Below are 919,643 nucleotides of genomic sequence, written 5' to 3' on the forward strand. Positions count from 1 at the left end.
CGCTCAGGCTCGACGGCGAACTGCCCAACCTCGGCCGACTCTCGGCCTGCCGACGCGTGGCACGGGCCATTTACCTGGGTTCGGCGCCGACCACGGCGGCCGCGCACAAGGGCATCGAGGATCGCCGGGTGAAGCTGGGCTGCGTGATGCCGGGCGAATCACCGGCGGTGTTCGGCGATGCGCTACGGCGCATGGCCGGGGCGGCAACCTATCTCTATCAGGACGGGCCGCACTACTGGTATTCGACGCAGCCGACAGTCACCAAGCTGGCCGAGGACCGCGCCGAACAGTTGAAGCGCGAGCCGGACAAGGTTGCGCACGAACTGGAGCAGCGCCTGCGCCGCGACCTGGCGCGAACCGGCGATTTCAACCGCATCCACGCCATGCCGCAGAGCGGCGCCGATGTCCCCGACGATCTGGAGGCGCGGCTGGTGGTGCTGGGAGTCGGGCATCCGTACAGTCGCGAGGCGAGCAACCACGCCGAGGCGGTGGCCAGGGTCATCCTGGAAACGCGCGGCAATTCGCCACGGATCTATCGTAATACGCTGGTGTTTCTGGCGGCGGACAAGACCCGCCTGCAGGATCTGGAAGAGGCTGCGCGCAAGATACTGGCCTGGCAGTCGATCCTCGATGAGCAGGTGCAACTGAATTTGACGCCGTATCAGGTCAAGCAGGCCGAGAACCAACGAGCGGCCGCCGACAGCGCCGTCACCGCGCGCCTGCCGGAAACCTACCAGTGGCTGCTGGCGCCGGTGCAGAATACGCCGCAATCGGCGGTGACCTGGGTGGCGCAGCGGCTTTCCGGCACCGATGCGCTGGCGGTGCGCGCCAGCAAGAAGCTGCGCGCCGACGAGCTTTACCTGACCAGCTTTGCGCCGACGCGATTGCGCATGGAACTCGACAAGATCCCGCTGTGGCGCGGCGATCATGTCGAAGTGAAGCAACTGATTGAGGACTTTGCGCGCTATCCCTACCTGCCACGGCTCAAGGAACCGGCCGTGCTGCTGCACGCCATCAGCGACGGGGTGAAACTGCTGACCTGGTCACAGGACAGCTTCGCTTTTGCCGACAGCCATGACGAAGTGGCCGGCCGTTACCGGGCTTGCGCGGCGGCGTCATGCTGGCGCTGGCCGATGCGCATGCGCCGGGTCACTGGTCAAGCCGGAAGTGGCCGGCAAGCAGATGGATGCGGAGCAGGCTGCCGGGTCGTCGAATTTCGGCCATTCCGGGCCGTCGACCGCAACTGGCGCCGGTCCAACCCCGACGCCGGGCGCGGCCGCGCCCGGCGAGCCGCCGCTGGCCGCCGCGAGGCTCAGGCGCTTCCATGGCACGGCCGTTCTCGATGCCACGCGCGTCGGGCGCGATGCCGGCAGGATCGGCGAGGAAGTCATCGCCCACCTTTCGGGCTTGATTGGCGCAAGGGTGACCGTGACGCTGGAGATCGCGGCGGAAATCCCGGACGGCGCGCCCGACAACGTGGTGCGCACGGTGACCGAAAACAGCCGGACGCTGAGGTTTTCGAGCCAGGGGTTCGAGAAGGAGTAGGGCGGGTGAGGCGCTGCCAGGACCGGGATTGGGTGGATCCTGAAAAGAGCGCGCCTTCGCCACACGCGGAGGTAAAGCCGCGTTATCCTTCGCCTATGCGGTTGTTGGGGTAGGGTGGTTGTGTTGCAAGCCGGTGCGTAGCAATCCGCCACATGGAACAATGACGACGGAGAGGCAAAGATGAACGCAGCGGATTTCGTATTCGCCTTCGAGAAAGGCGACGGACGGAACAAGATGCTCCTTGGGGGCAAGGGCGCCAACCTGTGCGAAATGACGCAGATCGGCCTTAACGTTCCTCCGGGTTTCGTCATCACCACCGAAGCCTGCCTGGCCTATCAGACACAGAAGCAACTGCCCGACGGCCTGATGACCCAGGTGCGCCTGCAACTGGCTGAAATCGAGCAGAAGACCGGGCGGCGCTTCGGCAGCGCGGTCGATCCCTTGCTGGTGTCGGTGCGCTCCGGCTCGGCGATGTCGATGCCGGGGATGATGGACACCATCCTCAACCTTGGCCTGAACGAAGCGACGCTGGTCGGGTTGATCGAGGCAACGCACAACCTACGCTTCGCCCATGATGCCTGGCGGCGCTTTGTCCAGTTGTTCGGCAAGGTTGCGCTGGGGGTGCCCGATGAGCCGTTCGACGCGGCGATGGTCCGGCTCAAGCAGCGCGTCGGGGTTGCGCAGGATGTGGATCTTTCCGCCGATGACCTGAAGGCTTTGGCGAATGACTATCTGGCGATCATCGAGGCGGAGACCGGCATACCATTTCCCGCTGATCCCCACGAACAACTCGAGATTGCGATCGGCGCCGTGTTTCGCTCGTGGATGGGCAAGCGCGCAGTCGATTACCGGCGTCAGTTCCGCATCACGCCGCAGATGGCCAATGGCACCGCGGTGAATGTGGTGGCAATGGTTTTCGGCAACATGGGTGACGACAGCGCGACCGGTGTCGGGTTCACCCGTAATCCGGCCACTGGCGAAAACGTGATCTACGGCGAATATCTGCTCAATGCGCAGGGCGAGGATGTGGTCGCCGGAATCCGCACACCGCGGCCGATCGCCGAAATGGCCAGCGACATGCCGGCACTCTACCCGCAACTGGTCGAATTGCGCGACAAGCTGGAAGCGCATTTCCTCGAGGTGCAGGATTTCGAATTCACCATCGAGCGCGGACGCCTCTATTGTCTCCAGACGCGCAACGGCAAGATGAACGCGCAAGCCATGGTGCGCACCTCGGTGGAAATGGTGCGCGCTGGTCTGATCGACAAGGAGAGGGCGCTGACCCGCATCCAGCCGGCCATGCTCGAACAGTTGCTGGTGCCGATGCTGGCGCCTGGCCACAGTGCAACAGCGCTGGCGCAGGGTTTGCCGGCATCGCCAGGCGCTGCTTCGGGCCGCGTCGTCTTCGATGCCGATACCGCGGAACTGCGCGGGCGGCAGGGCGAACACGTCATTCTGGTGCGCGAGGAAACCAAGCCGGAAGACATTCACGGGTTTTTCGCGGCGGCCGGCATTCTCACGAGTCGTGGCGGCAAGACGTCGCACGCCGCCGTCGTCGCGCGCGGCATGGGCAAGCCCTGCGTTTCGGGTTGCGAGGCGATCGCCATCGACGTCCATGAGCGTGTCGCGCGCGTTGGTGGGGTTCTCTTGCACGAGGGCGACACGATCACGGTCGACGGCACCACAGGCCGTGTTTTCGCCGGCGAGATTGCTACCGTCGAGCCGGAGTTCTCCCAGGATCTGGAAACACTGCTCGGCTGGGCAGACGAGGTCGCCCGGCTTATGGTTTTCGCCAACGCCGATACGCCGGGCGACGCGGCGAGGGCGCGTGGCTATGGGGCACGCGGTATTGGTTTGTGTCGCACCGAGCGCATGTTCAACGATCCAAGGCGCCTGCCGATCGTCCAGGACATGATTCTTGCCGCGACCACCAAGGAGCGCGAAGCCGCGTTGGACCGCTTGCTGCCCATTCAGCGCGAAGATTTCAAGGGGATTTTCCGGGCCATGGCCGGTCTGCCGGTGACGATTCGCCTGCTCGATCCACCCATCCACGAATTCCTGCCAACCGCCACGCAACTTGAATTCGAGATCACGCATCTACATCACCTCGCACGTGCGGTCAGCAGCATGGATGAGCTTCCGGACACGCTGAAGATGCTCGATCCCGAGCTGCATAAATCGTACCTGCACGAACTGGAAAAACTGGCGCTCTCGCTGCGCGAGTTTCACGAAGCCGGGCGCGACAACGCCTTGCTGGCGCGCAAGGAGGCGATGCTGCGCAAGGTTCGCCAACTGGTCGAGGTAAATCCGATGCTCGGTCATCGTGGCGTGCGCCTGGGCATCACGCATCCCGAGATCTACGCCATGCAGATCCGGGCAATTCTCGAAGCGGCGGCCGAGTGCCAGAAGGAGGGCGTTGCCGTCAGCCCCGAGATCATGGTGCCGCAGGTTGCCGAATTGATCGAACTGGAACGGGTTCGTTCACTGATCGGGACAATACTGCCGGGCGTCGAAGCGGCATTTGGCGTCAAGGTGGCATTCAAGTTCGGCAGCATGATGGAGGTTGTCCGCGGCTGCCTGCGCGCTGCTGAAATTGCGCGCGTCGCCGAGTTTTTCTCGTTCGGAACCAATGACTTGACCCAGGCGACCTTCTCCTTCAGTCGCGAAGACGCCGAGAACAAGTTCCTGCCGGCCTACATCGAAAAGGGAATCCTCAAGGACAATCCGTTCGAGGTCCTCGACGTCAAGGGCGTCGGCCGTCTGATGGAGATGGCCGTCAAATGGGGTCGTGAAACACGCCCGAATCTCAAGGTCGGAATCTGTGGGGAGCACGGTGGACAGCCGGAATCGATCCGTTTTTGTCATTACGTCGGACTCGATTACGTCTCATGCTCCGCGCCACGAGTGCCCATCGCCCGGCTTGCCGCCGCCCAGGCAAAGCTCCTTGAACAAAACTTTGGCCACGGGCTGTTCGACTAGGTTCGGATAATGAACGCGCTGAGAGGTTGTAAAAAATCCCCACCCAATTGATGCGTATCACATAATGCACTCTGACGATAAGGGGGGGCCGGGATAATGACGAAGACACGAGCGCGGGTGCTGTTGCCGAACCGGGGGCAGATGGAATTCCGTGCCAGCGATCTTGAGTCACTGCTGGCGGAAGGCCATCGGGCGCGACTGGTGTGGGCCTATGTCGAGCGGCAAGATCTGAAGCGGTTCTACGCCGATATAAGGGCGGTGGAGGGCGGCGTCGGGCGGGCGGCGATCGCACCGGAGATCCTGCTGTCGCTCTGGCTGTACGCCACGCTTGATGGGGTGGGCAGTGGCCGGGAAGCGTCTCGGCTGACCCAAGCGCACGACGCCTACCGCTGGCTGTGTGGTGGCCTACAAGTCAATCACCACACCCTGTCCGACTTTCGCAAGGATCATGGTGAGGCGCTGGACGAACTGCTGAGCGTGAGCATCGCCAGCCTGATGGCGGCGGGCGTGGTTAAGCTTAAAGCGGTGGCCCAAGACGGCATGCGCGTACGCGCCAGCGCCGGGGCGGGCTCGTTCCGCCAGAAAGAGAAACTGGAAGGCTACCTGGACGCGGCGCGCGCGGAAGTGGCGCGGCTGAAGATGGAACTGGAAGCTGACCCGGCACAGGCCGAACGGGCGCGGGAAGCGGCCCGACGGCGGGCGGCGCGGGAGCGGGAAGCGCGCCTGGCCAAGGCGCTGGAGCGGCTCCCCGAACTCGAAGAGATCAAGAAGCGACAAGGGAAGAAGCCGGACCAAGCGCGGGCGTCGATGACCGACGCCGAGGCCACGGTGATGAAGATGGGTGATGGGGGTTTTGGTCCGGCATACAACCCGCAACTGGCGTCGGATGTCGACAGCCTGGTGATCGTTGGTGTCGATGTCGCCACCCTCGGCAGCGACCAAGGACAGATGGCGCCGATGGTCGAGCAGGTCACTGAACGTTGTGGCCGGACGCCGGCGTCCTGGCTGGTTGACGGAGGCTACGTCGGCCACGACCAGATCGAGCGGGTCAGTGAAACGACCGTGGTTTATGGGCCGGTGCCCGAACCCAGGGACAAGACGGTCGATCCGCATCAGGCCAAGGCGAGCGACAGCCAGGCGGTGGCGGCGTGGCGGGAGCGGATGGACACGGATGAAGCAAAGGACATCTACAAGACACGGGCGGCGACGGCCGAATGCGTCAATGCCCAGAGCCGCAACCGGGGTTTGCAGCAGTTTCGCGTGCGAGGGCTACCGAAGGTCAAGTGCGTGATGCTGATCTTCGCCCTGGCGCACAATCTGATGCGCATGGCGGCACTGGCGCCAGAGTTGCTCGGGATAGGGACAGGCACGTCCGCCGTTCCCGGATGACTGGCTTGAGCGTGAAAATGAGCGGAAATTCGTCCAATGAACGGTCGATAGCGGAGTAGTCGATGCGCACAGCATATTGCGCCAAATTACACGGCGCCATCAGAGCTTGCGTGCCTATCCGGCTGCGCGGGCTAATAAATCGCAAGCTCTGAGGCGAAAGCGGGCAAGGAACTGGTGAAATGATTATCTACGATCTTCGCTGCGCGAATGAACACCGCTTTGAAGGCTGGTTTCAATGCGCCACCGACTTTGAAGCGCAGATGAGTCGCCATCTTGTCAGTTGTCCACAGTGCGACAGTCAGGATATTCGGCGAGTGCCATCGGCCTTTGCAATTGGCGGGCCCGCACCCGTCGAAGCGGGCGGTTCAAGGGAGATGGCCACAACGGCGGCAGCAGGAACACAAGTAATCGCCGCCTACCGCCAGATGGTCAGAACGCTGATCGCCAACTCCGACGATGTTGGCGACCGGTTCGCCGAGGAAGCGCGGAAGATTCACTACGACGAAGCACCCGACAGGTCGATCCACGGCACCGCAACTCAGGATGATTTGACCTCGCTCACAGACGAGGGAATATCCGTAGTCAAACTGCCCAGATTCAGGGAAGAGGATCTGAACTGATATTGAAGCCGCCTAGTTTCAGAAATATGTATCTGAAGAAACCTCATAAACACGCAATTTTTGCCCGAATGGATCCATTTTTTTGTTAATTAAAATTTCACAAAACTGTATCTAACGTAGCGATTATCAACAATTTGACGAACAGCTAGGAAGGTGGCTTTTCAAAAAAAGTGCATCTATACTGAAAAAGTCTTTTAGCAGTCATGGGAGTACAAATGAAGGAGGAGTCAGGACCTCCAGCCTATCCATATCCCCTAGCCCATGTTTAACAACCTCCCCCGATTTTGCCCTGATTTCGCCCCATGACGCCCCGCAAACCCGCATGGTTACGTGGGGTGGGGCTGGGAATCATTTTGTAGTGCCATAAGATTTGTAAGTAGCCGATCCAAACCCCTTGACTCGCGCTATCCTTGGCGCATGTTCATCCGCCGCACCGCCACCCGTCGTTCCGCCTCCGGCGAGGTTTACCACACCTACCGCCTGGTCGAGAGCCGCCGCGAGGGCGGACGCGTCCGCCAGGTCACCCTCCTCAACCTTGGTTCCCACTTCGACCTCGCCGAGGACCTCTGGCCCAGCCTCTGCGCCCGCCTGAGCCAACTGCTCGGCCAGCAGGAGTCGCTCCTCAGCGTGGACCGGCTCGAGGAGGTCGAGACGATTGCCCAGGCCCTGTTTGCGCAACATCTGGTCCGCGCCCCGGCTCCCGCCGAGAGCCCGGCATTCGTCGAGGTCGATGTGCACTCCCTCGGACTCACCCAGCCGCGTTCGGTGGGCGTCGAGCATGTAGGACTCGCCGCTCTGGCGCAGCTGGAGTTCGAGCCCCTGCTGGCTTCGCTGGGGATCAACGCCGTGACCCGCGCCATGATCCTGGCGCAGGTGGTGGCGCGCATGGCCGCGCCCGCTTCGGAGCTGACCACCTGGGGCTGGCTGAACGAGACCAGCGCCTTGGACGAACTCCGGGACCTCTCGCTTTCGGACCTGTCGATCATGCGCCTGTACCGCGCCGCCGATGTGCTGATGAGGCATCGGGAGGCTATCGAGACCTCGCTCTTCAACTGGGTCCAGGACCTCTTCGGCCTGGACATAACTTCACCGCCCTGCGCAAGTTCGCCCTTGCGTTGCTACGCCAAGATACTCAGTACCCCAAGCGCAGTTTGCGCTCCCGCCGAAAAAACCGCAGATCGACTCCCAAAATATCGGGCCTCATTGCTCGGCCTCTCTCCTTAAGAGTAAATGCGATTGCCCTGTCGCTGTCCAGATTCGTCGGAATACGCAGAAAATACCTGGCAGGCTCAAGCCGCTTCAAGTCATCCCATTACACACAACTTCAACACCTCTGCGTAACATGCTGACTTTACAAGAAATGCTGGGTGGATGTGATGGGTTGGGCAGCGGAAGAATTCAAGGCGATCGACCTGGGCGACCGGCGTCTGGACAAGCGCACGGTGCTGCTGGCGGAGCGCATGGCAGCCAATCCGATGGCCAGTATCCCGCAAGCCTGCGGCGGCTGGGCGGAAACCCAGGCGGCGTATCGTTTTTTGCGCAGGACGACATCGAATGGGAAGCCATCCTGGCCTCGCACTGGGGAAGCGCCGAAACGCGCATGCGGGTGCATCCGGTGGTGCTGTGCATCCAAGACACCACGGAACTCGACTTCAATGGTCAGCGCATTGCCGGTCTGGGGCCGCTCTCGTATGAAGCCCAACGCGGGATGTACGTGCATCCCACCTACGCGGTCAGTCCGCAGCGTGAACCCTTGGGTGTTCTGGACGCCTGGATGTGGGCACGCGAACCCAAGGACGCGAGCGGCCAACGAGGTGGCCTGCTGGAAAGCACCCGCTGGACGGAGGGCTACACCCGCATCGCGGAGTTGGCGAGCAGCATGCCGGACACCCGGCTGGTGTATGTGGCGGATCGGGAGGCGGACATCGTGGCCCTGATGGTGCAAGCCCGCGAGCTGGGGCATCCCGCCGACTGGCTGATTCGTTCCCAGCACAATCGGGCGCTTCCCGAGGGCGGCAAGCTGTGGACTGAGGTCCTGGCCAGCGAAGCGCTCGGCGGCATCCGCTTCACGATGCCTTCGCGGCAAGGACAGAAGGCGCGGGACGTTCGGCAACGAGTCTGGGCAAAGCGGGTGACGGTCTCCGACGGCAAGGGGAGCCGGATCGAGGTGAGTTGTCTGGTGGCGCGAGAAGAAAGTGCCCCCGAGGGCGTGAAGCCGGTGGAATGGCGGCTGCTGACCAATCGGCCGATTAACTCTTTCGAAGCGGCGACCGAACTGATCGACTGGTACCGGGCGCGCTGGGAGATCGAACTGTTCTTCCATGTCCTCAAGAACGGCTGCCGCGTAGAGGCGTTGCAGTTGAGCACCGTGGCGCGGCTGGAACGGGCGCTGGCGCTGTTCATGGTGGTGGCTTGGCGGATTGCCCGACTCATGCGCCTGGGCCGTACCTGCCCAGACCTGGATGCGGCCTTGCTGTTCGAGCAGGACGAATGGCAAGCGGCTTACATCCTGAATCGGAAGAAGGTGCCCAAGACGCCGCCCAGGCTCAATGAAGTGGTGCGCTTGGTGGCGATGCTTGGCGGATTTCTGGCCCGCAAGGGCGATGGCGAGCCAGGGGTGAAGACCCTTTGGCTTGGCCTTCAACGCGTCGTCGATTTCGCCGCCGGGATCAGATTCGCGAGAGAGGCTCATGCGTTATGACGCGAGTTCAACTTCAAAGTGTAATTTTGAATAATTTGTGTGTAATGGAATGGCTTCAAGTACCCGCATTTCGATATGAAGCCCGGCCGCTGTTGCCATGTTGACCATTGCGTCGAGACCGAAGAAGTTGATTTTTCAGCGCATGAGTTCTGAAACGCACGGTTGGGTTGCGCCGAATAACCCGGCGGCTTCGGCCTGGCTCCTTCGTCCGCATCCTGACCGTTTTGGATTTAGTCAAGCAGGTAGCCGGCTTCGCGCTTGGCCGCCAGCGGAAGGGTGCGAAGGTCATTCAAGGAGCTGCCTCGGAACTCGACGGGTTTGGGCTTGGGAATTTTCGACGATATAAAATGTTGTATAAACTGGCAAGGTGCCCATTTCGATGATCACTTCCGATTTCTTGCCCTGTCGCGGTCAACGCCAAAATAAGGCCAAAAACCACATCCGGTTTCGGCAGTAATCACGCCGCCCGTGCCAGGTTCGCCCTCCATAGTGACCCAGGCCGAACTCCTGTTTCAATTCCCGGTAGTCGCGCTCGATGCGCCAGCGCATCTTGGTGACATGCACCAAGCGTTCAATCGCAGTATCGTCCCCCGAGTTCCGCAGTTAATTTGATAAGCCATTGATTTGTTTGGAGGCGGTTCAAAAGCGCTCTACTACAAAAGCGATAATTGTTGTGAGGCTGCTGGTTTTTTAACGCCGAGTGCCTGAAAGACCTTTGCTTGTTCGTCGGTAATCGTTGAGATACCTTCAACGTAACCGGTAACTCTGCGGCGTTCTTTCCAGCGCCGATCGTGCTGTCGACAATGTCCTCCTCGAATCACGAAACGCGGAGGAGGCCAGGATGGCCAAGGCAGGGGAAGGGTCGCGGGTGCGGCGTAGCGCGAGCGAATGGGAGGCGTTGCTGTCGCGATTTCCGGGCAGCGGTTTGAACGTTGCGACCTTCTGCAAACGCGAAGGGATCAGCGATACCAGCTTCCATCGCTGGCGCACACGTCTGGGCATCGCCCTCGACAGTCAGGACAAGGCCAGCGGCCAGCCGGCCACCTTCGTCGACGTCGGCCCTCTGAGCACAACCACGGCGACGCCCGCTCGTTTCCACCTCACCCTCGACCTCGGCGGCGGCCTGATCCTGCAGCTGGAGCGCCGCTGATGTTTTTCCCTGAAGGCCAAATCCGCGTCCAAGTCTATGGCCAGCCGGTCGACCTGCGCAAATCCTTCGACGGTCTGTACGCGATCACCCGTCATGTCCTCGGTCAGGACCCGCTGAGCGGCCAGCTCTTCGTCTTCTTCAATCGCCGTGGCACTCAGGTGAAGGTGCTCTACTGGGATCGCAGCGGCTTCTGCCTGTGGGCCAAGCGTCTCGAAGAAGGCCGTTTCGTCGCCAACTGGGATAAAGTGCGCACGTGCGAAATCGACTGGACCGGTCTGAAACTGCTCCTCGAAGGGATCGAGCCGGGACGCCGGAAGAAGCGTTATCACGCCTCTGGAGCGCCCATAAAAACGCTTCAAAACAGCGGCTTGTGTTAAAATACACGCATGGATTCAGCACGTTACCAGACGGTTTACAACCTCGAACAAGCCGCGGCATTGTGCCCGCAAGAGGTGCTGGATCTGTGCCAGACGCTGTCTGCTGAAATCACCGCACTGAAGCAACAAATCGACTGGTTCAAGCGCCAGATCTTCGGCCAGAAAAGCGAACGACGCATCGACGTCACGCCGAGCGGCCAACTGAGTCTCGGCGAGTTCCCGACGCCCCCACCAGGTTCTGAGTCACCAGGTCGCCCCGTCGCCGCGCATACCCGTCAGCCGACCAGCAAGCGTCCCAGTGACGAAAGCGTGCCCTTCTTCGACGAGAACCGCGTCCCAGTCGAAGTCGTCGAGCTCACCGCGCCGGAAGTCGAAGGCCTCTCTCCCGAGGACTACGAGGTCATCAGCCACAAGGACAGCTATCGCCTGGCGCAACGGCCGGGTAGCTACGTGGTGATCAAGTATCGCCGGCCGGTAATCAAGCTCAAGAGTAACCAGACACTGGTCTGCGCCAACGCGCCGGCCGGTGTCATTGAGGGCAGCCGGGCCGACGTCAGCTTCGTCGCCGGACTGCTGATTGACAAATTTGCCTACCACCTGCCACTGTATCGCCAGCATCAACGCCTGGCCGATGCGGGAATCACCGTCAGCCGGCCGTGGCTGACGCAGATCGGGCAACAGGGCATCACTCTGCTCGAACCGATCTACGAGGCGCAGTTTGCCTCGATCCGCAGCTCGCGCGTCAAGGCGATGGACGGACGCCGATCAAGGCCGGACAGGGCGCACCCGGCAAGCTGAAAGCGGCGTACTTCTGGCCGGTGTATGGCGAAGGCGACGAAATCTGTTTCCCCTTCTTCGCCAGTCGCGAGTTCAAGCACGTCGAGGCGGCCCTCGGACTGACCGCCGCCGAAGGCGCGGTGCTGTTGTCGGACGGCTATCAGGCCTACAGTCATTACGCGGCGCAGATCGGGATCACGCACGCCCAATGCTGGGCGCACACGCGTCGTAAGTTCTTTGACGCGCAAGACGCGGAACCAGAAGCGGCAGCGCAGGCACTCGCGCTCATTGGGGACCTGTATCAGGTCGAAGAGCGCATCCGCGAGCAAAAGCTCACCGGTGCAAGGAAGCGCGACTATCGTCTGGAGCATGCCAAACCGATCGTCGAGCGTTTCTTCGCCTGGGTTGGCGAACGCTTCGCGGCGCAGGGGCTGTTACCGCGCAATCCGCTGACCAGGGCGCTGGCCTACGCGCGCGATCGACGATGGGGACTGGAGGTCTTCCTCGCCGACCCGGACGTGCCGATCGACACCAATCACCTCGAACGCGCCCTGCGGGTGATTCCCATGGGGCGCCGCTCCTGGCTGTTCTGCTGGACGGAGTTCGGCGCAAGGCGCACGCCAGCATTTGCTTCATGGCGCTGATTCTTTATCGCATCATGCGATTCAAGTTGAAGGCAGCAAAAAACGCACTTTCACCCGAGAGAGCACTCGATAGTCTGCGGCGTATTCAGCATCAGCGTATCCAACTCAACGGGGAAAACCCCGTTGAAGGGTAACCGGCAACTACGCGGCGTCGAGCGCCCCTACTTCGGCAACGCGTACAAAGGCGAGCGCAGCGGGTTCTGAGCGAACAGTTCTTTCCAGACCCGTGGCGTGAGTTCATGGACGCGGTCGGCGGGGTGCTCGGCGACGCGCTGCAGGACATCGACGAGATAATCGTAGGGGTCGATCTGATGCAGCCGACAGGTAACGATCAGGCTCTGGATGATCCCGACCTGCCTTGATGCGCTCAGGTAAGCGATGAAACACCGGGCCAATTTCAATCTCGGATTTCAACACCCGAAAGCCGCGCTCAATATCCGCCAGCGACTTGTAGCGGTCGACCACGTTTTTCGGTGATAAATCAGGCGTATTGGTCACTATCAGCAACTTGCCATCCATCAGCTCAGCCAGATCGAGCGCATCCTGCTTGATCTCGTAAGCAAACAGCTCGTTCTTGAGATCGACCCGGAAGATATGTGCCAGATGCGCATCCTTGACCGCATGATAAAGCCGCGCCTTGGCGCCACTGTCCGAGAGCTTCTTGCCGCGGGCTTTCACACCGGCGTCCTGGGCATCCAGCTTGCCGACCCACGCGGCTGCTTGTTCCTCCAGCGCCTTGATCTTCTCGCGGCGCGATGCCTGAGCTTCGCTGGCCACATGGGGATTGTGCGCAACGACCAGGCGCAGATTCCGCCAAGGCAATTCGCCAACGGTTTCCGCCGTGGCCGCGACGCAATGCGTGTCGTGGAGGGGTTGCAGCAGCTCAGTGAATTCGCTGTAGCGCCGACCCGGTACGGCCAGCACGAATTCCAGCGGCTCACCCCTGTCCAGACGAATTTCAGACAAGGCGTCGAGGTTGTCCAGCGAGAGCAAACCCCGATCCGCCACCAGCACCACGCGGCGAATCGAGGGAAAGCGTTCCAGCACCGTCTTCAGCGTGGGCAACAAGGTCGGCGATTCCGCCGTATTGCCGACAAATACTTCGTGATAGATCGGCAGACCGTCGCCGGTTTGTACAACGCCCAGCATGACTTGGCGGGCAATTGGCCCTTCCTTGGCCATCCCGAATTGGCGAATATCACCGGCTTGATCAGACTGCCCGTCAGCTCGAATCGTGGTCATGTCGTAGAAGACAACCGACAGTTCCTGGTCAATCAAGGGGCGCAGCAGCTTGGCTACCACGGCATCAACCTCAGCCTGATGATCCATCAAGGCATCCATGGCGCGCAATAAATGATCGTGCGTCACCGTGGCGGGATTCAAACCAGGGAAGGCAACGGTCTGCAACCAGCGCAGGGCGCCCAACTTTGATTCAGGATCACAGAGTCGATTAAAAACCATGATCCGAATCAGTGCTTCGACATCAATCTGATGCCGGGTCTTTCCGAATGTGCGAGCCAATTCAGAGAAGCCCAGGGTGTTCCAGAGTTCTTGCACGGCCCAGAGATCCCCCAAGGCGCGCGTTGATTCAAACGTAACCGTGGGCGGTGCAGTCGGGGCTGGCGCTTCACGGCCGGTGACTTTCATCAATCCGCCGATGACCGAATCAAGCGATCCGTCCATCTGGTCAAGTCTGCCAAGGGTCGCGATGGTGCGCTGCTTAACCTTGCCTTCTGCGTCCCGATAGGACTCGACAAGCTGCACGTAGCGACGGGGGCCGGAGCGAGTAACTTTAACATACATGCCAGCACCATACGCCAGGATTAAATCATGTCAATTAACGAATAGCGAACAACAGCGTCTGTTTCAAAACCCCCACTTGCAAGCCATTGATTCCATTAGCCTGACGGGGTCAAAAGAGGCAGCTTTTGATGGATAACTGCGGAACTCGGGCGTCCCCGATGCCGCAGTGCAGCGACCAGCCAGGCCCCCGGATATCCCCGATCAAGCACTAACATGTCCTGGGCGCCGAGCCGGTCAAGCCGCTCAAACAACATCTGACGTTCGCCGATCAGCGAACTGTGCAAAATCAGCGAGTCGAACAATGCGATCCCTGGTCGAAACAAACCGAAGATCACCGCCTCCCGAATATGGCGTCGCCCTTCTGGGTCAAGCAAGGTCAGGCGAACCTTCGATGCATCTGCCGCCAAGACCCGCAAGCCTTGCTCGTCGGGCTGCTGAGGAATGACCTCATCGACCAGACGCAACAGTTCCACATTGAGCAGATCGAAGGGATTGACGAGTAGATGGCGACGCGCCTTCGAGAAGGCACTGGCCGTGATCACCCGACACAGACGGGTTCTTCCGGCAAGCAGGGCAAAGAAGGAATCGAACTCAGCCTGAACTGCGCCGCGAATACCGGTAAGCAGGAATGCGATCAGATTTGTGGAGGGCAACACACGGTTTTGGGTGAAAACCGGGGGTCACGTCGGGCGGCGCCAAGGAAATCAGCACCATGAATGTAGTCCGTCAGCTGAGAAACGATATTGGCATATTTAGACCGCCATATAAAATCTATTTATATCAATTGGTTACAGGATATATCATATCCTGGCGCGGCATGATGGCGAAGTTAATCAAACTAGATGATAAACGCTAAGTCAAGAGGATTGGTCCAGCAGATCGAGGCAGGCTGGCGTGATTTCGGCGAAGAGTTGACGAGTGGACTCGAAGCCGAGATGAAAATCCTCGTTGCCGCCTGACGCGATGTCGGCCATCGCCGCATCGTAGATGCTGTTACGCGCGCCGATTTCGATGGTCGCTTTCATTTTCTTGCGCTGTTGCGGTCGACGTCAAAAAAAGGCCAAAAAATCTATGCGGCGAGCCGCAAGGGGAGAACATCCGGCAAGGGCTTTTGCTCGGCCAGCCAAAGGCCGTGAGCGGTTTACATTTCCAGCCAGATCTCTGGGTTGGTGCTTAGCCAGGCGGCAAGGCTCAGGGCCATGTCGGCGGTGATGCCGGCTTTGCCGTTGAGGATTTTCGATAGCGTTACGCGTGAAATACCGAGTTGCGCGGCGGCCGTGGTCACCGTCATGCTTTCAAGTATCCATTCCCGGAGTGCTTCGCCCGGGTGGGGCTGCACATTCTGCTCATCGCTATCTCTCAGTGATAATCCTGATAATCGATCAGGATGGCGTCTTCACCTTCAAAATAAAATGTCATCCGTCAATTGCCGTTGGCCCAGGTCGACCAGTGTCCATTACTCAACTGGTGCAAACGCCAGCCTGTTGCGGTCGACGCCCAAATAAGGCTGAAATCCCGATCCACGCATTACGTACCCAGATGAACCGGAATCCGTTGCGGCCCGAAGGCCTGGCCGTTGCGCCCAAGCATCGGGCCGAAGCGGCCGGCGATGGCGGTCGCGCAGTGTGGGCAGTGGCCATCCGGGGTCAGGTCGTAGCGGCGGATGTCGTACCAGTCGCGGACGATCAGCGCGGCGTGGCAGCTCGGGCAGAAAGTAGTGCCGCCCTCGCTGTCATGGACGTTGCCGGTGAAGACGTAGTGCAGGCCGGCGTCGAGCGCGATGCGCCGGGCCTGGGTCAGCGTCGCCGGCGGGGTCGGCGGGATGTCGCCCATCTTCCAGTCCGGGTGAAAGGCGGAGAAGTGCAGGGGCACGTCGGGGCCGAGTTCGCGCGCGACCCAAGTGGCAAGTTCGTTGATTTCCTGCGGGCTGTCGTTGCTGCCGGGAATCAGCAGCGTGGTGATTTCCAGCCAGCAGTCGGTCTCGTGGTGGATGTAGGCGAGGATGTCGAGCACCGGCTGCAGGTGGCCGACGCACAGCTTGTGATAGAAGCTGTCGGTGAAGGCCTTGAGGTCGACATTGGCGGCATCCATGACGGCGAAGAATTCCTTTGCCGGTTCAGGGTGGATGTAGCCGGCGGTGACGGCGACGTTGCGGATGCCCTGCTCGCGGCAGGCGAGCGCGGTGTCGATGGCATATTCGGCGAAGATCACCGGGTCGTTGTAGGTGTAGGCGACCGCGTCGGCGCCGTAACGCCTGGCCGCCGCCGCGATCATCTGCGGGCTGGCGGCATCCATCAGGCGGTCCATGTCCTTAGATTTGGAAATATCCCAGTTCTGGCAGAACTTGCAGGCAAGGTTGCAGCCCGCCGTGCCGAACGACAGGATGCTGCTGCCGGGGTAGAAATGGTTGAGCGGCTTTTTCTCGATGGGGTCGATGCAGAAGCCAGACGAGCGGCCGTAGGTTGTCAGCTGCATGGCGCCATTGACCATCTGGCGCACGAAGCAGGCGCCGCGCTGGCCTTCGTGCAACTGGCAGTCGCGCGGGCAGAGGTCGCACTGGATGCGGCCGTCGGGTAGGGCATGCCACCAGCGGCCGGGATGCAGGGTTTCCGTGGCGTTCATGGGGCGGGCTCCTTCCATTTCTTGACGGTGTAGCGTTCGAGCCGGACATCGGGACCCCAGTAGTTCGCTGACAGACCGGCCTTCTGCTTTAGACGAGCGAGGAACTCGGTCGGTTCAGGCAACTGTTCCCAGACCTGCGGCAGAAAGGTCGAGCGGTGGCGGCCGGCACTGAAGATGACACCATCTATTTCCGGACGCAACTGGGCGAGGGCGTTGGTTTCGTCGGCGAAGCTCAGCGGCTCGGGTAGCGTCAGTAGTGATACTTCGACGCGGGTCACGGGCAGTTCCGCGGCGCGCAGCGGCTCAAAGCGCGGATCGCGGAAAGCCGCGTTGCGGGCATTTTCCTGGACGTCAGCAAGCAGCGGGCGCCAGGCTTCGAGGCTGCCGATGCAGCCGCGCAACTGGCCGCGCTGGGTCAGCGTGACGAAAGTGGCGCCGTTTTCGTGCAGTTCCGGCCGGTCGACCGCAACAGGCGCGCCGGGCTGGCCGAATTGGGTGACGATCGCGTTGCGGGCCAGGGTCAGCAGCGTGGTGCCGAGGTCAGGCATTTTTCGCTTCCGTAAAGGCGAACGCGGCATAGCCGACGACGCGCTGCCGGTCGCCGGCCGTATCGCCGGAATTGCAGCGGTGGATCAGTTGCGGGACCAGGCCGCGCCGTTGGGCGGCGAGCAGCAGGCCGTTGATCGGGTAGGCGCCGCAGGCCTGTTCGGGGCGGATGTGGGCGTCGAGTTGCAGGATGTGCTCACAGGTGTCGCGGTCGACCTGGTTGGCGGCACCGTAAGGCAGGAAATGCGACAGGTCGGAACTGATGACGATCAGTGTTTCCGGGCCGCCCCACAGCAGGTCGAGGACTTCGGCGACGGCCTGCGGCGTGGCGTGGCCGACAGCCAGCGGAACGAGGGTGAAATCGTCAAGCGCGCGCTGCAGGAAGGGGAGGTGCACTTCCAGCGAATGTTCCTCGGCGTGCACGCGGTCGCTGACGACGACTTGTGGCAGTTCGCCGAGTTGCGCAATGGCTGCCGCGTCGAGCGGAATATTGCCGAGTGGCGTCGCAAAGGCCGTGGTCTTCGGCAGCGCAATGCCGTCGACCGCAACGCGATGGGTCGGGCCGAGCAGGATGACCCGGCGAATGGTCGACCGCCATGGCGCGAGCGTGGCATAGGCCATGGCGGCGGTCGAGCCGGAGTAGATATAGCCGGCATGCGGGACGATCAGCGCCTTCGGTTGTTCGCTGGCGGTGACCGGCGTTTCGGCCAGCAGGTGGTCGACGGTGGCGGCCAGGGTGGCCGGGTTGCCGGGATAGAAAGCGCCGGCGACTGCGGGAGGACGGGTCATGGTCATGGTCGACTCCTCAAACGAGCAATAATCCGACGGGCATGCCGCCGCGCTGAGCGGGCACCACGCCGCAGGCGAAGACGACGGCAATCTGCGCGACCAGCTTCGGCGACACGTCGCCGGGACGAATCATGACCATCGGGTGGACGATCAGGATCACGATCGCCGCCATGCGTACCAGACGGCCACGGTCGTGGCCCAGGCTGCCGGGCATGGAAACCAGCGCAAAGGTGCGCGGCCCGGCAGTCGAATCCGGGCGGCATTCGCGCTCCACGCCGACCAGCAGCCCGATCGCCGGTGCCGTGGCGAAGGCCTTCACGGTCCCGGCCGGATCGGCATCGACGAAGCTCATGGTTTTCCTCATGCTTTGCCTTATTCGGTAAAATTAGTCCATGCCACGCCATTTCGCAATCGTTCCCGCTGCCGGCAGCGGATCGCGCTTCGGTTCGGAGAAGCCGAAACAGTACTTGGGCCTGCTCGGGCACCCAATGCTCCATCATACGCTGGCCGCGCTGGTCGCCTGTCCTGAAATCGACCGGGTCTGGGTTGTGCTGTCGCCGGAAGATGGCGAATGGGACCGTTACGACTGGTCCGAACTTGGTCCCAAGCTGGAAACCCTGCGTTGCGGCGGCGTGACGCGGGCCGACAGCGTTGGCAACGGACTGCGGGCGGTGGCCATGGTAGCAGCCGACGATGACTGGATCCTGGTGCACGACGCTGCCCGCCCGTGCCTGAGCCGGGAAATGCTCGCAACGCTGTTGGCCGAACTGGCCGACGATCCGGTCGGCGGCATCCTCGCCGTTCCGGTCGCCGATACCCTGAAGCGGGCCGACTGCGAGCAGCGCGTTGTCGCCACCGAGCCGCGCGACGGCCTCTGGCAGGCGCAGACGCCGCAGATGTTCCGTTACGGAGTTCTCAAGGAAGCTCTGGAGAAGTGCGGTGTGGTTACCGACGAATCCGGCGCGATTGAGGCGCTGGGCCTCCAGCCTCGACTGGTGCGCGCCGACGCGATCAATCTCAAGGTGACTTACCCGGCCGATCTTGTCCTGGCGGCGCTGATACTCAGGGGGCGCAAATGAATTTCCGGGTCGGACAGGGCTACGACGTTCATCGACTGGTCGCCGGTCGCAAGCTGATCCTCGGTGGTGTCGAAATTCCCCATGCCACGGGCCTGCTCGGCCATTCCGACGCCGATGCGCTGCTCCATGCGATCATCGATGCGCTGCTCGGCGCTGTCGCACTGGGCGACATCGGCCGCCATTTTCCCGACAGTGACCCGCGCTACCAGGGCGCCGACAGCCGCGTTCTGCTGCGTGCCTCCGTCGCGCTCCTCGCCGAGCACGGCTGGCGGCCAGTCAATGTCGATGCGACGATCATCGCCCAGCAGCCAAAGCTCGGCCCGCATGCGGCGGTGATGGTGGCGAACGTTGCGGTCGACCTCGGAATTTCGCCGGATTCGGTCAACATCAAGGGCAAGACCAACGAGACGCTGGGCTATCTCGGGCGTCAGGAAGCGATCGAGGCGCAGGCTGTGGTGCTCGTCGAACGTGCGCTCTGAGGACGGAACGCGGCTTGGCGAGCGAACCGAACAGGCGCGCGTCTTCTTCGCCCTGTGGCCTTCGCCGGAATCCGCCCGACAACTAGCTGAAGTCGCCGATTCCTTTGCCAAGTGCGCCGGCGGGCGGCCGACCCGCCAGGAAGCCATGCATCTGACCCTGACCTTCATCGGTGATGTGCCGGTCGGGCGTCTGCCGGATCTGGAGCGTGCGACGCGCGAAGTGCGCGGTGAAGCCTTCACCTTGACGCTCGACCGCTTGGGCATCTGGCGGCACAACCGGATTTTCCAAGCTGGCTGCAGCGTTTCGCCACCGGCGCTGGTGGAGCTACGGGAATCGCTCAATACCATATTGCAGGCGGCCGGCTTCTCCGTGGCCGATACCCGGCGAAGCTTTACCCCGCATGTCACGCTGGTGCACAAGATGGTCACGCTCGATGCCGAGTTGCCGGATTACGAGGCGATTGCGTGGAACAACCGGCAGTTCGTCCTGGCGCGCTCGAGCGTGTCGGCGCAAGGTTCGTCCTATCGGATTGTTGCCGAATTCCCTCTGCCCGCCGGCGCCGGTTGAGCCATGGCCGCTTCCCCTCTTCCGTCTCCTATCTCATGAACTGCAAGGGGCCGCCATCCTGCGCTTTGATTTCTTCCTTGAAGCGGCCCATGATGCGCGCCTGCATCGCGGTCGGCAAGGGCGCGAATCCCGTGCCGGTGATGATGTTGTCACCCTTCATGAAGGCCCAGTAGAAGAAGCTGAGGGTCTGCGAAACGCTTGCGGCGGTCTTTGGCGCCCGATCGACGAGGACGAAGGTGGCGTGGGTGATCGGCCAGGTGGCGCTGCCCGGCATGTTGAGCAGCGATGCGTATTCATCGGCCGTCAGATTCATGGTTGAGGCCTTGACCGCGGCTTTGAGGCCGGCCTCCGAAGGCGCAACGAACTTGCCTTGACGGTTTTCCAGCAGAACCGGGTTGAGCTTGTCGCGCGCCACACGGTCCAGCGAAACATAGGTGATCGCCCCGCGCGCGCCCCTCATGGCTTCGATAACGCCGTCGCTGCCGCGTGCCTTGGTGACCGTGCCGGGCCAGGAAACGGTGTTGCCGCTACCAATCGAACGCGACCAGTTTTCACTGACCAGGGAAAAGTAGCCGGTTAAGGCTTCGGTGCTTCCCGAACTGTCTTCGCGCACGATGCGGGTGATGGCCACCTTGGGCAGGTCGCTTCCCGGATTCAGTTCGGCGATACGTGCATCGTTCCATTCGGTAATCCGCCCGGCAAAGATGTCGGCGAGAACGGAGCCGGTCAGCCGCAGTTGTCGCGAGTTGCCGGGACGGAAACTGACCACCGGCACGATCCCGCCGATGACGGTGGGAAACTGAAACAGGTTGTGGCGCTTGATTTCCTCGCGCGAAACGGGGACGTCACTGGCGCCGAAATCAACCTCCCTGGCGATGATGCGTTTGACGCCTTCGCCGGAACCCACCGCCTGATAGCTTACGGCAATCGATTTTTCCTTCGTGAAGCTCTGGGTCCAGCTTGCGTAAATCGCCGCCGGAAAAGTGGCCCCGGCACCACGAATGCTTGCCGCATCACCCTGCTGCGCATGGACCATGCTCCAATGGACAAGTCCGAACACGATTATTGCGATGCGGGCGATCGACATTGAATCTCCTCCAATTGCAGATGTTCAGGAATATTGACAGGTTGACCGGCGCCTTCCCGACGGCGCGGCAGTACGACGAAGAATAGCACGCGGCGCCCCACGCTTTCCTGGATCACGGTTCGCTTCACGCCGTTTCGAGGCAGCGAAGCGGGGATACAAGCCCTCGCTGCCACTTGTTCTTCCGAGCGCGCTCGCGTGACGGGCACCGGTTGGCCGCTATTTGAGGCGATCAAACGCTTCCGTGCGCGATCACCAGTCGCGCCAGCAGTCCGCCGCCGGGATTGGGCAGCAGTTCCAGCCTTCCGTCATGCAGGCGGGCGATGCGGTCGACGATGGCGAGGCCAAGACCAGTGCCGGTGGCGTTGCTGCGGGCGACTTCCAGCCGCGTGAAGGGGCGCTTGAGGCGCTCGGTTTCGCTTGCCGGAATACCGGCGCCGCAGTCGCCGACTTCAATCCATACTTCTCGCGCCTGCCTGGACATGCTTACCGAAACCTTGCCGCCCCCGTATTTCACCGCGTTGTCGATCAGGTTGCCGATCGCCCTGGTCAGGGCGCGCGGGCGCACCGACAGTTCGGGAAGATCGTCGGCGGTCAACTGAATTGACTGTCCGCGCTGCCGCTGGCGCTCGACCATGCCCGAGAGCAGGGCGGCGATGTCGGTGGCGACCGGCGTTTCACCGAGTTCGGCGCGGGCATAATCCATGAATTGCGAGATGACAGCTTCCATCTGCTCGATGTCGTCGACGATGCCCTGGCGCGCCGTTTCGTCGGCGACGCTCATTTCGGCCTCCAGGCGCAGGCGGGTGAGCGGGGTGCGCAGGTCATGCGAGATGCCAGCGAGGACTTCCGAACGATCCCTTTCGTGCCGCAGCAGGTCGGCGGCCATGGCATTGAAGGCGCCGGCCAGCAGGCGCATTTCCTCGGCGCCCGATTCCGGGAGCGGCGTCGGATTCAGGCCGTGCCCGACAACCCTGGCCGAGATGGCCAGGGCCTTGAGCGGGCGGCTGATGCGCGACGCGATAAGCCACGCGACTGCCAGCGCCAGCGCCAGCGCCAGCAGACCCCAGATCAGCCAGTGACCGGCGACCGTGCGCGTCGCGCGTTCGCGCGGCAGGATCAGCCAGTATTCATCCTCGTCCTGCTCGTCGAGGCGAAAGCTTACCCAAAACCCGGAGACGCCGTCGACCTCGGCGGCGATCCTGGTGTGCGGTCCAAGGCGCGCCAACAGTTCGCGTTCGATCAGTCGGTGAAAGCGGGAATCCGGCATCGCGTCGATGCGGTCGTCGGCCTCGGCCGGCAGGAGGCGGATGCCTTCGCGCGTGGACAAATCGCTGAACAGCGCCGGGCGATTTTCCGGGGCGGCGGCGAAAAGCGCGGCCCGGATCAGGTTGACCGCGGAAGCCGCAAGCTGGGCCGTTTCCCGCGCGCGCGGCTCGGCTTCGATGTAGCGGAACAGGCTCAGCCAGGCGGTGGTCGTCAGGATGACGAGGGCTGCCAGCAACAGGAAGGTGCGCGCCAGCAGCGTGCGCGGAATCATTGCCGCTCGGCGCCGTCCGGCACGAAGACATAACCGAAACCCCAGACCGTCTGCAGATAGCGCGGCTGGGTGGGGTCGCTTTCGATCATCTTGCGCAGGCGCGAGACCTGGACGTCGATGGCGCGGTCGAATGGCCCTTGCTCGCGGCCGCGGGCGAGGGCCATCAGCTTGTCACGGGAGAGCGGCTGGCGCGGATGCTGCAGTAGCACCCGGAGCACGGCGAATTCGCCGGTCGTCAGTGGCAGCAGTTCGTCGCCGCGCTTGAGCGCGCGTGCCGCGAAGTCGACCTCGATAGTGCCGAAGCGGACCGCCGGCTCGTCCGCCTGCGGCGCGCCTGGCGGTGTCGATGACTGGCGGCGTAGCACGGCATGTACGCGGGCCAGCAGTTCGCGCGGATTGAATGGCTTGGGCAGGTAGTCGTCGGCGCCCATTTCGAGACCGACGATGCGGTCGACCTCCTCACCCTTGGCGGTCAGCATGATGATCGGCGTCGTGTCGCCGGTGCCGCGCAGGCGCCGGCAGATTGTCAGGCCATCCTCGCCGGGTAGCATCAGGTCGAGGACGATCAGGTCAAAATGCTCGCGTGTCCGCAGTTTGTCCATCTGCGGCGCATCGCTTACGGCCTTGACCTCGAGGCCCTGTTCGCCGAGGTAGCGGACCAGAAGTTCGCGTAGACGGCTGTCGTCGTCGACGACGAGAAGGCGCTGTTGTCTGTCGTTCATGGAGTGAAGGATAATCCGGCGGTCAGGGTTGGCATGCGGCCAATGGTAACAAGCTTTTTCAGCGGTGAAGCGGGAAACAAGTTGTTACAAAGCGGCCAGCAAAGCTGCTCGTTGCCTTGCCCAAGCAATGCCAGAATGGAACTGGCTCAATGAGGAAGGTCATGAGGATGTTTGCTTGGAGAAGGATGGCGCATTTGCTGCTCGTGTTGTCAGCCTTTTCGGCTGCGGCGGGAGCCGTGCACGCGCAGATGCCTCCCGATCAGCGCCGCCAGATGCGTCAGGAAATGCGTGAGCAGTGGCGGCCGATGCCGCAGGACGACCGCCAGCGGTTCCGTGAGGACCGTCGTGAGCAGTGGCGGCCGATGCCGCAGGATGACCGGAAGCGGATGCGCGATGAAATGCGCGGCTATGCTCCTCCGCCCACGTATGGCGGTGGAGGTGGCGGGCGCGGGCAGCGGGGCGGGTGGCGCTGATCTGAAGCGACGACGAAATACCATTTGCATAATGCCTGGCGACGGCACCGCTCCGGTAAAATACGCGAATGAAAATACTGGCCATTGAGACGTCCACGGATTTCGGTACCTGCGCATTGTGGTTGGACGGTGTGGTCGAGCAGCGGATCTGCCAGTCCGGCCGCCCGCATTCGGAAACCCTGCTGCCGCTGGTAGGCAAGCTGATGGCCGATGCGGGAATCGGCTTCAATCAACTCGACGGGATTGCCTTTGGCGCCGGGCCGGGCGCGTTTACGGGCTTGCGCATCGCCTGCGCCGTCGCCCAAGGGGTGGCGGTCGGCGCCGATCTGCCGCTGGTGCCGGTCTGCGGACTCGAGGCGATGGCGGAGGCCGTTGGCGAAGACCGCGTTGTCAGCCTGCTCGACGCGCGCATGGGCGAGGTTTATGTGGCGGCCTACGAATTGCGCGCCGCCGCCCACGAACTGCTCGGGGAGATTCGTGTCGGGCTGCCCAGCGCGCTCGGACTGCCGGCTGGAGAAGGGTTGGTCGCCTGCGGTAACGCGCCGGCGGCGTATCCGGCTCTTGCCGGGCGCTTACTCGATGCCGGCATTCGCCTGTTGCCCGGGATTCTGCCGCAGGCTGACGCGGTTGCGCGCCTGGCCGCGCGCATCCTCCAGCGCGGCGGCGGCATCGATCCGGCGCTGGCAGCACCGCTTTACGTCCGCGACAAGGTTGCCCGGACGATCGATGAGCGCCTCGGCAGCGGAGGCAAGGCGTGACCCCGATCCGGCAGCCCGAAATTTTCCGCATGACCGCCGACGATCTCGATGTCGTGGTGGCGCTCGAGGCTTCATTGCAGAATTTTCCGTGGACGCGTGGCAACTTTGCCGATTCGCTCGCGTCCGGCCACGAGATGCATGTCCTCCGGTTGTTTGGCGATGTCGTCGGCTTTTCCGTGGTCGCGTCCATCCTCGACGAGGCGCATCTCCTGGTCATCGGCGTTGACCGGCGCCATCAGCGGTGCGGACATGGCACCCGCCTGCTGCGCCAGGTTATCGAAACCGCACGCGCCGGCGGCGCGGCGCGATTGCTGCTGGAAGTGCGGCCGGCGAACACTCAGGCGGTCGCCTTCTATCAAGATTTCGGCTTTGCGCGGATCGGTGTGCGGCGGGGCTATTATCCGGCGCTCGCCGGGCGCGAGGATGCGCTGGTGTTTGAAATGGAACTGCGATGAACCTGACCCGCGAACAGATGTTGGCCGAAATGGGAATTACGCCCATCTGGCGCGCGCGCCTGGCGGCCCCCACAGGCGTGCCAGGGGAACCGCTGGCCGCGGCGCCGGCCACGACCGCGGCACCCGCTGACAGGGCTGCCCTGGTAACGGAGTCGGTTGCGGTCGATGCGCTGAACTGGTCGGAACTGGCGGCCGCCGTCGCCGACTGCAAGGCCTGTCCGCTACATGGGCAGCGCAAGCAGGCAGTGCTTGGTGTCGGCGATCGCGATCCGGACTGGCTGTTCATCGGTGAGGGTCCGGGGGCCGAGGAGGACGTCAAGGGCGAACCCTTTGTCGGCCAGGCCGGCAAACTGCTCGACAACATGCTCGCGGCACTCGGCATCGCTCGTGGCAACAAGGTGTACATCGGCAACGCCGTCAAGTGCCGGCCACCCGGCAATCGCACGCCCGAGGCGGCGGAGATGGCAGCGTGCCGCCCATGGCTGGAACGGCAGGTCGCCTTGCTCAGGCCGAAGGTGATCGTCCTGCTGGGCAAGGCGGCGGTGCATTCGCTGCTGCACGACGACAAGTCGCTTGCCGCGCTGCGCGGCAGGCGTTTCGAGTATCGGGGCATTCCGGTGATCGTCACCTACCACCCGGCCTATCTGCTGCGCAATCTCCCGGAAAAGGCCAAGGCCTGGGAAGACCTGCTCTTCGCGCGGCGCTGTCTGCGTGAGTCGATGACCACCGGCAACGGGGAACTGGCTTTCTAAACGTCCTGCCTAGTGGTGGGCGCTATCGTCGAGGTGGCGAACGTCGTCGTTTTCGCGCTGGTTGGCGAAATGGCGACGGCGGATCAGGTACATCAGCCCGCTGACGCAAAGCCCGAACAGGGTGACGACGATGTAGATTGAGACGTTCTTACTGATCATCAGGTAGTAGAGCCCGGTCATGAGCAAAATGGACAGGTTTTCGTTGAAATTCTGGACGGCGATCGAGTGGCCGGCGCCCATCAGGATGTGCCCGCGGTGCTGGAGCAGGGCGTTCATCGGCACGACGAAGAAGCCCGACAGGGCGCCGATGAGGATCAACAGCGGCACCGCCAGCCAGACATGGTGAACGAAATTCATGATCAGGACGATGAGGCCCATCGCGATGCCGAGCGGGATGACGCGGACCGACTTGCGCAGGGTAATGAACTTGGCGGCGGCGACGGCGCCGATCGCGACGCCGACGGCGACTACGCCCTGGAGCATCGAGGACTTCGAGAGATCGAGGCCGAGCGCCACTTCCGACCACTTGATGACGATGAATTGCAGGGTCGCGCCGGCGCCCCAGAACAGCGTCGTGACGGCCAGCGAAATCTGCCCCAGTTTGTCGCGCCAGAGCAGGGCAAGGCAGTGATGGAATTCGTGGGCCAGGTAGAACGGATTTTTCTTGAGCGGCTTGTGATCGACGCCGGTATCCGGAACATAGAGGTTGAAAATCGCGGCGATCAGGTAGAAAACGCCAACGATGGCAATCGCCATTTCACCGGTCGTGTTGATGCCGGTGTCGATCAGCGGGAAGTCGAAAGCGAGTAACGTTTGGGATACATCTGGCCGGATCAGTGTGCCGCCGATGACAACGCCGAGAATGATGGCAACGACCGTCAGCCCCTCGATCCAGCCGTTGGCGACGACCAGCAGGCGGTGTGGCAGGTATTCGGTCAGAATGCCGTACTTGGCCGGCGAATAGGCGGCAGCGCCAAGGCCGACAACGGCGTAGGCGAGCAGCGGATGGATCATGAAGAACATCATGGCGCAGCCGACAATCTTGATCGCATTGCTGATGAACATGACCCGCCACTTCGGCATCGAGTCGGCAAAGGCACCGACGAACGCGGCGAGCAGGACATAGGAGACCGTGAAGAAGGTCTTGAGCAGCGGCTCATAGGCAGTCGGCGCGTTCATTTCGCGCAGGGCAGCGATGGCGGCGATCAGCAGTGCGTTATCGGCCAGCGCCGAAAAAAACTGCGCGGCCATGATGATGTAGAAGCCGAAAGGCACGTGAACTCTGGTCTCGTTATTTGCTTTTGGTCGCAGGTTATACCATGGATTGGTGACGAAACAAGTGGACGAAGGTTACGGTCGACGCCCGGAAACCGGCCATTTGCAGCCGGTTTCAGCGTTCTCTGGTGGTCAGCCGGTGGCGGGTTGTGATTGAATAGTGAACCGTTCGACAAGGAGATACCCGATGGCAGACCGGCGCTTGCAGGTCTTTCATGCCGTAGCCAAGCATCTGAGCTTCACGCGGGCGGCCGATACCCTGTTCATGAGCCAGCCGGCGGTCACGTTCCAGGTGCGGCAGCTCGAGGAGCAATACAACGCGCGCCTGTTCGAGCGCCGCCATGGCGGCATCACGCTGACTCCGGCCGGCGATCTGGCGTTGTCCTATGCCGAGCGGATTCTTGAACTCTCGGATGAAATGGATACCCGCCTGGCTGAAATAAGCGGCGAGATGCGCGGGCTGCTCCTGCTCGGCGCCAGCACGACGATCGCCGAAAACCTGCTGCCGGGGGTCCTGGTCGAGTTCAACGCCAGCCACCCGCAGGCCAGGCCGCGCCTGATTGTCGCCAATTCGGAAGCGATCGCCAGTCGCGTCGCCGATCACAGTCTCGAGGTCGGACTGATCGATGCGCCAGTCAAGCTGCCCGGCCTGACCTGCGAGGTTTGCTGCGACGACGAACTGACAGTCATCTGCGCGCCCGGCTATCCGCTGGCGAAACTCAAGAAGGTGGGGCCGCGCGCGCTGGCCGATTACGAATACCTGTCGCGCGAGCCGGGCTCGGGAACGCGGGAAATCGTCGAAAACTACTTTCGTGCGTGCAAGGTGACCGTCGACGATCTGAAAACACAAATGGAACTGGGCAGCCAGGAAGCGCTCAAGGCCGTCGTTGCGACCGGCCTCGGCTTCGCCATCGTGTCGCGTGCCACCGTCGAAAAGGAACTGCGGCTTGGCCTGCTGCTGGCGACTCCACTCGACCCGCCACTACGCCGCAACATCTACCTGATCCAGTTCGAGGAGCGCTTTCGCTCGCGGCTGGTCACAACCTTCGTCCAGTTCGCCCGCCAGCGTCTGAAAGATCACCTGGCATGACCACTTCGCGACCGATCCGCGCGCGCATCTCGCGTGGCGCACTCCTGCACAATTACCGGCTGGCCAAGCGGCTGGCGCCGGACGCCAAAGCGTGGGCGGTGATCAAGGCCGATGCCTACGGCCACGGCCAGTGGCGGGCAGTCGAGACCTTGCGCGAGGCAGCCGATGGCTTTGCCGTGCTCGAGTGCGAAAACGCCGTGGCCCTGCGCGAAGCCGGGGTCAGCCAGCCAATTCTGCTCCTCGAAGGCATTTTCAGCGCCAGCGATGCGCGCGCCGTGGTCGATCAGCGCCTGACCACCGTCGTGCATTGCCTGGAACAACTCGAAATGCTGCTCGCCGCGGTGCCGCGCGACGCACCGCTGGCGATCTATCTCAAGCTCAATACCGGCATGAATCGCCTCGGGTTCGTTGCGGTCGACCTCGAAAAAGCCCGGAAAATGCTGGCCGACGTCGAGCACCTCGACCTGACCCTGATGACGCATTTTGCCGAAGCGGATGGCGGCCGCGGCATCGCCGGGCAAATGCAGCGTTTTTCCGAGCTGGCCGGCGGCTGGCCGGGGCCGGTCAGCCTGGCCAATTCGGCGGCCCTGCTGCGTTACCCGCAAACCTACGGCGACTGGGTGCGGCCGGGAATCATGCTTTACGGCTCCAGTCCGTTTGCCGACCAGAGCGCCGAAGCACTGGGGCTGCAGGCGGTCATGGCGCTGGAGAGCGAAGTCATCGGCGTGCAGCATCTGCAGTCGGGCGACCGCGTCGGCTACGGCGGGACTTTTGTCGCCGAGCGCGCGATGCGTATTGGTATCGTCGCCTGTGGCTACGCCGACGGTTATCCGCGCCATGCGCCGAGCGGTACGCCGCTTGCCGTGGCGGGGTGCCGGACGCAAACTGTCGGCCGGGTGTCGATGGACATGCTGGCGTGCGACATCAGCGACATTCCCGAAGCCGGCATCGGGGCACCGGTCACCTTGTGGGGCAACGGGGCAGCCGGGCAGGTGCCGGCCGACGAGGTCGCGCGTGCCGCCGGCACCATCGCCTACGAACTGTTCTGCGCGCTGGCACCACGGGTACCGGTCACGGCTATCGCCTAGTCGCGCACCGATCGGCCGCGCGCCGGTCGGCCACTTGTAAGGTATCCTCGCGCCATCATGGCAAAAAGCAAGTCGATCTACAGTTGCACCGAGTGTGGCGCAACGAGTCCGAAATGGCAGGGACAGTGCCCCGGTTGCGCGGAATGGAACACGCTGGTCGAGAGCGTCGCCGAAAAGGCCAGCGGGCATCGCTTCGAATCGCTGGCGCTGGGCGCGCGTCCGGTGTACTTATCGCAAATCGAGGCGCGCGAGACCGAACGCATCGCCACCGGCATCGGCGAGTTCGACCGGGCGCTTGGTGGTGGCTTGGTGGCTGGTGGCGTCGTCCTGATTGGTGGCGATCCCGGCATCGGCAAGAGCACGCTGCTGTTGCAGGCGCTGTCGCTGCTGGCGGCGACCAACAAGGTGCTGTACGTGAGCGGCGAGGAATCGGCCGAACAGGTGGCGTTGCGCGCCCGTCGCCTCGGTCTTGAAACCCGCGCGCTGCCGCTGATGGCGGAAATCAACCTTGAGCGCATCCTGGCGACGCTGCAGGCCGAGCAACCGCATGTCGCAGTCATCGACTCGATCCAGACCCTGTGGTCGGACCAGCTGTCGAGCGCTCCCGGCTCGGTGGCCCAGGTGCGCGAATGCGCCGCCCAGCTGACACGGCTGGCCAAGCAGTCGGGGATCACCATCATTCTCGTCGGCCACGTGACCAAGGACGGTGCGCTGGCCGGGCCACGGGTGCTCGAACATATCGTTGATACCGTGCTTTACTTCGAGGGCGACACCCATTCCAGCTTCCGCTTGGTGCGCGCGGTCAAGAACCGCTTCGGCGCGGTCAACGAGCTCGGCGTCTTCGCGATGACCGACAAGGGCCTGAAGGGGGTCAACAACCCGTCGGCACTGTTCTTGTCGCAGCACGGGCAGGATGTCGCCGGTTCCTGCGTGATGGTAACTCAGGAGGGCACGCGTCCCTTGCTGGTCGAAATTCAGGCGCTGGTCGATGCCGCGCACGGCAACCCACGGCGGCTGACGGTTGGCCTCGATGCGCAGCGTCTGGCCATGCTGCTGGCAGTGCTGCACCGCCATGCCGGCATCGTCTGCTTCGATCAGGATGTCTTCGTCAATGCCGTCGGCGGGGTCAAGATCGGCGAGCCGGCGGCCGACCTTGCGGTGCTGCTGTCGATCACATCATCCCTGAAAAACAAACCGTTACCAGCTAAACTTATTGTATTTGGCGAGGTTGGATTGGCGGGTGAGATTCGCCCGGCGCCGCGTGGCCAGGAGCGCCTCAAGGAAGCCGCCAAGCTCGGCTTCACGCGGGCGCTGATTCCCGAAGCCAATCGCCCGAAGCAGGCAATTGCCGGCATGGAAGTCATTGCCGTGCGCCGCGTCGAGGAGGCGGTGGCGCGGTTGCGTGACATCGAATAAGCTCTGCGGAAGTACCGGTACCCAAACATGTTCAACCTTTCCCGCTATTTTTCGACGCTCAGCCTGATCCTTATCGGGCTGGCAGCCGGACTTTTCGGTACGATGTACCGCGAGGTGTCGGTGCGCCAGATGACAATGCTGGCCGAAGACCGCAATGTGGCGATGGCGCGCGTTATCGAGAATTCCCTTGGCGCTCCGCTGGCAGGCCTGATGGCAGCATCGGTCGGCATCGATGCCTCGATGCTTGAGGCGTCGGACGAATCCCAGGAGATGCAGACCAGTGTCGTTGCGCTGATGGACGGCACGGGGGTGGCCAAGGTCAGGATCTACAATCGCCTCGGGGTGACAATCTTTTCGACCGATGCGGCACAGATCGGGGAAAGTCGGCTCGACAGTCCCGGATTCAAGTCCGCGCTCGCAGGCTCGGTGACCAGCGGCCTGAGCCATCACGACACCATGGAAACCCTTGATGGCATCCGCTCGAACATCAATCTGCTAGCGAGCTACGTGCCTATTTCCAGCGAGGGCAGGGCTGTCGAGGGTGTGTTCGAGCTCTATCAGGATGTGACGCCGTTCATGACACCGTTCCGGCAGGCGCTGTGGCTGATCACGGCGGTCGTCGTCGCCGTTTTCGCCCTGTTGTTCTTCGCGCAATTCCTGGTGGTGCGGCGGGCGCAGGGCATACTCCACGATCAGGCGGAGCGAATCGAGGCGGCTCGCAATACGCTGGAAGTTCAGGTCGATGCGCGGACCGAGGAACTGCGACGCTCCAATCGCCAGCTCGAGGGCGAGATCATCGAACGCCGCCAGGCCGAGAGCCAGCTGAATTATCTCGCCTGCCACGATCCGCTGACCGGCCTGGTAAACCGCCGCTATTTCATCGAGCGTCTGGAGGCCAGCCTGATTGATGCCGCCCGGAAAAATCACCGGCTGGCGGTCTTGTTCATCGATCTCGACCAGTTCAAACAGGTCAACGATTCGCTCGGCCACGGAGTCGGCGACGAATTACTGGTTGCGGTAGCCGCGGGCCTGTGCGAGCACGTCCGGTTGATCGACATGCTGGCGCGATTCGGTGGTGACGAGTTCATCTGCGTCATGGAAGCGGTACGCACCGACGAGGAGGTCGAGATGCTGGCGCGTGAAGTGATCGGAGCCTTCGATCGGCCGTTCCATCTCGGCGAACACGAACTCTTCCTTTCGGCTTCGGTGGGCATCAGCGTATTCCCCAACGATGGTACGTCGGTCAGCGACCTCCTGCGCAATGCCGACAGCGCAATGTATCGCGCCAAGGCGATGGGGCGTGGCCGCTACCATTTCTACACGCCGGAGATGACTCGTGATGCGCAGGAGCGGATCCGGATCGAGACGCTGTTGCGCCATGCCCTGGACAATGGCGAACTTTCGGTTCATCTGCAGCCGCAGGTCGAAACCGAGGGTGGGCGTCTGGTCGGCGCCGAGGCGCTTGTCCGCTGGGATAACCCTGAACTCGGCAGCGTGCCTCCGGCGCGCTTCATTCCGCTGGCCGAGGATTCGGGCATCATCATCGCGTTGGGCACCTGGGTTCTGCGCGAAACCTGTCACCAGGTCATGAAATGGACGGCGAGTGGCTTCGATCTGCCGCAGGTTTCGGTTAACCTTTCAGTCAAGCAGATCGAGCGCCCCGCGTTCGTCGATACCCTTCTGGAAATTCTCGACGAAACCGGCATCGAGGCTTCCCGGCTCAAGCTCGAAATCACCGAATCGGTGGTCATGGCCGTCGATGATGCGTTCTCGCTGCTCGATCGCCTGCGCAAGATCGGCATCGGCCTGGCGCTCGACGATTTCGGTACCGGCTATTCGTCGCTCAGCTACCTGAAGATGTTGCCGGTGCAGCAGATCAAGATCGATCGTTCGTTCGTGAGCGGTATCGGCAGCAATCCCCAGGATGAGGCGATCATCCGTTCGGTCATGGCGCTCGCCCAGAGTCTCGACTTCGAGGTGGTTGCGGAGGGGGTCGAGACCGCCGAGCAGGCGGCGTTTCTAAAAGCATCAGGCTGTCATCAACTGCAGGGCTTCCTGCACGGATCCGCGGTGGCGCCCGCCGAGTTTCGCGCGCGCTGGTCGAGTCTGCCAGGATGAACGGCCTCGCCTGGCGACTGCTCGGTCGCGAACTTCGTTCAGGCGAACTCCGTTTGCTGCTGGCCGCGCTGGTGGTCGCCGTGGCCGCGGTCACGGCGGTCGGTTTCTTCACCGACCGGGTGCGTCTGGCGCTCGAACAGGAAGCGCGGCAACTCATCGGGGGCGACCTGCTGTTGCTTTCCGATCATCCTTGGTCGGCGCCGATCCGCGACGAGGCTGTCCGGCGTGGCCTGTTAACGGCCGAAACGGTGGGTTTTCCGAGCATGGTGCTGGCGGGCGGGCAGGCGCAGCTGGCGGACATCAAGGCGGTGAGCAGTACCTATCCCCTGCGCGGGATGCTGCGCCGGGCAGATCGCGCCGGCGAGGCGGGCGAGGCGACGCAGGGTGGTCCAGCGCCAGGCACGGTATGGCTCGACGAGCGCCTGGCCAGCACGCTGGACGCGGGGCCAGGGCAGAATCTGCAGCTCGGGCGGCGCACGTTCCCGGTATCGGCCATCCTGACTTTCGAACCTGATCGCGGAATCAACTTCCTCGGGCTCGCCCCGCGCCTGATGTTGCATCTCGACGACATGCCGGGAACCGGGCTGATACAGACCGGTTCGCGGGTGACCTATCGTTTCATGGTTGCCGGCGATGCGGGCGCCGTTTCGGGGTTCCGCAACTGGGTCGAGTCGCGACTCGGACGGGGCGAACGGCTCGAGGACACGCGGAATGCGCGACCAGAAATTCGCAGCGTACTCGACCGGGCGCAGCGCTTTCTTGGACTGGCGACGCTGTTGACCGTGATCCTGGCCGCGGTGGCTGTGGCGCTGGCGGCGCGCCGCTACATGCAGCGCCATCTCGATGCCTGCGCCGTGATGCGCTGCCTCGGCATCACCCAGTCCGGCCTGATTCGTCTGCATTCGGGTCTTTTCATCTGGCTGGCGCTGCTGGCGGCTGCACTCGGTTGCCTTGCCGGATTCGCCGTCCATTTTGCCCTTGTCTCATGGCTCACGGATTTGCTCGACCTACATCTTCCGCTGCCGGGATGGCTGCCGTTGTTCCAGGGTGCGGCGGTTGCCGGCGTGCTGTTGTTCGGATTTGCCTTTCCGCCGCTGTTGCAGTTGAGCAAGGTGCCGACCTTGCGCGTTTTTCGCCGCGAACTGGGGCCGCCGCAGCCCTTCCTGCTGGGCGGCTATGCGCTCGGAGTCCTCGTCCTGGCCGGCCTGTTGCTGCTGGTTTCCGGTGATTTGCGCCTCGGCGCCTACGCCATCGGCGGATTTGCCAGCGCGCTCGCCGCATTCTGGCTGATCGCCCGGCTTGGTGTCCGGGGCGTCTCGCGGCTGCGCGGCGGCGGCGGCTTTGGCTGGCGGCAGGGGCTCGCCAATCTCGAACGCCATGCGGCGACCAGCACGCTGCAGATCGTCGCACTGGCCCTCGGACTGATGGCCATGTTCCTGCTCACCGTGACCCGCGGCGAATTGCTCGATGTCTGGCAGAGGGCGACGCCGGCCGACGCGCCCAACCGCTTCATCGTCAATATCCAGCCCGATCAACGCCAGGCGGTGGCCGATGCGCTGACAGGTGGCGGAATCGCGGCCGAGCTGTTGCCGATGGTGCGCGGACGGCTGATGCGCATCGGAGGGCGGATGGTAAGCGCTGCCAGCTACCCGGAAGACGAGCGCGCGCAGGGCCTGATCGAGCGTGAATTCAATCTTTCCTGGAGCGCGAACCTGCCGCCCGGCAACCGGATCAGGGCCGGAAACTGGTTTGCGCCCGACGACGGGGGCAAGGGGCTCGCCTCGGTCGAGGAGGGGCTGGCGAGAACGCTCGGGATCACGGTCGGCGACGAACTGATCTTCGTCATCGCCGGCCGGGAAACGCGGATGCGTGTCAGCAGTCTGCGCAAGCTGGACTGGGATTCGATGCGGGTCAACTTCTTCGTTTTGACTCCGCCGGGCGTCCTTGAAGACGCACCGGCCAGCTATATCACCAGTTTTCACCTGCCGGAGAATCAGGGGGCGCTGTTGCGCAAGCTGGTGGCGCAATTTCCCAACCTGACACTGATCGATGTCGCCGCCATCCTCGCCCAGATCCAGACGGTCATGGGCCAGGTTGTCCGGGCGGTACAGCTGATCTTCCTGTTTTCCCTGGTGGCCGGAGCGATCGTGCTGACCTCGGCATTGCTCACGGCATTCGACGAACGGCGCTACGAGTTGTCGGTAATGCGCGCGCTCGGCGCCGATCGCGCCCGCTTGCGCCAGTCGCTGCTCGCCGAGCTGGCGGTGGTCGGCGCGATTGCCGGCATCATCGCCGGGGCCGGGGCGGCGCTGGTCGGACAGTTGCTGGCACGCAACGTCTTCCAGCTCGACATGCCCTTTAACGTGTGGCTGCTGCCGCTGGCGGCGGTCTCCGGGATCGCCCTGTCGGTTGGTATCGGCTGGCTGGCGGTGCGCCAGTTGCTCGGAACGCCGCCACTGCTGGCGTTGCGCTCCGGTACCTGAAGGTATCCGCGGCGCCGTCCCGCATTGGCGCGGCGCAAAGTGGAATCAACGGTTCGAGCTTGGACGGCGCGCGGGTCAGGTAACAGCCCGGCCGCTAGCTCGTCTCAGGTAAAATGGGCCATGGAATCAATTGCACAAATCACCCGACCGCTGTTCGGCCATCGCAAATTCTGGGCGCAACGCTTCGGCACTGCCCCCTTCCTGCCCATGTCACGCGGCGAGATGGAAGCGCTCGGCTGGGATTCATGCGACATCGTTCTGATCACCGGCGATGCCTATATCGACCATCCCAGCTTTGGCATGGCGTTGATCGGGCGGCTACTCGAAGCGCAGGGCTTCCGGGTCGGCATCATCAGCCAGCCGGACTGGAATTCAGCGGTCGACTTCAGGAAGCTGGGCAAACCCAACCTGTTCTATGGTGTCACCGCCGGCAACATGGATTCGATGGTCAACCGCTACACCTCGGATCGCAAGACACGCTCCGACGATGCCTACACGGCCAATGCCGAGCCGAACAAGCGTCCGGACCGGGCCGTCACCGTCTATGCCCAGCGTTGCCGCGAAGCCTTTCCCGGCAGTAACGTGGTGATTGGCTCGATCGAGGCCAGCCTGCGCCGTATTGCCCACTACGACTACTGGTCAGACAAGGTGCGGCGTGCGGTGCTGCCCGATTCAAAGGCCGATCTGCTGGTCTTCGGCAACGCCGAGCGGGCCATCGTCGAACTGGCGCATCGTCTGGCCAAGGGCGAGAAAATATCCGAAATCCGCGACCTGCGCGGCACCGCCTTTATGGCGCCGCACGGCTGGCTACCCGCCGCTGATTGGGAAGCGGTCGATTCGACCTCGGTCGATACGCCGGGGCCGCTGGTCAAGCATACCGACCCGTATGCAATGGGAAATGAGCCAAATTCGCCGTCGACCGCACCAGGCACTACTGGCGAACACGCCGTGCGTATCGTCTCGCGCGCCGAACGCTTGGCGACGCTCAAGGAGAAGCGCGCTCATACCGTGGTTCGCCTGCCGTCCTACGAGCAGGTACGCGACGACCCGGTGCTCTACGCCCATGCCTCGCGCACCTTCCACCTCGAATCGAACCCCGGCAACGCGCGGGCGCTGGTGCAGGCGCACGGCGAACGCGAGGTATGGCTCAATCCGCCACCGATTCCGCTGACCACCGAGGAACTCGACCAGGTCTACGAATTGCCCTACGCCCGCCGTCCGCATCCGGCCTATGGCGAGGCAAAGATTCCAGCTTGGGAAATGATCCGTTTCTCGGTCAACATCATGCGTGGCTGCTTCGGTGGCTGCACCTTCTGCTCGATCACCGAGCATGAAGGGCGCATCATCCAGAGCCGTTCCGAGGACTCCGTGATCCGCGAAATCGAGGAAATGCGCGACAAGACGCCGGGCTTCACCGGCATCGTTTCCGATCTCGGCGGACCGACCGCCAACATGTATCACCTCAAGTGCAAGGACGAGAAGATCGAGTCGGCCTGTCGCCGGTTGTCCTGCGTTTACCCGGACATCTGCGAAAACCTCGGCACCGACCATTCACCACTGATCTCGTTGTACCGCAAAGCGCGCACCCTGAAAGGCGTCAAGAAGGTGCTGGTCAGCTCTGGTCTGCGCTACGACCTCGCCGTGCGTTCGCCCGAGTACATCAAGGAACTGGTCACCCACCACGTCGGCGGCTACCTCAAGATCGCTCCCGAGCATACCGAGGAAGGCCCACTGTCGAAGATGATGAAGCCGGGCATGGGTGCCTACGACCGCTTTAAGCAATTGTTCGACCGCTTTTCGCGCGAAGCAGGCAAGGAGCAGTACCTGATCCCGTACTTCATCGCCGCCCACCCCGGGACGCAGGATGAAGACATGATGAATCTGGCGCTCTGGCTGAAGAAAAACAATTTCCGCCTCGACCAGGTGCAAACCTTCCTGCCGACGCCGATGGCCCTGGCGACGACGATGTATCATACGGAGCGCAACCCGCTGCGCAAGCTGTCACGTACCAGCGAACAGGTCGGCACCGTGCGTAACGGCCGCCAGCGCAAACTGCACAAGGCTTTTCTGCGCTACCACGACCCGGCCAACTGGCCCCTGCTGCGCGAAGCCTTGAAGGAAATGGGGCGCTCCGACCTGATCGGCAACGGCAAGAAACAACTGATTCCAGCCTGGCAGCCGGCCGGTACCGGCGCTGCCCTGACGAATCCCGCAATTCGCCGAAATGGCCCGGTAAAGCGCCCGATTCGCCAAAATCGGCAGCATCCATCGGGAAAATAATTCCACCCAGGTTTGACGCAGTCTCGAGAACTGATGATACTTGGGTGAAAATCCTTTCAAGCCGATTGGTAGATATCTGACGCATATATCAGGTGCTTTCGCGCTGTGGGCTGACGATGCACGATGTTGGGAGCGGGGATGCGAAACGAAATAAAAGATATCAGGCGTGAGCTTGATCGCCGAATGGGCGACCGGCGCCACAACTACGGCCGCAAGATCGATAGCGCTCTGCTACGGGGCACGCAGCATCTGCCGACTTGGGAAGACCAGCGCTCACAATACTGGACTCGACTACTATTTTGTGGATTGGCCTTTGCCTATTTCAATTTTGGTGGCGAGTCCCAGATTCGTCCGTGGGCCAACCTGTCGCTGGTCAATATTGTGATGTCGCTGTACGCCATCGAAATCCTCTGTTTCATGTGGCATGCAAAGCGTCAACCGCATGCCTCCTGGCGGCAACATCTGACCATGTGGGTCGACATTACGGCGGCCACCTTTGCCGCCTTGGCGGATGCTACGCTTAGCACGCCCGCCTTCCTCGTCTTTCTTATGGTCATCCTCGGCAACGGGATGCGCTACGGCCTGAAAATCTTCGGTGAAGCCGTCATCGGCTGTTTTGGCGCATCGATCTTCATTGTCTGGCTGCGCCTGCCCGACTACCTCACCATGTTCTCGGTGAGTGCCATTTTCTTCCTCGTATTCTTCGCCATCATTGTGCTCTATTCCTATGCGTTGACTGCCAAGATCGAGCGGGCGAGGACCAAGCTCGCCCACGAGCGCAATGTCGACGCACTAACTGGCTTGCTAAACCGGCGTGCCCTCAACGAGCGTGTCATGCAACTGTTCGACTCGTCCAAAGATCACGGGCGAGAGGCTGTGGTGCTTTTTGCAGATCTTGATGGCTTTAAAATTGTCAATGACACACATGGGCATCACGTCGGCGACCGTGTGCTAGTCGCTGTCGCCGAAAGCATCCTTGAAAGTGTCCGCACTCTCGATGTGGTGGCGCGCTACGGCGGTGACGAATTCCTGCTCATTCTGCCAAATACCTTGCCTGAAGGTGGCGAGGTCGTCGCCCAGCGCATCCGTCGAGCAATCAACGAATGGGCGCGGGACAACCAAATCGATTTCAATGTCTCGATTGGCTTGGGGCACTATCCGCTCGATGGCAGCGACCTCGAATCCGTTATTGCCTCGGTCGACAAGGCTATGTATCGCAGCAAGGCAGAACTAGGTGGTGGTGGCATCCTGCATGCCAGCTGCGATTCAGCCCAAGTCTGAATCGCTCGCGCCGCAGGCGGCACTCGGCAAGCCGGATGGCCTCGGATAAACTCCCCACTTTACTTTTGCGTATTCCCGCCATGACCGTACCGGCCATCCCAGCGACCACCTACGATAAGATCGGCGGCGATGCCGTCGTCGGCAAGCTCTGTGACCGTTTTTACGAACTGATGGACACCATGCCGCAGTTCGCCGAATTGCGCGCCATGCATCCGGCCGACCTCGAAGGCTCGCGCGACAAACTCTACATGTTTCTTTCCGGCTGGCTGGGTGGCCCCGACCTGTTCGTCGAGAAATTCGGTCATCCGCGTCTACGCGCCCGTCATTCGCCGTTCGCGATCGGCACCCGCGAGCGCGACCAGTGGGTCGCCTGCATGGTGCTGGCGATGGACGAGGTTGGCATCGAGGAAGGCGTTCGTGCCAAACTGCTGGAAAACTTCTTCAAGACCGCTGACTTCATGCGCAACAAGCAGGGCTGAAACAGCGAGAAGCCTACATCGGCCGTCGCCGGATCAATGGTGTTCGGACAGTTCGTCAGCGAACCGGTGATTCACATCGCGATGATCCGCCTCATCGGCGCGCACGACAACGATGATGTCGCGCAAGCGCGAGTCGGCAGGCAAGTTCCAGTAGTCGATGGCTATTTTTGGCGCCGGAACATTGGCGTAGGTGCCGTTGTCGACGGCTGTCAAGTATTCGGTATAGCTGTAAACCGCTTCCTCTTCCAGGTAGCCGACGACGCGGTGCGCGGTGCGCGACGAAACCAGGTAAAGCAGGAAGAAGAAATTATAGAAGACGCCTTGCACCAGCACAATCAGCAGGCGTTCGAGGCGTGACGGCTGGGCAATTTCGATGAAGGTCATCAAGTGCATGCGTTCGTTCTCGGCTTCGTCGAGAAGTGTGCGAATCCAGCCGTGATCGCTTTCGATGCGCCGTAACGCCCGCAAGTGCTGAAGCGTGCCGCCGACCATGCCTGGCACGGCGGCGACCGTTTCCAGAACAACCGCACGGTGACCATAACGCCGGGCGAAGAAGGTGTCCGCGAAAAAGCGGAGAAACTTTACAAATCTAAAGGCGGCACGATCACCAAAACATTTGGGAAGCTGATGTTGCTCAAGCGAATGAGATATGGACATTGCTGGATTCCAGTGGCTTGCCAAGGGTAGCCCCGATCAGACGAAAGGAGCAGGGTGAGTCAAACCGGCCGGGGAAAATCCGATAGGCCTGTGGCTCGGTATCGAATGATAACGGGTGATGCCTCACCCGGTCATCTTGCGCGGAAAATCGGTGAAACCTTGGGGGAAGCGCCAAGAATACCTACTTCGGGAGCGCCCCAAGTGGTCCTGGCGATCGAGGATGTCGGCACAGAGGAGGGCATCCGCCCGAAGCTGCTGCAGAACTTCTATAGTAGTCCCCGACATTCAGACAGTGGTTTAAGCTGTGCTTCAGCCGAGGGAGCAAGAAGCGATGAAGCGAAACGAAGACGCGGAAGGTGCACACAGCAGAGTTCAAGGCGAAGGTTGGTCTGGAGGCTGTGCGAGGGACGAAGACGATTAACGAGATTGGCCTGGAGTACGGTGTTCATCCCGTGCAGGTTGGGCAGTGGAAGAAGGCGATCCAGGAGCAGGCCAAGGCGCTGTTTGAAGGCAAGCGGGGCCCCAAGCCGATGGCCGCGCACCGGGAGCCAGAGCGCTTGTACAGCGAGATCGGCAAGCTGAAGATGGAACTCGACTGGCTCAAAAAAAGTCTGGGATCAGCCTGTCGTGCTACGCCAAGGGTGGATTGATCCAGGGGAGGCGGTCGCCGTAGTTGAGCAGTGCGTCCTGGCAGGGGTCTGCCGAGACACGGTCTATGCGCAGCAGTGGCCGCCGGTGGTAGATGCCAGCGATCTCCTGCACAGTCGCCTGATTGACGAAGAGTACACCCGGCAGGATACCCGGTTTCCCAAACGCAGCCTGCGTTCACGCCGCAAAACCGCTGATCGTCTTCCAGATTACCGGGCTTCATTGCTCGGCCTTTCCCAGCGAGGCTAAATGCGATTACCATGGGGTGAGACTCATGCACTGATTCGGTGCAATCTCAGGTGGTAGTATCTCACCTTCAGGGTCAGGTTCCCAAAATGCAGATGTTGCCCATTCAAGATATCGGAACTGTTTAGGGCGTTGATATCTGCATGCCAGTTGGGTTCATGTGGCGGGAATGTGGCAGTTTTCCGAGTTGGGATTGCGGGGGCGGTTACGAGATTGGTTCTTATGGATATGGTTGACGCCGTTGTTGTCGGCGCCGGCGTCGTCGGGCTGGCGGTGGCGCGGAAGCTTGCGCTGGCAGGGCGCGAGGTGCTGATCCTCGAGGCGGAGGCGGCATTCGGGACGCAGACCTCGGCGCGCAATTCCGAGGTGATCCACGCCGGCATCTACTATCCGGCCGGCTCACTGAAAGGCACGCTGTGCTTGCGCGGCAAGGAACTGCTTTACCGCTACTGCGCCGAGCGCGGCATCGGCCACCGGCGGATCGGCAAAATACTGATCGCTACCGAGGAGTCAGAACTGCCGACGCTCGCCGGCTATGCCAAACGGGCGGCGGCCAACGGCGTGACGCTGGCGCCGTTGACGGCGGCCGACGTCGCCCGCCTCGAGCCGGCGGTAAAGGCGGTCGCCGGACTGTTTTCCGAAACAACGGGAATCATCGACAGCCACGGCCTGATGCTGGCGTTGCTCACTGATGCGACGCAGGCCGGGGCAACGCTCGTCACCCGAACGCCGGTGACGGGCGGCAGTGTCGGCGATGGCGGCATTGTCGTGCGCACGGGCGGGGACGAGCCGTTTGCACTGCACTGCCGAACGCTGATTAACGCGGCCGGACTGCTGGCGCAGCGCGTGGCGCGCAGCTTGGAAGGCTTCCCCGCGACCTGCGTGCCACCGGCGGCGTACGCCAAGGGCCATTACTTCACGCTCGGCGGGCGTAGCCCGTTCAACCACCTCGTCTACCCGATGCCGGACCATGCCGGGCTGGGTATCCACGTCACCCTCGACCTCGGCGGCCAGTGCAAGTTCGGTCCCGATGTCAGCGGCTGGCCGGCGGTGCCGGACTACGCTTTCGAGGAAGGGCTGGAGGCGAAGTTCTACGGCGCCATTCGCCGCTACTACCCAGAACTCGCCGACGGTGCGCTGTTCCCCGGCTACACCGGCGTGCGTCCAAAGGTGACCGGCCCAGACGAGCCGGCTGGTGATTTCATCATCCAGGGGCCGCGGACGCACGGTATCGACGGGCTGGTCAACCTGTTTGGGATTGAGTCCCCAGGGTTGACCTCGTCGCTGGCGATCGCCGAGCGTGTCGCCGCTGAACTGGTAGCCGTCTGACGGGGAAGGCCAAGACGGACGATCCCGCGGTTCGCGCAATCGCCATGATGCGGCGCAGCATGAGGTGATAGAATTACGCCTCTGATTTTTCAGGCCTTCCCCATGTCCGATCGTCCGATCCGCAACATCGCCATCATCGCCCACGTTGACCACGGCAAGACCACGCTGGTCGACAAGCTGCTCCGCCAGTCGGGCACCTTTGCCGCCCACCAGCATCTTGACGAGCGCGTCATGGACTCCAACGACCTGGAAAAGGAACGGGGCATCACCATTCTCGCCAAGAATACCTCGGTCGAGTATCAGGGCATCCACATCAACATCGTCGACACGCCGGGGCACGCCGACTTCGGCGGTGAGGTCGAGCGTGTGCTGGGCATGGTCGATGGTGTCCTGCTGCTCGTCGATGCCGTCGAAGGCCCGATGCCGCAGACGCGTTTCGTGACCAAGAAGTCTCTGGCCCTTGGCCTACGGCCAATCGTGGTCGTCAACAAGGTCGACCGCGACGGGGCCAATCCCGACAACGCGGTCAACCTGACTTTCGACCTCTTCGACAAGCTGGGCGCCAGCGACGAGCAACTGGACTTTCCCATCGTTTACGCTTCCGCCCTCAACGGCTGGGCCGCGCTAGATCTCGATGCGCCGCGAGAGGACATGAAGCCGCTGTTCGAGACGGTCCTGGATCATGTGCCGGCGCCGGATACCGATGTCGATGCGCCGCTGCAATTCCAGATCTCGGCGCTGGATTATTCCTCCTACGTCGGTCGCATTGGCATCGGTCGGATCAAGCGCGGCCGCGTCAAGACCGGTCAGCAGGTCCTGATCATGTTCGGTACCGAAGAGGAAGCGGCAGAACACGAGCGTACCCCGATCAAGGCCAAGGTCGGCCAGGTCTTCGGCTACAGGGGTTTGAGCAAGATCGAACTCGACGAGGGCCACGCCGGCGACATCGTGCAGATCACGGGAATCGAGGATCTGGTGCTCGGCTGCACCGTGACCGACCCTGAAAATCCCGAAACGCTGCCGCTGCTGAAGATCGACGAGCCGACCTTGGAAATGCAGTTCATGGTCAATACCAGCCCACTGGCCGGCACCGAAGGCAAGTTCGTCACCAGCCGGCAGATTCGCGACCGTCTGCACAAGGAACTGCTGACCAACATGGCGCTGCGCGTGCATGACAACGCGAACGGCGAAATTTTCGACGTTTCCGGGCGTGGCGAGCTGCATCTCGGTATCTTGCTTGAAAACATGCGCCGCGAAGGCTTTGAACTGGCGGTTGGCCGGCCGCGCGTAGTCAAGAGAACCATCAATGGCGTCGTCTGCGAGCCTTACGAAATGCTGACAGTCGATGTCGAGGAGCAGCATCAGGGCGGCGTCATGGATAGCCTCGGTCAGCGCAAGGGTGACCTGCAAGACATGATGCCGGATGGCCGCGGCCGTGTGCGTATCGAATACCGCATCTCGGCCCGTGGCCTGATCGGCTTCCAGGGTGAATTTATGAACCTGACGCGTGGTACCGGCCTGATGAGCCACGTTTTTGATGAATACGCCCCCTGTCGCGAAGGCAGCGTTGGAGAGCGGCGCAATGGCGTGCTGATTTCCCAGGATAACGGCGACGCCGTTGCTTACGCGCTGTGGAAGCTGCAGGATCGCGGCCGCATGTTTGTTGTCCCGGGCGACAAGCTGTATGAAGGCATGATCATCGGTATCCACAGCCGTGAAAATGACCTCGTGGTTAACCCGATCAAGGGTAAGCAGTTGACCAACATTCGCACTTCCAGTACGGACGAAGCCGTGCGCCTGGTGCCAGCGGTTCAAGTCAGCCTGGAGTCGGCGATCGAGTTCATTGCCGATGACGAACTCGTTGAGCTGACGCCGAAATCGATTCGCATGCGCAAGCGTCTGCTGACCGAGATCGAGCGCAAGCGGTCGCAGCGCGGCATGTAGCAATAGCGGACAGGCGCAAGACGAAAAAAGGCGACCTGCGGGTCGCTTTTTGCTGTAGTCGGTGAATTACTCCGATCCACATTGGAAGACGTGGCATTTCAGTTGTGAAAAAGGCACCACTGATTCAGCGGGGTCTTGGCAGTGATGCAGGTTGCTGGTGATTGTCATCATCAGCAGCGCGGTGAAGGCTTCGCTGGTGATGGTCGTTGTTCTGTCTCCGGAATTCCCGTATCCAAAACTCCGGTACTTCTCCTCTAGCATTCTCGTTTGGCGCTCCATGATTCGTCCTATCCGATGCGCCGCAATTCTTCGGCAAGGCATCAGCAACCACAAGGGGACACAAATGACCATCACCAACGACCTGCTCGCAGCCGTTTTCGCTGACGCCTCTCTTTTTTGCGGCAAGGAAGATGTCATCCACGCGATCATTCACCACCAAATGACCAAGACGGGAATTTCGCCATTACGGATTGCGCGCGAACAGATGCTGTCGGGCAACCGGGTAGATGTCGTCCTGTTCGGTGACGGCGTCAGCGGCGACTTCGCGACCACGAAACAGAAGCCGCTTGCGGTGATTGAGGTCAAAGGTGGCGCCTAATTCCGTTTCTAATTCGTTAATGCATTAACTATCCACGGCCAGTGTACGATTGAGCGGACACGCTGGTGCTCTGATTCAAGGGTTTTGAGGCTCGATTCGAGTTGATCTTCAAGTGCATCGATGCTATCGAAGGCCAGGTTGTGGAAGAAATTCTCGCGCAGTTCATCCCAGAGATGCTCGACCGGGTTGAGTTCAGGGGCATAGGGAGGCAACGGTAGCAGGTGTATGTTTTCGGGTGTTCTGAGTGCTTGGCTGGCATGCCAGCCCGCACCGTCAAGGACCATGACGATTGAGTCCCTAAACTGCTGTAAATCGGGTGGCAGGTAGCCACCGCTTCGATTCGGTAAACTGACGTTGCGAGACGATCGATAACCGAAGGAGAGAAGCGATGACTGGGTATGAGGTTAGCGTAGGAACGGACTTGCTGCCAGGGCTTTTAAACGGGCAGGACGGGCTGGCGAAACTGGTGGAAGCGGTGCTCAATCAAGTACTGGAGGCGCAGGTGACGGAAACGCTGGGGGCGACGCGGCACGAGCGCACGGACGAACGGGCCGGCTATCGCAACGGCTACCGGCCACGCACCCTTTACACGCGGATTGGGCCGGTGACGCTGCTGGTGCCGCAGACGCGGGACGGCAGCTTTTCGACGGACATCTTCAAGCGCTACCAGCGGAGCGAGCAGGCCTTCGTTCTGGCGCTCATGGAAATGGTCGTGCACGGTGTCTCGACGCGCAAGGTCTCGGCGATCACCGAAGAGCTGTGCGGCGCCAGCTTCTCCAAATCGATGGTGAGCGCACTGTGCGCCGGACTGGAACCGCGGGTCAGCGCGTTCAACGAACGGCGGCTGGACGGCGAGTATCCCTTCGTGCTGGTCGATGCCCTGTTCATCAAGAGTCGGCAAGAAGATCGTGTGGTTTCGCGTGCCGTGCTGACCGTCTCAGGCATCCGCTCCGATGGCTTCCGGGAGATTCTGGGCGTGCGGATCGGCGACACCGAGAGCTTCGCCACCTGGGACGAGACCTTCCGCTGGCTCAGAGGGCGCGGCCTCAAGGGCACGCAGTTCATCATCTCGGACGACCACGGCGGCCTGCGTGAAGCGGCAGCGCGGCACTTTCAGGGGCCAGCTGGCAACGCTGTCAGGTGCATCTGATGCGCAACATTCTGGGCCAATGCAACACCCGCCACCGCGCCGAGGTGGCAGCTGCCGTCAAGCTCGTGCTGCAGGCGCCCGATTTGGTCGAGGCCAAGCGCCGCCTGGCGGAATTCACCGAGCGCTTCGCCAAGAGCGCCCCCAAAGCGGTGGCCTGCCTCGAAGCAGGATTCGAGGATGCCATGGCGGTAATGGTCTTGCCCGAGAAGTATCGCAAGCGGCTACGCACAACGAACATGCAGGAGCGGCTCAACGAGGAAATTCGCCGGCGGGAGCGCGTGATCCGCATCTTCCCCAACGACGAGTCAGCCTTGCGCCTGATCGGCGCTCTGCTGGCCGAACAGAACGAGGCTTGGCAGGAACGGAAGTACCTCGACATGGATGAATTCAAGGAGTGGGCGGCTTCCCGCGCCGCAGCTAGCGAGGGCAACAACGTTGTTGCCCTCGCTAGCTGAAAACCATTCGTCATTCATCGGATCGAAGAGTATTTACAGCAGATTTTGGACTTGACTACCATGACGATCCGATCCATCGGATGGCGTGCCGCCACTTCGTCGAGGAATAGCTGCATGCACGGCGTATTGACGTGCGGCAAGATCAGCGAGTCAAGCGCGCCCGTATCCACATCGACGGCCGCGTAGGCGTAGGTGTATTGGTGGGTGAGCATGGCCCGGCACAACGGTCGAATGGGTTGGGGCGCCCAGGCACGACGCACATCGTTGATGCGCCCGAAGCGCGCTTCGTCCTGAAACATCAGTAACCGGTAACTCTGCGGCGTTCTTTCCAGCGCCGATCGTGCTGTCGACAATGTCCTCCTCGAATCACGAAACGCGGAGGAGGCCAGGATGGCCAAGGCAGGGGAAGGGTCGCGGGTGCGGCGTAGCGCGAGCGAATGGGAGGCGTTGCTGTCGCGATTTCCGGGCAGCGGTTTGAACGTTGCGACCTTCTGCAAACGCGAAGAGATCAGCGATACCAGCTTCCATCGCTGGCGCACACGTCTGGGCATCGCCCTCGACAGTCAGGACAAGGCCAGCGGCCAGCCGGCCACCTTCGTCGACGTCGGCCCTCTGAGCACAACCACGGCGACGCCCGCTCGTTTCCACCTCACCCTCGACCTCGGCGGCGGCCTGATCCTGCAGCCGGAGCGCCGCTGATGTTTTTCCCTGAAGGCCAAATCCGCGTCCAAGTCTATGGCCAGCCGGTCGACCTGCGCAAATCCTTCGACGGTCTGTACGCGATCACCCGTCATGTCCTCGGTCAGGACCCGCTGAGCGGCCAGCTCTTCGTCTTCTTCAATCGCCGTGGCACTCAGGTGAAGGTGCTCTACTGGGATCGCAGCGGCTTCTGCCTGTGGGCCAAGCGTCTCGAAGAAGGCCGTTTCGTCGCCAACTGGGATAAAGTGCGCACGTGCGAAATCGACTGGACCGGTCTGAAACTGCTCCTCGAAGGGATCGAGCCGGGACGCCGGAAGAAGCGTTATCACGCCTCTGGAGCGCCCATAAAAACGCTTCAAAACAGCGGCTTGTGTTAAAATACACGCATGGATTCAGCACGTTACCAGACGGTTTACAACCTCGAACAAGCCGCGGCATTGTGCCCGCAAGAGGTGCTGGATCTGTGCCAGACGCTGTCTGCTGAAATCACCGCACTGAAGCAACAAATCGACTGGTTCAAGCGCCAGATCTTCGGCCAGAAAAGCGAACGACGCATCGACGTCACGCCGAGCGGCCAACTGAGTCTCGGCGAGTTCCCGACGCCCCCACCAGGTTCTGAGTCACCAGGTCGCCCCGTCGCCGCGCATACCCGTCAGCCGACCAGCAAGCGTCCCAGTGACGAAAGCGTGCCCTTCTTCGACGAGAACCGCGTCCCAGTCGAAGTCGTCGAGCTCACCGCGCCGGAAGTCGAAGGCCTCTCTCCCGAGGACTACGAGGTCATCAGCCACAAGGACAGCTATCGCCTGGCGCAACGGCCGGGTAGCTACGTGGTGATCAAGTATCGCCGGCCGGTAATCAAGCTCAAGAGTAACCAGACACTGGTCTGCGCCAACGCGCCGGCCGGTGTCATTGAGGGCAGCCGGGCCGACGTCAGCTTCGTCGCCGGACTGCTGATTGACAAATTTGCCTACCACCTGCCACTGTATCGCCAGCATCAACGCCTGGCCGATGCGGGAATCACCGTCAGCCGGCCGTGGCTGACGCAGATCGGGCAACAGGGCATCACTCTGCTCGAACCGATCTACGAGGCGCAGTTTGCCTCGATCCGCAGCTCGCGCGTCAAGGCGATGGACGGACGCCGATCAAGGCCGGACAGGGCGCACCCGGCAAGCTGAAAGCGGCGTACTTCTGGCCGGTGTATGGCGAAGGCGACGAAATCTGTTTCCCCTTCTTCGCCAGTCGCGAGTTCAAGCACGTCGAGGCGGCCCTCGGACTGACCGCCGCCGAAGGCGCGGTGCTGTTGTCGGACGGCTATCAGGCCTACAGTCATTACGCGGCGCAGATCGGGATCACGCACGCCCAATGCTGGGCGCACACGCGTCGTAAGTTCTTTGACGCGCAAGACGCGGAACCAGAAGCGGCAGCGCAGGCACTCGCGCTCATTGGGGACCTGTATCAGGTCGAAGAGCGCATCCGCGAGCAAAAGCTCACCGGTGCAAGGAAGCGCGACTATCGTCTGGAGCATGCCAAACCGATCGTCGAGCGTTTCTTCGCCTGGGTTGGCGAACGCTTCGCGGCGCAGGGGCTGTTACCGCGCAATCCGCTGACCAGGGTGCTGGCCTACGCGCGCGATCGACGATGGGGACTGGAGGTCTTCCTCGCCGACCCGGACGTGCCGATCGACACCAATCACCTCGAACGCGCCCTGCGGGTGATTCCCATGGGGCGCCGCTCCTGGCTGTTCTGCTGGACGGAGTTCGGCGCCAGGCAGGTCGGGATCATCCAGAGCCTGATCGTTACCTGTCGGCTGCATCAGATCGACCCCTACGATTATCTCGTCGATGTCCTGCAGCGCGTCGCCGAGCACCCCGCCGACCGCGTCCATGAACTCACGCCACGGGTCTGGAAAGAACTGTTCGCTCAGAACCCGCTGCGCTCGCCTTTGTACGCGTTGCCGAAGTAGGGGCGCTCGACGCCGCGTAGTTGCCGGTTACGCCCGAAGCGCGCTTCGTCCTGAAACATCAGACGGATCGGGGTTCCTTTAGCGAAATCTCTCCGGAGTTCGCCAAGGGTGTCGGGGAGTTTTTTCCACGCCCCCTGCGCGGTCGGATCACTTTGCGGATGTCGCTTGTCTGGCGCCAGCTTGCGCCAACCGTTGCGATGCAGCACGTTGTAGGCGGAGGACAGCGCCATCGGGCGTCCCAGCGCTTTCTCCAGGGCCGGCTTGATCTGACTGACGACCAATATACCGCCCTTGGCCGCTTGGTCGAAAAAGGGTTTCAACAGTTCGGCTTCTTGCGCTCGGGTGAAATTCTCCCGGTGGCGTCCGCCTCGTGCGGGTTCCGATTCGCCGCCTACCCGATGTCCAGACAGAAACGCGTTGCGTAATCGTGAGGCCCAACTGAGCGAAACGCCGATCACCGCGGCGGTCTGCTCAAGATTCAAACCGTAGCACAACGGCAGAACAACCGCTTGGGCCTGGCGCAGTTGTTCCACACTCTTGGCTTCTTTGACAATCTTCAGCGCCTCCGCTACCGACCCCTCTCCCTTGAACGGCCTTCCCATGCCACACCTCAGATCTCATTGAGATGCACTTATTATTGCTTAATTGGTGTGGAAATGGAATAAGGCTACCGAAACGCGCTCAAGATGGAAATCGACGCGAGCGGTTACTGCAAGGACATGGCCAAGCTCAAGGCCGACGCGGCACGGGGGATCGAGTGCTGGTTCCTGTGCGTCGATATGCAGGAACTTGGCCGGGCGGTATCGCCGTTCAAGGTCGAACTGGTGTCCGAGCAGTGTACTGCCCACGGACTTTCGTTTGCCTACTACTGCCAAGGGGAGCTGAATTTCCATGTCTCGCGGCCAAACCAGAAGCTGGCGTCGCTTCCTGTGGCAAAAGCTGTGGCAACAAGTAGCAGTCGCGGCGTGGATTTCTTGCTTGACCGCAACGATCCGAAGCTTGCCGTTCTGGCTCGCCAATGTCTGGCGGTAAGCGGACATGAGGCCAACCACGCAGTGCGTCTTTATGACGTCCTCCGTAACGCCGGCTTCGGCGTCGAGCAACTCTCGCTCGAGACCTATTTCTCGTTTGCTGCCCCGGAGGGAAGCCGCATGCAGGATCGCCCCGATCTCGTCGTCTTCGATGCCGCTTTCGACGGGCGATTCAACCTTTACAATGGTGGTGACATGCGGCGTTCGAACGATGCGCACAAGCTCGCGCATATCGAAACCATCTTCGAGGTAAAAGGAGGGGCGGCGATGGACAAGAAAAGCGACAAGGCCGTCATGCAGGCTTACCTTGACGATATTCACAAACTGGGGCGCTGGCGTGTTGGTGCCGCGACGGCACGCAAGGGTACGCGGGTGAAGACGGTGTTTTTAGGGGTGGATGGACGTGCTCAAGGATTGTCGGCAGACGCTGTTGCGACGCTAGCCAGTGAAAGCCAAAAGACCGGTAATGGGTTGATTTATGTTAACCCTATTTTCCTCAGTAGCCCCCAACAAAACTGAGGCAAACTGTGACTTGGCAAGGGTTTGCAACGGATCGGGAGGGTCACCCGATGGGTGAAATGACATTTGAGCAAACGGTGATGGTCAAAGCTGTGGCTACCGCGCTCGTCGAACGCAGCGGAGGCGGCGGTGACCTTTGCGTCAGCACCCCGGGCGGGCGCTTTCAAGTGCGCTGGGACGAGAACGGCAGCGCCAGCGCGCTTGGGCAGTTGGCCTTCTTTGCCGAGTTTCTTGACGTCAGTGGATTGTTCGAGCGGTGGGCTGCCAGTTGTCCCATGAGTTACACCAGCAACAACGCCCCCGAAGTACGAGACGTCCTGGGCACCTGGCTGCTCTCGATTCTCGATGGCCAGCACCGCTATGCGCACATCACCGGACTGCGCGGGGATGGCGTCGCCCCTGAGATACTGGGCATGACGAAAATCATCAGCGACGAAAGCCTGCGGCGTGCGCTCAAGCATCTGGCCCCCTGCTCGCTCGGACGAGGAGCGAGGCAAGCATGAAGCTCAGATGGCCCGTAGCACCGCCTGGATGGATGGCGCGCTCAAGGACAGCATCTGGGAAGCCCTCGGTAGCGGCTGGATACTGGATTGCGATACTACCGTCAAAGTACTCTACGGCCATCAGGCCGGTGCTGAAATTGGCTACAACCCGACCAAACCGGGGCGCCCCAGTCACACCATCCACACCTACTGGATCGCCAACGTCCGACTGGTGCTCGACGCCGAAGTACAGGAGGGTACCGCCACGGCGGCCAGGTACAGTCTGCCGCGCCTGATCCAGATCCTCATCGAATTACCCGCCGAGCAACGTCCGCGACTGGTGCGGGGCGACAACGCCTTTGGCAATGAACCGGTGATGGCCAAGCTCGAAGCCATTGAGCAGCCGTACCTGTTCAAGTTGCGCCAGACGACGGGCGTCAGGCAACTGATTGAGCGTCAGTGGTCACGGCACGACTGGCGCGATGTGGGCCAGGGATTCCAGGCGGTCGAGGCGGAACTCGCGCTGACGAGTTGGACGCGCGCCCGTCGCGTTGTCGTCTTACGCCGTGCGGCCAAGGATTCGCTGGTGGCTGAGCAAAAGACCGGCCCACGCGAGAAACGGCAGAAGCGCTTGCGGTTTGCCGAACCGCTGCAACCGGTCAAACTCTGGGAATACACGGTGTTGGTCAGCAACGCCGACTACGACCTCGGCGCCATTGGCCAGTTGTATCGGGATCGAGCCGATTGTGAGAATGGTTTTGATGAGCTGAAAAACCAATGGGGCTGGGGCGGCTACACCACGCGGGATATGGAACGCTGCAATCTGTCAGCCCGTGCCGTGGCACTGATTTACAACTGGTGGAGTTGGTATGTGCGCCTGGCGCATCCCAAAACCCGGCTGGAGGCCATCACGTCGCGCCCCTTGCTGCTGGCGGGAGTCGCTCGCCTGACCCAACATGCCGGCCAGTCGCGCTTGCTGCTGACGATTACCCACGCCGCCAGCGATCAGGTCAAGGCGATGATTGCTAATGTACGCAAGGGCTTGGACACCGTTCGAGCGACTGCGCCTCAGTTGACCAAGACTGAACGCTGGGCGGCGCTTGTTCGCTACATCGTCGCTCAGATCATCGCAGCGACAGAGAAAGTCTATGCACTGCCAGCGGTCACGATAGCCACTTCGCCGCCGCTTGCAGCCGGCTGACTGAGGAAAATAGGTTCAAACCATAAGGTCGTGCTGCTTCAAAATGTCTTCGACTATCTCGATCGCGTGGCACAACGCGACTGGACCAAACATGACGTTTTTGCCATCGACATCAACCTTGGGCAGCGCGTCGACGCGGGGCGCGATCTGCCCGTCGAATTTCGAGGGGTAGAGAAGTCGGCGTTTCATCGCAAAGGTGGGTTCTATATCTACAACCACTTGATCCGCAATGGCGTACCTTTCGAAAACATCTGCTTTCTGACTGGCGAAAAGGAATCGACACTGGAGTTTGCCGAACACTGTCGCACCGCGTTGATGCCACAACCCACGGCGTTTTCGAAGAGCGACAGCGGTTTTGCGGAGTTCCGTGAGTGGCTTCGGCAGCGGCGGGAAGACCCTTATGTCACCTTGCGGAGAGGAATCATCGAGGGCTGCGAATACTTGCGCAGCCGTGTGGAAGCCGACGAGACGGTATTCCAGTTTGGGGCGTTTATCGCACCGAAGGGTGGCGATGTTGACCGGGTCAGCCGCGACGAAATCCTGGGCTATATCGATACTCTTCAGGCTTTTTTGCCGCCCATCGGTCACACGGAGGGCAGGTCTGCATTGGAAATAAAGCGTATTGAGCAACTGTATCGGCTGTTCGTACGGACGCTAGCACACGAATGGGATGCGGCAAATCCTGGAAATTTGGCACGAGACATGCCGATGAAGCAAAAGAACATCTTGAGCGCACTTGGCTGGATCATGAAAAATGTGCGCAACTGGACGGCACATACCTCCGTGATCAATAGGCTCGAAGCGCAGGACGTGGCATTCATGTTCCTGATCAACATGCGTGCCATGTTCGATCTGGGCCCTAAACTCGTTACTTATGAAAGGGTATTGCTGGCGCTGTTTTCCAATGGTGACGATCGATTGGTGACCCAGTTGGTCGAGGAGCAACTACGCGACGCACTAGTGCACAGCTATCGCAAGGTAAAGGAGCGGGTATTCAAGGCGCAACAAGCGCGCGATGCGGTTTACTTCAGCGAAATAGTCAACAATCTGGTGCTGGCCAAGGAGGCGTTACCGGGTGTCAATTTCCTCGTATTGCTCTATCATTCCATGTCCACACCAATTAAGCAATAATAAGTGCATCTCAATGAGATCTGAGGTGTGGCATGGGAAGGCCGTTCAAGGGAGAGGGGTCGGTAGCGGAGGCGCTGAAGATTGTCAAAGAAGCCAAGAGTGTGGAACAACTGCGCCAGGCCCAAGCGGTTGTTCTGCCGTTGTGCTACGGGTTGAATCTTGAGCAGACCGCTGCGGTGATCGGCGTTTCGCTCAGTTGGGCCTCACGATTACGCAACGCGTTTCTGGCTGGACATCGGGTAGGCGGTGAATCGGAACCTGCACGAGGCGGACGCCACCGGGAGAATTTCACCCGAGCGCAAGAAGCCGAACTGTTGAAACCGTTTTTCGACCAAGCGGCCAAGGGCGGTATATTGGTCATCAGTCAGATCAAGCCGGCCCTGGAGAAAGCGCTGGGACGCCCGATGGCGCTGTCCTCCGCCTACAACGTGCTACATCGCAACGGTTGGCGCAAGCTGGCGCCAGACAAGCGACATCCGCAAAGTGATCCGACCGCGCAGGAGGCGTGGAAAAAAAACTCCCCGACACCCTTGCCGAACTCCGGAGAGATTTCGCTCAAGGAACCCCGATCCGTCTGATGTTTCAGGACGAAGCGCGCTTCGGGCGCATCAACGATGTGCGTCGTGCCTGGGCGCCCCAACCCATTCGACCGTTGTGCCGGGCCATGCTCACCCACGAATACACCTACGCCTACGCGGCCGTCGATGTGGATACGGGCGCGCTTGACTCGCTGATCTTGCCGCACGTCAATACGCCGTGCATGCAGCTATTCCTCGACGAAGTGGCGGCACGCCATCCGATGGATCGGATCGTCATGGTCCTTGACGGTGCGGGCTGGCATGCCAGCCAAGCACTCAGAACACCCGAAAACATACACCTGCTACCGTTGCCTCCCTATGCCCCTGAACTCAACCCGGTCGAGCATCTCTGGGATGAACTGCGCGAGAAGTTCTTCCACAACCTGGCCTTCGATAGCATCGATGCACTTGAAGATCAACTCGAATCGAGCCTCAAAACCCTTGAATCAGAGCACCAGCGTGTCCGCTCAATCGTACACTGGCCGTGGATAGTTAATGCATTAACGAATTAGAAACGGAATCAGATGTTCTGGCATGGTCTTTCGCCAGCGCGGCTAAAGAATACGGCACTACCGCTAGACCCCAAGACGCGTGAAAAGAATGTGGCGCTGTTTTTCACTTTCAACTGCCGTGCGGACAACTATCGATCGACAGCAGGAGAGGGCGAAGATTTTCTAAACCAGTTCGCGCTTGCCATTTATCGGCGCAGTTTCCCGCAGTGATAGACGCCGCCTTTGCTGCCCTGATCGAGGTACTTCCGCATTGCGCGGAGGAGGGACACCTCGCTACGCAGATCAATGCTGCGTCTTTGATTGAGCATGTTGCGCAGGAAAGTGGCATCGCCCTCGGAGAAGCCACGGCGATTGTCGCCACGACCCAACGCATCCTTGACAGCTTGGCCGTGCTGGATAGGCGCCTGCTTCAGGATGGTTCTTGGCAATTCGTGTCTTTTCCTGCCCAACTCGTAGCAAATTCGCTGTTGACCGGACTCGCCGACGAGAATAAGTTTTTTTTGAATCCGATTATTGGGTCCAAGGTGCGCATAGACCCGACGAAATCGTCGAAGAGCAAAGGAATCTGCTGTGGTCGCTGGAGTCGCGGCGAGCAATGGCACATCGCCAGCATGCAGCAAAGCCGATTCGCTATATTTACTTGGCATGGGGCTTGATTCGCATCGACGGAAAATTTCTGTTACATCATCGGGAAGACATTGCGCGACGGCAGATAGGGAATTTTGTCTTGCCCGGTGGCCGATTAAATCTCTCTGACCTACCCAAAGAACTGCAATTAGCGGAGGCATTGCCGCTGATTCAGAGAGCCGGCTCGACGTATGCGATTGCCGCCCTTGAACGCACTCTCGTCCGTGAAATGTTTGAGGAAGTCGGCTTGCGCCACCGAGAACACTTTGAATTTCGCAATTGGCGTCGTCTCAGACCGTATCGGGAAGTCGAGGGCGCAAAAAATAATCATGCGTTCACCGAATACCTGATCGAGGTGTTCGAAGTTACCCTGACGCAATCTGGACAAGTCAGGTTGTTCGAGAAACTTTCGGCAAGCCCGGATCGGTTCTCATGGTTCTCGCCGACCGACCTTGCCAGGAAGACTCGGCCGGACGGCAGGGCGGCGTATGTCGAGGCGCTGCACGCAAATCTTGGCGTGGATCTGGCCGATCGGCTTGAGCAGGTGCCGGAATCATTTTTCGATCAGAGCATCCGGCAAGACGAGACGGACTCGGTCGATGTTCCGGTCGATGCCACGTCACCGTTATCCTGCGGGCGTACCGGCAAGGAGCGTCCGGTTAAGGTAGCGCTTACCGACGAGGAGCGAAGAACACTCTTTGGGCTTGCGTGGCATGCGAAGGGACTGGAGTTTTCCGAGACGGGCGATGCCGTACTCTTACCATCGGCGTGGGCCAAGGTTTCCGGCGCGGACCTGCAGTCGTCTCTGAATCATTTGGGCGAGAAGTTGCGCGGTGCCGGCATTGAACTGATCGAGTGTCGCGATCAAGAGTTTTACCGGGTGCCTTTGTCACAGAGCCTGATTTTTTTCGACCGATCACGCTACCGCTATCGCTGTGGGGCCGACGATGTTCAAGGTCGCGATGGCTGGCTGCAGCTATGCTTCGAGGCTGTCGATACACCTTTCGGGCGCACCAAGGGGATCGATCACAGATTTTCGATTACCCGAAATACATTGCGGATAATTGAAACGGTCGAGCATGGCGAAGATCCGGAGGGGAACACCCGGATCAAGAGCGGGGATATTCAGCGGACTGTTCGCGAACAAATCGATGCGCATACCAAACCGCTTGGGCTCAGAAAATTTCTGCGCATTGAGGACAAGAATTACTCAATCGATCCAGGGCGGGACGAAGTTGCCGAATAGCTCCTTGTGCCATTGCCACTCACGAAAGGATCTGGAATGAAAAAACCTACGTCTGTTGCTGCGCTTGAAGACCTCGGACGCGTTCGTCTATCGAAGTCGTTCTACCTCCGCGATTTTCTCTACAGCGAGATTGCCAATCATTACGGTATGCCGAATATCCCGGACGATCCGGATTTGGCCATTGCCGCCGGCAGTCGATTGTGCGAGGAACTTCTCGAACCCCTGCAAGAAGCATTCGGGCGGATTGCCATTCGCTCGGCTTATCGATCGCCATCGATCAACGAATTTGGCAACCGCAACAAGCTTAACTGTGCATCGAACGAGAAGAATTATGCGGCCCATATATGGGATCGCAGGGATGAAAGCGGCTGCATGGGCGCGACCGCCTGCGTCGTGATTCCGTGGTTCGCGGAGCTTTACGCGAAAGGCGGCGACTGGCGTTCGATGGCGTGGTGGATTCACGACCACTTGTCCTACAGTACGCTGTTTTTCTTCCCCAAACTGGCAGCCTTCAACATTCGCTGGCACGAGCGGCCGGAGCGAAGGATTGACAGCTATGTTCCTCCAAAAGGGTGCCTTACACGACCTGGCATGCCAGGGCATGAAGGTGATCATTCCGAGTGGTACGCGGATTTTCTGAAGCCTGTGTAGCAGCGTCACTGCCGCGGTCGACCGCAAAAATCGGTCGAAAATCAGCCGCCGGTCATCGACATGAAGCGTAGCACCTGCGGCGCATCCATCTGTTGCGTGAAGTCGTGGCCGAAGGGCTTGATGCCCATGCTGTCGATGATCGCCTGGCGTAGCGGGGTATCCTGACCTGGATGGTCACGCAGTACCGGCAGCAGGTGCAGCGCATCGTTCTGCCCCAGGCACGGGTAAAGCTCGCCCTTGGCGGTGATGCGCACGCGGTTGCAAGTGTCGCAGAAATTGTGACTGTGTGGCGAAATGAAGCCGATCCGCGTTTCCGACCCGGGAATGCGCCAGTAGCGTGCCGGACCGCCAGAGGATTCGGCCGACGGAATCAGGTCGAAACGCTGGGCCAGCGCTTCTCGTGTTTCCTCGGACGAAATATAGGTGCCGTTGCGCCCGTGTATTTCCCCGAGCGGCATTTCCTCGATGAAGGACAGGTCGAGTTCGTTGTCGACGGCGAACTGGACGAGGTCGCCGAATTCGTTGTCATTGGTGCCGCGCATCATCACTGCATTCAGCTTGGTGCGCTGGAAGCCCGCCGCCTGCGCCGCCTTGATGCCGTTGAGCACCTTGGCGAGGTCGCCAATCCGCGTGATGGCCTTGAAGCGCTCTGCCTTGAGGGTGTCGAGGCTGATATTGATGCGCTTGACGCCGGCGGCCTTGAGCGCTGGCGCGAAACGGTCGAGCTGCGACCCATTGCTGGTCATGACCAGATTGTCGAGGCCGGGCAGGGCGCCGAGGCGCTCGATCAGCCACAGCGCATCCTTGCGCACCAGCGGTTCGCCGCCAGTGATGCGCAGCTTGCTGACGCCGAGGCCGACGAAGACCGACGCGACCTGCAGGCATTCTTCGAGGCTCATGACCTCGTTGCGCGGCAGGAAAGTCATTTCCTCGGCCATGCAGTAGGTACAGCGAAAATCGCAACGGTCGGTGATCGACAGGCGGACGTAGGTGATGCGTCGGCCATATTTATCAACCAGCGTGCCCGGCGCACGGGAGCGCTGCTTGGTATCGATTGTCGGAGTAAAATCGCTCAGTCCGTCGGGCGTCGTTTCGGGCCTCAGGGTCTCGTTTTGCATGGCTTGTCAGGCGTGGTGTTCGGCGTCAGAATGAAGCCGGCTGTTGAGTCAGGCCGCCGATTATGGGTATTCGCACAGTTACAAACAAGTGGAGGCATCAAAAATGCAAAAGTTCATTCTCGTTGGCGCGCTGGCTTGCAGCGGGTTGCTTAGCGGTTGCATGGGCGGCATGGGCAGTTCCAGCGCCGACCGTGCGGAGGCACAATTGGCACCGACGCAGGGCAACAAGGTTAGTGGCACGGTTACTTTCGTTCAATCAGGCGCCAAATTAAAGGTATTTGCCGAGGTCAGCGGCCTGACGCCGGGCCTCCATGGCTTCCATATCCATGAAAAGGGCGATTGCAGTGCGCCGGACGGCACCAGTGCCGGCGGCCATTTCAACCCCACGAACAAGCCCCACGGTAACCCCGAGCGTGGTGAGCATCACGCCGGCGACATGGTGCAGCTGGTCGCCGACGAAAAGGGCATCGCCCGCCAGGTGTCCTACATCGAGGGACCGACGCTTGGTGAAGGGCCGGGCAACATCATCGGACGTAGCGTCATCGTTCACACCACGCTGGACGACTACAAGACGCAACCAACCGGCAATTCCGGTGGCCGTCAAGCTTGCGGGGTCATCGTCAAGAAATAGGTGGCTTTTCAGGGTTGACCGCAACAGGCGACGGATCGGGAATTTTCCCGGTCCGTTTTATTTGGCGGCGCGCCGCGACTGTTGCTAAGCTAGCACTGCCTGTCCCGAATAGGCGAGGATCGCCTGATACTGTTTTCCGGGCAGGTTCTGGCGCAGTGCGGCAAACAGTTGCCGGGTCGTTTCCTGCGCCAGGCTGCTGGCCGACGAGTCGCTGAGCAGGCGAATCTGGATACTGGCCAGCGCATCCGCCAGCAGCCGCCAGCCGAGCAGCGGCATGCGTCGGGTCAGCGCCAGTATCAGAGACTCACGAGAGCGCGCAGGATGCGCTGTGCCTCCGCGCTGTCATCGCAGGCCGTCATGGCGTCCCAGAGTGCCAGATGAATATTGCGGCGCAATTCGATCTTGAAATCCAGCGCGTCGGTCTCGACCGCGTCGAGTTGCGCGAAAAAGTGCTGTAAGTGCGCGTCTTCGGCAGTATCCAGCGCTGTCTGCAGCGAACCGAGCAGCGCACTCAAGGTAGGAATTGCGGCAGGTTCGAAGGCCTGACTGTAGGCTAGTCCCCACTGGTCGAGCCCGGTGGCGAGCAGGGCGTGGCGCAGCGTGCGCGCCTCATCGCTGTCACCGGCGGCGCACCAGTTGCGGCAACGCTGCTCGATCTCGGCCAGATTGGTGTCGCGCCCTGGCGCTGGGCATCGGCCGTCATCGTCGGCGCCAGGCGGTCGGGGTCGTGGGTCATCGTCGTGCGGGGGAGGGGGGACAAGCGCCGCGTAACGATACCGCTATTCGCCTTCCCCGCGTGTCGCCCCCCGCTCTTCCGGTGGCAGCGGGGCGAAATAGCCGGCGGCGAGGACGAGCAGCGCGACGCCGATCAATGTTGCCGCCCAGGTCAGGGTACCGCGCCCGGCGGCGTCGAAAAGCAGGAGCTTGGCGCCCACGACGCAGAGCAGCGTGATGCCGCCGAACCACGCCATGCGTAAGCCACGGCGCGAGGCGAGGACCAGGGTGGCAATGGCGGTGCCAGTCCACAACAGCGTGAGCAGCGCGTGGAAGAGCGTCGACCGTAGCAGCGGCTCGCCCGCGAACGGCACGCCGCCCCAGTGGTGGGCGATGCGCGCGGCGAGAGCTGACAGCCAGATAAAGGCGAGGGCGATAAGCACTCCGCGGAGAAGGCGGCCTTCCTCCGGCTTCAGCACGCCCGCCAGCAGCAGGAGTGAAGCCGTGGCGGCAACCTGCGTCGCGTCGAAGACGTTGAGCAGCGGCAAGTAGGGCCAGCCGAGCCCGTCGGCACCGGAGAGCGTGGCGTTACCCAACGGCAGCAGCACAACCAGCCCGGCCAGAGCCGGGAAGATACCCAGCGGCACGTAGTGCGCTTCGGCGACGGCGAACGGCCACAGCCCGCGCTTCGCGCCACCGGCAACCAGCGCGATGCTCGCCGCGAGTACAGCGACGACGGCGACGAATGCCCAGAAGTGGGGCGGTTCGGCGTGGCGCTCGGCCTGCCACGAAGTTTCCAGCACCAGCGAGGCGAGTAGCAGCCACCAGCCGCCGACATGTCGGACGGACTGAAAGGACGGCGCACCGCGCTTCTCGTCGGCGGCGAGCAAAATATGGTGAAGGACGAGCGCAAGTGGCAGCGCAAAGGCCATGAAGCCGGCGAACGGGTGCCCGATGCGGCCTATGGTGACGACAGCGGCCAGCGCCGCCGCGGCCGTCAGGAGCAGGCTGGCCGCCCGCAATTGTGGCCAGCGCCAGCGCATGCTAAGTCCGTCGACTGCGACCACCGACGCGGCGACGAACAGCAGGTGATACGACGGCTGCAACGCCCACGGCGCGCAGCGGGAAATCTCGGCGAAGCCAGTGGTGAACCACCAGACCGCCGCCCAGCCCAGCGGTAGCGTGGGCGGCACCGGTGTCGTCCCCGCGATCCGCTGCAGGATGCGTGTAGAGAAGAGCGCGGCACCAACCACGAGGGCGGCGCCGAGCACCGCATCGTTGGCTACTGGCAGTCCGCGATGCAGCGCATGCCAGCCGAGGAACAGAGCGATCCCGGCCGCGACCTGCATCAGCAGGCCGGTGGCCTGGGCAATTGTCCGGCGCGTGCGGACGCCATACCAGACCACGGCGGCGCCCTCGGCGGCCCAGAAGGCGGAAGTCACCTGGGCGTCGAAGGCGAGCGGCACAGCGATGGTCGCGAGGAAGGCGGCAATCCCGAAATGGGCGTAAGCGATGAGCGGCGGAGTACTGGAGGCGCGGTGCGCGATCAGCCCCCAGAGCATGAAGTACCAGAGCGAACCGGCCAGCGCGCTCCACGCCAGACCGTAGGGTGTGTCACCTACCAGTTGTGCTTGTAGAAAACAGCCGACCAGTGGTGCGCCGAAAAGCAGCATGCCGTCCTGCCACCCCGCACTGCCGGGCGCGCGGAAAATGGTAGTGGCGACTGGCATCGCCGAGTAGGCGGCGAGAAAGAGGATAACGAAGACTTGCGTCACCACATAGTGCGGCGGATGGTAGTTGCCGATTGCCCAGACCATGCCGACCGCCAGAGTGAATACGAAGCCGGCGATGTTGAGTACGCGCCACGCCCGGAACCAGTCGACGCCAAGGATGAAAACGTTGAGCAGCGTGAAATAGAGGAAGAGCGGCAGCGGCGTCTGCGTTTCGCTGCCAGCAAGCACCGGCGCGAGGAATGCGCCGGAGAGGCCGAGCACCGCCAGCACAGGGCCGTCCTGGCGTGCTGCAAGGGCGACGCAGCCGACGCCGAGCGCGGCGAAGGCGGCGAACGCCGGCCCCTGGCCGATCATTGCGTAGCGGGTGAGCATGAAATAGCCGACGAGGTAGAGCAATGCGAAGCCTCCCCCTTGCAGTGCCAGCCCGAAGACACGGTGGCGTGCATCTCGCGCCTTGGCGATGCCGAAGGCGATCAACGCGATGCCGGCGACGGCTGCGGCGATCAGGCGTACCGGTACTGGCAGCAGCCCGTAATCGATCACCAGGCGCAGCACCGAAGCGACGCCGAAGAAGAGAAGAACGATGCCGATCTTGGCGAGTGGGTTGGATTCCCAGAACCACCTTAGCCAGCCGGGAACCTCCAGCCGTTCGCCGCCGATCCCGAACCTGCCTTTCATGAAGTCGGCCATCGGGTCGGGTCGGGACTCGGCAGTTTGCGGATCGGATGGTGACGGATCTTTCTCGAAGGCGGCCGATGGCTTACGCGGTTCGAGCAGGGCATCGAGGTCGACCCAGTGCTCCCGGGGTCGCTGTTGCGAATGTGGCGGCCTGACGGCAGTGCCGCTCGCCGCTGCGGTTAGAGCCGGTGCCTCGGCGGCGTTTCCGGCCGCAGGAGGCGGGGAGGCGGGTTCGGTGGTCCCGACGACGGGTGGCACGATCGACGGCTCGCCTGGCGCGACCAGCCGGCGCAGCACCCCGAGTTCGCTGCGCTGCTCGGCCAGGCGCTGCTCAATCGTCAGGAGGCGCTGCTCCAGCTCGTGCTGGCTCTTCCCCATAAGATGCCGGTTCCGGAAGAAGTAGCCGCCGACCAGCGCCCCGACGATGGCCCCGAAGAACCAAAGTTTACCGCCGAAGGCACTGCCGAGCAGCAAGCCGATGACAGCACCGACGATGATGGTCCACATGACTGTCTTCCTCGACAAGTTCGAACTGCGTCTGTCCGTAGCGATTAAGCGGGCAATTCTACCCGCGCGGCGCAACCGGCGGTTGACGTGGCGCAACCCGGCGCCCTGCCAGCAAATGGTGCACTGCAACAAAATTGTTGACAACGAGCCAAATAAGGCTAGAATGAACTCATGTTGCAGCGCAGCAATTTAGTTGAGTCAAGCGGGCAATAGGCTACTTCAAGCAAGTATTACCTTTACGGAGAAACTCACCATGAACTTCAAACCTCAAGACCTCGCCAACGCCGGTATCGGTTCCGTTTCCCTGCTCGCCAATGCCGCCCTCGACGGCATCGAGCGCCTCGCGGCGCTGAATCTGAACGCCGGTCGTTCCTTCGCCGAAACCTCCGTCGCCAACTTCAACGCGCTTCTCGGCACGACCGACATCAAGTCCTTCATCGACATGCAGCAGAAGCTTGCCACCCCGGCCATCGAAACGGGCATGGAATACTCGCGCAACGTCATCGCTGTCGCCACCGAAACCAAGGACAAGATCGCCAAGGAAGTCGAAACCCGTGTCGCAGCCGTCAATACCAATGTCGCCGATCTTGTCGATCAGGCTCTGGCCGCTGCTCCGGCCGGTTCCGAGGTAGCCGTGGAAGCCGTCAAGGGCGCCATGAAGACCGCCAACGACGCCTTCGAAGGCATGAACAAGGCTGCCAGACAGGCTGCCAATGTCGCCGAAGCGAGCGTCAACGCCGCCACCGAAGCAGCCTTGAATGCTGCGAACGTCGTTGCCCCGAAGGCCGTCGCAACCAAGGCTTCCGCCAAGAAGGCCGCCTGAGTACTGACTGTCGCCCGGGCGCAAAAAAGCCGGAGACATCTCCGGCTTTTTTGCGCCCGGACGGGCTTCACCTCCGGCTGATCCGGATCAGCTTGCCTCTGCCGCCGCGACTTCCACGACAGAGTTCGAGTCGTTCGCCCTTGAGCTTGCCGGCCGCTCCGTCAACGACGGCGACGATCTCGCCGAGAGCAGTCTTGCCGGGGTCGGCTGCGATCAGCTTGAGGCCACGACCGCGCGGCAGGAGGCGGATCTCCTCGACGGGGAAGACGAGGCAACGGCCGTCCCGCGTCAGGCAGGCGACCTCGCCGCCGGCCGGCGCGGGCATGAAGACGGTCGGTGATTCGCCGTCGCCGAGGGTCAGGAATGCCTTGCCGGCCTTGCCGCGAGACAAAAAGTCCTCGCCCCGGCAGCGGAAGCCGTAGCCGCCGTCGGAGGCGACGAGGTAAATGCGCTCGGGGGAAACCACATGTGCCAGTGCCAGCTTGCCGCCACCGACGAAGTCGGCGAGCGAGGTGGCGGGAATGCCGTCACCCTTGCCACCGGGAATGTCGGACGCCGGAATCGAGTAGGCGCGGCCCTTGGTATCGAGCAGGATCAGGTGGTCGACCGTGCGGCAGGGCAGGCAGGCGAGCAGACTGTCGCCGGAACGGAAGCTGAGTTGCGCGGGATCGATGTTGGGGCCGGTGCGCGAACGCAGCCAGCCATGCTTCGAGACGATCAGCGTCGTCGGCTCGTCGACGATGGAAACCGTCTTGGCGTCCGACATCGTGACCTTCTCCGACGTTTCGATCAGTGTCCGCCGGTCGTCGCCGTACTTCTTTGCATCGGCCCGGATTTCGCTGGCCACGCAGGCGCGCAGTGCTTCTTCCGAACTCAGCAGATGGTTCAATCCCGTGGCTTCCTCGCGCAGTTTCGCCAGTTCCTCGCCGATCTTGATCCCTTCCAGTCGTGCCAACTGGCGCAGGCGGATTTCGAGGATGTCCTCGGCCTGGATCGCCGACAGATTGAAGACCGCCATCAGATCGGCCTTGGGGTCGTCCGATTCGCGGATAACCTTGATGACGCGGTCGATGTCGAGCAGGATGGCCTGTCGACCTTCGAGGATATGGATGCGCTTCTCTGCAGCGGCCAGCCGGTGGCGCGTGCGGCGCTCGACGGTAGCCAGCCGGAACCGGCACCACTCGGCGATCATGCCGTGAAGCGAGGCCTGGCGCGGCGTGCCGTTGACGCCGATCACGGTCAGGTTGATCGCGGCGTTGGTTTCGAGGCTGGTGTGGGCGAGCAGCAGGCGCACCAGATCGTCCTGACCCTGGCGCGACGAGGCCGGCTCGATAACGAGGCGGATGGCGTGCTCCTTGCCTGATTCGTCGCGCACGCCCCTTTCCGAAATCGACGACAGGAAGGCAGCCTTCAGGTTGAGCTGTTCCGGCGTGAACACCTTCTTGCCGGCCTTTTCCCTGGCGACCGGGTTCGAGCAGGCTTCGATTTCCGACATCACCGTCGCGGTCGAGACGCCCGGCGGCAGTTCGGTAATCACCAGCTTCCACTGGCCACGCGCCAGATTCTCGATTTTCCAGCGGGCGCGTACACGCAGGCTGCCGCGACCGCCGCGATAGGTGGCGGCGATTTCCTCGGGCGTTGAAATGATCTGCGCGCCGCCGGGATAATCGGGGCCGGGAATCAGCGCCAGCAGTTTGTCCTCGCTGAAATTTGGGTTCTTTACCAGGTTGACCGCGGCAGCGGCAATTTCGCGCAGGTTGTGGGCGGGAATCTCGGTTGCCATGCCGACGGCGATACCGGAGGCGCCGTTGAGCAGGCAAAATGGCAGGCGGGCCGGGAGCAGCGCCGGCTCGTCGTTGGCGCCGTCGTAATTGGGCTTCCAGTCGACGGTGCCTTCATCGAGTTCGGCGAGCAGCAGTTCGGCAATCGGCGTCAGGCGGGCTTCTGTGTAGCGCATCGCCGCCGCGTTGTCGCCATCGCGCGAACCAAAATTGCCCTGGCCGTCGACCACCGGGTAACGCAGGCTCCAGTCCTGCGCCATGCGCACCATCGCGTCGTAGACCGACGAATCGCCGTGTGGGTGGTATTTGCCGATCACATCGCCGACTACGCGCGCCGACTTGACGTGGCGCGGGCTCCGGTATAGCCCCATGCGATGCATGGCGTAGAGAATGCGACGCTGTACCGGCTTCTGGCCATCGGCGGCCGAGGGCAGGGCGCGACCGGTGACGACGCTCATCGCATATTCGAGGTAGCGGCGGGCAGCGTAGTCGGCGGGCGAGGGAATATCGCCGGCCGGAGCGCTGGCCGCCGGCGGCAGGGTCGGCGGCAGTTCCGGCGCTGTCGGGTCGGAGGTTTTCGGCCCGGTGCCGGTGTCGAAGAGCTTCAGTTGATCGGTCATGGCAGGAATTTTTGCAAACGAGGAACCGGGTGGCGTCAGCCGTGCATCAAGGCCGCGATGTTACCTGAGAAGTTCCGGGCACGGTCTGCCAGACGTAATAAAGCCGGGCAGAGGTTCCCCTCTGGCCCGGCCCGACGAAGCGATTGGTGCTTACTTGCCGACCGCGGCCTTGGTCTTGTCGGCAGCATCCTTGGTGGCATCGGCGGCTTCCTTGGTCGCGTCGGCAGCCTTGACCACCATCTCCTTGCCGGCCTCCTTGGTCGCCTCGACAGCTTCCTTGGTCGCCACTACAGCTTCCTTACCGGCTTCCTTGGTCGCCTCGACAGCTTCCTTACCGGCTTCCTTGGTCGCGTCAGTGGCTGCGCCAACGGCCGCTTCAGCCTTCTTGGCTGCTTCGTCGGCCTTCTGTGACGCCTCTGCGGCTACCTTGGCGGCCTGAGCTTTGGCCTCCGCCGCTTTCTTGGCGGCGTCGTCGCCACAGGCGGAAACGGTCAGGGCAAGGAAGGCGGAAATGACAAGTAGATGAATTTTCATGATTCTGATCTCCAGTGGGGATGTGAAATGATTGAACAAGACGTTGCAAAAACTGCGGCCAAAATTCGCAGCATGATTGACAACGGTGAACCGATAGTTTTTTGCAAAGCGCCACTATAGCAGCATATTCTCCAGCGCGTGTAAACCGGCGGGCAGCGCGTCGGGTTGCCAGCGCTTGTTTCGCGTTCCTGAAATTTGCCTGTTTTTCACGGTCGACCGCAGCAAGACAGGAACTTTCGGTTGGCTCAGCACAACCCGTCATTCTTGTCGTCTTCCAGCTTGGGAAGGTGGTCGCCTACGCCAAGAACGACCACCTTGGCTTCCAGATTTATTACCTGTGGAACGGCAGCCGGCGACGCTTCGTTCCGGACTTCCTGATTCGTTTGAGCAACGGCAAGACGCTAGTGCTTGAGATCAAGGGCGAGGACTCCGACCAGAACAAAGCGAAACGTGCTGCTCTCGAAGCTTGGGTGAAGGCGATCAATGCCCGCAGCGGTTTTGGCGTCTGGCGCTGGGACGTGGCGCTTGAACCAGCGGAGATTCAGGACATCGTGATTAAGCACATGAATAGTATTACATAGTGTCATGAATATATTGAAAAACATCATTTAGCATGATCGGTATCAGTGACTTTGGTATCTGGTGCTCGAATGTGCGTTTTCGTCAGCCAAAATTCGGAATATTGTGATAAATAACATAACTAATATCTGATAACTTGCTGATCATATTAAATAATAATTCGGTTTCAATTCACGTAAAATCAGTGACGTCAGACAGGAAATGCCCCAATGTGGCCGGGGTTGCGTGGATTACAGCCGTGGGTCGTTCTTTCCGCTGCTCCAAGAGCATAGATCCACTAAGTTTATAAATTAAATCTTAAAAATCATATAATTGTAAATGTTACTTAAATCTATTTATATTTTGGCCTTGCCAAGGATTTCGCTCGCAAAGCGGGCGAGCGGCACTCTGAATCCAGCTGCGTTCGGGTGTCCGCCGCCCCCGTAGCCAGCGGCAATCGCGGCTACATCGACCCTTCCGACAGCGCGCAGCGAAACCTTCACGTCGCCCCCGGCGCCAAGTTCCCAGGTTAGGCCGAAGCTGCCGCTTTGCTCGGCAAGGCGGTTGCCAAGTTCCGACGCGAACAACGCGTTGGCGTTGACGGCAAGGCCGTCGACGGCGCGCCAGCCGCGCTCGCCGTCGCTCACCGTCGGCAGTCCGTGACGTTGCGCCTGCAGCAAATCCACGGGTTCGCCGTGCAGGCGGGCGGGCATGACCAGGTTGCCTTGTGCAAGGCGTTCGATCTCGCTCTGGAAGAAGCGCTCGATGGCTTCGCCCTCGGCCAGCAAGACCAGGTAGCGCGGCGTGTGCGGCGCGTCCGCCTGGCGCACGAGTTCGTCCCAAGCGGCAAAATCGTACGGCAGCAGGCGTAGGGCGCGGGAGATGGGGCGCGAGCCCGGGAGCGCGAAGCGCCACAGGTCGACGTCCTCGACATGGCGCAGCACGAGTGGAACGGGGCGATCCGGATGGAAATGCTCCCAAGCCAGACGAACGCCTGATTTGCCAAGGTCGAAGACGACCGTCAGCGGCAGAGTGGGGTGGCGAAAGAATTCGGTGCCGTCAGGGGATTTGTCCAGGCGGTCGGCCCACGGTTGAAGTGCGGAAGCGTGATGGTCGATCTGGGTGACCGAAGCGGCGACGCCAGCCATTGCTTCGAGCTTCTCCGGCGAAAATGAGAAGTCGAGGACATAGACTGCGTGGCCGGCAATTTCGGCCATTTCCCACGGTTGACCGTGATGCATTGGCCAGTAGATGGCGTGGTCACCAAAACGCAGCCAGGCGGCGTAGGCTGCGCCAAAGCCGTCCGGACAGTCGGCGTGATAGAGAACGGTAACCGGGGTCACGGGCGTTGTTCAGTAGTGCGGCGGCAATTCGTCGCGCAGGCTGTGCTGCTCGGCCGGAGCGGCGGCTTGAATCTGGTCGCGCAAGCTATTGATTCCGTTGATCAAAAGATCGATCTGCTGTTGCTGGCGGAAGACGATCCGGTTCAGTTCGTCGACCAGGTCTTCGGTATAGGTGATCTTGATTTCAAGTTCGGTGATGCGCGATTCCATTCGCCTGCCTTCGCTTATTTTTCGTTGTGCCAGTCGCGCAGGGTTTCCTTGGCGGGTGGCGGGGGGGGGTTGTCCACATCGCGCCGACTGATCAGAGGCAGCGCTACGCCGATCACGAAAACCAGGCAAACGCCCAGTACGATCCAGCCCACGTTCATCGTGCGTCTCCCGGAAAACGTCAAATCTTACTGCGATTCACGCCCGTCGTCGCGCGAGCTTTGGTATCTTTCGGCCATTGCTTCCGAGATAGCGAAGACCATGGAAATATCCGCGCCCGCCCGGGAACAGGCTCGCGACCTGCTGAACTTCATCGACGCCAGTCCCAGCCCGTGGCATGCCGTGCACACGATGGCCGAACGGCTGCAACAGGCGGGATTCACCACGCTGCACGAGGGTGCACGCTGGCAACTGGCGTCTGGCGGACGTTATTTCGTGATTCGCGGCGGCGCCTCGATCATCGCTTTCGTGGTTGGCAGCGCTTCCTTGATCGAACGCGGCTTCCGGCTGGTCGGCGCCCACACTGATTCGCCCGGTCTGCGCGTCAAGCCGAAGACGTTGGTGAACGGCGATGGCCTGCTCCGGCTGGCGGTCGAGGTCTATGGCGGGCCGATCCTGGCAACCTTCGCCGACCGCGACCTGAGTCTGGCCGGACGGGTTGCAGTGCGTGCCGGTGACGACATTGAAATGTGCCTAGTCCATTTTGGCTTACCGCTGCTGCGCCTGCCCAACCTGGCGATCCACATGAATCGCGAGGTCAATGAAAACGGCCTCAAGTTCAACAAGCAGACCGAATTGCCGCTGGTGTTGGCTTTATCCAGCGCCGATGCCTTGGACGAAGGGCGCTTCCACGCGCTGCTTGCCGAGCAGCTTGACGTTGCAACCGATGCCATCCAGAGCTGGGAACTGTGCGCTTGCGATACGCAGCCCGGCGCATTCTGGGGGGCGGGGCAGGAATTCATCGCCGCTAGCCAGCTCGACAACCTCGCATCGTGTCACGCCGGGCTGGAGGCCTTGTTGAGCGTGTCAGACCCGGGAACGACCAATGTCTGCGCCTTTTTCGACCACGAGGAGGTCGGTAGCGAGAGTGCTGCCGGTGCTGGGGGAAGTTTCATCACCGACGTGCTGCGCCGGATCGCTGGCAGCACCGGGCTTGACGACGAGGATTACCGCCGAGCGTTGGCCCGCAGCTTCTCCATTAGCGCCGACATGGCGCACGCCTACAACCCGAATTTCCCGGCGGCTTACGAGCCGGGACATCGTGTTGCGGTCAACGGTGGTCCGGTCATCAAAACCAACGCTAACCAGCGCTACAGCACCGGTGCCGAGAGTGCCGCGCGCTTTATGCGGCTGTGTGAAAAAGCTGGAGTCTCTTGCCAGCAGTATGCACACCGGGCCGACCTCGGCTGCGGCAGCACCATCGGCCCGCTCGTCGCGGCTGGCCTCGGCGTGCCGAGCGTCGATGTCGGCTCGCCGTTGTGGGCCATGCACAGTATCCGCGAGAGTGCCGGGGTGCTCGACCACGGCTACCTGATTGCCGCCCTGAGGGTGGCCTTTTCGGATTGACTGTTTTTGTTGACTTGCCCCCTGACATCCTTATAATTCGCGTCTCTTCAGGCGGTTAGCTCAGTTGGTTAGAGCGCCACGTTGACATCGTGGAGGTCGTTGGTTCGATTCCAATACCGCCTACCAAATTCCTGACGGAGCTGAAATGGTTGTTTTCCGAACTCGCCTCACCGTTCAGAAACTCTAACCGAGTCAGCTTTCGTTCGACCAGAAAAGTGCGGCTCGCCCCGCACTTTTTTTTTGCCTTGAGGCGCGTCATGCCTGATATCAAACTGCCCGACGGTTCCATTCGCTCCTTTGAACAACCGGTGTCGATCGCCGAGGTCGCCGCCAGCATCGGCGCCGGCCTGGCGCGTGCGGCGCTGGCCGGCAAGGTTGACGGCAAACTGGTCGATACCTCGTACCTCATCGAACAGAACGCCGATCTCGCTATCGTTACCGACAAGGACGCCGATGGCCTGGAAGTCATCCGCCATTCGACGGCGCACCTGCTGGCCTACGCCGTCAAGGAACTGTTCCCCGAGGCGCAGGTCACGATCGGTCCAGTCATTGAAAACGGCTTCTACTACGACTTCGCCTACAAGCGTCCGTTTACGCCAGAGGATCTGGCCGCCATCGAAAAGCGCATGGGCGAACTGGCGAAAAAAGACATCCCGGTCAGCCGCGAAGTCTGGGCGCGCGACGATGCGGTCAAGTTTTTCCTTGACCAGGGCGAGAAATACAAGGCCGAGCTGATCGCGGCGATTCCGGCCGACCAGCAGGTTTCGCTCTACCGTGAAGGTGATTTCATCGACCTCTGCCGCGGCCCGCACGTGCCGACCACGGCCAAGCTCAAGGTCTTCAAGCTGATGAAGGTGGCCGGCGCCTACTGGCGCGGCGACCATCGCAACGAACAGTTGCAGCGCATCTACGGCACCGCCTGGGCCAAGAAAGAGGATCTCGACGCCTACCTGCACATGCTGGAGGAAGCGGAGAAGCGTGACCATCGCCGTCTTGGCAAGCAGTTCGATCTGTTCCACATGCAGGACGAAGCGCCCGGCCTGGTCTTCTGGCACCCCAAGGGCTGGGCGATCTGGCAGGAAATCGAGCAGTACATGCGCGCCGTCTATCGCAACAATGGCTACATGGAAGTGCGCTGCCCGCAGATTCTCGACAAGACGCTGTGGGAAAAGTCGGGGCACTGGGAGCACTACAAGGACAACATGTTCACGACGTCATCGGAAAACCGCGATTATGCGGTCAAGCCGATGAATTGTCCGGGCCATGTCCAGGTCTTCAACGCCGACCTGCGCTCGTACCGCGAACTACCGCTGCGTTACGGCGAATTCGGTTCCTGCCATCGCAACGAGCCGGCCGGCGCCCTGCATGGCCTGATGCGCGTGCGCGGCTTCGTGCAGGACGACGGCCACATCTTCTGCACCGAAGAGCAGATCGAGTCCGAGGTGACAGCCTTCAACGAACTGGTGAGAAAGGTTTACGCCGATTTCGGCTTCCACGACGTCGTGGTCAAACTGGCGTTGCGTCCCGAGGGTCGCGTCGGGTCCGACGATGTCTGGGACAAGGCCGAGGAGGCGCTGCGTGGCGGCTTGCAGGCATCGGGTCTGGAGTGGACCGAACTGCCGGGCGAGGGCGCCTTCTACGGCCCGAAGATCGAATTCCATATCAAGGATGCCATCGGCCGTTCATGGCAATGCGGCACGATGCAGGTCGATTTCTCGATGCCCGGCCTGCTTGGCGCAGAATACGTGGCCGGCAGCGACGAACGGCGGACGCCGGTCATGCTGCACCGGGCGATCCTCGGGTCGCTCGAGCGCTTCATCGGCATCCTGATCGAGAATTTCGCGGGAGCCTTGCCGCTGTGGCTGGCGCCGGTGCAGGCCGTCGTCCTCAATATTTCCGAAAAGCAGGCCGGTTACGCCGCCGAAGTCGCGCAAAAGCTACACCAGGCGGGCTTTCGGGCCGAGGCGGATTTGCGCAACGAGAAGATAACCTATAAAATCCGCGAGCATAGCTTGAACCGCCTGCCTTACCAGCTCGTCGTGGGGGACAAGGAAAAGGCGGACGAAATGGTGGCCGTGCGTACTCGCGGAGGTCAGGATCTCGGACAGATGTCCGTCGATGAACTGATCGGGCGACTTCGAAGCGAAGTTGCCGCGCGCAGTGGCACGGCTTAATTATTGTTGTTTTCGGGGGTAACACCATAGCTCAGAACAAGGCACATCGCCTGAATGAAGAAATTACGGCGCCGGAGATTCGTCTCCAGGGCGGGGAGGGTGAACAGCTCGGGGTCATGAGTATCCGGGCCGCACTGCAGATAGCAGAGGATGCCGGGGTCGACCTGGTCGAGATCGCGCCGATGGCCAGCCCGCCGGTGTGCCGTGTCATGGACTACGGCAAGTTCAAGTACCAGGAACAGAAGCGCGCTCACGAAGCCAAGCTCAAGCAGAAGCAGGTGCAGGTCAAGGAAATCAAGCTGCGTCCGGGTACCGACGAAAATGATTACCAGATCAAGCTCAGGAACATGATGCGGTTCCTGGAAGAGGAAGACAAGGTCAAGGTGACCCTGCGCTTTCGGGGCCGCGAAATGGCGCACCAGGAATTCGGCATGCGCCAGCTGGAGAGAATCAAGGCCGATCTCGACGCCGTCGGGCAAGTCGAGCAGATGCCGAAGATGGAGGGTCGTCAGATGATCATGGTCATCGGGCCAGCCAAGAAGAAATAGCAGCAGGCAGTCAATTACAAGTGCTTTCGGGTAAGCGAAGCGTTCCCGCCGGGAACCACCTGACGGCATGTCATTAGGAGCAGAAAATGCCCAAAATGAAGACCAAGAGCGGCGCCAAGAAGCGCTTTTCGGTCCGCGCGGATGGCAGCATAAAGCGCGGCCAGGCGTTCAAACGCCACATTTTGACCAAGAAGACCACCAAGGTTAAGCGCCATCTGCGCGGTTCGGTCGTTGTCAGCCAGCCCGACGTGGCAGTCGTCCGCGCCATGATCCCCTACGCGTAAGGAGGCAAAGAATGTCCAGAGTTAAACGTGGTGTAACGGCGCATGCCCGTCACAAGAAGGTTCTTGCACAAGCCAAGGGCTACCGCGGTCGTCGCAACAACGTCTACCGTGTCGCCAAACAGGCGGTGATGAAGGCCGGTCAGTATCAGTACCGTGACCGCCGTCAGCGTAAGCGCCAGTTCCGTTCCTTGTGGATTGCCCGGATCAATGCTGCCGCCCGCGAGTTGGGCATGAAGTACAGCACTCTGATGAACGGTCTGAGGAAGGCCAATATTGAGGTCGACCGCAAGGTGCTGGCCGATCTGGCGGTCTTCGATCAGCCGGCTTTTGCCGCTCTGGCCAACCAGGCCAAGGCACAGCTCGGCGCCTGAGCGAAAGCACAATTGGAAAAGGAGGCGCAAGCCTCCTTTTTTGTTGGTGAAAATGCATGGAAAATCTCGATCAAATCGTTGGTGAAGCGCGGTCTGCGTTCGCCGCCACTTCCGACCCGGATGCCCTGGAGCAAGTGAAAGCCCGTTTCCTCGGCAAGAGCGGCCGGATCACCGAACTGCTCAAGGGGCTGGGCAAGTTGCCGGCGGAAGAAAAGAAAGCCGCCGGGGCGGCAATCAACGCCGCCAAGACGGCTGTTGAATCTGCGCTGAACGAACGGCGCGAAGCGATCCGCAAGGCAGCGCTTGCCGCGCGTCTGGCCGAAGAGGCGCTGGACGTCACGCTGCCGGGACGCGCCGAGGCGCGCGGCGGTCTGCATCCGGTGACACGGACGCTGGAACGCATTGAGTCACTGTTCCGCTCGATTGGCTTTGAAGTGGCCGACGGCCCGGAGATCGAGGAAGACTTCTTCAATTTCACGGCCTTGAACACGCCCGAGGATCACCCGGCGCGTTCGATGCACGACACGTTTTATTTGCAGAACCCGGACGGCAGCATCGCTGACAAGGTCCTGCTGCGCACCCATACGAGCCCCATCCAGGCGCGCTACATGCAGGCGCACGTCGCCCGCTACACCCCAAGGGTGCTTCCTGATGGGCGCGGTCAACTGGAAAAAATGCCCGAAATCCGTATCATCGCGCCCGGCCGTGTCTATCGTGTCGACTCCGATGCGACGCATTCGCCGATGTTCCATCAGGTCGAAGGGTTGTGGGTGGGCGAGGGGGTTTCCTTCGCCGATCTGAAGGGTGTCATCGCCGACTTCCTGAAGAGCTTCTTTGAGAGCGACGACCTCAAGGTCCGTTTTCGTCCCTCTTTTTTCCCGTTTACCGAGCCATCCGCCGAAATCGACGTCGCCTTCATGAGTGGCAAGCTCGAAGGCCGCTGGCTGGAAATAGCCGGCTGCGGCATGGTCCATCCGAACGTGTTGCGCATCGCCGGGATCGACCCGGAACGTTACACCGGCTTCGCCTTTGGCTTCGGGCCCGACCGTTTGACCATGCTGCGCTACGGCGTCAATGACCTGCGCCTGTTCTTCGAAGGCGACCTGCGTTTTCTGAGGCAATTCGCATGAAATTCTCCGAATCCTGGCTGAGAACCCTCGTCGATCCCGAACTGTCCAGCGAGGAACTCGCCCATCGACTGACCATGGCCGGCCTCGAAGTCGAGGAACTCGACCGGGTCGCGCCACCGTTCAACAATGTCGTCGTCGCCCAGGTACTGGAAGTGACCCGCCATCCGGATGCCGACCGCCTGAATGTCTGCCGGGTCGACACCGGCTGCGGTGCCTCGACGACCATCGTCTGCGGCGCGCCCAACGTGGCCGTCGGCCTGCGCGTGCCGTGTGCCTTGCCTGGCGCGCAGCTGCCCGGCGATTTCGTGATCAAGGTCGCCAGGGTGCGCGGCATCGAGTCGTCGGGCATGCTCTGTTCGGCCAGGGAACTGGGGATCGCCGAGGACGCCTCGGGCCTGCTGGTTCTGCCGGCCGATGCGCCGGTTGGGCAGTCGATTCGCGACTACCTCGACCTCGATGACCGGCTGTTCACGCTGAAACTGACGCCAAACCGCGCCGACTGCCTGTCGCTGACCGGTGTTGCCCGTGAAGTGGCGGCAATCGCCGGCGTCCCGGCCAAACTGATCGAGGTGCCGGAAGTTGCGGCGACCATCGCCGATCAGCGCCCGGTCGTGCTCGATGCGCCTGAGGCCTGTCCGCTCTACTGCGGTCGCATCATCAAGGGCGTCAATGCCAAGGCGCCGGCACCGGAATGGATGACGCGCCGACTGGAGCGCAGCGGCGTCCGCTCCATTTCGGCGCTGGTCGATGTCACCAATTACGTAATGCTCGAACTCGGCCAGCCGCTGCACGCCTTCGACAACACTAAGCTGGAAGGGGTGGTACATGCCCGCATGGCGAAGCCGGACGAGAGGCTGTTGCTGCTCAACGAGCAGATTGTTGCGGTCGACGCCGATATTCTGATGATTTCCGACGACGTTAAGCCGTTGGCCATGGCCGGCATCATGGGTGGTGAAGACAGCGGAATCACGCTGGAAACCAGCGAACTGTTCCTCGAATCTGCATTCTTTGCGCCACAAGCCATCGCCGGCCGCGCCCGCCGTTATGGTTTTGGCTCCGATGCCTCGCACCGCTTCGAACGTGGTGTCGATTTTGGCGGCACACGACGTGCCATCGAGCGCGCCACCCAGTTGATCCTCGACATCTGCGGCGGTGCTGCCGGTCCGGTCGTCGCGGCGCGCGCCGTAATGCCGGCGCGCAATCCGGTTCGCTTACGTACGGCACGGGCGGCAATGGTCATCGGCATGCCGCTGACCGCCGAGCAAATCACCAGCTTATTTACCGGCCTCAATCTGCCTTTCGTTCGTGAAGGCGACGATTTCCTGGTGACGCCGCCGAGCTGGCGTTTCGACATCGAAATCGAGGAAGACCTGATCGAGGAAATTGCCCGCCTGCACGGCTACGACAACATTCCGGCACCGGCGCCGCGTGGCAACATGAAAATGCTGGTGCAGCCGGAAGCACAGCGCCCGCAAGCTCGCGTGCGTCAGATGCTGGCCGACCGTGGGTACCAGGAAGTCGTCAATTTCGCCTTCGTTGAAGAAACATGGGAAGCCGATTTCGCCGCCAACACCAACCTGATCCGCCTCGCCAACCCGATCGCCAGCCAGATGGCGGTGATGCGCTCGACGCTGATTGGCGGTCTGATTTCCAATCTGGTCACCAACCTCAAGCGCAAGCAAAGCCGTGTCCGCCTGTTTGAAACCGGGCGTATTTTCCGACGTGACATCCAGGCTGTGCCGGTCGCTGGCTTTTATCAGCCGTGGAAACTGTCGGGTCTCGCTTACGGCGGCGCCTTGCCGGAGGGCTGGGGCGATGGGAGGCGCAAGGTGGATTTCTACGACGTCAAGGGCGACCTCGAAGCCGTGCTGGCGCCGGCCCAGTCGCGTTTCGAGAAACTTGTTCATCCGGCACTGCATCCTGGCCGCGCCGCAACGGTGATTGTCGACGGCACAGCGATTGGTTGCCTCGGCGAATTACATCCGGAATGGATGCAAAAATACGAACTGCCGCTCGCGCCGGTGGTGTTCGAAATCGACCTCACCGCAGTCACGGCGGCACGGGTTCCGGCTTATGTGGAGGTCTCCAGATTCCCGCCGGTGATCCGCGATCTGGCCATCGTCGTCGATAAGAACCTTGACTTCCAGACGCTGCTGGATGGTCTGAAAGGGCAGTTGCCGTCCTTGGTCCAGGACATCCAGTTGTTCGATGTGTACATCGGGAAGGGCATTCCTGAAAACAAGAAAAGTCTTGCGCTTCGGATAGTTATGCAAGATACTCAACGTACTTTGCAAGATACGGAAGTCGAATTTGCAGTGCAGCAACTGGTATCCTGTCTCGAGCAGGCATTTGCCGCGCAACTACGTGCCTGATGGAAAAAGGACAATGACACTGACCAAAGCGGAGCTTGCCGACCTGTTGTTTGAAAAGGTGGGCCTCAACAAGCGTGAAGCCAAGGATATGGTCGAGGCTTTCTTCGAAGAAATCCGTAACGCCCTGGAAACCGGTGATGGGGTCAAGCTCTCCGGCTTCGGCAATTTTCAGTTGCGTGACAAGCCGCAACGTCCAGGACGTAACCCCAAGACAGGCGAGGAAATCCCGATTACAGCGCGGCGTGTGGTGACCTTTCACGCCAGCCAGAAACTGAAGTCCGATGTCGAGCTTGTCAGCGATGGAACAGCGGCATAAGCCTTCGGGTGGCGAGGAATTGCCACCGATTCCCGCCAAGCGTTACTTCACGATTGGCGAAGTCAGCGAGCTGTGTGGTGTCAAGCCGCATGTGTTGCGCTACTGGGAGCAGGAATTCAATCAACTCAAGCCGATCAAGCGGCGCGGGAACCGGCGTTACTACCAGCATCATGAAGTCCTGCTCGTCCGGCGCATACGCGAGCTTCTCTACAGCCAGGGTTTCACGATCAGCGGGGCGCGTAACCGGCTCGATGAAGGGGAGGCGAGTGGAGTTGTTGCACCTCCGCGGAACTCGCAAGGTGGGGTCGAACCCACGGGCCACGCACGGTCCACCGGCAGTCTGCGTGCCGAATTGCAGTATGTTATCGAGATGTTGCGCCTTTGATTCATTGGGTTTTCGGTTATAATCCGATGCTTGTCGGGGCGTAGCGCAGCCTGGTAGCGCACTTGCATGGGGTGCAAGGGGTCGTGAGTTCGAATCCCACCGCCCCGACCAGTAATATCAAGGGTTTCAGCCGATAGGCTGAAACCCTTTTTCTTTGTGTTGGCTGACTTAACAAAAAAGTGCCCAACAGAGCGACAACCTAAGGAAAACAGCATGGGCAAGTTTGCTCAAGGCAACCTTCCTCGGTCGACAGCGTCATCATCCCCGAAATCCTCTTGAAGCAATTCCTCCACTATCCGCTCGAACAGCTTCGCCATCGCCTGATCTTCCGGTACATTGAGCGGTGTCAGGCATCGCTCGCCAATCGCCCCACGAAGGTATTCCTCGCCGTCGGCACCAACCAACGGCATGGCGAGCATCTGCGCATCCCACTGACACCCCTTTCCACCCAGGCACGGCAGGCGCGGATCATCCGGGTAACCGACGACGAAGACGGTCTTCCCGAGGTTTTCGGGACGCCCGCCGCTGATCAGCGGCAATACTTTCCGGCTTCATCGTCGTCATAGTGGCAATTCCGATCCGCGAAGCGACTTCGCTCAGGCTACCCAGACCAACCGCTCATTACTCAACTCTGACTCGCCCGACCACCGGTAAGCCACCAGCGGCCCGGCCTTGCCGGCGCCGAAGTCAAGCACCGCCACGGTCGGACTCTGCATGCCAGGCGTGCCGGTCAGCCAGTAGTGGCCGACGAAGGTCGGCACATTGTCCACCGCGCCGAGCTCGACGTCGTCTGGCAGCAGGATGTCGGGTAGGCGCCAGTCCGGTGGAGACTATGAAGCACACGCTCAAGACCGCGGCGGGTCGGAAGACCTACGCACTGCGCAAGCAGACTGTCGAGCCGATGTTCGGCATCATCAAGTCGGTGATGGGCTTCCAGCAGTTTCTGCTGCGTGGCCTGGAGAATGTCCGCAACGAATGGACGCTGGTTTGCCTCACGTGGAATTTGAAGCGCGTGGCCGTATTGCGCCCACAGTAAGGAAAATAAGGAGGAATGGTGCGTCCACAAGCGAGAATCAAGCGAAATCCATTGCAAATGCATATTCCATCAACCGCAGGCTCTGCTTTACGGTAGATTAGTGAATCAAGTCCGACGGGCCGCTAGCAGCCTGTCGGGCTTTCTCGGAAAACCATGCCAAATGGGATTTACGCTCAGAAATTAGGCGGAATTTTCAGTTTTACAACAGTTTCGAACGCGCTTTCGCCCAAAGCACCTCTGAAAATCTCCGTAGCGGTCGTGCATTTCCTAAGTCCGACAGGCTCCTAGGGCGATAACTGACTTTTTCACGACTTTTTTCCCAAGCAGGTGCCGGATTGCGGGGGTGCGTGATTCGACGACGCTCTGATGGAGATTTCTGCCCGTTTTCCGATGCATGCAGTACACCCGGCATTCGCGTAGAATCTGGCGTTGGCTTCGCGGCATCTGGCCGCGTGCACATTTCTGGAAGGTGACGATGAGGCGTGTGGATGATTTCCGCTTGCGGCTGGGCAAGCATGAGCTTGTTCCCATCATGATCGGCGGCATGGGTGTCGACATCTCGACGGCCGATCTGGCGCTGGAAGCGGCGCGTCTCGGCGGCATCGGCCACATCTCCGATGCGATGATCAACACGGTCGCCGATCGTCGCTACGAGACAAAACAGGTCAAGGAAAAGCTGGCCTTCTACAAGTACAACGTCCATAACGAGGACAAGTCTTCGGTCAAGTTCGATCTCGGTCGACTTGTCGAGGCGACACGGTTGCACGTCGAGGCGACGATGCGCCGCAAGCAGGGCAGTGGGCTGGTCTTCATAAATTGCATGGAGAAACTGACCATGAACGCGCCCAGGGAGACGCTCAAGGTCCGCATGTCCGCCGCGCTCGATTCTGGCATCGACGGCATAACGCTGGCGGCCGGCCTGCACCTCGGTTCGTTCCCGCTGATCGAGGATCATCCGCGCTTTCGAGATGCCAGGCTCGGCATCATCGTTTCATCGGTACGCGCGCTGTCATTGTTCTTGAAAAAGAGCGCCCGCACCGGCCGCCTGCCCGATTACGTCGTCGTCGAAGGCCCGCTGGCGGGTGGCCATCTCGGTTTCGGTATGGACTGGGCGCAATTCGATCTGGCTACCATCGTCGCCGAGGTGGTCGCCTTCCTTAAGGCGGAGCAACTCGACATTCCGGTCATTCCCGCCGGGGGCATCTTTACCGGCAGCGACGCTACGGCCTTTCTTGAGCAAGGCGCGGCGGCGGTCCAGGTGGCGACACGGTTTACGGTCACCGAGGAATGCGGCCTGCCGGAAAAAGTCAAGCAGGAGTATTTCAAGGTCAACGAGGAGGACATCGTCGTCAATGAAATCTCCCCCACCGGCTATCCGATGCGGATGATCCTGGGCAGCCCGGGTATTGGCGACGGCATCCGCCCAAACTGCGAAGCCTACGGTTACCTGCTCGACGCCAATGGCAAGTGCGCCTACGTGACGGCCTATAACCGCGAGGTCCTAGCTCACCCTGGCGCGCGCAAGGTTTCGGTGATGGACAAGACCTGCCTGTGTACCCATATGCGCAATTTTGACATCTGGACCTGCGGGCAGACCGCTTATCGCCTGAAGGATACAACGCAGCGCTTGGACGACGGGAGCTATCAACTGTTGTCGGCAGAGCATGTCTTCCGCGATTATCAGTTCAGCTCCGACAACAAAGTCGTCTTGCCTGAACCGGCCGTTGTCTGAATAGCCGTTCCACCAGCAGGATGGAGGATCCTGTTGTTGAAAATCAGCCACTGGCTTGTTTAACTTTCTCTTGTTGCTGCTTGGCGTTTCAGCAAAGGCGCGGCATGCGCCAAACGCCGATCATCAGTCGATTCACAACGCGGCGCGGGATCGGTAGCGGCAAGGATGTGACGGCCATCCTGACGACGCTGTTTGGCGCGCACGATGTTCGTACCTCGCCGGGCTCGACGCTTCTGGGCTTTCTGCCACTTGCATCCGGCCGCCATTCCGGCGACTATTGCGTTAACCCATAACCATCAAGGAGACAAACATGCCAACAAGAGTAATCAGCAACATCATCGCTGGCCGTCCGCTGGTTTCCGGTACCCAAGACATGACGGTTCGTGCGGCTTGCCGACTGATGGCAGAAAAGAAGATCGGTGCCTTGCTCATCGTCGACAACAGCCGGAGCGTCGGGATATTCACCGAGCGCGATGCGCTCAATAAGGTGCTGGCCGGCGGCCTTGATCCGGATTCGACGAAGGTTGTCCAGGTGATGGTCCGAGACCCACAAACGATTCGTGACGACAAGCCGCTGGGCTATGCCCTGCAGTTCATGGCGGATGGGGGTTTTCGCCATGTGCCGGTGGTCGATGCCAACGGTGTGCCGCTGGGCATGGTGTCGGCCCGCGATGCACTCGGCCAGGACATGGTCCAGCTTGAGCGTGACCTGGAGTTCCGGGAGCATCTTGAAGAAAATATCGCCTAGCGATCCGCGATGTTCCAGCCAAAGCGCGCCAGTGTGGCGGCGAATTCGCCGGACACTGGCGCCTTTATTTGTAGGCGCTGGCCGCGGAGCGGATGGTCGTAGCGTATCTGCGTGCAGGCGAGTAACAGCCTGTGGCAATCGAGGTACTTGGCGAAATAGCGGTTGTGGCAGCCCTTGCCGTAGGTTGAATCACCGATGATCGGGTGAGCGATTTGCTTCAGGTGACGGCGTAACTGGTGGCGGCGGCCGGTCAGCGGTTGTAGTTCGAGCAGCGCGTAGCGGCTGCTCGGGTAGCGGTCGACGGCGACTGGTAGCTCGGCTTCGGCGAGCTTGCGGAAATTCGTGATAGCGTCCTGCGCCTTGTCGCTGCTCAGTTCGCCGCAAAAAAGGTAAGGATCGCGCTGGCGGCTCAGCCGGTGGTCTATCGTTCCCGAATCCGGCGGATGGCCGCGAACGAGGGCCCAATAGCGCTTGTCAACGGTGCCGGCGGCGAACTGACGGCCCAGTTCGCCGGCAATTTCGCGATTCAGGCCGAATAACAGCACGCCGGAGGTTCCTCGGTCGAGGCGGTGCGCGGCCCAGACCCACTGGCCGATCTGGTCGCGCAGGATCTGGATGGCGAAGCGCGTTTCGTGGCGATCGATTTCGGAGCGATGGACCAGCAGGCCCGCCGGTTTGTCGATAACGACGAGATGTTTGTCGCGATAGAGAATCGGTAAGGCTTCAGGCAAAGAAACGTTGCTTTGCCGTAGTGGCAATCGTCATGCCGGTGACGTGGGCGCGTTCGAGCAATTCCCAGTAGTAACGGTAGGAGGCGCGGTCGTGCAACTTGCCGGCGTGCTGGATTGGGCCCCAGTCCTTGTCCTGGGCAGCGATCAGGATTTCGCCGGCGGCCTGGACTTCCGAGAAGTCGGGACGCATGGCTTCGACGATTGGCATGATCTGGTTCGGATGGATGCTCCACATGCGGAGAAAGCCGAACTCGTTGCGCGCGCGGCGGGCATCGCTGGCGATGTGTTCGACGTCCTTGAGTTCGGTGGTCACGTTGTGCGAAGGGACGACCCCGCAGGCCAGCGCGGCGGCGCTGATCTCGCATTTGGCGCGGGCGACCAGTGGGTGCTCGAACTGGCCGGGGCTGGTCATCGCACTGCCGGGAATGGCGCCGTGGTGGCCGGAAACGAAATCCATCAGGCCGAAATCGAGGCTCTCGACGCTGGGCAGGGCAGCGATTTCCCAGACTTCGCGCAGGGCGCCGTGGGTCTCGATCAGGACGTGAACCGGAATCCTGCGGTCGACGCCGAAATGTTGCTCGATTTCGCGCAGCGCCTCGATCTGGGTCTCGACATCGCCGGCGCTGCACGGCTTCGGCAGCGTTATGAAGGGCAGGCGGCTACCGGCGATGCGGACCAGGATTTCCATGTCCTGGCGCCAGTGCGCATGGGTTACATCATGGACGCGGGCACCAACACGGTTGAACAGGTTATCGTCGCTCATGATGACGGCAGCGGCCATCTCGGCATGCGCGCGCTCGGCGCCGGCAACGGCACCATCCTCGCAGTCGCAGGTGACGTCGAAAATCGGGCCGAGTTCCTTCTGCAACTGCAGCGCCTTCTTCATCAGCTTTTCCGAGCCGGCGTAGTGGTCGACTGCGGGCAGGATGGGGAATATCTTCTCACCGGAGAAAAGGACTGCGTTGGGGTGGCGCATGATTTTCAGTCGTCAGAAAAGAAAAGGGCCGCAGCATTCTACCGCGACCCTTCGATCAGGCTAAGGCAAATCCCGATTTAAAGCATGCCCATGACTGCGGCGCGCTCCTCTTCCAGTTCCTTGAGCGTGATCGCGATCTTGCCCCGGGAGTATTCGTCGATTTCCAGGCCCTTGATCAGCGTGAAGCTGCCGTTCTTGCACTCACAAGGCATGCCGAAAACTATGCCTTCCGGGATTCCGTAGCCGTTGTCGGCCGAAGCGGGGATGCCCATCGTCACCCACTCGTCGGAACCGAGGTGCCAGTCGTGGACATGGTCGATCGCAGCGTTGGCGGCGGAAGCGGCGGAGGACAGGCCGCGGGCCTCGATGATGGCGGCGCCGCGCTTGCCAACGGTCGGCAGGAAGACATCGTTGTTCCAGGCGGCATCGTTGATGACGGACTTGACGCTGTCGCCGTTGGAGGTCACGAAGCGGTAGTCGGCGTACATCGACGGGGAGTGGTTGCCCCAGACGACAAGTTGCTTGAGTGAGGAAACCGGGCGACCGGACTTCTGAGCAAGCTGGGTCAGCGCGCGGTTGTGATCGAGGCGCAGCATGCCATGGTAGTTGTTCGGGTTGGTGCGGCCAACCTTGCGGGCGGCAGACCCGGCAATCAGGGCGTTGGTGTTGCACGGGTTGCCGACAACCAGTACCTTGACGTCTTCCTTGGCATTTTCGGCGATAGCCTTGCCCTGGACGGTAAAGATGGCACCGTTGGCCTGCAGCAGGTCGGCACGCTCCATGCCAGGGCCGCGCGGACGGGCACCGACCAGCAGGCAGACATCGGCGTCCTTGAAGGCGACGTTCGGGTCGTCGGTGGCGAACATGCCGGCGAGTAGCGGAAAGGCACAGTCGTCGAGCTCCATCATGACACCTTGGGCGGCCTTCTGGGCCTGCGGCAGGTCGAGCAACTGGAGGATGACCGGCTGGTCCTTGCCGAGCATCTCGCCTGAGGCAATGCGGAAGAGCAGGCTATAACCGATCTGGCCGGCGGCGCCGGTAACAGCAACGCGCATGGGGGCTTTGGACATGTATCGCTCCTGATTGAAACTGGGTGGTTAAAATTGTTCGGATCTGCCCGAATGCCTGCATCGAATTTTTCCTTCATGAACAGGCGCGACAGAATAAAGATGTTAGAAGCTAAGCACGGGACTGTCAATTCAACATGTGTCTTATATAAGCTAACTATTCGTGGACGGTGCGCGTGAAATGTGCTGAAATTTTGGGGTCATGAATCGCGACACATCCCGCCCTTCCTTCCGCATTGCCGCACCGACTTTCAGTCCGCTTTACAGGCAGATCAAGGAGTTCATGATCCGCAGCCTGGAGGCTGGCGAATGGAGCCCGGGCGATGCCATTCCAAGCGAAGGCGAACTGGCGGCACGCTTCAATGTGAGCCAGGGAACGGTCCGCAAGGCGATCGACGAGATGGCGTCGGAGAATCTGCTGGTTCGCCGCCAGGGGAAGGGAACCTTCGTCGCCAGCCACGACGATCCGCGTTCCTTTTACCGCTTCCTGCGACTCGTTCCCGACGATGGCAGTCCGGCGCATGCGGTCAGTGTGCCGCTGTCGTGCTCGGTCCGGGAGGCCACGGCCGAGGCGGCGGCGGCGCTGGGGATAGCGCTCGGCAAAACCATAATCCATGTCGAGCGCTTGTTGCGCTTCAACGGGGAAACAGTGGTCTTCGATCAGATCCATCTGGTCACAGACCTTTTCGCCGGGCTTACACTCGAGAGTCTCAGCGGAGGTGATCGCTCGCTCTACAGCCTGTTCGAAAACGATTACGGAGTACGCATGATTCATGCCGAGGAACACCTCAGGGCGGTGCCTGCCGATCCCTGCAGCGCCAGCCTCCTTGGCGTACAACCCGGGGCGCCGCTGCTACTGGTCGAACGGACTGCCTACACCTACGGCAACAAGCCGGTCGAATGGCGGCGCGGACTCTATTGCACCAACCGGCACTACTATCGCAATGATCTCGGCTGACCCGGATCGGCGTCAGGTGCAATGGCGCTGGATGCTCCGATTGCCATGTTTCGCCGCATTTTGAATGTATAATCACGACTCTTTCCAAACCACGTAATAGCGGAAAAACCGCAACTTTTCGCGAGGGATGACGTTCATGGCAGAAATGACCATCAAGAAACGTCCAAAGAACTTGGACTTGACCACGATCCAGTTGCCGCTAGCGGGCAAGGTGTCGATCCTCCATCGCGTGAGCGGTGCCGGACTGTTCATCTGTATTCCGGTGCTGCTCTGGCTTTTTTCCGCCAGTCTGAACTCGCCTGAAAGCTTTGCTGCGTTCAAGTCTATTGCCGGGATGCTGCCCGTGAAAGTTGTCCTGGCTGGCCTGCTCTGGGCCTTCGTCCATCACTTCTGCGCCGGAATCCGTTTTCTGCTGCTCGACCTCCATATCGGCGTCGAGAAAGAGCCGGGCCGCCGGTCTGCGGCCGTGGTGCTGGCGGTCAGTATTCTGCTGACCCTGATCCTGTGGGGGGTGCTACTGTGATCAGTCGTATCGTTGTCGGAGCCCATTACGGCATTAATGACTGGATTATCCAGCGCGCGACAGCCGTCATCATGGCAGTGTACTCTATACTGATCGCATTGCTTTTACTTGTTGTCCGCCCTGGCACCTTCGAAGCCTGGCAGGGAGTTTTCGCCAATGGCGTGATCAAGTTTCTGACCTTCCTGTTCTTCGTCAGTCTCTTCTACCACGCCTGGATTGGCGTGCGTGACATCTGGATGGACTATGTCAAGCCGACTGGCTTGCGTCTGACGCTGCATGTGCTGACCGCGACCTTGCTGGTGGGTTACACCGCGTGGGCTGCTGCGATTCTCTGGAGGTTGTAAGCGTGAGTATCCCTGTTCTCAAATTTGACGCGGTGATCGTCGGCGCCGGCGGTGCCGGTCTGCGCTCCGCAATTCAGTTGTCCGAAGCCGGCCTTAAGACCGCCGTACTTTCCAAAGTTTTCCCGACCCGTTCGCATACTGTGGCAGCGCAGGGTGGTGTCGCCGCCTCGCTCGGCAACTCCGAGGAAGATCACTGGCACTGGCACATGTACGACACCGTTAAGGGTTCCGACTGGCTTGGCGACCAGGATTCGATTGAATTCATGTGCAAGGCAGCCAATGAAGTCGTGGTCGAACTCGAGCACTACGGCATGCCCTTTGACCGTACCGACGACGGTAAGATCTATCAGCGGCCATTCGGCGGCCACATGTCCAATTTCGGCGAAAAGCCGGTGCGCCGTTCCTGCGCTGCCGCTGACCGTACCGGCCATGCGATGCTGCATGCGCTCTATCAGCGCAACGTCAAGGCCAACACGCATTTCTTCGTCGAATGGATGGCGCTGGACCTGATCCGCGACGAAGAAGGTCATGTCCTCGGTGTTACTGCCATGGAGATGGAAACCGGCCAGGTGGTGATTTTTCACGCTCGCGCCACCATTTTCGCCACGGGGGGTGCTGGCCGCATCTTCTACTCGTCGACCAATGCCTTCATCAATACCGGCGACGGCTTGGGCATGGCGGCACGCGCCGGCATTCCGCTCGAAGACATGGAGTTCTGGCAGTTCCACCCGACTGGCGTCGCCGGTGCCGGCGTGCTGATTACCGAAGGCGTGCGTGGCGAAGGTGGCATCCTGCGCAACAGCAGCAACGAACGCTTCATGGAACGCTACGCGCCGAATGCCAAGGATCTGGCTTCGCGTGACGTCGTATCGCGCGCAATGGCGACCGAAATAAAGGAAGGTCGTGGTTGTGGTCTGAACAAGGATTACATTCTCCTCGATATCACCCACCTCGACCCCGCCACCATCATGAAGCGCCTGCCGGGCATTCGTGAAATTGGCATTCAGTTCGCTGGCGTGGATTGCATCAAAGAGCCGTTGCCGGTCGTTCCGACCGCCCACTATCAGATGGGTGGTATCCCGACAAACTTTACAGGTCGGGTCATTGCTCCTCAGGGTCACGATCTTTCCGCCGTGGTACCGGGTTTCTATGCGGCAGGTGAGTGCGGTTGTGCCTCGGTGCACGGCGCCAACCGTCTGGGCACCAATTCGCTGCTCGACCTGCTGGTCTTTGGCAAATCGGCAGGCGATTCCGCCGTGCAGGATCTGAACAGCGGCAAGGCCCACCGTGATCTGCCCAAGGGGGCCGCCGACAAGTCGCTGGGCCGTATCAGCGCGCTCGATAGTCGCAAGGGAGGGGCCAGCGTGTACGAGACTAGTCTCGCCATGCGCCGTTGCATGCAGGACCATGCCGGCGTATTCCGTTTCAGCGAAATGCTCAAGAAAGGTGTCAAGAATATTCTCGAAATCGAGAAAGCGGCGAACGAACTGGAGATTAAAGACAAGTCCCAAGCATGGAACACCGCGCGGGTCGAAGCTCTCGAACTGGAAAACCTGATCGAGGTGGCCAAGGCGACGATGATCTCCGCCGAAGCGCGCAAGGAATCCCGAGGCGCGCACGTCCGAGACGATGCACCGGATACTCCGGAGTTCCCGAACGGCCGTAATGACGCGGAATGGCACAAGCACACTTTGTTCTTCTCGCAGGGAGGCAACAAGATCGTCTATAAGCCGGTCAATATGAAGCCCCTGTCCGTCGAAGCCATTGCGCTCAAGACGCGCTCGTACTAATCGGAGTCCAGCATGAGCAAACGTACCATTCAGTTCAGCATCTACCGCTACGATCCGGACAAGGACGATGCGCCTTACATGCAGAGCATCTCGGTTGACCTTGAGCCGACCGATCGCAAGTTGCTGGATGCGCTGACCAAACTCAAGGCCAAGGACGATGCTATCTCGTATCGTCGCTCTTGCCGTGAGGGGATTTGCGGCTCCGACGCGATGAACATCAACGGCCGCAACGGTCTTGCCTGCCTGACCGATATCGACGAACTCAAACAGCCCGTCGTGCTGCGTCCGCTGCCCGGCCTGCCCGTCATTCGCGACCTGATCGTCGACATGACCCAGTTTTTCAAGCAGTACCACTCCATCAAGCCCTACCTGATCAACAACGATCCGCCGCCCGAGCGCGAGCGTCTGCAGTCGCCGGAAGATCGTGAAGAACTCAACGGCCTCTACGAGTGCATCCTGTGTGCCTGCTGCTCAACGGCTTGCCCTTCGTTCTGGTGGAACCCGGACAAGTTCGTCGGCCCGGCCGGTCTGCTCAACGCCTACCGCTTTCTTGCCGATACACGCGACCAGGCAACCAGCGAGCGTCTCGATAATCTTGAAGACCCGTATCGCCTGTTCCGTTGCCACTCCATCATGAACTGCGTTGACGTTTGCCCGAAGGGTCTGAATCCGACCAAGGCAATCGGCAAGATCAAGGACATGATGGTCCGTCGCGCAGTGTGATGGAGAGAGAGGACTACGAACGTCTGCGCTGGCGCTGTATTCGCCGTGGCTTGCTGGAAGTCGATATCGCGCTGACCCGCTTCCTCGATGAGCAATTCAGGGAACTGAGTGAAGAGCAACAACAGGCATTCGTGGAACTTGCAGACATGGAGGACCATGACCTCTGGTATCTCATAAGCGGGCAGTCGGATTGCCCCGATCCGCGTCTGGCGCCGATTGTGGCCATGTTGCGTAAGAGTTAAGTAAGGTTGGCATTCTAACGTCCGAATGTTGACCTTTTTTGTAATGCAGTGATAACCAAAACCTGTTGAGGGATGACACCATGACGACCGAACGCAAGGCAACTTTGACGATTGACGGACAAGCGCCCGTCAACTTTCCGATCATGAGCCCGACTCATGGCAACGACTGCATCGATATCCGGACGCTGGGAGCCAGGACCGGTCTATTTACCTACGATTCGGGGTTCATGTCCACCGCCAGTTGCAAGTCGCGGATCACCTTCATCGATGGCGACGTCGGTCAGTTGCTTTACCGTGGCTACCCGATCGAACAACTGGCCGAGAACTGCAATTTCCTGGAAGTCGCCTATCTACTGAAGAATGGTGAGTTGCCGAACCAGGCTCAGAAGACAACTTTTGAAAATACCATCAAGCAACACACTATGGTGCATGACCAGTTATCCCGTTTTTACAGTGGTTTTCGTCGTGACGCTCACCCGATGGCAGTCATGGTTGGCGTGGTCGGGGCGCTGTCCGCCTTCTACCACGAAGCGATGGACTACTCCGACGTCGAACATCGCAACATCAGCTTCAACCGCCTCGTCGCCAAGCTGCCGACCATCGTCGCGATGGCCTACAAGTACAACACTGGTGCGCCGTTCATGTATCCAGACAACGATCTGGACTACACCGCCAACTTCATGCGCCTGATGTTCGGTTCCCCGTGCGAGAAGTACAAGGCGAACCCGGTCCTGGTCAACGCGCTGGACACCATCTTCACGCTGCATGCCGATCACGAGCAGAACGCCTCGACCTCGACGGTGCGTCTGGCCGGATCCTCCGGCGCCAACCCGTTCGCCTGCATCGCCGCCGGCATCGCCTGCCTGTGGGGCCCGGCCCACGGCGGTGCCAACGAGGCCTGCCTGCAAATGCTGGAAGAAATCGGCGACGTTTCCCACGTCGGCGAATACATCAAGCGCGCCAAGGACAAGAACGACTCGTTCAAGCTGATGGGCTTCGGGCACCGTGTTTACAAGAACTTCGATCCGCGCGCCAAGCTGATGCGCAAGGTCTGCGGCGACGTGCTGAGCGAACTCGGCCTGCAGAACGATCGTCTTTTCAAACTGGCCATGGAACTGGAAAGGATCGCCCTGGAGGACGACTACTTCGTCGAGAAGAAGCTCTACCCGAACGTCGACTTCTACTCCGGCATCGTCCAGAAGGCGATCGGCATCCCGACCGAGATGTTTACCTGCATCTTCGCGCTGGCGCGCACCGTTGGCTGGATGACACAATGGGAAGAAATGATCACCGATCCCGAATACAAGATCGGTCGCCCGCGCCAACTCTACATCGGCGCCGCCAAGCGCGACGTCGTGCCGCTGGCCCAGCGTGGCTGAATGAATGAGGAAGGGTGGCCATGCGGCTGCCTTTTTTGACAGTTGTACTTTGTGGACAGGCAAGCGGCGCCACAGAGAAATGAAACATCCTTAGGGGAATGGCCTATGACTAAGATGAACCAGCTATTCGACAGCACGATGTTCTTTGGTGGCAACGCGCCTTTTGTCGAGGAGCTTTACGAGAACTATCTCGACGATCCGACCTCCGTTCCGGACGAATGGCGTGACTATTTCGATCGTCTGGTACAGATGCCGGGTCATGTGGCCCGCGACGTCGCGCATGCGCCCGTCATCGCGGCCTTTGCCGAACTGGGCAAGGACGGTGGATTCCGTCCGCTCGCCGTCGCGCCAGCTTCCGACAACAAGAAGCAGTCCGCTGTTGGCAAACTGGTCACGGCATACCGTTCGATGGGCGCACGCTGGGCCGATCTGGACCCGCTGAAGCGCTTGGCGCGACCGAAAATCCTTGAACTGGACCTGTCTTTTTACGGCTTTGCCGATGTCGATCTTAACCAGAGTTTTAACGTCGGTTCGCTGAAGGGACTGCCGGAAACGGCCAAGCTAGGCGACATCGTCGAAACGCTGAAGCAGACCTACTGCGGCACGATCGGTGTCGAGTACATGTATATGTCCGACTACAACGAGAAGGGCTGGTTGCAGGATCGCCTTGAAACCATCCGCTCACGTCCCAGCTACGACGCCGACCAGAAAAAGCGCCTTCTTGAACGGTTGACCGCGGCAGAGACGCTGGAACGCTACCTGCACACCAAGTACGTTGGTCAGAAGCGCTTCTCGCTCGAAGGCGGTGAATCGCTGATCGTTTCCATGGACGAAGCGATTCGTGCCGGCGGCAAGCTGGGCATCGACGAAGTCGTCATCGGCATGGCGCACCGTGGCCGCCTGAACGTTCTGGTCAATACGCTGGGCAAGGCGCCTTCGATGCTGTTCGCTGAGTTCGAAGGCAAGAAGAAGAGCGATCTGTCGGCCGGCGACGTCAAGTACCACATGGGATTTTCGTCCGACGTCTCCACCCCGGGAGGTCCCTGTCACCTGACACTATCGTTCAATCCGTCGCACCTCGAAATCGTCAATCCGGTGGTTGCGGGCTCGGTTTACGCGCGCCAGGTTCGCCGTGGCGAGGAAGGCAAGGCCAAGATCCTTTCGATTCTCGTCCATGGCGATTCGGCGGTGGCGGGGCAGGGCGTCAATCAGGAAATGCTGAATTTTGCGCAGACTCGCGGTTACGGCACGGGCGGCACATTGCACATCGTGGTCAACAACCAGATCGGCTTCACCACCAGTGATCCGCGCGACTACCGTTCCGGTCACTACTGCACAGACATCTTCAAGATGGCCGATGCGCCGATCTTCCACGTCAACGGCGACGACCCGGAGGCGGTCGCGCTGGTCACCCAGTTGGCCATCGAATTCCGGCAGGAGTTCAAGAAGGACGTCGTGATTGACATCGTCTGCTTCCGCAAGCTCGGTCACAACGAGCAGGACGAGCCGATGGTCACTCAGCCGCTCATGTACAAGATCGTCGCCAAGCATCCCGGTACACGCAAGCTCTACGGCGACAAGCTGATCAGCGAGGGTGTATTGCCGGCAGACGGCCCCGACCAGATGATCGCACAATACCGCGAGCACCTGGACAAGGGCGAACTACTCTACAACCCGGTTCTGGCCGGCTACTTGCATCCGAACGTGATCGACTGGACCCCGTTCCTGGTCAAGAACTATGTCGAGAACTGCGATACCAGCGTTCCGGCCAGCGAACTGGCGCGTCTTTCCGAACGCCTGACAACCTTCCCCGAGGGCTTCACGCTGCATTCACGAGTCAAGAAGGTCGTCGAGGACCGCGCGGCGATGGGCGAAGGTAAGTTGCCAGTCGATTGGGGCATGGCCGAGAATCTGGCTTACGCCTCGCTACTGGTTTCAGGGCACGCGGTGCGCATTTCCGGCGAGGACGTCGGTCGCGGAACCTTCTTCCACCGCCACGCCGCATTCCACGATCAGAATCGCGAGAACTGGGCTGATGGAACGTATTTGCCGCTCAAGAACCTGCAGGAAAAGCAGGCGGGCTTTCATTGCTACGACTCGGTTCTGTCCGAAGAAGCCGTGCTCGCCTTCGACTACGGCTATGCCTCGTCAAATCCGTACGGGCTTGTCATCTGGGAGGCTCAGTTCGGCGACTTTGCCAACGGCGCGCAGGTCGTTATCGACCAGTTCATCGCATCCGGTGAAGCCAAGTGGGGCCGCGCCTGCAGTCTGGTCATGCTGCTGCCACACGGTTACGAAGGTCAGGGTCCGGAGCACTCTTCGGCGCGCCTCGAGCGCTACATGCAACTATGCGCCGAAATGAACATGGAAGTATGCGTGCCGACCACGGCGGCGCAGATTTTCCACTTGCTACGTCGGCAGGCGCTGCGCATGCAGCGCAAGCCACTGATCGTCATGTCGCCCAAGTCGCTGCTGCGTCACAAGAATGCGAGTTCGTCACTCGCGGATCTGGCCAATGGCTCGTTCCAGACCGTGATCGGCGAAGTCGACAAGGTCGATGTCAAGAAAGTCAGCCGCGTCATCCTGTGCTCCGGTAAGGTCTATTTCGACCTGCTCGCTGCCCGTCGCGAGAGGAACATCACGAACATAGCCATCGTCCGCGTCGAGCAACTCTATCCCTTCCCGAAGGAACATCTGGAGAAGGAACTGGCCAAGTACCCGAAGGCGACCGAAATCGTCTGGTGCCAGGAAGAGCCGCGCAACCAGGGCGCATGGTACTGGATCGCATCGCGTCACCACCTCGAAACCCAGCTTGGGACCAAGCAGAGGATGCTGCTGGTAGCGCGCCCGGCATCGTCTTCGCCGGCAGTCGGATACCTCGCCAAGCATAACGAACAACAGAAGGCACTGGTCGAATCCGCCCTTGGCGCGATCGAATACTGATAACTACAGCAGAGTGGAGTCATTATGATCATTGAAGTCCAAGTTCCCCAGCTCTCCGAGTCGGTTGCCGATGGCACGCTGGCCTCGTGGAAGAAGAATATCGGCGATTCCGTCGCGCGCGACGAGATCCTGATCGACATCGAAACCGACAAGGTCGTTCTCGAGGTTCCTTCCCCCAATGCCGGTATTCTGGTTGAAATCATCAAGGCCGACGGCGAAACGGTTGTTTCCGGTGAACTGATCGCCCGTATCGACACTGAAGCGAAGGCGGGTGCCGTCGTGCCGGCACCCGAGACGCCGAAGGCCGCCGCTGACGCGCCGACGCCCGCTACGGCTGCGTCCGCGGGTACGGCGAGTCCAGCCGCGCGCAAGATCCTCGACGAAAAGGGAATTGCCACCACCGCAGTCGCCGGTTCGGGTCGTGGCGGGCGGATTACCAAGGAAGATGCAGTGGCTGCCCAGCCCAAGGCCGCCGCGCCGGCGGGTCCAGTCGCCGCACCTGCTGCTGTTGCCGTAGCTCTGCCGTTACCCGCGACCGGTGTTGACATCGGTCCGCGCACCGAACAGCGGGTACCGATGTCGCGCCTGCGAGCCAGGATCGCCGAACGTCTGTTGCAGTCGCAGGCGAGCAACGCAATCCTGACCACGTTCAACGAAGTGAACATGGGACCGATCGTGCTCCTGCGCAAGCAGTACGCCGAGAAGTTCGAGAAGGCGCACGGTGTGCGCCTCGGCTTCATGGGCTTCTTCGTCAAGGCCGTCTGTGCCGCCCTGCAGAAGTTCCCGGCCATCAACGCTTCGGTCGATGGCAATGACATAGTCTACCATGGCTACATCGACATCGGCATTGCCGTCGGCTCGCCACGTGGTCTGGTAGTGCCAATCATTCGCAATGCCGATCAGATGACCATCGCCGAGATCGAGAAGAAGATCGCCGAATTCGGCGCCAAGGCCAAGGATGGCAAGCTGTCCATCGAAGACCTGACCGGTGGCACCTTCTCCATTTCCAACGGTGGCATTTTTGGTTCCATGATGTCGACGCCGATCATCAACCCGCCGCAATCCGCGATCCTCGGCATCCATGCAACCAAGGACCGCGCCATGGTGGAGAACGGCCAGGTGGTCGTGCGTCCGATGAACTATCTCGCCATGTCCTACGACCACCGGATCATCGATGGCCGCGAGGCTGTCCTCGGTCTGGTGAGCATGAAGGAAGCGCTGGAGGATCCGTCCCGCCTGCTGCTCGGCGTTTGAGCGATCGTTTTCGGGGATCCGGGCAAGGGACCGGGCACGACGTTGCCCTCTCCCGCCTCCCGGATCCCTTTTTCATTTATGTCCGGCAAGGCCGGACGGTATCGACTGGATCAAGGAACGAAAACATGTCCAAATCTTTTGACGTTCTCGTCATCGGCGGTGGCCCCGGCGGTTATGTTGCCGCCATTCGTGCCGCCCAGCTCGGCTTCTCGACCGCCTGCTGCGAATCGAATCCCTACGCTGACCCCAAGGGTGAACCGCGTCTCGGCGGCACCTGCCTGAACGTTGGCTGCATTCCGTCGAAGGCACTGCTGCATACCTCGCATCTCTTCGATGAGGCTGGCCACAGTTTCGCCGGGCAGGGCATCAAGGTTGCTCCACCGATTATCGATGTGCCGGTGATGAAAAGCCGCAAGGATGCCGTCGTCAACCAGCTGACCTCGGGCATCAAGGGCCTGTTCCGCAAGAACAAGGTGACCTTCCTGGCCGGTCACGGCTCCTTTGTTGGCAAGGAAGGTGACCTGTGGAAGGTCAAGGTTGGTGCCGACGAAGTGCTCGCCAAACAGGTGATCGTTGCCACCGGTTCCAAGGCTCGGCATCTACCGAACCTGCCAGTCGACAACAAGATCGTCATGGACAACGAAGGTGCCCTCGATCAGGAGTCAGTGCCCAAGAAGCTGGCCATCATCGGCGCCGGGGTCATCGGTCTGGAAATGGGTTCGGTCTGGCGCCGTCTGGGGTCTGAAGTGACTATCCTCGAAGCGATGCCCGACTTTCTCGCCGTGGCTGACCAGGACGTGGCAAAGGAGGCGGCCAAGCTGTTCGCCAAGCAGGGCCTCGGCATCGAGACTGGCATCAAGATTGGCGACGTCCGGGTGACCAAGAAGGGCGTTTCGATCGACTACGACGACAAGGATGGCCAGCCCCGAAAACTCGATGCTGACCGCCTGGTCGTCTCCATCGGCCGTATTCCAAACACCGATGGGCTGAGTGCCGAAGCGGTCGGCCTGCGACTCGACGAGCGCGGCTTTGTTGCGGTCGACTGCCATTGCAAGACGAATTTGCCAGGTGTCTGGGCCATCGGCGACGTCGTTCGCGGGCCGATGCTGGCGCACAAGGCGATGGACGAGGGCGTCATGATCGCCGAGTTGATGGCGGGCCAGGCCGGTCACTGCAACTTCGACACCATTCCCTGGGTCATCTACACCGCCCCGGAGATCGCTTGGGTCGGCAAGAGCGAGCAGCAGCTCAAGGCCGAAGGCATTGCCTACAAGGTCGGCAAGATCCCGTTCCTGGCCAACGGCCGGGCGCTGGGCATGGGCGACCCCTCAGGCTTCGTCAAGATGCTGGCTTGCGCGCGGACCGACCGCATTCTGGGGGTGCACATCATTGGCACCAACGCTTCCGAGCTGATCGCCGAGGCCGTCGTGGCGATGGAATTCGGTGGCGCGTCCGAGGATCTGGCGCGCATCTGCCATGCCCACCCGACGCTGTCGGAAGCAGTGCACGAAGCGGCACTGGCCTGCGACAAGCGGCCTCTGCACTTTTGAAATGCCTAGCCGGCTCTGGTTCCGGCCAAGGTTGCAAACGAGAGCCCTTCGGGGCTCTTTTTTTTTGGTGAACTTGAGGCCATACTTCGTTCTTTATAGTACCGATCGCCAATCAAGATTGCCAAATGCATATCCATGATTCCCTGGCAGTTGTCGACGACCCGCTTGACGCGGGAACAGCGCGCGTCCGGGAAAAATGCTGGACCCTGCTCATCGTCGATGATGATGAAGATGTTCACCACGCGACCGAATTCGCTCTCGGCGATCTTCGGGTTATCGGTCGGCCACTCGAGTTCCTGCATGCGTTCAGCGCCGACGAGGCAATCCGGATCCTCGAGCAGCGCCGCGATGTGGCCGTCGTGCTGCTCGATGTGGTGATGGAGGGCGAGGATGCGGGGCTCAGGGCTGTCGAGCGCATCCGTAACGAACTCTGCCTCAGCGCCCTGCGCATCATACTGCGCACCGGTCAGCCCGGTTATGCGCCGGAACTCGAGGCGATCGCCAATCTCGATATCAACGACTACAAGACCAAGACCGAGCTGACACGCGGCAAGTTGTTCACGACGATCACGGCGGCGATTCGCTCCTTCGAACAGATCCGGCGGCTGGAAGCGAGTCGTCGTGGACTTGAACTCATCATCGTGGGAGCTGGCAGTTTCAATGCCAAACAGGGGCTGTCGGTCTTCGCTTCCGCGGTCATCGCCCAGTTGGCCGCCCTGCTCGGGGTGCCTGCCGACGGCATTTTCTGCCGCCGCTGCGAGAGCGATCCGGTTGGTGCGGGAAACGCGGCGGCGGGGCAGCCCATGATCCTTGCGGCAACCGGGCGTTACCTGCTGACGGCGAACAAGCCGCTCGCCGCGCTGCCTGATCCGCGGGTTGTAGAGGTTGTCGAAAGCTGTCTGCGCGAACGTCGCACTCAGCACAACGGGCATTCGCTGGCGCTGTATTTATCCGGACGACAGGGAGGCGATTTCGTCGTTTATATTGAGTCGACCACAGCACTCCCGGCTATCGAGAGTCATCTACTCGACGTTTTCTGTTCCAATGTTGCGATTTGTAGCGAGAATGTTTGCCTCGTTGAGCGGCTACGCACTACGGCCTACGTCGACGACCTGACCCGGTTGCCGAACCGGGTTGCGCAGATCGAGACAATTGATGGCCTGGGGAGAGTTTCGCAATCGCAGGACCGGGTCCTCGGGCTGATCGATATTGACGAGTTTTCGGAAACCATTGATGCCTTTGGTTACCTCTTCGGCGACCGCCAATTGCAGGCGGTGGCGGCACGGCTGCGTGCCGCGTTACCGGACGAGGTACACCTCGCGCGCGTCGGTGGCGACATATTCGGCGTCTATGGCAGTCGGGACATCGTCAATCCAACCAGCCTGCGCAGCATCCTGTTCGATCCCTTCGAAAATGAAGCGGGGCCGTACACGATCTCTTTCTCGATCGGCTTCGCGAGCGGCGCCGAGGCTGATGACCGTGGTGCCGAGTTGTTGCGCAACGCGGCGATCGCGCTCAAGCGCGCCAAGCTTGCCGGCCCAGGGAACGATGCCTATTACACCGCTGAGGTGGGCATTCTCACCCGGCAGCGGGTGCACCTCCTGCATGACTTGCGTGCCGCGCTCGACAACCACCAGCTTTTTGTCGTCTACCAGCCGCAGTTCGACCTCGCTTCGGACACCATCCGCGGCATCGAAGCGCTGGTCCGCTGGCGCAGCGGGACGGGTGAGGCGGTTCCACTCGACCAGTTCATTCCGGTGGCCGAGCAGTCGGGGCTGATTGTCGACCTCGGCGCCTGGGTGTTGCGCATGGCGCTGGACGCCCAGCGCGAACTAGCCGATCATGGCTATCCCCTGCGCATGGCGGTCAACGTGTCGCCGGTCCAGTTTCGCCACCACACGTTTTTGCGCATGGTCCGCGCGGCCGTTGCGGAAGCGGCGATCGATGCGCGCTTCCTGGAACTCGAACTAACCGAGTCGGTTGCACTGTTCGGCTGGGCTCAGACCGTCGAGCGGATGCGGGCGATCAAGGCGCTCGGGGCGTCGATTGCGATCGATGATTTCGGCACCGGCTTTTCGTCCCTCAGTTATCTTGCGCGGCTGCCGACCGACTGCCTAAAGATCGATCGCAGCTTTGTCGCCGCGCTCGGGAACCGGCACTCCGGTACGCCGATTGCCGAGATGGTGGTTCATCTGGGCAAGCAGTTAGGTATGCGTGTCCTCGCCGAGGGTGTCGAAAATCCGCGCCAGTTGCAGACTCTGCGGAGCCTCGGCTGCCACGAGGGTCAAGGAATGGTATTCGCGCCACCGATGGAGCAGGACGATTTGCTACACTGGCTCAGGGGCCGGGAGCCCTGAGCGCAGATGCTACTACGGACAGCCGCTCTCCTGCTGGTGCTCGGCTTCGTCAGCGGTTGTGGCCCGCGCGAACCGGTGCGTGTCGGTTTTCTTGGCGGGCTCAGCGGCCGCGTTGCCGATCTCGGCGAGGCCGGGCGCAACGGGGCGCAGATTGCGGTCGAGGAGGTCAATCGCGCGGGCGGCATCGACGGCCGCCAGGTCGAGCTGATTGTTCGCGACGATGCCCAGAATCCCGAGAAGGCGGCTTCCGCGGTCAATGAACTGATCGGCGCGCGGGTCGAGGCCATTGTCGGGCCGATGACCAGCGTCGTGGCCGAGGTTGTTCTGCCGATTGCCGAGAAGGCGAATATCGTTCTGGTCAGTCCGACGGTTACCGCGCGCCATTTTTTCGGGCGCGACGACAATCTTTTTCTGATCATGTCGAGTACCAAGGAAGAGGCGGAGTTGAGTGCGGATTATCACTTCGCGAAGAGCGGGGTGCGGCGCGTGGTGGCGATTTATGACACGAAGAACCGCGCTTATACCGAAAGCTGGCTGCGCGATTTCACGGCGGAATTCCAGGGGCGCGGCGGCGAAGTCGTGCCGATCGCGTTCGAGTCGGGTGCCGACGTCGATATCGTGGCCGTCGTCCGCGGTGCGCTTGCCAGGGAGCCCGATGCCATTCTGCTGATCACCGGCGCGCTCGATGCGGCGCGCTTCGCGCAAAGGGTTCGGGAAGTCGACACGCGGATTCTGCTGTTCGCCTCGCAATGGGCGAGCACCGAACGCCTGATCGAGCTTGGTGGCAATGCTGTCGAGGGGATGGTCCTCCACAGCTATTTTGACCCGGACAGCAAGGCGCCCGGATTGCTGCGCTTGCGCCAGGCATACCTTCAGCGCTTCATGCGTGAGCCGGGCTTCGCCGGTGTTGCCGCATACGATGCCATGCATGTCGTACTCGAGGGGCTTGCCCGCCGGCAGGGTAAGCAGTCGCTGCGTGAGGTCTTGCAAACCGGCGGCCCATTCACTGGAGCCGAGGACGACCTGACCTTCGATCGCCACGGGGACAGCCGGCGGGTTCCACGTATTGCGGTTGTGCGTGATGGCCGGTTCGTCACCGTTCGCTGAGGGGCCGCTTTGAGGCGCCCGGGCCAGTCGCCCCCGTCCCCGTCCCGGACACCGCACCCGTCGGGCGCCATGGGCGAATGGCGCCTGCGCAGCTCGCTGATGGCTCTTCTCGTGATCGCCACGGTGGGCACGTTCGGGCTTGTCGGTTTTGGTGTGCTGGCGTATCGCGTCCCCATCATCCTTGAACAGGACCGCCAGCATGTGCGTACCGAGGCGATCGATCTGGCGCACAATTTCGAACAGATGATCGATGCTCTCGAGGGGCGACTTGCCGCCCTTACCGCGCTGAGCCTGGAGATGCCGCCGGCGCAGATTCAACGCTTCCTTGATGCCGCGGTTGCCGAAGGTGGTTTCAAGGCGATCTACCTGGTTGGCGAGAATGGGCGGGTCGCCTATGCTGCAGCGCCGGAAAGCCCGCGGAATAGCCGGCAGAATCTGCTCGGGGCCGATCTTTCGCGCAATCCGCTTTTTTCCTCGGCCCGTGATCTGGGCCGGCGCGTCTGGAGCGACCGTTACCTGTCGCCACTCAATGGTGAAGGCACCGTCGGGTTGGCAATACCCTTTGCCAGCAAGGTACTGCTCGGCGAACTGGCTCCGAATACGGCCCATAATGCCATCCGGAACAATGCGGAACGGCTCGACTATCCGGTTATGGTGGTCGATCGTGCCGGCGAGTACGTCGTGGGAGAGAATGTGGCGGAAGGCGACCGCCTGCGTAACTGGGCCGCCGACCTGCACTTGGCCTCCTTCAAACCGGAAGGTGACATCCGGGAGATGAGTATTTCCGGTGCCCCCTACGAGACGGGGATTGTCCGCTCGAACAAGCTTGAGTGGACCTTTATGGTCGCCAACCCGGCCGGCCACAACAATCCGCGCGTCCGGGTTCTCTTCCTGGTGGTTCTTGTCGGATTTGCGGCATCCCTGTTGCTGTCCATCGGTCTGGCGCCTTTCTGGGCGTCACCGATGACTAAGGCTCTGACCGACCTCATTGCCCAGACCCGCGCGCTGAGCCGCGGCAAGTTCGGACGCCGGGTCACGCGCGGGCCCATCCAGGAATTCAACCAGTTGGCGACCGACATGGAGTCGATGGCTGAGGCAATCCGGCAACGTCAGGCGGAACTGGAACAGAGTGAGGAGCGTCTGGTACAGACGCTGCAGACCTTGCAGAGCCTCAATGTCGAGCTCGAGAGTCGGGTAGAACAACGTACCGCCGATCTGGCACGTGCCAACCGCGAACTGTCGGCAGCTATGGAAACGCTCAAGATGGCCCAGGGCGAACTGGTGCGCAGCGAAAAGCTGGCCGCTCTCGGTAACCTGGTCGGCGGAGTTGCACACGAACTGAATACGCCGATCGGCAACGGCGTGATGGCCGTATCGACAGTCTATGATCACGTCTGCGAGTTTCGTCGACGGATGGAGAGCGGCCTGTGGCGGCCGTCACTGGAGGCGTTTGTCGATCGCGTCGAACGCGGCAGTGAAATTGCGGTGCGCAATCTAGAGCGGGCGAACGAACTGCTCGCCAGTTTCAAGCAGGTGGCGATCGACCAGGCCAGTGCGCAACGCCGCCAGTTCGTGCTTTCCGAAGTAGTTGACGAAATTCTCTTGACCCTGCAACCCACCTTCAAGCGCACATCGTTCAAACTACGCTGCCAGATTCCCGGAGAACTGATGATGGACAGCTATCCTGGACCGCTCGGGCAGGTGCTGACCAACCTGCTGACCAATGCACTGCTCCATGGCTTCGAGGGAAGAACCAGCGGCCAGGTGGACATTACGGCGGAGCGCCAGGGCGATGGGCGAGTGTGCCTTGAAGTGGCCGACGACGGCATGGGTATCGCGCCGGGCATGCTGGGCCGGATCTTCGACCCGTTTGTGACCAGCAAGCTGGGGCGGGGCGGTAACGGTCTGGGCCTGCATATCGTCTGGAACACCGTGACCGGGGTGCTCGGTGGCAGCATCTCGGTCGACAGCAAGCCCGACCGGGGTACGCGTTTCCGTATAATCCTGCCTGTTGTCGCCCCGAGCCAGCGTCCCACCGACTGAAACATCACGCGTCCAATGCCGCACAGAAAACTCAAAGTCTCCGCCCGGGGCATGTTCGATGCCTACGAAGCCCTGCTCAAGACCCGTGGCTACGTTGCCGACGCCGCCCAGATCGCCGCCGCCAGCGCGTTGCAGGCGCTTTATGGAAATCTGCTCGCATTCAAGGTCGACCGTGGCAGCACGTTCAAGCGCCTGCTGACACCGCCGATGCCACCCAAGGGGCTGTATTTCTGGGGTGGCGTCGGGCGTGGCAAGAGCTTCCTGATGGATTGCTTCTATGACGCGGTTCCCTACCGCCGCAAGAAACGCATCCACTTTCACGCCTTCATGCAGCAGATCCACCGCGATCTCGATCGCTACAAGGGTGGACCCGACCCGATGCTCAGGATTGCCGACCAGATCGCCGACGAGCTACGACTGCTGTGCTTCGACGAGTTTCACGTCTCCGACATCGCCGACGCGATGATTCTCGGTCGCCTGCTCGACGGCCTGTTCGCCAAGGGCGTCATCCTGGTCATGACGTCGAACTATCAGCCCGACCGGCTCTACCCGAACGGCCTGCAGCGGGAGAATTTCTTGCCGACCATTGCTCTCCTCAAGCGTCATCTCGATGTGCTGGAGGTCGAGGCCGGAATCGACTACCGCTTGCGGGCACTCGATAATGTCGAGATCTACCATCATCCCGCCGATGCGGCTGCGGAAAGGAAGATGCTCGACTATTTCCGCATGGTTGCCGGCGAGGACGGCAAGAAGGGCGGCAGTATCGAAGTGCTCGGGCGCGACATCGACACGGTTCGCCGCGGGCATGGCGTGATCTGGTTCGAATTCAGGACACTATGCGGAGGGCCGCGCTCGCAGAATGATTATCTGGAGATCGCCCGTGGCTACCATACCGTGTTGCTCTCGCATGTTCCGCAGATGAACCGGCATCAGGCGTCCGAAGCGCGCCGCTTTACCTGGCTGGTCGATGTCTTCTACGATCATAAGGTCAAGCTGATCGCCACGGCCGATTGCGCGGCGGACGCGCTGTACACCGAAGGCACGCAAGCCGGAGAATTTGCCCGCACGGTCAGTCGGCTGACCGAGATGCACTCCCGCGTGTATCTTGCGTTGCCGCACATCGCGAGCTGAGCATCATGAACGCCCCGACCGTCCCGACCGTCCCGCAAGACCTGGCCATCGACCTGCGTCAACTGGTGATGACGATCGCCAATGCCGTCGACCTCGTCGGCGTCGATGACCTGCTGCATGGTCGCCGGGTCGGCATGCTGGCGCGCGAACTGGGGGGCCAACTCGGGCTCGACGAGAAGGCGCAACTGCTGCTCTACGACGCCGGCCTGCTCCATGACTGCGGCGTTTCGTCGACCCGTGTACATCGTTGCCTGGTGGCCGATCTCGAATGGTCGGGGGCCGAGGCGCATTGCATCCGCGGCGCAGATCTGCTGAATGATTTTGCGCCACTGGCGATCCTGGCGCCGATCATCCGCTACCATCATACGCGCTGGGAAACGCTGCAGCGGGAGACTGCGCTGGCACCAGAGACGGCGTTGTTCGCCAACCTGATCTTTCTCGCCGATCGCATCGATGTCCTGGCGGCTCCGTTCCATGCCGATCAGAGCACGCTGTCGCATGTCGCGGAGATCAGGATGCGGTTGGCGGCCGAACGCGGGCGGCTCTTCGCTCCCGAACTCATCGATGCCTTTCTCGCGTTGTCGGAAGGTGAGGCGTTCTGGCTGGCATTGCAGCCCGATTCGGTGCACCAGTACCAGGCGGAAATGGAATCCCATGGTGAGCTGCGCGTCATCGGCTGGGCCGATCTCGAACGCTGTGCCGACATACTTGCACGCATCATCGACGCCAAGTCGCCCTATACCGAGCAGCACTCGCGCGGCGTTTCGCAACTTTCGCGGCATCTTGCCGAAAAGATGGGTTTCGACGCGATCACCTGCGCAAAGATCGGGGTCGCCGGCCTCTTGCACGACATCGGCAAGCTGCAGATCCCCGACGAGATCATCGAGGGCCGGAGCACCCTCACGGCGCACGAGTTCGACATCATGAAGAGCCACAGCTACGCTACGCGGCAGGTGCTGAAGCGCCTCCATGCCATCGAGGAAATTTCGCGCTGGGCTTCCTGGCATCATGAAACCCCGGATGGTCATGGCTACCCCTTCCATATCGGCGGTGACGCGTTGCCGCTTGAGGCACGCATCATCAATGTCGCCGACGTCTTTCAGGCACTGGCCCAGGATCGTCCCTATCGGCGTCCGCTGGCGCCCGCGGAAATCCTGGCGGTCCTCAAGAAGCGCGCCGCTCAGGGCCAGGCCGATGCGGCCGTGGTCGCAGTAATCGAAGCCGATCTGGACAATTGCCACCGGATCGCCCTGTGTCGCCAGCGTTGCTGACTGGCGACGACGGCGGGAGCAAGCGGCCGCTTCCAGAGCGCTCACTCTCGTGCGTCGCGTCATCGCTTGTCGGGAATTACGGATGCCGGGCCATGCTGTCGCGGTCGACCGCCAAATATCGGCAAATCCTGAAGTTGGTACGAACGCTGCATCGGTGATGTGGCAAGGATCCGGCGATGTCGCCGACCGTCCTACCAGGTCAACGCTGGTTCTGCTCGCCAGCCTCTATTGCGCGCAGGGACTGCCATCGGGTCTGATCGCCCATTCGCTACCGGTGCTGCTGCGTCAGCACGGCGTCGACCTCGCGGTGATCGGCGTCCTCAAGCTGCTTGCGCTGCCGTGGATGCTCAAGGTGCTGTGGGCGCCCTGGGTGGACCGTATCGCCTCGGAACGCCTCGGCCATCATCGCGGCTGGATACTGCCGCTGCAGACAATCGTCATCCTCTGTGTCGCCAGCCTCGCCCTGATCAATCCGACGACCTTGTTCACGGTTCACTTGCCGTTGCTGCTCTTCGTGATCCTGGTCATCAACATGGCTGCCTCGACCCAGGACATCGCCACCGACGGCCTCACCGTGCGCCTGTTGTCCGAGCGCGGGCGCGGTCTCGGCAACAGCCTGCAGGTCGGCGGCTACAAGGTCGGCATGATCATCAGCGGCAGCGGCCTGCTGATCGTCATTGACCAGCTTGGCTGGAATCTTGGTCTCGCCTTGATCACGCTGTTGCTGCTGTGGTGTACCGTTCCAATCTGGCGTTTCGCCGAACTGCAGTGGATTCCGCATCGGGCAATTGCAGCCGAGAGCGTCCGCGGACCACGCCTGCTGCTGACCCATTACCATGGCCTGCTGGCGCAGCCGGGCATGCTCACCTGGCTGGCGGTGGTCCTGACTTTCAAGCTTGGTGATGCCCTGGGCTCGCCGATGATCAAGCCGATGCTCGTGGATCAGGGCTGGACCAACACCGCTCTTGGCGAGTTGACCCTGATCAGCAGCATTGCCGGCATCGGCGGTGCCGCCCTCGGCGGCTTGCTCTACGCTCGGCTGGGCGCCCGGCGCTCGTTGCTGCTCTTCGGCAGCCTGCAGGCCGCGGGCATCGCGTCGATGGCCTCGCTCGTAAATGGCGGAGGCGACACTGGCTTGGTCTATGTGGTCGCCGTCGGCGAGCAAATCGCCGACGGCATGTCCACCGTTGCCCTGTTCGCGGTCATGATGCAGAAATGCCGCTCCGAGCACGAAGGTGGCGACTTCACTCTGCAAGCCAGCGCCCAGGTCCTGCTCGCCGGCATGGTCGGGGCGGCGAGCGGGGTATTGGCCATGGCGGTCGGCTACGTGACGCTGTTCGTCGTGGCTGGGGCGCTCGGACTGACTGCGCTGACGCCGCTTCTGTGCGGTCTGGTAGAGCTGGAAAGCGCGGATGCCAGGATCTGATTGCGCGATCGGGTATGGAGAGGCGAGGATGTTGCTTCAACCGAATGTACCCGCGTTCGCGCTCCCGGCCGGCAGCTTTCAGCCTCTATCAGGGCCACGGCGTAGCGCTTGGCTGGCTGCCATTGATTCATAGTTTTCCCTTTAAAAACAGTATGAATACGCGATGATCACCAGATTTGTTCTGCGCGGCCACGGGGTTGCATTGATTTTTTTCTTGCCCTTCCTCGCCGCGGCCGCCGAGCCGCTGATTTTCGACAACTGCCTCGATGCCCAGGGCAGGACGGTAGCTGCCGCTGTCGACCGCGAGCAGACCATGCTGGTGCGTAACGAAAGCCAGCAGGGCCAGCCTTTCATCCGCTACAACCCGGACGTGCTGCCGTGGCTCGGTTCGGCCAGTCGGCTGTTCTTCTATGCGCACCAATGTGCCCGCCTTGGACTCCCGGCTGCCGGCCCGGAAAGCGCTCCCGACATCGCCCGCGAGGCGGATTGCCTTGGTCTCGGCGCGCTGCTCGGCAGCAAGTTGCCGCGGAGCGAGGATGTGCCGGCCCTGCAGGCCGCACTCACGTTCAGCGACGCCGAATGGGCCTTCCTGCCCGGACCTCCGCGCGGCTTTGACCTGTCCAGTTGCCGGGTGACCAGTGACGGCGTGCTGCAACTGCCGCTCGCCAGGCAGCCGTCAGTGCGGCAGACGGCCTGGAACAACTGTACCCGTGCCTGTGGTGACAAGCTCTGGGCTTGCCAGAAACGTTGCCGCCACAGCGACTGTGAGCACTGCCTGAGTACCTGCAGCCTCTGCCGGAGCGGTTGCGGCGCTGCTCCGCGGCGCTAGCGTCGGGGGTTGATGATTCCGTGAACGATCATTTCTGCCATGGGTCGACGGGATTGCACGATCGATTTTTAGAGGATGGAATAAACGGCAGACCGGCAGCGCAGATGATGCTGAACGCGATGGAACGTGGGCAACTGGAATCGAGGCGCGTCGGCGCAGGACGGCGCCAGCCTTGGCCATGCGTTCGCAAGTGGTGCCCAATTGTGCTTGCGGGAGCGACAACAAGAGTGTCGCGGCGGTCCGCGCATGGAACGCTCAATTCTGCGCTTTCCGCCAGCCCTTTGCCTCCATGCAGCCGTGCATCCGCCGCACGCTCTCGTTGGTGACCATGCCGTCAACTCCGGGGTAGGTCCGCTGCTTGCAGAACGTCACGTCCTGGTCGTATTCACCGGGCGCGGCGCCGGGCTTCTCCCAGTGCCAGCCCGGGAAGAGCGCGCAACCGGCCAGGCTGGCCAGCAGAATGATGATTGGCGTTGCTGATCTCATGGCCAGGATTCTACCCCGAGCGGCGCCTTGCACGCCTTACATCAGGATCGCGAACAGGCTGCTGTAGTCATCCTGCCACGGCCGGAAACCCGGCTTGTCGGCCAGCAGTTTGGCATCTTCGAATCCTTGGTGGCAGAAGAAGGTGTCATCCTGGGCGATCAGTGCCCAACGGGAGCGGAAGATGCCGTTCTCGCGGTCGTCGTCGTGATCGACGATGCGCGCGGGCCGGCCCAGGTGGTCGGCGGCAGCCTTGATCACGGGGCGAAGGTCGAGGAAGCGGTTGGTGATGTGCACCGCGAGGACGCCGTCGGGCTTCAGGTGGCGGAAATAGAGTTCGAAGGCCTGGCGGGTCAATAGATGAACGGGCACCGAATCGCCCGAGAAGGCATCGACGATCAGCACGTCGAACTGCTGCGGCGGCTCGGCTTCCAGTTGCAGGCGGGCATCGCCGAGGATGATGTCGGTCTGTGCCCGGGTTTGCGCGAGGAAGCTGAAGTGGCTGCGGGCCACGTCGATGACCAGCGGATCGATGTCGTAGAGGCGGTAGTAGTCACCGGCGCGGCCGTAGGCGACGAGCGTGCCGATGCCGATGCCAACGACGCCGACGCGCAACGGGCCGCTGCCAGCCTTGGCGAGCAGCGCCTTGCCGGCGCCGCCTTCACTGCTGTAATAGGTGGTCGGCGACAGCGCCTTGTCGGCCGCGATGAACTGCCGACCATGGATGATCTGGCCGTGCAGCATGGTGCGGAAGCCGGTTTCCGGGTTGCTATGGACGGTCAGGGTGCCGTAGAAGTTGCGCAGCAGGGCGTCGGCGCCGCTGTTTTCCGCGACGTGGTCGGCCACGCGCACGCCAGTCAGCGCGATGAGGATGAGCGCACTGCCGGCGCCGGCAGCCAGTCGCCAGCGCCGCTCCCCGACGGGCAGCGTCGCGATGACGGCGATGGCAACAACCAGTCCGGTGAGCACGATGGCGATCGAGAGTTCATAGTGGCTGTTGAAGAAATACGGAGCGACGACGCCGACAAAAAAGCCACCGAGGGCGCCGCCGGCGGCGAGCATCAGGAAATAGGTGGTCAGTTGCGCGGGATGCGGCTGAAGCCTGGCGAGTTCGCCGTGGCATGCCATGCAGGCGACGAAGAAGGCGACGAGGTTGATCCCCATCGACAACTGAATCGGCAGCGCGCTCAAGCCCAGGGTCGGCAGCCAGGCCAGGGCGGCCAGGCTGACGACGAGCAGCGGCAGGTACACAGCGCGCCGGTACCAGCAGCGGCTCCCGAAGGCGAGAATGAAGGAAAGCAGGTAGAGGCTGAGCGGGGCTACCCAGAGCAACGGGATGGGGGCGATGTTCTCGGTCAGGAAGCTGGTGTTGGCGACCATCAGTATCGATGGGCAGGCAGCCAGCGCCGCCCACAGCATTAGCTGGCGGCCGGTGATCGGCTGAATGTCATCGTGGTGCTTGAGCGCCAGGGGCTGGCTGTTGCGTCCGCGCCAGGCGAGCAGGCCGCAGGAGACGACGAAGGTGGCGAAAAGCCCCGACCATGCCCATGACTGCAGGCGCGTCGGTAGTACCGGTTCGATGGCGAGGGGATAGGCGATCAGCGCCAGCATCGAGCCGAAGTTGGAGAGTGCGAACAACCGGTAGGGAACCTGGCCGGAACGCTCGCGGGCGAACCACGCCTGGACCAACGGGCCGGTGGTCGATAGCACGAAGTAAGGGAGGCCGATCGAGGCGAGAAGCAGTCCAAGGATGCGCAGTGTCGGGTTTTCGGCGCCAGTCGGTTTCCAGGCGTCACTCGGGGAGATCGGCATGACCAGCAGACTGGCGAGCAGCAGGACAATGTGCAACTGACTCTGGCGGCGCGGCGAAAGGCGGGCGACGATCCAGTGGGAATAAAGGTAGCCGAGCAGCAGGATCATCTGGAAGAAGAGCATGCACGTCGTCCACACCGACGCCGATCCGCCGAACCACGGCAGGATCATCTTGCCGATCATCGGCTGTACCTGAAAGAGCAGGAAGGCGCTGAGAAATATTGTCAGCCCGTAGTGGAAGGTCAAACGCAGGTCGATTTTCATCGGAGTTGTCGCTGGTGGCGCAAGCACGCCCTGTTAAGAGAAGACCGCCTCGCGCACTGTCGAGACCCAGGCATTGCGACTGACTGGCAAGCCGCACGGCTCCGCGATGGCATTGATGGCACCAATGCCGGAATCGCAAAGTGTGCGGGGAAGGCTACGACTTCCTGTCGGCAATGTCGACATAGAATGCCTGAATCCGGGACATGTCGGCATCGATGTCGCCCATTGTCGCGAACAGGGGGCCGATGCCGGCCAATTTTTGCCGGAAGTCCAGATAACCCAGGGCGATCGGCACGCCAGCGCCGTGGGCGATGAAGTAGAAGCCGGTTTTCCAGTGCCTGACCTTGCCGCGCGTGCCCTCGGGGGAAATAATCACGGTCAGGCGTTGGCTGCGCTGAAATGCCTCGATTGTGCCTTGCACCAGATTACCGCAGCGTTCCCGGTTCACCGGAATGCCTCCCAACCAACGCATCAAGCCGGCGCCAATCGGCGGGAAGAGGCTGGATTTTCCCATCCAGTAGACCCTCAGACGCAACGCAAAACAGACCATCAGGGTCACGGGAAAATCCCAGTTGCTGGTATGCGGGGCGGCAATCAGCACGTACTTGGGGACGTCAGGCGCGCGGCCTTCGATGCGCCATCCCGACAGCCACAATATAAGCCGCGACAGCCAGTGCATCAGAGTGTTGATGATGGGAGTGTCGAAGATTGTCGAATGCATCGGCTGGTCGTTCCGGAAGTGGCAGGCGAGGGCACGTGGCTCGCGTAGCCATCCGGTCAATGGTTGAGACTCGGGGGCAGTGGAAGATACCCCAGATTCGGCTTGGGTGGGGATTGGCCTCATCCAGCGGGATGAAATTCCTGCTTCCGCGAACTCTGGAATCCGCGAGTATCGGTACACCAGGGTTCGGCATGCACAATACGGACCGATGCCACGGGCCAGCCGTCCGCGGTCAACCACGAAATCTGTTCATTTTTCATCGTCGACCGTGATAGTCGCCGGGTGGCCCGGGTCCGCGACCGCAACTGGGCGGCGCGCAAGTCGACTCCCACCCTGGATCATTTCGCTTTTGACTCCGCCTGGCGGATCGAGGCGGAATGGCAGTTGCTGTCACTGCCGTGCAAGATGGAGGTAGTCGATGTCGGTCAGCGACAAGGAGGTTTTCTTCGCCTTCCGTGATGCGAGCCGCGGCAGGGAGACCTACGGCGCCGGGTGCTTCCTGAAGGCACCTGCCGCGGTCGACGGCAAAATTGCCCTCGAATTCAACTTCATCTGCAAACCGCCCTGCGCTATCACGCCTTTTGCCACGTGCCCGTTGTCGCCCCGGAGAACTGGCTGCCGTTCGCCGTGCCGGTGGGCGAGAAGAAATGGGCCGTGGGTATTTAGACGCGGGGTTCGTTATGGCTTGCCAGCGCCTGGCTCTGCGTCTTGATCAGATGTTGCAGGATCGCCATCAGCGCGGCGGCGGTCATACCCAGCATGAGCACGCCGTTCAGCGCCTCGAGGGGGCCAAGCAGTTTGTGTTCCTTGCTCATGACGATGTCGCCGTAACCGAGCGAGGTAAAATTGACGGCCGAGTGGTAGATCGCCTCGTAGAGTTCCCCGAACTCGCCGAGCCACAGGAAGAGCGCACCCCAGAGGGCGATCTGCAGGAAATTGCCGACCATCATCACCAGCATGGCGACCAGCAGCGGACGGATGCCAGCGAGAAAGCCGGGCTGTGCCGGCCCGTCAGCCGCCTGCCGAATGTAGTAGCGGACGCACCAGAAGGCGACCGCCACCTGCAGGATCAGGCAGAGCAGCATGGCCGGCAGGCCGATCAGATAGTTACTCAGTGTCATGCGCTTTCCTCCATGGTGTTGCAGGGTGGTTTGGCGGCCGGCGCCCGCGCGGCGCGCCAGCGCTCGAGCAGCCACACGGTACCCCAGGCGTAGAGCGCGACGGCGACGAAGAGGCCGGTGCGGACGGTTGATGCCTGGAGCACGCTCTTGCCGCTGGCGCTGTCCTCGATCGCCGGGCCGAGCAGGATCAGCGCCGTGATCAGCGCGTTGCTCCAGAACGAGGGGCGGAATGCCGTGCGCCGCGTGCCGAAGATGCCCGATCCTACCCACAGCGCGGCCGCCGTCAGCCACAGCATGAGCATCCACAGGTTGGGCAGCAAAGAAAGGCCGAGCCAGACCAGCGCGGCGATCAGCGCGCCCATCAGGGTCGAGCCGACCAGTTCGCGGCCGGCGTGGCGGGCGTCGGTTTCCCCGGCCTGCTGGCCGAGGGCGACCGTCTTCAGAATTGCCGCCAGGTAGAGCGAAGGATTGGTCAGGGCGAGGATGAAGACCGGCATGACGATCAGCACCGCGCGCAGGGCGATCCAGCGTGCCGCCTCGGTGGTCATGGTCGGCGCCCCGGCGGCGCTGCCGGCGGGACCGGGTGCATCGGGAAACAGGGCGTTGGAGAGACTGCTGACCAGCGTTCCGGTGCCGATCCCGATGGCCAGTGTCAGACTCAACATGCCGATCAGCGCCTGGTCGGCGACACCGACGACCGGGATCAGGGCGAAGGCGATGACGAGGATCATGGTGAGCGGGCTGCCGCTGCGCAGCCCCATGAGAAAGATGCCATACAGCACCCCGGCCGTCAGCAGGATACCGGCGACCGCGTAGTGCTCAAGCAGCGGGACCATGACCACGCCGGCGGCCACCAGCGCGGCGAAGGCCAGCGCCGCGACGGCGCCCTTGAGCAGCGGCAGCGGCGGGCCCGGCTTGCACAGTACAAGCACGGCCATCACGCAGACGACGAAGGGCATTGGCAGCGCGAACCCGTAGGCGATCAGGACGGCGAGGCCGAGTCCGCTCGCCAGGCGCAGGGTGGCCTTGTCAGCGCGCTGCATGGCCGGCGCTCAGTAGAGGTAGGAGAGCCAGCTCATGACTCGAATGTAGGCGGCGGCGAGCAGGTTCATCACCGGGTTGTCTCCGGTGTAGACCAGCACGTCGGCCTGCCCACCGATGCGCGCGCCGTGCAGGCGGTCGCGTTCGGCGGGGTCGAACTCGATCGCCACCGGGAAGCGTTGCGCCTGACGCAGCCAGTCGCGGCTGTTCTGCACCGTCGGCAGGGCGCCCGGGGAGCCGGCCTGGCCGCTCTCGACGCCGCCGCCGATGCTGCGGACGCGGCCCTTGAACACCTCGCCCGGCATGACGTCGAGGACGATGGCGACCTCGTCGCCGGGATCGATGTTGCCGAGGTTGTTCTCGGTCATGTCGGCGCTGATCCACAGGTCGTGCAGCGCGATCAGCGTCATCAGCGGCGTTCCGGCGGCCGCGAAATAACCCACGTCGAGCTGGAGGTCGGTGACGGTGCCGCGCGCCGGGGCGACGATGCGAGTTCGCGCCAAGTCGAGCTCGGCTTTTTCCACGGCCTTGCGGGCGCTCTGCAACTGGGCATTGGCATCGCCGCTGTCGCCAGCGGATTCCTGCGCCTTGCGCAGGTCGGCCTCGGCCCGCTTGGCCTTGGCCCGCGATTCCTCGCGGGTCGACTGGGCAATTTCCAGGCGGCGCACCGAGATGGCGCCAGGGTCTTCGGCATACAGCCGCTCCTGACGGCTGGCATCCTTTTCCGCCATGTCGCGGTTGGCCTCGGCTGCCTGCAGCGAAGCACGGGCGGCGTCGACGGCGGCCGCCGAGGCGTTGACCGAGCGCCGCACCGACTCGTGATCGGCGCGAGCGCGCTGCAGGGCGATTTCGTACTGGCCGGGGTCGATGTCGAACAGCGGCTGGCCCGGCTCGACCTCGTCGTTGTTGCGGACGTGGACCTTGAGCACCTTGCCGGGAACTTCGGCGGCGACCGGCACGACGAAGGCCTGGAAGCGCGCCTGCGAGGTGTGCGGGGTCAGGCGATCGCCGATAAAGTAAAGAAGGAGGCTGACGACGATCAGGACGGCGACGGCGAGGGCGCCGATGCGCGTACCGCGCCCGGTGTCCGGCGCGGGCTGGGGAACAGGGGAATCCGGGGTCATGGGGTGTCCTTCGGCGATGGCGAGTCGGCCGCCGCGGGTGGGAGGGGGGCATTCAGCAGATCCTTCCAGGCGCTGCGCTCGCCCATCGTTTCACGCGTCGCCGTGTCGACCACGGGGCGTTCCCGGGCGGGCTGCCAGCCGCCGCCCATCGCCTTGTAGAGCGCGATCAGGCTCTGCGTGACGGCGCCGCGGGTGCTGACCAACCGTTCCTGCTGGCTGAACAGGGCGCGCTGCGAATCGAGCACGCGCTGGAAGTCGACCAGTCCCTCGCGGTACTGAATGGTGGCGATTTCGAGCGAGCGGGCGGCAGCCTGCACGGCCGACTGCAGGATATCCACCTGGACGCGGCTCTTGGCGAAGCCGACGGCGGCGTCGTCCATCTCGCGCGCGGCGCGCAGGACGACGTCCTGGTACTGCTCGTAGATCTGCTGGAAGCGGGCGTCCTGGACGAGAACCTGGTTCTTCAGTCGCCCCCAGTCGAAGATGTTCCAGACGAAACCGGGGCCGACCGCCCAGTCCAGGGTACGCGAGCCCCAAGCCAGCGAGGTGGCGGACAGGCCAACCGTGCCGGCGAGGGCGATCGACGGGTAGAGTTGCGCCTCGCTGACGCCGATCAATGCTGATTGCGCGGCAAGCTGCATTTCGGCGGTGCGCACGTCGGGACGGCGACGCAGCAGGTCGGCCGGCATGTCGACGATGACGTCGATCGTCGCCTCGGGGATTTTCTCGCGGCCGGCCGCCATTTCCGGCAGCGGTCCGGGTGGCCGGGCGAGCAGCACGCACAGCCCGTTCTGCGTCTGGCGGAGGCTGCCCTCAAGTTCAGGGATGGTGGCGAGCGTGCCGAGATACTGGCTGCGCGCCTGCTGCACGTCGAGTTCGGCTTCATTGCCGCTCTTGAACAGGTGTTCGGTGATTTCCAGGCTGCGCTTCTGGATAGCGGCGTTCTCGTGGGCGATGCGCAGACGCAGCTCGATGGTGCGAATCGCGCTGTAGAGGCTGGCCGCCTGTGCCGCGACCAGGACCTGGACGTCGTCGTACTGGGCGATACTCGCCAGGTAGGAGGCGTCGGCCGCCTCGACGCCACGGCGAAACTTGCCCCAGAAATCGAGCTCCCAGCCGATCGATAAACCCGTGCTGTAGGCGGTGAAGGTGGTATCCGGCCCGCCCGACTGCTGCTGGCCGACGCGCAGCACCTCGCCGCTCAACTGCTGCAACTGCGGGTAGAGGGCGCTGCCGGCGATGCCCAGCTGGGCGCGCGCCTCCATGATGCGCATGCCGGCGGTGCGCACGCCAGGGTTCAGGCGCTGCGCCTCGACCACGAGTTGGTCGAGCGCCGGGTCGTTGAAGTGGCGCCACCATTCGTCGTCCGGTGCCGGCCGGCCGGGTGCCGGCACGGTTACCGGCGCCGCCTTGGAAGGGGGCTGCCAGTCGGCCAGCCAAGGTACGTCCGGGCGCTTGAAATCCGGGCCGACCGCCGTGCAGGCGCACAACAACATGCTGGCGGCAACGCCCGTCAGGCTGGCTGGCGGACGGAAACGTCGTCGCTGCGGCATCGCTCAGTTGGCGGGCGGGGTTGAGCTTTCCGCGTGTTTCGCGGCGACGGCCGGGTTGGCGTCCACCCAGCCCATGAAGATCTGGTAGCCGAGTGCCAGCAGGGTGGCGCCGACGAACATCCCGAGGATGCCGGCGGTGGCCATGCCGCCGAGAGCGCCGATCAGGATGACCGGCATCGGCGCATCGACGCCGCGGCCGAGCATCAGCGGCTTGAGGACATTGTCCGCCATGCCGGCGACGAGGAGCAGCACGGTGTAGGCGATCGCCTCGACGTTGCCGTAGCCGTTGCTGGTCCAGATGTAGCCGATGGCCGGCAGGGTGACGATCAGCGCCGGCACCTGGGCGATGCCAAGGACGAGGACGATCGCCGCCAGCACGCCGGCCCACGGCACGCCGGCGATCAGCAGGCAGAGGCCGACGACGATCGCCTGGATGAAGGCGACCCCGATTACGCCCTGGGCGACGGCACGGATGGTGGCGACGGACAGGCGGGCGAATTCGCCGCCGCGCGCGGGGCCGACGATGCGTTCGAAGATCGAGTGGCTGCCGCGGTGGCCGGCTTCCCCGAAGGCCATGACGATGCCGGCGATGATGAAGGAGCCGAGGAATTGCAGGAGCCCGACACCGATGCTGGCGACGAAGCCGAGCGCCGACTTCGCCAGGTCGCCGATCTTCGGTTGCATGCTCTGGATCAGTGCCGGCAGGTCGCTGTAGGCCTGTGACCAGGCGGCGTGGACCTTCTTCCCGACCAGCGGCCATTCCGCCACGCCGGGGCGCGGTGCGGGAAGTGCGAGCGTGTTGGTTTGCACCTTCTCGATCAGTTGGTGTACCGAATCGCCCAGCGAGCTCATCAGAACGGCAGTCGGCGCGAGGATGACGACGGAAGCGATGAGCACCAGCAGCGTGGCGGCCAGCCCCTGGCGGCCGCCGATGCGCCGGGCGAGCGACTGGTGCAGCGGATACATCGTCACCGCCAGGATCAACGCCCACACCATCAGGGTCAGAAAGGGCGAGAAGACGCGGTAGCAGAGCAGGACCATCGCCAGGATCAGGCCGGCGCGGATCAGGACGTCGAGCAACCGGGCGGCGATCCGTTCTTCCATTTCATTATCGGGTTTGCAAGGCAGGTTCATGATGTGCGCTCAGGTGATGGATGGAGATGCGGCGGAAAGGGCGCGGGTGGGTCAGCGACCCATGCGGCGATTGTAGGTCTGGGTGAAGCGTTGGTCTAGGTTCTGGTCCTGCGGGCCGAGATTTTTGGCGTCGAACTGGACGCGCAGGCTGCCGTCCGGCTGTGGCAGCACGGCGATGAAGACATCGGCACCGGCGTGCCGGCCGTAGATGCGGCCGCTGGCACGGTCGGCCGAGGCGACGGCGATGCCGATATCCTGTGCCGCGTCGAGCGCGGCGTTCCACGAACGGTCGAAACTGGCCGGCTGGGTTGTCGTGTAGCCGACCGGTTCGTAGACAACGCACCCGGCCAGCGGCAGAGTCGCCAGAAGACAGGCCAGAACGCAAGGTACGGCTTTGGACATGGCGGTTACCTCATTGTTTGACAGTGGTTTGGGACGGTTTGTCGTTGCGCAGCGCGTTGAGGATCTTCTGGCCGCCGCGCCCGTTCACTGGTTGGCCGAGTCGGGTCTGTTCCTGCCGGATGGCGGTGCGGCTCTTGTCGCCGAGCATGCCGTCAATCTCGCCGATGTCGTAGCCGCGCGCCACGAGGAGAGCCTGCAGTTCGCGGCGCTCGGCGCGCGACAGGCCGGGGTCGTCAGTGGGCCATGGCGTGGCGAATGGCGAGCCGCCGCGCAGACGATCCGAGAGATGGGCAATCGCCAACCCGTAGCTCTCGGCTGCGTTGTAGCCATAGATTACGTCGAAATTGCGCGTCGTCAGAAATGTCGGGCCGCGCGGGCCGGCCAGCATCAGCAGTCCGACACGTTCATTCGTGGCGAGGCCGCTGGCGGAGAGCGGGCGGCCATCGGCCAGGGTCAGGCCGGAGGCCGCCCAGTCGCCAAGCGTGCGCTTGCGGGTACGGCCAGCGAGGCCGGTGTCGAAGCCGTCCGGCAGCCTGACCTCGACGCCCCACGGCAGGCCGCTCTGCCAGCCGCCCTTGCGCAGGAAATTGGCGGTCGACGCCAGTGCATCGTCAGTATTGTCGACCAGGTCGCGGCGTCCGTCGCCGTCGAAATCGACGGCCAGGCGCTCGTAGGTGGCGGGCATGAACTGGGTGTGGCCGAAGGCGCCGGCCCACGATCCGTTGAGGCGGTCAGGGGAGATGTCGCCGCGTTGCAGAATGCGCAGGGCGGCATAGAACTCGCCCTGGAAATAGCCCTGGCGCCGGCCGAAGCAGGAAAGCGTGCCCAGTGCCTGGACCAGCGGGTATTTGCCGGTGATCCGGCCGTAGTTACTCTCGACGCCCCAGACCGCCACCACGGTGGCCGGATCGACGCCGTAGGTCGCCTGAATACGTTGCAGCACGTCGGCGTGGCGTGAAAGAGCGGCTCTGCCGTCGGCGATCCGTTCGTCATCCACCAGTCCGGAGAGGTAGTCCCAGATTGGCAGCTTGAATTCAGGCTGGTAGTTCAGCTTGTCGAGAATGGCGAAGTCGGCCTGCACGCCTTGGGTAAAGCGGCTGTAACTGTCTGGGCGGACGCCGCTGCGCTGCGCCACCGGTTGCAGCCGGGCGAGGCAGCTCGCGAATTCGGATTGCGATTGGGCTTGCGCAAGACTGGAGCCGCCGGCGAGAGCCAGCAGCGCGGCAGCGGCGGCGCAGCGTGTTGCGCGCGACAGGGCGTTCTTTGGTAGCGGTGGGATATGCCGGTCAGGTGATGGCATCGAGCGCCCTGGCCAGGTTATCGACGGTGCGTTCCGGGTTGTGCAGCTTCTCCAGCCCGAAGAGGCCGATGCGGAAGGTCCGGAACTCGGGTGGTTCGTCACATTGCAGCGCGACGCCGGCCGCGGTCTGCAGGCCGACAGCGAGAAATTTCCGGCCGTTCTGGATGTCCGGATCGGAGGTGTAGCTGACAACGACACCGGGCGCCTTGAAGCCTTCGGCAGCTACGCTCGGGTAGCCCCGGCTTTCAAGCAGTTCGCGCACGCGGCGGCCGAGTTCCTGCTGCTCGCGGCAGACTCGCGCGAAACCGTAGGCTTCGGTTTCCAGCATGACGTCGCGCATTGCCGCCAGCGCATCGGTTGGCATCGTCGCGTGGTAGGCGTGGCCGCCGTTCTCGAAAGCCTCCATGATCTGCAGCCATTTCTTCAGGTCGCAGGCGAAGCTGCTGCTGGTCGTCACGTCGACCCGGGCGCGGGCGCGCTCGCCGAGAGCAATCAGGGCGCAGCACGGCGAAGCGCTCCAACCCTTCTGCGGGGCGCTGATCAGGACATCGACGTTGCTCGCGACCATGTCGACCCAGACCGTGCCGGAGGCGACGCAATCGAGCACGAATAGGCCGTCGACCGCGCGCACCGCGTCACCGACGGCTTTCAGATAATCATCGGGCAGGATCATCCCCGATGCGGTCTCGACATGCGGCGCGAAGACGACCTCGGGCCGCTGTTCGCGGATCGCGGCGACGACTTCGGCGATCGGCGGCGGCGCGAAAGGTGCCTGCGGGCCACTGCCCGCCTGGCGCGCCTTGAGCACAATTGTCTCGGAGGGAATCTTTCCCATGTCAAAAATCTGTGTCCAGCGGAAGCTGAACCAGCCGTTGCGGATGACCAATACTTTCCTGTCGCTGGCGAACTGGCGCGCCACCGCCTCCATGCCGAAGGTACCGTTGCCGGGGACGACGACGGCGGCCTGGGCGTTGTAGACGTCCTTCAGGATGCGCGAGATGTCCTTCATGACCCCCTGGAAGCGCTGCGACATATGGTTCAGCGCACGGTCGGTATAGACCACCGAATATTCGAGCAGGCCTTGGGGGTCAACGTTGGGTAGTAGTGCGGACACGGTTCTCTCCGGATTTGTTTGTGATTGCGGGAATGCCGGGCATTCTCGCAGGATGTCTATCAGCCGCACATTCTATAGCGACGCGGTCAATTTGCGGGGTTCTGCGGGGTGCCCCAAGGCAATCGCCCGAATGCCAACGTTGTGAACCCTTAAAAATAATCGTTCACCCTCAAGGAGTCACGCGGAGGGCTAATGGGATGGTCGTCCCTCCCCGAATCGGCATCAAAGTGCCAAAGGGTAACGATAGCAATATCCGATTGAACGAGAGGGGCGACCGAGATGAAGATTGCGCCAGTTGGCCTTGGTCTGGCCAGAAACGTGTTTCAAATCCATGGCATGGATGAGCGTGGAAAGCTGGTTTTGAGGAAGCAGTTGAAACGAGAGCGGGTTGCCTGCACTCTGCGAGACGGCGAGCAGTTCCCTTTTTGATACTCGTGTGAGCATGATTCTCTGCTTGCAAAAAATGATTTACTGTATAAAAATACAGCCATTAGTTTTTAGCGGAGCAGGCCATGAAACTCACCCCGCGGCAGCAGGAAATTCTTGATTTCATCCGCAACACGCTCGAAGTGCTGGGCGCGCCGCCAACGCGCATGGAGATTTCCAGCGCCTTCGGTTTCGCGTCGCCCAATGCGGCAGAAGACCACCTGAAGGCGCTCGCCAAGAAGGGTGCCATCGTCCTCGAACCTGGCTCGGCACGCGGCATCCGGCTGGTCGAGCAACTGGGGCTGCCGCTGATCGGCAGCGTCGCGGCGGGTTCGCCGATTCTCGCCGTCGAAAACGTTCAGGGGCGCTATGCGCTGGGCGCCCACCTGTTCAGCCCGCGCGCCGACTATCTGCTCAAGGTGCGCGGTCTGTCGATGATCGACGCCGGCATCCTCGACGGCGACCTGCTGGCCGTGCACAAGACCAGCGAGGCGCGCGATGGCCAGATCGTCGTCGCCCGCGTAGCCGAGGAGGTCACGGTCAAGCGCCTGAAGCGCAGGAACGGCCTGATCGAACTGATCGCCGAGAACCCCGATTTCGAGCCGATCATCGTCGATCCCGGCGCAGTCGAATTCGCCATCGAGGGCATCGCCGTCGGCCTGATCCGCGGGGCAACTGGCAGCCTGTCATGAGCGCGCCGCCCTCGCCGGCAGCGCTCGCGGAGGTGCTGGCGAGGGGCGATGTCTGGCGTGGCGACACGCTGGCCAGGTTGCCGGAAAACGCGGTGCCGAGCGGGCATGCCGATCTCGATGCCGAATTGCCGGGCGGCGGCTGGCCACGTGGAAATCTGACCGAAATCCTGGTCGACCGCGGCGGTCTCGGCGAAATGAGCCTGTTGCTGCCCGCGCTGGTTCGCCTGTCGGCCGCAGGCGGCTGGCTGGCATTGGTGGCGCCGCCCTGGCTGCCGCATGCACCGGCCTGGGCGGCGGCGGGGCTGGCGCTGGAGCGGTTGGTGGTGGTCAGAGCCGGCCGGCAGGCGGCCTGGTGTTGCGAGCAATTGCTCGCCTGCGGCGGCTTTGCCGGCGTGCTGGCCTGGCCGGAGGCCGGTATCGATGCCAGGGCGCTGCGCCGTTTGCAGGTGGCGGCGGAGGGTCGGCCAACCCTGGCCTGTCTGTGGCGTCCGCTGGCGCTGGCCGCGGCACCTTCGCCGGCACCCCTGCGAATTCTTCTGGCGGCGGGCGGGGAGGGGGTGTCGGTGCGTATTCTCAAGCGGCGCGGCCGACCGGCGGCGCAGCCGCTCGATTTGTCGATTGCCCGTCCCGGGAGAACGAACCGTGCTCTGGTTGGCCCTTCACTTTCCCCTGCTGGCGCTCGAAGCGCTGCCACTGCGGCAGTCGCCTAGCGCCGTTGTCAATCGCGGGCGGGTGCTGGTGTGCGACCGACTGGCTGCCGAGGCGGGAGTCAGCGCCGGGCAGAGGCTGTCGACGGCGCTCGGCCTGCAACCTGGGCTGGCGGTCTTCGAGCGCGATGCAGCGCGCGAGGGTGGCGCGCTGGAAAGCCTGGCCTGCTGGGCTGGACGGTTTACGCCGACGCTGAGCCTGGCGCCGCCGGCCGGGCTGTTGCTGGAAATTGGCGGCTGCCTGCGCCTGTTCGGTGGAGTGGAGGTCATTGTCGAGGCCGTGCTCGGTGGGTGCGCCGGGCAGGGTTACTCTGTCAACTGGGCTGTCGCCCCGACGCCGCTCGGGGCACGCTGGCTGGCGCAGGCCGCTACCGGCGGGAACCACCAGGAAGTGCCGGCCATGCAGGCAGCCCTGGCCACCTTGCCCTGTGGCGTTCCCGGTTGGCCGGACGAGGTGGTGAAGCGGCTGGAATCGTTCGGCCTCAAGCGTCTCGGCGATCTGCGCGCCTTGCCGGGGGTAGGTTTGCGCCGGCGTATCGGCAACGGGCCGGTCGATGATCTGTTGCACGCCTGGGGCGAGTTGCCCGACCCACAAAAGCCCTTCGTTTTTCCCGAGAGCTTCAGCAGTCATATCGAACTGCCGGCCCGCGTCGAACATGCCGAGGCGCTGGCCTTCGCCAGCCAGCGGCTGTTCGCGGCGCTGAGCGGCTGGCTGCATGGCCGGCAACTGCTGGTGCGCGCCTGCACGCTGCACCTGACGCATGACGACGGCGCGCAGAGTGCCCTGGTCCTGCGCTTCGCCGAACCGGCCGCTGATGAGGGGCGGTTCTCGCGCCTGTTGCGCGAGCATCTTGCGCGACTGAAACTGGCGGCGCCGGTCGCGGCCTTGCGCTTGCAGGCTGACGAGGTTGTGAGCAAGCCGGGAGCCAGCGCCCATCTGTTCGAACAGCCGCTTGCCGGCGAGGGCGCACCGGCCTGCCTGGAACGGCTGCGCGCCCGGCTTGGCGAGGCGGCGGTGCAGGTGCTCGGCGAGATGGCGGACTACCGGCCGGAGTGCGCGACCTGCCAGTTCGATCCGGCCACGGATTTTGCCCTTTCCGGGCCGTCGACCGCAGCATTCAGGTCGCCACGTCCGCTCTGGCTGCTGCCGGTGCCGCAAGCCCTGGCCGAACGGGCCGGCAGTCCGCACTGGCATGGCCCGCTGAAGTTGTTGTCGCGCGCCGAACGCCTTGAAAGCGGCTGGTGGGACGAGGGCGAAAAAGGTGCGGCAGGCGATGTGCGGCGCGACTATTTTGTCGCCCGCAATCCGCAGGGGCAGTGGGCCTGGGTATTTCGCGATGCGCAAGGATGGTTCCTGCATGGTCTCTTTGCCTGATTACGCCGAGCTGCACTGCCTCTCCAACTTCACTTTTCTGCGCGGCGCCTCGCACCCGGAGGAACTGGTGGCGCAGGCTGTCGCACAGGGCTACACGGCGCTGGCACTGACCGATGAATGCTCGCTGGCCGGGGTCGTGCGGGCGCATCTGGCGACCAGGGAGGCCGGGCTGAAATTGATTGTCGGCAGCGAAATAAGCATCCCCCAAGGGGACTTGAGCCCTCGGCCGCGTAGCCTGGCGGGCGCGGTCGACGGCCTGAAACTTGTCTTTCTCGCGTGCAACCGCGAAGGCTACGGCAATCTGTCGGCACTGATCACGCTGGCCCGACGGCGGGCGGAGAAGGGCGCTTACGCGCTGCAACGCCATGACCTGAACGTGGTTTCGCCGAGCGGCGCCGTGCCCGACTGCCTGGTGTTGTGGGTACCGGGGGATTCGCCCTCGGCCGCGGACGGGCGCTGGCTGGCCGAACATTTTTCCGGTCGGGCCTGGATCGCCGTCGAACTGCACGCCGGGCCGGACGATGCCGCCCGGCTCGAAGCACTGCAGGCGCTGGGCGCGGCGAGCGGCCTGCCGCTGGTGGCGGCCGGTGACGTTCATATGCATGTCAAGGCGCGCCGGCCCGTGCAGGATGTGCTGACCGCCCTGCGCCTGAAGACGACGGTGTTCGACGCGGGCTATACGCTGTTCGCGAACGGCGAGCGTCACCTGCGCACCCGGCTGCGTCTGGCGCGCCTGTATCCGCCGGCCCTGCTGGGCGAAACGCTGAATGTTGCCGCGCGCTGCGCGTTTTCGCTCGACGAACTGCGCTACGAATACCCGGAGGAAATTATCCCCGCTGGCGAAACCCCCGCGTCATGGCTGCGCGCCGAGACCGGACGCGGCTTGTTGCGGCGCTACCCGGCGCGTGTGCCGGAAGGCGTTCGGGAACGCGTCGAGCACGAGTTGAAGCTGATCGCCGAGATGGCCTACGAGGCCTATTTCCTGACGGTATACGACATCGTCTGTTTTGCCCGCGAGCGTCAGATTCTCTGCCAGGGGCGCGGTTCGGCGGCCAATTCGGCGGTGTGCTACGCGCTCGGCATCACCGAGGTCGATCCGGCTCGCTCCTCGCTGCTATTCGAGCGTTTTATCTCGAAGGAACGCGGTGAGCCACCCGATATCGACGTCGATTTCGAGCACGAGCGGCGCGAGGAGGTGATCCAGTACATCTACGCCAAATACGGCCGCGAGCGGGCGGCGCTGGCCGCGGCGCTCATTACTTACCGGACCAAGGGCGCCTTGCGCGACGTCGGCCGCGTGCTTGGCTTCGGCATTGCCCAGATCAACGCGCTGACCGCTTCGCTGGCCTGGTGGGACAAGCGCGAGCAATTGCCGGAACGCTTTGCCGAACTCGGCCTCGATCCGGCATCGCCGCGCGTTGAAAAATGGCTGGCCATCGCCGAAGCCCTGCGTGGTTTTCCGCGCCACCTGACCCAGCATGTCGGCGGCTTCGTCATTTCGCGCGGGCCGCTTTCAAGACTGGTGCCGGTCGAAAATGCGGCGATGCCCGAACGCAGCGTGATCCAGTGGGACAAGGACGATCTCGATGCGATGGGGCTGATGAAGGTCGATATCCTGGCCCTTGGCATGTTGTCGGCGATCCGCAAGACACTGTCGATTTTGGGCGATTCTTGTGGTCGACCGTGGAAAATGCAGGACATTCCGCCCGAAGACCCGGCTACCTACGAAATGCTCCGCCACGCCGACAGCATGGGCGTCTTCCAGGTCGAATCGCGCGCCCAGATGGCCATGCTGCCGCGCCTCAAGCCGCGCAGCTTCTACGATCTGGTCGTCGAAGTCGCGCTGGTCCGCCCCGGGCCGATCCAGGGTGACATGGTGCATCCCTATTTGAAGCGGCGCCAGGGTCGGGAGCGTATCGAGAAAATCTCGCCGGCCGTCGATGCCGTGCTGGAGCGCACCTATGGTGTGCCGATCTTTCAGGAACAGGTCATGCGACTGGCCGTTGTCGCCGCCAATTTCACGCCCGGCGAGGCCGACCAGTTGCGCCGCTCGATGGCCGCCTGGCGGCGCAAGGGCGGGCTGAAAGTCTTCGAGCAAAAGCTGCTCGCCGGCATGGCCGCCAACGGCCTGCCGGAAAGCTTCGCCCGGCGCATCATTGCGCAGATTCAGGGCTTCGGCGAATATGGCTTTCCGGAGAGTCATGCCGCCAGTTTCGCGCTGCTCGTCTATGCCTCGGCCTGGCTCAAGCGCCATCACCCGGCGGCCTTCCTGTGCGGTCTGCTGAACAGCCAGCCGATGGGCTTCTACTCGCCGTCGCTGCTGATCCAGGACGCCCGCCGTCATGGCGTGACGGTTTTGCCGCCGGATGTCACCGCCAGCGACTGGGACAGCCGGCTTGACGCCAGCGGTGCGGTGCGCCTCGGCCTGCGCGAGATCAATGGCTTGACGAAATCGGCCGGTGAACGGATTGTTGCGGTCGACCGGAAAAATCGCCCGTTTTTTGATGTGGCCGACCTGGCTGCGCGTACCGGCTTGTCGCGCCGCGACCTCGACCTGCTGGCCGCGGCCGATGCCCTATGCAGCCTGGCCGGCCATCGCCGGCAGGCGGCGTGGGCGGCGAGTGTGGAAAAATCAGCGGCGGTGGTGCAGGGCGATCTCTTCGACGGCCTGCCGCCGGCCGAAACGGCGACCATTCTGCCGGAGCCGAACGAGGCCGAAAACCTGGTCGCCGACTACCGCAGCCTGGGCCTGACCTTGCGTCCCCATCCGCTGACCCTGCTGCGTCCGCACCTCGCCGAACGCCGCTTTGTCACGGCGGCAGCGCTGAAGACGGCGGGCCAGCGCGCCCTGATCCGCACCGCCGGCATCGTCGTCGGCCGCCAGCGGCCGGGCACGGCGACCGGCATCGTCTTCGTCACGCTGGAAGATGAAACCGGGCTCGCCAACATCGTCGTCCATCCGCAACTGGTCGACAAGCAACGGCGTGAACTACTCGGTTCAAGCCTGCTCGGCGTCTACGGACAGTTACAGAAGGAAGGCGAGGTCGTGCATCTGATCGCCCGGCGGCTGGTCGACCTGTCCGCGTGGCTCGGCCCGCTGCAGACAAGCAGCCGGGACTTTCACTGAACCCCTGGCGATAAAACCATCCGGCGACCAGGCACGGACGATGACCTGGCAGGGGCGGCATAAGCAGCCGGTATCCAATGCCAATTGACGACTTTGTTTAGCCAAATATAGGCAAGGCCGAAGGTCAGCGCGGCGTTCTCCACGGCTGATCGCGGTGTGGCGAATGGCCGTATGCTGCCTGCTTTCTTTCGTCCACCCTGGTGCTGTCGACTCGTGAATCGTGCTGTCCTAGGGTGTGTTGACAATCAATCCGATAGATGACCATGGCATTGATCGGCGAAATCCTCGTTTACAGTCAATGAGTTACAAGGAGGCTGTTCACAGAGGTTGATATAGGGTCATATCCGAATGGCACTTACTTAACGTTCAACTCTTTGATGCAAATGATGAAACAGGCTGGATCGACGCGTGATAAGTTGGCGTCGCCAAATACCCAACCCGCCCACGATGAGCCAGCCCAAATGCATCCTATCCGCAGTACACGCGCACAGCAACACCGAACGGTCAAGGCCCACGCTGCCCAGAGCGACGCCTATGCGTTTTTCAACCTGTTGATGGGGCCGGAATTGTTCGATGCCGTGGAATCTGAACTGCCGCCCCACCGAGAAAGGCAATATCCCCCGACGGAGACGTTGTCGATGTTTCTGGCCCAAGCGCTGAGCACCGATCGTTCCTGCCAGAAGGCAGTCAATGACCGTGCGGTCAAATGCCTGGTTGGCGGCCTGGTGCCGGGCAGCACCCACACGGGCGCCTATTGCCGGGCGCGAAAGCGCTTGCCTTTGAAGATGCTCAGTACACTGGCGTGCCACGTGGGGCAAAGAGTCGCCACGCAGGCGCCGACAGCTTGGCATTGGCGGGGTCGTCCCGTCCGTCTGGTGGACGGGACGACCGTCGTAATGCCCGACACCTCAGACAATCAGGTCGTCTACCCGCAACCGACGAGCCAGAAGCCGGGGCTGGGTTTCCCGCAGTGCCGGATCGTTGGGCTCGTTTGTTTGGGTAGCGGGGCGGTCCTCAATGCCGCGACCGGCTCCTGTCGGGGCAAGGGCAGCGATGAGCAGTCGTTGCTGCGTTCGGTATTCGATTCTCTGGAGCAGGGTGATTTACTGTTGGGCGACGCCTTCTACGCCACCTATTTTCTCCTCTGCTCATTGCGCGAGCGGTGCATTGATGCGGTGTTTGAACAAAATGGCGCGCGGCAACGCACCACCGATTTTTGCCGAGGTCGGCAGTTGGGGCAGTGCGATCATCTGATCGTGCTGCCAAAACCCGTCAGCAAACCCGACTGGATGCCTCAGGCCGACTACGATCAGGCCCCCGAGAGTCTGACCGTACGCGAGCTTCGGGTCGGCGGCAAGACACGGGTGACGACATTGCTTTGCCCAAAACAAACCGACAAGACTGCCTTGAAATCGCTCTATCGGGATCGCTGGCACGTTGAACTCGATCTGCGCAACATCAAGACCACGCTCGGCATGGAACGACTGAGTTGCCTGACGCCTGCGATGGCGATCAAGGAAATCTGGGTCTATCTCCTCGCCTACAATCTGATTCGGTTAATGATGGCTCAGGCTGCAATGCTCTCCCACAGATTGCCGCGCCAACTGAGCTTCAAGCATACCGTGCAAATCTGGCTCGCCTGGGCACCCTTTGCGAGCCGCAGCCATCACAACATACACAGCGAACTATTCGTTTTAATCGCCCAACAACAGGTCGGTAACCGACCGGGCCGGATCGAGCCTCGCGCCGTCAAACGACGACCTAAACCCTATCCAATGCTCACCAAACCACGTAATCTCGCCAAAGCTATCGTCATGAAAAATGGACATCCCAAAAAGCTTAAGTAAGTGCCATTCGGGTCATATCCTGACTTTTGGGTGGCGTCAGGATGATGGTACGTTTGTGGTTGCGTGATGATCAGTTTGAGCGGATAGCGTCCCTGTTGCCGGGTAAAGCCAGCGACCCGGGGTGCACGGCGGCCGATAATCGACAGTTCGTTGAAGCGGTTTTGTGGATTGCTCGCACGGGTAGTCCGTGGCGTGACCTGCCATGCCCATTCGGGCCGTGGAATAGTGTCTATCAACGATTTGCTCGCTGGTCGCGGCGTGGTGTCTGGCATCGCATCTTCAGCCAGTTGGCGCAGGACGCAGATTTCGAAGAGGTGTTCATCGACAGCACCATCGTTCGCGCCCATCAACATGCCGCCGGTGCACCAAAAAAAACGGTGGCCAGGCGCTTGGGCGATCACGGGGCGGACTGAGCACTTCCTCGACTCGGTAGGCAGTCTCAAGCATCGAACGCTTCTGACGGCCGCCTATGCGGCTGGCCTGCGCGTCTCCGAAGCCACTCACCTCAAGGTGACGGATATCGACAGCCAGCGAATGATGCTCCGGGTCGCCCAAGGGAAGGGACAGAAGGACCGCTATGTGATGCTCTCGCCGCGACTGCTCGAGACCTTGCGGCTGTATTGGAAAGCCGAGCACCCGAGGCTGTGGCTGTTTCCGGGCGATCTGCCAGGTCAGCCGATCACCCGCGGTGCTGTCACGCTGGCCTGCCAGAAAGCCCACCGCGCATCGGGCATCGCCAAGCCGATTACTGCTCACTCGCTGCGTCACGCCTTCGCCACGCACCTGCTTGAGTCCGGCACCGATGTTCGCACCATTCAACTCCTCCTCGGGCACCGCAGTCTGGCCACTACGTCGCGCTACCTGAAGGTGGCGGCCAGTACCGTGTGTGCCACGACCAGTCCCTTTGACCTGTTGCCCAAAGTGGAACCTCCGCCCCTGACACCGACACCGCCTGCTCATTTCTGAGGCGGGCGTTGCGTGCCATCGGGCTCGAACTGGCGGACATCTTTCGCCAAACCGGGCCCCGTTTCCGCGAGGACCACGCTGACGCGCTCAGTCGCGGGCAGCGCCGCGTCATGAGCGCGGTCGAGCGCTGCCGCACCGCCGCTCTCGGCGGACACGTGGAGCAGTGTGACGCCTGTGGTCACCTGCGCATTGCCTTCAACAGTTGCCGCAATCGGCACTGCCCGAAGTGTCAGTCCCTGGTGCGTGCGCAGTGGCTGGATGATCGCCACGCCGATCTCCTGCCTGCGGATTATTTCCACGTCGTCTTTACGTTGCCAGAGGAGATTGCAGCGATCGCGTATCAGAACAAGGCTGTGGTCTATGACATCCTGTTCCATGCAACTGCCGAGACCTTGCGCACGATCGCGGTGGATCCCAAGCACCTCGGTGCCGAGATCGGCTTCATCGCGATCCTGCACACCTGGGGTCAGAATCTGCTGCATCACCCACATCTGCATTGTGTGGTGCCGGGCGGCGGCTTGAGTGCCGATGGTGAGCGCTGGATCGCCTGCCGTCCGGGGTTCTTTCTGCCGGTGCGGGTGCTCTCGCGGCTCTTTCGCCGGTTGTTTCTGGCGCAGTTACAGGCCGCCTTTGACGCCGGGCACCTACGCTTCTTCAACACTCTCGAACCGCTTCAGGTTCCACGTACGTTCGCCCACTATCTGGCGCCTGCGCGAAAGGTCGAGTGGGTGGTCTACGCCAAGCCGCCGTTTGGCGGTCCTCAGCATGTCCTCGAGTATCTGGGTCGCTACACCCACCGGGTGGCCATCTCGAATAATCGGCTGCTCGACTTTGGCGATGGCCAGGTTCGCTTTCGCTGGAAGGATTACCGCCATGAGTCGCGTCCGAAAGTGATGTGTCTGGATGACCAGGAGTTCATCCGCCGCTTCCTGCTACATGTTTTACCGGACGGGTTTCAACGGATTCGGCATTACGGCTTCCTGGCCAACCGCCACCGCGCGGCCAAGCTGGCCCTCTGCCGGCAGTTGCTCGCCGAACCCACACCCGTGGTCGAGATTCCTGATGTACCGCTCGACTACCGTGACCACTACCAGTTGCTGACCGGCAACTCGCTGCGTGACTGCCCAAAGTGCGGACGTGGCCACATGCTTCGCATTGAAACCTTCCTGCCCGGCACCCTGCCGCGCGGACCACCTCGTCATGGCTGATGGTCTCGACTTTACTCACTCTCAAAAAGGCGTTGCGAGTTTCCCCGGCAGCCATCGGGCATCCTATTGCCAGAGCGGACATGCGCCGCCGAAATGCCCTCTTGCCTTGGCTGGGCTATCCATCAAAGCGCTGCACCCAACCGCCCGAGATCGAGCATGCGCACAGGAAATGCATTCTTGTGCCTATGCGGCGCGCTTCTCGCGGTTGCCAATCTCGCGCACCAACAATACCGTTCTGATTCAAACCCCATAGCTCCACCGCCTGCGCGGGCGGTTCAGTACAACAGGATTTTTAGCCTACCGGTCGCGGTGGTGGCGCTACACCTCCTACCAACCTCGGCACGCCGCGCCCGCCAAGCTAAAAACCCTCTGCACTATGCACAGTTTGAAACTATGCACAGTTGCCTCGGGATTCGCAACGCTGGCCGCTGTTGAAGCCGGCGCTGGTGCACATAGTTACAGCGTCTGGAGGAATCGCATGAGTAGGTCAGGCGCCTTGAAACGACGGATCATCGTGTCAGGCGCCTCCAACCTCGCGAGTGCTTTCTCCTTCATCGCCAGGTCGGCCTCGACATTACGGTGTGTTGTAGTGGTGCTTTCGTGCCCCAGCCACAGCGCGATCACATTGAACGGAACCCCTGATTGCAACAGATGCATGGCTGTCGTATGCCGAATTATGTGCGGCGAAATGCGCTTCTTCACGATGCTCGGCGCTTGATTGGTGGCGCGCGCGACGGCAAGCTCAAGGCGCTGAACAACATTTGATCGCGACATCGCATGTCCTTCGCGGTTCGGCAGCAAGGGTTCCTCACCACGTAACGCCGGGTTTAGTCGAAGCCAGGCACGAACCTCTGTGACCGTGGTATGCCAGAGAGGAACCGATCGCTGTTTGCGCCCCTTACCGTGCAGATGCACGCATGCGCCACCGTCAAGGACGACGTCCGTAACACGTACGCCAATGATCTCGGAGACCCGGGCGCCGGTGTTGTAGAGCATGGCCAAGAGCAGATGGTCGCGCTGAGAGGTCCAGGTTTCCCCGGGTTGCCCCAAGACTGCGAGCATCTCCTCGCGCGTGAGGAAGCCGAGCATGGGGCGCTCGAACCGCTTCATCGGAACTGCAAGCGCTCGCTCGACCACGTGCAGCGAAGCCACGTCACGTCGGCCGGCGAATTTCAGAAACGCCCGTAGAGCCGTCAGTCGAAGATTCCGGCTACGCACGGCGTTATGTCGCTCGCGTTCCAGATGATCCAGAAACGCCAGGATTAGATCCGGCTGAATGTCATTGAGTTTCAGGCTCGTCGCCGCCCTCTTCAAACGCTGACTGGAGAAGTCCAGGAACAGCATGAGCGCATCGCGATAGCAGGCCACCGTACGCGGACTGACTGCACGTTGTGTGACCAGATACTCGGTGAAGAACTGCTGAACCAGAGAGGCAAACGATGGCGGCCTCGGTGCAATGGCTTTACGCATCGGGCACCTCCCTCTGATGCATGTAGGACTCGAATCGTCCTGCGGCGAGCGCCATCAACTCCGGCACTGCCGAGAGATACCCGTGCAATGCCGACACCACCGTGCCGGCCGTTGCCGGCTTGCTGTAAAGCTTGGCTTGTTGTGCGAAGAACCGACGAACATGGTCGGGCTTGATCGCGGCAATGTCGATGGCACCGTCGCCGAAGCGGGAGACCAGCAACCTGCCTACGATGCGTAAGGCGATGATCCGGGTCTTGGGTGCCAGGCCGCGCACGTGATCCATGTACGTGTTGTAGCGCACCAGTTCCTCATCTACCGGCGTCGACTTCACCGTTGGTTGCGCAACGGCGCCACGAGCACGCAGCACGACGAGAAGATGTCCCAGCGCGGCGCTCAGACTGCGACGATCACTACAAATCGGACCGGTGCATCGGCATTCAGGAAGATGCCTGTCAAGGAATTCGGCAACGACTGGTTCGTCAATGCGCCGGACCTGCAGACGTCGGCTACGCGTCCATTGGGCGAAGTGGGCAATGCTGCGCATGCAACTGCTGAACGTGTTCGCCGCGTACCCACGCTCAGTCAGGTACTGCTTGTACGCATCAATGTGAGGCGCGAAAGGGCCCTCGACAAGCCAGTCGATACGGTTGAATCGTGATGATTGGGTGTTTCCCATGGTGGTCTCCTGAAGTGGAGCCACCACTCAATCCTCTTGACTTAGCGGTCTGTCATCTAATTTTGGCAACTTTGCCATCTGGCCGCGCCAAGATATAATCGAGCATGTAACCAATTGATATAAATAGGCTTTATATGACGGCCTAAATATGCCAATATCGTTTCACGGCTAACGGACTACATTCATGGCGCCAATTTCCTTGCCGCCGCCCGCCGCGAGCCTCGGTTTTTCACCCGAAACCGTGAATTGCCATTCACGAATCTGATCGCTTTCCTGCTCACCGGCATTCGCGGCGCAGTTCAGGCGGAGCTTGATTCCTGCTTTGCCCTGCTTGCCGGAAGAACCCGCCTTTGTCGGGCGATCACGGCCAGTGCCTTCTCAAAGGCGCGCAGCCATCTGGTCGCCAATCTCTTTGAGCCGCTCAATACAGAATTGCTGCGCCTGGTCGATGAGGTCGTTCCGCAGCAGCCGGACTGGCAAGGCTTGCGGGTCTTGGCGGCGGATGCATCGAAGGTACGTCTGACCTTGCTTGACCTGGAAGGGCGCCGCCATATTCGAGAAGCGGCCATCTTCGGTTTGTTTCGGCCAGGGATCGAATTGTTCGACTCGCTGATTTTGCACAGTTCGCTGGTCGGCGAACGTCAGATGTTGTTTGAGCGGCTTGACCGACTCGGTGCTCAGGACATGCTGGTGCTTGATCGCGGGTATCCGGGTGCCTGGTTGGTCGCGGCGCTGTTGCATCGAGGTATCCCCTTTTGCATACGCTGTGATTCGTCCGCTTCCTTTTCTGCCATCACCCAGTTCATGCGATCCGGAGAAGATGAGGCGCAGGTGACATTGCCGCCACCGCATCGTCAGGATGCCATTGATTACGAGTGTCCGCGTCTGCCTTCTATGGTTCGCCTGATTCGTCAGGTGACGCCGACTGGCAAGGTACGGGTCTTGATGACCTCCTTGCTTGATACCGCGCGGTATCCGGCCACAAGCTTCTCAGCCCTTTATCACAGCCGTTGGCGTATCGAGGAGGCGTTCAAGCGCATCAAACACCGGCTCAATCTGGAGCACACGTCCGGCCTGACTTGGCTGGCCGCCTGCCAGGATGTTGGGGCCAAGATGGTGTGTGACAATCTCAATGCCCTGGCCACCTACCTGGCTGCGGAAGAGCGGCTGCCCAGCGATTCGCCATGGCGAGTGAATCGGACGATGGCCTTCAATACCGTACGTCGTATCTTGCCCCGAGTCTTGGCGGGTGTGCAGCAAATCACCACCCGAGTTACCAAGGAAATCTTCTCGGAAATCGTCAAAAACCTTCAGAAATTTATCCCTGATCGTGCTCGACCTCGGCCAAACCAGCGAAAGCCTCACCTGTCCTTTGCTTACAAACCCGCCGTATGACTATGGACTAAGTTGAGAGGATTGAGCCACCACTGCACTCTGTGACAAAAACTATGTCCAACTCTTTACTGCGCCACTTCCCAGAGAGCCAGGCCACGACTGTCTCGGTGACTTTCTATAGATGCCAACTGTGCATAGTTTCAAACTGTGCATAGTGGCCGGTTGCTGTCAGCAGCAAGGACTTCTTCTGCAGTGCAGTCGACTCCTGAAAATGACATCGGTGCTGACACGGAGGTAGATGCGAGCGATATTCACTGGGTCTGGCCAAGATGGGTATAGCTAACTTGTCCTAGCGTAGCAGGCCAGGCCAAGAAGGCAAAACGCAATCTAAATTGGCTAGTTTGTTTTTGGCTACCCAAATGGACCACGTCGCATGAAAATGCTTGCGCGGTGGTATCAATGACATACAATGGTTCCATTGACAGCGTTACATTGGAAAGCTACCAAATGGCAAACGTGAATGTAAGAAATCTGCCTGATGAGGTGCATCGGGCCATCCGAATCCAAGCCGCCCAGCACGGCCGCAGCACCGAGGCCGAAATCCGCGACATCTTGGAGCGGGCAGCGAGGCCCGATGGCCGCGTGAAACTTGGCTCTTTCTTGGCCTCCATCGCCCGCGAGGCTGGCGGCCTAACCGATGAAGAACACGCCTTGTTTGAGAGCGTGCGCATCAAGTCTCCGGCCCGTGCGGTGAGCTTCGAATGATCCTGCTCGATACGAACGTGATTTCGGAGCCGCAGCGCCAGAAGCCCAATGCCCGCGTCCTTGACTGGATCGACGCGCAAGCGCTGGAAACGCTCTACCTGTCCGCGATCACGGTAGCCGAGTTGCGTGCGGGTATCGCGCTGATGCCGGCAGGAAAGCGCCGGGACAGCCTGCATGAGAACTTGGAAAAGGGCCTGCTGCCGATGTTCGCCAATCGGGTGCTTTCGTTCGATATGGCTTGCACGAAGGCTTATGCCGAGCTGCTGGCCAAGTCCCGTGCTGCCGGCTTGGCGGTCGAAACAGCCGATGCCTTCATTGCGGCCGTCGCCCTTGCCAACGGCTTCACCGTCGCCACCCGCGACACCAGCCCTTTTGAGGCTGCCGGGCTGAACGTCATCAACCCATGGGAGACGGCTTAATGACCACGGCCCAGGAGAACTACACCGCACGGCTGGCCGCCGAAATTCAGGCCGCCATCGACGGGGGCGTCTCAGAACAATGACGTTGGCTTAACCGTGTTTTTCGTTCCGTTGCGCCTCAGACCCCTACTACCGCAGTTCGCCTTGCTTCAACTCCGGCGGTTGCACGGAGGCGGAATGGGTCGCCGTGAGGGACAGCCAGCGCCTCGGTTCCGAAGCGCAGAAGAAGGCCACCGATGCGTTGTTCAAAGGCCTGGACAAGCAGCAGGATGCGATGGAAGCCGACGCGCGCACCTTGCAACGCCTCCAGTCGAGCGCGCAGGGGGCTACAGGCCAGATGCAGGCCATCGGCTACGCCAACCAGCTTGCCAGCCAGCAGGCGAACCAGTTGCTGCAAATCCGGGGACTCCTGATCGCGCAGCAAAATGCCATCGTCACCCGGAACCAGGTGCTGGCCGACCGTGAAGCACAAGAAGCCGCTGCCGGCGAACAACTGCGCAGAGGTAGCTACCGCAGCAGCGCCGAGCGCGCCTGGTAAGGAGAAGACATGAACGCCAAACAACCTTCAAGTGTGGCCCTGGCCATCCTCATAGCGGCCATGGCCGTGGGATGCAGCGACAAGCCCAACCCTCCACCCGAAACCCCAAGCCCGGTCGCCAGCCCGACTTGTGCTGATCTTGACAAGGTACAAGATCCGGCTCAGCGCGCCGAACTTCTCAAGAAGTGCCCACGACAAGGGCAGTTCAAACCCAGTGAAAAGAAAGCCTGGTGAGGTGTCGAGCATGAGAATGCCAGCCCAATGGAAAACCGCCGTCGGCCTGCTGCTGTGGCTGGTGTTCTTCTCGGTCGAAGCGCAGGCCGTGATCGACAATGCCGGGGTGCTGGATAACGTCCTGGCACGCTATTCCGCCGCTGCCAGTACGTGGGCGGCAACGATCACGGCACGGGCCTTGTGGCTGTTCTGGACCCTGACGCTGATCTCGATGGTCTGGACCTTCGGCATGCTGGCCTTGCGCAAGGCCGACATCGGCGAGTTCTACGCGGAGTTCGTCCGCTTCACGATCTTCACCGGCTTCTTCTGGTGGCTGCTCACCAACGGCCCGAACTTCGCCACCGACATCATGAATTCCCTGCGCACGATTGGCGGGACGGCAAGCGGCACCGGATCGTCGTTGACGCCTTCGGGAATCGTCGATATTGGTTTCGACATCTTCTTCAAGGTGCTCGACCAGTCCTCGGTATGGTCGCCCGTCGATAGCGCGGCCGGGATCCTCATCAGCGCGGCAATCCTTGTCATCCTGGCGTTGATCGGCGTGAATATGTTGTTGCTCCTGGTGAGTGGCTGAATCCTGGCTTACGCTGGTGTTTTCTTTCTCGGTTTTGGTGGGTCGCGGTGGACTTCCGACATGGCGATCCACTACTACAAGACCGTTCTGAGCATCGCCGCGCAGCTTTTCACCATGGTGCTCTTGGTCGGCATCGGCAAGTCCTTCGTTGACCAGTACTACACCAACATGAGTGCCGGCATCAGCCTCAAGGAATTGGGTGTGATGCTGATCGTCGCCGTGGTTTTGCTGGCCCTGGTGAATAGGGTGCCGGCCTTGATTGGTGGCCTGGCGATGGGTGGCGGCACGCATGCCCTGGGCCATGGTTTCGGAGCGGGTGTGGCGATGGGTGCGGCGGCCATGGCAAGCGCCGCCGTTGCCACGGGTGGTGCTGCCATCATGGCCGGCGCTGCGAGCGCCGCTGGCGGTGCTCAGGCCTTGATGGCAGCCACTTCCAAGGCATCGCAGAACGTCGCCGGTGGCACCGACATCGTTTCGCGCATGGCTGGGGGAATGGCTGATGCAGTCAGCGGTGGCGGATCGGGCGGTAGCGCGGGCAGCATCCGCAGCCCGTTGGCGGGTGCGATGGACGGCCCGGCGATGGGTAGCAACCCGTCCTTCGGTGCGAGCTCGGACGGTTCTCACCCGAATTCCAGTAGCAAGAGCAGCGGCGCCAAGGGTAGTGCGGCTGGCAACACCAAGGTCAAAGGCGAAGGAACGACACCAGGTCAGCAGCCGCAAGGCGGCTCCAAGTCGGCTTTGGGTACGGCCGGCAAGGTTGCTGCCGACACGGCCGCCAACCTGGCCAAAGGCAGTTGGGACGTTGCCAGGGAAAAGGCCCAGACCGGTGCCGGGGTGGTACAGGAGCGCATCGGTCAGACCATCGGCGGAAAGATAGCCGCCGCCATCACAGCCCAAGGGACGACTACCGCATCGACCGAGCAGGCCAGACCGGAAGCGATATTCGACGGCAACAGTCTGTCAGGAGCCAGCGACACGGCGGTGGACGCCGAGTCGGAAGTCGCCGCGTTCCGCGACACCGTAGACACCCGATCTTCATCACGAAAGGGGCGCTACACATGAAAACCAAATTCGTTCTCGCTTCGCTCACCCTGGCTGCGGCGGCAGCGATCCCAGCCACGGCCGGCGCCCAAGCGGTGCTGACCGGCGATAGCTGCTTGGCGTACGAAGCCATCTTGTGCCTGTCGACCGGCGCCAAGCCCGGCGAGTGCTCGCCGTCCCTGCACCGCTATTTAAGCATTTCTCACCGGAAACGGAGCGACACCACCCGGGCCCTGGGCAACTTCCTGAAGCTGTGTCCGGTGGCCAATCAAACACTGGAAAAGAGTGTGCTGGTCAACGCCATGGCCAACGGCGCTGGCCGCTGCGATGCGGCTTCGCTGAACGCCACGCTTCGGTCATGGATCTGGGAAAGCGAGGCCATGGTGTTCATCGGCAACCAGATGCCGGGCTATTGCGCGGTCTATACCGGCCACGCCTACACCGACTTCGCCGGCACGCTGCCGCGTTACGTGGGGACGCCAGAAAGGGGAGGGTACTGGATCGAAGCCAGGGACTACGACCGCGCACTGGCGGCGTACAACGCCAGAATCGCTGCTGAAGATGTACAGCGGCGAAATCTGTAACCAGGGCCGGAATAAGCAAGAGGGCAGGGCAATGCCTTTTACCGATCTTCCACCCCAGCTTCAGGAGCGCGTCGTGTGCTCGATTGCGGCGGCCGTGAAGTACGAGGTACCCGCGAACATCGTCCTGGCGGTCGCCGAGAAGGAAGCGGGCAAACCCGGGCAATGGGTGCGCAACACCAACGGCAGCCATGACGTCGGGCCGATGCAGTTCAACACGTCCTACCTGGGCGACCTGGCCCGTTATGGAATCACCGCGAGTGATGTGGCCGCGGCCGGCTGCTACGCGTACGACCTGGCCGCCTGGCGGATCCGTGGACACCTCAAGAACGACAAGGGCGACCTCTGGACTCGGGCAGCCAATTACCACTCACGGACGCCGCAATACAACGCAGTGTACCGAGGCGATCTACGCGTGAAGGCCGCCAAGTGGGCGGACTGGCTGGAAGCGCGTTTTGTGACGGTGGATGTGACGAAGAAGGGTGCAACGGCCTCGCTGCCGGTGACGCCGGCGGTGGTGCAAGCAACCCGAGAGCGAGCGACGACGACACCACCGGCAGCAAAGCCACTGAGCAAGCTGGCTTGGGAGACCGCCGGGTATGTTCCGCGAAAAGTGAGCAGTGCCCAGCCGTGATTCAAGGAGGCCGGATTTTAGCCGCTAAAATTTTGGCGGCTAAAATTTCCTGGGGGCCATCCAGCATCATCAGTGACGACAAAGGCTCGGTGAAGAAGGGAGTTGCATTCACGCTCCCTCAAGCGCTGGGCCGTTTCTATCGCTTCCCGCTCACGCTCCAGTTCTGAGCGGCAGCCTCCTGCAGGTACCACTATCGAGCGGTGGTGTCCGAAACCAGCAGCAAATGACGGCAGTGCGTCCAGCTCAATTCGTGACGCAGCGCGTCACGAATCGGAAACGCCTGGTCTAACAGGCGCACGTAGCGAAGATTCGATGGATCAAAGCCCTTGCCGAACTCGACGATGTGCCGCTCGATCTCCCAACAGGTATGCACCTGCACTATATCCACAGCCCGCAGAGCCCGCTGCCGTCCTTGGTGAATCAGGCTGTGCAGCGCATCCAGCAAGCCGGATAGCTGGGGCTCGTCGCCTACCCTGGGTGCCGCCGATTTGCTCATTACAAGCTCCAGATCAGCCGGGATTCAAGCGGGCCCGATTTTAGCGGCTAAAATCAGATGGCAGCAGGTTGTCGTTGTGTACGTGCTTTTCTAATGCAGCGCCAGGAATCACTACGGGCGGCGTCTCAAGGGCTAAAGTCGAAACTGGTGTATGAGCCCTCCAGGTGGCGCACCTCCAGACTTGCCGAGTTTGCCATCGACAGGTACCTCAAGGCGCTATGGGTCAATCTGCAGGTCGTAGTGTGAGCACATGATCGATCGCCGCTTATCAAACAGAATCTTCAGATGGCCTGATGCGTAACGCATACAGTATTGCGCTCCATGAATAGCTGTATAGAATTACAGTATTCAAGGAGTGAGCCATGAGCCGTATTGTCTGCCCCCATTGTCACGTATCGCTGTCCAGCACCGAACTTGAGCAAGTAGCGATCGTAGGCCATCTATGTCTCGTCTGTCCGGAGTGCTCGACCGTTCTCGTTTCACAACCGCATAACGAGGTTGACGCGCACCAGCCAGCCGAGGCGGTCGCCCATGCTTGATGCCCTGGCTGTGCCAGGCCAAGGGATATTCATCCCATTGCCCGCCGCCCCCGCCGTTGCTTCCCGCTTGCTCACCGCCGAGGCGTTCCAGCGCCTCGCCCATGAAATTCATGGAAGACTGGATTACGACTCAGCATGAGCAGCAATTGGCGGCATAATGCCGATAGGATGGAAGACGAAAAACAGAGGGAAGCTCACCCTTGCAGCAACTCGTGCACATTCGTCATCAAAGCGCACTGACGCCGTCGTCGCTCGACTGCTACGGCGCGCTGAATTCGCGTTCGCGTTCGCTTTCACGTTAAGAGGGAGACCCGTGCCATGAGCGAGATCAGCTTCAAGGAAGGTGATAAAGGCGAAGAGATTGGTGACATTCAGCGCAAGCTCGCTTGCATCGGTCTCTATGCCGGGCCGCGCTCGGCGGCGTTCGACAAGAGTCTCCATGCGGCGGTTTGCGCATTTCAGAAGCGGCACAAGCTGCCAGAAAATGGCGTCTGCGACACCGACACCTGGAAAAAACTGGACGAGGTCGCCGGCAGCGTCTCCTCAGAAACCCTGCAGTACGAACTTGATGCGCTTCGCGGCGCGCCGCCCAGCGGCGTTCGTCCGGCCAGCGAATCGAAAGTCATTGCGCGCGCGCACGCGCTTAAACTTGCGGGGCTCGCGTTCTCCGGCGGGGGAATCCGCAGCGCCACGTTCAACCTGGGCATCCTGCAAGCCTTGGCCGAGAACAAGCTGTTGCGTGACTTCGACTACCTGTCTACCGTCTCGGGTGGCGGTTACATTGGCGGCTGGTTCTCGAAGTGGCTGAAGGAACAGGGTGGCAACATCGCAGAAGCTGAAACGCGTCTGACCCCTGGTTCAAAGGAGACGCCCGTCAGCGACGAGCCGGATCAGATCAAGTTTCTTCGCCAGTACAGCAACTACCTCACCCCGAAGACCGGGATGTTCAGCGCCGATACCTGGGCGGTTATCGCCACCTACCTGCGCAACACCTTGCTCAATCTTGCCATCCTGGTCGCCCTGTTGGCGGCCTTTCTGGTTCTGCCGCGCGCGCTGACCTGGCTCGCGGTCAACCACCACGACGAATTTGGAGATTGGTTTCTGCGGTTGGCACTGGCGGCCCTCTTGTGGGTCGTTTATTCCATTGCGTTCGGCATATCTGTCAAGCCGGATCCTGCCTGCAAGAGTCAGGTGCTCGCGCAGAGTCAAGGCCGTGTGATTGCCTTTGTCGTCGTGCCGCTGGTGCTGGCCGGATTCGCCGGGAGCATCGGACTGTGGGAGTTGCGCGGGTCCGCGCATAGCGGGTGGCACAGGTTCATCAGTGGGTTGCAGGGGGCCAGCGGATTTTCGAAGATCACCTACCTTTGGGCTGAGAAACTGCGCGTGTTCGAGTTCGCGCTGGTTCCCGGCATCGTCTACTTTGTGGTCTGGCTCGCCGGATGGGCGCGCGCGCAGGCTGTGAACAAATTGCCCCGAGGTTCTTCCGTGAACTGGAAGAACCTCGGGAGCGAGGGTTTGGGGCACCTGCTGTTCGCCATTCTTGCCCTCGGACTCGGAACCGTGCTCGTGCTGACCGTGCTGGTGGGGGTTGGTGCTTGGGAAAGCCCGGCAGGTCTGGCCTGGCACTACAGCCATTTGGTCACTCTTGGCATGCCTCTCATGCTGAGCATTTTCGGGGTCACGATGGTGTTGCTGGTGGGGCTGATCGGTCGGCTCTATACCGACGGTAGCCGCGAATGGTGGAGCCGGCAAGGCGGCTGGGCCATGATTTTCGTCTTGGGCTGGCTGGCGTTGTTCCTGGTCACTTTCTACATCCCACCTGTCCTGTTCTGGGCCAGCGCCGCTGGATCGGAGTGGATCGGTGGCGTCATCGCCAGTGGCTGGCTGGCGACGACCCTCGTTGGCGTCGCGGCGGGCGCCGGCAAGTCGACCGGCAAGGAGGACACCAGGCCCTGGCTCAACCTTGTCGAACACCTGGCTCCCTATGTCTTTACGTTGGGGATTGTCGTCGCCGTTTCGACTCTCGTGCACCTCGTCGTGGCCCCCGGGGGATCCAGCCTCATGGAGCTGGCAAGAGGGGCCAAGTTGACTACCTACGTGGATACCTACCTCGGCGAAGTGGAACGAAGCGAACTCGGTGTCCTGGCTATGGCTTTGGGGGGCTTCCTCGTCGTCGGCGGGCTGCTGGCGTGGCGCGTGGACATCAACAAGTTCTCACTCTACATGATGTACCGCAACCGGCTGGTGCGTGCCTACCTAGGCGCCAGCAGCAAGAAACGGCGGCCGCATCCGTTCACCGGCTTCGATCCCGGGGACGACCCCCGACTGGAGGAACTGTTCAAGGCAGGAGAGACCCGTGTGCAAAAGCCGTTTCACATCATCAACACCGCCTTGAATCTCGTCAAGGGCAAGGAGTTGGCGTGGCAGACGCGCAAAGCGGCCGGATTCACGTTTACGCCCGCTTTCTGCGGGTACGAAATGCCCAGTATGCCGCTCGCGGGCGGGGCGCAGTCCGAGCAACATGCCGCACGCGGCTGCTTCAGGCCGACAGCGCTGTACGGCGCCAAATACAGTCGCCTCAATGACGAAGATGCAGGCACCAAGCTCGGCATGGCGGTTGCGGTGTCGGGTGCCGCGGTCAGTCCGAGCATGGGTTACCACTCGTCGCCGCCCCTCGCGTTCCTCATGACCCTGTTCAATGTGCGTCTCGGCCGTTGGTGCGCGAACCCGCGAATACCGACGAAATGGGAGAGTTCGGGCCCGAGTATCGGCCTCTTTCGCTTGATCGCCGAACTGTTTGGCTTGACCGATGCCAGTTCGAACTATGTCTACCTCTCGGACGGTGGACATTTCGAGAATCTGGGGATATACGAATTGGTGCGGCGGCGCTGCCGACTGATCGTGGTCGTCGATGCCAGCGCCGACGGCCAGTTGAACTTCGAGGATCTGGGCAACGCTATCCGCAAGTGCTACACCGACTTCGGCGTCGAAGTCGAGATAGACGTCGGGCGCATTGATCGCGAGCGCGATGCCGAATTCAGCCGGGCCTACTGTGTTGCGGGCACCGTTCACTACGGCAAGGTGGATTGGGATGCACCGGATGGAACTCTGCTCTACATCAAGCCGTCCCTGATCGGCAAGGAGATGGCTGATGTGCTGAATTATCGCAAGACCGACCCCTGCTTCCCGCATCAGTCGACAGCCGACCAGTGGTTCGACGAAACCCAGTTCGAAAGCTACCGATCGCTTGGCTACCGCATTGGCAGCGTCGCCTTGCGCGATGCCGCTGCAGCGTCAGTGATCAAACCCACAGCAACGGAAGCGCTGCGGCATGACATCATTACGCTGTGCACCAGGATCAACGAGCAATGGAAGCGGCCCAAGGCGGCGACCCCGACACTTCAGGCAAAGTCGACGGACTGAAGCGGGACCCGCGTGATCCGTTCGAGGGAGAGTTGGTCAATGCGCCAGGTTGGGGTTGTAAGCCGGAATCGCCGAAAATTCCGTCACCCCAACTCCAGCCCCGTACAGGGGGTAGACCGAGCAGTCATGTCACCAGCCGCCATTTCGCAGTCGGAAAACGCCGGGGACAAGGTTTCCGGCCATCCGACCTATCCGACACGGTTTCCCGTGCAGCTTTCGCCCTGTCGAGACCATCGTTTGCGACGCTTTGCCGTCCGTGTGGGAAACAGATGTTTTCCGACATCCGGCCAACACGCAAGGGATGCGTCCTGGCGTCTCGTGGGCCACAATATAGCTCAATAACTTGGAGGATCAGATCATGTCCGCAAATGCTGTTGTCCGTGCCAGAATCAACGAGCACATTAAGGAAGAGGCGACCGCCGTGCTTGCGGCGATGGGGCTGACCGTGTCGGACGCCTTCCGCATTATGGGGTTGTAAGCCGGAACCCCAGAAAATTCCGTGGGGCCAATTTTCGCTAGTTTTTCGCCACAACTTTCCATATTTTGAGCGATAAACGGAAAGTTTGGAGCGCGACATGAGCATCTATGCATGTTCAACGCCATAGGATGGCGACCCACCAACCATCGGAAATCGGAAAATTGCCGTTTCTTTGTGCAACTACCGGTCGACGGAATTTTCTGGGGTTTGGGCGTACCCCCCCCCACTAGGGCGGCCGGCTACTACATCGCTGGTATCTACCGAGAGAAGGCGTCTGGCGCCCGCGCCGACCGGCCCGAGATGCTGCGGATGATCGCCGACCTGCAACCTGGTGAAGTGGTCGTCACAGAAAAGATGGACCGCATCAGCCGACTGCCGCTGGCAGAAGCCGAGCAACTAGTCGCCTCGATTCGGGCCAAAGGCGCGAGACTGGTCGTGCCCGGCTTTGTCGATCTGTCTGACTTGGCGGCGGAAGCCGATGGTGTAGCGAAGATCGTGCTGGAATCGGTGCAAGAACTGCTGTTGAAACTCGCTCTCCAGATGGCTCGTGATGATTATGAGACGCGCCGCGAGCGTCAGCGCCAAGGCGTGCAACTCGCCAAGGTGGCCGGCAAATACGCTGGGCGGAAGGCCAACTCGGCCACCCATCAGCGCATCGTTGCCCTGCGTAGCTCTGGCCCGACCATCGTGCGCACCGCCAAGCTTGCCGGGTGCAGCATCAGCCAGGTCAAGCGGATATGGGCGCTTCATCTGGCTATGTCTTAATACGCCGATGGTAGTTCGAGCGTTTTCCCCTCGACCAAGTCTATGTGTCCGCCAGCCCGATGCCCGTTAGCTTCCTCTCCAACGAACAGCGCGAGAACCATGGCCGCTACACCGGATCTCCCTCATCCGAGATTTTCCATTAGAGCCTCCTCAAGCTGAATAAATGGGCGTGAATTTGGCGGGCAAATTGAAGGTTTTTGACACATCCCACAAGCCCTGCATCCAAGCGCGCTGTTGCATTGCCAGGGCCAGATTCAAAATCGGTTTTCGACTTTCGGTCGTGATGTAAGCCGCCTTGGCGAACAATTTGTATCGAAGCGTTTGTAGCGTATGTTGCACCGCGTTTGAAGAATGCTGCACCGCACTGGTTTTGAGAGTCAAGTCCAAAATCTGCTGTAAATACTCTTCGATCCGATGAATGACGAATGGTTTTCAGCTAGCGAGGGCAACAACGTTGTTGCCCTCGCTAGCTGCGGCGCGGGAAGCCGCCCACTCCTTGAATTCATCCATGTCGAGGTACTTCCGTTCCTGCCAAGCCTCGTTCTGTTCGGCCAGCAGAGCGCCGATCAGGCGCAAGGCTGACTCGTCGTTGGGGAAGATGCGGATCACGCGCTCCCGCCGGCGAATTTCCTCGTTGAGCCGCTCCTGCATGTTCGTTGTGCGTAGCCGCTTGCGATACTTCTCGGGCAAGACCATTACCGCCATGGCATCCTCGAATCCTGCTTCGAGGCAGGCCACCGCTTTGGGGGCGCTCTTGGCGAAGCGCTCGGTGAATTCCGCCAGGCGGCGCTTGGCCTCGACCAAATCGGGCGCCTGCAGCACGAGCTTGACGGCAGCTGCCACCTCGGCGCGGTGGCGGGTGTTGCATTGGCCCAGAATGTTGCGCATCAGATGCACCTGACAGCGTTGCCAGCTGGCCCCCTGAAAGTGCCGCGCTGCCGCTTCACGCAGGCCGCCGTGGTCGTCCGAGATGATGAACTGCGTGCCCTTGAGGCCGCGCCCTCTGAGCCAGCGGAAGGTCTCGTCCCAGGTGGCGAAGCTCTCGGTGTCGCCGATCCGCACGCCCAGAATCTCCCGGAAGCCATCGGAGCGGATGCCTGAGACGGTCAGCACGGCACGCGAAACCACACGATCTTCTTGCCGACTCTTGATGAACAGGGCATCGACCAGCACGAAGGGATACTCGCCGTCCAGCCGCCGTTCGTTGAACGCGCTGACCCGCGGTTCCAGTCCGGCGCACAGTGCGCTCACCATCGATTTGGAGAAGCTGGCGCCGCACAGCTCTTCGGTGATCGCCGAGACCTTGCGCGTCGAGACACCGTGCACGACCATTTCCATGAGCGCCAGAACGAAGGCCTGCTCGCTCCGCTGGTAGCGCTTGAAGATGTCCGTCGAAAAGCTGCCGTCCCGCGTCTGCGGCACCAGCAGCGTCACCGGCCCAACCCGCGTGTAAAGGGTGCGTGGCCGGTAGCCGTTGCGATAGCCGGCCCGTTCGTCCGTGCGCTCGTGCCGCGTCGCCCCCAGCGTTTCCGTCACCTGCGCCTCCAGTACTTGATTGAGCACCGCTTCCACCAGTTTCGCCAGCCCGTCCTGCACGTTTAAAAGCCCTGGCAGCAAGTCCGTTCCTACGCTAACCTCATACCCAGTCATCGCTTCTCTCCTTCGGTTATCGATCGTCTCGCAACGTCAGTTTACCGAATCGAAGCGGTGGCTACCTGCCACCCGATTTACAGCAGTTTAGGGACTCAATCGACTTTTGTCGGGAATGGAAATGACACTGACGGAAGTATTTGTTGGTCTGGATGATCCTCGCACCGGGCCTGCGCAGCGGCACGATCTGACGGAAATGATCCTGATGGCGCTGTGCGCAGTGTTGTGCGGAGCGGATAGTTGGGTGGATGTCGCCGAATGGGTCGAGGACAACGAGGCTTGGCTGAAGCAGCACCTGGTTCTTGAGCACGGCACACCGTCCCATGACACTTTTGGCCGGGTATTCCGCCTGCTGGATGCCCAAGTATTCGAGACCTGTTTCCGTGAATGGATCAGTGGCCTCATCGGCGTTGTGGCGGGGGTAGTCGCCATCGACGGCAAGACCGCCTGTGGTTCCCGGGATGGCCATAACAGCGCGCTGCACACGATCAGCGCTTACGCCACTGCCAGCGGCTTGTGTCTGGCCCAGGATCATACCCGTGGCAAGGGCAACGAGATACCCGCCATCAAGGCGCTGCTCGACACACTGACCCTCAAGGGATGCATCGTGACGATTGATGCCATCGGTTGCCAGACCGAGATTGCCCGAAAGATTCTCGACCAGAGCGGGGATTATCTGCTGGCCGTCAAGGATAATCAGGAAACCTTGGCGAATGCCTTGCGAGAGTTCTTTTCTGATGGCGAGACAGCCGGCTTCGGCACGCTGCCGGTTGATCGATTCCAATCTGTCGAGAAGAACCATGGCCGCATCGAAGCCCGACGGGCGATGTGGGTCACGAACCTGTCCTGGCTGGACAAGAAGTTCCAGACACACTGGCCAAAACTCGCTGGCGTCGGCATGATCGAGCGACAGCGGGACATCAACGGCACGCTTTCCAAGGAGCGCGCCTTCTACATCGGCAGCAAGGGCGTCACCACCGCAGCGTCTTTTGCCAACGCAGCACGCAGTCATTGAGGTATCGAGAACAGCCTGCATTGGGTGCTCGATGTCACGTTTCGAGAGGACAACTGCCGTGTCCGCAAAGACCACGCGCCGCATAACTTCGCCACCCTGCGCAAGTTCGCCCTTGCGTTGCTACGCCAAGATACTCAGTACCCCAAGCGCAGTTTGCGCTCCCGCCGAAAAACCGCAGATCGACTCCCAAAATATCGGGCCTCATTGCTCGGCCTCTCTCCTCAAGAGTAAATGCGTTTGCCCTGTTGATGATGATGCTTAAAGAAGTCGAAGGACTATGGCATAAACAGTTCGGCAGGACACCTGAAGTCGAGGCTCTTGCGCGGTCGCGTATTGAGCTGCCAGGCAACGGCATCGAGGTCGGCTTGAGAGAATCCGGAGACGGTTGCCAACCTGCCACCTTGTCTGATCGGTATGGAGGCCTGCTCGGGTGCGCATCACTGGGCAAGACTGTTCCGACAGTTCGGGCACACCGTCAAACTGATGGCACCCAAGTTCGTGGCGCCGTACCGAATGAGCGGCAAGCGCGGCAAGAATGATGCGGCGGATGCCGCCGCGATCTGCGAAGCCGTCACCCGGCCCAATATGCGCTTCGTGCCAATCAAGGACATCGACCAGCAAGCCATCCTCTGTCTGCACCGTACCCGGTAAGGCTTCATCGAAGAGCGCACCGCCCTCTACAACCGTCTGCGCGGGTTGATCAGCGAGTTCGGTATCGTCCTGCCGCAGAAAGTCGAGCGCCTGCGCCGGGAAATCGGCGCCCGCCTCGAACAGCTACTTGCATATTCTCGACCGGATATGGCAACGACACGACCTCAAAGGCAAATTGCAAGCGCACATCGTGCGCTACGCGGACGACTTTGTCGTCATGTGTCGAAAAAGCATAGAGGAACCGATGAAAGTGGTGCGCCATGTACTGGATCGACTGGGCCTCAGCCTCAACGAAGCCAAGACCCATATCGTGAACGCCACCGAAGCAAGCTTTAACTTCCTGGATTTTACGATTCAGATGAGTCGAGGGGCGAAGGCTGGAAAGCCCTACCCGAATGTAACCGGTAACTCTGCGGCGTTCTTTCCAGCGCCGATCGTGCTGTCGACAATGTCCTCCTCGAATCACGAAACGCGGAGGAGGCCAGGATGGCCAAGGCAGGGGAAGGGTCGCGGGTGCGGCGTAGCGCGAGCGAATGGGAGGCGTTGCTGTCGCGATTTCCGGGCAGCGGTTTGAACGTTGCGACCTTCTGCAAACGCGAAGGGATCAGCGATACCAGCTTCCATCGCTGGCGCACACGTCTGGGCATCGCCCTCGACAGTCAGGACAAGGCCAGCGGCCAGCCGGCCACCTTCGTCGACGTCGGCCCTCTGAGCACAACCACGGCGACGCCCGCTCGTTTCCACCTCACCCTCGACCTCGGCGGCGGCCTGATCCTGCAGCTGGAGCGCCGCTGATGTTTTTCCCTGAAGGCCAAATCCGCGTCCAAGTCTATGGCCAGCCGGTCGACCTGCGCAAATCCTTCGACGGTCTGTACGCGATCACCCGTCATGTCCTCGGTCAGGACCCGCTGAGCGGCCAGCTCTTCGTCTTCTTCAATCGCCGTGGCACTCAGGTGAAGGTGCTCTACTGGGATCGCAGCGGCTTCTGCCTGTGGGCCAAGCGTCTCGAAGAAGGCCGTTTCGTCGCCAACTGGGATAAAGTGCGCACGTGCGAAATCGACTGGACCGGTCTGAAACTGCTCCTCGAAGGGATCGAGCCGGGACGCCGGAAGAAGCGTTATCACGCCTCTGGAGCGCCCATAAAAACGCTTCAAAACAGCGGCTTGTGTTAAAATGCACGCATGGATTCAGCACGTTACCAGACGGTTTACAACCTCGAACAAGCCGCGGCATTGTGCCCGCAAGAGGTGCTGGATCTGTGCCAGACGCTGTCTGCTGAAATCACCGCACTGAAGCAACAAATCGACTGGTTCAAGCGCCAGATCTTCGGCCAGAAAAGCGAACGACGCATCGACGTCACGCCGAGCGGCCAACTGAGTCTCGGCGAGTTCCCGACGCCCCCACCAGGTTCTGAGTCACCAGGTCGCCCCGTCGCCGCGCATACCCGTCAGCCGACCAGCAAGCGTCCCAGTGACGAAAGCGTGCCCTTCTTCGACGAGAACCGCGTCCCAGTCGAAGTCGTCGAGCTCACCGCGCCGGAAGTCGAAGGCCTCTCTCCCGAGGACTACGAGGTCATCAGCCACAAGGACAGCTATCGCCTGGCGCAACGGCCGGGTAGCTACGTGGTGATCAAGTATCGCCGGCCGGTAATCAAGCTCAAGAGTAACCAGACACTGGTCTGCGCCAACGCGCCGGCCGGTGTCATTGAGGGCAGCCGGGCCGACGTCAGCTTCGTCGCCGGACTGCTGATTGACAAATTTGCCTACCACCTGCCACTGTATCGCCAGCATCAACGCCTGGCCGATGCGGGAATCACCGTCAGCCGGCCGTGGCTGACGCAGATCGGGCAACAGGGCATCACTCTGCTCGAACCGATCTACGAGGCGCAGTTTGCCTCGATCCGCAGCTCGCGCGTCAAGGCGATGGACGAGACGCCGATCAAGGCCGGACAGGGCGCACCCGGCAAGCTGAAAGCGGCGTACTTCTGGCCGGTGTATGGCGAAGGCGACGAAATCTGTTTCCCCTTCTTCGCCAGTCGCGAGTTCAAGCACGTCGAGGCGGCCCTCGGACTGACCGCCGCCGAAGGCGCGGTGCTGTTGTCGGACGGCTATCAGGCCTACAGTCATTACGCGGCGCAGATCGGGATCACGCACGCCCAATGCTGGGCGCACACGCGTCGTAAGTTCTTTGACGCGCAAGACGCGGAACCAGAAGCGGCAGCGCAGGCACTCGCGCTCATTGGGGACCTGTATCAGGTCGAAGAGCGCATCCGCGAGCAAAAGCTCACCGGTGCAAGGAAGCGCGACTATCGTCTGGAGCATGCCAAACCGATCGTCGAGCGTTTCTTCGCCTGGGTTGGCGAACGCTTCGCGGCGCAGGGGCTGTTACCGCGCAATCCGCTGACCAGGGTGCTGGCCTACGCGCGCGATCGACGATGGGGACTGGAGGTCTTCCTCGCCGACCCGGACGTGCCGATCGACACCAATCACCTCGAACGCGCCCTGCGGGTGATTCCCATGGGGCGCCGCTCCTGGCTGTTCTGCTGGACGGAGTTCGGCGCCAGGCAGGTCGGGATCATCCAGAGCCTGATCGTTACCTGTCGGCTGCATCAGATCGACCCCTACGATTATCTCGTCGATGTCCTGCAGCGCGTCGCCGAGCACCCCGCCGACCGCGTCCATGAACTCACGCCACGGGTCTGGAAAGAACTGTTCGCTCAGAACCCGCTGCGCTCGCCTTTGTACGCGTTGCCGAAGTAGGGGCGCTCGACGCCGCGTAGTTGCCGGTTACGACGAATGTTCGACCGGCAGACAAATCGCTGAAGAAAATCAAGGCGAGACTGACGGAACTGACACAGCGGGAACTGACTGCCATCCCCTTGAGCGACATTGTGGGAAATGTGAACCGAAGCCTGAGAGGCTGGGTGAACTACTTCCACTATCGGAACTCAAGTCAGGTAATGAGCAAAGTCAGGCAGCATGCGGAAGACCGGTTGCGAACCCACTTGATGAAGCGCCACAAGGTGAAGGACAGAGGAACCGGCCTGTGCCGATTCCCGCGCCGCGATCTCTATGCGCGTTACGGGCTGTACAAAGTTTCCGGGACAGCGGGCTGGAACTCGGCGCATGCCCCGGCATGAAGAACATCGGAAAGCCGTGTGCGGGAGAACCGCATGCACGGTTTGATGAGGGAGGGCAGGCGAAAGCCTGTTCTCTACTCTACTCTTTAGTTCTGACCTCTTTTGTTGGACAGGCTACGAGTATAGCCGTACCCGCAGCCCGCTGATTTGATGTGGTTTTGCCGGCTCCGTGTCGAATGTGTTGATCATTAACGATCGGCGGCCGGCGCCGGAAGCTTGCTAGCGGTAGCGGCCAACGAACCCGGGGAGACCGGCAGCCTCGGGAGAACTGGCCAGATACCGCGCGTAGGCGATTTGATCCTTGTGGTCGCCAGGGTCTTTCTTCTTGATGTCGTCAAGGGTCATCTTCATGCTGTCTTCTTTCTTGCACGTCAATTGTTCATCAAAGATCACGCGGGTGCGGAAGAAACTGCCCCACTTGAACTCGGCAAAAATTGCGTTGTTGGGGTCTTTGATGTAGCCGAATTTCTCACGTACGACCCACGAGAGACTGCGGTAAAGGTCGTTGTCGAGGTCTTTTACATGCTTTTTCAGGGTGTCCGGATTGAACGGCCCCGCGCCCATGGCATCGAAGGGGTAGACCCAATTGTTGGTGGCCATTTCCTTCCAGAAGCGGTTCCCTTTGATCCCACTCCAGTTGCGCGTAACGACGACCGGGACATCTACGTCGCCCTTGGCGCGCCACAGGGATATGGTCAGATGGTGGTGGTCGATCAAGTAGTACTGGGCATCGTTCCCGATAATCACGGGGACAGCGCGCGGCAGCAGGTAGTTCGCCAACTGGTCGCTGTCTTTTATACTCTCTATTCTTTTCACCTTTGCGTCAACCTCGTCCATGCCTACAGCATTCTGGGTGGGACGCAGTTCACTGAGCTTGAGATACCCAATTGTGCCCTGCGGACTGTCGGGCTTTATCCCGGGGAGAAAGCCACATACGTTGTCATTTTTGTTGGCCATCGATTACTCCTGATTGGTTGAGGCAATAAAAAGAAGGTCTGGGTGTCCAGGCAGAATACGTCCGTGTCTTGAGCAACGGGGCGCTTCACAATACTAAAGCACGCGGGTCCGAGATGGCACGTCGATCAGGACAGAAAAGCCACTCCTGGCTCGGGCGTGTCAATGACTAGAGGGCCAAGAAATCCAACCGCGCCGCGAAAAGTATATGTTCCTCCAGCGGCCGTGGTCAATCGTTGATCTTGCCAGCGTGCCCTGTGCTGCGGTCAACTGTCCAGAAAGGGTATTTTTCAGTTTTTTCGTTGCTGAGTTGCCGCACCAATGATTTTTTTGGGAACAACCGGGGACAGCCCAGAATGGCACTTACTTAAGCTTTTTTGGGTGCCCATGGCGCTGGATATCCTCCCGTGCCATAGGGCGTGGTCTCATCAATAATGGGTAGGCATTGCGGCGTCGCTTGAGGGCACGAGGCTCGATGCGGCCTGGGCGATTGCCGACGGTTTGCTGGGCAATGAGGGCGAAGAGTTGGCTGGGGTGTGCGATGCCACCATGATAGGCATGAGGCGCCCAGGCGAGCCAGACTTGCACGGCATGCTTGAAGCTCAACTGACGGGGCAAGAGGCCGCTTTGTAGCGCCGCTTGAGCCATCATCAAGCGGATCAAATTGTAGGCGAGCAGATAGACCCAGATTTCCTTCACGGCCATGGCTGGCGTTTGGCAGCCCAGTTGCTCCATGCCCAAGGTGGTCTTGATGTTGCGCAGATCAAGTTCAACATGCCAGCGATCCCGATACAGGCGTTTGATGGCCTCCTTGGATGTTTGCTTTGGACACAGAAAGGTCGTGACGAGTGTCTTGCCCCCCGCCCGAAGCTCGCGAACCGTGACACTGGCCGGTGCCTGCGCGTAATCCTCCTGAGACATCCAGTCTGGCTTGATGCCTGGTTTGGATAAAACCAGCAGGTGGTCACGCTCCCCCAGTCGCTGGCCGAGGCAATAATCGGTGGTGCGTTGGCGTGATCCGTGTTGTTCAAAGACGGCATCAACCCCTCGCTCGATCAGCGCGCAGAGCAGGAAGTAGGTGGCAAAGAACGCATCGCCCACCAGCACATCGCCGCGCACCAAGGTGTCGATCTGGCGGCGCAGCAAGGACTGCTCGTCGCTGCCTTTGCCGCGACAGGCGCTGATCGCGGCATTGAGCACAGCACCGCTGCCCAGGCAGATCAGGCCGACGATCCGGCATTGCGGGAATCCCAATCCAGCCTTCTGGCTACCGGGCTGCGGGAAGTCGGCCTGATTGGCGTCAGTATCGGGCATGATCACCGTGGCCCCATCCACCAATCGTACCGGACGCCCCCGCCAGTGCCATGCCGCCGGGGCATGGGCCGTTAGCCATTGCCCGGTCTGATGGGTCAAGGTACTGACCATCGACGTCGGCACGCGTTGGCGAGCCCGGCAGTAGGCGCCGGTATGGGAGCTGCAGGGCGTGAGTCCGGCGATCAGGCGCTTGATCGCCCCTTCATTGACGGCGCGTTGGCAGGAGCGGTCGGCGCTGAGGGCTTGCGCCAAAAACATCGATAGCGTTTCAGTGGGCGGAAACAGTCGCTCTCGGTGCGGCGGCAAGGCCAACTCCACGGCATCGAAGAGTTCCGGCCCAGTCAATAGATCGAAAAACGCGTGGGCATCTACGCTGTTGGCCTTCGCCGAAATCGCGTGACGTTGCCGGGTGATGGCTTTGTGAGTAGCATGCATTGGGGCTGATTCCTCGGGTGACAGTCGGGTGTTTGGCGACTCCAACTTATCACGCGTCGATTCAGCCTGCTTTATCAATTACATCAGTATGTTGGGGCTTAAGTAAGTGCCATTCGGGACAGACCCGAATGGCACTTACTTAAGCTTTTTGAGATGTCCATTTTTCATGACGATAGCTTTGGCGAGATTACGTGGTTTGGTGAGCATTGGATAGGGTTTAGGTCGTCGTTTGACGGCGCGAGGCTCGATCCGGCCCGGTCGGTTACCGACCTGTTGTTGGGCGATTAAAACGAATAGTTCGCTGTGTATGTCGTGATGGCTGCGGCTCGCAAAGGGTGCCCAGGCGAGCCAGATTTGCACGGTATGCTTGAAGCTCAGTTGGCGCGGCAATCTGTGGGAGAGCATTGCAGCCTGAGCCATCATTAACCGAATCAGATTGTAGGCGAGGAGATAGACCCAGATTTCCTTGATCGCCATCGCAGGCGTCAGGCAACTCAGTCGTTCCATGCCGAGCGTGGTCTTGATGTTGCGCAGATCGAGTTCAACGTGCCAGCGATCCCGATAGAGCGATTTCAAGGCAGTCTTGTCGGTTTGTTTTGGGCAAAGCAATGTCGTCACCCGTGTCTTGCCACCGACCCGAAGCTCGCGTACGGTCAGACTCTCGGGGGCCTGATCGTAGTCGGCCTGAGGCATCCAGTCGGGTTTGCTGACGGGTTTTGGCAGCACGATCAGATGATCGCACTGCCCCAACTGCCGACCTCGGCAAAAATCGGTGGTGCGTTGCCGCGCGCCATTTTGTTCAAACACCGCATCAATGCACCGCTCGCGCAATGAGCAGAGGAGAAAATAGGTGGCGTAGAAGGCGTCGCCCAACAGTAAATCACCCTGCTCCAGAGAATCGAATATCGAACGCAGCAACGACTGCTCATCGCTGCCCTTGCCCCGACAGGAGCCGGTCGCGGCATTGAGGACCGCCCCGCTACCCAAACAAACGAGCCCAACGATCCGGCACTGCGGGAAACCCAGCCCCGGCTTCTGGCTCGTCGGTTGCGGGTAGACGACCTGATTGTCTGAGGTGTCGGGCATTACGACGGTCGTCCCGTCCACCAGACGGACGGGACGACCCCGCCAATGCCAAGCTGTCGGCGCCTGCGTGGCGACTCTTTGCCCCACGTGGCACGCCAGTGTACTGATCATCTTCGAAGGCAAGCGCTTTCGCGCCCGGCAATAGGCGCCCGTGTGGGTGCTGCCCGGCACCAGGCCGCCAACCAGGCATTTGACCGCACGGTCATTGACTGCCTTCTGGCAGGAACGATCGGTGCTCAGCGCTTGGGCCAGAAACATCGACAACGTCTCCGTCGGGGGATATTGCCTTTCTCGGTGGGGCGGCAGTTCAGATTCCACGGCATCGAACAATTCCGGCCCCATCAACAGGTTGAAAAACGCATAGGCGTCGCTCTGGGCAGCGTGGGCCTTGACCGTTCGGTGTTGCTGTGCGCGTGTACTGCGGATAGGATGCATTTGGGCTGGCTCATCGTGGGCGGGTTGGGTGTTTGGCGACGCCAACTTATCACGCGTCGATCCAGCCTGTTTCATCATTTGCATCAAAGAGTTGAATGTTAAGTAAGTGCCATTCGGGACAGACCCTGAGGTTTCTCCTCATGGTTTGCGACTTATTCAACGGGTTGAAGACAAATATTCACGCGGAGAATGAGGAGTAGACTCGTCGCTTTGGGTAAATCGTCAAGGGTTGCCCCCTACGTCAGAATAGTTGTCGCCTCGATAGAATCTCCCCCCAGGGCGGCGACAAAGGATGGAAATGGCAAGGTACTCAGAGAAGTTCAAAGGTAGAGCGGTAGCACGATTGTTGGCGCCGGAAAATGCAGCAGTAGATGTGGTGGCCCGTGAAGTAGGCATTGGTTCGGGAACCCTTGAGCGTTGGCGAGATGACCGGATCATTATCACGGGCACGCTGCCGGGCGTGTGCTACGCGGAAGGAATGACGAGTTTTTTGTATGCACATGGAGTTCGCGTGTTTGACTACCCGCGCTTTGCTGAACCGCTGCGGGATCGCATCCGTGAGCGGGCGCAGGAGGTACCCCTTGGGCAATGTCGCGGCAACTCAAGCGACTTCGCGTGCTCGGAATGATCAAGAAGGTGGCGCATACCTATCGTTATTACCTGACTCGTCTGGGACGCTCAGCCATCGCCGCCGCTTGCTCGCTTACCCGTTTCAACATCATCCCTGCCATGGCTGCTACCCAATGAATTCCTCGCATGATTTGTCATGACTGAAGTTGTTAGTGGCTAAAGCTGACTTTTACCTCAAACGCAATCTCTACGTCCCCGGGCCAGCCGGTTCCGACAAGGCTATGGATTTCTTCGGGAATCACCACTTCGGTCGCTAGCGCCGTTTTCGCCACGGTGCCATGGCAATCGGTGCGTAGTTCCCCGCGGTGTCGTCGGTCTGGTCCGCGCCGACTCAGCGGCAGATGTCGTTCAGTCGGCTTCGTGGGTTTGATAGCCGCGATACGAAATCCCACAGGTTTTGCCGGTAGATATCGTGGTGGCTGCCGATTGCTTCTTCCCGCGCCAGTATATTCCACAGCGGAAAGCGGTTGCCGTCCGCGACCAGAGGGTTAGGCAAGACCTTGCAGGCAAGAGCAATGGTGGCGGGATCAGCCTGCTGCGCATTGTCGCTCAATTCCAGCTGGTGCGTGCGGTAGCGTTCCATGTGCCCCATAGTGTGCGTGTTGGCAATTTTTTCCAGGCGTTCAGAGTAATCACTGCGTGGCACGTCCTGGTCGGTCCAGCCCTCGTGCTCGAAAAGCGAGTTGACCGTTCTTCCCAGAGGGAAGGCAATTCTGGTGGCACTGTCAGCTTCCGATGTGATCGATACCAGAATAGGGCGCTGGTCTTCAGCATAAGCCCAGAACGATCCCGTCGACGGGGATTGGTCTTTGGCGACCTGGAACAATGGCTCGAACCTGCTCGCCTCAAATGCCGGATTAAGGAGCAGGACCAGATCTGCGATGGGGATCGCTTTGCGAAGGGTAGCCTGGTCGCCGTGATTGGCGGTGACCAGCGAATTCAACAGTGACTCGGCGACCGAGTTGTAGACGATCAATCCGCCGAAGCTGTGCCCGATTAGCGTCAACCGGACCTCGCGACCTGACGCCGCCACGGGCTCTTTGCGTATCGCCTGGAGATGCGAAAACAGCTCCCGTACCGAGCCTCGCGCCACATGGTCCGCGGTCGCCTTGCGATCATAGAAAGTAATACCCTGGACCAACGTAGGTAGATCAAGCGGTGCACCTCGCCACCCGACGTAGATGCCAACGGCACGGCTCCCGGGTCGCCCACGGGTCAGGGCAGGCATGACCGTATCGCGGAACTTGGTGACATCGAAATCGTCGAATTGCGCCGAGTGTTTCCACCCGTGGACGAAAACGACGACTTCTAGACTCTTTTCACCCTTGGCCTGCAACAGGTTCAGTGCCGCGTTCAGCTGTTTTCGGTCGTAAAACCAACCCTGATCCGTCAGTTCAACGTACGCGATAGCGAAATCCTTGACGTGCTCTATTGAAGCTTTCTCACAGAGCTTTCGCGGATCGATTGTTGTGGCGTTAGCGCATTGTTTAAGCGCAGCATTACCTGCAGTCTCCCCAAGCTCGCAGACCTCTCCAATACAGCTTCGGTGCATGGCTACTACCGAGCAACCCGCTGCCGTCAGGGAGAGGAAAGCCACGACGCAGGCAGTCATTGATCGCATGAGATTTGCCCCTTTTTCGCTATGTTTCCGCGACCAACACAATGACCGGCAGTGGTTGTCCTCGTGAGGATAATTCCGGTTATCGCAATTTTTCGATAAAAAGAAGAACTGGCTGTTCACGTGGTCCGAAGCCGCCGGCAAACGGGCGGCGGTGATTCAGGCCCTGCTACAAGCCGCCCACCTGAACGGTGTCGACCCCCATGGCCTAACTGACTGACACGCTGGAAAAACTCCCGTCCTGGCTCAACCGCCGCATTGAGGAGATGTTGCCCATCAAAATGTTTGCCTGAGCTGCACACGGATTGGTGGATGCGCTGCTCGCTTACACTATTGCTGCTTTCGATTTGCTGATTACCGGAATTTAATCCCTTGCGGTTGTGGTTGTCCGTGAATGCAAAACACCGCTGCCCTCGAACCACGAAAAGTCGGAAGTGACACCCGACTTTAGACCCCGCACCCACCCCCTTATTGGGCTACCCGAAGCGATTGTCTTTCATGCCCAGAACGAGTTTGTCCTGCACCTTGGCGGCGGCTTCGGCCTAGGTGACGCGGCCGTTCCTATTGACGTCGAGGCCCTCGTTCTGGTCATAGGCGCGCGAGGGCTTCTGAAACAGGACGTGACTATCGAGTTGGCCCAACGCTGACGGCAAGAGCACGGCCATGTAGACATCGCCGAGATTAGGCATGGCGCGGCTGTGGACGACCGATTCGAAATGTTTTTCGACAAAATCCAGCTGTGTTACGCCGCTCATCAAGGCTAGCTTCTCAATTGTTGTGCCAAGACCGATGGCGGTGCCGGGCATGAACTGGATTAGGCCGGTGGCGCTGCTGCCGGCGGCGCTTTTCTGGGCCGGCGAGAAGGATTCACCCGTTTCAAAAGCCATCACCGCCATCAGGTGGTTTGGATCGCAGCGCAGGCGGGCTGAGATCGCGATTACCTTGTCGTTAAATTCCTGACCGTGTTTTTTCCGGGTGACCTTGCCAAAGGCGAGGGGACTGCCGACGGCGGCAGTTGGGGCAGCGACGGCAGCGGAAATGGCAGCGGCGGTTCCCGCGCCGCTGGTTGCGGCGGGGATTTCCGGGGCAATCGGGGTGTAGCCCCTGCCACCCGAAATGGCATCGTCGAAATCAAACAGCGGCAATTGGAAGCCCAGCTTGGCCGCTGACGCCGGGCCGACGATGCCATCGTCGGCGTCCGGACCAAACTGCTGGGTCTGAAAATCGATTACCGCCTGAAAGGTCGGGGGACCAAAATCGCCGTCAATCGTGAGCTTGCTACCGGTGCGCCGGTTGAGCGCGTCCTGTAGCTGGCGCACCAGCGGCCCCTGAGACCCCTGCGCAGGATCACCGTTTTGCCCACCAGACGACTGCGGATCATTGTCTGGGCCTCATCGGCGGCAAATAGCACGTATTCGGTATTTTTCTGCGCACCGAGTTTATCGGCAAAGGGCATCATGAATGTGCGGAACGGTCCGGCAGCGCTGTTGCGCACCCCCTTTTTCACCGTGCCGGCAATAGTCTGACAGCCGGCCGAGGAAAACGCCGCATCGGGGATCTTGCCATCAACCCCCATGTTAAAGGCGCAGTGGATGTTGTCGCCGAATTGGCGACCCACCTCCCAGCGGTCGAGCGTATCGAAATCGGCATCGTCGCCGGTGCGTTGGGCGGTGATCGGGCAATCCTGCAGCAAAGCCCAATGGCCGTTCGTGCCTTCGCTCCGCTTGTGCCATCCAGCGGTGTATTTCGGGTAACGGCCACGGCCCATCTGATTGACCCCGTTTCCATTGGCACTTATCCGCGCCGAAACCGTGATGCCAAAGGGTACGGTCGAGCCTGGAAAGACGGCAAGGCCGTGCCCGGGGTTCCATTGACCCAGTGTGCAGTTCATCGACTTGTAGTTCACCGTGGCGAGGAAAATCTCGTGGTGGGGGGCAAAGTCAGTGCCGCCGAAATCGACCGGGCGGCAGCCGCGCAGGCCAAAGACCACGATCTGCCCAGGCGTAACGGGAAATTGTGAGCGTTTCCAGAGCGCCAGGAGATGCGCCTCGGAGAGCATCAAGCGGCCTTCATTGCCATCGGCGGGGGTAGGCACGGCGAAGGCAGCGCTCGGAGCAGCAGTCTCGGCGGCGGTGCCGCCGGGCGTGGCCGGGGCCGCGGCGGCGCCAGTACCGGGGCCTGGGTCGGGGGATGCAGCGGAAATTGCACTGAAGTCTTCCTCGGCAGAGTCGGCAAAGATCTCGGCGATCCTTTTCTTGGTCTCGGCGACCGACAGCCCGGCAAATTCGTTTCCAGCCGCGTTCACATCGACTGCATGTTTGTCGATCCGGTTCTTGATCTCGGTGAGGCTGGCGGCTAGGCTGGCAAGACTGATCATGGCAAGCTCGTCCAGCACATCGTCAATATCGCCCGCGATGCCCTCGAGACGCTGCATTTCATCCCCGTCACCGATGGCCTTCGCGGCGGCAAAGGGCGCTTCGAGTGAGCGACGCATTGCCTTCAGTTGGTCGCGCATCTGATCTCTGTCCATGGTGTGCTCCTATGAGTAGGTTATTTATTTTGCAGCGCCCTTATGGTTTCGGCCAGTGCGCGAATTTCTACCGTGGCGTCGACCAGCCCGGCGAGATCGGCGCTAGACTCGCCCTCGGCGATGGCCAGAATTGCGCTATCCATCGCCACGATAGTGCGGTCCAGCAGGATCACCCAACCGGCGAGCAGGGCACGGTCGGCTTCGAGTTTCTTGAGGTTTTCGTTCGATACGCCGTCAGTGCCGGCAAGGCTGCTGCGGATAACATAGCTGCGCTGCATCAGTTCGAACATGTCCTTGGTGCCGTTGCGCAAGGTGACCAGCAGACTACGGATATCGGGGTAAGCGAGCACCAACTGCTGGCGAAACTCGATCCGATTAGAGATTTTCGACAACATTTCGAAAATCGGCAGGACCTTGCCAATGGCGCTGGTCAACAGCGGCGTGACCGCGAGATCGAACCCCGCGGCCCCTGCAATAGCAGAGGCGGAGCCACCAAGCGAGGTCGCGGCGGTGGACAAACGGTTGGTCAGCGCTACCGTGGCTTCGCCGGTGGCGAGACCCGACAGCGCCTGGTTGTAGTGGAGCGCCGCGCCGAGGCTGGCGCGCATCGCACCGGTGAGCGGCGGATCACCGACCTGGAGATAGTTTGCCGCCTGATTGGGGTCGAAGTCGGCAATGCCGGCTTTGGGCTTGAGCATGCGTTTGGCAACCGTGCGTTCGGCGGCGGCGAGGCGGTCGAACACTTTGGCGCCTTCGACGTATTGCGTGTCGAACGCTGCACCGTATAGCTGAAACTCCGCAACGCCGGTGGCGCAGGCAGAGAGGAGAAGAATGAAGACGATCGTGCCGACCGCTAACAGAGCTTTCATTTAATTACCCCCTCAAGTCCCTCTTCCAAAACGATCCAGTTAAGGAAGCGCTGGTTAGCTGACCGCTGACGCGCTAGCAACTGCTCTGCAGCGGCATTTTTAACAGTATCCGGGGATATTCGTCAGTCCATCCGAAAAATCCGCGGCTTTCAAGCATTCCGTGCCACCTAGCCCGAATTTTTCATAAAAGCAGGCGAATCTCGTTTAACCCATTGATATAATAGGGGTTACGCCAATAACGCTTTGTAAGAAGCCTAAACGAGACCGCCCATGGACCATTCTATCCCAACCCAGCTTCACTTTCCCGCCAGCGCCGGATTTACGATCCGGGCAGAGTTTGACGGCGGGGCGATGTCCTCCGACTTTGGCGCACTCCTGTTGCGTGGCATCGACCTGCAAATCGGCCTGATTCCCCGCCTGGTCAGCGCGATTCACGACAAACGCCACGCCTCGTACATTGACCATCCCCTGGCCGACCTGCTCCGCCAGCGGATATTCCAGACCGCCAGCGGTTACGCCGACGGTAATGACGCCAACACGCTGCGGCGCGATCCGCTGTTCAAACTGGCGGTCGGTCGTGCCCCCGCTGGACGAGGGAAATGACCTGGCCTCCGGCCCCACGCTCTCCCGGCTCGAAAACAGCGTATCGCGCAAAGACATTTACCGCCTGGCCAAAAGCTTCGTCGACGCCTTCATCGCCAGCTACGCCCAAGCGCCTGCCGTGATCGTGCTCGATATGGATCACTCGGAGGATGCCACTCACGGGCAGCAGGAACTGGCGTTCTATAACCCCCACTACGGGAATCACTGCTACCTGCCGCTGTTTCTCTTCGAAGGACTTTCCGGGAAGTTCATTACTGCCGTCCTGCGTCCGGGCAAACGCCCGACTGGCAAGGAGAACGCGGCCATCATCAAGCGCGTGCTGCGCTTGCTCCGCCAGGCTTGGCCCGAGACCCACATCATTCTGCGCGGGGATGGCCACTTCTCGAATCCCGAACTGATGGCCTTGTGCGCGTCCGATCCGCATCTGGACTTCCTCTTCGGCCTGGCCGGCAACCAGGTGCTCTCGCCCAAGGCCGAGCCGCTGCTGAAGAAAGCCCGTGCGCTGCACCAGACACACAGCGCCAACGCCCAGCGCCTGGGGAACGCCGAGCCTGCGGCGACACGACTGTACGACGATATCGAGTATCAGGCGGGCTCGTGGCCCAAGGCTTACCGCGTGGTGGTCAAGGCCGAGGTGATGGCCTTGGGTGACAACCCGCGGTACGTGGTGACCTCGCTGTCCGACCCGACGCCTGATGTGCTTTACAAAGAGCTGTACTGTGCTCGAGGGCAGGACGAGAACTTCATCAAGGCGGTGAAGAACGACTTGGCCAGTGACCGGACCTCCGATCATGCCTTCCTCGCCAATCACCTGCGGCTGTTCTATTCGTGTGCGGCGTATGGGTTGATTCACGGCTTGCGCGAGAACACGCTGGTGCATACGGAACTGGCCAAGGCGCAACCGCTGTCGATTATCCTGAAACTCTTTAAGTTGGCGGTGCGCGTGGTGCAGTACAAGGATCGGATCAAGCTGTCCTTGCCTACGTCGTGTCCGATGAAGGGGGTGCTGGCGCGGGTGACCGAGTTGCTTTACCTCGTCCCGCGCCCGCCGGCACCGGCCTGATCGACTCGGCGACGCCGTCTCATGCTACCGACTCGAATCCGCTTGAGCGGAGGTCAGGTCTCGCCAGCGCTCTGTCCAGGGATCGATGGCGGCAGGGTGTGATGCCCAAAAGTTGGGGTATTTGGCCGATCGTGGCGGGTTGGCAGCAAAATTCGCAGCAAGCTGACTCGCATCACGGCTGGAATGGCACGACATTGACATCGCGCGGCGGGTTTATGAAACATCCGGGCTAGGGTGTGTTGACAATCACTCCGATAGATGACCATGGCATTGATCGGCGAAATCCTCGTTTACAGTCAATGAGTTACAAGGAGGCTGTTCACAGAGGTTGATATAGGTTCATATCCTGACTTTTGGGTGGCGTCAGGATGATGGTACGTTTGTGGTTGCGTGATGATCAGTTTGAGCGGATAGCGTCCCTGTTGCCGGGTAAAGCCAGCGACCCGGGGTGCACGGCGGCCGATAATCGACAGTTCGTTGAAGCGGTTTTGTGGATTGCTCGCACGGGTAGTCCGTGGCGTGACCTGCCATGCCCATTCGGGCCGTGGAATAGTGTCTATCAACGATTTGCTCGCTGGTCGCGGTGTGGTGTCTGGCATCGCATCTTCACCCAGTTGGCGCAGGACGCAGATTTCGAAGAGGTGTTCATCGACAGCACCATCGTTCGCGCCCATCAACATGCCGCCGGTGCACCAAAAAAAACGGTGGCCAGGCGCTTGGGCGATCACGGGGCGGACTGAGCACCAAGATTCACGCCCTGGTTGAAGGCTTGGGGTCACTCGCCCGCTTTCGTCTCACCGGTGGAGAAGCCGGTGACAGCCCTCAAGCGCTGCCCCTGTTGGGCGATCTGTTGCCCGACTCGCTGAGTGCGGACAAAGCCTACGACACAGACGCGATCATCGAGCATCTTGCTGCGAATGAGATTCAAGCGGTCATTCCTCCCAAAAGCAATCGTATTGTCCAGCGTAGTTTCGATCAGCACCTTTACAAAAATCGCAACCTGGTAGAACGCTTCTTCTGCCGGATCAAGCAGTTCCGACGCATCGCCACGCGCTATGACAAACTCGCCGAACGCTTCGCTTCCTTCGTCGCCCTCGCCGCAGCTTTCATCTGGCTCACGTGATTGTCAACACACCCTAGTCACCTACCCCGAATTTTTCATAAAAGCAGGCGAATCTCGTTTAACCCATTGATATAATAGGGGTTACGCCAATAACGCTTCGTAAGAAGCCTAAACGAGACCGCCTATGGACTATTCTATCCCAACCCAGCTTCACTTTCCCGCCAGCGCCGGATTTACGATCCGGGCAGAGTTTGACGGCGGGGCGATGTCCTCCGACTTTGGCGCACTCCTGTTGCGTGGCATCGACCTGCAAATCGGCCTGATTCCCCGCCTGGTCAGCGCGATTCACGACAAACGCCACGCCTCGTACATTGACCATCCGCTGGCCGACCTGCTTCGTCAGCGGATATTCCAGACCGCCAGCGGCTACGCCGACGGTAATGACGCCAACACGCTGCGGCGCGATCCGCTGTTCAAACTGGCGGTCGGTCGTGCCCCGCTGGACGAGGGAAATGACCTGGCCTCCGGCCCCACGCTCTCCCGGCTCGAAAACAGCGTATCGCGCAAAGACATTTACCGCCTGGCCAAAAGCTTCGTCGACGCCTTCATCGCCAGCTACGCCCAAGCGCCTGCCGTGATCGTGCTCGATATGGATCACTCGGAGGATGCCACTCACGGGCAGCAGGAACTGGCGTTCTATAACCCCCACTACGGGAATCACTGCTACCTGCCGCTGTTTCTCTTCGAAGGACTTTCCGGGAAGTTCATTACTGCCGTCCTGCGTCCGGGCAAACGCCCGACTGGCAAGGAGAACGCGGCCATCATCAAGCGCGTGCTGCGCTTGCTCCGCCAGGCTTGGCCCGAGACCCACATCATTCTGCGCGGGGATGGCCACTTCTCGAATCCCGAACTGATGGCCTTGTGCGCGTCCGATCCGCATCTGGACTTCCTCTTCGGCCTGGCCGGCAACCAGGTGCTCTCGCCCAAGGCCGAGCCGCTGCTGAAGAAAGCCCGTGCGCTGCACCAGACACACAGCGCCAACGCCCAGCGCCTGGGGAACGCCGAGCCTGCGGCGACACGACTGTACGACGATATCGAGTATCAGGCGGGCTCGTGGCCCAAGGCTTACCGCGTGGTGGTCAAGGCCGAGGTGATGGCCTTGGGTGACAACCCGCGGTACGTGGTGACCTCGCTGTCCGACCCGACGCCTGATGTGCTTTACAAAGAGCTGTACTGTGCTCGAGGGCAGGACGAGAACTTCATCAAGGCGGTGAAGAACGACTTGGCCAGTGACCGGACCTCCGATCATGCCTTCCTCGCCAATCACCTGCGGCTGTTCTATTCGTGTGCGGCGTATGGGTTGATTCACGGCTTGCGCGAGAACACGCTGGTGCATACGGAACTGGCCAAGGCGCAACCGCTGTCGATTATCCTGAAACTCTTTAAGTTGGCGGTGCGCGTGGTGCAGTACAAGGATCGGATCAAGCTGTCCTTGCCTACGTCGTGTCCGATGAAGGGGTGCTGGCGCGGGTGACCGAGTTGCTTTACCTCGTCCCGCGCCCGCCGGCACCGGCCTGATCGACTCGGCGACGCCGTCTCATGCTACCGACTCGAATCCGCTTGAGCGGAGGTCAGGTCTCGCCAGCGCTCTGTCCAGGGATCGATGGCGGCAGGGTGTGATGCCCAAAAGTTGGGGTATTTGGCCGATCGTGGCGGGTTGGCAGCAAAATTCGCAGCAAGCTGACTCGCATCACGGCTGGAATGGCACGACATTGACATCGCGCGGCGGGTTTATGAAACATCCGGGCTACCACGGCTCAGTATAGGAAATCGCTGAGAATATTCAAGGGAAATTGGTATCCCTTTGACCCAAGTTACGGCGTACGGTCATGGATGATGTCGCGGTAGGGGACTGGCTGGAGGTCTACGGCGAACTGGGCCAGGCGATGGAGCAGCACGCCGCGGGCACGCGAAGTGCGGCAGTTGAAGCGGAAGGTAACTCGTCCGGGTAGTAGTCGAGATGACGTTTCTGAATACCGCCCTGAAACGTGTCCATGAGCCAACGCTTGAGCAGTGAGGCGGCGTTATGGACGCGTGGCATCAATTCGTGCGCCGGCTCGGGCGAAGTGCCGATCACGGTGACGCGGTGCGGGAAGCCAGTAGCCTTGAGTCCATTGTAGCCCTTCCAACCATCGGTATGGATCGTCGTACCCGGCATGACCGTCTCGCGGGCGAAGGCCATCAGCATCGCCGCCGATGCCTCCTCGATGCGCCTCATGCGGATGTGCCCGATGGCGCGGCCGCGCTTCTCCGCCGCGATCACGACCAGCTGTTAGCGGTGCTCAGTTTTCGTAGAAATTTGGCGGCGTTAAATTTTCAGGCATGTTGTGTGCTTTCTCGCTGAGGTGCCGAGTTGCCCCGGAGCCGGGTCAAGTGCAGGCTGTGGCCTTATACAGACTGGCGAAGCGCACCCTTGACGCGGTGGAGGGGCGATACGCTTGAGGGTGGCAGTAAGTGCAGCAGTTTTGCGCTTACTGCCATAAAGGCCAGCAGTTTCGCCGCCATAATTCTACGGATTTACGCCGCCGGCAACACCAGCGCCTTGTCCTCGATGTCGCGGCCCTTTCGACCCTCTTCCGGGCCGCCGATGATCGTCTCGTCAATCTCAACTTCACCGCTCAAGAGGTTACGGGCGACCCGCTTGCTCCGCACTCGTCTTAGCGTGCTGCACCACGGCCTCGGTTTCGCTCTCGAAGAGCTTCCCCGCGTCCTTGAGCAGAACGCCGCGCTTGAACAGGTACCGACCAAATGCTCCGTCCGGAAACATCGAGGTCAAATACCCCTTGAAGATCACCCGGTCGAAGCCTTCAACAACGCCGAGGATTGCTTCTTTGTGCCTTTCGAGGAAAATGTCCATGTCGCCTCCGTCACCGTGCGGTGGTCTACCTCCCTACGTGAGGTTGAGGATATTGTCCTCGCAAATTCAATCCGGCGGTACGTGAGGCGACACCTTCATTTGGTTGCGGCCAGCGACCGCGCTATGAGATGGGTAAGTATGACGTCGCCCTCATCAAAGGCCGGACTTGGCTGCTGCCCGACCAGCGACGCCTTAAGCTCACTGACCGGTCCGGTCCGACTTTAAACCTGCCGCTAAGGCGTCCACATTGCCTTGGCGTAACGAACGGCCGGCCGAAATGCACGCGGGCTGTCGTCGGGAATCTCTTACGCAGCAGAACACCAGCTTTCCTTCGCGGGCGTTTTGGGTGGAAAGATGCGGCTGACGCCTCGCTTCTTTGGTCAGACAGGCCGTTCGCGAGGAGCATGCGGGCGACGCGTTTCGGCTATTTCTCTGCCAAGTACTGACGCGCATCGTCAGTCGAAAGAAGACCGCGCTCGGCACGGTTTCTCGCGCTGGCCGCATAGACATCGGCTCGCGCATGGGTAATGCCAAGCGGCTCGAACCCGTTCGCCGGATTGAACGCCATCTGGTTGATCATCCGCTCATCGGCTTCTGACGGGATCGAAGAGAGCTCAAGTTCCCCAATGACGATGGGTACGGCGCGCCATGCCCTGGATGCATCATTCACCGGCGTATTTTCCTCATCAAGGTAGAGTTGCACGCTTAACCGCCACCTGATCGGGCCACCGGTCAAGCGGGCCAGGAGTTCCTCGCGCAGACAGTCCGGGCCATCGTGAACGAAGCCGTTCAACGGCAAGGTGTCCTGGTGCGGGTGGAGCGAGTACTTGAACGCCGCCTCGCCCAGCCTGACGACCGAGCCCCAATAGCTTTCCAGTGCCAGGCTGCGCACCGAGTGCAAACGAACCTCTTGCACGAGCACCGCGCCAATTCTGGTAAGTTCGCCGACTGTAAGCTGACCGTCACTCAACTCGTTGATCAGCGCCTCGAAGGCGCCGCTTGTACCGCTCTCTATCTTCTTGACCAGCAGGTCTGCGACGGCCATGAACTGTCTGGCATCTTTTGCATGCGATCTTCCTCCCTCGTTGGTCGCCAGGATGTCTGTCTCGGTACCTGCCGGGGAGAAGAACTTCAGCGCGACCCCACGGACATCGGCCATCTGGTCGGAGAATGGGCACGGCTGCCCGTTCGAGAAGCGACAAGCGACGGGAAGAGTGAACGGCGCTATCAACGGGCCGCTTCTGAGCGCAGCGGGAACCGCCTCGAATAAACGCAGGGTACCAGGTGCGCCGAGCAGTTGTTTCTGATGCTGGCCGCGATCGATATGGCCTCCCAAGCCAGAAGCGGCGACCGTCGCGACCCGTCTCTGCTGCTCGCCGATCTTCAAGACCAGCGCTGCCAGGGTGGCCGGCGTATCGGGCAAATCCGTCCATCCACGGCCGGTAACGGATGATTCATCCCCTGTCTTGTTCAATTCATCTGCTGACATCAGTCGGCTCCTTTTCGATTCACGCTCTCTTCGCACGCATGCGGTGTTGACAAGATGACCCGCACATCCTTCGAGCGGGCGTCGCATCGTCGACCTGGGGTTCGGGGAGCAATGGAACCGGGAACTGGTTTAAGGTGTTCACTTATCAGAACGGTCGAGATGACGGTACGGATTAGCCGGGGCCGGGAATCCAGCTTTCTGCATACGATACTCGTAATCCGCCCAGGCTTGTCGGCTTTGTTGGATGCTCGTCCCCCGCAGGGAGATTTCAATGGGTGGTTCGGCTAGGCGGCGACGTAGCCGCAGGCGCGGGTCGGCGTCGCTTACGCGCGTGGACAGATCTGCCAACCGCTTGGTCCTGGCCAGTTCCTCCAGGTCATGGGCTATGCGCCGGAGTACCCGGATCACACGGCCCCGGTCAACGCCGACGTAACAGGTCTCTGGCAAGTCATCGTCCGGTCGGAGGTTCACTGCCGGCGTTTCTCCTGCAGCGAGAGATTCCAGCCAGCCAACGCATGAGATCAGCATCGTTGCTTCCTCTGTGAGTCGGTCTGCGACCTGTTCCTCTGCGTCAGGAAGAGAATCCTCTGGAGCGGGCCATCCCGCCTCCCGAAGCATCGATAAGGCGTATTCCACACAATCCACCTGCGGGCTGGTGACAAGCTGATGAACACGGGTTGGACCCAAGCCCACCTGTTGGGCGATATCTCGGACGGAAAGTCCTTGTCGATGAGCCGACACGATGGCCCAGACGCGTTCGAGTTCGGCCATCTCCAGCTGGAAGGAGGCTCGTGCAAGTCGAGTACGAATACGCGCCCAGCGTTGAAATTCTTCTCTGGACTTCGGGATCATCTTTTTGTCTTACCCTGAGGTGTTCATTAGAGTGAACACCTTAAACCAGTTCCCGGTTCCATTACTCCCGGAACCCCAACATGGCCAACTTCGCCATTCTGCATTGGTTCGGCATGAACTTGGCGCCGCGCTTCACCAATTTGCATGCGCAACTTAAACACCTCTACTGCGGCCCTGGTCAGTCCTACTCTGATTTCCTGATTCAACCTGTGGGTCAAATTGACCGCAGCCTGATTGCATCGGAGAAAGCCAACATGGATCACATTGCTGCCACGCTGGGTCTCAAGGAGATGAGCCAAAGCGTCCTTATGCGCAAAATCTGTACCTTGTCCGGGCATCACCGGACGCGCAAGGCCATCTTCGAATTCGACAAGCTGATTCGCAGTATCTACACGCTCCGTTACTTGCGCGACCCGCAATTGCAGCGCGATGTCCACCGTTCGGAAAACCGCATCGAGTCCTACCACCAGTTGCGCTCAACTATCGCCCAGGTGAACGGCAAAAAGGAACTGACAGGGCGCACTGACCTGGACGTGGCGGTCAGCAACCACTGTGGCCGAGTGATTGCCAATGTCGTGATCGCTTACAATTCTATGCTGCTGTCCGGGCTGCTGAGCCGATATTTGGCAGCCGGCAACGAAAAGGCGATCAATTTCCTCAGGCAAATTTCACCTGCAGCATGGCAGCACCTGCATTTCCTTGGGCATTACGCATTCCGAGGCAAGCGCCACTCGATTGACTTGGAAGCCATTTTGGCGGGGGAGCTTCTGGGAGTCTGAAAATTCCGCCGGTTTGGGCTTACAACCCCAAATACCTTCAAGTTTTGTTCTCGCTCTGTACGGGCAGATAACGTGATTTGTGGCGGATCGAGATTCGTCGGGTTCGGCATCACGCGACTGACCGATGCAGAATCGTAAGCAGGGGATCTGCAACCGGTAGGGCTTGAGCTTCCAACGATGTCGTCCGCGCCACCACACGCGTGAAAGCTGAGGTCATGGCGCGTGCATCTTCCTTAGTGAGACTCAACCACAGCGCATGCTCGACGCGATACAGGAGTGCGAGATCGGAAAGGCGGCTACTCAGTTCCGCGAGTGACGTCACCGTCGATTCACGCACGTGCGTTTCGCAATCGCCGCCGAGCGTGGCGAGGAGTCCCTCGACCAATTTTGCCAGTTGTGAAGCTTCGCTTTGGGCGTGGGCCTGAGTTGACGGCTCGGAGATTTCCGCGTCGGGCGTTTGCTCCGCCTGCGCTGGAGGTTCGCGTCTGACATCCCTGTCACCGGCCAACCACCGAATGGTTGCGACGACCGCCTTGTGCGCTATCGGCGACAATTTCCCTTCCTGAAGCGCTTCGGACAGGAGATCGACGGCGCCGGGCGCGGCGATTTGCGGCAACGCATCCCGGGCTGCATGCTCGGTATTCGAATCGCCGCTCTTCAGCGCGTTGATGATCGCGATCACGCCGCTCGGTTCGTTAGTGGCGGCGAGCGCAGGAGCAGCTGCCTTAGCCGCAGGATAGCCAAACTGTAGAGCCTCAGTGAGCGCCTCGACCGCCTGGCGGCCGCCTAGCTTTCCGAGTGCTTCCGCCGCCGCTGCATACACGTCCCAAGCCGGTGGCGGTTCGACGAAATCCACCGCGTCATTCACCTGAGAGTAGTAGTCGTTAACGACGATGCGTGCGGTTTGGGTTACGACTATTGCGAGCGCCGAAACGGACGCGGTGTCGCCGATATTTCCAAGCGCGTACGCGGCCGCCGCCGCTACTTCAGCTTCATCATGGAGGTGCCTGATCAGGGAACTGGTCGCGCGTCGGTCCCGATATTCCGCGAGCGCGACTGCCGCCATTCGTCGCGCTGCGGTCGCTGGATCGCCGAGCCTCTCGATGAGTGGTTCTACGAGGCGCGCATCACGGAGATCCTGCGCCGCCCGAATTGCGGCACATCGTACGCTGGGTTGCTCGTCCTTCATCAGATCGACTACGTCGGGAACCACAGCGCTGCCCATTTGTGCGAGCGCTAGCGCAGCCGACCTCGTAGCGGATGTGCGCAGCGCCGGTAGAACGACGGGCAATGCCTCGCGACCGAAGCGCGCCAGACCCCGCGCTGCAGCCTGCGCCACGCTCTCCTCCGGGTGACTGAGCGCTGCGCCGAGACCCTGTATGGCTTCGTGCCGCCCCGTTCGCGCGAGCGCTTCGACTAGTGCGATGCGGTCGTGGACCTCCACCCGCACATGCCGCAACCGTGTGAACGCACGCCGCAGCATGGACATTGGCCTGGCTAATAGCGGTTTCACCTTCTTCTCAATCGGAGCCCAGACAAGCGCGTAGAGCAGCAACCACGGGATGAACAACAGACGGAATGGCGAAAAGAACAGGCGAAACAACCACATCGACGTGTAGCCGCTGATTGCGTTCCGTATGCGTCCTGCTGGCGGCCGCTGCAATAAACGAGTGAGCGTCCCGACAATCGTCTGCGCAAGTTGGTCCGGTATCGAAGCGCCTTCACCGACCGCCGCGGCGGCGAACAGCAGATCGCGGTGCAGAATGCGTTCGTATCGGCTCCGCGCGCTGAGCAGACTCCAGGTGGCGGTTGTTGCCAACTCCCCACGGAGTATCCCGATCATCATGAGCACCGGCTCCCGCCATGCGTGGTGATGCATTCGCGGGCGCAGGAAGTCCCAGGCATGAGAAGCATCTGCTTGCCACAACGCCGCGAGTTGAGTCGCGACTGCATACTCCTGAAACGTCAGGTGCCGAAAGGCGAGGAACTCTTCGCCGGCAAGCGTCCAGACGACCAGCATGCCGGCCTGCAGCCAGTGCTCGATCACCTGCTCACCGAGCGCGGCGCCATTCGCGAATCCCGCCGCTTTAAAATAGGCGCCGAGATCTTCAATGACTTTGCGGCGGGACGGTGATGCATCGCCTTTTCCACCGTAGTAACCGAGTTGGAGATACCAGCCGAGGAAGTAAAAGCCCGTCAACCTGGCTCTCCTCTCTTCATCTCCATCGTCGCGAGCGCCGGCAGCCGGTGGTGCTTGCCGAGTAAGCTCCCAGCTGTGGATCAATTCCTCGACGTATCGCCGGTATAGCTCGGTCCTTTGCGTTGGGAGGTCTCGTGAAGGGTCATCGCCCGCGAGCACCGCGAGGAACGTTAACATGAGCGGATTCCGAACCACCTGTTCGAGCTGCGGCCGACGGGCGAGTTGCGCTTTGAAAGCCTCGAGCATGTGGGCGGGCGAGGGCGAATCGCTGCGCTGTCCGGCGAGAATCTCGAACCACTGCGCGAGGAAATGATCCACATCGGCCGTGGCCAGCGGCAGCATCTCGAAATGCGGTAACTGTTCGAGTCCGGACGCGTCATAGCCGGTCGGCCGCGAGGTCAGCATGAGGAGTCCGGTCAGGTCGGCGATTTCACGCGCGACCTGTTCCGCTCCAGACTGTGCTTCGTCGAGACCGTCCAGCAGCCACAGAACCCGTGCCTCCCGGATCTTCCTGTGAAGGACCTGGCGGAGCTCCCGATCGCCGCGGCACGCCTGCGTCACCGCGAAGTCTCGCAACGACAGTCCGGCCTCGGTCGCGAGGGCGGTGCCGTATTCGCGCAGCGAGACGAGCAGAGGTAATCGCACTTCTACGCTCTGGACGCTCTGTCGCGCGACGTAGCGCAGCAAGGTCGATTTCCCCGAACCCGGCCCGCCAAGAATGACGACCCGTTCGTTATCACGGAGGAGGCGCTCGGGATCGAGCGCACTTTTTCTCGATGATTCCTCCGGCAGGTATAGGTGCGCACCGAGCGACGCAGCGTCCGTCGAGCTGGTTTTCATCGCAGCACGTTCGCGGGTCTTTTCCGCGGCGCGTGCCCGCTGTTCTTCGATCGCGAACACCCGTACGTAGATCGCGTCGAGCGGCACTCGGAGCTGCAAGGCCCGGCCGTGGTGGTCGCGCGGCTGTGGAATCCCTCGCAAGCTGACGAAACACGTATCGTCGAGCAGCCGCTGCCGGTAGCGGGCCAGACGTTCAGTCTCGGACGTTTGCTGCGCCGCCACATCCTGGCGGAGCCCCACATTGATCGCCTTGATCAACTTGGCGCGATCGTGCTCCCAATCGAAGTTCCGCAATACCTGCACGTTCCTGGCCGTAAGGTCCCCGATGTCTTCAGGGAGCGTCTCACGCCGTGGCACGGTGACGCTCGCGAGCAACACCGGGATCACGAGAGGCTGCGGGCTGCGACTCAGGGTGTCCGCAATTTCCTGCCGGTACACGTCATCCGCATCCATCACGCGGGGCGGTGAAGCTGTATTTCCGACCTGCAGCCACTCCTTGCCCATCACGATGAGCACGGCGTCACTTTCGGCGAGGTGCGATTTGATCTCCTGATGCCATGCCGAGCCAGCAAGGATCGTCCGCGTGTCGAAAAAGACATTAGCCGCACCGAAGCGCCGCTTCAGGTCATCGTACAGGTGCGTGACTTCCGCCTCGGAGTCTTGTCTTCGATAGGAGATGAAGATCTTTGGCACTATTCGAGCACCAGCGCCAGCGGCTTGTCCGGCGGGAATCGTTGCCCGCTGTCAAACCCGGCTGCTAGGAATTTGCTTTTTGCGGGGTGTCCCAGAAACAGCCGTTGGGCTGGACGGGAGGGCGGGGAAAAGGGGGATTTGGGTAGAGCTGAAATGCTGAAATGAAGAATAGGAAACATAAACGGCCCTTTTTCCAAGACGCTCAAGTATCTGCCGGTCGTCAGCGACCGTCAATTCGGCAAGGCGACTGTCGGGATAGTTTACTTATCCACTATCCACGTGAGCGGTTAGAGTAACTGTCCCCTGCATCGCACAGTGACTGAACACTGCGCTCGAAACTGTTCGGGTTGTGGTAATCGGTGAAGCATGCGGCCATTCGATTGAGTAGGCCGATCCGCTGATCCACCTCCCGTAACAGCAAGCCGCCGCTGTCCGAGGTGATCCGGCCACCATCAAAACAACCGACCACATCGCGGCGACCTAATGGGGGTTGTAAGCCGGAACCGCCGAAAATTCCGTCATCCCCACGCCGGCCCTGCCACGAGCGCATCCAGGTCCAGGTCGATCATCTTGCCGTCGCTTTGGAACGTGTCGTGCCCGTTCCACATCGATGATTCCGATCGCCGTATCCTTCATTTCCTTGTCACGGAGTCCGGCTGCTCACAGGCCAAGTTCGCTGTGCGAACCGAGACGGACGAGCTGGAGTACGTTGTCGTCCGGTTTTCTGTAGATCAAGACCAAGTCGGGCTTGACGTGACAATCCCGGTGCTCCTTCCAATCACCACTGAGCGAATGATCGTGGTGCTTCTCAGCCAGTGGCTGATCATGGGCCAAGGCCGTGACGACGGTGCCGAAATCGTTTTGCAGCGTTTGCCGGTGCGGTCCCTTGGTTTCGCGCTTGTAGTCGCGCTTGAACTGGCCAGTATGTTCAATCCCGTACTTATCCGGTTAACACATACAGCGATTTTATTTCCCACAATGATGCCGTATTTGTTCCGCCGGTGCCATTATTGGCGACGAATTCCCCTCCAAAAACAAGTTGCCCCCCACTTTATGCTCGGAAATTCCCATGGCGTGAATTTTGTGTGTGCTAACCGGATAAGCACGGTTCAATCTTCCGCATTCAGGTCCGCCATCAGGTCCTCGACGGTGGCGAACGACTTCAGGCCACCATTGCGCGCCTCCTTCATCGCTTCGATAGTATCGACGTTGGGAACCAGTGGCTCGAACGGCAGTGCCTTCTCGCGTGCGACGCGGGTCAGCATGATGCGGAAGGCGTCCGACACGGTCAGCCCCATCGCCGCAAGCACGGCGGTCGCCTCTTCCTTAATGTGCTCGTTGATTCTGGCACGGACAACAGCATTTGCGGACATGATCTGATCCTCCAAGTTATTGAGCTACATTGTGGCCCACGAGACGCCAGGACGCATCCCTTGCGTGTTGGCCGGATGTCGGAAAACATCTGTTTCCCACACGGACGGCAAAGCGTCGCAAACGATGGTCTCGACAGGGCGAAAGCTGCTCGGGAAACCGTGTCGGATAGGCCGGATGGCCGGAAACCTTGTCCCCGGCGTTTTCCGACTGCGAAATGGCGGCTGGTGACATGGCTGCTCGGTCTACCCCCTGTACGGGGCTGGAGTTGGGGTGACGGAATTTTCGGCGGTTCCGGCTTACAACCTCAGATAGGAGCTACATTATTGAGTTCTGCTTGAGCGATGGCAGATGCATTACACATGTTTTTAGAACAAAACTGATAGTCTCCAATAGGCGATTACCTGACGGTTCGAGGAGTCAAGTCCAAAATCTGCTGTAAATACTCTTCGATCCGATGAATGACGAATGGTTTTCAGCTAGCGAGGGCAACAACGTTGTTGCCCTCGCTAGCTGCGGCGCGGGAAGCCGCCCACTCCTTGAATTCATCCATGTCGAGGTACTTCCGTTCCTGCCAAGCCTCGTTCTGTTCGGCCAGCAGAGCGCCGATCAGGCGCAAGGCTGACTCGTCGTTGGGGAAGATGCGGATCACGCGCTCCCGCCGGCGAATTTCCTCGTTGAGCCGCTCCTGCATGTTCGTTGTGCGTAGCCGCTTGCGATACTTCTCGGGCAAGACCATTACCGCCATGGCATCCTCGAATCCTGCTTCGAGGCAGGCCACCGCTTTGGGGGCGCTCTTGGCGAAGCGCTCGGTGAATTCCGCCAGGCGGCGCTTGGCCTCGACCAGATCGGGCGCCTGCAGCACGAGCTTGACGGCAGCTGCCACCTCGGCGCGGTGGCGGGTGTTGCATTGGCCCAGAATGTTGCGCATCAGATGCACCTGACAGCGTTGCCAGCTGGCCCCCTGAAAGTGCCGCGCTGCCGCTTCACGCAGGCCGCCGTGGTCGTCCGAGATGATGAACTGCGTGCCCTTGAGGCCGCGCCCTCTGAGCCAGCGGAAGGTCTCGTCCCAGGTGGCGAAGCTCTCGGTGTCGCCGATCCGCACGCCCAGAATCTCCCGGAAGCCATCGGAGCGGATGCCTGAGACGGTCAGCACGGCACGCGAAACCACACGATCTTCTTGCCGACTCTTGATGAACAGGGCATCGACCAGCACGAAGGGATACTCGCCGTCCAGCCGCCGTTCGTTGAACGCGCTGACCCGCGGTTCCAGTCCGGCGCACAGTGCGCTCACCATCGATTTGGAGAAGCTGGCGCCGCACAGCTCTTCGGTGATCGCCGAGACCTTGCGCGTCGAGACACCGTGCACGACCATTTCCATGAGCGCCAGAACGAAGGCCTGCTCGCTCCGCTGGTAGCGCTTGAAGATGTCCGTCGAAAAGCTGCCGTCCCGCGTCTGCGGCACCAGCAGCGTCACCGGCCCAACCCGCGTGTAAAGGGTGCGTGGCCGGTAGCCGTTGCGATAGCCGGCCCGTTCGTCCGTGCGCTCGTGCCGCGTCGCCCCCAGCGTTTCCGTCACCTGCGCCTCCAGTACTTGATTGAGCACCGCTTCCACCAGTTTCGCCAGCCCGTCCTGCCCGTTTAAAAGCCCTGGCAGCAAGTCCGTTCCTACGCTAACCTCATACCCAGTCATCGCTTCTCTCCTTCGGTTATCGATCGTCTCGCAACGTCAGTTTACCGAATCGAAGCGGTGGCTACCTGCCACCCGATTTACAGCAGTTTAGGGACTCAATCAGATGCGGGCGACTTGCATGACGGTTGGCCAAGATGGGTATACAGAAGTTGGCTAACTATAGAAGACCTGGCCAACAATGACAAATACCGATGTTATTTGGCCTCCCCTAAATTGACCATTCAAATTGGCCGTACGCAGGAATATTGAGATCCCTTCACTGCAGGTATATACTGATGTATATATCATCCACTTGAACGGGAGTCGAAGATGATTGAGACGCGCGTTGCAAAGCTATTTAAGAACGGTGCCAGCCAGGCGGTTCGTCTTCCTGCGGAATTTCGCTTTGAAGGGGAAGAGGTTTTCGTCACCCGCGACGATGCAACCGGCGATGTTGTGCTGTCGAACCGGCCTGGCGCCAAGACTTGGGGCGCGTTTTTCGAGTTGCTGCACGCCGTCAATGTACCCGCCGAGTTCATGGCAGAACGCCCGCTGAATGTCGTGCCGCAAGCGCGTGGCGTCTTCGATGATGAGGTGGACGCTTAACCATGCTGCACATGCTGGATACCGACACGGCGAGCTACCTCATTAAGGGAAAGTCACCCGCGATAGAGAGTCGCTTGGCGGCCCTCGTGCCGTCGATGGTTTGCATCTCGGTGATGACGCGGGCCGAATTGCAATACGGACTGAGGCGCTTGCCGGCCGATCATCGCCTGCATCTGGCGGTGCGCCAGTTTCTGAAGATTGTTCGCGTCTTGCCGTGGGACGCCGAGGCGGCGGATTGGTACGCTGACATCCGCCACCAGTTGGTCAGCTCGGGGCAACCAATCGGCGAACTGGATATGATGATCGCCGCCCACTCATTGTCTGCCGGCGCCGTCCTGGTTACCAACAACAGTCGCCACTACGAGCGGATCGCCGCGCCGATCATGCTGGAAAACTGGGTATAGTCAGAAGCCCGCAATGGCTTTGTGTTGGTTGCCACCTTCGGTGACAGACAGCAACCGGCCACTATGCACAGTTCGCAACTAGGTACAGTGACGACCGGAATGGCCCTATTCGCGGACCTTACGTGCAACAGTTCTGAACATAGTTTTGGCGAAATCAGGGACTGGACAAGCGAATCCGAATGCAAAAGTCGCCATGTGCTTTTCGCCATGCAGCCCGATCGAATACAGTCCCTTCCTCTGCAACCCCGCACCATCATGGCACGGAGCCGGCTTTGTTTGCGTGGTCGAGCTAAGATGCAATTGGGGTAAGTTGGTAACTGGAGCAAAGTAGCGGCATTGCTGTTTCTCATCGCAGCAGAAACTATGTCAACAATTTAGAGAATAGGTTTTGCGAAAGATACGCCCTGCCTGCGTCGCAGAGCGTATGCCAAAACGAACTGCACATAGTTTCAAACTGTGCATAGTGGCCGATTGGAGACCAGATTGAGTCCCTAAACTGCTGTAAATCGGGTGGCAGGTAGCCACCGCTTCGATTCGGTAAACTGACGTTGCGAGACGATCGATAACCGAAGGAGAGAAGCGATGACTGGGTATGAGGTTAGCGTAGGAACGGACTTGCTGCCAGGGCTTTTAAACGGGCAGGACGGGCTGGCGAAACTGGTGGAAGCGGTGCTCAATCAAGTACTGGAGGCGCAGGTGACGGAAACGCTGGGGGCGACGCGGCACGAGCGCACGGACGAACGGGCCGGCTATCGCAACGTCTACCGGCCACGCACCCTTTACACGCGGGTTGGGCCGGTGACGCTGCTGGTGCCGCAGACGCGGGACGGCAGCTTTTCGACGGACATCTTCAAGCGCTACCAGCGGAGCGAGCAGGCCTTCGTTCTGGCGCTCATGGAAATGGTCGTGCACGGTGTCTCGACGCGCAAGGTCTCGGCGATCACCGAAGAGCTGTGCGGCGCCAGCTTCTCCAAATCGACGGTGAGCGCACTGTGCGCCGGACTGGAACCGCGGGTCAGCGCGTTCAACGAACGGCGGCTGGACGGCGAGTATCCCTTCGTGCTGGTCGATGCCCTGTTGATCAAGAGTCGGCAAGAAGATCGTGTGGTTTCGCGTGCCGTGCTGACCGTCTCAGGCATCCGCTCCGATGGCTTCCGGGAGATTCTGGGCGTGCGGATCGGCGACACCGAGAGCTTCGCCACCTGGGACGAGACCTTCCGCTGGCTCAGAGGGCGCGGCCTCAAGGGCACGCAGTTCATCATCTCGGACGACCACGGCGGCCTGCGTGAAGCGGCAGCGCGGCACTTTCAGGGGGCCAGCTGGCAACGCTGTCAGGTGCATCTGATGCGCAACATTCTGGGCCAATGCAACACCCGCCACCGCGCCGAGGTGGCAGCTGCCGTCAAGCTCGTGCTGCAGGCGCCCGATTTGGTCGAGGCCAAGCGCCGCCTGGCGGAATTCACCGAGCGCTTCGCCAAGAGCGCCCCCAAAGCGGTGGCCTGCCTCGAAGCAGGATTCGAGGATGCCATGGCGGTAATGGTCTTGCCCGAGAAGTATCGCAAGCGGCTACGCACAACGAACATGCAGGAGCGGCTCAACGAGGAAATTCGCCGGCGGGAGCGCGTGATCCGCATCTTCCCCAACGACGAGTCAGCCTTGCGCCTGATCGGCGCTCTGCTGGCCGAACAGAACGAGGCTTGGCAGGAACGGAAGTACCTCGACATGGATGAATTCAAGGAGTGGGCGGCTTCCCGCGCCGCAGCTAGCGAGGGCAACAACGTTGTTGCCCTCGCTAGCTGAAAACCATTCGTCATTCATCGGATCGAAGAGTATTTACAGCAGATTTTGGACTTGACTTGGAGACCATCAGTTTCGTTCTAAAAACATGCGTAATGGATACACCGTTGCTCAAGCAGAACTCAATGATGTAGCTCTTATCTGCCCGAGTTGACCTTGGCACGCAGTTCTTTCCCCACCTGAAAGTGGGGCACAGCTTTCGCTGGAACCAGTACGGCCTCACCGGTATTTGGGTTGCGCCCAGTACGTGGCGGTCGGTAGTTGAGCCTGAAGCTTCCGAAACCGCGTATTTCAATACGGTCCCCCTTCACCAGCGTGTTGCTCAGCGCTTCAAGAATGGTCTTGACCGCAAGTTCAGTATCTTGGGTGGTCAACTGCGGAAAGAGGGCAGCGAGTCGGTTGATGAGTTCGGAGCGGATCATGGGCGAATTTTAAGTGGCACTTCCGCTCGGAAGCTGTGGCAAACAACACACTGGCAGGCACGCCAGCATCGATGACACATTGCAACGTCGACGCCTTCCGGACGTTAAGCTTCGTCCCTTAGCTCAAGCCATGGTGGGTCACACCTTCGGCGCGACCCGGACGCCTTGCAGCTCGCCGATGCAACGAGCCACCCTGGCACGATGTCGCGGCGACAAAAACGCTGGGGCCGTTTGTGACTGATAAAGGACGTTATCATTCACAAATGGCGGCAGGTCACGGATCGCCGTGGACAAACTTGGTCAGTGTGATTACATTGGATTGTGTATGAGTTATCAGGATTGAACAATGGAAACGCGAGTCGTGACTGCCCACATTCCGATCGAGCTGGCCGAGAAGGTCGATCAGCTCGCCGCACGTCTGGAGCGACCCAGGGGCTGGATCGTCAAACAGGCCCTGACGGCCTGGGTTGATCTTGAAGCGAAGCGCTATCAGCTGACGCTCGAAGGCTTGGCGGATGTGGATGCCGGGCGGCTGGTCGAGCACAGCGCGGTCGAGGGCTGGGCGAACAGTCTTGACCGACCGGCGTAGCGATGGCGCTGAAGTGGACCAGCAGTGCGCAGCGCGATCTGGCGCGCTTGCATGATTTCCTGGTGCCGGTCAATCCGCGCGCTGCCGCGAAGATTGTCCAGCAACTGGTCGCCGGCGCCGGGCGGCTCGTGACCTACCCGCAGCTGGGCGTCCAGCTGGAAGAATTCGCGCCACGTGATGTGCGGCGGGTGATTGTCGGCGACTACGAGCTATGTTACGAGGTGACCAACACCGCCATTTACATCTTGCGGCTTTGGCACGCACGGGAGGATCGGTAATGGCCGCATCGCTAATACAAGCAGCGTCCGGAACATTTGGTTTGCCGGCGCTGTTTTCGCCGACACCGGAGGCGGGCAAGCGCACTCTCGAATTCTTCACCGCCAACATTCGCAACCCGAACACGCGCCGGGCCTATGCGCGCGCTGCCGTCGAATTCTCGGCCTGGTGCGAAGAGGTCGGCTTGCGCGAGCTGCGCACCATCGAGCCGGTCCATGTGGCCACCTACATCGAGACACTACAAACGCGCCTCTCGGCACCCTCGGTCAAGCTGCACCTGGCAGGCCTGCGGATGCTCTTCGACTGGCTGGTGATCGGCCAGGTCATCGCGGCGAACCCGGCGAGCTCGGTACGCGCCCCGAAACACTCGGTCAAGAAAGGCAAGGCCCCGGTGCTCGGCACCGACGAAGCGCGAGCGCTTCTTGATGGAATCGACACCAACAAGGCGGTCGGGCTGCGCGATCGCGCGCTGATCGCTCTCATGGTGTACACCTTCGCGCGCGTTGGCGCGGCTGTGGGCATGAAGGTTCAGGATGTCTACGTGCAAGGCCGGCGGACCTGGGTGCGCCTGCACGAGAAGGGCGGCAAGCAACACGAAATGCCCTGCCATCACAATCTCGATGAGTACCTGCACGCCTACATCGAAGGTGGGCAGATCGGCAGTGAGGGCAGGGGGGTTCTGTTCCGGACGGCCATCGGACGAACGGGGCAACTCACCGAGCGCGCAATGAGTCAGGCGGATGTGTACCGGATGATCCGGCGGCACGCCAAGGCCATTGCCCTACGGACGGAAATCGGCTGCCACAGCTTTCGGGCGACAGGCATCACCGAGTACCTGCGCAACGGCGGCAAGCTGGAGGTCGCACAGCAGATGGCCAACCATGAAAGCGCAAGGACTACCGGCCTTTACGACCGTCGAAACGACCAGATCAGCCTCGATGAGGTTGAACGGATCGCTATTTGACTAAGGCACTTCTGGCCCAACGGCTGACTGCAACCGACCCCTCTGCACTATGGCCAGAGCGCGCTTCTGGCCGACCAGCACAACCAGCTTCTTGCCGCGGGTGATCCCTGTGTAGATCAAATTGCGCTTGAGCATCATGTAGTGCTGGGTCGATACGGGAATCACCACCACCGGATATTCTGAGCCCTGTGATTTGTGAATCGTCGTTGCGTAACAGAGCACCAGTTCATTGAGTTCCCCGAACGGATAGCTCACGGCGCGCTTATCGAACTCGACGGCAATTTCGGCGTCGTCGAGATTGACGCTGGTGACAAAGCCGATGTCGCCGTTATAGACATCCCGGTCATAGTTGTTCTCGATCTGCATCACCTTATCGCCAGTGCTGAAGCGGTAGCCGAATTTATCGACACTGTGTTCGCCAGGAGGATTGAGGGCTGCCTGCAGGGACTGGTTGATGCCGCGAGCACCGGTGGTCCCCCAGTTCATCGGGCACAGCACCTGGATGTCGCGCACCGGATCGAGGTGAAACTTCTTGGGTAGGCGCGTTTGCACCAGATCAACCACGGTTTGGGCGATGGCCTCTGGGTCTTCGGCACCGACAAAGTAGAAATCCGAGACCTCGCCTTTGGCTGGGAAGTTAGGATAGATGCCCTGGTTGATCTGGTGGGCAATACGCACAATGCAATGCGCGATGCGGCCGCCTGGCGGAACACCTCTGTCAGTCGAATGCCCGCCCTCGGGCGGGCATGGACTGCGCGTCATCTCGCCAACGCTCAAGGGTTACTTCTCAGGTAATGAACCGGGAAACATGGTCGAGATTGGCTTCTCTCCCAAGGCGCTGTCGCCAGCCCTTGGCCGAAAAGAGCGTGAAGTGTCCGACTGGGTCGACCAGCAAGCAGCCATAACCGGCAGAACCCGTACCATTTCAGGCCTGCGTGGCACTTACCCTGGCTTGGCCCTGGGTTCCAATCGGGAACTGACGGCGTTTCTCGAGGCATGGTCACAGTTCGCGCAAGGCCAAGAGGAAACATCCGGCCAGAGCGCCACTCCTGGCGGCGTGCTTTCAGTAGCGGGAGTGGAAAAGGCGGCCATTGATGCAGGATTTGACCTGACGCCGACCAGGGATGGTTCTTGGCTGGTCTTCCGGTCCACAGCCTTCCCGTATGCGCTGGGCGTTTCACCCCAGCCGGCGGATTGCTATCAGGTCGGTTTCTCTGCCGTTCAATGGGGCCAGAAGCTTGCCGAGGACTGCGGGCATTCGATGCGCGCAGGAGAAGAGGGCAGTTGGTTCGTGCTGGCCGACCTCATCGCGAGATACGACAACCTTTACAGACTCCTGCAGCGTGCCGCTGCTCTGGCACGCATTCTCACGGGTGAGGGCGTCGAGCAGTTCAGAGCCGCATCACAAGGTCTTCCAGCTTCGACCGAGGTCGAAAGACTGGTCATTCAACGCGTTGGGCAGAAAATCTTCCGGCAGTTGCTTATAGAGTATTGGCAGCGCAGGTGGGCTGTCACGGGCCTGGACCTCGTGCCGCGTCGCCCCCAGCGTTTCCGTCACCTGCGCCTCCAGTACTTGATTGAGCACCGCTTCCACCAGTTTCGCCAGCCCGTCCTGCCCGTTTAAAAGCCCTGGCAGCAAGTCCGTTCCTACGCTAACCTCATACCCAGTCATCGCTTCTCTCCTTCGGTTATCGATCGTCTCGCAACGTCAGTTTACCGAATCGAAGCGGTGGCTACCTGCCACCCGATTTACAGCAGTTTAGCCCGAATTTTTCATAAAAGCAGGCGAATCTCGTTTAACCCATTGATATAATAGGGGTTACGCCAATAACGCTTTGTAAGAAGCCTAAACGAGACCGCCCATGGACCATTCTATCCCAACCCAGCTTCACTTTCCCGCCAGCGCCGGATTTACGATCCGGGCAGAGTTTGACGGCGGGGCGATGTCCTCCGACTTTGGCGCACTCCTGTTGCGTGGCATCGACCTGCAAATCGGCCTGATTCCCCGCCTGGTCAGCGCGATTCACGACAAACGCCACGCCTCGTACATTGACCATCCCCTGGCCGACCTGCTCCGCCAGCGGATATTCCAGACCGCCAGCGGTTACGCCGACGGTAATGACGCCAACACGCTGCGGCGCGATCCGCTGTTCAAACTGGCGGTCGGTCGTGCCCCGCTGGACGAGGGAAATGACCTGGCCTCCGGCCCCACGCTCTCCCGGCTCGAAAACAGCGTATCGCGCAAAGACATTTACCGCCTGGCCAAAAGCTTCGTCGACGCCTTCATCGCCAGCTACGCCCAGGCGCCTGCCGTGATCGTGCTCGATATGGATCACTCGGAGGATGCCACTCACGGGCAGCAGGAACTGGCGTTCTATAACCCCCACTACGGGAATCACTGCTACCTGCCGCTGTTTCTCTTCGAAGGACTTTCCGGGAAGTTCATTACTGCCGTCCTGCGTCCGGGCAAACGCCCGACTGGCAAGGAGAACGCGGCCATCATCAAGCGCGTGCTGCGCTTGCTCCGCCAGGCTTGGCCCGAGACCCACATCATTCTGCGCGGGGATGGCCACTTCTCGAATCCCGAACTGATGGCCTTGTGCGCGTCCGATCCGCATCTGGACTTCCTCTTCGGCCTGGCCGGCAACCAGGTGCTCTCGCCCAAGGCCGAGCCGCTGCTGAAGAAAGCCCGTGCGCTGCACCAGACACACAGCGCCAACGCCCAGCGCCTGGGGAACGCCGAGCCTGCGGCGACACGACTGTACGACGATATCGAGTATCAGGCGGGCTCGTGGCCCAAGGCTTACCGCGTGGTGGTCAAGGCCGAGGTGATGGCCTTGGGTGACAACCCGCGGTACGTGGTGACCTCGCTGTCCGACCCGACGCCTGATGTGCTTTACAAAGAGCTGTACTGTGCTCGAGGGCAGGACGAGAACTTCATCAAGGCGGTGAAGAACGACTTGGCCAGTGACCGGACCTCCGATCATGCCTTCCTCGCCAATCACCTGCGGCTGTTCTATTCGTGTGCGGCGTATGGGTTGATTCACGGCTTGCGCGAGAACACGCTGGTGCATACGGAACTGGCCAAGGCGCAACCGCTGTCGATTATCCTGAAACTCTTTAAGTTGGCGGTGCGCGTGGTGCAGTACAAGGATCGGATCAAGCTGTCCTTGCCTACGTCGTGTCCGATGAAGGGGTGCTGGCGCGGGTGACCGAGTTGCTTTACCTCGTCCCGCGCCCGCCGGCACCGGCCTGATCGACTCGGCGACGCCGTCTCATGCTACCGACTCGAATCCGCTTGAGCGGAGGTCAGGTCTCGCCAGCGCTCTGTCCAGGGATCGATGGCGGCAGGGTGTGATGCCCAAAAGTTGGGGTATTTGGCCGATCGTGGCGGGTTGGCAGCAAAATTCGCAGCAAGCTGACTCGCATCACGGCTGGAATGGCACGACATTGACATCGCGCGGCGGGTTTATGAAACATCCGGGTTAGGGACTCAATCCTTGCTGACCAGCATCGTAACTACCTTGACTACCATCGCCAGGTGATTTTCCGGTCATGAAGCGCTTGATTGCAGCCATCGCATTTGCAGCGGTGAAATACAGGGACCAAAGGCGGAAGGACGCTGAGGCGTCACCGTACATCAATCATCCGATTGCGCTGGCCAACGTATTGGCCAACGAAGCGGACATTGACGATGAGCGCGTCCTGATTGCGGCCATCCTGCACGACACGGTTGAAGATACAGAAACAACCGTGCAGGAGCTGATGAAACGCTTTGGCCAGGAAGTGGCGGACATTGTCCTTGAGGTGACAGACGACAAATCGCTCGCCAAGGATGAGCGCAAGCGCCTTCAGGGTCATACACTCGCGGAGTATCAGCCGTCGAGCCAAGCTGGTTAAACTAGCGGATAAGATATGTAACGTCAGAGACATTGCTGGCTGTCCGCCGCCCGATTGAATACATTTCCTGGGCAGCATCAGTTGTCGACCAGCTTCGGGGGGTGCATCCGGAACTTGAACGGTTGTTTGACGATGCCTGTAAGTCGCACCCATAATCGCTGAGAAGTTCGGTTACCAAAATCTTGTGCCGAAAAACGTCACGCAATATATGCGAAATGCATGGTTACCGAAATAAAGTGGGCGCTACAAATGGGCAATGTTGCTTTTTTTGTGGTTCTGTATTGCGCATAATTTGCATTATGTAAAGTTATATCCGTTGCGTCAAAGATTCAATCTCGGCTTCCGTCTATTTTCAGGAATTTGTTACCGTTTCTATCAACAATTTGAATCCCACTTAGGTGACACATTTCTGTCTCACGGATCTCTGCAATTCGTGACCGCAATTTATTAAAGTGGTCCCCTCAGTCAAGACAAAAATCAACTGGGTTTAAGCTGTGCATTTGACTTCACTAGCAGTTGGACGGCGCTGCCCCGGTTTTGCTGTGGGTTCGACTGTTGCTGTTGATTCTGGTGTTGACCTTGCCTCTGCGGGTGGGGAATCGCCTGTTCCGCTACGCTCCACAGGCGATTCCCCACCCGCGCCGCCAAATTTATCGAGGATCGGCTTTGAGCTTCGTGAATATCGAGGCGGTGTCGGTCGTGAGTGTACTGTCATCGAAAGCGTCGGAATCATCGCCCGCCAGCATCCGGTTAATGACCGCCTTACTGGCGGCTGGCAGCCGCGCGTACATTGTTTCCTGAAGGTGATGTTCGAAGCCATGGATGGCGGATCGAATCGTGCGGTATAGCTCGCTTAACGCTGGCGGCTCCAATCGCTGCACGTTGACCACATGTGTCGGACGGGCAACAGCTTTGAACGGCCGCGCTTCTCGCTTCCGGCCGAACTCTCCAACTTGGCCGGTGCGGGTGCCGCTGCCGCCAGTTCGGCCGGTGACAAAGGGGTGTCGCTGCTCTCCGTGAACAATGGCGACTGCCCTTGTATCTTGGCGCCCGCTTTGGCTTGATTGGCGTCTATGCGCTTCTGAATCACGGCCTGGAGGTCATTCAAGCTCTTCATAAGACTGTCCGCAAAACGCCATTTTTGCTAAGATTGGTCATGATCGTTTTCCTGTTTTGGTAATGGTCAGCGGCCCTAAATGAGTTTCGCCACTCCGGGGCCGCACCCCAATCCTCTCAACTTAGTCCATAGTCATACGGCGGGTTTGTAAGCAAAGGACAGGTGAGGCTTTCGCTGGTTTGGCCGAGGTCGAGCACGATCAGGGATAAATTTCTGAAGGTTTTTGACGATTTCCGAGAAGATTTCCTTGGTAACTCGGGTGGTGATTTGCTGCACACCCGCCAAGACTCGGGGCAAGATACGACGTACGGTATTGAAGGCCATCGTCCGATTCACTCGCCATGGCGAATCGCTGGGCAGCCGCTCTTCCGCAGCCAGGTAGGTGGCCAGGGCATTGAGATTGTCACACACCATCTTGGCCCCAACATCCTGGCAGGCGGCCAGCCAAGTCAGGCCGGACGTGTGCTCCAGATTGAGCCGGTGTTTGATGCGCTTGAACGCCTCCTCGATACGCCAACGGCTGTGATAAAGGGCTGAGAAGCTTGTGGCCGGATACCGCGCGGTATCAAGCAAGGAGGTCATCAAGACCCGTACCTTGCCAGTCGGCGTCACCTGACGAATCAGGCGAACCATAGAAGGCAGACGCGGACACTCGTAATCAATGGCATCCTGACGATGCGGTGGCGGCAATGTCACCTGCGCCTCATCTTCTCCGGATCGCATGAACTGGGTGATGGCAGAAAAGGAAGCGGACGAATCACAACGTATGCAAAAGGGGATACCTCGATGCAACAGCGCCGCGACCAACCAGGCACCCGGATACCCGCGATCAAGCACCAGCATGTCCTGAGCACCGAGTCGGTCAAGCCGCTCAAACAACATCTGACGTTCGCCGACCAGCGAACTGTGCAAAATCAGCGAGTCGAACAATTCGATCCCTGGCCGAAACAAACCGAAGATGGCCGCTTCTCGAATATGGCGGCGCCCTTCCAGGTCAAGCAAGGTCAGACGTACCTTCGATGCATCCGCCGCCAAGACCCGCAAGCCTTGCCAGTCCGGCTGCTGCGGAACGACCTCATCGACCAGGCGCAGCAATTCTGTATTGAGCGGCTCAAAGAGATTGGCGACCAGATGGCTGCGCGCCTTTGAGAAGGCACTGGCCGTGATCGCCCGACAAAGGCGGGTTCTTCCGGCAAGCAGGGCAAAGCAGGAATCAAGCTCCGCCTGAACTGCGCCGCGAATGCCGGTGAGCAGGAAAGCGATCAGATTCGTGAATGGCAATTCACGGTTTCGGGTGAAAAACCGAGGCTCGCGGCGGGCGGCGGCAAGGAAATTGGCGCCATGAATGTAGTCCGTTAGCCGTGAAACGATATTGGCATATTTAGGCCGTCATATAACGCCTATTTATATCAATTGGTTACATGCTCGATTATATCTTGGCGCGGCCAGATGGCAAAGTTGCCAAAATTAGATGACAGACCGCTAAGTCAAGAGGATTGGGCCGCACCAGCCCAACGCTGTTAGCGCGGTGTTGGGCTTTTCTTTTCAGTGCGGGCCGACTTCTTCTCGCCAGTTGGACGAATCAACCACGATTTCAGGGTTAAGGTGCGTCACGTCGGCCAGCGTCGTCAGCGCCTTCTCGATGGTGCGAAAGCACACCGGGCGACCGTCATGGGTACGGCGTGCAAGGTCTGGCCCTGACGGGCGTACAGGGCGAACCCTTGGCCGTCGTTCGGGTAAAGCACGGCCTGCACGCGCTCCCCGTCCGGGGTATCGCAAGCGGCATTCAAGCGATGGAACGTCCACGCCCTGCCCTTCTTCACTTTCGGCTCCATCTGCTCAAAAATACCCGACGCTAGGGCCTCCACTGGTGCGGGCATTGCGCTCAAGTTTTGATCTGTATTCATTCGCCACTCCTGAAAAAACCGGGGTTAGCGCGCCGGGGTTGGTAATCACGGCGTTTGTTGTGCCGCGTGCTTCACTCTCAAAATCTCGACGGTGCGGGCCTCGGCCAGCACTCGATAAAAAACGATGTAGTTCGGATGCACGACCAATTCGCGAAGCCACTCGGGCAAGCCCGGCCGGCCATGCCGGCCAAGCTCTGGATGCTGTGCAAGCGGTTTGGTCTTGTCGCGAAGCTCCTGGCCGAAGCTCTTGGCCCGCGTCGGGTTGTCTTTGCCGATGTAGCGCACGATGGCGCGCAAGTCCTCGCGTGCCATAGGCCGCCATTCAATGCGGTAAGGCTTGACCGTCATGCGCGCTTTTTCTTCGGCAAGGCGGCAATGTCAGCGTCCATTTCGGCCATGACTTCATCGTGAGGAATGCTCGGTCGGGGGTCGTCAATGGATGCCTGAATCTCGCCGGCCAGCCACGAGTTATAGGCGGCGGCTTCGTGCGCCCCGCGCATGGCGTTTGCCCTGCCCCGATTGCCCGCGTCCTGTTCCTTGTCGGCCGGGTCGTATCCGCTCGCGTCGAACTGGCCTACCGTGATGCCGATTTCACGCAACACGTTCAACGCGGATAACGGATTGCCGAAGCGGCGCGGCTCGGTACTGCGGGCCTTTGACAGCACGGCACCGGAACCGCTGCGGGTGTCGATTTGAACGAGGAACGCCCCGCCCTCCCCCTTCAAGGTCACGCCTGACACGCCGCCGGCGTTACTTGCAGCGCGTAGCTGCTCTATGGTCATGCTTTGCATGGTCGACTCCTTTTACGCTACCCTAAAAAACATGATTAATTGTGCATTAATTCAAGGAAGCGTGCAAGCGCTTTAGAGTCGTTAAACGGTCATTTTGTGGATTTTTTTGCGCGCTTCAACACGGCCACGATTTCTGGCTTTTCCAGTCCCTTTGCCCGTCTCTAAACCCGTCCACTATTCAGGAACTTGTTAAGTCCGTAAAATGCGACTTTTGACGGGTAAGCGGACAACACAATGAAAATCGGATATGCGCGGGTGTCGTTTTCAGAAGGCGACTGCACGGATATCAGAAGTGGGCGGCACTACCGGCAATGAGTCCCGTCGAGTGGCTGGCGAAAGCAGGTAGAGGGGCGCAGGGGGGAACGTTGTTACGGCTTTGTCATGCACCGCTGACCGGCAGGTGCCGACCCTCAAGAGACATTCGTCGTCTCGATGCCTCAACGGCAGTTTTCTGAGTGGATCGGTCGTACAGAGATGAGACTGAATGCATGCTGCGCGGCCTTTGCGGACGGTAGGCCTGAAACTCGATTAGGTCAGCAATGTGTCGTATATCTGCTGTGCACGAAAACACACTATGCTCCAAAAACCGCCATCGCTGATGCATTGGACATATTCAATCGTGTCGGCCCATTGAATATTGGCAGCTCAAAACCGCCAATGGATCTTCCCAGCTCAATCCAACCCCTTAGTTCATTATGCACTAAGAGCCGGCTGCTTCCTGCCAGTCGTGGCGCAATGCAGCATGCAGGCGGTGGCCCCAAAACATTTTCTTGGCCACGGCAGGACGGAAAGCGGAGCCATGGCGGCGGCTTGTGCAGTGATCACATTAATTTACGATAGTGCGACGACTAGCTATACTCCATCACATTGCAAGCTATTTCGCTGGCCCTGGCCCCCCTGTCACACTTGAAGACTTTTTGCGCACTGATTGAATGCTCGTGCTGCAATCTTTGCGTGGGCTGACACCGCAGCTGCGCCGAATTTGGCCGGGCCCATGCTTATTGCGGTGCTCCACCACGGTGACGGCGACCGAAGGTCCCTTTAGGGGTCGTCTCAGAAAACGGAAAAAATCGTACGCTAATCCGAACCCTTTGCCTAGGGTGTGTTGACAATCACTCCGATAGATGACCATGGCATTGATCGGCGAAATCCTCGTTTACAGTCAATGAGTTACAAGGAGGCTGTTCACAGAGGTTGATATAGGGTCATATCCTGACTTTTGGGTGGCGTCAGGATGATGGTACGTTTGTGGTTGCGTGATGATCAGTTTGAGCGGATAGCGTCCCTGTTGCCGGGTAAAGCCAGCGACCCGGGGTGCACGGCGGCCGATAATCGACAGTTCGTTGAAGCGGTTTTGTGGATTGCTCGCACGGGTAGTCCGTGGCGTGACCTGCCATGCCCATTCGGGCCGTGGAATAGTGTCTATCAACGATTTGCTCGCTGGTCGCGGCGTGGTGTCTGGCATCGCATCTTCACCCAGTTGGCGCAGGACGCAGATTTCGAAGAGGTGTTCATCGACAGCACCATCGTTCGCGCCCATCAACATGCCGCCGGTGCACCAAAAAAAACGGTGGCCAGGCGCTTGGGCGATCACGGGGCGGACTGAGCACCAAGATTCACGCCCTGGTTGAAGGCTTGGGGTCACTCGCCCGCTTTCGTCTCACCGGTGGAGAAGCCGGTGACAGCCCAATCCTCTTGACTTAGCGGTCTGTCATCTAATTTTGGCAACTTTGCCATCTGGCCGCGCCAAGATATAATCGAGCATGTAACCAATTGATATAAATAGGCGTTATATGACGGCCTAAATATGCCAATATCGTTTCACGGCTAACGGACTACATTCATGGCGCCAATTTCCTTGCCGCCGCCCGCCGCGAGCCTCGGTTTTTCACCCGAAACCGTGAATTGCCATTCACGAATCTGATCGCTTTCCTGCTCACCGGCATTCGCGGCGCAGTTCAGGCGGAGCTTGATTCCTGCTTTGCCCTGCTTGCCGGAAGAACCCGCCTTTGTCGGGCGATCACGGCCAGTGCCTTCTCAAAGGCGCGCAGCCATCTGGTCGCCAATCTCTTTGAGCCGCTCAATACAGAATTGCTGCGCCTGGTCGATGAGGTCGTTCCGCAGCAGCCGGACTGGCAAGGCTTGCGGGTCTTGGCGGCGGATGCATCGAAGGTACGTCTGACCTTGCTTGACCTGGAAGGGCGCCGCCATATTCGAGAAGCGGCCATCTTCGGTTTGTTTCGGCCAGGGATCGAATTGTTCGACTCGCTGATTTTGCACAGTTCGCTGGTCGGCGAACGTCAGATGTTGTTTGAGCGGCTTGACCGACTCGGTGCTCAGGACATGCTGGTGCTTGATCGCGGGTATCCGGGTGCCTGGTTGGTCGCGGCGCTGTTGCATCGAGGTATCCCCTTTTGCATACGCTGTGATTCGTCCGCTTCCTTTTCTGCCATCACCCAGTTCATGCGATCCGGAGAAGATGAGGCGCAGGTGACATTGCCGCCACCGCATCGTCAGGATGCCATTGATTACGAGTGTCCGCGTCTGCCTTCTATGGTTCGCCTGATTCGTCAGGTGACGCCGACTGGCAAGGTACGGGTCTTGATGACCTCCTTGCTTGATACCGCGCGGTATCCGGCCACAAGCTTCTCAGCCCTTTATCACAGCCGTTGGCGTATCGAGGAGGCGTTCAAGCGCATCAAACACCGGCTCAATCTGGAGCACACGTCCGGCCTGACTTGGCTGGCCGCCTGCCAGGATGTTGGGGCCAAGATGGTGTGTGACAATCTCAATGCCCTGGCCACCTACCTGGCTGCGGAAGAGCGGCTGCCCAGCGATTCGCCATGGCGAGTGAATCGGACGATGGCCTTCAATACCGTACGTCGTATCTTGCCCCGAGTCTTGGCGGGTGTGCAGCAAATCACCACCCGAGTTACCAAGGAAATCTTCTCGGAAATCGTCAAAAACCTTCAGAAATTTATCCCTGATCGTGCTCGACCTCGGCCAAACCAGCGAAAGCCTCACCTGTCCTTTGCTTACAAACCCGCCGTATGACTATGGACTAAGTTGAGAGGATTGGGTGACAGCCCCCCCCTACGTCAGAATAGTTGTCGCCTCGATAGAATCTCCCCCTGGGGCGGCGACAAAGGATGGAAATGGCAAGGTATTCAGAGAAGTTCAAAGGTAGAGCGGTAGCACGATTGTTGGCGCCGGAAAATGCAGCAATAGATGTGGTGGCCCGTGAAGTAGGCATTGGTTCGGGAACCCTTGAGCGTTGGCGAGATGACGCGCAGTCCATGCCCGCCCGAGGGCGGGCATGGACTGTGGCGGCGCGCCTGGAGGCGGTGATCGTCACTGCGGCGCTGGACGAAACCAGCAAAAGCGCGTGGTGTCGAGAGCACGGCGTTTATCCGGACGAGCTGATCAAATGGTGGGCCAGCGCCACGACAGCGTTGGCCGAACCGGAAGAAGTCAGAGCCAGCCCGCAAGCAACCCGACAAGACCGCAAACGCATCAAGGAACTCGAACGCGAATTGCTACGCAAGGACCGGGCACTCGCTGAAACCGCTGCCCTGCTAGTTCTCTCAAAAAAAGTCGCGGCGATCTTCAACAAAGGCGATGCCGAATGATCGGCCTTGAAGATCGCCAAGCCTTGGCCCAAGACATCCATACCGCCCATGTCGCCGGTGCTCGGCTCAGGCTTGCCTGCGAGGTAGCCGGCATCGAGTTACGCACCTTGCAACGCTGGAAAGCCATTGAGGGCGGCATCTGCGCAGATCGCCGGCCCTTGTCCATGCGCCCGACGCCCAGGCACGCGCTCAGTGAGGCCGAACGCACGCAGGTGCTTGCCGTGGCCAACGAGCCACGCTTTGCGGCCGTGCCGCCAGCGCGCATGGTGCCGATGCTGGCTGATGAAGGGATTTACCTGGCCAGCGAATCCACCTTCAGCCGAGTGCTGCGTGAGCACGGTCAAACCACCCTCCGAGGACGGGCCAAGGCGCCCAGGCAACAGCGAGTGCCGACCACGCACATTGCCACCACGCCGCGCCAGGTGTGGTGCTGGGACATGACTTATCTGCCAGGCAAGGTTAAGGGGCACTGGTTTCACCTTTATCTCATCCTCGACCTGTATAGCCGCAAGATTGTCGGCTGGGAGGTGCACGGCAGCGATCACGCCGACCATGCCGCGCATCTGGTGCGCCGTACGGCGCTCGCCGAGGGGATTGCCGCACTCGCGACCAAGCCTGTTCTGTAACCGGTAACTCTGCGGCGTTCTTTCCAGCGCCGATCGTGCTGTCGACAATGTCCTCCTCGAATCACGAAACGCGGAGGAGGCCAGGATGGCCAAGGCAGGGGAAGGGTCGCGGGTGCGGCGTAGCGCGAGCGAATGGGAGGCGTTGCTGTCGCGATTTCCGGGCAGCGGTTTGAACGTTGCGACCTTCTGCAAACGCGAAGAGATCAGCGATACCAGCTTCCATCGCTGGCGCACACGTCTGGGCATCGCCCTCGACAGTCAGGACAAGGCCAGCGGCCAGCCGGCCACCTTCGTCGACGTCGGCCCTCTGAGCACAACCACGGCGACGCCCGCTCGTTTCCACCTCACCCTCGACCTCGGCGGCGGCCTGATCCTGCAGCTGGAGCGCCGCTGATGTTTTTCCCTGAAGGCCAAATCCGCGTCCAAGTCTATGGCCAGCCGGTCGACCTGCGCAAATCCTTCGACGGTCTGTACGCGATCACCCGTCATGTCCTCGGTCAGGACCCGCTGAGCGGCCAGCTCTTCGTCTTCTTCAATCGCCGTGGCACTCAGGTGAAGGTGCTCTACTGGGATCGCAGCGGCTTCTGCCTGTGGGCCAAGCGTCTCGAAGAAGGCCGTTTCGTCGCCAACTGGGATAAAGTGCGCACGTGCGAAATCGACTGGACCGGTCTGAAACTGCTCCTCGAAGGGATCGAGCCGGGACGCCGGAAGAAGCGTTATCACGCCTCTGGAGCGCCCATAAAAACGCTTCAAAACAGCGGCTTGTGTTAAAATACACGCATGGATTCAGCACGTTACCAGACGGTTTACAACCTCGAACAAGCCGCGGCATTGTGCCCGCAAGAGGTGCTGGATCTGTGCCAGACGCTGTCTGCTGAAATCACCGCACTGAAGCAACAAATCGACTGGTTCAAGCGCCAGATCTTCGGCCAGAAAAGCGAACGACGCATCGACGTCACGCCGAGCGGCCAACTGAGTCTCGGCGAGTTCCCGACGCCCCCACCAGGTTCTGAGTCACCAGGTCGCCCCGTCGCCGCGCATACCCGTCAGCCGACCAGCAAGCGTCCCAGTGACGAAAGCGTGCCCTTCTTCGACGAGAACCGCGTCCCAGTCGAAGTCGTCGAGCTCACCGCGCCGGAAGTCGAAGGCCTCTCTCCCGAGGACTACGAGGTCATCAGCCACAAGGACAGCTATCGCCTGGCGCAACGGCCGGGTAGCTACGTGGTGATCAAGTATCGCCGGCCGGTAATCAAGCTCAAGAGTAACCAGACACTGGTCTGCGCCAACGCGCCGGCCGGTGTCATTGAGGGCAGCCGGGCCGACGTCAGCTTCGTCGCCGGACTGCTGATTGACAAATTTGCCTACCACCTGCCACTGTATCGCCAGCATCAACGCCTGGCCGATGCGGGAATCACCGTCAGCCGGCCGTGGCTGACGCAGATCGGGCAACAGGGCATCACTCTGCTCGAACCGATCTACGAGGCGCAGTTTGCCTCGATCCGCAGCTCGCGCGTCAAGGCGATGGACGGACGCCGATCAAGGCCGGACAGGGCGCACCCGGCAAGCTGAAAGCGGCGTACTTCTGGCCGGTGTATGGCGAAGGCGACGAAATCTGTTTCCCCTTCTTCGCCAGTCGCGAGTTCAAGCACGTCGAGGCGGCCCTCGGACTGACCGCCGCCGAAGGCGCGGTGCTGTTGTCGGACGGCTATCAGGCCTACAGTCATTACGCGGCGCAGATCGGGATCACGCACGCCCAATGCTGGGCGCACACGCGTCGTAAGTTCTTTGACGCGCAAGACGCGGAACCAGAAGCGGCAGCGCAGGCACTCGCGCTCATTGGGGACCTGTATCAGGTCGAAGAGCGCATCCGCGAGCAAAAGCTCACCGGTGCAAGGAAGCGCGACTATCGTCTGGAGCATGCCAAACCGATCGTCGAGCGTTTCTTCGCCTGGGTTGGCGAACGCTTCGCGGCGCAGGGGCTGTTACCGCGCAATCCGCTGACCAGGGTGCTGGCCTACGCGCGCGATCGACGATGGGGACTGGAGGTCTTCCTCGCCGACCCGGACGTGCCGATCGACACCAATCACCTCGAACGCGCCCTGCGGGTGATTCCCATGGGGCGCCGCTCCGTAACCGGTAACTCTGCGGCGTTCTTTCCAGCGCCGATCGTGCTGTCGACAATGTCCTCCTCGAATCACGAAACGCGGAGGAGGCCAGGATGGCCAAGGCAGGGGAAGGGTCGCGGGTGCGGCGTAGCGCGAGCGAATGGGAGGCGTTGCTGTCGCGATTTCCGGGCAGCGGTTTGAACGTTGCGACCTTCTGCAAACGCGAAGGGATCAGCGATACCAGCTTCCATCGCTGGCGCACACGTCTGGGCATCGCCCTCGACAGTCAGGACAAGGCCAGCGGCCAGCCGGCCACCTTCGTCGTAACCGGCAACTACGCGGCGTCGAGCGCCCCTACTTCGGCAACGCGTACAAAGGCGAGCGCAGCGGGTTCTGAGCGAACAGTTCTTTCCAGACCCGTGGCGTGAGTTCATGGACGCGGTCGGCGGGGTGCTCGGCGACGCGCTGCAGGACATCGACGAGATAATCGTAGGGGTCGATCTGATGCAGCCGACAGGTAACGATCAGGCTCTGGATGATCCCGACCTGCCTGGCGCCGAACTCCGTCCAGCAGAACAGCCAGGAGCGGCGCCCCATGGGGAATCACCCGCAGGGCGCGTTCGAGGTGATTGGTGTCGATCGGCACGTCCGGGTCGGCGAGGAAGACCTCCAGTCCCCATCGTCGATCGCGCGCGTAGGCCAGCACCCTGGTCAGCGGATTGCGCGGTAACAGCCCCTGCGCCGCGAAGCGTTCGCCAACCCAGGCGAAGAAACGCTCGACGATCGGTTTGGCATGCTCCAGACGATAGTCGCGCTTCCTTGCACCGGTGAGCTTTTGCTCGCGGATGCGCTCTTCGACCTGATACAGGTCCCCAATGAGCGCGAGTGCCTGCGCTGCCGCTTCTGGTTCCGCGTCTTGCGCGTCAAAGAACTTACGACGCGTGTGCGCCCAGCATTGGGCGTGCGTGATCCCGATCTGCGCCGCGTAATGACTGTAGGCCTGATAGCCGTCCGACAACAGCACCGCGCCTTCGGCGGCGGTCAGTCCGAGGGCCGCCTCGACGTGCTTGAACTCGCGACTGGCGAAGAAGGGGAAACAGATTTCGTCGCCTTCGCCATACACCGGCCAGAAGTACGCCGCTTTCAGCTTGCCGGGTGCGCCCTGTCCGGCCTTGATCGGCGTCTCGTCCATCGCCTTGACGCGCGAGCTGCGGATCGAGGCAAACTGCGCCTCGTAGATCGGTTCGAGCAGAGTGATGCCCTGTTGCCCGATCTGCGTCAGCCACGGCCGGCTGACGGTGATTCCCGCATCGGCCAGGCGTTGATGCTGGCGATACAGTGGCAGGTGGTAGGCAAATTTGTCAATCAGCAGTCCGGCGACGAAGCTGACGTCGGCCCGGCTGCCCTCAATGACACCGGCCGGCGCGTTGGCGCAGACCAGTGTCTGGTTACTCTTGAGCTTGATTACCGGCCGGCGATACTTGATCACCACGTAGCTACCCGGCCGTTGCGCCAGGCGATAGCTGTCCTTGTGGCTGATGACCTCGTAGTCCTCGGGAGAGAGGCCTTCGACTTCCGGCGCGGTGAGCTCGACGACTTCGACTGGGACGCGGTTCTCGTCGAAGAAGGGCACGCTTTCGTCACTGGGACGCTTGCTGGTCGGCTGACGGGTATGCGCGGCGACGGGGCGACCTGGTGACTCAGAACCTGGTGGGGGCGTCGGGAACTCGCCGAGACTCAGTTGGCCGCTCGGCGTGACGTCGATGCGTCGTTCGCTTTTCTGGCCGAAGATCTGGCGCTTGAACCAGTCGATTTGTTGCTTCAGTGCGGTGATTTCAGCAGACAGCGTCTGGCACAGATCCAGCACCTCTTGCGGGCACAATGCCGCGGCTTGTTCGAGGTTGTAAACCGTCTGGTAACGTGCTGAATCCATGCGTGTATTTTAACACAAGCCGCTGTTTTGAAGTGTTTTTATGGGCGCTCCAGAGGCGTGATAACGCTTCTTCCGGCGTCCCGGCTCGATCCCTTCGAGGAGCAGTTTCAGACCGGTCCAGTCGATTTCGCACGTGCGCACTTTATCCCAGTTGGCGACGAAACGGCCTTCTTCGAGACGCTTGGCCCACAGGCAGAAGCCGCTGCGATCCCAGTAGAGCACCTTCACCTGAGTGCCACGGCGATTGAAGAAGACGAAGAGCTGGCCGCTCAGCGGGTCCTGACCGAGGACATGACGGGTGATCGCGTACAGACCGTCGAAGGATTTGCGCAGGTCGACCGGCTGGCCATAGACTTGGACGCGGATTTGGCCTTCAGGGAAAAACATCAGCGGCGCTCCAGCTGCAGGATCAGGCCGCCGCCGAGGTCGAGGGTGAGGTGGAAACGAGCGGGCGTCGCCGTGGTTGTGCTCAGAGGGCCGACGTCGACGAAGGTGGCCGGCTGGCCGCTGGCCTTGTCCTGACTGTCGAGGGCGATGCCCAGACGTGTGCGCCAGCGATGGAAGCTGGTATCGCTGATCCCTTCGCGTTTGCAGAAGGTCGCAACGTTCAAACCGCTGCCCGGAAATCGCGACAGCAACGCCTCCCATTCGCTCGCGCTACGCCGCACCCGCGACCCTTCCCCTGCCTTGGCCATCCTGGCCTCCTCCGCGTTTCGTGATTCGAGGAGGACATTGTCGACAGCACGATCGGCGCTGGAAAGAACGCCGCAGAGTTACCGGTTACCCTGTTCTGCACGGCGACAACGGCTCGACGCTCAAGGCCACGACGGTGCTGGCGATGCTCAACTGGCTGGGAGTCAGGCCCTCGTATTCTCGACCCCGAGTCAGTGATGACAATGCTTACGCGGAATCGTTGTTTCGGACGGCCAAATACCGCCCTGGGTTTCCTGCTAACGGCTTTGCCGAGCTCAACGACGCCAGGACCTGGGCAGTCAGCTTCGTGCACTGGTACAACGTCGAGCATCGGCACAGTGGCATTCGTTATGTCAGCCCAGCCCAGCGCCATGCCGGCGAGGATCTCGCCATTCTCGCGGCCCGACATGCCGTCTATACCTCAGCGCGTGATCTCAACCCGGCGCGCTGGACTGGTCAGACACGAAATTGGACGCCGGTCGGTGTAGTGACCCTCAATCCAGATCGCGATTGCATCGCCAACGCGCATCTGGAAGACAAGCTTATTCCGCCATTGGCTGCATGACCGAGGCGACAACTATCTTGACGCGCGCCGGTGGATAACGCTACCCCGCAGGACTCCACCTATCTCCGTGAAAAAACTGTCCAAACAAACGGGGCCAGCTCTGTAGCGACGAAAGATCTTTTCCAGCAACGGAAGAAAACGGATCGCCCACCGATTGACCGTCGAGTGGTCTAAAGTGGTCCCCTCAGTCAAGACAAAAATCAACTGGGTTTAAGCTGTGCATTTGACTTCACTAGCAGCTGGACGGCGCTGCCCCGGTTTTGCTGTGGGTTCGACTGTTGCTGTTGATTCTGGTGTTGACCTTGCCTCTGCGGGTGGGGAATCGCCTGTGGAGCGTAGCGGAACAGGCGATTCCCCACCCGCGCCACCAAATTTATCGAGGATCATGGCGCCGCCACCGATCGCGGTGCGATAAACGACGTCAGGCGTCTTGTCACTGAGCGACTGGTGCGGCCGCTCGCCGTTGTAAAAGGCGAAGTACTTGGTCAGCCCGACCATCAGTTCGCCCATCGTGGCATAACCGTTCAGATACACGTCCTCGTGCTTGACGCTGCGCCACAGTCGCTCGACAAAAATGTTGTCGAACACGCGGCCCCGCCCATCCATGCTGATGACCACCCCCTCGCGTTTCAACACGTCGGTGAAGGCGGCGCTGCTGAACTGACTGCCTTGATCGCTATTGAAGATCTCCGGCTTGCCGTGACTGCGCAAGGCGCCCTCCAGGCAGTCGACACAGAAGACCGCTTCCATGCTGTTGCTGATCCGCCAGCTGAGGACCCTGCGGCTATACCAGTCGATCACCGCGACCAGGTAGGCGAAGCCACGCGCCAGCCGGATGTAGGTGATGTCCGTGCTCCAGACCTGGTTGGGCCTGACCACCGCCACACCACGCAGCAGGTAGGGATAGACCGGGTGCTCCGGGTGCGGGCAGCTGGTGTTCGGCCCCGGCGCCATACCGGTCAACCCCAGCAGCCGCATCAGGCGTTGCACCCGCTTGCGATTGACCGTGTGACCCGCAGCGGCCAGAAAGAGCACCATCCGGCGGCTGCCGTAGAACGGGTGCCGGGTGTCCCCCAAGGGGATTTCCTGCGGGGCATACTCCCTCGTCGATCAGGCGACTGTGCAGGAGGTCGCTGGCATCCACCACCGGCGGCTTGTGCTGCGCATAGACCGTGGCCCGACAGACACCTGCCAGAACGCACTGCTGCACCACGGCCATCGTCTCCCCGGCGTCAATCCACCCTTGCCGGATCATGGCAGGCTGATCCCGGACTTTTTTTGAGCCAGCCAAGTTCCACCTTCAACTTGCCGATCTCGCTGTACAACAGGTCCGGCTCCCGCTGGGCGGCCAGCGGCTTGGGGCCTCGCTTGCCTTCAAACAGTGTCTTCGCCTGCTCCTGGATGGCCTTCTTCCATTGCCCGACCTTAACCGGATGAACACCGTACGCCTGGCCAATCTCGTTGATCGTCTTCACTTCCCGCAAGGCCTCCAGACCAACCTTCGCCTTGAACTCCGGTGTGTGCACCTTTCGCGTCTTCGCTTCACTCATTGCTTCTTGCTCCCTAGGTCGGAGCACAGCTTAAACCACTGTCTGAATTCCAGGGACCACTATATTCAACCGACACGCCTCGCTCTTCCATCATCTCTTCAAGGTTCCGATAACTCAACGCATACGCCGCGTACCAGCGTACGCATACCAGAATGATTTCCTTTGGAAACCGCATCCCTTTCATCGACAGCATCTGACAAACTCACGCATGAACAGCCAAACATCATAACCAGTTTACCGTCCAATTTCGTTAATGCGACACAACCGTAGGGCTTGATCATGCCAACTTCCGGGTTGTTCTTGCGCTTGTCCGCGTGGCGGTAGGAAATGATCTGGGCGTTGTCAGCGGCCGGCGCCGATCTCTGGCGCGCCGCCGTGACCGTGGCTTTCCTCACTTTTTCGCCGTCGACCGCGGGCGCCGCCTGCACCGCGAGATCGAACCCGCCCGCTTCCGCCGTGGCACGCCGCAGCGAACCGCCGCGTCCTTTGCCCTTGACCAGAACGCCCGTGGCCAGCAGTTCTTCCTTCAACTGCTCAAAGTCGGCTTCCGCAGCCCGATGCCCTTCGGCCGTGCCCGCCGCGATAAATTTCTGCAGCAGGCTCTGGTTGCCGATGGGCGAGCCATCGGGCGAGACAAGGGCAAGCAGCGTTTCGGCAAGGGATAGTGCGCGGGTCATTGTGGCTCGATGGCTGCAGGTTGATCAACCCGGCTATCATAACCCGGCGCACCTTCAAGACCTGAGCGGAGCGTTATCGGGCGCCAAAGAAAAAGGCCTTCATCGCTGAAAGCCTGATGGTGCCCAGGAAGGGAATCGAACCCCCACACCTTGCGGCGGCAGGACCTAAACCTGCTGCGTCTACCAATTTCGCCACCTGGGCAGGCGGAGCGATTCTACCACCGGTGCCGGCTTGACCCTATACTTCGCGGCCGATGCCCGTCGATCACTACGAAAACTTCCCCGTTGCCTCCTTCCTCGTTCCCCGGCACCTGCGCCGGCCGATCGAGGCCATCTACCGCTTTGCGCGCAGCGCCGACGACATTGCCGACGAAGGCGATGCGATGCCCGAAGAACGATTGGCCGGCCTCGCCGCCTATCAGGCTGAGCTGGATCGCATCGCCGCCGGCATGCCGCCGCAAACACCGCTCTTCGTCGTTCTGGCCGATGAAATTCACCAGCACAAATTGCCGATCCCGCTTTTCCGCCACCTGCTCGACGCCTTCGCGCAGGATGTCGTCAAGAAACGCTACGCCGACTTCCCGGAACTACTCGACTATTGTCGGCACTCGGCCAACCCGGTCGGGCGGCTGGTCCTGCACCTGTTCGGCCGGACGGAACCACAGCATCTCGAACAATCCGACTGCATCTGCACGGCGCTGCAATTGATCAACTTCTGGCAGGATGTCGCGGTCGACTGGGAAAAACAGCGCATTTATATCCCGCAGAGCGATCTGCAGCGCTTCCGGGTCAGCGAAACCGATATCGCCGCCGGGCGCTGGTCGGCCAACTGGGCAGCACTGATGGATTTCCAGATCGACCGGGCGCGTGACCTGATGCTGCGCGGCGCGCCGCTCGTCCATGCTCTGCCCGGCCGCCTCGGCTGGGAAATCCGCCTGACCATCCAGGGCGGATTGCGCATTCTGGAGCGCCTGCGCCGCGTGCGCGGCAATGTCTTCCAGCGCCGCCCCAGGCTCGGCAAACGTGACTGGCTGGTTGTAGCCGGGCGTTCCCTTACAATGTGAACGATGAATCCCGACCATTACTGCCAGGAGAAGTCCGCCGCCAGCGGCTCCTCGTTCTATTACAGCTTTCTGTTCCTGCCCGCCGAGCGCCGACGCGCCATCATGGCGCTCTACGCCTTCTGCCGCGAAGTCGATGACGTCGTCGACGAATGCAACGACATTTCCATCGCCTCGACCAAGCTGGCCTGGTGGCGCCAGGAAATCGAACGCGTGGCCAATGGCCAGCCGACCCATCCAGTCGGGCTGGCGCTGCAAGCGGCCAGTGTGCAGTTCAACTTGCCCAAGGAGCAACTGCTGGAGATCGTCGATGGCATGGAGATGGATCTCCAGCAGACGCGCTATCTCGATTTCAAGGGGCTGTCGCTCTACTGCTACCGCGTCGCCAGCGTCGTCGGCCTGCTCGCCACCGAGATCTTCGGCGCCAAGGACCGCCAGACGCAGAAATACGCCCACGACCTCGGCATGGCCTTCCAGCTCACCAACATCATCCGCGACATCGGCGAGGATGCCCGGCGCGGTCGCATCTACATCCCGATGGACGAGTTGAAACAGTTCAACGTGCCGGCCGCTGACATCCTGAATGCAAAATATTCGGACAACTTCACCGCCTTGATGCAATTCCAGGCCGAACGCACCGAAAAGTACTATGCACAGGCTTTTGCCCAGTTACCGGCCGTCGACCGCAAAAGCCAGCGCCCTGGCCTGATCATGGCGGCGATCTATCGCACCCTGCTCGACGAGATCAGGCGCGAAAATTTCCAGGTCCTGCACCAGCGCATCGCACTGACGCCGGTCCGCAAGATCTGGATCGCCTGGAAGACCTGGATCTTCGCATGAAGGTTGCCGTCATCGGCGGCGGCTGGGCGGGCATCGCCGCCGCAGTCGAACTGGCTGCTGCCGGCATCGATACCACGCTGTTCGAAGCGGGCCGCGTCCTCGGCGGCCGCGCACGATCGGTGAGCGTCGATGGCCGAACGCTGGACAACGGCCAGCACATTCTGCTCGGCGCCTATCGCGAGACTCTCGACGTGATGCGCCAGGTCGGCGCCGACCCCGACCGGCTTCTCGACCGGCACCCGCTGCAGGTCGTCGATGATGCCGGCTTTCGCTTGGCTCTGCCGAAATGGCCGGCGCCGCTCAATGTCGCCTGGGGCTTGCTGAGCGCCAAAGGTGTCAGCCTGCGCGAAAAACTGGCGACGGCATGGTGGATACAAGGCGTCAAGGCGCGTGGATTTCGGCTCGGCAAAGACTGCACGGTAACCGAGTGGCTCGACAGCGCCGGCCAGACCGGCCTCCTGCGCCGCAACCTATGGGAGCCGCTGTGTCTCGCCGCGCTGAACATTCCCGCCGGGCGCGCCTCCGCCCAGATCTTCGCCAATATCCTGCGCGACAGCCTGGGTAGCGCTCGCCGGGAAGACACCGATCTGTTGCTGTCGCGTGTCAACCTCGGCCAGTTGCTGCCCGAACCGGCGGGTGAGTGGCTGGCAGCGCATGGCGCGACGCTGCGCCTCGGCACGCGGGTCGACGGCATCGTCGCGAGCAGCGATCAGGTCGCCGTAGCCGGCGAGCATTTCTCGGCTGCGATCATCGCTACCGCCCAGCAGCATGCCGCCAGGCTGTTGCCGGACAGCGGCTCAAGTTTCGACCATGAACCAATTGCCACGGTCTACCTACAATTCGGGTCGAAATTCCGCCTGCCCTTCCCACTCTTCAGGCAGACCGGAAAATACGGGCAGTGGGCGGCGGACCGCGGCAACGGCCTGATCGGCTGTGTCTTGAGCGGTCATGGCGACTGGGAGGCGCTCGCCGACGACGCTCTCGCCAGCGCGCTGCAATCCGAACTGCCGATCGCCGAAGCAGCGCTCTGGCACAAGGTGATCCGCGAAAAGCGCGCCACCTTCTCCTGCCGGCCGGGCATCGCGCGGCCCGACTGCAGCACCTCGAATCCGCGAATCATGCTGGCGGGCGATTACACCTGGGCCGACTACCCGGCGACGCTGGAAGGCGCCGTGCGCAGCGGCCGCCGCGCCGCCCACGCGCTGCTCGGAAAAAGCTACGATCCGCCGCCATGAACGCCCCGCACGTTGCCTTGCTGCTTTTCGCGACCCTTGCTGCCACGACGGTCAACGCCGGCGAGGACTGGAGGGTGCACCCGAGGGAAAAGTGCCCCGCTCCAACGCTAACAGCGGCAGTCGGAGGCGACGACTGGACACCTGAACTGGGCCGCCAGCTTGCCCTCCTCAAGCGACAGCCGGATATGCCGGTTAGTGCAACATCCGTTCTGTAAATTCTTTGCCTGTTGGTTTTGCGCGGCTGAGCTGGCCGGAGCGATGAGGGCGCGTAGCGCCCGAAGCGCGGAGGACGGCACAGCCGCGCGGCGAAACATTGACCGGCTACTCCCGCAGGCGATTTCTTCGGGGCATTCTCACCCATTCCCACGAAAGAATCGACAGCATGGCACAACGCGTAGAACATCACCCTCTGGATGCCCGTTTTGCGGTGCTGCTAAACAACGGTCTGGATGGCGCCGGCGAAGCACTGCGCATTCTGGTCAACGAGGCCAGCCGGATTGAGCGCAAACTTTTTCTCAATGCCCAGCCCCATGAACGTACCGTCGAGCGCTCTGATTACGCCAACGGCTTCAAGCCCAAAACGATGATGACCCGGGTTGGCGAACTAACCTTCGAGGTGCCACAGGTGCGCGGCGGCGGCTTCTACCCCAGCGCCCTGGAGAAAGGGTCGCGGACCGAGCAGGCGCTCAATATCGCCTTGGCCGAAATGTATGTACAGGGGGTTTCCACACGCAAGGTGATCACCGTCCTGCAAGCCCTGCTCGGGCCAGAGGTGTCGATTTCGTCGACGCAGGTGAGTCGTGCCGCCGAACAACTGGATGCCGGGTTGGCCGTCTGGCGTGAGCGACCGCTCGATGAAACGCCTTATGTCTTTCTCGATGCGCGGTACGCCCCGAAGGAAGTCCTCTTGGGGGACGAGCGGGTGCGCGAGGGCGGGCAGCTGGTCGACTGTGCCGTGCTGGTGGCGGTCGGCATCACGCAGACCGGGCATCGCCGGGTGCTGGGTGTCTCGGTTGCCTTGTCCGAGGCAGAGGTGCATTGGCGGGCTTTCCTGGATAGTCTGGTGCGGCGAGGACTCAAGGGCGTCAAGATGATCATCGCCGATGCGCATGCCGGTCTCAATGCGGCACGCCGCGCCACCTTGCACAGCGTACCCTGGCAACGTTGCCAGTTCCACCTGCAACAGAACGCGCAGTCGTATGTCACCCGCCTTGATCAGCGCAAACCGGTGGCGCAGCGGATTCGGGCGATCTTCAATGCACCGGACAAAACCGAAGCGGAGCGCCTCTTGCGTCAGGCGATCGAGGCCTGGCGGACCGAGGCGCCCAAACTGGCCCAGTGGGCCGAGGAGAATCTGCCCGAGGGGTTCGCTGTCTTTAATTGGCCAGTGGCCCAACGCGTCCGGTTACGCACGACCAACGGCCTCGAACGCATTAACCGCGAGATCAAACGTCGTACCCGAGTTGCTTCCATATTCCCCAATACCGCATCCTGCCTCCGCCTCGTCTCGGCACTGCTCGCCGAATGCGATGAGGAGTGGATGACCAGGAAAATCTATCTCAACCTCAAAGACTGAGACCTCCTTCCCGATGAGACCGCCTGAAAATTTTTACAGAAAAAAAGTTGCACTGCCAGTCGAACCGGCCGTGTGCTTCGAGCAGGCCATCGTCGGTGACGGTGTAAAAACAGGTGAAAAAGTCGTTGCGAAATTCGTTCTTGCGGACGATGTTCGGTTCCATGTCAGCGGCGATGTGAAAGTAGCCTGAATTTGGCGGTTTGAAAGGTGTTGGATTTTCTTCGTTGATTTTCTTTGATGACTTTTATCCGAAGGTTTTTTGGCTGTTCTTCCTCGCCTTTCTGTTTTCTTCCTTCTTCGCTTTGCCCCGCCCTCGAGATCACTTGTCATGACAACTCTTGGGCCATGATTCACCGCAAGGAGGGTGAATCATGGCGCGCCCGAATGAGCACAAGTGTCTGTTTTGCGGGGTGATGTTCTGCCCAGATCGGCGCAACGCCGGACACCAGAAATACTGTTCCCAAGCGAACTGCCGGAAGGCCAGCAAGGCGGCGAGTCGGCGTGCTTGGTTGGCCAAACCTGAGAATCAGAATTACTTCAGCGGACCCGAACATGTCGTTCGTGTGCAAGCCTGGCGAGTGGCTCACCCGGGGTACTGGCAGCGACCGAAAGGCGCGCGCAGTGAGGCATCAGAAGTACCGCTTGCGTTACAAGATCTCTGCCCACCGCAAGTGTTTGAAATCATTGAAGACGCCCCAATCCTGCCGGAACTTGCGTTACAAGATCTCTGGCGTGAGCAACCGGCTGTTTTAATTGGCTTTATCGCGCAGTTCACCGGCAGTGCGTTACAAGATGACATCGCCAAAAGCACTCGGCGGCTGCTAGAACTGGGGCATGACATCTTGGCGGGAAGGATTGGCGATGACCCTCAAACGCATACTCTGCCCCGCGCGGCTCCGGCAGATACCGGCCCAGTTCAGCTGGGTTGACCACCGCCTGGTTCGTGACCGCCATATCGAACGCTGCGACCCGCCAGCGGCGGCGCTGTACTTGTTCCTGATCACCGTCGCCGACGAGCAAGGCTTGAGTTACTACTCGGATACTGCACTGGCCCGCGTGCTGTCGATGACGCCAGCCCGCCTGAGCCACCCTTCGCGCTCGCTAACCGTCCGCAGGCAGACCCGATGTTCGCAGTCGCTGAATGCGAATATCCGTTCTTTGCAACGAGCGACCTCACCCTGCCGACCCTGAAGAGCCATATGACGAAAGCAACCCTGCTGGCCGCTTACAGATCATAAAGCTGCCGTTCGAATTTCCGGCATGGCGGTCTGGATCTCGGCCTTATGGAAAGCTTTGCATAATCGGCCAAAGCCGACCTTGGCCTCACGCCAAAACCTGTCAGGAATGGGTTGGTAATCTGCCGTTGAACTGCTGATGCTAGTATATCGTTCCATCAATATAATTACGTATTATGCGATTTCGAGGTCGAATTTCTTCCAGCGAAAGACAACTGGGGTGGCGTTCATCTCATCGATACCTTTCAGGATGCGCGCTTTGAGTTCATGAATCGAGGCGACGCGGATATGGCGGAGGAAGGTCCGGGCCATTTTCGAGAAAGCGCATTCGATCAAGTTGAGCCAAGAACCATGCTTGGGTGTATGAACATACTCGAAACGTCCGGGTCGCGTCGCCAAGTAAGCCATCGTCTCTTTCGAGATGTGGGCCGAGTGATTGTCGAGGACGACACGGATAATGGCCTCCGGCGGGTAGTACGCATCGATCGAACGGAGCAAACCGATGAATTCGCAGCTGCGGTGCCGGTCTTCGACTTGGGCAAACACATGGCCGGCGTGCAAGTCGATGCCGGCCAGGATCGATACGGTTCCATGGCGGACGTACTCGTAATCCCGACTCACCGTCGGCGCTTTGCCGGGAACCGGTGGCCGGTCAGGCGCCGTCAAGCCAATCGCTTGAACGCCGGGCTTTTCATCGACACTGACCGTGTAAATCGGGTTCGGCCGTCCATCATGAACGGCGCCTTCGGTGTAGAGGGAAACGTCCCGGTCGACCATCAGCACCTCATGCATCTTCCGGTCGAAGTCGGGATCCCGTTTCTCCAGGTAGTAGGTGATCTTGTGGGGTTTGAGTTGGTTTGCATCAAGAATCCGCCAGACCGTGCTCTTGCCCGCACCGGCAAGACGAGGGAAGCCCGATGCCGCTGCCTGTTCGGCCACATGGCGGGCCAGCGCCGAGATGCTCCACAACTCCGCAGCCAGTCCAAACTCCCTTGGTTTGGTGCACGCTACGCTGACCACCCAAGCCTTGGCCTCCTCAGTAATCTCCGGGGCGTGAGGCCGGTGGTAGGTATCCTTCAATCCGGCTTGAATGCCCGCCGCAAGTGCCTTGTCGATGCATTTGTAGATCATCGGCCGGCTGACGCCCAACTGCCGCTGAATCTCGGTGATCGATACGCCCTGCGCGTATTTGAGCAGCACGCCGGCACGCTCCACTTCGCGCAACGGCGCCGTTCGCGACGCCGCCAATTCAGACAACCTGGACCTCTGCTCGTCTGTCAGCAACAGTGCTGCTCGCCCGCTTGTCCGTCCCATGATCACCTCCACGTCAAATGCTAAGACAATCATGGCAATTAAAGGCACGTTTGTAAATATATTAATGGAACGTACTACTAGTCAATAGCTATTTCGTCAGCGGCATAGGACGGCACCCAAGCCCTCCCCCAAAAAAAATCCACCAGCAATTCGTAGAGGTGTGGCTGGGAGAAAAAGGCCGGATGAGTTGGCGTGATGCAAATGATCAAACCTACAGGGGGCACAATATAACTAGCTTTCAACAAAGAGCGTTAGGTACCCTTTCAGTTTGTCTGCACGAATTGACGACCGTTCGATCAGTTGCTGGCAGTGACCTTCTAGCTCGATGTCGGTGAGCTGCGACTCGCACAATTCCGTCAACAGCACGCGTGCATCTGCAACCAATGCTGTAAGGCGGTCCAGTGTCAATACATAGCTTTCGTGGGCAGCAGCAGCGGGTGTCGCCTTGCTCGTCGGATGAACGACCACGCGCAGGCTGGTATACCCGTCGTAATTTTTTTCAAACCACTGCTGTGCGACGAGCAGTTGGCCATGCTCATCCTTGGTCAGCGGGTTCTTGTCCAACTTGCGGCTCTTGGCCTCCAATATCCACGCAATCTTGGTCGGCAGCAGCCACAGCACGTCCGGACCTTCACCGCCATCGTCATGGCGCTCTGTCGACAGGCCAATCATTCTTCCGAGGTCTGCCAAGGCCTGCTCGAACTGGTTGGCACTGGCGTTGGCATTCAGCTTCGAGACCACCTGTTCGAACTGTTGCAACAAACCGCGTCGCATGCGGTATCCACGAAGTTGGTACGCGATGGCGGCGCCCTGTGCTCCCGGCATCTGCAGCGGCCGGTACGGCGGCATAACACGCGGGCGCAGCAAGTTGCGATTGGCGCCAAATGCAGACCGCTGCAGTTCGTCGCTGCGGTCGTTCTGGCCCCAATTGTGCGCAATCCGGGCCGCCAGTTGGAGCAGCCAGCCGCGCGTCTGCTCGTCCGGAGCCTCTTTGCCGCTCGTCACCTGATCCAACTTGGCGATTGCCTTGTCGTAATAGCCATCGGCCCAGTTATTGAAAGCCTTGCGTTCGGCCGCAGCCACCTCAAAGCGCTTTGGGTCGGCCGTCTCCTGCTTCACGTTCTCTGCAAGAGTGTCCGCATGGTACTCGACCCAGCTGGAATCCCGGCGAATGCTCATCGTGATCGTGCTGGCCAGATCGTTGACGTCCTTTACCTCCTTACTGACTGTCGACCCCATATCAAGCTGAGCGCGGGTTGCACTGGTGAGTAGCCTAAAGTTGGCGTCCTTGGCGATCCAGCCAGCCAAGTCCGAGCCTGCAAGCAGCACAACGCAGTGATCACCCGCGCCGCGCGCGCCTCGACCGATACCCTGCTCAATCCGCTGCGCCAACATGCGGCTGATGGTCGCACCGCCGTATAGAGTGGCCGCACGCAGCAACTCATAGTCGGACGTTCCAGCCGGAAGACCTTCCATGACGAGAAGCCTGCAGGAATCACCGGGGAGGTCAATCCCGTCATAGCGGTTTGCAAAAACGACCGGGCCGCTGGTCGTGCGCGCCTGCAATGCCTGGACCTTTGCCTCGACTTTGTCCGAGCCTTCAGCGAACTCCGCGACGTCCTCCCATGCTTTGGCTGCGAAATTTGAGGGCACGAGAACAACCGCGCCAAGGTTGGCGCCCGCGACCTGTTGCAGCAGCGCCTTTGTGACCTGAGTTGTGTTGAAGTCGAACTTCATCAGGTTCGGGATCAGTATCATGCGCTCACTGATGCCGGCCAATGATCGCGACGTCAGGGCCTCGTTGACGTGCCTGGGTTCGGCATCGAATGTGCGCACGATCTCGCTGTCGTCCGCGATCGTCGCCGACATGTAAATGCGGCGTTGTGCGTCGGCGAAGGTCGGGAAAATGTTGACCAGTGGAAGCACCGATGTGACCGTAAAAGCGTCGCTGCTGATGAGTGCATGACAAAGGTGCAGGTTGTCACGCAGCAGCGGCCAAGCGTAGGGAGTATCTTCCCCATCGCCGCGCAGTAGCCCGCGAGCCGCATCGATCTGTTCGTGCCACGCCCAATACGGCACCTCGACCACCACGTTACTGAAACCGGAGACGGTATCGTCGAAGGTGCCTAGTCTGTCCATGTTCTTGAACGCGGCCCGAAACAGCGTGCACAGCGCGTCGTAGCGTTCCCTGTCATCTTTGACCTTGACTTCAAGCGTGAACGACTCGCGAACTTCTGAGAACGCAACGTGTGCGTCATCTAGGATCACTGCTCCCGCCTTTACTGGCATCCCCCTGCCTCGGATACCAAACTTGCTGAAGCCATTAAACAGCGCCTTGTACGACGCCACCATAATGGCCTTGCAGTTTACGAAGTCGTCCGCCAGCGGCTTTCCTCGAACGTAGGGCAATGCGGCGATCCCCAGTGCTTGCGCCTTTTCTAGCGTCTGCTTGACCAACTGGTTCGTCGGCGCCAAGTAGAGCACTGGCTCCTTCAGTTCATTCAGCGTGGACTGCGCCATCAGCAAGCCGACCAGTGTCTTACCGCCGCCGGTGTGCAGTTTCACGACAGTGTCCCGCTCGTCCTTTCGTTTGAACCATGCCTCTAGCACTTCGGCCTGACTTGTGTACAGGTCATTGATGCCCTGCGGCTTGGGCAGCCGCCGGAATATCTCCAGCGGATCTATCGGTACGGCCCGCGGGGACAGGGACCTAAGCTTGTTAAAATCGACCACCCTTACTAGCTCCTCTGCGATTACTGTCGCCCACGAAGATAAATGCTCGTCGAAATCAAGGGGGCCTCGATGTCCGCAGCCCAAATTTGACGAATTTCTGCATCTGGCAGATAACATATATGCTATCGCATTGACATTATGCATCCATTGGGGCCGACCTGCTGCCTGGGCGTAGTAAATTGGTGCAGATCATCTGCCAGGGCAATCTTTCCTTGACGCAACGAGTAACGACTGCTTTACACCAAACTTTGGACGCACTAAGTGGGTTCTAGGCGATGGTGGATTCAGCGGCGTACCCGCCTTCTAGTCCGCTAGCATTGCGAATGATAGACTCGCCACATGGCTAGGATTAATCTTAGAAAATTTATCGCTGAACACGGCGTTGGTGCACTATTAGGCATCGCTTATATAACAATGGCTTGCTTTCGCGATTTTCAGTATGAATTCCCCCTATCCCCATCCTGATTCATGCCGCAGGCGCAATTTGCCCAGCGCGGACGGATTTCGGCATGCCGAGGTAGGTGAACTGGTTGATGATTGCCACTCGAACATGGCTCTCGGCAACCTGCCGGTCAAACTCGCGGGAGAAGAGTCGACCGCCCAATTGCTTGAGCCGATACATCATGTTTTCGGCAATGCTGCGTCGGTGGTAGCCGGAGGCTTCCTTCCATCCCGCTCGCCCTTGGGTTTCGATCTCGGCCAGGAGGGCATCGCGCGGATGGTCATTCCCCCAAAGCACAGCACCCTCGCGAGGCGGAATCGTTACCCTGGCTTCCCGCTGACGAATGGCGGCGTGCGTCCCTTCGGTATCGTAGGCGCCATCCGCCGAGACTTGACCGACGTCACCGTCGACTTGTGCCAACAGATCAGGGAAGACTTCGCTGTCGTGCCAGTCCGCCGTCGTCACTTCAATCCCGATGATGTCCTTGGCCGTCTCATCGACGGCCAGGTGAATCTTGCGCCAAGTGCGGCGTTTGCCGACACCGTGTTGGCGAACCTTCCATTCGCCTTCCCCGAATATCTTCAGCCCGGTCGAGTCGACCACGACATGCGTGGCGCCAACTCTCGGACGCCGGGGAATCTTGACTTCCAGCGTCGCCGCCCGGCGCGACATGTGGGTGTGGTCCGGCACCGGCAGGTCCAGCGCACACAGGCGCATCAGCGATTTGAGCAGACCTTCGGTCGCCCGATAGGGCAGACGGAACAGGGTCTTGAGCGTCAGGCAGGTTTGAATCGCGACCTCCGAGTACGTGCCCGGTTTGCCTCGACCCACCGGACGCGGCGGCTTCCAGGTCTTGGCCACGCTGTCCTCGTCAAACCAGATCGTCAGGTTGCCGCGATTGACCAGCGCACGGTCGTATTCCGCCCAGTTCTTCACCCGGTAGCGGTATTTCACCTTCGCCGGGCTGTCGTCTATCCTGGTCTTTGCTGCCATCTGAAGTCCTCTTTCGCTTCAAAACCCCACCACAGGGCAGTGCATGACATTATATTGCGCCAACGCCGCTGAACACTACAAAGGTGGTGTGAATACAAGGGATGTAATTCGTGAAGCACTCACGAACTCCATCCATGCTGGCGGCAAAATAATTACTGTCGACCTTCATTTTTCTGAGAAACAACAGGAACTATCCCCCGGAAGCGAAGAAAGAAGGGTTTTAGAGCAAATCACCATCACTGACGACGGTGAAGGATTCACTCCTGAAAACCTGAATTATTTCGATGAAATCTGCACGAGCCATAAAGACAACATAGGTGGCAAGGGTGTCGGACGCTTGGCATTCCTGAAATACGCCAATAAGGTCCACATCAGTAGCCAACTGGCGAACGAACGCGTCGAATTTTGGTATACGCCAGACTTCAAGCCGGATGACGTCAAGAAATCCGCCACACAGGGCGCAGCGAATACCTGCATAACGCTCAGCGACCTGAAAGAGAAAGTAAACACCCAAGTTGCCAAATTGGTAAATTCGATATGCGATGACCTGCGTTTAGCCGAGATTTTCCATTAGAGAATCCTCAAGGCGAATAAATGGGTGTGAATTTAGCTGGCAAGTTGAAGGTTTTTGACGCATCCCACAAGCCTTGCATCCAAGCGCGCTGTTGCATTCCCAAGGCCAGATTCAGAATCGGTTTTCGACTTTCGGTCGTGATGTAAGCCCTTGGCGAACAGCTTGTAGCGGAGTGTTTGCAGTGTGTGTTGCACCGAGTTTGAAGAATGCTTCACCGCACTGGTTTTGAGCAGGACCTGGCGTAACAAGCCCATCAGGTTATCCCACAGGGACTTCCGTTGGTCGTAGGCCAGCATCACTGTGTTCAGTGTCGCTTCGGTGGCCCAGAAATCCTTCATCCTCTAAACGGCAGTTGAAAGCGGCATGAGATAAGCTGAGAGCTTGTGGGGACTGGGTTTGCAATCCTGGTGACTTAGCATTTTGTCATGGAGCAGTTTTATAGGCATGAGACTTGTGAGGCTTGGGTCGAATCAGACGAGGTCGGTTTCGGTTGGGGATGAATTTTTGAAGATTCAGGACAAGTTCGGAGAACAGTGCGGCGACAAGGCGCGAGGTCAAGCGAAGGCGGCCGGAGAGCACTTGGGGCAGTATCCGGCGCAAGTGCGAGAAAGCCAAGGTGCGATTGATGCGCCACGGCGATTCTGGGGCGATGAGGTGCTCGGTCGCCAGATAGACCGCCAGCGCATTGAGATTGTCGCAGACCATTTTGGCACCGACGTCCTGGCATACCGCGAGCCAAGTCAGGCCAGACGTATGCTCAAGCGACAGACGATGCTTGAGGCGCTTGAAGGCTTCTTCGATGCGCCAGCGGCGATGATAGAGATCGGAGAAAGCTGGTGCCGGAAACTGTGCGCTGTCGAGCAAGGACGTCATGAGCACGCGCACCTTGCCGGCCTGCGTGACCTGGCGGACCAGGCGCACGGTCGAAGCCTTGCGGGGGCACTCATAATCGACGGCATCCCGGCGATTGGGCGGCGGCAGGATCACCACCGCGTCGTCCTGGCCGGAGCGCATGAACTGCGTGATGGCGGCAAAGGTCGACGACGAATCGCAGCGCATGCAAAACGGAATCCCCCGATGCAGCAAGGCGGCCACCAGCCACGCGCCTGGGTAACCGCGGTCAAGCACCAGAGCATGGTTAGTGCAACATCCCTTCTGTAAATTCTTTGCCTGTTGGTTTTGCGCGGCTGAGCTGGCCGGAGCGATGAGGGCGCGTAGCGCCCGAAGCGCGGAGGACGGCACAGCCGCGCGGCGAAACATTGACCGGCTACTCCCGCAGGCGATTTCTTCGGGGCATTCTCACCCATTCCCACGAAAGAATCGACAGCATGGCACAACGCGTAGAACATCACCCTCTGGATGCCCGTTTTGCGGTGCTGCTAAACAACGGTCTGGATGGCGCCGGCGAAGCACTGCGCATTCTGGTCAACGAGGCCAGCCGGATTGAGCGCAAACTTTTTCTCAATGCCCAGCCCCATGAACGTACCGTCGAGCGCTCTGATTACGCCAACGGCTTCAAGCCCAAAACGATGATGACCCGGGTTGGCGAACTAACCTTCGAGGTGCCACAGGTGCGCGGCGGCGGCTTCTACCCCAGCGCCCTGGAGAAAGGGTCGCGGACCGAGCAGGCGCTCAATATCGCCTTGGCCGAAATGTATGTACAGGGGGTTTCCACACGCAAGGTGATCACCGTCCTGCAAGCCCTGCTCGGGCCAGCGGTGTCGATTTCGTCGACGCAGGTGAGTCGTGCCGCCGAACAACTGGATGCCGGGTTGGCCGTCTGGCGTGAGCGACCGCTCGATGAAACGCCTTATGTCTTTCTCGATGCGCGGTACGCCCCGAAGGAAGTCCTCTTGGGGGACGAGCGGGTGCGCGAGGGCGGGCAGCTGGTCGACTGTGCCGTGCTGGTGGCGGTCGGCATCACGCACAGCGGTCATCGCCGGGTGCTGGGCGTCTCGGTCGCCTTGTCCGAGGCGGAGGTGCATTGGCGGGCTTTCCTGGATAGTCTGGTGCGGCGGGGACTCAAGGGCGTCAAGATGATCGTCGCCGATGCGCATGCCGGTCTCAATGCGGCACGCCGCGCCACCTTGCCCAGCGTACCCTGGCAACGTTGCCAGTTCCACCTGCAACAGAACGCGCAGTCGTATGTCACCCGCCTTGATCAGCGCAAACCGGTGGCGCAGCGGATTCGGGCGATCTTCAATGCACCGGACAAAACCGAAGCGGAGCGCCTCTTGCGTCAGGCGATCGAGGCCTGGCGGACCGAGGCGCCCAAACTGGCCCAGTGGGCCGAGGAGAATCTGCCCGAGGGGTTCGCTGTCTTTAATTGGCCAGTGGCCCAACGCGTCCGGTTGCGCACGACCAACGGCCTCGAACGCATTAACCGCGAGATCAAACGCCGTACCCGAGTTGCTTCCATATTCCCCAATACCGCATCCTGCCTCCGCCTCGTCTCGGCACTGCTCGCCGAATGCGATGAGGAGTGGATGACCGGGAAAATCTATCTCAACCTCAAAGACTGAGCCCATCCCGATGGAATCGCCTGAGAACTTTTACAGAAAAAATGTTGCGCTGCCAAATGCCGAACTGCGTAAGGCAGTCTGAGTCACCGCCATGCGCCTCGTTCTCTTTGAGCAGACCGCCGCGCTGGATGCTCTGCTCGCGGTCGACGAACGCCGGGCAATGGACGGCGACATCATCGCCCTCGACATCCGCCGGGGCATCGTCGACCGCAACACGCTGCGCGGATCTGAGCAACTTTTCGCCTCGACAAGGCGTTGACCGCAACCGACCCGCTTTCCACCCATTTTTTCGCCGGCCAGGCACCGGACGCCGAGGATATCCGAATTACGAGCGATAAAAGCGCCCGATGGACGAGTCCTGACTGCGGCATCAAGCCGGACGCCTCACGCTGATCATCAAGCGGCCCGACCTGGCGCACCCGCTGCGACGGGTGATTGCCGCCGTCATCACGACGCTCGTGCGGCTCCTCCGCCAACCAATGCCTATTGCTGGTGGTCCTTGCCCGGAAAATACTCGGTTGCCGCCAGCCCTTCCAGAAGCAGGCCATAGTCAAGGTGCTCGCGCATCAGGCGTTTCAACTCGTGGGTGATGGCCAGGCGCGCGTACATCACGGTCAGCGGCGGCTGTTCGAGGAGTTTGCGCGCCAGTTGGCGCGCACGCTCCATGAGCTGGTCGCGCGGCATGATCTCGCTGACGACGCCGAGGTCCAGCGCCTGCCTGGCATCGATCTGCTGGCCGGTGAGCAGAAAATAGCGTCCCCGGTTCATGCCCAGCAGCAAGGGCCACAACACATGGACGCTGTCGCCGGGAACGAGCCCCTCAAGATAGTGGGGCGCATCCTGGAATACCGCATCGTCGGCGGCGAGCACGATGTCACACAACAGGCCAAGCTCGGCATGAATCGTTGCCGGGCCGTTGATCGCCGCGATCATCGGGACGCGAATCTCCAGATGGTTGTAGATCAGCCGCTGCGCGTGCACCAGGAGGCGTTCCCAGACAGGCGCTGTGATTCCCGGATGGGCGATCTGCTCGCGGGCGATGAACTCGGAGCCGCAACCGGTCAGGATAACTACCCGGTTTCCGGGGTCGGCAGCGATATCGCCGAAGGCCGCACCGCATTCGCGGTGCGGGCCGGCGCCCCAGACCACGGGTCCGTCATCGCTGTGTATCGTCACCTCAAGGATGCCATCGTTGCGCTGCATGCGCAGATGCCGGTACTTTTCGCAATATTCCTCAAATCTGGCCATGATTCCACTACCCTTAGTTTTCCAATCCCTGACCGGCCAAGTGGCATGTCAATTTACCGAGCCATCGCGTTGGTCATTGTGTTCAGATCATGATAACCGAGTTTTTGGGCACAACGAGAAAGCGCCCAAGGCAAGTACATATACAAACATCGCAGACCTCGAACGGAAGTACCTTGTAGTCAATGGGTTATCACGAGGTCTTGTGGACCTTGTTGAAGTCAGGTCCGCTCTCGACGTTGGCGAGGGTATTCGTGACGCTGGATGAGGCATTTACCGGCACTGATGAACATCTTGCCGCGGGCCAATCAGCATTTCTCGCTATTCGCGCCAGCGAGCATGATGACCGGGCGACGAGACAACCTCATGAGCACGCTGGATGGCATTAACCAGCGCTATGGCCGAGGCACGATACCGCCTGGCCGCCGAGGGTGTCGCGAAGACGTGACAGATGCGCAGAGGCAATCTGTCTCCCGGATGCTCACCACCGTTTCTCGCCATGCCTAAAATCTCACGGGGCCACCTTTTATCTGTCAACTGAAGCGATGCCCAGAACACAAATCAGCGATCGCTATTTCAGAACAACCCTGAAGCAATATTGATCGTCAATGCCAGCAAGGTCGTATTGAAGAAGAACGCTAGCACGCAATGAACAAGACCGATCTGACGCATACCTTTTGACGTGAAACTCACGTCAGCAGTCTGGCCAGATGTTCCGATCACGCAGGAGAAGTATAGAAAATCGCCATAATCAGGCGCCGTCTCTCCCGGAAACTCCAGGCCACCAGACTCCTTACGTGACAACGCCACGTAATAGTCATGAGCATAATGTTGAGCGAACATGACGTGAGTGAATATCCAGGATGACATGATCGTCAGGGCTGCCAAGGCAATGTGAGCGTAGCGTATTGCACCATGCATGTCTTTCACGACAGACAACTCAGCCATGATCGCACCCAGCGAAGCACCGACGGCCAGTATCACCAGCAGCAGTACAACGACCTTACCTTCATCCTGCAATTGTGCGCGACGATGGATAGACTGTTGGCTAGACCAGAACATCATGTGGATTGCCAGAAGCAGGTAGAGCCATGCCCCTGCATTCCAGCCCAAAATCAGGCGCGTGATGGGTTGTTGAGCTAACGTCTGCGGCAGAACGGTCACCACCAACAGTCCAACCAGGGCTGATATGAACAACCTTGGTCTGGCCCGAATCTGGCGGATCAAAAGAAATCGGTGAACTCGAGCAGAAGTATTCGGCGATTGCATTGGAAATCCCTGGTTAATTCACCAAAGTCTAAACGTGTACCGGCCCGGATTGATTGGACACTATATTGCAACTCAGACTATTGCAACCCAGGCCGTCTTTTGCATGGCATAAGCCTGATGGGCTTCGAGGGGTGACATGGATTGAGTCCCTAAACTGCTGTAAATCGGGTGGCAGGTAGCCACCGCTTCGATTCGGTAAACTGACGTTGCGAGACGATCGATAACCGAAGGAGAGAAGCGATGACTGGGTATGAGGTTAGCGTAGGAACGGACTTGCTGCCAGGGCTTTTAAACGGGCAGGACGGGCTGGCGAAACTGGTGGAAGCGGTGCTCAATCAAGTACTGGAGGCGCAGGTGACGGAAACGCTGGGGGCGACGCGGCACGAGCGCACGGACGAACGGGCCGGCTATCGCAACGTCTACCGGCCACGCACCCTTTACACGCGGGTTGGGCCGGTGACGCTGCTGGTGCCGCAGACGCGGGACGGCAGCTTTTCGACGGACATCTTCAAGCGCTACCAGCGGAGCGAGCAGGCCTTCGTTCTGGCGCTCATGGAAATGGTCGTGCACGGTGTCTCGACGCGCAAGGTCTCGGCGATCACCGAAGAGCTGTGCGGCGCCAGCTTCTCCAAATCGATGGTGAGCGCACTGTGCGCCGGACTGGAACCGCGGGTCAGCGCGTTCAACGAACGGCGGCTGGACGGCGAGTATCCCTTCGTGCTGGTCGATGCCCTGTTCATCAAGAGTCGGCAAGAAGATCGTGTGGTTTCGCGTGCCGTGCTGACCGTCTCAGGCATCCGCTCCGATGGCTTCCGGGAGATTCTGGGCGTGCGGATCGGCGACACCGAGAGCTTCGCCACCTGGGACGAGACCTTCCGCTGGCTCAGAGGGCGCGGCCTCAAGGGCACGCAGTTCATCATCTCGGACGACCACGGCGGCCTGCGTGAAGCGGCAGCGCGGCACTTTCAGGGGCCAGCTGGCAACGCTGTCAGGTGCATCTGATGCGCAACATTCTGGGCCAATGCAACACCCGCCACCGCGCCGAGGTGGCAGCTGCCGTCAAGCTCGTGCTGCAGGCGCCTGATTTGGTCGAGGCCAAGCGCCGCCTGGCGGAATTCACCGAGCGCTTCGCCAAGAGCGCCCCCAAAGCGGTGGCCTGCCTCGAAGCAGGATTCGAGGATGCCATGGCGGTAATGGTCTTGCCCGAGAAGTATCGCAAGCGGCTACGCACAACGAACATGCAGGAGCGGCTCAACGAGGAAATTCGCCGGCGGGAGCGCGTGATCCGCATCTTCCCCAACGACGAGTCAGCCTTGCGCCTGATCGGCGCTCTGCTGGCCGAACAGAATGAGGCTTGGCAGGAACGGAAGTACCTCGACATGGATGAATTCAAGGAGTGGGCGGCTTCCCGCGCCGCAGCTAGCGAGGGCAACAACGTTGTTGCCCTCGCTAGCTGAAAACCATTCGTCATTCATCGGATCGAAGAGTATTTACAGCAGATTTTGGACTTGACTGTGACATGAAGTCCGGTTTTTCAAGACACCACTGATGATTGTATCTTTCCTTGAACGCGATTCCATCATAAAGACGCATTTGATTGACAACCCTATTCAACCGCTGGCTGCATGACTGAGGCGGCAACTACCGTGACGCGCGCCGTGTGGTGGCCCGTGAAGCAGGCATTGGTTCGGGAACCCTTGAGCGTTGGCGAGATGACGCGCAGTCCATGCCCGCCCGAGGGCGGGCATGGACTGTGGCGGCGCGCCTGGAGGCGGTGATCGTCACTGCGGCGCTGGACGAAACCAGCAAAAGCGCGTGGTGTCGAGAGCACGGCGTTTATCCGGACGAGCTGATCAAATGGTGGGCCAGCGCCACGACAGCGTTGGCCGAACCGGAAGAAGTCAGAGCCAGCCCGCAAGCAACCCGACAAGACCGCAAACGCATCAAGGAACTCGAACGCGAATTGCTACGCAAGGACCGGACACTCGCTGAAACCGCTGCCCTGCTGGTTCTCTCAAAAAAAGTCGCGGCGATCTTCAACAAAGGCGAGGCCGAATGATCGGCCTTGAAGATCGCCAAGCCTTGGCCCAAGACATCCATGCCGCCCATGTCGCCGGTGCTCGGCTCAGGCTTGCCTGCGAGGTAGCCGGCATCGAGTTACGCACCTTGCAACGCTGGAAAGCCATTGAGGGCGGCATCTGCGCAGATCGCCGGCCCTTGTCCATGCGCCCGACGCCCAGGCACGCGCTCAGTGAGGCCGAACGCACGCAGGTGCTTGCCGTGGCCAACGAGCCACGCTTTGCGGCCGTGCCGCCAGCGCGCATGGTGCCGATGCTGGCTGATGAAGGGATTTACCTGGCCAGCGAATCCACCTTCAGCCGAGTGCTGCGTGAGCACGGTCAAACCACCCTCCGAGGACGGGCCAAGGCGCCCAGGCAACAGCGAGTGCCGACCACGCACATTGCCACCACGCCGCGCCAGGTGTGGTGCTGGGACATGACTTATCTGCCAGGCAAGGTTAAGGGGCACTGGTTTCACCTTTATCTCATCCTCGACCTGTATAGCCGCAAGATTGTCGGCTGGGAGGTGCACGGCAGCGATCACGCCGACCATGCCGCGCATCTGGTGCGCCGTACGGCGCTCGCCGAGGGGATTGCCGCACTCGCGACCAAGCCTGTTCTGCACGGCGACAACGGCTCGACGCTCAAGGCCACGACGGTGCTGGCGATGCTCAACTGGCTGGGAGTCAGGCCCTCGTATTCTCGACCCCGAGTCAGTGATGACAATGCTTACGCGGAATCGCTGTTTCGGACGGCCAAATACCGCCCTGAGTTTCCTGCTAACGGCTTTGCCGAGCTCGACGACGCCAGGACCTGGGCAGTCAGCTTCGTGCACTGGTACAACGTCGAGCATCGGCACAGTGGCATTCGTTATGTCAGCCCAGCCCAGCGCCATGCCGGCGAGGATCTCGCCATTCTCGCGGCCCGACATGCCGTCTATACCTCAGCGCGTGATCTCAACCCGGCGCGCTGGACTGGTCAGACACGAAATTGGACGCCGGTCGGTGTAGTGACCCTCAATCCAGATCGCGATTGCATCGCCAACGCGCATCTGGAAGACAAGCTTATTCCGCCATTGGCTGCATGACCGAGGCGACAACTATCTTGACGCGCGCCGGATCAGAGGCAACGGCAACAACCAAAGCAAAAGCAGCGCCATTTCGCTGCATGTGAAGCAATGGCTACAGCTTAAACCCGGATGAAATCTGTCTTGACTCAGGGATCCACTTTAGCTGCCAGTGGCGCGGTGGGTTCGGTAGTCGGCCAAATCGCCAGAATCAAGGGTTGCCGTGTCGTTGGTATTGCCGGCGGCGCTGAAAAATGTCGTTACGTTGTTAATGAACTGGGTTTCGATGCCTACATCGACCACCGCAGTCCTGACTTCAAGCAACAACTGGCGGCCGCCTGCTCGAAAGGAATCGACGTCTATTTCGAGAATGCGGGTGGTGCTGTTTTTGACGCCGTGCTGCCCCTGCTCAATGTTGGCACTCGCGTTCCTTTGTGTGGCGTCATTGCCCATTACAACGACACCGCACTGCCCGACGGCCCAGACCGCCTGGGCCTGTTGACCCGGACGCTGCTGATCAAGCGGATCAAGATGCAGGGTTTCATTATTTTTGACGATTACGGTCATCGCTTTGGCGAGTTTTTTGCGCAGATGAGCTTATGGTTGGCCAACGGTCAGATCAAGTTCAAGGAAGACGTTGTCAATGGCCTGGAAAATGCTCCGCAAGCCTTTATTGGTCTGCTCGAAGGAAGGAATTTCGGCAAGTTGATTGTTCAGGTTGCGCAAGACTGAACGAAGATCGACAAGAAGAAATTGAAAAAGCTCATCGCCCTCGAAGCGCAGAAAGCCAAACGCACGAAAAAACCGGAAAAGGCTGGTGCGAAGAATGGAAAAGAAGAATCGAGGCGGAATGGCGGCAAACAGCAACCAGACCAAGAGTCAAAAGCCAGCCAGACGGTGGCAGTTTCCACTGTTCCACGGCCTCCTGCCGCTCGACCGGAAGGAAATCCTGCCGAACCTGATGGCAGGGGTGACCTTGGCGGCGGTGAACATCCCGCAGGCGATGGGCTATACGAAGATCGCCGGCACCCCGGTCATCACGGGCCTCTACACGCTATTGCTGCCGCTGATCGGCTTTGCCGTATTCGGCGCCTCGCGGTATCTGGTCTGGTCGTGTCTGCCGACTCCGCCACGGCAGCGATTCTGGCCGTGGGGGTCTCGCCGATGGCGGCAACCGGCAGTACGCATTATCTGGCGCTGGCCTCCACGGTCGCCTTGCTGGCGGCCGGCTTGCTTCTACTGGTGCGGCTGCTGTGGCTGGGTTTCCTGGCTGATTTTTTGTCGCGTACGGTGATGATCGGGTTTCTCACGGGCGTCGGGTTTCAAGTGTGCATCGCGGTACTCGGCGAAATGCTCGGCATTCCGGTGAAGGGCAACATCACGGTGCAACAGTTTTGGACGGTGGCGGAAAAATTTCCACTCCTGCACTGGCCAACCCTCGCGGTTTCGGCTGGGGTAGTGGCGGTAATTGTTGTCTCACGCCGGTTCGCACCGCGACTGCCCGGGGCACTCCTGGCGGTGGTGGCTGCGATCGGACTGAGCGCAGCGCTTGATTTTGCCGGCCATGGCATTGCGGTGCTGGGACCAGTGGCCGGTGGCCTGCCGCAACTCGGGATTCCGGCAGTGTCGTGGGATGAGGTTTATGCCCTGCTTCCCATCGCAGGATCCTGTTTCGTGATGATCGTGGCCCAGAGCTCAGTCACCGCGCGGGCCTACGCCATTCGCCATCACCAGACACTGGATGAAAACCGGGATCTGCTCGGCTTGTGTGCCGCCGACACTGCCGCTGCGTTGAGCGGCACCTTCGTCGTGAATGGCAGCCCGACCCAGACCGCGATGGTCGAAACCTCCGGCGGGAACAGCTAACTCGTCCATTTGGCCACGGCGGCGACGGTCGCTGTGGTTTTACTTCTTCTGACCGGGCCGCTGAAATTTCTGCCGACCTGCGTGCTGGGAGCGATTGTCTTCGTGGTTGCCGTGGGTCTGATTGATTTCAGTGGATTGTGCGCCTTGCGACGCAATAGCCCCGGTGAGTTCTACCTGGCCGTGGCGACCGCGGCGGCGGTGGTGTTCATCGGCGTCGAGCGCGGCATCATACTGGCGATCGCCCTCTCGCTACTGCAGCATGTCCGCCACGGGTATCGCCCGCACACCGCCGTCATCTTGCGCGACCCGGTGGAGCACTGGCGGATGGAGCCGGTAGTGCCGGGCAAGATGGTAATGCCGGGCCTGGTAATCTATTGGTTTGGGGCCGACCTTTATTACGCCAACGCCAATCATTTTGTGGAACAGGCACATCTGCTGGTCGACGAATCGCCCACCCTGGTGCGCTGGCTGGTCGTGGATGCGGAGGCGATCACCGGCATGGATTTCTCGGCGGGATGGGTGGCCATGGACCTCCAGCGGGATCTGGCCAGGAAAGGCGTCGTGCTGGCCCTGACCCGGGTGGAAGCCAGCCTGCTGGCAGACCTGGATCGTCTGGAGGTAACCGGGGTGATCGGGATGGACCGCCTCTTCCACTCCCGGAAGTGCTGCCTGAAAACTTACGAGATCGAGAGTGCAACCGAAAGCAACCCGCTCGCGGCGAAGGAACCCTAGGGAAACGCTGATTTATCCCTGCTTTGTTTTCCCATGCTGAGCGGGAGTGGTAAAATGCCATTGTGTTAATTGGTCAAGGTGGCGAGCGTGCAGGCAAGTTTTTCCGAACTCGAATATGCGGCGAAGAAGAAGCAGACACGGCGCGACCGGTTTCTTGCCGAGATAGAAGCGATCACGCCGTGGTCGGCATTGGCACAATCGCTTATCCCGTTTTACCCGAAGAGCGGAGGTCGGGGTCGCCCGCCCATTGGTCTGCCCCGGATGCCACCACCCTGCTTGAATTCCGTCACTTGCTCGAACAGCATCAGCTGGCCGAATCGATTTTCAACACGATTACCCATCACCTTACCGCCAAAGGCCTGCTGTTGCGTGAAGGCACCATTGTGGATGCGACGCTAATCGCCGCGCCGCCTTCGACCAGGAACAAGGCCGGCAAGCGCGACCCGGAAATGCACCAGAGCAAGAAGGGCAAGCAATGGTACTTTGACATGACAAGCCGAAGGCGAAGGACGCCCGTAGGGCGGTCCCGCGTAGCGGGATGCGGTCACGAGCGAAGCGAGGTCGCACAGGTGGCGCACATTGGTATGGATGCCCACTCGGGGCTGGTCCATACCGTGATCGGCACGGCAGGCAACGTCAGCGACATCTCACAGGCCGAAGCGTTGTTGCATGGCGAAGAAACGATGGCCTTTGCTGACGCCGGCTATCAGGGCGTTGAAAAACGTCCGGAGAGCCAAGGCGGCGAAGTCGAATGGCAGGTCGCCATGAAACCCAGCAAGCGCAAACAACTGGCGGGAACGGAACTTGGCCGGTTGGTCGAACAGGTGGAATACGCCAAGGCGCGTATTCGTGCCAAGGTGGAGCACCCCTTCCATGTCGTCAAGAATCTCTTCAAGCATAGGAAGACGCGTTACAAGGGCTTGGCCAAGAATACGGCGCAACTGTTTTCGCTGTTTGCTTTTGCCAATCTGGTGCTCGCCCGCCGTTGGTTGTTGGGCGCTGACAGCCAAGTTGCGTCCTGAAGGCCAGAAATGCCATGAAAATCAATGTTTTTCACTTCGGAACGACCTTCAATGTGGCAAGTGACACCGAAAATCGCACAAAACCCCTCGTAACACTGAATTGATCAGCACTTCCCTAGTTTGTAGAGGATCGAGGCCGGTCTCGTGAGAAGCGGAATGCTGCTGGCTATCGGCTCGACTTCAAGGTGAGCGGCAGGATTTGACGTGATTCTACGAAGGCATCCCGGCGTTGGAAGGCGGTGTTGGACGGGTGGCGATAACGCCGGAGATTCTGCTGTCGCTGTGGTTGTACGCCACGCTCGATGGGGTAGACAGTGGCCGGGAAGTGTCGCGGCTCACCCAGGCACACGACACCTACCGCTGGCTATGTGTTGGTATGCAGGCCAATCACCACACGCTGTCCGACTTTCGCAAGGATCACGGTGAAGCGCTGGACGAACTGCTGAGCGTGAGCATCGACGACCGCGAGGCGGGCAATAGCAAAGCGGTCGAGCCAGTCGCCGATGAGCCGGTAAGCAAGGCTTTGCGCTCTAGACCGGCTAGCCGTCTGGGGATTCAGTCGTATAATCCGGCCGGACGTTGAAACAAGATTTCTGGAGTGTGGATTTGGAACGAGCAGATTCCGTTGTGCAAAATTGTGTACGCCATAGCTCACCTCAAAGAAAGAGGGCTAAAAATGCCGTGTGACGCAGTGATGTACCATCAAAATGTAACACTGAATGGATATTTGGCGCTTATAACCCGTTGTTTATCAACAGGAATAAGAGATTAGGCCATGGTGGCGGAGAGGATGGGATTCGAACCCATGTGCCAGATTTCTCTGACCATCCGATTTCGAGTCGGCGCCGTTATGGCCACTTCGGTACCTCTCCGGAGCGGGCGGAATAGTAGCACAAAACTACGCGTGCGCTGGCTCAAGATAATCCTGATCGGGCTGCTCCCCCTGCTCTTCGTGGGTTGCGGGGAACAGGCCGCGCCATTGAGCATGAAACACTCGCTGCCCTTCCCGACGCCGGCCCAGCATGATCTGATCGTCGTCACCAGTACGGGGCCACTCACCTACTATCCGGATGACAAGGGAGCCGTCGTCGGCCTGGAACACGATCTGATCGAAGCCTTCGCCCAGGAACTCGGGGTCGGCGTGAAGTATGAGGTGGTGGCGCCGGACGAAATCGACGCCGTGCTCGATGCGGGCAAGGCCCACCTTGCCGTGGCGTGGCTTCCGTTGCCCACGGATACCCGCGAAAAATCGACGCCGCCGATATTGCAGACCAGCGACATCCTCCTTCAGCATGAAGCGTCTCTACCGCTCGACGACAAGGACGACTTGCGCGGGCGAACGGTGGTCGCGATGCCGGGCTCCCGGCAACTGGCAACGCTGCGCGAACTCCAGAAACGGATACCCGACCTGCAGGTCATCGAATACAAGGACGGCGATCTCTTCAGCCTGCTGGAATCGCTCGGCAAACGGAAGGTCGAGCTGGTCGCCATCGATTCGACGCTGGTCCAGATTGCCGCACAGTTCGTTCCTTCCGTGCAGGCGACACTGGAACTCGACGAGAACCACCCGGTCGTGTGGCGGTTGGGAACCCACCCCAACGCCGAGTTGCTGGCGCGGGTCAACGACTTCGTCGAACGGGTGCAGCACGACGGCACCCTGCTGAAGATCGAGGATCGCTATTTCGGGCATGTGCGCCGCCTCAACCAGGCCGATATCGTGAGCTTCCTGGGCCGCATTCAAACCGTACTGCCCAAGCTGAAAAAGCACTTCCAGTCGGCTCAGACAGTTTCCGGAATCGATTGGCGCCTGATCGCTGCAGTCGCTTACCATGAGTCCAGCTGGGATCCGGAAGCCACCAGCCCGACGGGCGTCCGCGGCATCATGATGCTTACTGAGGACACCGCGGACCGGCTCGGTATCGGCAATCGGCTCGATCCCCGCGAGAGCATCACCGGCGGCGCGCGCTACCTGAACCTGCTCAAGGACATGCAACCCGAGGAGGTCCGCGAACCCGATCGTACCTGGCTGGCGCTCGCCTCCTACAACATCGGCCCGGGAAGTTTCAACTCAGCGCGTGCGCTGGCGAAACTGCAGGGGGCCGATCCGGCCGCATGGTACGAAATGAAGCAGATACTGCCCCTGCTGTCGCAGCCGAAATACTACGAAAAGGTGAAATCCAGCCGCGCGCGCGGCGGCGAGGCCGTCCTGCTGGTCGAGAACATCCGCGCCTACTACGACATTCTTGTCCGCAACCAGCCGCCTTACCAGACAGTATCAACCCGCATCGAGAACATGGTTGGCATGCAGGGCGGCCCCGGCCTCAAAATCAAGCGCTGAGTTTCTCCAACCCGCCCATGTACGGCCGCAGCGTAACCGGAATGGTCACGCTGCCGTCGGCATTCTGGAAGTTCTCGAGAATGGCAACCAGCGTGCGGCCGACGGCCAGACCGGAGCCGTTCAGGGTATGGCACAGCTCGGTCTTGTTCTTGTCGTTGCGGAAGCGCGCCTGCATGCGCCGGGCCTGGAAGGCGCCGAAATTGGAGCACGACGAAATCTCGCGGTAGGTGTTCTGCGCCGGCAGCCAGACTTCAAGGTCGTAGGTCTTGGTGGCGGAGAAGCCCATGTCACCGGAACACAGCACCATGCGGCGGTACGGCAGTTCCAGCTTTTCTAGAATGTTCTCGGCCTGGCGGGTCAGTTCTTCGTGCGCTGCGGTCGACTGCTCCGGATGAACGATTTGTACCAGTTCCACCTTGTCGAACTGGTGCTGGCGGATCATGCCACGCACGTCGCGCCCGCCGGAGCCGGCTTCGGAGCGAAAGCACGGTGTATGGCAGACGAACTTTAGCGGCAGCGCCTCGGCGGCAAGGATTTCATCGCGCACGATGTTGGTCACCGGCACTTCGGCGGTCGGAATCAGGTAGAGCGGTTCCTGGTCGCCGCGCAGCACCTTGAACAGATCTTCGCCGAACTTGGGTAAATTGCCCGTGCCGTAGAGGCTGGCGGCATTGACCAGGTACGGTGCGTAGACTTCGGTATAGCCGTGCTCGGCGGTGTGCGTGTCGAGCATGAGTTGGGTGAGCGCGCGGTGCAGACGGGCCAGCCCGCCCTTGAGCAGCGAGAAGCGTGCGCCGGAAATCTTGGCGGCGGTGGTGAAATCGAGCTGGCCAAGCGCCTCGCCGACATCGGTATGATCCTTGACCGGAAAGTCGAAAACACGCGGCGTACCCCAGCGCCTGATCTCGACGTTGGCATTCTCGTCGCTGCCCACCGGCACCGAGTCGTCGGGAATGTTAGGCAACCCGGCGAGGATGGCGGTGAACTTCTCGAGCAATTCGCCGAGGTGGATTTCAGAGGCCTTCAGTTCGTCGCCAATCGCCCCCACCTGAGCCATCACACCGGATGCATCCTCGCCCTTGCCTTTCAGCATGCCGATCTGCTTGGACAAGCTATTGCGCTGCGCCTGCAGATCCTGCGTGTGCGTCTGTAGTGTCTTGCGCTCGGCTTCCAGTGCCCTGAATTCGGTGAAGTCAATCGGCTTGCCGCGCTTGGCGAGGCCCTCGGCCACGGCGTCGAGGTTGGAGCGAAGTTGCTGGATGTCGAGCATGGATTTTCCTGATTTTTCGCGGTCGACCGCAACAAGCGGTCGAAAAACGTAAATTATACGCGACGGAACAGCCGCCCCAGAAAGCCCCAGAGCTTGACCAGCAGGAAGCCGGCAACGATCAGGAAGATCGCCAACAAGCCGAGGAACACCAGTGGCGAAGCGAGCATCGCCCACAAGCCGGCGAGCACCATGCCCTCCTCACCAAATGAGGCGAGCCAGTTGGAAAAAGGCTCAGGCGAAGTGTTGATCGCCAGCCGGCTGCCGGCCTTGGCGAAGTGCGTACCGGCGGTGATCGTGCCGCCGATCAGCCCGGCCGCGACCATCCACGCCGGATCGACATCGCCGAGCGCGAAGGCGGCGAGCAAGGCGCCGGCCGGAATGCGGATGAAGGTCTGGAAGGTATCCCACAGCGAATCGAAGGCCGGCACCTTGTCGGCGATCAGTTCGGCAAAGGCCATGATGCCGGCAACACCGATGACCAGCGGGTTTTCCAGCATCGACAAGGTGTCCGGCAAGTGCAGGTAGCCGAAATGCGCCAGCAGCCCGGCCAGGAAAACGACCAGATAAAGGCGCAAGCCGCTGGCCCAGGCCAAGCCGGCCGACAACGCGATGGTCTGCGCCATGTCCATTATTTCTTGCCCGCCTTGCGGTCGAGATCGCGCAGGTGCGCCAGTTTGTCGGCGATCTGGCCTTCCAGTCCGCGCGGCGTCGGCTGGTACCAGTGCGGTTCCGGCAGACCGTCCGGCAGATAGGTTTCGCCGGCCGCGTAGGCTTCCGGTTCGTCGTGCGCGTAGCGGTAGGCTTTGCCGTGGCCGAGTTCCTTCATCAATTTGGTCGGTGCGTTGCGCAGATGGTTCGGCACCGGCCGCGAACCGTCCTGTTTGACAAAGGCGCGCGCCGCGTTCCAGGCGTTGTAGCCGGCATTCGACTTGGCGGCGACGGCGAGGTAGATCACCGCCTGCCCGAGCGCCAGTTCGCCTTCCGGCGAACCGAGGCGTTCGTAGGTGGTGGCCGCATCGTTGGCGATCTGCATGGCGCGCGGATCGGCCAGGCCGATATCCTCCCAGGCCATGCGCACGATGCGCCGGGCCAGATAACGCGGGTCGGCACCGCCATCGAGCATGCGCGTCAGCCAGTAAAGTGCGGCATCCGGATGCGAACCGCGCACCGACTTGTGCAGGGCCGAAATCTGATCGTAAAAAGCATCGCCGCCCTTGTCGAAACGGCGCAGGTTCTGGGCCACTGTTTTTTCGACAAATTCGCCGTCGACCGCAACAATGCCCGCCGTATGCGCTGCGGTGCGCATCTGTTCGAGCAGGTTGAGCAATCGCCGCGCATCGCCGTCGGCCAACCCGATCAGCCGTTCACGGGCGCCGGCATCGAAGCTCAGGTCGGCCAGTGCCTTCTCCGTTGCGCGATCGAACAAAGTGCCCAGTTCAGCCTCGTCGAGCGACTTCAGCACATAGACCGAAGTCCGCGACAGCAGCGCCGAATTGACTTCGAACGACGGGTTCTCCGTCGTCGCGCCGATGAAGGTCAGCAGGCCCGATTCGACAAAGGGCAAGAAGCCGTCCTGCTGCGCCTTGTTAAAACGGTGGATTTCATCGACGAAGAGAATGGTGCGCCGCCCCTGATCGCGCCACATCCCGGCCTGCGCCACCGCCTCGCGCACCTCCTTGATGCCGGAAAACACCGCCGACAGCGCAATGAACTCGCACTGGAACTGCGTCGCCATCATGCGCGCCAGCGTCGTCTTGCCAACGCCCGGCGGCCCCCACAGAATCATCGAATGCGGCTGGCCGGAGTCAAACGCCAGGCGCAGCGGCTTGCCCGGCCCGAGCAGGTGCTGCTGACCGATCACCTCGTCCGGCGTCTGCGGACGCAATTGTTCCGCCAGCGGCGCGTTGCACCCTAGGGGCGCTTCCTTCGGAGCGCGGTCAACCGACATTTGGGAGAACAAATCGCTCAATATGCCACCGCCCGGATATCTTTATAGCGCCTTGCCCATCGCGGAATCCGACTCATCCGGCCCGACGATGGAAAGCTTGGGAAAATAGCCACGGTAGCGCTTTGCGTCGCGGGTCAGTATGCGCATGCCGCTCACCAGGGCAGGGGCGCCGATGCAGAAATCGGGCATCGGCGATGTCTTGAGGCCCTCGGTTTGCCGGTAGACACGGAATGCCTGGCCGGCGACAAACGCTGCATCCCAGGGCAAATTTTCGCGAACCAGTGGCCAACTCGCCACTGCCGCCTCCAGATCGCAGGCGCGTTCATAACGGGGGCTGATCTCGGCCAGAATCAAGGGATTGATCACCAGCGGCCCCCGCTGCCCGAGCCGCTCCAGTTGATCGAGCGACCAGTCCGCCCAAACGGGATCATCGGCCAGGACATCGATCAACACGCAACTGTCGACCAGGGCGGCGGGACCGGCCGCCGACACATAGCTGCCCGGTTGCTCGTTCACCGCAGGATTCCCCATTGCAGCAGCCGCGCCGAAACGCCATAAACTGATCTGTACTCATGCACTTGAATTGGGCCGCATTGGCCGAGCCGCGAACGCGAGCGAAGGATTCACGGATGCTCGGCGAGGTAGCGACAAGTGGTCGAAGACCACCTCGCCGTTATCCCTGACCTCGAATTCCACCTCACTGTGCGGATGCCGCCCCGCCTTTTCACGGACCGCCAGGAGAATGGTGACCTGCCCCTTGCTAGTAATTTTCATGGCACGCCTCAACTCTCTACTCTTACCCTGGGGAGACGCTGATTTATTCCAGAATTGTCATTCCGGCGAAGGCCGGAATCCAGAAAAATCAACGACATGGACCCCAGCTTTCGCCGGAGTGACGAATAAATCGGCATTTCCTTAGAGTATTACCGGCGAGGTTCAATGTAAAGCGCACGGAATCGCCGCTCGGCGCTGGCCACGGAAAGCTACCTCAGCGAGCGCTGCGGAACGCGCTTCGGCGGAAAAATTCCGCCAACCCCTGGCCGCTGTGCCGGCAACCCCGGCGGAAGATCCTGACCGTTGCTGACCCCGAGCGATCGTCCCATCACATCGCATCCAGCGGCGAAGTCACACCGCGCCCGCCCTTGTTCAGCACGTGCGTGTAAATCATCGTCGTCGCCACATCGGCATGGCCGAGCAATTCCTGAACGGTGCGAATGTCGTAGCCGGACTGCAGCAGGTGCGTCGCGAATGAATGGCGCAAAGTATGCGGCGTCGCCAGCTTGGCCACCCCGCTCGCCTGCAGCGCCTTCTTCACCGCGCGCTGCAGCAACTTCTCGTCGATATGATGGCGGCGTTCCTCGCCGCTACGCGGATCGATCGAATAACTGCCGGACGGGAAAATGTACTGCCAGAGCCAGTCGACCACAGCATTCGGGTATTTTTTATCAAGCGCATCCGGCAAATACACCGCCGCCCTGCCCTTCGCCTTGTCATCCGCGAACAACTGGCGCCGCCAGCGCAAATGATCCTGCAAAGGCCCAATCAGCGCCTGCGGCAACATCGTGATGCGATCCTTCGCACCCTTGCCTTCGCGCACGACGATCTCGGCCCGCTCGAAATCCACGTCCTTCACCCGCAGCCGCACGCACTCCATCAACCGCATGCCCGTTCCGTAGAGCAAACGCGCCATCAGGTCATGGACGCCGCTCATGCGATCGAGAATCGCCGTCACCTCCTGGCGTGTCAGCACCACCGGCAAGCGCTGCGGCTGCTTGGCACGGACGACCTTGTCGAGCCATGGCAGATCGATGTTCAACACCTCGCGGTAAAGAAACAGCAAAGCCGATAACGCCTGATTCTGCGTCGCCGCCGCCACCCTCCCCTCCACCGCAAGATGCGTCAGAAAAGCCTCAACCTCGACCGCCTCCATCTCGCGCGGGTGGCGCTTGCCGTGAAAGAGGATGAAGCGTTTTATCCAATGAAGATATTGCGTTTCAGTACGGATGCTGTAATGCTTGACGCGCAGGCGATCACGCGCCTGGTCGAGTAGTTTGGGCGGCGGGATAGTTTGAGGGGTGGCTTCTGGCATGATGATTTCAATAAAATACAAAAATTCATTGCGTTGCAAACAATTTGTTCACGTTATACACCTTCGGCTGGTTAAGTATACGCCTGCCAAGGCGTATACTTAACGTTGCACGAGATAGGTGGCTAGCTTTCAACGGGAGGCAAGTTGCGCATTAAGTACACATGCCACGAGGGTTTATAAAGCGGGGAAAATATGCTGTTTATCCGAAGTGTTTTATGAGCGGATGTATAACGCTCGCGTTGATCCACACGCCCAAAAAACACTTCGGATAAACAGCGGATTTTGGCCGTTTTGGCCGGGGATGGCAGAGAGAAAGAGCACCGTCCTTGATTTCCGCCACCTCTCACGTCCAACGCGTCGTTCGAGCACACTCGCCGCCCTACGGTCGTCAAGGTGCTCAACTCCATAACGTTAGGGGTCCCAGACGGACGCTCAGCAACACCACCTATGCCAATCAAGAACTCGCCTCGAAGTGACAAGCGCTGGCACCATTGGACTGACAGCCCGTGGCTTACTATGCTTTCGGGAGCATCGACGATTGTCGGATTCTTAGCCCGAATTTTTCATAAAAGCAGGCGAATCTCGTTTAACCCATTGATATAATAGGGGTTACGCCAATAACGCTTTGTAAGAAGCCTAAACGAGACCGCCCATGGACCATTCTATCCCAACCCAGCTTCACTTTCCCGCCAGCGCCGGATTTACGATCCGGGCAGAGTTTGACGGCGGGGCGATGTCCTCCGACTTTGGCGCACTCCTGTTGCGTGGCATCGACCTGCAAATCGGCCTGATTCCCCGCCTGGTCAGCGCGATTCACGACAAACGCCACGCCTCGTACATTGACCATCCCCTGGCCGACCTGCTCCGCCAGCGGATATTCCAGACCGCCAGCGGTTACGCCGACGGTAATGACGCCAACACGCTGCGGCGCGATCCGCTGTTCAAACTGGCGGTCGGTCGTGCCCCGCTGGACGAGGGAAATGACCTGGCCTCCGGCCCCACGCTCTCCCGGCTCGAAAACAGCGTATCGCGCAAAGACATTTACCGCCTGGCCAAAAGCTTCGTCGACGCCTTCATCGCCAGCTACGCCCAGGCGCCTGCCGTGATCGTGCTCGATATGGATCACTCGGAGGATGCCACTCACGGGCAGCAGGAACTGGCGTTCTATAACCCCCACTACGGGAATCACTGCTACCTGCCGCTGTTTCTCTTCGAAGGACTTTCCGGGAAGTTCATTACTGCCGTCCTGCGTCCGGGCAAACGCCCGACTGGCAAGGAGAACGCGGCCATCATCAAGCGCGTGCTGCGCTTGCTCCGCCAGGCTTGGCCCGAGACCCACATCATTCTGCGCGGGGATGGCCACTTCTCGAATCCCGAACTGATGGCCTTGTGCGCGTCCGATCCGCATCTGGACTTCCTCTTCGGCCTGGCCGGCAACCCGGTGCTCTCGCCCAAGGCCGAGCCGCTGCTGAAGAAAGCCCGTGCGCTGCACCAGACACACAGCGCCAACGCCCAGCGCCTGGGGAACGCCGAGCCTGCGGCGACACGACTGTACGACGATATCGAGTATCAGGCGGGCTCGTGGCCCAAGGCTTACCGCGTGGTGGTCAAGGCCGAGGTGATGGCCTTGGGTGACAACCCGCGGTACGTGGTGACCTCGCTGTCCGACCCGACGCCTGATGTGCTTTACAAAGAGCTGTACTGTGCTCGAGGGCAGGACGAGAACTTCATCAAGGCGGTGAAGAACGACTTGGCCAGTGACCGGACCTCCGATCATGCCTTCCTCGCCAATCACCTGCGGCTGTTCTATTCGTGTGCGGCGTATGGGTTGATTCACGGCTTGCGCGAGAACACGCTGGTGCATACGGAACTGGCCAAGGCGCAACCGCTGTCGATTATCCTGAAACTCTTTAAGTTGGCGGTGCGCGTGGTGCAGTACAAGGATCGGATCAAGCTGTCCTTGCCTACGTCGTGTCCGATGAAGGGGGTGCTGGCGCGGGTGACCGAGTTGCTTTACCTCGTCCCGCGCCCGCCGGCGCCGGCCTGATCGACTCGGCGACGCCGTCTCATGCTGCAGACTCGAATCCGCTTGAGCGGAGGTGAGGTCTCGCCAGCGCTCTGTCCAGGGATCGATGGCGGCAGGGTGTGATGCCCAAAAGTTGGGGTATTTGGCCGATCGTGGCGGGTTGGCAGCAAAATTCGCAGCAAGCTGACTCGCATCACGGCTGGAATGGCACGACATTGACATCGCGCGGCGGGTTTATGAAACATCCGGGTTAGCGCTTTTATTGAAAAAATATTTCGGAGCAAAGTACATGGGCATTTTGGAAGGCGTAATCGCAGGCTTCATCGTCGCCGCTCTCACCGGCGCAGTCGGGTACTTTTTTGGTCGAAAGACGTATGAGCAAAGAGTGGCGGCCGCACCCGCTTTGTATACCGAGCACATTGGGAAGTTGATAAGCGACTCAAGTACCGACAATGCGCGAAACATTCGAAACGCGGCGCAGGCAATCGTTAGCACCAGAAATGATCTCAAGAAATCATTGACATCATTGGCGCAGCTTCTCAACAGTGATATTGACGTTCTGGCCGAACTCATCGAATCAAACGCTACGCCGGCTCAACTCGCAGATAGAATTAAGGTGCTCGAGATGAAGTGGCCGGCAAAGCGAACGCAGGTCGAGGTTGAGCTTCGGAAGATTCTTGCAGAGCTTGGGCTGTCCGGGCGGGGGTAACCTAATCGGGTAAGGACCGGCTTCTAACCGGCCCTCCCCACACCACCCACCATGCGGGTCCGCAGTGGGCGGTTCAACGAGTTGACGCGCTCGACTAAGACGAATAACCCTGCGCCTTGCACCATAACGTCTTGATGCTCAGCAACCCTTTGGTCTTGAGCCAGTCATTGCTCAACGCTTGTTGCATCGCCGGAGTACGTGCCATGTGCCAGTAGCTCTTGCTGCTGACGCCATGCTGGATCGCTGTTTTCAGGCTCACGCCCAACGCCAGCAAGTGCTTGATCTTCGTGCGCGGCCAGCGCCATTGTTTCCAATAGCCCATTCGGATGCGCCGTCTGATCCACTCGTCCAGTCCCGGGATCGGTCGGTAGTACTCGCTGATGCCAAAGTACCCCATCCACCCCCGCACGTACTGTCCCAGCTTGCGCAGCCGGAACTCCATTGATACTCCCCAGCTCCTGCCGGTGAGTTCCTTCACGCGGTACTTGAACGCCGCCAGCTTTTTCTCCAGCCAGCGGATTTTGCCCCGAACTATCGTGAAGCCCAGAAAACCGCATTCACTTATCTTCGCCACCTTGCTTTTGACCGGGTTGATTTTGAGCTTCAGACGACCTTCCAGATATTGCGTCAAACTTTGCATGACTCGGTTTCCTGCTCGCGGACTTTTGACCAGCACCACCATGTCGTCGGCGTATCGCGCAAAACGATGCCCACGCCGTTCGAGTTCATGATCCAGTTCGTTGAGCAGAATGTTGGCCAAGAGCGGCGACAGCGGCCCACCCTGGGGCGTGCCGATGTCGCTGGGCTCGACGTGCTCACCGACCAGCACCCCGGCGCGCAGGTAACGTCCGATCAGATTCAACAACGCCTTGTCGCGGATCGTTCGCCCGAGGATATTCATCAACACGTCGTGATTGACCGTGTCGAAGAATTTGGCGAGGTCAATATCCACGGCCATGGCGTAGCCGTCCTTCACATGCCGTTGTACCTGTCTGATCGCTTGGTGTGCATTGCGGCCCGGTCGAAAGCCGAAGCTCGATCCCGAGAAGCGGGGATCGAAGATCGGCGTGAGCACTTGGGCGATAGCCTGCTGGATGACCCGATCCATGAGGATCGGAATCCCCAGCAGCCGCTTGCTGCCGTCCTCCTTGGGTATTTCGACCCGACGGACGGCACTGGGGCGATAGTGCCCGGTTTCGAGTTGGCTTCGGATGTCTCCCCAGTGCGCCCGCAGGTAGGCGGGAAAGCCCTCGATGGTGATGCCGTCGATACCCGGCGCCCCCTTGTTGGCTTTCACGCGCCCCCACGCGGTGCGCAGGTTGCCGCTGGAGAGTACTGCTGCCATTAACTCGGTTGTTTCCACTGCTTTTCGTCTCGTCTTGTTTCAAGGCTCGGTTCGGGTTGTTCGCCGGCTCGCCTTCCCCGCCTGGGGATACTTCGGCTACGCCAAGATCGCTCCGTCTGCTCCTTGTGGTTCGTTGTTCGATCCTTCGCCGCGCCACAACTTGCACGACTACTATGATCTCTGCTGACTTCTGCCGCTTCACATCAGCCATTGCTGACCGCTGCGCTGTTACGGTTACTGAACGTTGCTGCCCGTTCGATCGCCCTTGATGCGTGACAGCCCACATCGGCGCTGGTTGATTGGGACTGGCTCAACCCGGCCACCTTTCGTTCAGCCTACGTCACCGCTCGCGCGGCAGATCTCCCCAGGTAAGAACGCGATGTTTCCGCGCACAAGCGCCGCATTTACCGTAAGGGTCGTACCGGTGGGCTTCGTCGTCCTGTGCCGACTCGCCTCGACCCTCTCGGCCTTCTATGCAGTTTCTGTCCGTCGCCTCGCACGTTTGCACTCCGGCTTCCTCCAGACAAGCCCTCGCGAGCTTGCCCTTGCCTTCGGCTAGTGGTTATCATTGACTCGTGATGAATCCATGTCGGTGCTCCCACAGGGGACTTCCACCCCATTACATCGCGCCCATGCTGGGCGCACACCCGGCGCTCAACCGGACCTTCGCCATAAGGCCGGCGAAGGTCGGTTAGCTCTACGTTAGCCGTCATGAAGGAACGCTATTTGGCCTCGGACTCAGCGCAATGTTGACAACTGCGATAGGCATCCTCGGTGGTGGAATCGTTGCAATTCTCACGACCATCGCGGTCGAAGCGCTTCGCCGACCAAGACTTCGCCTGCGAATCGCGCCTCCAATTGAGGCAACCTATCCGGCTGGGCGTCCGGCCAAGCATGGGCGAGCGCTCACGATAGAGTTGATTAACGATCCTCTTCCTGGCTTCGCGCGATGGATGTCGCGCAATGCCGCGCTGCAGTGCCGAGGGTCCATTACTTTCCACAATCTGGATGGAGAGAGATTTTTTGTAAACGAAATGCCGGTCCGGTTTGCACGCTCGCCACAGCCACTTCCCATGGAAGTTGTTATAGGAAACACGCGGGGCGTTGTGCTTGATCCATCTCGATTGACGAGCGATTCGAGAATTGATGTTTATCCTGGCGAAACGACACCGCTCGACCTCGCGGTCAAATTCGATAGCGAGGCTGAAGCGTATGGGTGGAGCAACTTGAGCTACGTATCGGATCCGCCTTGGCGGCACCCTGACTGGAAACTTCCGGTAGGGCGTTTTTTGGTTGCGGTCACGGTGTTTTCAAGCGGTCAAAAATGCGAGGGCCTGTTTAGATTGATCAACGAAGGTGGTCGGATAGATTTTCGCCTCGAACCTGCTCTGGCGAACGACAAAATCGTTGCGCGGAATCCAAGCGTGTAGCGCTGGCTTATATGGCAACTTCAACGATGACGGCTAACACCTTGGTGCAGCCGACGCGCATGAAACCGCGCGCGGCTGACCAAGAACGTTAGCCGTCTTTTTACAATTCTAGGAGTCATCTCTTGTCAGCCATCGTACCCCACCCGCTTGAACCAGTGCTTCCTGCCCTGCCAACGACGGTACTTCCAGCTCTCGCAGCTCTAACAGCGTCGCTTGGCATTCCTAGAACGGTACTGGCGAGCGATGAAGAAATTCAATACGCATGGCGAGACTTGCCACGAGAACTCAGGGAAATTCCTGGGCATCTTAGAGGCGAACTAATCGCCAGAATGTGCGTAGCAGTAAGCACAGGTCTTTTTGACGGTGCGATGAACTACATCTGGAACGCCGCGATATTGCAACTTCGAACAAAGGTTCGGAATTTCGGCCTCCCAATCGTTGCTCAAATTCTTCAATCAGACTTTGAAGAGAAACACCTCTTGGAACTTCAGGATAGTCGCCTACTTGAGCTCTCTCTCAAACTGAATTTGGTTAATGAAGATGGCTTTTTCTTTCTTGATCAATGCAGAGATGTTCGAAACAATTTCTCGGCAGCACATCCAACGCTCGGAACAGTAAATGACCGAGAGTTCACAACTTTTCTAAATCGTTGTGTTCGCTATGCCCTAGCAGACGCTTCGTCCCCCAAAGGCGTAGACATAGGCTCCTTTATCTCTGCGGTGAAGAGTGCTCGTTTCAATGCCAACCAGTGCAGTGTCTGGGTTCAACGACTCAACGAAACACATGATGCGCAACGTCAAATGCTAGTTGGTATGGTTCATGGCATCTACTGTGATCCAAACACATCAGAACCCTCACGTCTAAACTCACTCGACATCTGTAATGCTCTGAAAGCAGGTCTTACAGCTTCGTTGCGTTCTGATCTGGTAAATAAACACAGCGAATACGCGGCAAAGGGTGATGAGCCTCGGCACTCTGCCTCGCTTCAGTTTTTCGAAAAGCTAGGACTTCTGACACTGCTGAACGAGTCAGAACAGCATGTTGTCTTTTCCAGAGCGGTCGAGCGACTGTGGAACGTCCATAATGCGATGAACAATTTTTACAATGAACCACCATTTGCTGAACGCCTTTTAGAGTTGTCACTCCAAGGCGCTGTGCCTGAAACAGTTCAAGAACAGTTCGTTCATGTTGTGGTCTGTTGCAACGTGGGTAATGGCTATGGGGTATCCAATGCCGCCACTCCAAGCTATGACCAAATTATCAAGTCGTTCTCGCCACGCGAGATTGCAATGATGATTCGTCTCGCCGTATCACCAGCGAGCATTCTTGGCCGCCGCGTAAGTAGTCTGCCATCCTGCCGGCAACGATTCAAACAAAATCTCGGGCTCATTGATCCCGCAAGCATACCTAGCGGCGTAAAAGCTGATTACGACAAGCTTCTCAAGTGATCATGCAAACGGCTAACCCATCATTCCAAGGGACGCGCCGCGATAAAGCCACGTCGCGCCCCTGAATTCAAACGTTAGGCATGTCTCAAAATCAAAAAACGAAAGGAGGTGCGAACAATAAAAGTGATAGGCTAAACCCATTCAATCCACCAGTTGAAGAAGTAAGGAGAAAACCCATGAACATCAAACGTTACCTACTGAAACTCGTTGTACCCCTGGTACTGATAGGGGCACACGCTTTACTAGGAATCTCCATGGCATACGCCGAAGGCCCTGAACTTTTCACGCCATTGCCTGCTGGTCAGCTCAAAGATGTGAGCCCGGCGCAGACTCAACGCATCGACCAAATCAAACAGAGGCCAACGACGGCGTCGGTGATAATGGTGCGGATAGATGCCAACGCGCTAAGCGGCAACAGTACGCGAATGTCGTTGCCGAACGCCAAGACGCTTAATTTTGATAAAAGCAATGTCGAGACCCGGAATGCGGCCGATTTCACCTGGTTCGGCACTCTCTCCGGCGTTCCGGGCAAGGCGACATTGGTCGTCCACAACGGCAATATCACGGGAACCATAAGGGACGATGGTAATCTCTACCGCGTCGAGCCTGTTGGTAACGGCGTCCACGCGGTGATTAAAGTGGACGAGTCTCGTTTCCCCCCGGATCACCCTCCCTCTTTCAAGGTCAAAGAGAAACAGGGCGGCATCGAACCGAGGTCGCCAACAGAGGCGCTCGATACCCAACGTAGCGATGGCCCTGTTGGGATAGATGTGCTTGTCGCCTACACGACCGCTGCCCGCACGGCGGTTTCCGACATCGCCGCAACCATCCAGTTGGCTGTCGCCGAAGCCAACCAGTCTTATCAAAACAGCGGCGTCAACATAAAATTGACCCTAGTGGATAGCTTCGAAGTCGCCTATTCGGAGAGCGGGAAAAGTTTCGACACCATCCTTGCCGATTTCGTCGGCAGGGCGGATGTCAATAATCGGCGCAACAGCAGCGGCGCCGACATGGCCGCGATGATCATCAATCAGACCGACTATTGCGGCTTGGCCGACGCGATACAGGCCAATGCCTCGAACGCCTTCGCCATTGTCCATTACGACTGCGCCACCGGTTACTATTCGTTCGCGCACGAGTTGGGCCATCTGCAGGGCGCGCGTCATGATCCGGCGAACGATTCGACCAGCACGCCGTTTGCTTATGGGCACGGTCTTCAGCACACCTCGCCGACGCCAAGCTGGCGTACCATCATGGCCTACAACTGCTCCCCGAGCTGCCCGCGTTTGCAATACTGGTCCAATCCAAACGTTAATTACAATGGCATTGCGATGGGGACGGCAGCTACGAATAATAATGTCCGCGTACTAAACAATACTGCCAGCACGGTGGCCGGATTCAGGACCCCTCTGCCAACCTCTGATCTCGGTTCGATTTGGCGATTCACGGGAACCGCATGCAGCGGTAATTCCTGCCCAGGCTGGCAGAAATTTGACAACAACACAGCCACCGTGAGAATCGCCGCCGGCGGTAACAAGTTGTATCAACTGCACAATAGCGGCAAGATTTGGCAATCCACTGGTACCGCGTGCAGTGGCAATTCTTGTCCCGGTTGGCAGGTATTGGACAATAACCCTGCGACTATCGGAATAGTGACTGATGGGACTCAGTTGTATCAATTGCACAATAACGGCAAGATTTGGCGATACACGGGCACTCCTTGTAGCGGAAACTCTTGTCCTGGGTGGCAGATGCTGGACAATAACCCGGCAACCATCGCCATCGTTGCTGATGGAGGTCAATTATATCAATTGCACAATAGCGGCAAGATCTGGCGTTTCACCGGAACCGCGTGCAGCGGCAATTCCTGTCCAAGTTGGCAGATGTTGGACAATAATGCGGCTACGGTATCCATCGCAGCCGGTGGCGGCAAACTGTACCAATTGCATGATAGTGGCAAAGTCTGGCGCTTCACCGGTACGGTATGTAGTGCCAACTCTTGCCCTGGGTGGCAGATGCTTGACAATAATTCGGCAACCATCGCCATCGTAGCTGGCAGCCAGCTATATCAATTGCATAATACCGGGAAAATCTGGAAATCCACTGGGGCCGCTTGCAGTGGCAACTCCTGCCCAGGTTGGCAGATGTATGATAACAACCCAGCCACCATCGGAATCTATGCGGAGGCTAACCAGTTATATCAGCTGCATAATACCGGGAAAATCTGGAAATCCACTGGGGCCGCTTGCAGTGGCAACTCCTGCCCAGGCTGGAAGATGTTGGACAATAACGCAAACACAGGGCGAGTAGCCGCCGCCGGGGGTAAGCTTTATCAATTGCACGTGGCGCGTACCCCAATGACAAGGGCTCGTATCTGCTACGAGTGTAAGTAGCCAGGTAGCCCACCATACTTGCCTAACGATTAAGGTTAGATCGTGATCGCGAAGCGAGCCACGATCTGAACCGGTTGTTGAACAAGCCCGGTTCCGGGTTCCCTGCAAATAGCTTTTTGAATCCCTGCCCGAAGGTGGGCGGGATGCCCGATTCGCTGATCGGGTGGTGCCGGCATCAGCGCTCGAAGCGGGCCGATCCGGCAAATCCTGCGGTCAACACCCCATTTTTTGGTGATTTCCGGCCGAGCGCCGCCGTGGCGCCGGCGGGCGCACCGTCTTTCTGGAGGCCGTGGTTTACACGGCCGTCTCCGCTGTCAGCATCGAACTTCGTCGTCTGACAGCGCTGGCCGGAATCCGCCGCCGGATGATCTGCATCGGTGCGCCACAGCAAGGGCAAAGAAATGCCGGCCGGGGTTTCTCGATGGGCGGTGTGCGTGGCGCGATCCTGAGCACGAGGTGCAGCAAGGCAATCAGGCTTTTGCGGTTAGGGTGCAGAAAGCCGTAGTTCCGCGCCCGCCGGAAACCCTTGGGCAGCACGTGTTGCAGGATCAGGCGCAGGAAGTCGGCACCGGGCAGCGTACGCACCTTCATTTCGCCGCTATGGCTGTCGCGGTAGCGAAAGCTGACCTGGCCATTCTCACAGGACAGGATGTCGGACTCCCGGAGCACCCCGCGATAGAGGTAGCGGCCGAGATAGATGAGCGCCTTCTCGCCGTTGCCGACACTTTTGCAATCGGCCACCCATTTCTTTGGCAGTTGGCTGGGCAAGCTCAGCCCTTCCTGTTTCAACGCGGCGAGCAGTTTGCCGCGAAACACCTTGGCCAGCGCCTGGTGGTTGAACAGGTAGCCGGTCTTGGTCCGCCAGCGCCGCGTTTTTGGATCAAGGGTGGCCGCCGGCATGGCGAGATGGACATGCGGGTGCAGGTCGAGCCGGCGCGAGTGGGTGTGCAGCACCGCCACCGCCCCGGCTTCGCCCTTGAGTTTCCGGTCGTTACGGCAGAAGGCCTGCACCGTCGCCCAGGCGGCGGCGAACAACGCAGCATAGACGGCGCGTGCTTGCCGGAAAGCCAAGGGCCGCAGTTCGGCCGGCAAGGTGAAGGTGAGCAGAAAGTACTCGGCCGGCACTTGCAGGCGGCGCTGACGTTCCAGCCAGCGTTCGCTCTCGTGGTGCTGGCAGTGCGGGCAAAGCCGATGCCCGCAGGAATGTGGAATGAGCCGCCGTTCGGCGCAGTCCGGGCAGGCGGCGAGCAGGTGCGAGGCCATCGTGCTGCGACAGTGCTGCATCGCTTGGAGCGCCTGCCCCCGCTCCGGGGTGAGCTGCTGGCCGTAGCAGGCGCGGTAGTCGCCCTCATGCTGGCGGATGATCTCGGCGAGCGGGATCATCGGATGTTTCGCCAGTCGAGGACAAAGCCCTGCATCAGGGCATCGATGCGGGTCCGGGCCGATTCGTTGGTATGGCTGGTGAGGTGCGTGTAGCGGGCGGTGGTCAGGATGGAGTGGTGACCGAGGATCTTCTGGACTTCCAGCAGATCGACACCGTGCTCGATCAGGTGCGTGGCATAGCTGTGGCGCAGGCTGTGCGGGGTGATCTTTTTTTATGTCTGCGGCGTCCTCGCCGCAGACGGTATCCCAGCGATTAAGCCGCAGTCGGCCACGACTTTGCGCAGGGTGATTTGCACGCCACCGCGATCGAGCGGTGAAGTCGCCAGATGCGCGCCTTTCAGGCCGGCGTGGCGGTTGGGAAACAGGAGTTCGGGATGGCGATGCGTTTGCCAGAAACGGCGCAGCACCGAGAGCGTGGCCTGCGGCAGGGGCACGAGGCGATCCCGGTTGCCCTTGGCGTCGCGCACCTGGACGCGCAGGCGGGCGGCATCGATGTCACCGACCTTGAGCGCCAGCCCTTCACCCAGCCGTAGCCCAAGGCTGTAGAGGGTGAAGTAGAACACCCGGTAGCTGAGCACCCGCGTCGCCAGAAACAGGCGCTGCGCTTCGTCGACCGTGACAATGTCCGGCAGGCGCTGGGTCCTGGGCGGCTTGATCAGGTTCGGCATCGCCCAAGGCTGTTTCAGGATATGGGTGGTGAAGAATTTGAGGCCGTAGAGATCGAGCTTCACCGCGCTCCACGAGTGGGTGCCGATCAGGTCGCTGAAGTACTCGGTGAGTTGGGCTTCCGACAAGGCGTCGATGCGGTAATCGAAATACCCGCCGAGGCGCCGGATGGCGCGGGCGTAAGCGTCGATGGTCTTGGGTTGCAGGCCCTTCAGCTTCAGGTGTTTCAAGTGGCTGTCGTACTGCCGGGCAAAAGGCTCGGGGAAATCGTTCGTCATGCTGGTTTGTCCTCACGAAATGTTGCAGAATCGGTCCCTTCAAAACGAAGGAACCAACATCCAGGATAATTCGGAGGCAGCAGATTGAGGTCTTCTCCGCGTAGCGGCTTCGTTCAACAATCGCATCAACTCGGACTGCCCACAACGCTGTGCTTCGTGGGCAGCCGGTTATGCGTCACGTCAGGCCTCGAACCGAATGAAAGGTAAAGTGGATCCCTGAGTCAAGACAATAATGGCCTTGGTTTAAGCTGTACATTCGACTTCACATGCAGCTGGACGGCGCTGCCCCGTTTTTGACTTTGGTGTTGCTTCTGATCTTGTTTCTGCGGTGGAGGAATCCCCTGTGGAGCGTAGCGGAACAGGGGTGCCCTCCACCGCGCGCGGAAACTTATCGACGATCATGGCACCGCCACCGATCGCGGTTTGATGCACGACATCGGGCGTTTTGTCACCCAGAGACTGATGCGGACGCTCGCCGTTGTCCCCCAAGGAGATTTCCTGCGGGGCATGCTCCTCGTCAATCAGACCGCTGAGCAGAAGGTCGCTCTCATCAGACCAAGCTTGGGCTTACGTTGAGCATCGATTGTGGCGCGTGAGACGCCAGCCAGAACGCATTGCTGGACGAGTGCCACGGCATCATTGCGATCGATCCAGTCTTGTCGGGTCACGCAAGGCTGATCCCGGACTTTTTTTGAGCTAGTCGAGTTCCATCTTCAACTTGCCGATCTCGCTGTAGAGCAGCTCTGGCTCGCGGTGCGTGGCAACCGGCTTGGGGCCGCGCTTACCCTCAAACAGGGTCCTGGCCTGTTCCTGGATTGCCTTCTTCCACTGCCCGACCTGGACTGGATGTACCCCGTACTCCTGGCCGATCTCGTTGATCGTCTTCTTCACCCCACGTACCGCTTCCAGACCAACCTTGGCCTTGAACTCCGGGCTGCGATACTTCCTCGCCTTCGTTTCTCTCATTACGCCTTGCCCCTTATGACAGCGTCCAACTTAAACCGCTGTCTTGAAAACGGGGAACGCTATAAAGTGCGCAAGCGTGGGGTATCCGTGCGCGAAGCGTGGAGCACCACCAAGTCAGCGCATGGGCCATGGCGGCTGTCGAAGACGCTGGCATTAGCTTCCGCGCTACCATTACGCTTCTTCGAAACCTTAAAACTGCCCAGCCTTGCGCCACGTCAGGAATTCGATTCATCGAACCGCCGGATAAGTGATCCGTATGCCCGGTGGTATGGGAGGGAGGGGTCGCGAGACTTCTTCCTATCCCGATTGGGCGTCTAATTTGGAGTAACGCCATGGACAAACGAAAATATCTGGGGTCGTCTCAGAAAACGGAAAATAAAGCACGTTAAGCCGCTTGCAGTGATCGTAGCGGCCTGAATTTACCCGCGCCGATCTTGGCGCTGCTGCGCCAAAGGTAATCGCCGGTCAGGTTGATATGTTCCCAGCCCAACGGCGACAGGTACTGCAACAACGTGTCATCGACGGCATGGCCGTTCCCGCGCAGTGCGTTTGCCGCCCGCTCAAGATAGACCGTGTTCCACAGCACGATAGCAGCCGTCACCAGATTGAGGCCACTGGCCCGGTAGCGTTGCTGCTCGAAACTACGGTCGCGGATTTCGCCGAGGCGATTGAAGAACACGGCGCGGGCCAAGGCGTTACGTGCTTCACCCTTGTTCAGCCCAGCATTCACGCGGCGGCGCAACTCAACGCTTTGCAACCAGTCCAGAATAAACAGCGTGCGCTCGATGCGCCCCAACTCGCGCAGGGCGACGGCCAAGCCGTTCTGGCGCGGATAGCTGCCGAGCTTTCTCAGCATCAGCGAGGCAGTCACCGTGCCCTGCTTGATCGAGGTGGCCAACCGCAGGATTTCATCCCAATGTGCGCGAATGGCCTTGATGTTCAGTCGGTCGCTGCTGATCATCGGCTTGAGCGCGTCGTAACTGGCTTCGCCTTTTGGAATAAACACCTTTGTGTCGCCCAGATCGCGGATTCGCGGTGCAAAACGGAAGCCCAGCAGGTGCATCAAGCCGAAGACGTGATCGGTAAAGCCCGCCGTGTCGGTGTAGTGTTCCTCGATGCGCAAGTCGGACTCGTGATACAGCAGGCCGTCGAGCACATAGGTTGAATCGCGCACGCCCACGTTGACCACCTTGATGTGAAACGGCGCGTACTGGTCAGAAATGTGGGTGTAGAAAGTTCGCCCTGGGCTGCTGCCATATTTCGGGTTGATGTGACCTGTGCTCTCTGCTTTGCTACCGGTTCTGAAATTCTGGCCATCTGACGATGACGTAGTGGCGTCACCCCAATGTGCGGCAAAGGGATGCCGGAACTGCGCGTTCACCAACTCGGCCAGTGCTGTCGAATAGGTTTCGTCACGGATATGCCAGGCTTGCAGCCAAGACAGCTTGGCGTAGGTCGTGCCAGGGCAAGACTCGGCCATTTTGGTCAGACCCAGGTTGATCGCATCGGCCAGGACGGCGCACAGCAGCAGGTGCTTGTCCTTGGCCAGGTCGCCCGATTTCAGGTGTGCGAAGTGCCGGGTGAAACCCGTCCACTCATCCACCTCCAACAACAATTCGGTGATCTTGATGTGCGGCAGAGACATCGCCGTCTGGTCGATCAGCGCCTGCGCGGTGTCGGGCACCGCCGCATCCAGCGGCGTGATCTTCAAGCCGGACTCGGTGATGATGGCGTCCGGCAAGTCGTTGGCCAGCGCCATGCGGTTGACGGCAGCAAGCTACGCTTCCAGCAGCGTCAGCCGCTCGTGCAGGTACTTGTCGCAGTCGGTGGCCACGGCCAGTGGCAATTCACTGGCCTGCTTGAGGCTGGCGAATTTCTCGGGCGGCACCAGGTAGTCCTCGAAGTCCTTGAACTGGCGCGATCCCTGTACCCAGATGTCGCCAGAACGTAGCGCGTTCTTCAGTTCCGACAACGCGCACAACTCGTAGTAGCGCCGGTCGATACCGGCGTCGCTCATCACCAGTTTCTCCCAGCGTTTCTTGATGAAGCCGGTCGGGGCCTCGTTGGGCACCTTGCGGGCGTTGTCGGCATTCATGCCGCGCAGCACCTCGATGCCTTCGAGCACATCCTTGGCGGCAGGCGCAGCCCGCAGCTTGAGCACGGCCAGGAATTCCGGCGCGTAGCGGCGTAGCGTGGCGTAGCTCTCACCAATGCGGTGCAGGAAGTCGAAGTCTTCAGGCTGTGCGAGCTTCTGCGCCTCGGTGACGCTTTCGGCAAAGGCATCCCAGGACATGACGGTTTCGATGGCGGCGAACGGATCAGCGCCGCTTTGTTTAGCTTCGATCAGTGCCTGACCGATGCGCCCATACATGCGTACCTTGGCATTGATCGCCTTGCCGGATGCCTGGAACTGCTGCTGATGTTTGTTCTTGGCTGCGTTGAACAGCTTGCCCAGAATACGGTCGTGCAGGTCGATGATTTCGTCAATGACGGTGGCCATGCCCTCGATGGCGAGCGCAACCAAGGTGGCATAGCGCCGTTGCGACTCGAACTTAGCCAGGTCGGCAGGCGTCATCTGCCCGCCCTCGCGGGCGATCTTGAGCAGGCGATTCTGGTGAACCAGCCGCTCAATTCCTGCGGGCAGATCGAGGGCTTGCCAGGCTTTGAGACGTTCGATGTGTTCGAGCATGTGGCGCGAATTTGGCTTGACTGGGGACTGGCGCAGCCAAGCCAGCCAGGTTGTCTTGCCGTTGTCGCGGCGTTTCAGCAGGTCGTCGAGGCGACGGCGGTGTGCGTCCGACAGCGGCTCGGACAGTGTTTCGTAAATGCGCCGGTTGGCGCGGGTGATCGCCTCGGCACTGGCGCGCTCAATGGCGTTGATCGCTGGCAGAATGACCGACTGCCGCCGTAGGTGTTCAATCAAGGCACTGGCCAGCACGATGCCTTTGTCGGTCTGCATCGCCAGCTCGGTCAACGTGTGTACTGCCTGCCGATAGTGGCTCATGGTGAAGGACTGGAAGCCGAACACCGTTTGCAGCTCGGCCAAGTGCTCGCGCCGGGTCTGTTCTCGCTGCCCGTACTCGTTCCAGCTTTCGACGCCAACCTTGAGCTGATCGGCGACCAGTTTCAGCAAGGGCGGAAACGGCGGTTGATCGACGCCAAGGATGATGCCGGGAAACCGCAGGTAACAAAGCTGCACGGCAAAGCCTAATCGGTTTGCTGGCCCGCGCCGTTGCCGGATGAGGGACAGGTCGGTTTCGCTGAAGGTGTAATACCGGATCAGGTCGTCCTTGGTGTCCGGCAACGCCAGCAGGTTTTCCCGCTCGGCGGCGGACAAGATGGAACGACGTGGCATAGCTATCCAGTTCTCAGATATTGATACAGGGTTTCGCGGCTGATGCCATAGTCGCGGGCGACCGCTGCCTTTTGCTCACCCTCTGCAATGCGGCGTTTCAGTTCAACAATTTGCGGTTCGCTCAGGGACTTTTTCCGGCCCCGGTACGCGCCGCGCTGCTTGGCTAGCGCAATACCTTCACGCTGTCGCTCCCGAATCAAGGCACGCTCGAACTCGGCAAACGCGCCCATCACCGACAGCATGAGATTCGCCATCGGCGAGTCTTCGCCGGTGAAGGTCAGGCTTTCCTTGACGAACTCGATGCGCACGCCGCGCTTCGTCAGCTTTTGCACCAAGCGGCGCAAGTCGTCCAAGTTGCGGGCCAGCCGATCCATGCTATGCACCACCACCGTGTCGCCGTCGCGCACAAATGACAGCAAGGTGTCGAGTTCTGGGCGCTGGGTGTCTTTGCCCGATGCCTTGTCGACAAACACCTTGTCCACTTGGACTTGTTCAAGTTGCCGATCCGGGTTCTGGTCGAAGCTGCTGACCCGGACATAGCCGATACGTTGACCTTTCAAGACGCCTCCGATGCTGAATGTGTCAGGAAAGAATCTATGACGTTTGGTGGCATGCGTCAATAAATTGCAAACCAGAGCCTATTCTGACGCTGTATGTGCGGAGTTCCTGACATCAGGATAGGGTATAGCCCAATCTGACACCGGAAGAACCTCCAGCACAGATGAGGGTTCCCCGGATAGTCTCAGCCGTCAGCCCATCAGCACCTGAACCAACTGGTTTCCTTCCGGCGTGGACCAACTGCCGGCCAGTTCAGCGATCAGCTGATTGGTGGTGGTCAGCGTCACGCCGGCCCGCTCCATGCGGCGCAGCGCGATCTCATCAGCCATTTTGGTTGGCGAACCGCCGGCATCGGCAACGACCTGCACTTCGTAGCCCTGGCTGACCAGACTCAACGCCGGGTAGACCGTGCAGACATCATTGGTCACACCGGCCAGGATCAGCCGCTGGCGCCCGGTAGCCTTGACGGCAGCGGCGAACTGCTCGTCGTCCATTGCATTGACAATGCCCAGACGCTTGATACGGGCGGCAAACTCGGCTGGCAGGATGGTTTCAAATTCGCCCAGCAGCGGACCTTGAGCTGCCTCTTCCATGCTGGATGTCAGCACGGTCGGCAACTTCAGGATCCGGGCTGCTTTGGCCAGGATCAGCGCATTGCGCTTCATTTCGTCGAAGGTGGCGGAGGTGACCCAGCCCATCGTGCCGACCTGGTGGTCGATCAGTAGCAGGGCAGCGTTGTCGCCGGTGAATCTCTGGAAAGTCATGGTTATTTCTCCTTGGGGTTAAATGGAATACACAGGCATATTCCGGGCTTAGGCATGATCTGTCGACGCAATTGGGGAATCCAACGTGCCGAAATCACCGTGTTGGTAAGCCGCGATGGCGGCGGCGAGCGCCTCGGTCGAAGCGAGTGCCATCGGCCCTTGCCAATGCACTGGTTGGCGCAGAGGCGAACCAGCGAACAGCACGGCCTTGACACTTCCTTGCGTGGCGGCGAGCGTGATTGCCTGCGCTGTCGCTTGCGCCGGAAAGGCCGGTAGCGTGAACTTGTCGAGTTCGTAGTGCTGGCCGTTGACCGCCAACTTGCCGTAGATCGGCATGACGAAAACGCTCTGCCCGGCCGGAATGGGTACCGACAGTTCGGCGCCTGCATCGAGCGCAATATCAAGCAAGGTGACCTCGGTCGGCGGCTTCAGCGGCGAGCGTGTTTCGCCAAAGCTGCCGAGCGGTACGCGAATTATGACGCCCGGCAACTGCACAACCGGCACGTCCTCCGGCGCTAGACTCAGCGCGCGTGGCGCGTCACCTTGCCGTTCGCCGGCAAGATTGACGAAGATTTGCAGCATATGGACGGTCTTGCCTGTCTCGGCAGGAAATTCTTCATGCATCACGCCGCGGCCAGCGGCGGTCCAGTGCAGGCCGCCCGGTTGGATCAGGTTATGGTGGCCAAGCGAATCGCGGTTGTCGACACCGGTTTCCGCATCGAGGAACAGGTACGAGACTGCCGAGAAGCCGGCATGCGGATGCGGCGGAAAGGTAGTTGCGCTGATCCAGGCATGATCGACCCCGAGGAAGGGATCGATCGGCTCGGCCGTCTGGCCGCCACGCAGCGAGTAGGCGCGGAAGTGGCTGCCGATATTCATCTGCTGCAGGCGGGCGATGGTCGGTGTCATGGTGATATCCATCACAGCACCGCGCTGACGTTCAAGGTCGGATAGTCGGTATAGCCCTGGGCGCCGGGGGAGTAGAACGTATTCTTGTCCGGTGCGTTGAGCGACGCGCCTTGGCGGAAGCGCTCGGGCAAGTCCGGATTGGCGAGGAAGGTCGTACCGAACACCGCCGCGTCGGCCCGGCCTTCGGCAATCAATGCCTCGGCACGGGCCTGGTCAAGACCGCCGCCTATCAGGTAGGCGCCGTTGAAACGCGGGCGCAGTAACGCGTGATAATCGGTGCTGGTGCCGAACAGGGCAACGTGCAGGTAGGCGAGCTTGAGTTCGCGCAGTTGCTCGACCAGATAGGTATAAGTCTCTTGCGGCGTCGCATCGACGATGTCGTTGAAACCCATTTCCGGCGAAATCTTGATGCCGACGCGATCACCACCGGCTTCGGCAACCATCGCCGCCAGGACTTCCAGAACGAAGCGCGCGCGGTTAGCCACCGAACCACCGTATTGGTCCGCGCGCTGGTTGCTGCCCGAGGAGAGAAATTGTTCCGGCAGGTAACCCGACGCGGCATGCAACTCGACGCCATCGAAGCCGCCTGCCAACGCCCGGCGTGTCGCCTGGCGGTAATCCGCAACGATGCCGGTGATTTCGGCGATTTCCAGCGCACGCGGCATCATGAATTCTTCCATCCCGGCACCGGTCCAGGCCTGCCCGGCTGGCTTGACGGCAGACGGTGCCACAGGCTGCGCGCCGGCCGGGAGCAATGATGGATGCGAGATTCGCCCGCAGTGCATCAACTGCATAAAGATGCGGCCGCCCCGCGCATGGACGGCCTCGGTGACTTGCTTCCAGGCGGCGATCTGGGCCTCGGTCTCTATACCCGGCGTCCGGACATACCCCTTGCCCATGGCGCTGGGATAGACGCCCTCGGTGATGATCAGGCCGGCGCTGGCGCGCTGGGCATAGTAAGTGACGGACAAATCGCTGGGCACTCCGGCGTCATCGGCGCGCGAACGGGTCATTGGTGCCATGACCAGACGATTGGGCAATATCTGGCCGCCGATTTGGACAGAGGTGAATAGTTGCGTCATGCGGAACTCCTTGTTGGTGACTGGAGATCATCATGAACCGATGCGCGTTCAGGATAAATACGGCAAAATACAATTCATTGATCCATTTTTGGCGCAATAATCATGAAACTTTTGAACGACATGGCGCTCTTCGTTGAGGTCGCCAAAGCGATGAGTTTTCGCGGTGCGGCCGACGCGATCGGCGTGCCGAACTCCACCTTGTCCCGACGCGTTAGCGCGCTGGAGAAGGCAATCGGACTACGGCTGCTGCATCGCACGACGCGCAAGATCGAGCTGACCGAAGCCGGACAGCTCTATTTCGAACGCTGCAAGCGCATCGTCGATGAAGCCAGTCTGGCCCACGAACAACTCGGCGAAATGCTGGCCCAGCCAAGCGGGGTCTTGCGCGTTTCGATGCCGGAAGGTTTCGCCAACATCTTCCTGGCACCGCTAATCGCAGAATTTGCCCGCGACTATCCGGGCATCAGCTTTGAGTTCGATCTAAGCCCTCGGCCGGTCGATCTGGTCAGCGAACCGGTCGATGTGGCGATACGCATGGGCGAGCCGCCGAGTTCAAACCTGATCGCCCGGCAACTTGCCCGCCTGCCGCGCTATCTCTACGCTTCGCCCGACTACCTGGCCGTTGCCGGCGAGCCGCTGGAACCGGCCGATCTCGCTCGCCATGAGTGCATCCGACTGAGAACCGCGCAGTCCGACACGTGGGCCTTACTGCAAGGCAACGAGAAGGTAGAGGTCACGGTCGGCGGCCGCTTTCTGCTCAACAGTGTTGGCATGATTCAACGTCTTGCCACGCTTCATATGGGAATTGCGGTGCTGGCCAAAGATATCGTTACGGACGACGTGGCCAGCGGGCGACTGCGGCGCGTGCTGGCGGACTGGCAGGCGACGCCGATACCCGTCTACGCCATTACCGAGACGCGCCTGCTACCTGCGAAGACGCAGCGCTTCATTGATTTCTTGCGAGAGCATCTGGGAGGAATGAAGAGCGCTTAGCGTGCTTTATTTTCCGAATTCTGAGACGACCCCTATCTGCTGGATCAACTTGAGCAAAAGATCAGCGACTTTGAAAAAGACTCAACGCAACACAAGACTCTGTATCGCCGATTGCGCTATGCTGTATTCATGCTTACATCGATTTCGGCGGTACTCGCAGGTTTGGCTCATCCCATTACACACAACTTCAACACCTCTGCGTAACATGCTGACTTTACAAGAAATGCTGGGTGGATGTGATGGGTTGGGCAGCGGAAGAATTCAAGGCGATCGACCTGGGCGACCGGCGTCTGGACAAGCGCACGGTGCTGCTGGCGGAGCGCATGGCAGCCAATCCGATGGCCAGTATCCCGCAAGCCTGCGGCGGCTGGGCGGAAACCCAGGCGGCGTATCGTTTTTTTGCGCAGGACGACATCGAATGGGAAGCCATCCTGGCCTCGCACTGGGGAAGCGCCGAAACGCGCATGCGGGTGCATCCGGTGGTGCTGTGCATCCAAGACACCACGGAACTCGACTTCAATGGTCAGCGCATTGCCGGTCTGGGGCCGCTCTCGTATGAAGCCCAACGCGGGATGTACGTGCATTCCACCTACGCGGTCAGTCCGCAGCGTGAACCCTTGGGTGTTCTGGACGCCTGGATGTGGGCACGCGAACCCAAGGACGCGAGCGGCCAACGAGGTGGCCTGCTGGAAAGCACCCGCTGGACGGAGGGCTACACCCGCATCGCGGAGTTGGCGAGCAGCATGCCGGACACCCGGCTGGTGTATGTGGCGGATCGGGAGGCGGACATCGTGGCCCTGATGGTGCAAGCCCGCGAGCTGGGGCATCCCGCCGACTGGCTGATTCGTTCCCAGCACAATCGGGCGCTTCCCGAGGGCGGCAAGCTGTGGACTGAGGTCCTGGCCAGCGAAGCGCTCGGCGGCATCCGCTTCACGATGCCTTCGCGGCAAGGACAGAAGGCGCGGGACGTTCGGCAACGAGTCTGGGCAAAGCGGGTGACGGTCTCCGACGGCAAGGGGAGCCGGATCGAGGTGAGTTGTCTGGTGGCGCGAGAAGAAAGTGCCCCGAGGGCGTGAAGCCGGTGGAATGGCGGCTGCTGACCAATCGGCCGATTAACTCTTTCGAAGCGGCGACCGAACTGATCGACTGGTACCGGGCGCGCTGGGAGATCGAACTGTTCTTCCATGTCCTCAAGAACGGCTGCCGCGTAGAGGCGTTGCAGTTGAGCACCGTGGCGCGGCTGGAACGGGCGCTGGCGCTGTTCATGGTGGTGGCTTGGCGGATTGCCCGACTCATGCGCCTGGGCCGTACCTGCCCAGACCTGGATGCGGCCTTGCTGTTCGAGCAGGACGAATGGCAAGCGGCTTACATCCTGAATCGGAAGAAGGTGCCCAAGACGCCGCCCAGGCTCAATGAAGTGGTGCGCTTGGTGGCGATGCTTGGCGGATTTCTGGCCCGCAAGGGCGATGGCGAGCCAGGGGTGAAGACCCTTTGGCTTGGCCTTCAACGCGTCGTCGATTTCGCCGCCGGGATCAGATTCGCGAGAGAGGCTCATGCGTTATGACGCGAGTTCAACTTCAAAGTGTAATTTTGAATAATTTGTGTGTAATGGAATGGGTTTGGCTATCAAGCTTCCTGAATTTAGCTCGGCCATTAGCGTCGCCATTGTGCTTGTCTCAGCTGCTGTCGGCGTCATTACCTCAATTGAAGGACTTCGAAAGCCAGCGGAGCTTTGGATTCATGAGCGAACAACCTTTTACGCGCTAATGGACCTTAAACGCGAAATGGAGTTCAAGCTTGACGAGAACAGTCCCCATGAGGTGATTGAGAAATACTTCTTCAGGTTGCAGGAGCTTCTAGGTGCATCTGGGGAAAAATGGAATCGCCATATTGCTGGTGTTCAGCATACCCATAACGCCGAACCTGGCGCTCCCGAGGAGGCGTCGCAAGCGGCATGCCCCAGAGCTAGCACGTTGAAGCTATAGAAAAACCAGTTTTCGCGAAAAATGCCACTCAATTTTGCTGAGCGGGGTTTTCTACATTTCCGTTAGGCCCTTACTGCCGGATGCCTCCAGCATCCGTTTCAAGCAGCAGGTCATTTGCTGCTCAACATGATGAAGAGGAGAATCTCAATGAACTTGATCCTGGAATGGAACAACATCCTGCTCGAAGCCATTCGCAACGTCGGCAAGCTGCCGCTAGCCAGTCCCGACCGTGAACGCGGAGGCCCACCCCAGGTGGCACGCTCAATCGGCATCGTCTATACCGCTGTGTACGACGCCTGGAGCGCCTACGATGCCGTGGCCAAGCCGGTGCGCCGCACCATGCCACGCAAACCTGTGGCCCAGCACACCGAAGCCAACCGCCGCAAAGCCATCAGCCAGGCGGCTTACCGTGCCCTCATCGACCAGTTCCCACCCGCCATCTATGAAGGTGGCTTCCGCCCCAACTACGAAACCATGCTGACCGCACAGCTTGCCAAGGACGGCATCACCATCGGCGGCTCCACGCCAGCACCGGTCGACGTCGGTAACCAGGCGGCCGACGACGTGCTGGCCTTCCGCCACAGCGACAACTCCAACCAGGCCAACCTGTACGCTGACACCACCGGCTACGCGCCGATGAACAAGCCCATGGCGGTGCTGCTACCCGCGCCGGTCGACGCGATCGACTACCCCGGTCGCTGGCAGGCGCTGACTTACCTAAACAGCGCACATGAAGCCAAGACACCCAAGTTCATCTGTCCGCACTGGGGCCAGGTCAAACCCTTCGCCCTCACCAGCGGCAGCCAGTTCCGCCCGACCACGGGTCCGCAGTCGCCTCTGAGCCAGGGCTACCTGGACCAGGCCAAGCACGTGATGGACATTCAGGAGAGGCTCACGCCCGAGCAGAAAGTGATTGCCGAGTACTGGGCCGACGGCCCCAACTCCGAACTGCCGCCAGGCCATTGGACCGAATTTGCCGCTTTCGTCGTGGCGCGCGACGGCCTGGACCTCAACCAGTCCGTCAAGCTCTACCTCGCGCTGGCCAACGCCATCTTCGATGCGAGCATTGCGACCTGGGACGCCAAGAAGGCGTTCGACTACGTGCGCCCGGTCACCGCAATCCGCCACCTGTTCCGTGGCAGGCGCGTGCTCGGGTGGGCTGGTGCCGGCAAGGGAACGCAGGAAATCCTTGGCGAAACCTGGAAACCGTTCCAGGTACCCAGCTTCCCCACCCCGCCTTTCTGCGAATTCACCTCGGGCCACAGCGGCTTCTCCATGGCCGCTGCCACCGTGCTCAAGAACTTCACCGGTAGCGACGGATTCGGCTTCTTCTACGCACAGGATGTACCGCTCAAGGCCGACCCCACCGAACCCGTGACCGACGTGGTGCTGCACTGGCCTACCTTCACCTCGGCCGCGCGTGAGGCTGGAGAGTCTCGCCTATATGGCGGAATCCATTTCTATGAAGGTAATGTTGTTGGCCTCGATATTGGGGAGAAAGTAGGCAATGCCGCCTACGCAAAGGCGCAGGACTTGTGGTCGGGCGCGTAAAGGGCCTAGAAAGTCGTTCCACCGGACCTGCGTAAACAGCCGAGCAGGTCCGGTAAATTCCAACGTTAAAGCTGTAGAAAAACCCATTTTCAAGCTGAGATCCGCCAAAAAAAAGTTGTAGCAACGTTCTGCGTCATTTTTCATTTTCATGCTTTTCAGCTGGTCGTCGGCAACCGGGTCCCGGGTCGGGCCATGGCACTTTCCTGGTTTTAACTCCAGGATTGAGCCTTGTCATTCCGTATGGCTAACGGCACGATGCGGTCAGGGTACATATTTTTCTACAGCTTCGTTGGGGGCATCTGCCACAGACGGCACCTGGAAAATCCATTCAAGTCTTCAAGCGCCGCCTCATCACTGTCGCGGATAGTTAAAGTCTCTGGAAATACCTTGCCGCGTGGATCGTTATGTTGCTGGTATCCATCGCCAATGGCGCTGTGCGCGCTCTCGTCTATGGTGGATACATGAGTAAACCGGCGGCCCACCAGATCGCGACCGTCATCGGCATTCTGCTGTTCGGCATGCTCATCCGGGCGTTCGTTCATCGGTTTCCCGTCTGTCTGCAGCTGGTATGCCATTTTCATTGACCTGCTCTGGATGGCGATGACCATCGCCTTCTAGTTTCTTTTCATTCACTTCGTTGGCGGTCATTCCTGGTCGGCGTTGCTTGCCAACTACAATCTTCGGGAAGGCAGGATGTGGATCTTCGTCCCGCTTTGGGTGGCCGTGGCGCCTTACGTGTATTTCCGTTTCCGCCAGCGGCACCTTCAGGCTAAACTTTGAACATTCAGCAATCAACAGGAGAAAGAAATGTCCAGTGTCGGTTACCACGAACCCGTAGAAGAACTGTCCGATGCAACGCGCGACATGCACCGTGCCATCGTTTCGCTGATGGAGGAACTGGAGGCTATCGACTGGTACAACCAGCGCGCCGATGCCTGCAAGGACAGCGAACTCAAGGCAATTCTCGAACACAATCGCGACGAGGAAAAGGAACACGCAGCCATGGTGCTGGAGTGGATTCGCCGTCGCGACCCGAGTTTCTCGAAAGAGCTCAAGGATTATGTGTTCACCGACAAGCCAATTGCCCACAAGTAGTCAGCGCGGCTACTAAGCGGATCGCCACAGGATTATGCCTATCCACGGACTGGCGCACTACAACATCCGCGCCGAACGCGCACTGATGGAAGTTCTGCGCGATTTCTACGTAGCAGTCGTCGGACTGCAGGAGGGTTCGCGGCCACTAGCTTCCTTCGGCTACTGGCTATACGCGGGCGAACGGGATGTCCTGCATCTCTCGGAAACCGTCTCGGGCGAAACGCGGCGTAGCGGCTCGGACCGGGCCTTCGACCACGTGGCTTTCGAATGCGAAAACTGGCCGGAATTCCAAAGCCGGCTTGAACGCCATGCGATCAAATTCGTCGAACGCGGTGGTCAGGGCAATGTCCGGCGCCAGGTCTTTTTACGTGACCCGGCAGGCAACGGCATCAAACTGGGCTTTCCGCCCGCCACCGCCTAAATCCGCCTGAATAAAACCCGGCTACTCGCCGACGATATCAACCCCGGCTGGCGGCGTAAACTGGAAAGTTGTCGCCGGCAGTGCCGGATTGCGTTCGAGGTTCGTGAAGCGGATATGGGTCGTCTGGCCGAAGCTGTCGTAAAGTTCCATGGCATGCAGGTCCTTGCCGGCAAAGCCGAGGCGAACTTTCTCGAAGCCACTGTCGCCGGCCTTGGGCGTCGCCTCGACCCAGTTCATTTCATTCGCCGTGCCCGCTTCCACAAGCGTGAAATTCTTTTCCAGTTCGTTGCTGCCGGCGAGTAGCGCCGCCGGGGAACCGCTGATCGCCTGCCCGGCCTGGCGCACCGTGATCTGCTTGAGCTCGGTATCGTAAATCCAGATTTTCTCACCATCGCCGACGATCAGCTGCGGGTAAGGCTTCTGGATATCCCAGCGCAACTTACCAGGCCGCGAGATGGCGACGATGCCCGACGACTGCTGTGGCTTGCGCCCGTTCTTGCCGATCACCAGTTGCGAGAAATCGGCCTTGAGCGTGCGCGTGCTGCCGAGGAACTGGTGCAACTGATCAATCGCTCCGGCCACGGCAAACAGCGGGAAAAAAGCGACTGTTGCGGTCAACAGCGTTTTTGCGGCAAATTTCATTCGGCTTCGCGGCGGGCCAGGACTTCGCGCCCTCCCCGTCCGTCCATCGATGACACCAGTCCGGCCTTTTCCATCGCCTCGATCAGGCGCGCCGAACGGTTGTAGCCGATGCGCAAGTGACGCTGGACGAGCGAGATTGAGGCGCGCTTGTTCTTGAGTACGATCTCGACCGCCTGGTCGTAGAGCGGATCGCTTTCCGCGTCGCCGCCATTGCCGCCACCCTCGCCGGCTTCCTCGTCGTCGCCGGCGGCACCATTCAGGATATCCTCGACATACTCTGGCGCGCCGAGAGTTTTCAGGTGCTCGACGACACGATGCACTTCGTCATCGGAAACAAAGGCACCGTGGACACGGGTTGGGTAGCCGGTGCCGGGTGCCAGATAAAGCATGTCACCCTGCCCAAGCAGCGCTTCAGCACCCATCTGGTCGAGAATGGTGCGCGAATCGATCTTGCTCGACACCTGGAACGAAAGCCGCGTCGGGATGTTGGCCTTGATGAGGCCGGTGATGACATCGACGCTCGGACGCTGCGTCGCCAGCACGAGGTGGATGCCCGAAGCCCTGGCCTTCTGCGCCAGACGGGCGATCTGCTCCTCGACCTTCTTGCCGACCACCATCATCAGGTCGGCCAGTTCATCGATGATGACGACGATGTACGGCATGAACTTCAGCGGCTCGGGCGTTTCCGGCGTCAGGGTCAGCGGGTTCGGGATGTGCTGGCCGTGCTTTTCGGCTTCCTTGATCTTGTGGTTGAGGCCGGCGATGTTGCGCACGCCCATCGCCGACATCAGCTTGTAGCGTTTCTCCATCTCGGTCACGCACCAGTGCAGCGCGTTGGCCGCCTGCTTCATGTCGGTGACGACCGGCGCCAGCAAGTGCGGGATGCCCTCGTAGATCGATAACTCGAGCATTTTCGGGTCAACCATGATCAGGCGCACATGATCCGGCCCGGCCTTGTAGAGCATCGACAGGATCATCGCATTGACGCCGACCGACTTGCCCGAGCCGGTTGTCCCGGCGACCAGCAGGTGCGGGGTCTTGGCCAGGTCGGCGACCACCGGCTGGCCTCCGATGTCCTTGCCGAGACAGACAGTGAGCGGACTGCTCATGTCGTTGTAGAGCTTGCTCGAAATGATCTCGGACAGCTTGACCATCTGCCGCTTGGGGTTCGGTAGTTCGAGCGCCATGCACGACTTGCCGGGTACCGTCTCGACGACGCGGATCGACACCATGGCCAGCGCACGCGCCAGATCACGCGCCAGATTGACAATCTGCGCGCCCTTGACGCCCACTGCCGGCTCGATCTCGTAACGGGTGATGACCGGCCCCGGCAGCGCCGCCAGCACCTTGACCTGGACACCGAAGTCGGCAAGCTTGCGCTCGATCAGGCGCGAGGTGTATTCCAGTGTTTCCGGGCTGACCGTCTCCGCAGCCGGAGGCGCCGGGTCGAGCAGGTGCAACGGCGGCAGTTGCCCGCCGATGATGATCTCGGGGAACAGATCGACCTGCTTTTCGCGCTCGATCCGCTTTTCGGCCTTCTTCGAAACCGGCACCTCGGGCGCCGTCTTCTCGATGATGATTGGTTCGTGCAGTTCGCCGCGACGCTTCTCGACCTCGACCTTTTCCTCGCGCTGCTGGGCAACTTCGCGGCCAATCCGGCGATCACGCCAGACATCTAGCAGGCCATAAAATGACCTGGAGATGACCTCGAGGGCCGCGCCCACCCGCTCGAATGCCCACAGCCAGGACATCCCGGAAAATATGCTCCAACCCACCGCCATCGCCGCCAGCAACAGCAGGGTCGAGCCGGTGTACCCCAGGAGGTGTGCCAGCAGGCGACTCGCCTCGATCCCCAGCAGGCCGCCCGGCAACAGTGGCAACTCGACCTTGAGCGTATGGAAGCGCAGCGCCTCAAGCGCCGAACTGGCGACCAGCAGCAGCAGGAAGCCGGCCAAGGCGATGTACAGGGGACGCCGGTCAACCTTGCGGAGCGGCGAATGAAGGCGCCGAAACCCCCACCAGATCACCATCACCAGCAGGACAATCCACCACCAGGCGGAAAACCCGAACAGGTAGAGCATCAGGTCGGCTAGCCAGGCACCAAAATGGCCGGTCGGATTAAGCAGAGTTCCCGAAACGACCGCATGCGACCAGCCCGGGTCGTCCTTGTGGTAACCCCAGAGCGCCATCGACAGGAACAGGGCGACGGCCCCCAGTCCCAGCCAGCGCGACTCGTGCAACAGGTTGCCGATCTTCTCCGGCAACTGGCTGGAAGCTGCGCGGTCGGCGGTCCGGACACCCACGTTCAGGTTCCGACAATCGTTATGCGGTCACCTTCGCTGATGATGTATCCGCCAACCTCGAGGTCGCGCATCACCTTGCTGACCATTTCGCGCGAAGCGCCGATCATGCGAGCCATGTCTTGCTTGGAGATCTTCTGCCTGACCACCCGCTTGCCGCTTTCTTCTTCGGACATATCAAGCAGCAGGCGGGCGACGCGGCCATAGACGTCGAGCAGCGCCAGGCTTTCGATATTGCGGTCGGCTTCGCGCAGCCGGCGCACCAGAATCTGCATCAGCTTTTGCATGACCTGGAAGTTGTCTTGCATGCAGCGCTGGAATTCTTGCTTGCCGAGGGTCAGCAGTTCGCAGGGTTCGACGGCGACGACATTGGCCGACCGCGGGCTGCCGTCGATCAGGCCCATTTCTCCGAAAAATTCACCCGGACTCAGCCAGGCGAGAATGATCTCGCGACCTTCCTCATCGAAATTGGTCACCTTGGCGCGACCGGTGAGCAGGACGATCAGGGTCTCCGCGTCTTCACCCGCGCGCACGACCTGCTCGCCACGAGCGGCGCGCCGACGCATCGCCGCTTTCGACAAGCGCTCCAGTTCTCTCTCATCGAGGCCCGAGAAGAGCGGTATGTTGCGCAGGACCACCAGACTCAAGCCAACATTTGTTGAGGACATAAAGCATTTCCCTTCATGGAGTTACGCGAGGATTATAAACTCAATTCGAAAAGTACGAGAGAAAGGGCGAAAAATCGGGCCATGGTTGGGGGATATAATTTTGCCAATTACCACTATCGAGAATCGCCATGCCCCAAGGACCCAGTCACAACCGCCTCATCATCCTCGGTTCCGGCCCCGCCGGTTACACCGCTGCGGTCTATGCCGCCCGCGCCAACCTCAAACCCGTTCTGATTACTGGCCTGGCCCAGGGCGGCCAGTTGATGACGACGACCGATGTCGACAACTGGCCGGCCGATGCCGACGGCGTCCAGGGTCCCGACCTGATGGCGCGTTTCGAGGCACACGCGCGGCGCTTCGATACCGAGATCGTATTCGACCATATCCACACCGCGCAACTGACGCAGAAGCCATTCACGCTGATCGGCGATGCCGGCACCTACACCTGCGACGCGCTGATCATCGCCACCGGCGCCTCGGCCCAGTATCTCGGCCTGCCCTCCGAAGAAGCCTTCATGGGCAAGGGCGTTTCCGCCTGCGCCACCTGCGACGGTTTCTTCTATCGCAACAAGCCGGTCGCCGTCGTTGGCGGTGGCAACACGGCGGTCGAGGAAGCGCTCTATCTGACCAACATCGCCAGCCATGTCACGCTGATCCACCGCCGCGACAAGTTGCGCTCGGAAAAGATTATGCAGGACAAGTTGTTCGAGAAGGAAAAGGCCGGAAAGGTCACGATCCTGTGGGACAGCGTTCTGGATGAGGTGCTGGGCGACGATTCCGGCGTCACCGGTCTGCAGGTCAAGAACGTCAAGAACGGCGCAACGCACAAGGTGGACGTGCATGGCATCTTCATCGCCATCGGCCACAAGCCGAACACCGATATCTTTGCCGGCCAGTTGAAAATGGAAGACGGTTACATCGTGACCGAGGCCGGCCGCCAGGGCAACGCGACGCAGAGCAGCGTCACCGGTGTCTACGCCGCCGGCGACGTGCAGGACCATGTCTATCGCCAGGCCTGCACCTCGGCCGGCAGCGGCTGCATGGCGGCGCTCGATGCCGAACGCTACCTCGATAACTTCGTCTGATAAGTCATCAGACTTGATCGACCCAGACGATCTCGCAGCTTTTCGCGCCGCGGTGGCGGATGCGCGGCCGCTGCCGGCATCGGATCGCGTTCATCTCAGTGGCCCGATGCCGTCGCCGCGCCCGCTGCAACGCCTGGCCGACGAGCAGGCGGCGCTGCGTGAAAGCCTGCACGGACCGATCACCCTGCTGGACCGGCTCGAAGGGGGTGACGAGCCGAGCCATCGGCGTAGTGGTATCGCCAACAGCGTGCTGCGCGATCTGCGGCGCGGACGCTGGGCCGTGCAGGACGAGATCGACCTGCACGGCCTGAACCGCGATGAGGCGCGTAGCAACCTGGCAGCCTTTCTCGCCAAATCCCTGAAACAGGGCCGGCGCTGTGTGCGCATCGTTCACGGCAAGGGACACGGCTCGCCAGGCAGGGAGGCCGTGCTCAGGCGCCTGGTACGCGGCTGGCTGGTGCAGAAAAGCGAAGTTCTGGCCTACTGCCAGGCAAAGCCCCAGGATGGGGGCGAAGGAGCGGTCATCGTGCTGCTGCGCACGCAAAGGAAACCTGCCTCACCATCCTGAGAGACGGCTTCCCCGCGATTCTGTTTCTGGCTCTCCACAAATCAATGCTTGAAGAGATCAGGGTCGTCAACCCAGTCCCAGGCCGTTCCTGGCGAGTCATTTGGCGTCAGCCTCAGGGCACCGTGCGCCGTAGCCAGATGAAAGATTTCCAGCGCCACATCGTGCGGGAAACCCTCGCGTCCAGGGCGATCGGTGACCATCAGGTCCGTTAGATAGGCGTCCAGCCCGGCCTTGCCCCACAACGCGACGACCCTTGCAAGGATCCGCGGAAACCGCTGCTCAATAAGCACCGGGTAGATTCCGGATTCCGGCCCGAGCAACTCCAGCAGCTTCCCCTTGAGCGCGGGGATATCAAAATCTTCCTGGTCATCCATGACAATGCTCTCCGAATCAGATTGCCGCCTCGCCGGTCTCACCGGTACGGATACGCACCACCTGCTCGACCGGCGTGACGAATATCTTGCCGTCGCCGATCTTGCCGGTGCGGGCAGCCTTGATGATGGCATCAATGGCGGCATCCGTGTGCTCGGACTTGACGACGATTTCGATCTTGATCTTGGGCAGGAAATCGACCACGTATTCGGCACCGCGATAAAGCTCGGTGTGGCCTTTCTGGCGTCCGAAACCCTTGACTTCGGTGACCGTCAGGCCGGTGATGCCGATTTCCGACAGCGCTTCGCGCACTTCGTCGAGCTTGAACGGCTTGATGATGGCTTCGATCTTCTTCATGTCCTGCTTCCTGTTCGATTCGGCTATTCAAAATTCGTCATGGTAACGGTTGGTAATAGGATACCGCCAATCCTTGCCAAAACCACGCGGCGTGATGCGAATTCCGACCGGCGCCTGGCGCCGCTTGTATTCGGCGATGCGCAACAGGCGGACGACCCGGCGCACCGCTTCTTGCGGCAAGCCGGCGGCGATGATCTCGCGCGGACTCCGGTCTTCTTCCATGTAGGCGCGGACGATGGCATCCAGGATATCGTAGGGCGGCAGCGAATCCTGATCGGTCTGGTCCGGCTTAAGTTCCGCCGAGGGCGCCCGGACGATGATGTTTTCCGGAATGACCGGTGAAATCGTGTTGCGGTAGCGCGCAAGGCGGTAGACCAGCGTCTTATAGACGTCCTTGATCACCGCGAAGCCGCCCGCCATGTCGCCGTAGAGGGTGCAGTAGCCGACCGCCATTTCCGACTTGTTGCCTGTGGTCAATACCAGCGCGCCGGTCTTGTTTGAGAGCGCCATCAGGATATTTCCGCGGATCCGCGCCTGGATGTTTTCTTCGGTTGTATCAGCGGCCATGCCGGCGAACAGCGGGTCGAGCAGGTCCCGGTAGGTGGCCATCGCCTGTGCGATGGGTACCTCGTCGTAGCGCACGCCGAGCGCATCAACCATCGCCCGCGAATCATCGAGGCTCATCCGTGCGGTATATGGGGACGGCATCATGACCGCCCACACTTTGTCCGCTCCCAGCGCGTCGACCGCGACACACAGGGTCAGTGCCGAATCGATGCCGCCCGAGAATCCGATGAGCGTCCCCTTGAAGCCGTTCTTGCCGATATAGTCGCGGACACCCAGCACCAGGGCACGGTAGGCCTCGGCCTCGACTGAGAGTTCTTCCGCCATGTCGGCGGAGCGCAGGCGCCCACTGTCGTAATCAACGATACCCAGAGCTTCCTCGAACTGTGGCAGGCGCATCCGGCAGTGGCCTTCGGCATCGACGGCGAACGAAGCGCCGTCGAAAACCAGTTCGTCCTGACCGCCAACCAGGTTGACGTAGATGGCGGGAACGCCGGTGGTGGCAACACGCTCGCGCAGCATCTCGAGGCGCTGCTGATGCTTTTCCAGATGGCAGGGCGAGGCATTGAGCACGACGAGCAGTTCTGCCCCGCCGGCAGACGCCAGTTCCGCCGGGCCAGCCTCCCAGATGTCGGCGCAGATGTTGATACCGCAACGGACGCCGCCCAAGGTCACGACGCAGGCTGCGTCGCCAGCATCGAAATAGCGCTTCTCGTCAAAGACGTCGTAGTTGGGCAGACGGATCTTGCGGTAAACCGCCATTTTCCGTCCGTTTTCGATGACTGTGGCGGCGTTGTAGCGTCGCCCCTCATGCTCTTCCGGGTGACCGACAATCAGGGCAATGCCCTCGACGCGGCTGGCGAGATCATCCAGTGCACGCCCGCAGGCCCGGTAGAAATCGGGGCGCAGCAACAGGTCTTCCGGCGGATAGCCGCACAAGGCCAGTTCCGGCGTCACCAGAACCTGCGCCCCCCGTGCCCTGGCCGCCACGGCACATTCGATGATGCGCCTGGCGTTGCCGGTCAGGTCACCGACGGTGGCGTTGAACTGGGCAACGGCGATGCGCAGCATCGGGGCTCAATAGTTGGGCTTGTCTTTCGCCAAGTTGTAGGTTTCGACGCCGTCCATGATTTCCTTCTTGGCTTCCTCTGGACCGCGCCAACCGATGACGTTGACGAACTTGCCGGCCTCGAGATCCTTGTAGTGCGCGAAGAAGTGAGCAATCTGGTCAAGCAGCGGGTTGGGCAGGTCGGTGTGGCCCTGGATATTGCGGTACATCGCCGTCAACTCATCGACCGGCACGGCGAGCACCTTCGCGTCATCGCCGGCCTCGTCGGTCATCGCCAGCACGCCAACCGGACGGCAGCGGACGACAACGCCCGGCGGCAGCGGGAAAGGACTGATGACCAGTACATCAACCGGATCGCCGTCGCCGGCGATGGTGTGCGGAATGTAGCCGTAGTTGCAGGGGTAGTGCATCGACGTGGACATGAAGCGATCGACGAAGATCGCGCCGCTCTCCTTGTCGACCTCGTACTTGACGGGCTCCGAATCCGCCGTGATCTCGATGATGACATTGACGTCGTTGGGGAGGGACTTGCCGGAAGGAACGTTGTTGAGGGCCATCGTTATCTCTTGTGTGGTGGGGTTTCGGAATCTGTGATTATAACGCCGTGACGGGCACGGTCAGCACCACGCCGCAAGAAACTCCTGCCAGTGCGGCGTGCCGATCCGGGCGAGTTGCGCCTTGACGAACTCGCTCTCGGCAACCTCTTCCTCGGCGGTTAGTTCGCCGCGCAGGCGACGGAAGCGGTTATAGACAAGATAGGTATTGATGACATCGGTCTCGCAGTAGTCGCGGATCTCGGCGGCCTGCCCTGCTTGCCAGGCTTCCCAGACCTTGCCACCATCCATGCCGAGCTTGCCCGGAAAGCCGAACAGCTTGGCCAGTTCATCGAGTGGCGCGTTGGCACGGGCGTTGTAGAGCGCCAGCAAGTCCATCAGGTCGAGGTGCCGCGTGTGGTAGCGGCTGATGTAGTTATTCCACTTGAAATCGCGTGAATCGGCGTAATCGCCATCGCCGAGATCCCAGTAGCGTGGCGCTGCGACGCCGTGCAGCATGCCGCGATAGTGCAGCACGGGCAGGTCGAAGCCACTACCGTTCCAGGAGACGATCTGCGGCGTGAATTTCTCGATGCCGTCGAAGAAGCGCTGGATGATGGCGCCTTCGCCCAGATCCGGTTCGGACAGCGACCAGACCTTGATCCCCTCGCCGGTGCGCAGGACGCAGGAAATGGTAACGACCCGCTGCAGATGCAACTGCAGGAAATCGCTTCCGGTCTTTGCCCGGCGCTGCTGAAAGGCCAGTTCGGCGACCTCGTCGTCGGAAAGTTCGCCCGGCAGATCGTTGACCTTGCGCAGGCCGGCGACGTCCGGAATGGTCTCGATGTCGAAGACGAGTATCGGCTTCATGCCGGAAAGGCGCCAGTGGACAGGTAACGGTCGCCGCGGTCGCAGATGATGCTAAGGATCACGGCATTTTCCAGTTGCCGCGACAGGCGCAGCGCCACCGAGACGCCTCCACCCGAGGAAATGCCGGCGAAGATTCCTTCCTCTGTCGCCAGACGCCGGGTCATTGCCTCGGCGTCGGCCTGACCGACGTATTCGATACGGTCGACGTTGGTATTGTCATAAATTTTCGGCAGGTAGGCTTCCGGCCATTTGCGGATACCGGGAATCTGGCTGCCCTCTTCCGGCTGGCAGCCGACGATCTCGATTGCCGGGTTCTGCGCCTTGAGAAAGGCCGACGTACCCATAATGGTTCCGGTGGTGCCCATGCTCGAGACGAAATGGGTGATCCTGCCGCCGGTATCGCGCCAGATCTCCGGGCCGGTGCCTTCGAAATGCGCAAGCGGATTGTCCGGGTTGGCGAACTGGTCGAGGATGATCCCCTGGCCTTCGTCGCGCAACTTGTCGGCGACGTCGCGCGCCAGTTCCATGCCGCCATCCTTCGGTGTCAGCACCAGTTCGGCGCCGAAGGCGCGCATCGTCTGGCGGCGCTCGATGCTCTGGTTTTCCGGCATGACGAGAATCATCCGGTAGCCCTTGATCGCCGCCACCATCGCCAGCGCGATGCCGGTGTTGCCGGAAGTCGCCTCGATCAGCGTGTCGCCGGGCCGGATGTCACCGCGCGCCTCGGCATTGACAATCATCGATAGCGCCGGCCGGTCCTTGACCGAGCCGGCCGGGTTGTTGCCTTCCAGCTTGGCGAGGATGACGTTGCCGCGTCGCTCGTTTTCGGCGCCGGGGATGCGCACCAGTCTAACCAGCGGTGTGTTCCCGACAAAATCCCCGAGTGTCTTATACATTCCGCTGCAGCCACTCGATGTATTTGGCGACACCTTCCTCGACCGTCGCCATCGGCTCCTTGTAGCCGGCGGCGCGTAGGCGGGTCAGATCACCCTGTGTGAATGCCTGGTACTTGCCTTTCAAGGCCTCCGGGAAGGTGATGTACTCGATCAGTCCCTGCGCGCACAATTGCTCAAGATTGAGCGGCGCCTCGCCTTTTGCCTTCCTGCAGCCGTTGACCGCGGCGACCGCGACGTCGTTGAAACTCTGCGCCCGACCCGAACCCAGGTTGAAAATTCCAGACTTTTCCGGGCGATCGAGGAAGAACAGATTGACCCGGGCGACGTCGCCGACATAAACGAAGTCGCGCTGCTGGCCACCGTTTTCATAACCGTGCGAACCCTCAAACAGTTTGACCTTGCCGTCAGCGCGGAACTGGTTAAAGTTGTGGAAGGCGACCGAGGCCATGCGCCCTTTGTGCGTCTCACGCGGACCATAGACATTGAAGTAGCGGAAGCCGACGATCTGCGACGACGGATTTTGCGCCAGGCGCTGGCGCACGATCTGGTCGAATAGAAACTTGGAATAGCCATAGATGTTGAGCGGCCCCTCGTACTGCCGCTCCTCCTTGAAAACACTGGCGCCACCATAGGTCGCCGCACTGGACGCGTAGAGAAACTGGACATCCTCATCCTGGCACCAGTCGAGCAAGATCATCGAGTAGCGGTAGTTGTTCTCCATCATGTAGTGGCCATCGGTTTCCATGGTGTCCGAACAGGCTCCCTCGTGGAAAACGGCGTCAATCTCGCCGTCGTAATAACCGGCCTGGATGCGCGCGATGAAGTCGTTCTTGTCGACGTAATCGACGATGTCGCAATCGATCAGGTTCCTGAACTTGTCGGCTTTGGTCAGGTTGTCGACCGCGATGATCCGGGTTTCGCCACGCTCATTGAGCGCTTTGACAATATTGGAGCCGATAAAACCGGCGGCGCCGGTGACGACGATATACATGGCTTTTCCTTACAGTGCGGCCGCGAGTTCAGCGCGGGTGACGACGGCTGTGCCGAGTTTTCCGACGACGATGCCGGCGGCGACATTGGCCACGCGAATCGCCTCGGCCCAGTCGGCGCCCGCTCCGAGCATGACGGCCAGCGTGGCGATCACCGTGTCGCCGGCGCCGGAAACATCGAACACTTCGCGGGCCAAAGCGGGTTGATGATGAACTTCCCGATCAGCGAAGAGCGTCATGCCCTCTTCGCTGCGCGTCACCAGCAGCGCTTCGAGCCCGAGTTCTCCGCGCAGCTTCTGCGCCTTGGCGGCGAGTTCGGCTTCGGACGACCAGCGCCCGACGACTTCGCGTAACTCGGCGCTGTTGGGGGTAACCAGCGTTGCACCGACGTACCGGCTGTAGTCGTCACCCTTGGGGTCGATCAGCACCGGCTTGTCAGCCGCGCGGGCGAGCCGGATCATCGCGGCGATATGAGCGAGGCCACCCTTGCCGTAGTCGGACAGAATGACGACATCGGCCTGCCTCACACGTTGCTCGAAAGCGGACAGCTTGGCCCGCAGGATTTCGTGTGATGGCGTCGTCTCGAAGTCGATGCGCAGCAATTGCTGCTGACGGCCAATGACACGAAGCTTGACCGTGGTGTCGATGTCGCGGTCGACATGCAATCCGGCGTCGATTTGCTCCTCTTCGAGAAGTCGAGCGAGCGAACGGCCCGCTTCGTCGTCGCCAACGACCGAGAGCAGTTCGGTGAAGGCGCCAAGCGACGCAGCGTTGCGCGCGACGTTGGCGGCGCCGCCCAGGCGTTCTTCCATGCGCTGGACCCTGACCACCGGCACCGGCGCTTCTGGCGAAATCCGGCTGACCTCACCGAACCAGTAGCGGTCGAGCATGACATCGCCGACGACCAGCAGGCGAACATTTCTCACCTTGTCGAGCATGGTTCTCAATGTCCGGTGGCGAGGTACTCGCTGGCGCCACATCGGACCGGTTTCGGGTCATTTGGGTTGTAGCCGTCCGGCCCCGGAGTGTTCCGTATTTTCATCTACGCTTCTTCCTACAAGGTTTGATCGAACTCTTCGCTGCGCCGTGGCGGGTAGGTTTCCCAGCCGCCGCAGGCTGGGCAGCGCCAGTAGAACTGGCGGGCCTTGAAGCCGCAATTATTGCATCGATAGCGTGACAGGCGCTGTGTGTACCCAGCGATGATGCTCTTCGAGAGGTCGATATCGGGTCGTACCTCCGGCCCGACCAGCGGCAGTCGCGCGCTCATCAGCTTCTCGAGACCGAGCAGTGTCGGATTGCGCTGCAGTTCGCCGCGCACCAGGCGATACGCCGCTTCGTTGCCCGCGCTCTCGAGGACGAGTTGATAGACGACATCGAGCAGGTCGAGGGATGGATAGCGTTCGAGGTAGCCGCGCAACAGCGCTGTCCCCTCGTCATGCCGCCCCAGTCCGCGGTAGGTTTCGAGCAGACGCTGGGCGACCAGCGCCAGATAGGCGGGATCCTGCTGTTCGATACGCTGCCAGGCGTCGATGGCACCTACCGGGTTCCCCTCCTGCAACAGCAGATCGCCCTGCAGGAGGCTGGCGCGCACGCACTTGCGGTTCTGCTGCATGGCTGATTCGAGGTACGCGCGCGCACTGTCCGGGCGCGAACGCATGATCTCGCCGGCGGCCAGTTCGCAATAGAACTCGGCGACCTGCTGGCGCGACGCGACATCCGGCAGTTCGCGGGCGAGATCGATCGCCTTCCGCCATTCTTTCTCGACCTGGTAGATCTCTAGCAGGTTGCGCTTGGCCTCGTCCTCGAAGGAGGTTCCGGCCAGTTTGTTGAAGATTTCCTCGGCGCGGTCTAGAAGGCCGGCCTTGAGGAAATCCTGTCCGAGTTCCGAAAGCGCATGCAGGCGGACGCCCTCGTCGAGATCGGGCCGGTCGATCAGATTCTGGTGCATGCGGATGGCGCGCTCGGTCTCGCCGCGCCGACGGAACAAGTTGCCCAGTGCGAAGTGCAGCTCAACCGTCTGGGAATCGACCTTGGCCACCTCCAGGAAGGAATCGATCGCCTTGTCCGGCTGTTCGTTGAGCAGGAAATTGAGGCCCTGGAAGTAGGAACGAGGAAGGGCACGCGATTCGTGAACCACCTGCCGGATATCGACGCGAGCCGCTGCCCAGCCCAGCCCGAAAAAGAGCGGAACCAGCAACAGCTGCCAGTACTCGAATAGCTCGCTCATGCCATCGGTGGCGGTTCGGGCGTTGCCGGCAGCTGCAGCTTGGCAGCCTCGCGCTTAAGGCGCGAGATTTCGCGGCGCTGGCGGTAGATCACGCCGACCACCGACAACATGCCGAGGATGGCTCCGGCGGCGAAGAACGCCAGCAGGATAATGACCAGCGGTGCCTCCCAGGCGTAATCGAGAACGAAGCGCAGGATCGTCGGTTCGGTGTTGCGGATCGCGAACACCAGCAGGATCGAGAAGATGATGAGCCGGACGACCCAGGTCAATGCTGTCATGACGTCAGAATCCACGCGAGATATTGCCGCCGGCGCGGCCGGCGACATAAAAAGGGGCAGTGAAATCCACTGCCCCTGAATCTACCACAATGCACCCCGACCCGCGTCAGATCGACTGATCGACCCGTTCGCGCAGTTCCTTGCCCGCCTTGAAGTGAGGAACCCACTTGGCGGGAACGCTGACCTTCTCCCCGGATTTCGGGTTGCGGCCGGTGCGCGGTGGCCGGTAGTTGAGCGCGAAGCTGCCGAATCCGCGAATCTCGATACGGCCCGCGCGCACCAGGGCGTCGGACATCGCATCGAGAATCATCTTGACCGCGAAGTCTGCATCCTTCGCCACGAGCTGGGGAAAGCGTTCCGCCAGCCGGGCGATGAGCTCGGATTTGGTCATGCTTTTGCCTGTCAGCCTTGCTGGTTGAGCTTGGCCTTGAGCAGCGCGCCGAGGTTGGTCGTCCCGGAAGCAGCGGCTGAGGACTCCGCCGACAGCTTCTGCATGGCATCGTGCTGGTCGGCGTTGTCCTTGGCCTTGATCGACAGGTTGATGCCCCGTGTCTTGCGGTCGACGTTGATGATCATCGCCTCAACCACGTCGCCGACCTTGAGGTGTTGCGAAAGGTCGTCGATGCGATCACGCGAGAACTCGGAAGCGCGCAGGTAAGCTTCGTTGTCGCCGCCCAGGGCAATGACGGCACCACGGGCATCGACCGTCTTCACGGTACCGCTGACGATGCTGTTCTTCTCGTGGGTCGCAATGAAATTGGTGTACGGGTCGCCATCCATCTGCTTGACGCCGAGCGAGATGCGTTCCTTCTCGACGTCGATGGCAAGCACCAGCGCCTCGACTTCATCGCCCTTCTTGAAGTTGCGCATGGCTTCATCGCCGGAAGCAGACCACGACAGGTCGGACAGGTGAACCAGTCCGTCGATGCCGCCGGGCAGACCGATGAAGATACCGAAGTCGGTGATCGACTTGATCGCGCCACGGACCTTGTCGCCCTTCTTGTGGTTCATCGCGAAATCGTCCCACGGATTCGGCTTGCACTGTTTCATGCCCAGCGAGATACGACGACGATCCTCGTCGATTTCGAGAATCATGACTTCGACTTCGTCACCCAGCGAGACCACCTTGGACGGATGGACATTCTTGTTGGTCCAGTCCATTTCGGAGACGTGCACCAGACCCTCGATACCCTGCTCGATCTCGACGAAGGAGCCGTAGTCGGTCAGGTTGGTAACCTTGCCGAACAGGCGGGTGCCGGCCGGGTAACGGCGGGCGATGCCGACCCACGGATCGTCGCCCAGCTGCTTCATGCCCAGCGAGACGCGGTTCTTCTCGGCGTCGAACTTGAGGATCTTGGCGTTGACTTCGTCGCCGACACTGAGCACTTCGCTCGGATGACGGACGCGGCGCCAGGCCAGATCGGTAATGTGCAGCAAGCCATCGATGCCACCGAGGTCGACGAATGCACCGTAATCGGTGATGTTCTTGACGATACCCTTGACGACGCTGCCTTCCTGGAGGTTCTCCAGGAGCTTTACGCGATCCTTGTCGGCGGTGGCTTCGAGCACGGCACGGCGGGACATGACCACGTTGTTGCGCTTGCGGTCGAGCTTGATGACCTTGAACTCCATGGTCTTGCCTTCGTACGGCGTGGTGTCCTTGACCGGGCGCATGTCGACCAGCGAGCCCGGCAGGAAGGCACGGACGCCGTTGGACATGACGGTGAGACCACCCTTGACCTTGCCGGTAATCGTGCCGGTGACCAGGGAGTTGTTGTTGAGGGCTTCTTCCAGGAAGTTCCAGGCGGCGATGCGCTTGGCGCGATCGCGGGACAGGCGCGTGGCGCCGTAGCCGTCTTCGAGCATCTCAATGGCAACCTGGACGAAATCGCCCACCTTGACCTCGAGCTCGCCCTGGTCATTCAGGAATTCCTCAAGCGGAACATAGGATTCCGATTTCAGGCCGGCATTGACCACAACGAAATTGCGGTCGATGAGCATCACCTCGGCGGTGATGACTTCGCCTTGACGCATTTCCTGGCGTGCCAGGGATTCTTCAAATAGTTGAGCAAAAGATTCCATTACGGAGCGAACTTTCATGCCGTGAACCGTGAAATCCACAGCGGGTTGGAGTTGAAAAAATGCCGGCCCGGCGGCCGGCAACAGCTTACTGCATTGCTTCCCTGCTCCACGCCAACACCTGATTCACCGCCTGTTCGATGGTGAGGTCGGTCGTGTCGAGCAGCTTTGCATCGGCTTCCTGCCTGAGCGGCGCCACGCTACGCCGCGAATCCCGGTCGTCGCGCTGCCGCAGGTCAAGCAGAAGGTCGAGGAGATTAGCAGATAAACCTTTTTCGATCAACTGCTTATAACGGCGGTCCGCCCTGGCTTCGGCACTCGCCGTCAGGAAGATTTTGAGCGGCGCCCGGGGGAAAACCACCGACCCCATGTCGCGGCCGTCGCCGACCAAGCCGGGCTTTGCGTTGAATGCCCGCTGGCGGAACAGCAGGGCCTCGCGCACGGCGGGCAGCACCGCCACCCGCGAGGCGCCGGCGGAAATTTCCTCGCTGCGAATCGCTTCGCCGACCGCCTGACCGTTCAGACGAATATCCGTTTCCGAAAACTCGGCAGCGAGTCCGCCGGCAATGACCGCGACACCCGCTTCGTCCGCCCAGTCGACACCCGCCTGTCTTGCGGCGAGCGCGGTCAACCGGTAAAGCGCCCCGGAATCCAGATACGCGAAACCCAGTGCCGCCGCCACGCGCGCCGCCACCGTGCCCTTGCCGGATGCGGACGGGCCGTCGATGGCGATCACCGGTGCGGCTTGAGTCACTGCAGCAAACCGCGCGAAATAATCGGGGAAGGTCTTGGCGGCGCAGTTCGGGTCGTTGATGCGCAAAGGCGTGCCGAATGCCGCCAGCGAAAAACACATCGCCATGCGGTGATCATCGTAGGTGTCGACAGCTGCGGGCTTCAAGGTAGCTGGCGTGACGCGGATGTAATCTTCCCCTTCCTCGACCTCGGCGCCGAGCTTGCGCAGTTCGGTCGCCATCGCCGCGATACGGTCGGTCTCCTTGACCCGCCACGAAGCGATGTTGCGCAGCGTCGTCGTGCCCTTGGCGAACAGGGCCGTCGTCGCCAGCGTCATCGCCGCATCGGGAATATGGTTGCAATCGAGGTCGACCGCGACAAGACCGCCTTTCGGCGCCCGCGCTTCCATCCAGTTCTGCCCCATTTCGATCTCGGCGCCCATCCGGGCCAGCGCCTCGGCGAACTTAACGTCGCCCTGAATCGAATCGCTCCCGACCCCGTCGACCCGCAGTGGTCCGCCGCCGATTGCCCCCAGCGCCAGAAAATAGGAGGCCGACGAAGCGTCACCTTCCACATAAATCGTTCCCGGCGACCGATAGCGACTGCCCGCCTGGACGGTAAAGCGCTGCCAGCCATCGCGCTCGACCTGCACCCCAAAACGCGCCATGATCGCCAGCGTGATCTCGATATAAGGCTTGGAAATCAGCTCCCCAATGACGTCGACCGTGACGGTCTCGCCCGTCAGCGGCAACGCCATTAACAAACCCGTCAGGAACTGGCTGGAAACGTCGCCACGCACCCGCACCGTGCCACCGGCACAACTGGTCGCCGGTTTGAGATGTAGCGGCGGAAACCCTTCGTTACCCAGATAGTCGATATCAGCCCCAAGTTGACGCAAACCATCGACCAGATCCCCAATTGGCCGCTCGTGCATGCGGGCCACGCCCTTCAGTACATAATCACCACCAGCCAGCGCCAGCGCAGCAGTCAGTGGGCGAAATGCGGTGCCGGCATTACCCAGGTAGAGTTCGGCCTGGCGTACCGGAAACACCCCGCCACAGCCCTTGATCAGCCAGTTCCCGCCACCCAACGCAGTCACGCCGACGCCAAGCGCCGTCAAGGCGTCGAGCATGCGCGCGGTGTCATCGGATGCCAGCAGATCGCGCACCTCGGTCCCGCCTTCCCCCAGGGCGGCCAGCAACAACACGCGGTTGGAAATACTCTTCGAACCGGGCAGGCGGACCGTCCCGGAGGCAGAAATCAGTTGGGGAAGGTCAAGGAATTCCATGGACGCACCAGTGCGGGAAAAGCACGGAGTTTACAGTCCACGGCGCAAAGTCCGAAGCGTTCCAAAAACAAAACTGCCGGGGCACAATCGGGCTATCATCAAAGATAATGGACCAGCGAGGAATCACCATGGCGTTTGCACTGAAAAAGGCCACGCTCAGCCCCGAAAACTATCTGGCTGCCGAAGCGGAATCGCAAGTCAAGCACGAATACGTAGACGGCCAGGTATTTGTGATGGCCGGCGCCAGCGAGCGGCACAAGCGCATCGCCATGAATATTGCGTTCCACCTGCGCGCCGCTTCCCGAGGCACGCCATGCGGCGCCTTCATGTCGAACATGAAGCTGCGCATTGCCGCGGTCAACACGTTTTATTACCCGGATGTGATGCTTAACTGCGACGAAGCAGACAAACACCCGATTCAGAAGACGGCACCCTGCATTGTCGCCGAGGTTCTCAGCCCTTCGACAGCCACCACCGATCGCCGGGAAAAAGCCTTGGCCTATCGTCAAATTCCCTCGCTCAAAACCTACATCCTTGCCGGTCCCGATCGCCGCGCGGTCGACTACTTCATCCGCGACGAATCCGGAGAATGGCAACAGGGTACGCTCGGCGAAATGGACATCCTCGGCGTAGACTGCGGAAAGATCAAGGTCGGGCTGGCGCTCGATGACATCTACGAAGACGTCGATTTCCACAACTGATTTCCGGGATTACGTCTGGCGGCACGATCAGTCTGCAGAGCCTGAAGCTCAGCCTGCCGCTGGCCGAGCTTTACGTGGACGTCGAATTGAAAGCTAGCGCAAGCTGAATTCAGTCGTTTGCGGCCGGATGATATTCCGGGACCCAGTGCATCAGCGTTTCGCGTACCCGTTCATCACCTTGGCAGGGCTCGGCGAGCCAGGGGCGCAAATTTTGCAACAAATCGTCGTCGACCGCGCGAGCCCGGGCAATCCGGAGCTTGGGATGGGGTGTCTGGCGGGTGTGCTCGGCATCGGCCAGCAGTTCCTCGTAAAGTTTCTCGCCGGGCCGCAGTCCGGTGAATTCGATCCGGATTTCGCCTTCGGAATACCCGGAAAGGTGGATCATCTTGCGCGCCAGATCGACAATCCTGACCGGCTGGCCCATATCGAGAACGAAGATTTCGCCGCCCTGCCCCATCGCCGCCGCCTGCAACACCAACTGGGCCGCTTCGGGAATCGACATGAAGTAGCGCGTTATCTCGGGATGCGTCACGGTCACCGGCCCGCCGCGCGCAATCTGCGCCTGGAACTTGGGAATCACGCTGCCGGTGCTGCCCAGCACGTTGCCGAAGCGCACCATCTCGAATTGCGTCCCCGAACCTTGCCGATGCAAGGCTTCGCACACCATCTCGGCCAGCCGCTTGGTAGCCCCCATCACATTGGTCGGATTAACCGCCTTGTCGGTCGAGATGAGGACGAACCGTTCAGCCTCGAAGCGGGACGCGCACTCCGCCACCAGCATGGTACCCAGCACGTTGTTGCGCACCGCCTGCCAGGCATTGGCCACTTCCATCAGCGGCACATGCTTGTAGGCGGCGGCGTGGAACACCACCTGTGGCCGGAACGAGGCGAACACTTCGTTCAGCCGCTCTCGATCCTTGACATCCCCGGCCAGCGAAACCAGCGCAAGGTCAGGAAGATGAACCGAAAACCATTGTTCCAACGTATAGAGCGCAAACTCGCTCTGCTCGAAAAGAACCAGCCGCGCCGGCCCGAAACGTGCCAGTTGCCGGCAAAGTTCACTACCGATCGAACCTCCGGCGCCGGTCACAAGAACCGTCTTGCCAGCGACCATGGCGGCCACATGTCGCGTATCGATCCACACCGGCTCGCGGCCGAGGAGATCCTCGATCGCCACCGGGCGGATCGATGAGATCGCGACCCGCCCGCCCATGACGTCCTCGAGTCCGGGCACGGTAAACACGTGGGCACCGGCTTCGACAGCGAGATCGGTCGCCCGACGGCATGCGTCGTCAGCCGCCGACGGCATGGCCAGTATCACGTGTGAAGCCTTTTCCGATGACAGCACTTCGGGCAGGCTCTCGATGCCGCCAATGACAGGATTTCCGGAAAGTTCCCTTCCCCATTTGCTGCGATCGTCGTCCACCAGGGCCACCACCCGCCAGTCCGCGCTGCGCTCGAGCTCACGAGCCAGCATGGCGCCACCGCGACCAGCACCGACGATCACGACCGGCTTGCCCTGGGCGATCAGGCCACCATAAAGGCGGTGCTCTTTCCACATGCGGTAGGCCGCCCGGCCGCCACCCATGTAGACGGTCAGCAACAGCGGATAGAGCACGAGCAGGGAACGTGGAACCACCCGCGGGCCGTAGCGATAGAAAACAAAGAAGGCGACAACGGCAGCGGTCGAGAAGCCTACAGCGCTCAAGACCCGTTTCAGGTCTGGTAAACTGGCAAACATCCAGATACCACGATACAGGCCCGCCAGACGACAGGCCACCACATGTGCGGGCAGCAGGAAGACCAGACCCCAGCCCAACACCGGCAAGAAGTTTTCCGGCATATCCAGGTTGAAGCGGAGCACAAAGCCCCCCACCCAGGCAAAGACGGCAGCCGAGAGGTCGAACAGAAAGACGAGGATGGACAGGAAACTCTTGGTCACTTTGATGCGTAAACCACGTCGCACGGTGTCTCGGTCAAAGCGGGCATTGTAACCGCTCCGTATCCGATCCCGGGAATGCCCCTTATATCTGGCTGCCCTGAATCCTGATCCGTCAGTGGACAACCCCCTCCCGCCTAATCACCTTGACCACCGTCAGCCAGAGTATCCGGAGATCGAACAGGAACGAGCGCCGCCGCAGATACTCGACATCCAGTGCCACCTTATCCGGAATCGGCAGTTCGTCCCGCCCGTTGACCTGGGCCCATCCAGTCAGTCCGGGCACCATCTCGTGCACCCCGCGCTCGGTGCGCAAGGCCACCAGATCGTCCTGATTGAAGAGTGCCGGGCGCGGACCGACGAAACTCATGTCGCCGGCAAGGATGCTCCAAAGCTGCGGAAGTTCGTCGAGGCTGGTCTTGCGCAGAAAAGCCCCGATCGGGGTCAGCCAGGCATCGGGATCACGTAGCAGGTGGGTGGCCACCGCTGGCGTGCCAATGCGCATGCTGCGAAACTTGGGCATCCGGAAAATCCGGTTATGGCGTCCCACGCGCTCGGACCAGTAGAGCGCCGGACCGGGGGAAGTCAGCCTCACCGCGGCCGCCACGACCATAATGGGCAGGATCAGGGTCACGCCTGCGGTCAACACCAGAAAAAGGTCAAAAAGCCGCTTCATTTTCCCAGCATCTCCGCAAGCCCGTCGGCGAGCGATACCCGCGCCCGCCAGCCCAGTTCCCGTTCGATCCGTGCCGGGGAATACCAGGCCGAACCCAACAAGCGATCGAGCACTTCGCTGTCGAACGGCATCCGCCTCTCAAGAATGGCCTCCAGTCCGTCTGCCCCGCTTGCCGCCGCGCGCAGCAACCACTCGGGCAACACCCATGAGCATCGCCGCATCCCCAGAGTTGAACGCAACATATCGAACAACTCGCGCCCCGAAGGGGCTTCGGATGAAGCCACAATGTAGGTTCCGCCGTTGGCCCGGTCATCGTCGGCAACCAGCCGCATGGCCGCCACGACATCATCGACGTGCACCAGGGAACGGTGGTTACCCGTTTCGGGCAGGGGCGGAAACAGACCACGACCGACCAGGCGACCCATGCGTTCCAGATTCCCGCGGCCTCCCGACCCATAGACCATCGCCAGGCGCAGATTGACCACATGCATACCATAGCGTCTGCCGGCGTCCATCACCACTTCCTCGGCCGCCCGCTTGGCTTGCCCATAAGCGGTCTCCGACTGCCCAGGGAAATTCTCGTCGGCGCACGACTCCCCCGGTTCGGCCATCGCCTTGACACTGGAGAGGAAGACGAATCGTTTTACCCCCGACTTCCCCGCCGCCTCGACCAGATTTCGCGTCCCCTCGAAGTTGACCCGCCAATGCATCGCTGCATCATCGCCCGTGAGCGAGGAAAATGCATGCGCATAGCCAGCACAATGGAATATCGTGTCCACCCCCCTGCATGCTGCGGTCAACGCCGATTTATCGGCCAAATTGGCGACGAACGAATCACGACACGGAACGGGTTGGCGCGACAGGCAACGCAAAGCCATTCCATTTGCTTTTAGTACTTCGATCAGGTGTCCACCGACAAACCCGGTTGCGCCAGTAACCAGATTCACCGATTGTCGTCCACAACCGTGGGCAGCCGCCCGCGGTGCTTCCAGAGAAAGCGCGCCATGCTGCCCAGATGCCAGCGCAGGTGACGCAGACTCCGACGGCTGTCGCGCCGCGCGTCGTGAATGACGCCCGCCTTCGGGCACGCCAGTATTCTCATCCCCTTCCGCCACACCCGGACGCAGATATCGACGTCTTCGTAATACAGGAAGAAGCGCTCATCGAAACCACCCAGATCATGAAAATCTCGGCTACGAAACAGCATGAACATTCCAGCCACCCATTCCGGAGAAAATTCCGCTTCGCCTTCCCGGACAATATAGCGGCCATCGCTCCCCCCGAGCGCCTTCATGAGCAATGAACCCGGCGTAGGAAAGTGTCGCATGCTGTCTTCGATATTCCCATCGGGTGATCTTACCAGCGGCGCCACCAGTGCCACGCGCTTGTCACCGAGCGCAGCGGACAGGGCAGGAAATGGATTCCGGTCGAATTCAATATCCGGATTCAGCGGGCAGAAGAACGTCTGGGTGCAACAAGCAAAAGCCGCATTGTGATTGGCGCCGAAACCCTTCGGCTGCGCGTTGCCGATAAACGTCACACGCGCGTCATCGGGCAATGCCACCGATTCCGGAACATTCAGAGTCAGAATTATCTGGGAGACCTCGGGGAACGCCAGGAGTTCTCCGACGAGCCTCCCCACCATATCTCCATGCCCATGGCTGACGACGGAAACAGCTATCAATTATTAACCCGACCCTTAAATAGGTTCATTGAGCGGCCCAGGCGGCGTGAGGATGCTGGAAATAGCAACGGCTGCGTTCGGGCCATTGGACGATGCGAATTGTTGCATATTGCTATTTGCGGAAGCTCGTCATCATTGCGACTGGCGGGTTCGAGGCACAACGAGGTCTTGAAGTCGTGGTTCAGTTATTCGTCGGGATCGGATTCGGGCGCGCGGGGTGGCAAGTGTCTCCAGAAGCCGCAGGCGCATTCGAGGCAGGAATGGAAAGCGGGAAAAGGCTGCCATCGGGAAAAATCGGACTGGCGCAACCGCCGGTCGACGAATCAAATCCTTTTCGGCCAAGAATTACTTTCACAGCGCCTTCCAGATCTGCTGGTTCCCATTTGCAACAGATTTTACTTCCTCCCGAGCCGTCGACCACGCCCCGCTGGACGTACCCTTGGGGTGCAACGATCGGCCCGAAAGGTTTGTAACGGCTTACTTGCCCGACAGCGCCATCATCAGGTTGTTGATGCGCTTGACGAAACCGGCCGGGTCGTCGAGCTGGCCGCCTTCGGCCAGCATGGCCTGTTCGAAGAGCAGCGCCGCCCAGTCGTCGAAACGGCTTTCCTCGTATTTGAGGCGCATCACCGCCGGGTGATGCGGGTTGATTTCGAGGATCGGCCTGGTCGGCGGCACCGGCTGACCAGCGGCCTTGAGCATGCGCGCCAGGTTGCCGGACGGGTCGTGCTCGTCGGAAACAAGGCAGGACGGCGAATCGGTCAGACGGTGCGTGATGCGCACGTCCTTGACCTTGTCACCGAGCGAAGTCTTGACCTTGTCCAGCAGATCCTTGTACTCGTCGGCGGCCTTCTCGGCTTCCTTCTTTTCTTCCTCGTCTTCGAGCTTGCCGAGATCGAGGCCGCCCTTGGCAACCGACTGCAGGTGCTTGCCGTCGAACTCGGTCAGATGACTGGCGACCCATTCATCAACACGGTCGGAAAGCAGCAGCACTTCGATGCCCTTCTTGCGGAAGATTTCGAGGTGTGGGCTATTTTTGGCGGCGTTGAAGGTTTCGGCGGTGACGAAATAGATTTTCTCCTGGCCTTCCTTCATGCGGCCGATATAGTCGGCCAGCGAAACGTTCTGATCCGGTGTGTCGTTGTGCGTCGAGGCGAAGCGGATCAGGCCGGCGATCTTTTCCTTGTTGGCGAAATCCTCGCCGACGCCTTCCTTGAGCACGGCACCAAAGTTCTCCCAGAACTTGGCGTATTTCCCCTTGTCGTTCTCGGCCAAGTCTTCGAGCATCGACAACACTTTGCGTGTGCAGCCGCTGCGGATGCCGTCGATGTCCTTGCTCTGCTGCAGGATTTCCCGCGAGACGTTGAGCGGCAAGTCGGATGAATCGACGACGCCGCGCACGAAGCGCATGTAGAGCGGCATCAGTTGTTCGGCGTCGTCCATGATGAAGACGCGGCGCACGTAGAGCTTGATGCCGTGACGGGCGTTGCGATCCCACAGGTCGAACGGCGCGCGCGACGGAATATAGAGCAGTTGCGTGTATTCCTGCTTGCCTTCGACGCGGGCGTGGGTCCACGCCAGCGGGTCCTCGAAATCGTGGGCGACGTGCTTGTAGAACTCCTTGTACTGCTCGTCGCTGATCTCGGATTTTGGCCGCACCCACAGCGCATTGGCCTGGTTGACCGTCTCGTCTTCGTCGGTCAGCACCTGCTCGCCGTCCTTCCAGTCTTCCTTCTTCATGACGATGGGCAGCGTGATGTGGTCAGAATACTTGCGGATGATCGATTTCAGCTTCCAGCCGCCGAGGAATTCATCCTCGCCTTCACGCAGATGCAGCGTGACAGCGGTGCCACGCGTCGCCTTGTCGACCATCTCGACGGTGAAATCACCCTCGCCGCCGGATTCCCAGCGGACTGCCTGATTCGGCTCGACGCCGGCGCGGCGCGAAACGACGGTGACCTTGTCGGCGATGATGAAAGACGAATAAAAACCGACGCCGAACTGGCCGATCAGGTGGGCATCCTTGGCCTGGTCGCCGGTCAGCGCCGAGAAAAATTCCCTGGTGCCCGACTTGGCGATGGTGCCGAGATGCTCGACCGCTTCATCGCGGCTGAGGCCGATGCCGTTGTCGGAAATGGTGATGGTGCGCGCTTCCTTGTCAAAGGAGACGCGGATCTTCAGGTCGGAATCGTCGCCGTACAGCGCGCCGTTGTTCAGCGCCTCGAAGCGCAGCTTGTCGCAGGCGTCGGAGGCGTTCGAAATCAGCTCGCGCAGAAAAATCTCCTTGTTGCTGTACAAGGAGTGAATCATCAGATTCAACAGTTGTTTTACTTCAGCCTGGAAACCCAGGGTTTCGCGGTTGTGTTCCGCGGTAGCCGACTCGGACATGGCAAAAACTCCCATTCAATGCAAAAGGTGGGATGGGAGATGGGGGCGAGCACGGAGAATTCAAGCCCCCGGTGCTACCTTGTCACTCCCTTGGGCGTGGCGGGACCGCGGACGGGATGTGTCGCGCCACCGTCGCAGGTTGACCGAGGTCAGGCCGCAGCTTGGCGCAGCAGAAGGTGCATAGACGCGGCAACGGCCCGGGCGTCATCATCCGACAGTTGCGCCGCGTTGTAGTTGATGTTGATCGTCATCCCGCCAGCGTGGGTGGTGACCGCGGTGAACACCGGTTGCGTCGTCGTCGGCGAAAGCGCGAACGAACGCGCCTCGACGCTTAGCCCGGGAAGTTCGGGGAGCGCCGGCAAACGCCCGGCATTCGACAGCAGGCTGGTCTGTACCCCGCGCAGCATCAGTTCTTTGAAGCTGGCAACGCCTACATCATTGGCGGGAATCTGATCGACCGGCGGCATGAAATCGTAAAAGAGATGACCGGCGCCGCCGGCCAGTTGCTGGCGGATCGCCACGGTCAGGCGCTGCGCCAGCGGCCACAGCGCCGCACCGGTACCGACGCGCTGGATGCTGGTGACCAGCGTCACGTAGAAACCCGGCGTTTCGGCGCCGATCGGCTCCGCAAGGTAGGGTCTGAGGTCGGCGGCACAGGTCAGCCCGAGCACCCGCTCTTCTTCGTCGGCAAACAGTTCGCGCAACGCGATCAACTGCGCGGCCCCGATCACGCCATTGACGGTCGCCTGTGCCGCGCGCGCGTTGCGTACCAGCCCCTCGGCCTCGTCCACGGTGAACCGCAGCGTGATCATGCGCGGATGCAGGCGGTCGCTCAGGCGATGGCCCGCCTGCGGCGTCGGCATGCCGGTGCGCTCGGCGGCGGCCCTGCGCATGGCCTTGATCTGCCCCGCTAGCTGGCGGCCGGCATCACCCATGAATTCCGGCGGATAAACCGCGCTCATTGGCGGCTGCGCCGGCAGCGGCGTGTCGTCGATGCCGACTCCTGCCACACCCTGCAACACTTCGCTCAGCACGGTAAATCCCGAACGGGCGTCGCCGATCGAGTGATGGAAAATGAGGGCGATGACCCAGCGATCGCCGTCGGCAACGTGGCAGGCGCGCATCAGTGGCGCCTCACCAAGCACAAAGGGCTCGACGATAAGCTCGGCCAGTTCGCTGTGCCAGTCGGCAGCGGCCATGCGCGACGACGGTAATACCTGTCGCGGTCTTGGCACGAAGTGCAGGCGATGCTCGGCATCGGCCTCGATAGCAACCGTGAGCAGCGGGTGACGCCTCTGCGCGGCGGCGAGCGCCTCCTGCAGTGCCAGCTCGTCGAGCCTGCCGCTGCCCTCGGCGACCACCGCAAAGTTCATCGGCGAGAAGCGGTCGAGGAACCAGAAGAGCGCTTCACCACGATCGAGGCGGCGGGCTGTAAATGGTTTTGTCATGATGGTTGCCAGTGATAGGGCGCCCGGTCAGCCACGTAATGACCCCGGTTGGCGGGTGCCGTCGGGCGGGAACAATGGGATTGACATCGGCAAGCGCGCAAGTATCGCCGGCTACGGTCGTACCGGTCAAGCGCGCCACTTCCAACAGCCCGCCGCCCGTCGTAATATGCGCGGCACATTCGATACAAACGCCAGCAAGCGGTGGAACCCCAGGTGCGGGACAAGAAAAAACTTTCAGAACGCGACATCTGCACCCAGTTCATTACCCCTGCCCTGCAGAAGGCGGGATGGAACTTCGCCACCCAGGTCCGGGAAGAAGTCAGCTTCACCAAGGGCCGCGTCATCGTCCGCGGCAAGCTCCACACCCGCGGCAAGACCAAGCGTGCGGACTTTGTCCTCTACTACGCACCTAACCTCCCGATCGCCGTCATCGAGGCCAAGGATAACAACCATAGCGTCGGCGACGGCATGCAGCAGGGGCTGGGCAATGCGGAAATTCTCGAAGTGCCCTTCGCTTTCAGCAGCAACGGCGACGGGTTTCTTATGCATGACCGCACCGGGCAACACACGCCAATTGAACAGGAACTGGCACTGGACGCCTTCCCCTCGCCCGACGAACTCTGGCAGCGCTACTGCGCCTGGAAAGGCATCGCCAGCCCCGAAAGGCGCGGAACCGTCGAAACTCCCTATTACGACGACGGTAGCGGCAAGTCGCCGCGTTACTATCAGGTCAATGCCATCAACCGCACGATTGAGGCCATTGCCCGCGGCCAGCAGCGCATCCTGTTGGTCATGGCCACCGGCACCGGCAAGACCTATACCGCCTTCCAGATCATCTGGCGCCTGTGGAAGTCGAAGGCCAGAAAACGCATCCTTTTCCTCGTCGACCGCAACATCCTCGCCGACCAGACCCGGACCAACGACTTCAAGCCCTTCGGTCAGGCGATGACCAAAATCACCAACCGGCAGGCCAACAAGGCGTTCGAAATCTACCTCGCCCTCTATCAGGCCGTCACCGGCAACGAGGAAGACAAGAACATCTACAAGCAGTTCTCGCGCGACTTCTTCGATCTGGTCGTCATCGACGAATGCCATCGCGGCAGCGCCGCGGAGGACTCCGCCTGGAGGGAAATTCTCGATTACTTCTCCGGCGCCACGCACATCGGCATGACCGCCACCCCGAAGGAAACCAGGGAGGTGTCGAACATCCACTACTTCGGCGAACCGGTCTATACCTACTCGCTGCGGCAGGGGATCGACGACGGCTTCCTCGCGCCCTACAAGGTCGTCCGCATCGACATCGACAAGGACCTTCAGGGCTGGCGCCCGAGCCGGGGGCAAACCGACAAGCACGGCCAGGTGATCGAGGACCGCATCTACAACCAGCAGGACTTCGACCGCACGCTGATTCTCGAAAAGCGCACCGAACTCGTCGCCCGCAAGATCAGCGAATACCTCGAAGCCACCGACCCCTACGCCAAGACCATCGTCTTCTGCGAGGACATCGACCACGCCGAGCGCATGCGCCAGGCGCTGACCAACCTCAACCCGCAGCGCATCGCCGAAAACCGCAAGTACGTGATGCGCATCACCGGCGACGAGCAGGAAGGCAAGGCCGAACTCGACAACTTCATCGACCCCGAGAGCCGCTACCCGGTCATCGCCACCACCAGCAAGCTGCTGACCACCGGCGTCGACGCCCAGACCTGCAAGCTCATCGTCCTCGACCAGCGCATCCAGTCGATGACCGAGTTCAAGCAGATCATCGGGCGCGGGACGCGCATCAACGAGGATTACGGCAAATTCTGGTTCACCATCATCGACTTCAAGAAGGCCACCGAGCTGTTCGCCGACCCGAATTTCGACGGCGACCCGGTACAGATTTACGAGCCGACTGGCGATCAACCCCCCGTTCCACCGGACGATGAGCTGCCTGATGACGGTTCGCTGCCGCCCGATACCCCGCCCGAACCGCCACTCCCGCCGGATGAGACGCCGACACCCCGGATCAAGTACGTCGTCGGCGGCGAGGTCACCGTCTATGTCGTCGCCGAGCGCGTCCAGTACTACGGCCCCGACGGCAAGCTGATCACCGAATCGCTCAAGGACTACACCCGGCGCGCCGTGCACAGGGAATTCGCCTCGCTCGACCACTTCCTGCGCCGCTGGAGCAGTGCCAACAAGAAGAAGGCACTGCTCGAAGAACTCGAAACCCAGGGCGTCTTGCTCGAAGCGCTGGCCGAGGAAGTCGGTAGAACGCAGGGCAAGTTATTCGACCCCTTCGACCTGATCTGTCACATCGCCTTCGACCGCCCGCCGCTGTCGCGCAAGGAACGCGCCGAGCAGGTCAGGAAGCGCGACGTCTTCGCCAAATACGGCGAACAGGCGCGGGCGGTCCTCGACGCCCTGCTCGAAAAATACGCCGACACAGGAATCGAAGCTATCGAGGACATCAAGATTCTTACGCTTGATCCGTTCTCCCGTCTAGGAACGGCGCCGGAGCTGATCAACGCCTTCGGTGGCAAGCCGGCCTATCTCCAGGCGGTGCATGAACTGGAACAACAACTGTACGGATAACCGGAATTTCTCATGTCCATCAGTACCACCATCAAATCCATCCAGGACATCATGCGCAAGGATGTTGGCGTCGATGGCGACGCGCAGCGCATCGGCCAGTTGGTCTGGATGTTCTTCCTCAAGATTTACGACGACAAGGAAACCGAGTACGAACTGCTCGAGGCCATCGATGGCGACTACCGCTCGCCGATCCCGGAAGCGCTGCGCTGGCGCAACTGGGCGGCCGACCAGGAGGGCATGACTGGCGACGAGCTGCTCGACTTCGTCAACAACCAGCTCTTCCCGACCCTCAAGAACCTGCAACCGGTTGGCGGCGACAAGCGCGGCTTCGTGATCCGCGGTGTCTTCGAGGACGCCTACAACTACATGAAGTCCGGCCACCTGATGCGCCAGGTCATCAACAAGATCGTCGCCGGCGTCGACTTCAACAAGGCGCAGGACCGCCACCTGTTCGGCGACCTCTACGAGCAGATCCTGCGCGATCTGCAAAACGCCGGGAATGCCGGCGAGTACTACACGCCGCGCCCGGTCACGCAGTTCATGGTCGATGCGGTCAACCCCCAATTGGGCGAGAAAATCCTCGACCCCGCCTGCGGCACCGGCGGCTTCCTCACCTGTGTCATCGAGAATGTGCGCAAACAATTCGTCAAAACGGTCGAAGACGAACAACTGCTCCAGCAAAGCATCCACGGTGTCGAGAAGAAACCGCTGCCGCACCTGCTGTGCACCACCAACATGATCCTGCACGGCATCGACGTGCCGACCAATGTCCGCCACGACAATACCCTCGCCCGCCCCCTGCGCGACTACGGCCCGCGCGACCGCGTCGACATCATCGTCACCAACCCGCCCTTCGGCGGCATGGAAGAAGACGGCATCGAGAACAACTTCCCGGCCAATTTCCGCACCCGCGAAACCGCCGACCTCTTCCTCGTCCTCATCATGCACCTGCTCAAGGACGGCGGCCGCGCCGCCGTCGTGCTGCCCGACGGCACGCTGTTTGGCGAAGGCATCAAGACCCGCATCAAGGAGCAACTGCTCGAAACCTGCAACCTGCACACCGTCGTCCGCCTGCCCAACGGCGTCTTCAACCCCTACACCGGCATCAAGACCAACCTGCTCTTCTTTACCAAGGGCACGCCGACGCAGGACGTCTGGTTCTACGAGCACCCGTATCCGCCGGGGGTCAAGAACTACTCCAAGACCCGGCCCATGCGCCTCGAAGAGTTCGCCGCCGAAAAAGTCTGGTGGGGCGGGGTCGACCGCAGCAACCGCGTCGAAAACGAAGTCGCGTGGAAAGTCAGCGCCGCCGAGATCAAGGCGCGCAACTACAACCTCGACATCAAGAACCCGCACAGCCCGGACGCCATCAGCCACGACCCGGACGAACTGCTCGCCGACTACGCCCAGTTGCAGAAGCGCATCGCCGAAACCCGGGAGCAATTGCAGGCGGTGCTGACCACGGCGCTGTTTGCCAACCCGAAGTCTTGAACGTAAAATCGTTGTTGAAATTTTCAACAACAGGAGGCGGCATGGGCACGATGAATTTCAGCATCCCCGACGACATCAAGGACGACTTCAACCAGACGTTCGCTCATGAGAACAAGAGCGCCGTAGTGGCGAAGCTGTTGCGGGAGGCCGTCGCGCAGGCGCGGCGCAAGCAGCAGAGCGACGAGGCCATCGACCGCATCCTGGCACGTCTCGGGCAGGAACGCACGCGGGTGAGCGATGAAGAAATCCGCAGGGCGCGCGAGGAAGGTCGCCCCTGATGCGACTGTTGACGCTGGACGCCAGCGTTATTCTCAAGTGGTACCTGCGAACACCTGATGAGCACGATCTGTCCCAGGCTGCCGCAATTCTGGTCGGCTTGCGCAGTGGAAGCCTCGCCCTCGCGCAACCACCGCACACCCTGCTCGAAGTCGCCGCCGTCCTGGTTCGCGAACGGCCACAATCCGTGACCTCAGATCTCGCCGAAATCGCTGCCGTGCTCGACGATGCAACCCTCTCTGCCAGTCGTGTGTTACCGCGCGCCTTGCAGATTGCCGCCACGCTCGAACATCATCTGTTCGACACCCTGTACCACGCCGCCGCCCTTGAATCCAGCGCCACGCTGGTCACTGCCGACTACCGCTACCACGGCAAGGCCGCGCATCTCGGACACATCGTGCTGCTCGAAGAGTTCGCCGCATGACCGCCCGCCTGCCCGAACACCTCGACCTCATTGCCGGCGCGCCCGACGACATCCGGAAACTGCGCGGCCTGATTCTCGAACTGGCGGTGCGCGGTAAGCTGGTGCCGCAGGACCCGCACGACGAGCCGGCGAGCGAACTGCTCAAGCGAATATCCAAGGAACGGGCGAGCCTGGAGGCGAAAGCGGCTGGCAAGAAATGGAAGGCAACGCCATTTTGCGGTAACGAAACAGGGGGGTCTTTCGAGCTACCCGATGGATGGCTGTGGGTTCGGTTCGAAGCAATCGCGCAGCACAACTCCGGAAAAACGCTCGATAGAGGCCGTAATTCTGGAGAACCACGCCCATACATTACGACCTCGAATCTCTACTGGGGGCGCTTTGAACTCGACAGCGTTCGGCAGATGCTCATCAAAGCGGATGAGCTTGAACGCTGCACAGCGCGGAGGAACGACCTGCTCATTTGTGAAGGCGGAGAAGCAGGTAGAGCGGCAGTATGGCCGCACGACTATGAAATCTGCTTTCAGAACCACGTGCATCGCGCCCGGTTTTTCGGTGGCATCGACCCATATTTCGCCTACCGTTTCTTCGAGAAGCTAAACGCGTCTGGCGAGATCGACCAATACCGAAAAGGCGTCGGCATCTCCAACATGTCGGGCAAGGCACTGGCTTCCATACCGTTTCCAGTTGCGCCCCTCGCCGAACAACACCGCATTGTCGCCAAGGTCGATGAACTGATGGCCCTCTGTGACAGGCTGGAGGCGGAGCAGATGGACGCGGAAAGCGCCCATGCCCGGCTCGTCGAAACTCTGCTCGGTACGCTCACCCAGAGCACCGATGCCGCCGACCTCGCCGCCAACTGGCAACGCCTCGCCAAACACTTCGCCACCCTCTTTACCACCGAAGCCAGCATTGACGCCCTCAAGCAAACCATCCTCCAACTGGCCGTCATGGGCAAACTGGTGCCGCAAGACCCCAACGACGAACCGGCGAGCGAACTGCTCAAGCGGATTGCCAAGGAACGGGCGCGGCTGGAGGCGGAAGGCACTTGCAAAAAATCAAAGCCGGTGTCACCAGTGGGGCCGGATGAGCAGCCGTTTGAGGTGCCGGAGGGGTGGAAGTGGATTCGATTTGCGCACCTTGAACCCCAATATCAAAACGGTGAATCCAGTCGCGGTGCTGGCGCCGGAACGGAAATCGTCGTATTACGTTTGGCTGATATTTCGAATGGCGCAATATCCTTCTCTAATACACGCTCAATCACCCTTCCGGAAAGCTCGATTGAGAAATATCGTCTTTTAAAGAACGATGTACTCATCATTCGCGTGAATGGGAGCGTTGAGATCGTTGGACGACTGATTCTGTGCAATGAGAACTTGGCTGCGATTTATTGCGACCATTTCATCAGGGTACGAATTAGAGAAACTTCAGTTAGTCACCGCTATCTCAGACTGATCGGTGATGTGCTGGTTACTCGAAGCCAAATTCAGCGCCTTTTCATCACGACGGCCGGGCAAAAAACGGTCAATCAGGGCCACGTCGGAGGCTTAAAGATTCCCCTCCCACCCCTCGCCGAACAACACCGCATCGTCGCCAAAGTCGACGAACTGCTGGCCCTCTACGACCGCCTCAAGGCCGACCTCGCCGAGTCCCGCGCGCAGCAGGAGCGCCTCGCCGCCACGCTGATCGAATCCGCCTTGCGGGCGGCCTGAAAACAGGTCCAAAATAGGCGTCGACCGCAACAGGGCCGAAAAAGGCGTCGGGCACCGGCGCAGCATTTCCAGGCACGCGGCGACGGCATTCTCTTCGATTGCAGGGGGGGTCAAGATCATGAATCCAACCATCGACGGCAGCGAATTCGGCTCGATCACCATCGCCGGGCGGCGGATCGAGAACGACGTGATGATCCGTCTCGACGGTGCGGTGAGCAAGCGCCAGAAGAAACTGTCCAAGGCGATCTACGGCACCTCGCACATCATCTCGCTGGCGGAAGCCGAGGTCATCTTCGAGCAGGACGCCGAGCGCCTGATCGTCGGCACCGGCCACAACGGGATGGTCGGGCTCTCGGACGAGGCAGCCGACTATTTTGCGCAGAAGAAGCTCAAGGTGGAGCTGGCCCGCACCCCGGAGGCGATCGCGCGCTGGAACAAGGCCACGGGCAAGGTGATCGCGCTGTTTCATGTGACCTGCTGATCGCGAGACAATCCGCCATGTCTACCAACCCCGGACAGGCCGCGATGTTGAGCGACATCGAGCGTGAGGTGGAGTACACCCGGCACGAAATCGGCAGGGATGCCTTCGCGCCGCGGGTCATGGCGGCGATGGCGGCGGTGCCGCGCGAGCAGTTCGTTCCCGAAGCCAGCCGCCGCCACGCCTTCGCCAACGGCCCGCTGCTGATCGGCCACGGCCAGACCATTTCCCAGCCTTACATCGTGGCGCTGATGACCGATCTGCTGGCACCGCGTCCGCGAGATAGCATTCTCGAAATCGGCACCGGCTCGGGTTATCAGTCCGCCGTGCTGGCGGAACTGGTGCGTCAGGTCCATAGCGTCGAGATCATCGCGGCGCTGGCGACGGCGGCGGGCCAGCGCCTGGCGCGGCTCGGCTACGACAATGTCAGCGTCAGGCATGCGGACGGCTATCGTGGCTGGCCGGAGCATGCTCCCTACGATGGCATCATCGTCACCGCCGCGGCGCCACGGGTGCCGCCGCCGCTGGTCGAACAACTGAAGCCCGGGGCGCGACTGGTGATTCCCGTCGGCCTGCCCGGCGGGGTACAGGAACTGCAGGTCGTCGACAAGCATGCCGATGGCACCATCGAAACCCGCAACATCCTGCGGGTCATGTTCGTACCGCTGACGCGGGCAGCGACCACCGGGGTTGATCGCCAAGGGACATGACTGATTTTCCTGAAAAATCCAATTCCGCGTCGTCGATGACACGTTCCGAATTTCTGCGGCTCTCGGCCGGGGCAATCGCGGCCTGCGCCTTTGGCAGTCGCGCGCCGCAGTCGCTCGCATCGCCGGTGACGGCGATGCAGACGCGGCCGATACCGTCAACCGGCGAGCCGCTGCCAGTCATCGGCCTCGGTACCTATCAAGGGTTCGACGTCGCCCCCGGTTCCGCTGCCTATGCGCAGCTTCCGGGCGTCCTGCACGCCCTGTTCGCGGCCGGCGGTTCGGTGATGGACAGTTCGCCGATGTACGGGCGCGCCGAAGCCACCACCGGCGAACTGCTCGCCGCCGCCGGCAGTCGTCAAAAAGCTTTCCTCGCGACCAAGGTATGGACGCGCGGACGCGGCGAGGGGCTGCGCCAGATCGACGAATCGCTACGCCTGCTGCGCGCCGATCCGATTGACCTGATGCAGGTGCATAACCTCCTCGACTGGCGCGCGCACCTGCAGACGCTGCGCGAATTGAAAGCGGCGGGGCGCATCCGTTATATCGGCATCACCCATTACAACGCCGGCGCCTATGACGAACTCGCGGCGGTGATGCGCGCCGAGCACTTCGACTTCCTGCAGATCAATTATTCGCTCGACGAGCGCGAGGCCGAACGCCGGATTCTGCCGCTGGCCGCGGAGCGCGGCATGGCCGTCCTGATCAATCGTCCCTTCGGCGGCGGCGGAATGCTGCGCCGGCTGCGTGAACGCCCGTTGCCAGACTGGTCGACGGAAATCGGCGCCACCGGTTGGGCTCAACTGTTGCTCAAGTTCGTCCTCAGCCAACCGGCGGTGACCTGCGCCATCCCCGGCACCGGGCGACCCGAGCACATGGCCGACAATGCCAAAGCCGGTCTCGGCCTGATTCCCGACCCCGGCTTCTGGCGCCGTCATTCGCTCGACCTTTGAGGCAAGGGCATGCAGCGAACCGCCGCGTCGAGACACCACAAACACCGACGGTTGTCGCGGTCAACCCGGAAAAAGGAGAAAAAATGACACACCCTCCATCCATCTCGCGTCGGGAACTGCTCAAGGCCGGTCTTGCGTTCGCAGCGGCGACGCTCGCATCATCCGGAGTATTGGCGCAAACGGAACTGCTGACTCGACCGGTGCCGTCGAGCGGCGTCCGCCTGCCGATCGTCGGCATCGGGACCAACCGCTTCGGCAGCGGTGACCCGGCGTGGACAGCACGCCTGCGCGATACGCTGTCCACCTTTGTCCGTCTCGGCGGCAAGGTGGTCGATACCGCGCCCTCCTATGGCGATTCCGAACGCGCCATCGGCGCCATCCTCGGCGAAACCGGCCTGCGCGACCGGATCTTTCTCGCCACCAAGCTCGATCGCGACGCCATTGATGACGGTCGCCAACGCCTCGACGCTTCCTTCGCGGCGCTCGGCACCACGCGCCTTGATCTCGTCCAGTTGCACAACCTGCGCGGCGCCGGCACGTTGTTACCCATGCTACGCGAGCAGAAGGCCGCCGGCCGCATCGGCCACATCGGCATTACCAGTTCGAGCGCCAGCCAGTACGCCGAAATGGAAGCGATCATGCGCCGTGAGGTGCTGGATTTCATCCAGGTAGACTACGCGGTCGGCAATCGCGGCGCCGAGCGGCGCCTGCTGCCGCTGGCCACCGAGCGCGGCATGGCGGTGCTGGTCAACCTGCCCTTCGGACGCGGCGCGCAGTTTCGCGCCGTCGGCGGGCGACCGCTGCCCGGCTGGGCGGCCGAGATCGATTGCGACTCCTGGGCACAGATTTTCTTGAAGTATGTGCTGGGGAATGCGGCGGTGACCTGCGCGATTCCCGGCAGCACGCAGGCCGCCCACGTCGAGGACAACCTCGGCGCCGCCCGCGGCAGGCTGCCGGACACGACGCAGCGGCAGGCCATGGCGCGCTATTTCGACGCCATCGCGGACAACTGAGACTTGCTCGCCAGGCTTTTCGCAAAGTTTGTTCCGGTACGCCCGGGCGAGACGGCGCCGACGCTGCTCGCCACTGGCTATGGCTTCTGCATCCTGTTCGCCTTCTATCTGCTGCGCCCGGTCCGCGACGAGATCGGCGCCGCCGACCGCGGCAATCTGCAACTGCTGTGGACCGCCGTGTTCATCGTCATGTTGCTGGCCGTGCCGCTCTATTCGCTCGCCGTGTCACGACTGCGCCGGGGTGTCTTCATACCGCTGGTCAATCGCTTCTTCGCAGTCAACCTGATCGCCTTCTACGCCGCGCTGGTTCTCTTGCCGGAATCGGCGCGCACCTGGATTGATCGCGTCTTCTATGTCTGGCTCAGCGTCTTCGCGCTGTTCGTCGTTGCCGTATTTTGGGGCTTGGTGGTCGACCTGTTCCGGGACGATCAGGGCAAGCGGCTCTTCGGTTTCATCACGGTCGGCTCCTCGTTGGGCGGGATCGTTGGCTCGGCAAGCACCGCCGTACTGGCGCCGCACCTGCCCGTGTTCCTGCTCCTGCTGCTCGCCGTGCTGCCGCTCGAAATCGCCGCCTGGCTCGCCCGTGCCATCACCCGGCGCGCCGACGATGCGTCGGGAACGCTGAACCGCGAGCCCGAGGTGCCAATCGGCGGCAGCGCCTGGAGCGGGATCGCTCCGGTATTCCGTTCGCCGCAACTGCGCAATATCGCCTTGTGGATCGTGCTGATGACGTTCGCGTCGACGATCCTCTACTTTGTCCAGTCGCATCTGGTCGGCGAGGCGATTATCGACCGCGCGCTGCGCCGCTCCTTCCTGGCGCGCATCGATCTGGCGGTCAATACTGTCACCATCATCACCCAGACCTTGCTCACCGCGCGCATCGTTGGACGCCTCGGTGTCGCCGCGACACTTTCGCTGTTGCCGGTGGTGGCGGCACTCGGGTTTGCCGCGCTCGGCGCCGCTCCGCTATCGCTGGCACTGACCGTCTTGCTGGTTGTTCGGGTGCTCTACGACAGCAGCCGCCACGCACTGGCCAAGCCGGCGCGCGAGGTGCTGTTCACTCACCTCGACCGCGAGCAGCGCTACAAGTCCAAGGCCTTCATCGATGCCGCCGTGTACCGTGGCGGCGATCTGCTCAGTGGCTGGATCTACGCCGGCCTTGCCGCATTGGGAATGACCGTCGGGGCGATTGCCCTGACCGCCGCGCCGGTGGCGGTGCTTTGGGCATTGCTGGGACGCAGGCTGAGCTGGGGCGACCGGGGAACGAGTCGGCCATGAGCTGAAGGACGCATGGGTCGGGGCAAGCGTTACTTGTCCATCACACACCAGGCAGCCGCCACAAAGGAGGCGGATCCGGTCAACTGAACGAAACTATCGGACAATCACGCATTGACAAAACGGAGAACCTCTTGGATCGAGTCGTAATTTCCACAAATGAAAGTCCGGCCTTGAAGCTCCTGCGGCGCCTTTACCCCCTGGCCGCCTTTCTCTGCGGATTTGTCTGGGACGCACTGACCATCGGCCAGCGGGTTCGGGTTGTCGATCTGTGGCGTCTTGGCGCATTCCTGCTCGGGGCCGGCCTGCTCGTCCTCTGGCTGGCGTTCCGCGAATCAAGAAAGTTGACCGAGCCGGCAGCGGAGACGGGATGGGACGGGCGCCTTGCCGGGATGGCGTGGCAAGCCCCCTACCTGTTGCTGCAGTTCTTCTTCGGGGGCATTTTCTCGGCACTTTTCATCCTCTATTTCAAGAGTTCCGGTCACCTTGGGACGTGGCTGACGGCGACCATTCTTGGCGCGCTCCTGGTCGGAAATGAGTTCGTGGGACGGCGCTACGGCCAGTATTTCACCTTGATCTGGGCGATGTTTGCGCTGAACGCGATCCTGCTCTTGAATTTTGCGTTACCCCATGCCGTGGGCAGCCTGAATTCCTGGTGGTTCTACGTGTCGACCGCATCCGGCATCCTGTTGACTCATCTCCTGTGGCGGCTTTCCTCCGGACAGCCCGGCCGCATATTCCCCTCGTGGGCGTTGGCGGGGATGCTGCTGCTGGCGTGGTCATTCGACATGATCGCTCCCGTTCCGCTCGTCAAGCAGGCATTGGCTGTCGGGCACGAATTCGTTCAGGAAGGTACGCGTTTTGCGATGAAGGTTGAACCGGCCCCCTCTTGGCAACTCTGGCGTGATCAGGCCGCCACCGTTCAGGTGGCGGAAGGCGCGAAACTGTACGGTGTATCGGCAGTATTTGCCCCGCTGGGCGTTACGGCACCACTGGAGCACCGTTGGGAGGTGCGCGAAGCCAGCGGCTGGCGGCTTGTCTATCGCAACAGATTCCAGAGTACCGGCGGGCGGGAACATGGCTTTCGGGGCTACTCCTGGGTGCTGAACCCGCAGCCCGGAAAGTGGCGATTGATTGTTGCGACACAGGATGGTCGAACGATCGGACTCTTTCCTTTCACCGTGGAACGTGGTGTGCCGCCGCTCGAAACGTTGCCGATTCGGGAATTCTGATGAATGCGTTGTACGTTCTCCGGGGTCAATACCGGATTCGGTTTACTCGATGTGAAAGGCATCGTGGTTGATGGCGACCCAATGCCGGTGGAATCATTTGGCGGTAATTGGATTGGAATCAGCGAAGGCAAACCGGCCAATCTTCGCTTGCGGCAGCCGCAACACAATTGCCAGGCGGATCTAAAGGTCGGCTTGAACGGAGACAACTACTTTTCCAGGATGAAATGACCGCCACCCCGGTCGTCCTTCACCGGAGAAACTTCGACCTGGAGGTCGCGCAATACGCGATCATCTTGGTGGAACGATCTGCTAGCGAACGCTGGCCTGCAGATTGGGAAGCGTCCCGCTAACCGTCACGGTTTGAGTCAACGACGAGACCGACGTTTGCATGGTCACTTGAAGGCTGCTTTCAACCTGACGGTCGCGCGTGGCGACGAACTGGCCATTTGCGGTAAACATGCCGGCGTTCATCGCCAGGTTGCGCCCACGAATCTGCCGTGGATCAAGTGTGACATTGACCGTCAGACGATCAAATTTCGTGCTTCCAGCACGAACCGTGGAACCCCGGCCGCGGCGCGCGGCCTCGCCCAGATCGATCCCGCTCAGGATGCCGCGCAGGACCATGGCATCAAGCGTGATACCCATGCTCGCCCACATGGAATCCCAGTCGTCGCCGACTCCGCGCAGACGGAAGGCCCCCATCAGGTCTCCCTCGAGAGCGAGAGAGGGAGCAAGAAGAGCGGTCATCCTGCGGCAATCAATGCGCTCCAGTTTTGCATTACCGGCCATGAGAAGCCCCTGGTTCCATTCCACGAGCCAGTCGCCCCTGAGCACTCCGCCAAGAGTCTGGATGTCGAAACTATTGACGACCAGCCTGCCCTTCTGCAACAGGCCGGTTGCAAGCAGCGAATCGAAGGTCACTGGCGGCGCATCTGCCGGACGCCAGCCAAATCCTTCAACCATGAGCCGCGGTCCAAGCGGTGTCGGTTCGGCAGTTATCCGCAAGGTATCGTCAACTGTTCGCAAGGAAACCTTCTCGATCCCGCCGTCAGAACGAAATGCGACATCACCGCTGAGTTGACGGAGAGTCAAAGGGCCGGCAGCGACAGTTAGATTTTCGACAACGACCTGCTGCATCAGCCATTTCTGGTCGCTCTTTCGCCGCCCATCGTCAGCCGGCGACAATCCGACCAGATGATCGGCAATAACTGTTCCCCCCGAAATCTCTATGCGCGACAGGCTGTGGACGCCGGACCCGAGCATCGCGAACAAGGAATGAACACGAATTTTCTCGAATACCGATTCTCCGCCTTCACCGACTCGCACATCTGAAAGCAACAAGCCGGGCCGCGGCAGAAGGGTCAGGCTAACTTTGCCAACCCTTGCCGGAGCCTGCCAGACCCGAGTCAGTTCATTTTCGATAGCGGGCTTGAAGCGATCATAGGGAAAAAACAGAACGACCGCCAAGGCGACAAGCACTGCGGCGATCAACCCAAACCCCGCATACGTCAGCCGTGACCGCCACAGCCCCCGCGAAGATGCCTGCACCGGCGGATCTTCACCGGCAACGTCAATTGCCACTCCGGCAGGAAGAATGGAGCTGCCGAATGTAGAAAAACCGCTGGATGCAACCGGCGAGTCGATTTGAGTCGATGGCCTGGGGCTGGGAGATGATGCGACTGGCGCCTTGAGCTTCTCGAGCCGCAATCTGCTCTCCTGCCAGACCGACACCGCTTCCAAGCTTGGCGCAATATACCCCCCCTGCTCCAGATCACGCAGCGCATTCTCGACCAGACTGGGATTCTTGAGCTTTGTGCTCAGTTCTCCAACGGTGATTTTGCCATCGACCAGAACAAGAACCATCCGCAAATCGCGACGTGAAACGTGGGTCCGTTGTCGAACAGCCTCATCCCCGATGGGGGTCTTCGCGAAAACTAGATTTTGGTCCATGGGGATCAAAGATTTTTTGGCAGTATATCCTGCATTCCCTTGACTGGACTGCATTTGCTGACTAACATGCGCACCTCAATTCCTCGATAGCTCAGTTGGTAGAGCGCCGGACTGTTAATCCGTAGGTCCCAGGTTCGAGCCCTGGTCGGGGAGCCAAAAGCTTCTGTTGTGAATCTTGCACTTAGCCAATCCCACGGGGTTGGCTTTTTGCATTCCGGGGGATTCCGGGGATCGCCATACTTTTAGTCCGGCGCTCTCCATTCCGATATCGACCTTCATCTAGAAAACACCATGTTCCCCGAATACCGTGACCTGATTACCCATCTCAAGACCACCGACCATCATTTCCTGAATCTCTTCGAGAAGCACATAGAACTCGACCAGCGAATCAAAAACATGGAATTGGGCATCGAGCCGGCCACGCACCTTGTCATCGAAGTGCTGAAGAAAGAAAAGCTGGCACTCAAGGACGAGATCTACCAGATACTGCGCATGGCGGCAGTCTGAGCGTACCCTCGACACACACATTTCGACACAGCCTGTTGCAAGCCTTGGTAAATTCAAGGCTCATTGCTTTAAGCGAGAACGACCATGAAATATGTTGAAGTAGTCGCTGACGCGAGCAGTACGGACAACATCCGAGCCTTGGCCGACAAATCCAAGACGCCAGATTTTCGGCTGGGCGCCGTCGACGACGAAGGCATGCGCTCGATGCGGATACTGGTCAGCGACGACAAAATCCAGTCGCTGCTCGACAACCTTCAAAATCTCCTGGGCGCCCAGCACTCTGCCCGTATCGTCGTGCTGGCGGTCGAAACCACCCTGCCAAAACCCAAGGACGAAAAGCGCAAACTGGAAGATGCTGCCATTGCGGCACGCGAGGAACTCTACGCCGAGGTCGAAAAAAGCAGTCAGCTTGACCTGAACTATCTGGTGTTCATCGCCTTGTCGACGGTCGTGGCCGCCATTGGGCTCGTCGAAAACAATGTCGCCGTAGTGATCGGCGCGATGGTCATTGCGCCGCTTCTGGGCCCCAACCTCGCCCTGAGTCTTGGCACTGCTCTGGGCGATGTGAGCTTGATGCGTAGGTCGGTCATAGCACTACTCACTGGCGTCGCGCTGGCCGTACTTATCTCGGCCCTGATTGGAAAGCTCTGGGCGTTTAATCTGTCGAGCAGCGAATTTATGTCACGCACCAATGCCGGACTGGATTCCGTGGTGCTGGCGCTGGCCTCGGGTGCGGCAGCCGCCTTGTCACTGACCGCTCGCCAATCGAGCGCACTGGTCGGGGTGATGGTCGCAGTGGCACTGCTGCCACCGGCCGCCGCACTGGGTATTGCCTTGGGGCAAGGCAATTATGGTTTTGCAGCCGGTGCCGGCCTGCTGCTGGCAGTCAATGTGGTGTGTGTCAATCTGGCCAGCAAACTGGTCTTTTTCATCAAGGGTGTCCGTCCGCGAACCTGGCTGGAAAAAGAAAAGGCCCAACGCGCCATGGTGATCTATATCGCCGGATGGCTGGTGACGCTGACAATTCTTCTCTTGGTCATTTATTCGCGGCGGGCGGTATCGATGTAAGGTTCACATATAGCGACAGCCCGAGTACTGGCTACTCCAGACACACATCTCGACACACCCTGTTGCAAGCCGTTACTTGAGTTGCGGAGAGTTGGCCGGTATCTTGAACTCATGCGCTGAACCCCCAACAGCGTTGGCGGCCCACCTCTCCCCCTCCCAATTCGGACCCCCTGAAAGCCTCGCACTCCTCCCCTGATGCGGGGCTTTCGTCATTTTGGGCTGACTTCCTCGCCAATGCTCCAGAGGTCAAATGAAAGCCGATCGGCCCGCCAACATCAAACCTGAACTGGCGCTATCGACCCAAAGCGGAAATCGACCTTGAATTTGTTATGGGGCAGCTTTCTGCAAGCAAGCAGCCATTCGCCACTGGTTTGACGGCGCCAGCGAACAGGTCGTTGGCCAGCATGATTCTCATCAAGGAATTTCCCACAAATTCTGAATGGGCTACGTTGAGTCACTGTTGCATTTTCAGTGACTTTAGTTAGCAGAAAATCTCTTTGCAGTGCGTTCTTTCTAGCAGCCTGTCGGGCTTTCTCGGAAAACCATGTCAAATGGGATTTACGCTCAGAAATTAGGCGGAATTTTCAGTTTTACAACAGTTTCGAACGCGCTTTCGGCCAAAGCACCTCTGAAAATCTCCGTAGCGGTCGTGCGTTTCCTAAGTCCGACAGGCTCCTAGGAGCCAAATATGAAGCGCATTTTCAGCAAGTGCACGTTTGTATCGGCAGTTCTTCTTGCTGCCTTGTCTTCAACGTCATGGGCATCTACTCCTGAGGATTGTCAGCGGGCCATAGACGAAATCTCGGTCAAGGGGCGTGCCAACTATGACTCGGCCACGGAAGCCGAAATGACCAAGCATCTCAGTGCCGCCAATACATCCTTGATGCAGAAAAACGGTTCTACGCAGGCCCTGAAGGAACTCAAGGCCTACGAGCAGAGCCTGAATGGGGCGATGAATGCCCAGAAGATCCCTCAGGGAGACGGTGCAGTATTGAAGGATAAGCTGGACAAAGCAATGAAGTGCGTGAGTGGCCTGAAGTAAGAATCGTGTACGCCACCCCTCTGCCGGATTAGCAGAGAGGTGGTGATGCCAACAACAGGACCATAAGGCGAGGTCCTAGCGCCGTCCGCCGAAGCGACCGCCAAACCCCCCGCCACCGAAGCGGTCTTCGCCACCCCAACTGCCCGCACGGGTATCGAAACCGCTGCGCGCCTGCTGTTCGCGATCGGCCCACGAAGTATCCCCAGCTGCGGACCCCCAGCCTCCGGCGCCATGTTGCTGCCAGCCGCTGCCGGAGTTCCGGTAGACATTGCCGTCGGCACCGGCGTAATGGTTGCCGAACAGGCCGCTTGAGGTATAGCTCTTGGTCTGCCCCGTCCGCGCGTCGTAGCCAGTCACGGTGTGCTGGGCACCAATGCCATCCGGGCCTGCGGTAGCCCCGGCAGTCTTGCTGATTGAACTGCCGCCCGGCCCGGTGGCCGAGGCGCTCGAAGCGTAGGAGCGTTGCCCGGTATAGGTATTGTACGATCCGCCACGTGCCACGTTGCCGCTGGTGCCACCAACCGCATTGAAGGTCCGGTCGTACCCGCGCTGGGCCTGACCGGTTTCCGGGTTGTAGCTCCGCCCGCCGGCGTAGGCCCCGGTTGTTCCCGTGCGCTGGTTGGCATAGCCTCCTGCCGCAGAGGTGCCAAACTTGCCATTGGAATCTGAGTACCAGTTCCGTGTGCCAGAGTAGACCGTGTTGCCCCAGTGCCCATAGATGCTGGCGCTGGTCGATCCGCAACACGGATAGCCCCAGTATCCAGGATGGTAATAGGCGCCGCCCCAGTAATGGGTAGCCCAGGCTGCAGTGGTCAAACCCAGCCCGAAGCCGAAGGCGTAGCCGACATAAGGGTTGTAGATCGGGGCGGCGGCCAGTCCCCACGTGTAGGGCGCGGCATACCATGCGGAGCCAATCCAGGGTGTGTAGGTGTAACCCGTCCCATAGACCACGACGCCATCAGGCGCGACGACAGTGCCCAGATAGCCGGGCGTATAACCGACATAGACAACCTCGGTGCTGGCACCATACACCTGTACATAGGTCACATAATGCAGGGGCGAACTCGCGGGGATGCTATAGATTACCGGCGGCACGGTCGTCGCGACAAACCACGGTCCCGTAATGTTCTGCGCGGCAAACCATACCCCGGCCTCAAGGCCATAGTAGCTGGTCGGGCTGACCTGAATGATAGGTTGCTGCGCATTGGCGACATAGCTCAGGGGCGTTCCAGCGATCGCCCGGTATGTCGGTGCACCATCGAAGACCGGTGTGAATGTTGGTCCATTGACGAGTGGAACGGCCGCTGTTTGAGGGATCGAATTGGCGATCAATGCCTCCTGTGCCTGCGGCGTTCCGGCGACCGAGGCCAGGATCACGCCGGCGGGCGCCGTCTTGGGGATTCGCGCGAAGTCGGCAGGCAGGCTGTTCGCCGGCGTGAACGCCACGGCCCGCTCAAAGCGCCGGCACGGTACCAGCGGCCAGAGAGAAGTGTGTAGTAGTCATTGCTGGCCGTATTGACCAATACGTCGGCGGTCGTGTTGTCGGCCCAGAGCAACCCGGTTCCGGTCACCGGAACAAAGTTCGGCCGCCCCTTGAAGGCGATCAGTTCGGCCGGGATCTGCGTCACATAGATGGTTGGCGCACCGGCGGCCAGCGATGGCTTGGGCGTTGCCTGTGGCCCGCCGTCGAGCAGGTCGATGCTGCCTTTCTTGACCAGGCTGCTCGCAAGATCATCCAGCCCAGGCGGCGCATTCGGGGAAACTACCCAGGGGCCGTCAAGCGACGGTGCCGACATCCAGCCGTCGAAGACATGCATGTACCAGGTTTGGTCAAGCCCGGTTCGGGCGATCAGTGCCTGGGTATTGATGACGCGCTCGAAGTGGGTATCAGGAACGGGCTTGATGCTTGGTGCACCGTCGATGGGAACCAGAATTGCCGGGGAGTAGCTGATGACGACCTTTGGTGGCTGGTTGTTGACCGCGACGGTCTTCGGCTTCACCGTCTGCGAGGCAGCCAGCTGGCCGGCGAGCAGGTCCAGCGACATGGTTGCCATTACAGCCTGCAGTTGTTCGCGCAACTGGCTCAGGTAGCCGAGCCCGTTGTCCGCCAGAGTCGGGAACTTCGCTTGCGTCAGGACGAGATCATTCAGGGCGACAGTGCGCGTCACGCCATCGACGTCGGTACGCGCACTCCCGGTGATTACGCCGAAGATTTCGTCCTTTGCCCCAGTTGCCCTGACCGAGACTGCCGCACGAAAACTCAGCATGTTGCCTGTCCAGCTATTGACCTGGGGCAGGTAGATTCCCGCCGAGGCATTGGTCAGTGCTACCTGCCGTGGCCAGGGATCCATTTGTGACTGCGTCAGGATGCCTTGCGCGCCATCCGTAGCCACCCCGGTGAGTTGTGGATCGATGGCAAGTGGTTGCATCGAGTCATCCATACCAAGGCTTCCTGGACCGGTATTCTGGCTGGTACAGCCCAGCGGACCAAGAATCGCTACGCCAAGCAGGCAGGCGGCAAGCACGGGGCGGTCAATGAATGTCATCTTGCGAGTTTTTCCTGTGAGGGGTCATTTCTAATAGTCTATTGATACCGTCCAGTTTTGCAAGTACGCTCATGTGCCCGTATGGAAGCCAGTCAAATTACATGCTGCGCGGAGAATTTCGGCAGGATGACTGACGTTTGCCGCTCAATCTTGGTTGATAATCAAATATCGCATTTCTCTTCAACTCAACATCAGGCCCGAATCATGATCAAGAACAAACTGTTTGTTTTGCCTGCCCTGGCCCTGGCCATTTCGCTGCCAATGACCGGCGCGTGCGCAGCGGACGGCTCGGTGAACAATGCGACCTTCACTTCAGGCATCAGCGACGGCGCGCCTATCGATTATCGGCAGGGATTTTTGAGCAATACGCCAGTCGTGTATTTTTACAGCGAGTTGCTCGACCTCAAGGGGCAGACAGTTCGCCACCGGTGGAGCCTGGAAGGCAAGGTGATGCAGGAGGTGCCGATCGAAGTCACGCGCCCGCGCCAGGCCGCCTGGAGCAAATCGGAGATGCAACCTGACTGGACCGGAGACTGGACAGTCGAGGTGGTCGACAAGGATGGCAAGGTGCTCAACCGCTCGAACTTCGCCTACAACCCGAACTGACCGGCTTGTGGCCCGGCTATTGCAGCTTGGGACGCGCAGGCAGGTTATTCCTTTTTCATCGAAACCGGCTGCGGCGGCACCTTGTTGAAAGCCCCACCCAGCACCAGTAGCAACTGAATCCGGTTAGTTTGCTGGGCACCGCGCAGTTTGATGCCAAGCGCCTCATAGCCAAGTTGTCCGGTCTGGATATTTGACACCCAAAGCAAGTCGCGGCGCCCCGCGACGTACTGGATCGTCGCAATCTGCAATGCCTCCGTCTGATTGCGCAGCGCCTCGTCGATCAAGGGAATACGTTTGGCCAGGAGTTCCTCATTCGCCAGGCCATTCTCGACTTCGGCAAAGGCAGCCAGGGCTACCGCGCCGTACTTGGCGACGGCCTTGGCCTGCTGCGCGGTCGCAATCGCGACCTTGGCATTCAGCGCGCCACCCTCATAGATTGGTATCGAGACACCGATGGCGGCTGATGCAAGCCAGGGGTTCAGGCGCAGCAGCGAGAGAATCCCGCTGTCAATGCGCCCACCCGTCAATGAGAAGGAGAACGCTGGCAGCAGCGCCAGTTCCGCCGATTCCTGGAGACGGAAACTGGCCAGCACCATCCGTTCCGCGGCGATGATGTCGGGCCGTCGCTCGAGCAGCGCACCGGCGATGCCGGCCCCGGGGGCCGGTGGAAGCGCACCAAACCCGGGCGAGGCTTCGATCTCGGCAGCAGGATAACGTCCGAGCAGCAGTTCGAGGGCACGCTGCGTCTCGCCATATATCTGACGCGCACTTTCAAGTTCAGAACCTGCTTCGGCAAGCTTGGCTTGTGTTTCGACCACGTCAAGATTGCTTTCTTTGCCGGCTGATCGCCTTGTCTTGACCAAACTGAGTTGGCGGTCATAGACGGCTACGGCTTGTTCTTCCACAGCAAGCAATTGGCGCGCCGTGGAGGCCAGGTACCAGAGCTTGGCCGTTGTGGCAGCGAGCGATTGTCGTGCATAAGCATAATCCAATGCCACCGCTTCAGCTTCGGATTCAGCAGCCGAACGCTGAGCCCGGACGCGTCCCCAGACGTCGAGTTCCCAGCCGATACTGGCGGATACCGATGAACTATCGAAGGCGCTGTCCTGATCGGCATCGCGGGTCTTGCGTCCGCCGAGCGCTGCGCCTACGTGTGGCTGGAGGCTGGCCCCGGCGATGATTACGACCTGCCGGGCGATGGCAACCTTCTCGGCCGCTTGGCGAAGATCAAGGTTGTTGGCAATCGCTTCCGCCACGAGTGCATCAAGTACCGGGTCATTGAATGAGTTTAGCCAGTCGTCCGCCACCTGCGCAGCTTGCCGGTCAGCGCTCCAGTTGCTCGGGATAAGCGTCATCTTCGGCAACGCGTCGTCCACAATCGTCTGATGGGTCGGCAGGGGAGTCAGTGCACATCCAGCCAGGAGCGACGTGGCGAATGTGGCGGCGATGATTCGAGAGGACATCAGCCGGAGAACGGGTAGATCCAGTTGAACCATGTGTAGGCTCGTATGCCGATCTTGCGCAGCACCACGAAGCCGCTGTCCGGATTGGTATAAATGGTGGCACGCCCCTGGGTGCCGATCGGGAACCGGCTCTGATCCTCATCGTCGAGCCGGATGGCGACGGCAAACTGTCCTTGGGGCACTTCGCTGGGAACGTAGCTGAAATTGGGCAGCACACCGCTCGGCAGGAGTTGCCCGGCACCGCTGCCTTGCCAGATGGCCTCGACCTTGCCGGCCCAGATCTGGCCAGGGTAAAGGTCAAGGGCGACCTCCGCCGATTGCCCGGGCTGGACGAACTTCAGGTTCTCCTGAAAAAAGTTGGCAAGAATGTAACGGTCCGCATCGGCAATGAATGAAGCGATGGCACCGAATCGGACATCGCCGGCCACCATGCCCGGACGAACCTGCAGGTTCATGATGTATCCGTCTTCCGGGGCTACCATCAAGGTGTTGTCCAGGTAGTAGCGCGCCTGATCGACTTCGGCCTGGATTGCCGCAACCGTCGTATTGACGCCGTTGATTTCTGCACTGTACTGCAACTTGGCACGCTGTTCCTTGGCTAGCGCTTCGAGAATTCCGGCCTCGTTTGCAGCCACCTGCGCCTTCCATTTCTGGGCATCCTCCTCGGGTCCGGCGCCTTTCTTGGCGAGGTTGGTCGAAAGCTGGAGCTGATATTTCGAGAACTTGAGTTCGCTCCTGAGTTTGACGACCTGCTGCGTGGCAGAAGCCAGATCGGCCTTGAGGACAAGGACATTCTGCTTGGCGCCCGCCAGTTGGGCCTCAAGTTGGGCGAGTTTATATTCGTAGGGGCGACGATCGAACTGTATGAGCGGCGTCCCCATGGCGACATGAACATTCGGCTTGACCAGAACGTCGGTTACCAGCGTGGGCTCTGACAGGCGCAGCGTCAGTTGTATCGTGTGCTGGATCATCTTGCCTTGCGTGGCATAGGGTGTCGAAAAGCGCAGGCCGATCATGAAAATGATCAGCAGGTGCAGTCCGACGAGTGCGGAGACGACCCCCCAGGCGATGCTGAATTTCAACTACTTGAACTTGAAGAATGTCAGCCAGCACAGAACCACATAGCCGAAAAGGAGAACAAATCCTGCGAGCATTGTGCGGGGCCCTCAGGAACTCGTGGCGGCGGTCGGCGCTGCCTTGCCCGGGTCGCCTCCCAGGCGGGGGTTTTTGGCATCAGCGCCACCTTCCAAGCGGTCAATTTCCTGATAGATGGCCCGTGCTTCCTCGCGCGGGAAACGCCGGATGTCGACAATATCGGCTGGTTTGAAGGCCCAGATGAACGCTTGAACCCATGGGTAAATCGTCGGCAGGAGTCCTGCCCAACCCAGCAGATTCACTGCTTCGGCGTCAGGATGCTTACGGGCAATGGCAATTCTGCCAGGCAAGCCAGCGAGCCAGACCCAGCAGGCGACAACGGCAATGCCGGCCAGGAACAGCGTGGCGAACGTCAGGTACGGGTCTTGATGACCTCCTTGCTTGATACCGCGCGGTATCCGGCCACAAGCTTCTCAGCCCTTTATCACAGCCGTTGGCGTATCGAGGAGGCGTTCAAGCGCATCAAACACCGGCTCAATCTGGAGCACACGTCCGGCCTGACTTGGCTGGCCGCCTGCCAGGATGTTGGGGCCAAGATGGTGTGTGACAATCTCAATGCCCTGGCCACCTACCTGGCTGCGGAAGAGCGGCTGCCCAGCGATTCGCCATGGCGAGTGAATCGGACGATGGCCTTCAATACCGTACGTCGTATCTTGCCCCGAGTCTTGGCGGGTGTGCAGCAAATCACCACCCGAGTTACCAAGGAAATCTTCTCGGAAATCGTCAAAAACCTTCAGAAATTTATCCCTGATCGTGCTCGACCTCGGCCAAACCAGCGAAAGCCTCACCTGTCCTTTGCTTACAAACCCGCCGTATGACTATGGACTAAGTTGAGAGGATTGCCATTCCAGCTACGACGGGGAAGAGACGGCAAAAAAGCTCAAGTACCGGATGAAGGTGCCGCCTACGACATGTGCCCAATTTCAAAAATCGAATCCCGCTGGCTGTAACGGATGTGCCAAGCAATGCAACAGTCCCATCACGTTCGGGTGGGAAAACCAGCCCCAGGAAACGTTCGAGGTCGTTCAACCTGCGGAGGTTGCTGCAGCTCAGGGTTTAACGTGAGGCAGAAGCCGAACACCAAGGAACTGTTGGCGCAAAAGTTACAGAGCCTGGGCCCGATTGAACACTGGTGGTTCGCCTGTCTGAAGGAAGGCTGTTTGGTGCAGGCCTCCTCATTTTCTACCGAGACTTGGCCTAATTTCGTGGCGACGAATATACGCGATTCACCGACTACCTCGTGGTCACCAAGACAGCGATCTCGGAGCAGATGAAGTTCCTGGCTGCCAAGGTTGATAGGGACTACACGTATGTCGAGCACATCCAGAAATCGAAATTGGGTTTCAAGTCGGATGCGACGATCATTGTGAAGTATGCGGTCGAGTACTCGGTCGGAGTCAAGTCCAAAATCTGCTGTAAATACTCTTCGATCCGATGAATGACGAATGGTTTTCAGCTAGCGAGGGCAACAACGTTGTTGCCCTCGCTAGCTGCGGCGCGGGAAGCCGCCCACTCCTTGAATTCATCCATGTCGAGGTACTTCCGTTCCTGCCAAGCCTCGTTCTGTTCGGCCAGCAGAGCGCCGATCAGGCGCAAGGCTGACTCGTCGTTGGGGAAGATGCGGATCACGCGCTCCCGCCGGCGAATTTCCTCGTTGAGCCGCTCCTGCATGTTCGTTGTGCGTAGCCGCTTGCGATACTTCTCGGGCAAGACCATTACCGCCATGGCATCCTCGAATCCTGCTTCGAGGCAGGCCACCGCTTTGGGGGCGCTCTTGGCGAAGCGCTCGGTGAATTCCGCCAGGCGGCGCTTGGCCTCGACCAAATCGGGCGCCTGCAGCACGAGCTTGACGGCAGCTGCCACCTCGGCGCGGTGGCGGGTGTCCGTCGAAAAGCTGCCGTCCCGCGTCTGCGGCACCAGCAGCGTCACCGGCCCAACCCGCGTGTAAAGGGTGCGTGGCCGGTAGCCGTTGCGATAGCCGGCCCGTTCGTCCGTGCGCTCGTGCCGCGTCGCCCCCACCCTGCACAAGCCGGAAATCGTGGCCACCCCGGCCGTGAAGATTATTTCCCATGAAATCCCGAGTACTGGGCTCCTGATCGATGAAAAGAGGGCGGCCATTGCTTTGGAAGAGCAGCTTCATGCCGTTGCCTTGAATCAGGCCAAAGAGATAGCGAGCGAAGAAGCAGTGATTGCCCTGTGCGAGAAGAAAATGCGGGCTTTTATTAGTGACTTCCTGGCCAAACAGCCAAATATGCGCACGGTTCCAACGATTACGTTCGCCTACAAGTAAGCCGGGACTGGCGCTAGCGATCATTCCGTTGGCGCTGGTGGTCAAGTGCGCGATCATGGTCGCCAATGCGAGTCGATGACTGATTCCATGTCCACACCAATTAAGCAATAATAAGTGCATCTCAATGAGATCTGAGGTGTGGCATGGGAAGGCCGTTCAAGGGAGAGGGGTCGGTAGCGGAGGCGCTGAAGATTGTCAAAGAAGCCAAGAGTGTGGAACAACTGCGCCAGGCCCAAGCGGTTGTTCTGCCGTTGTGCTACGGTTTGAATCTTGAGCAGACCGCCGCGGTGATCGGCGTTTCGCTCAGTTGGGCCTCACGATTACGCAACGCGTTTCTGGCTGGACATCGGGTAGGCGGTGAATCGGAACCTGCACGAGGCGGACGCCACCGGGAGAATTTCACCCGAGCGCAAGAAGCCGAACTGTTGAAACCCTTTTTCGACCAAGCGGCCAAGGGCGGTATATTGGTCGTCAGTCAGATCAAGCCGGCCCTGGAGAAAGCGCTGGGACGCCCGATGGCGCTGTCCTCCGCCTACAACGTGCTGCATCGCAACGGTTGGCGCAAGCTGGCGCCAGACAAGCGACATCCGCAAAGTGATCCGACCGCGCAGGAGGCGTGGAAAAAAAACTCCCCGACACCCTTGCCGAACTCCGGAGAGATTTCGCTCAAGGAACCCCGATCCATCTGATGTTTCAGGACGAAGCGCGCTTCGGGCGCATCAACGATGTGCGTCGTGCCTGGGCGCCCCAACCCATTCGACCGTTGTGCCGGGCCATGCTCACCCACCAATACACCTACGCCTACGCGGCCGTCGATGTGGATACGGGCGAGCTTGACTCGCTGATCTTGCCGCACGTCAATACGCCGTGCATGCAGCTATTCCTCGACGAAGTGGCGGCACGCCATCCGATGGATCGGATCGTCATGGTCCTTGACGGTGCGGGCTGGCATGCCAGCCAAGCACTCAGAACACCCGAAAACATACACCTGCTACCGTTGCCTCCCTATGCCCCTGAACTCAACCCGGTCGAGCATCTCTGGGATGAACTGCGCGAGAAGTTCTTCCACAACCTGGCCTTCGATAGCATCGATGCACTTGAAGATCAACTCGAATCGAGCCTCAAAACCCTTGAATCAGAGCACCAGCGTGTCCGCTCAATCGTACACTGGCCGTGGATAGTTAATGCATTAACGAATTAGAAACGGAATTAGCGCAACTGAGTAGAAAGTTTCGGGCTAGACTCTCGACTCATGGACACACTCACCATCAAGATCAGCGGTATGGAGGGCGAGGATTGCGTGCGTACCGTCGCCAACGCGATTCAGGACTTGCCTCACATTGGTCATATCGAGGTTTCGTTGGAGAAAGCCGAAGCCATCGTCGAATATGGGCGGCTGATCGATCCAGGTGACATCGTGCAAGCGATCGAGGATGCGGGTTACCCGGCGTCCTTCTGAATTCTGGAGATTGCACAATTCGCGCATTGATCTTCCACTTTGAACCGTATGCATACCAAGCAGCGGCCAACTTCATGACGAAAATGTTTGACTTGGCAATGGCGTTCTGCTGAGAAGCACTAGAGCAGCTCATGGGCTATAGCGGGTATCGGCCACATCCGGCCTTAGCAGCCCCGAAAAATCGAGCTGCCCGAACGGCAGATAATTTATCAGATACTGGTCGCTCGGCCCTTTAGTCTGTCGGCCCGCTCCTCGGACCAATGTTCTTTGCCGCTTTCTGCTCGGAAGGAGCTACGTTGCCGACGCGAGCAAACAGCCTGATCCAAACTATGTTCGGGAAATGATTGGTGCCCTCAGCTGTCGGTTAGCCCTTTGACGACCTTGATCATCTCGGTTCGGACTTCCTGAAGCATTTCATTGCTGATCGCACTGTAGTTATGCCGGTAAATCAGTTGAGACATCAGGTGATTGAACACTGCACGATCGATTCGCGACCACGCGCTCACTTGATCCTCGGTAAATACCCGGCTCGCACGCCTGACAAACTGCTCGTGGATCTCATGGGCATGCCCACCTTGCATTTCGGCAGGCGTGGGCGATCTCCGCCACTCTTCAAGGGCAGCCGATGCAGGATTTGGCGCTTCCCGCTCGGTACGAGTTTCGGCGGTTCTCATCACAGCTGGTTCAGCATAGGCAACATCACCAAACTGACCGCCGATGCTGCCGGCAATCAACAACGATTTGACCATGGTTCGATAAGCGCGTCTCCGGCCAGACCAATAACCGGTGCGGTTATGACCGAGACCGAAATGCAAGCGCGAAACCTGAAGAAAATTTGTGATGGTAGGTTGTTGCCAGCTGCTGAGGGTTGCCATAAAGATTTCCTCCGGACATGTCTCCAACGACATAATCGCGAAGGCTGCGGTTTATTGCAGTAGGCGTTATGGAACGGTTTGTATCGTTTCATAACAGAAAGTGCACGACAGTGTTCGCGAGGCCAGGTTTGAGATGAGAAAGCTGACATAGCGCTTGCAAACATCATCAGGCAGTTAAGGGTCGAACCGCCGGTCGCATTGTTAGAAAACTTACTATTGGCTGAATAAGAGTCCGGTGCCATGCCCCTTCCTCCACCGTCCACCCCAAGAGTCCGACGCTCCAGCCCACCCGCGTTCGGCGAAAGTTCGGCAGAAAACGGCGCGCGTCAAGATAGTTGTCGCCTCGGTCATGCAGCCAATGGCGGAATAAGCTTGTCTTCCAGATGCGCGTTGGCGATTCAATCGCGTTCTGGATTGAGGGTCACTACACCGACCGGCGTCCAATTTCGTGTCTGACCAGTCCAGCGCGCCGGGTTCAGATCACGCGCTGAGGTATAGACGGCATGTCGGGCCGCGAGAATGGCGAGATCCTCGCCGGCATGGCGCTGGGCTGGGCTGACATAACGAATGCCACTGTGCCGATGCTCGACGTTGTACCAGTGCACGAAGCTGACTGCCCAGGTCCTGGCGTCGTTGAGCTCGGCAAAGCCGTTAGCAGGAAACTCAGGGCGGTATTTGGCCGTCCGAAACAGCGATTCCGCGTAAGCATTGTCATCACTGACTCGGGGTCGAGAATACGAGGGCCTGACTCCCAGCCAGTTGAGCATCGCCAGCACCGTCGTGGCCTTGAGCGTCGAGCTGTTGTCGCCGTGCAGAACAGGCTTGGTCGCGAGTGCGGCAATCCCCTCGGCGAGCGCCGTACGGCGCACCAGATGCGCGGCATGGTCGGCGTGATCGCTGCCGTGCACCTCCCAGCCGACAATCTTGCGGCTATACAGGTCGAGGATGAGATAAAGGTGAAACCAGTGCCCCTTAACCTTGCCTGGCAGATAAGTCATGTCCCAGCACCACACCTGGCGCGGCGCGGTGGCAATGTGCGTGGTCGGCACTCGCTGTTGCCTGGGCGCCTTGGCCCGTCCTCGGAGGGTGGTTTGACCGTGCTCACGCAGCACTCGGCTGAAGGTGGATTCGCTGGCCAGGTAAATCCCTTCATCAGCCAGCATCGGCACCATGCGCGCTGGCGGCACGGCCGCAAAGCGTGGCTCGTTGGCCACGGCAAGCACCTGCGTGCGTTCGGCCTCACTGAGCGCGTGCCTGGGCGTCGGGCGCATGGACAAGGGCCGGCGATCTGCGCAGATGCCGCCCTCAATGGCTTTCCAGCGTTGCAAGGTGCGTAACTCGATGCCGGCTACCTCGCAGGCAAGCCTGAGCCGAGCACCGGCGACATGGGCGGTATGGATGTCTTGGGCCAAGGCTTGGCGATCTTCAAGGCCGATCATTCGGCATCGCCCTTGTTGAAGATCGCCGCGACTTTTTTTGAGAGAACCAGCAGGGCAGCGGTTTCAGCGAGTGCCCGGTCCTTGCGTAGCAATTCGCGTTCGAGTTCCTTGATGCGTTTGCGGTCTTGTCGGGTTGCTTGCGGGCTGGCTCTGACTTCTTCCGGTTCGGCCAACGCTGTCGTGGCGCTGGCCCACCATTTGATCAGCTCGTCCGGATAAACGCCGTGCTCTCGACACCACGCGCTTTTGCTGGTTTCGTCCAGCGCCGCAGTGACGATCACCGCCTCCAGGCGCGCCGCCGCAGTCCATGCCCGCCCTCGGGCGGGCATGGACTGCGCGTCATCTCGCCAACGCTCAAGGGTTCCCGAACCAATGCCTACTTCACGGGCCACCACATCTATTGCTGCATTTTCCGGCGCCAACAATCGTGCTACCGCTCTACCTTTGAACTTCTCTGAATACCTTGCCATTTCCATCCTTTGTCGCCGCCCCAGGGGGAGATTCTATCGAGGCGACAACTATTCTGACGTAGGGGGAAAACCACCCTACTCTGTTGATCCGATTCGGGTTCCTGACCTAGAACCAAGATAGCGCCCCAGCCAGGTTCGGCATAGGTTCGGCGACCAACGACGACTCGAAAATCCATCGAAAAACCCGTTACAATTCTTCGCGCTAAGTGCCATCAAGAAATGGGATCGTCCTACTGTTAATCCGTAGGTCCCAGGTTCGAGCCCTGGTCGGGGAGCCAAAAGCTTCTGTTGTGAATCTTGCACTTAGCCAATCCCCCGGGGTTGGCTTTTTGCATTCCGGGGATCGCCATACTTTTAGTCCGGCGCTCTCCATTCCGATATCGACCTTCATCTAGAAAACACCATGTTCCCCGAATACCGTGACCTGATTACCCATCTCAAGACCACCGACAGTCATTTCCTCAATCTCTTCGAAAAGCACAACGAACTCGACCGGCGAATCAAGAACATGGAAACGGGCGTCAAGCTCATCCCATTACACACAACTTCAACACCTCTGCGTAACATGCTGACTTTACAAGAAATGCTGGGTGGATGTGATGGGTTGGGCAGCGGAAGAATTCAAGGCGATCGACCTGGGCGACCGGCGTCTGGACAAGCGCACGGTGCTGCTGGCGGAGCGCATGGCAGCCAATCCGATGGCCAGTATCCCGCAAGCCTGCGGCGGCTGGGCGGAAACCCAGGCGGCGTATCGTTTTTTGCGCAGGACGACATCGAATGGGAAGCCATCCTGGCCTCGCACTGGGGAAGCGCCGAAACGCGCATGCGGGTGCATCCGGTGGTGCTGTGCATCCAAGACACCACGGAACTCGACTTCAATGGTCAGCGCATTGCCGGTCTGGGGCCGCTCTCGTATGAAGCCCAACGCGGGATGTACGTGCATTCCACCTACGCGGTCAGTCCGCAGCGTGAACCCTTGGGTGTTCTGGACGCCTGGATGTGGGCACGCGAACCCAAGGACGCGAGCGGCCAACGAGGTGGCCTGCTGGAAAGCACCCGCTGGACGGAGGGCTACACCCGCATCGCGGAGTTGGCGAGCAGCATGCCGGACACCCGGCTGGTGTATGTGGCGGATCGGGAGGCGGACATCGTGGCCCTGATGGTGCAAGCCCGCGAGCTGGGGCATCCCGCCGACTGGCTGATTCGTTCCCAGCACAATCGGGCGCTTCCCGAGGGCGGCAAGCTGTGGACTGAGGTCCTGGCCAGCGAAGCGCTCGGCGGCATCCGCTTCACGATGCCTTCGCGGCAAGGACAGAAGGCGCGGGACGTTCGGCAACGAGTCTGGGCAAAGCGGGTGACGGTCTCCGACGGCAAGGGGAGCCGGATCGAGGTGAGTTGTCTGGTGGCGCGAGAAGAAAGTGCCCCCGAGGGCGTGAAGCCGGTGGAATGGCGGCTGCTGACCAATCGGCCGATTAACTCTTTCGAAGCGGCGACCGAACTGATCGACTGGTACCGGGCGCGCTGGGAGATCGAACTGTTCTTCCATGTCCTCAAGAACGGCTGCCGCGTAGAGGCGTTGCAGTTGAGCACCGTGGCGCGGCTGGAACGGGCGCTGGCGCTGTTCATGGTGGTGGCTTGGCGGATTGCCCGACTCATGCGCCTGGGCCGTACCTGCCCAGACCTGGATGCGGCCTTGCTGTTCGAGCAGGACGAATGGCAAGCGGCTTACATCCTGAATCGGAAGAAGGTGCCCAAGACGCCGCCCAGGCTCAATGAAGTGGTGCGCTTGGTGGCGATGCTTGGCGGATTTCTGGCCCGCAAGGGCGATGGCGAGCCAGGGGTGAAGACCCTTTGGCTTGGCCTTCAACGCGTCGTCGATTTCGCCGCCGGGATCAGATTCGCGAGAGAGGCTCATGCGTTATGACGCGAGTTCAACTTCAAAGTGTAATTTTGAATAATTTGTGTGTAATGGAATGCGTCAAGCTGGCCACGCACCACGTCATCGAAGTGCTGAAGAAAGCAAAGCTGGCAACCAAGGATGAGATCTACCAGATCCTGCGCAAGACCGCAGGCTGAACACGTCGCAGGCCAGCCAGATGTCCAAAGTCATCCGCGAACGTTACGAAAACGGTGTATTGGTCGAGCGCACGATCGAGGGCTCAACGTTCCATGCCCGGAAGTGGCTGAAGCTTGCCGTTCATTCAGTCATCGCCATCAGCCTCGCGGTGCTGGCTGCAGTGGCCATTCATGACAGTATGGCCCTCGGTAGCGCCATAGATGAAGACGCCACACCGGCCAGTTGCGACCAGCCACGGTTCCGGTCGTAGGGCAAGCCGTCGTAGTCGACCATCACGATCCATATAGTGTCTGTTGCTTCCATAGCTCAATCACTTGTTCACCATCAAGTTGAGATGCACCACGGCAACCCTGAAGAGCATGGTAATAAGCTACCATTCCATGCCGCACCCCCTAAACTGCCCATTTTATAAATTTCCACGAAACGGCAATCTGGTCTTGCTATCTGGACTGACCAAGTTGCGGCCTAGAAAATGAAGACTCTGCGTGTCGTTTTGTTTCTGGCCTTAACTGGCTGCACCTCAGCATCTAAGATGCCTGTTCGGCCAGAAATGCAACGGAATGCAGAGGAACCGGCAGCCGAAGTCGTACTTGGTGCTGAGGTGTTGGAATCGCTACCGGAGGGTTCCTGGAGATACAAGATTACTGAGGCTGCAAAGTCCGAATGGCAATATTTTGGCCAGCAGTTAGTCGTAATCGATGGCTATGACGAGAGTATTCCTCATGTTGGGATTTGGGAGGATGAGGATGATAGCCACAGTGACCGGATTAACCAGTATTGGCGTGCAGTAGGCAAATCCCGGCTATCGGGGTACGACTGCAAGCAGCCTTGGTCTGCCGCCTTCATTAGTTGGATCATGCAGACGGTCGGTGTATCCAAGTCGCTATTCCCACCAAGTGGCGCCCACTGGGTCTATCTTCACCATTTTCTTGCCAACGCAAACAACCCAGACGCGGTCTTCATTCCCCACACCATTGAACAGTACAAACCCAAACCAGGGGATTTGATCTGTGCCGTGCGGAGCGACTACACGCCTACGGATGTGATCAGGGAACTCCCGGTCTCACTCATCAGTTCAAGGCTGCATTGCGATATCGTCGTGGAATCCAACGGCGAAACCTTGCAAGTCATCGGCGGTAATGTCCGCAATTCGGTTTCAAAAACCATTTTGACCTTGTCCCAAGATGGCTATGTGCAATCGACGAGTCGTAGGCCATGGTTCTTGATTATCGAAAACCGCTTGGACTATTAGTGAGCTTCCCTCTGTTTTTCGTCTTCCAATCCTGCGGCATTATGCCGCCAATTCTTTCCCATGCTGACTGCTGAGCCAGTTATTCAGGAACCGCTGTGGCAGATCATACGCTGATTTTGGTCATTGGCTTGTGGCTTTACTATTTGAGTCGTAGGCGCGTATTCAACCGGTGGACTGCCGTAACGCCGACTGGCTGCGAGGAACCTAAGCTCCGATCCTAACTACCGTGCTTATCCGGTTAACCCAGACACTCACTACCGGTAGTATGCTGAGTTCCCGCACCAACGTGAAGAAATCATGGTCATCGACGTGCTTGAACGAGGCGATCTGCCGTTTCCCCGCTCGCTTCCTGAGTTTCAGCGACTGTTCCCGGACGAAGCGGCGTGCGCGGTCTACCTTGAGCGTGCTCGATGGGGCAATGGATTTGTCTGCCCCATCTGCGAAACGGCTGGCGACCCCTATCGCTACTCCACTCGCCCCGGTGTTCTTTGTTGCCGGAAATGTCGACGCGAAACTCGGCTCACCGCTGGCACCGTCATGGAGCGCACCCACACACCGCTCTCGGTGTGGTTCTGGGCAGCCTACTTGGTCACCAGCCAAACGCCAGGCCTGTCGGCCGTCCAGTTCCAACGGCAACTCGGACTGCTGCGCTACGAGACTGCTTTCCAGATTCTTCACAAACTGTGGGTCGGCATGGTGCGGCCCGACCAAGATCGAATTGGTGGGAACCCCGGAGAATACCTCGAAGCCGACGAAGCCTACGTCGGTGGCCGTACTCGCGGCAAGGGCCGAGGCGTTCACGACAGGGTTCTCGTCGCCGGTGCCGTCGAGGTTAAACAACGCAAGCACGGCAGCAGCCTCAACAAGCGCAGGACTGGACGGTACGCCGGACGCGTTCGGCTCGCGGTGGTGCCAGATCGAAGTGCCAAATCGTTGGATGGCTTCATCGAGCGCGTCGTTACGCCAGGCGCCTCCATTGTTACCGATGACTGGAACGGCTACGCGACGCTCGGAAAGCGAGGGTATCTTCATACGGCCGTCGCAGAACGTGGCGACATGCAAGTCGCCGAAACCTTCCTGCCCATCATTCACCTGGTGTTCTCCAATCGCAAAACATGGCTACGTGGCATTCACCACGGCGTCAGGCCGCAACACTTGCAAGCCTATCTCAACGAATTCACGTTCCGCTTCAATCGCCGCTTCTACCCATTCAATGCTTTCCGCTCCCTGCTTGGCATTGCTGGCGACATCACTATGCCGAGCTTTATGCAAAAAAATCACGACCCACTGCATCTAGTAGGTGTCTGTGACAACTGGATAAGCACGCTAACTACTATGGCTGCCCCATGTTCAAACTGATAATTGCCCCGTTGATTGCCTATCTGACCCGGCTCCGCTTTCCGGCCCTGTTCGCCATTGCCGCCGTGCTGTTCATTCTGGATTTTCTGATCCCGGATGCTATTCCCTTTGTCGATGAAATCCTGTTGGGACTGAGTGCCGCTCTTCTCGGGAGCTGGAAGAAGCGGAAGGACAAGGATTCGCCAAACGATCCGTCTGGTTGATAGCTGTAGGCCAACCGCCCTCCTTGTGTTGCATACATCTCGACACACCCTGTTGCAAGCCGTTACTTGAGTTGCGAGGGTCCGGCCAGTATCTTGGGTTCATGCGCTGAACCCCCAACAGCGTTGGCGACCGACCTCCCTCCCCCCTCCAACTCGGGCCGCCTGAAAGCCTCGCACTTCCCCCGGTGCGGGGCTTTCGTCATTTTGGGCTGACTTCCTTGCCAAATGCTCCAGAGGTCAAATGAAAGTCGATCGGCTCGCCAACATCAAACCTGAACTGGCGCTAGCGACCCTCAGCCGCCTCATGATATTGGAAACCCATTTGGCTGCTTACTGAACACAAAGCCGCCTCTCAATGATTTCGGGCGGGTGACTCTTGATCGGCCATTCCGGCCAGTTGTATGTCTGGACCTCTCCGTCAGCAATGCGCCGGTTAACTGCCTCTCAGCAACATCGCAGACCTTCGTCAAATTCAGGCGAGAAATCGATCCGAGCGGTTGCTATCCAAAATTACGAATGAATCATCCCGACCGACCCTGAGGCGACTGTCGTACTCGGTAAGCTTGTCTTGAAAGGCATGGCTGGCATATCAAATAGGCCCTTGCTTGCATGGTTTCCAGGAGCTTTTAACAGAACGTGACTTATCTAACGCTGAATGGCGGTCTGTTTTGGTCTAATGGCCCAAGATTTACGTTGCGCACCTTTTGAGATTGAGGAAAATCATGAAAAAAGCAAAATTAAATATCATACCAGCAATCCTTTTGGCATCTCTTGCTCTTGTCTCGGTAAGCGCAACTGCCTCAGTTATCACCTATGAAGTCAGGTCAATTTCCAACAGTAGCTTCGATAACTACCAGTCCGGCTGGTCTAGCCAAAGCACTGCTATTTCATCCACTTCGCTGAGCGATTTCAACGGAAGCAACGGCGGCAACAATAGCTATGGCCATCTTAAGGTGGATTTCACGGTGTCGTCAGCAGTGGCTGGAAGTTCCGTAAAGTTCAACTTTGCTCCAGATGCCGGATATGGCGGCGCATTGTATCTTGATGGCATTTTGCTAAGCGCGAATGCAACAGATTTATGGTGGGATGGTAGTTGGAGCAATACGTCAGAATTGCTGATTGCCAATGTATCAAGTCTAAGCCAAGGCAATCATGTGCTGGATGCCTATTGGGCCGAGGGTTGCTGTAATGGTGGGCAAGGTGGCCAGTTCAGTGTGAATGACCAGGGCTGGAAAGCCCTTTCAGTAAAGAATTTGGATGCCCTCGCAGTGCCAGAACCGGGCACGATGGCCCTCGTTGGCATAGGCTTGGCCGGGTTGAGTCTGAAACGACGCAAGCAGGGTTGAGGCAAACTGCAGTAAAGTAATCCCTCGCAGTGAGTGTGCCGTTCATCGCCATGCGCGCCTTCTCGACCAGGTGCAGCTTGGGAACGAAGGGTGCGCCAAGCCACGCGGTGATGGCGACGATCGCGTCGTCGTTAAAGAAACGCTTGAGCTCGGTCATCGCGCAGGCGGTGCCGGCATCATCGTTCAGCGTTACCGCCTCGGGGTAGGCAAGCGCCGCCCGCTCTTCCTCGCTGAAAACCTCGGGATGCTCCAGCCAGCGGTCGATAAAGTCGATCTTCTCGTATGCTCCATTTGCGGCGAGGAAATTGTGAGCATTAAAGTCCACGCAGAATTCGCAATGGTTAATCTGCGAGATGCGCACACTCATCAACGTCCGCAGCAGGGGCCCGGGCGAGGCCAGCCGTTTGAAGCGTCCGATCAAAAAAAGGAACGCGAACATAATCGCAGGCTGCCGCCCCCACGCCCACATTGGGGACAGCACCTGCCCGTATTTGCGTTTCTGGTAAACAAAAACCCAGCGCACATACCAAGGATAGTCACGTTCGGAAAGTTCGTCGAGTCGGGTGGCCATTGGCGGAACGGAAAAAAGGAACAGAGTAGAAGTCTAGTAGTTCGTTTCATTAATATATTTACAAATGTGTTGTTAATTGCCATGATCCTCATACGATTCGACTTGGAGGTGATCATGGGACGGAAAAGTGGGCGAGCGGCGCTGGTGCTGACGGACAAACAGCGGTCCAGGCTGTCTGAACTTGCAGCCTCGCGAACGGCAGCGGTGCGCGAAGCGGAGCGTGCCGGCGTGCTGCTCAAATACGCGCAGGGCGTATCGATCAGCGAGATTCAGCGGCAGTTGGGCGTCAGCCGGCCGATGATCTACAAATGCATCGACAAGGCACTTGCGGCGGGCGTTCAAGCCGGATTGAAGGATGCCTACCACCGGCCTCACGCCCCGGAGATTACTGAGGAGGCCAAGGCTTGGGTGGTCAGCGTAGCGTGCACCAAACCAAGGGAGTTTGGACTGGCTGCGGAGTTGTGGAGCATCTCGGCGCTGGCCCGCCATGTGGCCGAACAGGCAGCGGCATCGGGCTTCCCTCGTCTTGCCGGTGCGGGCAAGAGCACGGTCTGGTGGATTCTTGATGCAAACCAACTCAAACCCCACAAGATCACCTACTACCTGGAGAAACGGGATCCCGACTTCGACCGGAAGATGCATGAGGTGCTGATGGTCCCGGGACGTTTCCCTCTACACCGAAGGCGCCGTTCATGATGGACGGCCGAACCCGATTTACACGGTCAGTGTCGATGAAAAGCCCGGCGTTCAAGCGATTGGCTTGACGGCGCCTGACCGGCCACCGGTTCCCGGCAAAGCGCCGACGGTGAGTCGGGATTACGAGTACGTCCGCCATGGAACCGTATCGATCCTGGCCGGCATCGACTTGCACGCCGGCCATGTGTTTGCCCAAGTCGAAGACCGGCACCGCAGCTACGAATTCATCGGTTTGCTCCGTTCAATCGATGCGTACTACCCGCCGGAGGCCATTATCCGTGTCGTCCTCGACAATCACTCGGCCCACATCTCGAAAGAGACGATGGCTTACTTGGCGACGCGACCCGGACGTTTCGAGTATGTTCATACACCCAAGCATGGTTCTTGGCTCAACTTGATCGAATGCGCTTTCTCGAAAATGGCCCGGACCTTCCTCCGCCATATCCGCGCCGCCTCGATTCATGAACTCAAAGCGCGCATCCTGAAAGGTATCGATGAAATGAACGCTACCCCAGTCGTATTTCGTTGGAAAAAATTCGATCTGGAGCTTACGTGATACGTAATTATATTGATGGAACGATGTACTAGGGGGTTGGCATACTCGCCGTAATCTAACATCTGAGAACAATATTGCGTTGCGACAGCACAACGGGCGGACAACATGGCGGCGAGCAAAGAGGTCCGCTACGAACAACGATTCCAGGGCCGTATTCCCGAAGTCATACAATTCGACTGACCGGAATCGCACTTCACAGCAGTCGTTCGGGTAGGTGTTGGGGAGCCTGCAGGAGCACAAGCGCAAAGCTCGAAGCCAGGCGAGTTGCCATTGCCCGTCGTGAGAGGACTTTTTAGGGGCTCCTGGAACAAACTTGGAATTTGACGCCGCTTGGTGGGCGCTCATAAACTCACCGTGGTGTGGTTGGATTTCCTATCCTTGACACCTGCCCGAGTTCCAGTGGATCAACACCGGCCTCTGCAACGTCAAGACCAGTTTGACCGGTTGCTATCATGCATTCAACTTCCGAAAGTACTCCGCTCGATACTTGGCCGCATTTACCTACGGCTTCAAGTCTCGATTCGATCTCAGCACGCTGCACCAGCGCTTGCTCGTCGCCGCCGCTCGCTGTGGCGCGCACCTCGGGCGCGCGATTCGACTGGCTGAGGTTCATTGCTAATCAGCGCGCCAGATGCGCTTCCGACAACCAGTCCTGCACCGATGGCGGCAGCAGGAAATCAGTGCCACGCTCTATCGGGTGAAAGGCCATAGCGGCGCCCTTACGCATCCTGGAAGCCCATACATCATAAGATGCGAGGAAGTCCGACAGGCTGCTAGACCCTTTCTCTCCCTGCGTCAGGCGACTGCGCTGCACCGCCGCATCAACAGCACGGACATCGCCCTGCCGCTCGGCCGCCGCGCTTGCCCCCATAACGCGCATCGACGCAGCGACGATAGAACGCCTCGCGTGTCAGTGGTTGCTCTTGCGGATGCATCGCATGCTGGTGCGCGAGATACTGTTCGTAGTCATGCACCCCCACCATTAGCCGCAAGGCCTGCGCAAGCCGCTGCGCGAATGCGCGCAGTGGGCTCGCGGCACGTAGTGCTTCGCCGTGGCGCTCGGCCGCCGCCTCAGCCATCAGCGTGCGCCGGATTTCCTGCGCGCGCGCCGCGCCAAGGTAGCGGCCGCCTTCGGCACCGGCTTGGGTAACAGCGGCCGCTTCGGCGTCCGCCCGGCCGATCGCAGCGGCTTGGCCGCCGCATTCGTCGTGGCGATGCCCCGAAACGGGCCGGGTAAACACGGCGTCAGGCACTGGCAGCAGCCGCACCGGGTTCGCGAAAGACTGGTGGAATCTCCTTCGCGGTCGGTTTGCGGCTGGCCAGCGCACGCCGGATCGTTGCGATCGACGCCACCAGCATGACCACCGCGACGATCATGAAGAAGCCGCACAGCACCGCGTTGACCTGGTTGTTGAAGGCCACCCGGGCCATCTCCTCTATAGTCTTGGCCGGAGCCAGCACCGTGCCCTGCGCGGCCGCTTCGTTGAAGCGGTTGGCCAGCGCCAGGAAGCCGATCTTCGGGTTGTCGCTGAAGATCTTCTGCCAGCCTGCCGTCATCGAGGTGATCAGCAGCCACGCCGTCGGCACAATCGTGACCCACACGTAGCGCTCCTTCTTCATCTTGAACAGCACCACCGTGCCGAGCATCAATGCCATTGACGCCAGCATCTGGTTGCCGATGCCGAACAGCGGCCACAAGGTGTTGATGCCGCCCAGCGGGTCGGTGACGCCTTGATAGACGAACCAGCCCCAGCCGGACACCGCCACCGCGGTACCGAGCACGTTGCCGCTCCAGCTGCCGGTCGCCGCTATCGCCGGGATGGCCGTTCCGGCCAGGTCCTGCACCATGAAGCGGCACGCGCGCGTGCCCGCGTCGACCGCGGTGAGGATGAACAGCGCCTCGAAGAGGATCGCGAAGTGGTACCAGAAGGCCATCATCGCCTTGCTGTTGAAGACGTCGGTAACGATCACCGCCATGCCGACAGCGAAGGTCGGCGCGCCGCCGGCGCGCGACAGGATGCTGTGCTCGCCGACATCGCGCGCGATCTGCAACAGTTGATCCGGCGTGATGGCGAACCCCCAGCCATTGATGACCTGCGATGCCGATTGCACCGTGGTGCCGATCAACGCGGCGGGCGAGTTCAACGCGAAGTACACACCAGGGTCGAGGATCGTCGCACAGATCATCGCCATGATCGCGACCAGTGACTCACCGAGCATCGCACCGTAGCCGATCATGCGCATTTGCGACTCGCGTTCGACCAGCTTCGGCGTCGTGCCGGATGCCACCAGCGCGTGAAAGCCCGAGCATGCGCCGCAGGCGATGGTGATGAACAGGAACGGGAACAGCGCGCCCGAGAACACCGGCCCGGTGCCATCTATGAAGCGCGTCGTCGCCGGCATCTTCAGCTCGGGCAGCGCAACCATGATGCCGATCGCCAGCCCGACGATGACGCCGAGCTTCAGGAAGGTCGACAGGTAGTCGCGCGGCGCCAGCAGCAGCCACACCGGCAGCACCGAGGCGATGAAGCCGTAGGCCACCAGCGCCAAGGTCAGCTCGGGGCCGGTCAAGGTGAACAGCGGGCCCCAATACGAATGGGCGGCTATGTCTTCGCCATAGACGATCGCCGCCATCATCAGCACGAAGCCGATCACCGAGACCTCGGCGATGCGCCCCGGGCGGATGAAGCGCATGTAGATGCCCATGAACAGCGCGATCGGGATCGTCGCGGCAATTGTGAACGTGCCCCACGGACTCTCGGCCAACGCCTTGACGACGATCAGCGCCAGCGCCGACAGGATGATGATCATCACCGCCAAGGTGCCGAGCATGACCACGATGCCGGCGAACGAACCGAGTTCTTCCCTCGCCATTTCGCCGAGCGAGCGGCCGTCGCGCCGTGTGGAGATGAACAGGATCACGAAATCCTGCACCGCACCGGCGAACATCACGCCGATCAGGATCCACAGCGTGCCGGGCAAATAGCCCATCTGCGCCGCCAGGATCGGCCCCACTAGCGGCCCCGCACCGGCAATCGCCGCGAAGTGATGGCCGAACAGCACCCACTTATTGGTCGGCACGTAGTCGAGCCCGTCGTTGCGGCGCTCGGCCGGCGTCAGGCGCCGGTCGTCGAGTTCGAGCACGCGGTTGGCGATGAAGCTGCTGTAGAAGCGGTATGAGATGGCATAGCACGACAGCGCGGCAAGCACCATCCAGGCGGCACTGACATGCTCGCCGCGGCTGAGCGCCAGCATCGCGAAGCCCACCGCGCCGACCAGCGCGACAATGATCCAGAACACCTTTGACTTCATGGGACCCCCCTTTTTCTCGGCCGGAACGACCGAGCGTTCACACTGAAATATCGTCCTCACGATTCATCATGAGCGCCATGCGCGACAGGCAAGGATAGGAAATCCAACGCGCTTTGGGAGAATATAGCTTCTCATCACCGGTAGTCAATCGCGAATTTGGGCGCGGCGAACCGCTGACGGCCCCTGACGAGTGACGGGAATCTCGCCTCGGTGAGTGTCTGCGCTTATTGGCACGTCCACAATGACCAGCAGTTCCTAGCCACTAGTAGTACGTTCCATTAATATATTTACAAACGTGCCGTTAATTGCCATGATTGTCTTAGCATTTGACGTGGAGGTGATCATGGGACGGACAAGCGGGCGAGCAGCTGATGGTCTACCGGGACGTTTCCCTCTACACCGAAGGCGCCGTTCATGATGGACGGCCGAACCCGATTTACACGGTCAGTGTCGATGAAAAGCCCGGCGTTCAAGCGATTGGCTTGACGGCGCCTGACCGGCCACCGGTTCCCGGCAAAGCGCCGACGGTGAGTCGGGATTACGAGTACGTCCGCCATGGAACCGTATCGATCCTGGCCGGCATCGACTTGCACGCCGGCCATGTGTTTGCCCAAGTCGAAGACCGGCACCGCAGCTGCGAATTCATCGGTTTGCTCCGTTCAATCGATGCGTACTACCCGCCGGAGGCCATTATCCGTGTCGTCCTCGACAATCACTCGGCCCACATCTCGAAAGAGACGATGGCTTACTTGGCGACGCGACCCGGACGTTTCGAGTATGTTCATACACCCAAGCATGGTTCTTGGCTCAACTTGATCGAATGCGCTTTCTCGAAAATGGCCCGGACCTTCCTCCGCCATATCCGCGTCGCCTCGATTCATGAACTCAAAGCGCGCATCCTGAAAGGTATCGATGAAATGAACGCCACCCCAGTTGTCTTTCGCTGGAAGAAATTCGACCTCGAAATCGCATAATACGTAATTATATTGATGGAACGATATACTATGTTGTGAAGGGCGGCTTCGTGATCCGAGACCTGCCATTCAGAGAAGCACTTTCCGTTGCCTGTCGATGACCGCTCATGGCCGCAATGTAAACCTTTACATAGCGGCCACTGTACTAAACCGCTGACGCGGTAATCGCCGATTGACGGCCGAATTCAGTGGGATGGATTTACAGAAGGCTCCTGACGGAGAACGATGAAGTCGCTGCTTGCAGCACTTCACTCATTCCCGATAAGGAGCTTAATCATGACCCCACTACGCCAGCGCATGCTCGAAGACATCTTTCGCCAAACCGGGCCCCGTTTCCGCGAGGACCACGCTGACGCGCTCAGTCGCGGGCAGCGCCGCGTCATGAGCGCGGTCGAGCGCTGCCGCACCGCCGCTCTCGGCGGACACGTGGAGCAGTGTGACGCCTGTGGTCACCTGCGCATTGCCTTCAACAGTTGCCGCAATCGGCACTGCCCGAAGTGTCAGTCCCTGGTGCGTGCGCAGTGGCTGGATGATCGCCACGCCGATCTCCTGCCTGCGGATTATTTCCACGTCGTCTTTACGTTGCCAGAGGAGATTGCAGCGATCGCGTATCAGAACAAGGCTGTGGTCTATGACATCCTGTTCCATGCAACTGCCGAGACCTTGCGCACGATCGCGGTGGATCCCAAGCACCTCGGTGCCGAGATCGGCTTCATCGCGATCCTGCACACCTGGGGTCAGAATCTGCTGCATCACCCACATCTGCATTGTGTGGTGCCGGGCGGCGGCTTGAGTGCCGATGGTGAGCGCTGGATCGCCTGCCGTCCGGGGTTCTTTCTGCCGGTGCGGGTGCTCTCGCGGCTCTTTCGCCGGTTGTTTCTGGCGCAGTTACAGGCCGCCTTTGACGCCGGGCACCTACGCTTCTTCAACACTCTCGAACCGCTTCAGGTTCCACGTACGTTCGCCCACTATCTGGCGCCTGCGCGAAAGGTCGAGTGGGTGGTCTACGCCAAGCCGCCGTTTGGCGGTCCTCAGCATGTCCTCGAGTATCTGGGTCGCTACACCCACCGGGTGGCCATCTCGAATAATCGGCTGCTCGACTTTGGCGATGGCCAGGTTCGCTTTCGCTGGAAGGATTACCGCCATGAGTCGCGTCCGAAAGTGATGTGTCTGGATGACCAGGAGTTTACGGTCTCACTGCACAGGCGTGTTGAGGGCTATTTGGTCGAGCGTCACCGCCTGGGTTTCTCTGACCACACTCAGGCATACGCCCTACGCAGCTTCGCGAAACATGTTCTGGCAGTCCGCTATCGTGGGCCACTGACCGTAGATGTCATGACCGACTGGGCACGGCACGACAGTCACGGAAGCACAGATCCACTTACTTGGGCGCGCCGACTGAAGCTGCTGCGTACCTTTCTGCGTTGGCTACAGCAATTTGAACCGCACACTGAGGTGCCTGACGACGCCATCTTCGGACCGCTGCCGGAACGACTGGCGCCGCATATCTATAGCGAGCAGGAGATCGTCGATCTGCTGGCTGCCGCCCGGCGTCTTGGGCCTGCGCAGGGATTGCGGTGCGTCGTGTATGAAACGCTGTTTGGTCTGATTGCCAGTACCGGAATGCGAATCTCCGAAGTCCTGACACTGCGTAACGAAGACATCAACCTCAAGTACAGCATGCTCACTATCCACCAAGCAAAGTTCGGCAAGTCGCGGCAAGTAGCACTATCGTCATGAAAAATGGACATCCCAAAAAGCTTAAGTAAGTGCCATTCCTATCCGGCCTTACTTTCGACCTTGCCGAACGTCTCGACGAAGATAAGCAATCATTGGACAGCAAGCTTATTGAAGCTAAGTACGAGAAAAAACCCGACCATATGTTTGCCCGCCAGAACGACGAACTCAAGGGCATCATCAACGCCGGGCACACCCCCGCCAGTGCCTATGTCGGTCGCGTCGTTAAAGTGGGCGATGAACTTCTCCCCAAAAAGTTCACCGTGTGGTGTGCGAATGCGCTGGCCGGAATCGGTCTCGAAAAGCACCTCCCCGACTCGACAATCAGTCGCGGCCTTGGTATCGATATGCGCCGCAAGTTGCCCGGCGAGCGCGCTGAACGTCTCCGCCATGCAGATCCGCGTGAATTCGAAGACCTGGCCTCCCAATTGGCACGCTTTGCCGCCGACTACGCCGAGCAGGTTCGCCAAGCGCGCCCGAAACTTCCCGACCAGCTCGGTGACCGCGCTCATGACAATTGGGAGCCGCTGTTTGCCATTGCCGAGTGTGCCGGCCCCGAGTGGGTCGAGTATGCCAGCACAGCAGCGCTTGCACTATCAGCACCCAAGGCCAAGGCCGATGCAAAGATAGGATCCGAGCTGCTGGCCGATGTAAAGGAGATTTTTGATAGCAAGATGGTCAGCCGCATTTCCTCTGCCGACTTGGTGGCTGCCCTGATCGCCGATTCCGAAGCACCATGGGCGACCTATAACCGTGGCAAGCCGATCTCGTCGCGCCAACTCAGCCAACTGCTTGGTGCCTACGGTATCCACTCCAAGACCGTCCGATTCGGTTCCTCGACGCCCAAGGGATTCGAGTTTGCCCAACTCCAGGACGCATTTACCCGCTATCTGGGTGCCACCGTGACGGTGGAAGTCCAGGCTGATGACCAGCCATCCATCGTTTCAGGCGACGACTGGCCGGACGCGCCGAACTGCAGCTTCTAGCCCTACTGAAATGGCCTCCGGCACTGACACCGGGGGCCAACCCGATGGTGCTCGCGATCTGGGTCGCTGAACCCTGTACCTCTCCCATAAGCACTGAATGATCAGTGCCAATGACAAATTCATCAAGGATACAAATGAAAAACTTTCAACAAAAACGCCCGTACTGCGATATGGGCAAGCTCACCTCGCTGGTCTATCAGATCAATGCCGATTCCGAGTACGGCACCTGGATCACTGTGCTGATGGTCATTTTCAATGAAACCGACGGCAGCGACGAAGGCTTCGAGCTTGCCGATCGTTGGAGCAGCGAAGGCTACGAAAAGTACAAGGGCACCAAGGATGTCTGGGCTCATTGGCGCCATATCAAGCCGGATCACCCGAACCCTGCACGTCTTGGCTCCCTGATTCGCTTGGTCAAACAACGCTGTCGCTAAACCAATCAACAGGCCCTGCTACGCGCGGGGCCATTTATTCGGAGGAACCAACATGCCCATCGTCAAACTCACCCCGCAATTCATCGCATCATCCCTCGCCTGCCCTCCCGGCAAGAAGCGGGTGGAATTCTGCTGCCTTGACGTACCTGGTCTGTATATCAGCGTTCGCGACACGAGCCCCGGCCAGGGTGTCTATTACCTGCGCTGGAAGGACCCCAACAACAAGACCTGCCACACCAAGCTCGGCCGTACCATCGACATCGATCTGGCGGAAGCCCGCAAGGCCGCCAGGCAATTGCGCAATGACATCGCCCTTGGTGCCAACCCGCAAGCCGATGCCCGTGCCACCAAGGCGGTGCCGACCGTTTCCGAATTCTTCGAGCAGCAGTATCTACCCTACGCCAAGCCTCGCAAACGCAGTTATCGCCGTGACGAGGAAATGTACCGGCTGCGCATCAAGGAGAATTTCGGCCGCATGAAGCTGAACGAGGTCACCCGCAAGCAGGTGCAGTTGTTCCATAATCGTCTGGTGGCGGAGGGTCTTATGCCGGCCAGCGCAGATCATTATCTCAAGCTGCTGCGTCAGGCCTGGAACCTTGCTGTCGAATGGGAAGTGCTGGATTCAAGTCCCCTGACCCGCCTGCAACTGTTCAACCCGGACAACCGGATCGAGCACTACCTGTCGCCGGCCGATCTGGAGAAGCTGCTCAATGTGTTGCGTACCGCCCCATCTCGCACGGTGTGCAATGTCGCCCTGTTCCTGCTCTCGACCGTAACCGGTAACTCTGCGGCGTTCTTTCCAGCGCCGATCGTGCTGTCGACAATGTCCTCCTCGAATCACGAAACGCGGAGGAGGCCAGGATGGCCAAGGCAGGGGAAGGGTCGCGGGTGCGGCGTAGCGCGAGCGAATGGGAGGCGTTGCTGTCGCGATTTCCGGGCAGCGGTTTGAACGTTGCGACCTTCTGCAAACGCGAAGGGATCAGCGATACCAGCTTCCATCGCTGGCGCACACGTCTGGGCATCGCCCTCGACAGTCAGGACAAGGCCAGCGGCCAGCCGGCCACCTTCGTCGACGTCGGCCCTCTGAGCACAACCACGGCGACGCCCGCTCGTTTCCACCTCACCCTCGACCTCGGCGGCGGCCTGATCCTGCAGCTGGAGCGCCGCTGATGTTTTTCCCTGAAGGCCAAATCCGCGTCCAAGTCTATGGCCAGCCGGTCGACCTGCGCAAATCCTTCGACGGTCTGTACGCGATCACCCGTCATGTCCTCGGTCAGGACCCGCTGAGCGGCCAGCTCTTCGTCTTCTTCAATCGCCGTGGCACTCAGGTGAAAGTGGGCGCACACGCGTCGTAAGTTCTTTGACGCGCAAGACGCGGAACCAGAAGCGGCAGCGCAGGCACTCGCGCTCATTGGGGACCTGTATCAGGTCGAAGAGCGCATCCGCGAGCAAAAGCTCACCGGTGCAAGGAAGCGCGACTATCGTCTGGAGCATGCCAAACCGATCGTCGAGCGTTTCTTCGCCTGGGTTGGCGAACGCTTCGCGGCGCAGGGGCTGTTACCGCGCAATCCGCTGACCAGGGCGCTGGCCTACGCGCGCGATCGACGATGGGGACTGGAGGTCTTCCTCGCCGACCCGGACGTGCCGATCGACACCAATCACCTCGAACGCGCCCTGCGGGTGATTCCCATGGGGCGCCGCTCCTGGCTGTTCTGCTGGACGGAGTTCGGCGCCAGGCAGGTCGGGATCATCCAGAGCCTGATCGTTACCTGTCGGCTGCATCAGATCGACCCCTACGATTATCTCGTCGATGTCCTGCAGCGCGTCGCCGAGCACCCCGCCGACCGCGTCCATGAACTCACGCCACGGGTCTGGAAAGAACTGTTCGCTCAGAACCCGCTGCGCTCGCCTTTGTACGCGTTGCCGAAGTAGGGGCGCTCGACGCCGCGTAGTTGCCGGTTACTCTCGACCGGTGCCCGTCTGAACGAAGCCTTGCGTGCCCGCTGGGACCAAATCGACAAGGAGACGCGGGTCTGGCGCATTCCGGCCAGCAACAGCAAGTCGAAACGTATCCGCTCGGTGCCGCTGAATGATGCTGCACTGGAGGTATTGGCCCAGTTGGATACCGAAGGCAAGTACGACAATCTGTTCGTCAATACACGGACCAGGAAGCCGCTGGTCAATGTGCACAAGGTCTGGGGGCGGCTGCGTGCCGAGGCGGGGCTGGAGTGGCTGCGTATCCATGATCTGCGCCATTCCTACGCTTCCTTTCTTGTGAATTCGGGAAGAACGCTGTACGAGGTCCAGCAGATTCTCAGGCATTCCGACAGTAAGGTGACCGAGCGCTATGCCCATTTGTCATCAAAGACCTTGCAGGATGCAGCCAATACCGCTTCTGTGATCATCAAGGGCGCAGGGTCCAAGGTAGCGTAGGCCCGGTCGGCTGCGGCGAATCTCCCGTGGGCGGTTTTCTGAGCCCGCCCCGGCGCCGGGCTCTCCCGAGGGGTACCCGCCTTGGGCCAAGGCCGAGCGACTGCGGGTCCGGGATGGCTGCCCCCATCCCCCGGGGTCGCGGGGCGCTACGGGCCAGGGTTGGGTCGGCTCGCCCCGGGGGTTCCGGCCCAGGGGCTGGCGCCTTCGGGAATTCATTTGGCGCGAATCGTTAAGTCCTTGGCATCACCGGTCAAGTATTGACTGGCATTATGGGCAATGATGGCAACGTATTCGGGACACCAACCCCATTGAGGAACAAGAAATGTCACAAGACCTTTTCGCCACCCTGGTCTTTCTGATCGGGGCATGGCTTCTCTACCGCAGTCGCAAGCGGGTGTTCGATCGGAAGAACGCTTTTGGCAGAGAGGTGTTCAGCTCGTACCGGAGCAAGTTGATCGGCCGATCTGTTGACCTTTCGATGATGTTCATTGCGGCTTTCATGATGCTGACAGGAGTTATCTTTCTTGCCACCCAGCATCAGGATTCGTGGGGCTGGATCGTCCTGGCACCCATCTGCTGGATAGCGTTCGTCGGCTACATCCCGAGCGGCCGGCGGTAAGCGCCAACTAGCTATCACAATGAATTCGCTACCGTGACCTCTAGTCAAGTCCAAAATCTGCTGTAAATACTCTTCGATCCGATGAATGACGAATGGTTTTCAGCTAGCGAGGGCAACAACGTTGTTGCCCTCGCTAGCTGCGGCGCGGGAAGCCGCCCACTCCTTGAATTCATCCATGTCGAGGTACTTCCGTTCCTGCCAAGCCTCGTTCTGTTCGGCCAGCAGAGCGCCGATCAGGCGCAAGGCTGACTCGTCGTTGGGGAAGATGCGGATCACGCGCTCCCGCCGGCGAATTTCCTCGTTGAGCCGCTCCTGCATGTTCGTTGTGCGTAGCCGCTTGCGATACTTCTCGGGCAAGACCATTACCGCCATGGCATCCTCGAATCCTGCTTCGAGGCAGGCCACCGCTTTGGGGGCGCTCTTGGCGAAGCGCTCGGTGAATTCCGCCAGGCGGCGCTTGGCCTCGACCAAATCGGGCGCCTGCAGCACGAGCTTGACGGCAGCTGCCACCTCGGCGCGGTGGCGGGTGTTGCATTGGCCCAGAATGTTGCGCATCAGATGCACCTGACAGCGTTGCCAGCTGGCCCCCTGAAAGTGCCGCGCTGCCGCTTCACGCAGGCCGCCGTGGTCGTCCGAGATGATGAACTGCGTGCCCTTGAGGCCGCGCCCTCTGAGCCAGCGGAAGGTCTCGTCCCAGGTGGCGAAGCTCTCGGTGTCGCCGATCCGCACGCCCAGAATCTCCCGGAAGCCATCGGAGCGGATGCCTGAGACGGTCAGCACGGCACGCGAAACCACACGATCTTCTTGCCGACTCTTGATGAACAGGGCATCGACCAGCACGAAGGGATACTCGCCGTCCAGCCGCCGTTCGTTGAACGCGCTGACCCGCGGTTCCAGTCCGGCGCACAGTGCGCTCACCATCGATTTGGAGAAGCTGGCGCCGCACAGCTCTTCGGTGATCGCCGAGACCTTGCGCGTCGAGACACCGTGCACGACCATTTCCATGAGCGCCAGAACGAAGGCCTGCTCGCTCCGCTGGTAGCGCTTGAAGATGTCCGTCGAAAAGCTGCCGTCCCGCGTCTGCGGCACCAGCAGCGTCACCGGCCCAACCCGCGTGTAAAGGGTGCGTGGCCGGTAGCCGTTGCGATAGCCGGCCCGTTCGTCCGTGCGCTCGTGCCGCGTCGCCCCCAGCGTTTCCGTCACCTGCGCCTCCAGTACTTGATTGAGCACCGCTTCCACCAGTTTCGCCAGCCCGTCCTGCCCGTTTAAAAGCCCTGGCAGCAAGTCCGTTCCTACGCTAACCTCATACCCAGTCATCGCTTCTCTCCTTCGGTTATCGATCGTCTCGCAACGTCAGTTTACCGAATCGAAGCGGTGGCTACCTGCCACCCGATTTACAGCAGTTTAGGGACTCAATCAGACCTCTTCTCCCCAGTTGCAGTGAGATGACTGGGTGTCGTCACATACAACCACCAATAGCATAATTAGAGCCATGCGAAACCCTATCTCAAACATTGCACACTGGATTGTCCGAATTATTCTCAGCCTGATCGCGATCGTGGTCATTCTGCTCGGCTACAACTACCTGCACGACGAGTACGCGAAATACGAGCATCTTGAACGCGAGCAGGTCTCGCTCCGGGAGACAAAGCAAACACTGGAGACTGCTCGCGATACCTTTTCCAAAGCGTTGCCGTCCCGTATCCCGGACCGCAATGCGCCGGTGAACCTATTTGCCGACAGCATCAAGTCGCTCGAAGCCGAGATCAGCGTCAGGAGCACGACGCGTCAGAAGCTCTGGAATGACCACCCGATCGAGCGCGCAGTTCCTATTTCTCCTACCTTCATTCAGATTACCAAGCTGGACATCGAGATCAACCTACTGCAACAAGGCCTTTTCTATGCCCGGAACCTCCAGACGTTTGCCGCCGGACCTGTTGAAGCCAGTCGCCAGATCGCATGGCACATGGATCATAGCGCCAAGCTGGCCGCCCAGATTTACCAGAGCAAGCAAGCACAATGGGAACTCTCCAAACGAGAATCATTGACCTGGCAGATACCCCTGACCAGCGCATATGGGGCAATGCAGCTACTTGAGGCAGAAGAACGGACGCTGCAAGGCACCAAGGACCAGCACGATGCTGAGCTTTCACGCCAGAAAGCGATCCTTGAAACCCTGAACAAGCGAATACCGCCGGTTCAGTTTCAATTGGATTCAAGGGCCGTTGATGGCTTGATACAGCCGTTCGTGGCGAGCATTGCCAAGACTGAACAAATGCTGGACGGTTCGAACCTGCGCAAGTACCTGCAGCCAGCTATCGAACTGCTGCCGAGTGCATTGTGGATACTTGGCCTCGCCCTGCTCTCCCCGCTGCTGGGCAAGGCGATTACCTATTACCTGATCGCGCCGGTTGCCACCAGCCGTCCGCCAGTCCATCTGCTACCGGACTCGTCGGGCGAGATTTCAACGGCGATCGGCTCGGTGGGCAGCGAGTCAGGTCAAACGGTGCCGTCGCGGGTGTCGCTGCCAATCGTTGTCGACGGGCGCGATGAATTGCTGATCCTGCCGAGCTATCTGCAGGGCATGCCGCGCAATGCGCAGGCTGACACGAAGTGGTTGCTCGATTGGTCAATGCCGCTGAGCAGCTTGCTCTCCGGCATGTACGGCATGACGCGGATTCGCCCGGCCAGCGAAGAGCGGGTGACAGTGTCGTCAGCGACGGACCCGCTGGCTGAGTTCTCGTTGCTTCATGTGCCGGCAGGCTCGGCACTGGTCTTGCAGCCGAGGTGTCTGGTCGGCTTGCTTCAGACCCGTGGCGAACCGGTGAAGATCACCCGTCACTGGCGACTTGGAACGCTCAGCGCGTGGCTGACCCTGCAGTTTCGCTACATTGTCTTCCATGGACCGGCGAAGCTGATCGTCAAGGGCTGCCGCGGGGTGCGGGTCGAGTCGGCGGTTTCCGGGCGCACGGTCAATCAGGCGGCGACGCTGGGCTTCAGCGCGAATCTGGCCTATTCGGTGGCGCGCAACGAGACTTTCATTTCATATCTGTTTGGTGAGCGGGACCTGTTCAACGATAGCTGGAGTGGCGAGGGTTGCTGTGTCCATACCGAAACTTCGTCTGCAGGGGATCGTTCAGGGCTCTTCGGACGCGGGCTTCAGGGGATTGTGGATACTTTCTTGCAGATATTCGGTATCTAGGAGCCTGTCGGACTTAGGAAATTCACGACCGCTACGGAGATTTTCAGAGGTGCTTTGGCCGAAAGCGCGTTCGAAACTGTTGTAAAACTGAAAATTCCGCCTAATTTCTGAGCGTAAATCCCATTTGGCATGGTTTTCCAAGAAAGCCCGACAGGCTGCTAGGGGGTTGGACGACAACCGCGCAACCGGGCACATAACATTACACTGCTTAATCTGGCATCGGCTATTCGAAAAGCAGGCTGTGGTCGAGTGGAAGAAACAGGATCGCTATGGCCGCACAGTCGGCAAAGTTCTGGTCAATGGAATCGATGCCAACCTGGCACAGGTCAAGGCTGGGATGGCCTGGTGATATCGAGACTACGCGAAGGAGCAGACATCAGCAACCGATCGTTGGCTGAACAGCAGGCCCAGACTCAACGCCTTGGGCTATGGGCCGACAAGAATCCGGTCCCACCCTGGGAGTTCAGGCATGTCAAAGCCGGGACGGAGATGAATCAACAGTATCCATGTACCGGCACCGTGCGCTGCACCGGCCCGAAGGGCGGTCGCTACTGCCTAGCCGACAGCGGCGGCAAGAAATACCAATAGCCACGGCCAGCCGAGCGGCTACGCCTTGGTGTTTCAGCTATCCGAAGCCTTGGTAATACCGATCTTTTGCGAGACCTTGTTCAGTGCCCGACCGGTAGCTTGCACGCCACGCTCGATACCATGAGCAGCAGCCTTGGCGCCACGCTCGACACCGTGCGCAGTGGCCTTGGCGCCATGCTCGATGGCAGCCCAATCCTCTCAACTTAGCCCATAGTCATACGGCGGGTTTGTAAGCAAAGGACAGGTGAGGCTTTCGCTGGTTTGGCCGAGGTCGAGCACGATCAGGGATAAATTTCTGAAGGTTTTTGACGATTTCCGAGAAGATTTCCTTGGTAACTCGGGTGGTGATTTGCTGCACACCCGCCAAGACTCGGGGCAAGATACGACGTACGGTATTGAAGGCCATCGTCCGATTCACTCGCCATGGCGAATCGCTGGGCAGCCGCTCTTCCGCAGCCAGGTAGGCGGCCAGGGCATTGAGATTGTCACACACCATCTTGGCCCCAACATCCTGGCAGGCGGCCAGCCAAGTCAGGCCGGACGTGTGCTCCAGATTGAGCCGGTGTTTGATGCGCTTGAACGCCTCCTCGATACGCCAACGGCTGTGATAAAGGGCTGAGAAGCTTGTGGCCGGATACCGCGCGGTATCAAGCAAGGAGGTCATCAAGACCCGTACCTTGCCAGTCGGCGTCACCTGACGAATCAGGCGAACCATAGAAGGCAGACGCGGACACTCGTAATCAATGGCATCCTGACGATGCGGTGGCGGCAATGTCACCTGCGCCTCATCTTCTCCGGATCGCATGAACTGGGTGATGGCAGAAAAGGAAGCGGACGAATCACAGCGTATGCAAAAGGGGATACCTCGATGCAACAGCGCCGCGACCAACCAGGCACCCGGATACCCGCGATCAAGCACCAGCATGTCCTGAGCACCGAGTCGGTCAAGCCGCTCAAACAACATCTGACGTTCGCCGACCAGCGAACTGTGCAAAATCAGCGAGTCGAACAATTCGATCCCTGGCCGAAACAAACCGAAGATGGCCGCTTCTCGAATATGGCGGCGCCCTTCCAGGTCAAGCAAGGTCAGACGTACCTTCGATGCATCCGCCGCCAAGACCCGCAAGCCTTGCCAGTCCGGCTGCTGCGGAACGACCTCATCGACCAGGCGCAGCAATTCTGTATTGAGCGGCTCAAAGAGATTGGCGACCAGATGGCTGCGCGCCTTTGAGAAGGCACTGGCCGTGATCGCCCGACAAAGGCGGGTTCTTCCGGCAAGCAGGGCAAAGCAGGAATCAAGCTCCGCCTGAACTGCGCCGCGAATGCCGGTGAGCAGGAAAGCGATCAGATTCGTGAATGGCAATTCACGGTTTCGGGTGAAAAACCGAGGCTCGCGGCGGGCGGCGGCAAGGAAATTGGCGCCATGAATGTAGTCCGTTAGCCGTGAAACGATATTGGCATATTTAGGCCGTCATATAACGCCTATTTATATCAATTGGTTACATGCTCGATTATATCTTGGCGCGGCCAGATGGCAAAGTTGCCAAAATTAGATGACAGACCGCTAAGTCAAGAGGATTGGATGGCAGCCCCCGTCCTTTCAATCACGGTTGGCGACTTTTCCGTTGCATGGTTTGATTCCGCCTGGGCGGCCATGACAAACAGGCAACCGCAGATCAAGGGGCATAGTGCCTTCAGTGATGCTTTCAACTTGACGCCTGATATGCTTTCTTCCATAGCTGCGCACCATAGCATCGCCAGTCAAAATGATCACCTCTGAGATGTAACCAGTTTTTTCCATGGCTACCGCCCAGTCATTCTCCGATGTAGAGTCATTCCATGTGTGGCCGATACGACCTGAATGAATCTCCACAGATGCTGGCGCTCTACTTCATGCTGGACATGATTGCAGCGCCCTACAGCAATGCCGATGTGCGCCCGACCAATACGGCGCCGATCATCCGGATTCACGAAGGCCAGCGACTGGCCCTGCCGGCACACTGGGGTTTGATTCCGTCGTGGTCGAAGGATGACAAGATCGCGCAGCACACCTTCAATGCCAGAGGCGAGACGGTCGCCGAGAAGCCCAGCTTCCGGGCAGCTTTCAAGCGACGGCGTTGCCTGATTCCGGTGTCGGCTTTCTTCGAGTGGCGGGCGATCCCCGGCGAGAAGAAGAAACAGAAACTGCGCTTCACCAGCCCTGAGCAGCATCCGCTGGCACTGGCCGGACTCTGGGAGCACTGGCAGCAACCCGAGACCGGCGAAACTGTGGCGTCCTATACGATCATCACCACGACGGCCAATGACTTCATGGCACCAATCCATGACCGGATGCCGGTGATACTGGGAAAGAATGATTGGGATGCCTGGCTCGATCCGGAGACGGGCAATCCACTGCTGCTGCAGTCCATGCTGGCGCCATGTCCCGACGATTGGCTGGAATGTGTGCCAGCCTTGTAATGCAAGCTGCAGTGCGTCCGCTAAAGTCTTGCCAGATCAATGGCTGCAGGATTCACCCATGCGAATAGTCAGGAGTAAGCTCGGTGCGTCTCGATAAATGGCTTTGGACCGCCCGATTCTACAAGACGCGTAGTCTGGCTTCCGATGCTGTTGATGGTGGCAAGGTCAAGTTGAACGGTGCAGCGACAAAACCCGCCAAGGATGTGAAAATTGGCGACCGCTTGCAAATCCGTGCCGGCGATCAGGATTGGGAGGTCATCGTGCAGGGCGTCAACGAACAGCGCAGGCCTGCCTCAGAGGCCCAACTTCTCTACCAGGAAACGCCGGCCAGTATTCAGAATCGTACTCAGGCCGCTGAACTACGCAAGATTGCACCCGCTCCGGTTGCTGACCATATGGGCCGCCCAACGAAGCGGGACAGGCGGGAGCTGAATCGGTTTCGCGATAGCTAATCCGCAATCTCGGCCTGTTTCGACAAGCGTGACCGATGCCATGCTTCAATGCTGTGTTTGATGAGGGAGATTTGATGGCCTTCAACGACCTTGAGAAAAAGCGGATCGAGAACGCCCTGGACAAGTTCCTAACCAAGCGGCGTCCACCACCGCACATCCGCAACGAAGTGGACATTGGCTACCGACTGTCCGGCCAGAGTGTCGAGCTCCTTGAAATTCGCCCGCAGTGGGACGATCCCAAGATCATCCATAAACGGCCATTCGCCAAGGCCACCTATGTCCGCGCCCGAGACTGCTGGAAGATTTTCTGGATGCGCGCCAGCCTGAAGTGGCAAGGATACGAGCCGACGCCTGTCGTGCCGTCGGTCGATGAGTTCCTTGAGGTGGTCGATCGCGATAAATATGGGTGTTTCTGGGGCTGAGTGATTGCCAGAATCTTCCCTACCCATGATTGTCACCCAAAATCGAGAACGCTGGAGTCCGCCGCTCCAACCCACCCGAGTTCGGCGAAAGTTCGCCGGCAAATCACCCTACTCCGTTGATCCGATTCGGGTTCCTGACCTGGAACCAAGATAGCGCCCCAGCCAGGTTCGGCATAGGTTCGGCGACCAACGACGACTCGAAAATCCATCGAAAAACCCGTTACAATTCTTCGCGCTAAGTGCCATCAAGAAGTAACCGGCAACTACGCGGCGTCGAGCGCCCCTACTTCGGCAACGCGTACAAAGGCGAGCGCAGCGGGTTCTGAGCGAACAGTTCTTTCCAGACCCGTGGCGTGAGTTCATGGACGCGGTCGGCGGGGTGCTCGGCGACGCGCTGCAGGACATCGACGAGATAATCGTAGGGGTCGATCTGATGCAGCCGACAGGTAACGATCAGGCTCTGGATGATCCCGACCTGCCTGGCGCCGAACTCCGTCCAGCAGAACAGCCAGGAGCGGCGCCCCATGGGAATCACCCGCAGGGCGCGTTCGAGGTGATTGGTGTCGATCGGCACGTCCGGGTCGGCGAGGAAGACCTCCAGTCCCCATCGTCGATCGCGCGCGTAGGCCAGCACCCTGGTCAGCGGATTGCGCGGTAACAGCCCCTGCGCCGCGAAGCGTTCGCCAACCCAGGCGAAGAAACGCTCGACGATCGGTTTGGCATGCTCCAGACGATAGTCGCGCTTCCTTGCACCGGTGAGCTTTTGCTCGCGGATGCGCTCTTCGACCTGATACAGGTCCCCAATGAGCGCGAGTGCCTGCGCTGCCGCTTCTGGTTCCGCGTCTTGCGCGTCAAAGAACTTACGACGCGTGTGCGCCCAGCATTGGGCGTGCGTGATCCCGATCTGCGCCGCGTAATGACTGTAGGCCTGATAGCCGTCCGACAACAGCACCGCGCCTTCGGCGGCGGTCAGTCCGAGGGCCGCCTCGACGTGCTTGAACTCGCGACTGGCGAAGAAGGGGAAACAGATTTCGTCGCCTTCGCCATACACCGGCCAGAAGTACGCCGCTTTCAGCTTGCCGGGTGCGCCCTGTCCGGCCTTGATCGGCGTCTCGTCCATCGCCTTGACGCGCGAGCTGCGGATCGAGGCAAACTGCGCCTCGTAGATCGGTTCGAGCAGAGTGATGCCCTGTTGCCCGATCTGCGTCAGCCACGGCCGGCTGACGGTGATTCCCGCATCGGCCAGGCGTTGATGCTGGCGATACAGTGGCAGGTGGTAGGCAAATTTGTCAATCAGCAGTCCGGCGACGAAGCTGACGTCGGCCCGGCTGCCCTCAATGACACCGGCCGGCGCGTTGGCGCAGACCAGTGTCTGGTTACTCTTGAGCTTGATTACCGGCCGGCGATACTTGATCACCACGTAGCTACCCGGCCGTTGCGCCAGGCGATAGCTGTCCTTGTGGCTGATGACCTCGTAGTCCTCGGGAGAGAGGCCTTCGACTTCCGGCGCGGTGAGCTCGACGACTTCGACTGGGACGCGGTTCTCGTCGAAGAAGGGCACGCTTTCGTCACTGGGACGCTTGCTGGTCGGCTGACGGGTATGCGCGGCGACGGGGCGACCTGGTGACTCAGAACCTGGTGGGGGCGTCGGGAACTCGCCGAGACTCAGTTGGCCGCTCGGCGTGACGTCGATGCGTCGTTCGCTTTTCTGGCCGAAGATCTGGCGCTTGAACCAGTCGATTTGTTGCTTCAGTGCGGTGATTTCAGCAGACAGCGTCTGGCACAGATCCAGCACCTCTTGCGGGCACAATGCTGCGGCTTGTTCGAGGTTGTAAACCGTCTGGTAACGTGCTGAATCCATGCGTGTATTTTAACACAAGCCGCTGTTTTGAAGTGTTTTTATGGGCGCTCCAGAGGCGTGATAACGCTTCTTCCGGCGTCCCGGCTCGATCCCTTCGAGGAGCAGTTTCAGACCGGTCCAGTCGATTTCGCACGTGCGCACTTTATCCCAGTTGGCGACGAAACGGCCTTCTTCGAGACGCTTGGCCCACAGGCAGAAGCCGCTGCGATCCCAGTAGAGCACCTTCACCTGAGTGCCACGGCGATTGAAGAAGACGAAGAGCTGGCCGCTCAGCGGGTCCTGACCGAGGACATGACGGGTGATCGCGTACAGACCGTCGAAGGATTTGCGCAGGTCGACCGGCTGGCCATAGACTTGGACGCGGATTTGGCCTTCAGGGAAAAACATCAGCGGCGCTCCAGCTGCAGGATCAGGCCGCCGCCGAGGTCGAGGGTGAGGTGGAAACGAGCGGGCGTCGCCGTGGTTGTGCTCAGAGGGCCGACGTCGACGAAGGTGGCCGGCTGGCCGCTGGCCTTGTCCTGACTGTCGAGGGCGATGCCCAGACGTGTGCGCCAGCGATGGAAGCTGGTATCGCTGATCCCTTCGCGTTTGCAGAAGGTCGCAACGTTCAAACCGCTGCCCGGAAATCGCGACAGCAACGCCTCCCATTCGCTCGCGCTACGCCGCACCCGCGACCCTTCCCCTGCCTTGGCCATCCTGGCCTCCTCCGCGTTTCGTGATTCGAGGAGGACATTGTCGACAGCACGATCGGCGCTGGAAAGAACGCCGCAGAGTTACCGGTTACATCTAGAAATGGGATCGTCCTACTGTTAATCCGTAGGTCCCAGGTTCGAGCCCTGGTCGGGGAGCCAAAAGCTTCTGTTGTGAATCTTGCACTTAGCCAATCCCCCGGGGTTGGCTTTTTGCATTCCGGGGATCGCCATACTTTTAGTCCGGCGCTCTCCATTCCGATATCGACCTTCATCTAGAAAACACCATGTTCCCCGAATACCGTGACCTGATTACCCATCTCAAGACCACCGACAGTCATTTCCTCAATCTCTTCGAAAAGCACAACGAACTCGACCGGCGAATCAAGAACATGGAAACGGGCGTCAAGCCGGCCACGCACCACGTCATCGAAGTGCTGAAGAAAGAAAAGCTGGCAACCAAGGATGAGATCTACCAGATCCTGCGCAAGACCGCAGGCTGAACACGTCGCAGGCCAGCCAGATGTCCAAAGTCATCCGCGAACGTTACGAAAACGGTGTATTGGTCGAGCACGATCGAGGGCTCAACGTTCCATGCCCGGAAGTGGCTGAAGCTTGCCGTTCATTCAGTCATCGCCATCAGCCTCGCGGTGCTGGCTGCAGTGGCCATTCATGACAGCCTGGCCCTCGGTAGCGCCATGGATGAGGACGCCACACCGGCCAGTTGCGACCGGCCGCGGCTCCGGTCGTAGTTACATTGGATATCTCTAAGGCTGCGCCATGTTCAAGCTGATAATTGCCCCGTTGATTGCCTATCGGCGCGCGTCAAGATAGTTGTCGCCTCGGTCATGCAGCCAATGGCGGAATAAGCTTGTCTTCCAGATGCGCGTTGGCGATGCAATCGCGTTCTGGATTGAGGGTCACTACACCGACCGGCGTCCAATTTCGTGTCTGACCAGTCCAGCGCGCCGGGTTCAGATCACGCGCTGAGGTATAGACGGCATGTCGGGCCGCGAGAATGGCGAGATCCTCGCCGGCATGGCGCTGGGCTGGGCTGACATAACGAATGCCACTGTGCCGATGCTCGACGTTGTACCAGTGCACGAAGCTGACTGCCCAGGTCCTGGCGTCGTTGAGCTCGGCAAAGCCGTTAGCAGGAAACTCAGGGCGGTATTTGGCCGTCCGAAACAGCGATTCCGCGTAAGCATTGTCATCACTGACTCGGGGTCGAGAATACGAGGGCCTGACTCCCAGCCAGTTGAGCATCGCCAGCACCGTCGTGGCCTTGAGCGTCGAGCCGTTGTCGCCGTGCAGAACAGGCTTGGTCGCGAGTGCGGCAATCCCCTCGGCGAGCGCCGTACGGCGCACCAGATGCGCGGCATGGTCGGCGTGATCGCTGCCGTGCACCTCCCAGCCGACAATCTTGCGGCTATACAGGTCGAGGATGAGATAAAGGTGAAACCAGTGCCCCTTAACCTTGCCTGGCAGATAAGTCATGTCCCAGCACCACACCTGGCGCGGCGTGGTGGCAATGTGCGCGGTCGGTACTCGCTGTTGCCTGGGCGCCTTGGCCCGTCCTCGGAGGGTGGTTTGACCGTGCTCACGCAGCACTCGGCTGAAGGTGGATTCGCTGGCCAGGTAAATCCCTTCATCAGCCAGCATCGGCACCATGCGCGCTGGCGGCACGGCCGCAAAGCGTGGCTCGTTGGCCACGGCAAGCACCTGCGTGCGTTCGGCCTCACTGAGCGCGTGCCTGGGCGTCGGGCGCATGGACAAGGGCCGGCGATCTGCGCAGATGCCGCCCTCAATGGCTTTCCAGCGTTGCAAGGTGCGTAACTCGATGCCGGCTACCTCGCAGGCAAGCCTGAGCCGAGCACCGGCGACATGGGCGGCATGGATGTCTTGGGCCAAGGCTTGGCGATCTTCAAGGCCGATCATTCGGCCTCGCCTTTGTTGAAGATCGCCGCGACTTTTTTGAGAGAACCAGCAGGGCAGCGGTTTCAGCGAGTGCCCGGTCCTTGCGTAGCAATTCGCGTTCGAGTTCCTTGATGCGTTTGCGGTCTTGTCGGGTTGCTTGCGGGCTGGCTCTGACTTCTTCCGGTTCGGCCAACGCTGTCGTGGCGCTGGCCCACCATTTGATCAGCTCGTCCGGATAAACGCCGTGCTCTCGACACCACGCGCTTTTGCTGGTTTCGTCCAGCGCCGCAGTGACGATCACCGCCTCCAGGCGCGCCGCCACAGTCCATGCCCGCCCTCGGGCGGGCATGGACTGCGCGTCATCTCGCCAACGCTCAAGGGTTCCCGAACCAATGCCTACTTCACGGGCCACCACATCTATTGCTGCATTTTCCGGCGCCAACAATCGTGCTACCGCTCTACCTTTGAACTTCTCTGAATACCTTGCCATTTCCATCCTTTGTCGCCGCCCCAGGGGGAGATTCTATCGAGGCGACAACTATTCTGGCGTAGGGGGGTTGGCAGAACCGTCCAACAAGCCAGCGCCTTCCGAAACCGCCACGATGCCATCCGCTTTGGGGAAAAAGCGACGCATCGAAGAACGTATCTGCCACTCCACGGTAGGTCGCTTAAGCAATTTGGACCTTGACCATGTGGTGTGTTCGGCGACAACTGCGCGCATGGGTACTCGTGCAAGGAAACGCGCCCACATGACAGCCACGGTCAACGGCCACATACAGGCCAAAACCACGATTGGCCGAGCACTGCGCAGGTAGCGCACAAGCGGAAATATCGCCCAACGTATGCGTCTGACTTTCAGATCAACGACGCGCACTTCCGGCAGTAATTCAGACAGAAACTCGTCTGTTGCCGGAAGCAAGACCATATCGACTGCATAACCGCGCTGGACAAACGTATTGGCGAGGTTCACCGCGACACGCTCGGCACCACCGCCGCGAAGGTCGGGCAATACTATGGAAACAGACAGATGGTAGTCATTGCATAGGACGGGTGAGCCAGTCCAATCCTCTCAACTTAGTCCATAGTCATACGGCGGGTTTGTAAGCAAAGGACAGGTGAGGCTTTCGCTGGTTTGGCCGAGGTCGAGCACGATCAGGGATAAATTTCTGAAGGTTTTTGACGATTTCCGAGAAGATTTCCTTGGTAACTCGGGTGGTGATTTGCTGCACACCCGCCAAGACTCGGGGCAAGATACGACGTACGGTATTGAAGGCCATCGTCCGATTCACTCCCCATGGCGAATCGCTGGGCAGCCGCTCTTCCGCAGCCAGGTAGGTGGCCAGGGCATTGAGATTGTCACACACCATCTTGGCCCCAACATCCTGGCAGGCGGCCAGCCAAGTCAGGCCGGACGTGTGCTCCAGATTGAGCCGGTGTTTGATGCGCTTGAACGCCTCCTCGATACGCCAACGGCTGTGATAAAGGGCTGAGAAGCTTGTGGCCGGATACCGCGCGGTATCAAGCAAGGAGGTCATCAAGACCCGTACCTTGCCAGTCGGCGTCACCTGACGAATCAGGCGAACCATAGAAGGCAGACGCGGACACTCGTAATCAATGGCATCCTGACGATGCGGTGGCGGCAATGTCACCTGCGCCTCATCTTCTCCGGATCGCATGAACTGGGTGATGGCAGAAAAGGAAGCGGACGAATCACAGCGTATGCAAAAGGGGATACCTCGATGCAACAGCGCCGCGACCAACCAGGCACCCGGATACCCGCGATCAAGCACCAGCATGTCCTGAGCACCGAGTCGGTCAAGCCGCTCAAACAACATCTGACGTTCGCCGACCAGCGAACTGTGCAAAATCAGCGAGTCGAACAATTCGATCCCTGGCCGAAACAAACCGAAGATGGCCGCTTCTCGAATATGGCGGCGCCCTTCCAGGTCAAGCAAGGTCAGACGTACCTTCGATGCATCCGCCGCCAAGACCCGCAAGCCCATTCCATTACACACAAATTATTCAAAATTACACTTTGAAGTTGAACTCGCGTCATAACGCATGAGCCTCTCTCGCGAATCTGATCCCGGCGGCGAAATCGACGACGCGTTGAAGGCCAAGCCAAAGGGTCTTCACCCCTGGCTCGCCATCGCCCTTGCGGGCCAGAAATCCGCCAAGCATCGCCACCAAGCGCACCACTTCATTGAGCCTGGGCGGCGTCTTGGGCACCTTCTTCCGATTCAGGATGTAAGCCGCTTGCCATTCGTCCTGCTCGAACAGCAAGGCCGCATCCAGGTCTGGGCAGGTACGGCCCAGGCGCATGAGTCGGGCAATCCGCCAAGCCACCACCATGAACAGCGCCAGCGCCCGTTCCAGCCGCGCCACGGTGCTCAACTGCAACGCCTCTACGCGGCAGCCGTTCTTGAGGACATGGAAGAACAGTTCGATCTCCCAGCGCGCCCGGTACCAGTCGATCAGTTCGGTCGCCGCTTCGAAAGAGTTAATCGGCCGATTGGTCAGCAGCCGCCATTCCACCGGCTTCACGCCCTCGGGGGCACTTTCTTCTCGCGCCACCAGACAACTCACCTCGATCCGGCTCCCCTTGCCGTCGGAGACCGTCACCCGCTTTGCCCAGACTCGTTGCCGAACGTCCCGCGCCTTCTGTCCTTGCCGCGAAGGCATCGTGAAGCGGATGCCGCCGAGCGCTTCGCTGGCCAGGACCTCAGTCCACAGCTTGCCGCCCTCGGGAAGCGCCCGATTGTGCTGGGAACGAATCAGCCAGTCGGCGGGATGCCCCAGCTCGCGGGCTTGCACCATCAGGGCCACGATGTCCGCCTCCCGATCCGCCACATACACCAGCCGGGTGTCCGGCAGCCTGCTCGCCAACTCCGCGATGCGGGTGTAGCCCTCCGTCCAGCGGGTGCTTTCCAGCAGGCCACCTCGTTGGCCGCTCGCGTCCTTGGGTTCGCGTGCCCACATCCAGGCGTCCAGAACACCCAAGGGTTCACGCTGCGGACTGACCGCGTAGGTGGGATGCACGTACATCCCGCGTTGGGCTTCATACGAGAGCGGCCCCAGACCGGCAATGCGCTGACCATTGAAGTCGAGTTCCGTGGTGTCTTGGATGCACAGCACCACCGGATGCGCCTGCATGCGCGTTTCGGCGCTTCGCCAGTGCGAGGCGAGGATGGCTTCCCATTCGATGTCGTCCTGCGCAAAAAAGCGATATGCCGCCTGGGTTTCCGCCCAGCCGCCGCAGGCTTGCGGGATGCTGGCCAGCGGGTTGGCGGCCATGCGCTCCGCCAGCAGCACCGTGCGCTTGTCCAGACGCCGGTCGCCCAGGTCGATCGCCTTGAATTCTTCCGCTGCCCAACCCATCACATCCACCCAGCATTTCTTGTAAAGTCAGCATGTTACGCAGAGGTGTTGAAGTTGTGTGTAATGGGATGCCGCAAGCCTTGCCAGTCCGGCTGCTGCGGAACGACCTCATCGACCAGGCGCAGCAATTCTGTATTGAGCGGCTCAAAGAGATTGGCGACCAGATGGCTGCGCGCCTTTGAGAAGGCACTGGCCGTGATCGCCCGACAAAGGCGGGTTCTTCCGGCAAGCAGGGCAAAGCAGGAATCAAGCTCCGCCTGAACTGCGCCGCGAATGCCGGTGAGCAGGAAAGCGATCAGATTCGTGAATGGCAATTCACGGTTTCGGGTGAAAAACCGAGGCTCGCGGCGGGCGGCGGCAAGGAAATTGGCGCCATGAATGTAGTCCGTTAGCCGTGAAACGATATTGGCATATTTAGGCCGTCATATAAAGCCTATTTATATCAATTGGTTACATGCTCGATTATATCTTGGCGCGGCCAGATGGCAAAGTTGCCAAAATTAGATGACAGACCGCTAAGTCAAGAGGATTGTGAGCCAGTCATGCTGAACGCGCCCTTTTGGATAGATGGCTCCGAATGGCTTTAACGGCATAACTTTCAGTAGCCAAACAATAAAGTTCACCAACCAGACGCTTTACTAACCTAGTCGGTGAAGCGCGCGTATTAACAGCCATCTTTATTAGCGCCTCGGCGAATACTGGAATGCCATACCTTTCTGCAGCAGCATGACACTGTTGCGAAAAATCAGACCGCCGCCCTTGCGCAGATTCAGAATATTCCTGAATCAAATCTGCCAACTCCAAGGTAGGTGGATACTCCTGCAATTCGCCGACATTGCCGTGAGGTAACTCGTGAAGATAACCATAGCAGCGCGTAGCCTCGTCTATTGTCACGCAAATTGTAGGAACGCCGAGCATCGCGGCCTCCAACGCAGCGGTGCCCATCCCAACAAATAAGTCATAGTTCACGACTATTTCTGGAAAACTGCTGTATTCAAGAACCCCCATGAGCCGAACATTACCGGCGACACCCAAAGTTTCAATTTCGGCTTCAATCAAACTGCGTAATGGCCCGTCTCCATAAATATCCCAGGTAACCTGAACACCGCGATTCAAGCAATCACTGACAATCCTTGCCGCACCCAAGTTGTAGGATTTGAAATCGACCAGTCGCCCTACCGAGACAACTCGTACATTCGCCTTGTTGGATGATTGCCAAGTTGATTCAAGAATATTGATAGGTAATGCCAATACCGGGCTAGTTGAAAAATCGGCATTCCATCTCTTTGAGTGCGACTCTCTGCATTCCAAATTCATGAAATAAAGCTGTTCTCTACCAACTGCGTTTGCGACCAGATGGTTCAAAAACACTCGATCCGTACGCTCAGATGTCATGAAATATGCTCTTGGGTGGAAGACACCAGAAAGATGAATCACCTGCAGGTTCTTGGGGAATACCGTTTCGACCATCAAACCACGGGCCGCAGAAATCGCATCGAAGCTCATGATTAAAACATGAGATCCAATGCGTATATCACCCAAGTGCGCACTTATGGACCTTATCAAATCGCTAGTTTCACTGTAGTAGATGACATTCACTTGATCTTCAAGCATGGAGTCAAGTTCTCCAACTGAGCCGCAACAGACTGAAACACGTGCACCAGACGAGACAAAAAAATTGGCAACTCGAACAATCAGAGTTTCAATGCCACCAGTCCGCAGACTGCCGTAAACCATAAATACTTCTGTTAGCAATTGCGGCGCTGAATGTTGCGCGTGCCTGATATCAGTCACCGGCAACTCTCCGTCTTAACCACCCACGCAAATCCACCAACCCGTCCAGCCTGCGCAGGCTATACAAACTAGCCGCCAGCATCACCACCAGCCCAACTGTATAACCCGCACCTGTCGATTGTCCTGCAACAAACATGATCCCCCCCCCCGCAAGCAAGAGAAGTAGCGTAACCATCGCATTGCGGCGTGCCAGCTTGTAACCAATCAGCCTCGATGCCACCAGCGCCACCAGCCCGTAATAGATCAGGTAGGCGATCCAGAAACCGACACCAGCCATGGCCAGCCCCCATTCCTGAATTCCCACGGCGATCACACCCAGGTAGGCAACATTCCAGGTAACGTCCGTGGCAATGAAAATGCCACCACGCCCCTGCGCGAGCAGAATAAACCCCATCGGCCAACTGGCCACCTTAAAAATATCCCCCAGCACTTGCCAGCGCAGCACATCAGCCGCCGGCGCAAAGCTGGCGGCATAGAGCAGGTGAATGACCCAGGGGGCAAGCGTGATCATGCCGAGTAAAACGGGACCGGCCAGCAGCAAGGCCATTTCGGCCTGCTCATCGACCAGCTTTCGTGCCTGCGGGTGGTCGTTGATGGTGGCCGTCAGGCGCGGGAAATAGTCGGCGCCCATCGCGCCAAGCACAAAACCGATGTAGGTCATCGAGACAGCCCAGGCCGCCTGGAAGTAACCGGCCGCATCCAGTCCGAGTTCGCGCAGGATGATCGAGCGCGCGGCAAGCTGGGTCGCCAAAGTGAGCAGGCCAGCCACCATCAGGGGAATGCCAAATTTGAGCATCGCTTGCCATTGCTGGCTGATCGCCTGCCAGTCGCAGTGCATCTGCGGCCGTGTCAGGCGGGCAGCGTACCAGGCGGCAACCGGAATGGTGACGGCCGGGGCCGCCAGCACAAACCAGAGCACGCCGGCCTCGCCGAGCCAATACACCAGCAGTATGCCGACGACGGCGCCAATCAAGGCGCTGATGATGTTGATGCGCGCCAGCTCGCCGATGCGGCGCAATCCTTGCAGCAGCGCGGTTTGTGAACCGGCGATCAGGGTCAGCAGCACCCCCAGCCCGAGCCAGCCGACATCGCCGACATGGGTTGCATCGCCGAACACCCATTGTGCAACCGGTTCGCGCAGTAGCCACAGGAGCGCCATGCCGGCAAGGCCAAGGACCAGATTGGCCAGCCAGAGCGCGCGGCGCACGATGGCGAGGGTGGCTTCTTCGCCTGCCGATGCAGCCAACTGTCTCACGCCGCTATTGCCCAGCCCGCACCCGGCCAGCGTCGAGGCCAGCCCGACGATGTTCTGGTACAAGCCCATCAGGCCAACGCCGGCCGGCCCGAGCAGCACCGCCAGCACTTTCACTTTGACGATGCCGATGACGATATTGATCACCGTGGCACCACCTATGATGGCGCTCGAACGGAAGATCTCGCGGTGGGATGTCACGGTTTGAAGGCGGTCAGCGCGGCGATGACCTGATCCTGATCCTCGAAACCGAGATGCGGCCCCATCGGCAGACTCAGCACTTCGTTTGCCATTCTGGAGGCAATCGGAAAGGCGTCTCCGGCGAACCCGTTGGCGGCGTAGGCCTGCTGCTGGTGTGGCGGAATCGGGTAATGAATCAACGTGCCCACACCGGAAACAGCCAGCGCTTTTTGCAGTGCATCGCGCTGCGGATGCTGGACCACATACAGGTGCCATACCGGCTCGGCCCAGCCGGGCACATAAGGCAGCGTCAGGCCGCAACCAGCCAGGTTCTGCCGATAGCACTCGGCGACGGCGCTGCGCCGCGCATTCCATTCATCGAGATGCGCCAGCTTGACGCTCAAGATGGCAGCCTGCAGCGAGTCAAGACGGCTATTATAGCCCTGCACTTCGTTCACGTACTTTTCGCGCGAGCCGTAGTTGCGCAGCACGCGGATGCGCTCGGCCAACTGCGCATCGTCGGTGGTCACCGCGCCACCGTCGCCCATGGCGCCGAGATTCTTGCCGGGGTAGAAGCTCCACGCCACGGCATCGCCGTGCGCACCCAGGCGCTCGCCCTTGTAGCGCGCTCCATGCGCCTGCGCCCCGTCTTCCAGCACGCGCAGGCCGTGCTTGCGCGCAATGGCGAGAATTTCGTCCATATTTGCCGGTTGACCGTAGAGATGTACGGGCAGGATGACTTTGGTGCGCGGGGTAATGGCGGCTTCGATCAGCGCCGGGTCGATGTTGTAAGTGCGCGCATCCGGCTCCACCGGCACCGGCGTCGCACCGCACTGGCTGACCGCCAGCCAGGTGGCGATATAGGTGTTGCTGGGCACGATCACTTCGTCGCCCGGCCCGACATCCATGGCGCGCAGCGCCAGGTGCAGCGCGTCCAGCCCATTGGCCGCGCCTACTGCGTGGGCGGCGCCGCAGTATTGAGCATATTTGGACTCGAACTGCTCCACTTCCGGACCAGCGATGTAGCAACCGGAAGCCAGTGATCGAGCCACGGCGGCATCGATCTCGGATTTCAGCTCAAGGTAAGCAGCACCAAGATCCAAGAATGGAATGTTCATGCTTGCCAGCGCGCCCGCATGAATTCCGCATAGTCCCGGAAATAATCGTCTTCGGCGTATTTATTGGAAGCCAGCACCATGCAGACCGAACCGGATGAAAAATTGTCGAGTTCCCGCCAGATCATGGGACAAACGTATAGCCCATTGTAGGAACGGTTGAGGTGAATGCGCTTCTTGTCATTTCCATCATCAAGAACCACGTCAAAACTACCTGACATGGCGATGATCAGTTGATGCAGCGCCTTGTGCGCGTGCCCTCCTCGTTCTGCGCCACCGGGCACGTCGTAAAGGTAATACACGCGCTGGATGTCGAACGGGATGTGACCGGAGCCTTCGATGAAGGTCAGGTTGCCGCGAGGATCATGGATTTTTGGAAGTTCGATGAGGCGACAATCAGCTAATGACATATCAGCATTACTCCACCATGTGTTTATAGAGAACAATATCAAAGTCGATTGTCGATATTTCAATCGATATTTTCGTCTCCTTCAATATTGAGCCTGGTTTTCTAATTGATCGATAACTTGTAATTTCACATTTACGAATCTCTATATCATTAAAAATGGTAGTTTGATATTCTGGAAAGAAAAGCGCTCTTACTTGATTATTTATCTGCGCAGCAGTTGCCCAAACATTAATTTTATTACTGATCTTTGAAAGACTATTTCTGGAGAAATAACTTGACCCAGTTGCAGGTTGGGAGGTTCGATTTAATTCGAATTTCATGGAGAGTTTATTGGCGTATTTTTTCAGTAAATCTCTTCCGGCATCTTGATACTTCTCGTATAGCTCGCGAGCATTCATGTCAGGTGTGATGTCAATTGCCGATTGATCAATGATGTCGCCTGTATCAATACCATCATCGATGAAGTGAAATGTAACACCCGACTGTTTTTCATCAAAATAAAGTGGCCATATCGAAGTAAAGCAACCTTTGTATGAGGGGAGGAGTGAAAAATGAATATTTAATAGCCGTGCATTCTTAAATTTTTTTGACTCTATAATTTTATCGAATTCAACTGAAAGAAAAACAAGGCTATTCTCATCGTAGATATCTTCAATCTGAACAATTGGAATATTAAAATTGCAAGCGAAACTCTTCAGAGATGGCTGCCATGTATCAATTCCGCTATCAGATTGCACAGGGCAAACAGAAAGTTCAAACAGGCCGGTTTTTCGCAGGATATCGAGTGTTTCGACTGCAATTCTATTTTTTCCGGCAAGGCAAAGTTTCTGGGGCATTAGCATTACCCTCAACAATGCGCGCCGGTTTGCCGACCACCACTGCCCCATAGGGCACCGACTTCGTCACCACAGCACCCGCGAAGCACGACCACAAACTGCCAAACCCGGGTGCCGGCGCCGATTGCCTTGGACTGGACATCGGCCAGCGGGTGAATGAACGGTTGGCTCACTTGCATGCTCCCTCTAGTTAGTCCTTCCGCCGCACATACCAAGGCATCGCTTCCGCCAAGCCTTCGGCCAGCCGGTGCGTAGGCGCGAAGCCCAGCAGGCGCTGCACCTTGGTCATATCCGCCTGGCTGTGGCGGACGTCGCCGGCGCGGAAGTCGCGGTGCTCTGGCTGGGCACTGGCGCTCACGCCGTGGGCGGCCAGGTTGTCGCGCAGCAGGGCAAACAGGTCGTTGAGCGTGGTTCGTTCGCCGACGGCGACATTGTAGACCTGGTCGCGCGCTTCGTCGCTTTGCGTGGTGGCGGCCAGCAGGTTGGCCTGCACGGCGTTGTCGATATAGCAGAAGTCGCGGCTGGTTTCGCCGTCGCCGTTGATGAAGACGATTTCGCCCTTGAGCAGCGCGGCGGTCCATTTGGGGATAACGGCGGCATAGGCGCCGTTGGGGTCCTGGCGTTTGCCGAACACGTTGAAATAGCGCAGGCCGATGGTCTTGAAGCCATAGGTGCGGGCAAAGACGTCGGCGTAGAGTTCATTGACGAGCTTGGTGACGGCATAGGGCGACAGCGGCTTGCCGATGGTGTCTTCGACCTTGGGCAGGCCGGGGTGGTCGCCGTAGGTGGAGCTGGAGGCGGCGTAGGTTAAGCTGCTGACGCCGGCATCGCGCGCGGCGACCAGCATGTTGAGGAAGCCGTCGATGTTGGTGCTGTTGGTGGTGATCGGGTCTTCGATCGAGCGCGGCACGGAACCGAGGGCTGCCTGGTGCAAGACGTAGTCCACGCCGGCGCAGGCCTGGCGACAGGTTTCGAGGTTGCGGATATCGCCTTCGATGAACTTGAAGCTAGCCCATTGCGCGGGACTGACCAGGCTCTGGACTTCATCGAGGTTGTGCTGGTGGCCGGTCGCGAAGTTGTCGAGGCCGACGACCTGCTGGCCCAGCTTGAGCAGGGTTTCGAGCAGGTTGCTGCCGATGAAGCCGGCGACGCCGGTGATCAGCCAGTTTTTGGGCGTTTTTAGCAGTTGACCGCGCAAGCGTTCGTAGGGTGTGTTCATTGGGGGGCTACAGGCGCAGGTCGGATTCGGTAGCGGGAACGCATCAAGCGACATCTGCTTGAAGAATGAACCGGTTGGCGGTCGCACGCACTTCTTTCATGCGCCCGTGGCCAGGTAGCACCTTTTCTGTAATCGTAACCAGCCCAGCCAGTTCCAGTTCATCCACGTCCCGCTTTACCGCACTGCGATCACGATGCAGACGCTCTGAAATCTGGGTAATAGAACCGGGCATCTCTTTGACTGCGCGGAACAGCGCCAAGCGAGTCGCCGTGATTAGCTTCATCAGATCCGCAGGATCTTCGAAGCTGACAATGCGCTCGTCAGGAAGTTGCTCGCCCCGGTCTGCCGCTCTCGCCAACTGACGGCCTCGCTTGAAGAAGTCTCCTTCCGTTCCGGTTTTGATGGTGAGTTTGGTCATATGCTGTCCTTTAGGGCGATCCAGTCTTGCTCAAAGCGTTCTTCAATATCCTCGAAGCTGACGAACTCGACAGGCCCCACAACGCCAAGATAATGGCGGTGGTGGCCGTCGTGGGCATTGTCGTAGCCGATTACGCGCCCGTTGTCGCCGGTGAAGACGTTGTGGTTGATGTAGGCCAGGTTGTATCGGGTGACCCGCCCTGTCTCTTCATCAATCCACACTTCGCGGTGTAGCTTCCCGTTTCCGCGCTTGTCGGAAATCTTGTGGGATTCGTCAATGACTTTTACGTCAGGCATGATTTATTATATCATGCCTGCATGGTTCCTATTCGAACTGCGTTTCCAGAAAACATGAAGGGCTTTTTCGGCGTTGACCGCAGTATTGTTCGCAGCACCTGTTCAAGACCGCTAGAGGCACGGATCGGGCTCTTGGTGAGCACCGGTAGTATTATGAAGCTTTGCCGATGGCTTTGGCCAAGATCGCCAAACGACTGATTACCCATGACGAGTTTGCATCTGGAAGACCTGCGCAAGGACACGGCATATGCGCTGCTGCTTTCGTGTTGCCGGGTATACGCCAGCGCGGCGGACAGGTCTCTGCAACACCGCTTGGCCAAAGAACTCGACAACGAGCGTTTTCTCGCGCTGGCGGAACGGCATCTTGTCGGTTCTCTGGTCTGGCACAACCTGAACCGGCATCCGCAAGGTACTTTCGATGCCGGGCTGATGGCGGCGCTATTGAGCAGCCATCGGCAGAACGTGATCAGCGAAATGGTGTCGGCGCACGCGGCGGTCAAGTTGCATCGCCTGCTGGCCGGGGCTGGACTCCCGCATTGCCTGCTCAAGGGCCTGGCCGTCGGGCAACGCTACTATGCCGCCCCGGGGCTGCGCGGAACCGGAGACATCGATCTGCTGGTCCCGCAGGCAAGCTTTGACGAGGTCAACCGGCTGTTGCTGAATGCTGGCTACGCCGCACCCAATCCGATCGATGCCCTGACGTCGCGGCAACGGCGCTATTTCATGTTTCAGCAGAACCAGGTCGAGTTCCAGGCACCCGGCTCTGGTGTGATTATCGAACTTCACTGGCGACTGGATCAGGTGCCGTACACGCTGGCCGGCCTCGAGTCCGCGGCGCCGCTGGCGAAGGTGACAATTGCGGATGCCAGGATTGCCTGTCTCGATGACGAGGAGATGTTGCTGCACCTGTGCGTGCATGGCGGCAAGCATGCGTGGTTTTGCCTGAAGTGGGTTTTTGATCTGCCCAATGTTCTGGAAAGCCGGGAATGGGATTGGCCGGCACTGCGGAAAAAAGCCAGGTCTTACCGCTGCGAGCATGCGCTGCTCCTCGGCTTGCTGGTCGCCGAGAAGCTCTGCGGCTGGGTTGTGCCGGCAACCGTTCGCCCCTGGCTTGAGCATCGGGGCGGCCTCGATCGTCATTTTGGCCTGATCGTCAAGGCCATAACGCATGCCGAAGGCTGGCTGAATTCGCCTGCCGGCATCGTGCAGCGCAACCTGTATGCCGCCAGCTTCAACGACGGGCTGGATTGCTGGACCTATCAGCTGGCGACGGTGGCCACCCACCGCCGGGACTGGGAACTGCTGCCGCTGCCCGATGCGCTGTTTCCGCTGTATTTCGCGTTGAGCCCGTTTACCAACATCTGGCATCTCGCGCAGCGTTTTCGCCGGTTTGGGCAGGCGCCGGCGCGCCTGGTCTGAAGATGATTGACCTCCACTGCCACCTACTGCCCGGTATCGACGACGGCGCCCCGGACCTCGAGACTTCGCTCGAGATGGCGCGCATTGCGTTCGCCGATGGCATCCGAACGCTTGCCTGTACCCCGCATATCTACCCCGGAGTCTATGAGAACACCGGTGATGGCATCCGGCAGGCGGTGGCGGCGTTGCAGAAGGCCCTCGATGAGGCGGAAATCGCGCTGAAGCTGGTGGTCGGCGCCGATATCCATGTCGATCCCGACCTGTTGCTGAAGCTGCGCGGCGGCGAGGCACCAACCCTGGGGGAGACGCGGTATTTTCTGCTTGAGCCGCCACATCATGTCGCGCTGCCACGTATTGCCGATTTCGTATTTAATCTGGTTGCTGCCGGTTACACTCCCCTGATCACGCACCCCGAGCGTTTGACCTGGATTAAGGATCACTACCCAACCATATGCGGGCTGGTCGATCAGGGCGCCTGGCTGCAGGTGACGTCAGGCAGCCTGACTGGCCGCTTCGGGCCGCAGGCGAAATACTGGGGCGAGCGCCTGCTCGGCGAAGGTCGGGTTCATATTTTGGCCACGGATGCGCACGGCACCCGACGTCGCCCTCCGCTGCTCGCCGAAGGCCAGCTTGCCGCGGAGCGCCTGGTGGGCAAGGAAGAAGCATGGCATTTGGTTAACACCCGGCCAATCGGTATACTTGATAATTTGGCCCCGTCCGCAATGCCTGCCTTGCCGAATGCCGGCGCCAAATGGCGAGCAGACGGCTCAGCCAGGCGGCAAGGCTTATTGGCGAGGCTATTTGGCGGGAACAAGCCCCGTTAGCAGTCGTTGGGAAAAGGAGACTCGGCATGCACGATTCGTCAATCAGGAAATCAGGGTTCTGGTGCGCTTTCGCCTGCCTGGTGTTGCTGATCGCTGCCCGGCCCACCTTTGCTGAAAGTCCGGCGCAGCCGATATCGGCGACACCAGCCCCGGTCGATAATGCTTTGTTGGAGCGCCAGTTGGCGCCCGCCTCGACGGAATTGGACGAATACCAGATCGGCCCGCACGACCTGATCGAAATTTCGGTGTTTCAGGTGACCGAGATGTCGCGGACGGTGCGTGTCAATGCCCAGGGATTGATCTCGCTGCCCTTGCTTGGCATCGTGCGCGCCGGCGGGCTGTCAGCCAACGAACTTGAAGCGACCCTTGCCGCCAAACTTTCGGAAAACCTGCTGCAGGATCCACAGGTAAGTGTTTTCATCAAGGAATTCGCCAGCCAGCGCGTCGTGGTCGAAGGCAGCATTGTGAAACTCGGCGTTTACCCGCTTACCGGCAAGACGACACTGATGCAGGTCATCGCCATGGCTTCCGGAATCGATCCCGTGGCCGACCCGACCAATATCCGGATATTCCGCCAGCTTCCCGACGGCAAGCGCGAGGTCTTGACCTATGATCTGATTGCGATTCATGAGGGCAAGGCGGAAGACCCGTTGATCAAGGGCAATGACACGGTGATCGTCGGGCGCTCCGCTTCCGCGGCTTTTTTCAGGGATTTCATCAACGGTGTCCGCGGTTTTGTGGGGTTCGGCACCATCCCCCTGGTTCATTGATCCCTGATCAGCGGCGCGCATGGCAAAGTCACGCGATCGTGCTTTCTGATTTTCATCGGTCCGCACTGTGACAACTCCCTCAAACGACCCTTCCCGCAAGCCGGATCCTGCCGACGCCGAAGCCCACCCCGGTGGCGCGCTCATTGAGCGGCCGAATTATCTGCCGAACACGGCTCTTTATCACGAACCGCTGCATATCGGAGCGGAAGAAGAGTCGATCAAGCTGCGCGAATACTGGGACATCATCGTCAAGCGCAAATGGGCGGTGCTGACCTTTTTTGCGATCACGGTGATCGCCGTCATGACGGCTACATTCATCACGACCCGGATCTATCGTGCCACCCTGACGCTGCAGATCGAACAACAGGACACGAAGGCAATGGCCTTGCCGGGAGCACTTGCCAACGAGCAATTCGTTTTCGAGAGCCCCGAGTTTTTGCAGACGCAATACGAATTGCTGAAAAGCGACACTCTGGCCCAGCGCGTGATCGAACAGTTGAACCTCGTCGCCGCGCCGCAACCGGAACAGAAGAGCCCGGGCTGGCTGGATACTCTCCTGGGGGACAACGCCAGGAAGACGGAAAATCCCGAGCCTGAAGCGGGCAACGGCCTGATGTCCGGATTACCCGGGGAACTGTCGGTCGTGCCGGTGCGTAATTCACGCTTGGTCAGGATCAATTTCGACAGCCCGGACCCGCAACTGGCGGCGCGCATCGCAAACACGATCGCGGTGGCGTTCATCAACCTGAACCTGGAACGGCGTATGGAAGCGACTTCCTATGCGCGGACGTTCCTCGAGGAGCGTCTGCAGCAGATCAAGGTCAAGCTTGAGGATTCCGAAAAGCAACTCAATGCCTTCACGCGCCGGGAGGGCATCGTCAAGCCGGATGAAAAGCAGCAAAGCCCGGAGACGCAGGTGCTCGGCGAGTTCACCTCGGCGCTGGCCAAGGCCCAAAGCGAGCGCATCCGGGCCGAGACGCTCTACCAGCAGGCGCGCGGCGGCGATGCGGCAAGCGCTGCGGCGGTGGTGGACAATGCGCTGGTCCAGGAATACAAGACGCGCAAGTCGAAGCTGGAGGGCGACTATCAGGAAGGCTTGAAGACCTACAAGCCCGGTTACCCGAAGATGCAGCAGATCGAAAGCCAGATCGACGAGTTGCAGGCCAAGATCAACCAGGAGATCAAGGCGACCATCGGCGCGCTCAAGGCAAACTACGACGCCGCGCTCGCCCAGGAAAACCTGCTGGCGGCAAAGCTGAAGGAAAGCAAGCAGACCGTTCTGGGCGGCCAGGACAGCAACTTCCAGTACAACCTGCTGAAGCGCGAGGTGGATACCAACCGCCAGCTTTACGACAGCCTGCTGCAGCGCTACAAGGAAATCGGCGTCGCCGGCGGAGTCGGCACCAACAACGTTACCGTGGTCGACATGGCAAAGGTGCCCGGCTTTCCGTTCAAACCGCGACTGACGTTCAACCTGATGATCGCCCTCTTCATCGGCCTCGCCGGTGGCATTGCTCTCGCCCTGCTGCTGGAACACCTGGACGATACGATCAAACTGCCGGATGACATGGAAAAATTTCTCGGCCTGCCGGTACTTGGCATCATCCCGGCGACCAAGCGCGCCGACAACGCAGAACTGGCGCTGGCCGAAAATGCCGACCAGCGTTCGGCGTTTGCCGAGGCATACCGTTCGTTGCGCACGGCCCTGCAGTTCGCGACGCCTGAAGGGATGCCCAAGGTGCTGCTGCTGACCAGCACCACGGTCGGCGAAGGCAAGAGCACCTGCGCCCTCAGCCTGGCGATGCATATCGCACAGACCGGCAAAACGGTGTTGCTGATCGACAGCGACCTGCGCAAGGCATCCCTGCATACCAAGCTTGGCATTGTCAACGATTCGGGCCTGACCAACTACCTGGCCGGCAACGCCCAGCCGGTCGACATCACGCGCCAGACCGAAATTCCCCGCCTGTTCCTGATGTCTTCCGGCCCCCTGCCGCCGAATCCGGCGGAATTGATCAGCAGCGTCAAGATGGTGGCGCTCCTGAAACTCGCCACCGAGAAATTCGACCAGGTAATCATCGACGGGCCGCCGGTACTTGGCCTGGCCGATGCTCCCCTGCTCGGCAGCCTGGCCGAAGCAACCGTGCTGGTCGTGGGCTATGGTACGACCAGCCGCCAGTTTGCGCAGACTTCGGTCAAGCGCCTGCGCGGTACGCGCACCCGGCTCATCGGCGGCATCCTCAATCGGGTCAGCAGCGGGCACCGCTCCTACGGCTATAACAGCTACTACTATCAGTACGGCGAGCCGGATCAAAAACAACTGTCGGCATGAGCGGTAACAGCACGGATTCGGGTTCTGACTGCATAGCGCTGGCAATTGCCTTTTTTCAGGCGCCGAGCCAGTTTCCCGAGCTGCTGCGCGGCGAAGGCCGTTTGCCGCGCGGCGTCAACGAGTTGCTTCTGGTTGCCGCCGGCAATCCACGCGCCGCCGGCGAAAAACCACTTACCCCTTTCGTGCACCCAGAAAAATTGCGGGAGACGGCCAAATTCTTCATCGAGCAGGTCTTGCTGGCGCATCACGCGAGTCACTATCGCGTTTTTGGCGTCGAGCCCGATGCGTCGCTGGCAGAGATCAAGGACAACCACCGTCTCCTGATGCGGCTCTTCCACCCGGACCGCCAAACCACCGAGGCCGACGGCGCCACCGCAATCGCGACCCGGATCAATCAGGCGTATACCGTCCTCCGCTCTCCCGATGCACGCGCCGCTTATGACTTTTCATTGCAGCAAAAGCACGCAACCGCAAGGAAAAACCCCACCTATCATCCGCTGCCCAGCCACGCGACCGCACCATCGGGAAGGGCATTTACTCTCCCGCTCTTCGTTTCCCGCCACTTGGCGCCGGTTGTCCTCGGCAGCTTCGCGTTCGTGGCCGCCCTCGGCGTTGCCCTGGTTTATTTCAATCGCGTGCCAGCGAGCGCGCCCGGCACCGGCGAGCGCGCGTATAAGCTCAAGCCGGAAATGGCGCTGGCCAGGCCGGAACCGGCAGCAATGCCGCTCGAGCCGCCAGCGCAGTATCTGCGGTCAGAAGCTTCCACCCGGCCACACGAGCCGCCGGCCAGCATTGCGGGCGTCATGGACCAGCCAGTTGAGACAGCGCCGACGTCGCCGCCCGACCGACAGCCGATGCCGGCCAACGACTATAAGCAACCCCGGAGCGAGCCAGTCCGGGCGCCCTCCCCGGCGCCACCGTTGGCGATGCCCGGAGCTAAGCCGGTGCTGGCCGCAACGACGAAGCCGGAGCGAATCGTGGCGACTGTTGCGGTCAACCCGCCAGAGGCACCGGAAACGAAGCCGCCACAGCCCCGACCCCAGCAACTCGAGAGCCTGATCGCCAGTTTTTCCGAGCGCTATCAGCAGGGCGATCTCGAGGGCCTGCTGGCGCTGTTCGACGACGCCGCGCGCATCGACCGGGGGGGAGACAAGGCACAAATCCGCAACGAATATGGCGACCTGTTCCGCAATTCGGAAACGCGAACGATGTATATCTGGGACATGTCCTGGAATCCCCGGGGCAAGGCCGTGCGCGGCAACGGTCATTATCAGTCGCGCGCGATCGGCAAAGCCGACCGCTCGCCAAGGATTTACGGCGGCGATATCACGATCGACGTCCTGCAGCTGGACGACAGGCCGGTGATCGTCGGGCTGTATCGCCGAGGCAACTAACCCGGATGTTTCATAAACCCGCCGCGCGATGTCAATGTCGTGCCATTCCAGCCGTGATGCGAGTCAGCTTGCTGCGAATTTTGCTGCCAACCCGCCACGATCGGCCAAATACCCCAACTTTTGGGCATCACACCCTGCCGCCATCGATCCCTGGACAGAGCGCTGGCGAGACCTCACCTCCGCTCAAGCGGATTCGAGTCGGCAGCATGAGACGGCGTCGCCGAGTCGATCAGGCCGGTGCCGGCGGGCGCGGGACGAGGTAAAGCAACTCGGTCACCCGCGCCAGCACCCCCTTCATCGGACACGACGTAGGCAAGGACAGCTTGATCCGATCCTTGTACTGCACCACGCGCACCGCCAACTTAAAGAGTTTCAGGATAATCGACAGCGGTTGCGCCTTGGCCAGTTCCGTATGCACCAGCGTGTTCTCGCGCAAGCCGTGAATCAACCCATACGCCGCACACGAATAGAACAGCCGCAGGTGATTGGCGAGGAAGGCATGATCGGAGGTCCGGTCACTGGCCAAGTCGTTCTTCACCGCCTTGATGAAGTTCTCGTCCTGCCCTCGAGCACAGTACAGCTCTTTGTAAAGCACATCAGGCGTCGGGTCGGACAGCGAGGTCACCACGTACCGCGGGTTGTCACCCAAGGCCATCACCTCGGCCTTGACCACCACGCGGTAAGCCTTGGGCCACGAGCCCGCCTGATACTCGATATCGTCGTACAGTCGTGTCGCCGCAGGCTCGGCGTTCCCCAGGCGCTGGGCGTTGGCGCTGTGTGTCTGGTGCAGCGCACGGGCTTTCTTCAGCAGCGGCTCGGCCTTGGGCGAGAGCACCTGGTTGCCGGCCAGGCCGAAGAGGAAGTCCAGATGCGGATCGGACGCGCACAAGGCCATCAGTTCGGGATTCGAGAAGTGGCCATCCCCGCGCAGAATGATGTGGGTCTCGGGCCAGGCCTGGCGGAGCAGGTGCAGCACGCGCTTGATGATGACCGCATTCTCTTTACCGGTGGGACGCTTGCCCGGACGCAGGACGGCGGTGATCAGCTTCCCGGAGAGTCCTTCGAAGAGGAACAACGGCAGGTAGCAATGATTGCCGTAGTGGTGGTTGTAGAACGCCAGTTCCTGCTGCCCGTGAGTGGCATCCTCAGAGTGATCCATATCCAGCACGATCACGGCAGGCGCTTGGGCGTAGCTGGCGATGAAGGCGTCGACGAAGCTTTTGGCCAGGCGGTAAATGTCTTTGCGCGATACGCTGTTCTCGAGCCGGGAGAGCGTGGGGCCGGAGGCCAGGTCATTTCCCTCGCCCAGCGGGGCACGACCGACCGCCAGTTTGAACAGCGGATCGCGCCGCAGCGTGTTGGCGTCATTACCGTCGGCGTAGCCGCTGGCGGTCTGGAATATCCGCTGACGAAGCAGGTCGGCCAGCGGATGGTCAATGTACGAGGCGTGGCGTTTGTCGTGAATCGCGCTGACCAGGCGGGGAATCAGGCCGATTTGCAGGTCGATGCCACGCAACAGGAGTGCGCCAAAGTCGGAGGACATCGCCCCGCCGTCAAACTCTGCCCGGATCGTAAATCCGGCGCTGGCGGGAAAGCGAAGCTGGGTTGGGATAGAATGGTCCATGGGCGGTCTCGTTTAGGCTTCTTACAAAGCGTTATTGGCGTAACCCCTATTATATCAATGGGTTAAACGAGATTCGCCTGCTTTTATGAAAAATTCGGGCTAATAGCCCGCTTCGAAATAATCAAACCTTGAGCACCAAGCCTCGTTCAGCCAGTTCCCCGGCCAGTTTGATGACATCACCCTGCAATTGCTCGGCCGTGACTTCGTACTCTTCGAGCATCGTTGCGCTGATTTCCGCCAGCGTCCTGCCCTCGCCCATCAGTTCCCAGATACGTGCGCCGACCGGGTCCAGCCCGAAGTAGCTGCCGCCTGCCAGGTCGAGGATCACGATCTCTTCACCGACCTCACGTGCCATGACCTGGACCGGGATCGTTACCTTGTCCGTCAATTCCATCAATTGCTCCCTAAATTTCAGCCTGTTCGAGAATGGCCCGGCGCACCGCCGGCAACGCGGCGAACGATCTTGGATAATCAAGTCGGAAAACGATCGGCAAATTGGCCATCTCCGTCACCTGGTTGAAATGGGCTGACAACGACTCCCGGCCTTCAATATCGAGCAGGAAGGAATTACCCACCAGCCCCATCACGGCTTCGCCCGGCGTCATCGGCGCAAAGCTTACCTGATCGACATCGCCCGGGCCGAGGAAATACATGCGCCGCAGCATTCGCTCTTCGGAGCAAAACGCCAGCGCTTCGCCGGAAAGCAACCGCGCCTTGGAAGTGTATTGGACGGCGGGCGCCAGATGCGCGTCGTCGCCCACCAGTTCGTCCCTGCTGTCGTCCCACAGGCGGATCGACGGATGACTGGGCTGGACCGCATAGCCACCGGCTTTGGGTTCAAGCAACAGGGCATCGTCGGCCAGGAAGCGGTGACCAGCCAAGGCGAAACTTGCCGCCAGCGTCGACTTGCCACGCCCCGATTCGCCAAGAAACGCCAGCGCACCCGCTGGAGCCTCGATGGCACTGGCATGAAACACCCGCTTGCCCTGCCGGCTCAACGCCAGTGGCAGCACCTGATTGAGATAGAGGTGCCTGATGGTCTCTTCGGAGATACCGGGAACTGGCCACGATGACACGACTTGACCATCCGCTGAAACTTCGAAATCCGCAAGTTCGGGAAAGCGCAGCAAATAGCCTGACCCGGTCCGATAGAAACGCGTCCACAGCGTCCCGTCCGGAAAAATCCACTCGTGGAAAAAAGCCGACTCAAGCGGCTCCTGCGGGGGAACATCCGCCAGATGAAAGTCGATCACGACTCGGAATCCCTGCCCAGAACCTTGGCGACAAAACGCGAAATCTCCTCGGGCGAGGGAAAGAGATCGGGATGATCGCGCAAAACGGCGGCTTCGATCTGCGCGACCGTCCGCTGGCCATCGCAGTACACAAGGATCGTCGCGGTCGCCCTCCCCGTCTGGCCAAGCCGCGGCACGCGCTCGGGGTTAGCCTGCAGCAACTGCTCCGGTGTCAATAACTCGCCTTGCCACGTCGACTGCGCGAAGCGCCGTCCGGTCGCCGGAAACTCGACGACCCAGGCAATTAGATGATCGGCCGGCCGGGCCATGATTGTTGCCTTCACCCGCTCGCCCGCCTTGACCGCAACGGCCTCATCGATGGGCAAGAAGGCCTGGTTGCGCTGGATGGCTGGTTCCGCCAACGGCGAATTGGTCATCCACACCCCTTCGGCCAGCTCACACTCGAACCAGCCGCCCAGGCCATGCATCAACCCATCACGCTCGATATGCAGCTCAGCGTTCCACGAGAAGAAATCCGGATGATTCGCATAAAGGTCAATATCGCCCAGCACAGCCGGCGCACAAAACACGTCGGTGCGTTCCAGACTGACGGCATGTCTGGTGTTAACCGCATGCTTACGCAGCCAGTGGAAGACTTGAGGAATGTTTTCTGCCTGCCAGGCGTTGGCCAGTTCGTCGCAGCGCTGCGAACCGACTGCCGCGACGTTCAGCCGAATTCGCGAAGGGATGAGCTTGCCGCCGGGTTTGAGAAAGCGCTTCCTGGCGTCTTCAAGAAACCCGACGATACCGTAATCGAAGCCGAAATAGCCGACATGATCGCAGATGACCACGTCCACCCGTTCCGGCAACTCGATCTGGCTCGACTTGCCGCGAATGAAGGTGGCGCGCTCACCCTGCCCGGCCCGCTGCAACGAATCGCGGGCCACGTCGGTCATGGCACTATCGTCGATGGCGAAGACATGCCGGGCGCCAGCGTGCAGACACAAGAAGCCCAACACACCGGAACCACAGCCCAAGTCGGCAACGACATCGCCGGCCGCTAGCAACTTTCCTATGGCTGATTGATAGCGCTCAAGCCTGACTGCATCGGCGACATAGCCTAAGTGCTCTTCCAGCATAAACCGGTGCTAACTTTTGGGATTGGTTGGATTCTGCGTATGACCGTGTATGCCCAGCATCCGGTCACTGAAATTTTCATGCATAGGCCACAGCAAGAGGATATTCAATGAGGGAACACTCCTCAATAAACACGGCATAGACAGGAATTCAGCACGTAAGGGTCATTATTGTAGGACGCCGATCGCTTGTTGCAAAGTGCTCCATTGACGATACGAGCAGCATAATAAGCAGCGAGGCCATCCGTTTCATGTAATGCCTTCTCAGCGTGCCTTGTGCGAAGCGCAAATACTTTCAGCCAATGACACAAAAGCCGAAACTCAATCTGCAGTGCAGCTTTTGGGTTACGGCTTCCTTCTCTGGGCAGTCATCATTGCCCCTTCGGTACTTGACCCCGCTCCCCCTTGAGTCAAAAAACGCACATCGCCATGACGAACGAGCTTTGGCGAGGCGTAAGGTTTTTTCAGTTTTTGCTTTGGGAACGGAAAATCCGTCATACCGTTATGCCTTCCTGGACCTCCACTTCATACTAGTGGTTTCTGAGGTCCCCTTTGACCCCGATTGAGTCAGACTGCGTACATCACCGTGGCAAACGAGATTGGGTGGGGCGTAAGGCTTTTTAGCGTCCTTTTTCGGCAAGAACTTGTCGGTCATGAATATCACTCACTTTTTGACGGAAAAAACGCGGGATGCACATCGACCCAGCGTGCAAGAACTGCCATTGTAAACAATTGATACCCATTTTCATACTCCGCGCCCCGTTCATGCACTGCCCACGCCCGAATAAGGCGCTCTCGGTCAACCCACGTGTTCAACCTGCCCGCGAGATACTCGTGATTCCAAATCTCGGGCCGCGATTCAGCAGTTGCTGAAATCAGTTGTTCATAGGCCTTCCAGCCCGGATGACTGCCCACGTCGCAGCGCAGGCGAACAGTCTCCGGCAGCACGTCGGCGGTTGCTTCACGCATGAGATTCTTGTACCAGGGCACGCTTAGCTTTGCCGCGACCGGCATCTGGATGGCAAACTCGATCATCCGGCGATCGGAAAATGGACTGCGCGGCTCCACCCCGCTGGCGAAGGCGAGTTGTCCATACACTTCATGGGCAAAGGAAAGCAGCCCCGACGTAAAGCTCCGCGCATGAGTGGCCTGATCGTTGCCGGGCTTTATTGCCACCTCTCCCTGACACGCCTGGCGATGCTTCTCGGCGAGCCAGGGAATGACTTTATCGCGCTTCAACAGGGCGAGATCGTCGTGCAGCACCCGCCGCTTTTCGCGGAGTCGCCGATAGATAGTGCGCACGCCGGGCGGCGTGATGGCGGCGAGTGATCGAATCATTACCGTGCGGGTGCGGTTTTCGAAACCGTGCCTGCCGAAAGCAGTAAAAACATCCGGCAGGCGGCCCAGCATCTTTCCGCGCAGAATGGTATCGAGACTGCGGTCAACGCCGTAAAACAGTAAATCTCCGGCCATGCCGTCGAGCACCACGCGACAACCTTGGCTCTGCCCGGCTTCATAGACCATGGCATAGGTCAGCCCGTGCGATAGCGCGAAGGGTTCATCGATCCTAGCGATATTGTCCAGACTGGCCTTGCCGCCTTCTCCCGCGACTGCCGAAGTGAGAACGACCGGGTCGATCCAGCCATCCTTCATCATCTCCTGTATGTGCTGCCAGTCCTTGCAGTTTTCCCGGTCTTCGCGGATCAGTGAGATGGTTTTCAGCGGCTGTTGCAGGTCGCCGCGAAATTCCTTGCGGATCAGGCCGACGATGGAGGACGAATCGAGCCCGCCGCTAAGCATGGCGCCGACCGGGCCGTTACTGCGCAGGCGGCATTTCACGGCAACGCGCATTTGATCGAGAAAGGCTTCGGCACACTCTTCCAGCGAGGAGAACTTGTTGACCGGCAGATTGCCCGGCTCCCAATAGCGCCAGGTCTTCACCCCTTGCGCGGAAACCTCGATGGCGTGCCCCGCCGGCAGACGGACGATATCCTGATAGAAGGTTCCGATCTGGTCATCGCGGTCGTATGCCTCGACAAGGTAATCGAGTACGCGCGACTCGTTCAGACGGGCGGCGATCAGGCCGGTGGCCAGCAGGCCCTTGATCTCCGAGGCAAAGCCGAACCAGCCCCGGCCGGCGTGATAGTAGAAATGCCGGGTCCCCGCCGCATCGCGCGCGCCGAACAGGCTGCGCCGCCGCTCGTCCCAGATGAAGAAGGCGAATTCGCCGATGATGCGGTCGGGACATTGCGCCCCCCAAACCTCATAAGCGCGCAACACCAGTTCGGCATCGGTGCGGTCACGCAGGACAGCCCCGCGCCCGAGCAGCTCGTGCCGGAGATCATCGCCGTTGTCCACCCGCCCATCCATCACCAGCACGATACTTGTATCTTCGTTGGCGAGGGGCTGACATTCGTCCATAGACTCGAGCGTCGTACGAAACATGCACTGCCCTAAGGCAACCTGGCCTTTGTGCCAATGGTGAATGCCATCCGGCCCGCGCTGCACCATGGCAGTCGTCATCTTTTCGATCGAACCAGGTTCAATTGGCGCACCATCGAAGCGGATGATGCCGGCAATGCCGCTCATGGGAAGCGGCTCGAGGGGCAAACAGGTTCAGTCACGTTATCGGGTCGCAATTCTTTTCACCAGTTCCAAATACTGTTCCAGCACGCTGTCCGTAGTCAGTAAATAAGCCGGGAGGGATTGCGCTTGAGCGACGAACAGCCGGTCAAACGGGTCGCGGTGATGCCAAGACATTTGCGCAATGGCATAACTGTGACTTGCTGCAACGGGCAATTCGGTAAAGCCGGTTTGTAACGCCAGTTGGTGGATGTCCTCAGGGAGAAAGTTGAAATAATCGCGCCCCAGAGAGGGCTCGATTGCAATTTCCCACAGGCTGGCGGCGCTGAAATAGACGATGGTTCGCGGGTCTTGCAGCAGAGATTGAGTCTCCGGCGGCAACACCTCGGGCTTGATGAGCGCTGCCAGCAATACCTTGGTATCGAGCAGCCATTTTTGCCTGGGCATATTCAGGCGTCTCCTTCAAACATGCGCTGAATGGCTTCATTGTGCAGGCTGGAAAAGTTTTCCGGCAGGTTGAATTTACCCTTTCCCAGACCCAGTGTGCACGGCTTGATCTCGGTTTCGGCTAACGCAACCAGGCGTGCAACGGGTTCCCCGGAACGGGCGATAACGATTTCTTCGCCAGCCGCGGCTTGATCGACAAAACGCGAAAGATGGGTTTTTGCTTCGTGAATGTTGACGGTTTGCATCGACTTCTCCAGCTAACTCGAACATAGGCTTAGTCCAGTCCAGTCCTGTATGCAAGGTCTAAAAGGTCGGGCCGGCGCACTGAAGGAAGTACCCATGGGGAAGGAAAGCTGATATTGAAAAATGACCGTGCTCCCGCTCATGAGAACTGACTCGTCGAAACGGGTTTATCGAAGGTGGCATACCGTATGGCAATGTCAGGCACGTCGTTGATTGGCTGGCCCGCGATCTCCACCCAGGCGTGCGCGGCGAACTCACCGTTCTCGCAGCGAACGCCGATGCGCAGATCGCTGGTCGTGCCGTAAAAACGCAGTAGCCAGCGCAGCAACAGCGAACGCGTCAGGCAACTGGTCGCCCCTAAAACACGGTTCGCCGCACGGTTAACCGCTAGCCCCAGCGCGGCAGCCTCCGCTTGGCTCAACGGCGGGCGCCGGGCAAGTGGGAAGTGATCGAGCCAAGCCTGGAAACGCTGCAAGCCGGCCAGGCGCAGGCCCAACCAGAAGAGCGGCAGCAACACCAGCGAAGCCAGCAGCACCCATTGCTCGCGTCCGGAGAGCGCACGGTAGGTGGAGAAATAATGGGTAAAGGTGGGCATCGCGATCATGGCATCGTGAATCCGACTCCGATGTTACCACCACGCCGCTTAAGGAGAAGCTGATTTATTCCAGAATTGTCATTCCGGCGAATACCCGAACCCAGAAAAATCAACGACCTGGACCCCGGCCTTCGCCGGGGTGACGAACAAATCAGCGTTTCCTTAATGGCTGTCGCTGTGCGCTTGGTGGGTTATCTCACCACCACGATAACAACGCGTGAGCAAGATGGATGTCAGCGCGTGCCAGGCATCCACCAGACGGCAGTGAAGAAGCAGCGTGACAACTAGCTTGACAAACAACGGCGTTGGCATCGTTCAATCCCCAGACGCCTCCATGACGGCAAAGATATGCTAAAAGAATGTCGATCATGGCGGCCCGTGTGCATCCGGGACGCAGAATATCCCCGTGCAGGTCGATATCGAGCCCGTTCCGGATCAGGCAGGCTTCATGGCTGGCGACTTCGGGATTGACGACGAGCTTGAATCCAGGCGTTTCCTTGGCGTCGACCGCAGCAAGCCGCGGTTCCGGGGCGATGGGGATGTCGATGTCCGAGGCGGCTCTCAATGCAGGGTCGGCATAGACGGGTTCTCTGACATAGGCACCCTTGATGACCGCGTAGCGGATGCCTTTTGCCTCGATCGGCGCTGCCACCAGCGCCAGGCGATGGCGATGGAACGGTCGTCGCTACTCATTGCGTTGCAAGATGCGTCCCTCTCGCAATCGGCTGCGTGTCGTCGGCGATCCCTCCAGCCACCATGCGTACGATTCGATCCGCCAGCGCCAGGCTGGCCGGACGATGCGTGATGAGGATCACCGTCCTCTTGCTCAGCGCGTGATGACAGTCTTCGATGAATGATCTTTCGCCCTGCGGGTCGAACATTGCCGTGGCTTCATCGAGTATGAGTATTGGCGCATCCTTGAGCAGGGCACGCGCCAGAGCAATGCGCTGACGCTGACCGCCCGACAGCTTGACGCCCTGATCGCCAATCATCGTGTCATACCCCTGCGGCAGGCGGCTAATGAAATCGTGCGCCTGGGCCGTTCTGGCAGCCCTCTCAATCGCTGCATGGTCGGCATCGAAGCGGCCATAGCCAATGTTGTCGCGCACGCTCCCGTTGAACAGCAGCACATGCTGCGGAACAATGCCGATCTGGCTGCGCAGGCTACGCAGGCTGACGCCCGCAATGTCGATGCCGTCGATCAATATCTGCCCGCCATCCGGCTCGTGAAGTCGCATCAGCAGATGGACGATCGTGCTTTTCCCGGCACCGTTTTCGCCGGTAAGGGCCACCGTTTCTCCGGCACGAATGTGCAGGTCGATGGCTTGCAGCGCCGGAGCGCGTCCGGGGTAGGCGAAGGTAACATCACGAAACTCGATTTCGCCGAGCACCGCCGGTAGTACCCGGTCACCGTGAAATATCGGCTCGGGAGATTCGTTGAGGACGCTCTGCAGTCGTTTCAGGGTCCCGCGCGCCTGTTGCGTCTGGCCGTAAATGCTGGCCAGCGCACTGACCGGGCGCGTCAGGAGCGCGGCGTAGAGCAGGAAGCTGACCAGTTCCGCCGGCGTCATGCTGCCGTCACCAACCCGCTCGCTCGCCAGCCAAAGGATGAGCAACACCGCGGAAGCGGCAACGAACTGTATGGAAGGCTCGAGCGCGGCGTGGATTTTATGCTCGGTCATGCTGAGGTGAAAGATACGCAGAATCTGCTTGCGATAGCGTTGTGATTCCTCTGGCTCGCGCGTAAAGGTCTTGATCGCCGGCAACATGCCGAGATTTTCCTCGGCGATGCCAACGGCGGCGGCATGTTCCGCCTGCAACTGGCTGGCAAGCGGACGCAACCGGCGCCCGATGATCTTGAGCAGCAGATAGAACAAGGGAATCAGTACGGCGATCATGACGCCAAGCAGCAGATCGGTACGGAACAGGACGAATACCGCACCGGCCACTGTCAGCAACTGCGGAATCATCTGCAACAATGTGCCGGTGATGAAACCGGACAGTTGGGCAGCCTCGAAAGTAAGCATGGCCAGAATGTCGCCCTGGCGCCGTTGATGATAGAAAGCGAGCGGCAAGGCCTGCAGGTGATCATAAATACGAACACGCAAATCCGCCAGAATCCGTTCGCTGGTGCTGCCCAACAGATAAGCGTTGGCAAACTTGAGTAGCGCCTGCACGGCAAAGAGCGCGAGCAGGATCAGTAATATTGGACCGACGTTGGCTTGGCTGCCCGCCAGCAAATCGCCAGCGAAACGACCTCCCAGCCAGGGTATGGCCAGCACCGTCGCGGTTTCGATCAGCATCAGGATGCCGGCAAGGGCGAGACTGACTCGATATGGCGCGGCGTAACCCAGGAGCAAGCGTAAATTCATGGCTTCGGAGGGTATCTGAAAAACAGCGACGAAAAAATGGTCCTGAAACCACATCCGCACGGTTGAGGAATTGCCCGGCTATGCCGATATGTCAACGACCATGATATCCATGCACGTGCCCAACCGGGGCAGGCGTGGGCTGGTCTTGCCTGTCGACCGCATGCAGTCGTCGTTACGCAGCGTTTCAACCATTGTTCACGATGCGGCGCGCTGGGGCGCGGTAAGCAGGTTTGTCGCGGTCGTCCGTGAAAAAGGGACAAAATTGGTGGCGTGGTTGTGCTGCCGCTTTCACAATGGCGGCATGGTCGTATAACCGGATTTGCGCAGCCTTTCGTCTGCCTTGAATACACGCCAGAGAATGCCCGATGAAACCGAGTGAAATCGTTGCCCAGTTGAACCGCTTCGTGATCGGCCAGAACGACGCGAAGCGGATTCTCGCCGTCGCCGTCTATGCGCATTTCCGCAAGGTGGCGATGAGCGATGTCGATCGACTGGAGATGCTGAAGAGCAACATCCTGCTGATCGGCCCGACCGGCACTGGCAAGACGCTGCTCTGCGAAACGCTGGCGCGGGTGCTCGAATTGCCTTTCGTTACCGCCGACGCGACGTCGCTGGCGCAGACCGAATATGTGAATGAGGAGCTCGATGCCATCCTGCAGCGTCTGCTCGAACGCGCCGGCGGTGATCCCGAACGGGCCGGGCGCGGCATCGTCTTCATCGACGAGGTGGACAAGCTGAAGGCGATCAGCGGCCAGGCGCGCGCCGCTTCGGGCGAGAACGTCCAGCACGCGCTGCTCAAGATCATGGAAGGTTCCCTAATACGCCTCAAGAGCGGCCAGACGATCGATACCAAGCAGATCCTGTTCATCTGCGGCGGCGCCTTCGTCGGGCTGGAAAGCATTCTCGCCGAGACGCAGGCTTTCGGTTTCATCGCCACGGCGGCGAGCGACGACCAGAAGATGCTCGACCGCCTCAACGCCCGCGTCAAGCCGACCGATCTCTTTCGCTTCGGCCTGATCCCGGAGTTCGCCGGCCGCCTGCCGATCATCGCCCGGCTCAAGGAGTTGTCGAAGGACATGATGGTGCGCATCATGATCGAGCCGCAGCATTCGATCTACCGCCAGTTCCGCGCCATCCTGCAGAACGAGGGCGTCGAGCTGGTGATCGAGCCGGCGGTGTTCGGGCAGATCGCCGACCTCGCGCTCGAATTCAAGGTCGGCGCGCGCAGCCTGCGCGGCCTGTTCGAGGAAATGATCACGCCGGTGCTCTACGTAGTGCCGGATCGACCCGAGGTGAAAAAGGTGGTGATCCGCTCGCTGTTCGAGGAAGCGGTCTTTTCCTGAAGCGCCGCCTTCAGCGCATCCTGCGCTGGCGCCAGGAGCGGATCAGCCAGAAGCGCCAGGCGGTCTTGGTCAGTACATAGCCGAGAACGGCGAGCAGCGACGCCAGCAGCACGAGGCCAATGCCGAGCGGTTTGCCGACACCGAGCATCCAGGTTTGCATGGCCTGGGTCCATTCGACGAATCGCGTCATCTCAAAGGTTGGCGGTTCAATGAAACCGTTGCTCTCGCCGATGGCGAAGCGGCCGATTTCGTAAGCCAGCATGTATAGCGGCACGATGGTGAAGGGATTGGTGTACAAGGTGACGAGCATGGCCAACGGCAGGTTGACGCGAAAGACCAGCGCGCAGATCGCCGCCCCGAGCATCTGCAGCGGCCCCGGGATCAGGCCGCAGAACATGCCCGCCGCCACCGCACCGGCCGCCGAATGGCGGTTGAGGCGCCACAGCCGCGGGTGCAGCAGCGAATTGCGGAACGGCCGCAACCAGCGATTATCGGAAACCGCATCGTGGTTGGGCAGGTATTTTTTCAGGTGCTTGCGCATGATGTGACCACTATTATTGCAGGATGCGCCTCAATGTTCTCGCCTTCGCCGCCGGCATCATCGCCCTGCAGATGCAGCCAGAACTGCCGCCGGTGTGGCTTTGGGCGCTGGGCGGGCTGCTGCTGGCGCTGCCGGCGCTGCGCTGGCGCAACGCGTTGGCAGCTCGCGGGCTGCTGCTGGTGGCCTGTTTCGCCCTCGGTTTTGCGTGGGCCGGGTGGCGTGCCGAGCTGCGGCTGGCTGAGGAACTGCCAGGCGCATGGGAAGGGCGCGATGTCGAGATTATCGGCGTCGTCGCGAGTTTGCCGCAGGATTTCAGTCAGGGCAGCCGCTTCGAATTTGACGTGGAAAGGTGGTTGACCGCGCCCGACAGGATGTACCCTTGGGGTACGGAAGCCGTCGTTCCCCAGCGGATCATGCTGTCGTGGTATCAGGGGCGACGCGACGGCGAAGCCTTCGAACGCCCGCCGCTACGCCCCGGCGAACGCTGGCAACTGACGGTGCGCCTCAAGCGGCCGCACGGCAACGCCAATCCTAACGGCTTCGACTATGAAGCTTGGCTGCTCGAACGCGACATTCGGGCCACCGGCTACGTGCGCCAGAACCCGGCGCAGCGCCTGGACGAGATGGTCTGGCGGCCATCCTATATCGTCGAACGCCTGCGCCATCAGGTGCGCGCCTCGTTTGCGGCGATGCTGCCGGCCGATCGCTACCCGTGGGCCGGTATCCTGGTGGCGCTGGTGGTTGGCGATCAGAAGGCGATCCAGGGCGACCTGTGGACGACCTTCAATCGCACCGGAACGACGCATCTGATGTCGATATCTGGGCTTCATGTGACGATGGTCGCCGCCTTGTTCGGGCTGCTGATTGGCGCGCTGTGGCGGCGCGTGCCGGCGTTCGCCCTGCGTCTGCCGGCGCAGCGGGCAGCGGTGCTGGCCGGTTGTCTGGCGGCTTTCTTCTACGTTCTACTCGCCGGTTTCGCGGTGCCGGCGCAGCGCACGCTATACATGCTGCTGGTTGCCGCGCTGGCGCAGAGTTCGGGGCGCATCGTCGCGCCCAGCCGCACACTCGCCCTGGCGCTGCTGGTGGTCCTGCTGATCGACCCGTGGGCGGTGCTGGCAGCCGGATTCTGGCTGTCGTTCGGCGCGGTCGGCGCACTGCTTTATGTCGGCGCGGCGGTGGTCGGCGAAGCTGGGAGGGGTGGCAATGGCGGCGGCTGGCACGAAAAACTCCGCGCCTGGGGCGTCGTCCAATGGACGGCAACGCTCGCTTCGCTGCCGGTGCTGCTGCTCGTCTTCCAGCAATTTTCGCTGGTTTCGCCGCTGGCCAACGCGCTGGCGATTCCGGTGGTCAGCTTCATCGTCACGCCGCTGGCGCTACTCGCCGCCGTCATTCCGTGGTGGCCGATCGCCGCGCTGGCGCATACGGTGCTCGGCTGGTTGATGGTTTTCCTCGAATGGTGCGCAGCTTGGCCAGTCTGGCTGGCGCCGGCACCGCCGCTGTGGGCGGCAATCATCGCCGGATTGGGTGTGGCGATCTGCCTGCTGCCGCGCGGCATGCCGGGGCGTCTGCTCGGCGTGGCACTGCTGCTGCCGGCCATTTTCTGGCCAGTCGAGCGGCCACCCGAAGGCGAAGCCTGGGTAACGGTGCTCGATGTCGGGCAGGGCCTGGCGGCCGTGGTGCGGACCCGTGATCACACGCTGCTCTATGATCCGGGGCCGCTCTACAGCGCCGAATCGGATGCTGGGCAACGTGTGGTCGTGCCCTACCTGCGGGCGCTCGGCATCAACAAGGTGGACGTCCTGATGGTGACGCATCGCGACAGCGACCATGCCGGTGGCACGGGATCGGTCAAGGCGGCACTGGCGGTCGGCAAGGTGGTTTCGTCGCTCACCGAGATCGATGGCGAATTGTGCAGCAATGGCCAGCACTGGGACTGGAACGGCGTGCAATTGACCGTGCTGCACCCGGAAATGGACGATTATGTTGAGAAGCGCAAGAGCAACAACCTGTCGTGCGTGCTGCGCATCGACGCTGGCGGCAAGCGCATGCTGCTGACTTCCGACATCGAGGCGCGCGACGAGGTTGCCCTGCTGCAGCGCGATCCGGTGGCGCTGAAGGCCGACGTGCTGCTGATGCCGCACCACGGCAGCCGCACCTCGTCGACGCCGGCCTTCATCGCCGCTGTCGGCGCGCCGGAAGTGGTGATTCCGGTAGGCTACCGCAACCGCTTTCGTCACCCCAAGGCTGACGTGGTCGAACGTTACGCAGTAACCGGCGCGAATCTGTGGCGTACAGACCGCGACGGGGCGCTGCGGGTTTCATTGAGCGAAGGCGGCGCCACACTCGGCGCGTGGCGCACCGAACATCGCCGCTACTGGCATGGTCGGTGATACATTTCTGGTACGGGAGGCTATATGCAATTCAGAAAACAATGTGTGCATTGCGTAAGTGATCGCATATGACACTCCGCCATTTTCTGGCAATACTGCTCTGCTGCACGATGGGCTTCTCCAGTCTGGCCGCGCCTGTCGAAAACAGGTTTTTCACCAATCGTGATGGTCTGCGCCTGCATTACCTCGAAGCCGGCCACGGCCAGAACGCCATTGTTCTCATCCCGGGTTGGTTGATGCCGGCAGCGGTGTTCCGTCTTCAGCTCGAAGCGCTGGGCGAGCACTTCCGCGTACTGGCTTTCGATCCGCGCTCGCAGGGGCAATCGGAAATCTCGAGCGAACCCCACGATCCGGCGCGGCGCATGGCCGACATCGAGGATTTCCTGCACGCTGCCGGTGTCGGTGACTACGTTCTCGCCGGCTGGTCGCTCGGCGTGCTGGAATCGCTGGATTTTATCGAACGCAAACCACAACCGGGTCTGCGTGGCCTGATCCTGATCGACAATTCAATCGGTGAGGGCACGGCGCCCAAGCCAGCCACACGCAGATCGAAACGTAGCAGCGCCAACCCCAGGGAACGCGAGCAATACCTGCGCGATTTCTGCCGCGGCATTTTCCAGACACCACCGCCTCACGACATTGGCGAGGCCGTGCTGCAGTCAGCGCTGCGGGTGCCTGCAAGCGCGGCCAATCAGATGATCGCCCAGCCCTATCCGCGCACCTACTGGCGGGAGATTGTGGCAAGGCAGCAAATACCGGTGCTCTATGCCATTCGCCCGCGCTTGCGCGAACAGGGGGATGCGCTGCTCGCGCGCAAGGGCGCGCAACTGGCGCAGGTGGAAGTCTTCGAGGATGCGGGCCACGCGCTCTTCGTTGACGCGGCGCCGCGCTTCAATGCGCTGACCGTCGACTTTGCCCGCCGTGCCTTTATTTTTCCAGCGGACGCCGCACGACCTGCAGCGAACGGGCATCAGCCTTCTTCAGGTAACTGAAGGCGAACGGCAGTTCGCGCGGCGAACTTTCGGCCCGGTAGGCCGCTGCCAGCGCGGGCTGTGAGGTCGTCGTGAAAAGCCGGTGGGCCTGGCTGAACTTGCCATATAGACGCACCGGCCCAATCTTGCTCAGATCCTTGTAATCGAGTCCGGTTTCGTCCTGCACGACGATTGGGGCGCCGGCTACCAGCGCGTCGCGCAGGACGGTAAAATTGGGTTGCTGCAGCAAGTGCGAAGCAGCCTTGAGCAGGGTCGGTTGTGTCGCCATGCCCATGATCCACGCCAATTTCGGTTCCGCTGCTTTCAAGGCGCTATCCGAAAGATCCAGACTCACATAGTCCAGCGTTACCCTGCGCCCCTCCTTGCTCAGGGACAGGCGCACCGAGCCCGACCTGGTCTCGCCACTCGCGGCTTCCCATTCGCCCTTGACGGCATTGAAACTGAGTGGTGTTACGCCGGTGACCTCATAACCCAGCCGTGTGGCAAAAGCCATCAGGATGGTTGTCGTACCGATGCCGTTGGTACCGTCACGCTGATCGTCGTCGAGATCGAGAGTCCGGAAATAGCCGAGCTTGCCAAATTTCTCCCAGGCACTGCCGAGCTTCTTCTCCAAGGTCGCACGCTGCGCGGCGTTCATGTTTTCGAGTTGCGCCGGCTGCCGTGCTCTCTGGATCGCCACCAGCACGTAACGTTCGGCTTTCGGATAGACGCGCTCGAGAGTTACGAAATCCGGGCCGGAAAAAGGGTAAAACACAGTACCGCGGCCCCAATAGGCCACTTCACGCTTACTCCAGGCCGCCAACGGCTGGCCGACCTGTTTGTCGTAGTTCGCCCAGGCCTGGTCGGCCCGTCGCTGGAAAGCCTTGTGTTCGGCATCCGTGGCCGGTGCATCGAGCCCGGTAAAAAAGAGCGCCGCCTGCTGGGGAGTCATTTCCACGGCGGCAGCAGGGACCACAACGGAAGCCAGTGACAGCGCGCAAATCACTACATTGCGAGTCAGGTTGTGCAACACGTTGCGTTTTCCGAAAAAATGAATTCAGGGGAAGCGACGCATGCCGACGCGCGCCACGAAGAACAGTCCGACCAGCGCCAGCGCGATGCCGACCTCCTGCGGACTCTGCACCGCGCCCAGGACCAGGACCACTGTCGACACCCCGACGAACAGCGGGGCAAAGACATAGCGCACCAGCATCAGCGGCCGGCCCTCGAGATCGCAGCTACGACGGTACAAACCCAGAACGCAGAGGATCGGGAAAAGGCCCAGCAGGAAACCCATGACGGTAAGTATCTGCACGAACGAGCCAGTCAGCACCATGGCGATGGACAGTCCCGCCTGCAGCCAGACCAGACGCGGCGTCACTACCGCCGCCGTCCCCTCTTCGTCGCCGGCCTTGCCGAACCAGCCGAGCATGGTAGCGAGCACGCGCGGCCCGAGAAAAGCCGATACTCCGAGGGACGACAGCAGGGCAAAGGCCACCAGCCCGGAGAACACCGCCGAAGCCTGGGCGCCAAAGAGATGCTTGACCAGCACCGCGATGACCGGGCCGACGCCATCGAGTTCCCGGGCCGACAGGTGTGTCAGCAGCACCGCATTGATCGCCACGTACAGCAGCATGATGATGGTCGTACCCACCATCATGGCGCGGCGCACGTTGCGCGCCGGGTCGTGGATCTCGCCGGCGACATAGATCGCCGCGTTCCAGCCGCTGTACGCAAACATGACCAGCATCATGGCGAGACCCCAGGGGGCGCCAAACTCTGTCGCCTGACTAACCTGCACGGATTCGGCGGGCTGGTTCGCGACGGTCGGCGCCACAAGGAAGATGCCGTAAAGGGTCAACCCCGCCAGCAGGGAAAACTTGACGGCGGCCAGGAGGGTCTGGACGCGCAAGGCCGTCGGCCCGAGCAGGCCATGCAGCCCGGTCACCAGCAGCAAGGCCATGCATGCCACAAGGTCCGGACGCAGGCTCACGCCCGGCAAGGCCTCGCCAAGATAGGCCGCCAAGGCCAGCGAAGAAGCCGCATTCCCCGCCGCAAAGGCAACCACGAAAGAGGTCCAGCCAGCGACCTCGCCCAGGGTCGGTGAGAAAAGTTCGCGCAGGATTGTGGCTTCGCCGCCATTGCGTGGCATGCTGCGCGCCAGTTCGCCATAGCACCAGGCGCCGATCCAGGCGAGGATGCCGCCGGCCACCCAGACCCCGAGCACCGCCCACGGCGCCTTGAGCAGCGACAACATGATCCCGGTGGTGGTCAGAATACCCGTGCCAAGCATGCTGGCGACGATCAGGAAGGTAGCGGAAAAGGTATTCAGTTGTTTGCGCATCAACGGTGACCCTTGCCTGACACGTCGCACATTCCCATGCCAGCCCCAAAGCAAAAAATCGGTGCGCAACATTAGCATGTGGAAACACCGGGATCGCCGGGCCAGCGGCGATTCAGGCGGTTTTTCTCCGCCTGTTGTGGTGTTTTGACACATACATGCCCGGCCGGGCGAAAAACTGCTGTTTCCGCGCGGCAAAATGACATGGGAAAGCGGCATCCGCACACTGCCACTAGCGGCACAACCGGTGATACATTCGGGGTTCAGGAGGGAAGACATGCAATTCAGACAACACAGCGTTCAATGCGTCAGCCCATCGGGGCTGCACCAAATGGCCTATGTCGAATGGGGTGCCCGCGACAATCCGCGGGTTCTTGTCTGCGTCCATGGACTGACGCGCAACGGGCGGGATTTCGACGCGCTGGCACAGGCGTTGGCGGCGGATTACCGGGTGATCTGTCCCGATGTGGTGGGGCGCGGCCGGAGCAGCAGGCTGCGCGACCCTTCCGGGTACGGCATTGCGCAGTACGTCGGCGACATGGTGACGCTGATCGCCCGACTCGACGTCGACAGCGTGCATTGGGTCGGCACCTCGATGGGCGGGATGATCGGCATGGCGCTGGCCAGCCTGGACGACACGCCGGTCCGTGGGCTGCTGCTCAACGATGTTGGCCCGGTCATCACCAGCGAATCGCTGCAGCGCATCGCCACCTATGTCGGCACCGATCCGACCTGGGAGAACCGGGACGAGGCGATGGCCTACATCAAGATCATCAGCGCGCCGTTCGGCCAGCTCGACGAGGCGCAGTGGCGGCATCTGACCGAATACAGCGTCGGGCAGCGTCCCGACGGGCGCTGGGGATTCGTTTACGATCCGCTGATCGCCGCGCCGTTCAAGGCCGCCTTTTCCGGTGAGCCGATCGACCTCTGGCCAATCTACGATCGGATTCGTTGTCCGACGCTTGTCGTGCGCGGCGCCGAATCCGACCTGCTGACGGGTGAGATCTGGCAACAGATGGGCGAGCGCGGTCCACGGGCAAAACTGGCCGAAATACCCGGCGTCGGCCACGCGCCGATGTTCCTGAGCGATGACCAGATCGCGATTGCGCGGGACTTCCTGGCACCGTGAAGCATCTCGTCATTACCGGCATGCGCCTTGAATACGTCGATCATCCGGCGCGTACGGTGGGCTTGCCGACCATCCTGATGCTGCATGAGGGGCTTGGCTGCGTCGCCATGTGGCGGCACTTTCCGCAGCAGGTCGCGATGATCACCGGCTGTCGCGTGATTGCCTGGTCGCGTGCCGGCTACGGCCACTCGCAGCCTTACGCGGAAGCACGCACGGCGCGCTACATGCACCGCGAGGCGCTGGAGCAACTGCCGGCGTTGCTCGCCGAACTGCAGGTCACACGCCCGCTGCTGTTCGGCCACAGCGATGGTGCCAGCATCGCGCTGATCTTCGCCGGCGCCTTCCCGGACGTGCCGCTGGGTGTGATCGCCATGGCCCCGCACGAATTCGTCGAGGACAAGACACTGACCGGCATTACAGCCGCCAAAGCGGCGTGGACCACAACGGATCTGCCACACAAGCTGGCCCGCCATCACGCCGACGCGCCGCGCGTCTTCGCCAAGTGGAACGATTGCTGGCTGGCGCCGGATTTCGCCGCATGGAACATCGAGGAATACCTGCCGGTGATCCGCTGCCCGGTGCTGGCGATCCAGGGCGAGGATGACGAGTACGCGACAATGCGCCAGATCGACGTCATCGCCGAACAGGTGCCCGATACCATGCTGCTGAAGCTCTCCGAGTGCGGCCATTCGCCACATCGCGATCAGCCGGAGGTGGTGCTGTGGGCGGTTGATACCTTTGTCAAACGGATGACGGGCCGAACAGCAGGCCAGCCGGAGGGCTGAGGGAATTCCTGAACGCTGCTTGGCGAAGGGAATGGCGGGCGACTGCCGATAGTTCAATTTTGGTCGGTACTGGATATGGACACCGTAAAGAGGGAAGAATAACCGCGCCACGCAAATCGATCCGGTGCGTGCTGCCGGATCGTATGGACCAGACCTGTTCCGCCCATTCGAGTAGTCGGTGAAATTTTGATTGCATTGCAATCATAATTTCGATAAGCTGCTATCAATGATTACGACCAAGGAGATTAAAGTGGCTACCAATCTTGTAGTTCGCAATGTCGACGAAGATGTTGCCCTGGCTCTGAAGCAAATGGCAGCAGCTCACGGAAGAAGCGCAGAGGCGGAACACCGTGAGATTCTGAGAACCGTTCTCCAGCGACCAAAACGGCGTTCTGTAGCCGAGGTTCTGGCGAGCATGCCGAACGTCGGTGAAGACGCAGACTTCAATTTCCGCAATGGCTAGGAGTCCGTATGTACTTGGTCGACACCAATGTCATCAGCGAGGCGCGAAAGGGAAAGAAGGCAAATCCTGGTGTCCAGAAATTCTTTCAAACAACCGACGCCAATAGTCTTTATCTCTCAGCACAAACAATCGGGGAAATTCGGCGCGGACTAGAGAATATCCAGCGTCGCGGCGATCTGCCTCAAGCCAAAAAACTCGAGAAATGGCTCGTACTGGTCGTGGCTGACTACGCCGACAGGATATTGAGTTTCGATGAGGCATGTGCCCAAGTGTGGGGACGATTGATGTCGCCACACCATGAACATCTGATTGACAAGCAGATTGCCGCGATTGCATTGATTAACAATGTAATTGTGGCAACCCGCAACGTTGATGATTTTCGAGGCATAGGGGTGGAGATTATGAATCCCTTTGTCTAATTCTAAGTAGCGTTCAAGTTGAGACTAACAATCCATGGCCATGCGGTCAGGCTGCGCAGCCCTGAGGTATTTGCTGCCAGACGGGGAAGGCCTGCTTCCAACTGGCGGATGACACTACCGAGGTCGGCAAACACACGATTGGGAAACTCCTTCTCCCGCACCTCATCCCAGACGTGCTCCTGCGGGTTGAGTTCGGGCGCGTAAGGTGGCAGGCGCAGCAGACGAATGTTCTCTGGCACTTGCAGATCCTTCGATACGTGTGAGCTGGCGCCGTCGACGACCATCAGCATGAACTCCTTTTCATGCGCGGTACTGACTCGGGCCAGGAACGCCGTCATCTGTTCGGTGTTCATCTGCCGACAGGTCATCCAATCCAACTCGCCTTCGATGGGGCTGACGGCGCCATAAACGTAGATGAACTCCCGCTCGTAGCCGTTGCAGACCATTGGCCGTGCTGGGTTGGGTGCCCAGCAGCGACGAATTCGCACCATGCGCCCAAAGCGCGCTTCGTCCTGAAACATCAGGCGCACCCGGCGACCCCAAACCTCTTCCTGTTTCAAGAGGGCTGCCAGTGTTTCAGGAAGTTTTTTTCCACGCTTCCTGGATCGGCGGATCACTCTTCGGATGCCGGATGCCGGATGCCGGATGCCGGGTGTCGGGTGCGACCTTGCGCCAGCCGTGCCGCGCCAACAGGCGATACACGACAGAGGCGGCCACAGGACGTCCCAGCTTTTGCGCTAACGCGGCACGCAGTGGCGAAACGACCAGGATTCCCCCTTCATTGGAGGCCTGCACCCAAGGGGCCAGGAAACGATCGGCAGCGCAACTTTTTTTCTGTAAAAGTTCTCAGGCGATTCCATCGGGATGGGCTCAGTCTTTGAGGTTGAGATAGATTTTCCCGGTCATCCACTCCTCATCGCATTCGGCGAGCAGTGCAGAGACGAGGTGTAGGCAGGATGCAGTGTTGGGGAAGATGGAAGCCACCCGGGTACGGCGTTTGATCTCGCGGTTAATGCGTTCGAGGCCGTTGGTCGTGCGCAACCGGACGCGTTGGGCCACTGGCCAATTAAAGACAGCGAAGCCCTCTGGCAGATTTTCCTCGCCCCACTGGGCAAGTTTGGACGCCTCGGTCCGCCAGCCCTCGATCGCCTGACGCAAGAGGCGCTCCGCTTCGCTTTTATCCGGCGCATTGAAGATCGCCCGAATCCGCTGCGCCACCGGTTTGCGCTGATCGAGACGCGTGACATACGACTGTGCGTTCTGTTGCAGGTGGAACTGACAGCGTTGCCAAGGCACGCTGGGCAAGGTCGCGCGGCGAGCCGCATTGAGTTCGGCATGTGCATCGGCGACGATCATCTTGACGCCCTTGAGTCCCCGCCGCACCAGGCTGTCGAGGAAGGCCCGCCAATGCACCTCCGCCTCGGACAAGGCGACCGAGACGCCCAGCACCCGGCGATGACCGCTGTGCGTGATGCCCACCGCCACCAGCACGGCACAATCGACTAGTTGGCCACCCTCGCGCACCCGCTCATCCCCCAAGAGGACTTCCTTCGGGGCGTACCGCGCATCGAGAAAGACATAAGGCGTTTCATCGAGCGGTCGCTCACGCCAGACGGCCAAACCCGCATCCAGTTGTTCGGCAGCGCGACTCACCTGCGTCGACGAAATCGACACCGCTGGCCCAAGCAAGGCTTGCAGGACGGTGATCACCTTGCGTGTGGAAACCCCCTGTACATACATTTCGGCCAAGGCGATATTGAGCGCCTGCTCGGTACGCGACCCTTTCTCCAAGGCGCTGGGATAGAAGCCACCGCCGCGCACCTGAGGGACGTCAAAGGTCAGTTCGCCGACGCGGGTCATCATCGTTTTGGGCTTGAAGCCGTTGGCGTAATCAGTGCGCTCGACGGTACGTTCATGGGGTTGGGCATTGAGAAAAAGGTTGCGCTCGATCCGGCTGGCCTCGTTGACTAGGATACGCAGGGCTTCGCCGGCGCCATCCAGACCGTTGTTTAGCAGCGCCGCAAAAGCGGCATCCAGAGGGTGATGTTCTACGCGTTGTGCCATGCTGTCGATTCTTTCGTGGGAATGGGTAAGAATGCCCCGAAGAAATCGCCTGCGGGAGTAGCCTGTCAATGTTTCGCCGCGCGGCTGTGCCGTCCTCCGCGCTTCGGGCGCTACGCGCCCTCATCGCTCCGGCCAGCACAGCCACGCAAAACCAACAGGCAAAGAATTTACAGAACGGATGTTGCACTAACAAACGATCCTCCTCTTCCAGTGGCAGCGAAGCTCGCCGGCGACCACCCCAATTCGGTCGGATTGCGTCCGGTTTGGCCAACAGCCGGCGCAGGCGCGCTTGTAGCCTGGGCACGGTGGCTCGGCCTATGCCCAGTACCGCTGCGCTCTGCTCCAGCGTCGCTCCCAATAGCGCCGGTAGCAGCACCGCCTGCGCACTAAAGTGGATCCCTGAGTCAAGACAATAATGGCCTTGGTTTAATTCTATTTCCACACCAATTAAGCAATAATAAGTGCATCTCAATGAGATCTGAGGTGTGGCATGGGAAGGCCGTTCAAGGGAGAGGGGTCGGTAGCGGAGGCGCTGAAGATTGTCAAAGAAGCCAAGAGTGTGGAACAACTGCGCCAGGCCCAAGCGGTTGTTCTGCCGTTGTGCTACGGGTTGAATCTTGAGCAGACCGCCGCGGTGATCGGCGTTTCGCTCAGTTGGGCCTCACGATTACGCAACGCGTTTCTGGCTGGACATCGGGTAGGCGGTGAATCGGAACCTGCACGAGGCGGACGCCACCGGGAGAATTTCACCCGAGCGCAAGAAGCCGAACTGTTGAAACCCTTTTTCGACCAAGCGGCCAAGGGCGGTATATTGGTCGTCAGTCAGATCAAGCCGGCCCTGGAGAAAGCGCTGGGACGCCCGATGGCGCTGTCCTCCGCCTACAACGTGCTGCATCGCAACGGTTGGCGCAAGCTGGCGCCAGACAAGCGACATCCGCAAAGTGATCCGACCGCGCAGGAGGCGTGGAAAAAAAACTCCCCGACACCCTTGCCGAACTCCGGAGAGATTTCGCTCAAGGAACCCCGATCCATCTGATGTTTCAGGACGAAGCGCGCTTCGGGCGCATCAACGATGTGCGTCGTGCCTGGGCGCCCCAACCCATTCGACCGTTGTGCCGGGCCATGCTCACCCACCAATACACCTACGCCTACGCGGCCGTCGATGTGGATACGGGCGAGCTTGACTCGCTGATCTTGCCGCACGTCAATACGCCATGCATGCAGCTATTCCTCGACGAAGTGGCGGCACGCCATCCGATGGATCGGATCGTCATGGTCCTTGACGGTGCGGGCTGGCATGCCAGCCAAGCACTCAGAACACCCGAAAACATACACCTGCTACCGTTGCCTCCCTATGCCCCTGAACTCAACCCGGTCGAGCATCTCTGGGATGAACTGCGCGAGAAGTTCTTCCACAACCTGGCCTTCGATAGCATCGATGCACTTGAAGATCAACTCGAATCGAGCCTCAAAACCCTTGAATCAGAGCACCAGCGTGTCCGCTCAATCGTACACTGGCCGTGGATAGTTAATGCATTAACGAATTAGAAACGGAATTAGCTGTACATTCGACTTCGCATGAAGCTGGACGGCGCTGCCCCGTTTTTGACTTTGGTGTTGCTTCTGATCTTGTTTCTGCGATGGAGGAATCCCCTGTGGAGCGTAGCGGAACAGGGGTGCCCTCCACCGCGCGCGGAAACTTATCGACGATCATGGCACCACCACCGATCGCGGTTTGATACACGACGTCGGGCGTTTTGTTACCCAGAGACTGGTGCGGACGCTCGCCGTTGTCCCCCAAGGGGACTTCCTTCGGGGCGTAGAAGGCAAAGTATTCGGTCAGGCCGACCAGCAACTCGCCCGTCGAGGCATAGCCCTTCAGGTACCCCCTACGTCAGAATAGTTGTCGCCTCGATAGAATCTCCCCCTGGGGCGGCGACAAAGGATGGAAATGGCAAGGTATTCAGAGAAGTTCAAAGGTAGAGCGGTAGCACGATTGTTGGCGCCGGAAAATGCAGCAATAGATGTGGTGGCCCGTGAAGTAGGCATTGGTTCGGGAACCCTTGAGCGTTGGCGAGATGACGCGCAGTCCATGCCCGCCCGAGGGCGGGCATGGACTGTGGCGGCGCGCCTGGAGGCGGTGATCGTCACTGCGGCGCTGGACGAAACCAGCAAAAGCGCGTGGTGTCGAGAGCACGGCGTTTATCCGGACGAGCTGATCAAATGGTGGGCCAGCGCCACGACAGCGTTGGCCGAACCGGAAGAAGTCAGAGCCAGCCCGCAAGCAACCCGACAAGACCGCAAACGCATCAAGGAACTCGAACGCGAATTGCTACGCAAGGACCGGGCACTCGCTGAAACCGCTGCCCTGCTGGTTCTCTCAAAAAAGTCGCGGCGATCTTCAACAAAGGCGATGCCGAATGATCGGCCTTGAAGATCGCCAAGCCTTGGCCCAAGACATCCATACCGCCCATGTCGCCGGTGCTCGGCTCAGGCTTGCCTGCGAGGTAGCCGGCATCGAGTTGCGCACCTTGCAACGCTGGAAAGCCATTGAGGGCGGCATCTGCGCAGATCGCCGGCCCTTGTCCATGCGCCCGACGCCCAGGCACGCGCTCAGTGAGGCCGAACGCACGCAGGTGCTTGCCGTGGCCAACGAGCCACGCTTTGCGGCCGTGCCGCCAGCGCGCATGGTGCCGATGCTGGCTGATGAAGGGATTTACCTGGCCAGCGAATCCACCTTCAGCCGAGTGCTGCGTGAGCACGGTCAAACCACCCTCCGAGGACGGGCCAAGGCGCCCAGGCAACAGCGAGTGCCGACCGCGCACATTGCCACCACGCCGCGCCAGGTGTGGTGCTGGGACATGACTTATCTGCCAGGCAAGGTTAAGGGGCACTGGTTTCACCTTTATCTCATCCTCGACCTGTATAGCCGCAAGATTGTCGGCTGGGAGGTGCACGGCAGCGATCACGCCGACCATGCCGCGCATCTGGTGCGCCGTACGGCGCTCGCCGAGGGGATTGCCGCACTCGCGACCAAGCCTGTTCTGCACGGCGACAACGGCTCGACGCTCAAGGCCACGACGGTGCTGGCGATGCTCAACTGGCTGGGAGTCAGGCCCTCGTATTCTCGACCCCGAGTCAGTGATGACAATGCTTACGCGGAATCGTTGTTTCGGACGGCCAAATACCGCCCTGAGTTTCCTGCTAACGGCTTTGCCGAGCTCAACGACGCCAGGACCTGGGCAGTCAGCTTCGTGCACTGGTACAACGTCGAGCATCGGCACAGTGGCATTCGTTATGTCAGCCCAGCCCAGCGCCATGCCGGCGAGGATCTCGCCATTCTCGCGGCCCGACATGCCGTCTATACCTCAGCGCGTGATCTCAACCCGGCGCGCTGGACTGGTCAGACACGAAATTGGACGCCGGTCGGTGTAGTGACCCTCAATCCAGATCGCGATTGCATCGCCAACGCGCATCTGGAAGACAAGCTTATTCCGCCATTGGCTGCATGACCGAGGCGACAACTATCTTGACGCGCGCCGGTACACATCCTCGTGCTTTACGCTTCGCCAGAGCCGCTCGACGAAGATGTTGTCGAATGCTCGCCCCCGGCCATCCATGCTGATGACCATACCTTCACGTTTCAGCACATCGGTGAAAGTCGTGCTGGTGAACTGCGAGCCCTGGTCACTGTTGAATATTTCCGGCGTGCCGTGATGGCGTAAGGCATCCTCCAGACAATCGACACAGAACACCGCTTCCATGCTGTTGCTGATCCGCCAACTGAGCACGCGCCGCGAGTACCAGTCAATGATCGCCACCAGGTAGGCAAAGCCACGCGGAAGCTGGATATACGTTATGTCGGTACTCCAGACCTGATTCGGCCGAATCACCGGTACGCTTAGAACTTATCCGTAAACAATATTCACTTTCAGTTTAATTTTTCTGAACGCCATGATTGATGCGGCCAGGTGGTTGAGCGCCAAGAAACTGCGCTCAAGCTTCTCGTATCGCACCAACAACTTTCGGAAGCGGTTGAACCAGCTGTGGGCCACTTCGACGATCCAGCGCCGGGCTTTCTTCCTGGGGTCACGTTTGAGTTCGCCGGCCTCTTGCCCACGCCCTTTGACATGGGGGATGTAGCCGTGCTTCGTGATGATCGCCAATGCGGGCGCGCCGGTGTAGCCGGCGTCAGCGCAAAGGTGTTTGCTTCGCCGCTTGGGTGGCGACGCTCGCTTGACGACAATGGCCTCAAGCACAGCCGCCACCTGAGAGACGTCGTGCCGATGGGCGCCGGTCACGACGAGCGACAACGGGACGCCACGACCGTCCACCAGCAAATGACGCTTGCTCCCATTTTTTTCCCCGGTCCGTTGGATTGGGTCCAACGCTTGATTGCGCCATGGGAGCCTTCATCATCGCGCCGTCAAGGCTTTGCCAGCGCCAGGCGATACCTTCAAGGTCGTCGTATTCGGCAAGCCCGCGCTTCCATAGGGCTTCAAACACCCCGGCCTTCTCCCACGCCAGAAATCGCGCATGGATCGCACTGGAGCTGCCAAAGCGCTCCGCCGGGAGTGCCTTCCACTGGCAACCTGTGCGTAGCACATAAATAATCGCCTCGAAGACCAGCCTCGGTTCTTTGGGCTTGCGCCCCCCGCCAGCCTTGCGGACGTAACTCCGATCCGCCAGTCGCTGGCGTATCGGAATCAGTGGCTCAACGCGCTTCCAGAATTCCTCGGTCACTTCCCATGACTTCACTTTTGCCATCATCTCCCCCAACGCAATTCTCGCGCATGGGCAGTGATTATCCACTATTTACGGACAAGTTCTAAGGCGGTAGGGATAGATCGTCTGCTCAGGGTGTGGGCGGCTGGTGTTCGGGCCCGGCGCCATACCAGCCAAACCCATCTGCCGCATCAGGCGTTAAACCCGCTTGCGATTAACGAGGTGCCCGACATCATCAAGAAAAAGCTGAAACTGGACGCCTCGCTCTACACTTTGCTACAGATTCTGTCGGTCACCCTGTTCGAGAAGGTGCCCTTGCAGCAACCCTTTCCGTCCAGCGAGTACATTCTTCCACAGGGGGTTCCGTACAACCAATTGAATATATTCACTATTTGGCCGGACAGTAGTGTTTCCAGACATTTTCCCCGTCGGCCGCAGCAATCCGCTTTCGGCATTCAAGGTGCATAAGTATGGATGCCACAATTCGCATCCTCGCAGTTTTCCACAATTCAATGCCAAGCGATTACACGGCTACCGCCGAAAAATCGCTCCGCCCAAAGCGGCTATAATTCAGTACCTCCCAGCCGTACCCGCGTCATCGTGTCCGCCACCCGCCCGCTGCTTTCCCTCCCCGCCCTGCCCAAGCCCGGCGCCCGCGTCGATCTGCCACCGTTGGCCGGTTGCGCCGATACCCTGGCATTGGCCGAACTGGCCAGTCAAAGCAAGGGCCGCCTGCTCGCCGTGGTCACTGCCAGCGCTGCCGACGCCCAGCGCCTGCTGGAGGAAATCCCGTGGTTTGCGCCCGGCCTCAAGGTGCGCCTGCTGCCGGACTGGGAAACCCTGCCCTACGATCATTTCTCGCCGCATCAGGATCTCGTTTCCGAGCGCCTGGCCACGCTGTGGGCTGCCTTGCAGGGCGATCTGGAAATCCTGCTCGTTCCGGCGTCGACCGCAGTCAATCGGCTGGCGCCGCCGGAATTCATGGCGGCCTATACCTTCGAGTTCAGGAAGGGCCAGAAACTCGATGCCGACAAGTTTCGCACTCAGGTCACGCTGGCCGGCTACGCGCATGTGACGCAGGTCGTGTCGCCCGGCGAATACTCGATTCGCGGCGGCCTGATCGACCTCTTTCCGATGGGCTCGCAACTGCCCTACCGGCTCGATCTGTTCGACGACGAGATCGAAAGCATCAAGACTTTCGACGTCGATACCCAGCGTACCGTCTATCCGGTGTCTGAAGTGCGCCTGCTGCCGGACGCCATGTTCGTCACGCATGGCGACGCGCCGGCCGCGATTGCCGCCTTCTGGAGCGACACCCGCTCGCGCTACAACCTGCTGCAAGGCGATAAGGCACGGCCACTGCTGGCGCCGGAAGAATTGTTCCTGACCGACGAAGCCTTCTTCAGTGCCGCAAAATCCTACGGTCGACTGGCAATTCCGGCCAAAAATGAAAGCTCCGCCGGAAAACTGCCCAATCTTGCGGTCGACCGCCGCAGCGACAACCCGCTCGGCGCGCTGAAAAGCCATCTCGCCAGTTTTGGCGGTCGCATACTGCTGCTCGCCGAAACCGCCGGCCGGCGCGAAACGCTGGCCGCAATGTTTGCCGAGCACGGCATCAAGCCCGAAGCCAGCGCCGATTTTGCCGGATTTGTCGGCAGCGATGCCAAACTGGCGCTGGACACCGCACTCGCCTGCCGCGAGCAGGGCATCCGCAACGTCGCCGTCACCGCCGGCTACATCCACCCTGAACCGGCCAAGGAATTCTTCGCCGTCATGGATGCCGCCAACGTCGACCTCAAGGCCTTCACTGACAGCTTCTATCACAAGCTGTGCGTCGGCCACCTGCAGCCGGTGCTTGACATCATGACCTACATCCACCACGAAACCGACTGCTGGCTGGAAATCACTACGCTGCTGATTCCCGGCAGCAACGACAGCCCGCGAGAAATCAACGAACTCACCACCTGGGTCGCACGCGAACTCGGCCCCGACGTGCCCCTGCACTTCTCCGCCTTCCACCCGGACTGGAAGATGGGAGACATCCCGCCGACCCCGCCGGCGACGCTGACCCAGGCCCGGCGCATCGCGCTCGACGCCGGCCTGCACTACGTCTTCACCGGCAACGTCCATGACAGCGAGGGCGGCACCACTTTCTGCCCGAGTTGCCACGCCGCGCTGATCGTCCGCGACTGGTACGACATCCGCCGCTACGACCTGACCCCGGATGGCCACCGCCCACACTGCGCGACCGCCATCGCCGGTCACTTCGGCCCGATGCTTGGGCGCAACGGCCAGGCCTTCGGGCCGCAACGGATTCCGGTTCGCCTTGCCATCTGATCATTTGCCCCGGCGTCCATCGCAGGCCTCCATCAGCGCAGACAGTCGCGGACAGGCGAAACTCATAGCCGCGCTACGCAACCCCGTCTGTTATCCGCATCCGGCCGAGAAGGTCGAGGTGATCGAGACGCACATTTCTTACGTGCTGTTGAGCGGCGCCTACGCCTACAAGATCAAGAAGGCGGTCGCGCTGGGATTTCTCGATTTCAGCACCCTCGCCAGACGCCGCAGTTATTGCGAGGAGGAACTGCGTCTCAACCGTCGTCTGGCCCCTGAACTTTATCTGGCGGTAGTCGCGATCACCGGCTCCCCCGATGCACCGCGCTTGGCCGGGAATGGCGAGGCAATCGAGTATGCGGTGCAGATGACCCGCTTCCCGCAGGAGGCGCTGCTCAACCGGCAATTGGCGGCAGGACGTCTTTCCCTGGATCTGATCGACCAACTCGCCGATGATCTGGCCGATTTTCATGGCCGTGCGGAACGAACTCCGCCTGACCGGCACTTCGGCTCGCCGGAAGCCGTCTGGGAACCGATGGCGCAGAACTTTGCTCAGCTTGGTGAACAGCTATCCGGCGCGGTCCACCACGCCCAGCTCGCCGACCTGGAAGCATGGAGTCGTCAGCGCTTCAACCAGTTGGCCGACCTGCTCGCAACCCGCCTGCGTGACGGCTGGGTCCGGGAGTGCCATGGCGACCTCCATCTCGGAAACATTGCGAGGACAGCTACCGGGTTGCGGATTTTCGACTGCATCGAATTTGACCCTGGACTGCGATGGATCGACGTGCTCAACGAAATTGCCTTTCTGACCATGGACCTGGCGGAACGTGGCCGCGCCGACTACGGACATCGCCTGCTCAACCGCTATCTGGAAGCGACTGGCGACTATCGCGGCCTGCCTCTGCTCGCCTTTTACGCCGTCTACCGTGCACTGGTGCGGGCCAAGGTCGCCGCGATACGTGCCAGTCAGGAGGAGCCTGCAAGCAGGCTGGCGGAACTCGCCAGCTGCGATCGGTATCTGGCCTTTGCGGCGAACGCCACCTTGCCGGGTAAGCCCAGGCTGCTGCTCATGCATGGGCTTTCCGGTTCGGGGAAAAGCTGGCTCGCGCAGCAACTGCTGGAGAGACTGGGTGCTTTGCGCATCCGTTCGGATATCGAGCGCAAGCGCCTTTTCGGCCTGCCCGCCCTCGCCCGCAGTGACAGCGCTGTTGGCGACGGCATCTACGATGCAGCCGCAACTGCTGCAACCTACGACCGTCTCGTCGAACTGGCTGACGATATCCTTGCGGCTGGCTATACGGTGCTGGTGGACGCAGCCACCCTCAAGACCTGGCAGCGCAAGGTGTTCCGGGACGTCGCGGCAGCGCGAGGGGTTCCCTTCGCCATCCTCGCCTGCGCTGCCCCGGAAACAGTCCTGCAGTGCCGCCTCGTAACTCGCCGGGCGGGTGGCCGCGACGCCTCGGAGGCAGACCGGGCAGTGCTGGCACAACAGATACGCGACCGCGAGACCTTTACGTCTGACGAAGAGGCCTGCTGCCTCAACATTGACACCAGCGGTCCTTTCCCGGAATACCTACCGGCGGCCTTGCAGGATATTCCGATCCTATCGCTCGCCGCCGGCACCTGACGACATGCCGCTGACCGCCCGAGACGGACGTGTCGCGCGCGCTGATGGAATAGCAGACCTTTACCCCCGAGGCCGATGTCGGCATCCGTGGCAGCGGCGCTACCCTGGCGGAGGCCTTTGCCGGCGCCACCACCGCGATGACGTCGGTAATCGGCAATCTGCGATCTGGATGCGATCTGGAACGAATCGTGGATCGCCACGCCGTGACCGTGGAATGCGCGGCGCCGGACGACGGACTGCTGCTCGTCGATTGGCTTGACGCCCTGATCCGCAATATGGCGACGCGGCACATGCTGTTTTCGCGATTCGATGCCAGCATCGAGTCTCACCATCCGACGGCCACCGCCTAGGGCGAGCCGATCGACATTTCGCGTCATCAGCCGGCTGCGGAGATGAAGGGTCCCTCCTATTGCGAACTGGCGGTCGGGCGACAAAGTGACGCCCGCTACCCAGCGCAGTGCGTCGTCGATGTTGGAGTCAAATTAGTACCCGAACCAATCAAGCGAAAGCCGGCAATGAACATTTTACGGCTGAAACGACGCGATGACTTCGAATGGGGGGTTCTGGCGGTGGACCGAATGCGGGTGCCAGGGTTGTTTTTGCGTCGCGCGAACTGCTTGAAGCAATGGACGAATAGGTGACCGGGCAGGTGGCCAACGTCGCCAGCCTGCCCGGAATCGTCACGGCGTCGTACGCGATGCCCGACGCTCACTAGGACTATGGCTTTCCCATTGACAGTGTTGTCGCCTTCGATGCCGAGGATGGCGCCGTCGTAGGCTTGAGCACAACCTGGCGTGTCAGCCAACGCGGCGTCCGGCGGCGTACTTCATCGGTCGTCAAGAGAAGCGCCGTATTGCGCGATCGTCACGTCCAGCAACTGCCGCATCCGCTGCCAGTGCGCTCCTTACCAGGAGACGCGACCACAAAGATTGCAGACCGTAAAATAATCCGGTTTTACTTTAATAAATCACTACTGTCCGGTCAAATGAGCACTCGAACTGCCGAGCGCCGTGACTGACGGGGCTTTCCGAGCGAAAAGGTGTGGTGTCGATTTGAAATCGGCGAAAAATGGCCCTTCGAAATTTTCTGAAGGGTGTTGCCATGAACGCCGGCAAGACACTGTTTTCCCAGTTGATGGATTTCCTGCCGTGGTCGACATTCAATCGCTATGTCACACGCTACAGCGGCGACAAAGGCGTTCGCACACTGAGTTGCGCCGAACAATTTCGGGTGATGGCCTTTGCACAACTGACATATCGGGAGAGCTTGCGGGACATCGAGACCTGTCTGTCGGCGCAATCCGCCAAGCTGTACCACATGGGATTTCGCGAGCCGGTACGGCGTGCGACATTGGCCGACGCAAACGAATCGCGGGATTGGCGCATCTACGCCGACTTTGCCGCGTGGCTGATTGTCCAGGCAAGAAAGCTCTATGCCAGCGAAGACTTGGGCCTGGAATTGTCGAACACCGTGTATGCGCTCGATTCGACCCCCATCGACCTGTGCCTGTCGGTATTTCCCTGGGCGCATTTCCGTACCACCAAGGCGGCGGTGAAGATGCATACGCTGCTCGACTTGTGACCAGAGGAAATCCCTGTGGGACGCGGCAGTATTCCCAGTTTTATCCACGTCTCCGACGGGAAACTGCACGATGTCCATGCGCCGGACTTGCTGACCCCGGAAGCCGGTGCGATTTACGTCATGGATCGCGGTTATGTTGATTTCGCCCGCTTGCACAGGTTGCATCAGGCGGGGGCTTTCTTCGTGACCCGTGCCAAATCGAACCTGAATTCCCATCGCGTCTATTCGGCGCCAACCGACCGCAGTACCGGTATTCTCTGCGACCAGACGATTGCCCTGGATGGCTATTAGGGGTCGTCTCAGAAAACGGAAAAATCGTACGCTAAGCCAATCGCAGCGGTCGTAGTGGCCTGAATTATCCCGCGCCGACCTTGGCGCTGTTGCGCCACAGGTAATCACCAGTCAGGTTGATGTGCTCCCAGCCCAATGGTGACAAGTATTGCAACAACGCGTTATCGACAGCATGGCCGCTCCCACGCAGTGCGTTTGCCGCCCGCTCAAGATAGACCGTGTTCCACAGCACGATAGCAGCCGTCACCAGATTGAGGCCACTGGCCCGGTAGCGTTGCTGCTCGAAACTACGGTCGCGGATTTCGCCGAGGCGATTGAAGAACACGGCGCGGGCCAAGGCGTTACGTGCTTCACCCTTGTTCAGCCCAGCATTCACGCGGCGGCGCAACTCAACGCTTTGCAACCAGTCCAGAATAAACAGCGTGCGCTCGATGCGCCCCAACTCGCGCAGGGCGACGGCCAAGCCGTTCTGGCGCGGATAGCTGCCGAGCTTTCTCAGCATCAGCGAGGCAGTCACCGTGCCCTGCTTGATCGAGGTGGCCAACCGCAGGATTTCATCCCAATGTGCGCGAATGGCCTTGATGTTCAGTCGGTCGCTGCTGATCATCGGCTTGAGCGCGTCGTAACTGGCTTCGCCTTTTGGAATAAACACCTTTGTGTCGCCCAGATCGCGGATTCGCGGTGCAAAACGGAAGCCCAGCAGGTGCATCAAGCCGAAGACGTGATCGGTAAAGCCCGCCGTGTCGGTGTAGTGTTCCTCGATGCGCAAGTCGGACTCGTGATACAGCAGGCCGTCGAGCACATAGGTTGAATCGCGCACGCCCACGTTGACCACCTTGATGTGAAACGGCGCGTACTGGTCAGAAATGTGGGTGTAGAAAGTTCGCCCTGGGCTGCTGCCATATTTCGGGTTGATGTGACCTGTGCTCTCTGCTTTGCTACCGGTTCTGAAATTCTGGCCATCTGACGATGACGTAGTGGCGTCACCCCAATGTGCGGCAAAGGGATGCCGGAACTGCGCGTTCACCAACTCGGCCAGTGCTGTCGAATAGGTTTCGTCACGGATATGCCAGGCTTGCAGCCAAGACAGCTTGGCGTAGGTCGTGCCAGGGCAAGACTCGGCCATTTTGGTCAGACCCAGGTTGATCGCATCGGCCAGGACGGCGCACAGCAGCAGGTGCTTGTCCTTGGCCAGGTCGCCCGATTTCAGGTGTGCGAAGTGCCGGGTGAAACCCGTCCACTCATCCACCTCCAACAACAATTCGGTGATCTTGATGTGCGGCAGAGACATCGCCGTCTGGTCGATCAGCGCCTGCGCGGTGTCGGGCACCGCCGCATCCAGCGGCGTGATCTTCAAGCCGGACTCGGTGATGATGGCGTCCGGCAAGTCGTTGGCCAGCGCCATGCGGTTGACGGCAGCAAGCTACGCTTCCAGCAGCGTCAGCCGCTCGTGCAGGTACTTGTCGCAGTCGGTGGCCACGGCCAGTGGCAATTCACTGGCCTGCTTGAGGCTGGCGAATTTCTCGGGCGGCACCAGGTAGTCCTCGAAGTCCTTGAACTGGCGCGATCCCTGTACCCAGATGTCGCCAGAACGTAGCGCGTTCTTCAGTTCCGACAACGCGCACAACTCGTAGTAGCGCCGGTCGATACCGGCGTCGCTCATCACCAGTTTCTCCCAGCGTTTCTTGATGAAGCCGGTCGGGGCCTCGTTGGGCACCTTGCGGGCGTTGTCGGCATTCATGCCGCGCAGCACCTCGATGCCTTCGAGCACATCCTTGGCGGCAGGCGCAGCCCGCAGCTTGAGCACGGCCAGGAATTCCGGCGCGTAGCTCTCGCCGATACGGTGCAGGAAATCGAAGTCCTCGGGCTGCGCGAGCTTCTGCGCCTCGGTGACGCTCTCGGCAAAAGCGTCCCAGGACATGACGGCCTCAATGGCGGCGAACGGGTCGCGTCCCGACTGCTTGGCTTCGATCAAGGTGTGGCCGATACGTCCATACAGGCGCACCTTGGCGTTGATCGCCTTGCCGGATGCCTGGAACTGCTGCTGATGCTTGTTCTTGGCCGCGTTGAACAGCTTGCCCAGGATGCGGTCGTGTAGGTCGATAATCTCATCGGTGACGGTGGCCATGCCCTCGATGGCGAGCGCCACGAGGGTGGCATACTGCCGCTGCGGCTCGAACTTGGCCAGGTCGGCGGGCGTCATCTGTCCGCCCTCGCGGGCGATCTTGAGCAGGCGGTTTTGATGAACCAGCCGCTCGATGCCTGCGGGCAGGTCGAGCGCTTGCCAGGCTTTGAGGCGTTCGATGTGTTCGAGCATGTGCCGCGAGTTTGGTTTGGCCGGTGACTGGCGCAGCCAGGCCAGCCAAGTGGTCTTGCCGTTGTAGCGGCGTTTGAGCAGGTCATCAAGGCGACGGCGATGCGTGTCCGACAACGGCTCGGACAAGGCTTCGTGGATGCGTCGGTTGGCGCGGGTGATCGCTTCAGCGCAGACACGTTCAATAACATCCAGTGCTGGAATAATGATGTGCTGGTGACGCAGTGCATCGAGGACGCTGGCGGCCAGCACAATGCCTTTATCGGTTTGCATGGCCAACTCGGTTGCCGCGTGGACGGCTTGCCGGTAGTGGGCTAGGCCGAACGGCTCTACGCGCAGGTAGGCGCGTAGTTCGAGCAGATGCTCACGCCGGGTTTCTTCGCGTTCGGCATACTGTGGCCAGCACGCCGCATCGGTACGCAGTTGCCGTCCGACCCAGTGCAAAAAGGACACCGACACGGCGGCATCGGGCAGCAGGCCCTGACCGGGGTAGCGCAGCAAGCACAGTTGCACCGCGACACCCAGCCTGTTTGCATCACCACGCCGTTGGCGGATCAACGACAGGTCGGCATCGCTGAGTGTGTAGTGCCGGATCAGTTCGTCTTCTGCATCTGGCAAAGCCAGCAGGCTTGCCCGCTCAGCGGTCGACAAGATGGAACGACGCGGCATAGCTATCCAGTTCTCAAGTATTGGTACAAGATTCCACGGCTGTCGTTTTCAGAAGACTGATGTACCAAACGTCAGAAGTGGATTGCACTGCGGAAGAAGCTCCCTGCTGCTGATAGCACACAGCGGCCAAAACCTGACGTTGCATCATCAGGTTCGTGTCCGTGCAGGAATCTGTCATTCGCTGCGGCTGAGCGGGCGGGCGCACCAAACGGCATTGGTCACTTAACTAGCGTCACCCTCAGGCCCGGTATCGAAGCGCGTCAATAACCAAGGCAAAAGCTCGAGAGTGCTCGCGACGGCTGGGGTAGAAGATGTGTAGCCCAGGAAACGTCGGGGACCAATCCTCCAAAACCCATCGCAGGCGGCCGGCGGCGACATGAGGCTCGGCCAAGTACGCTGGAACGAAGGCTAGGCCCGCTCCGTCGACGGCAGCGTTGAGCATCTGGTAGACGCCATTGCAGGTCAGTTGGCCGTCGACACGCGCCTGCACTTCGCGCTTGCCCTTCTTCAACTCCCAGGCGTAGATGTCGCCGCGCGTGGGCAGCCGCAGCGTGATGCAACTATGCTGAAGCAATTCCTGCGGCCCCTTGGGCGCCGGACGGCTCTTGAGGTAGGCCGGAGACCCTACGACACCCATCCGCATGTCCGGCCCCACACGCACAGCCACCATGTCCTTGGCTATCTGATCGCCCCAACGTACGCCGATGTCGAATTTGTTGGCCGCGATGTCGGTCAGCACGAAGTCGATACTGAGTTCGATCTTGATGTCGGGATAGGCGGCCAAGACCGGCGCCAGGCGTGGCCACAGAACCGTATCGGCTGCGAAGTCGGTCGTGGTGATGCGGATCGTGCCCGCAGGCTTGTCGCGCAGTTCGCTGATCGCAGCAAGTTCGCTCTCGATCGCCTCGATTCGGGGGCCTGCACTCTGCAGAAGCCGCTCACCCGCCTCGGTGGGTGACACGCTACGAGTCGTGCGGGTCAGCAACCGCACCCCCACGCGTGTTTCAAGCGTGCGAATAGTGTGGCTCAGGGCCGTTGGCGAGACGCCGAGCTTGGCGGCAGCCCGGGTGAAGCTGCGCTCCTGCGCCACCGCCAGAAAAACCAATAAATCACTGATGTTGTCGCGCCGCATTGCTGAACTATGTTCACAAGACTATGCTATTTATACCAGCTAGTCATCTATGCCAGCAAGTCCTAGACTTCTCAGCATCGAATCGAAAGGCACATATGAACAACGAGCAAACGATTAGCGGTGCCCAGCGCGCCTTTGGCGACCTCGCAACCAAGCTGGCAGAAATCACTGACAAGGTGTTGTTTGGCGATGTCTGGAAGCGCCCTGACTTGTCCCTGCGGGATCGCAGTCTGATCACCTGCGCCGCGCTGGTGGCCACAGGCAAGACCGAGCAGATCGATTACCACTTCCCTTTGGCCGTCACCAATGGCGTGACCCAAGCGGAGCTGGTCGAACTCATCACCCACCTGGCCTTCTACGTCGGCTGGCCGAGTGCAATGTCAGCCATCACCAAAGCGAAGGCTTTGTTCGGCACGGAAGCACCTTGAAGTCTCTCTCAACAGAACAGAAAGGAATAGCCATGCGCAAGTGGTCAGACGCAGAGTTGCGCGGCATGGTCGAGGCAGACGACCTCCACATTGCACCCCTTCGCGAGGACGGCATCACCTATGGCATGCCGACCTGGATTTGGTGCGTTGCGGTGGACGGCGAGTTGTTTGTGCGCGGTTACCACGGGTAACGGTCCACTTGGTACCAGGCGGCCATGAGCCAACGTGCGGGGCGCATCGTCGCGACTGGCAAGACGACGGAAGTCGCTTTTGAGTCGGTCGACGGGCCGCTCAATAACCATATCGACGATGCGTACCGCGCCAAGTACGGCAGTAGTGAGTACCTCGCCCCGATGATTGCCGCGTCGGCACGCTCGGCAACGGTGCAAATCAACCCTCGCGAGCAAGCTCGCTGAGTTAGCAATGCATGCCCGATCGACGGGCGAGAATGGGAAACACCATGGAACTCAAACGCGCGGGCTCGCAGCCCTCCATACCCGGCCCTGCGGAATTCTTTACCGGCACCGTCCGCATCGACCCATTGAACGCGCCGCCTCCGCCAGCGCGCGTGTCGTGCGCCAGCGTGACCTTCGAGCCGGGCGCACGTACTGCGTGGCATACCCACCCATTGGGCCAGACCCTGCTCGTCACGGCCGGATGCGGCTGGACCCAGTGCGAAGGCGAGCCCATCGTCGAGATCCGTGCCGGTGACGTGATCTGGTGTCCGCCCGGCCACAAGCATTGGCATGGTGCCACGCCAACCACGGCCATGACCCACATCGCCATCCAGGAGGCCCTCGACGGTAAGAACGTCGAGTGGCTTCAGAAGGTCACCGATGCGGAATACATCGTTGGTCCGGCCAACGAACAACGGCACAGTCATCAAGGAGTATCGCCATGAGCAACAACATCGAAGGCAAGGTCGTCGTCATCACCGGTGCCAGCAGCGGGCTGGGTGAGGCCGCCGCGCGGCATCTGGCGTCCAAGGGCGCAGTGGTCGTGCTTGGCGCGCGACGCACCGACCGCATCCAGGCTTTGGCAGAGGAATTGGCCGCCACCGGTAGCAAGGCCCTGGCGGTGCAGACCGATGTCACGCAACGCGAGCAAGTTCAGCACCTGGTGGACGCCGCGGTTAAGACCTACGGGCGAGTCGACGTGCTGGTCAACAATGCGGGCCTGATGCCTAGTTCACCGCTGGAACGTCTGGCCGTCGAGGACTGGGACCGCATGATCGATGTGAACATCAAGGGCGTTCTGTACGGTATCGCTGCTGTCCTGCCGCACATGACGCGCCAACAGGCCGGACACATCATCAACGTGTCGTCCGTGGCCGGCCTCAAGGTACCCGCCGGGGGCACGGTGTATTCGGCGACCAAGCACGCGGTGCGAGCGATCTCCGAGGGCCTGCGTCAAGAGGTTACGGGCCAGCACATACGCACCACCGTCGTCTGTCCTGGCGCCGTGGCCACCGAACTGGTGGACAGCATGACCGACGCGGAAGTGCAGGCTGGCATGCGGGCGTTTTACCAGATCGCCATCTCTCCGGACGCCTTCGCGCGGGCGGTGGCCTATGCCATCGAGCAACCTGCGGACGTCGATATTAACGAGGTCGTCTTCCGTCCGACGGGCCAGGCGTTTTGATACGCAAACATCACCTATTGCAAAGGACAAACAAATGAAGAAGCGTCAACTTGGCCAAGGCCTGGAAGTGTCAGCCTTGGGGCTGGGTTGCATGGGCATGAGTTGGTCGTACAGCCCCAAGCCGGACCGTGCCGAGATGATCGGTCAGATCCGCTTTGCCGTGGAGCAAGGTGTGACATTCTTCGACACGGCTGAAGTCTACGGGCCGCTCGACAATGAAGATTTGCTGGGCGAGGCCCTTGAACCCTTCCGGGGCCAGGTGGTGATTGCCACCAAGTTCGGCCACCGGGCGGCCTTCGACGGCGAGGCGCGCTGGAGCATACAGGACAGCCGTCCCGAGCACATCAAGACGGTGGTGGAGGGCTCGCTCAAGCGTCTGCGGGTCGAAGCCATCGACCTGTACTACCAGCACCGTGTCGACCCCAGCGTCCCGGTCGAGGACGTGGCCGGCGCGGTCAAGGACTTGATCGCGCAGGGTAAGATCAAGCATTTCGGTCTCTCCGAGGCCAACGCACAAACGATCCGTCGCGCCCATGCGGTGCAACCCGTCACAGCACTGCAGAGCGAGTATTCGCTGTGGTACCGCGAACCCGAGAAAGTGGTTCTGCCAACACTGGAGGAACTGGCCATCGGCTTCGTGCCCTTCAGCCCGCTCGGCAAGGGCTTTCTCACCGGGAAGATCGATGCCAAGACGCAATTCGACAGCAGCGACTTCCGCAATGCCGTGCCGCGTTTCACGCCCGAGGCGCGGCTGGCCAACCAGGCGTTGGTTGACCTGCTTGGCGTCGTCGCCGCACGCAAGGGGGCGACGACGGGCCAGATCGCCTTGGCCTGGCTGCTGGCGCAGAAGCCCTGGATCGTGCCCATCCCGGGCACGACCAAGCGTAACCGCCTGGCGGAGAACATCGCTGCGGCCGAAGTCGGCCTGAGCGCGGAGGACCTGCGCGAGATCGAGAGCGCGGCTTCTAAGATCACGATCCAGGGCGCGCGCTACCCCCAGGGCCTCCGCACTCGGAATGAATAATTCCATTTGTCATTATCTCCCTGAAAAAGTCGTTAACATTCAGCACGTTACGCCATCATCTTGTAAACCCATCGGAAATCACGTCTACTCTCGTCTTTTGGGTGCCCCCAATGAGCGCGACGAAAGGTCTGGTTTTGATGGAATGCTTGAACGAAATCGATGATCCCCGGAAGGCCAGCAATGGGACGCGGCATGACTTTCGGGAGATGCTCGTGATGGCGATCGCCGGTGTTCTCTCGGATTGCGACAGTGTGGAAGACGCTGCTGCCTGGGCGCAATCGCGTGAGCAGTGGTTGCGTCGGTTTCTGGTGCTGAAAAATGGCGTGCCGTCCGAAGACACCTTTCTGCGACTCTTTCGCCTGCTTGATCCTGGGCAATTCGAAGCCAGCTTCCGGCGCTGGGTGACTCAGGCCGTACCGACGTTGGCAGGAACGATTGCGGTCGACGGCAAAACGGTGCGTGGATCGGGCAATGGTGGCGAAGACGCCATTCACCTGGTTAGCGCCTTCGCCACCCAACTGGGCATTGCCCTGGGTCAGGAGAAGGTCTGCGGCAAGAGCAACGAAATCACCGCCATTCCCGAATTGCTTGAAGCGCTTGCGATCGACGGCTTTCTGGTCAGTATCGATGCCATGGGCTGCCAGCGCGCCATTGCCCGAAAGATCATTGACAAAAAAGCGGATTACCTGCTCGCCGTCAAAGGCAATCAACCCAAGCTGTTCAACGCGATCCAGGGCGCTTTCATTGATCGTCGAGAGACAGCGGGGCGAAACGAACACGTCGAGAAATCGCATGGCCGCGTGGTGGCGCAAATCGCGTCGATCCTGCCAGCGGAAGGCGTCGTGGTGTTGGCTGACTGGCCGGAGTGCGCCGTCATTGGCCGCATTGACTCGGTACGTCAGGTCACCGGCAAGGCGGCGACGCTGGAGCAACGGTATTACATTGCCTCGCGGGCTTTGACGCCTGAGCAACTGGCCCAAGCGGCCCGTAGCCATTGGGGAATCGAGAACCAACTTCATTGGATGCTTGATGTCACGATGGGCGAGGACGGCAGTACGGTGCGTGAAGACCATGCGCCACAAAACCTCTCCCTGCTCAAGAAGATCGTCCTCAATCTCATTCGCCTGGATAAGACCGACAAAAAGAAATGCAGCTTGCGCTTGAAGCGCAAGCGGGCGGCCTGGGATGATGAGGTACGCATGAATATGTTGGGGTTTCAGGCATTATGATTTTCGAGTGCGGAGGCCCTGGCGCTACCCCGAGGCGGTCGAGCGGATGAGCGAACACTGAGTTCAGCTTTGGAGATGAATATGAAGCACTCAAACACCAGCCGCGTGAGCGTCAGCGCGTTCGGCGACCCCGAGCAATTGGTCGTCGAGTCGTTAAGTCGATAGGGCAGAAGTAAATGGCGTTCTCGCCCATGACAAGACTATTTTTGATGAAGAATACCGTGAGAATATCCGCCACATAAATTCCGAAATTGGCTTTGAGCAAAATCCCCCTTTGATATCGGAAAGAGAACATCTGGCGGATGATCTATCCGCCGTTTGTGACCACGTCCGATTATTGTAGTGATACGGTGTTCAGGCAAACTCGGGCACTCATGAAGTGGAACTTTATGCACGCCAGCATTGATACTGGTGTTGCCTGAACGTCTGTTTCGGTTGGGTGCTGCCGTTAATTTCATTTGCAATTAATTTGAGCACGCTGAAATGGAATGCAAGCCGGTGCCGACGAATGCAAGCTCATTTGCACTTAATGTGAGCATGAGCGGCTTTTCATTTGCAGTTAATTCGAGCCGGGAATGGCGTCGAATGCGAGCACGGCCAGTTGCAAATGCGAGCCGTTATAACTAGCGGTGCAAGCTGCGGCCACAACAAAGTATCAACGGCATAGTCGGTAGAAGTAATTCGAACAGTGCCATTTGGCTTACCTACAAGATCGCTGATTGCGTCAAGCTCCGTCTCAACCTCTTCGAGCCGAGGACCAACGGAGTACAGAAGCCGCTCTCCTGCCTCTGTCGCCGAAACGCTTCGGGTCGTTCTGGTGAGAAGGCGCACGCCCAACTCAGCCTCGAGAGCGCGAATGGTATGACTCAGCGCAGATGTGGAAACGCCTATTTTTGCTGCCGCCCGAGTAAAGCTGCGCTCCCTGGGGTCTGAGGCGCAACGGAACGAAAAACACGGTTAAGCCAACGTCATTGTTCTGAGACGCCCCCGTCGATGGCGGCCTGAATTTCGGCGGCCAGCCGTGCGGTGTAGTTCTCCTGGGCCGTGGTCATTAAGCCGTCTCCCATGGGTTGATGACGTTCAGCCCGGCAGCCTCAAAAGGGCTGGTGTCGCGGGTGGCGACGGTGAAGCCGTTGGCAAGGGCGACGGCCGCAATGAAGGCATCGGCTGTTTCGACCGCCAAGCCGGCAGCACGGGACTTGGCCAGCAGCTCGGCATAAGCCTTCGTGCAAGCCATATCGAACGAAAGCACCCGATTGGCGAACATCGGCAGCAGGCCCTTTTCCAAGTTCTCATGCAGGCTGTCCCGGCGCTTTCCTGCCGGCATCAGCGCGATACCCGCACGCAACTCGGCTACCGTGATCGCGGACAGGTAGAGCGTTTCCAGCGCTTGCGCGTCGATCCAGTCAAGGACGCGGGCATTGGGCTTCTGGCGCTGCGGCTCCGAAATCACGTTCGTATCGAGCAGGATCATTCGAAGCTCACCGCACGGGCCGGAGACTTGATGCGCACGCTCTCAAACAAGGCGTGTTCTTCATCGGTTAGGCCGCCAGCCTCGCGGGCGATGGAGGCCAAGAAAGAGCCAAGTTTCACGCGGCCATCGGGCCTCGCTGCCCGCTCCAAGATGTCGCGGATTTCGGCCTCGGTGCTGCGGCCGTGCTGGGCGGCTTGGATTCGGATGGCCCGATGCACCTCATCAGGCAGATTTCTTACATTCACGTTTGCCATTTGGTAGCTTTCCAATGTAACGCTGTCAATGGAACCATTGTATGTCATTGATACCACCGCGCAAGCATTTTCATGCGACGTGGTCCATTTGGGTAGCCAAAAACAAACTAGCCAATTTAGATTGCGTTTTGCCTTCTTGGCCAGGCCTGCTACGCTAGGACAAGTTAGCTATACCCATCTTGGCCAACCGTCATGCAAGTCGCCCGCATCTATCTACGCGTCAGCACCGATGAACAGGATCTGACCCGCCAAGCCAACATCGAGCACAGCACTAGGGCGGCCGGCTACTACATCGCTGGTACCTTTTGCGTGCTTGACGAGCTGCACATCGCGCTACGTCAGCGCGATGTGTTCGTGACGCCGAGCTGGCGCTACGCCGATCCTCGAGCCGGCCTCCTCGATGGCAGCGAGTGGGAAGCCACCCGGCCGATCATCTGCCGGACCCTGGGGCTATCGGCCAGCCCCGAGCCGACGCTGACGGCCCTGGCCGCCGAGCTTGACCGCACCTACCGCGCCGTCGCGGCCAGACTGCCCGACAACCCGGCGGTGCGGTTCGATAAGAGCGGCGACAAGCACGACCTGGTGCTCAGTCCACTAGACAAGATGGAAGAACCGGCCTCGCTGCTCGCCCTACGGGAGACAGTCGCCGGCATGCTGCCGCGTGTTGACCTGCCTGAACTGATCCTGGAAGTCGCAGCCCGTACCGGCTTTACTGACGCCTTCACCCATATCTCGGAACGTACGGCCCGCGCCGCCGACCTACACGTCAGCCTGTGCGCGGTGCTGATGGCCGAAGCCTGCAATACTGGCTTGGAGCCGCTGATCCGTGGCGACGTGCCCGCACTGAAGCGCGACCGGCTGTCTTGGGTAGACCAGAATTACCTCCGCGACGACACGCAGGTGGACGCCAACGCGATACTGGTCGCGGCACAAAGCCATCTGGCGCTGGCCAGCTTGTGGGGTGGCGGCGAGGTGGCCTCCGCCGATGGCATGCGCTTCGTCGTGCCGGTGCGAACTGTGCATGCCGGCCCGAACCCGAATGGCACTTACTTAACGTTCAACTCTTTGATGCAAATGATGAAACAGGCTGGATCGACGCGTGATAAGTTGGCGTCGCCAAATACCCAACCCGCCCACGATGAGCCAGCCCAAATGCATCCTATCCGCAGTACACGCGCACAGCAACACCGAACGGTCAAGGCCCACGCTGCCCAGAGCGACGCCTATGCGTTTTTCAACCTGTTGACGGGGCCGGAATTGTTGGATGCCGTGGAATCTGAACTGCCGCCCCACCGAGAAAGGCAATATCCCCCGACGGAGACGTTGTCGATGTTTCTGGCCCAAGCGCTGAGCACCGATCGTTCCTGCCAGAAGGCAGTCAATGACCGTGCGGTCAAATGCCTGGTTGGCGGCCTGGTGCCGGGCAGCACCCACACGGGCGCCTATTGCCGGGCGCGAAAGCGCTTGCCTTTGAAGATGCTCAGTACACTGGCGTGCCACGTGGGGCAAAGAGTCGCCACGCAGGCGCCGACAGCTTGGCATTGGCGGGGTCGTCCCGTCCGTCTGGTGGACGGGACGACCGTCGTAATGCCCGACACCTCAGACAATCAGGTCGTCTACCCGCAACCGACGAGCCAGAAGCCGGGACTGGGTTTCCCGCAGTGCCGGATCGTTGGGCTCGTTTGTTTGGGTAGCGGGGCGGTCCTCAATGCCACGACCGGCTCCTGTCGGGGCAAGGGCAGCGATGAGCAGTCGTTGCTGCGTTCGATATTCGATTCTCTGGAGCAGGGTGATTTACTGTTGGGCGACGCCTTCTACGCCACCTACTTTCTCCTCTGCTCATTGCGCGAGCGGTGCATTGATGCGGTGTTTGAACAAAATGGCGCGCGGCAACGCACCACCGATTTTTGCCGAGGTCGGCAGTTGGGGCAGTGCGATCATCTGATCGTGCTGCCAAAACCCGCCAGCAAACCCGACTGGATGCCTCAGGCCGACTACGATCAGGCCCCCGAGAGTCTGACCGTACGCGAGCTTCGGGTCGGCGGCAAGACACGGGTGACGACATTGCTTTGCCCAAAACAAACCGACAAGACGGCCTTGAAATCGCTCTATCGGGATCGCTGGCACGTTGAACTCGATCTGCGCAACATCAAGACCACGCTCGGCATGGAACGACTGAGTTGCCTGACGCCTGCGATGGCGATCAAGGAAATCTGGGTCTATCTCCTCGCCTACAATCTGATTCGGTTAATGATGGCTCAGGCTGCGATGCTCTCCCACAGATTGCCGCGCCAACTGAGCTTCAAGCATACCGTGCAAATCTGGCTCGCCTGGGCACCCTTTGCGAGCCGTAGCCATCACAACATACACAGCGAACTATTCGTTTTAATCGCCCAACAACAGGTCGGTAACCGACCAATCCTCTTGACTTAGCGGTCTGTCATCTAATTTTGGCAACTTTGCCATCTGGCCGCGCCAAGATATAATCGAGCATGTAACCAATTGATATAAATAGGCTTTATATGACGGCCTAAATATGCCAATATCGTTTCACGGCTAACGGACTACATTCATGGCGCCAATTTCCTTGCCGCCGCCCGCCGCGAGCCTCGGTTTTTCACCCGAAACCGTGAATTGCCATTCACGAATCTGATCGCTTTCCTGCTCACCGGCATTCGCGGCGCAGTTCAGGCGGAGCTTGATTCCTGCTTTGCCCTGCTTGCCGGAAGAACCCGCCTTTGTCGGGCGATCACGGCCAGTGCCTTCTCAAAGGCGCGCAGCCATCTGGTCGCCAATCTCTTTGAGCCGCTCAATACAGAATTGCTGCGCCTGGTCGATGAGGTCGTTCCGCAGCAGCCGGACTGGCAAGGCTTGCGGGTCTTGGCGGCGGATGCATCGAAGGTACGTCTGACCTTGCTTGACCTGGAAGGGCGCCGCCATATTCGAGAAGCGGCCATCTTCGGTTTGTTTCGGCCAGGGATCGAATTGTTCGACTCGCTGATTTTGCACAGTTCGCTGGTCGGCGAACGTCAGATGTTGTTTGAGCGGCTTGACCGACTCGGTGCTCAGGACATGCTGGTGCTTGATCGCGGGTATCCGGGTGCCTGGTTGGTCGCGGCGCTGTTGCATCGAGGTATCCCCTTTTGCATACGCTGTGATTCGTCCGCTTCCTTTTCTGCCATCACCCAGTTCATGCGATCCGGAGAAGATGAGGCGCAGGTGACATTGCCGCCACCGCATCGTCAGGATGCCATTGATTACGAGTGTCCGCGTCTGCCTTCTATGGTTCGCCTGATTCGTCAGGTGACGCCGACTGGCAAGGTACGGGTCTTGATGACCTCCTTGCTTGATACCGCGCGGTATCCGGCCACAAGCTTCTCAGCCCTTTATCACAGCCGTTGGCGTATCGAGGAGGCGTTCAAGCGCATCAAACACCGGCTCAATCTGGAGCACACGTCCGGCCTGACTTGGCTGGCCGCCTGCCAGGATGTTGGGGCCAAGATGGTGTGTGACAATCTCAATGCCCTGGCCACCTACCTGGCTGCGGAAGAGCGGCTGCCCAGCGATTCGCCATGGGGAGTGAATCGGACGATGGCCTTCAATACCGTACGTCGTATCTTGCCCCGAGTCTTGGCGGGTGTGCAGCAAATCACCACCCGAGTTACCAAGGAAATCTTCTCGGAAATCGTCAAAAACCTTCAGAAATTTATCCCTGATCGTGCTCGACCTCGGCCAAACCAGCGAAAGCCTCACCTGTCCTTTGCTTACAAACCCGCCGTATGACTATGGACTAAGTTGAGAGGATTGGGTAACCGACCGGGCCGGATCGAGCCTCGCGCCGTCAAACGACGACCTAAACCCTATCCAATGCTCACCAAACCACGTAATCTCGCCAAAGCTATCGTCATGAAAAATGGACATCCCAAAAAGCTTAAGTAAGTGCCATTCGGCCCGAACCCGAAATATTTTGGCATCGGTCGGGGCGTTACCTGGTACAACCTGATCTCCGATCAGTTTTCCGGCCTGAACGACATCATCGTTCCCGGCACGTTGCGCGACAGCTTGATCCTGCTGGCCGTAGTGCTTGAACAGCAGACCGACCTCCAACCAACGCAGATCATGACCGACACCGGCGCCTACAGCGATGTGGTCTTCGGTCTGTTTCGTCTGCTCGGCTATCGTTTCAGTCCGCGCCTGGCCGACGTCGGCGGGACTCGCTTCTGGCGGATTGACCAGCAGGCCGACTACGGCATGCTCAATTCGATCTCGGCACACCATCTCAGTTTGCACAAGATCGAGCCGCACTGGGATGACATGCTGCGCCTGGTGGGGTCGCTCAAGCTTGGCCGAGTGCCGGCGACGGGCATCATGCGTACGCTTCAGGTCGGCGACCGGCCGATCCGGTTGGCACAAGCCGTCGCCGAGTTCGGCCGGATCGAAAAGACCCTGCACACGCTGACCTATATCGACGACGAAGCCAAGCGCCGGGCCACGCTGACCCAGCTCAACCGTGGCGAAGGCCGGCATAGCGTTGCCCGCGCCGTCTTTCACGGCAAACGCGGCGAGTTGCGCCAGCACTACCGCGAGGGGCAGGAAGACCAGTTGGGTGCGCTCGGCCTGGTGCTCAACATGATCGTGTTGTGGAACACGATCTACATGGAGGCGGCCCTGAACCAACTACGCCAGAGCGGCTACCCGGTGCGGGACGAAGACGTGGCACGGCTGTCGCCGCTGCAGCACAAGCACATCAATATGCTGGGGCGCTATTCGTTTTCAGTACCGGAGGCGGTGGCCAAGGGCGAATTGCGGCCCCTGCGCAATCCTGCAGACGGCGATTAGACTGAGTACACGGGTGGGTCAATGACGACGGATATCTTGACAGCAGGGCAGCAGCCAACGGCAATGCCTGGATGCGTTATGCTAAACACCTAACGGTGTTTTCCGTTCCACTGCGCCTCAAACCCCTTATACAGACTGGCGAAGCGCACCCTTGACGCGATGGAGGGGCGATACGCTTGAGGGTGGCAGTAAGTGCAGCAGTTTTGCGCTTACTGCCATAAAGGCCAGCAGTTTCGCCGCCATATTTCTACGGATTTACGCCGCCGGCAACACACGGCAAGGCCGCCGATAAAAAAAGCCGCATTGCTACGGCTTTTTCGACAAGAATCAGCCCTTCTTGACTTCCTTGATTTCCTCTTTCAGGTCGCCAACCTGTTCTTGCACCTTGCCTTTGACCTGGTTTTTCAGACCTTCGGCTTGCTGCGATTTGTCACCGGTCAGATTGCCGAATTCTTCCTGAATCTTCCCGCCCAGATCCTTTGCGGCGCCTTTGACTTGATCTTTGTTCATGATTGATTCCTCATTGGTAAGTGCTTCTGAAACCCGGACACCCTCAGGTTCGTCCGGCAAATCTCACGATCCATTGCTCGTGTCGACGAACACAGCATAGCCGGAGGCAGGGATCTGTTCTGTTCGCTAGCCAACATAGCGGCGAAAATCTACCGTCGTTCGAAAGCGCTCTATTATTGCCCGCTGGCGGCTATTTCTATCCGATTGGCCCCGGCCAGTCGGGCACGGTCAACGGCCTCTTCGGACCGAATGAGTGCTTTTTCCGGGGCACTGTCTGTGGCGCTCAAAACCGAAATCCCGATGCTCACCGTAAAGCCGCCACTCTGCTTGCCAATGCTGATTTTGCTGGCCAGCATTTTTTCGAGAAGGCGTTCGGCAAAAATCATCGCGGCCTCAAGGGAGCTGAGCGGCATCAGGAGTGCGAACTGCTCGTCACCCACCCGGCCGGCCGTATCTGCTTTGCGTATGGCATGCCGCAAAAAATCCGCAGAGAGCCGCAGCATGGCATCGCTGACCGGGTGCCCCAGGTCTTCGTTGATCGCAGTAATTTGATCGAGGCTGATCAGCAAGAGGGATACCTGGTGGCTGTTGTCACGTTTGATGAGCGCATGCGCCGCTGTCAGGTGCGCCATGAAATGCCGGCGGGTGAACAGGCCGGTCAGCGCATCGATCATCGAGAGCCTGAGCAAATCAGCTTCTATTTGCTTCTGTTGGGTGATGTTGCGTGAAAACCCCACCGTTCCGACCAGGTTGCCATCCATGGCAATCGCCGATTTGTAGGTTTCGAACCATAATGTTTCATCGGCGATTTTTATCTGATGTTCTCTCGCGATCGGCTCACAACTGCCGAGTACGGCCAGATCATCGGCGCGAACCGATTCGGCGACTTCCAGTGGGCTGATATCGAAGTCAGTCTTGCCGATCGGGATGTCGACGGAAGGCCAGCCGTAATTCTTGGAAAAAGGCGCGTTGACCGCAAGATAGCGGCCCTGTTCGTCCTTGAGCCAGACCATGAACGGAAAATTGTCGAGCAGGGCGCGCTGATATTGATCGCGCAGCTTGAGCGCCTTTTTAGCATGTGTTTCCGCAGTAATGTTCATCACGACCATCCGGCATTCGTTGGTATTTTCATTGGGGACCGCTGCGATTCGGACAACCGCTTCCGCCCGATGCTCGGTTGCTGCCAGAACGACTTCGCACCCCAGCTTTCCTTTGTTGACCAGGACGTCGGCAAGAAAGTCATTGAAGCGGGACAAAGAGGCCGGGGCGACGGCTGCGGCAAAGCGGCAGCGCTGATTTTGCGAACGCTTGATGCCGAGCAGGATGGCACCGGCCAGGTTGATCTGGAGAATGACACCCTTGGCATCCAGCGTGAAATATCCAACCGGCGCAAAGTCGTAGATGTCGGCATATTTCTCGCGCAAGGCATCGGCTTCGGCATAGGCATGGCCCAGTTCCTCGTTGTGCATTTCCAGTTCGATCTGGTGGACCTGCAGTTCGTGCATCAGGCGCGCGTTATCCCACGCCGTATTTGTGACGGTGCGCGGCGTCTTCTGCAAACGAGCTTCGGCCCGCTGGCGCGCAGTAGCTGGGTTGGGGCGGGCACGATTCTGCAGGGGGGAGTCGGGAACCAGCCTGAACAAGCGATCGTACTCGGAGCGGACAACGCGGTAGCACTCGCAGACCCTGGCTTCCAGCCCCGTGCGATCAATCACCGTAATATGGCCGCGGCGATATTGAATGAGGCCCGCAGCCTGCAGTTTGCCGGCCGCTTCGGTCACCGCTTCGCGGCGAACGCCCAACATGCCGGCGATCAGCTCCTGGGTAATATCGATTTCATTGCCCGGCAACTGGTCGAGGCTGAGCAGCAACCAGCGGCACAACTGCTGATCGATGGCGTGATGTCGATTGCAGACGACGCTTTGGGCCATCTGGGTCATCAAGGCCTGGGCATAACGCGTACAGAGGTGACGTAAAGTCCCACCTTGATCGAGTTCCCATATCAGGATCTCGGCGCGCAGCCGATAGGCCTCGCCAGCCCGCCGGACGATCATCTTGTGCGTGGTCGTGGCGCCGCCCAGTACCAGCGGGATGCCGACCAGGCCCTCATTGCCGGTCATCGCCAGTTCGGCAGACGAGCCGTTTTCGGTGAGAAAACTCAGCGAGACGATACAGGTAGTCGGAAAATAGACGGATTCCAGCGCCTTTCCTGCACCGCAGAGCGTTTCGCCCAGAGTCAGGCTGACCAACTCCAGATCATCCACGAGGTGGGAATATTCGTTAACCGACAGCGCCGCCAGAATGCGATTCTGCTTCGGGTCGTGCGTTGTTTCGGCCGGCATCGCGCCTCCCTTTCACCGGCGGCTACCACCGAATCGAATGTCGATTGCGGAAAGCCGTCCATTTAACCTCATCATAGTTCATCAGGACAATTGGTTATGTGCGTTAGCGCACTTGGTCGGAAGCTCAACCGTCGGCGGCGGCACCGTCGTGGGTGGCGTCATCGGCAACGAAGTCGGCAAAGACAAAAAAACTACCTGGTAGCAGGCGAAGGCAGCTTCGGTCCAGTCTGGTCGATACAGCCTTTTTTGCTGTGGCTTTCTCATCTAGCCATGCGGACGCAATTAATCTTCAGTCGCCGGATGCTCGATCCAAAGCTGGTCTTGCCCAGAAGCGGTCAACCTCGTCTTGGGTTAGGGTGCCGTCTTTCAGTGCGCTAATGAGCACCGCCTCCGCACTCTCGGCTAGGCCGAAGGCCAGGAATACTTCAGCTTCCTGCAAGGGTGGACTATCGCCTTCGTGAAGATCGGAGTCATCCTCCGGAGGAGTTTCGATTGGCTGGAAGTTCGAGATATGAAGCCTCTTTCGTTTGGGGCTGAGTGTTTTAACGGAACTTCTGAATTTTCGGTATCTGTCAACGGCATAGATGAATGCAGGCCTGAATGGCGTGGCCGCTCCGGGGCGGTTTTTTTGATGGACGAGAGCCCTTTTGCGGTATGGCGGAACCTCGAGAGCTATACGCCCCAGGTCACGGGGACCCGCTCCTGCAGCGAGCGTTCGAGCAGATCAAGGAGGGGCAGTGCTCGCTGAGTCAGGGAAACCGTTTCCTCCGCCTGCTCTTCGCTTTCATCATCGGTTGTCGGCGGTTGCGGATTGCTCGGCTGCGTGCTTGCCATGGCCAGTTTGAGGGCGGCAACGGCCCCCGGTAATTGCGCTACGGTGATGACCCCTTTTGCTTCGTCAGGCTGTTTGCCGAGCGCAAGCAAAAGCTCCCTGGCATTTTTCTCGAACATCACCACATCGCCGCTAGCGGGAGATTTGAAGTTGATCAGCATGGTGTGTGATCCTTTCCGCGAATAAATGGGTTGGAGCAGGCTCATGATTTCTGATATCGCGGGAACACTCCGTTCGTTAGGGCACATAGGGTCAGAAAGTTGCAGCGTATGTGCGTCAGCGAACGGAAATCCGTGCTGGCACGTGAAATGCTTAAGTTCACGTCATCCTGAAAGGCGGGAACGAATTTGAACTCCATTGTTGCAACAAGTTGCTTCATCGTCGCCATTGGCGATGGCATCGAAGCGGTGTGCGCTAACGCACGAGAGTCTAGCCGGATCGGCCGGATATCGTGAAGCCGTCATCTATCGCAAATCGTGTTCTGTTGATCACGAGCGACGCCTCCGATGCCAGGGAACTGAAGGATGTCCTTGGCCATGGGCGGACCGAGCAATTCGAGAGCGAGTGGGTTGGCAATCTTTCCGATGCCATTGAAAGGCTGAAGAGCCGGGGCATTGACGCGATACTGGTCGATTTGTCACTGCCCGACAGTCGGGGCATTGAAACCTTTGACCGCCTGTTTTCGCTGGCGCCCTACGTGCCGATCATGACCCTGAGTTCGCCGGACGATGAAACGTTGGCAATCGAGGCCATCAAACGGGGCGCACAGGGCTATCTGTCGAAAGGACACTACGTTAGCGAGCTCGTTTCGCAATCCCTACGCAACATCATCCAGCGCATGGCTGTTGAGGAGGCGCTGTTTATTGAAAAAACCGGGGCGGAAATCACGCTCAATTCAATCAGCGACGCGGTGATCGGGACCGACATGGTCGGCCATGTCGATTATCTGAACCGTGCTGCCAAGGTGATGACCGGATGGTGCCGGAAGGATGCTCACGGCAAGCCGATCGGCACGGTAATGCAGATCATCAACGGTAAAACGCGGAAGCCTGCAGCCAATCCGGTCGATCTGGTGCTCCAGTTGAACCAAGCGATGAATTTGACCGCCGGCACCGTGCTGATCCGACGCGATGGCAGCGAGGTCGCCATCGAGGACTCGGCAGCCCCGATTCATAACCGGCATGGCCGGCTGGTCGGTGCCGTCATCGTCTTTCACGACATTACTGCGTCGCAGGCCCTGGCATTGAAGATGACTCATCTGGCGCAACACGATTTCCTCACCGATCTGCCGAATCGTGTCTTGCTCAATGACCGGATCGAACAGGCCATCGGCCTCGCCAAGCGTCGTGGCACCCATCTGTCCATCCTTTTTCTCGACCTCGACAACTTCAAGCACATCAACGATTCGCTCGGGCATGCCGTTGGCGACCAGCTTCTTCAATCCGTAGCCGAACGCCTGCGCGGCTGCGTTCGAGGCTCCGATACGGTAACCCGGCAGGGCGGCGACGAGTTCATCATTCTGCTGACCGAAGACCGAAATGACGGAGATTCCGCAGTTACGGCCAAAAAAATCCTGGCCTCTCTGGCAGCACCCCACGACATAGTTAAAAATGTTCTGCACATCACGACCAGCATTGGCATCAGCGTTTATCCGGCCGATGGTCAGGATTCGGAGACGCTGATCAAGAATGCGGACACCGCGATGTATCAGGCCAAGGAAAAGGGCCGCAACAATTTTCAGTTCTTCAAAAACGAAATGAACGTGCGTGCCGTTGAGCGGTAACTGATCGAAAGCCATTTGCGGCAGGCCTTGGAGCACCAGGAGTTCGTCTTGTATTACCAGCCCAAGGTCAACCTTTCCAGCGGGAAAATTACCGGTTCGGAAGCGCTGATTCGCTGGATACGCCCCGAATGGGGCATCGCCCTGCCTAAAACCTTCATTCCGGTCGCCGAAGATTGCGGCCTGATCGTACCGATTGGCCGCTGGGTCTTGCGCGAAGCCTGCATGCAAGTCAAACGATGGCAGGACATGGGGCTGAAGCCGGTATCGGTGGCCGTCAACATTTCTGCCGTGGAGTTCCGCAGCAAGGATTTTGTCGCGGGCGTGCGAACTGTGCTGCGCGAAACAGGCCTTGATGCGTGTCATCTGCAGCTGGAAATTACCGAATCGTCGCTAATGCACAATGCCGAATCCAGTACCGCCATCCTGAATGAACTCAAGGAAATGGGGGTGTTGCTGGCGGTCGACGACTTCGGCACCGGTTATTCCAGTCTGAACTATCTGAAACAGTTTCCGATCGACGTACTCAAAATCGATCGCTCATTTGTTCAGGATATCGGCGCCATTAACGGCAATAACGTCATCGTCACCGCCGTCATTGCCATGGGAACCAGTCTCAAGCAACGGGTGGTCGCTGAAGGTATCGAACAACAAGTACAACTGTCGTTTTTGCTCGACCAGCACTGTGAAGAGGGCCAGGGCTATTTGTTCAGTCATCCGCTCGTCGCCGACGAGTTCGCCGTCTTGCTGGCCACTGGCTTGCCGCCCCGCTGACTTCCTTGCTACTTGCAGGATGCAGGAAACGGACAGCAGATTGCCAATCATTTCACCCTGTGTGGCCAAACGAACAGAACAAGCCTGTTTCAAGGCCTACGCTGTGCCGGTCAGTGCGGAAAGTTAACCGTGCGGTGCGCTCGGTACACGCAGTTATGCCCGGGTTTCAGATGTTCCATCCAGCAAGGAAACAATCATGAACAAAGATCAAGTCAAAGGTACGGCCAAGAATATCGGCGGAAAAATCCAGGCAGAAGCCGGCAAGTTGCTTGGCAATACCGAACAACAGGCCAAAGGTTTGAAAAAACAGGCGGAGTGCAAGGCTCAGCGCAATCTGGGTGACCTGAAGAAGGCTGATAAAACGGTGGGCAAATCCTGATTTTCTGGATAAGTAATTGCCGCTGAAGGTTGTCGTTTTACGGCCTTGTGGTGTCGACGCTGACGCTGCAAGGCCGAAAAATTCGTGGGTGTCCTCGACAACGACAGCCCGCCGCTGAGAAGGCGGCTACATAGCCCCATCCAACGGATTCGTCACCCGGAATGCAGCGCCAGGAAGCCAGACCTGATGGAAACCCCATAGATTGTGAGCGGCGGCGCGAATTCCAGTGAAACTGGCCAGTTTGGAAATCGGTGCTTTTAGCGCCCGTACGGATAGCGTTTGTCGACGCTACCCCTTTTGTAGGGGAGCTGCTTATTTTGGCGGAATGACCACGATGGTGCTGCCGGAGGTGCCGGTGGCTGTTCCAGTTTTACCCTTGGCGCCAGTCGCGCCCGTATTTCCGGTGTTGCCCTGCATGCCTGTGGCGCCGGTGTCTCCTTGGGTTCCTGGGGCGCCCGTGTTTCCCGTGTTGCCGGTATTGCCCTGACTAGGTTGAATGGCCAGCAGGGTATGTTCGGTGCCGCGCTTACCACGCTGTTTTGGCTGAGTGAGCTCCCCTCGGTTTTTCGTCTGCCAAAGTTTCCTTTTGTACAAAACCTCGATGCATTCAAAGACGGCAGCCTTGTTCGCGGCGTGAGTCGCGTAGCGAACGTCATGCACCCGCTCATTCTTGAAGCTGTTGAACCCCCTCTTCAGCGTTCAAGGATGCGCTAGTCCGCCGCTCGCCCGAACTGCTTGGCAACAAAACCCCAGATCATCCGTGACGCGTCCGGGCCTTTAGGGTCGCCGTACGGATGCCCGGCCGCGCCGCCACTCCAGGCCACTCCAGGCGTGACCGAGGCGGCTGACTTCGCATGAGCATAGGCATTGTCACCATGAGCGCTACCGACAGCACGGCTGAACAGGAACTCAACCGGGCTGACGAGGCGCTTTGTCGCGCCCTGGCGGCGGGACCCAACCGGATTGAGTTTGCCACCCAACCCGACCGGGCATGATGCCGGGGCCGGAATTATTCACGCTCATCGTCCGCCACCTTCAGGTTGCCTTCCCATTGGCAGTTGAAGGCATAGCAACGATAGCGCCGCACCCGACCGAACAGGCTCAGGAGATGGTCGATAGCGCCTCTGAACCCGGGTCAGGCTACGGGCGCCACAAGCCGGGCAGACGGGAGAAAGCGGGCCGCCGGTTTCGGGCGTCGCGCAATAGCTGTTCTCGGCAGGAATCAAGTGAACCCGCTGAAAGGAGTCTACGCCGGAAACGCGGCAGGCGTCATATTCGGCCCAGCAACAGCAAGACCACCAGAATGACCACGACAAGACCCAAGCCACCGCTGGGCCCGTAGCCCCATCCCCTGCTGTGCGGCCACGCCGGAATCGCACCGACCAGTATGAGCACAAGGATGATCAGAAAAATTGTTCCGATTGACATTTTCGTCACCTTCTCAAGAACCGAATCTGCCGGCACCGTGAACTGCAGCCTGGAAGCAGGATCGTCAGGAACATTGTCTGCTTAACCCCCAACAGCTCTGTGCGCTGGCGAACATTCAACACAATGGCGGGCCGGTCAAGACGCTCAGTAGCGGTAAGGATCATCCGGACGACGGTCTTTTTTATCCTTGACTCCGTCGCCGTCGCGGTCGTGTTTGCCGCGGTCGTGGTCGCCGCGGTCATAGTCGCCGCGGTCGTGGTCGCCTCGATTGGGTGGACCGGACTGATCATAATCCGGGCGATGACCGCCGCCATCTCGATAGGCAACCGGATAGGCCACGCAACCCGATAAAAGCGCGCTGATAGCGATCAGCAAGACGGAAAGGTTTTTCATGTTTTCTCCTGGATAGCATGTCTCGATGTTCAAAGAGAAGGATCTCTGTTGAACAGTCTTTGTGCAAAAACTGCGCACGATCTGGATTTTCGGAAGCGGTTCCTGACGTTTCAGCGCAGACCGAAAAACGACAGGACGAACAGGATGACGACCACCAGGCCGACGATGTAAATGATGTTGTTCATGGGATTACCTCCGTATGAGTCTAGTGGCCGATCCGCGTGGCTGACGCCATGCCCGAATCACCATGCACCACACCAATCCTCTTGACTTAGCGGTCTGTCATCTAATTTTGGCAACTTTGCCATCTGGCCGCGCCAAGATATAATCGAGCATGTAACCAATTGATATAAATAGGCTTTATATGACGGCCTAAATATGCCAATATCGTTTCACGGCTAACGGACTACATTCATGGCGCCAATTTCCTTGCCGCCGCCCGCCGCGAGCCTCGGTTTTTCACCCGAAACCGTGAATTGCCATTCACGAATCTGATCGCTTTCCTGCTCACCGGCATTCGCGGCGCAGTTCAGGCGGAGCTTGATTCCTGCTTTGCCCTGCTTGCCGGAAGAACCCGCCTTTGTCGGGCGATCACGGCCAGTGCCTTCTCAAAGGCGCGCAGCCATCTGGTCGCCAATCTCTTTGAGCCGCTCAATACAGAATTGCTGCGCCTGGTCGATGAGGTCGTTCCGCAGCAGCCGGACTGGCAAGGCTTGCGGGTCTTGGCGGCGGATGCATCGAAGGTACGTCTGACCTTGCTTGACCTGGAAGGGCGCCGCCATATTCGAGAAGCGGCCATCTTCGGTTTGTTTCGGCCAGGGATCGAATTGTTCGACTCGCTGATTTTGCACAGTTCGCTGGTCGGCGAACGTCAGATGTTGTTTGAGCGGCTTGACCGACTCGGTGCTCAGGACATGCTGGTGCTTGATCGCGGGTATCCGGGTGCCTGGTTGGTCGCGGCGCTGTTGCATCGAGGTATCCCCTTTTGCATACGCTGCGATTCGTCCGCTTCCTTTTCTGCCATCACCCAGTTCATGCGATCCGGAGAAGATGAGGCGCAGGTGACATTGCCGCCACCGCATCGTCAGGATGCCATTGATTACGAGTGTCCGCGTCTGCCTTCTATGGTTCGCCTGATTCGTCAGGTGACGCCGACTGGCAAGGTACGGGTCTTGATGACCTCCTTGCTTGATACCGCGCGGTATCCGGCCACAAGCTTCTCAGCCCTTTATCACAGCCGTTGGCGTATCGAGGAGGCGTTCAAGCGCATCAAACACCGGCTCAATCTGGAGCACACGTCCGGCCTGACTTGGCTGGCCGCCTGCCAGGATGTTGGGGCCAAGATGGTGTGTGACAATCTCAATGCCCTGGCCACCTACCTGGCTGCGGAAGAGCGGCTGCCCAGCGATTCGCCATGGCGAGTGAATCGGACGATGGCCTTCAATACCGTACGTCGTATCTTGCCCCGAGTCTTGGCGGGTGTGCAGCAAATCACCACCCGAGTTACCAAGGAAATCTTCTCGGAAATCGTCAAAAACCTTCAGAAATTTATCCCTGATCGTGCTCGACCTCGGCCAAACCAGCGAAAGCCTCACCTGTCCTTTGCTTACAAACCCGCCGTATGACTATGGACTAAGTTGAGAGGATTGTGCACCACACTACCCCCCACAGCGCCGACACTCTGTTCGCTGGCGCACAAAGAATCCGCCGGATTGGCGTTACCCAGCCCATGGCAGTCATGCCGGCGGATAAAACATTTCCAAGCCTGATCAGTAATACGCTGGCCAGTCAATTGCTTGGAGGGAGTTTTCTGGACTGGACCAGCCGGCGCGTCGATACGCACGTAATGGAGCTGCAGCCCTCATGCAACATGGTCCGACATCTCGCTCTTGACCGGCTCGTTTCCACCGAGCAGCTCGCCCACCGCCTTGAGGTCGTCGACCCGATCGCACACTGCCTTTATGATCATCAGGATCGGCGTACCCAGTAGCAGGCCCCAGATGCCCCAGAGCCATCCCCATGCCAGGACCCCGAGGAAGACCACGACCGCACTCAGCCGGCTGGTACGGCTTGTGAGGTAGGGCGTGAGGATGTTGCCGCTCACGACATGCAGCCCGATGCAGACGCCGGCCACCAGCAATGTCTTCTCGATGCTCCCGAACTGGGTGAACGCGACGAACGCGGCGGCGACGCCGAGGACAACCGAGCCAAGGTAGGGGATCAGATTCAACAGCGCCGCGACGATGCCCCACACGGCAGCCTGCTTCATGCCAATAGCCCAGAAGGCGGCGCCTGTCGCCAAGCCAACCAGGACACTCAGCAATAGCTGGACCGCGAGATAGCGCTGGATCTGCTCCATGATTTCGTTCATTGCCTGCACTGTGACCCGCCGCCTGGCGAAGGTCGGGCCGGCGATGCGCGCGACTTTGCGCCGGAAAACGTCACCCGAAGCAAGCAGGAAAAAGGCAATGAAGCAGATGACCGTCGCCTGACCGATGATCTGCGCCGCATGCAGGGCGCCGACCACAAAATAATCCTTGATGTCGAATGCGGCTTTCTCGATCTGCACGCGAGCGACTCCACGTGGCGCAGACGGTGGGCCAGACAGGCTGCCGGCTGCAGCCTGCTCGATCTGCGCAGCCGCCTTCTGGACCCGCTCGATATTGCCGTCTGGGCCGCCGCGCATTCCGCGCACTGATTCCCGCAGGTTGCGCGACGCCACCGGCAGGGATTCGAGCAGGTTGTCGGCATCGTCGCGCAGCGTATAGACGCCCCACACCGTAGCCGACACGAGGACGACCATCACCAGTCCCGCACCAAGCGGTCGCGGCAGGTGCCAGCGGTGCAGGGTGTCGACTATCGGTGTCAGTGCGTAACTCAACATCAGACCGAACATGATGGGGATGACCACCTCGCTTGCCCAACGCAGCGCGAAAATGCTCAGCAAGGCGGCGATGACGACCAGCGACGTGCTGCGCACATCGACCGGCACCTTCAGCAGCGTGGCTTCGGGTTCTCGCTCGGCACCCAAGGGGGAACCGGCCTCGGTGGTTGCGTCCCCGGGGGACGGCGTCAGCGATTGTTTCATCTATTCACCCCCGGATGCTAGCCGCAACACCTGGATCTGCCGGCGCGCGTTCGAACATCATTAACTATCAGTGATCCTGACCGCGCCCTTGATTCCTGTTATCCCCGCCCCTGTCCTGCTGTCCAGGCGCCTGATCGCGGCCCTTGTCGCGGTGTTCATTCTGCGGCCGCTGCATCTCGCGCTGTTGCGCGGGTTGCGACTGCTGCTGCCGCTGCTGATTCGGCGGTGGCTGGCGGTCCTGGGGCTCGGCTCGTTGCTGGACCGGCGCCTGCTGTTGCGGCTGATGCCGTTCCCGCTGCTGGTTCGGCGCTGGCTGGCGGTCCTGCGGCTCGGCCCGTTGCTGGCGGTCCTGCGGCTCAACTCGCTGTTGCTGCACCGAACGCCGGCGACTCTCGTCGACCTGCGGCTGTTGAAAATGCTGCCGCGTTACAGCTTCATGCGGCTGATATCGGTAATGCTCGGAGCGGATCTTGTGCTGCTGGTCTGCCGCGTCAGGATAGCGCGCTCCCGAATACTGTCTCTGGTAAGTCGGCAACGGTGCGGCGCGCGGTGCTGAATGGCGGTCCCAGTGGTCCCACCCAGCCCGACGGTGTTGCCACTCACGACCCCAGTGATCGCCCCAGCGCGGCGGCGCATCGGCACGCCAGCCATGAAAATACGTCGGCGGCTGCCGATAGTAACGAACCGGCACGCGGAGCACGAATAGCGGGACATACTCCGGGCCAACCGACCGCCACGGCCCGTTGTACCAACTGCTCGAATACCAGTTGTCATCCTGGTACACCCAGTACAGACCGTCGTAGAAGAAGTAATTCGAATTCGCTTGCGGATCATAATAGACAGGATAGCCCGGCACCGCGACAAGCCTCGGATAGACCGGTACGTTGACGCCGATGCTGACACTCGGCAAACCGATACCAATGCTGATTTCGGCATGTACCGAACTTAGACCGCCAGCCAAGGCAGTAACAAAGAAAGCATTGCGCAGTGCAGCCTTATAGAATTCAGTCATTGTGACTCCTCATGTTTCGTCTTCAGGCTACGTGTTGGCCGGGTAGATCGTCGGTGCGCTGTCGAACATAGCCTATCCCGGATGTCGTGCGCCCGATTCGAAGCGCTGCGTGCGCCAGCGCACAGACTGTCATGACGCTACCCGCCATTCTCGCATTGTGTCTGCAAGGCAAGCCATACTGGATCGCCGAAGCCACCAAAGATTATTCAAGGAGTTCAACATGACCATCTCAATACTGCGCCGCGCCGCGGCCCTGGCCGCCTTCGTCCTTTTTGCCACGCTCACTGCCTGTTCCTCTACATCGAAGACTGAAGGCACCGGCGAATATGTCGATGACACCGTAATCACGACCAAGGTCAAGGCTGCCGTGCTCAGCGAACCTGGCCTCAAGTCAGCAGAGATCAACGTCGAAACCTTCAAGGGCAAAGTCCAGTTGAGCGGCTTCGTCAGTACGCAAGCCCAGATCGAGAAGGCTGTTGAAGTCGCTCGTAGCGTCAAGGGCGTGACCTCGGTTACCAACAGCATGCGCCTGAAGTGATGTGAATCTTGTCTGCCAGCGGAAAGCATCAATGTGCGCTGGCAGACAGATGCTTATAGCGAACGGAAATAATCTTGTACCGTTCGCTCATGAAATAACCGTCTTGCATCCATCACCGAACAGGAGAATAAATCATGGCAACCGAAACACGGATTGGCGGAACAGGCGATTTGGGCGAAGCAGCTACACGCACGATCGACCAGGCCAGCAGCAATATAAACAAGGCGATCGACAAGGCATCGGACGCCGCCCGGCCCGCCGTCAAGCACATGGCTGCAGGCGCCCATCACGCAGTAGACAGGTTTGCCGGTTCAGCAAACCGGGCCGTTAAATCACTCGATACCCAAGGCCGGCGCTTGAAGGACGCGCAGTTGCGCTTCGCCGATAGCTTTTATTCCCATGTCAGGGAGCGGCCGATCACCTCGCTGGGGATCGCGGTTGCTGGCGGGGTTCTGTTGGGCTGGCTGCTCAGGCAGCGTTAGGCCACACGTAGTTTATTGAAGAAGAACGGAGAATCTCATGCTTTATACAATAGCCGTAGTATTGCTGATCCTGTGGTTGCTCGGGCTGGTTACATCGACCACCATGGGCGGTTTTATTCATATCCTGCTGATCATTGCCATTGTGGTCGTCCTGCTCAGAGTAATCAGTGGGCGCAACGTCTTGTAGTGCTGAATCAGCGGGTTCCCCGCTAAAATCGCTGCAATGAAAGCCACACGCCGCCATGCCGAACGTCACCGTACCGATCGCATCGGCTGGTTGCGCGCCACCGTCCTCGGTGCCAATGACGGTATCGTCTCGACCGCCAGTCTGGTGGTTGGCGTCGCGGCTGCCAATTCAAGTCAGGGGAGCGTTCTGGTCGCTGGCGTTGCCGGGCTGGTGGCCGGCGCGATGTCGATGGCGGCAGGTGAATATGTCTCCGTCCATTCGCAGGCCGATACCGAGAATGCCGACCTGGCGCGCGAACGGAGCGAACTCGCGACCGATCCCGCTGCGGAACATCGCGAGTTGACAGCCATTTATGTCACCCGCGGCCTTGAGCCTGGCTTGGCACAGCAGGTCGCCGAGCAACTGATGGCGCATGATGCCCTCGGCGCCCATGCGCGTGATGAACTCGGCATCTCCGAAACCCTGAGCGCGCGGCCGGTTCAGGCCGCGTTGGCTTCGGCCGCAAGTTTTGCGGTCGGTGCGGTGCTGCCGCTCGCCGTAACCGTTCTGGCACCCGAGCACGCGCTGATTCCGTGGGTCTCCGCAACCTCGCTCGCCTTCCTCGCGCTATTGGGCGCGATGGCCGCCCGGGCCGGCGGCGCCGACATGACGAAAGGTGCGCTGCGGGTTACCTTCTGGGGCGCGCTCGCCATGGCGATCACCGCGGGTGTCGGTGCGTTGTTCGGTGCCGTCGTGTAAGGTGCGGGAAACCCCCAGCCGCCGCCGCAGAAGCTTTCCGACTGATCTAACAGCCGGGCGGCCCGGCGCCTATTTCTTCGCCCAGCCGCCAGCCGGATTCTGGATGTAATTGCCCGGCAAGGTCCGCGCCGCTGCTTCGCGGGCAAAGACCTTGGCGGCTTCCGCCTCGGTAATACCATTCTTCGCGGCAATCTGCGTGAACTCGGCTTTTCGCTGGCCATTCACCTCGGTTACCAGCGCCTTCAGGTCGGCAGGAGCGTCGTTCCTGACCAGGCCGAGGTAGCCATTGCTCTGCTCACCGACCCAGCCCTGCTCCTTTGCCGTTTTGAGGTCGGCGGCAAAGGCGCCGTGCATCATCAGCACCAGGCTGAGCAAACATGCCTTAATCAATGTCTTCATTGCATCTCCTTGGTCAAGACGGGCGCCGTTCAAAACAGGCCCTTGTTCGAATCGAACAATTGCTGAACTTCCTTTTCAACCTTGACCAGAATTTCATGCTTGATATTCACGGTCATGTTGATTTCGATGGGTTTGTCCGGCGCCTCGAGGCGCACGGTCGGCGAGCAGGCGCCCACGAGCAGCGCCAGTGCGGTAAGGGAAAGCAGAAGTGAGGGCCTGAACATGGGGGTGCTCCACAAGGGTGTAGCGGGCAGCTTAACAAAGTTATTCCAGTTTGCCCGATTGCAATTGTTCCAAAATGTGACGGTTGAAGTCACCCGAAAAAAGCGCCGCGCGAAACAGACCCGGCAGCGCTCCGTTGATGTTTAGCCCAAAGCGTATGGGATACCCGCTGTAGAAATCGGGGTTGCTGCCATCCAGCTTTATCTGCGTCCGGTAAGTTCCGTCGGACCCATACCAAAGGTGCATGCCAAGCTGCTGGAACTGGAAGTTGCGCAAGGCCAGCAAGCCGGGGTTGTCCGGAATCGTCGTCATCGGCGCGTACTTGATGGTGCCGCCGCCGACGCTATTCAACTCGCCGTCATGGATTTCCACGCTGCCGTTGCGATAGGTGAGCGGCACATTGCCGTCCACCTGGCCGCTTCCCGACAGGCCTTGAACCTTCAACATTTCGAGTAACTGGCCGAGATCGATGTGACGAATTTCCAGAGGCATGGCTTGCTCCGCTGGCGGCCACGGCAGGCTGCGCGGCGCGCCGTGCAAAGTGCCGCCGAGCAAGGCGACATCCAGCGCATGCACGGTCAGCGCCTTTGCCGCCAGCGCCAGGTCGACGTTCAGGTCGGCCAATGCCGTACCGGTTGCCAGCCCGCCGCGTGGCGCTGAAAGCTGGATGCGGCCCTGTAGCGGATGCAATCCGTCGAGCTGGAGCCGGGCTTGCGCGGCTTCGACCCGCGCCCTATCCCAGCCCAGCGTGGCATCGTGCGCCTGTAGCGTTCCTTTGGCGTCGAACCGTGGCTTCGGCCCGGTGCACCAGTCCAGCGTGAAGCGCGCATCAACCTCGCCCGCCTGAAGCTCAAGCGGGAGCATGGTGGGCGGCCGTGGCTGCAACAGCTTGCCCAGCATCGGCAGGGCTTGCTGTCCGGAGAGCGTCGCCTCGCCGCACCCCTGCGTGAGCGCGTGCGACCCGGCAAAGCGGAAGACTTCCGTTCCCTGCAAATGTACAGTGCCGTCGCTGCGCAATTTGCCCGCATCAAGGCGCAGGCGGGCGCGGACGGCGGGCGACGGCCAGGCCCCGAAGCGCAGTGCATCGACAGCAAGCATCAATTCACCTTGGGCGCCCTGGGTGCCGTTCGGGCGCAGTTGCAGCAGTTGCAGGCGGCTGGCGCCGAGCGTCAGAACCTGGCCAGTACCCTGCCTTACTGTCAGTTGCGGGCTGCTGGCTTCGCCATGCAGCAGGAGGCTGGCCCAAAAACTGTCGTCAGCCTTTGCCGTTGCATCGGCTTTCACTTTCCATGTCGCACGGCTCATGGTCAGCGGCACATCCCGCGACCATGCCAGACGTTCGACGCCGAGCTGCAATGCCAGCTCGCTGTTTAGCCCGGCCGCCGGCGACCAGTGCAATGCCATGTCACCCGTCGCCTGCAGGTCGCGGATCTGAATGGCATCCCGTTGCCACTGCTTCATCTGCCCCTTGATCCGTACCTGCGCTTCGGCCGCCTTCCAGTCGGCTGAAGCCGCGCCCCCATTGAGACTGACGTGGTGCACCGCGCCATCCCAGCGTCCCCATCGGGGCGAATCGAGCGTGAACGGAAACTCGCCTTCGCTGACTCCTGCCCCATTGTCCACGCGAAGGACAAAGGCCTTGTCAAGCCGACTGTTCACTTGCAGCGACTGTTCGCCGTCGATCGTCACCTGCAAGTGCAGCCCCGGCTGCAATTCGAGCTGCGTCCCCGACGGCTGCCAGGCGAAGGCCAATTTGCCTGAGAGCGCAATTGCCTGTGGCTTTGCCGGCGCCGCAAACTGCATGTCGGCGTCCGTAAATTCCGCTTGGCCACTGAGCGCACGCAGGCTGCCGGCCGTTTCGCCGAGGAGCGCTTCGGCCTTCAGCGATAGCGTCCCTTGCGCGGCGCCCGGCGGCATGGCGATGCCCAAGGTGCGCCCCAGGTCCACCAGCACTGCCAGCGGCGCTTCGGCAACCAGCCTGGCCGGTTGTTGCGCCGGCTGACGGCCGACATGCAGCCGCGCTTCCGCACCCGGACCAGTAGCCGGCAACCACTCAAGATGAAACTCGGAAATATCGCCGGAAATCGCCGTCGACCGCAACAGGTGGCCATTCGGCCGGAATTCCGCCTGCAACTGCCCTTCCGTTTGCCGCAAATAGAAGTTGCCATGGACGTCCAGTGCCGCACGCTGCGGCCAGTGCAGGGTCACCCGCAGGTCGCCGACCACGGCTTCGCTCAAGGGCAAATGGGGCCAGGCAAGTTGCGGCCAGGGGGTAGCCTGTTGCGTCTGCCCGGGCAGGATTTCCAGTTCGCCGCTGGCAATATCCAGACGCTCGACATGGCGGCGTGCCAGCGAGTAGTCGAGAGCAATGTCGTGCACGGCAATCCGGAATCGGTGGCCGCCGGCGCTTTGATAGGTGGCGCTGACTTCGGTCAGGCGCGCGTGCCCGGCGCCAACCTTGTCGATCTCGACGTGCAGCCCCTCGAGGCCCGGGATGGCCAGCCAGCGCTCCGCCGCCATGCCAAGCAGTCGCGGCAAGGCCAGCCAGAGCAGGAGAAGCACAAGGAGTACGGCCAGCAGCCAGCGACCAGCACTTCCTAAGCGAATTGGAGACATGTGTCGAGGATACCGGTCGCCGGATTGTTTTGGGAATCGAATCAAGCTGGCGGCACATTGATCGGGTCACAAACTTTGCGGACTCGGCGTTGCCGACCGGCGCCGCCGTGTTTCCCGTGGCACGTCCCTTAGGGAAACGCTGATTTATTCCTGCTTTGTTTTCCCATGCTGAGCGGAAGTGGTAAAATGCCATTGTGTTAATTGGTCAAGGTGGCGAGCGTACAGGCAAGTTTTTCCGAACTCGAATATGCGGCGAAGAAGAAGCAGACACGGCGCGACCGGTTTCTTGCCGAGATAGAAGCGATCACGCCGTGGTCGGTATTGGCACAATCGCTTATCCCGTTTTACCCGAAGAGCGGAGGCCGGGGTCGCCCGCCCATTGGTCTGCGTCGGATGCTGCGGATGTATGTGGCCCAGCAATGCTTTGGGTTGTCGGATGAGGGCATCGGGGATGCCATCTACGACAGCCAGGCCATTCGTCATTTTGTCGATATCGATCTTTCCCGAGAATCTGCCCCGGATGCCACGACCCTGCTTGAATTCCGTCACTTGCTCGAACAGCATCAACTGAGCGAATCGATTTTCAACACGATTACCCATCACCGCACCGCCAAAGGCCTGCTGTTGCGTGAAGGCACCATTGTGGATGCGACCCTGATCGCCGCGCCGCCTTCGACCAGGAACAAGGCCGGCAAGCGCGACCCGGAAATGCACCAGAGCAAGAAGGGCAAGCAATGGTACTTTGACATGACAAGCCGAAGGCGAAGGACGCCCGTAGGGCGGTCCCGCGTAGCGGGATGCGGTCACGAGCGAAGCGAGGTCGCACAGGTGGCGCACATTGGTGTGGATGCCCACTCGGGGCTGGTCCATACCGTGATCGGCACGGCAGGCAACGTCAGCGACATCTCACAGGCCGAAGCGTTGTTGCATGGCGAAGAAACGATGGCCTTTGCTGACGCCGGCTATCAGGGCGTTGAAAAACGTCCGGAGAGCCAAGGCGGCGAAGTCGAATGGCAAGTCGCCATGAAACCCAGCAAGCGCAAACAACTGGCGGGAACGGAACTTGGCCGGTTGGTCGAACAGGTGGAATACGCCAAGGCGCGTATTCGTGCCAAGGTGGAGCACCCCTTCCATGTCGTCAAGAATCTCTTCAAGCATAGGAAGACGCGTTACAAGGGCTTGGCCAAGAATACGGCGCAACTGTTTTCGCTGTTTGCTTTTGCCAATCTGGTGCTCGCCCGCCGTTGGTTGTTGGGCGCTGACAGCCAAGTTGCGTCCTGAAGGCCAGAAATGCCATGAAAATCAATGTTTTTCACCTCGGAACGACCTTCAATGCGGCAAGTGACACCGAAAATCACACAAAGCCCCTCGCAATACTGAATTGATCAGCACTTCCTTAGTAGCGGCGGGCGACGCCGTTTTCGATCCGCACGCGATCACCGACCCGAATATCGTCGCTCGTGTTTTGCATCAGGGTTTGATTGGATCCATCCTCCATGCGGACGGTCACCCGGTAGGCATCGGCCTGCTGCTGGTTCCGGTTTTCAAGTTCGTGGCCGACATAGGCGCCACCCGCCGCGCCGGCAATGGTTCCAAGACCGATCGTGCTTCCGGCCCTGTCCTGCCTGACCAATTCGATGGACTGCACGGTACCGTACATCGAATAATTGTCGCGTGAATAGCTCGATTGCCGGTAAGCCAGCGTCTGATCATAGCCATAACCTGGCTGGTTCATGGATTCGCACCCGACGAGGGCGAGCGCGACCGAGACAGCGATTACCGCCCCTGATTTACTGATTGCAATCATGACTTCTCTCCCGAAGACAGACGGTGCGACAAGCAAGCCAAACACCGCCTGCTGGCCCCCTTGTGATTATTTCTTGGCATCCTTTGCCGCATCCTGAACCTTGTCGCCCGCCTTCTCGATCTGCTGCCCGGCTTTATCGACCGTTTTGTCGACTTCCTTGCCGGCACGCTCCATCGGACCTTCCTTTTTCTCGCAGCCGGACAAGCCGAGAACCAGAACACCCATCGCCAATGCTGCGATCGCTTTTTGGCTAAAATTCGTCATTTCCATCCCCTTAAAATCCGATCGTCGAACAGTTGGACGATCATTGTTTTACTACCCTTCCTGAATCAGGACGGGTTCCAGCATACAGTCTCTCAGTTATTTGTCGGGCTTGCCGACCTGATTACCGATCACGCCGCCAACCACAGCACCACCGATCGTTCCGGCAACGCCACCACCGGTCAGGACAGCACCGGCAGCACCACCGAGACCGGCACCAATCGCCGTATCCTTTTCACGCGTTGACATGTTGTCGCAAGCACCCAAGCCAAGGAGCGCCAACACGCAGAGCGTGGCAACTGAATATCTTTGAACCGATTTCATCGAGAAACCTCTTTGCAAATCATCATTTTTCGGAAGCCCCGTGTCTTTACGAGCTTGTGTAAACAAGAATGTATAAAGATCAAAGCGAGGTCTGTACGGTAGCCAACATCGCGATGTGAGCCATCGTGCCCACTGCACTTGGTCGCAGGATCAATCGGTTACTCAATCATGGTATCGACCGTCGCCTTGATCGATAAATTGAAGTGGCCCCCTGAGTCAAGACAGTAATGAGCGAAGTAATCGGCCCACTGCCGCAAATCGCGCCGAAGAAACACGGTGTGCCGTAGATGTGGCACAGTGTGCGTGGTGCCGCTGAAGACCGGTAAGACAATGGTGCTAAATGCCCGCGTATGAGCGTGGTCCTGGGCGACGTCATCGATATTGGTGAATTGACGTGGCGGTTCATAGCCGACGCGCCGATATCCCGTTTGAGAGAGTGAGCTAGACGACGTACCCGATGCGGCGCCACATTCCCCCTGAATGATGGAGCCCACCATGTCCCGACGTAACGCCAAAGTCAGTCTCAAGCCGTGCAAGTCCCGAGTGAACTTGACGATCACTCATCCGAATGCCGCCGGTATCGATATCGGCAGCGCCTCTCATTTTGTGTCCGTACCGCCTGACCGGGACGATTCATCGGTGCGCGAATTTCCCAGCTTCACTGTCGATCTCAATGCCATCGCCGATTGGCTCAAAGCCTGCCGAGTCGACATCGTTGCCATGGAATCCACGGGGGTTTACTGGATTCCCTTGTTCGAGTTGCTGGAGTCACGCGGTTTCACCGTACTACTGGTCAACGCACGTCATGTCAAAAATGTCTCTGGACGCAAATCTGACGTGCTGGACTGCCAATGGCTTCAGCAGCTCATGACCTACGGTCTGCTCAGTGGTGCATTTCGTCCAGCCGAGCAAGTGTGCGTGCTGCGCGCCCTGTGGCGGCAGCGTGCCATGTTGCTCAGAGGTCAAGGGCGACACGTGCAGCACATGCAGAAGGCACTCACGCAAATGAACGTTCAGTTGGCCAACGTCATTTCAGACGTCGTAGGCGAGACAGGCCAGAAGATACTGCGCGCCATTGTGTCGGGCGAACGCGATGGACACGTGCTGGGGGCGATGAAGAACGCCCGCATCCGCGCCAGTATTGCTGAAATCGCAAAGAGCCTGGAAGGCAACTGGCGGGCCGAACACTTGTTCGCGCTCAAACAGGCGCTGGCCGCGTTTGACTTCGCGGGTGTCCAACTCACTGAGTGCGACAGCGAGATTGAGCTGCAACTGCAACGTTTGCAGGCCCACGAGGGAGAGCCCGTCAAAGGTAAGCAACGCGGCCGAGCTCGCAATGCGCCCAAGTTCGATTTACGCACGCAACTCTTCAAGATGTGCGGTGTCGATTTGACGCGCATTGATGGAATCGATGTCACTACGGCGCTGGCCGTCATCAGCGAGACAGGGGCGGATATGTCACGCTTTGCTACCGCCGCGCACTTCACGAGTTGGCTGGGTTTATGCCCGGGCACCAAGATTACCGGGGGCAAGGTGATGAGTGGCAAAACCAAGCGATGCGCCAATCATGCTGCCCAGGCCCTGCGCTTGGCTGCCAGCGCCCTGCGTACCAGCCAATCAGCATTGGGAGCCTACTTCCGGCGCATGTGCTCACGCATGGACAAGCCCAAGGCCGTCACCGCAGCAGCCCACAAGCTGGCGCGACTGATTTACACGATGCTCACCAAGGGCACCGAATACACTGATCAGGGACAGGACTACTACGAGGAACGCTATCGACAGCGTGTGATCCATCACCTCGCAAAACGTGCAGAAAAGCTCGGCCTGCAACTCAATCCTCGTGACTTAGCATCTTGTCATGGAGCGGTTTTGTAGGCATGAGACTTGTGTGGCTTGGGTCGAATAGGTCGCGGTCGGTTTCGGTTGGGGATGAATTTTTGAAGGTTCAGGACAATCTCGGAGAACAGTGCGGCGACGATGCGCGAGGTCAAGCGAAGGCGGCCGGTGAGCACTTGGGGCAGCAGACGGCGCAGATGCGAGAAAGCCAAGGTGCGATTGATACGCCACGGCGAATCTGGGGCGATGAGGTGCTCCGTGGCCAGATAGACCGCCAGCGCATTGAGGTTGTCGCAGAGCATCTTGGCGCCGACGTCCTGACAGGCCGCGAGCCAGGTCAAGCCAGACGTATGCTCAAGCGACAGGCGATGCTTGAGGCGCTTGAAGGCCTCTTCGATGCGCCAGCGCCGATGATAGAGATCTGCGAATGCAGGCGCCGGATACTGCGCACTGTCGAGCAAGGACGTCATGAGCACGCGCACCTTACCGGCGGGTGTCACTTGGCGGATCAGGCGCACGGTCGAGGCCTGGCGGGGACACTCATAATCGACGGCATCCCGGCAATTCGGCGGTGGCAGGGTCACCACGGTGTCGTCCTGGCCGGAGCGCATGAACTGCGTGATGGCGGCAAAGGTCGACGACGAATCGCAGCGCATGCAAAAGGGAATCTCCCGATGCAGCAAGGCGGCCACCAGCCACGCGCCCGGGTAACCGCGGTCGAGCAGCAGCATGTCGTGGCGGTCAATCCGGTCCAGGCGCTCGAACAGCATCTGCCGCTCACCAACCAGGGGGCTGTGCAGGATCAGCGAATCGAACAACTCGATGCCCGGACGAAACAAGCCGAACAGCGTCGCCTCGCGCACACACCGCTTGCCCTCCGCGTTCAGCAAGGTCAAGCGAACCTTGGAGGCATCGGCGGCCAGAACCCGCAATCCCTGCCAGAGCGGCTGACCGGGAAGGGCTTCATCGACCAGCCGCAGCAACTCTGTGTTGAGCGGATCGAAGACATTCGCATAGAGGCGGCTACGCGCCTTCGAGAACGCACTGGCGGTCACCACCCGAGACAAGCGGGTTCGCCGCGCCAGCAGCGTGAAGAACGCATCGAGTTCGCCCTGCACGGCCCCACGCACACCGCTGAGCAGGAAAGCGATCAGATCGGTGAAGGGCAATCCACGGCTGCGCGTGAAATTCCGGGAATCACGGCGAGCCGCTTCGCGAAAGGCTGTGCTCTGAATGAAGTCCGCAAGCCTGAAAAGCACATTGACATATTTAGGACGGCATATTTAACCTATAAATATCAATCCGTTACGAGACCCAATTCTACCCCGACATGGCCGGCTTATCGCGGCGGCTCTAAAATATGCAAACGCGCTAAGTCAAGAGGATTGGCCTGCAACTCACCCCTATTCCTCAGCCCATTTGAAATAGCTAAGACAATCATGAAGATATGCTATGTTTCTTGAGAGAGGTCAGTTTAAGCTGTACATTCGACTTCACTCGTAGCTGGACGGCGCTGCCCCGGTTTTGCCTTTGCTTCGGTTTTTGCTGCTGTTTTTGATCTTTCCTTTGTGATGGAGGACGCCTCTGTAGAGCGTAGCGAAACAGGAGCGTCCTCCATCGCGCCGCCAAACCTGCCCACGTGCATGGCACCGCCACCGAATCATGCGTATCAAAAACAGGCGCTCATGCTCAACGCGTCAGCGTGTGGACGAATCTGACAAAGTAGAATTAACGAAGGACCAATCAAACGCGGCGTTGAATCCAACGAAAACTGGCGTGCCATCGGCCCCTGCCGTGCTTGCCACCCAGTCTCGAAACTTTTGCATCCCGATTGCTGGCTCAAGTCCATCGCGCTCCAGTCTGCCCAGGGACAGACCAGTGAGTTCTAGTGCTTTCGGGTCGGCATTGTTGGTGGTCGGCTTTAGCTCGCAAGAGGACGCTTGTTGTGGGTCAGAAACATTGCAAGCACCAATCGTGAGAAGACTGTATTGGGGTCGTCCCAGAAAACGGAAAAAATCGTACGCTAAGCCGAACCCTTTACCTAGTTGAAGCGAGCCCACACTCACGTCAGGGAGGCAGTCAAGGAAGCGAAGCGCCCCGCCGGCTGCACCCTTGACGACAGAGGGCGCGAGATGGGGTATCCGCGCCAGAACGGACTGGCTGTCGCCCTGCGCGAGCTGGGGCGCATCGAACGCACGCTGTTTATCCTGGACTGGCTGCAAAGCGTGGAACTGCGGCGCCGCGTGAATGCCGGGTTGAATAAGGGCGAAGCGCGCAACGCGCTGGCACGTGCCGTGTTCTTCAACCGGCTGTGCGAAATCCGCGACCGTAGTTTCGAGCAGCAGCGCTATCGAGCCAGCGGCCTCAACCTGGTGACGGCGGCCATTGTGCTGTGGAACACGGTCTACTGTTAACGGCGGTCAAATTCCGTAGAAATTTGGCGGCGTTAAATTTTCAAGCATGTTGTGTGCTTTCTCGCTGAGATGCCGAGTTGCCCCGGAGCCGGGTCAAGGGCAGGCTGTGGCCTTATACAGACTGGCGAAGCGCACCCTTGACGCGGTGGAGGGGCGATACGCTTGAAGGTGGCAGTAAGTACAGCAGTTTTGCGCTTACTGCCATAAAGGCCAGCGGTTTCGCCGCCATATTTCTACGGATTTACGCCGCCGGCAACATCTGCCTGGAACGGGCCGCGAACGCCCTGCGCGGGCATGGCCATGCTGTCGATGACGCGCTGTTGCAATACCTATCGCCGTTAGGCTGGGAGCACGTCAACCTGACCGGCGATTACCTGTGGCGCAGCAGCGTCAAGGTCGGCGCGGGCAAGTTCAGGCCGTTACGACCGATGCAATCGGCTTAGCGTACGATTTTTTCCGTTTTCTGAGATGACTCCATCATGAGCTTGGTCCTGATTGGTAATTAAGGCTTTTTGCCGCTTGAATCGGGCGGAATCTTCTCGAAAAGCCTTTGGGTTTCTGATCACTGGTTTGGCAGGTTTCGATTCGTGGCAGGCCACGCTGAACGCTTTAGGGACTGGTAGCAGTTGCTTCTCCAGATCGACGGCGAGGAATCTCGGGCTGGTGTCGATTGCTTTGTAACGGGCCATGGCACTTTCCTGACTTCAACTCCAGGTTTGAGCCTTGTTATTCCAGTTGGTTCACGGCACGATGCGGCCATGAAGATGCTTTTCCTACAGCGTCGTTAGCCAGCTTCCACGCAAACGCCCTGTTCCTCATTCGCGAAATCGACCACATCGTCCTGCGTGTCGTCGACCTCGAACGCATGCTTCGTTTCTACTGTCAGGCGCTTGGCTGCTCCGTCGAGCGCCGCGAAGATGCGATCGGCTTGGTTCAGTTGCGCGCTGGTCGCTCTCTCATTGATCTAGTACCTGTCGATGGCAAACTTGGCAAGGCTGGAGGTGCGCCACCTGGAGCAGAAGCACGCAACCTTGATCACTTTTGTCTTCGCGTGGAGCCCTTTGATGAAGCCAACATTCGCATTCACCTTAACGCTCATGGGGTGGAGGCTGGAAACGTCGAGTCGCGCTATGGTGCTGAGGGTGAGGGTCCGTTCATGTATCTCACAGACTCCGAAGGCAATGTCATCGAGCTCAAGGGCCCACCGGCTGGCTATGCCTTCCATAATCTGCACGGCGGTGACGACAACGTCGTCTAACCCGCTGACACCGATTGCCGCATTCTCCCTTACGGTTTGCGCGGATGCCGGACGAAGCGGATGATCTTGTCCAACTGGAAGTGCGTTTGTTTTCCGGCACGCTCTGACTTTTTGGTCAGTGCTTTCTGCACCAGGTCCGAAAATGTGACCACGTCCTGCCACGGATAATCGTCCAGAACGCCGCCATCTTGAAAGAACGCAGCAATCCAACGCGCGTCCAGTTCGTCTTGTCCAGTCTCCTGCAAATATTCTGTTGCAGCCATCTCGACGTACTCGCTCAGCTTGGGCACAGCAACTCCTGTAAATACGGTCACCATACACTTTGCGGCGTTGACCTTCCAAGGGGCCATGCCATGCGGAATGCTCGTAAGCATCGGTCATTCACCCCACATGTTGGGCCTCTTTTATTTCATCCTATCCTATACTGAGTTTTGCGTTGCTTGTTTCGAGCGGGACAAAATAGCCAAGACACACCCGGGCGCGGCAGTTCGGCGTGGTCTGATTTACTTCGGCGATTCAGGCCGAAAGTGGGCTAGATTTAAGCCGATGTTGACAGCTGCTTCGTGGAACAGCGGGTCCCCCGCTTGCAGCCGGCGTAGTGCCTGAGGGGCCCTGGCGGCTCGCGGCCCATCGGCCGAGGCGGTGCCCTATGAGCGACGGCACGTCCGCCACGCTGCTGCCTGCACTTTGCGGTGTCGTGGTTCGGCGGCGCCTTCGCGCTCCCGCTGCGAAGTCGAAACATGCAAGCGTCTGTTCCATCCGAGCCGCGGTTCAGACTTTTCCCATGCCATGGTTGGCCGTCCGATTGCACCCTAAGCACCGACGGTCGCCATAGTCCGCCTGTGGATCAACGCGCCAGAAGCGCGTGCCACCGACATCGGCCAGGCGCGGGCAGAAGCGATAGTTGGAGAGGCGGAATAGGCCGAATACCAAATCGCTGTACGCGCCGGTGTCGGTCATGATCTGCGTCGGTTGCAACTCGGTCTGCTGCTCCAGCACAACCGCCAGCAAGATCAGGCTGTCGCGCAGCGTGCCGGGTACGGTGATCGCGTTCAGCCCGGTGCGCTGATCGGACAACAGGTTGTACCAGGGTAACCGGCAACTACGCGGCGTCGAGCGCCCCTACTTCGGCAACGCGTACAAAGGCGAGCGCAGCGGGTTCTGAGCGAACAGTTCTTTCCAGACCCGTGGCGTGAGTTCATGGACGCGGTCGGCGGGGTGCTCGGCGACGCGCTGCAGGACATCGACGAGATAATCGTAGGGGTCGATCTGATGCAGCCGACAGGTAACGATCAGGCTCTGGATGATCCCGACCTGCCTGGCGCCGAACTCCGTCCAGCAGAACAGCCAGGAGCGGCGCCCCATGGGGAATCACCCGCAGGGCGCGTTCGAGGTGATTGGTGTCGATCGGCACGTCCGGGTCGGCGAGGAAGACCTCCAGTCCCCATCGTCGATCGCGCGCGTAGGCCAGCACCCTGGTCAGCGGATTGCGCGGTAACAGCCCCTGCGCCGCGAAGCGTTCGCCAACCCAGGCGAAGAAACGCTCGACGATCGGTTTGGCATGCTCCAGACGATAGTCGCGCTTCCTTGCACCGGTGAGCTTTTGCTCGCGGATGCGCTCTTCGACCTGATACAGGTCCCCAATGAGCGCGAGTGCCTGCGCTGCCGCTTCTGGTTCCGCGTCTTGCGCGTCAAAGAACTTACGACGCGTGTGCGCCCAGCATTGGGCGTGCGTGATCCCGATCTGCGCCGCGTAATGACTGTAGGCCTGATAGCCGTCCGACAACAGCACCGCGCCTTCGGCGGCGGTCAGTCCGAGGGCCGCCTCGACGTGCTTGAACTCGCGACTGGCGAAGAAGGGGAAACAGATTTCGTCGCCTTCGCCATACACCGGCCAGAAGTACGCCGCTTTCAGCTTGCCGGGTGCGCCCTGTCCGGCCTTGATCGGCGTCTCGTCCATCGCCTTGACGCGCGAGCTGCGGATCGAGGCAAACTGCGCCTCGTAGATCGGTTCGAGCAGAGTGATGCCCTGTTGCCCGATCTGCGTCAGCCACGGCCGGCTGACGGTGATTCCCGCATCGGCCAGGCGTTGATGCTGGCGATACAGTGGCAGGTGGTAGGCAAATTTGTCAATCAGCAGTCCGGCGACGAAGCTGACGTCGGCCCGGCTGCCCTCAATGACACCGGCCGGCGCGTTGGCGCAGACCAGTGTCTGGTTACTCTTGAGCTTGATTACCGGCCGGCGATACTTGATCACCACGTAGCTACCCGGCCGTTGCGCCAGGCGATAGCTGTCCTTGTGGCTGATGACCTCGTAGTCCTCGGGAGAGAGGCCTTCGACTTCCGGCGCGGTGAGCTCGACGACTTCGACTGGGACGCGGTTCTCGTCGAAGAAGGGCACGCTTTCGTCACTGGGACGCTTGCTGGTCGGCTGACGGGTATGCGCGGCGACGGGGCGACCTGGTGACTCAGAACCTGGTGGGGGCGTCGGGAACTCGCCGAGACTCAGTTGGCCGCTCGGCGTGACGTCGATGCGTCGTTCGCTTTTCTGGCCGAAGATCTGGCGCTTGAACCAGTCGATTTGTTGCTTCAGTGCGGTGATTTCAGCAGACAGCGTCTGGCACAGATCCAGCACCTCTTGCGGGCACAATGCCGCGGCTTGTTCGAGGTTGTAAACCGTCTGGTAACGTGCTGAATCCATGCGTGTATTTTAACACAAGCCGCTGTTTTGAAGCGTTTTTATGGGCGCTCCAGAGGCGTGATAACGCTTCTTCCGGCGTCCCGGCTCGATCCCTTCGAGGAGCAGTTTCAGACCGGTCCAGTCGATTTCGCACGTGCGCACTTTATCCCAGTTGGCGACGAAACGGCCTTCTTCGAGACGCTTGGCCCACAGGCAGAAGCCGCTGCGATCCCAGTAGAGCACCTTCACCTGAGTGCCACGGCGATTGAAGAAGACGAAGAGCTGGCCGCTCAGCGGGTCCTGACCGAGGACATGACGGGTGATCGCGTACAGACCGTCGAAGGATTTGCGCAGGTCGACCGGCTGGCCATAGACTTGGACGCGGATTTGGCCTTCAGGGAAAAACATCAGCGGCGCTCCAGCTGCAGGATCAGGCCGCCGCCGAGGTCGAGGGTGAGGTGGAAACGAGCGGGCGTCGCCGTGGTTGTGCTCAGAGGGCCGACGTCGACGAAGGTGGCCGGCTGGCCGCTGGCCTTGTCCTGACTGTCGAGGGCGATGCCCAGACGTGTGCGCCAGCGATGGAAGCTGGTATCGCTGATCTCTTCGCGTTTGCAGAAGGTCGCAACGTTCAAACCGCTGCCCGGAAATCGCGACAGCAACGCCTCCCATTCGCTCGCGCTACGCCGCACCCGCGACCCTTCCCCTGCCTTGGCCATCCTGGCCTCCTCCGCGTTTCGTGATTCGAGGAGGACATTGTCGACAGCACGATCGGCGCTGGAAAGAACGCCGCAGAGTTACCGGTTACGTACCAGGTGACGCCGCGCCCGCGATTGAAGTATTTCGGGTTTGGCCCGGCGTGGATGGTGCGTACTGGCACGACGAAGCGCATGCCATCGGCCGAGGCCACGTCACCCCCGCCCCAGGTGCGGGCCAGCGCGATGCGGTTCTGCGCCGCGACCAGCGTGGCATTGCAGGCAATCAGCGTGTCATCGCGCACGTAGTTCTGATCAACCCACAGTAACCGGTCACACTTGAGGGCTGGGGTGTCCGGCCGCACGAACGGTTCCGGCCCGGTGTTGCAGGCTTCGGCCAGCAGCACCGCGCAGAGGCTGGTCGTCAAGTCAGCGGCGCGCGCCATGCGCTCGGTCAGGTGCGTGAACGCCTCCATGCAGCACGTTCGCGCCGCGACCTCCAGCAGGATTTCCGGCAGATCGACGCGCGGCATGCGCGCCTTGATCTCTTTGCGCAAGGCAATCAATGAGGCCGGTTCCTCCAGCGCTTCCAAGGGGCTGAGCACCAGTTCGGTTTTGTCGCCAACGGTTTCGAAGCGAACGGCGTCGTTCTCAGGCAGGCGTGCCGCGACGCGCCGGTAGGTTTCATCCAGTTCATGCGTCAGTGCGGCCAGTGTGGCTTCGGGTTGGATGGTCAGGCCCAGCGAGCGGCAGACGATGGGGCGCGCAGCCTCCCACTCGGCACCGGCCAGCAGGCCAGCGCGCGGATCGGCGTAACGCCAACTCGGGCTGACGAACACATCGCGCCGCCGAATAGCCGCGCGCAGCTTGTCGAGCACGCAAAAGGTGTAGGCCGTGGCATTGACGCGACCATCGGCCTGCACGACATGGCGCTCCCATGCTTTGCCAACGATAGCGGTGGGCGGGTCGTGCTTGGGCTGCTCGTGCAGCCATGTCATTGCCTGTACCAAGGACTGCGCCGCCGGGTTGGCGTCGAAGCGGATGACGCGCAGCAGCGTTGGAATGAAGCGCGTCACGGTGGCTTTCCGGGCTTCTAACTCGGTGCAGAACACATCGTTGGGCGGGCGCACCAGGCCGCGAACCTCATCGAGGGCCTGGGCCAGCTCGTCGCGTCCGATGGCCGTATAGACGCGCTCGCGCAGCTCGCCGTCCGGCAAACCGGGGTCGAGCAGCATCCGGCACGCCTCGGCCAGCGTCGAGGCCGCCAGATCCAGATCCTTGAGCGTGCGCTGCCTGACCTTGCGGTCTTCCTTCTCGGCCTTAGTGAACAGCTCGCGCAGCAACAAGTCGAGCAGGTCGATGGCATCGTCCTGGGCATTGGCTTCGAGGCAGTGGGCGAAGGCCACCAGGGTCGCAACGCGGCGTGCTTCCGGCAACCGGGCTACGGCCGAGACCTTGACGGTGCTGGCGAAGCGCGCCAAGGCCGCGATGCGGCTGGGCGGCACGTGAGTGCCGGGCAGCGTGATGCCCAGGCCGCGCACGGTCTCGATGCGTTGCAACGCCAAGACGAGTGCCGGGGCGCTGACGCGTACCGGCCCCTTGCGCAGCCGATCCAGCCAGGACTGGCGGCTACCCTCGGCGGGCTTGAGCAGATCATCCAGGCGCTGCCGCTGTGCATCCGTCACGCCACGTACCAGAAGACGCCACAGGCGTGACTCCATGCGCGAGCGCACTTCGGCAACGAAGCGCTCCAGTACCGTCACGCCGGGCAGCAGCACCTTGTGGCCAACCAGCCAGCCGTTGGCGTAGTCGAACAGCGCGCTGGGCCGGTCGGTGCCCGTCCAGCACATCGCGCACAGCCAGCGCCCGAGACGGAACTGCACGCCGTTGTCGGTGAATTCGCGGTAGTTGTAGCGGACACGAATCTCGGTCGTGTGCCGCCAGCGTTGTTCGCTCTCGCGGTAGGCGAGCACGCAGGCGGCATCGGTGATGCCGAGCTGCGACGAGAGCGTCTGCAGCACTGCGCCGGGCGCGGCAGTCGGGTCTGCCAAGAAGGTGCCGAGAAAGCGTACCGTTGTCAGTTGCAGCGCATAGCCCAGGCGGGTGCTGTCGCGCCGCTTGGCGGTGATCCACTCGCGGTCATCGTCGTCCAAGTGGGAATAGCGCGCCAGTTCGTCGGCGGAAAGCGACTCTGGATAACGGCCATAGCGTTCCCGTTGCGTGGCAGACAGGAAGCCGACCGGCATGGCGTCAAAGCGCTTCGGCGCAGAAAGTGGCCGGTGTCACGATGCGCGCGCGGCCGATGCTGCCCCGTTGCAGCAGCCCGGCGCGGCGGTCGCCAGACACCAGATAGTCGGCTTCGCCCGCCAAGACCATTGCCAACAAGAAAGAGTCATTCGGGTCATTTGCCTCGACGCCTTCCGGCAGGGGCGGCAGCGCGTCCAGCACGATGGCACGCTGCATGTTGTTGACCATCGTGCCGACGCGGTGGGCAGGCAGGATGGCTTTGAGTTTCGGGTAGCGGCTCGCGCGCCGCAGTTAGTCGAGCTGCGCCCTCGACGTCACCAGCTCGAACCTGGCCACTCGCCAAGCGCGGTAGATCAAGTCCGGCGGACCATGCGGTGAAATCAGCGCGCCAAGCAGCACGTTGGTGTCCAAGATGACGCGCATCAGTGCTCACGCGCCCATTGCACCGCCTCCTCGACGAGGTCGCTCAGCTCCGTCTCACTCATGCCTGCGGCAGCGGTCTTGGCCTGATCGACGGCCCGCTCCAGCAGGTAGGCGCGCACAGCTTCCTCGATGAAGCGCGACAGGTCGCCCTTGCGGCCGCCACCCTGCGCGGCGATGAACATGCGCACGGACTGATCCACGTCCGGCGACACGGCGATGTTCCAGCGAACGGTGTTCATGATGTCTCCAGTTAGTCACTAACCAGTTCAATCATCACAAATCATGAGAAGAATTCAGGATGCGCAAGCCATGGTTGGCACTATGTTGAAGCGGGTCAATGAGCAGGCCGCAGCGACGACTGAACGTCCCAATCGAGTGAGGTAGTAGCGATAGGTATGAGTGACTTTCTTGATCAAGCCGAGCGTACGCAGTCGGGCAAGTTGGCGCGACATGGCGGACGGAGTGAGCTTCAGATAGCTGAGAAGATCGGCACGACGCCAACCGTGAATGTTGAACTCGCCGCGTTGCATGGTTTGCAGCAAGGCTTTCTCGGCAGGATCAAAGAAGTTCACCCCTTTGACACCGGGAGCCGCCCCCAACCGTGGCATGCTCAATCGCTCCAAGTCACGCTCGCCGGCACTGGGGTCATCGAGGCTGGAGAGGAACGCCAGGTAACGTTGGTTGCAGCCGAGCAGGATGTCGCGCAGGTCGATCAGGCTATAGATTGTCTTCTTCAGGGGCGCCAATTCTCGGGTGGCGTGCCTGTCCTTGTGTTCCACCTTGCGGTGGTGTTTGAAGAAACTCACGTCATTGACGGTCGTTTCGACCCGCAGTACGCGGGAGAATTTGTCATACACCTTGACGCCAGCGGCGCCCATGGTGTGCTTGATGCAGCGCCCCTCGATACGGGTGGACAACCGGGAACCGATCTCCTGGGCCAGTTGTGGCGTGACTTTCTTGCCCAGAAAGCTGGAGACGCGTTCTGCGTTGGCGGCCAAGACCGCTTGGCGCGAAATGGCGTCATACAGTGGAACCAATATCTGCTCACTGCGAAACATCAGGTCGGTGGAGTATTCGACTTGGCGCAAGCTCCAGTGATACGAGGATCCAAAGACGTCAAGCACTGGGCACAACCACTGCGCATAGCGATCCAGTCGCGGGTGAAGTACGTCGGGACTGAACGCATCCGCCAGCGCCTGCGCCTGCGCGATGTCGGCGACACGCAGGAAGGCGTTGTCCTGCTGGAGGAAGTCGATCCTTTCTCGCGTCAGAGTTCTTGCCAGAGCGCTGTGACCATTACAGTAGAACTGCAACCCGAACGGTGCCCACGTCGGCACACGCAGGTAGCACAACCCCAGTTCCTCGTCGATGAAATAGAAGTAGTAGTGCAGGCACTTGCCTTGATCGGGGCGCAGGAAAGTCTTGCCACTGCCTTTGTCATGCCACGGTTTGTAGCTCGGACAGGCTTCCATGGCCGAGAGTACATGCACCAAACCCGGTGCGTCGCCGCGACCGGCGAGCACTCGCGCGACCAACTCTTCCTTGCGAATATGGCTTTTGCTGACGTGCGCGATTTCAATACCCGCCGCCAGACACACCTCCTGCGCACGCTCACGAATGCGATCTCGCAGCGGCTCGGCAAATCGCGGGTAGTCGAATACCCGAATTCCGTGCGTGTACAAATAACTCGTCATTCCTGCCGCGTAGCACGCACCAGGCAGCGTGCCGGTGATAATGATCCGGTCAAAGCACGAAAGCACACCATGCATGTTCGTCGCGTATCGTTCCGCCAGAGCCATCGCCAACATGATCGCCTCCTCGGTCATTCGTCAGGCTTCTATCGTAATACCTGTTTGGTTCCGGCTCGTCCGGCTTAGGTGTTTATGTACATGGGTGTTTATACACTTTTAAGATGGCTCTTGTAATGGTTCGATAAAACGATCGTTTTTACGTACTTTAGCGATCTCGCGGCTGCCGTTCCACATTCATCGCTAAGCGGTTTACTATAGTGGTTCGCGTAATCAAAGTTTGATACTGTCTTAATCCAATGAGTAAAACGGAATATTAGGATGAAAATCGGCTATGCGCGCGTATCCACGCGCGAACAGAACCTGGACTTGCAGGTGGACGCCCTCAAGGTGGCTGGCTGCGAGCGCATCTACCAGGACGTGGCGAGCGGCGCGAAGACAGCGCGCCCGGCGCTCGATGATCTGCTAGGACAATTGCGGGCAGGTGACGTGCTCGTAATCTGGAAACTCGACCGCATGGGTCGCTCGCTCAAGCACCTGGTCGAACTGGTCGGCAGCCTGATAGAGCAAAAGGTCGGCTTGCTCAGCCTGAACGATCCGATCGACACCACCAGCGCGCAGGGGCGGCTCGTGTTCAACCTGTTCGCTTCACTGGCCGAGTTCGAGCGCGAGTTGATCCGCGAGCGAACCCAAGCCGGGCTATCTGCGGCGCGGGCGCGCGGCCGGATCGGTGGGCGGCCCAAGGGTCTGTCGCCGCAGGCCGATGCGACGGCACTGGCCGCCGACACGCTGTATCGTGAACGCAAGCTGTCGGTCGCGGCTATTGCGCAAAAGCTGCACGTCTCCAAGAGCACGCTGTACAGCTACTTGCGGCATCGCGGCGTGGAAATTGGCCCCTACGCGAAATCGGCGCAACAGCGGTCAAACCCGCCAGCGACGGCAAGCGCCGAAGCCGATGCGCCGAAGGTCGCCACCGTCCTGCTGACCCTGCGCATCGAGAACAACAGCAAGTTCGTGCGCGGTAAAAAGCGCACGATAGAACACATCGAGTGCTTTTACCTCGAAGAATTCGACGTCACGCGGCGACCGAACGGCGAGTATGAGCTGAAGGTGCCCTATGAGAGCGACGAAGACCTTGATGAAGCCATGAACGAGTTGCTCAGCGACATCGCCAGCGACGCGGATGACCGTCACTGCTTCTCGGAGAGCGATGCCCGCATGGAAGGCCATGACCGCCACTGGTGATGCTCATGGCTTAAGTCGGTTGGCTGTTCCATTGCTCCCCGGAAGCCTGCTTCGCGCGCGGGTCGGCCACACGTAAATCGTCTACGCGCTGGGGCTCACGTACGTTCAGCAGGTGCTGTTGGCGCAGACGGTGCACTATCCGGACACCGCCGGCCGCATTTGTCAGGCCCTCAGCGCGCCGTGTAGCCGCCGTCGATGACCAGTTCGGATCCGGTCACCCAACGTGCCTGATCGGAGGCCAGATAGACCACGCCCCAAGCGATGTCGTCGGGATGGCCGGTGCCCCCCAAGGGATGGAGAGCGTCCAGAGCGACCTTGGCTGCGTCATGTTGAAGGCCGGCGTCCTTGACGTAGCGATCAACCAGCGCGGTGAAGATGAACCCTGGGTGAACCGAATTGACCCGGATTTTGTCGGGGGCGAAGGTCAGCGCATCGTTCTTCGACATGACGCGCACCGCGCCCTTGGAGGCGTGATAGGGCGGAATGTCGGCACCGCCGACGAGGCCGTAGATCGACGAGATATTGATGATCGATCCGCCACCGACCTGGCGCATCGGCGCGATGGCATGTTTGGTGCACAGAAAGACGGCGGTCGTGTTCACCGCCATCACCTTCTCCCATTCGGCAAGTTCGAGCTGGTCGGTCGGCTTATTGACACCTTCGATGCCGGCGTTGTTGACCAGCACGTCGAGCTGACCGAACTGGTCGACCGCCGCCTGAACGGCCGCCTTCACCTGCGCCTCGATGGTCACATCGCAGGCATGAAACGCCGCCTTGCGCCCGGCAGCCTGAAGCTTTTCGGCAACTTCGCGACCACGGTCGTCACGATCGACGATCAGCACTGCGCAGCCCTCTTCGGACATGCGCTGGGCAATCGCTTCGCCAAGACCGTTGGCCCCGCCCGTGATCAGTGCAACCTTGTCTTGCAGTCTGGACACGTTAATCTCCCTGGACGTGTTCACGTTGAACGATGCGGCCAGTGTAGCATTCCGCGGCGACGCGAGGGCGGCGCTGACCCCCTTCAAGGTTCTACTACCAGACCAGCAACGGGTTCTGGGCCCCGTCCATCCGGATACACGCTTGATTAGGGTCTGAGGTGAATGGCGCTAAGTTAAGGCCGTCCAGCATGCTCATCGCGAGCATTGTGGCTTAAAAAGCGGACGCAATACGTCCTTAACTTAGCGCCATTCGGGTCTGAGGTGCAACAGAACAGTTATGCAAATTCACCATAACCGTTCCACTACGCCTCAAACCCCACCTTCGTCAGCTTCAGGCGGAAAATCGATCCAAGCGGGCCGCTATCCAAAAATACCAATGAGTCATCCAGACCCAATCCCGCCCTTCAGGTCATCACGGACTGAAAGGCAGATAACAAAGTATCCCCCAGCTACAGCCATCAACCGCATATCGAGCTGCTGACACGTTGATGATTACTCAAGCACGCCACTTTCAGGGCGGGCCGGCAGCGGCTGATCGAGCGGCGCGGCGTCGGTCAGTTGCGCTGCCAGCTCACGCAGGCTGATACCGCCGACCGACGCGGCAAGCGCCTGCTGCATGTCTACGAACAGCTTGTCGACTGCCGGTGGCGTCGGCAGTCCGACGGGTGAAAGGAAGCGTTCCTCACCGCTGCTGCGTACCGTCTCCAGGATCTGCATCACGCTGATCAGAGAGGGGTCTCGTCCAGGCAGGTAGCGTGGTGGATCGTCGCTGCTCTGCACCAGCAGTTGCTGGCTTTCAAGCGCATCGAGCACGGTCAGCAGGACGTGCCTCGGCATGTCCAGCAAGCCGATGAATTCGGTCAGCGATGGCGCACGCTCGCCGGCGACGAACCTGCTGGCAACCAGGGTCATGGCCGACAGCGCCAGTCGTTCGCGCATGCGGTTGCTAAGTCGCGGTTCGCCGGCACTGGCGTAGAGGTATTCCGGATGCTGGGCGTAGAAGGCAACACTGGCGCCGAAGAGCAGGATCAGCCAGCTCAGGTAAAGCCAGATCATGAAAAGAATCAGGATCGCCAGACTCGAATAGATCGCTGCGTACTGGTTCGACGTCACCACAAAAGCCGCAAATCCCCATCCGGCGGTTTGCCAGGCGATGCCGCCGGCAGCGCCGCCGATCAGCGCCGGGAGCAAGCGCACGCGCGCGTTGGGGATAAACATGTAAATGAAGGTGAAGGCCGCGATCACCAGCAGATAGGGCATCAGCCGGCTGATCGTCTGTGCCAGCTGGCCGAGCATCTCGATCGCCAGCAGGCCGCGCACCGTCTCGACACTCACTACCGTGGCAGTGATACCCAAGGCTGCGAAGACCAGGATCGGACCGACCATGAGCACGCTCAGGTAGCGGCTGAAACGATCGCCAAGCGACCGCGGACGGGGCACGTGCCAGATGTGGTTCAACGATTCTTCGATCTTCTGCATCAGCGAAATCGCGGTGTAGAGCAGCAAGACCAGGCCGAACGCACCGAGCACGCCGACGTTTATGTTCTGGATGAACGAGATGATGTTCGACGTGACCTCCTCGCCTTTTTCACCGAGAGGCTCGAGGAAGGTCAGCAGCATCGGCTGAATCTGGTTATGCACGCCGAAGGCCTTGAGCACCGAAAAACTCAGCGCCAGTAGCGGCACGATCGACAACAGCGTCGTATAAACGAGGCCCATCGCGCGCAGGGTCAGCTGCCCGTCCACGACATCGCGTACCAGCAGTAGCAGCGTCCGTATGACGCGTATGCCGCGCGCCTGCCAGACCGACAGAGCAACTCCCTGGCTACCCCAGATAATGCTCTCCAGGCGACTCAGCAAACCGGCATCGATGACGGGCTTCACTTGGCGACCTCGAGTTCGAGCTGCAAGGTGACCGCCTTGTCGGACGCTGCGCTGGCCTGGCGCGGTTTGCCAGGCAGCACACGCTTGACGTCCACTCCATCAATGCTGGTCATCTCGGCGACAATCGCTTCTCCGCGTTGGCTGGCAAGTTGCGCCAGCGCCTCGTCGGAGACCGGCTGCTCCTTGATCATTCGCTCGAGGAGACCTTGATAGAACGCTGTCGGCGCAGTGGCAAGCGCACGCTGCTTCACCAGGGCCAGCACTTCGGGCGCATAGCGCTCGCTGAACGCCGCCTCGATCGCCACCTGCGCACGCGGGTTGGCCGCATCAACCGGGCCAGGATCCTCGCCCGGCTGCAGCTCCAGCCCCATGCGCCCAACGATGTCGGAGCGCACAGCGAGCGACTTCAGCGCCGCTGTATCGGTCTCGACCGAGTGCGTCGGCGGCACGACCAGGGTCAGCATCGTACGCTCCTTCATCGCCCGCGCGACCGTTGCCAGCTTCTCGCGTTCGGGCGGTGCAAGTACCGCGCTACCGGGTTCGAAGTCGATGCTGTCGAGCTTGCTATCGCTGCTGGCACCGAAGAGCGCACCGAGCGCCTTGAACGGCGCGGTGACGATGCCGGTAAGCAAACTGCCGAAGGCCTTGCCGATCACCGCCCCGTAGGCGAATTCAGGATTGTTGAGGTCGCCGCTGACCGGTAGCCCGATATCGATCACACCCTGTGAATCACTTAGGATCGCTATCGCCAGATCGAGCGGCAGATCCGCAGCACCGGGGGTATCGACCCGCTCGCCAAGTTTCACCTGCTTGAGAACGATCTTGTTCTCGCCGCGCAGCTTTCTCTCCTTAACCTTGTACTGCAGATCCAGAGACAACTGTCCGCCCGTGATCCTGCGACCGGCGAACTTGACGCCGTACGGCGACAGCGAGCTCAACGTCAGGTTGCGAAAAGTCATCTCGATATCGGTCAGTTTCGCCGGGTGGAAGACGCTGATCTGGCCGCGTATCTTCGCCGAACCGTACTTGTCTACTCGCGCGTCGAGCTGCATCTTGGCGCTGCGTGCCGGATCGGTTCCAAGGCCGGTGATCACGCCTTGCAGTTCGTGCATGCGCGTACGGAACTGCGGTCTCAGACTGAGGTCAGCAAACTCGAGCGCGCCCTTGGAGACGCGAATGCGGGCGACTGTGACCGGAAACGGATCTTCGGTCGGAACACCCTCGTCGCCTGCTGTCGCCGCCGCTGGTTCTTCGCCATCCTTGGATTTCTTCAGCACATCGGTCAGATTGATCGACTGATCCTCGGCAATGATCAAACGCCCGGTGGGCTGCACTATCTGTAGCTCGCCGACATCCAGCAGATTCGGTTCGACGGTGAGCAACAGGTCGTCGGTGGTCAGCTTGTCCCAGGTGACGAATGGCCGCTTCGGCTCGACCTCGTCGATCTGCAGCTTATCGACCACAAAGCTGCCTTTGTAGGCCAGTTTTGCACCGGCAACTGCCGGATCGCCATAGCGCAAGCGGCCACTGCTGGAAGCCGTGCCGGAGGCCACAGTCAGCGTGGTAAATTCCGACACAAGGGGCTGCACCGGTGCCAGCGCGATCTCCACCAGCTTGAGCTGCAGGTCGGACGTGCCGTCGTCGGCACGAACCGTACCCTTGGCTTCGATGTCGCCGCCGCTGGCGACCTTGCCCTTCAGATCAACATGCATCGGCGTACTGACCCCGGTTTCGAAACTCGTGACACGCGCAGTGATCGACTCGAGGCCGATCGCCAACAGCGGCCCGCCACTGCGATCCTCGAAGGCGAGCGCAAAGTCATCGACTTCGGTTGACTTCACCGCCAGGCGCCACGCGGCGTCGCTGCCTGCGGCGCCAGGCGCGGCCTCGGCCGCCGCCGCTGCTGCGCCACGGGTGACGATGAGTCCGTTGAACTTTCCTTCAGTGTCCAGCCAGGTCCGCGCCGCGCCATCGGCGATAGCGACCTTGTCAACGGTGACGACCTGATCCTTCAGGCGCAAAACACCGCCGGAAATATTCGCGCGGCCCAGGCGCAGCATTTCCGTCGCGGGATCGGCGGGACTATGGAAAACGGCGTCCGACAAGGCCAAGCTGAGCCCGTCGCCGAGTACGTCGATGGGGCCCTTGGGCAGCGCCACTGTCAGGGATTTTGCGCCCAGGTTCGCCGCTGCGATCTGCGCGATTTCCGAAGGCGCGTCCAGCGCAACGGCAGCCAGTGCCTTCAATTTTAGAGCGACGCCGTCAAAACGCAGGTCCGTGCTGGTCGCAGCCGGCGAAGCGCCGCCAAGGGCAGCGACAATCTTGCTGGCGTCAAACGACGCGTCCTGCCACGTGATTCGATCCGCTCCCTGCTGTGCCGCCAGACCGCTAGCCGATAACTGCGCAGCACGCGCCTTGACCCTGGTCTCCGCCACGGCCTGCGCCAGCGAAAGCTTATCGCTGGCAAGCCTGGCAGCCTTCAGCGTCACCGCATCCGCCCCGCGCCGCGCTGCGACCCCATCGAAGCCGCCTTGCACCTTGTCGATCACCAGATCGAGGCCGTCACTCGCTTGTGACAGCGACAGCGTCTGGCCGGCGATAGTGAGCTTGCCCAGATCGATGCCGTCCGCCCCGCTCTGCGCCTTGAAACCGTCAAAAATTGTTTGCGGCTGGTCGATGACGAGGTCGAAACGAGCATCGGCAATATCGATGGTAATCTGCCCGGCAGCGATCTGCCCATTAGAAACCGTCAGTGATTCGGAGCCTCTCTTGAGACGCATTCTGGCGAGCGACAGCTTCGGCTGCGCCAGCTCGACGCGCATTCCGGCTATCGCAAACTCGACGGAGGGAGCGGTCTCGAGAGCGAGCGTGGCGACGTCAATGACCAGCGCCTGCGCCGGATCGGCATAGGCAAGCGCGACCGCCGAGACCTCTGCAGTGCCTATTGTCACCCGCCACGCGCCCGGCACCACCGCATCCGTGGTTTCGCCCGCAGGCACAACTGGGTCGGTGCCCGGAGCCGTGGCGGGCGCCATGGCCACAGCAGCCTTGGGCTGCTCAGTCGTATCGGTCTCGGTGGCGGAAGTCGCTGCGGCCCGGGACGCAGAGACGCGCAGCAGTTTCTCCCAGTTGAGTTTGCCGCGTTCATCGAAAGCGACAACGACATTACCTTCCGCCAATCGCAACCCACCGAGACTTGCCCGGTGCGCAGTGAGGTCGACACGGCCCTGTTGCAGCGACAGCGTCGCCATCGTCAGCAGCGGCTCAGCGGATCCGGCAGCGCTTAGCGACAGCGAGGTCAGGTTGAGATTGACATCTTGCACGACGCCCGACAGGGTGCCTGCAGTATCGATCGCCAAATCGAAGCTGGCGCCCAGATCGACCTTGCCCGCCAGTGAATCGATGGCCAGCAGGCGCGGCAGACTCCTGACCAGTGTCGCCACCTGCAGACCGCCAAGCTTCAACTTGCCTTTCACGACGATCGGATTGAGCGCCAGGTCGCCGCTTGTCTCCAGTATCTCGCCGGCAGCCGTTTGTGCCGACAGCCGATAACTCGCTGCCGCCTCGGGCAGACTGGACAGATTGTCGATGATGACCGACAGCGGTGCAATCTGCGCCACCAGAGGTTCGTCGTGCCAGTGGTCGGAAAACTCGATGCGAGCCTCGCTCAGCGCGACGCGCTGCACGATGAAGCGCGGCAAGCCTTGGTCGACGTCGGGTTCGCTTGCCGGCAGGCGTTCGAGCAAGCTGGCAAACTTGTGGCGGCCGTCCTTGTCGAGCGCGAAGTTGAGCATCGGCGCCTCCAGCCTGACTTCGGCGAAGGTCCACGCGCGGTCGATGACGCTGCGCAGCTCGAAATCAACCAGCAGCCGCTTGAAAGCCAGCAGCGGCCTGCCATCGGGGTCGGCAAATGCGAAATCGTCGACCTCGAAGCGAAACAGCAGCGGATTGAAGCGTACCTTGCCGACGCTGACCGTGTGGCCGAGTTGCGCCGGCACCTGCTTCTCGAGCTGCCACTTGACGATCGCCGGCAGGGCGAGGAAGCCGCCGAGCAGGTACATCGCGAAGAGAGCCACGCCGATGAGCGCAGGCTTGCTGGTGATGATGCCTCGCAGCCGGTTGGGCTTGGCTGAGGTGTTAACTACAGAGTCGATGACTGGACGCTCCTTAATACGGGCTATCGGCGCTGGAAGGGTGCGCTATGGTGGCAGCCGAAGTCAGTGCGACCAGGCAGCCCCCCTCTTGCCCGAGCAATAGCCCGCTCCTACAACGCCACCGCGACAATTGTTCCAGAGACTGGGAAGCTGTCTGCGAAACGCCGGTCATGCCAGCACGATAGGAACCCATGATAGCCCGCTGTAGCTCTGCAGTATGCGCGTTCGTCGAAATCGGACTGACGTTCGGTGCGATACCTTTCTGAGAGAGACAGGTAACCGGTGCGGCCATCACCAGCACTGGGTGAATCAAGATTTCTCCGCTGGACAATGCCGTGCCCGACGAGGCCGAGGCCCTTATGCAGCAGGCGTACAGCCTGCTGCCGCACCTGAAGATCACCGAACTGCTGCTGGAAGTCGATGGCTGGACCGGCTTCAGCCGCCACTTCAAGCACCTCAAGAGCGGCGCGGCAGCCGAAGACCAGCACCTGCTGCTGACGACCATTCTCGCCGATGCCATCAATCTCGGCCTCTCCAAGATGGCGGAGTCCTGCCCCGGTGTGACCTACGCCAAGCTGACGTGGTTGCAGGCGTGGCACATCCGCGACGAAACCTATTCGGCGGGTTTAGCCGAGCTGGTCAACAGCCAGTTTCGCCAACCCTTCGCCGCCTACTGGGGCGAAGGCACCACGTCGTCATCGGACAGCCAGAACTTCAAGGCCGGCGGCCGTGGCCAAGCTGCCGGCCAGGTAAATCTGAAGTATGGTCAGGAACCGGGCGTGCAGTTCTACACCCACATCTCCGACCAGTACGCGCCGTTCCACACCAAGGTCATCAACGCCACGGTGCGCGACGCCACCCACGTCCTGGACGGGCTGCTACACCACGGAATCCGACCTGCGCATCGATGAGCACTACACCGACACGGCGGGCTTCACCGATCACCTGTTCGCACTGATGCACCTTCTGGGCTTCCACTTCGCGCCGCGCATCCGCGATCTGGCCGACAAGCGCCTGTATATCCACGGCGGCGCCAAACAGTACCCGACGCTCGCCGGCCTGATCGGCGGCAACGTCAACGTGAAGCACATTCGCGCCCATTGGGACGAAATCCTGCGATTGGCCGCCTCGATCAAGCAGGGCACGGTGACGGCCTCGCTGATGCTGCGCAAGCTCGGCAGCTAGGACTGGAGACAGCTTTGCCGATACGGGCGACCTGTTCGTACAGGAGATTTTTGAGTGTTCGGTTATTCATGCCGTTGTTCTAACGACTGTACGAATGTTTGGCAAGATGCGGCACTGTTACCGGCTTAACGTGCTTTATTTTCCGTTTTCTGAGACGACCCCCTCGTAGGCGCGCAGCAACGCCTATCCCGGCTCTTCTGGCAGTTGTCGAGACTCCTGTGGGTACCTGAACCAGCCGTGATGCTCGGCCTCGATGAGTCCCCGCTCAATCCTTCTGCGCAATTCCCGCTGGCAGCGCCACCTTGGCGATCCGTTTCGCCAGGGTGTAGATCCTGCGCATGTGATCAACAAAAGACATCTGCAGGCGTACCAGATCGAGGTAGTCTGGATCATCGGCCCGGAGCAGTGTCGCTTTTCTTTCCAGCAAGCGCTCGCTCAGATCACGGAAATGAGTTTTCATGATCATCACCGATTCAGCCGCTGTCTGATCATTGTCGCGAATGGCCTTTACCGCCAGTTCCACGGATTCCACGGTCGACAAATAGAGGTCCCACAGCAGTGCCTGCGTCTCGCTTCCAGAGGTAGATTTTATCTTGGCTCGCTTGTGGGCCAGGGCGACGATGTCGGTCTCGATGACGTCGGCCAGACTTTCGATGTTGTCTGTCGCGACCATCAACTGCTGCATTTCCGCGCTTTCATCTTCCGTCAGGTGGCCGACGCGAATCCTGGCCAGATAGCGGAGAATTTCCGCCTCGAGGATATCAACCTGGTCATCACGACGGGCGATGCTCTCAATGCGCTCAAGGTCACCCTCCTTGAGGGCTGGTCCCACATCCTTCAGCATGCCGAGCGTGATCTCGCCAACCCGTCCCAGTTCCAGACGGACCGCCTGCAGCGCCACCGATGGTGCCGCGAGGGCTGCCTCATCAAGGTAGCGCGGCTGGACGATCACTCCCAGCGGCAGTTTTCGGTCCGGTACCAGCCGCTCGGCGGCCTTGGCGAACCAGCCGGTGAAGCCGATGAAGAGCACGGTGTTGAGCACGTTGAACAGGGTGTTCGCGTTGGCAATCTGTCGCGGCACTTCGGCCGCCGCCCTGGCTGCCCCTTGCAGCTCCGGGCTGGCTGGGGAAACCCAGACCGCCAGGTCCACCAACAGCCAGATCACCGGCAGCCAGATCAGGGTGCCAAGGACATTGAAGGCAACATGCACCACCGACGCACGCGTCGCCTCTGCCGACTTGCTGCTCAAAATACCCATGAAAGCCGTTGTCACGGCGGTGCCGATGTTGGCGCCAAGTGCCAGCGCGATTCCGGCCGGCAGTGCCAGTAGGCCTTCGCTGGCCATGGCGATGGCAATGCCGACCGTGGCAGCCGAGGACTGCACTATGGCGGTGAACAGCGCGCCGGCGGCGATACCTGCGAGCGGGTTTTCGAGTCCTTTCAGGATTGCCAGGAAAGGCTCGTAGGTGCGCAGCGGTGTCATCCCGCTACTCATCAGACCCATGCCATAGAACACCAGTCCGATACCCATGAGCATCATGCCGTAGTACTTCACTTTCTCGCGCTTGGCGCTGAACATCATGAAGAAGCCGATGGCGATCGGGGCGAGCGAATAGGCGGACAGGTTGAAGGCCAGCAGCTGTGCGGTCACGGTGCTGCCGATGTTGGCGCCCATGATCACCCCGACCGATTGCCCCAGAGTCATGAAACCGGCGCTGATGAAGCCGACGACCAGCAGCGTGGTGACCGTCGAGGAATTGAGCACACCGGTGACGAATGCACCGGTCAGGGCACCGGTAAAACGATTGGTCGTGAGCTTTGCGAGCACCATCTTCAAGGCCTGTCCGGCGGCTTTCTTCATGCCTTCCGACAACAACTGCAGGCCGCCGAGAAACAGCGCCAGTCCACCGAAAAGACCTAGCAACAACTGCACCCAGTCCGGCGACGCCGGGTTGACGTCCACCTCTACGGCAAACGCTGAAAAGGCGATCGCCAGCAGCAGCACCGGCAGAGCGATACGCAGCAGCTGGAAACCGAGGCTCTGGAAGGCATGGGCTTCAATGGGCAATGATCTCATCGCTATCCTTTGCATTCACTCGGTGGCGGGGAAACAAGACTCACAAAAGACACACAAACCTTGCCGCGGGCGCAAGAGTGCTCCGTGGCAGCATGGAACATCCAGTGGCGGTGTCAAGAGTATAGGGGCCTGAGATGCAGTGGAACAATTATGGAAAGCTTTCCATAACTGTTCCATTGCTCCCAGAACCCCAAATTTCGCAAACCGATTAAATCAGCGCTTCCTTAAGGCTAGATCGTCAGCAGCGCATATCCAGCGCAGACGGTTCCCAGTAGTGCAAAGCCGTAGGAAAAAAACTTGACCACGCTCACCGCGTGCACGCCAAAATCGTGCAGCAGGATGGCGATACGATGCATCGCATGCCACAAGAACAACGACACCACAGCGAACAAAACAATCTTGCCCACCCAGTTCTGCGCAAACGCCAGCATGTGTCCATAGCTCATCGTGTCGGGCCCGAAGAGCAGTCCGAACGGCACCGCGATGCCGGTGATGATAACCAGCGCCGGACCGATCAGCGCTGCCAGCATTCCACCGGCGCCGAACAGCGACCAGAGGATCGGTTCGTTGGAGCGCTTCATGGATTCATCCTCCACACGAGCGAAAGCACCGCCAGACATGCGACCACCGCCGCAGCGATTCCGGTTCCGGTGATCACCCCCGGCTGCACCTGCTTGCCGCCGACGAACATCACCGGCATGGTTAAGGGCATGGTTTTGAACCAACTCCAGGTGTGATAGATCAAGGTTGCCAGCACGACCAGGTGAAACACTAGCGACAGCGGGCTTTGCAGAGCCTGCAGCCAGCCGTCGAACGCGGCTTCGCCCTGACTGAGCCGCACCAGCCCGACAAGCAGCACCACCGCATAGGCGACGACGAACACCGCCGTGACTTCACGTACCATGTAGTGCATGTAATACGTATTTCGCCACCACCACCCATCCATTGGCCGGACATAGGGATGCCGATTGCTCATTTGTATGCCTCCTTCGCTATCAGTCATTGGTTGCTCCCTGTTTTTTACCTTCCACCTCGGCCTGCACGCCGGCGGCGCCGTAGGCGCGCGTGCCCGGCCTGGACTTGGTAATTTTCACGTCGCCGTACGCGATGCGCGACGGACCGTCACCGGTGTAGAAAGCCAGCGTGTGCTTGAGGTAGTTGACATCATCGCGCTTTTCGAAACCGTCCAGGCGCTGATGCGAGCCGCGCGATTCCTTGCGGTGGATCGCGGATTGAACGATCGCTTCTGCCACATCGAGCAGATAGCCGAGCTCGATCGCGAGCAGCCAATCGGTGTTGTAGACCTTGGACTTGTCGTCGACCTTCAGATTCTTGTAGCGCTGCCTGAGCTCGCCAATCTTGTCGCAGGTTGCCTGCATGCTCGTCGCGCGGCGATAGATGCCGCAGCCGCTTTCCATGCTCTTGGCCATCTCGTTGCGCAATACTGCGATCTTCTCCGTGCCGTCGGGCCTGTTGACGATGCTCAGGGTGCGGGCCTGCACCGCTTCGGCCTGTTTTTCCAGCGCGCCCGGATTGTCGATCGTCACCGACTTGGCGAAATTGGCTGCCTCGACGCCTGCGACTTTGCCGAAGACAATGATTTCGGTCAGGGAATTCGATCCGAGCCGGTTGGCGCCGTGGATGCCGATGCTCGAGCATTCGCCGACCGAATACAGGCCCGGCAGCGAGGAAGCGGTCTTGCCATCGGCCAAGATGCCGCCCATGGTGTAGTGCACTCCGGGCAGCACCGGGATGCACTCGCGCGCCGGATCGATGCCCATGAATTCTTGGGCCAGTTCGTAGATTTGCGGCAGGCGCTCGCGCAGCTTCGCTTCTCCCAGGTGGCGCAGATCCAGGTTCACCACCGAGCCGAACTTGCCTTCGATGGTTCTGCCGTTTTGCTGTTCATGCCAGAACGCCTGGCTCAGGCGGTCGCGGGGGCCGAGTTCCATGAACTTGTTGCGTGGCTTGTCTTCAGCCGGCCCCAGACCATAATCCTGCAGGTAGCGGTAGCCGTCCTTGTTCAGCAGGAATCCGCCTTCGCCGCGGCAAGCCTCGGTGAACAACAGACCGGTGCGCGGCATGCAGGTCGGGTGATATTGCATGAATTCCATGTCGCGCAGCGGCACGCCGTGGCGGTAGGCAAGCGCCATGCCGTCGCCGGTGACGATGCCACCGTTGGTGTTCTCGCGGAACACGCGCCCGGTGCCGCCAGTGGCGATAATCACCGCTTTCGCCTCGATCAGCCGGAACTCGCCAGTGGCAATTTCAATTACCACTGCGCCCTGGCAGCGCCCATCCTCGACCACCAGGTCGACGCAGAAATGCTCGTCGAAGCGCTTGATCGACGGGTATTTGATCGAAGTCTGGAAAAGCGCGTGCAGCATGTGAAAGCCGGTTTTGTCGGCGGCAAACCAGGTACGCTCGATCTTCATGCCACCGAAAGCGCGCACGTTGACATGTCCGTCTTCGGTGCGGTTCCACGGGCAGCCCCAGTGCTCCATCTGCACCAGTTCTTCGTGCGCGTGGGCGACGAAATACTCGACGACGTCCTGCTCACACAGCCAGTCGCCCCCTCCCACCGTGTCGTTGAAATGGTACTCCAGGTCGTCGTCAGACCGCGTCACTGCGGCGGCCCCGCCCTCTGCCGCCACGGTATGGCTGCGCATCGGGTAGACCTTGGAGATCAGCGCGATTTTCAGTTTCGGGTCAGTTTCGGCAACAGCGATTGCCGCCCGTAATCCGCCGCCGCCCGCTCCCACGATTGCCACATCAGCCTTGAATACTTCCACTGTCTACCTCCATTAATCCGGAGAAAAATAGTCCAAGCTGCTCTTGATCTTGTACATATTGATCGCCTTGGCTGGATCGACTTGTTTCGGACAGACCACGGAGCAATAGCCTATGGCGGTACAGCCCCATACCCCATCCGCTTCGTTTACCGATTCCATGCGCTGTTCGCGACCACCGTCACGGGAATCGTCGTTGTACCGATGCAAAATGGCCATGTGTCCGGAGCCGATGAATTTCTCATTCATCCCGTACTGCGGACAGGCGGCATAGCAGAGCATGCAGTTGATGCACCCGCTGAATTGATGGTAGCGATCCAGTTGTTGCGGCGTCTGCAGATACTCTCCCTGATCTAGCCCACGCGGTTCTTTCGGGATGAGGTAAGGCTTGATGCCTTCGAGCCTTTTTACATACCCCTCGACCCCCACCACAAGGTCGCGCTCGATCGGAAAGTGCGCGAGCGCCTCGATCCGCACCTTGCCCGGATGGCAGTCGCGCAGAAAAGTCCGGCAAGCGAGCTTGGGCACTCCATCGATCATCATGCCGCAGCTACCGCAAATCGCCATCCGGCACGACCAGCGAAAGCTGAGGGTTTCGTCCAGATCGTCCTTTATATATTGCAGCCCCTGCAGCACCGACCAGTCGTCGCTGTACGCTACTTTGTAGGTCTGGGAGAAGGGTTTCTCGTCCTGTTCCGGAAGGTAACGCAGGACTTCAATATCGATTGTTTTGTTGCTTTCAGTCATTTTGATATACCTCTGGCGTTTGTGCTATTTCCTCTGGATGAGAACAGGATCTGTCGGAGCAGTTACGCGAAGCGCTGCGAGGGCCGTGTTCTTGCTCATACAGTAGAAGGCGGCGTTTTGGCGCCCATAATCGCCGTTTGTCGCAAGCCAGCAGCGCAATTGTAGGCACGAGGCGATGAATTTCAGGCGGTATTCGGCAAGCTGTGCAAAATGCCTCCGATTAAGCACCGCCCTGCGATAAATCGCAAAGGTGCGCCGAACCCAGATGCCGGCAGCGGCCAACCCATCGCGTGGCAGGGGGAACTCGATACGCGACACCTCGGCACACCGCGCGGATCGTCCGTCGTCGGCACTCGCGGCGTTATTTTTCATGTGTGTTTGCCGACTTGCACCAGTCCGCGAGACATTGCGCGCCGCAGAAGTGATACACGTAATCGGCGCCCTCGAAGTTGAACGCCACGGTTGTGGGAATTTCCCTGTGACAGAGGTCGCAATGAAGCGGAGCGGCCAGAGCTTTGAGTTCCGAGGCTTCGTCGTCACCAATGGCGCAGCCGGAAATTTCGCCGTGTGCCAGTTTGCGTTCCCTTGATGGATCTCCTGCATCGGCTGTATGCACCGGCGGCAGCGAGGCCGGTTCGTGCGTAGCAAGCGAGCGCGGCATTGCAGCGACCGGATCGCTGGCCGGGACTGTTTCGGCGAGCCCTTGATCAAGCAGCGACTTGTCGTGTTCGACACCCTCCAGTGGTGACGGCTCGGCTGAAGTGTGTCTGGGTACGTTCGTCGGAGGAGCGGAAGCAAAGTACGGATGTTTGGTCATGGTTAGTCTCCGTTGGGCGAGGAAAACTGCTGTAATTGCAATCGCGGAGCGCCTTCACTTCTGATTCATGACATCGATGGCGAGATTCGAATGGGCGACAGCGCCGCCGGCTCGCATTTCGGCGGCGACCCAGATCGCTTCCATCACCTCCTGCTGACTGGCCCCCTACTGCAGCGCAAGCGCGGTATGGCCGCGGATGCAATACGGACATTGAGTGACGTGTGCCACGGCGACGGCGATCAATTGTTTGGTTTTTTCCGGAAGGGCGCCATCGGCGAACACGCGTTCACTGAACGCGTGAAAAGCCGCATAGGTGTCGGGGGCAAGTTCCTTTTGCTTCAGGTGGATCTCGCGTAATGGATGGGGATACATAAATTGATCCATGGCGTACTCTCTGTTGGTTGATAATTCTGCTGTGCTTAAGTAGCGCGGGGGCCGAATATCTTCATACCAGATCACTCCAGCCTTGTTCCCGCACGTCGCCCATGCCTCGAGTAAGACCTATGTCGCCGCATGTTGGCCGATCCAGCGGCTGAAGGCTTGCAGGAATTTCCCCAAAAAATCACAGGTTGAGCCGTTGACCAGGTCTCCTTTGTCGTTGAACAGGCTCACCGCGTTGCCGATGTAGGCTTCCGGCTGCGCCATGGTCGGGACGTTGAGGAATACCAGCGACTGACGCAGATGGTGATTGGCGCCGAACGCCCCGATGGCGCCTGGTGAGAGGCTGATGATTGCGCCAGGCTTACCGTTCCACACACTCTTCCCGGAAGGACGCGAGCCGATGTCGATCGCATTCTTCAACACACCAGGGACCGAGCGGTTGTACTCTGGCGTCACGAACAGTACCGCGTCGGCCACCTCGATCCGCCCCTTGAATTTGCGTACCGCATGAGGTGGATCGACTTCGAAATCCTGGTTGTACAGCGGCAGATCGCCGATCTCGACAATCTCGAGCTTAAGCTCCACCGGCGCGAGAGCAATCAGCGCATTCGCCAGTTTGCGGTTAAGCGAATCCTTGCGCAGGCTGCCGACCAGTACTGCCACATCACGATTCGTGTTCATCATGCTCCTCGCTATTCGTTGTGGTTGACCTTGTGGCCGGCCTTGTAACCCAACATGTCGAAAAAAACATGCATTCCGACCCGGTCCGCTAGCGCACCACGGCGACGGCGCGCTTGCATACGTTCTCTACAGTAAAGCCATACTCACGTAGCAGGAGATTGTCAGGTGCCGAAGCGATCGACGCACAGCACGTCGCCGCGATCACCGATGTAGCGATGCCGCCCCTGCGATACGCCCGCTTCCACCGCGAGGCGTGCGCTGATCGAAGGTGGCAGCACTGCGTGGCGGTATTCTCGCGGCTGGGCATCGAACAACTCCCAACTCGGCATCGAGACAATGCGCGCCTGAATTCCCTGCGTCAGGAGATTCTGCGCCGCCGCGATGATCAATGCAACCTTCGAGCCGGTTGCGATCAGGATCAGGTCAGGCTTGCCGTCCAGCGCATCGGCCAACACGTAGGCGCCGCGCCGCAGGCCATCTGCCGCCGCAAAATGGGAACGGTCGAGCGTTGGCACATTTTGCCGCGTCAATATCAAGGCAACCCGCTGGTCTCGCGTTTCCAGCGCGACGCGCCAGGCGATGCGGTCTCGTTGGCATCACAGGGGCGGATGACGATGAGACGTGGAACCGAACGCAGGCCAGCGAGCTGTTCGATCGGCTGGTGCGTGGAACCGTCCTCGCCCAAGGCAATGCTGTCGTGAGTGAATACATAAACGACGTGCAGTCCCATTAGCGCGGCGAGGCGGATCGGCGGCCGCATGTAATCGGAGAACACCAAAAATGTCGCGCCGAACGGCACCGTTCCACCATGCGCAACCAAGCCATTCAGGATCGCGTCCATCGCATGCTCGCGCACGCCGAAGTGCAGATTGCGGCCACCATAGCTCCAGCCGCCGCCTTCCGAGCCTTGTCGATCATGGATGCTCGCGCCGGGTGGCTCGAAATCCCCCGGCCCTGCCAGCGCGGCCTGTGGCCAGAGATCTCCGAGGGATGCGTTCATTCATGCGTTTTAGAAAGGCAACTCCGCCTGAATACGGGTAGTACCGGTTTCGACTTCTGCGAGTGGGATCAGGCCGCTCGCTCTGATCCCGAGCAGGCGAATTTTCTGGTCCAGCGGAACGCGCTTCAGACACTCCCCAGCCGCCTTCCGGATCAGGACGCCATCACTGACACCGGCGGGCAAGGTGACATCGCGGGTGACCGCATGAAAATCCGCGTAACGCAATTTGATGCCTACCGTCCGGGTGACGTACCCCTTGCCTTTGAGGTCATCGGCAACGCGCATGCACAGCCATGTAAAAGCATCGGTGAGCGCCGTCCTGTCCTGCTGGGCATGGAGATCGTGCTCAAAGGTTGTTTCCCGACTGATCGATTTGGGTTCCGATTCGGTGATCACCGGACGCTCATCCAGCCCATTTGCCACTCGGTGGAGCCATGCTCCGGTGGATGCCCCGAATTTCGCCACTAGGAACGCAGTCGGCATCGCTGCTAGTTCGCCGATGGTATTGATGCCAAGCCGGGTCAGTTTCTCCGTCGCCTTGGGTCCAATGCCAATAATTTTCCTCGCCGGCAATGGCCAGATCCGGGTCGCAACGTCGTCCATGCCGAGGCAATCCTCTTGACTTAGCGGTCTGTCATCTAATTTTGGCAACTTTGCCATCTGGCCGCGCCAAGATATAATCGAGCATGTAACCAATTGATATAAATAGGCGTTATATGACGGCCTAAATATGCCAATATCGTTTCACGGCTAACGGACTACATTCATGGCGCCAATTTCCTTGCCGCCGCCCGCCGCGAGCCTCGGTTTTTCACCCGAAACCGTGAATTGCCATTCACGAATCTGATCGCTTTCCTGCTCACCGGCATTCGCGGCGCAGTTCAGGCGGAGCTTGATTCCTGCTTTGCCCTGCTTGCCGGAAGAACCCGCCTTTGTCGGGCGATCACGGCCAGTGCCTTCTCAAAGGCGCGCAGCCATCTGGTCGCCAATCTCTTTGAGCCGCTCAATACAGAATTGCTGCGCCTGGTCGATGAGGTCGTTCCGCAGCAGCCGGACTGGCAAGGCTTGCGGGTCTTGGCGGCGGATGCATCGAAGGTACGTCTGACCTTGCTTGACCTGGAAGGGCGCCGCCATATTCGAGAAGCGGCCATCTTCGGTTTGTTTCGGCCAGGGATCGAATTGTTCGACTCGCTGATTTTGCACAGTTCGCTGGTCGGCGAACGTCAGATGTTGTTTGAGCGGCTTGACCGACTCGGTGCTCAGGACATGCTGGTGCTTGATCGCGGGTATCCGGGTGCCTGGTTGGTCGCGGCGCTGTTGCATCGAGGTATCCCCTTTTGCATACGCTGTGATTCGTCCGCTTCCTTTTCTGCCATCACCCAGTTCATGCGATCCGGAGAAGATGAGGCGCAGGTGACATTGCCGCCACCGCATCGTCAGGATGCCATTGATTACGAGTGTCCGCGTCTGCCTTCTATGGTTCGCCTGATTCGTCAGGTGACGCCGACTGGCAAGGTACGGGTCTTGATGACCTCCTTGCTTGATACCGCGCGGTATCCGGCCACAAGCTTCTCAGCCCTTTATCACAGCCGTTGGCGTATCGAGGAGGCGTTCAAGCGCATCAAACACCGGCTCAATCTGGAGCACACGTCCGGCCTGACTTGGCTGGCCGCCTGCCAGGATGTTGGGGCCAAGATGGTGTGTGACAATCTCAATGCCCTGGCCACCTACCTGGCTGCGGAAGAGCGGCTGCCCAGCGATTCGCCATGGCGAGTGAATCGGACGATGGCCTTCAATACCGTACGTCGTATCTTGCCCCGAGTCTTGGCGGGTGTGCAGCAAATCACCACCCGAGTTACCAAGGAAATCTTCTCGGAAATCGTCAAAAACCTTCAGAAATTTATCCCTGATCGTGCTCGACCTCGGCCAAACCAGCGAAAGCCTCACCTGTCCTTTGCTTACAAACCCGCCGTATGACTATGGACTAAGTTGAGAGGATTGCATGCCGAGGACGGTCAGACCATTGGGCTTGTCCAGATCGGAACCGATCTTGGACAGCAGTTTATTTGGCGTCACGGCAATGGAACAACTCAGACCCGTGGCATCGAACACAACCTTCTTGATCCGTTGTGCAAGGCTAATGGTCTCCTCGTCAATGTCACTGAGATCGATGTAGATTTCATCAATGCCGCGATCTTCGATCTTCGGTGCAATAGTTGCGACAGCCACCTTGAACAGGCGCGAGTAATGGCGATAGGCATCGAAACTGGCCGGCAGGAGAATGGCATTTGGCGCAAGTTGGGCGGACTTCATCAACCCCATACCCGAGAAGACACCCAGCGTACGGGCTTCATAGGTTGACGTGGTAATGACGCCGCGCCCGACGTAATCGCGCAGCCGGGAGTATCGCCAGGTCCCGTCGTTTTGCTTGACTGGATGGTGCATGCTGCGACCACCGACCACCACAGCCTGCCCGCAGAGTTCCGGATAGCGCAGCAGTTCGACGGAGGCAAAGAAGGCATCCATGTCGAGGTGGGCAATACGTTGCGGACTGTTCATATTTACAGTATATCGGAACGACAGCGAATGTTCCTGTCTGCTGCGTGATTATCCCCAGAATCTGTGGATAAGCCTGGGGCTTTGCTCGGGGCAGTATTTCCAGCGCACTGAATCTGCGTGACTTTTGTGAATCGCCTGGAGATTGATCACCCTCAAGCTGCGGCATTGGCCAATCCCTCCTGCCACGGTGATATCTTCACCTGCACGACCTGGAGTCTCAATCTGCGCCAACGACAAGCAACGAGATATCCCAAAGCTCAGGCTCATCTGGGGGTCGTCTCACCCCCTACGTCAGAATAGTTGTCGCCTCGATAGAATCTCCCCCTGGGGCGGCGACAAAGGATGGAAATGGCAAGGTATTCAGAGAAGTTCAAAGGTAGAGCGGTAGCACGATTGTTGGCGCCGGAAAATGCAGCAATAGATGTGGTGGCCCGTGAAGTAGGCATTGGTTCGGGAACCCTTGAGCGTTGGCGAGATGACGCGCAGTCCATGCCCGCCCGAGGGCGGGCATGGACTGTGGCGGCGCGCCTGGAGGCGGTGATCGTCACTGCGGCGCTGGACGAAACCAGCAAAAGCGCGTGGTGTCGAGAGCACGGCGTTTATCCGGACGAGCTGATCAAATGGTGGGCCAGCGCCACGACAGCGTTGGCCGAACCGGAAGAAGTCAGAGCCAGCCCGCAAGCAACCCGACAAGACCGCAAACGCATCAAGGAACTCGAACGCGAATTGCTACGCAAGGACCGGGCACTCGCTGAAACCGCTGCCCTGCTGGTTCTCTCAAAAAAAGTCGCGGCGATCTTCAACAAAGGCGAGGCCGAATGATCGGCCTTGAAGATCGCCAAGCCTTGGCCCAAGACATCCATGCCGCCCATGTCGCCGGTGCTCGGCTCAGGCTTGCCTGCGAGGTAGCCGGCATCGAGTTGCGCACCTTGCAACGCTGGAAAGCCATTGAGGGCGGCATCTGCGCAGATCGCCGGCCCTTGTCCATGCGCCCGACGCCCAGGCACGCGCTCAGTGAGGCCGAACGCACGCAGGTGCTTGCCGTGGCCAACGAGCCACGCTTTGCGGCCGTGCCGCCAGCGCGCATGGTGCCGATGCTGGCTGATGAAGGGATTTACCTGGCCAGCGAATCCACCTTCAGCCGAGTGCTGCGTGAGCACGGTCAAACCACCCTCCGAGGACGGGCCAAGGCGCCCAGGCAACAGCGAGTGCCGACCACGCACATTGCCACCACGCCGCGCCAGGTGTGGTGCTGGGACATGACTTATCTGCCAGGCAAGGTTAAGGGGCACTGGTTTCACCTTTATCTCATCCTCGACCTGTATAGCCGCAAGATTGTCGGCTGGGAGGTGCACGGCAGCGATCACGCCGACCATGCCGCGCATCTGGTGCGCCGTACGGCGCTCGCCGAGGGGATTGCCGCACTCGCGACCAAGCCTGTTCTGCACGGCGACAACGGCTCGACGCTCAAGGCCACGACGGTGCTGGCGATGCTCAACTGGCTGGGAGTCAGGCCCTCGTATTCTCGACCCCGAGTCAGTGATGACAATGCTTACGCGGAATCGCTGTTTCGGACGGCCAAATACCGCCCTGAGTTTCCTGCTAACGGCTTTGCCGAGCTCAACGACGCCAGGACCTGGGCAGTCAGCTTCGTGCACTGGTACAACGTCGAGCATCGGCACAGTGGCATTCGTTATGTCAGCCCAGCCCAGCGCCATGCCGGCGAGGATCTCGCCATTCTCGCGGCCCGACATGCCGTCTATACCTCAGCGCGTGATCTCAACCCGGCGCGCTGGACTGGGTCAGACACGAAATTGGACGCCGGTCGGTGTAGTGACCCTCAATCCAGAACGCGATTGCATCGCCAACGCGCATCTGGAAGACAAGCTTATTCCGCCATTGGCTGCATGACCGAGGCGACAACTATCTTGACGCGCGCCGGGTTCGCCCTATTATTCGCCAATTGTGATTGAGCAAGCCGGCCCACAGGTCTACATTGAGCAAAACTCCCTTCCCAGCCAACCTGTGCCTGCTGCCGGACCAGCCCCGGCCCTTCAGACCGGCTACTGGTATTACTGTCGTGCTTCGAAGGGTTACTATCCTTACGTCAAGGATTGTCGCGTGGGATGGGAGAAGGTTTCGCCGCTGCCTCCGGACCAACCTTGAGCCGGCGATTGCTCACACACCCCGACACAGCCTGTTGCAAGCCGTTACTTGAGTTGCGGAGAGTTGGCCGGTATCTTGCTTCGGGAGCGTTGTTTCGTCTTTTCAGAGCATAGGGATCACAGTACGCTTGCGCCCCAGGCTCGGTTATTGTGTCCTTTTAAGGATTCGATATTTCTAACAACGCGCCGACTAATAATCCCGTTTTTCGTCCAACCGAAGGAGTGCCATGAACAAGTTCATAAATATCGCCGCCGCACTGGTCATTTCAATGCCTTTGCTTGCCCAAGCCCAGAACGCACCGCAAGCCGGGGCAATCGTCGTGAGTGCTCCAGGCGAAGCCGCCGTCGCACATTCCATCCAAGTTCAGGGCAAGGTCAAGTCGATCGACAAGAAAAGCCGCACAGTCGTTATCGTCGGTGCACAAGGCAACGAGGTATCGATGACCGTGGGCGAGGACGCCCGGAACTTCAAGCAACTGCGTGTCGGCGATCTGGCCACGCTGACCTATGTTCAGGCACTTGCTCTTGAATTGCTAAAGGTTGACAACAAAGTCGTCAGCGAACGCGTCGAATCGGAGCAAACCGTCCGCACGAAGTTGGGCGAAAAGCCGGGCGGCGTCGTCCAACGCACAATCCGCGCTGTTGCCGACGTTGTGGCCGTCGACCAAAAGGCAGAAACCATCACCCTGCGTGGTCCGAAGCAAACGCTTGAACTGGCGGTCAACAATCCGGCACAACTGAAGGAAATCAAGGTTGGCAATCAGGTTGAGGTCGTGTATGTCGAGGCCATTGGGCTTGAGGTGACTGCCGCCAAGAAATAGAAGTAAACGGTAGATCAATCCGGCGAGTTGCGAGAAGTCAGGGTTCAAGTTGCAGACTGTTTTTGCTGCACACATCTTGACACACCCTGTTGCCAGCCGTTACTTGAGTTGCGTGGGTTCGACCGGTATCTTGAACTCAAGCGCTGAACCCCCAACAGCGTTGGCGGCCCACTTCCCTCCCCCTCCCAACCCAGGTCGCCTGAAAGCCTCGCACTTCCCCCGGTGCGGGGCTTTCGTCATTTTAGGCTGACTCATGAAGACTACCGAGCATCAGCATCACCAAACAGGTAGATTTTTTCCAAGAATAGAGCCGGCCCCGGAATTTCGGACAGAGGGATAAGTGATAGCCTTGCTCAATCGCAGGCCGCGTAGCGGCCGAAATGAGGAGCAAGAAGATGACGAGAAGGAAGCGGCGGAATCACTCGCCGGAGTTCAAGGCGAAGGTGGCGATGGCGGCCATCAAGGGCGACAAGACGCTGGCCGAGATGGCGCAGCAGTTCGATGTTCACCCCAACCAGATTACCGACTGGAAGACACAGTTGATGGAGCGTTCGTCAGTCGTGTTTGGCGACACGACCGCCAAGGAGAAAGGCCCGGACATTCTGGCCATGGAAGCAAAGATTGGTCGCCTGAGTCTGGAAAATGATTTTTTAGAAGGCGCGCTCACCAAGGCGGGACTGCTGAGCGCAAGACGATGATTGACCGCAGCCACACCCTGCCGGTAGTCCGGCAATGCCGGATTCTCGGGCTTGCCCGGTCGACCGCCTACTACACCCCGGAACCTGTCTCGTCCGCCGATCTGGCGCTGATGCGCCGCATCGATGAATTGCATCTGGAGCACCCGTTCGCTGGCAGCCGGATGCTGCGCGATCTGCTGCGCCTGGAAGGCCATACGATCGGACGCAAGCATGTGCGGACATTGATGCGGAAGATGGGCGTTGAAGCGCTCTATCGGAAGCCGAACCTCTCCAAACGGCATGATGCCCACCTGATCCATCCCTATCTGCTCAGGGACCTGGTCATCGACCGCCCCAATCAGGTTTGGGCCACCGACATCACGTACATTCCGATGCGCCGGGGCTTCGTCTATCTGGTCGCCGTTATCGACTGGTGCAGCCGGAAAGTCCTCTCCTGGCGGTTATCCAACACGCTGACCACGGATTTCTGTCTGGAGGCGGTCAGCGAAGCCATCTTGCATTTCGGCAAGCCGGATATTGCAGTGGCTCCGGTCCCTTGGACAGTCACCGGGGTGGAATAAGCTAAGGCCGGTGGTTGGGAGATGGTTTTGACGTTCCCGGATTTTAAACGGATAGTGGTAGGCGCTGTGGAGCTTGTGGGCAGCCGCCGACCTGTGGGCAAGCGGTGGGAACCGCGGCAACGCGGTTAGGCGGGGATCGGCGCAGCCGACTGTCCACAAATCCACGGTGCAGGGTGCTTTTCGCCTTTCACGCCGCCAGAGCTTGCGCCGCGGCCAGCGCGCCGAAGTAGGCATCGTCCGGTGTTTGCCACGCGAGCGACTGGTGGGGCCGTCGGCGGTTGTACCAGTCGAAGCATTCGGCCAAGCTACGCTTTTGCTCAATGCCGTTTGCCGCCGGGCGCAGATAGACCCACTCGTGTTTCACGGTCCACCACAGGCGTTCGACGAAGATGTTGTCGTAGCAGCGTCCACGTCCGTCCATGCTGATCTGGATTTTGTGGGCCTTGAGCACGCCCGTGAATTCCTCGCTGGTGAATTGACTGCCCTGGTCGGTGTTGAAGATCGTGGGCTGGCCGTATCGGGCAATCGCTTCCTTGAGCGCTTCGACACAGAAGTCCGCCGTCAGCGTGTTGGACAGCCGCCAGGCCAGCACCCGTCTTGTCGCCCAGTCCAGGATGGCGGCGAGGTACAGAAAGCCTCGCTGCATCGGGATGTAGGTGATGTCGGTGGCCCAGACCTGATTAGGCTGGTCAATGCTCATGTCCCGCAGAAGGTAGGGGTAGATCTTGTGCTCGGGATGGGGCCGACTGGTGTCGGACTTCGGGGTGACCGCCCACAGGCCGAGCTTCTTCATCAGCCGACGAATACGCCGACGTCCGACCAGAACGCCTTCGCGCTTGAGCATCGCCTGGAGTCGCCGGCTACCGTACATCGGATTCTCGGTGAAGAGCTCGTCCAGTCGCTTGAGCAGATCAAGTTCCTCGTTCGACTCGGGTTTGGGGTGGTAATAGACGCTGCTACGGGAAACCCCGAGCAGCTTGGCTTGCCGGGCAATGGACAGTTCCGCGTTCGGCTTGATCATCGTGCGCCTTTCATCAGGCGGGAGATGGCGGGCTGTCCGACCAGAAAATCCCGTTCGACCTGGAGTTGCCCAATCTTGCGATGCAGATCGTCGATCACCTTCTGTGGGTCGGCAGCATTCTTGTTGCCGCGCTCAAAGAGCTCGTCGGCACGCTTCACCAATTCCTGCTTCCAGGTGCTGATCATCGTCGGATGAACCCCATATTCCGATGCTAGATCCGCCAGGGTCTTGTCCCCAGCCAGCGCCGCCATCGCCACTTGCGCCTTGAACTTCGCGCCGTGCTGCTTGCGTTTCACGCTCATGTTTCACGTTCCTTTCGTTCGGTCGGCTTTAGCTTATCCGACTGTCCGAAAAACCGTGACCGCCGCAACGGCAGTTGTCCTCTCGAAACGTGACATCGAGCACCCAATGCAGGCTGTTCTCGATACCTCAATGACTGCGTGCTGCGTTGGCAAAAGACGCTGCGGTGGTGACGCCCTTGCTGCCGATGTAGAAGGCGCGCTCCTTGGAAAGCGTGCCGTTGATGTCCCGCTGTCGCTCGATCATGCCGACGCCAGCGAGTTTTGGCCAGTGTGTCTGGAACTTCTTGTCCAGCCAGGACAGGTTCGTGACCCACATCGCCCGTCGGGCTTCGATGCGGCCATGGTTCTTCTCGACAGATTGGAATCGATCAACCGGCAGCGTGCCGAAGCCGGCTGTCTCGCCATCAGAAAAGAACTCTCGCAAGGCATTCGCCAAGGTTTCCTGATTATCCTTGACGGCCAGCAGATAATCCCCGCTCTGGTCGAGAATCTTTCGGGCAATCTCGGTCTGGCAACCGATGGCATCAATCGTCACGATGCATCCCTTGAGGGTCAGTGTGTCGAGCAGCGCCTTGATGGCGGGTATCTCGTTGCCCTTGCCACGGGTATGATCCTGGGCCAGACACAAGCCGCTGGCAGTGGCGTAAGCGCTGATCGTGTGCAGCGCGCTGTTATGGCCATCCCGGGAACCACAGGCGGTCTTGCCGTCGATGGCGACTACCCCCGCCACAACGCCGATGAGGCCACTGATCCATTCACGGAAACAGGTCTCGAATACTTGGGCATCCAGCAGGCGGAATACCCGGCCAAAAGTGTCATGGGACGGTGTGCCGTGCTCAAGAACCAGGTGCTGCTTCAGCCAAGCCTCGTTGTCCTCGACCCATTCGGCGACATCCACCCAACTATCCGCTCCGCACAACACTGCGCACAGCGCCATCAGGATCATTTCCGTCAGATCGTGCCGCTGCGCAGGCCCGGTGCGAGGATCATCCAGACCAACAAATACTTCCGTCAGTGTCATTTCCATTCCCGACAAAAGTCGAGAGTAGACCTGATTCCGACCGAGTCCACAAGCCCCCGTCATAACTCACTGATAGTAAACAACTCTCCAGCAGGGTTTACGATATCTGCGTATGCAATAGCCCTGTGATGGTGACGGTCTGCAACCTGCCCGCCTGCCGCTGTGCTATAACTGACGCCGATGCACATTCCGATGGCACCGAAGACATCATCACCCGCCTCGGCAATCGGGTGTTGCACTACACCCCGCGAATCACTTCAGCGTCCACCTTCCTCAATGCACTACCCGAGTTCGTTGCACAATTCGCAGACTGCGGCCTAGTGCTATATCAGGCCGGCACTGATCAATATATCGACGATCCACTTGGCGCCGGCACAATGACCAGCGAGCAGATGACCCTGCGCGACCGGATCGTGTTCAGCGGCTTGCGTGATATTGGCGTCCCGTTTGCGTGGAACTTGGCCGGCAGCTACCAGCGGGGTCGGGCATTGCTCGACATCCATGACGCGACGATGATCGAATGCGCGAGGGCCTGGCTATGATCATGTTCCCGCCAAGCGGCGAGCAGCTTGTCGCAAGACTCGACATCCTCGACGAAATTCAGACGCTTTGCGACGAGTGCTCGAAGCACGCCTGCCAGCATTATCGCGACTTCGGCAAGGTTGTTCTGGCCGGCTGTTATAAGCTCGGCGAACCGAAGTCCGCTATGTCCGCTTTGCAACAGATTTGCATGCTTGAGCGCTACCGGCATCGCCTATAAGTTGAATTGTCGAACCCCGAAAATGGGGAGCTCCAAATTGTGTGAGCTCTGGCGATGGTTGGAAGAGAGTGCCCGGCTGCGCGTGCTGCTCGCCTGCGGGATTTCGGTTGATCTCGCTCGCGTCGTTGAGGTCAAGTGGAAATTGGAACAGGCATTGCGAGGCAGGGCCTCCGCACTCGGAATGAATAATTCCATTTGTCATTATCTCCCTGAAAAAGTCGTTAACATTCAGCACGTTACGCCATCATCTTGTAAACCCATCGGAAATCACGTCTACTCTCGTCTTTTGGGTGCCCCCAATGAGCGCGACGAAAGGTCTGGTTTTGATGGAATGCTTGAACGAAATCGATGATCCCCGGAAGGCCAGCAATGGGACGCGGCATGACTTTCGGGAGATGCTCGTGATGGCGATCGCCGGTGTTCTCTCGGATTGCGACAGTGTGGAAGACGTTGCTGCCTGGGCGCAATCGCGTGAGCAGTGGTTGCGTCGGTTTCTGGTGCTGAAAAATGGCGTGCCGTCCGAAGACACCTTTCTGCGACTCTTTCGCCTGCTTGATCCTGGGCAATTCGAAGCCAGCTTCCGGCGCTGGGTGACTCAGGCCGTACCGACGTTGGCAGGAACGATTGCGGTCGACGGCAAAACGGTGCGTGGATCGGGCAATGGTGGCGAAGACGCCATTCACCTGGTTAGCGCCTTCGCCACCGAACTGGGCATTGCCCTGGGTCAGGAGAAGGTCTGCGGCAAGAGCAACGAAATCACCGCCATTCCCGAATTGCTTGAAGCGCTTGCGATCGACGGCTTTCTGGTCAGTATCGATGCCATGGGCTGCCAGCGCGCCATTGCCCGAAAGATCATTGACAAAAAAGCGGATTACCTGCTCGCCGTCAAAGGCAATCAACCCAAGCTGTTCAACGCGATCCAGGGCGCTTTCATTGATCGTCGAGAGACAGCGGGGCGAAACGAACACGTCGAGAAATCGCATGGCCGCGTGGTGGCGCAAATCGCGTCGATCCTGCCAGCGGAAGGCGTCGTGGTGTTGGCTGACTGGCCGGAGTGCGCCGTCATTGGCCGCATTGACTCGGTACGTCAGGTCACCGGCAAGGCGGCGACGCTGGAGCAACGGTATTACATTGCCTCGCGGGCTTTGACGCCTGAGCAACTGGCCCAAGCGGCCCGTAGCCATTGGGGAATCGAGAACCAACTTCATTGGATGCTTGATGTCACGATGGGCGAGGACGGCAGTACGGTGCGTGAAGACCATGCGCCACAAAACCTCTCCCTGCTCAAGAAGATCGTCCTCAATCTCATTCGCCTGGATAAGACCGACAAAAAGAAATGCAGCTTGCGCTTGAAGCGCAAGCGGGCGGCCTGGGATGATGAGGTACGCATGAATATGTTGGGGTTTCAGGCATTATGATGTTCGAGTGCGGAGGCCCTGTATTGCGAGGTGACATTTGAGACGATTTCCGCCTGGTTTCCGTACAGGCCATCATCCCGACATCGAGCAACACCCGAAACCCTTGCCACACAAGGCTTTGCGTGGTGGGCGGTACTGGGATCGAACCAGTGACCCCTGCCGTGTGAAGGCAGTGCTCTACCCCTGAGCTAACCGCCCCGTTGGGAAGCTCGCATTTAACCATAAGTCCTAGAGCCGGTCAAACGCCGGTCGGATAGAATACGGCCCCTTGCCTATCCACGGATTCCGCACGCCATGAAGCCCGTCCGCACCCGTTTCGCGCCCAGCCCAACCGGCTACCTGCACATTGGCGGCGCCCGCACCGCCCTCTTCTCGTGGGCGTTCGCTCGCCGCCATGGCGGCACCTTCATACTGCGCGTCGAGGATACCGATGTGGCGCGTTCGACGCCCGAGGCGGTGCAGGCCATTCTCGACGGCATGGCCTGGCTGAGTCTGGAACATGACGAAGGGCCGTTCTACCAGATGCAGCGGATGGATCGCTACAAGGCTGTGATCCAGCAGATGCTGGCCACCGGCACTGCTTATCGCTGCTACACGACGCGCGAGGAACTGGATGCACTGCGCGCCGAGCAGGAAGCGCGCAAGGAAAAGCCGCGCTACGATGGCCGCTGGCGTCCGGAACCAGGCAAGACCCCTCCTCCCCCGCCAAACGACGTACCGGCGGTCGTGCGCTTTCGCAACCCGAAGGGTGGGGTGGTCGCCTGGGACGATCAGGTCAAGGGGCGCATCGAATTCGCCAATGGCGAACTCGACGATCTGATCATCGCCCGCGCCGACGGCACGCCGACCTACAATTTCTGCGTCTGCGTCGATGACTGGGACATGGGCATCACCCACGTCATCCGCGGCGACGACCACGTCAATAACACTCCACGCCAGATCAATATCCTGCAGGCGCTCGGTGCCGAGTTACCGCAATATGCCCATCTGTCGATGATTCTCGGCGAAGATGGCACCAAGCTGTCGAAGCGCCATGGTGCAGTGTCCGTGATGCAATACGATGAGGACGGTTTTCTGCCGGAAGCGGTCATCAATTACCTCGCCCGTCTCGGCTGGTCGCACGGCGACGACGAGATCTTCTCGCGCCAGCAGTTCGTCGAATGGTTCGACCTCGACCACATCACCGCCTCGGCCGCGCAATTCAATACCGAAAAACTGCTGTGGTTGAACCAGTATTACATGAAACAGCTGCCGCTCGCCGATCTCACTGAAAGAGTCCGGGCCCGCCTGACCGCCCGCGGCGTCGACACCGAGGCGGGGCCAGACCTGGAACGAGCGGTCGCCTTGTACGTCGACCGCAGTAACTCGTTGAATGTGCTTGCCGACGAAGTTGCGATCTTCTACGTCGAGGTATCACCCTCAACCGAACTGCTGGCGCAGCATCTGACTGATGATGCGCGCCCGGCGCTGACCGATTTTGCCGAAGGCATCGCTACGGTCGACTGGGAAATTCCGCAAATAAACGCGTTGATCAAGGAGACGGCGACCAGGCACGGCCTCAAGATGCCGAAGCTGGCCATGCCGCTGCGCGTGATCCTGACCGGCCAGGGGCAGACCCCATCGGTCGATGCGGTCATCGCACTGATCGGCCGCTGCACAGTATTGGAGAAGCTGGCCGGGCTGAAAAGGTAAATATTGCTGGACAAGTATTTACAAGCTTGGACCGAGTCCATATAATTCGCGCTCTTTCACGGTACCGGGGGTATAGCTCAGCTGGGAGAGCGCTTGCATGGCATGCAAGAGGTCAGCGGTTCGATCCCGCTTACCTCCACCAGGCAAACGTGAAGGAACGTTGTTAGTCCGGGTCCCCATCGTCTAGAGGCCTAGGACACCGCCCTTTCACGGCGGTAACCGGGGTTCGAATCCCCGTGGGGACGCCAAGCTTTCGGCGCGGAGTGGTAGTTCAGTTGGTTAGAATACCGGCCTGTCACGCCGGGGGTCGCGGGTTCGAGTCCCGTCCACTCCGCCAACAAATACAAAAAAACCGGCCTTGGCCGGTTTTTTTGTTTCCCCTGTTGAATACATGGATATTTCTGACTCGGAGGATTATACTTCTGCCTCCCGACCAACCCCGTTCCGAGGCAGGAGTCTTGCCCTATGCATGATCGCAACGTTCTGTCGCTGGTCAAAGGTTTCACCGGTTTCGCACTGATTTCCCTTACGTCCCTCGTTGCCGCCCCGGTTCTTGCCGACGGCGACAGCCAAACTCTGCTCCTGTCCATGCTGGCCCCTTCGAACGCCGCGAGCATCGACAACGCCCTGACGGTTCACGAAGTGCACCCAGCAACGGCAGTGGCTCGCACGGTCGACCTGACCATCCAGCCCGACGATCTCTGGGTTCGTCTGCGCCACGGTTTTGCGATGACCAACCTGGATGATGACTTGACGCTCCACTATCAACAGTGGTACCAGAACCGGCCCGATGCGCTGCGCCGGATGGTCGAGCGCAGCCGGCCCTATCTGCATTACATCGTCGAGGAACTGGAAGCCCGCGGCATGCCGACCGAAATCGCGCTGTTGCCGATGGTCGAGAGCTCCTTCAACCCGATGGCCTATTCGCGTTCCCATGCCTCGGGGCTCTGGCAGTTCATCCCGGCCACCGGCAAGCGTTTCAACCTCGAGCAGACGTGGTGGCAAGATCAGCGCCGCGACATCGTTGCCTCGACCGACGCCGCGCTCGAATACCTGCAGGCCATCTACGAAATGCACGGCGACTGGCACCTTGCCCTGGCCTCCTACAACTGGGGCGAAGGTGCGGTCAAGCGGGCCATCGAGAAAAACCAGGCCAAGGGCCTGCCGACCGACTACGTCAGCCTGACGATGCCAAACGAAACGCGGCATTACGTCCCGAAGCTTCAGGCGCTCAAGAACATCTTCAGCAACCCGGTCCTGATGATCCAACTCGGCCTCCCGGAGATCATTAATCGCCCTTATTTTGCAACCGTCGGAACGTCCCGGCCGATGGATGTCAAGACCGCCGCCCGCCTCGCCAACATGCCGATCGATGAATTCCTGGCGCTGAATCCATCGCACAATCGCCCGGTAATGAAGGCAGATACGCCGGTCGTCCTGCCGGCCGAGAAGCTCGCCACTTTCCAGCGCAATCTCGAAAAGACCGACGAACCACTGACCGAATGGCAGGCCTACACGCTGAAGTCCGGCGAAAAGCTGGACCAGGTCGCGCCGCGTTTCGGTATTGCGCTGGCCGACCTGCAACGCGCCAACGGCTTAAAGGGCAATATCAAGCTGGCTGGCGGCTCCACCCTGCTCGTCCCGGCCGGCAAAGGTGCCGACGATCTGGACAGCATGGGTGCGGAGCCAAGCCTTCCGCAAATTGTCGAGCCCGAACCGCCGCCCGTTAAGGCCCCGGTGGCATTCACGCCTGCAACACGGCCGGGCAAGCCTGACAAGGCGTCCAACAGCAAGGCAGCCGATACCAAGGTTGCCACCAGGGACAACAAGAAAGATAGCGGCAAGCTGGCCGCTGCCAATACCGCAAAAGTGCCTAAAGCAGCCGCCACCGACAAGCCCAAGGTCTCCACCGCAAAACCGGCAGCCCCGGTGCAGGCCACCAAGGTCGCCAAATCGGGCAACGGCCGGCGTAGCTGATTCAGTCGGTCAGGTGGCAGTTGACCGTATACGTCGCTGATACGCTGCTGGTTTCCGGGTAGCGCTGACGACAGATATCCATCGCCTGCGGGCAGCGCGGGTGAAAATGGCAGCCGCCGGGCGGATTCGCCGGTGACGGCGTCTCGCCAGGCAGGCGAACCGCCGCCGGGTGCGCTTCAAGCCGGGGCACCGGGACCGCCGACAGCAAGGCCTGCGTATACGGGTGCTGGGGCGAGCGCAAGACCTCTTCCGTCTTACCGCGCTCAACGATGCGGCCGAGGTACATCACCGCCACGTCGTTGGCCAGATACTCGACCACTGCGAAATTATGGGTGATGAACAGGTAGGCGATGCCGAGCGCTTCCTGCAGCTCCTTCAACAGGTTGAGGATCTGCGCCTGCACCGAGACATCGAGCGCCGAGGTTGGTTCGTCGCAGATCAGCAATTGCGGCTGTACGGCCAGTGCGCGCGCGATGGCAATACGCTGGCGCTGCCCGCCGGAAAATTCATGGGGATAGCGTCCTGCGGCTTCATCGGGCAGGCCGACCTGCTTGAGCAAGGCGGCGACGGCCGTCGCCTGCGCCACCGAGTCGGCCTCCAGGGCCAACGCGCCCATGCCTTCGGCGATGATTTCGCCGACCCGCATCCGCGGGTTGAGCGAGGCGAACGGGTCCTGGAACACCATCTGCATGTGGCGGCGTGCCGCGCGCAGACGCCGCGCCTGCATGCCGACCAGTTCTGAGCCACCGAGGCGAACGCTACCGGCGGTCGGCTTGACGAGTTGCAGCAGCGCCTTGCCGACCGTCGTCTTGCCGCAGCCGGATTCGCCCACCAGCGCCAGCGTGCGGCCAGCGGAAATGGCCAGCGAAACGCCGTCGACCGCAAGAACATGCCCGACCGTCCGCTGGAAGACGCCACGGCGGATCGGGAAATGGACTTTCAGGTTGGCCACTTCGAGAAAGGGCACCATCTCCGGCATCAGATCGCCAAGCCCCAGTCGTGGCGTCTCGGCAATCGCGGCGGCACTCCCCGACCAGTGGCAGCGCAGCGTATGGCTGGCGGCCACGCTGCGCCAGCCCGGCGAGATGTCCCGACAAACCGGCATCACGTGCAGGCAGCGATCGGCAAAGCGGCAACCGGCCGGCATCGCCGACAGCGCCGGCACCTGGCCGGGAATCGTCGTCAATACCATGCCGCGCCGCGAAATTTCCGGCAAGGCGGCGAACAGGGCCTGCGTGTAGGGATGGCTCGGCCGCCTGAAGAAATCTTCGCGGCTGGCCACTTCGACCAGTTCGCCGGCATACATGACGCCGATGCGCTGCGCCATTTTGGCGACGACGCCGAGATCGTGGGTAATCAGCAGCATGGCCATGCCGCGTTCGCGCTGGAGTTGCGCCAGCAGGTCGAGAATCTGTGCCTGCACGGTGACGTCGAGTGCCGTCGTCGGCTCGTCGGCGATCAGCAGGTCGGGCTCGCCGGCCAGCGCGATGGCAATCATGACGCGCTGCTTCATGCCGCCGGAGAACTGGAAGGGATACTCGTCGAGCCGCCGTTCGGGATCGGCGATGCCGACCTGGCGCAGCAGTTCGAGCATGCGCTGGCGCGCCGCCTCGCCGCGCAGCCCGCAATGACGGTCGAGCACTTCGCCGATCTGCACGCCGACCGTCAGCACCGGATTGAGGCTGGTCGCCGGCTCCTGGAAGATCATCGCAATGCGCGCCCCGCGTACTTGGCGCATGGCGGCTTCCGACAGGGTCAGCAGTTCCTCGCCGTCAATCCTGACACTGCCGCCGACGACCCGCCCGGCGGCCGGCAGCAGGCGCATGATGCCCTGCGCCGTGACCGATTTTCCGCAGCCGGATTCGCCGAGCAGCGCGAAGGTTTCCCCTTTGGAAATAGTGAACGAAACGCCGTCGACCGCAACGAAGGTCTTCTTGCCGGCGCTGAAGCCGAGGCGCAGGTCGGAGACTTCGAGCATCAGGCGGCCCTCGGATCGAAAGCGTCGCGCACGGCGTCGGCGAACAGGTTAGCCGCCAGCACCAACATGAACATGGCGGCGAAGGCCGCCACCAGCGACCACCAGACGACCGGCTCGCGACCCAGTTCCATGCGCGCGCTGTTGATCATCGTGCCGAAGCTGATCATCGTCGGATCGACGCCGATACCGACGTAGGACAGCACCGCCTCGGCGAGCACCAGCCCGGAAAAATCCATGACCAGCGCGATGATGACGATGTGCATCAGGTTGGGCAGGATGTGGCGGACGACGATGCGCCAGTTCGAGACGCCGAAGGCCTGCGCCGCCTGGATGTATTCGAGCTCGCGCAGCTTCAGCGTTTCGCCGCGCAGCAGCCGGCAGAGGCCGGTCCACGACGTGATACCGAGAATGAAACAGAGCGCCAGCAAACGCAGGTCAGCGCGCTCGGCGGCGGTCGAGAACCACTGCGGGTTGCTGTCGATGATGACCTGCATCATCAGCACTGCGGCGGCAATCAGCAGCACGCCGGGGATCGAACTGAGCACCGTGTAGATGTACTGGATCACGTCGTCGATCCAGCCACGAAAATAGCCGGCGATGATGCCGAGCAGCACGGCTACCGGCAGCATGACCAGCGTCGTCACGAGGCCGATGATGAGCCCGGTGCGCACGCTTTTCAGGATCTGGTAGAGGACGTCCTGCCCCACCTTGTCGGTGCCGAAGACATGGTATTGCGTGGCGAGCCAGAACAGCGGTACGCCAACCAGCAGCATGAGGCCAAGGGTGATGAGGACGGCGTTCCAGGCAAAGGCAGTTTCGCCGCGCCAGATTTCTTGCCAGCCCGAGGCGTCGACCCTGAAACCAGCAGCGCCCCGCAGAAAGTCCTCTTGGGGGACAACATTTTGCACGGCACGACGATTGACCAGCCCTGCGGCGCTTGCCGCCAGCGCCAACCAGCCGAACAAGGCGAGCACGCCGACCCGGAAGGCGGAAAAGCCGGCATCGGCCAGGACCTCATCCTCGCGCTCGCCGAGGTGGGCACCGCCATGTTTCAGACGCGGATAGTCGCGGATCGTCTGGCCGCCCGGCAAGTCGATCGTTTCCTTGGCGTAGAGACGGGTGGCAAAGGGTTCGGAATAGGTTTTCTCGTTGCGTGTGCGTAGCGGCGTCAGCAGCGCGTCGAGCACCGACAGCACCTCGATCGCATAGACCGGCTTCTGCCCCGGCTTGCCTTCGAGCTGGACGCGGTAGTGCAGCGAATCGAGCAGGCCGATCACGATAAAGGCGAGCAGCAGCGTCGCCGCCGCCATCCCGGCGCGGTTGGCGCCGACCCGCCGCCAGGCTGACGGCAGCGGCGGATTTCTGGCAATTGCGACGGCGCCGGCGATCCCGGCTGCCACCAGCAGCCAGATGACCATGTCCGACCAGAGAACGACGATCTCGAAGCCGCTCATTCGAAGCGAATCCGCGGGTCGACCAGCGTGTAGGAAATGTCGGTCAGGATCAGCCCGATGATGTAGAGCACCGAGCCGATGAAGACCATCGAGCGCACGACGGCGAAATCCTGCGCGTTGATCGCGTCGATCGTGTAGCTGCCGAGACCGGGAATGCCGAAAAAGGACTCAGTCAGCAGCGAGCCCATGAAGAGCAGAGGGATGACGACAACGACGCCGGTCAGGATCGGGATCAGCGCATTGCGCAGCACATGGCGGAAGAAGACGACCGTTTCCGGCAGCCCCTTGGCGCGCGCGGTGCGCACGTAATCCTTGTTCACCTCTTCGAGAAAGATCGTGCGATACCAGCGGGTCGACGAGCCGATCCCGGAAATGACGCCGATCACCACCGGCAGGATCAGGAAACGCCAGGCGTCGATGCCGTCGCCGAAGCCGGAAATCGGCACCAGCCGCCAGACCTTGCTGATCAGGAACTGCCCACCGATGATGTAAAACAAGCCGGAAATCGACATCATCGCCACGCACAGCACGACGCCCCAGAAATCGAACGCCGTGGCGCGGAAGAAGGCCAGCGTCAGCGCGAAGCTCACGGTCACGAACAGGCCGAAGATGAAGGTCGGCAGCGCAATGGCCAGCGACGGCAACATGCGGCTGCCGATTTCGCGGGCGATATCGCGGCCGTCCTCGGCGCGGCCGAAATCGCCGGCGAACATGCGCGCTGATTTCTGGAAGAAGATGGTGTCCGTTACGGTCGACAGCCCTTTTGCCTCAAAATTAATCAGCAACGGCCGGTCGTAGCCGCGTTCGACCTTCCATTTCTCGATCACTTCCGGCGTCACCCGCTTGACCCCGAGCTGCATGCGCGCCATGTCGTCCGGCGTATTGACGACGAAGAACAGCGCAAAGGTCAGCAGGTTCACCCCGATCAGAATGGGGATGGCGTACAGCAGGCGACGAATGATGTAGGCAAGCACAGGCGGATTATGCCAAGAGCCGGCGCAGGATGAGCGCCAAAAACACAATTATCGCTAGCCCCCAGGCGGCTAACGCGTAATCGGAACGCAACCACGGCTCGGCCGGCGAGCGCGGATCGCGCAATTTATCGGGGAACGGACGCGGCGGAACCGGGATGATCTTCTGATCGGCGGGATTGGTTGGCAACCGCGCCTGATACTCAACGCTGCTTTCAACCGGCCAGTCGCCCCAGGCGCGGCTCGATGGAAATTGCGGCAGGCGAACGAGCAGGATTTCCGTGATGTCTGCGGCCAGCAGCTTTTCGAAATCCGACAACGTGCGCCCTGCCCGCCCGCTCGCCAGACGCAGCAGGTCGGTGCCCATTTCCTCGAAGGCGACGGCCGGAAAAAGGATGGTCCGGTCCTCGGTCAGGTAGTCGAATGTCGCCTTGCCCTTGGTCAGGCTGCCTTCCTTTGCCGCTACCAGCGGCAAGGCAACGATCGCCTTCGGCCAGCATTCCGGCCCGCGCGCCGGCACCTGCCAGCCCAGGATGCGGGCCGTATTGACGCTGATGCCGGCGCAGTTGGCGCGTGCATGCTGATAGGCGAACTGGTGGCGGTAGAACTGATTATAAACGCGCCCCAGCGCCGACTGCAGCCGCGCCGCGCTGCGCGGATCGGCGAGCGTGGCGACCAGCATGTACGACGGGCGATACCAGGCCTGGCCGCTGTTCAGATCACCGAGATAATTGTCGAGCGGCACCGGGGCGGCGATGATGCCCTTCTCGCTTTCCAAATCAAGGGTGTAGAAATTATTCACCAGCCATTGGTCGATGCCGCCTTGTTCGCCGAGTCGACCAGTCATTAGCGCGAAGTGACCGCCGTGCGCCTCGTCGTCGTCACCCTGCGCACCATTGAGCATCAGGCCGATCACCGGCTGCCCCGCGCGCGGCCCGCTGCTGCCCGGCCGGCGCCAGATCGACTCCACCGTAAACGGACTCTGCGCTCCGCCCTGCGGTTGCGACCGCAGCCAGATACGAAATACCGCTGGGTTGTCAGCCAGCGCATTGCTGACCGGCGCATCCGGGATGCTGAAATCCTGCGGCCAGATCGTTCGCGCCACAAAAGTTTCGCCTTGTTGATTTCCGCGCAGCTTTAGTGGTCGACCGTGGAAGAAGGTTGCGCTGCTTGGATCGAACCAGGCGCTGTTCAGCGGCAGCTGCGGCGCCAGTTTCAGCGCAAGTTGCCGGTCGCCGACCGAGATCGCTCGGCCATCGCCGGTGAGTTGAGCCCCCGTGAGGATATCCGGCGCCCCCAGCCAGACCAGGGGGGGCAATACCGGCACGGCGTCGAACGGGGTTGCCCCAACCCAGGCCGCGAGGTCATCCCACGCTGGCAAAGCCCGTTCAAAGCCCGCGACCGGCGCCCCAGGCCGCGGCACGGCGATGGTTTCGTTGTTGAAGTACCACAATGCCTGCGGCAACGCGCCGCAATCGCCGCGACTGCCGCTGGTGGTCTTGAACTGATCGGCAGGAAACAAACCGTAGGCGGGCATGGCCGGATTTTGCCCGAAACCGGCGGCGACTCAAATCACGGCAGTTGGCGCGCGATCAGTTCCTTCATGATTTCGTTCGAACCACCATAGATCCGGGCGACGCGCGAATCGGCCCAGGCCCGGGCAATCGGGTATTCCCACATGTAGCCGTAGCCGCCATGCAGTTGCAGGCAGGCATCGAGTACCTTGCTTTGCAGGTCGGTGCACCAGTACTTGGCCATCGACGCTGCGGTCGCATCAAGTTCGCCCTTGATGTACAGCTCGATGCAGCGGTCGATGAAGACCCGGGCGATCTGCACCTCGGTCATCGCCTCGGCGAGGGTGAACTGGGTATTCTGGAACTGCATGATCTCCTTGCCGAACGCCCGGCGCTCGCGGCAGTACAACGAGGTCCAGTCGATCGCCGCCTCCATCTGGGCAACGGCGGTGATGGCGATCTGCAGGCGTTCCCAGGGAAGCTCGGTCATCAGGTAGGCAAAACCGCGGTTTTCCTCACCGATCAGGTTGTCGACCGGAACTCGCGCGTTGTCGAAGAAGAGTTCGCCGGTATCCTGCGCCTTCATGCCGATTTTCTTCAGGCGCCTGCCCTTCGAGAAACCGGCCATCGTCGTATCGACAACGAACAGGCTGGTTCCCTTGGCGCCCTTGCCCGGGTCGGTCTTGGCGACGACGATCACCAGATCGCAATGGAAGCCGTTGGTAATGAAGGTCTTGGAACCGTTCAGGACGTAATGGGCACCGTCGTGCACGGCCGTCGTGTGGATACCCTGGAGGTCTGATCCGGCCGCCGGCTCGGTCATGGCAATGGCGCCGATCAGTTCGCCGCTCACCATCCTGGGGAGGTATTTCTGTTTGAGGAACTCGCTGCCGTAATGCAGCAGGTAGGGTGCGACGATCTCCGAATGCAGCAGCATCCCGAGCAGGTTCTGCACCGCCCGGCGCGCCGGCTGCTCGAACAGCACGACGCTGTAGAGCTTGTCGGCGCCGGCTCCGCCGTACTCCTCGGGCATCGAGGTGCACAGGTAGCCGGATTGGCCGGCCTTCAGCCACACCTCGCGGTCGATGAAGCCCTGATCCTCGTAGCGCTCGTAATGCGGAGCGACCTCGACCTCAATGAAGCGGTCGAGCGATTCGGCGAACTGCCGATGTTCGTCGTCGAAGATTGTGCGCGGTATGGTCATGGTCTTCCTTTTCCCGTTCAGATGCGGAAGCAGCCGCCGCAGACCAGCAGCTCGCCGGAGATGTAGTTGGATTCGGGATAGCAGAGCAAGGCGATGGCGCCGGCGGCTTCTTCCGGCGTGCCGCCGCGACCGAGCGGCACCAGCGCTTCCATCTGCTTGAGGAGGTCGGGATTGACGCCGGCCTTGATCTGCCTGCCCGCGATGTCGAGCGTCGAGCTGCCATCAGCCGGGGCGCGGGTCAGGCGCGTATTGATCAGGCCGAAGGCCACGCAATTCACATTGACCCGGTAACGCCCCCACTCCTTGGCCAGCGTCCGCGTCATGCCGATCACCCCGGCCTTGGCCGCCGCGTAATTGACCTGGCCGGCATTGCCGCCGACACCGGCGATCGACGAGACATTGACCACCTTGCGGAACTTCTCGTCGCCGGCCTCGCTTTCCTTCCTCGCCGCATTGCGCAGGAATTCGGCGGCGGCACGCAGGATGCGGAACGGCGCGGTCAGGTGGACGTCGATCATCGCGTACCACTGTTCGTCAGTCATCTTCTGGACCACGTTGTCCCAAGTGTAGCCGGCGTTGTTGACGATGATGTCGAGGCCGCCGAAGTGCGTGATCGCATTCTGCACGAAGCGCTCGGCAAAATCGGGCGCCGTCACGCTGCCGATACAAGCAATCGCCTGCCCGCCGGCAGCGACGATCTCGGCTACCGTCTGCTCGGCCGGCGCCGCATCGAGATCATTGATGACGACGCTGGCGCCCTCCGTCGCCAGCTTGAGGGCTAGCGCCCGACCGATGCCGCGGCCGGAACCACTGACGATGGCCACTTTTCCTTCGAGTTTTCCCATTTCAATCTCCGCTTACATTGAATTCGCTTCAGCCAAGCGCGACCAGCGCCTCGCCCTCTATCTTCAGTTGTCCGTACTGGTTAAGCATTTCCACCGCGACACGCGCGAGCGGCTGGCCGCCCTCTTCCAGCAGTTCGATGACCTGTCCGCGCAGGACCGGCTGGTTGCCAAGATGAGTAAGCGCCACGAAGCGCACGCTGAACGAGCGCAGACGGGACTGCGGCCGCCATCCGGTCAGCAGGCGCCCCAGCCAGGCCATGCCGAGCATGCCGTGGGCAAAGACATCGGGCATCCCGGCGCGCCGTGCAAAATCGATATCGACATGGATCGGGTTGAAGTCTCCCGAGGCCCCGGCGAAGCGGCACAGCAGGGTGCGGTCGATCGCCAACAGGACCAGCTCTGGCAACACGTCGCCCACCCTGACCGGCGCGTTGATCTCTTGTGCTCCAACCATGGCGCTCAGCCGTTCATGACGACGATGACCGAGCGCATTTCGCCCACTGCCTCGCCGCGCTGGTTGGTCACTCTGGTCACCTTGGTGACGAACTCCATCCTGCCGCCCTTCTTTTCGCTGATGTCGGCAATGCTCGATCGCAGGGTCAGCACGTCGCCGGCATGTACCGGTCGCTCATAGGTGAAGCTCTGTTCTCCGTGCAGCACCCGGTCGATCGGGACGCCCAGCGTTTCCATCAGCGCCTGGATGGTGCCGGCATCAAGTTCAGCCCCGAAGTAAAGCGTCGGCGGCGCCAGCAACGATGGATGGCCGGCGGCCATCGCCGCCGCCTCGTCAGTATATTCTGGGCGGGTTTCGCCGATTGCCCGGGCGAATGCGAGCAGCCGGCCCTTCTCGACCGGCCAGTGGACCACCGGTAACTGCATGCCGAGATGGCTTCTGGCGATCATCATCCCTCCCGCTCAGTCGACGCGCTGGTAGAGCGTGACGACGCAGGCGCCGCCCAGCCCGAGGTTGTGCTGCAGCCCAAGACGGGCGCCGGCAACCTGGCGTTCGCCTGCTTCGCCGCGCAACTGTTCAACCAGTTCAACGCACTGGGCAAGGCCGGTCGCCCCCAGCGGATGCCCCTTCGACAGCAATCCCCCCGACGGATTGGTCACGATGCGTCCGCCGTAGGTGTTGTCCCCATCGGCGATGAACTTCTCGGCGCCGCCGTCCGGACAGAGACCTAGCCCCTCGTAGATGAGCACCTCGTTCTGCGCGAAGCAGTCGTGCAGTTCGACGACATCGAGATCTTCAGGACCGATCCCGGCCTGCGCATAAACCTGGGCGACCGCCTCGCGTGTCATGTCGTCCCCGACCAGTGCCATCATGCTGCGCTTGTCGAAGGTTCCCGGACGATCGGTCGTCATCGCCTGGGCGGCGATGAACACCCGGCGGTCGAGGTTCATGCGGTCGGCGAAGCGCCGTGACACGAGAATCGCCGCCGCCGCACCGCAGGTCGGCGGGCAGGCCATCAACCGCGTCATGCCGGCTTCCGGAAAGACCATCGGCGCCGCCATGACCTCCTCCTCGCTCACCACCTTGCGGAACAGCGCCAGCGGATTGTGCGCCGCGTGGCGGCTGGCCTTGGCCCGCACCCTGGCAAAAAGGTTGGGCTTGACGCCATAGCGCTCCATGTACTCCTTGCCGGCGCCACCGAAGTAACGCAGCGCGATGGGCACATCGTAGGGCGTGATCTCGTCGCACAATTCGTCGAAGCGCGAGAAGGGCGACGGTCGATCGGTCCACTGCCCGGACAGCGCGCCCGGCTGCATCTGTTCGAAACCGAGGGCCAAAACGCAGTCGACCGCACCCGACTCGACCAGTTGCCGCGCCAGGAAGAGCGCCGTCGACCCGGTGGAGCAGTTATTGTTGACGTTGGCGATCGGGATGCCGGTCATCCCGACCTCGTAGAGCGCGCGTTGCCCCGAGGTCGAGTCGCCGTAGACATAGCCGGATCGCCTGCTGCACGGCGCCGTAACTCAGTCCCGCGTTGTCCAGCGCCTTGCGCACCGCCGCCGCGGCCATCACGTCATAGGGGTCGCTGGCGCCCGGCTTGCCGAAGGGCACCATCCCGACGCCGGCGACAAAAGCTTTTTCCCGCATTCGCTGTCTCCTCCCGTACGCCGGCTGACGTTAAGGAGCAAACGCAGCCGAATATGTTCAAATTCGGCAATTCTCCACCAATCGCGGCAAGAAGTCGTCTCACATGACGGGAAATGTTGCTTAAACGCATATACACCCATCGTGGGGGGTGGCTTGCCATGCTGTTGCCGCTAGACTCGCCACTGGATTTCGATATATATGTATCAGTTGCGCGCCAAATGCTTGATCAATCCGTAATTGCATTGCCTGCTGCGGCGACTTACAGTTCAATTCCGGAGGGGGACCCTAGTGAACAAGACTGCAATGCAACGCCTGCCCGTGCGCACCGCACTGGCTTCCGCCATGCTGATTGCCTTCAGCGGCAGCGCCCTGGCATTCGAGTTCGAGCTCGAGGACGGAGTCAAGGGCAGCTGGAACAACACCATTTCATTCGGCGCCAACTGGCGGATGACGAGGCCCTACGCCGGACTGTACAGCCAGCCGGATGGCGCGCGCATCGGTCTCACCGACGGCAAGCGCGGATCGGGCGGCAGCGCCACCGACGCCGGTAACCTGAACTACGAGAAGGGTGACGTGGTCAATGCCCCGCTACAGATCCTCTCCGACTTGGCAATCAGCAAGGGCGACCTCGGTGCCTTCATCCGCGTCAAGGCCTGGTACGACGTCGCCATGGAGAACAAGAACCGACCCTACGGCAACGCCGACAACGGCTATGCCAAAGGTAAGGAACTTTCCGACAGCAGCCAGCCGGACCTGCTCAAGTACTCCGGCATCGCGCTGCTCGACGCCTACGTCTACAACACCTTCGATGTCGGCACCCCGCTCCAGATCCGCCTTGGTAACCAGGTCGTAAACTGGGGTGAGAGCCTCTTCGTCCAGGGCATCAACCAGCTCAACCCGGTCAACCTGCCGGCGCTACGCAAGCCGGGCACCGAAGTCAAGGAGGCTCTGCTGCCAGTATGGAGCATCGACGCCAACATCGCCCTCGGCGGCGGCGCATCGCTCGAAGGCTTCTATCAACTCAAGTGGGAGCAGAGCCTGGTCGACAGTTGCGGCGGCTACTATTCGCCGGTCGAATTCGCGATCACCACCGATGCCAATCGCGGAACCAGTTGTTCCGGGGTAACCACCGCGCTTTACCCGGGCCAGAAGTTTGATACCCCGACCCTGTTGCGGACTGGCCTCTTCTTCCCCCTGACCAATGGCAAGGATGGCTCGAACACCGGCCAGTTTGGCGCTGCGTTCCGCATACCAATCGACGCCATCGACTCCGAGTGGGGCCTGTACGGCATGCGCATCAATTCACGGACGCCAATCATTTCCGCCTACACCGGAACCTGGGGCAGGACACCGGCACAACTCCGGACCCTTGTCAATCCGGTGGCCGCCCAGGAAGCGGCACTTGGTGCTCTTGGGGTCAAGTCTGCATATGGCTTCTGGGAATACCCTGATGGCATCAACATCTATGGCACCACGCTGTCGACCAATATCGCCGGCTGGTCGGTCGGCGCCGAGTTGGGCTATACGCCCAACCAGCCTGTGCAGGTCAACGGCAACGACATCCTGTACAGCGCCACGGCTGGCGTCGGCCCGATGGCGCCGCGGACGAGGGCGGCGACAGCGGCCGGCTTAGGCAATACAGTGCACGGCTATGACCGCTTTCGCAAGACACAGTTGCAGGTCAATACCGTCAAGATCCTGCCGAGCATGCTTGGGGCGACGCAGGGCGTATTTATCGCCGAAATCGCCGGACAGTGGGCATCGAATACCAACGACCAGGCCGAACGCGAAGGGATCCGCTATGGCCGCGCCTTCATCTTTGGACTGGGGTCGAGCGGTGGGGCTGGCGCCTTCAATACCGGCAATACCTGCAACCCGGCAAGTCCGCTTTGGAACCCGCAGCGCAACGGCTGCAACAACGACGGTTACGCCACCAGCACGGCCTGGGGCTATCGCCTGAAGGCGTCGCTCGACTACACGGGCGCCTTCAACACCGGCTTCACGCTGACGCCTTCGGCTTTCTGGTCGCATGACGTCAACGGCTACTCGGTCGATACGCAGTTTATCAAGGACCGCATGATCCTCGGCCTCGGCCTGCGGGCGGACTACCAGAAGAAGTACACGATCGACCTCGGCTACACGGCCTTCCTCGACAATGCCAAGTACGACCCGTTCAAGGACCGTGACTACCTGAGCCTTGCGTTCAGCACCACGTTCTGACACCGATAATCGACTGAAGGAGACAACCCCATGAATTTAAGACTGAAACTGGTGACTGTTGCGATCGGCTGCGGCCTGATGAGCGGGGCCGCGCTGGCCGGCACCTCGGCGGCCGATATCGAGCGCCTGGGCAAGGACCTGACGCCGACCGGCGCCATCCGCGCCGGCAACGCCGACAATTCCATCCCCGAATGGAAGGGTGGCCTGACCACGCCCCCGACCGGCTGGAAGCCCGAACAGGGCTACATCGACCCGTTCGCCAACGAGAAGCCGCTATTCACGATCACCGGCGCCAACGCCGACCAGTACAAGGAGAAGCTCAGCCCGGGTCTGACGGCATTGCTCAAGAAGTACCCGAACTTCACGATGCCGGTCTACCCGGCGCATCGCACGGTGGCGCTGCCCAAGACAGCCACCGACCTGATCAGGGCCGAAGCTCCCAGAATCGAGATGAAAGACGGCCATATCATCGGCCGTCTGCATTCCAACGTGCCCTTTCCGGTTCCCAAAACTGGCCAGGAAGCGATCCAGAATCACCTCCTGCGCTACATGGGTGGAGGTTATGAGCGTACCTATGTCTGGTTCCCGGTACGCGCCAATGGCGATACCTACAAGGTCACCTTCGTCGACCGCGTGGTGACCGCCGCCAATTTCGAGCCGCCGCAGGAAGGCAACATGGGTTTCGCTTATTTCGGCCGCTTCACCTCGCCGGCGACCCTCGACGGTACGAACTATCTGGTTCATGAGCCGATCGACCAACTCAACGACTCACGTTCGGCATGGATCTACAACTCGGGGCTGCGTCGCGTGCGCCGTGCGCCAGATCTGGCTTTCGACAATATCGCCGATGGCACGGAAGGCATGCGCACGACCGACCAGTATCTCGCTTACAACGGTTCCATTGAACGCTACGACTGGAAGCTGGTCGGCAAGAAAGAGATGTACGTGCCATACAACACGTACAAGATCGGCGACAAGAAGCTCAAGTACACCGACATCATCGACAAGAACACGATCAAGAGCGACCTGATGCGCTATGAACTGCATCGCGTCTGGGTCGTCGAGGCGACGCTGAAGGCAGGGCAGAAGCATATCTACGGCAAACGCACCTTTTACCTTGATGAGGACAGCTGGAATGTTCTCGAAGAGGATTCCTACGACACGCGCGGCAACCTCTGGCGCGTCGGCATTCATGGCTTGCGCCAGAATTACGATGCCCTCGTACCCTGGAGCAACGTCCAGGTGTGGCACGATCTGAGCAACGGCAACTACCTGGTCACCCACCTCGACAATGAGACCTCGCAGCCCATCGTTTTCGGCAAGAAGGCCAAGTGGTCGGACTTTCAGGCAGACGCCCTGCGCCGCGCTGGCGGCACTCGCTGACCGTCCGGTTGCCGCCCTGATGCCGAGGGCGCAGCACTGACGACCATCGAGCAGTCGATGGTCGTTTTTTTTTCGCGAACAGGAAGGTAAACGATGAAAAAAATGATGATGACGGCGCCACTTGCGGCCCTCCTCGCCAGTGTTCTCGTGACACCGCCGCTGCCTGCGTGGGCCGATGAGAAGCCTCGCCTCGTGGTATCGAGAGTCCCGATGAAGCAGGACAGGATCCTTCTGCTCGATGCCTTCCGCGCTAACCAGCGTGCGGTCGCGGTCGGCGCGCGCGGGACGGTATTCGTTTCCACCGATGGCGGCGTGGACTGGAAAAGTCAGCGCACGGCATCGACACGCACGCTGACCGCGGTTACCGCGCTCAATGACAGGATCTGGCTGGCGGTTGGCCATGGCGGAACCATCCTTCGTAGCGAGGATGGCGGCCAGACCTGGATGCCGGTCGAGGTGCCGGAGGCCGGAACCGACGCTCTGCTTGGCGTGACAGTGCTCGATGCCAGGACACTGGTTGCCTACGGCGCCTTCGGCCTCTTTCTCAAGTCAACCGACGAAGGACGCACGTGGACCCGTCAGGACGTGGTCGAGGAAGGCTTCGACCGGCACATCGCGAAAGTCATCCCGCTCGGCGAAGCGTTGGTCCTGGTCGGCGAATCGGGAACCATCGCCCGGTCGACCGATGGCGGCACGACCTGGACCAAGGTCGACTCGCCATATGAAGGCTCCTTCTTCGGCGGTCTGCGGACTGCCGATGGCAGCGCCCTGATCTTCGGCATGCGCGGCAACGTCTTCCGCTCGACCGACGCCGGCTGCACATGGAAGAACGTCGAGACCGACACCAAGGTCGCCTTCAACGGCGGCCGGGCATTCGACGACGGCATGGTCGTGCTCACCGGTAATTCCGGCAAGCTGGCGATCAGTCGCGACAACGGCCAGACCTTCGAGGTGAAAGATCTGCCAGGCCGGGGGTACGCAAACGTCCTCAAACGCGGCGACGGCGAACTGCTGGTCGTTGGCGACCGCGGAATCACCCCGGTGCCGGCAACCCTGCTGGCCAAGTAAGCAATACCCACGACGGAAGCGACCGGGAGGCATGGCGTGAAGACAGATTCCAGAAAGACAGGTGATATCGGCCTGCAGGCCCACGAGTTCAGCAACACGTGGGTAGGCAAGGTGTCATACTGGATTTTTCACCTGCGCAAGCCGTTGTTGCTGTTGTTCATACTGATAACCATCGCCCTCGCCTATTCAGCCAGCCACTTGCGGGTGGGCGCCGGGTTTACCAAGATGATCCCGCTCAAGCATGAGTACATGCAGACCTTTCTGGAGTACCAGAACGACTTCGGTGGGGCTAACAAGATCCTGGTTGCCGTCAAGGCAACGAATGGCGACATCTACACCAAGGACTTCATGGAAACCCTGCGCAAGGTTACCGAGGATGTGTTCTACATCAAGGGCGTCGAGCGCAGTTCGGTAACCTCGCTGTTCACCTCGAATGTCCGCTACACCGAAGTTGTCGAGGACGGGTTCCGGGGTGGCAACATCATCGCGGCGGACTTTGCCGGCACGCCGGAGCAACTCAAGGGCGTACGCGACAACGTCGCCAAGTCCGACTGGGGCGGCCGCATCGTTGCCACCGACAGGACTGCCGCCATGGTCGTCGCCACCCTGCAGGAAAAGGACCCCGATACCGGTGAGCGCCTCAACCTGCAGGAAGTCGCCAAGAAACTCGAGGAAATCCGTCAGGCAACCGAAAACAAGGATGTCACGGTCCACATCATCGGCTTCGCCAAAGCCGTTGGCGACATCGCCGCAGGTGCGGCTGGCGTCATCGTCTTCTTCGGCATCGCCTTCGTCATTACCGCCGCCCTCCTGTACTGGTACTCGGGGTCCGGCATTCTCGCCTCGTACGCCCTCATCTGCGCCGTTGTGCCGGTGATCTGGCTACTCGGCCTGCTGCCCATCTTCAAGCTCACACTGGACCCGATGTCGATCCTCGTGCCCTTCCTGATCTTCTCGATCGCCATCTCGCACGCAGTGCAGATGACCAGTTCCTGGAAACAGGAAACCATGGCCGGCGCCGACGGCATCAAGGCTTCACGGCTTTCCTTCGAGAATCTCTTCATTCCCGGCGCCGTCGCCCTGCTGGCCAACGCCATCGGCTTCATGGTCATCGGCATGGTCCAGATCGAAATGGTCCAGGAACTGACCATTACCGCGACGCTGGGCGTCACCGTTATGATCGTCACCAACAAGATGCTGCTGCCGATCCTTCTGTCATACCGGAAGATCTCTCCGGAACAGACGCGGAAGATGCACGGCCATGAAGCCAGCGCCGACCGCCTCTGGGAAAAATTTGGCGTCCTCGCGACTCCGAAGGGCGGCGCCGTCGCCATCGCCATCGCCCTCGTCACGCTCGGCATCGGCCTCTATGTCGCGAAGGACCACAAGGTTGGCGACCTCGGTGACGGCGTTCCGGAACTGCGGCCAAATTCCCGTTACAACGAGGACGTCCGCATCATCACCTCGAACTTTGCAATCGGCGTCGATGTCCTGCAGGTCATCGCCGAGGCCAAGGGTGCCGACTCGCCGTGCGTCGATCGCACGGTGATGGACAAGATGGAGGAGTTCGAACTGGGCATCCGCCAGAACGACGGCGTGGCCGCGGTTCGCGGTCTTGCCGGATTCGTCAATATTGTCACCCAGGCCTACGCGGAAACCAACATAAAGTGGCAGGCACTGCCTCAGGACAAGGCCCAGATCGCCCAAGGCGTGGGCTTCGCGACACGGCTCGGCAACGAATTGATGAATTCGACGTGCACCGCGATGCCGATCTCGATCTTCACCCGCGATCATAAAGCTGAGACCATTGCCAGCGTCGTCGATCAGATCAAGGCGTTCAAAAGCGAGTACGACACCGATGAACTCAGGTTCCGTCTGGCCAGCGGCAACGTCGGCGTCATGGCTGCCACCAATGAAACGGTGGCGGCCGCCGACAGGTGGGTCAACCTCGCCCTCTTCGGTTCCGTGGCTCTGTTGTGTATCCTCATGCTGCGCTCGGTTCCCGCTACGCTGTGCATCATCCTGCCGCTCGGGCTGGTGACGGTACTGTGCAATGCGCTGATGACCTGGCTCGACATCGGCCTCAAGGTCAATACCCTGCCGGTCGTAGCGCTCGGTGTCGGTGTCGGCGTCGACTACGGCATCTACCTCTTCGAACGCATCAAGCACGAAATGGATATCGGCCTGAATCTGCGTGACGCCTTCGTCCAGGCGCTGAAGCAGCGTGGCACCGCGTCGGTATTCACGGCGGTGACGATGACCGTGTCGGTCGCCACCTGGGCCTTCTCGGATCTGAAGTTCCAGGCGGACATGGGCATCCTGCTGGCATTCATGTTCCTGGTCAACGTCTTCGGCGCCATTCTCCTGCTGCCGGCGCTGGCAGCCTTCCTGGTCGGCAACCGGAAGACGAAGGCCTCCTGACCGGCGGAGACATCAAACGCGGCGTGAACCGGCGGTTCGCGCCGCGTTTTCATTCCACGACGGAGCGCCCGGCAAGCGCATCAGACACGCCCCCAGCCGGCTCGCTTCTCAAGGAACTCGGCAACATACTTGTCCGCCAGCTTGCTCTCGGGCAACTGCCCTATCGCCTGGAATACGTGGGGCATGCCATCGAAAACATCGAGCTGGACATCGACCCCGGAGCCGTGCGCCTTGGCAGCCGCCCGCGTCGAATCGTCGAGCAGCATCTCGTTGCTGCCGACCTGGAACAGCATCGGCGGCAGGCCCGTGAAATCGCCGGTCAACGGCGAGACTAATGGCGTCATGTGCAATTCCGGCTCGGATAGGTACATCTCGCCGAACCAGCGCAGCATGGCCACCGAAAACATGGGGTCGCTCGCCTCGTTGACCGCGGCGCTGCGCCCGCTCAGCGAGAAGTCGGTCGCCGGCGAGAGCAGAATCGCGGCAACCGGCAGCGGAAGACCCTCGGCGCGGGCGCGCATCAGCGTCACCAGCGCCAGGTTGCCGCCGGCTGAATCCCCGCAGATGACGATGTTGCCCGCCGGATGGCCGTTGTTTAGCAGCCAGCGATACGCCGCGAGGCAGTCGTCGGAAGCCGCTGGATAGGGGTGTTCGGGCGCCAGCCGATAGACCGGCATCAGGGCGCGAGCGCCTGATGTCCGGCACCAGCGGGCGATCATCGCCGACTGGGTGCGGGGGATGCGGAAGCAGAAAGCGCCACCGTGCAGATAGAGAAATACACGATCGAGGCGGCTCTGCGGCACTTCCAGCCACTCGGCCCGCACTTCGTCGCAATCCTGGCGGGTTATCCGGACATTCGCGGCCGGTTGTCCGAGATTGTGGTCAACCGTGGCGATGCGTTTGCGCAACTCATGAATGAAATCGTTCGAAAAGCTCATGCGCTTGAACGAGAAACGTAGCAGGTTGTCGATAATGAACTGCGCCGACTCGCTTCCCATGTGCGGAATCAGGCGGTAATAGGGTGGCGCCGAAATCTTCGGGGCAAATTCCGAATCCATGCATGTCTCCTGGCTCCTGGGCCGACGCCGGATACGCCAGCCAGATTCCCGCCGACTATCTGGCCAGCGGCGGGATATTCAGATTGTTCTTCCCGGGCCGTCTGGCCGGCGTCGGGTTACCGTCGCTCCGCTCTCAGCGGTTATCCTGCGTGGCCAGTTCCGCGACCGGTGGTGTTTCAATCTCCGCAACCTCCGCCACCACGCCCGGTGCCGGATTGTTGGCGCCCGCTTTCCTTGTCGCCGGCTTCCTCACCGCCGGCTTATTCCCAAGCGGCGCTTTCGTCGCGGCTTCGTCGCGCGCCTGCGCCACCGCGACCGCCTTGTCACGGGCCGCCGGTGTCGCGGCAACATTTCGCCGCGTCCGCGGCGTGGAAGCCCCAGTCTCCGCTCCCGACTTCCGCTTGCCGACGGCAGCGGCAACCAGTTCGTCGAAACTCTGGTTCAGGCACTGCACGAACACCGAGGGGTCGGGCAGCATCTTGCGGCATGAAACGAAGCAGACCCACAGCGTGCCGTTGTAACTCAGCCCAGTCAGGTTCAGGCCAACGCCGTCAATGACAATGGAAACCGGCGTGAACATCTGCAGCCGCGCTCCCGCCAAATAAAGTGCCTCGTCCGGACCATGCACGTTGGAAACCGTGACATTGACCAACGGCACGAGCGCGGAACGCATGACCTGCTCGACAAGGAAGGCTGGCAGCACCTCGACCAGCCGGGCTGGAAGATCCTTCCCGAGCGCCGCCGAAACCGACTTGCCCAGGCTGGTGGCCTGGCGCACGGCGAGGAGCCGCTCGAGCGGATCGGCGATATCGGTACGGAGCGGCAAGGCAGTCATAGCCACCCGGTTGCTTTCGTCGCCACCCTTGTACTCACCCCGGGTACTTATCGGCATCATCGCGTTGAGGCTGGCGCCCGGCAGTTCTCCTTTCAGTTCGAGATACTTGCGCAGCGCGCCACTGGCCGTCGCCATGAATATGTCGTTGATCGTGACCCCTTCGAATTGCTGACGAATCCTGTTGCAGTCGACAAGGGACAAGCCGACGACATCGACCACGCGGTGGGCGGATATCTTGCCATCGAAGCGCGTATGCGGCCTCAGGTGCAACTTCTCGTTGTGATTTCTGGTCATTTCCGCAGCCATTTCGGCCAACCCCGGGCGGCTGGCGACAATCTTCCTGCCGACAGCGAGCACCTTGCCGCTGGTGACGAAGTCGACACCGGCACCTGCCGCACGCTTGCCGAGATCGACAATCAGCCGCGCGCCATCGAGAACCTGGCAGGCGCGATGGCCGACAGCGCGCGCGCACAGCTCGACAATCGTCGGGTAGCGATCGGCGATGATCGCGACCGGGTTCCCGCCCTCGTCCGCTTCCGGATCCAGCGTCCGCGACTGTGAATGAATGGCACGGATGATTTCAACCCCTCCCTCGCCGTCGACCGCGGCATGGTGAAACTTTATGTAAAGCGCGAAGCTGCCCGGGACGATTCCGGGAACATGGTCGAGGCCTTCGATGATGTAGGCCTCCCACAGGGGTTTCGACTTGTCGAGTGAGCGCGAGTGCAGCCGGGCAACCTGAATCATCAACTGACGCCAGTCGCCGGGCTGCGGCAGCGCGATATGACGGACGTGGTATTCGACGTCGACATCGGTATCATCGATCCAGTAGGGTCGATCGAGTCCCCAAGGCACTGCGATGAGGCGGCGCCGGAAAACCCGGGTCTGCTTCATCCGGGATTGAAAGAAATTAAGTACCGATTTGAACCGGAGTTCCCCCTCCGGCGCGGTAGACGGGTCATAGATGCCGAGTGCCGCCACCTGCATCAACTGGTTTCCGTGTTCAATCTCCAGAAAGAGATTGTCGAGACCGGAGAGATGTTTCATCGCTTTTCCCCAAGGCAAATATCTTGACTCGATTCAATTGCGCCGACGAGAGCGCGGCAGGCGCCGTATCCTGTTGCCTTGAGTGTATTCACGATTCGCCGAACAGCCGGAATAAACGCAAATTCTTTCTCAGGCATTCCCCAAAGGAGCTGTCTTGGTGGAAATCCGCACCCGGACCGGATGATGCGGCGCCGTACCCGGGTCCGTCGGCTGACCGGCCACCGTCGCCGGCGCACGCCGCTTGCGCGCGCGCAACGACGCGGGGACCGGCTCGACCTGGCTCCGCTTGGCCAGTTCCTCGCGATCGACGTCCGCCACCAGACCAGCGAAGCTCTCCCTGAGAAAGTTTGCAAAGACCTCGGGATCCGGCATCATCTTGCGGCACGACACCACGGTCGCCCACAGGTTGCCGCAATAGCTGAAGCCGGTGATGTTGAGCCCGACGCCGTTCTTGACGACGCCGATCGGGTAGAAACGGTCGAGTTGCGCCCCGGCAAGATACAAGGGCACGTCGGGCCCGCGTACGGTTGACACGACGATGTTCAGATAATCGCCGAGCAGGCTGTCAACCACCGCTGAGGTGATGCGGGTCGGCAGTTCGTCCGCCAGTTGTCGCAACAGATCGTGACCGATCACGTCCGCGGTCTGTCTGGCCTCACTCGCGGATTGCCGAATGGCGCGCAGACGCGCGAGCCCGGACTCGATTTCGACATGCAACGGCACGCGATGCTGGTTCAGCTTGTTCCCCTGATCGCTGCCCGGGAGGATGTCCTGGTGCGACGCCGGCACTGCCGCTGCCACGCCGGCCCCCAGTGGATCACCGGATTCCTGCAGGTAGCGCCGCACGGCACCGCCGACCGTGGCCAGGAACACATCATTGGTCGTCACGCCGCTGACCCATTTGCGCACGCGCTGAACCTTCACCATTTCGAAGCCGACACCCTCGACGACACGCCGCGACGAGACGGAGCCGGCAAATCGGGTCTTGACCGGATCCCGCGGCAACGCCAGTTCATCCAGCAGCCGTTCGCGCAAGGTTCCCCCGGCGACCCGCTTGTAGAGCGCTCGCGACGCCAGCGACGTCATCTTCACGCCTGCCGTCGAAATTGCGTGCCACAGGCGCACCACTCGTGGCACGGCATTGCTCAGCGAACGCGCATACAACTCGATCAGAGTCGGCACGGCATCGGCAAAGAACGGCTTTTTCAACACATGGCTATGCTCCGGCATGGCGATCAGCGAATGCAGGGCGCGCAGGATCTTCGCGCTCGCCTCGCCGTCCACTTCACTGCGATGGAACTTCATGTAGATGGCGAAGCTTCCCGCCTTCACGTCTTCGACGTTATCTATTCCTTCGATGACGTAAATCTGCCAGAGCGGCTTGGAACGGTCGAGCACCAGCGAATGCAGACGCGCGGCCTGGATGCAGAGATGCCGCCAGTCGCCGGGCTTGGGCAACGCGATGTGGCGAATGTGGTATTCGAGGTCGACCTCGGCCTCATCGACCCAGTAGGCGCGGTCCAGATCGAAAGGCACCCGAACCAGCCGACGGCGCAGAACCGGCGAGACATCGAGCCGCTCGCGGATGTGCGACATGATGTCGCGCAGCCTGACCCTGCCGCCGGGCGCCGTGCTCGGATCGTAGATCCCGAGCACCGCCACGTGCATGCACTGGTTGGGGCGTTCCATGGCAAAGAAGAGTTCGTCTAGACCGCCAAGTTGTTTCATCGATAGCTCGGAAAGTGGACAAGAAACTCGTTCATCGGGCGCCGGCTAGCGCCGACATCGTTGCAGTCTCCGTCACCCCCTCCACTCCAGCACCTGAGAGGCTGACCCAACCCGTCACCAAGGACCGGCCGACTGCGAGAAGCTTACTACACCAGATCGGCCAACAATAGAAGGAAAACCCTATACACGAAAGGGGAAAACATTTGCCCTTCCGCTCCGGAAATGCAATTGCCATTTGCGCCACCCACCGCGAAGGCCGGGAACCGCCAAGCCGACCTTTCAGCGGCTCCCGGCCACCTACCGCGTCCCGGCGCGCCGCAGCGCGTCCGCCTGAAAATTGACAAGCTGGCCCCGGATATTGAAACGGATGGGACTCTTGATCCCATGGTCGAGCCCGCCGACGAAATAGGAGCCCGCCGTCAGATCATGAAAGATTCCGAGCCTGTACCAGGGCAATTGCACATCGTAGTACTGGATCAGGCCGTGCAGTGCGACCCGCCAGAGGTCGCCGCGCGTCGAGTAGGATTCCTCGGCAACGACACTCCAGCTGTCCTCGTCGAGATAGAAGACCCGCTTGCCGTAGATGTGGGCCTGCCCCGACCGCAACTTGGCCTCGACCACCCAGACGCGGTGCAGTTCGTAGCGCATCAGGCTGGAATTGACCGACCCGCGGCGGATGATGTCCTCGTCGCGTTGATCCTTCTGGCCGATGCGGTAGCAATTGTAGGGAATGTAAAGCTCCCGCTTGCCGACCAGGGTCCACTCGAAACGATCCGGAGAGCCGTTATAGGCGTCGATCTGGTCGGCGGTAAACATTCCTTCCGAGCCGTCCGGAATACCGTCGTAGCCGAGATCGGGTGCGCGCCTGACACGGCGCAGGCCGAAATTGTAGACCCAGGCGCTGCGGCGTTCCTTGATCTGATTGAGCGGTTCATGGACAAGAAAGATCGTACCCAGCAAGGTGGCCGGTTCCGTGTAGTCGCCCATCGCGACGAACAGCCGGTTCTCGGTCTTCTTGTCCATGTTGGTTTCGTAGATCCGGCGCGAATGGAAGCCGATACGGTAATAGTCCCCGGACGCCCGGACCGGAAAGGCCAGGGTCGTGCGCTCGATGCCGCCCCCCATATAGCGCAGCAAGTGGTTCCAGATCACTTCGAGCCCCGTACCGGGAACCGGGAAGGGCACCGGGTTGTAAGTCGTCAGATTCACGGCCGACCCTTCGATTGCCGCCGAGCCGGCCTGTCTGACCACCTCGGCCATCACTGCAGCGGGGTAGGCGGCCGTCCGGCGTGTACGGAACACCGGCATCTGGAAGCCTTCGGTCTTCTGAAGCAGGGCGACGAGCCCGGGCATCAGTTGCTCCCGGTGGTTCGTCCAGTTTTCCCTGGTTATCGTAAACAGCGGCACATCCTCCGGAAACGGGTCGATGTAGCCCATTTCCGGACGCCATCCTGCCGGGGGCGCCATCAAACCGCCACTCCAGGCGGGAATCGTTCCCGCGGCGTTGCCGGCGCGCTCGGCTCCGATCGGCGTCAGCTCGCGCCCGAGCTTGCCAGCTGCCGCAGGTGCCTGGGCATGAGCGCCGATGGCAGCGGTCGCCGCCAACACGGCCACCATCAGGGAATACAGGGTGTTTCTCAGGCGAAGTATCCCTGCCCGCGACCGCTGGTGACCGCCTGAATCCGGTTATCGACCCCCAGCTTGATGAAGATGTTCTGGACGAGCAACTTGGCCGTTTCCGGGCTGATCTCGAGAACGGCTGCAATCCGCTTGTCCGACTGCCCCATGGAAATCAGCGGCATGACATCAATCTCGTGCGCTGTCAACGGGCGGGCGCCGGAGATATTAGCCAGGGGACGAACCTTCCGCCCTTTCCGGCTGACCGCGAAAGCACTGGCCAGCCAATTCAGGTAGCAGGAGACAACGGCATGCCCGGCCTGGCCTGAAAACTCTTTGCGCGCGCTGTCGATCAGGGCGCCAACCTCCGGCCCGCCATTAACGATGCTTCGTATCAGACCAGCCGCCGCAGCCAGTTCCGGAATCATCAGGCGGCGGCCGTCATCCATCCGGGTGACCGGCAGCGTGCGCACGGTCGCCTTCAGATTCCCTTCTCCACCGTGGTCACCGCCCGCGCTCCTGAACCATGCCGCGCTCGATGATGCCGGCGCAGTCGGTTCCGCGCGGCAGGCTGCCGTATTGGCCATGACCCCTGCGCTCGAGCCGTGAATGGCAGAAGGCATCCGCTACCCGGTCCGGTGCATGCCGCACCAGGAGGCTGGCCTGCAGGCCGAGCGCGAGACGGTCGGCGATATCACGCGCCACGAATTCGTGATCCCGCTGGTCGGCAAGGTCGGCCCGAAGTGTCGCGACATGCCGGTCGAGCCCGGCATTGCCGCCGCGCGCCAGGTCCACCTCGGCGAAATAGGCGTCGATCACGGCCGGCGTCTTATTAATCGCGCGCAGCATGTCGAGACACTGGATATTGCCGCTGCCTTCCCAGATCGCGTTGACCGGCGATTCGCGGAACAGGCGTGGCATTGGCGAATCCTCCATGACGCCGCTGCCGCCGATGCATTCCATCGCCTCGGCCACGTGCTGCGGCATCCGCTTGCACACCCAGTACTTGCCCAGTCCGGTGCCGAGCCGGACGAGCAGCGCTTCGCCTTCATCGCATTCGTTGTCGAGCGCCCGCGCCATCCGCAGCGACAGCGCCGTGGCCGCCTCCGACTCCAGCGTCAGATCGGCCAAGACGTTCTGCATCAGCGGCTGATCGACAAGCCGCCTGCCGAACGCGCGGCGCTGCCCGCAGTGATGCAGCGCCTGTACCGTCGCCGCGCGGATGCCGCCGCTCGAACCGACCAGACAGTCGAAGCGCGTCATCGCCACCATGTCGATGATCGTCCACACCCCTCGGCCCTCCTCACCGACCATCCAGGCCAGCGCGCCGCGCAACTCGGTCTCGCAGGAGGCGTTCGCGACATTGCCCATCTTGCGCTTGAGGCGCTGGATCTGCATCGGGTTCTTCGACCCATCCGGGCGCCAGCGCGGCAGCAGGAAACAGGTCAGGCCGCGGGCGGTCTGGGCCAACGTCAGAAAGGCATCGCACATCGGCGCCGAGACGAAAAACTTGTGGCCGACGAGTTCATAGGCCTGCCCCGGACCTTCCCGGCCAATCGGGCAGGCGCGCGTCGTGTTGGCGCGCACGTCCGACCCGCCCTGTTTCTCGGTCATCGCCATGCCGATGGTCAGCGCCGCCTTCTGGTCGGCCGGCACATTGCGCAGGTCATAACCGTCGGCGGTGATCCGGCCTTCCCAGAGCGCGGCCAGTTCCGGCTGGTGGCGCAGCGCTGGCACCGCGGCAAAGGTCATCGTGACCGGGCAGCAATGACCGGCCTCGACCTGCGACATCATGAAAAATTTCGCCGCCCTCGCCACGTGCGCGCCAGGCTCCGGATGCCGCCACGGCGCCGCGTGCATGCCGGCTTCCAGCGACGTCGCCATCAGCGCATGATAGGCGGGATGGAAGCGCACCAGGTCGATCCGGTGCCCGAAGCGGTCATGTGTATCGAGTTCCGGAGGATAGCGATTGGCCTGCTCGCCCAACGCGAGAAAATCGGCGGACCCGAGCTTGGCGCCGAACACCTGCAACACTGCCTCCGCCGCCTGCCCCCCCTGGGTGTCGACGGCTTCCCGCAGCGCGCGATCGCTAGCGTACAGGTTGTAGTCGACGAGCGCCTCCGGCTGGTTCAGAACTTCATGCGTCTGCACGAGATAGCGATCGCCGGCGATGGCAGCCGACTCAATTCCTGCCGGATCGTCTTGATTCATTGCCGTCTCCAAACATTTACAGCGTCCGGTAATTGCCGCGCCTAACGCGGCGACGGCCAAGCTCCAAATATACCCCGTGGCGAGGCAGCTTGAACAGCGCGGCGCCGTCCTGCCCGGCCTCTCCCGCTACGCCGAATCCTCAACCGCGCCGCGTAGCAGATCCTGGCGAGTCGCAAGTGGGGTCTCCCCGAACCGATGCTGGCAGCCTTGAGGCATTTCCCCGGAACTTCATATCGGGCCAGCGGCCACCCGGATCGAGCACAAAAACGCCCTGATTGGCGCGTCCAGGTTACCGTGAATGACGAGTGCGGGAACCGCGATCGCGGGAAGACCGGCTGAACCGACAGCGCATGACCTTTTCCACTGGGAAACAGCAACAGGTTCACCATATGGACACGGTCATGCCGATTCGCCCCAGGGCAATTGCATGAATCTTATACAAGACCGAGGAGTTATTCGCGAAACGCATCGCAAGCAGGGGCGATAAGGCGGGGCACCTTGAGGCCACCTTTGCGTTTAACTGGGGCGAGGCGAAGCAGATTCAGGATGAATTGGCGAAGGACGGCCAGATTGTGCGCGGCATGATCCGTGCGAGCGCGCATCTGATCATCGCCAAAGACGACGTCCATGCACCAATGCAGGCTGTTCTCGACACGCCAGTGCTGACGGACAGCGAGATTCAGACGGGCCGCATCCGGCGCCAGACTGCTCAGGTAGCAACGCCGCTCATACGAGGTTTTTCCACGGACCGTGCGCTCGGTGGTGATGACCGCAAACGACTGCAGATCCGGCCAACGCTCAGGGGCATGCAAGCAGTCCAGTTGATTGAATACCGTGCAGCGACACACCTCCAGGCGACCATGATCCTTTTCGACAACGTCGTGAGCCTGATGCGCTGTCTTGTCCGGCGCCGTCTCAAAGGCCTGCCAGAAATCCTTGATCGATTCGGCCAGCATCGGCTGATTGTCCTTGACTGCCAGAACATAGTCCACTCCCCGCGCCCAAATGGCTTGTGCAATCGTCGCTTGCGTCCCCATGGCGTCATTGGTCGCGACGCAGCCTTCCAGCGCCAGCGTCGCCAGCAGTTCGGGAATCGCCGTCTTCTCGTTCGACTTGGCGGGGGTTGCCCGTTGTCCGAGTACCAAGCCAGCGCCCGCGGCAAAGGCGCTGACCAGAGGCAGGGGCGTGGCGTCGACGCCTCCCGAGCAACGGCTGGTCTTGCCATCAATGGCGATGACTTCGCCGTTCGTCAGTGTCGGCAAGACCTGGCTGATCCAGCGCACAAAGGCAGCGCTGAACTGATCGGGATCAATCGCCGCAAAAAGCCGACCGAAGGTGTCATGGCTGGGAATACCGTATTCAAGCGTCAGATGCTGGCGTAGCCAGGCTTCCTTCTCATTCGCCCAGGCTTCGATCTCGACGAAGGTATCCGCTCCTGAAAGCACAGCACAGACGGCAATTACCAGCAATTCCACCCGCTTGTGTTCGACCTTCTTCATCTGTCGCGGATCACCCACACCAACCCAGATATCCAACAGCCGAACCGTGTTTCCTGTCGCTATGGAGAAACTCCAAAAAGACAGAAAACTACACAAATCAGAGAGCTGTGAACAGCTCCTTCGTAAGCCCTTGATCGTCAACGACTATTTTTGAGGGTCTACGACAGTGGCATTCATGCGATTGCCGCGCGATTCGCCCGCGCCGGTCAAGCCGGAGACGAAGCAAATGTTAATATTCTTCGTTAAACAATTATTTCTGCCAAGTTCGTTTCTGCCGACGCTGGATTTTCATTGCTGGCGTTAGGGAATTTGTTCACCCGAGGATTCCGGTTTCACCCGTAAAAGTGTTCAAGAATCATCCTATAACCATTGCCAAACTGGCCTTGATCGGCCTTGCCGCTGCTTTTGTCGTCTGGCGCGTCGTTGCCATCAATATCTCTGAATTACTGGTTCAGGGTGACGAACCGAATGCAGCCACACAAGCGCTTCTCTGGGACGCCAGCCGTGCTGATGCGCTCTACCTTGAGGCGCTTCGCTCCGCCAAGGAAAACTCCGGCCAATCTTCAACGCTTCTCAAGTCTGCGGTACGGAGCAATCCCGCGGATGGCCCGAGTTACGCAGCAATTGCGCGAATCCACGAAGCCGGGGGAGATCTGAAGACAGCGGAAAATGCCATCGAGACCGCGGTGCGGATGGCGCCGCAACGTGTCGATGTGCAATACGAAGCTGCGGGTTTCTGGATGCGTCGTAGCGATATTCCCCGAGCGATGAAGCACTTGAATGTGGTGCTCACCTACGGCGACTCGCTGCGTCGCGAACTATTCCCCGATCTCCTAAAACTCGCCGAAGACCCGGCAACGCGCGAGGCAACGTTTTCCGGATTACTGCTGCAACCGCTCGTTTGGTGGACAGACTTCTTCTCTTACGCCGCCGGCAACGCAACCCATATCGACACCCTGCGCGCACTCTCCGCCATGCAGGCCAGCGGCCCGAACCCCATGCCCCCCGCGAGCCTTCGGGCTTACCTGGAGCGCCTGCAGAAGGAAGGCCTGTGGATAGATGCCTATATCACCTGGCTCAACAGCCTGCGCAAGGATCAGTTGAACGCCATCGGCAATCTGTTCAACGGTGACTTTGAAACAGAAATCAGCAACAAAGGCTTCGACTGGATTATCACGCCAAGTAGCCAGGCCGTCGTCGAGACCGCATCCACCCACGGAGCCAACGGCAGCAAGGCGCTGCGTGTCCTGTTCCGGGGCCCGCGCATCCAGTTCCAGAACCTCCGGCAGCATCTCATGCTCGACCCTGGAAATTACCTGTTGCGCGGGCGCGTGCGCCCGGACCATCTGGAGGCAACCAAAGGCGTCCGCTGGTCGATCTACTGTCATGGCCAGGCAACCCCGCTGGCGAGCAGCGAGACTTTTCGCGGCAGTGATCACTGGACGCATTTCTCTGTTCTTGTCGAAATTCCACGGCAGGACTGTGCCGTTCAGACAATTCGCCTCGAACTGGCCGGTCGGTCAGCACTCGATTTCGAGGCCAAGGGTGCCATCTGGTTCGATGACCTGTCGTTGACCCGGCAGCGCCTTGACTGAAATGGCCGAAGCATGCTCCAATCCTCATTGCAAAAAATATTTTCTCAATCGACAAGCAGTTAAACGACTTCCCGAGTAAAAGCAATGAACAGTTTCAAGAAATTCTCATCTGCCCTCACCTTGTCTTGCCTTTGCATTGGTTTTGCCTACGCGCAAGATCCTGCCAATGTCGCCAAAGTGACTGAGGCGAATGGCAAGGTTCTGGTCAACAAGGGAAATGGCCTGGTTTCAACCAAGGCAGGCACTCTGCTCGTCGACGGCGACCGCATCGTCACACTGGACAAGTCCAATGCAAGAGTCATCTTCTCTGACGGATACGAGCTTGTCCTCGAAGAAAACAAAATTCTCGTCATCGACATGAAGCTTGGATCCAAGTCTGCCGTGCTGGCCAGCGAACCAGCGGCTGGCGCCGTGGCGGCCGGTGGTTCTCTGCCAGAGGGCCTGTGGATTGTCGGCATTATCGGTGCCGGCGGCGCACTCTTGGCAGGCGCGAACAGCAACAACAACAATTCGGACAATCGGCCGATCAGCGGCCAATGATTCACTGACCCAACGCAGTGCATGCATCTGCCCGCCCTGCTTCCAGCGAAGCAGGGCTTTCTTTTTCCGGTGTCGCTCTTCTCGCCGCGCTGCTGGCATTTGCTCCCCTGATCAAGGGCGGCAACCGCCCACTGCCGCTGATCATCCTCGAATCGGCGGCTGTCGTCCTGTTGTGCCTGCTGCTGACCCGGCCACATTTCGGCAATCAGCTCCCCCGTACCCTGTTGGCAGCACTTACGGTGCTCGTGGCACTGCCGCTCATCCAGTTGATCCCGATTCCCATGTCGCTCTGGGAATACCTTCCCGGAAGACGGTATTACGCCGAGGCCATGTCTGGCGTGGGCGTAACGCAGGATTTCCGGGTGGCTTCACTCTTGCGGAATGTGACGGAGGCCGCATGGCTGACGCTACTGGTCCCGATCGCCGTCTTTCTCGCCACGCTCGCCACGGACCAACAACGCCTCAAGTATTTGGTCAATTTGTTCATCGGCCTGGCCCTGCTCCAGGCGATCATTGGCCTCGCCCAGTTCGGTACCGGGTCGCTATCCGTACTCTGGCCGGAACCCGGCGCCCGGTTCGCCAGTGTCAGCGCCAATGGGACCTATGCAAACTCCAACCACCTCGCCGGCCTGCTTGAAATGGCCTTGCCGGTGGTATTGGGGCTGCTCATCGCACATCTCCAGTTGGGTGGCGGCAAAAAATTCCACCCTATCCAGCAATCAAGCATCCGGCAACGCATCTCCCGCCTGTTCAGCAGCGGGATCCGCTTCAATCTGGTTGCGCTCTACGCTGCTGCCGGCCTGGGGATTCTTCTTGGTATTGTTTTCAGCCGCTCACGCACCGGCATTGCGCTGGCCATGCTGGGGATTCTCCTGAGTTCTCTGGTCTTTGGCAGCCGTGTTGGCGGCAAGCGTTCCAGCCGGATAATCACTGTCTTCATGGTCATCGGCAGTGCACTGGTACTGGAAATTGGCCTTGCTCCCGTTCTTGCACGCTTCGCCAGCCAAGGTGCGTCCGACCCCTACCGCTGGTCCGTTTACACCAGCACTCTTCAGGGTATCCGGGAATTCTTCCCGCTGGGAAGCGGTTTTGGCACCTACCCAACGGTCTTTCGCCGCTTCCAGCCCGGTGACGTCCCCGAGTTCGTCAACCATGCCCACAACGACTATCTCGAGTGGCTATTCGAAGGCGGGCTCCCCGCAGCGCTGTTGATGCTCGTATTTCTGGCACTCTACCTCCTGCGCTGGCGCCAAATCTGGCCCCGGGAGGACTACTGGTTGCCCTACGATTTCAAGCGGATATCAGCCGGCATCGCCCTTCTGTTGATGGGACTACACGGATTGATCGACTTCAATCTGCATATCCCGGCCAATGCAGTCTTCTTTGCCTTCCTCGCCGGTGTTTTTTTCCACCCGGAAGCACCAGCGCGGCAAGTCCCTGGCACCCCGCCCAAGAAAGTACCGGTCATTGCCAGGCCCGAGCCCCCGCCGGTCACGGTCGCCAAACCGCAGCCAGCAAACGATCAGGTTCACAATCCCTTCGCCGACTAGCGCCGGCGCGCCCGAACCAGTCTAGCCGCTCGAATCCTGCGCTTTAGCTGAAGAAACAAGCGAGCCGAGCGCTTTCAAGACCACCGCGGGGCGCGCCAGCAACACCATATAGCCCAGCAGCAGCGCGACAAAGACGCCAAACATGGCGGCCTCCGGCACACCATGCGCTTGGGCACTGGTGGCCAGCAACGAAAACGTCACCGAGGCAGCAGCCTTCAGCCAGACCACCTGACTGACGGAAAGCCCGCCGTCAAGCAAGACGTAATGCAAGTGCTGCCGGTCCGCATAGAACGGGCTCTTGTGCTGCGTCATGCGCAGGAACATCACCGCCCCCATGTCGAGCAAAGGTACGGCGATAATCCAGACCGCAGTAATCGGTCTCAGCGGCGAAGCGTTCATGCCCCCCGCCAGCCTGATCGAATACCAGGCCAGAAGCAGTCCGAGCAGCAGCCCACCGGTATCGCCCATAAAGACCAGAGCACGTTTGCGCCAGGGTGAGCGCAAATTGAAGATCAGAAAACCTGCGACCGCGCCCGCCAGGATCATCAGTTCCATTACCAGGCGCGTATTGCCTGCAACCAGCGCAACGGTAAGGAACACCAGCAGGGAAATCAGCACCTGCGTCCCGGCCAGTCCATCGACCCCGTCGATCATGTTGATCGCGTTCATCAGACCGATGATGGCGATGACGGTGACAAGATAAGACCACTTGCCCAACACCACGTCGCCAATCGCAAACATGTCCCCCAGGTGCATCACATGCACCTCGGTGCCGGAAACGACTAGCAGTCCAGCGATCAACTGGGCAAAAAATTTCGAACGGTGACCGATCTCGCGTGCATCATCTGCCACACCGATAGCCATCGTAATGACCAACGCAAACATCAGGCTGCCGCTCTGTCCCGGGAGCAAACCGGCCAGCCACTGCGTCAGGGCCAGGGACAGGAAGATCGCAACTCCCCCGACCAACGGGGTTGGCACCGCATGATTCTTGCGGCCCGCCGGGTGATCGACCAGATCAAACCGCCGCGCCGGCGCGATCAGCGCCACAACGAAAAACGCCGATAGTGCCGAGGACAACAAAACCCACCACAACGGGGAGAAGGAAGTCATGCCGATTTCCACCCAATCTTGTACCAATGATCCAGCATGGATATCTGGCGGACCTCAGTACAAGACCCCCCATTTTTTGGCGTTATATTCAATGAGCATTATGGCACCGAAACGGTCCACCGGAGCAGGCGCCGGCGTGGCAGAAACCACTCCGGAAAGCGCAAACCAAATAGCGCCCCTCACTCCCCCCAACCGAACCGATAACGCCCCACGTAATACCCCAGCTTGAGCACCTCCATACCGATACCAATGGCGGTCGCCTTGTTCTGCCACCAGTTCCACGCCGACCAGTCGGGCGTTGGTGCAGCCACGAAGGTATAGCGCAAACCGGAACCCCGAAACACGGACCACCACGAATAATTTACGCGCAGCAGGTGCTGCGGGTCGCTGACCACCAACACATGGTGGATGCCGTTCGCCTCCATCCAGCGGCGCATCACCAGCGCCTCGGTCCACGTGCTGTCTGCGCTGCGGTCGACATGAATCGAAATGCCTTTCAGGTCACTCGTGGCATCCTGCAACACATGCGGCAACGGAAGAATCAGCATCAAGGTGTCGGCATAACCCGCAAGGAGCAAGTCCTTGCCCCGCGCATAACGATGACCGGGGTCTTCGCCCAGCACCACCACCGCATCGGCGGCCACCGGCTCGCTTGCCGGCCACGTCATGATCGCCCCCAGACTCAGCCAGAGCGTCCACACCAGTGCCACCAGCAAAGCAAGCAGGCGCACCCAGAAAAACAACCTGCGGATCAATTTAGAAGCAAAGGAGCTCAGCACGCAAGACTCACGAAAGCAGTTCCCCATATACCGCCAAGGTTTTGGCGACAACGATACTTTCATCAAACTCCGCCAGCGCCTTGATCCGGGCCGCCTGGCCCAGACGTTCGCCCAGCATGGGGTCATCCTGCAGGCGGGCAATCGCAGCAGCCAGCGATGCCGCATCGTGCACCGGTACCAGCAAGCCATCCACGCCATCGCTCACTACCTCGCGGCAGCCCGGCACATCTGTCGTTACCAAGGGCAGCGCGCAGGCGCCGGCCTCGATCAAACCCTTGGGCAAGCCTTCGCGAAAACTGGGCAGAATTACCGCGTCGACCGTGGCAAACAGTCCAGGCATGTCGTCAACATGCCCCAGCCAGTGCACCAGGCCTTCAGCCACCCAGCCACGCACCTGCGCCTCGGGCACCGCCGCCGGGTTGCCCGGGTCCGGGTCGCCAGCCAGCAAAAAGTCGATGGTCCGCCCTTGCGCACGCAATCGGGAAGCTGCCTCGACATATTCGCCAACACCCTTGTCCCACAGCAAGCGCGCCGCCAGCAGCACACGGAAGCGTTCACCACGCCGACGTTCCGGGGTCGGCACAAAGCGGCGGCAATCCACCCCGGAGCCGGGAATCAGGCGAATCGCCGCAGGATCGGCCAAGCGCGCTTTCTTGAACAGGCTCACATCGTCCGGGTTCTGCAAAATCAGGCGCGCCGCCTTGCCATCAAGGGCAAGACGCATCAGCGTCCGCACCACCGGCCGCAGCAATCTCGCCTTCAAATCGCTGCTGCTGAAGACATAACCCATGCCCGCCACGGCATTGACCCGCGGTATCCCGGTCAGGCGTGCGGCCAGCGAACCATAGACCGCGCACTTGATCGTAAAGCCGTGCACAAGATCGACCCGCTCCTCGAAAAACAGACGTTTCAGCCAGTTGACCAGAGCGAGTTCACGCAGAGGATTCAGGCTGCGCCGCTCCATCGGCGCCGCCACCCAGCTAAACCCCAGCGCCCGCAGCTTTTCACCATAAGGTCCGGGCGGCGAAACCAGCAACACCTCATGCCCTGCCTCGCGCAGCGCCAAGGCCAGCGAACGGCGAAAGTTATACAGATACCACTCCGTATTGGCGAACAGGGCAATTTTCAAAAAAACGCTTCCAGAGGATAAAAACGATACGGCAGCCAATATTGGGAATGGTCAGCAAAATTCAGCCACACGAACTGAACCAGACCGTAATACAACAGGACGCCCGCCACCGGGCCGGCCACATCCCTTACCGTCCGTTTGCTGACCACATCGGGGAAATGCGAAAAAACCACCAGTTGCAAGGGCAGCATGTACAACGCGATACGGTCGATTGCGGTCGACGCCGGAGAAACCAGAAAAATGCCGAACAAACCAATCGAGATCAAGGCAAACCACAACCACAACTTGCGCTCGGCTTCAGCAAACCGGAACCTGTCGCGCAAAAGAAGCAGGATCAACGCAGGCAGCAGGTTCATGGCCAGGCGGATCATCGCACCACTCGACTGGTATTCAGCCTCGACATAATTCTTGTATAGGCTTTCAGCGGCATCTTCCAGAAAAAGAAAATAACCCAGCGCAACAGAACCCGCACCCCAGGCAAACGCCAGCATGCGGTTGCGCGCCGCAGCCAGCGCCGCGATCGGCAGCAACAACACCGCCGTCTTGTGAAATGTCGCCGCCAGCATCACCCAAAAAACAAACCGACCCGGCGCTCCCTTGCCCAGCGCCACCAGACCGAGCATCGCCAGGCCCAGCGCGATGCCCTGCCGGCTGTAACCCATGGCAACGACAATCACCAGATAAGGCATCGCGACCGAGAGCGCCAGCCACGGTCGGGGCAAATGGCGGCAAAAAACAACCAGCCCCACGGCGAAAAGCGCGCCGCCCATCAGGTTAACCCCGAAAACATCCCAATTCATTTCAACGCTCAGCCAGTTGATGATTTGGTAGCCCGGATCGCTCATCAAGACCACTTCGTCCAACGTGACACCACGCACATCGTTCAAGTAATGAAAATAATTGAACCAGTCCCCGCCCACCTCGTAGCGATAACCGATCAGCAGCGTCATAACCGCCGCCACTGCAACCCAGGCTTCGTTCAGACGCGCGGAAACACTCGACGGCCTGCTACGCGCCCGATCCACCTCGCTCATCAACGCCACAATCGCCGGCACCACGAACATCAACCAATATGGCCACATCTCAGGAATTCGCCTCCAGCCAGGCCTGGAACATCAGCACGCTCCACAATTTGGGCGTCCAGTCATGGCGTCCGCTCAGGTGCTCCCGCCACTTCTCACGAATCGGCCCCGGGTTCAAGTAGCCTTCGCGTGTTAGCCGGTTTTCATCGAGTAGCGCTTCGGCCCAGTCGCGCAAGGGTCCGCGCAACCACTGCCCGACCGGAATGGCAAAACCCGCCTTCGGCCTTTCGATCAGCCCGCGCGGCACATACTTGTAGAGAATCTGGCGCAAGGCCCATTTTCCCTCGTTGCCGCGAATCTTCATCGACAGCGGCAACTGCCAAGCAAGTTCGGCCACCCGATGATCAAGAAACGGCATGCGGGTTTCCAGGCTGACCGCCATGGCGGCGCGGTCCACCTTGCACAAAATGTCATCCGGCAGATAAGTCCGGCTATCCTGATACATCATGCGCAGCGAACTCCCCTCCACTCCGCTTTCCGGTAAGGCATCTGCCAACAGGCTGGCAGGTTCTATAAGCTGGGTGCCTGCTGAGCGCACCAGCAGTTCCGGTGCCGGCCATTCCGAAACCAGGCTCAAATAAAGATCATCGAGGTTGTGCACGCTACCTAGGCGGGCAGCGAGCTTGTGCGCCTTTTCACCGACATTGGCGATCCCGGCGGTGCCCGGCAACAAACGGTTGAGCGCCCCACCCAACGAATCCCAGCCACCCACCGGCACACCGGCAATCGCCACCCCCAACGCACGGCGCACGGGGTAAGGCAGCCAGGCAAGCCGGTTCCAGATGCGCGGCCCCCAAAAATAACGGTTATAGCCGCCGAACAACTCATCGCCCGCATCGCCGGAAAGCGCCACCGTGACCTGCTGGCGCGCGGCCTGGCAGACGAGATGGGTGGGAATCTGTGACGAATCGGCAAACGGTTCGTCGTACATCGCCGGCAACTTGCCGATCACCGCCCGCGCCTCGGCGGCGCTGACGAACATTTCCGAATGCTCGGTGCCCAGGTGTCGCGCCACCGCCCGCGCGTGCGGCGATTCATCGAACCCCGACTCTTCGAAACCGATGGTGAATGTCTTCACTGGCCGCGATGCCTGCGCCTGCATCAAGGCGACAATCGCCGATGAATCCACCCCGCCCGAGAGAAAAGCGCCCAAAGGCACATCCGCCAGCGATTGCAGACGAACCGCATCGCGCAAGCGTTCATCCAGCGCGGCCAGTGCTTCGCCTTCATCCACCAGTGGGTGCCGCGCCCCGTCTTCAACCACCTGAGCCAGCGACCACCAGCACGACAAGGTAAGGCCTTGATAAGCGGCTGGCGGGCGTAACGGCTCGGCCGGGGCCGATGCCGGCGGCTGGCCGTGAAGGCTCAACAGACAACCCGGTTCCAGCTTGTAGATGCCCTGATAAATGCTGCGCGGCGCCGGTACGTAGGTAAAGCGGAAATACTGCAACAGCGCCTCGCGACAAACCGGGTTGGCAAACCCGGGGTAAGCCCGCAGCGCCTTCAACTCCGACCCGAACACGAAGGCATCATTGGCCCAGCCGTAATACAGCGGCTTCTCGCCAAAACGGTCACGCGCCAGGTGCAGCGTACGTTCGTGCTTGTCCCACAGCGCGATGGCAAACACGCCCACCGTTCTGGTCAGCGTCGCTTCCACCCCCCAATGCTCGAAGCCAGCGAGCAGCGTCTCGGTATCCGAATGGCCGCGCCAGGCCGGCGCTGTTGCGGTCGACGCCAATTCGGCACGCAATTCCAGGTAGTTGTATATCTCGCCATTGAAAGCAATGACGAAGCGCCCGCCGGCCGAAGCCATCGGCTGATGCCCGGCGGGCGACAGGTCGATGATGGAAAGGCGCCGGTGGCCCAGCGCGATGCCCGCCTCGGCATCCGCCCACGCGCCGGCATCATCCGGGCCGCGCTGCTGGACGGCCAGCGCCATGCGCGTGACCAGCGCCTCCAGGCTACCCTGCGCGGTGCCGCACGCCGTCAATAATCCTGCTACACCGCACATACGCTACTAATTCTCTAAATGGCTATTTGTATTTTGAGGTTGAAAATCCAACACCAACATGGGTTTGCACCAGGCCCTTTTCGTGCAAAACATGATCGCTCTCAAGAGGAGATGGGCAGTTTAGCCGGCTGAATCAGGCACTCCGCTGGTATCCCCAGTTTCTCGTGCAGCTTCCAGATCATGTTCAGCGTCAGTGGGCGCTTGCGGTTCAGAATCTCATAGACGCGGTTCAGTCGGCCGATGGCCGGCACCAGGTCCTTGGGCGTTAGTCCGGCCTGATCCATGCGGAACTTGATGGCCTCGACCGGGTCCGGCAGATCGATCGGATAATGCTTGGCTTCATAGGCCGCCACAAGCGTCAACAGGATCTCAAAGCGATCCCCATCAGGTGTGCCCGGAATTGGCTCCTCGTCGAAATAGGCTGAGACTTCGCGTAGCGCGGCCTTGTAGTCATCTTCAGTGCGGATCGGGCGAATTTCCATCTCATACCTCCATTTCAACGGTTTCAGCGGCTATGGCGTCGTATTCCTTGTGAGTGCCAATGAATTTCACATAGACCGCTTGATAGTGATAGGCAACGGAAACCACCAATCGGTAATCGTTGCCCTTGATGTTGAACACCACGCGACGATTCTTGAGAATGCTCGCACTCCGGCACTGCGCCTTGATTTCAGAGGGCTGCAGCCATGTCGCCTTTCTGGCTTCATCAACCCAGGACTTGAGTGCTTGCTCGGGATCCGGATGCCTTTCCCAGAAGGCCCGCAGGAATTTAATGGCCACGATGTTCATGGAGAATTATAGTCCCATTGTGGGATACATCAACTTTTCCCGGCGGCTGCGCGCAGTACGTTGGCCAATACTGGAAGATTGCGTCGCAGCGAGTAATGCTGCTCCACACGTTCCCTGGCAGCGCGACCCATCTCGATACGGCGTGCTCGCCCATCGCGCAACGATCTGAAAGCAGCCAGCCACTCATCCGGCGTCGAAGCCAGCAAGCCACATTCATTTGTGACAACTTCCACATTGGCACCCACGGCAGAAGCGACAACTGGCACACCACAGGCCATGTACTGAATGAGCTTGAAAGCGCACTTGCCTTTAGCCCAGTCATCGTCTGGCAGTGGCATTACGCCAACATCGAATGTGCTGATCAAATCAATCTCGGTCGACTCCTGCCAGTTGATTTCAACCACCGACACATTCGGGATAACCGGCGCCTTTCCCCCAATCACCACAAATCGTACCTGGCCTTCAAGCCCGAGCAACGATAAAGGTGCCACCAGTTCGGCCAAATAGGGCGCCGTCGATGGCGAACCGATCCAGCCAACCGTAAACACTGCCTCAGAGCGGTCACGCGCACTGGGAATGTAACGCTCCGTATCTACCACGGTCGGGAGATAGTATTCCTTGCTGTTGAATTGCCGCGCGTAATTGGCCAGCGTGCTATTGCCTGCCGTAATACCCGCCGCACCCGCGATAACCTTGTCGAACTTGCTCCCGAGAAACGGCTTGAACAAACGCTTTGCCCCACTGCGGTACTTCAAATAAAAGGCATCGTCGAAGTCATAAACGTAAGGTATGCGAATCAATGCCCTTTCGATCCCGCCCGGAAGGAATGGATACAACTCGCAATGCAGCATCGCGACATCGAAATCGGATTGACCGAGCAGATCGGCGAAACGCCCCACCCCGGCGCGCAACATGGACCCAACCGGCCAGGCCTCTCCGGAAAATCGCCGACGCAGATAGTCATCCCCAAGCAGGTGGACGATTTTCAACTCAATACCCTCCCCGGCCAATCCGGGAACATACTGGCCGAGGCGGTATCGCGTGCTTGCCGCGAGTGGGCCGTACAAAGCCAGGCCAAGCACTCTGATCATTTCTTGATGCCAACCGCACACCAGAACGGTGCTCGTTCAGAGAAACGTATATCCATAAGCCCAGCCGCCTCCAGCATCTGGCTGATTTCCTTCCGCGTAAACCGCTGCTCCAAAGGCGTTCCGAAGCGGTCTCTTGAGTCGGTTCGCATCGTATAAAAGGTGTGCTTCCGGTAATACGACAACGGAATGCCCGAAACACGCATGCCCAGACGCTCAAGCAACAGCGACATCCGTGCCAGCGGAAAATAAAAGATTGCCGCCAGTGCATCGGTAACCAAATGCTTCAACGACGCAGGCAAGCGATAAATTACCCGACGCAGAATATCTGAACAGCGCCAAATGAATTTGAAGGCAAGCGAGCGGTTATCAAACGCGTAGTAGAGGTAAACAAGAAACGGCGCACCGGGTTTCAACATGACGACACAGGCCTTGATGGCCCCCGCAGTATCCGGCACATGATGCAGAACCCCCAGGGAATACCCGAAGTCCTGACTTTCAGGAGGCAGCGTCTTTTCATCGACGGAAGCACTGTGAAAAGTAACGCTTTCAAAGTCGGCGAGTGTCTTCCGGGCGATGTTCAGGGCTGATGACGGGTCAATGCAGTGTAGTTGCCCCACGCGCGGCGCCACCAGCCTGGCCCAGCGGCCGGAGCCACACCCCATGTCAAACCCACTCGCATCAGGCGGCAACCGTTGCCAGGGGAACACCGCAAAATACTCATCGAATATCTTGCGCGCCTCTTCATCCGAGAGTTTTGCCTGATCAAAGCGTGACCATTCGTCGCCAAAGCTCTGCACCGTATCGGCGTCCAGATTTTTACCCAATTCCAATTGCCTACGCCCCCAATTCCTTATAGACGCTTCGATATCGCCGCACGCCGTCATCCAGCGAAAAGTGCTTCTGGGCAGCCGCAACGCAGCGCTCGGAAATATCCGGCGTTTCCACCAGTTCAAGCAAACGAGCCAAGCCAGCCTGCAGGGCTTCCGGCGAAATCCCTTCCACTGCAATGCCGACCTTCTCCCCTTCCAGAATCTCGACCATATCCCCAACACCACGGTTGGTAAGGCACGGAATACCACAGCCGAGGAACTCGCCAAGCTTGGTTGGCGCAGATGCCTGTTTCGAGAACACCGGCTTGATGAGAAACACGCTGGCATCCATCCTGGCCATCAGCATTGGCACTTCGGCATGACTGGCAGAGAGAATTTCAACAGCTTCCAGCGGCACACCACCCGCCATCAAGTGTTCGCGGATGTAGTCCTGTTCCCCGCGATTAACAATCAGGAAGCGCGCATCGGACTTTAGCCTCAACAACGCGGCGAAACATGCGACGACCGCATCGAATTGATACCAGGTACCAGCGGAGCCCACATAACCGAGTACAAAGCCATTGTTGCGGTCGACCTGCTTTTTTGGCCGAAAACGGTCGAGGTCCGCGCACGTGGGGATTACCGTGACCGGCGGCATCCCGTGCTGCAGATAGGGAAACTTCTCCATTTCGCGCACCGCTGCATGGGTCAAGGAAATAACATGATCCGCAGCCAGCAAAAAGCGCCGCTCGAACCATTTGGCCACTCGGAACATTCGCCCTTCCCGTGGCCACAGCCCGCCGTCGACGCGCTCGTCGGCCCAGAAGCCGCGCATGTCAAAGACGAACTTCGCGCCCGTCAGGCGCTTGAGCACCAGGGCCATAACGGCGGCCACGTAGCTTCGGGCATGAACGATACGAATCCGGTAGCGCAGAATCACCCACAGGCCAGTGCTGATGCCAACAAGGATGTCATAGGCCGTTGCCAGCGCCGATGGCCGCTTGTGATAGCCGCGTGGATGCCAGTGGATACCCGCTGCATCCATGCGCTGCCTGACACTCGACTGCGCAGCCCCGTCCGCCCAGTCTTCCGGCTTTTCGAAACTCAGCAAATGAACGGTGGTGGATGCCGCCAGCCGTTCCTGATAAGCCAGCACCTGCGACTGGCCCAGCGGCTCAAGCATGCCGTCGTAGGAAATATATAAGTGACTCATCTCGTGGCATCCAATTAAGAATTGAATGTGCGCCGTCGATTTCTTATGGCTGCCAAACCGATGAGGCGCTCTACGCCAAAAAACTGGACCGCTACGAATCGAAACACCTCTTTCAATAACGGCTCTGGGCTTTTCATCAGGTAGGCCAGGCTTGAAAAGAAACCAGTCATGGCATGCCACTTGTGACCGCTGTACAAATCCTCAAGATACTTATAAAAAGCCAGCTTGCTATCTGTCGCCTTGCGCACACAAGCCTCAGCCGTGAATCGATCCGCAATCTCGCTAATGGCCTGCATTGTGTTTCGCGCACGACGCACATTTCGAATTGCTTTTGCAACACTGGAAGCGTCCCCACTGTGATTCGCACCATGCAAACGATAGCGAAATAACTTTAGAGGCACATAGCCAAAAACAACTCCCGGCTGGCACGCAACCCAAAAGGCCAGCGGCCAATCCTGGTAGGTATTGAACGGGTCTGGCAAGCCCTTTGCAAAAGTGCAAAATCCCTCTAAGTCACCCAAGGTGCGATGGACAGCATATGCGCTGCCCAACCAGACATAGTCACTATGAAGAAGAATTCCATCACGAATCGCTTTGCTTTCGCTTGATGGGCGAATTGAAGCCATAGCATCTTCTACTCGCGTTTTCCTATCGAGCACATTGCCATGGCTGTCGATATATGTCAGATCGTGAGTAACGAGCGCCAATTTCGAATCTGCTCTGAAACGCGCTACGACAGTGCTTAATTTTGTAGCCTCCCAGACATCGTCACCATCAAGAAAGAATACCAATTCCCCGACCGTACTCTCCACCCCAAGTACCGTTGCCATCAATACGCCGAGATTCTGTTCAGGCCGCAGATAACGAACACTTTCATATGACTTAATAATTTCTGCGCTGCGATCCGTTGAGCAGTCGTCGATTACCAGCACGTCGACAGAACCTTGATAATCCTGATTCAGGGCTGACTCAATAGCAGCTGCTATATATTTTTCAAGATTGTGGCAGGTGATTACAACGGACAAGACTTCACTCATACAATCGATCTATAGGTTGCGCTGGAATACCAGCAATGATGACATTTGTCACTGTGTTCCAGTGAATGAATTTGCGGACCATCTCCACTGATGCACGCGACACAATCGGTCACGCATAATCTTCAAGGGACGCCCGTGGAAACAACAGCGCCAAGTATTGGTCCGCCGCCTTGTCGATCGTGAAATGCTGCGCGCGCGCCATCAGGGCATCACGATCATGCTGCAAAGTTAGTGAGGCAGCCATAGCCTTGGCCAGTGCGTGTGCATCCCCAACCGGCACCAAGAGACCATACTTTCCGTCGCGAAGAATCTCGCGTGGCCCGGATGGGCAATCTGTGCTGACTACAGGCGTGCCAGCAGCAAGCGCTTCGACAATCACGTTACCAAACCCTTCGCCAGTCGAAGACAAAACAAAGAGGTCGGCCTGCCGGTAGTAAGGCATCGGGTCTTTGACAAACCCCGGCATCGATACGCTGTCGGCGATGGCCAACTCGCGAGCCTGCGCCTCCAAGGCAAGACGACAATCTCCTTCACCAAGAATGAGCAGGCGCACATCAAGGCGCTGCCGCAGCATCGCAAAAGCCTTGAGCAAGGTAGCGTAATCCTTGATCTTCTTGAGCGTACCGACCGCCAAAATCCGACGATGCGCGCCAGCGCACCATGCCTGCGGTTCACTTGGCGTGGCCGTCGGACGAGCCAGCGCTTCCCCAACAATCGGGTTGTAAATCGCGCTGATGGCAGCACGGTCCAGCCCGGCAAGCCGAGCCAGATCATCCGCAGCGCCTCCCGACACCGCCACGATACCATCGGCCTTGGGAAAGAAGCGACGCATCGAAGAACATATCTGCCACTCCACGGTAGGCCGCTCAAGCAATTCGGACCTTGACCATGTGGTGTGTTCGGCGACAACTGCGCGCATGGGTACTCGTGCAAGGAAACGCGCCCACATGACAGCCACGGTCAACGGCCACATACAGGCCAAAACCACGGTTGGCCGAGCACTGCGCAGGTAGCGCACAAGCGGAAATATCGCCCAACGTATGCGTCTGACTTTCAGATCAACGACGCGCACTTCCGGCAGTAATTCAGACAGAAACTCGCCTGTTGCCGAAAGCAAGACCATATCGACTGCATAACCGCGCTGGACAAACGTATTGGCGAGGTTCACCGCGACACGCTCGGCACCACCGCCGCGAAGGTCGGGGAGAAGGATTGCGATTCGCTTCTGCTTCATTGAAAGGTTCCAGCACTCCTGATTACATGAGCATGAAATCTCACGTTATCGACCATTCTTGAAATTAAAATAAACATCAAAGGCAGGGAATAAACGAAACTTCAAATACATTCTGAATAGCGGCCCAAAGCGAGCGCCCTGGCGCAGCGTCTTTAGAAAAACTGCCTCTACGCCAAAGCCTTTAGCTTTTGGAAGTGCGACCGGCGTTGGCGCAATATAATGTCATTAATCGCCGGGTGGCGGGATCAGGGCCTCCGCACTCGGAATGAATAATTCCATTTGTCATTATCTCCCTGAAAAAGTCGTTAACATTCAGCACGTTACGCCATCATCTTGCAAACCCATCGAAAATCACGTCTGCTCTCGTCTTTTGGGTGTCCCCAATGAGCGCGACGAAAGGTCTGGTTTTGATGGAATGCTTGAACGAAATCGATGATCCCCGAAAGGCCAGCAATGGGACGCGGCATGACTTTCGGGAGATGCTCGTGATGGCGATCGCCGGTGTTCTCTCGGATTGCGACAGTGTGGAAGACGCTGCTGCCTGGGCGCAATCGCGTGAGCAGTGGTTGCGTCGGTTTCTGGTGCTGAAAAATGGCGTGCCGTCCGAAGACACCTTTCTGCGACTCTTTCGCCTGCTTGATCCTGGGCAATTCGAAGCCAGCTTCCGGCGCTGGGTGACTCAGGCCGTACCGACGTTGGCAGGAACGATTGCGGTCGACGGCAAAACGGTGCGTGGATCGGGCAATGGTGGCGAAGACGCCATTCACCTGGTTAGCGCCTTCGCCACCGAACTGGGCATTGCCCTGGGTCAGGAGAAGGTCTGCGGCAAGAGCAACGAAATCACCGCCATTCCCGAATTGCTTGAAGCGCTTGCGATCGACGGCTTTCTGGTCAGTATCGATGCCATGGGCTGCCAGCGCGCCATTGCCCGAAAGATCATTGACAAAAAAGCGGATTACCTGCTCGCCGTCAAAGGCAATCAACCCAAGCTGTTCAACGCGATCCAGGGCGCTTTCATTGATCGTCGAGAGACAGCGGGGCGAAACGAACACGTCGAGAAATCGCATGGCCGCGTGGTGGCGCAAATCGCGTCGATCCTGCCAGCGGAAGGCGTCGTGGTGTTGGCTGACTGGCCGGAGTGCGCCGTCATTGGCCGCATTGACTCGGTACGTCAGGTCACCGGCAAGGCGGCGACGCTGGAGCAACGGTATTACATTGCCTCGCGGGCTTTGACGCCTGAGCAACTGGCCCAAGCGGCCCGTAGCCATTGGGGAATCGAGAACCAACTTCATTGGATGCTTGATGTCACGATGGGCGAGGACGGCAGTACGGTGCGTAAAGACCATGCGCCACAAAACCTCTCCCTGCTCAAGAAGATCGTCCTCAATCTCATTCGCCTGGATAAGACCGACAAAAAGAAATGCAGCTTGCGCTTGAAGCGCAAGCGGGCAGCCTGGGATGATGAGGTACGCATGAATATGTTGGGGTTTCAGGCATTATGATGTTCGAGTGCGGAGGCCCTGGGATAGGCAATCCTCTCAACTTAGCCCATAGTCATACGGCGGGTTTGTAAGCAAAGGACAGGTGAGGCTTTCGCTGGTTTGGCCGAGGTCGAGCACGATCAGGGATAAATTTCTGAAGGTTTTTGACGATTTCCGAGAAGATTTCCTTGGTAACTCGGGTGGTGATTTGCTGCACACCCGCCAAGACTCGGGGCAAGATACGACGTACGGTATTGAAGGCCATCGTCCGATTCACTCGCCATGGCGAATCGCTGGGCAGCCGCTCTTCCGCAGCCAGGTAGGTGGCCAGGGCATTGAGATTGTCACACACCATCTTGGCCCCAACATCCTGGCAGGCGGCCAGCCAAGTCAGGCCGGACGTGTGCTCCAGATTGAGCCGGTGTTTGATGCGCTTGAACGCCTCCTCGATACGCCAACGGCTGTGATAAAGGGCTGAGAAGCTTGTGGCCGGATACCGCGCGGTATCAAGCAAGGAGGTCATCAAGACCCGTACCTTGCCAGTCGGCGTCACCTGACGAATCAGGCGAACCATAGAAGGCAGACGCGGACACTCGTAATCAATGGCATCCTGACGATGCGGTGGCGGCAATGTCACCTGCGCCTCATCTTCTCCGGATCGCATGAACTGGGTGATGGCAGAAAAGGAAGCGGACGAATCACAGCGTATGCAAAAGGGGATACCTCGATGCAACAGCGCCGCGACCAACCAGGCACCCGGATACCCGCGATCAAGCACCAGCATGTCCTGAGCACCGAGTCGGTCAAGCCGCTCAAACAACATCTGACGTTCGCCGACCAGCGAACTGTGCAAAATCAGCGAGTCGAACAATTCGATCCCTGGCCGAAACAAACCGAAGATGGCCGCTTCTCGAATATGGCGGCGCCCTTCCAGGTCAAGCAAGGTCAGACGTACCTTCGATGCATCCGCCGCCAAGACCCGCAAGCCTTGCCAGTCCGGCTGCTGCGGAACGACCTCATCGACCAGGCGCAGCAATTCTGTATTGAGCGGCTCAAAGAGATTGGCGACCAGATGGCTGCGCGCCTTTGAGAAGGCACTGGCCGTGATCGCCCGACAAAGGCGGGTTCTTCCGGCAAGCAGGGCAAAGCAGGAATCAAGCTCCGCCTGAACTGCGCCGCGAATGCCGGTGAGCAGGAAAGCGATCAGATTCGTGAATGGCAATTCACGGTTTCGGGTGAAAAACCGAGGCTCGCGGCGGGCGGCGGCAAGGAAATTGGCGCCATGAATGTAGTCCGTTAGCCGTGAAACGATATTGGCATATTTAGGCCGTCATATAAAGCCTATTTATATCAATTGGTTACATGCTCGATTATATCTTGGCGCGGCCAGATGGCAAAGTTGCCAAAATTAGATGACAGACCGCTAAGTCAAGAGGATTGCTGGGATAGGGGCGGATCATCAGGGCCTCCACACTCGAACATCATAATGCCGGAAATCCCAACATGTTCATGCGTACCTCATTATCCCAGGCTGCCCGCTTGCGCTTCAAGCGCAAGCTGCATTTCTTTTTGTCGGTCTTATCCAGGCGAATGAGATTGAGGACGATCTTCTTGAGCAGGGAGAGGTTTTGTGGCGCATGGTCTTTACGCACCGTACTGCCGTCCTCGCCCATCGTGACATCAAGCATCCAATGAAGTTGGTTCTCGATTCCCCAATGGCTACGGGCCGCTTGGGCCAGTTGCTCAGGCGTCAAAGCCCGCGAGGCAATGTAATACCGTTGCTCCAGCGTCGCCGCCTTGCCGGTGACCTGACGTACCGAGTCAATGCGGCCAATGACGGCGCACTCCGGCCAGTCAGCCAACACCACGACGCCTTCCGCTGGCAGGATCGACGCGATTTGCGCCACCACGCGGCCATGCGATTTCTCGACGTGTTCGTTTCGCCCCGCTGTCTCTCGACGATCAATGAAAGCGCCCTGGATCGCGTTGAACAGCTTGGGTTGATTGCCTTTGACGGCGAGCAGGTAATCCGCTTTTTTGTCAATGATCTTTCGGGCAATGGCGCGCTGGCAGCCCATGGCATCGATACTGACCAGAAAGCCGTCGATCGCAAGCGCTTCAAGCAATTCGGGAATGGCGGTGATTTCGTTGCTCTTGCCGCAGACCTTCTCCTGACCCAGGGCAATGCCCAGTTCGGTGGCGAAGGCGCTAACCAGGTCAATGGCGTCTTCGCCACCATTGCCCGATCCACGCACCGTTTTGCCGTCGACCGCAATCGTTCCTGCCAACGTCGGTACGGCCTGAGTCACCCAGCGCCGGAAGCTGGCTTCGAATTGCCCGGGATCAAGCAGGCGAAAGAGTCGCAGAAAGGTGTCTTCGGACGGCACGCCATTTTTCAGCACCAGAAACCGACGCAACCACTGCTCACGCGATTGCGCCCAGGCAGCAACGTCTTCCACACTGTCGCAATCCGAGAGAACACCGGCGATCGCCATCACGAGCATCTCCCGAAAGTCATGCCGCGTCCCATTGCTGGCCTTCCGGGGATCATCGATTTCGTTCAAGCATTCCATCAAAACCAGACCTTTCGTCGCGCTCATTGGGGGCACCCAAAAGACGAGAGTAGACGTGATTTCCGATGGGTTTACAAGATGATGGCGTAACGTGCTGAATGTTAACGACTTTTTCAGGGAGATAATGACAAATGGAATTATTCATTCCGAGTGCGGAGGCCCTGGGCGGATCATGCCGAAAATCTTGAATTTAAGTCTTTATTATATAAGTGAGTGCTAATTATGCACCAACGCCGAGGCATACCTCAAACCAATAAACAAATCTCTCCAATCAGTTGCCAGCTTAGAAATATCAAATTTTTCTTGGATTCGTTTTTTGCCTTCCATCGAAACAGTCTTACTTAATTCAGGATTCGAACGAAGCTGCCACAGAGCCTCGGCTAGGCTGGAAGAATCATTTACGGGAACTTTCAATGCGGAATTTGAATCGCCAACTAATTCCTTAAAGCCATCAATATCAGTCAGCACCGTTGGAGTGCCCAAAGCCATCGCTTCTGCAGCGGCAATGCCAAAAGGTTCAATTAACGAAGGCAACACCACAGCATCAGCAGATTGTATTAATAAAAACAATTTATCTTGTGGTAACGCATCCAATAAATGAAAGTAATTTTCTAAATTTAGGCTTTCTATATTTCGCTGAATAGAAAACTTTAAATCGCCGTTACCCACTGCAAGACAAACGGGACACCAATTATATCTATCCTTCAACAGGGCCAAAGCTGCACACAATACTGCGTGTCCCTTTACCTCGACATATCTAGCAGGAACAACGACAAGGAAGTCATCCTTATCGACATCATATTGTTTCCTTGTAATTAATTTTTGCTCAATCGTTAATTTAGCTGGTAGATTGGCTACAGGAATGCCATTGTAAATGCAATTTATATTGCTACCCAATAGTTTAGGGTAACTTTCAAGAACCGCCTGCGATACAGCGACTCTAGCATTTACCAGATAGTTTAATGACAGCCTTTCTAGTGCTTGCATAAAAATCTGTCGTAAATTTTTCGGATCAACGTACTTATAATGCAACGTCCAAATAACTTTTAATCTATTAACGAAAAGACGTGTATGTGCCGCATATAGGTTACCAAAATATAAATGCCCCCAGATAAAATCAAACGGCTCATTTTTGCATATTTTCGAGAGTTTATTAGCGGCCTCTCGTAATGCCCAACGGTGTGAAAGGCCAAGACAATGAACCTTAAATCGAGCATCCTCAAGTTCAGGCATCAAAGAATATGGGTGGTTTGCAACAGCGATCTCGCAAAATATACCTCGTTTTCGAAGTTCTGGTAATAGTGAAACCAGTAGCCTCTCCGCACCACCGTAGCCTAACGAATCAATAACAACCAATATACGCATCTAGTATTTGCCAAATAAATATAATTTCGTGAATAACTATTGAGCCTCTTGCAAAAACCCACATCCGTGAGGAATTTTCGCTTGGTGAAGGCGATAGAGGGCATGCCATTACACACCAGGGTCTCCGCACTCGGATTGCATAGTCATTGAAATCGGATGTTTTGCCCAAATTTTGAGCAGCCACTATCAGAGACAAGGACTAAAGCTGGGGAAATAAACGCCAGTAGCACTAACACATGGCACGGAGTGAATGATTTTTGTAATTGAACTGAAAAGCCTGCTTAAAATTTGTGCATTTCGGCCCACATTTTAATGAATGACATCCGAGTGCGGAAGCCCTGCATTACACACAACTTCAACACCAGCCCGTAACATGCTGACTTTTCAAGGAACGTGGGACGGGCGTGATGAGTTGGGCAGCGGAGGAGTTCAAGGCGATCGACCTGGGCAACCGGCGTCTGGACAAGCGCACGGTGCTGCTGGCGGAGCGCATGGCCGCCAACCCGCTGGCCAGCATCCCGCAAGCCTGCGGCGGCTGGGCGGAAACCCAGGCGGCATATCGCTTTTTTGCGCAGGACGACATCGAATGGGAAGCCATCCTCGCCTCGCACTGGCGAAGCGCCGAAACGCGCATGCAGGCGCACCCGGTGGTGCTGTGCCTCCAAGACACCACGGAACTGGATTTCAATGGCCAACGCATCGCTGGCCTGGGGCCGCTCTCCTATGAAGCCCAGCGCGGCATGTATGTCCACCCCACCTACGCCGTCAGCCCGCAGCGGGAACCTCTGGGCGTGCTGGATGCCTGGATGTGGACGCGCGAGCCCAAGGACACGAATGGACAGCGGGGTGGCCTGCCGGAAAGCACCCGCTGGACGGAGGGCTACACCCGCATCGCGGAACTGGCGGGCAGGCTGCCGGACACCCGCTTGGTCTATGTGGCAGATCGGGAGGCCGATATCGTGGCCCTGATGGCGCAAGCCCGCGACCTGGGAAATCCCGCCGACTGGCTGATTCGTTCCCAGCACAACCGGGCGCTGCCCGAGGGTGGCAAGCTGTGGGCCGAAGTGCTGGCGGGTGAAGCCCTCGGTGGCCTTCGCTTCACGATGCCTTCGCGGCAAGGACAGAAGGCGCGGGACGTTCGGCAACGTGTCTGGGCCAAGCGGGTGACGGTTGCCGATGGCCACGGTGGCCGGGTTGAAGTGAACTGCTTGGTGGCGCGGGAAGAAGGCGCCCCCGAGGGCGTGAAGCCGGTGGAATGGCGGCTGTTGACCAATCGGCCGATCGACACCTTCGAAGCGGCGACCGAGTTGATCGACTGGTACCGGGCACGCTGGGAAATTGAACTGTTCTTCCATGTCCTCAAGAACGGCTGCCGGGTGGAAGCTTTGCAGTTGAGCACGGTGGCGCGGTTGGAGCGGGCGCTGGCGCTGTTCATGGTGGTGGCCTGGCGGATTGCCCGGCTCATGCGCCTGGGGCGCACCTGTCCCGACTTGGATGCGGCCCTGCTGTTCGAGCAGGATGAATGGCAGGCGGCTTACATCCTGAATCGGAAAAAGGTGCCCAAGACCCCGCCCAGACTCAACGAGGTGGTGCGCCTGGTGGCCATGCTCGGCGGCTTCCTGGCGCGCAAGGGCGACGGCGAGCCGGGTGTGAAGACCATTTGGCTCGGCCTTCAACGCGTCGTCGATTTCGCGGCGGGGATCAGGTTCGCCCGGGAAGCTCATGCGCTATGAGTTGTGTGTAATGGGATGGATAGAGGGGTGCATGGTCGGCCATTTCTGGCATGATGAGGTTATCACGCCAACATCATAACGCCCACGAAAATGAATGCTACCCGTCCCGAACTGATCATGCAACGCTGGAATGTGATACAGCACGAGTTGCTGCCTGAATTGCGGGAACAGGTTGGAACGCTGACGCCGAAGCTGGAGAAAGTCATTCACACCTTGGAATGGGTTCGGATCGAAGAATTCACGGTGTCGATCTGGCAGGGTGTTGGTCGCCCGCCGTGCCAGCGCGGCTGGCTGGCGAATGCCTTTGTCGCCAAGGCCGTGCTCGGTTTGACGACGACGGCCGGACTGATTGAGCGCCTGACGATAGACCGTGCGCTGCGGCGCATCTGTGGTTTTCCGCTGTGCAAGAAGGTGCCCTCCGAGTCGAATGGCACTTACTTAAGCTTTTTGGGATGTCCATTTTTCATGACGATAGCTTTGGCGAGATTACGTGGTTTGGTGAGCATTGGATAGGGTTTAGGTCGTCGTTTGACGGCGCGAGGCTCGATCCGGCCCGGTCGGTTACCGACCTGTTGTTGGGCGATTAAAACGAATAGTTCGCTGTGTATGTTGTGATGGCTACGGCTCGCAAAGGGTGCCCAGGCGAGCCAGATTTGCACGGTATGCTTGAAGCTCAGTTGGCGCGGCAATCTGTGGGAGAGCATCGCAGCCTGAGCCATCATTAACCGAATCAGATTGTAGGCGAGCAGATAGACCCAGATTTCCTTGATCGCCATCGCAGGCGTCAGGCAACTCAGTCGTTCCATGCCGAGCGTGGTCTTGATGTTGCGCAGATCGAGTTCAACGTGCCAGCGATCCCGATAGAGCGATTTCAAGGCCGTCTTGTCGGTTTGTTTTGGGCAAAGCAATGTCGTCACCAGTGTCTTGCCGCCGACCCGAAGCTCGCGTACGGTCAGACTCTCGGGGGACTGATCGTAGTCGGCCTGAGGCATCCAGTCGGGTTTGCTGGCGGGTTTTGGCAGCACGATCAGATGATCGCGCTGCCCCAACAGCCGACCTCGGCAAAAATCGGTGGTGCGTTGCCGCGCGCCATTTTGTTCAAACACCGCATCAATGCACCGCTCGCGTAATGAGCAGAGGAGAAAGTAGGTGGCGTAGAAGGCGTCGCCCAACAGTAAATCACCCTGCTCCAGGGAATCGAATATCGAACGCAGCAACGACTGCTCATCGCTGCCCTTGCCCCGACAGGAGCCGGTCGCGGCATTGAGGACCGCCCCGCTACCCAAACAAACGAGCCCAACGATCCGGCACTGCGGGAAACCCAACCCCGGCTTCTGGCTCGTCGGTTGCGGGTCGACGACCTGATTGTCTGAGGTGTCGGGCATTACGACGGTCGTCCCGTCCACCAGACGGACGGGACGACCCCGCCAATGCCAAGCTGTCGGCGCCTGCGTGGCGACTCTTTGCCCCACGTGGCACGCCAGTGTACTGAGCATCTTCAAAGGCAAGCGCTTTCGCGCCCGGCAATAGGCGCCCGTGTGGGTGCTGCCCGGCACCAGGCCGCCAACCAGGCATTTGACCGCACGGTCATTGACTGCCTTCTGGCAGGAACGATCGGTGCTCAGCGCTTGGGCCAGAAACATCGACAACGTCTCCGTCGGGGGATATTGCCTTTCTCGGTGGGGCGGCAGTTCAGATTCCACGGCATCGAACAATTCCGGCCCCATCAACAGGTTGAAAAACGCATAGGCGTCGCTCTGGGCAGCGTGGGCCTTGACCGTTCGGTGTTGCTGTGCGCGTGTACTGCGGATAGGATGCATTTGGGCTGGCTCATCGTGGGCGGGTTGGGTGTTTGGCGACGCCAACTTATCACGCGTCGATCCAGCCTGTTTCATCATTTGCATCAAAGAGTTGAACGTTAAGTAAGTGCCATTCCCCTCCGAGTCCACGTTCTCGCGTGCCTTCGAAGAATTTGCCCAAGCGCGATTGGCGGAACGCGTCCATGAGGCTTTGATCAAGGATTATCTGAGTGACCAGTTGATGGGTCACCTCAGCCGTGACGGTACGGCCATCATGGCGCGCGAACGCCCGGCCAAGACCCCTCATGCAGCAGAGGTTCCGGCCGCCCAAGCCATCCTGCTTCCGACCGCGCAATCGGCCATGCAAATGCCCGCTGTGCCGGGGCGAAGGCGAGGCCGCCCCCGGTGCAGCGAGGCGCGCCCGCCGGCCAAAGCATCGCCCATTCAACGTCAGCGCCAGCAAAGCCTGACACAAATGCTCGCCGAGATCCCGACGCGCTGCGACCACGGCACGAAGTGCAATGCCCAAGGCTACAAGATGGGCTGGAATGGCTGCAAGCTGCACATTGATACCGCCGACTGCGGTGTGCCGATCTCTGCCCTGCTGTCTTCGGCGTCGATGCACGATAGCCGTGCAGCCATTCCTTTGTCGCTGATCAGCCAGACTCGCGTCACCCATCTTTACGATGTGATGGATGCCGCCTATTGCAGCCTGGAGTTGCACGATCATTGCCGCCGCTTGAACCCATTCCATTACACACAAATTATTCAAAATTACACTTTGAAGTTGAACTCGCGTCATAACGCATGAGCCTCTCTCGCGAATCTGATCCCGGCGGCGAAATCGACGACGCGTTGAAGGCCAAGCCAAAGGGTCTTCACCCCTGGCTCGCCATCGCCCTTGCGGGCCAGAAATCCGCCAAGCATCGCCACCAAGCGCACCACTTCATTGAGCCTGGGCGGCGTCTTGGGCACCTTCTTCCGATTCAGGATGTAAGCCGCTTGCCATTCGTCCTGCTCGAACAGCAAGGCCGCATCCAGGTCTGGGCAGGTACGGCCCAGGCGCATGAGTCGGGCAATCCGCCAAGCCACCACCATGAACAGCGCCAGCGCCCGTTCCAGCCGCGCCACGGTGCTCAACTGCAACGCCTCTACGCGGCAGCCGTTCTTGAGGACATGGAAGAACAGTTCGATCTCCCAGCGCGCCCGGTACCAGTCGATCAGTTCGGTCGCCGCTTCGAAAGAGTTAATCGGCCGATTGGTCAGCAGCCGCCATTCCACCGGCTTCACGCCCTCGGGGGCACTTTCTTCTCGCGCCACCAGACAACTCACCTCGATCCGGCTCCCCTTGCCGTCGGAGACCGTCACCCGCTTTGCCCAGACTCGTTGCCGAACGTCCCGCGCCTTCTGTCCTTGCCGCGAAGGCATCGTGAAGCGGATGCCGCCGAGCGCTTCGCTGGCCAGGACCTCAGTCCACAGCTTGCCGCCCTCGGGAAGCGCCCGATTGTGCTGGGAACGAATCAGCCAGTCGGCGGGATGCCCCAGCTCGCGGGCTTGCACCATCAGGGCCACGATGTCCGCCTCCCGATCCGCCACATACACCAGCCGGGTGTCCGGCATGCTGCTCGCCAACTCCGCGATGCGGGTGTAGCCCTCCGTCCAGCGGGTGCTTTCCAGCAGGCCACCTCGTTGGCCGCTCGCGTCCTTGGGTTCGCGTGCCCACATCCAGGCGTCCAGAACACCCAAGGGTTCACGCTGCGGACTGACCGCGTAGGTGGAATGCACGTACATCCCGCGTTGGGCTTCATACGAGAGCGGCCCCAGACCGGCAATGCGCTGACCATTGAAGTCGAGTTCCGTGGTGTCTTGGATGCACAGCACCACCGGATGCACCCGCATGCGCGTTTCGGCGCTTCCCCAGTGCGAGGCCAGGATGGCTTCCCATTCGATGTCGTCCTGCGCAAAAAACGATACGCCGCCTGGGTTTCCGCCCAGCCGCCGCAGGCTTGCGGGATACTGGCCATCGGATTGGCTGCCATGCGCTCCGCCAGCAGCACCGTGCGCTTGTCCAGACGCCGGTCGCCCAGGTCGATCGCCTTGAATTCTTCCGCTGCCCAACCCATCACATCCACCCAGCATTTCTTGTAAAGTCAGCATGTTACGCAGAGGTGTTGAAGTTGTGTGTAATGGGATGGCTTGAACCATGTCCCTCTGATTGACCACAATCCGCGGGGGGGTCAGAAAGAGGAATTCGAGCCTGCCGATGCCATCCGTTATCACGAGCGCACGGTCGCTGAGCGAATCAACGGTCGACTCAAGGACGAGTTCGGCGCCAATGATGTCATGGTCAAAGGCCCAACCAAGGTCATGGGGCATCTGATGTTTGGCGTTCTGGCGCTGGCTGCCGATCAGTTGATGCGATTGCGACGATGAGCAAGTACCATCAACCTTCTTTCCAGACGATGCATTTGGCGATGCAGGGATGTGCTTTACTCAGGATCATGGAAAGAATGACTTACGGCTAGGTTCTGACACAGTTTTTACAAGCACGCAGCAAAAATCGCTTCTTGTAAGCGAATGCTGCGGCGCAGCATGCTTTGATTTTTGGTTTTGCAAGAGGCTATATTGTCATAGTATTGCGTCAACGTTTCATTGAACTGATCCTAATTGCGTTGTTACGCGAGCAGGAACACCAACGGCCAGCACACCTTTAGGAATTTCTGACTTAACCAATGCATGCGCACCAATAACGCAGCCATCGCCTAAGGTTGCGCCACGCAAGATTGTCGCTTTACAGCCAATCCATACATCCTGTCCTATGTGAATTGCTGAAGTAATGAACCCTGCATCTCTGATTGGCCGCGTACGAGTGCTATGGTCCTGATCGCGAATAACTACATACTCCGCAATTAGGGTATCTTTGCCGATAAAAATATTTTCCATACAAACAATAATTGATCCGGTTCCTATGAAAACATCATTTTCAATGATAACACGGCCATTTCGAGCAATTATTTGAACGTTTTCCCCAAAACAAGTACCTGGTCCAATTGCAATCGAACCACCATCTGTTGCTTTAAGCAAAATACCTCGCCCAAAAAAACACCGTTTGCCAAGCACTATTTGGCGATTAAAAAAAACACCAGAATATACGGACATTGTAATTAAATGGCTCTTAAATCGAACCAAGGCAGATGAAAATTTTCTAATGGAGAGGAAAATTAAACGCATGATATCGTCACTTGTCTGGAATCGATTTGCGACCTGGAGTGGCATTGGCGCAATATAATGTCATAGTTCGCCGCGTAGCGGGTTTTTGACGAGCGAGAGAGATACAGAGGGCAGCAAGAACGAAGATGGACGCAAGCACGGCGCAGCCGAAATGCCGCTACCAGGTAAAGAAGTGGGCGGAATACGATCGAGCGCTGGTCAATCGTGGCAACCTGACAATCTGGTTTGACGAAGCCAGCATCGCCCAGAATTGGACGCCGCCGCGACCGGTCGGGCGCGGCAAGCCGGGGTCTTACTCGGACCTGGCGATCCAGACCTGCCTGACACGCAAAGCCCTGTTCCGTCTGCCCTACCGGGCCACCGAAGGCCTGCTCAACTCGTTGATGCGTTTGTCTGCGCTGGATTTGCCGGTGCCGGATCACACCCATCTGTCGCGCCGGGCAGCCACGCTGGAAGTGCAGATACCCTGGCACCCGAGAACCGGGGCCACCCATGTCGTGGTCGACGCCACGGGCCTGAAGATATTCGGCGAAGGCGAATGGCAAGTCCGCCAGCACGGGGTTGGCAAGCGCCGCACCTGGCGCAAGATTCATCTGGCGGTGGATGAAACGGCCAAAGACATCATTGGCATTGAGGTGACGGCCGCCGACTGGCACGACAGCGAAGTTTTCCCTGACCTGTTGGCGCAAGTCGAGGGTGAAGTCTCCCAAGTCTCCGCCGATGGCGCCTACGACACCAAAGGCACCCATGCCGCAATCCGCGAGCGGAACGCCAAGGCGACGATTCCGCCGCGTGAGGATGCGGTGACCTGGGGAAACGACCATCCCCGGGATGCCCTCCTGGCTGAGATCCAATCCAAGAGTCGCGCAGGCTGGAAGGAGGATTCCGCTTACCACCGACGCAGCATTGCCGGAAACATGATGTATCGGCTCAAACAATTGGGCGATCATCTGTTCTCCCGTGAGTTTGACCGGCAGGTTGCCGAGAGCCACGTTCGAGTGGCGATCATCAACCGGTTCACCTGCCTCGGCATGCCGAAATCCGTCCGCGCTGGGCAAATTGTGGCTGCTGTATGAATCAGGATGGGGATAGGGGTGGTTCATGCCGAAAGTCTTGAATTTAAGCCCCTGTTGTATAAGTGAGTACTAATTGTGCACCAGCGCCCCGCAGAATTGCAAAAGCCTAAGCCGGACGAGCCGGAACCAAACAGGTATTACGATAGAAGCCTGACGAATGACCGAGGAGGCGATCATGTTGGCGATGGCTCTGGCGGAACGATACGTGACGAACATGCATGGCGTGCTTTCGTGCTTTGACCGGATCATTATCACCGGCACGCTGCCTGGTGCGTGCTACGCGGCAGGAATGACGAGTTATTTGTACACGCACGGAATTCGGGTATTCGACTACCCGCGATTTGCCGAGCCGCTGCGAGATCGCATTCGTGAGCGTGCGCAGGAGGTGTGTCTGGCGGCGGGTATTGAAATCGAGCACGTCAGCAAAAGCCATATTCGCAAGGAAGAGTTGGTCGCGCGAGTGCTCGCCGGTCGCGGCGACGCACCGGGTTTGGTGCATGTGCTCTCGGCCATGGAAGCCTGTCCGAGCTACAAACCGTGGCATGACAAAGGCAGTGGCAAGACTTACCTGCGCCCCGATCAAGGCAAGTGCCTGCACTACTACTTCTATTTCATCGACGAGGAACTGGGGTTGTGCTACCTGCGTGTGCCGACGTGGGCACCGTTCGGGTTGCAGTTCTACTGTAATGGTCACAGCGCTCTGGCAAGAACTCTGACGCGAGAAAGGATCGACTTCCTCCAGCAGGACAACGCCTTCCTGCGTGTCGCCGACATCGCGCAGGCGCAGGCGCTGGCGGATGCGTTCAGTCCCGACGTACTTCACCCGCGACTGGATCGCTATGCGCAGTGGTTGTGCCCAGTGCTTGACGTCTTTGGATCCTCGTATCACTGGAGCTTGCGCCAAGTCGAATACTCCACCGACCTGATGTTTCGCAGTGAGCAGATATTGGTTCCACTGTATGACGCCATTTCGCGCCAAGCGGTCTTGGCCGCCAACGCAGAACGCGTCTCCAGCTTTCTGGGCAAGAAGGTCACGCCACAACTGGCCCAGGAGATCGGTTCCCGGTTGTCCACCCGTATCGAGGGGCGCTGCATCAAGCACACCATGGGCGCCGCTGGCGTCAAGGTGTATGACAAATTCTCCCGCGTACTGCGGGTCGAAACGACCGTCAATGACGTGAGTTTCTTCAAACACCACCGCAAGGTGGAACACAAGGACAGGCACGCCACCCGAGAATTGGCGCCCCTGAAGAAGACAATCTATAGCCTGATCGACCTGCGCGACATCCTGCTCGGCTGCAACCAACGTTACCTGGCGTTCCTCTCCAGCCTCGATGACCCCAGTGCCGGCGAGCGTGACTTGGAGCGATTGAGCATGCCACGGTTGGGGGCGGCTCCCGGTGTCAAAGGGGTGAACTTCTTTGATCCTGCCAAGAAAGCCTTGCTGCAAACCATGCAACGCGGCGAGTTCAACATTCACGGTTGGCGTCGTGCCGATCTTCTCAGCTATCTGAAGCTCACTCCGTCCGCCATGTCGCGCCAACTTGCCCGACTGCGTACGCTCGGCTTGATCAAGAAAGTCACTCATACCTATCGCTACTACCTCACTCGATTGGGACGTTCAGTCGTCGCTGCGGCCTGCTCATTGACCCGCTTCAACATAGTGCCAACCATGGCTTGCGCATCCTGAATTCTTCTCATGATTTGTGATGATTGAACTGGTTAGTGACTAATGTGGCGTAATCCTTGATCCTCTTGAGCGTACCGACCGCCAAAATCCGACGGTGCCCTCCAGCGCACCAGCCCTGCGGTTCGGTTGCGGCGCGCGTCAAGATAGTTGTCGCCTCGGTCATGCAGCCAATGGCGGAATAAGCTTGTCTTCCAGATGCGCGTTGGCGATGCAATCGCGATCTGGATTGAGGGTCACTACACCGACCGGCGTCCAATTTCGTGTCTGACCAGTCCAGCGCGCCGGGTTGAGATCACGCGCTGAGGTATAGACGGCATGTCGGGCCGCGAGAATGGCGAGATCCTCGCCGGCATGGCGCTGGGCTGGGCTGACATAACGAATGCCACTGTGCCGATGCTCGACGTTGTACCAGTGCACGAAGCTGACTGCCCAGGTCCTGGCGTCGTCGAGCTCGGCAAAGCCGTTAGCAGGAAACTCAGGGCGGTATTTGGCCGTCCGAAACAGCGATTCCGCGTAAGCATTGTCATCACTGACTCGGGGTCGAGAATACGAGGGCCTGACTCCCAGCCAGTTGAGCATCGCCAGCACCGTCGTGGCCTTGAGCGTCGAGCCGTTGTCGCCGTGCAGAACAGGCTTGGTCGCGAGTGCGGCAATCCCCTCGGCGAGCGCCGTACGGCGCACCAGATGCGCGGCATGGTCGGCGTGATCGCTGCCGTGCACCTCCCAGCCGACAATCTTGCGGCTATACAGGTCGAGGATGAGATAAAGGTGAAACCAGTGCCCCTTAACCTTGCCTGGCAGATAAGTCATGTCCCAGCACCACACCTGGCGCGGCGTGGTGGCAATGTGCGTGGTCGGCACTCGCTGTTGCCTGGGCGCCTTGGCCCGTCCTCGGAGGGTGGTTTGACCGTGCTCACGCAGCACTCGGCTGAAGGTGGATTCGCTGGCCAGGTAAATCCCTTCATCAGCCAGCATCGGCACCATGCGCGCTGGCGGCACGGCCGCAAAGCGTGGCTCGTTGGCCACGGCAAGCACCTGCGTGCGTTCGGCCTCACTGAGCGCGTGCCTGGGCGTCGGGCGCATGGACAAGGGCCGGCGATCTGCGCAGATGCCGCCCTCAATGGCTTTCCAGCGTTGCAAGGTGCGCAACTCGATGCCGGCTACCTCGCAGGCAAGCCTGAGCCGAGCACCGGCGACATGGGCGGTATGGATGTCTTGGGCCAAGGCTTGGCGATCTTCAAGGCCGATCATTCGGCATCGCCTTTGTTGAAGATCGCCGCGACTTTTTTTGAGAGAACTAGCAGGGCAGCGGTTTCAGCGAGTGCCCGGGCCTTGCGTAGCAATTCGCGTTCGAGTTCCTTGATGCGTTTGCGGTCTTGTCGGGTTGCTTGCGGGCTGGCTCTGACTTCTTCCGGTTCGGCCAACGCTGTCGTGGCGCTGGCCCACCATTTGATCAGCTCGTCCGGATAAACGCCGTGCTCTCGACACCACGCGCTTTTGCTGGTTTCGTCCAGCGCCGCAGTGACGATCACCGCCTCCAGGCGCGCCGCCACAGTCCATGCCCGCCCTCGGGCGGGCATGGACTGCGCGTCATCTCGCCAACGCTCAAGGGTTCCCGAACCAATGCCTACTTCACGGGCCACCACATCTATTGCTGCATTTTCCGGCGCCAACAATCGTGCTACCGCTCTACCTTTGAACTTCTCTGAATACCTTGCCATTTCCATCCTTTGTCGCCGCCCCAGGGGGAGATTCTATCGAGGCGACAACTATTCTGACGTAGGGGGCTGCGGTCAATCATCGTCTTGCGCTCAGCAGTCCCGCCTTAATGAGCGCGCCTTCTAAAAAATCATTTTCCAGACTCAGGCGACCAATCTTTGCTTCCATGGCCAGAATGTCCGGGCCTTTCTCCTTGGCGGCCGTGTCGCCAAACACGACTGACGAACGCTCCATCAACTGTGTCTTCCAGTCGGTAATCTGGTTGGGGTGAACATCGAACTGCTGCGCCATCTCGGCCAGCGTCTTGTCGCCCTTGATGGCCGCCATCGCCACCTTCGCCTTGAACTCCGGCGAGTGATTCCGCCGCTTCCTTCTCGTCATCTTCTTGCTCCTCATTTCGGCCGCTACGCGGCCTGCGATTGAGCAAGGCTATCACTTATCCCCCTGTCCGAATTTCTGGGGCCGGCTCTATGTGCAATCGACGAGTCGTAGGCCATGGTTCTTGATTATCGAAAACCGCTTGGACTATTAGTGAGCTTCCCTCTGTTTTTCGTCTTCCAATCCTGCGGCATTATGCCGCCAATTCTTTCCCATGCTGACTGCTGAGCCAGTTGTTCAGGAACCGCTGTGGCAGATCGTACGCTGATTTTGGTCATTGGCCTGTGGCTTTACTATTTGAGTCGTAGGCGCGTATTCAACCGGTGGACTGCCGTAACGCCGACTGGCTGCGAGGAGCCTAAGCTCCGATCCTAACTACTATGGCTGCCCCATGTTCAAACTGATAATTGCCCCGTTGATTGCCTATCTGACCCGGCTCCGCTTTCCGGCCCTGTTCGCCATTGCCGCCGTGCTGTTCATTCTGGATTTTCTGATCCCGGATGCTATTCCCTTTGTCGATGAAATCCTGTTGGGACTGAGTGCCGCTCTTCTCGGGAGCTGGAAGAAGCGGAAGGACAAGGATTCGCCAAACGATCCGTCTGGTTGATAGCTGTAGGCCAACCGCCCTCCTTGCGTTGCATACATCTCGACACACCCTGTTGCAAGCCGTTACTTGAGTTGCGAGGGTCCGGCCAGTATCTTGGGTTCATGCGCTGAACCCCCAACAGCGTTGGCGACCGACCTCCCTCCCCCCTCCAACTCGGGCCGCCTGAAAGCCTCGCACTTCCCCCGGTGCGGGGCTTTCGTCATTTTGGGCTGACTTCCTTGCCAAATGCTCCAGAGCACTACTGTCCAGTCAAATGAGCACTCGAACTGCCGAGCGCCGTGACTGACGGGGCTTTCCAAGCGAAAAGGTGTGGTGTCGATTTGAAATCGGCGAAAAATGGCCCTTCGAAATTTTCTGAAGGGTGTTGCCATGAACGCCGGCAAGACACTGTTTTCCCAGTTGATGGATTTCCTGCCGTGGTCGACATTCAATCGCTATGTCACACGCTACAGCGGCGACAAAGGCGTTCGCACACTGAGTTGCGCCGAACAATTTCGGGTGATGGCCTTTGCACAACTGACATATCGGGAGAGCTTGCGGGACATCGAGACCTGTCTGTCGGCGCAATCCGCCAAGCTGTACCACATGGGATTTCGCGAGCCGGTACGGCGTGCGACATTGGCCGACGCAAACGAATCGCGGGATTGGCGCATCTACGCCGACTTTGCCGCGTGGCTGATTGTCCAGGCAAGAAAGCTCTATGCCAGCGAAGACTTGGGCCTGGAATTGTCGAACACCGTGTATGCGCTCGATTCGACCCCCATCGACCTGTGCCTGTCGGTATTTCCCTGGGCGCATTTCCGTACCACCAAGGCGGCGGTGAAGATGCATACGCTGCTCGACTTGTGACCAGAGGAAATCCCTGTGGGACGCGGCAGTATTCCCAGTTTTATCCACGTCTCCGACGGGAAACTGCACGATGTCCATGCGCTGGACTTGCTGACCCCGGAAGCCGGTGCGATTTACGTCATGGATCGCGGTTATGTTGATTTCGCCCGCTTGCACAGGCTGCATCAGGCGGGGGCTTTCTTCGTGACCCGTGCCAAATCGAACCTGAATTCCCATCGCGTCTATTCGGCGCCAACCGACCGCAGTACCGGTATTCTCTGCGACCAGACGATTGCCCTGGATGACTATTACACCCGGCGCGACTATCCTGCCCAGTTGCGGCGTGTTCGATTCAAGGATGCCGAGACCGGAAAAACGCTCGTCTTCCTCACCAACCAGATGATCTTGCCGGCAGCAACGATCTGCGCGCTTTACAAAAGCCGCTGGCAGGTCGAGTTGTTCTTCAAGTGGATCAAGCAGCATCTTCGAATCAAACAGTTCTTCGGTACTTCAGAGAACGCGGTCAAGACGCAAATCTGGATCGCGGTGTCGGTCTATGTGTTGGTCGCCATTGTTCGGAAAAAATTGAAGCTCGACGTTTCCCTCTACACTTTGCTACAGGTTTTATCCCTCACCCTATTCGAGAAAATGACCTTGCAGCAGGCGTTCCCGGGTGACGATTACAGATCCGGAGCGCACTCGGTTTGCAACCAATTGAATTTATTGGGAATCTAACCGGACAGTAGTGGCTCCAGAGGTCAAATGAAAGTCGATCGGCTCGCCAACATCAAACCTGAACTGGCGCTAGCGACCCTCAGCCGCCTCATGATATTGGTGTACCGGCTCGGATTATCTGGACACGGTATTGCAACTCAGGCCGCCTTTCGCAAGGCATACGCCTGACGGGCTTCGAGGGGTGACATGAAGCCCAGTTTTTCAAGACGCCAGTGATGATTGTATCGTTCCTTGAACTCGGTCACGGCGACGCGCACCTCGTCGACGTTGCGGAAGACGCGGCCGTGGATGGCCTGCTCCTTCAGCGTCCGGTTGAAACGTTCGGCGACGCCGTTGGTCTGCGGTTCGGCGACCAAGGCGAAGCTCGGCGCGCCCCCCAGAACTTGACCTGGTTGAGGAAGTCGTTGGCCGTGTATTGGGTGCCATGATCCATGCGCAACGCCAAGCCGCGTCCGGCATCGGCGCCGGTGGCGCCGAATTCGGCCAGCAGGCCCTGGGCGATCGGCTGCAAGGCCGCGAAACGGTTGCCGATCTTCACCGCATGGATGCCGACGCAGCAGGCGTCAAAGTGATCGACCGCCGAGAACACCCAGACCCAGCCCTGATCGAGCGTCTCGATGCGGATACCGTCGGTGCCCCACATCGTGTTCGGGCGATCCGTGGTGATCGTCCCATCGTGCCGTTTGGGAACGCCCTGGGGCCGACGGTGTGGCGAAAGCAGCTGATTCTCGCGCATCAGGCGCAGGATGCGGGCACGCGACACGCGGATGCCCTGGACGATGCGCAGGCGCGCCCAGACCTTGCGATGTCCCTCGCCAACGAAGGGCGACGCCGCCAGATCGGCGCGAATGGCGGGCACAAGATCCGTGTCCGGTATCTTCGGCTTGGGCCCACGGCGCATCGGAAACAGGGGTGCCACGACCCCAGCTTCCCGCGCTTGCTGGGCGTAGATTGTCGCGCGAGGAAATTGGAGCACGCGACAGACCCGTTCCAGGCCATAAGGCTTGCCTGCTCCCACGGAGGTCTCGCGGCTCATCGCGATGACCTCCGCCCGACCAAAGGGCGTTTCGCCTGCCTCTCCTTGCGCAGAATCTCGATTTCCATGACCAGTTCGCCGATGCGTCGGTTGGCATCGTCAAGTTGGGCCACCACGGGATCATGCTCGCGCTCCTTGAGGCCGGCATCGATTCCGGACAGCGCTCGATCACGCCATTTTTTCGAGCTTGTATATCGGCACCGACACCTCCCGCGAAAGCGCATCGACCGGCTCGCCGCGCAACAAGCGCAGCACCACTTCCTTCTTCCGCCCCGCCGACCAGCGCCTGATTTCCGGCGCCGCGCCGGGGGCGCTTCCAGTCGCGCTCCGCGCTCCTTCCAGCACCCCCGGCGCAACACCTCCCACTTTCACCTCATTCAGCATTTCAGCACTCCTTTTTCAGACACGATTTAACCCCAAATCTGTGTCCAGAAATATCGGGGCCGGTTCACAAGCCGCCTTCGTGCCATGATTCGGGTTAAGGAACATCAGCAACAGAGTATCGCCCGTTGGCACCCTCGCCGCCACCGAAGCAATCACTGTGCGCTCATTGGCTACGTTGGTGATATCACGCAACCCCATCAGTCTGCCGCGTGAGCAGCCCTTGGCGGCTAGGCGGCGTCGACTTAGTGGCACGGGGTGACGCTTAAATTCGGGTCTTTCTTGGTGTCGACCACGACATCGCCGCTGGCAACGTAGGAGCCCAAGCGGTGGTCTAATTACATTGTGGCGAGCGAACTGAAAACTGCCGGCGGACCCGTGGCTTCAGCCTCGCCCAGTGGTCAGAGATCATGTCGCCCTCCCCGTTGCTATCGAATTTTTATACGATTTTGCATCGCAAAATGTAGCCGCCATCCAAATTTGGTCCGGCGCGCCCCTGAAAGGACTACCTTATCTCGATCGTGACTGTCTTGCCTGATTTCCCGCCAGCGAGACGCAGCAAATCTCCGATGTCGGTATTCTGCGTCTTGAGCGCGACATCGAGTGCCGTCTCGCCGCTGCCCAGTGGCTTGTTGGGGTCGGCGCGATTGGCAAGCAACAGTTTCACGATTTCGATATGGCCACCCTTGGCCGCAACGATCAGCGCCGTCATGCCGTTCTCCGTCGCTGCATTGACGTCCGCGCCCGACTTCACCAGAAGCCCGGCAATGTCGACGTGGCCGTTGAATGCCGCATAGATCAGCGGCGTCCACCCGCTCATGTTCACTTCGGCGCCGTTGGCAACCAGCAGTTCCGCTGCCTTCAGGTGTCCGCGGAATGCGGCAAGGCGCAAGGCGGTGTCTCCAACCGCATTGCGCTCGTTGACTTTGGCACGCTTCTTGATGAGGTATTCGACAAGCTCGGTATGGCCATCCCGTGCTGCCAACATCAGCAAGGTATTGCCCTCCTTGTCGGTCGTATCGACAGAGGCGCCGCGCTCAACCAGCTTGGCGATGTCCTTGGTGTCGCCCAGTTTTGCGGAACTGATCAGGTCGTCGTATGTGGCAGCCGACGCAATCAGGGGCAATGCAGAGGCCAGAATGATAGCGAGAAGGGTGTTTTTCATGGTTGTATGGGTCGCAGGGCGTGTTTGAAAAGATTGAAAAAATTGTTGGTTGTGGCCTCGCCAACCTGTTCCGGAGACAGGGCACGCAAGCGCGCAACCTCCTCGGCAACATACCTTACATAGGCGGGTTCATTAGCCCTGCCGCGATAAGGTACCGGTGCAAGGTAAGGCGAGTCCGTTTCCAGCAGAATCCGATTGAGTGGCGTTTTCTGGGCTGCTTCCTTGATTGCCAGCGCATTCTTGAAGGTGACGATGCCGGAAAACGAAATATGGAAGCCGAGATCGAGTGCGCGACGGGCCACTTCCCAGGTCTCCGTGAAACAGTGCATCACGCCACCGACCGCGTCGGCGCCCTCCTCCTCAAGTATTCTCAAGGTATCGTCAGCTGCATCGCGCATATGTATCACGAGAGGCTTGCGCGCTCTGATTGCCGCGCGGATGTGACGGCGGAAGCGGTCGCGCTGCCATTTCGGGCGGTCCTTCTGCCAGTAGTAGTCGAGACCGGTCTCGCCGATGGCGATCACTTTCGGATGGTCGGCCAGTTCAATTAGCTTCTCTTCGCTTGGGTCTTCGGCGTCGGTGTACTCGGGATGAACGCCAACGGTGGCGTAGAGGTTGGGGTGGCTTTCAGCCAGCGCCAGAACACCGGGGAAGTCCTCCAGATTGACGCCGATACAGACCGCCCAGCCGACGCCATTCTCGTTCATGCGCCCGAGGATTTCCGGAAGGCGCCGCGACAGATCGGGGAAGTCGAGATGGCAATGGGAGTCGACCAGCATCCTCTGGATCAGAGAGTGTGAGTCGGACGCGTGGACTGCATGACGCCGCCCAGCAGACCTTCAATCTTGCGCCGCGCCTCCTGGCCACTTTCGTCGTTGTTGAAATGAACGCCGATCCCCTGGGCGCGCCCGTTCTGAGCGCCGGCCGGAGTTATCCAGACCACGGTGCCGGCAATCGGCAACTTGGCTGGATCATCCATCAACGACAGCAGCATAAACACTTCGTCGCCGATGTTGTAACTTCGCGTGGTGGGAATGAATATCCCGCCGTTGCGTAAGTGCAGCATGAACGCCGCATAGAGCGCTGATTTTGAACTGATATTGAGCGAAAGGACGCTCGGGCGCTGGGCCGGTTTGGGGTCAGCCATTGTCGTTTATTGTCTCAACAGACTTCGATAGTCCATGAACAATCCCTCCAGAAACAGGCGGGCGTTAAGAGGTTGCTCGGCTTCACGGCGACGCTTAAGGAGCAACCGGTAAGCGCGCACGAGGCGCGTGGAGGGAATCATATCAGCCAGCCCGGAGATTGTGGCCTGTTGCATGAGAAAATATCGAATCGGCAGTCCATTGCTGGCCAGAGTGAGATCGACCAGCCATTTCTGCATGGCCTCGACTACCGACTTCAGGGCAAGCTTTCCCTTGCTCTCCCGGATGATTTTGTCGAGATCGGCGGCAAGGGCGATCGGGTCAAGTTCGCCCTTCGCGGCGAGACGCCGGGTCAGAACGTCGAGCCAGCCACCCTCGTCCGCAACCGCCAGTTCGAGTGCCAGGCCTGGCGAGCCACCAGCAAGAGCGAGCCAGCGTGCGGGTTGCTTGATCCCTTTTGCTGCCAATTCCGCTTCCGCGATAGCGGTCGGCGGGATGCCGACGGGGATCAATTGGCAGCGGCTGCGGATCGTCGGCAGCAAGCGCAATGGTTCACTTGAAACCATTAAAAACAATGTACCTGGCGCGGGTTCCTCAAGTATCTTAAGAAGTGCGTTGGCGGCGTTGTGGTTCATTGCGTCTATGGGATTGATGACGATGACCTTCAAGCCGGCACGATGCGTCCCGACGTGGAAGAAATCATCGAGGGCGCGTACCTGATCGATGGTTATCTGCTGACTGGCCTTCTTTCCGCCCTCTTCCACGCCTGCTTCTTCGGCCATCGCCTGCGGCTGAAGAAGCCTAAAATCCGGGTGGTTTTCCTGCTCGAACCAGTTGCAGGCGAGGCATCCGCCGCAGAAGTGTCCGCCATTCAGCGGCTGTTCGCAGAGCAGGCTTTTCGCGAAGGCACGGGCCAGCGCAAATTTCCCCAAGCCGCGCTGGCCGACAAGCAGCAGCGCATGCGGCAATCTTTCGCGCTGCGATTGCAGGCTGGCCCAGGTTCCAGAATGGAGAGTAATAACGTTCATAAATAGATAGTTGAGACAATTTCCTCAAGTAATTTACGAATTTCATCGATGCTGCCTTGGGCGTCAATCACACGAATTCTCCCGGGCGACGAGTGCCAACGCTCAAGGTAAGCTTGGCGCACCCGTTCATGAAAATCGGCACGTTCCTGTTCGAAACGGTCAAGGACACGGCTGGCCAACGCGATGCGCTCACGCGCGACATCCAGCGGTAGATCGAACAGCAGGGTCAGATCAGGTTGTAATTGACCATGAACCCATTGTTCGAGTTGCTGCAACTTGTGACGGTCGAGACCTCGCCCTCCTCCCTGGTAGGCATACGTGGCATCACTGAATCGGTCGCAGATCACCCACTCACCTCTGGCAAGAGCCGGCTCGATCAGCTTGGCGAGATGCTCGAGCCGCGCCGCGAACATCAGCAGGGTTTCGGTTTCCAGGTCCATCGACATGCGCAGCAGCAATTCCCGCAGTATTTCGCCCAATTCCGTGCCGCCAGGCTCGCGCGTGACATGGACGGTCATCCCTTTTTGCCGCAGCAGCTCGGCCAGCCACTCGACATGGCTGCTCTTGCCGGCGCCGTCGATGCCTTCAAAGGTGATGAATTTTCCTCTCACTTGTCGCCTCTCTGGTATTGGTTGACCGCCTTGTTGTGCTCACCCAGCGTTTTTGAAAACTGGCTGCTGCCGTCGCCGCGGGCAACAAAGTACAGTGCGCCGCTGTCCGCCGGGTGGAGCGCGGCGTGGATTGCCGCCGCGCCGGGCATGGCAATCGGCGACGGCGGCAACCCGCCGCGGGTGTAGGTATTGTAGGGCGTGTCGGCCTGCAGGTCGCGCTTACGCAGATTGCCGTCGAATTTCTCGCCCAGTCCGTAGATGACTGTCGGATCTGTCTGCAGCGGCATACCCTTGCGCAGGCGATTGACGAAGACCGCCGCCACCAGCGCGCGGTCATCGGCAAGACCCGTTTCCTTTTCGATTATCGAGGCCATAATCAGTGCCTCATGGGGATTCCTGTAAGGCAGTCCCTGATCGCGCTCGCTCCAGGCGCCCTCAAGCTTCTTGCGCATCGCCCGGTGGGCGCGTGCGAACAGTTCGAGGTCGCTCGACTGTTTGTCGAAAAGGTAGGTGTCGGGGAACAGCCAGCCCTCGATCCGCCCCCCTTCGATACCAAGCCGGCCGGCAATTTCCGATTCCGGGAGGTCGCGCGTCTCATGCTTGAGATCGGGGTTCTGGTCGAGGCGCGCTCGCCACTGGGCGAAAGTCCAGCCATCGACGAGGGTCGATTCGCCCTGGGTCATATCGCCACGCGCCAGCTTGGCCAGCAATTGCTCGGGCGTGATACCCCTGTTTACGGCATAGCTGCCAGCCTTGATGGTGGTGGCGACGCCGCGCCAGCGGGCCAGAAGTGCGAAGAGATCGGGATTGATGCCAATTCCTGCTTCTCGCATCTGGGTCGCGGCGGAACGTAAGCTGCTGCCTGAAGAAATCCGGAAATCCACACTTGCGTCGCGTAATTCGATCGACGTGTTGGCCCACCAGGCAACCGCCGCGACCACGGCTGCGAGCGCGATAATCGGGAACAGGAGGAACTTGAGGAATGAACGCACGGGAACTCGCGGACTGCAACCGGGTCATGCCCGGGAGGAACGAGCACAATCGAACGAGCGATATAATAGCGCAAACCTCATCAGGAGCTTTCATGAACCCGAACTGGCGCAGTTTTCTGGAATCCGCCGAGGCCGCCTTCGCCAGCGGATCCGACGAGATTCTCAACTTCGGCGATGCCGTCAGCGAACTTGCGGCAGCCCGCAATCAGACCATACTGGTGCCCCTCACCCACCTTGGGCTGATCGAGGTTTCAGGCGACGATGCCAGGACCTTCCTGCACAGTCAATTTACCAGCGACATCAACCATCTGAGCGGTGATCAGGTGCAGCATTCCGCATGGTGCACCGCCAAGGGGCGCATGCAAGCCAGCTTTGTCGTCTGGCGCGAGGCGGATGCCTTCCATCTGATCGTTTCGGGTGATCTCGAAGCCGCTTCCCTGAAGCGTTTGCAGATGTTCGTGCTGCGCTCCAGGGTCAAGTTGCAGGCGCTGACCGAAAGTCGCCTGGTGCTCGGTCTTGCCGGTCCGCAGGCCCGCGCAGCGCTTGCGGACGCCGGCCTGCCCTGTCCGGTGACGCCGTTGACCGCGGCAATCGGCACCCTAGCCAGCGTGATCGGGCTGGAAGCCAACAGATACATCGTTGCCGTTGAGCAGCACGCCATGGCCGATCTCTGGAACAAGCTTACGCTCAAGGCGCTTCCCGCCGGATTGCCAGCCTGGCGCTGGCTCGATATTCAGGCCGGTTTTCCGCTGGTGACGGCAGCGACGAAAGATGAATTCGTCCCGCAGATGGCCGATTTCGAGAAGCTCGGCGGCATCAGTTTTCACAAGGGCTGCTACCCGGGGCAGGAAATCGTCGCCCGCACCCAGTATCTCGGGAAGGTCAAGCGTCACCTGTACCGTGTCCGGAGCGATCAGCCGCTCGCGGCCGGTAGCGATCTCCATTCACCGGATAACCCGGACCAGTCCTGTGGCAAGGTCATCAGCGGTGCGCCCTCGCCCGCCGGTGGCTACGAGGCGCTGGCGGTAGTGCAATCCAATTTTGCCGGCAACCTGCATCTTGGATCACGCGACGGTCCGAAAATCGAGGCGGTTGCGGTCAACCCCTGAAAACAGGCAAAAATGTGCTTGATCGTGATCGGCTGGCGGGTTCATCCGGACTACCCACTAATCGTCGCCGCCAATCGTGACGAATTTCATGCGCGCCCGACCGCACGCGCGGACTTCTGGACCGATGCGCCCGCCGTCATTGCCGGCCGTGACCTCGAGGCTGGCGGCACCTGGCTTGGCATGACGCGCGACGGGCGCTTCGCGGCGGTGACCAACGTTCGTGAAACCGCGGCAGCCAAGGGGCGCCATTCAAGAGGCAGGTTGACGCGGGATTTCCTTGTAGGACAGCACCGTGTGGCCGACTATGTTGGCCAGATCGACATGGACGGATATTCGGGCTTCAATCTGCTGGTCAGTGACAAGGAATCACTCTGGTATTGCAGCAATCGCAGCACAGAGTCGCTGGAACTGGCGCCGGGTGTCTATGGGCTCTCGAATCATCTGCTCGACAGTCCGTGGCCGAAACTGCTGACCGCCCGTCAGGGTTTCAGCAGGGCGCTGGCCAGTTTGCCGGACCCGGCACCGCTGTTCGCGATTCTCGCCGACGACGAGATTGTCCCCGACAGCGAGTTGCCGGATACCGGGGTTCCGCTCGAATGGGAACGGCGCCTGTCGGCGATCTTCGTGCGCTCCGAGCCCTATGGAACGCGTGCCTCGACGGTGGCGATGCTGGCCGCCGATGGCGGGATCACCTTCGAGGAACGCAGCTTCGGGCCCGACGGTCGGCCGCTTCAGTCTTCGCGAATATCAATCAGCGTGTAGGCCGGCACCAGATCGAAGAGTTCGACGATGTCGGCATTGCGCATGCGGATGCAGCCATGCGACGCCGGCGTCCCCATGTCGGCATGTTCCGGTGCCCCGTGGATATAGATGTAACGGCGCATCGTATCGACGCAGCCGAGCCGGTTTCGCCCGTGCTCGCAACCGGATAGCCACAGAATGCGCGTCAGGATCCAGTCACGCCCAGGATGCCGCTGCTCGAACTCTGGAGACCACACCTCGCTAGTGGGTCGGCGCCCAACGAATATGGTGTTCTCCGCCGCACCGGCACCGATTTTGGCCCGAATCCGGTGTCGACCGCGCGGTGTCTGAAAACTGCCCGACAATTCACCGACCCCGGCCTTGCCAGTCGAGATGTGGTACTCGCGCAGCACGCGCCCGGCATCATCGAACAGGGTCAGCAACTGGTGGGCCACCGAAATATCGATCTTCACTGCATCTTCCGGCGCCGCCCGGCAAAGAAGGCGGAAAGGACAGCACTGCATTCATCGGCCAGAACGCCGCCGAGCACCGCGGTATGGTGGTTGAGGCGCTCGACGCCGAAGAGATCAACAACGCTGCCGTGGACCCCGGTTTTGGGGTCGCGGGCACCATAGACCACGCGGGCGATCCGCGAATGGAGTATGGCCCCGGCACACATCGCACAGGGCTCGATGGTTACGAACAATTCGCAACCCGGCAACCGATAGTTGCCGAGCGAACGTCCGGCATCGCGTAGTGCGGCGATTTCGGCGTGTGCAGTCGGATCACTCTCGCCGATTGGTGAATTGAAGCCGCGTCCGACAATCTCGCCGTTCAAGACAATGACGGCGCCAACCGGTACCTCGCCGAGGCATTCAGCCGCACGGGCCAAGGAAATGGCCTCGCGCATGAAGTACTCGTCGCCGAGCACGGCGGTGGCTTGCTCGACCAATTTCATCTCACTGCCAACCGAAGCGCGAAGTGGGCAGGCAGGTCCTCCACTTGCGGTTTCATCGGCTGTGTTCCAGGCACGCGAGGCGTTCGCGCAGACGATCCATCTCATCGAGCATGTCGGCCACCAGTGCTGCAAGTTCCGGCACCGCATCGAAGTCGCGCTCGATCTGCCGCATGCGCCGGGCGCGCGCCAACTCGGCGCTGGAGAAGCGCCAGACACCAGCCACACACTCCGCATGCGGAAAGAGATCGGCCCCGATGCGCCGGAGGAGCCATTGCGGCTCCGCCGTGCAGGCCGACGCCACCTGCTCCAGGGTCAGCCAGGAATTTTCCATCAGGATGCCGTCGAAGACTTCATTTTCCTGCATTGCTCAGGCCCTCCCGCGCGGATCAAAGGCGAGTTCCTTCGCCATGGTTTCATAGAGTGCCCGCGCCCGTGGTGTGTCGGCCGGGGGCAGGACTACCTGAATATCGAGGAGCAGGTCACCCGGCGGCTCACCGGGAATACCCTTGCCGCGCACGCGCAACTGCTTGCCGCTTTGCGCGCCCTCGGGGATGCGTACCTTCAGCGATCCCCCGGGCAGATCGACCGGCACGACGGCGCCGAGCGCAGCTTCCCAAGGCGCTACCGGCAGGCTCAGATGCAGATCACGCCCCTCGGCGGAAAGGTGCGAATGTGGCCTGAAGTGCACTTCCAGCAGAAGATCGCCGGCCGGCGCACCCCCCAGGCCCGGTGCGCCCTGCCCTGCGAGGCGAATGGTCTGGCCGGCGCGAACCCCACGCGGAATTTTCACGTTGAGGGTACGCGTCCTGAGCTGGACATGCCCCTGGGCGTCGAGATCGGGCGCGCGCAGTGTGATCTGACGCGTGGCCCCGGTGAAGGCGTCCTCCAGATCGAGCAGCACCTTGGCATGATGATCCTCGCCGCGCGCCCGAAAGTGCGCGTCGTGGCTGCCGGCACGAAAGCCCTCGCCTCGTCCCATGCGGCCGAACAGTTCCGCGAAGAAATCGGAGAATTCCGCCGCTTCGCCCGGTGAAAAACCACGGCCGGAGAACTCGAAGCCGGCATCCCAGTCCGGTGGCGGACGAAAATCCTGGCCGGGAGTATAACTCTTGCCCAGCTGCTCGTAGGCCGCGCGCTTTTCCGGGTCCGATAAAACCGTATAGGCCTCGTTCACCTCCTTCATGCGCGCTTCCGCATCGGGCTCCTTCGAGACATCCGGATGATACTTGCGCGCAAGCTTGCGGAACGCTTTTTTGATTTCCTCGGCGGTGGCGTCGCGAGCCACGCCCAGCGTCTGGTAGTAGTCCTTGAATTCCATGAGCAAACCCCATATTCGGCAAGCCTAAAGCTATCAGAAATTGCGGTTGCACGCAGCGGTTTCAAGGTGTTGAAGGCTGGCTGCTCAAACCTAAGCCGGACGAGCCGGAACCAAACAGGTATTACGATAGAAGCCTGACGAATGACCGAGGAGGCGATCATGTTGGCGATGGCTCTGGCGGAACGATACGCGACGAACATGCATGGTGTGCTTTCGTGCTTTGACCGGATCATTATCACCGGCACGCTGCCTGGTGCGTGCTACGCGGCAGGAATGACGAGTTATTTGTACGCGCACGGAATTCGGGTATTCGACTACCCGCGATTTGCCGAGCCGCTGCGAGATCGCATTCGTGAGCGTGCGCAGGAGGTGTGTCTGGCGGCGGGTATTGAAATCGCGCACGTCAGCAAAAGCCATATTCGCAAGGAAGAGTTGGTCGCGCGAGTGCTCGCCGGTCGCGGCGACGCACCGGGTTTGGTGCATGTGCTCTCGGCCATGGAAGCCTGTCCGAGCTACAAACCGTGGCATGACAAAGGCAGTGGCAAGACTTACCTGCGCCCCGATCAAGGCAAGTGCCTGCACGACTACTTCTATTTCATCGACGAGGAACTGGGGTTGTGCTACCTGCGTGTGCCGACGTGGGCACCGTTCGGGTTGCAGTTCTACTGTAATGGTCACAGCGCTCTGGCAAGAACTCTGACGCGAGAAAGGATCGACTTCCTCCAGCAGGACAACGCCTTCCTGCGTGTCGCCGACATCGCGCAGGCGCAGGCGCTGGCGGATGCGTTCAGTCCCGACGTACTTCACCCGCGACTGGATCGCTATGCGCAGTGGTTGTGCCCAGTGCTTGACGTCTTTGGATCCTCGTATCACTGGAGCTTGCGCCAAGTCGAATACTCCACCGACCTGATGTTTCGCAGTGAGCAGATATTGGTTCCACTGTATGACGCCATTTCGCGCCAAGCGGTCTTGGCCGCCAACGCAGAACGCGTCTCCAGCTTTCTGGGCAAGAAGGTCACGCCACAACTGGCCCAGGAGATCGGTTCCCGGTTGTCCACCCGTATCGAGGGGCGCTGCATCAAGCACACCATGGGCGCCGCTGGCGTCAAGGTGTATGACAAATTCTCCCGCGTACTGCGGGTCGAAACGACCGTCAATGACGTGAGTTTCTTCAAACACCACCGCAAGGTGGAACACAAGGACAGGCACGCCACCCGAGAATTGGCGCCCCTGAAGAAGACAATCTATAGCCTGATCGACCTGCGCGACATCCTGCTCGGCTGCAACCAACGTTACCTGGCGTTCCTCTCCAGCCTCGATGACCCCAGTGCTGGCGAGCGTGACTTGGAGCGATTGAGCATGCCACGGTTGGGGGCGGCTCCCGGTGTCAAAGGGGTGAACTTCTTTGATCCTGCCGAGAAAGCCTTGCTGCAAACCATGCAACGCGGCGAGTTCAACATTCACGGTTGGCGTCGTGCCGATCTTCTCAGCTATCTGAAGCTCACTCCGTCCGCCATGTCGCGCCAACTTGCCCGACTGCGTACGCTCGGCTTGATCAAGAAAGTCACTCATACCTATCGCTACTACCTCACTCGATTGGGGCGTTCAGTCGTCGCTGCGGCCTGCTCATTGACCCGCTTCAACATAGTGCCAACCATGGCTTGCGCATCCTGAATTCTTCTCATGATTTGTGATGATTGAACTGGTTAGTGACTAAATTGCAAGTAGCCGGGGCTTCCCCGCCATCAACATCGGCGCCACTCCCAAATCGGTGGAAATCTATGCCTTCGTCCCCGGCGCCGACCCAGTGCCCGAAAAAGCAGCTACCCGCGTAGATGAACGTTTCGCCGACCCCTTCCGCCGGATGGCTGGCGAAAAGCGCTTTTAGCGGTAAGCCAGCGAGGATTATTATTGTTTGATGCAACTCGCCGAATTGCCCAAGCAGGAATCTCGCAAGCCAAAGCCTGTCACCATCCGCATTTAACGAACGTGCCGGCCCCGCAGTTCCAGAGTTTCAGCAGATCCAGGTTCCACAACCCATTGGTCAATAGTCGGAGCGGGCAGAACGGCGCCCACCGATCAATCTGGCATGCACCGTATTGCCGATGGCGATCTGGGTGCCCGAAGCACAAAGCAACTCCCACCTACCACCATCCGACGCCGTCGCTGTCACTCCCACTCGATCATCAACGGCGCATGTAAGCCGTTGTCATGTCTAGAACTTTCTTTGGCGCCGCGGCTTTTTACCGTCATTTTTACCGTCATTTTTACCGTCAAATCGTGATGTATCAGCATTGAGGCGGGTTTCCGGGCGGTTTCGCGAAAACTCACCTTTCGAGATCTATCGAGGTCTATCGGCTCCTGAAGCACTCGAGAGCCAACCCTGCAACTGTCCAGCCGCTCTCAAGGTTTGGGCGTGACCTGCACCGACACCGGAATGGTTTTGGTGTTGGCGCCGCTGCCGAACACCAGATTGAATGTGACTGCCGTTGCTGCCGTCACGGCATTGGGTGCGACAAACGTCAGCGTTGCCGGCCGCCCGCTGCCATTGATCACGCTGGCGTTGACTGCTGCACCCGCCGGTAGTGGCGATGTGACGGTGATGCTGGCGGGTGCAATCGGCATCTGAAAAGTCTGCGTTTTTCCTGCTTCCACAGCGGCAATCACTGGCGCCACCAACGCCTGTACATTGACTTGCAGCATCTGGCAGATATTGCTCAGTTGCGCCGCAGTCAAGCCAATGGGATCGAGTTGGCCGCTGCCGTGAAAAACGGCGTCGGTGTCTTGGTACGTCGCTTTGATCGCCAGGTTGTGAACGCCGGTGGTGCCGACCGGCACGGTCACGTGCAGCGAATCGGCGGCATCGAAGATGAGGGTGGTTGCCGGTGCTGTGCCCTGGTATTGCAGATCGTATTTGGCTTTGCTATCGCCGGTGATGGTAAAACGCAGCGTTTCGGTTTCGAACAGCGGGTCTGCTGCGGTGCCGGCCGGCGTCACCGTTAACGCCTTCACCTTGATATTGCGCAGTTTCTGGAAGTCCGCGTCGAAGCCCACCGTGTTTACCAGCTGGCCCGCCGGTAGCTCGCCCGATACATGCAAAATGTAAGTACCCGGTTGCGAGGCGGCGAAAAATGCACCCACGGCATTTTCGACCTGATCTTTCATGTGCATGTAGTAGTTTTCGCGAAAGCGCACGCGACCGACGCTGTTGGCATCCACTGAACCGTAAACCAGTTCGGTGGGGGTCAGTGCAACGCCGCCGACGTTGACTGCAGGCGTTTCTACTGTTAAAAATTCCAGTGGATTGATATCGGATAAACCAGTGGCGGTGTCGCCAAAACCGCGCCCCTGCAAAAAACCGAATACGCGCGAAAATTGGCCGACATAAATTTCGGCGGGGTCGCTGGTTGCCAAATTGTTGTACAAATCGCCAGAGTGGTAGCTGGCGTCTTGTTCGAAGTGCATGCGCGACTGGTTGCCACTGGCCATCGCAAAGCCGATGGGATACAGGCCGAGAAGCGGAAACCAGCTGTCGCGGTTTAAAAACTTGGACAGCACCCGTCCCCACGATACAGGGATGTGGTTACTCCAGAGTTGTTCCAGATTCAGGCTGAACCATTTATTGACGGTGGCGCGAATTTTTTCGAAGGGACTGACGCTGATTTTGACGCGGTCGTTGGTGGCAAATTTGTCGGACTCCAGCGAGAAACGCAACGTTACTTTCTTCTGACCCACATCTAGCGTTTCGATCACATTGAAGGTGCTGTAATCGCCTTTGGCTGCCTCGCAGGGTGAGCCTTCGGTGAATGTTTTTATTTTTTCGATGTCGGCGTCGGTGGAGAATTGAATGACCTTGCGATCGACATCGATCAGTTCCCCGTCCAGGTTGGCCGCTTTTGAGGTGGCGCCGGCGGCAGAGCCTATGCCCCAGGCGACCAGCGCAAACAGAGAGTCCAGGCCGCCCAAGCCGATGTGTCGCATCACTTTGTTGGCGCTGTTGCCGGTGGCCTCCGAGCCGAAGGCGGAGAAACCGAGGTTGATCAGCCACGGCAACGGGAAGCTGAAAAAGAATGGGCCGAGTACCGAGTATTGCCAGACATGACGCATTTCATGTGATTCAACCGCGCGCCGACGGGTGATCGGATCTTCGTTCGGATCGGAGGGGATCAGAATCAGCGATTCCTTTAATTTCGCATCGGGTGTATTGGCACCGGTGGGCGTGATGCGTTGCACGATGATGTTGTTGGCGCCGAGCGCGAATTCGAGCGGGTGTTCGATTTCGATGACCTGGCCGACTGGCGGCGCAAACACTTTGCCGTAGCCTTCCTCGCCCTGTACGAAAAACAGCTCGTCATTTTGCACGTATGGATTGACGCTACCGTTAATGGTGAAGCGCAATTGCACTGTCGGCGCCGAGGCATTGCCTTTGAGGGTATTGGCGACCGGTGAAAATCGCTGCACGGACAAATTGGCGGTATGTGTGGCGGATAGGGCGCTATCCAGTTGCGCAATGACGGTGGGGGCGGCGTTGATCTGGCGCAGCGCACCACCTTGCACTGCGCTTGCCGCGCGAATGCGGATGACATCGTTTAGTATTGGGCTGTTCGGGCGTTCCACCAGCAGTGTGACTTGCGTGGCTGGCGCCGCCGAGGGTTCTGCCGTCAGGCGTTTGGTTTGCGTCATCAAATGCACGGTGACATCGGTGCCGTTGGGGAAATCCACTACGGGCAAGGCATCGGCCAGCGTGAGTTTGTTGTGGGAATTGTCGACGCTGGCGATTGTGGTAAAAAAATCCATACTCGGCGCCTTGCGCACGCGTACTGGCTGATCGGTTTCGAAATGGCCGGCGTCGCCCTGATCGGTGGCGATTTCCGTGGCGCTGCTGGATTTGCCTTTGGCCTGTTTGCTGGTGTCGGCGGTCATGATGTCAACCGTGATCGCAACGGCTTGAAGTGCTGCGGGCAGCGCGGCAAGCGGGCAGCTGACAAACACCTGTTTGACGATGCGCCGTTCCGTTGTCACCGGCGCGCCGCCGGTGTTGTCGACGGCAACGCCATCGCCCTTGCGCAAATCGGCGATATTGCCGACGTTGAGGCGGTCACCGGTGGCGGTTTGGTTTGCAATCGCGGCGCCGTCGGCCATCATTTTGGCGACTTCAACCTGCAAATATTTGATTGCCGTCGGGTCCGGCGGCAGCGCGCTGTCGAGAATGAGATCGCGCGTGCCGCGCAAGCGCGACAGCGCGCGTGCTGTGTAGTCAGTGCCGGCGCGTACGCGCAAAAAGTCACTCACGGCATACAGCGCCTGATCGGCGTGCTCGGCGAGGCGAATTAGTGCACTTTCGCGGATGGACGTTGCTGTCGTCTTGGAGCGAATGCCGGCCGGCATATATTCGGTAACGCTCAGGCCCTCGCTTGGTACAGCCTCGGGCAATTGCGCCGCGATATGCAGAGATGTTCCGCGCACAAAGGTCAGCGTGCGCACAGCGTTGACATCGTCTTTTTGCAAATGGACGCCGGCTGCATCGAGCCGTGCGATGTCGACTGCCTGCGTGAAAAATGCCGCTGGCAGCGCACTGTCGAGTGTGAAAGTGCCGCCGGCGATAGCAGTGATAAAACGCAATTCGTCGCCAGTCGCGGCGCCGGACAAGCGAATCGACAAGCCGTCGCGTGAAACGCCTGAAACAAACACATCGCCCAGCGCCGCCGCAGCAGGTGCGGTCAGCGTGACGGCGGTGAGTGTCGTGCCTGTAGCATCGGTCGTGGCGGCTGCTGTCGCATTGGCGCTGCGCACGCGGTAAACGTCGGCCGCTACTTCGTTGGTGGCGGCGCGGTAGGTGCCCGCATTTGAACACTCGATTAAATCGCGTTGCGAGGTGTCTTCCAGTGTGCTCATCTGGTCACCATTGACCCAGATCACATTGCCCATTGTGAACACACTGCCGCTGGCATTCCAGATGCTGTTGAGCGGAAATGCGAACGGTACCATCAGACGCGACGACCCGAGCAAGGGTGGCAAACCATTCCACGGTGCGATGCGCTTCCATCCGGTTAAATTCCAGGCCGGCATGAAGCCGGGGAAGGTCGCCAGAATGAATATGACGAGACTGATCAATTCCATTTGAAAAGCAATGCTGGTCACTTGCATTGACCACAGAAAAGCAGAGATTGTCGACCAGATCAGGCCCATGAAATTGTGGCCGTTGGGATCGCAGAAATTGACCGGGTCGCGATTGCACCAGTCGTAGGCTGCCTGTTGACTTAACAGATGGCCGGTGCCGCCGGGCAGTGCGCCGAGCACTGGGCGCGCCGCACCCGGCATGCGGTCAAGCGCGTGCGTGCCGAACCACGAATCGGCGCTGATGAATTGGCCGATGGTGGGGTCGAGCCAGCGGCTGCCGGCATGCAATAAGCCGGTGGCGCTGTCGCCAAATAGGCACGCGTAGCCGGGGATGCCGCCCACAATTGGCGAGTCGGCGCCGTAGGGGTCGGCATGCACGACGGGTTGCAATTGGCCGTCAGGCGTGCCGATCGCCGCTAGCGTGCCGCCGTGCACGCGATGAAACGATTGACTCAACGGCCCGCCGCAGACGCCGTCTACGACGCCGATGCACGCGGAGCCAAGCCACAAATAGCTGCGCAGCACGGCCCCGTCGGCCGCGCAATCGGCAATGCGGTGGCCGTCGAAATCAACGATGTAGTAGATAATTCCTTGCGCGCTTTCCCGGCCGACCAAACGGCCGAAACCGTCGTACAAATAATTCACACAGGAGCCATCGGCGAGCGTGACCGAAGCCAGTTGCCCGAACAGGTTGTAGCGATATTCCTGCGTGCCGCTGTCATCGTAGCGGGCGCAGCGGCGACCGAGCGCGTCGTAATCAAAACGCACATTGCCGGCCTGCATGATATGTGGGGCATCGCTGTATGAAAATGCGGTGTCGCCGGCCTTGGTCAGGCACCGTTGCGCATTGAATTCATAATGCACGGAGTCGCACGCACACAGATGGCCGTCGGCGTCGTAAGCAAATTGCTGCTCCCCGGCGCGAGTGACGCGGCCATGGTCGTCGTAGGCGTAGTGCTGGTCAACTGCGGCCTCGCCCGCCAAATCGGTGTGCGCTATGCGCTGCAGCCGGCGTTGGGCGATGTCGTTTTTTTCGCCAGTTGCGTCATCGGCTGCGTCTGTCGATATTTCGAATTCGATCCATTGCTCGGTGCTGGTAACGCCGTTGGCGAACCGTATGTGTGGCGCTTCCAGTTGCGCATAGCGCTGACTGCCGCAGCTTATGATGTTGCCGAGACGTAGCCATTCTGCACTGTTGGGATAGCGGATGGCCAGCACGCGGCCCTGTGCATCGCGGCGGTAATCGACGCGCCATTCGTGGCCGTCAATGCGATAGATCATGTGCGTGGGAAAATGCTGCGCGTCGAACCGCACTTCACTTTCAACGCGTGCGGTGCAGGCGCGCATCGCATCGCCGGTGCGGCTGTAGTGAACGGATTCGCCGCCGCTGTGCTCGAGTCTATGCAATTCGCCATTGCCGTCGTACACGTAGCGCAGGGTGCTGCCGTCGGGTTCTTCGACCAGTTGCAGGCGCTGGAGAAAATCGTATTGCTCGATGCGCTCGGCGCCATTCGCCAGCTGCACAGCTTTAATGACACGATCTGGGCGCCGCAAATTCGCGTTCATTTTTTGTACTCCATTATGACCTGCGTCCCTTTCACAAACACCTACCCAATCGTCACCGATGCGCTCGCACTGTTGATACCACCCTCGGGAAATGCAGCCAATACATCATCGAGCGCTGCTTCCACTTCCGCGACTACAGTGGGCAGTTCATCGCGAATACGGGCGATGGCATCGACCAGTGGCTGAAACAGCAGATGCGGGTCCAGCTTTGCCACCAAATCGCTGATGGGTTGCAGGGTCTGTATCACGGGCGCCAGTAACTGACTCGGTTTTAGTTGGGCCAACTGATCCTGTAGCGCATGAAAGGGTGCGGGGTCCGGCAATAATTTTGCGACGAGGTCATGCAGTTTCTGAATCAGTGCATCTCGCAGGCCATTGAGTTCATTGATGATGATGGCTGGATCGAAGGCGCCGAGCTGGCGTTTCACTACATCGAAAATCAGCTGTAATTCATCTTTGAAGCGTGCCGGTGAAAACTCCAATACCTGTTGCTTCAGTGCTGCGTGCAGGCTGTCGGCGACATGGGCCAGTGCGCTCGGTGTAATCGGCAGAATAAATTCCTCTGCGATGCGGCCGAGCTCCTCGAACGCGGCTGCGACGATATGTTGCAGTGCAACAATACGTGTGCCGATGCGATCGAACAGTGTGTTGATTTCAACGCGCAACGGTGCCGGGTCAAGTTCGTGCAGTGCCTGCCGGATGGTGTCACCGGTCAGTTCGGGCAGGCGCAGGAAATTGGGCAGCAGATTTTGTATTTGCGTCAATGCCGGAAACGCAGTGCGCAGCGCGCTGACATCCAGATTGGCCTGCACCTGCAGCGAGGCGCCGGCGAGGCCTTCGAATTGGACGCGGCCGGGCACCAGAACCAGCGGATTCATCTCATTGAGCAACGCAAGCACACGCGCCGCCGTGGCCGTATCGGCCGGTGCGGTTGCCTGCTGCGCGGCAACGGCGATCGCACCGACGGCGTCGTGATAAGCGAGCACGGCGCCGCTCATTTGCACGGATATCTGTGCCGGCTCGAAGGTGAGCCGGGCCTGCACCATTGCGGCTTCAACCTGCGCGACAACCGACTGCGGATTCAGAACGTCGAGTCCGCCTTGCAAAGCTTGCTGCAAACTGGCAGCTGCTGTCTGTAGCACGCTGTTGTCGAGCCGATTGAATGCTTGGGTCAATTGCCGGTGCAGATCGATCAGCGGCACCAGCATATCGCCGATGCGAAAGCCGAACAGGGCGTCGTCGGCTTCCGGCCCCGGTGGCATCGCAGCCTGTAGATTGGCGCTGGTGATGATGGCGGGCGGCCCTGCGGCGCCACCGACATTGCTGACCATGCTATCGCCGTGCGGTTCGAGCAATTGAATAAAGCGCGTTGGCTGCAGCGCGTCAATCACGTCAGCAATCGGTTTGAACAAGGCTTCCAGCGGCGCGAAGATCACATCGGGATTTAAAATCGCATCGACCTTGGCCGACAGTTCCGCATAAATGCCCGTGATCGGCGCCAGCACTTCGGAAAAGTCGAGCGAGTGAATGGCGTCTTCAATCGGCTTCAGAGCGTCCTGCAACAACAGGGTGAATTGCTCGGGACCGATTTTGGAAAATTCAGCCAGCAATTCGTCGACGGGTTTATCCAGATCGCGGGTCAGCACGGCAGGGTCGAGCATCTGCAACTGTGCGGTGACGGCGCTGATTTTGTCCGCTGCCTGCTGAATCAATGCGGTGGGATCGATTTCGTTGAGTACATCGTTCAACGGCGGATTGATGGTGCCGGCCAGATCGAGATTGCGCAGAAATTCGGCACCGGCTTTCAAAGTAGTCACCGCCGGCTCCGGCAGATTCGACACATCCAGCGCTGCCACTTGGTCGCGTAATCTATTGAGCTCGCCCACCACCACCTGCGCCGGTTGTTCGAGATCGAAATCGGCGAGCGCAGTGTCGATGCTGCCGACGCTGTCGGTAATTGCCTGCAATGCGGGCTGCACATTTTCAGAAAGACTTTGCAACTGCGCGGTCAAATTGTCGAGCGTGGTGCGCAGGGTTTGAATTTGCGCGCTGATCTGGTTGATCGCATCCTCCACACCAGTCCACAGCGAGCCGATCGAATTCAGAATGGCGTTTTCGGAAAACGTATCCAGCCTGGTTTCAATGCTGGTGAAAAAGTCGTGTACGGGCTGTTTGATAAAATTGGGATCGATCACTTCAATGGTCGCGGCGAGCTGGCGCAAAGCGGCTTCCGCCTGCTGGGCCAGATCGCGAAACGGCAGCGATTCGATTGCATGCAGAATGCGCTGCTGAAAATTCACCAGCAGCGTGCGGAACTGGCCGAGCGGGCTGCTTTCGACATAGGCGATAAGCTGATCCACCAGGCCGCGCACCAGCTTGAGAATATCGTCCTCGGTCGGCTCCCACGCTTCAATGCGCGCGGCAGTGCTTTCGAGTTGAGTGCGTATGCCGCTGATGATAGGCGTAAGACGAAAGTCGTGCGGTTGCGGAATGGCGCTGATGTGCGCGGCTACATCGGCCATGCCACGCAGATCGACGCGGGCGAGATTGCCGAGGCTCGCCTGCAACAAATGGTCGCGTACCGATTTCAGTTCAATCAGCAGGCTCAATTCACCATGCAGGCTGGCTTCGAGTGCGCTCCAGTCAACAGTACCGGTCGCGCGGAACTTGATGTCCTGCCATAACGACAGCCGCTGCGCGGGCATATCGCGCCAGCGTGTCAGCTCGGCGCCGGCCGGCACAATGTCCACCAGCGGAGCCAGTATGCCATGCAGCGCTGTCGTCGCCGTGCTCAACAAATCGGGTGGCATGCCGGCGAGGCCCCGCGCAATCAGCGCAGTGACCTCATCGGCGCTCGGCGCGTGGTCTTTCCAGCCCAGCATGGCCTGAAAGAGTTTCAGGAACTGCTCCAGTTCGCCGAGCAGCGAAGTGACTTCCTCGCCGGGCTTGAAGAGACTGCCGAGGTCGCCGATGGTTTTTTCGACAAAGCCTGTGACGTCCTGATCGATACTGCCGGAGAGCAGGCTGTCTTTGAGTGGGCCGAACAGCGCCAGTACCTGCTCGATTTCCGCGCCAATCGCCTGTATGTCGCCGAGGGCGCTGGCCGGCAGCTGCTGCGCGAGATCGCGAATCGGACCCATCAGCGAGTCAATGTTCGGCAATTGCGCGGCTTCATCACCGAGTGTTTGCAGGCCAGACAGCAATGCGCCGACTGGGTTGCCGCTATCGGCACCGCTGCGCACTGCGGCGAGTGCTTGCTGTGCATTGGTCGCCAGCGTCGCGATCTGCTGCGGCACATCTTGCAGTGTCGCCAGATCCTCCGCGGAAATTGTCAGATCAAAACTTCCCATCGTCAGGCTCCACTGTTGTTGCTGCCATTCGCGGCGGCGAACGGGTCATAGCTGAGCGTCAGCGTTTCCACGACGAGGTCAATGGCGCTGCGTGAAAACAGCAGGAATTCGCTGTCGACGCGGCCTTGTCCGGCCTGTGTGGCCAGTGCGGCATGCACAGCGGGCGGCAGGGCGGCGTTATCCAGCACGTATTCGCGCGCGGATTGTTGCTGAGCGTTGGCGAGCAGATTGTTTTGCAAGATGTTGCTGCCGCATTGCAGGCGTATCTGCGGTGCGGTGATTGGTTCATCCACCTGATGAAAAAGTTGCACCAACGGTAATTGGGGGGCGTTGAGTTGGGGGTTGGGCGCTCCCCAGGTAGCACCGCGATCAATGCTCACGCGGCTGCTGGCCGCCGCGACACTGGCATCGGCGCTCGTGCAAAACCAGCGCACTTCGCCTTTGTTGGTGCGCAGAGCTAGCCAGATTGGCGCGTTGCCAGCGACTACTTTTAACGGTGTCGGCAAAACCAATTCTAGCCAGCCGGCAAAACCGGCTTCCAGTTGTTTGACTTGCGGGGCGGCGACGGTAGCACCGGGCAAATTGGCGATATCGCTACGAATCTCCAGCACGACTTCAGCGGCTTCGAAGCAGCCCAGATAAATGCGTACGCTTTTGATCGACACGACGCTGCCAATGGCTTCGCCGCTGCGCGGCGCCACTGGGCTGGCGCAGGCGATCCAATGTTCGAGCCCGAGGCGCAAGCCGCTTGACGGCGCTGTTAGAGAGGGCTCGGGTGAGGCCGCATTTAGCTCGCGTCCCAGCAGTTTGATGGTGAGCCGCATGTTGCTTTTAAGCGGGGCCAAAGCGGCGGGTGCGCCGAGCGTGAAGGCGGTGCATTCGCCGCGCAGCGCGAATGTTTTGGGTGAGTCGCCAAAAGGCTGCACTTGATATTCAGCCACCAGCGAGCGCGTGACGATTTCAATCGCTGCACCGCAATCCGAATGAAAGCGCAGCGGCACCGGTAGGGCGGCGGTGTCAGTGGATGCCGCTTGCAGCGCATCCGATAAATGTTTCTGCGCGAGCGGTGCAAAGCTGATTTCCTGATTACCCGCTTCCGGTAGCAGTACGCCGGGGTTTTGCCACAGCATCAGCGCTTCTTCGTTCGGCGCCAGCGTAACCGATAGATTGCGCGGGGCGGCGTCGAGCACCACGCGATGAATACCGGGTGTCAGTGTAATTTCAGTCAGATCGGTGGGTGACGTGCCATTGACCAGTTGAGCCAGTTGAATTAGCCAGGCATTACCCAGCACTGACGGCAGCTTAAGCAAATAGTGTTGATTACCGAGGTCGGTGGCGCTCATGCCGCCCAGTGTGGGGCCATACATCGGGCCTGGACTCCCAAAGTCGGGGGATGCGAATAGCGGCACGCCTGCTTGCAGTGCGCCGTTTTTGCTGGCGGCGCGGACGACGACATGCGTGGTGGGCGAACCTGGGGCCGGCGTGTAGCTGTAACTAATTTCGACTTTTTTCAGCCGCGACGGTTCGTTTGTCGAAATAAATACGCCCTTGTTGCCGTTGTTGGTGACACTGTATTGCTCGATGTCGAGATCTTTTGAGTGGCAGCGCAACACCAGTCGCGCTTCGGTGACGACGATGGCATCCATGCCACGCAGATAGGGCACCGACAACGCATGGTCAACATCGCCGCCGTCTTCTTCGGCAAAGTCGACAATGTTGAGTGCCGCGATGATGCCGAATACCAGATCGGAAATTTGGCTCTGAGTAAAGGCGAGTGGATAGAAGAGTGCGTTCATCTCAGCCCGGCTCCAAACGCATCGCGATCGATCCGATGAAGATGCCGCGATGGCCGTCCGGCGTCGCGAGGTGGATGGCGACGTATTCGGTGCGGCCGCGGGCGATGGGTGCGGCCGGTGCCTGATAGGTGATGGCGGTCAGCGGTGGCGTCACGGCGATCACGCGGAATCCTGTTTCCTGTCCCGCGCTGCCGCTAATGATACTGCCGCGCTGCGCCGGCGGCGCGTCACTCAACACGGTTGCTGCCAGTTGCAGCGGCGCGTCGACTGCTGGGTCGCGATTCAGTAGACGCGATGTTGGCAGCGAGCGCGTTGAGACGACGGCGGTCTGGCCGGCCCGCAACACGGGGTGGCTGGCAACAATGGTGAGCGGCAGCGCAACGCTAACGGTATCGATGGCGAGAATTTCGCCTTCGTCCTGTGTGACGCCGGGCGGCCAGATTTCGACGCTGCCGCGATATTGCAGACGTGCCGAGAGCAATCCGGAATCCGCGTCGGCATCGCGTACCACGGCACCGGTAGTCAGCGCCAACGACAACATGCGAAAGCCCGGATCGGGGTCGGCCACAGCAAATGCTTTGCCGTTCATCAAATCCGGGTGCGCCAGTGCATGACCGATCAGCGATACATCGGCGAGTAACAAAGCGCGCGCAGCGGCGAGTTCCGTCGCACCATTGCCGGCCGGGAGTATGCCGTAATCGACGATAACGTTTAATTGCAAGGGCAGAATGCGGCGACTGCGCGTACCGTCGAACGCAAATTGCTCGCGTTCGAACAGCGGCGCCGGCGTCATCTCGCCCAGCGCCACCAGTACCGCCGCGCGCCCAACTGCCGGTGCCGCCGGGCCGGGTGCTTCCAGCACATCGAGATGTGCACGCGTGACCAGCGTATCGGCAAGAATCGATGTCAGTTTTTGTTCAATGGTGCCGAGCATCCAGCGCTAATCCTGTAGCCAAAAATACAATAAAAATTAAGCCGCCCTGCCCTTTCCCGCAGGGAGAAGAGACTTGTTCCGTGCCTTTCCACAATGCCTTCGTCAACAACATGCATTGAACATTTAGCTGATCGGTCGCGTTACGTTCCCGCGTGGTGAAACGGGCGTAACTGTATTGTTGCGAGCATTGATGGTGTTCGTCAGTTCGGTGCGTGTGGCACCGATTTCCCCGCGCAGCAAGGTCACGCTGCTGTTGATCGCCGCCGATGTCGTGGCCTGCTGATCGGACAGCGCCAGGGCCTGTTCTTTGCGTAATTGCGCGGTAAGCTCGGCATTCGCGCTTTTAATTTGATCGCCTAATTTGAGGGCATCGATCTGCGTTTTCACTTCGGCGCCGATCTTTTGCGGCAGGTCGCGCGTCGCAGTGGCGACCGATTTGGCCACAATTTCGTCCAGCCCTGCAAGGCGAGCATTGACGCTGTCAGAGATGTGCGTGTCGAGCTGGGTTTGCACCTCAGCGAGATTGCCTTTGATCTGTTCGCTGATCACGTTTTGCAAATCGCCGCGCAGCGCTTCCGTATTGATTTTGACTTGTTCACTGATCTGGTTTGCCAGATCAGCGCGCAGGGTGTCGATACCGCTGGCGACTAACGACGGAATGCGTTTTTCGAAATCTGCGACACGCCCTTCGATCGATACGAGGCGTGTATCGACTTGTGTTTGCAGACCCTTGAAACGAGTGTCCAGCGCGGCGTTGACGTTGGCGCTGATCTGGGTCGACAGATCTGTGCGCAGCGCGGTGATCATTTCCGCCGTCGTCGCACGCACCTGCTCGGGCACGCCGGCGAGGCGCTTATCAATCAAGGTGACGGCGTTGTCGTTGGCGGTTTTGCCGACACTCTCGGCAGATTTCGCAATGCGCGCGTCCATGCTGGCATTGGTGCGTGTTTCGCTGTCGCCGATGCGCGTGTTCAGGTTTTGTTCGAGCGTCTGCGCGCGGGCATCGACGGTTGCATTTAACTCATTGCGCAAACGGCCTTCGCTGGACGTGATGCCGTCGGTGAGTGCCTGTTGTAGCGCACCGTCGCGCTCATCCTGAAGTGCGTTCAGCTGCTCCTTCAATTGCCCGGTTGCGGTGGCAATGCGTTGATCAAGACCGCCAGCGCCACCCACGCCTGCCGCGTCGCCGATTTCGTTCAGGCGTACTTCAATATCGCGCATACGCAGCAGATTGCCATCGACACCCTTTAAATTGTCGCGCAGCGTTTGCAGGTCTCCGATCTGTGTTTTCAGTTGTGCAACGTCGATAGGGTTGCCGTTGGCATCGCTCAAGCTTGTGCGCAGTTGTAGCACAGTGTCCAGATTGCCGCGTAATCCGTTGACATCGTTCGATACCGCGCCGACCAGCGTGCGCAGATTTTCGACGCCGGCAAAACGCGCATCGAATTGCGACAGCACTTTACTGCGATCCGCGGCATCAACTGAGGCGCGATCAAGCAACAATTGATGGGTCTCCGCCAGTGTGCTCAGGCGCGCGACTTCGGTGCCAAGGCTGGTTATTTTCTGCGTCGCTTCGCCGAGCGCGGTGCGAGTCAATACAGAGCCCTGGCTCTGCTGGCCGCCGAGCTGCGCCTGTAGATCGGCGTCGAGCCAAGTAATGTCGATCTGGCCGAGGTGCACATGATCAATCGCGGCAAAGCTCTGCGCCAGGCTCGACTGGGTGCTATCTTCCTGTGTGCGGTCGACCTGCAAAATACCGCGAAGCACATCGATCAGCACATTCCACTCGCCAGCCTCGATGCGCATACCGCGCTGTTTGTTAGCGACCGGATTGAGTTTGTCGACCAGTGTCGCTATGCGTTCCAACTGCAAGGTGGTGGCCATGGTGTTACCTCTAAGTACAAATGACAGATTATTCGAATTCCAAATTAAAACGATAACCGCGTTGGCTTCGTCTTCGGTTCCTAGCCGCACCATTGTGCTTTCTTCGTCGCCTCATCCTCGCCGCGCTGTTCTCCCTTTATAATGTGGAATTAGAATTACAAATTGCGGCTCAAAATCGCTCCACCCACTGAACGATCAACTTTGCGCTGGTGTTCGAGTTCGGCGGCGTAGGTGGTGGTGCGCTGCTGTTTGGCCAGGTCGATGCTGGTCGACAGCCCTTTGACCGATTCGGCGTTGGCGAATGCAGGGTCACCCGCTTTTTCGTCGAGCAGCGCTTCAAGTTTGGTCGACAGCTGCACCGCAGTATTGCGCACTTCACGCCCAAAGGTGGTTGGCGACGCGGTGACACTGGTTTCCAGATTTTTTACCAGCGTGGTGAACTCCAGTCCTTTCGGTGAAGCCGGGTCGATCGCCGCCGTATCCAGTACATCCGTAATTTGCTGGCGAATACGCTGGGTCTGAAATTGGCGTTGCAATTCGGTGAGTGATGCGCTGACGCTGTTGATCAGTTCGCCGAAATTGCCCGACACCTCATCAAACTTTTTCTCCAGCTCGGGATGATTGTGTCCGATGGGGCTGGCCAGTTGAGTCAGTTGGCCGAGCGCACCGGCGAGGTCGCGGATCGCGCCAGCCATGGCATTCCAGTCCTGCGCCAGAATGGCTTCGCCGGGCAACTTGTTGCCGAGTGAGGTTACGGTTTCCGCCACTGATTGCGCCAGATCCTGCACCGGCGCCAGATTGGCGTCGGGAATATCTTCAATCGGCGTGTTGCGGAATTTCGATGGATCGATCACCACCGAAATATTGGTCGGCCCCACTGGCAGCACGCGTATCGGCCTCTGCAGTATCGGCAAAGCGACATTCGGGTGCCGAATTGCAATTTCGTAAGCGCCAGGGTCGATTTTTGGCACGCGCACGGTGCCATCCAGAAATGGCGTCACAGTGCGCACGACATTTCGCGAAACCGGATCGATGACCTGAACACTGATGTCGCGATTCGCTGCCGGAAAGCCGAGAAGGTTTAAGGTTAAATCCTGCATGATGATCGCCTCTTGGGAGTGGCCCGTCTTCTTTAATGATGCCGGGTTAACAAAAATAACTAGTGTCCAAACGGAAAATCGATTTCCCAAAACAAGGTGATGTCCTGGCCGGGGCGTAATGTCACCGGTTCGAACACCACCTGGTTATAGAGTTTCTCTCCGGCGCGCAGCCCGGCCTCGGTTACGTCAACCAGCTCCAATGTCGGTTTGAACACACTCGATACTAGCACTTGCACGCCGTTAGCTTGATCGGTGACGAGCGTGAAATCGGCGGGTGCAATGGTGCTGCTGAGCGCCGCCGCTGGAATGCCGGCATCGTCCGGCGGCACCAACGCCATGGTGTCGGCGGTAGCGCCTTCTTTGGCGAAACCAACCTGCACATTGTTGATGGCGCCAGCATCAGCCTGCCCGGCAAACAAACCGGCGACAATTGCTGCGCCCTGGCGCAACACGATATTGCGTGTGCGACGTTCGGCAATCAATACGCCGTTGCCATCGCGCACACTGAGATGTAGGCGGCCGCGCGGGCGACAATCCCTATTGGTCATAGCGGACTCCTGAAACAATATTATTCAAATCGCGAATCTCCTAGAGAGGTCTCGCCGAATTGGCCACCGAGCGATAAACGGTCATGTGTACCCGCCGATCCGGCTTGGCGGTCGGTGACCAGCCACGGCAGCGTCACGCGCACGCGCTGTCCCTGCGTTTCGGAAAATGGCACAAACTTTACTTGCGAGCGCACGCCGGCAGCGCGCAAATCAGCGATGGCGCCGCGCAAGCCATCGGCAATTTCCGCATACATCGGCATGCTTTCAGCACTGCTCACGGTGTCGGGCTCGGCGATGAGATAACGCGGCACCTGCACCTCGAAACTCGCCGGCTCGGTTTCAATCCATTGCATTTCCAACCTTGCGACCGTGCCGGAGGGAAACAGCGCATGATTGAATACGGTTTCATCAAACACTGCTTCATATAAATGCTGATCGGCAATCGAAAAGAAAAAATGGTTAAGGCCTTTGATGTCGAACAGACCGATAGCGAGAAATATCCAGTCGTTGTTGCCGCGTGCCACGCGCGGCAAACGCGGCTGCGCGTCCAGCTGGGCGCGGGTGAACGGGACGCCGAGCTGAAAGCCGCGCAGGCTGAACAGGCGCGCGCTGACGTCGACACCGTTCAGTGTGGCCACGGCGGTGTCATCAGCGCCCGGTTTGGCGTTGATTTCCAGCCGCTGCCCGAACGGTAATTCCTTCGCGTAGCCAATCATATCGCCAGTGGTGATATTCACCAGAATCGGCACCGTGGTTTTGCCACCATATACACCGGTCAACGCAAAGGTAACTTGCGTTTCGTCGAGGCCTTTGTTGGTTTCCGACCAGCGGTACAGATAGGGAATATCGCCGCCACGCGCAGCGAGTACGCCACTGGTTTTTTCACGCGTTGGATTCTCGTTAAGCTGCAGGGGGCGGAACAGCGGGCGCTCGGCTACCGGCGCAAAAGCCTTTTCGAACGGCACGCGCTGCAATCCCGGTAATAATTGATAGGCCAGTTGATTGTCGGTATCGCTCAATGCGTTTTCGGTTTCACGCAAATAATCATAAACAAATTTCTTGATTTCATTCGGCCCCAGCGCACCCGCCAGGCGCGCTTTCACCAGCGGCAACAGGCGCGCGCGAAAGGTGCGCAAATCTTCCCATGCCAAGCGCTTCACGCCGACCAGCGCTGCCAATTTTTCGGCGTCGGCCAAGCGGTAGGCGGTGCGAACCCAATGCGTTTGCCGTAGCCGATCCATATCCTCGTCGACGCATTCCAGTTCCAGCGCCATGGTATCCAGCAATTGCGTCAGCACCGCGTCAGGCGCGAGCGTATATGGGTCCGGCAAATAACTTTGCAGCGCGGGGAGGTGTTTCATGCAGTTACCTCCACGGATGCGACCGTAAACATCTGCTGCGGCTGCACGGTAAACGTGGCGCCGCCCTGGGCAATCACCACGAACTGATCGACAGTGCTTAGCGTAACCTGCAATTTTAATGGGTCAATGGCGTACTGCGTGTCATTGCGCAGCGCGGTCAACAGGATATTGCTGTCGACGCTGCCAGATTTCAGATTTTCAAAAAAAGCATTCAGACGCGTTTGAATTTCAGTTTTTACCTGCGCGATCGGCACACCGGCCAGTGCCTGCGTGACCATTGATGCACGTACTTCCACCGAAATGGTATCGCCGGCGCTCAGTGCCTTGTCGAAAGCATCGGCTTCAAAGGCCACATCGCTGTCGAGCAGTTGTACGCTGCTAGATGCGTCCGGCTCGAAATCGGCGCTGGGGGTGCCGGCTTGGCCGCCTAGTACGCTGAATGTCAGCACCGCATCCACGATGCGCTCGTCGCGCAATATGGCTGCGGTCAGCGCGCGGTTGCGTAGCTTCTCGCCAACGCCTTTCTTGCGCACCTCGCTGACCAGCGTGAATTGCGCCAGGCTGTGTACCTGTGCGATATCGGCGGGTGCCATGCTGCTGCCGGCCAGCGTTAATTGCATTTTTGCTTGCAGCGCGATACTGGCGGCACTGTCGCGCACGATGCGAATGCCGGCCGGCCGTAATTCCTCGATGCGATCCAGCACCGCACGCGGCAACGCGCCGCCGACGCCGGGCTGCATCAGATCGATCGACAATTTGATTTCGCCCGGCACGCCGTTTGGCATTTCCACCAAACTCACGCTGCGCACTTCCGGCAATTGCAAAAGACCATGCTCTATAGCGCTGACCGTGCCCTTATTGCTGGCGAGCAGCGCGTCACGGGCGCGGGCGCGTAACTGTTCGTCGGTTTCATCGTCGCTGGCGCGCGTGGTGGGGCGCTCGTTGGTAACGTTGTCCAGCCCGGCGATGGCGCGCTGGACCACCGTCAGCACACCGGTATCCACGACGGGCGTGATATCGCTACTGCCGCGCACCGCGATTTGCGCCGTCGCTTCACCGGCGAGCATCGCGCGTGTTTCGATAGTTTCGTAGCGAATTTTATCGGCGCTGTCGGTGATCGGCGTGCCAGCCGGAATGGTAATACTGCCGATCGCACCGGCACGGCGACTGAAAGTCACGCTGCCGACCGGGCGTCCGGCGCGAAAACGTTGATAACCCAGCAGCGCCACTACGCGCTCAAGCGAAGCGCCGGTCGCGGTTTCCAGAAAGGCCGAGTCGTACACCAGATTGAGTTGCGCATAGAGCAGCGCCAGCTCTTTGCTGACGGCTTCGAGCACGGTGCGGGTAACGCTGCCGACATTCAAATCGGTGAGCGGAGTGGGGTCGGTATTGCGCGGATAATAATTGACGCTGACATCGGTATCGGTCGCCGGTTTTTTCCCGAACGTTAAAAACCGAATGAGGCTGACATCGCTGGGGTCGGATGGATCGGCGACCAATTCATAGTCGTTGAGTGTGAAGGTATACGGCAGTAGCTGGTCGCCTGGGCGCGCCGGCTCCACCAATCCCGACACCAGCGATACGCGTTTTACCGGCCGCCGCAACAACACGATATCGGGCACGTGCAGCGGGCGCGCCAGCAGGTTGTAACTGACGCGATGCAATTCGCGCGTGACACCCTGCGTGAGATTGGTTAGGACATCGCGCACGATGTCCGGATAAAGGCGATCGACAAAACTCACTGTAACCCCCCGCACACTGTACGGCATTTTTTTAATGCCTGTTTCCTGCTCGGATTCACAGCATGACCTCCAATGTCAGCGCGAGCGGATCGTTGTCGTCGACCGGCAGTACTGAAAAACTGATGCGTATCGTGTCGGGTTGATCGGCGACGGTTGCCACCGCCAGTTCCAGCAACGTCTTGACGCGTGCCTCCTGCTGGATGGCTTGAATCGTGAACAGCCGCGCCAGATTGCGCGTGGCCTCGTTGTTCAATTCACCGATCAGTTCGAGCAGGCGGCAGCCATAGTCCGGGTGGCCGAGTCCAGTTAGCGCGCCTTTGCGTGTCAGCAGACGCAGCACCAATGCCTGCGCCAGATTGGCGCGTCCGGCAACCCCGCCGGCGTCGCGAATTTCACCTTGCTGCGGCAACCCGCCTTTGCCGCCGGGCACAACCTGCACATCGAGCACCCCCCACGAATCCGCGACTTCGAGCGGCACGCTGCTGGGCACGCCGCTGTATCGCGTCAACGCGATATCGCTGCCCAATACCGTATAGCTTTTGGCTGCTTGCGCTGCGGTCGCCATATCAGCCGCCAATAAACACAGTGCCGACCGCGACGACCGAACTGACGGGTGCATCGGCGGGATCGTTGCAGGTCAGCGCGATATCGCCATTGCGCGCCGCCGCCTTGCCGCCAATTTTCACGGTGCCGCTACCGGCTTGAATCGTGGCTTTATTGGTAGGCGGTTTTTGAAAACTCACGCCGGGTGGGGTTGGCATGTGCGCCGGCGAGTTGTCCGCCGTCGAGCCGACCACCGCTGCGGGTGAGCCGCCGATATTCACGGTGGCGATGGTGCCGCCGCTGATTTTTCCCGCAAACGGATGCGGCAACGGCGTCGGTACCTGCGCGGGTCCGGCGGGCACAATGACGATATGCGTATCCGTGCCGATGACCTGGTCATTTTGCTTGGCTGCGGGCTGTCCCATTACGTAACACTCCTGATTTCAATAGGCCGGTTAGTTCAAATCGATGGTTTGGCCGGCCACTTTCACCGACAGATCGCCGGAAAGTTCGATCTTGTTCGCTTTCAATGTCAGTGTACCTGCCGCTTCGATTTTTACGTCGCCGCCTTGCTCGATCGTCACCGACGAATCGCCGACTTTTAATTCCGCCTTACCATCCGAACTGCTGCTTTGCGTGAGTTTGAAGGTAGTGTCCTGCGCTTTTAGTTCGATACCGGCGTCGTCGATGTTGACCGCGATTTCAACCGATCCGCCCAGTTGCAGGTGAATCGCACGTGTACCGTCGCCGGGCGTTTTTACTCGCAGTTCGAGCCGCTTGTCGGTGTCGGCTTCATCGCCAGGCAGCACCGTCACCCATTCGCCGGGTGCATTGTCCGGCGGCGCGACGATTTCGTTGTAAAGGCGGCCGATCACTACCGGTGCGTGCGCATCGCCGCCGATGAACAACACAATCACCAAATCATTTTCGCGCGGCAGCGAAGCCATGCCCGTGACGCCGGTTGCAATCGGCACCTTCGGCAGCACTAGCCCGGTTTCGCGCAACTGCACGGTGCAGGCGTACAGGTGGTTGCTGGCGTCGGCGGCGTGCAGTGTCTTCACCACCGCGAGGCCGGCGTGCCAGTGCTGCCCGACCTCATGGCGCGCGATCTGCCGCAGGGTATGAACGATCTGTTGCATGACTACAAAAGCCCTCCGGCCACGCCCGCGAGCGAACCCAACAATGCGCTGGGGTTGAAACTGTCGCCGCCCTGCTGAAAATGCACGCTCGAGGTGGCGACGCCAGGGCTTAGCTCGTGTTCCACACGCGTCAGCCACACCGGGCCGGCCAACAGATTGTCCGGTAATTTTTGAACTTCGACCACGCTGCCACAGCGCAGTTGTGGCAGCAGAAAAGCGCGGAAGAGACCGCTATCGAGGCCGGAGGCGTACAGTCGTTGCGCGGCCGCGCCGGCGGTGGCCGCCGACTTCACCGTGCGTAGCGCGGGTTCGAAACGCCAGCGGCTGCCGCGTGCAGGCCCGTCCGGGCGATTGCCCGCGAAAAAATCCGTGCTCGGCCGCAATACATCGGCTGAGGCAGTGTCGCCGGCACCGGCCTCACCCACGATGACGAAAGCATCCATCGTAGCCGCACGTTTGTCTGCGTGCAACGCAGTGATTTCGCGGCCATACAGCAATGCCACTTCCGCCTGTGATGCATCAATCACGTTGGCTTCGACCTCGTTTGCCGCGTTGATGCGCGCCACAGCGCCGCCCCAGGCGGCAACGCGCGCGACATGTTCCCATGCGGTGCGCGAGGGATCTGCGATATAAAAGGCCAGATCGGGGCCATCCTCGAGGGTGGCGGCATCGACACCCATGGTGTCGAGCAAATTGCGGATCACCGTCGCGGCGCTGACGTTTTCGTAGGTTTCAGCGGGGCGGAATCGCGACAGCACACCGCCGGCATTGATGCAGGACACCCGCAGCGAATCGAAATCGCGTCGAATCGAGTCGATTTCTCCGGTAAAAACAATTTCCTCTGTTTCGCCGCTATTGACGGTCAGCTCAACCGTGTCACCGTGGTCCGCCGAAAAAGGCGCGGTAATCGGCAGCCATACCGTGAGCGTATCGACACGCGGCGCCAATTCGAGCGCCACCCTAATCCGCAGTGCCTGTTCTGTCCAGCGTTGCGAGCCAAGGGTGAGCGCATAAGTAGGCAACAGTTGTGAGGTCATTCAGTCAGCCCCGCCACTGCGCTGGTCAAGCCATCCACCGCCGAGCCAACGGATTTCAATTCTCCGATTTTGTCCGACAGTGGTTTGATCGGATTGCCGACGTTGGCCAGATCAGCCAGGTTGGCAAGCGCGGCGATCTGCTGTACGGCGTCGAGCGCGGTATCGACAGCGTCCATTACCGCGCCGGCCTTGTCGGCAATCTCGCCCAGCACATTGCCAAGCGCGCCGGGATCGAAACCCAAATCACCCAGACCGAAACCACCCAGCCCGCCGAAAGAGCTCAGCTCCGCCGGCGGCGGCAGCGGCGGACTTTCCACGAGGACGATGTGATAGGCAATCTGGCCGGCCGGGCCAACATGCTGCTCCGCCACAAAATATTCGATCACCATTTTGTCGACCGCGAGTGCCGTGGTGATGTCGGCAGAAAATGTCACTTCGGTGCCAGCGCCGGCTTTCTCCTGCAATTTTTTCAAATCGTCGGTCGCCGTTTCCGGTAGCAAAAAGCCCGCGAGCGTGACACGGTGTGAATGCCGTCCAATTTTCTGTTGCAGCGTGCCGTCAAGTCCGGCAATGCGTTGTTGCATGAATCCCTGCTCAGTTTCCTGACGGATGTGCTGCACCGCTTTCAGTTCGATATCGTCCAGCATTGGCGCGCCCATGCTAATTCTCCAGCTCGATGCCAGCGGCCTGCGCGGCTTCGTCCAGGCGCGCACCGAATTCGGCAATGCAATAATCGGCGAGTTGGGGCAATGCCTCTGACTGCTTCAGCGCCATCGCAGCGGCGGGCGGCAAGGAAATGTCCGCCAACTGGGGTGCAGTGGTCGGGTTATTTTTTTGCGGCACCAAAGCGGGCGCAATGTCAAGCTTGGCCGCCATTTGTTGCGGATTTCTAATTCGTTGAATTGTGGTGAGCGCCGCCGGGTGCTCGGCTGTAGAAGCTTGATGCGTCGGTGAAAAATCCTCACGCGCACTGGTCGAACCGCGCAACGGCGGGGCCGTGGCGACGGCTGTGTCACCCTGCACCGCAGTCTGTTCGGCTGACACTGTACGTTGCGGAGTCGAAAAATCCACGCGAAATCGATTGGGCGATGGCCCTGAGCTTTGTGCGCGCTCGCGGCCGGATGCCATGCTGGAAGATGCCTGCGTACCTTGTAATTGCACGGGTCCGGCGAGCGGGGACGATTGCCCGGCAGGTTCGGCCGCAGCTTCTTCGGAAATAGCTACCGACTCAGTCGCGGGCTTCGTTGTCTCAGCATGAGAGCTGGTGGGACGCAGCGGTGGTTTTGATATTTTTCCCAAATCCATTTCTGGCGCAGCGGACGCGGACCTCACCGGGGTGGCTGCATCGTCATTGTCGCGCGCCATGTTATCGGGCTGCTCGTTACTGGAATGCGCCTTGCCCGGAATTACCACGATGCGCGTCATCCCTGGCTCAGCAGTTGGGGTGGCATCGGGTGGCAGCGGCTGCGTGGCGCGCGTGGCCTGCCACAACAATTCAACTTCGCTGGCGTCAAGCGTGTTGAACATGTCTGGCCCCAATTGCAGCGAGCGGCAAATATCCAGCGTCACGCTTGCAAGCAACTGTTGATCGAGCGGCAAACCAAAATCGCCATCGGGTGCGTTAATCCAGCGCGCCAAAGCCGATAGCACACTACGGGATTCTTCGGTCGTGGACAGATTTTTGCCGCCATCGTTGAGCGATACGCGCAAAAACTGTGTTTGTAAAAAATGTTCGCCGAGGTGGGCGAAACGCGCTAGATTGCGCTTCTCTCGCCACGCTAGTGGTCGCACCACATAGAGATTGTCGTCAAGCGCGATGCGTGCGACACCATCCCGGCAATCGATATCAAATGGCCATGCGGCATCGCCATCGCGCACCACGGCGTTCTTGGCGTCGACGAAAGCCGCCATTCCGGATTATCCTGGAAACGGTAATTGACCGCTGGCAAGGTAATGTAACATTATGAATTTATATCCTCTTTAGTGATTTTTGGTGTTCACCGTTCAGGTGAGAGCGCTACATGGAGGATTACCGTTTCTCGGATTACTCTTCCCTGACGCGTGTTGCACTGAATGAATACACGGTTTCGGCATGGCCCTCTGCACTCAAACCGAACGACTTGTCTTCGAGATAACAGCTGTCGAACGAAACGCTGCGGCTGGCGTCGCCATTGCGCAGCGTGGCGCTTACGGAAAATGACGTGTTGTCCTGCAGAAATCCATCCAGTGTGGCGTTGATGGATGCGACACGCAGTCTTCCAGCAACATTCTTGGTGCCGAAGTACACCGCGATGCGCTCATCGGTGCCGATGGCGCCGACCTGCTGACGATTCTTCACAACGTTGTATTCAATCGATTGCAAACCCTCGACGGTTTCCTCGTTGATTTTTACTTCCGATGAAAATGCAGTAAATAGTTGTGCCATGCTGATGCTCCCTCAAACCGAATCAATTCTTCACAAGAATCGTGGCGTAGATGTAATCGATTGCACGCACCGGACGAATCGCAATATCGATGCGCACGATGCCATTGGCGAAGTCGGTCTGGGTCGAATACACGTTGACAAAAAACGCCGGATCTTTACCGTCAGTACTCGGCACCAGCGCGCCATCCCTTTCCATCTGAAGGAAGAGCGCGATGATTTGTTGGCGCAGTGCGTTGCGTGCTCCCTCGTTGTTGAGCAGGCCGATATATTTGTCCGAGATTGCTTTGACTTCGCGTACTGATTTATTGGCCGTGCGCTGCACATTGATTTGCCGGCCGCTGGTCAACAAACCTTTGACGACAATCGTGCCAAGCCCGCGTTTCTGGTTGATCGCCACCACGTTGCCGGTGATCAGGTGTTCCAGCTGCGAATCGGTGTAAGTTCCGGGGGGCACGCCAAGTGCCGCGACCGTTTTAAACGTCGGCGACTGAAAATAATCCTGGCGGCCGAGCAAGCCTGCAAGCGCCGCTTCAGTACCGGCTGGCGCGCTCAAAATGAAATGGTCGCTGCGCACATCGTCCGCATGGTCGAGCATCGCATCGACTTTGGGCGATTCGGTTTTTGTCACCGACCCAATGCCAATGCGATTGCGCGCCACATCCGCCATCTTCGTGCAATGCGCGACCACCAGTTTGTGTACCGATTTAATGCCGCTGTCGTCGAGTTGATTCGCGACAGATGCGATCACCAAATCCACTTCTTCGGCCGCCTCCAGATTTTCCAGCGCCGTTTGGTAGTCGTCAGCAAGCTGGGATGTCCCGCCACTCAGCGCTAGCGGCCTCGAGTTGTGCACCGGTAGCGAAGTCGCGTGGCTGCGCACGAACAGGTCATGTGCACGAATCAGGCTGGAAGTACTTGCCAATACTTCGGGCAGGTAATTGATATCGTCCGGATCCAGCGTAAGATTGTTGAACGTTTCCGCAGTGGCGCCATCTTGCGACACCACGACATTGACGACACCGGTTTTTCCGTCGATGGTCGATATGCTCTGCATAATTGCTACCGCCAGAGCGCCGCTCGCGCCGGTTGCCGGCACAATCTCGAGCAACGGGTCGCTTGCAACGCCGTCAGTCAAGGCCAGCGCCGGTCCCTTGTTGCGCCCCGCTTTAAGATTGGTGCCGGTGTTGACATCCGGCAACTGCGTGGCAGCGCCGACTATGGAGAAACCCAACAGTGGGTCGTTCAGCGCCACAAACGCGGCGAGATCCGCAAGATTGCTGTAACTCGCCGTATCCCGGCCCTCGGTGATGACATCAATGTTGACGCGGCGTGGCAATGGTGTTCCTGCAATGACAGAGGGAAGCACCGCGCCGCGCGCCACAATCACAACGTCGGGATCATTCGCCGTTGCGGCGATTAGGGCCTTGATCGTGGTAAACGGCCCCAGCGTGCGCGGCGCGCCCACGGCAGGGGTAATCACGATATTCACACTGTCTGGGCCACCGCTCGACACGTTGACGCGAATGCCAGTGCCCGCGCTGCCTGCTTGCCGTGCGGAGACTTCAATGCTGGGGGCATCGGCAGCACCGACCAACACCAGCCCGGCCTGACCATCGCTGACGACAATCGAACTGAGGTTGCCATTTTTCCCAGTCTTCTTGGCGGTGGCGAGAATGACATCCGTGGCACCCGACTGCAAGGTAGTGAACGCCGCGCGCGCCTCCACATCGGCCAGCGGCGCGCTGGCGATGGTTGCCGGCAGTGCCTTCTGAAACAGTGGGTCGATCGCAACCAGAATCCGCGAGTCGTTATTGATCCGATCAAAAAAATAATCTGGGCTGTCTTCGTTTAACCCCAGATTATTCAAGACCTCGACGACTTGGCCATTATTCAAGATTTCGAGGTTGACATATTTAATACCCTTGCCAGATAACGTCTTGATTTGTGTTACTTTCACTGAAATATTGTTGCCCCACGCACCCTCGGCGCGTGCTTCCAAAGTGACAACCTGATCGCCATCATCATCGAGCAGTGTGCGCGTTGCTTTTTGCGCGCTGCCCGGTGCCACTCGCGCAATGACCATACGCGAAACACCGTTGGCAAAGGCCTCGCGTACCTCCGGCAGGGTGTAGCGGCTGGCAGGGCCAAATAGTTCGACAAATTCGCCGAAATTACTCACTGGCGTGGGAGTAGTCGGGCCTCGATCAGTAACGCCAATAACGCCCAATATGCCCGTAGCCCCAGGCAATACAGGTGCTGGCTCGAATTCGGTTTTGACTTGAACGCCGGGAACTATTAACGCCGAGGCCATATCCATCTCCATAATAATTATATAAAAATACCGAGAACCGTTGTCGGTGCTCTTTAGGGAATATCTGAAAAAATCCCAATTTTCATGAGCGAATTGGATACTTAAGCATGAACGACAAGAAATCGGGTTAATTTCGGGTATTTCACCTTCTGAATGCTTGCCCTTGCGGGCTATTTTACGTTCCCAGATCTTTCAGGCGCTAGTGCACAATTAGCACTAACTTATACAACAGGGGCTTAAATTCAAGATTTTCGGCATGAACCACCCCTATCCCCATCCTGATTCATACACCAGCCACAATTTGCTCAGCGCGGACGGATTTCGGCATGCCGAGGTACGTGAACCGGTTGATGATCGCCACCCGAACGTGGCTCTCGGCAGCCTGCCGGTCAAACGCACGGGAGAACAGGTGACCGCCCAATTGTTTGAGCCGATACATCATGTTTTCGGCAATGCTGCGTCGGTGGTAAGCGGAATCCTCCTTCCAGCCGGCGCGACCCCTGGATTGGATCTCAGCCAGGAGGGCATCCCGGGGATGGTCGTTTCCCCAGGTCACCGCATCCTCACGTGGAGCAATTGTCGCCTTGGCATCCCGCTCGCGGATTGCAGCATGGGTGCCTGCGGTGGCGTAGGCGCCATCGGCAGCGACTTGGGAGACTTCACCCTCGACTTGCGCCAACAGGTCAGGAAAAACGTCGCTGTCGTGCCAGTCGACGCTAGTCACCTCAATGCCAATGATGTCTTTGGCCGTTTCATCAACCACCAGGTGAATCTTGCGCCAGGTGCGGCGCTTGCCATCCCCTTGCGAGCGGACTTGCCATTCGCCTTCGCCGAATATCTTCAGGCCTGTGGCGTCGACCATCACATGGGTGGCCCCGGTTCTCGGGCGCCGGGGTATCTGCACTTCCAGCGTGGCTGCCCGGCGCGACATGTGGGTGTGATCCGGCACCGGCAAATCCAGCGCAGACAAACGCATCAACGACTTGAGCAGGCCTTCGGTGGCCCGGTAGGGCAGACGGAACAGGGCTTTGAGCGTCAGGCAGGTCTGGATCGCCAGGTCCGAGTAAGTCCCCGGCTTGCCGCGCCCGACCGGTCGCGGCGGCGTCCAACTCTGGGCGATGCTGGCTTGGTCAAACCAGATCGTCAGGTTGCCGCGATTGACCAGCGCTCGATCGGTTTCCGCCCAGTTCTTTACCTGGTAGCGGTATTTCGGCTGTGCCGTGCGCTCGTCTCTCTGGGTTCTTGCAGCCATCTGTATCTCTCTCGCTCGTCAAAAACTCGCCACACGGCGAACTATGACATTATATTGCTCCAATGCCGATCTTTCATGGCAATCATCTCCTTTGGCCCTGCTCAACAATTGAGCAGAAAGGTTAGTCACCCTGAGTAATTTTCAAAGCGCACTACTCAAACTATCTGGGTCCTATTCAACACGCGACAACACGCGTGCCCCATCAGTTTCCTAGGCCGACGCCATGTCTGGTTCGGCGCAACCCATCCCCACCCCGTCAGTCGGGGCCGCACCCCAGACCTCGCGACAAATCGCAGCGAAGCGTGCAGAACCGAATCATGCCGGCCTCGACGCTCATCAATCCCGTTAAAAAATCCGGGTACAAAAACTCTACCTCATCTGGGCCTTGTAGTACAAGGCTTTCCGGGCAGAAAATGGCTCCCTTCGCCAGGATATTTCAATTGCATGCAAACGACCCTGCAAGAACGCCACTTTTCTCAATGAAATCAACAACCGGCCCAATCAGGGTGGCACAGCGTCAGTGTTCGGTCGCCGCACTGGACGTGCACAGTTTGCGGTGGCCAGCGCGCAGGTTGAAGAATGAGCCAGGGCAATCGCATTTACTTCTTGAGGAGAGAGGCCGAGCAATGAGGCCCGATATTTTGGGAGTCGATCTGCGGTTTTTCAGCGGGAGCGCAAACTGCGCTTGGGGTACTGAGTATCTTGGCGTAGCAACGCAATGGCGAACTTGCGCAGGGTGGCGAAGTTATGCGGCGCGTGGTCTTTGCGGACACGGCAGTTGTCCTCTCGAAACGTGACATCGAGCACCCAATGCAGGCTGTTCTCGATACCTCAATGACTGCGTGCTGCGTTGGCAAAAGACGCTGCGGAGGTGACGCCCTTGCTGCCGATGTAGAAGGCGCGCTCCTTGGAAAGCGTGCCGTTGATGTCCCGCTGTCGCTCGATCATGCCGACGCCAGCGAGTTTTGGCCAGTGTGTCTGGAACTTCTTGTCCAGCCAGGACAGGTTCGTGACCCACATCGCCCGTCGGGCTTCGATGCGGCCATGGTTCTTCTCGACAGATTGGAATCGATCAACCGGCAGCGTGCCGAAGCCGGCTGTCTCGCCATCAGAAAAGAACTCTCGCAAGGCATTCGCCAAGGTTTCCTGATTATCCTTGACGGCCAGCAGATAATTCCCGCCCTCGTCGAGAATCTTCCGGGCAATCTCGGTCTGGCAACCGATGGCATCAATCGTCACGATGCATCTCTTGAGGGTCAGTGTGTCGAGCAGCGCCTTGATGGCGGGTATCTCGTTGCCCTTGCCACGGGTATGCTCCTGGGCCAGACACAAGCCGCTGGCAGTGGCGTAAGCGCTGATCGTGTGCAGCGCGCTGTTATGGCCATCCCGGGAACCACAGGCGGTCTTGCCGTCGATGGCGACTACCCCCGCCACAACGCCGATGAGGCCGCTGATCCATTCACGGAAACAGGTCTCGAATACTTGGGCATCCAGCAGGCGGAATACCCGGCCAAAAGTGTCATGGGACGGTGTGCCGTGCTCAAGAACCAGGTGCTGCTTCAGCCAAGCCTCGTTGTCCTCGACCCATTCGGCGACATCCACCCAACTATCCGCTTCGCACAACACTGCGCACAGCGCCATCAGGATCATTTCCGTCAGATCGTGCCACTGCGCAGGCCCGGTGCGAGGATCATCCAGACCAACAAATACTTCCGCCAGTGTCATTTCCATTCCCGACAAAAGTCGAGAGTAGACCTGATTCCGACCGAGTCCACAAGCCCCCGTCATAACTCACTGACACTAAACAACTTTCCAGCAGGGTTTACGATATCTGCGTATGCAATAGCCCTGAAGAATGAGCTTCCCTCTGTTTTTCGTCTTCCAACTCATTGGCATTATGCCGCCAATTGCTGCTCATGCTGAGTCATAATCCAGTCTTCTAGGAATTTCATGGGCAAAGCGTAGCCGAGCGTGGAATGACGACGTCTGCGGTTGTCCCCCAAAAGGACTTCCTTCAGGGGGTAGAACGGTTGGATGTAGTCGAACAGATCGGCTTGCACTTCGGCCCGCGTGCTGTAGCGGGTGCCATGCACCCGCTCATTTTTCAGACTGTTGAAGAAGCTCTCGGTCGGCGCGTTGTCCCAGCAGTTGCCCTTGCGGCTCATCGAACAGACCATCCCGTGGGCTTTCAGCCGCGCCTGAAAGGCGTGGCTTGCATACTGGCTTCCTCGGTCGGAGTGATGGATCAGGCCCGGTGCCGGTTTTTTGTGGAACCAGGCCATGGTCACCCGAGTTCGACAGCCAGAAGCGCAAGTCATTGACTATGCGAGGGATGCATATTTGAAATTGGCACTACAAGCGTTTTGTTGAGGGTTCCGGGAGGTCGATGGTTTCGAAGAGATCCTTTTGTTCCGGCGTGATGGCCGACAGCCCTGAGGCCGACTGACGTTGATGCAAGGTAATCTGATGAAACTGAATCCGGCGCACGATCTCCAAGGCTCGCTCGGGTGTGAGCCGCATGTCCGGTACGCCTGGGGCATCTTCAGGGGCGAACCACACCCGTTTAGGGTCACCCGCGAGCACAAGCATAATCCGCTGCAAACCTTCGCCTATCTTGGCGTGACAGTTCTGATCAATCCGCTGATCTGAATTTCCGGTCTCGCCTATCTTTACTACAACGAACTCGAAACTGCCGGGATGGCGCTCGATCTCGGCACGATCGCCCTGCTCCATACCATCGGCGCCTTCTTGATGCTCGCCTTCCTGATCGGCCACATCTACGTCATCACGACCAGGCATACGGTCGGTGCCCACTTCAAGGCTATGGTTGCCGGCTGGGATGAGGGTGAAGAGCGCCACTGATCGCATATCGTGCATTCCGGTAGCGCCACAATACGCCGGATTGACTTCTGGCAGTGGCGCCGGGATACTTGCCTGAGCGGCGCTGCAATTGCCTTTCCCGAAACTCTGGAACTGATACGCGAGGTACCCGAATGCTGATCAAGAACGACCAGTCGATATTGCTGCTGATCGACTTGCAGGAGAAACTTGCTCCCGCCATCGAGGATATCGATGCGGTCATTCGTCACAACCTGTGGCTGGTTGACGTCGCGGGGCGCCTTTCGGTGCCGGTCGGTGCAACTGTTCAGTATCCGTCCGGACTCGGACCGCTCGTCCCGGAACTCAGCTCCCGCATTCAGCCCGATCGCATCGTCGAGAAGCTGCATTTCTCGGCCGTCGCCGACAACCGCCTGGGGTCGCTACCCGACATTTCCCGCCGCCAGATCGTTCTGACCGGTACGGAAACGCATGTCTGCGTTCTGCAGACGGCACTTGATCTGCTGGCTCTGGGCAAGGAGGTATTTGTCGTTGCCGAGGCGGTCGGCTCGCGCCGCGCGTCCGACAAGGAACTTGGGCTGGCGCGCCTGCGTCAGGAGGGATGCCGCATCGTTTCGCGCGAGATGGTTGCCTTCGAGTGGCTGCACCAGGCTGGAACTGATATGTTCAGACAGATCAGCCGCGAGTTCCTGCGCTGAGAATTTCAATCTCTGTCGCCGGAGCTACCGCAGTTTGTCTTGCTGTAAAAAAGGGCGCTTGTCGCGCCCCAGAGTTAACCCTCGATCTGATCAGATCACAGGATGGCCGTGTGCTCCACTTGCTGACTTCCACTCGGTTCGTAAACCACGTGCGGACGACCAACCAGTAGTGGATCGACAGGCCCGATAGCCGCAACGTCCTTACCGGCATAGTCTATCTTGTGCAGCACGAAACGCATGGCGTTGAGACGCGCGCGCTTCTTACAATCGGATTTGACCACCGTCCATGGTGCTTCAGTGGTGTCGGTATGGAAGAACATCGCCTCCTTGGCTTTGGTGTAATCGTCCCACTTGTCGAGCGAAGCCAGATCGATCGGCGACAGCTTCCACTGCTTGAGCGGGTGAACCTCGCGCTCCTTGAAGCGGCGACGCTGTTCCTTGCGGCTCACCGAGAACCAGAACTTCATCAGATGAATGCCGCTACGCACCAAAGTGCGTTCGAATTCAGGTGTCTGGCGCATGAACTCGCGGTATTCCTCCTCGTTGCAGAAACCCATCACACGCTCGACGCCGCCCCGATTGTACCATGATCGATCCATGAAAATGATCTCACCGGCCGTCGGCAGGTGCCTCACGTAACGCTGGAAGTACCACTGGCCACGCTCCTCCGTCGTCGGCTTCTCCAGCGCGACAACGCGCCCACCGCGCGGGTTGAGGTTCTCGGTAAAGCGTTTGATGGAACCACCCTTGCCAGCCGCATCACGCCCCTCGAAGATGATGACCATGCGTTGGCCGGATTCCTTGACCCAGTTCTGCAGCTTAACCAGTTCGACCTGCAGACGATACTTCTGCTTCTCGTAGGCCTTGCGCGACATCAGGTTGCGATAGGGGTAGGAATTGTTGTCCCGCCAGCCGCTTGCCAGTTCGTCGTCCGGACTGGTCGGCAACTTCCATGCCGGCGCTTCGTCCTTGCCGAGCAGCGCCTTGCGCAGAGCCACCGCGTCATCCGGCGACGCGCCCGTCATAATCGCTTCCAGGGACTTGGCCAGTGCGACCGTATCACCGGGAGGAGCATGAGCAATGATGTCTTTCAGGGCAACGGTCTTTTGCTCGACCGCAGCGCTGACAGCCTCGGCCACGTCATAGGCCTCCATCGCTTCGGGAGTGTGCGCCGGCGCAATGTCGCCAGCCGCAGCCCTGCGTGGCTGCGCCGCACGGGGCGTGGCGACGCGTGCCTTGAGCACCACCGGCTTGGCGGCCGGTGAATCGGCACTCCCGGCAGGTTTGGCGGCGGCAACCGCTTTGCTTTTTGTACCCGGTTCGGGCGTCGAAGTCTTCTTGTCCATCTAACTTCCTCCAGTATGGTATGTGATCCGTTGTGAAAATCTTGAGTTCAGATTGCTGACTGACGAAACTTCGTCATAATAGACCCGACATGCTGGGCGCTTCAACCACTTGCAGGCAATTGGCCACTGTTTTTCTGAACTTTTTCGCTTCCCTGCGGCATGTGCGATAGACGCCCGCCCGCGATCATTCTCTTGACAAGGGCGGTTCCAAGTGGCGTTGGCGCAATGTAATGTCATAGCTTGCCGGGTAGCGGAATTTTGATGAGGCGGATTCAACTCTGAAATGCAACAGGGTAATGACGGGAGTGTAGCTGACTCATGAAGAGGTCGTGAGGTGTATTGTAGTCAAGGCATTTTCGAGGTCGGTGATTGAGACGGAGCCTGGCAAGTCCGATATTTTTTCGGAGATGCCATCAAAGCTCATTTTCTTGGGGAAGAACTGCCGAATGAGGCCGTTCATATTCTCGTTGGCCCCGCGTTCCCAAGAAGCATAGGGTGGGCGAAGTAGCAATCAGCCTGGAGTTGCTCGGCAAATCGCTGATGCTGGGCAAACTCCTTCCCGTTATCCGTCGTCAGTGTGTGGACAGCGTTCGCGAAAGGCATCAGCAGGGAAATCATCGCATCTGAGACTAAAGTGGATCCCTGAGTCAAGACAGATTTCATCCGGGTTTAAGCTGTAGCCATTGCTCACATGCAGCGAAATGGCGCTGTCCCGGTTTTGCTTTTGCTTTGGTTGTTGCCGTTGCCTCTGATCTTGCGTCTGTGGGGGAGAAATCCCCTGTTCCGCTACGCTCCACAGGGGATTTCTCCCCCGCGCGCGGAAATTTATCCACAATCAATGCCCCGCCACCGACAGCGGTTCGATGCACGACGTCGGGTGTATTTTGTCCCAAGGACTGGTGCGGACGTTCGCCGTTGTAGAAGACAAAGTACTCGGTCAGTCCAACCAGCAACTCGCCCATCGTGGCATAGCCCTTCAGATACACATCCTCATGCTTGACGCTACGCCAGAGCCGTTCGACAAAGATGTTGTCGAATGCCCGTCCGCGCCCATCCATGCTGATGACAACCCTTTCGCGCTTCAGCACGCCGGTGAAGGCCGCGCTGGTGAACTGTGAGCCTTGATCGCTGTTGAAGACTTCGGGCCTGCCGTGGTTACGCAAGGCGTCCTCCAGGCAATCGACACAGAATACCGCTTCCATGCTGTTGTTGATCCGCCAACTGAGCACCCGGCGTGAGTACCAGTCGATGATGGCTAGCAGGTAGGTGAAGCCATGCGCCAACCGAATGTAGGTGATATCCGTGCTCCAGACCTGGTTGGACCTGACAACGGGGACTCCGCGCAGCAGATAGGGGTAGATTTTGTGTTCCGGGCGTGGGCGGCTGGTGTTGGGGCCCGGCGCCATGCCTGCCAACCCCATCTGCCGCATTAGACGTTGGACCCGCTTGCGATTGACGATGTGGCCAGCGACCTTGAGGAATACGACCATCTTGCGGCTGCCGTAGAACGGCCGCCGTGTGTACTCCTCATCGATCAGACGACCGAGCAGCAGATCGCTTTCATCGACCGGCTTGGGCTTTTTCTGCGCATAAACCGTGGCGCGGGATACGCCCGCCAGAACACACTGCTGGACCACGGTGGCCTCATCTCCTTTGCCAATCCACGATTGCCGCATCATGACAGGCTCATCCCGGACTTTTTTTGAGCCAATCCAACTCCATCTTCAGTTTGCCAATTTCGCTGTACAGCAATTCCGGCTCCCGGTGAGCGGCCAGCGGCTTCGGGCCTCGTTTGCCTTCAAACAATGTCTTGGCTTGTTCCTGAATCTCCCTCTTCCACTGCCCGACCTGCACCGGATGAACACCGTACTCCTGACCAATCTCATTGATCGTCTTCATCCCTCGCACGGCCTCCAGCCCTACCTTCGCCTTGAATTCGGGCGAATGGACCTTCCTCTTCTTCACTTCTTGCATCACTTCTCATCCCTCATGACAGCGCACAGCTTAAACCGTTGTCTTAAAATGGGGACCACTATAGGGCTCCAGGTTTCCGCCAACTAGGTCTCGACAAAAATCCATGTCAGATCAGAATGGCGCTAAGTTAAGCCCATTCAGTGGAAAAGCCGTTCATGCCATAAAGATAAATGAGATAATTCGGCATGAAAAACGGCACGCTCCATCTCCCTGGATTTCACCTATCGACGCTGCGCCGCAAGCCACGCTCTGGCGCGCAAAAGCTGGCTGACGAAAAGATTCGGATTCGCCGGCATACGATCAGCCAACTGGGGGAGTGTTTTGGTTCCTTCATTCCGACCCGCGAACTGGGGAAGGAGAAGGTGGGTAATTTCAGTCGGCGTCGGATATTCAGCAAGGAGAACACCTTCTGGGGGTTTTTCACCCAGATTCTCGACGCCGACGGCGGTTGCCGGGAAGTGGTTCGCAAAGTTCAGGCGTTTGCGGCTTCTCGTTCGATGCCGGTGCCCTGCGCATCGACCTCGGCGTACTGTCAGGCCCGAAGCAAACTGGAGAGCGGCGGACTGAAACGCATCCTGAAGCACAGCGCCGAACAGTTGCAGCAGCGGGGACAGCATCGCCGATGGAAAGATCGGCGCGTCGTGGTAGTCGATGGAACGGCAGTGAGCATGCCCGACACCCCGGCCAATCAAGAGGCGTGGCCCCAGCCGGGAAGCCAGAAGCCGGGATGTGGATTCCCACAGGCCCAGATCTGTGCCTGCTTCTGTCTACAAACCGGCACATTGTTGAGTCATCGGGTCAGTTCCCTCAGGGACGGCGAATTGACTCTTCTGCGCCAGCAATGGGGAGAGTTCAAGCCCGGCGACATCATGATGGGTGACAAGGGGTTTTGCAGCTATTACGACGTCTGGAAATTCCAGCAAAGGGGCGTGGACACGGTGATGACCCTGGCGCGGCGGACACCGGTCGAAGCGGGGGCGGCGAGCGACGTGCTGGGGCCGGACGACTTGCTGATCACGTGGCCCAAGCCCGTCTGGAACAAGAACCTGAGCTATTCCCATGAAGAATGGCGGACGCTTCCCGACGCTCTCACGCTACGCCAGATCAAGGTCACGATCACGGTGCCGGGCATGCGCAGCGAGTCCTTCTATCTCGTGACGACCCTGCGCGATGCACGGCGGTTTCAAGTCCGAAGTGCAACAAGCTGATGATGATGCTTAACCCGGATGTTTCATAAACCCGCCGCGCGATGTCAATGTCGTGCCATTCCAGCCGTGATGCGAGTCAGCTTGCTGCGAATTTTGCTGCCAACCCGCCACGATCGGCCAAATACCCCAACTTTTGGGCATCACACCCTGCCGCCATCGATCCCTGGACAGAGCGCTGGCGAGACCTCACCTCCGCTCAAGCGGATTCGAGTCGGCAGCATGAGACGGCGTCGCCGAGTCGATCAGGCCGGCGGGCGCGGGACGAGGTAAAGCAACTCGGTCACCCGCGCCAGCACCCCCTTCATCGGACACGACGTAGGCAAGGACAGCTTGATCCGATCCTTGTACTGCACCACGCGCACCGCCAACTTAAAGAGTTTCAGGATAATCGACAGCGGTTGCGCCTTGGCCAGTTCCGTATGCACCAGCGTGTTCTCGCGCAAGCCGTGAATCAACCCATACGCCGCACACGAATAGAACAGCCGCAGGTGATTGGCGAGGAAGGCATGATCGGAGGTCCGGTCACTGGCCAAGTCGTTCTTCACCGCCTTGATGAAGTTCTCGTCCTGCCCTCGAGCACAGTACAGCTCTTTGTAAAGCACATCAGGCGTCGGGTCGGACAGCGAGGTCACCACGTACCGCGGGTTGTCACCCAAGGCCATCACCTCGGCCTTGACCACCACGCGGTAAGCCTTGGGCCACGAGCCCGCCTGATACTCGATATCGTCGTACAGTCGTGTCGCCGCAGGCTCGGCGTTCCCCAGGCGCTGGGCGTTGGCGCTGTGTGTCTGGTGCAGCGCACGGGCTTTCTTCAGCAGCGGCTCGGCCTTGGGCGAGAGCACCTGGTTGCCGGCCAGGCCGAAGAGAAAGTCCAGATGCGGATCGGACTCGCACAAGGTCATCAGTTCGGGATTCGCGAAGTGACCATCCCCGCGCAGCAGGATGTGGGTCTCGGGCCAGGCCTGGCGGAGCAGGTGCAGCACGCGCTTGATGATGACCGCATTCTCTTTACCGGTGGGACGCTTGCCCGGACGCAGGACGGCGGTGATCAGCTTCCCGGAGAGTCCTTCGAAGAGGAACAACGGCAGGTAGCAATGATTGCCGTAGTGGTGGTTGTAGAACGCCAGTTCCTGCTGCCCGTGAGTGGCATCCTCAGAGTGATCCATATCGAGCACGATCACGGCAGGCGCCTGGGCGTAGCTGGCGATGAAGGCGTCGACGAAGCTTTTGGCCAGGCGGTAAATGTCTTTGCGCGATACGCTGTTTTCGAGCCGGGAGAGCGTGGGGCCGGAGGCCAGGTCATTTCCCTCGCCCAGCGGGGCACGACCGACCGCCAGTTTGAACAGCGGATCGCGCCGCAGCGTGTTGGCGTCATTACCGTCGGCGTAGCCGCTGGCGGTCTGGAATATCCGCTGACGAAGCAGGTCGGCCAGCGGATGGTCAATGTACGAGGCGTGGCGTTTGTCGTGAATCGCGCTGACCAGGCGGGGAATCAGGCCGATTTGCAGGTCGATGCCACGCAACAGGAGTGCGCCAAAGTCGGAGGACATCGCCCCGCCGTCAAACTCTGCCCGGATCGTAAATCCGGCGCTGGCGGGAAAGCGAAGCTGGGTTGGGATAGAATTGTCCATGGGCGGTCTCGTTTAGGCTTCTTACGAAGCGTTATTGGCGTAACCCCAATTATATCAATGGGTTAAACGAGATTCGCCTGCTTTTATGAAAAATTCGGGTTAAAGAAGTCGAAGGATTCTGGGATAAACAGTTCGGCCGGACAGTGAAAGGTGAGGCTCTTTCGAGGTCGGGTATTGAGTTGCCAGGCAACGGCATCGAGTTCGGTCTGAGAGAATCCAGAGAGATCGGATCCCTTGGGAAAATACTGGCGAAGCAAGCCGTTGGTATTTTCGTTGATGCCGCGTTGCCAAGGGCTGTGCAGATCGGCGAAATAGACCGCGACGCCAGTGATTTCGGAAAGGCGCGCATGCTGCGCCATCTCGCGCCCTTGGTCGTAGGTCAGGGAAAGGCGTCGTTGCGCGTCAACCCGGTTGAGGACAGCGCCAAAGGCCGTGGCCGCGGTTTCGGCCGTGGCGTCCTCCATCTTGACCAAGGTGACAAAGAGCGTGGTCCGCTCGACCAGCGTGCCGATGGACGAGGCATTGCGTGCTCCCTTGATCAGATTGCCCTCCCAGTGGCCGGGAATGACACGCTCGCTGATCTCCGGTGGGCGCAGATGGATGCTGGTCATCTAAGGAATCTGGCCCCGGCAATCTTCGCCTCGGGCGCGCGGCCGACGACGCTTACGCGCTTGTCGCAGGCAGGCGATCTACTCACTGCGCAGCGTGCCGGTAACCGGCAACTACGCGGCGTCGAGCGCCCCTACTTCGGCAACGCGTACAAAGGCGAGCGCAGCGGGTTCTGAGCGAACAGTTCTTTCCAGACCCGTGGCGTGAGTTCATGGACGCGGTCGGCGGGGTGCTCGGCGACGCGCTGCAGGACATCGACGAGATAATCGTAGGGGTCGATCTGATGCAGCCGACAGGTAACGATCAGGCTCTGGATGATCCCGACCTGCCTGGCGCCGAACTCCGTCCAGCAGAACAGCCAGGAGCGGCGCCCCATGGGAATCACCCGCAGGGCGCGTTCGAGGTGATTGGTGTCGATCGGCACGTCCGGGTCGGCGAGGAAGACCTCCAGTCCCCATCGTCGATCGCGCGCGTAGGCCAGCACCCTGGTCAGCGGATTGCGCGGTAACAGCCCCTGCGCCGCGAAGCGTTCGCCAACCCAGGCGAAGAAACGCTCGACGATCGGTTTGGCATGCTCCAGACGATAGTCGCGCTTCCTTGCACCGGTGAGCTTTTGCTCGCGGATGCGCTCTTCGACCTGATACAGGTCCCCAATGAGCGCGAGTGCCTGCGCTGCCGCTTCTGGTTCCGCGTCTTGCGCGTCAAAGAACTTACGACGCGTGTGCGCCCAGCATTGGGCGTGCGTGATCCCGATCTGCGCCGCGTAATGACTGTAGGCCTGATAGCCGTCCGACAACAGCACCGCGCCTTCGGCGGCGGTCAGTCCGAGGGCCGCCTCGACGTGCTTGAACTCGCGACTGGCGAAGAAGGGGAAACAGATTTCGTCGCCTTCGCCATACACCGGCCAGAAGTACGCCGCTTTCAGCTTGCCGGGTGCGCCCTGTCCGGCCTTGATCGGCGTCTCGTCCATCGCCTTGACGCGCGAGCTGCGGATCGAGGCAAACTGCGCCTCGTAGATCGGTTCGAGCAGAGTGATGCCCTGTTGCCCGATCTGCGTCAGCCACGGCCGGCTGACGGTGATTCCCGCATCGGCCAGGCGTTGATGCTGGCGATACAGTGGCAGGTGGTAGGCAAATTTGTCAATCAGCAGTCCGGCGACGAAGCTGACGTCGGCCCGGCTGCCCTCAATGACACCGGCCGGCGCGTTGGCGCAGACCAGTGTCTGGTTACTCTTGAGCTTGATTACCGGCCGGCGATACTTGATCACCACGTAGCTACCCGGCCGTTGCGCCAGGCGATAGCTGTCCTTGTGGCTGATGACCTCGTAGTCCTCGGGAGAGAGGCCTTCGACTTCCGGCGCGGTGAGCTCGACGACTTCGACTGGGACGCGGTTCTCGTCGAAGAAGGGCACGCTTTCGTCACTGGGACGCTTGCTGGTCGGCTGACGGGTATGCGCGGCGACGGGGCGACCTGGTGACTCAGAACCTGGTGGGGGCGTCGGGAACTCGCCGAGACTCAGTTGGCCGCTCGGCGTGACGTCGATGCGTCGTTCGCTTTTCTGGCCGAAGATCTGGCGCTTGAACCAGTCGATTTGTTGCTTCAGTGCGGTGATTTCAGCAGACAGCGTCTGGCACAGATCCAGCACCTCTTGCGGGCACAATGCTGCGGCTTGTTCGAGGTTGTAAACCGTCTGGTAACGTGCTGAATCCATGCGTGTATTTTAACACAAGCCGCTGTTTTGAAGTGTTTTTATGGGCGCTCCAGAGGCGTGATAACGCTTCTTCCGGCGTCCCGGCTCGATCCCTTCGAGGAGCAGTTTCAGACCGGTCCAGTCGATTTCGCACGTGCGCACTTTATCCCAGTTGGCGACGAAACGGCCTTCTTCGAGACGCTTGGCCCACAGGCAGAAGCCGCTGCGATCCCAGTAGAGCACCTTCACCTGAGTGCCACGGCGATTGAAGAAGACGAAGAGCTGGCCGCTCAGCGGGTCCTGACCGAGGACATGACGGGTGATCGCGTACAGACCGTCGAAGGATTTGCGCAGGTCGACCGGCTGGCCATAGACTTGGACGCGGATTTGGCCTTCAGGGAAAAACATCAGCGGCGCTCCAGCTGCAGGATCAGGCCGCCGCCGAGGTCGAGGGTGAGGTGGAAACGAGCGGGCGTCGCCGTGGTTGTGCTCAGAGGGCCGACGTCGACGAAGGTGGCCGGCTGGCCGCTGGCCTTGTCCTGACTGTCGAGGGCGATGCCCAGACGTGTGCGCCAGCGATGGAAGCTGGTATCGCTGATCCCTTCGCGTTTGCAGAAGGTCGCAACGTTCAAACCGCTGCCCGGAAATCGCGACAGCAACGCCTCCCATTCGCTCGCGCTACGCCGCACCCGCGACCCTTCCCCTGCCTTGGCCATCCTGGCCTCCTCCGCGTTTCGTGATTCGAGGAGGACATTGTCGACAGCACGATCGGCGCTGGAAAGAACGCCGCAGAGTTACCGGTTACGCGTGCCGCGTGTTATCGCGTAAAGCGCGGTGTCCCCCAGGGGGACTTCCTTCGGGGCGTAGATGGTCTCGTGACTGACCTGAAGCTTGGGTTGATCCGGGTGCATTCGCTGCAGTATGCCCGCGATCTGTTCCGGAGAATGGCAGGCGCGCAGCAGGCGTTCGACATGTGTCCAGAGCGGACCGTCCTGGGCGAGTCGAGAAGGGTATTGTGCGGTCCTTGCCAACATACTGGCGCGCTGCTGCGTGAGTGGCGCCCGATAGCCGCCCGCGACCGGCGGACGCCCGCGTTTCTTGGGTGCTGTGGCGGGATTGCTCCAGCCGTTGCGGTTTAATTCACGACTGATCGAACTCGGCGCGCGCTGGACGCAGCGGGCAATTGCCCGCTGCGTCCAGCCCTGCTCAAGCCCCAACTGGATCATCGTGCGTTCTTCACAACTCAGGTGTTCGTATTTCGTTCCCATCGCAACACATTACCTCCCGGAAAGTGTTGCACTTCAGATTTGAGCGCGCCAGGGATTATTACTTTGCCAGTCACTGCATAATCGGTCATGGGGAAACTGTGGTCTGTGCCGAATGGCGCTAAGTTAAGGACGTATTGCGTCCATTTTTGCAGCGACAATGCTAGCGCTGGGCATGCTGGACAGCCTTAACTTAGAACACATCCGTAAATAATATTCACTTTCAGTTTGTTTTTTCTGAACGCCATGATCGATGCGACCAGGTGGTTGAGCGCCAAGAAACTGCGCTCAAGCTTCTCGTATCGCACCAACAACTTTCGGAAGCGGTTGAACCAGCTGTGGGCCACTTCGACGATCCAGCGCCGGGCTTTCTTCCTGGGGTCACGTTTGAGTTCGCCGGCCTCTTGCCCACGCCCTTTGACATGGGGGATGTAGCCGTGCTTCGTGATGATCGCCAATGCGGGCGCGCCGGTGTAGCCGGCGTCAGCGCAAAGGTGTTTGCTTCGCCGCTTGGGTGGCGACGCTCGCTTGACGACAATGGCCTCAAGCACAGCCGCCACCTGAGAGACGTCGTGCCGATGGGCGCTGGTCACGACGAGCGACAACGGGACGCCACGACCGTCCACCAGCAAATGACGCTTGCTCCCATTTTTTTCCCCGGTCCGTTGGATTGGGTCCAACGCTTGATTGCGCCATCGGGGCCTTCATCATCGCGCCGTCAAGGCTTTGCCAGCGCCAGGCGATACCTTCAAGGTCGTCGTATTCGGCAAGTCCGCGCTTCCATAGGGCTTCAAACACCCCGGCCTTCTCCCACGCCAGAAATCGCGCATGAATCGCACTGGAACTGCCAAAGCGCTCCGCCGGGAGCGCCTTCCACTGGCAACCTGTGCGCAGCCCATAAATAATCGCCTCGAAGACCAGCCTCGGTTCTTTGGGCTTGCGCCCCCCGCCAGCCTTACGGACGTAACTCCGATCCGCCAGTCGCTGGCGTATCGGAATCAGTGGCTCAACGCGCTTCCAGAATTCCTCGGTCACTTCCCATGACTTCACTTTTGCCATCATCTCCCCCAACGCAATTCTCGCGCATGGGCAGTGATTATCCACTATTTACGGACAAGTTCTTAGTGCCATTCTGGTCTGTCCCGAATGGCACTTACTTAAGCTTTTTTGGGTGCCCATGGCGCTGGATATCCTCCCGTGCCATAGGGCGTGGTCTCATCAATAATGGGTAGGCATTGCGGCGTCGCTTGAGGGCACGAGGCTCGATGCGGCCTGGGCGATTGCCGACGGTTTGCTGGGCAATGAGGGCGAAGAGTTGGCTGGGGTGTGCGATGCCACCATGATAGGCATGAGGCGCCCAGGCGAGCCAGACTTGCACGGCATGCTTGAAGCTCAACTGACGGGGCAAGAGGCCGCTTTGTAGCGCCGCTTGAGCCATCATCAAGCGGATCAAATTGTAGGCGAGCAGATAGACCCAGATTTCCTTCACGGCCATGGCTGGCGTTTGGCAGCCCAGTTGCTCCATGCCCAAGGTGGTCTTGATGTTGCGCAGATCAAGTTCAACATGCCAGCGATCCCGATACAGGCGTTTGATGGCCTCCTTGGATGTTTGCTTTGGACACAGAAAGGTCGTGACGAGTGTCTTGCCCCCCGCCCGAAGCTCGCGAACCGTGACACTGGCCGGTGCCTGCGCGTAATCCTCCTGAGACATCCAGTCTGGCTTGATGCCTGGTTTGGATAAAACCAGCAGGTGGTCACGCTCCCCCAGTCGCTGGCCGAGGCAATAATCGGTGGTGCGTTGGCGTGATCCGTGTTGTTCAAAGACGGCATCAACCCCTCGCTCGATCAGCGCGCAGAGCAGGAAGTAGGTGGCAAAGAACGCATCGCCCACCAGCACATCGCCGCGCACCAAGGTGTCGATCTGGCGGCGCAGCAAGGACTGCTCGTCGCTGCCTTTGCCGCGACAGGCGCTGATCGCGGCATTGAGCACAGCACCGCTGCCCAGGCAGATCAGGCCGACGATCCGGCATTGCGGGAATCCCAATCCAGCCTTCTGGCTACCGGGCTGCGGGAAGTCGGCCTGATTGGCGTCAGTATCGGGCATGATCACCGTGGCCCCATCCACCAATCGTACCGGACGCCCCCGCCAGTGCCATGCCGCCGGGGCATGGGCCGTTAGCCATTGCCCGGTCTGATGGGTCAAGGTACTGACCATCGACGTCGGCACGCGTTGGCGAGCCCGGCAGTAGGCGCCGGTATGGGAGCTGCAGGGCGTGAGTCCGGCGATCAGGCGCTTGATCGCCCCTTCATTGACGGCGCGTTGGCAGGAGCGGTCGGCGCTGAGGGCTTGCGCCAAAAACATCGATAGCGTTTCAGTGGGCGGAAACAGTCGCTCTCGGTGCGGCGGCAAGGCCAACTCCACGGCATCGAAGAGTTCCGGCCCAGTCAATAGATCGAAAAACGCGTGGGCATCTACGCTGTTGGCCTTCGCCGAAATCGCGTGACGTTGCCGGGTGATGGCTTTGTGAGTAGCATGCATTGGGGCTGATTCCTCGGGTGACAGTCGGGTGTTTGGCGACTCCAACTTATCACGCGTCGATTCAGCCTGCTTTATCAATTACATCAGTATGTTGGGGCTTAAGTAAGTGCCATTCTGGTCTGTCCCCTTTTTCCCTTCAATTTGTTGCTCTTCGGACTTGAACCGCCCTTCGCTTATCATTGGCGCCTTCAACTTGCGGAACCACATCCATGAAGCGCTGCGCCACACTGCTTGTCGCCGCCCTCGCCCTGCCGGCCAGCCTGCCTGTCGCGGCCGAGGAAATCGGCTGCTCAACCACCGCCTGGAAGTTGATCGGCGCCAACCACCGGGTGTGCATCTATGCCTATGATGACCCGAAGATTCCCGGCGTTACCTGCCACATCAGCCAGGCGCGAACGGGTGGCGTCAAGGGCAGTTTCGGGCTGGCCGAAGATCCGTCGCAGTTCTCGCTCGCCTGCCGCCAGGTCGGTCCGATCACCCTGCCGGCCAAACTCCCCGACGAAGATGTCGTCTTCAGCGAAAATACTTCGCTGCTCTTCAAGGAAACAAAGATCACTCGCTTCGTCGACCGCAAGCGCAATGTGCTGATCTATCTGGCGATCAGCCGCAAGATTATCGAGGGCGCGCCCGCCAATGCGATCTCGACGGTGCCGGTCCAGCCGTGGGGGAGCAAGTGAGCTGGCAGGACATCGTTGGGCGGCGTCGCGCCTCATGTCACCGGGAACGGCTCGAAAAGCCGCGAACTGCCGCAGCCGGGCGGGGCACCGGGTAGCACCACGCTGCCGCACATCGTGTGCTGCGCTGCTCCGGCACATGCGCACGACGACACGACCCGGGGCGCTTATTCAAATTAGCGTTCAAGATGATACTAATGCTAGAATATTCCTAAGTACAAGATACTTGGGAGGCATTGACATGGCCAGACCGCGGCGAGTAGATCCGGAATTGGTGACGCAGGCCCAAGCGGCCGTGAGAGACGCCGATAATGTTGAGGCCCTGCGCTGTGCGCAGGCGGTGCTGCTACCGGCGCTATTGGGAGCGACGCTGGAGCAGACCGCAGCGGTACTGGGCATAGGTCGAGCCACCGTGCCCAGGCTACAAGCGCGCCTGCGCCGGCTATTGGCCAAACCGGACGCAATCCAACCGAATTGGGGTGGTCGCCGGCGAGCTTCCAATCCTCTCAACTTAGCCCATAGTCATACGGCGGGTTTGTAAGCAAAGGACAGGTGAGGCTTTCGCTGGTTTGGCCGAGGTCGAGCACGATCAGGGATAAATTTCTGAAGGTTTTTGACGATTTCCGAGAAGATTTCCTTGGTAACTCGGGTGGTGATTTGCTGCACACCCGCCAAGACTCGGGGCAAGATACGACGTACGGTATTGAAGGCCATCGTCCGATTCACTCGCCATGGCGAATCGCTGGGCAGCCGCTCTTCCGCAGCCAGGTAGGTGGCCAGGGCATTGAGATTGTCACACACCATCTTGGCCCCAACATCCTGGCAGGCGGCCAGCCAAGTCAGGCCGGACGTGTGCTCCAGATTGAGCCGGTGTTTGATGCGCTTGAACGCCTCCTCGATACGCCAACGGCTGTGATAAAGGGCTGAGAAGCTTGTGGCCGGATACCGCGCGGTATCAAGCAAGGAGGTCATCAAGACCCGTACCTTGCCAGTCGGCGTCACCTGACGAATCAGGCGAACCATAGAAGGCAGACGCGGACACTCGTAATCAATGGCATCCTGACGATGCGGTGGCGGCAATGTCACCTGCGCCTCATCTTCTCCGGATCGCATGAACTGGGTGATGGCAGAAAAGGAAGCGGACGAATCACAGCGTATGCAAAAGGGGATACCTCGATGCAACAGCGCCGCGACCAACCAGGCACCCGGATACCCGCGATCAAGCACCAGCATGTCCTGAGCACCGAGTCGGTCAAGCCGCTCAAACAACATCTGACGTTCGCCGACCAGCGAACTGTGCAAAATCAGCGAGTCGAACAATTCGATCCCTGGCCGAAACAAACCGAAGATGGCCGCTTCTCGAATATGGCGGCGCCCTTCCAGGTCAAGCAAGGTCAGACGTACCTTCGATGCATCCGCCGCCAAGACCCGCAAGCCTTGCCAGTCCGGCTGCTGCGGAACGACCTCATCGACCAGGCGCAGCAATTCTGTATTGAGCGGCTCAAAGAGATTGGCGACCAGATGGCTGCGCGCCTTTGAGAAGGCACTGGCCGTGATCGCCCGACAAAGGCGGGTTCTTCCGGCAAGCAGGGCAAAGCAGGAATCAAGCTCCGCCTGAACTGCGCCGCGAATGCCGGTGAGCAGGAAAGCGATCAGATTCGTGAATGGCAATTCACGGTTTCGGGTGAAAAACCGAGGCTCGCGGCGGGCGGCGGCAAGGAAATTGGCGCCATGAATGTAGTCCGTTAGCCGTGAAACGATATTGGCATATTTAGGCCGTCATATAAAGCCTATTTATATCAATTGGTTACATGCTCGATTATATCTTGGCGCGGCCAGATGGCAAAGTTGCCAAAATTAGATGACAGACCGCTAAGTCAAGAGGATTGGGCGAGCTTCGCTGCCACTGGAAGAGGAGGACCGTTTCCTGGCCCCTTGGGTGCAGGCCTCCAATGAAGGGGGAATTCTGGTCGTTTCGCCACTGCGTGCCGCGTTAGCGCAAAAGCTGGGACGTCCTGTGGCCGCCTCTGTCGTGTATCGCCTGTTGGCGCGGCACGGCTGGCGCAAGGTCGCACCCGACACCCGGCATCCGGCATCCGGCATCCGAAGAGTGATCCGCCGATCCAGGAAGCGTGGAAAAAAACTTCCTGAAACACTGGCAGCCCTCTTGAAACAGGAAGAGGTTTGGGGTCGCCGGGTGCGCCTGATGTTTCAGGACGAAGCGCGCTTTGGGCGCATGGTGCGAATTCGTCGCTGCTGGGCACCCAACCCAGCACGGCCAATGGTCTGCAACGGCTACGAGCGGGAGTTCATCTACGTTTATGGCGCCGTCAGCCCCATCGAAGGCGAGTTGGATTGGATGACCTGTCGGCAGATGAACACCGAACAGATGACGGCGTTCCTGGCCCGAGTCAGTACCGCGCATGAAAAGGAGTTCATGCTGATGGTCGTCGACGGCGCCAGCTCACACGTATCGAAGGATCTGCAAGTGCCAGAGAACATTCGTCTGCTGCGCCTGCCACCTTACGCGCCCGAACTCAACCCGCAGGAGCACGTCTGGGATGAGGTGCGGGAGAAGGAGTTTCCCAATCGTGTGTTTGCCGACCTCGGTAGTGTCATCCGCCAGTTGGAAACAGGCCTTCCCCGTCTGGCAGCAAATACCTCAGGGCTGCGCAGCCTGACCGCATGGCCATGGATTGTTAGTCTCAACTTGAACGCTACTTAGAATTAGCCCTGGAGCAGCGCGGAGAGCACTGAAAACGGACGTAAACGGAAAACGCCGCATTAAGCGGCGTTTTGTAGCGGTGCCTTGTGCACCGGTTATCGGGTTTCCCCGTCTGGGTACTGCCTAGTCATCCTGAAGAAGTTGCATTCTCAATAATCGCTCTCCTTGTGGTCAGCAATACGAAACTGCACTTCCTTTGTACGCCTGATTCGCCCGAAGCGCAACATGCTTTTTTTGCATTCTTTTAAGTGGATTCCAGGAACCTTCGAAACCCGGCCCCAGGTTGCGTCGATAACGGAGACGAAAGCGGCAGCGGGTTGCGGATTCAGTTCAATTTATCGGGTCGACCGCAACATTGCTTGAACTTGCGGCCGCTGCCGCACGGACACGGGTCGTTGCGGCCCGATTTCGGCTCGTCGCGGCGCACGGCGCCACCCCGGCGTCGGTTGCGCCAGAAATTGTAGAGGGCCTGGACGATGACCGGCAGATTTTCCTGGATGTCGGCCACCAGGCGGGCTTCCTCGGCCGGCGGAAACCAGCGCTCGCCGCTTTCCTCGACATCTTCCTTGAGCATGCCGTTGAGCACGAACATCGGTTCGAGGAGTTCGGAAAGGTCGTCGGCGTGCTTGCCGGCCAGCTCAAACCAGTCACCACCAAGACCGGCGCCGAAGACGTAGGTGTCGGCCCAGGCCGCATAGTCGTATTCCTCGCCGCTCTCGTCGAGCGGATAGAGCACCGGCGCAATCGTCTCGTCGTTGAGCAAGGCGACGGCGAGGTCGTTGCTCAGGCGCATCAGCAACTCGACCGCTTCGAGCACTTGCTCATCTTCGGCGTCATCCAGCCCCTTGCCCAGCGCCTCGGGTAGCCAGACGGAGGGCAGAACCGGCGCCGGGCTACTGACGATGGCGCAGAGCATGGCCTGGATTTCGTCCAGGCGCATCGCGTCGCCCTGGAACAAGTCGGCTTCGAGGAGTTGTTCGAGGTGGTCGAGATCGCTGTCGCTGAGAGGGGCCGGGTTCATTTCGCTTTTTCCTGACTGCCTGAGTGAATCATGGTCAAGTATAGGTGTCTCAAATCGCATCGCCAACCCGGAGATTGATCCGCCATGCCGAAAATCGAAAAAACCGACGCCGAATGGCGCGCCCAGTTGAGCCCGGACGAATATCACGTCACCCGCGAGAAAGGCACCGAGCGCGCCTTCACTGGCCGCTACTGGGATTGCCATGACGATGGCACCTACCGCTGCGTGTGCTGTGGCGCGCCGCTGTTCCGCTCGCAAGCCAAATTCGATTCGGGTTGCGGCTGGCCGAGCTTCCATACGCCCAACGATGAAAAACTGGTCACCGAGCATGTCGACCGCGGCTTCGGCATGTCCCGCACCGAAGTCACCTGTATCGAATGCGGCGCCCACCTTGGCCACGTCTTTCCCGACGGCCCGGCGCCGAGCGGGCTGCGTTACTGCATCAACTCGGCATCGCTCAAGCTGGAAAAAGAGTAGCCACAAGGAATCACTACAGGCCGCGCGCCCAGGCCGGGCGCAGATGCGCCTTGTCAGGATTTTCGATGGCCTGCCGCACCTGCGCCAGGAGGCGCTCCTTGTCAGCACCCAGCGTGCCCCTGAGGACCAGCCAGTTCGAGGCATGATCGCTGCGGAAAACAGTGCGCTTCAGTTCCAGCGCGGACAAAAGCTGTTCGGTTTCGACAAACAGTTCGTGCTGGCTCAACGGCTCCCACTCGGGGAATCCGGCACGTAAACGCTGCTCGCCCATCGGAAAACTGACGACCAGCGTCGCCAGATATTCCGGCTGCGTGGCATTGGCGAGGCGCGCCGAGTTGGCCGCATGCTGCGTCGACCAGACCTTGCCACCGAGGCCGTTGAGGATCATCACCGAACGCGTGATTCCGGCTGCGCCGAGCTTGTCGAGCGCCTCGCGCGTCGTTTCGAAGGTTTCGCCCTTGTGGACCGCAGCCAAGACCTGATCGTCGCCCGATTCAGCGCCGACATAGACCATCGACAGCCCGGCGGCCGCCAGTTCGTTCACTTCCGCCTGCGATTTCTTGCGCAGGTTGCGCGGCAGGCAGTAGCTGGAGATGCGCCGCGCGGCAGGCAGGTACGCCTTGATCGCTTCAAGGATCGCCAGCAGGCGCCGGGTCGGCAGTACCGTGGCGTCGCCATCGGCGAGGAAGATGCGACGCACCTGATCGCCGTAATGTTCGCCGGTCAGGCGGATGCTGTCGAGCACCTCGGCCTCCTCACGCACCCGGAATTTTTTCTGTGGCGCGGTGTACATCTCGCAGAAGGTGCATTCGTTCCACGAACAACCATCGGTCACCGGCAGGATCAGCGATTCGGCCTCGCTCGGCGGACGGAAGACGGGTTCGACGTAGCGAATCGGGATCATGTCGGAAATTTCTCGCGGAAGGCAGTCGGCACCGATGCCGGCTTGCGTGCCGCGTAGTCGAAGAACATGATGCCCGTCTTGCCGCGCGCCACTTCGCGGTCGCTGCTCTGCTCGCTGACGCGATAGACCAGGTCGCAGCCGTACTTGTTGAAATCGTTCGCCGTCATCTCGAAGACCAGCACCTCGCCATGAAATGCCTCCGAGCGATACTGGATCGCCGCATCGGCAACGATGATGCCAAAGCCCTCAACATTCAGTTCCGTGTAGCCGAGCGCCTTGAAGAAGCGGACGCGCGCTTCCGAAACCAGCGCCAGCAAAGCCGAGTTGTCGAGGTGATTGCCGTAGTTGATGTGGTTGATGTAAATCGTGATCGGCGTCGAGAAGCTGAAGCGATCGGGAAGGTCAATATGGATTCTGGCCAAGGAAGTCACCGCGCGATCATTGGGTCGAAAGGCACTGCGGCAACAGCGTGGCGCTGCCCGCAATGAGCTGGAGGAAATTATAGTCCGCCGCGGCGCGACCTCGGCATCCGCCTGCTCTCCACCAATCCGGCCAAGGCCGGGAATTCGGGCATCCGCCGGCTGTGCGCCCTCCCATTGATCAATGGGCGTGTGGTAAATTCGGCACATTGAGGTACTCGGCTTGGGAAAAATCATGTCATTCATTCAAAACAAATGCGCGCGGCGGACGTGTAACTGGATGGTCGCAGCTTCGGCACTTGCCGTTCTCGGCGCCTGCCAGCCCGAAGAGAAGAAGGCCGCGCCGGAAATCCGTCCGGTGCGCGTGGTCACCGTCGAGTCGGTGAATAGTAGCGATTCGGTGATGCTCACCGGCAGGGTCCAGGCGGAAAGCGAAGTCAATCTGGCGTTTCGTATCGACGGGCGCATGATCAGCCGTGCAGTGAGTGTCGGCGATGCGGTCAGGGCCGGCCAGGAAATCGCGCGGCTCAATCCGGAAAACGAGGAAAACGGTCTGCGCGCGTCGGAAGCCGCCCTGCAGGGTGCCCGCGGGCAACTGATCGAGGCTCGCGCCAACGAGACGCGCAACCGTTCGCTGCTGGCACAGAACTTCATCTCCCAGGCGGCCTTCGATCGTATCGCGCAGGTTGCCAACAGCGCGCAGACGCAGGTCGACGCGGCGCAGGCGCAGGTAAGCATCACCCGCAACCGCCTCGGTTACACGCGACTGCTGGCCGATGCCGGCGGCGTGGTAATCGCGGTCGGCGCCGAACCCGGCGAAGTGGTCCAGGGCGGGCGCATGGTCGTTCAGATTGCGCGCAAGGATGGTCGCGATGCCGTTTTCGACGTGTCCGCACGGCTCAAGGACATCGCACCGGCCAATCCGGAAATCACCGTGACGCTGGCGAGCGATGCGACGGTGACGGCGAAGGGCCGGGTGCGCGAGGTTTCGCCGCGCGCCGACCCGGTGACCGGAACCTTCGCGGTTCGCGTCGGATTGATCGAGCCGCCGGTCGCTATGCGTCTGGGAGCCACCGTCACCGGTAGCATGCAGGTCGGCGCAGCGCAGGGAATCGGGATTCCCGCGTCGGCGCTGGTCCGTGCCGAAGACCGGTCGGCGGTATGGGTCGTCGACCCGCAGGCTTTGACGGTTTCCTTGCGCACGATCGAAGTGCGCGCCTCCGACCCGGCCAAGGTTCAGGTTGCGACGGGCCTGGATCCGGGCGAGATCGTGGTTACCGCGGGCGTGCAGGCGCTACGCCCGGGTCAGAAGGTCCGCTTGCTCGAGACGAAGCCGTGATCGGCCCGAACCTCTCGGAATGGGCGCTCGCCAAGCGCTCACTGATCGTCTTCCTGATGATCGTCGCGGTGGTCGCCGGGTCGATCTCCTTCATGCGCCTCGGACGCGGCGAGGATCCGGCCTTCACCTTCAGGACAATGGTGGTTGGCGCCTCCTGGCCTGGCGCGACGGTCGAGGAAACACTGAACCAAGTTACCGAACGCCTCGAGAGGACACTTCAGGAAACCGACCATCTCGACCGCGTGCGCAGCTACACCACGGCCGGCCAGACAACGATCTTCGTCGATCTAAAGCAGTCGACCCCGCCGAAACTGGTACCGGACATCTGGTACCAGGTGCGCAAGAACATCGGCGACATGCGCGGCACACTGCCGGCAGGCGTCATCGGACCGGGCTTCAACGACGACTTCGGCAGTACCTTCGGCATCATCTATGCCTTCACCGCCGACGGCTTCAGCTTCCGCGAGTTGCGCGATTATGTCGAAGCGGCGCGTTCGCGCCTGCTGCACGTCCCCGATGTCTCGAAAATCGAGGTGCTGGGCGCGCAGGAGGAGCAGATTTTCATCGAGTTCTCGACCGAACGCCTGGCCGGCCTGCGCCTGGACTACCCGACAATTCTGGCGACACTGCAAGCGCAGAACCTCGTGCGTCCGGCGGGCACCATCCAGACTGGACAGGAGCGCGTGTTCCTGCGCGTCAGCGGTTCCTTCGATTCGGAACAAGATATAGAATCGGTCAATATCGTCGCCGGCGACCGCATCTTCCGCCTCGGCGACATTGCCACGGTGCGGCGCGGCTTTTCCGATCCGCCGCAGCCGATGTTCCGCGTCAACGGCAAACCGGCGATCGGCATCGCCATCGCCATGCGTGACGCCGGCGACATCTTGGCGCTCGGCCGCAACATCCGCGGCGAAATGGCCGACATCAGCGCCAACCTGCCGCACGGTATCGAGCCGACGCTGGTCGCCGACCAGGCCGTCAGCGTCGACGTCGCGATCAACGACTTCATGACCTCGCTCTGGCAGGCGATTGTCATCATTCTCGTCTGCAGTTTCCTGAGCCTCGGCGGACGGCCCGGCGCGGTCGTAGCAATGGCGATCCCGCTGACGCTGGCGATCGTCTTCGCGGTGATGGACATCGCCAACATCGACCTGCATCGTATCTCGCTCGGCGCGCTGATCATTGCGCTGGGACTAATGGTCGACGATGCAATGACCACTGTCGATGCCATGATCCGCCGCCTCGGCGCGGGCGACAGCAAGGATGAGGCGGCGACCTTCGCCTACCGCACGCTGGCGGCACCGATGCTGGTCGGTGCGCTCGTAACGATCGCCAGCTTCGTGCCGATCGGCTTCGCGAAAAGCAACGCCGGCGAGTACACTTTCTCCATTTTTTCGGTGGTGTGCATTTCGCTCATCGTGTCGTGGCTGGTCGCCGTGGTCTTCGGGCCACTGCTCGGCAAGGCCATCCTGAAGGCGCCCAAGGCCGAAGCGGAGGCAAAGCCGAGCAAGATGCTGAGCGTCTATAGCGCCTTCCTGCAGGCGGCGATCCGCGCCAAATGGTTGACCATCGGCCTGACACTGGCGGCTTTCGCCGCTTCCGTCTTCCTGCTGCGCTACGTGCCGCAGCAGTTCTTTCCGGCCTCCGACCGCCCAGAGTTGACAGTGGACATGACGCTGCGGCAGAACGCCTCGATCTACGCCACCGAGGCGCAGGCCCTGCATCTCGAAGCGCTGTTGAAGGACGATCCCGACATCGACCACTACAGCACCTACGTCGGCCGCGGCGCGATCCGTTTCATCCTGACGCTTAACGTTCAACTGGCCAGCCCGTTCTTCGCCCAGTTCGTGATCGTTACGAAGGACATCGAGGCGCGCGAGCGGCTGCATAGTAAGCTCGAAAAGGTCCTCGCCGAGCAGTTTCCCGATGTCGTCGCGCGCGTCTCCCCGCTTGAACTGGGGCCGCCGGTCGGCTGGCCGCTGCAATACCGCGTGACCGGCCCGGACAAGGACGAGGTGCGCAGAATTTCGCTCGAGCTGGCACAGGTGCTGGGGTCCGACACCCGCACTCGGCATGTCAACTACGACTGGATGGAGCCGGCCCGGCAATTGCGCGTCCGCGTCAACCAGGATCAGGCGCGACAACTCGGCATCAGCTCCACGACCCTGGCCACCGTCCTCAACGCCAAGGTGACCGGCTCAACGGTGACGCAGGTACGCGACGATATCTACCTGGTGAATGTCGTGGCGCGCGCGGTCGACGAGGAGCGTGCCTCTTTTGGAACCCTGGCTTCGCTGCAGGTGCCGACGCCGAGCGGGCGCATGGTGCCCCTGAGCCAGTTTGCGACGGTGATCGAGGAGCAGGAATTCCCGCTCGTCTGGCGCCGCGACCGCCTGCCGACGCTCACCGTGCGCGCCGACGTAGTCCACGACGTCCAGCCCGATACAGTCGTCGGCGCGCTGGCGCCGAAAATCGCCGAGTTGGCCGGCAGACTGCCGACGCAGTACAAGATCGAAACCGGTGGCCTGTACGAGGAGAGCGCCATCTCGAGAGCTTCGGTGTTCGCGGTTGTGCCGCTGATGATCGTGCTGATGCTGACGATCATGATGGTGCTGCTGGTGAGCTTTCGCCGGCTGGCGATAGTGATCTGCGTGCTGCCGCTCGGGCTGATCGGCGTCGTCCTCTCACTGCTGCTGTTCAACCAGCCGCTGGGCTTCGTCGCCATCCTCGGCATCCTCGCCCTGATCGGGATGATTGCTAAGAACACGGTGATCCTGATCGTGCAGATCGAGACCGACCGCGCCGAAGGCAAAAGCGTCCTCGAGGCGGTCCTCGCCTCGGCAAGCTCGCGCCTGCGACCGATGGTCCTGACGGCAGTCTCGACCGTGCTGGGATTGTTGCCGATCGCGCCGACCGTATTCTGGGGCCCGATGGCCTTCGCCATCATGGGCGGGCTGCTGGTCGCCACGCTGCTGACGCTGGTTTTCCTGCCGGCACTTTACGTGACGGTCTTCGGTAGCGAGTCGCCGGTTCCGCCAGAAGCGAAGCAGGCAACGTGAGTCCCGGAAAGCGCACGGCTCTGGGTCGCGGAGCACTATTCCTGGTTTTATGGATCGCGCTCATCGGCGTCTCCATTTCAACCTTGGCAATCGGGGTAATTGCCACGGTCGGCGCGACCTGGGTAAGCCTGTATCTGCTGCCGCCGGCGCCGCAACGCGTGCGACTCGGGGCGCTCATTGCGTTACTGCCGCGCTTTCTTTGGCAGTCGCTGCTCGCCGGCTTGGACGTCGCGCGGCGCGCCTTGGCGCCGCGTTTGCACCTGAATCCGGGGTTCGTCTCCTATCCGTCCGGCTACGCTCCCGGACATTTACGCAACACCTTCGCCACCATCTCCAGCCTGTTGCCCGGTACGCTGCCCTGTGGCGAAACCGAGGGTGAGATCATTTTTCATTGCCTCGACGTCGGACAACCCATTCTGGAGCAACTCGCGGTGGAAGAGAAAGTACTGGCCCGCGCGCTCGAGGAGTCGCCCCGCAATGACTGAGTTCCTGGCTGGCGCTGCCGTTCTGGTGCTGTTGTCGACTGCCCTCGGTCTGCTCCGCCTTTTGCGCGGCCCCGGCGACTCCGAGCGCATGATGGCGGCGCAGTTGCTGGGCACCGGCGGTATCGCGGCACTGCTGCTGGGCTCGACGATCTCGGACCCGGCGATTGCCGATGCGGCGTTGACGCTGGCTCTGCTGGCAGCCTTTGCCTCGGTTGCTTTCGTCAAGTATGGCGGTGGTCTTGGCCGGCCACGCTCTTCGCGGCCGGGTGAAAGCGAATGAGCCTGCTGCTTGATCTGTGGACTATTGCTACCGTCTCGGCTGGAGTCTTTTTCTTTTTTGCCGGTACCGTTGGATTGCTGCGCTTCCCCGATACCCTGACCCGCTTGCACGCGCTGACCAAGGCCGACAATCTCGGTCTCGGCCTGGTCGTGCTCGGGCTGTTGCCCCGCGTCAGCAGCCCGCATGGCGCCCTCAAGCTGATCTGTGTCTGGTTGCTCGTGCTTTTGGCCGGGGCGACCGCGTCGCAACTGATCGCGCGCGTCGCGCGTCGTTCGGCGCCTCCGCCATGAGCATGGCGCTACTTCTTGACGGCAGTCTGTTTATCCTGGTTTTTGCCGTCGCCGTGTGGACGGTCGCGGTGCGCGATTCGTTCGCCGCGGTTATCGGTTATGCCATCTACGGGCTGTTGTTGGCGCTGGTCTGGGTGCGCCTGGCGGCCATCGATGCCGCTTTGACCGAAGCGGCCATCGGCGGCGGCCTGACCAGCGTATTATTGATTCGCGCCGCAGTGCGCCTGCGCCCGACCGAGCCCGCCGCCCGCGCCGAAATTCCCGGTCCGCTTCCGCGGATCGCGGCAGCCCTGCTCTCGGGGATCGTTGCGATTGCCCTGGCTGCGGTTGTGCTGACCCTGCCTGACCCGGCGCCAACCTTGGCGCCGCAGGTTGCCGAGCACATCGCCTCGACTGGCCTCGGCAACGCGGTCACCGCTGTGCTGCTTGCGTTTCGCGCCACCGACACCCTGCTGGAAGCGGTGGTACTGATATTCGCGCTGCTCGCGGTCTGGGCGCTGACCCCGGATGACCTCTGGGGTGGGCGCCCGGGGCCGCGCTACACCAGCGATCCGCATGGCCTGCTCGCCTATCTCGCGCGCCTGCTGCCACCGCTCGGGATCATTGTCGCCATCTATGTTTTCTGGATCGGGGCCGACCTCCCCGGGGGCAAGTTTCAAGCAGGGACACTACTGGCGGCGATGTGGCTGCTGGCGATCATGGCCGGGCTGGTCGATGCGCCACCGGTAAGCCGGCATTTGCTGCGCGTCGCGCTGGTGACCGGCACCGTGGTGTTTCTGGCGATCGGCTTTGCCGGCGTACCGTTGGCGGGTGCCTTTCTGTCCTACCCGGACGGCTACGCAAAGCCCTTGATCCTGATTATCGAAGCGGCATCGGTGCTATCCATCGCCGTCACCCTGGGACTGCTGGTACTGGGTCCGCCGGAACGGAGCGAGCGGCCATGAATGGCGTCACCCTGTTTGGTTTGTGCGGATCGGCGTTGATCGGGATCGGCCTTTACGGCCTGATCGTCAATCCGCAACCGCTGCGCAAGATACTCTCTTTCAACCTGATCGGCAGTGGCGTCTTCCTGCTATTCGGCGTGGTTGCACGGCGCGGGGCGGTGCTTGGCATGGGTGGCGATCCCGTGCCGCAGGCACTGGTCATTACCGGTATCGTCGTTGCCTTCTCGGCCACCGCAATGGCGGTCGCTCTGGTCATGCGCCTTTACGCCACAACCGGTGCCGCCACGCTGGCGGCTCCCGAATCCGGCAACCCGCCAGCATGAGCGCCCTGCCGGTAGCCATCGCGGAAGTGACCACGACAGGCGGTTTCCTGCTCGTCCTGGCGCTCGTCCTGCCGTTGCTTGGTGTTCTCGCTGCGCTGGTCCTTGGTGGGCGCAATGCTCGGCGCGTAGCGTTTCTGACAATTCCGCTCGGGCTGGTATTCGCCATGGCGATTATCGTCGAGCTGGTGCACTCCGGGCAGACGCAGGTCTATCTGCTGGGTGGCTGGGCGCCGCCGCTGGGCATCGCGCTGCGCGCCGATGGCCTGTCGGCGGTCATGCTGTTGACGACGACGGTCATTCTTCTGGCGGTCGCATTCTTCGCCCGTGCTGATTTCGCGACGCCGGCCGGCGTCTCCGAGGCGCGTGCCCCGTTCATGTTCTGGACACTGCTGCTGGCGGTCTGGGGGGCGCTCAACGCCGTGTTCCTTGCCGGCGACCTGTTCACACTGTACGTTGCGCTCGAACTCCTGACCTTTGCCGGCGTGCCCCTGGTTTGCCTCGACGGCCGCCCGGAAACCCTGCAGGCAGCGCTGCGCTACCTGCTTTTCGCGCTGCTCGGCTCGGTGCTCTACATGCTGGGCGCGGTACTGTTGTACGGCGCCTACGGCACCCTCGACATCACCTTGCTCGCCCAGCGCGTTCAGCCGGTGCCGGCGACTGTCGTCGCCGCCGCGTTGATGACGATCGGCCTGCTGGCAAAAACCGCGCTGTTTCCGCTGCATCTCTGGCTGCCGCCAGCGCATGCCGGCGCGCCCGCAGCGGCCAGCGCACTGCTCTCGGCACTGGTCGTCAAGGGCTCGTTTTTCCTGGTTATCCGCCTGTGGCTCGATGTCATGCCGGGCATCGTCACGCCGGCCGCCGGGCAACTGTTGGCGGCGCTCGGTGCCGCGGCGATCCTGTTTGGCAATGTGGTCGCCTTGCGCCAGAAGCGGCTCAAGCTGCTGATCGCCTATTCGACGGTCGCCCAGATCGGCTACCTGTTCCTGATGTTTCCGCTCGCCGCCGGGCTCGCGGCGCTGCAATTGCCAACTGCCACGGCTGTCACCGGCGGCATGCTGCAGGCGATTTCGCATGCGACGGCGAAGGCCGCAATGTTCATGGGGGCCGGGCTGATCTATGCGACCCTTGGCCATGATCGTATCGCCGACCTGCAGGGGATTGTGCGACAGTTGCCGATGACCATGCTCGCCTTCGCACTCGGCGGCGTCTCACTGGTCGGACTGCCGCCCTCGGGTGGTTTCCTCGCCAAATGGCTACTGCTGAGCGCAGCGCTGACGACCGGGCAGTGGTGGTGGGTCGTTGTGATGCTGCTTGGCGGGCTGCTGACCAGTTGTTATGTGTTTATCGTGCTGATGCGGGCAATGGTTGCGGTCGACGTGCCGTTAACCCCGAAAATGGCGGTACCGCGCTCCCGCGAAGCGGTGGTTCTGACGCTGGCCGCTGTTGCCTTCCTGCTTGGTCTCGCGGCGCTCCTGCCGGTCGACGTGGTGCAGATTGGTCGGCCGCAGCCTTTTGGCGGGGGTTTGCCATGAGCCTTACCGACCTCCTGCTCTGCGCTACCGTCGGTCTGCCGCTGGCCATGCTGCTGGCCTGCCTGTGGCGCGCCGTGCGCGAACGCCTGTTACCGTGGCTGGCCATCGCGGCGCTGCCGGGTCTGGTCACATCATGGTTCGCCAGCCGCGGCGAATTGCTGATGCTCGGCAACGAGCGCCTGCCGCTGGCGCTGGAGATCGACCGCGCCGGCGGTGTTCTGCTCGGTGTTGCTTCACTTCTGTGGATGGCGGGCGGCTGGTATGCCGCCACCTACCTGAGCGAGAAGCCTGGCCGCGGCAATTTCGTCGTCTGCTGGCTGATGACCCTGGCCGGCTGTCTCGGCGTCTTCGTGGCCGCCGACATGGTGGGTTTCTATGCGCTGCTGGCGCTGCTGAGCGTCGGCACTACCGGACTCGTGCTGTACGAGGGGACGCCGCGCGCGTACCGGGCCGGGGCGATCTACATCGGCATGGCGCTGCTCGCCGAGTCGCTGGTGCTGGTCGGCATGGTGCTGGTGGTAATCAGTGCGCCCGGCAACAGTCTTCTGATTGCAGCCGCGCCGGCAGCGATCGACGCGTCACCGTGGCGCGATGCGATCTTCGTGCTGCTGATTGCTGGCTTCGGCATCAAGGCCGGTCTCGTTCCGCTGCATTTCTGGATACCGCTGGCGCACGGGGCGGCGCCGGTGCCGGCCTCGGCGCTACTGAGCGGCGCCGTGGTCAAGGCCAGCGTGATCGGCCTGATCCGCTTCATGCCAATCGAAACGGCGCCCTGGGCGGTTGGCGCGATGGTGGCCATGATCGGCTTGCTGGGCGCGCTTTATGCAGTGCTGATCGGTATCACGCAGTCGCACCCGAAAACCGTGCTGGCCTATTCCAGCGTCAGCCAGATGGGGGTAATCATGGCGATCATCGGCATGGGCATGGCGGCCGGTGATGGTAGCGCGCGCATGATCGCCACCTTCTACGCCGCCAATCATGTGCTGGCGAAAGGTGCATTGTTCCTCGCCGTCGGCGTGATTGGCGCGACTGGCGCGCGCTATCTGCGGCCGATGCTGTTGCCCGCGGCCGTGATCGCGGTCGGCCTGGGCGGCTTGCCGCTGACCGGCGGCGCGCTCACCAAGGAGGTGGCCAAGAGTCTGATGGGCGACGGGCCGGCGGGCGTGTTGGCGACACTATCGGCGATCGGTACGACGGTGCTGATGTTGCATTTCGTCTTCTGTTTGCGGGCGACTGCCGCCAAGGAGGAGAATGCACAGGCGCCGAGCGGTCTGGTCGTACCGTGGCTGGCGATGGCTGCGGCGTCGATCGTCATTCCCTGGGCGCTCTATCTCACCGCCGGCGGCTATTCCCTGCCCGATGTCCTGGCGCCGTATGCCCTGTGGTCGGCGCTGTGGCCGATTGCCGCGGGTACGTTACTGGCGATCGGGCTCGCACGCTGGAAGCGCCAGTTGCCGCAAATTCCCGAAGGCGATGTCGTCGTTGCACTGATACCCGCCATGCGCGCTGCCACCACCGCCAGCGCAAGCCTCGGTCGCCTGGATGCGTCGTTGCGCCGGTGGCCGGTAGCCGCCATGTCGCTGCTGTTCCTTACGCTCCTCTTCGGTGCGGTGATCGTTGCCGGACCCTGACTTTGCGGTCGCCGATGCGGCGATCGATCCGCTCGTCTCACGCCGACGTCGTAATGACATAACAATTGCTTGTTGTTGACCGGATTCAAGGGGTCTGTTAACTTCGCGCGTTGTTCGTTCAGTCGGCATGGCTGTTATTGCCGGATCCACTTTCAAGAGGGTTTGTCATGAAAAGATTTCTCATCGGAGCACTCGTCGCTGGCAGTTTGTTCGCGAGCGGCGCCATCGCCGAAGCCGTACCCAACACGCTCGGCAAGATCAAGGCGGCGAAGGTCATCAATGTCGCGTTTGCCGGCAATGCGCTGCCGTTTTCATTTGTCGGCACCAACAACGAACCGGCCGGCTATTCGATCGACCTGTGCAAGCGTGTCATCGCCCGAATCGGGCAGGTAGTCGGGCAGCCCAACCTCAAGGTGAAATGGCTCGCTGGTTCAACCCCGGAGCGCCTGCGGATGGTCGCCACGGGCAAGGCCGACCTGGAGTGCGGGAACACATCCCAGACCCTCGCCCGTCTCGCCAGCGTCGATTTCTCCGGCCTTATCTTCATCGACGCCGGCGGCGTCATGATCCGGGCCGACTCGTCGTTCGATAGCATGGCTGATCTGGATGGCAAGAAGATCGCGGTATTGAAGGATACGACAACCGAGGCGCACCTCAATGCCATCGTCCAGAAGCACCTGGTAAATACCCGCGTCGTCAAGGTTGGCGACGCTAACGAAGCCCTGGCGATGCTTGAATCCGGCAGTGTCGATGCCTATGCCGGCGACAAGATCAAACTGGTAGGCTTGGCGGCGCAGGCCAAGGATCCCACCAAATTCGTGTTGTTGGCCGAGGAAATTTCGTTCGAGCCCTATGCGATGGCGTTGCCGCGCGGTGATGCCGCGTTGCGGCTGGAAGTCAATCGCGCCCTGACCGATGTTTACCTGAGCGACGATATCGAGACCATTTTCGCGCGCTGGCTGGGCGTGCTCGGGCGCCCGACCGGCCTGTTGTCCGCAATGTACTTGCTGTATTCGATTCCCGAATAATTGCGCACCATTATGTCGAATGAGGATCAAGGAATGAAACTAAATCACTTCGGGCGCGCCCTTGCGCTCTGTATCATTCTCGTCGTGCCGCTGATGTCGGGCTGTGAGACTCAGCAGGCTTTCCAGGTTTCGCAGCCGTCCGCCCGCGTTGGCACCGTCGAATCCATCCGCTCGCAGACGGTAGAGAATCCCAACACTGCCATCGGCACGATCGGCGGTGCGCTAGTCGGCGGCCTGCTCGGCAATCAGATCGGCGGCGGCAGAGGCCGGACCGCGGCGACCGTGGTCGGAGCCGCTGGTGGAGCCTACGCAGGGAACCGGATGACCAGCGGAAGTTCCCTGGTGTGGATCATCGGCGTCCGTTACGATGATGGCTCGCTGGCAACCGTCCAGCAATCGGCCTCTCCGGGGTTGCGCATTGGCGACCGCGTGCGGGTCACCAACAACGGAATCGAACTGCTGTCGCGCAGGTAGTCGATGAGCTTGCGCACCCCCAGGCGCGGGATATCGCCGAACAAGGAGCTAACGTGGATATGATCAAGACCTGCATCGCGGTGTTAGCACTCCTGGCATCTGCGTTACCCGCAAACGCCGAGGAGCCTCAACTGATATGTTTCGGCAACGAACCGTCATGGGGTCTCGAGTTCTCCGGACGAAGTTCCGCGCGGTTGCTGCTTCCCGATCGGCGGCCGGTGTATTTCCGGGGAAGCGAAACACGTCTCGACGCCCTGAAGGAACGGGCCTGGCGCGGGAAGGCCGCGGGGGGCAAGGGCGGCAACCTCGTGGCTTTCCTTCGCGAAGCGGTCTGCAGCGACGGCATGTCCGACCTCAGGCACCCGGTGACAGCGCGTGTTTCGCTACCTGACGGGCGCTTCCTCGCCGGGTGCTGCCGTACTCCGGCTGCACAAAATGCCGTGCCGGCCCCGGTGGCCACGATCGAGGGACCGACCTGGAATCTTGTCGGCCTGCCGGGGCATGATTCGAGCGCGCTCGGCGCCTCGAAGCGCCCCGTGACAGCGCGCTTCGAGGCGGGGCGCATCAGTGGTTTCTCCGGTTGCAACCGATTTATGGGTGGTTACACGGTTGACCGCGACAAGCTGGTTATCGGGATGCTGGCCGGCACGATGATGGCCTGTCCGGAGCCTGAAATGGCACTTGAGCGCGCTGTTCACGGCGCCTTGACCGGCACCCTCCGCTACGCGATCAGCGTCGACCGCCTGACCTTGACCCCGGTGTCCGGCGCGCCGCTGGTTTTCCAGATGGCGCCGGCGCCCAGACTCGAGGGCATCACGTGGGAAGTCACTGGCTTCAACAATGGCCGACAGGCGGTGGTGAGCGCATTGTCCGGCACCAGGCTGACTCTTTCGTTCCAGGACGGCGCGGTGCAGGGCCACAGCGGGTGCAACACATTCCGCGGCACATTCAAGCGCGATGAGAATCGTCTGGTCATCGGGCCGCTGGCCGCGACACGCATGGCATGTGCCGGCGAGAGTGTCATGCAGCAGGAGCGCGAATTCCTGGTGGCGCTCGAAACAGCAATATTGTGGAACATTCAGGATGGCATGCTGGACATGCACCGCGCGGATGGCGAGCGGGTGCTGACAGCGAACCCAGTCGCCAGATGACCATGCCGGAGCCAACTCGGACCGGCTGTTATCGTCGATCGAGTTAAGCACATGAACAAACGCACGCGATGGATCGTCGCCTTTACGTTGCTGGCCATCGCCGCGGCGTTTCTGCTGCCTGCCATGCCGCAACCCGTTGAATACCATGATTTTGCCGATCACCGGCACGCTTTCGGGGTCGCCAACTTTCTCGATGTCGTCTCCAACCTCGCCTTCCTGATCGCGGGAGTCGCGGGCCTTGCAGTCGTCATCGGCGGCCGCGTGCGGTTCGAGTTCGCCAGCGAACGCTGGCCGTTCGTGGTCTTCTTTTCTGGCGTTCTGCTGACCGCGCTCGGATCGGCCTACTATCACCTCGCGCCGGACAACGAGACCCTGTTCTGGGATCGTCTGCCGATGACGATCGCCTTCATGGGACTGGTATCAAGCCAGATCGTCGATCGGATCAATGTGCGCGCGGGACTCTTGTTGCTGCTGCCGATGCTGCTGCTCGGCGTGGCGTCGGTCGTCTATTGGCGGGCGACGGAACGCATGGGGGCGGGCAATGTCCTGCCCTATGGAATTCTGCAAGGATACTCCGTCATTATCCTGCTCCTGCTGGCCAGACTGAATCCGTCCCGCTATACTCGCGGCCGCGATATCTACTGGGTTTTTGGCTGCTACGTGCTCAGCAAGCTCCTCGAGACCTTCGATCGCGAGCTACTGGCGATCGGTCATTTCGTCAGCGGCCATACGCTCAAGCACCTTGCGGCCGCTGCTGCTGCAATCGTTGTTTGTCACATGCTGGTGAACAGGAGCCTCAAAGAGGTTTCCGTATCGGCGGGCTGAGTGCCAGGGGCTGGTGACCCAGCCGACTGTTGATGGAACAAGGGAAAACCCGGAAAGAAAGCAGATGCGCTACGTCTACATATCTCTGATTGTCGTGGTAACGGCGGTCGTGTTGCTGTTCAAGATACAGAACTTCGAGGCGGTTACAGTCTCGTTTTTTGGTGCGGGTATTACGATGCCCACGTCCTTGCTGATCATTGTCGTGTACATTTTGGGGATGGTCTCGGGGAGTGCGTTGCTCGGTTTGCTGCGCGGCTGGGCCAAGGGTGCGATGCGCCAAGGCGAATGACACCGAGCCGTCATGGTCGATTTTTTCTTCTGATTGAAAGGAGTTTGTAATGAGCAATTTCTGGGATTTCGTCATGCTAATCGCATCGACCTTCCTTTTCGTGGCCTATCTCCTGATCCTGTTCAGGATCATTGCCGATCTCTTCCAGGACAGCGAACTGGGAGGCGGCTCCAAGGCGTTGTGGCTCATCGGCCTGATTTTCCTGCCGATGTTGACGGCACTGGTGTATGTGATTGCTCGCGGCAAGAGCATGGCGGGACGGCAACGCGCCGCATTCGAGCGGTCGCGCTCCGAAGCGGAGTCCTACATCAGGCATGTAGCCGGAAAATCGCCTGCCGAACAGATCGCTGACGCCAAGGCGCTGCTCGAAAACGGTACGATCAGCCAAGAAGAGTTCGTCAAGCTCAAGGCAAAGGCACTCGCCTGAATTTTCCTTGCCGGGGGGACCCCCCGGCAATCCAGTCTGTGCGTGCTACGAGTCGGATCGGCTCTCGATGGTGCCGGCGGCAATAGCAGCGACGAGTTGGGCGTGATCCCGGTCGTTCTGGTCGGCGTAGAGACGAGCGAAGTTGCCGATCCCTTGGTCAAACTTCTTGCCCTTGCCGATGTAGGCACTGATGGCGGCGGGGTCGCCGGTGCACCCATGGGCCTTGGCGAGAGCCTCGCCGCACGCGGTGGCGATCTCGATCAGGTAGGGGCCAAGGAGTTCGATGGTCGGGATGATCTTCATGTCGCGGAACTGGCGCACGTAATAGTCCCGCCCGCGCAGGGAGCCCCAGCCGGCGAAGATGTCGGTAGCGCTTTGCAGGGCCCGTTTGCCGCTGATCACCCGCTGGCCATTGTTTTCATGTCGGCCGGGCTGGGTGTGGGCCTCGTACACCGAGGCAGCAGCCTGCTTGACCTGGAGGAACAGCGGATCGTCGCCGCTACGGCCCTCGAGCAACACCAGATAGACGCGCATGCCGACACTGCCGACCCCGACGACCTGACGGACCACATCGACGAGTGTAAAACGGTCGAACAGCTGTCGCCGGCCCTCGTGCATGGTCAAGCGATACCCGGCGAAGAGCTGGTCGACCAGATCGGCCTGCTCGTCGTCGTCGATGGTGACGCGAACCGGTGGATTCTCGTCGATCCGGGGCCGCCCGTTGACCATGCTGGTGAGCTTGGCGAATGCGCCCAGACTGGTTCGCACACGCGCTTCTCTCTCGATATGGATCGACACGAGCCCACGGTCGGCTGGTTTGAAAAATCTCACCAGGTTGTAGACATTGATCTTGTCGTACCAGATGTCCAACTCCGGCGCGTCGACATATCTGCTCATGCGTTTACGGTAGGCCGAGGCGGCGGCTACTACTGCCGCCTCGGCGGTGCGCGCCTTGATCCCGCATGCACGGGCCGCCACCACCAGACTCGCCGCCAGACGCTTGAGATCCCACTCGAAGGGACCGGGATGGGTCTCGTCGAAGTCACGCAGGTCGAACAGCAGGTTCCGCTCCGGCGTCGCCCAGAGGCCAAAGTTGAGGACGTGGGCATCGCCGCAGAGCTGAACCTCCAGGCCGCTGTGCGGCTGCGACGCCAGGTCGGCGGCCATCACCGCCGCCGCCCCGCGGTAGTAGTTCCACGGCGACACCGCCATGCGTCCGTACCGGAGAGGCACCAGATCGGGCACGCGGACCAGGTTCTGGCTGGCGAGCGTAGCGAGCGCGTCGTGCCCGCGGGCCGTCTCGTCCCAGTGCCCCTGGGCGCCGGGCGCTACCCGTTGGCGGGCGGCCTTGCCCGCCGCTTTCCGCTCCTTGATGGTCGCCGGGAAGTCGTGGAGTCCGGTAAGCGGAACATCTGCTGTCGGCGGTGTGGGTTCTGTCATGGTGTTCCTTTCGTTGAGATCGACTTCAGGTTCGGCTCCCAGGCACCGAAGTCGTATCGCCAGGGACGGAAAATCGGAGAATAGTATCGTTGACCGCGTCAGCGACCGTCAATTGAAAAATTTTTCGCGAGTGATGACAGCCTCCACCAACGCCGATCTGCCGCTGCCGGCGACGCTTCTGATCCGCGAACGGTCGCGGCGCTATTCGCCACACAAGAGGCGCATGCGGCGCTCGGCGAGCGTGAACGCTTCGTCGGCATCGGCCTTCAACGCCTGCGCCTTGGCCTGTTCACAGGCACTCGTTGCCGCTGGGTAGGATGCCCTGACTGCAAAGCAAAAAGATGATTCTCGAAATCGGCCGCATTGTGCGACCATTCCAAGCATTCAGGACAGTCCGTCCAATCGATCCCTGGAGCCTCTGATGAGCGCGCCCTCTGCCACCCTTCCCTCTTATGTCACACTGGTCAGCCATGCCGGTTCGAGATTCCGGCTGTGGTGGATGGACAAGCTGTTCCGCCTGGCGGTCAAGCGCGCCTTCAAGTACGACGCCGAGATCCAGTTTCTGCGCGACCGGCAGGCCGCGCTGGATCTCAAAATGGCCAAAATCGACCCGGAAATGCAGGTACGGGCAATCGAATGCAACGGCACTCCGGCCGAATGGATCACCCTGCCCGAGTCACGGGAGGACAAGGTCATCTTCTACATTCACGGCGGCGCCTGGATGTTCAAGTTTCCGCGCCTGCACCACGCCATGGTGGCGAGCTGGTGCCGGCGGATCAGGGCACGCGCGCTGATGGTCGATTACCGCCTGGCGCCGGAATTCCGCTTTCCGACCGGCGTCGAGGATGTGTGGGCAGCCTGGCAATGGCTGATGGCCCAGGGCATTTCAACGCGGGACGTCATCATCGGCGGCGATTCGGCTGGCGGCAACCTGGCCCTCGCCCTGCTGCACCGGATCAAGGCGGCCGGTCAGCCGATGCCGGCATGCGCCGTCATGCTCTCGCCCTTCGTCGACTTCACCCTGAGCAGCCCGAGCATGGTGACCAACGAAAAGCGCGACCCGATGTTCACCACATCGGCGATGGTCGGCCTGCGCCATCACTACATCACGCCGGAAGAAATGCTGTCGCCCGATGCGTCATCGCTATTCGGCGATTTCAGCGGCCTGCCGCCACTCTTCTTCCAGTCCAGCGAAAGCGAGATGCTGCGTGACGATTCACTGCGCGCCGCGGAACGGGCACACGCGGCCGGTGTCGCCGTCGAGGTCGAGTTGTGGGTCAACGTGCCGCACGTCTTTCAGGGACTTCAGGCGCTCTCGCACGGCAAGGCGGCGCTGGAAAGGATTGCCGACTTCGTCACGCGGCATACCGACTGGGACTGCCGCAATCCGCAACTGCCACTGCAGCAACCGGAATCGACCGCGCCGATCGCCTGAACAGATCAGTTCTTGCGCACGACGATGCTGCCGATCGAATAGCCGGCGCCGAAACTGCAGATGACGCCGATGTCGCCGGACTTGAGATCCTGGCTGTGGCGGTGGAAGGCAATGATCGAACCGGCCGAGGCCGTGTTGGCGAATTCATCCAGAATCACCGGCGCTTCGTCGGCGCTGGCTTCGTGGCCGAGCACGCGCCTGCCAATCAGCTGGTTCATCGCCAGGTTTGCCTGATGCAGCCAGAAACGGCGCACGCCGGCGGCGGTCAAACCAAGCCCCGCGAGCTGACTGGTGATATGGTCGGCAGCCAGCGGACAGACCTCCTTGAATACCTTGCGCCCTTCCTGGCGGAACAGTTGGTCGCGATCGTCCGGATTGCGGTCCTCGCAGCGCCAGAGGAAACCGGCGTTGTTGCGGATGTTGTTCGAATATCTGGTCGCCAGCTTGCTGCCGAGGACTTCCCAGGTGATCGCGGCCTTTGCCGTGTCGGCGCGTTCGACCACCAGCGCGGTGCACACGTCGCCGAAGATGAAGTGGCAGTCGCGGTCCTTCCAGGCGAGATGGGCCGAGCAGATTTCCGGACTGACCACCAGCGCGGCGCGCGCCGAGCCGGTCCTGACCGCATTGATCGCCTGTTCCAGCGCGAAGGTTGCCGAGGAACAGGCAACGTTCATGTCGAAGGCGTAGCCGCCGGCGCCGAGCGCGCCCTGGATCTCGACGGCCATCGCCGGGTACGGGCGCTGCATGTTCGAGGCGGCACAGAGCACCATGTCGATATCGGTGGCATCACGCCCGGCCGCGGCAAGCGCCTCGGTGGCCGCAGCCACGGCCATCTCCGCCATCAGCGAAAGTGAGTCATCCGGACGCGGGGCGATGCGCGGCCGCATGCGCGCCGGGTCGAGGACGCCGGCCTTGTCGACGACGTAACGCTGCTTGATGCCCGAAGCCTTCTCGATGAACTCGACGCTCGATTCGGGCAGCGCATTGACATCGCCGACGGCGATGGCCAACGCGTTTTCCTCGTTGAAACGCCGGGAATAGGCGTTGAAGGCAACGACCAGCTCGTCGTTGGTGATGACTTCGGGGGCGACCCAGAGGCCGGTACCGCTGATGACTACGTTATGCATGGGACAAGACCGATGAAATTGTTCAGGCATAACGATAGCACAGGCGCCCTCCCCGCTACGCATCCGCCGCCTTCCGCCTTGCCCGTGCGCCGCAGCAACTTTGCTGGCGCCGGTTGCGGTCGACGCCGAAAAAGCGGCAAAAAATGGCCCGGCTGAGAATTTCACCACCAATGCCCGAGCTTATCCGATCCAGCCGGTTGCGATCGATGACCGGGAATTGACCCGGCAAGGGTGTCATACAATGTTGATCTTCCAGTAACAGCCAGGAATGTCTTGGGCGTTCACTGGCAAACGAAAGAACCAATAGTCATGAAGTGGATCGTCCCCCCAGAAAAAGACAGCGCCTCCGCAACGCTCGAAAAGCGCCTGTGGAACGCCGCCGACCAGTTCCGCGCCAACTCGGGCCTCAAGCCGCAGGAATACTCCGGCCCCATCCTCGGCCTCATCTTCCTGCGCTTTGCCGAGCTGCGTTTCACCGTCCAGCTCGGCAAGCTTTCTCACCCCTCGCCCTCTGGGAGAGGGGCCGGGGGCGAGGGCGCGCAGCCATCGCGTCGTGGCAGCCGGGTCGATGAACCCGCCGCCTATCACGCTGAAAGTATTCTCTACCTGAGCCCCGAGGCGCGCTTCGACTTTCTGCTGACGCTGCCCGAGGCGGCCGACATCGGCGCCCGGGTCAACGCCGCGATGCGCGACATCGAAAAGCACAACCCGCAGCTCGCCGGCGTGCTGCCCAAGACCTACAACCTGTTCACCAGCACCCTGCTCAAGGAGCTGCTCAAGAAGGTCTCCGAGATCCCCGCCAGCGTTGGCTACGATGCCTTCGGGCGCATCTACGAATACTTCCTCGGCGAGTTCGCCCGCAGCGAGGGGCAGAAGGGCGGCGAGTTCTACACCCCGGGTTGCATCGTGCTCCTGCTCACCGAGGTCATCGAACCCTTCCACGGTCGCATCCTCGACCCCGCCTGCGGCTCCGGCGGCATGTTCGTGCAGTCGGCGCGCTTCGTCGCCGAGCACCAGAAGAACCCTGCCGCCGAGCTCGCCATCTTCGGCGTCGAGAAGACCGACGAAACCGGCCGCCTGTGCCGCCTCAACCTCGCCGTGCATGGGCTGGAAGGCGACATCCGCCACGGCGGCAACATCAACAGCTACTACGACGACCCGCACAGCGCCACCGGCCAGTTCGACTTCGTCCTCGCCAATCCGCCGTTCAACGTCAACGCGGTGGACAAGGAACGGCTGAAAGACTTGGTCGGCGCCGGCCGCCGCTTCCCCTTCGGCCTGCCGCGCACCGACAACGCCAACTATCTGTGGATTCAGCTCTTCTACTCGTCGCTGAATGCGCAGGGCCGCGCCGGCTTCGTCATGGCCAACTCCGCTTCCGACGCCCGTTCCTCCGAGCAGGAACTGCGGCAGAAGCTGATCAAAGCCCGCGCCGTCGATGTCATGGTCGCCGTCGGCCCCAACATGTTCTACACCGTCACGCTGCCGTGCACGCTGTGGTTCCTCGACAAGCGCAAGGAAAACCTCCCCTCACCCTCCGGGAGAGGGGCTGGGGGTGAGGGTATCAATCGCCGCGACACCGTGCTCTTCGTCGACGCCCGCCACATCTACCGCCAGGTGGATCGCGCCCACCGCGACTGGACGCCGGCGCAGATCGGCTTCATCGCCAACATCGTCCGCCTCTATCGCGATGAGACTCCCGACTTCACGCTTGGCGGTGTCGGCGCGGAAGCCAAGCTCAAGGAAGTCTTCTCCCCTCTCCCACCGGGAGAGGGGCCGGGGGTGAGGGCCGATGCAAGGGCGCCAACCCACAAAGATATCCCTCCGGAACACATTGCATTTGCGCGCCAACTGAGGCAACAGCAAACCGACGCCGAAAACCTGATATGGAACATGCTGCGTGATCGACGCCTGGCAGGTTTCAAGTTTCGTCGTCAACACCCTGCCCCACCCTATGTTCTCGATTTCTACTGCCACGAGGCCAAGCTGTGTATCGAACTCGATGGTGGGCAGCACGCCGAACAGGTGAAGAGCGACGGCCAACGCGATACCACGCTGCAGACCCAAGGCATTCGCACCTTGCGTTTCTGGAACAACCAGGTACTGACTGAAACCGAAAACGTCCTGGAAGCGATTTGGCAGGCTTTGCATGAGGCTCCACCCTCACCCCCAACCCCTCTCCCGCAGGGAGAGGGGCTTGTCTACCGCGACATCCCCGGCCTGTGCAAGGCGGCGACGCTGGCCGAGATCGAAGCCCAGGGCTGGTCGCTCAACCCCGGCCGCTACGTCGGCGTCGCGCCCGGCGAGAACGTCAGCGACGAGGACTTCAAGGAACAACTGGAGGCGCTGAACGAGGAACTGGAGTCGCTGAACCTCCAGGCACGGGAACTGGAACGGACCATCGCCGCGAATGTGGCGGGGATTCTGGAGGCGTGAGGATGGCTGCTTGGAGAGAGTGCCTCCTTGGCGATGTCATGAATCTCAAGCGTGGTTACGATTTGCCACACGGATCGCGGTCAACGGGCGTTTTTCCGGTGGTTTCGTCGTCTGGAGTTACCGATCATCATTCGGAAGCGAAGGTAAAAGGGCCTGGCGTTGTAACTGGTCGATACGGCACGCTTGGTCAGGTTTTTTACATCGAGTCCGATTTCTGGCCACTCAATACCAGCCTGTACGTCCAGGACTTCAAAGGTAACGACCCTCGTTTCATCTCCTATTTCCTTGGCACGCTGAATCTTGGGTCACAAAATGCTGCCGGTGCAGTTCCAGGAGTGAACAGGAACCATCTTCACGCGATGGACGTTCGGGTCCCCCCACTCCCGGTCCAGCAGCGCATCGCGGGCATTCTGTCGGCCTACGACGAACTCATCGAGAACAGCCATCGGCGCATCAGGATTCTGGAGGCGATGGCCCGCGCCCTCTACCGCGAGTGGTTTGTCCACTTCCGCTTCCCCGGCCACGATGCACCCTCATCCCCAACCCTTCTCCCGGAGGGAGAAGGGAGCGAAAACCACCCCTCTCCCTCCGGGAGAGGGGCCGGGGGTGAGGGTACGCCACCCAATCCTCTTGACTTAGCGGTCTGTCATCTAATTTTGGTAACTTTGCCATCTGGCCGCGCCAAGATATAATCGAGCATGTAACCAATTGATATAAATAGGCGTTATATGACGGCCTAAATATGCCAATATCGTTTCACGGCTAACGGACTACATTCATGGCGCCAATTTCCTTGCCGCCGCCCGCCGCGAGCCTCGGTTTTTCACCCGAAACCGTGAATTGCCATTCACGAATCTGATCGCTTTCCTGCTCACCGGCATTCGCGGCGCAGTTCAGGCGGAGCTTGATTCCTGCTTTGCCCTGCTTGCCGGAAGAACCCGCCTTTGTCGGGCGATCACGGCCAGTGCCTTCTCAAAGGCGCGCAGCCATCTGGTCGCCAATCTCTTTGAGCCGCTCAATACAGAATTGCTGCGCCTGGTCGATGAGGTCGTTCCGCAGCAGCCGGACTGGCAAGGCTTGCGGGTCTTGGCGGCGGATGCATCGAAGGTACGTCTGACCTTGCTTGACCTGGAAGGGCGCCGCCATATTCGAGAAGCGGCCATCTTCGGTTTGTTTCGGCCAGGGATCGAATTGTTCGACTCGCTGATTTTGCACAGTTCGCTGGTCGGCGAACGTCAGATGTTGTTTGAGCGGCTTGACCGACTCGGTGCTCAGGACATGCTGGTGCTTGATCGCGGGTATCCGGGTGCCTGGTTGGTCGCGGCGCTGTTGCATCGAGGTATCCCCTTTTGCATACGCTGTGATTCGTCCGCTTCCTTTTCTGCCATCACCCAGTTCATGCGATCCGGAGAAGATGAGGCGCAGGTGACATTGCCGCCACCGCATCGTCAGGATGCCATTGATTACGAGTGTCCGCGTCTGCCTTCTATGGTTCGCCTGATTCGTCAGGTGACGCCGACTGGCAAGGTACGGGTCTTGATGACCTCCTTGCTTGATACCGCGCGGTATCCGGCCACAAGCTTCTCAGCCCTTTATCACAGCCGTTGGCGTATCGAGGAGGCGTTCAAGCGCATCAAACACCGGCTCAATCTGGAGCACACGTCCGGCCTGACTTGGCTGGCCGCCTGCCAGGATGTTGGGGCCAAGATGGTGTGTGACAATCTCAATGCCCTGGCCACCTACCTGGCTGCGGAAGAGCGGCTGCCCAGCGATTCGCCATGGCGAGTGAATCGGACGATGGCCTTCAATACCGTACGTCGTATCTTGCCCCGAGTCTTGGCGGGTGTGCAGCAAATCACCACCCGAGTTACCAAGGAAATCTTCTCGGAAATCGTCAAAAACCTTCAGAAATTTATCCCTGATCGTGCTCGACCTCGGCCAAACCAGCGAAAGCCTCACCTGTCCTTTGCTTACAAACCCGCCGTATGACTATGGACTAAGTTGAGAGGATTGGTACGCCACCCCGCGTCCCTTCCCACCTCGGCGAGATTCCGCAGGGGTGGGAGGTGAAGAAACTCAAGGATGTTGCCCACGTAAACCGTGCGCAGATCAACGCTCGCACCGCGCCAGACGAACTCCACTACATCGATATTTCATCGGTCAGCCCCGGTCAGATTGATTCCGTCACAACCTATGCCTTCGCTGACGCACCGGGACGCGCACGGCGCATCGTGCAGCATGGCGACGTGCTGTGGTCATGCGTTCGCCCGAATCGGCGATCACACGCTCAGGTGATGCACCCTGACGCGAACACAATCGCGTCCACCGGCTTTGCAGTGCTCAGTGCGATGAAAGTTCCATTCACGTTCCTCTACTTCGCAACGACGACCGACGATTTCGTCACCTTTCTCGCGAACAACGCCACCGGCGCGGCCTATCCGGCTGTCAGCGGTGCGACCTTCGAAAAAGCCGAGTTGCTTATCCCATCTCAGCCGCTGCTGAAGAGGTTCGGTGAAGCGACGATTCCGATGGCAGAGCAGATTCACACGCTCCAACGTCAAACCCAAAACCTCCGCCGCACCCGCGACCTGCTGCTGCCGCGCCTGCTCTCCGGCCAGATCGATGTCGAGGCCATTGCCAATGCCTAGCGACGGCCGTATATTCGCTATTCGCGAATAGCGAATGACAGAGGTTCCAGATGGCCCGATCCAAGTCCAACCCGCAAGTCGTGCTGCGTCCGCAGGACTTGGTCATCCTGTTGCGCCTGGCGCTGGAACGCGGCCCGGCGCCGACCTATGCCGCGCTGGCCGCCGAGCTGGGGATGACGGCTTCGGAGGTGCACGCGGCGGTCGAACGGGCGGTCGCCGCCCAGCTCGCGCACAAGGATAACGGCGGCAAGGCAACGGTGATCCTCGCTGCGCTGCGCCTGTTCATCCAGCACGGCGCGCGTTATTGTTTCCCGGCCACGCGCGGCAGCCTGACATGCGGCCTGCCGACCGGTTATGCCGCCGCCCCGCTCAAGGAATCGATCATGCCGGGGACCGACCCGGTGCCGGTGTGGCCGGACAAAAACGGCACAGTGCGCGGCGTGGCGCTTTACCCGCTCTACCCCAGCGTGCCCGAGGCGGCCAGACGCAATCCGGCGCTCTACGAGTTGCTGGTGCTGTTCGATGCCGTGCGCGGCGGCAGCACGCGCGAGCGCGCGCTGGCGCTCGATCTGCTGGAAAAGCGCTTGCAGGAATGAACGCCAACGACCCCAACGTCGCGCTGCTGGAAATCGTCGCCGAACGGCTGTTGCCGGCATGGCGATGACCCCAACATTGGCCTTGCGCCGCAATCGACCCGGAGTTTTGTTTGAGCGGCAAGCGGCGATAATCTGTAACCACTTGTTTCGTAACAACCTCTCAATTGAGTGAAAAACGTCCCATGAAAACCTGGACGAGAAAAATGCAGAGGCGCTGATTCATGACTGAGACTGTTTCATTGCCCGCCAACTACGCACCGCTGCTGGCGGAAATCAAAGCACGCGTGCAGGCTGCCAGAATCAGGGCTGGGCTGGCGGCCAACCGCGAGTTGCTGGCGCTGTACTGGGACATTGGCCGGCTGATTCTGCGAGCGCAGGAGTCCAGTGGGTACGGCAAGAAGGTGGTGGAGCGTCTGGCGCTCGACTTGCAGCGAGCATTTCCCGGCGTGGCAGGTTTTTCGCCGCTTAACGTCTGGCGAATGCGCGCTTTCCATGCCGCTCATTCGACGGCGCCGCCGATTCTGTCACCGGCGGTGACAGAATCGAGCAGCGCGAAAAATCTGTCACAGGCCGTGACAGATTCAGCCGGAAGACCAGCGGCATCGCTGCCGCCGGAACCCTTCGCCTCACTACCCTGGGGCCACAACCTGCTGCTGCTCCACAAGCTGGAAACCACAGCCGACCGCTGCTGGTACGCAACCCGGGCGCTGGAGTTTGGCTGGTCGCGCAACGTATTGGCGCTGCAGATCGAGTCGCGACTGCATGACCGGCAGGGCAAGGCGGTCACGAATTTTGGCGCGACCTTGCCACCGGTACAGTCCGACCTTGCGCAGGGCCTCACCAAAGACCCCTATCTATTCGATTTCTTGTCCCTGCGCAAGGATGCCAGCGAGCGTGCGGTCGAGAGCGGATTGATCCGTCATGTGGAGAAATTTCTGCTGGAACTGGGCGCCGGCTTTGCACTGGTAGGCCGCCAGGTGCATCTCACCGTGAGTGAGCGCGACTTCTACCTCGATCTGTTGTTCTACCACCTGACACTGCGCTGCTATGTGGTGATCGATCTGAAAGCCGGAGAATTCACGCCGGAGGCGGCCGGGAAAATGAATTTTTACTTGTCTGCCGTGGATGATCGCTTCAGGCATCCGGGAGACCAGCCTTCCATTGGGTTGATTCTCTGCCGCAACAAGGATCGGGTGATCGCCGAGTATGCCCTGCGTGACCTAAGCAAGCCCATCGGCGTGTCGGAGTACGTGACCCGTCTGGTGGATTCCCTGCCCGAGGCCCTGGAAGGCATCGTGCCCAGCGTGACGGAATTGGAGCACGCGCTGTCGGACGGTTCGGAATGACCCCGCACACCTGGAGCGAAGACCAGCTTGTCGAGCAACCCGCCATCGGGTTGTTTGCAGCGCTCGGCTGGCAGACGGTGTCGGCGCTGGAGGAAAGCTTCGGCCCCTCACCCCCAGCCCCTCTCCCGGAGGGCGATGGGAGAGTCTGGTTGGGCCGCGAGACCAGGGGTGAGGTGGTGCTGGTGCCCCGCCTGCGCGCCGCGCTCACCCGGCTCAACCCGACGCTGCCGGCCGAGGCGATTGACGCCGCCGTCGATGAACTCACCCACGACCGCTCGGCGATGAGCCTGGAAGCAGCCAACCGCGAGATTTATCGGCTGCTCAAGGAAGGCATTGCCGTCTCGGTTCCCGACCGCGAGCGCGGCGGCCAGAAGACCGAACGCCTGCGCGTGGTGGATTGGCAGCACCCCGAGAACAACGATTTTGTGCTCGTTAGCCAGTTGACCGTGACTGGCGCGCTCTACACCTGTCGGCCCGATCTGGTCGGCTTCGTCAATGGCCTGCCGTGGGTGGTGATCGAACTCAAGAAACCCGGTGTGCCGGCGCGCGCCGCCTTCGACGAAAACCTGACACACTACAAGCAACAGATTCCGGCGTTGTTCTGGTTCAACGCGCTGCTGATCGCCAGCAACGGCAGCGACAGCCGCGTCGGCTCGCTGACCGCCGAGTGGGGGCGTTTTTTCGAGTGGAAACGTATCGCGCGCGAGGACGAAGCGCGCCGCGTGTCGCTGGAGGTGATGCTGCGCGGTACGTGTGACCGTAGCCGCCTGCTCGATCTGGTCGAGAACTTCACGCTGTTTTCCGAGCACAAGGCGGGGCTGGTCAAGATCATTGGCCAGAACCACCAGTTTCTCGGCGTCAACAACGCCATCGCCTCGATGCTCGAAGCACGCCAACTCGGTCACGGGCGCGGCGGCGTGTTCTGGCAGACGCAGGGCAGCGGCAAGAGTTTTGCTATGGTTTTCTTCGCCCAGAAAGTGCTGCGTAAGCTGGCTGGCAACTGGACCTTCGTGGTCGTCACCGACCGCGTGGAACTCGATGAGCAGATCGCCAAGACCTTCAAGACCACCGGCGCGGTGTCGGAAGCCGAGGGCGACGAATGCCACGCCGCCAGTGGCGCGCACCTGCGCGAGTTGTTGCGCGGCAACCACCGCTACGTGTTCACGCTGGTGCACAAGTTCCAGACGCCGGAGTTGCTCTGCGAACGTTCCGACGTGATCGTGCTAACCGACGAGGCGCACCGCAGCCAGTACGACACGCTGGCGCTCAACATGCGTGCCGCCTTGCCCAAGGCGATGTTCCTCGCCTTTACCGGAACGCCGCTGATTGCCGGTGAGGAACGCACCAGGGAGCTCTTCGGCGACTACGTGTCGATTTACGACTTCCAGCAGTCGATCGAAGATGGCGCCACCGTGCCGTTGTTCTACGAGAACCGCACGCCGGAATTGCAGCTCATCAACCCGGACCTCAACGAGGACATCTACCGGCTGATCGAAAACGCCGAGCTCGACCCCGAGCAGGAAGCCAGGCTGGAGCGCGAGCTTGCCCGCCAGTACCACCTGATCACCCGCGACGACCGGCTGGAAACCGTGGCGCAGGACATCGTGCGGCACTTCCTCGGTCGCGGCTTTGTCGGCAAGGCGCTGGTGGTGTCGATCGACAAGGCCACCGCGCTCAAGATGCACGACAAGGTGAGGGTGTATTGGGGGGTGGAAACGGAACGGGTGCGGAAGGAACTGGGCGAGCTGCACTATCGACCGGGCGGCGGCATGACATCCGAGCAGGCGCGGCGCGACTTGCGCATTGCCGAACTGAAACAGCGCCTCGCGGTGCTGACCACTACCGACATGGCGCTGATCGTCTCGCCGGGGCAGAACGAAATCGCCCAGATGCAGGCGCTCGGCCTCGACATCGCGCCGCACCGCAAGCGGATGAACGAATCGCAGCCGGGCCTCGACGAAAAGTTCAAGGACACCGAAGACCCGCTGCGCCTGGTCTTCGTCTGCGCCATGTGGCTGACCGGCTTTGATGCGCCGAGTTGCTCGACGGTGTATCTCGACAAGCCGATGCGCAACCACACGCTGATGCAGACCATTGCCCGCGCCAACCGCGTATTTCCCGGCAAGCACAGCGGCGTGATCGTCGATTACGCCAACGTCTTCGCCTCGCTGGAAAAGGCGCTGGCCATCTACGGCGCCGGCAAGAATGGCAAGAGCCCGGTCCGGGACAAGCAGCAATTGGTGGCTGAACTGCGCGGCGCTATTGCCGAAGCGACGGCTTTCTGCGCCAGGCATGATGCGATGCTGGCCGGGATCGAGGCGCTAGCGGCCGGCGGGCTGGAACGCTTGCAGGCGGTCGAGGACGCGCTGAACGCGCTGATTTCCCCCGACCCGCTGCGCCGCGACTTCTTCGGCCATGAGCGGCTGGTGAGCACGCTCTACCGCGCCGTGAAACCCGATCCCGTAGCGCTGGAATTCGCCAGCCGGGTGGCTTGCCTGACCACCTTGGCCGAGGCCATCCGCGCCAAACTGAACCCGAACCCGCCGGACATCTCGCGGGTGATGAACGGCATCAACGGCCTGCTCGACGACTCGATCACCGGCCACGAAATCCGCGAATCCGGGCCGCCAGCGCTTGATCTCTCGAAGATAAACTTAGAGGCACTGGCCCAGCGCTTCAAGCAGTCCAAACACAAGAACACCGACCTCGAAGTGCTCAAGGCCACCATCCGCGCCCAACTGGAAAAGATGATTCGCTTGAATCGCACCCGCGCCGACTTTGCCGAGAAGTTCGCGGCGCTGATCGAGAGCTACAACGCCGGCAGCGCCACCATCGAGGGGCTGTATGCCGAGTTGCTGGCCTTGAGCAACGGCCTGAACGAAGAACAGGAACGGCACGTCCGCGAGAACATGAGCGAGGAGGAACTCGTCATCTTCGACATCCTTACCCGCCCGGCGCCCGAGCTCAGCACCGAAGAGCGCGCCGAAGTGAAGAAGGTCGCCCGCGAACTACTGATCCGCCTCAAGGGTTTGCTGGTCATCAACTGGCGGCAGAAATCAACCGCGAGATCACAACTGAAGCTGGCCATCGAAGACACGCTCGACAATGGCCTGCCACGCGCCTACACGCCGGAGCTTTACCACGACAAATGCTCGGCGGTGTTCGAGCATGTGTACGAAAGCTATCCGGAGCGGAATGCGGGCGTCTACGCCTGATTGCCAGCGTCGGCACGGGGATCGCAGACGTGAGCCGGCGGTCGCGGTGGAGTTTTTCAACTGGGGGTGATGGCCTCCTGCGGCCACACGGACAGTCGGCTCTGAAGAAGAACAGACCGCGCCCGAAAGTTCGTGCGGGCGCCCCAGCGAACCCGCAGCGTTACGCATCACCGCGCGCTGCAGTAACTTTGCGGACGCCGGTTGCGGTCGACGGCGTAAAATGGGCAAATTTCAAACTTTGCAGGAGTCAGCATGCCCCTCTTCCGCCTCGGTGAAAAACAGCCCCAGCTCGGCGAGAATGCCTGGGTTGCCCCCAACGCCACGGTGATCGGCGACGTCCATCTCGGAGCCAACGCCTCGATCTGGTGGAACGCCACAGTGCGCGGCGACAACGACCCGATTCACATCGGCGCCAACAGCAATATTCAGGATGGTTCGGTGCTGCATACCGACGAAGGCATTCCCATGCACATCGGCGCCGATGTCACCGTCGGCCATCTGGTCATGCTGCATGGCTGTACGGTCGGCGACGGCAGCCTGATCGGCATCGGCTCGGTGATTCTCAACCGCGCGGTGATCGGCAAGGGCTGCGTGGTCGGTGCCAATACGCTGATCCCCGAAGGCAAGGTCTTTCCTGACCATGTGCTGATCGTCGGCTCACCGGGCAAGGTCGTGCGCGAAATCTCGGCCGATGAGGTCATCCACCTCAAGCATGCTGCTGCCCATTACGTCGCCAACGCGCGGCGTTACAAGGACACGCTGACACCCCTGTAACACGCACCACGAAGTGAATCCGCAGCCGTAGCGAATCGCCACCGGTTGCGTTTTCGCGCCGGATTGCGCATCATGCGCGCCTCTTTTCAACCCCCCGCCCCATGCTGCCACCCATCGAACATCGCATCGCCAACGAACTGGGCGTCCGCCCGGCCCAGGTCAACGCCGCCATCGCCCTCCTCGACGAAGGCGCCACCGTGCCCTTCATCTCCCGCTACCGCAAGGAGGCCACCGACGGCCTCGACGACACTCAACTGCGCAACCTCGAAGAACGCCTGACCTACCTGCGCGACCTCGAAGACCGGCGCGCTGCCATCCTCGCCAGTATCGAGGGCCAGGGCAAGCTGACGCCCGAACTCAGGGCCGAGATCAGCGATGCCGAAACCAAGCAGCGCCTCGAAGACCTTTACCTGCCCTACAAGCAGAAACGCCGCACCAAGGCGCAGATCGCCCGCGAGGCCGGCATCGAGCCGCTGGCGCTCGGCCTGCTGGCCGACCCAAACCTGGCGCCGGAAGAAGAAGCCGGGAAATATCTCAATGCCGAAGCCGGCTTTGCCGACGCCAAGGCCGTCCTCGACGGCGCCCGCCAGATCCTGATGGAAAAATTCGCCGAGGATGCCGAACTGCTTGGCCAACTCCGTGAATACCTCAACGAACACGGTCAGCTGCGGTCGACCGTCGTCGAAGGCAAGGAAAACGAAGGCGCAAAATTTCGCGACTGGTTTGATTTCGCCGAGCCGATCACCAGCATGCCCTCGCACCGCGCCCTCGCCCTGCTGCGGGGGCGCAACGAAGGCATGCTGCACGTTGCGCTGGTGCTCGATTCAGAACTCGACGAGGCGAAGATCCAACCCGGACCCGGCCCCTGCGAACAGCGTATTGCCGTCCGCTTCGGCATTCGCAACCAGAATCGCCCGGCCGACAAGTGGCTGCAGGACACCGTGCGCTGGACCTGGAAGGTCAAGGTCCATACTCATCTCGAACTCGAACTGATGAACCAGTTGCGCGAGCGCGCCGAGGAGGAAGCCATCCGCATCTTCGGCAAGAACCTCAAGGATCTGCTGCTCGCCGCGCCGGCTGGCCAGCACGTCACCATGGGCGTCGATCCCGGCATTCGCACCGGCTGCAAGATCGCCGTCGTCGACGCCACCGGCAAGATGCTCGACCACGCCACCATCTATCCACACGAGCCGCGCTGCGACTGGGATGGTTCACTGTCCACCATCGCCCGTCTGGCGGCGAAGCACGGCGTTTCGCTGGTCGCCATTGGCAACGGCACGGCCAGCCGCGAAACCGACAAGCTGGTGCAGGACGTCATCAAGCGCTATCCGGAAGCCCGGCTGACCAAGATCGTCGTTTCCGAAGCCGGTGCCTCGGTCTACTCGGCTTCCGAACTCGCTGCCAAAGAGTTCCCCGATCTCGATGTCTCGATCCGCGGTGCGGTGTCGATCGCCCGCCGCCTGCAGGACCCGCTGGCCGAGTTGGTCAAGATCGAGCCGAAATCGATCGGCGTCGGTCAATACCAGCACGACGTCTCGCAGACCAAGCTGGCGCGCAACCTCGATGCCGTCATCGAAGACTGCGTCAATGCCGTCGGCGTCGACGTCAACACCGCCTCGGTGCCGCTGCTCACGCGTATTTCCGGGCTGAACGCCAGCCTCGCCGCCAACATCGTTGGCTATCGCGACGCCAATGGCGCCTTCCGTTCACGCAGCGAGTTGAAGAAAGTACCGCGTCTCGGCGAAAAAACTTTCGAGCAGGCTGCCGGCTTCCTGCGCGTGCCGAACGGCGACAACCCGCTCGACGCCTCGTCGGTGCACCCGGAAGCCTACCCGGTGGTCGAAAAAATCATCGTCGACCTCAACAGGCCGATCAAGGAAATCATGGGTGACAGCCGTGCCCTCAAGGGTCTAAACGCTAGCCGCTACACCAACGAACGCTTCGGCCTACCGACCGTACAGGACATCTTCAAGGAACTCGAAAAACCCGGCCGTGACCCGCGCCCCGAATTCAAGACCGCGACCTTCACCGATGGCGTTGAAAAAGTCAGCGACCTGCGTTCAGGCATGGTTTTGGAGGGCGTCGTCACCAACGTCGCCGCCTTCGGCGCCTTCGTCGACATCGGCGTGCACCAGGACGGACTGGTGCACGTTTCGGCCCTCGCCAACACCTTCGTCAAGGACCCGCACAGCGTCGTCAAGGCGGGTCAGGTCGTCAAGGTCAAGGTGCTCGAAGTCGACCTGCAACGCCAGCGCATTGCACTGACCATGCGCATGGGCGACGAGCCGGGCAAAGGCCGCAGTGCCGAAGCCGGCAGCCAGCGCGGCGCGCCCATCAATCGCCAACAAGCCCGCCACAACGCCCCAGCACCAAGCGGTAACGCCATGGCAGCGGCCTTCGCCAAGCTCAGGAAGTGATTGCTACGACCATAGAAGTAACGGCTGGCCCCAGGGTCGACCGGAAAAATGGCTCAAAAATGAAAAATGGCGCAACTTCGATCTGCGCCATTTTTTGTTGGAAACCCGGAAAACATGGGCTCAATGGTTTCAGTACTCCGGCCCAGTTTTCACGTTTCGAGCGGTAGGAGGGGCAAATAACGTGGCCTGATCCGAATGGCGCTTATTCCAATTAGCGTTCAAGATGATACTAATGCTAGAATATTCCTAAGTACAAGATACTTGGGAGGCATTGACATGGCCAGACCGCGGCGAGTAGATCCGGAATTGGTGACGCAGGCCCAAGCGGCCGTGAGAGACGCCGATAATGTTGAGGCCCTGCGCTGTGCGCAGGCGGTGGCTGCTACCGGCGCTATTGGGAGCGACGCTGGAGCAGAGCGCAGCGGTACTGGGCATAGGCCGAGCCACCGTGCCCAGGCTACAAGCGCGCCTGCGCCGGCTGTTGGCCAAACCGGACGCAATCCAACCGAATTGGGGTGGTCGCCGGCGAGCTTCGCTGCCACTGGAAGAGGAGGACCGTTTCCTGGCCCCTTGGGTGCAGGCCTCCAATGAAGGGGGAATTCTGGTCGTTTCGCCACTGCGTGCCGCGTTAGCGCAAAAGCTGGGACGTCCTGTGGCCGCCTCTGTCGTGTATCGCCTGTTGGCGCGGCACGGCTGGCGCAAGGTCGCACCCGACACCCGGCATCCGGCATCCGGCATCCGGCATCCGAAGAGTGATCCGCCGATCCAGGAAGCGTGGAAAAAAACTTCCTGAAACACTGGCAGCCCTCTTGAAACAGGAAGAGGTTTGGGGTCGCCGGGTGCGCCTGATGTTTCAGGACGAAGCGCGCTTTGGGCGCATGGTGCGAATTCGTCGCTGCTGGGCACCCAACCCAGCACGGCCAATGGTCTGCAACGGCTACGAGCGGGAGTTCATCTACGTTTATGGCGCCGTCAGCCCCATCGAAGGCGAGTTGGATTGGATGACCTGTCGGCAGATGAACACCGAACAGATGACGGCGTTCCTGGCCCGAGTCAGTACCGCGCATGAAAAGGAGTTCATGCTGATGGTCGTCGACGGCGCCAGCTCACACGTATCGAAGGATCTGCAAGTGCCAGAGAACATTCGTCTGCTGCGCCTGCCACCTTACGCGCCCGAACTCAACCCGCAGGAGCACGTCTGGGATGAGGTGCGGGAGAAGGAGTTTCCCAATCGTGTGTTTGCCGACCTCGGTAGTGTCATCCGCCAGTTGGAAGCAGGCCTTCCACGTCTGGCAGCAAATACCTCAGGGCTGCGCAGCCTGACCGCATGGCCATGGATTGTTAGTCTCAACTTGAACGCTACTTAGAATAAGTTAAGAACGGCGCGCTCAAATCTGAAGTGCAACACTTTCCGGGAGGTAATGTGTGGCGATGGGAACGAAATACGAACACCTGAGTTGTGAAGAACGCAAGATGATCCAGTTGGGGCTTGAGCAGGGCTGGACGCAGCGGGCAATTGCCCGCTGCGTCCAGCGCGCGCCGAGTTCGATCAGTCGTGAATTAAACCGCAACGGCTGGAGCAATCCCGCCACAGCACCCAAGAAACGCGGGCGTCCGCTGGTCGCGGGCGGCTATCGGGCGCCACTCGCGCAGCAGCGCGCCAGTATGTTGGCAAGGACCGCACAATGCCCTTCTCGACTCGCCCAGGATGGTCCGCTCTGGACGCATGTCGAACGCCTGCTGCGCGCCTGCCATTCTCCGGAACAGATCGCGGGCATACTGCAGCGAATGCACCCGGATCAACCCAAGCTTCAGGTCAGTCACGAGACCATCTACGCCCCGAAGGAAGTCCCCCTGGGGGACACCGCGCTTTACGCGATACCACGCGGCACGTTGCGCAGTGAGTAGATCGCCTGCCTGCGACAAGCGCGTAAGCGTCGTCGGCCGCGCGCCCGAGGCGAAGATTGCCGGGGCCAGATTCCTGAGATGACCAGCATCCATCTGCGCCCACCGGAGATCAACGAGCGTGTCATTCCCGGCCACTGGGAGGGCGATCTGATCAAGGGAGCACGCAATGCCTCGTCCATCGGCACGCTGGTCGAGCGGACCACGCTCTTTGTCACCTTGGTCAAGATGGTGTTAGCGACTGCCTAAAACCGCACAAATCTGGTGGCGATAAATGGCGGCGGAATTTGGCGGCGAGTGAACGAAAGAGGGGGCCGACGGCCCCTGAGCGGCAAAGATAGAGACGCGGATCAGAAAGGCGGATCGTCAATCACCACGTCGTACTGAGTCACGCGATTCTCGCTGGGTTGTTGCGCCAAGGCGAATTCGTAGTGCGCCCAGATCCGGTCACGCAAATCGTCAAGCAGCGTGATGACTGCCAGGGCCTGATCGGGCGACCAGTTTGGATCGATCAGCAATTCGAGGCCGCGACGCAGGCCGGAAGGCGGATGGTAAAGCTTCACGATGATCCTTTCGTCTTACGCTTCTTGGACTTGGCGGCCGCCTGCTCTTGCGCCTCCTTGCGTCGATAGGACTCGCCCTTGATCGACAGGATTTCCGCGTGATGCACCAGGCGGTCGATCATCGCCACCACGCAGCTGGCATTGGGAAACACCTCCGACCATTCCGAGAACGACCGGTTGGTCGTAATCAAGGTGCTCTTCTTCTCGTGCCGGCGGTTGATCAACTCGAAGAGCAGATCGGCATGACGGTTCGAATAGGACAAATAGCCGACCTCGTCGACCACCAACAAATCGGGCGCTGCATAGCGACGCAAACGGTAACGCAAGGCCGAATCGCTATCCAGACCGGCCAACTCGCCGAGCAACTGTCCGGCCGTCGCGAAGACCACCGTGTGCCCATTGAGGACCGCTTGGTGCGCGATATTCTGGGCAATCATCGTTTTGCCCAAGCCACTGCTACCAATCAGGAAGGCATTGGTCGCCGAATTCAGGAAGTCCAGCGTCATCAGTTCGGCGATGGCACGCTGATCGCACTGCTCGGGCCAGGCCCAGTCGAAATCGGTGAGCGGCTTGAAACGGCCAATATGGGCGCAGCACAGGCGGCGTTCCAGGAAGCGGCGGGAGCGTTCGGTTTCCTCCCAGGCCAGCAAGGGATCAAGCCAAGGCGTGTCGGCGCATTCGGCCCAATGGGCGAGTACCCCGTGCAGTTGCAAGGCGGTGGCGCGCTGGCGGCACGGATCAGAGGTCGTCATCGTCGTTCTCCATCAATGCGTCGTAACCGTCGAGGCGGTGCGGTCGCACCGGCACATCTTTGTGTTTGACGTGCTCCGGCAAACTCATCGCCAGCGGCGGCGGTTCTGCCTGGGCCTGCCGTCGGCGCTCCAGCGCCAGACGAACCGCGTTCGGATGCGGCACGTCACGCCCCAATGCGTCGGCAATCGCTGCCGTCAGTTCGGCTACGCCATAACGTTCGAGCAGATCAGCCAGCGCGCGAACTGTCCGCCCCAGCGACTCGCCGCGTTCGGCGGCCTGGGTCAGCAATTCCCGACTGGCCGGCACCGCCTGCACCAGATGATCCGTGGCGCGATGCGCACGGGCCTGATGTTTGTGTTCAACCAAGGTCGCGACGTGTTCGGGCCTCTCGATTTGTTGCCGCCGATCGAAGCTGCGGGGATGCGTGGCGACCACCGCCTGACCATCGAGAATGCGGACGTGATCCAGACTGGCGGTCACAGTGAGCGTGCGGGCCACGCAGGTGTGCGGGATCGAGTAGTCGTTGAGGTCGAAGCGCACATACGGCGTCTTGCCGGCCGACACGGCCTTGATCTCGTCGGCCGGAAAGGCATCGCCGGGCAGGGTCAGCAGCCGAGCTTGCTCCTGGAAGAACGCTTCGCGCACCGTCAGTGACTTGTCCTCCGGACAGCGCCGCTCGCCCGCCGGCCCGCACACCCAGGCATCGGCCTGAGCATTGAGGTCGGCAACGTCCTTGAAGCTGCGCCCAGCGAAGAAGGCATCGCGGATATAGCGGATCGCCCGTTCCACACGCCCTTTCTCGTTTCCCCGCACCACGGCCACCGGGCGGAGTTCGAAACGGTAATGTCCGGCCAGCGCCAAGAGCGTCGGGTTGAAACGGATGATCTGTCCTTGCCGCTCCAGCACTGCACTCTTCAGATTGTCATAGAGCGCGACGCGGGGACAGCCACCCCAGGCGGTTACGGCGCCGACATGGCCGCGCAGGAAGTTCTCCATATGAGCGCCGAGATAGAAGCGCAGGAAGATCTGGCGCGACCAGGACAGCACGGCCACAAAGCCCATCAGCGGCCGCCGGGCACGACCGATCTCCAGATGGCCAAAGTGACCCCAATCGATTTGCATCTGCTCGCCGGGCAGGGTGCGAAGGCGCAGGAAGGCTTCGGCTTTGGCGCGGGGTCGGTGGCGGGCAATCAGATGCCGGAAGTGATCCGGGCGCCCCGGGTAGCCCCGGGTCTTGACCATGCCGTACAAGCGACTGGCGCGTAAGCGCGGGAACTGTTCCAGTGTTTCGAGGATGAATGGCAGGTAGGGGTCAAGCGCCGAGGGGCGGCGAATTGGCCCCAAAGCCGGCAAACCAGCCTGGGTCAGCACGCGTGCGACGCTGTCGCGATGGATGTGCAATTGGCTTGCGATGGTGCCGATGCGCCAGCGTTCGGCGTGGTAATAGCGCAGGATCTGCGCTTCAATCCCGGGGGTAAGGGCCATGTGACGGTGATCTCCTGTCGGTTCGTCGAGAACGGCAAATCCGACGACGCAGGAAGTCCTGGCGCACCCAGTCCGGCAAGGGACACCGGCAACGGTGACAGGTCCAGAGCGCTGATTTGATCGGCATCGTCGGTTCGGGCGCCAGTAGATCAGCCGGGGCGGTGGGTGGGGAACCCTGATGCGCCACTTTCTCTTGTCGGGCCCGGTAGCGGCGCTGGCGTTCGGCATGGGTGTGACGGCCTCGCCGGCTGGCTTGATACCGGCCACCGGCGGCACGCGTCGACTGACGACGAGCCTGATCGGCACACTGCGTGGTGCAGTAGCGATGACCGCGATCACACCGGCTGCAAATGAGTACAGCGGCGCGGCAACCGGCGCAGAGATAGCGTCGTCCGGGGAGGTCCATTGGCAATTCGGCCAATGGGGAATCGACGCTGACGTTCGCTTTGTGAAATACTCGGCAAGCAACGTCGCCACTGTTGGGGCTGCGGGGCGCGGCATCGGAACTGGCTTGGCGGTTGGGACCGGTGTCGCGCCTGCGTTTCCACCGGCCGGTCAGCTTTCTACCGCATCGGTCGCGCTGGCGCCATCTTCAGTCGGGGCGGGGTCGCTTCAACCTGCTTCCGCAGGCACTCCGTTCGGCAATGAACCGTGCCATCCCCCTGCCGCGCTTCGCTTGCCAGACGCCGGTTTGCTCTGCAATCCCGCCACCGGAAGCCCTGCGGGCGGCAAATCGTAAAACCAGCATGTTCATGCTTGAAAAGCAAAACCGAAAACCACACCGCTGACCTTCAACCAGCCGTCGACGCCAGATTTCTACGGAAAGGCAGCACCGTTAACAGATGGAGGACGCCACGGCCGAAACCGCGGCCACGGCCTTTGGCGCTGTCCTCAACCGGGTTGACGCGCAACGACGCCTTTCCCTGACCTACGACCAAGGGCGCGAGATGGCGCAGCATGCGCGCCTTTCCGAAATCACTGGCGTCGCGGTCTATTTCGCCGATCTGCACAGCCCTTGGCAACGCGGCATCAACGAAAATACCAACGGCTTGCTTCGCCAGTATTTTCCCAAGGGATCCGATCTCTCTGGATTCTCTCAGACCGAACTCGATGCCGTTGCCTGGCAACTCAATACCCGACCTCGAAAGAGCCTCACCTTTCACTGTCCGGCCGAACTGTTTATCCCAGAATCCTTCGACTTCTTTAAGCATCATCATCAGCTTGTTGCACTTCGGACTTGAAACCGCCAACTTATTGCGCCCGCTTTTTCAGCCACAATGCTAGCGTTGGGCATGCTGGACGGCCTTAACTTAGCGCCATTCTGGGCTCGGGAGTTCGACAGTTCAGCGGCAAAAGTGGCCATTTTTGACACATGGCCCCAGTAACGGCGCGGGTTTCAGAGGATGTCTAAGAAAGTTGTGTGGTGGCACGCTAAGGCCTATTAAATTCTGACTTGACAGGACTCATGTCGGTGATGCTGTGGCGGCATGCATGTCAAGATAACCACCTCAGGAGGTCGCCGCTACGTCCAACTTGTCGAGTCCTACCGGGACGACGCTGGGCGGGTGAAGAAGCGTACCGTGGCGACGCTTGGCCGTCTTGATTAACGCGATGGCGGTCTCGATTCAGTGATCAAGGGGTTGCTCAAGGTATCGGGCCGTGAAGCCATGGTGGTTGTGCCACCGACACCGACGGTGAGCTTCGAGTCGGCCCGGGCGTTTGGCGATGTATGGACACTGACCGAACTCTGGAAATCGCTCGGTTTTGCCGAACTGAAGCGGGTGTTTCGCCGCACGCGGCATACGATCGACGTGGAAGCGCTGATCCGGGTGATGGTGTTCAACCGACTCTGCGATCCGGAATCCAAACTGGGCGTGTTGCGCTGGCTGGAGACGGTGGCCTTGCCTGAGGTCGAGGTCAAAGCGATCACGCATCAGCATCTGCTGCGCAGCATGGATGCCCTGATGGATCAACACGCGGCGGTCGATACCGTGGTGGCCGGCTTGCTGCGAGCGATGATCGATCAGGATCTGTCCGTCGTGTTCTATGACCTGACGACGATACGCGCCGAGGGACTGAGCACCCAGGAAAGCGATGTGCGTGCCTTTGGCATGGCCAAGGAAGGGCTGATTGCACGGCAATTCATGCTCGGCGTGGTGCAGACGGCCGAGGGCTTGCCGATCTACCACGCGGTGTTCGACGGCAATACGGCGGAGACAAAGACGCTGCTGCCGATGCTCAAAATCGTGTTGAACCGGTTCCCCTCGGTCAGTCGCCTGGTGTTGGTGGCCGATCGCGGCTTGCTCAGCTTGGACAACCTCGATGCGCTGAGCGAAATACGTCTGGCCAGTGGCCGGCCGCTCGAATTCATCCTGGCGGTGCCGGGACGCCGCTATCACGAATTCACTGAACTGCTCGATGACTTCCACAAGAGCCAGTGCCAAGCGGCAACCGTCGAGATCATCGCTGAAAAGACGTGGAACGCGCTGCGCTTGGTGATTGCCCACGATCCAGAACGTGCCGCCCTACAGACCCAACGACGGGACGAGCAGATCGGGAAGCTGATCCAGCGCGCCGCGCAGTGGGTGGGCAAACTTGACGATCAGGATGACGGCGTCAACCATCGGGGCCGCAAGCTCTCGGACAGTGGCGCCAAGGCGCGCTTCTTCCATGAGGTCAGCGAGGCCCATCTGTCGAAGATCATCAAGGTCGACCTGAAAAGCGAGCGCTTCATCTACGCTATCGATGAGCGCGCGCGTTCCTTGGCGAACCTGATGGACGGCAAACTGCTGCTGGTGACCAATACGACGGACCTGATCACCCGGGACGTTGTTGCACGGTACAAGTCGCTGGCGGATATCGAGCGCGGCTTCAAGGTACTCAAATCCGAATTGGAGATCGGACCGGTCACCACCGTCTGCCCGAACGCATCCGGGCTCACGCGGCGATCTGCTTCATGGCGCTGATCCTTTACCGGGTCATGCGTCAGCGCCTGAAAGCGGCCAACGCCGGGCTATCGCCGGAACGAGCGCTCGACTACCTTCGCCGAATCCAGCGTCACCAGATCCGGCTCAACGCGTCTGAACCCGTCACCGGCGTCTCGATCCTCAGTGCCGAGCAAACCGAGGTGCTGAATGTGCTGGACGTGAAAAAACCGACCGCCCCGCAGTAGCTGACGCTGTTGCAGTGGCATTCTTTAAATTCACCTCAAGTGAAATCAGTCACTTGCGCAATTAACTGTCGAACTCGGGCGCTCCGCCATGCGGGCCATCACCAGACGTGCACCCCGTCCGCGTCCTTGCGCTGCCGCAGCGTCTCCAGCAAGGACTCAAATTGCTCGTCCGTCAGCCCTTCCATCCGCGCAACTAACTGTTTGTATTCGCCTTGTTCCATTTTCGTTCTCCGGCCAGTGCCAGAATTATACCGCGCACACGGTTTAGTTGAACTCAGCCCGCGAATACGGCAATGTCTTCCTTCGCAATGAAGTGGATCCCTGAGTCGCCCCGCCCACCAGGATTTGCCAGTGCGCCAGGCACCTTGATCGAGCCGGAAAGATTCCGCGTGATAAGCCGGCCTTAAGTTTCGCGCATTACAATCCAGGCCATGTTCAAATCGGTCGCGTCGTACCGGGCACGATCTGGATGACGACGAAACCATTACCTCGCTCTCCCTGCTCCTCTGGATCACGCTCGAATGCCAGATGCTACATCGCAGCATGAGATCTCATTCGCCAATATGACCCCTTCGTTGAAGCGCTACGCCTGGCTTTCCATCGCTGCGGCCATTGCCACGATTCTGCTCAAAGGCACGGCGTGGTGGCTGACCGGTTCGGTCGGGCTGTTGTCTGACGCCATCGAATCTTTTGTCAACCTTGCTGGCGCCCTGATGGCGCTGTCGATGCTGACTCTGGCTGAGCGTCCGGCGGACGATTGTCATGCCTACGGGCACGGCAAGGCCGAATATTTTTCCAGCGCTTTCGAGGGCTTCCTGATTCTGCTGGCGGCTCTCAGCATCGGCTATACCGCCATGGATCGCCTGTCGCATCCTCAGGCGCTCGACGCAGTGGGCATTGGCTTGATCGTATCGGTGGTGGCCTCGGTCATCAATTTCGCCACGGCTCGTACCTTGATGGCGGTGGGACGCCAGCACAATTCGATCACTCTGGAGGCCGATGCGCATCACCTGATGACCGATGTCTGGACCTCCGTCGGCGTGATTGGCGGTGTCGGCCTGGTCTGGATTACCGGTTGGCTATGGCTCGATCCGGCCATCGCCCTCCTCGTTGCGGTGAACATCGTCTGGACCGGTTGGCAACTGATGCGACGTTCCGCCACCGGCTTGATGGATGGTTCCCTGCCACCCGAAAAGCTGGCGGAAATTGAAGTGGTGTTAAGCAGATATCGCCAGCAGGGCCTGGCCTTTCATGCCCTGCGGACTCGTCAGGCGGGCAGCCGCGCTTTCGTAATGGTGCACGTATTGGTCCCCGGAGATTGGACCGTACAGCAAGGCCATGACTGGGCCGAACGGATCGAAGTGGATATACGAAATGCACTGGGTCACGTGCATGTCACGACACATCTGGAACCGATCGACGATCCGCTGTCGATGATAGATCAGGATCTCGACCGGCCTTCGTCTTGATGATGATGCGGGCCACGGGAAGTGTTGTGTCGGTGAAATCACCGGGATGCGGGCGGGACGTCGCCGCGACTGACAGCCCCGGATCGACTTGAGGCTGCGATTCCGCGCACAAAGCCAATGCGTGGCAGCGAGGTGTGTTCTGCCCGCTGCGCAATGAAATCTCAACCGCGACGGCCATCCTGGTTTTTCAGTCTTTTTCGCCGTCGACCGCAGCAGCCTGTTGCAACTGCTGCTCGCGCAGCGCGCGCTGTTCCGGAGTTTCGAGACTGATGCGCCCGAGCGCGCCGCTGCGGTAATCGGTCAGCAGGATCGCCGCCGCCTTTTCGCAGTCGGGTTCTCCGCCCCGGCCCTTGAGCAGACAACCGCGCTTTCTGCCTACAGCTTCGATGACGGCTGTGCCGTCGAGCCCGTCGGTCGCGAATCCATAGCGCGCCGTGAGCAGCGCCGGGTAGCTTGCGAGCAGGAAGCCGGCGAGGAAAGTCGCTACCTCCTCGCCGATGTAGGCATTGACGCCGACCGCGTGACTGGCCGCCAGCATCAGGCCGTCGATGGGATGATCGATTTTCGGCCACAACAGGCCCGGCGTGTCGTAGAGGGTCAGCCGCGAGCTGATGTCGATGCGCTGCTGGCTCTTGGTCACCGCCGGCTGGTCGCCGACAGCCGCCACCTTTTTCCTGACCAGCGCATTCATCAGCGTCGATTTGCCAACGTTGGGGATGCCCATGATCATCAGGCGCAGCGGCTTGAAGGCATCGTTGCGGTGCGGCGCCAGTTGCTGAGCCAAGGCGGGAATACGTGCCACATCGCTGGCCTTCTTGCACGAAATCGCCACCGCTTTGACGCCCGGCTGCTCGGCAAAATAAGCCAGCCAGGCTCTGGTCGCCTGCGGATCGGCGAGATCGGCCTTGTTGAGCAGCTTGAGGCAAGGCCGCTGCCGGAACGCGCGCAGCTCGTGAATCATCGGGTTGCTGCTCGCCTGCGGCAGGCGGGCGTCGAGGACTTCGACGACGACATCGGCCATGGCCAGCGTTTCGGCCGCCTTTTTGCGGGCGGAGGTCATGTGACCGGGGAACCATTGGATGGACATAAAGGACGAGGCATCGCAGCAAAGGCTGCATTATCCCGTATCCGGCCGCCACGCGCCGTGCAACATCTTGTTACAATCCTTAACAGCTTGCGCAGCGCAGCCCGGTTATCTTTCACTCATGGAATCCGGCACGTCCGCTTCCGCACCCTCAACAGCAGGAGTACCCGAATGAAATCGCTTACGAGAATACTTGCCGCCACCCTGACCGGCGCCGTTCTGTCCCTCTCCGCCACCGCTGCGTTAGCCGACGGCCGTTACTACGATAATCGTGGCTGGGACAACAAACATCACGACCGCTATTACAAACGTCGCGGACCCGCAGTGGTCTATGCACCACCCTATTACGCGCCGCCGCGTGCATATTACGGGCCGCCGCGTGCGTATTACGCCCCGCCGCGGGCCTACTATGCGCCGCCGCCGGTGGTGTATCAACCCGACTATTATGTTACTCGCCCGGCGCCAGTAGTTTCCATCGGCCTGCCGCCGATCGTCATTCCTCTGCGCTGATCCGCCCGGGAGGTATCATCGGGGTCCAGCCATCACCGGACTCCCCATGCATATCTGGGTCGATGCCGACGCCTGCCCCGGCGTCATCAAGGAAATTCTTTACCGCGTCGCCGAGAGAACCCGCCTGCCGCTGACGCTGGTCGCCAACCAGTGGCTGAAGACGCCTCCCTACCCGAGCATCCGGTCGATTCAGGTAGCCAGGGGTTTCGATGTCGCCGACAACCACATCGTCGATCAGGTGGAAGCGGGCGATCTGGTCATTACCGCCGACATCCCGCTGGCCACCGCGGTGATCGACAAGGGGGCGCTGGCCCTGAACCCGCGCGGCGAGCTCTACAGCAAGGAAAACATCCGGCAGATGCTGGACATGCGCAATTTCATGGATACACTGCGTAGCAGTGGAGTCGACACCGGCGGGCCACCGGCTTTCAGCCAGGCCGACCGCCAGGCTTTCGCCAACCAGCTCGACCGCCTGCTGGCCAAGCGCTAGCAGAGTAGCCATCTTCAGGCGTGGCGAGCCAGCCATCCTTGCCTTGCCTTGCCTTGCCTTGCCTTGCCTTGCCTTGCCTTGCCTTGCCTTGCCTTGCCTTGCCTTGCCTTGCCTTGCCTTGCCTTGCCTTGCGGATATTCTCGGATCATAATTCAAGTCAGTTGTGTCGCCGCGTCCCGCCCCCTGCCGGTTTGCCGTTTCTTCGCGAGGTCAGAGATGAAACCGTACCCGACCTGTCTTGCCACTTCCTGGCTGTTGCTCGGCCTGAGCAGTCTTGCCATCGCGCAGGAGGATGTCACCGGGAAATGCCGGCCGCTGCTGCCAGACGCGCGCAAGAACGCGAATAGCCTGGCTGTAACGCTGGCGGGCGGGGGCACCAAGGCATCGTCGTTCAGCATGGGTGTTCTCTCGGCGTTCGCCAGCGAGAAGCTCGCGGCCAGCGGAGCGCCGGAGCGGGACAGTCGCGCCCTGTGGCAGACCGACCTTATTTCGACGGCTTCCGGTGGCAGCTATGCCGGCTACTTCCTCTATTCGCGGCTAATCCACCTCATGTCGCCGCAGGCCAGGTGCAGTGTTGTCGCGCCGCCCGCAGAATCAGTCAGGAGTTACGCCGAAACCGTCAGGGGCTATTTTGCCGACTGCATTCCCGCCAGTCTCCTGGAGCAATTCGACTAACCGGAAGAGGTCAAGGAAATTGAAGCAAGGTGTCGGGGCACAGCGCCTGAGTAGGTGTTCTGCCCACCCTACGCCAATGCCGTGCGCGATGCCGATACGGATGCCGCCATCGAAAAACTGAAGCGCGCGCAGCTCTACTGGGATGAGACCCGTCCGGAAACACTGCATCAGCAGTTCCTGCGCTGCCATCAGGATGTCCTGGACTGGGACAGCTGCGAGTTCGACGCCAGCAGCAACGAGGAAAATCGCGACCAGATACGCGGCCTGGGTTCCGGCGCGGCGCTGGCTCTGGTTACGGGAGTTTCGCTGCCGGCCGCGTGGACGGCCAACTTCATTTTCGACTGGCCGGTCAACCTGTCGCCCTCGCGCGCCGCCTACCGCGACGGGATCGGCATGACCTTCGGTCTGCGCCCGAAAGATGCGCGCGCGATACTTGGCACAACCGAGTGGGCGGCCAACGTGAAAGCGGTCTGCGGCGCCAAGGTCGCCGACAAGCGCTTGATCCCCGATCCCGACAGGCTCGACTTCCCCAGCCTCAGGGCGCTCACCTGCGGCAATCCCAATGATCCGCCGCGCTGGGTAATCAACGCTACCGCCGCCCCCAGCCGCCACCTGCTCGGGTGGCTGAGGCAGAATGACATCGATTTCGACCAACACATCTTCCGCATGGCGGGAGACCAGCAGTGCACAGAATCGGTGGGCCCCATCCCGATCGACCATCACACCTTGTGGGATCAGGAGGAACCTGACAGGAACCTTTCGCCGCTGCTGACCGCGGTGAATGCCTCCGCTGCCTTCTTCGACTCCAATCAAGAGTCAATGGGTCAGCCATGGCGCTTTATTGTGGGGGTCGGTCTGCAGGCGGGCAACCTCAACTGGGGAATCGACCTGATCAATCTGGATGAGAAGCATCAGCGGCGGACGAGCAAGGCGCGGGAGAGGCTGCACGAAGCCGCTCCCTTCCCGGTCTATCTCGCCGAGGCAGCCACCGCCGACGCAAGCGGGCACCCGCCGGTCTTCGTTCGCCTGGTCGATGGCGGATCCTCGGACAACCTGGGTGCCTACGGCCCGATCGTCGAGGGCGTCAAGGACATCATCGTTTCCGACCATGTGCAGGACAAGAACGGCGCGATGGCGGACCTCTGCTATCTGCGCAACGAGCTCTTCCTGCGCCGCGGCCTGTATCTTCACATTCCGGGTCTCGAGCAATGGCCGCGGGGTTGCCTGACCGGGAGCAGCAGCGACGGCTCCGATGCAGCCGGGAATGCCATCAGGCGTTCGGACAGGCCGGATTCCATGCAAAAATCAAGCGCGACGGCGGTCACGCCGGAATTCTTCTACCCGATCTGGGCCTGGCCCTATCCCTTTCTGGCCGGCTGCGTTAGCGACAAGGCCGACCCGGCCAGTTGTCTTGACAACCCACCCACCCGACTGTGGATCGTCAAGCCGGCTTTCGACTATCCCTACTGGCTGAGGGAGCAAACCCGCTGCCTGAACGAGCCTGACCCGGACGACCCTTCGTGCATCCGGTCGACGGGGCAACAGCGCGAGAACCGGTCCGTCGCGGCCTGCGGCGCCAATGACGAACTGCCCTGCGAGACCTCCGCGGTCCTGCTGCGCAGGAATCGCTACCTGCGGCACGTATCCGCCTTCGCCACGCCGGAGTTTCCCCAGGGCTCCACCGTCCAGATGACTTTCAATTCCAGCGGCAACGTCTATGGCGCGTATCGCGAGCTGGCTCATCATTACACGCGACAGGCGATCAGGGCCATTGATCAGGTGCGCGCTGACCCGGACGGGAAAGCCTTCGGGCGCATCGTGCGCTGGCAGGAATGCCACCCGATCAAGGGCAGCGCCGAACCCCGCGATCTGGAGTTCCTGCCTGCGTGGACCGACATCAGGCTGCCGGGTTGGGGAAATCGCGAACGGGACGCGGCGCGGCAGGGAGTTGGCAAGGTCGATGCGGAAGCCTGGGCCGGAGAAGTTTCCGAATGCGCGCCGAAGCTGTCGGCTTCCAGCTCATGAACCAGGAGAACGGACCGGCTATGCCACCTCGCGCGCCTCTTCGAAGCGCAGGTTCGGGTATTTTTCCTTGACCATGTTCAGGTACACGTTGTTCGGCGCTAGGTAAACCGGGTCGTCGGCGCCGTCGAGCGCGACGTTGGCGCTGTAGCGGTCCGAAAGCTGGTGCAGTTCGTCGGGGTCGCCGTGGATCCAGCGGGCGGTCGCGCAGTTGTAATGCGCGAAAATGACCTGCACGCCGTATTCGTTTTCCAGCCGGCTGGCGACGACATCGAATTGCAGCGTGCCGACCGCACCGAGGATCAGGTCGGTACCGGAAAGCGGCCGGAAAAGTTGCGTCGCCCCTTCTTCAGCTAATTGCTGAAGACCTTTCTGCAATTGTTTGATTTTAAGTGGGTTTGCAATACGCGCCAAACGGAAATGCTCGGGCGCGAAGGACGGGATGCCGGTAAAGCGCAGGTCTTCGCCCTCGGTGAAGGTCTCGCCGAGCCGGATGGTGCCGTGGTTGGGAATGCCGATGATGTCGCCCGGCCAGGCTTCGTCGGTCGTGCTGCGGTCACGCGCCATGAAGGTGATGGCGTTGTTGACCGACATGAACTTGCCGCCGGCCCCCTGCTTGATCTTCATGCCGCGTTCGAAACGCCCGGAACAGACGCGCAGGAAGGCGATGCGGTCACGATGCTTGGGGTCCATGTTGGCCTGGATCTTGAACACGAAGCCGGAGAATTTCGGCTCGCTCGGTTCGACCCTGCGCGTCACGGCCGGGCGGGCAATCGGTGCCGGCGACAGGTCGACCACGGCATCGAGCAGGCTCTGCACGCCGAAGTTATTGACCGCCGAACCGAAGAACACCGGTGATTGCTTACTATTCAGATAGGCCTCGGCGTCGAAGGCATGCGAGGCGCCGCGCACCAGCTCGATGTCGCCGCGCAGTTCGTTGGCCTGGCTGCCGATCAGTTCGTCGAGACGCGGGTTGTCGAGGCCGCGGATGATCTCGGCCGTGCCTTTCTCGGCCTGCGGGTCGAAAAAGGCGATAGTGTCGTCGTAAAGGTGATAGACGCCGCGGAAACGCTTGCCCATGCCGATCGGCCAGGTCATCGGCGCGCACTGGATGCCGAGTACCGATTCGATTTCGTCGAGCAGGTCGATCGGTTCCTTGCCTTCACGGTCGAGCTTGTTGATGAAGGTCAGGATCGGCGTGTCGCGCATCCGGCAGACGTTGAGCAGCTTAATCGTCTGCGCCTCGACGCCATTCACCGAGTCGATCACCATGACCGCCGAGTCGACGGCGGTCAGCGTGCGGTAGGTATCTTCCGAGAAGTCCTCGTGGCCCGGCGTGTCGAGCAGGTTGACCATGCACTCGCGGTAGGGGAACTGCATCACTGACGAGGTCACCGAGATGCCGCGCTGCTTTTCCAGTTCCATCCAGTCCGAGGTCGCGTGGCGCGACGCCTTGCGCGCGCGCACTTCGCCAGCGACCTGAATGGCGCCGCCGAACCACAGCAGCTTTTCGGTCAGCGTGGTCTTGCCGGCGTCGGGGTGGGAAATGATCGCAAAGGTGCGACGGCGGGCAATTTCGTTATCGAGGAGGGTCACGGCGGGCAGCAGAAAGCGGAAAGTCGGCGATTATACCTTTGGCGCCATCCAACGTCGGCTCATCCTCCCGGCAAGACTTGCCCTCAAGCGCGCGTCCGAGGCCAGTTGAGGGGTGAGCCAGGCGTAATCCGCAAAACCGGATCAAACCACCAGCAAGGTCTGCCGGCCGCACCACTCCGCGCCGGCCGCGACGGTCACGGGATTACGTACCGCTGCTGCCTCGACACACAGCATGTGCCGCCAGCCATCGGCCGGCATGTCCTTGAGCGTGCCGCAGGCATCGGCCCAGGGGTTCCACACGACGACATCGGGAAAACCCTGGCTCCGGATGCCGAGGCTGAGATTGCCGGCTCTGAGCAGCTGCGGGCGCCGGACGTCGTAATAGACGCGGTCGACCGCGCTGTCGACCACGATTTCCGTGCCGGTCTCACGGACGATCCGGTTGGCGTTGGTGGCATCCAGGTACTCATGGCCATGGAGACCTTCGAGCGCCGCGTCCTCGACCTGGACCACGCGCAGGTAGGAATGCAGCGCCCCGGTAAAGGCAAGAGGCTCCGTTCCAGTGTTTTCGACGCAGAATTCGACATCGATGCGGTCAACCTCGAGGATGACCGTAATTTCGGCCCGGAAGGCATGTGGCCACAGGGCGCGGGTAGTTTCATCGTCGCCCAGTTCGAGCGTCGCCAGCGCGAAATCATCACCACAGCGCCGCGTCGTCACCGACCACTCGCGGGTGCGAACGAAGCCGTGCTTCGGCAGTTCGCCAACGTTGCCAAACTGGGGAAAGCAGACCGGAATGCCGCCACGGATCGGCACGCTGCCGTCGAATACGGCGCGCTCGGAGAGAAACAGGTGTTCGCGGCCATCGGGTGTGATCCACGACAGAACCTGCCCGCCCAGCCGCCCGATGACGGCGGACGACCCCCGCGGTCCGTGCAGGCGCAAGGCTTCCAGGCCTTTGAATTCGATTGTTTCAATGGAGGGTTTCACGGGTTACGGCGCCTTGGGCACGACATAGAGTTGTGGACGGACATGCAGGAGTTCGACCCGCTGCCCGAGGAGGGTGACGGTCCCGGGATGCCGGTTGTCGCCGGTATCGCTGTATTCGAAGGTGTAGACGCGGCGCAGGCGAAGCCTTCCATCGTCGTCGCGCGCCAGCTTCAGCGAGCGGATGGCCACCGTGTCGTCGAGAAACTGAAGACCTTCGTCGGCACACGCCGCCCGTGCCGCCGTCACCCCGATCTCGCGCGCCCTGAGGCTGTCCAGCCAGAGCCAGACAGCGGCGCCCAGCAGCGCAAGAACCAGCAAATCAAGCAAATCCATCGGTCAAGTATACGCAAAGCGTGAAACATCCCGCTTCACATAAGGAAAATATGCCTGATAATCCGTCCGCCAAGAACTCTTGCAGCGACATGAAACCGACCTTAAAACTGTTCCACGACCTGTTGCCCATCAGCCAGCTTCCAGGCGACAGGAAGGCGGCCGAGGTGCGCGAACTGCTCGACACAGTTTCCGGACTCTCGGCTCATGAAGTCGTATCGGAACTGACCGAGCATGTCGTTCCCGCGATCACCGAACAGAAGAATTTCCACATGCGCTTCAAGTTGCTGGAAGAAACCCTCCAGGAAGCGGGGAATGCACTCCCCGTTCTCGAGCGACATATCGATCTCTCGTCACTGCCCCTGCCCCTCGCGGCGACCACGTCGGCGCTAACCGCCGATAATCTGTTCAAGGCCCTTGTAGCCAGCTACTTCAAGCTCGCCAAAACGATCTTTAGAGGCACCGAGCAAGAAAGCCTCATCCGTATTTTCCATCGCGCGATGGATCTGGTCGCCCGGCGTGGAGCCAGAGGCTTTCAGTCCAGCGAATGAGCTTTTGTCGACCAGAGCACCGGCGGTTTCCTTGTCCGTTTCATACAAGGCGAGAACTGGAAGCCCAGTCTCGGCAACATCGTCGCCTTGCAAGCCCGCGAATCGAGCAGCGTTCACACGTGCTTGGTGCGCCGCATTGCGACTACCAGCCAGGGCAGTCTCGAGCTCGGTCTGCAGGCATTGTCGCCGCAAGTCAGCGCGGTCAAGCTTCCGTGCCATGACGAAATCCGGCGCGGCATAAATCGCCACCGCCTTCCCGGATACGGCAATCGCCGGGGGATCATCGCCCGCCCCGGGCATCTCGCCAGCGGCCACAAGGTCAAGCTCGACGCGCTGGGCGACAGACGGCTCTGGCAGATCGGCAGGCGTCTCAAAGCCTCCGCAGGGCGTGAATTCTTCGCCCTCGTGCCGCTTTAGAACACCGGGACGATCACGCCATGCTCAGTTACCGTCACGCCTTTCACGCCGGCAACCATGCCGATGTACTGAAACACCTCATTCTGTTGCAGATCGCCGAATACATGGGTGAAAAGCCGGCGCCGTTCTGGATCATCGATACCCATGCGGGCGCCGGCAGATACGCGCTGGAATCGGCGCACGCCAGGAAACTGGGGGAATACCGCGACGGCATCGGTCGCCTCTGGGACAGGAAGGGCCTGCCGCCGGCCGTGGCCGACTATGTTGAATTCGTCCGTATGCTCAACCCGGACGGCAAGCTGCGCCACTACCCGGGTTCGCCCTGGCTGGCCAGCCAGTTGCTGCGCGAGGGCGACCGCCTGCGGCTTTTCGAGCTCCACGGCAACGACATCAAGCTTCTGCAGGAATGCTTCGCCAGTGCCGGCCGCCAGGTCACGGTGACCGCCGGCGACGGTTTCGCCGGGCTCAAGGCCATCCTGCCGCCACCGCCGCGCCGCGCGCTGGTCCTGATCGATCCGTCCTACGAGACGCGTGATGATTACGTCAACGTCGTCAAGTGCCTTCGGGATTCACTCAAGCGCTTCCCCACCGGCATCTATGCGCTGTGGTACCCGCTGCTGGCCAAGCTCGAATCGCGCAAACTGCCGGCCCGGCTGAAGGGACTCGGTGCAACGAACTGGCTGAATGTGACGCTCGAAGCAAGGGCGCCGTCCACCGACGGCTTCGGGATGAACGGCAGCGCCATGTTCATCATCAATCCACCGTGGACGCTGGAACGGAAACTCCACGAAACCTTGCCCCGCCTGACCGAAATCCTCGCCCAGGGCGATGGCGCCAATTTCACGCTGGAAAGCGAGTCAGCCTAACTCGCTGTACTTGGCCCGCGATCCGTGGGCCTTCTCCACGGGGTATCTGGCGCCGTTCTTGGCCAGCTTGGCGCGGGCCGCCGCCGCCAGGTCGATGCCGGCCGCATCAGCAACAAGCAGCAGGTAGAGCAGGATATCGGCGCATTCATCGCGCAGCGCTTCCGCGGCTTGCAGGTCCGCGGGCAACGCCTCGACCTCGGCATCGGTCTTCCACTGCATCAGTTCCAGCAACTCCGCCACTTCGAGATTGAGTGAAATGATCAGGTTGCGCAGCGAATGAAACTGTCGCCAGTCGCGCGCATCGCGAAATTCCAGCACGGTTGCGGTCAACTCCTCGAAATCGCCCAATTTCAGACCCCCTGGAAACCCTTGAGGGCTCCATGCTAACGCACAATGCACTGTCCCCGGCTGCCGTGAGCCGGACGCGAAGCCTGCGGCAAGAACAGGTGTCCGCTTGACCACGTAATCCGATGCGCTCTATAGTCCCGCGTTACGCTTGAACTCCACCCGGGATTTGCGCCATGACAAAGAATGATCGCCTTGCCCGCCCGCTCTTCGCATTGCTGCTGGCGAGCCTTTCGCTGCCGGCCGTGGCCATGCAACCGCTGCTCACCGACGATACCGGCACCCAGGGCAGCGGCGGCAATCAGATCGAGTTCGCCTACGTGGGGCTTCGCCAGACCATGTCGGGTGACACCGATCGACTCGGCTACCTGCCCTTCACGTATACGCGGGGCGTCAGCGAGACAGTCGACCTCTTCGTAAGCGCCGGCTATGGTCGGGTGCGCCTGAGCAACGCCGACAATCATTCATCCGGTGCCGGGACTCCTTCGGTGGGAGCCAAGTGGCGCTTCTTCGGCACCGAGGAAAACGACACCAGCCTCGCGCTCAAGCCGGAGATCTTCTTCCCGATCAATGGCGACGGGCGGGAAGCAGACGGGTTTGGCACCGGCAAGATCTCGGGCAACCTGACATTCATCGTCGAACAGCAGGTTCCCTTCGGCAGCCTCCTGTTCAATGCCGCCCTGGGACGCAACCGCATTAACGGACCATTCGACGGTTCCGACGCGACAGTCTCCAGCCTGTCGCTTGCCCCCATCTGGGAGGTCAGCGACGAATGGAAGCTCGCGCTGGATCTCGGCGTCAAATTCGCGCGCAGCAACGGCAACACGACCAACGAAAAGTATGCCCTAATCGGCGCCATCTACTCGCCCGACAAGGATCTCGACCTGGCGATCGGCATCCTCCACGCGGCGGACAGCGAAAATCCCAGGACGACAACCCAGTCGGCGACGCTAGGCATCACCTGGCGATTCCAGTAAGCGTCATCGAACCGTCACGGTCATGATCACCGGATACAATCCAATGTCATCCAGGTTAGACGGACCGATTGCATGGCTCGCCAGACTTCGCTCAACGCGCAAATACTGATCGGCTGCGTCGTCGGCATCGCCGGCGGCCTGTGGCTGGTTGCCGCCGGGACGACACCCGTTGCGGTCAACACGCTTTATGGCGCCAAAATCGTCGGCAACCTGTTCCTCGACCTGTTGCGCATGGTTCTGGTGCCGCTGATCTTCTCGTCCATCGTCGTCGGCGTCGCCAACCTGCGCGCCCACGACCAGATGCACCGGGTCTGGAAAACTACGCTGATATTCTTCTTTGGGACCATGGCGCTGGCGATCATTATCGGCTTCGGTGCGGCCCACCTTTTTCGTCCAGGCGAAAACCTGCATCTGGAGATGTTCGCCGATGCCACCCGAAATTTCGAGGCGCACCAGATGCCGCTTCCCGACTATATCGCCCAGTTCCTGCACGGCCTGTTCCAGAATCCGTTCAAGGCGCTGGCACAAGGCGAAATCCTGGCCATCGTGACGATCGCCCTCTTCCTCGGTATCGCGCTGGTCGTCGGCGGTGAGCGCTACCGCAACATCCGGGTATTGATTCAGGAACTACAGGAGCTTTGCTTGATGATCGTCGGCTGGATCATGCGTCTGGCGCCGCTCGGCATCGCCGCCCTGCTCCTGCAACTCGTCGCCAGCCAGCAGGGCGGCGTGCTGGCCAGCCTCGCCCACTTCGTTGCCGTCGTCATCGGCACCACGCTGTTCCACGGCCTCGTCGTGCTGCCGCTGATCCTCTGGCTGTTTACACGGATTTCGCCACTCCATTTCTTCAAGGGTGCGCGCGAGGCGCTGGTCACCGCTTTTGCCACCAGTTCGAGCGCCGCGACGCTGCCCGTGACACTGCGCTGTACCGAGCAACATCTGCACGTGAAGAAGGACATCGCCAATTTCGTCGTACCGCTCGGCGCCACGATCAATATGGATGGAACGGCGCTTTACGAAGCTGCCGCCGCACTTTTCGTCGCCCGTCTGGCCGGCATCGAACTCGACATCGCCAGCCAGATGATCATCTTCTTCGTCGCCATGCTCGGCGCCATCGGCGCCCCGGGCATCCCCAGCGTCGGCATGCTGAGCATGGTCCTGGTCCTCGAATCGGTCGGCCTGCCGACCGCCGCCATCGCCATCCTGCTGCCCATCGACCGCATCCTTGATACGGTGCGCACGACGGTCAACGTCGAGGGCGACATGATCGGCAGCCTGATCGTGCAGCGACTGGCAGCCGTTCCGGCCGGGCCGGAGACCGTCCGGCGTCAATGAAGCCGGCGCGGAATTTCAGTCCGGCTCATCCTTGATCTGCTTGATGAGCGCTGCCACCGCGTCCACCGGGTAGATCAGCGGCACCATCACCCCGCGGATGCGCGTGAACATGCCGACCTGCCCGAGGCGGGCGCTGTAGAGCACGTGGTGGTTCTTGATGCCATTGACGTTGAGCCACATCGTGCGGTCGCTATCCATCGGTGTGTGACCGACGATGAAAGTTGCATTCTTCTGGAGGTTCAACGTGCGGCGAAAGCGTTTGACGTCTCCCCGGCCGTAACCGTTGGGCCGACTGGGCTGTAACTGGCGGTTGTTGACCAATTCGATGGCGAGCTCCGGATGGCGGTGGATATTGACGAGCATCTCCTTAGTCACATTTTCTTTGGGCGCCGCCGCGTGGCAGGCGACAAAGTCGGTAGAGGCAACCGTGAACGGCAAGAGGCGATAGAAGTCCTCCATCGCCTTGCGATAGGCATGGCCGCGGCAGGCAATCAGTTCCTTGGCCCACAGCAAGCCCTGCGGAACGCCATCCTTGGCGATGTCCTCGGTAAATGAATCATGGTTGCCTCGGATATAGAACACCTGCAGTGGAAAACGCAGCTTGAGCCGGAAGATCAGATCCATCATCAGCATCGAGCTGTCCATCGCGCGGAGCTTCCCGTCTTCCTCGCAATGGACCGCGTCACCGAGAATGATCAGGGCGGCGCTGCCGTCCTCGAGGGCATCGAGAAAAGCGTTCTGACTCAGCACCGTCAACAGGTTATCGACCTGTGCATGCAGGTCGGCGACCAGGATCGGGGTCAGGCTCCCGGGAAGCATAACCAGTCCGCCGGGAAGACCCCAATCGCTCCGCGGACGATAGGCCTCGTATTGCATGACCGCATTGACCTTCTCGATCAGCGCCAGCGCTTCGTCCGCGGGCAACCGCTCGATCGGGCCACCGAAAATATCGCGCAAGCGGCGGTAACTGCCTTCCCTCGTGCCCCGCGCATCGCTGGCGAATCGACCGATCGTCGAACCGCTATCGCTGAGGTTGCGAAAGACCAGCGATTCCGGGCCATGGATGACGACCAGATGCTCCTCGTCAACCGCATCCGGATAGTTGAACAGCGCCTGCTGAACTTGGTCCCCCGACCCCAGCGAGACCCAGCTTCTTGGCGTCAGGCGCAGGAAGCCGGTGATCCGGTCGGGTTGGGCGGCTGGATCGACAATGACGAAGTTGCCCGTCCTGTTGGCCTTCCCTCTCCCGTCGATCCGGAATTCGGGATAGAGATGAAGTTTCTTGTCATCCTGACCAAGCGTAATTTCGATCGGCGCACGATCAAAGGAAACACGGACCTTGATGTCACCCAGCCGGTAGTTGCCGCGCAACCTGATTTCATGTCCCGGACCAACGCCAAGCCGCGTGATGATCCGCTTTAGCGGAGCCAGAAGCCTCGAGACCGTCATCGGCCGCCGGTTGGCCATCAGGTTCATGGCGGCGCCGGCGGGTCGACAAAACGCCGGGGAGGATTCTCGATCAAATCGCGCAGATACACCAGGAAACCCTTGCGGTGCAGATGTTCGGCGACGCGCACAAATGCTTCATGCTGGACGATGCAGATTTTCCGGCTGAGTTGCTTGTCCACCACGTGTGTGCTGTGTCGCGCCCGCTCGGCGCGGCGCTCGAAGACCAGTTCCGCCGACGGTATCAGAAATTCGAAGGCGTAGCGATGGTGCCAGTCAACATTGAAAAAGAAACGCTTGCGCGGCGGAAGCTGGATGCGCTCAAAATCGATCGTCGGGAGCGGGTCGCGGTCGTAGAACTCGGCGTCGAAAACGGTGACTGCGTCGCCCAGGCCCTGGAATGGCATGCCGAGGTGAATCTCCCGCGGTCGCACGGAAAGGATCTCGGACCGCCACCAATGCTTCTTGGCCAGGTCAAGGTAGCCTTCCTCCGACCAGCCGCCGAGGCGCGTGATCAGGGTGCTCTTGCCAGCGCCGGGGGGGCCGGTCACCAGAATCTGGCGATAGCGAATGTCAGAGGGGAAATCGATCCCCTTGATGTTCCGCAGCGATTCGATGGGCTCGGTTCGCAGATCCATCATGACTCACGCTTGACTCGAAGGGAAGACGGCGGCCCGCCGAGCCGCCGTCTGGAGAAGTTGCGGACGATTCTAGCCGAAAACAGCGCGCAGGATGTGGAAGACAATGGCCGCCAGAATCCCGGCAATGGGCAACGTGATCAACCACGAGATGATGATGCCGGCGATGACGCGCATGTCGAGTGCGCCGATACCGCGGGCGATACCCACCCCGATCACCGCACCGACCGCAATGTGGGAGGTTGACACCGGCATGCCGATCCCGGACGCCGCCACGACGACAATCGAGGCGGCAACGGTGGCTGCATAACCGCGGGTCGGTGTCAGCTGCGTGATCTTGTTGCCGATGGTAGCCATCACCTTGTAGCCGTAGGTCACCACGCCGATAACGATGCCGACGCCACCGAGCAGCAGCATGAATGGAGTCACCGCCGACTGCGGACTCACGGACTGGGTTTCGATGATCTGAATGGCTGCTGCCATCGGGCCAACGCCGTTGGCGAGGTCGTTGGAGCCGTGGGCGAAGGCCATCGCCGCGCCGGTAAACACCATCAGCGGGACGAACAGTTTTTCGACGCTGGCAAAGTGAAAAATCCGGTCCTCGCTCTCTTCGAGATGGATGCGGCTCATCAGCACCCTGGCGATGATCGCCAAAGCGATGCCGATCGCGATCGACAGGATTTGACCCTCGACGCCACTGAGATTGATATTGACGTATTTGAGCCCTGCGGTGATGGTGACCAGCGCGACGATCCAGCCCACCAGGAACGCATACATCGGCCCCCACCGGCGTGCCTGGCGGATTGGATTCTCTGTATTGAATATCAGCTTGCGGATACTCAGAGTCAGAGTCAGCGCGACAATGCCGCCGAGTACGGGAGAGATCAACCAACTGACGACGATCTCGGCCATCATTTCCCAGTTGACCGCATCGATGCCGAGCGCGGCGACACCGGCGCCGCATACGGCGCCGACGATCGATTGGGTTGCGGACACCGGCCAGCCGCGCATGCTGGCGACGGTCAGCCAGATGCCGACCGCCAGCAACGCCCCGATCATGCCGAACAGCAGCAGATGCGGCACCGGCTCGAACAACCTGCCGTCGATGATCCCTTTCGAAATGGTGGCGGCCACCTCGCCGCCGGCCAGATAGGCGCCGGCAAACTCCATGACCGCCGCCAGGAGCAGCGCCCGCCTGAGGGTAATGGCTCCGGAACCGACCGAGGTCCCCATGGCGTTGGCAACATTGTTGGCGCCCATTCCCCAGCACACGAAAAGGCCAAAGGCGAGGGCCGTGACATAAAACAACGTCGAGTGCTGCGCAATAATCTCCACGATACGATTCCTGGCGATGAAATGCTGAAATGAAGAGACGAACTCAAGAGTCCGAAAACACCTGCGAACCGTATTGCCCGTTCACAGACCGCTAGTCTTCAGTGGGCAATCATCAGGCGCACGCGGTCACCCACCTTCTCGGCATAGTCGGCGAGGTTGCCCACCCAGCGGATCAACTGGTACCAGAGCATCACCGACACCGGACTCAGACTACCCTCCTGCGCAAAAAGTGCCTGCGCCAGGAAAGCTCCCATCAGGTCCGTATCGCTCTCCATGTAGCCCAGTTCAAGGATCATTGCCTCCACTCGCTCGACCTCGCGACCGTGGAAGCCGATCTCAAGCAACTCGTCGAGTTCCTCGATTATCCTGTGCGCCTGTTCGCAGGTTTCAGCGCTGCGGGTGACGAATCTTGCCAGCGGCTCGGCCATGCCGGCGGGAACCTCCATCTTGCGCTGGACAAGCAGGCCGGCGATATCCTGAGCAATGCCGGCGATCGTATCCTGCGTCGCCAGCAGATCCAGCAGATCATGCCGGCCGACCGCCAGCAGCAGGCTTCTCGGCAGATGGCTGCGCAACTCGTTCTTGATTGTGTCCGCCTGACTTTCCTTGGCGAAGACCTTCTCCTTCTGGATCTCGAGCTGCGCCTCATTCCCTTCAATCAGGGCAGCGAACAGCGCCGGGACTTCGCCAACGCACTCGATGACGACACGCATGTGCTGTTGCAGCGGCTTGAACGGCGACTTGCCGAACAGCGCCACCATGGAGTTGGTGGATAACATCTGCTCCTCCGTCATTGAGGTTCCCTCTGTTTTTCGTCTTCCAAAGGGTTGTGGTTATGCTAGGCGGATTCAAGCCTGAAGTGCAATGGCGCTATAAGGCAAGTGTAACTGCTCCATGAAGACTTGGTGAGGTGTTCTGAAGCCGAGGCATTTTCTGGGGTGATGATTGAGGCGGTACATGGCGAAAGCGATGTCTTTGGGGGTGATGGAATCGAAGCGCAGTTTCTTTGGGAAGAACAGCCGAGACGGCATCGGCCATCTTAGCCGACACATGGGCGATCAAGGCGTAGCGGGACTTGCGCTCATTGAGTGTGACGAGTGCTTGTTGATGGCCGGTGCCGATCACCAGATCGGCTTCGTAGTCGCCGAAGCGTTAACGGCCATCGACAATGGTGGGGCGTTGCTCGATCGACACCTGGTTGGGGATAGTGCCGCGTCGGTCGCGGCCACCATAACGCTTTCTGCGGGCCTTCTGGCGACGCGGGGCGCAGTGCAGTGTGCCACCAGCGCGCCAGTCGGCGTAGATGCGCTGATAGACGGTTTCGTGGCTAATGCCGGGCTGCCCGCAAGACTTGAGATAGCCGGAAATCTGTTCGGGACTCCATAGCTCGGCCAGTTTGGCCTGAGCGAAGGTCCATGTCTCGGCGGAAACGCGGCGGGGTGACGATTCATCAGGCGGGCAACGTCGCTCTGCTTATGTCCGACTTTGAGAAGGATGGCAATTTGGTATCGTTCGCCTCGGATGAATGTGTAGTTCATTCCAGGCAACTTTGACTTGCCGGTCAAGGGGCTCGGATGCTATTGCATCTCGCCCTCCCAACCCATTAATCAGAGTTGCACTTCGAATTTGAACTCACGGTTGGTATTTTTGCTGGTACTTCAAAACACGGAATCGATAGAACCCTTGCCAGAATGCCATTACAAGCCGCAGTTCGATCCCCTCAGCACCCATGCCATGCAGCTTAGGATTGAGCTGACCCTGTCCTCAGGATGGGGATTTTGTTGATTCCTATAGCTCCCTTCGCGGCCAGGCATGGCATGCCTACATCCCGGACACGACCGTTATATACGACGCCATGGGGGAACGTCTTGCCGAGCGATCGTGCCCCACCCTCAGGTCTCAGGCGTATTTCCTTGCGCATGCCCGGTTGGGCTCTGGGTAGCGGCGAGGATTCCCCGCAGAATGTTGATCTCATCCCTTTCGAGCTGAATTCGCGAAAAGAGGCGGCGCAATTTGGGCAGCAGCCTTCCCGGATGCGCGGGGTTGAGAAACCCGGTTTCGGTCATCACCACCTCGAAATGTGCGTAAAGACCCTCGACCTCATCGTGGGCCGCCAGTCGCAACGACGCGGGTGTAACCGTTGCGTCAGCCACTGCCGGCACTCCTGCAAAGGCGGCCATGCGAATTTCGTAACTCAGCACCTGTACCGCCGCGCCGAGATTCAGCGAACTGAACTCCGGATTGGCCGGAATTGACACCGCCGCATGGCATTGCTGGATCTCGACATTTGTTAGGCCCACGGTTTCATTTCCGAAAACCAGTGCCACCTGACCCTGCCCAGCGTGGGCCAGCAGACGGGCCACCATCTCCCTTGGTTGACCGCTGGGTGGGCCCAGGTCGCGGCGCCGCGCCGACAGGGCGACAACAAAAACGGCGCCGGCCAGTGCTTCGGGTAGGGATTCACTGATTTTTGCCGATTCCAGGACGTCGACCGCGCCAGTCGCCCGGGCATCGGCTTCAGGATCGGGAAATTTCCTCGGCTCGACCAGGCGCAGATCGGTTAGTCCCATGGTCTTCATGGCCCGTGCCGCCGCCCCGATGTTTCCGGGATGACTCGGGCGACACAGGACGACGCGGATTCGCGACAGCAGGAGTTCGGGCTTCATAGTAAAATCGGGTTTCTCCAAATTAATCGGCCGGCCTCGCCACCCGCCAGTTCTTTAAGCCATGCATCCAGCCCTGAATATCGCCGTCAAGGCGGCGCTTCGCGCCGGCAAGATCATCAATCGTGCATCCAATGACCTCGACCTGCTCAAGGTGGAAACAAAACAGGCCAACGATTTCGTAACCGAGGTTGACCGGAAAGCCGAGGCTGCAATCATCGAAACGCTGCGGGACGCGTATCCGCAGTACGGGATTTTAGCAGAGGAGTCTGGAGCGGCCGCCGGGACGGGTCCTGCCGACGGCGATTACCGGTGGATCATCGACCCCCTGGACGGCACCACCAACTTCATTCATGGGCTGCCGCAATACGCCGTCTCGATCGCGCTGGCGAAAGGCAACAACATCGAGCAGGCCGTTGTTTTCGATCCCAATCGGAACGAATTGTTCATCGCCAGTAAGGGAGCGGGCGCCTTCCTGAACGAGCGCCGCATCCGCGTTTCCAAGCGGACAAAACTCCAGGATTCGCTGCTCGGCACCGGCTTCCCCTATCGCATGTTCGATCACATCGACACCTACCTTGCGATCTTCAAGGAACTGACCCGGAAGACCGCCGGCCTGCGCCGTCCTGGCGCTGCGGCGCTGGATCTGGCCTATGTCGCCTGCGGTCGCTACGATGGGTTCTGGGAATTCGGGCTTTCCCCGTGGGACATCGCCGCCGGTGCGCTGCTAATCTCGGAAGCCGGCGGGCTGGTCAGCGACATGCGCGGCGAAGCGGGCTACCTGGCCAGCGGCAACATCGTCGCCGGCACACCGAAAGTCTTCGCGCCGCTGCTCAATCTCATTCAGGAACGATTGCCGGAATCAATCACCGCCTGAGCGCTGGTGAGAAACAGGGCCGATCCGCCACCCTCCGGGCGGCGGCAGCGATTACTTCTCGAGTTTGTCCGCCACGGCACCCGCCTTGAAGCCGGTGAACATGTTGCGCGTCTGGCTCTGCAACTTATCCTGCATCTGTTGGAACATCTTCTTGGACTGATCCATGTAGGCTGTCATCATGCTCTGCATCGCGGGTTGCTGGAAATTGAGGAACTGCGCCCAGAAATCTGCCTGCAGATGGCTGTTGTCGCCGTACATCGAGCGTGACTGGTCCTGCAACTTGTGCTGGAAATCAACGAAGGTGCGCATGTTGTTTTCCAGATACTTGCCCAGCATTCCCTGCATGGCGCTGCCGTAGAAGCGGACGAAGCCGGACAGCAACTCGCAGGAGAAAAGGGGAACGCCGCCGCTCTCTTCGTCAAGGATGATCTGCAACAGGATACTCCGCGTCAGGTCGTCGCCGGATTTGGCGTCGAGTACCTTGAATGGTTCGAACTTGATGACGAGATCCTTGACATCCCCCAGCGTTATGTAGGCGCTCGTCTTGGTATCGTAAAGACGGCGATTGGGGTATTTCTTGATCAGACGTACTTCCTCGGACATCCGGCATCCCTCGGGCGGGTTTGTGTGCACTGCACCATTATAGAACAAAAAAACAGGCACCCGCAGGTGCCCGTTCTTGATGCAGCGCAAAAAATCCGTAATTACTGGTAGTACAAGCCGCCGTTCAGGTTCATCGTGGCGCCCGTCATGAACCCTGCAAGTTCGGAAGCCAGATAGACGCAGGCGCCGCCAATTTCTTCCGGCTTGGCGAGACGCTTCATCGGCACGCCGTCGATGATGGTCTGCAGGATCTCCGGCTTGATCGCCATGACCATCTTGGTCGCCACGTAGCCCGGACAGATCGCGTTGACGGTCACTCCCTTGGTGGCGAGTTCGGCGGCCAGCGCCTTCGAGAAGCCGATGACGCCGGCCTTGGCAGCCGAGTAGTTGGTCTGGCCAGCCTGGCCCTTGAGGCCGTTGACCGACGAAATGTTGATGATGCGGCCCCAGCCACGCTCGGCCATCTTCGACGAAACCTGCTTGGTCATGTTGAACAGCGAGGTCAGATTGGTGCCGATGACAGCATCCCAGCCATCACGTTCCATCTTGGCGAACATGCGGTCACGGGTGATGCCGGCGTTGTTGACCAGGATATCGACCGGGCCGGCTGACGCTTCGGCTTCCGCCACCATCTTCACGCAGTCGTCCCAGGAGGAGATGTCACCGGCGACGCAGACAAAGTCGTTGAAGCCCACAGCAGCCATCTCCTTCAGCCACTCTTCCTTGTTGTCGAACTGCGGATGATACGAGGCAACCACCTTGTGGCCAGCCTTGGCCAGTTCCTGACAAATTGCGGTTCCAAGACCGCCCATGGCGCCGGTGACGAGTGCAACACGTTGTGTCATAGTTCTTCCTTCCTGTTGTTGATGTTTACAGTGGGTAAAAAAATACGCCGGTCAGTACATGTGCTGGCCGCCGTTGATGGAAATATTGGCACCGGTGACGAAAGCAGCCTCGTCAGAAGCAAGATAAGCGACGAGCCCGGCAATCTCCTCCGGCTTGCCCAGCCGGTTGACTGGAATCTGCGGCAGAATCTTTGAATCGAGAATCTCCTGCGGGATCGCAGTCACCATCCTGGTACCGATATAACCTGGAGAAATGGTGTTGACCGTGACACCCTGCTTGGCGACCTCAAGCGCCAGCGCCTTGGTGAAGCCGTGCATGCCGGCCTTGGCCGCTGCGTAGTTGGTCTGGCCGAAGGCGCCCTTCTGTCCGTTGACCGAGGAGACGTTGATGATCCGCCCCCACTTGCGCTTGATCATGCCGTCGATCACCTGCTTCGACATGTTGAAGATCGAGTCGAGGTTGGTGTGGATTACCGCATCCCAGTCCGCTTTGGACATCCGCTTGAAGGTCATGTCGCGGGTGATGCCGGCATTATTGACCAGTACATCGACCGGGCCGACCTCTCTGCTTACTGCCTCGACGCAGGCACGGGCCGATTCGAAATCGGTGACGTCACAGGCATAGGCCTTGAAACTGAAGCCCATGGCATGCATGCCTTTCAGCCAGTCATCGACCTTGGTGTTGCCGGGCGAACAGGTGGTGACCACCTGGAAATCCAGCGCCGCGAGTTTGATGCAGATTGCCTCGCCGAGTCCACCCATTCCCCCTGTCACCAGTGCAGTTCTTGACATTGTTTCCCCTTCCCGTAAATTATCTGTTCAGACCGCGCGTTCACGCACGTAACGACCGGGTGCCGGTTCGATCGGCCTGTGTTTTGCGTTGCCAGGCCTGCGTGGCGCCCGTGATTTGCCGGCAAACGGCTTCAGCCAGGCAGCCCAGTCGTTCCACCAACTACCCGGCCTGTTGTCCGCTGCGGTCAACCAGGATTCAGCGTTGCCTTTCACATTGTCGTTGACCCAATAGTTGCGCTTGTTCTTGCTCGCCGGGTTGATGGCGCCGGCGATATGGCCCGACGCACCCAGGACGAATCGCACCTTGCCTCCGAGAATGCGCGTCGTCTCGTAAGCAGATCGCCAGGGAACGATATGATCTTCGCGCGTTGCCAGCAGGTAGACGGGCATCGCCAGCGCGCCGAGGTCGATGCGCTGGCCGCACATCTCGAGCTTGCCAGGCACGTGTAGGCTGTTGTCGAGGTAGAGGTTGCGCATGTACCAGCAAGCGAACGGCCCCGGCAGATTGGTCGAATCCGAATTCCAGTAGAGCAAATCAAAGGCTTGTGGCTTCTGGCCCTTCAGGTAATTTCCGGTGACGTAGTTCCAGACCAGGTCGTTGGCGCGCAGGAAGGAGAAGGTGTTCTGCAGGTCGCGCGCCGGCAGCAGGCCACCCTTGCCAATAGTCGACTCGCGTGCCTCCAGGGCATTGGCATCGATAAAGACTCCGATCTCCCCAGTATCGGAGAAATCGAGGAGCGTCGTCATCAGGGTCAGCGATGCGGCGATGTCTTCGCCTCGCCCCTTGAGCACGGACAGGGCCGAAGTCAGGATCGTCCCGCCGACGCAGAACCCAAGCGCATTGACCTGCTTGACCCGACAAATCTCCCGAGCGACGTGCAATGCGGCAATTGGGCCATGCTCGAGGTAATCGTCCCAGGTCAGGTGACCATGCTCTGCCTGCGGATTACGCCAGGAAACCAGAAACACCGTGTTGCCCTGCTCTACCATGAAGCGGATCAGCGAATTGTCGGGCTGCAGATCCATGACGTAGAACTTGTTGATGCACGGCGGCACGACCACCAGCGGCAGCATGCCGACTTCCGGCGTCAGGGGTGAGTACTGGATCAACTGCATCAGGTCGTTTTCGTAAACCACCGCACCTTCGGTCGTCGCAATGTTGCGACCGATTTCGAAGACCGACTCGTCGGTCATCGAAATGCGCCCTTTCTCGAAATCCCTGATCAGATTGTCGATGCCGTCGGTAATGCTCCGGCCGCTGGTTTGCAGCGCCAGCTTGATGAATTCCGGATTCGTCGCGGCATAATTCGAAGGCGCCATGGCGTCGACTATCTGGCGTGCCAGAAAACGCATGCGGTTGCGGGCCTTGTCGTCGCTCGCCGGAACCAGTTCGACCAGATCCTTCAGATATTTCGCATTGAGCAGGTAGGCTTGGTGCAGGTAGTCGTAAACCGGGCTTTCACGCCATTCGGGCGCTGCAAAGCGGCGATCGCCAGGCTCGGCTGCGACCTTGAATGTCTCCGGGGCGCCCTGCTGGCGGGCGAGCACCGACTGCCAGAGGGACATCTGCTGGTTCATGAACTGTTTCTGTAGCGCAGTCAACGCCTGTGGGTCGGCAGCCGGCGGGTCGGCAACCGGCGGGTCGGCAACCGGCGGAACGGCGGCCACCGGGTTTCCGGCCTGGCAGATGAAGGCCATGAACTGCCGCGTCGTGTCCTGAGCGGCCTGCACGAATTGCGGGGGCAAACCCATGAAAGCGTCGCTGGTGTCAGGTCCCTTTTGCGCCATGGCCGTTTTCTTCTCTGTAGTTGAATCGGGGTTTAGCGCTCCGATTCTCCATACCAGCCCGAGCGCTGTCAATGGATTTGAATGCATAATTACGCGGATGTACATCGTTGCCATCGGCTGGCTTTACGTTACAGTCCTCGTCGCGCTGAACGAGCCGACGGTGGTGTCAGCAATCATTTCCTTCCTTTTCTATGGCTTGCTGCCCAGCGGGTTACTGCTCTGGATGGCTGGCAGCAAGGCGCGTCGCCAGCGCCGGCGCTACCGGGAGTTACTCGCCGACCAGCGCCTGGACGATAGCGATCGAGGCGATGCCGAGGCTGATCAGTGAGACCTGCTGGATAGTCGCCTTCAATTCGGTTCGCTTGTGCAAACCGGGAATGAGATCGGCCACCGCGACATAGATCATGCTTGCCGCTGCCAGGCCGAGCAGTGAAGGTATCCATTCCTGCATTTCGGAAAGGGCAAGATAGGCCAGCGTCGCACCGACCAGCGTCGCCAGGCTGGAGAGCAGGTTGTACACCAAGGCCCGCAGCTTACTGTAGCCGGAGTGGATAAGAATCAGGTAGTCGCCGACTTCCTGGGGAATCTCGTGCGCGATGATGGCCAGCGCGATGACAATGCCGGCTTCCGTGCTTTGCAGGAAGGCAGCGGCGATCAGAATGCCATCAACGAAATTGTGAAAGGTGTCGCCGACCAGGATCATCAGGCCGGAGCGGCCATGGTCGTCCGCCGGCGCGTGGGCATCATGCGCCTCGCAGTGGTCATGGTGGCAATGCCGCCACAGGACCAGTTTTTCCAGCACGAAGAAAACCATGATGCCGAACAGAACGGTTCCCGCCATGCGATGCGGATCGCCATGTTCCAGTGCATGCGGCAGGATTTCCAGAAAGGCCGCGCCGAGCAAGGCACCGATCGCGTAGGAGATCAGGACATTGATGTGTCGCACGCCAAGGGCCAGACTCAGGCCCGCCGCCGCGACAACGCTCAAGGCGCCACCGGCCAGTGAAACGGCGATGATCCAGGCAAGGGTGCTCACGGGAAACCGATTTTGATCCGGGGAAAGGCGCGGATCATACACTGTCCAGCCAGATCAGGCTCGCCATCCTTCCGGTCATTCGCTCACGGCGATAGGAAAAGTAGCGCTCGAATTCGCTGAAGGTACATGCTCCGCCACCACTGATTGCGCCGACCCCCAATTGATCCAGGCGCTGCCGCGCCAGCAGGTAGATGTCACACAGCCATTTGTCCTGTCCAGTCGCCATAAAGGCAGTAATGGCTGACGGATTCCGCGTGATAAAGGCATCACGTACTTCCGTCCCGACCTCGAAACAGCGCGGGCCGATCGCCGGGCCCAGCCACGCCAGCAGTTCCCCGGGGGCCGCCGCCATCGCTGCCACCGCGCTCTCCAGGACGCCGCCCAGCAGCCCGCGCCAGCCGGCATGCGCGGCAGCGACCACCGAGCCCCGGCGATCGCACAGGAGCACCGGCAGGCAATCGGCGGTCATCACCGCGCACACCGTTCCCGGACGGCGTGCAAACGCCGCGTCGGCCACCCTGATTTTCGCCTCCTGACCGGCGTCGACCGCGACAATGCCATGAACCTGCCTGAGCCAGCGCGGTTCGCCTGGTAATGTGGCGCGCAACGCCTGGCGATTCGCCGCGACAGCCGCCGGATCGTCCCCGACATGATCGCCGACGTTGAAACTCGCCCACTGTTCCCGGCTGCACCCCCCGTTGCGCGTCGTTTGCAGTGCCTTGACATTGGCCGGCGCAGCCCAGTCAGGAACGAAGACCTCACCCACCGCGCAGCGCTTCCAGCAATGTGCTCATGTCCGTCGGCGGTGGTGCCTCCCACTGTTTCATCCGCCGGGTGAGTGGATGGAGCAGCGCCAGACGAGTGGCATGCAGAGCCTGCCGGGAGAACGCCGGCAGGCGCTGATCGAGCCTGCCATAAACCTGATCGCCGAGCAGCGGATGCCTGACCGACGCCATGTGCACGCGGATCTGGTGCGTGCGCCCGGTCTCCAGCGAGCATTCGACCAGCGCACAGTGGGCGAACTGCTCGAGGACGCGGAAGTGGGTTACCGCCGCCTTGCCGCCGCGGGTTTCCGGAACCACCGCCATTTTCGTCCGGTGCACCGGATGGCGGCCGATGGGTGCCGCGATCGTTGCATCCCGGCGCACGACGCCACAAGCGACCGCCAGATACTGGCGCCTGACGCTGCGCGCCTGCAACTGGCGCACTAGGTCGGTCTGGGCCGCAAGCGTCTTGGCGACGACCAGCAGGCCGCTTGTATCCTTGTCCAGGCGGTGGACGATGCCCGCGCGCGGCACTGCGGCGATCGCCGGCACATGGTGGAGCAAGGCATTCATCAGCGTGCCGCTCCAGTTGCCGCTCCCTGGGTGCACAACCAGACCGGGTGGCTTGTCGATGACCAGCAGTGCTTCGTCCTCGAACACGATCTCGAGCGGGATATCTTCGGGCTGCTCGGCGATTTCCCTGATGCCGGGCGGCTCGCTCAGGACCAGAACTTCTCCGCCCACAACCTTGTGCTTAGGCTCCGTCTCAATGCGCCCGCTTACGGCGACGCGCCCTTCACGCACCCAAGTCTGCAGGCGATTTCGTGAATGCTGCGGCAGCACTTCCGCAAGCACCTGATCGAGACGCCAACCGGCGCAGCGATCCGGAACCCGGGATTGATCGGGCGGAGTTCGGATATAATCGGTGCCGTCTTCCAAAGGATTCTTCATGATGCGAAGTTTACCCGCATTCCTCACCACCTTTCTCCGTTTGGCGACAGCACTCCTGATCGCCGCCATCATCGCCGGCTGCGGCCTGCTTTCCGGCGACAAGGATGAAACCGCCGGCTGGTCAGCCAACAAACTGTATACCGAGGCCAAGGATGCGCAGAGCAGCGGCGCTTGGGACAAGGCCGCCAAGTACTACGAAAAGCTTGAGGCCCGTTATCCGTACGGACGTTATGCCCAGCAGGCCCAGCTTGAACTGGGCTACGTATACTGGAAAGCCGGCGAGGCGGGCTCGGCCATCGCGGCGTGCGACCGGTTCATCAAGCTGCACCCCAATCATCCGGCTGTCGACTATGCCTACTATCTGAAGGGTCTGGTCGGCTTCAACGAAGATCTGGGTTACGCGCCCTATATCAGCACGCAGGATCCGACCGAGCGTGACCCAAAGGCGGCACGCGAAGCGTTCGACGCCTTCCGCGAACTTGTCACCCGTTTCCCTGACAGCAAATACACCCCAGACGCCATCCAGCGGATGAATTACCTAGTCAATTCGTTGGCTTCGCACGAAGTACACGTCGCGCGCTATTACATCAATCGCGGCGCCTTCATTGCCGCTGCCAACCGGGCGCAGTATGTGATCAAGACTTATCCCACGGCGCCTGCTGTCGAGGAAGCGACCTTCATCCTGATCCTTGCCTATGACAAACTCGGCATGGACGACATGCGCGATGACGCCGAGCGCGTCATGCGCAAGAATTTCCCGGATAGCCGCTTCTACACCGAAGGTCTTGATTCCAGGAAGCGCTGGTGGCATCTCTGGTAATCGCGTCCGGAGACCCGCCTAGCCGGTCGTCGGGACGGCGGTTGCCAACCATACCAGCTTGGGAACTCCATTATCGCCGCCGCAGACAATGGCGTTCTGTCCGTACTTCTCGCCCAGGGTCATAGCCTCGGCAATCGGCATACCGGGAACGAAGCAGCTTTCTTCGACCGGCCAGGCGGCATCTTCGGCGATGTTCTCGCCGGCATAGGTTTCATATCCCGAGTCGAGTATCTCGCACTCCAGTTGCGACTGGCGGCCAGCATTCTGTTTCTCGTCCAGCAGCACCGAATTTGGGTTGCACGCCGTCAAGATGGCAAAGCAACCCGCCCCGGCTGTCTCCAGCCAGCTACGCAAGGACTCGCAGGCAACCCCGGGATGCAGATCACACTGCCCACCGGGCAGGTAGACCCGATAAGTCGTCGCCCCGTAGGCGGTTTCCAGTTCAGTCGTCTTCACCATTCAGTTCGACCAGTCCGATTAGCTTCTCGGCATCGCTTGCCGGCAGTGCCTCGACCTCGCTCAGTTTTCGCGACAACTGGCGGGTCCGCGTTTCTGCCTTGCTGATGCTGTTGCTGGCCTCGTCCAGTTTCTTCCTGGTGTGCGCCAGAGCCTCGCCAAACTTGCCGAATTCGCCCTTGACCGCCCCCAGCACCGCCCAGACCTCCGCCGAGCGCTGCTCGATGGCCAGCGTCCGGAAACCCATCTGCAGGCTGTTAAGGAGCGCCGCCAGCGTCGTCGGCCCGGCCAGACTGACCCGCCATTCACGCTGCAGGGTATCGGCCAGCCCCGGACGCCGCAAGGCCTCGGCATACAGCCCTTCGGTGGGCAGATAGAGGAGTGCAAAATCGGTAGTATGCGGCGGCGCGACATATTTCTCGTGAATGCTCCGCGCCTCGGCCTTGAGGCGGACCTCGATCGCTTTGCTCGCTTCCTCGACGAGGCCCATCTCACCGCGTTCCTGAGCGTCGATCAGACGCTGATAATCCTCGACTGGAAACTTGGCATCGATCGGCAACCAAACCACGACGCCATCACTCTTGCCTGGCAGGCGGATGGCAAAATCGACGCGCTCGTTGCTGTTCGGGCGCGTCGCCACATTGGCGGCGAACTGGTCGGCCGTCAGCAGTTGCTCAAGAAGCGCTGCTAGCTGGACTTCGCCCCAGGTGCCACGGGTCTTGACGTTGCTCAATACCCGCTTGAGGTCGCCGACGCCCGCCGCCAGCGACTGCATTTCTCCAAGGCCCCGATGCACCTGCTCGAGGCGGTCGCTCACCAGCTTGAAGGATTCACCGAGGCGTTGCTCGAGCGTGGCGTGCAGCTTTTCGTCCACGGTGCGACGCATCTCCTCGAGCTTGCTGGCATTGTCCGCCTGGATTGCGGTCAACCGTCCCTCGACACTGATTCTCAGGCGCTCGAAGCGCTCGTCAAGGCCCAGTGAAAAGCGGTTCAGTTCGCGAGCAAAGGCCTCCAGGCGCTCTGACTGGGCCGTGCCGAACTGTCCGACCTGGGTTGTTACCGCCTGGCCGAGCAGCGTCGCCGATTGCGCGCGCTCCTCGCGGTCGCGGAACGCCTCCTCCGCGTCCTCGCGCCGGCCGCGCGCCAGTTCTTCACGCAATTCCCGCTCGAGCCGCTCAAGCCCCTTCTCCTGTGCCTCCTGCAAGGAGCGCAGGCGAAGATCGTCATCGCCACGCCGGCTGCCACGGAGCAATACGACAACCAGCAACAGGACGATGGCGACGAGTCCCGCGGCCAGGACCAGAAACGAGGTCTCGTTCATTCCCTAGCGCAGCGAGAAGTCGACGCGGCTGCCGTTGCCCTTGTCGTCCGCACCGCGCTTGGGCGGCACGAGAAAGATGCGTTCGGTAGGAACCTTGCCCTGCTCGATCAACCAAGCCTGAACATTCTCCGCCCGCTGCAGCGCAAGTTCCTTGACGTCATCATCGCCGGCTGGCAGGTTGGCCAGCATCAGTTTCTCCATTTCCTCCACCGGCAGGTCCTTCTGCATTCCGATCACGTTACGCGGCTTCGGGAACTTGGCTTCCTTGTAGGCGCGTTTCAGGTACTCCGGATATTCTGCCGGGTCGATCTCGACCGTATCGAGGGATCCACCTTCCGCACCCTTCTTGATCTGTTCCTTGAGCTTCTCGGCCTTGACCGCACGTTCCATGGCCACCCGCTTGAGGCCTTCCTTGTCGACTTCGGGATCGGCTCGGCCGGTAACCTCGAGCTTGAGCGAATCGCGTTCGGCAAGCGCCTTGGCCAACAACTCAAGGCGCTTGGTCGCCACGTCACCGAGACCGGCGCGCCCCGGTCCGAATTCGATGTTCGACAACTCCTCGCCGCCACCGAACATCGAGCCGAGCAGCGCGAAGGGCGAAGTCACGGCCTTGACGAAGAGATTGATGATCACCTTGACGATCAGCCCGCCCACCGAGAATTCTGGATCGTCGAGCGATCCCGAGATCGGCAGGTTGAGTTCGATCTCGCCGCGGTTGTTCCTGAGCAATGCGATTGCCAGATTGACCGGCAACTTGGTGGCATCCGGACTCTCCACCTTGTCACCGAAGGTCAACTGATCGATGAAGAGCCGGTTTTCAGCCGCCAGCTTGTTGTTTTCCAGCTTGTAGGCGACGTTGAGCGACAGCTTGCCCTTGTCAATGTTGTAGCCGGCGTATTTTCCGGCATACGGCGATAACGGGACAAGATCGACGCCGCTCACTTCGGCCTTGATGTCGAGGAATGACTTGGCCGCCAGCGGATTCAGCTTGCCTGCCACCTGCACTGATGCCGAACCGGCATATCTGCCACGCAAATCGAGATCGGCAACGGTATCGGCGGCCGAAGACAGACCGGTCACGCGCCCGGCCACCTTGGTCACGTTGACTGTATAGTTGGGCTTGACGAAAAAGTCGGAGAAATTGACGGTGCCCCCTTGCAATGTCACCTTGGCGATCCGGATAGGCAACGGCGCCGATTTTTTCGGCGTCGCTGCTGCCTGCTTCGTATCGCCGGCAGCACCCTCGGGTTGGCGAACGATATCCTGCAGGTTCAGCCGGCCTGCCTTGCTCAGGACCAGCTTCGAGTAGAAATCGCTCAGCGCCACTTCACCGACATTGACCGCCAGCGGTTGCAGTCGGAAGTCGATTCCGCCCACATAAAATGATTTCCACTTGAGAAAATCCGTGTTGTTTTGCTTGTCGACCGCCAGCAGGTCGCCCAGCGTGAACGATCCCTTGTAGGCGCCGATCAAGCCTTCCTTGCCCATCCCGGCGGTCAGTTCACCACTGCTGGAAACCTGACCGCGCGTCAGCGCAATATTCAGGTAGTTGGAGAAATAGGGCTGCAACGGCAGCAACGGGATCGCCTCAGTGTCCACCTTCAAGGCAATTGCCAGCGGTATCAACTGCACGCTGCCAGCAAGCTTGAGGCTGCCTTTTTGGTTGATCCGGCTCTTCAGCGACACGCTTCCCTTCTTTTCGGGTTCGGTCGACAGATTCTCCGCCGAGAGGTTGAATCCGTCGATGGTCTGCACGGCGGCCGGGTTGGTCGATTTGTCCTCGAAACGCAGCGCCAGATCATCGACATCCAGTTTCGCTATGGTGGCGAACCATGGCCGTTCGTCCGACAATTCCTCGCGCGCCTTGCGGGCGGTTTTCAGGATTGGCGAACTGACCCATTCGAGCTGGCCTTCCTTGTTACGCACCAGCAATCCCCGCAGTTTGTGGTAACTGGCCTCGGCCACGTCGATGCGGTGTGCGTGCAAGTCCACGCGGATACCCTTCAGCGTACTGCGGTCAACGTTCAAGCGCTCGCCGAGATCGACCCGATACGTCACCTCGGCAACTTCGATCGGGCTGCCCATGGTGCTTTCGATCTTGCCGACCACGGCATTAAGGTCAAGCAGTTCGCCCTGCATCGGACGAACGTTCGACTCGTCCTGCCAATGCATTTTCCCGTTGCTCAGGCGAATCTCCCCGATGCTCCATTCGGGCGGTTTAGCTGGCGGTGCCGCTGGTGCCGCTGGTGCCGCTTCTTCGCCACTGGCGGCACCCTTGGCGATCTGCTCGCCCAGCTGCAACCAATTCATCTCGCCCGCCTTGTTGACCGCAACGAACGCGTCAATGCCGTCGAGCAGGACGCGCTTGATGTCGAAGCGACGATTGATCAGATCACCGTTCTCGACATCGACATCGAGACGCTTCCAGGCCAGCAAGGGCGCACCGTTCGCAGCATTCAGAGCGAAATCGGAAATATGGGCGCTGCCAACCACGGTCAGCGAAAACACCTTGTCGGAGAGTTCCTTGAAAACGAAGCGCAACTCGGTGTCGAGCGAACCGGATTTCAATCTGATCGGCACGGCACTGGGCAGGTAAGGCTGGAATCCGGCTAGGTCAAGGTGTTCGAGGTCGAGGTTGAGATCACTTTCGAGATTGCCTTCGAAAATTTCGGTGCTTCTGCCCTTGAGCACCAGCGGCGAGCCGTCGAAGGCAGCGGAAAAGCTCGGCTCGACGACGATTTTCGCCTGATAGGGCAAGCTCGAAATGAATGGTACCCCGAGGTTGATATCGCTGACCGTATGCACCTTGCCGACCGGCTGATCCTCGAACACCACCTTGCCGCCGATAATCTGGATGTTGTTGATCGAGAAGCGCGGCGTCGGCGACGGCTCGCTCGGCTTCAGCCATTCGTCGAGCAGATCAGAAATGTCATACTTGCCATCGGCGAGGCGCGCTACGGCGAGACGCGGCCCCTGCAGGCGGATTTCGTCCACCACGAGGCCAAGCTGGAAGAGCGAAAAGCTCGAAAGATTGACGAGCAGTTCGTCGAAACCAGCAACCTCCCTGCCGTCATCGGCCTTGACCGCAACATCTGTAACCCTTGCCGAGAGGGCGTAAGGGCTGATGTTGATCTTTCCAACCGTGACCTGGCGCTTCAACACTGTTGAAAGCTGCTTTTCCAGTTGCCATTTGATCAATGGCGGTGCCGCGAAATAGCCGAGTACGCCGAATCCGACGATGATCCCGATCAGCCAGAGTGCGATACGACGGGCGCGCGGCCCCTTAAGCGCCGCCACGGCACCCGAAACTTTTGAAGATTTCCCGGAAAGCTGTTCTGTCATGATGATCCGCCGCAGTTTCGCTGTTGGAAACTAATTTAGCACATCAAGCCCCGGTCGCTTAGCCCCGGGACGACCATCAGTACCGGGGTAGGCGCTGGCCGGGGACGAAATTCACCCGCTAGAAAGTATTCCGCCAGCCGCGAATGGCAGCAAAAACAGCCTCCGGGGACGCGTCGACCGCACCATGTACCCGTGCAGCCGCGATCACGGCAGGCTCTTCACAGCGCAGGAAAGGATTGGTTTCCTTTTCTTCGCGCAGCGTGCTCGGAATCGACGGCAACCCGGCCGCCCGGATTCGTGCAACGCGCTCAACCCGCTCGCGTAGCGGGATGCTCCGCGGCTCGACGGCGAGGGCGAAGCGCAGGTTGTTCTCGGTGTATTCGTGGGCACAATAGATTTTCGTCTCATCCGGCAGCGCCGCGAGACGGGCCAGCGAGGCGCACATCTGCGCCGGCGTTCCCTCGAAAAGTCGACCGCAACCGGCGCCGAACAAGGTATCCCCGCAAAACACGGCGCCCGGGACAAGGTAGGCAACATGAGCGCGGGTATGACCGCCAACCGGCAATACGTCCACGCTCTGGCCCAGCACCTCGATCTTCTCGCCGCCACTCAAGGGGTCGGTGCAGCCTGTGATAGACTCTTTCTCCGGCCCGAAAACCCGGGGATGCCAGCGCTCGACGAGTTCAGGCACGCCGCCTTGGTGGTCGGCATGGTGGTGGGTGACCAGGATGGCGTCGAGATGTAATCGCAGCGCCTCGAGCCGGGCGATAACCGGTGCGGCGTCTCCAGGATCGACCACCGCCGCACGTCCGTCACGGACCAGCAGCCAGATGTAGTTATCGTTGAATGCGGGAATGAGTAAAATTTCGAACATGCTGGAACTATCGAGCGTAGCAAGCCGGATGTCAATTCCCGGCCTCGAGCACTGGCTGGAAACAGCGCAGGGCCGCTACGTTTCGGAGTGGGAATCGGCCACCGTGGATAGCGCGATTACTGATGTCTTTGGCTTCAATGCGCTACAACTTGGCCTGCCGCAGTCCGATTTTCTCCGCGCCAACCGAATTCCATTGCGCCAGAAGGCCGGTGATTCCGGCACCGTCGATGTCCTCTGCGAACTCGCCGCCCTGCCCTTCGCATCGCACAGCACCGATCTCGTCGTGCTGCCTCACGTACTCGAATTCAGCATGGACGCCCATCAGATCCTGCGCGAGGTCGAGCGCATCCTGATCCCCGAGGGCCACCTGATCATCCTTGGCTTCAATCCAATTTCCCTGTGGGGACTACGCAACCGCTTCGACCGCAGCGGCAGCTTTCCGTGGCATGGCAGCTACCTTTCCCTGACGCGCCTCAAGGACTGGCTGCAACTCCTCGGCTTCGAGGTCGACCGCCCCGTTCCCGGCTGCCATGTCCCGCCCTGCGACCAGAACGCCTGGCTCAAGCGCTGGCACTTCATGGAGAGAGCCGGCGGGCGCTGGTGGGGATTCCCCGGCGGTGTCTATCTGCTCCATGCAATCAAGCGCACTCACGCGATGCGCCTGATTACCCCGAACTGGCGCAAGAAGGCTGTCGGCAGCAAGGCTCTGCGGCCGGTGGCGCAAAAGGAAGGTCATGGCCGCTGACGACAGGGTGGAGATATTCACTGACGGCGCCTGCCGGGGCAACCCGGGACCCGGCGGCTGGGGAGCGATCCTCCGCCAAGCGACAAACGAGAAGGAATTGTGGGGCGGCGAGCCGAACACGACCAACAACCGGATGGAACTGACCGCTGCCATTCGCGCGCTGGAAGCGCTGAAACGACCGGTGGCCGGCTGCGTCCATACCGACTCGCAATACGTGCTGAAGGGTATCAGCGAGTGGATACATGGCTGGAAGCGCAATGGCTGGAAGACAGCAGACCGGAAACCGGTCAAGAATGTCGATCTTTGGCAGGAGCTCGACACCGTGAGCAAGCCGCACAAACTCCAGTGGATCTGGGTCAAGGGCCACGCCGGCCATCCCGAAAACGAACGCGCCGACGCCCTCGCCAACCGCGGGATCGACGAACTTGAGGAAACAGGATGAGACAGATCGTCCTCGACACGGAAACCACCGGCCTCGACCCGCGGCACGGTCATCGCATCATCGAAGTCGCCGGTATCGAAATGTTGAATCGCCGGCTTACCGGCCGCCATCTGCACAAGTACGTCAACCCTGAGCGCGAAATCGACGAGGGCGCGGCCACGGTCCACGGCATTACACTCGAGTTCCTGGCCGACAAGCCGAGGTTCGTCGATATCGTCGACGAGTTTCTCGAATTCATCAATGGTGCCGAACTGATCATCCATAACGCTCCGTTCGATATTGGCTTTCTCAACGCCGAACTGGCCCGTCTCGACCGGGTACCGGTCGAGACCCTTTGCAACGGCGTCACCGACACGCTAAAGATGGCCAGGGAACTTCACCCCGGCAAACGCAACAGCCTCGACGCCTTGTGCGAACGTTACGCAATCGACAATTCGCAGCGGACACTGCACGGTGCCCTGCTAGACACCGAACTGTTATCCGAGGTTTTCCTGGCAATGACACGCGGCCAGAATACGCTGCTGATCGAACCCGACCCTGTGCCGCGCGCCCATGCCGGCAAGGGCGGCCGGCAAACCGAACGCAAGCCGCTGCTGGTTCGTCGGCCCGACGCCGAGGAACTGGCCGACCATGAGCGAGTACTGGCGGTCATCAACAGGGAAACCAGGGGCGGCTGCCTGTGGCTGGCCGCAATCGGTCAGAACGGCTGAGTCCCACCCGTGAACATCGCAGCGGAGAATTCACGCTCGCGGTTGACAATGAAATCGATGAACTGGGAGGCACCGCGCATGGTCCGGAATGCGTCGAAACCGCGCTCGAGGAAGACCTGCAACTCACCGAGGCCCGCCAGCTTTGCCGGTCCGTGCATCATCGTCAGCGCCATCCGCACGAAGGGTTTTCGCGCAAACGCGTCAAGCGCCTCGCCGGTTTGGCCGATCAGGCGAATCTGCGTTTCGCGCCCCGGACGGTCGCCAACTTCACGGTAGGCAGCGGCATAAGCGTCATCGCTGATCTCCGGGGTATCGAGTTGCGCCCCGAGCACGCCAACCATCGCCGCATCGAAACGCTCGGAAAGCGCATCGACCTCGATCGCCAGCAGTAGTGTGCTGAGGCCGGAGACCGGCAATATGCTAGTCATCAGCGGCAGAATGCGCTCGAGTTCGGTATCGCGCTCACCGAAATCCTTCGGACCGTAGAGATCAGACAGGAAGAATTCAGCAGCCTCGCCGAAACGCTCGCTGGCCAACAGATCGGCGTACGTTCGCGTCAGCCTGGCGGCTTGCCAAGTGCGCAGATTCGCCCGCCGCCGCTCACTCACCGGGTCGACCGCCGCGGCACGACGCAGGTCGCACGCTTCGCTGATGAAGGCGGCCAGAGCTGCCGAGCAGGTTGCCCGATCGAGGTCTGAATGTACATCGCTGCTCATTGTCTAATTATGGCAAAAACTGCCGACCATCGTTTAGAAGCGTTTGCCTAGGTCCATCCGGTCAAGCAACCTAAACTGCTCTGGTCCATTTCAGATAAGCGAAACGATGCTTGAGGGTTTGGCTTCATGACGACGCGTCGCGAGTTTCTCAAGACTGGCATCGCTGGCGCGCTGCTGCTTAACGTCGCCGGTTGCACCCGCCCTGCGGAGGGCGGCGATGGGCGGACGATGGTGCTGACGGCACTGATTCCTGTGTTTCTCAACGGCGCCCTGCCACCCAGCGGCGTGACGCGCCCTGAGTTGATCGCCCGCACCATCGCCGGCGTTGATAAGGCCATTGCCGGACTGTCACTCGCCACCCAAAGGGAAGTTGGCGAGTTGTTCGACCTGCTGAGCTTCACCCCAACCCGAATGATTGTCGCCGGCATCTGGTCCCCGTGGCCAGATGCCTCGCCGGAATCGATCGGGAAATTCCTCGAAAGCTGGCGCAACAGCCGCTTCGATCTGCTCAAATCGGGTTATGCCGCCCTGCATGACCTCATATTCAGCGCCTGGTATGCCCGGCCGGACACATGGACGGCCATTAACTACCCCGGCCCGCCAAAGGTGGAATGATGCGCGACCCGTTCCGTGAAGGACTCGCAGCCGGCTGGAACCACATCGATGCTTCCACGCTGGCCGCCGACCAGATGCTCGAGGCCGACGTGGTCATCGTCGGCAGTGGCGCCGGTGGCGGCGTGACCGCCGAACTGCTCTCGGAAGCCGGCCTCAAGGTCATCATCGTCGAGGAAGGCCCGCTCAGGACGAGCAGCGACTTCAAGATGCTCGAGTCCGAAGCCTACCCGGCGCTCTATCAGGAATCTGCCAGCCGCCTGACCACCGACAAGGCGATCAAGATTCTTCAGGGCCGATGCGTCGGCGGTTCGACTACCGTCAACTGGACCAGCAGCTTCCGTACGCCGCCGCCCACCCTGCACTGGTGGCAGACGGCACACGGTCTCAAGAATCTGTCGGTCGAGGCCATGGCACCCTGGTTCGCGGCAATGGAGCAGCGCCTGCATGTTGGCCTATGGCCCCTACCGCCGAATGAAAACAACGCCGTGCTGGCGCGCGGCGCCGAAAAGCTCGGCATCCCGGTCGCCGTGATCCCGCGCAACGTAAAGATGTGCTGGGATCTGGGCTACTGCGGCATGGGCTGCCCGACAAATGCCAAGCAGTCGATGCTGCTGACGACGATTCCCGCCGCACTGAGTCGGGGAGCAACCCTGATTTCATTGCTGCGCGCCGAGAAACTCGAGTTTTCCGGCAACAAAGTCACGGGACTCGACGGTCTCGCGCTGAAGGCCGACGGACTGCACCCGAGTGGCATCAGGGTCAAGCTCCGCGCCCGTCATTTCGTTCTGTCGGGCGGTGCGATCAACTCACCTGCCCTGCTGATGCGCAGCAAGGCCATCGACCCGCATGGCGTCCTTGGCAAGCGCACATTTCTCCACCCGACACTTGTCTCTGCCGCGCTTTTCGACACCCCGATCAGGGCCTATGCCGGTGCGCCGCAGTCGGTCTACTCCGATCATTTTCTCAAGCAGGCTGCGGTCGACGGTCCATTGGGCTTCAAACTCGAAGCCCCGCCGCTGCATCCGGTCCTCTTCGCGACGACCCTGCAGGGCTGGGGTGAAGCCCATGCCAGACTGATGCGCGAGTTTGCCAACAGCCAGACTCTGCTGGCACTGGTCCGTGACGGCTTCCATCCGGAAAGCCAGGGCGGCCGCGTGAAGCTCCGCGACGACGGGTCGCCGCTGCTCGATTACCCGCTCAACGAGACGTTCTGGGAAGCAGCACGGCGTGCACTGCTGGTGATGGCCGAAATCCAGTTTGCCGCCGGCGCGAAATGGGTGACGCCGGTTCATGAATCAGCAACTGGCTACAAGACCTGGAGCGAGGCGAAACAGGGTATCGCCGACCTGTCGCTCGCCCCCCTGCGCTGCCGTGTCGTCAGCGCACACGTTATGGGGGGTTGCGCCATGGCCGATGCACCGGAGCGCGGCGTGGTCAGCGACGAAGGCCGCCATTTCCAGATCGACAACCTTTCGGTCCTCGATGGCTCGCTGTTCCCAACCAGCATCGGCGCCAATCCGCAACTTTCGATCTATGGCCTCGTGGCGCGCAATGCCTCGCTGTTGGCCGCCGCTCTTGCCGGCAGGCCGCGCCCGGCAATTCTCTGAGAAGCGAAAAGTGGTTCCCCTCGCGCTCCTGATTTCGCTCCTTGCTGAACTGACCATCCAAGCAACACTCGCCCACCACTTTCTCGAGACGTCGTGGGCGGCTTCCGCAATCGTGGCGGCCGGTGCGATTTTCGCCCTGCGCGCGGTTGTCATCGCCACCACCTGGGCCTTCGCCCGCGCCTACCCTTCGCCGGCGCGCACGCTCACAATCGGTGAGTCTTTGCACATGATCATCGGCGAGTATCTGGCGTTCCTGCTGATTTTCGTGCTCATCCTCCCCTTCGAGCGTCTCTGGATGGGGCGCGACCGCATGCGGCCCTGCTCGCGACCACTGCTTCTCGTGCACGGCTACAACTGCAGTCGCGGTGTCTGGTGGCTGATGCGACATCGGCTCGAGACGGCCGGCCACACGGTCGCGACGGTCAGCCTTGTCCCACCCTACACCAGCATAGACAAATTGGTGCCCCTGCTCGGTCAGCGAATCGAAACGGTGTGCAAGGACACCGGCGCCGACCGGGTCGTTCTGGTCGCCCACAGCATGGGCGGACTGGTCTGTCGATCCTATCTGGCACGTCACGGCAGCGACCGGGTCGAACGACTGGTCACGATCGCCTCACCCCATTCAGGCAGCGAACTGGCGCGCATAGGCGTCGGAAAAAATGCCCGCGAAATGGAACCCGGCTCCCGATGGCTGAAAGACCTCGCCCGGGCAGGCTTGCCGGTTCCCGCCGTCGCAATCCGTACCCCGCACGACAACTTCGTCATGCCTCAGGACAACCAGCGCCTGCCCGGAGCAATTGATGTGGCACTTGAAGGAATCGGCCATCTGGCCGTCCTCCTCGCCAAGCGCACGACGACCGAACTGATTGCCGCCTGCCGTTAAGGCGTTCTCAAAGGGCCGCCAGGACCTCCGTACCATGATCCGGGCAGTCGGGGTCGTCAATCACGTGATTGATGCGACCTTTCTCGTCGATGATGAAGGTGACCCGCTCGCTGACCCCCGCCACGCTGCGCAGCAAACCACCCAGCCCTGATCCGGCGACGCCGTAGGCCTTTGCCACGGTCAGGTCGGTGTCGGCCAGCAGCGGAAAGTTCAGGTTGAACTTTTCCGTGAAGCGCTGGTGGGACTCCGTGCCTTGCGCCGAGACTCCCAGAATTGCCGCTCCCCTGGCGGCAATCTCGGCGTTCGCATCGCGCAGGCTGCACGCCTGCTTGGTGCAGCCGGGCGTACTGTCCATCGGATAGAAATACATGACCAGTTTGCGGCCGCGAAAATCCTCCAGTCGCAGGATGCTGCCGTCGGTTGCCGGCGCTGCGAAGTCCGGCGCCGGATCACCGGCCTTGAGATGGGTTGTCATCAGAAATCCTTGAGGTGAGTTGTCATCAGAAATAGATCCCGCGCATGACTTGCTGGAAGGCTACCTGATCGGCCGAGGGCTCGCTCGGTAACGCGCCGGCCTCCTTCCTTTTCGCGGCTTCCGAATCCGGGAACATACGGAAAGTCGTGTTCATGATGATCTGCGCTACACGTGGAACCAGCGCGTGCAACGTCTGACCGAAGATGCCAAGGCGACTGGCCACGCGCACCGGCTTGTGAATGATCGCCTCGCAGATCAGTTCCGCCGCTTCTTCCGGCGTCAGCGTCGGCACCTGATCGTAGAGTTTGGTGGGCGCGATCATCTGGGTCTTGACCAGCGGCATGTTGATCGTCGTGAAGTGGATACCGCGATCAGCAAACTCGGAAGCGGCACAGCGTGTCCACGCATCGAGCGCCGATTTCGACGCGACATAGGCCGAGAAGCGGGGCGCATTGGTCAGCACGCCAATCGACGAAATGTTGAGGATGTGGCCGCGCTTCTGCTGGATCATCCCCGGCAGGACAGTCATCGTAACCTTCAGGCAGCCGAAATAGTTGAGTTGCATCGTGCGCTCGTAATCATGGAAGCGCTCGAAGGAATTCTCGATGGCGCGGCGGATCGAACGACCGGCATTGTTGACCAGAATATCAACGACACCATGGTCGGCCACCACCTGCCGCGTCAGGGCCTCGCCGGAGGCCATGTCGGAAAGGTCGCCGAAATAGGCATGGAGCTTAAGTCCGGCGGCCTCGAACTCGCACACCGTTTCGTCTAGTTGCTCCTTGTCGTGGGCGATGGTGACGACGTGCGCGCCAGCTTCGGCGAGCTTCCAGGCAGTCGCCTTGCCGATGCCCGACGAAGCGCCAGTAACGAGCACCACGCGACCGTCAACCTGACCGCGCAGACTGAAATCGACGGAGAGATCGGGATCGAGGTGGCGCTCCCAGTAGTCCCATAAGCGCCAAGCGTAGTCTTCCAGGCGCGGCACCGCAATACCCGTTCCCTTCAGCGCCCGCGTCGTTTCGCGGCAGTCGAAGCGGGTCGGGTAATTGACAAAGCGAAAGATCTCATCGGGCAGCCCAAGATCCTTCAGTATGGCGCCGCGGATGCGGCGTACGGGGGTCAGCGCCATCAGGCTCTTGCGTATCTGACGCGGAATGAAGCTGAACAGCGCGGCGTTGATGCGCATCGACATCTCGGGCGCATGCGCGGCGCGAGCGAAGGTATTGAGCAGGTCGCCGACGCGCATCGGTGTCGGGTCGACGAGATGAAAGCACTTGCCGTCCTCACCTTTGAGGTGGGCGATATGGTCCACCGCGTTGATCACGAAGTCGACCGGCACCACATTGATCCGGCCGCCCTCGATACCGATCGTCGGCATCCACGACGGCAGTATCTTGCGCAGTCTCTGGATCAGCTTGAAGAAGTAGTATGGACCGTCGATCTTGTCCATCTCGCCGGTACGCGAATCGCCGACCACGAGCGCCGGCCGATAGACGCGCCAGGGAATGCCGCACTCGCGGCGGACGATCCCTTCCGAATCGTGCTTGGTCCTGAAATACGGGTGTTCAAGCCCTTCCGCCTCGTCGAACATGTCTTCGCGAAAAAGGCCTTCGTAAAGGCCGGCGGAGGCAATCGAACTGAACAGGTGAAAGTTTCTGGCGCCTATCGCTTCGGCGAACCGCACTGCATTCCGGGTCCCGTCGACATTGACGCGGAGCTGGCTCGCGGCATCCGCCTTCAGATCGTAGATCGCCGCCAGATGGAAGAAGTGCGTAGTCTTTTTGCCCAGTTTTTTGCAGTCGACCGCAGCAACGCCAAGCAGTGGCTGCGTCAGATCGCCGACCACCGGAATCACCTTGCTGGAATCACAACCCCAGAATTCATAAAGGCTCTGCAGTGAGTCTCTCTCGGACTCGCGAATCAGAATGAATACCGTGCTGTCGTCGCGCCCCAGCAACTTCCTGACCAGGCGCCTGCCGATAAAACCCGTTGCTCCGGTAATGAAATACTGCACTATCTTCTCCCAAATATCTGTTGCATGGCCTGACCTTTCTAGAGTCGCTCGCCCACTTAATTAGTGTGCCTCCTCTAGGGGAATATCCTACACTTGGTTCGTTGGCAGGGAATGAATCTGCCGTAACTTTTACTTTGAAGGAGTTGAACATGGTCAAGAAAGTCACCCCGCCTGCCGAGAAGCAACTGACTCAAACAGTCAAGGAATCCGCCCAACAGATCTGGTTGGCGGGTCTCGGTGCATTCTCCAAGACCCAGGAAGAAGGCACCAAGGTTTTCGACGCGCTGGTCAAGGAAGGCGAAGCCATCCAGAAGAAGACCCGCAAGAGCGCCGACGAAAAGATCGCCGACGTACGCAACGCCGCCGACGGCAAACTGGCCGGCGTGCGCAAGGTCGTGGACGCCAAAGTGGCGGCCGTGACCGGCAAGGTTACCGCCGTGACCGACAAGGCCAGTGGTAAGTGGGACAGTCTCGAGAAGGTTTTCGAAGATCGCGTTGCCCGCGCCCTTTCAAGCCTCGGCGTACCATCCAAGAGAGACATCGACAGACTGACCAAGCGCATCACGGAACTGACGGCGCTGGTCCAGAAGATGAGCGACGCGCAGGAAGGCACGGTTACCAAGGCAGCGCCGGTTCGCAAGTTGGCTGCCACGAAAAGCGTCGCCGCCCGGACGCCGGCCGAGTCCGCTGATGCCACTGCTGGTGCAGCAACTGCTTCCTAAGTAGCCATCCGGGACGCCCTTGGAGCGTCCGAAAAGGATGAACAGCAACAAGGATGCCCGGCTATGCCCGGGCATCTTTCATGTCCGGGTCATCGCCACATGAAGGGCTTGCAGTTGATCGTCATTCGAGCGGCGCCGCACCCTCTCCCGGCAACCTCGGCCTGGCGTCCTATAGTCAATTCCAATAGAGGTATGAGTCTGAGCGTCTGGTTTTGACTTTGGAATTTCCTATCAAAACGTAGGTGGTCTGTGGGGCTTGTGGGCAAAGGGAGGTGCGGTGGACAAGTCACGGATGTTGGTGACTTATCCACGGTCAGCGCCCCGGTTCTCTGGCGGTTTCTTGCCAGTGAATTGTCCACAAATCCACAGAGCGGGTTGGGGGTTTTTTTCCGGTAAGTTGTTTCAAGCGGCGGTTTTGGATCGTTGGTTGATGGAAAGAAAGAGTTGCTGCCGCGCCTGATTCATCCGCTCGGCGGCCTCGTTGTCCGACATCGCGGCAGCCGTTGTCCGTAAGGTATCGAGGGTGCTGTCCGGGCGCAGGAAGGCGATCACCTCGGGCACACTGGCCAGCTTCTCGAAGGGCGTCATGATCAGACGCAGGGGATAGCGCTTGCGGGTCTTGCCTTTTTTGTCCGTGATCGTTTCCGCGAACAGGCAGGGACGGTGGAAATTGACATAGGGATTCAGGTGCTCGGCACACCAGACATTCACCTCGACTGCGTAGCGTTGCGGAATATGGGCGTACCCCAGATGCTTGCGGACCACCGCCCCGTTCTTGGTTTCGGCCAAGTCATTGTCGTTGGAGTGGCGAGGGCGTGACTTGGTGAATTCGGCGGCCAGTTTGGTGAGCATCCTGGCCACCGTGTGATTGATGTACTCTGAACCATTGTCGGCGTGAAAGCCCAGAATGCGGAAGGGAAAGCCGGCCAGCAGGGCTTGGATGACCGGTAACAGGTAGGCTTCGCTGATCTTCTCGCAGGTCGCGACCAACTCCCACTGGGTCACGCAATCGACAGCATTGATGTGATAGACGCCCTTGATGCCGTCCTGATCGCCCTGATGCACGCTGTCGATGCGAATGAAGCGTCGGGCGTTGGCGCACGTCGTTCGCCGATGGGCGTACCGGTCGGTCGGGTCTTGGTGAATACCCGTCGGCGATCGATGTAGCCCCGGCGTTTGCGCAGATTGTACAAATGGCTGACCGAAATGGTGGCTAACCGCGTAAAGCGTGTGTCGCCAAAAATAGTGAGCGCCCGCATCATGAGATAGCGCGTCGCCGGACCGGAAAGCGTGCTGTGCAGACTGTCAATTTCTGCCAGCAGAGCAACGTCGGACTCGGTGAAGCGACGCACAAACCCGTGCTTCGGTGCCCGATAGGCTTTCGCCAGTTGGCCGACTCGCCGGTATCGAGCGACCAGTCGCGTCAGTTGCTGGCGGGAATAGCCCGTCGTCCGCCCCAGGTAGCGCAACACCAGCCCCTTGTCCGCTCGCCCAAGCCGGCTATAGCCAAATCGCTTGAGCACTGCTTCGATGTGGCGGTAGCGCTCTTCGTCTTGTCCACATCCTTGAAACTCGACCTCCTGCGTTGCCGCCAGAAATCCCCGCAACTGTTCCAGCATGACCAGCTTCTTCTCGTTCATGTCGATCACCATGCCCCGAATGATCGATCCTTTTACCCCCGCTCAGACTCAGTCCTCGTTGGAAACACACCCCACCCTTCAGACTCATACCATATTGGAAAAGACTCCTATTACCAGACTTCGGCACGCATGATGTATGCTTTCTCTCCGACAGATCGAGGGGGACTCCACATGGAAAAGAAGCCGAAACGCCGCACCCGGGAACGCATTCTCGAAACAGCACTTAGGCTTTTCAACGATTTCGGCGAGCCGAACGTGACGACGACCGTCATCGCCGACGAAATGGAGATCAGCCCTGGCAATCTCTATTATCACTTTCACAACAAGGACGAAATCGTCAACTCCTTGTTCGGCGACTACGAAAAGGAGATTGAGGCGCTGCTCACGGTGCCGGGCGGACGGACGTTGAGTACCGAAGACATCTGGCTGTTTCTCCACCTGCTCTTCGAGACGATCTGGAAATTCCGCTTTTTCTACCGCGACATCAACGATCTGCTGACCCGCAATCGCCTCGTCGAAACGCATTTCCAGCGTATTCTCGAGCGCAAGGAAAGAACCACCATCCGGGTCTATGAAGGATTAGCCGCCTCGGGCGTGTTGACCGCAACACCCAGCGAAATAAGCACCCTGGCGACTAACATGACGGTCGTCGCGACCTTCTGGCTATCATTCGAGCACGCCCGCCGCCCGCGCGGCCAACCGGATATCGGACGCGGCGTCTATCAGGTGATGTCGCTCTCAGCCCCCTACCTGCAAGGTGAGGCGCGCAGCCTGCTGGAGAAACTTTCGGCCGAATACATCAATAATCATTGAATATCACGAGACCATGAAGAAACAGGCCTGGACGAAGTTTCCGCACCCCGACAAGGCATTCTCGTATGCCGGCGCGGCCCTCACGAGAAACTGGGAGCGCCTGCACCGTGGCGACTGCGAGCCGTTTCCCGAAAACGTCGTCGCGCAGGATGCGTGGCGCGCCTATCACGCCGGCGACTTTGCCAAAGCCGTGGACATCGGCCTGGACGCTGGCTCCTCGGGCATCAACGCGGCCAACAAGGCGGCGATGATCCATGCCAATTATCTCGAGGACGACGAGCAGGCGCGATTGCAGCTTTTCCAGGACATCTGCGAGCGCTGCGTGGCATTGCAGGAAGCCGAACCGAAGAATGCCAACGCTTGGTACATCCATGCCTATGCGCTGGGCCGCTACAGTCAAGGAATTTCCATCGTCAAGGCGCTGGCCCAGGGTCTGGGCGGGAAGATCCGGCACAGCCTCGACCAGGCGCTGAAACTTCAGCCCAGGCATGCCGATGCGAACATCGCCCTCGGAACCTGGCATGCGGAAATCATCGACAAGGTCGGAAGCATAGTCGGCGGACTTACCTATGGCGCGAAGAAGGACATGGCGGAAAAGCATTTTCGTGCCGCGCTAGAACTTAACCCGGACTCATCGATTGCCCATACCGAATACGCCAACGGCCTCATTCTGCTGTTCGGTCGCTCGCGCTCGGGCGACGTCGACAGACTCCGTCAAGAAGCGGCCGCCTGCACCGCGGCCGACGCCATGCAAAGGCTCGACCTCGAGGCAGCCAGGGAACTGGTGGACTAAGAACTTATCCGTAAATAACATTCACTTTTAGTTTAATTTTTCTGAGCGCCATGATTGATGCGGCCAGGTGGTTGAGCGCCAAGAAACTGCGCTCAAGCTTCTCGTATCGCACCAACAATCTTCGGAAGCGGTTGAACCAGCTGTGGGCCACTTCGACGATCCAGCGCCGGGCTTTCTTCCTGGGGTCACGTTTGAGTTCGCCGGCCTCTTGTCCACGCCCCTTGACATGGGGGATGTAGCCGTGCTTCGCGATGATCGCCAATGCGGGCGCGCCGGTGTAGCCGGCGTCAGCGCAAAGGTGTTTGCTTCGCCGCTTGGGTGGCGACGGTCGCTTGACGACAATGGCCTCAAGCACAGCCACCAACCGAGAGACGTCGTGCCGATGGGCGCCGGTCACGACGAGCGACAACGGGACGCCACGACCGTCCACCAGCAAATGGCGCTTGCTCCCATTTTTTTCCCCGGTCCGTTGGATTGGGTCCAACGGTTGATTGCGCCATGGGGGCCTTCATCATCGCGCCGTCAATGCTTTGCCAGCGCCAGGCGATGCCTTCAAGGTCGTCGTATTCGGCAAGCCCGCGCTTCCATAGGGCTTCAAACACCCCGGCCTTCTCCCACGCCAGAAATCGGGCATGAATCGCACTGGAACTGCCAAAGCGCTCCGCCGGGAGTGCCTTCCACTGGCAACCTGTGCGCAGCACATAAACAATCGCCTCGAAGACCAGCCTGGCCTCTTTGGGCTTGCGCCCCCCGCCAGCCTTGCGGACGTAACTCCGATCTGCCAGTCGCTGGCGTATCGGAATCAGTGGCTCAACGCGCTTCCAGAATTCCTCGGTCACTTCCCATGACTTCACTTTTGCCATCATCTCCCCCAAACGCAATTCTCGCGCATGGGCAGTGATTATCCACTATTTACGGATAAGTTCTAAGACGACGCTATCTGTGGTCAAGCACTCCGGACTGTGGCAATCCCGGCCTCCTTACGGCAACTCCGCCGCCAGCGCCGCCGCCACCGCGTCAGGATCGCCGAGCCGTTCCCAAGGCTCCATCAACACCAGCATCAGGAACTTGTCGAACTCGCTGGCAAAGCGGTCTACGATGGCTTGAGGATCGGGAACAAGTTTGTGGTCGGTCATCAGGCCAAACTGCACCTTTCCGTCATACGAGAGAATTGAGACACCCATCCCGATGTCACCCGACTGCGGCACCCAGAACAACGGTTGGAGCAGCCTCGCGCCAGCCAGATAGAGCGCCGATGGTGGTCCCGGCACATTGGTCATGACCGCCGTCGTCTTGTTGGCCAGAAGATCAAGTACCGCCTTCTGGACAACCTTCGGAAGCATGCCGACCACTCCGAGAATGGTCAGCGTCAACGCCGCCTGATAGGAACCCTTCAGCCTCGCCATCCGCTTGCGAACCTCACACAGGCGGGCCAGCGGATTCTCGATGCCCACCGGCAACTCCAGCGCTACCAGGCCGAAGCGGTTGCCCAGCTTGCCCACGTCAGCCGGTCCACGCAGGTTGACCGGAACCATGGCGCGAATCTCGACGCCAGCGACGTCGTCGCCATGGTCAACCAGGTAGGCGCGCAATGACCCGGCAACCGCCGTCAGCAGCAAGTCATTGACCGAGCAGCCAAGCACCTTGCCTACTCCCTTGATCTCCGCCAGCGGAATCGGCTCCGACCAGGCAAGTTCCTTTCTGGTCCCGGGCTTGCCCTTGAAGCGTGTCGGACTGTCGTTCGTCATGAGGGTAAGCGTTGCGATTTCCGCAGCAACGTCGCGGGCGACGCCGATGATCTGCCCCGGATTGGACAGCAGGGGAGCATACCGCTCGCGCAGATCGAGCGCGAGGCGTGCGGAGCCCCGCACGGCGTCGGCGAGGGGGCGCCAAATTACCTGCCAGAAAACATCATTTTCGTGCTCGGCTTCATTGTCATTCTCGCCGGCAACCGGTGACGGCGCATGGCTGCCCGTGATCCCTGACGTGCCGTCCGCCAGCGCCAGGACCACGCCGACCAGCGCGATCCCGTCGGCGATGCTGTGGTGGATCCGCAGCACGAGCGCCTGCCCGCCCAAGGCCGTGTCGACCACAAGCATCTCCCACAGCGGCCGCCCGGGATCGAGGGGCTTGGCGACGAGATCGGCGACGAAACGCTGCAGTCCCGCCTTGCCCAGCCTGCCTCTGCGAACCACTCGACGCAGGTGGTTGCCGAGATCGAAATCCGGGTCATCCTGCCAGCAATAGCTCATTCCGTCGGCGACAACGCATTGGACAAAGCGGCGGTGGGTCAGCATGCGCTGCTCGACGGCAAGTCTGAGGCGCTCGAAATCCAGATTGCCCTCGAACAGCATGATCCCGACAATCTGCATCAGATTGCTCGGGCGATCCATGCGCAGCCAGGCTGTGTCGACGTTGGAGATGCGCTCGCGTGAAGGCATCGGAAGCTCCGTAAGTATTCAGGTGACTATAATACCGTCGTTTCCCACACAATTTGGAGCAGCGACCATGAGCAAACTCAAGTCAGCCTTCGACGACGCCGTTGCCGATTCAAAGATGCTCGCCGAACGCCCCGATAACCAGACCCTGCTGCGGATCTACGGCCTTTTCAAACAGGCCAGCGAGGGAGATGCGACGGGGAAACGTCCGGGCTTCACCAACTTGGTCGGCCGCGCCAAGCACGATGCTTGGGCAGCCCTGCAAGGCACCTCGTCGGATACGGCGATGCAGGCTTACGTCGATCTGATCATGGAGCTGAAAGGCTAGGCGAAGCGCGCGTCGAAGTAGTCGTGGATTTCGTGCTCAAGTCCGCTCTTGAACGGTCTGAGCAAAAATCCGAGATGGATGTGGATCGTCACCTCGCCTCTGCCAAGCGTCAATTGCCCGTGGACGCCCATGCGCTCGAAATGCAGAACACCCTCCTCGTCCCATTCGTGCTCCAGATTGAATTCCTTTTCCAGGTCGGCGGCAACCAACTCGGCGGCCGCTCGCGCCTTTTTCGCAGTCAGGCGATGTTTCTTGGTGATCAGTATTTCGCTCATCTTCATAGTTTACAGCACTACTGTCCGGAGATGTCCGGGGTGATGAGTTTTAACTGCTTGAAAGAAAGCACATAAACGATGTTCGTAGGTGTTGCCGATTTCAATGTGTTGGAAACTAACGGATTTTTCCGGGGGTGGTTCAATGCATACAGGGAAGCTGGTATTCGCCCAAGTGATGGATCATCTGCCACTGCACACCTTCTGGCGCTGCGTGGCCAAGTACCCTGGCCGTTACCCGACGCTCACTTTCTCTCACCTCGATCAGTTTCTGTGCATGGCCTTCGCGCAACTGACCTACCGGGAAAGCCTGCGCGACATCGAGACCTGCCTGCGTGCCCACGAAGCCAAGCTCTATCATCTGGGCATTCGCGGCGGCATCGCCCGCAGTACCTTGGCGGACGCCAACGAGAACCGCGACTGGCGCATCTATCAGGATTTCGCCCTCAGCCTGATCCAGACGGCGCGCAAACTCTATGCCGAGGACAGCTTCGGCTTGGAATTGACGCATACAGTCTATGCCCTCGACTCGACCACGATCGACTTGTGCCTGGCGCTCTTTCCCTGGGCGCGTTTTCGCAAACGCAAAGGGGCTGTCAAACTCCATACGCTCCTCGATCTGCGGGGCAACATCCCGACTTTCATTCACATCTCGGACGGCAAGCTCCACGATGTCAATATCCTCGATCAGATCATTTTCGAGGCTGGCAGTTTCTACGTCATGGATCGGGGTTATATCGATTTCGCCCGACTCCACGCCCTGCATCTGACCCAAGCTTTCTTTGTCACGCGCGCCAAATCCAACCTTCAATACCGGCGGGTCTATTCGCATCCAGTCGACAAAACGACCGGTCTGCGTTGCGACCAAACCATCATGCTGACCGGGCCACGGCCCAGCCAGGGTTACCCAATCCATTTGCGTCGGGTGAAGTTCTACGATGCCAAGCACGACAAGTTGCTCGTTTTCCTCACCAACAATTTCGACCTTCCTGCCCTGACCATCGCCGAGTTGTACCGCTGTCGCTGGCAGGTGGAACTCTTTTTCAAATGGATCAAGCAGCATCTGCGAATCAAGGCATTCTTCGGGACTTCAGAGAACTCAGTCAAGACTCAGGTCTGGATCGCAATCGCCGTTTATGTGCTCGTCGCCATCCTCAAAAAACGGCTGAAATCCATGGCATCGCTCTACACAATCCTACAGATTCTGAGCCTGACTCTGTTCGAGAAAACACCAATCAATCAACTGATTACAAATATCAAATCCAATCAGGAGGAACCACAAATGACTAACCAATTGAATTTATTCACGAAAATCTCCGGACAGTAGTGAGTTTACAGATGAAGCGCCAAATCGAGAACAAGCCGGAGCAACTATTACGCTAAACCCTTGCTGCCCATCATCTCGTTGCAGGCGTCCCTGCTGACAGTTTCGGCTTTTTTCGGGCTGGAAATCTCGACTTCATCGTAAATACGCCTGATGATGATTTTGGCGATGTGCGCGCCGGCACTGCCATCCTCGACAAAGACTTTCATCGGCCGCCCCTTTTCGCGATCGTGGTAGTCCTGCACCGCGAAGTCGCGGACCCGCTCGTAGAAGCGTATCTTCCGGGCGTCCGGCATCCCATCGCCGTACTTGGCGGCATGGGCGGCACAATGCTGGTCAGGATCAGTAATCTGCAACCGGCAAGGGTCGGTATTCTCATTCCGCCGGCTCCTGAATCGAGGTGAGAATTGGCCAGGATATCCTGAACCTCCTGTTCCTTGAGGCCATTCACCACACCGACGGTGCCCTCCTCGCCATGCGGGCGATCGCCTTTGCGGTAGAGGTCAACCTGGCTCTTGAGGTAATTCGTGTATTGTCCGATCAGCATCGGGAACATGCCTATACCGTTTATTTTCGTTCTTTTCTCGATGTCGACCGCAAACTCCGCGCTGGAGACGAGCACGCCCGCAAGAAACAGTGGGAGAAATCTGGAGCGAATCGTGCAAGGGAACTCCTCAGTTCGATGCGGCGAATTGTCGCACCTCCTCGGTAATCGGCAATTGACACAAATCACGCATAATCCGCCCCATGTCCTTCATCTTCCGCGCCACCAAAGGCACCGACCAGATCGCCAACCTGCGCCGCCTGATCGCGGTTCGCTGGATCGCCCTGGTGCTAATGGCGGGACTGACCCTGCTAGTACCCGCGGCGCTCGCCATTCCGTTGCCGACATTGCCTCTTTTGGCGATCGTCGCCATCACCGCGCTCTTCAACGGCGTCACGCAGTGGCGGATCAGGCATGCCGAATCGGCAACGCTGCTCGAGCTGTTCAGCCAGATACTGGTCGATATCGCCACGCTCAGTAGCCTGGTTTTCTTCAGTGGCGGCGCCACCAACCCGCTGGTTTCCCTGCTGCTGCCGCCGGTGGCAATTGCCGCGCTGACCCTGCCGGTGCGCGGCGTCCTTGCCGTAGGCGTCGCAGCTGTTGCCGCCTATTCGGCGCTGATGGTCTTCTATGTGCCGCTGCCATTGAGCGACGCGAGCCGTGCCACGCGGCTTCACCTGCTCGGCATGTGGCTGACCTTCGCGGTGTCGGCGCTGATGATCGGCGGGTTCGTCGTACGCATGACCCGCCTGATCCGCGAGCGCGACGGCGAACTGGCCGCCGCCCGCGAACAGGCGCTGCGCGATGAGCGGATCATCGCTATCGGCACGCTCGCCGCCGGCGCCGCGCATGAACTCGGCACGCCGCTCGCCACCATGTCGCTGCTCGCCGGTGAACTCATCCACGACCCGCAATTGCCGGAAGCCGCGCGCGAAGACATCAGCCTGCTCCGCCAGCAGATCGTCGCCTGCAAGGAGATCATCACCGGTCTGTCGCGCCGGGCCGGCGCCGAGCGCCTCGAAAATCCCGGCATCCAGCCCGTCGACCGCTGGCTTGACGTTGTTCGCCAGCGCTGGCACGCTTTGCGCCCGCTGGTCCAGAGCCAGCTCGAAGTGACGGGCCCCCAGCCAGCACCAACCATGGTCGCCGATCCGCGCCTGGAACAGGCAATCCTCAATCTATTGAACAATGCTGCCAACGCATCAGCGGAGCGCATCGACATTCGCGTGAGCTGGATAGCGGAGCAAATCGTCATCGAGATCCACGATCGCGGCCCCGGCTTCCCGGCAGGCGTTCTGACGCAAGGCGGCCGGGTCGAGTTTCCCGCGCACGCGCATGGCAGCGGTATCGGCTTGATACTCACCCGCTCGGCAATCGAACAGACCGGTGGACGCCTCGTGTTGCTCAACCCATCCGCGGGCGGTGCCCTTGCCCGCCTCGAACTGACCAAGGGAACCTGATGCCCGACCCGACCCTCATCATCGATGACGACGCCACCTTCAACGCCATCCTCATCCGGACACTCGAACGACGAGGGCATAAGGCGCACGGCGCAACCAACACGATTTCCGCGCTCGCCTTGGCACGTGAAATCGTCCCCGCGCACGTGGTGCTCGACCTCAATATGAACGGCAGTTCAGGACTGCTGCTGATCCCGCAACTGCTGGCCATCAATCCCGACTGCCGCATCGTCGTGCTGACCGGGTACGCGAGTATCGCCACGGCTGTCGACGCGATCAAGCTGGGCGCCGTTCAGTATCTGGCCAAGCCGGTCGAGATCGAGGCCATCCTGGCCGCCTTCGAAAGCGATGACGAGCCAGACCCCGACCTGATTGCGCCGGAAGAACCGCTTTCGGTAGACCGGCTCGAATGGGAACACATACAGCGCATCCTCAACGAAAACGACGGCAACATTTCGGCCACCGCCCGGGCGCTCAAGATGCACCGCCGCACGCTGCAGCGCAAGCTCTCGAAACGACCGGTCCGTACCTGAGTCCGACGTGGCTCAGCTTGGGGTGATTCCCCCGGGAGGAGATGCCTGGCGGGAGTTCGGCCGTTGCTCAGGATTATTGATGTGAATTGCGGACGCGCTCACGCCGCCTGCTTTCCGCTCTTCTTGAGTTCAGCCAGGAACTCGGCGAAGCTCACTTCGCGAACCTTGGTGTCGACCAGCGTGTCACGCAGCAAGAAACCGGGCGCGGCCCGCTCGTCGGTACGGTTATGCACATCGCTGCCCGGAGAGACGCCGGACGATGAAATCGCTTTTCTGGGGGTGGTTGTCATGGTTCGAGACCTCATGTTGAGCCGTTGAACCCATGATGCCTTTTCGTCCCGGAACTGTCCGTGAACGAATTCACGCCGTCCCGCAAATAGTGATCATTGCCCTGGAGCCCGGAAGGCCACAGCCCGGCGGAGAATTCGCGGCGCCAACGGAACCCGCAGTCGACGCCCCGAAACACCCGTAAATCAATGCTGCTTCTGCTGCACCGGCGCCGGCGCAGGCGAAGGCCGCACCACCCTGGCATCGACCTGCTTACTGCTGCCGTCGTCGAAGGTCAGCGTGATCGGCACCGTATCACCCTCCTTCATCGGCACCTTGAGGTCGATCATCATCACGTGTAGACCACCGGGCTTGAGCACCGCCTCGCCCTTCGCCTTGATTTCGATTGCCGGAATCGGGCGCATCTTCATGACCCCACCTTCATTGACATAGGTGTGCAGCTCTGTTGCCTTCGATACCGGGTTGTCGGCCTTGACCACCCTGACGTCCTTGTCCCCAGCATTCCTGATCACCATGAAGGCGCCGGTCGCCGGGGCGCTGGGCGGCGCCAGGCGGACATAGGGATCCTGCACCGAAACATTGTCCGCGGCGCCGGCCAGGACGCCGGCGGAAAGCAGCAGGCCAGCAGCCACAACAGATAGCTGTTTCATGATGTTTGCTCTCCTTCAGGATTGATTAAGATGCTTGCGGATGATGGCTGCCACATGGTCGGGGGCTGTCGCGTAGGCAAACTTACCCACCAGCCTACCGTCGGCGGCGATGACTTAGGTATCCGCAGAATAGTCGACAGCGTAACCGTCGCCAGCCGTCGCGACCTTCTGTTCGACGTAGACGATGCCATAGCGCTTCGCCACTATGGCGATCTCCTCCGGCGCTCCGGTCACGCCGCTGATGACCGGATGCAAGAACCGGGCATACTCCTTGGGCTTTTCCGACGTGTCGCGTTTCGGATCGACTAAAACGAGGATCATGGCGACCCGCGCCAGTTCGTCCGGCTTCAGTTCCTTCAGCCCGTCGGCGGCAACGGCGAGCGAAGTCGAACAGATGTCGGGGCAGTAGGTATAACCGAAGTAGAGCAGGACCACCTTGCCCCGGAAATCCCTGAGCGAAACCGGGCCGTCCGCCGACTGTAGCGTGAAGTCGCCACCTTCGGCCAAGGCCGTCTACGGCAACGGCAACGGCGAATCCGGAAGGTCCGGATGCCGGAAAAAAGCCAGCGCGAGCACCAGGGCCGCCACCAGGCCGGCAATCACCGAAAGAATGCGTTCGGACATCCTATTCGTGGCGCCCTGAGCTGAAGCGATAGGGAATCGCGATGCGCTCGCCGCCGCTTTCGATCAGGACGGTCACCTGCCAGTCCATGGCGCCGGTGATGCACACCGGCAGCATCACCTGACCGGCGAAGCGTCCATCACCGTGCGCCGTGAGTTCGGGCCGGTTCAGTCCCATGTTCATGTCGATGCCGGCAAAATCGACCTCGACCCGCGTCGGTACGAAGCCAGTGGTCGTCACCCGCACCTCGAAGGGCTTGACCATCGGTATTGGTCGCGTCCCCATCGACAACTCGACGCCACCACCCGAAGGCAGCTTCACCATGCACGCCTGATGCTGAAGATTGCAGGCCGGATCCGGCTGGATCACGACATCGGCCCGGGGGAGCAGCAATGGCGAGAGCTTGTAGCCGACGACAACGACGAGGGCAATCAGCAGGATGCCGATCACGTCTATCAGTATTTTCTTGTTCACCAGTCTGGTCCTGGCCTGACGGCCGGAGATGAGGCAGGGTTTTCCTTCATCAAGCGCGAGCGAAATGAGCAGAGATCGGGTTTTTAGCATGGCAGGAGGCATACAGTGTGCGTCATAGTGTCGCAGCGGCATTATGTCGCAGCCGACGATCGAGGGTAGCGACTATATTCAGTCTACGCTGGCTGGCACGGATATTGATATGGGTAGCATTGCTACATTCGCTACTCAGCGACCCTAACTGACCCCAACAAGCCAATCAACAATAGGCATAGCCCGAACCAAGGAAATGGTATGGACGCCTCCCACCCCGTGAGCGCTGAACACGAGTTACCCACGGCGCCAGTCGCCTCTGGAGATAGAAGGACCGCCGGTGCCCGGCGCCGTGGATAACCCTGCGGTGGTAACGCGTTGAGAGATGGACCCTCGCGGGCCGACGGCATCGAAGTACCCAAGGTGGAAGATACGAAGATCTTCACAGGCAAACCGGAGGGTCCGAAATGAAGGATAGCAAACCCGTAGTCGGCGTGGATATCGCCAAGAGGGTGTTTCAGTTGCACTGGATCGACACGGGGACTGGAGAAATCGTGAGTTTGCAGCTCAAGCGCGAGAAATTCCTGGCGCACTTTACCAACCGGGCGTCCTGCCTGATCGGCATGGAAGCCTGCGGCGGCGCACAGCACTGGGCGAGGAAACTCGTCGCGATGGGCCACCAGGTCAAGCTCATGCCCGCCAAGGCAGTACGCCCCTTTGTCGGCGGCAACAAGAGCGACGCGCACGATGCCCGGACCATCTGGACGGCGGTGCAGCAGCCGGGTGTCAAGGCGGTGGCGGTCAAGACCGAGGAGCAGCAAGCGATTCTGGCTCTGCACCGCATGCGCCAACAGTTGGTGAAGTTTCGCACGGCGCAGATCAATGGTTTGCGCGGGCTGCTGACGGAATATGGCGAAGTGATGGCACAAGGCAAGGCCGGCATCAGGAAAGGTCTGGCTGAAGCATTGCAGCGACTGGCGGATCGGCTGCCGGCGATGGTCATTGACACCTTGCGCGAGCAGTGGGAACGGATCGGCAAGCTCGACGAACAGGTCGGCGAGATTGAGCAGCGGCTAAAGGTCTGGCACAAAAAAACATGGCCTGCCAGCGTATTGCCGACATTCCCGGCGTGGGCCTGCTCACCGCGACGGCAGCGGTGGCCACGATGGGGGAGGCCAAGGCCTTCAAGTCCGGCCGTGAATTTGCTGCCTGGCTCGGCCTGGTTCCTCGACAAACCGGCACCGGCGGGCGAATACGGCTCTTGGGCATCAGCAAGCGCGGTGATACCTACCTGCGCACGCTGTTGATCCACGGCGCACGCTCGGTGCTGACACACGTCAAGGAGATGGAACCGTGGATCACGGAACTGTGCCGACGCCGGCCACTGAATGTGGCGATGGTGGCCTTGGCCAACAAGATGGCACGCACGATCTGGGCCCTGCTGGCCCATGAGCGGACGTACCAAAAAAGGTTTGTGAGTCAGCCCGCGTAGGGCCGGCGCACAACGTTGCATCAACCACTTTGATGAAAGGAGTGGCCGCCGTAAAGGTTGCGAAGGTACGAAAAAGTGTGATGGCAAACAGGTCAGACCGTGACCCGCCAAGCCTGTATGGTTTCTTGGACCTCGAGTCCTTCAAGGAAATGAGGCGTGGGTCAACGGATTCCATCAGGGCCAGCAGATATCTACCTGCATCACAGGCCGCATATAAAACTGCAGCCTATCTGTCCCAACACACCAATTCGTCCTTGCAAACGGGAGGCGTCCATATAAAAACCATGCAAATCGCTGTTACCAGCCAGAATCGCAAGACAATCACCGAACATGCCGGCCAATGCCGGAAGTTCTGGATTTATGACGTTGAACAAGGTGGGGTCGTCGGCAAACGTCTGGTCGAGCTATCCAAAGAGCAGAGCTTCCATGCCAGCCATCACCAGTTGACCGCGCCGCTCGCCGGAATCAATGTGCTGATCACTGCCAGCATGGGTTCCGGCTTGCATCAGCGCCTGACGCAAAGCGGCATCCTGCCGTTCGTCACGCAGGAAAACGATCCGGATACGGCAGTCAGCGCCCTTCTGGCAAACAAGCTCGAGAATATGCCGATTGCCCCTGACCATCACTGCCATGGTCATGGTCATAACCACGAACACACCGAACACTGAACCGACTTTTGCCTGGAGTAACGCATGAAACAAATTATGTTGCAGGAGAAATATCCGCTGTTCGTCACCGAAATCGACAAGCGCGAAACCGATCTGAAATCCGTCGATGCGCTGATCGATTATTACAAGGCCAGGATCGCCGAGAATCCGAAGGTGAAATTCATCGGTGTTTTCGATCACTACGCCCATACCAGAGCGATCGATGGCGATATCGCGCCGGGCATCACGGCAGCGGTCGATATCATCTTCTGTTTCGGATTCGCCATTCCTTCGGCGCAGATGCTGGCCTTGCGCCCGCGTTCGATCGGCATCGCCGACATGGGCGACAAGTTCATCATCAGCTTCATGGAAGCTCCGATGCAACCCGCCAACGAGGCCATGGAAGCGTGGACCCGCGGGCTGCGCAAAAACTGACGGAGCGCAATCGACAAAGCCCCGGCACATTACTGACCGGGGCTTTTCTGCATCCATTTTTCAGCCGGAATTCGCTGTCGACCGCAGCATTCGCCAAACTTGGCAACGGCTGGCGCCGGCGGCTACGCCTTGAACAATCCAGCGGGCAAGCCATCCGGATCGGGGAATTTCTGGGCGATTTCCTTCAACGCGGTTTGCAGCATTTCCTCAACGACCGGGTGATAGAACGGCAACTGCAGCAGGCTCTGCGCCGTCTCGCCCCGCTGAATGGCCCAGGCCAGCAAATGTGCCAGATGTTCGCCGCCGGTCGCCACCATTGCGGCGCCGAGCAGCTTGCCGTCGCGCGCGTCGGCGTAGATACGCAGCAGGCTGTCCTCGCTGCCGAGAATCTTCGCCCGCCCATTGCTGTCGCCGCCGGCGCTGCCAATCACGATGACCTGCGGGTCGAGCTGGTCAAAACGGGCGCCAACACTGGTCACGTCCGGATCCGAAAAGGCGATGCCGATCGCCACCTTGCGCCCGAACCGGGTGGCTTGCGGCCGTGCCGCGTTATAACCGGCGATGACGCCCTGGTCGGCCGCTTCGTGCATCAGCGGCCGGTCGCCGTTGGCGTCACCGGCGATGAAGATCGGCAAGTTGCCGACCTGCAGCGTCGCCGGATCGAATTCCGGCAAGCCGTGCGCGTCGACCGCAACGCCGGCCGCTGCGAGGTTAAGGCTGTCGACATTGGGGCGCCGGCCGAGCGCGGCGAGCAGCAGATCGACCTTCGCTTCGCGCTCACCGGAGCGCATCAGCACGCCGTCGACGGCTGGCGCGACGGTTGCCGCAGCACCGAGCCAGAGGGTCATTTCCTTGCCGAAACAGGCAATCGCCCGCTCGCCGATCTGCGGATCGACGATGCCAGCCACCGCGTTCGCGACATCGGCGCCGGTCACTTCGACACCCAGGCGCGCCAGGGCCAGGCCCATTTCGAGGCCGATCGCCCCGAGACCGAGGATGCCGACGCGCTTCGGCAAAGCCGGCAAATCGAAAAGCTGGTCGGTCGTCACCGTCCGTTCGGCCACCGCATCCAGCCATTTCGGCACCACCGGGCTGGAACCGGTGGCGATCACTACGCTACCGGCGCGGACGATCTGGCTTTCGTCGCCGAGGATCACCTCGAGGACGCCCGGCTCAAGGAAACGGGCCGGCCCCTCGAGCAGAAATTCGCCGGCCAGCGCCCGTGCGGCCTTGGCCGGACGGCTGGCAAACTGATCGCGCATCTTGCGCAGCGCGGCCCAGGCTTGTGCGGTATCGAGCGTCAGCGATTTAACGCCGGCCCCGCCGATGGCGGCAAATTCCTTGCGTGCCGCCCACAAGGCGGCCGTGTGCAGCGCAACCTTCGACGGCATGCAGCCGACCCGGGCACAAGTCGTGCCCAGCGGCCCGCGATCGATCAGCACGAAGGAGCGGCCGGCCGCGCGAACTTCCCGCATGGCGTACATGCCGGCACTGCCGGCACCGATGATGGCGACGTCGATCGAGATTTCTGGCTTCATAGCAAAAGTCTTTCGGTGGCAGCGAGGATTGGCCCTCGCGAGGCTTTAAATATAAGCCGTTTACTATAAGCGGCTGCCCATGGAGAACATATCATTGAACTGTTCGTTGATGGCAACTTCAAGCACAGAGGCGTATGATGGAAATGTAACTTGTTGTTGCAATTCAGTTTCCATGCGCAAAACAATCCTTTTGCTACTTCTGTTCGTCCTATCTGGCGTCGGGCAGGCTGCCGCACCACAATGGACAACGCTGGATGACCAGGGGCAAACCGAGGTTCATCTCTATCTCTTCTGGTCCCTGAACTGCCCCCACTGCCTCGAAGCCCGCCCGCAGATTCTTGATCTGGCCCGGAAGCACCCGTGGATTCGCGTGCATGACCATGAACTGAGCGAAAATCGGGAAAGCGTCAGGCGCTTCGTCGAGCTTGCCGAACAACTCGGGGCTGAAGCGCAGGCCGTACCGACCCTGATTTACTGCGGACAGATGGAAGTCGGCTGGGATGATCGGCCGGGCGCGTCCAGCGAGTTTCTCGCCCGCCTGGAAAATTGCCACAATGGCGCCGGCACCAATACCGCCATGCTCGCGCCCACTCAGCTGCGCCTACCGTTGCTCGGCGAAATCGATGCGGCCAGCCTTTCGCTGCCGGTGCTGACCCTCCTGGTCGCCGGTCTTGACGCTTTCAACCCGTGTGCCTTTTTCGTCCTGCTCTTCCTGCTTTCGCTCCTGGTCCATCAACACAACCGGCGCCGCATGTTCATCATCGGCGGTGTTTTCGTCGCATTTTCCGGACTGATGTACTTCGCCTTCATGGCGGCCTGGCTGAACCTCTTCCTGGTCATCGGCAGCCTGCCCTGGGTCACGGCCGGCGCCGGCCTGCTGGCCGTGACCATGGGTGCGGTCAACGTCAAGGATTTCTACTTTTTTCACCAGGGTGCCACGCTGTCGATCACGGACGGCGGCAAGGCCGACATCTTCCAGCGTGCCCGGCGCATACTGAGCGCCGGCAAGCTGCCCACCATGCTGGTGACGACGATCCTGCTAGCGATCGCCGCCAACTTCTATGAACTGCTGTGCACCGCCGGCTTTCCGATGGTCTATACCCGTCTGCTGACGTTGCAGGAAGCCGACGGCGCTCGCCATTATCTGTATCTCGTGCTGTACAACGTGATTTATGTACTGCCGCTGCTCTTCATCGTGCTGGCCTTCGTCCGCAGCATGGGCGCCCGCAAGCTGAGCGAGCGCGAGGGGCGGCTGTTGAAACTGCTTTCCGGGCTGATGATGCTCGGCCTCGGCGTCCTTCTTCTGCTCGCCCCGGAAAAATTGAGTAACGTCGCCATTGCGGCCGCCCTGCCGGTCGCCGCCCTGGCACTAACTTGGCTGGTCGCCCGCCTGACGCGAACCTGAATGCCGTGCACGACCAGAACGCGGAACAATTCGCCCGGATTTGTTTTGCGGCAATTCCCCTTTCGTGGCAATGAGCTACCCTGAAGCTTGCACTCTTCATGAACAGAAAGAACTGACGATGTCCAACAACGCCCCCCACATAGCCATCCTCGGTGCCGGATTTGCCGCTCTCAGCGCGGTTCGTGAACTACGCCGCCGGCTACCGCAGGCCAAAATCTCGCTGCTTGCGCCAAGTGCCGAATTCGTTTACTTGCCAAGCCTCATCTGGATTCCGCCTGGCATTCGCCAAGGTAGCGACCTGATCATCCCGCTCCGCAAATTTATCGAGAAACATCGCGTCGATTATCGTCAATGCACCGTTCAAGGCCTGGCCAACGGCGGGCGCACGGTGCTGACCGACCACGGCGAAATTGAAAACGAAGCCTTGATCATCGCCACCGGCGGCCGCTTCCTCAAAGGCATGCCCGGTATCGAACATGCGCTGACGCTGTGCGAGGGCGTTGCCGCCGCCGAGCGCATCCGCGACCGCCTGAACGAAATGGACGGCGGTCATGTCGCCTTCGGTTTCGGCGGCAATCCGAAGGAGCCTTCGGCAATGCGCGGCGGACCAATGTTCGAACTGCTGTTCGGCGTCGAAACCTGGCTGCGCCAGCAAGGCAAGCGCGACAAGTTCAAACTGATTTTTTTCAATGCCGCAGCCGAACCGGGCAAGCGCCTGGGCGAAAAGGCGGTCAAGAACCTGCTCATCGAAATGCAGCGACGTGGAGTCGCCACCCATCTTGGCGAAAAGATTCTCGGCTTCGACGAACGCTCGTTAAAGACCGAAAATGCTACCTTGCCGGCTGACCTGATCCTCTTCATGCCCGGCCTGACCGGCCCCGCTTGGGCGGCACAATCGGGCATCGAACTGTCGTCCGGCGGCTTCTTCCCGGCCGATGAATATTGCGCCGTCAAAGGCTGCGACAAGGTATTCGTCGCCGGCGATGCCGGCAGCTACCCCGGCCCCGACTGGCTGCCCAAGCAGGCGCACATGGCCGACCTGCAAGCCAGGGCGGCGGCGGAAAATCTGGTAATGGTGCTGGCCGGCAAACCGCCGGTCGCCAAGCCGCGCCCGGAACTGATCTGCATCGTCGACAGCGTCGATTCCGGCATGCTGGTCTACCGTGACCCAAAGCGCAGCCTGATGCTGCCGTCTTCCAAGGTATTCCACTGGGCCAAACGTTATTTCGAAACGCATTACCTGCGTACTTTTCGCTGATCGGAAAATTGTCGCCAATGCGCTTGTTTGCACGAAATCAAAAAAAGACACCGATCGGAATGCTTGCCCTGATTGCAGCACTTTCCTGCACAAGCGCTGCGGCCAACGAAATTCCGCAGAGCACGATCATCCGCTTCAACACCGTCTGCGCCAATTGCCATGAAGGTTAGTCCAGCGGTCGAATGAGATTTCAATCGGGTACAGCCGCAGCACGTCAGCACATGCAGCACTATCTGGGGCCAATTGTCGACGCGGACGTTGCGGCCTTTTTCGATCTGCTGCGTTACACCAAGGAAAAGTGTGCCCACTACCCGCAGCCTAGCCCGATACCCGCCAGCGGCATGTGGACGGCCGCTGACCTGAAGGAATGGCGGAATCCCGATAACGGCGCCTATTTCATCGCTCTGGGCCATCTCGCGCCGGGCGACTATCGTTTGCAACTTTCCTTCGCTCCCCATGCCGAGGGACAGCTAAAAATCACCGACCAGCATTTCGAAGCGCTCGTTGAAGCCTCCCTCTCGCTGTAGGCCGGGCAGGAAATGATCTCCACCGTAATGACCGGCGCCCACTAGCTGACCCTGCACAGCCAGACAGAGCTGACCGGTATGACCCTGCGCACCACCACGCGATAGGGAACCTAGGGCGTGTTGACAATCACGTGAGCCAGATGAAAGCTGCGGCGAGGGCGACGAAGGAAGCGAAGCGTTCGGCGAGTTTGTCATAGCGCGTGGCGATGCGTCGGAACTGCTTGATCCGGCAGAAGAAGCGTTCTACCAGGTTGCGATTTTTGTAAAGGTGCTGATCGAAACTACGCTGGACAATACGATTGCTTTTGGGAGGGATGACCGCTTGAATCTCATTCGCAGCAAGATGCTCGATGATCGCGTCTGTGTCGTAGGCTTTGTCCGCACTCAGCGAGTCGGGCAACAGATCGCCCAACAGGGGCAGCGCTTTCGTCTCACCGGCTTCTCCACCGGTGAGACGAAAGCGGGCGAGTGACCCCAAGCCTTCAACCAGGGCGTGAATCTTGGTGCTCAGTCCGCCCCGTGATCGCCCAAGCGCCTGGCCACCGTTTTTTTTGGTGCACCGGCGGCATGTTGATGGGCGCGAACGATGGTGCTGTCGATGAACACCTCTTCGAAATCTGCGTCCTGCGCCAACTGGGTGAAGATGCGATGCCAGACACCACGCCGCGACCAGCGAGCAAATCGTTGATAGACACTATTCCACGGCCCGAATGGGCATGGCAGGTCACGCCACGGACTACCCGTGCGAGCAATCCACAAAACCGCTTCAACGAACTGTCGATTATCGGCCACCGTGCACCCCAATCCTCTTGACTTAGCGCGTTTGCATATTTTACAGCCGCCGCGATAAGCCGGCCATATCGGGGTAGAATTGGGTCTCGTAACGGATTGATATTTATAGGTTAAATATGCCGTCCTAAATATGTCAATGTGCTTTTCAGGCTTGCGGACTTCATTCAGAGCACAGCCTTTCGCGAAGCGGCTCGCCGTGATTCCCGGAATTTCACGCGCAGCCGTGGATTGCCCTTCACCGATCTGATCGCTTTCCTGCTCAGCGGTGTGCGTGGGGCCGTGCAGGGCGAACTCGATGCGTTCTTCACGCTGCTGGCGCGGCGAACCCGCTTGTCTCGGGTGGTGACCGCCAGTGCGTTCTCGAAGGCGCGTAGCCGCCTCTATGCGAATGTCTTCGATCCGCTCAACACAGAGTTGCTGCGGCTGGTCGATGAAGCCCTTCCCGGTCAGCCGCTCTGGCAGGGATTGCGGGTTCTGGCCGCCGATGCCTCCCAAGGTTCGCTTGACCTTGCTCAACGCGGAGGGCAAGCGGTGTGTGCGCGAGGCGACGCTGTTCGGCTTGTTTCGTCCGGGCATCGAGTTGTTCGATTCGCTGATCCTGCACAGCCCCCTGGTTGGTGAGCGGCAGATGCTGTTCGAGCGCCTGGACCGGATTGACCGCCACGACATGCTGCTGCTCGACCGCGGTTACCCGGGCGCGTGGCTGGTGGCCGCCTTGCTGTATCGGGAGATTCCCTTTTGCATGCGCTGCGATTCGTCGTCGACCTTTGCCGCCATCACGCAGTTCATGCGCTCCGGCCAGGACGACACCGTGGTGACCCTGCCACCGCCGAATTGCCGGGATGCCGTCGATTATGAGTGTCCCCGCCAGGCCTCGACCGTACGCCTGATCCGCCAAGTGACACCCGCCGGTAAGGTGCGCGTGCTCATGACGTCCTTGCTCGACAGTGCGCAGTATCCGGCGCCTGCATTCGCAGATCTCTATCATCGGCGCTGGCGCATCGAAGAGGCCTTCAAGCGCCTCAAGCATCGCCTGTCGCTTGAGCATACGTCTGGCTTGACCTGGCTCGCGGCCTGTCAGGACGTCGGCGCCAAGATGCTCTGCGACAACCTCAATGCGCTGGCGGTCTATCTGGCCACGGAGCACCTCATCGCCCCAGATTCGCCGTGGCGTATCAATCGCACCTTGGCTTTCTCGCATCTGCGCCGCCTGCTGCCCCAAGTGCTCACCGGCCGCCTTCGCTTGACCTCGCGCATCGTCGCCGCACTGTTCTCCGAGATTGTCCTGAACCTTCAAAAATTCATCCCCAACCGAAACCGACCGCGACCTATTCGACCCAAGCCACACAAGTCTCATGCCTACAAAACCGCTCCATGACAAGATGCTAAGTCACGAGGATTGCCGTGCACCCCGGGTCGCTGGCTTTACCCGGCAACAGGGACGCTATCCGCTCAAACTGATCATCACGCAACCACAAACGTACCATCATCCTGACGCCACCCAAAAGTCAGGATATGACCATATATCGACCTCTGTGAACATAGATGGTCGCCCCTCGTTTGCCAAGCCTTCAGTCAGTGACGTTCAACAGGTGGAGATTGCAGCCATAGATCCGGACTTTGATCGAGGCCACGGCCTCTGTCCCTGATGGAATATGCAGATCGGTCGCTCAACAGCCCCCTCTACTCGAAGTACGAAGTTCACATCAGCATTCACCGATCCCGCTCTGACCAGAGCCGGCCCCAGAAATTCGGACAGAGGGATAAGTGATAGCCTTGCTCAATCACAGGCCGGATAGCGGCCGAAATGAGGAGCAAGAAGATGACGAGAAGGAAGCGGCGGAATCACTCGCCGGAGTTCAAGGCGAAGGTGGCGATGGCGGCCATCAAGGGCGACAAGACGCTGGCCGAGATGGCGCAGCAGTTCGATGTTCACCCCAACCAGATTACCGACTGGAAGACACAGTTGATGGAGCGTTCGTCAGTCGTGTTTGGCGACACGGCCGCCAAGGAGAAAGGCCCGGACATTCTGGCCATGGAAGCAAAGATTGGTCGCCTGAGTCTGGAAAATGATTTTTTAGAAGGCGCGCTCACCAAGGCGGGACTGCTGAGCGCAAGACGATGATTGACCGCAGCCACACCCTGCCGGTAGTCCGGCAATGCCGGATTCTCGGGCTTGCCCGGTCGACCGCCTACTACACCCCGGAACCTGTCTCGTCCGCCGATCTGGCGCTGATGCGCCGCATTGATGAATTGCATCTGGAGCACCCGTTCGCTGGCAGCCGGATGCTGCGCGACCTGCTGCGCCTGGAAGGCCATTCCATCGGCCGCAAGCACGTGCGCACGCTGATGAAAAAGATGGGGATCGAAGCACTTTACCGGAAACCGAACCTTTCCAAACGGCATGATGCCCACCTGATCCATCCCTATCTGCTCAGGGACCTGGTCATCGACCGCCCCAATCAGGTTTGGGCCACCGACATCACGTACATTCCGATGCGCCGGGGCTTCGTCTATCTGGTCGCCGTTATCGACTGGTGCAGCCGGAAAGTCCTCTCCTGGCGGTTATCCAACACGCTGACTACGGATTTCTGTCTGGAGGCGGTCAGCGAAGCCATCTTGCATTTCGGCAAGCCGGATATCTTCAACACCGATCAGGGTAGCCAGTTCACCAGCAGCGATTTCACCGGGTTGCTGAAGGATAACGGAATCCGGATCAGCATGGATGGCAAGGGCTGCTGGCGTGACAACGTCTTTGTCGAACGACTCTGGAAAAGCGTCAAGTACGAGGAGGTCTATCTCAAGGCTTACGACACGGTGGCCGATGCCAAGGCCAACCTGGGGCGCTACCTGGATTTCTACAACGCCCGCCGACCGCATCAAACCCTTGACGGTAAAACGCCGGATACGGTCTACGTCGAAAACCTGCCAAAAGAGACGGTCGCAGCATGACCACCGCGTTACCCACCGCGCCGTCAGCCTACGGTCTAAACGGACCTTCGGCCGCCGTCACCGTGGATAACGCTACCCCGCAGGGCTCCACCTATCTCCGTGGAAAAACTGTCCAAACAAACGGGACCAGCTCTACCTACCTTGTCTCGCCATCACGTCATGATTGCTTGTGCAATCGGTGGCTCTCCTTGAAGTTTGCTGCCGTTGTATTGCTACCTTGCAGGGTTATCCACGGGGCCGATGGCCGAAGGTCCTTTTATTCCATTTCCACACCAATTAAGCAATAATAAGTGCATCTCAATGAGATCTGAGGTGTGGCATGGGAAGGCCGTTCAAGGGAGAGGGGTCGGTAGCGGAGGCGCTGAAGATTGTCAAAGAAGCCAAGAGTGTGGAACAACTGCGCCAGGCCCAAGCGGTTGTTCTGCCGTTGTGCTACGGTTTGAATCTTGAGCAGACCGCCGCGGTGATCGGCGTTTCGCTCAGTTGGGTCTCACGATTACGCAACGCGTTTCTGGCTGGACATCGGGTAGGCGGTGAATCGGAACCTGCACGAGGCGGACGCCACCGGGAGAATTTCACCCGAGCGCAAGAAGCCGAACTGTTGAAACCCTTTTTCGACCAAGCGGCCAAGGGCGGTATATTGGTCGTCAGTCAGATCAAGCCGGCCCTGGAGAAAGCGCTGGGACGCCCGATGGCGCTGTCCTCCGCCTACAACGTGCTACATCGCAACGGTTGGCGCAAGCTGGCGCCAGACAAGCGACATCCGCAAAGTGATCCGACCGCGCAGGAGGCGTGGAAAAAAAACTCCCCGACACCCTTGCCGAACTCCGGAGAGATTTCGCTCAAGGAACCCCGATCCGTCTGATGTTTCAGGACGAAGCGCGCTTCGGGCGCATCAACGATGTGCGTCGTGCCTGGGCGCCCCAACCCATTCGACCGTTGTGCCGGGCCATGCTCACCCACGAATACACCTACGCCTACGCGGCCGTCGATGTGGATACGGGCGCGCTTGACTCGCTGATCTTGCTGCACGTCAATACGCCGTGCATGCAGCTATTCCTCGACGAAGTGGCGGCACGCCATCCGATGGATCGGATCGTCATGGTCCTTGACGGTGCGGGCTGGCATGCCAGCCAAGCACTCAGAACACCCGAAAACATACACCTGCTACCGTTGCCTCCCTATGCCCCTGAACTCAACCCGGTCGAGCATCTCTGGGATGAACTGCGCGAGAAGTTCTTCCACAACCTGGCCTTCGATAGCATCGATGCACTTGAAGATCAACTCGAATCGAGCCTCAAAACCCTTGAATCAGAGCACCAGCGTGTCCGCTCAATCGTACACTGGCCGTGGATAGTTAATGCATTAACGAATTAGAAATGGAATTAGACCGTAGGGCAGCGGCACGGTGGATAACCCGTATTCATGCCGCCGATCCATAGCAGGGTTCGTAGTCTCGCTCGTGGGCCAAGAGTGCCCAAATAATTCGAGCGTTCTTGTTGACCTGTGCCACCGCAGCCACGTTTTTGTGACGTCGCCCCATAACCTCTGCGAGCCAACTCCCGGTATAGGCTGCTTTGCGCTCGGCAACACGGATTACGGCTCGAGCTCCGTGGATCAGCAGGGTCCGCAGATACGTGTCGCCACGTTTGCTGATGCCCAACAGTGTTTGCTTGCCGCCGCTGGAATTCTGTCGTGGCACCAGCCCCAACCAAGCCGCCAGTTGTCGGCCATTCTCAAAGTTCCGCGCATTGCCGATCGATGCCACCAGGGCGCTTGCCGTGATCGGACCAATGCCGGGAATCTGCGCTAACTTTCTACTCGCCACGCTCTCCCGGTGCCACGCTTGGATTTGTATTTCCAACTCATGAACCTGCCGGTCCAACTCTTTGAGGTGGTCACCAAGGCGTGCAAGTAGTTGGCGAAACATGCCTGGCAACCCATTCTCACCATCCTCCAGAACCTCAGGTACGTTGTTTGTCAAGATAGTTGTCACGTTACTTAAGCGGCCTTTTTTAGTTTGTTATCCTGTTGTCGTATTGGGTTGAGGTACACGATTGCGGGGCGATCCCAGTTTCGGATAGGGCCGCGCCAGCGCTCCGGCTTGGCGGCTTTGGCCTCAGCGTAGAGCGCTTCGCGCGCTTGCAGGACGGCAATATCGGTGCCCTGGTGTCGTTGGGCCGGGGTGACGAATTTGAGTGCCGAGTGCCGGTGCGTGGTGTTGTACCAGCGCACGAATTTCATCACCCAGTGGCGCACTTCATCAAGGGTCTTGAATCCCTTGCCTGGATAGCCGGGTCGGTACTTGAGGGTGCGGAAGAAGGCTTCCGCCTGGGCATTATCATCGGATACGCCGGGACGGCTGAAGGACGGTGCGATGCCGAGCTTCTGCAAGGTTGTCAGCATTGTGGCACCCTTCATGGGACTGCCGTTGTCAGCGTGCAGCACCAGCGGTGTCATCCCCCGGCCTTCAGCCAGACTGGCTTTACGGATGACCCCAGACGCCCGTTCGGCGGTCTCTTCCTCATACACTTCCCAACCCACTACCTTGCGCGAGAACAGGTCGAGCATCAGGTAGAGGTAGAAGTAGGTGCCCGCAAGCGGCCCCGGCAACCAGGTGATATCCCACACCCATACCTGGTTCGCGGCACTGGCCTGATGACGCTTGGGTTCGCTATGACTTGGCGCGGCGGCGCGACCTCGGTGATGTTGGAGGTCATGGGCCTTGAGGACCCGGTAGAAGGTGGATTCGCTGGCCAGGTAGAGGCCTTGATCTGCCAGCATGGGCACGATCTGCGAGGGCGGCAGGCTGGCAAACTCGGGCTGGCAGGACACCGCCACCAAGTGCTGCCGCTCGTCCTTGCTCAGCGCATTGGCCGGCGTCGGACGGGCGGCGTCAGGGCGCTGGTCAGCCTTCACCTCACCCTGGACTTCTGTCCAGCGCCGGTAGGTGCGGGAGCTCAGATTCAGTTCGGCACAGGCCCGAAACAGCCGAGCGCCACTCGCTACCGCTTCGTCGATCAGCGTTACCGCGTCGCGGCGATCTTGGGTGCCGATCATTCGTCCTCTTCCCCCCAGATCGCCGCGGCTTTTTTTCTCAGAATCAATAGCGCCGCCGTTTCCGCCAAGGCCCGGTCCTTGCGACCCAGATCACGCTCCAACTCACGAATGCGCAGCCGGTCTGCCTTCGCCGAGTCTGCCTTTATGCCGCCTGCAGGCGGCATAAAGGCAGACTCGCACACCTCCCGCCACTCCCGTACCTGCGCCACAAACAAACCCCGCGCACGGCAGTATTCGCCCAACTCCGCTTCCGCTAGCGGTGCCGTTTCCAGCACCACCGCAAACTTTGCAGGCCCGGCCCACTGCTCGGCGTTGCGCCCGTCACCCGGCACCGCAACCCCGGCTTCCAGGGCAACCCGCCGCCACGCATACAGTGTCGCTTCTGTTACGTTGAACGCCCGCGCCAACACCGACACCGTCTCATTCCCCGGCGCCATCATTCGCGACAATACTTTCTGCTTCAGTTCCTTCGGATATCTCACGTCATCCTCTTCCTCGCCCCTGCTGTTCTGGTCTGAAGTCTAAATCAGACCAAAGGGACAACTATCCTGACACAGTGGGGGTAGGCGCTTACCGATGTACCCAATGCCTTGTGGGATGATGATGCCGTATTCGGCCAGCAGACCACGAATCTGGTTGGCCTGAGCTGTTCTCGCCTTGACGAAGCCTTGGCGGGCGCGATGCAGTGCCAGAACGGCCTGCTGCTCGCCGGTCTTGATTGGCACAAAACGTATGTTTGGCCGACCCGCCGCCTCACAAATTGCCTCGGCGTCGGCTACATCATTCTTATTGTTTTTTACATACGGCTTCACAAACTGCGGAGCCATCAGTTTCACCGTATGGCCCATCGCCTGCAGTTTGTTCACCCAAAAATGAGCGCCACCACAGGCTTCCATGCCGATCAGGCAGGACTGGAAATTGGCAAAAAACGGCAATACCTGATCGCGCTTCAATTGCTTCTTGAGTACCACCTTGCCCCGTTCATCAACGCCATGAACCTGAAAAACCTGTTTCGCCAGATCAATGCCAACTGTCGTAATCTTCATCTCGGTCGCTCCTCTCCCTCAGTGGAATATTGCTATCGCCACTTTGGCATGTTGATGCCGTTTCTGGGAGGGTCGACCATCCCTTTAGCCCAATCCTCTTGACTTAGCGGTCTGTCATCTAATTTTGGCAACTTTGCCATCTGGCCGCGCCAAGATATAATCGAGCATGTAACCAATTGATATAAATAGGCTTTATATGACGGCCTAAATATGCCAATATCGTTTCACGGCTAACGGACTACATTCATGGCGCCAATTTCCTTGCCGCCGCCCGCCGCGAGCCTCGGTTTTTCACCCGAAACCGTGAATTGCCATTCACGAATCTGATCGCTTTCCTGCTCACCGGCATTCGCGGCGCAGTTCAGGCGGAGCTTGATTCCTGCTTTGCCCTGCTTGCCGGAAGAACCCGCCTTTGTCGGGCGATCACGGCCAGTGCCTTCTCAAAGGCGCGCAGCCATCTGGTCGCCAATCTCTTTGAGCCGCTCAATACAGAATTGCTGCGCCTGGTCGATGAGGTCGTTCCGCAGCAGCCGGACTGGCAAGGCTTGCGGGTCTTGGCGGCGGATGCATCGAAGGTACGTCTGACCTTGCTTGACCTGGAAGGGCGCCGCCATATTCGAGAAGCGGCCATCTTCGGTTTGTTTCGGCCAGGGATCGAATTGTTCGACTCGCTGATTTTGCACAGTTCGCTGGTCGGCGAACGTCAGATGTTGTTTGAGCGGCTTGACCGACTCGGTGCTCAGGACATGCTGGTGCTTGATCGCGGGTATCCGGGTGCCTGGTTGGTCGCGGCGCTGTTGCATCGAGGTATCCCCTTTTGCATACGCTGTGATTCGTCCGCTTCCTTTTCTGCCATCACCCAGTTCATGCGATCCGGAGAAGATGAGGCGCAGGTGACATTGCCGCCACCGCATCGTCAGGATGCCATTGATTACGAGTGTCCGCGTCTGCCTTCTATGGTTCGCCTGATTCGTCAGGTGACGCCGACTGGCAAGGTACGGGTCTTGATGACCTCCTTGCTTGATACCGCGCGGTATCCGGCCACAAGCTTCTCAGCCCTTTATCACAGCCGTTGGCGTATCGAGGAGGCGTTCAAGCGCATCAAACACCGGCTCAATCTGGAGCACACGTCCGGCCTGACTTGGCTGGCCGCCTGCCAGGATGTTGGGGCCAAGATGGTGTGTGACAATCTCAATGCCCTGGCCACCTACCTGGCTGCGGAAGAGCGGCTGCCCAGCGATTCGCCATGGCGAGTGAATCGGACGATGGCCTTCAATACCGTACGTCGTATCTTGCCCCGAGTCTTGGCGGGTGTGCAGCAAATCACCACCCGAGTTACCAAGGAAATCTTCTCGGAAATCGTCAAAAACCTTCAGAAATTTATCCCTGATCGTGCTCGACCTCGGCCAAACCAGCGAAAGCCTCACCTGTCCTTTGCTTACAAACCCGCCGTATGACTATGGACTAAGTTGAGAGGATTGCACTTTAGCCACCTTGTACCTCATTGACTGTAAACGAAGATTTCGCCGATCAATGCCATAGTAATCTATCGGATTGATTGTCAATACACACTAAGCCGGACGAGCCGGAACCGAACAGGTTAAAGTAGAAGCACTCTGCCACGTAAAGTGGAGGTTGCCATGAACGTACCACTTCTTGAGCGCTACCGTGACCGGATCGCGGGGATTTTGACCTGCTACGACCGGATGCTCATTACTGGCACGCTGCCTGGCGCGTGCTACGTGGCAGGCATGACGAGCTACCTGAACGCCAAGTACATCCGCATCGTTGACTATCCGCGTTTTGCCGAGCCGTTGCGTGAGCGGATTCGGGAAAACGCCGAGGCCTTGGCGGCATCGGCCGGGGTGAGCATTCAGTACATCGCCAAGGCGCATGTGCGCAAGGAAGCGGTGGTCGCCGAGGTGATCAAGGCGCGGGGTGATCACCCCGGACTGGTTCATGTCATCTCGGTCATGGAAGCCTGCTCGTCGTACAAGGCGTGGCATGACAAGCGCACCCACCAGACTTTTCTGCGGCCGGCGCCTGGCAAGTGCCTGCACTACTACTTCTATTTCATCGACGCGGAGTTGGGTCTGGTCTATCTGCGCGTGCCGACGTGGTGTCCCTTCCGGCTTCAGTTCTACTGTAATGGCCACAGTTGGCTGGCCCGGCAACTGACGGCTGCCAGCATCAATTACACCCTGGCCGACAACGCCTTCCTCCGTATTGGCGACTGGGCGTAAGCGCAGCCGTTGGCTGACAATCTTTCCCCGGACGTCCTGCACCGGATTCTGGATCGCCATGCCCAGCAATGCTGTCCGGTCCTTGATGTCTTTGGCCAGACCTACCACTGGAGTCTGATGCAAATCGAGTGTTCGACCGATCTGGCCTTTCGTTCGACCGCGATCATGCAACCCCTCTACGAAGCTCTTTCCCGGGAAGCTATCGTTTCGGTGAAGGCGCCGCAGGTGATGCATTTCCTGGGCAAGAAGCTGACGCCGCAGCTGGCGCAAGAGCTTGAGAGTCGCCTGTCCACCCGCATCGAGCGCACCTGCATCAAGCATCGGCTGGGCCAGCACTCGGTCAAGATGTACGACAAGTTCGGTCAGGTGCTGCGTCACTACTGTCCGGTCAAATGAGCACTCGAACTGCCGAGCGCCGTGACTGACGGGGCTTTCCGAGCGAAAAGGTGTGGTGTCGATTTGAAATCGGCGAAAAATGGCCCTTCGAAATTTTCTGAAGGGTGTTGCCATGAACGCCGGCAAGACACTGTTTTCCCAGTTGATGGATTTCCTGCCGTGGTCGACATTCAATCGCTATGTCACACGCTACAGCGGCGACAAAGGCGTTCGCACACTGAGTTGCGCCGAACAATTTCGGGTGATGGCCTTTGCACAACTGACATATCGGGAGAGCTTGCGGGACATCGAGACCTGTCTGTCGGCGCAATCCGCCAAGCTGTACCACATGGGATTTCGCGAGCCGGTACGGCGTGCGACATTGGCCGACGCAAACGAATCGCGGGATTGGCGCATCTACGCCGACTTTGCCGCGTGGCTGATTGTCCAGGCAAGAAAGCTCTATGCCAGCGAAGACTTGGGCCTGGAATTGTCGAACACCGTGTATGCGCTCGATTCGACCCCCATCGACCTGTGCCTGTCGGTATTTCCCTGGGCGCATTTCCGTACCACCAAGGCGGCGGTGAAGATGCATACGCTGCTCGACTTGTGACCAGAGGAAATCCCTGTGGGACGCGGCAGTATTCCCAGTTTTATCCACGTCTCCGACGGGAAACTGCACGATGTCCATGCGCCGGACTTGCTGACCCCGGAAGCCGGTGCGATTTACGTCATGGATCGCGGTTATGTTGATTTCGCCCGCTTGCACAGGCTGCATCAGGCGGGGGCTTTCTTCGTGACCCGTGCCAAATCGAACCTGAATTCCCATCGCGTCTATTCGGCGCCAACCGACCGCAGTACCGGTATTCTCTGCGACCAGACGATTGCCCTGGATGGCTATTACACCCGGCGCGACTATCCTGCCCAGTTGCGGCGTGTTCGATTCAAGGATGCCGAGACCGGAAAAACGCTCGTCTTCCTCACCAACCAGATGATCTTGCCGGCAGCAACGATCTGCGCGCTTTACAAAAGCCGCTGGCAGGTCGAGTTGTTCTTCAAGTGGATCAAGCAGCATCTTCGAATCAAACAGTTCTTCGGTACTTCAGAGAACGCGGTCAAGACGCAAATCTGGATCGCGGTGTCGGTCTATGTGTTGGTCGCCATTGTTCGGAAAAAATTGAAGCTCGACGTTTCCCTCTACACTTTGCTACAGGTTTTATCCCTCACCCTATTCGAGAAAATGACCTTGCAGCAGGCGTTCCCGGGTGACGATTACAGATCCGGAGCGCACCCGGTTTGCAACCAATTGAATTTATTGGGAATCTAACCGGACAGTAGTGGTGCTGCGTATTGAAACCACCACCCATAATGTTTCCTTCTTCAAGCACCACCGCAAGGTGGAACACCGGGATGGTGAAGCCTCCCAGGAACTGGCGGCCGTCAAGAAGTCGATCTACGACCAAAGGAAGTCCCCGTGGGACAGCCTGATCGATCGGCGCGAAATCCTCCTCGGCTGCAACCGTCGCTACCTGGAATTCCTTTGCGCTCTCGATGACTTCTCCGCCGGCACGCGCTGCCTCGGCAAATTGACCAGGCCCAAGGAAATCGATGGGCGTCGCATCAAAGGCTTCAACTTCTTCGACAAGACCGAGCATGATTTGCTGTGCTCGCTCCAACATCCCGAGTTCAACATTCGCGGCGTCCGGCGTTTGCGTGACTTCGGGTTGATCAAAATGATCGTCGGCACCTACCGCTATTACCTGACTCGCACCGGTCGAAATGCCATCGCCGCTGCTTGTCGCATCGCCGAGCAAATCATCAGGCCCGCTCTCGCGGCATGACAATTTCTGCTCAGAAAATGTGAAGAGTTGAGTCATAAGGGACTAAGAACTTATCCGTAAATAATGGCTAATCACTGCCCATGCGCGAGAATTGCGTTGGGGGAGATGATGGCAAAAGTGAAGTTATGGGAAGTGACCGAGGAATTCTGGAAGCGCGTTGAGCCACTGATTCCGATACGCCAGCGACTGGCGGATCGGAGTTACGTCCGCAAGGCTGGCGGGGGGCGCAAGCCCAAAGAACCGAGGCTGGTCTTCGAGGCGATTATTTATGTGCTGCGCACAGGTTGCCAGTGGAAGGCACTCCCGGCGGAGCGCTTTGGCAGTTCCAGTGCGATTCATGCCCGATTTCTGGCGTGGGAGAAGGCCGGGGTGTTTGAAGCCCTATGGAAGCGCGGGCTTGCCGAATACGACGACCTTGAAGGTATCGCCTGGCGCTGGCAAAGCCTTGACGGCGCGATGATGAAGGCCCCGATGGCGCAATCAAGCGTTGGACCCAATCCAACGGACCGGGGAAAAAAATGGGAGCAAGCGTCATTTGCTGGTGGACGGTCGTGGCGTCCCGTTGTCGCTCGTCGTGACCGGCGCCAATCGGCACGACGTCTCTCAGTTGGCGGCTGTGCTTGAGGCCATTGTCGTCAAGCGAGCGTCGCCACCCAAGCGGCGAAGCAAACACCTTTGCGCTGACGCCGGCTACACCGGCGCGCCCGCATTGGCGATCATCACGAAGCATGGCTACATCCCCCATGTCAAAGGGCGTGGGCAAGAGGCCGGCGAACTCAAACGTGACCCCAGGAAGAAAGCCCGGCGCTGGATCGTCGAAGTGGCTCACAGCTGGTTCAACCGCTTCCGGAAGTTGTTGGTGCGATACGAGAAGCTTGAGCGCAGTTTCTTGGCGCTCAACCACCTGGCCGCATCAATCATGGCGTTCAGAAAAATTAAACTGAAAGTAAATATTGTTTACGGATAAGCTCTAAGTCGGCAGATCGAAACCCTTGAGCTTGCGGTACATGTCCACAGCGTAGGAATCAGTCATCCCGGCGACGAAATCGGCAACCTGCAGCAAGCGCACATAAGGGTCGGGATCAGGTTCGCCCGCAAGGCCGAGGAACTGGGGTGGCAACAACTGAAGCAGCATCCGTTCACGAGTCGTGAATCGCCCATGCCCAGCCCGCGCCTCTACCGCGTTGCCGAACAGGGCCAACAGCGCGCCGAGAACCTCAAAACCGGCAGTTTCGATTTCGAGCGCGGGCCGGGCGGTATAGATGGTTTCCTTGGCCAGGCGGAGAATTGCCTGCAACGGGCCGGCAACCGGCGACTGTTCGAGCAGTGCATCATCGAACGCCCCCTTGATGATAGCGTCCTCGTTTTCCAGAAAGACCGCTGCGGCGCTTTCCAGCAGACGGCCGATGGCCTTGGCCCGCAGGTACTCAAGGCGCTCCTTCGGGTCGTGCAGGCGATCCAGGCGACGGGCACTGATGGCGTTGCCGGCGAGATCAGCGAGCAGCCATTCGGCATCGCGATACGCGACGAAGCCGAGACGCGCGGCATCTTCGAGGTCGACGATCAGGTAGCAGGTGTCGTCCGCTACCTCAACCAGGAAGGCCAGCGGATGGCGCCGCCATGCGGTGCCCGGAATTCGCTCCACGAGACCGGTCGACCGCGCCACGTCGGCGAAGGCGGCGGCATCCTGCTGGAAGAAGCCGAATTTGTGGCCGCTCTTGCCGTCGAGTTCGGTGTCGACCGAAGACGGACGCGGGTATTTGGTAAACGCCGCGAGTACCGCACTGGTCAATTGCAGCCCGGGATTGGCCGGGCTCTGCAGGCGGGTGACGATGCGAAAGCCCTGTGCGTTGCCTTCGTAGCGCTCGAAATCGGCACGTTGCGCGCTGGTTAGCGGATGACGGTCGAGCAATCCGGAACTGCTGAACCACTCGCGAATAGCATCTTCCCCGGCGTGCCCGAAAGGCGGATTGCCGATATCGTGAGCGAGGCAGGCGGCTGCAACGATGGCGCCGAAATCGCCGGATTCCACGTTCCGCAAACCGTGGCGGGCGATAATTTCGCGGCCGACGAGCGCGCCCAGCGAGCGCCCGACACAACTGGCCTCGAGGCTGTGGGTCAGGCGCGTACGGACATAGTCGCTCTTGGACAGGGGAAAGACCTGCGTCTTGTCCTTCATCCGCCGGAAAGCGGAGGTGAAGATAATACGGTCGTAATCCTGCTGGAAGGCAGTGCGCTCGCGATTTCCGGGCACCCGCCCGGCGCCCAGCCGTTCGGCGGACAGTAGTTTTTCCCAGGTCTTTCGTTGGCCCATGGTTTTCCGGAATGGCGACGCGACGGCCCGCGAGTTTACTCCTCTTCGACCTCGGTCCGCACATGGTCGGGCAAGGGTACCGACTTGCCGGTCCGGGTATCCATCCACACCACCTTGGCGGCACCTTCGGCATATACCCGCTCATCGCCGACGAGGCGCATCTCGACGTGGGTCAGGAAACTGGAGCGCCCGGGATGGCTGGCGTAGGTCCGCACCTCGACCGTGCCCGGATAGTTCAGTGGAATCAGGAAACTGCAGCTGGCGTTGATGAGCACCGGCCCTTCTCCACCCAGCCGAACCGGCGTCTGCATTGCCTCGATCCACTCCACTCGCGCCTGCTCCATGTAGCGGAAATAAACGGTGTTGTTGACGTGACCATAGGCATCCATGTCGCCCCAGCGAATCGGCACGGTCGTCGCGTGCACGAGCTTCCTGCGTTTTTCCATGTTCGTAGATTTCCCCGGAAGGGTTGAAAAAAAGCTGACCATACTGTACCGTATTGATGGTGATGCGACAATCAATTGACGAGGAGAAATGATGGAACGCGAAGCGATGAATTTTGACGTTGTCATCGTCGGTGGTGGCCCCGCCGGGCTGGCCTCGGCAATTCGCCTCAAGCAACTGGCGGCTGACAAGGGTAGCGAGATTTCGGTCTGCCTGATCGAGAAAGGCGCCGAAATAGGTGCCCACATCCTTTCCGGCGCGGTTATCGACCCTCGTGCGCTGACCGAGCTTCTGCCCAACTGGAAACAGGACGGTGCTCCACTCAACACGCCGGTCAGCGAGGACCGTTTCTTCATCCTCACGGAAAATGGCGCCAGCAGGGTTGCCAACAGCCTGTTGCCAAAGTGTTTCCATAACGATGGCTGCTACATCATTTCTCTCGGCAATCTCTGCCGCTGGCTCGGCGAGCAGGCCGAGGCGCTGGGCGTCGAGATCTATCCCGGTTTTGCCGGCGCCGAAGTGCTGTTCACCGCCGACGGATCGGTCAAGGGTGTCGCCACCGGCGACATGGGGCGTCTGCATGACGGCAGCGAGGGTCCGAACTTCCAGATGGGGATGGAGTTACATGGTAAATACACGTTTTTTTCCGAGGGCTGCCACGGCCACCTAGCCAAGCAACTCATCAAAAGATTCAAACTCGATACCGACGCCGACCCGCAGACCTACGGCATCGGCATCAAGGAACTGTGGGATGTCAAGCCGGAGAATCACCAGCCTGGCCTCGTCGTCCATAGTGGCGGCTGGCCGATGGAGCCCGACACCTACGGCGGCGGCTTTGTCTACCATCTCGAAAACAACCAGGTTGCGGTAGGTTACGTCGTCGGTCTCGGCTATACCAACCCTCATCTGGCGCCGTTCGAGGAATTCCAGCGCTACAAGACGCATCCGGAAATCCGTAAATTCCTCGAGGGCAGCAAGCGCATCGCCTACGGCGCCCGCGCCCTGACCGCCGGCGGTATCCAGTCCCTGCCCAGACTGACCTTCCCAGGCGGCATCCTGGTCGGCGACAACGCCGGCTTTCTCAACGCCGCGCGCATCAAGGGTATACATTGTGCGATCAAGTCGGGAATGCTCGCGTCGGAAGCCTGTTTCGATGCGCTCATAGGTGGACGCCAGCATGACGAACTGGCCGCCTATCCGGAAGCCTTCAGGAACAGCTGGCTGCATGACGAACTCTATCGGGCGCGCAACTTCAAGCCGTGGATGAGCAAAGGGATGAAACTCGGCTCGCTCATGTTCGGCATCGACCAGGTGGTCTTGCGCGGGCGAGCACCGTGGACACTGCACCATAAGGCGCCTGATTACGCCAAGCTGAAGCCGGCCGCTGATTGCCCGCCGATTGCCTACCCGAAACCCGACGGCGTGCTTACCTTCGATCGCCTGTCCTCAGTCTTTCTTTCCGGTACCAACCACGAGGAAAACCAGCCTTGTCACCTGCAGTTGAAGGACGCGAATGTCCCGATCAGGATCAACCTGGCGCAGTACGATGCGCCGGAACAGCGCTACTGCCCGGCCGGCGTCTATGAAATCGTGCGCGACGAACAGGGCAACAACCCACGCCTGCAGATCAACGCGCAGAACTGCGTGCACTGCAAGACCTGCGACATCAAGGATCCAACCCAGAACATCAACTGGGTGACCCCACAAGGCGGCGAAGGCCCAACCTATCCGAACATGTGATGCTTTATAATCTGCCGGCTAAATCCCCCACGGAGTACTACAAATGGGCTTTCTCGCCGGCAAGAAAATTCTGATCACCGGACTACTGTCCAAGCACTCCATCGCCTACGGCATTGCCAGGGCTTGCCATCGCGAAGGCGCGCAACTCGCCTTCACTTACCAGACCGAGCGTTTCGGAGATCGCATCAAGAAGTTCGCCGGTGAATTCGCCAGCGACATCACGATTCCTCTCGATGTCTCCAGCGACGAACAGATTGACAATGTTTTCGTCGAACTTGGCAAGCGCTGGGATGGCCTCGACGGCCTCGTACATTCCATCGCCTACGCGCCGACCGAGGCCATCGAAGGTGATTTCCTCAACGGTATCTCGCGCGAAGCCTTCCGCATCGCCCACGAGATTTCATCGTACAGCTATCCGGCGCTGGCCAAGGCCGCACGGCCGATGATGCAGGGGCGCAAGGCTTCCCTCCTCGCCCTCTCCTACCTCGGCGCAGAGCGCACCATGCCCAACTACAACACGATGGGCCTGGCCAAGGCTAGCCTCGAGGCAGCCACCCGTTACCTGGCGTTCAGCCTCGGCCCCGAAGGTACTCGTGCCAACGCCATTTCAGCCGGCCCGATCAAGACCCTGGCCGCGTCCGGCATCGGCAACTTCGGCAAGCTGCTCTCCTACAACGCGCACCATGCCCCGCTGCGGCGCAACGTGACCATCGACGAAGTCGGCAACGCCGCCGCCTTCCTGCTCTCCGATCTGGCCAGCGGCATCACCGGCGAAATCATGTACGTCGATGGCGGCATGAACACGACCGCGCTGGGCAACGCCGAGCCGCTGCCCGGCTGAAAATCCAGCGGCGCGGCCGACCCGTACAAGGGAACGGAAAAACGCCGACTGGTTCTGACCGGTCGGCGTTTTTCCGACTCGATCCCGCCGTTACTTGTCCTTCGCTTCCAGCACCGCCTTGTTGATCTCCACCTTGTAACGGCTGCGCAGTGCGGCGAGGTAGCTCTGGACCTCTTCCTGCGCTTCCAGCGTGTTCAACTGGCGCAACAGCACCTGCTTACGGGCATCGTCGAGCCCATCACCGGCATTGACACCGACCAACTTGAACAGCGCGTAGCCGGCACCCGGCAGATCAACACCGGCGTAGGCCGGAAGCGCGGAGCCATCCATCTTGAAGACGGTCGGCGCCGCTGGCTGCGGGATCTGGCGCGAGTCGAGGCGCGAGACGCTCTTGACACTACCCCAGTTGAGGCTGTCGTTGCCCTTGCGGAGCACATCGAGACGGGCTTCGCCATCCTTGCGCGCCAGCGCCAGTGCTTCCTGACGCCTGAGCAACGTCTCGATGCTGCCCTTGACGCTGCCAAAGGGTTGCAACGTGGCCGGTTTGTAGTCGACGATACGCGCGGCGACCAGCGTATTCGGCGCGATCTCCACGGCCTCGGTATTTCGCCTGTTTTTCACCGAATCCTCGGAAAATACGGCAGCCAGCAGCTTTTCGTTGGCCAGCGGGCCATTTGCCGGATTGGCCTGGCGCCCAAGCCACTCGGACTGCTTGACGGCGAGGCCGAACTTGTCAGCCGCCGGTTTCAGGCTGTCGGCCTGTTCATAGACGATATTGCTGAAACCCTCGGCGGCCTCGGCAAACTTGCGCGACCCCGCGGCCTTCTTCAACTCGGCCTCGATCTCGCCCCTGACATCGTCCAGATTCTTTTCCTTGGCTGCGTGAATTCCGGTGACCTTGATGATGTGGAAACCAAAATCCGATTCGACCATGTCGGAAATTTCGCCTTCGTTGAGGCGGAAGACTGCTTCCTCGAACGGCTTGACCATCATGCCGCGACCGAAGAAGCCGAGGTCGCCACCCTTGGCAGCGGAACCGGGATCGTCCGAGTTCTTCTTCGCAAAATCGGCGAAGGCGGATGGATTCTTGCGCAATTCCTTGAGAACTTCCTCGGCCTTGGTCTTCGCCTTGTCCTTGCCAATCTTTTCGGAGGCGATGAGGATGTGGCTGGCGCGACGCTCTTCCGCCTGCTGGAAGCGATCCTTATGACCGTCGAACCAGGCCTTTATTTCGGCATCGGAAACCGCCAGCGAGGCGCCGATGGTGTCCTGCGACAACACAACAAATTCAACTTTGGCCTGTTCCGGTACCTCGAACTGCTTGCTGTTGTCGTCGTAGAATTTTTTCGCCGCGCCCTCTACCAGCTTGACTTTGTCGAGATAGGCGTCGAGCGGCAGGCGGAATTCCTGAATGTCGCGCTTCTCCGTCTGCATCGCGAGGATACGGTCGCTGACCGCGCGCGCCATGATTCCGGACTGGCTGACCGCCGTCGCCAGTAGCTGCAGGGTCAGATCCTGGCGTAGACGCGCCTCGAAACCCGCTGGCGTCATGCCCTGCCCGCGCAGTGTCGCTTCATAGCGCTCCTGCGAAAACTTTCCATCGACCTTGAAAGCGTCGATCCCGCTGATGGTGCCGCGAATCGCCCCATCGCTGGTGAACAGTCCTTTCTTGCTGGCTTCCAGCATCAGCAACTGCTGGTCAACGAGATCATCGAGTATCGCCTTGCGTGCTTCCGGGGTGTCGAGCACTTTCGGATCGATCTGCCCCATCTGCGCCCGCAGGCGTTCCTGCTGTTCACGCAGCGCCTGCTGGAACTGCTGCTGGCTGATCTTGACATCGCCGATCTTGGCCACGGCATCCCCGGTGCCCGAATTTCGCACATAGGAATCGACACCGAAAAAGGCGAACGGCAGGGTGATCAGCGCCAGAAATATCTGGACGATTTTCTTATTGTTGCGAACTGCGTCAAACATAAGAGGAAAAACCCTTCGGATACGTTCAGAACGACGAACGGCGGTTCGTCACAAACGTCAATGATACCGTAGTTTTGCCATCCTTCATTTGGACGCCCGTTTGGTACGTGACTATCGCATCCTGATCGGTTGCCCCCGGTCGGCGAACGACATCCGCGATCGCCAGAGAGTAAAGCGTCAGCGGAATCCGAAGATGATCCGGATCCAATACAGGTTATTGCACCCGAGCCTCTCCGCACGTCGCGTGGATTCAACAGGCTGCAATGCAAATCGAAGAAGGGCCTTCGTGACTACCGGGGCACGTGCGCTGCCTGCAGGTCATGTCCAAGTTTCAGGTCATACTGGACGACATGGTTTTCGAAATAACGCTCCATGAAAACCATGAGCGCGGGAATATTGCATTGGCCGCGACTGACCTCGCCCACTTTCGCCCGGATGAAGGTGGAAATCCTGCGATGCTCCTTCATGTGGCTTTCCTCGAACGGAATGCCCTCTGCCTTGGCGGCGGCTTCCTCCCATGCGAAGTGCGCGACAAGATCTTTGGCAAAACCGGAAAGCAGCGCCAGACCGTCTGTATGATCGTCCACAACCTCGAGTAAGGCGCACTTGACCTGCACGATTTCATTGAAAAGCCGGTCGTGCTGATCATCCATTTCGGCAACGCCAGACAGTAACTCAGTCGGCATGTGAACCACGTTCATGGCGCCCCCTCCGGACCTTGCCTCAGGAAATTGCCAATCAAACAAGCCGGGCTGCATTGGTTTCAGGTTTTCCCGCTTTACCGTGAAACGAACCGGAATCTCACGCTTCCCGATGACCTCGACGGCCATTCTTCCAGAACCCACCTCGGCAATGACCCTGACGTTGCGCCTGTCATTGTGACTTCTGCCGACGTAGTTTGCAACAGTACCGGATGTGGCAAACAGGAGAATTTGGCGCGGGACATGGCTCTTTTTTGCCTTCCATACGATGACAATCTGAAAGACTACCTTGGGTTCGAGGAAATACGAATACTGTACATCCATACAGTTATCGGATAAGCTGCATTTGTGGTCGGAAAATACCGCTCAACACCTCATTCTTACCCTCGCAAGCGAAGGAGTCCAGAACATGAAACAGATTCAGAAATGGTTCGAACTGATCGCCGGAATCCGCCCGGAGGAACTGGCGCGCGCGGAGCGTGCCCGGGAGATTTTTGCCCCCGCCAAACTGGATATCCGGTTACTGCATACCCCTGCCTGCTGGCGCCGACAGTGCCGGATAACCCGTACTCAGGCCTGAATCAGTCGAAGACGCGAGCGGCCCTTGCCGGGCTGAACCCAACAAAGGCGGCCGGAGCCGCCTTTGTCCATTCGCTGGAGGTTTCCTAGCCGACCCAGCGCCGCGCGTTGCGGAATATGCGCATCCACGGGCTATCCTCACCCCAGTTTTCCGGGTACCAAGACATCTGTACGGTACGAAAGACGCGTTCCGGGTGCGGCATCATGATGGTGAAGCGACCGTCGGCCGTGGTCACCGCCGTCAGGCCGTCCGGCGAACCGTTCGGGTTGTAGGGATAAACCTCGGTCGGTTCGCCCTTGTTGTCGACGTAGCGCAGAGCGGACAGCACTTTGGTCTGATCGTCGACGTTATCGAACACCGCCCTGCCCTCGCCGTGCGAAGCGACGATCGGCACTTGCGAGCCTTCCATACCGGCGAATAAAATCGACGGAGAATTGAGGACTTCGGCCATGACGAAGCGCGCCTCGAACTGTTCGACCTGGTTGCGCCGGAAGGCCGGCCAGTGCTCGGCGCCGGGGATGATGGACTTCAGCGCGCTCATCATCTGGCAACCATTGCAGACGCCCAGCGCGAAAGTGTCCTTGCGGTTAAAGAAGGTGGCGAATTCGTCGCGACAACCGTCGTGCATCAGGATGGTTCGCGCCCAGCCGAGGCCGGCGCCGAGGACGTCGCCGTAGGAGAAACCGCCGCAGGCAACCAAACCCTTGAAGTCCTTGAGGCTAACCCGACCGGCCAAAATGTCGCTCATATGGACGTCGACCGTAGCAAAACCGGCGCGGTCGAAGGCGGCGGCCATTTCGTAATGGCTGTTGACGCCCTGCTCGCGCAGGATAGCGACGCGCGGTCGACCGCTGATGTCCTGATAGACCTTGGTGAAATCGTCCTGCGGATCGAAAGTTAGCTTAGGCGTCAGGCCGGGGTCGGTGACGTCGAGAATCCGGTCGAACTCCTGCTGGGCACAGCTCGGGTTATCACGCATGGCCTGCATCTGGTAGCTGGTCTCGGACCAGGCACGCTGCAGATCAACGCGCTTTTCGCGCAGCACGCGTTTGGCGTTGCGGGTAACACGGATTTCGTCCCACTCGTTCAGCATGCCGATGAAGTGGTAAGGCACGCCACAGGCACGCAGGATAGGTGTGACCTTTTCGCGATCAGAACGGCGAATCTGGATTAGCGCACCGAGTTCTTCATTGAACAAAACGCCGACGACATTCTCGAAATCGCGGCCGGCCAGCAGATCAGGGCGCTTTTCGGAGCCATCGACATCGCCGGCACCGGCGTCGTAGCAAATGCCGTCAAGGTCCAGCGACACGCCACGCCGGCTGGCGAAGGCCATTTCACAGGCGGCGACGAACAGGCCGCCGTCGGAACGGTCATGGTAGGCGAGCAGCAGGCCGTCGCGGTTCAGCTTCTGCACGGCGTCGAACAGGCCCTTGAGCTTGGCCGGATCGTCGACATCCGGCGCATCGTTGCCGGTGGCGTTGTAAACCTGAGCCAGACAGGAGCCGCCGAGGCGGTTCTGGCCGAGATCGAGCAGCAGCAATTCGGTTTCACCCTGATCGACAGCCAGTTGCGGCGTTTTGGTCTTGCGCACGTCGTCGACCGCGGCAAACGAGGTGACGACCAGCGACAAGGGCGAGACGACCTGTTTTTTTACGCCACCGTCTTCCCAGGCGGTACGCATCGACAGCGAATCCTTGCCGACCGGGATCGACACGCCGATTGCCTTGCACAGCTCGGCAACCGCCTCGACGGTGTCGAACAGTCTGGCATCCTCGCCCGGCACACCACACGGCGCCATCCAGTTGGCTGAGAGTTTAACCTTGCCGAGTTCACCAACATCGGCGGCAGCCAGGTTGGTCAGTGCCTCCCCAATCGCCATGCGGCCGGACGCCGGGGCGTCGAACACAGCGAGCGGCATGCGCTCGCCCATGGCGAAGGCTTCGCCGAGATAACCCTGGTAGCCCATCGTTGTCACCGCAACGTCGGCCACCGGCACCTGCCACGGGCCAACCATCTGGTCACGGGCGGTCATGCCGCCGACGGAACGGTCGCCAATCGAGATCAGGAAGGTCTTGTCGGCGATGGTCGGCAGACGCATCAGGCGATAGGCGGCATCCTTGAGTTCGATGGCGGTGGCGTCGAAGGAAACGTAGGTTTCCGGCTGGCGCGTCACGTCGCGCGTCATGCGCGGCGGCTTGCCCAAAAGGGCTTCCATTTCCATGTCGACCGGATTGACACCGAAATGGGCGTCGGTCACGGTCAGATGGCCATCGCCGGTCGCTTCGCCGACCACGGCAAACGGGCAGCGCTCGCGCTCGCACATGGCCTGGAATTCGGCGATACGGCTTGGCGGAATGGCCAGCACGTAGCGTTCCTGCGATTCGTTGGACCAGATTTCGGCCGGCGACATGCCCGGCTCTTCGGTCGGTACCTTGCGCAGATCGAAAATGGCACCGACACCGCCCGAGTGAGCCAGTTCCGGCAGGGCATTTGAAATGCCACCGGCGCCGACGTCGTGCACCGATAAGATCGGATTCCCATCGCCCGCCTCTTGCCCGTCGCCTTTCGGGCTTCCTAATTGCCAGCAGCGGTCGATGACTTCCTGGGCGCGGCGCTGGATTTCCGGGTTGCCGCGCTGCACCGAGGCGAAATCGAGATCTTCAGCATTGACGCCGGCCGTCATTGAAGAGGCGGCGCCGCCGCCGAGGCCGATCAGCATGCCGGGGCCGCCGAGTTGCACAAACTTCGTCCCAACCGGGAAAGTTTCGTGCTTGAACGACTGCTCGGCCTGAATCGAACCGAGGCCGCCAGCAATCATGATCGGCTTGTGGTAGCCACGGACCACGCCGGCCACGTCCTGTTCATAGGTACGGAAGTAGCCGGTCAGGTTCGGGCGGCCGAACTCGTTATTGAAAGCAGCGGCACCAATCGGGCCTTCGAGCATGATGTCGAGGGCGGAAGCGATACGCGACGGGCGGCCGTAAGCCTTTTCCCAAGGCTGCGGCGCCTCCGGCAGGTTCAGATTGGAGACCGAAAAACCGCAGAGGCCGGCCTTCGGCTTGGAGCCCTTGCCGGTGGCGCCTTCGTCGCGGATTTCGCCGCCCGAGCCGGTGGCGGCGCCGGGGAACGGCGAGATCGCCGTCGGGTGATTGTGCGTTTCGACCTTGGTCAGGATGTGGGTCAACTCTTCCTTGTAGGAATAGCCGCGGTCGGTATCCGGGTAAAAACGCTGGATGGTCGCACCTTCGATGATCGACGCATTGTCGGCGTAGGCCATCACCGTGCCTTGCGGATTGGCGGCGTGCGTTTCGCGGATCATGCCGAACAGCGTCTTGTCCTTGGCGTCGCCGTCGATCACCCACGAAGCGTTGAAAATCTTGTGGCGGCAATGTTCGGAATTGGCCTGGGCGAACATCATCAGTTCGACGTCGGTCGGGTTGCGGCCGGTTTGGGTGAAGATGTCGAGCAGGTAATCGATTTCATCATCCGACAGCGCCAGGCCGAGCGAACTGTTGGCTTCAACCAATGCGGCTTTTCCCCCTTTAAGCACGTCGACCGTAGCCAGCGGCTTCGGCGCGAAATGGCGGAAAAGTTCGCCAACGGCCTCGAAGCCGGGCAGCACTGATTCGGTCATGCGATCGCGAAGCAGGCCGGCGACGGCTTTCCTTTCTTCGGCATTCAGGGCACGACCACCCTTGACCAACACATGGAAGGCAATGACGCGCTCGATACGCTCGATGGCATCCAGATCACAGTTCCAGGCAATATCCGTCGCCTTCGACGACCACGGTGAAATTGTACCGATGCGCGGCGCCACGAGGAACAGTTCGCCGACTTCAACTGCGGCCGGCTTCTCTTCCAGCAGCGTTGCCAGCTTGGCGCGCTCTTCGGCGGTCAGGACACGCCTCTGTGCCACGACATGCCAATAGTCGGCCACCACCGATTCGATATCCGGCACGGCCGCCACCAGGCGGGCTTGCAGGTGCTGCAGACGAAACGCTGAAAACGCGGCGTCGCCCTTGAGGCAAATAATGTCGGCCATGAAAAGAAAAGTCGGGTCAGGCGGAGAGGCCCAAATTATACCCGAGGCGACATGGGGCAGCCCGGGTTGACCGGGGAGCGCACCTGAAGCGGCGAATCGATTCCTGGGGCCACCTTGCGCAATGACGGTACGTAGAATCCGTAATGCACGAATTTCAGCGTCTGATTGTATGGTTCGTATTGTGCTACTTTGCGGGGCCACAATCCGCCGCTGCAGCGCGTTCATCCACGGAAAGCCCCAGGAGAAGAAGCATGGATATTGTTCAGTCCGAACTTGCCGATCACATCGGCACCATCACCCTGAATCACAAGGAGAAGCTCAATGCCCTGTCGACCGAACTGGTTGGAGGGATAATCTCGGCGCTGAACGAATTCCGGCGCGACCACGCCCGCGTGGTCGTGCTGCGCGCCAAACCGGGGGCGAAGGTCTGGTCGGCCGGGCATGATGTCTGGGAATTGCCGGTGGATGGGCGCGACCCGCTGGGCTGGGACGATCCGCTGCGTTCGCTGATCCGTGAAATCGAGATTTTTCCGGCGCCGGTGATCGCCATGATCGAAGGTTCGGTTTGGGGTGGTGCCTGCGAAACGATCTTCGCCTGCGACCTGATCGTTGCGTCACCGAACACCACCTTCGCCGTTACGCCCTCGCGGCTGGGCGTCCCGTACAACGTCAGCGGCGTGCTGACTTTCTTCAACGCGGCGCCCTATCGCCTGGTCAAGGAAATGGCCTTCACCGCCAAGCCGATGAGCGCCCAGCGCGCCGAGCAGGTCGGCATGATCAATTACGTAATCGACAACGACCGGATCGAGGAATTCACTTACGAGATGGCACGGGGAATCACGCAGAACGCCCCGTTGGCGATTTCCGTGATGAAGGACCAGTTGCGTATTCTCGCCGGGGCCCACCCGATGAGTCCACAGGGCTTCGAGCGGATTCAAGGTCTGCGTCGCGTGGTCTATGACAGTAACGACTACAAGGAAGGCATTCACGCCTTCAAGGAAAAGCGCAAACCGGTGTTCACCGGCACCTGAGTACCCACCAACCGGGGCGGGCAGCGATCGACTGGCTACCGGCGCGACTGGGTGAACAAGTGCTGGATGCGCTGGCAAAGGATGGAAAAGGCCGCATCGCCCGGTTCTGCCCAGCCGGTTTCGAACGCCATTCCAGCGTCCCGCGGTAATGGTATGCTTCCTGTTTACCCTGCCCATCCGAGTGATCGATGCCCATCACGATCAACCTGAAAAGTGCCGTGCTTGCCGTCTCCGACGCCCTCGATCTCGTCGGGGTGAGCGATTTTCAGCACGGCAAGCGCGTCGCCATGATTGCCCGCGAAACGGCGGCCCTGATGGGCCTGCCCGAAGCACGGCTGGACAACCTTGTTTTCGCCTGCCTGTTGCATGATCTGGGCGTTTCGTCCACCGTCGAGCATCGCCGACTGGTTTCGGACGATCCTTGTGTGGATAGACAGGCCCATTGCGAGCGGGCATTCCAACTTCTGCAGCCCTTCACTCACCTGTCGCTGCTGGCCAATGCCATCCGCCACCACCACACGCCGTGGACCGATCTGCCGGCCGACCTGAGCGAGGCGGATGCCATCGACAGCAACCTGATCCAGTTGGCCGACCGGGTGGATAGGCTGGTGCTGCGGCACGGTCTGGAAAACCCGCTGTTCCACAGCACAGACATCTGCCGCGAGATCTCCGCGCTGGCGGGCGGCATTCTGCAGCCGGATGTAGTCGATGCCTTCCTCGCGGCAGCCGCGCGCGAGGCTTTCTGGATAGCGTTGGTGCCACGCCACGTCCAGACCTACCTGAACGAGCTGGCGCTGCCCCAATGGGGAGTCACCATCGCGTTCCCGCAGTTCCGCCATGTGGCGTGCCTGGTGTCCAGCATCGTCGATGCCAAGAGTCATTTCACTGCATCCCACTCGCTTGGCGTCGCGCAACTGTCGCGCTACCTCGGGGAGCGCATGGGCTTCGCGCCGGACTCGCTGGCCATGATGGAAATTGCCGGACTGATGCACGACATCGGCAAGCTCTGCGTGCCCGACGAGATCGTCGAAAAGCCGGCCCGGCTGACGGTCGCCGAATTCTCGGTCATGGAGCGACACAGCTTCGAGACCTACCAGATCCTGCGCCATGTCCCCGGGCTGGAGACCGTCGCCGAATGGGCGGCCTTCCACCACGAAGCGCTCAATGGCCACGGCTACCCGTTCCGCCGCTCGGCCGCAACCCTGGCACCCGAAGCGCGCATCGTCGCCGTCGCCGACGTCTTCCAGGCGCTGGCCCAGGTGCGTCCCTACCGCGGCGCGCAGAAGCTGGACGAAATTTCGCGTACCCTGGGAGAATTCGCCGGCGAGGGAATTCTCGACCCGGACATTGTCGCCCTCGCCTGCGATGACCTCGACAGCAGCTTGCGCGCCGCAACGCAAACCATCTAGCCGTCACCGATGACTGCCCGGACTCTGGCCTTCGTCGACCTCGAAACCACCGGCGCCACCGCCACCAGAGACCGCATCACCGAAATCGGCATCATCGAAGTGGATGAGGACGGCTCGGTGCGCGAGTGGCAGCAACTGGTCAACCCGGGCACCCGCATCCCGCCGTTCATCGAACAATTGACCGGGATCAGCAACGAACTGGTGGCCGCCGCCCCGGCCTTCGCCGATGTTGCCGACGAAACCCTGCGCCGGCTGGAAGGCCGGCTGTTCATCGCCCACAACGCGCGTTTCGATTATGGCTTCCTGAAGAACGAGTTCAAACGCCTCGGCGTCACCTTCCGGGCGCCAGTGCTATGCACGGTCAAACTGTCGCGCACACTGTTCCCGGAACACAAGCGGCACAACCTGGATTCGCTGATCGAGCGTCACAACCTCGCCGCCAATGCCCGTCACCGGGCGCTGGCCGATGCGCAACTGATCCGCCAATTCTGGCAAAAAATCCACGTCGACCGCAGCAATGACGAAATTGAAGCCGCGCTCAAGGCGCAGAACGCCCGCCCCAGCCTGCCGCCGCACCTTGACGCCGGCATCGTCGACGAGTTGCCCGACACACCCGGCGTTTACCTCTTCTACGCCGACAACAACCTGCCGCTCTATGTCGGCAAGGCCAGGGACATCCGCCAGCGCGTGCTCTCACATTTTTCGGCCGACCACGCTTCGGCCAGGGAAATGAACCTCGCCCAGCAGGTCAGGCGCATCGACTGGATCGAAACCGCCGGCGAAATCGGCGCCCTGCTCAAGGAGGCGGTGCTGGTCAAGCAACTGCAACCGACCCATAACCGCCAACTGCGCCGCAACGACGACATCTGTACCTGGATACTGGTCGACGAAGGGAACGGTTGGCTGCGCCCGGAACTCGTCGCGGCGCGCGATCTCGACTTCGGAATTCATGCTTCAGGCTACGGCCTGTTCAAGAGCGCCAGGGAAGCCGGCACGGTGCTACGGGCGCTGGCCGCCGAGCATAATCTGTGCGACGCACTGCTCGGTCTGGAAAAGAGCGCCCCCGGCAAACCGTGCTTCGGCTACCAGATCAAGCGCTGCTCGGGCGCCTGCGTCGGCGACGAACCGCCTACCAAACACACCTTGCGCCTGGTCGGCGCGCTGGCCCGGCTCAAGCTCGTTTCCTGGCCACTCAATGGTCCCGCGCTGATCCGTGAAGGTGACGAAGCCCACCTGATCGACGCCTGGCGTTACCTCGGCACCGCCCGATCCGACGAGGAACTCTACGCCCTGCGTGCCGCCGGCCACCCGCCATTCGATCGCGACACTTACAAGATCCTCGTCAAATACGTCGTGAAGATGATTCCGCTATCGTGAGCTCCGGCAGGCACTGACAACGCGACCAGGCCGGCAAGCCCCTGTCGCCGGAACCCGGCCGCAGAAATGATCAGGACGAGACCGCCACGCCTGCGATGGACACGGCAAGCTTGCCGCCGCCCGCCAGGCAGCTTCTCCTGCCTATGATATCCCCATGCCAGCCCCAACCCGAACGCTTTACCTGATTTGCTACGACATCGCCAACCCGAGGCGCCTGAGTCGCGTTTTCCGTTTCCTGCGCGGCTACAGGATTGGCGGTCAAAAATCGTTTTTCGAGTGCTGGCTGACACCCGCCGAACTGCGCCACGTGCAGGTCGGGCTGATCCTGCGCATGAATCTTGACGAGGATCGCGCCCATCTGTTTCAGCTCGATCCACGCCAGCAAACCACCTGCCTTGGGGCGGCCATGCCGCCGCACCAGGGCGCCTTCATGATTCTCTGAATCGCGGCCCCGGAACATGACCAGCCTCTACGTCGACCGCAGAAATGTCGAACTCAAAGCCGATGGCGAAGCGCTCGTCTTCATCGAAAACGGCGAGCGGGTCGGCACCGTGCCGCTCCAGCCGCTCTCCCGCGTCTTTCTGCGCGGCGACATCAAGCTGAGCGCCAGCCTCCTCGGAAAACTCGGCGAGCATAACATCGGCGTCATCGTTCTTTCAGGGCGCAAGGGAACGCCCAGCCTGCTCCTCGGCCGCCCGCACAATGACGCCGCGCGACGGATCGCCCAATATCGCCTCTCGCTGGATGGCGACTATTGCCTCAAGTTTTCCCGGGCCATCGTTGCCGCGAAACTCTCCGGACAACTCGAACTGATCCGCGAACGCCGTACCAGCGACCTGATGCACCGCTACCCGCTCAGCGTCTGCGAAAAGAGAATCTCCGGCATGCTCGCCCGGGTCGATGCCCAGGAAAGCATTGCCACCTTGCGCGGCCTCGAAGGCGCGGCTGCCGCTGCCTATTTCGAAGCCCTCGCCGAAATCGTCCCGGCCAGCCTGAACTTTCACGGACGCAACCGCCAGCCGCCGCGTGACCCGCTCAACGCCGTCCTGTCGCTCACCTACACGCTGCTGCACGGCGAAGCCACACTTGCCCTGTATGGTGCCGGACTGGATCCGTTCATCGGGTTCTATCATTGCCTCGACTTTGGCCGTGAATCGCTCGCCTGCGATGTCATGGAAGTGCTGCGCCCGCAGGCCGACCGTTTTGCATTGATGCTGTTCCGCGACGGCACGCTCACCAGCGGCGACTTTTCCACTACCGAAAGCGGCTGCCTCCTCGGCAAGGCCGGCCGCGGCCGCTACTACGCCGCCTATGAAACGCGGGCCGAAACCTTCCGCCGCGAACTGGAGCAAGCCGTGCACGACATCGCGCACGCCGTCGCCGCCAACCCGGTGCTTCCTGTCCCCGGGGAAGGCGCATGAGCCGCGCCTGGATCATCGGCTACGACATCAGCGACCCGCGCCGCCTCGGCCGCGTACATCGGGCCATGGTCAATCGTGCCATGCCCATCGAATACAGCATCTTCCTGTTCATCGGCAACGAACGCCAGGTCGCCGAATGCCTTGCCACGGTCGACATGCTGATCGACGGCAAAACCGACGACGTGCGCTGCTACCCGTTGCCCTCCCGCGGGCTGCAGGAGCGTATCGGCCGCGCCACGCTGCCCGCAGGCATTCAATGGACCGGCCTGCCGGCAGCGCTCGCCTGCGCTTTCACCGGCAACGCGGCATAATCCGGCCATGCCACCCAAACGTATCCTGCTGGCGGTCACCGGCCTCTCACCGCAGATCGTCACCGAAACCCTCTATGCCCTGTGCGTTGCACAAGACCCCGCCTGGGTGCCCGATGAAATCCATCTCATCACCAGCCAGGAAGGCGCCGAACGCGCCCGGCTTTCCCTTCTCGACCCGACCGCCGGCCAGTTCCATGCGTTCTGTCGCGACTACCCGCAGGCCCTTGGCATCGCCTTCACCCCGGCGCACATTCACACCATCGCCGACCGCAACGGGAACCCGCTCTCCGACATCCGCACGCCTGAAGACAATGCACAGGCGGCGGATACGATCCATGCCCTGGTTAGCGAGTTCACCGCCGAGCCAGCCGGCGAACTCCATGTCTCGATTGCCGGTGGCCGCAAGACCATGGGCTTCTACCTCGGTTACTGTCTCTCGCTCGCCGCCCGGCCCCAGGACAAACTCTCGCACGTCCTTGTCTCCGACCCCTTCGAATCGCTGCCCGATTTCTACTACCCGCCCGCCGTGCCCTGCCTGCTGCACACTCGTGACGGCCGACCCATCCACACCGCCGACGCCCGCGTCATGCTCGCCGAAATCCCGTTTGTCCGTCTCCGCCCGCTGCTGCCGGCTGCCGCGCTGGCCACGCGACAAAGTTTCTCCGAGGCCGTCGCCGCCACCCAGGCGCATCTGGAAAAGCCGCAACTAAAAATCAATCTGGTGGGACGGCAAATTCATTGCGGTCGCCATGCCGTCAACCTGCCTCCGCAGTTGTTCGCGTGGTATGTCTGGCTTGCCCGACGCAACCGCGACGGCCTGCCACCAGTGCGCCACACCGACGCCGATCCGGGGGAATTTCTCGCCGCGTACGCGCAAGTGGTGGGCATTGACGCGGTCGACTACGAAAAAGCCGCCGAAATGCTGAAGAAGGAAAATGGCTTCAGCAAAGAGTTCTTTGAACAAAAGCGCGCCAAGATCAATCGCATCCTGAAAAACTCGCTGGGCCTCGCGGCCACGCCATACCTGATCGCCAGCCTCGGCCAGCGCCCGCTAACCCGTTACGGCTTGCTTTTGCAGGCGAATGAAATTCATTGGCAATGAAGATGGCAAGCTTGCCAGCATGATGACAGACGGGAAACTGGGGTATCGTTACGACTCAGGAATAATCCGATGCGCGAAATGGAACGCACCAGCAACGAGTCACGGCTTCACGCAATAGACGCCCGGGTTGAGGGGCGCAACATCACCCTACGACTGAGCAACGCCCAGCAGATCGTTTTTCCTGTAGATGACTTTCCGCTGCTGGCCTCGGCAAGCGCGGCACAGCTTGCACAAATCACCCTCCGGCTCAACGGCACCGCCCTGCGCTGGGAAGAGATTGACGAAGACATCTCGCTACGAGGCATCGTCACCCGTTACGGAAAAAAGAACATGATGCTGAAAAAAGAATTCAAGATTTGCCTCAACGCCCCGGCTTTTCTGGGCGATGCTGACCAAAAAGGCGTCTGGCGCACGCCGCCGATCAAGGCCATGTTGCGTGAATGGTGGCGGGTGGCGGCGGCACCTGAGCAGGGTTATCGCCATGAACAACTGCGCCAGAATGAAGGCAAGCTGTTTGGCAATGCGTGGCTGGATGATGATTTTTCCAAAAGCCTGGTGCGATTGGCACTGGAACATTGGCATGCAGGGAAAATGACCGCTTTGGACAACGATCCCAAAGTGACGCACCCGGAAGTCAAGTTTCCCGTTGGCAGTCAACTTTACCTTGGCTACGGCCCGCTCATTTTCCAGCAAGGCGTAAAGCTCAAAAACGGCGCAGCCCTGCAAGCCAATGAAACCAACACCCTCAGCCTTGCCTATCCGGACGACCCCACACAGAAAATAGAACAAACCCTGCAACTCATCGACTGGTTTGGCACGCTCGGCGGGCGTTCACGCAATGGCTGGGGTTCGCTCAGTTTGTCGGGACAAAGCACCTTAACCCGGCAACATGGCACGCTCACCGGCGTGCTGCGCCCCTTGGACGACTGCCTGAAACTCGATTGGCCACACGCCATCGGCCAGGACAGCGAAGGCCCGTTGATCTGGGAAAGCAGCGCGTCCTTCAGCGACTGGCAAGCGGCGATGAAGTTTCTGGCGCAAACCAAGATTGGGTTTCGGACGCAGGAAAGTATTTCATTCAAGAATGGCATTCCACACCCTAACGAAGGCAAGCGAAAAAACAACTGGCAGTTGCACCGCCAACCGGAGGAGCGTCACTTGCTTGCATATCCGGTTACGCACCATGAGGTTAGCAAACAGAGGCAACGTGGCGATGAGAAACCAGATTGGGGCGACGGGCGTCTCGTCAACCAACTCCGCTTCAAACTTTTCCGCGATGCAGCCGGCCAACTCCGCACCCGCATTTACCACACGCCGCACGCCTGCCCGTTGCCCACGACTATGAGTGCAGCCCAACAAGTCGCCGTCTGGCAAACCGTCCACCGTTGGCTAGACCAGCAAGCCACGCTCACCCGCCTCGGAGCCTGATCCATGAATCAAACCAATCCCTGGCTGGCCAAACTCGCCGCCTGGACGCACGACCCGGCAGAAAAATCCCTGGTCCTGATGCGTGACCCGGCCGGCCACGAAGGCGGCACGGTGCGCGAGCTTCGCAAAATCCTTTTCCCGCAAGGCATTCCGGCCGACATCAAGGCCGCCATGAAACGCGCCGACCATTGGGCCGCCGCCGCAGACCGCCCACAATTCGGCGGCAGCGGACGGCAAAGCTGGGCACAAGTCCGCTTTGAAGAACAGCCCGTGCTGATTCACCCCCTCTCCGGCGAAGAATTCGATCTGATAAAACTGGCTGACATCGACCCTGCCCACATCAAGGCGCTTTCAGGGCAACACTTTGATGAACTGATCGTCAGCGAGAACGGGGTTATCGACACCCGCAAAACCGCACTCAATTTCTGGCGCTTCGGCCCAGAACTCGACCAAAGCACCTTGCCGACGCTCTGGAAAATGCTCCCCGCCGATACCCGCGTACCCGACCACACCATCTGGTCGCACCTCGATTTATCCAGCGCCTTCGCCACCGCCTTTACCGCCGACGCCAACAACGACGCGGCCCTGCTCTCGATGAGTTTTGGCCCGGTGCAGGATTTTATCGCCGCCGCTCGCACCACCTCCGACCTGTGGGCCGGCTCGCACCTGCTGTCGCGCCTGGCTTGGGAGGGGCTGAAAGTCATCGCCACAGAAATCGGCCCGGATGCTGTGCTATTTCCACAACTGCGCGGCATCCCGCAAGTCGACCTCTGGCTGCGCGACACAATCGGCTTGCCCAAAGATCGTTTTGCCAAGGCCGAATGGGCCAACACCCCAACCGATGCCAACCCGCTCTTCATGGCGGCATTGCCCAATAAATTTGTCGCCATCGTCCCCGCTGATCAAGCCGCTGCGCTGGCCGACAAAGTCACCACCGCCGTCCGTCACTGGGTCAAAAACACAACCCAAGAAATGCTCAAGGAACTGCTGGAAAAAGCCAGCATCGCCTATACCCCAGATTTACCCTGCCACGCGCAGTTGACCGCGCAATTGGCCGGTTTCCCGGAAGTGCATTGGGCCAGCGTGCCGTTTTCCCTGATTACCGCCGACGCGGACGGCAAAGCGCTGGCTGAACAAAGCCAACTCGCCAAGGCCAGCCGCCCTTTCCTCGGCAACATTGACGCCCCCGGTTTTCTCGGCAGCGAAGTCTGGCGCGTACTGGCAAAAACCATTGAGATCGACGGCGCTCGTATTTTTACGCCAAACCCCGGCGTGCTCTACCCAGCCATTTACGACTTGCTCGACCGGGTTGCCGCAGCCGCCAAAGCCGTGCGCCCGTTCAGCCAAACCCGGCATGAAGGTTATCGCTGTGATCTGACCGGTGAAGCCGAATGGCTGACCACTGACCGCGCCCAACTCAGCTATGGCAAAACCGGGCGCAAAGACGCGCCAACCCTGTGGAACGCTGCCGCCAAAGCACTTCCTGGGCTATTTCGCAAAGGCGAACACCTTTCCGCCATCGCCATGCTCAAACGCCTGTGGCCACGTCAGTTTGTTTGCGAGATTTCAAGCGTTATCGGCAAAGACATGGGCCGTTACGTCATCTCCACGCACACGATGGCCTTAGCTACTTCGCTGGAAAAATGGATTGACGCGGACGGCGGCAAACTAGCCCCAAGCAATTTGCTCGAAGCCGCCAAAACGCCAACCGCCTTGCCGCTGCGCCTGATGCGCAAGCTGAGTGGGAAATGTGAAGCAACCCGCCAACTGGCCAAAGGCATTCCCGCCTGGCTGGACGATGACAACGACGACGATACGCAGCGCGAAACCAAGCAAAAGGAAATTGCCAAACTGCTGGGCTGCAAGCCTGAAGCCTATTACGCCTTTATCCTGCTCGACGGCGACAAAATGGGTGCCTGGCTGTCCGGCACCGAAGAAGACTACAACCTGCCCTACGCCAAAACCTGGCACCCAAAGATTCGGGCGGCCGCCCAAGGAAAATTCCCCCAACTCGACGCCTACTTGAAGGCCGATCGCGCCGTTTCCCCAGCCCGTCACATGGCGATTTCCGCCGCCCTTAACGACTTCGCCTTGCACATGGCGCGGCATGTCGTCGAAGACCTGTGCAAAGGCAAGTTGCTCTACGCCGGCGGTGACGACGTACTGGCGATGGTTTCGGTCGACGATCTGCTACGCTGTCTTTTCCTGCTGCGGCTGGCCTATTCCGGCATCTGGCCCGACGCGGAGGGCTTGGCCGAACTGCTGGGCGTCCTCGGCGAGCGCAAGATGGCGAAGCTCAAACGCGGCCACGCCCTGCTCGATAGCAAGATGGCGAAGCTCAAACACGGCCACGCCCTGCTCGATAACAAGCTGCTGCGGCTGATGGGCAACAAAGCTACCGCCTCGGCCGGTGCCGTGGTTGCCCACCACCAAGCGCCGCTGGCCAACGTGTTGCGCGAACTGCGCAAAACGGAAAAGCGCGCCAAGATGGAAGGCGGGCGCGATGCCTTTTCGATCAACCTGCTCAAACGCTCCGGCGGCGCCGTGCAACTTACGCTGCCCTGGCTCACGCCAGGCAGCACTTGGCCGACGGCACTTGAAGGCAACCTGACCGATACACCAATGGCCTTGCTGCTCAAGCTGCGCGACATCTTCAGCGGCAACACCTCGCGCAAGGCAGCCTACCTGACCCAAGGCTGGCTCACCGATCTCCCCACTACCCGGCAAATCGGCATGCAGCCTCTGCAAGCCATGATCGCTGCCAATCTTGAATATCAGCTCAAACGGCAAGGCGGCAAAGATAACGCCGAAGCCAATGCCGCCACCGCCCGCTTGCTGGTCGATACCGCCTCCCGTATCGCCGCCCAACGCAAAAGCGAACCGGCCCCGATCATCCGCGACCTGCTAGGCATTGCCGAATTCCTGGCCCGCGAAAGCCGCACCGGGAACATGGGAGAAATGGCATGAACACACTTTTTCTTGAACCGCACGACGTCCTTTACCTGCGCGGCAACAAACTCTTTGGCGACGCTGGCGCGCACGGTGAAGCCCTGATGCCGCCCTGGCCTTCAATGGCGGCAGGGGCGATTCGTTCGCGCCTGATGGCTGAAAATGAAACCGTGGAATCCCTGGCTGATTTTCGGCTCACGCACTTTGGCCTCGCCAGGCGCAACCCGGATGGCACGGCGGAGCCGCTCTGGCCGCTACCCGCCGATGTCATCGTCACCAGCGAAACACTGGATAACGCCACGTATTTCAAGCCGATGCCACTTGAAGGTGGCATTGCCAGCAGCTTCGCGCTGCCCTTGCTACCGGTGTTTGCTGCCGACAAACCCAGCAAACCGGAGAGCGGACTTTGGCTGAACGGGAAAGGCATTTCAGCCTGGTTATCCGGCTTGCCGATCACACAAGACCATCTGGTTCGTGCCAGCCAACTCTGGGCCTCCGACCCCCGCCTGGGGATTGCTTTGGATGCACAAAGACGAAGTGCCGCCGACGGCAAAATTTATACGACAGAAGCCATCGCGCTAGCCAAGAACGTTGGCTTCATCACCGCCAGCACCGGCCATTCAAGCCAACTCGCCAATGGCGACCTTGTACGTTTGGGCGGCGACGGCCGCGCTGCAACCGCACACATTGTCACGGTAGACACGCCGGAAACCGACTGGGATCGTATCGAAAAAGAAGGCCGCTTCCGTTTGTTGCTCACCACGCCGGGGATTTTTGCCGACGGCTGGCAACCGGAAGGCATTCCCGCCCATTTGGAAGCCGCGGCCGTTAGCCGGGCCGAAACCATTTCCGGCTGGGATGTACTCACCGGCAAACCCAAAGCCGCTCAACGCATCGCCCCCACCGGCAGCGTGTACTGGTTCGACAAGCTTGCCGACCTTCAGACGCTCAAAAATCTGGTTGATAATGGCCTTTCGCTAAACGACCCGACCCGCCGTGCCGAAGGCTTCAACCATTGCCGCATCGCCCCCTGGGTTTAAGGAGAACTGAACATGTACGCCCATAAATACGAAACAACGGTGAATGCTGACCATCACCTGAGTATTGATCTGCCCGCTTCGTTTCCGACTGGCCTGGCCGAGGTCATCGTCTTGGCAAAATCAGACCCGCAGAACCCTGTTCCCGCCGTAGAACCGCTGACACAACTGTTTACCTGGCTGGATACCCTCCCGCCCAGTGGGCGCTCGATCGAAGAAATCGAAGCACAGATTCGCGAAGAGCGTGACTCCTGGGGTGATTGAGCATGCAACTCTATCTGGACGCCTGCATCGTCATTCTCCTCGTCGAACGTCACCAGCAATATGAAAGCCAGATTCGTTCAGAACTCTCACAACGCCACGGTGCAAAGCTTTGCTGGACCGAACTCACCCGGATGGAAACCCGGGTCAAACCTCTACGTGAAAACATGCACCTGCTGCTCTCACATTTTGATCATTTCTATACGGAACCCGCAGCCAGCCGCATTGTTCTGGATCGGGAAGTTTTTGACATTGCGACAGAGTTACGCGCCAAACACGGGCTGAAAACACCGGATGCACTCCACCTTGCGGCCGCGCTACGCAGCGACTGTGCAGAATTCTGGACCAATGACCGCCACCTGGAAAAAGCTGCCGATGGCCGTATAGCCATCGTCACTTTCAACTGATTCCGCTTTCGGAGACTTTTATGTACCAAGCCCAAGCCGCCCTGTTTCTCTATGCCGTCAGCCCCGTCCACATGGGTGCAGGCACCGCCTTCGGCCTGATCGACAGCCCGATTCAGCGCGAACGCCATACCGAATACCCGCTATTCGCCGGTTCCGGCCTCAAGGGCGCCATCCGCCATCGCTTTGCCCAAATCTGGCCAAAGCAGGATGATCTACTTAACCGTCTGTTCGGGCCAGAAGGCGGCGAGCTTTACGCCGGCGCGGTCAGTTTTGGCGATGCCCAACTGGTCGTTTTCCCCGTGCGCTCTGCCAAGCGCGGTTACGTCTATGCCACCTGCCCGCTGGCTTTGGCTCGCGCCAACCGACTACTTGGCTTGCTCGGCAAGCCCAGCTTGCCAGCCAACAACGCCCAACCCGCCGAAGGCAAAGCCAGCGTGTGCGATGCCGGTTTACTGGATACCGACAAATTGGCTCTTGAAGCCTTTGAATACACCGCCGGCGAAACGGCGGAACTCAAGGCCGTTGCCGCCTGGCTCGCCGACAACGCGCTGCCACGAGGCGATGCGCACGCCTTTTTCCGCAACAAGATCAAGACCGATCTGGTGCTGCTCTCCGATGAAGATTTTGGCTACTTCGTCAAGAATGCCACGGTGGTTGAACCGCACGTCAAGATTGACGACAAAACCGGCACCGCCAAGGATGGCGGGCTGTTCTATGTCGAAAACCTGCCCCCGGAAAGCCTGCTGCTTGCCCCGCTGATGGCCAGCCAGGAACGTAGCGGCAAGCAGGAAACCCCGGCTGAAGCCGTCCTTAGCCATGTCATCCCCAACCTGGATGGCCAACTCGTCCAGATCGGCGGCGACGCCACCACCGGGCGTGGGCAAATTGTGATCACCGCGTTGAAATAAGGGGATGACGATGAGCACATTCAGCCTCAACAAGATGCCCGCGATGACACTCGAACAACGGCGTTCCCAATTTGCTTGGGATAGCGTTCAAGGGTGTAACAAGGATTACGTCAAACTAGCCAAATCGGCACCCGCACTGATCATGAACAACGGCCTGATGCAAACCTTGAGTTACTTGCAGGACAAAAAACACAGTGAACTGCTGAAACACCTGCGCGAATGGCTGGCAACCCGTTACCCAGAGCATTTTGGACAGGCCAAAGATTTCCAATCGTTAATTGGAAAATTACTCAAAGTGGACTCCTCGCAATACCGCCAAGCGACCGAAGAATCCTTGCTGCTCCTGCGCTGGATTCGCCAGTTTGCCGCCGCTTTAGGGGCTTGACCGTGACCATTGCCACGCCCAATTATCTGCATACCCAGATCAGTGATGCCGCCCCCGGCCACCGCTTCAGCCTCTACTACGCCGGATGGGATGAGAATTTCAGCAAGCTGAGTACCGGGGCAGCTCAAACACTGAAAACCACAATTTGCCCGCTCCCCCAACACAGCCGCCAATTGCTCGAATCAATCGAGGCACGGCAAGCCGCTCTGGCCGCTGGCAACCTCAATATTTTTAGCTACCCCGCCATCGCCAGCGCGCCTTTTGCCACCGGCCTCGGCAACGAGCACCCGCTGGAAAACGGTTTTTCTTTTCTTTCACCTTACGGCCTGCCCTACCTGCCCGGCTCAGGCGTTAAAGGCGTGATCCGCAAAGCCGCAGAAGAACTCGCCAGTGGTGAATGGGGCGAAAGCGAGGGCTGGAGCGAAGAAATCATCCGCGCCCTGTTTGGCCCCGGCGAAGACGACGAAACCCGTGACAGCAACCCGCGGCAAGGCGCCTTGCGTTTCTGGGATGTTTTCCCAGCCCCGGAACAATCCGCCAAAAACGACAAGCCCCTGCTGACCGTCGAAATCATGACCCCCCATCTGGGCAAGTATTACCAGGGCGACGCCACGCCGAATACCAGCCTGACGCCCACCCCCATTTCTTTTCTTGCGGTTACCGCCAAAGCGCGCTTTGCCTTTTATGTGGAATGCAACCCGGCCTTTCTGACGCCCGCCCAACAGAAAAGCTGGCAAGCCTTGATTCAATCCGCCTTTGAACACGCCGGAAAATGGCTGGGTTTCGGGGCCAAGACGGCGGTCGGCTATGGCCGGATGACGCTCGATGAAAGGGCTCAGGAAGCGGCTGAAAAATTAGCCACCGAGAAAGCCGAAAAACAGCAAAAAGAAGACCAGGCCGCGCAGAAACAAGCCGAGCTGGAGCAACTTTCGCCGTTTGACCGCAGCGTCCAGGAAGTGCTGGATGCAAAGCCCAGAGATCAATCCGAACTTAAAGCCTTGTTTAACGCCTTGAAGGGCAAACGCTGGGCAGGCGAAGAAGCCCGGAACGTTGCCGAACGGCTTCAGGCCATGATGAAAGCCAGCAACCAGTGGCGCGAAAAATCCGAGAAGAAAAGGCCGGAAAAAGACGAGCCGTATCAAATGACCCTCACCGTGAAATCATTCCTGGAAATCTCATGAGTGAAGAAAGGCCACCAGCCCTGCCGCCAGAGACCGTTGAAGAAGCAAGCGAACACCTTGACCTGCAAGCGGCTCAACAACCCGTCATGGCAAAGATTTGGGATAACGACCTGGACGCAGCCTGGGACGACACCCCATGACCACCTGGTTCATCACCCGCCACCCCGGCGCCCGGCAATGGGCGCTGGAGCGCGGCCTGCACATCGATCGCCACTGCGTCCATCTCGAACCGGCGCTGATCGAAGCCGGCGACACCGTCATCGGCTCACTGCCCGTGCATCTGGCTGCCGCGGTTTGCGAACGTGGCGCCCGCTACGTCAATCTTTCCCTCGATCTGCCGGCGCACGCCCGCGGGCGCGAGCTGTCGACCGCAGAACTTGCCGCCTTCAATGCCCGCCTAGAGGCTTTCACGGTCAACGCCGAAAAACCCGGGAAAACCGCGGCATGAGCACACTGATTACCTTCCTTGGCAAAGGCCAGGCCCACGACGGCGGCTACCGCAAGGCCTGCTATTGCTTTGCCGACGATCAAACACGCGAAACCTCGTATTTCGGTCTCGCCCTGGCCGACGTGGAAAATGTCGCAACCGTGCGCATCCTCGGCACCTCCGGCAGCATGTGGGACGCCCTGATTCTCGAACAAGGCGACACCCAGGGCGAAGACGAGCGCTGGGAAGAACTCGCCAGCGCCGTGGCCGCCGACCGGGTCGACCAGCCATTGCTTGATGCCGTCGAGCGCATGCTGAACCGGAACGATCAACGCAAATTCGAGTTGCGCCTGATTCCTTATGGCGTCAATGACGAAGAACAGGTCGCCATTCTCCTCGCCATTACCCAGAACCTTCCACGCGACCAGGGCATCATTCTCGACATCACGCACGCGCTGCGCCACCTGCCCATGCTCGGGCTGCTCTCCGTTTTCTACCTCCGGGCAGTCACCAAAATCCGCATTGATGCCATCTATTACGGCGCCCTGGAACAAACCCAGGATAACCGGACCCCCGTACTCAGGCTCGATGGCTTGCTCAAGCTCTACGAGTGGATCCGCGCCCTCGAAAACTTCAACAAGGATGGCGATTACGGCGCCTTTCGGTCGCTCTTCAACGACGAGAAACTCCCCGGCGACCTGCTCGCCGAAGCCGCCTTCCTCGAGCGCGTCGCCAACGCCTCGCTCGGCAGCCAGAAACTGACATCCGCCATGCAGAAAATCGATGCCGGTGCGGCGATGAGCGCCGCCGGCAAGCTCTTCCTGCCGCTGCTCAATCAACGCACCGAATGGCGCAAAGGCAAGGATCGTGCAGAGCGCGAACGGCGGCTGGCTATCGACTACCTTGGCCGCGCCGACTACCTGCGCGCCGCGCAGTTTGGCTATGAATCGTTTATTTCGGCGCAGACGCGCGGTGACCTGAACGAGTACGAAGCCCGCAAGGAAGCGGATACTTACCTGAGCGAAAAGGCCAAGGCACTGACCACGGAGTCACCGGAAAACTTCTCGACCCTGAAAAACCTGCGCAATGCCCTTGCCCACGGCACCATGGACAGCAACCAGGGCAAGAGCGCCGCGTTTATCAAGAAACTCACCAGCCACGAAAGCGAATTGCGCAAATGGCTGGAAAAAGCCCTGCGTTAATCCTGACCATGCTCCCCCTCGCCCGCTACCGCTTCCACGTGCGCGCCACGACGCCACTGAACCTGCCCGAATGGCCCGGTTCCGCGCTGCGCGGCGCGTTCGGGCATGCGCTGCGCAAACTTGCCTGCATGACGCGGCAAAAGGAATGCTCGGGCTGCCCGCTGCACGGCACCTGCCCCTACCCGGCAATTTTTGCCCCGCCGCCGGTTGCCCATCGCCTGCAAAACTTCAGCCAGCCGCCCGCCCCCTACGTCATCGAACCCGCTGGCTGGGGCGCGCGACACCTGGCCACGGGAGAAAGCCATTACTTCGACATGGTGCTCGTCGGCCGCGCCCTGCGCGAACTCCCGCTCATCGCGCTCGCCTGGCGGCATGCCCTGCACAGCGGCATCGGCCCCGGCGACGGCCGGGCCGAACTGGCCGCCATCGGCCAGCTTGCCCTCGACGGCAGCGAACACACTATCTACACCCCGGAATCCGGCAACTTCATGGAACATGAAACAGCCGCCCCGCAACCCCCCGCCGGCGTCGACCGGATCACCCTTGATCTGCTCAGCCCGCTGCGCCTGCAGGAAAACGGGCGCGCGCTGCCACCCAACCGCCTCACCGCGGAAGTCCTGCTCATGGCCAGCGTCCGGCGGGCCAGCCTGATGGCCGAATTCCACGGCATGGGCGCCCCCAGCTGGGATTTTTTGGCGCTCAAAATCGCGGCTGCCGCGGTCGACGGCGAAAAACAGCTCAAATGGCAGGACTGGACGCGCCGCTCCTCGCGCCAGCAGAAACTCATGCAACTGGGCGGCGTCGTGGGTCGCTGGACGCTGCGCGGCAACCTCGCCCCCTTCATTCCCGCCCTGCACCTCGGCCAATGGCTGCACCTCGGCAAGGAAACCGTTTTCGGCCTCGGACGCTACGTGCTGACACACAAGCCCGCGCCTTCTCCGGAAGACCCGGAACGCAGCCGCCAGGCCCTTGATTTGCAAAATGAAGTTGATGTACCGCAGTAACAATCCAGCCCTGAAATAAAAGGGATTAAGACCTGAAAAGCCGCCTGACATTGACACTGCCCACAGTAACAATCCAGCCCTGAAATAAAAGGGATTAAGACCGGTAAGGCGAGCGCGTTGCGCGGCGTTGCCAACGTAACAATCCAGCCCTGAAATAAAAGGGATTAAGACTTGACTCGCCATCAACGTAGTCTAGCCAATACTGTAACAATCCAGCCCTGAAATAAAAGGGATTAAGACCCGGATTGAAGCCGGACCCAGATTCGTTCACCGTAACAATCCAGCCCTGAAATAAAAGGGATTAAGACTTGACCAGCAGACGGAGTTGCGAACGGTTTAGGTAACAATCCAGCCCTGAAATAAAAGGGATTAAGACAACTTCGGCGGCCGGTGCGCTGGCCGCTTTTTAGTAACAATCCAGCCCTGAAATAAAAGGGATTAAGACGGAGTATCCTTGATAATCACAGTCCCAGTGGTAACGTAACAATCCAGCCCTGAAATAAAAGGGATTAAGACGCCGACGCCTCGCGTAACACCACACTCACCATTTGTAACAATCCAGCCCTGAAATAAAAGGGATTAAGACGCGCGCTCTCGGGCGTCTGCGGGTAGGGAAGCGGGTAACAATCCAGCCCTGAAATAAAAGGGATTAAGACCGAGTTGTTCGCTCTTGTGGGCAAGCAGCCTTTGGTAACAATCCAGCCCTGAAATAAAAGGGATTAAGACAAGCTTTCTCTGGCGAGCTTGTGCAGCTCCTTGGGTAACAATCCAGCCCTGAAATAAAAGGGATTAAGACGGCATTGCCACCGGTTTGCGGCCGGCGGTCATGTAACAATCCAGCCCTGAAATAAAAGGGATTAAGACATATTGGCCGGCTTGTTCTTGTAGAAGCGGCTGTAGTAACAATCCAGCCCTGAAATAAAAGGGATTAAGACCGTTGTGGTTTCACGGATACATCCCTCAGTTGGGTAACAATCCAGCCCTGAAATAAAAGGGATTAAGACCGGGGATGCCGAAGCGGTCGCGCAGGGCAGTAAGTAACAATCCAGCCCTGAAATAAAAGGGATTAAGACACTCTGTTCGATCTCCGCATCCAGCGTGACGGAGTAACAATCCAGCCCTGAAATAAAAGGGATTAAGACCGGGCGCCAGCGCAGTCTCGCGAATTCAGTGCCGTAACAATCCAGCCCTGAAATAAAAGGGATTAAGACGGAATTGTTCTCAACCTTGTCGACGTAGCTCGGTAACAATCCAGCCCTGAAATAAAAGGGATTAAGACCTTGTGCGTAGTGTAGCCCTTGCCTCCGTAGTGTAACAATCCAGCCCTGAAATAAAAGGGATTAAGACATATTACCTGGCAGCTTTATTCCGTTCGGACCGTAACAATCCAGCCCTGAAATAAAAGGGATTAAGACAACGGAGCGTCGAGGCACCCTTCATAGCGCGCCGTGGCGTTGGCGCAATATAATGTCATGCACTGCCCTGTGGTGGGGTTTTGAAGCGAAAGAGGACTTCAGATGGCAGCAAAGACCAGGATAGACGACAGCCCGGCGAAGGTGAAATACCGCTACCGGGTGAAGAACTGGGCGGAATACGACCGTGCGCTGGTCAATCGCGGCAACCTGACGATCTGGTTTGACGAGGACAGCGTGGCCAAGACCTGGAAGCCGCCGCGTCCGGTGGGTCGAGGCAAACCGGGCACGTACTCGGAGGTCGCGATTCAAACCTGCCTGACGCTCAAGACCCTGTTCCGTCTGCCCTATCGGGCGACCGAAGGTCTGCTCAAATCGCTGATGCGCCTGTGTGCGCTGGACCTGCCGGTGCCGGACCACACCCACATGTCGCGCCGGGCGGCGACGCTGGAAGTCAAGATTCCCCGGCGTCCGAGAGTTGGCGCCACGCATGTCGTGGTCGACTCGACCGGGCTGAAGATATTCGGGGAAGGCGAATGGAAGGTTCGCCAACACGGTGTCGGCAAACGCCGCACTTGGCGCAAGATTCACCTGGCCGTCGATGAGACGGCCAAGGACATCATCGGGATTGAAGTGACGACGGCGGACTGGCACGACAGCGAAGTCTTCCCTGATCTGTTGGCACAAGTCGACGGTGACGTCGGTCAAGTCTCGGCGGATGGCGCCTACGATACCGAAGGGACGCACGCCGCCATTCGTCAGCGGGAAGCCAGGGTAACGATTCCGCCTCGCGAGGGTGCTGTGCTTTGGGGGAATGACCATCCGCGCGATGCCCTCCTGGCCGAGATCGAAACCCAAGGGCGAGCGGGATGGAAGGAAGCCTCCGGCTACCACCGACGCAGCATTGCCGAAAACATGATGTATCGGCTCAAGCAATTGGGCGGTCGACTCTTCTCCCGCGAGTTTGACCGGCAGGTTGCCGAGAGCCATGTTCGAGTGGCAATCATCAACCAGTTCACCTACCTCGGCATGCCGAAATCCGTCCGCGCTGGGCAAATTGCGCCTGCGGCATGAATCAGGATGGGGATAGGGGGAATTCATACTGAAAATCGCGAAAGCAAGCCATTGTTATATAAGCGATGCCTAATAGTGCACCAACGCCGCGCGCCGTAACAATCCAGCCCTGAAATAAAAGGGATTAAGACGGACCAACTCCATATATTTCCCTGGCGTGCCACGTAACAATCCAGCCCTGAAATAAAAGGGATTAAGACCACGATCGGCGCCGTTGTAGACATTCTTCATTCGTAACAATCCAGCCCTGAAATAAAAGGGATTAAGACTCCGTCATGCTCCATTAGTCAAGAAGTTTTAAACGTAACAATCCAGCCCTGAAATAAAAGGGATTAAGACTTTCCTGGCAGCTTTATTCCATTCGGCCCTGGGTAACAATCCAGCCCTGAAATAAAAGGGATTAAGACGGCAACCGCGAGCGTTACCTCGCGGCTTTGCCTGTAACAATCCAGCCCTGAAATAAAAGGGATTAAGACCAATTGCCGCACTGCATCCGCTGCGCTGAAGGTAACAATCCAGCCCTGAAATAAAAGGGATTAAGACCTCCCGTCCATACGGGATATGCGCTTGAAGCGGCGTTGGCGCAATATAATGTCATGCACTGCCCTGTGGTGGGGTTTTGAAGCGAAAGAGGACTTCAGATGGCAGCAAAGACCAGGATAGACGACAGCCCGGCGAAGGTGAAATACCGCTACCGGGTGAAGAACTGGGCGGAATACGACCGTGCGCTGGTCAATCGCGGCAACCTGACGATCTGGTTTGACGAGGACAGCGTGGCCAAGACCTGGAAGCCGCCGCGTCCGGTGGGTCGAGGCAAACCGGGCACGTACTCGGAGGTCGCGATTCAAACCTGCCTGACGCTCAAGACCCTGTTCCGTCTGCCCTATCGGGCGACCGAAGGTCTGCTCAAATCGCTGATGCGCCTGTGTGCGCTGGACCTGCCGGTGCCGGACCACACCCACATGTCGCGCCGGGCGGCGACGCTGGAAGTCAAGATTCCCCGGCGTCCGAGAGTTGGCGCCACGCATGTCGTGGTCGACTCGACCGGGCTGAAGATATTCGGGGAAGGCGAATGGAAGGTTCGCCAACACGGTGTCGGCAAACGCCGCACTTGGCGCAAGATTCACCTGGCCGTCGATGAGACGGCCAAGGACATCATCGGGATTGAAGTGACGACGGCGGACTGGCACGACAGCGAAGTCTTCCCTGATCTGTTGGCACAAGTCGACGGTGACGTCGGTCAAGTCTCGGCGGATGGCGCCTACGATACCGAAGGGACGCACGCCGCCATTCGTCAGCGGGAAGCCAGGGTAACGATTCCGCCTCGCGAGGGTGCTGTGCTTTGGGGGAATGACCATCCGCGCGATGCCCTCCTGGCCGAGATCGAAACCCAAGGGCGAGCGGGATGGAAGGAAGCCTCCGGCTACCACCGACGCAGCATTGCCGAAAACATGATGTATCGGCTCAAGCAATTGGGCGGTCGACTCTTCTCCCGCGAGTTTGACCGGCAGGTTGCCGAGAGCCATGTTCGAGTGGCAATCATCAACCAGTTCACCTACCTCGGCATGCCGAAATCCGTCCGCGCTGGGCAAATTGCGCCTGCGGCATGAATCAGGATGGGGATAGGGGGAATTCATACTGAAAATCGCGAAAGCAAGCCATTGTTATATAAGCGATGCCTAATAGTGCACCAACGCCGCGGCAAAGTCTTTTGTAACAATCCAGCCCTGAAATAAAAGGGATTAAGACAAATCGTGAAGGCTGACGGTTTGTTTCATGGTGGTAACAATCCCAATCCTCGTGACTTAGCACTTATGCATATTTTCTAGTCGATGCCGGAAAGTATTCGATACGGGTTATAATATGTTTCCTAACATATTGATATTTATAGGTTAAATATGACGGCCTAAATATGTCGATGTGCTTTCCCGGCTTGCTGACTTCATTCAGAGCCCAGCCTTTCGCGAAGCGGCTCGCCGCGATCCCCGGCATTTCACGCGCCAGCGTGATTTGCCCTTTCCCGAGCTGATTGCCTTTCTGCTCTCCGGTGTGCGCGGTGCCGTGCAGGGCGAACTTGATGCGTTCTTTGCCCTGCTGGCGCGACGAGCCCGCCTGTGTCGCGTGGTGACCGCCAGCGCCTTTTCCAAGGCGCGCAGCCGCCTTTTTGCCGATGTCTTCGATCCGCTCAACATAGAGCTGCTGCGGCTGGTCGATGAGTCCCTGACGGCTCAGTTACTGTGGCAGGGATTGCGGGTTTTGGCCGCCGATGCGTCGAAGGTTCGCCTGACCTTGCTCAATCACGAGGGAAAACGCTGCGTGCGTGAAGCCACCGTGTTCGGCTTGTTTCGTCCCGGCATCGAGCTCTTTGATTCGCTGATTCTGCACAGTCCGCTGGTCGGCGAGCGGCAGATGCTGTTCGAACGCCTGGACCGGTTCGACCGGAACGATATGCTGGTGCTCGATCGCGGTTATCCGGGGTCGTGGCTGGTGGCCGCCTTGCTGCATCGGGAGATTCCCTTTTGCATGCGCTGCGATTCGTCGTCGACCTTTGCCGCCATCACGCAGTTCATGCGCTCCGGCCAGGACGACACCGTGGTGACCCTGCCACCGCCGAATCGCCGGGATGCCGTTGATTATGAGTGTCCCCGCCAGGCCTCGACCGTGCGCCTGATCCGCCAGGTGACACCCGCCGGTAAGGTACGCGTGCTCATGACGTCCTTGCTCGACAGTGCGCAGTATCCGGCGCCTGCATTCGCAGATCTCTATCATCGGCGCTGGCGCATCGAAGAGGCCTTCAAGCGCCTCAAGCATCGCCTGTCGCTTGAGCATACGTCTGGCTTGACCTGGCTCGCGGCCTGTCAGGACGTCGGCGCCAAGATGCTCTGCGACAACCTCAATGCGCTGGCGGTCTATCTGGCCACGGAGCACCTCATCGCCCCAGATTCGCCGTGGCGTGTCAATCGCACCTTGGCTTTCTCGCATCTGCGCCGTCTGCTGCCCCAAGTGCTCACCGGCCGCCTTCGCTTGACCTCGCGCATCGTCGCCGCACTGTTCTCCGAGATTGTCCTGAACCTTCAAAAATTCATCCCCAACCGAAACCGACCGCGACCTATTCGACCCAAGCCACACAAGTCTCATGCCTACAAAACCGCTCCATGACAAGATGCTAAGTCACGAGGATTGATTTCCGTACCACCAAGGCGGCGGTGAAGATGCATACGCTGCTCGACTTGTGACCAGAGGAAATCCCTGTGGGACGCGGCAGTATTCCCGGTTTTATCCACGTCTCCGACGGGAAACTGCACGATGTCCATGCGCTGGACTTGCTGACCCCGGAAGCCGGTGCGATTTACGTCATGGATCGCGGTTATGTTGATTTCGCCCGCTTGCACAGGCTGCATCAGGCGGGGGCTTTCTTCGTGACCCGTGCCAAATCGAACCTGAATTCCCATCGCGTCTATTCGGCGCCAACCGACCGCAGTACCGGTATTCTCTGCGACCAGACGATTGCCCTGGATGGCTATTACACCCGGCGCGACTATCCTGCCCAGTAGCGGCGTGTTCGATTCAAGGATGCCGAGACCGGAAAAACGCTCGTCTTCCTCACCAACCAGATGATCTTGCCGGCAGCAACGATCTGCGCGCTTTACAAAAGCCGCTGGCAGGTCGAGTTGTTCTTCAAGTGGATCAAGCAGCATCTTCGAATCAAACAGTTCTTCGGTACTTCAGAGAACGCGGTCAAGACGCAAATCTGGATCGCGGTGTCGGTCTATGTGTTGGTCGCCATTGTTCGGAAAAAATTGAAGCTCGACGTTTCCCTCTACACTTTGCTACAGGTTTTATCCCCCACCCTATTCGAGAAAATGACCTTGCAGCAGGCGTTCCCAGGAAAGAAATACAATTCAGAAGATAGTGCCCTCAGCAACCAATTGAATCTGTTCATGATTTAACCGGACAGTAGTATTAATAGATATTGGCAAGTTTCTGAAAAAATTCTTTTTTGATCATTCATACAGGTGCGTTGCGCTCCAGGCAAAGGGTAAGCGGGCTGAAGCCGCGAGCCAGATCCAGCCGCGCCACGAGCTCGCCGAGCGCCTCGATCATGTGCTTGGTGGTGGCATTTCATGCGCAGGGAACCGGAAACTCCTTGTGCCACAGTTCGCCTGGCAGGAAGTCGTCGAGTTCCTCGTGGAAGCGAAATGTCGTGGTAACTATGTGCCTGCAATGACAAACAGGCACGAAAGATCACGCACTAACCTCTCGCAACCAGAAGCACCGGACTGGCAATACATCGACTCAACTGCTTAAAATAGGCCTGATGAAAGTTCTTCGCGGATCCATTCTCCCTTGTTGTCGCTTCCTGGCGGTAGCCGTGCTCTCGGGAACACTGCTGAACGGTTGCAATTCGACAAAGGTTCCGCGTTCATATCAGACCGAAACGTTTCCCAGCGAGACCCCCTTTGAGTATTACAGCAGCCGCGATCCCGAGGGCGCGTGTGAAGTCGCCAAACGCGCATTGTTGAGTCAGGGGTATCAGGTCGACGAATCGAAACCTCGCAACATACGGGGTGAAAAGTATTTTCGGCCCAAGACCGATGAAGCAACCAGACTGTCGATCATACTTGTCTGCCTACCCAGCAATCTAGGGACCGTCATCTACGCGAGCGGGCTGGAAACACAGTTCGAGATGAAATCCAAAGGGAGCAGTGCCGGCGTGAGCGTCCCCGCTCTGGGTTCCCTTTCCCTGCCCTGGTCACTTGACAAGGACACCTTGGTGAAAGTCGGCGAGGAAACCGTGACCGACTCCAAGTTTTATAAACGGCTGTTCGAACTGATCAGGATGCTCGATGATTGAACCAGCAATTCTTGCGGTTTGGCCATCCTGAATTCCCAAGACCAGCCGCGCTCTTCTCTGCGGTGGTCACGGTAGCCTGGACAGCCACCGAGGTGGAATAAGCCAAGGCTGGTTCCGAGGAGATGGTTTTGACTATCCCGGATTTTATACAGATTGGATCGAGCGCTGTGGAGCTTCTGGGCAGCCGCCGACCAGTGGGCAAGCGGTGGGAAACGCATCGCGTTTTCCACCGTTTGTCCATTGGGAACTGGTGCAGCCGGCTGTCCAAAAATCCACAGTGCCCACGCTATTGCTCTTGCAAACCACCGGCGCGCGTCAAGGTAGTTGTCGCCTCGGTCATGCAGCCAGCGGTTGAATAGTCCCTTATGACTCAACTCTTCACATTTTCTGAGCAGAAATTGTCACGCAGCGAGAGCGGGCCTGATGATTTGCTCGGTGATGCGACAAGCAGCGGCGATGGCATTTCGACCGGTGCGAGTCAGGTAATAGCGGTAGGTGCCGACGATCTTTTTGATCAACCCGAAGTCACGCAAACGCCGGAGGTATCGTGTGATGCTGGCAGCGGCCAGGTGAGGCAAGAAAGGTTTCAGATCGGCCCGGCGGACGCCGCGAATGTTGAACTCGGGATGTTGGAGCGAGCACAGCAAGTCATGCTCGATCTTGTCGAAGAAATTGAAGCCTTTGATGCGATGCCCGTCGATTTCTTTGGGCGTGGTCAATTTGCCGAGGCAACGCGTGCCGGCGGAGAAGTCATCGAGAGCGCAAAGGAATTCCAGGTAGCGACGGTTGCAGCCGAGGAGGATTTCGCGCCGATCGATCAGGCTGTCCCACGGGGACTTCCTTTGGTCGTAGATCGACTTCTTGACGGCCGCCAGTTCCTGGGAGGCTTCACCATCCCGGTGTTCCACCTTGCGGTGGTGCTTGAAGAAGGAAACATTATGGGTGGTGGTTTCAATACGCAGCACCTGACCGAACTTGTCGTACATCTTGACCGAGTGCTGGCCCAGCCGATGCTTGATGCAGGTGCGCTCGATGCGGGTGGACAGGCGACTCTCAAGCTCTTGCGCCAGCTGCGGCGTCAGCTTCTTGCCCAGGAAATGCATCACCTGCGGCGCCTTCACCGAAACGATAGCTTCCCGGGAAAGGGCTTCGTAGAGGGGTTGCATGATCGCGGTCGAACGAAAGGCCCGATCGGTCGAACACTCGATTTGCATCAGACTCCAGTGGTAGGTCTGGCCAAAGACATCAAGGACCGGACAGCATTGCTGGGCATGGCGATCCAGAATCCGGTACAGGACGTCCGGGGAAAGATTGTCAGCCAACGGCTGCGCTTGCGCCCAGTCGCCAATACGGAGGAAGGCGTTGTCGGCCAGGGTGTAATTGATGCTGGCAGCCGTCAGTTGCCGGGCCAGCCAACTGTGGCCATTACAGTAGAACTGAAGCCGGAAGGGACACCACGTCGGCACGCGCAGATAGACCAGACCCCACTCCGCGTCGATGAAATAGAAGTAGTAGTGCAGGCACTTGCCAGGCGCCGGGCGCAGAAAGGTTTGATGGGTGCGCTTGTCATGCCACGCCTTGTACGACGAGCAGGCTTCCATGACCGAGATGACATGAACCAGTCCGGGGTGATCACCCCGCGCCTTGATCACCTCGGCGACCACCGCTTCCTTGCGCACATGCGCCTTGGCGATGTACTGAATGCTCACCCCAGCCGATGCCGCCAAGGCCTCGGCGTTTTCCCGAATCCGCTCACGCAACGGCTCGGCAAAACGCGGATAGTCAACGATGCGGATGTACTTGGCGTTCAGGTAGCTCGTCATGCCTGCCGCGTAGCACGCGCCAGGCAGCGTGCCAGTAATCACAATCCGGTCGTAGCAGGTCAAAATCCCCGCGATCCGGTCACGGTAGCGCTCAAGAAGTGGTACGTTCATGGCAACCTCCACTTCCTGGGGCAGTACCCCTCCACTCTAACCTGTTCGGTTCCGGCTCGTCCGGCTTAGGCTAATACTGCCTGGCATCGTTCGGCATGCGCACACCCCCGCCACCGGCCTCACGCGAGAGTGATCCTGGAAGGCGGCGCGATGAGCCTCCGCTGAAAGAACCGGACGAGAATGAAAAAGCGGGAATCGCAGTTCCCGCTTTTCGTCTCCGGACCCAATGTCTACTGCAATTCCTCTAGCCGAATCCGCTTGACCTTACCTTTTTGTGCGGCCAGCCCTTCGATGCTGGCAATCGCCGCATCGGCAGCGCTTTCCTTGCACACGTGGGTCAGAATGATGATGTCGGTCTCGCCCTCGCCTTCTGCCGGTTCGCGCTGCAGCATGGCGTCGATCGAGATGCCTTGATCGGCCAGGATGCGTGTGACATCGGCCAGCACGCCCGGCTTGTCATCGACGCGCAGGCGCAGGTAGTAACCGGTCTCGACCTCACTCATCGGCAGGATCTGTAGATTTGACATGGCATCCGGCTGGAATGCCAGGTGCGGCACACGGTGCGCGGCATCGGCAGTCGCCAGTCGGGTGACATCTACAAGATCGGCAATGACGGCTGAAGCGGTCGGCTCGGCACCGGCACCCTTGCCGTAATACAAGGTAGTGCCGACGGCGTCGCCCTTGACCATTACAGCGTTCATTGCGCCTTCGACGTTGGCCAGCAGGCACCGGGCCGGAATCAGCGTCGGATGGACGCGCAGTTCGACGCCGTTGCTGCGACGTTTGGCGATGCCAAGCAACTTGATTCTGTAGCCCAGTTGTTCGGCGTACTTGATGTCGGACGCTTCTAAATTGGTGATACCCTCGATGTAGGCCTTGTCGAACTGGACCGGGATACCGAAGGCGATGGCCGAGATCAGCGTCGCCTTGTGCGCCGCATCGACGCCTTCGATGTCGAAGGTCGGGTCGGCCTCGGCGTAGCCCAGGCGCTGGGCTTCATGGAGCACGTCGCCGAAGGACAGGCCCTTGTCGCGCATTTCGGACAGGATGAAGTTGGTCGTGCCGTTGATGATGCCGGCTGCCCATTCGATGCGGTTGGCGGTCAGTCCCTCGCGCAGCGCCTTGATGATTGGGATGCCCCCGGCTACGGCCGCTTCGAAGGCGACCATGACGCCATATTCCTGCGCAGCACTGAAAATCTCGGTGCCATGCACGGCAAGCAGCGCCTTGTTTGCGGTGACCACGTGCTTGCCGTTGGCGATCGACTGCATCACGACGTCCTTAGCGACGCCGTAGCCGCCGATCAGTTCGACGATGATATCGATTTCCGGGTCGTTGACCAGCGCAAAAGCATCGTCGGTAATGTTTGCCGCCCCGGCAGTGATCTGTTTGGCGAGTTCGACGTTCGTATCGGCCACGGCCGTGATACGAATCGGACGACCGGCACGCCGGGCGATTTCTTCAGCATTGCGCTTGAGAACGGTCCAGGTGCCACCACCGACGGTGCCGATGCCGATGAGGCCAACATTGATAGGTTTCATGTTAAGAATTTGCTCAGGTTGATTGACGTTTGCGATAATTTTCAAGAAAGCGGGCGATACGGCCAATGGCCTCCCGCAGGTCGTCCTCGTGTGGCAGGAAGACCAGCCGGAAGTGGTCGGGATGCGGCCAGTTGAAGCCGCTGCCCTGAACCAACAGGACCTTTTCCTCCTGCAGCAGCTCGGTGATGAACTGCTGGTCGTCCTTGATCGGATAGACTTTCGGATCGAGGCGGGGAAACATGTACAGGGTGGCCTTCGGCTTGACGCAGGTGACGCCGGGAATGGCGCTGATCAGCTCGTAGGCCACATCGCGCTGACGGCGCATGCGCCCGCCTTCCGCGACTAGGTCGTCGATGCTCTGATAACCGCCAAGCGCCGTCTGGATGCCATGCTGACCCGGCGCATTGGCGCACAGGCGCATCGAGGCCAGCATGTCGAGACCCTCGATGTAATCCTGTGCGTGACGCTTGTCGCCGGAAACCACCATCCAGCCGGCACGGTAGCCGCAGGAACGGTAGTTTTTCGACAGGCCGTTAAAGGTGATGGTCAGCACATCTTCCGAAAGCGCGGCGATCGCCGTGTGGGTCACGCCATCGTAGAGTACCTTGTCGTAAACCTCATCCGAATAGATGATCAGATGGTGTTTGCGCGCGATCTCGATGATTTCCTTCAGCACCGCGTCCGGGTAAAGGGCACCGGTCGGGTTGTTGGGATTGATGATGACGATGGCCCGCGTTTTGCGGCTGATCTTGCTGCGGATATCGGCGAGGTCGGGCAGCCAGCCGTTGTTCTCGTCGCACAGGTAATGCCTGGGCGTACCGCCGGACAGGCTGATCGCCGCCGTCCACAATGGATAATCCGGCGCCGGCACCAGAACTTCATCTCCGCCGTCGAGCAGCGCGTTCATCGCCATGACGATGAGTTCGGAAACGCCGTTGCCAACATAGATATCTTCCAGCGTCACACCCTTGATGCGCTTCTGCTGGCAGTAGTGCATGATCGCCTTGCGCGCCGCGAAGATGCCCTTGGAGTCGGTGTAGCCGGCCGCACCGGGCAGGTTGCGGATGATGTCCTGCTGGATTTCCTCGGGCGAGTCGAAGCCGAAGGCGGCCAGATTGCCGATGTTCAGCTTGATGATCTTGTGGCCCTCCTCCTCCATCTGCTTGGCCTTCTGCAGCACCGGGCCGCGAATGTCGTAGCAGACGTTGGCAAGTTTGGCCGACTTCCTGACTGGCTTCATTAAAGCAATCCATCCTTCCGGAACATGTCCTTGATGCCGCGAATCGCCTGCCGCGTCCGCGCTTCATTCTCGATCAGCGCGAAGCGCACATGGTCGTCACCATACTCGCCAAACCCGACGCCCGGCGAGACGGCCACCCTGGCCTCCGCCAGCAGTTTCTTGGCAAATTCCAACGAACCCATTGCCGCGTAGGCTCCGGGAATCTTGGCCCAGATATACATCGATGCCTTCGGTACCTCGACCATCCAGCCCGCCTCGTGCAGGCCTTTGCCAAGGACATCGCGGCGGTTCTGGTAGGTGGTGCGAATTTCCTCGACACAACTTTGATCGCCGTCCAGCGCGATGATCGAAGCCACCTGGATCGGCGTGAAGGTGCCGTAATCATGGTAGCTCTTGATGCGGGCCAGCGCGGCGACAAGTTCCTGGTTGCCGACCATGTAGCCGACGCGCCAGCCGGCCATATTGTAGCTCTTCGACATCGTGAAGAACTCGACGGCGACATCGCGAGCGCCCGGCACCTGCATGATCGAAGGCGCCTTCCAACCATCGAAGACAATATCCGCATAGGCCAGATCGTGTACAACCAGGATATCGTGCTGCTTGGCCAGCGCGATCACATGCTCGAAGAACTCGAGTTCAACGCAACGCGCAGTCGGGTTGCTGGGGAAACCGAGGATCATCATCTTCGGCTTCGGCGTGCATTCCTTGATCGCGCGCTGCAATTCATCGAAGAAATCAATATCGGGCGTCATGCGTACCGAGCGGATGTCCGCCCCGGCGATGATCGCCCCGTAGATGTGGATCGGGTAACTCGGATTGGGCACCAGAACCGTGTCGCCGCGATCCAGCGCCGCCAGCATCAGGTGGGCCAAGCCTTCCTTGGAACCGATCGTGACGATCGCCTCGGATTCCGGATCGAATTCGACATCGTAGCGACGCTTGTACCAGTCGCAGATCGCCTTGCGCAGCCGCGGGATGCCCTTGGAGATGGAATAGCCGTGGGTATTCTCGCGCAGCACTGCTTCGACGAGTTTGTCGGTTATATGCTGCGGCGTCGGCTGGTCCGGGTTGCCCATACTCATGTCGATGATGTCCTCGCTGCGACGGCGCGCCGCCATCTTCAACTCGCCGGTGATATTGAAGACGTAGGGCGGGAGGCGCTTGATGCGAGGGAAATCTCTCATGACTGGCAAATCCGGTGCGCTTGAGGCGAAAAGGTATAATCGTACTTTATCGCATGGTGCACCGCAATTTCGGCGGGCTTTTCGGGCAGATACCAGAGTGAAACTTCATCTTTCCAATACCGCCGGGCTCAACATCTTCACCGCCTACGGTGACGACTTTGTTGCGGTCAACCAGGAAAAATATGCAAAAAACCTTATTGTTCTGCCCGAATCGATCATTTTAGAGTGGTCGACCGCAGCACCCGCGACGCTTGGCGAAGGCGACATGAAAAAGCTGCTCGAACTCGATATGGAGATCGTCCTGCTGGGCACCGGCAACCGCCAGCACTTCCCGGCCGGCGCCCTGATGCGCCCCTTCGCGCCGTCCGGTATCGGTCTCGAGGTGATGGACCTGCGGGCTGCCTGCCGAACCTACAACATTCTTGCTGCCGAGGGTCGCAAGGTGGCCGCCGCCCTGCTCTTCGACTGATCAGATGCGCCCGTAGGTATCCTCGAAGCGGACGATGTCATCTTCACCGAGATAGCTGCCTGACTGCACCTCGATCATTTCCAGCGCGACCTTCCCCGGATTCTCCAGACGGTGCCTGACGCCAAGCGGGATATAGGTCGACTGGTTTTCCGAGACCAGAAACACCTCGTCGCCGCGTGTCACCTTGGCCGTGCCGCTGACGACGATCCAGTGCTCGGCCCGATGATGGTGCATCTGCAAGGAGAGCGATGCGCCCGGCTTGACGCCGATCCGCTTGACCTGGAAGCGCTCGCCGGAGTCGACCCCGTCGTACCAGCCCCACGGCCGGTATACCTTGCGATGCCACTGGGCGACGCTGCGCTCCTCGGCCTTCAGCCGATCGACGATCTTTTTTACGTCTTGAGTCGAATCGTGATGCACGACCAGCACCGCATCGTCGGTTTCCACAACCACCAGGTTGCTGAGACCGACGCAGGCAACCAGCCGGCTCCCCGAGAAGACCAGCGTATTCCGGCAATCCTCAAGCAGCACATCGCCGCGGATTGCGTTCCCGGCATCGCATTTCGGGAGCACCTTCCACAGCGCATCCCAGGCGCCAACATCCGACCATCCGGCAGCGAGCGGTATCACGGCGCCTTTCGGCAAGCCCGCCTGCCCGGTCGTCAGCCGCTCCATGACGGCATAGTCGATCGAGTCCGACGGGCACTGCGCGAAGGCGGAGCGATCGACCCGCACGAAATCGCCATCCGCTGCAGCACCGGCCAAGGCTGCCCGGCAGACGGCAAGAATATCGGGTCGGGCGATCGCCAGCGCGGCGATCCAGGTCGACGCCCGCATCACGAAAATGCCGCTGTTCCAGAGAAAATCGCCCGAGTCGAGATAGCGCTGAGCGGTCGCACGATCCGGCTTCTCGACAAAAGCGGCAAGGTGACAGGCTGCCGATCCGCTTTCCAAGGATAAACCCGTCCTGATATACCCGTAACTCGTCTCCGGACAATCCGGCGTAATGCCGAAGGTCACTGCCACACCCGTCTCGGCCAGCTTCGCCGCATGTGCCACCGCCAGGCAGAATATCTCGGGTCGCGCAATCACATGATCGGCCGGCATTACCACGAGTACCGCGTCGGTGTTGTCCCGCGTCGCCCACAATGCTGCCAGTGTCAGTGCCGGTGCTGTGTTGCGGCCGAACGGCTCGAGAATGATACAGGCCTGTTTGCCGAGAAGGCGCATCTGCTCGGCGACCACAAAGCGATGCTCCTCGTTGCAGACAACCAGCGGATCGAGCAGCCCCGGAAAACCGTCAAGACGCCTGACGGTATCCTGCAACATCGAGAGTTCGCCCACGAGCGGCAACAGTTGCTTTGGGTATTTTTCACGTGATATGGGCCACAGGCGAGTGCCCGAACCGCCGGAGAGAACGACAGGGAGAAGTTCCACGATTACCTCGGCTACGAAAGCTGAATGATGAGCGCTCCGGCACCCACCGCGGATGACGGCTGATTGTAATGGATCTCGACAGATCGGGGCAGCAATCACTTGCACCAAATTCAAATCATACTGTGAATCGTTTGTTGTCAACCGTGAAATAGTTCCGGTATCCTGCGGGGCTTTGGCATTACGCTGGTCGCATTTCGTTTATGATCTGCGACTGACGTTTGTTCGGCTGGATATTTCTGCGACCTGAGTGGGGAAAATCATGATTAAGATTCGTTCCGTTGTATCTTCCGGGGCCAAATGGCTTATGACCGGACTTTCAGTTCTGGTGCTAGCCTCATGTGCCAGTTCCTATCCGCCGGCCCCCGAGTCCGCCGCTACTGCGGATTACAACTACAAGATCGGACCGGGAGACAACCTGAGCATTATCGTCTGGCGTAATCCGGAATTATCCATGGCGGTGCCTGTACGCCCGGACGGAAAGGTCTCTTCACCACTCATCGATGATCTTGACGCCATGGACAAGAACCCGACGACCCTCGCGCGCGACATTGAGAAGGAACTTGGCAAGTTCATTCGCGATCCCGTCGTCACCGTCATTGTGACCGGCTTTGTCGGCCCATACAGCGAACAGGTGCGCATCGTAGGCGAGGCCGCCAAGCCGCAGACTCTTCCTTACAAGCAAAAAATGACTGCACTTGACGTGATGATTGCTGTTGGCGGAATGACCGAATTTGCCGACGGCAACCGGGCAAGTATTCTGCGCACTTCGGAAAACAATGCCCAATACAGTGTCCGCCTGAAGGACCTGATCAAGCGTGGCGATGTATCTGCCAACGTAGAGATGAAGCCGGGCGATATTCTGATCATCCCACAGAGCTGGTTCTGAACCAAGCCGGGCATCATCACGTAACAAACAAGGAGTCACCACGGGAACTTTAACCCCTTGGCGACTCCCTAGTTCGGATCAAATTCGATGGAAGAAATCCTTCGGCAGGTTACCACTATTCTGCGCGCGGCCTGGAAGTACCGTCGCCTCGGAATGCTTAGCGCATGGTTGATTGGCGCCATTGCGGCCGGCGTCATTCTCCGCATACCGGCCAGCTACGAGGCTTCCGCGAGGATATCGCTCGACACACAGTCAATCCTCAAGCCCCTGATGTCCGGACTGGCGGTTCAACCGAATACCGAGCAGCAGGTGATGATGTTGAGCCGGACCCTGATCAGTCGCCCCAATATCGAAAAAGTGGTTCGCATGGCGGACATGGATCTCGGTGCCAAAAGCAAGGCGACCCAGGAAGCCCAGATCGAAGCTCTGACGAAGACGCTGGAGATCAAGAGCAGCAACCGCGACAACATCTACACAATCTCCTATCGCAACACCGACCCGGCAGTGGCGAAAAAGGTTGTCCAGTCTCTCCTCTCGATCTTTGTCGAATCGAGTCTTGGTGACAAGCATCAGGACTCCGATGCTGCCCGCAAGTTCATCGACGAACAGATTAGCAACTCCGAAAAGAAGCTCAGGGAAGCTGAAAACTTGCTGAAGGAGTTCAAGCTGCGCAACGTCGAGTTGGAGACCGCCGACGGTAAAGGCAGCATGGACCGCTTGGGCGACATCGCCACATTGCTTCAGAAGTCTCGGCTCGAACTGCGGGAGGCAGAGAACTCCAGAGATGCATTGCGCCGCCAGATCGTCGGGGATGAACCGGTGCTCCTCCCGGAATCGCCGGGTGCCGACGCAGGCATATCGCTCCCCGAGATCGACGGCCGGATCGACGCCCAGAAACGTAATCTTGACGCCCTGCTACAGAAGTATACCGACAAGCATCCCGACGTAATCGGAACGCGACGGCTTATTAAGGATCTGGAAGAGCAAAAGCGAAAGGAGATTCTGGCTCGGCGACAATTTGCAGCCGCGAATCCTGGCGCGGGAATCAGCAACAATCCTGTCTATCAGCAACTCAAGGTGTCACTTGGCGAGTCTGAAGCCAATGTCGCCTCGCTGCGGGCCAGGGTTGCCGAGTATGAGTCGAGATACAAGCGGACCAAGGAGTTCATGAAATTCCAGCCGCAACTCGAGGCAGAATTGGTGCAACTGAATCGCGACTATGAGATTAACAAGAAGAACTACGAACAGCTTGCTAACAGTCGCGAGAAGGCTGAACTGACCAGCGATCTCGAATCAGTCACGGGAATCGCCAATTTTCGCGTAATCGATCCGCCGCGCGCCTCCTCAAAGCCGGTAGCTCCCAATCGTTTAGTCTTGCTGCCGCTCGGCTTGCTGTTCGCCATTGCGGGAGGTTTACTTGCAGCCTTTGCGGCCAGCCAATTGCGTCCGGTATTTTTCGATGGCAAGTCATTACGTGATCAGACCGGTCTACCTGTACTGGGGATTGTCTCCCTGCTTCCAACCGCAGTCCGCCACGTGCAGGAACGCGCAAGCCTCACGCGATTTCTTGTTGCGGGTGCTGCTCTTGTGACCGTGTACGTAGTTGGTATTGCAGTGCTCACATACCTTGCACAACGCGCTGCCTGAGGAAGATCGATGAGTCTTATTGAACAAGCAGCCAAGCGACTGGAGCAACTGCGGCAGGCAGGAGTCGAATTGCCCGGGGACAAAATCCCCGAGTTCCCGCCTGCACCGTCCGCCCGCGACTCGGCTGCCGCACCGCAGCGTCGGCAGATCGTCCGTCGTGAACCGAACTCGTCCGCTGACTCCAGTCAGGCTGCGCCTTCAGATAAGGCGTCTTTCGCCGGAAAGCGAGTTGAGCTTGACCTCGATGCAATTGCGGCTTCCGGTCTCCTCATTCCGAACCAGACAAGCACTCTGCTGGCCAGCGAGTTCCGGGTTATAAAGCGCCCCCTGATTGCCAACGCCATGAACAAGGGAACCTCACCCATCAATAATGGCAATCTGATCATGGTCACCAGCGCCTTGCCCGGGGAAGGCAAGAGTTTCACCGCGATCAACCTGGCAATCAGCATCGCTATGGAGTTGGACAATACCGTAATGCTCGTCGATGCCGACGTGGCGCGGCCGTCAATACTTAACATGCTTGGCCTTCCGCCGACTGAGGGACTGCTCGATGTGGTCACGGCAAACTCCCTTGATATCTCTGGGGTGCTGTTGCGCACCAACATCGAAAAGCTTTCCATCCTTCCGAGCGGGACCCAGCATCCGCGCGCGACTGAACTGCTGGCCAGCGACGCGATGATCCACCTGTTCGATGACATGGCACAGCGCTACCCGGACCGGATCATAATCTTCGACTCACCACCTCTGCTCGCGACAACCGAGGCTCGGACACTCGCGACGCACATGGGGCAGATCGTGGTCGTCGTTCAGGCAGGCGAAACCGCGCAGGCAGCCGTCAAGGAAGCGTTATCGACGATAGAGGCCTGTCCGCTGAAGATGATGGTCTTGAATCAGGCGACGCAACCGGCAACCGAGCGCTATGGATACGGGTATGCCTATGGATACGGGTACGGGAATGAAAACTAATTCAAATTGGCTGGTGGCAACCACTGGCGTCCTTTGTTACTGCGTCGCCGGATCGGTCGTGGCCCAAGAATCCGGTTCGGTCATCACACCTATTGCAACACCATCCGGGGAGAACGTACCCGGTGCCACAACAGTTCCCAATCTGGGTGTACAAGGAGCCAGCGCATCGGACGAAGCCAGTACGGCACGGGCGTGGACCATCGTCCCGCGTGTGGGCCTGACTGAGACCCTCACGGACAATATCAATCTGACCGCGACCAACAAGCAGAGCGGTCTCATTTCCGAGCTGTCGCCGGGCATTCGTATCGATGCTAGAACGTCCCGTCTGAAGATGTCTCTTGACTACCAACTCAGTGGAATCTTCTATTCAACCGGCAACAATGGCAACCAGACGCAAAGCGCGCTCAACACATTCGGCACGCTCGAGGCGATCGACAACTGGTTGTTCCTCGACTTCAGCGGGCAGATCTCGCAGCAACTCATCAACCAGTTCGGACAGCAGTCGGCGAGCAACGTATATGACACGGGGAATACTACCCAGACCTCGACCTATGCCCTCTCTCCCTATATCAGAGGCCAGTTGGGTGGCTCGGCTGACTATCTTCTTCGCTACAACACGTCGTACACCAATAGTAAGAGCAATGATATTTCCGACGTCACCCTCTCCCAGTGGCTAGGACAGATTCGCGGTAACACAATATTTCAGAACCTCAACTGGGCCATCGACGGCAGCCAGCAAAACACCAATTACAGCCAGGTCGGGTTATTGCCAGAGCGGGATTATGAGGACAGCCGCATCCGGGCTTTGCTCATCTACAAGCTGTTCCCGGAATTTCGTCTGTCAGGTAGTGGCGGCTGGGAATCGACCAACTATGAGTCCCTAAACAATGAAAGCCATGGCACTTACGGCGCCGGTTTCGACTGGACTCCGACCGAGCGCACCCAAGCCTCTGGTTTCTGGCAACAGCGTTTCTTTGGGACCGGCCACAATATCCTTCTCAGCCACCGCTTTCCTCTCAGCGCCATTCGCTACACCGACACCAGGGACGTTTCGCTAATCTCGGATCAGTCTACCACCACCGGCCTGGGAACGGTTTACGACCAGTACTTCCAGATATTCGCAAGTCTCATTCCGGATCCGGTCAACCGCGATACCTACGTCAGGAACTTTCTGAATCAGGCGGGCATCGCACCGAATGCCCAGGCAATAAACAACTATCTGGCGAACCGTCCCCAAGTCCAGCGCAATCAGCAACTGTCTCTGGTGCTCTACGGCAGCCGCAACTCGGTCACATTCCTCGCCGCTCGCAGCAAGAGCCAGCCATTGACGCTTGCCCCAAACGGCCTTGATGGAATAGTCAGCGAGTCTGGTACCGTTACCCAGCAGGGCTACACGGTCAGCTTTTCGCATCGCCTGACGCAACTCACCGGCCTGAACCTGCTCGCATCTCGGCAGAAGAACAAGAGCGGCCTGACGAATGAACTCAACACGACATTGACCTACTACCAGGCTGGCATCTCGACCCGGCTCGGCGCCAAGACTGTCGGCGCACTGAATGCCCACCATCAGGACTTTAGTGGCTCCGATCTCACGACGATCCCCTACAAGGAAAATGCATTGATCGCCTCAGTAACGATGGTATTCTAGACATGTATGAGTCCTTCTATGGCTTGAAGATCAAGCCTTTTCAGCTTAATCCCGATCCAAGGTTCTATTTCCCCAGCAAGCAGCACCGGCGTGCAGCTGCCTATCTCGATTACGGCATGCATCAGAATGAAGGCTTCATCGTCATCACAGGTGAAGTTGGTGCCGGCAAGACGACCATTGTCCGTCATATGCTGGACGGTCTCGACGACAACAGGTTTCTCGCCGCTCAGCTGGTCAGTACCCAGATCGATGCCGAAGACACTCTGCGTCTCGTCGGCGCTGCGTTCGGTATCCGCACCAAGGATGTCGAGAAAGCCGACGTCCTGATGTCCCTTGAAGCCTACCTGATCAGCATGACCACCAAGGGAAAGCGCTGCCTGCTGATCGTCGATGAGGCCCAGAATCTGACTTCCAGGGCCGTTGAAGAACTGCGCATGCTTTCGAACTTCCAGTATGGCAATCATGCGCTGCTCCAGAGCTTCCTGATCGGCCAGCCCGAATTCCGGAACATCCTGCAAAGCCCGCAGATGACGCAGTTTCGACAACGGGTGATTGCCTCCAGTCATATCGGGCCGATGGATGTCGAGGAAACGCGTGGCTATGTCGAGCACCGGCTCAAGTGCGCTGGTGCAGATGGGTCCCCCACCTTCACTCCGGACAGCTTCGATGCGATTTTCAAGGCCAGCAGCGGGATTCCCAGGCGTATCAATTCGCTCTGCGATCGTCTGTTGTTGTCCGGATATCTGAGTGAGAAGAAGGCGTTCGACGTGTGTGATGTCGACGTAGTCGCCGACGAGATCTTTGAAGAAACACAGGGTAGATCATCCGGTCAGTTGCATCATGCCGATGCTCGAACCGCTGAAGCCGATTCGAAGGTCGCCAGCGCTGAGCGGAATGTGGCTGCGCAACCGCCAAAGCCAACAAGGAGGCGCCGCCGGTCGGTGGCACCGTCCTTGGACTTGGGCGTTTCCTCGCGGGAAGACATGGCTGCTCTTCTCGAGGGACTCAATGCGTGGCAATTCAACGAACGACTTGGGCGGCTTGAACAGAGCCTTCAACAACTGGAGGTGATCAACGGGACCACGCTATCCCTTCTCCAGAGAATCGTCTCATCAATCGCTCCAGGAGGCACACTCCTGCCCAAGGAACCTCCCTCCATGGCTCCCGATGACCCAGCAAAGGTGAAATCTCCCAAGAAACCACCGCTTGCGCAGAAAGCAGTTCCCTTGTCTGCCCCAGAGGGTGAAGTTCAGGCCCTTGAGCAGTCAGTCACTGCCAGCGAGGACGGAATCGGGGCAGTTGAACCAGCATCCACCGCCCCAGAGGCTGAACTCTCGGCTAATGTACCGTCAGCCGTCGCACCTCCAGACTTGCCAAGCACAAAGCGATCAAAGCAGCGGTTTCGTCGGAGGATCTTTCCGACCGCTACCCATGTCGGGGACCTCCGGGCCACCGAGCAAGCGTCGGGCATTCCGGAAAATACACTCCCGATGAGGAAACCAGAGTGATTTCAGCATCTTGGCCGACAGGCCTTGGCCCCGTAATTTGTGTCGTGGGAGCGCGCCCGAACTTCATGAAGATCGCACCGATCCTGCGCGCCTTTGCGGCCAGTGTTCCGGCTCTTCCCACCCTGCTCGTCCATACCGGCCAGCATTACGACAAGGACATGAGCGACAAGTTGTTCGAAGACCTGCAGCTCCCCAAGCCCGACATCAATCTTGATGTCGGGTCGGCGTCACATGCGGTTCAGACTGCCGAGGTCATGCGGCGCTTTGAGCCGGTCATCGACGCGCATCGGCCATCCTGTATTCTGGTCGTCGGCGATGTCAATTCCACGCTGGCATGTACGCTGGTCGCCGTCAAGAAGGGAGTCCCGGTGGTTCATGTCGAGGCCGGACTGCGCAGCCATGATCGGCGGATGCCGGAAGAGATCAACCGCGTCCTGACCGACCAGGTCGCCGACCGTCTCTATACCACGGAGCGCAGCGCGGAGAGCAACCTGCTCCGCGAGGGGATCGATGCCGAGCGCGTCCGTTTCGTCGGCAACGTCATGATCGACTCACTGCTGCAAAACCGGAAGCTTGCGCGCGAACCTGCGGACACGCTGAAGGCAGAGGGTTTTCCGCCCGAGTTGATAGCCGGCCTGGAAGGCTACGGGGTCGTAACGTTGCATCGCCCTTCGAACGTGGACCAACCTGAGACACTTGCAGCCCTGCTGGAAGTCCTGAACGAAATTGCAGCGCAACTGCCGCTGATCTTCGCCCTGCACCCACGAACCCGGGCAAACATCGAGCGCTTTGGCCTTGGCCATCATATCAAGGGGCACAGGCTTGTTCTCGTGCCACCGCAGGGCTACCTCGAAATGGTGGGTCTTTTGGCCAACGCACGCATCGTGCTCACCGACTCCGGTGGCCTTCAGGAGGAAACGACGGCGCTCGGTGTTCCCTGCCTCACGTTGCGTGAGAATACCGAACGTCCCATCACCGTCGAACAGGGTACCAACACGATGGTTGGCCGTGATACCGGGGCAATTCGCCGCGAAGCCGCCGAAATCCTTGCTGGGCGGGGAAAACACGGTCGCATTCCGGAATTCTGGGATGGCCATGCCGCTGAACGTATCGCCAGCGACCTCGCCGGCTGGCTCCTTGGACAACACCAGTCCCGGGCAGGCACCTGAACATGTTGGCCGTGGATACCGCGAAGGTCATCAATGCCCTCACCATTGACGTCGAGGACTACTTTCAGGTCTCGGCATTCGTTCCGCACATTCCACGCAGCGAGTGGCCGACCCGGGAGTGCCGGATCGAACGCAATGTCGACCGCATTCTCGCGATGCTTAATCAACATGGAACGCACGCCACCTTCTTCACTCTTGGCTGGCTTGCCGAGCGCTATCCGGCGCTTGTCCGGCGAATAGTCGCCGAAGGCCACGAACTCGCGAGTCATGGCTATGGTCACGAGCGTGCCTCTGACCAGACAGAGACGGCATTTTTTGCCGACGTCAACCTCGCCAAGCTGATCCTCGAGGATCTGGCGGGTCAGGAGGTCAAGGGCTATCGAGCTCCAAGCTTTTCCATCGGCGCCAAGAACCTCTGGGCCTTCGACTGCCTTGAACGTGCCGGATATCGCTACAGTTCTAGCATCTATCCCATTCGCCACGACCACTACGGCATGCCCGAGGCGCCTCGCCATGCCCATTCCGTCGGCAACCTCCTGGAAATTCCTGCCACCACCCTGCGTTTTCTGAACCGCAACTGGCCAGCAAGTGGCGGTGGCTATTTCCGCCTGATGCCTTATGGTCTTTCGCGCTGGATGCTGCGCCGGATCAATCACGTGGACAAGCTGCCCGTGGTTTTCTATTTCCATCCATGGGAAATCGATTCAGGTCAGCCCCGGATTCCGAATATCAGTTCCAAGACGCGATTCCGCCACTACGTCAATATCCATCGCATGGAACCACGCCTGCAACGTCTTTTGGGTGATTTCCACTGGGGACGCATGGATCACCTTTTCCTTTCCGAAGCCTGAATGGCATGCTGAAGATCAGGCATCTCGATCTGGCCGATACCTCCACCGCATTGCGCTGGGATGCTTTCGTCCTTTCTTGTTCGGAAGCAACGTTCTTTCATCGTTCGGCCTGGCAACGGATCATCCGGGAGGTGTTCAGGCATCCCACATATTTTCTCTATGCCGAGGACGACTTGGGAATTCGCGGGGTACTCCCGCTAGCACATGTCAATAGCCGGCTTTTCGGGAATGCCCTGGTCGGGCTGCCATTTGCCGTCTATGGCGGTGTCGCGGCGGTCGACGCCGAGGCCGCCATGGCGCTGGAAAATGCGGCGCAGGATCTCGCCCACAAACTTGACGTGGACCACCTTGAGTTCCGCAACCTGACGCCCCGGCATGCGGACTGGCCGACTCAGGATTTGTACGTCACCTTCCGTAAGGAAATCCTGCCCGACGTCGACGCCAACATGCTGGCCATCCCGCGCAAACAGCGCGCCATGGTTCGCAAGGGCATCAAAAATGGCCTGGTTTGCACGGTCGACCGCAACGCAGACCGATTCTTTCGACTCTTTGCCGACAACGTGCATCGTCATGGCACACCCGCCATGCCCAAGCGTTATTTCGATGCCTTGCTCACCATTTTTGGCGACGATTGCGAAGTACTCACCGTCATGGGCCCCGATGGCCAGTTGCTAAGCAGCGTGCTGTCCTTCTATTTCCGTGACGAAGTGCTGCCCTACTACGCCGGTGACGACGAAAGCGCCCGCCACCTTGCCGCGAACGACTTCAAATACTGGGAACTGATGCGCCGCGCCTGTGAGCGCGGCATCAAGATATTCGATTATGGCCGCAGCAAGGAAGGTACTGGCCCCTACTCATTCAAAAAAAACTGGGGCTTCGAACCGCAACGCCTGCATTACGAGTATTGCCTGTACAAGCACGACACGATCCCCCAGAACAACCCCAACAACCCCAAGTACAAGTTCTTCATCGCCGCCTGGCGACGCCTGCCTGTTGGACTCGCCAACTGGCTGGGTCCTCATATTGTCCGCAATCTTGGCTGAAGCGAAGATGGCCAATATCCTCTATCTCGTTCATCGCCTGCCTTATCCGCCCAACAAGGGCGACAAGGTGCGCTCGTATAACCTGCTGAAACATCTGTCCAGACAACACCGAGTCTTTCTCGGCACATTCATCGACGATCCGGATGACGAACCGCACATCGCCAAAGTGCGCACGCTGTGCTCTGACCTTCATGTCGCCAGGCTCAATCCCCGCCTCGCCAGGATTCGCAGTCTGAGCAGCCTGCTTGCGGGCGAGGCACTTACCTTGGGCTACTACCGCAGTTCCGCGCTCCGCAACTGGGTCAAAGAAACCTGCCAACGGCACCGCATTCAGACCGCCGTCATCTTCTCCTCGGCGATGGCCCAATACCTCGAAGGGCAACCGCGGATTCCCGCAATCATCGATTTCGTCGATGTCGACTCTGCCAAGTGGACTCAGTACGCACCGCAACATTACTGGCCGTTGTCCTGGCTTTACCGCCGCGAGGGTAGACTGCTGCTCGAATACGAACGGCGGATGGCTGCTCGGGTGTCCCGCTCCTTCTTCGCAACGGACAAGGAGGTCGCGCTGTTTACCCAGATGGCGCCTGAATGCCGGGTGCGCTTGCAAATGATGGGAAACGGTGTCGATGCGGACTATTTCTCCGTAGACGACACGCGTTCTTCTCCCTTCCCTTCCGACGAAATTTCGGTGGTTTTCACCGGCGCCATGGATTACTTGCCGAATGTCGATGCGGCAACATGGTTCGCTTCAGACGTGCTCCCCGGCCTTCTGCAGCGCTGGCCCGCAGCGCGCTTTTATGTCGTCGGCCGCAGCCCGGCAGCGGCGGTGCTGGCGCTGGCAACGGACCGCATCGTGGTTACCGGCACGGTCGACGATGTGCGGCCGTATCTTCAGTATGCCGCTGCAGTCGTTGCACCCTTGCGCATCGCCCGCGGCATCCAGAACAAGATCCTGGAAGCCATGGCCATGAGCAGACCGGTCATCGCGTCCGCCGACTGCGCTGCCGCGGTCGACGCTGTCGCGGGGAAAGAATTGCTGACAGCCACCAGCCCGGAGGGATACATTGCTGCCATCAGTCAAGTGCTCGAAGCCCCCGAAGCGGCAACCGTATTGGGCAAGGCAGCGCGGCAGCGGGTTGTCGAGCGCTACACCTGGGAAGCCCACATGAAGGCTATCGACCCCTATCTTCCGGCGCCGTCTCCTCGCGAACCATGATGGAACAGGGAAGTCCCAGGCGCTATTCGGTGTCCTGGGCGCAGGTTCTGCCTTTGCTATTCGGTTTGATCGTCTGGATACTCTTCTGGTATCGCGATACGGCGCTAGCCATGGTCGCAATCTGGGCTCGCGCCGACACCTACGCCCATGCTTTCGTCGTGCCACCGATAAGTCTCTGGCTGATCTGGCGCAAACGTCACGAATTGGCTCTTCTGCGCCCTGAACCGACGCTCTGGCTCATTTTTCCGGTTCTTGCAACCGCGATCTTGTGGCTGATGGGAGAACTGACCGCAGTCAACGCGCTGACTCAGTTCACCTTTATCCTCACCCTGCTGCTCGTCATCGTTTCCACATTGGGCTTCCGGATCAGTCGCCGGATTGCTTTCCCTCTTGCGTTTCTCCTGTTATGTGTTCCGGTAGGCGACTTCATGACCCCCACGCTGATGGAGTGGACCGCGTGGTTCACCGTCCTTGCACTGCGGGCAACCGGCATTCCCGCATATCAGGAAGGCATGCAGTTCATCATCCCCTCGGGCAACTGGTCGGTGGTCGAAGCCTGCAGCGGAATCCGCTACGTCATCGCCTCGGTCACGGTTGGCACTCTCTTCGCTTACCTGAACTACGTGTCCCTTCGCCGAAGACTCATCTTCATCGGGGCATCAATCATCGTCCCGGTTATCGCCAACTGGCTGCGTGCCTACATGATCGTCATGCTAGGCCACCTCTCCGGTAACAAACTGGCGGCCGGTGTCGATCACCTGATCTATGGATGGCTGTTTTTTGGGATCGTCATCACGATTATGTTCATCATCGGCGCCCGCTGGAGCGAAGCGCCACCGACTGCCAAGCCGCTGCCGGCAGCGGTGCCGGAGCCAAACGTGACGCCCCCCTTCCGCGCGCCCGCCGGCAGGGCATGGATGGTGACCGTCGTCATCGCGCTCCTGGCCGCCGCCGGTCCGCTGGCCTTTGTCGTGATCGACAAGACTGACGGAACGGCCGCCCCGAACCTCGCCACACTCGCGCTCCCGGCGGGATGGAACGACACCTTACCCTTCACGAACTGGAAGCCTGTCTATGCCAATGCTTCAGTTGAGCGGCAAGCAGCCTATTCCCGGGAAGACAAGATGGTTGGCTTGTATGTGGGCTACTACCGCAATCAGAATTATCAACGGAAGCTGGTCACGTCAACCAATGTGCTGGCCATGAGCAACGACCCCGTCTGGTCGGTCGTCTCCCGGAATCGTGCCGAGGTCAATCTGGACGGTATGCCGGCAAGCATTCGGACCGCGGAACTGTCGAGCAAGGACATCACTGCCAGCCATCTCGTTGTCTGGCAGTGGTACTGGATCAACGGCAAGCTCACGGCATCTGACATCGAGGCGAAACTGCTGACCGCATTCTCGCGCCTAAGTGGTCGAGGCGATGATTCGGCGGTGATCATGCTCTACGCTCCCCGGGAATCCGCTACGGACGCTCTTTCCGCCTTCGCCATGCAGGCAATCGGGCCGATCAATCAGATGCTCGATGCCACCCGCGCAGCCCGATGATCAATGACCCGCGCCCACTTGTCGCCCACGTCATGTACCGCTTCGACACCGGCGGTCTCGAGAACGGCATCGTCAATCTCATCAACCACCTGCCGGCCGACCGCTATCGCCATGCCGTAATCGCCTTGACGGTGGTCACCGACTTCCGCCACCGCATCCAGCGCGACGATGTCGAGTTCATCTCGCTGAACAAGGCGCCCGGCCATGGCATCTGGCTTTTCCCCAAGTTGTTCGCCCTCTTCCGTCGCCTCCGCCCGGCCATCGTTCACAGTCGCAACCTGGCCGCTCTTGAAGCCCAGTTACCAGCGTGGGCAGCCGGCGTTCCGGTCCGCATTCATGGCGAACACGGGCGCGACGTAGAAGACCTTGACGGATCGAACATCACCTATCAGCGCGTTCGACGTTTCTATCGGCCGTTCGTGAATTATTACCTGGCGCTGTCACAAGATCTCCGCGAATATCTCACCACCCAAATCAAGGTTCCGGAAGACATAGTGCTACAGGTATACAACGGCGTCGATACCGATCGCTTTCATCCCGCCGGACTCGATTATTTCCTACCCGGCTGCCCGTTCTCGCGCAACGATCACTGGATTGTCGGCACAGTTGGCCGCATGCAGACGGTGAAGGATCAGCCCATGCTGGTGCGGGCCTTCATCCGCGCTCTGGAAATCGACCACGACCTCCGTCCCCTCCTGCGTCTGCTCTTGATCGGTGGCGGCCCATTGCACGCGGAATGCGAACAACTGCTCGTGGCGGCGGGTGTTCGCGATCTTGCCTGGTTGCCCGGAGAGCGTCATGACGTCCCGGCGATCATGGGTGGACTGGACTGTTTCGTTCTGCCTTCGCTGGCCGAGGGCATCTCCAACACCATCCTCGAAGCGATGGCTTCAGGCTTGCCAGTGATTGCCACCGATGTCGGAGGCAATGCTGATCTCGTTTCAGCCGGCATCACAGGCCAGCTCGTAACAGCAGGCGATTCGGAGGCGTTGGCCCGGCAGATTATTCAACTCGCCAACAATCCCGATCGTGCCTGGCGTATGGGGCAACTCGGTCGTCAGCGCGTGGAAGAAAAATTCAGCATGAACGCGATGGTGGCCGCCTACCTCGGCACCTATGACAAATTGTTGGGCCGCTCCGCCATGGCGGCATAAGCGGAAACAGGAAACAACAGCACATGTGCGGCATCACTGGAATATTCGACACCCGAGGAAGACACGACATTGATCGTGCGGTACTCCATCGCATGAACGAATCGCAGTTTCACCGCGGGCCTGACGAAGGTGGCTTACATGTCGAACCCGGTATCGGGCTCGGCCACCGTCGCCTCTCGATCATCGACCTGTCAACCGGGCAGCAACCGCTCTACAACGAAGATCAAAGCGTCTGCGTCGTCTTCAACGGCGAAATCTACAACTATCAGGCACTCATCCCCGAACTCCAGGCCCTTGGCCATATCTTTCACACCCGCAGCGATACCGAAGTCATCGTCCACGCCTGGGAATCCTGGGGCGAAAAATGCGTCGACCGCTTCCGCGGCATGTTCGCCTTTGCCCTCTGGGATCGCAACCGCGATACGCTCTTCCTCGCACGTGATCGCCTCGGCGTCAAACCCCTGTTTTACGCATTGCTCGACGACGGCACTTTCCTCTTTGGCTCCGAACTCAAATCACTCCTCGCCCACGGTGGTCTGAAGCGCGAAATCGACCCCTGCGCCGTCGAAGAATATTTCGCCCTCGGTTATGTCGCCGAGCCGCGCGCCATCTTCAAACAAGCCAGAAAACTACCACCCGCCCACACTCTGCTGCTGCGCCGCGGCCTACCAGTCGGCGAACCCCGCGAATACTGGGATGTCCGCTTCACCCTCGACAACCTGATCAGTGACGCCGACGCCTGCGCCGAACTGACCCACCGCCTCGAAGAATCGATTCGCCTGAGGATGATCTCGGAAGTTCCCCTCGGCGCCTTTCTTTCCGGCGGCGTCGATTCCAGCGCCGTTGTCGCCATGATGGCCGGGCTATCGACTGCTGCGGTCAACACCTGTTCCATCGGCTTTTCCGACCCTGCTTTCAACGAATCCGAATTCGCCCAAATGGTAGCTGACCGCTACCAGACCAATCACTACCTCGACATGGTCGAAAGCGACGACTTCGACCTCATCGACACCCTGGCTAGGCTTTATGACGAACCCTATGCCGACAGCTCGGCGATTCCCACCTACCGGGTTTGCCAACTGGCGCGCAAGCATGTGACCGTTGCCCTTTCCGGCGATGGCGGCGATGAAAGTTTTGGTGGTTATCGACGTTACAAGCTGCACCTGATGGAAGAGAAAATGCGCTCGGCCCTACCGCTGACATTGCGCCGCCCACTCTTTGGTTCCTTGGGCAAGCTCTACCCCAAGGCCGACTGGGCGCCGCGGATCTTCCGCGCCAAGACAACTTTCGAAGGCATTGCTCGTAGCTCGGTGGAAGCCTACTTCCACTCCGTTTCCATCCTGCGCGCCCCGATGCGCAACCAGTTATTCAGCTCGGCATTCAAATCAGCTCTCGGTGACTACGATGCGATCGAGGTCTTCAATCAGCATGCTGCCAAGGCCAAGACTGATGACTCGCTGGCGTTGATCCAGTATCTCGACCTGAAGACCTACCTTGTCGGCGACATCAATACCAAGGTCGACCGTGCCAGCATGGCGCATTCACTCGAAGTCCGCGAACCACTGATGGACCACGAACTGGTCGAATGGCTGGCCACGCTGAATTCCTCCCATAAAATCCGTGGCCAGGAAACGAAATACCTGCTCAAAAAATCGATGGAGCCCTACCTCCCCAACGATGTGCTCTATCGCCCGAAAATGGGTTTCTCGGCACCCCTCGCCCGCTGGTTCCGCGGCCCGCTTAAAAGGCGCGTTCAAGACGCTCTCCTTGGCCGCCGCCTGGGCGATACCGGTTGGTTCAATCGTGGTTACCTCCAACATCTTGTCGACGCCCACAATAACGGTAGCCGCGACTACAGCGCCTCGATCTGGGCGCTGCTGATGTTCGAAGCCTTCCTGCGCAACGTCATGGAACAAGGCGAACCCGCATGATTCGCGTCCTCCACGTTCTCGACCATTCGATCCCCCTGCACAGCGGTTACACCTTCCGTACCGCCGCACTATTACGCGAGCAGCGCGCCCTCGGCTGGGAAACCTTTCACCTGACCTCGCCCAAGCAAGGTGAAACATCGACCTCCGTTGAAGAAGTCGATGGCCTGCGCTTCTATCGTACCCCGGTGGCAACCAGCGTACTGGCCAAGTTGCCGCTCGGCAAGGAACTTGCCCTGATGAAGCAACTGGAGACACGGCTTGAAGAAGTCGCCCGCGAAATCCGTCCCGACATCATTCACGCCCACTCCCCTGTGCTCAATGCGTTCCCGGCCATCAAGGTGGCGCGCAAACTCGGCATCCCTGTCGTTTATGAAATCCGCGCATTTTGGGAAGATGCGGCGGTCGACCACGGCACTACTAACGAAGACAGCCTGCGCTACCGCGCCACGCGCATGCTCGAAACCCGTGCCATCCAGCAAGTCGACCACGTCTTCACCATCTGTGAAGGCTTGCGCGCCGACATCGTGGCGCGCGGCATTCCAGCCGGCAAAGTCACCGTTATTCCCAATGCCGTCGATATTGCATCCTTCAACCTGGCCAGCCCACCCGACCCGGAACTGCAGCAAAAATGGGGACTGACCGGCAAAACAGTGATCGGCTTTATCGGCTCCTTCTATGCTTACGAAGGCCTCGATCTGCTACTCGAAGCCCTCCCCGCCATCATTGAACAAATGCCTGACATTCGCGTCCTCCTAGTGGGCGGCGGCCCACAAGAAGCAACCCTCCGCCAACAAGCAGAGAAACTCGGCCTCAAAGATGTGGTGGTCTTTACCGGCCGCGTGCCGCACCAGGACGTCAATCGCTACTATGACCTGATCAACGTCCTCGCCTACCCGCGCCACCCGATGCGTCTCACTGAACTCGTCACCCCCTTGAAGCCGCTGGAGGCGATGGCCCAAGGCCAACTTTTTGTCGCTTCGGACGTCGGCGGCCATAAGGAGCTCGTCGAACACAACAAGACCGGTATCCTCTTCAAGGCTGGAGATCGGCAGACATTGGTACAAGCCATCGTCGAACTGCTCAACAATCAGCAACACTGGTCAGAACTCAAAGCCAACGGTCGCCAGTTCGTCGAAAATGTCCGCAACTGGCGCAACAGCGTTGCGAACTACCGCAATCCCTATTCACTACTATTGAAGAAAACGGACATCTAAGTGGATAGCTCGTTGCACATTGGCCTGATCGGCCCTTTACCCCCGCCCTATGGCGGTATGGCCAATCAAACGCAACAACTTGCCGAACTTCTCCGTAGTGAAGGGATCTCCGTTTCGCTTGTCCAGACGAATGCAGCATATCGTCCGCAATGGGTCTCCAATTTTCCACTCATCAGAGCCTTTTTCCGTCTGACACCCTACCTCTACACTCTTTGGCAAATAGCCGGGCGCTTCGATGTCATCCATATCATGGCCAACTCAGGCTGGTCCTGGCACCTCTTTGCCGTACCCGCCATCTGGATAGCAAAGCTCCGTCAAGTCCCCGTAGTGGTCAATTATCGTGGCGGCGAAGCGGACACCTTCCTCGCCAAATCGGCCCGATCCGTTCGCGTTTCCATGCGCCAGACAGCAGCGCTCATTGTTCCATCGGACTTCCTGAAAGCGGTATTTGCGCGTTTTAGCATGCCCGCTTCGGTCGTCCCTAATATCATTGATGTCGCTCGCTTCAACAATTCAGCACCGCACCGTGCTACCAGGCGCCACCTACTAGTCTCAAGAAACCTTGAACCCATTTACGATAACGAAACAGCAATTCGGGCCTTTTCCATCGTCCACCGCAGCTATCCCGATGCCACGCTGACGATTGCCGGTTCCGGACCATTGGCTGAATCGCTTGCCGTACTGGCCGAAAGCCTTGGCCTTGGCAGAGCAGTTATATTTACCGGTCGACTGGACAGGAACGCAATGGCACGAGCCTATCGAACAGCAGATATCGCCATCAACCCCAGCCTCGTCGACAACATGCCCAATTCTGTGCTGGAAGCACTGGCCAGTGGTGTTCCCGTCGTCAGTACAAACGTCGGCGGCGTCCCATATATCGTCAAAGATGAGCAAACAGCCCTGCTGGTTTCCCCCAAATCACCAGATGCAATGGCTAAAGCCATACTCAGACTGATGGATGATGCTGCCCTGTCAGACAGGTTGATCGATAACGGCCTGATGGAAGTACAACAGTTCACTTGGCAAAAAGTATGGCCAATCCTCTCTGAGGTCTATGGCAAGGTACGCCACCTCACATGTTTGCCAGCCTGAGGAGATCAGAATGGGACTCTACACCGGGCTAGTTGCCAACATCCTGTTCCCAATACAGGAAAAACTGAAGAAGCACGACACACTAGTCATTCGCAAAGTAATGGACGATTCACAGTGGTGGTCGTCCGATAGGCTTGAAAAGTACCGTCTTGAGCGCTTACGCAGCATGCTCGTCAAGGTTAAAAAACACGTCCCCTACTACCGTGATTGCTTTGCAGGCCTAGGCTTTAAACCCGAAGAAATCAATTCACTCGCCGACCTCCAAAAATTGCCGCTTCTAACCAAGGCAATCATCCGTACAGAAGGCGATCGGATGAAGTCAGACATCGCACAAGGTCTGGCCCGTTTCAATACCGGTGGATCTTCCGGAGAACCACTGATTTTCTTCATTGGTACCGAACGTGTCAGCCACGATGTTGCTGCCAAGTGGCGCGCTACCCGCTGGTGGGATGTAGACATCGGCGACCCCGAAATTGTCGTCTGGGGCTCACCTATCGAATTGGGCACGCAGGACAGAGTTCGCGGCATCCGTGACAAACTCATGCGTACCGAACTCATGCCAGCTTTTCAGATGAATGAAGCCAACCTGAATCAGTTCGTCGCCCGAATCCGCGAGCGCCATCCGAAAATGCTTTTCGGCTACCCATCTGCCATCAGCCATATTGCTGCCCATGCCAAAAAGCGGGGAATTGCACTCAACGACTTGGGCATCAAAGTGGTTTTTTGTACTTCTGAACGACTCTATGACCATCAGCGCGAAGCCATCTCAAGTGCATTCGCCTGCCCGGTCGCCAATGGCTACGGTGGGCGTGATGCCGGCTTCATCGCTCACGAATGCCCGGCGGGCGGCATGCACATTACCGCTGAAGACATTATTGTCGAAATCATCGACGAAAATGGAAGCATCCAGCCAACGGGAATCGCTGGCGAAATCGTCGTGACTCACCTTGCCACATCTGACTTCCCATTCATTCGCTATCGAACCGGCGATGTCGGCAGTTTGAGTACCGAAAAATGTGCTTGCGGCCGTGGCTTGCCGCTCCTTAAGGAAATTCAGGGAAGAAGCACGGACTTCGTCATTGCCACTGATGGCACGGTCATGCATGGACTGGCACTTATCTACATTTTGCGTGACCTTCCTGGCGTAAGATCATTCAAGGTAATTCAGGAATCACGCCAGTTAACCAACGTACTCTTGGTAATTGGCCCGGAATTCCAAAGCGAAATGATTGGGAAAATCATCGAAGGATTCAAACAACGTTTAGGTTCATCAGCCGAAATCAAGGTGCAAACTGTGGAGAACATCCCGCCTGAGAAGTCCGGTAAATATCGTTACGTAATCAGCCGCATCGAGCAGAAGTAAGACATGCGTGATCTACTCCTTGTTGGAATAGTCGTAGCGGGATGCCTTGTCGCCCTCAAACGACCGTGGATCGGTGTCTTATTGTGGACTTGGTTGAGTATTATGAATCCACACCGTTACACCTACGGCTTTGCCTACTCAGCGCCTTTGGCCGCGGCGGCTGTTGGCGCAACTTTGCTGGGCTTGTTGTTCACCAAGGAAAAAGAGTCGCCACTCAAGGGGTCACCAGTTACGGTTCTGTTGTTATTCATGTTCTGGATGAGCCTGTCTTCAATTTTTAGTTTTAACCTTGAAAACAATTGGGAACAATGGAAAAAAGTCATGAAGATTGACTTCATGATCCTGATTTCGTTGGCGTTGCTTTTTACCAAGAAACACATCCTTGCACTGACTTGGGTTACGGCGGGCTCAATCGCAATCCTTGGTGCCAAGGGCGGCTTCTTTACACTGGCCACAGGAGGCAATTATCGGGTTTGGGGACCGCCCGGATCCTTCATTGAAGATAATAATGAATTTGCATTGGCTGTCATCATCACGGTTCCGTTATTGAGATTCCTCCAACTCCAATTATCACAACGGTGGGGCAGACGCGGCATGATGGCAATAATCGCGCTTTGTATTTTTGCTGCCATTGGCAGTCATTCGCGCGGCGCCTTCCTTGCCATCATCGCCATGGGTATCTCATTCTGGTGGTATGACGGAAGAAAGCCGGGGATTCTCGCCGGCATGATTATTCTTGGATTCGCTACAATGATCTTCATGCCGGAGCAATGGTTTGCCCGGATGGACACAATCAATGAGTATCAAAGCGATGCATCGGCCATGGGCCGGATCAATGCTTGGTGGATGGCCTGGAATCTGGCCAAAGACCAATTCTTCGGCGGCGGTTTCGATATTTACAATCTCGCAAACTTCTCACGCTATGCCCCTGTTCCAAACGATGTACACGTAGCCCACAGCATCTATTTTCAAATCCTCGGCGAACATGGCTTCGTCGGACTCTTCCTTTTCCTCCTGCTCTTGCGGCTGGTCTGGCGCGAAGCTGGAAAACTCAAGGTAGAAGGAACCCGCCAACCCGAAAGCAAATGGACTGCCGAATTAGGTGCCATGTGCCAAGTCAGTCTGATCGGCTACGCAGTAGGTGGTGCATTTCTCAGTCTCGCCTACTTTGATCTCCCATACAACATCATGGTGATAGTCGTCCTTGCACGCCGCTGGTTGGATCGAAAAGCATGGTTGGAAGAAGTTGAGCAACGTGCACTTGTGCCCCGTCTGACCCAAAAATCGACAGCTTGATCATGACGCCAATTCAAGCCGCCTTTCATCTGCTTTCGTCAAACCGGCTGACGATTCTTATTTTTCACCGTGTTCTTGCCTCGCCCGACCCCATTTTCCCGGACGAACCTGATGCCGCCCGCTTCGATGAAATGATGGGCTGGATAAATTCATGGTTTAACGTGATACCGCTGGATGTTGCGGTCGACGCCTTGAAAACCGGCAAATTGCCTGCCCGGGCGGCTGCCATCACTTTTGACGACGGATATGCCGACAACCATGATGTTGCACTACCGATCCTGCAAAAACATGGCCTGCCAGCCACCTTCTTCATTGCCACCGGATTTCTCGATGGTGGCCGAATGTGGAATGACACAATTATTGAATCAATCCGCAAGTGTCCTATGCCGGTTCTTGACCTAGAGAAACTCAAGATGGGCTGCCACGAGGTCGCTAACCCGGAACGAAAAAGGAGTGTAATAGAAAACCTGATCAGCCAGATCAAATATTTATCGGTAGCAGAGCGTCTCGATCGAACCGAAAAAATCGCCGAAGCTACTCAAATCAAGCCTCCCAATGATTTGATGATGTCCTCGGCGCAAGTTCGGAAATTGAGGAACGCTGGCATGCAAATTGGTGCCCATACCGTCTCGCATCCCATTCTCGCTCGAACGGATATCAAGACTGCACAGAATGAAATCATATCGAGCAAAAATATGCTGGAAGCCTTGCTCGGTGAGAATGTAAATTTATTTGCCTACCCCAACGGAAAACCCGGAATCGATTACTCAATAGAGCACCCGGCACTTGTCCGAGAACTCGGGTTTTCAGCAGCGGCATCAACCGCTTGGGGGGTTACGGATACAAAAAGCGATCTATTCCAACTTCGACGCTTTACGCCGTGGAGTAAAACCCGTATAAGATTTGCGATGCAAATGACGAGAAATTTTATTCGGATTGGTGCTGAGGTTTGAAGTCAATCCTCGTGACTTAGCACTTATGCATATTTTCTAGTCGATGCCGGAAAGTGTTCGATACGGGTTATAATATGTTTCGTAACATATTGATATTTATAGGTTAAATATGACGGCCTAAATATGTCGATGTGCTTTCCCGGCTTGCTGACTTCATTCAGAGCCCAGCCTTTCGCGAAGCGGCTCGCCGCGATCCCCGGCATTTCACGCGCCAGCGTGATTTGCCCTTTCCCGAGCTGATTGCCTTTCTGCTCTCCGGTGTGCGCGGTGCCGTGCAGGGGGTTCGTGCCATTCATGCTGAGATCAGGGGCGCCTACGGCAGTCCGCGCATGGTCCGAGAGCTGCGGAGCCGGGGCTTCCCAGCCAGCAAGGGGCGGGTTGAACGGCTGATGCGTGAAAACAGCATTCATGCCCGCCACAAGCGGCGCTACAAGGTCACCACAGACTCGAAGCACGGCTTGCCAGTTGCTGACAATTTGCTCGACAGAAACTTCACACCAGCGGCCCCGAATCAGCTCTGGACGTCTGATATTACCTACCTGTGGACCGACGAAGGCTGGCTGTCCCACAAGGGGACTTCCTTCGGGGCGTATCTGGCCATCGTGCTCGACCTGTTCAACCGCGAAGTCGTGGGCTGGTCGCTGAAGCCGCGCATGACGGCAGATATCGTGACGGATGCGCTGACCATGGCCTGGTTCCGCAAGCGTCCTGCAGCGGGATTGAGAGCCGGCCCCAGAAATTCAGACAGTGGGATAAGTGATAGCCTTGCTCAATTGCAGGCCGCATAGTGGCCGAAATGAGGAGCAAGAGCATGACGAGAAGGAAGCGGCGGAATCACTCGCCGGAGTTTAAGGCGAAGGTGGCGATTGCCGCCATCAAGGGCGACAAGACGTTGGCCGAGATGGCGCAGCAGTTCGATGTTCCCCAACCAGATTACCGACTGGAAGACACAGTTGATGGAGCGTTCGTCAGTCGTGTTTGGCGACACGGCCGCCAGGGAGAAAGGCCCGGACATTCTGGCCATGGAAGCAAAGATTGGTCGCCTGAGTCTGGAGAATGATTTTTTAGAAGGCGCGCTCACCAAGGCGGGACTGCTGAGCGCAAGACGATGATTGACCGCACCCATACCCTGCCCGTTGTCCAGCAATGCAAAGTCTTGCGACTGGCGCGGTCGACCGCCTACTACACCCCGGAACCTGTCTCGTCCGCCGATCTGGCGCTGATGCGCCGCATCGATGAGTTGCATCTGGAACATCCTTTCGCCGGCAGCCGGATGCTGCGCGATCTACTGCGCCTGGAAGGCCATCCGATCGGCCGCAAGCATGTGCGGACATTGATGCGGAAGATGGGCGTTGAAGCGCTCTATCGGAAGCCGAACCTCTCCAAACGGCATGATGCCCACCTGATCCATCCCTACCTGCTCAGGGACCTGGTCATCGTCCGCCCGAATCAGGTTTGGGCCACCGACATCACGTACATTCCGATGCGCCGGGGCTTCGTCTATCTGGTCGCCGTCATCGACTGGTGCAGCCGGAAAGTCCTCTCCTGGCGGCTCTCCAACACGCTGACCACGGATTTCTGTCTGGAGGCGGTCAGCGAAGCCATCTCGCATTTCGGCAAGCCGGATATCTTCAACACCGATCAGGGTAGCCAGTTCACCAGCAGCGATTTCACCGGGCTGCTGAAGGATAACGGAATCCGGATCAGCATGGATGGCAAGGGCTGCTGGCGTGACAACGTCTTTGTCGAACGACTCTGGAAAAGCGTCAAGTACGAGGAGGTCTATCTCAAGGCATACGACACAGTGGCCGATGCCAAGGCCAACCTGGGGCGCTATCTGGATTTCTACAACACCCGCCGACCGCATCAAACCCTTGACGGTAAAACGCCGGATGCGTTCTACTGCCAGAACCTGCCAAAAGAGACGTTCACAGCATGATCACCGCGTTACCCACCGCGCCGTCAGCCTACGGTCTAAAGGGACCTTCGGCCGCCGTCACCGTGGATAACGCTACCCCGCAGGGCTCCACCTATCTCCGTGGAAAAACTGTCCAAACAAACGGGGCCAGCTCTTTGATGCACCACTCGGACCGAGGTAGCCAGTACGCCAGCCATGCGTTTCAGGACAAGCTCAGGGCTTACGGCATGATCTGCTCGATGAGTCGCAAAGGAAACTGCTGGGATAACGCGCCGACGGAAAGCTGGTTCAACAGCTTCAAAAACGAGTGGGTGCATGGCATTCGCTACGCCAGTCACGCCGACATGAAGGCCACCAGCTTCGAGTACATTGAGGTGTTTTACAACCGGAAACGACAGCACTCGACGCTCGGTTACCAATCACCAATTCAGTTCCTTGAAAACTGGCTCAGTGAGCAACATCAGCAAAAACTGGTAGCATGAAATCCACCCTTTGGCAGACGAAATACAGAGGGAAGCTCACCCTCAATCCAGAACGCGATTGCATCGCCAACGCGCATCTGGAAGACAAGCTTATTCCGCCATTGGCTGCATGACCGAGGCGACAACTATCTTGACGCGCGCCGTTATCCGACTGTCCGAAAACCCTTGACCGCCGCATCATTCCCCGGTGCCATCATTCGCGACAATACTTTCTGCTTCAGTTCCTTTGGATATCTCACGTCGTCCTCTTCCTCGCCCCTGCTGTTCTGGTCTGAAGTCTAAATCAGACCAAAGGGACAACTATCCTGACGCAGGGGTACAACTACCTTGACGCGTGCCGAACGCGATCAATAGTTAACCACGCCCTTGAGCTTTGTCCAGAGTGACAAAATTTCAACCCTCAGTGGGTGATGAAAAAACATCACGGCGAAAACGAATCCGGCCAAACCACCGAAGCCCCCAATCAATAGTGGGAATACTAGGGACTGGGGGTAGGGTCCAAAGACTATCAGGGCGACTATCGGTCCAATTGCCGAAACCACTGCAACCGCAGCGCTCAAGCGAAATGTGCGCAATATGCCGAGCATTGGGACACCAAGGTGTGCGGACGTTGCGCGCAGCCAGAGTATAGTACGCACCACTGCCACCACGATCATGGAAAGGCCCAGCGCCATAAGACCATGCGAGGCGCCGATTGCTGCCAACACCACCGTCTGAAGCGCAATGAAAACAGTCACACGGACGATTTCGGTGACTGCACCGGACGATAACAGCATGGTGCGGCACAAAATAACTGGTACACTGAAAAATGCGGCTAGCGCCAGTAGGCGCGTCAAATCCACGGCTTGGTCCCACTGATTGCCATACAGAACCAGCACAATAGGGTGGGCCAAGCAAATAACGGCGAGACAAAAAGGCCACCCAATACCCGTAAGGTATGCCGTAGCTTTGAGAAAGGGGTCCGTCAAACTCCCTTGCTCCCGCGATTTCTCGGCAAACCAGGGCAGGCACACGGCAGCCACGGCATCCGAAAAAAGCCTGTTAAACATCTCTACCAGACCATTGGACCGAGAATACAGACCCACGTCGCTAAGGCTCTGCAACTTGCCGAGCAAAAGTTCTGGCGCGCCTGCGATAAGCGTATCGATCACTGAACTGGCGGTAAGTTGCGAGCCAAAACTCAGCACACACCTGATTTCGCTCACCCCCGGCAGCCACGGAAAGGACTTTGGCCGGAAATAAATCGCCGACAAGGCATTGACCAGAGTAGAAGCCAGCAAGCCGAAAGCCAGACTGATCGGACCATAGTCATTCCAGGCCAGCCAGATTGACACGAGCGCCCCGCTGAGGCTTGCCGAGAAGCGCATAATGGCGATACTTTCAAAACGCATTTCCCGCATCAGCCAGGCGTAGGTTATTGAGCCAAACGGGTTGACTGCGTAGTTCAACGCCACCACCAGCATGATGTCGCGCATGCGCGGCTCGTCGTAGAAAATCGCGACGGGATAACTGGCCAACAACACCAAACACGCCAGCGCAAGGCCAAGACCCAACTGGACGGCCCAAACAGCCCTAAGGCGCTCAGTAGTGAGATCTTTTTCCTGAATCAAGTATTGGCCTGCACCCATATCTCGCACAGCGGACACGAACATGAGGAGCACCATGGTGATCGAAAACACACCAATCTCGGCGGGCGTAAGCAGCCTGGCAATTACCATGGAAGACGCCACCGCGATCAACAAACTCGCATAGCGATCCAGAAAAGAAAAGACGAGTGCTCTGCGGGTCGTCATGATGCCAAGGGCGAACAGACTGCTTCGCATTGCGCAGAAACCGCTTTTTCCAGCAAACTCGCCAACGTCTGCGAGCGCCCGCGCCGGGATACCGCTCGCTCTGCCGTTGTTTGAGTGAGAGAAGTTTCTCCTTGACGCCAATCGCGCTTCGGCACCGACAATGATCGGACGATCTCATCCACAGAATCAATACCTACCAAGTCATTTGACCGGGTTGCGCGCAAGACGCCTGCCGTGTCGCCCTGGGAAACGGTCAACCCAGGAAATGGTATGTCGGCCGGCAGGGATCCGAAGATTTTGGCCAGAATTTTCGCGTTACACTTACTGGCCTGAAGAATTGACCGTGCGTATCCGATTAGCCCCCATGTGATAAATGGCCGCCTGTTCTTATGAGTAAAGTGGGGGGCGGCCCCATTGCTTGACGCCATCAAACGGCCACGGTATCGGTTTTGCCGCAAATACGACCTGCAATTGGGGCATTCGCTTGGCTTGGACGTCAACCGGATAAGCACGGACTGAACCTTCCTTTCAGCAAACAGACTGGCGAACAATATGTTCGAACCGGTCGTGGTAGGTCTCTCCAAGACGCGAACACATGGTGGAAGCGATCAATTGAACCAAAAATTCCCAGTCGTGCCTGCGCGCAACCATTTGCCGCGCATCAAGCCTCTCCTTTGCGTTCGCGTCACTTTGCAAACTGGCCGACAAGGCTGCTGACCACTCATCAGTCGACTGCGCCAGCGTGACGACTTCCGAAAATGCCCGTAAGGAATCGATCGGCGCACCAATAACGGGACGGCCGGTCGCAAGGTATTCATGCAATTTCACTGGGTAGATGTATTTTGTATAACCATCTATCCGGTAACACATGATGCACACGTCCATATGTTGCATATAGGCGGGCAAGACTTCAACCGGTTTCCCACCCAGAAAATAGACGTTCGCCATTTGTGAGAGGCGTTCGGCGAGTTGGGTATCATGCTCGTTCAGGCGATTGCGCGGTCCGACGAGTACAAATGACCAGTTCTGATGCCGGCTGGCCAGTGATACCAGCAAATCAAAATCCAACTGGCTTTTTATGACGCCAATATAACCAACGCGGGGATGATGAATGGCCTTAAGGTCTTCTGGCTCTGATCGTGGCACTGCGTGAGCTAGAAAGTCAACACCATTTGGCACAAACGTAGTGTGGGAATTGAGCGATCCCTTCTTGTTGAGTAATGCAGGACTATGAATGAACACCTGACCGACACGAGAGATGAGGCGCCGTTCGTCCTCGGATACCGGCTGTTCGATTTCTGAAAAGCTGTATTCGTCATCAATGTGATAGCAGCTTAGGTCATGCTTTACCTGATCGAGTGCAGTTTGAAAGCCCGGACGCCAGAGATACAGGATGATTTTTCGACATCCGCGATCATGCAAGAGTTTTACGGCTTGTGCCAAGCGCTTCCGGTCCAAGAAGGAAGCCAGGAGATGTGGCTTGTAAAGTTTGGGAAGTAATTTCCCTGGCCGGTACACCATCATGTTTTCAGGGGTCGGTCGTACCGGCAAAGAACCCGGGAGTGGTGCCCCCCACCAATGCCATGCCTTTCGCCACTCCTGGGCCGGTGTAACCCAGGTCACATGAAAATACTTTGACAACCTCGAAAGCACTTGGTGACGAACCTGCCAGACCCCTTCCCATTCATCGGGGATCAGCGCCAAGACTCCGATGTCAGAAAGCAAGGGCGAATTGGCGGGGTCGTGATTTAGAGTATGCGAATAAGACAATTTCCCCCTTCCCAGATGTATTAATTACATTCCACCCGTTTCTGCACCAATGAAGATCGCACTACTGATCAGGCCCTGCTGATCATCCTGAGTCCGTAGGTGGCCCGCCAAGTCTCTGCCTGTTTGGTGGGGAGATACATCTGACTAACGCATGGCATCGTTGCGCCAGAGATGCAGATTCTGGAATGCGTCATAGGCGATGCTGACGATATCGAGTGTGCCGTCACCGTTGAGGTCCACCAGTCGTGCGCCTAGATGGCTTTCCTTGCCGGCGTCCACCACGGTATCGGTCCAAGTCCGACCTCCATCGCCGGACTTCCAGATGCGCACCCGCAACTGGCCCTTGTGCTCACCGGTGACCACCTCAATCGTTCCGTCGCCATCCATGTCGGCAGCACTCATGGAGTTGGTTGAACCCTGGGTCGCAATCGAGCGTCTTGTCCACGCCTGGGTCCTCGGATACTGGGGGGACTGGAACCAGTATGTCACCGCACCGGTTGCTTTGCCATTCTCCACCGACACCACGATATCGCGGTGGCCATCGCCGCTGATGTCAACCAACTCGACCCGGTCGGCCCAGTCAGTGACGTCGCCCACCGTGCGACGGCTCCAGTTGCCGGCGCCGGTGCCCGGATTCTGATACCAGTAGATCGTCTTGCCGTTCACTATGTCAGAGGCCACGATGTCATCGAGCCCATCGCCATCGATGTCACCCACCGCCAGCACGTCTTCCGTCGTACCCGATGCAATCTTGACGCTGGGCCAAGTGCCTGTTACGGGACTGTCCGGAATGCGCAGGTACCACACGCCGTCACCCGTGGTGAACACGATCTCGGGCCGAGGGCTACCGGCCACGATGCGTGCGAGCCGATAGCCTTGGCTGTTGGTGTGTTCGGTGGGCGTCAGGCTCGCCACGCTACGTGCTGTCCACTGGCTGCCATCGGTGTTAGGCTTGAACCAATAGATGTTCGGCAAGGCTTGGGCGATCACGTCTAACTGGCCGTCCCCATCGACGTCAAGCACCAGCATGGCATCCGCATCGACCGGGAACGTGCTGCGCGCCCATGCGCCGGTCAGGTCACCGCCCGGGTTGCGGTAGAAATACTTCCCGGACACGATGTCGACCCGCCCGTCGCGATTGATGTCGCCGAAGGCCAGGCCGAACGCCGGATATCCGGTGGCCATCTTTGCGCGCGCCGAGTCGACGTTGATGTACCGCCATTTATTCAGGGCCATCGAGGAGGGCGGCTGGTTGAGCCAGAGTTCAACCGGTGGATGGCTGATAAAGTTGGCACACAAAATGTCAACGCTGCCGTCACCGTTGACGTCACCGACGCGGGCGTTGTGGCAACCGGTGTTGTTGAGCGTCTTCTTGGTGAATGTGGGCGATGCCCCGCCGCCGCTGATGTAGATGCGCAACTCCGCCAGTTCCAGTCCCACCACGAGGTCGGGGCGGCCGTCGCCATTGAGGTCGACAATGTTCAGCTTGTGCGCGCCAATGTCGGATGCCAGCACGTTCTTGGTCCAACCACCCCGGCGCGGATCTGCCGGCGCACTGTACCAGGCCAGTTCCCTGCGGCTATGCTGTTCCGCCAGCACCACATCGGGCCTCCCATCCCTGTTTAGATCGCCCACAGCGGCCGTGAAGCTACCACCGTCATACCCCGGGGCGAATTGGTACTGCGTCCAGGCACTGGTCCTGCCGCCTGGATTCTTAAACCACCATCCGCCCTGCACGTAGTCGATGCGTCCATCACCATCCACGTCGCCGATTCCAACCCCCTCCTTGGTCTTGTCGATTGAACTGAGGTTGCGGTCAACCCACGCATCGGGCCCATTCTGGTACCAGATATGGGTTCCATGGCCATGGGTGAGTACATCGGGCCGACCGTCACCATCGAAGTCGCCCACCTCAACGTCGTGCGCCCAGTTGCCGTGTGTGCCTATCACGTGTCGGACCCATCCAACGCCACCAGAGGCTCCCCAATTCATCAAGCGCTTGCCGGCGCCCAGGTTTTCGAACCAGATGACATTGTTGGCACCGTTGCCGTCCGCCGTGACGATGTCCAACCTGCCGTCATTGTTGATGTCCTTCACCTGACAGTCGGTGGTGAATTCGTTACTGGCCGTGGCAATGGTGAACTTCTGCCAGTCAGGATTGCGATACCACACCAGCGTTGCCCCACCCACGATCAAATCGGGCTTGCCGTCTCCGTTGATGTCGCCCAGCGCCTTGCAGTCTCCCGAGTTGCTCGCATCGACCACTTGGCGTGTAAAAGCGGGAATTGCAATGCTCGACGTTGGCGCTGATTTGCGACCAGGTGCTCCCACACTTGAACCCCGCGACAAGTCCTCACCGGCACAATATGCCGTCATCGCGATGCTCGCGACAAACAGACAAAAAAGCAGTTGCAAGGATTGTTTCATACCAGACTGAATCGGTTCTCAACGAGATCGGTGGACAGGTACCCGATCATGGTGTTCTGGAACCAAGAAGTCAAGATCAGGATCACCCCCATGATGTCCGGCACCATCAACCAGGTTCGATCGGTGTAGCAAGGAAGTGCTTCACCAGCCAGTCGATGCCCGCATATGACACTGGCAACTCAGCAACCCGATAGCCGCGCGCGAGCAGCCATTGCTCGCATTCGGCCTGCTTACGCTGCAACGGTTCGGACTCGGCATCGTCAAGCTCGTACAGAATCATTGGGCGGTGGCGCGCGGCCGTACGCTCCATTCCCTGGAGGACACTCAGTTCGGCGCCTTCAACGTCGATCTTCACGAATGAGGGCGGTTTCAGTCCTGAGCGCTCGACAAGATCGTCGATACTCGCCAAGTCCACCCGCAACATGCCAGCCGCATCAGGTGGCGTAGCAAATTCCGAAAGGACCGCACCTCCGGAATAGGTCGCAAGAGCAAGCTCAGCGCTGCCGCTATGGCTGGTTACCGCCTTCTCAATAACCTCCACATTCATGAACCCGTTCGCCGCGGCATTACTTCGGACAAAGGCGGCGTTATCGGGTACAGGCTCAAACGCGTAGACGATGCCCCGGGGACCGACAAGGCGCGCACCGATCACGGTCAAAAATCCAACATTGGCGCCAACGTCGTAGAACACAGCATCTCTCGCGAGGTACTGCGCAAGGACCTGTTGAACCGGTAGCTCGTTGGATCCGTAAGCATAGTCCGGATTTGATGTTGCATGATTGAATCGCAGTCCGGCACCGACGCCTACCTGAATTGTGCTGGCACCGGGCCACTGCTGCCGTCCGAACATGCGTGCAAGTGAAGCGAGCAATCCCATGATGTTGCTTGGTCAAACTCGAGCGCAGAACTTGTGGAATGTACTTCCCGTGTCATTTCCCCACTCCCAGTTGGCGATCAAACCGACCCGACGAATCAGAAGGCGGCTGGCATCAGAGTAGATATCTGTCAAGGCGCGATACAGAACGGGCTCATCGTCGAGCAACGCCATCAAGTGCATTCCGTCAAAGGCAATCCGGAGCCGATGGCTGTCGCCCCAACGAATACCGGCACCGACATTACTCCACACCGCGTCATAGATATCCTCAAAGCCGTCCAGGCAGGAGAAACAAGACACCGAGGCACCACCATAGCTATCATTAAGCCAGTTGTTAATCAATATGTAGTTCGAATCGTCTTGCCAAAACACCAAGCCCGCCCGCCCGTGCTCGCGCTGCCCCCGCATGGAGCCAGGTGGTGTGATCTCAACTTCAAGGTCGGCGAATTCCGGGTATTCCCAATCGACGGTGTAGGCGAGTCTGCCCGGGTTTGGGTGCATGGCGTCTGCGCGGACTTTTGCAGAACTGGTTCCAGTGACATCGAGGTGTCCATCGCCGATCGTTCGCTGCCACGTCTTGCCGCCGGTCGTTGTCGGTTTGTCTATCAGGTCACGCGCTATCCCTTCAAAGGTCTCGGTAATGGCGATCTTCTGCCCGAGGCGCCACCAGGGCGCGCCCTGGTCGAGAACTGGCGGCAGCGGGCAGGTGCGCGCGTGAGCCTCGAACCGGCTCAACCGAAGGCCGCTGATCGCGTCGAATATGGTAAGACCTACGCCAGCAGCCGTTTTCAGCCTTTCGTCGTCAAAGCGCGTATCGAATAGCAGCTTGCCATTCAGATGAAGGCCGATGCAACGGCCATCGTCGAGAACCTGCAGTGAGTGCATCGACTTGGGTATCAGTCGCACGCTGTCATCTCTCGCGATACGGGTCCATTGGCCTTGCTCTCGAATGGCCAACTCGCATCCAGTGGTGGTTACGGTCAACTGCCAGTAGTTGTCTACATCGGCACAACGCCAGATCAAGCCGACTGCCTGTGAGGGGTGCTCCGCACATTCGACAACAACGTGGACCAACCCGGTGGGTGCAGCAAGCGGGAGCAGCACCAGACTCGTCGCGTCTGAAGCTTCTATGCCACTGGCCGTTCTCTCGAAACGACCGCTGACCTGATGCCAGCGGCCGCCGACCTCGCTCAGGGAATCGGCCAGTCCCCCATTGCCATCAAGCATGTCTGCCGCATGCGCACTTCCATACCAGCTTGACCATCCCGGAACTTCAGCAACCCGCATTCCATAAACGCGGGTGTCGAGCCGAAACCCGATCTGGCCAAGCGTAGCCTGGAACAGACCGGCGTGAACGCTAGGTACTTTATTGAAAGGGTCTATCGCAATCGGTCGCAGTCCGGGGTAGGTGCCGAATCCGTTCGCCCCGTTCACCGAGGCAGCGTAGTAGACGGCGCCCTGTTCGCGTAGCACTACGACATAGTAGACGGGCAAATTCTGCACACCGCCCACGGCAGGTAAGATTTGGTCACCAACTCTGGCCCACAGTTCTCCGTTTTCGGGCCCAGTGGCGTGCATTACCAGACTGTTACCCTCAGCCAAAGGATCTCCGGGTACCTCACTACCAAACCAGCCCAGCGCGAGATTCTCGTCAATCCGGACCACGGGTTTCGCGCCTTTTCTCGTCTGCCACCACCAACGCCACTGCCGCAACATGCGGCTCTTGCGTTTGCTGCGCAGCCACTGCACGAGACGTTGTCGGCGGCGATGCACCTCAGCGCCAACCAGCCAGCGGTCAAAACGATCACGGAAGGTTTCTGTAAGACTTTCAGATTGTGCTGTGTTGTGACCGTTGAGCATGAAAACCGCCAGAGCCAGACCATTCTGCCGTCGATAGGGTCCATAAGCGATACCCGCACGCCCCCAGCCGGGGGTCAGCAACGGCTGGATGCGCAGGGCGCCGTTGTCAATGCTGATGACCCCTTCACGATCAACGCCTTTGCGTAGTAAGCCACTCGCGCCGATGGAGCCCACCACCTTCCCAGTGGCCAGGTTGTCGTCAAAGTCATCACTGACCAAGGGCGCGGGGCCTTCGGGGACCGCACCCATTTTCGGATGATGCTTAGTTTGCATCGCAGACACGGCGGTAGACGTCGAGCAGTCGCTCGGCACGCGCACTCCATGTGAAATGTGTCACGGCACGCTTACGGCCACATTCACCCATTGCACCAGCAAGCCCGCGGTCTTCCAGAATAGCGCAGATAGCCCCAGTGAGCGCCACCGGATCCTCTGGCGCAACGGCACGGCCGACACCGTCGTCGATCGTATCCAGCATTCCGCCCACGCGCGTCCCAACCACAGGCACACCGCACGCCATCCCCTCCACTATAGAAATACCGAATGTCTCACTCAATGACGGATTTACGACGATGTCCGCCATCTGGTAGAGCCCGACAATATCCCGATGTGGCAGACTACCGTGAAAGGTCACCCGGCGCTCCAAGCCAGCCTCGCGCACAAGTGCATCGAGTTGTTGTTGATAGTTCGAACTGCCGTCGGGCTGGTAGAAACGCCCTAGTGCTCGCACCAGAGGGTCATCGGAGATGCCAATAAGGAATCGTCTTGGCAGCTCTGTGCGTGGTCCTACAAGGTCGAGTCGTACCCGTGGAAAACGTTCCACAACGTCCGCGAAGGCTTGCAGCAGCGTGTGCACACCCTTCTCCGGCGACAGGCGGCCAACAAACAGTATCCGTTGGTTGTCATCGCGCGGCTTTGCGCCCGGATATGGGCAAAACAAATCGATATCTACCCCATTGTGCACGACCGCAACCACCCCTTGGTAGTCAGGAAAGGCGGCCCGGAAAAGGCGTTCCACATGACCACTGACAGCGACGACCGCGTGGACCCCACGGAGTTGCTCGGCGACGACATCGTGGTTCATTTGCGACAGCCACTCGCTCTGCATTTCCAGCACAAGCCGATTGCCCCGTAACCGCTTACTCCAGCCCCAATAATTCATGACGTGGACCACATCGACCGATGCACGGCGCAACCCACCAGCTACCGCACCGGCCCAGCCCAGATAAGAGTCGGCACGTTCAGCAAGACCAAGTCGGCGGGTCCAGCGAGGATAGCGACTGGCCAGCGACTGCAAGAGTTCGTCAGAAAGCGAACGTGTAAAGGCGAATCCAAACGGTAAATTTTCAGTTGGCGTGCTGCCGTCAACCGGCCGCAGATATAGCGTGACCTGTGCAGAGCGAGCGACCTCGAGCGCCGTGTTGTAGACGATCAGCCCAATCGAGTTCTGCCTTGGCGGGAGTACACCGTCGTAGGGTTGTGTGACATAGGCAACCTTCATATCTGCACGGTCTCAGTGGGGCACCAAAGGGGCCCGTGCGTTCGCGGACGGGTCAGTCCTATAGTGCTCAATCAGTCGGTGGATGCCGTCTTCGAGCGCTACCAACGGGCGGTCGAGTAGTTGGCGCATCTTGCTAATGTCGGGACAGCGGCGGGTCATGTCACCCTCGCTGAGGGGCGGCAGAAATTCGATGCGCGAGTTGCTGCCTGAGAGTCTCACCACGGTGCGCGCCAACTCAAGGATTGTGATCTCGTTCTCGCTACCGACATTGATAACGTCATTCTCGAAGGCGCCCAGCGCATGTGCCCTCACGCATGTGTCTACTGTGTCGTCAACATAGCAGAAAGTTCGCGTTTGCGAGCCATCGCCATAAACGAGCAGAGGATCCCCGCGCAGTGCGGCGCGTACATACCGCGGCAGCACGAAGTCCTCGCTCTGGCGAGGACCGTAGGTATTGAAGAACCGGAAGATCGTGTAAGGCAGTTCATATTCACGTTGGAAGGTCCGCAGGTAGACTTCACACACGTTCTTGACAACGGCGTATGGCAACCGTGAATTCAGGGGTGTCGTGTTTTCGTTCTGCGGAATTTCGAAAGGTTCTCCGTAAACCTCCGAAGACGAAGAGAAATAAATGCGTCGCACACCGGTGTTCTTGCACAACCGCAAGATGTTCTCAATACCTGCAATGTCACGCAGTACGAGCATTGGGTTGGCCAGCGTCCTCTGTACGCCGACTACAGCGGCAAAGTGAAAGACGTGCGTAAACTGAAAACGATAAAACAGCGAGGCAACATCGTCAAAATCGTTGCAGTCACTTTTGACGAAAACCATGTTCGGGACATTCAGCCGGATTTTTTCAACGCTGCCGGTCAAAAGGTTGTCCGCGACCACCACCCTGGTGTCAGGCCGTTCCACAAGCACGCGCACGAGCGCACTACCAATATTGCCTGCCCCACCGGTCACAAGAATTGATTCCATCATATCTCCCGAGTCATCACTAGTTACGCCGAGTGGTAAATGTTACCGTTCAGACCGGCGCGATTTTACTTCATAGCACATAAGCGAAGCGTTCAGCCGCAAGAAATGAATCTTTAGCGTGACAAATTTCAAAGATGAACATATTCAGATTAACTCATGCCTACAACAGATTGCCATCGCTGTTGAAACAGGCCACTTACCTTGTTTGGCCGCTAGACGAGCTGAAAAATGTCATGAATTCTTCGGCCAGCTGTCGACGCTGCCAGTTAGTTTTTCGCAAAATGCCGAAAACGATGCGTGCCCGCTCTGCCATGTGCAGGCGCACGCGAGTCAGCGACATCATGTGTTCCTTGATTAGTCGCCATGTGGGCAGGGCGAAACGCCCCGACCTGGTTGTATCAAACCACGCCAAGCGTGCCTTCGCGTCGCTGTGGGCATGGACTGAACGTTTCGGATGCTCGCGGTGAAAGAATAGGTCCTCGGGGACCACCAGAAAGGGACCGTACAAACCGATCTCGGCGAGCAACACCAGATCGGATCCAATGTAGCTGGCGATCAATGGGGTCTTCCGGAGTACGTCGGATCGAATGACGCCAAAAATCTCGACCACAATGTGCCCAGGAAACACAAACTGCAGGAAGCGTTCAGTCCGATTTTCAGTCTCCAGGTCAAGTGGATGATCTCGACTGCTCAGATACTGTCCATTCGCGTCAATAAACTGTGTCCTAGTGAAGCAGAGAACAGCTTCCGGGTTATTGTCAAGGCGGGCGACACAGCGCTCCAACATCGTCGGTGCGCATTCATCATCGTGCGCGTGCCATTTGAAATACTCGCCGCGAGCCAACTCAAAGGTTTTGTTGAAGTTTCGCGCAGCACCAACGTTTTTAATTTGGCGATAGTAGCGAACGCGGCGATCACGCCGCGCAAAGTCCTCGCAAATGATACTTGTACCGTCCGTCGAAGCATTGTCCGAAATAATGATTTCGAAGTCTGCATATGTCTGCGCGAGCAGCGACTCAAGCGCAGCAGCAAGATAGTCTTTCCCGTTAAACACGGGTACCCCAATGCTGACCCGAGGTCCCTCCTTTCGGTTCAAGCTCTGCTCACCTAAAGTAGACATGTATGCCCCCCCTTCTGTTGGGTAGTTCTTTGATAGCCAAAATTCGTTACCGTTCTGCTATCCCAAACACCACGTGATCGCCAGCAGCAGCATCAAGCCGCTCCCGAAGAAATATCGGATCGCGCGCAAAGGTTTTGAGTTGCGGATCCGATTCGATCGTTCTGAGGAAGAGCCGCAAGTAAGCTTTCTCGGAGCCATGGAAGCCGTCGATCGTCTCCTTGTCACTAGCGCCAAGGCGGGCCAGATCGGAAAAATCGTTCAGCGAAAAACCTGACTTGTCGAAGATGACCCGCAAACTCGGTTCGATCTCACGGAGGTAGCCATATTGCTTCGGCATGGACTGCATCCTTTCGAACACCACGTGGGCAAATGGTGGCAGGAAAGCCGCCACATAGATGCCCCGCGCCTTGCACTCCCGTAGAAGCGCATCCAATTCGAGAAGTGCCTTCTCGGAAACATGCTCGGCGTACTGGAACCGCCTGTCACCCATTTGGATGCGGTCGAAAGTGTTCTGGAACTCGAAATCCGAATTGTTTGGATTCCATGGATCAGCGATAAATTGCGCCCACGTGTAGCTACCATTGTTGCGGAACGCATTTGCGTGAGCAACGGCGTTTAACCCGATTCGCATCTCTCCTTTTTCCGCTACAAGATCAGCGGGCCGGAACTTCTGCTCCCAGTAGTCACCATATACCTTGGTCCAGTTTGAAAAAAAACTTCCTCTGGCCTCTCATCCGCTGCCCATGCCAACTCCATTCCATCAGGTAGTAATGAGTCGAAGCCGTCATTAAAGAGATACTGATCCAATCCAAGAAAAATGAGTTTCGGCTCTGCACCTATCGGTATCTTTTCGAGGAAGAGTCGAAAGACCAAACGGATCGAAGCCCTTTCCGTAAATCCCTCCAAATAGTCGCTTCAGTAGACCACCACCGAAAGGTTGTGTTGAAGCTTCTCCGCTCCGGTCAACGATGCAATTTGGATTGCGGGCAATCATGGTAGATAGACCGAAAGACGAAACATCTCGACATCAGTCTCAAAGCGCTGCAGAAACTCGCCATCGGCGACGTCTGACAGCACCGGCCACAGCGGATCTCCATTCAAGCGCTGCAATTGAGAGCGATATGCGGAAAGCACATCCAGCTTGCGATGCAGCACGCTGGATATGTCAACCCTGGCGCGACACGTCAAAACAATTTCCATAATGTCACGAGCATTACCCAGCAGGGGTCGCACAACACCAGTTCCGTAGCGCACGTTCCCTGGGGTCCAGGGCCAGCCGTTCCACAACCATACCGGGTATTCAAGTAATGTCACTGGCTTGCGGACACTGGCTACGGCTCGGCGAACGATACGATTAGTTTCGACGTGATCGCCGAGGCCATCGTTCCGGTGTGGCAAATAAATCTCATCAGGCACGAACTGACTAATGATTTGAACAACCCGCTCAAATGCAGCATCACGATACTCTTGCAACCGGTGATCCTCAAAGTCGAGGAAGACGTAGTCCGCGTCGGTTAGACCAAGCCGGCGGGCAGCGTCTTTCGCCTCGGCACGGCGCATGCTGACAAGGTCGTCCTCAGCGATCAACCCCCTGTGCGACGCCCGGCCATCGGTCATGACGATAACCTTGACACGGGTAGAGGCCTGGACCTTGAGGACGATGGTTCCGCCGCAACCAAGAACTTCATCGTCGGGGTGCGGGGCAAACACAAGTGCACTGGTTTTGCGTACCCTACGCGACAACCGAGCGCTACTCACCATTTTATTGACAGCCAGCAAACCATCAACCAGTATTCGACGCCATTTCTGCATGCAATCGCCCTACGTTGGGTTTGCCCGACACTCGGACATCCGTCCGTGCACGCAACAGCGCCATTCGAATCGCCCAGCCTCCAAATCTACTGCGCGATTCATACGCAGCACAGGCAAGCGTCCAGACCAAGTGCGCGCACCGAGTCAGCTATCTCACTTTCATAAATCGGATTCATGACAATGACGTCAGTCGGACGAACCGTGCGCAGGAATTCCGGGGACACGACACGCTGGCCGGTCACAGCCACGTATTTGCCCTGTTTGTGGGGATTCAAATCCACCACGTAGTCGATACCTCTGTCCGCGCCCAGCACGTTGAGAAATGTCACGCCTTTCGACCCGCCACCCCAGACAACTACGGTACGGCGTGCTTGTTGCAGGTCACGCAGACGCGCCTGCCAGCTACGAACCCTTTCGCTATACTGCCCAGCGAAAAGGCCCGCGTGCAGGCTCACGGTGGCGGACTGGTGGGCATCCGGCACGGCTACGTGCATCCGACCCGCTCCCGGCCGCATTTCCACGAAGATGAACTGACCACCAAATGTCTCGCCCATGTCGACAACATCGAAACCGCTGCTCGTAACAGCCCGAGTCAAAGATCCAAGCGTGAAATAGGCGCAATGCTCGTAGATCAGATCCCAGATTCCCATATCTTTCAGAGTGAACAGGGCATTAGGCACTTCGAAGTACAGAACCGCGTCCGTGCGGTCGCCGAAGCCACGGCGCAGTTCCCGGAGGAAGCCGCGGGGGTCGGCGATGTGTTCGAGCACATGCCGACAGCAGACGAAATCCGGGCCGAGCTTGGCTGCGTGCTCGGCGTCGTAGAAATCCTGCACAAAACTGATTCGCTGTCGGCGCACTTCGTCCACGCGCGCCGGATCGAAGCTGCGATCGAATCCCCAGCCGCGGTTGTCGCCGAGCTCGCACAGCAGCGTCAGGAAATCGCCCTTGCCGCAGCCAATCTCCACCAGCGTTTTTCCACGCAGGGTGTAACGCTCAACTAAGGACGCGGCGAGTCCTTCGGCGTATTGATTGAAGTGCGGCGAAAAATGCAATGAATTATCGTAGTCTGGCGTGTAATTCGTCAGTCCGACGTCATACGAGGCATTAAAAACGTGAGTGCATCCCGGGCAATACTTCAAGTTCACGGACCCGCGCGCCGCCTTAAGCGCCTGCTCGCGTTGCGGCCAAAGCACATTGCAATACACTGGCACTTCTGGAATGTCGAGCACGTCGACCGGAAAGTCGTCGCCACAAACCGGGCAGGACGAAAAATGTACCATCGACATTACGCAACTCCCTAGGCTAGCTCACAGCGCGAGGATCTCAGGCCGTAATGCCATACGGGCCAGTTCCCACCCGATTTCGTCGCGATACACGGCATTCATGATAATCACGACATCCGGCTGGTATTCCCTGAGAAACTCTGGAGCGACGATTTGCTGACCTGTGGTCGGCAAATAGTAGCCGTGCCGATGTGGATTGATGTCAACGACATACTCAATGGCATCGCCAACACCGAGGGTTGTGAGGAACGACACTGCTTTCGACCCCGATCCCCATAGCACTATTTTCTTCCCGCGCCCGTATGCTTCACGGACAAGTCGGCGCCAGTCATCCAAATTGACCTGGCATTTGGCAGGAAACTCCGCCACTAATCGTGTAAGTATCGCTAAGTCATTTTCCTGCGCGAGCGGCGCAGTCGATACATTGCGCGTCGGTTTTGCTTCAATCGTCAGATACTGCCCAGCGTACGCCACCTCGAGATTCAGAACGTCGAAACCATTCTGACGAAACAAGCGCCCGAGCGAGCCGGGACTGAAATATGAGCAATGTTCGTAATAGATATCTTCAAAAGCGCAATCACGAACGATACGGACCGCTTCTGGAATCTGGAAGAAGATCGCCGTATCGAGGCGATCACCAATGGCAAGCCGCACCGTCGCCATGAATTGCGAAACCGGGTAGATGTGCTCCAAGGTCATCTTGCAGCAAACGAAGTCGGCCTGGTAACTGGAATACTTTTCGGAGTAGAAGTCCGTTACGAACTTGAGTCTTTCCGTCAGCCCTGCCGCCGTACGTTCTTCCCGGTAGCCAGGATCGAATCCAACACCGCGGTTGTCGCCAAGCTCGGCCAACATAGCGATGAACTCGCCCTTGCCGCAGCCAATCTCAAGTATATCCTTGTCATGAAGGTCATATCGCCTGATGAGATGTTCCGCGAGTTTACGATGAAATGCGTTGAACGTACCGGAAAATCCCTGAGTCTCCTCATAACGTCCTGAATATTCGGTCAAACTACCGTCAAATGCAATGTTCGAAATAAAGCCGCAGGCAGAACAAAACGCCAGTTCGATGCGACCGCGCGGATACGCAAGAGCTTCCTCACGCGAGCTCAGCAGGATGCAACTATTGGTCGGCACACTGTCGAGCGTGTGAAAAACTTTCATGCCGGAAGTGCCACAAGAAGGGCAACATCCGCCTCGCATAGACGACTCTGTATCCGACTCCGGAAACGTAGTCGTTTCGGCACTCGCAGTAGTTACACTCATATGATCCTCATCTCTGGGATTGGGATGATAAATTTTCCACCGCGAGCACGATAATTCTTTTGTTGCGCCAGTATTTCGTCTGCAAAGTTCCAAGGAAGCAACAGCACGTAGTCGGGTTGATCATCCAGCAGTTTCGCCGGCGCAAGGATTGGCTGATGAGTTCCAGACATAAAGCGCCCTTGCTTGAAGTCGTTTTTGTCAACAGTATACGGCACTAGCCGAGTGTCGATACCGAAGTAGTTAACAAGCGTGCAGCCCTTCGCGGGAGCACCGTAGCCGGCGACACGCTTGCCCGTCCTGTGCAACTCTTCAAGTAGCTCAATCAGTTGCCGACGCAAACGCGCAACGCGCTCACCAAAGTCTTTGAAATACTCGACTCGCGTCAAACCCAACCTTTCCTCCAGCGCCAAAAGATCTGCGACTGCAGGCTGGACTCGCTCGACCGGTTCCACGAACAGACGTAGCGAACCACCATGAATTGGGATGCGGCGGATGTCATTTAGGAACAGCCTATGCCTGCGAAACAATTTATCCACGGCCGTCACCGAAAAATAGCACAGGTGCTGGTGATAAATGGTGTCGAATTCGCAGTGATCAATCAGATCGAGTAGGTATGGAAACTCAAGTACTGCCACCCCGGAAGACTTCAGTAAGCACGCAATTCCTTCGACGAAACCGTTGGTATCCGCAACATGTGCAAGCACGTTATTGGCATGAATAACATCCGCTGCTACTCCGCCAGCAGCGAGCTTATGTGCAAGTTCGACGGTAAAGAAATCTTTGATGGTGTCGACGCCGATCGCTATCGCCGCATTGGCCGGGGGGTCGGCGGGGTCGATGCCAAGCACCTTGATGCCCGCCTGCATGTAGTGCTTGAGCAAGTAGCCGTCGTTGCTTGCCAGTTCAACCACCAGGCTATTTGATGTAAGTTCTCGGCGCGCCATTATGTCTTGCACATTGGCAATCGTATGCAACTGCAAAGCGTCCGAAACCGACGAGAAATACGGATAGTCGTTGCCGAACAGTTCAGCAGGCGCCACCGTGTAGTCAATTTGAACCAGGCTACAGTCATGGCAAAACGTGAGGCGCAGAGGATACCTCGCCTCGGGTTCCTTTAGCTGCTCTGCAGTCAGAAGGCGATCCGCCAAAGGACTCATACCGAGGTCAAGTACGACCTCAAGGTGGGACGAACCACAGGAGCGGCAAATGTCGATCTGACCGTATTTCACGTAACACTCTCCGAGAGAAATTAAGGCTTGTGTCCTAGTCCTGCTGATGTCCAGCGCAGGCGGCTATCTAGGTGGCCAACAGCAATAAGCTTCTTGATGTGTGCGATTCGTTTGAATCGCTCACCCTCAAAATCATCCAAGGTTAGCCCAACTCGCTTGAATGCCTCATACAGTTGCTCGACCCCACGCCGTGCGGTCCATTGCGGCTTGAAGTTGTGTAACGTGCGCGCGATACGATTACAATCCACTCGATAGTTTCGCTTGTCCGGTCCAGCATCCGTAGCAAACTCAACCCGGCAGCCCGGTACAACGCTCTCCACAATCGATGCGATCTCGCGTATCTGGTAGTTTTCCGTAGTAGTGCCGACGTTAAAGGCCTGATTGTGCACAAGTTCAATCGGCGACTTCAGGGCGGCGACGTAGGCGCGTGCAATGTCTTCTACATGAACGATGGGCCGCCATGGCGAGCCATCGCTTTTCAGATACACGCGGCCTGTGGTCAGCGCCCAAGCGGTGAGATTATTCAATACCAGGTCAAAGCGAAGGCGCGGAGACAACCCGTAGGCGGTTGAGGCACGCAAGAATGTGGGGCTAAAATTATTGTCAGCGAGTTGCGTCACCGCGCGCTCAACATTGACCTTCGATTCACCATACGGCGTGACTGGATTTAACTTGGCATCTTCAGTCAGGAACTGGTCGCCTGCGGCACCGTAATTGCTGCATGAAGAAGCAAACACAAAGCGGCGCACGCCGACCTCATGTGCGATTCGCGCAAGCCTGATGGAGCCGTGGCAATTGATATCCTCGGTTAAGGAGGGATCGTAGTCGCCGAGGGGATCATTCGATAGCCCCGCGAGGTGAATGATCGCATCGTACCCCTCGACGTCTTTCGCCGTAACGTCACGGACGTCCTTGATTATCTCGGGGATACTGGCGATCCCACCATCGAAGGTGCATTCTCGGTAAAGATCTGTGTCGAGACCAGTAACTTCGAAGTCCTCTTGAAGAAGTAGGGGCACGAGACAGGTGCCGATATATCCCTTATGTCCTGTAACGAGTACGCGCATCGGTTTAGCTCCAAAGTTTCCAAGGTGATGAGCCACTGTCCCACAAGGACTGTAGCAGGTGTTTTTCGCGCAGCGTATCCATGCACTGCCAGAACGAATCGTGTCTGTAAGCCATCAATTGACCATCCTTGGCTAAGCGTTCCATAGGCGCGTGCTCGAACATCGTTTCGTCGCCTTCGATGTAATCGAGCACCGCAGGTTCGAGTACAAAAAACGCACCATTGACCCAACCCTCGGATGTTTGCGGCTTCTCGGAAAACTTGGTGACGCGATCATTGTCGAATTCCATGTATCCATAGCGTGCGGGCGGGCGGACAGCGGTCACAGTGGCGAGTTTGCCGTGTGCCTGGTGGAAGGCAAGCAGTTGATGCAAGTCAACATTCGAGACACCGTCTCCCCAAGTAAGCATGAACGTTGAGTCGCCGAGCCAGCGCTTCAGGCGCTTTACCCGACCGCCCGTTAGCGTCGAGGCACCAGTTTCAACCAGATCGACGTTCCAGTTGACTGCCTCAGGATCGTGACGAATAACTTCTCCGGTACTCATTCGCACTGTCATGCTACCACCAAGCGTCGCATATTCCTGCATCCAACGCTTGATGTAGTCGCCTTTGTAGCCTAGCGCAATAACAAAGTCATTGTGGCCGAAATGTGCATAGTGTTTCATGATGTGCCAAAGAATCGGCTTACCGCCAATTTCCACCATTGGCTTGGGTCGGACTTCCGTTTCCTCAGCCAGCCGGGTTCCTGCGCCACCCGCCAAGATTGCAACCTTCATCAGCTTATTCTCCCAACACGATTGACCGAAGTGACTCTAAAATTTCTTTTTTGCCGATGCGTTCCGAGACTTCAAGGATACACCGCTCAAATGAGATCATAATTCAATCACCCACGCCTTTCTGTGAACTATTTCACACTGAGGTTCCCTCTGTTTTTCGTCTTCCATGGGGCGGTTCTCATGCTGCCAGTTTTTCCTGATGTTGCTTGTTTAGCGCAACCGTTAGCCCTATGGCGTTCTTTTCTTTGCGTGCGCGATGACAAAAATATCTCCTGAGACGAATCATCTACGGGAGAGCGCGGGGTGGCGGGACTAAAGAAGGGCAAGGTATCGTGGCGCAGTCGGGGCCAGTGGCAGGGCCTCTGCACTCGAGCGTCATAATGCCAGAATAAAGAGCTGGTCCCGTTTGCTTGGACAGTTTTTCGACGGAGATAGGTGGAGCCCTGCGGGGTAGCGTTATCCACGGTGACGGCGGCCGAAGGTCCGTTTAGACCGTAGGCTGACGGCGCGGTGGGTAACGCGGTGGTCATGCTGCGAACGTCTCTTTTGGCAGGTTTTCGAAGTAGACCGTATCCGGCGTTTTACCGTCAAGGGTTTGATGCGGTCGGCGGGCGTTGTAGAAATCCAGGTAGCGCCCCAGGTTGGCCTTGGCATCGGCCACCGTGTCGTAAGCCTTGAGATAGACCTCCTCGTACTTGACGCTTTTCCAGAGTCGTTCGACAAAGACGTTGTCACGCCAGCAGCCCTTGCCATCCATGCTGATCCGGATTCCGTTATCCTTCAGCAACCCGGTGAAATCGCTGCTGGTGAGTAACCGGTAACTCTGCGGCGTTCTTTCCAGCGCCGATCGTGCTGTCGACAATGTCCTCCTCGAATCACGAAACGCGGAGGAGGCCAGGATGGCCAAGGCAGGGGAAGGGTCGCGGGTGCGGCGTAGCGCGAGCGAATGGGAGGCGTTGCTGTCGCGATTTCCGGGCAGCGGTTTGAACGTTGCGACCTTCTGCAAACGCGAAGGGATCAGCGATACCAGCTTCCATCGCTGGCGCACACGTCTGGGCATCGCCCTCGACAGTCAGGACAAGGCCAGCGGCCAGCCGGCCACCTTCGTCGACGTCGGCCCTCTGAGCACAACCACGGCGACGCCCGCTCGTTTCCACCTCACCCTCGACCTCGGCGGCGGCCTGATCCTGCAGCTGGAGCGCCGCTGATGTTTTTCCCTGAAGGCCAAATCCGCGTCCAAGTCTATGGCCAGCCGGTCGACCTGCGCAAATCCTTCGACGGTCTGTACGCGATCACCCGTCATGTCCTCGGTCAGGACCCGCTGAGCGGCCAGCTCTTCGTCTTCTTCAATCGCCGTGGCACTCAGGTGAAGGTGCTCTACTGGGATCGCAGCGGCTTCTGCCTGTGGGCCAAGCGTCTCGAAGAAGGCCGTTTCGTCGCCAACTGGGATAAAGTGCGCACGTGCGAAATCGACTGGACCGGTCTGAAACTGCTCCTCGAAGGGATCGAGCCGGGACGCCGGAAGAAGCGTTATCACGCCTCTGGAGCGCCCATAAAAACGCTTCAAAACAGCGGCTTGTGTTAAAATACACGCATGGATTCAGCACGTTACCAGACGGTTTACAACCTCGAACAAGCCGCAGCATTGTGCCCGCAAGAGGTGCTGGATCTGTGCCAGACGCTGTCTGCTGAAATCACCGCACTGAAGCAACAAATCGACTGGTTCAAGCGCCAGATCTTCGGCCAGAAAAGCGAACGACGCATCGACGTCACGCCGAGCGGCCAACTGAGTCTCGGCGAGTTCCCGACGCCCCCACCAGGTTCTGAGTCACCAGGTCGCCCCGTCGCCGCGCATACCCGTCACGCGTCGTCGATTTCGCCGCCGGGATCAGATTCGCGAGAGAGGCTCATGCGTTATGACGCGAGTTCAACTTCGAAGTGTAATTTTGAATAATTTGTGTGTAATGGAATGCACTTATCCCTCTGTCCGAATTTCTGGGGCCGGCTCTAACAATCACCCAGATCAATATGGTGGATGGTCTGATCTTGCTGATTACCGGCAGTCTCAGTGGTCCCCATGGCGAGTTCTGGTACGAGCCTGACGAGCTCGTGGCAGTAATTCGCCACCCGCCTGAGGTGCCCGAACCGGTGGTCGCCAAGCCGCACAACAAGCGCTCGCACGGGCACTAAACTGCGGTCGCGTTCGGCAGCATTTTCAGCGACTGGTCACTACCGTCTGGGACCATCCAGGCAATTGCTGATCAGGCGCAACTTCATGTTTTGGCGTAGCAGCACCATGAGCACTGCCCTCGGTCAGCAGTGCCAACGCTGCATGCGCATGGTCCACGGCGTTGCGCCTCAGACTGGTCAGATAGCCGCCATCTTGCTGCGTAACCAGCCCTTTGTCGTGCAAACGCCGGGTGGCGATTCGATTTACACGTCCATCGGCGAAAGTCTGGCCCAACACCCAGCGAGCATGGCACAGTCCTTCTACACACCGGAGGAACGCAAGGCGCACATGATCAGCGAAGGGTTGGTGTGGATTTCCGCTAGCAGCCTGTCGGGCTTTCTCGGAAAACCATCCCAAATGGGATTTACGCTCAGAAATTAGGCGGAATTTTCAGTTTTACAACAGTTTCGAACGCGCTTTCGCCCAAAGCACCTCTGAAAATCTCCGTAGCGGTCGTACATTTCCTAAGTCCGACAGGCTCCTAGGCTCGAAGATCTCGAAGACTTGCTTGAGGACATCAAGCATGCGCTGGTCGCGGTGGAATAGATTAACGCCACCTTCAAACGTAACACAGTACTGCGGCTCTCAATGAAGTTGTCGCGGAAATGAAAATGGGCACTTCGGTAGAAGTGCCCAGACTCGTATCTGATTGGCGCGCCCGGAGCGATTCGAACGCCCGACCCTCTGGTTCGTAGCCAGATACTCTATCCAACTGAGCTACGGGCGCGCTGTCAGAGCCGCGCATTATACGGATGAGGCCGTAGAATGCAAGTCTTCATTGACAGGGCAAACGCATTTACTCTTGAGGAGAGAGGCCGAGCAATGAGGCCCGATATTTTGGGAGTCGATCTGCGGTTTTTCGGCGGGAGCGCAAACTGCGCTTGGGGTACTGAGTATCTTGGCGTAGCAACGCAAGGGCGAACTTGCGCAGGGTGGCGAAGTTATGCGGCGCGTGGTCTTTGCGGACACGGCAGTTGTCCTCTCGAAACGTGACATCGAGCACCCAATGCAGGCTGTTCTCGATACCCCAATGACTGCGTGCTGCGTTGGCAAAAGACGCTGCGGAGGTGACGCCCTTGCTGCCGATGTAGAAGGCGCGCTCCTTGGAAAGCGTGCCGTTGATGTCCCGCTGTCGCTCGATCATGCCGACGCCAGCGAGTTTTGGCCAGTGTGTCTGGAACTTCTTGTCCAGCCAGGACAGGTTCGTGACCCACATCGCCCGTCGGGCTTCGATGCGGCCATGGTTCTTCTCGACAGATTGGAATCGATCAACCGGCAGCGTGCCGAAGCCGGCTGTCTCGCCATCAGAAAAGAACTCTCGCAAGGCATTCGCCAAGGTTTCCTGATTATCCTTGACGGCCAGCAGATAATTCCCGCCCTCGTCGAGAATCTTCCGGGCAATCTCGGTCTGGCAACCGATGGCATCAATCGTCACGATGCATCTCTTGAGGGTCAGTGTGTCGAGCAGCGCCTTGATGGCGGGTATCTCGTTGCCCTTGCCACGGGTATGCTCCCGGGCCAGACACAAGCCGCTGGCAGTGGCGTAAGCGCTGATCGTGTGCAGCGCGCTGTTATGGCCATCCCGGGAACCACAGGCGGTCTTGCCGTCGATGGCGACTACCCCCGCCACAACGCCGATGAGGCCACTGATCCATTCACGGAAACAGGTCTCGAATACTTGGGCATCCAGCAGGCGGAATACCCGGCCAAAAGTGTCATGGGACGGTGTGCCGTGCTCAAAAACCAGGTGCTGCTTCAGCCAAGCCTCGTTGTCCTCGGCCCATTCGGCGACATCCACCCAACTATCCGCTCCGCACAACACTGCGCACAGCGCCATCAGGATCATTTCCGTCAGATCGTGCCGCTGCGCAGGCCCGGTGCGAGGATCATCCAGACCAACAAATACTTCCGTCAGTGTCATTTCCATTCCCGACAAAAGTCGAGAGTAGACCTGATTCCGACCGAGTCCACAAGCCCCCGTCATAACTCACTGACACTAAACAACTTTCCAGCAGGGTTTACGATATCTGCGTATGCAATAGCCCTGTCTTCATTGAGAAACGCGGGCCATGGGTTCCATTTTCGTCCGGATGCCAAAATACCCGGAATGCTGGCAAAGCTGCGGCTCCTGCGCCAGCGGCGATGTCTTCGTCTTGGAATTGCTGGTGAAAGTCGGCGACGTCATCGCGCGCGACGACAACGTGCTGATACTGGAGACCGGCAAGGTGGCTCTGGATATTCCCTCGCCGGCCGCCGGGCGGGTTGTGGCTATCCATGTCGCGGAGGGCGATACGGTTGACAAGGGAGCGCTCCTGGCAACCCTGGAACCCGCCCGACCCGACCCTGCCGGCTAGTCGGGCGCGGGGTTGCCGCCGTTCTTGAACATTCCCGGAGTCAGATCGTATTTCTGCAGCAGGCGATAGAACTCGGTGCGGTTGCGCTCGGCGATGCGAGCGGCGTCGGCAACGTTGCCCTCGGTCAGCTTGAGCAACTGGACCAGGTACTTGCGCTCGAAGCGCAGCTTGGCCTCGCCATAGCTCAATGCCTCGAGCGGCGGCTTGCGCAGGGCGCGGGACACCAGCGCCAGCGGAATCAGGGGCGTCGCGGTCAACGCGCAACTCTGCTCGACGACATTGTATAGTTGCCGCACGTTGCCCGGCCAGGCGGCCGTCGCCAGAGCCTCCAGCGCATCCGGCGCGAAGCCGTGGATCGGCTTGCCGTACCTGGCGGCAACCTGGTGAACGAAATAGGCCGCCAGCAGGGGAATGTCCTCACGTCGCTCTTCAAGATTCGGCAACGTGAGCGAAACGACATCGAGTCGGTAGTAGAGATCCTCCCGGAACTGTCCCTCGGCCATCGCCGCATCGAGATCACGGTGGGTCGCGGACAGCAGGCGGACATCGACCGGCTCAGTCCGCGTCGCACCGACCGGGCGCACCGCGCGTTCCTGCAGCACGCGCAGCAGCTTGACCTGGAGCGCCAGCGGCATGTCACCGATCTCGTCGAGGAGCAGCGTGCCGCCGTTGGCCGCCTGAAACAACCCTCCCCGCGCGCTGCCGGCGCCGGTGAAGGCGCCCTTGACGTGGCCGAACAGCTCCGATTCGAGGAGTTGCTCGGGAATCGCCCCGCAGTTGATCGCGACAAACGGCCCCTTGGCACGTGGACTAGCGCGGTGAATGGCGCGCGCCAGAACCTCCTTACCGCTGCCACTCTCGCCACGAATCAGAACGCTGGCATCGGTAGCGGCGATCATGCGCGCTTCCGCCATCAGTTCGCACATCCGGGAACTGCGGAAGATGATGCCGGCGAGCCATTCTTCGGACTGACCCGCGACCGCGAGCAGGTCGACAGAACTCTCGGCGCTGCCCGGCGCGGAGAGTTGCAGGGCCTGGTCGATCTTTTCCAGAAGTGACTGGCTGTCGAAAGGCTTGGTCAGGTAGCCGAAAACACCCCTCGAAGTGGCGTCGACCGCATCGGGTATGGTGCCGTGCGCGGTCAGTAGGATGACCGGCAGGGTTGGCCAGGTGCCGCGGATTTCGTCGAACAGGGCGAGCCCGTCGCGCCCGGGAAGACGCACGTCGCTGACGACCGCGCGCGGCGGATCGACCGCGATGCGGCCCAGTGCCTCTTCGGCGGAGGCCGCGGTCGACACCCGGAATCCGCGGGCGCGCAGACGGATGGAAAGCAGGCGGAGGATGTCCTCGTCGTCATCGACTACGAGGATGTGGGCCCCGCTGGCGCTGGCCGCCGGATTCATCTGACGACTCCCGCCGGGCGCGTGGCCCGCGGACGCTGTGGCAGGGTTCGTTCGATATCGGCCAGGCCGTCGATCTTTTCCTGCAATTCGACTGCCTTGCGCTGGCTCTCCTTCAACTGCTGACTCTGCTTTTCGAGCTGCCCTTCGAGCTTGTGGCGCTCGCCATAGTTGTCGGCCAGCAGGCGCGCCAGCGGTTGCAGACTGACGGCCGCGGGGTCGGTCGATTTGAGCACCGCCTCCAGCAGGATCAGCGCCCGCGCCAGATCGTCCTGCCCGCGCGGATATCCGAGCGCCATGGCGATCCGCACCTGGGTGTTCGGTGTCGGCGTCGATGCCGCCAGCACCTGACGCTCGCGAGTGATCTGCGTGGGCGTCATGCGCTGCAAGGAGTGGTAGTACGCCAGCGCCGACAGCGGATCGCCATCCTCGCTCACCGCCGCCGGCGGACTGGTGGCCGGCGTGGATGGTGGCGGGGCAGCCGGCATGAGGCCGCACCCGGCGACGAGCAGCTGCAGCCCGATCAACGCCGCGCCGGCGGCCATTGCCCGGTAGCCGGCGCGCGGAGGGTTAGTTTTTCTTGTCATTGGGCAGTTCCACGCAGAAATGGGCACCAACATGGCTGGGCAGCACGCAGACACGGCCACCCATGGCACGCGCCAGTTCGCGCACGATCGACAGGCCGACGCCGCTCCCCAGCCGTGGCGCCAACGGCTTTCTTCGACCCTGAACGAAAGGCTCGAAAATGCGTTCGACATCTTCGTCGGCAACGCCTGGCCCCTGATCGACGCATTCCAGCCGCAGCTTGCCGCTTTCCACACCCGCCAGCAAGCGGATTTCCCCGCCTTCCGGACTGAAATCGATGGCATTGGCAAGCAGGTTGTCGACGATCACCGCCAGTTTTTCCCGATCGACGGAAACATGGAGATCGGGCGCCTCCACCGTCAGGCTCAAGTTCCGAGCCTTGCCGTGCAACGCGTGGCGACGGACGGCATCGGCCAGGAACGCGCGAATGTCGACCGGCCGCCGGACCAGGCGGCTGCTGTCGAATGCAGCCGCATTCAGGCTGATCAGTCCTTCGATCTGGCGCTGCAAGGTAATCACACTGTTCTGAAGGATGCTGACCACCTCGAACTGGGCAGTCCCGAGCGGACCGGGAACCTCTTCCCGGAGGAGCGCCACGCCTTCGCGCAGAGCGGTCAGCGGGGTCTTGAGTTCGTGTGACACGTGGCGCAGCATCCGCTCGCGGTCCGCCTCCAGTTCTGCGAGTCGCTGCCGCAGCCAGTCCAACTGGTGGCCGAGTTGCCGGAAATCAGCCGGCCCGCCGACCTCGACCGGTTCGTCGAAGCGCTGTTCGCCGAGCCGGGCGATCGCTCGCTCGAGTTTGTGCAAGGGACGGACCAGCCACCAGCCGACGGCCAGGACGACGAGCAGCACGCCGGCCAGCGCCAGACCGATCTGTCCGCCGAGACGCAGCCGGCTGGCCTCCAGTTCGGTAAGGAGTGCGCTGTTCCGGGTATCGATCCAGTGCTGTCCTGCTCCCTTCAGCAAGCCGTTGATTTCGGCCAGCCCCCCCATGATCGGTGCCAGTTCGGCCGCCGGCAGCGCCTGACCGAGTCCAACGCGCAGTTCCTCGGCGCGCGCCCGCCAATCGCCAAGCAGGGATCGGAGCGGCTTCGCGGAAAGGGTATCGAGGCGATCGACAATCGCCAGCGCCTGTCCGAGATGGTCATCGAAGCGCTGCCGGATCACCGGATCCTGCAATACCTGAAACTGCCTGGCGCTGCGCACGAGATCGACAGTGCGTTCCCCCAGTTCCTGAATCCAGGCCGCAACTTGCAGCGCCTGTTCGCCATTCATCCGGCTTTGTTCTACAAAGCGCTCGACCACCAGCCAACTACGCAACGATGTGCCCCCGAGAAGGACAACGATCACCACGATGCCGGCCAGCATGGCCTGGCGAAATGAGATACGGAACATCCAGAACTATTTTTCTTGAAAGGGATGAGTGTAGCCGGCAAGAGGTTGAAACGCAGCCACCCGCCATATCCTGCGAATGAGTGATACGGTCAAATCCGTGATACAGTTTCGATTGTAAATCATGCAGTTGAATTTATGTCGCTTTTTGCCGACAAGCCTGAATGCCTGCCAGCCCGAGATATTGAACGAATCAAGAAATCGTTGTCGCCATTTCACGACAACAGCGATCGCAAATATCTCGAATCAAGATAACCTATCCGTTCCATTGCATTGTTTTTATTCAGTTTATTTATCATGGCACGGTAATCGCTAACGTGTTTCAACTTTCAACCGCACTCAGAGGAGATCACATGTTCAATAAGCAAGGCCCTTCCGTCCGTGACGAGCCGATCGTCCGCAAGGAAATCCGCAGTTTCCTCACCCCGGGCACGACACCCGCCACTCAGCCGGCCGCCGATCTCTCGACAAGGTCCGCGCTCCAGGGCGGAAGCGCTTCCGAGGCGCCGGTGACGCCCGCGCCGGTGACGCCTGAAGCGGTGCCTGGCACTGAAAACAGCGTGTCCGAAGCACGCCTGATCGTTGGTCCCGACGTCAAGCTCAAGGGGGCCGAGATCCTCGATTGCGACACGCTGGTCGTCGAAGGGCGCGTCGAAGCAACGATGGATAGCCGCGTGATTCGTATCGCCGAGCAGGGCGCGTTCACCGGTAAGGTCAGTATCGACATCGCGGAGATTCACGGCCGGTTCGAGGGGGAACTCACCGCACGTTCGCAGTTGATCATCCATGCCACCGGACGGGTCAGCGGCAAGATTCGCTATGGCACGCTGGTAGTCGATGAGGGTGGTGAACTGTGCGGCGACATCAATACGATTGCGGCCGAGAAGTCACCCCAGCAACGCGCGCGCAACGAGACCGTTTCCTCCCTGAGCGCCGTCGGGGCATAGTTTACGACGGTCGCGGCCTGGCGCCAGGCCGCGATCTCAGGCCGCAATCGCCTCCGGGCAAACAGGACGACGGTAAATCCGGCATCCGCGTCAGCGGCGCCGGATTTTTTGCGTCAGTGGAACACAAGTCGGGGCTGGTCATTCCGGGCCAAGCCTCGTAGACTTCAAGCTCTCCGATTCAGGCCAAACGTTCATGAAAACAGGTACCTCACGGATTTCCCGTCTGGCCGTGCTGGCGTTGGGCGCATTGCTGGCGACCACACCCACCCTCGCCGACAAGGGTGGCAAGTACGGCAAGGGGCAGGACGGCAACAGCCAGGGCGAAGACCACGATGACCGTCGCGGCTACGTCTACGGATCCGGCGACCCGGGCGAGCGCGGCTACGGTTATGGCGGCCATCCCGACCCGGGTTACGGCAACCCTCCACCGGAGCGCGGCTACGGATACGGCAACCCTCCCCGCCGCGATTACCATCCCGGTGGCCCGTCGGTCATCATCCATTTCGGCGACAGCGATCGACACATCGTCAACGACTACTACGGCGGCGAGTTCAGCCGTGGCCACTGTCCGCCCGGCCTGGCCAGGCAGCACAACGGCTGCATGCCACCGGGTCAGGCCAGGAAATGGTACCGGGGCCACCCCTTACCGCGCGAAGTCGTCTACTATCCGCTACCTTACGATCTGGTCCAGCGCCTGCCGCCTCCACCGCCCCATCACCGTTATGTGCGTGTCGGCGGCGACGTGCTGCTGCTCTCCGGCTCGTCGGTCGTCGTCGATGCGATCATCGATGTCGGACATTAGAATCAACTTTAATAAACATTTTCAACTAACTGTAATAAACGGGAATAATTGATGGCTCAATACGTCATGTCCATGCTGCGCGTCAGCAAGATCGTCCCGCCCAAGCGCCAGATCATCAAGGATATTTCTCTCTCCTTCTTCCCTGGCGCCAAGATCGGCCTGCTCGGGCTGAACGGATCGGGCAAGTCGACCGTGCTGCGGATCATGGCCGGCGTCGACAAGGAATTCGATGGCGAGGTGCAGCATCTGGCCGGCGTCTCAATAGGTTACCTGCCGCAGGAGCCGCAGCTCGATCCGGACAAGACGGTCAGGGAAGAAGTCGAATCCGCCCTCGGCGAAATCATGCAGGCGCAGGCCAGGCTCGATGAAGTCTATGCCGCCTACGCCGATCCGGATGCCGATTTCGACAAGCTGGCCGAGGAGCAGGGACGGCTGGAGGCGATCATCGCCACCGCCGGTTCGGATACCGAACATCAGATGGAACTGGCTGCCGATGCCCTGCGCCTGCCGCCCTGGGATGCCGCCATCAAGCACCTGTCCGGCGGTGAAAAGCGCCGCGTCGCGCTGTGCAAACTGCTGCTGGCCAGGCCGGACATGCTGCTGCTCGACGAGCCGACCAACCACCTCGATGCCGAATCGGTTGAATGGCTGGAACAGTTCCTCGTCCGCTTCCCCGGCACCGTCGTCGCCGTCACCCACGACCGTTACTTCCTTGACAACGCGGCCGAGTGGATTCTCGAGCTCGACCGTGGCCACGGAATTCCCTGGAAAGGCAACTATTCGAGCTGGCTGGAACAGAAGGAAGCACGCCTGGAGAGCGAATCGAAGCAGGTCGACGCGCACATGAAGGCGATGAAGCAGGAACTCGAATGGGTGCGCAGCAACCCGAAGGCGCGCCAGGCCAAGAGCAAGGCCCGCCTGTCGCGTTTCGATGAACTGTCCAGCCACGATTACCAGAAGCGCAACGAAACCCAGGAAATCTTCATTCCGGTCGGCGAGCGGCTCGGCGACAAGGTCATCGAGTTCAGTGGCGTCAGCAAGTCCTTCGGCGACAAACTGCTGATGGACAAACTCTCGTTTAACGTTCCGCCGGGCGCGATCGTCGGCATCATCGGTCCCAACGGCGCCGGCAAGTCGACCCTGTTCAAGATGATCACCGGGCAGCAGCAGCCGGATTCCGGCGAGATCGTCATCGGGCCAACGGTCAAAATAGCCTACGTAGACCAGTCACGCGACTGCCTCGACGGCAGCAAGACTGTCTTCGACGAGTTGGCGCAGGGCCGAGACATCCTGCAGATCGGCAAGTTCGAGATGCCGAGCCGCGCCTATATCGGCCGCTTCAATTTCAAGGGTGGTGATCAGGGCAAGCAGGTTGGCAACCTTTCCGGCGGCGAACGCGGCCGCCTGCACCTGGCCAAGACGCTGATGGACGGTGGCAATGTCCTTCTGCTCGACGAGCCTTCCAATGACCTCGACGTCGAAACGCTGCGCGCGCTGGAAGACGCCCTGCTCGAATTTCCCGGCTGCGCACTAGTCATCTCGCACGATCGCTGGTTCCTCGACCGCATCTGCACGCACATCCTGGCCGCCGAAGGCGATTCAAAATGGAATTTCTTCGCCGGCAACTATCAGGAATACGAGGAAGACAAGCGCAAACGCCTGGGCGAGGAAGGCGCCAAGCCGAAGCGCATCCGCTACAAGCCGATCACCCGCTGATTGTTGCCCCGCTGCTCCCGGCAACCCCACCCCTCGGGAGACGGGACGCGGCAAATGCCGCCGCTGAAGGCAGAACGGGCGCCGTCTGGCGCCCGTCCTTTTTTCCGCTCTCCGCCATGGCGGAGAGCTGAAACCTGTGATCTAGTGCTTGAGGTTGGCCGAGAAAACCGCCCTGGTCTTTTCCGGAAACTGAAATTCGTTGAACGCGCGGCTGATTTCAGCTTCGTTGCTGCCTGCCGAGTGATCCTCGAAACAGATGCCGATGATCTTGCCATTGGCCGCCAGTGTCTGGAAGGCATAGCGCCAGCGCTGGGCCTCGGCCAGGCGTTCCCGCAGTTGGACTTCGTTGGAGATTGCGATACCGGCTTTTTTCAGCGAATCAAGGAACTGTGCGAAGGATTCGGTGCTCAGACTGCCCATTTTATTTCTCCGTTTGAAGTGTGGTGTTGCATGACCATGAGGCTAATAACGACCCTCCGCGGATTCGGTTGACACGGAAGTGACGGAAGATTGAATGCGATAATTCCCTCCCATGAAAAGGCAAGATAGCGCCGTCGCGATTCCGGAAATCCGCCCCGGGCAGTCGATCGAACTGCTCCAGGAACTGCATATCCTGACCCGCGACGGCAAACTCAACCAGGACACCCGACGCAAGCTGAAACAGGTCTATCACCTCGTTCACTTCATCGAGCCGCTGTTGGATGGCGCCGAAACGCTGGTCGACCATGGGGCCGGCAAATCCTATCTCGGTTTCATCCTGTACGATCTCTTTAGCAAGGACCGTGCCACATTAGAAATAATCGGCATCGAAAGCCGCCCGGAACTGGTCGAAAAATCCCGCGAACTGGCCGCCCGGCTTGACTTCCCGCGTATGCGCTTCGTCGCCTGCACCGTCGAGGAGTCGCTGGCATCACCCGAACTGCCGGCACGCGTAGATGTCGTCACCGCACTACACGCCTGCAATACAGCGACCGACGACGCGATCCGCTTCGCGCTGGCCCGCGATGCGCGCCATGTCGTTCTCGTGCCCTGCTGCCAGGCTGAGGTCGCCGCCGCGCTGCGCACGAAAAAGAGCGAATCGCTGGCCAGAACACCACTCTCCGAACTGTGGCGACACCCGATCCATACCCGTGAACTGGGCAGTCATCTGACCAACGTGCTGCGCTGCCTGCTGCTCGAAGCGCATGGCTACGACGTCACGGTCACCGAACTGGTCGGCTGGGAACACTCGCTGAAAAATGAACTGATCATCGCCTCAAAATCGGATATAAATGGCGGTCGACCGCGCCAGATTGCCCACGAACGAGCCGAATCCATTCTGCGCGAATTCAATCTTGAAGACCTGAAGCCGCGCTTTGCCTACTAGACCGATGCCACGCCCGAACCATCCGCTCGAACTGCTTGCCCCGGCCAAAAATGCCGATTTCGGCATCGCCGCCATCAAACACGGCGCCGACGCCGTCTATATCGGCGGCCCAGCCTTCGGCGCCCGCAATGGGGCCGGCAACACGGTGGCCGACATCGAGCGCCTGAGCACGTTCGCCCACCGTTATCACGCCAAGGTCTTCGTTGCGCTGAACACCATCCTGCACGATGCCGAACTGGAAGACGCCCGCCGCCTGGCCTGGCAGATTCATGACGCCGGCGCCGACGCGCTGATCATCCAGGACATGGGCCTGCTCGAAATGGACCTGCCGCCGATCCAGTTGCACGCCAGCACGCAAACCGATAACCGCAACCCGGCCAAGGTCAGGTTTCTCGAAGATGCAGGCTTCTCGCAGATCGTCCTGGCGCGCGAGCTTAACTTAAACGAAATTATCAACATATCCTCGCAAACTGCTGTTGCATTGGAATATTTCGTTCACGGCGCACTCTGTGTCGCTTTTTCAGGACAGTGCTACATCAGCTATGCCCATACCGGGCGCAGCGCCAACCGTGGCGAATGCTCGCAGGCCTGCCGCCTGCCCTATACGCTGGTCGACGAAAAAGGCCGGACAATCAGCGAAAACCAGCATCTGTTGTCGATGAAGGACAACAATCAGAGCGAAAACATCCTTGAACTGGCGCGCGCCGGGGTCTCTTCGTTCAAAATCGAGGGCCGGCTGAAAGACCTCTCCTACGTCAAAAACATCACCGCACACTATCGGTCGCTAATTGACGACATCCTCGAAAAACACCCAGAATTCGAGCGCGCCTCCTCCGGTCGCAGCACCTTCACCTTCACCCCGCAGCCGGACAAAACCTACAACCGCGGCTACACTGACTATTTTGCCAATGATCGCCAGGACGACATCGGCGCTTTCGATTCGCCCGCCTTCGTCGGCGAACCAGTCGGCGAAGTCACCGAGATTGGCAGCGAGCATTTCACGATCAACTCGACCAGTGAATTCCACAACGGCGACGGCGTCTGCTTCTACGACGCGCACGGCGAGGTGGTCGGCATGCGCATCAACCGGGCGGACGGCACGATGCTGTTCCCGGCTGCAATGCCGGAACAACTAAGCACCGGTACCACGCTCTTCCGCAACCGCGACCAAGCCTTCGAACGCGCGCTGGAGAAGGAATCGGCAGAACGCCACATTTCCGTGCAGCCGGACTTCGCCGAGTCCGCCGACGGCTTTCGGCTGACCTTGACCGATGAAGACGGCGTAAGCGTCGCGGTCAACCTGGAAAATGACGAAAAAACAGGCCGGGAAGTCGCCAAGAACCCCGAGCGGGCGACCGCCACGCTGCGCGAGCAACTCGGCAAGTTCGGCAATACGATGTTCGTTGCCCAGCCGGTCGAGTTGCAACTGTCTCAGGCGTGGTTCCTGCCGACCGCCGCTATCAACGCCCTGCGCCGCGCCGCGAGCGAAAAACTCGAGTCCGCGCGCATCGCAGCCCACCCGCGCCCAACGCGTGCCACGCCAGCGGCCGATCCGGCGCCCTACCCGCAGGACGAGCTGACCTACCTCGGCAACGTCTTCAACGCCAAGGCCCGGCAATTTTACGAAAAGCACGGCATCAAGCTAATTGACGAAGCCTACGAGGCCGGCAACGAAAAAGGCATGGTCTCGCTGATGATCACCCGCCACTGCCTGCGCTACAGCTTCAACCTGTGCCCGAAGGAAGTGAAACACCTGAAACCGGACCCGATGACGCTGATCAACGGCAAAGAAAAGCTGATCCTCAAATTTGACTGCAAGGCTTGCGAAATGCACGTCGTCGGTAAGATGAAGAAGGGTGTGAAGCTGAGCCTGGGAATGATCCGGCCGGGGTCCGGCGGCTGAATACAATAGCCGAAGTGCCATGCAGCGAATGGCAGCATCTATCGCCGCATATTTTGCGGCGCATAACTTGCATGTGTGGAGATTACCAATACATCTGGCAGGCCAACGATTGGCCGACCTAGCGCTTCGACCTGGCGGCTCTGATGGCGGACATGGGTCGCGCCCAGGGCCTCTTGCTAGGCCGCCTGGCCGATATCGGCATGGCGCTGCGTGATCAGGCCAGCTTGACCGCGCTCACCGAGGACGCGGTCAAGACCAGTGAGATCGAGAGCGAGCAACTCAATGTCAATCGGTGCGGTCATCCATCGCCAGCCGTCTGGGCGTCGACATCGGTGCCCTGATGGCGGTCAACCGGCACGTCAAGGCCGTGGTCGATGCCACCGCCAACAGTCACTCGCCGATATCGCTGGAACGCTTGGTTCAGCTGGCATGCCACTCTATTTCCCACCGGATATTCCGGCCTGTCAAAGCTCAACGTCGGTACCTGGCGCGACGATGCGTCAGGGCTCAGTCATCTGTGGTTCGTCACTTTGCACCCCTTCGATGACGGTAACGGCTGTATCGCCCGAGCCGTTGGCGATCTGATGCTGGCGCGGGCAAATGGCAGCCCGCAACGCTTTTACAGCCCGTCGGCGCAGATCCAGCGCGAGCGCAAGGACTACCACGACATCCTGGAGCGGACGCAGAAGGGTTCGATGGATATCACGGCGTGTTTGGCCTGGTTTCTGGACAACCTGCACCGTGCCATCGATCAAGCTCATCACACGCTGGATGCCCTACTGGTCAAAACGCGTTTCTGGCAGCGTTGGTCGAGCACGCCATTGAATGAGCGCCAAGCGACGTTGCTCAACAGGGTACTGGATGGCTTCTAAGGCAAGCTCACCAGCAGCAAGTGGGCTGCCCTCGCCAAGTGTTCACCAGACACCGCGCTACGTGATATCAACGAGTTGCTGGCGCGCGGCGTGCTGCGGAAAGCCGATGCGGGTGGGCGCAGTACCAACTATGAACTGAGCGATCTGCCTGAGTAACTTCATCACATCGGTGATTGCGGGCATTCGCCATCTGATTGTCATGGGCCGCAACCTACCAACACCAGTCGTTCAGTCAAAAATCTCACTGAATGTCAGCTTCCAACGCCAGGGAACTCACACATTCGACTCGTTGCTGTCATTCACCGTCTCAGTGGTTCAACGTAAGGTTTCGAAGTTCAGCAGCCATTCCAATCGACTGACGACTGACAAGGCCTCGGCCAAAGAGGTCTGTCGGACGCGGGGCGAACTCAACTTTGCGGACCGCCATTAGCACCTGCGTGAGCTGGTCACCCTCGGGTGTGGTCCAGCTATCCGTTTACGCCATCATCGACGCGCACATGCTGCCGGCTAAAACGCTGCGCTTCATCGATTTCCTGCGCGACCGATTGGGCAACCTTATTCAGTGCATGCGATGGCGGAACAGCCAGCCGGCGAGGGTGAGGGTGGCGGCACCAATCACAGCCATGGGCCAAAACTGGTCAAGTAGCAGGCCGAAGCCGGCGCCCTCGAGGAACACTTTGCGCAGAATGACGAGAAAATAGCGCAGCGGATCGATCAGAGTGATCATCTGTACTGCCTGCGGCATGTTGGCGATTGGCGTGGCGAAGCCGGACAGGAGCACCGCCGGCACCATGAACAGGAAAGCGCCGAGCAGGCCCTGCTGCTGTGTCGCCGCTAGCGCCGAGATGAGCAGGCCGGCACCGACGCTCGAGAGCAGAAATAGTGTCAGTCCGAAATAGAAGGCCGACAGACTGCCGACGAAGGGCACCTTGAACCATAGTGTCGCCACAAGAAGAATCGCGGTAGCCTGGACGATACCAATGGCCACGCCGGGCACCATCTTGCCGATCAGGATTTCACTCGGCCGCAACGGCGTCACCAGCAACTGGTCGAAGGTACCCTGCTCGCGCTCGCGCGCAACTGTTAGTGCCGTCACCAGCATGGTCACCACCAACGTCAGCATGCCAATGATGCCCGGGATGAAGAACCAGCGGCTATCGAGATTGGGATTGAACCAGGCGCGTGTCACCAGCCGCGCCGGTGGTCCCTGCTGGCCGTGGGCGGCTATCCAGTCGTCGTTGAAACGATTGACGATGCTGCGCACGTAGTTAAGCGCGATCATCGCAGCGTTGGAGTTGCGCCCATCGATGATCACTTGCAGTTGCGCCGGCCGCCCGGCCGCGAGGTCCGCAGAAAATTTCGGCCCGATGTGAATCATCACTAATACCTCGCGCGCATCGACCAGCGGGGCGATCTCCGCCTCGGCATGCAGTTCCGCCACTTGGTGGAAGCTCGTCGCACCCCTGAAACCTGCGAGCAAGTCGCGCGCCGCGGCGCCGCGGTCTTCGTTGTAGACGGCGTAGGGCACCTGCTTGAGATCGAAGCTGGCGGCGTAGCCGAATACCAGCAGTTGGATCAGGGGCGGCACGATCAGCACGGCGCGGCTCTTCGGGTCCTTGAGCAGAGCCAGGAACTCCTTGTAAATGAGGGCTAAAATGCGCTGCCACATCAGTCAAGCCGCTTTCTCGACTTGCGCCAGGTAATGCCAAGGAAGATCGCCGCCATGATGGCGAGCGCCAGCGCATTGGGCAAAATCACCGACCAGACGTTGCCGGCCAGGAATAGTGTCTGCACGATGGCGACGAAATAGCGAGCGACGACGATATGGGTAATCGCCTGCACGACCGGCGGCATACTGCCAATGTCGAAGAGGAAACCGGAGAGCAGGAAGGCCGGGAGGAAGGTGGTGATGATGGCGATCTGGCCAGCGACGAACTGGCTGCGTGCCAGCGTCGAGATCGTCAGGCCCATGCCCAGCGCCGCCAGCAGGAATAGGCTCGAGCAGGCCCAGAGGAGCCAGAACGACCCGCGCAGCGGCACCTCGAACAACCAGACTGCCATTGCCACCGAGAGCAGCATGGCGCCAGTACCGAGGACGAAGTAAGCGACCAGCTTGCCGAGCAGCACCTCGGTCATCGACGCTGGCGTTACCATCAGCGCCTCCATGGTGCCGCGCTCCCATTCGCGGGCCATCACCAGCGCAGTGAGTAACGCGCCGATCAGGGTCATGATGATCGCCACCAGTCCGGGGACCAAGTAGTTGCGGCTGCGCAGCTCGCTGTTGAACCAGATACGCGGCTTCAGGTCGACCGGCACCTTCAGTTCCTGCCCCTGGCCGGCTGCGTAAGCCGCCAACCAGCTGCTCCAGGCGCCTTCAACATAGCCTTCGACCAGGCGCGCCGTGTTGGCATCAGTGCCATCGACGATGACCTGGATTGATGCGGCGTCCGGCTGGCGCAGATGGCGCGAAAAAGTTCCGCGCAGTCGGATGATGCCCCTCACCGCGCCTTCGCGCAGTGCCAGCTCCGCTTCCGGCATCGAACTCATTTCGCGCGGGGCGAAGTAATGTGACCCTTGCAACGCGGCCATGAATTCGGCACTGTCCTGCGAAGGTGCCTCGGCCACCAGCGCGATCGGCACGTTGTCTGCATCGAGCGAGACACCGTAACCAAACAGAATGAGCAGGAAAATCGGCATCAGGAAGGCGATGGCAATGCTGCTGGGATCGCGCACGATCTGCAGAAATTCTTTGCGAACGAGTCCGCGCAGGCGCATTGCCGAGCCCCCGCGTTTCCCGTTCATGCCGCCTCCGCCACTGCTGGGTTCGAGTTCTCGACCAGCCGGATGAACGCATCCTCCATGCTTGGGTCGGGACGGTCGGCGCTACTGGCCAGGGCCTTGATCGCCGCCGGTTCGTCGATGGCCAGGATGCGGCCGGCGGCCATAATCGCCAGACGGTCGCAGTATTCGGCCTCTTCCATGAAATGCGTGGTCACCAGCACCGTCACCCCCTGTTTAGCAAGCGCGTTGATACGCTGCCAGAACTCACGCCGCGCCAGCGGATCGACGCCCGAGGTCGGCTCGTCGAGGAAGAGTATCTCCGGCTGGTGCATCAGCGCGCAGGCCATGGCCAGGCGCTGCTTGTAGCCAAGTGGCAGGTCGGCGCTCAACTGGTCGGCAGACGCGGCCAGCTCGAATTCACTCAGCGCCCAGTCGAGACGCCGCTGGCGCGCTGCGCCCGTAAGGCCGTAGGCGCTGGCGAAGAATTCGAGGTTCTGGCCCACGCTCAAATTGCCGTAAAGCGAGAATTTCTGCGACATATAGCCGATGCGTGCACGTGCCGCTGAAGCGGCGTGGCGCAGGTCGAGGCCGAGTACTTCAAGGTGGCCGGCGCTGGCTGGCAGCAAGCCGCAGAGCATGCGGAACGTCGTGGTCTTGCCGGCGCCGTTTGCACCCAGGAGACCGAAGATCTCGCCACGGCGGATCTCGAAGTCAACGCCATCAACTGCCCAAAAGTCGCCGAAGCGGCGGCGTAGGCCGGCGACGCGAATGACCGTCTCATCGGCGGCGGCGTCTGCCACCCGCAGTGCGCCATTCATCACCGCGACATGCGCCGAACCTCCCCGGCGTTCGCGTAGCAGGTCGACAAAGCCGTCCTCGAAGCGTGGCGGCGTTTCACGCACGACAATGTCGGCTAGGCGGGTAAGTGAGCTGGGTAGGCGCGGCTCGGCGGTCACCAGCCGCACATGCTCGCCCTGCACCAGCACGTCGACGATGCCCTGCTGGCCATCGAGTTCGCCTTGCAAGTCACGGGGCCGTACGCCCGGCCGCGACACCGCCCAGGTACGGCCGGCCATACGCGCACTGGTCGCGGAGGGCGGACCTTGATCGAGTATCCGGCCGTCATGGAGCAGGATCACCTCGGCGCAGCGCTCGGCCTCGTCAAGATAGGCGGTCGATAACAGCACACTCATGCCTTCGCTCTTCACCAGCCGGTCGACAATCGTCCACAGCTCGCGGCGTGATACTGGATCGACGCCAACGGTTGGCTCGTCGAGCAGCAGCAGGCGTGGCGCTCGTACTAATGTGCAGGCGAGGCCAAGCTTCTGTTTCATGCCGCCAGACAGGCGCCCGGCCAAGCGTTTGGTGAACGGCGCCAGGCCGGTCATGCGCATCAGTTCGGCATAGCGCTCGGCGCGGGCTTGTCGCGGTACGCCTTGCAGGTCGGCGTAGAGATCCATGTTCTCCAGTACCGTCAGGTCCTCGTAGAGGCCGAAGCGCTGTGGCATGTAGCCGAGCGCGGCCTGCACCCGGAGAGCATCGCGCGTGGCGTCGAGGTCGAACACGGTAATTCTGCCGGCATCGGGCACGAGCAGGCCGGCGACCATGCGCATGAACGTCGTCTTGCCTGCGCCATCGGGGCCGATGAGGCCGGTCACTACCCCGGACCGAACGCGCAGGCTGACGCTGTCGAGCGCGGTGACCTGCCGGCCACCAGTCTGGAAAGACTTACGCAATCCCTCGGCGATAAGAATGGCGTCGGTGGCCATCACTTGACGTCGCTGCAAGGCGAGGTTGTCGATGCCATCTGATCATAGGCGATGGTCACCGTGACCGGCATTCCCTGGCGCAGCACCTCCTGGCCGTCACAGGCGAACACCCGTGCCTGGTAGACGAGACTGGTCCGTAGCTCGGCGGTCTCCACCGTCTTGGGCGTGAACTCCGCTGTCGGCGAAACGTAGCCAACCCAGCCGGCAACCTTGCGATCCGGATGGCTGTCGGTGGTGATGATTGCCCGCGCTCCTGGTGCGATCCGGCCAAGCGCCTGCTCCGGCAGGTAGACGCGTGCCCACACTGGATCAATCAGCGCCAGCGTGAGCACTGTTTTCTGCGGCGACGCCATGTCGCCCGGTTCCAGCACACGGTTCTCGATGATGCCCGTATCCGGCGCATAGAGTTCGCCTTCCAAGATGTCATGGCTGAGGACGGCCACGGCGGCATCTTGCGCAGTCCGGTTCGCTTCGGCAGTGAGCACGTCTTCCTTGCGCGGGCCGAGTACCGCCAGGTGATGTGCTTCCTCTACGGCCTTGAGACGCTCTTGCGCCGCATCGAGCGCGTTCTTGGCGCTATCGGCTTGTTGTTGCGAGACGAAGTGCTTCGCCACTAGTTCGAGTTGGCGCTGGTAGACTTGGTGCGCGTCGTTGGCGGCTGCGCGGGCCGCATCGCGTTCGGCAGCAGCTTGCTTGATTTCCTCGGGTCGCGAGCCGGCCTTGAGCTTGGCCACCAGGCTGAGCTGGGCATCGTCCAGCGCCTTGGCCTGAGCCAAGGCGAGCCGCAGCCGCGTCGTGTCGAGCCGCGCCAGCAGTTGCCCCTTGTTCACGCGGTCCCCTTCGCGCACCAGCACTTGGTCGATGCGGCCACTGGCGTTGAAGGCTAGCTCGACCTGACGGATGTCGATATTACCGTGCAGGACCAGTTCGGTTCCGGCATCACGGCGCCCCTCGTTAGCCCACCACACGCCGGCAGCCACCGCCACCCCTACGATCACGGGCACTGCCAGGAGCTTCTTGTTCATGATCGATGCCCTTTTCAATTGTTCTTGTCCAAGCCGTTGAACAGCAAGTCCAGATGTGCGTCGAGATGGCGACGAAAGTCGAGCCGATTCGACTCGAAGGCCTCGAAGCTATGCTTCCAGATGATTGCCAGCAAGAGAGGTGCGATGACGATACGCCAGACGTAATCGGCATCGACGGGCCGAAACTCGCCTGACGCCGCGCCCCGTTCGAGCAGGCTGACAATCAGGGTGCGGCCGCGCCGGATTACTTCGTCATGGTAGAAGCGCGCCAACTCGGGAAAGTTTCCCGCTTCGGCGATCACCAACTTCGGAATGCCCGACAGCGGCGAACTGGCAACGCGCTGTACGAAGGCTGTCAGCAGCTGAGTTAATTGGGCGCGCGCACCCTCAGGCGCGCCGAGACGCCGCGCTGCCATTTCGTCGAAGCCAGCGATAAGCGAGTGGCGCACCACTGCCTTGAACAGTTCCAGCTTGTTTTCGTAGTAACGGTACAGCGTAGCTTTGGCAACGCCGGCGCGTGCGGCAACCTCCTCAAGCCGAGTTGCGGCAAAGCCGCGCTCGACGAACAGCGCCAAGGCGGCGTCGAGCAACTCTTGCGGGCGGGCATCGGCACGCCGCTGCCAACGCGGCGAGGCGGAACAAGCGGACATCGGGCGAATCACTAATAATTGACTGGTAAGTCATTTATAGCGACCTTGCGCGTCAATTGCAACCCCTGCCATGCCATGGCAGGCAATTAGCCCGGATGTTTCATAAACCCGCCGCGCGATGTCAATGTCGTGCCATTCCAGCCGTGATGCGAGTCAGCTTGCTGCGAATTTTGCTGCCAACCCGCCACGATCGGCCAAATACCCCAACTTTTGGGCATCACACCCTGCCGCCATCGATCCCTGGACAGAGCGCTGGCGAGACCTCACCTCCGCTCAAGCGGATTCGAGTCGGCAGCATGAGACGGCGTCGCCGAGTCGATCAGGCCGGCGCCGGCGGGCGCGGGACGAGGTAAAGCAACTCGGTCACCCGCGCCAGCACCCCTTCATCGGACACGACGTAGGCAAGGACAGCTTGATCCGATCCTTGTACTGCACCACGCGCACCGCCAACTTAAAGAGTTTCAGGATAATCGACAGCGGTTGCGCCTTGGCCAGTTCCGTATGCACCAGCGTGTTCTCGCGCAAGCCGTGAATCAACCCATACGCCGCACACGAATAGAACAGCCGCAGGTGATTGGCGAGGAAGGCATGATCGGAGGTCCGGTCACTGGCCAAGTCGTTCTTCACCGCCTTGATGAAGTTCTCGTCCTGCCCTCGAGCACAGTACAGCTCTTTGTAAAGCACATCAGGCGTCGGGTCGGACAGCGAGGTCACCACGTACCGCGGGTTGTCACCCAAGGCCATCACCTCGGCCTTGACCACCACGCGGTAAGCCTTGGGCCACGAGCCCGCCTGATACTCGATATCGTCGTACAGTCGTGTCGCCGCAGGCTCGGCGTTCCCCAGGCGCTGGGCGTTGGCGCTGTGTGTCTGGTGCAGCGCACGGGCTTTCTTCAGCAGCGGCTCGGCCTTGGGCGAGAGCACCTGGTTGCCGGCCAGGCCGAAGAGAAAGTCCAGATGCGGATCGGACTCGCACAAGGTCATCAGTTCGGGATTCGCGAAGTGACCATCCCCGCGCAGCAGGATGTGGGTCTCGGGCCAGGCCTGGCGGAGCAGGTGCAGCACGCGCTTGATGATGACCGCATTCTCTTTACCGGTGGGACGCTTGCCCGGACGCAGGACGGCGGTGATCAGCTTCCCGGAGAGTCCTTCGAAGAGGAACAACGGCAGGTAGCAATGATTGCCGTAGTGGTGGTTGTAGAACGCCAGTTCCTGCTGCCCGTGAGTGGCATCCTCAGAGTGATCCATATCCAGCACGATCACGGCAGGCGCTTGGGCGTAGCTGGCGATGAAGGCGTCGACGAAGCTTTTGGCCAGGCGGTAAATGTCTTTGCGCGATACGCTGTTCTCGAGCCGGGAGAGCGTGGGGCCGGAGGCCAGGTCATTTCCCTCGCCCAGCGGGGCACGACCGACCGCCAGTTTGAACAGCGGATCGCGCCGCAGCGTGTTGGCGTCATTACCGTCGGCGTAGCCGCTGGCGGTCTGGAATATCCGCTGACGAAGCAGGTCGGCCAGCGGATGGTCAATGTACGAGGCGTGGCGTTTGTCGTGAATCGCGCTGACCAGGCGGGGAATCAGGCCGATTTGCAGGTCGATGCCACGCAACAGGAGTGCGCCAAAGTCGGAGGACATCGCCCCGCCGTCAAACTCTGCCCGGATCGTAAATCCGGCGCTGGCGGGAAAGCGAAGCTGGGTTGGGATAGAATTGTCCATGGGCGGTCTCGTTTAGGCTTCTTACGAAGCGTTATTGGCGTAACCCCAATTATATCAATGGGTTAAACGAGATTCGCCTGCTTTTATGAAAAATTCGGGTTAGAGGTTGTCGCAGACAGCGGGAAATACAGCCCACCAAGTGCTCTTAAATTCGCACCAAATGCTCCCGCAAGAAATCAATGAAGCGCTGGGTCTTCGCGGGCAACAGGCGAGTCTCGGTAATGGCGTAGACGGGTACCAGCGGCGACCTCGGTGTCGCGGTCAATGCCATCCTGTCGGCCTCCAAGCCGCATTCCTTCCTCGGCATCAACGGCCAGGGCCGCGTTGCCGTCGTCCGTACCCGCGGCAACCGCCATGGCCACATCGTCCTGCGCGGCGGTGACGGCCGCCCGAACTACGACACCGTATCCATCGCGATGGTCGAGCAGGCGTTGACCAAGGCCGGGCTGCCAAACAACATCGTTGTCGACTGCTCGCACGCCAACAGCTTCAAGAAGCCGGAACTGCAGCCGCTGGTCATGGCCGACATCGTCAACCAGGTCCGCCTCGGCAACAAGTCGCTGATCGGCGTCATGATCGAGTCCAATATCGAAGCCGGCAACCAGCCGATCCCCGTCGACCTCAGCCAGCTCCGTTACGGCTGCTCGGTTACCGACGCCTGCGTCGACTGGGATACCACCGAGAAAATGATCCGCGACGCCGCCGTGCTGCTGCGCGACGTGCTGCCGGAACGGATGGCCTGAGAAAAAGACGATGCCAACTATCAGCCAGTCTTTCGGTATCGTGATTCAGATGTTCTGGCGGGAACATTTACCTTCTTACTTTCATGCACTGTATGGCGAACGCGAGGCGCTGGTAAACATTTGAACGCTGGAGGTAATCGCTGGCAGCCTGCCCCGGCGGGCGATGAATCTGACAATAGAATGGGCGATCGAACACCGACATGAACTGACGGAGGATTGGGATTTATGCCAAGCCAGACAACAGCCCAGGAAAATTCGGCCGCTGGAGTAATTCCTGCCGCGCCATGGCGTATCCAGGCTGTTTCAGTCCTGCCGGATCATCGGCTCGCCCTGACCTTCCGCGACGGCTCGTCAGGCATTGCCGCTCTTTCAGCGATAAAAACAAGCACGAACCCCGGCATCTACGCTCCTCTGGCTAGTGCAGATTTTTTCGCACAGGTCCGGATTGAACTTGGCGTACTCATCTGGCCTAATGGCGCAGACCTTGATCCGGCCTGGCTGCATGAGGATTTATCTGCCGACAAAACGTGGGCTGTCCCGAATGGCACTTACTTAAGCCCCAACATACTGATGTAATTGATAAAGCAGGCTGAATCGACGCGTGATAAGTTGGAGTCGCCAAACACCCGACTGTCACCCGAGGAATCAGCCCCAATGCATGCTACTCACAAAGCCATCACCCGGCAACGTCACGCGATTTCGGCGAAGGCCAACAGCGTAGATGCCCACGCGTTTTTCGATCTATTGACTGGGCCGGAACTCTTCGATGCCGTGGAGTTGGCCTTGCCGCCGCACCGAGAGCGACTGTTTCCGCCCACTGAAACGCTATCGATGTTTTTGGCGCAAGCCCTCAGCGCCGACCGCTCCTGCCAACGCGCCGTCAATGAAGGGGCGATCAAGCGCCTGATCGCCGGACTCACGCCCTGCAGCTCCCATACCGGCGCCTACTGCCGGGCTCGCCAACGCGTGCCGACGTCGATGGTCAGTACCTTGACCCATCAGACCGGGCAATGGCTAACGGCCCATGCCCCGGCGGCATGGCACTGGCGGGGGCGTCCGGTACGATTGGTGGATGGGGCCACGGTGATCATGCCCGATACTGACGCCAATCAGGCCGACTTCCCGCAGCCCGGTAGCCAGAAGGCTGGATTGGGATTCCCGCAATGCCGGATCGTCGGCCTGATCTGCCTGGGCAGCGGTGCTGTGCTCAATGCCGCGATCAGCGCCTGTCGCGGCAAAGGCAGCGACGAGCAGTCCTTGCTGCGCCGCCAGATCGACACCTTGGTGCGCGGCGATGTGCTGGTGGGCGATGCGTTCTTTGCCACCTACTTCCTGCTCTGCGCGCTGATCGAGCGAGGGGTTGATGCCGTCTTTGAACAACACGGATCACGCCAACGCACCACCGATTATTGCCTCGGCCAGCGACTGGGGGAGCGTGACCACCTGCTGGTTTTATCCAAACCAGGCATCAAGCCAGACTGGATGTCTCAGGAGGATTACGCGCAGGCACCGGCCAGTGTCACGGTTCGCGAGCTTCGGGCGGGGGGCAAGACACTCGTCACGACCTTTCTGTGTCCAAAGCAAACATCCAAGGAGGCCATCAAACGCCTGTATCGGGATCGCTGGCATGTTGAACTTGATCTGCGCAACATCAAGACCACCTTGGGCATGGAGCAACTGGGCTGCCAAACGCCAGCCATGGCCGTGAAGGAAATCTGGGTCTATCTGCTCGCCTACAATTTGATCCGCTTGATGATGGCTCAAGCGGCGCTACAAAGCGGCCTCTTGCCCCGTCAGTTGAGCTTCAAGCATGCCGTGCAAGTCTGGCTCGCCTGGGCGCCTCATGCCTATCATGGTGGCATCGCACACCCCAGCCAACTCTTCGCCCTCATTGCCCAGCAAACCGTCGGCAATCGCCCAGGCCGCATCGAGCCTCGTGCCCTCAAGCGACGCCGCAATGCCTACCCATTATTGATGAGACCACGCCCTATGGCACGGGAGGATATCCAGCGCCATGGGCACCCAAAAAAGCTTAAGTAAGTGCCATTCTGGGCTGTCCCGTTTTAATTGAAACTGCCCCAAGGCGCCATTGGCGCCCGGGGTCTTGCGGGCTAGTTAATCAGAACGCCAACTGATACCGTGCATTCAGCCAGACATTGGGCGATTCGCCACGGGTCGCGCCGTTCACCATGACGACAGCCTTGCCGTTGCCGAGCATCGTTTCAGCACCGATACTGGCACGCATCCAGGTCTGGTCGTAGCTGGTGCCGGCGAAGCTGAAGTTGAAACCGCCGGGCCCGAGCAGTTCGCCATTGACATTTGAAGCATTGTCCTGGAAGCGGTGTACCCCTTCGACCGCGCCCAGCAGACGGGTCTTCTTACCCATATCCAGTGGATAAGTACCATTGACACCGATCCGCAGATCGGTGACGTTGTCGGTGCGGCTGTTGTACGCTACCGGGAAACCGCCGCCGGTTTCCGTGTAGCCATTCATATTCGCCCGGGCATACGACAGTTCGCCATACGGGTTCAGTTGCGGGGCGGCAGGATCGGCCAGAGCCTCCCATTCGACCCGGGCGCGCAACGCCCAGATGGTCGTGCCAGGCGACCCGGTAGACGACGTGGCGGTGCCGGCGTAACCGGTAACTCTGCGGCGTTCTTTCCAGCGCCGATCGTGCTGTCGACAATGTCCTCCTCGAATCACGAAACGCGGAGGAGGCCAGGATGGCCAAGGCAGGGGAAGGGTCGCGGGTGCGGCGTAGCGCGAGCGAATGGGAGGCGTTGCTGTCGCGATTTCCGGGCAGCGGTTTGAACGTTGCGACCTTCTGCAAACGCGAAGGGATCAGCGATACCAGCTTCCATCGCTGGCGCACACGTCTGGGCATCGCCCTCGACAGTCAGGACAAGGCCAGCGGCCAGCCGGCCACCTTCGTCGACGTCGGCCCTCTGAGCACAACCACGGCGACGCCCGCTCGTTTCCACCTCACCCTCGACCTCGGCGGCGGCCTGATCCTGCAGCCGGAGCGCCGCTGATGTTTTTCCCTGAAGGCCAAATCCGCGTCCAAGTCTATGGCCAGCCGGTCGACCTGCGCAAATCCTTCGACGGTCTGTACGCGATCACCCGTCATGTCCTCGGTCAGGACCCGCTGAGCGGCCAGCTCTTCGTCTTCTTCAATCGCCGTGGCACTCAGGTGAAGGTGCTCTACTGGGATCGCAGCGGCTTCTGCCTGTGGGCCAAGCGTCTCGAAGAAGGCCGTTTCGTCGCCAACTGGGATAAAGTGCGCACGTGCGAAATCGACTGGACCGGTCTGAAACTGCTCCTCGAAGGGATCGAGCCGGGACGCCGGAAGAAGCGTTATCACGCCTCTGGAGCGCCCATAAAAACGCTTCAAAACAGCGGCTTGTGTTAAAATGCACGCATGGATTCAGCACGTTACCAGACGGTTTACAACCTCGAACAAGCCGCGGCATTGTGCCCGCAAGAGGTGCTGGATCTGTGCCAGACGCTGTCTGCTGAAATCACCGCACTGAAGCAACAAATCGACTGGTTCAAGCGCCAGATCTTCGGCCAGAAAAGCGAACGACGCATCGACGTCACGCCGAGCGGCCAACTGAGTCTCGGCGAGTTCCCGACGCCCCCACCAGGTTCTGAGTCACCAGGTCGCCCCGTCGCCGCGCATACCCGTCAGCCGACCAGCAAGCGTCCCAGTGACGAAAGCGTGCCCTTCTTCGACGAGAACCGCGTCCCAGTCGAAGTCGTCGAGCTCACCGCGCCGGAAGTCGAAGGCCTCTCTCCCGAGGACTACGAGGTCATCAGCCACAAGGACAGCTATCGCCTGGCGCAACGGCCGGGTAGCTACGTGGTGATCAAGTATCGCCGGCCGGTAATCAAGCTCAAGAGTAACCAGACACTGGTCTGCGCCAACGCGCCGGCCGGTGTCATTGAGGGCAGCCGGGCCGACGTCAGCTTCGTCGCCGGACTGCTGATTGACAAATTTGCCTACCACCTGCCACTGTATCGCCAGCATCAACGCCTGGCCGATGCGGGAATCACCGTCAGCCGGCCGTGGCTGACGCAGATCGGGCAACAGGGCATCACTCTGCTCGAACCGATCTACGAGGCGCAGTTTGCCTCGATCCGCAGCTCGCGCGTCAAGGCGATGGACGGACGCCGATCAAGGCCGGACAGGGCGCACCCGGCAAGCTGAAAGCGGCGTACTTCTGGCCGGTGTATGGCGAAGGCGACGAAATCTGTTTCCCCTTCTTCGCCAGTCGCGAGTTCAAGCACGTCGAGGCGGCCCTCGGACTGACCGCCGCCGAAGGCGCGGTGCTGTTGTCGGACGGCTATCAGGCCTACAGTCATTACGCGGCGCAGATCGGGATCACGCACGCCCAATGCTGGGCGCACACGCGTCGTAAGTTCTTTGACGCGCAAGACGCGGAACCAGAAGCGGCAGCGCAGGCACTCGCGCTCATTGGGGACCTGTATCAGGTCGAAGAGCGCATCCGCGAGCAAAAGCTCACCGGTGCAAGGAAGCGCGACTATCGTCTGGAGCATGCCAAACCGATCGTCGAGCGTTTCTTCGCCTGGGTTGGCGAACGCTTCGCGGCGCAGGGGCTGTTACCGCGCAATCCGCTGACCAGGGTGCTGGCCTACGCGCGCGATCGACGATGGGGACTGGAGGTCTTCCTCGCCGACCCGGACGTGCCGATCGACACCAATCACCTCGAACGCGCCCTGCGGGTGATTCCCATGGGGCGCCGCTCCTGGCTGTTCTGCTGGACGGAGTTCGGCGCCAGGCAGGTCGGGATCATCCAGAGCCTGATCGTTACCTGTCGGCTGCATCAGATCGACCCCTACGATTATCTCGTCGATGTCCTGCAGCGCGTCGCCGAGCACCCCGCCGACCGCGTCCATGAACTCACGCCACGGGTCTGGAAAGAACTGTTCGCTCAGAACCCGCTGCGCTCGCCTTTGTACGCGTTGCCGAAGTAGGGGCGCTCGACGCCGCGTAGTTGCCGGTTACGGCAGAGACGGCTTCGCCATAGCTGTAGTTACCGCCGAGGGTGCCAAGATCCACCATTCCGGCGCTCGTCCAGCGGAAGGCATGTGGGGCCACATTACCAGCTGGATCGGCGGAACCCACGACCACCGCGCCATCAGCAGATACGGCACTGGCGAAGCTGTAGGTGCCACCGAGAGTGCCAAGATCCGCCATGCCGGCGCTCGTCCAGCGGAAGGCATGTTGGGCAGTATTACCCGCTGGATTGGCGGAACCCACGACCACCGCGCCATCGGCAGAGACGGCAATGGCAGTGCTGTTGGTGCCGCCCAGGGTGGGCAAGATGAGTTCACCGACCTGTGCCTGCGCGGCAATTGATAAGGCAGCAAAGGCCAAGCATATTGCAGCCGCGAGTGTTGGCATCCTGGGCTTGTAGAGTGCGGTTGCGCCGCAATCGTGTTGATCTGACATGATGACCCCTCTTGTTAAGTGCTTGATGGTTAGCAAGGACAATGAACCAAGCGTGACCGTCACACCCCACGGCAATCCCAAAAAAATATACTCCAGAACGCCGGATTTGAGGAATATTCCTTTGAACTATTGCGTTACCCGGCAGGCTGGTCCGGAGCGGTAACGGGCGGCCAGTCTGGCTGGGGCGCCAAAGACGGGAAATCTTCGCACTCGGCATCCGTTTCATTGCGGAGCTTGGCGGTGACGAATGCCTCGATCTGTATTGACCGAGTTATTAGTGTTGGCTATCGGGCAGGTTTCAGCGTGGAGCCGCCGCTTGAATGACCGGTCTGGCAAACTGTTGGCGGGCCGGTTGTGGCCGCATAAGGAAATCTGATGACTCTTCCACAATACGGACGTTGATATCTCAATCGCAAATCAACGCAGTCAGCAGCACATTCCGAACAATACGCGCTCATCATCGGAGCCTCTCCCACGTCCACGGTCAATCGCGAAAAGAAGCCAAAACCACACTCACCCTGCCTTGCGCAACAAATCCACCCGCTGCGGAGTCAGGAAGGTCGCGCCTTCAGGGGTTAGATAGGACTCGAATTTTTCTTTCACTCGTTGATACAGCTCGGGGGTGAGTTGATGGTTGGAGTGGGTGACCTGGATCATTCGCTGGTCGAATTGGGCAAAGCTTTCGAAGTAGCTGCGGGTGTTAAAAAAATGCTGTATTTCCAGAGTCAGACGACCAGTGCCAACTGCTTTCCGGATGGCGGCAAAGGCGGCTTCGCGGACGATTTTTTCGTCGTGGAACAGGCGGAATATTTCGTTCAGGTCGCTGGCATATACCGGTTCGGATATCCAGGTCAGCCCGCCCGGCTTGAGGACGCGGGTGATTTCGCTCAGGGCTGCGTCCATGTGTTCCATCGGCACATGGTGCAGGGATTTGAACATCAGCACGATGTCGAAGCTGCGATCAGCCGCCGGGATGGCTTCAGCGCCGCCGTGGCGAAAATGTACGTGGGGCAGGTCGTTGATTTGCAGATTGCGCCGATGCTGGATGTCATCGACTTCGAGCGCGACGATTTCCTTCGGCCGTCCGGTCTCGGCCAGCTGGCGGGTTTTTTCGGCCTTGCCGCAGCCCAGTTCGAGTACGCTGGCGCCGTCGAACGGAAGTTCGCCGAGCATGAGCTTGATTTCATTGACTGGCGCATCCTGGACGGAATCGGCGATTTTCATGGGGTGACTTCCTGAACGTTCGAATCGTTTAATGTTAACCGAGGGCGGCCATTGATTTTTGCCCATTTTTGGCCGTTGACCGCAACAGTTGCTCCGGGGGCAATCAATGTGCCGAACCATCGACGATAGGTAGCCTGCGCTATAGTTTCGACGTTGCCCGCCTCGACGCGCCATTCACTTTCAGAATCAAGTTCCCGATGAAACCTACGCTCTGCCCTTCCTGCCGGCAAATCATGGTCACGCAGCGCTTCGCGCGGATACATTATGGCGAGGTCATCCTCGACCTCTGTTTCGCCTGCCACGGTATCTGGTTCGACGAGTTCGAGAGTGTGCAGATCACGCCCGGCGGCACCATCGAACTGTTCAAACTGATCCACGAACACCGCGACGACCAGCGCACACCCTTGCGTGACCCCATGCAATGTCCGCGCTGCAACGATCGGCTATTGCAGGGTCTGGATGTCGCCAAGCATGGCGGCCAGTTCACCTATCACCGCTGCCTGCAGAAGCACGGCCGCTTCACCACCTTCGCCCAGTTCATGATCGAAAAGGGTTTCGTCCGCCAACTGCACCCGGCCGAGATTACCGAGTTGTCGGCCCGGATCGGTATCGTCCGCTGCATGGGTTGCGGCGCACCGGTCGATATCCGCCGCGATCACGCCTGCAGCCATTGCCGGGCGCCAATCGCCATTCTCGACCCCGAGGCGATCGAACAGGCGCTGACCCGCTATCAGAATGCCGAGGTCAAGCGCACGACACTCGATGTCGAGGCTCTTGGTGACGCCATCGTCATGCGCGAACAGGAGAAATCACGTCTCCAGAGGACCAAACGGCAAGGCCACATCGAAGATATCGACGTCGGCGACCTGCTGGTCACCGGGGTCGAGATGGCCTGGAAATTTTTCCGCCAGATCAAATAGGCAACCGTCTCAGGCCAGCAACTCGCGCAGCACGTAGGGCAGGATGCCGCCATGCCGGAAGTACTCGACTTCGATCGGCGTATCGATGCGCAGCAGCACGGAAGCCTCGTCGACGCTGCCATCGGCACGGAAAATCCTGAGGCCGACGTTCTGCTGCGGCTTCAGTTCACCGTTCACAACCATGATGTCGAAGCGTTCATTGCCAACCAAGTTCAGCGTTTGCGCATTGACCCCGGACAGGAACTGCAGCGGCATGACTCCCATGCCGACCAGATTGGAGCGGTGAATGCGTTCGAAGCTCTGCGCGATCACCGCCCGCACGCCAAGCAGCAGCGTGCCCTTGGCCGCCCAGTCACGCGACGAGCCGGAGCCGTATTCCTCGCCGGCGAACACCACGCTGGCCTCGCCGGCCGCCACATAGCGCATCGCCGCATCGTAAATCGGCAGGCGCTCGCCGCTCGGCTGGTGCACCGTAATGCCGCCCTCGTCGCGCGAACCGTCGGCATTCGGCGGCAGCATCAGGTTCTTGATGCGCACGTTGGCGAAGGTGCCGCGCACCATCACTTCGTGCTGCCCGCGGCGGGAACCATAGGAGTTGAAATCGGCACGCGCCACGCCCTGCGATTTCAGCCACAGCGCGGCCGGCGAGCTTTCGGCGATATTGCCCGCCGGCGAAATGTGGTCGGTCGTCACCGAATCGCCGAGAATGGCCAGCGCCCGGGCCTGGCGAATCGCGGCAGGCGGTGTCGGCTGCATTGAAAAACCGGCGAAGAAAGGCGGGAGCGCGATGTACGAGGACTCCGGCCAGTCATAAACTGCCAGGTCGCGGTTGGCGTCGGAGATCGCATTCCACAGCGGATTACGTTCTTCGAAATCGCCATACAGCCGGCGGTAGGTCGCCGGGTCGCTCGACGAACTGAGGCAGGCGTGGATTTCCTCGTTGCTCGGCCAGATGTCGGTCAGCCACACGTCTTCGCCACGCGCGTTGGTGGCCAGCGGTTCGTTGACCAGATCACGCAGCATGGTGCCGGCCAGCGCGTAGGCGACAACCAGCGGCGGCGAGGCGAGGAAGTTAGCGCGCAGCCGCGGATGAATGCGTGCCTCGAAATTGCGGTTGCCTGAGAGCACCGCGGCGCAGACCAGATCGTGGTCGACGATGGCGGCATTGATTTCGTCGCTCAGATCGCCGGAATTGCCGATACAGGTCGTGCACCCGTAGCCGGCGATGTAGAAGCCGAGCTTTTCAAGGTCGCCGAGCAGGCCGCTGCGCGTCAGATAATCGGTGACAACGCGCGATCCCGGCGCCAGCGACGTCTTGATATGCGGCTTGACGGCTAGCCCGCGCGCCAGCGCCTTGCGCGCCAGTAGGCCGGCAGCGATCAGCACCTGTGGATTGCTGGTGTTGGTGCACGAAGTGATCGCGGCAATCAGCACGTCACCCGAGCCGATATCGATGCCGCTGCGCAACCGGTGGCGCTCGCTCAACGCCGAAGCCGGCCGGGCAAAGCCGTTGTCGGAAACGGGTTTGGAGAACAAATCGTTGAAGGTGAACTTGACGGCGCCCAGCTCGATCCGGTCCTGCGGGCGCTTCGGCCCGGCCAGCGAGGCCGTCACGGTCGACAGGTCGAGAGTGAGTAATTCCGAATAGTCGATCTCGCCGGCCAGCGGCATGCCAAACATCTCCTGGGCGCGGAAATAAGCTTCGCAGGCAGCGACCTCGTCCGCGGTGCGTCCAGTATTGGTCAGATATTCGAGGGTTTTGTCGTCGACCGGGAAATAGCCCATCGTCGCGCCGTATTCGGGCGCCATATTGCCGATCGTCGCCCGGTCGGGCACCGGCAGGTTCGCCGTTCCTTCGCCGAAAAATTCGACGAACTTGCCGACCACCTTGGCGCGCCGCAGCAGTTCGGTCAGGGTCAGGACCAGGTCGGTCGCCGTTACACCTTCACGCAGGCGACCAGTCAGTTCAACGCCGACCACGTCCGGCGCCAGCAGGTAGATCGGCTGGCCGAGCATGGCCGCCTCGGCCTCGATGCCGCCGACGCCCCAGCCGACGACACCGATACCGTTGATCATCGTCGTATGGCTGTCGGTGCCGACCAGCGTATCGGGATAGTAAACATCGTCCTTGACATGAACGCCGCGCGCCAGATATTCGAGATTGACCTGATGGACGATCCCGGTCCCCGGCGGTATCACGCGGAAGTTCTTGAACGCGCGGCGGCCCCATTTCATGAACTGGTAGCGCTCGCGGTTGCGCGAGAATTCGAGCTTCATGTTGAGATCGAGCGCATCCGTGCTGCCGTAATAATCGACGCTGATCGAGTGATCGATCACCAGATCGACCGGCACCAGCGGTTCGATGCGCTCCGGGTCACGGTCAAGATCGGCGGCCACGTTGCGCATCGCGGCGAGATCGGCCAGCAGGGGCACGCCGGTAAAGTCCTGGAGCACCACACGCGCCACCATGAACGGAATTTCCGCACTGCGCGCTGCTTTGGGCTGCCATTCGGCCAACTGGCGAACATGTTCGGCGGTGATGCGCTGGCCATCGGCATTGCGCAATACCGACTCAAGAACGACGCGCAATGAGCGCGGCAAACGGCGGATGCCCGGGTAATCTTCGGCCAGCGCGGGCAAGGAACAAAAGTGCGCCACACTATCGCCGTCCTGCGGCAAGTTCAATGGACGCAAGTACTTGGCATGAATGGTCATGACCGGCTCCTCAAGGTTCGATTACGGGATCGACCGGCTGCCCGCCCGGCCGAGTCGAACGAAACCGCCAACTGATAGCTACGTCGACAGCCGGATTGTGCTTCGGTTCTAACTGTCGCCCTTGGTTTGCGCGACCCAGATCAGCTTGTCGACCGCAAACCCAAGCTTCCGGGCCTGCGCGAGCAGATCGTCGCGTACCGCTGCCGGCAATTGCTTGTCGCGCGCCAGTATCCAGAGATAGTCGCGATCCGGGCCGACCACCATCGCCCAGCGATAGCTCTGCTGGTCGAGCGCCACGACGTGGTAGCCACCATAGAAGGGGCCGAAGAAGGAGACTTTGAGCGAAGCCGTATTCGGGTCGCCGGTAAACAAGGCGCGCCCTACCGCCTGGCGCCATTCGCCACGCGCAGTGTCGTAACCCCGGTTGATGACTTCGACACTGCCATCGACCTGCGCCCGGTAAGTGGCGCTGACATCGCTCAAGCCACGTTCGAACGAGTGGTCAAGGCGGGCCAGTTCGTACCATTTGCCTTCATAGCGCGAAAGGTCGAACGGCTTGACGGGCGTCACCCCTTCGGGAGGCGCCGTCGAGCAGGCAGTCAAGCCGAGGAGCAAGGCCGGAATCCAAACGCGCAAGCAAATTGCCAGGAAGTCTCGTCCGAAAAAATAGTTCATGATCGCCAAACTCCCATTAAAAAATCCAGAGAACTGCCCACCATGATCGCGACACCACGCCATCGGGCGTACCGACTGCCGCCCGCCACCGAAATCAGCACATCGCCAGCAGGCTGTCGTCCCAAGTCGGGTGTTTTTCCAGCCCGAGCAGGTTGGCGACGGTGGCGGCGATGTTCGCCAACCCGGCCTTTTCCGTCTGCCTGAGGCCAAGTTTGCCACCGCTGGCGTTGTCATAAAGGATCAGCGGCACCTGGTTTAGCGTGTGCGCGGTCTTGGCCTTGAAGCTGCCATCCTTGTTCTGTGCCGGCTGTTTGGTCTTCTTGTCCAGTTCGTACATCTCGTCCGCGTTGCCGTGGTCGGCGGTGATCAGCGCCACTCCGCCCAGCGCATCAATGACCGGCAGGATGCGCGCCAGCGACAGGTCGACTGCCTCGACCGCCATCGTCGTGGCGCGGAAATTACCGGTGTGGCCGACCATATCGCCGTTGGCGAAATTACAGCGCAGCGTGCGATATTGGCAGGTCTTCAGCGCGGCGATCATCGCGTCGGCAATTTCGGCGGCCTTCATCCACGGCCGCTGCTCGAACGGAACGACGTCGCTCGGCACCTCCTGCCAGGTCTCGCCGGCGAACTTGCCGGAACGGTTGCCGTTCCAGAAATAGGTGACGTGGCCGAACTTCTGGGTTTCGGAGCAGGCGAACTGGGCGATGTCCATCTTGCTGAACCATTCGCCGGTGGTGTTGGTGATGGCCGGCGGCGCGACGAGAAAGCGCTTGGGCAATTGCAGGTCGCCGTCGTACTGCAGCATGCCGGCATAGGTGACCTGCGGCGTCCGGATCCGGTCGAATTTGCTGAAGTCCACTTCTTCGAAAGCGCGGGTGATTTCGATGGCACGGTCGCCACGGAAGTTGAAGAAGACGACCGAATCGCCATCCTCGATGGTGCCGACCGGTTGGCCGTTGTCGCCGATGACGAAAGGCGGCAGATCCTGATCGATGGTGCCCGGATTTCGCTCACGCAGGGCGTTAACCGCAGCGGTCGCATTGGGGAACTGCTGACCCTGGCCGAGGATGTGCGTTTTCCAGCCCTGCTCGACCATCGCCCAATTGGCGTCGTAGCGATCCATCGTAATGTTCTGGCGCCCACCGCCGGAAGCGATGCGGGCATTGAAGCCGGTGTCCGATATTTCTGCAAGGAAGCTCTCGAACGGCACGACGTAGTCGAGCGCGCTGGTTTCCGGTACGTCGCGACCGTCGAGCAGGGCGTGGACGCGCACCGCCCTGACGTCTTCCGCCTTGGCCTGGACGACCATCGCCTTCAGGTGATCGATGTGACTATGCACATTGCCATCGGAAAACAGGCCAATGAAGTGAATTACCCCGCGCCCGGCTTTGGCGCCGGCGACGATCTCGCGCCACGCATCACCCTGCCAGATGGCGCCTGAAGCGATCGCATCGGCGACCAGCGACGCCCCCTGGCTATAGACCTGCCCGGCGCCGATGGCGTTGTGACCGACCTCGGAATTCCCCATGTCGTCGTCCGACGGCATGCCGACCGCCGTGCCGTGGGCACGTAGGCGGATGTTCGGGTAATCGGCAAACAGGCGGTCGAGCGTCGGCTTGCGCGCGGCGGCGATGGCGCTACCGGCGTCTGACCTGGGAAGGCCGTAGCCGTCCATGACAATGATGACCACCGGGCCCTGGATACCGGGAAAGGAAGGGAGCTTCTGTAGCATGAGTGGACTCCAGCCAGCAAAGAATCGTGCTAATAGAATGCGCCGGCGGACTTGTTCGCCTGCCACGCTTCGTTCAATCCGTCATTTTACTCGCGAACTGCTTGCCCATCCCGCCCAGCAACTGCCCTCAAGCGGGTCGGGCAAGTACGCCTGCCACCGCATCACGCTTGTCGACCACTTTCAATATCAGCAACAGGATCGTCCCGAGCAGCATGACGCCTGCCGCCAGGTAAAGGCCGGCGTTGTAGCTGCCGAACCGCGTGCCAAGCCAGCCGGTGATGGCCGGCGCCAGGATCTGTGCCACCCCGTAGGAAAGCGTCATCTTGCCCATCATCTTGGCCGGCCGGGTCGGGTAATAGCGCCCGGCCATGGTCAGCACCAGGCTGACCATACCGATGAAGGTTCCGCCAAACAGCAGGGCGCCGAAGATCGTCACGAACAGGCCGCCGACCATGACCGGCAGCAGGATGCCGATTATCTGCAGCAGCGCGGCGGCGATCAGCGCATTGAGGTCGCCGATAAAGCGGGCGATGAAATCCCAGTTGATGCAAGCCGGCGCGGCGCCGATGCCGATAGCGAAAAAGACGAGATTCCCCTGCCCGCCCAGCCCCGGCAGTTTCTCGACAATGGCGACGATGAAGGTGGCGCTGACCACATAGCCGACCCCGGCGCAAAAGTAGGCGGCCATGAACAGGCGCATGAAGAGCGGGCTCGGCGGCTTGTCGACCATCACCTGGCCGCTTTTGGTCAGGCCGCTGGTATCCGGTGGAGGCAACCAGCCGAGCGCCGGAATCAGCAGCAGGCAGCCAAATGCCGAGAACGCGAACCATTGCTGCTGCCAGTCCAGCCAGTGGCTCATCAGCGCCACTGCCGCCGCGCAACCGGCAATGCCAAGGCCGATGCCAGCAAAATGGATACCCAGTTCGCTGCGGTGGTTATGGCGGATCAGCCAGTTCAGGATTAGTCCGGTGCCCAGCAGTATGCCGGCTGCGCTCGACAGTCCGGCGACGTAACGCGAGATCGCCCAGACCGTAAAATCGCTCGTCATGCCCATCAGCGCGGTGCTGAGGATCGCCACCACCATGCCGATCCGGTAGAGGCGATCCTTGAGCACCAGATCGCTGATCAGCGAGGCGATCAGCGCCCCGCTCAGGTAGCCCGCGTAGTTGATCGCCGCCAGCCAGCCGGCTTCGGCAACTCCGAGACCGGCCTGCTGCTGCATCAGCGGCAAGAGCGGTGTGTAGGAAAAGCGGGCGACGCCGAGCACCAGAATCAGGCTGAATATGCCGGCGCTGAGCACCTTGATGCGTTCTCGCTGATCGCTCATCGAGCGCTTTCGAATGTTGTTGATCGCGCAACGATAGACACTGCGTACCTTGTTCGCAATTGAATTGTTGAAAAACTGTGACCGGCAGCCCACTGCTCCCGGGCATCCACCCGGGACGGCTATAATTGCGGCTTTGCAACATAACGGAAAGCGCCTCATGGAAGCCGAACTCATCAACAGCATCTCCTACAAGCTCGACGATCTGGCGCAGCGCGCCGCCGAGCTGCGGAGGTATCTTTGACTACGACCAGAAACGCGAACGCCTGACCCTACTCAACCTGGAGATGGAAGATCCCAAAATCTGGGACGATCCGAAGCGCGCGCAGGAACTGGGCCGCGAAAAGAAATCGCTGGAAGACATCGTGCTGATCCTTGAAACCGTAGACAACGGTATCAACGACGGGCGCGAACTGTTCGCGATGGGCAAGGATGATGGCGACGACGACACGCTGCTCGCCGTCGAAGCCGACAATGCCGGGCTGGAACAGAAGCTGGCGGTGCTCGAATTCCGCCGCATGTTCAACAACCCGCAGGACCCGAACCCCTGCTTCCTGGAAATTCAGGCCGGCGCCGGCGGCACCGAGGCACAGGACTGGGCCGCAATGCTGCTGCGCATGTACCTCAAATTCGGCGAGAAAAAGGGGTTCACCGTGGAAGTCATGGAAGAATCCGAAGGCGACGTCGCCGGCGTCAAGGGCGCCACGATCAAATTCACCGGCGACTACGCCTACGGCACGCTGCGCACCGAAACCGGCATTCACCGCCTCGTTCGCAAGTCGCCGTTCGACTCCAACGCGCGCCGCCATACCAGCTTTACGTCGGTCTTCGTCTATCCGGAAGTCGACGACTCGATCGAGATCGACATCAACCCGGCCGACGTGCGCACCGACACCTACCGCGCCTCGGGCGCCGGCGGTCAGCACATCAACAAGACCGACTCTGCCGTGCGCCTGACCCACATCCCGAGCGGCATCGTCGTCCAGTGTCAGAACGACCGCTCGCAGCACCGCAATCGCGACGAAGCCTGGCAAATGCTGCGCGCCCGCCTCTACGAACTTGAACTGCGCAAGCAGATGGCCGAGCAGCAGAAGCTGGAGGACGCCAAGTCGGACATCGGCTGGGGTCACCAGATCCGCTCCTACGTGCTCGACCAGTCGCGCATCAAGGACCTGCGCACCAACCACGAAACCGGCAACACCCAGGCCGTGCTCGACGGCGATCTCGACGACTTCATCGAGGCCAGCCTGAAACAGGGCGTCTAAATGGCTACGGCGACGGAGCGCCTCGACCTTGCCGACTTTTTCGCGCATGGTGTCGAACCCGCCGACGTCGCGCCACTCTACCCGCTGCTTGGCGCCCGCGGGCTGATCGCCGCCTGCATTGCCGTCTTTCGCGGCGGTGAAGCCGAGGTCATGGTGCGGCTTCTGGTACTGCGTGAAATCGGCGCACGTGCCGACAGCCCGAGTTGGTCGCCGCGCGAACTGGAGATGCATTTCGGATTTCTCGACGCGGTCAAGCTCGAAACGGTCTTGAAGCGCCTGCGTGAGCATGAGTTGCTGGTCTGGGATACGGAAAGGCGCGCTTACCAGATTTCCCCGACCGGCCGCATGGTGCTGGCCGCATTATCGACATTGCTGCAGTTTGCCGCCGAGGACGATGCCGAACTCGGCTACCTGACCGCGCAGATCGCCGCCGGTGGCGCGACCGGGCGCATTTCACCGGAAAACCTGCAACATCTGCTGGCGCGCCTCGCCGAGTTGGAGGATGAGTTTTCCGGCGCCGTCGCCTCCGGATCGGAATTTCGCCTGCAAAGTGCCCAGAAAAAACTGAACTCGGTCTGGCAATGGATGGAAAAAGGCACCGAAATCATGCGTGAGCTGACCGCCGACGGCTTGCCTGACGACGCCACCTGGCGACTGGCGCAGGAAATCGGCGCCCGGCAGAGCCGCATCATGCGCATGACCGGCATCTTCCAGCGCGAACTCGCGGCCATCGCCCGCCAGCGCGTGCACCTCTCGCAAGGGGGTCTGACCTCGTCGGAACTGGCGGCCTGGCTGACCACGCGCAGCATCGACCAACTCGCCGAATTTGCCGTCGGCGTCACCCATCTGGTACCGGAAATTCCTTTTGTACTCGGTGATGTGATGGCCGATGTCGCCGAATTTGAATTGCTGGAACGCGAGCGCCCGGACCGTAAACGCTCCAGCCTGCCGCCTGCGGTCGACACCGAAAATACCCGTGAAATCCCGCGCGAGCCACCGCCGGAACTAGCCGCGTTGACGCGTCTGCTGGCTAACCTGACCGGGCGCGACGAAGCGCTGGAGGTTGCCGATGCCGTCATTGGCGACAACTACCGCGCCGCCGCCTACCGTTTCTCGCTGCTCCCCTTCCTCGGCGACCCCGCTGGTGACCCGGACCTTGCCGCGCTCGGCGCCCTGCCGCTGAGCCTGCGCTGGGCGGACGATGGCGCCCTCGATAACCCGCAGCGCAATGGCGTCGCCGCCATCAGTCGCGGCTGGATTTTGTCCCGGAGCCGCCCATGAATGCCGATACCCCGGTTCAGTTCATCGCCCGCCTGCTCGTCGAGCGCTGGCTGCCGAAAGCCGATGCCGATGTCCGCCGCCTCCTGATCGACGAAAGTTTCCGCCAGGACATCGAGCACCGCCTGGCCGCCAGCGGCCTGCGCCTGCTCGACAACCCCTTTGCCAGTCATATTGCCCTGGGACTCGCCGATGGCACCGAAAATGCCATTTTCGGACGCGGCGACACCTGGCTGTCGAACAATGCCGGACTCAATCGCGACGGTGTCGCCCTGCTGATTTTGCTCTGGGCGCTGATCATCCTGCCCAAGCGCGAACGCCAGCTTTCCCGCAAGGCGACCACCGACGAAGGGCAAACCGACATGTTCGGCAAGACGCAACCGGCGCCGCTGCGCGAAGATGCGACGCGCGGCGTGCCGGAGAATGTGCTGCTCGAAGATTACGGCAAGCTGATTGGCGGCAAGGGGCGCTTGCAGTTCTTGCTGCCCGTACTCTCGCGCCTCGGCTTTATTGAACGGCGCAACAAGGTGCTGCACGAAGGCCCACTGCTCGATCTGGCATTTGACTACGCTGAATTGGCGCCGCGTATTCTTGACGGTGCGCTCGCCGAAGTACTGGCTGCGGTCAACAGCATAAAAGCGGCAAAAACCGCGTCGACCGCAGAAGGATCTGTCTGATGTTCCGTCTGGAAAAACTGGAGGTTGTCCATTGGGATTTCTGGCAACGCCTGGTGCTGCCGCTGGATGCGTCGATCGTCACCATTGTCGGCCCCAACGGTTCCGGCAAGACCACCCTGCTCGATGCCCTGCGCACCCTGCTCGCGCTCGACTGCTCGAAAAAGCGCGACTATAAACGCTATGTGCGGCGTAATGGCGAGGATTTCTGCTGGTTGCGCGGCGTCGTCGATAACCGTCGCCAGCCCTCGGGCAGGCGACCGTTCTGGCCGCCCTTTTCCAGCGACAGGGTAACGCTGGCCTGCCGTATCGAGAAGAAGGGCGGCGACTGGACACGGCATTACCTGATCGCCGAAGGCGACACACCGATCGAAGCCCTGCACACCGGAGCTACCCCGCTCGGCGTCCGCGAATACCAGCAAATGCTGCACGGCGCCGGGCTGACGCCGGCCATCGGACAGGTGCTGTCGCTGGAACAGGGGCAGACCGACAAGCTGTGCGAACTGTCGCCCAAGGCACTGCTCGATCTGGTGTTTCAGGTTTTCGGCGACCGCGAGGTACTCGACCGCTATCAGGAAGCCCGCCAGCATCAGGAAGCTACGCGCCGCGAGCTGCTGGAACTGGAGGCGCAGCTGGACCGCTTGCAGGTGCGAATTCAAAAAACCGAGTTTGAGGTTGACAACTACCAGACCTGGAGTCGGCTGAACGCCGACCGTAACCGCCTGTTCAGCGAGATTCGCCTCCGGCTGGAATATCACCTGCTGGGCGACTCGATCGCCAAGGGCAGTTCGCAAATCATCGGCATGCAGCGCGAATGGCGCAGTTTTCTGGCTGATAAAATGGCTTTGCAAGCCAGTCGACCGCAAGCCGAGGCCGATCTTTCAGCCGCCGAAACCCGCCGTGTCGCCGCCCTCGCCGAAGAACAACGCGCCATTGACGCCCAAGCGCCGATCAACCGCGAAGCCGGCAAACTTGAAGGACTGCTCAACGAACGTGACCGCCTGCTGCGCCTGGCCAAGGAAGCGGGCGATGATCCGGAAGTAATCGTCCGCCAGCAAGGCGCGGCGGAAACCCGGCGCGACGCTCTGCGCCTTGAACTCGCCGGCTGGCAAGGTGAGCAGCGCGAACTGGAGGCCGTCATCGCTGCCCTCGCCAGTGGTCAACGCGCCGAACCGGGCGACATCCGCGATTTTCGCGCCGCGCTGGACGATGCTGGTATTGCCCACGATCTGCTGGTCGACCTGGTGGAAATTACCGACACCGGCTGGCAAAAAGCTGTCGAAGCCCTGCTCGCCCCCTATGCCCATCTGGTCGTGCTGCACCGCGAACGTGATGCCGAAGCAGCCTTTGCGCTGGGCGAAAAGCACAAGTACCGGCATTTCATCGTCCCCGAACGTAGCGAACCCAGCCTGCCGGCGCCGGGCAGCGTCGCCGAGGTCGTTCATTTCCGGCGACCGGTTCCCGGCTGGATCGACAGGCTACTCGACCGCACACAGCGCGTCGACGCTGCCCATGCCGGCGCCCGGCTGCCACGCGCTCAGGACTGGGTCACAAAAAGCGGCTACCTGCGCGAACGACGCGGCGGTCGCCATGCCGCGCCGGAACAGGCGCGTTTCGGCGCCGCCCGCCTGACTGCCGTGCAAGCCCAATTGGCCAAACTCGCCCCACGCATCGCCAAGCACAAGGCCGACATTGCCGAATGCGAGCAAACCATCGCCACCTGTCGCGCCCACCAGGACGGTAAAAACGCCACGCAAAACCTGGCTGCCCGCGCCGCCGAATTCGCTGCTGCGGAAGCCCAAAACACCAGCCTGGAAAGCCACCGTCAGCGAGTTCGGGAAGATTTGAACCACACCCGCCAGCAACGCAATGAGGCCGATGATGCCTGGCGCCAGGCAGAGCGCGCTGTCGAAAAAACTACCGCGCAATTACAGGATGTCGACAAGCGTCTGGCCGAAAAAGCCAACAAGCCAGCCCGCCTGCAACAGGCCGAACGTCTGAGATCCCTGCGCCGCAGCCGCCGTACCCTGCCTGCCAACTGGCTTGACGAGACGGCCAATGCCGAAATCGCCAAAGAATGGGAAAGCCTCGCCACCATCGACCGCGAAATCCACAAAATCGAACGCGATCTGGCGGAAAAAACCTGGATCACCGACGCCAACATCCTTCTCACCCGCGACAAGCTGAAGGCCGATGCCGACCGGCAAGCCGAAGAACTGGCCGATCGCGCGCGCGACAACCGGATGGCCGAAGCGCAAACGCTGGCCGCCCGCGAGCAATATGTGAACGTGCTACGCGCCACCGTCCGCCGCTATGGGCGCAACCTGCGCACACTCGGTGAAATGGCCGACATCAAGGTCGAAGCCGAGTTACCCCTGCTGGCCGATGACGATGTCGCACTCGGTCAGGCCGCGCTAACCGTCAAGTTCGATTTCGACGAAAAGGGCTTCATGGGCCTCAATGACGGCGATGCTTCCGGCGGCCAGCAGGTCATGAAATCGCTGATCCTGCTCATTGCCTTGATGATGGAGGAATCCCGCCCCGGCGGCTTCGTCTTTATCGACGAGCCTTTCGCCCACCTCGACATTGTCAACATCGACCGCGTCGCCGGCTTTCTCAAGACCACCCAGGCGCAGTACCTGCTGACGACGCCGGTCACCCACAACGTCAATGTGCACGATCCTTCATTGCTGACCCTGGTCACCTTCAAGAAGAAACCGGGCGCGCCCTGGGCGCCACGTGTCGGCGTTCTGGTGCGCGATAGCGAGTAAGCGGAAATGCCGATGCAACTCGACATCTTCGAGCACTCGCGTGATGTGATGCTCAACAACGCGGTAGTCGAGGCCTGGCTCCGGCATGACCTGCCTGCCGTCCAGCAAGGGATCGCCCTGTTGCGCGAGGAGTTTCCGGCGCACGTCGATCTGCCGCAGCATGATCGCCTTCGGCAGCAACTGCACCGGTTCGCGCTGGGCTTGCAGCCGGGCAAACTGTCCTTGCGCCAGACGCAACTGCGCGAGCAGATTCTGCCCTTGGCCGAGAGTCTGCTCGGCTGGCACCACCGCGACCGATGGACGCGGCCGCTCTGGCGCGCCCTGGCCGAAGTCGCTCTACCCCTGCCCTACGACCCCAGGCGCCCCGAATGCCACGCCACGGCGTTCTGGCTGGCGGCCAATGAGATCGCGGAAGCGCGGCGTGCGGTCAGCAGCATTCCCTCCTGGCGGCGCATCCCTCAACCCCTGGTCTGGATGACTCGCATCGAACTGCTCGCCAGTTCTCCGGAAGTCTGGTGGCCCTTGCTCGCCGAATCGGCCTGGCTGGCCCCGGAAGCTTTCGCAAGCCAACTGCGGAACGTATCGGGCACGGTCGACCCGCTCATTGCCCGCTTTTCCAGAGAGTTCGAGAACAACGGCGAATTCCACGACCTCAACTGGTTTCCAGCCTGGCTGCTCATCCATCAGCCGGAGATTCGCCAGCTATTGCGTCCGGCCGAGCCCAATCCCAGCGATCCGGCGCGGGCTTTCAGCCTCTTGCTCAATCTCCTGCACCTGGAGCGAACCGGCCAACAGGCGGGTTTGATTGCCCAGCGCGCCAAGTTGCGCGCCCTCGCTCCCGATATTTTTGCCGACTACATGCGTAGCCGTTAAGCAGCCATGGCCGAGATCGAAACCGAACTGCTTGGCGGGGCGTCGCTGGCCAGCCCGAACGCCACTCGCAAACGCTATACCCGGAAGATTCACGGCTCGCCCACCGAACTGCCGGGCGAGCACATCGATTTGCTGCGGCGCTGGATCAGACCCCAACAGGCGCGGCGCAAATGGTCCACCCTGCTCGCCGATGCCGGCAGCAAACATCTCGAAGCAGCGCTCAAGCTCGCTGACTGGCTGCTCCGTAACGGCTGGGCCGTGCACTATGAAAAGCGCGTTGGCAGCCGCTGGGAGACCACCTGGCTGGAATTTCCCCATCTGGAAAGCCTGCGCGAGATGTTCCAGTTACCCGACCCGGTGCAACTCGCCGCCGATTGGGCGAGGGCCGGCGAGCAGCAGTTAACCGCCGCCGATCTCGCTGTTGCGCATGCCGCGCTCGCCGGATTGCCGCTCGCCCGCCGCCTCAAGCGCTTTCCCCTGCTGCAAAAACTTGAAGCCTGGCGCAGCGATCAACGGCAAGGCACGCGCCGCGACTTTGCGCTCTTTGCGCGCGGCGACAGCAAAGGTCTGACGGCCAGCGAATGGGCCTGGCTCAATGCTGCGGTCGACCTGCAAAACAGCGGCATTTTCGAGCACACGCCGCACCTGCTGCTGGCTGGACCGATCCGGCTTTACACAGCCAACGGCCTGATCGATCTGGATGCCAGCGCCGACTGGGTCGCGCTGACTCCGGAAACCGTCGCCGCGACGCTGCACAGCGATGGCCAGCCCCGTCTCTGGCGGCTCGTCGAAAACCTGACCAGTTTCGAGCGCATCGCGCGTCGGCGTGCGCCGGATGAAGCAGTGGTCTGGCTGCCCGGCTTTCCGCCCGGCTGGTGGCAGGACGCTATGCGCCACCTTCTCGTCGGCGCCCCGGCGCCCGCCGAAATCGCCTGCGATCCCGACCCGGCCGGCATCGCTATCGCGCTGCAGGCGGCCGGTCTCTGGGAAAGGCTGGGGTTACCATGGCGGCCCTGGGCCATGGGTCGTAACGACCTGATTGCCGCCCCTCAGCGCAAGTCATTGACCGAACATGACCGCCAACAACTGTCGAAGCTGCTGGCCGGCGAACTCCCGCCCGAACTTCGTCAACTCGCCACCACCCTCCTGGAACTTGGCGAAAAGGCCGAGCAGGAAGGCTATCTTTGATGATATCCATCATCAACTTGTTGCCCTACAAGCTTGAAACCACCAGCATCATCAACTTGTTGCACTTAAGACTTAAGACCGCCCAATAATGAACCGACCCCAATCGAACAAAATGCTTTGGCTGCTCAGCGCCCTGAGCGCACTGACCCTGGCCGGCTGCAGCGACAGGACGCCAACTGCCACCCAAACAGCCAAGCCTGCCCTCACCGTCACCACCGTTACCCCGCAAACCCTGCCCTGGCCGCAAACCCTCTCGGCCAGCGGTAACGTTGCTGCCTGGCAGGAAGCGATCATCGGCCCGGAAATCAGCAACTACCGAATTACCGAGGTGCGCGCCAATATTGGCGATGCGGTGAAGAAGGGCGATGTGCTGGCGCGCATCGCCAGCGATGCGGTCGACAGCGAACTCGCCGAAACCCGCGCGGCGGTGGCAGAGGCCGAGGCGACGCTGGCCGAGGCCCGAGCCAACAACGAGCGCGCCCGGCAGTTGCGTGACAAGGGTTTTTACAGCGCGCAGCAAGGCGTTCAGACGCAGACCGCCACCGACACCGCGCTGGCCCGCCTCAACGCCACCAAGGCGCGCCTGCAGTCGGCCGAATTGCGACGGTCCAAGGCCAGTGTGATAGCGCCCGACGACGGCATTGTCTCGGCACGCAGTGCCACGGTCGGCTCGCTGACGCAAACCGGCGAGGAACTGTTCCGCCTGATTCGAGGCGGCCGGCTGGAATGGCGCGCCGAAGTGACCGCCGCTGAACTGATCCGGCTGCAACCCGGCCAGCCGGCGCGTCTGGAAAGCCCGAACGGCATCGCCGTCAGCGGCACCATTCGTGCCGTCGCGCCGACGGTCGACCCGCAGACGCGCAACGGCATCGTCTATGTTGACCTGCCGCCCGAGGCCGGCAAGGCGCTCAGTGCCGGCATGTTCACGCGTGGCGAGTTCGATCTCGGGCAACGCCCGGCACTGACGCTGCCGCAATCGGCCGTGCTGCTGCGCGAGGGCTTCGCCTACGTCTTCCGCATCGATCCGGGCGGCAATGATCTGGCCAAGGTAACACTGACCAAGGTCGGTACCGACCGCCGCAACGTCGGGCGCATCGAGGTCAGCGGCATCGACGCCGGTTCGCAGGTCGTCGCCAGCGGCGCCGGCTTTCTTGCGGACGGCGACACCGTCCGCATCGTCGCCGCCGAAAAGCAGCCATGAACGTTTCCGCGTGGTCGATCCGGAACCCGATTCCGGCCATCCTGGTCTTCGTCATGTTGACATTGCTCGGCGTCATGGCCTTCCACGCCATGAAGATTCAGCAGTTCATGGACGTCGACCTGCCGACGGTGGTGGTCACTGCCTCGCTGCCCGGCGCGGCGCCGGCGCAGATGGAAACCGAGGTGGCGCGCAAGATCGAGAATTCGGTGGCGACGCTGCAGGGCATCAAGCATATCTACACCAAGGTGCAGGACGGGACGGCGACGGTGACCATTGAGTTCCGCCTCGAAAAGCCGACGCAGGAAGCCGTCGACGACGTCCGCGATGCGGTCTCGCGCATCCGTGCCGACCTCCCCGGCGAACTCCGCGACCCGGTCATCAGCAAGGTCAACCTCTCCGGCGCGCCGATCCTGACCTATACCGTCACCTCCAGCCGCATGGACGACGAGGCGTTGTCGTGGTTCGTCGACAACACGGTGACCAAGTCCATCCTCAGCGTGCGCGGCGTTGGCGCCGTGTCGCGCGTCGGCGGGGTGACGCGCGAAATCCGCGTCGAACTCGATCCGGCCCGCCTTCTCGCGCTGCGCGCCACGGCATCCGACGTCTCCCGCCAGTTGCGCCAGATCCAGCAGGAAGCCTCCGGTGGCCGTTCCGACATCGGCGGCGCCGAACAGTCGGTACGCACCATCGCCACCGTCAAGTCGGCCGAGGAACTCGGCGCCCTCGAGATCGCGCTGAGCGACGGCCGGCGGATCCGCCTCGACCAGTTGGCGAGCGTCACCGACACCGTCGCCGAGCAGCGCTCGGCGGCCCTGCTCAACGGCAAGCCGGTAGTCGGCTTCGAGATCGTCCGCAGCCGCGGCGCCGGCGAAGTCGAGGTCGCCGACGGCGTGCGCGCCCGCCTCGAGAAGATCCAGGCCGAGCATCCCGACGTCACCATCACCGAAGCCTTCAATTTTGTCGATCCGGTCATCGAGAATTTCGAGGGCTCGATGTGGCTGCTGATCGAGGGCGCCATTCTCGCCGTCATCGTCGTCTGGCTCTTCCTGCGCGACTGGCGGGCCACCGTGGTTTCGGCGACGGCGCTGCCGCTGTCGATCATCCCGACCTTTGCCGTGACCTACCTGATGGGCTTCACGCTCAACGTCGTCACCCTGCTCTCGCTGTCGCTGGTGGTCGGAATATTGGTGGATGACGCCATCGTCGAGATCGAGAACATCATGCGCCACCTGCGCATGGCCAAGACACCCTATCAGGCGGCGATGGAGGCGGCCGACGAAATCGGGCTGGCGGTGATCGCCACCACCTTCACGCTGATCGCCGTCTTCCTGCCGACCGCCTTCATGAGCGGCGTGCCGGGCAAATTCTTCGTCCAGTTCGGGTGGACCGCAGCCATCGCCGTCTTCTTCTCGCTGGTCGTCGCGCGCATGCTGACGCCGATGATGGCCGCCTACATCCTCCAGCCGCCGCGTGGCGAACATCGCGAGCCCGCGTGGATGGCCATCTACACGCGCTGGGCGGCCTGGTGCCTGAAGCACCGGCTGGCAACCATGGGCGCCACCGCCGTCTTCTTCTTCGGTTCCTTTTCCCTGGTGCCCCTGCTGAACAAGGGTTTTCTGCCACCGGACGACCTGTCGCAGACCCAGGTCGCCCTCGCCCTGCCCCCCGGGAGTACGTTCAGCGAGACGTTTGCCGCCGCCGAGCACGCGCGCCGGATCGTCGAAGAGAACCCCCACGTCCGCATGGTCTATACCGCCATCGGCGGCGGCGCCACCGGCAGCGATCCGTTCGCCCCGCGCGGCGCGGCGGAAGTGCGCAAGGCGACGCTGACCATCAACATGACGCCGCGCCGCGAACGCGGCGGCGTCCGCAAGCTCGACGTCGAGCGTCAGTTGCGTGACGCCCTTGCCGTGCTGCCCGGCGTCCAGGTCAAGATCGGTTTCGGCGGCTCGAGCGGCGAGAAATACATCCTGGTCCTCGCCGGAGAAAACGGTGAAGCGCTCTCCGAGCACGCCCGCATCGTCGAGCGCGAATTGCGCACCATTCCCGGGATCGGGGCGGTCACCTCGACGGCCAGCCTGGTCCGCCCGGAGCTTGTCGTGCGCCCCGATTTTGCCCGGATGGCCGATCTCGGCGTCACCTCGGCCGCCATTGCCGACACGCTGCGCATCGCCACCGCCGGCGATTACGACCAAAGTCTGGCCAAGCTCAACCTGACCCAGCGCCAGATTCCCATCGTCGTCAGCCTGCCGCCGGCGGCCCGTCAGGACATTGCGCTGCTCGAACGCCTGACCGTCCCCGGCAAAAATGGCCCGGTGATGATAGCCAACGTGGCCACCCTCAGCCTGGCCGGCGGTCCGGCGGAAATCGACCGCTATGACCGCCTGCGCAACATCAATTTCGAGATCGAACTGAACCAGCAGCCGCTCGGCGAGATTGAGGAAAAAATCCTGGCCCTGCCCAGCGTCAGCAAACTGCCGCCCGGCATTTTGCGCACCACGATCGGCGACGCCGAGGCGATGGCCGAACTGTTCGACAGCTTCGGCCTCGCCATGCTGACCGGGGTGCTCTGCATCTACATCGTGCTGGTCCTGCTGTTCCGCGATTTCATGCAGCCGGTGACCATTCTCGCCGCCCTTGTGCTCTCGGTTCCTGGCGCCTTCCTGGCGCTGTTCGTGACCTCGACCGCGGTCTCGATGCCGTCGATGATCGGCCTCATCATGCTGATGGGGATCGCCACCAAGAATTCGATCCTGCTCATCGACTATGTCATTCTCGCCCGCCGCGACCACGGCCTCGACCGCTGGCACGCCTTGCTTGACGCCTGCCGCAAGCGTGCCCGGCCGATCATCATGACCACCGTCGCGATGGGTGCCGGCATGCTGCCGATCGCCATCGGCCTCGGCACCGACCCCAGCTTCCGCGCGCCGATGGCCATCGTCGTCATCGGCGGCCTGATCACCTCGACCTTCCTCAGCCTGCTCGTCGTTCCCGTCGTTTTCACCTACGTCGATGACACGATCAGCTGGCTGAAGCGCCATACATTTAGGGCGCGCGCGTGAGCGACAGCATTTTTGCCGATTTGCCACGGTCGACCGTAGCCGACGAGCAATTTTCGGAGTTGCTCGGCAGGCCCGGCCTGCGCATTGAGCGCATTGTCTCGACCGGCCAGTGCAGTCCGCCCGGTTTCTGGTACGACCAGCCGGAAGGGGAATGGGTGCTGCTGATTGAGGGCGCCGCCCGCCTGCGTCTCGCCGACGAAGCCGAAGCACGACAGTTGAATCCCGGCGATTTCGTCGATATCGCCCCGCATCGCCGCCACCGCGTGGACTGGACGGATCCCGATCAACTGACCATCTGGCTGGCAATCCACTACGCGGCATAAACCGGTGGTAGCCGGATCCCCAGTGCGAGCGCGGCGGGTTGACCAGCGGCCTACGCTGTCGGCCCGCCTGACAGCCTGGCCACCATGGTGCGCAGTTCGGCGACTTCGGCTTCAAGCACCGCGACGCGCGCCACAAGTTGAGCGATTTCTTCGCTGCCCGCAGCCGCTCCCACGAGCGACGCCGGCACCGACCCACCCGCGGGCTGGCCGCTCAACAGGTGCGCCCAGCGGTTCTCCCGCGATCCCGGCAGGCGCGGCAGTTCGATCACCAGCGCGCCTTCGGGGCGGGCGGCAAGCTCCTCGAGAAATGCCTCGACTGCGGAGATATCGGCAAACCGGTGCAGGCGTTCGCAATTCAGCCGCAATTCCCCCGCCGTCTGCGGGCCGCGCAGCATCAGCGCCGCGAGCAAGGCCGAGGCCTGGGTCGACACACCCAGCGCCCGTTCCAGACTGTGCACAAAGCGGGCCACCCGACTGCCGCTCACTTCGGACACCAGGCCCAGCGTGGACAGGTTGTCAATGGCCTGGAGAATCTCGCTGTCGCTGGCTTCCATGACCGGATGGCGGCTGGACTTCTGGTTGCACCCCGCCGCCAGCGCGTTCACCGACAGCGGGTAAGTGTCGGGTACCGTGCGCTGTTTTTCGATAAGGGTGCCGACGATGCGTGTTTCCAGCAGAGAGAGTGAAGGACAGGAATCGTTCATCGAGCGTTCTTTCGCGAATTGAGCGTTGCGCGAACGGAAATTCAGACCGGCGCGGGTTGCGCGCGCAGCCACGCCCGATAGAGTTGCAGGGCCACGTGGGCATCGTTCGCCGCATAAAGCAACTGGCGTTCGCTCAGGCGCGGGTTTGCCCAGTTGCTGGTGCCGGTCTTCTTCGACTTCTGCAGACGCTGGCCGAAGAAATGGGCGACCGCCACTTTCGCCCCCACCGTGCCGCGATGCCCGGGGCCGCGCAGAATCTCGCCAAGGTCGAGCAGGTGCCGTACCTCGATACCGAGCACCGACTTCAGCGCGCTCCGGTCATTGCCCAGACCGAGGCCGACCTTCAGAATGGCAGGCGATTCGAGGATCCTTTTGACGGCCTCGGCGCCGGACAACCGGGAAATCGGGAACAGGTAGGCATGCTGGTCGGTGGCAAGCTGCACCAGATGCGGTCCGGTCGACACTTCGCCCTTGAGGAAGGTCGGCTTCGACTCGGTATCGAAGCCGACGGCATCCGCCGCCATCAGCGCGGCCAGCGCCTGGCCGGCAAGTTCACCGGAGACGACGAGGCTGATCTGGGACAGCGGGATGCCCTCGTATATGGGCAGGTCGGCACTGCCGGGCTGTGCTCGTTGCACGGCCACATTGTTCACTGCAGGCGGTCCTTGAGCCATTCCGCAAGCAGGTTGATTTCCTCGAGACAGACCGCATGCGGCATCGGGTATTCGTGCCAGTCGACCCGGTAGCCATGGCGGACCAGGAAATCCCTGGCGCGCCGGCCCAGTTCGGGGGAGACAACATCATCCGCGCGACCGTGGGCGGCAAAGATCGCGATGTCACTGTTTGCCGCGGTGTGCTCGCGGGTTACCAGTTCACCGCAGGGAATATAGGTTGACAGGGCGATGATGCCGGCCAGCGGCTCGTCATGGGTCAGCGCCGTCGTGTAGGCTACCGCCCCACCCTGCGAGAAGCCGGCGAGAAATATCCTTGCGCAGGGAATTCCGCGCCGGTTTTCGTGGGCAATCAGGCGCCGGATCGCTTCCCGCGACTGCACGATGCCCGCCTCGTCGATCTCCCGGTTGCTGCTGTCGAGTGCGATGATGTCGTACCACGCGCGCATGACGTAGCCACCGTTGCAGGTAACCGAAATTTCCGGCGCATGGGGGAAGATGAAGCGAACACCCGGCGCATCCGCCAACCCGAGTTCCGGCACCATCGGCACGAAATCGGAACCATCGGCGCCGAGGCCGTGCATCCAGATTACCGCATATTGCGGATCGCCGCGCGTCTCGACCTCGATGGCCGGTAACTGTTGTTCCACTGGAATCTCCTGCGTCAGGTCAGTTCGGGGAAGAGCACATCGGTGAACCCGAAGCGGGACAAGTCCCGCATGCGCATCGGATAGAGTTTGCCGATCAGATGGTCGCACTCGTGCTGCACGACACGCGCATGGAAGCCATCGACCGTGCGGTCGATTGGCCGCGCCTGCGGATCGCAGCCCTGGTAGCGGATCCGGGTAAAGCGCGGCACCTCACCACGCAGGCCAGGAACCGACAGGCACCCCTCCCAGCCGAGTTCCTCCTCGCCGGTCAGAGGCGTGATCCGCGGATTGAGCAGAATTGTCTGCGGCACCGATTCGGCATCGGGATAGCGTTCGCTGTTCTCGAAGCCGAAAATCACGACCTGCAGCCCGACGCCGATCTGCGGTGCCGCCAGGCCGACGCCGCCGGCCGCCGCCATCGTGTCGAACATGTCGGCAATCAGTTCATGGAGCGCCGGCGTCGCGAAATCGGTCACCGGGCGCGCGACTTCGAGCAGTTGCGGATCGCCCATGCGCAGAATGCTTCTCACAGTCATCGATGCATGCTCTTCGTCATGATTGTCAGCAAGTCCAGCGAATCTGGCCCGGCGGACGCCCTGCCCCGCCGCCATGCGCAAACCGATTGCCGCCGCGGCCACGATGTTCTCACCGGTTCAGGCCATCCGCGACAACCCTGACACCAGAATGATGCACGCCGTCGGCTGTTCCGTACAGGGTCCGCAACTGCATTCAACCGCGGGGAGCAAAGGCCAGCATTTCATGTGCAAATGCACGGTTGACCGCAGCAGCGTCACATAGCCACCCTGATGGTCACGGCGGCGCCCGGGAAGGCAGTGGCGCGCTCAGCCCTTCTTCTTCTCTATTTCCGGCGCCCGATAGACGAGAACCGGAACGCTGGAATGCGTCAATACCCGGTAGGTCTCACTGCCCAGCAACAACGAGGTAAGTTCGCCGCGACTCTGCCTCGACATGAAGATGAGATCGCAGTCGCGGTCTTCGGCCGCTTTGATGATCGCCTCCCAGGGCTTCTCGCTGACGACCGAGATCGTCTTGCAATCGACGCCGGCGTCCTTGCACAGTCCCTTTATGAACCCGAGGTACTCCTCGCTTTTCCTTTCGGACCCCGCAGACAGGCGATCCAGTATATCGGGTTCGATCAGATCGCCGTAGTGTCCGGCACGCCCGAGCGCCTTGACGTACAACGCCGTTATCTTGGCATTGCCCTCCTTGGCAAAGGTAACCGCGCGCACGGCGGTGTCTCGGGACCGTTGGCTGCCATCGGTCGGCAACAATATATGCTGGAACATTCCTGATCTCCCACAAATTAGCGCCACTCGCGCCTTACGGCGCGGTGGATGATAGCCCAATTACATGCAACACGAGCCAGTCTAGCCGAAAAAAGCGCGCACCCTGATGTCTAGGGCTCAACGCGCGCTTTGCCGGGAATCGGACCGGAACTGTCATTCCTGCAAGGCCATGAGTTCCTTGTCGGCATAGCGCAGGCGCATCGCCAGCACCTTGGCAAGTTCCTCGACCAGCGTACACGCCAGCCGCTTGTGCTCCTCGCGAAGCACTTCAAACTGCTCGCGCTGCAGCACGAAGAGATCGGTGTCTTCGAGTGCCGTCGCATCGTTCAGGCGGGTCATCTGTGAAAGGAAGGCCATGCCACCGAAAAAGTCGCCGCGCCCGTAGGTCAGCGCGTGATGCCCACCTTCTTCGACGGCACTCGGCAGGGTGATGCGGATGTTGCCCTTGCGAATCAGGTACAACTCGTTGGCGGGGTCGCCGAACGAGTATATTTTCTCGTCCTTGACCAGACTGCGTCGCTCCATGGCCGCTTCGAGATCGATGAGCGTCTCTTCCTTGTGGCCCTTGAACAGCTCGAGATCCTTGAGTTCCAGCGCCGCAAGCTGAGGCGCCACGCTCCCGCCCTCGCCCAGTCCCAGTATCTGGTCTTCGACCCACTCCAACGCGTCCTCGAGCTGGCCGAACACCTTGACGTGCTCGGTCATCGTCGTGAGTTCCATCTGATCGAAGAACTCGGCGATATTCCGGCCATTGGGCAAGGTATGCGTCAAGCTGCTGAAAATCAGGAATGCGTCGCGATCGATCAGCGAGTCGCGGATCTGTTGCAGCAGGTGCACCGCCGTGACATCGACCGACTGTACGCGCCGCATGTCGAGCAGGACGTACTTGCGCTTGCCGAGCTCTGATTCGAGGGCGGTATACAACTGGTCCTTGGTACCGAAGAACAGGCCACCCTGCAGCTCGAAGATGACCGACTGATGACCCTGTTTCTCGAGGACTGCCATTTCATGGCGCAAGCGCACACGCTTCGAGAACCGGGTTCCACCTTCCGTCTTGCGGCGGATCACCGTGCTGCTCAGTTGTTCGCGAATGAACAGGATCATCGCCAGCGCAATGCCGGTACCGGAGGCGGCGATCAGGCTGTAGCCGACCGCCACGGCCACCACCACCACGATGACGATGAAATCGAGAACGGTCCATGGCGACCCGAGCAGATTCAGGCTGTGGCGGTCGATCATGCGAAAGCCGACGATTATCAGAATGCCGGCCAGCGCCGCGACCGGGATCCACGCGATGAACGTTCCCAGCGCAAGAAAGGTGACCAGCGCGAGTACGCCCTCGGCAACCCCCGAGACGCGGGTCTGGCCACCACTGGCGAGATTGACCAGCGTCGCCCCCATCTGACCGGCGCCCGGCATGCCACCGACACAGGCCGACGCAACATTGGCCACACCCTGCGCGACCAGTTCGCGGTTGGAATCATGGCGACTGCGGGTCAGCGCGTCGAGAACGACCGCTGTCTTCAGTGTATCGATCGACAACAATACGGCCAGCGTAAACGCCGTTCCGAGCAGGCTGCCGATCTGGCTCAGCTTGAGCTCGCCGATCTCCTGCCAGCGCCCGGTGATCGCGTGCAGCATGCCTGAAGCCGTTCCGCCCAGCGAGCCGATGATCATCGTGTTGCCTTCGATGACCAGCAGCGACTCGTCCATCATGGCGAGTCCGAAATAGGTCAGCACGCCCGCCAGCAGGCCGAGAATCGCCGCCGGCACGACACGCGTAACCAGTGGCGCGAAGAGCATCACCAGCGCCGTCATGGTCCCGATGGCGGCACTTTGCCACAGCCAAAGCTCTGGCGAGATCAGTGCCCTCCACCACGCCGTGCCGCTGGGCAGACCGAGGAACTTGGGAATCTGGCTGCCGATGATGATCAGCCCGACGCCGGTGAGATAGCCGCTGACCACCGGGAATGGGATGTACTTTATCAGGCTGCCGATGCCCACGAAACCCAGGGCCAGTTGCACCACTCCGGCAATCAGCCCGATTGCCGTCAACATGAGGATGATCGATGACGCCGGGGTGCCACTCTGTACGAGCTCGATCGCAAAGGCCGAGAGCACCGCCGCAGCTGGAGCACAAGGCGCCGTGATCAGGCGATTGGTGCCACCCAGCGCGGGCGCCACCAGGCCGAGAGCGGTCGTGCCAAGAATTCCGGCCAGCGCGCCGAGGCCGGCGTACTCCGGGCCGATGGCAGCATAGATGGTCACACCGAAAGCGATCGCCGATGGCAACGCCACCAGCATGGCCGCTAGACCCCCCCAGAAGTCACCGACCAGCTTGTCATTCTTGAACGTCATGGACAGTTCCATCGGTTCCGGTCCTCCTTCAATCCATATTGAAAAATACTTAACGGCAGATCCAAAGACCGGCCCCAGCCCACGCCAAGCAAGCTCCCAAACCAAACGGCTCAGGATGCAAAACCCGGACCGGACGCGATCCTATCACGATTGATTGCTTTTCAGCAGAAGGCGAGAGTCCCGCCAGGGCTATTGCATACGCAGATATCGTAAACCCTGCTGGAAAGTTGTTTACTATCAGGGAGTTATGACGGGGGCTTGTGGACTCGGCCGGAATCAGGTCTACTCTCGACTTTTGTCGGGAATGGAAATGACACTGGCGGAAGTATTTGTTGGTCTGGATGATCCTCGCACCGGGCCTGCGCAGCGGCACGATCTGACGGAAATGATCCTGATGGCGCTGTGCGCAGTGTTGTGCGGAGCGGATAGTTGGGTGGATGTCGCCGAATGGGCCGAGGACAACGAGGCTTGGCTGAAGCAGCACCTGGTTCTTGAGCACGGCACACCGTCCCATGACACTTTTGGCCGGGTATTCCGCCTGCTGGATGCCCAAGTATTCGAGACCTGTTTCCGTGAATGGATCAGTGGCCTCATCGGCGTTGTGGCGGGGGTAGTCGCCATCGACGGCAAGACCGCCTGTGGTTCCCGGGATGGCCATAACAGCGCGCTGCACACGATCAGCGCTTACGCCACTGCCAGCGGCTTGTGTCTGGCCCGGGAGCATACCCGTGGCAAGGGCAACGAGATACCCGCCATCAAGGCTCTGCTCGACACACTGACCCTCAAGAGATGCATCGTGACGATTGATGCCATCGGTTGCCAGACCGAGATTGCCCGGAAGATTCTCGACCAGGGCGGGAATTACCTGCTGGCCGTCAAGGATAATCAGGAAACCTTGGCGAATGCCTTGCGAGAGTTCTTTTCTAATGGCGAGACAGCCGGCTTCGGCACGCTGCCGGTTGATCGATTCCAATCTGTCGAGAAGAACCATGGCCGCATCGAAGCCCGACGGGCGATGTGGGTCACGAACCTGTCCTGGCTGGACAAGAAGTTCCAGACACACTGGCCAAAACTCGCTGGCGTCGGCATGATCGAGCGACAGCGGGACATCAACGGCACGCTTTCCAAGGAGCGCGCCTTCTACATCGGCAGCAAGGGCGTCACCTCCGCAGCGTCTTTTGCCAACGCAGCACGCAGTCATTGAGGTATCGAGAACAGCCTGCATTGGGTGCTCGATGTCACGTTTCGAGAGGACAACTGCCGTGTCCGCAAAGACCACGCGCCGCATAACTTCGCCACCCTGCGCAAGTTCGCCCTTGCGTTGCTACGCCAAGATACTCAGTACCCCAAGCGCAGTTTGCGCTCCCGCCGAAAAACCGCAGATCGACTCCCAAAATATCGGGCCTCATTGCTCGGCCTCTCTCCTAAGCCGGACGATCCGGAACCAAACAGGTATTACGATAGAAGCCTGACGAATGACCGAGGAGGCGATCATGTTGGCGATGGCTCTGGCGGAACGATACGTGACGAACATGCATGGCGTGCTTTCGTGCTTTGACCGGATCATTATCACCGGCACGCTGCCTGGTGCGTGCTACGCGGCAGGAATGACGAGTTATTTGTACACGCACGGAATTCGGGTATTCGACTACCCGCGATTTGCCGAGCCGCTGCGAGATCGCATTCGTGAGCGTGCGCAGGAGGTGTGTCTGGCGGCGGGTATTGAAATCGAGCACGTCAGCAAAAGCCATATTCGCAAGGAAGAGTTGGTCGCGCGAGTGCTCGCCGGTCGCGGCGACGCACCGGGTTTGGTGCATGTGCTCTCGGCCATGGAAGCCTGTCCGAGCTACAAACCGTGGCATGACAAAGGCAGTGGCAAGACTTACCTGCGCCCCGATCAAGGCAAGTGCCTGCACTACTACTTCTATTTCATCGACGAGGAACTGGGGTTGTGCTACCTGCGTGTGCCGACGTGGGCACCGTTCGGGTTGCAGTTCTACTGTAATGGTCACAGCGCTCTGGCAAGAACTCTGACGCGAGAAAGGATCGACTTCCTCCAGCAGGACAACGCCTTCCTGCGTGTCGCCGACATCGCGCAGGCGCAGGCGCTGGCGGATGCGTTCAGTCCCGACGTACTTCACCCGCGACTGGATCGCTATGCGCAGTGGTTGTGCCCAGTGCTTGACGTCTTTGGATCCTCGTATCACTGGAGCTTGCGCCAAGTCGAATACTCCACCGACCTGATGTTTCGCAGTGAGCAGATATTGGTTCCACTGTATGACGCCATTTCGCGCCAAGCGGTCTTGGCCGCCAACGCAGAACGCGTCTCCAGCTTTCTGGGCAAGAAGGTCACGCCACAACTGGCCCAGGAGATCGGTTCCCGGTTGTCCACCCGTATCGAGGGGCGCTGCATCAAGCACACCATGGGCGCCGCTGGCGTCAAGGTGTATGACAAATTCTCCCGCGTACTGCGGGTCGAAACGACCGTCAATGACGTGAGTTTCTTCAAACACCACCGCAAGGTGGAACACAAGGACAGGCACGCCACCCGAGAATTGGCGCCCCTGAAGAAGACAATCTATAGCCTGATCGACCTGCGCGACATCCTGCTCGGCTGCAACCAACGTTACCTGGCGTTCCTCTCCAGCCTCGATGACCCCAGTGCCGGCGAGCGTGACTTGGAGCGATTGAGCATGCCACGGTTGGGGGCGGCTCCCGGTGTCAAAGGGGTGAACTTCTTTGATCCTGCCGAGAAAGCCTTGCTGCAAACCATGCAACGCGGCGAGTTCAACATTCACGGTTGGCGTCGTGCCGATCTTCTCAGCTAGCCGATGGGCGCACCTTCCTGATGCCTGTAGAGGGGCTTGATGGTGGTGTCGGTGTCGAGAATCCAGGGGGCGTCGAGCAAAGGCGCGACGCTGTCAGCCAGGTGCGTGTCCAGCCACGTCGTGCCTTCCGCTTCCGGGATGCGCTTCAGGGCATTGCGCAAGGCATCTTCGGAGATCACTTTCCGCATCCCCAGCAGGCCGGGATTGATTCCGTCGCAGCGGATCGCCGTCACGTGGGCATAGCGCCGCTGCCCGGCAAGCATCGAGAGCATCCAGGTGCCCAGCACCTCCGCCTTCGTCGGTGCGTTTGGGCTGGTGTAGGCGAGTGGGCAGCTTGCCTCCCACCGCGACCACAGCCCGGTCAGGTTGAGAAACTCGATGAAGTAGGCCAATTGTCCCATCGGCGTGGCGGCACTTTCGGTCTCACATCGGACCTGCACCAGAGCCGGCCCCAGAAATTCGGACAGTGGGATAAGTGATAGCCTTGCTCAATCGCAGGCCGCGTAGCGGCCGAAATGAGGAGCAAGAAGATGACGAGAAGGAAGCGGCGGAATCACTCGCCGGAGTTCAAGGCGAAGGTGGCGATGGCGGCGATCAAGGGCGACAAGACGCTGGCCGAGATGGCGCAGCAGTTCGATGTTCACCCCAACCAGATTACCGACTGGAAGACACAGTTGATGGAGCGTTCGTCAGTCGTGTTTGGCGACACGGCCGCCAAGGAGAAAGGCCCGGACATTCTGGCCATGGAAGCAAAGATTGGTCGCCTGAGTCTGGAAAATGATTTTTTAGAAGGCGCGCTCACCAAGGCGGGACTGCTGAGCGCAAGACGATGATTGACCGCAGCCACACCCTGCCGGTAGTCCGGCAATGCCGGATTCTCGGGCTTGCCCGGTCGACCGCCTACTACACCCCGGAACCTGTCTCGTCCGCCGATCTGGCGCTGATGCGCCGCATTGATGAATTGCATCTGGAGCACCCGTTCGCTGGCAGCCGGATGCTGCGCGACCTGCTGCGCCTGGAAGGCCATTCCATCGGCCGCAAGCACGTGCGCACGCTGATGAAAAAGATGGGGATCGAAGCACTTTACCGGAAACCGAACCTTTCCAAACGGCATGATGCCCACCTGATCCATCCCTATCTGCTCAGGGACCTGGTCATCGACCGCCCCAATCAGGTTTGGGCCACCGACATCACGTACATTCCGATGCGCCGGGGCTTCGTCTATCTGGTCGCCGTTATCGACTGGTGCAGCCGGAAAGTCCTCTCCTGGCGGTTATCCAACACGCTGACTACGGATTTCTGTCTGGAGGCGGTCAGCGAAGCCATCTTGCATTTCGGCAAGCCGGATATCTTCAACACCGATCAGGGTAGCCAGTTCACCAGCAGCGATTTCACCGGGTTGCTGAAGGATAACGGAATCCGGATCAGCATGGATGGCAAGGGCTGCTGGCGTGACAACGTCTTTGTCGAACGACTCTGGAAAAGCGTCAAGTACGAGGAGGTCTATCTCAAGGCTTACGACACGGTGGCCGATGCCAAGGCCAACCTGGGGCGCTACCTGGATTTCTACAACGCCCGCCGACCGCATCAAACCCTTGACGGTAAAACGCCGGATACGGTCTACGTCGAAAACCTGCCAAAAGAGACGGTCGCAGCATGACCACCGCGTTACCCCGCAGGGCTCCACCTATCTCCGTGGAAAAACTGTCCAAACAAACGGGACCAGCTCTCTCCTCTCTCTCTCTCAGGGCAAACGCATTTACTCTTTAGTCACTAACCAGTTCAATCATCACAAATCATGAGAAGAATTCAGGATGCGCAAGCCATGGTTGGCACTATGTTGAAGCGGGTCAATGAGCAGGCCGCAGCGACGACTGAACGTCCCAATCGAGTGAGGTAGTAGCGATAGGTATGAGTGACTTTCTTGATCAAGCCGAGCGTACGCAGTCGGGCAAGTTGGCGCGACATGGCGGACGGAGTGAGCTTCAGATAGCTGAGAAGATCGGCACGACGCCAACCGTGAATGTTGAACTCGCCGCGTTGCATGGTTTGCAGCAAGGCTTTCTCGGCAGGATCAAAGAAGTTCACCCCTTTGACACCGGGAGCCGCCCCCAACCGTGGCATGCTCAATCGCTCCAAGTCACGCTCGCCGGCACTGGGGTCATCGAGGCTGGAGAGGAACGCCAGGTAACGTTGGTTGCAGCCGAGCAGGATGTCGCGCAGGTCGATCAGGCTATAGATTGTCTTCTTCAGGGGCGCCAATTCTCGGGTGGCGTGCCTGTCCTTGTGTTCCACCTTGCGGTGGTGTTTGAAGAAACTCACGTCATTGACGGTCGTTTCGACCCGCAGTACGCGGGAGAATTTGTCATACACCTTGACGCCAGCGGCGCCCATGGTGTGCTTGATGCAGCGCCCCTCGATACGGGTGGACAACCGGGAACCGATCTCCTGGGCCAGTTGTGGCGTGACCTTCTTGCCCAGAAAGCTGGAGACGCGTTCTGCGTTGGCGGCCAAGACCGCTTGGCGCGAAATGGCGTCATACAGTGGAACCAATATCTGCTCACTGCGAAACATCAGGTCGGTGGAGTATTCGACTTGGCGCAAGCTCCAGTGATACGAGGATCCAAAGACGTCAAGCACTGGGCACAACCACTGCGCATAGCGATCCAGTCGCGGGTGAAGTACGTCGGGACTGAACGCATCCGCCAGCGCCTGCGCCTGCGCGATGTCGGCGACACGCAGGAAGGCGTTGTCCTGCTGGAGGAAGTCGATCCTTTCTCGCGTCAGAGTTCTTGCCAGAGCGCTGTGACCATTACAGTAGAACTGCAACCCGAACGGTGCCCACGTCGGCACACGCAGGTAGCACAACCCCAGTTCCTCGTCGATGAAATAGAAGTAGTAGTGCAGGCACTTGCCTTGATCGGGGCGCAGGTAAGTCTTGCCACTGCCTTTGTCATGCCACGGTTTGTAGCTCGGACAGGCTTCCATGGCCGAGAGCACATGCACCAAACCCGGTGCGTCGCCGCGACCGGCGAGCACTCGCGCGACCAACTCTTCCTTGCGAATATGGCTTTTGCTGACGTGCTCGATTTCAATACCCGCCGCCAGACACACCTCCTGCGCACGCTCACGAATGCGATCTCGCAGCGGCTCGGCAAATCGCGGGTAGTCGAATACCCGAATTCCGTGCGTGTACAAATAACTCGTCATTCCTGCCGCGTAGCACGCACCAGGCAGCGTGCCGGTGATAATGATCCGGTCAAAGCACGAAAGCACGCCATGCATGTTCGTCACGTATCGTTCCGCCAGAGCCATCGCCAACATGATCGCCTCCTCGGTCATTCGTCAGGCTTCTATCGTAATACCTGTTTGGTTCCGGATCGTCCGGCTTAGGTTAGTTAACAGTAAAGGACCACGCTTCTGCGCGATGGCGCATCGACCCTGATTTCTAGGCTTAGGCCGGGGCCGGCCAGGTGACCGTGACCTGCAAACCTTGCGCGTTTTCACCGGCCGCGAATTCAAGATCGGCACCGTGCAATTCGGCAATCCGGGCGACGATGGCCAGGCCGAGCCCGCTGCCCGTTGGATGTTCTCCCCGGTTCAGGCGATGGAAGCGGCGCAGGACCGCCTCCCGGTCGCCGGCGGGAATTCCGGGACCGCTGTCGCTGACGCTCAGACGGCTTTGACCGTTCGTGGCAGCTACCTGGACACGCAGCGAGCCGCCGGTCGGGGTGTAGCGGATGGCGTTGTCGATCAGATTGCGGATCAGCACGCGCAGCCATTCTGCCTGGCCGGTGACGATGCATCCGGGGGCCGCAGCAAGCGCGAAATCGAGATCCTTATCGAGTATCTGGTGGCCAAGATCGGCGCAGACGGTTTCGGCAAGCACCGCCAGGTCGACCGGCTGCGGATCGGGCAGGCCGGATTCGGGGTCGAGGCGGGCCAGTTGCAGCATCTGGTCGATGAGGTGGGAAGCGCGGGTCAGACCGCTTTGCAGTTGTGCCAGCGAGCAGTCGCGTTCGCTGCTGTCACGGGCGCGCAGGGCGACCTGCACTTGCGCCTGGAGCGCGGAGAGCGGCGTCCGCAGTTCGTGGGCGGCGTCGGCGGTAAACCGCCGCTCGGTTTCGAGCGCGGTTTCGACCCTCTGAAACAGGCCGTTCAGCGCCTCGAGTATGGTGCGGATTTCTTCCGGGGCGGTCGCCGGGGTCAGCGGTTGAAGTTGCTGCGGCGCGCGGCTGGCGATCTGTCTGGCGATGCCGTCGAGCGACGACAGTCCCTGGCGGGTGGCGAGCCAGACCCAGAAGCCGATCAGCGGCAGGCCAAAGAGGGCCGGCACGAGCAGGCGCCAGGCGATGTGGCCGATCAGCTCGTCGCGAATGTGGTGGTTCTCGCTGACCTGGACCTGCAGGCTGCGGTCGTCGTTCCACTGGCTGTAGTGGCGCCAGCGGTCCTTTCGGTCACGCGTTTCGGAGAAGCCGTCGGTTGCGGTCAACGCCGTTTTCGGGGCATTTTTCGAGCGCATCAGCAGTTTGCCGTCGGCGCGCCAGATCTGGAAGCGCAGGCGGCGCTGGTACTTGTGACCCGCGTCGCCAAGGTCATCGATGTCATCGCCTTCGTCGTGGCTGGCCAGCGCGAGCAGGGTTTGTGCCGCCTGGGCAAGCTGGGCGTCGAAAAGTTTGTCGACTTGATGGTGGGCATCGATATAGCTGAAGACCATGGTCACCAGCCAGGCGGCGGCGACGCCGCCAAGCAGCAAGCCGAGCAGGCGGCGGCGCAGCGAGAACCAGGCGGTCGTCACCTGGAGATCGTGTAGCCGACGCCGCGCAGGGTGCGGATCAACTCGCTGCCCAGCTTCTTGCGCAGGTAGTGGATGTGCACTTCGAGGGCATTGCTGTCGGGTTCGTCGCGCCAGCCGTAGACCGATTGTTCGAGCTGGGTCCGGCTGAGAACCCGGCCGGCGTTTTCGAGCAGCATCTGCAGCAGCGAGAACTCGCGGACGGAAAGTTCGACCGGCGCGCCGGCCAGCGTGATGCTATGAGCAGCGGGATCGAGCACGATGTCACCATGGGTCAGCAGCGGGGCGGCGCGGCCGGCGCTGCGCCGGGTCAGGGCGCGAATGCGGGCGGCCAGTTCGTCGAGGTCGACCGGCTTGACGAGATAGTCGTCGGCGCCGGCATCGAGGCCCGAAACCTTGTCGCCGGTGGCGTCGCGCGCGGTCAGGATGAGCACTGGCGCGGTCTGGCCGCGACCGCGGGCGCGGGTCAGGACTTGCATGCCGGAGAGGCGCGGGAGGCCGAGGTCGAGGACGACCAGATCGAAGGATTCGGCCTGCAGCGCATGGTCAGCGGAATTGCCGTCCTTTACCCAGTCGACCGCGAAACCCGCCTGGCGCAGGCCGACGGTCAGGCCGTCGCCAAGCTGGGGGTCGTCTTCAACGAGCAGGATACGCATGGCTTAATTTTATCAGGTGGCAATCCACCAGCCGGCGACGGCGACCCAGGCCAGCAAGATAGCGCCGGCCAGCGGCCGGGCCGAGCGGATGGCCTCGTCGGGCATTCCCTGCTTGCGGCCGTTCAGCATGGCGCGCACCAAGTTCTCGTCGTGCATCAGACTCCCGGACAGGACGCCGGCGACGTGGATGAAGACCACGGTGAGCATCGCGACAGCCAGTCCTTCGTGCAGTGCTTCAAGAAAGTCGCCGCCGAGGTCGTTGTAGTTCGCCCAGCCTGAGAAACCGGTCAGGATGGCAAGGCCGAGCAGCAGCACGATGGCCCAACCACCGGCCGGATTGTGGCCGACATGGTGGGCCGGCTCCAGCTTGAGCAGGCTGACGACGTAATCCTTGACGGCGCCGGGACCGCGCACGAAATCGACAAAGCGCGCATAGCGGCTGCCGATGAAGCCCCAGGGCAGGCGGAATATGGCGACCGCAAACACCGTGGCGCCGGCGACGAGATGAACGAGGCGAAAGGTTTCGCTGTCGCCGGTCAACCAGGCCACAATAAAGCCGGCGACCATCAGCCAGTGGCCGAGGCGAACTGGCCAGTCCCAGACGAGTATTTTTTGCATGGCCTACCTCCGCAATTCCGGAATGAGAATGTCGTGCTCGCTGTAGTTGCCCTCGGCCGCGCCGCGATGACAGGCTTCGCAATTGGCCACCGATTTGACACGCGGGTCCTTCCAGTATTTCGCTGAAATTTTGCAGTGCTTGCGGACGAAGCGCGCGGTCTGGCTGATGCGGGGCGGTTCGCCGGCGCTTCCGAGTTTGCCGGCGTTGCCTGCGTTGCGCTCGAGGAAGCTGGCGATTTCCTGCCCTGCAGGACTGTCGACCGCGGCATCCGTGCCGAAGTGCTCCTTCAGGCCGGCCATCGTTCGCCGCCAGTCGTTCGCCGAAAGCAGCGCCGGTTGATAGGCCATGTGGCAACTGGCGCATTCGGCCTGGTAGCTGGCTGGCGCGTTTGCCGGGAGCGGCACCCGGTCGGCGAGCGCCGGGAGGGCGGCGCCGAGGATAAAGGTGATGGCGATGCGTTTCATGTCAGCGTACCTCGCTCATATAGGTGACGAAATCGGCCTTCTCGGCCGGCGTGCAGTCGCGCCCGATGACTTCCCGGCAATTGCGGCCGAACCATTTTTCGACCTTGGTCGGGTCGCTGAAGCGCTGGCCATTGGCGGCCACCGCCAGCGGACGGATCGCCTTGCCGGTGACAACATGCTGACCGGCGTTCAGTGGGCTGTCAGTATGGCAACTGGTGCACGCCGGCATCTTGTCGTTGTTGGCGAAGCGCTGGCGGAAAAATGCATCGCCGCGTTTTGCGGAAGGCATGAAGCCAGCTTGCCGGGCGGCTGCCTCGGTGGAGTAGGTCTGGGCGATCTGTTGCGCCATTTCGGCGTGGGCGGCGATGCTGGCGAGCAGCAGGCACAGGGCTGGAAGGGTGCTCACAGTCGTTCTCCTTGTCGTGTTCATGGAGAAGGAGTGTAGAGAGCCAGCCTTAACGCCGCCTTATGAGTAGCTTAAGGAAGTATTAACCGAGAATTCGCCCGCCGCCAGAGGGGATAAAGCCCGAGCAGCCCCAGCAGCGGCCCGGGCAGAAGAAGCCATGCGATGTGGATGCCCCAGTCGCCGATCCAGGCTGTGCCGAGATGGATTGAAATCGTCGTGATGGCAAAGCCGATCGAGTTCTGGATCGCCAGCGCGCTGCCGACGATCTCGGGTGGGCAGGCGCGTGCCGAAAGGGCAGAAAAATGCGGCGAATCTGCAACCACACTGGCACCCCAGAGAAGCAGCAGGCTGATTTTTGTCCAGGCTGGCCACGCTTCGCTGAACGGAAAGAGTGCGCAGCACAGGGCGGAGAGTGCGAGCGCGGTGGCCGCGACGCGCGCACTGCCGATGCACTGGCTCCACCAGCCGCCGAGCACGCAACCGAGGGCGCCGATGCCGATGATCGCGAATGACAGGCCGGACAGCGTCGCGCTGCCGGCGGCTGCCAGACCGCTCAGGAGCAACAGCGCCGGCACCAGCGTCCAGAAGGCGTAAATCTCCCACTGGTGGCCGAAGTAGCCGAGCGCCGAAGCGCGGAACTCGCGCACCGAAAAGGCGTAGAAGACGCGCCCGAGGCGCAGCGGCGGGGCATCGTGGCGTCGTTTCAGATGCGGCCCGTCACCGAGGTACAGGATCATCGCTGCGGCGATCAGCGCCAGCGCCGACGAAACGAGGATCGTCGCCTGCCACGACCAGCCGGCGCCGGCCAGGCGGATGCCGTGGGGCAGCGCGGTGCCGAGGGTCAGCATGCCGACCAGTTGGGCGAGCGCCGCGCCGGCGCGTTCCGGCACCCAGCTGACGACCAGTTTCATGCCCAGTGGGTAGACGCCGGCCAGACACAGGCCGACCGCGAAACGCAGTGGAATGCCGCTCGCCATGTCGCTGGCGAACAACGCAAAGGCCGCATTGAACAGCGCACCGAGCAGTGCGCAAAGCGCGAAGATCCGGCTTGCCGCGTAGCGGTCCGCCAGCCCGGAGACGGCGAAACTCAGGGTGCCGAGAATGAAGCCGAACTGGACGGCGTTGGTCAGCGTGCCGATTTCCGCCGGCGCGATGCCCCAGGTGCGAATCAGGTCATCGGCGGCGCTGTTGGCGGAAAACCACAGCGAAGTGCCGAACAGTTGTGCAATCACGATGACGGGAACGGGATTCTTCATAGGCGGATCAGTTTGAGTCGCCCGAGCAAGCATACAGCAACCGTCGCTCGGCCGAGGCGCCGCAACCGGCGCGTGTCGAGCGCCGGCGCCAGCGATTCCGCCGCTTCAGCCATACCGACGGCAATGGGTGCGGTCAACGCCGAAAAGTTGCCCGAATCGCCTGTGGTGACCGCGGCTCACGGATTATGGTGCCTGATAGCGCCGTTGAGCGGGGCCGTGAACTCAATCCCCTTGACTTAGCGCGTTTGCATATTTTACAGCCGCCGCGATAAGCCGGCCATGTCGGGGTAGAATTGGGTCTCGTAACGGATTGATATTTATAGGTTAAATATGCCGTCCTAAATATGTCAATGTGCTTTTCAGGCTTGCGGACTTCATTCAGAGCACAGCCTTTCGCGAAGCGGCTCGCCGTGATTCCCGGAATTTCACGCGCAGCCGTGGATTGCCCTTCACCGATCTGATCGCTTTCCTGCTCAGCGGTGTGCGTGGGGCCGTGCAGGGCGAACTCGATGCGTTCTTCACGCTGCTGGCGCGGCGAACCCGCTTGTCTCGGGTGGTGACCGCCAGTGCGTTCTCGAAGGCGCGTAGCCGCCTCTATGCGAATGTCTTCGATCCGCTCAACACAGAGTTGCTGCGGCTGGTCGATGAAGCCCTTCCCGGTCAGCCGCTCTGGCAGGGATTGCGGGTTCTGGCCGCCGATGCCTCCAAGGTTCGCTTGACCTTGCTCAACGCGGAGGGCAAGCGGTGTGTGCGCGAGGCGACGCTGTTCGGCTTGTTTCGTCCGGGCATCGAGTTGTTCGATTCGCTGATCCTGCACAGCCCCCTGGTTGGTGAGCGGCAGATGCTGTTCGAGCGCCTGGACCGGATTGACCGCCACGACATGCTGCTGCTCGACCGCGGTTACCCGGGCGCGTGGCTGGTGGCCGCCTTGCTGCATCGGGAGATTCCCTTTTGCATGCGCTGCGATTCGTCGTCGACCTTTGCCGCCATCACGCAGTTCATGCGCTCCGGCCAGGACGACACCGTGGTGACCCTGCCACCGCCGAATTGCCGGGATGCCGTCGATTATGAGTGTCCCCGCCAGGCCTCGACCGTGCGCCTGATCCGCCAAGTGACACCCGCCGGTAAGGTGCGCGTGCTCATGACGTCCTTGCTCGACAGTGCGCAGTATCCGGCGCCTGCATTCGCAGATCTCTATCATCGGCGCTGGCGCATCGAAGAGGCCTTCAAGCGCCTCAAGCATCGCCTGTCGCTTGAGCATACGTCTGGCTTGACCTGGCTCGCGGCCTGTCAGGACGTCGGCGCCAAGATGCTCTGCGACAACCTCAATGCGCTGGCGGTCTATCTGGCCACGGAGCACCTCATCGCCCCAGATTCGCCGTGGCGTATCAATCGCACCTTGGCTTTCTCGCATCTGCGCCGCCTGCTGCCCCAAGTGCTCACCGGTCGCCTTCGCTTGACCTCGCGCATCGTCGCCGCACTGTTCTCCGAGATTGTCCTGAACCTTCAAAAATTCATCCCCAACCGAAACCGACCGCGACCTATTCGACCCAAGCCACACAAGTCTCATGCCTACAAAACCGCTCCATGACAAGATGCTAAGTCACGAGGATTGGCCGTGAACTGCCCGAACGGATAAGGTGCTGTGGGACAATGTCACGCATGGATACTAATATTGCAACGGACGGTGGCGCGGCCATCTCATGTGCCTCCTGCGCAGCCTGCTGCTGCCGGCTGGAAGTCCTGCTGGCCGGCGAAGACAACGTCCCGGCGCGCTTCGTGGTCGAGGATCGATGGGGCGGCTCGGTAATGCGCCGCCTTGCCGATGGCTGGTGTGCCGCCGTCGACCGCAACACCATGCGCTGCGTCATCTACGAACGCCGCCCGGATGTCTGTCGTGAGTACCGGATGGGGGATGCTGACTGTATCGTCGAACGGCGCCTGTTCTTCGCCCAAGATACGGATGATCACGCTTGAAGCCGGACGGCCACGCTCCTGAAAGATCAAACGACGCATTTTTCTTGCGCTCGATGCCTCCTGCCATGCTGGCACGGAGCGGGGTACGGCGATTCGGATAGTCGGCCCGCAAAGCCCGGTACGGCCGCCTTGTGATGGTCTTGGAGTGTGCGACAGGAGCGGCAGGCCAGCCACCTGAGAGAATTGTCAGCACTTGGAGAGTGGCGCGTCAGTTGGCATTAAAGCCGCGCCGACCTTCTTTCGATGGGCGGATTCAACTCTGAAATGCAACAGGGTAATGACGGGAGTGTAGCTGACTCATGAAGAGGTCGTGAGGTGTATTGTAGTCAAGGCATTTTCGAGGTCGGTGATTGAGACGGAGCCTGGCAAGTCCGATATTTTTTTCGGAGATGCCATCAAAGCTCATTTTCTTGGGGAAGAACTGCCGAATGAGGCCGTTCATATTCTCGTTGGCCCCGCGTTCCCAAGAAGCATAGGGGTGGGCGAAGTAGCAATCAGCCTGGAGTTGCTCGGCAAATCGCTGATGCTGAGCAAACTCCTTCCCGTTATCCGTCGTCAGTGTGTGGACAGCGTTCGCGAAAGGCGTCAGCAGGGAAATCATCGCATCTGAGACAGCCTGTGTGGTCTTGGCTGGCACATGGGCGATGAGGGTGTAGCGAGAGATGCGTTCGTTGAGCGTGACCAGCGCCTGATGCTGGCCGGCACCGATCACCAAGTCAGCCTCCCAGTCGCCAAAGCGTTCACGGCAATTCGCGATGGCGGGGCGTAAGTCAATGGACACCTGATTGGGAATGGTTTCACGTCGTTCGCGGCCACCGTAGCGTTTTCGACGAGCCTTCTGGCAGCGCAATTTGCGATGTAAAGTGCCACCCGCTCGCTTGTCAGTATAGATGCACTTATGACTGACACTCGGTTTATCGTTGGTCTTCAGGTAACCCGATATGTGCTCAGGGCTCCAGGTTTCCGCCAACTGGGTCTCGACAAAAATCCATGTCAGATCTGCAATGCGCGGACCGTTCTCAGAGGCCCGCATGCGGGCCTCTGAGAACGCATGGGCCTGCTTTGGCCGATAACCACGCTAACCACGATTGCGTGTCATCTCACGGCTAATCGTCGATTTATGTCGATTCATCAACCGGGCTATGCTACTTCGGTCATGTTCTGCCTTGGCAAGGATGGCAATCTGGTAACGTTCGTTCCGGGTGAGCTGCGTGTAACTCATGTTGGGCAACTTTGACTTAGCGGTCGAGGGGCTCGGATGCTACTGCATCTCGCCCACCCAACCTGTTAAACATCAGAGTTGCACTTCGGTTTTGAATCCGCGCCCGGGGAAAACGCGGTTGGCGCGGGCGATGGTCTGCATCAACGTGTGGTTGCGCATCGGCTTGTCGAGATATATCGTCGAGCAGCTCGGCGCATCAAAGCCAGTCAGCCACATGGCGCAGACGAAGACCAGGCGCAGCGGGTCTTCGGTGTCCTTGAACTTCTCTTCGAGGCCCGGCTGCGACTCGTTCATCCACCTGCGGTGCGGCGCGATGTCGAGGCCCCGCGCCTGCATCTGGGCGATTTCGTTCTGCCCCGGCGAGACGATCAGCGCCATGTCGGTCGTCGTCAGCACCGAAAGACGCTGTTTCAGTTCGGCCATCCGCAAGTCGCGCCGCGCCTGCTCGGATGTCATGCCGCCGCCCGGTTGATAGTGCAGCTCGCCCAGTTCCTTCCGCACCCGTTCCGTTTCCACCGCCCAATACACCCTCACCTTGTCGTGCATCTTGAGCGCGGTGGCCTTGTCGATCGACACCACCAGCGCCTTGCCGACAAAGCCGCGACCGAGGAAGTGCCGCACGATGTCCTGCGCCACGGCTTCCAGCCGGTCGGCGCGGGTGATCAGGTGGTACTGGCGCGCCAACTCGCGTTCGAGTTTGCCCTCCTGCTCAGGGTCGAGTTCGGCGTCCTCGATCAGCCGGTAGATGTCCTCGTTGAGGTCCGGGTTGATGAGCTGCAATTCCGGCGTGCGGTTCTCGTAGAACAACGGCACGGTGGCGCCGTCTTCGATCGACTGCTGGAAGTCGTAAATCGACACGTAGTCGCCGAAGAGCTCCCTGGTGCGTTCCTCACCGGCGATCAGCGGCGTTCCGGTAAAGGCGAGGAACATCGCCTTGGGCAGGGCGGCGCGCATGTTGAGCGCCAGCGTGTCGTACTGGCTGCCGTGCGCCTCGTCAGTCAGCACAATGACGTCGGTGCGGTCACAGAGCAGCTCCGGCGTCTGGAATTTATGCACCAGCGTAAAGACATAGGGAACCGCTGATCAATTCACCTAAAAATGCTGAGAAGTGAAGTCTTTTACGAAACTATCTGGCTGCAAGCCCGAAAAAAAATGATATCGCCCACTATTCGGAGCATTTCTGACCTTCAGGACGCAACTTGGCTGTCCGCGAATAACCAGCGGCGGGTGAGCACCAGATTTGCCATGGCAAACAGCGAGAACAGCTGCGCCGTATTCTTGACCAATCCCCTATAACGCGTCTGGCGATGTTTGAAGAGGTTCTTCACGACATGGAAGGGATGTTCAACCTTGGCCCCGATGCTGGCTTTGGTGTGTTCAAGTTGCGCAACCAACCGGCCCAGCTCCGTTCCTTCCAGAAGTTTGCGTTTGCACGGTTTCATGGCAACGTGCCATTCAACTTCGCTCCCCTGGCTTTCCTCGCGCTTCTCAACCCTCTGGTAGCCGCCGAATGCAAAATCTATTCAGTGGCAATACGTTCTGGGAAGACTACATCGTGAACAACGACGACAGTGAGTACGGATTCAATCTTGAGTAACCATCGCCATCCCGCCTAACTCCGCACAACTGCCCTCGGGCGGTTTTTTGCTTTCTAGACCCCCAATTTTCTCGTTTTTGTTGTGCCCGTACACAAGCCCGTACATGGCGGTGGCGGACGCCCGTACACCACGAATCCGACACTGATCTGAATGGCACTTACTTAAGCTTTTTGGGATGTCCATTTTTCATGACGATAGCTTTGGCGAGATTACGTGGTTTGGTGAGCATTGGATAGGGTTTAGGTCGTCGTTTGACGGCGCGAGGCTCGATCCGGCCCGGTCGGTTACCGACCTGTTGTTGGGCGATTAAAACGAATAGTTCGCTGTGTATGTTGTGATGGCTGCGGCTCGCAAAGGGTGCCCAGGCGAGCCAGATTTGCACGGTATGCTTGAAGCTCAGTTGGCGCGGCAATCTGTGGGAGAGCATTGCAGCCTGAGCCATCATTAACCGAATCAGATTGTAGGCGAGGAGATAGACCCAGATTTCCTTGATCGCCATCGCAGGCGTCAGGCAACTCAGTCGTTCCATGCCGAGCGTGGTCTTGATGTTGCGCAGATCGAGTTCAACGTGCCAGCGATCCCGATAGAGCGATTTCAAGGCAGTCTTGTCGGTTTGTTTTGGGCAAAGCAATGTCGTCACCCGTGTCTTGCCGCCGACCCGAAGCTCGCGTACGGTCAGACTCTCGGGGGCCTGATCGTAGTCGGCCTGAGGCATCCAGTCGGGTTTGCTGGCGGGTTTTGGCAGCACGATCAGATGATCGCACTGCCCCAACTGCCGACCTCGGCAAAAATCGGTGGTGCGTTGCCGCGCGCCATTTTGTTCAAACACCGCATCAATGCACCGCTCGCGTAATGAGCAGAGGAGAAAATAGGTGGCGTAGAAGGCGTCGCCCAACAGTAAATCACCCTGCTCCAGGGAATCGAATATCGAACGCAGCAACGACTGCTCATCGCTGCCCTTGCCCCGACAGGAGCCGGTCGTGGCATTGAGTACCGCCCCGCTACCCAAACAAACGAGCCCAACGATCCGGCACTGCGGGAAACCCAGTCCCGGCTTCTGGCTCGTCGGTTGCGGGACGACCTGATTGTCTGAGGTGTCGGGCATTACGACGGTCGTCCCGTCCACCAGACGGACGGGACGACCCCGCCAATGCCAAGCTGTCGGCGCCTGCGTGGCGACTCTTTGCCCCACGTGGCACGCCAGTGTACTGAGCATCTTCAAAGGCAAGCGCTTTCGCGCCCGGCAATAGGCGCCCGTGTGGGTGCTGCCCGGCACCAGGCCGCCAACCAGGCATTTGACCGCACGGTCATTGACTGCCTTCTGGCAGGAACGATCGGTGCTCAGCGCTTGGGCCAGAAACATCGACAACGTCTCCGTCGGGGGATATTGCCTTTCTCGGTGGGGCGGCAGTTCAGATTCCACGGCATCGAACAATTCCGGCCCCATCAACAGGTTGAAAAACGCATAGGCGTCGCTCTGGGCAGCGTGGGCCTTGACCGTTCGGTGTTGCTGTGCGCGTGTACTGCGGATAGGATGCATTTGGGCTGGCTCATCGTGGGCGGGTTGGGTGTTTGGCGACGCCAACTTATCACGCGTCGATCCAGCCTGTTTCATCATTTGCATCAAAGAGTTGAATGTTAAGTAAGTGCCATTCGACACTGATCTCACGTTTTCGCAATCACCCGAAGGGAGATAAACGTGAGTATCAAACACCTCAACCAACGCCATTTGGCCGACCGTTGGGACGTCAGCGAAGCCACACTGGAACGTTGGCGGACCGAGGGAATCGGACCCGTATTTTTGAAACTGCAAGGGCGCGTGCTGTATCGCTTCGAAGACGTCGAATCCTTTGAGGCCGACAGCTTGCGCAAGAGCACCTCTGAACGCGTCGTGGTCGGAGGTGCAGCATGAGCCGCACAATTCCCGACCAAATTCTCGCCACTCGGCAGTGCAACTTTTTTTCTGTAAAAGTTCTCAGGCGATTCCATCGGGATGGGCTCAGTCTTTGAGGTTGAGATAGATTTTCCCGGTCATCCACTCCTCATCGCATTCGGCGAGGAGCGCTGAGACGAGGCGGAGGCAGGAAGCGGTGTTGGGGAAGATGGAAGCCACCCGGGTACGGCGTTTGATCTCGCGGTTAATGCGTTCGAGGCCGTTGGTCGTGCGCAACCGGACGCGTTGGGCCACTGGCCAATTAAAGACAGCGAACCCCTCGGGCAGATTCTCCTCGGCCCACTGGGCCAGTTTGGGCGCCTCGGTCCGCCAGGCCTCGATCGCCTGACGCAAGAGGCGCTCCGCTTCGGTTTTGTCCGGTGCATTGAAGATCGCCCGAATCCGCTGCGCCACCGGTTTGCGCTGATCAAGGCGGGTGACATACGACTGCGCGTTCTGTTGCAGGTGGAACTGGCAACGTTGCCAGGGTACGCTGGGCAAGGTGGCGCGGCGTGCCGCATTGAGACCGGCATGCGCATCGGCGACGATCATCTTGACGCCCTTGAGTCCCCGCCGCACCAGGCTGTCGAGGAAGGCCCGCCAATGCACCTCCGCCTCGGACAAGGCGACCGAGACGCCCAGCACCCGGCGATGACCGCTGTGCGTGATGCCGACCGCCACCAGCACGGCACAGTCGACCAGCTGCCCGCCCTCGCGCACCCGCTCGTCCCCCAAGAGGACTTCCTTCGGGGCGTACCGCGCATCGAGAAAGACATAAGGCGTTTCATCGAGCGGTCGCTCACGCCAGACGGCCAACCCGGCATCCAGTTGTTCGGCGGCACGACTCACCTGCGTCGACGAAATCGACACCTCTGGCCCAAGCAAGGCTTGCAGGACGGTGATCACCTTGCGTGTGGAAACCCCCTGTACATACATTTCGGCCAAGGCGATATTGAGCGCCTGCTCGGTCCGCGACCCTTTCTCCAGGGCGCTGGGGTAGAAGCCGCCGCCGCGCACCTGTGGCACCTCGAAGGTTAGTTCGCCAACCCGGGTCATCATCGTTTTGGGCTTGAAGCCGTTGGCGTAATCAGAGCGCTCGACGGTACGTTCATGGGGCTGGGCATTGAGAAAAAGTTTGCGCTCAATCCGGCTGGCCTCGTTGACCAGAATGCGCAGTGCTTCGCCGGCGCCATCCAGACCGTTGTTTAGCAGCACCGCAAAACGGGCATCCAGAGGGTGATGTTCTACGCGTTGTGCCATGCTGTCGATTCTTTCGTGGGAATGGGTAAGAATGCCCCGAAGAAATCGCCTGCGGGAGTAGCCGGTCAATGTTTCGCCGCGTGGCTGTGCCGTCCTCCGCGACTCGGGCGCTACGCACCCTTGTCGCTCCGGCCAGCACAGCCACGCAAAACCAACAGGAAAAGAATTTACAGAACGGATGTTGCACTAACCGCCACTCCGGTTAGTGAGCTTGCCAACTTGGCCAGTAATTCACTGTTTCAGGTCAAGAACGATGCGGCAGAGCTACTGACTGTATCCAAGGCACTCGTCGAGCACATCGACCGTGCTCTGGACCTGAAGTACGTAGATCGCGCGCATCAATTACGCCTGGCAGCACATAAGGACACCGGCGTCGTCCATTTCGATGACGGCAATGTACGCGTCACCGCTGATCTGCCCAAGAAAGTCGAGTGGGACCAGAAGCTACTGGCCGAACTCATCGCACGTATTGCTGCAGCCGGTGACAACCCGGCCGAGTTCATCGAGACGTCCTACCGGGTCAGCGAAACCAATTACCAAGCCTGGCAGGAATCCCTGCGTTCCCAATTCACCCCCGCGCGCACCGTCAAGGTTGGCAAAGCCAGCTATCGCCTCGCGCTGCTTTCGGAGTAATCACCATGCTGAAATCCCTTATTGAATCGCTGCGCAAGAAGTCCGTTTTTCTGTCCGAACTTCCGGCCACTGTCAGGGTGCCGGGGCACGGCGGTAAGCCAACGATCGATGGTCTTCAGATTGAAGATGCCAGCGTCGACGATATTGCGTTTGCCATCCAAGGTCTGGAATACGAATCGGCCAACATCGGTGGGCAACTTCACGCACTGAGAAAGTTGCATGACCTGGCCCGTAACCGGGGCGTACTCGGTACCGACAAGGTAGCCGAGATCTTTGGCACGGAGGTCTGAGATGCCCTTTCCGATCATTACCGCCGATCAGCGCCTCGCAGAAAACCGCCGTTCCTCGGGCGTCATCCTCGGACCCGCCGGTGTCGGGAAGACCAAGAATGTCGTCAAGTCTGCGATCCAGCCCGACAGCAAGGAGTACGCGGCATTGATTGGTGCCGTCAGTCGCGCACTTGTTCCCACCGGCGGATTCAGCAGCAGTGCGCCGGCGGCACACGCTGCACCGGCTGCCGCTCCTTCTGTATCTACGCGGCCCACTTGGGCGCAATAAGGAGAAACAGCTATGATTCTCCGACCGCGCCAACGCGAGTTCGTCACGCGCTGTGTCGGGGCGCTCAAGACCCACGGCAATACGCTGGGCGCCGCCCCGACCGGTGCTGGCAAGACCATCTGCCTCTCAGGCACGGCGGGCGAGTTTCTCGCCCATCCCGATGCCAAGGCCTGTGTGCTCGCCCACCGTGACGAACTCACCGCGCAGAACCTGAGCAAGTTCTCGCGGGTAGCCTGGCGGTCGCCCTGCAACTGCAAGTGCTCGAACCTGAGCATCTACCCGTCACGATGAACACCACGGCAGAAAACGGCAACGTAATTCGTGCCGGCATCGAGTTCGATCGGCTGGGTCGGCGGGTGGCCTACCACCTGTATCGGGCGCATCCGGAGGATGGCGCACTGGCTCCGATGTCCGGCAACGGGGGTATCGAAACGGTTCGCATCGATGCGTCGGAAATCCTGCACCTGTTCCGGCCGTTGCGTCCAGGACAGATTCGGGGTGAGCCCTGGTTGGCACGGGCGCTGGTGAAACTGAACGAACTAGACCAGTAGAATGATGCCGAACTGGTGCGCAAGAAAACAGCCGCCATGTTTGCCGGCTTCATCACCCGGCTCGCGCCAGAAGATAACCTGACGGGCGAAGGCGTTTCGGACGCCAATGGAGTGGCCTTTACCGGCCTCGAACCCGGCACGCTGCAAACCTTGGAGCCCGGTGAGGACGTGAAGTTCTCGCAACCCGCCGATGTTGGCGCAAGTTACGCCGAGTTCCTGCGCATGCAGTTCCGCGCTGTCGCCGCCGCCATGGGCGTGACCTACGAGCAACTAACCGGGGATCTCACCCAGGTCAATTACTCGTCGATCCGGGCCGGCTTACCGGAGTTTCGCCGTCGTTGCGAAGCCTTGCAGCATGGTGTCATCGTTCATCAGTTGTGCCGGCCAATCTGGCAAGCCTTCATCGAGCAGGCCGTGCTGGAAGGCGCGCTGTCTCTGCCTGGCTATGCCCCAATCCTCTTGACTTAGCGGTCTGTCATCTAATTTTGGCAACTTTGCCATCTGGCCGCGCCAAGATATAATCGAGCATGTAACCAATTGATATAAATAGGCGTTATATGACGGCCTAAATATGCCAATATCGTTTCACGGCTAACGGACTACATTCATGGCGCCAATTTCCTTGCCGCCGCCCGCCGCGAGCCTCGGTTTTTCACCCGAAACCGTGAATTGCCATTCACGAATCTGATCGCTTTCCTGCTCACCGGCATTCGCGGCGCAGTTCAGGCGGAGCTTGATTCCTGCTTTGCCCTGCTTGCCGGAAGAACCCGCCTTTGTCGGGCGATCACGGCCAGTGCCTTCTCAAAGGCGCGCAGCCATCTGGTCGCCAATCTCTTTGAGCCGCTCAATACAGAATTGCTGCGCCTGGTCGATGAGGTCGTTCCGCAGCAGCCGGACTGGCAAGGCTTGCGGGTCTTGGCGGCGGATGCATCGAAGGTACGTCTGACCTTGCTTGACCTGGAAGGGCGCCGCCATATTCGAGAAGCGGCCATCTTCGGTTTGTTTCGGCCAGGGATCGAATTGTTCGACTCGCTGATTTTGCACAGTTCGCTGGTCGGCGAACGTCAGATGTTGTTTGAGCGGCTTGACCGACTCGGTGCTCAGGACATGCTGGTGCTTGATCGCGGGTATCCGGGTGCCTGGTTGGTCGCGGCGCTGTTGCATCGAGGTATCCCCTTTTGCATACGCTGTGATTCGTCCGCTTCCTTTTCTGCCATCACCCAGTTCATGCGATCCGGAGAAGATGAGGCGCAGGTGACATTGCCGCCACCGCATCGTCAGGATGCCATTGATTACGAGTGTCCGCGTCTGCCTTCTATGGTTCGCCTGATTCGTCAGGTGACGCCGACTGGCAAGGTACGGGTCTTGATGACCTCCTTGCTTGATACCGCGCGGTATCCGGCCACAAGCTTCTCAGCCCTTTATCACAGCCGTTGGCGTATCGAGGAGGCGTTCAAGCGCATCAAACACCGGCTCAATCTGGAGCACACGTCCGGCCTGACTTGGCTGGCCGCCTGCCAGGATGTTGGGGCCAAGATGGTGTGTGACAATCTCAATGCCCTGGCCACCTACCTGGCTGCGGAAGAGCGGCTGCCCAGCGATTCGCCATGGCGAGTGAATCGGACGATGGCCTTCAATACCGTACGTCGTATCTTGCCCCGAGTCTTGGCGGGTGTGCAGCAAATCACCACCCGAGTTACCAAGGAAATCTTCTCGGAAATCGTCAAAAACCTTCAGAAATTTATCCCTGATCGTGCTCGACCTCGGCCAAACCAGCGAAAGCCTCACCTGTCCTTTGCTTACAAACCCGCCGTATGACTATGGACTAAGTTGAGAGGATTGGGCTATGCCCGGGGTGGTCAGGCCAAGCGCCGCGAGTATCTGTCCGTGAAATGGATTCCCCAGGGCTGGCAGTGGGTGGATCCCAAGAAAGAGTTTGACGCCATGCTCACCGCGATGCGCGCCGGCCTGTTATCGCGCTCCGAGGCGATCTCGTCATTTGGCTATGACGCTGAGGATGTTGATCGCGAGATTGCCGCCGACAACGCCCGGGCCGATGCGCTCGGCCTGGTGTTCGAGTCCGACCCGCGTCACGAATTGCCGACGCCTGCGCTGCCAGAGATTCCCGTGAGCAGCGAGTCCTCAGCTGATGCTATGAAGAGCGCTTGAGGTCCCGATAGAAGTTCTCGTGGGGGCCGACGGCTTCAAGATAGATCAGGCGGACTTCATCATCCACTGTGTAGCCGAGCAGGTAGAGCTGGTTCTGGCTGCGGAATTTATAGACGAACAGTTCGGCCAGGTCGCCCTTCTTACGTTCGCCGACGGCAGGATTATCCGCAATGACCTCGGCGGCCGCGTCGACATCGGCGACGACGTTGTCGTGGAGTTTCTTGTAGGCGCGTGCGAAACGTCGGGTCTGCTTGAGCGAATAGCTCATGCCCGCCGTGACCGGGCAATGAAGGTCGTCGCATCGTCATGGGACTCAGCCATCGATGCCAGTGATTCGGCAATGAAACCCGCTGGAAGGTCTGGATTGTCCAGTGCGGCGCGACCTACACGGGCCCAGTACTCGACCTGACCAGCAATGCTGCGATGTTCGACCATGGCATCAGCGCGAGCCTGATCGTACAGCGTCTGATCGATACGAATGGAAGTCGATGCAGTCATGGTGGTTCTCCAGAAAAAGTCCGTTCAACGGATAAGCAGAACGTTACCACAATTGTAGTAAGTCCTTCAAGGAGTACAACTGAAATGCAGCTACCGCACCTGGCGTCCCGTCTCTACGGGATGCCGCTTCTGCTCGCCCGAGCCAAACTGGACGTGATTCTCTCGGTACTGGGCGATCGGGTGAGTTGGCCGGAACTTGATCTGGCCTCACCACTAGCGCATGCCCGGCCACGTAGTGATGCCCCTGCGGGGATCGCCGTGATTCCGGTGGTGGGGTCACTGGTGCGCCGCACGATGGGACTGGACCTAGCGTCAGGATTTACCTCCTACGCCGAGATTGCCGGCATGGTCGACGCCGCCCTCAGTGACTCGAGCGTCGAGGGCATCGTGCTCGACATCGATTCTTCGGGTGGCGAAGCGGGTGGCGTCTTCGAGCTTGGTGAGCGGATCCGTGCGACCGATACGATGAAGCCGGTCTGGGCGGTCGCCTCGGACGCGGCCTATTCAGCCGCCTACGCCATTGGCTGTGCCGCTTCGCGCCTGGTCATTAGTCGCACCGGCGGCGTCGGTTCCATCGGCGTGATCGCCATGCATGTTGACCAGACGGCGCGCGACGCCCAGCAGGGCTATCGCTACACCCCCATCACCGCCGGGGAGCAGAAGAACGACTTCTCGCCCCACGAAAAACTTACCCCCGACGCCCATGCCCGTCTGCAGGTTGAGGTCGATCGCCTCTACGGCCTCTTCGTTGCCCACGTTGCCGCTATGCGCAAGCTCGATGGTGATGCCGTGCGTGCCACCGAGGCTGGTACCTATTTCGGTGAGGACGCCGTTACTGCCGGGCTGGCCGACGCAGTCGGCAGCCTCGATGCGGTGCTCTCCGATTTCAGCAACTTTCTGGTGGCTCGTCGGGCGCGCGGCCACGCGGTATCCGGTTCCACGCGCTCACTCATCGCACCCCCCTCAACGCTCATGGAGAACACAAGCATGCCAATGACTGATCCTGTCGAAAACTCGTTGACCGATGACCCGGCAGAGCTAACCGATCCGGAAACGGAGAAACACGTCACCAACGAAGCACCTGCGGCGGCTAATCCGGCAGCGCCCGAAGCCCACCGTGCCGATGCGGTGGCGATTGCCGAACTGTGCCAACTCGCCGGCCATCCCGAACTGAGCGCTGCCTTCCTCGCCAAAGGCGTCTCCGAAGCCCACGTCAGGAAAGCACTGCTGGCATCACGCGCCGACAGCCCGGAGATCCGCTCCACGATCGCGCCGGATGCCGCACCGCCCCAGCAATCCCCGTCCGCCAATCCCCTGATGGCGGCCGTCAAGAATCTCACCGGAAAGGAATAAGCCATGCCCGTCATTACCGAAGGACTCAACCTCGGCGATCTACTCAAGTACGAAGCCCCCAATCTCTATTCACGTGACCCGGTCACGATTGCCGCTGGCCAGAACCTCGGTCTCGGCACGGTGGTGGGCATCGAAGCCGCCACAGCCAAGCTGAAGCAGATCGATCCCGCCGCCACCGATGGCACTGAGATCGCCGTCGGCGTGCTCGCCACTTCGGTCGATGCCAGTCTCATCGATCGCGAGGACGGGCTTCTGATCGCCCGTCATGCCGTGGTTGCCGACCACGCGCTGATCTGGCCAGCCGGCATCGCCGCGCTGGAAAAAGCCACCGCCATTGCCCAACTCAAGGCGGCCGGTGTGCTCGTTCGCCACGCTGTTTAAAGGAGAAATTACATGCAGAACCCGTTCTCGAATCCCGCCTCCTCGATGGCGAACCTCACGGCCGCCCTCAACCTCCTGCCGAACCGCTATGGCCGGCTGGAATCCCTCAATCTGTTCCCGGCGCGTCTGGTACGCTTTCGCCAGATACTCATCGAAGAGAAGAACGGCGTACTCAATCTCCTGCCGACCCTGCCGGTGGGGAGCCCCGGTACCGTGGGCCAGCGCGATAAACGTAAGATGCGCTCCTTTGTCGTGCCGCATATCCCGCACGATGATGTGGTGCTGCCTGACGAGGTCCAGGGGCTGCGCGCCTTCGGCTCGGAAACCCAGTTGGAGACCATTGCCGGCGACATGGCCCGGCATCTGGAAACGATGCGCAACAAGCACGCCATCACGCTCAAGCATCTGCGTATGACCTACGACCAAGGGCGCGAGATGGCGCAGCATGCGCGCCTTTCTGAAATCACTGGCGTCGCGGTCCATTTCGCCGATCCGCACAGCCCTTGGCAACGCGGCATCAACGAAAATACCAACGGCTTGCTTCGCCAGTATTTTCCCAAGGGATCCGATCTCTCTGGATTCTCTCAGACCGAACTCGATGCCGTTGCCTGGCAACTCAATACCCGACCTCGAAAGAGCCTCAACTTTCACTGTCCGGCCGAACTGTTTATCCCAGAATCCTTCGACTTCTTTAAGCATCATCATCGGCTTGTTGCACTTCGGACTTGAAACCGCCTAGCGATTGAATGTCGACCACGGCAGGAAATCCATCAACTGGGAAAACAGTGTCTTGCCGGCGTTCATGGCAATACCCTTCAGAAAATTCCGAAGGGCCATTTTTCGCCGATTTCAAATCGACACCACACCTTTTAGCTCGGAAAGCCCCGTCAGTCATGGCGATCGGCAGTTCGAGTGCTCATTTAACCGAACAGTAGTGATGAAATCTGACAAAGTAGAACCTGATTAGCAATGTACGTCAGCTACCATCCGAGTTGAGCGCAGCGGACAAGGTATTGCAGTGATGGCCGCGATGAGCAGGCGCTGGTGGAGCGTACGCAGATCAAAGCGGCGGTTGAAGCGATAGCAGAATGCTGCGAAGGTGCGAGCAGCGCACTTTTCGAAGTCGAACGCATGGTAGCAACCCGACAGGCTGGTCTTGAGATTGCCCAACACGGTGTTGATCCACTTGAACGCGGGAACGTCCCTGGGCTTGCGCCCAGCCATGACGTTGGGTTGGTGACGGCAACCGGCCTCGGTCACGGCGCCAAAGCAGGCCAAGCCATCGAAGAACACGGTGCTCCCCGGAGCCACATTGGATTTCGCCCACGCCGAAACGGCCTCGCCCGTGAATCCCGAAACCGGTGTCAGGCACACGCGCAGCGGGTGCTCCTCTTGCGTCAGGGAAACGGCGGCAACAAACGGCACCTTGTTCTCGGAACCTCGCCCCACCTTGCCACCCGTGCGCTCACCGCCGAGGTAAGCATCATCCACTTGAACTTTGCCTTCAAGGTGATAGCGCTCCTCCCGGTCGGCCATGACCTGCATCAGCTTGTGCTGGATCAGCCAGGCCTTGGGGTAGCTCACGCCCAGTTGTCGCCGCAGCGCCAAGGCCGACAGCCCGGTCTTGGCCTGGCTGATCAGGTAGATCGCCAGGAACCAGGTGGTCAGCGGCAGTTTCGTGCCCTGAAAGACAGTCCCGGCAATCAGTGAGGCTTGATGGTGGCAAGCAGTGCATTGAAAGACTTTGCGTACGCCGTCACGAAATATGAAATTCGCCGTTTCTGCGCATCGGGGACAACAAAACCCTGCCGGCCAGCGCGCGGCCTCAAGCGCCTGCTCGCACTGCGCCTCGGTTCCGTAGTCGTTGAGAAATTCCGGCATCGACAGCCCAGACTGAAATTGGATTCGGTCCATCGCCATGATAGCCACCTCGCATTGGTTGATGGCGGTCACTGTACGGGTCTACAGGCTCACCATATGAGCTTGGCTGACGTTCATTGCCAATCAGGATCACTACTGTCCAGTTAAATTGAAGGGTGAATCGCTGTAAGCCATGAATGACAAAGGATTCCGAGCGACGAGGGGTGTCTCCGATTTGAAATTGGAATGGGGGTTGCCGCAAACTTCCGGGTTTTGGCTCGGAGGCTGCCATGAACACCGGCAAGACATTGTTCGCCCAGATCATGGATTTTCTGCCATGGAAGACCTTTCACCGGATCGTGGCGCGTTACGGTGGCGACAAGGGGGTGAGGTCGCTGACCTGTGCCGAGCAATTCCTAGCCATGGCCTTTGCCCAGTTGACCTACCGGGAGAGCCTGCGCGACATCGAAGCCTGCCTGCTGGCGCAGGCGGCAAAGGTGTACCACATGGGTTTTCGCGAACCGGTCGCCCGATCGACCTTGGCGGACGCCAACGAATTGTGCGGCTGGCGAATCTGGGAGCGCTTTGCCGGAGGCCTGATCATTCAGGCCTGCGAGTTGTATCTCAGCGAGGACTTGGGGCTCGATCTGACGCATACGGTGTACGCCCTGGATTCGACCACCATCGACTTGTGCCTGTTGGTGTTTCCTTGGGCGCACTTTCGCACCACCAAGGCCGCCGTGAAGATGCACACGCTGCTCGACCTCAAGGGCAACATTCCCAGCGTTATCCGCGTCTCCGACGGCAAACTGCACGACGTGCATGCCCTCGACCTTCTGGAGTTGGAGGCGGGGGTTATCTACGTGATGGATCGCAGCTACATCGATTTCGCCAGGTTGTATACCATGCATCTGGCGGGAGCTTTCTTCGTGACGCGAGCCAAGTCGAACATGAAGTGGCATCGGGATTATTCCGCCAAGGTGGATCGCAACTCCGGCATTATTTGCGATCAGACTATCGCGCTGGATGGCTTCTACACACGGCGGGACTATCTGGTGTCGTTGCGCCGGGTGCGCTTCAACGATCCCGGGACCGGCAAGATGCTGATCTTCATCACCAACCAGATGACTTTGCCGGCAACAACGATCTGTGCGCTCTACAGGAATCGCTGGCAGGTCGAACTGTTCTTCAAGTGGATCAAGCAGCATCTGCGAATCAAAAGGTTTTTCGGGACATCGAAGAATGCGGTCAACACGCAAATCTGGATCGCGGTGTCAGTCTATGTGCTCGTCGCCATCATCAAGAAAAAGCTGCAACTGGACGCCTCGCTCTACACTTTGCTACAGATTCTATCGGTCACCCTGTTCGAGAAGATGCCCTTGCAGCAAGCCTTTCCAGCCAGCGAGTACATTCTTCCACAGGGGGTTCCGTGCAACAAATTGAATCTATTCACTATTTAAGCGGACAGTAGTGAATCAAGAAGTAGAATTAGTGCAATATACACTGCGGCGGTCACGGTTTTTCGGACAGTCGGATAAGCTAAAGCCGACCGAACGAAAGGAACGTGAAACATGAGCGTGAAACGCAAGCAGCACGGCGCGAAGTTCAAGGCGCAAGTGGCGATGGCGGCGCTGGCTGGGGACAAGACCCTGGCGGATCTAGCATCGGAATATGGGGTTCATCCGACGATGATCAGCACCTGGAAGCAGGAATTGGTGAAGCGTGCCGACGAGCTCTTTGAGCGCGGCAACAAGAATGCTGCCGACCCACAGAAGGTGATCGACGATCTGCATCGCAAGATTGGGCAACTCCAGGTCGAACGGGATTTTCTGGTCGGACAGCCCGCCATCTCCCGCCTGATGAAAGGCGCACGATGATCAAGCCGAACGCGGAACTGTCCATTGCCCGGCAAGCCAAGCTGCTCGGGGTTTCCCGTAGCAGCGTCTATTACCACCCCAAACCCGAGTCGAACGAGGAACTTGATCTGCTCAAGCGACTGGACGAGCTCTTCACCGAGAATCCGATGTACGGTAGCCGGCGACTCCAGGCGATGCTCAAGCGCGAAGGCGTTCTGGTCGGACGTCGGCGTATTCGTCGGCTGATGAAGAAGCTCGGCCTGTGGGCGGTCACCCCGAAGCCCGACACCAGTCGGCCCCATCCCGAGCACAAGATCTACCCCTACCTTCTGCGGGACATGAGCATTGACCAGCCTAATCAGGTCTGGGCCACCGACATCACCTACATCCCGATGCAGCGAGGCTTTCTGTACCTCGCCGCCATCCTGGACTGGGCGACAAGACGGGTGCTGGCCTGGCGGCTGTCCAACACGCTGACGGCGGACTTCTGTGTCGAAGCGCTCAAGGAAGCGATTGCCCGATACGGCCAGCCCACGATCTTCAACACCGACCAGGGCAGTCAATTCACCAGCGAGGAATTCACGGGCGTGCTCAAGGCCCACAAAATCCAGATCAGCATGGACGGACGTGGACGCTGCTACGACAACATCTTCGTCGAACGCCTGTGGTGGACCGTGAAACACGAGTGGGTCTATCTGCGCCCGGCGGCAAACGGCATTGAGCAAAAGCGTAGCTTGGCCGAATGCTTCGACTGGTACAACCGCCGACGGCCCCACCAGTCGCTCGCGTGGCAAACACCGGACGATGCCTACTTCGGCGCGCTGGCCGCGGCGCAAGCTCTGGCGGCGTGAAAGGCGAAAAGCACCATGCACCGTGGATTTGTGGACAGTCGGCTGCGCCGATCCCCGCCTAACCGCGTTGCCGCGGTTCCCACCGCTTGCCCACAGGTCGGCGGCTGCCCACAAGCTCCACAGCGCCTACCACTATCCGTTTAAAATCCGGGAACGTCAAAACCATCTCCCAACCACCGGCCTTAGCTTATTCCACCCCGGTGACTGTCCAAGGGACCGGAGCCACCGCGCACTATCTTGTTTGCACTTCCTCCACGTGGATTTAATCGCCATCAACAGCGCTGGCGTCGTCTTCGCCCGGACGGTGGTTTCGGCGAACGGCGCTAACTTTAGCGGCGCGCGTCCCTACATAACTCCGAGAATTCGGCCCTCCACCCCCGCCACGCCACGCAGTGGTGGCGACAAATCTGGCTTAAGCGCAGCCTACAAACAGCCATCACGGTCCGCATCGAGTAGCCACGTCGCTATACGTAGCAGGCACGGATTCACATCGTGGCGATCCGGGCTTGCTGGTTTCAGTTAGCAGCGCAATACTTGGTCACGGTGACTTTATCGCGTCTTGCAACCCACCAAGGAAATATATGAGTCAGACGATCAAATCCAAGGCCGCCATCGCATGGGGCCCGAACCAGGCCCTGTCCATCGAGGAAGTGGACGTGATGCCACCACAAGCCGGCGAAGTGCGGGTTCGCATCATTGCCACGGGCATCTGCCATACCGATGCCTTTACGCTGTCTGGCGATGACCCGGAAGGTATTTTCCCCGTCATCCTCGGTCACGAGGGAGGCGGCATCGTGGTATCGGTGGGTGAAGGCGTCACCAGTGTGAAGGTGGGCGACCATGTGATTCCGCTGTATACGCCGGAGTGTGGCGAGTGTAAATTCTGCAAGTCAGGCAAGACCAACCTGTGCCAGAAAATCCGTGAGACGCAGGGCAAAGGCCTGATGCCGGACGGCACCACGCGCTTCTTCAAGGGCGGCAAGCCGATTTTCCACTACATGGGTTGTTCGACCTTCTCCGAATACACAGTGTTGCCGGAGATCTCGCTGGCCAAGGTCAACAAGGATGCGCCACTGAAAGAGGTCTGCCTGCTCGGTTGTGGCGTCACCACGGGTATGGGGGCGGTGATGAACACTGCCAAGGTCGAGGAAGGCGCTACCGTGGCCATTTTCGGTATCGGCGGCATTGGCCTGTCGGCCATCATTGGCGCCACCATGGCCAAGGCCAGCCGCATCATCGCGATCGACATCAACGAGAGCAAGTTCGAACTGGCGCGCAAGCTTGGCGCCACCGATTGCATCAACCCGAAGAACTACGACAAACCGATCCAGGATGTGATCGTCGCGTTGACCGACGGCGGCGTGGACTACTCGTTCGAATGTATCGGCAACGTCAACGTGATGCGCTCGGCGCTCGAGTGTTGCCACAAGGGCTGGGGAGAATCAGTCATCATCGGCGTGGCCGGTGCCGGCCAGGAGATCTCGACCCGTCCGTTCCAGTTGGTGACGGGCCGGGTCTGGCGCGGTTCCGCCTTTGGTGGTGTCAAGGGCCGTTCGGAACTGCCTGGCATCGTCGATCGGTACATGCAGGGTGAGTTCAAGCTCAACGACTTCATCACGCACACGATGGGACTGGACCGGATCAACGAAGCATTCGATCTGATGCATGCGGGCATAAGCATCCGCACCGTGATCCATTTCGACAAGTAAAGTGGCCTGGCCACCCGCACGCGGGTGGCTGCGCTTATGACCAGGACGATCTGATGACGATAGAAAATCTGAGCTGCAATCGCAGTTTTGGCGGCTGGAACAAACAATACCGACACGCTTCGAGCAGCTTGCATTGCGACATGCGTTTTGCCATCTACCTGCCACCGCAGGCCTCCAACTCGCAGAAGGTGGCGGCGTTGTATTGGTTATCGGGCCTGACGTGCACCGACGAGAACTTCATGCACAAGGCCGGTGCCCAGCGCATTGCGGCCGAACTGGGTATTGCCATCGTGGCCCCCGACACCAGCCCCAGGGGCGACGCGGTGGCGGATGCCGATGATTATGACCTCGGCAAAGGCGCCGGCTTTTATGTTAATGCCACGCAAAGCCCGTGGAACGAGCACTACCGGATGTACGACTATGTACTGCAGGAGTTGCCGCAACTGATCGAGGCCACGTTCCCGGTCAGCAACTTGCGATCGATTGCCGGCCACTCCATGGGAGGCCACGGCGCGCTAGTATTGGCGCTGCGCAATCCGGAGCGTTTTCAATCGGTATCGGCCTTCAGCCCAATCAGCAACCCAGTTAATAGTCCGTGGGGCAAGAAGGCGCTGTCTGCCTATCTGGGGAAAAACACGGACAGCTGGGCCGACTACGACGCCAGCATGTTGATGCGCCATGCCAGCCAGTTCGTGCCGGCCCTGGTCGACCAGGGTGAAGCCGACGAGTTTCTGCTGGAACAGCTCAAGCCAGAAGTGTTGGCAGCCGCTGCCAAAACCAGTGCTTATCCGCTGGAGCTCAACCGCCACGAAGGTTACGACCACAGCTACTTCTTCATCGCAAGTTTCATCGAGCAGCACCTGCGGTTTCACGCAAGGCATCTGGGCTTATAGAGAGAGGAGAATTGAGCAATCACCCAAATGAACCCAAGAACGTCCCGTGCGACCCCGACCACTGCATTCAGGTGCGGGGTGCGACAAGTCAGATTCCTCTAATCACGCCAAACGCCGGCGAACCGCCGCAACCAAAGTGGAATGGGAGAAATTGCCCCGCGCAGACCTGCGGTCGACACCAGATTGCCCAGTAATATAGCGCGTCGATGGTTTGGCGGGTGGCAAAGAACGGAGGTAATGCCGGGGAAACCTACCGGGCGGGTAATTCTACTTTGTCAGATTCCATAACAACGTAATGCCTTCAGGGTAGCGGCCTATTTTTGATAAGTGAAATCCATAGCTTTCTGGCGCCGTCGATGGTGATTTGCGATCATGGTGGCGGGGTCAGCGCATCTGCCTCGATCCTGGACGGCAGCTTGTGGCGCAAGATATCGACCAAGTCATTGCAGCGCGGATTCAAAACCGAAGTGCAACTCTGATGTTTAATTCAATTTCCACACCGATTAAGCAATAATTAGAGCATCTCGATGAGACCTGAGGTGTGGGATGGGAAGGCCGTTCAAGGGAGAGGGATCGGTAGCAGAGGCGCTGAAGATTGTCAAAGAAGCCAAGAGTGTGGAACAACTGCGCCAGGCCCAAGCGGTTGTTCTGCCGTTGTGCTACGGTTTGAATCTTGAGCAGACCGCCGCGGTGATCGGCGTTTCGCTCAGTTGGGCCTCACGATTACGCAACGCGTTTCTGGCTGGACATCGGGTAGGCGGTGAATCGGAACCTGCACGAGGCGGACGCCACCGGGAGAATTTCACCCGAGCGCAAGAAGCCGAACTGTTGAAACCCTTTTTCGACCAAGCGGCCAAGGGCGGTATATTGGTCGTCAGTCAGATCAAGCCGGCCCTGGAGAAAGCGCTGGGACGCCCGATGGCGCTGTCCTCCGCCTACAACGTGCTGCATCGCAACGGTTGGCGCAAGCTGGCGCCAGACAAGCGACATCCGCAAAGTGATCCGACCGCGCAGGAGGCGTGGAAAAAACTCCCCGACACCCTTGGCGAACTCCGGAGAGATTTCGCTAAAGGAACCCCGATCCGTCTGATGTTTCAGGACGAAGCGCGCTTCGGGCGTAACCGGCAACTACGCGGCGTCGAGCGCCCCTACTTCGGCAACGCGTACAAAGGCGAGCGCAGCGGGTTCTGAGCGAACAGTTCTTTCCAGACCCGTGGCGTGAGTTCATGGACGCGGTCGGCGGGGTGCTCGGCGACGCGCTGCAGGACATCGACGAGATAATCGTAGGGGTCGATCTGATGCAGCCGACAGGTAACGATCAGGCTCTGGATGATCCCGACCTGCCTGGCGCCGAACTCCGTCCAGCAGAACAGCCAGGAGCGGCGCCCCATGGGAATCACCCGCAGGGCGCGTTCGAGGTGATTGGTGTCGATCGGCACGTCCGGGTCGGCGAGGAAGACCTCCAGTCCCCATCGTCGATCGCGCGTGTAGGCCAGCACCCTGGTCAGCGGATTGCGCGGTAACAGCCCCTGCGCCGCGAAGCGTTCGCCAACCCAGGCGAAGAAACGCTCGACGATCGGTTTGGCATGCTCCAGACGATAGTCGCGCTTCCTTGCACCGGTGAGCTTTTGCTCGCGGATGCGCTCTTCGACCTGATACAGGTCCCCAATGAGCGCGAGTGCCTGCGCTGCCGCTTCTGGTTCCGCGTCTTGCGCGTCAAAGAACTTACGACGCGTGTGCGCCCAGCATTGGGCGTGCGTGATCCCGATCTGCGCCGCGTAATGACTGTAGGCCTGATAGCCGTCCGACAACAGCACCGCGCCTTCGGCGGCGGTCAGTCCGAGGGCCGCCTCGACGTGCTTGAACTCGCGACTGGCGAAGAAGGGGAAACAGATTTCGTCGCCTTCGCCATACACCGGCCAGAAGTACGCCGCTTTCAGCTTGCCGGGTGCGCCCTGTCCGGCCTTGATCGGCGTCTCGTCCATCGCCTTGACGCGCGAGCTGCGGATCGAGGCAAACTGCGCCTCGTAGATCGGTTCGAGCAGAGTGATGCCCTGTTGCCCGATCTGCGTCAGCCACGGCCGGCTGACGGTGATTCCCGCATCGGCCAGGCGTTGATGCTGGCGATACAGTGGCAGGTGGTAGGCAAATTTGTCAATCAGCAGTCCGGCGACGAAGCTGACGTCGGCCCGGCTGCCCTCAATGACACCGGCCGGCGCGTTGGCGCAGACCAGTGTCTGGTTACTCTTGAGCTTGATTACCGGCCGGCGATACTTGATCACCACGTAGCTACCCGGCCGTTGCGCCAGGCGATAGCTGTCCTTGTGGCTGATGACCTCGTAGTCCTCGGGAGAGAGGCCTTCGACTTCCGGCGCGGTGAGCTCGACGACTTCGACTGGGACGCGGTTCTCGTCGAAGAAGGGCACGCTTTCGTCACTGGGACGCTTGCTGGTCGGCTGACGGGTATGCGCGGCGACGGGGCGACCTGGTGACTCAGAACCTGGTGGGGGCGTCGGGAACTCGCCGAGACTCAGTTGGCCGCTCGGCGTGACGTCGATGCGTCGTTCGCTTTTCTGGCCGAAGATCTGGCGCTTGAACCAGTCGATTTGTTGCTTCAGTGCGGTGATTTCAGCAGACAGCGTCTGGCACAGATCCAGCACCTCTTGCGGGCACAATGCTGCGGCTTGTTCGAGGTTGTAAAACCGTCTGGTAACGTGCTGAATCCATGCGTGTATTTTAACACAAGCCGCTGTTTTGAAGCGTTTTTATGGGCGCTCCAGAGGCGTGATAACGCTTCTTCCGGCGTCCCGGCTCGATCCCTTCGAGGAGCAGTTTCAGACCGGTCCAGTCGATTTCGCACGTGCGCACTTTATCCCAGTTGGCGACGAAACGGCCTTCTTCGAGACGCTTGGCCCACAGGCAGAAGCCGCTGCGATCCCAGTAGAGCACCTTCACCTGAGTGCCACGGCGATTGAAGAAGACGAAGAGCTGGCCGCTCAGCGGGTCCTGACCGAGGACATGACGGGTGATCGCGTACAGACCGTCGAAGGATTTGCGCAGGTCGACCGGCTGGCCATAGACTTGGACGCGGATTTGGCCTTCAGGGAAAAACATCAGCGGCGCTCCAGCTGCAGGATCAGGCCGCCGCCGAGGTCGAGGGTGAGGTGGAAACGAGCGGGCGTCGCCGTGGTTGTGCTCAGAGGGCCGACGTCGACGAAGGTGGCCGGCTGGCCGCTGGCCTTGTCCTGACTGTCGAGGGCGATGCCCAGACGTGTGCGCCAGCGATGGAAGCTGGTATCGCTGATCCCTTCGCGTTTGCAGAAGGTCGCAACGTTCAAACCGCTGCCCGGAAATCGCGACAGCAACGCCTCCCATTCGCTCGCGCTACGCCGCACCCGCGACCCTTCCCCTGCCTTGGCCATCCTGGCCTCCTCCGCGTTTCGTGATTCGAGGAGGACATTGTCGACAGCACGATCGGCGCTGGAAAGAACGCCGCAGAGTTACCGGTTACGTGCATGCAGCTATTCCTCGACGAAGTGGCGGCACGTCATCCGATGGATCGGATCGTCAAGGTCCTTGACGGTGCGGGCTGGCATGCCAGCCAAGCACTCAGAACACCCGAAAACATACACCTGCTACCGTTGCCTCCCTATGCCCCTGAACTCAACCCGGTCGAGCATCTCTGGGATGAACTGCGCGAGAAGTTCTTCCACAACCTGGCCTTCGATAGCATCGATGCACTTGAAGATCAGCTCGAATCGAGCCTCAAAACCCTTGAATCAGAGCACCAGCGTGTCCGCTCAATCGTACACTGGCCGTGGATCGTTAATGCATTAACGAATTAGAAATTGAATAACAGGTTGAGTGGGCGAGATGCAGTAGCATCCGAGCCCCTCGACCGCCAAGTCAAGGTTGCCCAACATGAGTTACACGCAGTTCACCCGGAACGAACGTTACCAGATTGCCATCCTTGCCAAGACAGGACATGACCGAAGCAGCATAGCCCGGTTGATGAATCGACCTAAGGAAACGCTAATTGATTCCATCTTTCCATGCATGCGTATGGTATTTTGAAATACTGATTTGTGAACCGGCCCCGATATTTCTGGACACAGATTTGGGGTTAAATCGTGTCTGAAAAAGGGGTACTGAAATGCTGAATGAGATGAAAGTGGGAGGTGTTGCGCCGGGGGTGCTGGAAGCAATCCTCTCAACTTAGTCCATAGTCATACGGCGGGTTTGTAAGCAAAGGACAGGTGAGGCTTTCGCTGGTTTGGCCGAGGTCGAGCACGATCAGGGATAAATTTCTGAAGGTTTTTGACGATTTCCGAGAAGATTTCCTTGGTAACTCGGGTGGTGATTTGCTGCACACCCGCCAAGACTCGGGGCAAGATACGACGTACGGTATTGAAGGCCATCGTCCGATTCACTCGCCATGGCGAATCGCTGGGCAGCCGCTCTTCCGCAGCCAGGTAGGTGGCCAGGGCATTGAGATTGTCACACACCATCTTGGCCCCAACATCCTGGCAGGCGGCCAGCCAAGTCAGGCCGGACGTGTGCTCCAGATTGAGCCGGTGTTTGATGCGCTTGAACGCCTCCTCGATACGCCAACGGCTGTGATAAAGGGCTGAGAAGCTTGTGGCCGGATACCGCGCGGTATCAAGCAAGGAGGTCATCAAGACCCGTACCTTGCCAGTCGGCGTCACCTGACGAATCAGGCGAACCATAGAAGGCAGACGCGGACACTCGTAATCAATGGCATCCTGACGATGCGGTGGCGGCAATGTCACCTGCGCCTCATCTTCTCCGGATCGCATGAACTGGGTGATGGCAGAAAAGGAAGCGGACGAATCACAGCGTATGCAAAAGGGGATACCTCGATGCAACAGCGCCGCGACCAACCAGGCACCCGGATACCCGCGATCAAGCACCAGCATGTCCTGAGCACCGAGTCGGTCAAGCCGCTCAAACAACATCTGACGTTCGCCGACCAGCGAACTGTGCAAAATCAGCGAGTCGAACAATTCGATCCCTGGCCGAAACAAACCGAAGATGGCCGCTTCTCGAATATGGCGGCGCCCTTCCAGGTCAAGCAAGGTCAGACGTACCTTCGATGCATCCGCCGCCAAGACCCGCAAGCCTTGCCAGTCCGGCTGCTGCGGAACGACCTCATCGACCAGGCGCAGCAATTCTGTATTGAGCGGCTCAAAGAGATTGGCGACCAGATGGCTGCGCGCCTTTGAGAAGGCACTGGCCGTGATCGCCCGACAAAGGCGGGTTCTTCCGGCAAGCAGGGCAAAGCAGGAATCAAGCTCCGCCTGAACTGCGCCGCGAATGCCGGTGAGCAGGAAAGCGATCAGATTCGTGAATGGCAATTCACGGTTTCGGGTGAAAAACCGAGGCTCGCGGCGGGCGGCGGCAAGGAAATTGGCGCCATGAATGTAGTCCGTTAGCCGTGAAACGATATTGGCATATTTAGGCCGTCATATAACGCCTATTTATATCAATTGGTTACATGCTCGATTATATCTTGGCGCGGCCAGATGGCAAAGTTGCCAAAATTAGATGACAGACCGCTAAGTCAAGAGGATTGGTGCTGGAAGGAGCGCGGAGCGCGACTGGAAGCGCCCCCGGCGCGGCGCCGGAAATCAGGCGCTGGTCGGCGGGGCGGAAGAAGGAAGTGGTGCTGCGCTTGTTGCGCGGCGAGCCGGTCGATGCGCTTTCGCGGGAGGTGTCGGTGCCGATATACAAGCTCGAAAAAATGGCGTGATCGAGCGCTGTCCGGAATCGATGCCGGCCTCAAGGAGCGCGAGCATGATCCCGTGGTGGCCCAACTTGACGATGCCAACCGACGCATCGGCGAACTGGTCATGGAAATCGAGATTCTGCGCAAGGAGAGGCAGGCGAAACGCCCTTTGGTCGGGCGGAGGTCATCGCGATGAGCCGCGAGACCTCCGTGGGAGCAGGCAAGCCTTATGGCCTGGAACGGGTCTGTCGCGTGCTCCAATTTCCTCGCGCGACAATCTACGCCCAGCAAGCGCGGGAAGCTGGGGTCGTGGCACCCCTGTTTCCGATGCGCCGTGGGCCCAAGCCGAAGATACCGGACACGGATCTTGTGCCCGCCATTCGCGCCGATCTGGCGGCGTCGCCCTTCGTTGGCGAGGGACATCGCAAGGTCTGGGCGCGCCTGCGCATCGTCCAGGGCATCCGCGTGTCGCGTGCCCGCATCCTGCGCCTGATGCGCGAGAATCAGCTGCTTTCGCCACACCGTCGGCCCCAGGGCGTTCCCAAACGGCACGATGGGACGATCACCACGGATCGCCCGAACACGATGTGGGGCACCGACGGTATCCGCATCGAGACGCTCGATCAGGGCTGGGTCTGGGTGTTCTCGGCGGTCGATCACTTTGACGCCTGCTGCGTCGGCATCCATGCGGTGAAGATCGGCAACCGTTTCGCGGCCTTGCAGCCGATCGCCCAGGGCCTGCTGGCCGAATTCGGCGCCACCGGCGCCGATGCCGGACGCGGCTTGGCGTTGCGCATGGATCATGGCACCCAATACACGGCCAACGACTTCCTCAACCAGGTCAAGTTCTGGGGGGTCGCGCCGAGCTTCGCCTTGGTCGCCGAACCGCAGACCAACGGCGTCGCCGAACGTTTCAACCGGACGCTGAAGGAGCAGGCCATCCACGGCCGCGTCTTCCGCAACGTCGACGAGGTGCGCGTCGCCGTGACCGAGTTCAAGGAACGATACAATCATCACTGGCGTCTTGAAAAACTGGGCTTCATGTCACCCCTCGAAGCCCGTCAGGCGTATGCCTTGCGAAAGGCGGCCTGAGTTGCAATACCGTGTCCAGATAATCCGAGCCGGTACAACAAACCGAGCCTTCTACTACGTCGACGGAATCCCCACAAAGGGCTACTGGATCGATCTCGACGATGTTTACGACACCGATGAGGTGCTAACCAAGTTGGTGCAATCCGGAATTGCCGAGCCCGACTATGGTGGCGACCTACTTGTCGCTGATGTCGAGGGTGCGCTGGCTTGGGCTTTCTACTCCAGTTGTTGCGACTCAATGGCATTGGATGACTTCAATGCCTGTCGCGACGAATGCGACGACGAAAACGCAGCAGCGGCTTTTATCGAGTGGTTCGGCACATGGGATGCCAACACCTACGAGGAAGCCTACCAGGGGCTCTACGACAACGAGGAGGCATTTGCCGAGCAGTTGATCGAAGACACCGGGATGCTGGCAGAAATTCCGGAACATCTGCAGTGCTACTTTGACTATGGACGTTTCACACACGACTTGTTTATCACTGACTATTACTTCGCCGATGACGGGTATGTGTTCAACAGAAATGTCTGACTTCAAGGCCGGGGGGAAACCCTCGGCCTTTTTTGTCTGTACCCTATGAGCGAAGTAATCGGCCCACTGCCGCAAATCGCGCCGAAGAAACACGGTGTGCCGTAGATGTGGCACAGTGTGCGTGGTGCCGCTGAAGACCGGTAAGACAATGGTGCTAAATGCCCGCGTATGAGCGTGGTCCTGGGCCAATCCTCTTGACTTAGCGGTCTGTCATCTAATTTTGGCAACTTTGCCATCTGGCCGCGCCAAGATATAATCGAGCATGTAACCAATTGATATAAATAGGCGTTATATGACGGCCTAAATATGCCAATATCGTTTCACGGCTAACGGACTACATTCATGGCGCCAATTTCCTTGCCGCCGCCCGCCGCGAGCCTCGGTTTTTCACCCGAAACCGTGAATTGCCATTCACGAATCTGATCGCTTTCCTGCTCACCGGCATTCGCGGCGCAGTTCAGGCGGAGCTTGATTCCTGCTTTGCCCTGCTTGCCGGAAGAACCCGCCTTTGTCGGGCGATCACGGCCAGTGCCTTCTCAAAGGCGCGCAGCCATCTGGTCGCCAATCTCTTTGAGCCGCTCAATACAGAATTGCTGCGCCTGGTCGATGAGGTCGTTCCGCAGCAGCCGGACTGGCAAGGCTTGCGGGTCTTGGCGGCGGATGCATCGAAGGTACGTCTGACCTTGCTTGACCTGGAAGGGCGCCGCCATATTCGAGAAGCGGCCATCTTCGGTTTGTTTCGGCCAGGGATCGAATTGTTCGACTCGCTGATTTTGCACAGTTCGCTGGTCGGCGAACGTCAGATGTTGTTTGAGCGGCTTGACCGACTCGGTGCTCAGGACATGCTGGTGCTTGATCGCGGGTATCCGGGTGCCTGGTTGGTCGCGGCGCTGTTGCATCGAGGTATCCCCTTTTGCATACGCTGTGATTCGTCCGCTTCCTTTTCTGCCATCACCCAGTTCATGCGATCCGGAGAAGATGAGGCGCAGGTGACATTGCCGCCACCGCATCGTCAGGATGCCATTGATTACGAGTGTCCGCGTCTGCCTTCTATGGTTCGCCTGATTCGTCAGGTGACGCCGACTGGCAAGGTACGGGTCTTGATGACCTCCTTGCTTGATACCGCGCGGTATCCGGCCACAAGCTTCTCAGCCCTTTATCACAGCCGTTGGCGTATCGAGGAGGCGTTCAAGCGCATCAAACACCGGCTCAATCTGGAGCACACGTCCGGCCTTCTTGGCTGGCCGCCTGCCAGGATGTTGGGGCCAAGATGGTGTGTGACAATTTCAATGCCCTGGCCACCTACCTGGCTGCGGAAGAGCGGCTGCCCAGCGATTCGCCATGGCGAGTGAATCGGACGATGGCCTTCAATACCGTACGTCGTATCTTGCCCCGAGTCTTGGCGGGTGTGCAGCAAATCACCACCCGAGTTACCAAGCCCGAATTTTTCATAAAAGCAGGCGAATCTCGTTTAACCCATTGATATAATTGGGGTTACGCCAATAACGCTTTGTAAGAAGCCTAAACGAGACCGCCTATGGACTATTCTATCCCAACCCAGCTTCGCTTTCCCGCCAGCGCCGGATTTACGATCCGGGCAGAGTTTGACGGCGGGGCGATGTCCTCCGACTTTGGCGCACTCCTGTTGCGTGGCATCGACCTGCAAATCGGCCTGATTCCCCGCCTGGTCAGCGCGATTCACGACAAACGCCACGCCTCGTACATTGACCATCCCCTGGCCGACCTGCTTCGTCAGCGGATATTCCAGACCGCCAGCGGTTACGCCGACGGTAATGACGCCAACACGCTGCGGCGCGATCCGCTGTTCAAACTGGCGGTCGGTCGTGCCCCGCTGGACGAGGGAAATGACCTGGCCTCCGGCCCCACGCTCTCCCGGCTCGAAAACAGCGTATCGCGCAAAGACATTTACCGCCTGGCCAAAAGCTTCGTCGACGCCTTCATCGCCAGCTACGCCCAAGCGCCTGCCGTGATCGTGCTCGATATGGATCACTCGGAGGATGCCACTCACGGGCAGCAGGAACTGGCGTTCTATAACCCCCACTACGGGAATCACTGCTACCTGCCGCTGTTTCTCTTCGAAGGACTTTCCGGGAAGTTCATTACTGCCGTCCTGCGTCCGGGCAAACGCCCGACTGGCAAGGAGAACGCGGCCATCATCAAGCGCGTGCTGCGCTTGCTCCGCCAGGCTTGGCCCGAGACCCACATCATTCTGCGCGGGGATGGCCACTTCTCGAATCCCGAACTGATGGCCTTGTGCGCGTCCGATCCGCATCTGGACTTCCTCTTCGGCCTGGCCGGCAACCAGGTGCTCTCGCCCAAGGCCGAGCCGCTGCTGGAGAAAGCCCGTGCGCTGCACCAGACACACAGCGCCAACGCCCAGCGCCTGGGGAATCCAGCCCCGGCGGCGACACGACTGTACGACGATATCGAGTATCAGGCGGGCTCGTGGCCCAAGGCTTACCGCGTGGTGGTCAAGGCCGAGGTGATGGCCTTGGGTGACAACCCGCGGTACGTGGTGACCTCGCTGTCCGACCCGACGCCTGATGTGCTTTACAAAGAGCTGTACTGTGCTCGAGGGCAGGACGAGAACTTCATCAAGGCGGTGAAGAACGACTTGGCCAGTGACCGGACCTCCGATCATGCCTTCCTCGCCAATCACCTGCGGCTGTTCTATTCGTGTGCGGCGTATGGGTTGATTCACGGCTTGCGCGAGAACACGCTGGTGCATACGGAACTGGCCAAGGCGCAACCGCTGTCGATTATCCTGAAACTCTTTAAGTTGGCGGTGCGCGTGGTGCAGTACAAGGATCGGATCAAGCTGTCCTTGCCTACGTCGTGTCCGATGAAGGGGTGCTGGCGCGGGTGACCGAGTTGCTTTACCTCGTCCCGCGCCCGCCGGCACCGGCCTGATCGACTCGGCGACGCCGTCTCATGCTACCGACTCGAATCCGCTTGAGCGGAGGTCAGGTCTCGCCAGCGCTCTGTCCAGGGATCGATGGCGGCAGGGTGTGATGCCCAAAAGTTGGGGTATTTGGCCGATCATGGCGGGTTGCCAGCAAAATTCGCAGCAAGCTGACTCGCATCACGGCTGGAATGGCACGACATTGACATCGCGCGGCGGGTTTATGAAACATCCGGGCAAGGAAATCTTCTCGGAAATCGTCAAAAACCTTCAGAAATTTATCCCTGATCGTGCTCGACCTCGGCCAAACCAGCGAAAGCCTCACCTGTCCTTTGCTTACAAACCCGCCGTATGACTATGGACTAAGTTGAGAGGATTGGGTCCTGGGCGACGTCATCGATATTGGTGAATTGACGTGGCGGTTCATAGCCGACGCGCCGATATCCCGTTTGAGAGAGTGAGCTAGACGACGTACCCGATGCGGCGCCACATTCCCCCTGAATGATGGAGCCCACCATGTCCCGACGTAACGCCAAAGTCAGTCTCAAGCCGTGCAAGTCCCGAGTGAACTTGACGATCACCCATCCGAATGCCGCGATTGAGTCCCTAAGCCGGACGATCCGGAACCAAACAGGTATTACGATAGAAGCCTGACGAATGACCGAGGAGGCGATCATGTTGGCGATGGCTCTGGCGGAACGATACGTGACGAACATGCATGGCGTGCTTTCGTGCTTTGACCGGATCATTATCACCGGCACGCTGCCTGGTGCGTGCTACGCGGCAGGAATGACGAGTTATTTGTACACGCACGGAATTCGGGTATTCGACTACCCGCGATTTGCCGAGCCGCTGCGAGATCGCATTCGTGAGCGTGCGCAGGAGGTGTGTCTGGCGGCGGGTATTGAAATCGAGCACGTCAGCAAAAGCCATATTCGCAAGGAAGAGTTGGTCGCGCGAGTGCTCGCCGGTCGCGGCGACGCACCGGGTTTGGTGCATGTGCTCTCGGCCATGGAAGCCTGTCCGAGCTACAAACCGTGGCATGACAAAGGCAGTGGCAAGACTTACCTGCGCCCCGATCAAGGCAAGTGCCTGCACTACTACTTCTATTTCATCGACGAGGAACTGGGGTTGTGCTACCTGCGTGTGCCGACGTGGGCACCGTTCGGGTTGCAGTTCTACTGTAATGGTCACAGCGCTCTGGCAAGAACTCTGACGCGAGAAAGGATCGACTTCCTCCAGCAGGACAACGCCTTCCTGCGTGTCGCCGACATCGCGCAGGCGCAGGCGCTGGCGGATGCGTTCAGTCCCGACGTACTTCACCCGCGACTGGATCGCTATGCGCAGTGGTTGTGCCCAGTGCTTGACGTCTTTGGATCCTCGTATCACTGGAGCTTGCGCCAAGTCGAATACTCCACCGACCTGATGTTTCGCAGTGAGCAGATATTGGTTCCACTGTATGACGCCATTTCGCGCCAAGCGGTCTTGGCCGCCAACGCAGAACGCGTCTCCAGCTTTCTGGGCAAGAAGGTCACGCCACAACTGGCCCAGGAGATCGGTTCCCGGTTGTCCACCCGTATCGAGGGGCGCTGCATCAAGCACACCATGGGCGCCGCTGGCGTCAAGGTGTATGACAAATTCTCCCGCGTACTGCGGGTCGAAACGACCGTCAATGACGTGAGTTTCTTCAAACACCACCGCAAGGTGGAACACAAGGACAGGCACGCCACCCGAGAATTGGCGCCCCTGAAGAAGACAATCTATAGCCTGATCGACCTGCGCGACATCCTGCTCGGCTGCAACCAACGTTACCTGGCGTTCCTCTCCAGCCTCGATGACCCCAGTGCCGGCGAGCGTGACTTGGAGCGATTGAGCATGCCACGGTTGGGGGCGGCTCCCGGTGTCAAAGGGGTGAACTTCTTTGATCCTGCCGAGAAAGCCTTGCTGCAAACCATGCAACGCGGCGAGTTCAACATTCACGGTTGGCGTCGTGCCGATCTTCTCAGCTATCTGAAGCTCACTCCGTCCGCCATGTCGCGCCAACTTGCCCGACTGCGTACGCTCGGCTTGATCAAGAAAGTCACTCATACCTATCGCTACTACCTCACTCGATTGGGACGTTCAGTCGTCGCTGCGGCCTGCTCATTGACCCGCTTCAACATAGTGCCAACCATGGCTTGCGCATCCTGAATTCTTCTCATGATTTGTGATGATTGAACTGGTTAGTGACTAAATATGGCCGCGCCGCTTTTTATGGATTTTTATGTTGCATAAAATATCAAGTTAACAACGAAAAGCTAGTGACAGAGCGGCTTCTAGCTAGGGTGTGTTGACGATTGAGTCCCTAAACTGCTGTAAATCGGGTGGCAGGTAGCCACCGCTTCGATTCGGTAAACTGACGTTGCGAGACGATCGATAACCGAAGGAGAGAAGCGATGACTGGGTATGAGGTTAGCGTAGGAACGGACTTGCTGCCAGGGCTTTTAAACGGGCAGGACGGGCTGGCGAAACTGGTGGAAGCGGTGCTCAATCAAGTACTGGAGGCGCAGGTGACGGAAACGCTGGGGGCGACGCGGCACGAGCGCACGGACGAACGGGCCGGCTATCGCAACGGCTACCGGCCACGCACCCTTTACACGCGGGTTGGGCCGGTGACGCTGCTGGTGCCGCAGACGCGGGACGGCAGCTTTTCGACGGACATCTTCAAGCGCTACCAGCGGAGCGAGCAGGCCTTCGTTCTGGCGCTCATGGAAATGGTCGTGCACGGTGTCTCGACGCGCAAGGTCTCGGCGATCACCGAAGAGCTGTGCGGCGCCAGCTTCTCCAAATCGACGGTGAGCGCACTGTGCGCCGGACTGGAACCGCGGGTCAGCGCGTTCAACGAACGGCGGCTGGACGGCGAGTATCCCTTCGTGCTGGTCGATGCCCTGTTCATCAAGAGTCGGCAAGAAGATCGTGTGGTTTCGCGTGCCGTGCTGACCGTCTCAGGCATCCGCTCCGATGGCTTCCGGGAGATTCTGGGCGTGCGGATCGGCGACACCGAGAGCTTCGCCACCTGGGACGAGACCTTCCGCTGGCTCAGAGGGCGCGGCCTCAAGGGCACGCAGTTCATCATCTCGGACGACCACGGCGGCCTGCGTGAAGCGGCAGCGCGGCACTTTCAGGGGGCCAGCTGGCAACGCTGTCAGGTGCATCTGATGCGCAACATTCTGGGCCAATGCAACACCCGCCACCGCGCCGAGGTGGCAGCTGCCGTCAAGCTCGTGCTGCAGGCGCCCGATTTGGTCGAGGCCAAGCGCCGCCTGGCGGAATTCACCGAGCGCTTCGCCAAGAGCGCCCCCAAAGCGGTGGCCTGCCTCGAAGCAGGATTCGAGGATGCCATGGCGGTAATGGTCTTGCCCGAGAAGTATCGCAAGCGGCTACGCACAACGAACATGCAGGAGCGGCTCAACGAGGAAATTCGCCGGCGGGAGCGCGTGATCCGCATCTTCCCCAACGACGAGTCAGCCTTGCGCCTGATCGGCGCTCTGCTGGCCGAACAGAACGAGGCTTGGCAGGAACGGAAGTACCTCGACATGGATGAATTCAAGGAGTGGGCGGCTTCCCGCGCCGCAGCTAGCGAGGGCAACAACGTTGTTGCCCTCGCTAGCTGAAAACCATTCGTCATTCATCGGATCGAAGAGTATTTACAGCAGATTTTGGACTTGACTAATGCCGCCGGTATCGATATCGGCAGCGCCTCTCATTTTGTGTCCGTACCGCCTGACCGGGACGATTCATCGGTGCGCGAATTTCCCAGCTTCACTGTCGATCTCAATGCCATCGCCGATTGGCTCAAAGCCTGCCGAGTCGACATCGTTGCCATGGAATCCACGGGGGTTTACTGGATTCCCTTGTTCGAGTTGCTGGAGTCACGCGGTTTCACCGTACTACTGGTCAACGCACGTCATGTCAAAAATGTCTCTGGACGCAAATCTGACGTGCTGGACTGCCAATGGCTTCAGCAGCTCATGACCTACGGTCTGCTCAGTGGTGCATTTCGTCCAGCCGAGCAAGTGTGCGTGCTGCGCGCCCTGTGGCGGCAGCGTGCCATGTTGCTCAGAGGTCAAGGGCGCGACACGTGCAGCACATGCAGAAGGCACTCACGCAAATGAACGTTCAGTTGGCCAACGTCATTTCAGACGTCGTAGGCGAGACAGGCCAGAAGATACTGCGCGCCATTGTGTCGGGCGAACGCGATGGACACGTGCTGGGGGCGATGAAGAACGCTCGCATCCGCGCCAGTATTGCTGAAATCGCAAAGAGCCTGGAAGGCAACTGGCGGGCCGAACACTTGTTCGCGCTCAAACAGGCGCTGGCCGCGTTTGACTTCGCGGGTGTCCAACTCACTGAGTGCGACAGCGAGATTGAGCTGCAACTGCAACGTTTGCAGGCCCACGAGGGAGAGCCCGTCAAAGGTAAGCAACGCGGCCGAGCTCGCAATGCGCCCAAGTTCGATTTACGCACGCAACTCTTCAAGATGTGCGGTGTCGATTTGACGCGCATTGATGGAATCGATGTCACTACGGCGCTGGCCGTCATCAGCGAGACAGGGGCGGATATGTCACGCTTTGCTACCGCCGCGCACTTCACGAGTTGGCTGGGTTTATGCCCGGGCACCAAGATTACCGGGGGCAAGGTGATGAGTGGCAAAACCAAGCGATGCGCCAATCATGCTGCCCAGGCCCTGCGCTTGGCTGCCAGCGCCCTGCGTACCAGCCAATCAGCATTGGGAGCCTACTTCCGGCGCATGTGCTCACGCATGGACAAGCCCAAGGCCGTCACCGCAGCAGCCCACAAGCTGGCGCGACTGATTTACACGATGCTCACCAAGGGCACCGAATACACTGATCAGGGACAGGACTACTACGAGGAACGCTATCGACAGCGTGTGATCCATCACCTCGCAAAACGTGCAGAAAAGCTCGGCCTGCAACTCACCCCTATTCCTCAGCCCATTTGAAATAGCTAAGACAATCATGAAGATATGCTATGTTTCTTGAGAGAGTCTTGGCGCAGGAAGAACTGAAACGCTGCGGTTCAAGCACTTTTTATTTGATGGGTGTTTTGATGGGTGTAATAAAAAAGCGCCATGAAAGGCGCTTTATTACTGGATGTCTGGCGGAGAGACCGGGATTCGAACCCGGGGTGGGATGTTATCCCACACACGCTTTCCAGGCGTGCGACTTAAACCACTCATCCACCTCTCCGGACGGCGAGCATTGTAGCAGAGGGGGCTCTGTTCCTCAAAGCCACTTTCGCAGCCACGCGAGCCCGATCCAGAGTATGAAGAGAAGCACCAGAGCCACAGCGCCGACGAGCACTTCCGGCACCCACGACGGTAGCAGGAAGGCGACAACCCTTCGCGGCGGACGTGTCAATAGGTCGAAAAACCTATAGATGGCGTTCTGCTGCCGCCGGCTTCCGGCAAGCAGATGGAGTATCCCCTGGCCAATCAGGCACAGTCCGAGCATCTCGACAACGGCGCGAAGAGCGCTAATCACGAAAGCCTGCACACCCGCCACCTATTCGTCATCAATGCCGCATTCTTCTTCCACCTTACGCATCCGCCGGTTGTAATACCATATCAGCGCCAGATAGATCACGAGGTTCCCCTGGGCCGCCATGTAGAAGCCGAGCGGAAATCCGAACAGGCTGAAGCCATTTAGGTCCGCCGCGAACCAGGTGAGGACGAAGGTGACAACCGACCAGATGAGGATCAGCCCGAAGGTTAGCCGCCGCGTCCTCAGCCAGTAATGATCGTCCGTCATGGATCACACTTTGCCGGCGATGCGCGTCGGATGGCATTCAGGAAACGCTCGACCTCCTTGTCCGGCGCCTTCGTGAACAGGCTCACCACGATGACGGTAGCAAACCCGGCGGCCACACCGAAGACGCCTGCCGCAGTTGAACTGATCTGGAACCATGGCTGCATGCGCAGGCTGCCGAGTCCCAGCCAGGCCAGGCTGCCGACTTCGACGCGAAAGATGTAATAGGCAGCCAGGGAGAAGCCGACGATCATGCCGGCCAGCGCGCCGGCTCGCGTCGCCCGGCGCCAGAAGATGCCGAGTACCAGTGCCGGGAAGAAAGCCGATCCGGCGATCGAGAAAGCCCAGGCAACCATGGACAGGATGGTGCCCGGCTTCTGCGCCGCCACCGTGGCCGCCAACACGGCAACGACGAGTAGCAGCGACTTGGAGATCACCAGGCGCAACTGGGTCGATGAAGCGGGACGGAAAACCCGGTAGTAGACATCGTGCGACAGGGCGCCGGTGATTGTCAGCAGTAGGCCGTCGGCCGTGGACAAGGCGGCAGCCAGGCCACCGGCGGCGACCAGCCCGGAAACCACATAGGGCATACCGGCGATCTCGGGGGTCGCCAGAACGACCACGTCGGGGCTGAGTACAAGTTCGGCCAGTTGCAGAATACCGTCGCCGTTGATGTCCTCATAGCTGACCAGTCCAACCCTGCTCCATGCGGAAACCCACCCCGGCAGTTTCTCGATGGGGAGGTCGACGAGGTGCGCGAGAACCTCGTATTTGACGAAAGCGGCATAGGCCGGCGCGGTCAAATAAAGAACGAGGATGAACAACAGTGACCAGAAGACGGATTCGCGCGCTTCGCGCACATTCGGCGTCGTGTAGTAGCGCATCAGCAGGTGCGGCAGCGCCGCCGTGCCAACCGTCAGACAGAAGACCAGCGCCAGAAAGTTGATGTGCTGCGACCACCCGCCCTCCGCACTGTCACCCGGGAACGCGGCGGCGTGATGGACGGGCGGGGCCGCGCGCTCGGCGGCGGCAAACATCGCCGCCTCCCACCGTAGCCGGGCCTGACCAGGGTCTTGTGGGAGATCGCGACGCTGCCTTTCCAGTGCCACGATATCCCTCACCCGCGCGTCAGTGGCCTTGATCTCGTTGATCCTTGACGACAACTGCTCCCGTTCGCGGGAAAGCGAATCCGGCAACTCCGCGATCTTGCGCGCGTATTCGTCGGCCCGCTCGCGATAGAGGCGGCGGGCGGCGACCTCGGCCGGGCTGTCAAAAATCTTGTCTTCCATCTGGCGCACCTGTTGCAGGACCTGGCCGTAGACCACCTGCGGAACCGGAATACCGGTCACCGACCATGACAGGATGGCGACCGGTGTCAAATAGGCGACGATCAGGATCACATATTGCGCGACTTGCGTCCACGTCACCGCGCGCATGCCACCAAGAAAGGAGCAGACGAGAATGCCGGCGAGGCCGACGAAAACGCCGACTTCGAATTGCAGGCTGACAAAGCGGCTGGTGATGACGCCGACCCCGTAGATCTGCGCAACGACATAGACGAACGAGGCAAGAATCGTGGCGCCGACAGCGACCAGCCGGATGGCGTTGCCGCCGTAGCGGGCGCTCAGGAAATCAGGGATCGTGAATTCGCCGAAACGCCGCAGGTACGGTGCCAGCAGCAGCGCGACCAGGACGAAGCCGCCGGTCCAACCAAGTACGAAAGCCAGCCCCTGGTAGCCCGAGAGATAGAGCGTCCCGGCCAGACCGATGAACGAAGCGGCACTCATCCAGTCGGCGCCGGTAGCCATGCCGTTGAAGAATGCTGGTACCCGGCGTCCGGCAACATAGAACTCCGAGACGTCGGTAGTTCGGCTCATGATGCCGATCACGGCATACATCGAGATCGTGAAGATCAGGAACGAGTAGCCGATCCAGCGCGGCGGCATACCGTGCTGCTCGAGCACGGCAAGCGCCCCCACGAACATCAGGAAGCCGCCCGTGTACAACAGATAGTAGCGCTGTAGCCTGGTCAGGGAGGCCAGCATCGCCCTACCCTAAGCCGGACGAGCCGGAACCAAACAGGTATTACGATAGAAGCCTGACGAATGACCGAGGAGGCGATCATGTTGGCGATGGCTCTGGCGGAACGATACGCGACGAACATGCATGGCGTGCTTTCGTGCTTTGACCGGATCATTATCACCGGCACGCTGCCTGGTGCGTGCTACGCGGCAGGAATGACGAGTTATTTGTACACGCACGGAATTCGGGTATTCGACTACCCGCGATTTGCCGAGCCGCTGCGAGATCGCATTCGTGAGCGTGCGCAGGAGGTGTGTCTGGCGGCGGGTATTGAAATCGCGCACGTCAGCAAAAGCCATATTCGCAAGGAAGAGTTGGTCGCGCGAGTGCTCGCCGGTCGCGGCGACGCACCGGGTTTGGTGCATGTGCTCTCGGCCATGGAAGCCTGTCCGAGCTACAAACCGTGGCATGACAAAGGCAGTGGCAAGACTTACCTGCGCCCCGATCAAGGCAAGTGCCTGCACGACTACTTCTATTTCATCGACGAGGAACTGGGGTTGTGCTACCTGCGTGTGCCGACGTGGGCACCGTTCGGGTTGCAGTTCTACTGTAATGGTCACAGCGCTCTGGCAAGAACTCTGACGCGAGAAAGGATCGACTTCCTCCAGCAGGACAACGCCTTCCTGCGTGTCGCCGACATCGCGCAGGCGCAGGCGCTGGCGGATGCGTTCAGTCCCGACGTACTTCACCCGCGACTGGATCGCTATGCGCAGTGGTTGTGCCCAGTGCTTGACGTCTTTGGATCCTCGTATCACTGGAGCCTGCGCCAAGTCGAATACTCCACCGACCTGATGTTTCGCAGTGAGCAGATATTGGTTCCACTGTATGACGCCATTTCGCGCCAAGCGGTCTTGGCCGCCAACGCAGAACGCGTCTCCAGCTTTCTGGGCAAGAAGGTCACACCACAACTGGCCCAGGAGATCGGTTCCCGGTTGTCCACCCGTATCGAGGGGCGCTGCATCAAGCACACCATGGGCGCCGCTGGCGTCAAGGTGTATGACAAATTCTCCCGCGTACTGCGGGTCGAAACGACCGTCAATGACGTGAGTTTCTTCAAACACCACCGCAAGGTGGAACACAAGGACAGGCACGCCACCCGAGAATTGGCGCCCCTGAAGAAGACAATCTATAGCCTGATCGACCTGCGCGACATCCTGCTCGGCTGCAACCAACGTTACCTGGCGTTCCTCTCCAGCCTCGATGACCCCAGTGCCGGCGAGCGTGACTTGGAGCGATTGAGCATGCCACGGTTGGGGGCGGCTCCCGGTGTCAAAGGGGTGAACTTCTTTGATCCTGCCGAGAAAGCCTTGCTGCAAACCATGCAACGCGGCGAGTTCAACATTCACGGTTGGCGTCGTGCCGATCTTCTCAGCTATCTGAAGCTCACTCCGTCCGCCATGTCGCGCCAACTTGCCCGACTGCGTACGCTCGGCTTGATCAAGAAAGTCACTCATACCTATCGCTACTACCTCACTCGATTGGGACGTTCAGTCGTCGCTGCGGCCTGCTCATTGACCCGCTTCAACATAGTGCCAACCATGGCTTGCGCATCCTGAATTCTTCTCATGATTTGTGATGATTGAACTGGTTAGTGACTAATGGTTTCGGCGCAGGAAGACCGTGGCTTGCGACTCCTCGATCAGCTTTTCTGCCGTGAGGATTTCCTTGCCGATGGCGCGAACCAGCACCATCTGGAACAGGCGCGCCAGCATCAACGCATTGGTCATCGTGTCGCGGCGCCCGCTGCCCTGGCCGTGGATGCCCAACCGCTCGAGCCAGTCGTCCAATGGCAGCAGCGTCACCGACTTGTCCGGGTACAGCGACGGCAGCATCCAGGCGAGATCGACCCAGTGCGGCTGAAAATTGACTCCCAGACGATTCTGCAACGCAGGTTTCACGAAGTTGCTGACGAACGGGCTGTGGAAGGTCACCAGCGGCACCTTTGCCGTGTAGGCGAGAAATGCCATCAACTGGCGGTCGACCGCATCAGCGTCGATGTCCCCCGCGACCAGGTCGAAGGTGAAGGCGTCCGCCGGAATGATCGCCCCCCCCTGCACGCCCACGGCCGAAATACCAAGCAACGCTCCACCCGGCGCCGGCCCCGATGTCGCAATGTCGACCACGACGTAGCGCACATGGTAATGCCACTCATCGAGTTCGGGCGACGGGCTGGCACGCCAGGCCTCGAGCTCCTTGCGTACGTCGGCGGGCAGTTTCTCCGGTGACCTGGTTCCGCCCTTGCCCAGGAGCTTGCTTAGTTTGAAAGCCATCAGCGCACCTGGTAGTCGAGCTTGAGACGGTTCTGGATCTTGCGCGCCTGACGGAAGGACTCCTTGAGAACCCGGCGATCGTGTTCGTTCAGTTCGTTGGGATCGATCAGGTTGTTCCCCTGAACGCCGGGCTTGTCGTCGAGGAACTGGTGACGCAAGCGCAGCATCTGGATGAAATCGAGCCCTTCGAGCACCGCATCGACCTCTTCGTCGCGTATCGCCAGTCGCTTTGAAGCGATGCGCAGACGCTGGACCGAGTTCGTGTTATGGACGCCGGTGGCCAGCGCATGGATTCGGGCGACATCGACGAAAATGCGCGAACCGTATTTCTTGAGATCGATCTTGCCCGGATGTCCGGGCTCGAGATCGGTGATGAAGTCGCGAATCGTCCCCAGCGGCGGCGCCACGCCAAGGGCATTTCGTGCCATGGCCTGCAGGAACAGCGAATTTCCACCGGCCGCGGTCAGCAGATAGCGGCGCATCTGTTCCGCAAGGTCGGCAGCGCCGAACAGCGCGCGGAAGTCGAAGAAGATCGAGGCATTGAGCAGGGCCACGGGCTCCGGAGAGCTCACCCACTTGCCGAACTGGTTCTTCCACTCATCGAGGGTCAGGCACCACTGCGGATTGCTGGCCATGATGTTGCCCTTGCACAGTGGAAAGCCGCAGCGGTCGAGATCCTTGTTGACGTCCAGCGCGAATGCCACGAGGCGCTTGCGCAGATCCTTGACTTCGGCAGCATCGGGACAGATGAAGACGATCCCGTTGTCCTGGTCAGTGCTGAACGTCTGCTCGTCGCGTCCTTCCGAGCCGAATGCCAGCCAGGCCCATTCGACGCCATCGAAATGGTGGTTGTGGAGATTGAGTTCAAGGACACGGCGCGTCAGCGCGTCGTTGAGTACCGAGATGAACTGGGTCAACTGCTCGGCGCCGATGCCCTGCGCCAGCATGTTGAAGGACAACTGGCGGACATCCGCCGCCGACCGCTGCAGCGACTCGACATCCGCCGCCGACTCGATGGCCTGGCGAATCTGACGTAGACCGACGCGATGCAGGGCGAACAGGTCGCGCTCGGAAACGACTCCGGTCAGCTTGCCTTCGGCATCGGTCACCAGCACGTGGCGAATGCCGTGGGTGGCCATCGCGAGCATCGCGTCGTAGGCGGTTGCGTTCTCCTCCAGCATGAAGGGATGAGGCGACATCGCCTCGCTGATCGGCGCCGAATCCGGCAAAGCAACCAGAAAGACACGATCGAGGAGATCGGAGCGGGTGAAGATTCCAACCGGCCTGCGGTCGGCGCCGGCGATGATCAGCGAACCAACCCCCGCCTTCGACATGCCCTCCAGCGCGCTCCGCAAAGGCGTTTCCGGCACCACCGAGATGGGCGAGCGTGAGCCGATCTTGGTCAGCGGCGAATTGAGCGTCTGTTGTTCGCTGGCACGCTGAGCGAACTGCTGCTGCAGCTGCAGCCGCGACTGCTGCAGCAGGCTGGCAATGTGTTGCGTGCAGAAAAGGGTGAATTCCGGGCTGATCGCCATCAGCTCCAACAGGTCCCGGGTCGGCAACTGGTAGCAGAAGGTATCCTCGACCGCCGTGTAGGTATTCGTCGTCGGCCGCCCCGAAGTCGCTGCACCGATCGAAAAACTCTCGCCCAGCCCCAGGTTAAGGACCGAATACTCGGTAACCGTCACCTCGCCGGCCTGGCGCGCCTGTACCTTGCCACTCTCGATCACGTAGAAGAAGCGGACATTGCCAGAATCCGGGCCGACAATCTCGCTGTCGGCCGCGTGAAAGACCAGTTGCGCCTTTTCCGCGAACAGTTGCAGGGCATCGCTCTTCATCTTGTCAAAGGGCGCGTAATGCTTGAGGAATTTCTGGGTGCTCCCCGCGACGCGGCGGCTTCCCTGCTGCCGTAGATCCATTTCTGCCTGGCCAATGGCCTTTTCCTTTTGACTCACGACAACCTCATTTCCATTCAAAGATCATAGTTTAACTTGAGACGCTGCTGAAGTCGCCTCGCCTGCCGCAACGACGCCTTCAAAATCGCAATGTCCATCTCGTTCAGACTATTCAGCGGAACGCCGTTCCCGGCTTCGGCCGCTGCCGGTCCGGCGGCGATCTGCCGAGTCAGGCGCAGCCGCAAAATATGCGAAAAAGCGGCGTCGACCGCAGCAATCTCGCTGCCAGTCATCCCGACCGCGGGGCCGGACTCGGCCAAGCGCTTGCTGGTGTTGACCGACCGGACACCACTCGACAGCGCGAAGATCCGGGCGACGTCAACAAAGATGCGGCTGCCGAACTTCTTGAGGTCCACCTCGTTGCCGCCTCCCCCCTCGCCGGCTACGACATCACCGCGAAAATTCAGCGGCACATCGACCACCAAGGCATTGACCGCCATCAGATGGAGGAATGCCGGAGTGTCGGCAGTCAGGGCGAGCAGCAGGCTGCGCAGTTTCTCGCCGAGATCAAGGTCACCGTACAGCGGGTAAAGGTCAAAGAAAATACTGGCGTTGAGCAGTGCCTCCGGCTCAGGGCAGCGCACCCAATCGAAAAAGCGCTGCCGCCATTCATCGAGCGACAGGCACCACGCCGGATTGCCGGCCATGATCCCGCCCCTGCACAGCGGGAAGCCGCAGTCGGCGAGGCGCCGATTGACGTCTTGGGCAAAGGGCAGAAAGACTTCGCGCAAGGCCACTGCCTCATACTGGTCGCTGGCGCTGAACACCAAGCCGTTGTCCTGATCGCTGACCAGAGTCTGTTCGTGCCGCCCTTCCGAACCGAGCGCCAGCCAGCACCACGAACCCTTTGGCATACGGTGGCGACGCGCCGTGAGTTCGATGACGCGGACCGTCAGGCGATCATTGAACGCTGCGATCAGGTGTGCCAGCAGGCCCCCGCTCAGATCCCGCGCAGCAAAGTCCCGCAGGAACTCCAGAACCAGGACAGCGATCTGCGGCGCCTCCTCGAGTGAAGCGAATGTATCCAGATCGCTTTCGAGCGCCAGACGCCGACGGCAGGGAAGGATGTCTTCCAGGGACCAGGGCATGTCAGTACTTGACCCTGGCGAAGTAAGTTTTCTCGGAAGCTTCCAGCGCCTGGCGCACCGTTACGATGCCAATCGATTCCAGCAGCGGAACCAATTTCAGGAACACCTCGGCTGTCGCGAGTGCATCCTTCAGGGCGTTGTGACGGCTTTCGATCTCGATGCCCAGACGACCCAGGATGTCGTCCAGCCTGTGCGACTCCTGATTGGGATGAACCACCGCCGACAGCAGCAAGGTATCGAGGACCGGTTGCGTGAAGCGAACGCCGGTTTGCTTCTCCTTCAGTTGCAGGAAGCGCATGTCGAAAGCGGCATTGTGAGCGATCAGCACGGTGTCGGCGCAAAACTCGTGAAACGCCGGCAGAACCAGGTCGATGTTCGGCTTGCCGCGCACCATGTCCTCGGTAATACCGTGAATCGGGATCGATTCAGGTTTGAGGGGCCGTCCCGGATCGACCAGTTGATCGAAGACCTCCTGGCGCAGCAGGCGATTGTTCTGATGCGCGCCGCGCCGATCTGGATAATCTCGTCGCCGGCCGACGGTTGCAGCCCGGTCGTTTCCGTGTCGAAGACGGTATAGGTCAGTTCGCTCAGCTTGCGCTCGAGATCGACGGACTTGTCTTCATAGTTGAAGAGATCGAAATCGTAGTATTCCGGCCGCCCCGCGCCGCGCTTGTTGTCCTCCTGCTGCTCTTCGATTTCCGGTGTCGCCACCGGCAGCACGAAGCGAAAATAGGCGCGGTGGGCGGCCTTTTCACGCTGATACCAGATTTCGCCACCATGGCGGTCAATGACGTCGCGCACGGTGAGCGGTGACGTTTCAACGCCGACACGCATCGACTCCATTTCCCACGTGTAGAAGGTTTCCGAAGACATCGCCGGCCCGGCCCAGATCAGGTCGAGATAGGCAAGCTTACCCTCGGCAGCCAACCGGAAGCGCAGTTCCCGTGGTTTATAGTGATCCTGCAGCCTAGAAGCCAGGAAGAGCAGCGCGAAAACCAGCGAAAAACTTTCGGCCTTGACCCACAGCGCATTGTCCAGCCCTTCGGTCTTGGTCGGCAGTTGCAGTTTCTCCTCGATCCTGCGCTGGGCGGCAAGGATGAGATCGATGCCGAGAATGTCTTCCAGCGGCCACCGCATCTTCATCGAGTCCGAAAAATCGACCATCGTGCGGTCGAGGCGCTGGCTCATGCCCGCGACCTCGTCGCCGACGACGCCGAGAAAGCGCTCACGCATTTCCGGCTCCATGTCCGGGTAATCGATCAGGTTCGTCACCGCCGCACGGATGCTGCCGAGCGACGCCCGGCTGCCTTCGGTCAACGCGTGCAACACCTGGTTGCGGCGCGTCTCCTCCTCGATGTTGCGTGTAATGTTCTCGATCGTCAGCACGAAGCCGGACATCCTGTCGCCACGCTCGCTGCCGCTGAACACAGGTACCATCTGGACACGCAGCAACTGGCCGCCGCGCAGCGTCGTGATGAAGTTCGACAACGCGGTCTTGCCGGCCGCCAGCCGCTGGCGGACGACGCCCTCGGCATGCTGCACCTGATTCTTCTCCAGAATCGAGAAAATCGAGCGCCCGAGGCCGATCAGGGCACCCCCGGACACCGACGTCGGCCCCTGCGCCAGCGCCTTGAACTGGAGACGGGCGCGATTGTTGTAGAGCAGAATACGTCCGTCGAGGTTGCAGACGACCACGGCCTGCGCCAGTTCCGACATCAGCGCGGCGAGCCGGTTCTTCTCTTCCTCGACCGACGCCTTGGCCGCGGCGATCTGCTCGCTGACGTCGTCGAGCAGGACGTCGCGCTGCTGCGCCAGATCGTTGGCGGCGCGCGCCAGATGCTGGACCTCCGGCGGACCTTCCGGCGTTACCCGAAAATTGCGGTTGGCTCCGAGCATCAGGCGCAGCTTTTCGGACATGCTCATCAGCCCGTCGACATACTGCTTGAACAGCGTGTTCAGCACGACCACGCCGACTGCAAAGCCTAACGCCGTCATCACAATGCCGGTCGGCAGGTAAGAAAGCAGCAAGTGAATCAATTCCGCGTGCTCGCTCGCACTCATGTCCAGCCAGACGAGCAGAAAGGTGACCATGAATGGCCCGGTCATCAGCAGACCTAGCACAATGACTGCCAGCAGGAATCGATATTTTGCCTTCATGGCGTCCATCCGGATCGAATTTCAGGCTGTAACGGCGGTCGACCGCGACAGGTCAGACAGCGAGTATTTCCTTGACCTTGTTGACCAGATCCTTGGTCGAGAACGGCTTGGTGACATAGGCGTCGGCGCCGATCGCCAAACCCTTGGCCATCTCGGTATCGCGCCCCTTGGCGGTCAGCATGATGATCTTCAGACCTGCGCGTCCGGGATCGGCGCGCAGGGCTTCGCAGACCTCAAAGCCTGACTTCTTCGGCATCATCACGTCAAGCAGCAGCAGATCCGGGTTGGTGCTGGCGACCATGGCCAGCGCCTCGTCGCCATCATTGGCTACTGCCACCTCGAAACCTTCCTTCTTCATCAGGAACTCGAGCGAAATGACGATATTGGGCTCGTCGTCGACAATGAGAATCTTCTTGACCATGCCTTGCGCCTCCCTCTTATTTTTCCGGCACTGGCAAGGGCACCGTGAAGATGAATTTTGCACCGGCGCCGGGCCGGCTTTCAACCCAGAGATTACCACCAAAGTACTCGACAATCTGCCGGCTGATCGGCAACCCGAGCCCCGTACCCTGCGGCTTGTCGGTCATCGTGTTTCCACCCTGACGAAATTTCTCGAAGATGACGGACACTTCTTCGGCAGTCATCCCCGGCCCGTTGTCGGCAACCTCGACGCGCGCCGCGCGGGCGTCGGCGGTCACCAGCACGGTGACAGTTCCGGTATCGCCAGGAACGAACTTGACGGCATTGGCCAGCAGATTGACCATGACCTGGGTCAGGCGGTCACGGTCGGCAATGACCACCGGTCCGTGCGGCGGAATCTCGCTGTCCAGCGTGACCGCCTTGTCGCGGAACAACTGGCTCAGCGACGCCATCGCTTCGCGGACTACTTCGCCGATGTCGACCTCACCGGTCGCCCATTCGGCGCGACCCGATTCGAGCTTGGCCAGATCGAGAATCTGGTTGATCAGCCGGGTCAGCCGTTCGGCCTCGTGGACGATGATGCCGAGAAAGCGGGTTCGGTCGGCAAGGTCGATTTGCGGGTCTTCGTGCAGCATCTCGGAAAAGGCCCGGATCGAGGTCAGCGGTGTACGCAACTCATGGGTCACCGTCGAAATGAAATCGTCCTTCATGCGATCGAGCTCGCGCAGGCGCTCGTTGGCTTCGCGCAGTTCGCCAGTCGCCGTCTCGAGTTCACGCGACTTGGCTTCCAACTCGCGGCTGTAGGCCCTGACCTGCGATGCCTCGTCGAGAATGTCGAGCACCTCGTCAAGGCCGAGCGCCTCTTCGCGCACCACCGAAGCGACCATGGCATGGGCGCTGGCTGAACCGATCGTACCCGACAACTGCGCCTCGGCAAATCGCACGAACTCGGCATCAGCCGGCAGCTTCCGCCAGTCATCGGCGCCATGCACGGCCGCAAATTCGGCAAGTTGCTGCCGTGTACGCGTCGCGCCAATAAAACGCTCGACCAGATCGACCAGTTCCTCGGCCGAGGCGGTGCCGCGCCACAAGCGCGTGGCACTCGCGCTGCCACGATAATGGAAGACATCGACAAAGCGCTCCGCCTGCTCGGCTTCGATGGCGCTGGGCCGTGTAGCAAACGAAACCGTCACGAACAGGCCAATATTGACGAGCAGGCTCCACCAGAGGCTATGCGTGATTTCGTCGAATCTGGAAAGTCCGAAAACGCATGCGCCTTGAGCGCGCCAATGCCCCACGGGCCGTGTTCGACAAAGCCTGCGTCGATCCAGCCCGACTTGGCGAAGGACGGCAGCAACAGCGTATATAGCCAGACGGCGAAGCCGCCGGCCAGGCCGGCGACAGCGCCGGCACGCGTCGCCTGCTTCCAGTACATGCCACCGAACATGGCGGGCGCGAACTGCGCGACCGCGGCAAAGGAAATCAGCCCGATGCCGACCAGCGCGTAGGCTTCGCCGGCGGCACGGAAATAGATGTAGCCGAGCAGCAGGATGACGACGATGGCAGCGCGCCGGATGCCGAGCAACAGGCCCGTCAGATCGCGCCGTTCGCTGATGCCCAGCCATCGCGAGCGCAGCAGCCAGGGCATGACAAGATCGTTGCAGACCATGGTCGACAGGGCGATGGTCTCGACGATCACCATGCCGGTCGCCGCCGAGAGGCCGCCGATGAAGACCAGCAATGCCAGCGCCCTGGCACCGTGCGCGAGCGGCAGAGTGAGAACGAAGGTATCGGGGTTGCCCTCCCTTGAAAATAAAGCAATCCACCCAGCGCCAGCGGCAGTACGAAGATATTGATCAGCACCAGGTAGAGAGGAAACAGCCAGACCGCCCGTCGCAGATGTGACTCGTCGACATTCTCGACGACGATGATCTGGAACTGGCGCGGCAGAAGAATAATGGCCAGGCCGGACAGCAGAGTCAGCGCAGCCCATGTTCCGGCTCGGCTCGCATCCAGATGCAGCAGGCGGGCCAGTTCGGGGGCGGCGGCGGCCCGCTCGAACAGGTCGGCGAAGCCGCCAAACATGCCATAGGTCACGAACAGGCCAACCGCCAGAAAAGCAAGCAGCTTGATAACCGATTCAAAGGCGATCGCCGCCACCATCCCCTCGTGACGCTCGGTCGCGTCGAGATGGCGCGTGCCAAACAGGATCGTGAACATCGCCAGCAGTGTGGCGATCACGAAAGTGAGGTCGATCATCGACGGCATGTAACTGCTCTCCTGGCCGATGAGGATTTCGAGGCTCGCGGCCACGGCCTTGAGTTGCAAGGCGATGTAAGGAAGGGTACCGATCACCGCAATCACCGTGACCAGCCCGGCCAGCAGCTGGCTCTTGCCGTAACGCGTGGCGATGAAATCGGCGATCGAGTTGACGCGCTCCGCCTTGCTGATACGGATCATCTTGATGATGACGCCGACGAACAGCAACATCAGCGTCGGACCGAGGTAGATGGTCAGGAACGACAGCCCGCCCGAGGTGGCGCGCCCGACGCTGCCGTAGAACGTCCATGAAGTGCAATAGACCGCCAGCGACAACGCATAGACATTCGCCGAAATGATCGACCTGCCGGCATCGGCCCGGGCATCGCCAAAGCGGGCGACGGCGAACAGCACGCCGAGATAGCCCGCCGCGAGCAGCAGTATCAGGCTGGTCGGCAACCCCTATTTACCCCGCTTTTCGACGATTAGCGCGGCCAGCCCGACAATTGTGGCCCAGACACCGAACAAATAGAGGGCCGGCGCCGGAATCGCCCCCCAGTATCCGCCCGGCAATCCGAGCATGGGAAAATTCAGCAGCAGCACGCCCAGGAGACCGAGTGCCACCAGGCGCTGCCGTACAGGATCCGCACGCTTCATGAAACGCTCCCGGAAAATAAAACGGCCGGCACGCTAAACGTGCCGGCCGTCGATGGCATGCGGTCCCGAACGAACACACGGAGGGTCACCCGATAGGCAACCATTGTCTCCTCCTTGCCATTGTGCGCCGAAGGCAAGCCTGCCGTCTCCCTGCAGCAACCCGGAATCAGCCTTTGCCCTGTTCCAGGATCGCCGGGTTTTGGCATCGCCAAGACCCGGCCAACCCCTTAACCCTTCAACTGCTCCAAAATCGCCGGATTTTCCAGCGTGGACGTATCTTGCGCCGCAGTATCGCCCCGGGCCAGGCCACGCAGCAGACGGCGCATGATCTTGCCCGAACGGGTCTTCGGCAGGTTGTCACCGAAGCGGATGTCCTTCGGCTTGGCGATCGGACCGATCTCCTTGCCCACCCAGTTCTGCAACTCCTTGACGATCCGCTTGGCATCGTCGCCGGTCGGGCGCTTGCCCTTCAGAACCACGAAGGCGACAATGGCTTCACCGGTCAGGTCATCCGGGCGGCCAACGACTGCTGCTTCGGCGACCATCGGGTTGGAGACCAGAGCCGACTCAATTTCCATCGTGCCCATACGGTGCCCGGAAATATTCAGCACATCGTCGATGCGGCCGGTGATGGTGAAGTAACCGGTATCTTTGTCGCGAATGGCGCCGTCGCCCGCCAGGTAGTACTTGCCCTGGAAGTCGGCCGGGTAGTAGCTCTTCTGATAGCGATCCGGGTCGCCCCAGATGGTGCGGATCATCGCCGGCCATGGCCTCTTGACGACAAGGATGCCGCCTTGACCCAGGGGCACGTCGGCGCCGGTCTCATCGACCACGGCCGCCATGATGCCCGGGAACGGCAGCGTGCAGGAGCCCGGCACCAGCGGGGTAGCGCCCGGCAGCGGCGTGATCATGTGACCGCCAGTCTCGGTCTGCCAGAAAGTATCGACGACCGGGCAGCGGCCGCCGCCGACATTGTCGTAATACCACTGCCAGGCAGCCGGGTTGATCGGCTCGCCGACGGTACCGAGAATACGCAACGAAGAGAGGTCGTAGCTCTTGGGATGCACTGCGGCATTGGCGTCGCAAGCCTTGATCAGCGAACGGATTGCCGTCGGCGCGGTGTAGAAGACGCTGACCTTGCGGTCCTGGATGACCTTCCAGAACCGGCCGGCATCCGGGTAGGTCGGCACGCCCTCAAAGACGATTTCGGTGGCGCCACAGGCGAGCGGGCCGTAAGTGATGTAGGTATGACCCGTCACCCAGCCGA

The 919,643-nt window shown here is 60.1% G+C and carries 792 protein-coding genes, 11 tRNA genes, 107 pseudogenes and 2 CRISPR repeat arrays (1 of these 912 running past the window's edge); of the genes and pseudogenes, 476 read left to right on the forward strand and 434 right to left on the reverse strand.

What is annotated here, in order from left to right; translation table 11 throughout:
• The 10 genes and pseudogenes from IPP03_00815 to IPP03_00860 form a co-directional block, all read left to right on the forward strand.
• Positions 1 to 1,545 (forward strand): annotated as a pseudogene (locus IPP03_00815) (DUF499 domain-containing protein) (it extends 1,795 nt beyond the left edge of the window).
• Between the two features lie 180 nt (positions 1,546 to 1,725).
• Positions 1,726 to 4,524 (forward strand): pyruvate, phosphate dikinase, encoded by a 2,799-nt coding sequence (locus IPP03_00820; protein ID MBL0351309.1) that lies wholly within the window; start codon positions 1,726 to 1,728, stop codon positions 4,522 to 4,524.
• A gap of 96 nt (positions 4,525 to 4,620) precedes the next feature.
• Positions 4,621 to 5,913 carry an IS1182 family transposase gene (locus tag IPP03_00825; GenBank protein MBL0351310.1) on the forward strand — a complete coding sequence of 431 codons (1,293 nt, stop codon included), beginning with the start codon at positions 4,621 to 4,623 and terminating at the stop codon, positions 5,911 to 5,913.
• A gap of 179 nt (positions 5,914 to 6,092) precedes the next feature.
• Entirely contained in the window at positions 6,093 to 6,533 is a 441-nt protein-coding gene (locus IPP03_00830) for a DUF1178 family protein (protein MBL0351311.1), read from the forward strand.
• Positions 6,534 to 6,950: 417 nt separating this feature from the next.
• Positions 6,951 to 7,757, forward strand: a complete 807-nt coding sequence (locus IPP03_00835; protein ID MBL0351312.1) for a hypothetical protein — start codon at positions 6,951 to 6,953, stop codon at positions 7,755 to 7,757.
• A gap of 182 nt (positions 7,758 to 7,939) precedes the next feature.
• Positions 7,940 to 9,234 (forward strand): annotated as a pseudogene (locus IPP03_00840) (IS4 family transposase).
• An 841-nt stretch (positions 9,235 to 10,075) separates the two neighbouring features.
• A complete protein-coding gene (locus IPP03_00845) occupies positions 10,076 to 10,384 on the forward strand; it encodes an IS66 family insertion sequence element accessory protein TnpB (protein MBL0351313.1) in 309 nt (102 codons plus the stop codon).
• Complete coding sequence (tnpB, locus tag IPP03_00850) at positions 10,384 to 10,761, forward strand: IS66 family insertion sequence element accessory protein TnpB (GenBank protein MBL0351314.1); 378 nt, start codon at positions 10,384 to 10,386, stop codon at positions 10,759 to 10,761. The genes IPP03_00845 and tnpB (IPP03_00850) overlap by 1 nt, the downstream gene beginning before the upstream one ends.
• 9 nt (positions 10,762 to 10,770) lie before the next feature.
• A complete protein-coding gene (locus IPP03_00855; GenBank protein ID MBL0351315.1) occupies positions 10,771 to 11,559 on the forward strand; it encodes a transposase in 789 nt (262 codons plus the stop codon).
• A gap of 20 nt (positions 11,560 to 11,579) precedes the next feature.
• Entirely contained in the window at positions 11,580 to 12,182 is a 603-nt protein-coding gene (locus IPP03_00860; GenBank protein MBL0351316.1) for an IS66 family transposase, read from the forward strand.
• A 161-nt stretch (positions 12,183 to 12,343) separates the two neighbouring features.
• Here IPP03_00860 and IPP03_00865 read toward each other — a convergent pair.
• The 8 genes and pseudogenes from IPP03_00865 to IPP03_00900 all read right to left on the reverse strand — a co-directional run bounded on the left by IPP03_00865 (position 12,344) and on the right by IPP03_00900 (position 18,294).
• Positions 12,344 to 12,535 (reverse strand): annotated as a pseudogene (locus IPP03_00865) (transposase domain-containing protein).
• A 1,545-nt stretch (positions 12,536 to 14,080) separates the two neighbouring features.
• Positions 14,081 to 14,638 carry a hypothetical protein gene (locus tag IPP03_00870; protein MBL0351317.1) on the reverse strand — a complete coding sequence of 186 codons (558 nt, stop codon included), beginning with the start codon at positions 14,636 to 14,638 and terminating at the stop codon, positions 14,081 to 14,083.
• Positions 14,639 to 14,842: 204 nt separating this feature from the next.
• The gene (locus IPP03_00875; protein MBL0351318.1) at positions 14,843 to 15,010 is read right to left on the reverse strand and encodes a hypothetical protein; all 168 of its coding nucleotides are present in this window, start codon (positions 15,008 to 15,010) and stop codon (positions 14,843 to 14,845) included.
• Between the two features lie 116 nt (positions 15,011 to 15,126).
• Complete coding sequence (locus IPP03_00880) at positions 15,127 to 15,276, reverse strand: HigA family addiction module antidote protein (GenBank protein MBL0351319.1); 150 nt, start codon at positions 15,274 to 15,276, stop codon at positions 15,127 to 15,129.
• 236 nt (positions 15,277 to 15,512) lie between these two features.
• On the reverse strand, positions 15,513 to 16,607 hold the full coding sequence (gene amrS / locus IPP03_00885) for an AmmeMemoRadiSam system radical SAM enzyme (protein ID MBL0351320.1): 1,095 nt from the start codon (positions 16,605 to 16,607) through the stop codon (positions 15,513 to 15,515).
• Positions 16,604 to 17,155, reverse strand: coding sequence for an AmmeMemoRadiSam system protein A (gene amrA / locus IPP03_00890; GenBank protein MBL0351321.1), 552 nt, complete (start codon positions 17,153 to 17,155; stop codon positions 16,604 to 16,606). Before amrA ends, amrS (IPP03_00885) begins: the two co-directional genes overlap by 4 nt.
• Complete coding sequence (gene amrB, locus IPP03_00895) at positions 17,148 to 17,948, reverse strand: AmmeMemoRadiSam system protein B (GenBank protein ID MBL0351322.1); 801 nt, start codon at positions 17,946 to 17,948, stop codon at positions 17,148 to 17,150. The genes amrA and amrB overlap by 8 nt, the downstream gene beginning before the upstream one ends.
• A 10-nt stretch (positions 17,949 to 17,958) precedes the next feature.
• On the reverse strand, positions 17,959 to 18,294 hold the full coding sequence (locus IPP03_00900; protein ID MBL0351323.1) for a hypothetical protein: 336 nt from the start codon (positions 18,292 to 18,294) through the stop codon (positions 17,959 to 17,961).
• Between the two features lie 40 nt (positions 18,295 to 18,334).
• On the opposite strand from IPP03_00900, the gene IPP03_00905 reads away from it, so the two are divergent.
• The 3 genes from IPP03_00905 to thpR are packed head-to-tail and all read left to right on the forward strand — an operon-like array spanning position 18,335 to position 20,068.
• The gene (locus tag IPP03_00905) at positions 18,335 to 19,021 is read left to right on the forward strand and encodes a 2-C-methyl-D-erythritol 4-phosphate cytidylyltransferase (protein ID MBL0351324.1); all 687 of its coding nucleotides are present in this window, start codon (positions 18,335 to 18,337) and stop codon (positions 19,019 to 19,021) included.
• Positions 19,018 to 19,500: a 2-C-methyl-D-erythritol 2,4-cyclodiphosphate synthase gene (locus tag IPP03_00910; protein ID MBL0351325.1), complete on the forward strand. Its 483-nt coding sequence runs from the start codon at positions 19,018 to 19,020 to the stop codon at positions 19,498 to 19,500. The genes IPP03_00905 and IPP03_00910 overlap by 4 nt, the downstream gene beginning before the upstream one ends.
• On the forward strand, positions 19,490 to 20,068 hold the full coding sequence (gene thpR / locus IPP03_00915; protein ID MBL0351326.1) for an RNA 2',3'-cyclic phosphodiesterase: 579 nt from the start codon (positions 19,490 to 19,492) through the stop codon (positions 20,066 to 20,068). Before IPP03_00910 ends, thpR begins: the two co-directional genes overlap by 11 nt.
• A 28-nt stretch (positions 20,069 to 20,096) precedes the next feature.
• Here thpR and pstS read toward each other — a convergent pair whose 3' ends face one another.
• The 3 genes from pstS to ompR form a co-directional block, all read right to left on the reverse strand.
• Complete coding sequence (pstS, locus tag IPP03_00920) at positions 20,097 to 21,155, reverse strand: phosphate ABC transporter substrate-binding protein PstS (protein ID MBL0351327.1); 1,059 nt, start codon at positions 21,153 to 21,155, stop codon at positions 20,097 to 20,099.
• A 229-nt stretch (positions 21,156 to 21,384) separates the two neighbouring features.
• The gene (locus tag IPP03_00925; GenBank protein ID MBL0351328.1) at positions 21,385 to 22,689 is read right to left on the reverse strand and encodes a HAMP domain-containing protein; all 1,305 of its coding nucleotides are present in this window, start codon (positions 22,687 to 22,689) and stop codon (positions 21,385 to 21,387) included.
• Complete coding sequence (ompR, locus tag IPP03_00930; protein ID MBL0351329.1) at positions 22,689 to 23,414, reverse strand: two-component system response regulator OmpR; 726 nt, start codon at positions 23,412 to 23,414, stop codon at positions 22,689 to 22,691. The genes IPP03_00925 and ompR overlap by 1 nt, the downstream gene beginning before the upstream one ends.
• A gap of 185 nt (positions 23,415 to 23,599) precedes the next feature.
• Here ompR and IPP03_00935 point away from each other — a divergent pair, with 185 nt between their 5' ends.
• From IPP03_00935 to IPP03_00950, 4 genes are all read left to right on the forward strand, one after another.
• A complete protein-coding gene (locus IPP03_00935; GenBank protein MBL0351330.1) occupies positions 23,600 to 23,887 on the forward strand; it encodes a DUF3106 domain-containing protein in 288 nt (95 codons plus the stop codon).
• Between the two features lie 68 nt (positions 23,888 to 23,955).
• Positions 23,956 to 24,645, forward strand: a complete 690-nt coding sequence (gene tsaB, locus IPP03_00940) for a tRNA (adenosine(37)-N6)-threonylcarbamoyltransferase complex dimerization subunit type 1 TsaB (GenBank protein MBL0351331.1) — start codon at positions 23,956 to 23,958, stop codon at positions 24,643 to 24,645.
• Positions 24,646 to 24,674: 29 nt separating this feature from the next.
• Positions 24,675 to 25,100: a ribosomal protein S18-alanine N-acetyltransferase gene (gene rimI, locus IPP03_00945; GenBank protein ID MBL0351332.1), complete on the forward strand. Its 426-nt coding sequence runs from the start codon at positions 24,675 to 24,677 to the stop codon at positions 25,098 to 25,100.
• On the forward strand, positions 25,097 to 25,852 hold the full coding sequence (locus IPP03_00950; protein ID MBL0351333.1) for a uracil-DNA glycosylase: 756 nt from the start codon (positions 25,097 to 25,099) through the stop codon (positions 25,850 to 25,852). The genes rimI and IPP03_00950 overlap by 4 nt, the downstream gene beginning before the upstream one ends.
• A 9-nt stretch (positions 25,853 to 25,861) precedes the next feature.
• Here the strand turns inward: IPP03_00950 and lplT are convergent, their stop codons facing one another.
• On the reverse strand, positions 25,862 to 27,127 hold the full coding sequence (gene lplT / locus IPP03_00955) for a lysophospholipid transporter LplT (GenBank protein MBL0351334.1): 1,266 nt from the start codon (positions 27,125 to 27,127) through the stop codon (positions 25,862 to 25,864).
• Positions 27,128 to 27,314: 187 nt separating this feature from the next.
• Here lplT and IPP03_00960 point away from each other — a divergent pair, with 187 nt between their 5' ends.
• The 8 genes from IPP03_00960 (at position 27,315) to IPP03_00995 (ending at position 39,362) form a co-directional block, all read left to right on the forward strand.
• The gene (locus tag IPP03_00960) at positions 27,315 to 28,217 is read left to right on the forward strand and encodes a LysR family transcriptional regulator (GenBank protein MBL0351335.1); all 903 of its coding nucleotides are present in this window, start codon (positions 27,315 to 27,317) and stop codon (positions 28,215 to 28,217) included.
• A complete protein-coding gene (gene alr, locus IPP03_00965) occupies positions 28,214 to 29,305 on the forward strand; it encodes an alanine racemase (GenBank protein MBL0351336.1) in 1,092 nt (363 codons plus the stop codon). The genes IPP03_00960 and alr overlap by 4 nt, the downstream gene beginning before the upstream one ends.
• A gap of 57 nt (positions 29,306 to 29,362) precedes the next feature.
• Complete coding sequence (gene radA, locus IPP03_00970; GenBank protein ID MBL0351337.1) at positions 29,363 to 30,721, forward strand: DNA repair protein RadA; 1,359 nt, start codon at positions 29,363 to 29,365, stop codon at positions 30,719 to 30,721.
• 27 nt (positions 30,722 to 30,748) lie between these two features.
• Complete coding sequence (locus IPP03_00975; GenBank protein MBL0351338.1) at positions 30,749 to 32,839, forward strand: EAL domain-containing protein; 2,091 nt, start codon at positions 30,749 to 30,751, stop codon at positions 32,837 to 32,839.
• Positions 32,836 to 35,322 carry an FtsX-like permease family protein gene (locus IPP03_00980; GenBank protein ID MBL0351339.1) on the forward strand — a complete coding sequence of 829 codons (2,487 nt, stop codon included), beginning with the start codon at positions 32,836 to 32,838 and terminating at the stop codon, positions 35,320 to 35,322. The genes IPP03_00975 and IPP03_00980 overlap by 4 nt, the downstream gene beginning before the upstream one ends.
• 120 nt (positions 35,323 to 35,442) lie before the next feature.
• Positions 35,443 to 37,602: a YgiQ family radical SAM protein gene (locus IPP03_00985; protein MBL0351340.1), complete on the forward strand. Its 2,160-nt coding sequence runs from the start codon at positions 35,443 to 35,445 to the stop codon at positions 37,600 to 37,602.
• Positions 37,603 to 37,785: 183 nt separating this feature from the next.
• Positions 37,786 to 38,883 carry a GGDEF domain-containing protein gene (locus IPP03_00990; protein ID MBL0351341.1) on the forward strand — a complete coding sequence of 366 codons (1,098 nt, stop codon included), beginning with the start codon at positions 37,786 to 37,788 and terminating at the stop codon, positions 38,881 to 38,883.
• A gap of 80 nt (positions 38,884 to 38,963) precedes the next feature.
• Positions 38,964 to 39,362, forward strand: coding sequence for a group II truncated hemoglobin (locus tag IPP03_00995; GenBank protein MBL0351342.1), 399 nt, complete (start codon positions 38,964 to 38,966; stop codon positions 39,360 to 39,362).
• Between the two features lie 33 nt (positions 39,363 to 39,395).
• Here IPP03_00995 and IPP03_01000 read toward each other — a convergent pair whose 3' ends face one another.
• Positions 39,396 to 40,019 carry an alternative oxidase gene (locus tag IPP03_01000; protein ID MBL0351343.1) on the reverse strand — a complete coding sequence of 208 codons (624 nt, stop codon included), beginning with the start codon at positions 40,017 to 40,019 and terminating at the stop codon, positions 39,396 to 39,398.
• Between the two features lie 356 nt (positions 40,020 to 40,375).
• Here IPP03_01000 and IPP03_01005 point away from each other — a divergent pair, with 356 nt between their 5' ends.
• The 5 genes from IPP03_01005 (at position 40,376) to IPP03_01025 (ending at position 44,784) form a co-directional block, all read left to right on the forward strand.
• On the forward strand, positions 40,376 to 40,669 hold the full coding sequence (locus IPP03_01005; GenBank protein MBL0351344.1) for a transposase: 294 nt from the start codon (positions 40,376 to 40,378) through the stop codon (positions 40,667 to 40,669).
• Positions 40,647 to 40,916, forward strand: coding sequence for a hypothetical protein (locus IPP03_01010; GenBank protein MBL0351345.1), 270 nt, complete (start codon positions 40,647 to 40,649; stop codon positions 40,914 to 40,916). The genes IPP03_01005 and IPP03_01010 overlap by 23 nt, the downstream gene beginning before the upstream one ends.
• A 219-nt stretch (positions 40,917 to 41,135) precedes the next feature.
• Positions 41,136 to 42,242 carry an NAD(P)/FAD-dependent oxidoreductase gene (locus tag IPP03_01015; protein ID MBL0351346.1) on the forward strand — a complete coding sequence of 369 codons (1,107 nt, stop codon included), beginning with the start codon at positions 41,136 to 41,138 and terminating at the stop codon, positions 42,240 to 42,242.
• 102 nt (positions 42,243 to 42,344) lie between these two features.
• Complete coding sequence (gene typA / locus IPP03_01020) at positions 42,345 to 44,186, forward strand: translational GTPase TypA (GenBank protein ID MBL0351347.1); 1,842 nt, start codon at positions 42,345 to 42,347, stop codon at positions 44,184 to 44,186.
• 157 nt (positions 44,187 to 44,343) lie between these two features.
• A complete protein-coding gene (locus tag IPP03_01025; GenBank protein MBL0351348.1) occupies positions 44,344 to 44,784 on the forward strand; it encodes a hypothetical protein in 441 nt (146 codons plus the stop codon).
• A gap of 8 nt (positions 44,785 to 44,792) precedes the next feature.
• Here the strand turns inward: IPP03_01025 and IPP03_01030 are convergent, their stop codons facing one another.
• Entirely contained in the window at positions 44,793 to 45,068 is a 276-nt protein-coding gene (locus IPP03_01030; GenBank protein ID MBL0351349.1) for a transposase, read from the reverse strand.
• Between the two features lie 104 nt (positions 45,069 to 45,172).
• Between IPP03_01030 and IPP03_01035 the strand changes: the two are divergent.
• Positions 45,173 to 46,389 (forward strand): annotated as a pseudogene (locus tag IPP03_01035) (IS256 family transposase).
• A 14-nt stretch (positions 46,390 to 46,403) separates the two neighbouring features.
• Here the strand turns inward: IPP03_01035 and IPP03_01040 are convergent.
• Positions 46,404 to 46,688, reverse strand: a complete 285-nt coding sequence (locus IPP03_01040) for a transposase (GenBank protein ID MBL0351350.1) — start codon at positions 46,686 to 46,688, stop codon at positions 46,404 to 46,406.
• Positions 46,689 to 46,779: 91 nt separating this feature from the next.
• Between IPP03_01040 and IPP03_01045 the strand changes: the two genes are divergently transcribed.
• The 3 genes and pseudogenes from IPP03_01045 (at position 46,780) to IPP03_01055 (ending at position 49,051) form a co-directional block, all read left to right on the forward strand.
• Positions 46,780 to 47,088 (forward strand): IS66 family insertion sequence element accessory protein TnpB, encoded by a 309-nt coding sequence (locus IPP03_01045; protein ID MBL0351351.1) that lies wholly within the window; start codon positions 46,780 to 46,782, stop codon positions 47,086 to 47,088.
• Complete coding sequence (tnpB, locus tag IPP03_01050; GenBank protein MBL0351352.1) at positions 47,088 to 47,465, forward strand: IS66 family insertion sequence element accessory protein TnpB; 378 nt, start codon at positions 47,088 to 47,090, stop codon at positions 47,463 to 47,465. The genes IPP03_01045 and tnpB (IPP03_01050) overlap by 1 nt, the downstream gene beginning before the upstream one ends.
• Positions 47,466 to 47,474: 9 nt before the next feature.
• A pseudogene (locus IPP03_01055) lies at positions 47,475 to 49,051 on the forward strand (IS66 family transposase).
• Here the strand turns inward: IPP03_01055 and IPP03_01060 are convergent.
• Positions 49,009 to 49,653 (reverse strand): winged helix-turn-helix domain-containing protein, encoded by a 645-nt coding sequence (locus IPP03_01060; protein ID MBL0351353.1) that lies wholly within the window; start codon positions 49,651 to 49,653, stop codon positions 49,009 to 49,011. The pseudogene IPP03_01055 and the gene IPP03_01060 sit on opposite strands and share 43 nt — an antisense overlap.
• A gap of 84 nt (positions 49,654 to 49,737) precedes the next feature.
• Between IPP03_01060 and IPP03_01065 the strand changes: the two genes are divergently transcribed.
• From IPP03_01065 to IPP03_01085, 5 genes and pseudogenes are all read left to right on the forward strand, one after another.
• A complete protein-coding gene (locus IPP03_01065; protein MBL0351354.1) occupies positions 49,738 to 50,601 on the forward strand; it encodes a hypothetical protein in 864 nt (287 codons plus the stop codon).
• 50 nt (positions 50,602 to 50,651) lie between these two features.
• Positions 50,652 to 52,215: pseudogene (locus tag IPP03_01070) on the forward strand (transposase).
• A gap of 99 nt (positions 52,216 to 52,314) precedes the next feature.
• Positions 52,315 to 53,415, forward strand: a complete 1,101-nt coding sequence (locus tag IPP03_01075) for a hypothetical protein (protein MBL0351355.1) — start codon at positions 52,315 to 52,317, stop codon at positions 53,413 to 53,415.
• Between the two features lie 32 nt (positions 53,416 to 53,447).
• On the forward strand, positions 53,448 to 53,993 hold the full coding sequence (locus tag IPP03_01080; GenBank protein MBL0351356.1) for a winged helix-turn-helix domain-containing protein: 546 nt from the start codon (positions 53,448 to 53,450) through the stop codon (positions 53,991 to 53,993).
• Positions 53,921 to 54,262: pseudogene (locus tag IPP03_01085) on the forward strand (transposase). The gene IPP03_01080 and the pseudogene IPP03_01085 overlap by 73 nt, the downstream one beginning before the upstream one ends.
• Positions 54,263 to 54,690: 428 nt before the next feature.
• Here the strand turns inward: IPP03_01085 and IPP03_01090 are convergent.
• Entirely contained in the window at positions 54,691 to 54,933 is a 243-nt protein-coding gene (locus IPP03_01090) for a hypothetical protein (GenBank protein MBL0351357.1), read from the reverse strand.
• Positions 54,934 to 55,100: 167 nt separating this feature from the next.
• Here IPP03_01090 and IPP03_01095 point away from each other — a divergent pair, with 167 nt between their 5' ends.
• On the forward strand, positions 55,101 to 56,378 hold the full coding sequence (locus tag IPP03_01095) for an NUDIX hydrolase (protein ID MBL0351358.1): 1,278 nt from the start codon (positions 55,101 to 55,103) through the stop codon (positions 56,376 to 56,378).
• Between the two features lie 36 nt (positions 56,379 to 56,414).
• Entirely contained in the window at positions 56,415 to 57,029 is a 615-nt protein-coding gene (locus IPP03_01100; GenBank protein MBL0351359.1) for a hypothetical protein, read from the forward strand.
• Positions 57,030 to 57,070: 41 nt separating this feature from the next.
• Here IPP03_01100 and moaA read toward each other — a convergent pair whose 3' ends face one another.
• Complete coding sequence (gene moaA, locus IPP03_01105; protein MBL0351360.1) at positions 57,071 to 58,147, reverse strand: GTP 3',8-cyclase MoaA; 1,077 nt, start codon at positions 58,145 to 58,147, stop codon at positions 57,071 to 57,073.
• 103 nt (positions 58,148 to 58,250) lie between these two features.
• Between moaA and IPP03_01110 the strand changes: the two genes are divergently transcribed.
• The gene (locus IPP03_01110) at positions 58,251 to 58,778 is read left to right on the forward strand and encodes a superoxide dismutase family protein (protein MBL0351361.1); all 528 of its coding nucleotides are present in this window, start codon (positions 58,251 to 58,253) and stop codon (positions 58,776 to 58,778) included.
• Positions 58,779 to 58,862: 84 nt separating this feature from the next.
• On the opposite strand, the gene IPP03_01115 is transcribed toward IPP03_01110, so the two are convergent.
• Genes IPP03_01115 through IPP03_01130 form a run of 4 tightly spaced genes read right to left on the reverse strand, consistent with a single transcriptional unit; the run spans position 58,863 to position 62,410 of the window.
• Positions 58,863 to 59,054 carry a hypothetical protein gene (locus IPP03_01115; protein ID MBL0351362.1) on the reverse strand — a complete coding sequence of 64 codons (192 nt, stop codon included), beginning with the start codon at positions 59,052 to 59,054 and terminating at the stop codon, positions 58,863 to 58,865.
• Between the two features lie 20 nt (positions 59,055 to 59,074).
• Positions 59,075 to 59,293: a hypothetical protein gene (locus tag IPP03_01120; protein MBL0351363.1), complete on the reverse strand. Its 219-nt coding sequence runs from the start codon at positions 59,291 to 59,293 to the stop codon at positions 59,075 to 59,077.
• Positions 59,294 to 59,331: 38 nt separating this feature from the next.
• On the reverse strand, positions 59,332 to 59,538 hold the full coding sequence (locus IPP03_01125) for a hypothetical protein (GenBank protein ID MBL0351364.1): 207 nt from the start codon (positions 59,536 to 59,538) through the stop codon (positions 59,332 to 59,334).
• A gap of 19 nt (positions 59,539 to 59,557) precedes the next feature.
• Entirely contained in the window at positions 59,558 to 62,410 is a 2,853-nt protein-coding gene (locus IPP03_01130) for a DUF2339 domain-containing protein (GenBank protein ID MBL0351365.1), read from the reverse strand.
• Positions 62,411 to 62,663: 253 nt separating this feature from the next.
• On the opposite strand from IPP03_01130, the gene IPP03_01135 reads away from it, so the two are divergent.
• Positions 62,664 to 63,233: a phasin family protein gene (locus tag IPP03_01135; protein MBL0351366.1), complete on the forward strand. Its 570-nt coding sequence runs from the start codon at positions 62,664 to 62,666 to the stop codon at positions 63,231 to 63,233.
• Between the two features lie 67 nt (positions 63,234 to 63,300).
• Here the strand turns inward: IPP03_01135 and parC are convergent, their stop codons facing one another.
• Together parC and IPP03_01145 are read right to left on the reverse strand one after the other, a co-directional pair.
• Positions 63,301 to 65,634: a DNA topoisomerase IV subunit A gene (parC, locus tag IPP03_01140; protein MBL0351367.1), complete on the reverse strand. Its 2,334-nt coding sequence runs from the start codon at positions 65,632 to 65,634 to the stop codon at positions 63,301 to 63,303.
• Between the two features lie 150 nt (positions 65,635 to 65,784).
• Complete coding sequence (locus IPP03_01145) at positions 65,785 to 66,162, reverse strand: hypothetical protein (protein ID MBL0351368.1); 378 nt, start codon at positions 66,160 to 66,162, stop codon at positions 65,785 to 65,787.
• 293 nt (positions 66,163 to 66,455) lie between these two features.
• Here IPP03_01145 and IPP03_01150 point away from each other — a divergent pair.
• Positions 66,456 to 66,749 (forward strand): annotated as a pseudogene (locus tag IPP03_01150) (type III restriction endonuclease subunit R).
• A 333-nt stretch (positions 66,750 to 67,082) separates the two neighbouring features.
• On the opposite strand, the gene IPP03_01155 reads toward IPP03_01150, so the two are convergent.
• From IPP03_01155 to IPP03_01165, 3 genes are read right to left on the reverse strand one after another with little or no spacing between them, the layout of a single operon-like run.
• Positions 67,083 to 68,069 (reverse strand): phosphoesterase, encoded by a 987-nt coding sequence (locus IPP03_01155; protein ID MBL0351369.1) that lies wholly within the window; start codon positions 68,067 to 68,069, stop codon positions 67,083 to 67,085.
• A gap of 9 nt (positions 68,070 to 68,078) precedes the next feature.
• Positions 68,079 to 68,279: a SlyX family protein gene (locus IPP03_01160; GenBank protein MBL0351370.1), complete on the reverse strand. Its 201-nt coding sequence runs from the start codon at positions 68,277 to 68,279 to the stop codon at positions 68,079 to 68,081.
• Between the two features lie 14 nt (positions 68,280 to 68,293).
• The gene (locus IPP03_01165) at positions 68,294 to 68,437 is read right to left on the reverse strand and encodes a hypothetical protein (GenBank protein ID MBL0351371.1); all 144 of its coding nucleotides are present in this window, start codon (positions 68,435 to 68,437) and stop codon (positions 68,294 to 68,296) included.
• Positions 68,438 to 68,537: 100 nt separating this feature from the next.
• Here IPP03_01165 and IPP03_01170 point away from each other — a divergent pair, with 100 nt between their 5' ends.
• From IPP03_01170 to IPP03_01220, 11 genes are all read left to right on the forward strand, one after another.
• Complete coding sequence (locus tag IPP03_01170; protein ID MBL0351372.1) at positions 68,538 to 69,842, forward strand: M18 family aminopeptidase; 1,305 nt, start codon at positions 68,538 to 68,540, stop codon at positions 69,840 to 69,842.
• A 49-nt stretch (positions 69,843 to 69,891) separates the two neighbouring features.
• Positions 69,892 to 69,968, forward strand: a tRNA-Val gene (locus IPP03_01175).
• Between the two features lie 131 nt (positions 69,969 to 70,099).
• On the forward strand, positions 70,100 to 72,016 hold the full coding sequence (gene thrS, locus IPP03_01180; protein ID MBL0351373.1) for a threonine--tRNA ligase: 1,917 nt from the start codon (positions 70,100 to 70,102) through the stop codon (positions 72,014 to 72,016).
• 26 nt (positions 72,017 to 72,042) lie between these two features.
• A complete protein-coding gene (gene infC / locus IPP03_01185) occupies positions 72,043 to 72,564 on the forward strand; it encodes a translation initiation factor IF-3 (GenBank protein MBL0351374.1) in 522 nt (173 codons plus the stop codon).
• Positions 72,565 to 72,650: 86 nt separating this feature from the next.
• Positions 72,651 to 72,848, forward strand: a complete 198-nt coding sequence (gene rpmI, locus IPP03_01190) for a 50S ribosomal protein L35 (GenBank protein MBL0351375.1) — start codon at positions 72,651 to 72,653, stop codon at positions 72,846 to 72,848.
• A gap of 11 nt (positions 72,849 to 72,859) precedes the next feature.
• Positions 72,860 to 73,219 carry a 50S ribosomal protein L20 gene (gene rplT / locus IPP03_01195; protein ID MBL0351376.1) on the forward strand — a complete coding sequence of 120 codons (360 nt, stop codon included), beginning with the start codon at positions 72,860 to 72,862 and terminating at the stop codon, positions 73,217 to 73,219.
• Positions 73,220 to 73,275: 56 nt separating this feature from the next.
• On the forward strand, positions 73,276 to 74,349 hold the full coding sequence (gene pheS / locus IPP03_01200; GenBank protein MBL0351377.1) for a phenylalanine--tRNA ligase subunit alpha: 1,074 nt from the start codon (positions 73,276 to 73,278) through the stop codon (positions 74,347 to 74,349).
• Positions 74,346 to 76,721 carry a phenylalanine--tRNA ligase subunit beta gene (locus tag IPP03_01205; protein MBL0351378.1) on the forward strand — a complete coding sequence of 792 codons (2,376 nt, stop codon included), beginning with the start codon at positions 74,346 to 74,348 and terminating at the stop codon, positions 76,719 to 76,721. Before pheS ends, IPP03_01205 begins: the two co-directional genes overlap by 4 nt.
• Positions 76,722 to 76,734: 13 nt before the next feature.
• Positions 76,735 to 77,037: an integration host factor subunit alpha gene (locus IPP03_01210; protein MBL0351379.1), complete on the forward strand. Its 303-nt coding sequence runs from the start codon at positions 76,735 to 76,737 to the stop codon at positions 77,035 to 77,037.
• Positions 77,021 to 77,422 carry a MerR family transcriptional regulator gene (locus IPP03_01215; GenBank protein MBL0351380.1) on the forward strand — a complete coding sequence of 134 codons (402 nt, stop codon included), beginning with the start codon at positions 77,021 to 77,023 and terminating at the stop codon, positions 77,420 to 77,422. The genes IPP03_01210 and IPP03_01215 overlap by 17 nt, the downstream gene beginning before the upstream one ends.
• A 34-nt stretch (positions 77,423 to 77,456) precedes the next feature.
• A tRNA-Pro gene (locus tag IPP03_01220) sits at positions 77,457 to 77,533 on the forward strand.
• Between the two features lie 116 nt (positions 77,534 to 77,649).
• Here the strand turns inward: IPP03_01220 and IPP03_01225 are convergent.
• On the reverse strand, positions 77,650 to 77,961 hold the full coding sequence (locus tag IPP03_01225) for a hypothetical protein (protein MBL0351381.1): 312 nt from the start codon (positions 77,959 to 77,961) through the stop codon (positions 77,650 to 77,652).
• Between the two features lie 57 nt (positions 77,962 to 78,018).
• On the reverse strand, positions 78,019 to 78,192 hold the full coding sequence (locus IPP03_01230; GenBank protein ID MBL0351382.1) for a hypothetical protein: 174 nt from the start codon (positions 78,190 to 78,192) through the stop codon (positions 78,019 to 78,021).
• A gap of 44 nt (positions 78,193 to 78,236) precedes the next feature.
• Here IPP03_01230 and IPP03_01235 point away from each other — a divergent pair.
• The 4 genes and pseudogenes from IPP03_01235 (at position 78,237) to IPP03_01250 (ending at position 80,938) form a co-directional block, all read left to right on the forward strand.
• Positions 78,237 to 78,458: pseudogene (locus IPP03_01235) on the forward strand (transposase).
• Between the two features lie 475 nt (positions 78,459 to 78,933).
• Positions 78,934 to 80,190 carry a nitronate monooxygenase gene (locus IPP03_01240; protein ID MBL0351383.1) on the forward strand — a complete coding sequence of 419 codons (1,257 nt, stop codon included), beginning with the start codon at positions 78,934 to 78,936 and terminating at the stop codon, positions 80,188 to 80,190.
• 104 nt (positions 80,191 to 80,294) lie between these two features.
• Positions 80,295 to 80,483, forward strand: a complete 189-nt coding sequence (locus tag IPP03_01245) for a hypothetical protein (protein MBL0351384.1) — start codon at positions 80,295 to 80,297, stop codon at positions 80,481 to 80,483.
• Positions 80,484 to 80,500: 17 nt separating this feature from the next.
• Positions 80,501 to 80,938, forward strand: coding sequence for a CBS domain-containing protein (locus IPP03_01250; protein ID MBL0351385.1), 438 nt, complete (start codon positions 80,501 to 80,503; stop codon positions 80,936 to 80,938).
• Here IPP03_01250 and IPP03_01255 read toward each other — a convergent pair.
• From IPP03_01255 to IPP03_01265, 3 genes are all read right to left on the reverse strand, one after another.
• A complete protein-coding gene (locus tag IPP03_01255; GenBank protein MBL0351386.1) occupies positions 80,935 to 81,669 on the reverse strand; it encodes a pseudouridylate synthase in 735 nt (244 codons plus the stop codon). The two genes, IPP03_01250 and IPP03_01255, sit on opposite strands and share 4 nt — an antisense overlap.
• Complete coding sequence (locus tag IPP03_01260; protein ID MBL0351387.1) at positions 81,662 to 82,645, reverse strand: CoA ester lyase; 984 nt, start codon at positions 82,643 to 82,645, stop codon at positions 81,662 to 81,664. Before IPP03_01260 ends, IPP03_01255 begins: the two co-directional genes overlap by 8 nt.
• A 77-nt stretch (positions 82,646 to 82,722) precedes the next feature.
• Positions 82,723 to 83,715 carry a malate dehydrogenase gene (locus IPP03_01265; protein ID MBL0351388.1) on the reverse strand — a complete coding sequence of 331 codons (993 nt, stop codon included), beginning with the start codon at positions 83,713 to 83,715 and terminating at the stop codon, positions 82,723 to 82,725.
• Between the two features lie 199 nt (positions 83,716 to 83,914).
• On the opposite strand from IPP03_01265, the gene IPP03_01270 reads away from it, so the two are divergent.
• The 17 genes from IPP03_01270 (at position 83,915) to IPP03_01350 (ending at position 105,582) form a co-directional block, all read left to right on the forward strand.
• Positions 83,915 to 84,670 carry a GntR family transcriptional regulator gene (locus IPP03_01270; GenBank protein MBL0351389.1) on the forward strand — a complete coding sequence of 252 codons (756 nt, stop codon included), beginning with the start codon at positions 83,915 to 83,917 and terminating at the stop codon, positions 84,668 to 84,670.
• A 136-nt stretch (positions 84,671 to 84,806) separates the two neighbouring features.
• Positions 84,807 to 85,193, forward strand: coding sequence for a succinate dehydrogenase, cytochrome b556 subunit (sdhC, locus tag IPP03_01275; GenBank protein ID MBL0351390.1), 387 nt, complete (start codon positions 84,807 to 84,809; stop codon positions 85,191 to 85,193).
• On the forward strand, positions 85,190 to 85,537 hold the full coding sequence (sdhD, locus tag IPP03_01280; GenBank protein MBL0351391.1) for a succinate dehydrogenase, hydrophobic membrane anchor protein: 348 nt from the start codon (positions 85,190 to 85,192) through the stop codon (positions 85,535 to 85,537). Before sdhC ends, sdhD begins: the two co-directional genes overlap by 4 nt.
• 2 nt (positions 85,538 to 85,539) lie before the next feature.
• Positions 85,540 to 87,327, forward strand: a complete 1,788-nt coding sequence (sdhA, locus tag IPP03_01285; GenBank protein ID MBL0351392.1) for a succinate dehydrogenase flavoprotein subunit — start codon at positions 85,540 to 85,542, stop codon at positions 87,325 to 87,327.
• 12 nt (positions 87,328 to 87,339) lie between these two features.
• Entirely contained in the window at positions 87,340 to 88,050 is a 711-nt protein-coding gene (locus IPP03_01290) for a succinate dehydrogenase iron-sulfur subunit (protein MBL0351393.1), read from the forward strand.
• Entirely contained in the window at positions 88,050 to 88,292 is a 243-nt protein-coding gene (locus tag IPP03_01295) for a succinate dehydrogenase assembly factor 2 (protein ID MBL0351394.1), read from the forward strand. The genes IPP03_01290 and IPP03_01295 overlap by 1 nt, the downstream gene beginning before the upstream one ends.
• Positions 88,293 to 88,372: 80 nt before the next feature.
• On the forward strand, positions 88,373 to 89,671 hold the full coding sequence (gene gltA, locus IPP03_01300) for a citrate (Si)-synthase (protein MBL0351395.1): 1,299 nt from the start codon (positions 88,373 to 88,375) through the stop codon (positions 89,669 to 89,671).
• A 105-nt stretch (positions 89,672 to 89,776) separates the two neighbouring features.
• A complete protein-coding gene (locus IPP03_01305) occupies positions 89,777 to 92,614 on the forward strand; it encodes a 2-oxoglutarate dehydrogenase E1 component (GenBank protein MBL0351396.1) in 2,838 nt (945 codons plus the stop codon).
• A 24-nt stretch (positions 92,615 to 92,638) separates the two neighbouring features.
• Entirely contained in the window at positions 92,639 to 93,868 is a 1,230-nt protein-coding gene (odhB, locus tag IPP03_01310; protein MBL0351397.1) for a 2-oxoglutarate dehydrogenase complex dihydrolipoyllysine-residue succinyltransferase, read from the forward strand.
• Between the two features lie 125 nt (positions 93,869 to 93,993).
• Positions 93,994 to 95,418, forward strand: coding sequence for a dihydrolipoyl dehydrogenase (lpdA, locus tag IPP03_01315; GenBank protein ID MBL0351398.1), 1,425 nt, complete (start codon positions 93,994 to 93,996; stop codon positions 95,416 to 95,418).
• 125 nt (positions 95,419 to 95,543) lie between these two features.
• Positions 95,544 to 97,775, forward strand: a complete 2,232-nt coding sequence (locus IPP03_01320) for an EAL domain-containing protein (protein ID MBL0351399.1) — start codon at positions 95,544 to 95,546, stop codon at positions 97,773 to 97,775.
• A 6-nt stretch (positions 97,776 to 97,781) separates the two neighbouring features.
• Entirely contained in the window at positions 97,782 to 98,882 is a 1,101-nt protein-coding gene (locus IPP03_01325) for an ABC transporter substrate-binding protein (GenBank protein MBL0351400.1), read from the forward strand.
• Between the two features lie 99 nt (positions 98,883 to 98,981).
• Positions 98,982 to 100,925 (forward strand): histidine kinase, encoded by a 1,944-nt coding sequence (locus IPP03_01330; GenBank protein MBL0351401.1) that lies wholly within the window; start codon positions 98,982 to 98,984, stop codon positions 100,923 to 100,925.
• A gap of 15 nt (positions 100,926 to 100,940) precedes the next feature.
• On the forward strand, positions 100,941 to 102,056 hold the full coding sequence (locus IPP03_01335; protein MBL0351402.1) for an AFG1 family ATPase: 1,116 nt from the start codon (positions 100,941 to 100,943) through the stop codon (positions 102,054 to 102,056).
• A 5-nt stretch (positions 102,057 to 102,061) separates the two neighbouring features.
• Complete coding sequence (locus IPP03_01340) at positions 102,062 to 103,327, forward strand: HD domain-containing protein (GenBank protein ID MBL0351403.1); 1,266 nt, start codon at positions 102,062 to 102,064, stop codon at positions 103,325 to 103,327.
• A gap of 157 nt (positions 103,328 to 103,484) precedes the next feature.
• On the forward strand, positions 103,485 to 104,753 hold the full coding sequence (locus IPP03_01345) for an MFS transporter (protein ID MBL0351404.1): 1,269 nt from the start codon (positions 103,485 to 103,487) through the stop codon (positions 104,751 to 104,753).
• Between the two features lie 163 nt (positions 104,754 to 104,916).
• Positions 104,917 to 105,582, forward strand: coding sequence for a hypothetical protein (locus tag IPP03_01350; GenBank protein ID MBL0351405.1), 666 nt, complete (start codon positions 104,917 to 104,919; stop codon positions 105,580 to 105,582).
• A 255-nt stretch (positions 105,583 to 105,837) separates the two neighbouring features.
• Here IPP03_01350 and IPP03_01355 read toward each other — a convergent pair whose 3' ends face one another.
• The 3 genes from IPP03_01355 to IPP03_01365 form a co-directional block, all read right to left on the reverse strand.
• Positions 105,838 to 106,068: a hypothetical protein gene (locus IPP03_01355; GenBank protein ID MBL0351406.1), complete on the reverse strand. Its 231-nt coding sequence runs from the start codon at positions 106,066 to 106,068 to the stop codon at positions 105,838 to 105,840.
• A 36-nt stretch (positions 106,069 to 106,104) separates the two neighbouring features.
• Entirely contained in the window at positions 106,105 to 108,141 is a 2,037-nt protein-coding gene (locus IPP03_01360; protein ID MBL0351407.1) for a spermidine synthase, read from the reverse strand.
• A gap of 154 nt (positions 108,142 to 108,295) precedes the next feature.
• Complete coding sequence (locus IPP03_01365; protein MBL0351408.1) at positions 108,296 to 108,862, reverse strand: lysophospholipid acyltransferase family protein; 567 nt, start codon at positions 108,860 to 108,862, stop codon at positions 108,296 to 108,298.
• A 418-nt stretch (positions 108,863 to 109,280) separates the two neighbouring features.
• On the opposite strand from IPP03_01365, the gene IPP03_01370 reads away from it, so the two are divergent.
• Entirely contained in the window at positions 109,281 to 109,574 is a 294-nt protein-coding gene (locus tag IPP03_01370) for a DUF1684 domain-containing protein (GenBank protein ID MBL0351409.1), read from the forward strand.
• Here IPP03_01370 and IPP03_01375 read toward each other — a convergent pair.
• The 9 genes from IPP03_01375 to IPP03_01415 all read right to left on the reverse strand — a co-directional run bounded on the left by IPP03_01375 (position 109,525) and on the right by IPP03_01415 (position 118,095).
• Positions 109,525 to 109,983: a two pore domain potassium channel family protein gene (locus tag IPP03_01375; GenBank protein MBL0351410.1), complete on the reverse strand. Its 459-nt coding sequence runs from the start codon at positions 109,981 to 109,983 to the stop codon at positions 109,525 to 109,527. The genes IPP03_01370 and IPP03_01375 overlap by 50 nt on opposite strands.
• Positions 109,980 to 111,026, reverse strand: a complete 1,047-nt coding sequence (locus tag IPP03_01380) for a DUF2955 domain-containing protein (protein ID MBL0351411.1) — start codon at positions 111,024 to 111,026, stop codon at positions 109,980 to 109,982. The genes IPP03_01375 and IPP03_01380 overlap by 4 nt, the downstream gene beginning before the upstream one ends.
• Positions 111,027 to 111,035: 9 nt before the next feature.
• Positions 111,036 to 112,148, reverse strand: a complete 1,113-nt coding sequence (locus IPP03_01385; protein MBL0351412.1) for an HlyD family secretion protein — start codon at positions 112,146 to 112,148, stop codon at positions 111,036 to 111,038.
• Positions 112,145 to 113,701 carry an efflux transporter outer membrane subunit gene (locus IPP03_01390; GenBank protein ID MBL0351413.1) on the reverse strand — a complete coding sequence of 519 codons (1,557 nt, stop codon included), beginning with the start codon at positions 113,699 to 113,701 and terminating at the stop codon, positions 112,145 to 112,147. Before IPP03_01390 ends, IPP03_01385 begins: the two co-directional genes overlap by 4 nt.
• A 3-nt stretch (positions 113,702 to 113,704) precedes the next feature.
• Positions 113,705 to 114,835: an AI-2E family transporter gene (locus IPP03_01395; protein ID MBL0351414.1), complete on the reverse strand. Its 1,131-nt coding sequence runs from the start codon at positions 114,833 to 114,835 to the stop codon at positions 113,705 to 113,707.
• A gap of 51 nt (positions 114,836 to 114,886) precedes the next feature.
• Complete coding sequence (locus tag IPP03_01400) at positions 114,887 to 115,237, reverse strand: hypothetical protein (protein ID MBL0351415.1); 351 nt, start codon at positions 115,235 to 115,237, stop codon at positions 114,887 to 114,889.
• A 10-nt stretch (positions 115,238 to 115,247) separates the two neighbouring features.
• Positions 115,248 to 116,537 carry a lytic murein transglycosylase gene (locus tag IPP03_01405; protein ID MBL0351416.1) on the reverse strand — a complete coding sequence of 430 codons (1,290 nt, stop codon included), beginning with the start codon at positions 116,535 to 116,537 and terminating at the stop codon, positions 115,248 to 115,250.
• The gene (locus IPP03_01410; protein MBL0351417.1) at positions 116,524 to 117,651 is read right to left on the reverse strand and encodes an alanine--glyoxylate aminotransferase family protein; all 1,128 of its coding nucleotides are present in this window, start codon (positions 117,649 to 117,651) and stop codon (positions 116,524 to 116,526) included. Before IPP03_01410 ends, IPP03_01405 begins: the two co-directional genes overlap by 14 nt.
• Before the next feature lie 222 nt (positions 117,652 to 117,873).
• Positions 117,874 to 118,095, reverse strand: coding sequence for a hypothetical protein (locus tag IPP03_01415; GenBank protein MBL0351418.1), 222 nt, complete (start codon positions 118,093 to 118,095; stop codon positions 117,874 to 117,876).
• Positions 118,096 to 118,163: 68 nt separating this feature from the next.
• Here IPP03_01415 and lexA point away from each other — a divergent pair, with 68 nt between their 5' ends.
• The 8 genes and pseudogenes from lexA to IPP03_01455 all read left to right on the forward strand — a co-directional run bounded on the left by lexA (position 118,164) and on the right by IPP03_01455 (position 127,999).
• Entirely contained in the window at positions 118,164 to 118,769 is a 606-nt protein-coding gene (lexA, locus tag IPP03_01420; GenBank protein ID MBL0351419.1) for a transcriptional repressor LexA, read from the forward strand.
• Entirely contained in the window at positions 118,766 to 119,479 is a 714-nt protein-coding gene (gene imuA, locus IPP03_01425) for a translesion DNA synthesis-associated protein ImuA (GenBank protein MBL0351420.1), read from the forward strand. Before lexA ends, imuA begins: the two co-directional genes overlap by 4 nt.
• Positions 119,412 to 120,851, forward strand: coding sequence for a DNA polymerase Y family protein (locus IPP03_01430; GenBank protein MBL0351421.1), 1,440 nt, complete (start codon positions 119,412 to 119,414; stop codon positions 120,849 to 120,851). The genes imuA and IPP03_01430 overlap by 68 nt, the downstream gene beginning before the upstream one ends.
• On the forward strand, positions 120,835 to 123,978 hold the full coding sequence (locus IPP03_01435; protein MBL0351422.1) for an error-prone DNA polymerase: 3,144 nt from the start codon (positions 120,835 to 120,837) through the stop codon (positions 123,976 to 123,978). The genes IPP03_01430 and IPP03_01435 overlap by 17 nt, the downstream gene beginning before the upstream one ends.
• Before the next feature lie 461 nt (positions 123,979 to 124,439).
• Positions 124,440 to 125,825 (forward strand): IS4 family transposase, encoded by a 1,386-nt coding sequence (locus tag IPP03_01440; GenBank protein MBL0351423.1) that lies wholly within the window; start codon positions 124,440 to 124,442, stop codon positions 125,823 to 125,825.
• A gap of 26 nt (positions 125,826 to 125,851) precedes the next feature.
• Positions 125,852 to 126,238 carry an IS5 family transposase gene (locus IPP03_01445; protein MBL0351424.1) on the forward strand — a complete coding sequence of 129 codons (387 nt, stop codon included), beginning with the start codon at positions 125,852 to 125,854 and terminating at the stop codon, positions 126,236 to 126,238.
• A 4-nt stretch (positions 126,239 to 126,242) separates the two neighbouring features.
• Positions 126,243 to 126,791: pseudogene (locus IPP03_01450) on the forward strand (tyrosine-type recombinase/integrase).
• 8 nt (positions 126,792 to 126,799) lie between these two features.
• On the forward strand, positions 126,800 to 127,999 hold the full coding sequence (locus IPP03_01455; protein ID MBL0351425.1) for an IS91 family transposase: 1,200 nt from the start codon (positions 126,800 to 126,802) through the stop codon (positions 127,997 to 127,999).
• Positions 128,000 to 128,455: 456 nt separating this feature from the next.
• Here the strand turns inward: IPP03_01455 and IPP03_01460 are convergent, their stop codons facing one another.
• Both IPP03_01460 and IPP03_01465 read right to left on the reverse strand, forming a co-directional pair.
• Complete coding sequence (locus tag IPP03_01460; protein MBL0351426.1) at positions 128,456 to 129,469, reverse strand: site-specific integrase; 1,014 nt, start codon at positions 129,467 to 129,469, stop codon at positions 128,456 to 128,458.
• Complete coding sequence (locus IPP03_01465) at positions 129,462 to 130,145, reverse strand: hypothetical protein (protein ID MBL0351427.1); 684 nt, start codon at positions 130,143 to 130,145, stop codon at positions 129,462 to 129,464. Before IPP03_01465 ends, IPP03_01460 begins: the two co-directional genes overlap by 8 nt.
• Positions 130,146 to 130,325: 180 nt before the next feature.
• On the opposite strand from IPP03_01465, the gene IPP03_01470 reads away from it, so the two are divergent.
• The 9 genes and pseudogenes from IPP03_01470 to IPP03_01510 all read left to right on the forward strand — a co-directional run bounded on the left by IPP03_01470 (position 130,326) and on the right by IPP03_01510 (position 136,433).
• Complete coding sequence (locus tag IPP03_01470; GenBank protein ID MBL0351428.1) at positions 130,326 to 131,540, forward strand: IS4 family transposase; 1,215 nt, start codon at positions 130,326 to 130,328, stop codon at positions 131,538 to 131,540.
• A gap of 447 nt (positions 131,541 to 131,987) precedes the next feature.
• On the forward strand, positions 131,988 to 132,245 hold the full coding sequence (locus tag IPP03_01475) for an Arc family DNA-binding protein (GenBank protein ID MBL0351429.1): 258 nt from the start codon (positions 131,988 to 131,990) through the stop codon (positions 132,243 to 132,245).
• A complete protein-coding gene (locus IPP03_01480) occupies positions 132,242 to 132,664 on the forward strand; it encodes a type II toxin-antitoxin system VapC family toxin (GenBank protein MBL0351430.1) in 423 nt (140 codons plus the stop codon). Before IPP03_01475 ends, IPP03_01480 begins: the two co-directional genes overlap by 4 nt.
• Positions 132,665 to 132,791: 127 nt before the next feature.
• A pseudogene (locus tag IPP03_01485) lies at positions 132,792 to 133,202 on the forward strand (conjugal transfer protein TrbJ).
• 9 nt (positions 133,203 to 133,211) lie between these two features.
• Complete coding sequence (gene trbK, locus IPP03_01490; protein MBL0351431.1) at positions 133,212 to 133,436, forward strand: entry exclusion lipoprotein TrbK; 225 nt, start codon at positions 133,212 to 133,214, stop codon at positions 133,434 to 133,436.
• Positions 133,437 to 133,446: 10 nt separating this feature from the next.
• A pseudogene (gene trbL / locus IPP03_01495) lies at positions 133,447 to 135,072 on the forward strand (P-type conjugative transfer protein TrbL).
• The gene (locus IPP03_01500; protein ID MBL0351432.1) at positions 135,069 to 135,635 is read left to right on the forward strand and encodes a conjugal transfer protein TrbM; all 567 of its coding nucleotides are present in this window, start codon (positions 135,069 to 135,071) and stop codon (positions 135,633 to 135,635) included. Before trbL ends, IPP03_01500 begins: the two are co-directional and overlap by 4 nt.
• A gap of 31 nt (positions 135,636 to 135,666) precedes the next feature.
• Complete coding sequence (locus IPP03_01505) at positions 135,667 to 136,266, forward strand: transglycosylase SLT domain-containing protein (protein ID MBL0351433.1); 600 nt, start codon at positions 135,667 to 135,669, stop codon at positions 136,264 to 136,266.
• On the forward strand, positions 136,263 to 136,433 hold the full coding sequence (locus tag IPP03_01510; protein MBL0351434.1) for a hypothetical protein: 171 nt from the start codon (positions 136,263 to 136,265) through the stop codon (positions 136,431 to 136,433). Before IPP03_01505 ends, IPP03_01510 begins: the two co-directional genes overlap by 4 nt.
• A 23-nt stretch (positions 136,434 to 136,456) precedes the next feature.
• On the opposite strand, the gene IPP03_01515 is transcribed toward IPP03_01510, so the two are convergent.
• Complete coding sequence (locus IPP03_01515; GenBank protein MBL0351435.1) at positions 136,457 to 136,762, reverse strand: hypothetical protein; 306 nt, start codon at positions 136,760 to 136,762, stop codon at positions 136,457 to 136,459.
• A 531-nt stretch (positions 136,763 to 137,293) separates the two neighbouring features.
• Here IPP03_01515 and IPP03_01520 point away from each other — a divergent pair.
• The 4 genes and pseudogenes from IPP03_01520 (at position 137,294) to IPP03_01535 (ending at position 141,967) form a co-directional block, all read left to right on the forward strand.
• The gene (locus IPP03_01520) at positions 137,294 to 137,440 is read left to right on the forward strand and encodes a hypothetical protein (protein MBL0351436.1); all 147 of its coding nucleotides are present in this window, start codon (positions 137,294 to 137,296) and stop codon (positions 137,438 to 137,440) included.
• A 179-nt stretch (positions 137,441 to 137,619) separates the two neighbouring features.
• Positions 137,620 to 140,724, forward strand: a complete 3,105-nt coding sequence (locus IPP03_01525; protein ID MBL0351437.1) for a peptidoglycan-binding protein — start codon at positions 137,620 to 137,622, stop codon at positions 140,722 to 140,724.
• A gap of 358 nt (positions 140,725 to 141,082) precedes the next feature.
• Positions 141,083 to 141,193: pseudogene (locus tag IPP03_01530) on the forward strand (type II toxin-antitoxin system RelB/DinJ family antitoxin).
• Positions 141,194 to 141,313: 120 nt separating this feature from the next.
• A complete protein-coding gene (locus IPP03_01535; protein ID MBL0351438.1) occupies positions 141,314 to 141,967 on the forward strand; it encodes a recombinase family protein in 654 nt (217 codons plus the stop codon).
• 150 nt (positions 141,968 to 142,117) lie between these two features.
• Here the strand turns inward: IPP03_01535 and IPP03_01540 are convergent, their stop codons facing one another.
• A complete protein-coding gene (locus IPP03_01540; GenBank protein MBL0351439.1) occupies positions 142,118 to 142,348 on the reverse strand; it encodes a hypothetical protein in 231 nt (76 codons plus the stop codon).
• A 51-nt stretch (positions 142,349 to 142,399) separates the two neighbouring features.
• On the reverse strand, positions 142,400 to 143,617 hold the full coding sequence (locus IPP03_01545) for an IS256 family transposase (GenBank protein ID MBL0351440.1): 1,218 nt from the start codon (positions 143,615 to 143,617) through the stop codon (positions 142,400 to 142,402).
• A 121-nt stretch (positions 143,618 to 143,738) separates the two neighbouring features.
• On the opposite strand from IPP03_01545, the gene IPP03_01550 reads away from it, so the two are divergent.
• From IPP03_01550 to IPP03_01580, 7 genes and pseudogenes are all read left to right on the forward strand, one after another.
• Positions 143,739 to 144,632, forward strand: a complete 894-nt coding sequence (locus IPP03_01550) for an ISAs1 family transposase (GenBank protein ID MBL0351441.1) — start codon at positions 143,739 to 143,741, stop codon at positions 144,630 to 144,632.
• Positions 144,633 to 144,914: 282 nt separating this feature from the next.
• Positions 144,915 to 145,436 (forward strand): annotated as a pseudogene (locus IPP03_01555) (IS110 family transposase).
• Positions 145,411 to 145,857, forward strand: a complete 447-nt coding sequence (locus tag IPP03_01560; protein MBL0351442.1) for a hypothetical protein — start codon at positions 145,411 to 145,413, stop codon at positions 145,855 to 145,857. The pseudogene IPP03_01555 and the gene IPP03_01560 overlap by 26 nt, the downstream one beginning before the upstream one ends.
• A complete protein-coding gene (locus IPP03_01565; protein ID MBL0351443.1) occupies positions 145,770 to 146,078 on the forward strand; it encodes an IS66 family insertion sequence element accessory protein TnpB in 309 nt (102 codons plus the stop codon). Before IPP03_01560 ends, IPP03_01565 begins: the two co-directional genes overlap by 88 nt.
• Positions 146,078 to 146,455, forward strand: coding sequence for an IS66 family insertion sequence element accessory protein TnpB (tnpB, locus tag IPP03_01570; protein MBL0351444.1), 378 nt, complete (start codon positions 146,078 to 146,080; stop codon positions 146,453 to 146,455). The genes IPP03_01565 and tnpB (IPP03_01570) overlap by 1 nt, the downstream gene beginning before the upstream one ends.
• 9 nt (positions 146,456 to 146,464) lie before the next feature.
• On the forward strand, positions 146,465 to 148,042 hold the full coding sequence (locus IPP03_01575) for an IS66 family transposase (protein ID MBL0351445.1): 1,578 nt from the start codon (positions 146,465 to 146,467) through the stop codon (positions 148,040 to 148,042).
• 20 nt (positions 148,043 to 148,062) lie between these two features.
• Positions 148,063 to 148,422 (forward strand): hypothetical protein, encoded by a 360-nt coding sequence (locus IPP03_01580; protein ID MBL0351446.1) that lies wholly within the window; start codon positions 148,063 to 148,065, stop codon positions 148,420 to 148,422.
• 219 nt (positions 148,423 to 148,641) lie between these two features.
• On the opposite strand, the gene IPP03_01585 is transcribed toward IPP03_01580, so the two are convergent.
• From IPP03_01585 to IPP03_01595, 3 genes are all read right to left on the reverse strand, one after another.
• The gene (locus tag IPP03_01585; GenBank protein MBL0351447.1) at positions 148,642 to 149,379 is read right to left on the reverse strand and encodes a ParB/Srx family N-terminal domain-containing protein; all 738 of its coding nucleotides are present in this window, start codon (positions 149,377 to 149,379) and stop codon (positions 148,642 to 148,644) included.
• 360 nt (positions 149,380 to 149,739) lie between these two features.
• Positions 149,740 to 151,125 (reverse strand): IS4 family transposase, encoded by a 1,386-nt coding sequence (locus IPP03_01590; GenBank protein MBL0351448.1) that lies wholly within the window; start codon positions 151,123 to 151,125, stop codon positions 149,740 to 149,742.
• A 135-nt stretch (positions 151,126 to 151,260) separates the two neighbouring features.
• Positions 151,261 to 152,646 (reverse strand): IS4 family transposase, encoded by a 1,386-nt coding sequence (locus IPP03_01595; GenBank protein ID MBL0351449.1) that lies wholly within the window; start codon positions 152,644 to 152,646, stop codon positions 151,261 to 151,263.
• 298 nt (positions 152,647 to 152,944) lie between these two features.
• On the opposite strand from IPP03_01595, the gene IPP03_01600 reads away from it, so the two are divergent.
• On the forward strand, positions 152,945 to 153,274 hold the full coding sequence (locus IPP03_01600) for a transposase (protein MBL0351450.1): 330 nt from the start codon (positions 152,945 to 152,947) through the stop codon (positions 153,272 to 153,274).
• 333 nt (positions 153,275 to 153,607) lie between these two features.
• Here IPP03_01600 and IPP03_01605 read toward each other — a convergent pair whose 3' ends face one another.
• From IPP03_01605 to IPP03_01620, 4 genes are all read right to left on the reverse strand, one after another.
• On the reverse strand, positions 153,608 to 154,873 hold the full coding sequence (locus IPP03_01605; protein ID MBL0351451.1) for an alpha/beta hydrolase: 1,266 nt from the start codon (positions 154,871 to 154,873) through the stop codon (positions 153,608 to 153,610).
• Between the two features lie 563 nt (positions 154,874 to 155,436).
• Positions 155,437 to 156,213, reverse strand: a complete 777-nt coding sequence (locus IPP03_01610) for a peptidoglycan-binding protein (protein ID MBL0351452.1) — start codon at positions 156,211 to 156,213, stop codon at positions 155,437 to 155,439.
• Positions 156,123 to 157,409 carry a hypothetical protein gene (locus IPP03_01615; protein ID MBL0351453.1) on the reverse strand — a complete coding sequence of 429 codons (1,287 nt, stop codon included), beginning with the start codon at positions 157,407 to 157,409 and terminating at the stop codon, positions 156,123 to 156,125. The genes IPP03_01610 and IPP03_01615 overlap by 91 nt, the downstream gene beginning before the upstream one ends.
• 35 nt (positions 157,410 to 157,444) lie before the next feature.
• Positions 157,445 to 158,293 (reverse strand): hypothetical protein, encoded by an 849-nt coding sequence (locus IPP03_01620; protein ID MBL0351454.1) that lies wholly within the window; start codon positions 158,291 to 158,293, stop codon positions 157,445 to 157,447.
• Between the two features lie 270 nt (positions 158,294 to 158,563).
• On the opposite strand from IPP03_01620, the pseudogene IPP03_01625 reads away from it, so the two are divergent.
• The 3 genes and pseudogenes from IPP03_01625 (at position 158,564) to IPP03_01635 (ending at position 162,600) form a co-directional block, all read left to right on the forward strand.
• A pseudogene (locus IPP03_01625) lies at positions 158,564 to 159,959 on the forward strand (IS1380 family transposase).
• A gap of 371 nt (positions 159,960 to 160,330) precedes the next feature.
• A protein-coding gene (locus IPP03_01630; protein MBL0351455.1) for an IS5 family transposase occupies positions 160,331 to 161,082 on the forward strand; the annotation gives its coding sequence in 2 pieces (ribosomal slippage) (positions 160,331 to 160,652 and positions 160,652 to 161,082; 753 coding nt in all).
• Between the two features lie 124 nt (positions 161,083 to 161,206).
• Positions 161,207 to 162,600, forward strand: a pseudogene (locus tag IPP03_01635) (IS1380 family transposase).
• 346 nt (positions 162,601 to 162,946) lie between these two features.
• On the opposite strand, the gene IPP03_01640 reads toward IPP03_01635, so the two are convergent.
• From IPP03_01640 to IPP03_01655, 4 genes are all read right to left on the reverse strand, one after another.
• Entirely contained in the window at positions 162,947 to 163,345 is a 399-nt protein-coding gene (locus IPP03_01640; protein ID MBL0351456.1) for a transposase, read from the reverse strand.
• A gap of 363 nt (positions 163,346 to 163,708) precedes the next feature.
• Positions 163,709 to 163,939: a hypothetical protein gene (locus IPP03_01645; GenBank protein ID MBL0351457.1), complete on the reverse strand. Its 231-nt coding sequence runs from the start codon at positions 163,937 to 163,939 to the stop codon at positions 163,709 to 163,711.
• A 424-nt stretch (positions 163,940 to 164,363) separates the two neighbouring features.
• The gene (locus IPP03_01650) at positions 164,364 to 165,428 is read right to left on the reverse strand and encodes a catalase (GenBank protein MBL0351458.1); all 1,065 of its coding nucleotides are present in this window, start codon (positions 165,426 to 165,428) and stop codon (positions 164,364 to 164,366) included.
• Between the two features lie 138 nt (positions 165,429 to 165,566).
• Complete coding sequence (locus tag IPP03_01655) at positions 165,567 to 166,280, reverse strand: hypothetical protein (GenBank protein ID MBL0351459.1); 714 nt, start codon at positions 166,278 to 166,280, stop codon at positions 165,567 to 165,569.
• 80 nt (positions 166,281 to 166,360) lie between these two features.
• Here IPP03_01655 and IPP03_01660 point away from each other — a divergent pair, with 80 nt between their 5' ends.
• Positions 166,361 to 167,059: a Tn3 family transposase gene (locus tag IPP03_01660; GenBank protein ID MBL0351460.1), complete on the forward strand. Its 699-nt coding sequence runs from the start codon at positions 166,361 to 166,363 to the stop codon at positions 167,057 to 167,059.
• A gap of 109 nt (positions 167,060 to 167,168) precedes the next feature.
• Here the strand turns inward: IPP03_01660 and IPP03_01665 are convergent, their stop codons facing one another.
• The 5 genes from IPP03_01665 to IPP03_01685 all read right to left on the reverse strand — a co-directional run bounded on the left by IPP03_01665 (position 167,169) and on the right by IPP03_01685 (position 173,856).
• Positions 167,169 to 170,792 carry a HEAT repeat domain-containing protein gene (locus tag IPP03_01665; GenBank protein MBL0351461.1) on the reverse strand — a complete coding sequence of 1,208 codons (3,624 nt, stop codon included), beginning with the start codon at positions 170,790 to 170,792 and terminating at the stop codon, positions 167,169 to 167,171.
• A 271-nt stretch (positions 170,793 to 171,063) separates the two neighbouring features.
• On the reverse strand, positions 171,064 to 171,342 hold the full coding sequence (locus tag IPP03_01670; GenBank protein MBL0351462.1) for a transposase: 279 nt from the start codon (positions 171,340 to 171,342) through the stop codon (positions 171,064 to 171,066).
• Between the two features lie 110 nt (positions 171,343 to 171,452).
• The gene (locus IPP03_01675; protein MBL0351463.1) at positions 171,453 to 171,725 is read right to left on the reverse strand and encodes a type II toxin-antitoxin system YafQ family toxin; all 273 of its coding nucleotides are present in this window, start codon (positions 171,723 to 171,725) and stop codon (positions 171,453 to 171,455) included.
• A gap of 176 nt (positions 171,726 to 171,901) precedes the next feature.
• The gene (locus tag IPP03_01680) at positions 171,902 to 172,165 is read right to left on the reverse strand and encodes a type II toxin-antitoxin system RelB/DinJ family antitoxin (GenBank protein MBL0351464.1); all 264 of its coding nucleotides are present in this window, start codon (positions 172,163 to 172,165) and stop codon (positions 171,902 to 171,904) included.
• A 473-nt stretch (positions 172,166 to 172,638) separates the two neighbouring features.
• Positions 172,639 to 173,856: an IS256 family transposase gene (locus IPP03_01685; GenBank protein MBL0351465.1), complete on the reverse strand. Its 1,218-nt coding sequence runs from the start codon at positions 173,854 to 173,856 to the stop codon at positions 172,639 to 172,641.
• Positions 173,857 to 174,165: 309 nt separating this feature from the next.
• Between IPP03_01685 and IPP03_01690 the strand changes: the two genes are divergently transcribed.
• The 3 genes from IPP03_01690 to IPP03_01700 all read left to right on the forward strand — a co-directional run bounded on the left by IPP03_01690 (position 174,166) and on the right by IPP03_01700 (position 176,645).
• Entirely contained in the window at positions 174,166 to 174,441 is a 276-nt protein-coding gene (locus IPP03_01690) for an AbrB/MazE/SpoVT family DNA-binding domain-containing protein (GenBank protein ID MBL0351466.1), read from the forward strand.
• Positions 174,442 to 174,443: 2 nt separating this feature from the next.
• Positions 174,444 to 174,845 (forward strand): type II toxin-antitoxin system VapC family toxin, encoded by a 402-nt coding sequence (locus IPP03_01695; GenBank protein ID MBL0351467.1) that lies wholly within the window; start codon positions 174,444 to 174,446, stop codon positions 174,843 to 174,845.
• A gap of 582 nt (positions 174,846 to 175,427) precedes the next feature.
• A complete protein-coding gene (locus tag IPP03_01700) occupies positions 175,428 to 176,645 on the forward strand; it encodes an IS256 family transposase (GenBank protein MBL0351468.1) in 1,218 nt (405 codons plus the stop codon).
• Positions 176,646 to 176,779: 134 nt separating this feature from the next.
• On the opposite strand, the gene IPP03_01705 is transcribed toward IPP03_01700, so the two are convergent.
• Positions 176,780 to 177,064, reverse strand: a complete 285-nt coding sequence (locus IPP03_01705) for an integration host factor subunit beta (protein MBL0351469.1) — start codon at positions 177,062 to 177,064, stop codon at positions 176,780 to 176,782.
• 346 nt (positions 177,065 to 177,410) lie between these two features.
• Here IPP03_01705 and IPP03_01710 point away from each other — a divergent pair, with 346 nt between their 5' ends.
• From IPP03_01710 to IPP03_01720, 3 genes are read left to right on the forward strand one after another with little or no spacing between them, the layout of a single operon-like run.
• A complete protein-coding gene (locus IPP03_01710; GenBank protein MBL0351470.1) occupies positions 177,411 to 177,653 on the forward strand; it encodes a ribbon-helix-helix protein, CopG family in 243 nt (80 codons plus the stop codon).
• 2 nt (positions 177,654 to 177,655) lie between these two features.
• Positions 177,656 to 177,931, forward strand: a complete 276-nt coding sequence (locus IPP03_01715) for a type II toxin-antitoxin system RelE/ParE family toxin (protein MBL0351471.1) — start codon at positions 177,656 to 177,658, stop codon at positions 177,929 to 177,931.
• A complete protein-coding gene (locus IPP03_01720; GenBank protein MBL0351472.1) occupies positions 177,931 to 178,893 on the forward strand; it encodes a tyrosine-type recombinase/integrase in 963 nt (320 codons plus the stop codon). The genes IPP03_01715 and IPP03_01720 overlap by 1 nt, the downstream gene beginning before the upstream one ends.
• Here the strand turns inward: IPP03_01720 and IPP03_01725 are convergent.
• A pseudogene (locus tag IPP03_01725) lies at positions 178,894 to 179,621 on the reverse strand (ATP-binding domain-containing protein).
• Positions 179,622 to 179,701: 80 nt separating this feature from the next.
• On the opposite strand from IPP03_01725, the gene IPP03_01730 reads away from it, so the two are divergent.
• The 4 genes and pseudogenes from IPP03_01730 (at position 179,702) to IPP03_01745 (ending at position 183,594) form a co-directional block, all read left to right on the forward strand.
• Positions 179,702 to 180,517: a hypothetical protein gene (locus tag IPP03_01730; protein ID MBL0351473.1), complete on the forward strand. Its 816-nt coding sequence runs from the start codon at positions 179,702 to 179,704 to the stop codon at positions 180,515 to 180,517.
• 238 nt (positions 180,518 to 180,755) lie between these two features.
• Positions 180,756 to 182,149, forward strand: a pseudogene (locus tag IPP03_01735) (IS1380 family transposase).
• A gap of 299 nt (positions 182,150 to 182,448) precedes the next feature.
• Positions 182,449 to 182,948, forward strand: a pseudogene (locus IPP03_01740) (bifunctional (p)ppGpp synthetase/guanosine-3',5'-bis(diphosphate) 3'-pyrophosphohydrolase).
• A 400-nt stretch (positions 182,949 to 183,348) separates the two neighbouring features.
• Positions 183,349 to 183,594, forward strand: coding sequence for a hypothetical protein (locus IPP03_01745; protein ID MBL0351474.1), 246 nt, complete (start codon positions 183,349 to 183,351; stop codon positions 183,592 to 183,594).
• Positions 183,595 to 184,042: 448 nt separating this feature from the next.
• Here the strand turns inward: IPP03_01745 and IPP03_01750 are convergent, their stop codons facing one another.
• The 3 genes from IPP03_01750 to IPP03_01760 form a co-directional block, all read right to left on the reverse strand.
• Positions 184,043 to 185,257, reverse strand: coding sequence for an IS4 family transposase (locus tag IPP03_01750; GenBank protein MBL0351475.1), 1,215 nt, complete (start codon positions 185,255 to 185,257; stop codon positions 184,043 to 184,045).
• A 605-nt stretch (positions 185,258 to 185,862) separates the two neighbouring features.
• A complete protein-coding gene (locus IPP03_01755) occupies positions 185,863 to 186,165 on the reverse strand; it encodes a type II toxin-antitoxin system RelE/ParE family toxin (protein ID MBL0351476.1) in 303 nt (100 codons plus the stop codon).
• Complete coding sequence (locus IPP03_01760; protein ID MBL0351477.1) at positions 186,162 to 186,608, reverse strand: hypothetical protein; 447 nt, start codon at positions 186,606 to 186,608, stop codon at positions 186,162 to 186,164. The genes IPP03_01755 and IPP03_01760 overlap by 4 nt, the downstream gene beginning before the upstream one ends.
• Before the next feature lie 1,219 nt (positions 186,609 to 187,827).
• Between IPP03_01760 and IPP03_01765 the strand changes: the two genes are divergently transcribed.
• From IPP03_01765 to IPP03_01805, 9 genes are all read left to right on the forward strand, one after another.
• The gene (locus tag IPP03_01765) at positions 187,828 to 188,214 is read left to right on the forward strand and encodes an IS5 family transposase (GenBank protein MBL0351478.1); all 387 of its coding nucleotides are present in this window, start codon (positions 187,828 to 187,830) and stop codon (positions 188,212 to 188,214) included.
• Between the two features lie 233 nt (positions 188,215 to 188,447).
• The gene (locus IPP03_01770) at positions 188,448 to 189,662 is read left to right on the forward strand and encodes an IS4 family transposase (protein ID MBL0351479.1); all 1,215 of its coding nucleotides are present in this window, start codon (positions 188,448 to 188,450) and stop codon (positions 189,660 to 189,662) included.
• A 95-nt stretch (positions 189,663 to 189,757) separates the two neighbouring features.
• Positions 189,758 to 190,237: a transposase gene (locus IPP03_01775; GenBank protein MBL0351480.1), complete on the forward strand. Its 480-nt coding sequence runs from the start codon at positions 189,758 to 189,760 to the stop codon at positions 190,235 to 190,237.
• A complete protein-coding gene (locus tag IPP03_01780; GenBank protein ID MBL0351481.1) occupies positions 190,234 to 190,863 on the forward strand; it encodes a DDE-type integrase/transposase/recombinase in 630 nt (209 codons plus the stop codon). The genes IPP03_01775 and IPP03_01780 overlap by 4 nt, the downstream gene beginning before the upstream one ends.
• An 85-nt stretch (positions 190,864 to 190,948) precedes the next feature.
• Entirely contained in the window at positions 190,949 to 191,257 is a 309-nt protein-coding gene (locus IPP03_01785; protein ID MBL0351482.1) for an IS66 family insertion sequence element accessory protein TnpB, read from the forward strand.
• Positions 191,257 to 191,634, forward strand: coding sequence for an IS66 family insertion sequence element accessory protein TnpB (gene tnpB, locus IPP03_01790; protein ID MBL0351483.1), 378 nt, complete (start codon positions 191,257 to 191,259; stop codon positions 191,632 to 191,634). The genes IPP03_01785 and tnpB (IPP03_01790) overlap by 1 nt, the downstream gene beginning before the upstream one ends.
• A 9-nt stretch (positions 191,635 to 191,643) precedes the next feature.
• A complete protein-coding gene (locus IPP03_01795; protein ID MBL0351484.1) occupies positions 191,644 to 192,432 on the forward strand; it encodes a transposase in 789 nt (262 codons plus the stop codon).
• 20 nt (positions 192,433 to 192,452) lie between these two features.
• Complete coding sequence (locus tag IPP03_01800) at positions 192,453 to 193,169, forward strand: transposase (GenBank protein ID MBL0351485.1); 717 nt, start codon at positions 192,453 to 192,455, stop codon at positions 193,167 to 193,169.
• Positions 193,082 to 193,396: an IS66 family insertion sequence element accessory protein TnpB gene (locus tag IPP03_01805; GenBank protein MBL0351486.1), complete on the forward strand. Its 315-nt coding sequence runs from the start codon at positions 193,082 to 193,084 to the stop codon at positions 193,394 to 193,396. The genes IPP03_01800 and IPP03_01805 overlap by 88 nt, the downstream gene beginning before the upstream one ends.
• Here IPP03_01805 and IPP03_01810 read toward each other — a convergent pair.
• The 3 genes and pseudogenes from IPP03_01810 to IPP03_01820 all read right to left on the reverse strand — a co-directional run bounded on the left by IPP03_01810 (position 193,323) and on the right by IPP03_01820 (position 195,596).
• Positions 193,323 to 194,901, reverse strand: a pseudogene (locus tag IPP03_01810) (IS66 family transposase). The gene IPP03_01805 and the pseudogene IPP03_01810 overlap by 74 nt on opposite strands.
• Positions 194,902 to 194,910: 9 nt before the next feature.
• On the reverse strand, positions 194,911 to 195,288 hold the full coding sequence (tnpB, locus tag IPP03_01815; GenBank protein MBL0351487.1) for an IS66 family insertion sequence element accessory protein TnpB: 378 nt from the start codon (positions 195,286 to 195,288) through the stop codon (positions 194,911 to 194,913).
• Positions 195,288 to 195,596 (reverse strand): IS66 family insertion sequence element accessory protein TnpB, encoded by a 309-nt coding sequence (locus tag IPP03_01820; GenBank protein MBL0351488.1) that lies wholly within the window; start codon positions 195,594 to 195,596, stop codon positions 195,288 to 195,290. The genes tnpB (IPP03_01815) and IPP03_01820 overlap by 1 nt, the downstream gene beginning before the upstream one ends.
• 89 nt (positions 195,597 to 195,685) lie before the next feature.
• Between IPP03_01820 and IPP03_01825 the strand changes: the two are divergent.
• Positions 195,686 to 196,159, forward strand: a pseudogene (locus tag IPP03_01825) (transposase).
• Positions 196,160 to 196,519: 360 nt separating this feature from the next.
• On the opposite strand, the pseudogene IPP03_01830 reads toward IPP03_01825, so the two are convergent.
• Together IPP03_01830 and IPP03_01835 are read right to left on the reverse strand one after the other, a co-directional pair.
• Positions 196,520 to 197,709 (reverse strand): annotated as a pseudogene (locus tag IPP03_01830) (IS3 family transposase).
• 58 nt (positions 197,710 to 197,767) lie between these two features.
• A pseudogene (locus IPP03_01835) lies at positions 197,768 to 197,902 on the reverse strand (IS6 family transposase).
• 121 nt (positions 197,903 to 198,023) lie between these two features.
• Here IPP03_01835 and IPP03_01840 point away from each other — a divergent pair.
• A complete protein-coding gene (locus tag IPP03_01840) occupies positions 198,024 to 198,374 on the forward strand; it encodes a hypothetical protein (GenBank protein MBL0351489.1) in 351 nt (116 codons plus the stop codon).
• A 129-nt stretch (positions 198,375 to 198,503) separates the two neighbouring features.
• Here IPP03_01840 and IPP03_01845 read toward each other — a convergent pair.
• Positions 198,504 to 198,588, reverse strand: a tRNA-Leu gene (locus IPP03_01845).
• A gap of 52 nt (positions 198,589 to 198,640) precedes the next feature.
• Between IPP03_01845 and hpnC the strand changes: the two genes are divergently transcribed.
• From hpnC to IPP03_01875, 6 genes are all read left to right on the forward strand, one after another.
• A complete protein-coding gene (gene hpnC, locus IPP03_01850) occupies positions 198,641 to 199,450 on the forward strand; it encodes a squalene synthase HpnC (GenBank protein ID MBL0351490.1) in 810 nt (269 codons plus the stop codon).
• Positions 199,451 to 199,453: 3 nt separating this feature from the next.
• Positions 199,454 to 200,287, forward strand: coding sequence for a presqualene diphosphate synthase HpnD (hpnD, locus tag IPP03_01855; GenBank protein MBL0351491.1), 834 nt, complete (start codon positions 199,454 to 199,456; stop codon positions 200,285 to 200,287).
• Positions 200,284 to 201,522 (forward strand): FAD-dependent oxidoreductase, encoded by a 1,239-nt coding sequence (locus IPP03_01860; protein ID MBL0351492.1) that lies wholly within the window; start codon positions 200,284 to 200,286, stop codon positions 201,520 to 201,522. The genes hpnD and IPP03_01860 overlap by 4 nt, the downstream gene beginning before the upstream one ends.
• 382 nt (positions 201,523 to 201,904) lie before the next feature.
• Complete coding sequence (locus tag IPP03_01865; GenBank protein MBL0351493.1) at positions 201,905 to 203,098, forward strand: IS256 family transposase; 1,194 nt, start codon at positions 201,905 to 201,907, stop codon at positions 203,096 to 203,098.
• A gap of 13 nt (positions 203,099 to 203,111) precedes the next feature.
• Positions 203,112 to 203,288: a hypothetical protein gene (locus tag IPP03_01870; protein ID MBL0351494.1), complete on the forward strand. Its 177-nt coding sequence runs from the start codon at positions 203,112 to 203,114 to the stop codon at positions 203,286 to 203,288.
• 181 nt (positions 203,289 to 203,469) lie between these two features.
• A complete protein-coding gene (locus tag IPP03_01875) occupies positions 203,470 to 204,027 on the forward strand; it encodes a hypothetical protein (protein MBL0351495.1) in 558 nt (185 codons plus the stop codon).
• Positions 204,028 to 204,507: 480 nt separating this feature from the next.
• Here IPP03_01875 and IPP03_01880 read toward each other — a convergent pair whose 3' ends face one another.
• The 3 genes from IPP03_01880 to IPP03_01890 all read right to left on the reverse strand — a co-directional run bounded on the left by IPP03_01880 (position 204,508) and on the right by IPP03_01890 (position 209,815).
• Positions 204,508 to 205,647 (reverse strand): IS630 family transposase, encoded by a 1,140-nt coding sequence (locus tag IPP03_01880; GenBank protein ID MBL0351496.1) that lies wholly within the window; start codon positions 205,645 to 205,647, stop codon positions 204,508 to 204,510.
• A gap of 231 nt (positions 205,648 to 205,878) precedes the next feature.
• Positions 205,879 to 208,380 (reverse strand): DEAD/DEAH box helicase family protein, encoded by a 2,502-nt coding sequence (locus IPP03_01885; GenBank protein MBL0351497.1) that lies wholly within the window; start codon positions 208,378 to 208,380, stop codon positions 205,879 to 205,881.
• A gap of 466 nt (positions 208,381 to 208,846) precedes the next feature.
• Positions 208,847 to 209,815 carry an IS5 family transposase gene (locus tag IPP03_01890; GenBank protein MBL0351498.1) on the reverse strand — a complete coding sequence of 323 codons (969 nt, stop codon included), beginning with the start codon at positions 209,813 to 209,815 and terminating at the stop codon, positions 208,847 to 208,849.
• Positions 209,816 to 209,858: 43 nt separating this feature from the next.
• Between IPP03_01890 and IPP03_01895 the strand changes: the two genes are divergently transcribed.
• Complete coding sequence (locus IPP03_01895) at positions 209,859 to 210,389, forward strand: sensor histidine kinase (protein MBL0351499.1); 531 nt, start codon at positions 209,859 to 209,861, stop codon at positions 210,387 to 210,389.
• Positions 210,390 to 210,396: 7 nt separating this feature from the next.
• Here IPP03_01895 and IPP03_01900 read toward each other — a convergent pair.
• Both IPP03_01900 and IPP03_01905 read right to left on the reverse strand, forming a co-directional pair.
• A pseudogene (locus IPP03_01900) lies at positions 210,397 to 210,685 on the reverse strand (hypothetical protein).
• 127 nt (positions 210,686 to 210,812) lie between these two features.
• Positions 210,813 to 211,649 carry a transposase gene (locus IPP03_01905; protein ID MBL0351500.1) on the reverse strand — a complete coding sequence of 279 codons (837 nt, stop codon included), beginning with the start codon at positions 211,647 to 211,649 and terminating at the stop codon, positions 210,813 to 210,815.
• 68 nt (positions 211,650 to 211,717) lie between these two features.
• Here IPP03_01905 and IPP03_01910 point away from each other — a divergent pair, with 68 nt between their 5' ends.
• Together IPP03_01910 and IPP03_01915 are read left to right on the forward strand one after the other, a co-directional pair.
• Complete coding sequence (locus tag IPP03_01910; protein ID MBL0351501.1) at positions 211,718 to 212,911, forward strand: IS256 family transposase; 1,194 nt, start codon at positions 211,718 to 211,720, stop codon at positions 212,909 to 212,911.
• A gap of 91 nt (positions 212,912 to 213,002) precedes the next feature.
• A complete protein-coding gene (locus IPP03_01915) occupies positions 213,003 to 213,170 on the forward strand; it encodes a hypothetical protein (protein MBL0351502.1) in 168 nt (55 codons plus the stop codon).
• Between the two features lie 224 nt (positions 213,171 to 213,394).
• Here IPP03_01915 and IPP03_01920 read toward each other — a convergent pair whose 3' ends face one another.
• Positions 213,395 to 214,159 (reverse strand): enoyl-CoA hydratase/isomerase family protein, encoded by a 765-nt coding sequence (locus tag IPP03_01920; protein MBL0351503.1) that lies wholly within the window; start codon positions 214,157 to 214,159, stop codon positions 213,395 to 213,397.
• Positions 214,160 to 214,441: 282 nt separating this feature from the next.
• On the opposite strand from IPP03_01920, the gene IPP03_01925 reads away from it, so the two are divergent.
• Complete coding sequence (locus IPP03_01925) at positions 214,442 to 214,663, forward strand: DUF4113 domain-containing protein (GenBank protein ID MBL0351504.1); 222 nt, start codon at positions 214,442 to 214,444, stop codon at positions 214,661 to 214,663.
• A gap of 69 nt (positions 214,664 to 214,732) precedes the next feature.
• Here IPP03_01925 and IPP03_01930 read toward each other — a convergent pair whose 3' ends face one another.
• A complete protein-coding gene (locus IPP03_01930) occupies positions 214,733 to 215,425 on the reverse strand; it encodes a DUF1345 domain-containing protein (GenBank protein MBL0351505.1) in 693 nt (230 codons plus the stop codon).
• 240 nt (positions 215,426 to 215,665) lie between these two features.
• Between IPP03_01930 and IPP03_01935 the strand changes: the two are divergent.
• From IPP03_01935 to IPP03_01960, 6 genes and pseudogenes are all read left to right on the forward strand, one after another.
• Positions 215,666 to 216,882 (forward strand): annotated as a pseudogene (locus IPP03_01935) (IS256 family transposase).
• A gap of 206 nt (positions 216,883 to 217,088) precedes the next feature.
• Positions 217,089 to 218,572, forward strand: a pseudogene (locus IPP03_01940) (IS3 family transposase).
• A 111-nt stretch (positions 218,573 to 218,683) separates the two neighbouring features.
• Positions 218,684 to 219,283 carry a zinc-binding dehydrogenase gene (locus tag IPP03_01945; GenBank protein MBL0351506.1) on the forward strand — a complete coding sequence of 200 codons (600 nt, stop codon included), beginning with the start codon at positions 218,684 to 218,686 and terminating at the stop codon, positions 219,281 to 219,283.
• Positions 219,284 to 219,401: 118 nt separating this feature from the next.
• A pseudogene (locus IPP03_01950) lies at positions 219,402 to 221,149 on the forward strand (SulP family inorganic anion transporter).
• A gap of 87 nt (positions 221,150 to 221,236) precedes the next feature.
• Positions 221,237 to 222,171, forward strand: a pseudogene (locus tag IPP03_01955) (transposase).
• 193 nt (positions 222,172 to 222,364) lie between these two features.
• Positions 222,365 to 222,628 (forward strand): annotated as a pseudogene (locus IPP03_01960) (transposase).
• A gap of 322 nt (positions 222,629 to 222,950) precedes the next feature.
• Here IPP03_01960 and IPP03_01965 read toward each other — a convergent pair.
• Positions 222,951 to 223,043 (reverse strand) — tRNA-Ser (locus IPP03_01965).
• A 32-nt stretch (positions 223,044 to 223,075) separates the two neighbouring features.
• On the opposite strand from IPP03_01965, the gene mltF reads away from it, so the two are divergent.
• Positions 223,076 to 224,509: a membrane-bound lytic murein transglycosylase MltF gene (gene mltF, locus IPP03_01970; GenBank protein MBL0351507.1), complete on the forward strand. Its 1,434-nt coding sequence runs from the start codon at positions 223,076 to 223,078 to the stop codon at positions 224,507 to 224,509.
• On the opposite strand, the gene serS is transcribed toward mltF, so the two are convergent.
• From serS to IPP03_02000, 6 genes are all read right to left on the reverse strand, one after another.
• Positions 224,499 to 225,779, reverse strand: a complete 1,281-nt coding sequence (gene serS / locus IPP03_01975; protein MBL0351508.1) for a serine--tRNA ligase — start codon at positions 225,777 to 225,779, stop codon at positions 224,499 to 224,501. The two genes, mltF and serS, sit on opposite strands and share 11 nt — an antisense overlap.
• A gap of 53 nt (positions 225,780 to 225,832) precedes the next feature.
• Positions 225,833 to 226,402, reverse strand: a complete 570-nt coding sequence (locus tag IPP03_01980) for a DUF4126 domain-containing protein (protein ID MBL0351509.1) — start codon at positions 226,400 to 226,402, stop codon at positions 225,833 to 225,835.
• Between the two features lie 5 nt (positions 226,403 to 226,407).
• Positions 226,408 to 227,727 carry a replication-associated recombination protein A gene (locus IPP03_01985; protein MBL0351510.1) on the reverse strand — a complete coding sequence of 440 codons (1,320 nt, stop codon included), beginning with the start codon at positions 227,725 to 227,727 and terminating at the stop codon, positions 226,408 to 226,410.
• A gap of 42 nt (positions 227,728 to 227,769) precedes the next feature.
• Complete coding sequence (locus IPP03_01990) at positions 227,770 to 228,195, reverse strand: type II toxin-antitoxin system VapC family toxin (protein ID MBL0351511.1); 426 nt, start codon at positions 228,193 to 228,195, stop codon at positions 227,770 to 227,772.
• A gap of 102 nt (positions 228,196 to 228,297) precedes the next feature.
• The gene (locus IPP03_01995) at positions 228,298 to 228,501 is read right to left on the reverse strand and encodes an AbrB/MazE/SpoVT family DNA-binding domain-containing protein (GenBank protein MBL0351512.1); all 204 of its coding nucleotides are present in this window, start codon (positions 228,499 to 228,501) and stop codon (positions 228,298 to 228,300) included.
• A gap of 328 nt (positions 228,502 to 228,829) precedes the next feature.
• Positions 228,830 to 229,816: an integron integrase gene (locus IPP03_02000; protein ID MBL0351513.1), complete on the reverse strand. Its 987-nt coding sequence runs from the start codon at positions 229,814 to 229,816 to the stop codon at positions 228,830 to 228,832.
• A gap of 652 nt (positions 229,817 to 230,468) precedes the next feature.
• On the opposite strand from IPP03_02000, the gene IPP03_02005 reads away from it, so the two are divergent.
• A complete protein-coding gene (locus IPP03_02005; GenBank protein MBL0351514.1) occupies positions 230,469 to 231,863 on the forward strand; it encodes an IS1380 family transposase in 1,395 nt (464 codons plus the stop codon).
• 268 nt (positions 231,864 to 232,131) lie between these two features.
• On the forward strand, positions 232,132 to 232,551 hold the full coding sequence (locus IPP03_02010) for a hypothetical protein (protein MBL0351515.1): 420 nt from the start codon (positions 232,132 to 232,134) through the stop codon (positions 232,549 to 232,551).
• A gap of 94 nt (positions 232,552 to 232,645) precedes the next feature.
• Here the strand turns inward: IPP03_02010 and ltrA are convergent, their stop codons facing one another.
• Positions 232,646 to 233,896, reverse strand: coding sequence for a group II intron reverse transcriptase/maturase (ltrA, locus tag IPP03_02015; GenBank protein MBL0351516.1), 1,251 nt, complete (start codon positions 233,894 to 233,896; stop codon positions 232,646 to 232,648).
• Between the two features lie 746 nt (positions 233,897 to 234,642).
• Between ltrA and IPP03_02020 the strand changes: the two genes are divergently transcribed.
• From IPP03_02020 to IPP03_02030, 3 genes are all read left to right on the forward strand, one after another.
• Entirely contained in the window at positions 234,643 to 235,326 is a 684-nt protein-coding gene (locus tag IPP03_02020; GenBank protein ID MBL0351517.1) for a hypothetical protein, read from the forward strand.
• Between the two features lie 122 nt (positions 235,327 to 235,448).
• The gene (locus tag IPP03_02025; GenBank protein MBL0351518.1) at positions 235,449 to 236,774 is read left to right on the forward strand and encodes a hypothetical protein; all 1,326 of its coding nucleotides are present in this window, start codon (positions 235,449 to 235,451) and stop codon (positions 236,772 to 236,774) included.
• Positions 236,775 to 236,950: 176 nt separating this feature from the next.
• Positions 236,951 to 239,167 (forward strand): hypothetical protein, encoded by a 2,217-nt coding sequence (locus tag IPP03_02030; protein MBL0351519.1) that lies wholly within the window; start codon positions 236,951 to 236,953, stop codon positions 239,165 to 239,167.
• Positions 239,168 to 239,461: 294 nt separating this feature from the next.
• Here IPP03_02030 and IPP03_02035 read toward each other — a convergent pair whose 3' ends face one another.
• The 9 genes and pseudogenes from IPP03_02035 to IPP03_02075 all read right to left on the reverse strand — a co-directional run bounded on the left by IPP03_02035 (position 239,462) and on the right by IPP03_02075 (position 249,128).
• The gene (locus tag IPP03_02035) at positions 239,462 to 240,550 is read right to left on the reverse strand and encodes a transposase (GenBank protein MBL0351520.1); all 1,089 of its coding nucleotides are present in this window, start codon (positions 240,548 to 240,550) and stop codon (positions 239,462 to 239,464) included.
• Positions 240,547 to 240,741, reverse strand: a complete 195-nt coding sequence (locus tag IPP03_02040; GenBank protein MBL0351521.1) for a tyrosine-type recombinase/integrase — start codon at positions 240,739 to 240,741, stop codon at positions 240,547 to 240,549. Before IPP03_02040 ends, IPP03_02035 begins: the two co-directional genes overlap by 4 nt.
• 21 nt (positions 240,742 to 240,762) lie before the next feature.
• Complete coding sequence (locus IPP03_02045) at positions 240,763 to 241,494, reverse strand: site-specific integrase (GenBank protein MBL0351522.1); 732 nt, start codon at positions 241,492 to 241,494, stop codon at positions 240,763 to 240,765.
• A gap of 696 nt (positions 241,495 to 242,190) precedes the next feature.
• Positions 242,191 to 242,460 (reverse strand): hypothetical protein, encoded by a 270-nt coding sequence (locus IPP03_02050; protein MBL0351523.1) that lies wholly within the window; start codon positions 242,458 to 242,460, stop codon positions 242,191 to 242,193.
• 385 nt (positions 242,461 to 242,845) lie between these two features.
• Positions 242,846 to 245,815: pseudogene (locus IPP03_02055) on the reverse strand (Tn3 family transposase).
• Between the two features lie 2 nt (positions 245,816 to 245,817).
• Complete coding sequence (locus IPP03_02060) at positions 245,818 to 246,375, reverse strand: recombinase family protein (GenBank protein ID MBL0351524.1); 558 nt, start codon at positions 246,373 to 246,375, stop codon at positions 245,818 to 245,820.
• A gap of 189 nt (positions 246,376 to 246,564) precedes the next feature.
• Entirely contained in the window at positions 246,565 to 247,137 is a 573-nt protein-coding gene (locus IPP03_02065) for an isochorismatase family protein (GenBank protein ID MBL0351525.1), read from the reverse strand.
• Between the two features lie 48 nt (positions 247,138 to 247,185).
• Complete coding sequence (locus tag IPP03_02070; GenBank protein MBL0351526.1) at positions 247,186 to 248,046, reverse strand: pirin family protein; 861 nt, start codon at positions 248,044 to 248,046, stop codon at positions 247,186 to 247,188.
• A gap of 11 nt (positions 248,047 to 248,057) precedes the next feature.
• Positions 248,058 to 249,128 (reverse strand): alkene reductase, encoded by a 1,071-nt coding sequence (locus tag IPP03_02075; protein ID MBL0351527.1) that lies wholly within the window; start codon positions 249,126 to 249,128, stop codon positions 248,058 to 248,060.
• A 102-nt stretch (positions 249,129 to 249,230) separates the two neighbouring features.
• On the opposite strand from IPP03_02075, the gene IPP03_02080 reads away from it, so the two are divergent.
• From IPP03_02080 to IPP03_02095, 4 genes and pseudogenes are all read left to right on the forward strand, one after another.
• Positions 249,231 to 250,121: a LysR family transcriptional regulator gene (locus tag IPP03_02080; GenBank protein ID MBL0351528.1), complete on the forward strand. Its 891-nt coding sequence runs from the start codon at positions 249,231 to 249,233 to the stop codon at positions 250,119 to 250,121.
• 269 nt (positions 250,122 to 250,390) lie between these two features.
• Positions 250,391 to 251,685, forward strand: a pseudogene (locus IPP03_02085) (IS4 family transposase).
• A 55-nt stretch (positions 251,686 to 251,740) separates the two neighbouring features.
• Entirely contained in the window at positions 251,741 to 252,106 is a 366-nt protein-coding gene (locus IPP03_02090) for a hypothetical protein (GenBank protein MBL0351529.1), read from the forward strand.
• A gap of 147 nt (positions 252,107 to 252,253) precedes the next feature.
• Positions 252,254 to 253,657, forward strand: a complete 1,404-nt coding sequence (locus tag IPP03_02095) for a vanadium-dependent haloperoxidase (protein MBL0351530.1) — start codon at positions 252,254 to 252,256, stop codon at positions 253,655 to 253,657.
• A 278-nt stretch (positions 253,658 to 253,935) separates the two neighbouring features.
• On the opposite strand, the gene IPP03_02100 is transcribed toward IPP03_02095, so the two are convergent.
• Positions 253,936 to 254,265 carry a hypothetical protein gene (locus IPP03_02100; GenBank protein MBL0351531.1) on the reverse strand — a complete coding sequence of 110 codons (330 nt, stop codon included), beginning with the start codon at positions 254,263 to 254,265 and terminating at the stop codon, positions 253,936 to 253,938.
• A gap of 199 nt (positions 254,266 to 254,464) precedes the next feature.
• Here IPP03_02100 and IPP03_02105 point away from each other — a divergent pair, with 199 nt between their 5' ends.
• Together IPP03_02105 and IPP03_02110 are read left to right on the forward strand one after the other, a co-directional pair.
• Positions 254,465 to 254,752: a ferritin gene (locus tag IPP03_02105; GenBank protein MBL0351532.1), complete on the forward strand. Its 288-nt coding sequence runs from the start codon at positions 254,465 to 254,467 to the stop codon at positions 254,750 to 254,752.
• A 34-nt stretch (positions 254,753 to 254,786) separates the two neighbouring features.
• Positions 254,787 to 255,173 (forward strand): diguanylate cyclase, encoded by a 387-nt coding sequence (locus IPP03_02110; protein MBL0351533.1) that lies wholly within the window; start codon positions 254,787 to 254,789, stop codon positions 255,171 to 255,173.
• A gap of 21 nt (positions 255,174 to 255,194) precedes the next feature.
• Here IPP03_02110 and lolA read toward each other — a convergent pair whose 3' ends face one another.
• From lolA to IPP03_02125, 3 genes are all read right to left on the reverse strand, one after another.
• On the reverse strand, positions 255,195 to 255,815 hold the full coding sequence (gene lolA, locus IPP03_02115; protein ID MBL0351534.1) for an outer membrane lipoprotein chaperone LolA: 621 nt from the start codon (positions 255,813 to 255,815) through the stop codon (positions 255,195 to 255,197).
• Complete coding sequence (locus tag IPP03_02120; GenBank protein ID MBL0351535.1) at positions 255,812 to 258,058, reverse strand: DNA translocase FtsK 4TM domain-containing protein; 2,247 nt, start codon at positions 258,056 to 258,058, stop codon at positions 255,812 to 255,814. Before IPP03_02120 ends, lolA begins: the two co-directional genes overlap by 4 nt.
• Before the next feature lie 62 nt (positions 258,059 to 258,120).
• Entirely contained in the window at positions 258,121 to 258,783 is a 663-nt protein-coding gene (locus IPP03_02125) for a cyclic nucleotide-binding domain-containing protein (protein ID MBL0351536.1), read from the reverse strand.
• A gap of 128 nt (positions 258,784 to 258,911) precedes the next feature.
• Between IPP03_02125 and trxB the strand changes: the two genes are divergently transcribed.
• Both trxB and IPP03_02135 read left to right on the forward strand, forming a co-directional pair.
• Complete coding sequence (gene trxB, locus IPP03_02130) at positions 258,912 to 259,868, forward strand: thioredoxin-disulfide reductase (protein ID MBL0351537.1); 957 nt, start codon at positions 258,912 to 258,914, stop codon at positions 259,866 to 259,868.
• A complete protein-coding gene (locus IPP03_02135) occupies positions 259,783 to 260,436 on the forward strand; it encodes a Smr/MutS family protein (GenBank protein MBL0351538.1) in 654 nt (217 codons plus the stop codon). The genes trxB and IPP03_02135 overlap by 86 nt, the downstream gene beginning before the upstream one ends.
• Positions 260,437 to 260,477: 41 nt before the next feature.
• On the opposite strand, the gene IPP03_02140 is transcribed toward IPP03_02135, so the two are convergent.
• The 13 genes from IPP03_02140 to IPP03_02200 all read right to left on the reverse strand — a co-directional run bounded on the left by IPP03_02140 (position 260,478) and on the right by IPP03_02200 (position 272,690).
• Positions 260,478 to 260,810, reverse strand: coding sequence for a hypothetical protein (locus IPP03_02140; GenBank protein MBL0351539.1), 333 nt, complete (start codon positions 260,808 to 260,810; stop codon positions 260,478 to 260,480).
• Between the two features lie 16 nt (positions 260,811 to 260,826).
• A complete protein-coding gene (locus IPP03_02145; GenBank protein ID MBL0351540.1) occupies positions 260,827 to 261,165 on the reverse strand; it encodes a P-II family nitrogen regulator in 339 nt (112 codons plus the stop codon).
• A 27-nt stretch (positions 261,166 to 261,192) separates the two neighbouring features.
• Complete coding sequence (locus tag IPP03_02150; GenBank protein MBL0351541.1) at positions 261,193 to 262,800, reverse strand: NAD+ synthase; 1,608 nt, start codon at positions 262,798 to 262,800, stop codon at positions 261,193 to 261,195.
• Positions 262,801 to 262,806: 6 nt separating this feature from the next.
• Positions 262,807 to 263,355 (reverse strand): inorganic diphosphatase, encoded by a 549-nt coding sequence (gene ppa / locus IPP03_02155; GenBank protein MBL0351542.1) that lies wholly within the window; start codon positions 263,353 to 263,355, stop codon positions 262,807 to 262,809.
• 60 nt (positions 263,356 to 263,415) lie between these two features.
• On the reverse strand, positions 263,416 to 264,201 hold the full coding sequence (locus IPP03_02160; protein ID MBL0351543.1) for a 3'-5' exonuclease: 786 nt from the start codon (positions 264,199 to 264,201) through the stop codon (positions 263,416 to 263,418).
• Positions 264,198 to 265,097, reverse strand: coding sequence for a cysteine synthase CysM (gene cysM, locus IPP03_02165; GenBank protein ID MBL0351544.1), 900 nt, complete (start codon positions 265,095 to 265,097; stop codon positions 264,198 to 264,200). The genes IPP03_02160 and cysM overlap by 4 nt, the downstream gene beginning before the upstream one ends.
• A complete protein-coding gene (gene rfaD / locus IPP03_02170) occupies positions 265,090 to 266,088 on the reverse strand; it encodes an ADP-glyceromanno-heptose 6-epimerase (protein MBL0351545.1) in 999 nt (332 codons plus the stop codon). The genes cysM and rfaD overlap by 8 nt, the downstream gene beginning before the upstream one ends.
• A gap of 9 nt (positions 266,089 to 266,097) precedes the next feature.
• Positions 266,098 to 267,024 carry a D-glycero-beta-D-manno-heptose-7-phosphate kinase gene (rfaE1, locus tag IPP03_02175; GenBank protein ID MBL0351546.1) on the reverse strand — a complete coding sequence of 309 codons (927 nt, stop codon included), beginning with the start codon at positions 267,022 to 267,024 and terminating at the stop codon, positions 266,098 to 266,100.
• Between the two features lie 116 nt (positions 267,025 to 267,140).
• On the reverse strand, positions 267,141 to 268,313 hold the full coding sequence (lapB, locus tag IPP03_02180) for a lipopolysaccharide assembly protein LapB (GenBank protein ID MBL0351547.1): 1,173 nt from the start codon (positions 268,311 to 268,313) through the stop codon (positions 267,141 to 267,143).
• Entirely contained in the window at positions 268,310 to 268,639 is a 330-nt protein-coding gene (locus IPP03_02185; protein MBL0351548.1) for a LapA family protein, read from the reverse strand. Before IPP03_02185 ends, lapB begins: the two co-directional genes overlap by 4 nt.
• A 58-nt stretch (positions 268,640 to 268,697) precedes the next feature.
• On the reverse strand, positions 268,698 to 268,982 hold the full coding sequence (locus IPP03_02190; protein ID MBL0351549.1) for an integration host factor subunit beta: 285 nt from the start codon (positions 268,980 to 268,982) through the stop codon (positions 268,698 to 268,700).
• An 11-nt stretch (positions 268,983 to 268,993) separates the two neighbouring features.
• Positions 268,994 to 270,673, reverse strand: coding sequence for a 30S ribosomal protein S1 (gene rpsA / locus IPP03_02195; GenBank protein ID MBL0351550.1), 1,680 nt, complete (start codon positions 270,671 to 270,673; stop codon positions 268,994 to 268,996).
• Positions 270,674 to 270,758: 85 nt separating this feature from the next.
• Positions 270,759 to 272,690 (reverse strand): bifunctional 3-phosphoshikimate 1-carboxyvinyltransferase/cytidylate kinase, encoded by a 1,932-nt coding sequence (locus tag IPP03_02200; protein MBL0351551.1) that lies wholly within the window; start codon positions 272,688 to 272,690, stop codon positions 270,759 to 270,761.
• 128 nt (positions 272,691 to 272,818) lie between these two features.
• On the opposite strand from IPP03_02200, the gene IPP03_02205 reads away from it, so the two are divergent.
• Positions 272,819 to 273,391 carry a Uma2 family endonuclease gene (locus tag IPP03_02205; GenBank protein MBL0351552.1) on the forward strand — a complete coding sequence of 191 codons (573 nt, stop codon included), beginning with the start codon at positions 272,819 to 272,821 and terminating at the stop codon, positions 273,389 to 273,391.
• 109 nt (positions 273,392 to 273,500) lie between these two features.
• On the opposite strand, the gene IPP03_02210 is transcribed toward IPP03_02205, so the two are convergent.
• The 7 genes from IPP03_02210 to IPP03_02240 form a co-directional block, all read right to left on the reverse strand.
• A complete protein-coding gene (locus IPP03_02210; protein MBL0351553.1) occupies positions 273,501 to 275,234 on the reverse strand; it encodes a polysaccharide biosynthesis protein in 1,734 nt (577 codons plus the stop codon).
• A gap of 211 nt (positions 275,235 to 275,445) precedes the next feature.
• On the reverse strand, positions 275,446 to 276,006 hold the full coding sequence (locus IPP03_02215; protein ID MBL0351554.1) for a sugar transferase: 561 nt from the start codon (positions 276,004 to 276,006) through the stop codon (positions 275,446 to 275,448).
• A complete protein-coding gene (locus IPP03_02220; protein ID MBL0351555.1) occupies positions 276,003 to 276,953 on the reverse strand; it encodes an NAD-dependent epimerase/dehydratase family protein in 951 nt (316 codons plus the stop codon). The genes IPP03_02215 and IPP03_02220 overlap by 4 nt, the downstream gene beginning before the upstream one ends.
• Positions 276,950 to 277,690 carry a glycosyltransferase family 2 protein gene (locus IPP03_02225; GenBank protein ID MBL0351556.1) on the reverse strand — a complete coding sequence of 247 codons (741 nt, stop codon included), beginning with the start codon at positions 277,688 to 277,690 and terminating at the stop codon, positions 276,950 to 276,952. The genes IPP03_02220 and IPP03_02225 overlap by 4 nt, the downstream gene beginning before the upstream one ends.
• 181 nt (positions 277,691 to 277,871) lie before the next feature.
• Positions 277,872 to 278,045 (reverse strand): hypothetical protein, encoded by a 174-nt coding sequence (locus tag IPP03_02230; GenBank protein ID MBL0351557.1) that lies wholly within the window; start codon positions 278,043 to 278,045, stop codon positions 277,872 to 277,874.
• Between the two features lie 122 nt (positions 278,046 to 278,167).
• A complete protein-coding gene (gene htpG / locus IPP03_02235) occupies positions 278,168 to 280,078 on the reverse strand; it encodes a molecular chaperone HtpG (protein ID MBL0351558.1) in 1,911 nt (636 codons plus the stop codon).
• A 149-nt stretch (positions 280,079 to 280,227) separates the two neighbouring features.
• Positions 280,228 to 281,526, reverse strand: a complete 1,299-nt coding sequence (locus IPP03_02240; protein ID MBL0351559.1) for a hypothetical protein — start codon at positions 281,524 to 281,526, stop codon at positions 280,228 to 280,230.
• A 213-nt stretch (positions 281,527 to 281,739) separates the two neighbouring features.
• On the opposite strand from IPP03_02240, the gene IPP03_02245 reads away from it, so the two are divergent.
• From IPP03_02245 to IPP03_02300, 12 genes are all read left to right on the forward strand, one after another.
• Positions 281,740 to 284,103, forward strand: coding sequence for a DEAD/DEAH box helicase family protein (locus IPP03_02245; GenBank protein ID MBL0351560.1), 2,364 nt, complete (start codon positions 281,740 to 281,742; stop codon positions 284,101 to 284,103).
• Positions 284,104 to 284,115: 12 nt separating this feature from the next.
• Positions 284,116 to 285,594, forward strand: coding sequence for an SAM-dependent DNA methyltransferase (locus IPP03_02250; protein MBL0351561.1), 1,479 nt, complete (start codon positions 284,116 to 284,118; stop codon positions 285,592 to 285,594).
• A 41-nt stretch (positions 285,595 to 285,635) separates the two neighbouring features.
• Positions 285,636 to 285,872, forward strand: coding sequence for a hypothetical protein (locus tag IPP03_02255; GenBank protein ID MBL0351562.1), 237 nt, complete (start codon positions 285,636 to 285,638; stop codon positions 285,870 to 285,872).
• Positions 285,872 to 286,294: a type II toxin-antitoxin system VapC family toxin gene (locus tag IPP03_02260; GenBank protein MBL0351563.1), complete on the forward strand. Its 423-nt coding sequence runs from the start codon at positions 285,872 to 285,874 to the stop codon at positions 286,292 to 286,294. The genes IPP03_02255 and IPP03_02260 overlap by 1 nt, the downstream gene beginning before the upstream one ends.
• Positions 286,291 to 288,003 (forward strand): restriction endonuclease subunit S, encoded by a 1,713-nt coding sequence (locus tag IPP03_02265; protein MBL0351564.1) that lies wholly within the window; start codon positions 286,291 to 286,293, stop codon positions 288,001 to 288,003. Before IPP03_02260 ends, IPP03_02265 begins: the two co-directional genes overlap by 4 nt.
• 118 nt (positions 288,004 to 288,121) lie before the next feature.
• Entirely contained in the window at positions 288,122 to 288,484 is a 363-nt protein-coding gene (locus IPP03_02270) for a hypothetical protein (GenBank protein ID MBL0351565.1), read from the forward strand.
• Between the two features lie 17 nt (positions 288,485 to 288,501).
• Positions 288,502 to 289,191 (forward strand): protein-L-isoaspartate(D-aspartate) O-methyltransferase, encoded by a 690-nt coding sequence (locus IPP03_02275; protein ID MBL0351566.1) that lies wholly within the window; start codon positions 288,502 to 288,504, stop codon positions 289,189 to 289,191.
• A 35-nt stretch (positions 289,192 to 289,226) separates the two neighbouring features.
• The gene (locus IPP03_02280) at positions 289,227 to 290,141 is read left to right on the forward strand and encodes an aldo/keto reductase (GenBank protein MBL0351567.1); all 915 of its coding nucleotides are present in this window, start codon (positions 289,227 to 289,229) and stop codon (positions 290,139 to 290,141) included.
• Positions 290,142 to 290,224: 83 nt separating this feature from the next.
• Positions 290,225 to 291,154, forward strand: coding sequence for an aldo/keto reductase (locus IPP03_02285; protein ID MBL0351568.1), 930 nt, complete (start codon positions 290,225 to 290,227; stop codon positions 291,152 to 291,154).
• A 3-nt stretch (positions 291,155 to 291,157) separates the two neighbouring features.
• Positions 291,158 to 292,432: an MFS transporter gene (locus IPP03_02290; protein ID MBL0351569.1), complete on the forward strand. Its 1,275-nt coding sequence runs from the start codon at positions 291,158 to 291,160 to the stop codon at positions 292,430 to 292,432.
• A gap of 170 nt (positions 292,433 to 292,602) precedes the next feature.
• Positions 292,603 to 293,661: a DUF2914 domain-containing protein gene (locus IPP03_02295; protein MBL0351570.1), complete on the forward strand. Its 1,059-nt coding sequence runs from the start codon at positions 292,603 to 292,605 to the stop codon at positions 293,659 to 293,661.
• A 3-nt stretch (positions 293,662 to 293,664) separates the two neighbouring features.
• A complete protein-coding gene (locus IPP03_02300) occupies positions 293,665 to 293,889 on the forward strand; it encodes a hypothetical protein (GenBank protein ID MBL0351571.1) in 225 nt (74 codons plus the stop codon).
• Between the two features lie 81 nt (positions 293,890 to 293,970).
• Here IPP03_02300 and IPP03_02305 read toward each other — a convergent pair whose 3' ends face one another.
• Positions 293,971 to 295,524, reverse strand: a complete 1,554-nt coding sequence (locus IPP03_02305) for a hypothetical protein (protein MBL0351572.1) — start codon at positions 295,522 to 295,524, stop codon at positions 293,971 to 293,973.
• A gap of 167 nt (positions 295,525 to 295,691) precedes the next feature.
• Here IPP03_02305 and IPP03_02310 point away from each other — a divergent pair.
• The 4 genes from IPP03_02310 (at position 295,692) to IPP03_02325 (ending at position 298,228) form a co-directional block, all read left to right on the forward strand.
• Positions 295,692 to 295,767, forward strand: a tRNA-Asn gene (locus IPP03_02310).
• A 135-nt stretch (positions 295,768 to 295,902) separates the two neighbouring features.
• The gene (locus IPP03_02315) at positions 295,903 to 296,118 is read left to right on the forward strand and encodes a YdcH family protein (GenBank protein MBL0351573.1); all 216 of its coding nucleotides are present in this window, start codon (positions 295,903 to 295,905) and stop codon (positions 296,116 to 296,118) included.
• An 84-nt stretch (positions 296,119 to 296,202) separates the two neighbouring features.
• Positions 296,203 to 297,186, forward strand: a complete 984-nt coding sequence (locus IPP03_02320) for a TIGR00341 family protein (GenBank protein MBL0351574.1) — start codon at positions 296,203 to 296,205, stop codon at positions 297,184 to 297,186.
• Positions 297,187 to 297,874: 688 nt separating this feature from the next.
• On the forward strand, positions 297,875 to 298,228 hold the full coding sequence (locus IPP03_02325) for a hypothetical protein (GenBank protein MBL0351575.1): 354 nt from the start codon (positions 297,875 to 297,877) through the stop codon (positions 298,226 to 298,228).
• A gap of 75 nt (positions 298,229 to 298,303) precedes the next feature.
• On the opposite strand, the gene IPP03_02330 is transcribed toward IPP03_02325, so the two are convergent.
• Together IPP03_02330 and IPP03_02335 are read right to left on the reverse strand one after the other, a co-directional pair.
• Positions 298,304 to 299,674 (reverse strand): hypothetical protein, encoded by a 1,371-nt coding sequence (locus IPP03_02330; protein ID MBL0351576.1) that lies wholly within the window; start codon positions 299,672 to 299,674, stop codon positions 298,304 to 298,306.
• Entirely contained in the window at positions 299,602 to 300,774 is a 1,173-nt protein-coding gene (locus IPP03_02335) for a hypothetical protein (GenBank protein ID MBL0351577.1), read from the reverse strand. The genes IPP03_02330 and IPP03_02335 overlap by 73 nt, the downstream gene beginning before the upstream one ends.
• A gap of 126 nt (positions 300,775 to 300,900) precedes the next feature.
• Between IPP03_02335 and IPP03_02340 the strand changes: the two genes are divergently transcribed.
• Positions 300,901 to 301,380, forward strand: a complete 480-nt coding sequence (locus IPP03_02340; protein MBL0351578.1) for a DUF2914 domain-containing protein — start codon at positions 300,901 to 300,903, stop codon at positions 301,378 to 301,380.
• Positions 301,381 to 301,424: 44 nt separating this feature from the next.
• Here IPP03_02340 and IPP03_02345 read toward each other — a convergent pair whose 3' ends face one another.
• From IPP03_02345 to IPP03_02360, 4 genes and pseudogenes are all read right to left on the reverse strand, one after another.
• Positions 301,425 to 302,843, reverse strand: coding sequence for a TolC family protein (locus tag IPP03_02345; GenBank protein ID MBL0351579.1), 1,419 nt, complete (start codon positions 302,841 to 302,843; stop codon positions 301,425 to 301,427).
• Positions 302,843 to 303,997: pseudogene (locus tag IPP03_02350) on the reverse strand (HlyD family secretion protein). Before IPP03_02350 ends, IPP03_02345 begins: the two are co-directional and overlap by 1 nt.
• Before the next feature lie 12 nt (positions 303,998 to 304,009).
• On the reverse strand, positions 304,010 to 304,384 hold the full coding sequence (locus IPP03_02355; GenBank protein ID MBL0351580.1) for a DUF3302 domain-containing protein: 375 nt from the start codon (positions 304,382 to 304,384) through the stop codon (positions 304,010 to 304,012).
• Between the two features lie 1,066 nt (positions 304,385 to 305,450).
• On the reverse strand, positions 305,451 to 306,044 hold the full coding sequence (locus IPP03_02360; GenBank protein MBL0351581.1) for a transposase: 594 nt from the start codon (positions 306,042 to 306,044) through the stop codon (positions 305,451 to 305,453).
• Here IPP03_02360 and IPP03_02365 point away from each other — a divergent pair.
• The 4 genes and pseudogenes from IPP03_02365 to IPP03_02380 all read left to right on the forward strand — a co-directional run bounded on the left by IPP03_02365 (position 306,037) and on the right by IPP03_02380 (position 307,747).
• Complete coding sequence (locus tag IPP03_02365) at positions 306,037 to 306,288, forward strand: hypothetical protein (GenBank protein MBL0351582.1); 252 nt, start codon at positions 306,037 to 306,039, stop codon at positions 306,286 to 306,288. The two genes, IPP03_02360 and IPP03_02365, sit on opposite strands and share 8 nt — an antisense overlap.
• A 143-nt stretch (positions 306,289 to 306,431) precedes the next feature.
• Positions 306,432 to 306,977: a winged helix-turn-helix domain-containing protein gene (locus tag IPP03_02370; GenBank protein ID MBL0351583.1), complete on the forward strand. Its 546-nt coding sequence runs from the start codon at positions 306,432 to 306,434 to the stop codon at positions 306,975 to 306,977.
• A pseudogene (locus IPP03_02375) lies at positions 306,905 to 307,246 on the forward strand (transposase). Before IPP03_02370 ends, IPP03_02375 begins: the two are co-directional and overlap by 73 nt.
• 294 nt (positions 307,247 to 307,540) lie before the next feature.
• On the forward strand, positions 307,541 to 307,747 hold the full coding sequence (locus tag IPP03_02380) for a heavy-metal-associated domain-containing protein (GenBank protein ID MBL0351584.1): 207 nt from the start codon (positions 307,541 to 307,543) through the stop codon (positions 307,745 to 307,747).
• 353 nt (positions 307,748 to 308,100) lie between these two features.
• On the opposite strand, the gene IPP03_02385 is transcribed toward IPP03_02380, so the two are convergent.
• Together IPP03_02385 and IPP03_02390 are read right to left on the reverse strand one after the other, a co-directional pair.
• Positions 308,101 to 308,622: a hypothetical protein gene (locus IPP03_02385; GenBank protein ID MBL0351585.1), complete on the reverse strand. Its 522-nt coding sequence runs from the start codon at positions 308,620 to 308,622 to the stop codon at positions 308,101 to 308,103.
• Between the two features lie 398 nt (positions 308,623 to 309,020).
• Positions 309,021 to 310,531, reverse strand: a protein-coding gene (locus IPP03_02390; protein ID MBL0351586.1) for an IS3 family transposase whose coding sequence is annotated in 2 segments (ribosomal slippage) — positions 309,021 to 310,093 and positions 310,093 to 310,531 — 1,512 coding nt in all. Because the reading frame shifts where the segments join, the coding sequence is not laid out codon by codon here.
• 629 nt (positions 310,532 to 311,160) lie between these two features.
• Between IPP03_02390 and IPP03_02395 the strand changes: the two are divergent.
• From IPP03_02395 to IPP03_02435, 9 genes and pseudogenes are all read left to right on the forward strand, one after another.
• Positions 311,161 to 312,455: pseudogene (locus tag IPP03_02395) on the forward strand (IS4 family transposase).
• Positions 312,452 to 312,607 carry a DUF465 domain-containing protein gene (locus tag IPP03_02400; GenBank protein MBL0351587.1) on the forward strand — a complete coding sequence of 52 codons (156 nt, stop codon included), beginning with the start codon at positions 312,452 to 312,454 and terminating at the stop codon, positions 312,605 to 312,607. Before IPP03_02395 ends, IPP03_02400 begins: the two are co-directional and overlap by 4 nt.
• A 20-nt stretch (positions 312,608 to 312,627) precedes the next feature.
• A complete protein-coding gene (locus IPP03_02405) occupies positions 312,628 to 312,858 on the forward strand; it encodes an antitoxin family protein (GenBank protein ID MBL0351588.1) in 231 nt (76 codons plus the stop codon).
• Between the two features lie 222 nt (positions 312,859 to 313,080).
• Positions 313,081 to 313,860, forward strand: a complete 780-nt coding sequence (locus IPP03_02410; GenBank protein ID MBL0351589.1) for a DUF2272 domain-containing protein — start codon at positions 313,081 to 313,083, stop codon at positions 313,858 to 313,860.
• 303 nt (positions 313,861 to 314,163) lie between these two features.
• Positions 314,164 to 315,105: pseudogene (locus IPP03_02415) on the forward strand (IS1595 family transposase).
• Between the two features lie 101 nt (positions 315,106 to 315,206).
• Positions 315,207 to 315,422 carry a hypothetical protein gene (locus tag IPP03_02420; protein MBL0351590.1) on the forward strand — a complete coding sequence of 72 codons (216 nt, stop codon included), beginning with the start codon at positions 315,207 to 315,209 and terminating at the stop codon, positions 315,420 to 315,422.
• Positions 315,423 to 316,144: 722 nt separating this feature from the next.
• Positions 316,145 to 316,768, forward strand: a complete 624-nt coding sequence (locus IPP03_02425) for a CCXG family PEP-CTERM protein (GenBank protein MBL0351591.1) — start codon at positions 316,145 to 316,147, stop codon at positions 316,766 to 316,768.
• 685 nt (positions 316,769 to 317,453) lie between these two features.
• Positions 317,454 to 318,591, forward strand: a pseudogene (locus IPP03_02430) (IS630 family transposase).
• A 385-nt stretch (positions 318,592 to 318,976) separates the two neighbouring features.
• Positions 318,977 to 319,210: pseudogene (locus tag IPP03_02435) on the forward strand (IS1595 family transposase).
• Positions 319,211 to 319,412: 202 nt separating this feature from the next.
• Here the strand turns inward: IPP03_02435 and IPP03_02440 are convergent.
• Together IPP03_02440 and IPP03_02445 are read right to left on the reverse strand one after the other, a co-directional pair.
• Positions 319,413 to 319,670, reverse strand: coding sequence for a YbdD/YjiX family protein (locus tag IPP03_02440; GenBank protein ID MBL0351592.1), 258 nt, complete (start codon positions 319,668 to 319,670; stop codon positions 319,413 to 319,415).
• 166 nt (positions 319,671 to 319,836) lie between these two features.
• A complete protein-coding gene (locus IPP03_02445) occupies positions 319,837 to 321,903 on the reverse strand; it encodes a carbon starvation protein A (GenBank protein ID MBL0351593.1) in 2,067 nt (688 codons plus the stop codon).
• Between the two features lie 344 nt (positions 321,904 to 322,247).
• Here IPP03_02445 and IPP03_02450 point away from each other — a divergent pair.
• The 10 genes and pseudogenes from IPP03_02450 to IPP03_02495 all read left to right on the forward strand — a co-directional run bounded on the left by IPP03_02450 (position 322,248) and on the right by IPP03_02495 (position 329,086).
• Positions 322,248 to 322,877, forward strand: a pseudogene (locus IPP03_02450) (IS630 family transposase).
• 276 nt (positions 322,878 to 323,153) lie between these two features.
• Positions 323,154 to 324,617: an IS91 family transposase gene (locus tag IPP03_02455; protein ID MBL0351594.1), complete on the forward strand. Its 1,464-nt coding sequence runs from the start codon at positions 323,154 to 323,156 to the stop codon at positions 324,615 to 324,617.
• A gap of 29 nt (positions 324,618 to 324,646) precedes the next feature.
• Complete coding sequence (locus IPP03_02460) at positions 324,647 to 325,600, forward strand: DUF3631 domain-containing protein (GenBank protein ID MBL0351595.1); 954 nt, start codon at positions 324,647 to 324,649, stop codon at positions 325,598 to 325,600.
• Positions 325,601 to 325,734: 134 nt separating this feature from the next.
• Positions 325,735 to 326,034, forward strand: coding sequence for a PriCT-2 domain-containing protein (locus tag IPP03_02465; protein MBL0351596.1), 300 nt, complete (start codon positions 325,735 to 325,737; stop codon positions 326,032 to 326,034).
• A gap of 52 nt (positions 326,035 to 326,086) precedes the next feature.
• The gene (locus IPP03_02470) at positions 326,087 to 326,983 is read left to right on the forward strand and encodes an integrase arm-type DNA-binding domain-containing protein (protein ID MBL0351597.1); all 897 of its coding nucleotides are present in this window, start codon (positions 326,087 to 326,089) and stop codon (positions 326,981 to 326,983) included.
• Positions 326,896 to 327,204: an IS66 family insertion sequence element accessory protein TnpB gene (locus IPP03_02475; protein MBL0351598.1), complete on the forward strand. Its 309-nt coding sequence runs from the start codon at positions 326,896 to 326,898 to the stop codon at positions 327,202 to 327,204. The genes IPP03_02470 and IPP03_02475 overlap by 88 nt, the downstream gene beginning before the upstream one ends.
• Positions 327,204 to 327,389: an IS66 family insertion sequence element accessory protein TnpB gene (tnpB, locus tag IPP03_02480; protein MBL0351599.1), complete on the forward strand. Its 186-nt coding sequence runs from the start codon at positions 327,204 to 327,206 to the stop codon at positions 327,387 to 327,389. The genes IPP03_02475 and tnpB (IPP03_02480) overlap by 1 nt, the downstream gene beginning before the upstream one ends.
• A pseudogene (locus tag IPP03_02485) lies at positions 327,370 to 327,966 on the forward strand (transposase). The gene tnpB (IPP03_02480) and the pseudogene IPP03_02485 overlap by 20 nt, the downstream one beginning before the upstream one ends.
• A 48-nt stretch (positions 327,967 to 328,014) precedes the next feature.
• Positions 328,015 to 328,467, forward strand: coding sequence for a site-specific integrase (locus IPP03_02490; protein MBL0351600.1), 453 nt, complete (start codon positions 328,015 to 328,017; stop codon positions 328,465 to 328,467).
• 322 nt (positions 328,468 to 328,789) lie between these two features.
• Positions 328,790 to 329,086: a hypothetical protein gene (locus tag IPP03_02495; GenBank protein MBL0351601.1), complete on the forward strand. Its 297-nt coding sequence runs from the start codon at positions 328,790 to 328,792 to the stop codon at positions 329,084 to 329,086.
• Positions 329,087 to 329,185: 99 nt separating this feature from the next.
• On the opposite strand, the gene IPP03_02500 is transcribed toward IPP03_02495, so the two are convergent.
• Positions 329,186 to 330,403 carry an IS256 family transposase gene (locus IPP03_02500; protein ID MBL0351602.1) on the reverse strand — a complete coding sequence of 406 codons (1,218 nt, stop codon included), beginning with the start codon at positions 330,401 to 330,403 and terminating at the stop codon, positions 329,186 to 329,188.
• A 175-nt stretch (positions 330,404 to 330,578) separates the two neighbouring features.
• Here IPP03_02500 and IPP03_02505 point away from each other — a divergent pair, with 175 nt between their 5' ends.
• Both IPP03_02505 and IPP03_02510 read left to right on the forward strand, forming a co-directional pair.
• Positions 330,579 to 332,288, forward strand: a complete 1,710-nt coding sequence (locus IPP03_02505; GenBank protein ID MBL0351603.1) for a hypothetical protein — start codon at positions 330,579 to 330,581, stop codon at positions 332,286 to 332,288.
• 241 nt (positions 332,289 to 332,529) lie between these two features.
• Complete coding sequence (locus IPP03_02510) at positions 332,530 to 332,637, forward strand: thermonuclease family protein (protein ID MBL0351604.1); 108 nt, start codon at positions 332,530 to 332,532, stop codon at positions 332,635 to 332,637.
• Between the two features lie 453 nt (positions 332,638 to 333,090).
• On the opposite strand, the gene IPP03_02515 is transcribed toward IPP03_02510, so the two are convergent.
• Positions 333,091 to 334,305, reverse strand: a complete 1,215-nt coding sequence (locus tag IPP03_02515; GenBank protein MBL0351605.1) for an IS4 family transposase — start codon at positions 334,303 to 334,305, stop codon at positions 333,091 to 333,093.
• A gap of 171 nt (positions 334,306 to 334,476) precedes the next feature.
• A complete protein-coding gene (locus IPP03_02520) occupies positions 334,477 to 334,677 on the reverse strand; it encodes a hypothetical protein (GenBank protein MBL0351606.1) in 201 nt (66 codons plus the stop codon).
• Positions 334,678 to 334,715: 38 nt separating this feature from the next.
• On the opposite strand from IPP03_02520, the gene IPP03_02525 reads away from it, so the two are divergent.
• From IPP03_02525 to IPP03_02535, 3 genes are all read left to right on the forward strand, one after another.
• Complete coding sequence (locus IPP03_02525; GenBank protein ID MBL0351607.1) at positions 334,716 to 335,336, forward strand: SOS response-associated peptidase; 621 nt, start codon at positions 334,716 to 334,718, stop codon at positions 335,334 to 335,336.
• 83 nt (positions 335,337 to 335,419) lie between these two features.
• Positions 335,420 to 335,788 carry an RNA-binding S4 domain-containing protein gene (locus tag IPP03_02530; GenBank protein ID MBL0351608.1) on the forward strand — a complete coding sequence of 123 codons (369 nt, stop codon included), beginning with the start codon at positions 335,420 to 335,422 and terminating at the stop codon, positions 335,786 to 335,788.
• 74 nt (positions 335,789 to 335,862) lie between these two features.
• Positions 335,863 to 336,210, forward strand: coding sequence for a DUF3024 domain-containing protein (locus IPP03_02535; protein MBL0351609.1), 348 nt, complete (start codon positions 335,863 to 335,865; stop codon positions 336,208 to 336,210).
• A 283-nt stretch (positions 336,211 to 336,493) separates the two neighbouring features.
• Here IPP03_02535 and IPP03_02540 read toward each other — a convergent pair whose 3' ends face one another.
• The 3 genes from IPP03_02540 to IPP03_02550 are packed head-to-tail and all read right to left on the reverse strand — an operon-like array spanning position 336,494 to position 338,766.
• A complete protein-coding gene (locus IPP03_02540) occupies positions 336,494 to 338,071 on the reverse strand; it encodes an IS66 family transposase (protein ID MBL0351610.1) in 1,578 nt (525 codons plus the stop codon).
• Between the two features lie 9 nt (positions 338,072 to 338,080).
• The gene (gene tnpB / locus IPP03_02545) at positions 338,081 to 338,458 is read right to left on the reverse strand and encodes an IS66 family insertion sequence element accessory protein TnpB (GenBank protein MBL0351611.1); all 378 of its coding nucleotides are present in this window, start codon (positions 338,456 to 338,458) and stop codon (positions 338,081 to 338,083) included.
• Positions 338,458 to 338,766, reverse strand: a complete 309-nt coding sequence (locus IPP03_02550) for an IS66 family insertion sequence element accessory protein TnpB (GenBank protein MBL0351612.1) — start codon at positions 338,764 to 338,766, stop codon at positions 338,458 to 338,460. The genes tnpB (IPP03_02545) and IPP03_02550 overlap by 1 nt, the downstream gene beginning before the upstream one ends.
• A 281-nt stretch (positions 338,767 to 339,047) precedes the next feature.
• On the opposite strand from IPP03_02550, the gene IPP03_02555 reads away from it, so the two are divergent.
• The gene (locus IPP03_02555) at positions 339,048 to 339,263 is read left to right on the forward strand and encodes a YdcH family protein (GenBank protein MBL0351613.1); all 216 of its coding nucleotides are present in this window, start codon (positions 339,048 to 339,050) and stop codon (positions 339,261 to 339,263) included.
• 54 nt (positions 339,264 to 339,317) lie between these two features.
• Positions 339,318 to 339,512: a hypothetical protein gene (locus IPP03_02560; GenBank protein ID MBL0351614.1), complete on the forward strand. Its 195-nt coding sequence runs from the start codon at positions 339,318 to 339,320 to the stop codon at positions 339,510 to 339,512.
• A gap of 94 nt (positions 339,513 to 339,606) precedes the next feature.
• On the opposite strand, the gene IPP03_02565 is transcribed toward IPP03_02560, so the two are convergent.
• The 14 genes from IPP03_02565 to IPP03_02630 all read right to left on the reverse strand — a co-directional run bounded on the left by IPP03_02565 (position 339,607) and on the right by IPP03_02630 (position 351,574).
• Positions 339,607 to 341,167 (reverse strand): IS3 family transposase gene (locus IPP03_02565; protein ID MBL0351615.1). Its coding sequence is split into 2 segments (ribosomal slippage): positions 339,607 to 340,729 and positions 340,728 to 341,167, totalling 1,563 coding nucleotides; the frame shifts between segments, so codons are not numbered across the junction.
• A gap of 48 nt (positions 341,168 to 341,215) precedes the next feature.
• A complete protein-coding gene (locus IPP03_02570; protein ID MBL0351616.1) occupies positions 341,216 to 341,647 on the reverse strand; it encodes a glycosyltransferase in 432 nt (143 codons plus the stop codon).
• A 115-nt stretch (positions 341,648 to 341,762) separates the two neighbouring features.
• Complete coding sequence (locus IPP03_02575; GenBank protein MBL0351617.1) at positions 341,763 to 342,674, reverse strand: transposase; 912 nt, start codon at positions 342,672 to 342,674, stop codon at positions 341,763 to 341,765.
• A 55-nt stretch (positions 342,675 to 342,729) separates the two neighbouring features.
• Complete coding sequence (locus IPP03_02580; GenBank protein MBL0351618.1) at positions 342,730 to 344,055, reverse strand: IS4 family transposase; 1,326 nt, start codon at positions 344,053 to 344,055, stop codon at positions 342,730 to 342,732.
• 35 nt (positions 344,056 to 344,090) lie between these two features.
• Positions 344,091 to 344,369 carry a hypothetical protein gene (locus IPP03_02585; GenBank protein ID MBL0351619.1) on the reverse strand — a complete coding sequence of 93 codons (279 nt, stop codon included), beginning with the start codon at positions 344,367 to 344,369 and terminating at the stop codon, positions 344,091 to 344,093.
• A 226-nt stretch (positions 344,370 to 344,595) separates the two neighbouring features.
• Positions 344,596 to 345,849, reverse strand: coding sequence for a glycosyltransferase (locus tag IPP03_02590; GenBank protein MBL0351620.1), 1,254 nt, complete (start codon positions 345,847 to 345,849; stop codon positions 344,596 to 344,598).
• Complete coding sequence (locus IPP03_02595) at positions 345,842 to 347,302, reverse strand: O-antigen translocase (GenBank protein ID MBL0351621.1); 1,461 nt, start codon at positions 347,300 to 347,302, stop codon at positions 345,842 to 345,844. The genes IPP03_02590 and IPP03_02595 overlap by 8 nt, the downstream gene beginning before the upstream one ends.
• Entirely contained in the window at positions 347,299 to 348,399 is a 1,101-nt protein-coding gene (locus IPP03_02600; protein ID MBL0351622.1) for a DegT/DnrJ/EryC1/StrS family aminotransferase, read from the reverse strand. Before IPP03_02600 ends, IPP03_02595 begins: the two co-directional genes overlap by 4 nt.
• Complete coding sequence (locus IPP03_02605; GenBank protein MBL0351623.1) at positions 348,396 to 348,806, reverse strand: WxcM-like domain-containing protein; 411 nt, start codon at positions 348,804 to 348,806, stop codon at positions 348,396 to 348,398. The genes IPP03_02600 and IPP03_02605 overlap by 4 nt, the downstream gene beginning before the upstream one ends.
• A 7-nt stretch (positions 348,807 to 348,813) precedes the next feature.
• The gene (locus IPP03_02610; protein ID MBL0351624.1) at positions 348,814 to 349,641 is read right to left on the reverse strand and encodes a hypothetical protein; all 828 of its coding nucleotides are present in this window, start codon (positions 349,639 to 349,641) and stop codon (positions 348,814 to 348,816) included.
• A gap of 11 nt (positions 349,642 to 349,652) precedes the next feature.
• Positions 349,653 to 349,814 carry a hypothetical protein gene (locus IPP03_02615; GenBank protein MBL0351625.1) on the reverse strand — a complete coding sequence of 54 codons (162 nt, stop codon included), beginning with the start codon at positions 349,812 to 349,814 and terminating at the stop codon, positions 349,653 to 349,655.
• 17 nt (positions 349,815 to 349,831) lie between these two features.
• On the reverse strand, positions 349,832 to 350,860 hold the full coding sequence (gene tviC / locus IPP03_02620; GenBank protein ID MBL0351626.1) for a Vi polysaccharide biosynthesis UDP-N-acetylglucosaminuronic acid C-4 epimerase TviC: 1,029 nt from the start codon (positions 350,858 to 350,860) through the stop codon (positions 349,832 to 349,834).
• A gap of 43 nt (positions 350,861 to 350,903) precedes the next feature.
• The gene (locus tag IPP03_02625; GenBank protein ID MBL0351627.1) at positions 350,904 to 351,278 is read right to left on the reverse strand and encodes a MarR family transcriptional regulator; all 375 of its coding nucleotides are present in this window, start codon (positions 351,276 to 351,278) and stop codon (positions 350,904 to 350,906) included.
• Positions 351,275 to 351,574, reverse strand: a complete 300-nt coding sequence (locus IPP03_02630) for a transcriptional regulator (protein ID MBL0351628.1) — start codon at positions 351,572 to 351,574, stop codon at positions 351,275 to 351,277. Before IPP03_02630 ends, IPP03_02625 begins: the two co-directional genes overlap by 4 nt.
• A 204-nt stretch (positions 351,575 to 351,778) precedes the next feature.
• Here IPP03_02630 and IPP03_02635 point away from each other — a divergent pair, with 204 nt between their 5' ends.
• The 5 genes from IPP03_02635 to IPP03_02655 all read left to right on the forward strand — a co-directional run bounded on the left by IPP03_02635 (position 351,779) and on the right by IPP03_02655 (position 358,313).
• On the forward strand, positions 351,779 to 352,993 hold the full coding sequence (locus IPP03_02635) for a nucleotidyltransferase family protein (GenBank protein MBL0351629.1): 1,215 nt from the start codon (positions 351,779 to 351,781) through the stop codon (positions 352,991 to 352,993).
• A gap of 2 nt (positions 352,994 to 352,995) precedes the next feature.
• Positions 352,996 to 353,817, forward strand: a complete 822-nt coding sequence (locus IPP03_02640) for a capsular biosynthesis protein (GenBank protein ID MBL0351630.1) — start codon at positions 352,996 to 352,998, stop codon at positions 353,815 to 353,817.
• A 26-nt stretch (positions 353,818 to 353,843) separates the two neighbouring features.
• Positions 353,844 to 354,587 carry a polysaccharide export protein gene (locus IPP03_02645; protein MBL0351631.1) on the forward strand — a complete coding sequence of 248 codons (744 nt, stop codon included), beginning with the start codon at positions 353,844 to 353,846 and terminating at the stop codon, positions 354,585 to 354,587.
• 67 nt (positions 354,588 to 354,654) lie between these two features.
• A complete protein-coding gene (locus IPP03_02650; protein MBL0351632.1) occupies positions 354,655 to 356,919 on the forward strand; it encodes a polysaccharide biosynthesis tyrosine autokinase in 2,265 nt (754 codons plus the stop codon).
• A gap of 101 nt (positions 356,920 to 357,020) precedes the next feature.
• Complete coding sequence (locus IPP03_02655; GenBank protein MBL0351633.1) at positions 357,021 to 358,313, forward strand: DnaJ domain-containing protein; 1,293 nt, start codon at positions 357,021 to 357,023, stop codon at positions 358,311 to 358,313.
• Positions 358,314 to 358,542: 229 nt separating this feature from the next.
• Here the strand turns inward: IPP03_02655 and IPP03_02660 are convergent, their stop codons facing one another.
• The 11 genes from IPP03_02660 to IPP03_02710 form a co-directional block, all read right to left on the reverse strand.
• Entirely contained in the window at positions 358,543 to 359,937 is a 1,395-nt protein-coding gene (locus tag IPP03_02660; GenBank protein MBL0351634.1) for an IS1380 family transposase, read from the reverse strand.
• Positions 359,938 to 360,058: 121 nt separating this feature from the next.
• The gene (locus tag IPP03_02665; GenBank protein MBL0351635.1) at positions 360,059 to 360,331 is read right to left on the reverse strand and encodes a PqqD family protein; all 273 of its coding nucleotides are present in this window, start codon (positions 360,329 to 360,331) and stop codon (positions 360,059 to 360,061) included.
• 10 nt (positions 360,332 to 360,341) lie between these two features.
• Positions 360,342 to 361,190 (reverse strand): hypothetical protein, encoded by an 849-nt coding sequence (locus IPP03_02670; GenBank protein MBL0351636.1) that lies wholly within the window; start codon positions 361,188 to 361,190, stop codon positions 360,342 to 360,344.
• The gene (locus IPP03_02675; protein ID MBL0351637.1) at positions 361,187 to 362,308 is read right to left on the reverse strand and encodes a class I SAM-dependent methyltransferase; all 1,122 of its coding nucleotides are present in this window, start codon (positions 362,306 to 362,308) and stop codon (positions 361,187 to 361,189) included. Before IPP03_02675 ends, IPP03_02670 begins: the two co-directional genes overlap by 4 nt.
• A gap of 342 nt (positions 362,309 to 362,650) precedes the next feature.
• Entirely contained in the window at positions 362,651 to 362,803 is a 153-nt protein-coding gene (locus IPP03_02680) for a lasso RiPP family leader peptide-containing protein (GenBank protein MBL0351638.1), read from the reverse strand.
• A gap of 162 nt (positions 362,804 to 362,965) precedes the next feature.
• Positions 362,966 to 364,894, reverse strand: coding sequence for a hypothetical protein (locus IPP03_02685; GenBank protein MBL0351639.1), 1,929 nt, complete (start codon positions 364,892 to 364,894; stop codon positions 362,966 to 362,968).
• Positions 364,895 to 364,930: 36 nt separating this feature from the next.
• Complete coding sequence (locus IPP03_02690) at positions 364,931 to 365,335, reverse strand: type II toxin-antitoxin system VapC family toxin (protein ID MBL0351640.1); 405 nt, start codon at positions 365,333 to 365,335, stop codon at positions 364,931 to 364,933.
• 2 nt (positions 365,336 to 365,337) lie between these two features.
• On the reverse strand, positions 365,338 to 365,580 hold the full coding sequence (locus IPP03_02695) for a type II toxin-antitoxin system Phd/YefM family antitoxin (protein ID MBL0351641.1): 243 nt from the start codon (positions 365,578 to 365,580) through the stop codon (positions 365,338 to 365,340).
• A gap of 137 nt (positions 365,581 to 365,717) precedes the next feature.
• On the reverse strand, positions 365,718 to 366,182 hold the full coding sequence (locus tag IPP03_02700; GenBank protein MBL0351642.1) for a lasso peptide biosynthesis B2 protein: 465 nt from the start codon (positions 366,180 to 366,182) through the stop codon (positions 365,718 to 365,720).
• Positions 366,183 to 366,369: 187 nt separating this feature from the next.
• Positions 366,370 to 366,825 carry a nucleotidyltransferase family protein gene (locus IPP03_02705; protein ID MBL0351643.1) on the reverse strand — a complete coding sequence of 152 codons (456 nt, stop codon included), beginning with the start codon at positions 366,823 to 366,825 and terminating at the stop codon, positions 366,370 to 366,372.
• A 37-nt stretch (positions 366,826 to 366,862) separates the two neighbouring features.
• Positions 366,863 to 368,545, reverse strand: a complete 1,683-nt coding sequence (locus IPP03_02710) for an ABC transporter ATP-binding protein (protein MBL0351644.1) — start codon at positions 368,543 to 368,545, stop codon at positions 366,863 to 366,865.
• Positions 368,546 to 368,910: 365 nt separating this feature from the next.
• On the opposite strand from IPP03_02710, the gene IPP03_02715 reads away from it, so the two are divergent.
• On the forward strand, positions 368,911 to 369,888 hold the full coding sequence (locus tag IPP03_02715; GenBank protein ID MBL0351645.1) for an AAA family ATPase: 978 nt from the start codon (positions 368,911 to 368,913) through the stop codon (positions 369,886 to 369,888).
• Between the two features lie 10 nt (positions 369,889 to 369,898).
• Here IPP03_02715 and IPP03_02720 read toward each other — a convergent pair whose 3' ends face one another.
• Complete coding sequence (locus IPP03_02720; GenBank protein MBL0351646.1) at positions 369,899 to 370,429, reverse strand: DUF2062 domain-containing protein; 531 nt, start codon at positions 370,427 to 370,429, stop codon at positions 369,899 to 369,901.
• A gap of 23 nt (positions 370,430 to 370,452) precedes the next feature.
• Between IPP03_02720 and IPP03_02725 the strand changes: the two genes are divergently transcribed.
• Positions 370,453 to 372,819 carry a DNA internalization-related competence protein ComEC/Rec2 gene (locus tag IPP03_02725; protein MBL0351647.1) on the forward strand — a complete coding sequence of 789 codons (2,367 nt, stop codon included), beginning with the start codon at positions 370,453 to 370,455 and terminating at the stop codon, positions 372,817 to 372,819.
• Positions 372,820 to 372,887: 68 nt separating this feature from the next.
• On the forward strand, positions 372,888 to 373,811 hold the full coding sequence (locus IPP03_02730) for an alpha/beta hydrolase (protein MBL0351648.1): 924 nt from the start codon (positions 372,888 to 372,890) through the stop codon (positions 373,809 to 373,811).
• Here IPP03_02730 and IPP03_02735 read toward each other — a convergent pair.
• Positions 373,747 to 374,742 carry a hypothetical protein gene (locus tag IPP03_02735; GenBank protein MBL0351649.1) on the reverse strand — a complete coding sequence of 332 codons (996 nt, stop codon included), beginning with the start codon at positions 374,740 to 374,742 and terminating at the stop codon, positions 373,747 to 373,749. The genes IPP03_02730 and IPP03_02735 overlap by 65 nt on opposite strands.
• Positions 374,743 to 374,847: 105 nt before the next feature.
• A complete protein-coding gene (locus IPP03_02740) occupies positions 374,848 to 376,134 on the reverse strand; it encodes an amino acid permease (GenBank protein MBL0351650.1) in 1,287 nt (428 codons plus the stop codon).
• Positions 376,135 to 376,408: 274 nt separating this feature from the next.
• Here IPP03_02740 and IPP03_02745 point away from each other — a divergent pair, with 274 nt between their 5' ends.
• The 4 genes from IPP03_02745 (at position 376,409) to IPP03_02760 (ending at position 378,927) form a co-directional block, all read left to right on the forward strand.
• The gene (locus IPP03_02745) at positions 376,409 to 377,260 is read left to right on the forward strand and encodes an alpha/beta hydrolase (protein MBL0351651.1); all 852 of its coding nucleotides are present in this window, start codon (positions 376,409 to 376,411) and stop codon (positions 377,258 to 377,260) included.
• On the forward strand, positions 377,257 to 378,045 hold the full coding sequence (locus tag IPP03_02750; GenBank protein ID MBL0351652.1) for an alpha/beta hydrolase: 789 nt from the start codon (positions 377,257 to 377,259) through the stop codon (positions 378,043 to 378,045). Before IPP03_02745 ends, IPP03_02750 begins: the two co-directional genes overlap by 4 nt.
• A gap of 226 nt (positions 378,046 to 378,271) precedes the next feature.
• A complete protein-coding gene (locus IPP03_02755; GenBank protein ID MBL0351653.1) occupies positions 378,272 to 378,508 on the forward strand; it encodes a DNA-binding protein in 237 nt (78 codons plus the stop codon).
• 8 nt (positions 378,509 to 378,516) lie between these two features.
• Positions 378,517 to 378,927, forward strand: coding sequence for a type II toxin-antitoxin system VapC family toxin (locus IPP03_02760; protein MBL0351654.1), 411 nt, complete (start codon positions 378,517 to 378,519; stop codon positions 378,925 to 378,927).
• Between the two features lie 2 nt (positions 378,928 to 378,929).
• Here IPP03_02760 and IPP03_02765 read toward each other — a convergent pair whose 3' ends face one another.
• The 3 genes from IPP03_02765 to IPP03_02775 all read right to left on the reverse strand — a co-directional run bounded on the left by IPP03_02765 (position 378,930) and on the right by IPP03_02775 (position 380,991).
• Entirely contained in the window at positions 378,930 to 379,499 is a 570-nt protein-coding gene (locus tag IPP03_02765; GenBank protein ID MBL0351655.1) for an IS630 family transposase, read from the reverse strand.
• Between the two features lie 4 nt (positions 379,500 to 379,503).
• Positions 379,504 to 379,734, reverse strand: coding sequence for a winged helix-turn-helix domain-containing protein (locus IPP03_02770; protein ID MBL0351656.1), 231 nt, complete (start codon positions 379,732 to 379,734; stop codon positions 379,504 to 379,506).
• Between the two features lie 63 nt (positions 379,735 to 379,797).
• Positions 379,798 to 380,991, reverse strand: coding sequence for an IS256 family transposase (locus IPP03_02775; protein MBL0351657.1), 1,194 nt, complete (start codon positions 380,989 to 380,991; stop codon positions 379,798 to 379,800).
• 490 nt (positions 380,992 to 381,481) lie between these two features.
• Between IPP03_02775 and IPP03_02780 the strand changes: the two genes are divergently transcribed.
• Both IPP03_02780 and IPP03_02785 read left to right on the forward strand, forming a co-directional pair.
• On the forward strand, positions 381,482 to 382,027 hold the full coding sequence (locus tag IPP03_02780; GenBank protein ID MBL0351658.1) for a winged helix-turn-helix domain-containing protein: 546 nt from the start codon (positions 381,482 to 381,484) through the stop codon (positions 382,025 to 382,027).
• Positions 381,955 to 382,296: pseudogene (locus IPP03_02785) on the forward strand (transposase). The gene IPP03_02780 and the pseudogene IPP03_02785 overlap by 73 nt, the downstream one beginning before the upstream one ends.
• 223 nt (positions 382,297 to 382,519) lie before the next feature.
• Here IPP03_02785 and IPP03_02790 read toward each other — a convergent pair.
• The gene (locus IPP03_02790; GenBank protein MBL0351659.1) at positions 382,520 to 382,846 is read right to left on the reverse strand and encodes a hypothetical protein; all 327 of its coding nucleotides are present in this window, start codon (positions 382,844 to 382,846) and stop codon (positions 382,520 to 382,522) included.
• A gap of 96 nt (positions 382,847 to 382,942) precedes the next feature.
• Here IPP03_02790 and IPP03_02795 point away from each other — a divergent pair.
• A protein-coding gene (locus IPP03_02795; GenBank protein ID MBL0351660.1) for an IS3 family transposase occupies positions 382,943 to 384,503 on the forward strand; the annotation gives its coding sequence in 2 pieces (ribosomal slippage) (positions 382,943 to 383,382 and positions 383,381 to 384,503; 1,563 coding nt in all).
• A gap of 30 nt (positions 384,504 to 384,533) precedes the next feature.
• Here IPP03_02795 and IPP03_02800 read toward each other — a convergent pair.
• The 3 genes and pseudogenes from IPP03_02800 to IPP03_02810 form a co-directional block, all read right to left on the reverse strand.
• Positions 384,534 to 384,878: pseudogene (locus IPP03_02800) on the reverse strand (transposase family protein).
• A 21-nt stretch (positions 384,879 to 384,899) separates the two neighbouring features.
• Positions 384,900 to 385,761 (reverse strand): IS5 family transposase gene (locus IPP03_02805; protein ID MBL0351661.1). Its coding sequence is split into 2 segments (ribosomal slippage): positions 384,900 to 385,353 and positions 385,352 to 385,761, totalling 864 coding nucleotides; the frame shifts between segments, so codons are not numbered across the junction.
• 57 nt (positions 385,762 to 385,818) lie between these two features.
• A pseudogene (locus tag IPP03_02810) lies at positions 385,819 to 385,962 on the reverse strand (transposase).
• 354 nt (positions 385,963 to 386,316) lie between these two features.
• Between IPP03_02810 and IPP03_02815 the strand changes: the two are divergent.
• The 5 genes and pseudogenes from IPP03_02815 (at position 386,317) to IPP03_02835 (ending at position 391,543) form a co-directional block, all read left to right on the forward strand.
• Positions 386,317 to 387,393 (forward strand): annotated as a pseudogene (locus tag IPP03_02815) (transcription-repair coupling factor).
• Positions 387,379 to 388,053, forward strand: a pseudogene (amrS, locus tag IPP03_02820) (AmmeMemoRadiSam system radical SAM enzyme). Before IPP03_02815 ends, amrS (IPP03_02820) begins: the two co-directional pseudogenes overlap by 15 nt.
• 4 nt (positions 388,054 to 388,057) lie before the next feature.
• A complete protein-coding gene (locus IPP03_02825) occupies positions 388,058 to 389,677 on the forward strand; it encodes an AAA family ATPase (protein MBL0351662.1) in 1,620 nt (539 codons plus the stop codon).
• A gap of 83 nt (positions 389,678 to 389,760) precedes the next feature.
• A pseudogene (locus IPP03_02830) lies at positions 389,761 to 390,150 on the forward strand (archease).
• 628 nt (positions 390,151 to 390,778) lie between these two features.
• Positions 390,779 to 391,543, forward strand: a pseudogene (locus IPP03_02835) (IS4 family transposase).
• A gap of 70 nt (positions 391,544 to 391,613) precedes the next feature.
• Here IPP03_02835 and IPP03_02840 read toward each other — a convergent pair.
• Positions 391,614 to 394,532 (reverse strand): annotated as a pseudogene (locus IPP03_02840) (Tn3 family transposase).
• 238 nt (positions 394,533 to 394,770) lie between these two features.
• Positions 394,771 to 395,664: a LysR family transcriptional regulator gene (locus IPP03_02845; protein MBL0351663.1), complete on the reverse strand. Its 894-nt coding sequence runs from the start codon at positions 395,662 to 395,664 to the stop codon at positions 394,771 to 394,773.
• A 95-nt stretch (positions 395,665 to 395,759) separates the two neighbouring features.
• Here IPP03_02845 and IPP03_02850 point away from each other — a divergent pair, with 95 nt between their 5' ends.
• The 6 genes and pseudogenes from IPP03_02850 (at position 395,760) to IPP03_02875 (ending at position 399,986) form a co-directional block, all read left to right on the forward strand.
• The gene (locus IPP03_02850) at positions 395,760 to 396,092 is read left to right on the forward strand and encodes a carboxymuconolactone decarboxylase family protein (protein MBL0351664.1); all 333 of its coding nucleotides are present in this window, start codon (positions 395,760 to 395,762) and stop codon (positions 396,090 to 396,092) included.
• A gap of 32 nt (positions 396,093 to 396,124) precedes the next feature.
• Positions 396,125 to 396,508, forward strand: a pseudogene (locus IPP03_02855) (DUF2255 family protein).
• A 44-nt stretch (positions 396,509 to 396,552) separates the two neighbouring features.
• Entirely contained in the window at positions 396,553 to 396,993 is a 441-nt protein-coding gene (locus IPP03_02860) for a cupin domain-containing protein (GenBank protein ID MBL0351665.1), read from the forward strand.
• Positions 396,990 to 397,733, forward strand: coding sequence for an SDR family oxidoreductase (locus IPP03_02865; protein MBL0351666.1), 744 nt, complete (start codon positions 396,990 to 396,992; stop codon positions 397,731 to 397,733). Before IPP03_02860 ends, IPP03_02865 begins: the two co-directional genes overlap by 4 nt.
• A 34-nt stretch (positions 397,734 to 397,767) precedes the next feature.
• Positions 397,768 to 398,757, forward strand: a complete 990-nt coding sequence (locus IPP03_02870) for an aldo/keto reductase (GenBank protein ID MBL0351667.1) — start codon at positions 397,768 to 397,770, stop codon at positions 398,755 to 398,757.
• A 137-nt stretch (positions 398,758 to 398,894) separates the two neighbouring features.
• The gene (locus tag IPP03_02875) at positions 398,895 to 399,986 is read left to right on the forward strand and encodes an ISAs1 family transposase (protein ID MBL0351668.1); all 1,092 of its coding nucleotides are present in this window, start codon (positions 398,895 to 398,897) and stop codon (positions 399,984 to 399,986) included.
• A 549-nt stretch (positions 399,987 to 400,535) separates the two neighbouring features.
• On the opposite strand, the gene IPP03_02880 is transcribed toward IPP03_02875, so the two are convergent.
• The 3 genes from IPP03_02880 to IPP03_02890 form a co-directional block, all read right to left on the reverse strand.
• Positions 400,536 to 400,877, reverse strand: a complete 342-nt coding sequence (locus IPP03_02880; protein ID MBL0351669.1) for a LysR family transcriptional regulator — start codon at positions 400,875 to 400,877, stop codon at positions 400,536 to 400,538.
• A gap of 160 nt (positions 400,878 to 401,037) precedes the next feature.
• The gene (locus IPP03_02885; protein ID MBL0351670.1) at positions 401,038 to 401,460 is read right to left on the reverse strand and encodes a type II toxin-antitoxin system VapC family toxin; all 423 of its coding nucleotides are present in this window, start codon (positions 401,458 to 401,460) and stop codon (positions 401,038 to 401,040) included.
• Complete coding sequence (locus IPP03_02890) at positions 401,457 to 401,714, reverse strand: Arc family DNA-binding protein (protein ID MBL0351671.1); 258 nt, start codon at positions 401,712 to 401,714, stop codon at positions 401,457 to 401,459. The genes IPP03_02885 and IPP03_02890 overlap by 4 nt, the downstream gene beginning before the upstream one ends.
• Positions 401,715 to 401,906: 192 nt before the next feature.
• Here IPP03_02890 and IPP03_02895 point away from each other — a divergent pair, with 192 nt between their 5' ends.
• The 3 genes and pseudogenes from IPP03_02895 (at position 401,907) to IPP03_02905 (ending at position 406,553) form a co-directional block, all read left to right on the forward strand.
• Positions 401,907 to 404,147, forward strand: coding sequence for an IS4 family transposase (locus tag IPP03_02895; protein MBL0351672.1), 2,241 nt, complete (start codon positions 401,907 to 401,909; stop codon positions 404,145 to 404,147).
• A gap of 135 nt (positions 404,148 to 404,282) precedes the next feature.
• The gene (locus IPP03_02900; GenBank protein ID MBL0351673.1) at positions 404,283 to 405,497 is read left to right on the forward strand and encodes an IS4 family transposase; all 1,215 of its coding nucleotides are present in this window, start codon (positions 404,283 to 404,285) and stop codon (positions 405,495 to 405,497) included.
• 168 nt (positions 405,498 to 405,665) lie between these two features.
• Positions 405,666 to 406,553 (forward strand): annotated as a pseudogene (locus IPP03_02905) (transposase).
• A 327-nt stretch (positions 406,554 to 406,880) separates the two neighbouring features.
• On the opposite strand, the gene IPP03_02910 reads toward IPP03_02905, so the two are convergent.
• The 3 genes from IPP03_02910 to IPP03_02920 all read right to left on the reverse strand — a co-directional run bounded on the left by IPP03_02910 (position 406,881) and on the right by IPP03_02920 (position 410,398).
• Positions 406,881 to 407,063, reverse strand: a complete 183-nt coding sequence (locus IPP03_02910) for a CsbD family protein (protein MBL0351674.1) — start codon at positions 407,061 to 407,063, stop codon at positions 406,881 to 406,883.
• 173 nt (positions 407,064 to 407,236) lie between these two features.
• Entirely contained in the window at positions 407,237 to 409,405 is a 2,169-nt protein-coding gene (locus IPP03_02915; GenBank protein MBL0351675.1) for a diguanylate cyclase, read from the reverse strand.
• 672 nt (positions 409,406 to 410,077) lie between these two features.
• On the reverse strand, positions 410,078 to 410,398 hold the full coding sequence (locus IPP03_02920; GenBank protein MBL0351676.1) for a DUF1840 domain-containing protein: 321 nt from the start codon (positions 410,396 to 410,398) through the stop codon (positions 410,078 to 410,080).
• Between the two features lie 305 nt (positions 410,399 to 410,703).
• On the opposite strand from IPP03_02920, the pseudogene IPP03_02925 reads away from it, so the two are divergent.
• Both IPP03_02925 and IPP03_02930 read left to right on the forward strand, forming a co-directional pair.
• Positions 410,704 to 412,791: pseudogene (locus IPP03_02925) on the forward strand (EAL domain-containing protein).
• Positions 412,792 to 412,987: 196 nt separating this feature from the next.
• The gene (locus IPP03_02930) at positions 412,988 to 413,170 is read left to right on the forward strand and encodes a CsbD family protein (protein MBL0351677.1); all 183 of its coding nucleotides are present in this window, start codon (positions 412,988 to 412,990) and stop codon (positions 413,168 to 413,170) included.
• A gap of 312 nt (positions 413,171 to 413,482) precedes the next feature.
• On the opposite strand, the gene IPP03_02935 is transcribed toward IPP03_02930, so the two are convergent.
• From IPP03_02935 to IPP03_02945, 3 genes are all read right to left on the reverse strand, one after another.
• Positions 413,483 to 413,773, reverse strand: a complete 291-nt coding sequence (locus IPP03_02935; protein ID MBL0351678.1) for a hypothetical protein — start codon at positions 413,771 to 413,773, stop codon at positions 413,483 to 413,485.
• A gap of 666 nt (positions 413,774 to 414,439) precedes the next feature.
• Positions 414,440 to 414,598, reverse strand: a complete 159-nt coding sequence (locus IPP03_02940) for a DUF3309 domain-containing protein (GenBank protein ID MBL0351679.1) — start codon at positions 414,596 to 414,598, stop codon at positions 414,440 to 414,442.
• A gap of 144 nt (positions 414,599 to 414,742) precedes the next feature.
• Positions 414,743 to 414,991 carry a hypothetical protein gene (locus tag IPP03_02945; GenBank protein ID MBL0351680.1) on the reverse strand — a complete coding sequence of 83 codons (249 nt, stop codon included), beginning with the start codon at positions 414,989 to 414,991 and terminating at the stop codon, positions 414,743 to 414,745.
• A gap of 410 nt (positions 414,992 to 415,401) precedes the next feature.
• Between IPP03_02945 and IPP03_02950 the strand changes: the two genes are divergently transcribed.
• Positions 415,402 to 416,616 carry an IS4 family transposase gene (locus IPP03_02950; protein ID MBL0351681.1) on the forward strand — a complete coding sequence of 405 codons (1,215 nt, stop codon included), beginning with the start codon at positions 415,402 to 415,404 and terminating at the stop codon, positions 416,614 to 416,616.
• Between the two features lie 236 nt (positions 416,617 to 416,852).
• Here the strand turns inward: IPP03_02950 and IPP03_02955 are convergent, their stop codons facing one another.
• Together IPP03_02955 and IPP03_02960 are read right to left on the reverse strand one after the other, a co-directional pair.
• Complete coding sequence (locus tag IPP03_02955) at positions 416,853 to 418,079, reverse strand: AI-2E family transporter (GenBank protein MBL0351682.1); 1,227 nt, start codon at positions 418,077 to 418,079, stop codon at positions 416,853 to 416,855.
• Between the two features lie 67 nt (positions 418,080 to 418,146).
• Positions 418,147 to 419,067, reverse strand: coding sequence for a hypothetical protein (locus IPP03_02960; protein MBL0351683.1), 921 nt, complete (start codon positions 419,065 to 419,067; stop codon positions 418,147 to 418,149).
• Positions 419,068 to 419,311: 244 nt separating this feature from the next.
• Here IPP03_02960 and IPP03_02965 point away from each other — a divergent pair, with 244 nt between their 5' ends.
• From IPP03_02965 to IPP03_02980, 4 genes are all read left to right on the forward strand, one after another.
• On the forward strand, positions 419,312 to 419,629 hold the full coding sequence (locus tag IPP03_02965) for a BON domain-containing protein (protein ID MBL0351684.1): 318 nt from the start codon (positions 419,312 to 419,314) through the stop codon (positions 419,627 to 419,629).
• Positions 419,630 to 419,763: 134 nt separating this feature from the next.
• Positions 419,764 to 420,111, forward strand: a complete 348-nt coding sequence (locus tag IPP03_02970; GenBank protein ID MBL0351685.1) for a hypothetical protein — start codon at positions 419,764 to 419,766, stop codon at positions 420,109 to 420,111.
• Between the two features lie 37 nt (positions 420,112 to 420,148).
• Positions 420,149 to 420,298: a lmo0937 family membrane protein gene (locus IPP03_02975; GenBank protein ID MBL0351686.1), complete on the forward strand. Its 150-nt coding sequence runs from the start codon at positions 420,149 to 420,151 to the stop codon at positions 420,296 to 420,298.
• Positions 420,299 to 420,334: 36 nt separating this feature from the next.
• A complete protein-coding gene (locus IPP03_02980) occupies positions 420,335 to 421,036 on the forward strand; it encodes a VIT family protein (protein MBL0351687.1) in 702 nt (233 codons plus the stop codon).
• Between the two features lie 69 nt (positions 421,037 to 421,105).
• Here IPP03_02980 and IPP03_02985 read toward each other — a convergent pair whose 3' ends face one another.
• Genes IPP03_02985 through IPP03_02995 form a run of 3 tightly spaced genes read right to left on the reverse strand, consistent with a single transcriptional unit; the run spans position 421,106 to position 424,273 of the window.
• On the reverse strand, positions 421,106 to 421,435 hold the full coding sequence (locus tag IPP03_02985) for a YdbL family protein (protein MBL0351688.1): 330 nt from the start codon (positions 421,433 to 421,435) through the stop codon (positions 421,106 to 421,108).
• A gap of 29 nt (positions 421,436 to 421,464) precedes the next feature.
• Positions 421,465 to 421,659 (reverse strand): YnbE family lipoprotein, encoded by a 195-nt coding sequence (locus IPP03_02990; protein ID MBL0351689.1) that lies wholly within the window; start codon positions 421,657 to 421,659, stop codon positions 421,465 to 421,467.
• 40 nt (positions 421,660 to 421,699) lie between these two features.
• Complete coding sequence (locus tag IPP03_02995; protein MBL0351690.1) at positions 421,700 to 424,273, reverse strand: YdbH domain-containing protein; 2,574 nt, start codon at positions 424,271 to 424,273, stop codon at positions 421,700 to 421,702.
• Positions 424,274 to 424,483: 210 nt separating this feature from the next.
• On the opposite strand from IPP03_02995, the gene IPP03_03000 reads away from it, so the two are divergent.
• Positions 424,484 to 425,554: an IS5 family transposase gene (locus tag IPP03_03000; protein ID MBL0351691.1), complete on the forward strand. Its 1,071-nt coding sequence runs from the start codon at positions 424,484 to 424,486 to the stop codon at positions 425,552 to 425,554.
• A 115-nt stretch (positions 425,555 to 425,669) separates the two neighbouring features.
• Here IPP03_03000 and IPP03_03005 read toward each other — a convergent pair whose 3' ends face one another.
• From IPP03_03005 to IPP03_03015, 3 genes are all read right to left on the reverse strand, one after another.
• Positions 425,670 to 426,080 carry a hypothetical protein gene (locus tag IPP03_03005; protein ID MBL0351692.1) on the reverse strand — a complete coding sequence of 137 codons (411 nt, stop codon included), beginning with the start codon at positions 426,078 to 426,080 and terminating at the stop codon, positions 425,670 to 425,672.
• A gap of 66 nt (positions 426,081 to 426,146) precedes the next feature.
• The gene (locus IPP03_03010; GenBank protein MBL0351693.1) at positions 426,147 to 426,344 is read right to left on the reverse strand and encodes a hypothetical protein; all 198 of its coding nucleotides are present in this window, start codon (positions 426,342 to 426,344) and stop codon (positions 426,147 to 426,149) included.
• Positions 426,345 to 426,440: 96 nt separating this feature from the next.
• The gene (locus tag IPP03_03015; protein ID MBL0351694.1) at positions 426,441 to 426,665 is read right to left on the reverse strand and encodes a glycine zipper 2TM domain-containing protein; all 225 of its coding nucleotides are present in this window, start codon (positions 426,663 to 426,665) and stop codon (positions 426,441 to 426,443) included.
• A gap of 495 nt (positions 426,666 to 427,160) precedes the next feature.
• On the opposite strand from IPP03_03015, the gene IPP03_03020 reads away from it, so the two are divergent.
• The gene (locus IPP03_03020; protein MBL0351695.1) at positions 427,161 to 428,540 is read left to right on the forward strand and encodes an IS110 family transposase; all 1,380 of its coding nucleotides are present in this window, start codon (positions 427,161 to 427,163) and stop codon (positions 428,538 to 428,540) included.
• Here IPP03_03020 and IPP03_03025 read toward each other — a convergent pair.
• Positions 428,522 to 429,784, reverse strand: coding sequence for an IS4 family transposase (locus tag IPP03_03025; GenBank protein ID MBL0351696.1), 1,263 nt, complete (start codon positions 429,782 to 429,784; stop codon positions 428,522 to 428,524). The two genes, IPP03_03020 and IPP03_03025, sit on opposite strands and share 19 nt — an antisense overlap.
• A gap of 843 nt (positions 429,785 to 430,627) precedes the next feature.
• Between IPP03_03025 and IPP03_03030 the strand changes: the two are divergent.
• Positions 430,628 to 430,912 (forward strand): annotated as a pseudogene (locus IPP03_03030) (Tn3 family transposase).
• Positions 430,913 to 431,052: 140 nt separating this feature from the next.
• Entirely contained in the window at positions 431,053 to 431,358 is a 306-nt protein-coding gene (locus tag IPP03_03035; GenBank protein MBL0351697.1) for a Tn3 family transposase, read from the forward strand.
• On the opposite strand, the gene IPP03_03040 is transcribed toward IPP03_03035, so the two are convergent.
• Positions 431,335 to 431,604: a hypothetical protein gene (locus IPP03_03040; protein ID MBL0351698.1), complete on the reverse strand. Its 270-nt coding sequence runs from the start codon at positions 431,602 to 431,604 to the stop codon at positions 431,335 to 431,337. The genes IPP03_03035 and IPP03_03040 overlap by 24 nt on opposite strands.
• Positions 431,605 to 431,723: 119 nt before the next feature.
• On the opposite strand from IPP03_03040, the gene IPP03_03045 reads away from it, so the two are divergent.
• Positions 431,724 to 432,173: a VOC family protein gene (locus IPP03_03045; GenBank protein ID MBL0351699.1), complete on the forward strand. Its 450-nt coding sequence runs from the start codon at positions 431,724 to 431,726 to the stop codon at positions 432,171 to 432,173.
• Between the two features lie 29 nt (positions 432,174 to 432,202).
• Here IPP03_03045 and IPP03_03050 read toward each other — a convergent pair whose 3' ends face one another.
• The 9 genes and pseudogenes from IPP03_03050 to IPP03_03090 all read right to left on the reverse strand — a co-directional run bounded on the left by IPP03_03050 (position 432,203) and on the right by IPP03_03090 (position 440,041).
• Positions 432,203 to 432,463, reverse strand: coding sequence for a hypothetical protein (locus IPP03_03050; protein MBL0351700.1), 261 nt, complete (start codon positions 432,461 to 432,463; stop codon positions 432,203 to 432,205).
• Positions 432,464 to 432,947: 484 nt separating this feature from the next.
• Positions 432,948 to 433,262 (reverse strand): annotated as a pseudogene (locus tag IPP03_03055) (Tn3 family transposase).
• A 33-nt stretch (positions 433,263 to 433,295) separates the two neighbouring features.
• A pseudogene (locus tag IPP03_03060) lies at positions 433,296 to 434,874 on the reverse strand (IS66 family transposase).
• 9 nt (positions 434,875 to 434,883) lie between these two features.
• Positions 434,884 to 435,261 (reverse strand): IS66 family insertion sequence element accessory protein TnpB, encoded by a 378-nt coding sequence (gene tnpB, locus IPP03_03065; protein ID MBL0351701.1) that lies wholly within the window; start codon positions 435,259 to 435,261, stop codon positions 434,884 to 434,886.
• Positions 435,261 to 435,569 (reverse strand): IS66 family insertion sequence element accessory protein TnpB, encoded by a 309-nt coding sequence (locus IPP03_03070; GenBank protein ID MBL0351702.1) that lies wholly within the window; start codon positions 435,567 to 435,569, stop codon positions 435,261 to 435,263. The genes tnpB (IPP03_03065) and IPP03_03070 overlap by 1 nt, the downstream gene beginning before the upstream one ends.
• A gap of 89 nt (positions 435,570 to 435,658) precedes the next feature.
• A pseudogene (locus tag IPP03_03075) lies at positions 435,659 to 437,791 on the reverse strand (Tn3 family transposase).
• A gap of 4 nt (positions 437,792 to 437,795) precedes the next feature.
• A pseudogene (locus IPP03_03080) lies at positions 437,796 to 438,215 on the reverse strand (putative toxin-antitoxin system toxin component, PIN family).
• A complete protein-coding gene (locus IPP03_03085) occupies positions 438,215 to 438,454 on the reverse strand; it encodes a ribbon-helix-helix domain-containing protein (GenBank protein MBL0351703.1) in 240 nt (79 codons plus the stop codon). Before IPP03_03085 ends, IPP03_03080 begins: the two are co-directional and overlap by 1 nt.
• A 54-nt stretch (positions 438,455 to 438,508) precedes the next feature.
• Positions 438,509 to 440,041, reverse strand: a complete 1,533-nt coding sequence (locus IPP03_03090; GenBank protein MBL0351704.1) for a MarR family transcriptional regulator — start codon at positions 440,039 to 440,041, stop codon at positions 438,509 to 438,511.
• A gap of 243 nt (positions 440,042 to 440,284) precedes the next feature.
• On the opposite strand from IPP03_03090, the gene IPP03_03095 reads away from it, so the two are divergent.
• Complete coding sequence (locus IPP03_03095; protein ID MBL0351705.1) at positions 440,285 to 441,208, forward strand: recombinase family protein; 924 nt, start codon at positions 440,285 to 440,287, stop codon at positions 441,206 to 441,208.
• 170 nt (positions 441,209 to 441,378) lie between these two features.
• On the opposite strand, the gene IPP03_03100 is transcribed toward IPP03_03095, so the two are convergent.
• The 3 genes from IPP03_03100 to IPP03_03110 all read right to left on the reverse strand — a co-directional run bounded on the left by IPP03_03100 (position 441,379) and on the right by IPP03_03110 (position 448,106).
• Positions 441,379 to 442,146, reverse strand: a complete 768-nt coding sequence (locus IPP03_03100; GenBank protein MBL0351706.1) for a glucose 1-dehydrogenase — start codon at positions 442,144 to 442,146, stop codon at positions 441,379 to 441,381.
• A gap of 492 nt (positions 442,147 to 442,638) precedes the next feature.
• Complete coding sequence (locus tag IPP03_03105) at positions 442,639 to 444,006, reverse strand: YihY/virulence factor BrkB family protein (protein MBL0351707.1); 1,368 nt, start codon at positions 444,004 to 444,006, stop codon at positions 442,639 to 442,641.
• Between the two features lie 20 nt (positions 444,007 to 444,026).
• Entirely contained in the window at positions 444,027 to 448,106 is a 4,080-nt protein-coding gene (locus tag IPP03_03110) for a DUF748 domain-containing protein (protein MBL0351708.1), read from the reverse strand.
• Positions 448,107 to 448,468: 362 nt separating this feature from the next.
• On the opposite strand from IPP03_03110, the pseudogene IPP03_03115 reads away from it, so the two are divergent.
• Positions 448,469 to 449,366 (forward strand): annotated as a pseudogene (locus IPP03_03115) (Tn3 family transposase).
• A 268-nt stretch (positions 449,367 to 449,634) separates the two neighbouring features.
• Here IPP03_03115 and IPP03_03120 read toward each other — a convergent pair.
• The 10 genes and pseudogenes from IPP03_03120 to IPP03_03165 all read right to left on the reverse strand — a co-directional run bounded on the left by IPP03_03120 (position 449,635) and on the right by IPP03_03165 (position 458,521).
• A complete protein-coding gene (locus IPP03_03120) occupies positions 449,635 to 451,446 on the reverse strand; it encodes a Na/Pi cotransporter family protein (protein ID MBL0351709.1) in 1,812 nt (603 codons plus the stop codon).
• A gap of 230 nt (positions 451,447 to 451,676) precedes the next feature.
• Entirely contained in the window at positions 451,677 to 452,027 is a 351-nt protein-coding gene (gene frdD / locus IPP03_03125; GenBank protein MBL0351710.1) for a fumarate reductase subunit FrdD, read from the reverse strand.
• Positions 452,024 to 452,422 (reverse strand): fumarate reductase subunit C, encoded by a 399-nt coding sequence (locus IPP03_03130; GenBank protein MBL0351711.1) that lies wholly within the window; start codon positions 452,420 to 452,422, stop codon positions 452,024 to 452,026. The genes frdD and IPP03_03130 overlap by 4 nt, the downstream gene beginning before the upstream one ends.
• A 19-nt stretch (positions 452,423 to 452,441) precedes the next feature.
• Complete coding sequence (frdA, locus tag IPP03_03135; GenBank protein MBL0351712.1) at positions 452,442 to 454,238, reverse strand: fumarate reductase (quinol) flavoprotein subunit; 1,797 nt, start codon at positions 454,236 to 454,238, stop codon at positions 452,442 to 452,444.
• A 12-nt stretch (positions 454,239 to 454,250) separates the two neighbouring features.
• Positions 454,251 to 454,982: a succinate dehydrogenase/fumarate reductase iron-sulfur subunit gene (locus tag IPP03_03140; protein ID MBL0351713.1), complete on the reverse strand. Its 732-nt coding sequence runs from the start codon at positions 454,980 to 454,982 to the stop codon at positions 454,251 to 454,253.
• A gap of 361 nt (positions 454,983 to 455,343) precedes the next feature.
• Positions 455,344 to 455,643 carry a DUF3330 domain-containing protein gene (locus IPP03_03145; protein ID MBL0351714.1) on the reverse strand — a complete coding sequence of 100 codons (300 nt, stop codon included), beginning with the start codon at positions 455,641 to 455,643 and terminating at the stop codon, positions 455,344 to 455,346.
• Between the two features lie 210 nt (positions 455,644 to 455,853).
• Positions 455,854 to 456,183 (reverse strand): annotated as a pseudogene (locus IPP03_03150) (carboxymuconolactone decarboxylase family protein).
• 117 nt (positions 456,184 to 456,300) lie between these two features.
• Positions 456,301 to 456,861 (reverse strand): NAD(P)H-dependent oxidoreductase, encoded by a 561-nt coding sequence (locus IPP03_03155; protein ID MBL0351715.1) that lies wholly within the window; start codon positions 456,859 to 456,861, stop codon positions 456,301 to 456,303.
• An 88-nt stretch (positions 456,862 to 456,949) separates the two neighbouring features.
• Positions 456,950 to 457,861, reverse strand: a pseudogene (locus IPP03_03160) (hypothetical protein).
• 9 nt (positions 457,862 to 457,870) lie between these two features.
• A complete protein-coding gene (locus tag IPP03_03165) occupies positions 457,871 to 458,521 on the reverse strand; it encodes a hypothetical protein (GenBank protein MBL0351716.1) in 651 nt (216 codons plus the stop codon).
• Between the two features lie 102 nt (positions 458,522 to 458,623).
• Here IPP03_03165 and IPP03_03170 point away from each other — a divergent pair, with 102 nt between their 5' ends.
• Positions 458,624 to 459,838, forward strand: a complete 1,215-nt coding sequence (locus IPP03_03170; GenBank protein MBL0351717.1) for an IS4 family transposase — start codon at positions 458,624 to 458,626, stop codon at positions 459,836 to 459,838.
• Here the strand turns inward: IPP03_03170 and IPP03_03175 are convergent, their stop codons facing one another.
• On the reverse strand, positions 459,839 to 460,420 hold the full coding sequence (locus tag IPP03_03175) for a hypothetical protein (GenBank protein ID MBL0351718.1): 582 nt from the start codon (positions 460,418 to 460,420) through the stop codon (positions 459,839 to 459,841). It abuts the gene before it with no gap.
• Between the two features lie 348 nt (positions 460,421 to 460,768).
• Here IPP03_03175 and IPP03_03180 point away from each other — a divergent pair.
• From IPP03_03180 to IPP03_03190, 3 genes and pseudogenes are all read left to right on the forward strand, one after another.
• Positions 460,769 to 462,331 (forward strand): annotated as a pseudogene (locus tag IPP03_03180) (IS3 family transposase).
• A 481-nt stretch (positions 462,332 to 462,812) separates the two neighbouring features.
• Complete coding sequence (locus IPP03_03185; protein MBL0351719.1) at positions 462,813 to 463,406, forward strand: hypothetical protein; 594 nt, start codon at positions 462,813 to 462,815, stop codon at positions 463,404 to 463,406.
• A 395-nt stretch (positions 463,407 to 463,801) separates the two neighbouring features.
• Positions 463,802 to 464,622: pseudogene (locus tag IPP03_03190) on the forward strand (IS3 family transposase).
• Between the two features lie 229 nt (positions 464,623 to 464,851).
• Here the strand turns inward: IPP03_03190 and IPP03_03195 are convergent.
• Both IPP03_03195 and IPP03_03200 read right to left on the reverse strand, forming a co-directional pair.
• Positions 464,852 to 465,987, reverse strand: a protein-coding gene (locus tag IPP03_03195; protein MBL0351720.1) for an IS3 family transposase whose coding sequence is annotated in 2 segments (ribosomal slippage) — positions 464,852 to 465,726 and positions 465,726 to 465,987 — 1,137 coding nt in all. Because the reading frame shifts where the segments join, the coding sequence is not laid out codon by codon here.
• 127 nt (positions 465,988 to 466,114) lie between these two features.
• Complete coding sequence (locus tag IPP03_03200) at positions 466,115 to 467,008, reverse strand: ISAs1 family transposase (protein ID MBL0351721.1); 894 nt, start codon at positions 467,006 to 467,008, stop codon at positions 466,115 to 466,117.
• 131 nt (positions 467,009 to 467,139) lie between these two features.
• Here IPP03_03200 and IPP03_03205 point away from each other — a divergent pair, with 131 nt between their 5' ends.
• From IPP03_03205 to IPP03_03215, 3 genes are all read left to right on the forward strand, one after another.
• Positions 467,140 to 467,550 carry a hypothetical protein gene (locus IPP03_03205; protein ID MBL0351722.1) on the forward strand — a complete coding sequence of 137 codons (411 nt, stop codon included), beginning with the start codon at positions 467,140 to 467,142 and terminating at the stop codon, positions 467,548 to 467,550.
• Positions 467,529 to 467,768, forward strand: coding sequence for a hypothetical protein (locus IPP03_03210; protein MBL0351723.1), 240 nt, complete (start codon positions 467,529 to 467,531; stop codon positions 467,766 to 467,768). Before IPP03_03205 ends, IPP03_03210 begins: the two co-directional genes overlap by 22 nt.
• A gap of 326 nt (positions 467,769 to 468,094) precedes the next feature.
• Complete coding sequence (locus IPP03_03215) at positions 468,095 to 469,186, forward strand: ISAs1 family transposase (protein MBL0351724.1); 1,092 nt, start codon at positions 468,095 to 468,097, stop codon at positions 469,184 to 469,186.
• Between the two features lie 123 nt (positions 469,187 to 469,309).
• Here the strand turns inward: IPP03_03215 and IPP03_03220 are convergent.
• Positions 469,310 to 469,384 (reverse strand) — tRNA-Val (locus tag IPP03_03220).
• Between the two features lie 96 nt (positions 469,385 to 469,480).
• Here IPP03_03220 and gltX point away from each other — a divergent pair.
• The 5 genes from gltX (at position 469,481) to IPP03_03245 (ending at position 472,855) form a co-directional block, all read left to right on the forward strand.
• Positions 469,481 to 470,878, forward strand: a complete 1,398-nt coding sequence (gene gltX / locus IPP03_03225) for a glutamate--tRNA ligase (GenBank protein ID MBL0351725.1) — start codon at positions 469,481 to 469,483, stop codon at positions 470,876 to 470,878.
• A 66-nt stretch (positions 470,879 to 470,944) separates the two neighbouring features.
• Positions 470,945 to 471,020, forward strand: a tRNA-Ala gene (locus tag IPP03_03230).
• Positions 471,021 to 471,050: 30 nt separating this feature from the next.
• Positions 471,051 to 471,126, forward strand: a tRNA-Glu gene (locus IPP03_03235).
• A 12-nt stretch (positions 471,127 to 471,138) separates the two neighbouring features.
• A tRNA-Asp gene (locus tag IPP03_03240) sits at positions 471,139 to 471,215 on the forward strand.
• Positions 471,216 to 471,343: 128 nt separating this feature from the next.
• Positions 471,344 to 472,855 (forward strand): transglycosylase SLT domain-containing protein, encoded by a 1,512-nt coding sequence (locus IPP03_03245; protein ID MBL0351726.1) that lies wholly within the window; start codon positions 471,344 to 471,346, stop codon positions 472,853 to 472,855.
• Position 472,856: 1 nt separating this feature from the next.
• Here the strand turns inward: IPP03_03245 and IPP03_03250 are convergent, their stop codons facing one another.
• The 9 genes and pseudogenes from IPP03_03250 to IPP03_03290 all read right to left on the reverse strand — a co-directional run bounded on the left by IPP03_03250 (position 472,857) and on the right by IPP03_03290 (position 482,922).
• Complete coding sequence (locus tag IPP03_03250; protein MBL0351727.1) at positions 472,857 to 474,833, reverse strand: ABC transporter ATP-binding protein; 1,977 nt, start codon at positions 474,831 to 474,833, stop codon at positions 472,857 to 472,859.
• Complete coding sequence (locus IPP03_03255) at positions 474,833 to 476,287, reverse strand: ABC transporter permease (protein ID MBL0351728.1); 1,455 nt, start codon at positions 476,285 to 476,287, stop codon at positions 474,833 to 474,835. Before IPP03_03255 ends, IPP03_03250 begins: the two co-directional genes overlap by 1 nt.
• The gene (locus IPP03_03260; protein ID MBL0351729.1) at positions 476,284 to 477,261 is read right to left on the reverse strand and encodes an ABC transporter permease; all 978 of its coding nucleotides are present in this window, start codon (positions 477,259 to 477,261) and stop codon (positions 476,284 to 476,286) included. Before IPP03_03260 ends, IPP03_03255 begins: the two co-directional genes overlap by 4 nt.
• A gap of 7 nt (positions 477,262 to 477,268) precedes the next feature.
• Positions 477,269 to 478,795, reverse strand: a complete 1,527-nt coding sequence (locus IPP03_03265) for a hypothetical protein (GenBank protein MBL0351730.1) — start codon at positions 478,793 to 478,795, stop codon at positions 477,269 to 477,271.
• 35 nt (positions 478,796 to 478,830) lie between these two features.
• A complete protein-coding gene (locus IPP03_03270) occupies positions 478,831 to 479,976 on the reverse strand; it encodes an acyl-CoA dehydrogenase family protein (GenBank protein ID MBL0351731.1) in 1,146 nt (381 codons plus the stop codon).
• Between the two features lie 17 nt (positions 479,977 to 479,993).
• Positions 479,994 to 480,821 (reverse strand): SDR family oxidoreductase, encoded by an 828-nt coding sequence (locus IPP03_03275; GenBank protein ID MBL0351732.1) that lies wholly within the window; start codon positions 480,819 to 480,821, stop codon positions 479,994 to 479,996.
• Positions 480,822 to 480,849: 28 nt separating this feature from the next.
• Positions 480,850 to 481,275: a dehydratase gene (locus IPP03_03280; GenBank protein MBL0351733.1), complete on the reverse strand. Its 426-nt coding sequence runs from the start codon at positions 481,273 to 481,275 to the stop codon at positions 480,850 to 480,852.
• Between the two features lie 5 nt (positions 481,276 to 481,280).
• On the reverse strand, positions 481,281 to 481,724 hold the full coding sequence (locus tag IPP03_03285) for a MaoC family dehydratase N-terminal domain-containing protein (protein ID MBL0351734.1): 444 nt from the start codon (positions 481,722 to 481,724) through the stop codon (positions 481,281 to 481,283).
• 12 nt (positions 481,725 to 481,736) lie between these two features.
• A pseudogene (locus tag IPP03_03290) lies at positions 481,737 to 482,922 on the reverse strand (lipid-transfer protein).
• 288 nt (positions 482,923 to 483,210) lie between these two features.
• Between IPP03_03290 and IPP03_03295 the strand changes: the two are divergent.
• The 4 genes from IPP03_03295 (at position 483,211) to IPP03_03310 (ending at position 490,014) form a co-directional block, all read left to right on the forward strand.
• Positions 483,211 to 485,142: a DUF1302 domain-containing protein gene (locus IPP03_03295; GenBank protein MBL0351735.1), complete on the forward strand. Its 1,932-nt coding sequence runs from the start codon at positions 483,211 to 483,213 to the stop codon at positions 485,140 to 485,142.
• A 30-nt stretch (positions 485,143 to 485,172) separates the two neighbouring features.
• A complete protein-coding gene (locus tag IPP03_03300) occupies positions 485,173 to 486,525 on the forward strand; it encodes a DUF1329 domain-containing protein (protein MBL0351736.1) in 1,353 nt (450 codons plus the stop codon).
• A gap of 93 nt (positions 486,526 to 486,618) precedes the next feature.
• On the forward strand, positions 486,619 to 487,593 hold the full coding sequence (locus IPP03_03305; protein MBL0351737.1) for a hypothetical protein: 975 nt from the start codon (positions 486,619 to 486,621) through the stop codon (positions 487,591 to 487,593).
• 36 nt (positions 487,594 to 487,629) lie between these two features.
• Positions 487,630 to 490,014, forward strand: coding sequence for an MMPL family transporter (locus IPP03_03310; protein MBL0351738.1), 2,385 nt, complete (start codon positions 487,630 to 487,632; stop codon positions 490,012 to 490,014).
• Positions 490,015 to 490,094: 80 nt separating this feature from the next.
• On the opposite strand, the gene IPP03_03315 is transcribed toward IPP03_03310, so the two are convergent.
• The 7 genes from IPP03_03315 to IPP03_03345 form a co-directional block, all read right to left on the reverse strand.
• Positions 490,095 to 491,072 (reverse strand): alpha/beta hydrolase, encoded by a 978-nt coding sequence (locus IPP03_03315; protein ID MBL0351739.1) that lies wholly within the window; start codon positions 491,070 to 491,072, stop codon positions 490,095 to 490,097.
• A 133-nt stretch (positions 491,073 to 491,205) separates the two neighbouring features.
• Positions 491,206 to 492,954, reverse strand: a complete 1,749-nt coding sequence (locus IPP03_03320; GenBank protein MBL0351740.1) for a wax ester/triacylglycerol synthase family O-acyltransferase — start codon at positions 492,952 to 492,954, stop codon at positions 491,206 to 491,208.
• 129 nt (positions 492,955 to 493,083) lie between these two features.
• Positions 493,084 to 494,682: a wax ester/triacylglycerol synthase family O-acyltransferase gene (locus tag IPP03_03325; GenBank protein ID MBL0351741.1), complete on the reverse strand. Its 1,599-nt coding sequence runs from the start codon at positions 494,680 to 494,682 to the stop codon at positions 493,084 to 493,086.
• Positions 494,683 to 494,979: 297 nt separating this feature from the next.
• Complete coding sequence (locus IPP03_03330; GenBank protein MBL0351742.1) at positions 494,980 to 496,299, reverse strand: DUF1329 domain-containing protein; 1,320 nt, start codon at positions 496,297 to 496,299, stop codon at positions 494,980 to 494,982.
• Positions 496,300 to 496,319: 20 nt separating this feature from the next.
• Entirely contained in the window at positions 496,320 to 496,772 is a 453-nt protein-coding gene (locus IPP03_03335) for a response regulator transcription factor (GenBank protein ID MBL0351743.1), read from the reverse strand.
• A 31-nt stretch (positions 496,773 to 496,803) separates the two neighbouring features.
• Complete coding sequence (locus IPP03_03340; GenBank protein MBL0351744.1) at positions 496,804 to 498,510, reverse strand: isovaleryl-CoA dehydrogenase; 1,707 nt, start codon at positions 498,508 to 498,510, stop codon at positions 496,804 to 496,806.
• A gap of 452 nt (positions 498,511 to 498,962) precedes the next feature.
• Positions 498,963 to 500,072, reverse strand: a complete 1,110-nt coding sequence (locus tag IPP03_03345) for an ISAs1 family transposase (GenBank protein MBL0351745.1) — start codon at positions 500,070 to 500,072, stop codon at positions 498,963 to 498,965.
• Positions 500,073 to 500,353: 281 nt separating this feature from the next.
• On the opposite strand from IPP03_03345, the gene IPP03_03350 reads away from it, so the two are divergent.
• From IPP03_03350 to IPP03_03360, 3 genes are all read left to right on the forward strand, one after another.
• Complete coding sequence (locus tag IPP03_03350; protein MBL0351746.1) at positions 500,354 to 501,604, forward strand: hypothetical protein; 1,251 nt, start codon at positions 500,354 to 500,356, stop codon at positions 501,602 to 501,604.
• Between the two features lie 84 nt (positions 501,605 to 501,688).
• Positions 501,689 to 502,144: a hypothetical protein gene (locus IPP03_03355; GenBank protein MBL0351747.1), complete on the forward strand. Its 456-nt coding sequence runs from the start codon at positions 501,689 to 501,691 to the stop codon at positions 502,142 to 502,144.
• A gap of 17 nt (positions 502,145 to 502,161) precedes the next feature.
• The gene (locus tag IPP03_03360) at positions 502,162 to 503,694 is read left to right on the forward strand and encodes an O-antigen ligase family protein (GenBank protein ID MBL0351748.1); all 1,533 of its coding nucleotides are present in this window, start codon (positions 502,162 to 502,164) and stop codon (positions 503,692 to 503,694) included.
• Positions 503,695 to 503,715: 21 nt separating this feature from the next.
• Here the strand turns inward: IPP03_03360 and IPP03_03365 are convergent, their stop codons facing one another.
• The 12 genes from IPP03_03365 to IPP03_03420 all read right to left on the reverse strand — a co-directional run bounded on the left by IPP03_03365 (position 503,716) and on the right by IPP03_03420 (position 515,981).
• The gene (locus IPP03_03365) at positions 503,716 to 504,819 is read right to left on the reverse strand and encodes an undecaprenyl/decaprenyl-phosphate alpha-N-acetylglucosaminyl 1-phosphate transferase (GenBank protein MBL0351749.1); all 1,104 of its coding nucleotides are present in this window, start codon (positions 504,817 to 504,819) and stop codon (positions 503,716 to 503,718) included.
• A gap of 167 nt (positions 504,820 to 504,986) precedes the next feature.
• A complete protein-coding gene (locus tag IPP03_03370; GenBank protein ID MBL0351750.1) occupies positions 504,987 to 505,586 on the reverse strand; it encodes a YdcF family protein in 600 nt (199 codons plus the stop codon).
• A 7-nt stretch (positions 505,587 to 505,593) separates the two neighbouring features.
• On the reverse strand, positions 505,594 to 506,715 hold the full coding sequence (locus IPP03_03375) for a glycosyltransferase family 4 protein (GenBank protein MBL0351751.1): 1,122 nt from the start codon (positions 506,713 to 506,715) through the stop codon (positions 505,594 to 505,596).
• Positions 506,712 to 507,797, reverse strand: coding sequence for an EpsG family protein (locus IPP03_03380; protein MBL0351752.1), 1,086 nt, complete (start codon positions 507,795 to 507,797; stop codon positions 506,712 to 506,714). The genes IPP03_03375 and IPP03_03380 overlap by 4 nt, the downstream gene beginning before the upstream one ends.
• Before the next feature lies 1 nt (position 507,798).
• Complete coding sequence (gene asnB / locus IPP03_03385) at positions 507,799 to 509,808, reverse strand: asparagine synthase (glutamine-hydrolyzing) (GenBank protein ID MBL0351753.1); 2,010 nt, start codon at positions 509,806 to 509,808, stop codon at positions 507,799 to 507,801.
• 101 nt (positions 509,809 to 509,909) lie between these two features.
• Positions 509,910 to 510,290 (reverse strand): transcriptional regulator, encoded by a 381-nt coding sequence (locus tag IPP03_03390; GenBank protein ID MBL0351754.1) that lies wholly within the window; start codon positions 510,288 to 510,290, stop codon positions 509,910 to 509,912.
• A 1-nt stretch (position 510,291) separates the two neighbouring features.
• Positions 510,292 to 510,597: a type II toxin-antitoxin system HigB family toxin gene (locus IPP03_03395; GenBank protein ID MBL0351755.1), complete on the reverse strand. Its 306-nt coding sequence runs from the start codon at positions 510,595 to 510,597 to the stop codon at positions 510,292 to 510,294.
• 29 nt (positions 510,598 to 510,626) lie between these two features.
• Entirely contained in the window at positions 510,627 to 511,688 is a 1,062-nt protein-coding gene (locus IPP03_03400) for a glycosyltransferase (protein MBL0351756.1), read from the reverse strand.
• Complete coding sequence (locus IPP03_03405) at positions 511,685 to 512,572, reverse strand: class I SAM-dependent methyltransferase (protein ID MBL0351757.1); 888 nt, start codon at positions 512,570 to 512,572, stop codon at positions 511,685 to 511,687. The genes IPP03_03400 and IPP03_03405 overlap by 4 nt, the downstream gene beginning before the upstream one ends.
• Positions 512,523 to 513,710: a glycosyltransferase family 4 protein gene (locus tag IPP03_03410; GenBank protein MBL0351758.1), complete on the reverse strand. Its 1,188-nt coding sequence runs from the start codon at positions 513,708 to 513,710 to the stop codon at positions 512,523 to 512,525. The genes IPP03_03405 and IPP03_03410 overlap by 50 nt, the downstream gene beginning before the upstream one ends.
• A 14-nt stretch (positions 513,711 to 513,724) precedes the next feature.
• Positions 513,725 to 514,747: a glycosyltransferase gene (locus tag IPP03_03415; GenBank protein MBL0351759.1), complete on the reverse strand. Its 1,023-nt coding sequence runs from the start codon at positions 514,745 to 514,747 to the stop codon at positions 513,725 to 513,727.
• 109 nt (positions 514,748 to 514,856) lie between these two features.
• Positions 514,857 to 515,981 (reverse strand): glycosyltransferase, encoded by a 1,125-nt coding sequence (locus tag IPP03_03420; GenBank protein ID MBL0351760.1) that lies wholly within the window; start codon positions 515,979 to 515,981, stop codon positions 514,857 to 514,859.
• 410 nt (positions 515,982 to 516,391) lie between these two features.
• Here IPP03_03420 and IPP03_03425 point away from each other — a divergent pair, with 410 nt between their 5' ends.
• Entirely contained in the window at positions 516,392 to 517,483 is a 1,092-nt protein-coding gene (locus tag IPP03_03425) for an ISAs1 family transposase (GenBank protein MBL0351761.1), read from the forward strand.
• 52 nt (positions 517,484 to 517,535) lie between these two features.
• Here IPP03_03425 and IPP03_03430 read toward each other — a convergent pair whose 3' ends face one another.
• From IPP03_03430 to IPP03_03440, 3 genes are all read right to left on the reverse strand, one after another.
• On the reverse strand, positions 517,536 to 518,750 hold the full coding sequence (locus tag IPP03_03430; protein MBL0351762.1) for an IS4 family transposase: 1,215 nt from the start codon (positions 518,748 to 518,750) through the stop codon (positions 517,536 to 517,538).
• A 193-nt stretch (positions 518,751 to 518,943) separates the two neighbouring features.
• Positions 518,944 to 520,035 (reverse strand): ISAs1 family transposase, encoded by a 1,092-nt coding sequence (locus IPP03_03435; protein MBL0351763.1) that lies wholly within the window; start codon positions 520,033 to 520,035, stop codon positions 518,944 to 518,946.
• Between the two features lie 216 nt (positions 520,036 to 520,251).
• Positions 520,252 to 521,400 carry a glycosyltransferase family 4 protein gene (locus IPP03_03440; GenBank protein ID MBL0351764.1) on the reverse strand — a complete coding sequence of 383 codons (1,149 nt, stop codon included), beginning with the start codon at positions 521,398 to 521,400 and terminating at the stop codon, positions 520,252 to 520,254.
• 407 nt (positions 521,401 to 521,807) lie between these two features.
• Here IPP03_03440 and IPP03_03445 point away from each other — a divergent pair, with 407 nt between their 5' ends.
• Together IPP03_03445 and IPP03_03450 are read left to right on the forward strand one after the other, a co-directional pair.
• Complete coding sequence (locus IPP03_03445) at positions 521,808 to 523,133, forward strand: IS4 family transposase (protein ID MBL0351765.1); 1,326 nt, start codon at positions 521,808 to 521,810, stop codon at positions 523,131 to 523,133.
• Between the two features lie 90 nt (positions 523,134 to 523,223).
• Positions 523,224 to 523,559 (forward strand): annotated as a pseudogene (locus IPP03_03450) (transposase).
• Positions 523,560 to 523,567: 8 nt separating this feature from the next.
• On the opposite strand, the gene IPP03_03455 reads toward IPP03_03450, so the two are convergent.
• A complete protein-coding gene (locus tag IPP03_03455) occupies positions 523,568 to 524,953 on the reverse strand; it encodes an IS4 family transposase (GenBank protein ID MBL0351766.1) in 1,386 nt (461 codons plus the stop codon).
• Between the two features lie 115 nt (positions 524,954 to 525,068).
• Between IPP03_03455 and IPP03_03460 the strand changes: the two are divergent.
• Positions 525,069 to 525,668 (forward strand): annotated as a pseudogene (locus IPP03_03460) (transposase).
• A 62-nt stretch (positions 525,669 to 525,730) separates the two neighbouring features.
• On the opposite strand, the pseudogene IPP03_03465 reads toward IPP03_03460, so the two are convergent.
• Positions 525,731 to 527,025: pseudogene (locus IPP03_03465) on the reverse strand (IS4 family transposase).
• Between the two features lie 103 nt (positions 527,026 to 527,128).
• Here IPP03_03465 and IPP03_03470 point away from each other — a divergent pair.
• Positions 527,129 to 527,365: pseudogene (locus IPP03_03470) on the forward strand (IS5/IS1182 family transposase).
• 216 nt (positions 527,366 to 527,581) lie between these two features.
• Here IPP03_03470 and IPP03_03475 read toward each other — a convergent pair.
• Positions 527,582 to 528,208: an acyltransferase gene (locus IPP03_03475; GenBank protein MBL0351767.1), complete on the reverse strand. Its 627-nt coding sequence runs from the start codon at positions 528,206 to 528,208 to the stop codon at positions 527,582 to 527,584.
• Positions 528,209 to 528,288: 80 nt separating this feature from the next.
• Between IPP03_03475 and IPP03_03480 the strand changes: the two genes are divergently transcribed.
• Both IPP03_03480 and IPP03_03485 read left to right on the forward strand, forming a co-directional pair.
• On the forward strand, positions 528,289 to 529,239 hold the full coding sequence (locus IPP03_03480) for an IS5 family transposase (protein ID MBL0351768.1): 951 nt from the start codon (positions 528,289 to 528,291) through the stop codon (positions 529,237 to 529,239).
• Positions 529,240 to 529,396: 157 nt separating this feature from the next.
• The gene (locus IPP03_03485; GenBank protein MBL0351769.1) at positions 529,397 to 530,929 is read left to right on the forward strand and encodes a MarR family transcriptional regulator; all 1,533 of its coding nucleotides are present in this window, start codon (positions 529,397 to 529,399) and stop codon (positions 530,927 to 530,929) included.
• 159 nt (positions 530,930 to 531,088) lie between these two features.
• Here IPP03_03485 and IPP03_03490 read toward each other — a convergent pair.
• Together IPP03_03490 and IPP03_03495 are read right to left on the reverse strand one after the other, a co-directional pair.
• Positions 531,089 to 532,650 (reverse strand): IS3 family transposase gene (locus IPP03_03490; protein ID MBL0351770.1). Its coding sequence is split into 2 segments (ribosomal slippage): positions 531,089 to 532,212 and positions 532,212 to 532,650, totalling 1,563 coding nucleotides; the frame shifts between segments, so codons are not numbered across the junction.
• 76 nt (positions 532,651 to 532,726) lie between these two features.
• The gene (locus tag IPP03_03495; GenBank protein MBL0351771.1) at positions 532,727 to 533,029 is read right to left on the reverse strand and encodes a transposase; all 303 of its coding nucleotides are present in this window, start codon (positions 533,027 to 533,029) and stop codon (positions 532,727 to 532,729) included.
• A 388-nt stretch (positions 533,030 to 533,417) separates the two neighbouring features.
• Between IPP03_03495 and IPP03_03500 the strand changes: the two genes are divergently transcribed.
• Both IPP03_03500 and IPP03_03505 read left to right on the forward strand, forming a co-directional pair.
• Complete coding sequence (locus tag IPP03_03500) at positions 533,418 to 533,633, forward strand: hypothetical protein (protein MBL0351772.1); 216 nt, start codon at positions 533,418 to 533,420, stop codon at positions 533,631 to 533,633.
• Between the two features lie 369 nt (positions 533,634 to 534,002).
• A pseudogene (locus IPP03_03505) lies at positions 534,003 to 535,196 on the forward strand (IS4 family transposase).
• 137 nt (positions 535,197 to 535,333) lie between these two features.
• On the opposite strand, the pseudogene IPP03_03510 reads toward IPP03_03505, so the two are convergent.
• The 8 genes and pseudogenes from IPP03_03510 to mltG all read right to left on the reverse strand — a co-directional run bounded on the left by IPP03_03510 (position 535,334) and on the right by mltG (position 541,554).
• A pseudogene (locus IPP03_03510) lies at positions 535,334 to 536,232 on the reverse strand (DDE-type integrase/transposase/recombinase).
• Positions 536,229 to 536,616, reverse strand: a pseudogene (locus IPP03_03515) (IS3 family transposase). Before IPP03_03515 ends, IPP03_03510 begins: the two co-directional pseudogenes overlap by 4 nt.
• A gap of 502 nt (positions 536,617 to 537,118) precedes the next feature.
• On the reverse strand, positions 537,119 to 537,778 hold the full coding sequence (locus tag IPP03_03520) for an ankyrin repeat domain-containing protein (GenBank protein MBL0351773.1): 660 nt from the start codon (positions 537,776 to 537,778) through the stop codon (positions 537,119 to 537,121).
• Complete coding sequence (locus IPP03_03525; GenBank protein MBL0351774.1) at positions 537,775 to 538,557, reverse strand: TatD family hydrolase; 783 nt, start codon at positions 538,555 to 538,557, stop codon at positions 537,775 to 537,777. The genes IPP03_03520 and IPP03_03525 overlap by 4 nt, the downstream gene beginning before the upstream one ends.
• An 8-nt stretch (positions 538,558 to 538,565) precedes the next feature.
• Complete coding sequence (locus IPP03_03530) at positions 538,566 to 538,925, reverse strand: PilZ domain-containing protein (GenBank protein ID MBL0351775.1); 360 nt, start codon at positions 538,923 to 538,925, stop codon at positions 538,566 to 538,568.
• A 6-nt stretch (positions 538,926 to 538,931) separates the two neighbouring features.
• Complete coding sequence (gene holB / locus IPP03_03535) at positions 538,932 to 539,951, reverse strand: DNA polymerase III subunit delta' (GenBank protein MBL0351776.1); 1,020 nt, start codon at positions 539,949 to 539,951, stop codon at positions 538,932 to 538,934.
• On the reverse strand, positions 539,948 to 540,562 hold the full coding sequence (locus IPP03_03540; protein MBL0351777.1) for a dTMP kinase: 615 nt from the start codon (positions 540,560 to 540,562) through the stop codon (positions 539,948 to 539,950). The genes holB and IPP03_03540 overlap by 4 nt, the downstream gene beginning before the upstream one ends.
• Positions 540,559 to 541,554: an endolytic transglycosylase MltG gene (mltG, locus tag IPP03_03545; protein MBL0351778.1), complete on the reverse strand. Its 996-nt coding sequence runs from the start codon at positions 541,552 to 541,554 to the stop codon at positions 540,559 to 540,561. Before mltG ends, IPP03_03540 begins: the two co-directional genes overlap by 4 nt.
• 92 nt (positions 541,555 to 541,646) lie before the next feature.
• Between mltG and IPP03_03550 the strand changes: the two genes are divergently transcribed.
• Complete coding sequence (locus tag IPP03_03550; protein ID MBL0351779.1) at positions 541,647 to 542,663, forward strand: folate-binding protein YgfZ; 1,017 nt, start codon at positions 541,647 to 541,649, stop codon at positions 542,661 to 542,663.
• 12 nt (positions 542,664 to 542,675) lie between these two features.
• Positions 542,676 to 543,425, forward strand: coding sequence for an NRDE family protein (locus IPP03_03555; protein MBL0351780.1), 750 nt, complete (start codon positions 542,676 to 542,678; stop codon positions 543,423 to 543,425).
• Here the strand turns inward: IPP03_03555 and IPP03_03560 are convergent.
• Genes IPP03_03560 through IPP03_03575 form a run of 4 tightly spaced genes read right to left on the reverse strand, consistent with a single transcriptional unit; the run spans position 543,395 to position 545,680 of the window.
• Positions 543,395 to 543,877: a L,D-transpeptidase gene (locus IPP03_03560; GenBank protein MBL0351781.1), complete on the reverse strand. Its 483-nt coding sequence runs from the start codon at positions 543,875 to 543,877 to the stop codon at positions 543,395 to 543,397. The genes IPP03_03555 and IPP03_03560 overlap by 31 nt on opposite strands.
• Entirely contained in the window at positions 543,874 to 544,362 is a 489-nt protein-coding gene (tadA, locus tag IPP03_03565) for a tRNA adenosine(34) deaminase TadA (GenBank protein ID MBL0351782.1), read from the reverse strand. The genes IPP03_03560 and tadA overlap by 4 nt, the downstream gene beginning before the upstream one ends.
• A gap of 52 nt (positions 544,363 to 544,414) precedes the next feature.
• Positions 544,415 to 544,726 (reverse strand): MerR family transcriptional regulator, encoded by a 312-nt coding sequence (locus IPP03_03570; GenBank protein MBL0351783.1) that lies wholly within the window; start codon positions 544,724 to 544,726, stop codon positions 544,415 to 544,417.
• Positions 544,727 to 544,729: 3 nt separating this feature from the next.
• On the reverse strand, positions 544,730 to 545,680 hold the full coding sequence (locus IPP03_03575; GenBank protein MBL0351784.1) for a DnaJ domain-containing protein: 951 nt from the start codon (positions 545,678 to 545,680) through the stop codon (positions 544,730 to 544,732).
• Positions 545,681 to 545,821: 141 nt separating this feature from the next.
• On the opposite strand from IPP03_03575, the gene IPP03_03580 reads away from it, so the two are divergent.
• Both IPP03_03580 and IPP03_03585 read left to right on the forward strand, forming a co-directional pair.
• Positions 545,822 to 547,354, forward strand: a complete 1,533-nt coding sequence (locus tag IPP03_03580; GenBank protein MBL0351785.1) for a MarR family transcriptional regulator — start codon at positions 545,822 to 545,824, stop codon at positions 547,352 to 547,354.
• 46 nt (positions 547,355 to 547,400) lie between these two features.
• A pseudogene (locus tag IPP03_03585) lies at positions 547,401 to 547,484 on the forward strand (Hsp20/alpha crystallin family protein).
• 599 nt (positions 547,485 to 548,083) lie between these two features.
• Here the strand turns inward: IPP03_03585 and IPP03_03590 are convergent.
• The 21 genes and pseudogenes from IPP03_03590 to IPP03_03690 all read right to left on the reverse strand — a co-directional run bounded on the left by IPP03_03590 (position 548,084) and on the right by IPP03_03690 (position 577,647).
• A complete protein-coding gene (locus tag IPP03_03590; GenBank protein MBL0351786.1) occupies positions 548,084 to 553,366 on the reverse strand; it encodes a hypothetical protein in 5,283 nt (1,760 codons plus the stop codon).
• A 41-nt stretch (positions 553,367 to 553,407) separates the two neighbouring features.
• Complete coding sequence (locus IPP03_03595) at positions 553,408 to 556,716, reverse strand: hypothetical protein (GenBank protein ID MBL0351787.1); 3,309 nt, start codon at positions 556,714 to 556,716, stop codon at positions 553,408 to 553,410.
• A gap of 2 nt (positions 556,717 to 556,718) precedes the next feature.
• Positions 556,719 to 558,512, reverse strand: a complete 1,794-nt coding sequence (locus tag IPP03_03600; GenBank protein ID MBL0351788.1) for a hypothetical protein — start codon at positions 558,510 to 558,512, stop codon at positions 556,719 to 556,721.
• Position 558,513: 1 nt separating this feature from the next.
• A complete protein-coding gene (locus IPP03_03605; GenBank protein ID MBL0351789.1) occupies positions 558,514 to 559,446 on the reverse strand; it encodes a hypothetical protein in 933 nt (310 codons plus the stop codon).
• Between the two features lie 123 nt (positions 559,447 to 559,569).
• On the reverse strand, positions 559,570 to 561,330 hold the full coding sequence (locus tag IPP03_03610) for a hypothetical protein (protein ID MBL0351790.1): 1,761 nt from the start codon (positions 561,328 to 561,330) through the stop codon (positions 559,570 to 559,572).
• Between the two features lie 155 nt (positions 561,331 to 561,485).
• Positions 561,486 to 562,520, reverse strand: coding sequence for a hypothetical protein (locus IPP03_03615; protein ID MBL0351791.1), 1,035 nt, complete (start codon positions 562,518 to 562,520; stop codon positions 561,486 to 561,488).
• On the reverse strand, positions 562,490 to 562,978 hold the full coding sequence (locus IPP03_03620; GenBank protein MBL0351792.1) for a hypothetical protein: 489 nt from the start codon (positions 562,976 to 562,978) through the stop codon (positions 562,490 to 562,492). The genes IPP03_03615 and IPP03_03620 overlap by 31 nt, the downstream gene beginning before the upstream one ends.
• A 20-nt stretch (positions 562,979 to 562,998) precedes the next feature.
• Positions 562,999 to 564,339, reverse strand: coding sequence for a hypothetical protein (locus tag IPP03_03625; GenBank protein ID MBL0351793.1), 1,341 nt, complete (start codon positions 564,337 to 564,339; stop codon positions 562,999 to 563,001).
• Entirely contained in the window at positions 564,336 to 566,081 is a 1,746-nt protein-coding gene (locus tag IPP03_03630) for a hypothetical protein (GenBank protein ID MBL0351794.1), read from the reverse strand. The genes IPP03_03625 and IPP03_03630 overlap by 4 nt, the downstream gene beginning before the upstream one ends.
• 55 nt (positions 566,082 to 566,136) lie before the next feature.
• The gene (locus IPP03_03635; GenBank protein ID MBL0351795.1) at positions 566,137 to 566,646 is read right to left on the reverse strand and encodes a GPW/gp25 family protein; all 510 of its coding nucleotides are present in this window, start codon (positions 566,644 to 566,646) and stop codon (positions 566,137 to 566,139) included.
• 1 nt (position 566,647) lies between these two features.
• Positions 566,648 to 567,049 carry a PAAR domain-containing protein gene (locus IPP03_03640; protein ID MBL0351796.1) on the reverse strand — a complete coding sequence of 134 codons (402 nt, stop codon included), beginning with the start codon at positions 567,047 to 567,049 and terminating at the stop codon, positions 566,648 to 566,650.
• Positions 567,050 to 567,079: 30 nt separating this feature from the next.
• On the reverse strand, positions 567,080 to 567,763 hold the full coding sequence (locus IPP03_03645; GenBank protein MBL0351797.1) for a hypothetical protein: 684 nt from the start codon (positions 567,761 to 567,763) through the stop codon (positions 567,080 to 567,082).
• Between the two features lie 2 nt (positions 567,764 to 567,765).
• A complete protein-coding gene (locus tag IPP03_03650; GenBank protein ID MBL0351798.1) occupies positions 567,766 to 568,710 on the reverse strand; it encodes a hypothetical protein in 945 nt (314 codons plus the stop codon).
• Positions 568,711 to 568,796: 86 nt separating this feature from the next.
• A complete protein-coding gene (locus tag IPP03_03655; GenBank protein MBL0351799.1) occupies positions 568,797 to 569,447 on the reverse strand; it encodes a hypothetical protein in 651 nt (216 codons plus the stop codon).
• A 13-nt stretch (positions 569,448 to 569,460) separates the two neighbouring features.
• Complete coding sequence (locus tag IPP03_03660) at positions 569,461 to 570,711, reverse strand: hypothetical protein (protein ID MBL0351800.1); 1,251 nt, start codon at positions 570,709 to 570,711, stop codon at positions 569,461 to 569,463.
• A 133-nt stretch (positions 570,712 to 570,844) separates the two neighbouring features.
• The gene (locus IPP03_03665; GenBank protein MBL0351801.1) at positions 570,845 to 571,225 is read right to left on the reverse strand and encodes a hypothetical protein; all 381 of its coding nucleotides are present in this window, start codon (positions 571,223 to 571,225) and stop codon (positions 570,845 to 570,847) included.
• A 22-nt stretch (positions 571,226 to 571,247) separates the two neighbouring features.
• Positions 571,248 to 573,404: a hypothetical protein gene (locus tag IPP03_03670; GenBank protein ID MBL0351802.1), complete on the reverse strand. Its 2,157-nt coding sequence runs from the start codon at positions 573,402 to 573,404 to the stop codon at positions 571,248 to 571,250.
• Positions 573,405 to 573,819: 415 nt separating this feature from the next.
• Positions 573,820 to 574,788, reverse strand: a complete 969-nt coding sequence (locus IPP03_03675) for an IS5 family transposase (protein MBL0351803.1) — start codon at positions 574,786 to 574,788, stop codon at positions 573,820 to 573,822.
• An 831-nt stretch (positions 574,789 to 575,619) separates the two neighbouring features.
• Positions 575,620 to 576,513 carry an ISAs1 family transposase gene (locus IPP03_03680; protein ID MBL0351804.1) on the reverse strand — a complete coding sequence of 298 codons (894 nt, stop codon included), beginning with the start codon at positions 576,511 to 576,513 and terminating at the stop codon, positions 575,620 to 575,622.
• Positions 576,514 to 576,683: 170 nt separating this feature from the next.
• Positions 576,684 to 577,076 (reverse strand): annotated as a pseudogene (locus IPP03_03685) (DDE-type integrase/transposase/recombinase).
• A 64-nt stretch (positions 577,077 to 577,140) separates the two neighbouring features.
• Positions 577,141 to 577,647 carry a hypothetical protein gene (locus IPP03_03690; protein MBL0351805.1) on the reverse strand — a complete coding sequence of 169 codons (507 nt, stop codon included), beginning with the start codon at positions 577,645 to 577,647 and terminating at the stop codon, positions 577,141 to 577,143.
• A gap of 134 nt (positions 577,648 to 577,781) precedes the next feature.
• Between IPP03_03690 and IPP03_03695 the strand changes: the two genes are divergently transcribed.
• On the forward strand, positions 577,782 to 578,324 hold the full coding sequence (locus IPP03_03695; GenBank protein ID MBL0351806.1) for a hydrolase: 543 nt from the start codon (positions 577,782 to 577,784) through the stop codon (positions 578,322 to 578,324).
• Between the two features lie 95 nt (positions 578,325 to 578,419).
• Here the strand turns inward: IPP03_03695 and ppk2 are convergent, their stop codons facing one another.
• Together ppk2 and IPP03_03705 are read right to left on the reverse strand one after the other, a co-directional pair.
• Positions 578,420 to 579,670, reverse strand: coding sequence for a polyphosphate kinase 2 (ppk2, locus tag IPP03_03700; GenBank protein MBL0351807.1), 1,251 nt, complete (start codon positions 579,668 to 579,670; stop codon positions 578,420 to 578,422).
• A gap of 821 nt (positions 579,671 to 580,491) precedes the next feature.
• A pseudogene (locus IPP03_03705) lies at positions 580,492 to 581,644 on the reverse strand (IS3 family transposase).
• A 185-nt stretch (positions 581,645 to 581,829) separates the two neighbouring features.
• Between IPP03_03705 and IPP03_03710 the strand changes: the two are divergent.
• On the forward strand, positions 581,830 to 582,852 hold the full coding sequence (locus IPP03_03710; GenBank protein ID MBL0351808.1) for an IS4 family transposase: 1,023 nt from the start codon (positions 581,830 to 581,832) through the stop codon (positions 582,850 to 582,852).
• 242 nt (positions 582,853 to 583,094) lie between these two features.
• Here IPP03_03710 and IPP03_03715 read toward each other — a convergent pair whose 3' ends face one another.
• From IPP03_03715 to IPP03_03750, 8 genes and pseudogenes are all read right to left on the reverse strand, one after another.
• Positions 583,095 to 584,483, reverse strand: coding sequence for an IS1380 family transposase (locus IPP03_03715; protein MBL0351809.1), 1,389 nt, complete (start codon positions 584,481 to 584,483; stop codon positions 583,095 to 583,097).
• 83 nt (positions 584,484 to 584,566) lie between these two features.
• Positions 584,567 to 585,223, reverse strand: a pseudogene (locus tag IPP03_03720) (IS30 family transposase).
• Positions 585,224 to 585,225: 2 nt separating this feature from the next.
• Entirely contained in the window at positions 585,226 to 586,803 is a 1,578-nt protein-coding gene (locus IPP03_03725) for an IS66 family transposase (GenBank protein MBL0351810.1), read from the reverse strand.
• Between the two features lie 9 nt (positions 586,804 to 586,812).
• A complete protein-coding gene (gene tnpB / locus IPP03_03730; GenBank protein MBL0351811.1) occupies positions 586,813 to 587,190 on the reverse strand; it encodes an IS66 family insertion sequence element accessory protein TnpB in 378 nt (125 codons plus the stop codon).
• Positions 587,190 to 587,498 (reverse strand): IS66 family insertion sequence element accessory protein TnpB, encoded by a 309-nt coding sequence (locus IPP03_03735; protein ID MBL0351812.1) that lies wholly within the window; start codon positions 587,496 to 587,498, stop codon positions 587,190 to 587,192. The genes tnpB (IPP03_03730) and IPP03_03735 overlap by 1 nt, the downstream gene beginning before the upstream one ends.
• 78 nt (positions 587,499 to 587,576) lie before the next feature.
• Entirely contained in the window at positions 587,577 to 588,050 is a 474-nt protein-coding gene (locus IPP03_03740; GenBank protein MBL0351813.1) for an IS30 family transposase, read from the reverse strand.
• A 185-nt stretch (positions 588,051 to 588,235) separates the two neighbouring features.
• A protein-coding gene (locus IPP03_03745; GenBank protein MBL0351814.1) for an IS5 family transposase occupies positions 588,236 to 589,109 on the reverse strand; the annotation gives its coding sequence in 2 pieces (ribosomal slippage) (positions 588,236 to 588,701 and positions 588,700 to 589,109; 876 coding nt in all).
• Positions 589,110 to 589,200: 91 nt separating this feature from the next.
• Positions 589,201 to 590,586 carry an IS4 family transposase gene (locus IPP03_03750; protein ID MBL0351815.1) on the reverse strand — a complete coding sequence of 462 codons (1,386 nt, stop codon included), beginning with the start codon at positions 590,584 to 590,586 and terminating at the stop codon, positions 589,201 to 589,203.
• Between the two features lie 209 nt (positions 590,587 to 590,795).
• Between IPP03_03750 and IPP03_03755 the strand changes: the two genes are divergently transcribed.
• Entirely contained in the window at positions 590,796 to 591,263 is a 468-nt protein-coding gene (locus IPP03_03755) for a CreA family protein (GenBank protein ID MBL0351816.1), read from the forward strand.
• A 519-nt stretch (positions 591,264 to 591,782) separates the two neighbouring features.
• On the opposite strand, the gene IPP03_03760 is transcribed toward IPP03_03755, so the two are convergent.
• Complete coding sequence (locus IPP03_03760; GenBank protein MBL0351817.1) at positions 591,783 to 592,997, reverse strand: IS4 family transposase; 1,215 nt, start codon at positions 592,995 to 592,997, stop codon at positions 591,783 to 591,785.
• 163 nt (positions 592,998 to 593,160) lie between these two features.
• Here IPP03_03760 and IPP03_03765 point away from each other — a divergent pair, with 163 nt between their 5' ends.
• Positions 593,161 to 593,985 carry an IS630 family transposase gene (locus tag IPP03_03765; protein MBL0351818.1) on the forward strand — a complete coding sequence of 275 codons (825 nt, stop codon included), beginning with the start codon at positions 593,161 to 593,163 and terminating at the stop codon, positions 593,983 to 593,985.
• Between the two features lie 325 nt (positions 593,986 to 594,310).
• Here IPP03_03765 and IPP03_03770 read toward each other — a convergent pair whose 3' ends face one another.
• Positions 594,311 to 595,006, reverse strand: coding sequence for a UPF0149 family protein (locus IPP03_03770; protein ID MBL0351819.1), 696 nt, complete (start codon positions 595,004 to 595,006; stop codon positions 594,311 to 594,313).
• Positions 595,007 to 595,090: 84 nt separating this feature from the next.
• Here IPP03_03770 and msrB point away from each other — a divergent pair, with 84 nt between their 5' ends.
• Positions 595,091 to 595,483: a peptide-methionine (R)-S-oxide reductase MsrB gene (gene msrB / locus IPP03_03775; protein ID MBL0351820.1), complete on the forward strand. Its 393-nt coding sequence runs from the start codon at positions 595,091 to 595,093 to the stop codon at positions 595,481 to 595,483.
• A gap of 13 nt (positions 595,484 to 595,496) precedes the next feature.
• On the opposite strand, the gene IPP03_03780 is transcribed toward msrB, so the two are convergent.
• Together IPP03_03780 and IPP03_03785 are read right to left on the reverse strand one after the other, a co-directional pair.
• Complete coding sequence (locus IPP03_03780) at positions 595,497 to 596,387, reverse strand: radical SAM protein (protein ID MBL0351821.1); 891 nt, start codon at positions 596,385 to 596,387, stop codon at positions 595,497 to 595,499.
• Positions 596,384 to 596,809: a thioesterase family protein gene (locus tag IPP03_03785; GenBank protein MBL0351822.1), complete on the reverse strand. Its 426-nt coding sequence runs from the start codon at positions 596,807 to 596,809 to the stop codon at positions 596,384 to 596,386. The genes IPP03_03780 and IPP03_03785 overlap by 4 nt, the downstream gene beginning before the upstream one ends.
• 232 nt (positions 596,810 to 597,041) lie before the next feature.
• On the opposite strand from IPP03_03785, the gene IPP03_03790 reads away from it, so the two are divergent.
• From IPP03_03790 to IPP03_03860, 15 genes are all read left to right on the forward strand, one after another.
• Positions 597,042 to 598,145, forward strand: a complete 1,104-nt coding sequence (locus IPP03_03790) for an efflux RND transporter periplasmic adaptor subunit (protein ID MBL0351823.1) — start codon at positions 597,042 to 597,044, stop codon at positions 598,143 to 598,145.
• Positions 598,142 to 601,204, forward strand: a complete 3,063-nt coding sequence (locus IPP03_03795; GenBank protein MBL0351824.1) for an efflux RND transporter permease subunit — start codon at positions 598,142 to 598,144, stop codon at positions 601,202 to 601,204. The genes IPP03_03790 and IPP03_03795 overlap by 4 nt, the downstream gene beginning before the upstream one ends.
• Positions 601,201 to 601,689, forward strand: coding sequence for a Na+/H+ antiporter subunit E (locus tag IPP03_03800; protein MBL0351825.1), 489 nt, complete (start codon positions 601,201 to 601,203; stop codon positions 601,687 to 601,689). Before IPP03_03795 ends, IPP03_03800 begins: the two co-directional genes overlap by 4 nt.
• Positions 601,682 to 601,969, forward strand: a complete 288-nt coding sequence (locus IPP03_03805) for a multiple resistance and pH regulation protein F (protein MBL0351826.1) — start codon at positions 601,682 to 601,684, stop codon at positions 601,967 to 601,969. The genes IPP03_03800 and IPP03_03805 overlap by 8 nt, the downstream gene beginning before the upstream one ends.
• Positions 601,966 to 602,259, forward strand: a complete 294-nt coding sequence (locus IPP03_03810) for a monovalent cation/H(+) antiporter subunit G (protein ID MBL0351827.1) — start codon at positions 601,966 to 601,968, stop codon at positions 602,257 to 602,259. Before IPP03_03805 ends, IPP03_03810 begins: the two co-directional genes overlap by 4 nt.
• Positions 602,256 to 603,203: a DUF4040 domain-containing protein gene (locus IPP03_03815; GenBank protein MBL0351828.1), complete on the forward strand. Its 948-nt coding sequence runs from the start codon at positions 602,256 to 602,258 to the stop codon at positions 603,201 to 603,203. The genes IPP03_03810 and IPP03_03815 overlap by 4 nt, the downstream gene beginning before the upstream one ends.
• The gene (locus IPP03_03820) at positions 603,200 to 603,526 is read left to right on the forward strand and encodes a cation:proton antiporter subunit C (protein ID MBL0351829.1); all 327 of its coding nucleotides are present in this window, start codon (positions 603,200 to 603,202) and stop codon (positions 603,524 to 603,526) included. Before IPP03_03815 ends, IPP03_03820 begins: the two co-directional genes overlap by 4 nt.
• Entirely contained in the window at positions 603,523 to 605,058 is a 1,536-nt protein-coding gene (locus IPP03_03825; GenBank protein MBL0351830.1) for an NADH-quinone oxidoreductase subunit J, read from the forward strand. The genes IPP03_03820 and IPP03_03825 overlap by 4 nt, the downstream gene beginning before the upstream one ends.
• Complete coding sequence (locus IPP03_03830) at positions 605,055 to 606,689, forward strand: NADH/ubiquinone/plastoquinone (complex I) (protein ID MBL0351831.1); 1,635 nt, start codon at positions 605,055 to 605,057, stop codon at positions 606,687 to 606,689. Before IPP03_03825 ends, IPP03_03830 begins: the two co-directional genes overlap by 4 nt.
• A gap of 167 nt (positions 606,690 to 606,856) precedes the next feature.
• Positions 606,857 to 607,717 carry an amino acid ABC transporter substrate-binding protein gene (locus tag IPP03_03835; protein ID MBL0351832.1) on the forward strand — a complete coding sequence of 287 codons (861 nt, stop codon included), beginning with the start codon at positions 606,857 to 606,859 and terminating at the stop codon, positions 607,715 to 607,717.
• A gap of 33 nt (positions 607,718 to 607,750) precedes the next feature.
• Positions 607,751 to 608,191: a glycine zipper 2TM domain-containing protein gene (locus tag IPP03_03840; protein MBL0351833.1), complete on the forward strand. Its 441-nt coding sequence runs from the start codon at positions 607,751 to 607,753 to the stop codon at positions 608,189 to 608,191.
• 53 nt (positions 608,192 to 608,244) lie between these two features.
• A complete protein-coding gene (locus IPP03_03845) occupies positions 608,245 to 609,342 on the forward strand; it encodes an META domain-containing protein (protein MBL0351834.1) in 1,098 nt (365 codons plus the stop codon).
• Positions 609,343 to 609,429: 87 nt separating this feature from the next.
• Positions 609,430 to 610,167: an alkaline phytoceramidase gene (locus IPP03_03850; GenBank protein ID MBL0351835.1), complete on the forward strand. Its 738-nt coding sequence runs from the start codon at positions 609,430 to 609,432 to the stop codon at positions 610,165 to 610,167.
• 64 nt (positions 610,168 to 610,231) lie between these two features.
• Positions 610,232 to 610,456: a DUF1049 domain-containing protein gene (locus IPP03_03855; protein ID MBL0351836.1), complete on the forward strand. Its 225-nt coding sequence runs from the start codon at positions 610,232 to 610,234 to the stop codon at positions 610,454 to 610,456.
• A gap of 49 nt (positions 610,457 to 610,505) precedes the next feature.
• Positions 610,506 to 610,883 (forward strand): SHOCT domain-containing protein, encoded by a 378-nt coding sequence (locus tag IPP03_03860; GenBank protein ID MBL0351837.1) that lies wholly within the window; start codon positions 610,506 to 610,508, stop codon positions 610,881 to 610,883.
• Positions 610,884 to 610,928: 45 nt separating this feature from the next.
• Here IPP03_03860 and IPP03_03865 read toward each other — a convergent pair whose 3' ends face one another.
• The gene (locus IPP03_03865; protein ID MBL0351838.1) at positions 610,929 to 612,323 is read right to left on the reverse strand and encodes a DUF2252 domain-containing protein; all 1,395 of its coding nucleotides are present in this window, start codon (positions 612,321 to 612,323) and stop codon (positions 610,929 to 610,931) included.
• Between the two features lie 130 nt (positions 612,324 to 612,453).
• On the opposite strand from IPP03_03865, the gene IPP03_03870 reads away from it, so the two are divergent.
• Together IPP03_03870 and IPP03_03875 are read left to right on the forward strand one after the other, a co-directional pair.
• A complete protein-coding gene (locus IPP03_03870; protein MBL0351839.1) occupies positions 612,454 to 612,639 on the forward strand; it encodes a hypothetical protein in 186 nt (61 codons plus the stop codon).
• Positions 612,640 to 612,744: 105 nt separating this feature from the next.
• Positions 612,745 to 613,758 (forward strand): alpha/beta hydrolase, encoded by a 1,014-nt coding sequence (locus tag IPP03_03875; protein MBL0351840.1) that lies wholly within the window; start codon positions 612,745 to 612,747, stop codon positions 613,756 to 613,758.
• Between the two features lie 5 nt (positions 613,759 to 613,763).
• Here the strand turns inward: IPP03_03875 and IPP03_03880 are convergent, their stop codons facing one another.
• On the reverse strand, positions 613,764 to 614,885 hold the full coding sequence (locus tag IPP03_03880; GenBank protein ID MBL0351841.1) for a beta-ketoacyl-ACP synthase III: 1,122 nt from the start codon (positions 614,883 to 614,885) through the stop codon (positions 613,764 to 613,766).
• Between the two features lie 100 nt (positions 614,886 to 614,985).
• On the opposite strand from IPP03_03880, the gene IPP03_03885 reads away from it, so the two are divergent.
• From IPP03_03885 to IPP03_03950, 14 genes are all read left to right on the forward strand, one after another.
• Positions 614,986 to 615,144 (forward strand): hypothetical protein, encoded by a 159-nt coding sequence (locus tag IPP03_03885; protein ID MBL0351842.1) that lies wholly within the window; start codon positions 614,986 to 614,988, stop codon positions 615,142 to 615,144.
• A 50-nt stretch (positions 615,145 to 615,194) separates the two neighbouring features.
• The gene (locus tag IPP03_03890) at positions 615,195 to 617,321 is read left to right on the forward strand and encodes an N-6 DNA methylase (GenBank protein ID MBL0351843.1); all 2,127 of its coding nucleotides are present in this window, start codon (positions 615,195 to 615,197) and stop codon (positions 617,319 to 617,321) included.
• A gap of 2 nt (positions 617,322 to 617,323) precedes the next feature.
• Positions 617,324 to 618,013 (forward strand): restriction endonuclease subunit S, encoded by a 690-nt coding sequence (locus tag IPP03_03895; protein ID MBL0351844.1) that lies wholly within the window; start codon positions 617,324 to 617,326, stop codon positions 618,011 to 618,013.
• A gap of 82 nt (positions 618,014 to 618,095) precedes the next feature.
• Entirely contained in the window at positions 618,096 to 619,310 is a 1,215-nt protein-coding gene (locus IPP03_03900) for an IS4 family transposase (GenBank protein ID MBL0351845.1), read from the forward strand.
• Between the two features lie 77 nt (positions 619,311 to 619,387).
• A complete protein-coding gene (locus IPP03_03905) occupies positions 619,388 to 619,969 on the forward strand; it encodes a hypothetical protein (GenBank protein MBL0351846.1) in 582 nt (193 codons plus the stop codon).
• Positions 619,970 to 620,019: 50 nt separating this feature from the next.
• The gene (locus IPP03_03910) at positions 620,020 to 620,565 is read left to right on the forward strand and encodes a hypothetical protein (protein ID MBL0351847.1); all 546 of its coding nucleotides are present in this window, start codon (positions 620,020 to 620,022) and stop codon (positions 620,563 to 620,565) included.
• 221 nt (positions 620,566 to 620,786) lie between these two features.
• Positions 620,787 to 621,911, forward strand: coding sequence for a DUF1016 family protein (locus tag IPP03_03915; GenBank protein MBL0351848.1), 1,125 nt, complete (start codon positions 620,787 to 620,789; stop codon positions 621,909 to 621,911).
• Positions 621,908 to 625,126: a type I restriction endonuclease subunit R gene (locus IPP03_03920; protein ID MBL0351849.1), complete on the forward strand. Its 3,219-nt coding sequence runs from the start codon at positions 621,908 to 621,910 to the stop codon at positions 625,124 to 625,126. The genes IPP03_03915 and IPP03_03920 overlap by 4 nt, the downstream gene beginning before the upstream one ends.
• A 252-nt stretch (positions 625,127 to 625,378) precedes the next feature.
• A complete protein-coding gene (locus IPP03_03925) occupies positions 625,379 to 625,900 on the forward strand; it encodes a gamma carbonic anhydrase family protein (protein ID MBL0351850.1) in 522 nt (173 codons plus the stop codon).
• A gap of 101 nt (positions 625,901 to 626,001) precedes the next feature.
• Positions 626,002 to 628,317, forward strand: coding sequence for an RNA-binding transcriptional accessory protein (locus tag IPP03_03930; protein MBL0351851.1), 2,316 nt, complete (start codon positions 626,002 to 626,004; stop codon positions 628,315 to 628,317).
• Positions 628,318 to 628,663: 346 nt separating this feature from the next.
• Positions 628,664 to 629,110: a winged helix-turn-helix domain-containing protein gene (locus tag IPP03_03935; GenBank protein MBL0351852.1), complete on the forward strand. Its 447-nt coding sequence runs from the start codon at positions 628,664 to 628,666 to the stop codon at positions 629,108 to 629,110.
• 4 nt (positions 629,111 to 629,114) lie between these two features.
• Positions 629,115 to 629,684, forward strand: coding sequence for an IS630 family transposase (locus tag IPP03_03940; protein ID MBL0351853.1), 570 nt, complete (start codon positions 629,115 to 629,117; stop codon positions 629,682 to 629,684).
• A gap of 64 nt (positions 629,685 to 629,748) precedes the next feature.
• Positions 629,749 to 630,225 carry an IS30 family transposase gene (locus IPP03_03945; GenBank protein MBL0351854.1) on the forward strand — a complete coding sequence of 159 codons (477 nt, stop codon included), beginning with the start codon at positions 629,749 to 629,751 and terminating at the stop codon, positions 630,223 to 630,225.
• Positions 630,226 to 630,471, forward strand: coding sequence for an IS30 family transposase (locus IPP03_03950; GenBank protein ID MBL0351855.1), 246 nt, complete (start codon positions 630,226 to 630,228; stop codon positions 630,469 to 630,471).
• A gap of 101 nt (positions 630,472 to 630,572) precedes the next feature.
• Here IPP03_03950 and IPP03_03955 read toward each other — a convergent pair whose 3' ends face one another.
• The 3 genes from IPP03_03955 to IPP03_03965 are packed head-to-tail and all read right to left on the reverse strand — an operon-like array spanning position 630,573 to position 633,023.
• The gene (locus IPP03_03955) at positions 630,573 to 630,785 is read right to left on the reverse strand and encodes a hypothetical protein (GenBank protein MBL0351856.1); all 213 of its coding nucleotides are present in this window, start codon (positions 630,783 to 630,785) and stop codon (positions 630,573 to 630,575) included.
• On the reverse strand, positions 630,782 to 631,537 hold the full coding sequence (locus tag IPP03_03960) for an ATP-binding protein (protein MBL0351857.1): 756 nt from the start codon (positions 631,535 to 631,537) through the stop codon (positions 630,782 to 630,784). Before IPP03_03960 ends, IPP03_03955 begins: the two co-directional genes overlap by 4 nt.
• Positions 631,524 to 633,023 (reverse strand): IS21 family transposase, encoded by a 1,500-nt coding sequence (locus IPP03_03965; protein MBL0351858.1) that lies wholly within the window; start codon positions 633,021 to 633,023, stop codon positions 631,524 to 631,526. Before IPP03_03965 ends, IPP03_03960 begins: the two co-directional genes overlap by 14 nt.
• Before the next feature lie 178 nt (positions 633,024 to 633,201).
• Between IPP03_03965 and IPP03_03970 the strand changes: the two genes are divergently transcribed.
• The 4 genes and pseudogenes from IPP03_03970 to IPP03_03985 all read left to right on the forward strand — a co-directional run bounded on the left by IPP03_03970 (position 633,202) and on the right by IPP03_03985 (position 637,664).
• Positions 633,202 to 633,762, forward strand: a complete 561-nt coding sequence (locus IPP03_03970; protein ID MBL0351859.1) for a hypothetical protein — start codon at positions 633,202 to 633,204, stop codon at positions 633,760 to 633,762.
• A gap of 103 nt (positions 633,763 to 633,865) precedes the next feature.
• Entirely contained in the window at positions 633,866 to 634,264 is a 399-nt protein-coding gene (locus IPP03_03975) for an IS30 family transposase (GenBank protein MBL0351860.1), read from the forward strand.
• Between the two features lie 246 nt (positions 634,265 to 634,510).
• Positions 634,511 to 636,195 (forward strand): annotated as a pseudogene (locus IPP03_03980) (IS1634 family transposase).
• Between the two features lie 563 nt (positions 636,196 to 636,758).
• Positions 636,759 to 637,664, forward strand: coding sequence for a cation transporter (locus tag IPP03_03985; GenBank protein ID MBL0351861.1), 906 nt, complete (start codon positions 636,759 to 636,761; stop codon positions 637,662 to 637,664).
• Positions 637,665 to 637,851: 187 nt separating this feature from the next.
• Here the strand turns inward: IPP03_03985 and ylqF are convergent, their stop codons facing one another.
• A complete protein-coding gene (gene ylqF / locus IPP03_03990) occupies positions 637,852 to 638,751 on the reverse strand; it encodes a ribosome biogenesis GTPase YlqF (GenBank protein ID MBL0351862.1) in 900 nt (299 codons plus the stop codon).
• A 168-nt stretch (positions 638,752 to 638,919) separates the two neighbouring features.
• On the opposite strand from ylqF, the gene IPP03_03995 reads away from it, so the two are divergent.
• The 4 genes from IPP03_03995 (at position 638,920) to IPP03_04010 (ending at position 642,448) form a co-directional block, all read left to right on the forward strand.
• A complete protein-coding gene (locus IPP03_03995; GenBank protein MBL0351863.1) occupies positions 638,920 to 639,258 on the forward strand; it encodes a hypothetical protein in 339 nt (112 codons plus the stop codon).
• Positions 639,259 to 639,304: 46 nt separating this feature from the next.
• Positions 639,305 to 639,748 carry a YaiI/YqxD family protein gene (locus IPP03_04000; protein ID MBL0351864.1) on the forward strand — a complete coding sequence of 148 codons (444 nt, stop codon included), beginning with the start codon at positions 639,305 to 639,307 and terminating at the stop codon, positions 639,746 to 639,748.
• 216 nt (positions 639,749 to 639,964) lie between these two features.
• On the forward strand, positions 639,965 to 640,423 hold the full coding sequence (locus IPP03_04005; protein ID MBL0351865.1) for a hypothetical protein: 459 nt from the start codon (positions 639,965 to 639,967) through the stop codon (positions 640,421 to 640,423).
• Positions 640,424 to 640,477: 54 nt separating this feature from the next.
• The gene (locus IPP03_04010; protein ID MBL0351866.1) at positions 640,478 to 642,448 is read left to right on the forward strand and encodes a hypothetical protein; all 1,971 of its coding nucleotides are present in this window, start codon (positions 640,478 to 640,480) and stop codon (positions 642,446 to 642,448) included.
• Positions 642,449 to 642,466: 18 nt separating this feature from the next.
• On the opposite strand, the gene IPP03_04015 is transcribed toward IPP03_04010, so the two are convergent.
• From IPP03_04015 to IPP03_04025, 3 genes are all read right to left on the reverse strand, one after another.
• Complete coding sequence (locus IPP03_04015; protein ID MBL0351867.1) at positions 642,467 to 644,041, reverse strand: peptide chain release factor 3; 1,575 nt, start codon at positions 644,039 to 644,041, stop codon at positions 642,467 to 642,469.
• Positions 644,042 to 644,182: 141 nt separating this feature from the next.
• Positions 644,183 to 645,031: a D-hexose-6-phosphate mutarotase gene (locus tag IPP03_04020; GenBank protein MBL0351868.1), complete on the reverse strand. Its 849-nt coding sequence runs from the start codon at positions 645,029 to 645,031 to the stop codon at positions 644,183 to 644,185.
• A gap of 3 nt (positions 645,032 to 645,034) precedes the next feature.
• Entirely contained in the window at positions 645,035 to 645,364 is a 330-nt protein-coding gene (locus IPP03_04025) for a DUF3301 domain-containing protein (protein ID MBL0351869.1), read from the reverse strand.
• Between the two features lie 20 nt (positions 645,365 to 645,384).
• Between IPP03_04025 and IPP03_04030 the strand changes: the two genes are divergently transcribed.
• The 3 genes from IPP03_04030 to IPP03_04040 all read left to right on the forward strand — a co-directional run bounded on the left by IPP03_04030 (position 645,385) and on the right by IPP03_04040 (position 647,195).
• A complete protein-coding gene (locus tag IPP03_04030) occupies positions 645,385 to 645,912 on the forward strand; it encodes a hypothetical protein (protein ID MBL0351870.1) in 528 nt (175 codons plus the stop codon).
• Positions 645,913 to 645,999: 87 nt separating this feature from the next.
• Positions 646,000 to 646,329 carry a hypothetical protein gene (locus IPP03_04035; GenBank protein MBL0351871.1) on the forward strand — a complete coding sequence of 110 codons (330 nt, stop codon included), beginning with the start codon at positions 646,000 to 646,002 and terminating at the stop codon, positions 646,327 to 646,329.
• Between the two features lie 20 nt (positions 646,330 to 646,349).
• A complete protein-coding gene (locus IPP03_04040; protein ID MBL0351872.1) occupies positions 646,350 to 647,195 on the forward strand; it encodes a 23S rRNA (adenine(2030)-N(6))-methyltransferase RlmJ in 846 nt (281 codons plus the stop codon).
• On the opposite strand, the gene IPP03_04045 is transcribed toward IPP03_04040, so the two are convergent.
• On the reverse strand, positions 647,187 to 647,543 hold the full coding sequence (locus IPP03_04045) for a nucleotide pyrophosphohydrolase (GenBank protein ID MBL0351873.1): 357 nt from the start codon (positions 647,541 to 647,543) through the stop codon (positions 647,187 to 647,189). The two genes, IPP03_04040 and IPP03_04045, sit on opposite strands and share 9 nt — an antisense overlap.
• Before the next feature lie 173 nt (positions 647,544 to 647,716).
• Here IPP03_04045 and IPP03_04050 point away from each other — a divergent pair, with 173 nt between their 5' ends.
• The gene (locus IPP03_04050) at positions 647,717 to 648,517 is read left to right on the forward strand and encodes a transporter (GenBank protein MBL0351874.1); all 801 of its coding nucleotides are present in this window, start codon (positions 647,717 to 647,719) and stop codon (positions 648,515 to 648,517) included.
• A 72-nt stretch (positions 648,518 to 648,589) separates the two neighbouring features.
• Positions 648,590 to 649,852: a dicarboxylate/amino acid:cation symporter gene (locus IPP03_04055; GenBank protein ID MBL0351875.1), complete on the forward strand. Its 1,263-nt coding sequence runs from the start codon at positions 648,590 to 648,592 to the stop codon at positions 649,850 to 649,852.
• A 15-nt stretch (positions 649,853 to 649,867) separates the two neighbouring features.
• Here the strand turns inward: IPP03_04055 and IPP03_04060 are convergent, their stop codons facing one another.
• From IPP03_04060 to IPP03_04075, 4 genes are all read right to left on the reverse strand, one after another.
• Positions 649,868 to 651,328 carry a metallophosphoesterase gene (locus IPP03_04060; protein MBL0351876.1) on the reverse strand — a complete coding sequence of 487 codons (1,461 nt, stop codon included), beginning with the start codon at positions 651,326 to 651,328 and terminating at the stop codon, positions 649,868 to 649,870.
• Entirely contained in the window at positions 651,325 to 651,936 is a 612-nt protein-coding gene (locus IPP03_04065) for a serine/threonine protein phosphatase (GenBank protein ID MBL0351877.1), read from the reverse strand. Before IPP03_04065 ends, IPP03_04060 begins: the two co-directional genes overlap by 4 nt.
• A gap of 72 nt (positions 651,937 to 652,008) precedes the next feature.
• Positions 652,009 to 653,271, reverse strand: coding sequence for an inorganic phosphate transporter (locus tag IPP03_04070; protein ID MBL0351878.1), 1,263 nt, complete (start codon positions 653,269 to 653,271; stop codon positions 652,009 to 652,011).
• A gap of 98 nt (positions 653,272 to 653,369) precedes the next feature.
• Positions 653,370 to 654,050 carry a TIGR00153 family protein gene (locus IPP03_04075; protein ID MBL0351879.1) on the reverse strand — a complete coding sequence of 227 codons (681 nt, stop codon included), beginning with the start codon at positions 654,048 to 654,050 and terminating at the stop codon, positions 653,370 to 653,372.
• A 178-nt stretch (positions 654,051 to 654,228) separates the two neighbouring features.
• Here IPP03_04075 and IPP03_04080 point away from each other — a divergent pair, with 178 nt between their 5' ends.
• Complete coding sequence (locus IPP03_04080) at positions 654,229 to 654,657, forward strand: hypothetical protein (protein MBL0351880.1); 429 nt, start codon at positions 654,229 to 654,231, stop codon at positions 654,655 to 654,657.
• 506 nt (positions 654,658 to 655,163) lie between these two features.
• Here IPP03_04080 and IPP03_04085 read toward each other — a convergent pair.
• A complete protein-coding gene (locus IPP03_04085; GenBank protein MBL0351881.1) occupies positions 655,164 to 655,937 on the reverse strand; it encodes an RNA methyltransferase in 774 nt (257 codons plus the stop codon).
• Positions 655,938 to 655,998: 61 nt separating this feature from the next.
• Between IPP03_04085 and IPP03_04090 the strand changes: the two genes are divergently transcribed.
• Positions 655,999 to 656,811: an inositol monophosphatase gene (locus tag IPP03_04090; GenBank protein ID MBL0351882.1), complete on the forward strand. Its 813-nt coding sequence runs from the start codon at positions 655,999 to 656,001 to the stop codon at positions 656,809 to 656,811.
• A 51-nt stretch (positions 656,812 to 656,862) separates the two neighbouring features.
• Here IPP03_04090 and phaR read toward each other — a convergent pair whose 3' ends face one another.
• From phaR to phaC, 4 genes are all read right to left on the reverse strand, one after another.
• Positions 656,863 to 657,414, reverse strand: coding sequence for a polyhydroxyalkanoate synthesis repressor PhaR (phaR, locus tag IPP03_04095; GenBank protein MBL0351883.1), 552 nt, complete (start codon positions 657,412 to 657,414; stop codon positions 656,863 to 656,865).
• A 101-nt stretch (positions 657,415 to 657,515) separates the two neighbouring features.
• Positions 657,516 to 658,259, reverse strand: a complete 744-nt coding sequence (locus IPP03_04100; protein ID MBL0351884.1) for a beta-ketoacyl-ACP reductase — start codon at positions 658,257 to 658,259, stop codon at positions 657,516 to 657,518.
• 51 nt (positions 658,260 to 658,310) lie between these two features.
• Positions 658,311 to 659,051, reverse strand: a complete 741-nt coding sequence (gene phbB, locus IPP03_04105; GenBank protein ID MBL0351885.1) for an acetoacetyl-CoA reductase — start codon at positions 659,049 to 659,051, stop codon at positions 658,311 to 658,313.
• Positions 659,052 to 659,078: 27 nt separating this feature from the next.
• Positions 659,079 to 660,803, reverse strand: a complete 1,725-nt coding sequence (gene phaC / locus IPP03_04110) for a class I poly(R)-hydroxyalkanoic acid synthase (GenBank protein ID MBL0351886.1) — start codon at positions 660,801 to 660,803, stop codon at positions 659,079 to 659,081.
• Between the two features lie 133 nt (positions 660,804 to 660,936).
• On the opposite strand from phaC, the gene IPP03_04115 reads away from it, so the two are divergent.
• On the forward strand, positions 660,937 to 661,167 hold the full coding sequence (locus IPP03_04115) for a hypothetical protein (GenBank protein MBL0351887.1): 231 nt from the start codon (positions 660,937 to 660,939) through the stop codon (positions 661,165 to 661,167).
• Here the strand turns inward: IPP03_04115 and IPP03_04120 are convergent.
• From IPP03_04120 to rluD, 3 genes are read right to left on the reverse strand one after another with little or no spacing between them, the layout of a single operon-like run.
• Positions 661,108 to 661,875 carry a ZIP family metal transporter gene (locus IPP03_04120; protein ID MBL0351888.1) on the reverse strand — a complete coding sequence of 256 codons (768 nt, stop codon included), beginning with the start codon at positions 661,873 to 661,875 and terminating at the stop codon, positions 661,108 to 661,110. The genes IPP03_04115 and IPP03_04120 overlap by 60 nt on opposite strands.
• A gap of 34 nt (positions 661,876 to 661,909) precedes the next feature.
• Positions 661,910 to 662,641 carry a peptidoglycan editing factor PgeF gene (gene pgeF, locus IPP03_04125; protein MBL0351889.1) on the reverse strand — a complete coding sequence of 244 codons (732 nt, stop codon included), beginning with the start codon at positions 662,639 to 662,641 and terminating at the stop codon, positions 661,910 to 661,912.
• Positions 662,634 to 663,590 (reverse strand): 23S rRNA pseudouridine(1911/1915/1917) synthase RluD, encoded by a 957-nt coding sequence (rluD, locus tag IPP03_04130; protein MBL0351890.1) that lies wholly within the window; start codon positions 663,588 to 663,590, stop codon positions 662,634 to 662,636. Before rluD ends, pgeF begins: the two co-directional genes overlap by 8 nt.
• Before the next feature lies 1 nt (position 663,591).
• Here rluD and IPP03_04135 point away from each other — a divergent pair, with 1 nt between their 5' ends.
• Positions 663,592 to 664,410, forward strand: coding sequence for an outer membrane protein assembly factor BamD (locus IPP03_04135; GenBank protein MBL0351891.1), 819 nt, complete (start codon positions 663,592 to 663,594; stop codon positions 664,408 to 664,410).
• Positions 664,411 to 664,428: 18 nt separating this feature from the next.
• Here the strand turns inward: IPP03_04135 and IPP03_04140 are convergent, their stop codons facing one another.
• The 4 genes from IPP03_04140 to gloB form a co-directional block, all read right to left on the reverse strand.
• The gene (locus tag IPP03_04140) at positions 664,429 to 664,869 is read right to left on the reverse strand and encodes a DUF3293 domain-containing protein (GenBank protein MBL0351892.1); all 441 of its coding nucleotides are present in this window, start codon (positions 664,867 to 664,869) and stop codon (positions 664,429 to 664,431) included.
• Positions 664,853 to 666,187 carry a DNA recombination protein RmuC gene (gene rmuC, locus IPP03_04145; GenBank protein MBL0351893.1) on the reverse strand — a complete coding sequence of 445 codons (1,335 nt, stop codon included), beginning with the start codon at positions 666,185 to 666,187 and terminating at the stop codon, positions 664,853 to 664,855. The genes IPP03_04140 and rmuC overlap by 17 nt, the downstream gene beginning before the upstream one ends.
• A gap of 3 nt (positions 666,188 to 666,190) precedes the next feature.
• Positions 666,191 to 669,529, reverse strand: coding sequence for a DUF748 domain-containing protein (locus IPP03_04150; GenBank protein MBL0351894.1), 3,339 nt, complete (start codon positions 669,527 to 669,529; stop codon positions 666,191 to 666,193).
• A gap of 118 nt (positions 669,530 to 669,647) precedes the next feature.
• Complete coding sequence (gloB, locus tag IPP03_04155) at positions 669,648 to 670,403, reverse strand: hydroxyacylglutathione hydrolase (protein MBL0351895.1); 756 nt, start codon at positions 670,401 to 670,403, stop codon at positions 669,648 to 669,650.
• A gap of 28 nt (positions 670,404 to 670,431) precedes the next feature.
• On the opposite strand from gloB, the gene IPP03_04160 reads away from it, so the two are divergent.
• From IPP03_04160 to dnaQ, 3 genes are read left to right on the forward strand one after another with little or no spacing between them, the layout of a single operon-like run.
• Positions 670,432 to 671,148: a class I SAM-dependent methyltransferase gene (locus tag IPP03_04160; protein MBL0351896.1), complete on the forward strand. Its 717-nt coding sequence runs from the start codon at positions 670,432 to 670,434 to the stop codon at positions 671,146 to 671,148.
• Positions 671,138 to 671,590: a ribonuclease HI gene (rnhA, locus tag IPP03_04165; GenBank protein ID MBL0351897.1), complete on the forward strand. Its 453-nt coding sequence runs from the start codon at positions 671,138 to 671,140 to the stop codon at positions 671,588 to 671,590. Before IPP03_04160 ends, rnhA begins: the two co-directional genes overlap by 11 nt.
• On the forward strand, positions 671,587 to 672,300 hold the full coding sequence (gene dnaQ / locus IPP03_04170; GenBank protein MBL0351898.1) for a DNA polymerase III subunit epsilon: 714 nt from the start codon (positions 671,587 to 671,589) through the stop codon (positions 672,298 to 672,300). Before rnhA ends, dnaQ begins: the two co-directional genes overlap by 4 nt.
• Here dnaQ and IPP03_04175 read toward each other — a convergent pair.
• Positions 672,288 to 673,016 carry a hypothetical protein gene (locus IPP03_04175; GenBank protein ID MBL0351899.1) on the reverse strand — a complete coding sequence of 243 codons (729 nt, stop codon included), beginning with the start codon at positions 673,014 to 673,016 and terminating at the stop codon, positions 672,288 to 672,290. The genes dnaQ and IPP03_04175 overlap by 13 nt on opposite strands.
• Before the next feature lie 126 nt (positions 673,017 to 673,142).
• On the opposite strand from IPP03_04175, the gene IPP03_04180 reads away from it, so the two are divergent.
• The 3 genes from IPP03_04180 to IPP03_04190 are packed head-to-tail and all read left to right on the forward strand — an operon-like array spanning position 673,143 to position 676,121.
• Positions 673,143 to 673,631 (forward strand): hypothetical protein, encoded by a 489-nt coding sequence (locus IPP03_04180; GenBank protein MBL0351900.1) that lies wholly within the window; start codon positions 673,143 to 673,145, stop codon positions 673,629 to 673,631.
• Complete coding sequence (locus IPP03_04185; protein MBL0351901.1) at positions 673,631 to 675,238, forward strand: GMC family oxidoreductase; 1,608 nt, start codon at positions 673,631 to 673,633, stop codon at positions 675,236 to 675,238. The genes IPP03_04180 and IPP03_04185 overlap by 1 nt, the downstream gene beginning before the upstream one ends.
• A complete protein-coding gene (locus tag IPP03_04190) occupies positions 675,183 to 676,121 on the forward strand; it encodes an alpha/beta fold hydrolase (GenBank protein MBL0351902.1) in 939 nt (312 codons plus the stop codon). The genes IPP03_04185 and IPP03_04190 overlap by 56 nt, the downstream gene beginning before the upstream one ends.
• 7 nt (positions 676,122 to 676,128) lie before the next feature.
• Here the strand turns inward: IPP03_04190 and IPP03_04195 are convergent, their stop codons facing one another.
• Positions 676,129 to 676,596, reverse strand: a complete 468-nt coding sequence (locus IPP03_04195; protein ID MBL0351903.1) for a peroxiredoxin — start codon at positions 676,594 to 676,596, stop codon at positions 676,129 to 676,131.
• A gap of 25 nt (positions 676,597 to 676,621) precedes the next feature.
• A complete protein-coding gene (locus IPP03_04200; GenBank protein ID MBL0351904.1) occupies positions 676,622 to 678,613 on the reverse strand; it encodes an SDR family oxidoreductase in 1,992 nt (663 codons plus the stop codon).
• 149 nt (positions 678,614 to 678,762) lie between these two features.
• Here IPP03_04200 and IPP03_04205 point away from each other — a divergent pair, with 149 nt between their 5' ends.
• Positions 678,763 to 679,335 carry a phasin family protein gene (locus tag IPP03_04205; GenBank protein MBL0351905.1) on the forward strand — a complete coding sequence of 191 codons (573 nt, stop codon included), beginning with the start codon at positions 678,763 to 678,765 and terminating at the stop codon, positions 679,333 to 679,335.
• A gap of 402 nt (positions 679,336 to 679,737) precedes the next feature.
• Here IPP03_04205 and IPP03_04210 read toward each other — a convergent pair.
• Positions 679,738 to 680,987, reverse strand: a pseudogene (locus tag IPP03_04210) (integrase).
• A gap of 159 nt (positions 680,988 to 681,146) precedes the next feature.
• Between IPP03_04210 and IPP03_04215 the strand changes: the two are divergent.
• Together IPP03_04215 and IPP03_04220 are read left to right on the forward strand one after the other, a co-directional pair.
• Positions 681,147 to 681,788, forward strand: coding sequence for a TetR family transcriptional regulator (locus IPP03_04215; protein ID MBL0351906.1), 642 nt, complete (start codon positions 681,147 to 681,149; stop codon positions 681,786 to 681,788).
• A gap of 13 nt (positions 681,789 to 681,801) precedes the next feature.
• A complete protein-coding gene (locus tag IPP03_04220; GenBank protein MBL0351907.1) occupies positions 681,802 to 682,581 on the forward strand; it encodes a hypothetical protein in 780 nt (259 codons plus the stop codon).
• A gap of 4 nt (positions 682,582 to 682,585) precedes the next feature.
• Here the strand turns inward: IPP03_04220 and IPP03_04225 are convergent.
• Positions 682,586 to 683,447 (reverse strand): IS5 family transposase gene (locus IPP03_04225; protein ID MBL0351908.1). Its coding sequence is split into 2 segments (ribosomal slippage): positions 682,586 to 683,039 and positions 683,038 to 683,447, totalling 864 coding nucleotides; the frame shifts between segments, so codons are not numbered across the junction.
• Positions 683,448 to 683,561: 114 nt separating this feature from the next.
• The gene (locus IPP03_04230) at positions 683,562 to 685,022 is read right to left on the reverse strand and encodes a wax ester/triacylglycerol synthase family O-acyltransferase (GenBank protein MBL0351909.1); all 1,461 of its coding nucleotides are present in this window, start codon (positions 685,020 to 685,022) and stop codon (positions 683,562 to 683,564) included.
• Positions 685,023 to 685,089: 67 nt separating this feature from the next.
• On the opposite strand from IPP03_04230, the gene IPP03_04235 reads away from it, so the two are divergent.
• Positions 685,090 to 685,347, forward strand: coding sequence for an acyl-CoA-binding protein (locus tag IPP03_04235; GenBank protein MBL0351910.1), 258 nt, complete (start codon positions 685,090 to 685,092; stop codon positions 685,345 to 685,347).
• Here the strand turns inward: IPP03_04235 and IPP03_04240 are convergent.
• Positions 685,344 to 685,622, reverse strand: a complete 279-nt coding sequence (locus IPP03_04240) for a polyhydroxyalkanoic acid system family protein (GenBank protein MBL0351911.1) — start codon at positions 685,620 to 685,622, stop codon at positions 685,344 to 685,346. The genes IPP03_04235 and IPP03_04240 overlap by 4 nt on opposite strands.
• A gap of 142 nt (positions 685,623 to 685,764) precedes the next feature.
• Here IPP03_04240 and IPP03_04245 point away from each other — a divergent pair, with 142 nt between their 5' ends.
• Positions 685,765 to 686,946 carry an IS4 family transposase gene (locus IPP03_04245; protein ID MBL0351912.1) on the forward strand — a complete coding sequence of 394 codons (1,182 nt, stop codon included), beginning with the start codon at positions 685,765 to 685,767 and terminating at the stop codon, positions 686,944 to 686,946.
• 47 nt (positions 686,947 to 686,993) lie between these two features.
• On the opposite strand, the gene IPP03_04250 is transcribed toward IPP03_04245, so the two are convergent.
• Positions 686,994 to 687,239 (reverse strand): hypothetical protein, encoded by a 246-nt coding sequence (locus tag IPP03_04250; GenBank protein MBL0351913.1) that lies wholly within the window; start codon positions 687,237 to 687,239, stop codon positions 686,994 to 686,996.
• Positions 687,240 to 687,343: 104 nt separating this feature from the next.
• Here IPP03_04250 and IPP03_04255 point away from each other — a divergent pair, with 104 nt between their 5' ends.
• The 3 genes from IPP03_04255 to IPP03_04265 are packed head-to-tail and all read left to right on the forward strand — an operon-like array spanning position 687,344 to position 689,480.
• The gene (locus IPP03_04255) at positions 687,344 to 687,655 is read left to right on the forward strand and encodes a hypothetical protein (GenBank protein ID MBL0351914.1); all 312 of its coding nucleotides are present in this window, start codon (positions 687,344 to 687,346) and stop codon (positions 687,653 to 687,655) included.
• A 35-nt stretch (positions 687,656 to 687,690) separates the two neighbouring features.
• Complete coding sequence (locus tag IPP03_04260; GenBank protein MBL0351915.1) at positions 687,691 to 688,947, forward strand: HAMP domain-containing histidine kinase; 1,257 nt, start codon at positions 687,691 to 687,693, stop codon at positions 688,945 to 688,947.
• Positions 688,947 to 689,480, forward strand: coding sequence for a response regulator transcription factor (locus IPP03_04265; GenBank protein MBL0351916.1), 534 nt, complete (start codon positions 688,947 to 688,949; stop codon positions 689,478 to 689,480). Before IPP03_04260 ends, IPP03_04265 begins: the two co-directional genes overlap by 1 nt.
• Positions 689,481 to 689,578: 98 nt before the next feature.
• Here the strand turns inward: IPP03_04265 and IPP03_04270 are convergent, their stop codons facing one another.
• From IPP03_04270 to IPP03_04285, 4 genes are all read right to left on the reverse strand, one after another.
• Positions 689,579 to 689,770 (reverse strand): hypothetical protein, encoded by a 192-nt coding sequence (locus IPP03_04270; protein ID MBL0351917.1) that lies wholly within the window; start codon positions 689,768 to 689,770, stop codon positions 689,579 to 689,581.
• A gap of 183 nt (positions 689,771 to 689,953) precedes the next feature.
• A complete protein-coding gene (locus IPP03_04275; protein MBL0351918.1) occupies positions 689,954 to 690,418 on the reverse strand; it encodes a copper chaperone PCu(A)C in 465 nt (154 codons plus the stop codon).
• 114 nt (positions 690,419 to 690,532) lie between these two features.
• On the reverse strand, positions 690,533 to 690,925 hold the full coding sequence (locus IPP03_04280) for an SCO family protein (GenBank protein MBL0351919.1): 393 nt from the start codon (positions 690,923 to 690,925) through the stop codon (positions 690,533 to 690,535).
• 118 nt (positions 690,926 to 691,043) lie between these two features.
• On the reverse strand, positions 691,044 to 691,514 hold the full coding sequence (locus IPP03_04285; protein ID MBL0351920.1) for a hypothetical protein: 471 nt from the start codon (positions 691,512 to 691,514) through the stop codon (positions 691,044 to 691,046).
• A 497-nt stretch (positions 691,515 to 692,011) separates the two neighbouring features.
• Between IPP03_04285 and IPP03_04290 the strand changes: the two are divergent.
• The 3 genes and pseudogenes from IPP03_04290 to IPP03_04300 all read left to right on the forward strand — a co-directional run bounded on the left by IPP03_04290 (position 692,012) and on the right by IPP03_04300 (position 694,118).
• Positions 692,012 to 693,036: pseudogene (locus tag IPP03_04290) on the forward strand (IS110 family transposase).
• 284 nt (positions 693,037 to 693,320) lie between these two features.
• Positions 693,321 to 693,704, forward strand: coding sequence for a hypothetical protein (locus IPP03_04295; protein MBL0351921.1), 384 nt, complete (start codon positions 693,321 to 693,323; stop codon positions 693,702 to 693,704).
• Positions 693,705 to 693,728: 24 nt separating this feature from the next.
• Entirely contained in the window at positions 693,729 to 694,118 is a 390-nt protein-coding gene (locus IPP03_04300) for a hypothetical protein (GenBank protein ID MBL0351922.1), read from the forward strand.
• 122 nt (positions 694,119 to 694,240) lie between these two features.
• Here IPP03_04300 and IPP03_04305 read toward each other — a convergent pair whose 3' ends face one another.
• Positions 694,241 to 695,656 carry a dihydrolipoyl dehydrogenase gene (locus IPP03_04305; GenBank protein ID MBL0351923.1) on the reverse strand — a complete coding sequence of 472 codons (1,416 nt, stop codon included), beginning with the start codon at positions 695,654 to 695,656 and terminating at the stop codon, positions 694,241 to 694,243.
• 172 nt (positions 695,657 to 695,828) lie between these two features.
• Here IPP03_04305 and IPP03_04310 point away from each other — a divergent pair, with 172 nt between their 5' ends.
• The 3 genes from IPP03_04310 to IPP03_04320 all read left to right on the forward strand — a co-directional run bounded on the left by IPP03_04310 (position 695,829) and on the right by IPP03_04320 (position 698,846).
• Positions 695,829 to 697,061: a hypothetical protein gene (locus tag IPP03_04310; GenBank protein ID MBL0351924.1), complete on the forward strand. Its 1,233-nt coding sequence runs from the start codon at positions 695,829 to 695,831 to the stop codon at positions 697,059 to 697,061.
• 118 nt (positions 697,062 to 697,179) lie between these two features.
• Positions 697,180 to 698,319, forward strand: a complete 1,140-nt coding sequence (locus IPP03_04315) for an FAD-dependent oxidoreductase (GenBank protein MBL0351925.1) — start codon at positions 697,180 to 697,182, stop codon at positions 698,317 to 698,319.
• Between the two features lie 221 nt (positions 698,320 to 698,540).
• Positions 698,541 to 698,846 carry a hypothetical protein gene (locus tag IPP03_04320; protein ID MBL0351926.1) on the forward strand — a complete coding sequence of 102 codons (306 nt, stop codon included), beginning with the start codon at positions 698,541 to 698,543 and terminating at the stop codon, positions 698,844 to 698,846.
• A gap of 127 nt (positions 698,847 to 698,973) precedes the next feature.
• Here IPP03_04320 and IPP03_04325 read toward each other — a convergent pair whose 3' ends face one another.
• Entirely contained in the window at positions 698,974 to 699,324 is a 351-nt protein-coding gene (locus IPP03_04325; GenBank protein MBL0351927.1) for a transposase, read from the reverse strand.
• Positions 699,325 to 699,353: 29 nt separating this feature from the next.
• Complete coding sequence (locus IPP03_04330; GenBank protein MBL0351928.1) at positions 699,354 to 699,638, reverse strand: IS5 family transposase; 285 nt, start codon at positions 699,636 to 699,638, stop codon at positions 699,354 to 699,356.
• 279 nt (positions 699,639 to 699,917) lie between these two features.
• On the opposite strand from IPP03_04330, the pseudogene IPP03_04335 reads away from it, so the two are divergent.
• From IPP03_04335 to IPP03_04350, 4 genes and pseudogenes are all read left to right on the forward strand, one after another.
• Positions 699,918 to 701,016 (forward strand): annotated as a pseudogene (locus tag IPP03_04335) (IS4 family transposase).
• Between the two features lie 444 nt (positions 701,017 to 701,460).
• Positions 701,461 to 702,590 (forward strand): IS3 family transposase gene (locus IPP03_04340; protein MBL0351929.1). Its coding sequence is split into 2 segments (ribosomal slippage): positions 701,461 to 701,710 and positions 701,710 to 702,590, totalling 1,131 coding nucleotides; the frame shifts between segments, so codons are not numbered across the junction.
• 319 nt (positions 702,591 to 702,909) lie between these two features.
• Entirely contained in the window at positions 702,910 to 703,455 is a 546-nt protein-coding gene (locus tag IPP03_04345) for a winged helix-turn-helix domain-containing protein (GenBank protein MBL0351930.1), read from the forward strand.
• Positions 703,383 to 703,724: pseudogene (locus IPP03_04350) on the forward strand (transposase). The gene IPP03_04345 and the pseudogene IPP03_04350 overlap by 73 nt, the downstream one beginning before the upstream one ends.
• 289 nt (positions 703,725 to 704,013) lie before the next feature.
• On the opposite strand, the pseudogene IPP03_04355 reads toward IPP03_04350, so the two are convergent.
• The 3 pseudogenes from IPP03_04355 to IPP03_04365 form a co-directional block, all read right to left on the reverse strand.
• Positions 704,014 to 704,562: pseudogene (locus tag IPP03_04355) on the reverse strand (IS110 family transposase).
• A gap of 29 nt (positions 704,563 to 704,591) precedes the next feature.
• Positions 704,592 to 706,090: pseudogene (locus IPP03_04360) on the reverse strand (IS3 family transposase).
• A 105-nt stretch (positions 706,091 to 706,195) separates the two neighbouring features.
• Positions 706,196 to 706,696: pseudogene (locus IPP03_04365) on the reverse strand (IS110 family transposase).
• Positions 706,697 to 706,938: 242 nt separating this feature from the next.
• Here IPP03_04365 and IPP03_04370 point away from each other — a divergent pair.
• The 6 genes and pseudogenes from IPP03_04370 (at position 706,939) to IPP03_04395 (ending at position 712,122) form a co-directional block, all read left to right on the forward strand.
• Positions 706,939 to 708,153 (forward strand): IS4 family transposase, encoded by a 1,215-nt coding sequence (locus IPP03_04370; GenBank protein MBL0351931.1) that lies wholly within the window; start codon positions 706,939 to 706,941, stop codon positions 708,151 to 708,153.
• Between the two features lie 183 nt (positions 708,154 to 708,336).
• On the forward strand, positions 708,337 to 708,939 hold the full coding sequence (locus IPP03_04375; GenBank protein MBL0351932.1) for a hypothetical protein: 603 nt from the start codon (positions 708,337 to 708,339) through the stop codon (positions 708,937 to 708,939).
• A 9-nt stretch (positions 708,940 to 708,948) separates the two neighbouring features.
• Complete coding sequence (locus IPP03_04380; protein ID MBL0351933.1) at positions 708,949 to 709,335, forward strand: hypothetical protein; 387 nt, start codon at positions 708,949 to 708,951, stop codon at positions 709,333 to 709,335.
• Between the two features lie 112 nt (positions 709,336 to 709,447).
• Positions 709,448 to 710,641: pseudogene (locus IPP03_04385) on the forward strand (IS4 family transposase).
• A 13-nt stretch (positions 710,642 to 710,654) separates the two neighbouring features.
• The gene (locus tag IPP03_04390; protein MBL0351934.1) at positions 710,655 to 711,155 is read left to right on the forward strand and encodes a hypothetical protein; all 501 of its coding nucleotides are present in this window, start codon (positions 710,655 to 710,657) and stop codon (positions 711,153 to 711,155) included.
• 105 nt (positions 711,156 to 711,260) lie between these two features.
• A protein-coding gene (locus IPP03_04395) for an IS5 family transposase (GenBank protein MBL0351935.1) occupies positions 711,261 to 712,122 on the forward strand; the annotation gives its coding sequence in 2 pieces (ribosomal slippage) (positions 711,261 to 711,670 and positions 711,669 to 712,122; 864 coding nt in all).
• Positions 712,123 to 712,125: 3 nt separating this feature from the next.
• Here IPP03_04395 and dgt read toward each other — a convergent pair.
• Both dgt and IPP03_04405 read right to left on the reverse strand, forming a co-directional pair.
• Positions 712,126 to 713,469 carry a dNTP triphosphohydrolase gene (dgt, locus tag IPP03_04400; GenBank protein ID MBL0351936.1) on the reverse strand — a complete coding sequence of 448 codons (1,344 nt, stop codon included), beginning with the start codon at positions 713,467 to 713,469 and terminating at the stop codon, positions 712,126 to 712,128.
• Between the two features lie 35 nt (positions 713,470 to 713,504).
• Positions 713,505 to 713,915: an acyl-CoA thioesterase gene (locus IPP03_04405; GenBank protein ID MBL0351937.1), complete on the reverse strand. Its 411-nt coding sequence runs from the start codon at positions 713,913 to 713,915 to the stop codon at positions 713,505 to 713,507.
• A 91-nt stretch (positions 713,916 to 714,006) separates the two neighbouring features.
• Here IPP03_04405 and IPP03_04410 point away from each other — a divergent pair, with 91 nt between their 5' ends.
• Together IPP03_04410 and fabI are read left to right on the forward strand one after the other, a co-directional pair.
• A complete protein-coding gene (locus IPP03_04410; protein MBL0351938.1) occupies positions 714,007 to 715,653 on the forward strand; it encodes an electron transfer flavoprotein-ubiquinone oxidoreductase in 1,647 nt (548 codons plus the stop codon).
• Positions 715,654 to 715,696: 43 nt separating this feature from the next.
• Entirely contained in the window at positions 715,697 to 716,494 is a 798-nt protein-coding gene (gene fabI, locus IPP03_04415; GenBank protein MBL0351939.1) for an enoyl-ACP reductase FabI, read from the forward strand.
• 90 nt (positions 716,495 to 716,584) lie between these two features.
• On the opposite strand, the gene IPP03_04420 is transcribed toward fabI, so the two are convergent.
• Both IPP03_04420 and IPP03_04425 read right to left on the reverse strand, forming a co-directional pair.
• Positions 716,585 to 718,468, reverse strand: coding sequence for a SurA N-terminal domain-containing protein (locus tag IPP03_04420; protein ID MBL0351940.1), 1,884 nt, complete (start codon positions 718,466 to 718,468; stop codon positions 716,585 to 716,587).
• Positions 718,469 to 718,758: 290 nt separating this feature from the next.
• Positions 718,759 to 719,493, reverse strand: a complete 735-nt coding sequence (locus tag IPP03_04425) for a hypothetical protein (protein ID MBL0351941.1) — start codon at positions 719,491 to 719,493, stop codon at positions 718,759 to 718,761.
• Between the two features lie 85 nt (positions 719,494 to 719,578).
• On the opposite strand from IPP03_04425, the gene IPP03_04430 reads away from it, so the two are divergent.
• Positions 719,579 to 719,749: a hypothetical protein gene (locus IPP03_04430; GenBank protein ID MBL0351942.1), complete on the forward strand. Its 171-nt coding sequence runs from the start codon at positions 719,579 to 719,581 to the stop codon at positions 719,747 to 719,749.
• 85 nt (positions 719,750 to 719,834) lie between these two features.
• Here the strand turns inward: IPP03_04430 and purL are convergent, their stop codons facing one another.
• On the reverse strand, positions 719,835 to 723,794 hold the full coding sequence (gene purL / locus IPP03_04435) for a phosphoribosylformylglycinamidine synthase (GenBank protein MBL0351943.1): 3,960 nt from the start codon (positions 723,792 to 723,794) through the stop codon (positions 719,835 to 719,837).
• A 251-nt stretch (positions 723,795 to 724,045) separates the two neighbouring features.
• Here purL and scpB point away from each other — a divergent pair, with 251 nt between their 5' ends.
• The 24 genes and pseudogenes from scpB to IPP03_04555 all read left to right on the forward strand — a co-directional run bounded on the left by scpB (position 724,046) and on the right by IPP03_04555 (position 748,975).
• Positions 724,046 to 724,825, forward strand: coding sequence for a methylmalonyl-CoA decarboxylase (scpB, locus tag IPP03_04440; protein MBL0351944.1), 780 nt, complete (start codon positions 724,046 to 724,048; stop codon positions 724,823 to 724,825).
• A 188-nt stretch (positions 724,826 to 725,013) separates the two neighbouring features.
• Positions 725,014 to 726,234, forward strand: coding sequence for an HD domain-containing protein (locus IPP03_04445; protein ID MBL0351945.1), 1,221 nt, complete (start codon positions 725,014 to 725,016; stop codon positions 726,232 to 726,234).
• Between the two features lie 9 nt (positions 726,235 to 726,243).
• On the forward strand, positions 726,244 to 727,611 hold the full coding sequence (locus IPP03_04450; protein MBL0351946.1) for a 3'-5' exoribonuclease: 1,368 nt from the start codon (positions 726,244 to 726,246) through the stop codon (positions 727,609 to 727,611).
• A gap of 154 nt (positions 727,612 to 727,765) precedes the next feature.
• The gene (locus tag IPP03_04455; GenBank protein MBL0351947.1) at positions 727,766 to 728,053 is read left to right on the forward strand and encodes a CRISPR-associated endonuclease Cas2; all 288 of its coding nucleotides are present in this window, start codon (positions 727,766 to 727,768) and stop codon (positions 728,051 to 728,053) included.
• 16 nt (positions 728,054 to 728,069) lie between these two features.
• A complete protein-coding gene (cas1, locus tag IPP03_04460) occupies positions 728,070 to 729,032 on the forward strand; it encodes a CRISPR-associated endonuclease Cas1 (GenBank protein ID MBL0351948.1) in 963 nt (320 codons plus the stop codon).
• Entirely contained in the window at positions 729,029 to 729,343 is a 315-nt protein-coding gene (locus IPP03_04465) for a CRISPR-associated endonuclease Cas2 (protein ID MBL0351949.1), read from the forward strand. The genes cas1 and IPP03_04465 overlap by 4 nt, the downstream gene beginning before the upstream one ends.
• 7 nt (positions 729,344 to 729,350) lie before the next feature.
• Positions 729,351 to 730,445: a TIGR02584 family CRISPR-associated protein gene (locus tag IPP03_04470; GenBank protein MBL0351950.1), complete on the forward strand. Its 1,095-nt coding sequence runs from the start codon at positions 729,351 to 729,353 to the stop codon at positions 730,443 to 730,445.
• A gap of 78 nt (positions 730,446 to 730,523) precedes the next feature.
• Positions 730,524 to 731,873, forward strand: coding sequence for a DUF2442 domain-containing protein (locus IPP03_04475; protein MBL0351951.1), 1,350 nt, complete (start codon positions 730,524 to 730,526; stop codon positions 731,871 to 731,873).
• Between the two features lie 3 nt (positions 731,874 to 731,876).
• The gene (gene cas10 / locus IPP03_04480; GenBank protein MBL0351952.1) at positions 731,877 to 734,840 is read left to right on the forward strand and encodes a type III-B CRISPR-associated protein Cas10/Cmr2; all 2,964 of its coding nucleotides are present in this window, start codon (positions 731,877 to 731,879) and stop codon (positions 734,838 to 734,840) included.
• The gene (locus IPP03_04485) at positions 734,837 to 735,862 is read left to right on the forward strand and encodes a type III-B CRISPR module-associated protein Cmr3 (protein ID MBL0351953.1); all 1,026 of its coding nucleotides are present in this window, start codon (positions 734,837 to 734,839) and stop codon (positions 735,860 to 735,862) included. The genes cas10 and IPP03_04485 overlap by 4 nt, the downstream gene beginning before the upstream one ends.
• Positions 735,863 to 735,874: 12 nt before the next feature.
• Positions 735,875 to 736,123 carry a hypothetical protein gene (locus IPP03_04490; protein MBL0351954.1) on the forward strand — a complete coding sequence of 83 codons (249 nt, stop codon included), beginning with the start codon at positions 735,875 to 735,877 and terminating at the stop codon, positions 736,121 to 736,123.
• A gap of 2 nt (positions 736,124 to 736,125) precedes the next feature.
• Positions 736,126 to 736,527 carry a PIN domain-containing protein gene (locus tag IPP03_04495; GenBank protein ID MBL0351955.1) on the forward strand — a complete coding sequence of 134 codons (402 nt, stop codon included), beginning with the start codon at positions 736,126 to 736,128 and terminating at the stop codon, positions 736,525 to 736,527.
• A gap of 20 nt (positions 736,528 to 736,547) precedes the next feature.
• Positions 736,548 to 737,435, forward strand: coding sequence for a type III-B CRISPR module RAMP protein Cmr4 (gene cmr4 / locus IPP03_04500; protein MBL0351956.1), 888 nt, complete (start codon positions 736,548 to 736,550; stop codon positions 737,433 to 737,435).
• 10 nt (positions 737,436 to 737,445) lie between these two features.
• The gene (cmr5, locus tag IPP03_04505) at positions 737,446 to 737,820 is read left to right on the forward strand and encodes a type III-B CRISPR module-associated protein Cmr5 (protein ID MBL0351957.1); all 375 of its coding nucleotides are present in this window, start codon (positions 737,446 to 737,448) and stop codon (positions 737,818 to 737,820) included.
• Between the two features lie 2 nt (positions 737,821 to 737,822).
• Entirely contained in the window at positions 737,823 to 739,001 is a 1,179-nt protein-coding gene (gene cmr6, locus IPP03_04510; protein ID MBL0351958.1) for a type III-B CRISPR module RAMP protein Cmr6, read from the forward strand.
• Positions 738,998 to 739,141 carry a hypothetical protein gene (locus IPP03_04515; GenBank protein ID MBL0351959.1) on the forward strand — a complete coding sequence of 48 codons (144 nt, stop codon included), beginning with the start codon at positions 738,998 to 739,000 and terminating at the stop codon, positions 739,139 to 739,141. Before cmr6 ends, IPP03_04515 begins: the two co-directional genes overlap by 4 nt.
• Positions 739,138 to 739,449 carry a CRISPR-associated protein Csx16 gene (gene csx16, locus IPP03_04520; GenBank protein MBL0351960.1) on the forward strand — a complete coding sequence of 104 codons (312 nt, stop codon included), beginning with the start codon at positions 739,138 to 739,140 and terminating at the stop codon, positions 739,447 to 739,449. The genes IPP03_04515 and csx16 overlap by 4 nt, the downstream gene beginning before the upstream one ends.
• Positions 739,446 to 740,630: a TIGR02221 family CRISPR-associated protein gene (locus IPP03_04525; GenBank protein ID MBL0351961.1), complete on the forward strand. Its 1,185-nt coding sequence runs from the start codon at positions 739,446 to 739,448 to the stop codon at positions 740,628 to 740,630. The genes csx16 and IPP03_04525 overlap by 4 nt, the downstream gene beginning before the upstream one ends.
• Positions 740,606 to 741,547, forward strand: a pseudogene (gene cas6 / locus IPP03_04530) (CRISPR system precrRNA processing endoribonuclease RAMP protein Cas6). Before IPP03_04525 ends, cas6 begins: the two are co-directional and overlap by 25 nt.
• Before the next feature lie 83 nt (positions 741,548 to 741,630).
• Positions 741,631 to 743,049: a CRISPR direct-repeat array (repeat unit 36 nt; unit sequence GTAACAATCCAGCCCTGAAATAAAAGGGATTAAGAC).
• A gap of 102 nt (positions 743,050 to 743,151) precedes the next feature.
• Positions 743,152 to 744,120 (forward strand): IS5 family transposase, encoded by a 969-nt coding sequence (locus IPP03_04535; GenBank protein MBL0351962.1) that lies wholly within the window; start codon positions 743,152 to 743,154, stop codon positions 744,118 to 744,120.
• A gap of 95 nt (positions 744,121 to 744,215) precedes the next feature.
• Positions 744,216 to 744,663: direct repeats of the CRISPR family, unit length 36 nt; unit sequence GTAACAATCCAGCCCTGAAATAAAAGGGATTAAGAC.
• A gap of 98 nt (positions 744,664 to 744,761) precedes the next feature.
• Positions 744,762 to 745,730, forward strand: a complete 969-nt coding sequence (locus IPP03_04540; protein ID MBL0351963.1) for an IS5 family transposase — start codon at positions 744,762 to 744,764, stop codon at positions 745,728 to 745,730.
• A 310-nt stretch (positions 745,731 to 746,040) separates the two neighbouring features.
• A complete protein-coding gene (locus IPP03_04545; GenBank protein ID MBL0351964.1) occupies positions 746,041 to 747,279 on the forward strand; it encodes an IS4 family transposase in 1,239 nt (412 codons plus the stop codon).
• 26 nt (positions 747,280 to 747,305) lie between these two features.
• Positions 747,306 to 748,070 (forward strand): annotated as a pseudogene (locus IPP03_04550) (IS4 family transposase).
• Between the two features lie 368 nt (positions 748,071 to 748,438).
• Complete coding sequence (locus IPP03_04555) at positions 748,439 to 748,975, forward strand: DUF2242 domain-containing protein (GenBank protein MBL0351965.1); 537 nt, start codon at positions 748,439 to 748,441, stop codon at positions 748,973 to 748,975.
• Positions 748,976 to 749,376: 401 nt separating this feature from the next.
• Here IPP03_04555 and IPP03_04560 read toward each other — a convergent pair whose 3' ends face one another.
• The 4 genes from IPP03_04560 to alaC form a co-directional block, all read right to left on the reverse strand.
• Positions 749,377 to 750,909, reverse strand: coding sequence for a MarR family transcriptional regulator (locus tag IPP03_04560; protein MBL0351966.1), 1,533 nt, complete (start codon positions 750,907 to 750,909; stop codon positions 749,377 to 749,379).
• Between the two features lie 230 nt (positions 750,910 to 751,139).
• On the reverse strand, positions 751,140 to 752,450 hold the full coding sequence (locus IPP03_04565) for a homoserine dehydrogenase (protein MBL0351967.1): 1,311 nt from the start codon (positions 752,448 to 752,450) through the stop codon (positions 751,140 to 751,142).
• A gap of 13 nt (positions 752,451 to 752,463) precedes the next feature.
• Positions 752,464 to 753,690 carry a pyridoxal phosphate-dependent aminotransferase gene (locus IPP03_04570; GenBank protein MBL0351968.1) on the reverse strand — a complete coding sequence of 409 codons (1,227 nt, stop codon included), beginning with the start codon at positions 753,688 to 753,690 and terminating at the stop codon, positions 752,464 to 752,466.
• Positions 753,690 to 754,874, reverse strand: a complete 1,185-nt coding sequence (gene alaC, locus IPP03_04575) for an alanine transaminase (protein MBL0351969.1) — start codon at positions 754,872 to 754,874, stop codon at positions 753,690 to 753,692. The genes IPP03_04570 and alaC overlap by 1 nt, the downstream gene beginning before the upstream one ends.
• 97 nt (positions 754,875 to 754,971) lie before the next feature.
• Between alaC and IPP03_04580 the strand changes: the two genes are divergently transcribed.
• On the forward strand, positions 754,972 to 755,343 hold the full coding sequence (locus tag IPP03_04580) for an Mth938-like domain-containing protein (protein ID MBL0351970.1): 372 nt from the start codon (positions 754,972 to 754,974) through the stop codon (positions 755,341 to 755,343).
• On the opposite strand, the gene IPP03_04585 is transcribed toward IPP03_04580, so the two are convergent.
• Positions 755,344 to 756,780 (reverse strand): mannose-1-phosphate guanylyltransferase/mannose-6-phosphate isomerase, encoded by a 1,437-nt coding sequence (locus IPP03_04585; protein ID MBL0351971.1) that lies wholly within the window; start codon positions 756,778 to 756,780, stop codon positions 755,344 to 755,346.
• 304 nt (positions 756,781 to 757,084) lie between these two features.
• Here IPP03_04585 and IPP03_04590 point away from each other — a divergent pair, with 304 nt between their 5' ends.
• The 20 genes and pseudogenes from IPP03_04590 to IPP03_04685 all read left to right on the forward strand — a co-directional run bounded on the left by IPP03_04590 (position 757,085) and on the right by IPP03_04685 (position 780,667).
• Complete coding sequence (locus IPP03_04590; GenBank protein ID MBL0351972.1) at positions 757,085 to 757,666, forward strand: polysaccharide biosynthesis/export family protein; 582 nt, start codon at positions 757,085 to 757,087, stop codon at positions 757,664 to 757,666.
• 87 nt (positions 757,667 to 757,753) lie between these two features.
• Positions 757,754 to 759,313: a chain length-determining protein gene (locus tag IPP03_04595; protein ID MBL0351973.1), complete on the forward strand. Its 1,560-nt coding sequence runs from the start codon at positions 757,754 to 757,756 to the stop codon at positions 759,311 to 759,313.
• Between the two features lie 9 nt (positions 759,314 to 759,322).
• Complete coding sequence (locus IPP03_04600) at positions 759,323 to 760,279, forward strand: tyrosine-protein kinase family protein (protein MBL0351974.1); 957 nt, start codon at positions 759,323 to 759,325, stop codon at positions 760,277 to 760,279.
• A complete protein-coding gene (locus IPP03_04605; GenBank protein ID MBL0351975.1) occupies positions 760,245 to 761,927 on the forward strand; it encodes a TIGR03016 family PEP-CTERM system-associated outer membrane protein in 1,683 nt (560 codons plus the stop codon). Before IPP03_04600 ends, IPP03_04605 begins: the two co-directional genes overlap by 35 nt.
• Before the next feature lie 2 nt (positions 761,928 to 761,929).
• On the forward strand, positions 761,930 to 763,435 hold the full coding sequence (locus IPP03_04610; protein MBL0351976.1) for an AAA family ATPase: 1,506 nt from the start codon (positions 761,930 to 761,932) through the stop codon (positions 763,433 to 763,435).
• Positions 763,435 to 764,604, forward strand: coding sequence for a UDP-N-acetylglucosamine 2-epimerase (non-hydrolyzing) (gene wecB, locus IPP03_04615; GenBank protein ID MBL0351977.1), 1,170 nt, complete (start codon positions 763,435 to 763,437; stop codon positions 764,602 to 764,604). The genes IPP03_04610 and wecB overlap by 1 nt, the downstream gene beginning before the upstream one ends.
• Positions 764,605 to 764,606: 2 nt before the next feature.
• Positions 764,607 to 765,455 (forward strand): DUF3473 domain-containing protein, encoded by an 849-nt coding sequence (locus IPP03_04620; protein MBL0351978.1) that lies wholly within the window; start codon positions 764,607 to 764,609, stop codon positions 765,453 to 765,455.
• A gap of 5 nt (positions 765,456 to 765,460) precedes the next feature.
• The gene (locus IPP03_04625) at positions 765,461 to 766,498 is read left to right on the forward strand and encodes a FemAB family PEP-CTERM system-associated protein (GenBank protein MBL0351979.1); all 1,038 of its coding nucleotides are present in this window, start codon (positions 765,461 to 765,463) and stop codon (positions 766,496 to 766,498) included.
• 7 nt (positions 766,499 to 766,505) lie between these two features.
• The gene (locus IPP03_04630; protein ID MBL0351980.1) at positions 766,506 to 767,717 is read left to right on the forward strand and encodes a TIGR03087 family PEP-CTERM/XrtA system glycosyltransferase; all 1,212 of its coding nucleotides are present in this window, start codon (positions 766,506 to 766,508) and stop codon (positions 767,715 to 767,717) included.
• Positions 767,717 to 769,264: an exosortase A gene (gene xrtA / locus IPP03_04635; GenBank protein ID MBL0351981.1), complete on the forward strand. Its 1,548-nt coding sequence runs from the start codon at positions 767,717 to 767,719 to the stop codon at positions 769,262 to 769,264. Before IPP03_04630 ends, xrtA begins: the two co-directional genes overlap by 1 nt.
• On the forward strand, positions 769,261 to 770,418 hold the full coding sequence (locus IPP03_04640; protein MBL0351982.1) for a TIGR03088 family PEP-CTERM/XrtA system glycosyltransferase: 1,158 nt from the start codon (positions 769,261 to 769,263) through the stop codon (positions 770,416 to 770,418). Before xrtA ends, IPP03_04640 begins: the two co-directional genes overlap by 4 nt.
• 23 nt (positions 770,419 to 770,441) lie before the next feature.
• Complete coding sequence (locus IPP03_04645; protein MBL0351983.1) at positions 770,442 to 772,349, forward strand: amidotransferase 1, exosortase A system-associated; 1,908 nt, start codon at positions 770,442 to 770,444, stop codon at positions 772,347 to 772,349.
• Positions 772,349 to 773,563 (forward strand): glycosyltransferase, exosortase A system-associated, encoded by a 1,215-nt coding sequence (locus IPP03_04650; GenBank protein ID MBL0351984.1) that lies wholly within the window; start codon positions 772,349 to 772,351, stop codon positions 773,561 to 773,563. The genes IPP03_04645 and IPP03_04650 overlap by 1 nt, the downstream gene beginning before the upstream one ends.
• A gap of 57 nt (positions 773,564 to 773,620) precedes the next feature.
• Positions 773,621 to 774,655 (forward strand): glycosyltransferase family 4 protein, encoded by a 1,035-nt coding sequence (locus IPP03_04655; protein ID MBL0351985.1) that lies wholly within the window; start codon positions 773,621 to 773,623, stop codon positions 774,653 to 774,655.
• Positions 774,656 to 774,665: 10 nt separating this feature from the next.
• Entirely contained in the window at positions 774,666 to 776,018 is a 1,353-nt protein-coding gene (locus tag IPP03_04660; protein ID MBL0351986.1) for a phenylacetate--CoA ligase family protein, read from the forward strand.
• A gap of 3 nt (positions 776,019 to 776,021) precedes the next feature.
• On the forward strand, positions 776,022 to 777,314 hold the full coding sequence (locus IPP03_04665) for a putative O-glycosylation ligase, exosortase A system-associated (protein MBL0351987.1): 1,293 nt from the start codon (positions 776,022 to 776,024) through the stop codon (positions 777,312 to 777,314).
• A 2-nt stretch (positions 777,315 to 777,316) separates the two neighbouring features.
• Entirely contained in the window at positions 777,317 to 778,267 is a 951-nt protein-coding gene (locus IPP03_04670) for a polysaccharide deacetylase family protein (protein MBL0351988.1), read from the forward strand.
• A 281-nt stretch (positions 778,268 to 778,548) separates the two neighbouring features.
• Positions 778,549 to 778,986 (forward strand): annotated as a pseudogene (locus IPP03_04675) (IS3 family transposase).
• A gap of 92 nt (positions 778,987 to 779,078) precedes the next feature.
• Positions 779,079 to 780,206: pseudogene (locus IPP03_04680) on the forward strand (IS3 family transposase).
• Between the two features lie 137 nt (positions 780,207 to 780,343).
• Positions 780,344 to 780,667: pseudogene (locus IPP03_04685) on the forward strand (DDE-type integrase/transposase/recombinase).
• A 347-nt stretch (positions 780,668 to 781,014) separates the two neighbouring features.
• Here the strand turns inward: IPP03_04685 and IPP03_04690 are convergent.
• From IPP03_04690 to IPP03_04765, 16 genes and pseudogenes are all read right to left on the reverse strand, one after another.
• Entirely contained in the window at positions 781,015 to 782,490 is a 1,476-nt protein-coding gene (locus IPP03_04690) for an oligosaccharide flippase family protein (GenBank protein MBL0351989.1), read from the reverse strand.
• A 498-nt stretch (positions 782,491 to 782,988) separates the two neighbouring features.
• A complete protein-coding gene (locus IPP03_04695; GenBank protein ID MBL0351990.1) occupies positions 782,989 to 784,164 on the reverse strand; it encodes a glycosyltransferase in 1,176 nt (391 codons plus the stop codon).
• A 210-nt stretch (positions 784,165 to 784,374) separates the two neighbouring features.
• A complete protein-coding gene (locus IPP03_04700; GenBank protein ID MBL0351991.1) occupies positions 784,375 to 786,657 on the reverse strand; it encodes a VCBS repeat-containing protein in 2,283 nt (760 codons plus the stop codon).
• A gap of 106 nt (positions 786,658 to 786,763) precedes the next feature.
• On the reverse strand, positions 786,764 to 787,507 hold the full coding sequence (locus IPP03_04705) for an FkbM family methyltransferase (protein ID MBL0351992.1): 744 nt from the start codon (positions 787,505 to 787,507) through the stop codon (positions 786,764 to 786,766).
• A gap of 39 nt (positions 787,508 to 787,546) precedes the next feature.
• Positions 787,547 to 789,640, reverse strand: coding sequence for a nucleotide-binding protein (locus IPP03_04710; protein MBL0351993.1), 2,094 nt, complete (start codon positions 789,638 to 789,640; stop codon positions 787,547 to 787,549).
• A 13-nt stretch (positions 789,641 to 789,653) separates the two neighbouring features.
• Positions 789,654 to 790,889 carry a glycosyltransferase family 4 protein gene (locus IPP03_04715; protein ID MBL0351994.1) on the reverse strand — a complete coding sequence of 412 codons (1,236 nt, stop codon included), beginning with the start codon at positions 790,887 to 790,889 and terminating at the stop codon, positions 789,654 to 789,656.
• A gap of 12 nt (positions 790,890 to 790,901) precedes the next feature.
• Positions 790,902 to 791,870 (reverse strand): NAD-dependent epimerase/dehydratase family protein, encoded by a 969-nt coding sequence (locus IPP03_04720; protein ID MBL0351995.1) that lies wholly within the window; start codon positions 791,868 to 791,870, stop codon positions 790,902 to 790,904.
• 193 nt (positions 791,871 to 792,063) lie between these two features.
• On the reverse strand, positions 792,064 to 792,921 hold the full coding sequence (locus IPP03_04725; GenBank protein MBL0351996.1) for a glycosyltransferase family 2 protein: 858 nt from the start codon (positions 792,919 to 792,921) through the stop codon (positions 792,064 to 792,066).
• A 112-nt stretch (positions 792,922 to 793,033) separates the two neighbouring features.
• Positions 793,034 to 793,618 (reverse strand): hypothetical protein, encoded by a 585-nt coding sequence (locus IPP03_04730; GenBank protein ID MBL0351997.1) that lies wholly within the window; start codon positions 793,616 to 793,618, stop codon positions 793,034 to 793,036.
• A 359-nt stretch (positions 793,619 to 793,977) separates the two neighbouring features.
• Positions 793,978 to 794,799 carry a PIG-L family deacetylase gene (locus tag IPP03_04735; GenBank protein MBL0351998.1) on the reverse strand — a complete coding sequence of 274 codons (822 nt, stop codon included), beginning with the start codon at positions 794,797 to 794,799 and terminating at the stop codon, positions 793,978 to 793,980.
• 98 nt (positions 794,800 to 794,897) lie between these two features.
• Positions 794,898 to 796,088 carry a methyltransferase domain-containing protein gene (locus IPP03_04740; protein ID MBL0351999.1) on the reverse strand — a complete coding sequence of 397 codons (1,191 nt, stop codon included), beginning with the start codon at positions 796,086 to 796,088 and terminating at the stop codon, positions 794,898 to 794,900.
• 21 nt (positions 796,089 to 796,109) lie between these two features.
• Positions 796,110 to 797,288, reverse strand: a complete 1,179-nt coding sequence (locus IPP03_04745) for a methyltransferase domain-containing protein (protein ID MBL0352000.1) — start codon at positions 797,286 to 797,288, stop codon at positions 796,110 to 796,112.
• A gap of 59 nt (positions 797,289 to 797,347) precedes the next feature.
• A pseudogene (locus IPP03_04750) lies at positions 797,348 to 798,556 on the reverse strand (methyltransferase domain-containing protein).
• 44 nt (positions 798,557 to 798,600) lie between these two features.
• Positions 798,601 to 799,647, reverse strand: a complete 1,047-nt coding sequence (locus tag IPP03_04755) for an SDR family oxidoreductase (GenBank protein ID MBL0352001.1) — start codon at positions 799,645 to 799,647, stop codon at positions 798,601 to 798,603.
• A 4-nt stretch (positions 799,648 to 799,651) separates the two neighbouring features.
• The gene (gene rfbF / locus IPP03_04760; GenBank protein MBL0352002.1) at positions 799,652 to 800,422 is read right to left on the reverse strand and encodes a glucose-1-phosphate cytidylyltransferase; all 771 of its coding nucleotides are present in this window, start codon (positions 800,420 to 800,422) and stop codon (positions 799,652 to 799,654) included.
• Positions 800,423 to 800,948: 526 nt separating this feature from the next.
• Positions 800,949 to 801,230: pseudogene (locus tag IPP03_04765) on the reverse strand (transposase).
• Positions 801,231 to 801,321: 91 nt separating this feature from the next.
• On the opposite strand from IPP03_04765, the gene IPP03_04770 reads away from it, so the two are divergent.
• The 4 genes from IPP03_04770 to IPP03_04785 all read left to right on the forward strand — a co-directional run bounded on the left by IPP03_04770 (position 801,322) and on the right by IPP03_04785 (position 803,033).
• Positions 801,322 to 801,630 (forward strand): IS66 family insertion sequence element accessory protein TnpB, encoded by a 309-nt coding sequence (locus IPP03_04770; GenBank protein ID MBL0352003.1) that lies wholly within the window; start codon positions 801,322 to 801,324, stop codon positions 801,628 to 801,630.
• The gene (tnpB, locus tag IPP03_04775) at positions 801,630 to 802,007 is read left to right on the forward strand and encodes an IS66 family insertion sequence element accessory protein TnpB (GenBank protein ID MBL0352004.1); all 378 of its coding nucleotides are present in this window, start codon (positions 801,630 to 801,632) and stop codon (positions 802,005 to 802,007) included. The genes IPP03_04770 and tnpB (IPP03_04775) overlap by 1 nt, the downstream gene beginning before the upstream one ends.
• Before the next feature lie 9 nt (positions 802,008 to 802,016).
• Positions 802,017 to 802,376, forward strand: coding sequence for a transposase (locus IPP03_04780; protein ID MBL0352005.1), 360 nt, complete (start codon positions 802,017 to 802,019; stop codon positions 802,374 to 802,376).
• A 321-nt stretch (positions 802,377 to 802,697) separates the two neighbouring features.
• Complete coding sequence (locus tag IPP03_04785) at positions 802,698 to 803,033, forward strand: hypothetical protein (GenBank protein MBL0352006.1); 336 nt, start codon at positions 802,698 to 802,700, stop codon at positions 803,031 to 803,033.
• A gap of 269 nt (positions 803,034 to 803,302) precedes the next feature.
• On the opposite strand, the gene IPP03_04790 is transcribed toward IPP03_04785, so the two are convergent.
• Positions 803,303 to 803,379: transfer RNA gene (locus IPP03_04790), tRNA-Arg, on the reverse strand.
• A 69-nt stretch (positions 803,380 to 803,448) separates the two neighbouring features.
• Positions 803,449 to 804,573: an ISAs1 family transposase gene (locus IPP03_04795; protein ID MBL0352007.1), complete on the reverse strand. Its 1,125-nt coding sequence runs from the start codon at positions 804,571 to 804,573 to the stop codon at positions 803,449 to 803,451.
• Positions 804,574 to 804,721: 148 nt separating this feature from the next.
• Here IPP03_04795 and IPP03_04800 point away from each other — a divergent pair, with 148 nt between their 5' ends.
• A complete protein-coding gene (locus IPP03_04800) occupies positions 804,722 to 805,006 on the forward strand; it encodes a biotin/lipoyl-binding protein (GenBank protein MBL0352008.1) in 285 nt (94 codons plus the stop codon).
• Here IPP03_04800 and IPP03_04805 read toward each other — a convergent pair.
• Genes IPP03_04805 through IPP03_04815 form a run of 3 tightly spaced genes read right to left on the reverse strand, consistent with a single transcriptional unit; the run spans position 805,003 to position 808,386 of the window.
• On the reverse strand, positions 805,003 to 806,409 hold the full coding sequence (locus tag IPP03_04805) for a sigma 54-interacting transcriptional regulator (GenBank protein ID MBL0352009.1): 1,407 nt from the start codon (positions 806,407 to 806,409) through the stop codon (positions 805,003 to 805,005). The genes IPP03_04800 and IPP03_04805 overlap by 4 nt on opposite strands.
• Positions 806,406 to 806,993: a permease gene (locus IPP03_04810; protein ID MBL0352010.1), complete on the reverse strand. Its 588-nt coding sequence runs from the start codon at positions 806,991 to 806,993 to the stop codon at positions 806,406 to 806,408. The genes IPP03_04805 and IPP03_04810 overlap by 4 nt, the downstream gene beginning before the upstream one ends.
• Complete coding sequence (locus IPP03_04815; protein ID MBL0352011.1) at positions 806,977 to 808,386, reverse strand: HAMP domain-containing protein; 1,410 nt, start codon at positions 808,384 to 808,386, stop codon at positions 806,977 to 806,979. Before IPP03_04815 ends, IPP03_04810 begins: the two co-directional genes overlap by 17 nt.
• A 350-nt stretch (positions 808,387 to 808,736) precedes the next feature.
• Between IPP03_04815 and IPP03_04820 the strand changes: the two genes are divergently transcribed.
• The 3 genes from IPP03_04820 to ettA all read left to right on the forward strand — a co-directional run bounded on the left by IPP03_04820 (position 808,737) and on the right by ettA (position 811,848).
• Entirely contained in the window at positions 808,737 to 809,330 is a 594-nt protein-coding gene (locus IPP03_04820) for a polymer-forming cytoskeletal protein (protein ID MBL0352012.1), read from the forward strand.
• A gap of 193 nt (positions 809,331 to 809,523) precedes the next feature.
• The gene (locus IPP03_04825; protein MBL0352013.1) at positions 809,524 to 810,132 is read left to right on the forward strand and encodes a hypothetical protein; all 609 of its coding nucleotides are present in this window, start codon (positions 809,524 to 809,526) and stop codon (positions 810,130 to 810,132) included.
• A 51-nt stretch (positions 810,133 to 810,183) separates the two neighbouring features.
• Complete coding sequence (gene ettA / locus IPP03_04830) at positions 810,184 to 811,848, forward strand: energy-dependent translational throttle protein EttA (protein MBL0352014.1); 1,665 nt, start codon at positions 810,184 to 810,186, stop codon at positions 811,846 to 811,848.
• 141 nt (positions 811,849 to 811,989) lie between these two features.
• Here the strand turns inward: ettA and IPP03_04835 are convergent, their stop codons facing one another.
• Entirely contained in the window at positions 811,990 to 812,268 is a 279-nt protein-coding gene (locus tag IPP03_04835; GenBank protein MBL0352015.1) for a hypothetical protein, read from the reverse strand.
• 112 nt (positions 812,269 to 812,380) lie between these two features.
• Here IPP03_04835 and IPP03_04840 point away from each other — a divergent pair, with 112 nt between their 5' ends.
• The 3 genes and pseudogenes from IPP03_04840 (at position 812,381) to IPP03_04850 (ending at position 816,145) form a co-directional block, all read left to right on the forward strand.
• The gene (locus tag IPP03_04840; protein ID MBL0352016.1) at positions 812,381 to 813,214 is read left to right on the forward strand and encodes an SAM-dependent methyltransferase; all 834 of its coding nucleotides are present in this window, start codon (positions 812,381 to 812,383) and stop codon (positions 813,212 to 813,214) included.
• Between the two features lie 4 nt (positions 813,215 to 813,218).
• On the forward strand, positions 813,219 to 815,117 hold the full coding sequence (locus IPP03_04845) for a U32 family peptidase (protein ID MBL0352017.1): 1,899 nt from the start codon (positions 813,219 to 813,221) through the stop codon (positions 815,115 to 815,117).
• A gap of 71 nt (positions 815,118 to 815,188) precedes the next feature.
• A pseudogene (locus tag IPP03_04850) lies at positions 815,189 to 816,145 on the forward strand (Fic family protein).
• A gap of 403 nt (positions 816,146 to 816,548) precedes the next feature.
• Here IPP03_04850 and IPP03_04855 read toward each other — a convergent pair.
• The 6 genes and pseudogenes from IPP03_04855 to IPP03_04880 all read right to left on the reverse strand — a co-directional run bounded on the left by IPP03_04855 (position 816,549) and on the right by IPP03_04880 (position 823,927).
• Positions 816,549 to 817,658 (reverse strand): ABC transporter permease, encoded by a 1,110-nt coding sequence (locus IPP03_04855; protein ID MBL0352018.1) that lies wholly within the window; start codon positions 817,656 to 817,658, stop codon positions 816,549 to 816,551.
• Positions 817,658 to 818,791 carry an ABC transporter permease gene (locus IPP03_04860; GenBank protein ID MBL0352019.1) on the reverse strand — a complete coding sequence of 378 codons (1,134 nt, stop codon included), beginning with the start codon at positions 818,789 to 818,791 and terminating at the stop codon, positions 817,658 to 817,660. The genes IPP03_04855 and IPP03_04860 overlap by 1 nt, the downstream gene beginning before the upstream one ends.
• The gene (locus IPP03_04865) at positions 818,788 to 820,539 is read right to left on the reverse strand and encodes an ABC transporter ATP-binding protein (GenBank protein ID MBL0352020.1); all 1,752 of its coding nucleotides are present in this window, start codon (positions 820,537 to 820,539) and stop codon (positions 818,788 to 818,790) included. The genes IPP03_04860 and IPP03_04865 overlap by 4 nt, the downstream gene beginning before the upstream one ends.
• Positions 820,539 to 821,564 (reverse strand): efflux RND transporter periplasmic adaptor subunit, encoded by a 1,026-nt coding sequence (locus IPP03_04870; protein MBL0352021.1) that lies wholly within the window; start codon positions 821,562 to 821,564, stop codon positions 820,539 to 820,541. Before IPP03_04870 ends, IPP03_04865 begins: the two co-directional genes overlap by 1 nt.
• A gap of 14 nt (positions 821,565 to 821,578) precedes the next feature.
• Entirely contained in the window at positions 821,579 to 822,214 is a 636-nt protein-coding gene (locus IPP03_04875) for a TetR/AcrR family transcriptional regulator (protein ID MBL0352022.1), read from the reverse strand.
• A 319-nt stretch (positions 822,215 to 822,533) separates the two neighbouring features.
• Positions 822,534 to 823,927 (reverse strand): annotated as a pseudogene (locus IPP03_04880) (IS1380 family transposase).
• 236 nt (positions 823,928 to 824,163) lie between these two features.
• On the opposite strand from IPP03_04880, the pseudogene IPP03_04885 reads away from it, so the two are divergent.
• From IPP03_04885 to IPP03_04900, 4 genes and pseudogenes are all read left to right on the forward strand, one after another.
• Positions 824,164 to 824,670 (forward strand): annotated as a pseudogene (locus tag IPP03_04885) (3-deoxy-7-phosphoheptulonate synthase).
• A 10-nt stretch (positions 824,671 to 824,680) separates the two neighbouring features.
• Positions 824,681 to 824,941, forward strand: a pseudogene (locus tag IPP03_04890) (DUF4160 domain-containing protein).
• Positions 824,896 to 825,246, forward strand: coding sequence for a DUF2442 domain-containing protein (locus tag IPP03_04895; protein MBL0352023.1), 351 nt, complete (start codon positions 824,896 to 824,898; stop codon positions 825,244 to 825,246). Before IPP03_04890 ends, IPP03_04895 begins: the two are co-directional and overlap by 46 nt.
• A 78-nt stretch (positions 825,247 to 825,324) precedes the next feature.
• A complete protein-coding gene (locus IPP03_04900) occupies positions 825,325 to 826,710 on the forward strand; it encodes an IS4 family transposase (protein ID MBL0352024.1) in 1,386 nt (461 codons plus the stop codon).
• Between the two features lie 79 nt (positions 826,711 to 826,789).
• On the opposite strand, the gene IPP03_04905 is transcribed toward IPP03_04900, so the two are convergent.
• Positions 826,790 to 827,374 carry an autotransporter outer membrane beta-barrel domain-containing protein gene (locus IPP03_04905; protein ID MBL0352025.1) on the reverse strand — a complete coding sequence of 195 codons (585 nt, stop codon included), beginning with the start codon at positions 827,372 to 827,374 and terminating at the stop codon, positions 826,790 to 826,792.
• 20 nt (positions 827,375 to 827,394) lie between these two features.
• On the opposite strand from IPP03_04905, the gene IPP03_04910 reads away from it, so the two are divergent.
• The 3 genes and pseudogenes from IPP03_04910 (at position 827,395) to IPP03_04920 (ending at position 829,666) form a co-directional block, all read left to right on the forward strand.
• Complete coding sequence (locus IPP03_04910) at positions 827,395 to 827,703, forward strand: IS66 family insertion sequence element accessory protein TnpB (protein MBL0352026.1); 309 nt, start codon at positions 827,395 to 827,397, stop codon at positions 827,701 to 827,703.
• Complete coding sequence (gene tnpB / locus IPP03_04915; GenBank protein ID MBL0352027.1) at positions 827,703 to 828,080, forward strand: IS66 family insertion sequence element accessory protein TnpB; 378 nt, start codon at positions 827,703 to 827,705, stop codon at positions 828,078 to 828,080. Before IPP03_04910 ends, tnpB (IPP03_04915) begins: the two co-directional genes overlap by 1 nt.
• A gap of 9 nt (positions 828,081 to 828,089) precedes the next feature.
• Positions 828,090 to 829,666 (forward strand): annotated as a pseudogene (locus tag IPP03_04920) (IS66 family transposase).
• Here the strand turns inward: IPP03_04920 and IPP03_04925 are convergent.
• Positions 829,593 to 830,144, reverse strand: coding sequence for a hypothetical protein (locus IPP03_04925; protein MBL0352028.1), 552 nt, complete (start codon positions 830,142 to 830,144; stop codon positions 829,593 to 829,595). The pseudogene IPP03_04920 and the gene IPP03_04925 overlap by 74 nt on opposite strands.
• Before the next feature lie 513 nt (positions 830,145 to 830,657).
• Positions 830,658 to 831,368: a methyltransferase domain-containing protein gene (locus tag IPP03_04930; protein MBL0352029.1), complete on the reverse strand. Its 711-nt coding sequence runs from the start codon at positions 831,366 to 831,368 to the stop codon at positions 830,658 to 830,660.
• A 197-nt stretch (positions 831,369 to 831,565) separates the two neighbouring features.
• On the opposite strand from IPP03_04930, the gene IPP03_04935 reads away from it, so the two are divergent.
• Positions 831,566 to 832,288, forward strand: coding sequence for a zf-TFIIB domain-containing protein (locus tag IPP03_04935; GenBank protein ID MBL0352030.1), 723 nt, complete (start codon positions 831,566 to 831,568; stop codon positions 832,286 to 832,288).
• Between the two features lie 9 nt (positions 832,289 to 832,297).
• Here IPP03_04935 and acnA read toward each other — a convergent pair whose 3' ends face one another.
• The 4 genes from acnA to IPP03_04955 all read right to left on the reverse strand — a co-directional run bounded on the left by acnA (position 832,298) and on the right by IPP03_04955 (position 838,740).
• Positions 832,298 to 835,003 carry an aconitate hydratase AcnA gene (gene acnA, locus IPP03_04940; GenBank protein ID MBL0352031.1) on the reverse strand — a complete coding sequence of 902 codons (2,706 nt, stop codon included), beginning with the start codon at positions 835,001 to 835,003 and terminating at the stop codon, positions 832,298 to 832,300.
• Positions 835,004 to 835,111: 108 nt separating this feature from the next.
• Entirely contained in the window at positions 835,112 to 835,678 is a 567-nt protein-coding gene (locus IPP03_04945; GenBank protein MBL0352032.1) for a lipocalin family protein, read from the reverse strand.
• A gap of 94 nt (positions 835,679 to 835,772) precedes the next feature.
• On the reverse strand, positions 835,773 to 837,413 hold the full coding sequence (locus tag IPP03_04950) for a 2,3-bisphosphoglycerate-independent phosphoglycerate mutase (GenBank protein ID MBL0352033.1): 1,641 nt from the start codon (positions 837,411 to 837,413) through the stop codon (positions 835,773 to 835,775).
• A gap of 127 nt (positions 837,414 to 837,540) precedes the next feature.
• Positions 837,541 to 838,740, reverse strand: coding sequence for a YbfB/YjiJ family MFS transporter (locus IPP03_04955; GenBank protein ID MBL0352034.1), 1,200 nt, complete (start codon positions 838,738 to 838,740; stop codon positions 837,541 to 837,543).
• 49 nt (positions 838,741 to 838,789) lie between these two features.
• Here IPP03_04955 and IPP03_04960 point away from each other — a divergent pair, with 49 nt between their 5' ends.
• The 10 genes from IPP03_04960 to IPP03_05005 all read left to right on the forward strand — a co-directional run bounded on the left by IPP03_04960 (position 838,790) and on the right by IPP03_05005 (position 851,372).
• Positions 838,790 to 838,981: a hypothetical protein gene (locus IPP03_04960; protein ID MBL0352035.1), complete on the forward strand. Its 192-nt coding sequence runs from the start codon at positions 838,790 to 838,792 to the stop codon at positions 838,979 to 838,981.
• Positions 838,898 to 840,002 (forward strand): peptide chain release factor 2 gene (gene prfB / locus IPP03_04965; GenBank protein MBL0352036.1). Its coding sequence is split into 2 segments (ribosomal slippage): positions 838,898 to 838,978 and positions 838,980 to 840,002, totalling 1,104 coding nucleotides; the frame shifts between segments, so codons are not numbered across the junction. Before IPP03_04960 ends, prfB begins: the two co-directional genes overlap by 84 nt.
• Positions 840,003 to 841,283, forward strand: coding sequence for a hypothetical protein (locus IPP03_04970; GenBank protein MBL0352037.1), 1,281 nt, complete (start codon positions 840,003 to 840,005; stop codon positions 841,281 to 841,283). It abuts the gene before it with no gap.
• Complete coding sequence (locus tag IPP03_04975) at positions 841,280 to 841,957, forward strand: hypothetical protein (protein ID MBL0352038.1); 678 nt, start codon at positions 841,280 to 841,282, stop codon at positions 841,955 to 841,957. The genes IPP03_04970 and IPP03_04975 overlap by 4 nt, the downstream gene beginning before the upstream one ends.
• The gene (locus IPP03_04980) at positions 841,957 to 844,725 is read left to right on the forward strand and encodes an AAA family ATPase (protein ID MBL0352039.1); all 2,769 of its coding nucleotides are present in this window, start codon (positions 841,957 to 841,959) and stop codon (positions 844,723 to 844,725) included. The genes IPP03_04975 and IPP03_04980 overlap by 1 nt, the downstream gene beginning before the upstream one ends.
• A 6-nt stretch (positions 844,726 to 844,731) precedes the next feature.
• Positions 844,732 to 845,598, forward strand: a complete 867-nt coding sequence (locus tag IPP03_04985) for a hypothetical protein (protein MBL0352040.1) — start codon at positions 844,732 to 844,734, stop codon at positions 845,596 to 845,598.
• A gap of 6 nt (positions 845,599 to 845,604) precedes the next feature.
• Positions 845,605 to 846,786 (forward strand): hypothetical protein, encoded by a 1,182-nt coding sequence (locus tag IPP03_04990; GenBank protein ID MBL0352041.1) that lies wholly within the window; start codon positions 845,605 to 845,607, stop codon positions 846,784 to 846,786.
• Between the two features lie 88 nt (positions 846,787 to 846,874).
• Entirely contained in the window at positions 846,875 to 847,987 is a 1,113-nt protein-coding gene (locus tag IPP03_04995) for an efflux RND transporter periplasmic adaptor subunit (protein ID MBL0352042.1), read from the forward strand.
• A complete protein-coding gene (locus tag IPP03_05000; GenBank protein ID MBL0352043.1) occupies positions 847,984 to 851,049 on the forward strand; it encodes an efflux RND transporter permease subunit in 3,066 nt (1,021 codons plus the stop codon). Before IPP03_04995 ends, IPP03_05000 begins: the two co-directional genes overlap by 4 nt.
• The gene (locus tag IPP03_05005; GenBank protein ID MBL0352044.1) at positions 851,046 to 851,372 is read left to right on the forward strand and encodes a cupin; all 327 of its coding nucleotides are present in this window, start codon (positions 851,046 to 851,048) and stop codon (positions 851,370 to 851,372) included. Before IPP03_05000 ends, IPP03_05005 begins: the two co-directional genes overlap by 4 nt.
• A 50-nt stretch (positions 851,373 to 851,422) precedes the next feature.
• Here the strand turns inward: IPP03_05005 and IPP03_05010 are convergent, their stop codons facing one another.
• The 6 genes from IPP03_05010 to IPP03_05035 form a co-directional block, all read right to left on the reverse strand.
• A complete protein-coding gene (locus IPP03_05010; GenBank protein ID MBL0352045.1) occupies positions 851,423 to 852,076 on the reverse strand; it encodes a YceH family protein in 654 nt (217 codons plus the stop codon).
• Between the two features lie 41 nt (positions 852,077 to 852,117).
• On the reverse strand, positions 852,118 to 852,750 hold the full coding sequence (locus IPP03_05015) for a 3'-5' exonuclease domain-containing protein 2 (GenBank protein ID MBL0352046.1): 633 nt from the start codon (positions 852,748 to 852,750) through the stop codon (positions 852,118 to 852,120).
• On the reverse strand, positions 852,726 to 853,397 hold the full coding sequence (locus IPP03_05020; protein ID MBL0352047.1) for an alpha/beta hydrolase: 672 nt from the start codon (positions 853,395 to 853,397) through the stop codon (positions 852,726 to 852,728). Before IPP03_05020 ends, IPP03_05015 begins: the two co-directional genes overlap by 25 nt.
• A gap of 14 nt (positions 853,398 to 853,411) precedes the next feature.
• On the reverse strand, positions 853,412 to 853,933 hold the full coding sequence (locus IPP03_05025) for a peptide deformylase (GenBank protein ID MBL0352048.1): 522 nt from the start codon (positions 853,931 to 853,933) through the stop codon (positions 853,412 to 853,414).
• A 306-nt stretch (positions 853,934 to 854,239) separates the two neighbouring features.
• The gene (locus tag IPP03_05030; GenBank protein MBL0352049.1) at positions 854,240 to 854,704 is read right to left on the reverse strand and encodes a universal stress protein; all 465 of its coding nucleotides are present in this window, start codon (positions 854,702 to 854,704) and stop codon (positions 854,240 to 854,242) included.
• Positions 854,705 to 854,857: 153 nt separating this feature from the next.
• On the reverse strand, positions 854,858 to 857,062 hold the full coding sequence (locus tag IPP03_05035) for an SLC26A/SulP transporter family protein (protein MBL0352050.1): 2,205 nt from the start codon (positions 857,060 to 857,062) through the stop codon (positions 854,858 to 854,860).
• Positions 857,063 to 857,372: 310 nt separating this feature from the next.
• Between IPP03_05035 and IPP03_05040 the strand changes: the two genes are divergently transcribed.
• Both IPP03_05040 and IPP03_05045 read left to right on the forward strand, forming a co-directional pair.
• Positions 857,373 to 858,266 carry an ISAs1 family transposase gene (locus IPP03_05040; protein ID MBL0352051.1) on the forward strand — a complete coding sequence of 298 codons (894 nt, stop codon included), beginning with the start codon at positions 857,373 to 857,375 and terminating at the stop codon, positions 858,264 to 858,266.
• Positions 858,267 to 858,537: 271 nt separating this feature from the next.
• Complete coding sequence (locus tag IPP03_05045) at positions 858,538 to 859,890, forward strand: MarR family transcriptional regulator (protein ID MBL0352052.1); 1,353 nt, start codon at positions 858,538 to 858,540, stop codon at positions 859,888 to 859,890.
• Here IPP03_05045 and IPP03_05050 read toward each other — a convergent pair.
• A pseudogene (locus IPP03_05050) lies at positions 859,887 to 860,330 on the reverse strand (transposase). The gene IPP03_05045 and the pseudogene IPP03_05050 overlap by 4 nt on opposite strands.
• Before the next feature lie 90 nt (positions 860,331 to 860,420).
• Here IPP03_05050 and IPP03_05055 point away from each other — a divergent pair.
• Positions 860,421 to 861,550, forward strand: a protein-coding gene (locus IPP03_05055) for an IS3 family transposase (protein MBL0352053.1) whose coding sequence is annotated in 2 segments (ribosomal slippage) — positions 860,421 to 860,670 and positions 860,670 to 861,550 — 1,131 coding nt in all. Because the reading frame shifts where the segments join, the coding sequence is not laid out codon by codon here.
• 149 nt (positions 861,551 to 861,699) lie between these two features.
• Here the strand turns inward: IPP03_05055 and IPP03_05060 are convergent.
• The 8 genes from IPP03_05060 to IPP03_05095 form a co-directional block, all read right to left on the reverse strand.
• On the reverse strand, positions 861,700 to 863,232 hold the full coding sequence (locus tag IPP03_05060; GenBank protein MBL0352054.1) for a MarR family transcriptional regulator: 1,533 nt from the start codon (positions 863,230 to 863,232) through the stop codon (positions 861,700 to 861,702).
• A gap of 112 nt (positions 863,233 to 863,344) precedes the next feature.
• Positions 863,345 to 864,688 carry a sensor histidine kinase N-terminal domain-containing protein gene (locus tag IPP03_05065; protein ID MBL0352055.1) on the reverse strand — a complete coding sequence of 448 codons (1,344 nt, stop codon included), beginning with the start codon at positions 864,686 to 864,688 and terminating at the stop codon, positions 863,345 to 863,347.
• A complete protein-coding gene (locus IPP03_05070) occupies positions 864,685 to 865,341 on the reverse strand; it encodes a response regulator (GenBank protein MBL0352056.1) in 657 nt (218 codons plus the stop codon). The genes IPP03_05065 and IPP03_05070 overlap by 4 nt, the downstream gene beginning before the upstream one ends.
• Before the next feature lie 12 nt (positions 865,342 to 865,353).
• Positions 865,354 to 865,959: a cytochrome b/b6 domain-containing protein gene (locus IPP03_05075; GenBank protein MBL0352057.1), complete on the reverse strand. Its 606-nt coding sequence runs from the start codon at positions 865,957 to 865,959 to the stop codon at positions 865,354 to 865,356.
• Positions 865,960 to 865,962: 3 nt separating this feature from the next.
• A complete protein-coding gene (locus IPP03_05080; protein ID MBL0352058.1) occupies positions 865,963 to 866,424 on the reverse strand; it encodes a diheme cytochrome c in 462 nt (153 codons plus the stop codon).
• A 1-nt stretch (position 866,425) separates the two neighbouring features.
• Positions 866,426 to 866,854 carry a DUF1924 domain-containing protein gene (locus IPP03_05085; protein ID MBL0352059.1) on the reverse strand — a complete coding sequence of 143 codons (429 nt, stop codon included), beginning with the start codon at positions 866,852 to 866,854 and terminating at the stop codon, positions 866,426 to 866,428.
• Positions 866,855 to 866,901: 47 nt separating this feature from the next.
• Positions 866,902 to 868,086, reverse strand: a complete 1,185-nt coding sequence (locus IPP03_05090) for an MFS transporter (GenBank protein ID MBL0352060.1) — start codon at positions 868,084 to 868,086, stop codon at positions 866,902 to 866,904.
• Positions 868,083 to 868,223 (reverse strand): hypothetical protein, encoded by a 141-nt coding sequence (locus tag IPP03_05095; GenBank protein ID MBL0352061.1) that lies wholly within the window; start codon positions 868,221 to 868,223, stop codon positions 868,083 to 868,085. Before IPP03_05095 ends, IPP03_05090 begins: the two co-directional genes overlap by 4 nt.
• A 191-nt stretch (positions 868,224 to 868,414) precedes the next feature.
• Between IPP03_05095 and IPP03_05100 the strand changes: the two genes are divergently transcribed.
• Together IPP03_05100 and IPP03_05105 are read left to right on the forward strand one after the other, a co-directional pair.
• Positions 868,415 to 869,677 (forward strand): IS4 family transposase, encoded by a 1,263-nt coding sequence (locus IPP03_05100; protein ID MBL0352062.1) that lies wholly within the window; start codon positions 868,415 to 868,417, stop codon positions 869,675 to 869,677.
• 62 nt (positions 869,678 to 869,739) lie between these two features.
• Complete coding sequence (locus IPP03_05105; GenBank protein MBL0352063.1) at positions 869,740 to 870,063, forward strand: YkgJ family cysteine cluster protein; 324 nt, start codon at positions 869,740 to 869,742, stop codon at positions 870,061 to 870,063.
• A 253-nt stretch (positions 870,064 to 870,316) separates the two neighbouring features.
• On the opposite strand, the pseudogene IPP03_05110 reads toward IPP03_05105, so the two are convergent.
• The 4 genes and pseudogenes from IPP03_05110 to IPP03_05125 all read right to left on the reverse strand — a co-directional run bounded on the left by IPP03_05110 (position 870,317) and on the right by IPP03_05125 (position 874,423).
• A pseudogene (locus IPP03_05110) lies at positions 870,317 to 871,285 on the reverse strand (IS30 family transposase).
• Between the two features lie 99 nt (positions 871,286 to 871,384).
• Positions 871,385 to 872,356, reverse strand: a pseudogene (locus IPP03_05115) (type I restriction endonuclease subunit R).
• A 116-nt stretch (positions 872,357 to 872,472) separates the two neighbouring features.
• Positions 872,473 to 872,790: pseudogene (locus IPP03_05120) on the reverse strand (transposase).
• Between the two features lie 250 nt (positions 872,791 to 873,040).
• The gene (locus IPP03_05125) at positions 873,041 to 874,423 is read right to left on the reverse strand and encodes an IS4 family transposase (protein ID MBL0352064.1); all 1,383 of its coding nucleotides are present in this window, start codon (positions 874,421 to 874,423) and stop codon (positions 873,041 to 873,043) included.
• Between the two features lie 159 nt (positions 874,424 to 874,582).
• On the opposite strand from IPP03_05125, the gene IPP03_05130 reads away from it, so the two are divergent.
• The gene (locus IPP03_05130) at positions 874,583 to 874,795 is read left to right on the forward strand and encodes a DNA-binding protein (protein ID MBL0352065.1); all 213 of its coding nucleotides are present in this window, start codon (positions 874,583 to 874,585) and stop codon (positions 874,793 to 874,795) included.
• Positions 874,796 to 874,882: 87 nt separating this feature from the next.
• Here the strand turns inward: IPP03_05130 and IPP03_05135 are convergent, their stop codons facing one another.
• Positions 874,883 to 876,076 (reverse strand): IS256 family transposase, encoded by a 1,194-nt coding sequence (locus IPP03_05135; GenBank protein ID MBL0352066.1) that lies wholly within the window; start codon positions 876,074 to 876,076, stop codon positions 874,883 to 874,885.
• 165 nt (positions 876,077 to 876,241) lie between these two features.
• On the opposite strand from IPP03_05135, the gene IPP03_05140 reads away from it, so the two are divergent.
• From IPP03_05140 to IPP03_05170, 7 genes and pseudogenes are all read left to right on the forward strand, one after another.
• Positions 876,242 to 876,709, forward strand: a complete 468-nt coding sequence (locus IPP03_05140) for a hypothetical protein (GenBank protein ID MBL0352067.1) — start codon at positions 876,242 to 876,244, stop codon at positions 876,707 to 876,709.
• Between the two features lie 5 nt (positions 876,710 to 876,714).
• A complete protein-coding gene (locus IPP03_05145; protein ID MBL0352068.1) occupies positions 876,715 to 876,999 on the forward strand; it encodes a hypothetical protein in 285 nt (94 codons plus the stop codon).
• Position 877,000: 1 nt separating this feature from the next.
• Positions 877,001 to 877,267, forward strand: coding sequence for a hypothetical protein (locus IPP03_05150; GenBank protein MBL0352069.1), 267 nt, complete (start codon positions 877,001 to 877,003; stop codon positions 877,265 to 877,267).
• A 12-nt stretch (positions 877,268 to 877,279) separates the two neighbouring features.
• Positions 877,280 to 877,498, forward strand: a pseudogene (locus IPP03_05155) (DEAD/DEAH box helicase family protein).
• A gap of 2 nt (positions 877,499 to 877,500) precedes the next feature.
• A pseudogene (locus IPP03_05160) lies at positions 877,501 to 878,265 on the forward strand (phage portal protein).
• 156 nt (positions 878,266 to 878,421) lie between these two features.
• Positions 878,422 to 879,636, forward strand: a complete 1,215-nt coding sequence (locus IPP03_05165; protein ID MBL0352070.1) for an IS4 family transposase — start codon at positions 878,422 to 878,424, stop codon at positions 879,634 to 879,636.
• Positions 879,637 to 879,681: 45 nt separating this feature from the next.
• Positions 879,682 to 879,987, forward strand: a pseudogene (locus IPP03_05170) (phage portal protein).
• Here the strand turns inward: IPP03_05170 and IPP03_05175 are convergent.
• Both IPP03_05175 and IPP03_05180 read right to left on the reverse strand, forming a co-directional pair.
• A complete protein-coding gene (locus tag IPP03_05175) occupies positions 879,971 to 880,255 on the reverse strand; it encodes a type II toxin-antitoxin system RelE/ParE family toxin (GenBank protein MBL0352071.1) in 285 nt (94 codons plus the stop codon). The pseudogene IPP03_05170 and the gene IPP03_05175 overlap by 17 nt on opposite strands.
• Positions 880,252 to 880,485 carry a ParD-like family protein gene (locus IPP03_05180; GenBank protein MBL0352072.1) on the reverse strand — a complete coding sequence of 78 codons (234 nt, stop codon included), beginning with the start codon at positions 880,483 to 880,485 and terminating at the stop codon, positions 880,252 to 880,254. Before IPP03_05180 ends, IPP03_05175 begins: the two co-directional genes overlap by 4 nt.
• A gap of 84 nt (positions 880,486 to 880,569) precedes the next feature.
• Between IPP03_05180 and IPP03_05185 the strand changes: the two genes are divergently transcribed.
• The 4 genes and pseudogenes from IPP03_05185 to IPP03_05200 all read left to right on the forward strand — a co-directional run bounded on the left by IPP03_05185 (position 880,570) and on the right by IPP03_05200 (position 882,948).
• Positions 880,570 to 881,838 carry a S49 family peptidase gene (locus IPP03_05185; GenBank protein MBL0352073.1) on the forward strand — a complete coding sequence of 423 codons (1,269 nt, stop codon included), beginning with the start codon at positions 880,570 to 880,572 and terminating at the stop codon, positions 881,836 to 881,838.
• Positions 881,839 to 881,841: 3 nt separating this feature from the next.
• Entirely contained in the window at positions 881,842 to 882,219 is a 378-nt protein-coding gene (locus IPP03_05190; GenBank protein MBL0352074.1) for a head decoration protein, read from the forward strand.
• Between the two features lie 12 nt (positions 882,220 to 882,231).
• A pseudogene (locus IPP03_05195) lies at positions 882,232 to 882,633 on the forward strand (major capsid protein).
• A pseudogene (locus IPP03_05200) lies at positions 882,619 to 882,948 on the forward strand (IS30 family transposase). The pseudogenes IPP03_05195 and IPP03_05200 overlap by 15 nt, the downstream one beginning before the upstream one ends.
• Before the next feature lie 234 nt (positions 882,949 to 883,182).
• On the opposite strand, the gene IPP03_05205 reads toward IPP03_05200, so the two are convergent.
• Positions 883,183 to 884,139, reverse strand: a complete 957-nt coding sequence (locus IPP03_05205; protein MBL0352075.1) for an IS1595 family transposase — start codon at positions 884,137 to 884,139, stop codon at positions 883,183 to 883,185.
• A gap of 230 nt (positions 884,140 to 884,369) precedes the next feature.
• Between IPP03_05205 and IPP03_05210 the strand changes: the two genes are divergently transcribed.
• The 5 genes from IPP03_05210 (at position 884,370) to IPP03_05230 (ending at position 890,579) form a co-directional block, all read left to right on the forward strand.
• Positions 884,370 to 885,539, forward strand: coding sequence for an IS4 family transposase (locus IPP03_05210; protein ID MBL0352076.1), 1,170 nt, complete (start codon positions 884,370 to 884,372; stop codon positions 885,537 to 885,539).
• Between the two features lie 111 nt (positions 885,540 to 885,650).
• A protein-coding gene (locus tag IPP03_05215) for an IS3 family transposase (GenBank protein ID MBL0352077.1) occupies positions 885,651 to 886,786 on the forward strand; the annotation gives its coding sequence in 2 pieces (ribosomal slippage) (positions 885,651 to 885,912 and positions 885,912 to 886,786; 1,137 coding nt in all).
• Between the two features lie 593 nt (positions 886,787 to 887,379).
• Positions 887,380 to 888,495: an S-(hydroxymethyl)glutathione dehydrogenase/class III alcohol dehydrogenase gene (locus tag IPP03_05220; GenBank protein ID MBL0352078.1), complete on the forward strand. Its 1,116-nt coding sequence runs from the start codon at positions 887,380 to 887,382 to the stop codon at positions 888,493 to 888,495.
• A 59-nt stretch (positions 888,496 to 888,554) separates the two neighbouring features.
• Complete coding sequence (fghA, locus tag IPP03_05225) at positions 888,555 to 889,388, forward strand: S-formylglutathione hydrolase (protein ID MBL0352079.1); 834 nt, start codon at positions 888,555 to 888,557, stop codon at positions 889,386 to 889,388.
• A gap of 546 nt (positions 889,389 to 889,934) precedes the next feature.
• Positions 889,935 to 890,579 carry a winged helix-turn-helix domain-containing protein gene (locus tag IPP03_05230; GenBank protein MBL0352080.1) on the forward strand — a complete coding sequence of 215 codons (645 nt, stop codon included), beginning with the start codon at positions 889,935 to 889,937 and terminating at the stop codon, positions 890,577 to 890,579.
• Here the strand turns inward: IPP03_05230 and IPP03_05235 are convergent.
• The 3 genes from IPP03_05235 to IPP03_05245 are packed head-to-tail and all read right to left on the reverse strand — an operon-like array spanning position 890,537 to position 892,810.
• Positions 890,537 to 892,111, reverse strand: coding sequence for an IS66 family transposase (locus tag IPP03_05235; protein MBL0352081.1), 1,575 nt, complete (start codon positions 892,109 to 892,111; stop codon positions 890,537 to 890,539). The genes IPP03_05230 and IPP03_05235 overlap by 43 nt on opposite strands.
• Before the next feature lie 13 nt (positions 892,112 to 892,124).
• A complete protein-coding gene (tnpB, locus tag IPP03_05240; protein MBL0352082.1) occupies positions 892,125 to 892,502 on the reverse strand; it encodes an IS66 family insertion sequence element accessory protein TnpB in 378 nt (125 codons plus the stop codon).
• Positions 892,502 to 892,810 (reverse strand): IS66 family insertion sequence element accessory protein TnpB, encoded by a 309-nt coding sequence (locus IPP03_05245; protein MBL0352083.1) that lies wholly within the window; start codon positions 892,808 to 892,810, stop codon positions 892,502 to 892,504. Before IPP03_05245 ends, tnpB (IPP03_05240) begins: the two co-directional genes overlap by 1 nt.
• 93 nt (positions 892,811 to 892,903) lie before the next feature.
• Between IPP03_05245 and IPP03_05250 the strand changes: the two genes are divergently transcribed.
• Complete coding sequence (locus IPP03_05250; protein MBL0352084.1) at positions 892,904 to 893,233, forward strand: transposase; 330 nt, start codon at positions 892,904 to 892,906, stop codon at positions 893,231 to 893,233.
• Positions 893,234 to 893,614: 381 nt separating this feature from the next.
• On the opposite strand, the gene IPP03_05255 is transcribed toward IPP03_05250, so the two are convergent.
• On the reverse strand, positions 893,615 to 894,829 hold the full coding sequence (locus tag IPP03_05255; GenBank protein MBL0352085.1) for an IS4 family transposase: 1,215 nt from the start codon (positions 894,827 to 894,829) through the stop codon (positions 893,615 to 893,617).
• Positions 894,830 to 894,978: 149 nt separating this feature from the next.
• On the opposite strand from IPP03_05255, the pseudogene IPP03_05260 reads away from it, so the two are divergent.
• The 8 genes and pseudogenes from IPP03_05260 to IPP03_05295 all read left to right on the forward strand — a co-directional run bounded on the left by IPP03_05260 (position 894,979) and on the right by IPP03_05295 (position 904,683).
• Positions 894,979 to 895,330: pseudogene (locus IPP03_05260) on the forward strand (IS3 family transposase).
• Positions 895,327 to 896,226 carry a DDE-type integrase/transposase/recombinase gene (locus IPP03_05265; GenBank protein ID MBL0352086.1) on the forward strand — a complete coding sequence of 300 codons (900 nt, stop codon included), beginning with the start codon at positions 895,327 to 895,329 and terminating at the stop codon, positions 896,224 to 896,226. Before IPP03_05260 ends, IPP03_05265 begins: the two are co-directional and overlap by 4 nt.
• A 1-nt stretch (position 896,227) precedes the next feature.
• Positions 896,228 to 896,758 carry an antirestriction protein ArdA gene (locus tag IPP03_05270; GenBank protein MBL0352087.1) on the forward strand — a complete coding sequence of 177 codons (531 nt, stop codon included), beginning with the start codon at positions 896,228 to 896,230 and terminating at the stop codon, positions 896,756 to 896,758.
• Between the two features lie 314 nt (positions 896,759 to 897,072).
• Positions 897,073 to 898,110: an IS4 family transposase gene (locus IPP03_05275; GenBank protein MBL0352088.1), complete on the forward strand. Its 1,038-nt coding sequence runs from the start codon at positions 897,073 to 897,075 to the stop codon at positions 898,108 to 898,110.
• A gap of 185 nt (positions 898,111 to 898,295) precedes the next feature.
• Positions 898,296 to 899,689: pseudogene (locus tag IPP03_05280) on the forward strand (IS1380 family transposase).
• Between the two features lie 649 nt (positions 899,690 to 900,338).
• The gene (locus tag IPP03_05285; GenBank protein MBL0352089.1) at positions 900,339 to 901,871 is read left to right on the forward strand and encodes a MarR family transcriptional regulator; all 1,533 of its coding nucleotides are present in this window, start codon (positions 900,339 to 900,341) and stop codon (positions 901,869 to 901,871) included.
• A gap of 245 nt (positions 901,872 to 902,116) precedes the next feature.
• Positions 902,117 to 903,334 (forward strand): IS256 family transposase, encoded by a 1,218-nt coding sequence (locus IPP03_05290; protein ID MBL0352090.1) that lies wholly within the window; start codon positions 902,117 to 902,119, stop codon positions 903,332 to 903,334.
• A gap of 21 nt (positions 903,335 to 903,355) precedes the next feature.
• Positions 903,356 to 904,683, forward strand: a pseudogene (locus tag IPP03_05295) (IS110 family transposase).
• Between the two features lie 156 nt (positions 904,684 to 904,839).
• On the opposite strand, the gene IPP03_05300 reads toward IPP03_05295, so the two are convergent.
• The 4 genes from IPP03_05300 to IPP03_05315 all read right to left on the reverse strand — a co-directional run bounded on the left by IPP03_05300 (position 904,840) and on the right by IPP03_05315 (position 907,533).
• Positions 904,840 to 904,930 (reverse strand) — tRNA-Ser (locus IPP03_05300).
• A 36-nt stretch (positions 904,931 to 904,966) separates the two neighbouring features.
• Positions 904,967 to 905,224 (reverse strand): hypothetical protein, encoded by a 258-nt coding sequence (locus IPP03_05305; protein MBL0352091.1) that lies wholly within the window; start codon positions 905,222 to 905,224, stop codon positions 904,967 to 904,969.
• Positions 905,225 to 905,245: 21 nt separating this feature from the next.
• A complete protein-coding gene (locus IPP03_05310; GenBank protein ID MBL0352092.1) occupies positions 905,246 to 905,491 on the reverse strand; it encodes a DUF4212 domain-containing protein in 246 nt (81 codons plus the stop codon).
• Entirely contained in the window at positions 905,488 to 907,533 is a 2,046-nt protein-coding gene (locus IPP03_05315) for a cation acetate symporter (GenBank protein MBL0352093.1), read from the reverse strand. The genes IPP03_05310 and IPP03_05315 overlap by 4 nt, the downstream gene beginning before the upstream one ends.
• 60 nt (positions 907,534 to 907,593) lie before the next feature.
• On the opposite strand from IPP03_05315, the gene IPP03_05320 reads away from it, so the two are divergent.
• Positions 907,594 to 909,126 carry a MarR family transcriptional regulator gene (locus tag IPP03_05320; protein ID MBL0352094.1) on the forward strand — a complete coding sequence of 511 codons (1,533 nt, stop codon included), beginning with the start codon at positions 907,594 to 907,596 and terminating at the stop codon, positions 909,124 to 909,126.
• A 39-nt stretch (positions 909,127 to 909,165) separates the two neighbouring features.
• On the opposite strand, the gene IPP03_05325 is transcribed toward IPP03_05320, so the two are convergent.
• The 8 genes and pseudogenes from IPP03_05325 to IPP03_05360 all read right to left on the reverse strand — a co-directional run.
• Complete coding sequence (locus IPP03_05325) at positions 909,166 to 909,840, reverse strand: hypothetical protein (GenBank protein MBL0352095.1); 675 nt, start codon at positions 909,838 to 909,840, stop codon at positions 909,166 to 909,168.
• Entirely contained in the window at positions 909,840 to 911,759 is a 1,920-nt protein-coding gene (locus IPP03_05330) for a CBS domain-containing protein (protein ID MBL0352096.1), read from the reverse strand. Before IPP03_05330 ends, IPP03_05325 begins: the two co-directional genes overlap by 1 nt.
• A gap of 53 nt (positions 911,760 to 911,812) precedes the next feature.
• Positions 911,813 to 912,883, reverse strand: a complete 1,071-nt coding sequence (locus IPP03_05335) for a hypothetical protein (protein ID MBL0352097.1) — start codon at positions 912,881 to 912,883, stop codon at positions 911,813 to 911,815.
• A 1-nt stretch (position 912,884) separates the two neighbouring features.
• A pseudogene (locus tag IPP03_05340) lies at positions 912,885 to 915,040 on the reverse strand (DNA polymerase III subunit epsilon).
• A 52-nt stretch (positions 915,041 to 915,092) separates the two neighbouring features.
• Entirely contained in the window at positions 915,093 to 915,461 is a 369-nt protein-coding gene (locus tag IPP03_05345; GenBank protein MBL0352098.1) for a response regulator, read from the reverse strand.
• 16 nt (positions 915,462 to 915,477) lie between these two features.
• Positions 915,478 to 918,178, reverse strand: a pseudogene (locus IPP03_05350) (histidine kinase).
• Between the two features lie 3 nt (positions 918,179 to 918,181).
• Entirely contained in the window at positions 918,182 to 918,376 is a 195-nt protein-coding gene (locus IPP03_05355) for a hypothetical protein (protein ID MBL0352099.1), read from the reverse strand.
• Between the two features lie 227 nt (positions 918,377 to 918,603).
• Positions 918,604 to 919,643 (reverse strand): AMP-binding protein (locus IPP03_05360; protein MBL0352100.1); only part of this gene is annotated, 1,040 nt, incomplete at its 5' end.

The organism is Candidatus Dechloromonas phosphoritropha (assembly GCA_016722705.1).
GTDB classification, from domain to species: Bacteria; Pseudomonadota; Gammaproteobacteria; order Burkholderiales; family Rhodocyclaceae; genus Azonexus; species Azonexus phosphoritrophus.

What these genes read in the sequence shown, in the direction of transcription:
- IPP03_01590 (MBL0351448.1), bottom strand. Translation starts at nt 151,125, where the DNA reads ATGCATGCTACTCACAAAGCCATCACCCGGCAACGTCACGCGATTTCG.
- rfaE1 (MBL0351546.1), bottom strand. Translation starts at nt 267,024, where the DNA reads ATGCTCGACAAGGTGAGAAATGTTCGCCTGCTGGTCGTCGGCGATGTC.
- rfbF (MBL0352002.1), bottom strand. Translation starts at nt 800,422, where the DNA reads ATGAAGGTTGCAATCTTGGCGGGTGGCGCAGGAACCCGGCTGGCTGAG.
- frdD (MBL0351710.1), bottom strand. Translation starts at nt 452,027, where the DNA reads ATGAAGCGCTCCAACGAACCGATCCTCTGGTCGCTGTTCGGCGCCGGT.
- IPP03_03155 (MBL0351715.1), bottom strand. Translation starts at nt 456,861, where the DNA reads ATGAACACGAATCGTGATGTGGCAGTACTGGTCGGCAGCCTGCGCAAG.
- IPP03_02240 (MBL0351559.1), bottom strand. Translation starts at nt 281,526, where the DNA reads ATGACAAAACCATTTACAGCCCGCCGCCTCGATCGTGGTGAAGCGCTC.
- IPP03_02260 (MBL0351563.1), top strand. Translation starts at nt 285,872, where the DNA reads ATGCGACTGTTGACGCTGGACGCCAGCGTTATTCTCAAGTGGTACCTG.
- IPP03_05285 (MBL0352089.1), top strand. Translation starts at nt 900,339, where the DNA reads ATGACCGAGGAGGCGATCATGTTGGCGATGGCTCTGGCGGAACGATAC.
- IPP03_01985 (MBL0351510.1), bottom strand. Translation starts at nt 227,727, where the DNA reads ATGTCGGTTGACCGCGCTCCGAAGGAAGCGCCCCTAGGGTGCAACGCG.
- IPP03_01920 (MBL0351503.1), bottom strand. Translation starts at nt 214,159, where the DNA reads ATGGCCAGATTTGAGGAATATTGCGAAAAGTACCGGCATCTGCGCATG.
- IPP03_01065 (MBL0351354.1), top strand. Translation starts at nt 49,738, where the DNA reads ATGGAAATCGACGCGAGCGGTTACTGCAAGGACATGGCCAAGCTCAAG.
- IPP03_04805 (MBL0352009.1), bottom strand. Translation starts at nt 806,409, where the DNA reads ATGAATCCGGCGGCCAGCGCCAGCGGGGCCCACATCCTCGTAGTCGAT.
- IPP03_01695 (MBL0351467.1), top strand. Translation starts at nt 174,444, where the DNA reads ATGCTGCACATGCTGGATACCGACACGGCGAGCTACCTCATTAAGGGA.
- IPP03_03270 (MBL0351731.1), bottom strand. Translation starts at nt 479,976, where the DNA reads ATGACCATACCGCGCACAATCTTCGACGACGAACATCGGCAGTTCGCC.
- IPP03_04465 (MBL0351949.1), top strand. Translation starts at nt 729,029, where the DNA reads ATGAGCCGCGCCTGGATCATCGGCTACGACATCAGCGACCCGCGCCGC.
- IPP03_01440 (MBL0351423.1), top strand. Translation starts at nt 124,440, where the DNA reads ATGCATCCTATCCGCAGTACACGCGCACAGCAACACCGAACGGTCAAG.
- IPP03_04895 (MBL0352023.1), top strand. Translation starts at nt 824,896, where the DNA reads ATGCCAAGCCAGACAACAGCCCAGGAAAATTCGGCCGCTGGAGTAATT.
- IPP03_05125 (MBL0352064.1), bottom strand. Translation starts at nt 874,423, where the DNA reads ATGCATCCTATCCGCAGTACACGCGCACAGCAACACCGAACGGTCAAG.
- IPP03_02210 (MBL0351553.1), bottom strand. Translation starts at nt 275,234, where the DNA reads ATGCCGGAAAACTTCTTGCCGGTGTTGGGCTGGGGTCTGGTCTTCCTG.
- IPP03_02695 (MBL0351641.1), bottom strand. Translation starts at nt 365,580, where the DNA reads ATGCAAACCGTCAACATTCACGAAGCAAAAACCCATCTTTCGCGTTTT.
- IPP03_04305 (MBL0351923.1), bottom strand. Translation starts at nt 695,656, where the DNA reads ATGAAGCCAGAAATCTCGATCGACGTCGCCATCATCGGTGCCGGCAGT.
- IPP03_03525 (MBL0351774.1), bottom strand. Translation starts at nt 538,557, where the DNA reads ATGCTGGTCGACTCCCATTGCCATCTCGACTTCCCCGATCTGTCGCGG.
- purL (MBL0351943.1), bottom strand. Translation starts at nt 723,794, where the DNA reads ATGGCCGACATTATTTGCCTCAAGGGCGACGCCGCGTTTTCAGCGTTT.
- IPP03_02915 (MBL0351675.1), bottom strand. Translation starts at nt 409,405, where the DNA reads ATGCCGGCCGAAACAACGCACGACCCGAAGCAGAATCGCATTCTGGCG.
- IPP03_05245 (MBL0352083.1), bottom strand. Translation starts at nt 892,810, where the DNA reads ATGGCCAAGGCAGGGGAAGGGTCGCGGGTGCGGCGTAGCGCGAGCGAA.
- IPP03_02070 (MBL0351526.1), bottom strand. Translation starts at nt 248,046, where the DNA reads ATGACACCGACCATCGCCCGCCTGCAGCAGATGAATATCGGCAGCCAC.
- IPP03_00875 (MBL0351318.1), bottom strand. Translation starts at nt 15,010, where the DNA reads ATGAAAGCGACCATCGAAATCGGCGCGCGTAACAGCATCTACGATGCG.
- IPP03_03840 (MBL0351833.1), top strand. Translation starts at nt 607,751, where the DNA reads ATGAAACTAAATCACTTCGGGCGCGCCCTTGCGCTCTGTATCATTCTC.
- IPP03_01870 (MBL0351494.1), top strand. Translation starts at nt 203,112, where the DNA reads ATGAGACCGCCTGAAAATTTTTACAGAAAAAAAGTTGCACTGCCAGTC.
- rfaD (MBL0351545.1), bottom strand. Translation starts at nt 266,088, where the DNA reads ATGTATATCGTCGTCACCGGCGCCGCCGGTTTTATCGGCTCCAATATT.
- IPP03_04930 (MBL0352029.1), bottom strand. Translation starts at nt 831,368, where the DNA reads ATGAAAATCGCCGATTCCGTCCAGGATGCGCCAGTCAATGAAATCAAG.
- IPP03_02045 (MBL0351522.1), bottom strand. Translation starts at nt 241,494, where the DNA reads ATGACGAACGATTTCCCCGAGCCTTTTGCCCGGCAGTACGACAGCCAC.
- IPP03_03500 (MBL0351772.1), top strand. Translation starts at nt 533,418, where the DNA reads ATGTTCAAACTGATAATTGCCCCGTTGATTGCCTATCTGACCCGGCTC.
- thrS (MBL0351373.1), top strand. Translation starts at nt 70,100, where the DNA reads ATGCCTGATATCAAACTGCCCGACGGTTCCATTCGCTCCTTTGAACAA.
- IPP03_03770 (MBL0351819.1), bottom strand. Translation starts at nt 595,006, where the DNA reads ATGAACCCGGCCCCTCTCAGCGACAGCGATCTCGACCACCTCGAACAA.
- amrB (MBL0351322.1), bottom strand. Translation starts at nt 17,948, where the DNA reads ATGACCATGACCCGTCCTCCCGCAGTCGCCGGCGCTTTCTATCCCGGC.
- IPP03_03530 (MBL0351775.1), bottom strand. Translation starts at nt 538,925, where the DNA reads ATGGCTGACCCCAAACCGGCCCAGCGCCCGAGCGTCCTTTCGCTCAAT.
- gloB (MBL0351895.1), bottom strand. Translation starts at nt 670,403, where the DNA reads ATGTTCGAAATTTTACTCATTCCCGCATTCAACGATAACTACATCTGG.
- IPP03_04230 (MBL0351909.1), bottom strand. Translation starts at nt 685,022, where the DNA reads ATGCCTTCACGCGAGCGCATCTCCAACGTCGACACAGCCTGGCTGCGC.
- IPP03_05085 (MBL0352059.1), bottom strand. Translation starts at nt 866,854, where the DNA reads ATGAACACGACAAGGAGAACGACTGTGAGCACCCTTCCAGCCCTGTGC.
- IPP03_00820 (MBL0351309.1), top strand. Translation starts at nt 1,726, where the DNA reads ATGAACGCAGCGGATTTCGTATTCGCCTTCGAGAAAGGCGACGGACGG.
- IPP03_04800 (MBL0352008.1), top strand. Translation starts at nt 804,722, where the DNA reads ATGGGTTCCATTTTCGTCCGGATGCCAAAATACCCGGAATGCTGGCAA.
- IPP03_04755 (MBL0352001.1), bottom strand. Translation starts at nt 799,647, where the DNA reads ATGCGCGTACTCGTTACAGGACATAAGGGATATATCGGCACCTGTCTC.
- IPP03_05045 (MBL0352052.1), top strand. Translation starts at nt 858,538, where the DNA reads ATGACCGAGGAGGCGATCATGTTGGCGATGGCTCTGGCGGAACGATAC.
- IPP03_04240 (MBL0351911.1), bottom strand. Translation starts at nt 685,622, where the DNA reads ATGAGCGAAATACTGATCACCAAGAAACATCGCCTGACTGCGAAAAAG.
- IPP03_02410 (MBL0351589.1), top strand. Translation starts at nt 313,081, where the DNA reads ATGAAGACTCTGCGTGTCGTTTTGTTTCTGGCCTTAACTGGCTGCACC.
- IPP03_03960 (MBL0351857.1), bottom strand. Translation starts at nt 631,537, where the DNA reads ATGACGACCTCTGATCCGTGCCGCCAGCGCGCCACCGCCTTGCAACTG.
- IPP03_05315 (MBL0352093.1), bottom strand. Translation starts at nt 907,533, where the DNA reads ATGCTGGCCTCCCTGACCAGGCTACAGCGCTACTATCTGTTGTACACG.
- IPP03_01295 (MBL0351394.1), top strand. Translation starts at nt 88,050, where the DNA reads ATGGAGAGAGAGGACTACGAACGTCTGCGCTGGCGCTGTATTCGCCGT.
- IPP03_04795 (MBL0352007.1), bottom strand. Translation starts at nt 804,573, where the DNA reads ATGACACTGACGGAAGTATTTGTTGGTCTGGATGATCCTCGCACCGGG.
- IPP03_03710 (MBL0351808.1), top strand. Translation starts at nt 581,830, where the DNA reads ATGAAAAACGGCACGCTCCATCTCCCTGGATTTCACCTATCGACGCTG.
- IPP03_03095 (MBL0351705.1), top strand. Translation starts at nt 440,285, where the DNA reads ATGAAAATCGGCTATGCGCGCGTATCCACGCGCGAACAGAACCTGGAC.
- IPP03_02760 (MBL0351654.1), top strand. Translation starts at nt 378,517, where the DNA reads ATGTACTTGGTCGACACCAATGTCATCAGCGAGGCGCGAAAGGGAAAG.
- IPP03_03435 (MBL0351763.1), bottom strand. Translation starts at nt 520,035, where the DNA reads ATGGAATGCTTGAACGAAATCGATGATCCCCGGAAGGCCAGCAATGGG.
- IPP03_03580 (MBL0351785.1), top strand. Translation starts at nt 545,822, where the DNA reads ATGACCGAGGAGGCGATCATGTTGGCGATGGCTCTGGCGGAACGATAC.
- IPP03_01670 (MBL0351462.1), bottom strand. Translation starts at nt 171,342, where the DNA reads ATGCGCTCGTGGCAGGGCCGGCGTGGGGATGACGGAATTTTCGGCGGT.
- IPP03_03620 (MBL0351792.1), bottom strand. Translation starts at nt 562,978, where the DNA reads ATGACCAATAGGGATTGTCGCCCGCGCGGCCGCCTACATCTCAGTGTG.
- IPP03_03320 (MBL0351740.1), bottom strand. Translation starts at nt 492,954, where the DNA reads ATGAAACATCTCTCCGGTCTCGACAATCTCTTTCTGGAGATTGAACAC.
- IPP03_02110 (MBL0351533.1), top strand. Translation starts at nt 254,787, where the DNA reads ATGCCTATCCACGGACTGGCGCACTACAACATCCGCGCCGAACGCGCA.
- sdhC (MBL0351390.1), top strand. Translation starts at nt 84,807, where the DNA reads ATGGCAGAAATGACCATCAAGAAACGTCCAAAGAACTTGGACTTGACC.
- IPP03_00910 (MBL0351325.1), top strand. Translation starts at nt 19,018, where the DNA reads ATGAATTTCCGGGTCGGACAGGGCTACGACGTTCATCGACTGGTCGCC.
- IPP03_01030 (MBL0351349.1), bottom strand. Translation starts at nt 45,068, where the DNA reads ATGGTCCTTGACGGTGCGGGCTGGCATGCCAGCCAAGCACTCAGAACA.
- IPP03_05070 (MBL0352056.1), bottom strand. Translation starts at nt 865,341, where the DNA reads ATGCGTATCCTGCTCGTTGAAGACGACCCCCAGCTTGGCGACGGCCTG.
- asnB (MBL0351753.1), bottom strand. Translation starts at nt 509,808, where the DNA reads ATGTGCGGTGTAGCAGGATTATTGACGGCGTGCGGCACCGCGCAGGGT.
- IPP03_04375 (MBL0351932.1), top strand. Translation starts at nt 708,337, where the DNA reads ATGAACGTACCACTTCTTGAGCGCTACCGTGACCGGATCGCGGGGATT.
- IPP03_03265 (MBL0351730.1), bottom strand. Translation starts at nt 478,795, where the DNA reads ATGCCCGCCTACGGTTTGTTTCCTGCCGATCAGTTCAAGACCACCAGC.
- IPP03_04190 (MBL0351902.1), top strand. Translation starts at nt 675,183, where the DNA reads ATGCCTCGCTGTTGGCCGCCGCTCTTGCCGGCAGGCCGCGCCCGGCAA.
- IPP03_01780 (MBL0351481.1), top strand. Translation starts at nt 190,234, where the DNA reads ATGATCGGCCTTGAAGATCGCCAAGCCTTGGCCCAAGACATCCATACC.
- IPP03_01260 (MBL0351387.1), bottom strand. Translation starts at nt 82,645, where the DNA reads ATGCGCCACCCCAACGCAGTCCTTTTCTCCGGTGAGAAGATATTCCCC.
- IPP03_04515 (MBL0351959.1), top strand. Translation starts at nt 738,998, where the DNA reads ATGAGTGAAGAAAGGCCACCAGCCCTGCCGCCAGAGACCGTTGAAGAA.
- IPP03_05210 (MBL0352076.1), top strand. Translation starts at nt 884,370, where the DNA reads ATGAACACCGGCAAGACATTGTTCGCCCAGATCATGGATTTTCTGCCA.
- IPP03_00975 (MBL0351338.1), top strand. Translation starts at nt 30,749, where the DNA reads ATGTTCAACCTTTCCCGCTATTTTTCGACGCTCAGCCTGATCCTTATC.
- IPP03_03495 (MBL0351771.1), bottom strand. Translation starts at nt 533,029, where the DNA reads ATGACGAGAAGGAAGCGGCGGAATCACTCGCCGGAGTTCAAGGCGAAG.
- IPP03_00835 (MBL0351312.1), top strand. Translation starts at nt 6,951, where the DNA reads ATGTTCATCCGCCGCACCGCCACCCGTCGTTCCGCCTCCGGCGAGGTT.
- dnaQ (MBL0351898.1), top strand. Translation starts at nt 671,587, where the DNA reads ATGAGACAGATCGTCCTCGACACGGAAACCACCGGCCTCGACCCGCGG.
- IPP03_03380 (MBL0351752.1), bottom strand. Translation starts at nt 507,797, where the DNA reads ATGTGGCCATATTGGTTGATGTTCGTGGTGCCGGCGATTGTGGCGTTG.
- IPP03_04205 (MBL0351905.1), top strand. Translation starts at nt 678,763, where the DNA reads ATGGTCAAGAAAGTCACCCCGCCTGCCGAGAAGCAACTGACTCAAACA.
- IPP03_02780 (MBL0351658.1), top strand. Translation starts at nt 381,482, where the DNA reads ATGGGAAGGCCGTTCAAGGGAGAGGGGTCGGTAGCGGAGGCGCTGAAG.
- imuA (MBL0351420.1), top strand. Translation starts at nt 118,766, where the DNA reads ATGAGCGCGCCGCCCTCGCCGGCAGCGCTCGCGGAGGTGCTGGCGAGG.
- IPP03_03175 (MBL0351718.1), bottom strand. Translation starts at nt 460,420, where the DNA reads ATGAACAGTCCGCAACGTATTGCCCACCTCGACATGGATGCCTTCTTT.
- IPP03_04785 (MBL0352006.1), top strand. Translation starts at nt 802,698, where the DNA reads ATGTTTTGGCGTAGCAGCACCATGAGCACTGCCCTCGGTCAGCAGTGC.
- IPP03_01250 (MBL0351385.1), top strand. Translation starts at nt 80,501, where the DNA reads ATGCCAACAAGAGTAATCAGCAACATCATCGCTGGCCGTCCGCTGGTT.
- IPP03_01060 (MBL0351353.1), bottom strand. Translation starts at nt 49,653, where the DNA reads ATGGGAAGGCCGTTCAAGGGAGAGGGGTCGGTAGCGGAGGCGCTGAAG.
- IPP03_01875 (MBL0351495.1), top strand. Translation starts at nt 203,470, where the DNA reads ATGGCGCGCCCGAATGAGCACAAGTGTCTGTTTTGCGGGGTGATGTTC.
- IPP03_04345 (MBL0351930.1), top strand. Translation starts at nt 702,910, where the DNA reads ATGGGAAGGCCGTTCAAGGGAGAGGGGTCGGTAGCGGAGGCGCTGAAG.
- IPP03_03750 (MBL0351815.1), bottom strand. Translation starts at nt 590,586, where the DNA reads ATGCATGCTACTCACAAAGCCATCACCCGGCAACGTCACGCGATTTCG.
- IPP03_05150 (MBL0352069.1), top strand. Translation starts at nt 877,001, where the DNA reads ATGCCCTTTCCGATCATTACCGCCGATCAGCGCCTCGCAGAAAACCGC.
- IPP03_02305 (MBL0351572.1), bottom strand. Translation starts at nt 295,524, where the DNA reads ATGGTTCTTGTTCTGGTCGATGGCAAAATCACCGTTGGAGAACTGAGC.
- IPP03_03440 (MBL0351764.1), bottom strand. Translation starts at nt 521,400, where the DNA reads ATGCGTATATTGGTTGTTATTGATTCGTTAGGCTACGGTGGTGCGGAG.
- IPP03_02675 (MBL0351637.1), bottom strand. Translation starts at nt 362,308, where the DNA reads ATGCTGGAAGAGCACTTAGGCTATGTCGCCGATGCAGTCAGGCTTGAG.
- IPP03_04855 (MBL0352018.1), bottom strand. Translation starts at nt 817,658, where the DNA reads ATGTGGCAGCGCATTTTAGCCCTCATTTACAAGGAGTTCCTGGCTCTG.
- IPP03_02875 (MBL0351668.1), top strand. Translation starts at nt 398,895, where the DNA reads ATGGAATGCTTGAACGAAATCGATGATCCCCGGAAGGCCAGCAATGGG.
- IPP03_04610 (MBL0351976.1), top strand. Translation starts at nt 761,930, where the DNA reads ATGTATGAGTCCTTCTATGGCTTGAAGATCAAGCCTTTTCAGCTTAAT.
- IPP03_02080 (MBL0351528.1), top strand. Translation starts at nt 249,231, where the DNA reads ATGAAACTTTTGAACGACATGGCGCTCTTCGTTGAGGTCGCCAAAGCG.
- IPP03_02845 (MBL0351663.1), bottom strand. Translation starts at nt 395,664, where the DNA reads ATGCGGCGCGACAACATCAGTGATTTATTGGTTTTTCTGGCGGTGGCG.
- IPP03_01160 (MBL0351370.1), bottom strand. Translation starts at nt 68,279, where the DNA reads ATGGAATCGCGCATCACCGAACTTGAAATCAAGATCACCTATACCGAA.
- gltA (MBL0351395.1), top strand. Translation starts at nt 88,373, where the DNA reads ATGACGACCGAACGCAAGGCAACTTTGACGATTGACGGACAAGCGCCC.
- IPP03_04740 (MBL0351999.1), bottom strand. Translation starts at nt 796,088, where the DNA reads ATGTCGATGGTACATTTTTCGTCCTGCCCGGTTTGTGGCGACGACTTT.
- IPP03_03675 (MBL0351803.1), bottom strand. Translation starts at nt 574,788, where the DNA reads ATGGCTGCAAGAACCCAGAGAGACGAGCGCACGGCACAGCCGAAATAC.
- IPP03_04300 (MBL0351922.1), top strand. Translation starts at nt 693,729, where the DNA reads ATGAAACAAATTATGTTGCAGGAGAAATATCCGCTGTTCGTCACCGAA.
- IPP03_02525 (MBL0351607.1), top strand. Translation starts at nt 334,716, where the DNA reads ATGTGTGGCCGATACGACCTGAATGAATCTCCACAGATGCTGGCGCTC.
- IPP03_05040 (MBL0352051.1), top strand. Translation starts at nt 857,373, where the DNA reads ATGACACTGGCGGAAGTATTTGTTGGTCTGGATGATCCTCGCACCGGG.
- rpsA (MBL0351550.1), bottom strand. Translation starts at nt 270,673, where the DNA reads ATGGAATCTTTTGCTCAACTATTTGAAGAATCCCTGGCACGCCAGGAA.
- IPP03_03725 (MBL0351810.1), bottom strand. Translation starts at nt 586,803, where the DNA reads ATGGATTCAGCACGTTACCAGACGGTTTACAACCTCGAACAAGCCGCA.
- IPP03_02720 (MBL0351646.1), bottom strand. Translation starts at nt 370,429, where the DNA reads ATGCGCAAGCACCTGAAAAAATACCTGCCCAACCACGATGCGGTTTCC.
- IPP03_03930 (MBL0351851.1), top strand. Translation starts at nt 626,002, where the DNA reads ATGCTGCCACCCATCGAACATCGCATCGCCAACGAACTGGGCGTCCGC.
- IPP03_03130 (MBL0351711.1), bottom strand. Translation starts at nt 452,422, where the DNA reads ATGAGCAATCGGCATCCCTATGTCCGGCCAATGGATGGGTGGTGGTGG.
- IPP03_05025 (MBL0352048.1), bottom strand. Translation starts at nt 853,933, where the DNA reads ATGACTGTGAGAAGCATTCTGCGCATGGGCGATCCGCAACTGCTCGAA.
- IPP03_03790 (MBL0351823.1), top strand. Translation starts at nt 597,042, where the DNA reads ATGTCATTCATTCAAAACAAATGCGCGCGGCGGACGTGTAACTGGATG.
- IPP03_01915 (MBL0351502.1), top strand. Translation starts at nt 213,003, where the DNA reads ATGCGCCTCGTTCTCTTTGAGCAGACCGCCGCGCTGGATGCTCTGCTC.
- IPP03_02440 (MBL0351592.1), bottom strand. Translation starts at nt 319,670, where the DNA reads ATGGCTGAGGCGGCGGCCGAGCGCCACGGCGAAGCACTACGTGCCGCG.
- IPP03_02205 (MBL0351552.1), top strand. Translation starts at nt 272,819, where the DNA reads ATGGCGTTTGCACTGAAAAAGGCCACGCTCAGCCCCGAAAACTATCTG.
- IPP03_00905 (MBL0351324.1), top strand. Translation starts at nt 18,335, where the DNA reads ATGCCACGCCATTTCGCAATCGTTCCCGCTGCCGGCAGCGGATCGCGC.
- IPP03_01535 (MBL0351438.1), top strand. Translation starts at nt 141,314, where the DNA reads ATGTTCAACGCCATAGGATGGCGACCCACCAACCATCGGAAATCGGAA.
- IPP03_04540 (MBL0351963.1), top strand. Translation starts at nt 744,762, where the DNA reads ATGGCAGCAAAGACCAGGATAGACGACAGCCCGGCGAAGGTGAAATAC.
- IPP03_04640 (MBL0351982.1), top strand. Translation starts at nt 769,261, where the DNA reads ATGATCAATGACCCGCGCCCACTTGTCGCCCACGTCATGTACCGCTTC.
- IPP03_01080 (MBL0351356.1), top strand. Translation starts at nt 53,448, where the DNA reads ATGGGAAGGCCGTTCAAGGGAGAGGGGTCGGTAGCGGAGGCGCTGAAG.
- IPP03_04985 (MBL0352040.1), top strand. Translation starts at nt 844,732, where the DNA reads ATGCCGATGCAACTCGACATCTTCGAGCACTCGCGTGATGTGATGCTC.
- IPP03_01585 (MBL0351447.1), bottom strand. Translation starts at nt 149,379, where the DNA reads ATGGCCAACAAAAATGACAACGTATGTGGCTTTCTCCCCGGGATAAAG.
- IPP03_01565 (MBL0351443.1), top strand. Translation starts at nt 145,770, where the DNA reads ATGGCCAAGGCAGGGGAAGGGTCGCGGGTGCGGCGTAGCGCGAGCGAA.
- IPP03_04055 (MBL0351875.1), top strand. Translation starts at nt 648,590, where the DNA reads ATGGCTCGCCAGACTTCGCTCAACGCGCAAATACTGATCGGCTGCGTC.
- IPP03_01685 (MBL0351465.1), bottom strand. Translation starts at nt 173,856, where the DNA reads ATGACTGGGTATGAGGTTAGCGTAGGAACGGACTTGCTGCCAGGGCTT.
- IPP03_03070 (MBL0351702.1), bottom strand. Translation starts at nt 435,569, where the DNA reads ATGGCCAAGGCAGGGGAAGGGTCGCGGGTGCGGCGTAGCGCGAGCGAA.
- IPP03_03480 (MBL0351768.1), top strand. Translation starts at nt 528,289, where the DNA reads ATGGACGCAAGCACGGCGCAGCCGAAATGCCGCTACCAGGTAAAGAAG.
- IPP03_04025 (MBL0351869.1), bottom strand. Translation starts at nt 645,364, where the DNA reads ATGGATTTGCTTGATTTGCTGGTTCTTGCGCTGCTGGGCGCCGCTGTC.
- IPP03_03820 (MBL0351829.1), top strand. Translation starts at nt 603,200, where the DNA reads ATGAATGGCGTCACCCTGTTTGGTTTGTGCGGATCGGCGTTGATCGGG.
- radA (MBL0351337.1), top strand. Translation starts at nt 29,363, where the DNA reads ATGGCAAAAAGCAAGTCGATCTACAGTTGCACCGAGTGTGGCGCAACG.
- IPP03_05080 (MBL0352058.1), bottom strand. Translation starts at nt 866,424, where the DNA reads ATGAAACGCATCGCCATCACCTTTATCCTCGGCGCCGCCCTCCCGGCG.
- IPP03_04275 (MBL0351918.1), bottom strand. Translation starts at nt 690,418, where the DNA reads ATGAAACAGCTATCTGTTGTGGCTGCTGGCCTGCTGCTTTCCGCCGGC.
- IPP03_05180 (MBL0352072.1), bottom strand. Translation starts at nt 880,485, where the DNA reads ATGACTGCATCGACTTCCATTCGTATCGATCAGACGCTGTACGATCAG.
- IPP03_04655 (MBL0351985.1), top strand. Translation starts at nt 773,621, where the DNA reads ATGGCCAATCAAACGCAACAACTTGCCGAACTTCTCCGTAGTGAAGGG.
- tnpB (MBL0351444.1), top strand. Translation starts at nt 146,078, where the DNA reads ATGTTTTTCCCTGAAGGCCAAATCCGCGTCCAAGTCTATGGCCAGCCG.
- IPP03_03330 (MBL0351742.1), bottom strand. Translation starts at nt 496,299, where the DNA reads ATGGTGGCCGTGTTGGCGGCGACCGCTGCCATCGGCGCTCATGCCCAG.
- IPP03_05145 (MBL0352068.1), top strand. Translation starts at nt 876,715, where the DNA reads ATGCTGAAATCCCTTATTGAATCGCTGCGCAAGAAGTCCGTTTTTCTG.
- IPP03_02890 (MBL0351671.1), bottom strand. Translation starts at nt 401,714, where the DNA reads ATGGCAAACGTGAATGTAAGAAATCTGCCTGATGAGGTGCATCGGGCC.
- IPP03_00845 (MBL0351313.1), top strand. Translation starts at nt 10,076, where the DNA reads ATGGCCAAGGCAGGGGAAGGGTCGCGGGTGCGGCGTAGCGCGAGCGAA.
- IPP03_01820 (MBL0351488.1), bottom strand. Translation starts at nt 195,596, where the DNA reads ATGGCCAAGGCAGGGGAAGGGTCGCGGGTGCGGCGTAGCGCGAGCGAA.
- IPP03_04075 (MBL0351879.1), bottom strand. Translation starts at nt 654,050, where the DNA reads ATGTTATCCACCAACTCCATGGTGGCGCTGTTCGGCAAGTCGCCGTTC.
- IPP03_03485 (MBL0351769.1), top strand. Translation starts at nt 529,397, where the DNA reads ATGACCGAGGAGGCGATCATGTTGGCGATGGCTCTGGCGGAACGATAC.
- IPP03_04935 (MBL0352030.1), top strand. Translation starts at nt 831,566, where the DNA reads ATGAAACCTACGCTCTGCCCTTCCTGCCGGCAAATCATGGTCACGCAG.
- IPP03_02340 (MBL0351578.1), top strand. Translation starts at nt 300,901, where the DNA reads ATGACTGACGTTTGCCGCTCAATCTTGGTTGATAATCAAATATCGCAT.
- IPP03_05090 (MBL0352060.1), bottom strand. Translation starts at nt 868,086, where the DNA reads ATGAAGAATCCCGTTCCCGTCATCGTGATTGCACAACTGTTCGGCACT.
- IPP03_04910 (MBL0352026.1), top strand. Translation starts at nt 827,395, where the DNA reads ATGGCCAAGGCAGGGGAAGGGTCGCGGGTGCGGCGTAGCGCGAGCGAA.
- IPP03_05000 (MBL0352043.1), top strand. Translation starts at nt 847,984, where the DNA reads ATGAACGTTTCCGCGTGGTCGATCCGGAACCCGATTCCGGCCATCCTG.
- IPP03_01805 (MBL0351486.1), top strand. Translation starts at nt 193,082, where the DNA reads ATGGCCAAGGCAGGGGAAGGGTCGCGGGTGCGGCGTAGCGCGAGCGAA.
- IPP03_04535 (MBL0351962.1), top strand. Translation starts at nt 743,152, where the DNA reads ATGGCAGCAAAGACCAGGATAGACGACAGCCCGGCGAAGGTGAAATAC.
- acnA (MBL0352031.1), bottom strand. Translation starts at nt 835,003, where the DNA reads ATGACCATTCATGCCAAGTACTTGCGTCCATTGAACTTGCCGCAGGAC.
- IPP03_02100 (MBL0351531.1), bottom strand. Translation starts at nt 254,265, where the DNA reads ATGGTCATCGCCATCCAGAGCAGGTCAATGAAAATGGCATACCAGCTG.
- IPP03_04595 (MBL0351973.1), top strand. Translation starts at nt 757,754, where the DNA reads ATGGAAGAAATCCTTCGGCAGGTTACCACTATTCTGCGCGCGGCCTGG.
- IPP03_02050 (MBL0351523.1), bottom strand. Translation starts at nt 242,460, where the DNA reads ATGAGAGAAACGAAGGCGAGGAAGTATCGCAGCCCGGAGTTCAAGGCC.
- IPP03_03625 (MBL0351793.1), bottom strand. Translation starts at nt 564,339, where the DNA reads ATGAAACACCTCCCCGCGCTGCAAAGTTATTTGCCGGACCCATATACG.
- IPP03_01435 (MBL0351422.1), top strand. Translation starts at nt 120,835, where the DNA reads ATGGTCTCTTTGCCTGATTACGCCGAGCTGCACTGCCTCTCCAACTTC.
- IPP03_01785 (MBL0351482.1), top strand. Translation starts at nt 190,949, where the DNA reads ATGGCCAAGGCAGGGGAAGGGTCGCGGGTGCGGCGTAGCGCGAGCGAA.
- IPP03_04815 (MBL0352011.1), bottom strand. Translation starts at nt 808,386, where the DNA reads ATGTTCCGTATCTCATTTCGCCAGGCCATGCTGGCCGGCATCGTGGTG.
- IPP03_02320 (MBL0351574.1), top strand. Translation starts at nt 296,203, where the DNA reads ATGAAATATGTTGAAGTAGTCGCTGACGCGAGCAGTACGGACAACATC.
- IPP03_02715 (MBL0351645.1), top strand. Translation starts at nt 368,911, where the DNA reads ATGAAACCGAGTGAAATCGTTGCCCAGTTGAACCGCTTCGTGATCGGC.
- IPP03_00825 (MBL0351310.1), top strand. Translation starts at nt 4,621, where the DNA reads ATGACGAAGACACGAGCGCGGGTGCTGTTGCCGAACCGGGGGCAGATG.
- IPP03_02270 (MBL0351565.1), top strand. Translation starts at nt 288,122, where the DNA reads ATGAATCCAACCATCGACGGCAGCGAATTCGGCTCGATCACCATCGCC.
- IPP03_02425 (MBL0351591.1), top strand. Translation starts at nt 316,145, where the DNA reads ATGAAAAAAGCAAAATTAAATATCATACCAGCAATCCTTTTGGCATCT.
- IPP03_02775 (MBL0351657.1), bottom strand. Translation starts at nt 380,991, where the DNA reads ATGGCACAACGCGTAGAACATCACCCTCTGGATGCCGCTTTTGCGGCG.
- tnpB (MBL0351487.1), bottom strand. Translation starts at nt 195,288, where the DNA reads ATGTTTTTCCCTGAAGGCCAAATCCGCGTCCAAGTCTATGGCCAGCCG.
- tnpB (MBL0352082.1), bottom strand. Translation starts at nt 892,502, where the DNA reads ATGTTTTTCCCTGAAGGCCAAATCCGCGTCCAAGTCTATGGCCAGCCG.
- IPP03_04900 (MBL0352024.1), top strand. Translation starts at nt 825,325, where the DNA reads ATGCATGCTACTCACAAAGCCATCACCCGGCAACGTCACGCGATTTCG.
- IPP03_03395 (MBL0351755.1), bottom strand. Translation starts at nt 510,597, where the DNA reads ATGAACATCGTGGCCATTAAATTCCTGCGGGCCTTCTGGGAAAGGCAT.
- IPP03_04665 (MBL0351987.1), top strand. Translation starts at nt 776,022, where the DNA reads ATGCGTGATCTACTCCTTGTTGGAATAGTCGTAGCGGGATGCCTTGTC.
- IPP03_03965 (MBL0351858.1), bottom strand. Translation starts at nt 633,023, where the DNA reads ATGGCCCTTACCCCCGGGATTGAAGCGCAGATCCTGCGCTATTACCAC.
- IPP03_04600 (MBL0351974.1), top strand. Translation starts at nt 759,323, where the DNA reads ATGAGTCTTATTGAACAAGCAGCCAAGCGACTGGAGCAACTGCGGCAG.
- IPP03_04810 (MBL0352010.1), bottom strand. Translation starts at nt 806,993, where the DNA reads ATGACAAGAAAAACTAACCCTCCGCGCGCCGGCTACCGGGCAATGGCC.
- holB (MBL0351776.1), bottom strand. Translation starts at nt 539,951, where the DNA reads ATGAACGTTATTACTCTCCATTCTGGAACCTGGGCCAGCCTGCAATCG.
- IPP03_02680 (MBL0351638.1), bottom strand. Translation starts at nt 362,803, where the DNA reads ATGACGGATTTTCCGTTCCCAAAGCAAAAACTGAAAAAACCTTACGCC.
- rmuC (MBL0351893.1), bottom strand. Translation starts at nt 666,187, where the DNA reads ATGAACGAGACCTCGTTTCTGGTCCTGGCCGCGGGACTCGTCGCCATC.
- IPP03_03200 (MBL0351721.1), bottom strand. Translation starts at nt 467,008, where the DNA reads ATGACACTGACGGAAGTATTTGTTGGTCTGGATGATCCTCGCACCGGG.
- pstS (MBL0351327.1), bottom strand. Translation starts at nt 21,155, where the DNA reads ATGTCGATCGCCCGCATCGCAATAATCGTGTTCGGACTTGTCCATTGG.
- IPP03_04735 (MBL0351998.1), bottom strand. Translation starts at nt 794,799, where the DNA reads ATGCAGAAATGGCGTCGAATACTGGTTGATGGTTTGCTGGCTGTCAAT.
- IPP03_02990 (MBL0351689.1), bottom strand. Translation starts at nt 421,659, where the DNA reads ATGTTCAGGCCCTCACTTCTGCTTTCCCTTACCGCACTGGCGCTGCTC.
- IPP03_01325 (MBL0351400.1), top strand. Translation starts at nt 97,782, where the DNA reads ATGCTACTACGGACAGCCGCTCTCCTGCTGGTGCTCGGCTTCGTCAGC.
- IPP03_03810 (MBL0351827.1), top strand. Translation starts at nt 601,966, where the DNA reads ATGAGCCTGCTGCTTGATCTGTGGACTATTGCTACCGTCTCGGCTGGA.
- tnpB (MBL0352004.1), top strand. Translation starts at nt 801,630, where the DNA reads ATGTTTTTCCCTGAAGGCCAAATCCGCGTCCAAGTCTATGGCCAGCCG.
- IPP03_04875 (MBL0352022.1), bottom strand. Translation starts at nt 822,214, where the DNA reads ATGTCCGCTTGTTCCGCCTCGCCGCGTTGGCAGCGGCGTGCCGATGCC.
- IPP03_04445 (MBL0351945.1), top strand. Translation starts at nt 725,014, where the DNA reads ATGCCCATCACGATCAACCTGAAAAGTGCCGTGCTTGCCGTCTCCGAC.
- IPP03_00995 (MBL0351342.1), top strand. Translation starts at nt 38,964, where the DNA reads ATGACCGTACCGGCCATCCCAGCGACCACCTACGATAAGATCGGCGGC.
- IPP03_03210 (MBL0351723.1), top strand. Translation starts at nt 467,529, where the DNA reads ATGCGCGAGGGCCTGGCTATGATCATGTTCCCGCCAAGCGGCGAGCAG.
- IPP03_04430 (MBL0351942.1), top strand. Translation starts at nt 719,579, where the DNA reads ATGAAACAGATTCAGAAATGGTTCGAACTGATCGCCGGAATCCGCCCG.
- IPP03_01945 (MBL0351506.1), top strand. Translation starts at nt 218,684, where the DNA reads ATGAAATCTGTCTTGACTCAGGGATCCACTTTAGCTGCCAGTGGCGCG.
- lexA (MBL0351419.1), top strand. Translation starts at nt 118,164, where the DNA reads ATGAAACTCACCCCGCGGCAGCAGGAAATTCTTGATTTCATCCGCAAC.
- IPP03_01330 (MBL0351401.1), top strand. Translation starts at nt 98,982, where the DNA reads ATGGCTCTTCTCGTGATCGCCACGGTGGGCACGTTCGGGCTTGTCGGT.
- IPP03_01305 (MBL0351396.1), top strand. Translation starts at nt 89,777, where the DNA reads ATGACTAAGATGAACCAGCTATTCGACAGCACGATGTTCTTTGGTGGC.
- IPP03_01995 (MBL0351512.1), bottom strand. Translation starts at nt 228,501, where the DNA reads ATGAAAATTACTAGCAAGGGGCAGGTCACCATTCTCCTGGCGGTCCGT.
- IPP03_01650 (MBL0351458.1), bottom strand. Translation starts at nt 165,428, where the DNA reads ATGTCAGCAGATGAATTGAACAAGACAGGGGATGAATCATCCGTTACC.
- tnpB (MBL0351483.1), top strand. Translation starts at nt 191,257, where the DNA reads ATGTTTTTCCCTGAAGGCCAAATCCGCGTCCAAGTCTATGGCCAGCCG.
- IPP03_02540 (MBL0351610.1), bottom strand. Translation starts at nt 338,071, where the DNA reads ATGGATTCAGCACGTTACCAGACGGTTTACAACCTCGAACAAGCCGCA.
- cas1 (MBL0351948.1), top strand. Translation starts at nt 728,070, where the DNA reads ATGACCAGCCTCTACGTCGACCGCAGAAATGTCGAACTCAAAGCCGAT.
- IPP03_01355 (MBL0351406.1), bottom strand. Translation starts at nt 106,068, where the DNA reads ATGAGATCAGCAACGCCAATCATCATTCTGCTGGCCAGCCTGGCCGGT.
- IPP03_01880 (MBL0351496.1), bottom strand. Translation starts at nt 205,647, where the DNA reads ATGGGACGGACAAGCGGGCGAGCAGCACTGTTGCTGACAGACGAGCAG.
- IPP03_03140 (MBL0351713.1), bottom strand. Translation starts at nt 454,982, where the DNA reads ATGACTGAAAGCAACAAAACAATCGATATTGAAGTCCTGCGTTACCTT.
- dgt (MBL0351936.1), bottom strand. Translation starts at nt 713,469, where the DNA reads ATGGGCCAACGAAAGACCTGGGAAAAACTACTGTCCGCCGAACGGCTG.
- IPP03_04185 (MBL0351901.1), top strand. Translation starts at nt 673,631, where the DNA reads ATGCGCGACCCGTTCCGTGAAGGACTCGCAGCCGGCTGGAACCACATC.
- IPP03_01205 (MBL0351378.1), top strand. Translation starts at nt 74,346, where the DNA reads ATGAAATTCTCCGAATCCTGGCTGAGAACCCTCGTCGATCCCGAACTG.
- IPP03_03655 (MBL0351799.1), bottom strand. Translation starts at nt 569,447, where the DNA reads ATGCTGGACGATATCGAACTGAAAGCGGTGCAGCACATCCGTCAGGAA.
- IPP03_02865 (MBL0351666.1), top strand. Translation starts at nt 396,990, where the DNA reads ATGAGCAACAACATCGAAGGCAAGGTCGTCGTCATCACCGGTGCCAGC.
- IPP03_02535 (MBL0351609.1), top strand. Translation starts at nt 335,863, where the DNA reads ATGGCCTTCAACGACCTTGAGAAAAAGCGGATCGAGAACGCCCTGGAC.
- IPP03_02095 (MBL0351530.1), top strand. Translation starts at nt 252,254, where the DNA reads ATGAACTTGATCCTGGAATGGAACAACATCCTGCTCGAAGCCATTCGC.
- IPP03_03575 (MBL0351784.1), bottom strand. Translation starts at nt 545,680, where the DNA reads ATGGAATTCAAGGACTACTACCAGACGCTGGGCGTGGCTCGCGACGCC.
- IPP03_03805 (MBL0351826.1), top strand. Translation starts at nt 601,682, where the DNA reads ATGACTGAGTTCCTGGCTGGCGCTGCCGTTCTGGTGCTGTTGTCGACT.
- IPP03_01340 (MBL0351403.1), top strand. Translation starts at nt 102,062, where the DNA reads ATGAACGCCCCGACCGTCCCGACCGTCCCGCAAGACCTGGCCATCGAC.
- IPP03_02895 (MBL0351672.1), top strand. Translation starts at nt 401,907, where the DNA reads ATGCAAGTCGCCCGCATCTATCTACGCGTCAGCACCGATGAACAGGAT.
- IPP03_03445 (MBL0351765.1), top strand. Translation starts at nt 521,808, where the DNA reads ATGAGTTGGGCAGCGGAGGAGTTCAAGGCGATCGACCTGGGCAACCGG.
- tnpB (MBL0351599.1), top strand. Translation starts at nt 327,204, where the DNA reads ATGTTTTTCCCTGAAGGCCAAATCCGCGTCCAAGTCTATGGCCAGCCG.
- IPP03_02005 (MBL0351514.1), top strand. Translation starts at nt 230,469, where the DNA reads ATGGACCATTCTATCCCAACCCAGCTTCACTTTCCCGCCAGCGCCGGA.
- IPP03_04475 (MBL0351951.1), top strand. Translation starts at nt 730,524, where the DNA reads ATGGAACGCACCAGCAACGAGTCACGGCTTCACGCAATAGACGCCCGG.
- IPP03_03145 (MBL0351714.1), bottom strand. Translation starts at nt 455,643, where the DNA reads ATGCCGCGCTCGCTTGCTACGCACGAACCGGCCTCGCTGCCGCCGGTG.
- tnpB (MBL0351701.1), bottom strand. Translation starts at nt 435,261, where the DNA reads ATGTTTTTCCCTGAAGGCCAAATCCGCGTCCAAGTCTATGGCCAGCCG.
- IPP03_01905 (MBL0351500.1), bottom strand. Translation starts at nt 211,649, where the DNA reads ATGTTTCGCCGCGCGGCTGTGCCGTCCTCCGCGCTTCGGGCGCTACGC.
- IPP03_02740 (MBL0351650.1), bottom strand. Translation starts at nt 376,134, where the DNA reads ATGCGCAAACAACTGAATACCTTTTCCGCTACCTTCCTGATCGTCGCC.
- IPP03_02600 (MBL0351622.1), bottom strand. Translation starts at nt 348,399, where the DNA reads ATGAACATTCCATTCTTGGATCTTGGTGCTGCTTACCTTGAGCTGAAA.
- IPP03_04730 (MBL0351997.1), bottom strand. Translation starts at nt 793,618, where the DNA reads ATGCGAATCGGGTTAAACGCCGTTGCTCACGCAAATGCGTTCCGCAAC.
- IPP03_02000 (MBL0351513.1), bottom strand. Translation starts at nt 229,816, where the DNA reads ATGCCAGAAGCCACCCCTCAAACTATCCCGCCGCCCAAACTACTCGAC.
- IPP03_01370 (MBL0351409.1), top strand. Translation starts at nt 109,281, where the DNA reads ATGTCGGTCAGCGACAAGGAGGTTTTCTTCGCCTTCCGTGATGCGAGC.
- IPP03_01480 (MBL0351430.1), top strand. Translation starts at nt 132,242, where the DNA reads ATGATCCTGCTCGATACGAACGTGATTTCGGAGCCGCAGCGCCAGAAG.
- IPP03_05185 (MBL0352073.1), top strand. Translation starts at nt 880,570, where the DNA reads ATGCAGCTACCGCACCTGGCGTCCCGTCTCTACGGGATGCCGCTTCTG.
- IPP03_05105 (MBL0352063.1), top strand. Translation starts at nt 869,740, where the DNA reads ATGTCACGCATGGATACTAATATTGCAACGGACGGTGGCGCGGCCATC.
- IPP03_03825 (MBL0351830.1), top strand. Translation starts at nt 603,523, where the DNA reads ATGAGCGCCCTGCCGGTAGCCATCGCGGAAGTGACCACGACAGGCGGT.
- IPP03_01930 (MBL0351505.1), bottom strand. Translation starts at nt 215,425, where the DNA reads ATGCAATCGCCGAATACTTCTGCTCGAGTTCACCGATTTCTTTTGATC.
- hpnD (MBL0351491.1), top strand. Translation starts at nt 199,454, where the DNA reads ATGAATCCCGACCATTACTGCCAGGAGAAGTCCGCCGCCAGCGGCTCC.
- IPP03_03355 (MBL0351747.1), top strand. Translation starts at nt 501,689, where the DNA reads ATGAACAGTTTCAAGAAATTCTCATCTGCCCTCACCTTGTCTTGCCTT.
- IPP03_05330 (MBL0352096.1), bottom strand. Translation starts at nt 911,759, where the DNA reads ATGGATCTACGGCAGCAGGGAAGCCGCCGCGTCGCGGGGAGCACCCAG.
- IPP03_02470 (MBL0351597.1), top strand. Translation starts at nt 326,087, where the DNA reads ATGCCCATCGTCAAACTCACCCCGCAATTCATCGCATCATCCCTCGCC.
- IPP03_01890 (MBL0351498.1), bottom strand. Translation starts at nt 209,815, where the DNA reads ATGGCAGCAAAGACCAGGATAGACGACAGCCCGGCGAAGGTGAAATAC.
- IPP03_01375 (MBL0351410.1), bottom strand. Translation starts at nt 109,983, where the DNA reads ATGACACTGAGTAACTATCTGATCGGCCTGCCGGCCATGCTGCTCTGC.
- IPP03_02385 (MBL0351585.1), bottom strand. Translation starts at nt 308,622, where the DNA reads ATGGCAACCCTCAGCAGCTGGCAACAACCTACCATCACAAATTTTCTT.
- IPP03_04005 (MBL0351865.1), top strand. Translation starts at nt 639,965, where the DNA reads ATGAAACCGTACCCGACCTGTCTTGCCACTTCCTGGCTGTTGCTCGGC.
- tnpB (MBL0352027.1), top strand. Translation starts at nt 827,703, where the DNA reads ATGTTTTTCCCTGAAGGCCAAATCCGCGTCCAAGTCTATGGCCAGCCG.
- IPP03_03185 (MBL0351719.1), top strand. Translation starts at nt 462,813, where the DNA reads ATGAACAAGTTCATAAATATCGCCGCCGCACTGGTCATTTCAATGCCT.
- IPP03_04835 (MBL0352015.1), bottom strand. Translation starts at nt 812,268, where the DNA reads ATGGGCAGTCTGAGCACCGAATCCTTCGCACAGTTCCTTGATTCGCTG.
- IPP03_05335 (MBL0352097.1), bottom strand. Translation starts at nt 912,883, where the DNA reads ATGCCCTGGTCCCTGGAAGACATCCTTCCCTGCCGTCGGCGTCTGGCG.
- IPP03_03550 (MBL0351779.1), top strand. Translation starts at nt 541,647, where the DNA reads ATGAACCCGAACTGGCGCAGTTTTCTGGAATCCGCCGAGGCCGCCTTC.
- IPP03_02605 (MBL0351623.1), bottom strand. Translation starts at nt 348,806, where the DNA reads ATGTCATTAGCTGATTGTCGCCTCATCGAACTTCCAAAAATCCATGAT.
- IPP03_01110 (MBL0351361.1), top strand. Translation starts at nt 58,251, where the DNA reads ATGCAAAAGTTCATTCTCGTTGGCGCGCTGGCTTGCAGCGGGTTGCTT.
- IPP03_02700 (MBL0351642.1), bottom strand. Translation starts at nt 366,182, where the DNA reads ATGATCGCGATGCCCACCTTTACCCATTATTTCTCCACCTACCGTGCG.
- IPP03_02745 (MBL0351651.1), top strand. Translation starts at nt 376,409, where the DNA reads ATGCAATTCAGACAACACAGCGTTCAATGCGTCAGCCCATCGGGGCTG.
- IPP03_01415 (MBL0351418.1), bottom strand. Translation starts at nt 118,095, where the DNA reads ATGCTCACACGAGTATCAAAAAGGGAACTGCTCGCCGTCTCGCAGAGT.
- IPP03_04085 (MBL0351881.1), bottom strand. Translation starts at nt 655,937, where the DNA reads ATGAAGCCCGAACTCCTGCTGTCGCGAATCCGCGTCGTCCTGTGTCGC.
- IPP03_04945 (MBL0352032.1), bottom strand. Translation starts at nt 835,678, where the DNA reads ATGAACTATTTTTTCGGACGAGACTTCCTGGCAATTTGCTTGCGCGTT.
- IPP03_03215 (MBL0351724.1), top strand. Translation starts at nt 468,095, where the DNA reads ATGGAATGCTTGAACGAAATCGATGATCCCCGGAAGGCCAGCAATGGG.
- ylqF (MBL0351862.1), bottom strand. Translation starts at nt 638,751, where the DNA reads ATGTCCATCCAATGGTTCCCCGGTCACATGACCTCCGCCCGCAAAAAG.
- IPP03_02580 (MBL0351618.1), bottom strand. Translation starts at nt 344,055, where the DNA reads ATGGGTTGGGCAGCGGAAGAATTCAAGGCGATCGACCTGGGCGACCGG.
- parC (MBL0351367.1), bottom strand. Translation starts at nt 65,634, where the DNA reads ATGACCGATCAACTGAAGCTCTTCGACACCGGCACCGGGCCGAAAACC.
- IPP03_03305 (MBL0351737.1), top strand. Translation starts at nt 486,619, where the DNA reads ATGAAAAAAATGATGATGACGGCGCCACTTGCGGCCCTCCTCGCCAGT.
- IPP03_01515 (MBL0351435.1), bottom strand. Translation starts at nt 136,762, where the DNA reads ATGAGCAAATCGGCGGCACCCAGGGTAGGCGACGAGCCCCAGCTATCC.
- IPP03_02140 (MBL0351539.1), bottom strand. Translation starts at nt 260,810, where the DNA reads ATGGATGACCAGGAAGATTTTGATATCCCCGCGCTCAAGGGGAAGCTG.
- IPP03_02445 (MBL0351593.1), bottom strand. Translation starts at nt 321,903, where the DNA reads ATGAAGTCAAAGGTGTTCTGGATCATTGTCGCGCTGGTCGGCGCGGTG.
- IPP03_03640 (MBL0351796.1), bottom strand. Translation starts at nt 567,049, where the DNA reads ATGGGACAGCCCGCAGCCAAGCAAAATGACCAGGTCATCGGCACGGAT.
- IPP03_04660 (MBL0351986.1), top strand. Translation starts at nt 774,666, where the DNA reads ATGGGACTCTACACCGGGCTAGTTGCCAACATCCTGTTCCCAATACAG.
- IPP03_02940 (MBL0351679.1), bottom strand. Translation starts at nt 414,598, where the DNA reads ATGTCAATCGGAACAATTTTTCTGATCATCCTTGTGCTCATACTGGTC.
- IPP03_01910 (MBL0351501.1), top strand. Translation starts at nt 211,718, where the DNA reads ATGGCACAACGCGTAGAACATCACCCTCTGGATGCCCGTTTTGCGGTG.
- IPP03_01545 (MBL0351440.1), bottom strand. Translation starts at nt 143,617, where the DNA reads ATGACTGGGTATGAGGTTAGCGTAGGAACGGACTTGCTGCCAGGGCTT.
- gltX (MBL0351725.1), top strand. Translation starts at nt 469,481, where the DNA reads ATGAAGCCCGTCCGCACCCGTTTCGCGCCCAGCCCAACCGGCTACCTG.
- IPP03_02910 (MBL0351674.1), bottom strand. Translation starts at nt 407,063, where the DNA reads ATGAACAAAGATCAAGTCAAAGGCGCCGCAAAGGATCTGGGCGGGAAG.
- IPP03_01550 (MBL0351441.1), top strand. Translation starts at nt 143,739, where the DNA reads ATGACACTGACGGAAGTATTTGTTGGTCTGGATGATCCTCGCACCGGG.
- IPP03_01350 (MBL0351405.1), top strand. Translation starts at nt 104,917, where the DNA reads ATGATCACCAGATTTGTTCTGCGCGGCCACGGGGTTGCATTGATTTTT.
- msrB (MBL0351820.1), top strand. Translation starts at nt 595,091, where the DNA reads ATGCCGAAAATCGAAAAAACCGACGCCGAATGGCGCGCCCAGTTGAGC.
- IPP03_05230 (MBL0352080.1), top strand. Translation starts at nt 889,935, where the DNA reads ATGGGAAGGCCGTTCAAGGGAGAGGGATCGGTAGCAGAGGCGCTGAAG.
- IPP03_01395 (MBL0351414.1), bottom strand. Translation starts at nt 114,835, where the DNA reads ATGAACCTGCCTTGCAAACCCGATAATGAAATGGAAGAACGGATCGCC.
- IPP03_04090 (MBL0351882.1), top strand. Translation starts at nt 655,999, where the DNA reads ATGCATCCAGCCCTGAATATCGCCGTCAAGGCGGCGCTTCGCGCCGGC.
- IPP03_05325 (MBL0352095.1), bottom strand. Translation starts at nt 909,840, where the DNA reads ATGGCTTTCAAACTAAGCAAGCTCCTGGGCAAGGGCGGAACCAGGTCA.
- IPP03_04215 (MBL0351906.1), top strand. Translation starts at nt 681,147, where the DNA reads ATGGAAAAGAAGCCGAAACGCCGCACCCGGGAACGCATTCTCGAAACA.
- IPP03_02370 (MBL0351583.1), top strand. Translation starts at nt 306,432, where the DNA reads ATGGGAAGGCCGTTCAAGGGAGAGGGGTCGGTAGCGGAGGCGCTGAAG.
- IPP03_04115 (MBL0351887.1), top strand. Translation starts at nt 660,937, where the DNA reads ATGTACATCGTTGCCATCGGCTGGCTTTACGTTACAGTCCTCGTCGCG.
- IPP03_01365 (MBL0351408.1), bottom strand. Translation starts at nt 108,862, where the DNA reads ATGCATTCGACAATCTTCGACACTCCCATCATCAACACTCTGATGCAC.
- IPP03_00830 (MBL0351311.1), top strand. Translation starts at nt 6,093, where the DNA reads ATGATTATCTACGATCTTCGCTGCGCGAATGAACACCGCTTTGAAGGC.
- IPP03_03860 (MBL0351837.1), top strand. Translation starts at nt 610,506, where the DNA reads ATGAGCAATTTCTGGGATTTCGTCATGCTAATCGCATCGACCTTCCTT.
- IPP03_02885 (MBL0351670.1), bottom strand. Translation starts at nt 401,460, where the DNA reads ATGATCCTGCTCGATACGAACGTGATTTCGGAGCCGCAGCGCCAGAAG.
- IPP03_03425 (MBL0351761.1), top strand. Translation starts at nt 516,392, where the DNA reads ATGGAATGCTTGAACGAAATCGATGATCCCCGAAAGGCCAGCAATGGG.
- IPP03_03830 (MBL0351831.1), top strand. Translation starts at nt 605,055, where the DNA reads ATGAGCCTTACCGACCTCCTGCTCTGCGCTACCGTCGGTCTGCCGCTG.
- IPP03_04825 (MBL0352013.1), top strand. Translation starts at nt 809,524, where the DNA reads ATGAAAACAGGTACCTCACGGATTTCCCGTCTGGCCGTGCTGGCGTTG.
- IPP03_00935 (MBL0351330.1), top strand. Translation starts at nt 23,600, where the DNA reads ATGGCGCATTTGCTGCTCGTGTTGTCAGCCTTTTCGGCTGCGGCGGGA.
- IPP03_03945 (MBL0351854.1), top strand. Translation starts at nt 629,749, where the DNA reads ATGGGAACGAAATACGAACACCTGAGTTGTGAAGAACGCAAGATGATC.
- IPP03_02500 (MBL0351602.1), bottom strand. Translation starts at nt 330,403, where the DNA reads ATGACTGGGTATGAGGTTAGCGTAGGAACGGACTTGCTGCCAGGGCTT.
- IPP03_02405 (MBL0351588.1), top strand. Translation starts at nt 312,628, where the DNA reads ATGTCCAAAGTCATCCGCGAACGTTACGAAAACGGTGTATTGGTCGAG.
- IPP03_01465 (MBL0351427.1), bottom strand. Translation starts at nt 130,145, where the DNA reads ATGGGAAACACCCAATCATCACGATTCAACCGTATCGACTGGCTTGTC.
- IPP03_03680 (MBL0351804.1), bottom strand. Translation starts at nt 576,513, where the DNA reads ATGACACTGGCGGAAGTATTTGTTGGTCTGGATGATCCTCGCACCGGG.
- IPP03_01925 (MBL0351504.1), top strand. Translation starts at nt 214,442, where the DNA reads ATGAACATCTTGCCGCGGGCCAATCAGCATTTCTCGCTATTCGCGCCA.
- rplT (MBL0351376.1), top strand. Translation starts at nt 72,860, where the DNA reads ATGTCCAGAGTTAAACGTGGTGTAACGGCGCATGCCCGTCACAAGAAG.
- lapB (MBL0351547.1), bottom strand. Translation starts at nt 268,313, where the DNA reads ATGAGCGAGCTATTCGAGTACTGGCAGCTGTTGCTGGTTCCGCTCTTT.
- IPP03_05320 (MBL0352094.1), top strand. Translation starts at nt 907,594, where the DNA reads ATGACCGAGGAGGCGATCATGTTGGCGATGGCTCTGGCGGAACGATAC.
- IPP03_02125 (MBL0351536.1), bottom strand. Translation starts at nt 258,783, where the DNA reads ATGTCCTCAACAAATGTTGGCTTGAGTCTGGTGGTCCTGCGCAACATA.
- IPP03_02160 (MBL0351543.1), bottom strand. Translation starts at nt 264,201, where the DNA reads ATGAAGCCGATACTCGTCTTCGACATCGAGACCATTCCGGACGTCGCC.
- tnpB (MBL0351811.1), bottom strand. Translation starts at nt 587,190, where the DNA reads ATGTTTTTCCCTGAAGGCCAAATCCGCGTCCAAGTCTATGGCCAGCCG.
- IPP03_02755 (MBL0351653.1), top strand. Translation starts at nt 378,272, where the DNA reads ATGATTACGACCAAGGAGATTAAAGTGGCTACCAATCTTGTAGTTCGC.
- IPP03_03780 (MBL0351821.1), bottom strand. Translation starts at nt 596,387, where the DNA reads ATGATCCCGATTCGCTACGTCGAACCCGTCTTCCGTCCGCCGAGCGAG.
- IPP03_05345 (MBL0352098.1), bottom strand. Translation starts at nt 915,461, where the DNA reads ATGGTCAAGAAGATTCTCATTGTCGACGACGAGCCCAATATCGTCATT.
- IPP03_04840 (MBL0352016.1), top strand. Translation starts at nt 812,381, where the DNA reads ATGAAAAGGCAAGATAGCGCCGTCGCGATTCCGGAAATCCGCCCCGGG.
- IPP03_01405 (MBL0351416.1), bottom strand. Translation starts at nt 116,537, where the DNA reads ATGCCATCACCTGACCGGCATATCCCACCGCTACCAAAGAACGCCCTG.
- IPP03_01240 (MBL0351383.1), top strand. Translation starts at nt 78,934, where the DNA reads ATGAGGCGTGTGGATGATTTCCGCTTGCGGCTGGGCAAGCATGAGCTT.
- IPP03_03455 (MBL0351766.1), bottom strand. Translation starts at nt 524,953, where the DNA reads ATGCATCCTATCCGCAGTACACGCGCACAGCAACACCGAACGGTCAAG.
- IPP03_04065 (MBL0351877.1), bottom strand. Translation starts at nt 651,936, where the DNA reads ATGGATCTGCGAACCGAGCCCATCGAATCGCTGCGGAACATCAAGGGG.
- IPP03_02630 (MBL0351628.1), bottom strand. Translation starts at nt 351,574, where the DNA reads ATGCCTGACGTAAAAGTCATTGACGAATCCCACAAGATTTCCGACAAG.
- IPP03_04780 (MBL0352005.1), top strand. Translation starts at nt 802,017, where the DNA reads ATGGATTCAGCACGTTACCAGACGGTTTACAACCTCGAACAAGCCGCA.
- IPP03_01980 (MBL0351509.1), bottom strand. Translation starts at nt 226,402, where the DNA reads ATGGCGCAGACCATCGCGTTGTCGGCCGGCTTGGCCTGGGCCAGCGGC.
- IPP03_02665 (MBL0351635.1), bottom strand. Translation starts at nt 360,331, where the DNA reads ATGGAATTGACGGACAAGGTAACGATCCCGGTCCAGGTCATGGCACGT.
- IPP03_04270 (MBL0351917.1), bottom strand. Translation starts at nt 689,770, where the DNA reads ATGACAACCACCCCCAGAAAAGCGATTTCATCGTCCGGCGTCTCTCCG.
- IPP03_03735 (MBL0351812.1), bottom strand. Translation starts at nt 587,498, where the DNA reads ATGGCCAAGGCAGGGGAAGGGTCGCGGGTGCGGCGTAGCGCGAGCGAA.
- IPP03_01705 (MBL0351469.1), bottom strand. Translation starts at nt 177,064, where the DNA reads ATGATCCGCTCCGAACTCATCAACCGACTCGCTGCCCTCTTTCCGCAG.
- IPP03_00950 (MBL0351333.1), top strand. Translation starts at nt 25,097, where the DNA reads ATGAACCTGACCCGCGAACAGATGTTGGCCGAAATGGGAATTACGCCC.
- IPP03_02995 (MBL0351690.1), bottom strand. Translation starts at nt 424,273, where the DNA reads ATGTCTCCAATTCGCTTAGGAAGTGCTGGTCGCTGGCTGCTGGCCGTA.
- IPP03_01385 (MBL0351412.1), bottom strand. Translation starts at nt 112,148, where the DNA reads ATGACCCCGGATTCCCCTGTTCCCCAGCCCGCGCCGGACACCGGGCGC.
- IPP03_05290 (MBL0352090.1), top strand. Translation starts at nt 902,117, where the DNA reads ATGACTGGGTATGAGGTTAGCGTAGGAACGGACTTGCTGCCAGGGCTT.
- IPP03_03995 (MBL0351863.1), top strand. Translation starts at nt 638,920, where the DNA reads ATGAAATCGCTTACGAGAATACTTGCCGCCACCCTGACCGGCGCCGTT.
- IPP03_02860 (MBL0351665.1), top strand. Translation starts at nt 396,553, where the DNA reads ATGGAACTCAAACGCGCGGGCTCGCAGCCCTCCATACCCGGCCCTGCG.
- IPP03_02200 (MBL0351551.1), bottom strand. Translation starts at nt 272,690, where the DNA reads ATGGAATTCCTTGACCTTCCCCAACTGATTTCTGCCTCCGGGACGGTC.
- IPP03_01215 (MBL0351380.1), top strand. Translation starts at nt 77,021, where the DNA reads ATGGAACAGCGGCATAAGCCTTCGGGTGGCGAGGAATTGCCACCGATT.
- IPP03_02380 (MBL0351584.1), top strand. Translation starts at nt 307,541, where the DNA reads ATGGACACACTCACCATCAAGATCAGCGGTATGGAGGGCGAGGATTGC.
- IPP03_02685 (MBL0351639.1), bottom strand. Translation starts at nt 364,894, where the DNA reads ATGAGCGGCATTGCCGGCATCATCCGCTTCGATGGTGCGCCAATTGAA.
- IPP03_02610 (MBL0351624.1), bottom strand. Translation starts at nt 349,641, where the DNA reads ATGCCCCAGAAACTTTGCCTTGCCGGAAAAAATAGAATTGCAGTCGAA.
- IPP03_01245 (MBL0351384.1), top strand. Translation starts at nt 80,295, where the DNA reads ATGCGCCAAACGCCGATCATCAGTCGATTCACAACGCGGCGCGGGATC.
- IPP03_03315 (MBL0351739.1), bottom strand. Translation starts at nt 491,072, where the DNA reads ATGGATTCGGAATTTGCCCCGAAGATTTCGGCGCCACCCTATTACCGC.
- IPP03_01345 (MBL0351404.1), top strand. Translation starts at nt 103,485, where the DNA reads ATGTGGCAAGGATCCGGCGATGTCGCCGACCGTCCTACCAGGTCAACG.
- IPP03_04295 (MBL0351921.1), top strand. Translation starts at nt 693,321, where the DNA reads ATGCAAATCGCTGTTACCAGCCAGAATCGCAAGACAATCACCGAACAT.
- IPP03_03275 (MBL0351732.1), bottom strand. Translation starts at nt 480,821, where the DNA reads ATGGGAAAACTCGAAGGAAAAGTGGCCATCGTCAGTGGTTCCGGCCGC.
- IPP03_01210 (MBL0351379.1), top strand. Translation starts at nt 76,735, where the DNA reads ATGACACTGACCAAAGCGGAGCTTGCCGACCTGTTGTTTGAAAAGGTG.
- IPP03_03085 (MBL0351703.1), bottom strand. Translation starts at nt 438,454, where the DNA reads ATGAACACCGTTCGCTGGAACATCGCCGTGTCGCCGGACGTGGATCAG.
- serS (MBL0351508.1), bottom strand. Translation starts at nt 225,779, where the DNA reads ATGCTCGACATCCAGCAACTTCGCTCCAACCTCGACGCCGTGGCCGAG.
- IPP03_02965 (MBL0351684.1), top strand. Translation starts at nt 419,312, where the DNA reads ATGACCATCTCAATACTGCGCCGCGCCGCGGCCCTGGCCGCCTTCGTC.
- IPP03_01475 (MBL0351429.1), top strand. Translation starts at nt 131,988, where the DNA reads ATGGCAAACGTGAATGTAAGAAATCTGCCTGATGAGGTGCATCGGGCC.
- IPP03_01115 (MBL0351362.1), bottom strand. Translation starts at nt 59,054, where the DNA reads ATGCCGCTGCTCGGCTGGCGGCTGCTGGCGGATGCGCTGGCCAGTATC.
- IPP03_03635 (MBL0351795.1), bottom strand. Translation starts at nt 566,646, where the DNA reads ATGGCGACCGCAGCGCAAGCAGCCAAAAGCTATACGGTATTGGGCAGC.
- IPP03_01000 (MBL0351343.1), bottom strand. Translation starts at nt 40,019, where the DNA reads ATGTCCATATCTCATTCGCTTGAGCAACATCAGCTTCCCAAATGTTTT.
- IPP03_04820 (MBL0352012.1), top strand. Translation starts at nt 808,737, where the DNA reads ATGTTCAATAAGCAAGGCCCTTCCGTCCGTGACGAGCCGATCGTCCGC.
- IPP03_03005 (MBL0351692.1), bottom strand. Translation starts at nt 426,080, where the DNA reads ATGATTGCAATCAGTAAATCAGGGGCGGTAATCGCTGTCTCGGTCGCG.
- IPP03_02730 (MBL0351648.1), top strand. Translation starts at nt 372,888, where the DNA reads ATGACACTCCGCCATTTTCTGGCAATACTGCTCTGCTGCACGATGGGC.
- IPP03_04955 (MBL0352034.1), bottom strand. Translation starts at nt 838,740, where the DNA reads ATGAGCGATCAGCGAGAACGCATCAAGGTGCTCAGCGCCGGCATATTC.
- IPP03_03280 (MBL0351733.1), bottom strand. Translation starts at nt 481,275, where the DNA reads ATGGTTGGAGCACAAGAGATCAACGCGCCGGTCAGGGTGGGCGACGTG.
- IPP03_02010 (MBL0351515.1), top strand. Translation starts at nt 232,132, where the DNA reads ATGGGCATTTTGGAAGGCGTAATCGCAGGCTTCATCGTCGCCGCTCTC.
- IPP03_04180 (MBL0351900.1), top strand. Translation starts at nt 673,143, where the DNA reads ATGACGACGCGTCGCGAGTTTCTCAAGACTGGCATCGCTGGCGCGCTG.
- IPP03_04745 (MBL0352000.1), bottom strand. Translation starts at nt 797,288, where the DNA reads ATGCGAGGCGGATGTTGCCCTTCTTGTGGCACTTCCGGCATGAAAGTT.
- IPP03_01730 (MBL0351473.1), top strand. Translation starts at nt 179,702, where the DNA reads ATGGTCGAGATTGGCTTCTCTCCCAAGGCGCTGTCGCCAGCCCTTGGC.
- IPP03_04625 (MBL0351979.1), top strand. Translation starts at nt 765,461, where the DNA reads ATGCTGAAGATCAGGCATCTCGATCTGGCCGATACCTCCACCGCATTG.
- IPP03_03340 (MBL0351744.1), bottom strand. Translation starts at nt 498,510, where the DNA reads ATGAATCAAGACGATCCGGCAGGAATTGAGTCGGCTGCCATCGCCGGC.
- IPP03_01335 (MBL0351402.1), top strand. Translation starts at nt 100,941, where the DNA reads ATGCCGCACAGAAAACTCAAAGTCTCCGCCCGGGGCATGTTCGATGCC.
- IPP03_02280 (MBL0351567.1), top strand. Translation starts at nt 289,227, where the DNA reads ATGACACGTTCCGAATTTCTGCGGCTCTCGGCCGGGGCAATCGCGGCC.
- IPP03_02690 (MBL0351640.1), bottom strand. Translation starts at nt 365,335, where the DNA reads ATGCCCAGGCAAAAATGGCTGCTCGATACCAAGGTATTGCTGGCAGCG.
- IPP03_03910 (MBL0351847.1), top strand. Translation starts at nt 620,020, where the DNA reads ATGGCCCGATCCAAGTCCAACCCGCAAGTCGTGCTGCGTCCGCAGGAC.
- IPP03_03920 (MBL0351849.1), top strand. Translation starts at nt 621,908, where the DNA reads ATGACCCCGCACACCTGGAGCGAAGACCAGCTTGTCGAGCAACCCGCC.
- IPP03_03120 (MBL0351709.1), bottom strand. Translation starts at nt 451,446, where the DNA reads ATGAGATCATTGCCCATTGAAGCCCATGCCTTCCAGAGCCTCGGTTTC.
- IPP03_01655 (MBL0351459.1), bottom strand. Translation starts at nt 166,280, where the DNA reads ATGATCCCGAAGTCCAGAGAAGAATTTCAACGCTGGGCGCGTATTCGT.
- trbK (MBL0351431.1), top strand. Translation starts at nt 133,212, where the DNA reads ATGAACGCCAAACAACCTTCAAGTGTGGCCCTGGCCATCCTCATAGCG.
- IPP03_03660 (MBL0351800.1), bottom strand. Translation starts at nt 570,711, where the DNA reads ATGGCGGCTTTCGTCGACGCCAAGAACGCCGTGGTGCGCGATGGCGAT.
- cmr5 (MBL0351957.1), top strand. Translation starts at nt 737,446, where the DNA reads ATGAGCACATTCAGCCTCAACAAGATGCCCGCGATGACACTCGAACAA.
- IPP03_03865 (MBL0351838.1), bottom strand. Translation starts at nt 612,323, where the DNA reads ATGACAGAACCCACACCGCCGACAGCAGATGTTCCGCTTACCGGACTC.
- IPP03_03695 (MBL0351806.1), top strand. Translation starts at nt 577,782, where the DNA reads ATGCTGATCAAGAACGACCAGTCGATATTGCTGCTGATCGACTTGCAG.
- ppk2 (MBL0351807.1), bottom strand. Translation starts at nt 579,670, where the DNA reads ATGGACAAGAAGACTTCGACGCCCGAACCGGGTACAAAAAGCAAAGCG.
- pheS (MBL0351377.1), top strand. Translation starts at nt 73,276, where the DNA reads ATGGAAAATCTCGATCAAATCGTTGGTGAAGCGCGGTCTGCGTTCGCC.
- tnpB (MBL0351352.1), top strand. Translation starts at nt 47,088, where the DNA reads ATGTTTTTCCCTGAAGGCCAAATCCGCGTCCAAGTCTATGGCCAGCCG.
- IPP03_04245 (MBL0351912.1), top strand. Translation starts at nt 685,765, where the DNA reads ATGCATACAGGGAAGCTGGTATTCGCCCAAGTGATGGATCATCTGCCA.
- IPP03_01895 (MBL0351499.1), top strand. Translation starts at nt 209,859, where the DNA reads ATGACATTATATTGCGCCAACGCCGCTGAACACTACAAAGGTGGTGTG.
- IPP03_02735 (MBL0351649.1), bottom strand. Translation starts at nt 374,742, where the DNA reads ATGACTCCCCAGCAGGCGGCGCTCTTTTTTACCGGGCTCGATGCACCG.
- cmr4 (MBL0351956.1), top strand. Translation starts at nt 736,548, where the DNA reads ATGTACCAAGCCCAAGCCGCCCTGTTTCTCTATGCCGTCAGCCCCGTC.
- IPP03_00985 (MBL0351340.1), top strand. Translation starts at nt 35,443, where the DNA reads ATGGAATCAATTGCACAAATCACCCGACCGCTGTTCGGCCATCGCAAA.
- trxB (MBL0351537.1), top strand. Translation starts at nt 258,912, where the DNA reads ATGCCCCAAGGACCCAGTCACAACCGCCTCATCATCCTCGGTTCCGGC.
- cysM (MBL0351544.1), bottom strand. Translation starts at nt 265,097, where the DNA reads ATGTATAAGACACTCGGGGATTTTGTCGGGAACACACCGCTGGTTAGA.
- IPP03_03925 (MBL0351850.1), top strand. Translation starts at nt 625,379, where the DNA reads ATGCCCCTCTTCCGCCTCGGTGAAAAACAGCCCCAGCTCGGCGAGAAT.
- IPP03_05060 (MBL0352054.1), bottom strand. Translation starts at nt 863,232, where the DNA reads ATGACCGAGGAGGCGATCATGTTGGCGATGGCTCTGGCGGAACGATAC.
- IPP03_01100 (MBL0351359.1), top strand. Translation starts at nt 56,415, where the DNA reads ATGAAAAAACCTACGTCTGTTGCTGCGCTTGAAGACCTCGGACGCGTT.
- IPP03_02255 (MBL0351562.1), top strand. Translation starts at nt 285,636, where the DNA reads ATGGGCACGATGAATTTCAGCATCCCCGACGACATCAAGGACGACTTC.
- IPP03_01460 (MBL0351426.1), bottom strand. Translation starts at nt 129,469, where the DNA reads ATGCGTAAAGCCATTGCACCGAGGCCGCCATCGTTTGCCTCTCTGGTT.
- IPP03_03020 (MBL0351695.1), top strand. Translation starts at nt 427,161, where the DNA reads ATGTCCCGACGTAACGCCAAAGTCAGTCTCAAGCCGTGCAAGTCCCGA.
- phbB (MBL0351885.1), bottom strand. Translation starts at nt 659,051, where the DNA reads ATGTCAAGAACTGCACTGGTGACAGGGGGAATGGGTGGACTCGGCGAG.
- IPP03_02465 (MBL0351596.1), top strand. Translation starts at nt 325,735, where the DNA reads ATGAAAAACTTTCAACAAAAACGCCCGTACTGCGATATGGGCAAGCTC.
- IPP03_04860 (MBL0352019.1), bottom strand. Translation starts at nt 818,791, where the DNA reads ATGAACGGGAAACGCGGGGGCTCGGCAATGCGCCTGCGCGGACTCGTT.
- IPP03_04050 (MBL0351874.1), top strand. Translation starts at nt 647,717, where the DNA reads ATGACAAAGAATGATCGCCTTGCCCGCCCGCTCTTCGCATTGCTGCTG.
- IPP03_02725 (MBL0351647.1), top strand. Translation starts at nt 370,453, where the DNA reads ATGCGCCTCAATGTTCTCGCCTTCGCCGCCGGCATCATCGCCCTGCAG.
- IPP03_04450 (MBL0351946.1), top strand. Translation starts at nt 726,244, where the DNA reads ATGACTGCCCGGACTCTGGCCTTCGTCGACCTCGAAACCACCGGCGCC.
- IPP03_03605 (MBL0351789.1), bottom strand. Translation starts at nt 559,446, where the DNA reads ATGCTCGGCACCATTGAACAAAAACTGACATCGATTCTTGCCGATACG.
- amrA (MBL0351321.1), bottom strand. Translation starts at nt 17,155, where the DNA reads ATGCCTGACCTCGGCACCACGCTGCTGACCCTGGCCCGCAACGCGATC.
- IPP03_02150 (MBL0351541.1), bottom strand. Translation starts at nt 262,800, where the DNA reads ATGCTGCGCATCGCCGTTGCCCAGTTCAACGCCACCGTCGGTGACCTG.
- IPP03_01775 (MBL0351480.1), top strand. Translation starts at nt 189,758, where the DNA reads ATGGAAATGGCAAGGTATTCAGAGAAGTTCAAAGGTAGAGCGGTAGCA.
- IPP03_03600 (MBL0351788.1), bottom strand. Translation starts at nt 558,512, where the DNA reads ATGAACGCACTCTTCTATCCACTCGCCTTTACTCAGAGCCAAATTTCC.
- moaA (MBL0351360.1), bottom strand. Translation starts at nt 58,147, where the DNA reads ATGCAAAACGAGACCCTGAGGCCCGAAACGACGCCCGACGGACTGAGC.
- IPP03_02265 (MBL0351564.1), top strand. Translation starts at nt 286,291, where the DNA reads ATGACCGCCCGCCTGCCCGAACACCTCGACCTCATTGCCGGCGCGCCC.
- IPP03_01170 (MBL0351372.1), top strand. Translation starts at nt 68,538, where the DNA reads ATGGAAATATCCGCGCCCGCCCGGGAACAGGCTCGCGACCTGCTGAAC.
- IPP03_01710 (MBL0351470.1), top strand. Translation starts at nt 177,411, where the DNA reads ATGGAAACGCGAGTCGTGACTGCCCACATTCCGATCGAGCTGGCCGAG.
- IPP03_01600 (MBL0351450.1), top strand. Translation starts at nt 152,945, where the DNA reads ATGGCAAGGTACTCAGAGAAGTTCAAAGGTAGAGCGGTAGCACGATTG.
- IPP03_04710 (MBL0351993.1), bottom strand. Translation starts at nt 789,640, where the DNA reads ATGGGTGCGGTCCCCGAAGGCCCCGCGCCCTTGGTCAGTGATGACTTT.
- IPP03_03300 (MBL0351736.1), top strand. Translation starts at nt 485,173, where the DNA reads ATGAATTTAAGACTGAAACTGGTGACTGTTGCGATCGGCTGCGGCCTG.
- IPP03_03610 (MBL0351790.1), bottom strand. Translation starts at nt 561,330, where the DNA reads ATGGCCACCACCTTGCAGTTGGAACGCATAGCGACACTGGTCGACAAA.
- IPP03_01130 (MBL0351365.1), bottom strand. Translation starts at nt 62,410, where the DNA reads ATGTGGACCATCATCGTCGGTGCTGTCATCGGCTTGCTGCTCGGCAGT.
- IPP03_04630 (MBL0351980.1), top strand. Translation starts at nt 766,506, where the DNA reads ATGGCCAATATCCTCTATCTCGTTCATCGCCTGCCTTATCCGCCCAAC.
- IPP03_01265 (MBL0351388.1), bottom strand. Translation starts at nt 83,715, where the DNA reads ATGTCCAAAGCCCCCATGCGCGTTGCTGTTACCGGCGCCGCCGGCCAG.
- IPP03_02920 (MBL0351676.1), bottom strand. Translation starts at nt 410,398, where the DNA reads ATGCTGATCAACTTCAAATCTCCCGCTAGCGGCGATGTGGTGATGTTC.
- IPP03_04925 (MBL0352028.1), bottom strand. Translation starts at nt 830,144, where the DNA reads ATGTCAGATCAACACGATTGCGGCGCAACCGCACTCTACAAGCCCAGG.
- IPP03_04975 (MBL0352038.1), top strand. Translation starts at nt 841,280, where the DNA reads ATGAATGCCGATACCCCGGTTCAGTTCATCGCCCGCCTGCTCGTCGAG.
- xrtA (MBL0351981.1), top strand. Translation starts at nt 767,717, where the DNA reads ATGGAACAGGGAAGTCCCAGGCGCTATTCGGTGTCCTGGGCGCAGGTT.
- IPP03_04260 (MBL0351915.1), top strand. Translation starts at nt 687,691, where the DNA reads ATGTCCTTCATCTTCCGCGCCACCAAAGGCACCGACCAGATCGCCAAC.
- IPP03_02505 (MBL0351603.1), top strand. Translation starts at nt 330,579, where the DNA reads ATGCGAAACCCTATCTCAAACATTGCACACTGGATTGTCCGAATTATT.
- alaC (MBL0351969.1), bottom strand. Translation starts at nt 754,874, where the DNA reads ATGAGAGATTTCCCTCGCATCAAGCGCCTCCCGCCCTACGTCTTCAAT.
- IPP03_01360 (MBL0351407.1), bottom strand. Translation starts at nt 108,141, where the DNA reads ATGAAAATCGACCTGCGTTTGACCTTCCACTACGGGCTGACAATATTT.
- tadA (MBL0351782.1), bottom strand. Translation starts at nt 544,362, where the DNA reads ATGAAATTGGTCGAGCAAGCCACCGCCGTGCTCGGCGACGAGTACTTC.
- IPP03_04080 (MBL0351880.1), top strand. Translation starts at nt 654,229, where the DNA reads ATGGCGAAAGCGATGTCTTTGGGGGTGATGGAATCGAAGCGCAGTTTC.
- phaC (MBL0351886.1), bottom strand. Translation starts at nt 660,803, where the DNA reads ATGGGTTTGCCCCCGCAATTCGTGCAGGCCGCTCAGGACACGACGCGG.
- IPP03_01680 (MBL0351464.1), bottom strand. Translation starts at nt 172,165, where the DNA reads ATGTCCGCAAATGCTGTTGTCCGTGCCAGAATCAACGAGCACATTAAG.
- IPP03_00960 (MBL0351335.1), top strand. Translation starts at nt 27,315, where the DNA reads ATGGCAGACCGGCGCTTGCAGGTCTTTCATGCCGTAGCCAAGCATCTG.
- IPP03_04100 (MBL0351884.1), bottom strand. Translation starts at nt 658,259, where the DNA reads ATGACACAACGTGTTGCACTCGTCACCGGCGCCATGGGCGGTCTTGGA.
- IPP03_04420 (MBL0351940.1), bottom strand. Translation starts at nt 718,468, where the DNA reads ATGTTTGACGCAGTTCGCAACAATAAGAAAATCGTCCAGATATTTCTG.
- IPP03_02285 (MBL0351568.1), top strand. Translation starts at nt 290,225, where the DNA reads ATGACACACCCTCCATCCATCTCGCGTCGGGAACTGCTCAAGGCCGGT.
- IPP03_02945 (MBL0351680.1), bottom strand. Translation starts at nt 414,991, where the DNA reads ATGAAAAACCTTTCCGTCTTGCTGATCGCTATCAGCGCGCTTTTATCG.
- IPP03_04525 (MBL0351961.1), top strand. Translation starts at nt 739,446, where the DNA reads ATGAGCACACTGATTACCTTCCTTGGCAAAGGCCAGGCCCACGACGGC.
- IPP03_04320 (MBL0351926.1), top strand. Translation starts at nt 698,541, where the DNA reads ATGCAGCACTATCTGGGGCCAATTGTCGACGCGGACGTTGCGGCCTTT.
- IPP03_03740 (MBL0351813.1), bottom strand. Translation starts at nt 588,050, where the DNA reads ATGGGAACGAAATACGAACACCTGAGTTGTGAAGAACGCACGATGATC.
- IPP03_02325 (MBL0351575.1), top strand. Translation starts at nt 297,875, where the DNA reads ATGAAGCGCATTTTCAGCAAGTGCACGTTTGTATCGGCAGTTCTTCTT.
- htpG (MBL0351558.1), bottom strand. Translation starts at nt 280,078, where the DNA reads ATGTCCGAGTCGGCTACCGCGGAACACAACCGCGAAACCCTGGGTTTC.
- IPP03_00880 (MBL0351319.1), bottom strand. Translation starts at nt 15,276, where the DNA reads ATGACGGTGACCACGGCCGCCGCGCAACTCGGTATTTCACGCGTAACG.
- IPP03_01095 (MBL0351358.1), top strand. Translation starts at nt 55,101, where the DNA reads ATGGCACATCGCCAGCATGCAGCAAAGCCGATTCGCTATATTTACTTG.
- IPP03_01045 (MBL0351351.1), top strand. Translation starts at nt 46,780, where the DNA reads ATGGCCAAGGCAGGGGAAGGGTCGCGGGTGCGGCGTAGCGCGAGCGAA.
- IPP03_01015 (MBL0351346.1), top strand. Translation starts at nt 41,136, where the DNA reads ATGGATATGGTTGACGCCGTTGTTGTCGGCGCCGGCGTCGTCGGGCTG.
- IPP03_02555 (MBL0351613.1), top strand. Translation starts at nt 339,048, where the DNA reads ATGTTCCCCGAATACCGTGACCTGATTACCCATCTCAAGACCACCGAC.
- IPP03_01720 (MBL0351472.1), top strand. Translation starts at nt 177,931, where the DNA reads ATGGCCGCATCGCTAATACAAGCAGCGTCCGGAACATTTGGTTTGCCG.
- IPP03_02850 (MBL0351664.1), top strand. Translation starts at nt 395,760, where the DNA reads ATGAACAACGAGCAAACGATTAGCGGTGCCCAGCGCGCCTTTGGCGAC.
- IPP03_05035 (MBL0352050.1), bottom strand. Translation starts at nt 857,062, where the DNA reads ATGACGTTCAAGAATGACAAGCTGGTCGGTGACTTCTGGGGGGGTCTA.
- ppa (MBL0351542.1), bottom strand. Translation starts at nt 263,355, where the DNA reads ATGGCCCTCAACAACGTTCCTTCCGGCAAGTCCCTCCCCAACGACGTC.
- IPP03_04670 (MBL0351988.1), top strand. Translation starts at nt 777,317, where the DNA reads ATGACGCCAATTCAAGCCGCCTTTCATCTGCTTTCGTCAAACCGGCTG.
- IPP03_02930 (MBL0351677.1), top strand. Translation starts at nt 412,988, where the DNA reads ATGAACAAAGATCAAGTCAAAGGTACGGCCAAGAATATCGGCGGAAAA.
- IPP03_02955 (MBL0351682.1), bottom strand. Translation starts at nt 418,079, where the DNA reads ATGAAACAATCGCTGACGCCGTCCCCCGGGGACGCAACCACCGAGGCC.
- IPP03_04715 (MBL0351994.1), bottom strand. Translation starts at nt 790,889, where the DNA reads ATGAAGGTTGCCTATGTCACACAACCCTACGACGGTGTACTCCCGCCA.
- IPP03_02185 (MBL0351548.1), bottom strand. Translation starts at nt 268,639, where the DNA reads ATGTCGCCGGCCGCGCCGGCGGCAATATCTCGCGTGGATTCTGACGTC.
- IPP03_04410 (MBL0351938.1), top strand. Translation starts at nt 714,007, where the DNA reads ATGGAACGCGAAGCGATGAATTTTGACGTTGTCATCGTCGGTGGTGGC.
- IPP03_00980 (MBL0351339.1), top strand. Translation starts at nt 32,836, where the DNA reads ATGAACGGCCTCGCCTGGCGACTGCTCGGTCGCGAACTTCGTTCAGGC.
- IPP03_03255 (MBL0351728.1), bottom strand. Translation starts at nt 476,287, where the DNA reads ATGAGCGGCTTCGAGATCGTCGTTCTCTGGTCGGACATGGTCATCTGG.
- IPP03_01690 (MBL0351466.1), top strand. Translation starts at nt 174,166, where the DNA reads ATGATTGAGACGCGCGTTGCAAAGCTATTTAAGAACGGTGCCAGCCAG.
- IPP03_02345 (MBL0351579.1), bottom strand. Translation starts at nt 302,843, where the DNA reads ATGTCCTCTCGAATCATCGCCGCCACATTCGCCACGTCGCTCCTGGCT.
- IPP03_05310 (MBL0352092.1), bottom strand. Translation starts at nt 905,491, where the DNA reads ATGACGGACGATCATTACTGGCTGAGGACGCGGCGGCTAACCTTCGGG.
- IPP03_04425 (MBL0351941.1), bottom strand. Translation starts at nt 719,493, where the DNA reads ATGGATGTACAGTATTCGTATTTCCTCGAACCCAAGGTAGTCTTTCAG.
- IPP03_02970 (MBL0351685.1), top strand. Translation starts at nt 419,764, where the DNA reads ATGGCAACCGAAACACGGATTGGCGGAACAGGCGATTTGGGCGAAGCA.
- IPP03_02190 (MBL0351549.1), bottom strand. Translation starts at nt 268,982, where the DNA reads ATGACCAAATCCGAGCTCATCGCCCGGCTGGCGGAACGCTTTCCCCAG.
- typA (MBL0351347.1), top strand. Translation starts at nt 42,345, where the DNA reads ATGTCCGATCGTCCGATCCGCAACATCGCCATCATCGCCCACGTTGAC.
- IPP03_02105 (MBL0351532.1), top strand. Translation starts at nt 254,465, where the DNA reads ATGTCCAGTGTCGGTTACCACGAACCCGTAGAAGAACTGTCCGATGCA.
- IPP03_02420 (MBL0351590.1), top strand. Translation starts at nt 315,207, where the DNA reads ATGTTCAAACTGATAATTGCCCCGTTGATTGCCTATCTGACCCGGCTC.
- IPP03_01500 (MBL0351432.1), top strand. Translation starts at nt 135,069, where the DNA reads ATGAAAACCAAATTCGTTCTCGCTTCGCTCACCCTGGCTGCGGCGGCA.
- IPP03_05265 (MBL0352086.1), top strand. Translation starts at nt 895,327, where the DNA reads ATGAGCCGCGAGACCTCCGTGGGAGCAGGCAAGCCTTATGGCCTGGAA.
- IPP03_03835 (MBL0351832.1), top strand. Translation starts at nt 606,857, where the DNA reads ATGAAAAGATTTCTCATCGGAGCACTCGTCGCTGGCAGTTTGTTCGCG.
- IPP03_03975 (MBL0351860.1), top strand. Translation starts at nt 633,866, where the DNA reads ATGGAGGACGCCACGGCCGAAACCGCGGCCACGGCCTTTGGCGCTGTC.
- IPP03_03040 (MBL0351698.1), bottom strand. Translation starts at nt 431,604, where the DNA reads ATGGCCCGTTACAAAGCAATCGACACCAGCCCGAGATTCCTCGCCGTC.
- IPP03_03245 (MBL0351726.1), top strand. Translation starts at nt 471,344, where the DNA reads ATGCATGATCGCAACGTTCTGTCGCTGGTCAAAGGTTTCACCGGTTTC.
- IPP03_05030 (MBL0352049.1), bottom strand. Translation starts at nt 854,704, where the DNA reads ATGTTCCAGCATATATTGTTGCCGACCGATGGCAGCCAACGGTCCCGA.
- IPP03_02710 (MBL0351644.1), bottom strand. Translation starts at nt 368,545, where the DNA reads ATGAATTTACGCTTGCTCCTGGGTTACGCCGCGCCATATCGAGTCAGT.
- IPP03_04720 (MBL0351995.1), bottom strand. Translation starts at nt 791,870, where the DNA reads ATGATGGAATCAATTCTTGTGACCGGTGGGGCAGGCAATATTGGTAGT.
- IPP03_02020 (MBL0351517.1), top strand. Translation starts at nt 234,643, where the DNA reads ATGTTGACAACTGCGATAGGCATCCTCGGTGGTGGAATCGTTGCAATT.
- IPP03_02455 (MBL0351594.1), top strand. Translation starts at nt 323,154, where the DNA reads ATGACCCCACTACGCCAGCGCATGCTCGAAGACATCTTTCGCCAAACC.
- IPP03_04315 (MBL0351925.1), top strand. Translation starts at nt 697,180, where the DNA reads ATGTCCAACAACGCCCCCCACATAGCCATCCTCGGTGCCGGATTTGCC.
- IPP03_04995 (MBL0352042.1), top strand. Translation starts at nt 846,875, where the DNA reads ATGAACCGACCCCAATCGAACAAAATGCTTTGGCTGCTCAGCGCCCTG.
- IPP03_03285 (MBL0351734.1), bottom strand. Translation starts at nt 481,724, where the DNA reads ATGATCGCCAGAAGCCATCTCGGCATGCAGTTACCGGTGGTCCACTGG.
- phaR (MBL0351883.1), bottom strand. Translation starts at nt 657,414, where the DNA reads ATGTCCGAGGAAGTACGTCTGATCAAGAAATACCCCAATCGCCGTCTT.
- rluD (MBL0351890.1), bottom strand. Translation starts at nt 663,590, where the DNA reads ATGAAGAATCCTTTGGAAGACGGCACCGATTATATCCGAACTCCGCCC.
- IPP03_04160 (MBL0351896.1), top strand. Translation starts at nt 670,432, where the DNA reads ATGTCAATTCCCGGCCTCGAGCACTGGCTGGAAACAGCGCAGGGCCGC.
- IPP03_02030 (MBL0351519.1), top strand. Translation starts at nt 236,951, where the DNA reads ATGAACATCAAACGTTACCTACTGAAACTCGTTGTACCCCTGGTACTG.
- IPP03_03390 (MBL0351754.1), bottom strand. Translation starts at nt 510,290, where the DNA reads ATGGAAATTCGCCCGATCCGCACTGAAGATGACTACAAGGCCGCGCTA.
- IPP03_04605 (MBL0351975.1), top strand. Translation starts at nt 760,245, where the DNA reads ATGCCTATGGATACGGGTACGGGAATGAAAACTAATTCAAATTGGCTG.
- IPP03_04495 (MBL0351955.1), top strand. Translation starts at nt 736,126, where the DNA reads ATGCAACTCTATCTGGACGCCTGCATCGTCATTCTCCTCGTCGAACGT.
- IPP03_04565 (MBL0351967.1), bottom strand. Translation starts at nt 752,450, where the DNA reads ATGAAACCTATCAATGTTGGCCTCATCGGCATCGGCACCGTCGGTGGT.
- IPP03_03665 (MBL0351801.1), bottom strand. Translation starts at nt 571,225, where the DNA reads ATGGCACAACTATTTACTGCATTTTCATCGGAAGTAAAAATCAACGAG.
- lpdA (MBL0351398.1), top strand. Translation starts at nt 93,994, where the DNA reads ATGTCCAAATCTTTTGACGTTCTCGTCATCGGCGGTGGCCCCGGCGGT.
- IPP03_04485 (MBL0351953.1), top strand. Translation starts at nt 734,837, where the DNA reads ATGAACACACTTTTTCTTGAACCGCACGACGTCCTTTACCTGCGCGGC.
- IPP03_02635 (MBL0351629.1), top strand. Translation starts at nt 351,779, where the DNA reads ATGACGAGTTTGCATCTGGAAGACCTGCGCAAGGACACGGCATATGCG.
- IPP03_02645 (MBL0351631.1), top strand. Translation starts at nt 353,844, where the DNA reads ATGCACGATTCGTCAATCAGGAAATCAGGGTTCTGGTGCGCTTTCGCC.
- IPP03_02870 (MBL0351667.1), top strand. Translation starts at nt 397,768, where the DNA reads ATGAAGAAGCGTCAACTTGGCCAAGGCCTGGAAGTGTCAGCCTTGGGG.
- IPP03_02625 (MBL0351627.1), bottom strand. Translation starts at nt 351,278, where the DNA reads ATGACCAAACTCACCATCAAAACCGGAACGGAAGGAGACTTCTTCAAG.
- IPP03_01040 (MBL0351350.1), bottom strand. Translation starts at nt 46,688, where the DNA reads ATGTTTCAGGACGAAGCGCGCTTCGGGCGCATCAACGATGTGCGTCGT.
- csx16 (MBL0351960.1), top strand. Translation starts at nt 739,138, where the DNA reads ATGACCACCTGGTTCATCACCCGCCACCCCGGCGCCCGGCAATGGGCG.
- IPP03_03400 (MBL0351756.1), bottom strand. Translation starts at nt 511,688, where the DNA reads ATGATCAGAGTGCTTGGCCTGGCTTTGTACGGCCCACTCGCGGCAAGC.
- IPP03_01165 (MBL0351371.1), bottom strand. Translation starts at nt 68,437, where the DNA reads ATGAACGTGGGCTGGATCGTACTGGGCGTTTGCCTGGTTTTCGTGATC.
- scpB (MBL0351944.1), top strand. Translation starts at nt 724,046, where the DNA reads ATGGATATTGTTCAGTCCGAACTTGCCGATCACATCGGCACCATCACC.
- IPP03_02475 (MBL0351598.1), top strand. Translation starts at nt 326,896, where the DNA reads ATGGCCAAGGCAGGGGAAGGGTCGCGGGTGCGGCGTAGCGCGAGCGAA.
- IPP03_02495 (MBL0351601.1), top strand. Translation starts at nt 328,790, where the DNA reads ATGTCACAAGACCTTTTCGCCACCCTGGTCTTTCTGATCGGGGCATGG.
- IPP03_02975 (MBL0351686.1), top strand. Translation starts at nt 420,149, where the DNA reads ATGCTTTATACAATAGCCGTAGTATTGCTGATCCTGTGGTTGCTCGGG.
- IPP03_04040 (MBL0351872.1), top strand. Translation starts at nt 646,350, where the DNA reads ATGCTCAGTTACCGTCACGCCTTTCACGCCGGCAACCATGCCGATGTA.
- IPP03_02065 (MBL0351525.1), bottom strand. Translation starts at nt 247,137, where the DNA reads ATGACTTTCCAGAGATTCACCGGCGACAACGCTGCCCTGCTACTGATC.
- IPP03_04000 (MBL0351864.1), top strand. Translation starts at nt 639,305, where the DNA reads ATGCATATCTGGGTCGATGCCGACGCCTGCCCCGGCGTCATCAAGGAA.
- IPP03_02135 (MBL0351538.1), top strand. Translation starts at nt 259,783, where the DNA reads ATGTCTATCGCCAGGCCTGCACCTCGGCCGGCAGCGGCTGCATGGCGG.
- IPP03_04620 (MBL0351978.1), top strand. Translation starts at nt 764,607, where the DNA reads ATGTTGGCCGTGGATACCGCGAAGGTCATCAATGCCCTCACCATTGAC.
- IPP03_03715 (MBL0351809.1), bottom strand. Translation starts at nt 584,483, where the DNA reads ATGGACAATTCTATCCCAACCCAGCTTCGCTTTCCCGCCAGCGCCGGA.
- IPP03_01525 (MBL0351437.1), top strand. Translation starts at nt 137,620, where the DNA reads ATGAGCGAGATCAGCTTCAAGGAAGGTGATAAAGGCGAAGAGATTGGT.
- IPP03_04980 (MBL0352039.1), top strand. Translation starts at nt 841,957, where the DNA reads ATGTTCCGTCTGGAAAAACTGGAGGTTGTCCATTGGGATTTCTGGCAA.
- IPP03_04690 (MBL0351989.1), bottom strand. Translation starts at nt 782,490, where the DNA reads ATGCGAAGCAGTCTGTTCGCCCTTGGCATCATGACGACCCGCAGAGCA.
- IPP03_03815 (MBL0351828.1), top strand. Translation starts at nt 602,256, where the DNA reads ATGAGCATGGCGCTACTTCTTGACGGCAGTCTGTTTATCCTGGTTTTT.
- IPP03_01860 (MBL0351492.1), top strand. Translation starts at nt 200,284, where the DNA reads ATGAAGGTTGCCGTCATCGGCGGCGGCTGGGCGGGCATCGCCGCCGCA.
- IPP03_05135 (MBL0352066.1), bottom strand. Translation starts at nt 876,076, where the DNA reads ATGGCACAACGCGTAGAACATCACCCTCTGGATGCCCGTTTTGCGGTG.
- IPP03_04560 (MBL0351966.1), bottom strand. Translation starts at nt 750,909, where the DNA reads ATGAACGTACCACTTCTTGAGCGCTACCGTGACCGGATCGCGGGGATT.
- IPP03_02315 (MBL0351573.1), top strand. Translation starts at nt 295,903, where the DNA reads ATGTTCCCCGAATACCGTGACCTGATTACCCATCTCAAGACCACCGAC.
- IPP03_03165 (MBL0351716.1), bottom strand. Translation starts at nt 458,521, where the DNA reads ATGGCAAAGTTGCCAAAATTAGATGACAGACCGCTAAGTCAAGAGGAT.
- IPP03_04175 (MBL0351899.1), bottom strand. Translation starts at nt 673,016, where the DNA reads ATGAGCAGCGATGTACATTCAGACCTCGATCGGGCAACCTGCTCGGCA.
- IPP03_03570 (MBL0351783.1), bottom strand. Translation starts at nt 544,726, where the DNA reads ATGCAGGAAAATGAAGTCTTCGACGGCATCCTGATGGAAAATTCCTGG.
- IPP03_04140 (MBL0351892.1), bottom strand. Translation starts at nt 664,869, where the DNA reads ATGGTGAAGACGACTGAACTGGAAACCGCCTACGGGGCGACGACTTAT.
- IPP03_01320 (MBL0351399.1), top strand. Translation starts at nt 95,544, where the DNA reads ATGCATATCCATGATTCCCTGGCAGTTGTCGACGACCCGCTTGACGCG.
- IPP03_04135 (MBL0351891.1), top strand. Translation starts at nt 663,592, where the DNA reads ATGCGAAGTTTACCCGCATTCCTCACCACCTTTCTCCGTTTGGCGACA.
- IPP03_00855 (MBL0351315.1), top strand. Translation starts at nt 10,771, where the DNA reads ATGGATTCAGCACGTTACCAGACGGTTTACAACCTCGAACAAGCCGCG.
- IPP03_03520 (MBL0351773.1), bottom strand. Translation starts at nt 537,778, where the DNA reads ATGAAAAACACCCTTCTCGCTATCATTCTGGCCTCTGCATTGCCCCTG.
- IPP03_05355 (MBL0352099.1), bottom strand. Translation starts at nt 918,376, where the DNA reads ATGAAGCGTGCGGATCCTGTACGGCAGCGCCTGGTGGCACTCGGTCTC.
- IPP03_03895 (MBL0351844.1), top strand. Translation starts at nt 617,324, where the DNA reads ATGGCTGCTTGGAGAGAGTGCCTCCTTGGCGATGTCATGAATCTCAAG.
- IPP03_01715 (MBL0351471.1), top strand. Translation starts at nt 177,656, where the DNA reads ATGGCGCTGAAGTGGACCAGCAGTGCGCAGCGCGATCTGGCGCGCTTG.
- IPP03_02400 (MBL0351587.1), top strand. Translation starts at nt 312,452, where the DNA reads ATGACGCGAGTTCAACTTCAAAGTGTAATTTTGAATAATTTGTGTGTA.
- IPP03_01645 (MBL0351457.1), bottom strand. Translation starts at nt 163,939, where the DNA reads ATGGACATTTTCCTCGAAAGGCACAAAGAAGCAATCCTCGGCGTTGTT.
- IPP03_01760 (MBL0351477.1), bottom strand. Translation starts at nt 186,608, where the DNA reads ATGCAAAGCATGACCATAGAGCAGCTACGCGCTGCAAGTAACGCCGGC.
- IPP03_05250 (MBL0352084.1), top strand. Translation starts at nt 892,904, where the DNA reads ATGCAGCTATTCCTCGACGAAGTGGCGGCACGTCATCCGATGGATCGG.
- IPP03_04590 (MBL0351972.1), top strand. Translation starts at nt 757,085, where the DNA reads ATGACCGGACTTTCAGTTCTGGTGCTAGCCTCATGTGCCAGTTCCTAT.
- IPP03_05205 (MBL0352075.1), bottom strand. Translation starts at nt 884,139, where the DNA reads ATGGCGATGGACCGAATCCAATTTCAGTCTGGGCTGTCGATGCCGGAA.
- amrS (MBL0351320.1), bottom strand. Translation starts at nt 16,607, where the DNA reads ATGAACGCCACGGAAACCCTGCATCCCGGCCGCTGGTGGCATGCCCTA.
- IPP03_01520 (MBL0351436.1), top strand. Translation starts at nt 137,294, where the DNA reads ATGCTTGATGCCCTGGCTGTGCCAGGCCAAGGGATATTCATCCCATTG.
- IPP03_03875 (MBL0351840.1), top strand. Translation starts at nt 612,745, where the DNA reads ATGAGCGCGCCCTCTGCCACCCTTCCCTCTTATGTCACACTGGTCAGC.
- alr (MBL0351336.1), top strand. Translation starts at nt 28,214, where the DNA reads ATGACCACTTCGCGACCGATCCGCGCGCGCATCTCGCGTGGCGCACTC.
- IPP03_04310 (MBL0351924.1), top strand. Translation starts at nt 695,829, where the DNA reads ATGCGCAAAACAATCCTTTTGCTACTTCTGTTCGTCCTATCTGGCGTC.
- cas10 (MBL0351952.1), top strand. Translation starts at nt 731,877, where the DNA reads ATGAATCAAACCAATCCCTGGCTGGCCAAACTCGCCGCCTGGACGCAC.
- IPP03_01290 (MBL0351393.1), top strand. Translation starts at nt 87,340, where the DNA reads ATGAGCAAACGTACCATTCAGTTCAGCATCTACCGCTACGATCCGGAC.
- IPP03_01505 (MBL0351433.1), top strand. Translation starts at nt 135,667, where the DNA reads ATGCCTTTTACCGATCTTCCACCCCAGCTTCAGGAGCGCGTCGTGTGC.
- tsaB (MBL0351331.1), top strand. Translation starts at nt 23,956, where the DNA reads ATGAAAATACTGGCCATTGAGACGTCCACGGATTTCGGTACCTGCGCA.
- IPP03_02980 (MBL0351687.1), top strand. Translation starts at nt 420,335, where the DNA reads ATGAAAGCCACACGCCGCCATGCCGAACGTCACCGTACCGATCGCATC.
- IPP03_04195 (MBL0351903.1), bottom strand. Translation starts at nt 676,596, where the DNA reads ATGACAACCCATCTCAAGGCCGGTGATCCGGCGCCGGACTTCGCAGCG.
- lolA (MBL0351534.1), bottom strand. Translation starts at nt 255,815, where the DNA reads ATGAAATTTGCCGCAAAAACGCTGTTGACCGCAACAGTCGCTTTTTTC.
- IPP03_04220 (MBL0351907.1), top strand. Translation starts at nt 681,802, where the DNA reads ATGAAGAAACAGGCCTGGACGAAGTTTCCGCACCCCGACAAGGCATTC.
- IPP03_01575 (MBL0351445.1), top strand. Translation starts at nt 146,465, where the DNA reads ATGGATTCAGCACGTTACCAGACGGTTTACAACCTCGAACAAGCCGCG.
- IPP03_02335 (MBL0351577.1), bottom strand. Translation starts at nt 300,774, where the DNA reads ATGACATTCATTGACCGCCCCGTGCTTGCCGCCTGCCTGCTTGGCGTA.
- IPP03_04250 (MBL0351913.1), bottom strand. Translation starts at nt 687,239, where the DNA reads ATGCCGGACGCCCGGAAGATACGCTTCTACGAGCGGGTCCGCGACTTC.
- IPP03_01660 (MBL0351460.1), top strand. Translation starts at nt 166,361, where the DNA reads ATGGCCAACTTCGCCATTCTGCATTGGTTCGGCATGAACTTGGCGCCG.
- rnhA (MBL0351897.1), top strand. Translation starts at nt 671,138, where the DNA reads ATGGCCGCTGACGACAGGGTGGAGATATTCACTGACGGCGCCTGCCGG.
- IPP03_03405 (MBL0351757.1), bottom strand. Translation starts at nt 512,572, where the DNA reads ATGACGGCGTGCGGCGATATCGAAGCGTCTATAAGGAATTGGGGGCGT.
- IPP03_04990 (MBL0352041.1), top strand. Translation starts at nt 845,605, where the DNA reads ATGGCCGAGATCGAAACCGAACTGCTTGGCGGGGCGTCGCTGGCCAGC.
- IPP03_04845 (MBL0352017.1), top strand. Translation starts at nt 813,219, where the DNA reads ATGCCACGCCCGAACCATCCGCTCGAACTGCTTGCCCCGGCCAAAAAT.
- IPP03_03415 (MBL0351759.1), bottom strand. Translation starts at nt 514,747, where the DNA reads ATGAGTGAAGTCTTGTCCGTTGTAATCACCTGCCACAATCTTGAAAAA.
- IPP03_05075 (MBL0352057.1), bottom strand. Translation starts at nt 865,959, where the DNA reads ATGCAAAAAATACTCGTCTGGGACTGGCCAGTTCGCCTCGGCCACTGG.
- IPP03_02660 (MBL0351634.1), bottom strand. Translation starts at nt 359,937, where the DNA reads ATGGACCATTCTATCCCAACCCAGCTTCGCTTTCCCGCCAGCGCCGGA.
- IPP03_03420 (MBL0351760.1), bottom strand. Translation starts at nt 515,981, where the DNA reads ATGAAGCAGAAGCGAATCGCAATCCTTCTCCCCGACCTTCGCGGCGGT.
- IPP03_02215 (MBL0351554.1), bottom strand. Translation starts at nt 276,006, where the DNA reads ATGAAGCGGCTTTTTGACCTTTTTCTGGTGTTGACCGCAGGCGTGACC.
- IPP03_02640 (MBL0351630.1), top strand. Translation starts at nt 352,996, where the DNA reads ATGATTGACCTCCACTGCCACCTACTGCCCGGTATCGACGACGGCGCC.
- IPP03_01400 (MBL0351415.1), bottom strand. Translation starts at nt 115,237, where the DNA reads ATGTCCAAAGCCGTACCTTGCGTTCTGGCCTGTCTTCTGGCGACTCTG.
- IPP03_01755 (MBL0351476.1), bottom strand. Translation starts at nt 186,165, where the DNA reads ATGACGGTCAAGCCTTACCGCATTGAATGGCGGCCTATGGCACGCGAG.
- IPP03_01380 (MBL0351411.1), bottom strand. Translation starts at nt 111,026, where the DNA reads ATGCAGCGCGCTGACAAGGCCACCCTGCGCCTGGCGAGCGGACTCGGC.
- IPP03_03475 (MBL0351767.1), bottom strand. Translation starts at nt 528,208, where the DNA reads ATGCCACTCCAGGTCGCAAATCGATTCCAGACAAGTGACGATATCATG.
- IPP03_01135 (MBL0351366.1), top strand. Translation starts at nt 62,664, where the DNA reads ATGAACTTCAAACCTCAAGACCTCGCCAACGCCGGTATCGGTTCCGTT.
- IPP03_03915 (MBL0351848.1), top strand. Translation starts at nt 620,787, where the DNA reads ATGACTGAGACTGTTTCATTGCCCGCCAACTACGCACCGCTGCTGGCG.
- rimI (MBL0351332.1), top strand. Translation starts at nt 24,675, where the DNA reads ATGACCGCCGACGATCTCGATGTCGTGGTGGCGCTCGAGGCTTCATTG.
- fabI (MBL0351939.1), top strand. Translation starts at nt 715,697, where the DNA reads ATGGGCTTTCTCGCCGGCAAGAAAATTCTGATCACCGGACTACTGTCC.
- IPP03_02520 (MBL0351606.1), bottom strand. Translation starts at nt 334,677, where the DNA reads ATGGAAAAAACTGGTTACATCTCAGAGGTGATCATTTTGACTGGCGAT.
- IPP03_05190 (MBL0352074.1), top strand. Translation starts at nt 881,842, where the DNA reads ATGCCCGTCATTACCGAAGGACTCAACCTCGGCGATCTACTCAAGTAC.
- IPP03_01615 (MBL0351453.1), bottom strand. Translation starts at nt 157,409, where the DNA reads ATGCGCGACCAACTGAAGGCAATGCGTCGCTCACTCGAAGCGCCCTTT.
- ltrA (MBL0351516.1), bottom strand. Translation starts at nt 233,896, where the DNA reads ATGGCAGCAGTACTCTCCAGCGGCAACCTGCGCACCGCGTGGGGGCGC.
- IPP03_03755 (MBL0351816.1), top strand. Translation starts at nt 590,796, where the DNA reads ATGAAGCGCTGCGCCACACTGCTTGTCGCCGCCCTCGCCCTGCCGGCC.
- IPP03_04490 (MBL0351954.1), top strand. Translation starts at nt 735,875, where the DNA reads ATGTACGCCCATAAATACGAAACAACGGTGAATGCTGACCATCACCTG.
- IPP03_03880 (MBL0351841.1), bottom strand. Translation starts at nt 614,885, where the DNA reads ATGCATAACGTAGTCATCAGCGGTACCGGCCTCTGGGTCGCCCCCGAA.
- IPP03_04235 (MBL0351910.1), top strand. Translation starts at nt 685,090, where the DNA reads ATGAGCAAACTCAAGTCAGCCTTCGACGACGCCGTTGCCGATTCAAAG.
- IPP03_04950 (MBL0352033.1), bottom strand. Translation starts at nt 837,413, where the DNA reads ATGCTACAGAAGCTCCCTTCCTTTCCCGGTATCCAGGGCCCGGTGGTC.
- IPP03_03010 (MBL0351693.1), bottom strand. Translation starts at nt 426,344, where the DNA reads ATGACGAATTTTAGCCAAAAAGCGATCGCAGCATTGGCGATGGGTGTT.
- IPP03_01270 (MBL0351389.1), top strand. Translation starts at nt 83,915, where the DNA reads ATGAATCGCGACACATCCCGCCCTTCCTTCCGCATTGCCGCACCGACT.
- IPP03_02075 (MBL0351527.1), bottom strand. Translation starts at nt 249,128, where the DNA reads ATGACGCAACTATTCACCTCTGTCCAAATCGGCGGCCAGATATTGCCC.
- IPP03_03985 (MBL0351861.1), top strand. Translation starts at nt 636,759, where the DNA reads ATGACCCCTTCGTTGAAGCGCTACGCCTGGCTTTCCATCGCTGCGGCC.
- IPP03_04865 (MBL0352020.1), bottom strand. Translation starts at nt 820,539, where the DNA reads ATGGCCACCGACGCCATTCTTATCGCCGAGGGATTGCGTAAGTCTTTC.
- IPP03_03410 (MBL0351758.1), bottom strand. Translation starts at nt 513,710, where the DNA reads ATGAGTCACTTATATATTTCCTACGACGGCATGCTTGAGCCGCTGGGC.
- IPP03_02035 (MBL0351520.1), bottom strand. Translation starts at nt 240,550, where the DNA reads ATGATCCCGCTCGCCGAGATCATCCGCCAGCATGAGGGCGACTACCGC.
- IPP03_03935 (MBL0351852.1), top strand. Translation starts at nt 628,664, where the DNA reads ATGTTGAGGCCCTGCGCTGTGCGCAGGCGGTGGCTGCTACCGGCGCTA.
- IPP03_04645 (MBL0351983.1), top strand. Translation starts at nt 770,442, where the DNA reads ATGTGCGGCATCACTGGAATATTCGACACCCGAGGAAGACACGACATT.
- ettA (MBL0352014.1), top strand. Translation starts at nt 810,184, where the DNA reads ATGGCTCAATACGTCATGTCCATGCTGCGCGTCAGCAAGATCGTCCCG.
- tnpB (MBL0351314.1), top strand. Translation starts at nt 10,384, where the DNA reads ATGTTTTTCCCTGAAGGCCAAATCCGCGTCCAAGTCTATGGCCAGCCG.
- IPP03_04455 (MBL0351947.1), top strand. Translation starts at nt 727,766, where the DNA reads ATGCCAGCCCCAACCCGAACGCTTTACCTGATTTGCTACGACATCGCC.
- IPP03_05015 (MBL0352046.1), bottom strand. Translation starts at nt 852,750, where the DNA reads ATGGCTCAAGGACCGCCTGCAGTGAACAATGTGGCCGTGCAACGAGCA.
- IPP03_04405 (MBL0351937.1), bottom strand. Translation starts at nt 713,915, where the DNA reads ATGGAAAAACGCAGGAAGCTCGTGCACGCGACGACCGTGCCGATTCGC.
- rpmI (MBL0351375.1), top strand. Translation starts at nt 72,651, where the DNA reads ATGCCCAAAATGAAGACCAAGAGCGGCGCCAAGAAGCGCTTTTCGGTC.
- IPP03_01865 (MBL0351493.1), top strand. Translation starts at nt 201,905, where the DNA reads ATGGCACAACGCGTAGAACATCACCCTCTGGATGCCCGTTTTGCGGTG.
- IPP03_05175 (MBL0352071.1), bottom strand. Translation starts at nt 880,255, where the DNA reads ATGAGCTATTCGCTCAAGCAGACCCGACGTTTCGCACGCGCCTACAAG.
- IPP03_03250 (MBL0351727.1), bottom strand. Translation starts at nt 474,833, where the DNA reads ATGCTCGAAGTCTCCGACCTGCGCCTCGGCTTCAGCGCCGGCAAGAAG.
- IPP03_02300 (MBL0351571.1), top strand. Translation starts at nt 293,665, where the DNA reads ATGCGTTGTACGTTCTCCGGGGTCAATACCGGATTCGGTTTACTCGAT.
- IPP03_04470 (MBL0351950.1), top strand. Translation starts at nt 729,351, where the DNA reads ATGCCACCCAAACGTATCCTGCTGGCGGTCACCGGCCTCTCACCGCAG.
- tnpB (MBL0351611.1), bottom strand. Translation starts at nt 338,458, where the DNA reads ATGTTTTTCCCTGAAGGCCAAATCCGCGTCCAAGTCTATGGCCAGCCG.
- IPP03_02985 (MBL0351688.1), bottom strand. Translation starts at nt 421,435, where the DNA reads ATGAAGACATTGATTAAGGCATGTTTGCTCAGCCTGGTGCTGATGATG.
- IPP03_00990 (MBL0351341.1), top strand. Translation starts at nt 37,786, where the DNA reads ATGGGCGACCGGCGCCACAACTACGGCCGCAAGATCGATAGCGCTCTG.
- ompR (MBL0351329.1), bottom strand. Translation starts at nt 23,414, where the DNA reads ATGAACGACAGACAACAGCGCCTTCTCGTCGTCGACGACGACAGCCGT.
- IPP03_04970 (MBL0352037.1), top strand. Translation starts at nt 840,003, where the DNA reads ATGGCTACGGCGACGGAGCGCCTCGACCTTGCCGACTTTTTCGCGCAT.
- IPP03_04705 (MBL0351992.1), bottom strand. Translation starts at nt 787,507, where the DNA reads ATGTTCGGACGGCAGCAGTGGCCCGGTGCCAGCACAATTCAGGTAGGC.
- IPP03_04700 (MBL0351991.1), bottom strand. Translation starts at nt 786,657, where the DNA reads ATGAAACAATCCTTGCAACTGCTTTTTTGTCTGTTTGTCGCGAGCATC.
- IPP03_01700 (MBL0351468.1), top strand. Translation starts at nt 175,428, where the DNA reads ATGACTGGGTATGAGGTTAGCGTAGGAACGGACTTGCTGCCAGGGCTT.
- IPP03_03590 (MBL0351786.1), bottom strand. Translation starts at nt 553,366, where the DNA reads ATGAACGCGAATTTGCGGCGCCCAGATCGTGTCATTAAAGCTGTGCAG.
- IPP03_02250 (MBL0351561.1), top strand. Translation starts at nt 284,116, where the DNA reads ATGTCCATCAGTACCACCATCAAATCCATCCAGGACATCATGCGCAAG.
- IPP03_01795 (MBL0351484.1), top strand. Translation starts at nt 191,644, where the DNA reads ATGGATTCAGCACGTTACCAGACGGTTTACAACCTCGAACAAGCCGCG.
- IPP03_02145 (MBL0351540.1), bottom strand. Translation starts at nt 261,165, where the DNA reads ATGAAGAAGATCGAAGCCATCATCAAGCCGTTCAAGCTCGACGAAGTG.
- IPP03_03015 (MBL0351694.1), bottom strand. Translation starts at nt 426,665, where the DNA reads ATGAAATCGGTTCAAAGATATTCAGTTGCCACGCTCTGCGTGTTGGCG.
- IPP03_03090 (MBL0351704.1), bottom strand. Translation starts at nt 440,041, where the DNA reads ATGACCGAGGAGGCGATCATGTTGGCGATGGCTCTGGCGGAACGATAC.
- IPP03_04570 (MBL0351968.1), bottom strand. Translation starts at nt 753,690, where the DNA reads ATGAAGCCAGTCAGGAAGTCGGCCAAACTTGCCAACGTCTGCTACGAC.
- IPP03_03855 (MBL0351836.1), top strand. Translation starts at nt 610,232, where the DNA reads ATGCGCTACGTCTACATATCTCTGATTGTCGTGGTAACGGCGGTCGTG.
- IPP03_03595 (MBL0351787.1), bottom strand. Translation starts at nt 556,716, where the DNA reads ATGGGAAGTTTTGATCTGACAATTTCCGCGGAGGATCTGGCGACACTG.
- IPP03_01620 (MBL0351454.1), bottom strand. Translation starts at nt 158,293, where the DNA reads ATGAAAGCTCTGTTAGCGGTCGGCACGATCGTCTTCATTCTTCTCCTC.
- IPP03_04150 (MBL0351894.1), bottom strand. Translation starts at nt 669,529, where the DNA reads ATGACAGAACAGCTTTCCGGGAAATCTTCAAAAGTTTCGGGTGCCGTG.
- tviC (MBL0351626.1), bottom strand. Translation starts at nt 350,860, where the DNA reads ATGAACACACCCTACGAACGCTTGCGCGGTCAACTGCTAAAAACGCCC.
- IPP03_03645 (MBL0351797.1), bottom strand. Translation starts at nt 567,763, where the DNA reads ATGCAACAGATCGTTCATACCCTGCGGCAGATCGCGCGCCATGAGGTC.
- IPP03_01595 (MBL0351449.1), bottom strand. Translation starts at nt 152,646, where the DNA reads ATGCATCCTATCCGCAGTACACGCGCACAGCAACACCGAACGGTCAAG.
- IPP03_02275 (MBL0351566.1), top strand. Translation starts at nt 288,502, where the DNA reads ATGTCTACCAACCCCGGACAGGCCGCGATGTTGAGCGACATCGAGCGT.
- IPP03_01390 (MBL0351413.1), bottom strand. Translation starts at nt 113,701, where the DNA reads ATGCCGCAGCGACGACGTTTCCGTCCGCCAGCCAGCCTGACGGGCGTT.
- IPP03_03890 (MBL0351843.1), top strand. Translation starts at nt 615,195, where the DNA reads ATGAAGTGGATCGTCCCCCCAGAAAAAGACAGCGCCTCCGCAACGCTC.
- odhB (MBL0351397.1), top strand. Translation starts at nt 92,639, where the DNA reads ATGATCATTGAAGTCCAAGTTCCCCAGCTCTCCGAGTCGGTTGCCGAT.
- IPP03_04870 (MBL0352021.1), bottom strand. Translation starts at nt 821,564, where the DNA reads ATGAACAAGAAGCTCCTGGCAGTGCCCGTGATCGTAGGGGTGGCGGTG.
- IPP03_04555 (MBL0351965.1), top strand. Translation starts at nt 748,439, where the DNA reads ATGAAAGTTCTTCGCGGATCCATTCTCCCTTGTTGTCGCTTCCTGGCG.
- IPP03_02550 (MBL0351612.1), bottom strand. Translation starts at nt 338,766, where the DNA reads ATGGCCAAGGCAGGGGAAGGGTCGCGGGTGCGGCGTAGCGCGAGCGAA.
- hpnC (MBL0351490.1), top strand. Translation starts at nt 198,641, where the DNA reads ATGCCCGTCGATCACTACGAAAACTTCCCCGTTGCCTCCTTCCTCGTT.
- IPP03_04265 (MBL0351916.1), top strand. Translation starts at nt 688,947, where the DNA reads ATGCCCGACCCGACCCTCATCATCGATGACGACGCCACCTTCAACGCC.
- IPP03_04060 (MBL0351876.1), bottom strand. Translation starts at nt 651,328, where the DNA reads ATGAACCTGATGGCCAACCGGCGGCCGATGACGGTCTCGAGGCTTCTG.
- IPP03_05010 (MBL0352045.1), bottom strand. Translation starts at nt 852,076, where the DNA reads ATGAACGATTCCTGTCCTTCACTCTCTCTGCTGGAAACACGCATCGTC.
- IPP03_03555 (MBL0351780.1), top strand. Translation starts at nt 542,676, where the DNA reads ATGTGCTTGATCGTGATCGGCTGGCGGGTTCATCCGGACTACCCACTA.
- IPP03_03325 (MBL0351741.1), bottom strand. Translation starts at nt 494,682, where the DNA reads ATGAAACAACTTGGCGGTCTAGACGAACTCTTCTTTGCCATGGAACGC.
- IPP03_00900 (MBL0351323.1), bottom strand. Translation starts at nt 18,294, where the DNA reads ATGAGCTTCGTCGATGCCGATCCGGCCGGGACCGTGAAGGCCTTCGCC.
- IPP03_03970 (MBL0351859.1), top strand. Translation starts at nt 633,202, where the DNA reads ATGCGCCACTTTCTCTTGTCGGGCCCGGTAGCGGCGCTGGCGTTCGGC.
- IPP03_04770 (MBL0352003.1), top strand. Translation starts at nt 801,322, where the DNA reads ATGGCCAAGGCAGGGGAAGGGTCGCGGGTGCGGCGTAGCGCGAGCGAA.